Below are 883,979 nucleotides of genomic sequence, written 5' to 3' on the forward strand. Positions count from 1 at the left end.
TATCCGACAGTGGGCGCGATGGTATCACCGGGGCGCGCAAGCGGGGTGATATCGGTTTCAGTGCCATTCGCGGCGGCGACATCGTGGGCGAACATGACGTGCTCTTCGCGGCTGCAGGCGAACGCATTACGTTGCGGCACGTCGCCAGTGACCGCGCGCTTTTTGCCCGCGGTGCTTTGAAAGCAGCGTTGTGGGGGCAGGACAAAGCACCGGGCGAGTATGATATGCTTGACGTGTTGGGGCTGTCTGACGACTGATCACGCGTGCGTTACGGGAACTTCTTGATCCATTCGTGCATTTCTAGCGTATCTTTATGTAAAAGGTATGCCCGGAGGATTTCATGTCGAACCGTTTTGCCATCGCCATTGCTGCTGCCCTGACATTCGCTGTGCCTCAAATTGCATTGGCCGAACTGAAACGTGTCGAAAATAAATCCGAATTTATGTCTCTGGTGCAAGGCAAGACGCTGTCGCGCCCCTTGGTGCGGTTGAATGTGTCGCCTGACGGCAAGATCACCGGGCGTGGCGCCACATGGGACGTCACAGGGTCGTGGGATTGGAAGAACGGGTTCTTCTGTCGCGACCTGAATTGGGGGGCGATGACCTTGGCTATAATTGCCAAGCAGTGCTCGCCAACGGGTCAGAGATGCGCTTCATCGCTGATCAGGGCGCAGGGCAGGCTGCGGATTTCCGTCTGCGCTGATACTTAGAAGTCGATCGCGAGACCGCCCTTTTCCCAATCTCCATAGCGCACAGGCTCAGGCCCGTCACGGCCGCCCAATTCTTTTGGCATAGGCTGGTCTGCGGCAGCTTTCTTGCGGCGCTCTTCTGCTTCGGCCAAGGCGCGTTGGGCGGCAGGGGGCAGGTCTTTGGGTGTGTCAGTGCTCATCGCGGTCTTCCATATCGCTTGCCTTTGATATACGCGCCTTCCGGTCCGGGACAACCCCGGCCCGCCACAGGATCGTTACGTGCCCGCACCCGCTTCTCCCCGCCTTGTCGCTCTTGATGGGCTAAGCCAGATTGTCGGCGAAGGCCGAATGTTGTCGGATGTCATCAGCGATCCAGTCTGGCAAGAGCTGAGCCCACCGGAACGGGCGACAGCGCAACGTCTGATTTCGGAAACGCTGCGATACTTGGGACGCGCTGATCACCTGCTGACATCGAACCTGCAACGCCAGCCACCCTTGCGAGTGATGAACCTGCTGCGCATGGCGACGGTCGAATTCATGACAGGCGGTGCAGCGCATGGCGTTGTAAACGAGGCGGTAAAGCTTGCCGGTCGCAATAAGAAAACCGCACCGATGAAGGGGCTGGTCAACGCGGTTCTGCGCAAAATCACGGCGCTTGATACGACCGAGTGGGACAAAGCACCGGATACCATGTTGCCGAAATGGCTGCGTCCCAAGCTGGCAAAGGCATGGAGCAAACCTGTCGTGGCGAAAATAGAACGCGCCCATGCGGTGCCGCCGCCTGTGGATGTGTCGGTCAAATCCAACGCCGCAGACTGGGCGGAAAAGCTGGGTGGCACGCTTCTTCCGACGGGGTCGGTTCGGCTTGCTGCTCGGGGGCAAGTGTCGGCGCTTGCGGGGTTCGATACCGGTGATTGGTGGGTGCAAGATGCGGCTGCCGCCTTGCCGGTTCAGCTGCTGGGGGATGTCAGCGGAAAGCGGGTCTTGGATATCTGTGCCGCGCCCGGTGGGAAAACAATGCAGCTTGCCGCCAAAGGTGCGGACGTGACCGCGCTGGATATTTCCGAGGCCCGCATGGCGCGGCTGACCGAAAACCTTGTGCGTACCAAGCTGACTGCCAAGACGGTGGTTGCTGACGCGCTGTCCTATGAGGATGGACCCTTCGACGCGATCCTGCTGGACGCGCCGTGTTCTGCAACCGGCACCATCCGGCGACATCCCGACCTGCCCTACGTCAAAACCCTGACTGGGATCGAGGATTTGGTCAAACTTCAACGTGCTTTGCTGACGCGAGCGCTGGAACAGATCGCCCCGCATGGAAGCTTGGTCTTTTGCACGTGTAGCTTGTTGCGCGAAGAGGGCGAGGACCAGATCAAGTGGCTTCTTTCCCAGAATGATGATGTCGAAATCATACCGCCTCATGCCCCTGGTCTTGATCCGGTTTGGATCAGCCCGGAGGGTGGAGTGCGTCTGCGCCCAGATTATTGGGCGGACATGGGCGGAATGGACGGGTTCTACATGGCGATTTTGCAGCGCAAAGGCAAAGCATCGCCCGCGTGACAATTGCACCGTGACTCGATTCATTCGCGCGGCTATGATGTCGCCATAAGAACGCTTGCGTAAACGCAAGACAGAGGCAGAGCTGATGTTCCGACTGGACGCCGCAAAACGGGCGCGGGCCCGGGTTTTGAACCGTGTTCATGCACGGCTGTCCACGCGTGCCAAGCCTGCAACTGCGTTTGTCGCCCAGCCTGAACCAAGAACCGTCGGATCTTATGCGCGGGGACGGCAATTGACAGCGGGCAACCTGCTTTTTGCCGGACATCTGGTCGAAGCGCCTGGCGCGATCCTGTGGGACATCGCGCCGCCTGACGAAGTGTTTCTTGAAGAAATTCACGGATTTGTGTGGCTTGACGACATGGCCAGCGTTGGTGATGCGGCTACTCGAAAGACCGCGCAAAGCTGGCTGTTCGAATGGATCGCGCGATACGGCAACGGCTCCGGTCCCGGATGGACACCAGAATTGGCCGGGCGCCGGGTCATTCGCTGGCTGCATCACGCGATTTTCGTACTAGGCGGCTGTACCCCGGAACAGTCGCGCACGTTCTTTCGGTCGATTGCGCAGCAGACGATCTTTCTCAATCGCCGGTGGCACAGCTCTACGCCGGGTCTGCCTCGGTTCGAGGCGCTTACCGGGTTGATCAGCGCCGGACTTTCACTGCAAGGCATGGAGGCGCAGGCCGACCCTGCGATCAAGGCGCTAGGACAGGAATGTGCCCGTCAGATCGATGATGCGGGTGGTATACCGACGCGCAATCCCGAGGAATTGCTTGAGGTATGCACGCTGTTGATCTGGGCGCGCGACGTGCTTGAGGATACCGCGCGGTCGCCGGAATTGTCGCATATTCAAGCTATCACACGGATAGTGCCGACCTTGCGCGTCCTGCGACATGCTGATGGTGGGCTTGCCCGCTTTCACGGCGGTGGACGCGGCGTCGAAGGTCGTCTGGACACGGCATTGGCAGCAGCCAACACAAAGGCACAGGCGCCCAAGGGCCTTGCAATGGGCTATGCACGGCTTTCGGCAGGGCGCACCACCATGGTGATCGACGCGTCTGCCCCGCCGGGAGGACAGGCAAGCTTTAATGCCCATGCGTCGACCCTTGCATTCGAATTAACCTCAGGGCGTCGCCCGCTGATTGTGAATTGCGGATCGGGGTCGACTTTTGGCGAAGATTGGCGCCGGGCCGGGCGGGCAACGCCGTCCCATTCCACATTGTGCCTCGATGGGTTTTCAAGTTCTCGGCTTGGCAGCACCTCGCGCGTTGGCACGATCGAGCGGGAATTGCTGGACGACATCCCGAAAGACGTTCCGATCGAGATGTCCCGCGCGATGGATGGTGTGCGGTTCGAAGGTGGGCATGATGGCTATCTCAAGACCCACGGTTTGACCCATGCGCGTATTCTCGAATTGACCTTCGATGGGCGCGGTGTGGTGGGTGAGGACTTGTTGATCGCGTTGGAGGGTCCCGGCAAAGCCCGGTTCGATCAAAAGCTTGAAGACAGCCGCCTTGCAGGCATCCCCTTTGACATCCGGTTTCACCTTCATCCCGAAGTCGACACTGCCATCGACATGAACGGAACTGCCGTCAGCATGGCGCTGCGCAGCGGCGAGATTTGGGTGTTTCGCTTTGAAGGGCGCTGCGATCTTGCGCTTGAACCGTCCGTTTATCTTGAAAAAGGCCGGTTGCGGCTTCGCGCGACCAAACAGATCGTTTTATCTGCCCGCGCAATGGAGTATGCGACCCGCGTTCGCTGGTCGTTGGCGAAGGCTCAGGAAACCGCGGTTGCGGTGCGGGACTTTGTTCAGGACGATGCGACAGAGCTGCTGAACTGAACATCTGGGACCTATCGCTGTCATGACCAATCTCGCCCCCCTTCGCCGTGCGCTTCTGTCCGTCTCGGACAAGACCGGACTTGTTGACCTTGCCAAGGCGCTGGATGGGCGCGGCGTGGAGCTGTTGTCCACGGGTGGATCGGCCAAGACGTTGCGCGATGCGGGTGTGCCCGTAAAGGATGTGGCCGAAGTGACGGGCTTTCCGGAAATGATGGACGGCCGGGTCAAGACGCTGCACCCGATGGTGCATGGTGGCTTGCTGGCGCTGCGCGACAATGACGTCCACGTTGCAGCGATGACCGAGCACGGCATTGGCCCGATCGACCTTTTGGTGGTGAATCTTTACCCGTTCGAGGAAACCGTTGCCAAAGGTGCCGATTATGACACGTGCATCGAAAACATCGACATCGGCGGCCCTGCGATGATCCGCGCTGCGGCCAAGAACCATGCTTTCGTGACCACTGTTGTAGATGTCGAGGATTACGACGCTTTGCTGGCCGAACTGGATGCGAACGAAGGTCAGACCACCTTGGCCTTTCGTCAGCGTCACGCCCAGATCGCTTACGCGCGCACCGGCGCCTATGATGCGGCGGTCAGCACATGGATGGCGGGTGCCATCGGCGAAGAAACCCCGCGCCGCCGCGTGTTTGCCGGGACACTGGCGCGGCCTTTGCGCTATGGCGAGAACCCACATCAGAGCGCGTCTTTCTACCACGATGGGTCCGCCCGTCCGGGGGTTGCCACAGCGACACAGCTTCAGGGCAAGGAACTGAGCTACAACAACATCAACGACACCGACGCGGCGTTTGAATTGGTGTCGGAATTCCTGCCGAAAGACGGCTTTGCCTGCGCGATCATCAAGCACGCCAACCCGTGCGGTGTGGCAACGGGCCGTACGCTGAAAGAGGCGTATCAAAAGGCGTTTGACTGCGACCGTACTTCAGCTTTTGGCGGGATCGTCGCGTTGAATTCCACCCTCGACGGTGAAACCGCCGAAGCGATTGCCGAGATCTTCACCGAGGTGGTCATCGCCCCTGGTGCCCATCAGGACGCGAAAGACGTGTTCGCCAAGAAAAAGAACCTCCGCCTTCTGACGGCACCGGGTTTGGCCAACACCGCAGAGCCGGGAACGGCGTGGAAACAGGTGTCGGGTGGTATCCTCGTGCAGAACCGCGACAACGGCCGGATCAATCTGGATGATCTCAAGGTCGTGACCAAGATCGCGCCGACAGACGAGCAGATGCGCGACCTGCTCTTTGCCTGGACCGTTGCAAAACACGTGAAATCCAACGCCATCGTCTACGTCAAGGATGGCGCGACCGTGGGTGTCGGCGCGGGTCAGATGAGCCGACTGGACAGCGCCCTGATCGCCGCCAAGAAGGCTGAACGCATGGCCGAGGCGCTGGGCCTGCCGGAGCCGTTGACCAAGGGCAGCGCCGTGGCGTCCGATGCGTTCTTCCCCTTCGCGGACGGCCTGATGGAAGCCGCTGCCGCAGGCGCGTCCTGCGTGATTCAGCCGGGTGGGTCGATGCGCGATGACGAAGTGATCAAAGCGGCTGACGAGGCTGGTCTGGCAATGGTGCTGACGGGGATGCGCCACTTCCGGCACTGAATTTGACCATCCGGTAAAATTACGGAGCAGGGCAAAGGAGACAACATGCGTCTGGTGGCCATCGTCGCAGCGGCGATCTTTCTTCTGGATCAACTGACCAAGTGGCTGGTGGTGCATGTGATGGACCTTGCCCGCGTCGGCGCCATCGACGTGTTTCCGCCTTACCTGAATTTTCGCATGGCTTGGAACACAGGCATCAATTTCGGCCTGTTGTCCGGACAGGCGGATTGGACGCGCTGGGTGCTTATCTCGGTCGCATTGGGGATTGTCCTGTTCGTGCTGGTCTGGATGCGCCGCGACCCACCGGGGCGCACAGGGCTCATCTTTGCGGGGCTGCTGATCGGTGGCGCGCTGGGCAATGTGGTGGACCGGCTGCTTTATGGTGCGGTCGCAGATTTTCTGAACATGTCCTGTTGCGGTTTCACCAATCCATATGCCTTTAATGTCGCTGACATTTCGGTGTTTATCGGGGCGATTGGGCTCGCACTGTTCTCGGGTGGGAAAAACGCCTCGTGACGAGTGCGGCTTGATGCGCTAAAGCAGGTTTGAGGCGATTACGGAGGCGGGCAGACACCATGATGCCACGCGCATGGATCATACTGGCACTGGTGGCATTGACCGCCTGCGGAACACGTCAGGATACGACGGATCGGGACACCAACCTGCGCCAATTGCGCAATCCAACCGGCACGCCGGAAGAATTCTCGATTGTTCCGCCGAAACCACTGCAAGCACCAGAAAGCCTGAGCGAATTGCCGATCCCGACGCCGGGAGGGGCAAACCGTACAGACCAGACGCCGTTGAAAGACGCGGTTGCGGTATTGGGTGGGGCACCATCCCGGCTTGATGCGCAGGACGGCATCGGTTCAGGCGATCAGGCATTGGTCTCTCGGGTGTCGCGCTTTGGACGTGACCCGGAAATTCGTGATCAATTGGCAACGGCGGATCAGGCATTCCGGGAACGCCGGAGGCTGTTCAACTGGCGGCTTGTGCCTGAGGACACCTACAATCGCATCTACCGCGGTCAGGCGCTTGACCCCCACGCCACGCTCGAAGCAGCGCGTCGGGCGGGGCTGCTGACGCCATCTGCACCTCCGCGCTGATGGTTGGCTGGTTTCCAAGGCTGGTCACGAAACTGTAGAACCGCTTGAAGTTGGCCGAACGCATCGTACCTTACCTTCAAACGGAGGAGTTTTGCCGATGCGCCGCATCTTAGCCTTTGCCGGGCTGTGCCTTATCACTGCCGTACCTTTGCGCGCCCAGTCGATCGAGGATCAAGTCACTAGCTTTCAACTTGAGAACGGAATGGACGTTGTGGTGATCGAAGACCACCGCGCTCCGGCCGCTGTTCATATGCTTTGGTACAGGGCAGGATCGGCGGATGAGCAACCCGGCGTGTCCGGCGTGGCGCATTTCCTTGAACATCTGCTGTTCAAAGGAACGGAAAAACTGGCGCCCGGAGAGTTCAGTGAAATCGTAAAGGCCAATGGCGGCACCGACAACGCCTTCACCAGCTTTGATTACACCGCTTACTTTCAGCGCGTGGCGGCTGATCGGCTTGGGCTGATGATGGAAATGGAAGCGGACCGGATGAAGAACATCCAGCTTGACCGCGAAGATATCCTCACAGAGCGTGACGTGATCATCGAAGAGCGCAACCAGCGGGTCGAAAACGATCCTGGATCGCTCTTCCGTGAACAGCGTATGGCGGCGCAATATCTCAACCATCCTTACGGCACCCCGATTATCGGCTGGCGCCACGAGATGGTGAACCTCGATCTGGACGACGCGCTGGCTTATTACGAACAGTTCTATTCACCGAACAATGCCGTCTTGGTTGTGGCAGGCGACGTGGAGCCGGACGAGGTATTGGCGCTGGCGCAGCAGCATTATGGCCCGATCCCGCGCAATGAGGCGCTTCCAGAGCGCGTGCGCCGGTCCGAGCCGCCGCAAATGGCAGAGCGACGGATTTCGTTCAGCGATCCACGTGTCGCGCAGCCCTATGTTATGCGTACCTATCTTGCACCGGAACGCGACCCGGGCGACCAGCGAAAAGCTGCGGCATTGACCCTGCTCGCCGAGGTGCTGGGCGGGTCACAAACTGCCGTTATGCCTCAGAAGCTGCAATTCGAGGAAAAGCGCGCTGTTTATGCCGGGGCCTTCTACAGCGGCCTGTCTTTGGACGACACGACATTTGGCGTGGTGAACGTGCCCGCCGAAGGTGTGAGCCTTGAAGACGCTGAGGCCGATATGGACCGGGTGATCGCAGAGTTCATCGAGACTGGCGTCGATCCAGTCCAACTGGACCGCATCAAGTTCCAGCTGCGGGCTGCACAGGTCTACGAGTTGGACAATTCCAACAGCCTTGCCCGCCGGTATGGGGCGGCGCTGACCTCGGGGTTGACCATAGATGATGTGCACGAATGGCCGAGGATCCTGCAATCCATCACACCCGAGGAGATCATCGCCGCCGCACAAGAGGTGTTTGACCGTGACAATGCCGTGACAGGGTTTCTGCGCACGGCCGAGGAGGTGACGCAATGAAGCTCTTTGGTTCTCTGATCGCGGTCATGTTGCTGGCCGCTGTCCCGGTGCGGGCAGAAATCGACATCACCGAAGTGACCAGCCCGGGTGGGATCAACGCGTGGCTGGTTCAGGAAGAGTCGATTCCCTTTGTTGCGCTAGAGCTGCGGTTCAAGGGCGGTGCGTCGCTTGATCTGCCGGGCAAGCGCGGGGCGACGAACCTGATGGTTGGGTTGCTTGAAGAGGGTGCTGGTGATCTTGATTCGCGTGCATTTTCTGAACGTGCGGAATCGCTGGCGGCCAGTTTCGAGTTTGACATCGGAGATGATGCGGTGTCGATTTCGGCCCGTTTTCTGGTCGAAAATCAGGACGAGGCATTGGCGCTTCTGCGCGATGCCATCACTCAGCCACGGTTTGATCAGGATGCGATCGACCGGGTGAAAGCCCAAATTGTTTCGGTGGTCCGGTCTGACGCGCAGGACCCTGACAACCTTGTTGGGGTTGCGTTCGACACCATGGTCTTCGGCAACCATCCCTATGGATCTGCAATCGAAGGCACGGAAGACAGCATTGCCGCTTTGACGCGGGACGACCTGATCGAGGCGCATCAGGGTGCCTTGGCCCGTGACCGAGTTTATGTCGGCGCGGCGGGTGACATCTCGGCGGAAGAACTGGCGGTGGTGTTGGACAAGTTGCTGGCCGATCTGCCGGAAACCGGCACACCACAAGCCGCGGCAGTCGACGTGTCTACAGAGGCTGGTATCACTGTTGTGCCATTCGATGTCCCGCAATCGGTTGCGATCTTCGGGCATGAGGGCATTGCGCGGGACGACCCGGACTTCTTTCCGGCGTTTGTGCTGAACGAAATTCTTGGTGGTGGCGGGTTTGAGGCGCGGCTCATGGAAGAGGTCCGCGAAAAGCGTGGTCTGACCTATGGGGTCTACAGCTACCTTGTACCCAAAGATCATGCGTCTCTGTATCTCGGCCGCGTGTCGAGCGCCAATGACCGCATCGCCGAAGCGATTCAGGTGATCCGCGATGAATGGTCCAAGATGGCCGAAGCTGGAGTAACCGAGGAAGAACTTGAGGTTGCCAAGACCTATCTCACGGGGGCGTATCCGCTACGCTTTGATGGGAACGGGCCTATCGCGAACATCCTTGTCGGAATGCAGATGGATGATTTGCCGGTGGACTACGTCAACACCCGGAATGCCAAGATTGAAGCGATCACGCTTGACGATATCAAAAGGGTTGCCGCGCGTGTGCTCAAACCTGAGGCGCTGCATTTTGTGGTTGTCGGACAGCCCGAGGGGCTCGATTCCTGAATTTTACCACTTGGTAAAAACAGAAAGGCCGCGCTCGCAAAGCGCGGCCTTTCTAGTTCCGAGTAGGTCAATCGCAGTAATCTGCTCAGTTCAGCAGTCCGGCATGGCGCAGGCCGTTGTCGATCAGGTCGCGCGTTGGCTGTGATACCGGGAACAGCGGCGGGCGCATTTCTTCATCACAAAGGCCCAGACGGCTCATGGCGTATTTCGCACCACACAGCCCCGGTTCGACGAAGATGCTGTGATGCAGCGGCATCAGCCGGTCCTGGATTTCCAATGCGGTGACATAGTCGCCCGCCAATGTCGCTTCTTGCATCTGCGAACACAAAGCCGGAGCCACATTGGCGGTGACCGAGATCATGCCAACACCACCTTGCGCGTTGAAACCGTGCGCTGTGGCATCTTCGCCCGATAGTTGGACAAAGTCCTTGCCGCAGGTCAGGCGCTGGGCGCAGACACGGGCCAGGTCTCCGGTCGCATCCTTGACGCCAATGATGCGTGGCAGTTTCGCCAATTCGCCCATCGTTTTGGGCAGCATGTCGACAACCGACCGACCAGGAATGTTGTAGATGATGATCGGCAGTTCGCAGCTGTCATGCAGCATGGTGAAGTGCCGGATCAGTCCATCCTGTGTCGGCTTGTTGTAGTAGGGCGTGACCACAAGGCCTGCCTGTGCGCCTGCCTTTTCGGCATGCTGCAAAAACCGGATCGCCTCGTCAGTGTTGTTCGAACCCGCACCGGCAATTACCGGGATGCGCCCGGCGGCGGCTTTGACCACGAAGGTCACGACTTCTTCGTGTTCCTCATGAGTCAGGGTCGGGCTTTCACCTGTGGTGCCGACGGGGACAAGCCCGTGGCTGCCCTGATCGACATGCCAATCCACGAGTTGTTTGAGCGTGTCAAAATCCACTGCACCGTTTTTGAACGGTGTGACCAGTGCAGGCATCGACCCTTTGAACATCGTCACGCTCCTTTTTCGTGTGTGGCGCTTGCGCCGTTGCACCCGTCCCGCGAATGTGAGTTGCAGGTCGCGGGGTGCGGGTTATCCTTTAGCGAGCCGTCTATCCTGTTTCATCGGAGAAAATGCAAGCCATGTTTCGGCGTATCGCGATCCTGACGGTGGTTCTTCTGTCGCTACCACTTGGCCTTCTCGCACAGGGAAATCCCCGGCCACTGGAGCGGGCAATGGACCTTATGCGCGACGGCAACTGGGCCGCAGCACAGATCGAAGCCCGTGGTGACGGGCAGGCGGCGTTGGATGTGATCCTGTGGCACTATCTGCGCGCCGGGCTTGGATCGCCGCGCGAGGTGCAGGATTTTCTGTCGCGCAATGCCGATTGGCCGGGCCTGCCGTTTCTCAAGGAAAAGAGCGAAGGTGCTATGGCGTCGGCACCTGCCGATGCGATCCGTGGGTTCTATGCTGATCACATTCCTGAAACTGGAGCGGGTGCTTTGTCTTTGGCGCGGGCTTTGTTAACGGCTGATGATCGGGCTGGGGCCGAATCCGTGGTTCTGCGGGCGTGGACAAGTCTGACGCTCACTTCGGGTGAGCAAGACGCCTTTCTTGCGAGTTACGGCGATTTGCTCAAGCCGCAACACGTGGCTCGTCTGGATGCGATGCTTTGGCGGGGCAGTGCTGGCAACGCACGTGCGATGTTACCTCTTGTGGATGAGGATTGGCGTGCGCTGGCCGAAGCGCGAATGGCCCTGCGTGAAGACGCCTCTGGGGTCGACACCCTAATCGAAGCAGTGCCCGCCGCGTTGAGCGCAGATGCTGGGCTGGCCTATGAACGGTTTGCATGGCGAGTGCGCAAGGGTCGGACCAATGATGCAGTAGAACTGCTGCTGGAGCGGTCCGCGTCGCGCGCCGCCTTGGGGCGGCCGGACATCTGGGCGCGACAGCGGGATGATCTTGTTCGGCGTCTTATGTGGGACAAGCAGTATCAGACGGCGTACGACATGGCTGCGGGTCATCATCCGGAGGAAGGGTCTGCTTTTGCGGATCTGGAGTGGCTTGCGGGGTACTTGTCTTTGCGGTTCCTCGACAGACCTGAGCGTGCCGCCCAGCATTTCCGCGATTTGCGCGGCGGGGTGGAATCTCCGATTTCGCTGGGCCGCGCCGGGTATTGGCTGGGCCGAGCGTTGGAGGCGGCTGGGGATGCAACCGGCGCAGCACAGGCCTATGCGTTCGGGGCGCAATACCAGACATCATTCTATGGCTTGTTGGCTGCCGAGGCGGGTGGTTTGCCGCCGGATCCTCTTTTGGCAGGCACCGAAGTGTTCCCGGATTGGCGCGACGCGCCCTTCACACAATCCTCTGTGTTCAGCGCTGCAATCCTGCTGCTCGATGCCGAGGAAAAGGTGCTGGCGGAACGCTTCCTCACACATCTGGCCGAGTCGCTTGACCGGACACAGATTGGGCAGATGGGACAAATGCTGGAGGATTTGGGCCTGCCGCATGTGCAGGTGATGCTGGGCAAGCGGGCGGCGCAATATGGGCACGAGGTTCATGCGCCTTACTACGCTTTGCATCCGCTTGCGCAGGTTGAGCATCCGGTGCCGACCGAGCTTGTTCTGTCGATTGCGCGACGCGAATCCGAATTCGATCCGGGTGTGATTTCGCCGGTGGGCGCGCGGGGGCTGATGCAGGTGATGCCACGCACCGCGCAAGAGGTCGCAGGTTGGCTGGATGTCGAATATTCAGAGGCCAAGCTTTTGACCGACCCGGTCTACAACGCGGTGCTTGGGGCGACCTATCTTGAACGCCTCGCACAGCAGTTCAACGGCAATGCGGTGATGATTGCGGCGGGCTACAACGCCGGGCCAAGCCGCCCTGAGCGTTGGATGCAGGAGCGAGGCGATCCACGGCGCGGCGACATGGATATCATCGATTGGATCGAGCACATCCCCTTTACCGAAACCCGCAACTACGTGATGCGCGTCACCGAAAGCCTACCGATATACCGTGCCCGGCTTGGGCGTGACCCACATCCGGTGCCATTTTCGGAAGAGCTGAAGGGATCAACCCTTTTGCCGCTGACGCCAGAGGGTGAATAGGCCCGCGCCCACAATCAGGCTTGCCCCGAAGACAACGTTGGGGCGGATCGCTTCTCCAAAGACCATGATTCCAAGGCTCGCTGCGAAGGGCAGTTGTAGGTAGGCAAAGGGTTGGACGGCGCTGGCCTCGGCCACGTCGTAGCATTTGATCAGCAGGTAATGTCCGGTTGCGCCGGTCACGCAGAGCAGCGCCATCATCGCCCAGTCCGTCGGAGTCATCGGCTCCCAGAACCAGATGCCGATCAACGTCATGAACACCGCGCCCACCGTGCCCGTCCAGAAAAAGCTGGTGGCGGCGCTGTCTTTGCGAGCGGCGTAGCGGGTGAGAAGGCCGTAAAGCGCGAACATCAGCGCGGAAACCGCCGGGATGATCGCGAGCGGAGAGAACACACCAAAGCCGGGCTGCAGGATGATCAGGATACCGATGAACCCGACTCCAATCGCCGCCCAACGCCGCCAGCCCACCTGTTCGCCAAGGATCGGGCCGGACAGGGCCGCGATGAGAAGCGGATAGCAGGCGAAGATCGCATGGCTTTCCACAAGGCCCAGATAGGTGAAGCCAAGCACCATGACGCAGATCTCGGCTGCAAGCAGCAATCCGCGAAACCCTTGGAGGAGCGGTTGCGTCGTGGCTGCCGCAGCCCGAAGGCCTCCGGCCCTTCGACTGGCGACGAACATAACGAAGGCGGCAAAGAACCAGTAACGGATCATCACCACCATCAGCACGTTATATTCGCTGGCAAGATGTTGGGACAATCCGTCCTGCATGGCGAAGACAAATGTGGTCGCCACCATGAGCCAGATGCCCAAGCGGTTGTTGGTCTCGGTCATGTCAGGAGGCTTTCCGGGCGATGGTCATGTGCCGCTTGCGGCCAAAGCCGGGAACACGGGTGGTGGTCAGGCCTGCCGCATCCAACGCGCGGCGGACATGGCCGGCAGCGGTATAGGTTGCGGCGGTGCCATGGGGGGCAGTTTTTTGGGCCACCAGAGACAGGAGTTCTGGTTCCCACAGTTCCGGGTTCTTGGCAGGGGCAAAGCCGTCGAGAAACCAGGCATCTGCCGGGGTTGGCATGTTGTTTAGAGTCTCTCTCGCGTCGCCTTCGACAAGAGTGAACTGCAGGTCAGGCAAGATGAACTTGCGTGCGCCGTTTGCCCAATAAGGGGCAAGTTCGTTGGCGATCGGGGCAAGGTCGGGGAAGGCCTGTTGCGCGCGGATCATGTCGTCAGGTTGCATAGGGAATGCTTCAAAACTGGTAAAGTGCAAGGTGCCGGTCTGTTGGCTGGACCGCCATAGATCAAGCGTGGCCAGCAGGTTCAGGCCTGTGCCGAAGCCCAGTTCAGCGATGTGAAACCCGTCCCTGAACCGCGCGGGCAGGTCATTGCCTGTCAGAAACACATAGCGCGTCTCCTCCAGTCCGTTGTCGAGCGAAAAATAGGGATCATCGAACCGGCGAGAGACAGGAACATCCCCATCGCGCCAGTCGAGCGGTTCCGTCTGGAGTTTCATGATGACATACCTTAGCGACAGCTGGACCTTGGCGAGGAGAGACCGGAATGGCAATGCCCGAAATCACGGTGCGCGGGGCAGGGATCTTTGGTCTGAGCATCGCCTGGATTTTGACATGCCGCGGCGCGCGCGTTCAGGTGGTCGACCCTTATGGCGCTGGAGCGGGATCAAGCGGGGGCTTGGTCGGGGCTTTGGCGCCGCATGTGCCGGAAAACTGGAACGACAAGAAGGCGTTTCAGTTGGAAAGCCTGCTTATGGCCGAGGCGTTCTGGGCCAATGTGTCGTCGGTTGGGGGGGGTGATCCCGGGTATGGACGCACGGGGCGATTGCAGCCGATTGCCGATGATCAAGCCTTGGCGTTGGCTCGGGCACGCTGTGATGGCGCGCGCGACTTGTGGCAGGGGCGGGCTGTCTGGGAGGTGATCTCAGTCGAAGATGCCGGGGCGTTTGCGCCGCTCTCGCCCTCGGGGTTCGTGATCCGGGACACGCTTACGGGAAGAATGCATCCAAGACAGGCGTGCGCGGCTTTGGTTGCTGCGTTGCGGGCGCGCGGTGTCGACATTGCGTCGGATGCGCCGGATCGGGGCGCTGTAATTTGGGCAACAGGTTGGCGCGGCTTGCTGGGGTTGTCGGAAGAGATTGGCAAGTCGGTCGGCGCTGGCATCAAAGGCCAGTCCGCCGCCTTGGCCTATGACGCCGGGCCGGTGCCGCAGGTCTTTGTCGATGGTTTGCATATCATTCCGCACGCGAATGGGACGGTCGCCATTGGATCTACCAGCGAGCGGGAGTTCGACAGTCCGGATGGTTTGGATGCGCAATGCGACGATCTGATCGCGCGAGCTGTTGCTGCCATGCCGATACTTGCAGATGCGCCGGTGGTGGATCGCTGGGCTGGGGTGCGCCCGCGTGCCCGATCACGTGCGCCGATGCTGGGCGCATGGCCTGGGCGCGCGGGTCACTTTATCGCCAACGGCGGGTTCAAGATCGGCTTTGGCATGGCACCAAAAGTGGCGGACGTGATGGCGGATCTGGTGCTTGAAGGGCGCGACAGCATTCCAGACGGGTTCCGTGTCGAGGCCTCTATGTGACGGGCGTCGCCTCTATGGCCTTGGCAATCTCGGCCACGCCGGGGTCAATACGGGCCTGCGCGATCGAACTGTAGGCAAGGCGGTAGTAATTGCGCGGTGGGGATTCTCCGGCAAAAAAAGCGGTGCCGGGTTCGATCAGAACACCAACCTTGCTCAGACGCTTGGCAAGGTCTTCGCAATCGACGTGATCTGGCGCCTGCATCCAAAAGCTTGAACCGCCGTATGTCCCTTTGCCCGCGATTGTCAGCCCGTATTTGCCGATTGCGTGTTCCATTATCACGCGCCGGTCGTTCAACGCTTTGCCCGTGCGGCGGATCAGGCTGTCATAATGACCTAGGCTCAGGAAATAGGCGGTGGTGCGCTGTGTCAGGCCGGGAGGATGGCGCAGGATTGCCGCGCGAAGCGCGCGCACCTCGCGGATGAAAGGGGCAGAACCGACAAGATAGCCAAGGCGGAGACCGGGAAAGAGCGACTTTGAAAAGCTGCCGACGTAAATCACCCGCCCGTCCTCATCGAGGCTTTTCAAAGCGGGCATCGGTGATTTGAGATAGGCCATCTCGAATTCGTAGTCATCCTCGACGATCAACGCATCCAATGCACGTGCACGGGTCAGCAGGGCCTGCCGCCGGGCAAGTGGCATCGTGTATGAAGTTGGGCATTGATGGCTTGGCGTTGTGAAGATCACATCGGTGTTTTCTGGGATCTGGTCAGGTGGCAATCCGTCCTCATCCACATCCAACGCACTCAGATGGCAGCGCGATTGAGTCAGCACGCCTCGCAAAGCTGGGTAACAGGGGTTTTCGATCACGGCATGTCGCCGTTGATTGAGCAAGACCTGTGACGTCATCCATAGCGCATTTTGCGCGCCCATCGTGATCAGCACCTCGTCCGGTTTCGCCGCAATCCCCCGTCTGGGAAGGGTGTGGCGCAAGATGAATTCGACCAATTGCGGGTCGTCCTGATCGTAATAGTCACGGGTCAGTGCGGCAAAGTCTTTGGCTCCGAGCGCCTGCAACGCACAAAGCCGCCAGTTCGCGTGGTCGAACAATTGTGGATCGGTTTGGCCGTATAGAAACGGATAGCGGTACTGTGCCCAATCTTGTGGTTTAACCAAAGCCACTGCGCCGGTGAATTTTTGACCCAGCGCGCGGGACCAGTCGACGGTGTCTTCCCGTTTCGGCGTATTTTCGAATTGCGGCGGCTCGGGCGCATCGTCAGAGACATAATACCCGGATCGGCCACGCGAGGTCAGGTAGTCGTTGGCCAAAAGCTCTGTGTACGCCAAAGTGACGGTGATCCGACTGACACCGAGATGATGCGCGAGTTTGCGGCTGGACGGCAGCTTTTCGCCCCGGCGAAACCGGCCTGACAGAATGCCCTCGGCCACCGTCTGTTGAATGCGGGCTTGCAGCGTGCCTTTGGTGTCGGGCTTGAGGAAAAAGTTTTCGACCGGGATTGCCATGCGTCGAGCGTAGATTGGACTTATGCGCTTGGCAATCTGGTCTTACGTTTTCAGCCCGTCATGTCGCAGCTTTCGACGATTCTTGAAACCAGGGTGGTCATTCTTGTTAAACCAGCATGGATGAGAACGTGATCTCATCCATGCTGGTGGTGGAAAGATGCTTTACTCTGACCAGCTCACGCCGGTCAGGTCAGTCGCCTGAGTTGGTGCGTTTTGCCAAAGTCCCTTGATGCGGGCATCCGCGACTGTTGGGAAGGCCAGCTGGAACAGGTAGCCGTTGACATAGTCATCCGCGATCATCGTCTGGGCCTGAGTCAGCAATTCGGACCGCGCGGCCGGGTCGCTGGTTGCACCCAAGGTGGTCATGAGTTCTTGGAACGCGGGGTTGTCGTACTGGAAATAGTAATCAGGACGCGCATAAATGCCGATGTCGAAGGGTTCTGTATGGCTGACGATGGTGAGGCCGAAATCCTTTCCCCGGAACACCTCTTCCAGCCACTGCGCCCATTCCAGATTGGTGATCTCGGTCTCGATCCCCACGGCACGCAATTGAGAAGCGATGATCTCACCGCCGCGCCGGGCGTAAGAGGGGGGCGGCAGTTTCAGCGTTGTGGTGAAGCCGTCGGCATACCCGGCCTCTGCCAGAAGGGCTTTGGACTTTTCGGGGTCGTAGTTCGATTGTGCAGTCAGATCGACGTAATCGGGGTTGTGCGGCGCAAAATGGGTGCCGATGGGTGTACCAAGGCCGAACATCGCGCCGTCGATGATCGCCTGACGGTCGATGGCATGGGCGATGGCTTCGCGCACACGCACGTCATCCAGCGGCGGAAGCTTGTTGTTCGTGCTCAGGATCGTTTCGCCTTCGGTCGAGCCGACCAGAACCTGAAAACGGGGATCAGCTTCGAATTGAGGCAGGTTCTCAGGAGCCGGGAAGCCTGCAAAAGCGTCGATGTCCTGCGCCATCATAGCGGCAAAGGCAGCGGTGGGATCAGAGATGAACTTGAATGTCGCCGCTTCGAGTGCGGGCGCGTCGCCCCAGTAGTTAGGATTACGGCTGATTTCGATCCGATCACCTTGGACCCAATTGTCGAACTTGAACGGTCCGGTGCCAATGGGGGTCTGCTTGATATTCTCGATGCTCTCGGGGGCCACGATCACCGCATCGCCCCATGCCATGTTGAACAGGAAGTTACCGTCCGGCGCAGAGAGTTTCACTTCAACCGTGGTCGGATCAATCACGGTGACTTCGGAAATTCCGGCAAACAGTGACTTCTGTGCATTGGCGCTGTCTTCGGCGCGGGCACGGTCCAAGGTGAACTTAACATCCTCGGCGTCCATCGTGGTGCCGTCATGGAAGGTCACACCGTTGCGAAGGGCGAAGGTGTAAGTTGTGCCGTCTTCGCTGATCTCCCAGCTTTCGGCGAGACCCGCCACAACCGATCCATCCGACATAAAGCGCGTGAGCCCTTCGAAGACGTTGGAATAAAGGACCGAGTCAATCGCCCCTGCGGCCGCACTTGTTGGGTCAAGATGTGGCGGTTCGAGTTGCAGCGCTATCGTGAGATCGGTCTGCTGCGCCATCGCAGGCGCAGTCAGAAGCGCCGCGAGGGCAACGCCCCGAAGGAAGTGATGTGTCATGGTGTCCCTCCAATTGTTGCGATCACTGTCAGCGCGAATCGTCCTGCAATCAAGCACATGCTGCAATTTGCGCAGTGCGTGGATTGGGCGGCCCTGCTAGATGCGCGCTCAGATGCGACCCAGAGGAGACGCCGGATGAGCGCCACCGCCCGAAAGACCGCCCCTTTGCCAGACGACATTCGCGCGCGAAAGGGTGGAACCCCCATAGTCAGTCTGACGGCCTACACGACGCCGATGGCCGAGTTGATGGATGCACATTGTGACTTTGTGCTCGTAGGGGACAGCGTCGGGATGGTTCTGCACGGTCTGCCTTCGACCCTTGGTGTCACGATGGAGATGATGATCCTGCACGGACAAGCGGTAAAGCGCGGGTTGCGGCAGGCGATGATGGTCGTCGACATGCCGTTCGGGTCCTACGAGGAAAGCCCACAGCAGGCATTTCGCAACGCGGCACGGATCATGTCCGAAACAGGCGCGGGTGCGGTGAAGCTTGAAGGGGGGCAGGGCATGGCCGAGACCATCGCGTTTCTGGTTGCCCGCGGTATTCCGGTGATGGCGCATATCGGTCTGACGCCACAGTCGATCAACACTCTTGGCGGCTACAAGGTACAGGGTCGCGGTGCGGCAGGCACACAGTTGATTGCAGATGCTCAGGCGGTGGCCGAGGCCGGGGCCTTTGCGGTGGTGCTGGAGAAGGTGCCGCAGACACTGGCTGATCGTATCACGGCAGACGTGCCGATCCCAACCATCGGCATCGGCGCGTCGGCCGGGTGCGATGGGCAGGTGTTGGTGGTCGACGACATGTTGGGGCTGTTTACCAAGTTCAAACCGAAATTCGTCAAACGCTATGCCAATTTGGGCGAACAGGCCGAGGCCGCAGTTGCAGCCTATGCTGAAGAGGTACGAACACGCGCCTTCCCGGCGGTCGAGCATGTGTTCGCGGATGCCGTGCCGGAGGCAAAGTCGTGATTGCACCTATTGTCAGAGATAAGGCCCAGCTTCGTGATATTGTCACGCCGTGGAAGCGCGCAGGCGAGGTGGTTGGCGTGGTGCCGACCATGGGCGCGTTGCATGATGGGCATCTGAGCCTTGTCGCGGCGGCCAAGGCTGTCTGTGACAGGGTGATCGTGACGATCTTTGTCAATCCAAAGCAGTTCAACAACCCCGAGGATCTTGCCAATTATCCACGCACCGAAGAAGCGGATGCGCGCAAGCTGGAACGGTTTGGTGTGGATGCGATCTGGGTGCCGGATGGGGATCAGATGTATCCCGAGGGGTTTGCGACCACGGTGTCTGTGTCCGGTGTGACCGACTGCCTATGCGGCACGACGCGACCTGGACACTTCGAAGGGGTGGCGACAGTGGTGGCAAAGTTGTTCCTGCAGACGCAGGCGGACAAGGCGTTTTTCGGGGAGAAAGACTACCAGCAATTGCAAGTTGTCACGCGCATGGCGGCTGACCTCGACATTCCTATCCAGGTGATCGGCTGTCCGACCATCCGAGAGGAGGATGGGTTGGCAATGTCGTCGCGCAACCTGCTGTTGTCTGATCGCGTGCGGGTTTATGCGTCGGTTTTATACGAAGTGATGGAAGACATAGCCGAGGCCTTGCGCGGCGGTGCGACCATGTCGGACGTGTTGCCGGACGCTTTGGCGCGGTTGAATAAAGCTGGGTTTACTGAAGTTGATTACCTCGAATTGCGTGCAGCGGACGGGTTGGACGCGCTGGAACGGGCGGATGTGTCGAGCCGCCTTTTTGCAGCGGCCTGGCTGGCCGGGGTGCGGTTGATCGACAATATTGCAGTGTGAGCGCGCGGACCTGCGTTTCTGCAGGCGGGCGTTTCTGTCTTCGGAAAGCTTGGGGGCTCTGCCCCCAAACCTCGAGGTATTTGGAAAAAAGAGAAGATCAGGGCAGCAGCAGGGTTTGCAGGCTGCGCCCCATGACCTTGGCGCTGTCAAGCATGTCGGAGATGCCGATCCATTCATCCGGTTTATGCGCCAGTTCCAAAACACCGGGACCATAGGCAATGCAATTCTTCAGCTTTCCGATCCGGTCGATATGTTTCTGGTCGTAGCTGCCGGGTGAGGCGACATAGGTCGGGTCTTGCCCAAGCACTGCGTGGATCGCGTCGTGTACGGTTGTGACGATGGGCGCTGCTTTGTCAGTCATTGATGGGATCACATGGTTGATTTCGCGGATCTCGTAGTCAAAGTTTGCGCGCCTTGCCTTGAGGTCTTCGAGAAGATCAATCACCTCTTGCCGGACGGCTTCTATGGGTTCTTCCATCAGGAAGCGGCGGTCGATGACGATGCGGCAGCTGTCCGGCACGCAATGGGCGGGCAGGCCGGTATAGTCGGCAGATTGCTCTGGCTGGCCGCCATGGATGGAATTGATGTTCATCGTGGATTGCCGCGCGCCTTCGGGCACGACGGGCATCTCGGTCCACCGGGCCGCCATCGCAGGGTAGAGGGTTTCTTCGAACGCGTGCAGCACGGCGCCCATGTGGCGTACGGCGCAGTCTCCTAGGAACGGCATGGAGCCATGGGCGATTTCGCCCTTGGTTTCGATCTCTGCCCACCAGCCGCCACGGTGGCCGAGGCAGATGCGGTCCTTGTTGAGTGGTTCGGGAATGATGACGTGTTGTACGCGCTTGGGGTCGAACCAGCCCTTTTCGGCGAGGTAAGCCACGCCGCCATAGCCGCCGGATTCTTCATCAGCTGTGCCGCTGATTTCGATAGCTCCGGCGTAGTCCGGGTGTTGGATGATGAACGCCTCGGCAGCGATGATCGATGCGGCAAGACCACCTTTCATGTCGCAGGCGCCACGCCCGTAGATTTTGTCACCTTCCACTGCGCCGCCGAACGGATCGCGAGTCCAGCCGTGGCCGATTTCGACCACATCGGTGTGGGAGTTGAAATGAACGCAATCACCATGGCGAGTGCCTTCGTGCCGCGCAATAAGGTTCCAGCGGGGATATCGGTCGCTGTCGCCGGGCGCCCCCTCCGCTCGGACCCAAGTGGTCTCGAACCCAGCGCGCGAAAGCCGCACGTCCAAGAGATCGCAGATCGCAGCATAGTTTTCGCCGGGTGGGTTGAGCGTCGGGATGCGGATCAAGTCCTGCGTCAGCGCGATAAGATCATCGCGCGCGTCGTCGATCCGTTGGAAAAGCCCGTCTGACATGTGTCACCTCGCGTTTGCCACCAGTGTTGCGGTGCATGGCGGGCTTGGCAAGGCTCAGCGCCAGTTTAGAGGTGGTAGTTTCCCGACCGGGATGGGGCCGATCAGGACTGTTCCGCGATCCAATTCGAGGGTCACGTCAAGCGCATCCCGCGCGCCACCGAAGGTGGACAGCATCGAAAGAAGCTCAACAAGGCCGTCGCTGAGGGCCGTTGGCAAGTCGCCACTCTCGCGTGCGTCCGCAATGGCATCGCGCCAGTTTTCAGCGGTGAGGGTGACTTCACCGGTGGCCCGGCCGTCTTTGTCGAACGTGGCATTTCCGGTGACCCTGAAAATCACGGCGCCGTAACTGATCTCGGATCGGGTAAGGGTCATTTCAGTTACATTCGGTGGCAATCCGGAGAGGACCTCCGTCGTTAGCGGTTGGTCAAAGCTGAGTTCCAGTTCGGCGCGTAGTGACCCAAGCGAGTCCGGTCCAATATTCTGGGCAGCCCGAGGCGGCGTAGCGGCAAGGCTGCCGACTGAGACGGCGACACGGTAGGCCGCCGGGGCCGCGTCGATCTTTTCCAGCGCGGCATTGACGTCTGCCATGGCCAGAGTCTGGTTCGGACCGGTCATATTCAAGACAGTGGATTCAAGGTTGCTTCGAATGAGTGTGCCTTCGTCATGAATCACGCTGGCACGCAGCCCATCCGATACGACGGCAATGTCGCCCTGTCCGGTTGTCAGCGTTTGGGTGTCCGGCCATGCGACGATCACGTGCCCGCGTTTGTAGCTGAGCGCCAGAATCTGCAAAAACGGTGCGCGCCAGTCGAGGGTGCCATCCCCTGCTGCGATCATGGGTTGGGTGATGGTCAGATCGGTACGGTTCGGAAATCCACGTACCGTCAGGTCGGCATACTTGGCCTGCAAACCTGCGCTACGCTGTGTGTCAAACCAATCCGTCACACTGCTGCGCAGGTCTTGTGCCGCGTAAAACCACCATCCGCTGTAGGCCAGCGTGGCCATGATGATCACCGCAAGAAGACGTTTCACCCGCGCACCCCCTTTTGTCTGCCGTGTCTTTGGTGTTTACCGCGCGCTGAAAGGCAGGGCCAGCATCATGACGCTTTGGGTATTCGGATACGGATCGCTTTTGTGGAACCCCGGCTTTACGCCTGTTGAAACGGCTCATGCCCGGCTTGAGGGATATGCACGCAGTTTCTGCATGCGGTCGATCCATCATCGCGGTACCGAGGATGATCCGGGTTTGGTGCTGGCATTGGACGCGCATCCAAATGGTGCTTGCGACGGGTTGGCGATGCAGATGCACGAGGCCGAGTACGACGCCACGATGGCTTACCTGCGGGAACGCGAATTGGTGTCCTCTGCCTATCTTGAGAAGGTTCTGCCGCTGACCTTCAAAGATGGCCGTGAGGTTTTGGCGGTCACGTATGTGATCGACCCGGACCATGTTCAGTATTGCGGATCGCTGGATTTGGAAGAACAGGCGCGGATCATCGCAACGGCGGTCGGTGGGCGTGGACCCAACAGTGAATATTTGTTCAACACGGCGTCACATCTGGCCGAATTGGGCATTCCAGATGCAGAGTTGGACTGGCTTTGCGCGCGTGTGCGAGCGCTGATCGCTTAACCGCTTGGCGATTGGCAGTGAACCGCCTAGAGTTGCCAGCGAAGAACAAGAAACGCGTCAGGAACTGTCCGAATGGATCAGCCGGACATCGAGGCCGAGCCACAGTTTTCACAGCCTGTCCGTCAGGTGTTGATGATGCTCCTAGTTTTGGGGCTGACCGGGTTTGGCGGTTTTCTTGCCTTGCCCCGGGTTCTTCCCGTGTTCCAAGCCAATCCTTATCTGAACGGATTTATCGCCTTCGTCTTCGTTCTGGGCGTACTGGCGTGCTTCTGGCAGGTCTGGCAATTGATCCAATCGGTGCGCTGGATCGAGAAATTTGCCCAAGAGAGGGAAGGTGGGTTCCAGAGCAAGGCGCCCTTGTTGCTTGCACCTTTGGCGACTCTGCTGCGGTCGCGCGGCAGGCGGATGCAAATCAACACTGCCTCAACCCGGTCTATTCTGGATTCCGTGGCCACGCGCATTGATGAGGCGCGCGAGATCACGCGCTATATCGTCAATCTCCTGATCTTTCTGGGTCTTTTGGGTACCTTTTATGGTCTGGCTACGACTGTACCGGCGCTCGTCGACACGATCCGTGGGCTCGCGCCAGAAGACGGGGAGAGTGGCGTCGAGGTGTTTGCCCGACTGATGAACGGTTTGGACAGTCAATTGTCGGGCATGGGCGTCGCGTTTGCATCGTCCCTGCTGGGACTTGCCGGGTCTTTGGTCGTCGGATTGCTCGAGCTTTTTGCTGGGCACGGTCAGAACCGATTTTACCGCGAGTTGGAGGAATGGCTGAGTTCCATCACCAAACTGGGCTTTTCCAGCGGAGATGGAGACGGCGCCGGTGACATGGGCACCGCAGGGGTCATCCTCGACCAAATGGTCGAGCAAATGGAAGCGATGCAGCTGCTGTTCGCCCGGTCCGAAGAAGGCCGCTCCGAAGTGGAATACCGTCTGGGTCAGCTGAGCGATACGCTGGAGCGGATGACCGAACGGATGGAGGCCACCGCGCCCAGTGCGACAGCCTTTGCCCGGATCGCCGACAGTCAGGATCGGTTGATCGACGTCCTGGCGCACAAGTCGGACAATGAGGGCCTGGATGCCGAAAGCCGGATGCGGTTGCGGTCGATCGACGTGCAGATGTTGCGCATTCTCGAAGAAGTGGCGGCGGGCCGTCAGGAGACGATGGCCGAATTGCGCACTGATCTGAACGCAATTGCGCGCGCTTTGGATCGCATGGCCCGCAATTCGGGGCGTAAGGCCGACAAGGGCGAGGGCTAAGCCGTGGCACTGTCACGTCGTACTGGTGCCCGGTTCCAGGCGTCGATCTGGCCCGGCTTTGTCGACGCGATGACCGGGCTCTTGCTGGTGCTGATGTTCGTGTTGACCATCTTCATGGTGGTGCAGGCGGTTCTGCGCGACACGATTACAGGGCAGGAGAACGAACTCAATTCGCTATCCTCTGAAATTGCGGAACTCGCCCGCGCACTAGGCGTGGAGCAGCAGCGGACCACGTCCTTGACCAACCAGTTGGGCGCCTTGAACGCAACGCTGGACGACTCACAGGCGCGGTTGACTGAACAAGAGGCGATCATTGCGTCTTTGTCGGCCACACGCGACCGGCAGGCTGCAGCATTGGAGGCGGCCGATGCGCGGATCGCGTCATTCGAAGAACAGGTTGCCGGGTTGCTGTCAGAGCGCGACACGGCTCGGGATCAGGTGGCCGAGCTTTCCGAAGCACGCGCCCAATTGCTGACCGAGCAGGAGGCTTTGAATCTCGCCTTGGCAACGGCGCGCAGCGAGATTGATGAACAGGTCGAAGCGGCACGATTGGCAGCTGCACGGCGCGAAGCACTGGAAGCTTTGGTGGCGGATCTGCGCGCCGAAAACGCAGAAACTACGGAGCAGGTTGGAGTGCTGACCGCGCAAGTGGCAGATCTCGAGAATGCGCTCAGCGACGAAGAAACGGCGAAACTGGCCGAGGCAGCCGCAGCAGAGGCCCTGCGTGAGCGGTTGGAGAACGCGGATGCCGAATTGACGGCAATGACTATGGCGCTTGAGGCGCAGCGGGCGCGGGCAGAAGAAACGCTTACCCTCTTGGCGGCCGCGCGACAGGCAGAGGAAGACCTGAACGCGCGTTTGGCAGCGGCTTTGGTCGAAGGACAGGAATCGACTGCGGCATTGCAAGCGCGTTTGGACGCAGCGATTGCCGCTAGCGAAGAGAGACTAGCCTCTCTGCAAGCGCAACTTCAGGCCGCGACCAACGAAGGGCAAGAGACCGAAGCGTCATTACAGGCGCAATTGGCAGAACAGGCCAACCGGATTGCATTGCTTGAACAGGAACTTTCGGCCTCGCAAGTTGATCGGACAACGATGTCTTCGTTGGAGGCGCAACTTTCGCAGGCCTTGATCCGGGTATCAGAGGCCAATGCGTTAGAAGCTAGGCTAGAAGAATTGCGAGCGGAAAACGCCGCTCTGACGTCTGATCTGAGCGGGTCAGAGCAGACCACCGCCGAATTGCAAGGAACCGTAGAGGCATTGCGTCAGGCGTTGGCAGACGCACAAGCAGAAGCGGCGACCCGCACTGAAAGCGAACAGACACTTGAGCAGCGCCTTGCCGCAGCCTTGGCCCAACAGACTGCCGTAGAGGCATCGTTGGCAGACACGCGCGATCAGTTGGCAGCGGCACTCGCGGCAAAGATCGCAGCAGAGACCACTCTTGAAGACCGTCTGACAGACGCCGAACAGCGGCAGCTTTTGTTGGAACAAGCGCGCAGCGAATTAGACGAGCAAACACAGCGCGCGACAGAAGCGCAGCGGCAGACGGAATTGCTCAACCAGCAGGTTGGTGCATTGCGTCGACAGTTGTCGTCCTTACAGGCGCTTCTCGATGAAGCGACCATGCGCGATGTCGAAGCGCAAATCCAGCTTGAGAGCCTTGGCAGCGAATTGAACACGGCCTTGGCCCGTGTGGCGGCAGAGGAACGGCGGCGACGTCAGTTGGAAGAGGCAGAGCGCATCCGACTTGAGCAAGAGCGGCAGAGGCTCGAAGAAGAAAGACAGCGTCTGGCGGGTGAGAACCAGGATCTTGAACAGTATCGCTCCGAGTTCTTTGGGCGGCTGCGTGAGGTCTTGGGAAATCGTGAAGGTGTCCGAATCGAAGGGGACCGTTTCGTCTTTTCGTCCGAGGTCTTGTTCCCGTCCGCACAGGCGGCGCTGTCTGTCGAAGGGCGTGCACAGGTGGCCAATGTTGCCGCCATTCTTAGGGACGTATCGCAGGACATTCCCGAAGGGATCAATTGGATCATCCGTGTCGATGGGCATACCGACAACGCACCATTGTCGGGGCAGGGGCTTTACGCAGATAACTGGGAGCTGTCGCAGGCGCGCGCTTTGTCAGTTGTACGCTACATGATCGACGATTTGGGTATCCCGCCGCGCCGTTTGTCGGCCAACGGGTTTGGCGAATACCAACCGATCAATGCCGACGACACAGCCGAAGCAAGGGCGCAGAACCGGCGGATCGAATTGAAACTGACCGAGCAATAGGCATTAGTCCACGATCACATCCGCATGTCGCACGGCCAAGATCGTGGTGCCACGGATCAGTTGGACATAGCCGCGATACTCGCCCTTGGCCCAGCCACCATCGGGTGCGCGTTTGCCATAGGCGCGCATCAGCTGCGCTTGATCATCGTCAAGCCGTGCTGTGTGAGCGAACACCATGCCGTCTGGGCCGTTCATTGTCATTTCGATGCGATCATAAGCGTCGCCATGAAATGCATGGGTATACAGCACCATCGCGTCTGTTGGCGAAAGCGAGGTGCGGCGTGCTTGGCCGGATTGGACCTGTCCGAACTCTGGGACCGTGTCGGAGACCCCGACTGTGAAGAGGCCGGCATCCGTGTAGCGGGGTGCGTCCAGCCATAAGGTATCGCGCGGTTCGGCGCATGCGTTGGTTTTGCCGGGCGCAAAAGGGTCGATGACGTCGGGGCCTTGGGTGATTGTCAGGTGAAGATGTGGGTAATTGGTCAATCCGCTCAGACCCACCTCGCCCAGCAACTGCCCCCGGACCACGCGTTGACCGGGTGTGACGCGTACAGAACCCAGCTTCATGTGGCAGTAAACGGATTGATAGCCATTGCCGTGGTTGATGCGCACCGCGTTGCTGCATTCCTCTCCATTAAGGTCCGTACCCGGCACATAGGGTTGATCGGGGCGGGTGTTTCGGATCGCCTCGACCCGGCCATCTGCGGCGGCGATCACGCGTACACCGTCTTCCATTTGCTCAAAGCTGAGAATGGCGAAATCTGTCCCGCTGTGACCGTCCCTCGTCTTGAACCCGCAGCGGTAATCAGCAGCGGTCTCTGTCGGATCGACATCGGGATAATCTTCGATCACGCATGTTTCGCCCAGAACGCAATCAATCGGCATTCCCAAAAAGGAAACGTCCGCCACAAGAGGTGTGGCGGACGTAATTATTATTGCGATCAGACTACGGATCACTCAGCCGTCAGAAGCGGGGGTTTCTTGCTGGACAGGCGCGGATTGTCCGGCCCGAAAGTTTCCAGCAGGAGGTTGCCGTCCTTAATGGACACACGCACCACGCCACCCTTGGCAAGCTTTCCGAAGAGCAATTCTTCCGCGAGCGGTTTCTTGATCTCTTCTTGGATCACGCGGCCCAAGGGGCGCGCGCCCATCTTGTCGTCGTAGCCCTTGTCGGCCAGCCATTCGGCTGCAGGCTTGGTCAGTTCGATGGTTACGTTGCGATCCATGAGCTGCGCTTCGAGCTGCAGCACGAACTTTTCCACGACCTGAAGAATTACCGACTTCGGCAGCGGCAAGAACGAGATCACGGCATCCAGACGGTTGCGGAATTCCGGCGTGAACGTCCGCTCGATTGCGGCGGTATCCTCACCTTCGCGGCGATCACGACCAAAGCCGATGGCGGCCTTCGCCTGTTCCGCAGCGCCTGCGTTCGACGTCATGATCAGGATCACATTGCGGAAGCTGACAGTGCGACCGTTGTGGTCGGTCAGCGAGCCGTGGTCCATCACCTGCAAGAGGATGTTGTAGACATCCGGGTGCGCCTTTTCGATTTCGTCGAGCAGCAGCACACAATGCGGATGCTGGTCCACGCCATCGGTAAGCTGACCACCCTGATCAAACCCGACATATCCCGGAGGCGCACCGATCAGACGGCTGACCGCATGTTTCTCCATGTATTCGGACATATCGAAGCGCAGAAGCTCTACACCCAGCGTATCTGCCAGTTGTTTTGCCACCTCGGTTTTCCCCACACCCGTCGGACCTGCAAACAGGTAGTTACCGATGGGCTTTTCCGGTTCCCGTAGGCCAGCGCGTGCCAGCTTGATCGCCGAAGACAGCGCGTGGATGGCGGCATCCTGACCAAAGACCACGCGCTTGAGCGATGCTTCGAGATCCTTGAGAACCTCTGCATCGTCCTTGGACACGTTCTTTGGCGGGATGCGGGCAATCTTGGCGACGACGGCTTCGATCTCTTTGGCGCCAAGCGATTTGCGCCGCTTGGATTCTGCAACCAGATGCTGAGCAGCACCAGCCTCGTCGATCACGTCGATGGCCTTGTCCGGTAGCTTACGGTCGTTGATGTAGCGTGCGGACAGTTCCACCGCAGTCTTGATCGCTTCGGCGGTGTATTTGACGCCGTGATGTTCCTCGAAATAGGGCTTGAGACCCTTGAGGATCTTGATGGTGTCTTCGACCGAAGGTTCGTTCACGTCGATCTTCTGGAACCGGCGGCTGAGTGCGCGGTCTTTTTCGAAGTGCTGACGGAATTCTTTGTAAGTTGTAGAGCCCATGCACCGCAGCTTGCCACCCTGAAGTGCAGGCTTCAGCAGGTTGGAGGCATCCATTGCGCCGCCGGAGGTGGCACCAGCACCAATGACAGTGTGGATCTCGTCGATGAAGAGCACCGCGTCGTCATGGTCTTCCAATTCGGTCATCACGGCCTTCAGACGTTCTTCAAAGTCACCACGGTAACGGGTGCCCGCAAGAAGCGCGCCCATGTCTAGCGAATAAATGGTTGTCTTCGACAGAACCTCGGGAGTCTCGCCAGCCACGATCTTACGTGCCAAGCCTTCCGCAATCGCGGTTTTGCCCACGCCGGGATCCCCCACAAGAAGCGGGTTATTTTTGCGGCGACGGCAGAGCACCTGGATGCAGCGCTCGACCTCGGAATCGCGGCCGATCAGCGGGTCGATATCGCCTTCGCGCGACTTGGCGTTCAGATCCACGCAATATTTGGCGAGCGCAGACTCTTTCTGTTCGCCTTGCGGTTCTTGCGCCTGGGTTTCTTCTTCGTTGTCGGACGCACCTGTGACCGGGCGGCTTTCACCGTATGCCGGGTTTTTGGCGACGCCATGTGCGATGAAGTTGACCGCGTCATATCGGGTCATGTCTTGATCTTGCAGGAAGTAGGCAGCGTTGCTTTCGCGTTCAGCGAAGATCGCGACCAGCACGTTGGCGCCAGTCACTTCGCTGCGGCCAGAACTTTGGACATGAATTGCGGCGCGCTGGATCACGCGCTGGAACGCTGCCGTCGGAACCGCCTCGGACCCTTCGATGTCGGTGACCAAGTTGGACAAATCGTCGTCGATATAATCGACCAGCGTCGTGCGCAACTCTTCCGTGTCGACCGAGCACGCTTTCATCACGCGAACCGCGTCAGGTTCGTCGATCAGCGCCAGCAGCAGATGCTCCAGCGTTGCGAACTCATGCGACCTCGAATTGGCCAACGCCAAAGCCGAGTGAATTGCCTGCTCAAGGGTATTCGAAAATGAAGGCACGGTTGAGTGCTCCTTCTTTTGGTGTCGCGTCGCAGGGTACGACACAACTGTCATCTTATTGTTAAACTGTGGTCGTTACCTACAAACCTTCAAGTTTTTTCTTTGTCTTGACAGGGTACATCAGTGCAATTGCTCGCACGTTCTTGTGAAATTGCCTCAGAAGCGGTCCTTGCGGGCGCGAATTTCGGCAAATACGTCAACCGGTTCGGCACCGATCATGTCGAAGTGGGCTTGGATTGCGGGGTCAGCGGCGCGCAGGAAGGGGTTTGTCGCCGCTTCTTCAGAAAGTTTGCTGGGAACCGTCGGTTCGTTTCTGTCTCGTAATGAATTTATGCGGTCTATCCGCGCTTTCAAGTCAGTATTGTCAGGGTCGACCGTGATCGCAAAACGGGCGTTGGCCTGAGTGTACTCGTGACCGGAACAGATCAATGTGTCGGGTTCCAAAGATGCGAGTTTCTGCAGGCTGTCCCACATTTGTGCTGCAGTCCCCTCAAACAGCCGGCCACATCCAAGCGCCATAAGGCTGTCTGCAGTAAACGCATATCCAGACGCTTGGGCCACAAAGGCTATGTGCCCAACTGTGTGCCCGGACACATCAAGGACGTCGATCACCTCACCGCCGAACTCGAAACGGTCGCCATCGCTGACTTCTCGGTTAAGTGAAGGCAGCCGATGGCGGTCTGCCTTTGCTCCGGTGACCTTGGCTTCATGGCTCTTCAAAAGGTCGTCCACCCCGCCGATATGGTCATGGTGATGATGCGTGAGCCAGATTTCGGTAAGGGTCCAGCCACGCTTGTTCAATTCGTCCAGAAGCGGCTGCGCCTCTGGCACATCGACACATGCCGTCGCACCGCTTGCGCTGTCATGCAGCAAGTATGTGTAATTGTCTGACAGGGCCGGCAGAGTGACGAGTTCAAGAGGCATGGCGTTTCTTTCCGTGGTAAGTACACTTAACGGCAAACTAGGCCAAAATGTTCGGAGGCCCAAATGCATCTCGACGTGCAGCGGTTGCACAGCTTCTACTATCGCAGTGCGATAGGTCGCGTGGCGCAGCGCGTAGTCCGGGATCAGGTGACTATGTTTTGGCCCGAAGCCAAACAACAATCGGTTGGAGGGTTCGGGTTCGCCGTACCGTTGTTGCGCCCTTATCTCCCGCATGCCCGCCGTGTCGTTGCGCTGATGCCGTCGCAGCAAGGTGTCATGCCGTGGCCTGCAGGGATGCCCAATGTCTCTGTGCTTTGCGAAGAAACGCTTTGGCCGATCGAAAATGGGCGCTTCGACAAGCTCGTTTTGATGCATGGTCTGGAAACGTCCGAGCGCCCCTCGGCTTTGCTTGATGAATGTTGGCGGGTTCTTGGGCCGGGCGGCAAAGCCTTGTTCATCGTACCCAACCGGTCGGGCCTGTGGGCGCGGTCCGATGCTACGCCGTTCGGGTTCGGGCGGCCTTATTCGATGGGCCAACTCGAAGCACAGCTCAAAGCGCACAATTTCGAACCACTTCGACATACTGCAGTGCTGTATCAGCCTCCGTCGACACGCCGTTTCTGGATGAAGACCGGGCGGTTCTGGGAACAGATGGGGCGGAGCGTATCTGCTCTTATCGCCGGGGGGGTGCTGATGGTTGAGGTATCGAAAACCAATCCAACGCCGCGCGGTACAAAGGCAGAAAGCCGTGTGCTCAATCCGCTGGGCAACCTTGTGCCGAAGCCGTCCAGCAAACCTGCGCGGGCGCGCGTGCAGGGCAAAAGTACCGCATTCGAGCGCGGGAATCCCTGATCTCGTCCACACTTTGCCCGCTTTTTGTGCAGTTGCGGCGAGGATGGGCAATGTCGCACGGCGCTTGAAATGGCGCTTTAGGCTGACAGGAATCGGCAAACATGACCAATCCGCTCGGAAAAGATGCACCTTTATTGCGCGCAATAGGTCGCACTTATGGCTAACTCTTTGTAAATAATAGGGATGTGGGTGATTTCAAAATCACCATACCGTGTTGCGGGCTGAGGAAGCCTCTGCTACATCCGCGCTGATTTCTATGCCATGCGGCATTTGCCAAACTGAAAACGTCTCTGACCACCGGTACTTCGGGGGATCGGAGACAGAATAGCGGAAGGGTGGACGTGTCTGAATCAGCATCCATTTCCTCTGGCATCGCGGATCGCTATGCCACGGCGGTCTTTGATCTCGCCAAAGAGGGTAAAGAGCTGGATAAGCTCGAAGCGAATCTCGACGATCTGTCGGCCGCACTTGCGAGCAGCCCAGAACTGACCGACCTGATCCATTCGCCGGTCTACAGCCGTGATGCGCAGTCCAATGCGATCACCGCGGTTGCAGCCAAGATGGGTTTGACAAAGACGATGCAGAACGTGCTGGCGCTGATGGCGTCCAAGCGTCGCCTGTTCGTGCTGCCGCAGATGATCAACCGTCTGCGCGACCAGATTGCGGAAGAAAAGGGCGAGGTCACGGCTGATGTCGTCTCCGCCGTCAAACTGACCGCCGCCCAGTCGAAAGAGCTTGCCAATACGCTCAAGACGAAAGTTGGCAAAGATGTTAAGATCAATGCGACCGTTGATGAATCCCTCATCGGCGGTCTTGTCGTTAAAGTGGGCTCGAAGATGATCGACACGTCGATCCGCTCCAAGCTTAACTCCCTGCAAAATGCTATGAAAGAGGTCGGATAAATGGGTATCCAAGCAGCCGAGATTTCTGCGATCCTAAAGGAGCAGATCAAGAACTTCGGGCAGGACGCCGAAGTCACCGAGGTGGGCCGCGTCCTTTCCGTTGGTGACGGTATCGCGCGCGTTTACGGCCTCGACAATGTGCAGGCCGGCGAAATGGTCGAATTCCCGGGCGGAATTCGCGGCATGGCGCTCAACCTTGAAGCCGACAACGTCGGTATCGTGATCTTCGGTTCTGACCGGGACATCAAGGAAGGCGACACAGTCAAGCGTACCAAGGCCATCGTGGACGTGCCTGTGGGCGACGAACTGCTGGGCCGCGTTGTTGATGGTCTGGGCAACCCGATTGACGGCAAAGGTCCGATCAAGACCGCCAACCGTTCCATAGCGGATGTGAAAGCCCCGGGCATCATCCCGCGTAAGTCGGTTCACGAACCGATGGCGACCGGCCTTAAGGCCGTCGACTCGATGATCCCGATTGGCCGTGGCCAGCGCGAACTCATCATCGGTGACCGTCAGACCGGTAAAACTGCCGTTGCTCTGGATGCGATCCTGAACCAGAAATCCTACAATGACGCGGCAGGCGATGACGAGAGCAAGAAGCTCTACTGCATCTATGTTGCGGTTGGCCAAAAGCGTTCCACAGTGGCGCAGCTGGTGAAGAAGCTCGAAGAGAGCGGCGCGATCGAATACACGATCGTGGTTGCGGCCACAGCGTCCGACCCCGCGCCGATGCAGTTCCTTGCACCCTACGCAGCGACCTCAATGGCCGAGCACTTCCGTGACAATGGCCGTCACGCTCTGATCATCTATGATGACCTGTCCAAGCAGGCCGTTGCTTACCGCCAGATGTCCCTGCTGCTGCGTCGCCCGCCGGGCCGCGAAGCCTATCCGGGTGACGTTTTCTATCTCCACTCGCGCCTGCTCGAGCGTTCGGCAAAGCTGAACGAAGACAACGGCTCTGGTTCGCTGACAGCTCTGCCGATCATCGAAACTCAGGGTGGTGACGTTTCGGCGTTTATTCCGACCAACGTGATCTCGATCACCGACGGCCAGATCTTCCTCGAAACCGAACTCTTCTACCAAGGTGTCCGTCCTGCCGTGAACACCGGTCTGTCGGTGTCTCGTGTGGGTTCGTCCGCTCAGACAAGCGCGATGTCCTCGGTTGCCGGTCCAGTTAAACTGTCCCTCGCTCAGTACCGTGAGATGGCAGCGTTCGCGCAGTTCGGTTCCGACCTCGATGCCTCGACACAGCAGCTGCTGAACCGTGGTGCGCGTCTGACTGAGCTGATGAAGCAGCCGCAGTATTCGCCCCTGACCAACGCCGAAATCGTCTGCGTCATCTTTGCAGGCACCAATGGTTATCTGGACAAGATTCCAATGGACCGCGTTAAGGATTTCGAAGCGGGTCTGCTGGGCCACATGCGCGGTAAGCGTAGTGACATTCTTGAATGGATCACGAACGACGATCCGAAGATCAAGGGTGACGCTGCCGACAAGCTCAAGGCCGCGATTGACGAATACGCCGCCGGCTTCTCGTAAGGAGACGAGGCAATGCCAAATCTCAAGGATTTGAAAAACCGGATCGCGTCGGTCAAATCGACCCGCAAGATCACCAAGGCCATGCAAATGGTGGCCGCCGCAAAATTGCGGCGGGCACAGGATGCTGCCGAAATGGCACGTCCTTACACAGAGCGGTTCAACGCCGTGATGGGTGCGCTTGCGTCCAGCGTCGGCGACAGCGACAGCGCGCCGAAACTGCTGAGCGGGACCGGCAAGGACGACGTGCATCTGCTTGTCGTTCTGACGGCGGAGCGTGGTCTGTGTGGCGGCTTCAACGCGAATATCGCGAAGCTGGCCAAGCAGAAGGCGACAGAGCTCAAGGCCAAAGGCAAGACGGTCAAGATTTTGACTGTTGGCAAAAAAGGCCGTGACGCGTTGAAGCGTGACTTCGGCAACCTGTCCGTCGGCCATATCGACATGAGCGATGTGAAACGGATCGGTTACGCGGATGCTCAGGGCATCGCCAAGGACATCCTTGGTCGCTTTGATGCAGGCGAATTCGATGTAGCGACGATCTTCTACGCAAAGTTCGTTAATGTCGTGAGCCAGACCCCGACGGCACAGCAGGTTATCCCGGCTGCCTTCGATGCACCCGAGCAAGGCACTGCTGAAGCCAGCACGCTTTACGATTACGAGCCGGACGAAGAGGCGATCCTTGCCGATCTTCTGCCGCGCGGTGTGGCGACGCAGATCTTTGCGGCGTTGCTGGAAAACGGAGCCTCCGAACAGGGTGCCCGGATGAGCGCGATGGACAATGCAACCCGCAACGCGGGCGAAATGATCGACAAGCTCACCATCGAATACAACCGTTCGCGTCAGGCCGTGATTACCAACGAACTGATCGAAATTATCTCGGGCGCCGAGGCGCTCTAAGAACCGGAGACGAAACATGGCAAACGCAAAAGGCAAAATCACGCAGGTGATCGGCGCCGTCGTGGACGTTCAGTTCGACGACCACCTGCCGGCTATTTTGAACTCGCTGACCACAAGCAACAACGGCAAGAAGCTCGTTCTTGAAGTGGCCCAGCACCTTGGCGAAAACACCGTGCGCACCATCGCGATGGACGCAACCGAAGGCCTCGTCCGGGGTCAGGAAGTTGTCGACACCGACGGTCCGATCTCGGTTCCGGTGGGTGCAGCGACACTCGGTCGTATCCTGAACGTCGTCGGTGAGCCGGTGGACGAAGGCGGCCCGGTCGAAGCGGAAGAGTACCGTCCGATCCACGCTCCTGCGCCCGAATTCGCAGAACAGTCGACCGAGTCCGAAATCCTCGTGACCGGCATCAAGGTGATCGATCTTCTCGCGCCCTATTCCAAGGGTGGTAAGATCGGTCTCTTCGGCGGTGCCGGCGTGGGCAAGACAGTTCTCATCATGGAACTGATCAACAACATCGCCAAAGTGCACTCGGGCTATTCGGTGTTTGCGGGTGTGGGTGAACGTACCCGTGAGGGCAACGACCTTTACCACGAGATGATCGAATCCAACGTTATCAAGCCGGACAACCTCAAGGAAAGCCAGGTGGCCCTTGTGTATGGTCAGATGAACGAGCCTCCGGGAGCGCGTGCGCGTGTAGCCCTGACAGGTCTGACACTGGCAGAACAGTTCCGTGACGCATCCGGCACAGACGTTCTGTTCTTCGTGGACAACATTTTCCGCTTTACACAGGCCGGCTCCGAAGTGTCCGCTCTGCTGGGTCGTATCCCGTCTGCTGTGGGCTACCAGCCGACACTGGCGACCGACATGGGCCAGATGCAGGAACGCATCACGTCGACCAAAGCAGGCTCGATTACGTCGATCCAGGCCGTGTACGTGCCTGCGGACGACCTTACCGACCCGGCGCCTGCGACGACGTTCGCCCACTTGGACGCAACAACCGTTCTGTCTCGTGCGATCTCCGAGCTTGGTATCTATCCGGCGGTTGACCCGCTCGACTCCAACTCGCGTTTGATGGACCCGCAGATCGTGGGTGAAGAGCACTACCAGGTGGCCCGTGACGTTCAGGGTATCCTGCAGCGCTACAAGTCGCTTCAGGACATCATCGCGATCCTCGGCATGGACGAACTGTCCGAAGAGGACAAGATGACCGTGGCACGTGCCCGTAAGATCCAGCGCTTCCTGTCGCAGCCGTTTGACGTGGCGAAGGTGTTTACCGGCTCTGACGGTGTTCAGGTTCCGTTGGAAGACACGATTTCGTCCTTCAAGGCCGTGGTTGCTGGTGAATACGACCACCTGCCCGAAGGTGCCTTCTACATGGTGGGCGGCATCGACGAAGTGAAAGCCAAAGCCGAAAAGATGGCGGCAGACGCGGCCTAATCCGGGCGCTTATCCGTCCTCGCGGGGTTCTTCGCGAGGACGCCACCCAAAAGGAGATCACACATGGCAGAGACCATGCAATTCGATCTGGTCAGCCCCGAGCGCAGCCTGATGTCGGCGCAGGTCAAATCTGTGCAGATCCCGGGTGCGGATGGCGATATGACAGCCATGCCGAACCATGCGCCGCTCATCACAACACTGCGCCCCGGTGTGCTGAAGGTCGAAACCGACAAAGGCATCGAAGAGTTCGTTGTGACAGGCGGTTTCGCAGAGCTAGGAGAGAGCCTTTCGGTTCTTGCCGAGCGTGCCGTTCCGAAAGCCGATATCGATCAAGCCGCCTATGAGGCGATGGTTGATGAGGCGCATGCGGCCTACAAGCAGACCAAGGAAACATTCAAAAACGAACCGGGCCCGGTAGACGATGCAGCCAAGCTGTTGGCTGACATGGTCGCGGTTGGCACACATATCGGCCTGTCGCCGAAACAGCCATCGCTCTGAACCAGCTTTTGGTTATACAATTATAGCCCCGCAGCAATGCGGGGCTTTTTTGCTTTGGACATAGCCTTGTCCTGCGATAGACCCCAATGACTTTGAGAAAAGGGTGTCATGCAGATCATCAACAGCGCGCGTGTCGGAATAGCTCAAGGCTCAGTCGATCTTTTCTCGGATTATGAGACTGGCGGAGAGATGTGGACCGGAGAGGGTTTCCGTGCACGCAACCAGTGGATCGGCTTTGATCGGCCGTTTTCGGGTCCGCCCACTGTGCATGTTTCCCTGACACTTTGGGATATGGACAGTGCCCACAACGTGCGCGCCGACCTCACGGCAGAAGATATCTCCGAAGCCGGCTTCACTGCTGTTTTTCGAACGTGGCTCGACACCAAGGTAGCACGGGTCCGCATCTCTTGGATTGCCATTGACGCTGTCGCATCAGACGACGATTGGGATGACCCTTAATCGGCGTCGTGCGCCGGCTTTTGGTGGAACATCAACACGTCTGCACGTTGGGGATTTAAAGGATGCCCTCATAGATCGGCCCCAGCGTTTCCGTCTCGAACAGGGACGACACAGATGTGCCGTTCCAGATGTTCAGGATCGCCTGCGCGAACATCGGCGCAGTTGGGACGATGCGGATGTTCTTGGCATTCGCAACAGCCTCCGTCGCCTGAATGGAATCCGTGATCACCAGCGACTTCATCACTGAATTCGTGATCCGTTCCACTGCAGGGCCAGACAACACCCCGTGGGTGATATACGAGTGCACTTCGGTTGCACCGTGTTGCATCAGGACCTCGGCTGCTTTGCAGAGGGTTCCGGCGGTGTCACAAATGTCGTCAACGATAATGCACTTCTTCCCGGTCACATCGCCGATCACGGTCATCTCGGCAACTTCGCCCGGCTTTTCGCGGCGCTTGTCCACGATAGAGAGCGGCGCGTTGATCCGCTTGGCCAGCTCGCGGGCACGGGCCACCCCGCCCACGTCCGGAGAGACGATCATTACGTCGGACGTATCGCCTTTGAACTGCTCTAGAATATCAAGAGCGAAAATTGGCGACGCATAAAGGTTGTCCACCGGGATATCGAAAAAGCCCTGAATCTGCGCTGCATGCAGGTCCATCGTCAAAACACGCTCAATGCCCGCTTCCGCGATCATGTTCGACACCAGTTTGGCGGTGATCGGGGTACGTGCCTTGGACCGACGATCCTGACGGGCATAGCCAAAATAAGGGATCACGGCAGTGATGCGGGCCGCGGAGGAACGACGCAGCGCGTCTGACATGATGAGCAGTTCCATCAAGTTGTCGTTCGCCGGATTCGAGGTCGGCTGGATGATGAACATGTCTTCACCACGAACGTTCTCGTAAACCTCGACAAAGATTTCCTGATCATTGAAGCGCTCGACCCGCGCATCGACGAGGCCAACGTTCATCCCGCGGTACATCGTCATCCGGCGTGCGATGCCTTTGGCCAATGGCATGTTCGCATTGCCGGAAATGAGTTTGGGTTCAACAATGCTGGGCATGGCGGCAGGCTCCATTGGGGCGGTCAATGATGACAGATTCGTGACGTTGCGCTCGCCTTAGCATGCGCCTACCGTCGCGCAAAGCAACTGACGCCCGGAGGGACCAAATGGCCCACATTGATTACTTTTTCTCAACACTGTCACCCTATGCCTACCTCGCGGGCACGCGGTTGGAAGATGTCGCGGCAAAACACGGTGCGACCATCACCTACAAACCTCTGGATGTGGTCGCTCTTTTTGGTCGGACGGGCGGCACCCCACCCAAAGAGCGGCATCCCAGCCGCCAGCAGCTACGGGCGCAGGAACTGACCCGGCAATCGAAAAAGCTGGGGCTTCCGCTGAATTTGCAACCAGCGTTCTGGCCGACCAACGGGGCGCCCTCATCCTACGCGATCATCGCAGCACAGAATGCGGGCGGCGGGGATCTTGGCAAGCTCGCACATGGTTTCCTGCGGGCTGTCTGGGTCGAAGACAAAGATATTGCGCAGGATGACGTGGTCCGAGCAATGCTGGCCGATGCAGGCTTTGACCCGGCCCTGGCCGACAGTGGGTTGCTTAGCGGTGCCGAAGCCTATGCCGCTAATCTGGAAGAGGCGGCGTTGCGCGGTGTATTCGGGGCGCCGTTCTATATCACCGACAATGATCAGCGTTTCTGGGGACAGGACCGGATTGGGGACCTTGACCTGCACCTTGCCGGAAAGCTCTGATGCTCGATGAGGTGAAAGGAGGTTTTCCAGTCTTCGTTCGGTCTTTTGGCAGCCGGCCGCAACCGGCCCTGCTGCTCCATTGCGCCCTTGCGCATTCCAAAATCTGGACGCCTCTCGCTTCACGGCTGTCGACCGCCTTGTCGATGGTCGCACCGGATATGCCGGGCCACGGGCGCAGTGCGCCCTGGGATCGCCGTTCCGATCTGCATGATCAGGTCACGGCCATTGCCAAGGACTGCCTTGCTGAAGGCGCCCATGTAATTGGGCACAGCTTTGGAGCAACCGTCGCCTTGCGGCTGGCGATAGAAGAACCAGGCAAGGTGCACAGTCTGACGCTTATTGAACCAGTGCTGTTCGCAGCAGCGCGTGAAAGCGACCCGCAAGTGTTCGACACCTATATTGATTCATCCCAGCGCTTCGGCGCGGCGCTCGCAAACGACAACTGGTCCGATGCTGCGGCTGATTTCATCCGCATCTGGGGGGATGGCCGCCCTTGGGACTCTCTGAGCGACACAGAAAGGACGTCATTTGCCGCACAGATGCCCTTTATCCGCGAAACAGAGCCCTGTCTGGTCGAGGATGCGAATGGTCTGCTGGCACCCGGACGCCTCGAAGGTATCAGGTGCCCGACACGTCTGATCCGCGGTGCCAACACGGAGCCAGTGATCGCGGCGATCCATACCACGCTGCAACGACGGATACCGGGTGCTGTGGATACGGTGATCGACGGGGCGGGTCATATGGTGCCGATCACGCATCCTGATGCGGTTGCCAGCTGTATCGGCGATTTGATCAATGGCTAACCCCTTGCAAGACGGGGTTCGGTGCGCCATCTACGCGGAGACTTCCCGGTAAACTCGACAGGAGACGCAGATGATCGAACTTGGACAAAGCCCCGCACCGGCTGATCTGATCAAGGACGTTTCTCAGGATGCGTTCATGGCCGAAGTGGTCGATGGCAGCATGGAAACGCCGGTCATCGTGGATTTCTGGGCGCCCTGGTGCGGCCCCTGCAAGACCCTTGGGCCACAGCTCGAGGCGGAAGTGACAAGCGCGCGCGGCGCGGTCAAGATGGCCAAAGTCAATGTCGACGAGGCGCAGGGACTTGTTCAGGCGTTGGCGCAGCAAGGCTTGCCGATCCAGTCCATCCCGACGGTCGTGGCCTTCGTCAAGGGACGTCCGATCGACATGTTCCAGGGCGCGCAACCGGCCTCTGAAATCAAGGCATTCGTGGAGCGTGTGGTCAAGGCGGCTGGGGGCGATGCCAGCGGTGGACTGGATGACGCGGTCGAGGCCGCGGAAGAAATGCTTGAAGCTGGTGCCGCGGTGGATGCCATGCAGACCTTCGCAGCCGTTCTCGAAGAAGATCCTCTGCACGTGCGCGCTTATGCCGGGCTGGTACGTTGCGCACTTGCTGCGGATGACCTTGAACAGGCTGAAGCCATTCTGAACGGTGCCCCTGCCGAGATTTCCGGCAAGCCGGAACTGGAAGCCGTGCACGCGCAATTGGAGCTTGCCAAACAGGCAAGCAATTCCGGACCTGTGGCCGAGTTGCAAGCGGCGGTTGAGGCGGATCCGGACAACCACCAAGCACGTTTTGACCTCGCGCAGGCTCTATATGCCAAGGGCGATGGACAGGCTGCGGTGGACCACCTGCTCGAGTTGTTCCGCCGAGATCGTGAATGGAACGATGCCGCTGCCAAGACGCAGTTGATGACCATCTTCGAAGCGCTCAAGCCGAATGATCCAGTGGCTTTGAACGGACGCCGTAAATTGAGCTCGATGATATTTGCCTGAACGGTTCGTCAGACTACGTCCGTTGTTATGACAAGAGTCACTGAATTGCCGGGGTCTATCCCTGTGTTTCCGTTGCCCGGGGCGCTGTTGCTGCCCCGCGCACGGCTTCCGTTGCATCTGTTCGAGCCGCGCTATCTGCAAATGCTTGAAGATGCTATGAAAACGCCTGACCGACTGATCGGCATGGTACAACCAAATGCACGGCCTAATGGTGACAAGGACGCCCTGCAGCGCATCGGCTGCGCCGGACGCGTGACCCAGTTTTCCGAAACCGAAGATGGCCGCTATATGATCACCCTTTCGGGGATATCGCGGTTCAGGGTGGGTGACGAGATCGAGGGCTTCACGCCATACCGACGGTTCGAGGTAAACTGGGATGGCTTTGACCGGGATCAGGGTGGTCCTGAACATGACCGGAGCTTTGATCGCGATGGCTTTCTTAACCTTCTGGACCGGTATTTCGCAGCTCGTGATCTGTCGGCTGATTGGGCCACGCTCAAGGATGCGGACAACGAGCTTTTGATCAATTCGCTGTCCATGCTTCTGGATTTCGAGCCGGAGGAAAAGCAGGCTTTGCTGGAAGCGCCTTCGCTGTCCACACGGCGGGAGACGTTGGTTACCCTGATCGAATATGCCCTGCGGGGGGGCCAGTCGGAGGATATCTTGCAATGAGCGAAACTCCGGGGTTCGATCGAAAAATGCTTGAGGCTTTGGTATGCCCGCAAACCCAAGGGCGGCTGGAATATGATGCCAGTCGTCAGGAGCTGATCAGTCACTCCGCGCATTTGGCCTATCCAATCCGGGATGGCATCCCGATCATGCTGATCGACGAAGCGCGCGAGATCGACTGAAGGTCTCAAGTTGAATTGACAGGCTTCTTGCCCTGCGATACCTCGCCGGTCTTTCAGAGACGCGAGAGGCAGGATGGCACGCAAACGCAAGGGTCGCGACATATCAGGATGGTTGGTGGTGGACAAACCCGCCGGCCTGACCTCGACGGCGGTGGTCAATAAGGTCCGTTGGGCGTTCGATGCCAAAAAGGCCGGGCACGCCGGCACGCTCGATCCTGAAGCCACTGGCGTGCTTGCCGTTGCCTTGGGTGAGGCCACCAAGACAGTGCCCTACATCACCGACGCTCTCAAAGCGTACGAGTTCACCGTACGGTTTGGACAGGCGACCCGTACGGATGATGCTGAAGGTGAGGTGATCGCCACCTCCGACCTGCGGCCCAGTGATGACGACATCAAAGAAGCGCTGCACGCGTTCGTAGGCGACATTCTGCAAGTTCCGCCGCAATTCTCGGCGGTGATGATCGACGGCGAGCGCGCCTACAAACGCGCCCGCGAGGGCGAAGAGATGGACATTGCCGCCCGACCGCTTTTTGTGGATGAACTTACCCTTCTCGACCGACCGGATGCCGATCATGCGGTTTTGATGCTGGTCTGTGGCAAGGGGGGCTATGTCCGATCCATCGCAAGAGATTTGGGCGCGGCTCTGGGCTGTTTGGGTCATGTTTTGCGCCTGAGGCGTATCTGGTCTGGCCCGTTCGATGCCGAAGATGGGATCAGCCTCGAGCAGATCGACGAATTGGCCAAAACGGCAGAGTTGGATGCTTATCTAAGGCCGCTGGAAGAAGGCTTGGCCGATCTGCCGGAATTGACCTGCACGCCAGAAGCGGCTGTAAAGCTGCGCAACGGCAATCCGGCGATGGTGATCGCATCCGGTGTCGAATATGGCGATGAATGCTGGGTCTCATGCGATGGCGCGCCGGTTGCAGTCGGACGCTACAAATCTGGTGAAGTGCATCCTTCCCGGGTGTTCGTTACGGCATGACGGGGCTGCCCGTAGCCGTCGCAGCAGGGTTGGTGCACAGGTCCCATATTGCCGACGGATGCGTGTCCCGCGTCTGGTATTCACCCTGTGACCGATATCGGTATGCACTGTCCCGAACGTGGGGCACAGATCAACCGGCGTTGTTGTTCGTTATGCTTAATCCGTCCACTGCGGATGAACATCGAAATGATCCGACCGTTGCACGCTGTGAAACCCGCGCCCGCAGCATGGGGTTTGGTGGCGTTATGATTGCCAACCTCTTTGCCTTTCGGGCAACCCGGCCAGACGACTTGAAGCGCGCGGACCATCCCGTTGGATCAGCGAATGATGGTATTCTGGAGCACTGGTCGGCAAGCGCCGGGATGACGATTGCGGCATGGGGCGTACATGGTGGACACGAAAGCCGGGCCTACGATGTGGCGTCACGGCTCCGGGGACAGGTCCATCATCTGGGATTGACGAAAGACGGACATCCCCGACATCCGCTTTACGTGTCGTTCAAAACACAGCCAATGTGTTGGCCGCACTCCGAGCGATATGTCCTCCGACAGTCTGTTTGAATAAAGGGGGCACGCCGCCAGATCGAAACGTTTGGTTTACCGGGGTAGGCTATGGTGTGGACCTCATTGGTTAAGGTGAGGGTCCATGGGTTTGGCGTTTCAGATTGGTGCTCTGGCCCCTCTTGTGGCTGTGGGTCTGGCGCTGATTGGCCGTCGTCCACGCCAAAAGTTGCAAGATTTGCATGTTCCGCAAGACAAGCCAGTCGGCGCGTTGATGGTGTTTCAGCGCACGGGGCGCATTCACGAACGGCCTTCCGAACTGTCGATCCCGGATCGGGTTTATTCGTTTGAAGATGCACAAGACCGGGTTCTTTCGATGATCACAGCCAAGAACATGTCACCGGCAACGCTCTCTTTGCGTCTGTGCGCAATGAATCCTTTTTGGACCGATGTGTTGGTAGAGGACGACGTGATCGTACAGGTTCCCACAGCAGTGTTGACTGGCCGCAGCGCAGGGCGATACCGGCAGGACCATTGCTCCGGCGCTTAAGGCTTCCCATCACCATTTTTTTCGCCTATACGCCCGCATCCGCATGACGTGCGGAGATTCTCCATGGGCCTTGCTGGACGACATCCCGGCTTGTGCCATTCACACAAACCTTCGAAAGGAGACCCCGATGTCGATTACTGTCGAAGAAAAGAACCGCTTGATGAAAGAATTCGCCACCAAAGAAGGCGATACAGGTTCCCCTGAAGTGCAGGTTGCCATTCTGACCAGCCGCATCTCTACCCTGACCGAGCATTTTAAGACCCACAAAAAAGACAACCACTCGCGTCGTGGTTTGCTCAAGCTGGTTGCACAGCGTCGTAAGCTTTTGGACTACACCAAAGGCAAAGACGAAGCGCGCTATCAGGACCTGATCAAGCGTCTTGGCATCCGCCGCTAAGGCTTGTCGATACACGGTTTCGGAGGGGCTCGCTTTGCGGGCCCTTTTCTTTTTGCGCGCTTCGCGAGCGACCATGTTTTGCGAAGTTTTGCGCCGGGTCACCCTTAAGTATAGCGACAAAACGAAGTGTTTTCTTTGATCCCGATTTCCTGTAAGGCCCACCTATCTGAGACGTGACGCTTCGACCCTGGCGCATGACATGATGAAAGGGTCGGCGGCAATGGGGCCGCCATGAAAACGGGAGACCCGGAGGGCCGGGAGTGCTCCCATACAGGAAACGATGATGTTCAACATTTCGACGAAAAGCATGCAGTGGGGCGAGGAAACGCTCACACTGGAAACGGGCAAGGTTGCCCGTCAGGCCGATGGCAGCGTGATTGCCACCCTCGGTGAGACCTCGGTCATGGCCAACGTGACGTTCGCCAAGCAGCCGAAACCCGGTCAGGATTTCTTTCCGCTGACCGTCCACTATCAGGAAAAATACTATGCTGCCGGTAAAGTGCCGGGTGGCTTCTTCAAGCGCGAAGCGCGTCCGACGGAAAAAGAAACGCTGACCGCGCGTTTGATTGACCGTCCGATCCGTCCGCTGTTTGTGCCGGGCTTCAAGAACGAAGTTCTGGTGATGTGTACCGTTCTGTCCCACGATCTGGTCAATGACCCTGACATCGTTGCGATGATTGCAGCTTCTGCTGCGCTGACCATTTCCGGCGCACCGTTCATGGGCCCGATCGCGGGCTGCCGCGTGGGTTATGTCGATGGCGAATATATCCTCAACCCCGAAGTCGAGGACATGGATCAGCTGCGCAACAACCCCGAGCAGCGGCTTGATCTGGTTGTCGCGGGCACCAAAGATGCCGTGATGATGGTGGAATCGGAAGCCTACGAGCTGACCGAGGAAGAAATGCTGGGTGCTGTGACATTCGCACACGAGCAGATCCAGCCTGTCATTGACCTGATCATTGACTTGGCCGAATCCGCAGCGAAAGAGCCGTTTGATTTCCAGCCGCCGGATTATTCCGATCTCTATGCCGCTGTGAAAGCTGCTGGAGAAGACAAGATCCGCGCAGCTTATGCGATCACCGACAAGCAAGAGCGGACAACTGCTTTGTCTGATGCCAAAACGGCGATCAAAGACGCGTTGACCGAAGAGCAGCTTGAAGATGCGAACCTTGGGTCCGCAATGAAAAAGCTCGAAGCGTCGATCCTGCGTGGCGACGTTGTGAAAACCGGCAAGCGGATCGACGGCCGTGCGCTGGACACAGTGCGTCCGATCGTTTGCGAAACCGGTCTTCTGCCGCGGACACACGGCTCAGCCTTGTTCACCCGTGGTGAAACACAGGGCTTGGTGGTGACCACGCTGGGCACGGGCGACGATGAACAGATCATCGACGCGCTGCACGGGAACTACCGCTCCAACTTCCTGCTGCACTATAACTTCCCGCCGTATTCGGTTGGCGAAGCGGGCCGCGTTGGCCCTCCGGGACGTCGCGAAATCGGCCACGGTAAACTGGCATGGCGTGCGCTTCAGGCGGTTCTGCCTGCGGCAACAGACTTCCCGTACACCGTGCGCGTTGTGTCCGAGATCACGGAATCCAACGGCTCGTCCTCGATGGCGTCGGTCTGTGGTGGTTCTTTGTCCATGATGGATGCAGGCGTGCCGCTGAAATCCGCTGTGGCGGGTGTCGCGATGGGTCTGATCCTCGAAGAGGACGGGTCCTACGCGGTTCTGACCGACATCCTCGGTGACGAAGATCACCTTGGCGACATGGACTTCAAAGTGGCAGGGACCGAGAACGGGATCACCTCGCTGCAGATGGACATCAAGGTTGCGGGCATCACGCCGGAAATCATGAAAAAGGCCCTCGCCCAAGCCAAGGAAGGCCGTCTGCATATCCTCGGCGAGATGGCCAAGGCGCTCACAGGTGCTGCGGAATTCAGCGTCCACGCGCCGCGCATCGAGACCATGCAGATCCCGACCGACAAGATCCGTGAAGTGATCGGTTCGGGCGGTAAGGTCATCCGCGAGATCGTGGAAGTGTCCGGTGCCAAGGTCGACATCAACGATGACGGTATCATCAAGATTGCCAGCCCGAACGGCGAAGCCATCCAAAAGGCCTATGACATGATCTATTCGATCGTCGCAGAGCCGGAAGAGGGCCATGTCTACAAAGGCAAGGTCGTGAAGATCGTCGATTTCGGTGCCTTCGTGAACTTCTTTGGCAAGCGGGACGGTCTGGTCCACGTATCTCAGATCGAAAACCGTCGCCTGAACCATCCGTCGGATGTGCTCAAGGAAGGTCAGGAAGTTTACGTAAAGCTTCTGGGCTTTGACGACCGTGGCAAGGTCCGCCTTGCGATGAAGATGGTCGATCAGGAAACCGGCGAAGAGCTGGCCCCCGAGAAAAAGACAGAGGACGCGGAGTAATCTGCTGCCAGCCAAGTCTTTGAAAGGAAAGCGCCTCTTTACGAGGCGCTTTTTTTATTTTTTGCGCGACCTACATTTGGGTCGGGAAAATGGGGGATGTGTTATGTCTGTCTTGTTTGCTGAACAATCGCTGACGGAGACCGTGTTTGACGACTTTTCCGGAGATGCTGCCGCGCGGTGGGATTTTGTGGCCGACACTGTCATGGGTGGCGTTTCGTCTGGGCACATAGAGGTTGTCACTTCTGGTCCGTCGAAAGCCCTGCGTCTTTGCGGCGATGTCAGTACCAGAAACAACGGTGGTTTCGTCCAAGCGCGGCGTCGCTTCTCTGCGCGTTGGTCCGCTGAGGCAATCGGCGTGCGCCTGTCGGTCATTGGCAACGGTGCGCGCTATTTCGTCTTCCTCAAGACGCCGCATCTGTCGCGTGTCTGGCATTCATACCGCGCCCCGTTTGTTGCGGGTGACACTTGGCAGACCGTCGACATTCCGTTCACCATGTTTGCACCGTCACATATGGGCATGCCGGCCATGGTCGCCCCTTCGGATGTCAACAGCGTGGCAATCGTGGCGTATGGGGATGACTATGACGCGGATGTCACGGTTCGCGAGATCAGGGTCTACTGAAAAAAAGACCCCGGATAAAATCCGGGGCCAGGTCCAACAGGGAGGTGCATATGATAACCCGCATATGCGACGGGAACTGTTACCATTCAGATAAAAGATGTGCATGCCATGCTTCTTTGATCTGAATCAAAATAGACTAAGGTCTTATGACACCAGGCGATAACCGCCAGACTCTGTCACGAGCAACCGGGCGTTTGAGGGATCGGGTTCGATCTTCTGGCGCAGGCGATAGATATGTGTTTCGAGCGTGTGTGTGGTCACGCCAGCATTGTAGCCCCACACTTCGTGCAGCAGTGTATCGCGCGCCACGACGCCGTCGGTGGAGCGATAGAGAAACTTGAGGATATTTGTCTCTTTTTCTGTCAGGCGGATTTTCTTGTCGTCCTCTGTCATCAACAGCTTCATTGAGGGCTTGAACGTGTACGGCCCAAGCGTGAACACGGCGTCCTCGGATTGCTCATGCTGACGCAGCTGCGCACGGATACGGGCCAGCAGCACAGGGAACTTGAACGGCTTGGTGACATAGTCGTTTGCCCCGGCATCAAGGCCAAGGATCGTGTCTGCATCCGAATCATGCCCCGTCAGCATCAGCACCGGCGCCTTGACACCCTGCTTGCGCATCAGCCGGCACAGTTCGCGGCCGTCGGTATCGGGAAGACCGACATCGAGAATGATAAGATCGTAAAGCTGTTCTTTGACCCGGCCCATTGCGGCAGTCCCGCAATCCGCCTCGAACACTTCAAAATCTTCCGTCATCACGAGCTGCTCGGCCAAAGCCTCGCGCAGGTCGTCGTCATCGTCGACCAGAAGAATATTCTTGAGCTGTGCCATTGTGTTGTCTCTCCGTCGGTTTCAAGACAGATGGGCAAGACGTTGCGCGCGGGCAAGAATTGCTGCAAGTGTTTCACGGCCTCGTGTATGCAGGGGCCAAATGTTTCATAAATCGGGGTCATTTGTTGCAGATGACCCCTGTGAAAGACCCAAGGTTAGATGGCACTGGCACCTGACATCACCGATCTTCTCGCCCGTGCGAGGGCCGATTTGCGCATGGGTGTGCCGATTGTTCTGGGCAATACGCATGGCATTCTGGTGCTGGCGGTCGAGTCGCTTGATGCCGACCGGCTGCAAGACGTGATCGCATTGGGGGCTGATGTTGATTTGGTGCTGACTGGGCGTCGCGCCGCAACGCTCAAGGCGCGGGCCTATGATGGTGATGTCGCGCGTGTGGCGCTCTCCAAGGATGCGACGCTGCGTTGGGTTCAGGCGGTCGCTGACCCCGCTGATGATTTGTCCCATCCGATGAAAGGCCCGTTGGTAACCCGCCGCGAAGGCGATCCAACACTGCATCGTCTGGCAGTGACACTCGCCAAATCCGCTCGACTTTTGCCGGCGGTGCTTGTTGCGCCCCTGACTGACCCGAAGACGTTTGCGGCTGAACATACGCTAACTGTGCTCGATCCGGCTGCGGCAGCGCCACGATTGGGTGCCTCGGTTGTTTTTGACAGCGTGGTGTCAGCGCGTGTGCCGCTGCGCGCGGCGCAAAATGCGCGTTTGCATGTCTTCCGACCCGAGGACGGATCGGAAGAACACTACGTGATAGAAATCGGACGCCCGAACCGGGCCAATCCCGTGCTCTCACGGTTGCACTCGGCGTGCTTTACCGGCGATCTCTTGGGCAGCCTCAAATGTGACTGCGGTCCGCAATTGAACGGCGCGTTGGCGGCGATGGGGGCCGAGGGCGAGGGCATACTGCTTTACCTGAACCAAGAAGGGCGCGGGATCGGGCTTGCCAACAAGATGCGCGCCTATGCCCTGCAGGATCAGGGCTTTGATACGGTCGAGGCAAATCACCGCCTTGGCTTTGAAGATGATGAACGGGATTTCCGCATCGGGGCCGAATTGCTGCGCAAACTGGGCTTCAACGCGGTCCGGCTGATGACGAACAACCCGGCCAAGATTGCGATGATGGAGAAGCAGGGCATCACTGTTGCTGAACGCGTACCCTTGAAGGTTGGGGAAAACCCGCACAATACCGACTATCTGGCCACTAAGGCGCGAAAGTCGGGGCATCTTCTATGACGCGGCACGACATGGTTCTGACCCGTCAGGGGCTGCGATTCATGGGGCAGTTGTGGCCCTGTACCATCGGCAAGGGTGGCATCCTTGCGAACAAGCGCGAAGGCGACGGCGGAACCCCTGTTGGGATGCACCGGATCGTCGGGCTGCTCTATCGTCCTGACCGTATGTCCCGGCCGACCGATTGGGCGGTGCCGATCAGGCCCGGTGATCTCTGGTCTGACGATCCGACCCATGAAGACTATAACCTCATGGTTCGAGCACCGTATCCTTATAGCCATGAAACCCTGCGCCGCGCAGATCCGCTTTATGATCTGGTTCTGCTGACTGACTGGAATTGGCCGCGCGCCGAAAAGGGGTGCGGCTCTGCGATCTTTCTGCACCGCTGGAGGCGTCCGGGCTATCCCACTGAAGGCTGCGTGGCGTTTCGTCCCGATCACCTACGCCGCATCGCGCGTCTGATCCGCTACGACACACGTTTGGTCGTGCCTGCATCATTGACCTGAGCCGCGAGGCATTACATCCGGTGACATGATTGTTCAGAACCGTCTTTCCAACTGCACTCTCTGTGCCGACCGCTTTGCCGCGACTGCGACCCGCCATCGACCCAAGCCCGTAGTCTGGTTTCGCGCTGGAGCGCGACTGCTGATCTGTAGCCAAGCGCCGGGGATGCGTGCGCACACCAGCCGCATTCCCTTTGATGATCCCTCTGGGGACCGCCTGCGCGATTGGCTCGGGCTGGACAGCGATGCGTTCTATGACCAAACCCGTGTTGCGATTGTACCGATGGGGTTTTGCTTCCCCGGCTATGATGCCGCGGGATCGGACCTGCCGCCGCCCGTGATCTGCCGTCAGACATGGCATGACGAGGTGTTGGACCATGTTGGCACAGTGCCTTTTAAACTGGTCGTCGGGGGGTATGCGCACAAGTATCACTTGCGCACAAAGGTTGGGGTCACGGAGACCGTGCGCGCGTGGCGCGACCATTGGCCTTCGGTTCTGCCCTTGCCGCACCCAAGCTGGCGCAATACGGCTTGGATCAAGAAAAACCCGTGGTTCGAGGCCGAGGTACTTCCTGCCCTGCGGGCCCGGGTTCAAGAGGTGATGGCATGACGTTGCAAACCCCACTGGACCAGGCACATGCGGCGATGGAGGCCGACGCTGACGCAGATGCGCCTCGCCTGCGGTTTTATGACAGGCTTGCCGAAGCAGAGCTGTTTCTCATGCTCGCGCGCGAGGCCGAAGGCGATCAGGCTGAACCGGAACTCTTCGATCTGGGTGACGCACGATTTGTGCTGGTGTTCGACACCGAAGAGAGGCTCGGTTCATTTTCCGGCCGCGCCGTACCCTATGCTGCTTTGTCAGGCCGCTCGATTGTCGGCATGCTGGCCGGGCAGGGGATCGGCATCGCGCTGAACCCCGAAGTTGCTCCGTCGTCGATTCTGTTGCCGTCCGAGGCGGTGGATTGGCTGGCAGAGACTGTGGCCCAAGGCCCATCCGAAGCCGAGGCACGTCCGGAAGAGCTGCGCGCGCCCGGTGCACTTCCTGCTGGATTGCTGGAAGCGATCGACGCCAAGCTGCGCACAGCGACCGGATTGGCGCGGAGAGGTTATCTGGCCGAAGTGGTCTATGACAGTGGTGTGCGTGGACATCTCATCGGCTTTACGGGCGCAGTGCCGGGGGCAGAGGGGGCCTTGGCGCGCGCCATACAGGAAGCGCTGGTGTTTTCCGGTTTGGAAGCCGCCGCGCTTGATGTGGTGTTCTTGCGAGACAGTGATCCGGTCACAGCGCAGTTGGCGCGCGTCGGGTTGCGGTTCGATCTGCCGGAGCCTGAAGTGCCAGCACCGGTCAAGCGTGTGGCGCCGGGGGGCAATCCGGACAAACCGCCGATCCTGAGATAAACAACCTCCGTCAACGGAGGTTGCAAAACTGATGAATCATTTTTGCCCGCGCTCTTGCCGGAATGTTGGTAGGCCGTCATCCGCGCGCGGGGTCGCTTCCCAGATCGCGCGCGCGATGGCGCGTGCCATGCAGACAGACGCGAAATGTCCGAGTAGGGGCATGATGTCCTCTGCAGGAGGGCCGCGTCGGGCGGTGCTGGACGCGAAGATCAGATCGCCGTCATAGGGTGTGTGCGCAGGCACAAGTGCCCGTGCGAACCCATCATGCGCCGCCGTGGCCAGACGTTTGCATCCGGCTTTGTCCAATGTGGCATCGGTGGCAACGATGCCGATGGTGGTGTTGCCATGCTGTGCCATTGCGGCTGTCTTGCGACTGGGGGGAAGAGGTTGGAGGTTTGCTGCCGGATCCGGCCCCAGCCCGCCGAACTCCGAGCCGATCTCGAACGGCGCGGCCCAGAAGTGTTTGCCGCTTGGAGTCGTAGCGCTGCCCAACGCGTTGACCACCACAAGCGCGCCGATGGTTGTGCCGTCCGACAGGACCAGAGAGGCCGACCCCAGCCCCCCTTTATGTTGCGCATCCGTTGCCCCGGTGCCTGCGCCTGCGGTGCCGAGGGTGAAATCCCGTGTTACAGCTGACAGAGCCATGCGTCCCAGACCCGGATAGGGGTTTTCCGTCCAGCCCTTCTGACCATTGTTGAGCAGATCGAAGATGATCGCTGCCGGCACAATCGGGACGCGGGCGGAATGCACCTGAAACCCACGCCCTTGCGTGGCCAGCGCGTCCATCACGCCTTGTGCCGCGGCAAGGCCAAATGCGGACCCGCCCGAGAGGACAATGGCGTCGACGCCGGGGACGGTCTTATCCGGTTCCAGCAGGTCTGTGTCGCGCGTGCCCGGAGCGCCGCCCATCACGGCGTAGCTTGTTGTCATTGGACCGTCCTCTGACAGCAGAACCGTGGTGCCGGACTTGAGGTCATCGTCCTGTGCGTTGCCAACCGCCAGACCCGCGACATCGGTGATCAAATTGCGGGGACCGGGCGTCATTTTGATGTACCGCCTTTGGCTGCGTCGGAGTGAGGGGCCAGCCCCTCACACTCCCCGAGGTATTTGGGGCCCAAAGAAGCCGGGCTCATATGCAGCGGCCTCCGTCGACTTCCATGCAGACGCCGGTGATCATGCTCGCCTCGTCCGAGCACAGAAAGGCTGCAGCGTTGCCAAGGTCTTCGGGTTGCGAAAAGCGACCCAGCGGGATGGTGGAAAGGAACTTGGCGCGAATTTCCGGCGTGTCTTCTCCCATGAAGCTTTTGAGCAGCGGCGTTTCGCCAGCCACCGGGTTGAGCGCGTTCACGCGGATGCCATCGGGTGCCAGTTCGACGGCCATGGTGAGCGTCGCGGTGATCACCCAACCCTTGGAGGCGTTGTACCAATTGAGACGTGGACGCGGCGAGACACCTGCAGTGGAGGCAATGTTGAGGATGTTACCTGATCCGCGATGCTTGAAATGCGGCACAAGGCTGCGCGCGCTAAGATAGACGGATTTGCAATTCACCGCAAAGACGCGGTCGAAATCGTCTTCGGTGATGTCTTCCAGCGGTCCGGGCAGATGGGTCACACCGGCATTGTTTACCATGATATCGACATGGCCCATTTTGCGGATCGCCGTTTCGATCATGTCAGCCACTTGATCGCCGTTCGAGATGTCGGCGGTGTGGGCATGGCCGTTTATTTCGGTCGCAATCGCTTGGGCGGCGTCGGTGTTCAGATCGACCACCATGACCCGAGCCCCTTCGGCTGCGAATTTACGAGCGATGCCTGCGCCAAAGCCGGACGCGGCGCCGGTGACGATGGCAGTTTTGCCGTTGAGCCTCATGTGTTTCCTCCCGATTCACCCGTGTTTCGCGGCAACCGTTTTGAGGGTCGAGAAGCCGTAGAGCGCCTCGAACCCCTTTTCCCGGCCATGGCCGGATTTGCCGACACCGCCAAAAGGCAGTTCGACACCGCCGCCCGCGCCGTAGTTGTTGAGGAAAACCTGCCCGGTTTTCAGCGCCTTGGCCAGCCGCATCTGGCGTGCGCCATTGGCGGTCCAGACACCGGCGACAAGGCCGTAGATTGTGCCGTTGGCAATCGCGACCGCCTCGTCTTCGGTGTCGAAGGGGATGAGCACTTGCACTGGGCCGAAAAGCTCGTCCTGCGACAAGGGGTGATCCGGGGGCACAGGGCCATAGAGGCGTGGCTGCACATAGGCGCCATTCGGTGGCAGGTCATCCGGCATCGGGGTTTGTGCAATGCAGGTCAGGTCATGGGCGGCTTTGAGCAGAGTCTCGAAGCGGGCTTTCTGTTTGGTCGAGATTAACGGGCCAATATCGGGATCGCTGCTGGCGGGACCGACGGTCTTGGCGCGGTACGCGTCGACCATGCGGGCTGCAACCGTATCGTAAATGTTGCGATGGATCAGAATGCGCGAGGCAGCGGAACAGGTCTGTCCTGCGTTCTGAAGCCCGGCGTTGACGAGGAACGGCAAAGCCGCGTCAAGATCGGCGTCGTCAAATACGATCTGCGGGGACTTGCCGCCAAGTTCCAGAGTGACGGGTACCACGTTTTCTGCAGCCAGCGTTTGGATCATGCGCCCGGTCTGGACCGAGCCTGTGAAGCTCAAATGCTGGACACCGGGATGGCGCGCAAGCGCGGCGCCCGCCTCGGCTCCAAGGCCGGGGACCACGTTCAGCGCACCATCGGGAAATCCCGCCGCCTTGGCCAGATGGGCAAACATCAGCGCGGTCAGGCAGGCATCTTCGGCGGGTTTCAAAACGCAGGCATTGCCCATGGCAAGCGCGGCCCCGACAGAGCGGCCGATGATCTGCATCGGGTAGTTCCACGGAACGATATGGCCTGTCACGCCATGCGGTTCGCGCAAGGTGTAGACGGTGTAGCCGTCGAGATAGGGTATGGTTTCGCCGTGCACCTTATCCGCGGCACCACCGTAGAATTCGCAATACCGTGCCAGTGCGAGGGCATCTGCATGGGCTTGGGTGATGGGTTTGCCCACGTCCAGTGTTTCCAATGTTGTCAGAAGGTCAGTGTGCTCAAGCACAAGCTGGCCGAGGCGGCTGAGGCAGCGACCGCGTTCCAGCGCGCTCATCTTGCCCCATTCACCGTCCAGCGCGATCTGGGCAGCAGTGACAGCGGCATCCACATCCGCGTCCGTGCTGCGGCCAATCCGGCACGGCGTGCTGCCATCGGAGGGGTTGATGAGCGGCAGCGTATCCGGTGTGGCGCGCCACGTGCCGCCGATCAGGACATGGCTGGGATCAAAGGGCAGGGTGGGGAGCATTTTGGGCCTCTGGAAAGTCGGGAAGTTGTGGCGCGGCGTCCATCAGCTCGCGGGTATAGGGATGGTTGGGCGTATGGAAGATATCCGCTGTTGGACGATCTTCGACAATCTCACCTGCGCGCATGACCATCACGCGGTCGGTGATAGAACGCACGACACTCAGATCGTGGCTGATGAACAGATATGTCAGGCCATAGGCGCGGCTGAGGTCGGCCATCAGGTCGAGGATCTGGGCTCGTACCCGCACGTCGAGGGCAGACACTGCTTCATCAAAGACGATTAGGTCAGGCTTGATGATCAACGCGCGGGCAATGGCGATGCGCTGGCGTTGGCCGCCGGAAAAGGCGTGGGTGTGGCGGTTGGCATCTTCGGGTTTCAGGCCCACGGCAATCAGGGCCTCGGCAATCGCGGTGTCGCGGTCTGTGCCCTTGGGCGGGTCGGGCAAGAGGTGGAAAGGTTCGGTGATCAGACGTGCAACGCGGTGGCGTGGGTTGAAGCTGCCATAGGGGTCCTGGAACACCACCTGCATTTTGCGACCGACTTTCAGGTTCGGATGGCCGTCCCGCCAGACAGGATCCCCGTCAAGGGTGATTTGGCCACCTTGCGTCGGTTCAAGGCCAAGGATGGCGCGGGTGAGGGTGGATTTGCCACACCCAGATTCGCCGACAAGCCCCACGCGTTCGCCGCGTTTGATCTCAAAGCTGACAGTGTTGACAGCGCGGAACATAGGGCGCGGCCCGAAGGGTGTTTTGCGGGGGAGCGGGAAGTCACGGCTGACGTTCTGAACCGAGAGCAGCGGCGCTTCGGCTTTGGCCTTACCCAGATCAGCCTGATGGCGCGACGCGTCGAACAAAGCCTTTGTGTAAGGATGGCGCATTTCGCGCAAGACCTGCGCGGTTGGCCCGGACTCCACGATTTCTCCGTGGCGCATGACGTTGAGCGTGTCGGCCATTTCGCTGACCACGGCAAGGTCGTGGGTGATCATCATCATCGCCATGCCGTCCTCTTTGACCAGCCGTTTGAGCAGGTCGAGGATCTGCGCCTGTGTCGTCAGATCGAGCGCCGTTGTCGGCTCATCCGCGATCAGAAGCCGGGGGCGCAGGGCGATTGCCATGGCGATGACGACGCGCTGGCGCTGTCCACCGCTGAGTTCGTGCGGGTAGCGCGTCAGGGGGAATCGGTCAGAGGGTAGGCCGACGCGGCTCAGGACTTCGCGGGCACGCTCTTCCGCCCGATCCGGAGGCATGGCCTTGTGAATAAGGATGGTCTCCATCACTTGTGCGCCGATTGTTTGCACCGGGTTCAGCGCAGTCATGGGTTCTTGAAAGACCATGCCGATCTCGCGCCCGCGCAGGTCGCACATCTTTGGTTCGGGCAGGGTCAGCAGATCGGTTCCGTCGAAAGTGATGGTGCCGCTGGTGCTCGCTCCTTTCGGCAACAGGCCCATTGTTGTGAAGGCGGTCATGGACTTTCCAGATCCGCTTTCCCCCGTCAGCGCCGTGATCTCACCCTCTGCGATCTTCAGTGAAATACCATGCAAGATCGGCGTGCCGTGGATCGCAAGCGACAGGTTCTCCATGCGTAACAGAGTCATGCGCGCACCACCTTGAGGCGCGGGTCCAGCGCATCGCGCAATCCGTCGCCCAAAAGGTTCAGCCCCAGCACCATCGCTATGATGGTCAGCCCCGGGATCAGAGCCACATGCGGAGCCAACGAAACCATGGTTTGTGCATCCGCCAACATGCGTCCCCAGCTTGGGATCGGGGGCTGCGCGCCAAGGCCGACATAGCTCAGACCCGCTTCGGCCAGTATGCCAAGGCTGAACTGGATGGTGCCCTGCACGATCAGCAGATTAGCCACGTTGGGCAATATGTGTTCGACGCTGATGCGGGTGCGGGTCTTGCCTGCCACCTGCGCTGCCATGATGAATTCGCGCTTCCAAAGGCTCAGCGCGGCACCACGGGTGATGCGGGCGAAGACGGGGATGTTGAATATCCCGATGGCGATGATCGCATTTGTGGCGCTTGGGCCGAAGACGGCCGTGATCAGGATCGCAATGACCAGTGATGGGAAAGCGAAGATCAGGTCGTTCATCCGCATGATCACTTCGTCCAGCATCCCGCCACGCCGTGCGGCTGCAGCCAGACCCAAAGGAACGCCAAGGCCCATCCCTATACCCACTGCAACCAAAGCCACTGCAATGGATGTGCGCGCACCGACCATCAGCATCGACAGGATGTCGCGCCCGAAGTGATCGGTGCCCAACCAGTTGTCCGAGCTAGGCGGTTTGAGGCGGCCCGCGATGTTCATCGCCTCCACGCTGTCGGGCGTCCAGACGAAGGACAGAAGCGCCGCGATGACAAAGAGGCTGGTGAGCAGCCCGCCCAAGATGAGGTTGCGGCTCATGTCCGTGTCCTTAGCCGGGGATCGACGGCGGCATAGGCCAGATCGACAAAGAAATTCACCATAATGACGGCAAAGACCAAGAGCATCACCACGGATTCCACCACGATCAAGTCGCGCTGGGTGATGGCCTGAAAGATCAGCCGCCCAAGGCCCGGTAAGAAGAAGACCTGTTCGATGATGATCGCACCCGCCAACAAGAAGGCGAATTGCAGACCGATGATCGTCAGCACGGGGATCAGAGCATTGCGCAGACCGTGCCGCCAGAGCGCCTGGCGTTCCGTAAGCCCCTTGGCGCGCGCGGTGCGCATGAAATCCTCGCCCAGAATGTCGAGCAGCGAGGATCGCATCACGCGGGTGAGGATCGCGGCTTGGGGCAGGGCAAGGGCAATGGCGGGCAGTGTAAGTGCTTTCATCCCTCCCCAGAAACCCTTGTCCCAACCGGGAAAGCCTCCTGCGCTGAACCAGCGTAAGTTGATGGCAAAGATCAGCACCAGCATCATTGCAAACCAGAAGTTTGGAATCGCGACGCCCAGCTGCGTCGCTCCGGTGACAGCCAGATCGCCGGGGCCACCGCGACGCGCAGCGGCGAAAATACCCGCCGGAAAAGCGATCAATGTCGACAGCGTCAGCGCATAAAGCGCAAGTGGCAGCGACACCCACATTCGGTCCGCGATCATCTGCACCACGGGGGTGCGGTACGTGTAGGACGTGCCGAAATCACCAGTAAGCATGCCGCCGACCCAACTTAGGTAACGGTCGAGTTTCGACTGGTCCAACCCAAGCTCGGTGCGCAAAGCGGCCACGGTGTCGGGCTGCGCGTTGATGCCCAGCATAAAGCTGGCCGGATCACCGGGTGCAATCTCGACCACGACGAAAATCACCACCGAAGCCACGATCAGGCTTATGGCAAGTGAGATCAGTCGTTTGACGATATAGCCCAGCATTGTGGGCAGGTTAGGCCAAGCCTTCGGGCAAGGGAACGCAGAAAGCGGTGCTGTCCCCTTGCCCGGAGTACGGTTGTTCAGCCGACCGGCGCGACCTGTTTCCGGCGCGATGTCGTCGCCATGGCGCGGGGCAGGGCAATCGGGGCTGCGTCGCCCGCGTTCAGAAGGCCTTGGCGCAGTGCGGCTTGGTGGATCACGAAACCAAGTTGTGGTTCCAGAAGCATCAGCCACGCCAGTTTGAACCCGGACAGCCGCGTTATGCCGGACAGGCCCACTGATCGCAGAAAATGCCGGGTTCCCATTGGGCAGAGGGGCGAGCAGTGCGCGTCTTCGATCAGGATGTCAAAGCGCGCCTGCCGACGTCGAAGGGCGCGCGCAATCCGCTGCAGCTCGGTCCAGCGCGACTTGATCTGGCGGCGTTGGGCAAGGGCGGCACGTGCTTCTTCAAATGCTTCGAAGGGACAATCCGCTTCGGAATGATATCCGCGTGCTTTGCCGTTGGAGAAGACGAACCAAAGCAGTTCGCCTCGTGTGGTGATGGCACGATAGGCATATTGACTGCCATCATCCGATGTCACCTTGTGAGCGCTGTCATAGAACAGCGAGATCCAGTCGGATCGTTGGGGGATGAAGTCGCCGCCTAAAGCTATGATATCCTGATCAATAAGGGACATCATCTGACGCTCCTGCGCCAAGCGCTCGTAGGCAGCGACCTTCGATAAAATATTTGGCATTACAAAGGGTTCTCTAAAAAGTTTTGGTGCTGAAAAAGGCTCAGTAAGATGACCTTAGGGAAGCACGATCTGACGCAATATCCCCATATGGGGACAAAGTGTCGGCAGGGCATTTTTTTCAGACCGTCGGGATCGTATAGATCCGATCATAGGGCTGAACGTCTAGCCCTGCTGCCCGCGCAACCATCCATGGCCAGCTTGAAATATGCTGGTAGTGGCCCCTGTCGTCGAAAAGCGTGAAACTGGCATTCGGCAAGTGCCGGGACAACAACTCGCCACCTTGTGCCGGAGCGACATTGTCGTCGGCACCGTGGTAAATTTCGGTCTCGGCCAGCACGTGCCGCACGTCGAAATCCCAACCACGTGCGTTGAGCAGATTTTCTTCGACCATGCCGTTGACCCCACCAGCGGTGCGTTCTTCCAGCATCTTCGAAGACCGGATGCTGATGGTCGGATGCGACAACAGTTCGGCATCATGTGCGCTGGGCGTCCGTTTGCAGTAGCGCTCCATGTAACGGGGCGCGTTCTGGATGATCGAGCGTACGAGGAACGGGATCAATTGCCGGAACATCGCGGGCCAACGCTGTGCCAGAACAGCTGACAAGTGATAGAACTGATCCAACTCGCGCCAATTGTCGTGTTTGTAACTGGGATAACTGGGGGACGAGAGCACGACTTTCCGGATTCGCCCCTGCAATTCATGTGCTGTTCCAAGCGCCACGCCAGAACCGAAGGAAAAGCTCATCAAGGAAACCTGATCATACCCCAACGCATCGAACAGGCATTCCAAATCCGGTGCAAATTCGCGAAGGCTGGTCATCTTCTTGAAATCCGACCGATAGATCCCCGGCCGACAGGGCATGATCAACCGCACGCCGTAGTGATCAAGATGTTCAAGGTATTGGCGTGGAAATCCGGTTAGATCAATCGACGATCCAGACAGTGCATCAAAGAGCACAACAGGTCTGCCGTCCTCAGGCCCAAGAATGAAGTATTCAAGCATCCGCCCGTCTGGAAGCCGCAGCAACCGCCGTACTTGAAACCGTTCGGCATCGGTGGTTTCGCGCTGCCGGAACATTGACAGCGGGCTTTTCGCGATGGTGTTGATCAGGTCGACTTGGCTGTTGAGGCCTGTCTTCTCAAACACCCGCTTAAGATAGGTCCGCCCGGACTCGTAGCTGATCCCCATTGCGGTACTCGCTTTGCGCAAGTCGCTGGTCTCCATCAACCCGCGCACCAAAGCCTGTTCCCGCAGGGTCAGGTCATGTGCGCTTGCCAATGCGCGGAGCCCGTCGGCGGTGTTCTGATTTGTGGCTACCAAAACGGCGGCTGCCTTTGCGGGGAATCCCATGCGGATCGCCTCTTGGCGGGGCAGAAGCAGATAGGTGGTTTCGCTCTCGCGGGTCATCAAGGATTGCGGGGTTTCAAGCCGGTTCGACTCGGACACCCAGCGAGACAGTGTTTTGGCCTTGGCTTCCTCTTCGTTACCACCCGTCGCCGGAAGAAGCTTGATCGGCGCATCAAGCGCCAACCCGGTTTCCCGCATTGCTTGATTGATGACCAAGGGCGCTCCGTTGTCGTCAACCAGTGCGATCCCTACTGCAAATGTCCCCAACACGGCTTCAAGATCGGATTCCCGTTCCTGCAGGCGCACCATCTTTTCCGAGATCTCGATGGCGCGTCGGAAATGAATCATCAGATCGCTCAGATCGTGACGCTGGTCGGCCTCGATCATCCGGCCATCGGCGGCCATCTGTACCTGTTCGGTCAACTCGAGGATCAACTCTGGCAAAAGCGAGTTGTCGAGCGACGCCTCGTAGACAAGATGGGTCAGACGTTCATTCGATGGAGAGGACATGTCACCACGCACATACTGTTAACCAATCTGAGGCTAGCAGAAGCCGAAACGTGGGAGCACTGAAAAAACTGTGAATTCCTTACCGTCTGGCGCGACACGCTCGATACAGGCTCAAAGCGTGTCCAATTTTCTAGCCAATTTGGCGTCCAAGGACGACAGACCGCCAACGTCATGCGTCGTCAGCGTGACCTCGACTCGATTGTAGACGTTAAACCATTCGGGATGGTGGTTCCATTTTTCAGCCCAAAGCGCCGCCCTGACCATCCAACTGAAGGCTTCCGTGAAGTCGCTGAACTTGAACGTTTTGCTGATTGCGTCTTTCTCTTCGTCTAGGCTCCAGCCTGTATCCAAAAGTGGGCCAAGGACTGTCTTGCGCGCTGTGTCGGAAAGTTTCTCGGTCATTCGTGATCCTCTGTATTCACTTTGCGGAAGGGGCCGTAATTCGTCAGAACCTCAATATCCTGTCCGACAGCGTCCGCTTCTGCCTCAAGGTAACGCGCGATGGCGTCCGAGAAACCCGGGTCTCCGACCCAATGCAGGGAATGGGTGTAAACCGGCAGATATCCGCGTGCCAGTTTGTGTTCGCCCTGTGCCCCGGCTTCGACGCGGGATTGGCCGTGCGCAATCGCGTAATCCATGGCCTGATAGTAGCACAGTTCGAAATGAAGGCAGGGGTGGTCCTCAACGCAGCCCCAGTAGCGCCCGAAAAGCGTGTCGCGCCCGATGACGTTCATGGCGCCTGCCACCCAACGCCCATCACGTTCCGCCAAGACCAGCAGGATGTCATCCCGCAGCCGCTCTTGTGCGATGTCAAAGAACTTGCGGGTGAGGTAGGGCGTTCCCCATTTGCGTGCGCCGGTGTCCTGATAGAACGTCCAGAACGCATCCCAGTGTTCGGGCTGGATCTGGTCGCCAGTGAACTGGTGGATCGTCCCGCCGAACCCCCGTGCACGTTCGCGTTCCTTGCGGATGGTCTTGCGCTTCCGCGAACTCAGGTCGGCAAGGAACGCGTCGAAATCGGCATAGCCCCGGTTTTCCCAATGGTATTGCTGCGTGCGACGGCGCAGTAGCCCGATCTGTTCTCCGACAATCGCTTCGGCTTCGGTGCAGAAGGTGATGTGGAGCGATGACAATTCGTTGTCTGACGCCACCTGAACCGCACCTTGGACCAAAGCGCTGATCCCCTCGGCCTCGAAACCTGGACGGGTCAGGAACCGACGGCCCGTGGCGGGTGTGAACGGAACCGCAATCTGGAGCTTGGGATAATACCGCCCGCCCGCGCGTTCCCATGCATGCGCCCAGTTGTGGTCGAAGATGTATTCACCCTGACTGTGGCTTTTCGCATAAAGTGGCGCACAGCCAATGATCTGCCCGTCCATCTCGGCTGTCATGTAGCGCGGATCCCAGCCTGTGCCTGTGCCGACGGACCGACTATCCTCAAATGCCTTGAGGAACCGGTAGGTCGTGAACGGATCATAGGCTCTCCCGCCGTCTGCCACTTCCGGGCAAGCGCAAGCGTCCCAATCCTCCGGCGCGATCTGCGACAGGGACCCGTGCATTGAGATGGCGATTGTGGGCGCGTCGGTTGGGTCGGACATGTCCGTTCCTTGGTTACGCGATGCTACGTGGGTCTGATCAGACGCGGATCAAGCCACATAACCTTCAAAGGTGATGTTGTCTGCGATTTTGCGGGCCTGACGTTCTTGCTCAGGGCTGCGGATCGTCCAGCACAGAATTGGAACACCCTGCGCCTTGAGTTGTTCCACGCGGGGCGAATCCAAATCGGTGTGATCATGGCTCAGGAAATCGGCGTCGATCTCTTTGAACCCCGGAATGGTGGCCAATTCGGCGCGCCGATCCACGGGTACATGCGGTTCGTCGATCTTGCGCCACGCACAACCAATGATCCCGCGCGGCGTATCTGGCGACAACTCTGCCACCTTGGCCACCATGCTCGGGTTGAACGACATAAGCGCAAACTGACCTTCGTAGCTTTTCAGGACATCCAACGCCGCCTTCTCGAGCGTGCCATCGGTTTCACCCATCGCGCCGTGCTGGTCCTTCAGTTCGATCAGCAGGGGCACGGCCCCATCGACCTGCTCCAACACACGCGCCAGCGTAGGAATCCGGTCGGTGCCGCCTTTGAGCGTGAACGTCTCAAGCTCGGCGGCATCCCGGTCTCGCACCGCCCCTGTTTCCGCAGTCAGCCGCTCCAACGTGTCGTCATGAAACACCATCGGCACACCATCGCGCGACAGTTGCAGGTCAAGTTCAATCGGATATCCGGCAGCGATGGCGGCGGCAAAAGCCGAGGGGCTGTTTTCGATCACCCCTTCGGCCTTGTTGTGATAGCCGCGATGCGCAATCGGGCGCGTCAGAAACGCGGGCGGCAGCCGGGTCATAGCAGTTCGAAAATCCCTTCGATTTCGACAGCCACACCAAATGGCAAGGATGCCGCCGACACTGCAGAACGGGCATGCCGGCCATTGTCGCCCAAAACGCTTACCATCAGATCCGACGCGCCATTCACGACTTTTGGCTGGTCACCGAAATCGGCGGTAGAGTTCACAAAACCCACCAGCTTGACCACGCGAACCTTGCTCAGATCGCCACCCGCTGCTTTGCGGGCCTGTGACAACAGTGCTAGAGCACAGTATTTGGCTGCTTCTGCGCCGGCCTCGGCATCGAGATCATCACCCAGCTTGCCTTTGACCAGACCATCTGGCCCGGTCGGCAATTGGCCCGACACATAAACCTGATTTCCGGTCTGCACGAACGGCACGTAATTCGCGGCGGGCGCAGGTGCGTCAGGCAAAGTCAGGCCCAGTTCCGCAAGGCGGGCGTCGATAGCATTGGTCATGGTGTCTCCCCTTTTTCGTTTGTGCGGACGCTATTGCCCACCGCCGGAAATGGGAAGGGGAAAGACGACGATCTGTCCTGTGATGAAGCCCGGTCAGTTTTGACCTAGAATATCGCGCAAGAGTTGGTTCAGCGCGTTTTCAAGCGCATTGCCACCTTGTTCCTGCTGCTGTGCGGGTTGTTGCGGTTGTGGTTGCGCAACCTGTCGCGGCGGGGTCGGTTCGATCATCGGCAAAGGGCGCACGGGCAGGCCTTCGTGGACACGCACCATCGCCTCGTGCCAGATCTCGGCAGGCAGGCCGCTTCCTGTCACCCCGGCAAGAGGTGTGTTGTCGTCATAACCCATCCAGACGCCAGTCACGTAATCCGCCGTGAACCCAATGAACCAAGCATCGCGCGCTTCCTGAGATGTGCCCGTCTTACCCGCGACCTGACGATCCGACAGTTTCGCACGCCCGCCTGTGCCTTGGCTGACCACCTTTTCCATCATCCATATGAGTTGGCGTGCGGCCTCTTCATTGATGACGCGCTCCCCGATTCCGCCGCCGGTGCCCATCAAGGGTTGATCTTCACCAACCAGACGCAATTCCCTGAGGCCATAGGGCGTCACGGAAGATCCACCATTCAGGATACCGGCATAGGCGCCTGTCATTTCCAGCAATGATGCTTCGGACGCGCCAAGCGCCAATGCTGGCGTGTCGGTCAAAGAGCTTTGGATACCGAAATCCTCGGAAACCTTGCGCACCAGATCGCGGCCCACGGATTCCGAAATCTTCACTGCCGGAATGTTCAGGCTTTTCGCCAAGGCTTCGGTCAGCGTGACCGCTCCGTAATATTGTCCCGAATAGTTCTCGGGGCACCAGCGGCCAGAGCCTGGAATGTTCATGCAGAACGGTTCGTCCGTCACCGAGTCATAGGGGCTGTAGCCCAACTCGAGCGCCGTCGCATAGACAAAGGGTTTGAAAGCTGATCCGGTCTGTCGCTTGGCTTGCGTCGCGCGGTTGAACACGCCTGACACATTGGTCTGTCGCCCACCCACCATGCCACGCACTGCGCCATCGGCTGACATCACGACAATCGCCGCCTGCGCTTTGGACCCTTCACGGACCTTGGTTGCAAAGACAGTCTTGATCGCGTCTTCGGCGGCCTTTTGGATACGCTGATCCAGCGTTGTCGAGATGACCACGTCCTCGGTTGTGTCACGGGTAAAGAAATCCGGGCCGGACTGCATGACCCAATCCGCGAAATAACCCCCAGTTTGTGTTTTGGCCTTGTCCGACAGCGTTGCAGGGTTCGCCTGCGCGGCGCGCGTCTGTTCGTCCGTCAAGAAACCCTGTTCATTCATCAACCGGAGCACAGTCGCTGCCCGCGCCTGTGACCGTTCAATGTTCGATGTCGGTGCAAGGCTGGACGGCGCAGTCAACAGACCGGCGATCATAGCACCTTCTTGTGGGCTCAACGCTGAGGCCGGTTTTGAGAAATATCGCTCTGCCGCCGCAGCCGCACCATAAGCGCCGCCGCCCATATATGCGCGGTTCAGATAGATCGAGAGGATCTCATCCTTGGAATACTTAAGCTCCATCGCCAGCGCGTAGACGGCTTCTTTGCCCTTGCGGTAAAGCGATCCGCGTCGGCAGTCGGCGACATACTCCGCTTCGTTCTTCCATGCGTTGGGGTCGAACGTCACACCAAGGCAAAGCAATTTCGCGGTTTGTTGTGTGATCGTGGACCCGCCATGCCCCGAAAGCGGCCCGCGCCCTTCGGATAGGTTGATCCTAACCGCTGATGCCACGCCACGAGGCGAAATGCCGAAGTGGCTGTAGAAGCGACGGTCTTCGGTCGCGATCACGGCGTTCTTGAGGTGTGGGGATACAGTGTCGGCTGTCACAACCCCACCGAACTGGTCGCCGCGCCATGCAAAGGCGACGCTGTCACGGTCCAAAAGTTGCACGGACCCTCGAGCGCGGCCATCCAGCGCTTCGGAAACCGGGGGCAATGTCGTGTATTCGTAGCCGACAAATCCGGCGATTATAATCGCAGCGACAAGGCCCGCGCGCAGAAACAGCCGAAAGAAAAATCGGAACACCCAGCCGATGATGCCGGTGAAGAACCCGACGATTCTGCCGCGCTTGGCCTTGGCACGCGTCGTCTTGCGCTTGGCTGGGGGCGCCTTGCGGGGCTTGGACGCTTTGGGTGGCGTCTTGGGATATCGCCGGTCCGCGACCAGACGGTTTTTCCCGCGTCGTGAATCAGTCATGGCGTTCGCCTGTGATGCTGCTCTTTTTTTATCAATCTAGTGGCTTTCGCCGTCGATGTGGACTGGTCAAGAACAGGTTACTTGGTTTTTTGATCGCACAAAAAATAATCAAAGTAGCAAATTTGTGCAAAATTTGTGCAACTTGATGTGCTGTAGCCCCCGGTCTCTTGGCTGGAAACTTCCATTCCCCTCCTGTGTGCCTCTTTTCTGCGCTTGCAAACAAGATCGACCTGCAAGGGAAAGGGACCAAGGTGAAGTTCATCATAGCGACAATCAAGCCATTCAAGCTTGAAGAAGTCCGCGAGGCGCTCACAGACATTGGCGTCCGCGGCATGATGGTAACCGAGATCAAGGGGTTTGGCTCTCAGTCCGGCCATACCGAGATTTACCGTGGCGCGGAATACGCGGTGAACTTCGTGCCGAAAATCAAACTCGAAATCGTGGTCGGTGCCGACATGGCAGACCAAGTGATCGAGACCATCACCAAGACTGCCCGCACCGGCAAGATCGGCGACGGCAAGATCTTCGTGCTCGATGCGCAGCAGGCCATCCGCGTGCGCACAGGCGAAACCAATGGGGATGCGCTCTGAACAGGCGCTGTGACAGAGATTAGGGGACACATACAGATGAAACTACTCAAGACACTCCTGCCCGCTGCCGCGCTTGTTGCGCTGCCAGTCATGGGCATGGCTCAAGAGGCCGCCGCGCCGACCATGGACGAGGTCGGCCCGTATATCTTCACCACACTCCTGTTCCTCATGGCAGGCTTCCTCGTGTTCTTCATGGCAGCTGGTTTTGCCATGCTCGAAGCAGGCCTCGTGCGTTCCAAGAACGTGGCGATGCAGCTGACCAAGAACATCGCACTCTTCTCCATCGCCGCCATCATGTACTGGCTCGTCGGTTTCAACACGATGTATCCGGGCGACTTCAATGGCTTCTTCGCCATTGGCGGTCAGACCGTGCTTGACCCGGTCGGCGTTGCCGCTGCCGATGCCGCGCTTGATTATGCGTCGGTTGGCTCTGACTTCTTCTTCCAGCTGGTCTTCGTTGCAGCAACCGCGTCCATTGTGTCCGGTGCCGTGGCCGAACGCATCAAGCTGTGGCCCTTCCTTGCCTTCGTTGTCGTTCTGACCGGTCTCATGTACCCGATCTCCGGCTCCTGGCAGTGGGGCGGCGGCTGGCTGTCCGAAATGGGCTTCTCCGACTTCGCCGGTTCGACTGTCGTGCACTCTGTCGGTGGCTGGGCTGCTCTGGCTGGTGTGATCGTGCTTGGTCCGCGTCTGGGCAAGTACAAAGATGGCCGCGTCAATCCGATCCCGGGCTCCAACCTGGCACTCGCAACTCTCGGCACATTCATCCTGTGGCTCGGCTGGTTCGGCTTCAACGGTGGCTCGCAGCTCGCAATGGGCACTGTGGGTGATGTCTCCGACGTGTCGCGCATCTTTGCCAACACCAACATGGCGGCAGCCGCCGGTGCTGTAACCGCGCTGATCCTGACACAGCTGCTCTACAAAAAGGTCGACCTGACCATGGTGCTCAACGGTGCTCTGGCTGGCCTCGTGTCGATCACTGCTGAGCCGCTCGCTCCGACGCTCTTCGGCGCTCTGTGGATTGGTGCAGTCGGTGGTGTGATCGTGGTCTTCGCGGTTCCGTTCCTCGATAAGCTCAAGATCGACGACGTTGTCGGTGCCATCCCGGTCCACCTCTTTGCGGGCATCTGGGGCACCATCGCCGTTATTTTCTACGGTGAAGCGCAACTGATGACCCAGCTGACAGGTATCGTGGCTTACGGTGTGTTTACCTTCGTTGCCTCGCTGATCCTCTGGTTCATCCTGAAAGCAACCGTGGGCATCCGCGTCAGCGAAGAAGAAGAGATCAATGGTCTCGACATGGCTGAGCTGGGCATGGAAGCGTACCCTGAATTCTCCAAAGGCTGATCTCCTCCTTCCTATCAGTCTTTAGTGACCAACTGCCCGGGCGTTCGCGCCCGGGTTTTTTTATTGGCCGGAAAAGTCCTATCCGCTGCCGATCAGAACACCCGCCGCAAAGACCAGTGCGCCACCAAGAACCACTTGCATCGCCGCACGGAAAAACGGGGTATCCATGTACTTGTTCTGAATCCACGCAATCGCCCAAAGCTCAATGAACACCACCACAAAGGCCGTGATGGTCGCGGTCCAGAAATCCGGGATCAGGTAGGGCAGGGCGTGCCCCAGCCCGCCAACCGTTGTCATGATACCCGAAGCAAACCCCCGCTTGATGGGCGATCCACGACCGGACAACTGCCCATCATCGGACGCGGCCTCGGTAAAGCCCATCGAAATCCCTGCCCCCACCGACGCCGCCAGACCCACCAGAAACGTGGTCCATGTGTCCTGTGTCGCAAAGGCGGTGGCAAAGATCGGGGCCAACGTGGACACCGACCCGTCCATCAATCCGGCCAGACCCGGCTGCACCCATGTCAGAATGAACTTTCGATGGGCGTCCTCTTCTTCGCTGCTGCGGGCATCCTTGGTCAGGTGGTGCTGCTCCAGCTTCTCTGCCGTGTTTTGATGACCGGCCTCTGCTGCGGCCAGATCGCCCAACAACTTGCGTGTCGCTGCATCGCTCGTCCGTTTCGCCGCCTCGAGATAGAAGCGCTCCGCATCCCGTTCCATCGCCTCGGCTTCGGCGCGGATGCGATCCAGCCCGAGGTTTTCGATGAGCCAGACGGGACGCCGTGCGTAATACCCAGCGACGTGTTCACGACGGATCAATGGGATAACGTCACCGAATCTATCCCGGTGAAGGTCGACCAGCCTTTGCCGGTGACCGTCCTCTTCTGCCGCCATCCTGTCAAAAACCGTGGCGGTTGCCGGAAAGTCAGCCCGCAGACGTTCGGCGTAAGACCGATAGATACGGGCGTCATCCTCTTCAGAGGAAATGGCCAACGCCACGATTTCTTGTTCGGACAGATCCGAAAATCGACGTCGGTTCAATGAAAATCGCATAAGTGCAAACCTTTTGATCATGCCGGGAGTGTCGCACTTGCATCGGGTTCGGGTTGCTTTCGTCCGTGCGCACCACACATCCCCACTTGCGAGACTAAACCGATCCGTTTAGCTTTTGAACGCGACATAAGGGAAGAGAATGGCAACCGCTCAGGCGCAGATCCGAAAAGGCCGAAAGTTCGACCAAGTGGTCGATGGCGCGCGGGAAATCTTCCTGCGCGATGGCTTTGAAGGGGCAAGCGTCGATGACATTGCCCGCGCGGCGGGTGTCTCAAAGGCCACTCTTTACAGCTATTTTTCCGACAAGCGACTGCTGTTCATGGAGGTCGCAACCCGTCAATGTTCCGAACAGGCGCGCATTTCGATCGAACGCATCGACAGCACCCGCCCGCCGCAAGAAGTGCTGACCCTTATCGCGCAGCAGTTCCTTGGGTTCATCTATTCGGACATGGGGCAGCGCATCTTTCGGATCTGTGTGGCCGAGTCAGATCGTTTTCCGATGATTGGTCAGGAGTTCTATCATTCTGGCCCGATGATCATGCGCGCAGCCGTTGTCGATTATCTCAAACAGGCAGCAGGTCGCGGCGAACTTCAGATTGAGGATTACAACCTCGCGGCGGATCAGTTCGCCGAGCTGTGCAAAGCGGATCTGTGGCCGAAACTCATCTTCGGCATCATCACATCGGTCACAGCACCTGAAAAAGAGCGTGTGATCGACGGCGCTGTGACGACCTTCATGGCGCGCTATGGCGCACTAGGTGCCGCGCGCGTCACGGCCTGATACAGGGATTCAAGCGTTTCCACACAATGCTCCATCGACCCCGCTGCTGCATCGGCACCGGTGCGGATGGCAATGTCCTTCTCGATCTGAACGATATTACCGCTGATGAAAATCAGGGATCGTGGCGCTGCGATCCGAAGCTCGACAATGGTCCGCGTGAGGGCCCGCACGTGATCGGCTCCTGATGCTGACAGGCCGATTATCGGATATCCCCCGTCATGCACGATTTGGCACAGCTCGGTTTCGGTTCGCCCGATCTGCAGGTCGATATGCCAGCCCTTGTCGCGCAGGATATCCGTCGCCATCGTCACACCGATCACATGCTGCTCTCCGGGAACGGTCGCGAATAACGCTTCCCGCTGACCACGAATTGCCACAGGAGGCATGACCTTTCGCAAATCGCGGAGCATGTACAGCATACGGCCCGCCGCTACTGCCATGTCACTGAAATGGATGATATCCCGTTCCCACCATTCGCCCAGACGGAACGCCGCTGCGGCGATGTAGGCGATGCAGAGTTTCTCGTGGGTGGCCCCGCGCTCCTGCGCAATTCTCAGGATTCGGTTCGCATCGTCGGCTCTAGTTTCTACAAGAGCAATGCAAAATGCATCCAGATCAACGTCGCTGAGGTCCGGGTTCGCTTTGCGCGAGATATATGCCAACCGGGTGATCACCTCTTGTGCCATAACAAGAAGAGATGCGTCGGAAAGCCGTCTGTCCTGGCCGTGCATATCGTCATCGATCGCACGTACCAAGATTGGTGTGTCTACTGTTAGCATAGTCGGGTCTCCAACGCGCCTAGCGCAGAAACCCCTCGTCCCCTTGATCAAGATTGCACGCCTGCGATGCAGCCGCAATGACCCATCTCGGCTTTTGGACGACAAACCGCCAAGGTCAGTCCCGGCGGCGCACCATCAACTGATTGTTCGACCCGCGTTTGACTTCGAGCACTTTCATGTCGGCGACCAAATCGCTCAGCTTGCGCTTACCATAGGTGCGGGTGTCGAAATCCGGGTTGGCTGACACGATATGCTGTCCCAATTGGCCCAAACGATACCATTCGTCGTCCTGATCAATGGCATCCATCGCCTTGAGGATGAGATTGCGGGCCTCGTTCAGGTTGCTCTTGGATGCGGGTTTGACGGTGGTGTTGTCCACATCTGGGCCACCTTCGAGGTTCTCAAGAAAGATGAACCGTTTGCAGGCCCGCCGGAACGCTTCGGGCGTTTTCTGCATGCCCATGCCGTACACATCCAACCCCTGTTCCCGCAAACGCTGCGCCAACCGCGTGAAATCGCTGTCGGAACTGACCAGAACGAATCCATCAAACCGTCCGGTATGCATCAGGTCCATCGCGTCGATCACAAGCGCAATGTCGCTGGCGTTCTTGCCCACGGTGTTGGCCGGCTGGTGATGCGGCACAAGCCCGAATTCGGCCTGCACCTTAGACCAACCCGACATCTGCTGGCTGGAAAAGTCGCCGTAGCAGCGCCGCACGCTGGCTTCGCCCAGTGATGCGATCTCGTCGAAAATCGCGGCCGAGTATTTCGGAGAGGTGTTATCGGCGTCGATCAGAACGGCAAGCAGCGGGGGATTGTCGGACATGTGTCAGGAACCTTCTTGGTTGAGGCCTGGTTCCCGGACCGCCTGTGCGCCCCGGATGTCAAAGGCGGATGGAGGGGCAGAGCCCCTCCGAAAACCGCATCAGTAAATCACCACAGACCGGATGCTTTCACCTGCATGCATCAGGTCGAATCCCTTGTTGATGTCATCCAAAGGCATGGTGTGGGTGATCATCGGATCAATCTCGATCTTTCCGTCCATGTACCAATCGACGATCTTCGGAACATCCGTACGTCCGCGCGCACCACCAAAGGCCGTGCCTTTCCATGTCCGCCCGGTGACAAGCTGGAACGGACGCGTGGCAATCTCGGCACCGGCAGGGGCCACACCGATGATGATGCTTTCGCCCCAGCCTTTGTGGGCACATTCCAAAGCGTCGCGCATGACTTTGACGTTGCCGGTGGCATCGAATGTGTAATCCGCACCGCCTTTGGTCAGGTCCACCAGATACGGCACGAGATCGCCTTCGACTTCAGACGGATTGACGAAATGCGTCATGCCAAAGCGCGTTGCCATCTCGACCTTGTCGGGGTTCAGGTCAACGCCGACGATTTGGTCAGCCCCGGCCAGACGCAGGCCTTGGATCACGTTCAGACCAATGCCCCCCAGACCGAACACGACGGCGCGGCTGCCGATCTCGACCTTGGCAGTGTTGATAACCGCGCCGATGCCTGTGGTCACACCACACCCGATATAGCAAACCTTATCGAACGGCGCGTCTTCGCGAATTTTCGCAAGCGCGATTTCCGGCAGAACTGTGTGGTTCGAAAACGTCGAGCAGCCCATGTAATGCAGAATGGGTGTCCCATCGAGCATCGAGAACCGGCTGCTGCCGTCCGGCATCAGTCCCTGACCCTGTGTTGAGCGGATCGCCTGACACAGGTTGGTCTTGGGGTGCAGGCAGTATTCGCACTCGCGACATTCCGGCGTGTAAAGCGGGATCACGTGATCGCCCGGTTTCAGGCTTGTGACGCCCGGTCCCACTTCGACAACGATCCCGGCACCCTCGTGGCCGAGAATCGCTGGGAACATGCCTTCGGGGTCGGCACCTGACCGGGTGAACTCGTCGGTATGGCAAATCCCGGTTGCCTTGATCTCGACCAACACCTCTCCGGCGCGGGGGCCATCAAGGTTCACATCCATGATTTCCAATGGCTTGCCGGCTTGTACGGCAACGGCGGCGCGTGTGCGCATGATGACTCTCCCTCGTCTGTTTTTCGAAACCTTGCGGGAAAGCGCCGGGTTTGCAAGCATTGGCTTGGGTATTGGAAAGGTTTTGACATGCGGATTCATTCTATTCTTGGTCTTTGTCTGGCTCTTGTGGCCTGTCAGGAAGTCACTGTCGCTGAAAAGCCGGTTGAATCCTGCGGGGCGGAAGAGATGTCGCACCTCATGGGGCTGCAACGCGCACAACTGGAAAACATCGCATTCACCCAGCCGCATCGCATCCTTGGGCCGAACGACGCGGCGACGATGGATTTCCGCGGGGAGAGGGTGAATTTCGGGTTGAATGACAGCGATACGGTGGTGCGTATCTATTGCGGCTGATCTCTCGCTGTCAGATGTGACCATCAGGCGCGCTCCGATCTCGACTCGTCGGGCAGAAAGGATGTATGGAACAAAAGAAGAACAAACGCTGCCGCGAGTCCCATGCCCAACCGTCGTATTCTGTCCATATGGTTTCCCCGGCTGGCCGCCGAACGCCATATCAGGCGTGACCCCAATCTGGGGCAGGTGCCCTTTGCCGTCGTCCGCGATGTGGGGCAGGCGCAGGTGCTGGCCTCCCTCTCACCGCTGGCGCAGGCGGCGGGGCTTTACGAAGGCCAGCCCTTGCGCGATGCCCACGCCATGTGTGCCGACTTGCTCACCCGATTGTCGAACGTCCATGCCGAGACGGCGTTTCTGGGGGTGCTGCACCGCTGGGCGGGCAAGTTCTCCCCGTGGGTCGCACGCGAGGCACCGGATGCGCTTGTCGTCGATCTGACGGGATGCGCCCACCTCTTTGGCGGTGAAGAACAGCTTGCGCTGCAAGTTGAACAGGATTGCATTGATCTGGGCCTGTCGGTGCAACTGGGCATCGCCGACACGTTGGGCGGGGCATGGGCGCTGGCCCGGTTCGGCGGTGGACAGGGGGGTGATCACCACCGCAACGGCGACGCGATTGATCAAGAGGCCCGCGCGACCCGATCCCGCGCAGGCAAACGGCGGCATTGGGAACGCGGTGGCGCGGCACCGGCTGTGACAGTGGCAGCGGTGCAGGGGCGCGCCCGTATTGCGGCGCCGGGTGAGACCTACAAGGCGCTTGCCCCCCTGCCGATTGCGGCGCTCCGTCTGGAAGACTCTACCATGGCGCAGCTCTCGCGTCTCGGCCTCCGCCGGGTCAAGGATCTGGTCGAACAACCCCGCGCGGGTCTTGTTCGCCGCTTTGGGCGCGGGCTGGTGGCGCGGCTGGATCAGGCGCTGGGCGCGCTGCCCGAACCGGTCAGTCCGGCCCCACCGCCCGATCGCTTTGCCACACGAATGAGCCTGCCGGACCCCATCGGGCTGGAGGACGACGTGATGGCGGCCATCGACCGGATGTTGCCTCGGCTCTGTACTGCGCTGCGCAAAAAGGGGCGCGGCGCGCGCACGCTCCGGTTCGAGGCCTATCGCGCTGATGGCACCATGCAGTGGATGAACGTCACTGTGGCCAAACCCTCGGACGATCCCGATCACATCCGCCCACTGCTGCGGCTCAAGATCGAAGATCTGGATGCGGGCTACGGCATTGACATGCTCCGGCTTGAAGCCGTGCTGCACGAACCCATCCACCTGCGCACTGCGTCCGGCCATCTTGAGGCGGCAGAGGCGGGGCGCGCGCGCATGGCCGGGCCGAAACCCGGATCGCTGGATCGCCTGATCGGACGGTTGGGCACCCGGCTAGGGGTCGAGGCGATCACCCGCGTGCAGCCTGCCGACAGCCATATCCCGGAAAAGACATGGGTGACCGTGGCCGCCGCGTGGTCCGACCCTGTGACGCACTGGCCACAGCCCACCAAGCCGCGCCCGCTGCGGATGTGGGCACCAGAGCCGGTGATGATCCCGGACGTACCGCGCTTGCCCGAGGTCTTTCGCTGGCGTGGTCGCGATCACAAGGTCCACAGCGCCCGCGGTCCCGAGCGGATCGCCCCGGAATGGTGGCTGGACGATCCCGCATGGCGCAGCGGCCAGCGCGACTATTGGGACGTGATCACCGCCGAGGGGCAGCGCCTGTGGTTGTTCTATGCACATGGTGCGTCGAAATCTTCGGGCTGGTTTTGTCAGGGGGCGTTTGCGTGATCAAGCCGGTGGCGAAATGCGTCGACGCATTTCAGTCTTTTCTTTGAAGAAAAGCCCTCGCGCACTTCCAAAAGACTATTTATTAACAAAAGGTTAAAAGGTCCGATCCGGTCCTTTTGTTTCGCGCGCGAAACATTGGGTCCGGTCCGGACCTTTCCCGCATCTCCAGTCGCTCAAGTGTGCGTCAGCTCTCGTTGGCGCCGCGCATCCGGCGGATGCTGCCCCGGATCGCGCGCCAGTATTCCGCCTCTTCTTCGTTGCCGGCTGACGTGAATTCTTGCTCCCGCTGGGCAGCTTCATATTCCGCCCGACCACCGCGCACGCGGTACAGCGCATGTGCGATCTCGCTTGCTTTCATGGCATCCATGGGGTCCTCCTTTGCTGCCTCAGCGATACGCTGCGCAAAAGGCGTCTCCCGTCCTGTCGTCAGAGCCTTTTGGGCCTCTGCCCTGCGCTCCGGTCATCGCCGAGGGAAGTCCAGCATACACCTTTTGAGGTGTTGGATCAAATCCGCACCCGCGACGGTCTCCCTGCGAAACAGGTTTTGCGCCATCTGCCCCGACAGACGAATTTGCAACGCGCAGCAGTGACATCTGTCAAAATGCTTGATTTACCCCACGCCCTGCACACATCATCAGATATGAACAGTATCACACCGTTCCCGCAGTCCCATTCCACGCCCGAGCAGGTGGCTTTTCACCGGACCGAGCTGGGCGTCATCCTATCCCTCTATGGACGCATGGTCGCCGCCGGTGAATGGCGCGACTACGGCATCTCGACCCTGCGTGATGTGGCGGTGTTTTCCGTTTTCCGGCGCACCGCCGAAAACCCGCTTTACCGCATCGAAAAGCGCCCCAAGCTGCGGAATCGACAGGGGCAATACGCTGTGATCGGCATCGACGGTCAGGTGCTCAAGCGAGGGCATGACCTGCGCACGGTGATCCGGGTGCTCGAACGCAAATTGATCCGCGCGGTCGAATAACACCTCTCCACAATCGCCGCCAGACACGGTAATCCGCTGGCATGACGACCTTGCCCGAACTCTACGCCGCGCGTGTGGCTGATGGTAGCTTGACCCGCGATCCCGCGCAGCAAGCGGTGTTGCCGGAATTCGAGCGCATCCGTGCCGCCCTGGCCGAGCCTGTAAAGAAGGGGTTGTTTCGCAAGGCACCCGAACCCCCCAAGGGTCTGTACATTTGGGGTGGGGTCGGCCGAGGCAAGTCGATGTTGATGGACCTGTTTGTCGAAAGCTTGAATGCCCCAGCACGCCGCGTGCACTTTCATGCCTTTATGCAAGAGATCCACACGGCCATTCACAAGGCCCGTCAAGACGGGGTCGAAGACGCGATCAAGCCGGTGGCGAAATCGGTATCGGACTCTGTTCGTTTGCTGGCCTTTGACGAGATGCAGATCACCGACATCACCGATGCGATGATCGTTGGACGGCTGTTCGAAAAACTGTTCGCTGCGGGCGTTGTGGTGGTCACCACATCGAACCGGGTGCCAGATGACCTTTATAAGGATGGCCTGAACCGCCAGATCTTTCTGCCCTTCATCGACATGCTCAAGACTCGGATGGTGGTGCATGAACTGGTATCGGCCACAGATTACCGGCAGGATCGGCTCGCCGGGGCGCAGGTGTATTTCACCCCGAACGATGCGGCGGCCAAGAACGAAATCAACCGCATCTGGCAAGAACTCACTGGCGGTGAGCAACACAGTTTGACGCTGCATGTTAAGGGCCGTGAGATCGAACTGCCGCGCTTTCACAACGGGGTGGCTCGTGCCAAGTTCTACGACCTTTGTGGGCGGATGCTGGGGCCGGCGGACTACCTTGCACTGGCCGACGCAGTGCGGGTGCTGATCGTCGAGGACATCCCGCGCCTGAGCCGCAGTAACTTCAACGAAGCCAAACGGTTCGTCACGTTGATCGATGCGCTTTACGAAGCGAAGGTGCGGTTGATCGTGTCCGCTGCCGCCGAACCGGAGATGCTATATATCGAAGGTACTGGCACATTCGAATTCGAACGCACGGCCAGCCGTTTGCGGGAGATGCAGGCAGAAGGCTGGGGCGACGCGTAAGCCAAAAAAAGAGGTCCCGAAGGACCTCTAAGGCTGCTCGATATTTCTCGCCTGTGTTCAGGTCCTTGCTATACCTTACGTCGATGGTGGCGCGAGGGAGCGCCCGAGGGGTCTTTGAGGTCTTGGTGGTCGTTGCGTGAGGTGCTGCCAATTGAACGCCAACCTGAAAGGGCCGGTTCGATACACACTTGAATACTCGGTCACACCGTAAAATCCCCCGTTCCGTTGTCACTTTAGAAGCAAGTCACGAAGTCTGACACTGTTGTGCCATAGTGATTCGCACCGGTCAACATTTAGGTGAGGAGCGGTTCACTTTTTCCAACTGTAGCGGGAGTAGCTATATGTTGGGGGCTACGGCGTGGGCAGTTTTAGGACCATTCCGGGCTTCAGGCTGTCCGGGCTTGTCAGGATGTTCGTATTCTGACGGAAGATCTCGGAGGACATGGCGGTATCGTCGTAGACTTCCTTGGCAATGCTCAGAAGCGTGTCTCCGGGGCGCACGAAATACGATCCTGCCGTTGGCTGACGTGGCGTCCGGGTGCTGACGGGTTCGACCTCGGTCACCGTTGGCGCGGTGCTCTGTGCGCTGGTGCTGTTGGCGATGCTACGCTGCACAACACTGTGCAACAGGCTACCCGGTTGACCGGGCGCGGGGGCTTCTCCGGTCGTGACGGATTTCAGGTTCGAGATTGCGCTGAACGTCATGTCACGCATGTTTGTGGGTTGGGCAGCAGCTTGTTCTGGGACAGCGACCCGGGGCGTCGGCGCAGGTGCCTGAACCGGGCTGGGTGCGACCACAACGGTTTGTTCGGCTGCAGGTGGCGGCGTCAACGGGTCGGCCACGCGGGTGACTGTGTTGGGCGCCTCTGGTTCAAAGGTTGATTGTGCGTTGCGGGGTGACCCGGGCTGGAACACGATCAACACGATCGTCAGAGCGATGAAGGCGGTACCCATCAAGGCCATGCGTATATAGCCGGCGCTGTTGGAGCTTTGTGTCATTGTCCCACCGATATGTTGAGGCCAAGCGCGCTCCAGGTCGATGCGCCGCCGCGGTAATACTTGATCTTGCTGGGCGGGTAACCGGCGCCAAGCAAGTGCTGGATCGCATCGCGTGCTGCGCCATCGTCGGGGCCATTGCCGAAGATCACCAAACTGAACGCACCCGAAAAGTTGGGCGCTGTTTCAGGATTGCTGACGCCAAGAGCCGACAGAAGATCCGCGCGGTAGGGATTGTCGGGCTTGAAGGTTGCCACGGGCACATTCACGGAACCGGGAACCGACCCTGACGAAAAGGTTGCGGGCATGCGCACGTCAATCAAAAGACCGGCACCGGGACTGACGACGTTTTGCAGGAAACCGATCACTTCGAGTTCGCCAAGCGTGTCTACGCCAGCGGCCACTGTTAGCGGCTGTATGCAGGATGAAGGGCAGGACGGACCGCTGCGGGTGATCGTCATTTCTGCGCCGTTCATGGTAAATGCAAATGCACTCGCGCCTTCCGTGATCGCGGAAGACTGCGCACCCAACGGGCTACCTGCGGCAATGCCTGCCGCAATGACGGCACGCCGTACTGATACCATGTCGCCACCTATCCGTCTCGCTTGCGCGGACACTGCTCTTTTTTAAGCAATATATAGGCAGTTCAATGCATTTGGGTCAATATAAAGTGACTTTCGTGCAATTTGGGTCACCCGATCCGTCGCAGAATATGACCTGCAAGATACAGCGATCCACAGATCAGAACACGCGCTTGCGGTTCGGCTGACGCGATCTGACGCAGTGCAGTTTCCACGCTGTCGGCCTGATTGGCGTTCAAGCCGACATCCTTTGCCGCTTTTTCGGTATCTGCAGCGCTGAGCGTGTTGGTCTCACCGGGGATGGAAATCGCGGTCAGGTGATCGGCAACGCCAGCCAAGGGGCGCAGATAGCCGCGCACATCCTTGGTGTTGAGCATACCGCAGATCAGGTAGGTTGGTCGCTTGGGCAGCCCCCGCAGGTGCGCGGACAGTGCTTCTCCTGCTGCTGGGTTGTGCCCGCCGTCGAGCCAGAGGTCGGTCTGCGGCGCAAGGTCGTTGAGCGATGTGCCCTTGAGGTGCTGCATGCGGGCGGGCCAGTAGGCGTTTTGCACCGCACCGTCGAAGGATGTCTCGGGCATGTTCAGGTGCCGGAGCGCCGCCAATGCTGCGCCGGCGTTCTGGACTTGGTGCTGGCCGGGCAGGTTGGGCAGGTCGAGATCAAGCAGGCCTGTTTCGTCCTGATAGACCAGCCGCCCGCGTTCTTCGGATACGTGCCAGTGTTGCCCATAAGCAAGCAACGGCGCACCCAGACGCGCCGCTTGTGCTTCGATCACGTCCATCGCCTCGTCGGCTTGCGGACCGACAACGCAGGGGACGCCGCGTTTGATGATCCCGGCCTTTTCGCCTGCGATCTTGGCGAGCGTGTCACCAAGGAAGCCTTCGTGATCCATCGACACAGGTGTGATGATGGTCAGCGCGGGTGTGTCGATCACGTTGGTCGCGTCAAGCCGTCCGCCTAGGCCGACCTCAAGAAGCGTATAATCGGCAGGCGTGCGGGCAAAGGCCAACAGGGCGGCGCAGGTGGTGATTTCGAAATAGGTGATGTTGGCGCCGCCATTGGCGCGGTAGCATTCGTCGAGCACCTCGGTCAGGTGGGCTTCGGTGATCAGGTCACCTGAAAGGCGGATGCGTTCGTGGAATCGTGCCAGATGCGGAGACGTATACGCGTGTACGCTTTTGCCAGCAGCCTCGAGCCCGGCGCGGATCATGGCCTGTGTCGACCCTTTACCATTGGTTCCGGCGATATGGATCACGGGCGGTAAGGCGCGTTCGGGATTGTCGAGCGCGTTCAGCAGCGCCCAGACGCGGTCCAAGGTGAGGTCGATCACCTTCGGATGAAGCGCCATCATCCGGTCAAGGATGACGTCCGACCCGATTTGTGTGCTCATGATGTTTGTTCAGACGGCGGTGTGGGGGGCACCGGTGTGGGCTCGGCAGGGGAGGGTGCGGGCAAGTCGCCTGCGACAGGCGGTGGCATGTGCATGAGCATCCGGATGATCTGCACAAGTTCTTCGCGCAGTTTGCGACGGTCGGTTACGCGGTCGAGCATCCCGTGCTCCAGCAGGTATTCCGCGCGTTGGAAGCCTTCGGGCAGTTTCTCGCGGATGGTCTGTTCAATCACGCGGGGCCCGGCGAAACAGATCAGCGCGCCAGGTTCGGCGATTTGGATGTCGCCCAGCATGGCGTAGGAGGCTGTCACACCGCCGGTCGTCGGATGGGTGAGGACGACGATATAGGGCAGGTTCGCTTCTTTCAGCATCTGCACGGCGACGGTGGTGCGGGGCATTTGCATCAGGCTCAGGATGCCTTCCTGCATGCGCGCGCCACCCGCAGCCGAAAACAGCACCAGTGGGCGGCGCAGTTCAACGGCTTTCTCAGCCGCGGCGATGATGGCGTTGCCAACATACATGCCCATAGAGCCCGCCATGAAGCTGAAATCCTGCGCGGCGGCGACAATGGGGGTGCGACCGACCTCACCAGTGGCAACCAGCATCGCTTCTTTTTCGCCTGTGGCCTTTTGCGCAGCGCGCATCCGTTCGGGGTATTTCTTTTGGTCGCGGAATTGCAGCGGGTCGTGCAGGGGTTCCGGCACGTCTACCTCGGTGAAGATGCCGCCGTCGAACAAACCCTGAAAGCGGTCGCGCGGGGTTATGTTCATGTGGTGGCCGCAGTTGGAACACACATTGAGATTGTCCGACATTTCGCGGTGGAACAGCATGGTGCCGCAGTCGTCGCATTTGACCCAAAGGTTCTCGGGGATCTCGCGGCGCGAAAAGATCGAGTTGATCCGGGGTCGGACGTAGTTGGTGATCCAGTTCATGCAGTGCGGCTCCCGTCACCCTGTCTTAGCTGGATGTGATCTAAGACCCATTCGGGGGAAATGCAATCAACCGTGCGGAGTGAGGTTTGATCGGGCCGGGCCCCGTTTGACGCCGAGTTGGCGTTCGCGCCAAATGATCAGGACGCCTGCGCCGACGATCACGACCGAGCCGATCAGAGTGTGAATGGTCGGGATTTCGTCGAAGATCGTGTAGCCGATGATGAGCGCGAAAAGGATCGATGCATAATCAAACGGGGCGATCACCGCAGCCTCGGCATTGCGGTAGGCCTCGGTCAGCAGGATCTGTGCAACCCCGCCAATGAACCCCGCGCCGATCAGCTGGCTGGCGGTGAGCGCGTCAGGCATGACCCAGCCGAAGGGCGAGGTGAATAGCGACAGGCAGGTTGCGGTGACGGCAAAGTAGAACACGACAGAAGATGTCGTTTCATGCTGTACCAGCTTGCGGATATGCACATGCGCCAAGGCCTTGAACGCAGCAGACGCCAGAACCAATGCCACACCCCACTTGGCGGAGGTTCCCATCGACTCGTTGCCCAGTTGCGGCAACATCACGATTACCACGCCCACAAGACCGATGATGACGGCGGACATTCGCACCAACCGTATCTTTTCGCCCAGAAGCAGGGCGGCGAAAACCACAGTCAAAATCGGCGCGGCATAACCGAGCACTGTGACCTCGGGCAGTGGCAGGAGTCCGAGCGCCGCAAATCCACAAGCCATTGCGCTGACGCCGATCAGGCCGCGCCAGAAGTGCCCCGCGGGATTGCGGGTGCGCAAGCCGGTGCTGAGGTCGCGCCGCAGCACCAGCCACCCAAGAATGATCGGGATTGCAAAGAAGGATCGGAAGAACACGGCTTCGCCCGGCGGCACTACGTCGGAGCTTGCCTTGATCAGGGACGCCATGATGACGAAGAGCAAGACAGCGCTGAGTTTCAGCACCATGCCGCGCAGCGGTGACATAGGTTCTCCGGGTTAGGTTTGTAAATTTAACCTGCCTGTGCGGTGAAGGAAGGTCAATCCGCTGGAATGCCGTTCAACCGACCAAGACTTCGTACAGCAGTTTGATCGAGACCAGCGCCAGAGCGACTTCGATCAGGATAAAAAAGATGCGTTCGGGCAGGGCGCGGGAAATGCGCGATCCGGTCCACGCTCCGGCAAGGGCGAAGGGTGCGAGCCATACGGCTTGTGCGGCGCTGTCCCATGTGATCTGGCCTGCCAGAATGAAGGGCGGGACTTTCATCAGGTTTACGATCGTGAAGAAGATTGCGGTGGTTCCAAGATAGACCATCTTGTCGAGCTTTTGCGGCAGCACATAGGCCTGATAGGGCGGTCCCCCTGCGTGCGAGATGTAGCTGGTCAGGCCTGTGATCGTCCCCCAGAACAGCCCGCGGGGAACATCCGCAGGGCGGGGCGGCACCTGAGTTTTGGACAGGCGGTTGTACAGCGCATTTGCGAGATAATAAAAGCCGATCCCGGACACCAACAGCTTGCCCGCGTCGCCGGGCACGTAAGACACTGCTGCAAATCCGATCAGGATTCCGACGATAGAACCCGGTAGAAGGATCTTGAGGTTACGCAGCGAAAACGCTTTGCGGAACAGGTATATCGCGTACATGTCCGCGACGATGTAGATCGGCAGCAACAGGCCAGCCGCAAGTGCGGGGTCCATGAACAGGGACATCAGTGGCACGGCCAAGATCGCAATCATCGGCACGCCACCTTTCGACAGCCCCATCAAGAAGGCGGCAAGCCCTGCGATGATCCAGAAGTCCAAATCCTGCCTCGTGTGTTTCGAGGTTCACAGATTGCATGCCGGGTCGAACATGCCAAGCACGGTCACGATCATTTGCCGTGTGGGGCTGTGTCAGGAATGGTTTGCTAATCTGACAGGCGATTACGCCGTTTCGCGGCAATGCCTGCGGAATGACCGTTTGAGCATGTCGAGTTCTGCCCGCAGCAACGACATTTCTGCGCGAATGTCTTCTCCGGCAGCGTCACCTGCGATGATTGAGAAATTGCCAAGTGCCTGACCGAGCGATGATTCCGAGATCATAAAGGTGTGAACCCCGTCGGCCAGAAGAGTTGTTGGCACCGGCACCTTGAGTAGCCAAGACCCCGGATCGGGGAGCGGATCGAGCGACACGTTCGGGATCGGCTTGTCATGCACGCGGACGTCGATCTTAGGGGTTGGGCTGTCGTCGGAATCTCCGGCGATCACACCTTCCCAGACGCCTTCGAAAAAACGGGCTTTCGACATGGAATACGCGGTCATAATCGGGTCCTCACATCTCGGCTCGGGGGCGACGGCTGAAGAACAGGTCGCGCAGGATGACCTGGCTCATTTCGGGGTTTTCGAAAATCAGGTCGATCCAGATCTTTTCGATCCGTTTCTCGTTCAGCTTTGTGTACGCAAGATCAAATTCCACCGAGAGTTGACGGTCGTTTACGGGCAATTCGCGGACGATTTGTTCAGTATTCGGCCCGTGCTGGATGTTCAGCCGGGCGAAGATTTCAAGCGGGCGTTCCAGTTCGACGATCAAGTCGCAGCGGACCAGGTGTTTGCGTTTTAGGTCGACCGTTGCCTGCGTGGGAAGGTCGATCACCAGCGACAGGTACGAGCCGTCGAACCGGAACACATCGAGGCGTAGACCATAGGCCGCCAGATCCTCGGCGTGAGTGTTGCGGAGTTGGCGAAGCGTCAGTTCGGATTGGGCACAGTCGTGAAACAGTGTCACTTCCTGTCCCAGCATCGACTTGTTGGCAACCGACGAGATGCCCTGCACGGGCAACGGCCCGCACCACACTTCGGGGCGCCACGACCAATCGGCATCATATGGAATCGGCACCGCTTGATTGCCGATCACCGGCAAAGCAAGGCGGTCGTCGGCCACGTGCAGCAATTCGTCGAGAAAGTATTTCAGGCGCCGCGCCGAAGCCCGGTTCCGTCGCAAATCGCGGAGGTCCATGTCTCGAGCGGTTTCAGCCCATCGGCGGAACCGCCTGAGGGCCGACTGCTGAATGACACGATCAAGCAGACCGGGTTTCATTTCCGTCATGAGCTGCTCGCCCTAAATGATGCCTTTTGTCCGTCACTGTTTCGTTCCGGTTGCGGGCCATATTACAGATCGTTGCTTGCAAATAAACGGCCAAGTCGCATCGCCAGTGGATCAACCGACGATTGCGACTGTTCTGCACGCGCTGAAGCGTCCAATTTGGCATTAGCACGAATGGCTGAAGAAACCGTATTCACAAACGCAGCCCCTTGCGCCCCGAGCAGCGGGCTGTCTGTCGGGGCATAGAGCGTGACACCAATCATATGTGGGCCAAGTACAAACGCGCCGCGCCAGTGTTTGGGATCGCTGCCTGAAAACGCGACCTCTCCTCCGGTCGCCATTTGGCCAAGATCCAGCGCGCTGAGTTCGCGGTTTTGCAAGAGCGTCGTGCCCAATGCCTGGGCGAGTTCGGCCGGGTTCGGGGCGGGTCCGGATGCGGGGCTGACGGTCACCGTAATCAGCATTGGTTCGACAATGGGGCCGGATTGACCGCCGGACATGATGTGGCAACTGGCGAGGGCTGCAAATCCGGAGTTTGCCGTACTGCGCATGGTGGCTGGGTCGATGCAATAGCCGTCCGGTCCGGTCACCGTGATGGCATTCCCGGCAAGTCGGGTCGAGGCAAGTATCAGCGCCTCAGATGTCTCTTGGTTCTGGAGTAATGACATGCGCCCGAGTGCGCCTGTCTCGGAACATCCGGCAAGGTATGCCGCGCCCAAGAGCGCGGCATAGAAGGTGGTGCGTGTCCGGATCAAAGATCAGAATACACGTGTTTTTCGCCTTCGGCACCGGGGTGCGTCACGGCACCTTTGTAGGTCGGGCCGACAAGTTTGGCGAACTTCCAGATAGCGCCCGACGTGTATATCGTCTCGCGCGGGCCGGTCCATGCCGCCTTGCGCTGGGCAAGTTCCTCGTCCGAGAGGTCGACCGTCAGAGCGCCGTTTACCGCGTCGATGGTGATCATGTCGCCATTCTTGAGAAGAGCGATCGGGCCACCTTGTGCGGCTTCGGGGCCGACATGGCCCACGCAGAAGCCACGGGTTGCCCCCGAGAAGCGCCCATCTGTGATGAGCGCGACCTTCTTGCCCATGCCCTGACCGGACAGGGCCGCGGTTGTGGACAGCATTTCGCGCATGCCGGGGCCACCAGCGGGGCCTTCGTTGCGGATGACAAGCACTTCGCCTTCCTTGTAGTCGCGCGCTTTGACAGCGGCAAAGGCGTCTTCTTCACATTCGAACACGCGGGCCGGGCCGGTAAAGACCTGACCTTCTGCCGGAATGCCAGCAACCTTCACAATCGCACCTTCAGGGGCAAGGTTGCCCTTGAGACCAACGACGCCGCCGGTTTTGGTGATCGGGGTTTCGATGGAGTAGATCACTTTGCCGTCCGCTTCGCGTTCGATGCGGTCAAGCTCTTCGCCGATGGTGCGGGTGGAGGCGGTGACGCAATCCTCGTGGATCAGACCCGCCTTGCGCAGTTCCTTCATCACGACGGGAATGCCGCCTGCGTCGTAGAGATCCTTGGCGACATAGGTGCCGCCCGGCTTCAAGTCGACGAAATAGGGCGTGTCGCGGAAGATCTCGCACACGTCTTCGAGGAAGAATTCGATCCCCGCTTCGTGCGCGATGGCGGGCAGGTGCAGACCGGCATTGGTCGACCCACCTGTGCAGGCCACGACGCGTGCCGCGTTTTCCAGAGCCTTGCGGGTGACCACGTCACGGGCACGGATGTTCTGTTCGATCAGGTCCATGACCGCGCGACCCGACGCTTCGCCATAGGCATCGCGGGATTCGTAGGGCGCGGGCATGCCGGAAGAGTTGAACAGCGCCAGACCGATGGCCTCAGACACGCAGGCCATGGTGTTGGCGGTAAACTGGCCACCGCAGGCACCTGCGGACGGGCACGCCACGCGTTCCAGCATATCCAGCGCCTTGTCCGACATCTCGTTGTTTTGGTGACGGCCAACCGCTTCGAACATGTCCTGAACGGTCAGGTCGCGCGAGCGGAAATCAGCAGGGATTTCTTCGACCTGCGGAGCGCGGCCCGGCAGAATCGATCCGCCATAGATGAACACTGACGGCACGTTGAGACGGACCATCGCCATCATCATGCCGGGCAGGGATTTGTCGCAGCCCGCGAGGCCGACAACCGCGTCATAGGAATGGCCGCGCATAGTCAGTTCGACCGTATCGGCAATCGCTTCGCGCGAGGCGAGCGAAGAGCGCATGCCTTCGTGACCCATCGCGATGCCGTCGGTGACAGTGATTGTGGTGAATTCGCGGGGTGTGCCCATCGCCTGCTTCACGCCCATCTTCACGGCCTGAGCCTGACGGTTGAGGGCGATGTTACAGGGGGCGGCTTCGTTCCAGCATGTGGCGACGCCGACCAGAGGCTGGTGGATTTCTTCCTCGGTCATGCCCATCGCATAGTAATACGACCGGTGCGGCGCGCGCTCGGGGCCTTCGGTGACGTGACGGCTGGGCAGTTTCGACTTGTCGAATGGACGCTTGAGCATGACGCTCCTCCCTGAATTCGTGGTTCCGTCTGGAATAGCGAACCGGGGAGAGCGGCACAAGAGATTGGGCGGGTTTCTAGACTTTTCAAAATGGTTAAGGGCAAACGCGATCGAGCGCGCTTGAGGCGCAGTTTCGAAACTGCGTGCCCACCGCGTGTCGAAAGCCGGCTCTAGCGATCGAACAGGGTTGCTGCGGAATAGGCTGGCGCAAGTAGCAGTCGTCGCAAAGTTCCCAGTGGAAACCGTGCCGGAGGTGCCGAGAGGAAAGCTGGCAGCGGCCCCGAAGGGCGTTGCCCCACCATGGTCTCAGCCAGTCGCGCGCCAAGATAACTGCCCATCGCGACGCCGTTGCCATGATAGCCCATGGCTGCGAACAGGCCGGGGTGATCGGGCACAGCCCCCGCAAAAGGTGTCAGCCTGCGCATCAGGCACAGCAGGCCGGACCATTCATGGCTGATGTCGATATCGCGCCATTCTGGAAAAAGCGTGTGGAAATCCGCGCGGATTTTTCGCGACAGAGCGGCTTCGGCATTTGGCGTTGCGCGCAATCCGCCCCGCATCCCGAACAGGAAACGCCCATCGGGCATCAATCGGAAATAGTGCAGCAGGATGCGACTGTCGTAGCACATTTGAAGACTGGTCCAGCCTTGGCGGTCTTGCTCGCTTTGGGTGATTGGACGGGTGACGATGATGCTTGATTGCACCGGAAGATACCGTGCGCGAAGCCAGTCGGGGATGTCTTCGGATGAATATCCATTGGTGGCGAGGATCACCTTGTCGGCGGTGATCGTCCCGGTGGGCGTGGTGACGCGCCATGTGGCACCGGTGCGGACGATCGACAAAGCTGGTGATTGTCCAAATAGTTGCACCCCGACCGCCTGCGCGCTTTGTGCCAGCCCTGCGTGGTATTTGGCGGGGTTAAGCGCGAAGCCGATCGGCAGCGTGATGCCGCCATAGAACGTGCCGCCAAGACCGCGTTGGCGGAGTTCCTCTGCCGCGATGATCTCGGGTGTCACGCCGTAGGTCGCCTTGGCGTCATCGCGACTTGCCAATATGTCCTGCATGGCTTTCGGCGTGTGGGCGAAGAGCGTTTCACCGTCGGAATGGCGGTCGGCATTGATCTGGTTGTCCGAAAGCAAGGCGTCTACATGGTTGACCGCCGCGCGTTCGGTCTTGTGCCACTCGGCGCGTTGGTCTTGGCCGAAACGGCGCGCCATTATCCCGCCGCTCAGTTTGGAGCCGCCGAGGCAGCAAAACCCGCCATTGCGCCCAGATGCGCCCCAACCGGGCTGTTCGGCATCAATGACGGTCGCTTCGACACCCGCTTTTGCCAAGACCAGCGCGGCGTTCAAGCCGGTGAACCCCCCGCCGATGATAGCAACCTCGGTTCTGTGATCCCCATCTAACCGTGGCTGATCCGCAGGCGGTCTGGTGTCACGCCACCAACAGGACTGTGGTGTCTGGTACGCTGCCGACTCGTAGATGCGTTTCATGCAGGGCGTTCGGCCATTCGCTCGTCGCGCGCCTGCCGGACCGCCGCTTGTTTGGTGATCAGCGATGCGGTGATCACTCCGACTGTGACGATGGCTATCATGATCGTGGAGAGCGCGTTGATTTCAGGGCTGACGCCAAGGCGCACCGCCGAGAAGATCTTGATCGGCAGGGTGGTGGCGGATGGCCCTGTGGTGAAGCTCGCGATCACCAGATCATCCAGCGACAGGGTGAAGGCCAAAAGCCAGCCCGAGATCACGGCGGGTGCGATGATCGGCAGGGTAACAAGACGGAACGCTTCGAATGGAGAGCAGCCCAGATCAAGTGCTGCCTCCTCAAGTGATCGGTCAAAGCTGACGAGGCGAGACGAGACAACGACTGATACGTAGCACATCGAAAATGTGGTGTGCGCAAGGACGATGGTCAGGACACCGCGGTCCAGCCCGATGCCGATGAAGAGCAGCAGAAGAGACAGGCCGGTAATGACTTCGGGCATCACCAGCGGAGCGTAGATCATGCCGGAAAAGAGCGTTCGGCCGCTGAACCGGCCTGCGCGGACAAGCACGTACGCTGCCATCGTGCCGAGAACCGTGGCGATGCTCGAACTCATCACCGCAACCTTTATGGTGACCCATGCGGCATTCAGGAATTCTTCGTTGCGGATTAATTCGCCGTACCATTGGGTTGAAAAGCCGGCCCAGACGGTGACCAGTTTGGACGCGTTGAAGCTATAGACCACCAAGATGATCATGGGCACGTAGAGAAACGCAAAGCCAAGCGTGAGCGATGTGGCGTTGAACCAGGAAAACCGTTTCATCCTTCAGCCTCGCGCTGTTTTTGTTCGTTGCGTTGGAACAGGATGATCGGGATCACGAGGATCAAGAGCAGGATCACCGCCACTGCCGAGGCCACGGGCCAGTCGCGGTTGGAGAAAAATTCCTCCCACAGCACCTTGCCGATCATCAGGGTGCCCGATCCGCCCAGCAGGGACGGGATTACGAATTCACCGATCACCGGAATGAAGACAAGGAAACAGCCTGCGATGATGCCGTTTTTCGACAGTGGGATCGTTACCAGCCAAAATGCGCTCAGGCGGGAACACCCGAGGTCTTCGGCAGCTTCCAGAAGGCTGTCATCCATCCGTTCCAGCGCCGAATAAATCGGCAGGATCATGAAAGGCAGGTAGGTGTAGACGATGCCGATATAGACGGCGGTGTTGGTGTTCAGGATCGTCAGCGGTTCGTTGATAAGGCCGAGCCAGAGCAGGAACTGGTTCAACAGGCCTTCGTTCGACAGGATGCCCATCCATGCGTAGACGCGGATCAGGAAGCTGGTCCAGAAGGGCAGGATCACCAGCATCAGCAGTGTGGGCCGCCATTCCGGGGCCGCGCGTGCCATGGCATAAGCGATGGGATAGCCGACCAGCAGTGTTATTACCGTCGAGGTGAGCGCGATCTGAAGCGAGCTGAGATAGGCTTTCCAGTAAAGATCGTCAGTGGTCAGGAACCAGAAGTTCTCGAAATCGAGCGCAGCGAAGAACGCTTTGAACCCCTCCCACCCGGCAGCGAAATCGAGTTGTGGCATGTAGGGTGGACGCGCCAGAGCCACGTCCGACAGCGAGATTTTCAGAACGATAACAAACGGGATCAGGAAAAGCGCGACCAGCCAAAGGTACGGCACCGCGATGAGGATGAAGCGGCGCATCCTCTAGCGCTCCAACAGGACACCGGCGGTGTCTGTCCAGCTGATCCAAACCGGGTCTTCCCATGTGATCTGACGACGTGACAGTCGGCGGGTGTTTGCGGTCTGCGCCTTGATGACGTGGCCGGTGGGCAATTCAACGTGATAGGTCGAGATGTTGCCAAGATAGGCGATATCGAGGACTTTGCCCCGCACTTTGTTTGCGGCGTCCTGCGGTTCTTCTGTGCTGATCGCGACCTTTTCGGGGCGGATGGCAAAGTGGATTTCCTGCCCGGCGTCGAATTTGGTGGCGGTCGTGCCGATGATGTCGGGCTGACCTTCGGCCCATTGTGTGGCGACCTTTTCTCCATTGGGCTTAGCGCGGCCCGAGATGATGTTCACGTCGCCGATAAAATCCGCCACATAAACGGAATTCGGTGCTTCGTATATTTGCGCCGGTGTGGCGACCTGGATGATCTGGCCTTCGTCCATCACGGCGACGCGGCTTGCGACGGTCATCGCCTCTTCCTGATCATGGGTCACGATCAAAAAGGTGGTGCCGGTTTTTTCCTGAATGTCCATCAGCTCGAACTGGGTGTCCTGGCGCAGCTTTTTATCAAGCGCGCCGAGTGGTTCATCGAGCAGAAGCAATTTTGGGGCTTTGGCCAAGGAGCGGGCGAGTGCCACGCGCTGCCTTTGGCCGCCGGAAATCTGGTGGGGTTTGCGTTTCGCGAATTTGCTCAGACGGGTGAGGCGCAGCATCTCTTCGACGCGCGCCGCGATTGCGTCCTTGTCTTTGCCTTCGCGCTTGAGGCCAAAGGCGATGTTTTCCCAGACCGACAAGTGCGGAAACAGTGCGTATGACTGGAACATCATGTTCACCGCGCGCTTGTTCGGTGGGATCTTGGCCATGTCCTGACCCGCGATGAAAATCTGCCCTTGGGTCGGTGCCTCGAACCCTGCAAGCATCCGCATCATGGTGGTTTTGCCGCAGCCCGAGGGCCCGAGCAAGGCAAAGAACTCTTTGGCAAAGATATCCTGCGTGAGATTGTCAATCGCGACGAAGTCACCGAAGCGCTTGGTGACGTTCTTGAATTGGATAAGCGGCTTTTCGTTGGGGTCTTCCCATGGGGCGAAAACGGTTTGCGACACTTGAGGCACCTCCGAGCCAAGACACTATCCGGCGGGAGAACCCCGCCGGATACTTAGAGCGCTTCGGATCAGGTGCCCGACTTTACCTTGGTCCACATCCGCGTCAGCGACCGCTGTTCGCGCGGCGGGAAGGGTGTCACAGTATACAGTTTATCGAGCGTGGCCTCGTCCGGGTAGATTGCGGTATCGCCGATCACATCCTCTACCAGGAACTCTTTGGAGGCCGCGTTGCCATTGGCGTAGTACACATAGTTCGATGCCGCCGCCATGTTCTGCGCGTCCATGATGAAGTTCAGGAACGTGTGCGCAGCCTCTGGATTCGGGGCATCAACCGGGATCGCCATTTGGTCGAACCACATCAGAGCCCCTTCGACCGGAGCGTTATAGGCGACTTCGACGCCATTGTCGGCTTCGGCGGCACGGTCCCGCGCCTGAAGAATGTCACCTGACCAGCCGAAGGCCACGCAGATGTCGCCGTTTGCCAGTGCATTGATGTATTCAGAGCTGTGGAATTTCTGAATATAGGGGCGAACCGCCATCAGAACTTCTTCGGCCGCAGCCAGCGCTTCGTCATCCTTACGATCCGGATCGAGACCTGCATAGGTCAAAGCGGCAGGAATCATTTCCGTCGGAGCGTCAAGGAAATGCACGCCGCAAGAGGCCAGCTTTTCCATATTCTCGGGGTTGAAGACGAGGTCGAGCGAGCTGATCGGCGCGTCCGCACCAAGCACTTCGGTCACCTTAACGGTATTCACACCGATTCCAGTGGTGCCCCACATGTAGTTGATCGAGTATTCGTTGCCCGGATCGTATTGCGCTGTGCGCTTTTCGATCACGTCCCACATGTTGTCTTTGTTCGACAGTTTCGACATGTCGAGTTTCTGGAACGCGCCTGCTTGGATCTGGCGTTGCAAGAACGTGCCTGTCGGAACCACGACATCATAGCCCGACCCGCCGGCCAGCATCTTGGTTTCGAGCAGTTCGTTGCTGTCGAACACGTCGTAGATCAGGTCGATCCCGGTTTCTTCTTCGAACTTGGTGAGCAGCCCTTCGTCGATGTAGTCAGACCAGTTGTAGACGCGCACTTCCTCGGCCGTTGCGAGTGAAGCCATAAGTGCGGCACCTGCGGTCATGGTCAGCAGATGGGTTTTCATGAAAGTCTCCCGTTGATCCCAGAGCACTTCCGGCCCTGTGGATTTGAATTTGATCAAATCTTGCCCGGTCTGGCAATACTCCAGATGTTTCCACTTCCGTTTGGAACGTGCAAGATGACTTGTCAGAGGCAGGTAATCAGGCATTCTGCCCAAACGTGCAGCAGTTCGTAAGGAAAGAGATGGCCGGACAGATTTCATTGAAACCAATGGCAGAGCCGGTCCGCTTGCCCGTGCATGAGCTGGTGTATCGACAATTGCGCGATCAGATTCTGTTCGGAGAATTCGAGCCCGGCCAACCGGTGACGATTCAGGGTTTGACCGAAGCATTGGGTGTCGGAATGACCCCTGTGCGGGAGGCTTTGCGCCGTTTGACAGCGGAAGGGGCGCTTGAATTTCTGGGCAACCGCCGAATCGCAGTCCCCGTTCTGGATGCGCAGGCGATCGAAGAACTGAGCATTGCGCGTAAGGCGTTGGAGCCTGAACTTGCTCGGAGGGCGGCGTATCGCGCAACACCACACGATGTCGTGCGGCTGGCGGAGATCGACCAGCGTCTGGATGCCGCGATCCGGCGCGGAGATGTTCAGCGCTACCTTGTCGAGAACCACAGCTTCCACGCCGATCTGAACGCTTTGGCGCAAGCGCCGATCCTGACCGAGATGGTGGATCGGCTTTGGTTGCGCTTTGGTCCATCGCTGCGAGTGGTCTGCGGGCAATTCGGAACGCGCAACCTTCCGGACCGTCACAAGGATGTGTTGGCTGCCCTTGGGTCAAGCGATGGTGAAGCGGCGGCAGATGCGATGGTGGGGGATGTGGAGCAGGGCATGGAACAAATCCGTCAGGGACTCATCTGATTCGATTGACTTGAAATAATTTGATCATATTTTGGCAGCAACCTTCTGGAAAAGGATTTGCTTCCATGGTCACCATCACCAACCACATGCCCACGGCAGAATTGCAGGCCCTCGATGCGGCGCATCACATGCACCCTTTCACACATGGGTCTGGACTGGCCGCAAAAGGCGCGCGGGTCATCACGAGGGCGGATGGTGTTTGGCTGACTGACAGTGACGGGCACCGCATTCTCGATGCTATGGCGGGTCTCTGGTGCGTGAATATCGGCTATGGTCGCAAGGAACTTGCGCAGGCCGCAGCACGGCAGATGGAAGAGCTGCCCTATTACAACACCTTCTTCCAAACGACGCATGTGCCGGCGATCGCGTTGGCGCAGAAACTGGCTGAACTGGCGCCCGAGGGGTTCAATCAGGTCTTTTTCGCAGGCTCCGGTTCCGAAGCGAACGACACCAATCTGCGGCTTGTGCGCACCTATTGGGCCGAGAAGGGCCAGCCTGAGAAGAATATCGTGATCTCGCGTTGGAATGCCTATCACGGCTCGTCCGTGGGCTCTGGCTCGCTGGGTGGTATGAAGGGCATGCACATGCAGGGCGGCATGCCTATTCCGAACATTCACCATATCGACCAGCCAAACTGGTGGTCCGAAGGCGGTGACATGACACCCGAGGAATTCGGGTTAGAGCGAGCGCGTCAGCTTGAGGCAGCTATTGAGGAGCTCGGACCGGACCGGGTTGCCGCCTTCATCGCAGAGCCGGTGCAGGGCGCAGGTGGCGTGATCGTGCCGCCCGAGACCTACTGGCCCGAGATTCAGCGCATCGTCGACAAATACGGTATCCTGTTGATTGCGGATGAGGTGATCTGTGGATTCGGCCGAACCGGTAATTGGTTCGGATCGCAGACGATGAATATCCGTCCGCATATCATGACCATCGCAAAGGGTCTGTCCTCGGGGTACCAGCCCATCGGCGGATCGTTGATCTGTGACGAGGTGGCCGAGGTCATCAACAATGTCGAGTTCAACCACGGCTACACCTATTCGGGCCATCCAGTTGCCTGCGCTGTGGCGTTGGAAAACCTGCGTATCCTTGATGAAGAAGGCATCGTGACCCGCGTGCGGGAACAAACCGGACCTTATCTGAAGGAAAAGTTTGAGAGCCTGGCAGAGCATCCGCTGGTGGGCGAAGCCAAGATCATCGGCATGATGGGGTCCATTGCCCTGACGCCGGATAAGGCGTCGCGCGCGGCGTTCGAGGCCGAAGCCGGGACTGTCGGGTTCGTGTGTCGGGAACGCTGCTTTGCCAACAACCTGATCATGCGCCATGTCGGTGACCGGATGATCATTTCACCGTCGCTGGTGATTTCGCACGAGGAGATCGACACGCTGATCGAACGGGCTTGGCAGTCGCTGGATGAATGCCACGCCAAGCTCAAGGAAGATGGGCTGATGAAAGCGCGCGTGGCGAGCTAGGACGCTAAGCATTCATGGTTTCGCTGAAATGCATTGACGCATTTCAGCCCTTCGCCAGCGTGTGCTCGTATCGTTGCCGCGCTACGGCTTCATGCGCCTCTGCCTTGCGGTTGTCCGCGAGGCACGATTCGACATAGGTCAGATGATCCACCACAGCCTTGCGGGCTGCTTCGGGTTCCCGCGCCTGCAGCGCATCGTTGATCGCCCGGTGCTGGTCGAGCAGCGTTGCGCGGGTCGTGCGTTGGCGGAACATGATCTGACGGTTGTAGAACACGCCCTCGCGCAAAAGCTGGTACATTGATCGCATCATGTGAAGCATGATAACGTTGTGGCTGGCTTCGATGATCGACAGATGAAACTCTGCATCAAGTGCGGCCTCATCGCCGGGATTGCGTTTTTGGTGGGCGGCTTCCATGCGCTCGAACACAGTGTTGATGACCTTGAGGTCCGTGTCAGACGCCAACCTAGCAGCGCGTTCCGCCGCCAGCCCTTCCATGTCGCGGCGGAAGGACAGGTAGTCGAACACCGCTTCGTCGTGGTTGGCAAACAGTTGGATCAATGCATCCGAGAACGCCGAGCCAAGGACATCTGCCACGTAGACCCCGGCCCCGGCGCGGCTGGTGAGCAAACCGCGCTCGGACAGGTCCGCGATGGATTCCCGCAGGGACGGGCGCGAGACATTCAGTCGTTCCGCAAGTTCGCGTTCCGACGGCAAACGTTCGCCAGGCCGCAGAATGCCTTGCAGGATCAGCTTTTCAATCTGGCGGGTGACCGAGGTGGACAGCTTTTCTGGTGTGACTGGTTGAAAAGGCATGGTGCTCGTGACTGGTTGAATTGGTCAAATCATATGACCGATCATGCCATCAAACAAGCTACCACCGCGTGAGCGCGTTCTCGTCTTCGTCTTTCGCGGCCACCCAATTGGTTTCACCGGTCGTTGCGTGTTCTTTCTTCCAGAACGGCGCACGGGACTTGAGGTAGTCCATCAGGTATTGCGCCGCTTCGAACGCGTCCTTGCGATGCGGTGCTGCGGTGGCAACCATCATGATTTTTTCGCCCGGCTCCATCCGTCCATAACGGTGGATCACGAGAACGTCGCCCAAGGACCACCGAGTCACCGCATCGGAGGCAATGGCTTCCAGCGCTTTCTGCGTCATACCGGGGTAGTGCTCGATCTCCATGGTATCCAGCCCGCCATAGCCGAAATCCCGCACCACGCCTGTAAAGGTGACGATCGCGCCCATATCGTGGCGACCATTTGCAAAGGCTTCCGCCTCTGCTCCAAAATCGAACGGGGCCTCTTGGACAACGATGCGCATCAGCCGCCCGTCATCGGTGGAAAGAATGCCACTTCCCGTGCACCTTTGATCGACGCGTCGAAGTCGGTGAGTTCCTGATCGACCGCAACTCGCAACGCACTGAGGTCGGAAAAAGCGAGATCATAGCGGTCTTCGCGGGCGCGCAGTTCAGCCACAAGATCCGACACGGTTTCCGCATCCGTGGTCACGGTCTCCTTGGGCAATCCAATCCGTTCCCGGACCCAAGCGAAGTACAACACGTCCATCTGGTCAATCCTTCAAAAACGGCGCGGCCTTGCGGAAGTAATCCCAGCCAGTGATCAGGGTAAGGAAAGCCGCAAGCCATAGCAGCACGATACCTGCATTGCCTGTCCAGACCATTCCGGCATGTTTCCACCAAAGACCGTGCAAGTCTTCAATATCGCCCATCATCACACCTTGAACTATCTCGGGGCTCATGCCCATGGCAGAGATACCAAGGTAGTGTTCAAAGACGCCCTGTGCGAACAGGATTGCAATGGCGACCATCTGGAGTGTGGTTTTCCACTTGGCCAGCGGCGTTACTTTCAGTGTGCCCGCCGTGTCCCCCAGAAATTCGCGTAAGCCCGAGACAAAGACTTCGCGGAATAGGATGAAGGTCGCGGGCAATACCAGCCAAGGCGACATTGATGAATAGCCCACGATGACCATAAGGGCGATCACAACCATCGCCTTGTCGGCGATCGGATCGAGCATCGCACCCAGCTTACTTTCCTGCTTCCAGGCGCGGGCGAGGTAGCCGTCGAACCAGTCTGTTATGGCGGCCAGCACGAAAAGGGTCAGAGCAAACCAATCTGCAGCTGGGCGCGAGAAGTAGAGGAACATGAGAGCCACTCCCGGCGCAGCCAGAAGGCGCAAGACAGTCAAGATATTTGGCACCGTCATCGTCATGCCCTTTACCTATCGTGCCTACGTGTGACTGAAAAGGCGGCGTTTTGGTGTTTTCAAAACTTCGCTCATCCTGCGTGAAATGTGACTGTTCAAAAGGCTGTTCTTGGCTCGGTCACTGCGCGGTTCAGCATGTCTATGTACCGCGCCCGCGCTTCGGGCAGCGGTTTGCCCACTTGGCCGGCTGCCAGCTTGTGTTCGAGGAAGTAGCCCGTCAGCCCCAAAGCGTCTGCGATATCGGAAATCTCTGTTGCGCCGCCGTCGTGTAGGGCGCTGGGCAAAGGCAGCAACCTGTCGGCCCAATCGCCCGCGCCTTTGGCGGATACCGCACGGCCAGATTTGGGGGAGACATAGATCAGCCCTTCGGTCGCCCCGGTGACGGCACAACAGCTCAGATCGAGACCGTACCCCAGATCATCCAACAGTGCGGTTTCCCAGCGCAGATAGGCCAGCGGCCAAAGATCTGTCTGATCCAACAAGTCTAGCAGGTTCTGTGTGTGAGCATACAAGACGGGATGTGGTTCACGTTCGGGCAGGACGAATGCCAAAAGTGCAAGCGTGGCGTTCAGACCGGCCAGCGTCGTACGGTTCTGCATGGCAATCGCCGCGCGAGAACGTTGGAGTTCCACGGTAAAGCTGCCCAGATGGTCCTCAAGCCGTGCCCGCCACGCCAGATCAAGCTGCGCCCCCGGTTGCAGGATCGGCGCAACTTTGCGCGACGCACCGCCCCGCACCACGCCCGCGTGACGCCCGCGTTCGGGTGTGAACACGTCGATGATCATTGCGCTTTCGCCATGTCGACGGCTGCTCAGAAGGATACCTGTATCGCGCCAATCCATGGTAGGAACTTAGCCCGACAGCCCGTCTTCATCCAGAAGATGCCGCCCGGCCCTGTCCTCTACTTCGATAACCCAAAGGTCGCTGTCAAAGCTGCGCTGTTTTGCGATGCTGGCATCGACATCTGATTCGGAACCGTCCGCCAGAACCTGCCAAGCGCGGGCGCCTGTCATCAGGTCGTATTGGCGCATGAACGCCTTGGCCCGACCGTCCAGAGTGTTCAGCTTCACCAACACGGCCCCCGCCGTGTCATCTCCATGAGCAGTCACAAATGCCGGGATGTCGAACAAGGACAGACGGCGCATGTAGGCGTGCACCCAGAAGCCGCTGGCGAGGCGTGCCTCAGCCATTGCCGTCCTTGAAATCAAGACCCATCTCGGAATAGCGCTCGGCCTCGTCCAGCCATTTCTCGCGGACTTTCACCTGCATAAAGAGGTGAATGCGTCGGCCAAGGAACTCTTCAAGCTCTTCGCGCGCGGCCTTGCTGATGGCTTTGATAGTTTCGCCCTTGTTGCCAAGTACGATACCTTTGTGACCGTCACGGACCACGTAGATGATCTGATCGATCCGGGCTGATCCGTCGTCGCGTTCTTCCCAGTGCTCGGTCTCGACAGTCAGCTGATAGGGCAATTCCTGATGCAGGCGCAGCGTCAGCTTTTCGCGGGTCATTTCGGACGCGATCATGCGCAAGGGCAGATCGGCAATCTGGTCTTCGGGATACAGCCACGGGCTTTCGGGGAGTTCCGCGGCCAGCCATTTGCGCAGCGCATTGACGCCGTGACCCTTTTCCGCCGAGATGAGGAAGGTTTCAGTGAAAGGGAACTTTTCGTTCATCTGTTGGGTCAGGGCGAGCAGGCGCGGGGCCTCGACCCGGTCGATCTTGTTGATGGCGAGTGCGACCGGGCGTTTGCCCACGACCTCGCCAAGGTTCTCAAGGATCGCCTCAACACCTTCAGTGATGCCGCGATGTGCTTCGATCAGGAGCACGACAATGTCGGCGTCCGACGCTCCGCTCCAAGCTGCAGCAACCATCGCGCGGTCCAGACGGCGGCGCGGTTTGAACAGGCCGGGCGTGTCCACCAGAACGATCTGCGCGTCGCCTTCGATGGCGACACCGCGGATGCGCGCGCGGGTGGTCTGCACCTTGTGGGTCACGATCGACACTTTCGCGCCGACCATCTGATTGGTCAGCGTGGATTTGCCCGCATTGGGCTCTCCGATCAAAGCGACGAAACCGGCGCGCGTGGTCATAGGTGCATCCATCCTTAGAAGTCCGGCGTCATACGCCAGATCTTGGTGCAGAGCCAGCCCTGTCTTTGCGCCCGCTGCGCACCAAGGTGTAGACGCCGCTGCCCACAATCAATGTAGCCCCAATCAGCGTCAGCGCGTCGGGCCGTTCGCCGAAGATCAGATAGGCAAAGACCAGCGCGATCAAGAGGCGCGAATATCGGAACGGGGCCACAACCGACACTTCTCCGGTGCGCATCGCTTTGGTCAGGGCACTGTAGCCCACTAACCCGGCCAGTCCGGTGCCCATCAGCATCGTCAAGGCAGGCACACTGGGCGCGGAGATAGGGGCGCTTTCGAACATGGTGATCACGACCCCGGCGATGAAAACCATTAGAAACCCCAGAATGCCAAGCTGCGTCGCCGACACTTCGGGCGGGCTGGCGCGGGTCATCAGGTCGCGTCCGGCAAAGCCGATCATGCCCAAGATGGCAAAGACCGCTGTTGCGTCAAAGCCAGAGGGCGTGGGCCGCAGGATCAAAAGAACGCCGACAAAGCCGATGGACATTGCTACCCAACGCCGTAACCCGACCTTTTCCTTGAGAACCAGCGCTGCACCCAATGTGACAACCAATGGCGCTGCTTGAAGAATGGCGGATGTGGTCGACAAGGGCGCAAAGGCAAGGCTGAGGGCAAAGAACAGGCGGCCCAGAATTTCGAACGCGGACCGGATCAAAAGCGGGCCTTGGACATAGGCGCGGCTGACCAGAGGCTCCTTGATCCAGAGCGCGTAAAGAACAAAGAAGCTGGTGCCGAAGATGCCAAAGAGCATCGTCCCGACTCCGGCAGAGACATCCCCCGTGCCCGTCGCTGCTTTGAAGAACGCGTCTTCTATGGCAAAGCCCAGCATGGCCAGCACCATGAACAGGCTGCCCCGCAGGTTGTCGCTCAAGGCGCGTTCTTTTCGACAGTGGCAAGCAGCGTTTTGGCCGCGGCTTGTTCCGCCTGACGTTTGGACCCGGCTTTCGCCTTGGCTGTTTGGCCATCCTCGAGGCGGACCTCGATTACGAAAACCGGGGCGTGATCCGGGCCTTCTCGCGACAGTTCGCGATAGCTTGGCGGTGGCATGGCACGGGCCTGCGCCCATTCCTGTAGGGCGGTCTTGGCATCACGCGCGTCATCTTCGACGGACCCGATCCTGTCGCCCCAAAGCCGCAGGACCATGCCTTTGGCAGTGTCAAACCCGGCATCGAGATAGACCGCAGCGATCACGGCCTCCATCGCGTCGCCAAGCAGCGCCTGTTTGCGCCGCCCACCAGACATCATCTCGGACCGGCCCAGTTTGAGAGAGTCTCCAAGGTCGATCTGACGTGCCACGTCAGCACATGTTTCTTTGCGGACAAGGGCATTGAACCGCGGGGCGAGTTGACCTTCAGAGGCGCCTTTGTCCTCTGCCAGCAACGCTTCGGCCATAACCAGCCCAAGCACCCGGTCACCAAGAAACTCAAGTCTTTGGTTGTCTTCGCGATTCACTCCGGCGCGCGACGAATGGGTCACGGCGCGCACCAGCAATTCTGGGCGTTCGAACCGATGCCCCAAACGCGCCGAGAGCGCCTGAAGGTCAGCCGAAAGCTTCACTACTCGATCTTCTCGAAAAAGCGGTCGCCACGCCATGTCCAGAAGAACAGCATGGACGATCCGGCAGACGAGAACACGACGCGGTTTGCTTTGCCGATCATGTTTTCATAGGGCACGAAGCCGACGCCACCCGCGACGCTGGGTACGCGGCTGTCCGACGAGTTGTCGCGGTTGTCGCCCATCATGAAATAATGGCCTTCTGGCACGCTGTAGACCGGTGTGTTGTCCGACCCTTGTGTGCCAATGTTCAGGATTGAATGGGTCCGACCATTGGGCAGGGTTTCGGCAAAGCGTTCCTTGATGCAGGTGCCGCCCGTGCCGACAGGCCCATTGGCGCAGCGCGGGCGCAGACCTTGCGGACCTTGGGGCGAGGCGGTTTCCTCGAAGTCGGGTTGCTGTGCCAGTTCAACCGCGGTGCCGTTGATGTGCAGCACGCCGCGGATCATCTGGATCTCGTCACCTGGCAAGCCGATCACGCGCTTGATGAAATCGCGTCCGGAAACAGGGTGACGGAACACGGCGACATCACCGCGTTCGGGTTCCGATCCGAACAAGCGGCTGTTGTCGCCATCGGCCCAGCCACACAAATCCTTTGCATCCACGTCGATGCCGAAGTTCGGCAGGTAGAGCGACGGGCAGGAGGCATAGGAATAGCCGTAGGACATCTTGTTGACGAACAAGAAATCGCCAATCAGAAGAGTGTCCTTCATTGATCCAGACGGAATCCAGAAAGGCTGGAAGAATAGGGTCCGGAACACCCCGGCGATCAGGAGGGCATAGACGATGGTCTTGATCGTCTCGACGATCCCGCCGCTTTTCTTGGATTCAGACGCCATGTTCCTGCCTTCTGCTCGGTTGTCCCGCGCTTCATGAGCGGGGGCGGCGCGGGTGTCAAGCCAAGCGCCGGTTACTTAGGCCGTGCCTCGATCAGCACGGTGGCCTGCGCCCAAGGGTGATCGTCAGTCAGGGTCACGTGAATGATTGCCATATGCCCTTCGGGTGTCAGGTCATCCAGCCGCTTTTTCGCCCAGCCGGTGACCTCCATGATGGGCTGCCCTGTGTGCAGGTTGCGCACCGACATGTCTTTCCAAGCGATGCCCATCCGCAGCCCAGTGCCAAGCGCCTTGGAGCACGCCTCCTTTGCGGCCCAGCGTTTCGCGTAAGTGCCCGCCACATCGCGGCGGCGTTCGGCTTTGCGCTGCTCGGTTTCGGTGAACACGCGATTGCGAAAGCGGTCACCGAACCGATCCAGCGTAGCTGCGATGCGTTCGATATTCGCAAGATCTGTACCGATGCCGATGATCATGTCCCACCTCCGGTGGTTGCAAACATGGGGAAGCTGACGCCCAGCGCCCAGGCTAGGATGATCCCAAGTGCAATCCCCGCCAACAGGGGCCCGGCGCGTTTGCCAAAAGCGCGCCCCATCGCACCGTGGACAAAGAAAAACAGAAGGATCACGGGTGCAATGATTAGCAGGAAGAACAGCCCTTCCAGGTCAAGAGCCACGGCAATGCCCAACGACACCAACAACGCGATCCGCGCCGCGATGCGCCGCCAGAGCGGCGCTTTCCAGACCAGTTGCGCATCGGCCACCATGAACGGGATCGCTCCAATGACCAAGGCGGCGATGATCGGCAGGCGTTCCGCGATCGGAAAGAAGTTGGCGCCGTAGCCGTCCAGTGCAAATCCGAACACGCCGATCCCCCAAACGAGTAAAGCCACGAGAGCGAGTGTGAACGGCTCCACTCCGGGCCAGCCAAGCGTGAGCCGACCCCATAGCCAGCGTTGCATGGCAAGGCTGAGCAACCCAAACACACCCAGATGAATCGCCAGATAATCTGCGACCAACACAGGCAAGACGCCGAAATCCAGCGGCAGTGCGATGAAGGGCGTAAGGATTGCGGGCACAAGCAGAGTGCCGAGATATCGCAGGATACCCGGCTGATGGCTGGGTGGCAGGGGGGCTTCCGGGACGACCAGCCGCGCCAAGAGGGACGCCAGTACCGTGATGGACGCCATCAAGGCCAAAAACGCCCAACCCGTTGGCGGAGCCGATACCAGCGTATCGCGCCCATAGGCGCGGTTCAGCCAATCCAGCGCAGCCTGACGCCCGGCGCGGGATTGCAGGATCGACACGTGTTCTGTCCACGGCGCAAAGATTGCTGACCGGATCACATCGCCCTTTTGGATGGTTTCGCCTTCTTGCGCGTCGGCGTTCACCATCTGCACCGCATCAACGCCGAAGTCTCGCAGATGCGGTTCCCACTGGCCCGAGATCAGCAGCATGTCTTTTGGCTCTTCCGCCGTGACCGCCTGCGAAAAGGCAGACAGAAGGACAAGGGGGCCGGTGTCTGCTTCCAAAGCGACGCGGATCAGAACGTCCGTTGCCATCGAATGACCCAGTAGGGCGACGGGTGTGCCGTCTGCCACATCGTCGATCACCGAGCGTGTCTGGTCCATCAGAAGGCGGGTTGTGCCTTCGATCTGTGTCACATCGCCCGACATCGGCAAGGGGTGCGCGCCATGGCCTTCGAAGTCGAACATGTGCACGCGATACCCCGCCTGCGCGAGGATCAGACCGTAGCCCTGCATCATCTCGCGCGATCCGGCAAATCCGTGGGCAATAACCACATTTGGCCCGTCAGCGCCGTCCTGTGCCAGTGTGGTCACCGGTGTTGGCCCAACGAAACGATCCGTGAACGTTACGCCGGATCGGGCAACTTCGAGCACAAGGATCGAAACGCCCGCGATCAGTATCGCCAGATAAGTCAGAAGCGGGCGGGCCATACTCCCTCGTCAGGCCCGTGTTGCATCCATCAGGCGACGCATTTCCGCGATCGCTGGCCCAAGCCCGCGGAACACCGACTCTCCGATCAGGAAGTGTCCGATATTGAGCTCGACCACCTCGGGGAAGGCCGCGACAGGTGCGACGGTGTCGTAGTTCAGCCCGTGTCCTGCATGAACCTCAAGACCCAGCGAATGGGCATAGGCGGACATCTCGCGCATCATCTCCAATTCACGATCACGGGTTTCGAAATCGCCTTCGGCGTGGGCGTCGCAATAGGCCCCGGTGTGCAGTTCGATGACTTGCGCGCCAATGCGATGGGCCGCTGCGATCTGGCGTTCGTCCGCGCCGATGAAGATAGACACGCGGCACCCAGCCTCGCGCAGGGGAGCGATATACCCGGCCAGCTTGTTTTCCTCGCGCGCAACCTCAAGACCACCTTCGGTTGTCCGTTCTTCGCGCTTCTCGGGGACAATGCATACTGCGTGCGGTTTGTGGCGCAGCGCGATCTTCTGCATTTCTTCGGTCGCGGCCATTTCGAAATTCAGCGGCACGCGCAGCGTTTCCATAAGGCGGTCGATGTCGCTGTCGATGATATGGCGGCGGTCTTCACGGAGGTGCGCGGTGATGCCATCGGCGCCAGCCTCTTCTGCCAATTGAGCGGCGCGGACAGGGTCGGGAAGGTCGCCTCCACGCGCATTGCGCAAGGTGGCCACGTGGTCGATATTCACACCGAGCCGCAAGCGGCCTGCATTGTCAGTCATTCTCGCCTCCATTATTGAGGCTGAACCTAGTCCGCCGCTTGCCCGTCGTCAGCCTGTTTCTTCTTTTTCTTCAACGAGGCCAACTTGGCCTTGAGCGCGCCTTTGCGACGGTTCTGGTAAGCGCGGATCAGCGGCACAGACAGATAGTAGCAAACCAGACCGCAAAGGATGCCGGGAAGGATGCCCCCGACGAGCCAAGGGAAGAACACCTCGTCATAGAAGATGCGCAAGCCTTCCCAATTTGCGGTGGCGTCGGTGAACATGGCCATGAAGTTGCGCCAGAGGTCTTCCCCGGCTTTCGCAAACTTGTAACCAATACTGCCGTGACTGTGCCGGATTTCCCCGAGACCCAAAAGCCAGTAGCCGGTTTGCAATGACGCCACGCTGATGGGTACATAGGTCAGCGGATTGCCGAAAAAGGTGGACAGCAGTGCAGCTAGGATGTTGCCGCGCATCACCCAAGCGATGATGCCAGCCGTGATAAAATGAAGGCCGTAAAACGGGGTAAAGGTCGTCAAGACGCCAGCAAAGATGCCGCGTGCAATCCGTTCCGGGGGATCGGGCAGGCGGTTCAAACGGTGCTGGACATACCGTGCGGCACGAGTCCAGCCGCCGCGCGGCCAAAGCGCCTCACGGAGGGTGGTCAAGATCGACCGCCTGTCCCGCCGTTTGAATACCAACTCGCGTCCCTTCGATCTTCTTATTCGGCCGCAGCCGCTTGAGTCGACAATGCAGGATTCCGCCGCCGAACTACGGACGCCACATCACTTTCCGCTCCGAGCGCCGACATGACCGCGTGGAGATGGTTTGCATCACTCAGGTCGATGTCTAGAAGCAGTTTGTAAAAGTCCGGTTTGCGATCCACAAAAATCAGGTCAGAGATATTGGCCTTTTTTTCTCCGATCAATGTGCAAATCCGTCCCAGTACACCGGCATCGTTGCCGATCGTCAGTTCAAGGGAAACCGCATAGACTGGTGGGTGGTTCCCCGCAGCCCAATGCAGATCAAGCCAGCGCGACGGATGATCTTCGTAGGCTGCCAGCGCGCCACAGTCGATTGAATGAACGGTCACGCCTTTGCCGCGTTGGACGATTCCAACGATCCTTTCACCGGGAAGGGGTTGGCAACATGGCGCACGATCAAAGGCCTGGCCCTTGCCGAGGCCGATGACGGCGCTTTGCATTTCGATGAAATCGGATGGTTCTGGTGCCAGATCGGGATAAACGGCGGCGACCACTTCGCGCGCCGACATCTCCGCGCTGCCTAGGCGCGCCAGAAGTTCTTGCGCGTCCGGGATACGCAGGTTGCGCGCGGCCATTTCGAGAACCTTGTCGCTGGCTTTTTTGCCAACGTTTTCGAAAGCAGAGCGCGCCAATTCGCGGCCCAATTGCGCGTAGCGTTCGCGCCCCGCCTCGCGAAGTTCGCGTCGGATGGCTGATTTCGCCTTGCCCGTCGTTGCGATGTCCAACCACGTCGCCTGCGGGCTTTGGCCTTCGGCGGTGACGATATCGACGGATTGTCCGTTCTTGAGACGGGTCCAAAGCGGCACGCGGATGCCATCGACCTTGGCACCGACGCAGCCGGAACCGATCCGAGTGTGGATTGCATATGCGAAATCCAGAGGTGTTGCGCCTCGTGGCAGTTTCACTACGTCACCTTTCGGTGTGAAGCAAAACACCTTGTCGGGATACATCTCGAGTTTGACCGCTTCGAGGAAGTCTTCGTGATCATCCTCGCCGTCGAACTGTTCAGTCAGCGACGCCACCCACTTTGCAGGGTCCACCGCAAACGGGTTCTCGCTGCGCACACCGTCGCGATAGGACCAATGTGCGGCGACCCCGGTTTCAGCGACGTCGTGCATCTGGCGGGTGCGAATCTGCACCTCGACGCGCTTGCCATCACGGCCTGAAACGGTTGTGTGAATCGACCGATAGCCGTTTGATTTGGGCTCGCTGATATAATCCTTGAAGCGCCCCGGAATCGCGCGCCACCTTTGGTGAATCACGCCCAGTGTGGCATAGCATTCTGCCTTGGAGCGCGTGATAATCCGAAAGCCGTAGATGTCGGACAAACGGGAGAATCCGATCTCTTTCTCCTGCATCTTGCGCCAGATCGAATAGGGTTTCTTGGCGCGACCGAACACTTTGGCTTCGATGCCCGCCTTTTCCAATTCGTGCCGCATGTCGCCGGTGATCCGGTGGATCACGTCGCCGGTTTCTTTTTGCAGCGTGATGAAGCGGCGGATGATGCTGGCGCGGCCTTCTGGGTTCAAGACCCGGAACGCCAGATCCTCCAGCTCTTCGCGCATCCATTGCATCCCCATGCGACCTGCGAGAGGCGCATAGATGTCCATCGTTTCGCGGGCTTTCTGGATTTGCTTTTCTGGCCGCATCGCCTTGATTGTCCGCATGTTGTGCAGACGGTCGGCGAGTTTGACGAGAATGACTCGTAAATCCTTCGACATGGCCATGAAGAGCTTGCGGAAGTTCTCGGCTTGTTTGGTCTCGGAGCTGGAAAGCTGGAGATTGGTCAGCTTGGTGACGCCATCGACCAGCATGGCAACCTCATTGCCGAATCGCGTGGCCACCTCGGAATAGGTGGATTTTGTGTCTTCGATGGTGTCGTGCAGAAGGGCGGTGATGATCGTTGCATCATCAAGCTGTTGCTCGGTCAGAATGGCGGCGACAGCGACAGGGTGCGAGAAATAGGGTTCGCCGGAATGGCGGAACTGACCTTCATGCATCTCGCGGCCATAATCATAGGCCGCGCGAATGAGCACCTCGTTGGTCTTTGGGTTGTAGTTGCGCACCAGCGCAACAAGGTCGTCAGCCGCGATCATCGGCGCCTCATTCTCATGCGGCCCGCATCGCGGCAGGCCTTAGCCCTGACCCTGCGCCTCCATCAGCGCGCGGAGCAGTTTTTCTTCGGAAAGATCGTCGTCGGCGGGCCTGTCAGGTTCTGCACCCATAAGCAGCGCCATTGCGTCTTCTTCCGGCTCGTCGACTTCGATTTGTGTCTGGTTCGATTCGATCAGACGTTCGCGAAGTTCGTCCGCTGATTGAGTTTCGTCCGCAATTTCACGAAGTGCAACAACAGGGTTCTTGTCATTGTCGCGATCAACCGTGATTGCAGCACCTGCAGACACTTCGCGAGCGCGATGCGCCGCAAGCATAACGAGCTCAAAACGATTTGGGACTTTGTCTACGCAATCTTCAACCGTCACGCGGGCCATGGGAACTCCAATTCATCGGGCAGCCTTTGAGAGGTTGTTAGATATCGCTGTGATAGGCTGAATACAAGTCGATATCAGGGTTCGAGCACAACAATCTCGGCCAGAGCCTCTGGCGCGAGCGCATTGCACATCTCGATCACAGTCTTTTTCAGGACCGGATGCGTCCATTCTGCCGCAATATCCCTAAGCGGCACAAGAACAAATGCACGGTCTTGCAATCGGGGGTGTGGCAAAATCAGATCGGTTGGGGCCGCTTGCCGCTGCAAATCTGGCGATAGGGTGCACCAATGTTCAAAAGTCGCCAAATCGGGCAAGATCGAGTCGCCACAGGCAACCAAATCCAGGTCGAGCGTGCGCATCCCCCAACGCTGGAGGCGTTGCCGACCATGCTTTGCTTCGATTTCATGAAGATGCGCGAGCATATCTTTGGATGACAGGTCAGACTTAAGATGTACGGCCGCATTGATGTAATCTGGCCCTGCACCAGCCGGAAAACACGGCGTGCGATAAAATGCGCTTATGCCCTCAACCATCATATTTCTTTGGCCAAAGTCACTGATGGCAGCATTCAGAGTGTCCCTTGGCGAACACTTGCCTGACGGCAAATTCGCGCCCATGGCGATGTAAAAATCATTCATAATTTTGTCATATGTGCGAGAGTGTCCGAAATTCTCACCTTGCGATGCTATGTCAAACCATTAAATCACCGGACGCGACTTGGCCATGCGCCCTCGGATCCACCACTCCCGATTGCCGGTCCGGTCGCGTCTATTTTTGAAAGGCTCAATTCATGTTCTACAAAGACGAGCGTTTGGCGCTGTTCATTGATGGTTCAAATCTCTACGCGGCCGCTAAGTCGCTTGGGTTCGACATCGACTACAAGCTGTTGCGTCAGGAGTTCGTGCGCCGAGGCAAACTTCTGCGCGCTTTCTACTACACAGCGCTTCTGGAAAATGACGAGTATTCGCCGATCCGCCCCTTGGTTGATTGGCTTCATTACAACGGTTTCAACATGCGTACGAAACCGGCCAAGGAATATACCGACAGCCAAGGTCGCCGGAAGGTCAAAGGCAACATGGATATCGAACTGACCGTCGATGCCATGGAACTGGCCGAGCACGTGGATCACATTGTCCTTTTCTCGGGCGATGGCGATTTCCGTCCGTTGATTGAAAGCCTGCAACGCAAGGGCGTTCGGGTGTCTGTCGTGTCCACGATCCGCAGTCAGCCGCCGATGATTGCGGATGAACTGCGCCGTCAGGCTGACAACTTTATCGAACTTGACGAACTGCGCGATGTCATCGGCCGCCCACCCCGCGATCCGATGCCTGAGCGTCAGCCTGTTGCGGCCGAACAGGACTAAAGCTTGATCCTGCCCCGGATGCCTTATGTGGAGTGATCTGCTCTCACTCGGCAGTCTTTTTGTCGTTGCGTTCGGGGCGGCGACCATTCTTCCGTTCCAATCCGAAATCGTGTTCGTTGCGCTTCAATTGCGCGGCGACATTCCGATTGAATGGATCATCCTCTTTGCCAGTGTTGGAAACATTCTCGGCTCCGGGCTCAACTATGCTTTGGGGAGGGTGATCGAACGGTATCGTGGGCGACGCTGGTTCCCGGTGTCCGACGCACAGTTGGACAAAGCGCGGGCATGGTATCTCAAATGGGGAGTCTGGACGCTTTTGTTCAGTTGGGCCCCTTTAGGCGACGCGTTGACCATTGTGGCCGGGGTCATGAGGACTAACGTCTGGCTGTTTTTTCTGTTGGTCAGTATTGCCAAGACAGTGCGCTATATCGTGGTCGCCTTGGTTACGGCTGCTGCGTTCTGATTTCGGTGGCGACTTGGGCCAAAGGCAGGTCGCGCGCAGCGCGGGTGATTCCCAAAACCATCAAAGCAGTGGTGACGAAGAAATACGCGGCGACGCCGATGAACTGTGTTTCAATGCCGACGCCGATGTCGATCAACAAGCCCGTCATGCCAGGGCCTATGGCGGACCCCAGAACCATCACCGCCGTTGCCATCGACTTGATCGCACCGATATGGGCTGTGCCATAGAACTCTGCCCAGAATGCGTTGGGCAGAGTCGAATTTGCACCTGACGTGATCCCGAGGAAGACAAAACCCAAGGCAAGCACGGCTGGGCTTTCGCTAACGGCAAACAGCAGAAATGCCACGACCATCGGCAATTGATAGAACGGCGTCAGCCGCGCGGTCCCCAGCTTGTCCAGCGCCCAACCTGACACCACCATCGAGGTGATGCCGACGGCGGTATAAAGCGGAAAGAAGCTGACAAAGACCAAGTGTTCCAGCCCCTTGACCTCGGCAACATGCACCTGATGGAAAAAGAAAGCCGTGTTGAACGCGGCAGGGCCAAGAACAGCGGGAACCATGCACCAAAACAGCGGGTGGCGCAGCACGTCCATGCGACGCCAATGCCGACCGAACATGCCCAGCGACACGTCCGTTTCGGCGTGCGAAGCGGGGGTACGTTCTTGTGCCAGAAGTCGGCCAAGAATCGGAACAGCACCAATGCAGATTAGCGCGCCGATGATCCAGAGGCTTTGCCAGGCCATGACTGTCATGGCGGCGACCACGGTCAAAGGCACCAGAGCCTCTCCCACGGCAAATCCCAGCGTGGCAATCGACAAGGCGCGTCCTCGGGTCGCCACGAACCAGCGCGCCATGGCCACGACCGCGATATGCGAGCACATGCCCTGCCCAAAGAACCTCAGCGCAAAGATGATCACGGGCAGCGCCCATACCCATGGGTTGAACGCCATTGCCAGACAGGACAGCGCCAGCCCCACGAGAACCACCGGCCCCAGAAGCCGCACGCGGAACAGATCGGTCAGACCCCCGGCCCAGACCATCACCGCCGCAGATGCCATTGTGCCGACCATGTAAATGCCGCCCCAAGCCCCATGGCTCAGATCAAAGGCCAACCGAATTTCCCCTGCGAAAAGCGAGATGAAATAGGTCTGCCCAAAGGACGACAGGAAGGTGAGCATGGCACCAGCCGTCAGAAAGGGCGCATTGGCGCGGAGATACTCAGTCAGGCGCATAACACCGCCATGACTCCAACATCACGCCGTTGCAAGCGGCAAACGTTTAGAAGCAGGCAGTGTTTGCGGCGCGCATCGTCAGGGAAGAACGCGGGCGTTGATCTCGTTATGGATATCCTGAATTTCTGTTGGCCACGTGCTCTTGATGTACCCCAAAATGCTGGCGATCTCATCATCGCGCAGAACGTCCCCGAATCCGATCATGTTCGACTTGTATGTCCCGCCGACAATCGCTTCGGTGCCGTCGCGCACAATCCGCATCAACAAGGCATTGTCATGGTGCCACGTGTGACCGGTTTCATCATGTGGCGGCGCAGGGAGGTAGCCATCAGCATCACGGTCTTGCCAATTGGGCTGCTGACCTTCGAGATTAGCGCCATGACAGCTTGCACAGTAATCAACGTAAAGCGTGGCACCTTCTGCAACGCGCGCCGCGTCGGTATAAGGCAGATTGGGCCGCACATCGTCCGCGGTCCATGCAGGGGAAATCCAGATCGCACCTATGGCAATCATGGCCGCAGTCAGGCCTGTGATGATAGGTTTTTTCATCGGCACTCCTTGTACTTGTTGACGTCTATCGCGGGCTTCCTGCGCAGGAAGGTCAACTCACACCTAAGTGAAAGACGCATTCCACTGGAAACGTGACTGCTGAGGCTTTAGGTCTTGGGCAAGACGGAGACCGACATGACCAAACCGCCCCTGACCCTATACCTTGCTGCACCGCGCGGCTTTTGCGCCGGTGTGGACCGCGCCATCAAGATCGTTGAGATGGCACTCGAGAAATGGGGCGCGCCTGTCTATGTGCGACACGAGATCGTGCACAACAAATACGTCGTTGATGGCCTGCGTGACAAAGGTGCGGTGTTTGTCGAGGAACTGGAAGATTGCCCCGATGACCGACCGGTGATCTTTTCCGCGCACGGGGTGCCCAAGGCGGTGCCCGCCGAAGCCGCCAAGCGCGAAATGATCTATGTCGATGCGACCTGCCCGTTGGTCAGCAAGGTTCATATCGAAGCAGCCCGGCACCATGAAAACGGTTTGCAGATGATCATGATCGGTCACGAAGGCCACCCGGAAACCGTTGGCACCATGGGTCAATTGCCTGATGGCGAAGTTTTGCTTGTGGAAACCGTCGAGGACGTGGCCACCGTTCAGGTGCGTGATCCCGAACGATTGGCTTTTGTCACGCAAACCACGCTGAGCGTCGACGATACCATCGACATCGTGGCAGCACTGCACGCCCGCTTCCCCAAGATCGTCGGCCCGCACAAGGAAGACATCTGTTACGCCACCACCAACCGCCAGGAAGCGGTCAAGGCAATGGCCCCAAAATGCGATGCCATGCTGGTCGTCGGTGCGCCCAATTCGTCAAATTCAAAGCGGTTGGTCGAGGTGGGCAGCAAAGCAGGTTGCGCTTATTCGCAGCTTGTCCAACGTGCGCCCGACATCGACTGGCGGCCGCTTGAGGGGATCGCAAGCGTTGGCATCACCGCAGGTGCCAGTGCACCTGAAGAGTTGATCACCGAGGTGATCGACGCGTTCCGGGATCGGTACAATGTAACGGTGGAGATGGTCGAAACAGCAGTCGAGAACGTGGAGTTCAAGGTGCCTCGCGTGTTGCGCGTGCCCGCATAACGGTGCGTGCAAGCACATATCCTGGTGATTGAGTGGTAATGTAGGGTGCGTGTTTACACGCACCTCTTATTTTTTTCCGCCCGGTTTACCACCGAACTTGCCAGCAGGCTTCCCACCCGGCTTCCCACCGAATTTACCCGCAGGTTTTCCACCCGGTTTCGCACCTCCCGCACGCGGTTTGCGCATGCTTTGTGACGGATCACCTGCATTTGCGCGAGCGGCGGCACGGGCGATGTTCTTTTTGCTGTCGGGGCGGCCTTCGGGTGGGGGCGGACCTTTGGGTTTGCCTTTTCCCTTGTAGGGCTGCGCCTGAAATTCGCTTTCCGAACGACGCGGCGGACGGTCAACGCTCGGCTTGTCGCCGTACGGCTTACGCCCGCGGGCCGGACCGTCAGATTTGCCTTGATAGGGCTTACGCTCGCGCGCCGGGCCATCAGACTTTCCGTAAGGTTTGCCCGCCGGCTTGCGATCCGCCGGTTTCGGCTTGCGCGCGCGGGGTGTGGGTGCGTCGTTCCAGTCGATTGGTGCTGCTGATTTAGGGGCCGGTTTGGCTGCAACCTCTTGAGCAGCCTCGACCGCCGGTTGTGCCCGCTCTTCGCGGGGCTCACGCTTGGGCCGATCATCGTAGGACTTGCGCTCGGGTTTGTCGCCATATGGCTTGCGCTCGGGCTTCGGGCCGCGGTTTGCGGCAGGTCGTGCCCCACGATCAAAATCAGGCGCCTTATCGAGCTTGGTCAGGGTCACACCCTTTTCCAACTCCATGGAAGGTCCAACCGCGTTCAGCAACCGCGCGACCGACGATTCTTTGATCTGCACCAGCGAATGATCCTGCTGGATGCGAATCGCGCCGATATCATCTTTGCTCAGATCGCCTGCACCACAGACCATTGGCAAAATGCGGCGCGGTTCGGCGTCTGCAGCACGCCCCCCGGACACTGCAAACCAAACGCTTGGACCAAACTCTTCACGCTTTTCAGGCTTGGCGCCGGGATCAGACAGTTCCTCGGGCGCAGTATGCTGTTCGCGGAACATGCGCAGATAGGCCACCGCGATCTGCTCGGGCGTCTTTTCCGCAACAAGCCGGGTCACTACGGTTTCCTCGGATTCACCAACAGGTGTCTCCCATGCGGGGTCGGCAAACATGCGATCTTCGTCGCGCTCCAACACTTCATCGGCCGAAGGTGCAGAGCCCCAGTCGGATTTCAGCTTGGCCATACTCAGAATGCGCTCGGCCTTCTTGCGCACCTTGGGCGTCACGATCAGTGCGGACACACCCTTGCGCCCGGCACGACCCGTCCGGCCCGAGCGGTGCAGCAAAGTTTCATGGTTGGACGGTAGTTCGGCATGGACCACCAGGTCGAGGTTTGGAAGGTCGATACCGCGTGCGGCGACGTCTGTCGCCACACAAACCTGCGCCCGACCATCGCGCATGGCTTGCAGCGCGTGGGTACGTTCGGTCTGAGACAGTTCACCCGAAAGTGCCACGACCTGAAACCCGCGATTCGACAGGCGGGTCGTCAGGCGGTTCACCATTGCGCGGGTGTTGGCAAAAACAATCGCGTTGGGGGCTTCGTAATACCGCAGCGTATTGATCACCGCGTTGTCGGTGTCGCGGTCGCTCACCATCATGGCGCGGTAGGCGATATCCGCATGCTGGCTTGTTTCGGATTTCGTGACCACGCGAATGGCATCGCGCTGGTAGCTTTTCGCCAGCTTCGCGATCATCGGCGGCACGGTGGCCGAGAAGAGCAGTGTCTGACGGTCTTCGGGGGCTTCGCCGAGGATAAACTCAAGGTCTTCGCGGAAGCCCAGGTCGAGCATTTCGTCAGCCTCGTCCAGCACAACGGCGCGACACTGCGACAGGTCGATGGAGTTGCGCATGATGTGGTCGCGCAGACGGCCCGGAGTCGCGACGACGATATGCGCGCCCCGCTCTAGCGCGCGGCGTTCGTCGCGCATGTCCATGCCGCCAACAGTTGACGCCATGACCACACCGGCTTGAGCGTAAAGCCATGCCAGTTCGCGTTTTACCTGCATTGCCAATTCACGCGTCGGCGCGATCACCAATGCCAAAGGCGCGCCCGCAGGGCCGAATACTTCGTCCTCGAGAATCGTCGGCGCAATGGCAAGGCCGAAGCCCAATGTCTTGCCCGATCCTGTCTGCGCCGAGACCAAAAGGTCGGCACCGACATATCCGGGATTGAGAACCGCCTCCTGAACCGGGGTCAGCGTTTCGTATCCACGGGCATCAAGGGCATCTTGCAGGGCTTTTTTCACGAGGGTCGTCTTCTTTGTATCAGCAGCCCGTCAGTGGGCCAAACCGCGCGTCTAGATCATTGTCCACCAAATGTATAGCGTCATCACAGCACACCCAGAGAGGATCCGCTATGCTTTCCCTGCAATTCCTTCTGACGGCGTTTGTCGTGGTCATCGCACCCGGAACCGGCGTCATCTATACGCTCGCCATCGGCTTGGGGCAGGGGCGTTGGCCGTCGATATGGGCCGCATTGGGATGCACTTTCGGGATCGTGCCGCATTTGCTGGCCGCGACTCTGGGCCTTGCGGCGGTGCTGCATACGTCGGCGGTGTTGTTCAACGTGGTGAAGTTCGCCGGTGTCGCCTACCTGCTCTGGCTGGCTTGGCAGGCGGTGCGCTCGGGCGGTGCGCTTTCGGTGTCCGCCGAAAAGCAGGCTGAGACAGGTTTGCGAATTGCACGGCGTGGCGCTCTGATCAACATTTTGAATCCCAAGCTGTCGATTTTCTTCCTCGCATTGCTGCCGCCGTTCCTGTCGGGCAACCCGGCGACTGCGACGGTAGAAATGGCGCTGATGGGCGGGGTTTTCATGCTGATGACCTTCGTGATCTTTGTCCTCTACGGCGTGTTCGCTGCTGCGGCGCGCACATGGCTCTTGGGCAGCGAACGTGTCATGCGTTGGCTCAACCGATCCTTTGCGGCGCTCTTCGCCGCCCTTGCTGGACGGTTGGCGCTCGAACGCGCCTGAGCTATGTCGCGGCCCAGAATATGACGATGGACCAACAATGACCCAGATACCCCGTTCCGCGCTTATCCTTGGCCTTGCCGGCGTGATCCCGTTTGCATGGGGCGCGCTTACGCTGCTGTCTGATGCGGCATCGCAGTGGGGGATGGATGTTCTGGGGCCAAGGTTCATCGGCCCCTATGTCCAGCTCAGCTACGGCATGGTGATCCTCAGCTTTATGTCTGGGGTACTGTGGGGCTTTGCAACCAAGGCCAAGGACGGGCAGGCGGCAACGGGCTATGCGCTGTCGGTCATTCCGGCGCTGTGGGCGTTCTTTATGACTGGCGGAGGGCCGGTGTCTGCCGGAACAAACCTGATCTTTGGATTTCTGGGACTTCTGGTGCTGGACTTCGCCTTCTGGAAATGGGGCCTCGCGCCGGCATGGTGGATGCAGTTGCGTGCCTTGCTGACCGGGCTGGTCGTTCTATCCCTCTCGATCGGAGTGTTCCTGTGACCGACCGCGAAACCGTTGCCGTCTATGATGCCCGCGCAGGCGACTATGCCAAACTTGACCCGTCAGACACACCAAGCGAAACGCTCGCGACGTTCATAGCTGCTTTGCCTACACATGCGCGGGTTCTTGACCTTGGATGCGGGCCGGGTACGTCGGCGCGGCACATGGCGCGCGCCGGGTGCATGGTTGATGCGCTGGATGCCTCGGCTGAGATGATCGCGCTGGCGTCGGCCATTGAAGGCGTCAAAGCGCAACTGGCGAGTTTCGACGACATCAGCGGCACCGCAATCTATGATGGCGTTTGGGCCAATTTCAGCCTTCTTCACGCTGCGCGTTCTGAAATGCGCAAGCATCTGACGGCCATCCACACGGCGTTGAAATCTGGCGGTCTCTTTCACATTGCGGTCAAAGAGGGCATTGGCGAAGGCCGTGATGCCCTTGGCCGACATTACACCTATTACACCGAACCCGACCTGACCGCACTCCTGCAAACGGCTGGGTTTTCCGTCGGCCCCTATCGACGCGGGCGTGACAAAGGGCTAAGCGGCACCGACGATAACTGGATCTCCGTAACTGCCCATGCCTGACCTCTATGCCTATACCGACGGAGCCTGTTCCGGAAATCCCGGGCCGGGTGGTTGGGGTGCGCTGCTACAGGCGAAAGACGGCGATACAGTGGTCAAGGAACGCACCCTGTCCGGGGGTGAGGCGAACACCACCAATAACCGGATGGAGCTTCTGGCTGCGATCCACGCTCTGGAGACATTGGCGCGTCCGTCCTCGCTGACCATTGTGACCGACAGCGCCTATGTGAAGAACGGCGTGACCAGTTGGATTCATGGCTGGAAGCGCAATGGCTGGAAGACTGCCAACAAGAAGCCGGTCAAGAATGTAGAACTCTGGCAGCGTCTGGACGAAGCCCAGCAACGCCATGATGTGACCTGGGAATGGGTCAAGGGCCATGCAGGCCACCCCGAAAACGAACGCGCTGATGAATTGGCACGCGAAGGTATGAAGCCGTTCAAAAAAGGCGCGGCGTGACCCTGATCGCTTGGATCGATCATGCGGCTGTGTTGGTCTTTGCCCTGACCGGAGCTTTGGTCGCCAGCCGCGCACAGCTTGATATCATTGGTTTCGCCTTTCTCGCGATCCTGACCGGCGTTGGCGGTGGTACGGTCCGTGATGTGCTGCTGGATCGAAACCCAGTGTTCTGGATGGCAGATCCCACCTATCTGGGTGTGGCTGTGATTGCCGCATTCGTGGTCTTCTTTACCGCGCATCTGTTCGAAAGCCGCTACAAGGCGATCCTTTGGCTCGACGCTGCGGCCTTGGCATTTGCGGTGGCGGCTGGGGCCAACATTGCCGCTACTCTTGGGCAAAGCGCGGCCATCGTCGTGGCCATGGGTACAGTCACTGGTTGTCTAGGCGGGTTGATGCGCGACGTGGTTGCAAACGAGGTGCCGCTGGTCCTGAAACAGAGTGAGCTTTACGTGACCTGCGCTGTCGCAGGGTCGTCCGTGATGGCCTTCGCGCCAATGCTCGGTCTTAGCCAGACGACAACCGTGCTGGCCGCCGCCGCAATCACCTTTGCTCTGCGCGCAGGCTCCATCGCATTCGGATGGAGCTTGCCAGTCTACAAATCCCGCCCACCGCGCAACTGATCTTATTGGAGGTCGCGGAACGCCTCTTGCAGACGTTTTGCGGCCTCTTCGACACGGTAGGTTTGCGTCGCAAGGTTGAAGCGCAGGAAGGTCTCGCCTCCGGGGCCGAATTCCGGTCCGGGGCTTGGTGCGATGCGGGCATCCTTGCGGACCCTGCTGCTGATCTCTTCGAAGTCCATGCCAGTGCCTGAGAAATCCACCCACGCCAGATAGGTGGACGCCAAAGGCAAGGAATGCACACCGGGGATCGCGTTCATCGCGTCATCAAAGATGCGGCGGTTTTCGATCAGGTGATCAATCTGCGCGTCGACCCATTCCGCACCTTCCGGGGTGTAGGCGGCTGTTACCATCTCAAGCCCCATGCGGTTCGGAGAATAGTCCAGTGACCGTAACCGCTGCGCCATCGCTTCGCGCAATGTTGCGTCGGGAATGATGATGTTTCCGGTCTTCAGGCCCGCAATGTTGAACGTCTTTGACGACGCAGTCAGGATCACCGACCGATCGCGTGCGTCCGGCGCGGCGACGTCGTAAGGCACAAACGTATGGCCCGGATAAATGAAGTCGTGGTGAATCTCGTCGGCCACGACGATCAGGTCGTTCCGTGCAGCGAATTCGGCCACCTGCCGCAACTCTTCGGCGCTCCAGATGCGCCCAGACGGGTTCTGCGGGGAACAGAAGATCAGCATCTTCTCAGTGCCGTCCAGCCGCGACTGTGCATCGTCAAAGTCGATCTGGTAGGTATCGCCATCCCGCGTCAGTGGGCACTGCACCGGTACCCGTCCGGCACGTCGGATCTTGAATTCGAACTCGTGATACACCGGGTTGAAGGTGACGATCCGGTCGCCGGGTTCGGACCAGACGTCGAGACAAAGAGCAATCGCGTTGCCCAGGCCCTGCGTTGTCATGATCCAGTCGGTGTCGATGTTCCATCCGTGCCGGTTTTTCATCCACCATTGGATCGCCGCGTGATAGTCGGTGTTGTCGGTCCAGTACCCGAACACACCATGATCCACCGCCGCCTGAATCGCGCGCAGCACACAGGGCGCTGTCGGATAATCACTGTCCGCAGTCCACATCGCGATGCCGTCCGCGTTTGGAACGTCGAACTTGCTTTCCAGCACGTCCCATTTTGAACAGTGCGTCCCGCGTCGATCATTGGGAACATTGAAAAGATCGCGCATCTAGGGCTCCATCTGCTTATTGGATTTCAGTCGAACGCTAATCCAGTGAACGACAGGTGCAAGCCCCGACCTATTGCCCTTGGGACATGGATTGCCTAAATGCCTGCCATGAAATTGCCGATCCTCATCCATCCGGACCCGCGTCTGAAAAAGGTCTGTGACCCCGTGCCCGATTTGTCGGACGATTTGCGCACTCTGGCCAAGGACATGCTGGAAACCATGTATGACGCACCGGGCATCGGCCTTGCCGCGCCGCAGGTGGGTGTGTTGTCGCGGCTGATCGTTGTCGATTGCATTAAGGACGAGGAATCGACTCCGCGCCCGCTGATCATGTTCAACCCCGAAATCCTTGCGTCTTCGGATGATCTGAACGTCTACGAGGAAGGCTGCCTGTCGATCCCGGACCAGTTTGCGGATGTGACCCGGCCCGAGGCGGTCAAGGTCGCTTGGATAGACGAGAACGGCAATCCGAAGGAAGAAGAGTTCGACGGGTTATGGGCGACCTGTGTTCAACACGAGATCGACCACCTGAACGGGAAGCTGTTTATCGACTATCTCAAGCCGCTCAAGCGTCAGATGATCACCCGCAAGATGGTCAAGCTCAAGCGAGAGATGGCGCGGGCATGAGTGTTCGGCCGATTGTCGCATGGCCTGACGCCCGATTGTCTGAGGTTTGCACGCCGGTTGAAGACCTGACGGACATCGCTGATCTCGTCCGAGACATGTTCGACACAATGTACGACGCTCCGGGGCGCGGGCTTGCGGCGCCTCAGATTGGTGTGATGCTAAGGGTGTTCGTGATGGACCCGACTTGGAAAGAGGGCGACCGCACGCCGTTCGTGTGCATCAACCCTGAAATCCTTGCTTCTGGCGATGCCACCGCCGCAGGGAACGAGGCTTGCCTCTCCATTCTCGGGGTCTCGGCTGAAGTGACACGGCCAACGGACATCACTCTTGGATACACTGATCTGGATGGTGTCCGGCACGAAACACGCCTGAGCGGATTTGCTGCGACCTGTGCGCAACACGAATTGGATCATCTGAACGGCGTCGTGATCTTTGACCGTGTGACGCCTGAAATGCGTGCACAGATCGAAGCCGACTATGCGGCGCTTGCATGACGACGCGGCTTTGCCTGGCTTGGCCGAACAAGTGCCTGCGGACACCTGCCGAGCCGGTGGACACGATCACCGATGAGATCCGCGGGATCTGGGACGACATGATCGACACAATGGAGGCAATGCCCGGTGTCGGTCTTGCGGCCAACCAGATCGGTATTCTGAAACGTCTGGCCGTGGTGGATGCCTCCGAAGATCGTGGCCGCGCCGTACGGATGGCGAACCCGGAAATTCTGCACGCCTCGGTCCAGCTTCGGTCACACGAAGAGGCCAGCCCAAATCTGCCCGGTGTCTTCGCAAAGATCGAACGCCTGCGCGCCGTGACCGTACGTTTCATGGGGGCGGACGGTACGGTTCATGAACAAGACTTTGTCGGCCTCTGGGCCACGTCGGTACAGCACCAGATCGACCATCTGAACGGCAAGATGTATTTCGACCATCTGAGCAAAACCAAGCGCGACATGCTTTTGCGGCGGGCGAACAAGCTGAAAGGCTAGAACATGCGGATCATCTTCATGGGGACGCCCGATTTCTCGGTTCCGGTTCTCAACGCGCTGGTCGAGGCCGGGCACGAGATTGCCGCTGTCTATTGCCAACCGCCCCGTCCTGCGGGTCGGGGCAAGAAGGACCGCCCGACACCGGTTCATGCGCGTGCCGAGGCGCTGGGCTTTGAGGTGCGGCATCCGACATCGCTGCGCAATGAAGAGGCGCAGCACGATTTCGCCGCTTTGAACGCCGATATTGCCGTTGTTGTGGCTTATGGGCTGATCCTTCCGCAAGCGGTTCTGGATGCTCCAAAACAGGGGTGCCTCAATATTCACGCATCGCTATTGCCGCGATGGCGCGGCGCGGCGCCGATCCATCGTGCGATCATGGCTGGCGATGCAGAGACCGGCATTTGCATCATGCAGATGGAAGCAGGGCTGGACACCGGGCCGGTCCTTATGCGCAAGGCGACGGCCATTGGCGCGACCGAAACAACAGGTGAATTACATGATAGGCTAAGCGCTATGGGGGCCGAGCTGATCGTGCACGCCTTGCAGCGGATCGACAGTCTTACGCCAGAGGCCCAGCCTGAAGACGGTGTGACCTATGCGCAAAAGATCGACAAGACCGAAGCGCAGATCGATTGGACCCGTCCCGCAGTTGACCTGGACCGTCAGATACGGGGTCTTTCGCCGTTCCCCGGAGCATGGACGATGATCGGTACGGAACGCGTCAAATTGTTGGGCAGTCGCCTGTCGGATCAGCGCGGCACTGCCGGGACGGCGCTGGATAATGCCTTCACCATTGCCTGTGGCTCAGGAGCGGTTACGATCACGCGTGCGCAACGTGCGGGTAAAGGCGCGCAGGACACCGAGACATTCCTGCATGGCATGGCGGTTTCTATGGGAACGCGTTTGGGAGAGTAGGCATGTTCATGGTGCTAATGGGAACCGTCATTATCGCAGGGATCGTCGGTTATATCTGTGAGCGATCTGGCTTCACCAACAATGGTATTCTGCAAAGCATCATCATCTGCATCGGTGGGGCGTTTCTGGCCTATTTCGTGCGGATCATGTTTGGTATCGGATTCAGCTCTCCGGGTATTAACGCGATTGTGTCGTCGCTGGGTGCGTTGATCATCGTGCCGACCCACTGGCGCAGCACCGTGCGCGACCGGCGTCGGAGGTAGATGATGCCGATCCTGTTTCTACTGGTCATCGGAGCGGCGGCTGGTTTTCTGGCAACGCGCGTCATGCGCGTAGAGATGAGCACTCTCGCCACGGTGATGGTAGGGGTTGCGGGCGCTTTGATCGGCGGGATGGTGATCCGTCTGCTTTTGGCCGCAACTGGTGCGGTGGCAGGCCTTGTTGGTGCAATCCTTGGCGCAATGATCGTAATCTGGATTGTGCAGAAACTGCGATCCTGACTTATCGCGCCTCAGCGCATGATCAGGATCGGTACCTTGCAGGACCGGATCATCTCGGTAGTGGTCGATCCGATGATAAAGCTTCGGACCCGGCTGTGGCCATAAGCGCCCATAACAAGCAATTCGTGCGCGCCAGTCGATGTGATCTGGGCCAGCACCTTTTCCGGCTCTCCGCTTTCGACGATTGTCTTGGCTTCAAATCCGCCGGCCTTGAGCGTTGCTGTGGCATCGGACAGCGATTTCTGAATGACCGGTGTGTCCTTGCCCGCGAATACCAGCGTCACGGTAATGCCCGCGAACATGGGGCTGCGCGCGATGTAGTCTATGGCCTTGAGCGAGGAAGGCCCGCCGTCAAACGCGACAAGCACTGAATTGATTGGTTTGAACGCGCGGTTTGCAATGTAAACCGGCCTATGGCTAGCGCGGACAATGCGTTCAAGGTTTGAGCCAAGATGCTCCATCGCCAGCCCTGCGGCCTCGCCGCGTTTGCCGATGACGATCATATCGCCGGACTCTTCCTTGGCGGTCACGGTCTCAACCAGATCACCTTGGCGCAGTCGGGTTTCGACGGCGATATCCCCATCTCCGACAATGATCGCCTTAGCGTCTTCAAGTATCGCACGACCATGCTCGTGCGCCAGTTTGGCGCGGGTGGCGTCCAGTTCTGACAGTTGTTCAAGCAGTGCCGATCGCGCGCCAAGCCGGATCGCGCCAGACAGATCTTGTTTATCAACGGCGTCACGGCGACCCATCACGTGGTACACTTTGACCTTCCAGGAATTACGTCCGGCAATCCAAGCTGCGTGATGGCAGACGCTCTCGGCGTAGGCGGATGCGTCCACAAGGGCGATAAGGGTGTTCGTTGTCATGGTGTGGCTCCCTAGTGGCCGAGCAATTCGTCCATCGCACCGGGCTTGTCATGGATGGCAAGCTTGTCGACGATGGTATCGGACGCCTCATTGAGACCGATCAATTCGACCTCTGCGCCTTCGCGGCGGAACTTGAGCACAGCCATGTCCAAGGCCGCAACCGATGATATATCCCAAATATGTGCGCGGCTGAGGTCGATGGTCACGCGGGCCGGAGCCTCGCGGAAGTCGAAAGCCTTCATGAAATCCTCGGATGAAGCAAAGAACAATTGGCCCTCGATGATGTAGGTGCGGTGTTCGCCGTCCGGTGTGATGGTCGACCGAACGCGGAACAGTTGCGAAATCTTCCACGCAAAGAAGATGCCGGACAGCAGCACACCGAACAACACCCCGATGGCAAGGTTATGGGTGTAGATGACGAAGAACACAGTCGCCAGCATTACGATGGACGACGATTTCGGATGGTCGCGCAGGTTCTTTATCGATGACCACGAGAATGTACCGATGGAGACCATGATCATAATCGCGACGAGCGCTGCCATAGGAATGATCGCGACGATATCCCCCAAGGCAACCACAAGGATCAGCAGAAACAGACCTGCCACAAAACTCGACAAACGCCCGCGCCCGCCGGATTTTACGTTGATGATCGACTGACCGATCATGGCGCAGCCCGCCATGCCACCGATGAACCCGGTGGCGGTGTTGGCCAAACCCTGACCGATGCATTCCTGGTTGCGGTTGGAACTGGTGTCGGTGAGGTCATCGACGATTTGCTGGGTCATCAGGCTTTCCAGCAGACCTACGACAGCCACAGCGACCGAGTAGGGAAAGATGATCTGCAGTGTTTCGAATGTCAGCGGAATGTCCGGGATCAAGAACACCGGCAGCGTATCGGGCAATTCACCCATGTCGCCAACGGTGCGGACATCCCACCCCATAAGCACGACAACGGCGGTCAGCACGACGATCGTCACAAGCGGCGAGGGCACGGCCTTTGTCAGCAAAGGGAAAAGATAGATGATCAACAGGCCTGATGCGACAAGCGCGTAAGTCAGCATCGGCACGCGGCTTGGATCAAGTTCGGGAAGCTGTGCCATGAAGATCAGGATCGCCAATGCGTTGACGAACCCCGTCATCACGGATTTCGACACAAAGCGCATGACGTAACCCAGCTTCAAAAGCCCTGCGCCGATCTGCAAAAGACCAGCAAGCACAGTGGCAGCCAGCAGGTATTGCAGCCCGTGATCCTTGACCAGCGTGACCATGAGAACCGCCGTGGCAGCGGTTGCTGCAGAAATCATGCCCGGCCGTCCACCAGTGATCGCGGTGATCACGGCGATGGAGAACGATGCGTATAGACCGATCTTGGGGTCGACACCGGCGATGATCGAGAACGCAATCGCTTCGGGGATCAGGGCAAGGGCGACCACCAGTCCGGACAACAGATCGCCGCGGATGTTGTGTGTCCATTGCCGTTTGTACTGTGCGATTGAGATCATGAAATATTTTGCCCATAGGCCGCAGACAGGTCTCGCGGTCTTTGTCGGTGTCGTCGTGTTGGGGTTCCAGCGGAGAACTGGCCGTTGGCCAGCGCGGGTGTCACCCGATCAATTTCGTGGTCCCATACCTTGGCATGGCCAAGATGCCAAGTTGAACGGTGCCTGACTTTGCAGCTTTTGGGATATTGTCATGGTGTTTGTGGGCAAGGCAGGCATATCCGGCAGGTTTGCCCATCGGTGAAGGGATGGTAGACCTATCTGTGCGGTTATCCGTGATAGTCTGCGCGAATGTGGGTGTTTTGTGAAACTGTGCAGAGCTCTAAGTGTTGATATGACAGAGACAGGAGGAGCACGAGATGGGACATCTGGTTGACGGCGTTTGGAAAGACCAATGGTACGACACCAAGAGCACGGGTGGCGCGTTCAAGCGCAGTACCTCTCGATATCGCAACTGGATTACCGCAGATGGCAGCGCCGGCCCCAACGGCGAGAGCGGCTTCAAGGCCGAGTCCGGCCGCTATCACCTCTATGTCAGCCTTGCCTGCCCTTGGGCCCATCGGACACTCATCTTCCGTGCCATAAAGGGGCTGACAGACCATATCGGTGTGTCGGTCGTTCACCCCGACATGTTGACGGATGGCTGGACGTTTGATCCTGATTTTCCGGCTGCCACCGGAGATACGCTCTATGGGCTGCCCTTCGCGCGCGACATCTATCTCAAGGCCGATCCCAAAGCGTCTGGCCGCGTGACGGTTCCGATCCTGTGGGACACTCAGCGTGAGACCATCGTTTCCAACGAGAGTTCCGAAATTATCCGGATGCTGAACTCGGCGTTCGATGGCTTGACCGGAAATTCCGACGATTTTTGGCCCGTTGCACTGCGAGACGAGATCGAAAAGGTCAATGATCGTGTCTATGACACAGTGAACAACGGTGTCTACAAATCCGGTTTCGCGACCACGCAAGAAGCCTATGACGCGGCTGTCGGACCTCTCTTTGACAGCCTCGACTGGCTCGAAGATCGGCTGTCACGGCAGCGCTATCTTGTCGGAGACCGGATCACCGAGGCGGATTGGCGCGTGTTCACGACGCTTGTGCGGTTCGATTCGGTGTATCATCTGCATTTCAAATGCAATCGCCGCAGGATTGTCGACTATCCTAACCTCTGGGCCTATACACGCGAGTTGTACCAATGGCCGGGTGTGGCCGAGACTGTTAACCTTGACCACATCGTACGGCACTACCACTACAGTCATGAGACCATCAATCCGTACCGGATCATCCCGATCAATCCGGTTCTTGATTTTGACGCACCCCATGAGCGTGACAGGCTGGCCGCAGCCTAGGCGGTTTTGGCGTAATGCTCGACCATCGCCGCCAAGTCTTCGGGTTGGGTGGCGATGGGCACGAAGGCACAAGCATTTGCGCAAAGCTGGAAAATGGAGCCGTCCGAAAAAAAGCTTGTGTTGGTGACAAAGATCACGCGGGCATCGGGGTGCCGAAAGCTGGCATAATCTGCGACGGCAATCGCGCTTCCGCCATCCAGCACCACGTCCAGGATGATAATCGGGTAGAACTGTTCCTGAAGCCGAACGATCGCGCTGTCCTGATCTTGCACGACGTCTGCAACGTGGTCATGACGCTGCAAATGGCGTTGCCAGAACTGGCCAAGTTTGGCGTCGTTTTGCACGATCAGCACATTCATTCGGGCAACGGGGCTTTCATATGAGGTGGTCATTTCTTGGCTAGAGTCCGCCTTCATTAGATAACAAACGGTTAATTGCAGGGTAATGAATTTGATCAAGTTCTTAAAATAGGCGAAACATGGCCTATTTTGTTTGAAATCGTCGCGTCATGCAGAAGTCTGCCGCGATGCATTGGACCTGTCTCTTGCGTTCTTGTGATTCACCGGCGGGTAGGAAACCTGTCGCCACTTGCGGTGATGATGATCAATCTGCCATCGGTGTCGGTCACGTAAAGGTCGCACCGCGAGAACCCAGTAACGAATTCAATGCAGATCGTGCTGTCCTCCATCACGGTAAAATAGCCGTACCCCGTGCCGCCATTGTTCGCATAGGTGTAGGTGTAGCGACCATCTTCGAAAAACTTGGATTCACCATCATCGAAGAAGGTGATTGTCGTGCCGCGCAGTAATGATTCGAGGCCGACCTGATCGAACAGAACATCGCTGTCTCTGGGGGCCCAGTTTTGGGCATGGAGCGCGACCGGAAACAGCGCAAACAATAGGAGAGACCTGAACATCTGTTGAGTGTAGTCACAAACACGACCACGGCGCAGACACGTTTACGCGACCAGACGTTCCGCTTTCTTGAGGTCAACAGAGACAAGCTGGCTGACCCCCTGTTCCTGCATGGTCACGCCGAATAGGCGATCCATGCGCGCCATCGTCACCGCATGGTGCGTGATGATGAGGAAGCGGGTTTCCGTACGACGGCACATTTCATCAAGCAGGTCACAAAAGCGGGTCACATTTGCATCGTCCAGCGGCGCGTCCACCTCGTCGAGAACACAGATCGGCGCGGGATTCGCAAGAAACACTGCAAAGATCAGTGCGAGCGCGGTGAGTGTCTGTTCTCCCCCGGAAAGCAGCGACAGCGTCGACAGCTTTTTACCCGGCGGTTGGCACATGATTTCAAGCCCGGCATCCAGCGGATCGTCGCTCTCGACCATTACAAGGTTTGCCTCGCCGCCACCGAAAAGGTGCGTGAAAAGCAAAGTAAAATTGCTGTTAACCTGCTCAAACGCCGTCAAAAGGCGTTCGCGTCCTTCGCGGTTCAGGCTGGCAATACCAGACCGCAATGTCTTGATCGCTTCTTCCAGATCCAGCTTTTCACTCAGCAGCGTATCGTGCTCTTCCTGTACCTCGCGCGCATCTTCCTCCGCGCGCAGGTTCACGGCACCCAGGGCATCGCGTTGCCGCTTGAGCCGGTTCACATCGGCATCGATCGCTTCTGCGCGGGGCAGGTTGTCGGGATCAGCCCCAAGCTTCTGCAAAAGATTGGTCGGGCTGGTTTCCTGCTCCTCCGCGATCCGCTCTGACGCTGCGTTGACCGCATCGCGCGCAGCTTCTGCGCGGGCTTCGGATCTTGCACGGGCCTCGCGTGCTTCGGACGCTTTGCGCTCAGCCTCGCGTTCGGCCTGATCTGCGGTTCTCAGAGCCGCTTCACCTGTCGACAAATTATCATCCGACGCAGCCTTTCGGGCTTCTGCCTGCGAAATCTCGTACCCCAGCGTGTCGCGTTGCGCAGCCAGTTCCGCCGGAAGGCCTGATGCATCCTCAAGCTCCGCCTGCGCTGCCGAACGCCGCTCTGCGAGTTCGGCACTCCGCTTTTCGGCGGTTTCCAAACGGTGACGCCACCCGCTGAGTTCCTTGCTCACCTGCTGCGACCGCGCCTTGCGGGCATCACCTTCCCGGCGAAGCTCGTCTTGCGCAGACCGGCGCGACATCATGGTCATGCGGGCCGCTTCGACCGTCATCTTGAGGTCTTCCACCTCGGCACGGGCCGACTCGAGGTCTTCAAGATCGGCCACGGCACGTTGCGCCTCGACCATCTGCGCCCGGGCGGTCGTGGCTTCGTCCTCGTGGCGTTTCACAGCAAGTGACAGGCTTTCCAACTTGCCCTCTGCCATGTCGCGATCGGCTTCGGCACGGCTGAGCTTGCGGGCCGCATCGGTCACCGACGCATCAGCATCCCGGCGCGCCTGACGGGCGGCTTTTTCGGCCATGGCGAGGTCCGCCAGTCGCTGTGTCAGGCTCTCATGCGCTGCTCGCGCGCCATCGGCACGGGCTGAAGCGCGGGCGGTTTCCTGTTTCAGCGCTTCCAGCCGGTTCAACTGCTCCAGACGCAGTGCCGCAGCAGACGGGGCATCTTCCGCCCAAGCGCGGTAGCCATCCCAGCGCCAAAGATCGCCTTCGAGGCTGACCAGACGTTGACCGGGTTTGAGCAGCGGTTGAAGGCGGGCGGCGTCTTCAGGATCCGCCAGACCGATCTGAGCCATGCGCCGTTCCAGCACTTCAGGCACCGAAACATGGTTGGTGAGCGGTGTGATGCCCGGTGGTAGCGGTTGGTCAGTGTCATAGCGCGGTAGAGCTGTCCATCCCGTGGGGCCATCGTCTTCGACCTCGGGTGCGCGCAGATCGTCGGCCAGTGCGGCACCCAACGCTTTTTCGAACCCTTGTTCCACCTGAAGCCGGTCGAGGATCTGGCCGCCTTCAGCGGTATCCCGATCCAAAAGGCGCGCCAAGGCGGTGGTCTCCGCGCTCAGCGCATTCATCTCGCCTTCGGCTTCGGATCGCTCCGCGCGGGCGTCGGCTTCGCGCGACTGGGTTTCGGCACGCGCTGCTTCGGCCTCGGTCAGGACTTGGTCTGCACGGTCGGCCAGATCGCGTGCTGCGACCTGTTCGGCGTCTGCTGCCGCCGCCGCGTTCTTGGCATCCGCCAATGATTGTTTCGCCGCCGCCATCGCCTCGCGGGCGCGCAAGGCATCTGCCTCGTTCCGGTCGAGTGTTTTCTGGCTGTCGGACAGCAGTCGGTGCGCCGATTGATGTCGCGCAGCAAGGCGCGCCACGTCTTCTGTCTTCTGGCTCAGATCGGCCTCGCGCGCCTGCAAGACGGCACCCGCCTCCTGCGCCGCCTCAATAGCATCAGCCAGCTTGTCGTCATGTCCTTCTGCGGCTTTGGCCAGCTCGCGGGCTTCCCATTCCAGTTGCTGGATGGTTTCGCCAGCATCCCGGTTCAGACCGCTTTCCCGCTCCATGTCCTTGGTCATCTGGTCGATGCGGCGGGTCAGGGTTTCGATGGTCTCAGCGGCGCGGCGTTCCTGTTCGGTCAGCGTATCCCGCTGCAGCGTCAGGCGCTGCACAATCGCAGCCGCAATCGCCGCTTCCTCTCGAAAGGGGGGGAGAGCCGCATCGGCCTGCTCACGCGCCTTGGTGGCCTCGCGTGCGGCGGCTTCGGCCTTGGCGGCTTCGGTTGTGCGTTCTCGTAACTGCCCGTCTGCTTCTGCACGGGCGATGTCTGCGTCTTTCCATCGACGGTACAGCAGCAGCCCTTCGGCATGGCGCAGTTCTTCGCCGATGGCGCGATACCGCGCCGCCTGACGGGCCTGTCGCGCCAGTTGTGCAAGCTGCGCGGCCAATTGTTCGATGACATCATCTACGCGCAGCAGGTTCGCTTCGGTGTTCTTGAGCTTCAGTTCTGCCTCGTGACGCCGCTGGTAAAGGCCCGAGATGCCTGCCGCTTCTTCTAGGATGCGGCGGCGGTTTTTCGGCTTGGCGTTGATCAACTCGCTGATTTGGCCCTGCCGCACCAGCGCCGGCGAATGCGCCCCGGTCGAGGCATCTGCGAAAAGCATCTGCACGTCGCGGGCGCGCACGTCCTTGCCGTTGACCTTGTAGGCGCTGCCCACGTCGCGGGTGATGCGGCGAACGATGTCGATTTGATCCTGATCGTTGAAGCCAGCAGGTGCCAGACGGTCGCTGTTTTCGATCTGGATCGATACTTCGGCAAAGTTGCGGGCAGGGCGCGTTGCGGCGCCTGCGAAGATTACGTCTTCCATCCCGCCGCCCCGCATCGCGGTCGGGCGGTTTTCGCCCATCACCCAACGCAGCGCCTCAAGAAGGTTGGATTTCCCACAGCCGTTGGGCCCCACAACGCCGGTCAGACCATCCGCGATGATCAGATCGGTGGGGTCAACGAAGCTTTTGAAGCCCGTCAGACGGAGTTTGGAAAAGCGCACCTGTAAAGCCTGCCTGATTCCCGATGTGAAGGACAGTCTGTCGCGGGCGTCGGCGCCGAGTCAACGATTTGGTTCCGCATGTGGTAAGTCTGTACAGCTTATCCACAAGATATTGCGGTTTTGTTAAGGATTTTTCAGCGCGTGATCTCAACAGCACGAGAACGCAAAAGTCGAAAGGCCTTTACATTCCGAATTTTGAATGTAAATATATTCCAAACGCGGAATATAAGGAGACTCGCCATGGACCATTCCGTATCCAGACCCGCTGACACCTTTTCACCGATCTACTTTTTGGCCTCGCTTGGGGCTGGGGGTATTGCGGTTACGTTTTTCATGTTCCTGATGTTCTGGGTGCCGCATCCGGGCCAGCCGGTTCCGGTGTTCGAAGACATCGCAGCCGCCTTTGCGACCGGTGGCGTCGCCATGCAGGCCGCTATTGCCGCAGCATTGATTGGCATTGCGGTCTTTGCGTTCCTCAACATCAAATCACTGATCTGGAACCTGCAATCCCTGTCAGCCTTCAAGAAAACCGACGCTTACGCCAAGCTGCGCGAGACCAATGCCGAAGCCACTCTTTTGGCGATGCCGCTTGCACTTGCAATGACCGTCAACGCGATGTTCATCGTCGGACTTGTCTTCGTACCGCAGCTTTGGAGTGTGGTGGAATACCTGTTCCCAATGGCTTTGATCGCCTTTGCCGCCATCGGTGTGCTGGCTCTGCGTATGATCGGAGCTTTCCTTGGCCGTGTCCTGTCCACAGGTGGCGTGTTCGACGTGACCGCACATAACTCGTTCGCGCAGCTTTTGCCCGCGTTCAGCATCGCAATGGTCGGCGTTGGCTTTGCCGCACCCGCCGCGATGAGCACCTCTGCCACTACCGTGGCTGTCGCCCTGATGCTGTCGACATTCTTTGGCGTCGCTGCGATCCTTTACACCGTGATTGCCGCCACCACCGCCTTTGCGTCAATGCTCCAGCACGGTACTGCACGCGAAGCGGGCCCGACCTTAATGATCATTGTTCCGATCGTCACGGTCCTTGGCATCCTCTTTCTGCGCCAGAGCCACGGCCTGCATGTTGCCTTCGACACCCATGCGCAAGCAGGTGAGACCATGGTCTTCCTCGCACGGCTCCTGTCGATCCAGATCGTGTTCCTGCTGCTGGGCGCGGTTGTGATGATGCGCCAAGGCTATTTCAGCGACTTCGTCATGGGCACCAAGACCTCGCCGGGCTCCTATGCTCTGGTCTGCCCGGCGGTTGCACTGTCTGTGATGACTCACTTCTTCGTCAACAAGGGTCTTGTCGCTGCCGGAGCGATCGAAAAGTTCGGTGTGGCCTATTGGACTGTGACCGGCATTGCCATCGTGGCGCAGATTGTGGCCATCGCATTGGTTCTGCGGCTCAACCGTCAGCACTTTGCACGCCGCGCCGTTCCTGCCATTGCGATGCCCGCCGAATAAGCCAGGCACACAGCGAAACTGCGAGAGCCCGGATCAGGTGGTCCGGGCTTTCCACGTTTTCACAAGCCCGCGCATCGCATCGGCCAGCAAAAGTACATCGGCGCCCAAAGCGACGAAGTTTGCACCGGCGTCGATGTCCTGCTGAATGAGTGCCGGATCCCCGTCGATGATGCCCGCCGCCTTGCCCGTGGCTCGGATGCGCCGGAGGCCGTCTTGTACGGCGGCGCGGACATCGGGGTGGGTGATATTCGGCAAGAGACCCATATCGGCGCAGAGATCGGCGGGGCCAATAAAGACCCCGTCCACACCATCGACGGCGCAAATCTCTTCCAGCGCGTCCATTGCAGCAACACTTTCAGCCTGAACGATAAGACAAATCTGATTTTCAGCGGTTTCCAAATAATCCGGGATGCCATTGAACGCCGAAGCCCGCCCAAGCATATGCCCAACGCCACGGATCCCACGCGGTGGATAACGCGTTGCGGCCACGATAGCGCGGGCCTCTTCGGCGGAATTGACCATTGGGCACAGCAAGGATTGCGCACCAAGGTCGAGCACCTGTTTGATCAGCACCGGATCGTTGTGCGGGATGCGTACGACAGGAGACACATCGTGACCTGCCAGCGCCATCATTTGCTCATGGAGCGTCACCAGATCATTTGGCGCGTGTTCGCCATCAATCAGCAGCCAATCGAACCCTGCGGTCGCCGCGATTTCCGCCGCGTATCCGGTGCCCAAGGCCAGCCACAAACCAAGTGTTGGGGTGTCTGATGCCAATGCGGCTTTGAAACGATTGAGGGGGGCTGGCATGGGGGCGCTCCTTTTGAGGCGATCAGACACCACCGCCTTGGGTAAGGCAAGTCACTCGCGGTGGCGTGCCAGCTTGAGTGCGGACCAGATCGCACTGCCCCCAAAGAACGCGCCTGCGATGCCCACAACCTCGACCAGAGCTGCGGAATTCGAGATGCCACGCACCATCACTGCGACGATCAGCAAAGCCAATCCGCCAAGGCTGAAGAGCAGGCGAAACCAAAGCTCGTTTTTCGTAGGTCCTGTCACGCGCCTCTCCTCCTTGCTTTGCAAGAACTTAGGCGGCGCGGCGCGTGTGGCCAGTGATCTAGAACGTGACCGAGACACCGGGCAGGTTTAGCGCCTTGATCAGATCGCGCAACTCCTGGCGCGCCGCGATGTTCGAGATGTTGAGCTGCTTCACACCCACATCCTTGAGGTCGAGCAGTGTCATGCCACGGGGAAAGAGTTCGCGGAAGATCACACGCTCGTTGAAACCGGGGGACACGCGAAATCCGATCCGTTTGGACAGACGTTCCAGCGCCTTTTCCATCTTGGCCTTGTTGACCATCTGTTGCGCACCCAGACGGTTGCGCAGGACAACCCAGTCGATGGGGGGCAGCCCGGCCTGCGCCCGAAGCTGGCGGGCGTTCCAGACCATTTCGGAATAAACCGACGGGCCTTCGATCTTTTCGCCGGTGGCATCGGTATGGGCCAGCAGATCGAAATCGACGAAACTGTCATTCAACGGTGTAATCAGCGTGTCCGCCAGCGAGTGTGCGACCTGGCTAAGCCGCGTGTGCGATCCGGGACAGTCGATCAGAATGAAATCGCTGCCCGGCTCAAGTTCGGCCACAGCGGCGGACAGGCGGTGATCGTAGATATTTTCACCCGGTTGAAGGGTGTCGGGGTCGATCTCGGGCAATTCGATATAGCGCGGGCTGGGCAGATCCAGATCGTCGGTTTCAAGCGTCTTCATCCGGTTGGTGATGTAGCGCCCCATCGTCTTTTGGCGCAGGTCAAGGTCCAGCGCACCGATCTTGTGGCCCATCCGCGCAAGCGCCGTGGCGACATGCATCGACACGGTCGACTTCCCAGCACCGCCCTTTTCGTTTCCGACAACTATGATGTGTGCCATGTTTCTGCTCTTGCATGCTTTTGATCAGCTATGCGCATAGACGCTGCGGGTTGCAACGCCAGATGCGTGAACGGGCGCAATCCGTTGCGGAACGGTGCAGTGGCGACTCACCTTCACAAGATGCCGGTAGCGCCCCAGATCAATCCCAGCGCCATCGTCAACGCTGTCAGAATCGCGGAATAGGCCGCCAGCTTCCATGGAGAGAACGGACGCTCACCAAAGGTGCGACCGTCGATCCCTGACACCACGACTTTCTTTGCAGTGCCGCGGTAGCTGTAGTGCAAAATCCAGACCGGAAGCAGAATGCGCCGGTAGTGGATGCCGGTCGTGTCGGTTCTGTAGCGGTCGACTCGCGCGTTTTGTCGACCAACATGCTTCTTGATCTTGTTGCGGATCAAAAGATCCTTGTTCTGCTTTTTAAGCCGTAACCCTTTGCGCACTGGCATGGTGTGCCGCTCTGCCGCAAATCCGGCGAGGTATCCCGCCCGATAGGGGCGTAAATATTCGGGGCGAAAGTCATGCAAGATACCATCGCGGATCAGGGGCGTGACATGGTCTGACGCAGGCACAAGAAGGTCGTCAAAAAAGACGTCCATCGTGCCGGACACATGGTGTCTGCGCCGATTGTCGCCAGAGCCAGTTGTGTAAGATGCCCAATACTCAATCGCTTCTTTGGAATCGAACGTCCAAAATGGGGCGTAAATGCTGGCAACGCGCCCATCTTCGGCAAAGCTTGCCAGATCGTTTGGCGCGGCAATTCGGCGGCTGACCCAGTCGGTGATGCGATGGGTGGCGTAGTCACGGTTAACTCTGAACGGCACCAGTGCCATGGTTGCATAGGCTTTGTCCTCGATCCCGAGCACAACCGGTCCGTTGCAGTAGGGGCAGTTCTCGGAGAGCGCCGAACCGGTGAAGACCACTGCGCCGCCACAGGTTTCGCATTGGTGGATTTGGTCGCCTTGCAGGCCCGGGAATTCTTCCATCGGCGCGTCGGGATTGAACGGAAACTCTTCGGCGGCTTTGTGGTCATCCTCTGTCGCCAACGGCCAGAGCGATCCGCAGCTTTTGCACAGTAGGTCCTGCTGCGCCGGGTCGAAGGCGCACTGCCCGCCGCAGCTGTCGCACTGAATCTCTGATTGGCTGACTGCGGTCTGCTCCATCAATCCGATCCTAGCGCCGCCATGATTTCCAGCAGGATCTGCAACCGCAGCCAAGACCGATCGAGCGCGCCCTCGAGATCACCGCTGACATGCCAGTCCCCGATGATCGTGGCCAGAAACCATGTGATGAGCAGCCAAAACACCACCAGCGTCCAACCAGAGATCGACCTGATCCAGCCGGCAGACCCTTGCTTCAGTTCGTGTTTCGCTTCGTAGATTGTGATGATTTTGACCACGTTCGCCATGCCGATCGCGGTGGAGGCTGCGAACAGAAATACGGCAGCGATCAGAGGTGACAGGTCCAACGCGGTGATCCTTCCCACACGTGCAAATAGCACAGTCTCGGGCAGCCTAGAGAAGTGCGTCTCATGTCGGAAGGGCAGACTTGCCGAGGCGGATCAGGAAGCAGCGTTGTGACAACGAAAAAGGCCGCCCTGTGAGGGGCGGCCTAATCTTTTACCAACTGGTAAAATCTTAGAAGCCGAGGCCTTCGTATTTCTTCTTGAACTTCGACACGCGGCCGCCAGAGTCCAGCAGGCGCGAGCTGCCACCGGTCCAGGCCGGGTGAACAGTCGGGTCGATGTCGAGCGACAGCGTGTCGCCTTCCTTGCCCCAGCACGAACGCATTTCGAGCATTGTGCCATCGGTCATCTTGACGTTGATGACGTGGTATTCGGGATGGATGTCTTTTTTCATCTCGGCACTCCTTACGCGTCTGCGCCCTTGAGGGGCTTGTAGTTTGCATCTTCCGCGATACGGGCCGATTTGCCACGACGCGAACGGAGGTAGTACAGCTTGGCGCGACGGACGCGGCCACGACGAACAACCTCGATGCTGTCGATGTTTGTGGAATAGAGCGGGAACACACGCTCCACGCCTTCACCGAACGAAATCTTGCGAACCGTGAACGAACCGGCAATGCCAGAACCCTGACGGCGGCTGATGCAGACGCCTTCGTAGTTCTGCACACGGGTGCGGGTGCCTTCGGTTACTTTGTAGCCGACACGGATGGTGTCGCCGGCTTTGAAATCGGGAATGGTCTTCCCGAGGGCGGCAATTTGTTCCGCCTCCAACTGAGCGATCAGATCCATCGCTTCTCTCCTAATACTGCTTGCGGTTGCTCCGCAAAGGTGTGCGCGTCCTAAGAGCTCTTGGTCTTCGTCCGGGTCCGCCTGTTCCGAATGATCGGAGCGCCCGCCAGAGATCAGGTCGTCTTTGTCTTGTCATGTTCGGGAAGGGTACGATTTTGCCATGTCCGAAGAGCACACGGAATCACCGCACCGGGCTGACACCCAGAACACGCGCCGTAAACCAGAAGCGTCGCCGTAAATCAAGGGTCGTTTGAGGAGACGGCCCCTGTGCCTTGTCTGGTGTGATCATCCGGGGCAGAGATCAGGCGATCACCTCTCCGATCAGCATTTGCGGTTGCGTGTTGGTGAAATTGGCAATGTCGGCGACCACCGGCCCAGACGCGCCAAGCGCCGCATCAAGAGCGGATTTGTCGGCAAAGGTCATCGTGGCAACAGCATAGCTTTGCGGCGGTGCATCGGGGCCACTGGCCAGACCTTTGGTCACCAGCACGGATGCGATATGCGCGCCCATGTGTTCACCAACCATCGGCATATGGGTGCCAAGGTAATAGTCGTAGTCGAAATGGGTCTCGTTCGTGATGGGGTAAATCACCTGTAGGGAAAGTGCCATTGCTATCTCCTCCGAGTCGGGCAATGGCTTTTGCTTAGCACAAAACGCACATGCACTGTCGGATCAATCGGACGTGTCGTTCCTCGTACACCAGTCGGCCCAAAGATCGGGGCGCCGTTTGCGGGTCAGCTCTTCGGATTGTGCGCGTCGCCATTTGGCGATTTCGCCGTGATGACCAGACATAAGAACTGGTGGAATCTCTCGGTCGCGCCACTCGGCCGGGCGGGTGTATTGCGGATGCTCCAAAAGCCCATTTGAAAAGCTCTCCTCTTCAGTTGACGCCTCATTGCCCAAAACGCCGGGCAACAGGCGCACGGTTGCGTCGATCATGGCCTGAGCCGCAATCTCTCCGCCCGTTAGAACAAAGTCGCCAAGGCTGACTTCGATCATCTTGTAATGGTCGATCACGCGTTGATCCAACCCTTCGAAGCGTCCGCAAATCAGCGTCATTCCCGGCCCCGTGGCTAGCGATTGGGCCATTTTCTGCGTCAAAGGTCGCCCGCGTGGGCTGAGATAGATCAGTGGCGCAGACGGTTCGATCCGGTCGCGCGCGGTGTCGATTGCGGCTGCCATGATATCGGGGCGCAGCACCATACCTGCGCCACCACCTGCGGGTGTGTCATCAACATTGCGATGTTTGCCTTCGCCGAATTGGCGCAGTGGCACGGTCTCCAAGTGCCACAGCCCGTCCTTGAGCGCGCGTCCCGTCAGAGACTGCCCCAGTATACCGGGAAACGCCTCGGGCAGCAGCGTGATCACTTGGGCCTTCCACACGCGCACCAGGTCCGGGGATGCCTCCATCAATTCGCGCGGTTTGAGCGATGGCCTTATGGTCTTGCGGCCATGGGATCTGGCGGGCGGGGTCTTTGGATCGTCCATTCTTGCGGCCTCTTGGTGATACGACAGGCTTTAGTCCGTCGTCACCGGAATGGCCACAGGTCAGACAGAAACAGGATTGGCCAAGGCATCCCGCATTGCGAGCATGGCATTGGGCGACACAAAGAAATGCGCCAGCGCCCCGGCCTCTGCCGGGCTCGCGCGCATCAATCGCTCAACCAGCCAGAGTTCGCGGACCTGGTCGTCGGTCAATTCGGTCAAGGAGGGGCTGTCCCATCTTGCGAGGATTTGTGACAGGACCATCGCGATCTGATCATCTTCCGTCAGAAAACGCGGTGAGCCTTTGTCCTGACCCATGAGCATCTGCAAGTGGGCGCGAATGATGGTTGGATCGGGTGCCATGGTTGCCAGTCTGGCAAGGGATGAAGACAGAAGCAGCGAAGGGGAAGCTTTTTTCGTCGCGCTCTCCATCATCGGGGACGGCCCGATTTGCGGGAACACCGACAGTGTGGCTGCAGCGATGCTCAGCGCGCCGAACACACCCAAAACCATAAAGGCGAATGACACAGCCACTTCCTGCAGGGTGATGGACACCACACCCGGCGACAGAGCGGCAAAAGTTAACAATGCTCGACGTTTTACTCGATCCACAACACGCTGTCCCCACTGCAACCTGTGCTGATTAGCAGTCGGGAGTGGCGGTTTCTTGCTTGAATATTGGCGTACAAACGGCATTTGTGCGGCAAAAGCGCGACGCGTTTTACGGATCGGGTTGCTGGGCCATCCGGCGCACGAGGCGTTTGGCTTCTTGGATGTCTTTTTCGGACAGTGCGCTGCGGTTCAGGGCAAGAAACACATCGTGGATACCCATATCCGGCTGCACATTCTCAGGCGGCAGAATGGCCAGTTGTGTTCGGTCAAGCTCGGTTAGTTCCAACAGGGCAAGCAAAGGGTCCAATGGCCCCAGCGGCAGATCGGCCGTGTCTTCCAGAAGGAACGATGTCACCCGCGCTGGCGCGACATCCAGCGCAATTTCTTCTAGGATGTCGTCAAGACTGCGCGCCGCGTCGAATTGGGCGCTGTACGCTTGCAAGTCGTCGGTCAGCCGCGTGCTGCGCAAGTTCTGCCACCACGTGCTGCGCAACCAAGCATCGTGGCCGCGTGTGGAGAAATAGAAAGTCAGGTCCGTCGTGGGACCAAAGCGCCGCAATGCCACATCCGTCAGGCACTTCATAACCAGACCTGCGCTGTCGTAACACTCCAAGCCATGCCTGCCGGGCATATGGCCGGACAGATCTTCGGAAGACATGACGATGGGGCGCGGGTCTGTAACGGACAGCGCATCGAAAAAGGCCGCGGCAGTCTTGGCGATCTGCGACAAGGTTCGTTTCTTCGGGTCGATCGAGAACGCGCGGGCGCAATCGGTCAGGGATTCGAAGGCTTCCTTGAGAAAGACGCGCACATGTGGTTCCAGCAAGGCTGCGTTCTCACGCAGCATGGACTGGACGCTCGTTGTCCCTGTTTTGTGAAATCCTGCATGGATGACGATCCTTGTCGTCACGAAAACAGGCCCTCGGGCGGATCAGCGACAATCCGTCCCTGAGCAAGATCGACCGTCGGGACAACCGCTTTGGTGAAGGGCAGGAGAACCGTCTGTTTCTGTCCCGGTGCGCGCAGTTCAAGAAGGTCGTCTGCGCCATTGTTGATCACAGCCATCACCTTGCCCAAAGGTGTCCCGCCAGTATCGGTCACCTCCAACCCGATCAGGTCGGCGTGATAAAACTCGTCATCCGGGAGTGAGGGCAGCCTCTCGCGCGGAACATAAAGTTGGGTGCCACGCAAAGCATCGGCTGCTTCCTTGCTCGAGACCCCCGACAGCCGCGCGGCAAGACCGTTTTTGATCTGTCGGGTGATCTTGACTGTATAGCTATGCTTTCCGTCCTCGGTCTCGAGCGGTGCGTATATGGCGATGTCTTCGGGGATTGCGGTAAAGCTTTTCAGGCGCACTTCACCCCTGACCCCGAAGGACCCGGCAATCGCGCCGACGCAGACTTTTTCACTCACGAATGTGCTCCCGGTCATTTCGACAGTCTGGATAGACCAGACTGCCCTGCCGAGGCAATTGCCAGTCGCTCAGCCGCCGATGCTGAACACACGGGTCACGCCAAAGCGTACGCCCCACTGTTCGTCCGAGCCCTGCTGGACGATCGGGCTGTCTGCGGCGTCGTCGGTGAACTTTTCCCAAGTCACAGCACCTTCAAGACCCCAGACATCGTTGATCTGGTAGCGCGCGCCAAATTCCACACCGGCAGAGACCATGCCGCCGTCCGGATCATAAGCGGGAAGGGCAGCACTGGATTCGGCTGCGGTTATGCCGAAATAGGTGTCGCTATAGGCATCATCGCCGAAAAACAGGCGCGGACCCATCGAAAGACGCAAACGATCAGTTGGCCGCAGGATCGCATCGGCACCGACTTCGCCAACCCAGCCCTCGTGCCCGCCAAAGCCGCGGCGGACTTCGCCGAACGCTGCGAAATGTTCGGTGCCGTAACGCATGGACACACCCAGTTCGACAGCCGCGTCGATATCATCAAGACCGGCCAGTTCGTCAAAATCATTTGTCTTGCGTTCCTCGATGAAGCGGAACGACCCTCCAAAGGTCAGACCCATGCTGTCTGCCCAGGGATCAGGGTTACCGAAGGTGCGTCCGTTGCGCAGCGACAGGTAATTGAACGAAAAGCCCAAATCCGCGCCAATGGCGTTCTCGTCAGAACCAAAATACTCCGGGTTCGAGGCCACGCCGCCACGCAGGGTGAACATGAGCTGTGGCTTGGCTGGTGCCGGCGCAGCGACCATCACGTCAGGCTGTGTTGCTGTTTGCTCAGGGCCTGCAGCCAACGCTGGGGCGGCTATACCGAGGGCGAGGCTGGAAACGGTTGCAAGGCGGATGAGCATGGCGATTGGCTCCTGTAGGGCTGCATGCGGTTGGCGTATCACATGGCCCGGACAGCATGCAGGGTCAAGCAAACTGCACCCGGTCGCGCAAAATGACGCGCGTGGCATGCGGGATTGTGACCATGTTATGAATGGGAAGACGTTGGTCGGTTTTCACACCGGAAAGGTGCAGATGACCGGGTGGGCCGGCCATCTGCGAGGGCAGTCCGCGATTATTCCGCGGTTGCTTCTTCTGCGGCCGGAGTGGCGTCGGCAGCGTCTGCTGCTTTGGCGGCCTTGGCTTCGGCGCGTTCTGTTGCAGCTTTGCCCGGTACGGCTTTCTTCGGGTTGCTGCGCTCTTTCTTCTCAACAACGCCAGCCGCTTCGAGGAAGCGCGCGACGCGGTCTGTGGTCTGGGCGCCCTGGCTCATCCAGTACTGGATGCGCTCCAAGTCCATCTTCACGCGCTCTTCGCTGTCTTTCGGCAGGAGCGGGTTGTAGGTGCCCAGCTTTTCGATGAAGCGACCGTCGCGCGGCATGCGGCTGTCGGCAGCAACGATGCGGTAGAAGGGGCGCTTTTTAGAACCGCCACGGGCGAGACGAATTTTGATAGCCATTTGATATTCTCCTAGGGTTTTCGAGATGACGGGAGGACCCGTCAGGATTGCTTCTGTTTGTGGTGTTGGATGACTTCCTGAATGATGAAATTCAGGAATTTCTTGGCGAACTCAGGATCAAGGTCTGCCTGGGTCGCAAGCTCTTCGAGCCGCGCGATCTGTTTTTCTTCGCGTGCGGGGTCTGAGGGCGGGAGGTCGTGCTGTGCCTTCAGCACACCCACGGCCTGCGTGTGTTTGAACCGCTCGGCAAGCGTGAACACGAGGATCGCGTCCAGACGGTCGATGCTTTCGCGGTGACCCTTGAGCAGCTCTGCGGCACGGGTCACGAGATCGGTGGTCATGTCAGTCAATGGCCCAGCCTTTCGGTTTGAACAGGGGGTCTTGGTAATGGGCGATTTCCATGTCGATGCCGTGCGACAACTGACTGCCGCGCAGCGCGTCGGGGCTGGGGTGGCGATAGACCACGTCGCTTCCATCGACGGTCGGGGCACCGTGATCTTTCTTGGCTCCAAGACGCTCGGCCAGACGGATGCTGTCGAGGTTTTTGGGGTCAAGATAGCTGACCGCAGTGGTCCAGCCTTTCTCATCATAGAAATAGCGGCGCACGCGGTGGGTCGCTTCGAGTGCGAAACCCTTGCCCGCGCGATCCGGCCAGATGATCCAGGCGATTTCCCGTTCGGGCCATTTTGCCGGCGACCAGCCACCTGCCATGCCGACGGTTTCGCCGGTGTCCTTGAGATGCACCATCCACATGCCGAAACCCCGGATTTCCCAATGCCCGATCTCGGCGGCATACAGCATCCACGCCTCATAGCCATTGAGCGGCCCACCCATGAAGCGGGACCGGTACGAGGCGAAGGTCGCCTTGAAATCGGGGTAATCCTCGGCCTTTGGGCTGCGCAAAGACAGGCGCTTGGTTTCCAGAACTGGAATGTCGCGGTGACCCATGTCAAAAAGCCTCCGTATTGGGGTGCCGATAGACGGTCGCGATCCTGTCCCGGAGCGCGATATCAGCCTCGCGAATAGCGCCCATGCGCAATGCCAGCGCCTGAGAGCGCGCGTTGTCGGGTGCGATGAAGCTGGGCAGGCCATTCAGGTCAAAATGGTCTGCTGCGGCTTTCCGGGCGGCCAAGGAAGCCTCGAATGCAATACCTTTACCTTCGTATTCTGCAGCGATGCCATAGCCGAGATCGGGCTCCGGCCAGTCAAACGGATGGAAGATTCCAGAAAAGCCGATGGCGGTTTCGTCGCCCTTGAGTGTCACAAACCAGAGGCCATAGCCGCGTAAGGCCCAACCGCCTGCAGCCGAAGTGATCATGCCTTCGACTTCACGCGGGCCAAGCGGTCCACCGTTCCACTTGCTGCGCGGCTCGGCGAAATACGCACAGAACGCTGCGTGGTCCGACAGGCGCGGAGCGCGCAGGATCAGGCGGTCGGTTTCGATCACGGGGACATCCAAACTCATACCAGCGCCTCCGGTCCCGGATGTCGGTAGAGCATGTCTTCGCCCATGTTCGGGTTGTCGTAGGTCCGCTCATAGGTGGCGCCCATGCGCTCGGCCAGCCGGATCGACCGGGTGTTGCCCGGCACAATGTTCGAGGTCAGCGTGGTAAAGCCAAGGTCGTCATAGGCCCACTGGCGCACGCGGGTTGCGGCCTCAAATGCGATGCCTTTGCCCTCGAACCCGTCGAACACCACCCAGCCCACCTCGGGTTCGGGCCAGCCTTCCGGGTTCCAGATGCCAGAAATGCCCGCTGGTTTGCCGGTGGCCTTGTCTTGAATCGTGAAGTAGCCATAGCCATGCCAGTGCCAGTGGCCCACGTTGAGCGTGAACCAGCGCCACGAATCCGAGCGGTTGGTGTAGCCGCCAAAGCCTTCGGCGCGGGTGTTGTCCATCAGGAATGCGATCATTGCTTCCGCATCGGCTTTTTCAGGGCCGCGCAAAATCAGGCGTTCAGTTTCAAGCGTGGGCGCGTTGGTGAGGCTCATGTGTACGCCTCCGGGCTTCCGTCGCTGTCCGGGCTGTGGCGGTAAACGATGGTTTCTTCCGGTGTTTCGCCTTCTGGCAATGGTGCGTCCGGGTCATGCAAGGCACCCAGCCGTTCCGCGAGCGCGATCGACCGTGTGTTCGCGGGGTCGATATATGACACCAAGGTTTCGAAACCTTTGTCCCACGCCCAGAGCATTGCGCCCATCGCCGCCTCAAACGCATAGCCCTTGCCCTCGGCCTGCTCGAGCAGCGTCCAACCCAATTCGACCTCTGGGAAGTGCGGTGGCTTGAGCAAACCGACCTGACCGATGAATTCGCCCTCGGTCGTCTCGATACCCCACGCGCCGTGGCCCATCAGGTCCCACATGGCAACTTCAGACGCAATCCAACGCCACGCCTGCTTGCGCGGGATCGGGCCGCCCATATGCACGGCACGATCCGTTTCGAACAGATCGCACAACTGTTCGAGATCGGCCGACGTGTGACCGCGCAGGCGCAGACGCGCCGTGTTTATGATCGGGGCGGTCGTCACTTACTTCTTCTTGCCGAACCCGCTCAGGCCCGGTGGCAAACCACCCATGCCGCCCATGCCGGGCAATCCGCCTTTGCCACCCATCGCCTTGGCCGCCTGTTCCAGAGCCTTCGGGTCCATCTGGCCCATCATCTCTTCCGGGCTGCCGCCGCCCTTTCCCATCATGCCTTTCATGGCCTGTTTCAGCATGCCGCCTTTGCCCATCTTGCCCATCTTCTTCATCATGTCGCCCATCTGGCGCTGCATCTTGAGAAGCTTGTTGAGTTCCGACACTTCCATGCCCGCACCCTTGGCGATGCGTTTCTTGCGGCTGGCCTGAAGGATCTGCGGATTGGCGCGTTCCTTCTTTGTCATGGAGTTGATCAGTGCGATCTGCTGACGCAACATGCGGTCGTCAATGCCTGCGCCGTCCATCTGCTTTTGCATCTTCTGCGCGCCGGGCATCATGGCAAGCATGCCTTCCATGCCGCCCATCTTCATCATCTGTTCCAGCTGCATCTTGAGGTCGTTCATGTTGAACATCCCCTTCTGGAAGCGCTTCATCATCCGCTCGGCCTGTTCGACCTCGAGCGTCTGCTGCGCTTTCTCGACCAGCGCGACGATGTCGCCCATGCCAAGGATGCGGCCTGCGATCCGGTCCGGCTCGAAGGTTTCGAGCGCGTCCATCTTTTCGCCAAGGCCCACAAAGCGGATCGGCTTGCCGGTCACTGCGCGCATCGATAGCGCCGCACCGCCGCGTCCGTCACCGTCCATCCGGGTGAGGACCACACCGGTGATGCCAATGCGTTCGTCAAAGTTTTCCGCTGTGTGCACGGCGTCTTGGCCGGTCAGGCCATCGACAACCAGCAGCGTTTCGCGCGGGTTGGCAACATCGCGCACCGCTTCGACCTGCGCCATCAGCTCTTCGTCGATGGACAGACGGCCCGCAGTGTCGAGCATATAAACATCGTAGCCACCCAGCGACGCCTGCGTTTTGGCACGCTTGGCGATGGCGACAGGGTCTTCGCCTTTTACGATGGGCAGGGTATCCACACCGATCTGGGTGCCGAGGATCTGCAACTGCTCCATCGCCGCCGGGCGGTTGACGTCGAGCGAGGCCATGAGCACGCGCTTGCCCTCGCGCTCTTTCAGGCGCTTGGCAATCTTAGCTGTGGTGGTGGTTTTGCCGCCACCCTGCAGCCCGACCATCAGGATCGGTGCGGGCGGATTGTCGATTTTGAGCGCGCCTGGGTCTTCGTCGCCGGTCAGAACGTGCTTGAGTTCGTCATGGACGATCTTAACGACCTGCTGACCGGGCGTGATCGACTTTGTGACCGCCTGACCAGTCGCCTTTTCCTGTACCGCTTTGATAAAGTCGCGGGCCACCGGCAGCGACACATCGGCTTCAAGGAGTGCAACGCGTACTTCACGCAGCGCGGTTTTTACGTCGTCCTCGGACAACGCGCCCTGTTTGGTGAGCCGATCAAAAACGCCTGACAGGCGGTCGGACAGATTTTCAAACATGGGCTTTCGCCTCCTTTGCTGCTGGCTGTGTCCCCGATGTAAGGGCCAGCAACGGTTTTACCAAACGTCAAACGCCCCCACGGGCGTGACACGCTGGTGGGGGGCGATCCCGGACTGTGTCCAAGGGACCGGAAAGTCAGACTTCCCGGAATTTCGCGGCTTGTAGGGCAGAACGAGGCGCAGAGTCAAGTTGGGTGGTGGGATGCTAGGCTGAAAGCCACTGGTTGATTGTATCCACCGTTTCGCGATGCCGCCCCAGATTCGAATAGAGATTGCGAAGGGGGCGAAGCGTGCCGTCTACTCGCAAGGCCGGGCAGTAGACATCAATGGTTCCATTACCACCTGACTGCCGGTGCTGCTTGACGTCAAGTTCTGCGCTTTCGACATCGGCCAAGTCGATCGTGTCGGACCGATAGCTGGTCAGAGTGCGATGGCGCAGTGTAACAGTGCCGCTTGTCCGATCGAAAATCACCTGATCTCGCCGCACAAAGCCCTTGAACAGGAGTGTTCCGACAATCAGGAACGGCACAGCGAAGAAACCTTCCGGATAGCCGTTGAAGGGCAGAATTGCGATGCAGATGGTTGATGCCAGGATAATGACGCCAAACAGAATGCCAAACATCCAAGGCGTGTGATCAAGGATCAGTTGATCTGGTGTGTGTCGCGTGATTTTCATGGGGCGCAAGCCTAGCTGCGCCCCTGTTGTCTGGTCCAGACTTTTGCGTCTCAGGCGGCAAGGGCCTCAAGCGCCGCGTTTGCCTTGGCGTGCGATGCGTCTGCATCGACCATCAACTGGTCCGCAGCGACAAACTGCACATCGGTGATGCCGACAAAGCCCAGCACATGGCGCAGGTAGCCGCTGGCAAAGTCGATCTCGGACCCGACCTGTGTGCCGCCGGACGTGATCGCCACAATGGCGCGTTTGCCGGTCAGCAGGCCTTGGGGGCCGGATTCGGAGTACTTGAAGGTGATCCCGGCACGGGCAATCAGATCGACCCATGTTTTCAGGGTCGCGGGAATGCCGAAGTTGTAGATCGGCGCACCGATGACGATGGTATCGGCAGCCTTGAGTTCTGCGATCAGCGTGTCGGACAGTGCGAGTGTCTCGCGCTGTGTGTCGGTGCGCTGGTCCTCGGGTGTCCAATTGGCGTTAAGCCAATCGCCGTCGATGGCAGGCACGGCAACGGCCAGATCGCGAGTGATCACGGTCGTGGGGGCAAGTCGGTCGACAATGCGTTGTGTCAGGGCGCGGCTTTCAGAGCCGGTGTGGCGGGCGGATGCGTCGATCCGAAGTACGGTTTTTGTCATGGGACTCTCCAGTCACGAACTTGTTTGTCTGTGCTGAGTACTTATGTCTTGCGCCAGCGCACGAAATGGGAAGAAATGCGCGGTACGTGTGAGTTGTTGCACAGAGGAATTTATGGAACATTGGGACGAGGTGCGCACTGCGTACCAGGTAGCCCGGCAGGGCACGGTGAGCGGTGCGGCCGAGGTATTGGGCGTTCACCACGCCACTGTCATCCGACACATCGACGCCCTAGAGGCGCGGTTAGGAGTCAAGCTTTTTCAACGTCATGCGCGCGGATATACCCCGACCGAATCCGGCGAAGACCTGGCGCGTGTCGCTCAGACAACGGAGGATCAACTCCAGCAACTGGTTGGTCGCATCCGCGGGCGTGGGGCGGATGTGAGCGGTGATCTGATGGTCACATCGATTGTCGAGCTTTCAGATTTCCTTGTCCCGGTCCTGTCTGATTTCAAGGATGGCTACCCCGATGTTGTCGTGCGCTATCTGACGGATGCTCGTGTGTTTCGGCTGGAGTATGGCGAAGCGCATGTTGCGATCCGGGCGGGGTCAGTACCCGATGAGCCAGACAACGTTGTGCAGCCGCTGACGAAGCTCAAGATCGGGCTCTATGCCTCGAAACGGTACATTGAAAAGCATGGGATGCCAAAAGATGTGGACGATCTGCCCAATCACGTCTTCGTCGGGAACGACAATCCCGATGGGCGCGCGCCGTTCCAGCAATGGCTGCGCTCCAAGGTGCCCTACGACCGCGTGGTGTTCCGGGCAACAGACACCTACAGCATGATCACCGCCGTCCGAAGTGGCGCTGGGATCGGGTTCATGCCGGTTGCGCAGGGAACTGCAGATCCCGAACTGGTCGAAGTGATGCCGCCGAAAGAGGAATGGGCCGCCCCACTGTGGCTTGTGACCCATGTCGATCTGCACCGGACAGCCAAGGTTCAGGCATTGCTGGCGCATCTCAAGGAAGCCGTCAAAGTCTTCGATGCGTCCGAGACCTGACATGGTCGAAGCGCATCGTGGCCACTTTGCCATGCTGGCGTTTTCGGCTTTGGTTGCGGGGTCGTTTTCGCTTGGGTCGATGGCAGCACCGCATATCGCACCGGAGGCATTGAACGCGGTTCGATTTGTGATCGCGTCAGTCATTTTAGCCATTCTGGTCTTTGCAACTGGAGGTATCGACCGTGATGCCTTGCGTGCGCCGTGGCGCTATCTTGTGTTGGCGGTTTTCCTCGTCGCGTATTTCGTTCTGATGTTCGAAGGGCTGAAGACCGGCGCACCTGTGTCGATGGCGGCTGTGTTCACGCTGACGCCTTTGATCGCAGCAGGGTTCGGGTGGGTGCTGCTGCGGCAGGTGATGACAGGGCGGATGGCAATCGCGCTGACGATTGGTGGTTTTGGCGCGTTATGGGTGATTTTTCGCGCGGATCTTGATGTGTTTCTGGCCTTTGGGATAGGCCGAGGCGAGATGATCTATTTCGTCGGCTGCGTTGCCCATGCCGTCTATGCCCCGCTTCTGCCAAAACTGAACCAAGGAGAGCGGCCCGCCGTTTTTACCTTTGGTGTCTTGGTTGCCGGAACGGCCTTGTTGATGATCTTCGGGTATCCGTCGATCACAAAAACCGATTGGGCGGCTTTGCCACCGGTTGTTTGGGTGACGATCCTCTACACCTCCGTCTTTGCCAGCGCGTTGACATTTCTATTGTTGCAGTACGCCAGCATGCGGCTGCCATCAGCCAAGGTCATGGCCTACACCTATTTGACACCAAGCTGGGTGATCCTGTGGGAAATGGCACTGGGCCGCCCGCTACCACCGGTGCTGATTTTGGTTGGCGTTGCGTTGACGATGATAGCTCTTGGGCTTCTTCTTAAAGATGACAGTCAGGTGCGTGGGCGCGTCGCGTCAGAAGGGTAGCCGTTCCAGCGTGAACCCTTCGGCCTGAAGCAGCGCAAGGACGCCATTTTGTCCTGGCAAATGGGCCGCACCGAACGCGGCGACCACGGTGTCGTGCGTCTTTGTCGCCTCGATCAGGACAGGTATCCACGCGCGATTGCGGTCGATCAGAAGCGCCTGCTCCATCGTCGCAAAGATTTTGGCGGCGGAGTCGGATGCGACAGGGCTGTAGCGTTCGGCAAGGATGGTGGACATTGCCCAGCCTTCGGCGGGGGCCTCGTCGAAATAGCTCGCCAGCATGGTTGCGAACAAATCCTCGTTGATGGCCGGATCGACCAAAGAGGACAGCATCATGTCGATTTGTGTCTGTCTGGGTTGGTTCGAGAACGCGGCAAAGATGGTCTCGACGTCTTCGAGGGCTGCGCTTGGGATGCCTTGAGTTTCGGCGATCTCTTCGATCCGAGCATCCATGCCACCCTCCGAGAGATCACCTTGCGCCGCGCATGGCGGGATCGCCAGAAGGATCGACACATACCACGGCTGAAACCGTGCGGCCATGAACGGTGGAACGCCCCGTGCATTCAATGCCTTAGACATCTGATCCCATTGGTCTTCGGTCAAAAGTTCGGGCAGTGTTGTGTCTGGCATGAGTAGCAGACTTGGGTCGGTCGTCAGACGGTTCTGCAGCGCAAGTTCGTCTTCATTGGTCATCTCGAGCAAAAGAAGATCGGCGCTTTCGACGGTTGGCTTGAGCCTGCCTAAAGGCGCATCAAGGCGTGGATCGGACAGATGCATCGTGCCAATCAAATGCAGCGTGGCATCTCCGCGTGTCGCTTTCCAGTGATTGCCGTCAGCAAAAGGCGCATTCGCCAACGCCGCGTCGAGGCGCGATCGTTCCTCCGTTCCAAGCGTGGGGCGCAGATCATTGCCTGAACAGGTCGCAAAGGCAGGCTGTGTCAGGGCCAGAAAACACAGAAGCGACAGCAGGCGGGCAATCATTTAGGCATCCTTTTCCCTTTACTGGCTCTGAAGCTAGGCGCTGTGCTTGTCAGCGGCAAGGCAGTCGCGCATTGATGGGACATGGAGCGTGAAGCCGATCTCTATCCGTTTGTGAAAGCCTTTCTCGAGTTTCAGGGCTATACCGTTAAAGGCGAAGTCGGGGCGGTTGATCTTGTTGCTGTGCGAGGTGACGAAGATCCTCTCGTTGTCGAACTCAAGCTGCGGCTGAACCTGACGCTGTACCATCAAGCGGTGACCCGGCTGCGATTGACGGATCTGGTCTATATTGCCGTGCCTAAGCCTTCAGGCCGCAATGCGCGCCGGGCATTGCGCGAAAACACCATCATGTGCCGGCGTCTTGGTTTGGGGTTCCTGACTGTTCGCAAAGATGGCGTTGTAGAGGCTCAATGCGACCCCGGCCCGTATCTTCCGCGCCGCAATAAAGCCAAGCGGGAAAAGCTGCTGCGCGAGTTTCATCGGCTTGAGGGTGATCCCAATTCCGGTGGCGCAACGCGACATGGGATTGTCACCGCCTACCGGCAAGACGCGCTGCGCTGTGCGATGTATCTGGCCGAGACAGGTGCCGAAAAAGGGGCAATCGTTGCGAAGGCAACGGGTGTCGCAAATGCAACGACCCTGATGCGGGACAACCATTATGGGTGGTTCTGCAAGGTCGAGACAGGTGTTTATGACCTGACGCCGGAAGGCCGTCAGGGCTTGACGGATTGGGGCGAAAGCCTTGGCTAGACAGCAACGCGCCTATTCGACCTTGATCGTCGTCGATGCGATGCTTTCCCGATCCTGTCGGATGAAATATTGCACCACATAATCACCCGGAGTGTCGGGCAAGGTGATCGTCGCCGGGTTGCCGCTTCGGGTATAGGCCCAGCTTTGCCATTGCGCTGAGCCGTTTGCTCCCGCCGGACCAACACCGATGTAGTCTTCGGCATAGTCTGGTCCCGTCCAGCCGATTTCGATGGTCGCACCCGGTGCGGCTGTTTCAGGCGCGATCAGGGTTGCTTCGACAGGTGTTACGGTGATCGGGGTTTCTGCAATGGCCGACCGGTCCTGTCTGACGAAGTACCGAATGACATATTCACCCGGCGTGGCGGGAACCAACAGCTTTGCGGGCGCGCCGTCGCGAGTGTAGGTCCAGTTCTCCCATTGGTTTGAACCATCCGCACCTGCGCGCCCGATCCCAAGGTAATCCTCGCTGTAGTTCGGTCCTGTCCAAACAACGTCGATGGTTGAACCGGCCGGAGCGCTGGCCGGAGCCTGAAGCGATGCTTCGACGGGCTTTAGGGAAATCGGCACTGTCGTGAGAGGCGTGCGGTCCTGCCGTTGGAAATAGGTGATAATGTAATCGCCCGGCTCAACAGGCATCACCAGATCAAGCGGGCTGCCTTGGCGGGTATAGGTCCAGTTCTCTCATTGGTTGGCCCCGTCTGCGCCAGCGCGCCCGATGCCGATATAATCTTCAGCATAGTTTGGGCCGGTCCAGCCAACTTCAATGGTGGCGCCGACGAACGCCTCGGTCGGTGCGGTGATGCTTGCACTGACTGCCGTCAGTGTGATCGGCACCGTTGTGAGAGGCGTACGATCCTGCCGTTGGAAATAGGTGATCACGTAGTCGCCCGGTTCGGCTGGCATCTCAAGGTCAAGAGGGCTGCCCTCACGAGTGTAGGTCCAGTTCTCCCATTGGTTTGCGCCGCTTGCGTCTGACCGCCCGATGCCGATGTAGTCTTCGGCGTAATCAGGACCTGTCCAGCCGACTTCGATGGTCGACCCGGCGACCGCCTCTGTCGGCGCGATGATGCTGGCTGTCACATCTGTTGCGGTGAAGGCAATGGTTGCGAGCGGCGTCCTGTCCTGACGCATGAAATACGTGATTGCATAGTCGCCTGGGTCCGATGGGATGGTCAGTTTTGCTGGTGATCCGTTTCGGACATAGACCCAGTTCTCCCACTGGTTTGCACCGTCAGATCCGACCTTGCCGATACCGATATAGTCCTCGTTATAGTTTGGTCCTGTCCAGTCGACCATGATTTCAGACCCAGCGGCGGCGCTGTCTACGGTCTGCAAGGTCGCCGTTGCGGGCGTGACCATGATCTCGGTTTGACCCAGCGGCTCGCGCCCGTCGCGTTTGAAGTAGCGGATGACATGCGCGCCTGGTGTCGGCGGAACCAACAGATCCACCGGGTTGCCCGACGATGTGTGGCTCCAGTTGCGCCATTGGTTTGCGCCTTCGGCATCCGCGGCGCCGATCCCGATATAATCTTCCGCTCCGTTCGGCCCGTCCCAACCCACTTGGATCGTGCTTCCTGCAACCGCTTCGGCGGGGGCAAGAACCCGCGCTGTTTCTTGCGGTTCGGGAAACGCGATTTGTACCGTTGCGCTGTCCCCGACGGCCACGAATTGGCGCGTCATCTCGGTTTCAAGCGCGACGCTGTATGCGATTACCGTGTAGGACGCTTCCGGCAGTTGCAGATCGAGAGGATTGCCTTCGGTATCGCTGAGGACGGTTTCGGTGTTGCTGGTCAGTTCCCAAAGAACCGGGCCGGACACCAATAAGTCCGTTCCTTCGATCACGGCTGTTAGCGTGGTTGGAACCAAAACAGGTTCGGGTTCCGGTTCGGGCGCTGCTGCGACCTGAGTCAATGCCGCCGTCAACTGGTCTGCCGTGTCGGCAGTAAGGAACTGCCCGCCTGTTTCTTCGGCGATACATTGCATCTGGGCCAGCGCTTCGGGATCAGAGCCAACATCGAAGCCGATCACATGGGCGGTGAAATCAATGCCAGCCTCTTCCAGCAGACGCGCCGCCGCGCATGGATCAGGATTGCAGGTTTCCACCCCGTCGCTGACCAGAATGACGGTCGCTTTTTCTTCGGTGTAGCGCAACGCTTGTGCGGCGGCGATGACGGCATCGGTCATGGGCGTTTTGCCCAAAGGTTTGATCCCGTTCACAGCCGCAACAATATCCGCTGCAGTTCCCGGTGCGGGTGCGACGACGGTTTCGATATCCGTGCATTCACCACGTTCGCGGTGCCCATAAACTGTCAGGCCAAGCCCTTGTTCTGCCGGAAAATCCGAAAGCAGGTTGGCCACCACGTCCTGCGCGATGGTGATCTTGGCAACGCCATCAACCTGCCCCCACATCGAACCCGACCCGTCCATAACCAATACCGTGTTGGGTTGTGTCTGTGCCGACGCCAGTGTCGCAAACAAGGTCAGAGAGAGGGCAAGCAATCGTTGCATCTGTATATCCTGAAATTCAGTGATTCAATAATCTCAGAAAAGCACGTTGAAGCGGTTCTGCACAGACGTTGCGTCTTCGATAGGGCGCTTTTTTCATTTGGCAGGCAGATGGTGCATGCTAATCGTTTGAGCAGCATCATCATAACTGCGTAGGAATTGTGCACAACATGACTGCGGGCTCGTGCAAGCGGTGCTTCGTGTTCCGTTTTCCAAGGTGATGGAACAGGTTTGCGTGCAAATGAAACGGAGAGATACCTGATGTTAAAACAAACGCTGGCGGCGTTCGCCACAACTCTGAGTTTTGCAAGTGCGGCTTTTGCTCAGGCGGATTTTCCGTTCGCGCTCGACTGGAAATTTGAAGGCCCTGCTGCGCCGTATTTCGTCGCGATCGACAACGGCCATTTCGAAGCGGCAGGTCTAAAGGTCGAGATCTCGGCAGGGCAGGGTTCACTTGACGCGATCCCGAAAGTTGCGACTGGCGCATTCCCCGTTGGGTTTGCGGATATCAACTCGTTGATCAAGTTTCTTGACCAAAACCCCGGTGCCCCCGTGACGGCTGTGATGATGGTCTATGACAAGCCACCTTTCGCCATCATCGGCCGCAAGTCTCTGGGCGTTGAAACGCCGAAAGACCTCGAAGGCAAAGTTCTTGGCGCACCTCCGCCCGATGGCGCGTGGGCGCAGTTCCCGGCCTTTGCTATTGCCAATGATCTGGATGTGGCCTCCATCACGGTTGAGCCGGTTGGTTTCCCGACCCGCGAACCGATGTTGGCCGAGGGCAACGTGGCCGCCATCACCGGCTTCTCGTTTTCGTCCTATCTGAACCTCGTGCGTCTTGGCGTCCCGGAAGAGGATATCTCGACCATCCTGATGGCGGATTATGGCCTCTCGCTCTATGGCAACGCGATCATCGCGAACACAAACTTCGCCGCGGACAATCCCGAGCTGATCACAGGCTTTCTTGGTGCTGTGGCAGCGGGTTGGAAAGATGTGATCGCAGACCCGGATACGGCAATCGCAAGCTTGATCGAACGCAACCCGGCCGCCGACGCAGAGCTTGAAAAGCGTCGTCTGGAACTGTCCATCAACGCCAACGTCGCCACGGACTTTGCGATGGAAAATGGCATGGGCGGAATTGATGATGCGCGTATGGCAAAAGCCATCGAGCAAATCGCGCAGACATACGAGTTCCAGAATGAACCAACTGCGAGTCTCTATTTCACCGATGCGTATCTGCCTGACGCCAGCGCGCGTATGTTGAAATAAATCTACCATCGGGCCGGTCATGCTCACATGATCGGCCCTTGATCTCAGGCGGTGCGCGTGTCGGAAAATCTTATTGAAATCAAAGGCGTGCGGCACGCCTACCCAACCAAGTCTGGGCCATTGCCGGTTCTTGACGGTCTAGAACTTAGTGTTCCGGAAGGTGGATTTGCCGCCGTTGTCGGGCCGTCGGGCTGCGGAAAATCCACTTTGACCAGATTGATCGCGGGTTTGATGAAACCTGATCATGGTGAAGTCTGGTTGCATGGCGAATTGGTCAAAGGGCCTAAGTCGACAGTGGGTATGGCCTTTCAGAACCCCGTTCTGCTGGAATGGCGCACGATTTTGCAAAACGTGATGCTGCCGTTGGAAATCGTGCCGACCAAACTCAGCAAACGTGAACAGGAAGACCGGGCACGCAAGCTTCTGGCGCTGGTCGGTCTTGAGGGGTTCGAGGAAAAACGCCCCAGCGAATTGTCTGGCGGGATGCGCCAGCGCGCGTCGCTGTGCCGGTCGATTGTTCATAAACCTGACGTTTTGATCTTGGACGAACCGTTCGGTGCGCTGGATGCCTTCACCCGTGAAGACTTGTGGCAAACCATGCACAAAGTGAAGGCAGAAGAGCCGTTCACCGGTGTTCTCATCACCCACGACCTGCGCGAGTCAATCTTTCTGGCCGATCAGGTGGTGGTGCTGTCCGGGCGTCCTGCAAAAACCCAATACGTGATGGACGTGCACCTGACCGGGGACCGGGACATCGAACATCTGTATACGCCCGAATCCGCCGAGGCGTTGAATATCCTGCGCCACCAGATTCAGATCGCGCAGGGCCGCACCGAAGCGGAGGAGCCTGCAAAATGACTTTTCGTCAGATCCTTGTTCCACTCTCTGCGATTGTGCTTTTCGGGGTGCTTTGGGAATTTCTTGTGTGGGTAAACGGCTGGCCGAATTATGTGATGGCCTCGCCGTCCGACCTGCCGCCGGCCTATGCCCGCTATTGGGAGCTGTTCCTTGTGATGGGCTGGCAAACCCTTTGGAGGACTGTCGTCGGCCTGCTTTTGGCCATCGCATTCGGCATCTTTCTGGGGATGGTCATGGGCTTCTCGCGCACGATGCGGGACGCGCTCTATCCGCTTCTTGTGGGGTTCAACGCGATCCCCAAGGCGACAGTAGTGCCCATCGTGGCCTTGTTGTTTGTGGGGGATCACAACTTCAACACGATCCTCATCGCATTCATGATCTCGTTCTTTCCGATCGCGGTTTCGGTCTCTATCGGCCTCAGTACTCTAGAGCCGGAGTACCGGGACATTCTCGCCTCTCTAGGGGCATCCAAGACTACGATCTTCTGGAAAATCGCATTGCCGAAAACGCTTCCCGAATTCTTCGGCGCGCTCAAAGTGGCTGTGACACTTGCGTTCATCGGCACCAATCTGATGGAAATCGTGTCGCCGCACGGCCGTGGCCTCGGGGCATTGTTCGACTCCGGCAAGACGAACTCGGACTATCCGCTTATGTTCGCTGTGTTGATTGCTTTGGCGCTGATGGGGATTGTTCTTTATTACGTGGTCGTTGCGTTGGAAAAGATCTTTGCAGGATGGGCGGAACGGTCGCCGAGCTACTGAATACAAGCCCTATCAACCCTCTATTTTCGTGAAAAATTTACAATTGAGCATGTTGACTCACGCTTTCGCGATGCCTAGTTATCCGCCGTTAGCACTCAGCTACAGAGAGTGACAACAGTCCTTCGGGGAGCGAGGGACTTTTAGTGGAAACTTTGAGTAAGGAGACTCGAAGATGGCATTCAAACCGCTTCATGACCGCGTGCTGGTCCGTCGCACAGAAAGTGACGAAAAAACTGCTGGTGGCCTGATCATCCCAGATAGCGCCAAAGAAAAGCCGGCAGAAGGCGTGGTTGTTGCGTGTGGCGAAGGCGCGCGCAAGGACAGTGGCGAGCTGATCGAGATGGCTGTTGCAGCCGGCGACAAGGTCCTTTTCGGCAAATGGTCGGGCACAGAAGTGACGGTCAATGGCGAAGAACTCCTCATCATGAAGGAGTCGGACATCCTCGGCATCATCACGGACGACGCAGCAGCGAAAGCTGCCTGAACACCCGTCGTGGTTCCAAACAAATACCTCTGACTACATTAGTGGAGACTAAGCGATGTCTGCGAAAGACGTAAAATTCAATACAGACGCCCGTTCGCGCATGCTGAAGGGTGTCAACATCCTCGCCGACGCGGTGAAGGTGACACTCGGCCCGAAAGGCCGTAACGTCGTGCTTGATAAATCCTTCGGCGCACCGCGCATCACAAAAGACGGTGTGTCTGTTGCCAAGGAAATCGAACTGGAAGACAAGTTCGAGAACATGGGCGCACAGATGGTGAAGGAAGTTGCTTCCCGCACCAACGACGAAGCCGGTGACGGCACCACCACAGCAACCGTTCTGGCCCAAGCCATCGTAAAAGAAGGCATGAAGTCGGTTGCAGCGGGCATGAACCCGATGGACCTCAAGCGCGGCATTGACCTCGCGACGTCCAAGGTTGTTGAAGCCATCAAAGCCGCAGCACGTGACGTGACCGACAGCGACGAAGTCGCACAGGTTGGTACGATCTCTGCAAACGGCGAAGCTGAAATCGGTCGCCAGATCGCGGACGCAATGCAGAAAGTCGGCAACGAGGGTGTGATCACCGTCGAAGAAAACAAAGGCCTCGAGACCGAGACCGATGTCGTCGAAGGCATGCAGTTCGACCGTGGCTACCTCAGCCCCTATTTCGTGACAAACGCTGACAAGATGACAGCCGAGCTGGAGGACTGCATTGTCCTGCTGCACGAGAAAAAGCTGTCCTCGCTTCAGCCGATGGTTCCGCTGCTCGAGCAGGTGATCCAGTCGCAGAAACCGCTGCTGATCATCGCAGAAGACGTCGAAGGCGAAGCGCTGGCGACCCTCGTGGTCAACAAGCTGCGTGGCGGCCTCAAGATTGCTGCCGTGAAAGCACCGGGCTTTGGTGATCGCCGCAAGGCAATGTTGCAGGACATCGCGATCCTGACAGGTGGCCAGGTCATCTCCGAAGACCTGGGCATGAAGCTCGAAAACGTGACCATGGACATGCTTGGTTCCGCCAAGAAAATCCAGATCACCAAAGACGAGACCACCATCGTTGACGGCGCAGGCGAGAAGGCCGAGATTGAGGCACGCGTTGCTCAGATCCGTAACCAGATCGAAGAAACCACGTCCGATTACGATCGTGAAAAGCTTCAGGAACGCGTTGCGAAACTCGCAGGCGGTGTTGCAGTCATCCGCGTTGGCGGCATGACCGAAATCGAAGTGAAAGAGCGCAAAGACCGCGTTGACGATGCACTGAATGCGACACGTGCCGCTGTTCAGGAAGGTATCGTCGTTGGTGGTGGTGTTGCTCTGGTTCAGGCCGGCAAAAAGCTTGAAGGTCTCACAGGTGCAAACAGCGACCAGAACGCCGGTATCGCCATTGTCCGCAAGGCACTGGAAGCACCGCTGCGTCAGATCGCGGAAAACGCAGGCGTCGACGGTTCCGTCGTTGCTGGCAAAATCCGTGAAAGCGAAGACCTCAAGTTCGGCTACAACGCGCAGACCGACGAATATGGCGACATGTTCAAGTTCGGCGTTATTGACCCGGCCAAGGTTGTGCGTACCGCTCTGGAAGATGCGTCCTCCATCGCTGGTCTGCTGATCACAACCGAAGCCATGGTTGCCGACAAGCCGCAGAAAGAAGGCGCTGGTGGCGGCGGCATGCCCGACATGGGTGGCATGGGCGGCATGATGTAATCAGCAGATGTCCTTCGGGACGTCTGTCGATCAAGCCGACACAAGTTTTGAGCAAGGGCGCCTTTGGGCGCCTTTGTTTTTGAAGGCAAGGTCGGCGCTTACGACTTCGTCAACACTGCTCCAAATTCTTCGAAAGACGAAGCTGGGGCTGTGGCTTCGGACACGGTGCAAACGCGCAGATGGTGTCTGGCAACTGGCAGCGCAAAGCGGTAGCCAATCGCATGCGCCTTTTTTTCCTGACCATCCTGACTCTGATTGCCTTCGCGTCGAACTCGATTCTGAACCGCGTCGCACTTGCGTCAGGCGACATTGACGCTGTTGCGTTCGGGGTTGTCCGTTTGTGCGCTGGCGCAGTTATGCTGACGGTTCTCGTGATGCTACGTGATCGACGGCTGGCGCTTGGTGGAACTGGCCGCACGGTGGGCGTGCTGTCGCTGCTGATCTATATCTTCGGGTTTTCCCTTGCCTATGTCAGTCTTGATGCGGGATTGGGCGCCCTTATTCTATTTGGGCTTGTGCAGATCACGATGTTTGCTGGCTCTCTGATCAGCGGCGAAAGGCCCGCCGCGAGGCGTTGGATTGGCGCTGCAGTCGCGTTTGGTGGGTTGGTATGGCTGTTGTGGCCGGGTCATTCTGCGACCCCCAGCCTTTGGCACGCGGGTCTGATGGCCATCGCAGGTGTGGCTTGGGGGATCTATTCGCTCAATGGACGCAGCACCTCTGATGCCTTGGGGGCCACCGCTGCGAATTTCTGTATTTCAGCAGCCATCGCCTGTGCAGGTTCGGGTGTGGCCATCGGAGTCTTCGGTGGCATCCATCTTTCAGAGGCGACAATGTTTGGTATCGCGATGGCTGTTCTTGCGGGCGCGGTGACATCCGGTATTGGGTACTCCATGTGGTACACGGTGCTTCCGCATCTGCGGGGCAGCACCGCTGCGGTCACACAACTGACTGTGCCTGTGATCGCCATTGCTGGCGGAGCCGTGCTTTTGTCCGAGTCGGTCACACCACGATTGATCGTGGCGGCACTGCTTGTTTTGGGTGGCGTTCTTCTCGCCGTGACGTCGCGGCGCTAGGGCCTTCCTAAACTTGTGTGCAGCGCGTATCTGACAGTCATGTTCCGACATTTTGCCCTGTCTCTTGCAGCTGCGTTATCTGTTGCCTCCGCATCGCCGGCCAAGGCGGATTGCGTCGTGCTGTTGCATGGGTTGGCGCGCACAGAGACCTCCTTTGCTCTGATGCAGTCCGTCCTCGAAGCAAAAGGTTACACAGTTCACGCACCGGGGTATCCTTCGACCACGGCCCGTATCCAGACTTTGGTTGAGGAAACGCTCCCAAGCGCAGTCGCCGCATGTGGCGAAGAGCGTGTGCATTTTGTCACCCACTCGATGGGAGGCATCCTGCTGCGCTTCTGGCTCAAGGATCAGCGCCCGGCAAACCTTGGGCGGGTTGTCATGTTGGCCCCGCCGAACAAAGGCAGTGAGCTGGTCGATGAACTTGGCGGGTTAGAGCTGTTCGAGTGGCTCAATGGCCCTGCGGGGCAGCAGTTGGGTACTGCGCCCGGTGATCTTCCGAAATCCTTGCCTCCGGTGACGTTCGAACTTGGGGTGATTGCAGGCACACGGTCCTTAAATCCGTTCTTTTCCAGCCTCATCCCGGGCGATGATGATGGAAAGGTCTCTGTCGAATCTACCAAGGTCGCTGGAATGAAAGCGCATCTGACGATGTCCGTTAGCCATACATTCATTATGCAGGCTCCGTCTGTCATTGCGCAGGTCGATCTTTTTCTGCGGACGGGTCGATTCGACCCGGAACTGGACTGGACCCAATCCATCAACACTGAAGAATTGGTCTGTATGTTCGGGATGTGTCCGGAGCCCGCAAATGAGCCTTGAGATAACCCTTGTCGGAGCGCGCGTTCTTACCCCTGACGGCTGGTCCGAAGCTCCTGTCGGTCTCGCCGAGGGGCGACTTGTGGTCGGAGGTTCTGGGCGTGAAGTTGATCTGTCCGGATATCTTGTCCTTCCGGGAATTGTTGATCCGCATGGGGATGGGTTCGAACGCCACATGGCTCCGCGCCGGGGCGCTTTGAGAGAAGCGGAACACGGTGTTGTTGCAGCGGCGGCCGAACTGGCGGCCAATGGCATCACCACCGCTATTCTGGCGCAGTTCTTTTCATGGGAAGGTGGCATGCGCGGCCCCGACTTTGCCGAGCATGTGTTCGAAAGTGTCACTGCGGTGCGCGATGCGGTTCCCGTTGATCTACGCCTGCAGTTGCGGCTTGAGACCCATCTCCTCGACGACTTTGCCCGGGCGGAGGCAGCGGTTGACCGGTTTGGCATCGGCTATGTTGTGTTTAACGATCACCTGCCGCACCAGCGCCTAGCGGAAGGGCGCAAGCCGCCGCGTCTGACCGGGCAAGCGCTCAAGAGCGGAAGAAGCCCCGAAACACACCTGGCTTTGATGCAGAGCCTGCATGAGCGGACCTCAGAAGTGCCTGCCGCCCTTGATGCGCTGACTGTGCGGCTTGTCAAAAAAGCAATTGTCCTTGGAAGCCATGACGACAGCACCCCCGAAGACCGTCGGGAATGGGCCGCGCGCGGTGCGACTGTCAGCGAATTTCCCGAAACACTCGAAGCGGCGCAAGCGGCGCGAGAGGACGGTTCGCATATTGTGTTGGGTGCGCCAAATGTCGTGCGCGGGGCCAGCCATGCTGGCAACATCGCAGCATCGGAACTGGTGGCGCACGGTCTGTGCGATGCACTGGCGTCGGATTACCATTACCCGTCCCCCTTGCGTGCAGCATTCCGGCTCGAAGAGCTGGGCCTCTGCGACCTCGCCTCTTCTTGGGCCATGCTGTCCTCAGGGCCAGCGCAGATGCTTGGCCTCGCGGATCGTGGCACCCTTGAGATTGGTAAGCGTGCCGATCTGATCGTCGTTGATCCAACCACCCGCCGGGTAGAGGCGACCATTGCCGCCGGTCGCGTTGCGCATCTCACCGGTACAGTCGCGGAACGCTTCCTGCGCAGTTAGCCCCGCTTGATGTGGTTCACATGGCCCATCTTGCGACCGGGCTTGACCTCGGCCTTACCGTAAAGGTGCAGCGCGCAGTCCGGCGTATTCGCAAGCTCAGGCACCCGATCCATATCATCGCCGATCAGGTTCTCCATCACGACATCCGCATGACGTTGACCGTCGCCCAAGGGCCAGCCAGTGATGGCGCGGATGTGCTGTTCGAACTGATCCACAGAGCAGCCGTTTTGTGTCCAATGTCCGGAATTATGCACACGCGGCGCGATCTCGTTCACGATAAGGCCGCTGGAGGTGACGAACAACTCAACACCCATCACACCCACATAGTTCAAGGCATTGGCGATCTTGGCAGCGAGAAGCACCGCATCGGTGCGTTGGCTGGCAGTGAGGCGTGCGGGAACTGTCGTCGTGCGCAGGATGCCGTCGCTGTGTACGTTCTCGCCAGGATCAAAGGCCGCGACGGCCCCATCCAGACTGCGTGCGGCGATCACCGACACTTCGTGCGAGAAATTCACAAACCCTTCCAGAAGGGCAGGTGCCCCCTGCATATCTGCCAATGCCAACGCGGCATCGTCGCGCGACATGATGCGGGCCTGCCCTTTGCCATCATAGCCGAAGCGGCGGGTCTTCAGGATCGACGGTGTGCCGATCTCGTCCAGCGCCGTCTCGAGGCTGGCTGCATCGGTGATGTCCGCAAATGGCGCTGTCTGCAGGCCCAAATCCTGAAGAAACGTCTTTTCTGTCAAACGGTCCTGACTGACACGAAGCGCCTCGCGACCGGGATGGATCGGGGCAAGATCCTGCAACAGGTCAAGCGCGGCTGTCGGGATGTTCTCGAACTCATAGGTGATGATGTCCACCGACTGACCGAAAGCCCGCAAGGCGGCCTCGTCGTCATAGGCGGCTGTGGTTACCTGATCGGCGACGTGCCCAGCTGGTGGGGTCGCGCCGGGTTCAAAGATGTGGCAGCGAAAACCAAGACGGCTGGCCGCCACCGACAGCATTCGGCCCAATTGACCACCACCAATGATGCCAATGGTCGATCCGATGGGAAGCGCAAGCGTCATGGCGTTATCCGTCGTCAGAGGGAGTATCAGGGATGGACGCCGACAGATCGGCGCGCCACTGGTCAAGACGGGCGGCAAGATCACCATCCTGCAAGGCCAGAATGCCCGCAGCCATCAATCCGGCATTGGCTGCACCGGCAGACCCGATAGCCATTGTGGCCACTGGAAATCCTCGCGGCATCTGCAAGATCGAATAAAGACTATCGACACCCGAAAGGGCGCGCGTCTGTACCGGCACACCAATCACCGGAATACGGGTCTTCGACGCCATCATTCCGGGCAAGTGCGCCGCCCCACCTGCACCTGCGATGATGACCTGCAAACCGCGCTCGACGGCAGTTTTGCCATAGTCCCAAAGCCGGTCAGGTGTGCGATGTGCGGACACAATCTTTGTCTCGTAGGGCACGTTCAGCGCGTCCAGCATTTCGGCCGCTTCTTTCATAGTCGGCCAGTCTGACTGGCTTCCCATTATGATGCCGACCTTGATCGATTCTGACATGGCGCTGCGCCCCTTCAGGTGTTCGGAGCGCGCACTATAGCCAGATCGGATCGGGGGGCAACTCGGCCCTGATATCAGGCGATGATATCAGGCAGAAGCCGATCTTCGATCTGGGCGATCTTGTCCTTCAAGACCAGCTTTTTCTTTTTCAGCCGCTGCAGGGTCAGCTGATCCGCTGTTCCGGTTTCCTGCAACGCGCGAATGGCCTCGTCCAAATCGCGGTGCTCGCGGCGAAACACCTCGAGTTCGACCTTCAGGACGTCGTCTGTTTTCATCGACAGATCAGTAGGAGCATTCATGATGCAGCGCGGTCCCCGAAAAGTGGCTGAGACCAGCAAGATAACCGCATTCTGCGATTCCGCAAAGCCCTTGCGTCTTGCTTGTCGCGCCCCCATATTTCTTTGTGAACGGTCGCCAGAATGGGGCCGCACCAACACAGTCGCTTGCACAAAGGACGTGTCGATGACGAAACTGACCTTGGGATCCTATCCCCATCTGCTTGGATTCGAGCAATTGGAGCGTTTGCTGGAACGCACTGCGAAATCCGGCAACGAAGGTTATCCCCCCTTCAATATCGAACAGACCTCCGAAGGATCGTACAGGATCACTTTGGCAGTGGCAGGTTTTCGGGAACAAGATCTGGCGATCACCGTTGAGGATAGACAGCTTGTGATCCGCGGACGCCAGCACGACGACACAGCCGATCGGGTGTTCCTGCATCGTGGGATCGCCGCGCGCCAGTTCCAGCGCAGCTTTGTGCTTGCTGATGGGGTCGAAGTCGGTGAGGCGATCATGGAAAACGGGCTGCTGCATGTCGATCTGACCATGTTGCGTCCCGAGACCGTGGTTCAGACAATCCAGATCAGGAAGGGTTAATCCATGAATACGCCATTTGATTTCAAAGATGCCGACCAGTCCAACCTTGTCTATGTGCGCCCGGTGGCAGTTGCGGACTTGCCGGATGAAGTGCGGGGCGAGCTTGGGGACGAAACAACCATCTACGCCGTCCACCGTGCCGATGGGGAGCGTTTGGCACTTGTGAAGGACCGCAAGCTGGCATTCATGCTGGCGCGACAGAATGATTTTGCACCCGTCACGGTGCACTGAGCTCGTCTAGTTTTCTGCGCGCAGCGTCGTACCTGCGGCGGGGCATTTTAATGGCCCCGCAGATGTGGCAAAGCGAAATGGCAGCGTTTCGCTTGTCACACCTACATCGCCTCGAACCACATCGAAATGCAGGTGTGGTCCGGTGGATTGCCCGGTGTTTCCTGAATAACCGATCAGCGTACCCGCGCGGACGCGGTCTCCCATGTTCACGCTGACGCCTCCCTGCTGCAGGTGAAAATACTGCGCAAGGGTGCGGTCCGAATGCTGGATGATCACGTAGTTGCCAAGATCCTGATACTGCGCACCCGGCCCTCCGCTGCGGGAATCTTCTTTTAGATCGACGACAATCCCATCACGCGCTGCGTGAATCGGTGTCCCTTGGGGCATGTCGAAATCGACGGCAAAGCGCCGTGCGCCAAAATGGGTAAAACTGCCGTTGCAGCTCTGACCGACAGTGAAGGCCTGTCCCGGGGCAAACGGCAGCATATATGCGTGTCGATCGTCGTGTCGCGCGGTGTAATCGCCTCGGCTCCACGTGAAATTGTAACGATAGGACCAAGCGCCAGCCTGCCTCTGAGACAGTTTGAAAAGCTGCACCCGTTGGTTGCCGTCCAGAACAAAAGGACCCGCGCCGCCCTCGCTGCGCCCAAGGTTTTTCAGGTCCAGCGTGATGTCCAGCGTGACCGGCAGGAAGGGATAAAGGTTCTCAGCATAAAACGTGATCGTATTGCCGTTCTGCACGGTCTCGATGCAAACCTTCTGAAATTTGGTGTCACACGACCGATCTGCCGCAGCGAGTGTTGGCGCACATAGAGCCAAAGCGAAAAGAAATCGTCGAAACATGGCACCAGCCCTTCTCGAGAACTTGAGACAGTTGGACATGTCGCTGTGTCGTGCGCAACCGTGTTCCGGCACAGGCCGTGGCAAAAAAGAAAGGGACGGATGTGCTCCGTCCCTTCTATCTTGGTCTTACTGACCTGCGATCAGTCCTAGGCTTTCGAGTTTCAGGATCACCTGATGAGCGCAGTTGTCGACTTCGACATTCTCGGTCTCGACACGCAATTCCGGTGTTTCCGGCACGTCGTACGGGTCAGAGATCCCTGTGAATTCCTTGATCTTGCCTTCCCGCGCAAGCTTGTAGAGCCCCTTGCGGTCGCGGCGTTCGCATTCCTCAAGACTCGTCGCCACATGGACCTCGAGGAACGCACCGAACTGTTCGATCTCTTCCCGAACGGCACGGCGTGTTGTGGCATATGGCGCAATGGGCGCACAGATTGCGATCCCACCGTTCTTGGTGATTTCTGACGCCACATAGCCGATGCGGCGAATGTTCAGGTCGCGGTGTTCCTTGCTGAATCCCAGCTCCGAGGACAGGTTCTTGCGCACGATATCGCCATCCAAAAGGGTCACCGGGCGACCGCCCATCTCCATCAGCTTGACCATCAAAGCGTTGGCGATGGTGGATTTACCCGAGCCAGAGAAGCCGGTGAAGAAGACGGTAAAGCCCTGCTGTGACCGCGGCGGGCGCGTTTTGCGCAGCTCGGTGACCACTTCGGGAAAGCTGAACCATTCCGGAATGTCCAGACCTTCGGTCAGGCGGCGGCGCAGTTCGGTGCCCGAAATGTTAAGGATTGTCACGTTATCCTTGTCGGCGATCTCGTCCATCGGCTCGTATTGCGCACGTTCTTGAACGTAGACCATGTGTTTGAAATCGACCATCTCGATGCCGATCTCAGCCTCATGCTCGCGGAAGAGGTCCTGCGCATCATAGGGCCCGTAGAAATCCTCGCCCGCCGAATTCTTTCCGGGTCCCGCGTGATCGCGGCCAACGATAAAATGGGTACAGCCGTGGTTCTTGCGGATCAGGCCATGCCAAACCGCCTCGCGGGGGCCGGCCATGCGCATCGCAAGGTTCAAAAGGCTCATCGTCGTGGTAGATTGCGGGTACTTGTCTAGCACCGCTTCATAGCAGCGGACGCGGGTGAAATGGTCTACGTCACCCGGCTTTGTCATGCCGACAACCGGATGGATCAGCAGGTTGGCCTGCGCTTCTTTCGCAGCACGGAAGGTCAGTTCCTGATGTGCGCGGTGCAGCGGGTTGCGGGTTTGAAATGCCACCACCTTGCGCCAACCCAGCTTGCGGAACAGTGCGCGCAATTCGTTCGGAGTGTCGCGACGCCCGCGGAAATCATAATGGACGGGTTGCTGGATACCGGTGACGGGACCACCCAGATAAACTTTTCCTGCCTTGTTGTGCAGGTAGTTGACTGCCGGATGCGCATCGTCATCTGCACCGAACACCTTTTCCGCCTCGCGCGCCTTGTTCGGCACCCAGCGGTCGGTAACGGTCATCGTACCAAGGATCACACCTTCCTGATCCCGGAGCGCGATGTCTTGCCCGATCTCAAGGCTGTCTGCAAAAGCTTCGGACACGTCCAGCGTGATCGGCATCGGCCAAAGCGACCCATCGACCAGGCGCATGTTTTCGACAACGCTATTGTAGTCCTCTTCGCCCATAAACCCTTTCAGCGGATTGAACCCGCCATTCATCAAGAGTTCCAGGTCGCAAATCTGGCGTGGCGTCAGATCGTGGCTCAACAGTTCAGCCGCTTCCAGCTTGAGCTTTTGGGCGCTGTCATACGAGACATAAAGTTCAGGGATTGGGGCAAGGTTTTGCGGGTACATTGTTCTGCTCACTGCCCAAATTTGGGCGCTGGTTACGCCTCCACCGGGACAGAAGTCCAGTGACAAGGTCGCGCACCTCATGAATTCGGGAAAATGTGCGGAATTTACGCCAGTTTTGAAAATGGTTTACCGAAAAAAAAGCCAACGCGCCGGGATGTGGGTCGGACCTCTCAGTCAGACCCATCTCGCGTCCTACTCCGCAGCTGGTACTTCGGCGCCATAGCCCAAGGGAGCTGAAACAACCTTGCCTGAATCATCGCCAACTTCCGCAAGGAACCGCTCGGCCTCAAGAGCGGCCATGCACCCCATGCCAGCCGATGTGACCGCTTGCCGGTACTTGTGGTCGGTCAAATCACCAGCCGCAAACACACCGGGAATCGATGTTTCCGTGCTGTCTGGTTTGGTCACGACATACCCACCCATATGGGTTTCCAGCACGTCCTTGACCAATTCATTGGCGGGGGCGTGACCGATGGCGATGAACACGCCTTTACATGGAATCTCCGTGATCTCGCCGGTATCGACGTGTTTGACGCGCACGCCTTCGACGCCCTTGGGCATGTCCGTCCCGAACACTTCGTCCAACTGGTGATGCCACAGTGTTTCGATCTTGGGGTTCTTGAACAGACGGTCCTGAAGGATTTTCTCGGCCCGCAGCTCGTCGCGGCGGTGGATCAGTGTCACTTTGGATGCGAAATTCGTCAGGAACAGCGCCTCTTCCACAGCGGTGTTGCCGCCGCCAAACACCACAATTTCCTGACCGCGATAAAAGAACCCATCACAGGTTGCGCAGGCTGACACGCCAAAACCCTTGAACGCGTCCTCTGATGGCAGCCCAAGCCACTTGGCGCGTGCCCCTGTCGCAAGGATCAGCGCATCCGCCGTATACACCGTGCCGCTGTCGGACTGCGCTGTGAACGGGCGTTTGGACAGGTCCAGCGAGGTGATGAGGTCGCCGATAATATCGGTGCCCATGGCGCGTGCATGGGCTTCCATGCGCACCATCAGGTCTGGTCCCTGCACCTCTGTGTCGCCGGGCCAGTTCTCGACCTCGGTGGTCGTGGTCAACTGCCCGCCCGGTTCCATGCCCTGAACGAGAAGCGGCTCCAGCATGGCGCGGCTTGCATAGACACCAGCGGTGTAACCGGCAGGACCGGAGCCGATGATCAAAACTTTGGTGTGGCGTGTGTCGGACATGGCAGCCTCGCGTCGCAGAGTACGGTTTTTGTCTAGTCTTTGGATATATGCGCCCATGCGTGTCTTCGCAAATCAATGACACCGCGTCGTGTGAAAAATTCACAGTCTAAAATGTATAGAAAGATTGTTGCTCAATGTTGAAACAATATTGCGCGCAACAAACCTATGCTATAACAATGTCGAAAAATGCAGGGGTGCTTCAGGATGCCGGCACATCGGTTGGATCCAATAGATCGCAAGATTTTGGCAGAGCTTCAAGCAGACGGACGCATGACCAATGTCGAATTGGCCCGCAGGGTCGGTATTTCGGCGCCACCGTGTCTGCGGCGTGTGCGCACCTTGGAAGAGCAAGGCTTTATCCGGGGCTACCATGCCGAGGTTGATCCGCGCGAATTGGGGTTTGAGGTTCAAGTTTTCGCGATGGTCGGACTGCAAAGTCAGGCCGAAGCAGATCTGCGCGCCTTTGAAGACCGCTGCCGCAGTTGGCCGCTTGTACGTGAATGCCATATGCTCAACGGAGAAGTGGACTTCATCCTGAAATGTGTCGCTCCTGACCTGAGCACGTTCCAAAGCTTTCTGACAGGGGATCTGCTGACATCGCCAAACGTCGGCAGCGTCAAGACTTCGCTTGTGATCCGCGGGGCAAAGGACGAACCCGGTGTGCCTTTCGACGTATTGGAAGCGCGGCTGGGCGGCACGGACTGACACCGCGCCAACGCAGTGATGCTTGACGTGTCAGGCGACTCGCAACGTTTCGATCACGTCGCGTGTTGTGCGCGGGAAAGCAAGGTCGCCAAAGCCTTCGAGAGACCCAAGATGCGGGAACATCGACTGCAGCATGTCGCGAACAGAGCTTCCGATTTCCGCAGCTGAAACCCGTCCCGGATGGTAACTTTCCAATTCGTGCCCATTGGCCCGAATGATCCCGTGGCTTTGCAAGGCGAAATGGTATAATTGCACCGATCCCGGCGGCGTGATGCGTAAGACCCGGTCACCGTCGATATAGTCGCTGGCTGGGGCAAGTACCGCATCGCAGTTGAGCAAATCAGCAAAACGATCTTGACGGACCACAAGCCGGGCTGCGGGACCAAGCAGCAGATCGCTTTGGTCCATGCCAACTCCCGGCATACGGAGCAAGTAGGACAGAGAGGTCGTTTCGGCGGCGAAATCCGGAAGATAGGGCGTGCTGCCAATCCATACGACGGGCTGTGGGCCGCGATGTGTTTCGACCAGATCCCCGGGAATCAGATCTTCGACAGCAATCGGCCCCATAACCGTTGAAATGAGCGTGCCCCGGGCGAAGGCGGACGCGCAGGCTTCGAAAGTCGAAGATGCAGGAACTGTGAAACTGGACTCGGATATCGACTGATCTTGCAGAAGGGCGGCAGCCTCGATGGTGCGGGTGAGAGGGATGTCGCGTCGAGGCTGCCCGTCGAACGTGGCAACTTTGTCTGTTGAAACAGCATAGGCGTTGAAGTCGGTCGTCGCAGCGCGATCGGTCGAGGTCTGAGCCATGTGATACCTTTTAACTTAGGTCACATCCGCGTTGGCCCCCACCAACAACACCAGAAGGACGGTGCAATATCGTTGAATAAAAGATGGCTCAGAAGTGTTTGATTCGTCAAAGCTCAACGAAAATTGGCCGCGAAATCGCGGCCAATTCTTCGATATGGGGAGGATTGTCTGGGTCTTCGGAACAGCGCTGCCACAATTGGGGAAGATCGTGACAGGTCGGCTGTATTCCGTAGGTTTGATCAGGCGCGTTTGCGGGCCAGTTGGTCGGCCTTTTCAGCCTTGATGCGGGCAAACATCGCCTTGCGGGCTGCGCCGCGCTGGAAAGGAAGCGCTGGCATGTCCTCTTTCGAGGTTGCAACGACAGAGGCGATGAATTTCGAAGTGCGCGACATTGGACTGCTCCGGTGGTGTTCCGTTGTTTCTTGATCCTAATTAACCCGTGCAATTGGGCGCGTTTGTGACCAAACGTGGACAATCCCGGTGTATTCCTGTGATTGATTTAGGCACTGCGCCAATGGCGCTGGCGCGGTTCAGAGCCGGATCACCGAAATCAAACGGCCGTAATCCGCCTCCCGCGCATGGGTCGCGCGGCGGTAGGAATAAAAGCGATCTGCGTCAGAATACGTGCAGTGCCGTGTCCATTCCGCGTCCACCCCGGCGCTGCGCAGCTTGTAAAGACCAAAGCCTGGCAGATCGAAGTGGAACTTGTCTTCATCCCCATTGACGAAGAACCGAGCGTATTGTGGATCTTCGGCGAGAAAAGAATCGAGGAATTCGGGTCCGACCTCGTAGGCACGTTGGCTTATACTGGGTCCGATCACCGCTTTGATTGTTTCGCGATTGGCACCAAGGCGGGTCATCGCATCAATCGTTGCTTCCAAAACACCGTCCAGAGCTCCGCGCCATCCGGCATGGGCAGCGCCGATGACACCGGTATCGTGATCGGCAAAGAGCACAGGCTGGCAATCCGCCGTCAGCACACCCAGCGCGACACCTGGCGTTTTTGTCACCATGGCGTCGGCCTGTGGTTTCGACGATCCCAACGGTCCCTCCACAACTTCCACCTTGGCAGAGTGCACTTGGTGAACGCTGACCAGCTGATCTCCGGCAACCTCCATCGCATCCGCGACACGGGCGCGGTTGATGGCAACGATTTCGGACTGGTCGGATGATCCAGCGCCGCAGTTGAGCCCTGCAAACACCCCGGAAGATGCACCGCCGCGCCGCGTGAAAAATCCGTGGCGTATAGGTCCGAGGCTATCTGCTGTGATGATTTCCAGCGTCATGGATCCAGTCCGGGCGGCGGCGACTCGTTCACTGGGTACAGACCCAGCACTTTGAACAAGGAACCCATTTCATCGGGATGGGTCAACCGTCGATGTGCAGCCACATGCGCAGCAAGTGGTTCTCCGGTCAGACCCTTTGCCAAACTCTGGGCGCGCGGCGTGACCCCCAGCCGTTCAAGAAACACGCCTTGATTGGTCAATTGGCTGGCCGCGCATCCCGCAATCAACGCAGCACGTGCCAACGCTTCGAAATCGACATGGGCGGTCAGGTCGGCCTGTCCCGGTTCAGCGAAAGGATCAACGGGTCGGTGTGCACGCACCGCCTGAAACGTGTCACCATTGGAATGCCACCCGCCATAGTCAATGAACAGCGCCATTCCACCTTGTGTCGCGATCCGGCGGGCTAGAGCATCCACAACCGCAGTGCCGTGTGCGCAGGTTTCCACAAGGGCACCCGGCTGTGTGTCGTCCAGGCGGCTGTTAAGCGCTTCAATCGGTGCTGCATCACTTAGCCCGCGTTGCAGCACACCGGTTTCCGACAGCCCCACCATGATCTCGCGCCAACCTTTTGGGTCACGCTGAAACTGTCTGATTGGAAGCGCATCGAAAAACTCGTTGGCCATGACGAAAATCGGAATGTCTTCGGGCAGAGTTTCTACCGTGTCATGCCACGTTGGGTGATAGGCGGGCAGGGCGGCCGCCTGCAATCTGCGCATGCGCGCCGATGCCTCGACCAGATGCAAATCGACTGCAGCGTGAAACCCCGTCACCTGTACCGTGGACCGCAGGATATCTGCGATCAGCGTGCCACGCCCCGGTCCCAATTCTACCAAGCCAAACCGATCTGGCGCGCCCTGATCCATCCAGGATTGCGCAACACAGAGGCCGATGAGTTCCCCGAACATCTGGCTGATCTCAGGAGCTGTGGTGAAATCCCCATCGACGCCAAGCGCGTCTTGGGTCGTGTAATACCCGTGTTTGGGATGAAGCAGGCAAGCAGACATATAGTCGGCCAAGGTAATCGGCCCGGTCGCCTCGATTTGGCGGCGCAGGATTTTTGAAAGCTCCGTCATGTGTCCCGTACGGCTCCGGCGCGGCGTGCGGACAGCCAGAGATAAATGCCGATTGCAATCATCGGAACAGAGAGAAGTTGTCCCATGGTCAGACCATACCCGCCGATGTGCCAAGCAAGGCCGAGCGGGTTGCCGTCCGAAATGAACTGCGCATCAGGCTGGCGCACGAACTCTACCAAGAAACGCGCTGCGCCATAGCCACCAATGAACAGGCCAACGATCCGACCCGGCACTTTGAGTGCCCCACGACGGAAAGCCAGCCACAGCAGAACGGCACCCAAAAGCAGACCTTCCAGCAGCGCTTCGTAAAGCTGCGACGGATGGCGTGCGCAAATTTCTCCCAGCGTCTGTCCACAAGATTGTGCGGCCTGACCGGGAAACTGAACCCCCCAAGGCAGGCTGGTTGGCCGCCCCCACAGTTCTGCGTTGATGAAATTCGAAAGCCGCCCCAGCAAAAGTCCCGGCGGCGTGGCCATCGCCATCATGTCTGCAGTGGGGCGCAAGGGGAGGCCGTTTTTGAAGCAAAACATCAGCGCAGCGCCAATCACCCCGATAAGCCCCCCGTGAAACGACATGCCACCCTGCCAGACAGCAAGGATTTCCGCTGGGTTCTGCAAATAATACCCCGGCTGATAAAACAGCACGAATCCAAGCCGTCCGCCCAGAATGACCCCAAGGATCACCCAAGTGAGCAATTCCTCGACCTGTTCGGGGCGCATCGGAGGAGTATCATCGGCCCAAAGCGTCGGGCGTTTGACTGCCGCAACCGCAATCCGCCACCCAATCAGAATGCCTGCGATGTAAGCCAGCGCATACCAACGCAGCGCAAATTCAATCCCGAAGATCGAGATCGAAAACAGCTCTGGCGAGACATTCGGAAAAGGCAGACCCGTAGACATGCGCGCAGATGTTCAATTCTCTGCGGCGAAGTCAACCTTGTGCCGCGCGGGTGTGAAGACCATATAGAGATCAAGCAAACGCCGGAGGCAGACATGCAAACCCGAAACAAGGTATTTGAAGACCTTTCGCAATTGATGACCAACGCCATGGGCGTGGCTCAGGGCGCGAAAGACGAGGCTGAGACTGCGATGAAATCGCTGGTCGACCGTTGGCTGGCGGATCGCGATTTCGTCACGCGCGAAGAATTCGACGCAGTGCGCGCGATGGCGATGAAGGCCCGCGAAGAGAACGAAATGCTCAAAGCCCGTCTGGACGCTTTGGAAGCGGCCAAGAAATGATTTCTAGCTTCGGGGCCGGACGATCGCTTCGGCCTCGATCTCTACTTTGTAGTCGCCGATCAGCTGGCCGATCTGGAACAGCGTATTGGCCGGTTTGATATCGCCAAAGATGCGCCCATGCGCTTTGGACACGGCAACCACATCTTCGGCATCACTCATGAACACACGCGTGCGGACAACGTCGTCAATGCTTGATCCAAGCGCAGTGAGAGCTGCGCTGATCTTGTCCAAGACATAGGTCGTCTGCGCGCCTGCATCCTTCGGGGCCACCGCCCGATCAACACCCGCGGTCGCTGTTGTGCCAGACACAAAGATGCGATCCCCGATCCGATGTGCGCGGCAATATCCTGCGATGTCTTCCCACTCGCTTCCTGACAGAACGCGTTTTTCACCGGGGCGGTTCGGCACGTCCTCGACTGTCATGGCGCTGGGCATTGTATCAAGGTGATGGCTGAGGTCCCCGCTGGCCGTCAGGAAGGGTGGCTTACGGTATTCGTCGCCGCAATCGCCGGGCAGGGGGGTTGTCACTGCAAAAGCCGCGTTCAAGCGGGCGTGGTCCTCTTCGTCCAACCTGAATTGGAACAGCTTGAGGTTATCGTCCGTATGCTGGGCCTCACCCAGCCTCGCGCCAATGATGACCCCGGCAACGGCTTCATTCTCCAGCACCCAACGCGTGGCGACATTGGCAATCGACACGCCATGCTTAGCCGCCACATCTGCAGCCGCCTGCAACACCGTCTGATAGGCGTCCCATCCCCCGGCGGTGTCGATGAAGCGTTTGTACTTCATCTTGCTCCAGTCCGTGATCTCGGTCGGCTCTGCTTTGCCCAGCCATTTCTCCGATAGAAACCCGCCTTGCAAAGTACCATAGCACACAAGCTTGACGCCCCACGCTGCGCAAACCTCGGACAAGGGGCCGGTCGCGCGGCGATCCAAAAGCGAACAGGGCACCTGATTGCTGACAATCGGGATGCCATCGGCCAAGGCAAGATGCAGGTGCGCCGCGTCGAAATTGGTCAGGCCGATTTCTCCGATCAACCCTTCTTCGCGCAATTTGGCCATCTCGTGCAGCGCGTCGAGCCAAGCTGGGTGCTCGAAACTCCACCAGTGGAATTGCAACAGGTCCACGCGGTCCACTCCCAGCCGATCCAACCGCTCCTGCACTCCGACGCGCACGACATCGGCCGTCATCGGGCCGGGCACCGGGCACCACTTGGTGCCGACGGTGGCCTTGACCCCGCGCTTCAACAACGCTCCGGTGATCACCTCCGCAGTGCCATAGTGATCCGCCATATCGAAACTATCGAACCCGGCATCCGCATAAGCCGCCAGATGATCCGCGCCGACCTCCGGATCGATGAGGTCTCCGTCTTTCTCGATATCCGCCACCTGCCAAAGGCCCACCAGCGCACGGCGGATGGTCAGGCGGTCGCTCAGGGCGATGGTGTCGGGGTGGGTCATAGAGTGGTCCTTTCGGCTGTCGCCCCATGAGTTGCCGCCCTGAACCCGTTTGACAAGCCCGAAAGATCCCAGCAACCATATGGTTAACAATAGGGAACAACCGCGCGGAACCGCGTGTCAGGGGAACGATGAGCGCGGCGCAGGACGCGGACGAATTCTGGCTGTACGACCTGCGCGTTGAAACCGTAGTGGGCGACCGCACGTCTGTTTGTCGTCATGTCGAGGGCGAAAGCTTCCGCGTTGAAGGCGAATTGCTGATCTTCGACGACCAGCAGAAAGTGTCGATGTACGCGCTCGCCGCTCTGTTGCCTCTGCTTCCCGCAAAACAACGCCCGACCTCACCCAATGACTGGATGTCCACTGATGCCGAGATCGCCTGCCCAGACCCCAATTGCGGCGGTCGGTTCCGGGTGACACGGACGGCCAAGCGCACGTTCCGCCATTCCGAAACCACCGGCCTGCCGGATCAGCGCAGCACACCCTACTGGAAAGACGAAACATGAGCGTCGAGACCACCCAACTGCGCCCCGGCCATACAATCAGCCGAGTCATTCGCGGTGGGTGGCAACTCGCGGGCGATCACGGCCCGGTGGACCGCGCACAGGCGATCCGTGATATGGAAGCCTTTGTCGATGAGGGCCTGTTCACATTCGATTGCGCCGACATCTACACCGGCGTGGAAGAGATGATCGGTGATTTCATCGCCGACCTGCGCGCGCGGCGAGGCGCGTCGGTTGCAGATCGTGTCTGCGTTCACACCAAACTGGTGCCCGACCTCACGAGACTGGCCGATCTGCGGCCAGATGAAGTGACCGCCATCATTGATCGGTCGTTGCAAAGGCTCAAGATCGACCAGCTGGACCTCGTTCAGTTCTTCTGGTGGGACCTGTCACAGGGAAATGCCGTTGACTCCCTTGATGTGCTGAAAGACCTGCGCAAAGAGGGCAAGATCAAGAACCTCGGCACCACCAATTGGGACAGGCAAGCGATGCAGCGGTTTGTCGATGCGGGCTTCGATATCGCCTCAGCACAGGTTCAATTTTCGGTGCTGGACCGCCGCCCGCAAAACGGGCTCACCAATTGGGCGGCGCAGAACGACCTGCAATTGATTTGCTACGGCACGCTTGCTGGTGGCTTCATCACTGAGAAATGGCTGGGTGAGCCAGACCCCGGGTTCCAGTTCGAGAACCGCAGTCTGATCAAGTACCGCCTGATCATCGACGAATTCGGCCCGTGGGACCGCTTTCAGGCGCTTCTTCAAGCACTGAAAACGGTGGGTGACAAGCATGGCGTCTCGCTTTCTGCCGTCGCCACCCGCTGGGTGCTGGATCAGCCACAAGTCGCGGCGGGTATTGTTGGCGCACGCTATGCCCGCCACTTGCCACAGACGCTCCAGACCTTCGCCTTTGCGTTGGATGAAGAGGATCATGTGACGCTCAATGCGGTGTTGGATCAGGCCGATGGTCCCAAGGGTGACGTCTATTCGCTCGAAGGGGACAGGAGCAGTCGTCATGGCCGGATCATGAAGTACAACCTGAACACCAACCCGAACGACGCGGTGCATGGGTAGCATGGCTGACCCGATCCTCAGCATCCGGAACGTCAGCAAGACCTTCGGCGAGTTCCGCGCCGTCAACGATGTATCGCTCGACATCCACGCGGGCACAATCACCGGGCTGATCGGACCAAATGGCGCGGGCAAGACGACGCTCTTCAACGTGCTGACCGGAATGCTGAAACCGACCAGCGGGACTGTCCATCTCGACGGTCAGGACGTGACCGGGTTCTCACCCGATGCCTTGTTCAGCCTCGGACTTGGCCGCACCTTCCAAATCCCACGCCCCTTCGCAAAGATGAGCGTTCTCGAAAACGTCATGCTCGCCCCGATGGCGCAGGTGGGTGAACGCCTTTGGGGTCCGTTCTTTGGCGCTGCCAAGATGCGAAATCAGGAATCCACCATTCGCAAACGCGCGATTGAGGTGCTCGATTTCGTCACCCTCGCCCCATTGGCCGATCAGGCGGCGGGGCAGATCTCCGGTGGTCAGATGAAGCTGCTGGAACTGGCCCGCATCCTGATGGGCGATCCCAAACTGATCCTGCTGGATGAACCCGCCGCCGGGGTGAACCCGAGCCTGACACGGACGCTGATCGAAAAGATCGAAGAACTGAACCGCGGCGGCAAAACCTTTGTCATCATCGAACATGACATGGATTTCGTCATGCAGCATTGCGATCCGGTCATTGCACTGGCCGAGGGCCGCAAGGTGTTCGAAGGCACGGCGGATGAGGCGCAAAGCAATCCCGTTCTGCTGGACGCATATCTAGGGGCGCAGGTCGAATGACGGCGGTTGTGGCACAGGATATCGTCGCTGGATACGTACCGGATTTACCGATCCTCAAGGGCGTGTCACTGACCGCAGAGACCGCCAAGGTAACGGTCATCATCGGTCCCAACGGGGCGGGCAAATCAACCCTGATCAAAGCGATTGCCGGGCTGGTGCCGGTGACCAGCGGTTCGGTACTGCTTAATGGCGCGCATATCACAAACCCGCGGCCGGACCAGATGGGCGGCTTGGGCGTGGCCTACGTCCCGCAATCGGACAACATCTTCCGCTCGCTGACGATCCGGCAGAACCTTGACCTTGTCTTGCGAAACGCAGGCAAAGAGGCTGCTTTGCGGCGCGACGCGTTGTTCACGCAGTTTCCGGCCTTGGCCGACAAGCAGACCGAGAAAGCTGGCGCGCTGTCTGGTGGGCAACGCCAGTTTCTTGCGGTTGCCATGGCACTGGCCATCAACCCGTCTGTGATCCTGATGGACGAACCGTCTGCCGGGCTGTCCCCCAAGGCCGCGCAAGAGGTGCTGGAATACACGCGCGCCCTGACCGAACAAGGCGTGACCATCCTGCTCGTCGAACAGAACGTCAAACAGGCGCTTCGGATGGCGGATCACTGTTACATCCTCGCCGATGGCCGCAATCAAGTCGATGGCGCGGCGCAGGATCTGCTGAACGATCCGGTGGTCGGGCAAATCTACCTTGGCGGCAAGCGGGTGACACCGGCATGATCCAGAACCTTGTGGACGGAGTGCTGGTCGGCTCAATCCTGTCGCTGGGCGCGATTGGTCTGACCATGGCGATGCACATGCTCCGCTTTGCCAATTTCTCGCATGCCGAACTGCTCTCCATCGGGGCCTATGCCGCTTTGTTGTTTGACGGCCTCTTCGGTGCGATCCACCCCGCACTGGCCGAGGCGATCCCGCCGCTCAGTCTCACCTGGTCGCTGACCCTGGCGCTCTTGCTCTCGATGGCGCTGACGGGCCTTTCCGCTGTGGCTGTCGACAAGCTCGTGTTCAAACGCGTCCGCGCCAAGGGCGGAGAGCTGTCGATGGTCTTCGCGTCCTTCGGCGTTGCCATGATCATCCGCAACATCCTCGGCCTGATCTTTGGCTTGAACCCAAAGCTCTATTCACAGGACATCGTCTTTGCCATCGTTGTCAGCCGTGATCCGTTCCTCTTGATCAAACCAGATCAGGTATTCACGCTGGTGGCGGCGCTGCTGATCATGTTCATCCTGCATCTGGTCCTGTCGCGCACGACCTTCGGCTATTCCTTGCGCGCAGTGGCCGAAAACCCGACCCTGGCGCAGGTATCGGGCATCAACCTCAACCGCATGATCGTGCTGATCTGGCTGATCGGTGGCGGGCTGGCGGCGGCAGCGGGGGTATTCTACGGCCTGACCAACCAGATCAGCCCGGTGCTTGGCCGCGATCTCGTGCTGCCGATCTTCGCCGCCACCATCGTCGGTGGCATCGGCAGCATCTACGGCGCGGTGCTGGGGGGCTTCCTCGTTGGTCTCGCGTCCAACCTTGCGCTGGTGATCCTGCCCTCGGGCTACAGCCCGGCGGTGCCCTTCCTCATCATCCTTGCCGTACTGATCCTGCGCCCGCATGGGCTGTTTGGGGAAGAGCGCACATGATCGGCATCATCTCCTACCTCGTCTTTTTCGCCACGGTCGCCTCGATCCTGTCGATTGCGGTGCTGGGGCTTAACCTGCAATGGGGCAACACCGGCCTTTTCAACGGCGGCGTAGTCGCGTTCTTCGGGGCAGGGGCCTATGGCACGCTGATCCTTGGCGGGACGCCGCAAGCGGGGCAGCTGGGTGGGTTCGGCCTGCCATACCTGCTGGCCCTTTTGGGCGGCATGGCCTGCGCCGGGGTCGTCGCCTGGATCGTCGGGCTGCTGACCATCCGCCTTAGGCATGACTACCTTGCCATCGCGACCTTCGGTGTCGCCGTCGCATTCGAGACCGTGATGCGCAACACCGACGCTTTGGGCGGGGCGCAGGGCATTCGTGGGTTTGAACGGCCTTTGCGCGAAACACTTGGCAACGGGTTCACCTACAACCTCGCCTTCTTTGCCTTTGTCCTGATCCTGCTGATCGCCACATACCTGTTTCTCGAACGGCTGATCCAGTCCCCATTCGGGCGCCTCCTTCGTGCGATCCGAGAGGACGAGACTGCCGCGCAGTCGCTCGGTAAATCGCCGTCCCGCGTGCGCCTCACGTCTTTTGTGGCCGGTTCGGTGATCATGGGCCTTGCCGGTGGACTCTACGCCACCTTTTATGCCTTCATCAGCCCACAAGACGTGCTTCCGATCCTCACCTTCCAGATCTGGGCGATGCTGATCGTCGGCGGCGCGGGCAACAACAAGGGCGCGGTGATGGGGACCTTCCTGATCTGGGCCGCATGGACCGCCAGCGGCTGGGCGCTGTCACGTTTCGCACCGCTGGAGGTGCAACTCTATACCGGGTCGATCCAGTTCGTGCTGATCGGCTTCGTGATCGTGGGGATGCTTCTGTGGCGACCACAGGGGCTCTTCCCGGAAAAACTGGTCGTGTCGCAATCGGCCAAGAATAAATGAAAACTTTCCAAAAAATGAACAATAGGGAGTTACGGAATGAACGGACTTAAGACTTCGGCCCTTGCCCTGGGCCTTGCTGCGGGTTTTGCCAGCTTTGGCACTGATGCCGCGGCACAAGATTGCACAACCAAGATCGGCGCTGTGCTGCCCACGTCTGTCGATTGGGGCAAGCCCATCGCCGCCACCGCGCAATACGCCGTGGACATCGCCAACGAAGCAGGCGGTGTTGCGGGCTGCCAGATCGAAATGGTCCTGCGCGATACGCAGGTTGACCCGAAAGTGGGTGTGGACGCGGCCAAGGCGCTGGTCGATCTCGATGGCGTGCAACTGCTGCTAGGTGCAGTGTCCTCTGGTGTGTCCATGCCGATCCTGACCTCGGTCACAGTGCCCGCCGGTGTGATGCAGATGTCCTGCTGTTCATCCTCGACCGCGTTCACCCGTCTGGCCGAAGAGGGCAAGACCAACGGTCTCTTCTACCGTACCTTCGCCACATCCGGTGTGCAGGCCGCAGTCGGTGCCATGGTGGCACAAGAAGCAGGCTACAAATCGGTGGCCGTCTTCTACAAGAACGACGACTGGGGGCAGGACATTGGCGGCTTGGTCGCGGACGACCTTAAGGCGCTTGGCATCGACGTGACCGCGTCCATCGCCATCAATGACGGGCAGGCATCGTTCCGGGCCGAAGTGACCGAGGCGCTCAAGGGCAATCCCGAGGCGATCTATATGGCGCTTTATCCCAAAGAAGGCACACAGGTCGTGCGCGAATGGATCTCGCTGGGTGGATCGCAGAACATGATCGCGGCGAACGCGCTGAAATCCGATGAATTCCGCGACAATGTCGGCATGCAATACCTTGCGAATTTCACCGGAACAGACACCGCGTCACCGCGCACTGACTCGGCCTCGGCCTTTGTCGACGCCTACACGGCGAAGTTCGATGGCCCGCCCAACGGTCCGGGACTGGCCAACAGCTATGATGCGACCATGATTGCCCTAATGGCGATGCATGCAGCGGGCAAAGACGCCACCGGTGCGGATATCGCCGCCAAGGTTGCGTCGATCACCGACCCCAATGGTACCCCCGTCACCGCCGACGCGGCTGGGTTCACCATGGCGAAAGAGGTTCTCGATGGAGGTGGCACGGTGTCCTATCAGGGTGCCACGGGCAACGTGCAGTTTGACAAGAACGGCGACGTATCTGCCCCTGCCGTGACATGGACCTTCTCGGAAAGCGGGATCGAAGAGCAGAAGTACATCTCGCTTACCGAGGTCAACGACTTCATGGCGTCGCTGAACTGACATCAGTATCGTATTGGCTGTGCCAATTCGACGGAGGACGATGCGACAACGCATCGTCCTTTTTCGTTTTCGAAAAAGAGGGGGCGCTACCCCCGTCGCCCTTGGGCGACTCCCGCGAGGTATTTGGAAAACACAAAAGCAGGACCGGGCACGTTCTCCGTGCGATCCTGCCTAATTTTTGAGCAGAGTTGGTGTCCAGCTGGAAAGGCCGGTTAGGGCAGCCGGATGATGCAGGCTCAGCGCAGTTGTGCATCCAACAGCACCGCGGGCCATTTTTCATGTGATTTTATCCACAGATTGTGGCACTATTCGCGCTCACCACATCGGGTAGACTTCTCCACAACTTATTGCGTTTGTCATGGAAATATCGCTTTACGCGACCGCTCCGGCCATGCAGCATATGTTGTAGGGGGACGGCATTTCACCGCAGCCCCTAGAGCAGGCACCGAAGGGTAGGGCAAAGCCCGCCTTTCCGCACAGGTAACAGGAGGCGGCATCATGGCCCTGTCCGAGCAGTATCTTGAAGACGACATCCACCCGATCGATATCGTTGAGCACATCGCCGAGCATCATGACTGGGACTTTGACCGCATTGCGGAAGACCAGATTGCGATGGCTGTCGAAGGGCAATGGCGGACTTATTCGATCACCTTGGCATGGTCCCCCTATGACGAAACGTTGCGCCTGATCTGCACCTTCGACATGGACCCGCCCGCAGATCGGATGCCAGCGTTGTTCGAAAGTCTGAACTCGGTCAATGACCAGTGCTGGGCAGGCGCTTTTACCTATTGGGCGGATGCCAAGCTGATGGTCTATCGCTACGGTCTGGTTCTGGCGGGTGGCAACGTTGCCAGCGCCGAACAGATCGATACGATGATCAATTGCGCCGTCATGAGCGCAGAGCGCTATTACCCGGCATTCCAACTGGTCGTCTGGGGCAACCGCACACCGAAAGATGCGCTTCAGGTCGCCATTGCAGAGGCCTACGGCCGCGCGTAACACTGGCCCCCGACGCAAAGAAACGTGGGGGGCTTCATGCAAAATTCTGATATCGCCAAGCGTGGGCTTGTTCTGTTGGGCTGTGGCAAGATGGGATCAGCCATGCTCGAAGGCTGGCTTGCCGGGGGACTGCCTGCAAGTTCGGTCTGGGTGACCGATCCGAACCCGTCAGATTGGGTACAGGCACAAAGCGTACACCTGAATACGGATTTACCAGAAAACCCAGCCATTGTGCTGGTCGCCGTCAAACCTCAGATCATGCGCGATGCATTGCCGACGCTGGCGCCGCTGGGAAATGGCGACACGACCTTCCTGTCGGTCGCGGCGGGCATCACCATCTCCTCCTTCGAAGACATGCTGGGCGACAAGACGCCGGTGATCCGGTCGATCCCAAACACGCCCGCCGCTGTGAAGCAGGGCATTACGGCGATCATCGGCAATGCCCATGTGACCGAAGCGCAATTGCAGATGGCGGAAACGCTGCTGTCTGCGATTGGCCAGACCGTAAGGCTTGAGACCGAAGATCAGATGGATGCTGTCACAGGGCTTAGCGGGTCCGGCCCGGCCTACGTGTTTCACATGATCGAGTGTCTGGCTCGCGCGGGCGAAGCACAGGGGCTTGACCCCGAACTCGCCATGACGCTGGCCAAGGCAACGGTTGCAGGATCGGGCGCGCTGGCCATGCAGGCCGATGAAACGCCGAGCCAGTTGCGCGTCAACGTGACCAGCCCCAACGGCACCACGCAGGCGGGACTGAACGTGCTGATGGACGAAGAAACCGGCCTGCCGCCGCTCATCGCCCAGACCATCGACGTTGCAACCAAGCGGTCCAAGGAATTGGCCAATGGCTGATCAGATCAGTTTCGACGATTTCATGAAGGTGGATATTCGCGTCGGCACCGTCATACAGGCAGAACCCTTCCCCGAAGCGCGCAAGCCCGCGATCAAGCTGTGGGTTGATTACGGGAACGAGATCGGCGTCAAGAAATCCTCGGCCCAGATTACCGTGCATTACGACCCTGCCACCCTTGTCGGCAAAAAGGTCATGGGCGTCGTCAATTTCCCGCCGCGCCAGATCGGACCGTTCATGTCCGAGGCGCTGGTCTTGGGCTTTTACGACGCAGACGAGGCGATTGTCTTGGCCGTACCCGACAAAGACACCCCGAACGGAGCGCGCCTGTGCTGAAACTTCTGATCACCCGCAAACTCCCCGACCCGGTGCTGACCCGCGCGCGGGAGGTGTTCGACGTGAGCGTGCGCGACAACACTGCACCGCTGAGCCGCGATGAACTCACTCAAAGCCTGATCGACCATGACGTTGTGCTGCCTACATTGGGGGATGCCTATAGCGCTGACATCTTTTCTGCGGTGCCTGAAAAAAGGACCAAGCTGCTGGCGAATTTCGGTGTCGGTTATAATCACATCGACGCGACTGCGGCGCGGGCTGCCGGGATCGAAGTTACCAACACCCCGGGTGCGGTAACCGATGCCACCGCCGATATCGCCCTGACCCTGATGCTCATGACCTGCCGTCGCGCGGGTGAGGGAGAACGCATGCTGCGTGCAGGGCAGTGGGAGGGGTGGCACCCAACGCAGCTTTTGGGGCTGCACATGTCCGGCAAGACGCTTGGTGTGGTCGGTATGGGCCGCATCGGTCAGGCCATCGCACAGCGCGCACATTTCGGCTTTGGCATGGCGGTCAAGTTTTACAACCGGTCTTTGAAAAAGGTGCCATTCCCGGCGGAACAGGTCGCCCAATTGATGGACCTTGCCGCCCAAGTGGACGTCCTTGTCGTCGCCGTACCTGGCGGTGGCGAAACCCACCACCTGATCAACGCGGCTGTGCTGAAGGCAATGCAACCCCACGCGCATGTGGTGAACATTGCGCGCGGGGATGTGGTGAACGAGACTGATCTGATCGATGCCTTATCGACTGGTCGGATCGCAGGTGCTGGGCTCGATGTGTACGAGTTTGAACCCAAGGTGCCACAGGCGTTGATCGACATGGAGAACGTCACGCTTCTGCCGCATCTGGGAACGGCCGCACTCGAAGTGCGTACGGCGATGGGGCTGATGGCGGTCGACAATGCAATCGCCTTCGCCAAAGGTGAGCCTTTGCCCAACGCAGTTTAAACCTCGCGGTCGCCCGGGCGCGGGATCGGTCCGTGGTCGAACGGATCGCGGTGCGGCGACCATTGTGTGTCATTGTTCTTGATGAGGCGCGACACGTAGTACGCGCTGGGCCACGCCATCACGAAACCGATGATGGCAGCGGCACCGATCACCCACCATGAATAATAGCCCATGGTGAACGCGGTTGTTACAATAGTGCCGGTGATCAAGGCACCGCTTAGAAGCGAAAGTATGATGGATAGACGGTCCATTGTGTATCTCCTTTGATAGATCAACGCGTGCCCTGCGGAGCAAGTTCCGAAGTCGCGCAGCGTCGCACTTGACCCCGGCGTGTGTGTGCAGTCTGGTCCCTGCACGCAAAAAGGACCCGAGCCATGATCCAGCCCGCCATCACCGGAAGCGGTGTGTTCACCCCGGAGAACATCATCACCAATGACGAACTCGTGGTGGCTTTCAACGCCTATGCCGACAGGATCAATTCCGAAAACGCTGATGCGATTGCCTCCGGCGACGTGGAACCGGTGCCGCATTCCAGTGCGGAGTTCATTGTCTCGGCATCGGGCATCGAACAGCGCTACGTGATGGACAAGTCCGGTGTTCTCGACCCCAATCGCATGTTCCCACATTTGAAGGCGCGCTCGGATGAAGAGCCGTCGATCATGGCTGAAATGGCGGTCGATGCGATCAACAAGGCACTGGCGAAAGCCGGGCGCGATGCGTCAGAGGTCGATTTGGTAATTTGTGCGGCCTCGAACCACGAACGCGCCTATCCGGCGGTGGCGGTCGAGATCCAAAGCCTGATTGGGGCAGGCGGTTTTGCGTTTGATATGAACGTTGCCTGTTCATCGGCCACATTCGGCATTCAGGCGGCGGCTGACATGGTGCGGTCGGGATCGGTCAAATGTGCCATCGTCGTAAACCCCGAGATCTGTTCTGCGCATTTGGAATGGCGGGATCGGGATTGTCACTTCATCTTTGGGGATGTGGCCACGGCCGTGGTGATTGAACCCGACGCCAACGCCAAGGGCGCGCATTTCACCATTCATGGCACACGTTGTGCGACCGAGTTCTCGAACAACATCCGCAACAACAACGGCTTTTTGCGTCGCACCCGGGACCAGATGGAAGATCGCCGCGACATGCAGTTCATGCAGAACGGGCGCAAGGTGTTCAAGGAAGTGCTGCCGATGGTGTCGGCGCACATCCTTGGTCATCTAAAGGACGAAGGCTGGAGTGCAGACAGCCTGAAACGGCTTTGGCTGCATCAGGCTAACAAGACGATGAACGACTTTATCGGCAAGAAAGTTCTAGGTCGGACGCCTGAGCCGGGCGAACAACCAAACATCCTTCAGGATTACGCCAACACATCGTCTGCCGGGTCAATCATCGCCTTTTCGAAATACTCGGACGACATGCAGCCGGGTGACCGCGGTGTGATCTGTTCGTTTGGGGCAGGCTATTCGGTCGGGTCAGTGTTGATCGAACGCGCATAGAAAAAGAGGGCCAATCGGCCCTCTTCTCTGTAGATCGTTCAAGGCTGGATCAGTTCCAGAAACCTTCGTCGACCGATTCCATCTGCTCAAGCTCTTCTTCGTTGAACTTGGTCACGAAGGCATAGCTGCGATCATCTACGGCCACGAGGTTCACGTCCGATACCGGGATCATCACATGCTTGTCTGCGATGTCGAGGAAGCCGCCGATCTCTGCGATGATGCCGATCATCTGGCCGCTCTTGTTCAGAATGATGTCCTCGATTTCGCCGATGTCATTCCAGTCGGCGCTGACTTCGGTGTAGACCGTGTCCATCGACCAGCCTTCATCATTGGCGGCGTTCGTTGTGTAGACATTGCCACCGGTGATGTCGCGGGTGCGGATCAGGTTGGTCGCGTCATCCAACGACATGTTGTCCGCCATGTTGGTGCTGTCCATCATCTCGGAGTTGGTGTTCTCAGTCGCCATTTCGCCAGACGAATGGTTTTCCGCCCATGCACCGGTGGTTGCGACTGTCAGGGCGAGTGCGCTTACAAAAAGCTTGTTCATGATATCCTCCTGGATTGTGTTGCTTCTGAGGACACAACCAACGCCGCCACACGGCGTTCCACGGAATATTTTTGCGATGTGATGGAACTTTTCGGGCTCAGAGCGAACCGGTTTCCTGCCGCCAATGCTTGCGACAGAGGCTTACATAGGTCTCGTTTCCACCGATCTGCACCTGCGCGCCCTCGGTCAGAACACTGCCCTGATCGTCTTTGCGCACCACCATCGTCGCCTTGCGCCCGCAATGGCAGATCGTGCGCACCTCGCGCAGCGAATCCGCCAGCGCCAAAAGCGTGGCCGAGCCTGGGAAAAGCTGCCCCTGAAAATCGACGCGCAACCCGTAGGCCATCACTGGGACACCCAGATCATCGGCCACGCGCGCCAGTTGCCAGACCTGATCCGGGGTCAGGAATTGTGCCTCATCTATAAAAATGCAGGCCAATTCGGTTTTCGCCAAGATCCCTTCGACCCGTGCGAATAGATCGTCAGTGGGTGAAAACGTGTCCGCCTCACGTGCGAAGCCGATGCGGGATCCAATCTTGCCCATCCCGGCCCGATCGTCGAAGGCCGCGGTCATCCGGTAGACCGACATACCGCGCTCTTCATAATTGTGCGCAGCCTGAAGCAGCAGGGTCGATTTGCCTGCGTTCATGGTGGAATAGTTGAAATAGAGCTTCGCCATATCCTGCCACATGCCCCAACCTGCACGGCCGCGCAAGAGAGCCAAGTTCAGGATGCGCCTCAGTGTGGGGTGCAAGTGGTGACCCGTGCAGAGCAAGCAGATGCCTGTGGCGTTGCTCTGCCAGCGCATCCTGACTCCGGGACAGCGATAGGGAACGGACTGCACCCGGTGTGCCTTGACGCCCGATTATTTCGGGTCTGGACCAGCTGTGGCATTGCGTTACGATGAAAGTCAGGGGAAAGAGGCGTTTATGTTCCCATCGCGAAGGGTCACTTTAAGGGGTTTGCCATGCCGTCATTCGGTCCGTACCTGAAAAAGCACACCGAATTGCTGGTCAAAGAAGTCGGCATCGAAAAGGCGTGTGAACTCACCGGAAAATCAAAAGCGACGCTTGGCCGGTACTACGCAGACCATGATGAACACGCAGACAGGTTCATCCCCGTGGATGCCGTTGCGGCGTTGGAGCAAGTGTCCAGCTATCCACATGTCACCTCTGCATTGGCTGAGTTGAACGGGATCACGCTGTCCTTCGAACAGCGGCGTGACAATTCAAGCAACAAGGGCGGCGTGAATTCGGATGTCGTGGCGCTGAGCCAGCGCTTTGCGATGTTGATGTCTGAATATCACCAATCCATCGCGGATGGCGTTATCAGTGCGAACGAAGCGCGGCGTCTTCTGCGCGAAACGCTTGCGCTGCAACAGGTGCTGGTCGACATGAAACTGCATCTGGAAGATGAGACAGTTTGAAGGCGTCATCTCGGATCGCGGCTCCAAATACGCGGTCTGTGGAGGGCCAGTGGCCAGCCGCGCAGATGTGGATGGCTTTCTCAAGACTTTGAAGCGCGCCAAGAAATACGCCAAGGCCACGCACAACACATGGGCTGTTGTGTTCTCGGATGGTACGCCTCTCAAGAACGATGATGGTGAAGGCGGAGCCGGTCAGATCATTTTGCAAATGCTCGAACGCGAGGGGCTAAAAGATCACGTGATCGTTGTCACCCGCTGGTATGGTGGCAAGCATCTGGGCGGCGACCGGTTTCGCCATGTGCAGGATTGCGTGCGGCATTACCTTGATAACACCTAGGCGCAGCGATGGAGTTTTTCAGACGTCTCAAACTGCGCTGCATTTGGTCCTGGGCCGGAGTCGTGGCCACATGGCGCACTGAACACAGCTTTCGCAGTTGGGTCTGGGCCAATCTTGCTTCCGCTGTGTTGGCTTTCGCGTTGCCGCTCACCCCCGCTGAACGGGCGTTGATCCTTGCCCTTGGCCTTTTGGTTCTGGCGGCTGAGTTGTTCAATACAGCCATCGAAGATACGGTCGATTACATCTCAACCAAAGATCATCCGCTGGCCAAACGCGCCAAAGACGCAGGCAGCGCCGGGGTTGCCGTAGCGGCGATTGCCGCAGGTGTGGCGTGGTTGGTTATCCTGATTGGGTAGCTGCGCGGGCCTTGCGGCGCAGATGCCAGCGATAGATAAGCGGAGCCAAGGCATGATCGTAGACAATCGAGGCCAGTTGTTTGATCCCCGGCAATCCGACGACCTTTGCCAACCACCGATAGCGCGGCATCTCGCGCCAAAGAACAAGGAAGGCCGGTATGCCGCTGGTCAATTCACCGTCACGTAGAACGTACAGGCGCCGCGCTGCTGTGTCTTCGTCAATGCCCCAAGCCGCACGTTCTACTCCGTTCAGATCATCGAACTGGATCGCAAGCCCTTCGCGCTTGGCATAAGCGGCGTAGTGGTTGATCTCGAACGAACAGACCGGGCATTGGTCGTTGTAAAGCACGCGGGTTTCGGATATCATTGTCATGTATCGGAGATAAGTCAGTCTGTGCAGCAGGCAAGCTGCGACGACGGATTGCCGGTCTTCTTGTTTCGAATACCTTTTGAGCTTTGGGAACAGAGCACTGAACGGACCGGTCTTCAGATAGCCATGGCCGTTCAGAACAGCTTGAATTTGCGAAAAAGAACGTATTCCAGCACCCCGATCATCACCATCAGACCACAAATGATCCAGAAGCCGTAGTCGCTTTGCGACAGTGGCATGCCTCCGACGTTGATCCCCAAAAGTCCGCTCAGGAAACTGATAGGAAGGAAGAACGCAGCAACAACGGTCAACACCAGCATTTGCTGGTTCATCGCTTCGGCGCGGATGTCCAGCATGTGGTCCTGCACCACCTGACAGCGCTCGCGGATCATGTCGAGCTCCTCGCATAGCCGCGACAAGCGATCCACAGCCTCGCGCAAATGCCCCTTTGCCAATTCCGAAATCCAGTCAAAGGCTTCCACCTCCAGCGTGGTCAGCGCGTCGCGTTGCGGAAACAAGTAACGCCGCAGGGCAATGGCGACCCGACGCGTGTCAGAAATGGTGCGGCGCGTTTTGGCGATATCAATGTCATCGAGCCCGTCTTCGACCTCGTCGAGCACTTCGTTGAGGTCGGCAATCACCGGATCGGCCCGATCCACCAGACGCAGGGCAATGCTGGCCAGCATGTCGCCGGTCGAAACGGGCGCGTGGTTGCGGTCGACCATCGACAGGATGTCGTCCAGCGCGCCCAGGGGCCGGATGCCGACGCTGATGATCTTGTCTTCTTCGATCCAGACGCGCAGGGAAATCATATCCTCGGGCTCGGCACACTCGATCAGGTTGATCCCGCGCAGGATCACCACCGCGCCATCGCCATGCGGGGTGCAGCGCGGGCGCGTTTCGACCGCCGAAAGGGCGGATGCGACAACCGCCTCCAAGGGAAGATCAGACAGCACCCCGGCGACGTAGTCCACGTCGCCCTGAACATGGGTCCAGCGATAGACTGCGTCTGGATCATTGTCTTTAACGGATCTCCCCGAACGCGAAATCAGATGGGTAAAGCTGTGGTTTTCAGGTCTCATGACGTCAGTGTAGCGCGACCACGGGGCAGCGCACCACAATTACGAAACCAGCCGTCCCCACAGATCGTATTCCCCGGCCTCGTCTACCTCGACCGACACGATCTCACCAACACTCAAGCCGTCGGTGCCTTCGTCGATAAAAAGGTTACCGTCGATCTCGGGCGCGTCCGACTTGGTGCGGCAGGTCGCAATACCATCGGCGTCAATATCATCGATAATGACATCCATCCGCTGGCCGACCTTGGCTGCCAGTTTGGCCTCGGAAATCGCCTGCGCTTTTTCCATGAACCGATCCCAGCGCTCTTGCTTGACCTCGTCCGGAACATGATCCGGCAGCGCGTTTGACCGTGCGCCGTCGACATTCTCGTACTGAAAACACCCGACGCGATCCAATTGCGCCTCGTCCATCCAGTCCAGCAGCGTCTGGAACTCGTCCTCAGTCTCGCCCGGATAGCCTACGATGAAGGTCGAGCGCAGCGTGATGTCGGGGCATACCTCGCGCCAGGCTGCGATTTCGTCCAGCGTCCGTGCGGCTGCGGCAGGGCGGGCCATCCGTTTCAACGTGTCAGGGTGGGCGTGCTGGAAAGGAATGTCGAGGTAGGGCAGCACAAGACCATCGGCCATCAGCGGCACCAGTTCCCGTACATGCGGATACGGATAGACGTAATGCATCCGCACCCAAGCGCCCAGTGATCCCAGATCGCGGGCCAACGACAGGATCGGGAACTTCTCGTCCCGATCTTTCCAATCGGTGCCATAGGCGGATGTGTCCTGGCTGATCACCAACAATTCGCGCACGCCGGACTCAACCAGCTTTTCCGCCTCACGCAGCACCGCCTTGGCGGGACGCGAGGTTAGCAGGCCACGCATATCCGGGATGATGCAGAACTTGCATTTGTGATTGCAGCCCTCGGAAATCTTCAGGTAGCTGTAGTGGCGCGGCGTCAGGCTCACTCCGGTCGCGGGTAGCAGGTCGATGAACGGATCGGGATCGGGCGGCACGGCTTTGTGCACGGCGTCCAGCACTTGCTCGTATTGATGCGGGCCAGTGACGGCCAGCACCTTGGGGTGCGCGCCGGTGATGTATTCCGGCTCTGCCCCCAGACAGCCCGTCACAATCACCCGACCGTTTTCGGCCAGCGCCTCACCAATCGCCTCAAGGCTTTCCGCCTTGGCGCTGTCGAGAAACCCGCAGGTGTTCACGATCACCGCATCGGCACCGGAATAGTCCGGGCTGATTCCGTACCCTTCGGCCCGCAGGCGCGTCAGAACCCGCTCTGAATCCACCAGCGCCTTGGGACAGCCAAGCGAGACCATGCCGATGGTCGGCTGACCCGCACGGGGCGCATCGGAAAACCGCGCAGTGGGCGCAAGGTCGGGGCGAAGAGAGGGCGGGTTCTGGGACATGCGCGGCATATAGAGATTTGCGGGTGTTTGGGGAAGGGCCGATTGCAGAGCGAGGCGGGACATTCGTTCACAGACAGGGTAAAGCTGAACAAGCATATCTGAGTAAGAAAGCCCTATGATCCTGCATTGCGTTTTTTGTGATGTCCGACCGGATGCCAACCGGGCAGAATGTCATGCCGTTTTGTCGGACCTCGCCCAGTTCAGCCACACGCTGGATGGGGTTCTGGGCTTTGACCACGGTCCCAATGCCGATTACGAGGGCAAGTCGCCCCAAGTCACCGATGGCTTCGTCATCCGCTTTCGTGATCGTGAGGCGCTGGCCCACTATGCGGATCATCCGACACACAAAGCGCTGGGCGCACGGCTCTGCGATCTGTGCGAAGGTGGGGCAACTGGGATCATGGTCGTCGATCTGGTCACCAACGACTGATGACAAGGTAGGGATCGTAGTATGCTAATTGAGCTCAATCAGATCGGTCGGACGGATCAGATTGCCCAATTGTTCAAAGACGCCTTCACTGCGTCCGAGGGTGCAGAAGAGGGGGCATTGGTCCACGATCTTGCGCGCGATCTGCTGACCTCGACACAGGATGAGGATATCCGTGTCTTTGTGTCCGAAGACGATGGAACACTCTGCGGCTGTGCGATCTTCACGCGACTGCGGTTTGCTGGTGACGCGCGCAGCGCGTTTCTTCTGTCGCCGATGGCAGTGGCAACGGCACATCAGGGACTGGGAGTAGGTCAACACCTGCTTAGGGGCGCTCTCGATGCGTTGCATGCCGAAGGTATCGACCTTGCGGTGACCTATGGCGATCCAAGCTTCTACTGGCGCATTGGCTTCCAACCAGTGAGCACGGACACCGTTCCCCCGCCGCTATCGCTCAAGATGCCCCATGGATGGCCCGCCCGATCCCTGAACGACGCGCCTATGACCTCATATAACGGGCCGTCGATATGCGCGCCTGCGCTGAACAATCCCGACTTCTGGTAGCCGTGCCTTCAGGCCGGGCTTTTCTACGGCTTGAAGGCGTCTGGCCTTAGCGACGACGATCGCGGCGCGAGCTCATCGGCTGGAACGCCACCCCGACATGCGCCTCGCAGTAAGGTTTGCCCTGTTGCACCGGCAGGCCGCAGAACCAGAAATTCGGTGTCGCGGGATCGCCCACCGGCCACTTGCAGGTCTTTTCGGTCAATTCCATCAGGGTCAGCTTCTTGGCCTTCTTCTCAACAGCGTTCACCTTGGCCAAAGCCTCGGGGCTGATCTCGTTGGCCGAAGGCTGCGGCGGCAAGGGCTGACCGGCAGGAATGATTTGGCGGCGTGGGCTGGGCGGAGGCGTGGCTGACTTGGTCTCCATCACCACTTCGGGTTCCGCAGGCTTGGGGGCAGGCGCAGGTTTAGGAGCTGCTGCCTTGGGTTTTGGAGCCTCCGCTTTGGGTGCGGGTTTCGCTTCGGCTTTGGCAGGACCAGCGGCCCCGGCGCGGTTCGACAGGCCCAGACGATGCACTTTCCCGATCACAGCATTGCGGGTCACGCCGCCAAGCTCCTTGGCGATCTGGCTCGCCGACTGGCCTTCGCCCCACATCTTCTTCAACAGCTCTACGCGTTCATCGGTCCAGGACATCGTGCCCTCCATCAAAAAGAGCGGCCGTTTGCGTTGGCCGCCCGAAATCTCTAAGTCGCTCCTTATTCTAATCATGCGCGGGCGAGTTACAACCCGAACTGACAGGCAAGAGGACTCCAATGCAGCAGACTGGACAGATGATCGCGAACGAACGCCGCTTTGGGCGTGTGAACTGGCTTGGCCTTTACACATTGGGCCAGCGCGAGATCCTGCGTTTCCTCAATGTCTGGACGCAAACCTTGCTTGCCCCTTTGGTGACGGCGGGGTTGTTCATGCTGATCTTCACCATCGCCATCGGACCCCGCCGGGGTGACGTGATGGGGGTGGATTTCACCACATTTATCGCGCCGGGCATCCTGATGATGACGGTGATCCAGAACGCCTTTGCCAACACATCATCGTCGATTGTCGTGTCCAAAGTGCAGGGCAATATCGTTGACACTCTGATGCCGCCGCTGTCTGCGAGTGAATTGGTGCTTGGCTACCTTGCCGGAGGCGTTGCGCGCGGGCTGATGGTCGCTATTGCCATCGCCGTCGCGCTTTGGGTGTTCCTTGGCATCGTACCGCAGCATCCGATTGCCGCGTTGTTCTTTGTCATCGTCGGTGCGGGGCTGTTGTCGGGCATTGGCATGGTCGCGGGCATCTATGCGGAAAAGTTCGACCAGATGGCCGCGATCACCAATTTCGTCGTGACCCCGCTCGCCTTCTTGTCGGGCACCTTCTACTCGGTCGAGGCCCTGCCGCCGGTGATGTATGACATCACCCATGCGAACCCGATCTTCTATCTGATCGACGGGGTGCGCTGGGGTATAATCGGGGTGTCCGATAGTAGCCCGGCTTTAGGTGCGGTGATTGCCGTCGCGAGTACGGTCGCGATCAATCTGCTTGCGTGGGTATTTTTCCGACGGGGCTACCGGCTGAAGGCCTGATCCGGCCTTCGCGCCACATCAATAGACCGGCGCCGCACAGGATGATCAGCGTCCCGATGACCGACACCGCATCGGGACGGACACCAAAGACAAGAAAATCGTAGAACGCAGCAAAGACCAGCGTGGCATAAAAGAACGGCCCCACAAAGCTTGCGTCAGCGCGGGCAATGGCGTTGATGAAGCAGGTCTGCGCGGCCGCCATCAAGAACCCGATCCCCGCCAGCGCCATCCATTGCTGTGGCGTCGGTGCGATCCAAACCCAGACAGCAGCAGCCGACGCGATGCCAACCCCAATCACGTTATTGATCAGTAGAATTTGCAATGGCCCCTCGCGCCCGGTCAGCCGCTTGATCACGATCACCTCGAACCCAAGCGACAGGGCTGCGCCAACCGCCAATAGTGCAGCAGGCTGAAACGCGTCAGGCGTCGGACGCAGCAGAATCATGGCGCCGATCAACGCAATCGCCACCGCGCTAAGGCGGACGGGTCCGACCCGCTCTCCCAAAAGCGGAATTGCCAGCAACATCCCGATCACGGGGTTCAGAAAGCTGATCGCGGTGGCGTCCGACAATGGGATAAATGCCGCCGCCGCAAACATGAGCGTCACGCCACCCCAGCCGAATGCCACCCGCAACGTGTGTGTTTTCCAAGCGATTTCGGTGAAGTGCAACCGCATCGCCAACGCAGCCACTGCAAAGGCGAAAAAGGCAAAAATGAACCGGCCCTGACTGATCTGAAGCGGGTTGAGCGCAGGGCCCAAAACATCCGTTCCCAGCATCTTGGCCAATAGCGTGGTGCCTGCGACGAAAGCCGAGGCCAGCAGCGTCAACAGCGCAGCAAGAAGCGGATTCTGGGCTTTGGGCACGAACATGGTTCAGCCATGATCAGCTTTTCAGACGATGGCAATCACTGGTTGCGTATCGGTACAATCTGCTGAACGATCCCGACAAGGATCAGGTAAAGCGACGTTGCAATCAGACCCCAATGCGCCCAGCTTTCGGGGTGAAAATCAACCCAAGCTGCCCAGCCCGCAAAGAAGGTCCACGCAAGCGCAATCGGCAATGACACGTTGCGCCAGCGCTCGGTGCGCACCGGGTGAATGAACTTGAGCGGCAGGAACATCGCCACGGCCAGAAGTGCCACCATACTCAACGAGACCCAGAAGTTTGGCTCGATGGCGAAGAGCACCAGCACCAGCATATTCCAACAGCCCGGAAAGCCCTGGAACGAATTGTCCGAGGTCTTCATCCGGCTGTCCGCGAAATACATGGCCGAGGCGAAGGTGATCACGATGATCGCAAACCAGCCCGTCCAGCCCGGCAGAAGACCTGATTGGAACAGTGCGAAAGCAGGAATGAAAACGTAGGTCAGGTAGTCGATGATAAGGTCAAGCAGTACCCCGTCAAAGCGTGGGGCGTTGGTCTTCACATCGTATTTCCGCGCCAACGGGCCATCGATGCCGTCCACCGCAAAGGCCACCACCAGCCACAGGAACATGATCGACCACTTCTCCTGAGCGGCTGCCAGCAGTGCCAGCATGGCAAAGACGGCTCCAGTGGCGGTCAGGAGATGGACGCACAACGCGCGAGATTGATCAGTCATTCCGAGGTTTTGGCCGAATTGTCGAAGCGGTGCAATTGGGGGTGCGCATTTTTCCCGCTGTTGTGAGCGGCACCGATGCCTCGACGCATCGGACGTTTGCGTTGACGCAAACGCATACCGGCTCTTAGGCGACGAGTTGATGCCCGTCCTGCCCGGTGATCGTCGCGCGCACGATCTGTCCCACGGGTTGTTCTGCCGCAAACCTGACTTCGGTGAATTGTTCTGTCCTGCCCATGTCCGGCGCTTCCATCAGCACGCTGTGCATCACTCCCTGCTGCGCCGCCAGATGGCGCGACACGGCAACCTCACCCGCCGCCCGCAATCGCGCGGCACGGTCCTTGATCGCGCGCCCGTCCACCTGCGGCATCCGGGCCGCCGGAGTGCCTTCGCGCGGCGAATAGGGGAAGACGTGCAGCCAAGTCAGTTTGCATTCTTCGACCAGCTTCAGCGAGTTTGCGAAATGCGCCTCGGTCTCGGTCGGGAACCCTGCGATAATGTCTGCGCCAAAGGTCATGTCGGGACGCAGTGAACGCGCCTCTTCGGCGAAGCGAATCGCATCGTCACGCAGATGGCGGCGTTTCATCCGCTTGAGGATCAGGTCGTCGCCATGCTGAAGGCTCAGATGCAGATGCGGCATCAGACGCGGTTCGGTCGCAATCGCCTGCATCAGGTTCTCGTCAACCTCGATGCTGTCGATCGAACTGATCCGCAGGCGCGGCAAGTCCGGCACCAGCTTGAGGATGCGCATCACCAGATCGCCCAGTTTTGGCTGCGCGGGCAGGTCTGCCCCCCAGGATGTCAGATCGACCCCGGTCAGCACCACCTCGTTGAAGCCCTTGTCGACGAGCCGCTTGATCTGATCCACGATCACACCGGCAGGCACCGACCGCGAATTGCCGCGACCATAGGGAATGATGCAAAACGTGCAGCGGTGATCGCAGCCGTTCTGGACCTGCACATAAGCGCGCGACCGCGTGCCGAATCCGTCGATTAGATGTTGCGCGGTTTCCGTCACGGACATGATGTCGTTGACCTGCACCGCCTCAGTCTCACCGATGAAGTCCGCCGCCAAACCTTTCCAAGTATCGGGCGTCATCTTCTCGGTATTGCCGATCACCGCATCAACTTCGGCCATCTTGGCAAAAGTTTCCGGTTCGGTCTGCGCGGCGCATCCAGTCACGATAAGTTTGGCATCCGGGTTCTCCCGACGCAGCTTGCGGATCTCCTGACGCGCCTTGCGCACAGCCTCGGCGGTGACGGCGCAGGTGTTGACCACAACAGCGTTCTGAAGCCCCGCCTGTGCGGCAAGGTCTTTCATTGCCTCGGTCTCATAGGCGTTCAGGCGACAGCCCAGAGTGGTGAACTTGGGCGGGGTCATGACACGCGCTCCAGCCAGTCCGCCATAAAGGTGCCCGAGAACACATGCGCCGTCGGTCCGGTCATCCAGACCCCATCCTCGCGCCAGTCGATCTCGATCCGCCCGCCATCCAGGTCGATGCTCACCCGACGCCCGGTCAACCCGCGCCGCGACGCTGCAACCGCCGTGGCACAGGAAGACGAGCCAGAGGCCAAGGTAACGCCCACGCCCCGCTCCCACACGCGCATCCGCAGATGGTTGGGGCCGATGACGCTGGCAAACTGCACATTGGTGCGCTGCGGATAAAGCGGGTGATGCTCGATCTCGGCCCCGCGCGCGGCAAGGTCCACCGATTCGGCGTTCGCGACAAAGAACGTGCAATGCGGGTTGCCCATCCCTGTCGCCGTGGGCGCGCCCTCTATAGGCAACTCCAACGTGTCCATTTCATGCGCCAACGGAACCTCGTCCCAGCGCAACTGAGGCTGCCCCATATTCACCGACGTGAGCCCGTCACCGGCATCGCGCGCCAGCAAGCGCCCACGTTCGGTGGTCAACACGACCTCAGACCGGCCCGACTCGTCGATCAAATGCCGCGCAATGCATCGCGTTGCATTGCCACAGGCGCCAGCCGTCGATCCATCCGAATTGTAGAAGGTCAATCGCGCATCGGCATCACCGTCGCCAGTTTCGATCACCGCAAGCTGGTCGAATCCCACACCGCGATGACGGTCCCCGATTGCCTGCGCGAGCGCGGCCGTCATGCCAACAGGGCGCACACGCGCATCTAGCACGACAAAATCATTGCCGAGTCCGTGCATCTTCATGAAGGCGATATCGCGCGTTGCATGGGTCATCATGGCCGCGCATATACGCCTGTCATGGGCATCTTTCCAGCCCACCGCACCGCGCCCATTTCGGCAAACTGTGAGATTGGTTTGAATTCTGCCGTTTTGGGGGTTGACCACCCCGGTGCGTCTTTCTAGACAACGCGCCAGTGGGCCGTTAGCTCAGTTGGTAGAGCAACTGACTTTTAATCAGTGGGTCGCAGGTTCGAATCCTGCACGGCTCACCACTGATCTCCTCAAAAATGCAGTTCTGCGTAGGAATACCCCCGGTACATCACGGGATATTTTTGTGTCGTACCCCTTGTGGGGGCGGTCTGTCTTCCTACGTTGTTGCGAGTGATTTGCATTTTCAAAACTGAACGGGCATAGTCAACACGGAGGGTCAAAACATGAGAACGAAGTTCACCGCGCTGGTATCGGCCGGGCTTTTGGCTGTCGCGGCCAGTGGGGCGACAGCGGACGAGAAAATGAAAGTGGTCACCACCTTTACCGTTCTTGCCGATATGGCGGCGAACGTGGCGGGGGATGCCGCCGAAGTGGTGTCGATTACCAAACCGGGTGCGGAGATTCACGGCTATGAGCCAACCCCGCAAGATATTGTGCGGGCCTATGACGCCGATCTGATCCTGTGGAACGGTCTGAACCTCGAACTGTGGTTCGAACAATTCATCGCCAATATGGACGATGTGCCGTCGGTGACGCTCAGCGATGGCACCGACCCGATTTCGATCTCGTCTGGCAGCTACGAAGGCAAGCCCAACCCGCATGCCTGGATGGGGCTGGATAACGCTTTGATCTATATCGACAATATCACCAAAGCTTTTGCTGACGCAGACCCGGACAATGCCACGCTCTATGCCGAGAACGCCGACCGCTACAAAGCCGAGCTGCGCGCCACGATCGAGCCGCTGCGCGCGGCGGTTGCGGACATCCCCGAAGATCAGCGCTGGCTTGTGACCTGCGAAGGTGCGTTCAGTTACCTTGCCCGCGACATGGGGCTGAAAGAACTGTATCTATGGCCGATGAACGCCGACCAGAACGGCACACCACAGCAGGTCCGCGCGGTGATCGACGGGGTCCGGGACAATGACATCCCAGTTGTTTTCTGCGAAAGCACCGTCAACACCGCTCCGGCGGAACAGGTCGCGCGCGAAACGGGTGCCACCTATGGCGGCGTGCTCTATGTCGATTCGCTAAGCGAGGAAGGCGGTCCGGTGCCGACCTACCTTGACCTACTGACCGTGACGACCCGCACTGTTGCCGAAGGTCTGACCACCGCCGTCAGCAACTAGGCGGCGCAAAACCGGATACAAAGGCCGGCAGCTGCAAGGCTGCGGGCGCACCCATGCCAGGACCAAGCGCCTGCAACACTAAGGACACGCCATGCTCGATGAGCAGAGCCAGACGACCCTGACCACCAGCAGCGCCGCAAAAGGCGGTGGACTGTCTGCACAGGACGTGACCGTCACATATCGCAACGGCCACACCGCGCTTTGGAACGCCAGTTTCGAAATCCCGCGCGGCACCGTGACGGCGCTTGTGGGGATCAACGGCGCGGGCAAGTCCACACTGTTCAAGGCGATCATGGGGTTTGTGCCCGCCGCCAAGGGCGAGATTCGCATCCTTGGATTGACCGTAAAAGAAGCGCTGGCCCGCAATCTCGTGGCCTACGTGCCGCAATCCGAAGAGGTGGACTGGGCTTTCCCGGTGCTGGTCGAAGATGTCGTGATGATGGGCCGGTACGGCAAAATGGGGTTTCTACGTCGCCCCAAAGCCGCCGACCACGCAGCGGTTGATCAGGCGCTGGCCCGCGTAAACATGACCGAGTTTCGCCACCGCCAGATCGGTGAACTCTCCGGCGGTCAGCGCAAGCGCGTGTTCCTTGCACGCGCCTTGGCGCAGGACGGGCAGGTGATCCTGCTGGATGAACCGTTCACAGGCGTAGACGTCAAAACCGAGGACCAAATCGTGGCGTTGCTGCGCGAACTCCGCGACGAAGGCCGGGTGATGCTGGTCTCGACCCACAACCTTGGTTCGGTGCCCGAATTCTGCGACGGCACGGTTCTGGTGAAAGGCACCGTGCTCAGCTACGGCCCGACGGAAACCACCTTCACCCGCGAGAACCTCGAACAGGCGTTCGGTGGGGTGCTGCGCCACTTCACGCTGGGCGGTGATGCGCTGCACGACGACGAAGACGCCCGCGCCATCACGATCTTTACCGACGATGAACGCCCCTTCGTGCAATACGGCGACAAGACCCAGATCACGGAAAGCAAACCGTGATGGACCTTCTGCTCGAACCCTTCGGCTACAATTACATGGTCAACGCCATGTGGGTCTCGGCACTGGTTGGCGCCGTCTGTGCGTTCCTTTCAGCCTATCTGATGCTCAAGGGCTGGTCCCTGATCGGCGACGCGCTGTCCCATTCGGTCGTGCCGGGGGTGGCGGGGGCCTATATCCTTGGCCTGCCGTTCGCACTGGGTGCCTTCATCGCAGGCGGGCTGGCGGCCGGAGCGATGCTGTTTTTATCGGAACGCTCTGGGCTGAAACCGGATGTTATCATCGGGCTGATCTTCACCTCGTTCTTCGGGCTAGGCCTGTTCATGGTGTCCGTGAACCCGATGTCGGTTTCGGTGCAGACCATCACCATGGGCAACATCCTCGCCATCACACCCGAGGACACGCTCCAGCTTGCCATCATCGGCTTTGTGTCGCTGGCGGTGCTGCTGCTCAAATGGAAAGACCTCATGGTCACCTTCTTTGACGAAAACCATGCCCGCACCATCGGCCTGCGCCCACAACTGCTCAAGGCGGTGTTCTTCATCCTGTTGTCGGCCTCCGTCGTGGCGGCCATGCAAACCGTGGGCGCGTTCCTCGTAATCGCCATGGTGGTGACACCGGGGGCGACCGCCTACCTGCTCTGCGACCGCTTCTCGCGCCTGATCATCACATCCGTGATCATCGGGTCGGTGACCAGCTTCACCGGAGCCTATATCAGCTACTTCCTCGACGGCGCGACCGGTGGCATCATCGTCTGCCTGCAAACGCTGATCTTCCTTGTGGCTTTTGTGTTTGCCCCGCAGCACGGCCTGCTTGCTGCACGTCGCAAGGCGAACGCAGCGCTGAGGGATGGGCCAAAGGACAGCCTCGTGCAGGCCGCCCCTGCAAAAGGCGGTGCATGATGGACGTCGAAGCGCTGCTTTTGCCGTTTCGCTTTGCATTTATGCAAAACGCCTTCCTCATCTCGATGATGGTGGCTGTGCCCACTGCGCTGCTCTCCTGCTTTCTGGTGCTCAAAGGCTGGGCGCTCATGGGCGACGCGGTCAGCCACGCCGTGCTGCCGGGGATCGTGCTGGCCTATATCCTCGGCATCCCGCTGATCGTGGGAGCGTTTGCCGCTGGAATGACCTGCGCTTTGGCGACGGGGTATTTGTCCACCAACAGCCGGGTCAAGGAAGACACGGTGATGGGCGTGGTGTTCTCCGGCATGTTCGGTCTCGGGATCGTGCTCTATGTCTCGGTCGAGACAAACGTTCATCTTGATCACATCCTGTTCGGCAACATGCTGGGGGTCGAGCCGCATGAGCTTTGGACGGCAGGCATCATCTCAGCGCTGGTCGCCGGGGCGCTGGTTCTCAAGTGGAAAGACTGGCTGTTGCACAGCTTTGATCCCGCGCAGGCACAAGCCTCGGGTCTCTGGGTCAATGCGCTGCATTACGGGATGTTGACAGCCCTGTCGCTGACTATTGTGGCCACGCTTTCTGCGGCTGGCCTGATCCTTGCCATCGGGTTACTGATCGCGCCGGGGGCAATTGCGTTCCTGCTGGTGCGACAGTTCAAGGCGATGCTTTGGGTCGCGGTCGGGGTGAACATAGCCGCTATGCTCCTTGGCACCTATCTCAGCTTTTTTCTCGACAGCGCGCCGGCACCGACGATCATCTTGATCCTCAGCGCGCTCTTCGTCGTGGCCTTCGTCCGCCGTCAAATGCTGACCCGCCGCGCGTCCCGACAGCGCGTCCAGCAGGTGTAGGGCCGAGGATTTTCGAAACTCCTTTCGAAAGGGCTTCCCCGCTCAGGTCATCACGTCAGGCGCTGTCCGTCCGGTGCGCTCGGTCAAGCCACTGATCAACGCGGTCGCCTCCGCGATGTCCTTAAGCGCCGCCTGCGTCTCGATGTTCAGATCGCCTTCGGGCGCTTCATACCGCTCCAGATAGACACGCAGCGTCGCACCCTCAGTGCCGGTGCCGGACAACCGCAGCACCGCACGACCACCGCCCTCGAAATTGATCCGAAGCCCCTGATTATGGCTCACCGACCCGTCCACCGGATCATGGTAGGAAAAGCTGTCCGCCATCGTCACGGTACACGCCCCGAAGGTCTGCCCCGCCAAAGCGTCCAGCTTCATCGTCAGGTCGGCCATCAACCCGTTCGCCGCCGCCGAGTCCACGGCTTCGTAATCGTGGCGCAAATAATAGTTGCGGCCATAGGTCTGCCAATGGTCCTGCAGAATGTCCTTCACCGACATCTTGCGCACCGCCAGAATGTTGAGCCACAGCAGAACCGCCCAAAGCCCGTCCTTCTCGCGCACATGGTCGCTGCCGGTGCCAGCGCTTTCCTCGCCGCAGAGCGTCACGCGCCCGGCGTCCAGCAGGTTGCCAAAGAACTTCCAGCCTGTCGGTGTTTCGAAACACTCAACCGCCAGCGCCTCGGCCACTCGGTCACACGCACCACTGGTCGGCATGGATCGCGCCACGCCGGCGATACCGCGCTCGTATCCGGGGGCCAGATGCGCGTTGGCTGCCAGCACAGCCAGCGAGTCTGATGGCGTGACATAGACGCCCTTGCCAAGGATCATGTTCCGGTCGCCATCCCCGTCAGACGCCGCCGCGAAATCAGGCCCGTCGTCGGACATCACCATGTCGACCAGCGGCTTGGCCCAGATCGGGTTCGGGTCGGGGTGGCCCTTGCCGAAATCCACCGACGGCACACCGTTCAGCACCGTACCCGCAGGCGCGCCCAGAGTGTCTTCCAGAATGGTCTTGGCATAGGGTCCGGTCACGGCATGCATCGCGTCGAATTTCATGGTGAAGCCGCTGGCGAACAGCGCCCGCAGGGCTGCGAAGTCGAACAGGTCTTCCATCAGCGCGGCGTAGTCGTCGACCGGATCGACGATCTCCACCGCCATCTCGCCCAATGACACTGTTCCGATCTGGCCAAGGTCGATATCTGCCGTGTCCAGTGTCTTGTAGCTGCTGAGTGTTTTGGTTTGCTCGAAGATCGCGTCGGTGATCGCTTCGGGCGCAGGCCCCCCGTTCGAGATGTTGTATTTCAGTCCAAAATCTTCGTCGATGCCACCGGGATTGTGGCTGGCCGACAGGATCAACCCACCATCCGCCCCACGCTGGCGGATCAGGTTCGATGCCGCCGGGGTGGACAGCAGCCCGCTTTGACCGACAATCGCCAGCGCAGCGCCATTGGCCGAGGCCATGCGCAGGATCGTCTGGATCGCCTCGGCGTTGAAGTACCGACCGTCGCCGCCGATCACCAATGCCTTACCCGCAACGCCACCGATTGCCTTGAAGATCGACTGAACGAAACACTCCACGTAGCCCGGTTGCATGTAAACGCGGGTCTTCTTGCGCAGCCCCGATGTGCCGGGCTTCTGGCCCTCAAACGGGGTGCAGGTCTGGGTCAGGATCGTCATGCGGGTACCTCCTTGGGGTGGTCCGTCTCGTCTTGGTGAGCGGGTGCGCCGCGCGCATTGCTCATCACATCTGAAATATGCAGCAAGGCCGCGCTCTGTTCCATCGCGTCGATGGGCAGGCTCAGCCGTCGTCGCCAATTGGGGTGTTCGTTGATCGTGCCGGGCAGGTTTTGCGCTTCAAGCTCGCCAAACACATCGTCCATCTGCACCGACACCAACGCCGCCGGAGAGTGCGCCAAACCGCCGTGGATGGCGTCAACGATGTCTCCAATCTGCGCAGTGCTTGGGATCGCGCAAACGTCGCGCAGGCTGGCGCGCTGTTTGGCCCGTTGGCTATGGCGCGCGGCACGGTCGCCCGAAGACAGCCAGCCAACCCGTTGCCACCAGTCAATGTCGGTGCCGTGCCAGAAGCCGCTGAGCGTTGGCGTGTCGTGGGTGCCGAAACAGGCTAGGCTTTGGGGCGGCAAAGTGTCGGCCGGCAGGATGTCCCCCAGATGGTTCGCCTCGAACTGCCAGACGGCATAGCTGTACAGACCCGCGTCGTTCATCGCCTGACGAAAACCATCCGGCACCAGCCCAAGGTCTTCGCCCACCACCAAACACCCGGCCTGATGCGCCTCGATGGTGATCACGGCCAAAAGCGCGTCCAATGGTTGCGTGATGTATCCGCCCGGACTGCCATCGTCTGGCAGCCAATAGCTGCGCAACAGCCCCAGCGCATGGTCGATCCGCAGCACGCCGCATTTCGCCATCAAACGCCGCAGCATTGACCTGAGCGGCGCGTAGCGTGCTTGTGCCAACGGCCCCGGCGCATGCGCGGCCAGCGCCCAGGATTGACCCTCGGGGCTCAGATGATCGGGGGGCGCACCGATGGTGACGCCGTGCGCGATGGTGTCCGCGTTGACCCAGACCTCGGCCCCGTCGGGGCGTGGACCCACTGCAAGATCAAGGTAAAGGCCAAGCGCCATACCCGAGGCACAGGCGTCGCGCTGTGCCGCGTCGATCTGGGTGGCGGCCAGGTATTGCAGCCACAGATGGAATTCCGCCCGTTTTCCAGCAGCCTTGCGCGCCGCTGCTCCGGGTATTTGCAACGGTACAGGCCAAGTGCGGAAATCATGCCCATGGATTTCGCTGATCGCCTCGAACTCGGCGAACTGACGGGTCTCGTCAGAGCAGGTCTCGCACCAATCTGCAAACGCGTCCTTGTCGCGCGTTTTGAATTGCACCTCCAACGCTGCGCGATGCCGTTCACGGAATGCCGCATAGTCTATGAGGCCTGCGTCCGGTGTCGGCCCTAACCCACCTTCAACCGCGATATGGTCGATGTTGAACATGCCGCGATGCGACGGCGAATAGGGGCTGATGATCTCCTCCATCGCCCAGCCCAGTGCGTGCAGCGGATTGACCCCCAGGAACTCTGCCCCGGCCCGTCCGAACGTGGTGGCAACGGCGCCCAGATCGCGGTAATTTCCCAGCCCGCCATTCGTGGCTGAGCGCAAACCATAAAGCGCCCCAGTCGTGCCCCAGCAAGCGTCGATATGCGCCTTCGACGCCAGATCAGGCGCGCGGTGCGGGCGCACCATGACAAAGCACCGGCCGGATTGCGCACCCGTGATGTGCAGGTCGTAATAACCAACACCCAACCGAGGGAGGTTAATCACGCCGCTCGCATGGCCTTCGTCAATGATGTCCCCTTGCTCATTCACCAGCGACCAGTCGCAGGTGCCGGGCATGGGAACGGTGATCGGGTCTCCGGCAAAGGCAATCACCTCTGTCGGCCGCGCGTCCGCAGTCTGCGCCGCCAATGCCTCGGCCACCTGTGCCGGGCTGTCTGCCTCCGTCCCCAAAGCCTTGAGCAAGGCTCGCAGCGTGTCGGGACAGGTCTCGTGCCGGATGCCATGCAAGTCGAAAAAGTCGAGGTAGATGCCTTGCGCCTGTGCTAGCGCGCGCAAACTTTCGTCGGTGTCGCTCATCTGGCAGAACCGGGCTTGAGAACAAAGGCACTGACCGATTGGGCCGGGACGCAGACCCGCTCTGCGGAAATGGGCGTTGCGGTCTGGGCAGGTTCTGAACTGTCTATTTCGCGCACCCAAACGTCCGGCGCGGTTGGCAGCACAAGATCAAGATCGTCGTCGCTCCGATTGAAGGCCAAGAGCACTTCGTCGGTCAGCGCTTTGCCCGCCACGCTTTCCGCATTGCCGCGCAAATGCAGGCACAGGCTGGACAGTGTGTCGTCGCTCCAATTCAAAGGTTTGCCATCGAAACCGCGCCATTCCACGTCTTTGCGGCGGTCTGTCTCACGCGTGGCCCCGTGCAGGAAATCCATCTGCCGCAGGATCGGTGTTTCGTGCCGGAACCGGGAAAGTTCTGCAGTAAAGCCAATCATCTCAGGGTTTAGCGCCGCCCAGTCGATCCATGTGGTCTCATTATCCTGACAATAGGCGTTGTTGTTGCCGTGCTGCGTGTGTCCGCCCTCATCCCCGGCCAAGAGCATCGGCGTGCCTTGGGACAGGAACACCGTGGCCAGCATGTTGCGCTGTCGCCTTGCGCGTTGGGCGCGGATCGCTGGGTCGTCGCTTGGTCCTTCGACGCCGAAATTGTCGCTGTAATTTTCTTTATGTCCGTCGCGATTGCCTTCGCCATTGGCCTCGTTGTGGCGGTTCTCGAATTGCGTTGTGTCGGCCAGCGTGTAGCCATCATGCGAGGCGGCATAGTTGACGGATGACCACACCCGCCGCCCGCGTTTGTCGAACAGGTAAGCGGTGCCAAGCAGTGCTGATCCCAACTCCTGCGCGCCATGTGCATCGCCACGCCAGAATTTGCGCACCGTATCGCGATAACGGTCGTTCCATTCGGCGACTTTGGCCGGGAAGCCGCCCAACTGGTATCCGTCCGGGCCGATATCCCAGGGTTCCGCGATGAGTTTCACGTCCGCCAACACCGGGTCTTGCCGTAGCGCGCTCATGAAGCGCCCCGAGCGGTCGAACCCATCCGTTTCGCGGCACAGCGTTGTGGCAAGATCAAAGCGGAACCCATCGACTCCCATCGCCTGTACCCAGAACCGCAGACTGTCGAGGATCATGCGGATGACAAAAGGGTGCGTCACGTTCAGCGTGTTGCCACAGCCTGTATCGTTCACATAATAGCGCGGCTGGTCGTCCTGCAGGCGATAATACGCAGCATTGTCGAGCCCGCGAAACGACAGGGTCGGGCCAAGGTGATCGCCTTCCGCTGAATGGTTGTAGACCACATCAAGAATGACCTCGATCCCAGCAGCATGGAACCTGTCCACCATCGCGCGGAAGCCGCGCACGCCATCGGGGCCGAAATAGCGCGGCTCGGGCGCAAAGAACCCGACCGTGTTGTAGCCCCAGTAGTTCACAAGGCCGCGCCCCGAGAGCGCCCCTTCGGACTTGATCGCCTGTACCGGCAGCAGTTCGACCGCCGTCACGCCAAGCTTGGTCAAATGCTCCAGCATGACGGGCGAGGCCAGACCTTCATAGGTGCCGCGTAGGTTCTCGGGCATCCCCGGATGGCGCTTGGTCAACCCTTTGACATGGGCTTCATAGATCAGCGTGTCTTGCCATCCCTTGGACAACGGCTGCGCATCCATCGGGAAAAGCGCCGGGTCCGACACCACCGACTTCGCCACAAACGGTGCGCTGTCGCGGCTGTCAAAGGACAGATCCGCCTCGGGTGCGGCGTGCTGATACCCAAAACTTGCCGTGTGATCGGTGAACGCGCCATGAAACTCGCGCGTGTACGGGTCGATCAGCAGCTTGTTGCGGTTAAAGCGATGCCCAGCCTCGGGCGCATAAGGCCCTGACGCGCGGTAGCCATAAAGCGTACCGGGCTGTACCCCCGGCAGATACCCATGCCACACCGCCCCTGTACGTTCGGGCAGCGGAAGACGCATCTCTTCGCGCGTGCCGTCCTGTGAAAACAGACACAGGGAGACCTGTTCGGCATGTTCCGAGAACACCGCGAAATTCGTGCCGCCCCCATCGTAATGCGCACCCAACCGCGACGGTGAGCCGGGTTCAAGCGTTGCGGAAACGGTGGCGTGATAGGTCATCAGACAAGATCGGTGTAAAGGTCACGATAGGCTTGGGCAGAGCTGTCCCAGCTCACAGGATGACGCATAGCGGCGCGTTGCAGGGATTGCCACAGTTTCGGGTCAGCATAGGCGTCAACCACCCGGTCGATGACCTGCGCAATCCCGAAGGCACTCACATCTATGAAGACAAAACCTGTGGCCGCTTTGGCAAGGATCGCTGCGACGTTGGCGTCGATCACCGTATCGGCCAGTCCCCCGGTGCGCGCGACAACGGGCAGGGTGCCATAGCGCAGGCCGTACAGCTGGGTCAGTCCGCAGGGTTCGAACCGCGACGGGATCAGAATCGCATCGCTGCCCGCCTGAAACAGATGTGACAGCGCCTCGTCGTAGCCGATATGGGTAGCAACCTGACCGGGATGGGCCTGTGCCGCATCGCGGAAGCCTTGTTCGAGCTCGGGTTGGCCCGTGCCCAAAACGGCAAGCTGTGCGCCCCGTTCCACCAGATGCGGTACGGCGTCCAGCAAAGCATCCAGACCTTTTTGGTTGGTCAGACGGCTGACCACGCAGAACAGCGGACCAGCGGAGTCGGTGTTCAGTCCCAGCCGCTCGCTCAGCGCGGTACGGTTCGCCGCTTTGCGCTTTAGCGTTTTGGCCTCATAGGGCTCGGCCAAAGCGGTATCATCGGCAGGATTCCATGCGTCGATGTCGATCCCGTTCAGCACTCCGCTCAGAACCGAGGCACGCGCCTGCAACACGCCCTCAAGCCCCATACCGAAGTCCGGCGTGAGTATTTCGCGCGCATAGGTCGGGCTGACCGTGGTGATCCGATCCGCGTACATCAATGCGCCCTTGAGGAAGCTCAGATCGCCATGGAACTCCAGCCCCTCAGGATGAAACCAATCGGTCTTGAGGTGCAGCCGGTCCAGAACCTGCGGGCCAAACCGGCCTTGGAAGGCGATATTGTGGATGGTGATGATCGACCTCGGCGTGTCGCGCCCGGCCATCCGCAAGTAGACCGGCGCAAGCGCCGCCTGCCAGTCATGGGCGTGCAGGACATCGGGCTGATAGCCGTCGATTGCCCCCATTGCGATGCGCGCCCCCGCCATCGATAACGCGCCAAAGCGCAGATGGTTGTCGGCCCAATCTTTGCCCGCTTCATCGACATAAAGCCCACCGGGCCGGTCAAAGAGTTGGGGCGCGTCCAGCAGCTGAAGCGTAATCCCCTGTACGGTTACTCTGACGATGCGGCCGGGGCCGCCCGGCAGGTCGTCAAATCGTGCAACTTCTTCGCCCTTGGGCAGCAACGGAAAAAGCGGCGGATATGCGGGCAACACCACCTGTGCGTCCACATCCACCCGTGCCAAAGCGGCAGGCAATGCGCCGACCACATCCGCCAATCCACCCGTTTTCACGAAAGGCGCACATTCCGAAGCCACCATCAGGACGTTCATGTTACTTACCCAGCTTGTCGATCATCTCTTGCGTGATAAGGCAGATGCCGCTCTCGGTGCGTCGGAACCGCATGGCATCTTCCTTGGGATCTTCACCCACGATCAGCCCCGGCGGGATTTTCACACCCCGATCGAGGATCACGTTCTTCAGTTAGGCGCGGCGTCCCACCTCGGCATAGGGCAGGGCGACCACCCCTTCGAGCTGCGAGAACGAATGCGTCTTCACGCCGGTGAACAGCAGACACCGATAAAGCGACGACCCCGAAATGATACACCCACCCGACACCATCGACGACACCGCTTGTCCGCGACGGCCTTCTTCGTTGTGGATGAACTTGGCCGGTGGCGTCAGTTCCGAATAGGTCCAGATCGGCCAGTCGGTCGCGTAGATATCCAGCGCTGGTTCGAAATCCGTGAGGTCGATATTGGCCTGCCAATAGGCGTCGATCGTTCCAACGTCGCGCCAGTAAGGTTCGGTCTCAAGCCCCGACATGACGCAGGAGCGGCTGAACGGATGCGCCCGCGCGCCGCCTGCGGCAACGATACCCGGAATGATGTCCTTGCCGAAATCGTTTTCCGAGTCCGGGTTCAGAGCATCCTTTTCAAGGATCTCGTAAAGATACTCGGCCTCGAACACGTAAATCCCCATGCTGGCCAGCGACTTGGTCTCGTCACCGGGCATTGCGGGAGGATCTGCAGGCTTTTCCACGAAATCGAGGATCTTGTCGCTGTCGTCCACCGCCATCACGCCAAAGCCCTTGGCCTCTTCGCGTGGCACCGCGATGCAGCCCACCGTGACCTTGGCACCAGAGCGGACATGCTCTTCGATCATCAGCGAATAGTCCTGTTTGTAGATGTGGTCACGGGCAAGGATCAGCACGTATTTCGGACCATACCCGCGAATGACCGAGATGTTCTGGGTCACCGCATCTGCGGTGCCCTTGTACCAGTTGTCCTCGTTGATCTGCTGCGAGGCTGGCAGGATATCCAGCGACTCGTTGCGTTCGGCCCGGAAAAAGCTCCAGCCGCGCTGCATGTGCCGGATCAGGCTGTGTGCCTTGTACTGCGTCGCGACACCGATCCGCCGGATGCCGGAATTCACCGCGTTGGACAGGGCAAAGTCGATGATGCGAGTCTTGCCGCCGAAATAGACGGCGGGTTTGGCGCGGATGTCGGTCATTTCCTTCAGGCGGCTCCCCCGTCCGCCAGCCAGAATGAACGCCATAGATTGCTGCGCCAGGCTGAACCTGTCTTCTCTCATGTCTTTCCTCCCCCTTTTTGTCATCTGCGTCCTCAACTGTCTGACAGTTGAAAGAACACGGTCGCCAGCGGCGGCACGGTGATCTCGATGGAATATGGGCAGCCGTGCATCGACACCTCCTGTGCGTCAGCACCCCCCGGATTGCCCGTGTCCGTTCCGCCATAGATCGCGGCGTCCGAATTCAGCTTCTCGGCCCAATGGCCCGCATGCGGCACGCCGATGCGGTAATTGGTGCGCGGCACGGGGGTAAAGTTCGACACCACGAGAACCGGCGGTGTGCCCTCTTTGCCGTAGCGCACCCACGAAAACACCGAATCCGCCGCGTTGCCGCCGTCGATCCAGCGGAACCCGTCCTCAGACGTGTCTTTCTCGTAAAGCGCGGGCGTCGTGCGGTAGAGCGAGTTCAGATCGCGCACGAGGCTCTGCATGCCCTTATGCGGCGCATGGTCCAACAGATGCCAATCAAGACTGGTTTCGTTGTTCCATTCGCCGCCTTGGGCAAACTCGCAGCCCATGAACAACAGCTTCTTGCCGGGATGGCCCCACATGAACCCGTAATAGGCGCGCAGGTTGGCAAAGCGCTGCCAGTCGTCGCCCGGCATCTTGCCCAGCATCGACCCTTTGCCATGCACCACTTCGTCATGGCTGATCGGCAGGATGAAGTTTTCCGAAAAGGCGTAATGCAGCCCAAACGTCATCTTGTCGTGATGATATTTCCGGTTGATCGGGTCTTCGGCCATGTAGCGCAGGGTGTCGTTCATCCACCCCATGTTCCACTTGAACCCAAAGCCCAGACCGCCTGTACTGGTCGGCGCGCTGACCCCAGGAAAGGCGGTGCTTTCCTCGGCGGCGGTCAGGATGCTGTCATCGGCGGCATAAACCACTTCGTTCATGCGCTGCATGAAGGCGATGGCTTCAAGGTTTTAGCGCCCGCCATGCTGATTGGGCACCCATTCGCCCTCTTTGCGCGAATAATCGCGGTAGAGCATCGACGCCACGGCATCCACGCGCAGCCCGTCGATGTGATATTCCTCGAACCAGAATTTCGCGTTGGCGATCAGGAAGTTCTGCACTTCCGTCCGGCCATAGTTATAGACCAGCGTGTTCCAGTCGGGGTGGAAGCCTTCCTTGGGGTCGGCATGTTCATACAGCGGCGTGCCATCGAACTGGCCCAACCCGTGTTGGTCGGTCGGGAAATGCCCCGGCACCCAGTCGATAATGAGGCCGAGCCCCGCCTGATGGCAGGCATCGACAAAGGCGCGAAACTCCTGCGGTGTGCCGAACCGTGATGTGGGCGCGAACAGGCCCACCGGCTGATAGCCCCACGACCCGCCGAACGGGTATTCGGACACGGGCCTCAGCTCGATATGAGTGAAGCCCATGTCGCGGGCGTACTTCACCAGCATCGACGCGTGTTCAAGATAGGTCAGCGACCGGTTGCCCTCTTCCGGGACGCGCCGCCAGCTTTCCAGATGCACCTCGTAGATCGAAATCGGCTGGTCGATCTTGTACTTTGCCCCGCGCTTGGTCAGCCAGCCCGAATCCGACCACTCATACCCCCGCAAGTCGCGAACGACCGACGCCGTAGCAGGGGGCAGTTCCGCGCCAAACCCCACCGGGTCGGCTTTGAGTGGCAGCAGATTGCCAGCGCCATCAAGGATTTCATATTTGTAGACGGTGCCATCGCCCAATGCGGGCAGGAAAATCTCGTGCACGCCTGTTGCACCCCGGCGGCGCATCACGTGGCGGCGACCATCCCAGCCGTTGAAATCGCCAACGACGGAAACGCGCAAGGCATTGGGTGCCCAAACAGCGAAATGCGTGCCCTCGACGCCTTGATGTGTGCAGACATGCGCACCGACCGCATCCCAAAGCTGGTTATGTGTGCCCTCGCCCAGAAGGTACTCGTCCATCTCGCCCAGCTTGGGGCCAAAGGCATAGGCGTCTTGTTCCTCCCAAACATCACTGCCGCGCGTCATGCGCAGATGGTAGTCAAACCGCTTTTTCCGGCGCGGAATCACGCCTGCGAACAGACCATCGGCCACCCGCTCCAACGTCACCAGCGCCCGACCGGTCTTGGCGTCGATCACCTCTACGCTGTCGGCCTCCGGCCGCATCGCCCGCATCACCAGCGCGCCATCCACCTCGTGCAAGCCCAAAACGGCGAATGGATCGCCATGCCGCCCCTGAGCGATGTCGTTTGCGGTCTTTGCGTCGATCAGAGGCGCTGCCTGTGTCATGCCGATTTCTCAAGCTTGGCTTGGGTCACGCTCTTGGCCCCCCAGATATCGCGGGCATAGCCCTTGATCGTACGGTCGGACGAGAACCAGCCCATGCTGGCGGTGTTCACCAGAGCCATCGCTGCCCAGTTCGCCGGGTTGCGATAGGCGGTGTCGGCGCGGCGCTGCGTGTCAAAATAGCTGTCGAAATCGCAGGTCACGAGGAAATAATCATGGTCATAAAGCATCCCCACAAGCCCATGATAGCGGCTTGGGTCATGTGGTGCAAAACGCCCCTCGGCGATCTGGCCCAGCACCCGCTGCAGACGCGGGCTGGCCTCGATGGCGGCCCGGGAATAGCCGTGATGCGTGCGGCGCTCCATCACTTCTTGTGCGGTCAGACCGAAGAGGAAGAAGTTTTCCGACCCGACATGGTCGCGGATTTCGACATTCGCACCGTCGAGCGTGCCGATGGTCAGCGCACCGTTCAGGGCGAATTTCATGTTTCCTGTGCCCGACGCCTCTTTGCCAGCGGTCGAGATCTGTTCCGACAGGTCAGCCGCCGGGATCAGCCGTTCGGCCATCGTCACGTTGTAGTTCGGCGGATACACGATCTTGAGCCGGTCGCCGGTGATCGGATCGGCATTGATCACCTGTGCCACGTCATTGATCAGGCGGATGATGTCCTTGGCCACGAAATATCCCGGCGCTGCCTTGCCGCCAAAAATCTTTACTCGCGGTGTCCAGTCTGCGTTCGGGTTGTCGCGCATGTCATTCCACAACGCGACAGTCTCCAAAAGGTTCATCAATTGACGTTTGTATTCGTGGATGCGCTTGATCTGCACGTCGAACATCGCGTCGGGGTCAAGCGTCACGCCCATCGTCTGACCGATCCAGTTGGACAGGTTGACCTTGTTCTCGCGCTTGGACGCGGTGAAGGCTTCGATAAACGCCGCATCATCCCGCTTGGATTTGAGCGCGGTCAGCTGTTCCAGATCAGCCACCCAGTCTTCTCCGATGGTGTCAGTGATCAGATGGCGTAGTGAACCGCCCCGGGTTTACCGGAGAGTAAAACACTCAAAGGATGAGCCCTATGACAAAGCAGAGATTCACCCCCGCCTATCCGGCCGAGCTTCGCGAACGCGGTGTTCGGATGTTTCGAGAGAACCGTACCGATTATTCCAGCGATACGGCCGCCTATAAGGCCATCGCGCCGAAGCTTGGCTGTTCGCCGGACAGTCTGCGGGTCTGGTGTCAGCAGGCCGAACGCGATGCCGGGCAGCGGGCCGGTCTGACAAGTGCCGAGAAGGATCGGATCAAGGAACTTGAGCGTGAGGTCCGTGAACTGCGCCAGGCCAACGAGATCCTGAAGAAGGCCAGCGCATATTTCGCAGCGGCGGAGCTCGACCGCCCATTCCGCAAATGATCGCGTTCATTGATGATCACCGTTGTGTCCATGGTGTCGGGCCGATCTGCCGGGTTCTGGGGATCGCACCATCGACTTATTACGCCTTCAAGGCCGTGGAGCGTGATCCGGATCTGGCATCGGACCGGGCCAGGCAGGATCAGCTGGACATGGCTGCGATCAAGCAGGCCTTCGAGGGCAGCCGGGGCCGATATGGCGCGCGCAAGGTCTGGCACCAGCTACGCCGCAGTGGCCATGATATCGCCCGCTGCACGGTGGAGAGGTTGATGCAGGTCATGGGATTACAAGGCGTTGTGCAGGGCAAGAAGGTGATCACCACCAACCCCGATACGGCACAACCTTGCCCGCACGATAAGGTAAACCGAGCCTTCGTGGCGGACATGCCAAACCAGCTTTGGGTCAGCGACTTCACCTATGTTTCCAGCTGGCAAGGAATGGTCTACGTGGCTTTCATCATCGACGTCTTCGCTCGCAAGATCGTTGGCTGGCGGGTCTCGACCTCGATGACGACTGGTTTCGTCTTGGATGCCCTGAACCAGGCCATCTGCCAGAGGGCGCCGTCTGAGGCTGACAAATTGATCCATCACAGTGATCGTGGCAGCCAATACCTGTCGATCCGATACACCGAGCGGCTCGCAGAGGCCGGCATCGATACCTCGGTCGGAAGCGTCGGCGATTCCTATGATAATGCCCTCGCCGAAAGCATCATCGGCCTGTTCAAGACCGAGGTCATCAAGTTCCTCGGCCCCTGGAAGTCGGTCGGTCAGGTCGAATGGGAAACTCTGAAATGGGTCGACTGGTATAACAACACCCGCCTTCACAGCGCCGTCGGTTACATCACGCCACAAGAAGCAGAGGAGGCATTCTACGCAAGCTTGAACGCTGACGAAAAAGCAGCCTAACTATTGAACCAGAAACTCTCCGGTAAACCCGGGGCGGTTCATAGCGATGGGTTGCAGCCATAAAGCCAGCGGCGCGGCGTGATGCCGTTGGTCTGGTTGATGATCCGGGTCGGGTGGATGCGGTGCAGATCGGCAAAGACCGTTTCTTTGACCAGTTCGGTGTGCAGCGCCGAAACACCGTTGACCTTGTGCGCCATGATGAACGCCAACTCGCCCATGCGAACGTCACCGTGCTCTAGGATACGTGGGCTGTCGGGGAACTCGGTCTGATGCGCGTGTTCGATGGCGCGGATGATCTCAAGATGACGCGGCAGAATGCGACCCATCAGATGTTCGCTCCATCGTTCCAATGCTTCGGGCAAAAGCGTGTGATTGGTGTAGGCCAGACATTTGCGCGCAAGCGGGATCGCCTCATCCATCGGGATCTCATGCTCGTCCACCAGAATGCGCACCAGTTCCGGACCAGCAATGGCCGGGTGCGTGTCGTTCAATTGGATCGCCACGTAATCCGGCAGCGCGCGGATATCGTCGTGGTCTTTCAAATAGCGGCGCAGCAGGTCCATGAGAGAGGCGGCGGTAAAGAAATACTCTTGCTTGAGGCGCAGTTCCTTGCCGCTTTCGGTGGTGTCGTCGGGATACAGCACCCGGCTGATCGTGCGTGCAAGTGCCTCGGACCAGCCAGCGGCAAGGTAATCACCGCGGTTAAAGCTTTCGAGGTCGAACTCCTTGGCGGGTTCTGCCGACCACAGCCGCAGCGTGTTGCCCCATTCGCCCTTCCAGCCGACGACTGGCGTGTCATGTGCTGTTGCCATCACCACTTCGCCGGGGTGCCAATGTGCCTTGCCTTCATGGTGTTCGACATGTCCGCCAAAGCCGATCCGATACCGCGCTTCGGGGCGTTCGAATTCCCACGCATGGCGCTGGGTGAGCCAAGTCTCAGGCTTCTCGACCTGTTGTCCTTGGGCAAAGCTTTGCTCGAACAATCCGTGTTCATACCGGATTCCATAACCGAAGGCTGGAATGCCCAGCGTGGCCAGTGAATCCATGAAACACGCGGCCAAACGCCCAAGCCCACCATTGCCAAGTGCTGCGTCCGGTTCGTCATGCACGATGGTGTTGTAGTCCTGACCCAATTCGGCAATCGCCGCTTTGACTGTGTCTTCCATCTGCAGGTTCGAGATCATGTCTTCGATCAGACGCCCGATCAGGAATTCCATCGACAGGTAATAGACTCGCTTTGGCGATGCCTCGTAAGTTTCCTTGGTCGACCGGAACCATGTCTCGACCATCTGGTCCCGCAAAACGAGCGACACTGCGATCCGCCAATCATAGGTCGATGCGTTTTCGGCATCCTTGCCCAGCGAATATTTCAGACGGTTCAGAATATCGGTTTTCATGCTCATCCAGATGGGTTCCACGGAGGGTTCAAGATTTACGATAGCGCTAACATGAGTCCCTCATACCCGAAAACGCACCAAATACCATTGCGCATTTTGCAGGGGTGGTCGCCGTATTCGTCATGGTGAGGGCCATGTGACACCAGTTTGGCTTTATGGGATAGACCCATTGCGGCGCAGATCAAGGCGCAGCTTTGTGGCTCGGCCTGCGCGTCACTCCGCTGTCACACTGTGGACAAGCTGTGTTTCTGGAGACCGGCCGCGTCGAAATTCTCTGGCGAAAGCCAGCGTTCGAAGCGTTGCTTCAGGCTGGACCATTCGCTGTCGATGATCGAAAACCACGCCGTATCCCGGTTCCGACCCTTGTAATGCGTTGCCTGCCGGAACGTACCTTCATAGGTGAACCCAAGTCGTTCTGCCGCCTTGCGCGATGGCGTGTTCAACGCGTCGCATTTCCATTCGTAGCGGCGATAGCCCAGCTCATCAAAAGCGCGCTGCATCATCAGGAACTGGAACTCAGTCGCGGCACGGGTGCGTTGCAGCGCGGGGGACAGATTGATGTATCCCACCTCGATGCTGGCGCTGGCTGGGGCGATGCGCAGGTAGCTCGCGTGACCCACAGCACGACCATCGACAAGGATCGCATGCATCAGCGGGTCATCCCAAGATACCGCCTCTTCGACCCATGCGCGAAACGTGACAGGGTCGTGGTAGGGGCCGTTGGGCAGATAGGTCCAGATGCGGTCTTCAGTGTCTGCGCGAAAGGCGTTGTAAAGATCATCTGCGTGATCCGCGCAAAGCGGCACCACAGAACAATTGCGCCCCACCATATCGGTGCGCGGCGGCACCGGGCGGGGCGATGTGTCGGCAAGAGGAAAACCGACGGGTTGGCCCAGCGCGTTCAGGCGCTGGGCCGTGATCAGAGGGTCACTCACCCAAATTCGCGGCCCAAGGCCTCGTCAACCGATGCGATGATCTGGTCGATGTCATCCTTGGTGGCGATCAGCGCAGGGCTGAAGCAGAGCGTATTGTTATAGCCTGGCAGGGAGCGGTTGGTGGCACCAATGATGATGCCTTGCTGCATGCAGTCAGCGACCACTTTCTGAACCCGCTTTTCCGCCATCGGCTTACGGGACTCGCGATCCTCGACCAGTTCTGCACCGAGGAACAGACCCTTGCCGCGCACATCGCCAATCACGCTGTGCTTGTCGGCCAGCGCATGAAGCTGGTCCAGCATGTAGTGGCCCATCGCCGTCGTGTTTCCGAGCAGGTCTTCGTCTTCGATGATCCGCATGTTCTCGAGCGCCGCTGCCGGACCAGCCGTACAGCCGCCAAAGGTGGAAATGTCGCGGAAGTAGTTCATCGGATCGTCAGCATTGTCCTTGAACATCGAGAACACGTCCTCGGTGGTCACAAGGCAGGCAATCGCGGCATAGCCCGAGGCCACACCCTTGGCCATCGTCACCATGTCGGGCTGCACGCCGTAGTGCTGATAGCCGAACCATGTGCCGGTGCGGCCCACGCCACAGACCACTTCGTCGATATGCAGCAGGATGTCGTATTTGCGGCAAATCTCCTGCACGCGGTCCCAATAGCCCTGCGGTGGGGTGATGACGCCGCCACCAGCGGTCACCGGCTCAAGGCAGAGTGCGCCCACGGTGTCCGGGCCTTCGCGCAGGATCACCTGTTCGATCTGGTCGGCGGCCCATTCGCCGTAATTCTCGGTCGGAGCGCCCTGATCGCCCGCGCGGTACTCAAGGCAATGCGGCACGCGCACGAAGCCGGGCGTGAACGGCCCGTACTGCGCGTTGCGCTCGTCCTGACCGCCTGCCGACAAGGCGCTTATGGTGGTGCCGTGGTAATCGCGGTCGCGGTAAAGGATCTTGTGCTTGGTGCCGCCATAGCGCTTGTGCGCGATCTGGCGGACCATCTTGAACGCTTTCTCATTCGCCTCGGACCCCGAGTTTGTGTAATACACCCGCGTCATGCCCGGCATCTTCGAGATCAGCTTTTCCGAGAAAAGCGCACCGGGGATCGACCCGGCAGAGCCTGCGAAATAGTTGAGCTTCAAGAGCTGGTCGTACACTGCCTTGGCAATGCTTTCGCGGCCGTAGCCGACGTTCACCGTCCAGACGCCACCGGACACGGCATCAAGATGCTCTTTGCCCTTCTGGTCCCAGACCCGCATGCCCTTGCCTTCTACGATGATCCGGGGATCGTTCGTCTCGAAGGGTTTGTGCTGGATCAGGTGGTGCCACACATGGGCGCGATCGGCTTCGACCACGTGGCTCAGGTCGTTCTTGGTCAGTGTACCGTCCATGGTCGTCACCTCCGTTTGAGAATCACAATGGGCCGGATGCGACAGTCGCTCTGGCGCTTTCATCTTGATCAGAACAGGTGTCCGGCGTTAGGGCCAGACCTATTGGACAGATAAGTCCAAATATCGAGGCGTGCCGACCCGTCCTGCCAAAGCTTTCAGCGGTTCAAGACCCGTCTGTTGCTGTTGCATCCGCAGGTGCACCGCTGATCAAACCCATAAGCATGGCAACCTGTTGATCCAGCCATGCCCGAAGCTGATCGACCATCGTCACATAAGACTCCATAGGAGCCTTCAACTGCGGCACGGTTTCGCCGACCTGCGGTGCATACACGTAAAGAGCTGCAGCAATAGCGAAAAGCAGGATCGCGTAGATGAAACCGCGGCCAAAGCCACCGGTGGGTTCGTCGTCATCTTCCAAATCGGCCTGAACGCTGCGCATTTCCTTGCGTTCGTTCGAAGCGCGTAGGGTCTGATTGATCTCTTCCACGTCCGGCAGCATGTCGCGCCGGGATTTCGGGCGGTCCGCGACAGCCGAGGCAGCGGCAGCCACTGCAGCGGCGTCGGGGTCTTCGCCACGTAGCTTGCGCATCCGTTCCTGCGCTTGGCGGGCACGCTTTGCCGCCTCGTCCTCGGGTTCTTGCAACCCAAGATCAGGCTGCTCTTCAAGGCTCCCGCCTTGGGCCTGACGAGCGCGGGCTTCAAGCTCGGCCTCTTCGCGCAGGATGTCCGCAACCGATGGGTCCAATTCACGGCGCTTGGGTGGCGTCGATGGCGGAGTGCTGCCCGGCGCGGCCTCTTGATTCACGGAAGGACGGTCGTCGACATCCGCATCCACCTCGGGATGCCAAACGGCATCTTTCGGGGCTTTCGCTTCGGCTTCAAGAGCTTCCGGAGTGGCGCTGCGATCAGGGGCTTGGAACCACGTGTTGCCGCAATTGGAACACTGAACGTCCCGGCCATCTTCTGGGATGACATCGTCCGGGACTTCGTACTGCGCCCCACAACTCGGACATTTCAGCCGCATATTGCCTGTTGCCCCTTAACCCAGTTGGCCTGAATTTTGCGGCCAACTCACATGCTCCTTGGTGAAATCGCACAATAGGCTTCGGTTTGCGCATGTAAATGCCTATTGTGGCTGTCCCGGCGCATTGAAACCTGCACGATGCTCAGGCACAACAACGCCGAACCAGTGGCAGGGACCAGACCGCCGTGATCGAGTTGGAAAATGTGGCCTATAGTTATGGCGGCGGAGAATTGTTGACGGATATGACCCTGAACGTGGCGCCGGGGTCGTTTCATTTCCTCACCGGCCCGTCAGGATCGGGAAAAACCACTTTCCTCAAACTGTGCTACGGTGCGCTTCAGGCAACAGCCGGACATGTCCGATTGTTCGACCGGGATGTGCGTGGCCTGAGCCGCGATGACGTGGCGCTCCTGCGTCGCAAGATCGGTGTGGTACATCAGGATTGCCAGTTTCTTGACCATCTGCCCGTGACCGAAAACGTCGCCTTGCCGCTTACAGTGTCCGGGCAGGATCCGGGTGGTGCTGATGCCAATCTCAAAGAGCTTTTGGCATGGGTCGGTTTGACCGGTCGGGCCGATGCGCTGCCGCCCGAACTCTCTGGCGGCGAACGCCAGCGTGCGGCATTGGCCCGTGCGGTGATTATGTCGCCCGAGGTGATCCTTGCGGATGAACCCACCGGCAATATCGACTGGGAGATGTCACAGCGCCTGCTCACGCTGCTGGTCGAACTCAACCGGATGGGCAAAACGATCATGATCGCCACCCATGATCTGGGCCTGATCCGGGCCGCCAAGGCACAGGTGCAGACACGGGTTCTGCGGATCTCGAACCGCAGGCTTCAGATGGCCGGAGCCGACCTGTGAGGCTCGACCTGCGCACAGCGGCGCGGATGCTGCAATTTGATGAACGCGCGGATCGTGTCGTGCCACCGACGGGCTTCACCGCGCGTCTGACCTTGTTCAGCGCCTTTGCGATGTCGTTCCTCGTGGTCTTTGCGCTGGCCTTGTCTTTGGCTGCGGGTCGCGTGGCAGATCGCTGGGGCAATGAACTCGCACAATCCTCGACCCTGCGGATTTCTGCCCCTGCAGGCGAAGTGGCGACCCAGACCGAAGCAGCCCTGCGTGTATTGCGGACCACACCGGGTATCGTCGATGCCCGCGCACTTACACTGGACGAGCAACGCGCGTTGCTGAGCCCTTGGTTTGGTGCTGATCTGCCCATCGACGACCTGCCGCTGCCGCAACTGATCGACATCACCGAGACTGACGGCGGGTATGATGCCGCTGGCCTGCGCCTGCGTCTGGCCGCAGAAGCGCCTGCCGCCGTTCTGGACGACCACGCCCGTTGGCGCCGTCCTTTGATCGACGCGGCAGCCCGGTTGCGCCTGCTGGGGTGGGCGTCGATCCTGCTGATCGCCACCGCCACTGCCGCGATGGTGACGCTGGCCGCCAATGCGGCCCTTGCCGCCAATGCGCAGGTGATCGCTGTGCTGCGATTGGTGGGGGCCAAGGACACCTATATCGCCAGCGCCTTTGTCCGGCGGTTTGCCCTGCGCGCCCTGACTGGGGCCGCCTTTGGTACGCTGACCGGGATTGTTGCACTGATGATCGTGCCATCGGGCAGCGGTAGCGCAGGCGTGCTTACAGATCTGAGCATTCAGGGCATCGGCTGGGTCTGGGTTCTGCTCATCCCACCGCTGTCAGGGCTGGTCGCGTTTGTCGCCACGCGCTATGCGGCAGGACGCGTTTTGGAGGACTTGGCCTGATGGCATACGCAATCCAGTGGGTGCGCTCGCTGCTGTTCGTGATCTCGGTCTATGTTGCCATCGCGGTGGTGGGCCTTGGGCTGTTCCCATGGGCCTTGGTGTCGCGCAAAGGCGCGCGCGCAGGCTGCATGAACGTCTGCCGGTACGTGCGCTGGGCTGCGCCTTGGATGATCGGGTTAAAGACCGAAATCCGGGGTACACCGCCGGACTACGCATGTATCGTTGCCTCCAAACATCAAAGCTTTCTGGACGTGTTTCTTGTCTTCTCGGCAGTGCCCGCGGGCAAGTTCATTATGAAGAGCATCCTGAAATACGCCCCCATCGTCGGTCAATACGGGCTGCGGATCGGCTGCGTCCCTGTGGACCGGGGCAAACGCGCCGCTGCGATCAAACAGATGGTTGACGGTGTGAAAAAGGGTTCGGCCACGCCGGGGCAACTCATCATCTACCCGCAAGGCACCCGTATCGCGCCGGGCGTCAGGGCCCCCTACAAGGTGGGCACGGCGGTGCTTTATGAACAGCTTGGCCAGCCCTGCGTCCCCGTGGCGGCCAATGTCGGGCTATTCTGGCCGAAACGCGGCATATACCGCAAACAGGGCACAGCGGTTGTCGAGTTTCTTGAGCCGATCCAACCGGGTCTGCCACGTGATGAGTTCCTGACACTGCTGGAAACGCGGATCGAGACTGCATCGAACCGCCTGAACCAGGAGGCTGGATTCCATGCGCCGCATTGAAACCATCAACGATCTTGAAGCGCTTTACGGTGCGCCCAATCCGGCATCTCTCAGCAAGGTGGCGGATCACCTGACTCCCAGCTATCGCCGCTGGGTCGAAGCCGCAAAGTTCTGCGTGATCTCGACGGCGGGCGCACGCGGCACCCATGGCACGCCACGCGGTGATATCGATCCGGTGGTTCGGGTTGCCGATCCGCGCACGATCCTGCTGCCGGACTGGCGCGGCAACAATCGGCTGGACGGGCTGCGTGACCTGATCGAAGATCCGCGCATCGCGTTTCTGTTCATGATCCCCGGCACCAAGACCACCGTGCGGGTCAACGGCAAGGCGTGGATCACTGACGACGCCGATCTGCGCGCTTCGTTCGAAAAGAAGAACATTCAGCCTGCCACCGTCATCGTGACAGAAGTGTCCGAGGTCTACACCCAATGCGCCAAAGCGTTGATGCGATCGGGACTATGGGAGGGTGCGCCGCTCCCTGACGGCTTGCCGACCGTGGGAGATATCCTAGCGGACATGACCGACGGTGCTTTGGGTGGTCCGGAGTATGATGCCAACTATGAAGTGAACGCCATCCCGCGCATGTGGTGATCAGCGATGCTGGTCGATCAGCACCGGATTGCCGTCTGGATCGGTAAGCACGATATGCGTGGGGCCGGTGCCTTCGGGGTCGGTTGCCACGTCTAGCGTCAGACCCTTTGATTTCAGATCGGCCTGAATGGCCCGCACATCCATGAAGTCGTCCAAGGGCTGTGCCGACTGATCCCATCCGGGGTTAAAGGTCAGGGTGTTCTTTTCGAACATTCCCTGAAACAAGCCCAAAACGGTGTCTCCGCTCTTGAGCATGAGCTAGCCTGCCGCCGCATCGCCACCCAGCGTTTCGAACCCGATGGCTTCGTAGAAGGTTTTTGAGGCGGTGAGGTCCTTGACCGCGAGGCTGACCGAAAATGCGCCCAGATGCATGCTCTGTCCTTTCCGTTTTCCGACACGTGTGAGTGTAGCACAAAACTGGACCGTACGGGCGGTTTCGGAAACCTTAACGGATGGGATGCAGGGTTCCCCCACGTTGCGCAACGAGCGGAGAGGGTCACTCCCACACCGCGAAAGACATGATGGTTTTCCGTATTGGCGGTGACGCGCCGACCTTGAGAAACCGGTTTCACGTAGGCCCGGAGACGGGCACAGGTCCGGGGAGCGATCCTCGATATTTCGGAAGACCGTCAGCCCAACGGGGCGGCGCCGCTTCTTTTAGAGACAGGAAAGGCTCTTCGAAGAGCCTTGATGACGCGGTTTCGAAACCGCGTTTGCAAGCGCGTTGACACGCGCTTGGGGGACGCCTTTTCGAAAAGGCGTCCCCCAGCACATGCGTTTACATATGGATGGCACCGTCGCCGCAAGCCAGCGCGGCTTCGCGTACCGCTTCGGAATAGGTCGGGTGGGCGTGGCAGGTGAGGGCCAGATCCTCAGCTGACGCGCCGAACTCCATCGCAACACAGATCTCGTGAATGAGATCGCCTGCCATCGGTCCGATGATATGTGCGCCTAGAATGCGGTCGGTGTCCTTGTCTGCGAGGATCTTCACAAAGCCGTCGGCGGCAAAGTTCGCCTTGGCGCGACCATTGCCCATGAAACTGAACTTGCCGACCTTGTAGTTGCGGCCCGCTTCCTTGAGCTGTTCCTCGGTCTGGCCAACATTGGCCACCTCGGGGTGGGTATAGATCACGCCCGGAATGACGCCGTAATTCACATGGCCTGCCTTGCCCGCGATCACCTCGGCGCAGGCCATGCCTTCGTCTTCCGCCTTGTGGGCCAGCATCGGGCCATCAATGCAATCACCGATGGCGTAGATGCCTTTGACGTTGGTCTGCCAGTGGCTGTCGGTTTTGATCTGACCGCGCTGGGACATCTCGATCCCCAGCGCATCGAGGCCCAGCCCGTCTGTATAGGGGCGACGACCCGTTGAGACGAGCACCACATCCGCGTCCATCGTGTGTTCGCTGTCGTCCTTGCGCAGTTTGTAGGTGACTTTGGCTTTGGACTTGGATGCGTCAACGGATTGAACGGCGGCGCCCATGGTGAATTTCAGACCCTGTTTCTGCAGCAGTTTCTGGAAAGTTTTCTGGACCTCGCCATCCATGCCGGGGGTGATGGCATCGAGGAATTCGATCACTTCGACTTCGGTGCCCAGACGGCTGTAGACCGAGCCCAGTTCCAGACCGATCACACCCGCGCCGATCACGATCATCTTTTTCGGGATCTTCGGCAGTTCCAGCGCGCCGGTGGAGGTCACGACGACCTTCTCGTCAATCTCGATGCCGGGCAGGGAGGACGCTTCGGAGCCGGAGGCCACAATGATGTTCTTGGCCTCATGCACGTCGTCGCCGACCTTGACCTTGCCCGCTTCGGGAATGGAGCCCCAGCCCTTGAGCCAGTCGATCTTGTTTTTCTTGAACAGGAACTCGATGCCCTTGGTGTTCTGGCCGATCACGTCGTCCTTGTAAGCGAGCATCTGCTTCCAGTCGACCGAGGGGCTTTTGCCCTTCAGGCCCATCTTGGCGAAGTTGTGTTCCGCTTCGTGCAACTGGTGGCTGGCATGCAGCAGCGCTTTGGAGGGGATGCAGCCGACGTTCAGGCAGGTTCCGCCCAAGGTCTCGCGGCCTTCGACGCAGGCGGTTTTCAGACCGAGCTGCGCGCAGCGGATCGCGGCCACATAGCCGCCCGGGCCTGAGCCGATGACGATGACGTCGTATTGTGCCATTTTGCGGTGTCCTTTGTATTGGGTGGGGAGAGGGGGCGCTGCCCCCGCCGCCGTTCCGGCGACTCCCCCGGAGTTTATGGGCAAGATGAAGCTACATAAGTGCGCTGAGTAGCAGGTAGAGCGTGGCTGTAAAACCAATCGCCCAGATCAGGGAGCGCCACGGCACCCAGCCGAAGACATAGGCGGGCACGTAGAGGACCCGTGCGGCGAGGTATATGGCGCAGGCGATGGCGGTGCTGCCGTTGCCCTGACCGGAATAGGTGATCACCATGACGGCGATGCCGAACAGGATCAGCCCTTCGAAATGGTTGTTCATCGCCCTTTGCAGGCGGCCTGCTTTGCCCGTCAGTTGCACCGGCGTGTCGCGCGGGCTGAGCGCCTTTTTCGTGCCGACCTGCAGTTGCGCCGTGATGGAATAGGCTGCGAATTGCAGCACTTGCAGCAGGGCGGCGAGGGTGAGGGCGGTGAGTTCGGGGGTCATGGGCGCATCCCGTGATGCCTGAGATCACGCACCCTACCGTGTGGCAGGGTGCGTGCACACGTCTTTACAGATCCATCAGCAAACGGCGCGGATCCTCGAGCGCTTCTTTCACGCGGACGAGGAAAGTCACGGCGCCTTTGCCGTCGACGATGCGGTGGTCGTAGCTGAGGGCCAGATACATCATCGGGCGGATCTTGATCTCGCCGTTGATGACCATCGGGCGGTCCTGGATCTTGTGCATGCCGAGGATGCCCGATTGCGGCGGGTTGAGGATCGGCGAGGACATGAGCGAGCCGTAGACACCGCCGTTGGAGATGGTGAAGGTGCCGCCCTGCATTTCCGCCATGCTGAGCTTGCCATCGCGGGCGCGGCGGCCTTTTTCGGCAATCGCCTTTTCGATCTCGGCAAAGCTCATCTGGTCGGCATCGCGGATGACCGGAACCACCAGCCCCTGCGGGGTGCCTGCGGCGACGCCCATGTGGACGAAGTTCTTGTAGACGATGTCGGTGCCGTCGATCTCGGCATTGACTTCGGGCACTTCGCGGAGCGCGTGGCAGCATGCCTTGGTGAAGAAGGACATGAAGCCAAGGCGCACGCCGTGTTTCTTTTCGAAGAGGTCCTTGTATTCGCTGCGCAGGGCCATCGTCTCGGTCATGTCCACCTCGTTATAGGTGGTCAGGATCGCGGCGGTGTTCTGCGCATCCTTGAGGCGGCGAGCGATGGTCTGGCGCAGGCGGGTCATCTTGACCCGTTCTTCGCGGGCGGCATCATCGGCGCTGACGGGTGCGCGTGGCGTCGGAGCGGGTGCAGATGTCTGGGCGGCAGGTGCGCTGGATGCAGCGGCCACGGCCTTGGCCACGTCTTCCTTCATCACGCGGCCATCGCGACCCGAGCCCTGAACCTGCTCGGCGGAAAGACCTGCTTCGGCCATGGCTTTTTTGGCGGAGGGGGCGTTTTCCACATCGCCGCTGGCGCGGCCCTGGCCGGCACTGGGTGTCGTGTACTGTTCGCCACCCGCGGCATCGCTGCCCGGCATGCTTGGTGCGGCTGCAGCGCCTGCGCTGCCACCGATCACACCAAGCTTGCCACCGGCTGCAACGGTTGCGCCTTCCGCGGCCACGATTTCGGACAGGACGCCAGCGGTTGGGGCGGGCACTTCGACCGAGACCTTGTCGGTTTCCAACTCGCAGAGCATTTCGTCCTGCGCGACGGTGTCGCCGACTTTCTTGAACCATGTGGAAACAGTCGCCTCGGACACGGATTCACCCAAGGTTGGGACCATCACGTCAACCGATTTGCCACTGCCGCCAGAGGGCGCGGCTGCCGCTGCCGGAGCTTCGGCTTTGGCGGGGGCGGCAGTTGCTGCGCCACCTTCGGCGATGTTGGCAAGCAGGGCATCGACGCCCACTGTTTCGCCTTCACCCGCCACGATATCGGCCAATGTGCCCGCAGCGGGCGAGGGCACTTCGACCGTCACCTTGTCGGTTTCCAGTTCACACAGCATCTCGTCCACGGCAACGCTGTCACCCGGTTTCTTGAACCATGTGGCGACCGTGGCTTCTGTCACGGATTCACCCAAGGTGGGCACACGCACTTCGGTTGTCATGTCTTAGTTCCCTTCGATCGTCAGCGCATCGTTCACGAGCGCGGCTTGCTGTGCTTTGTGTTGGCTGGCCAGACCCGTTGCCGGGGAGGCCGATGTGGCGCGGCCCACGTAGCGGGGGCGCAGGTGCTTGGCGTTGATGCGGCCCAGAACCCATTCGAGGTTTGGCTCCATGAACGTCCAGCCACCTTGGTTCTTGGGTTCTTCCTGGCACCAGATCATTTCGGCTTGCGGGAAGCGTTCCAGTTCCTTGACCGCCGAGATGGCCGGGAACGGGTAGAACTGCTCGAACCGGAGGATGTAGACGTCGTCGATGCCACGTGCGTCGCGCTCTTCGAGAAGGTCGTAATAGACCTTGCCCGAACACATCACAACGCGCTTGATCTTGTCGTCACTGACCAAAGTGGTGTCCGAGTTTCCATATTGCGCATCGTCCCACAGCACCCGGTGGAAGCTGGAGCCAGTGGTGAATTCCTCGGTCTTGGAGACCGCTAGCTTGTGACGCAGAAGCGATTTCGGTGTCATCAGGATGAGCGGCTTGCGGAAAGAGCGGTGCAGCTGACGGCGCAGGATGTGGAAGTAGTTGGCCGGGGTGGTGCAGTTGGCCACGATCCAGTTGTCCTGACCGCTCATCTGCAGGAAGCGTTCAAGGCGCGCGGAGGAGTGTTCTGGGCCCTGACCTTCGAACCCGTGCGGCAGCAGGCAAACAAGGCCCGACATGCGCAGCCACTTGCTTTCGCCCGAGCTGACGAATTGGTCGAACATGATCTGCGCGCCGTTGGCGAAGTCGCCAAACTGGGCTTCCCACAAGGTCAGTGCGTTCGGTTCTGCCAGCGAGTAACCGTATTCGAAACCAAGCACCGCGTATTCCGACAGGGCGGAGTCGATCACTTCGTAACGCGACTGGCCTTCGCGGATGTGGTTGAGCGGATAGTACCGTTCTTCCGTGTCCTGATTGACGATGCCCGAATGACGCTGGCTGAACGTGCCGCGCGTGCTGTCCTGACCGGCAAGACGGACGGGGTAGCCTTCGGTAAGCAACGAGCCAAAGGCCAGAGCCTCTGCCGTGGCCCAGTCAAAGCCCACGCCGGTTTCGAACATCTCTTTTCGGGTTTCGAGCAGACGCGCCACGGTTTTATGCACCGGAAAACCATCAGGCAGGCGGCTGAGGGATTCACCCACCTGAGACATGGTTTCAGGGCTGATCGCGGTCTGGCCGCGTTGGTAGTCGTCTTTGTCCTGACGGTCGAGATGGCTCCAGCGCCCGTCTAGCCAGTCGGCCTTGTTGGGCTTGTAGGTTTTGCCCGCTTCGAACTCTTCGTTCAGATGCGCCTGGAACGCAGCCTTCATATCCTCGATTTCGCCTTCGGGGATGAGGCCGTCCTTGACCAGACGTTCGGTGTAGAGCGACAGCGTTGTCTTCTGCTGTTTGATCTTCTTGTACATCAAGGGGTTGGTGAACATCGGTTCATCCCCCTCGTTGTGGCCAAAGCGACGGTAGCAGAAAATGTCGATGACAACGTCCTTGCCGAATTTCTGGCGGAACTCGGTCGCCACTTTGGCGGCGTGGACCACGGCTTCGGGATCGTCGCCGTTGACGTGGAAAATCGGCGCTTCGACCACCAGTGCGTTGTCAGTTGGGTAGGGTGACGAGCGCGAGAAGTGCGGCGCGGTGGTGAAGCCGATCTGGTTGTTCACAACGATATGAACCGTGCCGCCGCTGCGGTGGCCGCGCAGGCCCGACAGGGCGAAACATTCGGCCACAACGCCCTGACCTGCAAAGGCCGCATCGCCGTGCAACAGGATTGGCATGACCTTGCGGCGCTCGGTATCGCCGATCTGGTCTTGCTTGGCGCGGACCTTGCCCAGAACCACCGGGTTCACCGCTTCGAGGTGCGACGGGTTGGCGGTCAGCGACAGGTGGACGGTGTTGTTGTCAAACTCGCGGTCGGAGGAGGCACCGAGGTGGTATTTCACGTCGCCCGAGCCATCGACATCTTCCGGTTTGAAGCTGCCGCCCTGAAATTCGTTGAAGATCGCGCGGTAGGGTTTCTGCATCACGTTGGCCAGAACCGACAGGCGGCCCCGGTGTGGCATGCCGATGACGATTTCCTGAACGCCAAGGTTGCCGCCGCGCTTGATGATCTGCTCCATCGCGGGGATCAGGCTTTCGCCGCCATCAAGACCAAAGCGCTTGGTGCCCATGTATTTGACGTGGAGGAATTTCTCGAAACCTTCGGCTTCGACCATCTTGTTCAGGATCGCTTTGCGGCCTTCGCGGGTAAAGGCGACTTCCTTGCCGTAGCCTTCGATCCGTTCCTTGAGCCACGCGGACTGTTCGGGATCGGAGATGTGCATGTATTGCAGCGCGAAGGTGCCGCAATAGGTGCGGCGCACGATGTCGAGGATCTCTCGCATTGACGCGATCTGGAGGCCCAGCACGTTGTCGATAAAGATCGGACGGTCCATGTCGGCCTCGGTGAAGCCATAGGATTTCGGATCGAGTTCTGGATGTGCCGTCTGCTCGCGCATGCCCAATGGGTCAAGATCGGCGGCAAGGTGCCCCCGGATGCGGTAGGCGCGGATGATCATCAGGGCGCGGATGGAGTCGAGCACCGCGCGTTGGATCGCGTCGTCGGTGACCTGAACGCCCTTCTCCTCGGCCTTGGCCTTGATCTTGTCTCCGGCGCCTTTGATCTCTGCCGGTGCGACGGGCCATTGGCCATCCAACGCGGCGGTCAGGTCGTCGTTCGGCATCGGCGGCCAATCCGTGCGCGCCCAGCTTGGGCCGGTCGCCTCTTTCTTGACGCTGATATCGTCGTCGCCCAATTGCCGGAAGAACGCCTGCCATGCCTCATCGACCGCGTTGGGGTCGTTTGCGTAGCGCGCGTACATCTGTTCCAGATACGCGGCGTTGTGCCCCTGCATAAAGCTGGAAGCGTGGAAGAGATCGTTAGGGCTCTGATCCGTCATGTGTCGTGGTCCTCCCGAACCGGTCTGATCAAGCAGCAGGAAAGAGGATCGTCCGATCCGCTATCGCGCGGCTTTCTGGTTGTGCGCAAGCCGGGCACATGCCCGGCTCACTGTTTTTCACGCAGTCCGGTCCAAGGCCCGGTGTCTGCCTTAACCCTTGATCGCAGCCAGCACCGCTTCGCCAAGGCTGGCGGGGCTTTCAGCAACAACGATGCCTGCGGACTTCATCGCTTCGATTTTGTCGTCGGCACCACCTTTGCCGCCTGCAACAATTGCGCCAGCGTGGCCCATGCGGCGACCCGGAGGGGCAGTGCGGCCTGCAATGAAGCCTGCGGTCGGCTTCCAACGGCCTTTTTTCTTCTCATCGGCGAGGAACTGCGCCGCTTCTTCTTCGGCCGATCCACCGATCTCACCGATCATGATGATGCTCTCGGTCTCGTCATCCGCGAGGAACCATTCCAACACGTCGATATGCTCTGTGCCTTTGATCGGGTCGCCACCGATGCCGACGCAGGTGGACTGGCCAAGGCCGACGTCAGTGGTCTGTTTCACGGCTTCGTAGGTAAGCGTGCCAGAGCGCGACACAACCCCGACGCTGCCGCGACGGTGGATGTGGCCGGGCATGATGCCGATCTTGCAGGCGTCGGGTGTGATGACACCAGGGCAGTTCGGGCCGATCAGACGCGACTTGGAGGTCTCGAGCGCGCGCTTGACGCGCATCATGTCCATGACCGGGATACCTTCGGTGATGCAAACGATCACTTCCATTTCGGCGTCAATCGCTTCGAGGATCGAATCTGCGGCGAAGGGCGGCGGCACGTAGATCACGGTCGCGTTCGCCTCTGTTGCGTGCTTGGCCTCGTGGACCGAGTTGAAGACCGGCAGATCAAGATGGGTCATCCCCCCTTTGCCCGGTGTGACGCCGCCGACCATCTTGGTGCCATAGGCGATGGCCTGTTCGGTGTGGAAGGTGCCCTGCGAGCCGGTCAGGCCCTGGCAGATCACTTTGGTGTTTTCGTCGATGAGTACGGCCACGGTGGCTCTCCTACTTCTGTCGTTCGGTCCGCGCGGAGCGGAATTATTCGTAAATCTGGCTGTAGCCGATCGAGAGGGAGACCCCCCTGTCGCGGATCCAGCTGTGCGAGACGGCGAAATGGCGTTCCTTGGGGACGCGGAAGACCCATTGATGTGCGGCCTCGTGTGGCGATGGTTTGTCCATCTCATCTGAGAGCGCACCGGGGTATGTCGCGTCGATCCGGGCCTGCATGATGTCGCGCAGGTTGGCAAAGAACGCCTCGGTTCCGGGGTCGGGTGGGATGGTGAGCTGGCAAGCCATGGAGTCGATCCGACGTGAGAACACCACATGTGCACCGCCGGGATTGCCGAACATGGCAGCTTCGTCAGAAGCCATCACTTGCGGCAACCCTGCAGCGATTGCGCGTTCTTGTGCGGATGCAAACAGGGCATCGAAGTCGAGAGATGTGGTAACACACGCCTCACCCATCAAAGCGCCTGCGTCTGCCGGATCGTCAAACGGCCCGGCTGCGACCCAGCCGGGAATGGCCACACAGGCAAGTGCGGTTATCCAGCCAGCCCGGATCATCAGCCCTTGACCGCTTTCACGATCTTCTGCGCACCGTCCTTGAGGTCGTCGGCAGCGATCACGTCGAGGCCGGAGTTCTGGATGATCTCCTTGCCCTTTTCGACGTTCGTGCCTTCGAGCCGCACAACCAGCGGCACCTTGAGGCCAACCTCTTTGACGGCCGCGATCACGCCTTCGGCGATCACGTCACAGCGCATGATGCCGCCGAAGATGTTGACGAGGATGCCTTTGACCTGCGGGTCAGAGGTGATGATCTTGAACGCCTCGGTGACCTTTTCTTTGGTCGCACCGCCGCCCACGTCGAGGAAGTTGGCAGGCTCGGCCCCGTAGAGTTTGATGATGTCCATCGTCGCCATGGCTAGGCCCGCGCCGTTGACCATGCAGCCGATCTCACCGTCCAGAGCGATGTAGTTGAGGTCGTACTTGGACGCCTCAAGCTCTTTGGGGTCTTCTTCTGTCTCGTCGCGCAGTTCTGCGATTTCCGGGTGGCGGTAGATCGCGTTGCCGTCAAAACCCATCTTGGCATCAAGGCATTTCAGATCGCCGTCGTCAGACACGATGAGCGGGTTGATCTCGAGCATCTCCATGTCTTTGTCGGTGAAGAGCTTGTAGAGCGTGCCCATGAGTGCCACGCATTGCTTCACCTGCTTGCCTTCAAGGCCAAGGTTGAACGCGATGCGGCGACCGTGGAACGCTTGGTATCCCGTGGCCGGATCGACCGAGAAGCTGAGAATTTTCTCGGGCGTGCTTTCTGCCACCTCTTCGATGTCCATGCCGCCTTCGGTGGAGGCGACGAAAGAGACGCGGGAGGTCTGGCGGTCAACAAGAAGGGCCAGATACATCTCGGTCTGGATGCCCGAGCCATCTTCGATATAGATGCGGTTGACCTGCTTGCCCGCTTCGCCTGTCTGCTTGGTCACAAGGGTGCGGCCCAGCATCTTTTTGGCTTCTTCAGCGGCTTCCTCAACCGAACGGGCAAGGCGCACACCGCCAGCTTCGCCAGCGCTTTCTTCTTTGAACTTGCCCTTGCCACGGCCACCCGCGTGGATCTGGGCCTTGACCACCCAGAGCGGGCCGTCCATTTCGCCTGCCTTGGTCTTGGCCTCTTCGGCCTTGAGGACCACGCGGCCATCCGACACCGGGGCGCCGTAGCTGCGTAGCAGGGCTTTCGCCTGATACTCGTGGATGTTCATCGGTCAACTGTCCCGTCTATTGCTTCGATTTTGGCCGATATAAGAGGGTGAAGACCGAACACTTAACGGTTTTTTTGCCGCAGGGCGGGCAAATCGGCAAAAAACCGACATTTGTGATCACAGCTAAAAATAGTGTGATCACAGAAGGTGCGGGTTATGGGAGGAATTGTCTGGGCTGTGATTCCCGACTGAGGATGGCCGCTCCGAAATCCATGTTTTTTGAAACCTCTTTGACCAAGGACCGAATCAATTCCCAAGAATTTTCTTCGTATTCTCCGAGGTCTTTGTTATCCCTTGGGAAACACTAAGGGGTTTCTCGGGCAAGATGAGTGAACCCAATGCTACCGGCAGGCAGGGCAATGATCGCAAAGCACGTGCTATCCGAGATTCATGAGACACCGGATGGTCTTGCCTACGTCGGTGGTCTGGTGGGGCAGGCGGGGCGTGCAACGCTATTTGGCGTTGTCGACGCCCAAGGAAACGTTGCACCACACAGCGATTTTCGCACTACTTTTGCGAGGTCAATTTGGCCGAAAGGCCCAATTGATGTACCAGAGAACATCATTCGCTTAGAGGGACCAGCGCTCTTTGCGGGATGCATCAACCACATGTTCGGCCATTTGCTGACGTCTGCGTTGGGACGGATCTGGGCCGTCGATAGATTGCCGCCAGACACCACGCTTCATTATCTCGTCAGACCGCATCTAAAAACAAAGTCCGAGGCAATTGCGGCAACACTTTATAAGATCAACGCGCTTTTTGGCGTCAAAAACCCGATACTGGTGACGTACGACTCTGTGCAGGCCGATCCGTATTACACGGCACAAGATCGATATGGTGAAGCTTGGTTCGGCGGAGCGGATACGCATTTCGTTCAATGGGTTCAAAAGCGAACGGCGCAATACAGGTCAATCCCAATCGTTCCAGGAAAAAAGCTCTTCGTATCCCGTTTCCGGATGCCGACGAACACAGGCGGGATCGCTTGTGAAGACATTTTGACCCGTAATTTCGAGGCTGCCGGATTTGAGGTGTTTGCGCCCGAAGAACATTCGATAGAAGAACAGGCCCGACAATATTCAGAGTCCGAAATGATCGTCTTTACTGAAGGATCTGCACTGCATTTGTATTCATTTCTCAAGAAGCCCGAGCAAAAAATCGCGATCATTCAGCGGCGCGAAATGGTTTCAAAGATGATCACAAGTCAATTTTATGCCTTTGATCCCCAGCCTGCGCTTTTTCTGAATGTGATCGACAGGATGCTTTTTCCGGCGGTAGTCCATACAAATCAGCAGATCGCACTGATTAATTTCCAAAAATGCTTCGATGCGCTCTGCTTGTTTGGATTTTTGGACCAGAATACAGATTGGTATGTGCCCAGCGAAACCGAAATTGCCGAGTTTATTGCGGAACGTCAACGAGATCAAATCCTCTTCGAGACGGAAGACGAGTGGCAGTCTTGGCGCGGCGATTTTCGCAAGCGCAAACAAGCGCTACGTGCTCGGCGATTGGAAGCCCGATCTAAGTGATTGGCAATATCAATCTATCAATTATAAAAAACCGGCGGCTGCGGGGCCGCCGGTTACAATTCACATCGGTTTGTTCCAAGTTGATCAATTCAGGCTTTCGTCGATGCCTTTGCACGCCTCAACCAAGCCTTTGACAGCGTTGACGGAGTTGTCGAACATCGTCTGCTCGTCTTTAGTCAGAGTGATGTCGACGATCTTTTCAATGCCGCCTGCGCCGATGATGGTGGGCACGCCAACATAGAAGCCATCAAGGCCGAATTCGCCGTCGCAATAGGCCGCGCAGGGCAGGAGGCGTTTCTGGTCCTTGAGGTACGCTTCGGCCATTTCGATAGCCGAGGTGGCAGGCGCGTAGAAGGCGGAGCCGGTTTTCAGCAGACCCACAATCTCTGCGCCGCCGTCGCGGGTGCGCTGGACGATTGCGTCTAGCTTGTCTTGGGTGGTCCAGCCCATTTTGACCAGATCGGGCAGAGGGATGCCTGCGACGGTGGAATAGCGTGTGAGCGGAACCATCGTGTCGCCGTGGCCACCAAGAACGAAGGCTGTGACGTCTTTCATCGACACATCGAATTCGAGCGACAGGAAGTGACGGAAGCGGGCGCTGTCCAAAACGCCGGCCATGCCGCAGACCTTGTTCGCGGGCAGGCCCGAGAACTGCTGGAGCGCCCAGACCATCGCGTCGAGCGGGTTGGTGATGCAGATCACGAACGCGTCGGGCGCGTTGGCGGCGATGCCTTCGCCGACGGATTTCATGACCTTGAGGTTGATGCCCAGCAGGTCGTCGCGGCTCATGCCGGGCTTGCGCGGCACACCGGCTGTGACGATGCAGACGTCTGCGCCGGCGATATCGGCGTAGTCCTGTGTGCCTTTAAGTTTGGCATCGAACCCTTCGGACGGGCCGGATTCGGCGATGTCGAGCGCCTTGCCCTCGGGGGTGCCTTCGGCGATGTCGAAGAGAACGACGTCACCCAGCTCTTTGAGTGCCACGAGGTGAGCAAGGGTGCCACCGATCTGTCCCGCGCCGATGAGGGCAATCTTGGGTCTGGCCATGGAATTTGTCTCCGGTCCGTTTTGAATTTTCGCTGTGCTAGTCCGACTTGGGTTATTTCGCAAGTGCGGCGGAGACGCACGTCTTGGCTGGCAGGTTGGGACGGGTCGCGATATGTCAATGAAACGCCTTGGGAAAGTGGGGGTTTCATGGATGCTCTGAGCTGGACAGTTTTTGCGCTGGGCGTGCCTGCTGTGCTGTTTGCAGGTGTTTCGAAGGGCGGTTTTGGGTCGGGTGCCGCCTTTGCCAGCGCGTCGATTCTGGCGCTGGTGGTGGAACCGGCGATTGCGCTGGGCATCATGCTGCCGCTTCTCATGCTGATCGACGTTGTGAGCCTGCCTGCCTATTGGAAAAAGTGGAGCTGGCCGGAAACGCGGCTTTTGCTGTGGGGCGGCGTGCCGGGCACGTTTCTGGGTGCGTTGTTTTTTGGCTGGGCGGATGACGATGCGATCCGGTTTCTGATCGGGGGGATCTCTATCGGGTTCGTGGTCTGGCAATTGGTACAGGCCGCAGGCTTGGTGAAGATCGGGGATCGGCCGATGTCGCCTACGGCGGGGGTGTCGGCGGGTGTTGCGCTGGGGTTTACCAGTTTTGTCAGCCACGCGGGTGGGCCTGTTGCGGCGGTGTATCTGCTGGGACGAAAGCTGAGCAAAACGGCGTTTCAGGCGACGACCGTGATCGTGTTCTGGGCGATGAACGTGCTGAAAGCGGGGATCTATGCCGCGATGGGCTTTTTCACGCTGGAGACGCTGACGCTGAATCTTGCGCTGGCGCCGTTTGCGATTTTGGGGACCTATCTGGGTGTCCGGGCACATCACATCGTGCCCGAACGGGTGTTTTTCGGTCTGACCTATGTGTTGCTTATGGTGACCGGATCAAAGCTGATCTTTGACGCGTTGACCTAGGCGTCCTCGGCAGGTGTTGGCAGGGTTTCCGTGGTCCGTTCAAACGCCTGACCGCTGGCGACAAGACAGGTAAGGCCCGAGGCGTTGGTGACGGTGATCGTCCATGTGCCGGTGGTGGTAGAGGCGAAGACCTCGACCATGGTGTTGTTCTGCGCGAGGCCGATGGACTGGCGGGTTTCGCCATAGGCGCTGGCCAATCGTTCGATCACAGTCTCGCGCGCCGCGCAGTTTTGTTGCGCTTGTGTCAGTGTCGAAGACGCCATCAGCGCGCCGATGGCCAGCACGGTCATTGTCCAGAAGTTCTGTTTCATCGCCTTACCCCTTTGTCGGCTGTGATGGGGCAGAGCGTCCGGTGGATCGGTGAGAAAAGAGTTAACGAACCGTACGGAATGCGGGTGCAGCAGCTTTTTTCTGCGGTGCGGCACATCTGCTCTTGCAGTTTTTGCAAAAGAATGTAGCTCTCTGGCGCAACATTATTACTCAAGACTCGCTCAGGAGACCGTCATGGACATGCGCAGCCGCCCTTATCGCTCGGTTCTTTATATTCCGGGATCGAAGGACCGAGCGCTGGAAAAAGCGCGTGGTTTGCCAGTGGATGCGATCATCTTTGACCTCGAGGATGCTGTGGCCGTGGATGAAAAGCCCGCCGCGCGAGAAACGCTGAAAGCGGCGCTGGCGGCTGGTGGCTATGGTGCGCGGGTGCGGATTGTGCGGATCAACGCGCTGGACACCGAATGGGGCCGGGCGGATGCGGAAGCGGTGGCACAGATGGACTGCGACGCGGTGCTGCTGCCCAAGGTGGAAAGCGCGGCGCAGTTGGATGCGCTGGCCAAGATCACTGGCGACCTGCCGATTTGGGCGATGATGGAAACGCCGCGCGGGATGCTGAACGCGGCCGAGATTGCGGCGCATCCTAAGATGGCGGGTATGGTGATGGGCACCAATGACCTTGCCAAAGAATTGCAGACCCGGTTCCGCGCGGATCGTTTGCCGCTGCTGACCTCTTTGTCGATGTGCCTGCTGGCGGCCAAGGCCGAGGGGCTGGTGATCGTGGACGGTGTGTACAACGCGTTCAAGGATGATGAGGGGCTGAAGGCGGAATGTACGCAGGGCCGCGATATGGGCTTTGACGGCAAGACGCTGATCCATCCCGCGCAGGTGGACATCGCCAACATCGCTTATGCGCCTGCCCCTGAAGAGATCGACCTTGCGCGCCGCCAGATCGAAGCGTTCGAGGCGGCGGCGGCCGAGGGCCAAGGGGTGGCCGTGGTCGATGGCAAGATTGTCGAGAACCTTCACGTTGCCACGGCGCGTGAAATACTGGCAAAAGCAGAGGCAATCGAAACCATCCAAGCGGGGTAAGCCATGATGGGCCTTCTAGTTCTCGGACTGCTGATTTGGGTTGGAGCCCATATTTTCAAACGCGTCGCGCCCGAACAGCGCGCGGCGATGGGCGACAAGGGTAAGGGCGTGGTGGCGGTGCTGCTGCTTGTCAGCCTGGGCCTGATGATCTGGGGTTATCGCGGGGCCGAGTTTATCCCTGTGTGGAACCCGCCCTCTTTCATGGTGCACATCAACAACCTGCTGATGGTGATTGCTGTGTTCGTCTTTGGCATGAGCGCGACGACGGGCCGTCTGCGTGGGAAAATGCGGCATCCGCAGCTGACCTCGGTCAAGATTTGGGCGGTGGCGCACCTGTTGGTGAATGGCGATCTGGCGTCGCTCATCCTGTTTGGCGGGATGCTGGCCTGGGCGGTGCTTGAGGTTATCCTGATCAACAAGGCCGTGCCTGTGTGGGATCGTCCGCAGCCGGGCGAGGCAAAGAAAGACGTGGTTCTTGTTGTGATCACGCTGGTGATGTTCGGTCTGATGACGGGTATTCACGCGTGGCTCGGCGTTTGGCCGTTTCCGGGGTAAGCCATGAAGATTTATCGACTTTTGACCGAAGATGACACGTCGGCCTTTTGCCACAAGGTGTCGCTGGCCCTGAGCAAGGGGTGGGAGCTTTATGGCGATCCCACCTATGCTTTCGATCATGCCAATGGTGTGATGCGTTGCGGGCAGGCGGTGACCAAAGAGATCGACACCCCCTACAGCCCGGAGATGAAACTTGGCGAACAGTGACACACTCGACCGACCCGCGACCGCAACGAAGGGCGCTGTGATGACGAAAACGAATGAAGGCCGTTTCTTTGAGGATTACGCGGTCGGGCAGGTGATCCGCCACGCGGTGCCGCGTACCGTCAAGATGGGAGAGCGGGCGCTTTATCATGCGCTTTATCCCGCGCGGCATGCGCTTTATTCGTCCGATCAGTTCGCACAAGCCTGTGGTTTGCCGTTCAGCCCGCTGGACGACATGATCGCGTTTCACGTGATTTTTGGCAAAACCGTTCCGGATGTGTCCCTGAATGCGGTCGCCAATCTGGGTTATGCCGAGGGACGTTGGGTGACGCCCGTTTGGCCTGGGGATACGCTGCGGTCAGAGTCCGAGGTGATCGGGCTCAAGCAGAATTCCAACGGCAAGACTGGTGTCGTCTGGGTGCGGACACGCGGGCTCAACCAGCATGACGAACTGGTCATGGAGTATGTGCGCTGGGTGATGGTGCGTAAGCGGGACGCGGATGCGGCGGCGCCCGAGGCTGTCGTGCCGGAGTTGAAGCCGGTATTGGCGGTTGAAGACCTGACCATCCCGCGCGGTTTGGACTTTACCGATTACGATTTCGAACTGGCGGGCGAACCGCATCGCTGGGGCGACTACGCCATCGGTGAAAAGATTGACCATGTGGACGGTGTGACCATCGAGGAAGCCGAGCACATGATGGCGACGCGGCTTTGGCAGAACACGGCCAAGGTGCATTTCGATGCGACCTTCCGGCCTGATGGGCAGCGGTTGATCTATGGCGGGCACGTGATCAGCATGGCGCGGGCACTGTCGTTTAATGGGCTGGCTAACGCGCAGATGATCGTCGGTCTGAATGGCGGAGCGCATGCGAACCCGTGTTTCAGTGGGACGACCGTTCGTGCGTGGTCCGAGGTGCTGGACAAGGCCAAGACCGATGCGCCCGGTGTGGGCGCGGTGCGGTTGCGGCTGGTGGCGACATCGGCGGGTGGGTCGATGGAGCTTAAGGGCGAAGATGGGAAGTACCTGAGCCATGTCTTGCTTGATTTGGATTACTGGGCTTTGATGCCAGTGTGAGATACGCGCTTGCCCTCTTGGTTGCTGGTGTCCCCGGCAGTCTGATGGCCGACGAGGCGGAAGATGCCTTTGTCGAAGCGAACATCCTTGGGATTTTCTATCACGAACTGGGGCATGCTCTGATCGACGTGATGCAAATGCCGGTGTTCGGGCAGGAGGAAGATGCGGCGGATGTGGCGTCGATCCTGTTGATCGATCATTTGTTCGAGCCCGAGTCGGCGTTGGACATGGCCTATGACGTGGCCAACGGGTTCTGGGCCGAGGCGGTGGCGAATGCCGAATACCCTGTGCCCTATTGGGATACGCACGGCCCGGATGAGCAGCGGTTCTACAACACGGTTTGCCTGTTCTATGGAGGCGACCCCGACACGCGGGACGATTTTGCCGAGGACATGGAGCTGCCCGAGGACCGGGCGGAGTATTGTGTCGAGGAATACGAATTGGCGGCCGATAGTTGGGGGGCGGTGTTCGACGAGCTTTCGGAGGGAGGCGAGCCGATGCTGTTCACTGCGGAGGTGGCAGGCAGTTTTACTGCCAGGATCATTGAAGCCGAGGTCGAGGCGCTGAATGCGGATTTCGGGTTCCCGAGCACGGTGCAAGTGATCACGGGCGAATGTGACGAGGCCAATGCGTTTTATGACCCATCGGATCAGTCGATCATCATGTGCGAAGAGTTCGAGGATCACCTTCGGACGCTGTATCGGATGCTGGAGTCCTGACCGCGCCGTGTCACGGTTTATCGCCAAGCCATAACCCAGTGACCTACATGCAAATTGACAGGCGACTCAGCGCGACGTCGAAAAATCAATATGTTGGCGGTAACGAAAGTGCTCCGAAACACGCACGATATGGTCTGTTTCCTGATTTGTGATCACAGTTTTCGTACGTGTGATCACATAATTCAAGAAATCTGGCCTGTTGCGCCAAAAAACCGCGCCTAAGGGCGGTTGGTCGGCGTGACACAGCTTTTAAAAGCAATAAAAAGGCTTTCAGGAACCGGAAAGGACTCAGATCATGGCTGACGTCAATCGGGGCAATCGACCCCTGTCACCACACCTGCAAGTTTATCGCCCCCAGCTTACTTCTATGACGTCGATCCTCACACGGATCACAGGCAACGCGTTGATCGTTGCGGCGCTGATGATTGTCTGGTGGTTGCTCGCGGCCTCGACAGGGCCGGAATATTTCGCCTTCGCCAATGGCTTTGTCACAAGCTGGTTTGGCGATCTGGTGATGTTCCTGTCGCTCTGGGCGCTGTGGTATCACACGCTGGCGGGTATCAGGCATTTGATCTGGGATAACGCCAAGATGCTTGAAATCGACAAGGCCGAGATGCTGGGCTGGATGGTGATTATCGGCTCTGCTGTCCTGACTGTCTTTTCTGTCATTGTTCTTTGGTAAAGGGGGCGCATCATGGCTTTTCTGACTGACCGCAAACGCGCCACCGGATGGGGTGCTGCAAAATCCGGGACCGAGCATTTCTGGGCGATGAAGAAATCATCTGTCGCGCTGCTTGTCCTTATCCCATTCTTTGTCTTCACGTTCGGGGGCATCCTTGGGTCGTCCTTCGAAGAGGTGCAGGCCTACTATGCCCGCCCATTCCCGGCGATTATTGCGGCGCTGACCCTGATCGTGGGCTTCAAGCACTTCAATGATGGTTTCCAGGTTCTGATCGAAGACTATGTCCATGGTATCTGGGAGAAGATCCTGATCCTTGGCATGACCTGCATCAGCTACGGCGCGGCTGCCGTTGGCGTTTTTGCAATCGCCAAAATGGCCCTTTGAAAAGCGGAGTTTCCAGCAACATGGCTGAATACGAATACGAGACGCATGAATATGACGTCGTGGTCGTCGGCGCAGGCGGCGCAGGTTTGCGCGCCACGCTAGGCATGGCCGAACAAGGGTTGCGCACAGCGTGTGTGACCAAGGTGTTCCCGACCCGCTCGCATACGGTTGCGGCGCAGGGTGGTATTGCGGCTTCGCTGTCGAATATGGGGCCGGACCACTGGCAGTGGCACATGTACGACACTGTCAAAGGGTCGGACTGGCTGGGTGACACGGACGCAATGGAGTACCTTGCCCGTGAAGCGCCCAAAGCGGTTTACGAGCTTGAGCATTACGGCGTTCCGTTCTCGCGGACCGAGGAAGGCAAGATTTACCAGCGCCCGTTCGGGGGTCACACGACCGAATTCGGTGAAGGCCCGCCCGTGCAGCGCACCTGTGCGGCTGCGGACCGGACCGGTCACGCGATCCTGCACACCCTTTATGGTCAGTCGCTCAAGAACAACGCGGAATTCTATATCGAGTATTTCGCCATTGATCTGGTGATGTCCGACGATGGCGTCTGTACTGGCGTTGTCTGCTGGAAACTTGACGATGGCACGATGCATGTCTTCAACGCCAAGATGGTTGTGCTGGCGACAGGTGGCTATGGCCGCGCGTATTTCAGCGCGACGTCTGCCCACACCTGCACCGGCGACGGCGGTGGCATGGTGGCGCGTGCCGGTCTGCCGCTTCAGGATATGGAGTTCGTGCAGTTCCACCCGACGGGCATCTACGGCTCTGGCTGTCTGATCACTGAAGGCGCGCGTGGGGAAGGTGGTTACCTGACCAACTCCGAAGGCGAACGGTTCATGGAGCGCTATGCGCCGAACTACAAAGACCTCGCGCCGCGCGATTACGTGTCCCGGTCGATGACGATGGAGATCCGCGAAGGGCGCGGCGTGGGTGAAGAGGGGGATCATATCCACCTGAACCTGTCGCACTTGCCGAAAGAGGCTTTGGCTGAACGTCTGCCGGGTATTTCGGAAAGCGCCAAGATCTTTGCCGGTGTGGATGTCACCAAGGAACCGATCCCGGTTCTGCCGACGGTGCACTATAACATGGGCGGCATCCCGACCAACTATTGGGGTGAGGTGCTGAACCCGACGGCCAAGGACCCGAACGCGGTTGTTCCCGGCCTGATGGCTGTTGGCGAGGCGGGCTGTGCGTCGGTGCATGGGGCGAACCGGCTTGGGTCGAACTCTCTTATCGACCTTGTGGTGTTTGGCCGGGCTGCCGCCATCCGCGCGGGCAAGGTTGTGGACCGTGACAGCGCTGTGCCGTCAACCAACACCGCGTCGGTAGACAAGGCGTTTGATCGCTTCGACGGGCTGCGCAATGCCAAGGGCACTGTGCCGACCGCTGAACTGCGGCTTGAGATGCAGAAGACGATGCAGGCCGATGCTGCCGTATTCCGTACGTCCAAGACGATGAAAGAAGGTCTTGATAAGATGGTCGCGATTGCGGGCAAGATGGATGACATTCAAGTCACCGATCGCAGCCTTGTCTGGAACTCGGACCTGATGGAGACGCTGGAACTCACCAACCTGATGCCCAACGCGCTGGCGACGATTGCCGGGGCCGAGGCGCGCAAGGAAAGCCGTGGTGCCCATGCGCACGAGGACTTCACCACGCGCGACGACGAGAAATGGCGTGTGCACACCATTGCAAGGATCGAGGGCAACAAGACCGATCTGACATACCGTCCAGTGGTAAAAGACCCGCTGACGACGGAACAGCAGGGCGGGATTTCGCTTGAGAAGATCAAGCCGAAAGAACGGACGTTCTGATGCGTTTCGCGTTCGCCGCGTGTCTGGTTCTGGCGGGCTGTTCCGTGCAGCAGCAGGACCAGCTTGCGCGCGATGCGGCGCGGTCGGCGATCACACCTGTTTTGGTCGAGCGGTTCCCCGGTGTTCCCCTTGAGCCCGCGCTGAACTGCGTGATCGACAATGCGACTGCGGTACAGATTAGGGCGCTGGCGCTGGACAGCGTGACGGGCCCCACAGAAAGCACGGTGCAGATCGTGACCGATATCGTCTCGCAACCCGAGACACTGACTTGTCTGGCGGCCGAGGGCCTGCCAGCTTTGCTTCGCTAAGGAGAGAGACATGGTTCAACTGACGCTCCCCAAGAATTCGACGATCCGCACTGGCAAGACATGGCCCAAGCCGGAAGGCGCCACGAATGTCCGCAAGTTCAGCATTTATCGCTGGAACCCGGATGACGGGAAGAACCCGCAAGTGGACACGTATTTCGTGGACATGGACAAGTGCGGCCCAATGGTTCTGGACGCGCTGATCAAGATCAAGAACGAGATCGACCCCACGCTGACCTTCCGCCGGTCCTGCCGCGAAGGTATTTGTGGCTCTTGCGCGATGAACATCGACGGGATCAATACGCTGGCCTGTATCTATGGCCTGGACGAAATCACGGGCGACGTGAAAATCTACCCGCTGCCGCACATGCCGGTGGTCAAGGACCTGATCCCGGATCTGACCCACTTCTATGCGCAGCACGCGTCGATCATGCCGTGGCTTGAGACAAAAACGAACCGTCCGGCGAAAGAGTGGAAGCAGTCCATTGAAGACCGCAAGAAACTGGACGGTCTTTATGAATGCGTGATGTGTGCATCCTGCTCAACAGCGTGCCCGTCCTATTGGTGGAATGGTGATCGGTATCTCGGGCCAGCCGCGCTCTTGCATGCGTATCGCTGGATCATCGACAGCCGCGATGAGGCGACAGGTGAACGGTTGGACGATCTGGAGGATCCCTTCAAGCTCTATCGCTGCCACACGATCATGAACTGCGCCAAGACCTGCCCCAAGGGTCTGAACCCGGCCAAGGCGATTGCCGAGATCAAGAAAATGATGGTCGAACGCCACGTTTGATCCTTGCAGCGCATCCTGCCTTCCGAGGTTGGATGCGCTGTGCCGCAATCGGGCGGCACAAGATCCGCGCCGCATCATTTCGATAAGGACGTGGCGCGGGATGTAGGGTAGGCTATCCTTGTCCTTGCAGAACATCCGGCCTCGTCCGATGTTCACATAAGGCTCACAGGAGTAGCCACCATCACCCAACTCATCCAGATCATCTATTCTTCGCGGCCATTTGGCTATGATGAGGCCATGCTGAACGGTGTTTTGCTGGACGCGCGGCGCTGTAATGAGCGGGACGATGTGACCGGCGCGCTGATCTGTCGTCAGGATGTATATTTGCAACTGCTCGAAGGGCCGACAGCCGCTGTTCAGGCCACGTGTGAGCGCATAAAGCGGGACGACAGACATGTCGAAATGACCGTTCGTGTGACCGAAAACGTGGCAGAGCGGATGTTTGGAGACTGGGCGATGTTTCACGATCCGGCGCAAACTTGGATCTGGTCTGCCAAGGATATCTCTAACGGGGCGCTGGATCGGGCAAGCGTCGAAGAGTTCAAAACTGTTTTCGAGACCATCGCAGCAAAAGCGCGGTAAACCGCCCTCGTCACGGGGTTGCGTTCTGGGCCAGTGGGTCGATAGACACCAGCTATGCCCATCCTTTTGATCTTTCTGCTGCTTGGTGTGCTGGCCTATCTCTTTTGGCGGCGCAAGACGACGACATTGACGCGGGAATGTCGGTGGCGGCGAACAGCACCCGGTGCGTGGCGTTGCGCCTTTTGTGGAGCGGAGATGGCGTCGGATGAAAGTCCGATTGTTTGTTTGCGGCGGTAAAACGAGCCGTTCTGACAAAAATGAATCCGCAATGTTTTTTTATTGCGTCCGTGGGATGCAACGGCTTTCCGCCGCTGCATATGATCGCGATCTGATCGAAAGGTTCCGTGGGTGCGCCCGGTGGTGCGCATCGGATTTTTTTTGCATATTTTTGAAAAAGAGAAGATGCCATGGGCTTGCGCCTATGATCGCTCTGCGGTCCTTTGATCCGAAAGTAAAAGGATCCTGCCCATGATACATGCCCCAGAGGATGCAGATACGCGCCGCGCGATTGAACCGGTGATTTGTTATCCGAACGACACGTTGCCAGTGCCGGACCTTGAGCTTTATGCGCAGACTTTGGCCGGGGCCGAAGTTGTGGATGTGGCGATTGCAGCGCCGCGTGAGGCTTGCACGTTTCGTGTGCCTGCCGGCTCTTTCTTTCGCATCGTGAGCGTCGATGGTCCTCAGGTGGGGGATTTGAACCTGTGGAACGCGCACGATCTGTCCGAGCGGTTCTATTCCGGCAAAACCCGCGCGTTGCATGGGACGCATGTCACAACGGGTGAGCGGCTTTGGTCTTCTTTCCCGACGCTGCGCCCGATGGCGACCATCGTGGAGGACACGCTGGGCTGGTACGGGATCGACACCTATGGCGGGTCGGTGCATGACGTGATCGGCACGCGCTGTGATCCGTATACGGGTAATCTTCTGTCCGGTGTGCAGTATCACCATTGCTGCCATTCGAACCTGACGCGTGCTTTGTCAGATGCCACCGGCCTGACCTTGGCTGAGGCCGAGCTACATGTTCATGATGTGCTCAACGTGTTCATGTGCACTGGGTTCACGCGGGATACCGGACAGTATTTCATGAAAGCCAGCCCAGTGCGGCCGGGCGACCATCTGACATTCTTTGCCGAGATCGACCTGTTGGGCGCGTTGTCGGCCTGTCCGGGTGGGGATTGTTCGGCCGAGCATACCAGCGATATGGCTGCGTGTTATCCCTTGCGGGTGGAGGTGTTGCAGCCCGCGGAACGCGCGTTGGATGGGTGGTCATCGCCAGCGGTAAACGCCTATGACCGGAGCCACGGGCGGGGTTAATCCGGGCGCGGTGTTTCTTTGTAGGGATGCGTCGCGACGATTGTCCAATACATCAGGTAATGCAGCGCGATGGGGCCAAGCGTGATCGCCACGATCCAATCCAATGCTGTGCCGTGACGCGCGGCGAGTTCGTTCAGCAGGATCAGGGCAACGAGGCGAACCACCTGCCAATTGGCGGCATTGCGTTGGCCTTCGTCCCAGTCGCGGGCGAACCAGCCGATCTTGTCGCCATCGCCTAGCATGTAGAAGACCACGACAAACAAGCACAGATAGATGCCGAGCCCAAGGCTAAGTGCGGCCTGTGCCGCTGCAAGTGACGGAAGAGCCATCATGCCAGCATAAGCGGCGAGCCAAATCAGGACCAGCTTGCTTCCTGCGTTGGGAAGTCCGATCCTTTCATAGGTCGAAAGTGTGTCCGGCATTTTGACCGCGACCACCGCGACATGACCAAGCAGCGCGCACATTACCGGCAGGACTAGCCCAATCTCGTTCAATGCGGCGTGGTGATGGGCGGTCAGCGTGAAGAGCGAAAGAGTGATAACGCTGAACAGAAACAACATGCGCGGGATCGGCACACGTGTCGTCAGAAGGACGTAGATATCAAAGACCCAATTCGGCATTCCTCTTGGGTGACAGAAGAATGTGGCGGGATTAGGAAAGGACCGGGACAATCGTGATCGCCCCGGTTTTTAGGTCATTCAGGTGAAAGCCGCCGTGAGGGCGATTTCGACCATATCGCCAAAGCTGCGTTCGCGGTCTTCGGACGGCAACGCTTCTCCGGTTTGCAGGTGGTCCGAAACGGTCAGAATAGCCAATGCGCGAACCGAGTGGCGGGCCGCAAGATTGTAGAGTTCTGCCGCTTCCATTTCGACGCCAAGAATGCCGTGGCGGGTCATCTGTTCATTCAAGTCGGGGCGTTCGTCGTAAAACACATCCGATGAATAAATGCCGCCGACATGGGTTTTGGTTCCCTTGGCTTCGGCTGCTGCAACGGCGGCCCGCAACAAGCTCCAATCCGCGCAAGGAGCGAAATTCAATTCCTTGAAAATCCCCCGTGACGGTGTGGACAGTGTGCTTGCCGTCATTGCGATGATGACATCCCGAATCTCGACATAGGATTGCATCCCGCCGCACGACCCGATGCGAATGAGTGTTTTCGCACCGTAGTCGCGGATTAATTCATTGGCATAGATGGACAGCGAGGGCATGCCCATTCCAGACCCTTGAATTGTAACGGGATGACCATTCCAAGTCCCGGTAAAGCCCAGCATGCCGCGGACTTCGTTTACAAGACGGACGTCAGTCAGAAATGTCTCTGCAGCCCATTTGGCGCGATAGGGATCACCGGGCATCAGCACGGTTTCGGCAATCTCGCCTTTTTGGGCTCCGATGTGAACGGTCATGTCAGATCTTCAGATCGTCCATGTTTTTGCCTGCGGCCAATGCATCGTTAACCCAATTCGGCTTGCGGCCTTTTCCAGTCCAGGTTTGGGACGGATCGGCTGGGTTTTTATACTTGGGTTCGCTCTTAGAGCCCTTTTTGGGCTGGCCACCCAAAAGCTCATCGAGCGAGAAGCCATATTCCTTGGCCGCCGACTCGGCCGCTTTCTTGGCTTCCGAGAGGCGTCGTGATTCGATTGTCTTGAGTGCTTTTTCTGCGTCCTTGATGAGCTTGGTCAGCTCGTCTTTGGACATATTGTTGAGATCAATACTCATGTGTTTCTCCGAGTGGGTTTCTTCTGGAACAATAAATTTTGGATACTCCTCGGATTGATTAAGTCAATTCGAGAAGCATCTTTAGTTAAATAAGATTCACTTTAGCGCTATATAAGGTTGACCGCTTTTCAATAAATCGCAAGGGCAAGTTGTTTTGACGCTGATCAGCGTCAATTTCCGCTCATGGACTGCATCACTGCCGCCGTGAAGCCGGATTCTTCCATTCGGTCGAGCATGACGTCAGCCATTCCGCAGTCTTGATTGACGGAGATGGAGTAGTCTTCGGATACGCCCTCGGGCAAAAAATCGGTTTCGTCTCCTAGAGCATCGAGATCCATTTCTGCCATTTCGGGAATGAAAGCTTCCATTTTATCAAGCATCTCATCCACCGCGGAACCGCTTGAGGCGGAGATGTACTTGTCCAGCACGCAAGCCCCGGCGTTGCGGAAGGTGTCGTCCCATTCGGAACTTGGGATGGCAGCCCGCAGCGGCTCGGGATTGCCGCCTTGCTTTTCGACCATGCGGATCATGGCGTTGTACATGGCATCGGTCATGTCTTCTGAAATTGTTTCAAGACGTTCCAAACGCGTTTCGGCAAAAGCGACTGCAGGAACGGATGCGACAAGGGCGGCGAAAATGAGGTGTTTCATAAAGCTCTTTCCAAAACGAAAACGGGTACGACCGAAACCGTACCCGTTCAGAAGGATCAAGAAAAGGCTGGGGTCAGGTTATTCAGCCGCGACCGCTTTGGGATCGGCGAGGGTGACTATGTCCATCATGATGGCGTTCAATTCAAAGTCTTTCGGGGTGTAGACCTTTGACACGCCCATTGCGCGCAGGCGCTTGGCGTCATCATCGGGAATGATGCCACCGACGATCACCGGGATATGGCCAAGACCTGCATCGCGCATCTTGGCCATCATGTCTTCGACCAGCGGGATGTGGCTGCCCGATAGGATCGACAAGCCAACCACGTGGACTTCGTTCTCTTGCGCCGCGGTGACGATCTGGTCGGGGGTCAGGCGGATGCCTTCGTAGTCGATCTCCATACCGCAGTCGCGGGCGCGGAAGGCGATCTGTTCGGCGCCGTTGGAGTGACCGTCAAGGCCGGGCTTGCCGACAAGGAATTTAAGGCGGCGGCCGAGTTTGTCGCTGACGCCGTTGACCGCATCGCGGATGTCGTCGAGTCCTTCGGTCTTGTTCGACACGGATTTCGACACGCCGGTCGGGCCTCGGTATTCACCGAAGACAGCGCGCATTTCACCCGCCCATTCACCTGTGGTGACGCCGGCCTTGGCGCAGGCGATGGAGGCGGGCATGACGTTTGAGCCTTCCTTGGCGGCGGAACGCAGGTCGGCCAGTGCCTTTTGCACCGCGTCGCCGTCCCGTTCAGCCCGCCATGCGTTCAGGCGATTGATCTGTTCCTGTTCGACTGCCGGGTCAACAACCATGATGCCGCCATCTTCGGTCTGCAGCGGGGAAGGTTCGCCTTCGACCCATTTGTTGACGCCTACCACGATGGTTTCGTTGCGTTCGATCTTGTTCAGGCGGTCGGCGTTGGAGTCGACCAGACGGCCCTTCATGTATTCGATGGCGCCGATGGCACCGCCCATGGAGTCGAGGTTCGCAAGTTCGGCGCGTGCGCCTTCCTTGAGCTGTTCCACTTTGGCGTCAACAGCAGGGTTGCCGTCGAACAGATCATCGAATTCCAGAAGGTCGGTTTCGTAAGCGAGGATCTGTTGCATCCGCATGGACCATTGCTGATCCCAGGGCCGGGGCAGGCCAAGCGCTTCGTTCCATGCAGGAAGCTGTACGGCGCGGGCGCGGGCTTTCTTGGACAATGTCACGGCCAGCATCTCGATCAGGATGCGGTAGACGTTGTTTTCCGGCTGCTGTTCGGTCAGACCCAGCGAGTTCACCTGCACGCCATAGCGGAAGCGGCGGTACTTGGCGTCGGTCACACCGTAGCGCTGTTCTAAAATTTCGTCCCAAAGGTCCACGAAAGCGCGCATCTTGCACATCTCGGTGACGAAGCGGATGCCTGCGTTTACGAAGAAGCTGATCCGACCGCAGAGCGCCGGGAAGTCTTCCGCTGGTACGCGGGGCTTGAGCTCGTCCAGAACGGCGATGGCGGTGGCAAGGGCGAAGGACAGTTCCTGTTCCGGCGTCGCGCCCGCCTCTTGCAGGTGGTAGGAACACACGTTCATCGGGTTCCATTTGGGGATATGCGTGTAGCAGTATTCGGCCACGTCCCCGATCATTTTGAGTGACGGTTTCGGCGGGCAGATATAGGTGCCGCGCGACAGGTATTCTTTGATCAGGTCGTTCTGAACAGTGCCTTGCAACTTTGCGACATCGGCGCCCTGTTCCTCGGCCACGGCGACATAGAGCGCGAGGAGCCATGGCGCGGTCGCGTTGATCGTCATGGAGGTGTTCATCTGTTCCAGCGGGATCTGATCAAAGAGCGTGCGCATGTCGCCCAGATGGCTGACCGGCACGCCAACCTTTCCGACTTCGCCGCGTGCCAGAACATGATCGCTGTCATAGCCAGTTTGTGTCGGCAGGTCGAAAGCGACGGATAGCCCGGTCTGGCCTTTGGACAGGTTGGAGCGGTAGAGGGCGTTCGAGGCCTGCGCGGTCGAGTGGCCCGCATAGGTGCGGATGAGCCAGGGTTTGTCACGTGTGGGTGTCTGTGCGTCGGTCATGTCGGCTCCGTCAAAGGCGGGATTCGGTATTGTAATCTTGTTGCGTGATGCGATGCATACGCGAAACTTTATGTCGCTGTCAATTCGCCGCGCTGCGGCGAGGCGATTGGTGCTGCATGACAGCATATGTCACGTGCCACTCCAAGGGAAAGCGAGACCGTTGTCGCATGAAACACAGGGCGGACATGAGTCTGGTTGCGGCAGGAGAACGCGGCTGCACCAGTCATGATCTTTAGTCATTTACCCCGGCGCACTTCGTTGCAAGAGTGATCTCATGACATCGCAGGTGACACTACCTCTTTGGGCTTTTGTTCTGATCCTGCTGTTCGCGGCGGTGACGTTTGCGTCGCATTTTCTGTTTCCGTCGGTGCGCTGGTTCTTTCGCAGGCGCATGGAACGCGCGGTCAAGCGACTGAACGCACGGCTTGAGCACCCAATCCAGCCATTCAAGCTTTTGCGTCGTCAGGACATGATCCAACGGTTGATCTATGATCCCGAAATCACACAGGCGATTGTTGAGCATGCCAAAGCGGAAGGTGTCCGCGAAGACGTGGCCTTCGAAAGGGCACGGCGCTATGCGCGGGAAATCGTGCCGTCGTTTTCGGCATCGGTCTATTTCGGATTTGCCATCAGCGCAGCCCGCCTTCTGAGCACGACACTTTACCGGGTACGCATGGTGCATCAGGATTCCGGTCTGGCCAACATCGACCCGAATGCGACTGTTGTCTTCGTCATGAACCATCGTTCGAATATGGATTACGTGCTGGTGACCTATCTGGCGGCGGATCGATCGGCGCTGTCTTATGCCGTAGGCGAGTGGGCGCGGGTTTGGCCGCTGTCGCGTCTGATCCGGGCGATGGGGGCCTATTTCATTCGGCGGCGATCACGCAGCGATCTGTATCGCAGGGTTTTGGCGAAATATGTGCAGCAGGCCACAGGAGCGGGTGTGACACAGGCTGTGTTCCCGGAAGGCGGTCTGAGTCTTGATGGTGGTCTGGCCACGCCGAAGATCGGTATTCTCAAATATATTCTCGAGGGTGCCGAACGGGCAAAGCGGGACGTTGTCTTTGTGCCGATCGCGCTGAACTATGACCGGGTTCTGGAGGATACAATCCTTCTGCGCGCGCAGGCCAAAGGCAATCGCAAGTTCCATGCGCGTATCAGCGTCGTGTTCCGAGCCATCCTGCGGCAAGTCTGGTTGCGGATCACTGGCAAGTTCCATCGGTTCGGCTATGCCGCCGTCAGTTTTGGCAAGCCCCTGACGCTCAGCCATGTCGCCCCGGCCGATAGCACGGCCGAGGCGCTTTCGGAGACGATCATGACCCGTATTGCGGACGCAGTGCCGGTCTTGCCAGTGCCGTTGTTGTCTCATCTGCTGCTGACATCCGGGCCGATGCCGCGTGATGCGCTGGAAAAGGCATTCGGTCAGGCATTGAAACGCCTAGAAGATGCGCAAGTTCATTTGCCGCGCCACAATCGTGATTATGCGGTCGAATTCGGCCTGCGCAACCTGCAGGAACGCGGGATCGTGGTCGAGGAGGCGGCCGGGCTTCGGATAGCGTCGGGCAAGGAAGACCTGGCCGGGTTCTATGCGAATTCGGTCCGACATTTGATGTAAATCCGTTCTGCGGGTGCAAAGTAGTTTCTGCAGTCGCTCGGTCATAAAATTACAAAATAGACCGAAATCTTGTTGCATAATTTCAAGGAGGGTCCTATTTCAGGGTCAGAAGCCGCGATTCTGCATTGCGGCACGACACAACATGTTTCTAGGAGGTTCGGATGGCACTGGATCAGCAGACCGGCATCGCAGCGTATGATGCGCCAGAAAAAGACTTGTACGAGATCGGCGAAATGCCCCCGCTGGGCTATGTGCCCAAGAAAATGTACGCGTGGTCAATCCGTCGTGAACGTCATGGTGAACCGGAAACAGCGTTCCAGGTCGAAGTTGTGGACACTTGGGAAATCGACAGCCACGAGGTGCTGGTTCTCGTGATGGCGGCTGGTGTGAACTACAACGGTGTGTGGGCAGGGCTCGGACAGCCGATCAGCCCGTTCGATGGCCACAAGCAACCGTATCACATTGCAGGGTCCGATGCGTCGGGGATCGTCTGGAAAGTCGGTGACAAGGTTAAGCGATGGAAGGTCGGTGACGAAGTGGTCATCCACTGCAATCAGGATGACGGCGACGATGAGGAATGCAACGGCGGCGATCCGATGTATTCCCCGACACAGCGCATCTGGGGCTATGAAACGCCAGATGGATCGTTCTCGCAGTTCACGCGCGTTCAGGCGCAGCAGTTGATGCCACGTCCCAAGCACCTGACCTGGGAAGAAAGCGCCTGCTACACGCTGACATTGGCAACAGCCTACCGGATGTTGTTCGGCCATCAGCCGCATGAATTGCGCCCGGGTCAGAACGTTCTGGTTTGGGGGGCGTCTGGTGGTCTGGGGTCGTATGCGATCCAGCTGGCTAACACTGCAGGTGCCAACGCAATCGGTGTGATCTCGGACGAGGACAAGCGCGATTTCGTAATGTCGATGGGCGCCAAGGGCGTCATCAACCGCAAGGATTTCAAATGCTGGGGTCAGCTGCCGACCGTGAACACACCTGAATACAAGGAGTGGTTCAACGAGGCCCGTAAATTCGGCAAGGCGATCTGGGATATCACCGGCAAAGGCAATAACGTGGATATGGTATTCGAACACCCCGGTGAATCGACGTTCCCGGTGTCCACGCTGGTCTGCAAAAAAGGTGGTATGGTCGTGATCTGCGCGGGCACCACAGGGTTCAACTGTACATTTGACGTGCGGTATATGTGGATGCACCAGAAACGCTTGCAGGGCTCGCACTTTGCGCACCTCAAGCAGGCCGCGTCGGCGAACCAATTGATGGTCGAGCGCCGTCTGGACCCGTGTATGTCTGAAGTCTTTCCGTGGAACGAGATCCCGCAAGCGCATACCAAGATGCTGCGCAATGAACATAAGCCGGGCAATATGGCCGTGCTTGTTCAATCCCCAAAAACCGGACTGCGCACATTCGAGGATGCTTTGGCGGCGCGTTCGTAACCTTCTGCTTACTTCTGTTTGCTGTCCAGACCCGCGGGCCATCCGGCCTGCGGGTTTTTTGTTGGGCAGCTTGTTTTGGCAGGCGAAAGACGGTGACCTCATACCCTCACCAGAATTGGGGAGTTGGAATCAGGGAGTTTGCCAAATTTTTGCCACATGTTATGGTTGTATTAACCTTCTGTTAACTATCTCAGGGTGACGGTGTCATGGGACATGACTGGATCATAGATGTGTTGACCGACCTCAAGACGTTTGCAGTGGCAAACGATCTGGATGCGTTGGCTGCCAAGCTGGATGATACGCAATTGGTGGCACAGGCAGAGATTGGTTCACGCGGTAAAGGGATAGACCGTGGGCTTCTTGGAACGAGTGCCGCAACTGGACGACGTGATCGCACGATTGGAGTGCGCCGCTCGTCTTGAGGAATTGCAGAGCATCATTGAATGGCTGCGCGATTACTATGCAGTCGATGACATGGTCTATCATTGGGTGTCCAGCAACGGCACGCAATACGGCTGTGGGACATATGACCCAAAATGGGTCGCGAGATATCTTGAAAAGGGTTATCTGCGCGTCGATCCAGTGGTGATTGGCTGTTATCAACGCTTCCACCCTGTTGATTGGAAACGGCTGGACTGGTCTGGGAAGGCTGCCCGTGCGTTTATGACCGATGCCATGGCACACGGAATCGGCAATCAGGGGTATTCCATTCCGATCCGAGGGCCGAACGGCCAATTTGCCTTGTTCACGGTCAGCCACACTTGTGCAGACGATGAATGGGCGCGGTTTACTGAATTGAACCGACGTGATCTGATTTTGCTGGCGCATTACTTTAACCAAACCGCGCTCAAGCTGGAGCCGGGCCGCAAACCAGAAGCGACGCAGCCATTGTCGCCACGCGAGGTTGAAACGATGACGCTGCTGGCGGTGGGCTATAGCCGTGCCCAAGTCGCCGATACTCTGTCGATCTCGGAACATACGCTGCGGGTGTATATCGAGAGCGCACGGTTCAAACTCGGTGCGCTCAACACCACACATGCGGTGGCCCGCGCTATGGCGCGTGGACAGATCGTCGTTTGATTCAACGCAACGAACGGTTTTTCGCCTAACGCAACGCACGGTGCTGCAAGTCTCCATTTACGAATAAGACCGAGCGTGCCCCCGGCAACGGAGGGCATTTTCATGATTCGATATCTCTACGGGGATCAACTGGCCAAGCACCCGCGTTTGGCCCGTACCATGTTCGAGGACCGCGCCGACCAGTTCAAAACGCGGCTAGGCTGGGATGTTACGGTCAATGCACATGGGCAAGAGCGGGACGAGTATGATGATCTCAACCCGCTTTATGTGATCTGGGAAAGCGCAACTGGGGTCCATGGTGGGTCTATGCGGTTTCTGCCAACGACCGGGCGCACGATGGTCAATGATCACTTCCTCGAGCTGACCAAAGGCGTGCCGTTTCAAAGCCCCTTCATCTGGGAATGCACGCGTTTTTGCTTGTCGTGCCATGCCGAACCGGGAACGGCGGCGGCGCTTATGCTGGCGGGCGGTGAGGTCATGCAGGGATTTGGCGTTAAGCATTTTGTCGGTGTGTTCGATGCCCGCATGGTGCGGATCTACAATCGGATCGGGGCCGCGCCAGACGTACTGGGCACGCAAGGCGAAGGCCGTCAGTCGATTAGCGTGGGTCTGTGGGAGTTCAGTGCGGCGGCGCAGGAACGGGTGTCGCGTGTCGCAGGCATCCCGTTGCGCGCGTCACGTGGTTGGTTCGAGGCGTCTTTTGGTGACGTGGTGCCACAAAGGGATGTGAGCGCCGCCTGACGCTGGTGCCTGTCGCGCGAGCGCTATAGGGTCTGCGCATGACCTTGCCCGCGCTTACCTATTCTGAAGATCAGGCCGCTGCACATGATGCGGTGGCCGATATGTTGCGCGAGGCGGGCATCGACCTTGATGATGGTCTGCTGCTGCCTCCGCGCGATGGCAAGGCCAAGATCATGGCGATCACGGGCAAGGCCGGATCGGGGAAGACGCTGCTTTTGGCGGAGCTTTGTAAATCCCTGCAGACCGCAGGTGTCGAGGTTGTGTCGGGCGACTACGAAGGGCGCAGGCGGAAAGACCGCCGAACGCTTGCAGTTCTGGCGCCGACCAACAAAGCGGCGTTCGTGTTGCGGATGCGTGGTGTGCCTGCAACGACCATTCACCGCATTCTTTATACGCCGGTTTATGACCCCGAATACGAGCGCATCGCCGAATGGCTGATGGGCAATGATGACAAGCCCGAGATCGAAGGCTTGACCGAAGAGGCATTGGCACGCGCGCAGACGTCTTTTGAATCGCACAAATCGGTTCCGGCGGCTTTGGCCGCAGCGGGGTTGCGCGGATCGGATTTCATCACAGGCTGGAAGCGGCGGGAAGACCCGCTGGACATCGGCTTTGTCGATGAGGCGTCGATGCTGGATGAACGACAGGTCGAGGATCTGCGCGAGATTTTCCCGAACCTGCTGCTCTTCGGCGATCCGGCGCAGTTGGCGCCTGTGAACCAGTCCGGCAAGATGGTGTTCGAAACCTTGGATCCCAGCCAAGTGTTGAACCTGAACCGCATTCACCGGCAGGACGCGGATAATCCCATTCTTGATCTGGCCCATGCTTTGGCCGATCCGCAGCTTGATTTCTACGGATTCGAGCGAATGGTCGAAGATATTTCCCGCACAGATGATCGGGTTGTTCTGGGGCAACGGGTCGAGGTCGATCTGATGGCGCGCTCCCCGGTTCTGGTTTGGCGTAATGCGACCCGGATCCGCCTGATCAACGCCTTCCGCGCGGTGCATGGCGCGCCGGAGGATTCGCTGCTCGAAGGGGAACCCCTGATCTGTGACGGGCTGGAGCTGCCGTTGAAGCACCGCAAGAAACGGCTGGATTTGGAAGCGCGGGGGCTGATCAAGGGTGCGCAGGTGATCTACCTTGGGCCGGGGCGCAAGCCGGGATTTTCGCGGCTCCATGTGATTGGGGCGGAAGATCCGCAGGTTTCGGCGGCATCGATTGTGAAGATCGAAAAGCCCGACGAGGAAGAGCCGTTCATCCCCTTTGCCGCGCGCATGGGGGCGACGTTCCTGCACGGTGCTGCGGTGACGATCCACAAGGCGCAGGGGTCGCAATGGGACACAGTTCAGGTGTTTGCGCCCGATCTTGAAGTCGCGGCACGCATGGGGCGGAGCGAAGCAGGCCAGCCTTTGTGGAAACGGTTGGCCTATGTTGCGATCACCCGCGCATCGACCCGTCTGCATTGGGTGGTGCGCAATCGGTTGTCGAAACCCACCGGACCGTTGCAGGTGGATGATCTGAGGGCCGCGCCTGCGGCCCCCTTGGCGCTTGAAGTCGAAGCTGACTTCTAAAGCTTGACGATCTGCTTGCCGGTATTGCCGCCCTTGAGCATGGCAATGAACGCATTGGGTGCGTTTTCCAGACCTTCGGCCACGTCTTCGAGATAGGCAAGCTCGCCCGCCGCGACCTTGGGGCCAACGTCTTTTAGGAACGCCGGGTACTGATCCCAATGGTCGAAGATGATGAAGCCCGAGACCTGAAGCCGCTTGACCAGAATGCTGCGCCACATTGCGGGCAGTTGGTTTTCGGGTGCGATGTTCGACCCGCCATACCACGCGATCATGCCGCACACGGGGATGCGCCCGTGCACGTTCATCAGCGGCATCACTGCCTCGAGCACCTGCCCGGCCACGTTCTCCCAGTAGATGTCCACGCCATCGGGGGCGGCCTCGGCAATCGCCTTGCGCAGGGACGCAGCGTCATCATGGGTACGGTGGTCGATGGCGGCGTCGAAACCGAAGGTCTCAGTAGCAAGGCGGCATTTCTCAGCGCCCCCGGCAATGGCGATGGTGCGCAGGCCCATCTGTTTTGCCAATTGCCCGACCATTGACCCGACCGGACCGGTGGCCGCACCGACAACCAGCGTTTCGCCTGCTTTGGGTTTGCCAAATTCGTTCAGGCCGACCCAGCCGGTCAGGCCGGGCATGCCGAGAACGCCAAGGGCTGTGGACGGCGGCAGAGCCGGGTCAAGCTTGCGCAATTCACTGCCCGGCAGGCAGGCGTGGCTGGCCCAACCGGTCATGCCTGTGACCATGTCGCCTGTCCCAATGCCCTCGGCTTTGCTTTGCAGTACGCGACCGACACCTTGGCCTGTCATGGTGCCACCTAGATCGACCGAGGGCGCATAGCTTTTGACGTCGTCCATGCGGCCCCGCATGTAGGGGTCAAGCGACAGGTGGGTGACTTCGATCACCACCTCGCCACTCGCGGGCGTAGGAACGGCGCCGGTTTCCAGTTTGAAGTCCTCCGGCACAGGAGCGCCTTTGGGGCGGCGGGCCAGCGTGATGCGGGACATCGTGTCGGACATGAATTTGCTTCCTCACGGTTAGGGGTTGCGCGTGTTCGGTCGGATCATCAGTGTATCTGAAAGCACAGCGCAGAAGGCAAGGGAGGGCTTGATGCACGGAATGATGATGAACCGGCCATTGTCGGTGATCGAATTGCTTCGCTACGCCGCGGAAATTCACAGTGCCGGCGAAATTGTTTCGGTGCGGACCGAGGGCGACTTGCACAGCCAGACCTATGCCGAAACTTTCAAACGCACGGCGCAACTGGCACATGGTTTGGCGGCTTTGGGTGTTCAGCAGGGCGACCGAGTGGCGACATTGGCGTGGAACGGGTATCGCCACTTCGAGCTGTATTACGCAGTTTCGGGCATGGGGGCTGTGTGCCACACGATCAACCCGCGCCTCTCGGCGGAACAGATGCTCTACATCATCGGCCATGCCGAGGACCGGGTTCTGTTTGTCGATCTGACTTTTGTGCCGATCCTTGAGGCGTTGAAGGATCACCTGCCTGCCGGTTTAAAACTGGTGGTGATGACAGATGCGGCGCATATGCCGACATCCGCTCTGGACCTGCACTGTTATGAAGACCTGATCGCACCACACCAGACAGAGTATGACTGGCCCGACTTGCCCGAGGAGACGGCTGCCAGTCTGTGTTACACATCCGGGACTACAGGCAATCCGAAGGGGTCGCTGTATTCGCATAGGTCTACGGTGTTGCACGCGCTGTTCATCGCTGTGACGTTGCCTCGTTCGTTGCATGAGGGCGCGCGTCTTTTGCCGGTTGTGCCAATGTTCCACGTCAATTCCTGGGGCATGCCCTATGCCGCGCCGATCGTTGGGGCATCACTGATCATGCCGGGGGGCAAGCTGGATGGGCCGTCGCTGTATGATCTGATGGAAAGCGAAAAAGTCACGGCAAGCTGGGGCGTACCAACCGTCTGGCTGGGTCTGCGGGCCGAGATCGAGGCGCGGGGCAAGCCGCCATCATCTTTGGATCAGGTGGTGATCGGTGGCTCTGCCGCGCCGCGCAGCATGATCGAGGCATTCGAGAAGATGGGCGTTGACGTCTGCCATGCGTGGGGCATGACCGAGATGAGCCCGGTGGGCACCACGGGTCAGTTGCCCAATACGATGCAGGATGCGCCGTTTGAGGAACGGATGGCTAAGAAGTCCTTGCAGGGGCGGCGCATCTTTGGTGTTGACCTGAAGATCGTAAGCGAAGATGGCCAGCGTCTGCCGCATGATGGCAAAGCGGTAGGAGAGCTTTACGTGCGAGGCAACGCCGTAATCGCGGGCTATTTCAACAATGAAGAGGCGACCAAGGCGGCGGTCGATGCAGAAGGCTGGTTCGGCACGGGGGACGTGGCGAGCATTTCACCGGATGGGTTCCTAAGCATTCAGGACCGGTCCAAAGACCTGATCAAGTCTGGTGGTGAATGGATCAGTTCGATTGATCTGGAAAATATCGCCATGGCGCATCCCGAGGTTGCCAACTGCGCCGTGATCGCAATTGCGCATCCCAAATGGGACGAACGCCCGGTGCTTGTGGTGGTCGCGAAAGAGGGGTGTGAGCCGACACTGACCGATATTCACGCCTTGATGGAGCCTCATTTTGCCAAGTGGCAGTTGCCAGATGATCTGGTCTTCGTGGACGCGTTGCCGCTGACTGCGACGGGCAAGGTGTCCAAACTGACCCTGCGCAAACAGTTTGCCGATTACGTGCTACCGGATGTCCGCTGACATTTTGCGGAACATGCCGCCCAGCCTGTCGCGCTGGTACGAGGTGGGACAGGACCGGATCAATGCCTTTGCCGATGTGACCGAGGATTGGCAGTTCATCCATCTGGACACGGAACGCATGGCCCCGCAAGGCGGGACCATGGCGCATGGGTTTTTGACCCTGTCGATGCTGTCGGCCATGTCCTACGACGTGCAGCCCGAGATCCCGGGCATGGTGCAGGGGCTGAACTATGGCTTCGACCGCATTCGCTTTGTCAGTCCGGTGCGGGCGGGGCAGCGGATAAGGGGGCGGTTCAGCGTGGCGGAAGTAGTGGAAAAGCCGGGGCGCTATGATGTGACATGGGATGTGGCGGTCGAAATCGACGGGTCCGAGCGCCCCGCCATCGTTGCCAAATGGATCAACGTGTTCGAGGTCGAGGGTTAGGACTTCATCGCGTTCAGAAGGTCGAGCAGTCCCTTGCGGTCGTCATCATCCGCGTAGTCCTTCGACGCAAGCCTTTCGGCGATCCGCAATCGCAACCGTTCTTGCTGGGTCCGCACGTCCTCGCTTGCGGTTTCGGCGAGCGTCTTCATGATGGCGGCGACGGCTTGCTGTCGTTTCGTCGTTGGATTGGCAACGAAATCGACAAGGCTTTTTTGCCCGGAGTCGAGAATGCTCTCCGCCAGAACACGAAGCTGATCGCCGTTGGTCAGAAAAGGCATTGTGTCCGAGGCAGGCGGTAAAACGTCCTGTTTTTTGGGATCAAGCAATTTGACGGCATTTGTCCCGTCAACAAAGGCCTCAGTGATCATTCGAGTGATGCGGATGGCGCGTTTGTCTTTGAAAAGTGCCGAGGCGATGGCGACACCATAGTCGGTATAGACCCATGGATTCACCCGACGCCCACCGCGCCCTTCCGGCTTTGCGATCACGTTCCGTGATTCCAAAGCCTGCACTTCTTCGTTGGTGAGCTGGAAACGGTAGCCTTCGAACAAGGCTTCGTTCCGGGTAACGGCCTGATTGAATGCGCTGACAGACTTGCCATAGAAATTGGCGAGGTCTTCAGCCAAGACAACACGCACGTCGCGAATACGGTGGATCGCGCTCGCAATATGTTCTGTGCTTGGAAGGGTCGAATCCGATGTCATGTGGCCGCGATGGGATCACAGAATGTGATTTCAAACAAAGGTTGTCACAGGTCTATGTGCCGTGTGCGAATGGTGTGTAGGTGCGAGAACTACACCGACGCGCGGATCGCGCGGATGTTTTCGCCGTAGGGCGCGGGGTTCTGGACCGACCCGCCTTTGAATACGGCAGAGCCTGCAACCAGAACGTCGGCACCTGCGGCAACAACCAAGGGCGCGGTGGAGGGGTCAACGCCACCGTCGATCTCAATGTGAACTTCGCGGTCGCCGATCATCTCGCGCAGTTCGGTGACTTTCTGAACGCAGGAATGGATGAACTTTTGACCGCCAAAGCCGGGGTTCACCGTCATCACGCAGATCAGATCGACCATGTCGAGCAGTGGGGCGGCCACTTCGACTGGAGTGCCGGGGTTCAAGGCCAATCCTGCCTTTGCACCCGTGGCGCGGATCGCCTGAAGCGTGCGGTGAATGTGTGGCCCGGCTTCGACATGGGCGGTGATCACGTCGGCGCCGGCATCTGCGAAAGCCTGAATGTAGGGATCAACAGGCGCAATCATCAAGTGAACGTCCATCACCGTTTTGATATGCGGGCGGATCGCGGCGCAGGTCGCGGGGCCGAAGGTGATGTTGGGTACGAAATGACCGTCCATGACATCGACGTGAATCCAGTCAGCACCCTGCGCCTCGACCGCCTGAATCTCGGCACCGAAATTGGCGAAGTCGGCAGAGAGAATGGATGGGGCGATTTTTACCGAACGGTCAAATTTCATGGCGGCAGCTCCTGACAAGTTGCGCAGGGCTTAGTACCCGGCGTCCCGATCCACAAGATACAAGAACGGCTCACCTGCTTCGCCGCGGCGGATATTCTCGGCTATTGCACGCGACGCGCTGGGCGCGCGGGTTTCGGAGGCGATATGGGGCGTGACCGTCACTTTCGGGTGTCCCCAGAAAGGGTGAGCCTGCGGCAAGGGTTCAACGCGAAACACGTCAAGCGTGGCGTGACCGATCTGGCCACTGTCGAGTGCGGCGATCAGCGCGTCATCGTCAATGAGTGTCCCGCGTCCGGGATTGATGATGAACGCGCCCTTGGGTAGCATCGCCAGTGTTTCGGCGTTGAGCGTGTTTTCGGTGGCTGCGGTGCTGGGCAGCAGTAGGATCAAGATCTGCGACTGACGCAGGACTGTGTTTAATCCGTCGGTGCCGGTGTGGCATGTGATGCCGTCGATCTGCTTTTGGCTTCGTGCCCAGCCGCTGACCGGGAACCCAAGCCGTGCAATGGCCTGACCGCAGGCGCTGCCAAGCTCGCCCAACCCGAGGATGCCGACTGGGCGATCCGCCGAAACGGGCGGCGCATCGGGCACCCATGAATGGTCTGGGTTCATGATATGCGCATCCATGCCAAGATGGTGCCGCAGGGTATGGCCTGTGACCCATTCGACCATACCTTGGGTCAAGCCTCCGTCATCGACCATACGCGCGAACGGCACCTTGAGCGTGGGGTTGCCGACCGCATCCTCGACGCCGGCCCAGAGGTTCAGGACCGCCTTGAGACGTGTGTAGGGCGTGAAATCCTGCACGTCCGAGTTTGGCGCATAGACGATGTAGTCCACCTCGGAAGGCGGCATGTCAGTACCAAGCGTATAGTCCACACCGATATCGTCCAGAGCGGTGCGCAAAGGTGCTTCGTATTGCGCCCAGCGTTTTTCGTGGGCGGCGAAGAGGACGTTGATCGGCATGGCTTACCTCGGTCGGTGGATATGAGCGCTCTGTACCAAGCCGAACGCGAGCATCAAGACCAACATGGCTGATCCGCCATAACTGACCAGTGGCAGCGGCACGCCGACGACCGGGGCAAGGCCCATGACCATCGACATGTTGACGGCAAAGAACAAGAAGAAGGTCACGCCGATTCCGAGGATAAGAAGCGATGAGTATCGGTCGCGGTTTTGCAACGCTGAGACGATGCAGAAGACGAGGATCAGCACGTAAAGGATCAGCAGTGAGATGCCGCCGATAAAGCCGAACTCTTCAGCGAGGGTGTTGAAGATGAAGTCGGTGTGCTTTTCCGGCAGGAAGTTCAGTCGCGATTGCGTGCCTTGCATAAAGCCGCGCCCTGTCCAGCCACCCGAGCCCATCGCGATCTTGGCCTGCGTGATATGATAGCCTGCGCCCAGAGGGTCGGAGGACGGGTCGAGAAAAGTGTCGATGCGTCGGAACTGGTAGTCCTTAAGCAACTGCCATTCAGTGCCTCGGCTGAGGAACACCGTATAAATTCCCCCGATGCCGGCCGCGATGATAGTGGCGAAATAGGCCCAGTGCACGCCAGCGAGGAACATCATCAGCCCACCGCCTGCGACAAGCAGAATGGCTGTGCCAAGGTCAGGCTGTGTCAGAACCAGAAAAGTCGGCAGCAGAATGATAAATACCGGGACCAGCACCCAGAATGGGTGCGAGGTCTTCTTGATCGGCAGCCAATCGTAATAGGCCGCGAGGACCATCACCATGGCGATCTTCATCAGCTCGGACGGCTGCAAGCGCATAAAGCCAAGGTTGATCCAGCGCTGTGCTCCCATGCCGACTGTGCCGAAGAATTCGACAGCAACCAACAGCGCAAGTGCGACAAGGTAGGCCATCACCGACATGTTGCGCCAAAACCAGATCGGCACCATCGCGACGATGAACATGACGGCCAAACCAAGCGCGTACCGCTTCATCTGTGGTTCGGCCCACGGGCTCATCGACCCGCCCGCCACAGAGTAGAGCATCAAGAGACCAACACCGGCAATGGCGGTTAGCAGGATCACCAGCGGCCAGTTGATGAACAGCATCTTGCGCCATCCGGCAGGGACGGTCTTGACGGTATATTCAAGATAACTCATGCGCGGCTCCGGCCATCCGGGTCGTTCTCGCGCAGAACCTGTTGCAAGCGTTCCTGTTGAGATCGGATGCGTTCGCGGTCCTTGGACGGGTAAGCGTCAAGCGGTGGGTCGTTGCCATAGAGCGCTTGCAGTGTCACGTCGCGGGCGATGGGCGCGGCTGCAGCCGACCCGCCGCCGCCATGTTCGACCACGACCGAAACGGCGATCTTGGGCGCCTCGTACGGCGCGTAATTGACGAACAAGGCGTGGTCTCGCCGGTTCCAAGGCAGGTCTTCGTTGCGGGTCACACCGCGTGCACGTTCTGCGGCGGTGATGTTGCGCACCTGGCTTGTCCCGGTTTTGCCAGCCATGCGGAAGGTTTCGTCGATAATGCGCGAGCCGTAGGCGGTGCCTCGTCGGTTGTTGCTGACGGCAAACATGGCACGCCTGATCTGGCGCAGGTGGTTTTCATTGAACCCAAGATCATTACCGACGCCTTCGGCGGTTTCTGTATCGCCGATCCGGCGGACAAGACGGGGTGTGACCTCTTTTCCGGTCGCAAGTCGGGCTGTCATCACGGCAAGTTGCAAGGGTGAGCTGAGCACGAAGCCTTGCCCGATCGAGGCGTTGACAGTGTCGCCGATGACCCAGCCAGACCCGCGTTCCCGTTCTTTCCATTCCTTGTTCGGCACAAGCCCTTCGGTCACGGCTGACATGCCGATGCTGAATGCTTCGCCCAGACCAAGACGGCGTGCAGTTTCCGCAATGCGTTCGATCCCCACCTTGAGCGCGAGATCGTAATAATAGACGTCACAGCTTTCGCGGAGCGATTGCTCCAGGTTCATGTGGCCGTGTCCCGCGCGTTTCCAGCAATGGAACCTGCGGCCTGCGACTTCCATGTGACCGGGGCACCAGACCGTTTCGTCGGGGGCGACCACGCCTGCATCCAATGCCGCCAAAATGGTAACCATCTTGAAGGTCGAGCCTGGAGGATATGCGTCTTGCACGGTTTTCGATGCCAGAGGGCGGTGATCGTTCTCACGCAGTTCGCCGAAATCGGAGACTGAAATACCGCGCACAAACTTGTTGGGGTCGTAGGAGGGTGACGAGGCGATGCCGAGGAGGTCACCATTGGTGACGTCCATTACGACGACTGACGCGCTTTCCTCACCCAAGCGCGCGTTGATGTAGCTTTGCAACTTGGTATCGACCGTCAATTGCATGTCTGCACCGGGCGTGCCTTCGCGGCGATCCAATTCGCGCATCACGCGACCAACGGCGTTCACCTCGACCCGTTTGGCACCGGCGCGTCCGCGCAGGACTTCTTCGTGGCGTGCCTCGATACCCACTTTGCCGATCTGGAAGCGCGGAATGCGCAGCACAGGGTCGGGGATTTCATAACGGGCCAAATCGCGTTCGCTGACCGGGCCGACATAGCCAACCACATGGGCAAAATCGCCACGACGGGGGTAACTGCGCGACAGACCCACCTCGGGTGTGACGCCGGGCAGGGCAGGGGCGTTGACGGCAACGCGGCTGATGTCGTCCCATGTGACGCGTTCAGCGACGGTGACGGGAAGGAACGGCGCGCTGCGTTGCATTTCAGTGAGTGCGCGGTTGAGTTCATCCTCGTCGAGTTCGACCAGCGCGGAAAGACGGGTGATGACCTCGTCGACATTGCCGGCATCTTCCTTGACCATCGTGATACGGTAGGACGGCTCATTGCCGGCGATGATGACCCCGTTGCGGTCAAAGATCTGGCCACGGGTTGGAGGAATCAGGCGGATGTTGATTCTGTTTTCTTCGGCGAGGAGCCGGAACTCATCGGCTTGGTCGACTTGCAGGTGTTGCATCCGCAAGCCCAAGGCACCGGCAAAGGCCAGCTGCACGCCGCCAAGGAACAGCCCCCGACGCGAGATTTTGCGGACGCTCTCCGCGGTGTCTTTTGGCGCTCGTCTCATAGCGTTCGCCCCAACCGATCCATGTCTCCGGGTGCGGATCGCCGCACTCCGAAAATGAAATAGGACACGCCCACGACCGCTGGGTAGATGGCAATCGTCATCATGACTTGCACGAAGCTCAGCATGAGCGCTCCGGGTGCAAGGATAAGGACCATCATGACCGCGCGATAGAGGATCGTGATCACAATCAGGGTACCCGCGAAGGTCAGCCATTCAAGAAAAAATGTTGTTTCCCGTTGCCGCCGTTCGCGGGATTTGAGCCATTCGGTGGCACACACCACCAGAACCGACCACAGGCCCGGTGGGCGTTGCAGCATCATGTCGGCCAGCAGCATCACACCTGTCACCAAAAGGATCGGCACGTATTCGGGGCGGCGCACGGCCCAGGCAAACACCATCGCCACCAACAAGTCTGGGCTGGCCCATTGACTGGGCGCCGGGTTGAGCGGCAGGAGGTGGAAAAATAGGATCAGCAGCGTCAGCAGAACAAAAAGCAGACGCATACCCCAAATTTGCAGAGCCCCGGAATCCATTACTGCTCGGGCTCGGCTGCGGCGGCATCGGTTGCGCCGGGAGGTGTTTCAGGCAGGATCAGCGCCGAGGGGTTGGACACGCGGCGTGCACCATGGTCACGCAGAACGCGCAGGAATTCGAGCCGTTCATAGTCTGCGGCAAGACGGGTGCGCAGGCGACCTCCGGGGTCTTGGGCGACTTGTCCGATCAAAAGGCCGGGTGGGAACACATCACCATCCCCAGAGGTGACGATACGGTCACCGGGGCGGACTTGATCGGGGTTTTCAAGAAAGTCGATGGGTGGCGCAGACGTGTTGTCGCCGACGATCAGCGCGCGCTGGCCGGAGGGTTGGATTGTCGCGGGGATGCGGCTGGTCGCGTCAGTGAGCATGATCACACGGCTGGTGTTCGGGCCGACGCCAGAGATGCGTCCGACAAGACCGGTGCCATCCATTGTTGCCCAACCGTCAACAATCCCATCGCGCGAGCCGACATTGATCAAAACGGATTGGCGGAAAGGAGAGCCGGAATCTGCAAGCACCACCCCAGTGATATAGGTCAGACGGGGGTCAAGGCGCACGTTGTTCAGGTCACGCAGTTTGGCGTTTTCCTGTTCGAGCTGAAGGGCGGCCTCTTTCCACGCGGTCATCTGGCGTAATTCGCGGCGGAGTTCCTGGTTTTGTTCGTAGATGCGCTGATAGCTGCGGAAATCGCGGACGATGTTCACAGTTGCTGTGACTGGGGCCATCGCCCAATCAAAGCTGGGAATGACCGTGTCGATCACCGCCGCGCGGAATCGTTCGACACGCGGGCTGTCGATCCGCCATATGAAAAACAGGCCAAGAAGGCATAGGATAACGACCGCGAGCAGAAGCCTCCGCAGCGGGGTTGTGTAGTCTTCGCTATTGGTGCCGTTTTTCGCCAAAACTTCCCTTTCCAAGCGCAACCCGAAAAAAGGGAACCGGTTTTCGGATCAGGTTGCGCGCACTCTTACCATACACTGGGACAATTGGGTGGTCAGATCAGCTGTCGTAGTCAATTGCGTGGCGCAGTTGTTTTTCGTATTCCAGAGCCTTGCCGGTGCCGAGGGCCACGCAATTCAGGCTTTCATCGGCAATCGACACAGCCAAACCAGTCTGTTCGCGCAGGGCGAGATCGAGATCCCCGAGCAACGCACCACCACCAGTGAGCATCACGCCTCGGTCGACAATGTCGGCAGCAAGGTCTGGAGGTGTAGCCTCCAAAGCGGTCATCACCGCTTCGCAGATTGCCTGTACGGGCTCCGACAGTGCCTCTGCGACCTGCGCTTGGCTGATCTCTGTTTCCTTCGGGACACCGTTCAACAGATCGCGACCCCGAATCATCATGGACGTGCCACGCCCGTCATCTGGCATACGGGCTGTTCCAATGGAGGTCTTGATGCGTTCGGCAGTCGATTCGCCGACCAGAAGGTTTTGCTGGCGGCGCAGGTAGTTGATGATCGCTTCGTCCATACGGTCACCACCGACACGGACGGACCGTGCATAGACGATGTCGCCCAGCGACAGGACTGCGACTTCAGTTGTCCCGCCGCCGATGTCGACAACCATGTTTCCGGTGGGATCGGTGATTGGCATTCCGGCACCGATGGCGGCTGCAATGGGTTCGGCGATCAGCCCCGCTTTGCGTGCACCGGCAGACAGAACCGACTGACGGATCGCACGCTTTTCGACAGGTGTCGCGCCATGGGGGACGCAAACGATGATCTTGGGTTTGGAGAAGGTCGAGCGCTTGTGAACCTTGCGGATGAAGTGCTTGATCATTTCTTCGGCCACGTCGAAGTCAGCGATGACCCCTTCGCGCATTGGGCGGATCGCCTCGATGCTGCCCGGTGTCCGGCCCAGCATCAGCTTGGCATCTTCACCCACGGCGAGCACTTTCTTCTGTCCGTCCTTGATGTGGTACGCGACCACCGAAGGTTCGGACAGGACGACGCCGCGTCCCTTGACGTAGACAAGCGTATTCGCTGTCCCAAGGTCGATGGCCATGTCCGACGAAAACATGCCCAACAGTTTGTCCAGTCCAAACATCTGCGATTTGCCCCGCGCCAATAACTCTTAGGCCTGCGACTCTGTAGGCCGCAAGCCGAGGGTCTTATAGGTGTGGATGCACGGGGGCGAAAGGGCCAGAACGCGCTTCGCCAGCGTGAATCTGCCACATGGGCAAGGTTAACCACCAGCCGGCCGAAGATTGCAGGCAGAACTGCACTCTCTGCCCATTGGGTAACGATGTGCCGGGACCTAGCAGACTGTTGATGACCTGGAAACAATTGCAGGGACATCGCCAAAGAATTTTCACGATTGAAACGCATTGATACCGCTATTCCGACCCAGAATGGCCGCAAGTCTGCTTGGGGTTTTTATGATTGGTAAACTGATTAAAAGTGTTTTCATGCTGTGCTTTTACGCCGCCAGCTTGAGCCTCGTGGTTGGGATCTGGGATTACACCAGACAGGCCAAGGAAGCCGATTATCAATACTCCTTTGAGGACTACAAACTGTCGGTCATCGACAGGTACGGCGCAGAAGCGGCGATCGTGTTCGCAGTGGCAGAGACGGTCAAGGGCGGTGCATTGCGCGGACTAGCGATTGTCGAGGAGACAGGTCTGCTGGCCAAGTTTGGCATATCTCTGCCCGACACAGGCCTTGAGCCGTCGGACGCGATATCCGGCGCGGTTGATCCGCTTCAAGCCTCCTTGATCCTTGCATCGACACGCGTGGGCTTCGCCCCGGAAACGTCGCTTTACCCACGTGCTCGGGTTCTGCGCTGAGGTCGCGAAATGACAGCGCGTCGTTTTCCAGCCGCAACGTGTCGGCTGAGTTTGGCGTGGCGCGCAGCACATAGGTAATGACGGGGTCAAACACCTTGGAGTGAAGACCCATGAAGACGCATGTCAAAGCTTTGGTTGTCGGTGGCGGCGCTGTCGGCACCTCGATCGCCTACCATCTGGCCCGAGCGGGCTGGAACGACGTGATGCTGCTCGAACGGGACGAATTGACGTCCGGTTCGACTTGGCATGCGGCGGGACTCTTGCCCTATTTCAACATGTCCTATGCGACGACCCATATCCACGACTACTCGATCAAGTATTACAAGACGCTTGAGGAAGAGACTGGGCTCAATGCCGGTTTTTCGGTAGTCGGCAACCTGCGCATGGCGCAAACGCGCGAACGCATGGACGAATACATGGTTTACGCGACAACGGCGGAAACCTGTGGTGTGCCGTATGAATGGCTCAAGCCCGCGCAGATCAAAGAGCGCTATCCGCTGGTGAATTGCGACGATCTGGTTGGCGCGATTTATCATCCGACCGATGGCTACATCAATCCAGCGGATGTGACGATGGCGATGGCCAAAGGTGCGCGCCAGCGTGGGGTGATGATTGAGCGCAAGTGGCAAGCGGACGCCTTTCACTGGACCGGTCATCATTGGGACGTGACCTGCACTAAGATGGTGGAGAAAGGTGGCAATCTTGTGCCGTCTGACGAACAGATCGTCATCCATGCGGAACATGTTGTGACGGCCACGGGCAATCACCCGCAGCGGACTGCCAAGCTGTTAGGGCTGAAAATCCCCGCGATCCCGGTGGAGCATCAGTTCATCGTGACGGAACCCGATCCGGCGCTGGTTGAGTGGCGCAAGGCGGGCAATCCAGAACACCCAGTGCTGCGCGATGCGGACGCCAAGTGGTACGTGCGCGAAGAGCGGGGTGGCTGGATTCTGGGCCCCTACGAGCGTAACGCGCCAGCGCGTTTTGAATACGGTGTGCCGGACAGTTTCCGCGCTGACCTCTTCCCGCTTGATCTCGAGCGGATCGAAGAAGAATACATGAGCATGATCCACCGTATTCCGTCGTCGGAAACCGTGGGTCTCAAGGACGATTTCAATGGGCCGATCTGCTATACGCCGGATGGCAACCCGCTGGTCGGTCCGGCTCCGGGCTTGCGCAACATGTGGTTGGCGGAAGGGTTCTCGTTCGGGATCACGGCGGCAGGCGGCACCGGCTACTACCTTGCCCAGTTGATGGTCGAGGGAGAGGCCGAGATCGACATGGCGTCGCTTGACCCCAAGCGGTACGGGTCTTGGATGACGACGGAATACGCCGCACGCAAGAACGAAGAGGCGTATGAGCACGTCTACATCCTGCACCACCCGGATGAGGAACGCCCTGCCTGTCGGCCTTTGCGGACAGCCCCGGTGTACGATCGGCAAAAGGCGCTGGGCGCGCAGTTTGGTCACGTGAACGGTTGGGAGCGTCCGAACTATTACGGGCCTTTGGATGCGGACGATAATTTTGACCACGACGCACGGTCATTCCGTCGTGGCGGTTGGTGGAAATACGCGGTTGAGGAAGCCAAGGCGATCCGCGAAGGCGTCGGCCTGATCGACGCGACGGCGTTCACCAAGCATGTGGTCAAAGGGCCGGGCGCAACCGAGTTCCTTGACTGGTTCACCTGCAACAAACTGCCGAAGGTTGGCCGCATCAACCTAACCTACGCGTTGACCTCGAATGGTACGACGCGGACGGAATACACCATCGTCCGTCTGGCTGAGCATGAATACTATCTTGTCTCTGCTGGTGCGTGGACTGCTTATGACTCGGATTACTTGCGCAAGGCAGCCGAGGACAAGGCAGGCGAATTCGGATATATTGAAATCCAAGATGTGACCACCCAATGGGGTGTCTTTGCCATCGCGGGTCCGAAGTCGCGCGATGTTCTGAAGGAAATCGTCAAAGATGCAGATCCGGCGACCGTTCTGGGCAACAAGCGGTTCCCGTGGCTGTCTTGCCGCGACATCGAACTGGGTATGTGCCCGGTGCGGGCAATCCGCGTGGCTTATACCGGTGAATTGGGATGGGAGCTACATCACCCGATCGAGATGCAGAACTACCTCTGGGATCAGCTGATGGCGGCGGGTGCCAAGCATGGGTTGAAGCTGGTTGGCGCACGGGCGCAGAACTGGCTGCGGCAGGAGAAATCCTACCGTGCCTTCGGCAACGAACTGGGCCGCGACGCAACCCCGCTGGAAGCCGATCTGCCGCGCTTTGTGGATCTCGACAAGGATTTCCACGGCAAAGAGGCCCTGGTGGCCACAGGCGTACGCTCCAAGTGCTGCACGCTGCTGATCGACGGGCCGGCGGATGCCGATCCATGGGGGCGTGAGGCGCTGTATGATGGAGATACCCGCGTTGGGCGTCTGACGTCGGGCGGTTATTCAGTGGCGTTCGGGAAATCCATCGGTCTGGCCTATGTGAAGCCTGAACTGGCGGTGCCGGGTACGAAATTGCAGGTCAAGATGTTCGACCAGCTTTGGACGGCCGAAGTGGTCGAGGACAGCCCCTATGATCCCAAGAACGAAGTCATACGTATCGACGGCTGATTTGGGCGAAACCGGACGCGTTAACGCGTCCGGTTTTTCCGCGGACGGAAAAACGCCTCTGTCGGGCGCGGTGTTTTAGCCCCGGCCGAAATCTGCAGTGGTGACCACGTTGTCACCATTGCGGTCCATGCCTGCGAACCAGGCCGGGACGGCATTCAGGAATTCTTCGCGAGTGACGTTTCCATCGCCATTGGCGTCCGTCACTTCGCGCAGCATGCCATTGGCAGGATTGCGTTTTCCGGTGCCGTGGCCTTCGCCGTTTTCGGCCATATCCATCGCGCGGGCTTCGTCAAAGAGGTCGTGCTCTTCGCTAGTGAGCATGCCGTTTTCATCGGCGTCAAAGGTCTGGAACACGTCGCCGCGCCGTTCGGTGGCTTCGGCCAAAGTGACCTGACCGTCACCGTCCAGATCCCAGCTTTCAACGAAATGCCCGCCGGGGACATTTTGTTGGGCGGTTGCGGTTGTTGCTGCGAAAAGAAGGGCGAGAAGGATGGGGGATTTGGACATGATGACCTCATACATATTAATTATTTGGAATATGTATTGCTGATCTCTCAGATCTACATCCCCCCAAAGTGTCGCAGCCTCATGCCGTGAGTTCGTCGAACACATCCAAGGCCTTGCCCGCATACATCAGGCCAGGGCCACCCCCCATCTGGATGCAGGTGGCCAGCACCTCGGACACCTCTTCGCGGGTCGCGCCCAGACGGATCAGTGCTTCTGTGTGGAAGAGGATGCACGGCTCGCAACGGGTCGCAACCGCAATGCCAAGGGCCACGTATTCCTTTTCCTTGAAGGTGAGAGCCGCGTCTTTCTTGACGGTCTTGCCCAAGGCACCGAAGGCGGCGGTTGTGTCGGGAATGGCACCGTTGAGGGATTTCAACTGCGCTTTCATGTCGGTGAGTTTGGCTTTCCAACTCATATTGTGCTCCTGCGATGTGTTTGGCTTGCAAGAGCATTCTGGTTCGTTCCGGTCTTTGATGCAGATCAGGCACGCGGGCCGGGTGCAAAAAAGAAGGCCGGACACAGTGTCCGGCCATTGTGATTTCTCTGATCTGTTCTGCGCCTTACCCAAGCAGACGCCGCGCAATGACCTGAGCCTGAATCTCGGCGGCCCCTTCAAAGATGTTCAGGATGCGCGCGTCACATAGGATACGGCTGATTTTGTACTCAAGCGCAAAGCCGTTGCCGCCGTGGATCTGCAGTGCGTTGTCGGCGGCTGCCCATGCAACACGGGCACCAAGCAGCTTGGCCATACCTGCTTCGAGGTCACAGCGACGACCTTCGTCCTTTTCGCGGGCCGAGAAGTAGGTCAGCTGGCGCGCGATCATGATTTCGACGGCCATCATTGCCAGTTTGGATGCCACACGTGGGAAGTTGATCAGCGATTTGCCGAACTGCTTGCGATCCTGCGCGTATTTCATGCCCTCATCCAGCGCGGATTGCGCGACGCCGATGGCGCGGGCGGCGGTCTGGATGCGGGCCGATTCAAACGTCTCCATCAACTGCTTGAAGCCTTTGCCCTCTTCCATGCCCAAGAGGTTCTCGCCTTTGACTTTGAAGTCATCGAAATTGAGCGTGTATTCCTTCATGCCGCGATAGCCGAGGACTTCAATCTCGCCACCCGAAATGCCGGGGTCTTGCCAAGGCGCTTCGTCGGTGCCGGGGGTCTTTTCGGCAAGGAACATGGACAGCCCCTTGTAGTCGGTTGTGTCCGGAACAGTGCGGGCCAGAACGGTCATCACATGAGTCCGGGCGGCATGGGTGATCCACGTCTTGTTGCCGTTGATGACCCAATCGCCATTTTCGTCTTTCACTGCCTTGGTGCGCAGCGCGCCAAGATCGGAGCCTGTATTCGGTTCGGTGAACACGGCTGTGGGTAGAATCTCGCCCGAGGCAAGGCCGGGCAGCCACTTCGCCTTTTGCTCGTCGGTGCCGCCTGTTATCACCAGTTCTGCCGCGATCTCGGACCTCGTGCCGAGGGAACCGACGCCGATATAGCCGCGTGACAGCTCTTCGGAGACGACACACATGGAGTTCTTGGTGAGGCCAAAACCACCATGTTCTTCGGGTATGGTAAGACCGAAGACGCCCATTTCGGCCAATTCGTCGATGATCTCCATCGGGATGAGCTCATCCTTGAGATGCCATTCGTGGGCGTAGGGTTCCACCTTGTCCAGCGAGAAGCGGCGGAACTGTTCGCGGATCATCTCAAGTTCGTCGTCAAGGCCGCAGGCGCCGACTGTCAGTTCCGCACTGCGTTCCTGCATGAGCTCCACAAGGCGGACGCGGGCAGCTTGGGTGTTGCCACTTTGGGTCAATTGCATCACTTCGGGCGTCATCAGAACGCGCATTTCGTCCTGACCCAGTCCGATATCCTGAAGCCGCACCATTTCGCCTTGGTTCATCTGGATGCCGCCATAGATCTGCCAGAGGTATTCACCAAAGGCGATCTGGTGGATCAATTGTTCGACCTCGCCGAATTTGCCTTCAGCGGACAGGCGTTCGGCCCAGCCCTGCATCTGGCGCAGCGATTCCACGTAGGTTGCAAGCCACGCAAACCCGTGTGCTGCGGTCTGGTTTTCTTCGATCAGGGCACCGGACACGCGGCCGTCGGATTGGACCATGTCGCGCACGCGGGCATTTGCCATCTCAAGGATTGCGTTTGCCGGTTTGATTGCCGCGCCTGTCAGAGTGAGAAGGTCGGGCAGGATCGTTTCGGTGGTCAGGGTCAGGTCTTGTCCGTCATGGGCCATGAATCGTGTCCTTTTCAGCTTTGCCGCTGGATATCTACTTTGCAGGTTCAGCGCAACAAAAATACCTATTTCACCCTAAATTTGTTCCAATCTTTCGTGTTGAATTGCTGCTATGCGGCGCTTTGCCGAATGCAGGTGCAGAAAAAAGAAAGGGCGAGTGCACCTGAGTATGGTGCGCTCGCCCCTGTGTTTCCAAGCGCCTTTCGACGCAGGTGCCTTAGTCGATGGCGGCGGCTTTCACATCATCGTCGATATAGGGGACGTATTGTGCAAAGTTGTCGGCAAACATCTGGACAAGCTTTTCGGCCTGCGCATCGTAGGCTTCCTTGTCATTCCAAGTGCGGCGCGGGTCGAGCAGCATGTCTGGCACGCCTTCTACCTTGACCGGCACTTCAAAGCCGAAGTTGGGATCCTTGCGGAATTCGGCCTCGGCGAGGCTACCATCGAGGGCTGCGGTCAGAAGCGCACGGGTCGCTTTGATCGGCATCCGCTGACCAGAGCCGTAGGCGCCTCCCGTCCAGCCTGTGTTGACAAGCCAGCAGGTCGCACCGTGTGACGCGATCTTTTCACGCAGCAGGTTGCCATAAACCTCGGGGCGACGCGGCATGAAGGGGGCGCCGAAGCAGGTCGAGAACGTAGGCTCCGGCTCAGTCACGCCACGCTCTGTCCCGGCCACCTTGGAGGTGAAGCCGGACAGGAAGTGATACATCGCCTGTGCCGGTGTCAGCCGCGCGATCGGAGGCAGAACACCGAACGCATCGCAAGTCAGCATAATGATGTTCTTGGGGTGGCCGCCAAGGGCACTTTCGGACGCGTTCGAGATGTACTCGAGCGGGTAGGCGCAGCGCATGTTTGCGGTCAGGCTGTCGTCTTTGAAATCAAGCTCGAAGGTTTCGGGATCGAAAACCATGTTTTCGATGACGGTGCCGAACTTGGTGGTCGTTGCGTAGATCTCGGGCTCCGCCTCGGCCGACAGGTTGATCGTCTTGGCGTAACAGCCGCCTTCGAAGTTGAAGGTGCCCCGATCCGACCAGCCGTGTTCGTCGTCACCGATCAGAACACGGTTCGGATCAGCAGAGAGCGTGGTTTTGCCAGTGCCGGACAGGCCAAAGAATATCGCGGTGTCGACCGGGTTGCCGACAGCGTGGTTTGCCGAGCAATGCATCGGCATGATGCCCTTTTCAGGCAACAGATAGTTCAGCAAGGAGAAGATAGATTTCTTGTTCTCGCCTGCGTATTCGGTGCCGCCGATCAGGATCAGCTTCTTGTCGAAGTTCATCGCGATCACGGTTTCGGACCGGCAATTGTGTTTCTTGGGGTCTGCCTGAAACGACGGGCAGTTGATCACTGTGAAATCGGCAGTGAAGCTGTCGAGGTCTTCACGCTCGGGGCGGCGCATCATGTGGCGGATGAAGAGGTTGTGCCACGCGAGTTCCTGCACGAAGCGCACGTCGATCGAATGCTTGGGGTCCGCACCGCCAACAAGGTCCTGAACGAAATATTCGCGGCCCTTCATGTGTTCGAGCATGTCTGCGTACAGCGCGTCGAAACCTTCGGGTGACATGGGAGCGTTGTTTTCCCACCAGATCGTGTCGGTCACGCTGTCGGTCTTGACGACGTGCTTGTCCTTGGGGGACCGCCCGGTGAATTTGCCGGTGGTGACAAGGAACGCCCCACCATTGCCCAGCGTGCCCTCGCCGCGTTTTAGCGCCGCTTCGATCAGTGCAGGCTCTGTGAGGTTGTAATAGACATTACCAAGCCCGTTGATCTGTTGATCTTCCAGCCGGAATTCCGGGTTCACCCGTCCAAATGTCATTTGCCAAGCTCCTGTAGCCGCGCTCGTTGCGGCGGTATTGAAGAGGGACGAAGAGTGCGCGTCCCACTCACGGCGGTGCGCCGGAGATGATTGCCTCTTAGCATGTCGTTTCCAAATCTGAACAGGACGCAATCACGCAGTTAGCGCAACCAATACGGGTTTAGCGCAACCATGGCCGCTCTCCGCCGAGCAGTGTGATGCAAATTAGCCATCCGTAAGGGATTTTCCGTCTCAATATGACCGTCGCTTCTGAGTGATTCGCAAATATGAGTTGGCGCAAACGGAAAAAAGACACATAATGGCGGAAAAAACATAATTGAGAGCAGTACAAGGAACACACTCCATGTCGAAAATCGCCCTTGTGGACGATGACAGGAATATCCTGACATCGGTCGCGATCACACTCGAAGCCGAGGGTTTCGAAGTCGAGACCTACAACGACGGACAGGCCGCGTTGGACGCGTTCAACAAGAAGATGCCGGACATGGCTGTCTTCGATATCAAGATGCCGCGGATGGACGGCATGGACCTGCTTCAGCGGGTACGCCAGAAATCAAAGATGCCGGTGATCTTTCTCACCTCCAAGGACGACGAGATTGACGAGGTTCTGGGACTTCGCATGGGCGCAGACGACTACGTCAAGAAGCCGTTTTCGCAACGTCTACTTGTCGAGCGGATTCGCGCGCTCCTGCGTCGTCAGGATGCCATTTCGGGTGACGCCAGCGGTGTCGAGGTCGAAGAGACCAAACTGATGGTGCGTGGCAACCTGAGCATGGACCCGCTGCGGCACTCGGTGTCGTGGAAAGGGCTGGATGTGTCGCTGACGGTGACAGAATTCCTTTTGCTACAGGCGCTTGCGCAGCGTCCCGGCTTTGTGAAGTCACGCGATCAGCTGATGGATGTCGCTTATGACGACCAAGTCTATGTCGACGACCGTACAATCGACAGTCACATCAAGCGCTTGCGCAAGAAGATGCGCATGGTCGACAATGATTTCTCGGCGATCGAAACGCTTTACGGGATCGGTTACCGTTACAACGAAGAATGACCATGGCTTTGGTTGAGGGTGAGACCCACGGCAAGGACGGCGGGCGCAAGGATGCGGATGTGGTGCTCGGGGACGATTGGGTCGCCCCCGACAAAACAGTCGAGTCCGAAGTGCGCAGTATCCGCGAAAAGCGTGGTTTGTTTTCCCTCAACCGGTCGCCGCTGACCCGCAAGATCATTACGTTCAACCTCGTTGCCCTCAACTTTCTTGTTGCGGGCATTCTCTTCCTCAATTCCTCACGCGACACTTTGGCAGAACAAAAAGCCGAAGCTGTCCGGGTCGAGGCGGAACTGATCGCCAATGTCTTTGAAGTGCAGGCGATGCAGGCCCAATCGGTCAATCTTGGCACGGGCGAAGGCGTCAATGTCGCGGACACACTCGACACTCTCGAAATTCGGCCCGGTTTGCAGGTGTTCGTGTTCGATGCTGCGCGGTTTCTGGTTGGAAATGCCGATGCAACCGCACAAAGTGCTGGGCTATCCATTGCGGAGAAGCCAACGGTCATCTCTGATTTCCTGCTGACGGTTTGGAGCAGCATTTCCGCGGTCTTTCATACAGACACCAACCAGCAACCCTTAACGCTTGAAGATATCCTGCGACGCCAGATCGAGGAAACTGATCCAACGCAGACGCGGATCGAACGATCAGAAGGCCCGAACGGTGAAACCATCTTTACCGCGCTCAGCCCGATAGAAGTACAAAGCGGCGTAGCTGGCACCATCGCGCTGGTCAGCTTTGCGCCGCAAATCGACGCCGCAGTCCGGTTGGAGCGCGAAAGCGTATTGCAGATGTTTGTGATCGCCACGCTTGTGTCGATTGGTCTTAGCCTTGTTCTGGCATCAACGATTTCAAACCCGATTTCAAACCTTGCCGACGCCGCTGAAGTCGGGCGTGACCGCCACCGCCGCAATGTGTCATCCGGCAGAATTCGCATTCCCGACCTCACCGCACGCCCCGATGAAATCGGACGATTGTCCGGCGCGCTTCGAGGGATGGTGGCTGCGCTTTATGACAGGATCGACGCGAACGAGCAATTCGCGGCGGATGTCGCGCATGAAATCAAGAACCCTTTGGCATCACTCCGGTCGGCTGTCGGGACGTTGCGGCTGGCCAAGCGGCCTGATCAAGTGGAACGCCTGCTGGATGTCATTGATCACGATGTGCGCCGACTGGACCGCCTTGTCAGCGACATTTCGAACGCATCGCGGTTGGACAGCGAACTGGTCAAAGAAGAAGAGGCCGAATTCAACCTTCTCGACATGCTCAAGAACCTGTCTCAATTTCTTGGGGAAGACGCAAAACGTCGTGGAATCGAGTTTATCTCTGACCTGCCGGATCGTCCGATCATGGTGCATGGCCTCGAGGCGCGTCTGGCGCAGGTTTTTGTCAATTTGATTACCAATGCGGTCAGCTTTTGCGAAGATGGTGATGCAATCCGCATTTGGGCGCGCCGTCGCGAGAACCGCGTTTTGGTCGTGGTCGAAGATACTGGACCTGGGATTCCTGACGAGGCGTTGACCAAGATTTTCAAGCGCTTTTACTCGCAGCGTCCTGAAACGGACTTCGGCAACAACTCGGGACTTGGGCTGGCGATTTCGAAACAGATCGTCGAAGCACATGGCGGTGTGATCTGGGCAGAAAACATCCGTCCAACTGAGGCGGATGCAACCTCGGAACCGCTCGGAGCACGCTTTGTTGTCGGTTTGCCGCTTTAGGCCCCGATATGCCTGACCCGGAAACACTGATCATGCATGCGACGTCCGTGGCCGTCGGAAACAAAGCAGTGTTGATGACCGGAGACTCCGGTCGTGGGAAATCTGCGTTAGCGCTTGAGATGATGGCGCGCGGCGCGACGCTTGTTGCTGATGATCAGGTGATCCTGACCCGCAGAGAGTCTGACCTGGTGTTGACTTGCCCGGAACCGTTGCGGGGGCTGATCGAGGCGCGCGGCGTCGGGCTGCTGCATGCGCCCTACGCTTCGGAAGCGATCCTCGCGCTGGTCGTGGACATGGATCAGACCGAAACGGAGCGTTTACCGCCACCGCGCACCATCACGACACTCTCAAAAACGTTTCCATTGCTTCACAATGTGGAGTCACGGCATTTTCCTGCCGCGATTTTGCAATATCTACGCGCCAACGGACGGGCCGATTGAAATCCCTGAGTGCGGGTCAGAGAAGTGACATGATATCCCAAGGCAATCCAACGCGTGTGGTTCTCGTGACCGGTCCATCGGGAGCGGGACGCAGCACTGCGATCAATGTATTGGAAGATCTGGGTTTCGAGGCGATCGACAACATTCCGTTTCGGATGATCCCACGGCTCTTTGAAACTGAAACCCTATCACATCCGCTTGCTCTTGGGATCGACGTGCGGAACCGAGACTTCTCCCTCGCCCGCTTGCTGGACCTGCATCAAGACCTCATTCGGCAAACCGATGGCAATGCGACGCTTCTCTACCTTGATTGCCGCCCCGATATCCTTCTGCGCCGCTATTCCGAGACGCGACGTCGCCATCCGATGGCGCAGGCCGAAACACCCGAGATTGGCATCGCGCGGGAAATCGACTTGCTGCGACCGGTCGAAAATCGTGCGGACATCCTGATCGACACATCGCACTTGTCGCCGCATGATCTCAAGGCGGAGCTGCATGGCTGGTTTGCTGATGCGTCGTCGCAACGTCTTTCGGTCGCTTTGCAATCGTTTTCGTTCAAGCGCGGCATCCCGCATGGTGTCGACATGGTTTTCGATTGCCGCTTTCTGGCGAACCCGCACTGGGAGCAGGGCTTGCGGGAAAAAACCGGATTGGACGAAGCCGTGCAAGGTTTTGTCGCTTCGGATGCCCGCCTCTTGCCTTTTCTGAACAAGATCCTCGATCTGCTGGCATTTTTACTGCCCGAGGTGGATCGTGAGGGAAAGACACATGTCTCGGTCGGAATCGGATGCACCGGGGGGCAACACAGATCGGTTGTCGTTACGGAACATGTTGCGCGAACCCTTGCAGAGCAGGGCTGGCGGGTGTCAATTGGCCACAAGGAACTGGCTCGACGGGGGATCGCACCCGCCGGAGGCGTTGTGTTGTCGGGTCTTGGAGGAACGGAAGAGTGATCGGGATCGTGATTGTGGCTCACGGTGGTTTGGCGCAGGAGTATCTTTCTGCGGTTGAACATGTGGTTGGCCATCAACCCGGTATGGTCGCCGTTTCGATCGACGCGGATCACAACCGGGACGCCAAGCAAAACGAGATTTGTACACTTGCCGATGAGGTTGATAATGGCGGCGGTGTGGTGATCGTAACAGACATGTTTGGCGGTTCACCCTCGAACCTCAGTTTGCGGGCTTGCCAGCCTGAAAACCGCAGGATCGTCTACGGCGCGAATTTGCCGATGTTGATCAAACTGGCCAAAAGCCGCGACAAATCCGTGCCTGAAGCGGTGCGCGCGGCGTTGGATGCGGGGCGGAAATACATTGACAGCCAAGACATAACTCTGGATCAGAGCGTTTGATCACGAGGGTTCAGGGAGGCCCGGCACTATGTCCGCCACGGCGCAGCGCGTTTTGAAAATCGTAAACGAAAAGGGTTTGCACGCACGAGCGTCGGCAAAACTGGTCGAAGTTGTTGAAGGGTTCGATGCCTCTGCAGAGGTGCGCAAGGATGGCATGAGCGCGTCTGGTGACAGCATCATGGGGCTTTTGATGTTGGCAGCCTCCAAAGGAACCTCTATTGAGGTACTCACGTCCGGGCCGGATGCCGAGGCCCTTGCCACCGCAATCGAGACCCTGGTGGCTGACCGCTTTGGAGAGGGCTGCTGATCTTTTGGGTCAGCCACAGCCGCTGGGAACAGGACTTCACACTTCTATATGGTTGAAAGCTATCAGCATACGTCGACCGATGCGCACCCTGTGGGGCAGGTAGAGGTGCCCTATGACAAGCGCAAGCTGAGCTACGCCAATACGTTTACCAATCCGTGGAAAGCGAACACCATTCGAGCCATGGAATGGATGACGGGAAAAATCCCGCTGCTTCGTTTGGTGCGGCGGTTCGAGCGTATGGGGCCAGCAGAAGGGCAAGCATTCTGGGGCCAAGCGCTGAACCTGATGAAGATTCGCCTCGATACACCAGCTGAACAAATCGCGCGCATTCCCAAAGACGGCCCCGTCATCATTGTCGCCAACCATCCACATGGACTTATCGACGGGATGATCCTTGCCGAATTGGTCGGACGGGTGCGCACTGACTACAAGATCCTCACGCGGTCGCTTCTGACCGGTGTGACGGAGATCGAAGAATTCATGATCCCGGTGCCGTTCCCTCATGAAGAGGACGCACGCGAGCAAAGCCTTGAGATGCGAAGCCGCGCCATGGCTCATCTCAAACAGGGTGGGGTGATTGCACTTTTCCCGTCGGGTGTGGTCGCCTCGAGTGACAGTTTCTTTGGACCCGCCATCGAGCGGACGTGGAATCCGTTTACCGCCAACCTGATCCAGCGATCCGGTGCAACGGTGGTTCCGATCTTCTTTCCCGGGCAGAATTCACGTGCGTACCAGATTGCGACGCAAATCTCTGCCACGTTGCGGCAGGGTTTGCTGCTTCACGAGGTGATCCACGCCTGCGGCAAACCACAGGCACCGATTGTCGGTGAGCCGATTTCCCCCGAGGCAATCGAAGCGTTTGCTGGGCGCAGCCGAGATTTCGTGGCCTCGCTGCGAGATACGACGATTGGACTTGGTAAAAACGACTAGCGGGTCGGAACCGGAGTTTCTCCGCGATAATCGTAGAAGCCACGCTGTGTCTTGCGGCCAAGCCAACCGGCCTCGACGTACTTCGTGAGCAGCGGGCAAGGGCGGTACTTCGTGTCTGCCAATCCATCATGCAGCACGTTCATGATGGCAAGACAAGTGTCGAGCCCAATGAAATCTGCAAGTTCAAGCGGGCCCATAGGATGGTTCGCCCCGAGCTTCATCGACTGGTCAATGGAGTTCACGTTTCCGACGCCTTCATACAGCGTGTAGACCGCTTCGTTGATCATCGGCATCAAGATGCGATTGACGATGAAGGCCGGGAAATCTTCGGCTGAGGCAGCTGTCTTGCCCAGCTTTTCGACCACGCCGAGACAGGTGTCATAGGTCTGCTTGTCTGTTGCAATGCCGCGGATCAGTTCGACCAATTGCATCACGGGCACAGGGTTCATGAAGTGGAACCCCATGAATTTCTCAGGTCGATCGGTGCGGCTGGCCAGCCGTGTAATCGAGATCGAGGACGTGTTCGAGGTCAGGATCGTGTGATCTTGGAGATGTGGCAGAAGGCTGTCGAAAATCTTCTGCTTGATGATTTCCTGTTCGGTCGCCGCTTCGATGATGATGTCAGTTTGCGCAACTTGTGGCAGGTCTTGAGTGGTGACGATCCGGGACATCGCCTGATCACGTTCGGCCTGAGTAATCTTTTCGCGGCTCACCTGTCGATCCAAGTTCCGCGAGATGAGGTCGATAGAGCGTTTGAGAGCGTCCTCGTTGATGTCGTTCAGCACAACATCGTACCCTGCCAAAGCCATCACATGCGCGATCCCGTTGCCCATCTGGCCGGCACCGACCACGCCAATCGAATTGACCTTCATGCACTTGCTCCGTCCGTTTCGCGGCAACAATGACTTGTGGGGAAGGGGGCTGCAAGGTGGATCGGGGCGATCCGTCCATTTTTAGCTTTAGCTCTTTGGGAACCGAATCGACGGAGGATCGTCATCGGGTGAAGAAAAGGGTGTGAGCATGGATATTTCCTCCACGCGCGATCAAGCTATTGATTATGCGCCCTGCCGATATGGCGGGTCGCGGCTTTGGTTTCGGGGGCCACGAAGGTCACTTCGCGCCTCCTACATAGCCTGCGTCGGCGGGTGTGGTGTCTACGGGCGCTATGTCCCGTCGCCGTGGTCGCAAATTTTGGAAGACCGAGTTGGAAGAACGGTGGTGAATCTCGGCATCGAGAATGCCGGCATTGACGCTTATCTCAATGATCCAGGAGCTTTGGCGACGGCGGCCAATGCAAGCGTGGTCGTGATCCAGATGACCTGTGCACACAACACGTCTAACCGCTTTTATGCGACCCATCCACGTCGAAACGACCGGTTTCTAAAGGCGTCGCCATCTTTGATGTCCCTTTATCCGGAAATGGATTTCACCGACATCCATTTTACCCGACATCTTCTTGTGCGATTGCATGGCATCTGCCCTGACCGCTTCCGCATGGTCGCGCAAGAGGTGCAAATGGCTTGGCAATCACGCATGAAATCGCTCGTTTCCAGAATGCATGGCGAGGTGTTTCTTCTGTGGTTCGCGCCGACCGCACTTGACGATATCAGAGCCGACATCCCGATGGAGGAACCATTCCTGGATCGGGAACTGCTGCGCGCGGTGATGCCCCATGCGAAGAAACTGATCGAAGTTGTGCCGTCTGATTGGCGGACCGAGGACGAGGTCGCAACCGTTCCTCAGCTGGAGCAGCATCGGGCGCGCCATTTGCCCGGTTTGCGGGCGCATTGCGAGGTTGCCGAAGCGGTGGCACGGGCTATTGTTCCGGCCCTTCAATAAAAAACGGCGCGCCAAAAAGAGGCGCGCCGCTTGGAACAACAGAAGCCCGTTGTTCAGCCGAGCTTTTCGGTCAGTTCCGGGACAGCATCAAAGAGGTCTGCAACAAGACCGTAATCCGCAACCTGGAAGATCGGGGCTTCTTCATCCTTGTTGATGGCGACAATGATCTTGCTGTCCTTCATGCCGGCAAGGTGCTGGATCGCACCGGAAATCCCGACAGCAATATACAGGTCAGGAGCCACGACCTTGCCAGTTTGGCCAACCTGCCAGTCATTCGGCGCAAAACCCGAATCGACAGCCGCACGCGATGCACCTACTGCAGCACCCAAGGTGTCGGCCAGTTTTTCGATCATGGCAAAGTCGCTTTCCGACCCAACGCCACGACCACCGGACACAACGACACCTGCCGACGTCAGCTCGGGGCGATCGCTTGCCGCAACCTTGTCTTCGATCCATTCCGACAAGCCGGGATTGTCGCCCGATGCAATGGTTTCCACCGCGGCTGAGCCACCTGTTGCGGCCGCCTCAAAGGTCGAGGTCCGGAACGAAATGACCTTGGTCGCGTCCTTGGACTTGATCGTTTGAATCGCGTTGCCTGCGTAGATCGGACGTTCGAATGTGTCGGCATCCACCACGGCAGTCACATCGGTCAGAACCATAACATCAAGAAGCGCAGCAACGCGCGGTAGGATGTTCTTGGCGTCGGTTGTGGCGGGTGCAACGACATGGCTGTAATCGCCAGCAAGCGATGCGATCAGCGCTGCGACAGGCTCGGCCAGACGATGCCCGTAAAGCGCATCTTCCGCCAGCAGAACCTTGGACACCCCGTCGATGGTCGCGGCTTCGTCAGCGGCAGCTTTCGCAGTTGCACCTGCTGCCAGAACGGTGACGTCGCCCAGCGACTTTGCGGCGGTCACGGCTTTGGATGTCGCATCCATTGCCAGCGCGCCATCGGTGATTTCGGCAATCAGAAGAACGGCCATTACACAGCTCCCACTTCTTTGAGTTTCGCAACCAGCTCGTCGACGGATCCCACCTTGATCCCTGCGGCCCGCTCTTCGGGTTCGGAAGTTTTCACGATCTCGAGGCGCGGTGTCACATCGACGCCGTAATCAGCGGCTGTCTTTTCATCCAGCGGCTTTTTCTTGGCTTTCATGATGTTCGGCAGCGACGCGTAGCGCGGTTCATTCAGGCGCAGATCGGTCGAAATGATCGCTGGCATCTTGACCTTGATTGTCTGCAGGCCGCCATCAACTTCGCGGGTCACAACAGCGCTGTCGCCGTCGATATCCACGTTGTTCGCATACATCGCCTGCGACCAGCCCAAGAGCGCCGACAGCATCTGGCCGGTGGCGTTCATGTCGTTGTCGATGGCTTGCTTGCCGCAGAGCACAAGACCGGGCTCTTCTTCCTTGACGATGGCGGCAAGGATTTTCGCCACGGCCAGCGGTTCAATGTCGGTGTGGACATCATCAGCAGCAACCACAAGGATCGCGCGGTCAGCACCCATGGCAAGCGCGGTGCGCAGGGTTTCCTGGCTCTGTTTGACGCCGATGCTGACGGCAATGATTTCCTCAGCCTTGCCTGCTTCTTTAAGGCGAATGGCCTCTTCCACGGCGATCTCGTCAAAGGGGTTCATCGACATCTTGACGTTGGCGAGATCGACACCGGAACCATCCGCTTTGACGCGAACCTTCACGTTGTAGTCAATCACGCGTTTGACAGGTACCAAGACCTTCATGGGCGCGTTCCTCTCGTTGGGATCGCAGGCAAATCTGCGATTCTGACGTTTCGTTCCGGTGAAGGGATACCCAACCCTGAACAGGTGAAACAGGGCAAAATCGTCACGTTGGCGCCATCGGACGTCGCGTTTTTCAGTATTTGCTCCGCGTGATGCTGTGACGCGGCATCAATCACAAATGTTCTGAAGGGCGCGCCATTCCTGTGCAGACAACACGGGAACGGCTTCGAAACCGCGAGGCGTTGCATCGCGTGCGGCTTGAATGCGGTCGCCAAGCGATGGATGGCTTAGGAAATGCTCGATAAACGGACTGGCATCTCCTCCGAGTTCACGGAAGCGCTCGAACATCGTGGCCAGCGCGGCGGGGGCGATCTTGGCCTCTACCAGCACCGCATGAGCAAAAACATCGGCGTCGGCTTCAGCCTCTTGGCTGTATTGCGCTTCGATAAGGCGTTCTGCCAATAAGAGAACAGCGGCACCGCCTGCGAAATCGCCGAACAGCAGGCCTAACACCCCAAGCGATCCGGCAGAGCGCAACGCGTGGCGGGTGGGATCGCGGCTGACGACATGGCCGATCTCATGTGCAAAGACCGCAGCGACTTCTTCTGGGGTTTGGGCTTTTTCGATAAGGCCCCGGAAAAACACGATGTAATTACCGGGCAGCGCGAAAGCGTTGATCATGTCGTGATCCAGAACGGACACTGTGAGGGTTTGCGCGTTTGGTAATGCGTTTTGCAGCCGTGTTTCCATTTTGGCCAAGGCGGCCAAGCCTTCGGGATTGTCGCAAACCGGGACCGGGTTCAGACCTGTCTGATCCAATGCAGTTCTGATCTGGTTAAGCGTGACTGCTCCCAAGGCGCGTTCGCCTTCGGGTGGGATGAAGCGGGCCAATTGGTTTGCCATGGTTGGCACTAGAACGAAAATGATCAGCGCAACCGAGGCAACTGCGGTAACTGCCCAGCCAATCAGGGGGCCGCGCTTGGTGACTTTTGGCCGCTTGTGTCTGTTGGGCAAGCGCGGGGCGAGGCTATGATCGGTCAGGATAATGCGTCTCACCGGATCATTCGAGAGTTGCAGAACCATTTGATCGCCGCCGGCTTGGTCCGGGACTTCGCGAATCTCTGCCAGAGGCCAGCGAATCTCGGCTCCGCTGTCGGAAAGTCCCACAAGCGACCGGATGTCTTCGTCTATGGTCAGCGTTACGGCAGAAGGCGCAGAATGTGTGCCGTCGAAATATGTGCCGGTTGTAGAAAAGGTCTCTGGCACCGTGCCCACACGCAAAACAGTCATAGCGATGCTCCCACGTCCAGCGCATCGGCAAACCCTTCGGCTTCGGCGAATTCATCTCTTGGCCGCTGCTGAATATTCGCCGCCGCTTCTGCTGGGGCAAGTGTGAGCGACGAGAAATAATGCCGGATCACGGGAAGGGTGATGAACACGTTGGTCAGCGCCGACCAAAGCAGGAAAATGGTAAAGTAGATCATGACGCTGAGGCCGATGATGGCATAACGCCCCATCCCTGCAACGGGGGCGATCATGTCCTCGATCCCCATTTCTGTCAGTACATCTGCGGACTGGATCAACAACATAAAGACACCAAGAACGACAAGCGGGAAGAAAACCGCAGCCGATGCGAGGAAAGTGCCCAACACGTAGATCATCAAGACGCGAAATGCGTTTGGGGACAGGGTGAACGCGACACCGTTTACAGTTTTGGTTTCCGTGAGCCTGCGCAAGCTGTCGACGCGGTAGTGCACCAGTCCATAGATTCCGACAAAGGCCGCGAGGATGCAGATGCCGATGCCCGCAGGATAGTTCTCGGACAGGAACGCCACACCTCCGCCAAGCGCAATCGCAAGTGCGGCAAACATCGGTTTCATGGATGGGTAAAGCATTTTCCAACTGCCGCCCTGAGAGATCCGGGCGGTTCCGAAAAAGGTGCGGTCGGTTTTGTACTTCTCCAGCCAGAACGTCATGCGCGGCAGCAGAAGACCAAGGCTGAGGATCGTCACGATCCAGTGCAAAACCGCGCGCCAAGCATAACCTAAGGCGCCCTGTTCCAATCCGAACCGAAGACCGCGCCACCGCGTTCGGGCAAGGACGTAGCGACGTGCCCTGTATTGGGCGAAGAACCAGAGCGGGATCACGCCGACTAGGCTTACGGCATAGGCTGCGAAATTGTCCTGAAACAGCGAGAAACTCGCAAACATCAGGATCAGATTCACGATGCCGATGTAGAAAGCCAGAACGACAACGGCAAAGAGAAATCCCAAAAGCTTTTCGATGGGGTCGCCCACGTATTCCAGCGGGTGACCGCCGGGGCGTATGGACGACCAATACCACCGGCGCAGGCGCGTTCGCATCCAGAAGCGGTAGAAGCCGAGTGTCAGGACGGTGAGAAAACCGGTCCTGAGCGCGAGCCAGAATAGCGTTCTCCGAGTGCCAACGACCTCGGTGCGTAGGGTGTCCGGGTTAGGTGAAGGTGTTGTCTCTGGGGAAACCGCGTGGGGCCATACGCCCTGAACCGGCGCGTTTTCCTGTCCACTCGGCAAGGTCTGTCTCTGTCCTGGTACGTCCTGCAGGGTCGCGCCAGGTGAGGCCTTCTCCCAGGGTGAAGGTGGTCGCATCCGACAGGCCCCCGTCCTTGTACTTTTGCAGCCGCACGCCTTTCCCGCGTCCCATCTCAGGTAGTTCGTCCAAAGCAAAAACCAGCACTTTGCGGTTTTCGCCGACAACTGCGACCGCATCACCGTTGACAGGCTTGCACACTTTGGCGCGCACGTCGCCCTTTACGTTCAACACTTGTTTGCCCGCTCTTGTCTGTGCGACCACCTCGGGTTCCGGTACGATAAAGCCGTCGCCCGCGCTTGATGCGACCATCAACTTGCGCTCCGGCTTGTGGATGAACAGGTCCACAATGGCCGCCTCGTTCGGCAGGTCCACCATCAGGCGTAAGGGTTCGCCCATGCCACGCCCGCCGGGCAGGTTCGCTGCCGGGATCGTGTAGAAACGGCCATTTGACCCGAATACCAGCAAGCGGTCGGTGGTTTCCGCATGGAAGATGAAACGAGGGCCATCACCGTCTTTGAACTTTAATTCGCGATTCAGGTCGATATGGCCAGTCATGGCGCGAATCCAGCCCATTTCCGAACAGACCACGGTAATCGGTTCCCGTTCGATCATCGCTTCGATCGGCACATCTTCAACTTCGCCTGCTTCGGCGAATGTGGTGCGTCGTTCGCCGCCGGGATAATTCTTGCCGAAGGTCTTTTTGGTTTCGCGAAGCTGATCCGCAATCGCGTCCCATTGCAGATCGCCGCTTTCCAGCAGGTCTTCAAGACCTGCGCGTTCTTCCATCAGGCGGTCCCGTTCGGCGACCAGTTCCATCTCTTCGAGTTTGCGCAAACTGCGCAAACGCATGTTCAAGATCGCTTCGGTCTGCACCTCGGTCAGGCCAAGCTCGTCGTCCCCGGTGACCATTGGTGGCGATACATAATCGCGCTCGTTCATGGCGCGGACATGATCTTTGCCCCAATCCTCGCGCATCAACGCCGCCTTGGGGTCGTCATCATACCGAATGATGTCAATCACGCGGTCGAGGTTAAGGAAGGCGACGATCAGACCTTCGAGCACCTCAAGGCGGTGGTCGATCTTGTCCATCCGGTGTTGGCTGCGGCGGATCAGCACTTCACGTCGGAAGTCGAGGAAGGCGCGAAGCACTTCCTTCATCGAACAGACCTTGGGTGTCAGCCCGTCGATCAGAACGTTCATGTTCAGCGAGAACCGGGTTTCCAGGTCGGAATTGCGGAACAGCATGTTCATCAGAACGTCGGGGTCCACGTTCTTAGACCGTGGCTCTAGCACCATGCGGATGTCGTCGGCGGATTCGTCCCGGATGTCTGCGAGGATCGGCACCTTCTTGGTCTGGATCACCTCGGCCAGACGTTCGACGAGCTTGGATTTCTGAACCTGATAGGGGATTTCTGTGACAACAATCTGCCACTGCCCCCGGCCCAAATCCTCCACTTCCCAGCGGCAGCGCAGGCGGATGGATCCACGGCCAGTCCGATAGGCTTGCGCGATGGATTCGCGGTCTTCGACGATCACACCACCGGTTGGGAAATCTGGTCCCGGCACGTAATTCAAAAGCGTATCATCGCGCGCGTCTGGCACCTTGATCAGATGCAAACAGGCGTCGATCAGCTCGGCGATGTTGTGTGGCGGAATATTGGTCGCCATGCCAACAGCGATCCCGCTCGATCCATTTGCGAGTAGATTCGGAAATTGCGCCGGAAGCACAATTGGTTCTTCAAGCGTGCCATCGTAATTCGCACGAAAATCGACGGCATCCTCGTTCAGGCCGTCCAGCAAAGCTTCGGCGACGGCCGTCAGGCGCGCCTCTGTGTATCGTGCTGCGGCGGGGTTATCGCCATCGATATTGCCGAAATTTCCCTGACCATCCACCAACGGATAGCGGACGTTGAAATCCTGCGCGAGGCGGGCCATCGCATCATAGATCGCGGCATCACCGTGCGGGTGATAGTTGCCCATGACGTCGCCCGAGATTTTGGCCGATTTTCGGAAGCCGCCACTGGAACTCAATCGCAGCTCGCGCATTGCATACAGAATGCGGCGGTGTACAGGTTTCAGCCCGTCACGTGCGTCTGGAAGCGCCCGGTGCATGATCGTCGACAATGCATAGGTCAAATACCGTTCGCCGATGGCTCGGCGGAGCGGTTCCGCGAAGTCGCGGGGGGTCATCTTGGGGTCGTCGACATCATCAGCCATAGATGATGTGATACTCACCCCCTCTGAGGCCGTAAAGCAATTGCGGGAATATTTTTTCTCTTTCCCCTTCGGGTTGAATGGGGAATCACGGTATCCGTAAATATGTGGCAGGTGAACAGCCCGGCCCAGGGGGATAGTATGAACAAGTACATTCTGATCGCGTTTGCGGTCATGGTGATGGCATTTTACGAGTTATCCGGCGGCGCGGATTTTGAACCTGGGAACAACTCCCTCGTTATTTTCGCGGAACCCAAACCCGTCCAGCCTGATCTTTCGTCAAGACCTGAAATCGTTGCGCGCTCGGATACAGACACTGGGCTTGCAGGTTTGACGGATATCGCCCCTGCACGGGCAGTGATCGACCCGGTGGGCCTCAATTCCACGCCTGTCATTGTCCCGGTGGCACTCGAGTCGGAACCCGTTGAGACGCAAGACTCTGCGATCGGGGCATTACAAGACGTTGCTGCTGTCGATGAAATCCAGCTTGATCTGCGGTTCGTCGATGGTGACCGCGTGAACGTGCGTGGCGGTCCGGGAACCGGTTATGCCGTCGTGGGCAAGCTCTTCCGCAATGACATGGTTGAAATTCTTGCGGATGAAGGCAACGGCTGGCTTCACCTGCGGGACACTGTGACGGGTGAGGAAGGCTGGATCGCCGATTGGCTTGTGACGGCAGCGAATTAAAGTGACGTCGAAGACCATTCTTATCACCGGCTGCTCTTCTGGGATCGGCCTCGATACGGCGCGGCGACTGAAGTCCCTGGGTTGGACGGTGTTCGCCTCGTGTCGCGCGCAGGCAGATTGCGATGCGCGCCAAGCCGAGGGGTTTGCAGCACCGCAACTGGATTACGAAGACCCGGCCAGCATAGCCCGGTGTGCGGACGATGTGCTGGGTCAGACGGGCGGCAACCTGGATGCCGTCTTCCATAACGGGGCCTACGCCTTGCCTGGCCCACTGGAGGATATTCCAGCACAGGGAATGCGCGCGCAATTCGAGGCGAACTTTTTGGGTTGGCACGATCTGAACCGTCAGCTGATCCCGGTAATGCGGCGTGCTGGGGCGGGGCGTATTCTGTTCAATTCTTCTGTGCTCGGCATTGTCGGCATGAAGTATCGCGGGCCGTATGTAGCAACCAAGTTCGCCTTGGAAGGCTACGCCGATGTGTTGCGCATGGAGATGGCGGAGACTGGCATTCAGGTTGTGCTGATCGAACCCGGCCCGATTGAGACCGATTTTCGTAAGAATGCGATCAAGCAGTTCGAGAAATGGGTTGATTGGCAAAAGTCACCACGGCGGGCCCAATACGAAGCCACTTTACTTGATTTGCTGAAAAAGGGTGGCAGCTCTGGAGTGCAATGGCCAGCATCTGCGGTGACCGACGCCGTGGTCAAGGCGCTGACCGCCCGCCGCCCCAAGGCGCGCTACCGTGTGACAACGCCGACCCACTTGATGGCAGTCGCCCGCCGCCTGCTGCCAACCCGCGCGTTGGACTGGGTTTTGTCCAAGGGCTGACTTTTCATTCGCCTTGTGGCGCGATACGGCTACATCACCGGGAACATCAATCAAAGGACACCCCCGCCATGATGCAAGACCCGCTATTCATCATTGCAGCCATCGCCTGTCTGGCGGTGGTTGCCGTTTTGCTGTTCGGCATCGGCAGCTTTGCCAAGGGCGGTGAGTTCAACAAAAAATACGCCAACAGGGCAATGCGCTGGCGGATCATTGCACAATTCGTGGCGGTGATCCTGATCCTGCTCTTTGTTTGGCTGCGAGGGGAATAAGCGATGGTCGTTCTGAACAAAATTTACACCAAAACCGGCGATGACGGTGAAACTGCGTTGGGCAATGGTGCGCGGGTGGCGAAACACTCGATGCGCGTCACCGCATATGGCACTGTGGATGAACTGAATTCGGTGGTCGGGCTTGCGCGATTGCAGGCAGAGGGCGACGTCGACGCAAGCCTGTCGCGGATTCAGAACGATCTGTTCGATCTGGGCGCTGATCTGTGCCGCCCGGACATGGAAAAGGACGGCGAGGCAGAATACACACCGCTGCGGATGGTGGCATCTCAGGTGGATAAGCTCGAGGCCGAAATCGACGGCATGAACGGCAATCTGAACCCGCTGCGAAGCTTCATCCTGCCGGGTGGTACCGCGCTGTCCGCCTATCTGCATCAATGCCGCACCGTGGCTCGGCGGGCCGAGCGCCTGACAGTGGAACTGGCGACGATGGAAAGTGTGAACCCGGCGGCTGTCAAATATCTCAATCGTTTGAGCGACTGGTTCTTTGTCGCGGCGCGGATGGCCAACGATGGCGGGAAGGCCGACGTGCTTTGGGTGCCCGGTGCCAACCGCTAGAGCAGGCCGTTTTGGTGGACCAAACCGGGCGATGCGTTGATGCATTGCCCGGCTCTGATGTTCAGCTTTCTTTGTCGGTCACGTTCTCTTTGAACGCGACTTCGAATGCTGCTTTCTGCGTGTCACTCGCTTCGGTCTGATAGCGCGTTTTCCATTCGGACATCGCCATCCCGTAGAACGCTTCGCGCCCCGCGTCCTTGTCCATCTCGATGCCGCGCTCGTTCGCGGCTTCCTGATACCATCGGCTAAGGCAGTTTCGACAGAAACCAGTCAGGTTCATCATGTCGATGTTTTGCACATCAGGCCGATCTTCGATCAGGTGCTGGCGCAAACGGCGAAACGCGGCTGCTTCGATCTCAAGTTGGGTTTGTTCGTCCATCTCTTCTGTCCTCCGGTTCAATCTGTCATCTGTGCTAAGGCCGCTTGCAGAAGTGGCGCGAGGCGTTCGCCCCAAGCGGTCTGTGTGGCCTCGGTCGCGATCAGATCATTGCGCACTTCGATAAGTGTGTTCAGGCGGCCATGATGCAAAGCGTGTCGGTCAATCGCATCGCCCGGCAGATGTCCCGGATAAGGTTCGTTCCGACCGACCACCAGATCGGGCTCTGCCTCCAGTGCTGCGATCAGCGGGTCGGACAGTCGGCGGTCGTAGGCATGCAGGATGCCGACATGCCACGGACGGCTTGGGCGCGATTTGAGCTGTCGAGTATAGGAATGCACTGCCACGATCACCGTATCATTGCGCCGTGCCGCCAACGCGGACAGCGCGTCATGATAAGGTCGATAGTAGGCGTCTAGACGGCGTGCCTTTTCCGCGGAATCGGCGTTTCGATTGCCGGGAATGACGGACCCGTCGTACAGTCGCATCAAAAGCGTCGGATCATCCTCGCCCCGGTTCGGGTCTATGACGAGACGGGAAAAGTTCGACAGTATCGCCGTTCCCCCCAAAGCATCGGCCAAGGCACGGGTTACACCTGCCGCACCGGGATCGAAGGCAATGTGTCGGGCCATGTCTGCTTCGGGCAGTCCAAGCGTTCCTCCTAATTCAGGTGGCACAGTGTTCGTCGCGTGATCGCAGGTGATCAGCCAACGCGAGGACCGGTTCTCTCCATGCACAAAAAAAGGCACATGTGTCATAGGTGTGTGATCTCCCGGGCGCATCAGATAGTTGAGTTGCGCAGGAAAGGGAAATGGGCAATAACCCAAAGCTGAAGTTAGCGGTAACATGGCAGTGTTATCTTGCCCCATCGCGCGTGATTCCAGCGAGCCCTGATCGGCAGCGGGATCGCCCAAAACACAGTTGAAGGACGGAATTCCCGATGAGACGTTTGCGGAGTGTGAAAATCGTGGCCACCCTTGGCCCAGCCTCGAGCACCTATGAGATGATCCGAGCCTTGCACGAGGCCGGAGCCGACGTCTTCCGCTTGAACATGAGCCATGGGAGCCATTCCGAGATCGCCGAGCGCCATGCCATCATCCGGCAGGTGGAAAAGGATTGTGATAGTACAATCGGCATTCTGGCCGACCTTCAGGGGCCAAAGCTTCGGGTTGGCGTGTTCGCCAATGGTGAAGAGGAATTGGTTGAAGGCGCGTCGTTCCGGCTTGATCTGTCCGAAGAAGAGGGTTCCATCAACCGGGTTACGCTTCCGCACCCCGAGATTTTCGCGGCGCTGGAACCCGGCGCGCATCTATTGGTAAATGATGGGAAAATCCGCCTGAAGGTCGAAGCTTGTGGTGAAGATTTTGCAGATTGCTCGGTGATGACCGGAGGCACGATCTCCAACCGCAAAGGTGTGAACGTGCCGGACGTGGTGCTGCCATTGGCGGCGTTGTCGGAAAAGGATCGTGGCGATCTGGAATTCGTGGCCGATCTTGGTGTTGATTGGCTCGCGCTCAGCTTCGTGCAGCGGGCGCAGGACGTGATTGAGGCGCGTGAGCTTTGCAAGGGCCGCGCTGCGATCTTGTCAAAGATCGAAAAGCCTGCAGGCGTAAAAGCGTTCGATGAAATCCTCGAAGTGTCTGATGGGATCATGGTCGCACGCGGCGATCTGGGGGTGGAACTGCCGGTGCAGAACGTACCGCCCATCCAGAAGCGTTTGATCCGTCGCTGCCGTGCCGCGGCGAAACCCGTGATCGTGGCGACTCAGATGCTCGAATCAATGATCGAATCTCCGATGCCCACCCGCGCCGAAGTGTCGGATGTGGCAACGGCGATCTACGAAGGATCGGATGCAATCATGTTGTCTGCGGAATCCGCTGCGGGGGATTATCCGGTCGAAGCTGTGACGACGATGAACAACGTGGCCATCGAAGTGGAAAGCGACCCCACGTATACAGAGATCATGGAAGCTTCACGGGTCGCAAAGCGGGCCACTGTGGCCGACGGAATCGTGGCGGCCGCACGCGAGATTGCGGAAACTACCGACATCAAAGCGATCTGTTGTTTTACGTCGTCTGGGACAACTGCGCTACTGACTGCGCGGGAACGTCCGCGCGTGCCGATTATCGCCATGACCAACTCTGTTCGAACTGCGCGCCGTCTCGCTCTTACTTGGGGAACGGAATGCGTCATCACCGGTGAATTGGAGCGCTTTAAACAAGCTGTGGTCAACGCGGCCCGTGCAGCGCGTGCAGGTGGATATGCGGAAACGACGGATCAGATCCTCGTGACAGCCGGTGTGCCGTTCAACACTCCGGGCACAACAAACATTCTTCGTGTTGCACCCTGCGACGAACGTTTGATCTACAACACCGATCCGGAGTAATCTCCCCACTGTGTAACCAGTGGGAGCATGTCGGTCATGGAACCTGACACTCTTTTTGTTGTGGGCCTCGCTCTTGGGGTTCTGTCCATTCCTGCGGTCGTCTCCTCTGTCTCAAGGGGGGAAAGGCCTAGGATCGCCACCATCACCTTGATGATCGCCGGGACGATGTTGGTCTGGGCGATCTCGAACAAGCCCGGGGGCTATTCGATCGAGGCGATTCCCGCGATGGTCAAACGCGTGCTGCAGGGCTTCACCTGATCCAAGTATCAGACGTTTGTGACGTTCGATCACTATAGATCAATCTGCTTTATGCCTTTAGCTATTCTCTGAAAAGCACCGCTTGTTCCGTGGAGGGGGCACGACGATGCATTGAGAGGAGAATGGCATGACACCAGAAGCGCGTCCGTGGACAGCGTTTTACGGTCCGACAGTCCGAAAGGATATCGAAACCGCATCGTATCGCACCCTTGCGCATTTGATCCGTTCGGTGTCGAGCACATTTGGCACCGCACCGGCATTTACGACCTGCCTGCCCAACGGCATGAACGGCACGCTGAGTTTTCAGCAGGTCGACGAGATGTCTGACGCGTTTGCCGTCTACCTGCGCGAGGTCGCAGGCTTGGGGCAGGGGGATCGCGTCGCGCTTCAGATGCCGAACTGTCTGTCCTTCCCGATTGCCGCCTTCGGTATTCTAAAGGCGGGTTGCATTCTCGTGAACGTCAACCCGCTTTATACGGCGGACGAGATGGCCAAGCAGTTCTCCGATGCCGAACCGCATGCGCTGGTGATCGTGGACATGTTTGCCGACAAGATACCGGCGGCCACCCAAGGGCATCCGATCCCCAACATCATCGTGACCCGCGTCGCGGAATTCCTGCCCGTCTTGCCACGCGGCATTGTTGGGTTGGTGCAAAAGCATTGGGACAAGTCGGTCAAGCCCATCGAGGTGGCTCATATTCGCTTTCCCGATGCCGTGACTGCCGGACGCGATCATATGAAGCGCGAACGGATTGAGGCGGATGTCTACACCCAAAGCGTCGATGCTCATGATGTGGCTTGTCTCCAGTACACCGGCGGCACCACAGGTGTGGCCAAGGGTGCGATGCTGACCCATGCCAACCTGATCATGAACATGGAACAAACGATGGAGATGCTGGAAGGCGTGGAAAAGGGCAAGGAAGTCGCCCTGACCGCGCTGCCACTCTATCACATCTTCGCCTTCACGGTGAACATGCTGGCCTTCTACTGGCTGGGCGCACGCAACATCCTGATCCCCAATCCACGGCCCCTGTCGAACCTCAAACGCGCGTTCGAGAACTACAAGATCACGTGGATGAGCGGTGTGAACACACTGTTCAACGGGCTGACCAACGAGGTCTGGTTTACCGACAGCCCACCCAAGTTTCTTAAGTTTTCGTCCGCCGGCGGCATGGCGCTGCAAGCGGCTGTGGCGCAGAAATGGGAAGGCGTCACCGGCAAGCCCGTGTTGCAGGGATATGGTCTGACTGAAACGTCGCCGGTCCTGACGTTCAACCCACTTGGCAAGACGCGCGATGGGTCCATCGGAATACCCGTGCCCGGTACCATGGTCGTCTGTCTGGACGAAGCTGGAATGCCGGTTGCCCAAGGCCAAACCGGAGAGATCGCCGCCAAAGGTCCGCAGATTATGGCCGGGTATTGGAACAAACCTGATGAAAGTGGGCATGCTCTGCGCGATGGATGGTTCCTGACCGGGGATATCGGTGTCATGGACCCTGATGGCTATTTCCGGATCGTTGACCGGAAAAAGGACATGGTGGTTGTCTCGGGTTTCAACGTCTATCCGAACGAGGTCGAAGACTGTCTTGCCCTGCACCCCGGTATCTTGGAGGCGGCGGTGATCGGCGTTCCTGACGATGGAACAGGCGAAGCGGTGAAAGCTTTTGTCGTCAAACGAGACAGCGGTCTGTCCGAAGCGGACATCCGTACGCACTGTAAGAAACATCTGACGGCCTACAAAGTACCCAAGCGGGTCGAATTTCGCGATGAGCTGCCGAAATCGAACGTCGGCAAAATCCTCAGAAAAGACCTGCGCGCCGAAGAACTGGCCCGCATCGCAGCGGAGTAATCGGCATGGTTGGTGCATTTGAGCAGGCGCTGCTGGCGCTAATGATCTTTGTTATCATGCTGGGCATGGGCGCGTCCCTCACACCACGCGACTTCTATCTGGCTTTGCGCCGTCCCTACGGATTGGCCATCGGGGTGATCTCGCAATACGGGTTCATGCCGCTGATCGGGTTCCTGCTGGCGACTTTCCTAGTTGTGCCGGAAACCATCGCGCTGGGTATCCTGATCATGGCATGTATGCCGGGCGGGACGACGTCGAACATCTTTACCTACTTTTCGAAAGGCAACTTGGCCCTGTCGGTTCTGATGACCGTCACATCGACGGTGACCGGCGTGGTGATGATCCCGCTTGTTCTGGTGCTTTATGCCTCGGCGCTTAACCTCGAGATCCCGCGCGAAAATATCATTGTCACGCTGGTTTTGCTGCTGGTGCCAGTGGCCATTGGAATGTTGCTGCGCAAGCTGAGTGCCAACGTGGGCGCAGTGACAGAGTTCTTCGGCTCTGCGCTGGCGCTGTTCTTTATTCTGTTCCTGATGGTCAGCTGGATTCCCCGCAACTGGCAGTTCCTTCTCGAAACCACGTCGGCCACTTATATCGCGTCGATTGGTCTGGGGCTGTTCGGGATCACCATCGGCTATCTTTTTGCCCGCGCCCTTCGGCTGCATCCCCGAAATGCCCGAACCGTCGCGCTTGAGACCGGCATTCAGAACGGTCCACTTGCGATTGCGATCATCGTTTTCACCTTTCAGGGAACCGAGGCGCAGGCGATTATGGCGGTTCCGGTTCTCTATTCGCTGTTCATCGTGATTGTCTCAACCTGCGTGACATTGGTGTTTCGGCGCGCCAACACAGCGGCAGAGCAGAAAATCCCCGACAGTCTGCTCTGAAACAGTTGCATCGCCCTCAAAGCCCGCCTATACGGCGCGCTCTACCCGCGGGACCGGTCGAATTGGCATACCGAGTCGCGCGCACACCGACCCAATGACAGGAGACGGAAATGCCGAAGATGAAGACGAAGTCGAGCTGCAAAAAGCGGTTCAAGGTGACGGCCACGGGCCGCATCAAGGCAGGTCAGGCTGGCAAACGCCACGGTATGATCAAGCGCCACAAGAAGTTCATCCGCGACGCGCGCGGAACAACCGTGTTGTCCAAGGCTGATGAGCAAATCATCAAGCCGATGATGCCCTACGCGCGCTAAGGAGGAATTGATATGTCCCGAGTAAAAGGCGGAACCACCACACACGCCCGTCACAAGAAGGTCATCAAGGCCGCCAAAGGTTACTATGGCCGCCGCAAGAACACCTTCAAGGTTGCACGTCAGGCCGTTGACAAGGCCAACCAGTACGCCACACGCGATCGCAAGAACCGCAAGCGCAACTTCCGCGCGCTGTGGATCCAGCGGATCAACGCAGCTGTGCGTCTGCACGACGAAGCGCTGACATATTCCCGTTTCATCAACGGCCTGAATCTGGCCGGGATCGAAGTGGACCGCAAAGTGCTGGCCGATCTGGCCGTGCACGAGCCCGAAGCGTTCAACGCGATCGTTGATCAAGCCAAAGGCGCACTGGCCGCATAAGCGACTCAGAGTTTTGAATTCAGAAAGCCCCGCTGGTTCAGCGGGGCTTTTTACGTCTCGGCATCAGACACTGGAAACCGCCGATCCCGCAACACGACCAAAGTTTCCCTAGCGTCAAAGCGTCGCTGTTGGCACTCTCAGATCAGAACAGCAAAAATCTGGGAGGAATTTATGCTCGACTCGACATTGTCTGACACAACGCAGGCCTTTCTTGATGAATTCGGGAAAGCGCTGGAAGACGGTGACATCGCCCGCGCCCGCGAGATGTTCGCAGATGATTGTTACTGGCGCGACCTTGTCACCTTCACCTGGAATATCAAAACAGTCGAAGGCAAGGATCAGGTTGGGGATATGCTGAAGCACCAGCTGGCCACGACCAAACCGCACAATTGGGCCATTGCCGAAGGCGAGGTGGTGACCGAAGACGGCGGGATCGTGACCGCCTGGATCACGTTCGAGACGGAAGTGGCGCGCGGCTATGGTCTGATCCGGCTGCGCGAAGGGAAGATCTGGACGTTGTTGACCACGATGGTCGAGTTGAAGGGCCATGAAGAACCCAAAGGGTTTGATCGTCCTCTGGGGGCAAAACACGGCGCCGGCAAAAACCGCGAAACCTGGGCGGAAGAGCGTGAGCGCGAGGCCAAGGAGTTGGGCTACACGACCCAGCCCTACACTCTCATTATCGGCGGCGGGCAGGGCGGGATCGCCCTTGGGGCGCGTCTGCGACAGTTGGGTGTGCCGACCATCATCGTCGAACGCAATGAACGGCCCGGTGACAGCTGGCGAAAGCGCTACAAGTCGCTCTGCCTGCATGACCCGGTGTGGTATGATCATCTTCCCTACATCAAGTTCCCCGAGAATTGGCCTGTCTTTGCGCCGAAGGACAAGATCGGTGACTGGCTCGAGATGTACACCAAGGTGATGGAGCTGAATTACTGGACTCGCACCACCGCCAAATCCGCGACCTATGACGAGGCCAAGCAGGAATGGACCGTCGTGGTCGACCGCGACGGGGAAGAAGTCACCCTGCGCCCCAAGCAGCTTGTCATGGCGACGGGCATGTCCGGCAAGGCGCGCATTCCTGACTTTCCGGGCATGGACACATTCAAAGGCGATATCCATCATTCTTCGCAGCATCCGGGCCCGGATCTCTACAAGGGAAAAAAATGCGTTGTCGTTGGTTCCAATAACTCGGCGCACGACATCTGTGCCGCTCTTTGGGAGCATGACGCCGATGTGACGATGGTGCAGCGCTCGTCGACCCATATCGTGCGCTCTGACACGTTGATGGAGATCGGTCTGGGAGACCTTTATTCCGAACGTGCGGTCAATGCCGGTGTGACGACCGAAAAGGCGGACCTGATCTTTGCCTCACTGCCCTATGCCATCCTGCACGAATTCCAGATCCCGGCCTATGCCGCGATGAAGGAACAGGACAAAGAATTCTACGATGGTTTGGAGAAGGCCGGCTTCTGGCTCGATTGGGGGGATGACGAGTCCGGTCTGTTCCTGAAATACCTGCGCCGTGGATCCGGCTATTACATCGACGTGGGCGCAAGCCAGCTTATCATCGATGGTGAGGTCAAGCTCAAGCGTGGGCAGGTCACCGAGATCGTCGACGACGGTGTGATCCTCGATTCGGGCGAAAAGCTTGAAGCGGACTTGATCGTTTTTGCCACAGGCTACAACTCGATGAATGGTTGGGTCGCTGATCTGATGGGTCAGGACATGGCCGACAAGGTGGGCAAGGTCTGGGGACTGGGGTCGGACACCACCAAAGACCCCGGCCCATGGGAGGGCGAACAGCGCAACATGTGGAAGCCGACGCAGCAGGATAATCTGTGGTTCCACGGCGGAAACCTTCACCAGTCCCGGCACTATTCGCAGTTCCTTGCCCTGCAGATCAAGGCCCGGATGGAGGGCATTCCAACCCCGGTCTATGCCCTGCAAGAAGTGCATCACTTAGGCTGACGCAAGCATGGGGCGGGTCATATGATCCGCCCCAGTGCACGTAGTCGTGAAAGTGCTGTTCTGGACACGCGGCTGCGGGGCGTTACACCCAACCTCATGATGTATCGCCGCACTTTCCTCGCAGCGACAGCCGCCGCGCTGTCCACACCGTTCATCGCGCGGGCACAGGCCGACGACCTGCGCAGCGCTCTTGATGCTCTGCCACAGTTACACTCGCTCCAGATCAGCCGCGGCGCAGACACGCTTTTTGCCGAAGCGCCGCGCGGTCCCGGTCTGGGTCGTCTGGCCAATATCAAATCCTGCTCCAAGAGCATCGTGGCACTTTTGCTTGGGGCGGCCATCGACCGGGATGAGGTCACGTCAGTGACGGCATCCCTGTCCGAAGTTGCGCCCAATATTCTGCCCGCCAGTGCGACCGCCGGGGCAGGGGAAATCACGCTGGAAGACCTTGTTACTCTCCGCGCCGGGCTTGAGCGGACTTCGGGACAGAATTACGGCGCGTGGGTCAATTCCCGAAACTGGCTGGCCGATGCCCTGTCCCGGCCGATGGTTGCTGAACCCGGTGGGCAGATGCTCTATTCGACCGGATCGACACATATCCTTGGGGCTGCTTTGACCGAGGCCACGGGGCAAAGCCTTCTGGCGCAAGCCCGCGAACGGCTGGGGCGACCCTTGGATATCGAGATCCCGCCATGGACGCGTGATCCGCAAGGCTACTACATGGGTGGCAATGAAATGGCATTGCGCCCGACGGCCATGCTTAAGATCGCCAAGCTGATGCGTGACGGCGGGCGATATGAAAACGCACAAGTGATCCCAGAAAGCTGGATCACCGCCTCAACTGTGCCCTACGCTCGGTCACCTTGGTCGGGTCTGTCCTATGGCTATGGCTGGTTCCTGTCGCCCTCGGGCTACACGTTGGCGCGGGGCTATGGCGGGCAGATCATCGCGTCGCACAAAGCCCGCAATCTCGCGGTGTCGATCACCTCAGATCCAAACCAGCCCGCCCGGTCTGGCGGCTATTTCGGCGACCTGATGCGCCTGCTGGATGGGCCTGTTCTGGCACTGGCCTAAGACAAACCTCCCTTGCCTTCGCGCGCATGCTCCGCAAGATGCGGCAAACGCAAACGCGCGGAGTTATCATGCCCACAGCGCCCCTTTGGCTGCTTGTCGCCCTGCAAGCCACCGTATCAGCCGCCTCGATGGTGGTGGAAATCGTCGCTGGGCGGATGCTCGCGCCCTACGTCGGTATGTCGCTCTATACGTGGACCTCGGTCATTGCCGTTGTCTTGGCGGGCTTTTCCGCCGGGCATTGGTGGGGTGGGCGTTTGGCGGATCGCCCCGGCATCAACCCGATGGCAGCAACCGCTTGGGCGTTGGTTGCTGCAGCTGTCACAACTGCTCTTGCGGGTGTCGCGCTGCGTGCCTCGGCTGAGCCCGTGTTGTCCGCGTTCCCGCAACCTGTCTGGGGCATTACCGGCCTGACGCTGGCGGCGTTTTTTCTGCCCTCGCTCTTTGCAGGCATCCCGGCTCCGTTGCTGACGCAGGTGTCGCTGTCCGGCCCGTCGCGGCAAGGGCAGGCATTGGGCGCTATGTTCGCGTCGGGCGCTATTGGTGCCATCGTCGGCACGCTGCTTGCCGGGTTTGTGTTTATCTCGTTTCTGGGCAGCCTGTGGACGCTGACCACGGTAACGCTTGTTTATACTGCAGGAGCCGCGCTGTGCTTTGCCTTGGGCAAACGGTTGCAATTGGTACAGGGGACAAGCCTTGTCGCGCTGGCAGCGCTGGCGCTGTACTCGGGCCTGTCAAAAGGTCCTTGCACGCTTGAAAGCCGGTATTTCTGCCTGCAGTCGGTTGATGTGTCTGCCGATGCGTCACGCCCGACACGCGCAATGGTGATCGACCATTTGGTGCACGGGATTTCCGCCCAAGACGCACCTGACGTCATGTTCACCGATCACGCCGCGATGCTCGACGCCCTGACCCGCCTTCGCGCTCCAACTGCCGATCCTGCGACGTTCCACATTGGCGGTGGCAATTACGCGCTTCCCCGAGCCTTTGCGCATCGCGGGTTTACTCAGACAACCGTGGCCGAGATCGACCCGGCGGTGACAGACCTCGCGCAGCGGGATTTCTGGTTTGACCCGACACAGGTTCGTGTGCTGCACATGGATGCGCGGCGAGCGCTTTTGACTGAGGATCAGCGCTACGACGTTGTGATCGGGGATGCATTCACCGATACCGCCGTTCCGCAGCATCTGGTGACGGCCGAGTTCTTTGCGCTGATCCGCGACCGGCTGACACCGGAGGGCACGTACCTGATGAACGTGATCGACTATGCGGATCGGATGCAGGCGGTGGGCAGCCTTGTCACAACGCTCCGCGACGTGTTCCCGGTGGTTGAGGTTTGGGCCGAAGCGAGGCGTCCAGCACCCGGTGAGCGGGTCGTGATGGTGATTGCCGCAGGCGTGTCGGAAACTCCGACAAGCAGCTTTTCAGTGCCCGCGCCTGAACAAACGACCTTTGCCGCGCTTGGTCCCGGATTTGTGGACCAGCTTGCAGCGGCAGGCGTCTATCTGACCGACGATTACGCACCGATTGATCGCTTGGTCGGACCGCGCGATTAACGTGATCCGACCAAGCCCATGCCAGCACCCTCGCCGGAGAGGCGCTGGATGTCTGGATTACGCTGCTTTGAGCAGCGTTTTTGGTTCTGTCACATCAAGACCAAGCGCCTGACCCACCGCATCATAAGTCAGCTTCCCAGCGTGCACGTTCAGGCCTGCAAGCAAGTGTGGATCGTCGGCACAGGCCTGCTGCCAGCCTTTGTCGGCAAGCGCCAGCATGAACGGCATCGTTGCGTTGCCAAGCGCGATAGTCGAGGTGCGGGCAACAGCCCCCGGCATGTTGGCGACGCAATAATGCATGATGCCATCCACGTCGTAGATCGGGTTTTCGTGCGTTGTGGCTTTCGATGTCTCGAAGCAACCGCCTTGGTCGATAGCCACGTCCACAAGCGCGGAACCCGGCTTCATCAGGCCAAGATCAGCACGGCTTACCAGTTTGGGGGCAGCAGCACCGGGGATAAGCACGGCACCGACAACCATGTCGGCGGTCGTGATCATCTCGGCAATGTTCGCTTGGCTGGCGTAGCGGGTGCGGAAGGTGCCCCCGAACACGTCATCGAGATAGCGCATGCGGGGCAGGGAGCGGTCCAGAACCGTTACGTCTGCGCCCATGCCAGCAGCGACGCGGGCCGCATGGGTGCCGACAACACCGCCACCGATCACCACAACCTGTGCCGGAGTAACGCCGGGCACGCCGCCCATCAGAACGCCGCGGCCGCCATTGGCCTTTTGCAGGGTCCATGCGCCCATTTGCGGGGCCAGCTTGCCAGCCACTTCGGACATCGGGGCCAGCAGGGGCAGGCCGCCAGTGCGGTCGGTTACGGTTTCATAGGCGATCGCGGTGCAGCCCGAGGCGAGCAGATCACGGGTCTGCTCGGGGTCCGGCGCAAGGTGCAGGTAGGTGAACAGCAACTGGCCTTCGCGTAGCATCTTGCGCTCGACTGCCTGCGGTTCCTTGACCTTGACGATCATGTCAGCGGTCGCAAACACTTCTTCCGCGGTGTCGATGATCTGTGCGCCGGCATCCGAATAAGCCGCGTCGTCAAAGCCTGCGCCAATGCCTGCACCTTTCTGGATCAGAACAGTATGGCCATGTGCAACGGCTTCCTGTGCCGCGCTCGGAGTGACGCCGACGCGGAATTCCTGGGGTTTGATTTCGGTTGGGCATCCGATTTTCATGACTGTCTCCTCCGACTCTGTCTATGGAGAGGATGCGCCTCTTTCGTTGCAATTTCGTATGGATCTTTGGCGGCAGACGGACCATCTTGCGAAGACCCTTCGAAGAATGGGGAATTTATCGGGAGGAAACTTGCGTCATGTCCCTAGATGACACAGATCGGCGGATTCTGCGCGTCCTGCAGCGCAAGGGTCGTATCTCGAATGCGGAACTGGCCGAGTCGGTGAACCTGTCGGCATCGGCCTGCCATCGCAGGGTTCAGAGGCTTGAAGCGGATGGGTATATCCGGGACTACGTCGCACTGCTCAATGCCCGAAAGCTGGGAATCCCGACAACTGTCTTTGTTGAAATCAAACTCAGCAGTCAGGCGGATGAGCTGCTTGAAGCGTTCGAAAAAGCCGTGGCGCGGGTGCCGGATGTTCTGGAATGTCATCTGATGGCGGGCACAGCTGATTACATCCTCAAGATCGTGGCCGAGGACACCGAGGATTTCGCCCGCATCCACCGGCAATACCTCACCCGGCTACCGGGAGTGGCGCAGATGCAAAGCTCTTTCGCGCTGCGCACGGTGTTTAAGACAACTGCACTTCCGGTCTAACAGCTCGTAGGACTCGAGTCTGTGCATCGCAGAAAATGCGCTCTGGCATAGGTGGTTTGTGTCTTTGCCGTCGTTTTGGTATTGTAGACTTATACGCTGGAGCACCCGCCTGAGATGCGGCCTCCCACATTCATCCCCCTACATACGGAGTATTCATGAGCCAGGTAAAAACGGGCGATACCGTTTCGATTCATTATACTGGAACCCTGACTGACGGTTCGACATTCGACAGTTCCGCCGGGCGTGACCCGTTGGAGTTTACGGTCGGCGCAGGCCAGATCATCCCCGGTCTCGATCAGGCAATCCCCGGCATGGCCGTGGGCGACAGCAAAACCGTTCAAGTGCCTGCCGATCAGGCGTACGGTCAGCGCGACCCCAATGCACAGCAAGCCGTGCCACGTGGCGAAATTCCAGCAGACATTCCACTCGAGCCGGGCACACAGTTGCAGATGCAAACACCCACGGGTCAGGTTGTCCCGGTCATGGTCGCCAAAGTCACCGAGACCGAGGTCACCTTGGACGCAAACCACCCGCTTGCCGGGCAGGATCTGACGTTCGACGTGGAACTGGTCGAGATCAAGGCCGCATAAGTTCGGCTCTGGGCTGGGCCACCTTGCGGTGGCTCAACTTCAGTGCGCCTGCGACGAGAACCGTGTCTTACCGATTGCCAAGGATCGAAACGATCTCGTCAATCGCAGCCCTTACCGGCGGATCCTGGCGCCCATCCTGATGCGTGACCAGCCACGATTCGTGGCGTAACTGGGCAATAGGATCGGATCGACGCGACAGCGTTTTCAAGGCGTCGCCAACAAAGGTCGGCAGCACGATCTGGCCATGACCCGATTCCGCCAAATCCAGACATAACCTTGGATCGTTTGCCGTCGCCTTTATGTCATCCGCATGATGTGCGTACAGCCAGCGTTGTGATGGCACGTCCGGCTGTGACGTGACAAATCCTGTGACGCCCGGCTTGCCGTACAACGCGAACTCGACCGGAGAAAGCTGTTGCCGTGCGAGCCAAGGATGCTCTGGCGGCGCATTCCGAATACCGATATCCGCTTCTCGTCGTGCGACATCAAGACGGGCATTGGCTGGCACAAACTTGGGTTGCCAGATGCGTGTGTCGTTCGGCTGAAGGCGCTGTGCCAACATACGCGATGTCCAGAAACCTGCTGTAATGCGCACGGGCAATTGCTTGTCACCTAAAGATTGCCAGCGCGCGATCCGATACCGGACATCCGCCAATCCATACAGCTCGGCCGCAAGCGACCGACCGTCGGCTGTCAGGGCGTAGCCATTCGGCCCTCTTTGAAACAGGGTCCTTCCCAGCTTGCGTTCCAGCGCAGCCATCCTGCGCGACAAGGTTGGCAATGGGATGCGTGTCGCCCGATGCGCAGCACTCAGCGATGCACTTTGCGCGACAGTCGCAAACAGCTCCAGATCATCCAATGAGGTTGGGGTTTCATCCATGAAACCCACGTTGCCAAAATGCGCGCTGATGCACCAGTCATTTCCAGCGCAAAATCATTCCCGACTAACAGGAGCGGAATGAATGGATGATCTTGATCTTTACCCGCAGAACCCCAAACCCCCGCGCACAGAGCGCGACATCATCAAATCCCGCGTACGGAGCTATCACAAATGGGCACGTCGGAGGCGTGTCTTGCGGCTGCGCGCGATGCTGTTTGGATGGCTTCAGGTACGAACCCCGGCGAACCGTTCTTGCCAGCTTGCGCGCTCTTCGTCGCTGATCTTGCGGAACGTTACCTCGGGCACCGAGAACACATGACCCTCCGGCAGAGCCTGAACGGCTGATGCCACGTCGGCAGGCCAGTTGGCGTCTTCCGCATGCATCGCTGTCAATAGCTGTGCCGAAGCATCCGGGATGAACGGGCTTGAGATCACAGCATAGAACCGGATCAGGTTGAGCGCGATGCGGATTTGCATGGCTGCCGCATCCGGGTCTTCCTTGAACGTGGTCCAAGGGGCCACGTCCTGCAGATATTCATTGCCCAGAACCCAAAGCGCCCGCAACGCCGCCGCTGATTTGCGAACTTCGATTGCGTCCATATGAGCTTCGTAATCGCGCAGACCTTTTTCGAGATCCGCAACCAACTGTTCTTCGCGCGCACCTGGAGTGCCCCCAGCCGGAACTGCCTCGGAGAACTTGGAGCGACAGAATTTCGTCACGCGGCTGGCGAAATTGCCCAGAACATCAGCGAGATCCTTGTTCACTGACCCTTGGAAATTCTCCCAAGTGAATTCGCTGTCCGAGCTTTCCGGGGCGTGGCTTAGCAGCCACCAGCGCCAATAGTCTGCGGGCAGGATTTCAAGCGCCTGATCCATGAAGACACCGCGGCCCTGCGACGTGCTGAACTGGCCACCATCGTAGTTCAGATAGTTGAACGATTTGATGTAGTCGACCAGCTTCCAATCTTCGCCTGACCCGAGGATCGTCGCGGGGAAGCTGAGCGTGTGGAACGGCACATTGTCCTTGCCCATGAATTGGGTGTAGCGGACGTCGTCTGCGCCACGGTCAGTACGCCACCAACGTTCCCAATCGCTATCACTCTTGCCATGGGCCTCGGCCCATTCACCAGCACAGGCGATGTATTCGATGGGCGCGTCGAACCAGACATAGAAGACCTTACCTTCCATGCCGGGCCAATCGTCTTCGCCCTTTTTGACCGGAATGCCCCAGTCCAGATCGCGCGTGATCCCGCGATCCTGGAGACCGTCCCCATCGTTGAGCCATTTCTTAGCAATGGAGGTCGTCAGGATTGGCCAGTCGGTCTTGCTGTCGATCCACTCCTGCAGTTTGCCGCGCATGTCGGATTGGCGCAGGTACAGGTGCTTCGTCTCGCGCACCTCAAGGTCGGTCGATCCGGAAATGGCAGAGCGCGCATCAATCAGATCGGTTGGGTCAAGCTGTTTGGTGCAATTCTCGCACTGGTCGCCGCGCGCCTTGTCGTAACCGCAATTGGGGCAGGTGCCCTCGATATAGCGATCGGGCAGAAAGCGTTTGTCGGCATGGCTGTAGACCTGCTTTTCGCTCACTTCTCGGATCAGGCCAGCGTCTGCGAGACGGCCTGCCAGATGCTGGGTCAGCTTGTGGTTCTGTGGGCTGGACGAGCGGCCGAAATGGTCGAAGGACAGGCGGAACCCTTGGGCAATCTCCGACTGCACAGCGTGCATCTCTGCACAGTAGTCGGCCACAGGTTTACCTGCTTTGGCGGCGGCCAGTTCGGCTGGCGTGCCGTGTTCATCTGTGGCGCACAGAAACATGACCTCGTTGCCGCGTGCCCGCAGATAACGCGCATATAGGTCGGCAGGCAATTGGCTGCCCACGAGGTTTCCGAGGTGCTTGATCCCGTTGATATAGGGGATTGCCGACGTGATGAGATGCCGTGCCATGTCCTATGCGCCTGCTTTGTCACTGAGGTTTGGGCCGCTTTAGCGGATCACAGGCGCAAGTGCCAGAGCATCAGTCCTTTTCTCGACTGGATCGCATCAACCGTCCGATCAGGAACGAAGTGCGGGGGGCATAGACATAGGGTGTCTTGGCCTGACTTGGGCGCGCACGCATGCGGATCAGACCGAAGATCACCAATCCGGCATGGCCCACAGCGATCATCGCAAACAGAGCCGGAGGCCCGTAGACCCCCATCAGCACCGAAGCGAGATAAGGCGCTGCGATCGCACCGCAGGCATACCAGAACATAAGCGCGGCAGAGAGTTCGACCCGTTCACTGGAACTGGCGAAATCATGTGCGTGGGCGGCGGCGACGGAGTAGATCGGAAAGGTGGTCAGACCAAAGATCATGGCAGTGAGGAACACTCCGGACGTCGGCAAGTCGGTGAGCGAGGCTGTCATCACACAGGACGCGATGGCTGCAACAGATAGCCAGATCAACACCCAGCGCCGGTCGTATTTGTCGGCGAGCCATCCCACCGGGTATTGCGCCAAAGCGCCCCCTGCCACGAAAGCCGCCATGAACAGTGCAATCTGATCAAGGGCAAGTCCGACACCCTGCCCGTAGACTGGACCCACCATGCGAAAGGACGCTGATGAGATTGCAGCGACGATGACACCAGCCGCAGCGAGAGGAGAACGGGCCACGGCAAGCATCGGGCGCAGTCGGGGCGCGTCCGGTGTTTCGGGCTGAGGCCGTGTGGTCAAGGCCAGCGGCAGCAGGGCTGCACAGCAGAAGATCGCAAGCAGATTGTAGCTGATATAGGCCGCAGGGGTCAGCACGCCGATCAGCAATTGTGCAATCAGCGACGCACCCATGTCTGCGATCCGGTAGAGACCCATGGCCCGGCCACGGGTCTCGTTGGTGACTTCGGCCTGCAGCCAGGCTTCGATCACCGTGTAGCAGCCTGCAACGCAGACTCCGGTGGCGATCCGCATCAACGCCCAAGCGACAGGGTCGGCCCACATCATGTGGCTGAGTAACCCGATGGCTCCCAGCACGGTAAAGGCGGAAAAGGCGCGCGCGTGCCCCACGGTCCCCATGAGGCGGGGTGCCCACCAGCATCCAATAAAGAACCCAACGAAATGTGCAGAGCCCAGCATGCCGATTTCGGCGGTCGTAAAGCCCAGCGTGATGCCTGAAATGGCATCGAGTGGACCGACACCACCAGACGACAGCTGCAACAGGGCAACAGACAGAAACAGTGCGGCGAAAGAGATAGGCAGGCGCATAATGGCGACCCTAACCGACGCGACCGGGGCCGGTCGCCCATATTCGACTTATGGTGTCGTTTCCCGGGTGTGGCCCAAGGAATTTCGTACGAAATTCCTTTGCTGTGCAGAAATTTCGTACGAAATTTCTGGCTCCGACGCGGCGGGCATCAGTCCGGTCTGTCTCCGTATCATCAGCCAAGCGCGGGGTGGTGCCATGCGGGCGCGCAGGCGGCTCAGGGTCCAATGGCCCGCGCCGTTATGATGCGCCGGTTCCAGCGACCAGCGGGTTTCGATCCCTGGCGCACCGCCCTGACCTGGGGTCAGAAGCAGGGCTAGGGGGCGGCAGGCACCTATACCGCAGCCCGCTTCGGCGGCAAGATGCAGGCGGCGGATCGGCACCATCGCGGGGGGGGCTGTCAGATCAGCCACCACCACGGGGGCATGACCGTCGCGCAGTGCGTCTTCCATGGCCCAAAGGACCATGTCCTTATTGGAGGGCGTGACAAACAGGATATGGCCGGGCGTGATCTGGTCTGCGATGGCCTCGGGGCAGAGGTATTCGGTCGCCGCTTGCTGCGTGATCCAGACCACGGGTCCGCCCAGTTGTGTGACGATCGACACGGCCAGCATGTGCCGCGCCTGCCCGCAGAGTTCGTGCACGCGGCCCAGCCGCAACGCGATTTCGGGATCACCCAGCGTGATCTGCGGCGCGGGGCGATGAGGGCGTCGGGACAGAAGGGTGGCGGCATTGTGCATGGCAGCATTTTATATGTTCCTATTTTGTTCTCAAGAGATTCGTCGCACCCTGCGTGTCAGCCCTTGCCTCGGATCGGTGCAATTGGTCAGGTACGTCAAAGATTTGCCCTCAAGGACAAGGTTCTGTCTGTCGTGATCCCGATTTTGCGCGCCACATTGGTTGCGATTTGCTTGGCTCTGCCTGCAAAGGCGGCAGACCTGACGGTGTTCGCGGCCGCCTCTTTGGGCGACGCGATGGCAGAGCTTGCGGCAGTATGGGAAGCCGATACCGGGCAGGGCGTGACGCTTGTTCTGGCGGGCAGTTCTACACTTGCACGCCAGATCGACGCCGGGGCACCTGCAGATATCTATGTCTCTGCGAACGAAACGTGGATGGACTGGCTGGTCACGCAAGGCAGGGCTGTGCCGGAAAGCCGTGTCGACATCGCGTCAAACCGCCTTGTGCTGGTGGCACATGACCCGGCCGCCGCCTCGGATGCGGATATCACACCGGGCACTGACATCATGGGCGCTTTGGGCCCGGCGGAGCGTCTGGCCATCGCCTTGCCCGAAGCGGTGCCTGCGGGTATCTATGCCAAGACAGCCCTCACTGATCTTGGGCTTTGGGAGGGACTGCAAGCGCGGCTGGCCCCCACCGACAACGTCCGTGCGGCGCTGGCGCTTGTGGCTTTGGGTGAAACGCCCTTGGGCATCGTTTATGCGACCGATGCAAAAGCAGAGCCGCGCGTTGTCACCGCTGGAGTGTTTCCCGAAAACAGCCATCCGCCCATCCGCTATCCGGCAGCCGTCATTTTGAACTCCCCGCCACCGGAAGACGCATCCGCCTTCGTGGCATGGCTGGTTAGCCCTGTGGCGCAAGAGATTCTGAGCCGCTTTGGGTTTCTTCCCGTCGGGATGGCGGAATGATCGGATGGCTTGGCCCAGAGGAATGGCAGGCGGTTGCCTTGTCGCTCAAGGTGTCGTTCTGGGCGACGTTGCTCAGTCTGCCGTTCGGACTGTTGTGTGCGCTGGCGCTGGCGCGGGGCCGGTTCATCGGGCGGGATGTGTTGAATTGGCTGGTCCACTTGCCGCTCGTGCTGCCGCCTGTCGTAACGGGCTATCTGCTGTTGCTTGGGTTTGGAAGGCAGGGGCCTATCGGGTCCGCGCTGGATGACATTTTCGGAATTACGCTGGCCTTTCAATGGACCGGGGCTGCATTGGCGGCGTCGATTATGGCCTTCCCACTGATGGTGCGTGCCATACGTCTTGCCATCGAAGCGGTTGATCCCAAGCTGGAAGAGGCCGCGGCCACGTTGGGGGCAAGCCGGATCAAGGTGTTCAGTACGGTAACCCTGCCACTGATCCTGCCGGGGATCATCGCGGGGGCGGTTTTGGCCTTTGCCAAAGCAATGGGGGAATTCGGCGCGACGATCACGTTTGTCTCGAACATCCCCGGTGAAACCCGCACTGTGCCCTCGGCGATCTACGCGTTCCTGCAAGTGCCCGGCGGCGAGACCAGCGCGATCCGTCTGGTCATCGTTGCTGTGGCCATAGCCATCGGCGCATTGATCCTTTCGGAATGGTTGTCGCGTCGGGTTGCAAGGCGGATTTCGGGCGCATGAGTCTTTCAGTCGATATAAGGCGATCCTTTGGCGGGTTTGATCTTGATACCGCTTTTGACGCGCCCGAGGGCGTGACTGTTCTGTTCGGGCGATCCGGAAGCGGCAAGACCTCGGTTGTGAAATCGGTGGCGGGCCTTGTGACGCCGGACGACGGCAAGGTCACCCTGAACGGGCGCATTTTGTTCGATGCCGCTGCGCGCACCAATGTTTCCGTGCACCAAAGGCGTTTGGGCTATGTGTTTCAGGACAGCCGCCTGTTTCCGCATCTGAGCGTGCAGGACAATCTATGCTATGCCGCACGTGTTAGCGGACGCGGCGCGAAAGACCCAAGGGAAGTCGGAGCGCTCTTGGGGATATCGCATCTTTTGGATCGTCGCACCCATTCGCTGTCAGGCGGAGAGGCGCAACGCGTGGCGATTGGACGGGCACTTTTGTCGGAACCCGATATGCTCTTGATGGACGAACCACTGGCTTCGCTCGATGGGCCACGTAAGGCTGAGATCCTGCCGTATCTCGAAACCCTGCGCCGCGAAACTGGGCTGTCGATCCTGTACGTCACCCACAACATGGCCGAGGTGGCGCGCCTTGCCACCCATATCGTTCTGATCGACGATGGCCGTGTCGTGCGGTCGGGCGCACCCGAAGAGGTGCTGACCGATCCCGACATGGTGCGCCTTCTGGGCATCCGCGATGCCGGCGCGGTCCTGTCTGCCACTGTCTCGAGGCACTATTCCGACGGCCTGAGTGCCCTCGCGATCTCGGCCGGAGAAATTATGCTGCCAACGGTAGATGCGCCGGTTGGCGCGAAAATTCGGGTCCGCATTCTTGCGCAGGACGTCATTTTGGCCCGTGCGCGTCCCGAAGGACTCTCTGCGCTCAACATCCTTCCCGCGCGCGTGCTTGCTGTGCGCCGCGGCGAAGGGCCGGGTGTGATCGTGCAGCTTCAGGCTGGCGAGGACCGCCTGCTGGCCCGGATCACCCGCCGCAGTGCCGACACGCTGAACATCATCGAAGGGGCTGAATGTTACGCGGTGATGAAATCTGTTGCTGTCTCCCAGACGGACATCGCTGTCGGCTTGCAGACCGGGCTTTAGCCGCTACTTTGCGCGCAACCGAATTCGAAGGAACGCGCGATGAAGATGAACCGACTGGGCAAAACCGATCTGATGGTGTCCGAACTGTGCCTTGGCACGATGACCTATGGCAACCAGACACCCCAAGTGGATGCACATACCCAAATGGATCTGGCGCTGGATGCCGGGATCAACTTCATCGACGCCGCCGAGATGTATCCGGTGAACCCGATTGCCAAGGAAACCATCGGACTGACCGAAGAGATCCTTGGCAATTGGTTCAAGCAAACGGGGCGTCGCAACGAGTGGATTCTCGCAACCAAACATTCCGGCGAAGGGATGGAGCATGCCCGCAACGGCGCTCCTATTTCCAGCAAGACCGTTCCCGAGGCCGTCGAGGGATCGCTGAAGCGGCTTAAGTCCGATCACATCGACCTTTACCAACTGCACTGGCCCAATCGTGGGTCTTATATGTTCCGCAAGAACTGGACCTTTGATCCGACCACCCAGAACCGGACCGAGACGCTTCAGAACATGGCCGATGTGCTGGGCGCGCTGGGCCGCGAGATCGAGAAGGGGCGCATCCGGCATATCGGACTGTCCAACGAAAGCGCATGGGGCACGATGATGTGGTTGCAGGTGGCGCAGGCGATGGCTGGGCCGCGGATGGAAAGCATCCAGAACGAATACTCGCTCATGTGCCGCATGGCCGACACTGATCTGGCCGAGGTGATGGTGCATGAAGAGGTGTCGCTCTTGCCGTTCTCGCCTCTGGCCGCTGGATTGCTAACCGGGAAATACCAGAACGGTGCGGTGCCCGATGGTTCGCGGATGGCGATCAATGGCAACCTAGGGGGCCGCAAAACAGACCGTGCGTTCGAGGCAGTTGATGCCTATGCGAAGGTTGCGCAAGAGGCTGGGCTTGATATGGCTTTGATGGCCTTGGCGTGGTCGGCGCAGCGGCCTTTCGTGGCGTCCTCGATCTTTGGCGCGACAACGGCCGACCAGTTGGTGCACTTGCTCAAGGCAGAGGATATGACGCTGAGCGCAGACGTTCTGAAAGCTCTGGACGAAACGCACAAAAAGCATCCGATGCCGTACTGATATTTTTGAGGACGTGGCGATCAAGCGCTGCCGGTGGCTTCTTCTGCCCTAGGCGGCACCATATCGGTGTGTGCCGGTTCAGGTAGTGGGACCGGTCGGCTGCCTGTTTTCCCCAGCCTTGTCGGCAATTTGCTGGACAAAGCCCACGCGCCCACCAGGGCCGTCGCCCCAGCGCCAAAGATCGCTGCCAAGGGGGCCACGAGCAGCACCAGCCACGCCACTCCGGGTGTCAGGATGCCCGACACGTCCCGGAAACTGGAATAGACGGCGGACATTTCGGTCCGTTCCGACGGTTTGACGGCAAGCAGGAACGGCAACCCCGCAGAGACATCGAGCAGGATCAGGAAAAAAGATCCCGACATCAAGCACAGCACGGTAAGCCATGGAAGGCCGGACAACAAAGCCGCAGCCCCAAAGAGCAGCCCAGACATCAAGAACCCGGTGCGGACGGCATGCCGGATTGAGAAGCGTTGCATGAATCGCAGCATGAAGGGTGTCACGAACAGCGCCGCATTGGAGATCGACAGCGCGATCCCGCCCAACTGTTCGCCCAGCCCCGACTGGATTGCAAAAATCGGCAGATAAACAACATAGACCCACCATCCGCAGGATCGGATCACGGCAAACAGCCATCCGGCTACCAGACGCGGCTGCGCAAAGAACCGAGGCAGGAATCCCAATGGATTGGTAGGCGCCCGTCGGCTTTTGGTGATGAGCTTGCCATTGCCCATGCGCATTGCAAGGAACATCAGCAACATTGCCGAAGACGCGACTGCCGCTACGAGGAATGGTGCGGGTTCCCACCATTTAAGCAACACGACGCCCAGAACCGGTCCAACTGTCCACCCAGCCGCGCTGTAGAACATACGCGAGGTTTCGCACCGCCCCAGTTCGATCTTGGCGATATAATCCAGTACATAGGCGTTGAAGCAGACAAAGGTGGTAACCGTCGCGGCCGAGGTCAACGTCAGCCCGATGATGGTTGCCATCGCTGATCCGTCGATGGCCAAAAGCGAGCCTGCAATAAAGCAGCACGCGCCTGACATGTAGACCCAACGTCGTGGCAGGAACCGCGCGAGGAAGGGCACAAGCAAACCAGTCAAAAGCGACGCGATCCCGATCAGGAAATAGACCTGCGATACAAGCGCTGCGTCTTGCAGGGCCTGATACATCCGCAGCGGAAAGACCGATATCAGAATGCCTCTCGCCACAGCTTCCGCCGCAGCCAGCATGGCAAAGCCGCGCACGCTGGGTGCAGGTGCGTGGCGGAGCCACTCGGGTATGCGTCGTTCGTGCATGTCTTGCCTTTGGAGTCGTGCACCACGATTAACAGCCCGGCCAACTCATGCATTGCCGTCTGCGACCCAATGTCGTTTTCTTGGAACGACACACAAAGGTCGTTGTTGTGCGATCCAAGTCTGAAAGGTTGTTCATGCCGAAAGACAGACCTCTCGCCGGTGTTCGCATCGTCGAGATTGAAGGGATTGGTCCCGGTCCATTTGCGGCGATGATGCTCGCTGATCTTGGGGCGGATGTGGTCGTCGTGCATCGCCCTCGGTCTGGGCCTGTGATCGGGTTGATGGACCGCCCCGTCACTGACCGGGGCAAGCGATCTTTGGTGCTGGATTTGAAATCTGACGCGGATCGGGACGTGGTGCTCAAGCTACTCGTCCATGCCGATGGGCTGATCGAAGGGTTCCGCCCCGGCGTAATGGAAAGGCTGGGGCTTGGGCCAGACATCTGCCACGCGGTCAATCCTCGTCTGGTGTACGGGCGCATGACCGGTTGGGGTCAGGACGGGCCGTTGGCGGAACGCGCAGGGCATGACCTGAACTACATCGCGATGGCGGGCGCGCTCTGGTCATCTGGGCTAGATGATGAACGTCCTGCTGTGCCGCCGACTTTGGTTGGTGATATCGGTGGTGGTGCGTTGTATCTTGTCGCGGGGATGCTGTCAGGGATCATCGCCGCCGGGCGCACTGGGCAGGGAACTGTCGTCGATGCCGCGATCTATGACGGGGCAGCGCATATGCAGAACCTATTGATGTCGATTGCAGGCAGGGTCGAGGACGGACCATCCGCGCAGGCCAATCCGCTGGTTGGGGCACATTGGTCGCGGACCTATCGCTGTGCAGATGGCGAGTTCGTCAGCGTTCAATGCCTTGAGCCGAAATTCTATGCAGAGTTTCTTGGTAAGCTTGGTCTTTCGGAAGACATGGACTTCGTTGAAAATCAGTTCAACAAAGACGCATGGCCCGGTTTGGCAGACCGACTGGCACTGATCTTTGCTGCGCACAAAAGGTCTCATTGGGAAAAGCTGTTTGATGGCAGCGACGCCTGCGTCGCCCCGGTCCTGTCCCCACGCGATGCTTTTGCACATCCGCAAAATATGGCACGGCAGACATGGCACGAGGTCAATGGCGTCCTGCAAGCCGCGGCCGCCCCGCGCTTTGATGGCCAAAGTCCGCTATTTCCGGCGAGTATTCCCGAACGGGGGCAGGACACCAAAACAATCTTTGATGCGCTCAGGGCATCCCCTGAGTGGCCTTATGCGAATTAGGTTTCGGTTTTGAACAGCTTTATCATTCACTAAAATAGGGTCAGGATTCATAACCAATAGATGACGATGGTCGCGAGGGCGATTGCCGAGAGGAAAACCTTGGGGCATCGATAATCACGGTCTTCTCCTCGCCGTGTTCTGCAGCCAGCCCGACTATCATCCGAGCGAAGATTCCTTTCTCGCTCCAACGCTTCCAGCGGCTGTAAAGTGTCTTATGCGGACCATAAGCGGCAGGGGTATCGCGCCATCTCAACCCATTGCGATTGATAAAGATAATCCCACTCAACACACGCGGATCTTCGACGCGAGGTTTTCCGTGCGACTTCGGAAAGAAAGGTTCCAAACGCGCCATTTGCGCGTCGCTAAGCCAAAAAAGATCGCTCATGTCACAGCTCCGTTTTCGGAACCGTGAACCAGGCAGTGCAACCGAAATCAATGCATCCTGACCCTAGCCACTCAAAAGTGCGCGCAATTCTGACAGGTGATCCGGGAAAGATCGCGCGGTGATCCGTGACTGCCGCACCAGGTTGTCGAAATGGTCAGAAAATGCCCGAACGCGCTGGGTGTCGCGGAACGCGAGGTAGTTACTGCCCAGATAGATCACCGCGAGCAACGGTCCGAACACGGTGATCGGCGCGGAATAGACCTGTCGTGCATCGAAGAGATACACGCGCAGCCTTGGGTAGAGCGTTTGGGTCAGGTTGAGCCAGTGCTCGATTTGTTGCTTGCGCACCTCGAGCGGCAGATCGGCGTAATAGCCTGTCCCATCGACAAAGCTTTGCACCTCGAAAAGTGGCATGGCGATTTCGTAATCCGAAGCCGACTGCCGCATCCACGCCAACCGATTGGCCGATGCGGTGATCGCCTGCGCGGTGGTGCGTCCGAGATGGGGGCCGTATTCCCAAGTGAGAACTTCGTTGGTCTTGAGCATGTCCGGTAGTCCAGCGGGTACATAACGGATCTTGTAGCCTTCGGCCTCTCGGTGCCAGTCGAAGATTTGCTGGTCCACCAAGGCACGAGGCGCATTGGTCAGGGTCAATGCGTTTGCCAGCAGGTCTGTTGCGTTTTCGGGATGTTCTGAGAGTCCAAGAAGCCAGTCCGCCGAAACGCCAAGCACACTGGCACAGGCCCCCACCACATGCGCGTTTGGCAGCCTAGCGGCATCATCCCGCAAAAGCTGTGAGATTGTTGACCGGTCGATGCCGGTGCGCCGAGCCAGTTCGCTTTGGTTCGTTCCAGATCGGCGGATTGCGATCAGCAGGCGTGTGCGGAACAGATCGGCCCGTTGCAGCTTGTCCATTGGTAAACCCAACATTTGGTGATATTAATCACAGTTATAGATAATTGTGCACTGTTGTCAGAATTCTGCAAGTCAGGCGCGGGCTCTATGGTGATCACTGGGAACTCTTGGGATCACTTTATGACAGACATGCCTTTGCCGCGATCGGCAGAGCTGCGGCGCGCAGCTGAATGGCCGACGCTTTTGATGCTCGGCATCACCTATGGCCTTTGGGGTGTCTCGACTGTCTGGATCAGCGATGTTTCGGTTTTTCTGGCCATCCTGCTATGCGCTTGGGCCGGGGCCCAGCATTCATCGTTGACCCACGAGGCGCTGCATGGGCATCCCACCCGGAGCAAGCTTCTGAACGCGGCGTTGGTGTTTCCGCCGCTCACACTTGTGGTGCCGTATATGCGGTTTCGCGACACCCATCTTGCGCATCACCGGGATGAGAACCTGACCGATCCCTATGACGATCCAGAGACCAACTATCTGGACCCGGCTGTCTGGAATCGCCTGCCTGCATGGCGCAAGGCGTTGTGCCGCGCGAACAATACGCTGGCAGGGCGTCTGATCCTTGGTCCCTTCGTTGGCCAGATTGCGTTCATGGGCGCCGATTGGCGTTTGATCCGCGCGGGTGACCGCCGTGTTTTATTGGGCTGGGTTTTGCACATCCCCGCAGCCGCCAGCGTCATCTGGTGGATGACATTAGTTGCCACGATGCCGATCTGGGCGTGGTTGCTGTCGGTTTACATGGCTTTGTCGCTTCTCAAGCTGCGCACTTTTCTCGAACATCGCGCCCATGATCGCACAACCGCCCGCACTGCAATTGTTGAGGATCGCGGGTTTTTCGGATTGCTCTTTCTCAACAACAATCTTCACGTGGTGCATCATTTGCATCCGGGCGTGCCGTGGTATGCGTTGCCAGAGCTTTACCGGACGCGTCGATCCCAGTACCTCGCATCAAATCAGGGGTATCGCTACGAAACCTATGGCGAGGTTGCCCGCAAGTATCTGTTCCGCGCCAAGGATCCTGTACCACATCCGCTTTACCGGGATGGACAAGGCCGTTGACGTGACGCCATAGAGGCGCATGGAACTCTGGATCTTCGCCAGCGTCGCGGCGGCCTTGTTTCAGACCGTCCGGTTCATGCTGCAAAAAGTGCTGAGCATGGATGTGCTGAGCACTGCAGGCTCGACTTTTGCGCGCTTTGCCTACGCCGCCCCGGCAGCGATGCTTGTGACGTTGGCTTATCTGTGGGTCCGCGAGACGCCGTTCCCCACGCTAGATGGCTGGTTCTGGTTCTACGCATGGGTGGGGGGCGTGTCGCAAATCCTTGCCACGGTGTGCGTGGTTGCGCTCTTTCGGCAACGTAACTTCGCAGTCGGGATCACCTTCAAGAAAACTGAAGTCATTCAAACCGCCATTGTCGGCGTTGCTCTGTTCGGCGCAGACGTCTCTTTGGCAGGGTGGGGCGCGATCCTCATCGGGCTGATCGGTGTTCTGCTGCTGTCGCGAACGCCGGGCCTGGATCAGGGGGTGTGGTCCAGCCTGACCAGCCGCGCTACAGGGCTTGGGCTGACATCCGGGTTCTTTTTCGCGTTTTCTGGCACCAGCTACCGGGCGGCATCGCTCCAGATCGACAGCGAGGACGCGTTGTTGCAGGCGGCAGTGACATTGACCTGTGTGACAGCCTCCCAGTTCATCGCCATGGCGCTTTGGCTGCGATGGCGCGAGCCGGGGCAACTCAGTGCGGTGTGGCGCGCACGCAAAGTGGCGGTCTGGGTAGGGCTGACGTCTATGGCAGGGTCAATGGGGTGGTTCACTGCCTTCACCTTGCAGACAGCGGCTTATGTACAGGCCGTAGGTCAGATCGAGCTGATCTTTTCGCTGATGGCGTCGGTGTTGTTCTTCAAAGAAAAGACGACAGCGCGGGAACTGCTCGGGATCGGCTTTCTGGCGCTGTCGATCCTCGCCTTCATCCTTGTCATCTAGTCGGTCATCGGTCGGCCATAGAGCCGCAGGAACAGGCTTTCTTCGTCATCGTTGCGAAAGAAAGGCACGGAGGCGGGCGGGTCTTTCTGTGCGGCGCGGGCCGCAACTTCGGCCAGAACCACCTCTGTAATGAAGGGCAGATCAAAGCTGCGCACGCGGTCCAGTGCGATCCACTGCAAATGTGCCAATTCATCGGAGGCGGCAGAAAAATCGTCAGGGTCGCTGGCCAGATCATCGGCATCCAGCAGGAAGAACCGCGCGTCGAACCGGCGCGGGCGGCCCGGCGGCGTGATGGCGCGAAAGACGAATTGAAGAGGCGATGCGCTGGGCAAATGACCGGTCGCAGCAAAGTCGCGCCAGTTGTCCGGTGGGCTCTCCCACGTCCCAGCACGCCCGAGGATCTGGCCGGTTTCCTCCCACAACTCGCGAATTGCGGCTCCGGCCAAAGCTGTTGCACGGTCTTCTGGCACGCCATCGGTCAATCGGTTTGCACAAAGCGCGGACAACGGGTCGGCGAAGGGCACTTGCGCATCTTCAGGATCGACCGCGCCTCCGGGAAAGACGAATTTGTTCGGCATGAAGGCGGCGTTTGCACCGCGTTGTCCCATGAGCACGCTGGGTTCGTGATCGCGGTCGCGCAGCACGATCACCGTGGACGCATCACGGATGGCAGTCTTATCGATCAGTCCCGGTTCGATCACGCAGGCTTCCTTCACAGTGGCGAAGGGTCAGGGCGCACTGTCTGCGAACCCACCCATCTGTCGTGACCATTGGAATGCCACGATTGCGCCCTTCAATCTGGGAAGAAGGTAGAGTGTCAGAGCAACGCAGCCAACTGCGAAGATCGTGAACAAGACAAGCGGTTCCGGGCGGAAGTTGACGAACACTATGTGCAGAAGCGGCGCCATGAGGTGGCCGACGATGAGAATCGTCAGATACGCGGGGCCATCATCGGCGCGGTGGTGATGCAGCTCTTCGCGGCACACCGGACAGGTGTCGCGGACCTTGAGGTAGCCGCTCAGCAAAGGGCCACTGCCGCATTTCGGACATTTCCGTCGCCATCCCCTGCGCAGCGCAGGCCAAGTCGGACGTTCGTCCTCTTCAGTTACGTGTGATAAAGTCATGATCGCTCTCCCGCGGTCAAAATGGCGGTCCCTGTCAGCGATGAATAGTGACCAAACTGTCCTTGCGGCTGGATGTCGCAAATCACGGACCTGTGATGGCGATCTGAAATTTTCTGCGACGGGAACATCTGCCTGCCCCGTGAAACGCAGTGGATGCCAAGACGACAGAGTGTCGATCTGGCCCAGTGTTAAAAAGCACCGGTCAACAGGCCGGACATGAAAAGGAAAAACAGATGACCAAGAACAAGCAGGTTTCCGCACTCGTGATTGCAGCCCTTCTCGCCACCACGGCTGGTGAGGCTTTTGCACAAGACACTGCCTCGCGCGAGGATCGTCGCGCCGCGATGTTTGCCGAACTGGATACCAACGGCGATGGAACCGTGTCTGCCGAGGAATTCGAGGCACGCGCTGATCGCTTTGCCCGGGCCGACACCAATGGCGATGGTCTGTTGACCGCTGCAGAAATCGCGGCTGCGGGTGAAGAGCGCGCCGCGCAACGCGCCGAACGGATGATTGCGCGCCTTGACAGCAACGGTGACGGCGCATTGTCCGAAGATGAAATCTCGTCCCGCCGCGACCCCGCACGCATGTTTGAACGGCTCGATGCAAATGACGATGGCACGGTGAGTGCCGAGGAATTCGCAGAGGCTCGTATGGGTGGGAATGGTGGCAAACGCGGCGGCCTGTTCGGTGGCAAGCGTCACGGCGGCGATCGCTGAGCCGATGTTACTGTCCCGAGCGGTGTATGTGCATCGCTCGGGACACCTGATAAATTGGACCGGAAACCAGACACACGGTGGCATGACACAAAGTCAGACCGATCCTGCTGCGGAAGCGGCGTTGCTTGATGCCTACGCCGCCGGTGATGCCGACGCGGCGCGGACGCTTGCGACAAAATACACGCCACTGGTTTTTGCGCATGCGTTTCGGATGCTCAATGACCGCGCCGAGGCCGAGGATGTTGCGCAAGAGGCAATGTTGCGGCTGTGGCGGCATGCTCCGGGCTGGGACAGTGCAGGCGGCGCATCGGTGCGCACATGGCTTTACCGGGTGACGGCGAACCTGTGCATCGACCGATTGCGCAAGACCAGACCAGACGGGCTGCCGGATGATCTGGACGTCGCCGATGACGGGCCGGGGGCCGAAGCGCGATTGCAAAACAAGGCGCGCAAGATGGCGCTGGAAGATGCGCTGATGCAATTGCCCGACCGACAAAGACAGGCGGTCGTGTTGCGACATATAGAAGGTCTGGGCAACACCGAGATCGCCCAGATCATGGACATTGGGCCACGTGCGGTGGAAAGTCTGACCGCACGCGGCAAACGGGCCCTGGCCACGCTTCTCAGCGGCCAGCGCAAAGGTTTGGGATACACAGATGACACAGTCGAAACCTCGTAGTGACGACCCGCTTGAGGCGGCCTTTGCCGCAGCGCGTCAGACGACGCCACCGCTGCCGGATGGTTTGCTGTCGCGTGTCATGGCAGATGCCGCAGCGCAGATGCCGGTGTCGGAGCGGCAGCCGTTCTGGCGACAGGTCTTCGGGACATTGGGTGGATGGCCCGCCATGGCTGGGCTTGCGATGACAGCCTGCGTCGGGGTCTGGGCTGGTGGGGCGCTGACCGACGACCTGATGGTTGTCCTTTCACCGGTCGATGCTGCGGCGCTGGATATCGGAGCCGGGCTTGGGGCCTTCGATTTGCTACTGGTGGATGGCTGACATGGCGGAGAATGCAAAACCGAAAGCACCGCTCTGGATGCGTGTGACGCTGTTTGTGTCCGTTGCGCTGAACCTTCTTGTCGTCGGTGCCGTCGCAGGGTTTTTTGTCACCGGTGGACCGGATAAGCGATCCGACCGCACACGTACGGATTATGGCGCATTCTTTATGCGCGCGCTGAGCGATGAAGATCGTCGCGCGCTGCGGCGTGATTTCGAGGCGGGTTTACAGCGCCAAGGGCGCGATCGCGGGGCGTTTGTCAATGAGCTTCAGTCCACGCTGGAGATCCTGCGCGCGACCCCATTCGACCGCGACGCCTTTATCACATCGGTCGCCGACCAGTCGCGCGGTCGCGCCGAGCGCGAAGAACTGGGCAAAGAGGTTTTGGTCAACCGAATTGTGGCCATGACCGACGCGGAGCGCGCCGCGTATGCCGACCGCCTTGAAGAGCGTTTGCGTGATATCGCGAACCGGATTCGCCGCTGAGCGCCGATCTTCGCTCTGTCGTCATTGATCGCCATGCGTCCCACCTAAAGGCCGTTCATGAGAGCTGGCCAGCAGCGCTATGTCGATCCGGTTGCGGCCATTGCGTTTGGCGGAATACAGGGCATTGTCGGCAGCGCGTTGCAAATCTGTCGTAGACATGCGGTCGTTGCGATGGGCTACGGCAAGGCCGATGCTGATCGTGGCCCGCACATGCGTGCCTGCGTTCAATGCAATCGGATTGTCAGCAACCGCGTCGCGCAACCGCAAGGCCACATCATGCGCTTGTTCTGCTTCGACGTTCGGCAGCACGATCAGGAACTCTTCTCCGCCATAGCGCGCAATGAAATCCCCATCGCGCAGCTTCGATCTCATTGTCCGGGCCAATTGCGCAAGGATCACATCGCCTGCCGCATGACCGTGATTGTCGTTGATCGCCTTGAAGTGATCGACATCAGCAATCATCATCGCAACTGCCCGTGGCTGCGCGGTCAGCACATGATCCATTTGCAAAAGGTATTCTTCCATAGCGGTGCGATTGCTGAGTCCTGTCAAAGCATCCACGTAGGCTTTCTGGGCAAGCTCTGTTGTTTCTTTGCGCTTGCGGTCCGCATCGCGTTTGCGGCGGGCAAGCCTATCGATTCGAAGCCTTAATTCAGTGGCGGTGATGGTCGTGGGCACCTGATCATCCGCCCCGAGGTCCAGCGGAGAAGCAATTTGGGAGGGGCAGTCGGTCACAAAAAGAATGCGGCTATCGCGACTGGTGGGATGGCTCCGCAGAGCCACGAGCGTATCGCGCGTCCCGTCGTCGGACCCCGTCTCGAGGAGGATATAGACGTCGCTTTCGACATCCGGGTTACGCCGCGCCAGTTGCGCGGATGTCGGCCTTATGTCGATACCGGAGACAGCCGAAACGTCGCTCAGGATCTTGTCGAACCATATCTCTGAATTCCGTGCCACAAAGCTTACGACAGTCTTGGGGGAAAATTCGGGAACGGCCTCTGCAAGGCCAGTGACAGTTTGAGTCTGCGGCTGCCGATACCATCCTTCGGACTGACCACTTGTACGCATGAAACTGCGCACCCGGGCCTTGAGATCGACGCCATCACTGTTCATGTCGATCACATCATGTGCACCATCAACAAGGGCACTGACACGCGCCGATTGATTCTCACTGCGCACGGCCACAACAACGGTGGTGAACTGCGTTTGCGTATTGCCGCGTAATGTCTTGCAGAACTGACGAAGACGGAGGCCGGGCAGGTCGTCGGCGATAAACACGACATCAGGCGGATCTTTACGGATGAGAGCCAATCCTTCGGTTTGCGTATCCGCAAGGTCGACGGGATACGCCGCCGTGTCGAGTTGCGCGCGCATGTGAATGCGGCGGGTGCTGATGGCGTCGATGATTAGAACGGACCTTTGCACGACGACTCCGGTTGCTTGGCAGGCGTTAAGACTTTGCTCACCAATTCTTTGCCGCTATTTGGTTAAAAAAGCGTTTGGGAAATATCTAAAAATGTCGATTTCAAAAGACGGGGCAGAGCAACTCGCGATCAAGGCGATTGTCTGGCTTGCAGGAAATGACGATTTGCTACCGGTCTTCATGGGGTCGACCGGGGTAGACGAAGCGGCGTTCCGTGACGGTGTCGGGGTGCCCGAGTTTCAGGCCTCGGTGCTTGATTTCATCATGATGGACGATGCTTGGGTGATCGCGTTCTGTGACAATGAAGGCATCCCTTACGACCGACTGATGCAGGCGCGGGCAGCGTTGCCGGGCGGTGCGCAGGTACATTGGACATGACCGTGATCGACCCGCGCGAGATCACTGCGATCTTGTTCGACAAAGACGGCACGCTGTTCGACTTCGGCGCGACATGGAACGCATGGGCGATGGCTTTTCTGATGCGCCTGGCCGAAAACGACCGCGACCGCGCAGTTGCTTTGGGACATGTCATCGGTTTCGATCTGCAGGCTGGGGTTTTCGCGCCCGACAGTTTTGTCATTGCCGGAACGCCTGATGAGCTTGTCGCGACACTCGCACCATATTGCCCGCATCTGTCTCCCAAGGCCCTGTTCGCATTGATCAACGAAGAAGCCGCAGCTGCGCCGATGGCCGAGGCCGCCCCGCTTTTACCTTTGCTGGAGCAGCTTGCCGCAGCCGGGTTGCGGCTTGGCGTGGCAACGAATGATGCCGAGGCGCCGGCCTTTGCACATCTTGATGCGGCGGGTGTCCGTCAAAACTTCGATTTCATTGCCGGATCTGACAGCGGTTACGGAGCAAAACCCGAACCGGGCCAATTGCTGGCCTTCTGTTCCGCCGTTGGCGTTGAACCAAACAGGGCGCTCATGGTTGGCGACAGCACCCATGATCTTATCGCTGGGCGCGCTGCCGGAATGGGAACGGTTGCCGTGCTGACCGGTCTGGCCAATGCGGCTGATCTGGAGCCTTTCGCGGACCTTGTATTGCCTGACATCGGGCATCTTCCGGGGTGGCTTGGCCTCAAATGATCTTGGTCCGAAAGGACCAAAAGCGACCGTATGAGTCGTGTTCCGGCAGGATAAGTCCCCTCTGCGGTGCCTAGCTAAAGTGGCAACGCAGGAGGACGTCATGACAGAGGCCACCACACGCAAACGACGGAGCGGAGGGCGGTCCGGCCACGCCGTGCGCCGTGGCACGTCGGTGATCGAACAGCTGCCGTGGAGCTTGCCGATCAATATCGACCGTCCGACAGAGCCCTTGACCGAAGAGGGAGTCGCGCGGGTTCACGATACGGCAATGATCATCCTCGAAGAGATCGGGATCGAATTCCTGAACCCAGAGGCGGTGCGCATTCTCAAAAAAGCAGGCTGCACTGTTGACGGCGAAAACGTGAAGATGGGCCGCGATTTCGTTATGGAATGGGTGCGCAAAACGCCGCGGTCCTTCACGATCACACCGCGCAACCCGGATCGCCGGATCGTTGTCGGTGAGGGGCATATCCTGTTTGGCAATGTATCGTCACCCCCCAACTATTGGGACATGGAAATGGGCCGTAAGGTGCCTGGCACCCGCGAGATGTGCCGCAATTTCCTCAAGCTTTCACAGTACTTTAATTGCATTCACTTCGTTGGTGGATACCCCGTGGAACCTGTGGATATCCATGCCAGTGTGCGGCACCTCGATGTGCTTTACGACAAGCTGACCCTGACTGACAAAGTGGCCCACGCCTATTCGCTGGGCAAGGAACGTGTCGAGGACGTCATGGAGATGGTCCGCATCGCCGGTGGTCTGACCCACGAGGAATTCGACGCCACCCCGCGCATGTATACCAACATCAACTCTACCTCACCGCTTAAGCATGATCATCCGATGATGGATGGCTGGATGCGCTGTGCGGCGCGGGGACAGGGCTGCATCGTGACGCCCTTCACGCTGGCTGGTGCGATGGCTCCCGTGACGATGGCGGGTGCTGTCGCGCAGTCTCTGGCCGAAGGGTTGAGCGCGATTGTATTGGCTCAGATCATCAACCCAGGCGCGCCTTGCGCCATCGGCACGTTCACCTCAAACGTCGATATGAAGTCGGGTGCGCCTGCGTTCGGAACACCGGAGTACATGCGCGCCACGCAAATGACCGGCCAGATGGCGCGCTTTTACGGTTTGCCGCTGCGATCCTCCGGTGTCTGTGCCGCGAACGTCCCCGATGGTCAGGCGATGTGGGAAACCGAACACAGCCTTTGGGCTGCGGTCCAGTCAGGCACCAACCTCGTCTACCATGCGGCGGGGTGGCTCGAAGGCGGGCTGATCGCCAGCCCTGAAAAATTCGTCATGGATTGCGAGGTGATCCAGCAGTTGATCCGCTACATGGATCCAGCAATCTGCGATGTGAGCGATGACGGGCTGGGCCTCGAGGCGATCCGCGAGGTCGGCAGTAATGGTCATTTCTTCGGCACGAAACATACGCAAGAACGCTACACCACTGCCTTCTACCAGCCGTTCCTGTCGGATTGGAAAAACTACGAGGCATGGGAGGCCGCAGGCAGCGTCTGGACCCCGGAGCGTGCGCACGTGATGTACAAAGCCATTCTCGAAGAATTCGAGGCACCTCCGATGGATATCGCCATCCAAGAGGAATTGGCTGCTTTCGTCGAACGCCGCAAAGCCGAAGGCGGCGCGCCGACCGATTTCTAATAAACCTGTGTTTGCCGTTTTTTAAGAACCGCACGTCATGGTGTGTGCCAAACAAAGGGCACACACCATGCACGGTCTCATCTTTCGCACACTCGAAGCGTTTATCTCTGACGCATTCGGACCCGATTGCTGGGCGCAGGCCGTCGCATTATCCGACCTGCCTGTCACGTCGTTCGAGGCGATGCTGCAATACGATGCTGCGTATTTTCCTATTCTTCTGACGGCTTGTGCCCAAAATCTTGATCGCGCGCCCTCGGTGATCCTCGAAGACCTGGGCGCGTACCTGATCACCCATCAGAATCACGCGTCGGTCCGACGGCTGATGCGCTTTGGTGGTGACACGTTTTCCGAACTGCTGCATTCGCTTGATGATCTGCCGGGCCGCACCCGCCTCGCGGTTTCCGGCCTTGAGCTGCCCCATGTGCACATCTGGGAACCGAATCCGCGGAATTTCACAATACATTGCACCGGAACCCCGACCGGGTTCGGCCATGTTCTTGTTGGATTACTGCGGGCGATGGCTGATGATTACGGAACGCTTGCAGTGCTAGATCATCGCGGCGTGCGCGACGGGGCCGAGGTCATCGAGGTGGAGGTTATCGAAACGGCCTTTGCTGATGACCGTGGGTTTTCACTGGCTGAAAACGAGGCGGCACATCTCGCATGATCTCAGTGACGGACCTCCTGCTCGCGATCCGTCCCTTGCATGTTTGCATTGGACCCACGGGGCATATCCGGCAAGTCGGCAAAAGCTTTTGCAAACTTGGCATAGATGACCCGACAGGTTCCCGCTTTCTCGAAGTGTTCGAGATAGTGCGCCCCGCGAAACCGGCGTCGATGTCCGACTTGCGCAACTTGGCAGGTCAAGTCCTGCGCCTGCGCCTTCGGGCAGAGCCAGGGTTTGGATTGCGGGGATTGGTGGTCGATGATCGGGCCGACGGAGCAATCCTTGATCTGTCGTTCGGCATTGCCGTAGTCGACGCGGTTCAGCGCTTTGGCCTGACCGCTCAGGATTTTGCCCCCAGTGACCTTGTGATGGAGCTTCTGTTTCTTCAAGAAGCCAAGTCCAGCGCGATGGCCGCGTCCTTCAGCCTGAATGCCCGTTTGAACGGGGCCCGACTGGCAGCTGAAACCGATGCGTTGACCGACGGGCTGACAGGGCTGCACAACCGTCGCGCGTTGGATGGTGCCTTGGCGCGGCTTGGGCAATCCGACACCGAATATGCCATCCTGCAAATGGATTTGGACCGCTTCAAACAGGTGAACGACACGCTCGGTCACAGTGTCGGCGATGCCGTTCTCAAACGCGTTGCCGCGATTGTGCGCAGCCACACCCGGCAGGATGACCTACTCGTGCGCGCTGGGGGTGACGAATTTGTTGTCGTCTGCCCCGGGCTAACGGATCACTCGCGGCTTACTTCCCTGGCAGCCGGGCTGATCCGCGACATTTCCGAGCCTGCGATAATCGACGGGCAAGACGTTACGATCGGGGCAAGCATAGGGATTGCCGTATCGCGCATGGTGGTGCGCTGCGATCCAGCGACACATGTCTCGCGTGCCGATGTCGCGCTTTACGCCGCAAAAAGGTCTGGCAGAGGGCGGCATCTTTTCTGGACTTCCGGCATGGGCGACAGTCTTGCGGACCTCGATCTGCCTGCCGCCCAGTCTCGGGGCGGATAACTGCAAAGCACGCTTGAAACCCTTTCAGCCGTCGCGCATGTTTGAAACCATGGGTCTGTTGTTCCGCCTCATTCTTCTAAGCACAGTTTTTGTCCTGAGCGTCGTTGAGGCACCGCTTCAGGCGCAGACCTCGGATCAGCCCACGGGCACGATCACTGTCGAGGACAGCGCAGAGCAGGATGCGGCCATTGCCAATCGCATCCGCGAAATCCTGATGGAATTGGACGGTTACGAAGACGTCACTGTCACAGTGAACTCTGGCATCGTTACGTTGCGTGGCACAGCGCTGGATGGTCCTGCCGTTTCTCGTCTGAATGAAATCGCGGGCCGCGTTCAAGGTGTGGTGACCATCGAAAACCGGGTGCAGGAAACCACCGATGTGGCGCGCCGTCTGGACCCCGCTTGGGAGCGTTTCCGGGCGCGGTCCGAGCAATTCATCAACTACCTGCCTCTTCTGGCCGTAGCGGTCGCGGCGTTTGCCCTTGTTGTCATGATCGGCTTTCTCATCGCCCGTATGAAACGTCCGTGGGACCGGATCGCCCCCAACGCTTTTATAGCTGACATCTACCGGCAAGTGATCCGCATCGCGTTCATTCTGGGTGGCCTCGTGATTGCCCTCGACATTCTCGGGGCCACTGCACTGCTCTCCACCATCCTCGGCGCGGCCGGGATCATCGGTCTCGCCATCGGGTTCGCGGTACGAGACACGGTCGAAAACTTCATCGCGTCGATCATGCTGTCGATTCGCCAACCCTTCAGGCCCAATGATCAGGTTGAGATCGAAGGTGATATCGGCAAGGTTATCCGCCTGACCAGCCGGGCCACGATTCTGCTCAGCTTTGATGGCAACCACATTCGCATACCCAATGCCACCGTCTTCAAAAGCCGGATCGTCAACTATACCCGTAATGACGAACGCCGGTTTCTGGTCAGTCTTGGCGTCGCATACGACACCGATCTGGCCCGTGCGCAGGACTTGGCCCTACAAACTGTGGCCTCCTTGCCTTTCGTGATCGACGAACCCGCGCCTGCGGTCTGGATCGAGGATCTGGGGGACAGCGCGATCATCCTGAACGTGGCCGGTTGGATCAGGCAGCACGAAACCAGCTATCTCAAGGCTCGCAGTGAGGCGTGGCGCCTGTGCCTCGCTGCATTTGACCACGCAGGCATCGTCATGCCGGAAACCACCTTGCGCATCGTCGGAGTCGGCGATGCCCCCGCACTGCAGCCTAGTCCACATCCCACCACATCAAACGCCGCCGCCATCGCCGCGGCCACCGCCACTGTCGGCGATACAGAAGCCGCGATGGACAAGGAGCTTGAACGGATCGTCGCCTCGGAACGCGCCGAAAAACCCGGCGGTGACCTTCTCAAGAAAGACGCGCCGGAAGAGTAGAAAAATTTTCGGATTCCGGGTCTTGATCCCGATCACAGAGCGGCGTAAGTACGCCCGCACGGTTGGGGTGTAGCCAAGTGGTAAGGCAACAGTTTTTGGTACTGCGTACCGTAGGTTCGAATCCTACCACCCCAGCCAGTTACTCGCGCTGCTAGTGACGTCTTGTCCTACATGAAGCTTGACTATGGTCACCCCCGCTAGGGTGCCCCAAGTGCTGCCCCAGCCACGGGTAGAACGGGTGGCGGCTGGAGCAGTCTTTCCGGGCTATGACACCCTGCAGCATGTCGAAGTCCACGCCATAGGCCGCGAACTCCCAGTCATCGCGTTTGTGATGAGCATTCAGTCTGTGGCGTCCTCGAAATACCCTTCATCAATTTGTTTGATGCGCAATACATCCTTATCGCGACAACCGATATTGTACTTGATCATCAACTTTGCGAGTTGCGGCCCGTCAATCAGGACAATTCGAGAGCCGAGGTCCTTAGCAGTCTGTTGGGCTGCGCCGGTAAAGCTTGAAGTTGTAACGAAGATGCCTTTTGTCGCTTTCTTGATGCTCAAAGCGCCGTAGAAGTCTCGGATGTCACCCGGCCCGACGCTGTTCGCCGGTCCGTAACGCTTCGCCTGAAGATAGATTTGGTCAACGCCAAGCGGATCTTGGTCTATGACACCATCCACTCCATTATCGCCCGACTGCCCAAGTGCTCGCCCTGCGTCCTCTGACGTACCCCCGTACCCCATGGCGATGAACAGATCGACAATCAGGCTTTCGAAGAACATTGGCGATGCTGACCGTACATAATCGAGCAAGTTCGCGGCAAGTACGGCTTCTAGTTTTCTATGTGCCGCCTGCAGGTTCTCGTCGGGCGTATTCGTTGGCGTTTCGACCTCTTCATCTGCTACAGTCGCTCCGTCGTTCTCTTTCCCGCGTGACTTGAACTCCTGAAACTCATCAAATTTTTCGAGGTATTTGGCGTCGAGAGCGATTGATGGATCGTCAACCACAATGCGACCACGGTCTGTAAGTTCGTACCAACCGCGTTTGATGTTTCGAACCAAACCTGCTTGCTTCATGTAAGATCGCGCCCAGTGAACCCGGTTTGCAATTGTCGTTTGTTTGCCGCTGGGCAGCATTTGCTGTCGGTCTTCTTCGCTCAGTCCTAGGTGGTTCGAAATCTCCTCAACAACCTCGGAGATTTTTCTAGGTTCTTTTCGTGCACATTCTAGTACTGGCCGCATCAGCGACTGATAGTCAGGGATCATACTATCTCACTTCAAAAGCTTTGTGTGCGGCGGGCGGTTGAAAGCGGCTCATTGGTTTTCATCATGATTCCATGGATTGCGGACCACCGATGCTAGGCCTGAGCTTGCCTGCCCCATTAGTTTTGAGGCTTTTTTGCCCATACTGGTCGCAGTGCTTGCCGCTGAAGTAGTAACTTGCGAAGCGGCTGTCCCAATTGGCGCGACAGTACGCGATAGCGAAAATCGCATTTCCTCAGCAAACACTTTCTCAACGCGTTCGATTGCCATCTCTTCGCGTTCGTCGATACGACCATCCGCCTCCGTGATTTCACGTAAGAAGGCGGTAATGTCCGCAAGCATCACGTTAGCTTTGCAGTCAGGATTGTCTCTTGCGAAAGTTCCAAGTGTCGCTGCAGCCGTCTTTACGTCGTAGTCATCAAGCTTCTGGGAAACAAATTCGAGGCCACAGTCAACGAAGTCTGCGGAGTACCCCCAGCGTTTGATGAAGTAGTGTTTGATCGTACCAAGTTCACGCTCATGGGTGTGGCCATCAATGGCGGCCACCTTCAACGCCAAGGGCGCAAGAAGGTCAAATAGGCCCAAACCCAGTACGTCAATCGGTGTGTTAATGAACTCTGGAATGACAGTCGTCTTTCCATCATCACCTTTCAGGTAGCGTGTAATGCCCAACCAAGCGCCACCGGACAAAACACTCGCTGCAATGACCCAGTCAATCGGAGTGGCAGCTGTCGCTGTACCGATCCCAATTGAAGCAAGTAAGCTCGGTGCGGCGAAGAACTTCTGAGCGACGAGAGCCGAACTGGCCACCTGAGCACCCGTGGCCGCAACACCGGCAACATCCCAAGCCTCGAAAACAGCCTTCGTTACGCGCTTTGATGTGTATGCATCCTCACCGATGCCCAGTTTTGCTTTAAACCTCAGTTCATCAGCTACAACATCGTCAACGTCAGCAAACCACTTGTCTTCCATTTCACACCCTTGGCTTCAAAGCATCGAAGGAGGTTAGCGATGATTTGATCCGGCGTTCGAGAGCCTTGTTTCCCAAATCTTGCATTGCACCCGCTGCAAAGCCAAAGGCTATCGCCAGCGTGCCAACTAGCGGCCCAAAAATCATGCCGATGATGGGCACTGACGAGATCAAGTAACCGAAGATTGCACCGAAAATCGTACCAGTGCTTGCCATTGGGTACTCGCCGAGGATCGTGGTGATTATGTCTAGTATCTTTCGGCCAATCTTAAGCACCATTGTGCCGACCACGATGGTTGTTTTCGCTATGAACCGCCCCGGGTTTACCGGAGAGTAAAACACTCAAAGGATGAGCCCTATGACAAAGCAGAGATTCACCCCCGCCTATCCGGCCGAGCTTCGCGAACGCGGTGTTCGGATGTTTCGAGAGAACCGTACCGATTATTCCAGCGATACGGCCGCCTATAAGGCCATCGCGCCGAAGCTTGGCTGTTCGCCGGACAGTCTGCGGGTCTGGTGTCAGCAGGCCGAACGCGATGCCGGGCAGCGGGCCGGTCTGACAAGTGCCGAGAAGGATCGGATCAAGGAACTTGAGCGTGAGGTCCGTGAACTGCGCCAGGCCAACGAGATCCTGAAGAAGGCCAGCGCATATTTCGCAGCGGCGGAGCTCGACCGCCCATTCCGCAAATGATCGCGTTCATTGATGATCACCGTTGTGTCCATGGTGTCGGGCCGATCTGCCGGGTTCTGGGGATCGCACCATCGACTTATTACGCCTTCAAGGCCGTGGAGCGTGATCCGGATCTGGCATCGGACCGGGCCAGGCAGGATCAGCTGGACATGGCTGCGATCAAGCAGGCCTTCGAGGGCAGCCGGGGCCGATATGGCGCGCGCAAGGTCTGGCACCAGCTACGCCGCAGTGGCCATGATATCGCCCGCTGCACGGTGGAGAGGTTGATGCAGGTCATGGGATTACAAGGCGTTGTGCGGGGCAAGAAGGTGATCACCACCAACCCCGATACGGCACAACCTTGCCCGCACGATAAGGTAAACCGAGCCTTCGTGGCGGACATGCCAAACCAGCTTTGGGTCAGCGACTTCACCTATGTTTCCAGCTGGCAAGGAATGGTCTACGTGGCTTTCATCATCGACGTCTTCGCCCGCAAGATCGTTGGCTGGCGGGTCTCGACCTCGATGACGACTGGTTTCGTCTTGGATGCCCTGAACCAGGCCATCTGCCAGAGGGCGCCGTCTGAGGCTGACAAATTGATCCATCACAGTGATCGTGGCAGCCAATACCTGTCGATCCGATACACCGAGCGGCTCGCAGAGGCCGGCATCGATACCTCGGTCGGAAGCGTCGGCGATTCCTATGATAATGCCCTCGCCGAAAGCATCATCGGCCTGTTCAAGACCGAGGTCATCAAGTTCCTCGGCCCCTGGAAGTCGGTCGGTCAGGTCGAATGGGAAACTCTGAAATGGGTCGACTGGTATAACAACACCCGCCTTCACAGCGCCGTCGGTTACATCACGCCACAAGAAGCAGAGGAGGCATTCTACGCAAGCTTGAACGCTGACGAAAAAGCAGCCTAACTATTGAACCAGAAACTCTCCGGTAAACCCGGGGCGGTTCAGGTCCGCCACCTTGGCCCGCCCGACAACCGGAGAGACCTTGGCGAAGACCGGAGCCTCCACGGGTGCCACGGGTGTGTCCTCGACGATCCCCCGTTTGGCTTTGGCCACGATCTCCTCGAACGTCGCGTTCACCTCCGCCGCCCGGACCTTAGCGACCTTGGCATCCCCGGTCTTCAGGGACTGCTTTAGAGACTGTCCCAGCATAGGCTGCAAGGCTCTGGGATAGTTGCGGCGATACAGCCACGTTTGTTGTTTGAGATACGCGTAGGGTATGCGCATGGCTCCTCCTTTTGGGGCAGCCGCCCCAGTTCAGTAAAGGTTTGAGATTTTCCGAAAGGTTTCAGGGCCCGGCAGGGTTATGGGTCTTCCTTGCCGACGACTCTGACGATCAGGTCGAAGCCCGGTTCGCCGTACTCGTCTTTCAGCGGACCGGTCAGCGAGACCCCGCCAACACAATCGTCCCAGACGTCGTCCACCCGGAACAGGTGCTCAGGCCAGTCCTCCCCGGCCCGGATCACCACGATATCGCCCGGGACAATCATTCGAGCACCGCCAGCGCCAGCAGCACCGCCAGCCCCCACCGCCAGTCGATCAGGAACACGACCACCACGAACAGGACCTCAGTCATGGTCAGCCCTCCACGCCAGAGCGACCGCGACAACCGCCACAACCGTGACCGCTGGGTGAGACCGTGCACCGAGCCAGAGCAGGGTGACGACCACGGACTTCGGTGGTGGGGACAATAAAAAACCCCCGGCGAGAACGCCGAGGGTTGTTAGGATCTTCATGAGTTCATTCTCCTGTATCTACTTCCTATTCTAGATACGGAGAGGGGCTCGGTTTAAGGTGGTTGACTTAACGGCTTTCTGTAGTGGATTTTGCTAGTACGTACGAAACAAACGAAGCGCAGGCTCCAAGCATAAATAGCGCGTCGGCTTCATCTACTTGCGCCTCGTCATTGAACACTTTTGCATGCCGAACTCCTTCCTCATCGCTTGTGTACCCGTATAGAGAACTAAGCGCGCTCTTTAGTGCGGGGTGAAGGTGCCCTGATTTCTCGAGCTTACTAAGCGCTGGTGCGATCGTCTTGGCCTCAGGTTCAAGCCATCGCGCTATAGCCTCGACAGCATGTATGCTTTCGCGTACGCTTCCAGGCCAATCCCCGGTACGGAGGGCGATACCAGCAGCAACAAGATGTTGCCTCGCTGAATTTGCTCCAAGCTCCTCCGTGGCGGTAAGTGCGGTTTCGACAGCCTTACCTTGCTCCCCGCTCCCAATTGCGATGACTCTGCCGTCAGCAAGCCGATACGCTGCACGTGCATCATGAAAGGCTGCAGACAGTTCATCACGCAAATCATCTGTGGTACCCCGATGTTGCGCGAAGAACTCGACCAGATCGAACAGTTTTTGGATGGGGGCCTTGGCGCAGTACTTTTCCAACGTCAATCGCAGTTCATATGGAGAATTCTCGTAGGAACTCGCTCCTTGCCGTAGAAAACGGACGTGGAAATCACGTGACACACGGAGCCAACCCTCGGCGAAGTAACTTCGCTCGAAGCCGCTTTTTTTCACTCGTGCTATCTCAAGATCAAAAGCATAGTCCAAGAGCCTTCTAAGCTCGGGCGAGACTTCGTTGAGTTTAAGCTGTGGTGGTACTTCCTCATAACCATAACGCTGTGAGAAAGGTAGTTCGTGGTCGTTTTTGCTCATGCTGGCGATTTCTAAATCATACAGCGTAAATTGTGTAGTCGCCGCGTCGTGTTTCCGCCGCATCGCCCCAACCGTTGCCCCAAACGCCAACAACCGGCAAAATCTCGTTGCCTTTGCGTACCGTAGGTTCGAATCCTACCACCCCAGCCAGTTTTCTCTAACCAAAGTCCTAAAGACACCCCTTTGTGGCGGTCTCAGCCGACTTGATGGAGTTATTGTCAAATCTGGTGCCCAAGCGATCATCATGCGGCGGTTAGCTGCTGGTTTATTGGCTTGATGCCGTTGACGAAATCGACGCCCTGGATGACGTCGGCGAGATGAACGAAGCCGCGCAGCTTGCGCCAGCTTTGCTCAGCGCATTGTCCGAGTTTGAACATCATGTGAAGCATGCCGTCCCGGCTGAGACAGCCTTTGGTGCGCTTGGTCCGGTGCCGGATCGTGGCGAACGCGCTTTCGATCGGGTTTGACGTCCGGATGCTCTGCCAATGCTGGGCTGGGAAGTCGTAGAATGTCAGCAGTTCATCCCGATCCTTGATCAGGCATTCGGTCGCCTTCGGATATTTCGCCTCGAAGGTTTCGATGAACAGATCGAACGCAGCATGGGCATCCTCGCGGGTCTCGGCCTGCCAGATGTCGTGAAGCATCTTCTTAGCCTTGGGCTGGGTGCGCTTGGGGAGGTAATTGAGCACATTGCCCGTTTTATGCATCCAGCAGCGCTGTTGGCGCGTGGTTGGAAGAACCTCTTCCAATGCCGCCCAGAACCCCATGGCCCCGTCACCGGTGGCCAGCTTCGGAGCAGCGAGCCCACGGGCTTTGAGGCCGAGAAGCACCTCGCGCCAGCTTTGCGTGCTTTCCCGGACGCCATCTTCAATGGCCAGAAAGTGCTTCTCGCCACGGGCGTTGACCCCGATCACAACGAGCACGCAGAGCCGATCATCAGTGTCACGGAGCCCGCTGTAGATGCCGTCCGCCCAGATATAGACCCACTCGTCACGGCTCAGATCGGCCTTGCGCCAATCATTGTATTCCGCCGCCCACTGGCCTTTCAAACGTGAAATTGTCTTGGCAGAGAAACCGGTTGCCTCCGGGCCCAAGAGCATCTTCAGAGCCGCGCCCATTTCGCCTGTCGAGATACCCTTGAGATAGAGCCAGGGCAGCGCGGCTTCGATAGTTTTGGCCTTTCGGACGTAGGGCGGCACAAGCGCCGAGCGGAATGTCACGGGCTTGCCGTCCTTCGCCCGTACCTTCGGCACTTTCACCGTGACCGGTCCGATCCCGGTCTGCACCGCGCGCTCTGGATGATATCCGCTGCGAACAACCGCAGCACGGCCTTCTGCTGTCCGGCGTTCAGCAAACGCGGCGAGAAAGGCGTCTCTCTCAGCTTCAACAGCGGCCTGAAGCAATTCCCGGGCTCCTTTTCGCAGAAGGTCTGTCAGCGGGTCCGTGATGGCGTCTCGACCCGCAAAATCGATGATGGTAGCGTCGTCCATGATGGTGGTGCTCCTTTGGATGGTGGCTTGTGTCGCAACAACAAACCAACCAGATGCACCGCCGTCATTCAAACCGCCCAGACACCAGATTCAGCCATAACTCGACTTGATGGAAATGCCCCCATAAGCGCATGTCCTTCGACGTTCTTCGGTGGCGTGACTAATCGTGGGTGGTTTCTGAACTGCAAGATACGACGCAAGGAAGACACTTCAGATAGGCTCTGAAGCTGTTGGAAAATTGCAAACATTCGATCCGCATGGCACCATGGAATCCTAGAGAATGGGTTTGGAGCCCGGCGAAAGGTCGAACATTGATGCAGGCAGCGCATGTCCCGGATGGCACAAACCAAAGTCTGACCTTGGCGATTTCGCCAGATGGTGTCCCTGTCGTCGGACGCCGCTATGAGATCAAAGCTCGCTGCGGGATGGCCGTTCGGCTTGCCGCAAAGCAAACCCTGCGTGTGATTAATCCTAGCGGTCATCAGGTCTGTGATTTTTGGGCATTCGCAGCCCCAGACTTGCAGGAGCATCTGTCCATGGCACATCTGCATACGGCGCTTGGGTCGATCTTTCCCAAGGTCGGTGACAGGCTGGTGTCAAACCTGCGCCGACCTATGCTGCGGCTCGCTGCGGACACATCGCCCGGCGTTCACGACACGATCATCGCATGTTGTGATCACGCGCGATACCAACAGCTCGGATGTGAGCGGTATCACGATAATTGCGCTGACAATCTACGTATGGCCTTGATGGCAATAGGCCTGCAGGCACCATTGGTACCCGCGCCATTAAACGTCTGGATGAATGTGCCAGTGGCACATGATGGGTCCACGCATTTTGCAGCGCCTGTATCAAAACCCGGCGATCATATCGATTTTTGTGCAGAGATGGATTTGATATCGGTCATGTCTGCCTGCCCGCAGGATATCACGCCGGTAAACGGCGTCGGTGTCGCACCCGAAAGCCTGGCTTTTGAAGTCTTGGATTAGCGTGGGAAGGCCATTTCTGGCCGGTAGTTGCCAAAGCTGGAGAGCGACTGAGCGTTGCTTTCGGCCTGCCATTTGGATCCTTGCACAACAACAGAAATACAAGGGTAGGTGGCGCGGTAGTCGTTCGTGCGCTCGTTTTCCTCAATCGCGATGGCGACGATGCCCGCAACGATTCCCTCTTGCCGTTCAACCAACCGGATCGCGCCGTCCATCGTGCCGCCGGTTTCGACCCATTGATCGGCCAGCAGAACCCGCGTGCCAGGAGCAAAGGCGGGTTGGCGCATTTCCATATCTTGCATGCGACCCGAGTAATTGCCGAATGAGACCGAGTCTGTGTCAACACAGAGCTTGCCAGCTTTGCGGATCGGCAGGAACCCGACATTGGACCGTGCAGCCAGCGCTGCCCCAAGGACAAAGCCCATTGCATCCAACCCGGCGACCACGTCGAACTCTACGGTCTCCAGGTCCGCCAAGAGATCATCCAGAAGATCCGTGAAAGCGCGCTGGTTGATGTAGATTGACGTCGGATCCAGCCATGCGAATTTATCGCCCTTGGTGTTTGGGGCCATGATGTTGAGGTACCAGCGATCATCGCGTGGGCCTTTATCGGTCATATCCAATCTCCTTTTCCCAAAGCCCGTGTCACGGCCATGAGCCGCGCCAGTTTTTCGGGGTGAATGTCGTAGAAGTTGTTGATTTCGTTGATCCCGGTAGCAACCATGAAGCAATCGACGTCGCTATAGACACGGGCGTTGTCAGGCGTCACGCCAGAGGCCAGCGCAAGCGCGGTTTCACCGATAGCGCTGCGAAAGGTTTCGATCTTGCTCAGGTCGGCTTCCTGCCCGGTCGCAACGCCGGATGTGGTGACCACGTCCATGAATCCGCACGCCTCGCGGGCTGCGTTGCCGTAATGCTCTTTGGCAACCTCGCGCTGTTTCTTGAAGCAGGTTCCGCCAAAGTACATGCCGCTCCAGCCGGACTCGTCGTACACGCGAGCAATCTCTTGCGCTTCGGTGTTCTGCCCGTGTTCATCGATGCAGGCGTCATCGGCCCAATAGCCATCAACCAGCACGCCTGCTTGCGACAGTTTTCCGAGCATCGGAAAGGCATGTTTGCCTGTGACCGCCAAAAAATTCACGCCGAGCCATAGCGACGGATATGCAGCACGCACATCCGAAATGATCGGTAAGAACCGTTCCGGTTCAAAATCATGGTTGATCAGAAAGCAACCGGCAGCGCCTGCTGCAATCACCTCTGCGACATTGCGCAGGGTTCGGGGTGTGTCGAGCACGTGGATCACCGGCAGGACAACTGGGCCTACGGTTTTGAAGTGCTTTCGGAATGCTGTTCTATCCATGCGATGAATTTAGCCGGTCAAGATTCATTTACATAATTTATTCTTGCAATCCTTAGATTTGAAATTGCAATGTTTTGCATGGCCCCAGTAAACCTTCCGACCGATCTTCTGCGAACCTTCGTCACGGTGATCGAAGTCAAAAGCCACACTCATGCGGCGGACCTTCTCAACCGGTCCCAACCAGCCGTCAGTCTTCAGATCAAACGGCTGGAGAATTTGGTGGGATACAAGCTGATCCGCCAAAAGGGGCGAACCATGCACGTCACCGAAAAAGGGAGTTATGGCTGAATCTGGTGTCTGGGCGGTTTGAATGACGGCGGTGCATCTGGTTGGTTTGTTGTTGCGACACAAGCCACCATCCAAAGGAGCACCACCATCATGGACGACGCTACCATCATCGATTTTGCGGGTCGAGACGCCATCACGGACCCGCTGACAGACCTTCTGCGAAAAGGAGCCCGGGAATTGCTTCAGGCCGCTGTTGAAGCTGAGAGAGACGCCTTTCTCGCCGCGTTTGCTGAACGCCGGACAGCAGAAGGCCGTGCTGCGGTTGTTCGCAGCGGATATCATCCAGAGCGCGCGGTGCAGACCGGGATCGGACCGGTCACGGTGAAAGTGCCGAAGGTACGGGCGAAGGACGGCAAGCCCGTGACATTCCGCTCGGCGCTTGTGCCGCCCTACGTCCGAAAGGCCAAAACTATCGAAGCCGCGCTGCCCTGGCTCTATCTCAAGGGTATCTCGACAGGCGAAATGGGCGCGGCTCTGAAGATGCTCTTGGGCCCGGAGGCAACCGGTTTCTCTGCCAAGACAATTTCACGTTTGAAAGGCCAGTGGGCGGCGGAATACAATGATTGGCGCAAGGCCGATCTGAGCCGTGACGAGTGGGTCTATATCTGGGCGGACGGCATCTACAGCGGGCTCCGTGACACTGATGATCGGCTCTGCGTGCTCGTTGTGATCGGGGTCAACGCCCGTGGCGAGAAGCACTTTCTGGCCATTGAAGATGGCGTCCGGGAAAGCACGCAAAGCTGGCGCGAGGTGCTTCTCGGCCTCAAAGCCCGTGGGCTCGCTGCTCCGAAGCTGGCCACCGGTGACGGGGCCATGGGGTTCTGGGCGGCATTGGAAGAGGTTCTTCCAACCACGCGCCAACAGCGCTGCTGGATGCATAAAACGGGCAATGTGCTCAATTACCTCCCCAAGCGCACCCAGCCCAAGGCTAAGAAGATGCTTCACGACATCTGGCAGGCCGAGACCCGCGAGGATGCCCATGCTGCGTTCGATCTGTTCATCGAAACCTTCGAGGCGAAATATCCGAAGGCGACCGAATGCCTGATCAAGGATCGGGATGAACTGCTGACATTCTACGACTTCCCAGCCCAGCATTGGCAGAGCATCCGGACGTCAAACCCGATCGAAAGCGCGTTCGCCACGATCCGGCACCGGACCAAGCGCACCAAAGGCTGTCTCAGCCGGGACGGCATGCTTCACATGATGTTCAAACTCGGACAATGCGCTGAGCAAAGCTGGCGCAAGCTGCGCGGCTTCGTTCATCTCGCCGACGTCATCCAGGGCGTCGATTTCGTCAACGGCATCAAGCCAATAAACCAGCAGCTAACCGCCGCATGATGATCGCTTGGGCACCAGATTTGACAATAACTCCGAAAAAGGTGAGGCTTTGGCAATGCATGCGCGACAGATTCTGAGGCTGAACGATTTGGCGATAGGCCTGTTTGATCGCCAGAAGAACAAGGCCGAGCTGCGTGTCGGCTTGCCGTTGGACTACGGCGTGCGGATGTTGCAGCGCGAAATGACCCGGTTAAAACAAAACCACAATGATCTTGAATTCACCATCCGTTGTGATCTGTCGAAAAACCTTCACGACGCGCTCCTGCGCGATGAATTGGATATCATCGTGGCCCTCTATCACGACGGTGATCCGCAATTTCTTGTGCAACAGTGGCGCGAACAGCCGGTCTGGGTTGGGGGCGAAAATCTTGATCCGCAAGACTTCGAGACCCTGCCACTGGTCGCCCATCCAGCAGGCTGCATTTATCGACAGCGCATGGCGGAAGCGCTCAAGACCGTTGAACGTGGATGGAAGGTCATCTTTTCCAGCCCGAACATCGACGCGGTCCAAGATGCCGTGCGTGACGGTCTTGGGTTCTCCGGCCTGACCATCCCAACAACACAAGATGGGATGCGCCAGTTTTCAGCTGATGATGGTTTGCCGCTGCTGGAGCCGTTGCGCATCGGGTTGTTTTACCGCCAGACTAGGTTGGGAAGTTGGGGCAATCTGGTAGCGGAGCAATTGACCGAAACGATTGAAACGGTCCTGCGTTTGGATGGTTCTGCTGCCCAGCATCATAAAGAACCTTAATAGATCCATATCATTCATAAACTTTCTACAGTTCATGATTCTGGCTAACCTTGTCTCCACAAGCCTCAAACAATCAAAATGACGCTGCTTTGAGGCCAAAAATAGATAGAGCAACAGTGGAGAAAACAAGATGACGACCAAACAAAAAACGATTTCAAAGCAATTTCTTAGAAGAGATGTCCTACGCATTGGCGGGGGGGCGGCTTTGTCCATGCCGTTCGTCAGCCGCGCATGGGCGCAGACAACGGAAATCAACATGCTGGCTTGGTATGGGCACGGCGAACCGGACATGGTTGGGGCGTTCGAAGAGGCCAACAATGTTAAATTTGTGCCCAAATACTATGCAGGTGGGGACAATATGTTGGCATTGATCGCACAATCTCCTCCGGGCACCTATGACATCATCCTGTCAGATGGGGAATTCGTGCAGCAGCTCAACGCGGCTGGCTACATCGAACCGCTGGACGCCAATGACTACCCGTTTGACGACATGCTGCACGAGGACTTCACCAAGTTCCCGGGCCATTGGGACGGCGCACGCTCTATTCCATGATCCTGCGTGGCGGGCATCTTGGGGTGTCCTACAACACCACCGCCATGAGTGCGGAAGAAGCATCCAGCTATGAAGGCTTCTGGAAACCCGAGCTTCAGGGCAAAGTGGGACATTTTGATTGGCACCTGCCAAGTCTTGGCATGATGAGCCTGAAGAACGGCAATGGCGCCGGCCTTTGGGATCTGAGCGATGACCAATGGCAAGCCGTGCAGGACACCACAATGAGCCTGCGCTCGCAGGTTGGCGGGTTCTTTGATTATGGCGGCACATTCAACGGTCTCAAGAACGGTGAAATGATGGCCATGTGCGGCATCGGTGACTGGATCACCGGCGTTCTGGAACGCGATGGCGCGCCAGTTGCGTCGGTTATTCCGAAAGAGGGCGGCATTCAGTTCACCGAAAGCTATTGCATCGGCAAGGACAGCGCCAAAGCCGATCTGGTCAAGACATTCATCCAGTACATGATGTCCCCCGAAGGTCAGGTGAAATCCGCGCAAATGGTCGCCTATCCGGGCTTCTGCGTGACCAAGGCGGGTCGTGCGCTTCTGCAAGAGGTGGACCCGGCCGAAGCCGCCCGAAGCCATCAGATTGAGGGCATGCCGAATGAGCCTATCGCGTTGATCAACGAGGGTCGCATTCACTATCGTGACATCCCGCAGCAGCAAACGCTTGAGGACTGGAACGACTTCTGGTCGGAATACAAGAACGCCTAAAGGCGCAATGCGGGCGGCTTTTAGGGGCGCCCGCCATTAGGCAAGGAGCACAGGCTTGAGCGCGCCTCGCAAAATTGACATCTACGCCCTGACATGGCGGCTGCCGATTATCCTTTGGCAGTTGGTTTTCTTCATTGGGCCAGTCCTCTTCATGGTCGCGATTTCGTTTTTCGTGGTCAAAAACTACCGCATGACCGAAGCGTTCGAGTTCGTGAACTGGCAACGCATGCTGACCCGCGGGTTTTTCTGGGACAGCTACTGGTACACACTTTTCATCGCCTCTCTCAGCGCGACGATTGCCATGCTGGTGGCCTTTCCCGCTGCATGGGCATTGGCCTTTCGCGCGTCCGACAACTTACGTCGATGGGCGGTGTTTCTGCTCATCATCCCGTTTTTTACGTCCTACCTTGTCCGAACGTTTTCCTGGTACGTGATTTTGGCCGAAAGCGGCGTTTTGAACGCGATGCTGGGATATATTGGTCTAGGACCATTTCGCATGCTCAACAGCCATTTTGGTACGATTATCGGATACCTGACACTTACGCTGCCGCTGGCAGTTATCCTGCAAACCGTGACAATGGCCAACGTAGACAAAACACTGATCGAAGCGGCGCGGAATTTGGGCTGCAAACCGTTCGCAACGATCTGGCGGATAGTGTTACCGCTGTCCAAGACCGGCTTCATTGTGGCGGCTTTGTTTTGCTTCATCCTTGCTTTTGGTGATTTCGTCGCCCCGTTTTATCTGGGTGGATCACAGGAACCGACGCTGCCGATCCTGATCTTGGATACAACCAAATCGGGTCAGCAATGGCCACGAGCCGCCGTTGTGGCAATCATGATGATGGTCACGCTGTTTACCGTGGCCTTTACCGCCATCGCTTTGGCTTACCGCAAACCTAAGGGGAGCAAAGGATGACGGGTCGTTGGCTGAATGTGGCATTGGCTGTTTATGTCGGGCTGATTTTCACCTTCGTTTTCGCACCGATCATTTTCAGCCTGATCTTTTCGTTCAACTCGCAGCGCTTCCCAACGATCCCTTTGGGCGAGTTCTCGACCGAGTGGTACGTCAAAATCTTCAATGATCCCGATGTGTGGACGGCTGTAAGGAACTCTTTGATCGTGTCGTCAAGCACGGCAGTGTTGGCAACCGTCTTGGGGTTTTGCACCGCGTATACCGACTTTCGCTATAATTTCCGCTTCAAGGGGCCGTACCTTGCGCTGATCCTGCTTCCACCGACAATTCCGCTTATCATCATGGCTCTGGCAATGTTGGCATGGCTGTCTCGCATTGGGATGTCGGGACAGTTGTGGTCGATCATTCTGGCGCATTCCGTGATGACCGCACCCTTTGCGATGGCCATTATCCGGTTGCGTCTTCACCAGATGGATCCGGATCTTGAGGCCGCAGCTTGGAACCTTGGCGGCAATGAATGGCAAGCTATGCGCCATGTGATCGTACCGTTCTGCGCGCCTGCGATTGTGTCCGCACTCTGCCTCACAGCAGCGGTGTCCTTTGACGAATTCGCCGTTGCTTGGTTTGTCTCCGGCCTAAACAAAACGGTTCCCATCGTGATTCTGGGAATTGTGCAGGGCAACATCGACCCGACCGTCAACGCCATCGGCACGTTCGTTTTCCTGACCTCCATGACCTTGGTAATCCTCGCACAGCTGCTGTTCATAAGCCGCCAAATCAAGAGCCATTCCTGATATGACAGAACCTCTCGTAACATTCCGCAATGTAGAGAAGCGCTATGATGATTTCGTCGCGGTGCGGGACATGACGCTCGACATTCACGAAGGAGAGTTTCTGGCGATCATGGGCTCTTCTGGCTGTGGAAAGACAACGACCCTTCGCATGTTGGCGGGCCTTGATACGCCTTCCGCGGGTGAGATCCGCATCGAAGGGCGCTTGATGAATGATGTCAAACCGCATGAGCGTGACACGCCACTCGTCTGGCAATCGCTTGCGCTTTTCCCGTTTCTGACCGCTCGCGAGAACGTGGAGTTCGGACTCAAGATGCGTGGCGTCGCAGCGGATGAGCGCAAGAAAAGGGCGCTCGACTGGCTTGATCGGATGCAGATTGTCGAATTCGCCGATCGGAATGTCGCGACGCTTTCTGGGGGGCAAAAGCAACGCGTGGCGCTGGCCCGCAGCCTTGTGATGGAGCCGCAAATGCTGCTGCTTGATGAACCGCTGTCTGCGCTCGACGCAAACTTGGTCATCCGCATGCAAGGTGTGCTGACAAGATTGCAAAAGGAACTTGGGATCACTTTTGTATATGTGACCCACTCGCAATCCGAAGCTTTTGCCATGGCCGACCGTGTTGTGATCATGAGCCAAGGGGACATCGCGCAAGTCGGCTCTCCCAAAGATATCTACCGAACGCCCGCCAACCGCTTCGTCGCGGAGTTTGTCGGGAGGAACAATATATTCACCGGAAAAACCGGAGGCTCTGACAATGGCAAAACCAAGGTTTCCACACTGCAAGGTGCGTTCCTGGCTCAGACCCCGGAAAATCCGCCCGGTCCAGAAAAGCAGGTCAGCTTTACCGTCTCAGCCGACTTGATGACGCTGACCCTCGCCGAACCTGATGCCGACAACAAAGCCAAGGCCACATTGATATCCGAAGAATTCATCGGCTCTGTTGTCACTGTCTTCTTGGAAGGACAGGCTGGGCAGGAATACAAAGTCCAAATGCAGGAACGCGCTTTGGCAGAACTTGACTTATCCCCCGGTGCGGACGTTTGGCTGTCATGGGAGGCTGAAAACGCCAATTTGCTGGAGACAGGCTCTTGATCCGAAATCCAATCCCCTGGCCAAATGGCGCAAAATGTGCGGTGTCCATCACATTCGACATGGACGCTGATAGCTTGATCCACGTCGCCAGACCCGACGACAGCCATCGCAGGCTTTATCCGATTTCCATGGGACGTTACGGGCCGAATGTCGCTTTGCCGCGTATTTTGGACACCTACGAACGTTTTGGCCTGAAGCAATCCTTCTTCATCCCGGGTTGGTGCCTGGAGCAGTATCCCGAGACGGTTGAACAGATTCTGAAAGGCGGGCACGAGATCGGGTATCACGGTTGGATCCACGAAGACCCGATCGCCACGTATGGCAATCAACGCGAACCGTTCGAACGGGCGATCGAGTCGCACAAACGGCTTTGTGGTAAATCACCAGACGGCTATCGCGCGCCGGTTTACAACATCACGGACGAGGTGATCGACCTGATGCTGGAGCACAGCATGCGCTATGACAGTTCGCTGATGGGCGATGACATTCCGCATGTTCTGAAAACGCCAAAAGGTCAGCTTTACGAAATGCCGGTACATTGGGGCACCGACGATTGGCCACCTTTCGCGCATTATGATGAAATCGGCTATCTGATGCCTGTAAAGTCGCCATCAGAAGGATTGGCGGGCTTTTGGGAGGAATTTGAAGCACAATATCATGCAGGCGGATTTTTCATGTTGATTGTGCACCCCTTCCTGACCGGTCGCTTAGCGCGGTGGCAGTTGGTGGAACGCTGGATCGAACAGACATTGGAGACTCGTGATGTTTGGTTCACCACGCTTGGCGGCATCGCAGACCATATGGACAGATTGCAAGCAAACGGGACATGGTCACCCAGTGTCGAGACGCTTCCTTTCTTTGATGCGCCCCCAGCGAAACTTTAAGGTTCGAGCTTATGATGACCGAAGATGACAAACGCCTTTTGCGCATCGCTTACGATGAAGCAAAGGCAGGCTTTGATGAAGGTGGATGCCCGATTGGATCGGTGCTCGCACGGGCAGGGGAGGTCGTCTCTCAAGGGCGCAACCAGCGTGTGCAGGGCGGCGACCCGATTGCCCACGGAGAGATGGACGCATTGCGCAAGGCCGGTCGCCAAAAGACCTATCGTGATACCGTGCTCTATACCTCTCTCAGCCCCTGCATGATGTGCTCGGGTACGATAATTCAATTCGGTATCCCTCGCGTTGTTATCGGCGACACGACAAATTTTGGCGGCAACGAAGAGTTCCTGCGGTCGCGCGGGGTCGAGGTCATTATTGCCGAAGACCCCGACTGCATTGCGCTCATGTCCCGTTTTATCACCGAAAAGCCAGAACTTTGGGCAGAGGATATCGCGGAATGAGTGATCCGTTCTTTCACCCGGTCTCTGGTTTCGATTTGCCGCGCTTTGCCGGGGTGCCGACATTTATGCGTCTGCCCCATGTCGATCCTGACAATCCGCGCTTTGGCGATGTCGATGTTGGAATCATCGGCGTTCCGTGGGACAGCGGTACCACCAATCGGGCAGGTGCGCGCCACGGTCCGCGACAGCTCCGAGACATGTCCACGATGATCCGCGCCCAGAATGGGGCCACCGGCGTGCGCCCGTTCGAGGTGCTGAACTGTGCTGATCTTGGTGACGTACCGCCAAACCCGATTGATATCATGGATAGCATGAACCGGATCACCGCGTTTTATGACCGTGTGCTTGCTGCCGGGATTACTCCGTTGACGGCGGGCGGCGATCATTTGTCATCGCTGCCGATCTTGCGCAGTCTCGGGAAAGACGCGCCCCTGGGTATGATCCACTTCGACAGCCACACGGACCTGTTTGACAGCTACTTTGGCGGATCGAAATACACCCATGGGACACCGTTCCGACGCGCGGTCGAAGAGGGTTTGTTAGATCCGAAACGGGTCATACAGATTGGCATCCGCGGCAGCGCCTATGACAATGAAGACCTCGACTTCGCGGCTGCCGTGGGCATACGCATCGTGCGGATCGAAGAGTTTTTCGCGCGTGGTTTGGACGACGTCATGGCAGAAGCTCTCGATATCGTCGGGACAGCGCCGACATACGTGTCTTATGATATCGACTTCGTCGATCCGACCTTTGCACCTGGGACGGGCACGCCGGAAGTTGGTGGGCCAAACGGGTTCCAAGCTCTGCAGGTCGCGCGGCTTTTGAAAGATGTGAATATACGGGGTGCAGACCTTGTTGAGGTCTCTCCACCGTTTGATGCATCCGGCGGAACCGCGTTTCTTGGTGTCTCAATAATGTTCGAAATCCTGTGTGCCATTGCAGGAAAATAATTTGGCCAAAACCGGCTGCTGCTTCGACACGGGAACTTGCAGCCGGAAAAAACCTTCGAGAATGCTGATCACCCGCTAAAGACGGAGCGTCGGCTGCATCGGCTCAAGCCGACCTTTGTTCATGATTCCCCATCCTGCTCATGAGGTGAAGCTTCCGGCAAACCCGGCGAAGTTCGGTTCGGGGAAGGGCCTAAAAACAGGCACATGCTTCGGAAATTCAGAGTTTGCGGAGGTCGCTACAAAAAATCTGTAATCTGGGTATTTTTTTGCTTGCGGACTCGAGAGAGTAACCGTAGAAGGCCTCTCACCGGCGCTGCTGAGGCGGATGTTGGGACGCGAGACGGGGCGGTTGGTTGAGAGGCTGGCGCAGACGAGGCGGATAATTCGGGGGTATATCAGGGCGGGCGCGCCGGTAGTTTAGGGCGCACTGGTCTGGTTGTTTGTCTTCTGGGTTGCTCTTTGACATTGCTAATATCTGAAGAGATATGCGGGCGGTTTGGTTTGTTTCGGCGAACGGACGTCTGTGTATCGCGCTCTTAGGCTTCGGCCGATGATGGAGTGTCAGCTTCACTGTTTGTACGGTACTTTGGTTTCTTATGAGACTGAAGCACATACAAACGGAGAAAAACGCCGAATGATGTCAGTAATGTCATTTGGTGGATGTGCAGAGGTTCGAACGTCAAGAAGGTCATTATGTGGCCTTTCAACTTGAGAGTTTGATCCTGGCTCAGAACGAACGCTGGCGGCAGGCCTAACACATGCAAGTCGAGCGAGACCTTCGGGTCTAGCGGCGGACGGGTTAGTAACGCGTGGGAACGTACCCTTTTCTAAGGAATAGCCACTGGAAACGGTGAGTAATGCCTTATACGCCCTTCGGGGGAAAGATTTATCGGAGAAGGATCGGCCCGCGTTAGATTAGATAGTTGGTGGGGTAATGGCCTACCAAGTCTACGATCTATAGCTGGTTTGAGAGGATGATCAGCAACACTGGGACTGAGACACGGCCCAGACTCCTACGGGAGGCAGCAGTGGGGAATCTTAGACAATGGGCGCAAGCCTGATCTAGCCATGCCGCGTGAGTGATGAAGGCCTTAGGGTCGTAAAGCTCTTTCGCCTGTGAAGATAATGACTGTAGCAGGTAAAGAAACCCCGGCTAACTCCGTGCCAGCAGCCGCGGTAATACGGAGGGGGTTAGCGTTGTTCGGAATTACTGGGCGTAAAGCGCGCGTAGGCGGACATTTAAGTCAGAGGTGAAATCCCAGGGCTCAACCCTGGAACTGCCTTTGATACTGGGTGTCTTGAGTTCGAGAGAGGTGAGTGGAATTCCGAGTGTAGAGGTGAAATTCGTAGATATTCGGAGGAACACCAGTGGCGAAGGCGGCTCACTGGCTCGATACTGACGCTGAGGTGCGAAAGTGTGGGGAGCAAACAGGATTAGATACCCTGGTAGTCCACACCGTAAACGATGAATGCCAGTCGTCGGGCAGTATACTGTTCGGTGACACACCTAACGGATTAAGCATTCCGCCTGGGGAGTACGGTCGCAAGATTAAAACTCAAAGGAATTGACGGGGGCCCGCACAAGCGGTGGAGCATGTGGTTTAATTCGAAGCAACGCGCAGAACCTTACCAACCCTTGACATCCTGTGCTACATCCAGAGATGGATGGTTCCCTTCGGGGACGCAGTGACAGGTGCTGCATGGCTGTCGTCAGCTCGTGTCGTGAGATGTTCGGTTAAGTCCGGCAACGAGCGCAACCCACATCTTTAGTTGCCAGCAGTTCGGCTGGGCACTCTAGAGAAACTGCCCGTGATAAGCGGGAGGAAGGTGTGGATGACGTCAAGTCCTCATGGCCCTTACGGGTTGGGCTACACACGTGCTACAATGGTAGTGACAATGGGTTAATCCCAAAAAGCTATCTCAGTTCGGATTGGGGTCTGCAACTCGACCCCATGAAGTCGGAATCGCTAGTAATCGCGTAACAGCATGACGCGGTGAATACGTTCCCGGGCCTTGTACACACCGCCCGTCACACCATGGGAGTTGGGTTCACCCGAAGGCCGTGCGCCAACCAGCAATGGGGGCAGCGGACCACGGTGAGCTCAGCGACTGGGGTGAAGTCGTAACAAGGTAGCCGTAGGGGAACCTGCGGCTGGATCACCTCCTTTCTAAGGATGTTTCTAGCTTTTATGCCTAACGCAATCGCGCTCAAGTAGCCGGAGGCGGTAGCGCAAAAAACATGAAACACTTAGCAGATGGCTTCTCAAGGCCATCATATGCAGGTTCATGGATCATATCGGTCTGTGATCACTGTTAGAACCGGACCGTCCTCATATCTCTTCAGAACGTCAGACCCTTAGCTGGTCCCGATGCTGCCAGCAGGCGGCGGGACTATATGAATTTGGGGTCCAAAGCATGGGGCCTTAGCTCAGCTGGGAGAGCGCCTGATTTGCATTCAGGAGGTCAGGAGTTCGATCCTCCTAGGCTCCACCATCTCTGCATGGCCCATATAACAGTGGGTCGGTAGCTCAGGTGGTTAGAGCGCACGCCTGATAAGCGTGAGGTCGGAGGTTCAAGTCCTCCTCGACCCACCACTTCTGCTTTGGCTGACATTTGGAACATACTTCTGAGTATTCTTGCGGGAATGCTGAGATGTTTGCTTCAGGGTACTTCCGTAAGGAGGTGCCCAGCAGACTACGGTGTGAGGCCGCAGACTTTTGCTTGCAAAAGTCGCTTACCCTCACCCGACAGACTTTGCGAAAGCAAAGTCGTTGACATCGTTTAGAGAGATACAAAATCAACCATGTTTGGTTGCTGCGAGTGTGCAGTGATCTCACTGGGTCTGGTTCTTCGGAACTGGAGGTGATTTTTTGGTCTAGCCGGCCGAAGGATCATATCCCCTTTGAAACGAACATGAGTTGTCCAAGTCAAGTACACTAACCCGTCGTTCATTCCGCACGGTTTGAACGACATAGTCCTCACTAAAGTGAGGGCGGGAAAAAAGTGACTTTTGATCTGAAGGAACAAGCGCTCAAGTAGCGAAGCGGTAGCGCATCGTTATGAGACGGTTTTGTTCTTTCTGGATCAAATCAAGCGCGAGAAGGGCGTTTGGTGAATGCCTAGGCAGTAAGAGGCGATGAAGGACGTGATACTCTGCGATAAGCCATGAGGAGCTGAGAATAAGCTTTGATCCATGGATTTCCGAATGGGGCAACCCACCTGACAGTTTGATATAATTGCCTTCGGGCAGCTTATATCTTGCTGAAACAGGTACTTATTACCTGAATACATAGGGTTTTAAGAGCAAACCCGGGGAACTGAAACATCTAAGTACCCGGAGGAAAGGACATCAATTGATACTCCCCTAGTAGCGGCGAGCGAACGGGGACCAGCCGAGCCTTGAGCGTGACTAGAATGTGCTGGAAAGCACAGCCATAGCGGGTGACAGCCCCGTATAGGAAGCGTGATGGGACGTATTAAGTAGGGCGGGACACGTGAAATCCTGTCTGAAGATCGGAGGACCACCTTCGAAGGCTAAGTACTCCTTACTGACCGATAGTGAACCAGTACCGTGAGGGAAAGGTGAAAAGCACCCCGACGAGGGGAGTGAAACAGTACCTGAAACCGAACGCCTACAATCAGTCGGAGCCCCCTTGCGGGGTGACGGCGTACCTTTTGTATAATGGGTCATCGACTTGGTCTATCTAGCAAGCTTAAGCCGTTAGGTGTAGGCGCAGCGAAAGCGAGTCTGAATAGGGCGCATGAGTTAGATGGATCAGACCCGAAACCGAGTGATCTAGGCATGGCCAGGTTGAAGGTTGGGTAACACCAACTGGAGGACCGAACCCACATCCGTTGAAAAGGATCGGGATGAGCTGTGCCTAGGGGTGAAAGGCCAATCAAACTCGGAGATAGCTGGTTCTCTGCGAAATCTATTTAGGTAGAGCGTCATCCGAATACCCCCGGGGGTAGAGCACTGGATGGGTAATGGGGCCCCACAGGCTTACTGATCCTAACCAAACTCCGAATACCGGGGAGTACTAGATGGCAGACACACAGCGGATGCTAACGTCCGTTGTGGAGAGGGAAACAACCCTGACCTACAGCTAAGGCCCCCAATTCATGGCTAAGTGGGAAAGCAGGTGGGACGACCAAAACAACCAGGAGGTTGGCTTAGAAGCAGCCATCCTTTAAAGATAGCGTAACAGCTCACTGGTCTAAATAAGTTGTCCTGCGGCGAAGATGTAACGGGGCTCAAGCCATGAGCCGAAGCTTAGGATGCACATAGTGCATGGTAGCAGAGCGTAGTGTGACATTAGACTTCGTCTTATTCTGGTTTTTTGTATTGCTGCATTGGTTCCGTGAGTGTTCGCACTCAAGTAGCCGGAGGCGGTAGTGCACAAAAGAAGTCAGAATAGACAAAGTCTATTCTGTGAAGCCGGCGTGTGAGCGATCCGGTGGAGAGATCACTAGTGAGAATGATGACATGAGTAGCGACAAAGAGTGTGAGAGACACTCTCGCCGAAAGTCCAAGGGTTCCTGCTTAAAGCTAATCTGAGCAGGGTAAGCCGGCTCCTAAGCCGAGGCCGAAAGGCGTAGGCGATGGGAACCACGTTAATATTCGTGGGCCAGATGGAAGTGACGGATCTCGAAGATTGTTCCTCCTTATCGGATTGGAGGGGCCGTTCAGAGGTTCCTGGAAATAGCTCCATCATCAGACCGTACCCTAAACCGACACAGGTGGACTGGTAGAGAATACCAAGGCGCTTGAGAGAACGATGTTGAAGGAACTCGGCAAAATACCTCCGTAAGTTCGCGAGAAGGAGGCCCGGTTCCTAGGCAACTAGGGGCTGGGGGCACAAACCAGGGGGTGGCGACTGTTTATTAAAAACACAGGGCTCTGCGAAGTCGCAAGACGACGTATAGGGTCTGACGCCTGCCCGGTGCCTGAAGGTTAAAAGGAGGGGTGAGAGCTCTGAATTGAAGCCCAGGTAAACGGCGGCCGTAACTATAACGGTCCTAAGGTAGCGAAATTCCTTGTCGGGTAAGTTCCGACCTGCACGAATGGCGTAACGACTTCCCCGCTGTCTCCAACATCGACTCAGCGAAATTGAATTGCCTGTCAAGATGCAGGCTTCCCGCGGTTAGACGGAAAGACCCCGTGCACCTTTACTACAGCTTCGCACTGGCATCAGGATTGTGATGTGCAGGATAGGTGGTAGGCTTTGAAGCAGTGACGCCAGTCATCGTGGAGCCTCCCTTGAGATACCACCCTTCGCACTCTTGATGTCTAACCGCGGTCCGTTATCCGGATCCGGGACCCTGCGTGGCGGGTAGTTTGACTGGGGCGGTCGCCTCCTAAAGCGTAACGGAGGCGCGCGAAGGTTGGCTCAGAGCGGTCGGAAATCGCTCGTTGAGTGCAATGGCAGAAGCCAGCCTGACTGCAAGACTGACAAGTCGAGCAGAGTCGAAAGACGGCCATAGTGATCCGGTGGTCCCAAGTGGGAGGGCCATCGCTCAACGGATAAAAGGTACGCCGGGGATAACAGGCTGATACTGCCCAAGAGTCCATATCGACGGCAGTGTTTGGCACCTCGATGTCGGCTCATCTCATCCTGGGGCTGGAGCAGGTCCCAAGGGTACGGCTGTTCGCCGTTTAAAGAGGTACGTGAGCTGGGTTTAGAACGTCGTGAGACAGTTCGGTCCCTATCTGCCGTGGGTGTAGGATACTTGAGAGGAGTTGCCCCTAGTACGAGAGGACCGGGGTGAACGATCCACTGGTGGACCTGTTGTGGCGCCAGCCGCAGTGCAGGGTAGCTATGATCGGAAAGGATAACCGCTGAAGGCATCTAAGCGGGAAGCCCCCCTCAAAACAAGGTATCCCTGAGGGCCGTGGTAGACCACCACGTCGATAGGCCGGAGGTGTAAGCGCAGCAATGCGTTCAGCTGACCGGTACTAATGGCCCGATAGGCTTGATTTGATCCAGTAACAACAAAACCAACGCTCAATCCGAGCCGCGGAAACTGGACCAATGATCAAAAGCACAAACACCAAAGTGAAAATACTTGCCTCGGACAACAAAACCACATCAAAAATGTGGTTCGTTGATTACTTCGCACCCGGAATGACGCGGTGTGGCAACTCGCTGGCATCAAAGATGCTCAGCTCAGGCATGACTGCGTCATACCCTGCCTGCCACCCCTCGCATCCGAGATGCGAGGGGGATTTTATTCGGTTTGGTGGTCATAGCGTGAGCAATACACCCGGTCCCTTTCCGAACCCGGCCGTTAAGTGCCACCGCGCCAATGGTACTGCGACTCAAGTCGTGGGAGAGTAGGTCACCGCCAAACCTAATAAAATCCCCAATCTCTCAATCGATGTACAATCACATAATTGCCAAATACACAGAATACCCGTTAACCGCGCCACGTTTGTTTTATGGGTCAGCGAACGTGTGATGGCCGATACTATGGGCCTGCACCCCTCCAAAAAACGTCTCTAGTCCCGTAGGAAAGAGGGCCGCTGCACGTGCGCCCTCTCTTTCTTATGCTGGTGACAGGGCTTCGCTCATGGCCGCGACAGATACTCGGTCAACGTGGCGCGCGCGCCGTTTTCCCAGGTATAGGACAGCCAGCCCGCGAACGCAGTTGCGAAAGGTTCGTCTTGCGCGAGGTCGCCGTAGATCTGCGTCTGTTGCAACCATGCGATCGGCTCTGACCGTGAGCGTTCTGCTGCGGCGACGAGATCGGTCCAAATCGGATCATTCGCTTCGATCATGCTGCCGTCCTCGCGGGTGCCGTGACACATCCGTGCCCACAGCGCTTCGATCAAAGCCAGACCGGAAATGCTTGCTCCCGCCGCCAGCGCATCGCGCAGAATGGGAAGGATGAATCCCGCATGGCGCGATGACCCGTCAAAAGCGACACGTCGTGTGGTGTCGTGGATCTCGGGGTTGGAGAACCGACGTGTGATCAAGTCTAGATAAGCCTCGGGCGTGATGCCCGGCACTGCAGAGACATGAGGCGCGATTTCATCGATCTGAACTTTGCGGAAGAATGGTGCGACTTGGGCATCGGACATGCAGGCGGCTATCGTCGGCAATCCAAGGATTTCACCGGCATTTGCCAAGATCTGATGACCGGCATTCAACATCCGGATTTTCATCGCCTCAAAGCTGTGCACGTCTTGTGTAAATGTGGCCCCCACCTTGTCCCAATCTGGGCGGCCCTGACAGAACGCGTCTTCGATCACCCACTGGCGAAAGTTCTCGTGGGTGACGGGGGCTGTGTCGGCAATCCCGAGCTTCAACGCGCGCCTGCGCTCCGCGTCGCCGGTGGCGGGCACGATACAGTCGACCATGGAGTTGGGGAAACTACCGGCGCTGTCGATCCAGTCGGCAAGTTCGGCGTCGATGCCACGGGCCAGCCCGACAAGGGTTTGCCGCAGAATGGTGCCGTTGCCTTGCAGGTTGTCGCAGGATTGTCCGGTAAAGGGTGCGTGTCCGGCCTGTTTACGGTTGCGCAGGGCGGCCACCATTGCGCCAAAGGCTGTGCGGGGTGTGTCCGGGTGTGCGATGTCATGCACGATGTCAGGATGTGCCATATCCAGCGCGCCAGTTGCATCGAGGTAATAGCCACCTTCGGTCACAGTCAGCGAGACAATGCGGATACGTGGGTCAGACATTGCGGCAATCAGAGCAGCATGGCCGTCTTCGACTGGAACGAAATCAATCATCGACCCAATGACCTCGGCCGAGATGCCAGCAGGGTCGAGTTCGATCAACGTTGTCAGGCAATCCTGCGCCAGCAGCCTGTCGCGCATCCGAGCATCGCCGGGGCGCACACCAGCGCCGATGATGGCCCAGTCATGGGCCAGCCCCTGCTGCATAAGACGGTGGAGATACCACGCCTGATGTCCGCGGTGGAAATTTCCCAAACCGATATGCACGATTCCGGGGGACAGGTCCGCACGTTTATAGGTTGGACGGCCAACACCGGCAGGCAACTGGTCCAGAGTGTCCAAAGACAGCGCCACTGCTGTGCTTCGCGTGTCCTGTTTCAGCTCATCCATTGGCCACCATCCACGTTGTAGCATTGTGCGACGATGTACTCAGAATCGTCGCTGGCAAGAAAGACGGCCATTCCCGTCAGGTCATCAGCGGTCCCCATACGTCCGTAAGGAACAGAGGCTCCGACTTCGCGCTTTTTTTGCCCAGGGGCCTTGTTCTCATACTTGGCAAAGAACGCATCCACACCGTCCCAGTGTTCGCCATCCACCACTCCGGGCGAGATGGCGTTCACGTTGATGCCGTGTTCGATCAGGTTCAGGCCCGCTGATTGGGTCAGCGAAATGATCGCCGCTTTGGTCGCGCAATAGACTGCAACCAGCGGCTCACCGCGACGTCCTGCTTGACTGGCCATATTGATGATCCGGCCTTTGATCCGTTGGTCGATCATGTGACGCGCCACCGCCTGGAGCGTAAACAGAGTCCCCGCAACATTGATATCAAAGGTCCGCGCGTACTCGGCACGGGTAATCTCGGTGATCGGGGCGGCGGTAAAGATCGCCGCGTTGTTGATCAGGATGTCGATTTGGCCCAGCTCTTCGACGGTTTGCGCGACAGCGCCGTCGATGCTGGCCTGATCGGTCACATCCATATACACGGCAACCGCTTGGTCGCCGATCTGGGATGCAGTTTCTTGTGCGCGGGGCAGGTCGATATCTGCGATCGCGACACGTGCGCCCTCCGCGACATAGCGTTCCGCGAAGGCGCGACCGATGCCGCGCGCTCCGCCTGTGATCAATGCAGATTTGCCGTTCAACCGCATCATTCGATCCGCAGCCCTTGCGCATCGAACTTGTGCATCTGGTCAAGTTGCGGCGTCAGATAGATCGTGTCGCCATGCCGAACCGAGATGTCGCCGGTGATCCGAACCGTGACCATGTCGGCCAGACCGGTGTCATGCACGTGGATGAACGTGTCAGATCCCAGATGTTCGGCCACACCGACCTTGCCTTTCCATGTGCCATCACTCATCGACACGTCGATATGCTCGGGCCGTATACCTGCGGACACTCCGCCGTATTTCTGGGCTTCCGCGCCACCAAAGATGTTCATTTTCGGCGACCCGATAAAGCCTGCCACAAAATCGTTGCGCGGCTTGTGATAAAGCTCCAGCGGGCTGCCGACCTGCTCGATATGGCCGGCGCGCAGAACGACGATCTTGTCCGCCATGGTCATGGCTTCGACCTGATCGTGTGTCACGTAGATCATGGTTGTCTTGAGGCGCTCGTGAAGTTCGCTGATCTCGAGCCGCATGCCGACACGCAGGGCGGCATCAAGGTTCGACAGCGGTTCGTCGAACAGGAACGCGGCTGGTTCGCGTACAATCGCACGGCCAATCGCAACGCGCTGACGCTGACCACCAGACAACTGCCCCGGACGACGGTCCAGATAATCGGTGAGGTTCAGAACAGAAGCCGCGTTGTTGATCCGCTTGTCGATCTCAGCAGGGTCCATCTTCGCCATCTTCAGCGGAAAGGCGATGTTCTTGCGCACCGACATATGCGGATAAAGCGCATAGGACTGGAACACCATCGCAAGGCCGCGTTTGGCAGGCACAAGGTCAGTGGCGTCTTTGCCGTCGATCTCGATATGGCCGGTGGTGATGTCTTCAAGCCCTGCGATCAGACGCAGAAGGGTGGATTTCCCGCAGCCAGAAGGTCCGACGAAGACTGTGAATTCTCCGTCACCGATGGTCAGATCCAAAGGTGGGATGACCTGTACGTCGCCAAAGCTTTTGGTGACCTGTTTGAGTGTAATTTGTCCCATGGGTCAGGTTCCTTGTTTCAGGTCTTTATTTGACGGCGCCGAAAGTGAGGCCGCGGACAAGTTGTTTCTGGCTGAACCAGCCAAGAATGAGGATCGGGGCAATGGCCATGGTCGAGGCCGCGCTGAGTTTTGCGAAGAACAAGCCTTCCGGGCTGGAATAGCTGGCAATGAAGGCTGTCAGCGGGGCTGCATTCACAGCCGTGAGGTTCAGCGTCCAGAAAGCTTCGTTCCAGGCAAGGATGAAATTAAGCAACATCGTGGAGGCGATGCCGGGAATGGCCATCGGCGTGAGAATATAAAGCACCTCCTCGCGCAGCGTCGCCCCATCCATCCGCGCCGCTTCGAGGATCTCGACCGGGATTTCGCGGAAGTATGTGTACAGCATCCAGACGATGATCGGCAGGTTGATGAGCATCATCACGATCACCAGACCAGCACGGCTGTCCAGAAGACCAAGCTGAATGAACAGCAGGTAGATCGGGTAGAGCACGCCCACCGCAGGCAGCATTTTGGTCGAGAGCATCCAGAGCAGGATGTCCTTGGTCCGTGCCGATGGCACAAAGGCCATGGACCACGCCGCTGGGATGGCAACAAGCAGACCAAGAATGGTGGACCCACCCGCGATCAGGATCGAGTTCCACAGGAACCGCGCGTAGTTCGAGCGCTCCATCACGACGCCGTAGTTTTCGAGCGTCCAGTCAAAGCCGAGGAAGATCGGCGGGCTGGCAATCGCCTGTGCTTCGGTTTTGAAGCTGGTCAGGATCGTCCAGAGGATCGGGAAGAAGATCAGCAATCCAATCGCCCAGGCAAGGCCGGTGTTGATCAGTTTGCGGCGGGAAGAAACAGAACGGGCCATAATCAGTTGTCCAGGTTCTTGCCGACGATCCGCATGAGGAAGATCGCGACGATGTTAGCGAGGATGATGGCATAGACACCACCGGCTGAGCCAAGTCCGACATTCTGACTTTCAAGCACACGCTGGAAGATCAGGTAGGACAGGGTACGGGTTCCAAATGCACCGCCTGTGGTGACGAAGATCTCGGCAAAGATGGCCAGAAGGAAGATCGTCTGGATCAGGATCACGATGGTGATCGCGCGGCTAAGGTGCGGAAGGATGATGTAGATGAAACGCTGGAGATGCGGCGCGCCATCCATTTCGGCGGCCTCCAATTGTTCGCTGTCCAACGACTGGATCGCGGTCAAAAGAATGAGCGTCGCAAAGGGCAACCACTGCCAGCTGACGATCATGATGATAGACGGCATTGCACCATCCGACAGCCAGCTGACGGGTTCTGCGCCAAAGAACCGCCAGAGATGCGCGAACAGACCGTTCACCGGGTCCATGAACATGTTCTTCCAAACAAGAGCCGAAACAGTCGGCATGACGAAGAACGGTGCAATTACGAGGATGCGGACAACGCCTTGACCCCACATCGGCTGATCAAGAAGGATCGCCAGAAGAATACCGAGGCAGACAGTAATAATGAGGACGCCAAGCACGATCAGCAATGTTGTCTGAACCGCTGGCCAGAAAGAACTTGAAGTGACGAAACGAACGTAGTTGTCGAAACCGGTCCAACCTTGATCGCCGCCGCGAAGGGGCAGGTAGGTGCGGAATGAGAACCACAATGTCATGATAAGCGGGACCAGCATCCAGCCCAGAAGCAGTACAACTGCCGGAGCCATCATCAGTCGGGCCGCAGATCGGGAAGCCTTGGTCGCCATTTGGGTCATCTCCTCCGTTGACAGACCGCCGGGTTGGCGCAGTCACAATACGACATCTTGCGGAATTAGGGGGTGTTTTGAATATTGAGGGCGGCGGTGTCGCCGCCCTCTGTCCTGCAATGCAGGGAATTAACGGTAGCCAGCGGCTTCCATTGCTTCGTTTGTGATCGCCTGAGCTTTCGCGAGTGCTTCTTCGACGGTCTGCTGACCGGCGTAAGCAGCCGAGAATTCCTGGCTTACTTCTGTTGCAATACCCGCAAATTCCGGGATCGCTGCGAACTGAATGCCAACGTAAGGCGACGGTTCGACTGTGGAGTTGTTCGGGTCAGCCGACAGGATCGAGTCCAGTGTCATCTGTGCGAACGGAACGGCCTGGTACTCGGGGTTTTCGTACAGCGATGTGCGTGCGCCCGGAGGAACGTTTGCCCAACCTTCGTTGGCTGCAACCAGTTCAATGTAGTCCTTGGAAGTGGCCCACTCGATGAACTGCTTCGCAGCTGCTTCTTTTTGGGTGCCTGCCGGGATGGCCAGTGCCCATGCCCAGAGCCAGTTGGAGCGCTTGCCCAGACCGTTGTCGGGTGCCAGTGCAAAACCAACCGAGTCAGCAACAGTCGAGCCGTCGCCTGTCACGAAGGATGCCGCAACTGTGGCGTCAATCCACATGCCGCACTTGCCCTGGTTGAACAGGTTCAGGTTTTCGTTGAAACCGTTGGTCGCGTAGCCGGACGGACCGGATTCGTCCATCATGCCTTTGAAGAAGTTCAGGGTGTTGGCCCATGCTTCTGTGTCGAACTGTGCGTTCCAGTCCATGTCGAACCAGCGTGCGCCGAACGAGTTGGACATCGCTGTGATGAACGCGCCGCCTTCACCCCAACCGGCTTTGCCGCGGAGGCAGATGCCGTTGATTTCGTTGTCACGGTCGGTCATCGCCGCTGCCGCTTCACGAATGAAGCCCCATGTCGGAGCTGTCGGCATTTCAAGGCCAGCTGCTTCCATCAGGTCTGTGCGATACATGACCATCGAGCTTTCGCCGTAGAACGGTGCCGCATAGAGCGTGCCGTCGTGGGACAAACCGCCTGCCATTGCGGGCAGAATGTCATCGACATCGTACTCAGCCGACAGATCATTCAGCGGAACGAGCCAGCCGTTCGCACCCCAGATCGGTGTTTCGTACATGCCGATTGTCATGATGTCGAACTGGCCACCCTTGGTGGTGATGTCCGTGGTCACACGCTGACGCAGCACGTTTTCTTCCAGCGTCACCCACTCGACTTCGTGGCCGGTCTTGGCCGTGAAGTCGTCGGTATAACCCTGCATGCGGATCATGTCGCCGTTGTTGACTGTTGCGATGGTGATGGTCTCTGCCTGTGCGGCCCCGACCATGATGAGCGACAACGCTGTCGCCGCACGAAGTGCGTTACTAAGGTGCATCCGAATCCTCCCTGATTTTTGGATTACCTGAGGGCACTCAACAACAATTCATTTACTCGCGTCAATCAAAATTTTACCCGCGTAAATTTTATCAGGCAGAGTCTCGCATGATCAAACGTGCCGGAAACAGACTTTCTGTCCTGTTTTCAAGGCGCCCACCACTTTCGATCAACCGAAATAACGTTTCGACCGCATTGTCGGAAACCGCTGTGTAATCATGTGCTGCGGTGGTCAGCGATGGGCAGGTAAAGCGGGAAAACGGGTGATCGTCATGCGACGCGACTCGCAATTGGCAGTCCGGGCCACGCCCGACTCGCATACCGCTCTCGTAACAAGCCGATAGAAACCCGATCGCCAGACGGTCATTGCTGCACAGCACGGTATTGGTGGGCAGCGACTTTTCCGCCAACACGCGCAACCCGCCCTGGCGTCCGATCTCTTCAAAGCCCCAGCCGGTGCCGTCAATCTTGACCACATGTGGTTCAAGCCCCACCCGTTCCATCATCGACAGATATGCGATGCGCCGTTTGTTGGCGTTCGGGTTTGCGGGGGTCCGCATCTCGAAGAAACAGGGCGTCTCCCCGGTACGGCTTAGATATTCGACGGTTTGCGACACAAAGCTGTGGTTGTCGGACCCGACAAACGCCTCGCCCATGCCTTCGATGTTGCTGTCGAACAGAACCGTTGGCACGTGTTTGCAAAAGGTCTCGATGGCCGATTTGTCGGATTGCCGCCCAAGCGGGGCCAACAAAACCCCTGCTGGTTTCATCGATCGCAAACTGTCGAGGATGTCATTCTCATGCGCCTGATCACCATGCGCGCTGAACAGTGACGGCGTGAAACCTGCTTCGATACAGCGCCCTTCGATCATCCGCACCATTTCACCAAAGAACGGGTCCGCAAGGTACGGCACCACGATGCCGATATTCTTGGTCAGCTTTCTGTTCTGGTTCATCGCATAGATGTTGGGCCGGTAGTCGTACTTCTCGAGCGCCGCCTCGATCCGCATCCGCGTGGTTTTACGCACGCTGCTGGGATCGTGAAAATACTTCGACACGGTAGGCCTGGAAATGCCGCTGATGGCGGCGAATTCTTCCATGTTCCGGATCTCGGATTGTGACATGGTGGGCCTCTTCTTACGTGACGGGTCTTGTTGTATCTGTTCAACAGTTTCTTATCGCGCGCAAAAAATCAATATTGCACGTAAAGAATGTGACTGGCATGCCAGCCGTGCCGCGCATTGCGGCAGGACGCACGGTTCTCGTTATTTTGAAGGCTGGCTTAACGGTTTGAGCGCAATGTAGAGCGCGCGGTAGCTCTGCAAGCGGTCGCTCAGGTCTTGGGCAGGGGTAGGTTCGAACCAATCTGCCACATCGGGCTGCTGCCCCAAATCCGACAGGCTCAGCGCACCCAAACCACACGCGGCCAACCGGGCCGCCCCCATCGCCGGACCAGCATCGGACCCAGCCGTACGCCCAATCCGCTGCCCTGTTGCATTGGCGATGAGTTGCAGCAGAAACGGTGATTTGCTGCCGCCCCCAATTGCCGCCAGATGTGGAATGTCAGCAATGGTATCACCAAAGCTCTCCACCGCGTCCGCAAAGGTAAAGGCCACCGCTTCAAGTACGGCACGACACAGACCCGCGCGATCTGTGCTGTCCTCCAGCCCGAAAAAGCCCGCGCGGATATGCGGATCACCATGCGGGCTGCGTTCGCCGGTCAAGTATGGCAGGAACGTCGGCACACGTGTCGGCTCCGCAGTTTCGGCCCGCGCCACGACGTCCCCAGCGCCAATGCCCAACTGGCCTGCCAGCCACGCAATGGGTCGCGCCCCGTTCAGCATGGCCGCCATCTGATACCAACGCCCCGGCACAGTATGCGCAAAGGCATGGACGTATTTCGCTGGGTTCGGATGATAGGCATCGCCCGCAACGAACAACTGCCCCGATGTGCCAAGCGAGATGAACCCGCGTCCCGGTTCCGTCGCACCCAGCGACACTGCCCCTGTCGCCGCATCGCCACCACCGGCCACAACGGGAATGCCTGCGGGCAGCCCGGTCTCTGCAGCCGCAGCAGCTGTGACCTGACCCACCACTTCATGCCCATCGGCAAGCCGTGGCAACCAGCCGGGATCGGTGTCGCTGGCCTCGGCCACCACATTGCTCCAATCGCGCGCCGCCTGATCCAGCCACAATGTCCCCGCCGCATCCGACCGATCCGTGGCAAGCTCACCATGTAGGCGCAAGCCGATGTAATCCTTGGGCAGCAAGATATGCGCGATCCGCGCATGAACGGCAGGCTCTTTCCGGGCCACCCACATCAACTTTGGCGCGGTAAAGCCGGGAAGGGGCAGCACACCAGCAATGCTCCCGATTTCTGGCAACGCCGCTTGCAACCGCGCGCAATCCTCGGTCGACCGGCTGTCGTTCCACAGGATCGCTGGGCGCAACACCTCACGCGCGCTGTCCAACAGCACCGCTCCGTGCATCTGCCCGGACAGGCCAATCCCGGTCACACCTGACAGCGGCATCGTTTCGGCAATCTCGGCCAGCGCCGCACAGGTCGCCACCCACCACGCGTCGGGCGTCTGTTCGGACCATCCCGAATGCGGCGACTGCACCGTCAGATCGGCGGTGGCTGTTGCGTGAATCGCCGTGCCATCGGTGCAGATCACCTTGACCGCAGACGTGCCTATGTCGATGCCCAAAAACATGTCGCACCATTACGTCAGCGCTAACATCGACGCAAGCGGCCTGATCGCGTTCTGGAACTGGCACAACGCCGGAAGCCGGGCTAGATAGGAGCCCAACACTAGGGAGGTGAGCATGAGCAGTCTTGACGCGAAATTCGCACGGCTGGGCGCAGACAACGCGCCGGGGCAAGAGGTGCGCCAGAATGCGGACGATCTGAAATCGGTGATGCGCGGCGATATCCTGCCGGGAACGCCGGTGGATTTCTCGCATGGCGATGTCGACGCGTTTGAGCCGACACCAGGCGCACGTGCCGCATGGGAAGCCGGGTTCGAGGAAGGCGGCGCACAAGCCTATACCGAATATCGCGGCGCCGCTGCGATCCGCCAAGACGTAGCCGCCAGCCTTGCCGCCTTTACCGGCGCACCAGTCGATCCGGTGGATGAGCTGATCATCACCCCCGGCACCCAAGGCGCGTTGTTCCTTGCGCTTGGCGCGGTGGTGGACCGCGGCACCAAGGTCGCGATCATGGAGCCGGATTACTTTGCCAACCGCAAACTCGTCGCCTTCTTCGGCGGTGAGATCATGCCGGTCGCGCTCCATTATCACGAAGACGCGCCCCAGCGCGGCCCGGACCTTGGCCAATTGGAAGCCGCGTTCAAAGCCGGGGCAGAGGTGCTGGTGTTCTCGACCCCCAACAACCCGACCGGCGTTGTGACCCCCGAAGACGCGATCACGGAAATTGCCCGCCTCGCGGCCCAGCACAATGTGACCGTCATCGTCGATCAGCTCTATTCCCGCCTGCGCTACAGTGGCGAGACCTACACCCACATGCGCGCCTGCGCGACGCGACCCGAGAACCTGATCACGATCATGGGTCCGTCCAAAACGGAATCCCTCAGTGGTTTCCGCCTTGGTGTCGCGTTCGGTTCGGCGTCCCTGATCGACCGGATGGAAAAACTGCAAGCCATCGTGTCCTTGCGTGCTGCAGGCTACAGCCAAGCCGCGCTCAAGACGTGGTTCCATGAACCCGAAGGCTGGATGGACACCCGCATCGCCCAGCACGAGGCGATCCGGGATGACTTGCTCAAGATCTTCCGCGACGCAGGCTTCCCCACGGCCAGCCCACAGGCGGGCAGCTACCTTTTCCCGGAACTGCCGGAACTGGTGGTGTCCCCTGAAGACTTTGCGCGCCTCTTGCGCCTTCAAGCCGGGGTGACTGTCACACCGGGGTCTGAATTCTCGCCACACACGCGGTCCAGCGTGCGGCTCAACTTCTCGCAAGATCACGCGGCGTCGGTCGCCGCAGCACATAGAATTGTCGAAATGGTCGAAAGGTACCGGGCATGAAAATCGGAATAGCAGGACTGGGCGCGATCGGGCTGCACGTCGCACAGGAACTTGACCGGGGTGGTATCCCGGGTTGTGAATTGGGCGGCATCAGCGCCCGCAACGCAGACCGCGCGGCCGAGGCCAACGCGACCCTGTCGAAACCCGCCCCGGTCTATTCCCTGAACGAAATCGCAGATCATTGCGATATCGTCGTCGAAACCCTGCCGCCGCAGTTGTTCATGGATCTCGCGATCCCGACAGTTGAAGCAGGCAAGGAACTTATCGTGCTTTCGGCCAGCCAACTCATGGGCCAGCAGGCGCTGTTCGATCGTGCGGCTGAGACCGGGGCCAAGATCCTCATCCCTTCAGGTGCCATCCTCGGCCTTGATGCAATCAAAGGTGCTGCGGTCGGTAATCTGGTGTCGGTGGTGATCGAGACCCGCAAGCCCGTCCCGGGCCTCGCCAAAGCGCCTTACGTGATCGACAACAACATCGACCTCAGCAACCTGACGGAACCGAAACTGGTGATGGGCGGGGCCGTGACTGATGTTGCCAAGGTCTTCCCAGCTAACGTCAATGTCGCCGTCGCCGTCAGCCTTGCAGGCTACGGCACTGACAAGACGCGTATGGAAGTCTGGGCCGACCCGTCGCTCGAAAAGAACCAGCACACGGTCCGTGTGGTGTCGGATTCGTCGGACTTCACCATGACGATCCAGAACCGCCCGACCGAGGAAAACCCTGCAACAGGCAAGATCACCGCCCTCAGCGTGATCGCGATGCTGCGCCAGAAAACGTCAGTGCTTCAGGTCGGGACGTGAGGGCTTAGTCGCCCAGACGCACATTGGAAGGGGAAGCGCCCTGTTCAGCGGCGCTCCACCCCATCTGATCCAGCGTATATTCAGCGCCAACGGCGATCACGGCGATGGCGACAAATCCAAAAAGCATGGCTTTCACTGCGAACTCTCCTCAGGCGCGGTTTCTTTGCGCAGATAGGTCACAAGATCGGCGCGGTCCTGCGCCCCTGTGATCCTCTGCATCGGCATCTTGGTGCCGGGAATGTAATGCTCTGGTCCGATATCGAAAAGAGCATCAATCGTATCATCGTCCCAAATTATCTCGGACCCGTTCAGCGCGTCGGAATAGATGTAATCCTCGACCGTTCCCGCCTGACGACCGAACAGGTCATAAAGGCTGGGTCCGGCGCGGCGGGCGCTGCCCGGGGTCAGCGTATGACAGATCGAACATTTGCGCATGAACTGCCGTTCGCCATTGGGCATCGTATCGGCGGCCTGAAGGAAGGACGGCGATCCAGTGGCCATCGGGTCGGCATCGCCCATCGCGGCAATGGGCCATGAATACATGCGCGGGTCCAACCCGCCTGCATGGATGTTGGTCCCATCATTCGAAAAGGCCAGCGCCCAAACCGGGCCGCGCTCTGTCGCGCGAAAGTCGCGGGCGATGCGCCAGTCGGGGGTTTCGACCACCATAATGTAGCCTTCGCCATCACCCACGGCGAGCAGCGACCCATCCGGGCTGACAGCCATCGACAGGATCGGACGGCGCTCCAACGTCAGATCGGCTAGCGTGTCGCCGGTGGCAATATCCAGAACCCGCGTTCCACCATCAACCGCGCCGTAGGCCAGCCATCCGGCGTCTTCGTTCAGCTCGAGCTCGTTCACGCCAAACCCGTGTTCGATCACCCTCTGGCGTTCGCTGTTGATGCTCAGATCCCAAAGCCGGATGCTCCCATCCGCCGATGCGGAATAAAGCCCCATGCCGTCCCGGGTAAACGCCACATCATTCACCTGCCCGCTATGCCCGGTCAGGAAAACAGGCGCGCTGCCATCTGCTGGCCAGATCCCGATGCTCCCGTCCCAACTGGCCGAGGCAACCGCCGCACCATCTGGTGAAAGTGCCAATGACACGACCTTGCCTTTGTGCCCTTCCCGAACTGCGTCCGCAGTCCCGTCGGCACCCCAAACCCGCAGCGTGAAATCGTCACCAGCAGAGTAAATCCGACCATCCGGCGCAAAGAGCACGGCGTTGACCGCCGCCTCGTGCCCGTCGAACCACACAGGTGTCTCATCCGACCAAAGCCCCACCGCGTTGTCGAAACTCACGGTGGCGATCTGGTCGGTGTCGGCCACGGCGATCCCCATGATGGGGCCGCCGTGGCCTTGCAACGTAAAGAAATCGCCTGCGGCCCCAGAGGTTGCCCAAAACAGGGCCGCAGATGTGGCCAAAGCCTTACGCATGTTACTCGGCAGGGGTGGCACCGCTTGGTGCCTTGCCTTCGCGCTGCTTGACCTCTTCGACCCACAGGCTGTGGTGCTCTTTGGCCCACTGCTCCTCGACCATGCCAGAGCCCATCGCGTCATAGGCGCCTTCCATGCCGACCGAGCCGATATAGATATGCGCCAGAATGATCGCCATCAGAACAAAGCTGACAATGGCGTGCCAAAGCTGCGCATACTGCATCTCTTCATGCGGGGTCATGGTTTCCGGCAACACGCCAAAGCCCAGCATCTCGGGCAGACCAGTACTGTTGAGAATAACGAACGTTTTGGCGAACATCGGCAGTTCGAACGGGAACAGCAGCGACAGCCCCGAGACCGAGATCGACCCACCCAGTACAATCACCGACCAGAAGATCAGCTTTTGACCCGCGTTGAACTTTTTGGCCGGGGGGTGCCCGCCACCGAACAGCCCGCCACCCTTGGCCAGCCATTTGATGTCGGTGCGGTCCGGCAGGTTGTGCACGACCCACATGACGAAGATCATCACAAGCGCCAGCATAAACGCCCATGAGACATTGTTATGAATCCATTTCGATACCGTGGCCAACCAAGCATAGCTTTCATGTCCGAAGGCCGGGATCAGGAACTTTCGACCCATCAAGGACACAAGACCCGTGATGCCCAGCAAGATGAACGATCCCGCCAAAAGCCAATGGCCAAACCGTTCAAAATTCTTGAACCGCTCGATCCGGCGTCCGGTCTTTTCTCCATCGATCTTGACCCGACCGCGCAGCAGGAAGAACAACACCAATGCACCGATCGTCCCCAAAAGCAGATAGCCGCCATAGGTCAGCAAGGGGCCTTCGCGGAAAATGACCCACCACATGCCGCGATCCTGAATTAGCACTTCAGCCGCGGGTCCGCGCACCTGTGTGGTCACGTCTGCCGCATTGAACCGCATCCCGCGCCACAGATCGGGATCGGACGCGCCGCCAAGGGTTCCCAACTGGTCTGTGATCCCCGCTGCCGCCTCGGGATTGCCCACGTTTTCGGCCCGGAATGTGTTGTCCACCGGCAAGCCCTGCTGTCGGCGCATGATGTCCTCGAGCGTGGTCGCACCGCCTGTGGCAGAGCGATCAATCTCGGTCTCGGCTGCAACGGATCCGGCTTCTTGTGCGTTGGCTTGTCCTGGGGCAACCCATGACGCCAGAACCACAACGGCCATTGCGGCCATAATGCAACCAAGGATGAAGTGTCGAATGTCACGCATATCCCTGCGTCCTCCCTTATGAGCGATCAAAACGCTCGGCCTTGCGAAATGCAGTCTTTTTGGGTCAGGTTTGACCGTATCTGATGGCGAACATGCCCTTAAAAAGATGGGCGACCGATACACCTTAGTCAGGATACTCAAGATGATGCCAACAGCAAGCCAATACGCTGGGAAAAAGGTCTCGGATAGCCTTACTTATGGCTGATTTTCTGACCGCCACAAATGCCGCCATCGCAGCAGGTCTCGCGGTCCTTGCTTTGGTGGCCTCGTACCGCGCGCTGCTGACCTCGCGCACACCGCAGGGCGCGACCGCGTGGATTCTGCTGATCCTGCTTTTGCCCATTTTCGGTACGTTGCTGTACCTCGTGTTTGGCCACGCCAACTACAAAAGCTTTGAACGCGAACGCCGCAAGTCGGATGAAGACATGTTCGATATGGCCTCGGAGGTCAGCGTCTCACAGGACCCGTCTCGGCTAGACACGTTTGCTCGCATCGCGCGCCTGCCCGTAACCGAGGGCAATGACATGTCCCTGCTTGTGGATGGGAAAGCCACCTATGACGCGGTGCTGGGGGCAATCCGGGGCGCGCAGCATACGCTCTTCGTGCAATTCTACACGATCAAGGATGACGATATCGGGCGTGACCTGCGCGATGCGCTGATCGATCGGGCCAAGGCGGGGGTGTCGATTTGGCTGCTGCATGATGAATTGCCGTTCTTCGGCCTGCCGCGCGGCTTCAAGACCAAGCTTGAAGATGTTGGCATTCGGCTTGCCCGACCCAAAGGGCCGAAACGGCTATTGGGGCCGTTCCAGTTCAACTACCGCAACCACCGCAAACTGGTGGTGGTCGACAACAAGCTGGCCTTCACCGGCGGGTTGAACGTGTCGAAAACCTATGTTGGGTGCAATCCGTCCATCGGTCCGTGGCGCGACACCTTTGCCAGCTTCCGTGGGCCTGTTGTCGCTCAGCTTGCCCTGCATTTCTCGTCCGACTGGATGTGGGCCACCAGCGAAGACCTGAGCGAAATCGCAGCCGCCACGCCAGCGCCAAGCGGCCCGCTGCGGGCAGTCGCTCTCGCCCCATCCCCAGCCGAAGACATCGCGGCTGGCAATCTTTACTTTATCGCACTGGCCCATGCCGCGCGAAAGCGGCTCTGGATCTCCAGCCCCTATTTCGTGCCTGACCGCGACGTGCTCACCGCATTGCGCTTTGCCGCGCTGCGCGGGGTCGACGTCAAAATCCTCGTTCCGGGGCGGGCCGACCACTACATCACGTATTTCGCCGCGATGGCCTATTTCGACGACCTGCGATCTGCGGGTGGTGAGATCTGGACCTATGATCCGGCGTTCATTCACCAGAAAGTCGCGTTGGTGGATGACGACATCGCCTCCATCGGGTCAATCAATCTCGACATCCGCTCGGGGCTGCTCAATTTCGAACTGACCGTGCTTATGGAGGGCAAGAGCGCGGCGTCTGCGGTCGAACATATGCTGATAACCGATTTCGGACACGCGACCCGTGTCGACATCGACCTGCCGGATCGCAACCTGATCGTCGGCATGCTGGCGCGCATCGCGCGGTTGTTTGCGCCAGTGCTGTGATGCGGATCGCCAGCTACAACATCCGCAAGGCGGTGGGGCTTGATTGGCGCCGCGATCCGCTGCGGATCATTCGCGTTCTGGCCAATCTCGATGCCGATGTGGTGGCGTTGCAAGAGGCGGACAAACGGCTTGGTGCACGGCCCGCCGTGCTGCCCGAAGATGCGCTGTTCGACCAGACCGGGTTGCGTGTTCTCCATGTCACCAATGGCCCAAGCTCCGGCTGGCATGGCAACGCGCTTTTGGTGCGGGACGGGTGGCGTGTGGGCGCGACCGAAAGGCTCAGCCTGCCGGGGATTGAACCGCGCGGGGCATTGCTGGCCGATCTGGAAGGGCCGGGCCAAAGCCTGACGCTTGTGGGCACCCATCTGGGGTTGCGACGGGGATGCCGGCAGTTGCAACTGGCGCATCTTTTGGAAGAGCTAGAGGCGCGGACGGACCGCTCGGTGATCGCCGGGGATTTCAACGAATGGTCGCCGCGCATCGGTTTTGACATTCTGGAGCACGCCTTTGACGTGATCAGCCCGGGGCGCAGTTTTCACGCCTCGCGCCCGATCGCACCGCTGGATCGCTTTGCCGTCGGGCGCGGGTTGCAGGTCGCCCGGGCAGGGGTGTTCGAGCAGGGCGAGGCACGGCGCGCGTCCGACCATCTGCCGGTGTGGATGGATCTCGACCTTTGAGGTGGTGCCGCATTTTCAAAAATGCGGTTCAGAGCCTTTGAAGGCTCTGAACAAGACCTTTCGAAAGGTCTTGGCACCGCACGCACCGTTTGTCGCTCCTTAACCAACTCTCCGCCATACCCGCCCCCACAAAAGCTTTTGAGCGGGAAGGGTCACTCCCATGCCGCGTAGACGACACTGACTCGCGAGGTTTGCGAAAAACAAACATTGTGTATTGCCAATGTCCCGAGAGCGCGCAGCGCGGCAGGGTATTGGCGATCCATGATTTCGCAAAACTCGCATTTCTCTCATATGCCGGAAGGCTGACCTTGAGAGACCGGTCTGAACAGGCTTCGGCAAACCCGGAGTACAGGTCACGCGTTAAATCGTGGATTTGAGAGAACCGTCAGGCCCATGGGGCGGCGCCGCTTCTTTCTGAAATGACGATCACATGCCGGGCAGATGCCCGGCCTACACAAAGACCACCCGGCGGGATGACACCTGACCGGACGCACCTGCGTAGGCCGGAGCTTCAGCCCGGCGTACCCCAAAGAAAAGCCCCGGAGCGAACTCCGGGGCTTTTCTTTGGTCAATCATGTAAAACGACGATCAGCCGTCTTTCTGGTCGTAGGCTGTACCCCAGCCCCATGCGCCAGAGCCGAAGCCACGGGCGACGACGCGCTCGCGGTAGATCGACGCGACGATGTCGCCGTCACCGGCCAGCAGGGCCTTGGTGGCGCACATTTCCGCACAGATCGGCAGCTTGCCTTCGTCGATCCGGTTGCGGCCGTACTTGGCGAACTCGGCAGTGGAGTGGTTCTCTTCCGGGCCACCGGCGCAGAAGGTGCACTTGTCCATCTTGCCACGGCTGCCGAAGTTGCCCGCTTGCGGGTACTGCGGTGCACCGAACGGGCAGGCGTAGAAGCAGTAGCCGCAGCCAATGCACAGGTCCTTGGAGTGCAGGACCACACCTTCTTCGTTCTGGTAGAAGCAATCCACCGGGCAGACGGCCATACAGGGCGCGTCCGAACAGTGCATGCAAGCCACCGAGATCGAGCGTTCGCCGGGGCTGCCGTCGTTGATCGTGACCACCTTGCGGCGGTTGATCCCCCACGGAACCTCGTGCTCGTTCTTACAGGCTGTGACGCAGGCGTTGCATTCAATGCAGCGTTCGGCGTCGACAAGGAATTTAGCTCGTGCCATGTCTCATGTCCTCCTTAAGCTGCCATGATCTTGCAAAGTGTCGCTTTGGTTTCCTGCATCTGGGTCACCGAGTCATACCCGTAGGTCTGCGCGGTGTTGGTCGATTCACCCAAGACATAGGGGTCTGCACCTTCCGGATACTTGGACCGCTGGTCCTCGCCCTGGTAGTGCCCACCGAAGTGGAACGGCATGAACGCCACACCCGGTGCGACCCGTTCGGTCAGCATGGCCATAACCTTGACCTTGCCGCCTTCGGGGCCTTCCACCCAGACCTGTGCCCCGTCACGCACACCAAGGTTGTTGGCGTCGCGCGGGTTGATCTCGATAAACATGTCCTGCTGCAGCTCGGCCAGCCACGGGTTTGACCGTGTCTCGTCGCCGCCGCCCTCGTATTCGACCAATCGGCCCGAGGTGAGGATGATCGGGTAATCCGCCGAGAAATCCTTGGCCTGGATCGACTTGTACATGGTCGGAACGCGCCAGAACTTCTTGTCCTCGTAGGTCGGGTAGTCGGCCACGAGGTCGTAGCGGTTGGTGTAGAGCGGTTCGCGGTGCACCGGCACCGGATCCGGGAAGGTCCACACGACGGCACGGGCCTTGGCGTTGCCGAAGGGCGCACATTCGTGCTTGATCGCCACCCGCTGGATGCCGCCCGACAGGTCGGTTTTCCAGTTGGTCTTCGGACCTGCCACTGCGTCGATTGCTGCACGTTCGTCTGCGGTCAGATCGCCATCCCAGCCAAGGTCCATCAGCATCTGCATGGTGAATTCAGGGTATCCGTCCTGAATTTCCGAGTTCTGCGAATAGACGCCCTCGGCCAGCAGGTTGTCGCCATCCTTTTCTACGCCAAAACGGGCGCGGAAGGTCAGGCCACCTTTGGAGACGGGCAGCGACATGTCATAGAGGTTCGCTGTTCCGGGATGGTTCATCTCGGGAGTGCCCCAGCAAGGCCACGGCATCCCGTAGTAATCGCCATCAGCCGGACCGCCATTTGCCCGCAGGGTGGTACGGTCAAAGGTGTGCTGGTTGGCCATGTGCAGCTTGAGCCGCTCGGGCGACTGGCCGGTATAGCCGATTGTCCACATGCCGCGGTTGAACTCGCGGGTGACGTCTTCGATCACTGGGGTCACGCCATCGTCTTCCAGCGCGATATTGCGGAAGATCTTGTCGTGGAAGCCGAACTTTTGCGCAAACAGACCCATGATCTCATGGTCGGTCTTCGATTCGAACATCGGGGCCATGACCTGATCGCGCCACTGAATCGAGCGGTTCGATGCCGTGACAGAGCCACGCGTTTCGAACTGCGTCGTTGCCGGCAGCAGGTACACCCCATCGGTGCGGTCATGCAGAACGGCAGACACGGTCGGGAACGGATCGATCACGACCAGCGTGTCGAGCTTTTCCATCGCCGTCTTCATTTCCGGCAGACGGGTCTGCGAGTTGGGCGCGTGGCCCCACAGAACCATCACGCGGGTGTTGTCCGGCTGATCGAGATTTTCCTTATCTTCCAGAACACCGTCGATCCAGCGCGATACCGGGATACCCGTCAGGTTCATCATCGGGGTTTCCCCGACTGTTTCCTGCGAGAACCGGCCCTTGAGGTAATCAAGGTCTTCTTCCCAGACGCGCGCCCAGTGAGCCCACGATCCCGGAGCCAGACCATAGTAGCCGGGCAGGGTATCGGCGAGAACGCCAAGGTCGGTTGCGCCCTGCACGTTGTCGTGGCCGCGGAAGATGTTTGTGCCGCCGCCTTCGGTGCCCATGTTGCCAAGAGCAAGCTGCAGGATGCAGTAGGCGCGGGTGTTGTTGTTACCGTTGGTGTGCTGCGTGCCACCCATACACCAGATCACGGTGCCGGGGCGATTGTTCGCCATTGTACGTGCGACGCGCTCAAGCTGCGAACCGGGTGTGCCGGTGACGCGCTCGACCTCATCGGGGTTCCACTTGGCGACTTCTTCCTTGATCTGGTCCATGCCCCAAACGCGGGTGCGGATGAACTCTTTGTCTTCCCAGCCGTTCTCGAAGATGTGCCACAGTATACCCCAGACCAGCGCCACGTCGCTGCCGGGACGGAAGCGGACATATTCGTCGGCATGGGCTGCGGTGCGGGTGAACCGCGGGTCGCAAACGATGAGCGGAGCGTTGTTCTGCTCTTTCGCCTTGAGGATATGAAGCAGGGACACCGGGTGCGCTTCGGCAGGGTTGCCGCCGATCAGGAAGATCGCGCGCGATTTGTGGATGTCATTGTAGCTGTTGGTCATGGCGCCGTAGCCCCATGTGTTCGCCACACCGGCCACAGTCGTCGAGTGACAGATCCGGGCCTGGTGGTCGATGTTGTTCGTGCCCCAATAGGCGGCGAACTTGCGCATCAGGTAGGCTTGTTCGTTGTTGTGCTTGGCGGAACCGAGCCAGTAGACCGAGTCCGGGCCGCTTTCATCGCGGACCTCAAGCATCTTGTCACCGATCTCGTTGATCGCCTGTTCCCACGAGATGCGCTTCCACTCACCACCCTCTTTCTTCATCGGGTACTTGAGGCGGCGTTCCCCATGGGCGTGCTCGCGAACGGCGGCCCCTTTGGCGCAGTGGGCACCAAGGTTGAACGGGCTGTCCCAGCCGGGCTCTTGCCCGATCCAGACGCCATTGCTGACTTCGGCAACAACGGTACAACCGACCGAACAGTGCGTGCAGACCGATTTGACGGTCTCGACCGCGCCGTTGACGGCGGATTGCGCGCTGGCTTGCGTGACAGCACCACCTGTGGCGCTGATCGTGGCAAGGCCACCGATGGCAAGGCCGGATCCCCGCAGGAACGAGCGTCTGTCGACAGATTTATTGGAAATCTCGGAAATCAGGCCTGTCCGCGCAGTGCGCCGTGTCAGCCCTCCGGTTTTCTTTCTTAGCATGGTATCCCTCTTAAGCTACCTGTGGCGCGTCGCGCCGTCGGCTGGGTTGCGATCTGCCACCGGGAAAACCCGGACTGCAGAGGAGGTGATGTACGAGGTCTTAGAACCGGGTACTGGCGAGGTAGGCGCGCGTATGAGCAGTGTCCTGCATCCGACCGTCTGCCTTGGGCGTTTCCGCCGCTTCGGCTTGGGTGCCGGACACGGCAACTGCCGCGACAGCAGCCGGGGCTGCGGTGCCTGCCAGTTTCAGAAAATCACGGCGACTTGCGGACGCCTCGGTTTTCTCAGTCATGGAAGGTTCCTCCCTTCTTCCTGTTTGGTGCGGCGCGTGTGCCGCAGGGCGACGGTTGCCCGTCAGGTGCAATCCCGGTTTAGGCCGGGGTCAGTCTGAACGCTTCGCGTTCGATGGTCATGAATGCCTTTCCCACAGATCCGACGGCGCTATAGAGCATCGCGGTTTTTGCGGTTTCCAGATCGGCATAGAAATGTCCCGCCCAAGGCGCGATGTGCCGGTTGAAGAACGTCTTTTGATCTTCAAGCGAGGACGGTGTGGAAAAACGCCCGACAATCAAACCGCCCATCACTTCCATCAGTGTGGCGATGTTGTCTTCGGGTTCATAGACATTGGGCGCGCGTTCGATCCGGCGCGCCGACAGGTCACTGCGCAACACGGCAAGCGGCTTTTCGTGCAGAAAACCCGTCAGGTAAAAGCTGGCATAGGGCAGCAATTCGCCCCTGCCCAAACCGATGAACAGTTTGTTGAATTCGCGTTCCGCCTGTTGCGGTTTCGTGGTCCGGGCGCAATCGGCAAGCCGCGTGATCGCCTGACCCAATTCTGTATCGTCGCCAGTCAGACCCGCAGTTTGGGCCAGCAAAAGCTCATCGGGCGGCGCCGACAGGATCAGGCCAAGATAATTGTAAAGGTCCGCGCGAAGGCGGTCTTCTTCTGACACCGATGGCGAGGTCTGAGCCGCGCTCATTGTCATCCTGTCTCACTTTCAATTCTGAATCGCATCCGTCGCGGACGCATAGGTTCCTCGGATACTGTATCCAACGGTGTGCCGTTGGCATATTCCGACCCGTCGCTCACACCTACGACCATGGTCGCAGATGCAGGTGCGGCAATTGCATCTTCCTGCATAATTTCCGGAATAGATTCATTTTCGGCAGATGTTTTGCACTCTGCCTCGGCCAGACTGATTTCCGACAGATTCTGTGGGGTATCAACGTGTTCGCCAGACTGCGCCGCGATTTTGGCCCGCTCCTGTTCTTCCAAAGCCTGCACGTGACGCAGCAATCCCTTGCCAACCTGGTAGGCGGTTTTGACCCCCGGCGCGTCGGTCGCGGCATTGGTGAAATCGCCATCGTAATCGTTCAGCCCGTCCAGATTGGCCAGCACCGGATTGAGCCGCCACAACTGCCGCATTGCGCGGCGGCGCAGGCGTTCGGGGACTGCCTTGTTCATGAAGCCCGCGATGTCCTGACCGGGTTCGAGGTTGTCCGGATCGGGCAGGCCGAACTCTTCCAGGATTTCGGCGTCTGTCTTTTCTTCAAGCTGCTTCTGCTGCGCCTCGACTTCGACAGCTTCGGCACGGCGGGCCTCTTCGGCTTCTTCCGCTTCGACCCGCGCCTTGCGGCGGGACCAGAAATCCGACCCCCGGCTCATGACTCGCGCGCCTTTCGGGCGCTGGACGGTGCGCGATACACATCGCTGACCTGCGCAATGCGCGGATCGCCTTTGCCGTCTTCGACCTTGTCTTCCAGATAGCGCTTACGCTTGCGTTTTACGAACGGCTCTTCCACGAAATGAAGGTCGGTCCATTCCTGCACCCACGCCACAAGGGCCGGGGGCATCGGGACTTTTTCAACAACGTCCTCGCCGCCGTCGGTGTATTGCATCGCCTCATGCGGATTGGCTGTAATGAGCTTGACCTTGTAGGGCCATTCGTCGTCGGAGGGTTGCAGGACGACATAGGCGCAGACCACCGGCTCTGCGAGGCCGATGCGGTAGGCTTCGGCATCGGTGCGCCAGAGTGTCAGCGTACGGGTGCCCACATGATATTCGGAAATATCGCCTTCTTCGCGCAACAGTTTCCAATGCGAAGGCCCGGCACCGGGCAAAAGTGCGATGGGCGCATAGGCCCATTTTTGCCATCGGGTCACACCGGGGCGGCGCTGCATCACAACGCCCACCGGCATGTCGATGGAACGGGTGTCTGTCGTGGTCAAACTCTTGTCCTCCCAATCCGGCTTCACGGGCGCGGTTGACATCTGCCTAGCATAGCCCTTGGGTATGTCCAAATATCAACCAACGAAAAGAGACCACGCGGGCAACCGCCGCGAAAGGGCCAACATGGGAACCAGACTGCTTCTTTGTGACTGCCTCGGCAGCCAGACCGTCGACGCCACCGCCATTGGCGGCGTCGCATCGCTTGATCCGTCAAAGGTCTATACCAACCTTTGCGGCACCCAGACCGAAGCCGCCGCCAAGGCGATCGAGGCCGGGGGCGTCATGATCGCCTGCGCGCAGGAAAGCGCATTTTTCGAGATGCTGGCCGAAGAGCTGGGCCTCGATGCGCCGGGCTTTGTCGATATCCGCGACCGCGCAGGGTGGAGTGATCAGGGCGCCAAAGCTGGGCCGAAACAGGCAGCGTTGGCGGCCGAAGCGGCGCTGACCCTTCCCGCACCCAAGGTGGTCGATGTCATCAGCGAAGGCACCTGTTTGATCGTAGGGGCGGGTGAGGCGGTGTTCGCAGCTGCGGCGCAGCTCTGCGACACGCTGGCGGTGACCGTGCTGCAGACCGATGCGTCGGATGTGCCGCTTGATCGGCGGTTCGACGTGGTGCGTGGACGGGTGCGGAACCTGAACGGCGCGCTCGGCCAGTTCGAGGTGCGGATCAACGGGTTCGCGCAACTGTTGCCCGGCGGGCGCGGGGCGTTTGCGTTCAGCGATCCCAAGGACGGCGCAGTGTCGGACTGCGATGTTGTGGTCGATCTGACGGGCGATCCCGCGATGGTGCCAGCCCCCCACAAGCGCGAAGGTTATCTGCGGGCCGATCCGCGCCAGCCCGTTGCTGTGGCCGCCGTTCTGGCCGAGGCGGCGCAGATGGTCGGCACGTTCGAAAAGCCGCTTTATATCGCCTTGGAGCCCGCTTTGTGCGCCCACAGTCGTGCAGAACAAACGGGCTGCTCCAAATGTCTCAACATCTGCCCCACGGGTGCGATCACGTCGGACGGCGATCATGTCGCTATCGACCCGATGGTCTGCGCGGGCTGCGGGGCCTGTGCTGCGTTGTGCCCGTCCGGGGCGATCGCCTATGACGCGCCACCTGTTTCGGCGGTGTTCCGGCGTCTGGATGCGCTGTCTGCGACCTATCGCAAGGCGGGCGGCACCGCGCCGCGCCTGCTGGTCCACGATACCGACCACGGCGGCGAAATGATCAGCCTCGCCGCCCGCTTTGGCCGAGGCCTGCCTGCGGACGTGATTCCCTTTGCCATGGACAGTCTGGCCGCCTTTGGCCATGCCGAGATGATGGCCGCGCTCAGCTGTGGTTTTGCGTCGGTCGATGTCTTGCTGGCCCCGCGCACCGAGCGGGACACACCGGAGCATGAGGCGATGCTGGCCAATGCGCTGTCCGGTGGTGGCCGCGTGCAGGTGATCGATATGGTCGATCCCGACGCGCTGAGCGATCACCTTTACGGCGGTGCTGCGCCGAAGACCGTCGCATCCCCCAGCCTGCCCATCGGCACACGCCGTCAGGTGGCGCGTGTGGCCGCCAAGGCGATGATGCCCGATGCCGAGATCCTGCCACTGCCTGAAAACGCGCCCTACGGTGCGGTTCTGGTCAACACCGACGCCTGCACGCTGTGTCTGAGCTGCGTCTCGCTCTGTCCATCCGGCGCATTGGGCGACAATCCGGACCTGCCGCAACTGCTGTTTCAAGAGGACGCCTGCCTGCAATGCGGCATCTGCGCCACGATCTGCCCGGAGACTGCGATCACGCTCGAGCCGCGCATGAACCTCACCGATGCGGCGTTCAGCCAGGTTGTGTTGAACGAGGAGGAGCCTTTTGCCTGCATCGAATGCGGCGCGCTGTTCGGGGTGAAATCGACCATCGAAAAGATCACCGAAAAGCTGGCGGGCAAGCATTCGATGTTCGCCACCAGCGACGCTGCGAAGATGATCCAGATGTGTGACAATTGCCGCATTCAGGCGCAGTACCATTCGAAGAACAACCCGTTCGCGCTGGGCGAACCCCGCATCCCGCGCACGACGGATGATTACCTGAAAGAGACGCCCTACTCGAAACGCAAGGATCATTGAGCGGGCAAGCGCGTTAGAACGCGCTTGTTGCGATTTCGAAATCGCGGGGGAACGCCTTTCGAAAGGCGTTCTTCCCTCAGTCCTGCATTGACTGAACCGGACGCCCCAGATCTGCGGGCGCGATGCCCTGCACGAAGGCCATGATGTTCTCCAGATCGTCCAGCGTCATTTCGACTGCCGCAATGGGCGACGGGCGGGTTGGGTCGAACGGCTCGGTCACGTCTTCAATCTGGGTAAATGCGGGGTGCGGTTTCAGCACATAAAACGCCTGAAACCGGTCCTCCCAATCGCGCAGCGTGCGCAGCACGGCGAAAGACGGGGTCGAGCCGATGGAGTTCATGCGGTTTTTGTCGCTCACCACATGGCAGCGCCCGCAATGGGACAGCGAGACTTCCTCGCCGCGCAGCACGTCGCCGTCATAGGTGATCTGGACCACCACTTTTTCGACCTTGACCTCTGAGGTGAAGGGCGCGACCCCATCCACCTGATAGCTGTCGACCGTGTTGCGCCCCACATCCGAGCGCAACCAATCGGCAAAGCGCTGTGCATCGGGATCAGCGCCCGCGTCGAACTTCCAGACCGTGTCTAGGCCTTCGAAGGCCACGATCCCTGTGTCGCCGAATTGGGCACCGGCGGTGGCGTCTGGTGCGGTCAGAGTGATGCGGGTCTGGGTCTTGAGCGTAAAGCGCGGCAAGATGTATTTCAGAAGCCCGGACTCGACCAAGGCATCTGGCGCGGCCAGCGTGAAGGTTTTGTCCTGCGCTTGAGCAGGGTGCGTCAGGGCTGCGGCGGCCAGTGCGCACAGACCAAAACGCCAAACGTGTCGGATCGCATTCATTCTTCAGCGCCTCCTCGCTTGAAAGCCTACTTGCGCTGGCTTACACCCGTCAACGCTTCACCTCGCAAAGAACGAGGGGACGCCCAAGGGAGAATACCGATGAGCGATGATTTCAACATGTCCATGCGCAAGTTTCTCAAGCAGGTTGGGGTCACGTCCCAGCAGGCGATCGAAGAGGCGATGCGCGACGCGAACACCAGCGGCAAGACCTTTGATGCGAAGGTTGTGCTGACGATTGACGGGCTCGATTTCGAGCATGTCGTGACTGGCACGATCAAGGGACAGGACTGACCGTGGCGCTGACACGTGACGCGGTTCTGGCCGCGCTGAAAGCGGTGAACGACCCGGCTTCGGGACAGGATATCGTGGCCGCAGGCATCGTGCGTGCGCTCAACGTCGATGGTGACGCAGTGCGCTTTGTCGTCGAGGTGGCCCCGGATCAGGCAACGGCCTATGGCCCTGTGCGGCAGGCGGCTGAGGACGCGGTCAAGGCGCTGGGCGCGTCTTCCGTATCGGCGGTGATGACCGCGCATTCCGCGCCAAAACCGCCGCCTGACCTCAAAGGCGGGGCCAAGCCGAAACCGGCCGGACCCGAGAAAATTCCCGGTGTGGATCGCATTCTGGCGATTGCTTCGGGCAAGGGGGGCGTGGGCAAATCCACGGTCTCTGCCAACCTCGCGTGTGCGCTGGCTGCCGAAGGCCGCCGCGTTGGCTTGCTCGATGCAGATGTCTATGGCCCGAGCCAGCCGCGCATGCTGGGCGTGTCGGGACGTCCCGCCAGCCCGGATGGCAAGATCATCCTGCCGATGCGCAATTTCGGCGTGACGATGATGTCGATGGGGTTGATGGTCAACGAAGGTCAGGCTGTAGTCTGGCGTGGTCCAATGCTCATGGGCGCGTTGCAGCAGATGCTGATGCAGGTGCAATGGGGCGCGCTGGATGTGCTGCTGGTGGATTTGCCGCCGGGCACGGGTGACGTGCAGATGACCCTATCGCAGAAAGCGCATGTGGACGGAGCCGTGGTGGTGTCCACGCCGCAGGACGTGGCGCTTCTGGATGCCCGCAAGGGGATCGACATGTTCAACCAGATGAACGTGCCGATTGTTGGGCTGATCGAAAACATGTCGACCCATATCTGCTCCAATTGCGGCCACGAAGAACACATCTTCGGCCATGGCGGTGTTGCGGCAGAGGCGGCCAAGATCGGCGTTCCGCTTTTGGCGGAAATCCCGCTGCATCTCGACATCCGCAAGGCGGCAGACGGGGGCGCGCCCATCGTTGTGTCCAAGCCCGACAGTGCGCAGGCGCAGGCGTTCCGCGACTTGGCCCGCACGCTGATCGCCGCTGGCAAGGCATGACCTCCGGCCCGATGTTCCCGCCGCTGATGCAAGGCATCAATGCGGCGGGGGCGGACCCGTTCGAGGCGGCGTGCTCGGAGGCGGCACAGGGATGCGATGCGGGGACAATCCTTTACGACGTGAGGCCTGAACGCCTGAGCGCTGCCATCGTGCTGGCCCCCGAAGTGGTGCTGGCGGATGCGGCGGCGATGCTGCCGCTGACCGGGGTGGCGCTGCAGAACGCGCTGGGTGCGCTGGGCCCGTCGGAACTGGCGGTGCATCTGTGTTGGGATGGGCCGATCCGGGTGAACGGGGCGGTGTGCGGTGGGCTCCGCGCAGCGACGGATACGAAAGAAACCACAAAGGAACCCGGCTGGCTTGTCACTGGGTTCGAACTTGTCTTTGCACGGCCCAACGTGGTGGGCGGCGACACGCCGGACGAGACCGACCTGATGAGCGAAGGCTGCAGCGACCTGACGCCGACTGACCTGCTGGAAAGCTGGTCGCGGCACCTGCTGAACTGGATCAGCCGGTGGGAGGACGAGGGCATGGGGCCGCTTCATACCGAATGGTCCGGTCTGGCGCATGGGATGGGGCAGGACGGCACCTTCCTTGGAAAGGCGGGGCATTTTCTTGGACTTGATGAAAAGCTTGGCCTCTTGCTTCGGACAGACGGGCAGACCATGCTCTTGCCGGTGACCGACCTTTTGGAGATCCGTTCATGAAACTTGCCCGTGCCATCCATTTCGACGAAAGCGACCAGCGCGTCTTTCATTCTCCGGCCCGCACCGGCGAATGGTGCGTTTCGGGCGGGTTCGAGTTTTCCAACTGGTCCGAAGGCGATCTGGTGGGCCGCGCGAAACAGGCGTTTTCCAATGGCTGGCTTGGCGCGGAAACCTATGGTCGGGTGAGCTTTGTTGCCGTGACACAGATGGAACCGGCAGAGCATGAGGCTCTGGTGCAAGGGCTCGCGCAGCATTTCGTCGACATGTACGGTGCCCCGTCGATTGACGCCGCGCGTCCGGTGGCTGAAGCCGAGATCGCGCATATGGCTGAACTGTGCGACGAACACGCGCCCAACACGTTGTTGACCGTCAGCCGGGAACTCACCGAAGCCGGGGTCAAAGAGGCCTTCCGCGTGATCGAGCCGCAAGAGGCGGACATGGCGCTGCTGGCTGTGCACGGGTCGCTGGACGAGTAAAGCGTCTTCGAAGACGCTTGCGCCGCGATTTCGAAATCGCGGGTTAAGGCTCTTTGAAGAGCCTTTGCGCCTCTGCCACCTCGCGCGATGGCATTTCGCCCGAAATCTCCAGGATCAGCTTGCGCTTCACCGCCTCGGCGAATGAATCGCGATTTTCGGCTGTCACGACAAATGCACCCAACCCGCCGATGATCCGCGCCTCGTATTGCGCCTCAAGCCCGCCTTGGGCGCGACCCGGATCGTCAGGGCGCAAGATCGGCAGGGCGTTGATGGTCACACCTGCCGCCACAACGGTCGCCCGCGCTTCGGCAATGGAGGGGCCGGAATAGCTGCGCACAGAGTCGCCGGAAAAGTCGATCACCCGCCGCCAACCGTCGAAGTCGTTGGTGTCCATCAGCCGCAGCCCTTCAAGTAACGCCGCACCGATGGCGTTGCGCCCATAGGCCTGACGCGGTTTGTTCAGCAGTTCGGCGGCAAAAAGCGTTGCACTGTCCGGGCCATCAATCCGCATCCAGTCGGCGACGACCGCCTGATTGGCGGCCCATTCGACATAGATGACGGCAATGCTGCCATAGGCGGTGTTGGCGATGGCCGCGAGCACTTCGGGATCGGTGATTGCCTGCGCGTAGCCTTGCCGTTGAAAGTCGATCTCGCGCTGGTCGATGGAGCCGGAGGCATCTGCAAGCAGCACCAGTTCAAGGTCGGTGTCTTGCGACATGGCCGGGCTGGCGAGGCTCAGAAGAAGGATCAGGAACAGGCGACGCATGGCAAATCCTCGTGCTGCAATGGTTTAAAGTTAGAGCGTTTGGGCCAGACCTCAAAAGGATTGATCCGGATCAACGCGGGAACGGCGCAATTCAGTCAGGCTTGCCTCACCTTTGGTCAGATGGAGTCTCCTCATGCGACGTGTTCTTGCCGGTCTCACCCTCATTGCCCTGACCGCCGCGCCCGTGATGGCGCAGGATGTCGATCACGGGCGCGCTTTGTTCCAGACCCATTGTGCCAACTGTCACGGTGCCGATGCCAAGGGGCAGGGGCCATTGGCAGGTGCTTTGGTGTTGCAGCCTATCGACCTGACCGCTTTGGCGTCGCGCAACGGGGGTGCCTTTCCGCTGGAGCGGGTGCTGAAACGGATTGACGGGACTGACCCTCTGGTCAGTCATGGATCGCCCATGCCGGTCTATGGCCCCTATTTCGAAGGGGTCGCCAACACGCCTATGAAACTTCCCAGTGGGCAGCCGATGCTGGTGTCCGAACCGATCGCTGATCTGGTGGGCTATTTGCAATCGGTGCAGAGCGGAGACTAAGCGCGTTCAACGCATGGTGTTTTCGCGCATCGCTGTGCTGCGCTATCGGAAGGCGCTGGGTTGCATTGCCTTGCGTCCCGGCGGATGGTGCCGATCAATTGTGGTTGGTGAGAAAATTCCATGTCGATACCGGATACGTTGGGCACGTTGCTGATCGAAACCGTCAAGGGGCATCAGCTTGGTGGCGCGTTTCTCATGTTGGGGCGGCAGGGCTTTGTCGGCAGCAGGCGCGGTCAATCGGCCAAGGACTTCGAAGCGGCGATCGCGACTCATTTGCCGGGCCTGACAGAGGATGATCTGCGCAACCCGGACAATGCCTACAGCGAGACCTTCTTTTCCAAACTGGGCTTCGAAAGTGTGGATTCGCTCGATTTCTCGGATTTCGAGAACGCGAGTGTCATCCACGACCTGACCCAACCTGTCGGTGAGGACCTGACCGCGCGGTTCGACGTGATCTATGACGGCGGCACCTGCGAACATGTGTTCGAACTGCCCACCGCCTATCGCAATATCGACCGGATGCTGCGGCCGGGTGGTGTGCTGATCGGGCATTCGCCGTGCAACAACTGGATCAACCACGGCTTTTATCAGATCACACCCGAGATGGTGTAAGGGTTCTGGGAAAAGGCCATGGGATACGAGGTGCTTGACCTGCTGCTTCAGCCGATCCGCCCGGCCCATGCGGCCAAGACGGCGCGGACGACGAACCCGAATGAGACCGGCGTGCGCCCGCGTATCCGGGGGGAACTTCCTGCCGGGTCGCCTGTGATCCTGCACTATGCCGTGCGCAAGCCGTTGACCGAACAGGCGCAAGGCGGCGTGTACCAGACCGACTACATGAAGCGCTGGTCAGACGACGATTAAGTATCCTTAGTCAGGCTGGGCCGCACGTTCCGCAATGCGCAGACAGAGGTCCGTGGCTTTCGTCATGTCCTGCACGGACACCCATTCAAGTGGTCCGTGCACGTTCTGCATGCCGGTGAAAAGGTTTGGGCAAGGCACCCCCATTTCCGTCAGTCGCGACCCATCGGTCCCGCCGCGGATGGGGGCCGAAATTTCGGGGATGTTCAGATCGGCCAACGCCTCTCGGGCCAGCGTGACCGGTGTCATGTCATTCTCCAGCCAATAGCGCATGTTGCGGTATTGCGGGGTGATGGTGCAGGTGATCTGGGCGCGGGGTTCGGTGGCGGCGATGGTGTCACAGACCTGCCGCAAAAGCGCGCCTTTGGCTTCCAGTCCGTCGCGTTCGAAATCCCGCAGGATAAAGCGCAGTTCCATGTGGTCGGCGCTGCCTTTCATGTCGACAGCGTGGATAAAGCCTTGGGTCCCATCCGTGGTCTCGGGTGTCATGGTGACCTGAGGCAGGGTGTCGATGATCTTGGATGCGAGGTGGATGGCGTTCACCAGTTTACCCTTGGCCCAGCCCGGATGGATCGACACGCCGGTCACAGTAACCACGGCGAAATCGGCTGAGAAAGTCTCGTAGGTGACTTCGCCCAGATCGCCGCCGTCGAAGGTGTATGCGAAATCGACACCCAGATCGGCGGGCAGCTTGGGATCGACCCCGCGCCCGATCTCTTCGTCCGGGGTAAAGGCCACGCGGATCGTGGGGCGTTTGATCTGTGGGTTCTGCAGCAGATGCCGCGCGGCTGTCATGACGATGGCGACGCCCGCCTTGTCATCTGCGCCCAGCAGAGTGAGGCCCGAGGCGGTGACGATGTCATCCCCGACCTTGTCCGCGAGATAGGGGAAGTCGTCTGGCGACAGCAGGAGATCGGGATCGTCGGGATAAGTGATCACCCCGCCGTTATAGCCTTCGATCACGCGGGGTTTTACACCCGTGGCGTTGAACTGCGGGGCTGTATCGACATGGGCGAGGAACCCCAGGGTCGGGCCGGGGGCAGTGCCGGGGATCGTGGCGATCACGGTGCCATAGGGCGTCTTGGTAACGTCCTGCGCGCCCATCCCGGTCAGTTCCGTCACCATGAGGTCGAGCATGTCGTGCTGGCATTCAGTGGATGGAGCCATGGGGCTGTCCATGTCCGCCTGACTGTCGATGGCGCAATAGCGCACGAGGCGTTTTTTCAGCTCATCGTGAAACGGGTGCATGAATGGCTCCTCTGAGGTTTGGAGCGAAGGGGCCGGAGGACGCGGGAAGAGTCAAGAGAGCGGCGATGCGAAGACCTGCCAATCTTGAGCGGATGGCAGCCTTGTCACCTACGGTGCGCACGTTGCATTGCAGGTTTGCCTAAGGGCGCAGGACCACTGGCAACGCGAGGTCCAGTGTCGTCCTGACCTGATCCAGGTCTTCACCCGCGGCCATTTGGAGCAAAAGGCCAAGCGCCCGAGCATTGCCCTGTGCGCTTGGTCGATCCTTGATCGAGGTGAGCTTTGCGGTCACCTGATGCTGTCAATGGCCCGTCGTGCAATCGTCGCGATGAAACCGAAGAGAAGCCCGAGCACATATTTCAGAAATCCAAGGGTCAAATCTCCTGCCGTGTTTATTGCACGACCGAGAAAATGCGAGATGCCACTGATCAGTTTACGAACGGCGTCTGCCACGAGCTCCCCCAACTTGATCCCCTTGTGGATCATCTGCGCGATACTATCCACCAGCGTAAGGCCAGCGGTAACAACGCCGCCGACTGCAGTCCCGATGAGGTTAAGGATACCTTTAATGGCGTTGCCCAACGCCCAGATGCCCAGAGTGCTCATCGGAAGGGCGGAATAGGCTTTGCCAACCCAGAAGTCGATGCTTTTCATGTCTTCAATTTGTGCACTGTCAGAGGTTAGCTCGTTCCAGTTTTTCAGGAACACCGCTGGTTTATAGTTCGACATGAAGTGTGAGTTTATCGAAAGAAGTTGCCCACCGCGGTAAACGCGAAGTCCTCCGGGGTTCATCGGAGCGTGATAAAACGGAAAGATCGGCAGCATCGGGACGACATCCGACATGGCGTAAACCCGTTTAATGTTGCCGCTGGGAATCGCGGTGTGCATACGAAACACGAAGGGGGGTGTTCCCGGACGAGGCGCGCCAAACGTGTATAGGCAAATATTAGCGCGTTTCTGCAAGGCAAAGCGCATGGCAAAAAGGTTTGCAATAGCGCCACCAAGTGAGTGACCGATCACATGGATCGTGCTTGGGTTGCTGCCGCGCAAGGCATTTTCAATTCCCTCGACCATAGAGTTGTAGACACGGCAAAACCCCGTATGCACGGGTAGGCCACCCGGACCAACAGACACAGCAGCGTTTAAGTTTGACAACCAGTCCTGATTGATGGCGGTGCCCCGGCAGACAACTGCGATGTCGCCCGAGTGTTTTCCTTTGCCCGGCACAACCATTCCAAACCCTGTTTTGGAGGCAAACATCCCAGCGCCAGAGCGCCCGGCCACTGTACTGCCGGACAGATCAAAGCTTTCAAAGGTTTCGACTGCGCCAGTGGGCTGCGACCGACGACCTCTTGAAACCGAGTCGTCCCTCGGAATCTGTCACGGTTTCGTCTGAGCCCTCGCGATTGGTCCAGGCCCACGACCAGTTCCGCTTGATCGTCACGCCGGACACCGGGCGCCCACCCTCACCGTCGAGAAGGCATCCTTCGAGCGCTGAGGCTAGAACGAGTGAACCGCCAAAAGTCACCAAGCGCGGCCCCCTGTGAATATTAAAAGAGCGAGTGAAATCGCTTGGAAGAATTTTAACAAATAGCTCCTCCCGACCCAGTCCTCTGACAGGCCCGTAGAAAAGGGCTTTAGGGTCGCGTGCAATTGCCCTAGGGTCAAGCAAAGTTTTGGGCCAGCGCACATGTGCTGAAAAAACAGGGGCGCCAAACGGAAAAAAGCCCCGCATTGCGGGGCTTTTCCTGTTCCGGACGTGTGCGCCCCGATCAGTTCGGGATGTCGCCGGTGATGCCTTCGATGTAGAAGTTCATGCCCAGCAGCGTGCCGTCATCTGCGGTCTCGCCTTCGGCCAGCCATGCGCTGCCGTCCTGCTTGTTCATCGGGCCGGTGAACGGGTGGTATTCGCCAGCTGTGATCGCGTCGATCATTGCCTGCGCCTCGGCTTTCACGTCATCCGGGATGGCGTCGTTCATCGCGCCGATGACCACTTCACCCTCGGGCATGCCCGCCCAGCTGTCGATCTGCTCGTAGGTGCCGTCCATCAACTGGCCCACGCGCTTGACGTAGTAGGGCGACCATTCGTCGATGATGGAGGCGATGCGCGGGCCGGGTGTGCCGTCGTCATTGGTGGTAAAGGCCGCCATGTCAGACGCCTGACCAAAGCCCCAAGCAGAGCCACCTTCCTTGGCGATCTCGGCCAGTGGTGCGGTGGAATCGGTATGCGCGGTGATCACGTCAACGCCCTGATCGAGCATGGCGCGCGCCGCGTCGGCCTCTTTCGCAGGGTCGAACCATGTGTAGGCCCAGGTCACGACCAGTTCCACATCCGGGTTCGCCAGCTTGGCGTGGTGGTAGTAGGAGTTGATGCCCATGATCACTTCGGGGATCGGGAAGGAGGCGATGTATCCGATCTTGTTGGTCTGGGTCATCTTGCCTGCGATGTGGCCCACAACCGCACGGCCTTCGTAGAAGCGCGCGTTGTAGGTGGAGACATTCGGATGCTCGCGCTTGTAGCCGGTGGAATGCTCGAACTTCACATCCGGGAACTTGGCCGCGACATTGTTGGTCGGGTCCATGTAGCCAAAGGACGTGGTGAAGATGATGTTACAGCCCGACAGCGCCATCTGGGTGATGACACGCTCGGCATCGGCGCCTTCCGGCACGCTTTCCTGCCATGCAATTTCGACCTTGTCGCCGTACTCTTCCTTGACGGCCAACGCGCCCTGGTGGTGCTGGTAGGTCCAGCCACCGTCGCCGATGGGGCCAACATAGACAAAGCATGCCTTGGTCACGTCCTGCGCCATGGCGGGTGCGCCAAAGGCCAATGTCAGGCCTGCGGCAGCTGTCGCAAGTAAGGTTCTGCGGATCATAGGTAGTCTCCCGGTTTGTGGGGCGGCAGCGGCCCCGTTTGAGTAAGTACGCCCGATTTTATCACCGGGTCGCGTGGAAGGTCTGTCCAAGGTTTGCGGGCGCATCATGGCTGCTGCGGCTGCGGTTGGACGAGATGAAAACAAGCACGAGGATCGTTATCAGATATGGCGACATGGACAAGTACTGCACCCCCCATGTCATTCCAGCGGCTTGCAAATTCAGCTGCAACACGGTGATGCCGCCGAAAAGATATGCACCGACCAGAACGCGTCCCGCGCGCCAGCTTGCAAAGACCACGATGGCAAGCGCGATCCAGCCTGCGCCTGCCGTCATGCCCTCGGTCCATTGCGGAACGCGCACAAGGCTCAGGTAGGCGCCACCCAGCCCGGCACAGGCGCCGCCGAACATGATGGCCAGCAGGCGCACGCGGATCACCTTGTAGCCCAAGGCATGGGCGCTTTCGTGGCTTTCGCCCACCGCGCGCAGGATCAGCCCGGCGCGCGTGTATTTCAGGAACGCCCAGACGGCGACCACAATGCACAGGCTGATGTAGACCATGATGTCATGCGAAAAAAGCATCCGCCCCACCACGGGCAGGTCACTCAGGATTGGGATGTCGAGCTTGGGCAGAGTGACGGTCTTCTGCCCCTCGTAGGGTTTGCCCAGCAGCGAAGACAGGCCAAGACCCACAAGCGTCAGGCCCAGCCCGGTGGCAACTTGGTTCGACAGGAACACCTGCGTCAGCACGCCAAAGGTCAGCGACAACAAAGCGCCCGCAATCGCGGCGGTGGCAAAGCCCAGCAGCGGCGCGCCGGTGTTGATTGCCACGATAAAGCCGATCACAGCGCCGGTGATCATCATGCCTTCGACACCGAGATTCAGAACGCCCGACTTTTCGACCACCATTTCGCCGATGGCGGCCAGAAGGATCGGCGTGGCCGAGATCATGATCGAGGCGACCAGCAGGACGGGGTTGATGTTGCTCAGGTCCATACTGGAGCTCCGTGTGTCAGGTGAATGACAGCGGCAGTAAAAACCGCCACACCCGACATCAGCCAGATATGTCGCCACGAGGGGCGATGGCGCAACACACGCGCCAGCTCAGGCCAGCGCCGATGCAGTCCAAAGGCGACGCCCACCGCGGCCAGCCCGATTACCGCCAGATGGGCTAGCACAAAAAGCAGGCCCGATGCGCCACCGTCGCCGGTCAACACGCCATGCAGCATCATCAGCACCATGGCACCCATCATGATCCCCATGCCTATTGGCATCATATCCGCGCGTTTCATGTTGACACCTCTCCCTTGCCGATCCGCACACGGTAGTTGGTCAAAACATCCACCCCGAGCAGGAAGAACAGCAGCATTCCCTGAAACAGCTGGATCGACGCGCCCGGCACGCCCAGCATCAACTGCGCCAACTCGCCGCCAATATAGGTCAGCGCCATCAGCAACCCCGCCAGCAGGATGCCCACCGGGTGAAGACGGCCCAGAAAGGCCACGATGATCGCGGTAAAGCCATACCCCGACCCGAAGTCGATGCTGACTTGGCCCGCCGGTCCCGTCACCTCGAACAGTCCAGCCATCCCGGCCAATGCGCCCGCAAGGCCAAGGCAGAACAGAATGGTACGGGCGGGTGACACACCTGCGAACTTAGCCGCACGCGGGGCCTCTCCGGTCAGGCGGATGTTGAAGCCCTGAATGTGTCGGGTCAGCAGCACATAGGCGAGGATCACCGCAATAAAGGCTGTCAGCACACCCAGATGCATGCCCGTGTTCGGGATCAGTTCGAGGTTCTGTGACGATGACCATTGCGACAGGTTGCGTGAGCCGGGAAAACCCATGCCTTCGGGGTTGCGCAGGATGCCGGAGGACACCGAGGCCAGCAGGTTCTCGGCAACATAGACCAGCATCAGCGAGACAAGGATCTCATTGGTGCCGAATTTGACTTTCAGCAGCGCTGGGATCATCGCCCAGGCCCATCCCCCCAAGGCACCCGCAACGATCATCAGCGGCAGGATCAGCGCCGAGTCCATCGGATAAAGCGCAAGTCCTGCACCCGCCCCGCAGATCGCACCCATGATGTACTGACCCTCGGCCCCGATGTTCCAAATGCCAGCCCGGAACCCGATGGACAGGCCGATGGCGATCAGGATCAACGGTCCTGCCTTGACCAGCAACTGCGGCCGCGAAAACCCTTCGAATTGCGGATGGAACAGTGGATCCCAGAAGATCGTCCGGATTGCCTCGAAAGGCGATGTGCCGATCAGGCCGAACATGATGCCACCAAAGATCATCGTAAGGATCACCGCAAGGATCGGCGTTGCGACGGTCCAGGCTTTCGAGGGCTGCGGGCGTTTTTCGAGACGGATCATCTGCACCCTTCCCGTGTCGCGAGGTGGCTGTCGTTGGAATGTGCATATTTGGAAAAAGAAGAAGCGGGCAGGACAGAGCAACCTGCTGGCTTCTTCTTTTCAAAAATATGCAAAAGCACGGATGTCCCGGTGCGCCGAGTTTCGGCAAGGGCGTCACGCATCAACATGGGCCACCTCCATATCATGCGCACCGCCCATCATCAGGCCGATCTCTTCCATATTCAGGTCCACAACCGGCTTGAGAGCCGAAAGGCGCCCTTCGTTGAGAGCGCCAAAGCGGTCCGAGATTTCCAAGAGCTCGTCCAAATCCTGACTGACCACAAGGATTGCGGCACCTTTCGACGCCAGGTCAAGCAATGCTTGTCGGATCGCGGCTGCGGCCGCGGCATCCACGCCCCAAGTCGGCTGATTCACAACAAGGATATCAGGATCCTGCGCCACCTCGCGCCCAATGACGAACTTTTGCAGGTTGCCACCCGACAATGCGCGCGCGGCCACATGGGTGCCTGGGGTGCGCACGTCGAACCGTTTGATCACGTCTTCGGCAAACCGATCCGCGCGGCCCCAATTGATGAAGCCCTTTTTCACCAGATGTTGGCGGCGTCCTGCGGTCAGAACCGCGTTTTCCGTCAGGCTCATATTGGGTGCCGCAGCATGGCCCAGACGTTCCTCAGGCGCGGTCAGAAAGCCCGCCGCGCGTCTGTCTGTCGGTCCGTCACGGCTGACATCGGCACCCTTGACCCAGATCGTGCCGCGTTTGGTGGTCCGTTCGCCAGACAGCGCCAACAAGAGTTCATCTTGCCCGTTGCCAGCAACCCCACCAAAGCCCAGAACTTCGCCCGCGCGCAGTTCAAAGCTGATGCCGCGCAACGGCGTGCCGAACGCGCCCGGCGCAGGCATGGTCAGGTTGTCGACCCGCAGCAAAACCTCGCCCGGTGTGGTGTGTTTGGCGGCAGGGGAAGCAAAGCTCGACCCGATCATCATTTCCGCCATTGCGCGCGCGGTGGTCTCGGACGGTGTGCAGGTGGCGACCTTCTTGCCCAACCGCAGGATCGTCGCGTGATCGCAAAGCGCGCGAATTTCCTCGAGCTTGTGGCTGATATACAGGATCGCCGTGCCCTCGGATTTCAGTTTGCGCAGGGTCTGGAACAGGATTTCCACCTCTTGCGGAGTCAGAACCGACGTTGGCTCGTCCATGATCAGCAGCTTCGGGTCCTGGAGCAGACAGCGGATGATCTCGACCCGCTGCCGTTCGCCCGCCGACAGCGTGCCGACGGTGCGTGCAGGATCAAGCGGCAGGCCGTAGGTTTCCGAAACGTCGCGGATCTGCTGGGCCAGATCGCGTCGGGGCGGCGGGTTCTCCATCCCCAGTGCCACGTTCTCGGCCACGTCCAGCGCGTCGAAAAGCGAGAAATGCTGAAACACCATCGCGACCCCGGATTTGCGCGCGGCACTGGGCTCTGACGGCGCATATTGCGCGCCGCGTAGGGTCATGCTGCCCTTGTCCGGTTTCACCAGCCCGTAGATCATCTTGACCAGCGTGGATTTGCCTGCGCCGTTCTCGCCCAGCAACGCGTGGATTTCGCCTTCTCGGATGTCGAAGGACACGTCGTCATTTGCGACGACGCCGGGATAGGCTTTGGTCAGGCCTGAGAGGCGAAGGAGGTCGTCGGGCACTGGACACCTGCGTTGGTCGTTGAAAGGCTCAATAGTTGTGCTGCGACCCCAACTGCAATCGCCTGAGGATGCTTGCCAAGAGATTTTTGCCCAATCGGACAGCAAATGCGAGATATTTGGGCGTCTGTGTGGCCCAACTTGCGAAGTCGGGATGTGAACCGCGCCCATTTCGTGTCTGACCCGATCAGACCTGCGAACGCGAACCCGTGACGCAGCAGAGCATCACACAGGCTCAGATCCAGCGCGTGGGAATAGGTCAGGATCAGATGCGCGGCGTCTTGCGGCGCATGGGCCACGACACGCAGCGGGTCGCTGGCGGGCAGGGCGTTGACACCCTCTGGGATCATGTTAGGAAAGCGGTTAGGGGCGGTATCGACCCAAGTGATTTCGATCTCGGGCATCGGGTGCAGCACCTCGACCAAGGCCCGCCCGACATGTCCAGCCCCCCAGATCCAAAGCGGTGTCGTCGGCTGTGCCACAGGCTCCACGAACCAGCCCTGCACCATGCGCGTGCGCAGGTCCACGCCCTGATTGCGGGCGCAGGTGGTCAGGCGTTTGACAGCCAGAGGCATCTCGCTCGGGCCACGGGCAATGACGGTTTCGCAGTCCAGTGTGGCAAGCCGGTCGGCATCGTAGACCTCGGTCAGGAGTGTTACCGCACCGCCGCAGCATTGGCCCAGTTCCGGCCCCAACGGATGTCGGCTGAACCCCTCTCGGGCGAAGGCCTGTTGCGCCGCCTGATATTCCAACGCGCCACCGCCGATAGTGCCCGATTGGCCACCGTCCCAGACCAGCATCGCAGCCCCCACCTCGCGCGGGGATGAGCCCTGCACCTCGGCGATCACCACGCGGGCGACTTGGCCATGTGCCGCGATGGCCGCGCGCAGGGAAGTGAGATCAAACGCCATCACGCACCCTCTCGATCGCCGTCAGCACCCGTTCCGGTGTCGCAGGCGCGTCGAGCGCTGGGTAGCCAGCACCGCAGGCCGCAACAGCGTCCGACAGCGCCAGAAACACCGACATGCCCAGCATGAAGGGCGGCTCTCCCACCGCCTTGGAGCGATAGATCGTCTCCTCGCGGTTGGCCCCGTCCCAGAGCGCGACATTAAACACGTCCGGGCGGTCCGAACAGGCGGGTATCTTGTAGGTCGAGGGCGCGTGCGTGCGCAGGCGTCCCGACTGATCCCAGACCAGTTCCTCGGTGGTAAGCCAACCCGCGCCCTGCACAAACCCGCCTTCGATCTGCCCGATGTCGAGGGCCGGGTTCAACGACGTTCCGGCGTCATGCAGAATGTCGCTGCGCAGGATGCGGTATTCGCCGGTCAGCGTGTCCACCGCCACTTCGCTCACCGCAGCGCCGTAGGCGAAATAGAAGAACGGGCGGCCCTGTCCCTTGATCCGGTCCCAACTCAGCTTTGGCGTGCGATAAAAGCCTGTCGCCGACAGACTGATCCGCGCCTCATATGTCATCTGCGCGACCTTTGCGAAGCTGTAGCTTTCGCCCTGAACGGTCACCTGCCCACCTTCAAACACCACATCGCGTGCACCGCATTGGTGCAGGCTGGCCAGATGGTTCGCCATGCGGTCGCGGATCGTGTCGCAGGCCGCTTTGACCGCCATACCGTTCAGATCGGACCCGCTGGAGGCAGCGGTCGCGGACGTGTTCGGCACCTTGCCGGTGTCGGTCGCGGTGATCTTGACCATCTCCAGTGACACGCCAAACCGGTCCGCCGCCACTTGCGCCACCTTCTGGAACAAGCCCTGTCCCATCTCGGTGCCACCATGGTTCATGTGGATGGAGCCGTCCTGATAGACATGCACCAGCGCGCCGGCCTGGTTCAGGTGCGTCAGCGTGAAGGAAATCCCGAACTTCACCGGCGAAAAGGCAAGGCCCTTCTTGATCACCGCATTGCCCGCGTTCCACTCCGCCACCGCAGCACGCCGCGCCTCGTAGTCTGCATCCTCCAGCAGCCGATCCGTCATCTCGTGCAGGATGAAATCTTCGACCACCTGCCCATACGGCGTTGTTTGCGCAGCCTCAGCGCCCAAAGCTCCGGTGTTCTCCACAAGCTCCTCGGACCCGCGCGAGGCGATGTCCTGCTGCTTCATCTTGCCCGGTAAACTCCGGGGGGGCGCCGCAGGCGCGGGGGGCTGGCCCCCCTCGACCTCTGCCGCATAGTAATTTGCCCGCCGCACCGCGACCGGGTCCATCCCCAGATCATGGGCGATGTGGTCCATCACCCGCTCCATGCCCAGCATCCCTTGCGGGCCGCCAAAGCCGCGAAAGGCGGTGGCGCTTTGGGTGTTGGTCTTGAGCCGGTGGCTTTCGATCCGCGCGTGGGGCAGGTGGTAGGCGTTGTCAGCGTGCAGCATGGCGCGGTCGGCCACTGGGATCGACAGATCCTGTGCCCAGCCACAGCGGGTGTATTGCTCGAACTCGATACCGGAAATCACACCCCGATCATCGAATCCGACGCGGTAGGCGATGCGGAAATCATGGCGTTTGCCGGTGATCATGAAATCATCGTCGCGGTCGTAGCGCATCTTGGCAGGTTTGCCGGTCGCGGACGCCACTACGGCGCAGGCAATCGCCAGCGCGTTGCCTTGGCTTTCCTTGCCGCCGAACCCGCCGCCCATGCGCCGGGTTTCGACCCGGACTCCATGCATGGGCAGGTGCAGGGCGTGCGCCACCTTGTGCTGGATTTCGGTCGGGTGCTGGGTCGAGGCATGCACCACCATGTCGCCGCCTTCCTGCGGCAGGGCCATGGCGGATTGGCCTTCGAGGTAGAAATGCTCTTGCCCACCCATCTCGATCACGCCGCTGATCTGGCGCAGGGCAGTGTCGATGGCTTCACCCGCATCGCCCTTTTCCCAGATGCGGGGGCCGTCCTCGAAACGGCTGTCGGCGGCCAGCGCCTCGTCGATGGTCAGGATCGCGTCGCGTTCCGCATAGCTGATCTGGCCCAGCCGTGCTGCCTTGCGGGCGGCAAGGTGGCTGGTGGCGGCGACCAGAAAGATCGGCTGACCAAGGTAGTGAATCGTGGCGCCCGACAGCATTGGCTCGTCATGGGCCGAGGGCGAACAATCGCAGTCGCTGGGCAGGTCTTTGGCCTCCCACACACCCACCACGCCCGGCGCGGCGCGCACCGCGTCGAGGTTGATCGCGGTGATGCGCCCGGCGGCGATGGTGCTCAGGCCGAAGGCCAGATGCAGCGTGCCTTTCGGCGTTGGGATGTCATCGACATAACGCGCCTGTCCGGTGACATGCAGCTGGGCGGCGTCGTGGGGCAGGGGTTTGGCGACGCTCATGCCGACACCTCTAACACGTTGGACGCGATCCCCTGATCCTCGTGCCAATAGCGCAAAAGCATGTTTTCCGCTGCGTGCAGGCGGTAATCTGCAGAGGCGCGCATGTCGGACAGGGGCGCGTAGTCTTCAACCATCTTGGTCATCGCAGCGCGGATGGTGGCCTCGGACCACGCCTTGCCGGCCAAGGCGGCCTCAACGGCGCGGGCGCGCTTCGGTGTGCCGGCCATGCCGCCGAAGGCGATGCGGGCCTCTGTGATAGTGCCATTTGAAACGATGATGTTGAACGCGCCGCAGACGGCAGAGATGTCCTGATCGAAGCGTTTGGACAGTTTGTAGACCTTCAGCCCCGGCGCGTAGCGCGGGATCGTGACGGCTTCGACAAACTCGCCTTTGGCGCGGTCCTGTTTGCCGTAGTCGACGAAGAAGTCTTCAAGTGGCATATCGCGGCTGTGATCGCCTGCGCGCAGATGCAGCTTCGCCCCCATCGCGATCAGCGCGGGCGGATTGTCCCCGATGGGCGAGCCATTGGCGATGTTGCCACCGATGGTCGCTGCCGCGCGCACTTGGGCCGAGCCATAGCGGCGGATCATTTCGGCGTAAGATGGGTGCAGGTCTTTCACGGATGCCAGAACTCGGTCCATTGTTACCCCTGCGCCTATGCGCAAGCTTTCGTCGGTTTCCTCGATCTGTTGCAGCTCGGTACAGCGGTTGAGGAAGATCACATCGTCCAGATCGCGCAGCGATTTGGTCACCCAAAGCCCCACATCCGTTGCACCCGCGATCAGTGTCGCGTTGGGGCGGGCTGCGTAGGCGGCGGCGAGATCGTCCAGCGTTTCAGGGGCGTTGAGGCTGGGGGGCTGTCTGCCCCCCAGACCCCCCGAAGGTATTTTCGAGCCCAAAGAAGCAGGGGGCGTGTCTTTGAGCCAGTCGGACACGGGTTGGTCACTGGCGGCTTGTGCGGCGCGGATGATCGGGGCGTAGCCGGTGCAGCGGCACAGGTTGCCAGCCAGCGCGTCGTCGTGGTTCTGGTCGCCGTTGAGATGCGCCACGGCCATCGACACGACGAACCCCGGCGTACAGAAGCCGCATTGCGAGCCGTGATGGTCGATCATCGCCTGTTGCACCGGGTGAAGGTGGCCATCGGGGCCGCTGATGCCTTCGACCGTCCGCACGGCGCACCCATCAAGTTGGGGCAGAAAGAGGATGCAGGCATTGAGGGCGCGAGCGCTGCGGGCGTCGGTGACCATGACAGTGCAGGCCCCGCAATCGCCTTCGTTACAGCCTTCCTTGGTGCCGGTGAGTCCGCGCTCTTCGCGCAGCCAATCGAGCAGCGTTGCCGTGGGGGACACGTCTCGCAGCTCCACGCTCTCTCCGTTCAGAAGAAAGGTGATATCCATGTGAAAAACCTGCCGCCTTACCATTATGCCCCGTGATATGCGCGCCCTCGATGCGGCGTAGAAGATGCGCGGGGTGTTCCCTGTTATGCCTCAAGGCTAGGCAAGCGAGGCGCGGTTTGGCAAGAGAATTTGTGTAGAAGTCGTGACTTGTGCTGGTCGAGTGCCTGTTTCAAAGGCGTTGAGCGAGCGCTGCCAACTGCTCGAGAGTGGTGCCCCATCCGTCGAAAAAGCCCATTTTTTCGTGTTCGTCACGCTTTTTCGAATCGGAGTGCATGACATGAGCAGCGTAGAGCGTGCCGCGGTCCTGTGGGATCAGGTGGATATCGGCGGTCATGAAGGCTGGATTGGGGGAGGGGCGAAAACCGGACAGAACACCGTCGGTGAACACCAGCCGGGTGTACCGGTCGGCCAGCAGGAAACACCCGTCGTTTTCCATCAGCGTGCCATCGGGCAGTTTCATCACGTTGAAGGCGCGCCCGCCGGGGCGCAGGTCGTTGTCGACCTCGGTCACTTCGACAGGATGCGGCACGAACCATTGTTTGAACAGCGCTGGCTCTGCCCAGCAGCGCCAGATGGTTTCGGGTGCGGCGTTTATCAGGCGTTCGATCCTGAGATCGGCGTCAGGGTTGAAGGTCATGCCAGCGTTCCTGTGCTGATGAGCTGGTCAAGCCGGGCGAGGCTGCTGGTCCAACCTGATTGGAAATCGTCCTGCATGTCGTCGCCGGTCATCGAGGCGACCGCGACATCGACGGTAAGAGTTGTGGCCGGGCCATCTGCCTCCAGCACATAGGTGACCAGTGACACGCCGAACCGTTGCCCGCCTGCGGTGACGGTTTCGGTAAAACAGGCGCGGGTGGGACTTTCGATGTGATACCAATGCGTATCGACGGTGAATTCCGGGTTGTCCGCAGGCCCGCAGCGGTGGCGATCCTGCCCACCTTCGCGCAGGTCGGTGGTTTCCAGCACCAGCACAACGTCGTCTGACGGTCCGCCCCAGAGTTCACGCGACTTTGCGTCTGTCAGAAGGTGCCACAGGCGGTCTTTCGCTGCGGCGATGGTGCGGGTCAGGCGGAAAGTGGCGATGGGTGCGGTCATGTTTTGGGCCTTTCACGGGCTTCGGCCAGCGCCTGCAACCGGTTCAGACGGCCCTCCCAAAGCTTGCGCTGTCGGGCGAGCCAATCTTCGGCGGCGGCCATGGGGGCGGCTTCGATGTGCAGGATGCGGGTGCGGCCGGTTTTTTCCGACCGCACCAGACCGGCGCTTTCAAGCTTGCCCAGATGTTTGAGGAAAGAGGGTAGCGCCATGTTATGGGGTCTGTGCAGGTCAGAGACACTGGCGGGGCCGTCGAGCAGGCGTTCGATCACTGCCCGGCGGGTCGGATCGGCCATTGCGGAGAAAACTGAGTCGAGATGGTTAGCCATATGGCTAGGTAATTTCAGCGATCAATACCTGTCAAGAAAAAGCTAGCCAAGTGGCTAACAATTGTGATTGTAGGCGCAGACTTTCAGTTCATGGCACGCCAATCATGCGCCAAAAGCGAAGATTGCCAGTGGCACGGGCAAAACGGCAATCGCAACAGTGAGCAGGAAGGCAGGCACAGAGAATACGCCGCTCATTCCGGCAGCAAAGGCAAGCCCACCTCCACCCCCGATCACGGCATTTCCCGGCACGTTGATCAGCACGGCAAGTGCGACGTATCGGTGCCGTGCCAGCCGCCGCAGCGCCGGCTGGCCTGTCATGGCGATCAGCATGTCGGGGCGATCCTTGCGGTCGATTGCGCAGAGCTGTTCCAGAAATTCGGCAATCCGCATGATACGCAATGCGCGCAGGGTCCGGGCCGCTGCATCAAGCGGCACCAGACGGCCCACACTATACGCCAGCGTCAGGCTGAGGATTGTCGCCAGATAGATAAACGGTGCCATCTGCGCGCCGAACACGGTGAGCAGGGTCATGCCGATTTCGGCTCCGGGTACGAAGGGCAGTGCTGTGATCAGGACGTAGCTGAGCAGCCCCAACAAGATCATCTTGTGCATCAACGCTTCATTGTGCGGCATGACCTCGAACCCAAGGGCGTCCTTGACCTGCGCTGACAGGTGCACGGCCCCCAGCAGGACAGCGATCAGCACTGCAAGGCGCAGCGCCAGACCAAGGTAAAAGCGCAGGTCCGCCGTCTGGTCGTCGGTCATAGGTTGGTCAACACCTCAACGGGCTGATCCGACAAACTTCCCTTGAACTCCAGCACCTGCTGGGTGTTCCAATACCAGCGCGACACGGTCCACGTGACGGTGCCATAAACCGCGTCATCTCGGACCGTTCCGCGCCAGACCATAGTTGTCGTTTTGGTGGGACAGTAGGCTTCGACGATGAAATCCGTGCCGCCTTCGACCTCGCGCACAAGATAGGCGCTGGGCGGGTAGTTGCATCGGTCGGTGCATTCGCGCGACATGAACAGCCCGTCGCTGAACTGCACATAGTCCTCAAGCTCGGGTGGTTTGCCCTGCAATCCCATGACCGTGTCGAACCGCAGGCCGTCCAGTGGCCCCGTGCCCGACGGATCGCGCAGCGCCATGAGCATCTTGCGAGGGGTGGCAGTCGCGTGATCGGCATCGCTTGGTTCCTTCAGGATGAGGGTCGTCACACCGCCGAGCATCAAGCATCCGATGAGGGCAAAGATCCATTTCATGCACGATTCCTTTGCGGGACAGCTTAGGGCCTTGTTCCGCTTAAGGATACAGCCAAGCCTTTGTTCTGTATTTCAGGGAGGCTTGAGCCGGTCACATGTAATCCTGTGGAAAACCGAGATCTGGGGCTTTCACACAGGCCGACCCCAGCATATCGTGGACGTCATGGCTGATCCCCGATTCATTCACCTGCGTGTCCATTCCGAATATTCGCTTTTGGAAGGGGCGGTGCGGCTCAAGAAGCTGCCTGATCTGTGCACGGCCAAAGGTATGCCAGCGGTGGCGCTGACCGATACCAACAACCTCTTTGCGGCGCTGGAGTTTTCGGTTGGTGCGGCGGGGGCGGGCATTCAGCCCATCATCGGCTGTCAGGTTGACCTTCGGGTGGCTGACCCCGTGCCGGGTGAGCGGGCAAAGCCGCCTGCGCCTGTGGTTCTGCTGGCGCAGAGCGAAGTCGGGTACGAGCATCTTATGAAGCTCAATTCCTGCCTTTACCTGCGTCGGGATGGGGAATTGCCGCATGTGACGCTGGACGAGCTGGAACAGTACAGCGACGGAATGATCTGCCTGTCAGGTGGGCCGGATGGGGCGGTGGGGCGTGTCCTGCAACAGGGCAACCGTGGTGCCGCCGAGGCGGTGATGCAGCGGTTGGCCGGGATGTTTGGTGATCGGCTTTACGTCGAGTTGCAGCGGCATCCAGGGGAGAACGGTCTGCCGGAAAATGAACGCCTGACCGAACGCCCCTTTGTCGAAATGGCCTATGCGATGGGTCTGCCCCTGGTGGCGACCAACGATGTATATTTCCCCAAATCGGACATGTACGAGGCGCATGATGCGCTGATCTGTATTTCCGAGGGTGCCTATGTCGACCAGCAAGAACCGCGCCGCCGTCTGACGCCGCAGCACTACTTCAAGTCGCCGCAAGAGATGACGACGCTGTTTGCCGATCTGCCCGAGGCGATCCAAAACACGGTTGAGATCGCCCGGCGTTGCGCCTTCATGGCCTATCGCCGCGATCCGATCCTGCCGAAATTCGCGGATGACGAGGTCGAGGAACTGAAGCGGCAGTCACGCGCGGGCCTCAAGGATCGCCTTGCCGTGATCCCGCATGCCGCTTCGGTCGAAGAGTATGAAAAGCGGCTTGAGTTTGAGTTAGGCATTATCGAAGGCATGGGCTTTCCCGGATACTTCCTTATCGTTGCCGACTTCATTAAATGGGCCAAGGATCAGGACATCCCGGTGGGGCCGGGACGGGGCTCGGGGGCGGGCTCTCTGGTGGCTTATGCGCTGACCATCACCGACCTAGACCCATTGCGCTATCAGCTTCTGTTCGAACGGTTCCTCAACCCCGAACGTGTCTCTATGCCAGACTTCGACATCGACTTCTGCATGGACCGCCGTGAAGAGGTGATCCGCTACGTTCAGGACAAATATGGCACCGACAAGGTGGGCCAGATCATCACCTTTGGTGCGCTTTTGTCCAAGGCGGCGGTGCGCGATGTGGGGCGCGTGTTGCAGATGCCCTATGGGCAGGTGGACCGCCTGTCCAAGATGATCCCGGTCGAGGGTGTAAAGCCGGTAAGCATCCAGAAGGCACTGATCGACGAGCCGCGCCTGCGCGAGATGGCGCGTGAGGAAGAGGTGGTGGACCGGCTTCTGACCTACGGTCAGCAGGTCGAAGGGCTGCTACGCAACGCGTCGACCCACGCTGCCGGTGTGGTGATCGGGGACCGCCCGCTGGACGCGCTGGTGCCGCTTTACCAAGACCCCCGCTCGGATATGCCGGCGACCCAGTTCAACATGAAATGGGTGGAACAGGCGGGGCTGGTCAAGTTCGACTTCTTGGGCCTCAAGACGCTGACCGTGATCCAGTACGCGCTGGACATGATCTTCAAGACCGGGCGCGATCTGCACATCGCCGCCGATGGGACAGAGCTTTACCAACCCGCCAAAGGCGCAGAAAACGACATCAGTCATATCCCTCTGGATGACGAAAAAAGCTACAAGCTCTACGCCGCCGCCAAGACTGTCGCGGTGTTCCAGGTGGAAAGCTCGGGCATGATGGATGCGCTCAAGCGCATGAAGCCCACCTGCATCGAGGACATCGTGGCACTTGTGGCGCTGTATCGTCCCGGCCCGATGGAGAACATCCCGACCTATTGCGAGGTCAAGAACGGGCTGAAAGAGCGCGAGTCGGTGCATCCGCTCATCGACCACATCCTTGAGGAAACGCAGGGTATCATCGTCTATCAGGAACAGGTGATGCAGATTGCGCAGGTCATGGCGGGCTACAGCCTTGGCGGTGCCGACCTGCTGCGTCGTGCGATGGGTAAAAAGATCAAAGAGGCGATGGATGCCGAACGCCCGAAATTCGAAAAGGGCGCGGCAGAGAACGGCGTCGAGGCGAAAAAAGCCTCCGAGGTGTTCGACCTGCTGGAGAAATTCGCCAACTACGGCTTCAACAAATCCCACGCTGCTGCCTACGCGGTGGTCAGCTACCAGACAGCATGGCTCAAGGCGAACCACCCGGTCGAGTTCATGGCAGGGGTGATGAATTGCGATATTCATCTGACCGACAAGCTGGGTGTGTTTTTCGAAGAGGTGAAGAAGGGGCTAAGCCTGCCGTGGGTGCCGCCTTGCGTGAACCGGTCTCAGGCGATGTTCGATGTACAGGACGGGGCGTTGGTTTATGCGCTGGGCGCCCTGAAGAACGTTGGTGTTGAGGCGATGAAACTGGTCGTCGACGGGCGCGGTGATAAACCATTTGTTAACCTGTTTGACGTCGCGCGACGGGTTGATCTGAAGCGCGTGGGCAAACGCCCGCTGGAAATGCTTGCGCGCTCCGGTGCCTTCGACCAGTTGGACCGCAACCGCCGCCGCGTGTTCGAAAGCCTAGATGCGCTGGTCGGCTATTCGGCTGCGATCCACGAACAACGCGCCTCGGCGCAGGTGTCGCTGTTCGGTGAGGCGGGTGACGACCTGCCAGAGCCACGCCTGTCGCCGGTTACTGATTGGCTGCCCGCTGAACGCCTTTCAGAAGAGTTCAAGGCTGTGGGCTTCTACCTTTCTGGTCACCCGCTCGACGATTACATGACCGCGCTCAAACGCAAAGGCGCGATGACGCTGGATGATGTGCTGGCCAAGGCACAAAACGGGCCGTGTGTGGTCAAGATGGCGGGGGTCGTGGCAGGGCGACAGGAACGCAAGTCAGCACGCGGTAACCGCTTTGCCTTTGCCCAGCTCAGCGATCCAACCGGGGCGTACGAGGTCACGCTGTTCTCGGATACGCTTGAGGCGGCACGCGATCACTTGGAAACCGGATCGAAGGTCATGGTCACCGTTGAGGCGACGCTTGAATCCGATCAGCTTAAACTGCTTGGGCGATCCGTGGCGCCCGTGGATATCGCCGTGGCTGACGCGGTGAGCATGGGGCTGCGCATCTTTGTCGATGAGATCGACGTTGTCCCGCACGTGGCCTCGGTGCTGTCCCGTGCGGCGGACCAATTGCCCAAGGCCGGCAAGGGGCCGATCCGGATATGTTGTCTGAACGCGCCTGGCCTGCCCGGTGAGGTTGATGTGGCGCTGGCGCGCGAGTTCCCTGTGACGCCAGAAATCAAGGGCGCAATCAAGTCGCTGGGCGGTGTACTCGACGTCGAAGAATTATGATCCTCGCACGGCGGAAAGTCGCGTGCGGCTTGCTGGACGGGAAGAACGCGCGTCGCTAGGGTGCCGCATCGGAGTTGGGGGAACAGATGATCCGTATCGCGGCAATCCTGATCGTGTGCAGTCTTGTGGCCGGATGTGCCAGCGATCCTCTCAGCGGTGTGCCGCGTTTATCCGAAACTGACGTGACCGACAGCGACATCCAAGCGGCATTGCGCAGCGATGCTGACATCGTGGACGACGCGGGTGTCACGCCAGAGGCACAGCCCACCGGCTTTTTCGGACGTCTTTTCGGGGCGGGCGATGGGGCGTCGCAACCAGCGGTGGCCGAAGCTGCGGCTGACGTGGACGCCACGATTGTAGAGTCCGAAAATGCAGATGCGACAGCCGAAGTACCGCCACCTGCCAGTGAGCCTGCGCCGCGCCGTGGCTTGCTTGGGTTCTTGAGCCGGGCTGCGCAGGCGGCTCAGGCAGATGATGGCACCCAATTGGCCGCCGCTCCGCCGCAGACGCAGAGTGATGCCACTCCTGCGGTGGAAATCGCACGGACCCGAGGCCCAAAACCAGACGCGCCGGATTACCGGATTGTCCCGATGGGCACCGCTCTGCCTTACGGCGTGCTTGCACGGGTATGTGACGTACCGGATCGGCAGCTTGGTACTCGGGTCGAGAGATATCCCGAGTCGCGGTCGGTCTATGCGCTTTACGATTCACAACCCGGCAACACCGCCCCCCACACATTCTACGTAACCGGGTTTGATGATGGATGTGCGCGGCAGTTTACGGCGGCGTTGGCCTTGTTCGGCAGCCCCGAAACACACGAACAGTTGCGCTATGGTTTGCCGTCCAAGGTTCAGCCCTATTCGTCGACCGATGCCGCATACGAGATCCTGAAGTCGCGTGTGTGTCGTGTTGGAAAGGGCAAGCCATGCGGGTCGTCCATGTCGCAACTTGCGCGCACGACAGCTTTTGTCAGCGTTTATGAAACGTTTGGATCGAACCCGGAATGGAAGACGATTTTGCTGCATGACGGCGAAGTTGTGGAAACTGACATTCGCAGCAATTAAGTTGCGGTCTAGTAATGTGGCGGGCGTTCATCGCCAAGCACCATACCGCCAGATCCTTCGGCTTCGCGTTCGGCCTCGCGCATCAACAACATTTCGACCCGCGCAGTCAGGCGGTCGATTTCCTTGGCCTGTCGCGCGACGGTGTCAGACAGGTCGTCGGTAATGCGCATCAGATGTGCGATGCGTTCTTCAAGGGCGGTGGTATCCATGTGCCACAGATGTGCCGACTAAGCGGCGATGGCAAGAGGCAATAGGTCCGCAAAGTGACCTATTGTTTCGCGCGCGAAACATTGGGTCCGATCCGGCCCATTTAACCTTTTGTTAACCAACGCGCCTATACGGGAGGTGCGGCTCTGCTTGCCCCCTCGGGTTCCAGCGTTTAGAGGAGGCGCGACACTCAAGCCCAGACGGGAATTGACCATGGCCAAAGAGAAAAAAGCCCCCAAGCCCAAGGCGCAGACGCCCAAGGGCTTTCGCGACTATTTCGGCACGGAAGTAACCGAACGCGCCGAGATGTTGGCGCAGATCGCAGGGGTCTATCATCGCTATGGGTTCGACGCTTTGGAAAGCTCTGCGGTAGAGACCGTTGAGGCGCTGGGCAAGTTCCTTCCCGATGTCGACCGCCCCAATGAAGGCGTGTTTGCGTGGCAAGAGGACGAAGACGGCGACAAGGGCGATTGGCTGGCGCTGCGTTATGATCTGACAGCGCCTTTGGCGCGGGTCTATGCGCAACACCGCAATGAACTGCCGCTGCCATACCGGCGTTACGCCATGGGCCCTGTCTGGCGCAACGAAAAGCCGGGGCCGGGGCGGTTTCGTCAGTTTTATCAATGCGATGCGGATACTGTTGGGTCTGGGTCTGTTGCCGCGGATGCAGAGATTTGTGCGATGTTGGCGGACTGCCTTGAGACGGTCGGTATCTCTCGTGGGGACTACATCATTCGGGTGAACAACCGGAAGGTTTTGAACGGGGTTCTGGAGGCGGTGGGATCGCCAGCTATTCCGACGCCTTTAAATGAACCGTTTAAGGGTCGCCAAAAACCAACGCCGCTCTCCGATGAAACTCGCAACGCCGTTTTGCGCACCATCGACAAGTTCGACAAGGTGGGCGAGGCTGGTGTCCGCGAGTTGCTCGGCAAGGGACGGCTGGATGCCTCTGGCGCCTATATCGACGGTGTGGGGCTGAGCGATGCGCAGGCCGAAATAGTAATTGGTTTTCTGACGGCAAAAGACCGCGCTGTCTCCCGGATCGCCAACGAACTGGAAACAAGATCGGACGGCGATTCAGATGAGTATAGGCTCTTGGCGCAGGCATGGTCTTTAGAAAAAGGCCCGGACAAAGCTCGTGGATTGAAACATACGGCACTAACCGGAGGGACAATCGCAAATCGAGTTCTAGGGTACCTAATGGAACTGGTAGGGACATCCGAGCAAGGCCGGGAGGGCATTGCGGAACTCCGTGAGATTTCGGATCTACTTGTAGGTCTAGGCTATGGCCCGGATCGCATCGTCATCGACCCGTCGGTAGTACGTGGTCTTGGCTATTACACCGGCCCCGTGTTCGAGGCCGAGCTTACCTTTGAAATCCTTGATGAAAAGGGTCGCAAGCGGCAGTTCGGGTCGGTCGCTGGCGGCGGGCGTTATGACGATCTGGTCAAGCGCTTTACCGGCCAGCCGGTCCCCGCCACAGGGGTCAGCATCGGTGTGGATCGCCTTTTGGCCGCCCTGCGTGAAAAAGGCCGGATCGGCAGCCAAAGCGCGGGTCCGGTGGTGGTTACCGTTATGGATCGCGACCGGATGGGAGATTATCAGGCGATGGTGTCCGAACTGCGCAGCGCGGGCATCCGGGCCGAGGTTTATCTGGGGAACCCCAAGAATTTCGGCAACCAGCTGAAATACGCAGACAAGCGCAATTCGCCCGTAGCGGTGATCGAAGGCGGCGACGAAAAGGCCAATGGTGTGGTGCAGATCAAGGACCTGATCCTTGGGGCCAAGATCGCAGAAAGCGCGAGCCTTGAGGAATGGCAGGACCGACCAAACCAGTTCGAAGTGCCGCGTGATCAGCTTGTTTCCAAGGTGCGCGAGATCCTCGAAAGCTATTCCTGATGGCGCAAGACATTCCCTATAAGTCCCGCGTCCGGATCGAGGCCGAAGCCATCTGCGACGGCTTTGTGGCTGCTGGGGCCGCACGGTTTGAAACCGACATCCTGCTGTCCGCCGAGGTTCTGTTGGACCTATACGGCGAGGACATCCGTGCGCGAGCCTATGTGACGACGGACCCGGAACGCGGCGAGATGATGTTGCGCCCAGATTTCACCGTGCCGGTGGTGCAGTATCACATGTCGGGTGATGGCCTACCTGCAAGCTACACCTATTTCGGAGAGGTTTTCCGCAAACAGGAAGACCACCCGGACCGCCGCAGCGAATACATGCAGGTGGGGTACGAAGAATTTGGTGGCGCCAACGCGGCAGCGGCGGATGCTGATGTGTTTGGGCAGTTTTCTGACGCCTTGGCGCCGCTTGGCCTGCGCGCGGCGACTGGGGATATCGGTATTCTCATCGCCATGGTCGAAGGTTTAAACACCACCGAGGACCGGCGCGCGGCGTTGATGCGGCACATCTGGCGGCCCGCGCGGTTTACCGCTTTGGTCAAACGCTTTGCCGGTCTGACACCGGTGCCACCGTCACGGGCGGCACTGCTGGCCTCGGACGTAGGATTGCCTGAAGACGGTGTGATGATCGGGTTGCGCAGCGAACGCGAGATCGCAAACCGGATTGACGCCTTGCGCGCGGATGCGGCACAGGCGCCGATGTCGTCCGAGATTGTTGATCTGATCGCAGCGGTTCTGGCGGTGTCGGAAACCTGCCCGAACGCGTTGGAACACTTGCGCGATATCGCGGTTGATCTGCCCGGATTGCTGCCCGCTCTCGACCGGTTCGAGGCACGCTGCGAGGCGATGGTGCAGCGCGGCATCGACGTGGATGCGCTGCCGTTCGAGGCGTCTTATGGGCGCACGTCGATGGAGTATTATGATGGGTTCGTGTTTGGGTTTTACAGCGAAACACGGCCTGACCTGCCGCCCGTGGCCACGGGTGGGCGCTATGATGCGCTGACCCGGCGGCTGGGGCAGGGGCGCGAAAACCCGGCGGTGGGCGGGGTCATCCGGCCTGACGTGGTTCTCGAACTTGGGGGGCTGCGATGACGATCAAGCTGGGTGTGCCGTCCAAGGGGCGGCTGATGGAAAAGACCTTTGACTGGTTCGGCGCGCGGGGTGTGACGCTTTCTCGGACGGGATCAGACCGCGAATATGCGGGCGCGGTCGAGGGCGTGGACGGCGTTGATCTGGTCCTGCTGTCGGCTGGGGAAATTCCGCGCGAGCTGGCTGCGGGGCGCATTCACCTTGGAGTGACGGGCAACGATCTGATCCAGGAAAAGCTGGTGCAGTGGGATCAGAAGGTTGAACCGCTGGCACCCTTGGGCTTTGGGCACGCGAACCTGATCGTAGCGGTGCCGCATTGCTGGGTGGATGTAGATACGCTGGATGATCTGGACGGTGCGGCAGCCGCATTTCGCGCGCGGCACGGGTTTCGGATGCGGATTGCCACCAAGTACCACCGGCTGGTGCGCGATTACCTGCGCCGGGGCGGCGTGGCGGATTACCAATTGGTGGACAGTCAGGGGGCGACCGAAGGCACGGTCAAGAACCTGACAGCCGAGGCGATTGCCGACATCACTTCGACTGGTGAAACGTTGCGGGCAAACCACCTCAAGATCTTGGACGAACCACCTGTGCTGGAGAGTCAGGCGACGCTGTTCCGCAGCCGGGTGGCCGACAAGACCGATGCGGATCGTGCGGTGCTGCGGGCGTTGATCGACCGGTTGGGGGTGTAGCGCGGGGCAATCCGTCGGCGGATAGACCAAACCGGCCTGCGCGTTTGCCGCATCATATTTGCCGTTGGAACAAATCCCGCAGCGTGATGTGCGCGCGCAGGCGCGTGGCCAGCAGGAACAGTCCGGCGGCTTTGCGTTGCAGGTACAGTACCTCGGTCGGAGGAATATGCTGGATTGACCGATCACGGCCCAAGGCCATGCCACGGTCGCGCAGGTCGGACACCAGAGTGGTGTCGCCGAAATCGAACCCATCGGGATGCAGCATCGGTGCGTTTGCCATTTCGACCATGGCAAGAATCTCGAGGCGCGTCTTTTCAGGCAGGGCATTTGACAACAAACCAAGCCCGCGCAGGGCGTCGGCGATGCCGGTCAGGTCGTTGTCCAACGACGGCCGCAGGATCGCGCGGGACTGTGCAACGAGGTCTGGTGACAGAACCCGTGTTGCGCCGAAGTCGAGCAGTACCAGTTTTCCTGTGTCGGGCTGCCAGCGGAAATTGGCGAAGTTGGGGTCGGATTGAACGAGGTGAAATTCGAACACCTCGCGCATCATCAGGGTGATCAGCCGTTCGGCCATCTGGTTGCGCGTGGTCTGGTCCGCGTCTTCCAGCGTGTCGATCGGATCGGATGGGATGTATTCCATCGCGAGGATATCGCGCGTGGAGAGGTCGTCGTGATAGGCCGGGACGATGAAATCGGGGTCGTCTTTCAGAAGGTCGCCGAACCGGACAAGGCTGCGGGCCTCTTGGTCGTAGTCGGCCTCTTCGTGCAATTGTGCGCGGGCGTCCTCGAGCAGTGGTTTGAGGTCAAGGCCTTTGGGCATCATGCCGGATAGACGCATGAGGCTGGCAAGGTTGCGCAGGTCGCTGTCGATGCTGTCGCGGATGCCGGGATATTGCACTTTGATCGCCAGATCGCGCCCGTCGCGGGTCTGGGCGCGGTGGACTTGCCCAATGGAGGCGGCGGCGATGGGTCGGACGTCGAATTTTTTGAACTGTTTGGTGAAATCTGCGCCCCATGCCTTGGTCAGCACCTGTTTGAGCTGCGCCGGGGGCATGAAATGGGCCTGTGCTTGCAGCGGTCGCAGCACGGCAGCCAGTTCGGGTGTGAGCAGATCGCCCGCTTCGAGGGACAGGAGTTGGCCCATCTTCATCGCCGCGCCGCGCATCTGGGACAGTTGTTGCGTCAGGCGATGGGCGTTTGATGGGGTCAGGAACATATCGCGGGGCGACGGGCGTTGTCCGCGCAGTAAATGCTTTGCGCCTTGGGCCGCGGCAGAGGTCAAGAGGCCACCCGCCAGACCGCCCATACGGACGGCTCGGGAGGTGCGTCCTGTGGGGACGGCGCGGCTGCGCGGGTCGATGTCATCTTTCATGCGGGAGAGGTAACGCCCGGTTGCGCCGGGGCAATGCGGGCGCGCGCCAAAATTCGAGTTTGGCGCGCGCGGTGCGGCGGCTTATTCAGCGGCTGCGACCTTGTCTTGTGTCTTGGTGTCGAAATCGGACGCGTCGTGACGTTCGTGAAGCTGTTCGCTGGGGTCGCCAAAGGCGCGGTTGACCATGCGGCCACGCTTGGCGGCCGGGCGCGCGTCAATCGCTTTGGCCCAGCGGACCACGTTTGTGTAGCTTTCGACATCCAGAAATTCGGCGGCGTTGTAGAGCCGACCCAGAACAAGCCCGCCGTACCAAGGCCAGATCGCCATATCGGCGATGGTGTAGTCAGGGCCGCTGATGAAGTCGTGATCTGCCAGTTGCCGATCAAGAACGTCCAGCTGGCGCTTGGCCTCCATCGCGAAGCGGTTGATCGGGTATTCCATCGGTTCTGGTGCGTAGGCATAGAAATGGCCAAAGCCGCCGCCCAGATAAGGCGCGCTGCCCATCTGCCAGAACAGCCAGCTCAGCATTTCGGCGCGGTTTTCCGATGCGCCGAGGAAGGCGTCGAACTTTTCGGCCAGATGCATCAGGATCGCGGCGGATTCGAACACGCGCACAGGCGTGTCGCCAGAGCGGTCCATCAGGGCGGGGATCTTGGAGTTCGGGTTGATGTCGACAAAACCCGAGCCGAACTGGTCGCCATCGCCGATCTTGATCAGCCACGCGTCATACTCGGCGCCGGTGTGACCTGCGGCCAGCAGCTCTTCCAGCATGATGGTCACCTTTTGGCCGTTCGGGGTGGCAAGGCTGTAAAGCTGGAACGGGTGTTTGCCGACGGGCAGTTCCTTGTCATGGGTTGCGCCTGCAATGGGGCGGTTGGTGCTGGCGAATTTTCCGCCGTTTTCCTTGTCCCACGTCCAGACTTTTGGGGGGGTGTAGCTGTCGGTCATGTTGACTGTCCTGATCACTGATGGCTTGACGCCCAACCTAAGGTTTGTTGGCCCACGCTGCCAGTGCAGCCGTGCAGGGCTTATGTGCGTGTGGGTCAGAGCACGCCGATTTCAGCCAATGCGCCTGCCAGTTCTGGGGGCAATGTGTCGTCGTTCAGGCGCGATTTGCCAAGATCGGGTGGCGCGTCTTCGGGTTTGAGATAGCGCCAGCCCTGAAACGGGCGTTTGGGGGCAGTGGCGGTGCGGACCAATTCGGGTTCCAGAACGATACCGCAGCGGCGGATACCGTCGTCGCCGGTGATTTCTTCCAGACCGATGATGCGTTGGCGGGCTTGCAGCAATCCTTTGACAACCCAATAGATCGACCCGCCGTTCAGCAGCTCGGCTTCGCGCTTGGGCCACATGCGTGTGAGGTGGTAATATTGGCCGTTCGCCCGCTGTTTGGAGCGGTTTTGCTGCCAATCCTCGATCTGCTCAACACTGTCGGAGCCGACAGAGAGTTTGATGAGGTGAATTGTGCCTGCCATTTGTCTGTCCCCCGCCGGTCAGATCATAGCGGGCGTGAGGCCGGGTTCAAGCGGCGCAGTTGGGTTTGGACGCGGTTATTTCGATGTGGTTTTTCGGGTCTTGGCTTTGGTCGCAGGCGTTTTGCCGCTGTCCGAGGCTTCGCGTTCAAGCCGCGTCTTGCGCAGGCGTTGGGTTTTCGCTTCGCGTTGTTCGGTTTCCGTGTCGAGCATCTCGCGGACGACGCGGGTGGTTTTGTCCATCACGGTTTCTGCGCGTGTCTGGGGTGCCTTGAAGAGAGTGTCTTTTGTCAACTTTGCCATCATTCAATCTCCTTGACGGTGAGGGGCCATTGGGGGCCCCGTCTTGAGGGGTGACGTCGTCAAACGAAAAAGCGGGCGCTGTCCGAGAACCGCGCCCGCTTAGAAATCAGTCGTACCTAGGCTTATGCCAGAGCAAGATTTGTCGCGCTTTCGCGGCCATCACGGCCACTTTCAACGTCGAACGTCACAGCCTGACCATCGTCAAGCTGGTGAATTCCGGCGCGTTCCAGCGCGGAGATGTGTACGAAGATGTCCTTCGAACCATGCTCGGGTGCGATAAAGCCAAAGCCTTTTGTGCCGTTGAACCATTTCACGGTGCCATTTGCCATCGTGTTGTCTCCTAGAATTTTTTCGCCACCCGCAACATGCGATGGCCCGGCTCAGTGTCGTCGTAGGATCGCCTGAGGCCGTTAGGAAACAGAAGGTCGTCGGAAGAATCTTTGCCCGACTGATATGTGGGGGATCAGGTAGGAATACAATGTTTATTCTCGTTATGGGCGAAATAAGCCCTGCATTGCCAAAAACCGAACGCTGATTTATCCACAGGGTTCTCCACAGGCGGCGCAGGATGTGGTAGGGTGATCGCCCACGCAATCTAGACGTTGTGGATTTGTCGATTTTTGCGCTATCTTGTCTGTCTGCCGCCACAGGGGAATCGCCGCCATGTCTCGCTTTACCGCTCCGATTGCTGAACAGATCTGGGATATGAAATACCGCCTGAAAGAGGCGGATGGCACTGCGCTGGACACCACGGTCGAGGACACGTGGCGCAGGATTGCGCGGTCCTTGGCCGAGGTGGAAGCAGAGTCGAAGGTCTGGGAAGATCGGTTTTACGGCGCGCTAGAGGATTTCAAATACCTGCCCGCCGGCCGCATCACAGCGGGTGCGGGGACGGCGCGTTCGGTAACGCTGTTCAACTGCTTTGTGATGGGCACAATCCCAGACAGCATGGGTGGCATTTTCGAAATGCTGAAAGAGGCTGCGCTGACAATGCAGCAGGGCGGCGGGATCGGCTATGATTTCAGCACGATCCGGCCCAAGGGGGCAGGGGTCAAAGGTGTGGCGGCGGATGCCTCGGGGCCATTGTCCTTCATGGATGTGTGGGACGCGATGTGCCGCACCATCATGTCGGCAGGGTCGCGGCGCGGTGCGATGATGGCGACGATGCGCTGCGATCACCCGGATATCGAGGATTTCATCGGGGCCAAGGCGGATGCGGCACGGCTGCGCATGTTCAACCTGTCGGTGCTCGTCACGGATGACTTTATGGAAGCGGTCAAGACGGACGGGTCATGGGATTTGGTCTTTGACGGCAAGGTCTACCGCACTGTGCAGGCACGCGATCTGTGGAACCGCGTCATGCGCGCGACCTATGATTATGCCGAACCCGGCGTGATCTTCATCGACCGGATCAATCAGGCCAACAACCTGAGCTATGTCGAGACCATCGCGGCCACGAACCCCTGCGGTGAACAACCCTTGCCGCCCTATGGTGCCTGTCTGCTGGGGTCGATCAACATGGCGCGGCTGGTGACGGACCCGTTCGAGGACGCGGCGGCGCTGGATGAGGACGCGCTGAACGACTTGGTCGCGACCGCCGTGCGGATGATGGACAACGTGGTGGACGCCTCGCGGTTTCCGTTGGAGGCGCAGCGGGCGGAGGCACATGCCAAACGGCGCATCGGCTTGGGTGTAACCGGGCTGGCGGATGCGCTTTTGATGCTGGGTCTGCGCTATGGCTCGGACGAGGCGGCGCGCCAGACCGAGGACTGGTTGCACGCGATTGCCCGCGCCGCGTATCTGGCGTCGGTGCAATTGGCCAAGGAAAAGGGCGCGTTCCCGCTCTTCGATGCCGACAAGTACCTTGCATCTGGCACCATGCAGATGATGGACGAGGATGTGCGCGACGCGATCCGAGAACACGGCATCCGCAACGCGCTGCTCACGTCGATTGCGCCGACGGGGACGATCTCGCTTTACGCTGGCAACGTGTCGTCGGGGATCGAGCCGGTCTTTGCCTATGCCTACACGCGCAAGGTCTTGCAGAAGGACGGCACCCGCACCGAGGAAGAGGTGGTCGATTACGCGGTGCAGATGTGGCGCGAGAAATTCGGCGACCGGGCGTTGCCAGAGTACTTTGTGAACGCGCAAACTTTGGCGCCGCTAGAGCATGTGAAGATGCAGGCAGCGGCGCAGAAATGGGTGGATTCTTCGATTTCCAAGACGATCAACTGCCCCGAAGATATCAGTTTCAAGGCGTTCAAGGACGTCTACATGGAGGCCTTCGAGACCGGCTGTAAAGGCTGCACGACCTATCGTCCGAACGATGTGACCGGGTCTGTGTTGAGTGTGTCGGAGGAAAAGAAGGCCGATGCGCCAGAGGTTGTGACGTCTTCAGACGAAGAACCGCAGCAGCCGCATGGTGACGTGATTTACATGTCCGAACCGCTCGATCGGCCCAAAGCGCTGGAAGGCGCAACCTACAAGCTGAAATGGCCCGACAGCGAACACGCGATTTACCTGACGATCAACGATATTATCGTCGGTGGGCACCGTCGCCCCTTCGAGGTGTTCATCAACTCCAAGAACATGGAGCATTTCGCGTGGACCGTCGCCCTGACGCGGATGATCTCGGCTGTGTTCCGGCGCGGGGGCGATGTGTCCTTCGTGGTCGAGGAACTCAAAGCGGTGTTCGATCCGCGCGGCGGCGCCTGGGTGAACGGCAAGTACATTCCGTCGATCCTCGCCGCCATCGGCGGAGTGATCGAACAGCATATGATCGCCATTGGGTTCCTTGCAGGCGAAGGCATGGGCCTCAAATCCGACCCGCAGGCGCAGGTGGTGAACCTGTCCGGCGGACGCGGTAAGGCGTGCCCAAGCTGCGGACAGTATGACATGCGTATGGTCGAAGGTTGCATGACGTGTGGGTCATGTGGGCATAGCAAGTGTGGGTGAGGGGTAGTGAACCGCCCCGGTATCTGATCAGCCAACCGATAAGTTTCCATTTTGGGTAAAAAACGTTCCATTATCGAGGTATAAATTTTCCATTGGCCTCTAAGCCATTGAAAATAAACGTGACCGAAAAAGCGCTGCACCGGGTTGGTGTGGTGCTTTTTGCATGGTGCTGGCGGGGTTGACGGAGGGGGTAAATGCCGGTCTTTGTGTGCCCATGATCACGCTTATCCATACCCGACATCTCATACGACGCTCTTTTTGAGCCTTCGTAACCGCCGCGCCTGATGGGGCAGGCGGTGCCTTCTATGAGATTCCGGACATGGACACGACATGCGCATCAAGATCATTGACCTCCCGACTTACGAGACCGACCCCAAAATCATCGCCGAGCATCTGCAAAAGGTACTCAAGGAGATCCGGAAGAAGAAACTGGCCCGCGACTTGATCGGGGAGGACGAACGGTCCGCCGAGTTCGAGGTGGATGATTTCGACGAGTTTGCGGAGACGCTCTCCAGCGGTATCGACCTGACCATGTTCGACAAACGGCGCATCGCAGACCGTGCCTCGAAGCTCGCCAAAGCTCGGGTGACGGCCGCAGGCGCGTCGCATCTGAAGCGCGAGGAATATGATCGGCTGAAGCCCTGCCTTCCTGGCATGTCCGCGGTGATGCCGCAGAGCGAAGACTGGGCGGATGAGGTGGCGGCGGTCCTGCACGAGGACATGCCCTGGATGGCACGGGCGACGGAATACGCTTGGCACGAGCTACGGCTGGCGGCCAGCCGCGGTGATCCGATCACGATCCGTCCCGTCATCCTGAATGGACCACCGGGCATCGGAAAGAGCGTCTGGGCCCGCGCCCTGGCGGAGGCCCTGCATGTGCCCATGGCCGAGATCGACGCGAGCAAGGGCGGCGCGGGGATGGCGCTTGTCGGTCTTGAGCGTGGTTGGGGAACGGCGCAGGCGGGACGCCCGATCGACCTCATGCTGACCAAGCGCGTGGCAAACCCGCTGATCATCGTAGACGAGATCTGCAAGGCCACATCAAGGACCTCCATGCGAGGACCGACCTATTCCTTCGCCGATGCGCTCTTGTCGCTCCTGGAGCCTGCAACGGCGCGTGGTTGGGAATGCCAGTATTTTCGTGTTCAGTTCGATATGTCTCACCTGTCGTGGATTTTGACGTCGAACAATGTGCATCTGGTGTCGGAACCGGTCCGGAGCCGCTGCGAGGTGATCGACATCCCGGATGTCACGATGGAGCAAATGCAAAGCTTTGCCGCCAAACAGGCCGCCAAGATCGGGCTTTCGGCGGGATCGCTCGACGCAATCCTCGAGGCTATTGCGCGGGCACCCGAACTCATTGGACGGCGGATGAGCTTAAGGGATGTGATCCGCATGCTGTCCCGCGCGGAGATGCTTCAGGGGCGGCCATCGCTGCATTAAGGGGGGAGAAAGCGCCCGAAATCGGTGTCCCGGAGGCTGCTGATTCTCCGGGATATGAACGCCCATGGACGTCGTCGGCCGTGTCTTCAGGCTGCCAGCGTTCTGGATATCGAACAGAACTGTTTCTGTTTGCGAAATGGCACATCCCAAGCCTGCGCATGCGAAAACAAGTCATCAAATTCAATGGTTTCTCTGTAAGCGCTGTGTGGCGCCCACCTTCTCTTGATCCTTGTGATTTGAGACTCACGCCCTGTTGGATAACAGGAGGTGAGTTTCGCCATGGAGACTACGAACGAGTTTCTCACGCGTTTGGGCGTTGAGGTCTCACGGACCGGGAGCCGACGGTGGCCAGATCGTGTGAAAGCGCGGATCGTGGCAGAAACGCTGGTGCCTGGAGCAACGGTGAATGACGTTGCGCGCAAGTATAACCTTCGCCCGAACCACCTGTCGGGATGGCGGCGGCTGGCCAAGGATGGTGAACTTGTTTTGCCCGCGCCAGAGGCTGACACGGACTTCGCCCCGTTGGTGATGTTCGATGTCGAAAGTTCGCCATCGGCGGAAGATACGGGTTCGGCGAGTAGGGCAATCGAGATCGTAGCTGGATCGGTTTCTGTCCGGCTGGACGGTGCCACGCCTGCAGCCCGGATTGGGGACATCGTGCGTGCGCTTGGGGGTGGCGCATGATCTTCCCTTCGAACCGTGTGCGCATTTTGGTGGCAACGCAGCCGGTTGACTTCAGAAAAGGACACGACGGGCTGACAGCCATGGTGCAGACCGTGCTCCGCAAAGATCCGTTCACCGGGACAGTGTTCCTGTTTCGGGCCAAGCGCTTGGACCGGCTGAAGCTTCTCTATTGGGACGGCAGCGGTCTGGTCATGGCCTACAAACGGCTCGAGGACACGACCTTCACCTGGCCCACGATCAAGGACGGAATGATGGCGCTGAACCACGCACAGTTCGAGGCGCTTTTTTCCGGGCTGGACTGGCGCAAGGTCAAGGCGCTGGAGACCCGCCCACCAGCTGCGGCGGAGTGACTCGGGGCGACGAATGCAGGGATCATGGCTTTGATCCCAGTGTATAATACTGATCATGAGCGCCGCTGCCAAAGACCTCGATCTGTCCGTCCTGCCACCGGAATACCGCGTAGCTTTTGAGGCCTTGAAGGCAAAAGCTGCGCGGGCCGCGGAGCTGGAGGACATCGTCAAACGTCTTGAGCATCTGGTGGCCGAGCTGAACCAGGTGGTCCACGGCAAGAAGTCCGAGAAGCTCAGCGAAGATGATCGCCAGCTGACCTTCGAGGATCTTGAAGCTGCCGTCGCCGAGGCCCGTGAACAAAAGAAGGTGCAGACGCCCGGAGACGACAAGCCCAAGCGAAAGCGAGTGGCCAGGCGCAACCGCGGCAACCTGCCCGCCGGTTTGCCACGCATCGAGCAGGTAGTCGAACCCGACAGCCTGATGTGCCCCTGTGGTTGCGGGCAGATGCACAGGATCGGCGAGGACCGCAACGAGCGGCTCGACATCGTCCCGGCACAGTGCCGTGTGATCGTGACGGTCCGCCCAAAATATGCCTGCCGCACCTGCACCGATGGGGTCACACAAGCACCGACGCCCGCATGGCTGATCGAGGGCGGGCTCCCAACCGAAGGCGCCATCGCGCATGTTCTGGTCAGCAAATATGCGGACCATGCCCCGCTCTACCGACAATCACAGATCCTCGCCCGCTCTGGCATCGACATTCACCGCTCGACGCTGGCTGATTGGGTCGGTGTGGCAGCTTTCCACCTTGGACCCATCGTGGACCGGCTGGCCGAGCACCTGAAGACATCCACGAAGCTGTTCATGGACGAAACCACGGCGCCGGTCCTCGATCCGGGCCGCGGGCGGACAAAAACAGGCTACCTCTGGGCTCTGGCGCGCGATGATCGGTCATGGGGCGGCGATGATCCCCCCGGGGTCGTCTTTTTCTATGCTCCCGATCGCCGCGGGGAGAATGCCGAGAAATTCCTGACCGGCTTCAACGGCACGCTGCAACTCGATGGCTACCAGGGCTACAACCGGCTGACGCGCCCTGACCGCAAGGGCGGTGATCCGATCGTTGTCGCCCATTGCTGGGCGCATGCGCGTCGCAAGCTCAAGGAAATCTTCGATCGCGATGGTTCCGAGATCGCCGCCGAGGGCCTGCGCCAGATCGCAGGAATCTATGCCGTCGAGAAAGACATCCGCGACACGTCCCCGGGCCAGCGCCTGTCAGCGCGCCAGGCACGATCCGCGCCACTGGTCGAAGCCTTCGGCATCTGGCTACAAGCGCAGCGCCTGCGCATCTCGGCCAAATCGCGCCTCGGAGAGAAGCTTGCCTACATCCACCGACACTGGGATGGTTTGCAGACCTTCCTGACGGACGGACGCGTCGAGATCGACTCCAACAAGGTCGAAAATCTGGTCAGGCCGATTGCTTTGAACAGGAAAAACGCATTGTTCGCCGGTCATGACGAGGGGGGCAAGGCATGGGGCCGCATCGCATCCCTGATCGAGACCGCCAAGATCAACGCCATCGAGCCTTTCGCCTATCTCAAGGCTACGCTCGAAGCCATTGCGGCCGGACATCCGCAACACCGCATCGACGAGTTGCTTCCTTGGAACTTCCAGCCGTCAAGCTGAAACCCAAGTGCCCTTCAGACACCGCTTACGTTTCTCTTATGTAAGATAAAAACATCAGGAATGACGGAGGCGTTTGTCCGCAAGCGTCTTCATAGGCCGACAGCGACAAGGCCCGCTTGTTTCTTTATTCGGCGCCCCCGGACTTCAAGCTGCTTGAAGCATGGATTTTTGCATGGTCGTTGAATTGCTGAGGGGCAATGCACGGGTGTTTCAATGCGGAAATTCATATGTCGATACGTCATCATCGAGAACGGCAAACGGCCAAGCGGGTCACATCAGATCAAGCGAAAGCATCGCCTTGCTGCAGGGTGGAGGACCATATCAGGAGCGCCTCCCTGACTGCTGCAACAGAGCTGCGCCGATCACGAAATCCAACTACCAATTCTACGTCTTGAAAGCTGACCGATATGAATGACGAAGAAGCACCGAGATATTTCAATTTGGAAGATCGCCAGCGTCAGAAAGCGCTGTCGCGGCAAAGAGACGAGGAGCGCCTCGCCAGGGGTGAAATCACCCCAAGTGAGTTGCAGCGGGAAAACATGCCGTTCCGCAAACTGCGCCGTGATCGCATCATGTTTGCGCGCTGTCCAAAGACTGGGGAGCCGAGATACCTTGCATTGGACCCCAAGCCGAAGCCGAAGGATGACGAGAACATGTAGGGCGGCTCCATCTGTTGGTGTTTTTGCGTGGCTGAGAGTCAACTGCATGCCGCCAGCGGTTCCTGCCGTGTCGCTTTGTTATCCGGCCAAACAGGAACGGCCCATGAGCCGCCATTTATCATCACACTCCATCGCTGCAGTGCAAATCGTCAATCCAGACGTTCGCCGCACCCACAAATTCTCAAAGGTGGCGAATTCTCAAATAGGTGGGAAGGAGGTCCATCGACGTGTGGAGTTAACCAATTTGTTGTGGCAGTTTTTCTTGGCGCTCAGTCCTCAATCTCGGCCGCAGATCAAGAAAGTGAACTGCTATCGACAAGGCACCCGCCGAAGCTTGTTCAATTCGCTCCGCCTCTTCGCGTAGAAGGAGAAAAAGCTCATCCACACCAATCCGCGGCCCGCCGTCCGGATGGTCCCACTTCCGATCTTTCGCAAGGGTCACCATCAAGGCACCGGCTCGGCTGTGCTCCGCTGACATGTACTTTTTCACCAGCTGATTCCCGATTGTATCGCGCAAGTCTTTAGCTGTGCGTCCATCCCCGAGCTTGAGCTCGATCACCGCCTCATGGGGAGAAGCCGCAGAACGCAATCTGATATCGGTTTCTTTTTCGTCTGCGGTTACGGCCTCTTGGTCCACAGTGTAGATTGAGTTGGCCGCATGGCTCAACTCTCGAGCGATTTCTCGACGCATGACCTTCTCGTCTGATATCCCTGCCCAAGCCTCTCGCGGTGAAGCATCACGGAGAAGAAGGTCATCGAGGTCAGATAGCCTATCCGTAAGCGGTGTCTGAAGGGCACTTGGGTTTCAGCTTGACGGCTGGAAGTTCCAAGGAAGCAACTCGTCGATGCGGTGTTGCGGATGTCCGGCCGCAATGGCTTCGAGCGTAGCCTTGAGATAGGCGAAAGGCTCGATGGCGTTGATCTTGGCGGTCTCGATCAGGGATGCGATGCGGCCCCATGCCTTGCCCCCCTCGTCATGACCGGCGAACAATGCGTTTTTCCTGTTCAAAGCAATCGGCCTGACCAGATTTTCGACCTTGTTGGAGTCGATCTCGACGCGTCCGTCCGTCAGGAAGGTCTGCAAACCATCCCAGTGTCGGTGGATGTAGGCAAGCTTCTCTCCGAGGCGCGATTTGGCCGAGATGCGCAGGCGCTGCGCTTGTAGCCAGATGCCGAAGGCTTCGACCAGTGGCGCGGATCGTGCCTGGCGCGCTGACAGGCGCTGGCCCGGGGACGTGTCGCGGATGTCTTTCTCGACGGCATAGATTCCTGCGATCTGGCGCAGGCCCTCGGCGGCGATCTCGGAACCATCGCGATCGAAGATTTCCTTGAGCTTGCGACGCGCATGCGCCCAGCAATGGGCGACAACGATCGGATCACCGCCCTTGCGGTCAGGGCGCGTCAGCCGGTTGTAGCCCTGGTAGCCATCGAGTTGCAGCGTGCCGTTGAAGCCGGTCAGGAATTTCTCGGCATTCTCCCCGCGGCGATCGGGAGCATAGAAAAAGACGACCCCGGGGGGATCATCGCCGCCCCATGACCGATCATCGCGCGCCAGAGCCCAGAGGTAGCCTGTTTTTGTCCGCCCGCGGCCCGGATCGAGGACCGGCGCCGTGGTTTCGTCCATGAACAGCTTCGTGGATGTCTTCAGGTGCTCGGCCAGCCGGTCCACGATGGGTCCAAGGTGGAAAGCTGCCACACCGACCCAATCAGCCAGCGTCGAGCGGTGAATGTCGATGCCAGAGCGGGCGAGGATCTGTGATTGTCGGTAGAGCGGGGCATGGTCCGCATATTTGCTGACCAGAACATGCGCGATGGCGCCTTCGGTTGGGAGCCCGCCCTCGATCAGCCATGCGGGCGTCGGTGCTTGTGTGACCCCATCGGTGCAGGTGCGGCAGGCATATTTTGGGCGGACCGTCACGATCACACGGCACTGTGCCGGGACGATGTCGAGCCGCTCGTTGCGGTCCTCGCCGATCCTGTGCATCTGCCCGCAACCACAGGGGCACATCAGGCTGTCGGGTTCGACTACCTGCTCGATGCGTGGCAAACCGGCGGGCAGGTTGCCGCGGTTGCGCCTGGCCACTCGCTTTCGCTTGGGCTTGTCGTCTCCGGGCGTCTGCACCTTCTTTTGTTCACGGGCCTCGGCGACGGCAGCTTCAAGATCCTCGAAGGTCAGCTGGCGATCATCTTCGCTGAGCTTCTCGGACTTCTTGCCGTGGACCACCTGGTTCAGCTCGGCCACCAGATGCTCAAGACGTTTGACGATGTCCTCCAGCTCCGCGGCCCGCGCAGCTTTTGCCTTCAAGGCCTCAAAAGCTACGCGGTATTCCGGTGGCAGGACGGACAGATCGAGGTCTTTGGCAGCGGCGCTCATGATCAGTATTATACACTGGGATCAAAGCCATGATCCCTGCATTCGTCGCCCCGAGTCACTCCGCCGCAGCTGGTGGGCGGGTCTCCAGCGCCTTGACCTTGCGCCAGTCCAGCCCGGAAAAAAGCGCCTCGAACTGTGCGTGGTTCAGCGCCATCATTCCGTCCTTGATCGTGGGCCAGGTGAAGGTCGTGTCCTCGAGCCGTTTGTAGGCCATGACCAGACCGCTGCCGTCCCAATAGAGAAGCTTCAGCCGGTCCAAGCGCTTGGCCCGAAACAGGAACACTGTCCCGGTGAACGGATCTTTGCGGAGCACGGTCTGCACCATGGCTGTCAGCCCGTCGTGTCCTTTTCTGAAGTCAACCGGCTGCGTTGCCACCAAAATGCGCACACGGTTCGAAGGGAAGATCATGCGCCACCCCCAAGCGCACGCACGATGTCCCCAATCCGGGCTGCAGGCGTGGCACCGTCCAGCCGGACAGAAACCGATCCAGCTACGATCTCGATTGCCCTACTCGCCGAACCCGTATCTTCCGCCGATGGCGAACTTTCGACATCGAACATCACCAACGGGGCGAAGTCCGTGTCAGCCTCTGGCGCGGGCAAAACAAGTTCACCATCCTTGGCCAGCCGCCGCCATCCCGACAGGTGGTTCGGGCGAAGGTTATACTTGCGCGCAACGTCATTCACCGTTGCTCCAGGCACCAGCGTTTCTGCCACGATCCGCGCTTTCACACGATCTGGCCACCGTCGGCTCCCGGTCCGTGAGACCTCAACGCCCAAACGCGTGAGAAACTCGTTCGTAGTCTCCATGGCGAAACTCACCTCCTGTTATCCAACAGGGCGTGAGTCTCAAATCACAAGGATCAAGAGAAGGTGGGCGCCACACAGCGCTTACGCCTATCCTTCATAGTCGCAAACATGGACTGAACCGCCCCGGGTTTACCGGAGAGTTTCTGGTTCAATAGTTAGGCTGCTTTTTCGTCAGCGTTCAAGCTTGCGTAGAATGCCTCCTCTGCTTCTTGTGGCGTGATGTAACCGACGGCGCTGTGAAGGCGGGTGTTGTTATACCAGTCGACCCATTTCAGAGTTTCCCATTCGACCTGACCGACCGACTTCCAGGGGCCGAGGAACTTGATGACCTCGGTCTTGAACAGGCCGATGATGCTTTCGGCGAGGGCATTATCATAGGAATCGCCGACGCTTCCGACCGAGGTATCGATGCCGGCCTCTGCGAGCCGCTCGGTGTATCGGATCGACAGGTATTGGCTGCCACGATCACTGTGATGGATCAATTTGTCAGCCTCAGACGGCGCCCTCTGGCAGATGGCCTGGTTCAGGGCATCCAAGACGAAACCAGTCGTCATCGAGGTCGAGACCCGCCAGCCAACGATCTTGCGGGCGAAGACGTCGATGATGAAAGCCACGTAGACCATTCCTTGCCAGCTGGAAACATAGGTGAAGTCGCTGACCCAAAGCTGGTTTGGCATGTCCGCCACGAAGGCTCGGTTTACCTTATCGTGCGGGCAAGGTTGTGCCGTATCGGGGTTGGTGGTGATCACCTTCTTGCCCCGCACAACGCCTTGTAATCCCATGACCTGCATCAACCTCTCCACCGTGCAGCGGGCGATATCATGGCCACTGCGGCGTAGCTGGTGCCAGACCTTGCGCGCGCCATATCGGCCCCGGCTGCCCTCGAAGGCCTGCTTGATCGCAGCCATGTCCAGCTGATCCTGCCTGGCCCGGTCCGATGCCAGATCCGGATCACGCTCCACGGCCTTGAAGGCGTAATAAGTCGATGGTGCGATCCCCAGAACCCGGCAGATCGGCCCGACACCATGGACACAACGGTGATCATCAATGAACGCGATCATTTGCGGAATGGGCGGTCGAGCTCCGCCGCTGCGAAATATGCGCTGGCCTTCTTCAGGATCTCGTTGGCCTGGCGCAGTTCACGGACCTCACGCTCAAGTTCCTTGATCCGATCCTTCTCGGCACTTGTCAGACCGGCCCGCTGCCCGGCATCGCGTTCGGCCTGCTGACACCAGACCCGCAGACTGTCCGGCGAACAGCCAAGCTTCGGCGCGATGGCCTTATAGGCGGCCGTATCGCTGGAATAATCGGTACGGTTCTCTCGAAACATCCGAACACCGCGTTCGCGAAGCTCGGCCGGATAGGCGGGGGTGAATCTCTGCTTTGTCATAGGGCTCATCCTTTGAGTGTTTTACTCTCCGGTAAACCCGGGGCGGTTCAGCCGCGCCCCGCACCACGGATGACGATGACGTTCACGTCCTCGTCGCAGTCGGCGCGCAACAGCCCCGCCTGAAGCTCGGCGATCAGGCGCAGGTTCATCGCGTTGAGCTTTTCCGGCCGGTTCAGCGTTAGCCAGCAAACATGTTCGTCGTCCACCTCATAGACGAGGTGCTTGTATTCGGTGGTCTCGGGCGTGATGCCTTGCATGGTTTTTTCCTCCTCGCGTCAGGCGACGCGTTCCTTGCGTTCCGCCAGTTTCAGGACCGCATCCACGGCGAGCGCGCCCTTGCGCCCGACGAGAATCGGGTTGACCTCGATTTCCTCAGCGCCCTCGGCCAGGGCGAACGCGGCCAGCGCCTCGAGCGCGTCGAGAAGCGCCTCCCGGTCGCCTGTTGGCCGGCCGCGCCAGCCCTTCAGCCGCTCCGACACCTTCAACCGGTCGAGCGCACGCGCAATTTCGGCGCGCTCGAAGGGCGCGGCCAAAAGCGTGCTGTCGTTCCAAAGCTCCGCCTCGACGCCGCCGCCCGCAATCATCATCACTGGCCCGACCGATGGGTCGTGCGTGACCGATGCCATGACTTCGGCCACGACATCCGGCGCCATCGCCTCGACCAGCACCGCGTTCAGGGGGATGTCGGGGACGTGCCGCGCCATCTCGGCCCGCATCCCTTCGACGGCTTCGCGAACCGCTTGGGCCGAACCAAGCCCGATGCGGACTGCCCCCGCCTCAGTCTTGTGCAGCAGCCGCGCGTCGAGCGCCTTCAGCGCCACTGGAAAGCCGATCTCCGCCGCGGCCTCGGCTGCCCGATCGGGCACCGTAACTCGCGCGACCGGCACCGCGACGCCAGCCGCCGACAGCTTCGCCTTTGCCGCGGCCTCGTCATGGCGCGCACCGGGTACAGGCGCGGAGATGCGCACGTCGGTCAGCCGCTCCGGCCTCGCTGCCAGCAAGACATCGCGCCGTTCACGCCACCAGACCGCGTGGTTCAGCGCCCGTATGCATTCTTCGAGCCCCTGCATCGCGGCAAGGCCAAGACTCTGTGTATGGTCGCGGGCATGGGCCGGGAAGCAATCGACCATCGGCGCGATCTGCAACGCCGCCACGTCGCGCCCCCGGCAAGCAGCGCCCAACGCCTCGACCTGGGCAGCGTATTCGCTCACGTCCCACATGCCCGCACGGGGATAGTTCTGCACCATCAGCGCGAGGTCATAGCCCTCGTCGAGAAGCGCGGAATAGATCGCGGTCTGCCGCTCCGTGTCGTTCCAGGCGGCCATGGTCACGTCCTGCGGATTGCAGGGCATAGCGATCGACGGCAGTAGCGCGCGGAGCCGTTCGGCCCGCTCTCCGATCGGCTGCGGCAGGTCGAAGCCGCCCGCGCTCAGATGGTCGGCGAGCATCACGCCCAGCACGCCCGAGACCGAGGCGACAAGCGCCCGCCGCCCCTTTGGGATCTGACCCGAGTTGATCAACTTCAGCGTCTCGAAGAACTCCGATTCCGAGGCGACCGAGATGATGCCCAGCCGGTCGAACAGCGCCTCCCATGCCGCGCCGGCGCCGGTCATCGAGGCTGTATGCGACGCCGCCGCCCGCGAACCGGCCTCGGTCCGACCGAACTTGATCGCGACGATGGGCTTGCCGAGCCTGAGCGCCTTCGCCGCCGCCCGGCGCAGCCCCGCGACATCGCGCAAGCCCTCTAACGAAAGCCCCACGGCGGTCACGCGCGGGTCGTCGAGCAGGTAGTCCGCGCAGGCCTCCAGCCCCGTCACCGCCTGGTTGCCGCCGCCGACCATATGGGTGATCGCCAACCCCCGGTCTGAAAAGACCGCGTCGCAGAGCAGACCGCCGCCCTGGCTGACGATGGCGACGCCTTTCGCGACGGAATGCACCCCGAACTGATCCATCATCGCCGCCATTGGGTCGGCGAAGTTCACGAGCCCTACGGAATTGGGTCCGAGCACCGCCATGTCCCCGGCCGCCGCCACGAGCCGCGCCTGAAGGCCGCCACCCTCGGTTCCGGTCTCGGCGAAGCCCGCCGCGTTGCAGACGGCGGCGCGGCAGCCCATCTTCCGCAAGCCCTCGATGGCCTCGATCGCCGCTTCCCTGCGGATCGCGACGAAGGCGAGATCCGGCACCTCCGGCAGGTCCTCAATGCGCGGGACGCAAGGATAGCCCTGCAAGGTCTCGTATTTCGGGTTGACGACCCAGGTCGATCCGGAGAAGCCCAGATCCCGGTGGTATTTCAGCGCCGGGTTGAGGTTGCTGCCGCCGATGAAAGCGACCGATTTCGGTCGGAAGAGTAGGTTGAGCCGGTGTGCCATGGACGATCCCGATCAGATTCTGCTTGATCCGAGCGTAGCGGCGGGCAGAACTGGAAGGATGACTTCAACGAACGAAAAACTGACCTGAACGGACATGAAGACGATCACCATCGTCATCGGCGAGGGCTTCCCGCTGCTTTCGCTTTCGCTCGTCACCGAGCCCTTGCGGGTGGCCAACCGCGAATGCCCCAAGCCGGTCTTCCGCTGGTGCGTGCTCTGCGTGGACGGGCAGACGCCGCGCTCCTCCTCGGGCCGCGCGCTCGAAATCGACGGCCCCCTGGACGAGGCGCCGACCGACGCGGTGATCCTGCTCGCCTCCTATGCGCCGGACCGGATGAAGTCCGACGCCTTCCTCGGCTGGCTCCGCCGCCGCGCCCGGGCCGGCTGCCTCATGGGCTGCGTCGACACCGGGGCGCTGTTGTTCGCCGAGGCAGGGCTTCTCAATCGTCGCCCGGCTGCCGTGCATCACGAGGCCATCGTCGGATTCCGCGAAAGTCGCGGCGAGGCGTATTTCGTTGATCGCCTCTTTGACCTCGACGGCGATCGCTGTTCCAGCGCCGGCGGGGTCGTGACCATCGACATGACCCTGGCATTGATCGCGCATTACCAAGGACCGCGCCTCGCGCGGCGCGTGGCCGAGATCTTGAACTACCGTCCTCTGGCCTCGAGCCGTGCAGATGGTTCTTTCGGGTTCGACTGGTCCGTTCCTCGGCTCGACCGGACGCTCGCGAAAGCGATCGAGATGATGCTTGCGAACATGGAAAACCCGCTTGCCATCGGCGACATTACCGACCGATTGGAACAGCCCGAATGGAAGCTCCGGCGGCTCTTCCTCCGCCATCTCGGTCAGTCGCCGCAGGCCTATTATCTCGAACTCCGGCTCGACCGGGCACGCAACCTACTCCGCAACTCGCACGAAAGGATCGGCAGCATCGCGCTCATGTGCGGGTTCCCGGCACCCGAGAGCCTAAGCCGGGCCTATCGTCAAAGATTTGGTGTCGCGCCAAGCGAGGACAGGGAGCTGTAGAAGTGGCGCCCGCGCGCCGCGTGGGATCGGAAGGCTCAATTGCCTGAAGTATTCGGGCTGCGAGAACTCAGACCAATGGGGCGGCACGGACGTAGAAAACCGATATACGAACGGCGGCTTTGAGAGACCCTTCCCCGCAGCGACGTCGGCATTGCGCGCTTCGCTCCAGTTCGGGCGGTGCAAAGCATCGGGTAGTAATGGGCTCAAACCAGACCTCGGAGGCAGTGCAGAAACTTGTGATATGCTGGTTTGGTCAACGTCGGGTTGTCGATGTGGGTGGGCGTGGTGGATCGGAGGATCCGTCATGGAAACATCAAACTTACCCGCCATCCGCGCGCTGCGCCCAGCTTGGAACAAGGGCCGGATCGTCGGTCAGAAAAGGCCGCTCAAGCCCAAACATGTTTGGGCGATCAGGGTGCGTCTAGAACTGGCGAAGAACCATCGTGATCTGGCCCTCTTCAATCTTGCAATCGACAGCAAGCTGCGTGGCTGCGATCTGGTGAAGATGAAGGTGGTCGATGTCATGGCGTCAGGCCAAATCAAGGAGCGCGCTTCGGTACTGCAGAGCAAGACCCAGAAACCCGTCCGCTTCGAAATCTCAGAAGGCACGCGTGCATCGCTCACAAGGTGGATGCGAGAGCCTCTCATGGTCGGATCCGAATTCCTTTGGCCTGGGCGTTTTCACGAGCGGCTTCACATCTCGACCCGCCAGTACGCGCGGATTGTACGTGACTGGGTGACTTCCATTGGTCTGGAGGCCAGCGCCTACGGCACGCATTCGATGAGGCGAACGAAGGTGACCCAAATCTATAAGAAAACAGGCAATCTTCGGGCAGTCCAGCTGTTGTTGGGCCACACCAAGATGGACAGCACTGTCAGATACCTTGGCGTTGAGCTTGAAGATGCGCTAGCGATCGCCGAAGCTATAGAAATCTAAAAGCATGGGCCGTCTTCACAGACGGCCCGAACCTGACCTTCATGCCCCGCGCTGCCGGGGATCGCTCAGCCAAGAGCGGACGTTCGTTGTTCAACTGCTTGCTTCGAAAGCACAACCGACTAGCTCTATAGGTATGACGAAAAGAGAAAATATATCCGAAGAACAAATCAGCGAGATTGTCGAAATGGCGCTGTCTGATGATATTCAATTCGTGGACATTGAGCGCGAGTACGGGCTCGCCGAGAAGACTGTCAAAGCTCTTATGCGAGACACCCTTAAGCCCGGAAGCTACAAGTCCTGGCGAAAGCGTGTGCGTGTTTTTTCGGACCGCCGCGCGCACTACAAATAGCCATTTCGGCCCAGTCCAGACCTTCGCCATCTCGTCACCCGCTGCGGTGCAGCGCAACAGACCTGACATTTGCTCCATGTGCGGCATTTGTTCCGTGGCGAAGTTTCGAACAGCGAAAGCGAACTGCCGTTTACTACGTCGGTGCCATTGACGATGCCTAAGGCAATGTAAAAAGCCGGTCAAATTTGACACACGTCAATACAAACACCGCAACGATATCGAGATGATGTTCGGCCGGCTCAAAGAGTAGCAGCGCGTCGCCCCCAGACATGACGGATGCTCAAGGCTTTCTTCTCGGCAATCGCACTCGCTGCGGCAGTCATCTATTGGCTATGAGTCCCTATGGTTAGGGCGCAACAAGGATTGGACTGTGTAAACCAGAATTGCGGTTCCGACGGCTCCGGCGGCGGCAATGCCCAGGAACACAATGATGTCGACCGGCCCACCAAGGTCGCTCAGTTTCGAACTGGTCATCACCAGAACAAACCAGATCGCAAGAACGGCACCGACCGGCATGGAGAGTTGCGCCAGCAGGAATTTCCGCCACGAGATGCTATGATCCCGGATCAGAACGTAGATGTATCCTGCTGTCACAAGCGCTGCGACGGCCACCATTGTCCAGAAAAGGCCGATGCCGAAGATCTCTTCGAAGACGGCGAGGATTGTGCCAAATGTCATGTCTTTCATGTCAGGTCTCCTTACGCGCGTCCGCGCAACATCGCGTTATAGGTCGCTTTCAAGGCGACTTCCTTCATCAGCCAACTGATCCAAAGCTCTTCCAGCGGCGCGATGATGCCGGGAAAGGACGGCGTCAGGTTGTTGTTGTAGTCGAACTCGACAAGCATCGCGCGGCCAACCCTGGTGATCATCGGGCAGGATGTGTAGCCGTTATACGTTTCTGTCGCCTCGCGGCCTTCGATGGCCGAGATCAACCCGTCTTCAACCACGGGGACCTGCCATTTGACGGACGCGGCGGTCTTGCCCTTGGGTACCCCTGCCACGTCGCCAAGCGCCCAGATCGTGTCGTAGCGCAGGTGCCGCAAGGTCGCCATGTCGCATTCGACCCACCCCTGATCGGTCCACTTGTCGGTCCAACTCAGGCCCGATTGGCGGATCACCTTGGGCGCACGCTGCGGCGGAATGACGTGGATATAGTCATATTCCATCGTCACGCTGCCTTCGGGCGTGTCGAAAGTGGCAGTTTTGGCACCTGCATTCAGCCCGCGCAGAACATGCGAATATTCGGGCGTGATACCCCGGTCGCCGAACAGCATCCGCACCTTTTCGGATACGATGGGTACACCGAAGAGACTGTCATTATTTGACATGTAACGCACGTCGAGCTTGCCGCGCGTGCCGGCCGTCCGTGCGATATCTTCGATCAGGAAGGTGTGCTTGAGCGGCGCACCGGCGCATTTCATCTCGGTGGCGGGGCGCGTGAAAAGCCCCACACCTCCGGTTTCGGTGTAGGCCTGCGCGGCTTTCCAGGTCGCGGCGGCATATTGCGGCCCGGCATAAAGCGCACCGATGCCGTTCTGCCCCACCATATCGAGCGAGAAACCTTCGATTGCATCGTGGTCCAGCACCAGACCGGGTGCGACCACGAGGAAATCATAGGATACTTTCTGGCCACCGGCGGTGTCGACCGTCTTAGCCTCGGGATCAATCGCGGCAGCCGTTTCGGCGATCAGGGTCACGCCATCGGGCAACCAGTCGGTGGTTTTCGACACCACGTAATTCGCCGGTTTGAGCCCTGCCGCGACCAGTGACAGGCCGGGTTGATAGAGATGCTCGGCACGCGGGTCGATCAGCGTGATTTCGGCTCCGTTCAGCCGATGGACCAACCGGTTCGCCAGTGCAGTGCCACCAGCACCGGCGCCGATGATGACAATGCGTGCTTTGGTTGCGATCTGGGCGTCGGCGCGTTCTGCGGCACCGGTCGCGGCGAGCGCGGCACCACCTGCCGCCAGAGACAGGATCTCTCGTCTGTTCAGCTTGAATTCCATGAGTGTATTCCTCCGTATACATCCGAAGCGAAGATGAAAAAGCCCGCGCACCTATGGGTCCGCGGGCCATGGTGTCAGTAGCTGGCGATCCGTGCGTTCGGCGCGATCATTGCAGCGGCCATAGCTGGCGGCTGGGCGACAGTAACACCGTCCATCAGCGCATCCGCCTGCATGCCTTTGCCCGGCAGATAGATCGCGCAGACCTCGACCTTGGCGTTGGGCATCTCGGCGATCTTGCCAAGCAGACCTTTCGGGCTCATGTCGCGCGGCGGTTGTGGTGCGGTCGCCGAGGCCGGTGCGTCTTTCAACGCGATGTCGCCTGCCGGACCGCAGAGCAGGATATGCGGGGCCGCGCCTTGTTGTGCCGCTTGCATCGCCAGGACCATCGCCATCAGCTGGGTCTGCGGCTCTGGCGCGGTGAGAATCGTGACCAGCGTGTCGGGAGCCTCTTGCGCAAGGGCCGGTCCAGTCAATGTAAGTGCGGCACAAGCTGCAAGGATGAGGTTTTTCATTTCGGATGTCCTATTGTGATCAGGGGTTTAAGAGAAATCTTGGGGCGCGGACCCCTCGCCATAACGGGGCCCGCGCTGGACTGGGGGAGGAAGGAACAAGCCCCCGGTCGTTCAGTGTGCGGACTTGGAATGGGTGTGGTCACCCATCGGACAGTCGCCTTCGTCCGAGAAGCAGGCGTCCGTGCGCATCTCCAGCCAGATCGCGTTGAGAACGGCGAACAAAGCGGCGAGTGGAAGTCCGAGAAGCCAGGCAAAATACCACATTGGTCAGGTCTCCTTCAGTAAACTGTGTCAGCGTTTTCAGTGACTTGTGCTTCGGTGACTTTTCCCCAGAGCACCTTGTAGACCCACGCGGTGTACATCAGGATCAGCGGCATAAAGATCGCGGTGACCACCAGCATGATGAACAGCGTCTGGTGCGAAGATGACGCGTCCCACACGGTGAGCGAGCTGTTGGGATCAAGGGTCGAGGGCAGGATGAACGGGAACATGGTCAGCCCGACAGACGAAATAATGCCGAGGATGCCCATCTTGGACCAGAGCAGGGTCGACACCTCGCGCCCGGCCTTCAGACCCAGCACTGCCAGTGCGATCCCGACAAAGCCCATGACCGGCGCAATCACGATCCACGGACGCTCTGCATAGGCCGACAGCCACGACCCATCGCGGGTCACTTCGGAATAGAGCGGATTGGACGGGCCATTGGCTGCGACTTCGCCTAAAGAAAAGCCATAAACTCCAAAGGCCAGCCACAGACCCGCCAGCGCATAGCCCGCAGCGGCAACGATCCCTGCCTTGAACCCGATGGCGCGTGCGCGTTCGGCGACCACACCTTCGGCCTTGAGCGACAGCCACGCCGCCCCGTGCATCAGCAGCATCGCCAGCGACACCACCCCAGCGAGCAGCGCAAAGGGGCGTAGCAGGCCGATGAACTTGATGGCAAAGTTACCCGGATACATCGGCATCAGGTCTTCGGTCAGGTAGAACGGCACACCTAGCAGGACATTGCCCACCGCCACGCCGAACAAGAGCGCAGGCACTGCACCACCGGCAAACAAGGCCCAATCCCAGCGCGCGCGCCATGCTGCGCCGTCGCGCTTGGAGCGGTACTTGAACGCCACCGGGCGCACGATGAAGGCGGCAAGCACAACGAACATCGCAAGGTAGAAACCCGAAAAGCTGACGGCATAAAGCGGCGGCCACGCGGCAAAGATCGCGCCGCCACCAAGGATGAACCACACCTGGTTGCCTTCCCAGACGGGGCCGACGGTGTTAATCGCCACGCGGCGTTCCACATCAGTCTTGGCGACGAAGGGCAGCAGCGCGCCAACCCCCATGTCGAACCCGTCGGTCAGGGCAAATCCGATCAGCAACACGCCCAGAAGCGCCCACCAGATCACGCGAAGGATATCGTATTCGATCAGTTCAAAGAGGATCATGTGACTTACTCGGCAGGTGTTGCAGCAAGGGTCGGAGCGGGTGTCTCGGAGCGCAGCCGCGCCTCGTGCCGTTCCTGCCAGGCATTGGTTTCTTCGACGTCCTGGAACGGGCCCTTGCGGATGTATTTCACCATCAGGCTCACCTCGATCACGAAGAGGACCGAATAGAAGATCAGGAACCCCGCCAGCGTGATCAGAAGATCAGCGATGCTCAGGTGCGATGCGCTGAGCGCTGTCGGCAGGACGCCGTCCACAGTCCAGGGCTGGCGGCCGAACTCAGCCACGAACCAGCCCAACTCGGCGGCAATCCAGGGCGTCGGGATGATGGCGACAGCAGCATAGAGCGACCAGCGCGGAAACTGCATGTTCCGAAACGAGGCGCGGTAGAAGAAATATGCCATCACCGCGATAAAGCTGAAGCCAAGCGCCACCATCAGGCGGAAGGCCCAGAACAGAGGGGCCACGCCGGGCACGGTGTCATCGGCGGCCATCTTGATCTGCTCTTCCGTTGCATCGCGCGGATCGTCGACATAGCGCTTGAGAAGCAGGGCAAACCCAAGGTTCTCGGAATGCGCTTCAAACGTGTCGCGCACGGACTGAGGCGTTGCTTCGCGCTGTTCGCGAATGGTCATCAGCGCGTCATAGGCGATGAGGCCTTCGCGAATGCGGTCCTCGGATTCAGCGACCAGATCGTTGATGCCGGGGATTTCCTTGGTCAGAGATCGTGTCCCGATCAGGCCCATCGCCCATGGGATCTCAACCGCGTAGTGGGTTTCTCGTGCTTCTTGATCCGGAAAGCCGATTGCGGTGAAGGGCGCAGGCGCGTCGTGGGTTTCCCACATCGCCTCAATCGCGGCGAGCTTCATCTTCTGTGTGTGGCTGGCGGAATAGCCCGACTCGTCGCCAAGAACGACAACAGACAACGCCGCAGCCAAGCCGAAGGCCGAGGCGACCGCAATGGACCGGCGGGCCAGAACCTTGTGCTTGTTCTGAATGAGGTAAAGCGCCGAAACGCCCAGCACGAAGACCGACGCAGTCACGTAGCCTGCAGATACGGTGTGTACGAATTTCGCCTGTGCCACTTCGTTGAACAACACGTCGAAGAAAGACGTCATCTCCATCCGCATGGTATCGGGGTTGAATTCAGCCCCGACCGGGTTTTGCATCCAGCCATTGGCAATCAAGATCCACAAAGCCGAAAAATTCGACCCGATGGCGACCAGCCAGGCCACCACCATGTGCTGCACCTTGCTCAGCTTGTCCCAGCCGAAGAAGAACAGACCGACGAACGTGGCTTCAAGGAAGAACGCCATCAGCCCTTCGATGGCCAGAGGCGCGCCGAAGATGTCGCCGACATAGTGGCTATAGTAGCTCCAATTCATGCCGAACTGGAATTCCATCGTGATGCCCGTGGCGACGCCCAGCACAAAGTTGATGCCGAACAGCGTGCCCCAGAATTTCGTCATCTGCCGCCAAATGGGGCGGTTCGTCATGACGTAGACGGTCTCCATGATCGCAACGAGGATCGACAGACCCAGCGTCAGCGGCACGAAGAGAAAGTGATACATGGCCGTCAGCGCAAACTGCATGCGCGACAGCTCGACCAGTCCGATCTCCATGAGATGCTCCTTGAATGCTTAATAATTCGCATCGGTGATGCGGATTAAGTTCTCGTATTCTGATTCTGAGATGTTTTATTTGACTCAGATCAAAAACCGGTATCGCAGATGCGAATTAATTCAGGTGATCTGCGCAGTAGGGCTCAGGGCCACGACGCGATCCGCAAAGTCGACTTCTTCCGGACGGTGCGCCGCCATAAGGATCGCCGTGTCCGGAAGTGTCCTTCTGATGCCCGCCAGCACGCGGCTGGCCAGCGGTGCGTCCAAGCCTTCGGTTGGCTCATCAAGTAAAAGCAGTTTCGGTTTGCGCAGCAGCGCCCGCGCCAGAACCAACCGCCGCGCTTCGCCACCAGACAGGCCGGCACCCCGGAACCCAAGCTGGGCGTCCAGACCGCTTTTTCTCAACGCGGTTTCGGCAAGTTGAACAGCCTCAAGCATAGTCCAGAGTTCCGCATCCGTGGCCGCAGGCGCGGCAAGTCTGAGGTTCTCTGCAATCGTCCCCGCGACCAGCGCATGCCTTTGGGGGACCATGGCAATCAGGCGCCTTCGCAGGTCAGTGTCGATCTGATCAACATCCAAACCGCCGAATTGCAACGTGCCCCGGCTGGGCGTTCCGTGCCCTGCCGCTTGCAACAACACAGTCGACTTTCCGCAACCGCTGCGCCCGGTCAGTGCGACGGTTTCACCGGGGGCGACGCAAAAGGATACGGGATCGAAAAGCGGGGTTGTGTTGGCGGGAGTAGCTGATGCAAACGCCTCTGCGACAAGTGTTGTCGCCCTGGCATTGACGCCCATCCCCTGTGTCGCAGGGGACGTGTTGATCAACGGTACAATCCGCTTTGCTGCCGCGCGCATCAGTCCGATTTCGGACAAGGCGCGAGGCACGGGGGCCACTGCTTCCGACAGCGCCAGTGCCGCGAAAATCCCAATCGCCGCCTGTGCTGCCGTGATCTCGCCTATCTGCGCCAAGTACGCTCCGATCCCAAGTGCCGAAGCAACGACGGCCCATCCCATCAGGTCAAGCCAAAGCCCCGTTTCGCGCTCGATCCGCTCAACGTAGGATTGGTTCTTGGACTGGTAATCTGCCGCTCTTTCAACGCCTGTTCGTGCGGCTTGAATCTGCCCGAATACGATTAATTCTTCCCGCATTGTGATCAGGTCGATGATGCGACTCCGCAGCGCCTGCATACCTGCCTGCGCTTTGCGTGATGGCCTATCCGCCCGGGCTTGCCCCCAGAAAAAGACCAGTGTGGGTCCAATGCCGTAACCCACCGCGATGAGCACCGCGATTATCGGATGAACCAGCAGTGCAATTGCCAAAGCGGTCCCGCCGATCACCAGCAACCCCGCCAACCCGGGGAGCACAAATCGCAAAGCCAAACCGTCGAGCGCGTCGATATCCGAGGTCAAGCGGTTCAAAAACACGCTGGCCCGCAAGCGTTCGATCTGCCGGTAAGGCGACATCAGAACACCGCGTAGCAATCGCACTCTGAGGTTCGAAAGGGCGCGTAAGGTCGCGTCATGGGTGGTCAACCGCTCTCCGTACCGGGCAGCCGTACGGCCCAAGGCAAGGAACCGTACCATCGCCGATGGAGCGAACACGTTGAAAATCGTCCCCATTCCAATCAACCCGGCAGCGGCGGCGGCTGTGATAAACCACCCCGACAATGCCAGCAGAGCGACCCCCATAAGCAACACCGTCACGGACAACGCCATCCCTTGGGCAAAGGCGCGGCGCTCTCCGGCTAGGAGCACACGGATGATCTGGAACAACGACCTCATGACTGTGCCTCCAGCCGTATGACCTTTGGCATCCGCTCCATCAGGCGCGGATCATGCGTCGTGGTAATCAATGTGCCGCCGCCAGCCACATAGGCGAGCAAGGCATCAATGATGTCATGCGCAGTGTCGGCATCGAGATCGGCCGTCGGCTCATCAGCTAGGAGGACTGCTGGTGCTCGGTTCAAAGCGCGCGCAAGCATCACCCGTCGTGCTTCGCCACCTGACAAGCCCGCGCCGGTTTCCCCCAAATGTGTCAGGTCCTTATTCGGCAAGATGGCGACGACTGTGGTCACCTGCGCGAGGCTTAGGATTTCTTCATCCAAAGGCGCGCCAAAGCCGATATTGTAACGCAGGCTGCGCCCCAGAAAGCGGGGCGTTTGCTGCATCCAGCCCACAGCGGCGCGCCATACGTCGGCGTTTGTATCCGTCAGAGGTGCGTCATTCAGCAGAACCGCCCCGTGCGTCGGCTGTTCCAGTCCGGCAAGCATCCGCAAAAGGGTCGTCTTTCCGACACCACTCGGTCCGCTGATGGCAAAGCTGTCACCGGACAGGATATCCAAATCGGGAAAACGCAATGTGCGGTCGGGATGGTCAACCTCCACATCCCGCAGTCTCAGGCTCTGGAACGCGACAGCCGGTGCCTGATCCCCTTGGCCCAGCATCTCTCGGCGGCTTTCTGCACGCCATGATGCCAAGTCCTCCTGTACCGCGTCGGCTGTGGATTTGTCATGCCAAGCGGCTGCCAAATCGCGCAAGGGTTGGAAGAAATCTGGGGCCAGAAGAAGCAGGTAAATCCCCGCAAATGGCGTGAGAGGTGCCCCCCATGTGCCCCAGCTGATTTCGCCCAAAAGCGCAAAGCCCACCCATACGGCGATCATCGCCACACCCAGCGCCGAGAAAAGCTCGAGCACGGTAGACGACAGGAAAGCGATCCGCAGAACGGCCATCGTCTTATGTCGAAGCGTGTCTGACGCCGTTGCAAACCCGTCGATCACTTGCGGACCGGCACCGATCAATGTGAGGTCCGCCAGCGCTGCCAATCGGTCTGCAAGCAGGTCGTTTAATGACCCGATCTCGACCATCTGTCGCGCGCTGGCCTCTTTTGCGGCCCAACCGACCAAAGCCATGAACACCGGGATCAGCGGACCTGCCGCGAGCAGAACTACTGCCGCAGCCCAGCTGTGCCATGCGGTGATCGCAAGGATGATCAATGGCACAACCATGACCCGCATGCGGGCCGGGGTATAGCGCAGTAGAAACGGACGCAGCGCGTCGAGTTTCTCGGTCGATAGAGCAGCAATTGACCCCGCACCACCAAAGCGGGAACCGACATCGGTTGCGGATTCTGTGGCAACAATCTCGTGCCGCAAGCGCTGGATGTGGGCCTCCGCCGCCAAACGCAGTGCTTCCTGTGCCTGCCGTGCCAGCAGCGCCCGCAGTACGCCTAGGCCAAAGAACGCGAGTGAAGCCCCCCATACATTGACGTCTTCGCCAACCAACAGCGCGGCCAGAACGTGAGCGATCACCCATGCCTGCGCAAGCCAGATCAGGTTGGCCAGAACAGACAGCACTGTACCCAATCGGGCAGTGGGTGATGAAAACGTCTTTGGCTTTTGAAGCTGGCGCATGGTCCGCTTTCTGTTCAGAGCTTCTGGTCTATTACGGCATGATCTTTGGATTTGACGTGATCTGGATCAAAGAAACTGGTATCTGTGATATGGAATATCAGTGGGTACGTGAAGGAAACACCATGCGTCTGACGACCCGTACCAATCTTGCCGCGCGCACCCTGATGTTCTGTGCGGTCAATGACGAACAGCTTGTGCGCACATCGGACATTGCAGTACGCTGCAATGCCTCGACCAACCATGTCGCGCGGGTCGTCCAGCAACTCCAGGCCGAGGGTTATCTGGAGACCCTACGGGGGCGCACTGGCGGTATCCGTCTTGCCAAGCCCGCCAACCGGATTTCGATTGGTGCGGTGTTCCGCATATTCGAAACCGACATCCCATTTGCCGAATGCTTTGACGAAGTCCGCAACACCTGCCCCTTGGCCGCAACCTGCCGCCTGCGCGGTTATGTCGTGCGGGCGCTTGAGGCGTTTTATCACGAGCTGGACATGGTGACGCTCGAAGATCTCGTGCTTGGCAATTGCGGGTTGATGGATTTGCTTGCAATGCGCCCCGACATGTCTGCGTCCTGTTCGAGCCGCACCGCTTCCGCCTGACTGGTGCGCTCTTCCCTGTCATGCAGGGAAGAGCACAGCCCATGACACTCAGAGCGCTTTTGTCGAGAAGTACCAATCTGTGGTCTCATACCCCTCAGACATACGTGCCTCGGCGGCATCGGTCGTTTGCGGCGTCGGAACGATCACGTCCTGACCGGGTGTCCAGTTTTCCGGGGTCGCCACCTTGTGGGTATCTGCGGTCTGAAGCGCTTGGATCAGGCGGTAGAACTCGTCAATTGACCGACCATTGGTCATCGGGTAGTAGACCATCGCTCGCAGGATGCCATCGGGGTCGATGATGAAGGTCGCGCGCACGGCTTGTGTGTCCGACGCCCCAGGCTGGATCATGCCGTAGTCCTGCGCCACTTTCATGTCGAGGTCGGCGATGATCGGGAAGCGGATGTTGACGCCAAAGCTGTCCTTGATCGACCGCACCCATGCGATGTGGGCGTAGTGACTATCGATGGACAGGCCAAGCAGTTCCGTGTTCAGCGCGGCGAAGTCATCGGCGCGGCGCGCAAAGGCCATGAATTCAGTGGTGCAGACCGGGGTAAAGTCGGCCGGGTGCGAGAACAGGATCAGCCATTTGCCGCGATAATCCGCCAGCGATTTCCGGCCATGGGTGGTCAGCGCATCGAAGGCCGGCGCGGGTTCGTTGAGGCGGGGCAGGGTAACCTGAGCCTGGGATGTGATTTCGGTAACAGCGTTCATTGTGGTCTCTCCTGTGATTTGTCTGAGACCGAGATAGACACTCTGGATATATTCTGGAAATTGAATTAAACGAGCTTGGTAATTGGAAATTACGATAACCAAGGGAGAGTATGACGACGCTTCGCCAAATGCGGTTCCTTGTGGCCCTGGCTGACACGGAAAACTTCTCGCGCGCTGCCGAGATTTGCAACGTCACGCAATCGACCCTGTCGACCGGACTCAAAGAGATGGAGGCGCGTCTTGGTGTGAAAGTCGCCGAACGCAGCACCCATTCCGTTCTGATGACGTCAATCGGGACCACCCTCGCAGAGCGGGCCCGAGAGATCCTTGCAAAAGTGACCGATTTCGAAGCCGCCGCACAGGCCGAAACCTCGGCAGGCATGACGCAGCTCAGACTTGGTGTGATCCCGACCGTCGGTCCGTTCTTGCTGCCCCGTGCCTTGCCGGGATTGCGGGCGGCTTGGCCAGAGATGCAGATATACTTGCGCGAAGAATTGACCGAGTCGCTGTTGGCAGGTCTGACGGATGGGCGTTTGGACGTGATCATCATCGCTTTGCCACATGACCTGCCGCCGCAGGTGGAAACGATGCTGCTGTTCGAGGACGATTACAGCCTTGCGACACCCCGTGCGCACCCATTGGCGAACCTTTCGCGGGTCGAAGGATCCGATCTCACGGGGCGTCGTCTGTTGCTTCTTGAACGCGGCCACTGCTTGCAAAAGCACGCACTGTCGAGTGTCCCGGGCGTCGCGCTGGAAGAGGACACGTCCTTCGCCGCCACCAGTTTGCCGACACTGGTCTCGATGGTCGAGGAAGGCATTGGCGTCACCCTTCTGCCGAACCTTGCAATTGATGCGGGGCTGACAACAGGACATGACCTACACCTGTCACATCTTGAGGGGGCTACCCCGCGTACGATCGTTCTTGCCTGGCGCCGGAGCAGCCCACAGGCCGACATCTTTCGCAAGTTCGGAGAGTACTTGCTCAGAGCAAGAGACGGCGCTTGATAGTTATTCAGTGAGAATTGGGGCATTCCTAGAACAAAAATTGCACTAAAAATAAATCTGGAGTTCAGCAGGATTTGTGTCTGCTTCCGCTCCCAACACGCGTTCCAACGTAACCGCGCCATTGGCACCGCCTGCCTGAGGTTGGTGCGGTGATCTAAGACACGTGTTTAACTACGTCGTTAGCGACGTGTCTTATGCGGGGTCCCTGATGCGTGGTGAAATTCTTGGGATGGAGCGGCGGCGCTTCTGGCGTGATGAGGACAAGCTCGAGATCATCATGTCGGTCGGGGTTGGTGGCACAACGGTGACGCAGGTGGCGCAGCGCCATGAAGTGACGCGGCAGCAGATTTACGCTTGGCGGCACGACCTGAAGAAGAAGGGTCTGTGGTCGCCGGAGGCCGGGGCGCTTTTCTACCCTTTGGATATGCCAGTGGCGGCTGGAGTGCCGACAGCGCAGGATACGGCCGCTGAAACGTCGCCACCGGTTGCGGTTGAATTGCGTTTGCGTGGCGGCCGTAGTTTACATTTTGAAAGCACGATTGATCCGACTGCACTGTCGGTGCTGATCCGCGCGGTGGACGCCGCATGATCGGTCCCGGCACTGGTGTGCGTGTGTATCTGGCGTGTGGTGTCACGGATATGCGAAAGGGAATCGCGGGGCTGGCCGCTTTGGCGCAGGATGTGTTGCGTCAGAAACCAGCCAATGGTGCGGTATTTGCGTTTCGTGGGCGACGCGGGGATCGTATCAAGCTTCTGTTCTGGGATGGCCAGGGGTTTTGTCTCTACTACAAAGTCTTGGAGCGTGGCCGCTTCCCCTGGCCGAATGCTGCGGATGGGTCGATGCGGCTAACATCAGCACAGCTCGCGATGCTGTGGGAGGGGATCGACTGGAGACGTCCGGATTGGGGCGCTCCGCCAGCGCGCGTGGGGTAATTCTGCGCACGAATTATCGTTATTTATATGGCGCTTGAGCCTGTTTTTTGGTAGTCAAGCGCATGTCTGAACCTGCTGAAAACCTGCCTGATGATCCCGCTGAATTGCGCGCTATGATCGCTGCTCTACAGGCTGAAAACCTGCGGATCGCGGCAGAGAACGCCAAGATATCGGCCACGCTACGGGTTCACGACCAGCTGGTGCAAGCCCTGCGCCTACGGATCGCCAAGCTTCAGAAACTGGCCTTCAGCAAATCCTCGGAAAAGATTGAGCGCGAGATCGAACAGCTGGAACTGGCGCTTGAAGACCTGCTGGTTGCCGTGGCCGAAGACGATGAAGCGCCAATCGACGAAGGGCCGGATGAGCCATCAGCGGAAGCTGCCGATGCGCCCACTTTGCGCCGCAAGCCACGTGTCTCGGATGCGACCCCGCGCGAACGCCGTGAACTGGACCCCGGTGCCTGCTGCCCCGACTGTGGCGGCGATCTGCGTGTGGTGGGTGAGGATGTCAGCGAACTGCTGGACATGATCGCCGCTCAGATGAAGGTGATCCAGATTGCCCGGATCAAGAAATCCTGCCGCCGGTGTGAGCGGATGGTGCAGGAACCAGCACCCAGCCGTCCGATCCCCGGCAGTATTGCAGGGCCGAACTTGCTGGCCCATGTGCTGGTCTCGAAGTTCGACGACCACCTTCCGTTATATCGCCAGCACGAGATCTTCGCCCGCATGGGAGCAGACATTCCCGAAAGCACGCTTGTTGGCTGGTGCGGGCGAGCCATGAAGACCTTACAGCCGCTCATTGTACGGATCGAGGCGGACATCATGGCCAGCGACCTGCTGCATGCGGACGACACCCCCATCCGGGTGCTTGATCGCAGCATGCGCAACAGAGGGCTTGGCAAGGGTGTCAAGCAGGGCCGGATCTGGGCCTATGTGCGTGATCAGCGACCCTGGGCCGGGGCATCACCACCGGGTGCTGTCTATCGCTTTGCGCCAGACTGGAAGGAAGAGCACGTCCTCAGTCATCTGTCCGCAGCGCAGGGCATTCTTCAGGCCGACGGCTACAAAGGGTATGCCAAGCTTTACGCGCCAGAGCCTGACGGCACAGCCCGTTTGCGGGAGGCCGCCTGTTGGGCGCATCTGCGGCGCGACTTCCATGACTTTTGGACCTCAACCAAATCCGAGATCGCTCGCGAGGCGCTCGACCGGATCGGAAAATTCTACGACATCGAGCGCGATATCAACGGTCAGCCCGCCAACGTCCGCTATGCGGCACGTCAAAAACTTACCAAGCCCAAGGTCGAGGCTTTCTTTGCTTGGTCTGAACAGCAGCTTCTGCGCATCCCCGGCAAAAGCGATCTAGCCAAGGCGTTCCGCTATGGCCTCGCGCGGAAGGAGGCCTTCAGCCTGTTCCTGAACGACGGGCGTGTGGCCATCGACAACAATCCGGCCGAACGCGCCCTGCGCCCGATTGGAATAGGACGTAAAAACTGGCTCTTCGCGGGCGCAGATACCGGCGCGGAAACCCTCGCGCGCGCGATGACGGTCATTGAAACGGCCAAGCTGAACGGTCTTGACCCGCTGGCCTATCTTGCTGACATCCTCGACCGCATCCACGATCACAAGATCAACCGGCTTGATGAATTGCTGCCTTGGAACTGGGCGCCGATCGCATCCGTGAAGAACAGTCAAGCCGCGTAAGCTGCGGTATCAATGGCGTGGTTACGTTCCAACGCACGCGCAGCGAAGGTCTTCTTCTCGACCCTTCTGCTGGATGTCGTGGACGGCCCTCAGGAGACTTTCACCCGACCTTGCCACGCCGCAGTGCAGCTTCACGAGAGCGGTCATCCATGTTTAGCGCAGCGTGTGACCGCACCTGGCGCGGGATCATTGGTCCGGGTGTTCACCCTATCCAGCCAATTCGCGTCCGTTTTCTCGTCAACGAAACTCCGTTCCCAAACCGTGTGACCGCACGCCAGTATGCTGGAGAAGGCCGACTTTCGCTCGCGATCTTTTCAGGAGCCTATCGACTAATTCGACGCCTGCTGTACCTTGCGGAATGCCAGTGAACCCGCATCAATCCCGGACGCCGAAAGTGGACACCGAAAACCCAGACCTTGCGATCCATGCCCGTGGGCTCGTGCGCCGCTACGGGGATCTGACCGCCGTGGGGGGGATCGACCTCGAGGTGCCGCGCGGCATGATTTTTGCCGTGCTGGGACCGAACGGCGCAGGAAAGACCACGTTGTTGCGGATCTTGGCCACTTTGACTCCCGCCGATGCTGGAAGTGCCTCGGTGATGGGCCATGACATCGCCACCGCGCCCGATAAGGTGCGTTTCTGCATCGCGATGACGGGCCAGTTTGCCTCGCTCGACGAGGATCTGACGGGCCGCGAAAACCTGGTGATGCTGGCCCGTCTTTGGGGATTTCGGTCGGGTCTGGCGCGGGGGCGGGCGGACGAATTGCTGGACGCGTTCGAGCTGTCGGCAGCGGCGCGCAAGCAGGTCAAGGATTACTCTGGCGGAATGCGGCGCAGGCTTGACATCGCGGCGTCGCTGATCGTGACACCCGGGGTCTTGTTTCTGGATGAGCCAACGACAGGACTGGACCTGTCAACGGCGGAGTAAAATTAGGCCACGGGGCGGCGCAAAACTGGGCCACTTTGGGTTTACGCGGGACGCGGGTGATGAGCGGCGGCCAGTCAGCCGCGCTCTCCATGTAGCTGGCGGGTGACTGGCCGCCTTGGACCGTCAGGTCCAAGTCTGGGCTTTGGATCAGTTGATGTTTTCGCCGGGCTTGCGTGCGCGGCTTTGCGCGAGGCGATAGCTTTCGCCGTTCATCTCGAGGATGTTGACGTGGTGGGTCAACCGGTCGAGGAGCGCGCCGGTCAGCCGCTCGGTGCCGAAGGTCTCGGTCCATTCATCGAAGGGCAGATTGCTGGTGATCAGCGTGGCGCCGCGCTCGTAGCGCTGGGAGATCATCTCAAAAAGCAGCTCGGCGCCGGTCTTGGACAGGGGCACGAATCCGAGCTCGTCGATGATCAGCAGCTTCACGGCAGCCATCTGCTTCTGGACGCGCAGCAGCCGACGTTCGTCTCGCGCCTCCATCAGCTCGTTGACCAGCGCGGCGGCGGTGGTGAAGCTGACAGACATGCCCTTCTGGCAGGCTGCCAGTCCCAAGCCCAGTGCAATGTGGGTTTTGCCGGTTCCGCTGGGCCCGAGGGCGATCACGTTCTCACGCCGGTCGATCCATTCGCAACGCCCCAGTTCCAGCACCTGCATCTTGTTCAGCTTCGGGATCGCCTTGAAGTCGAAGCTGTCGAGGCTTTTGGTGGCCGGGAACTTCGCGGCCTTGATGCGGCGCTCGACCATCCGCCGCTCGCGGTCAATGAGTTCCAGTTCCACGAGGCGCGACAGGAACTGGACATGGTCCAGTCCTTCGGCGGCGCATTGACGCGCAACCTTCTCGTGCTCCCGCAAGAATGTGGGCAGCTTCAGCGTCTTCAGATGGTGGGCAAGCAGGATCTTCGGGGCCTCGGTCATTCCGCCGCCTCCGACATCAAGGCCATGTAGCTGGCCGCCCGCGTCGTCTCGACATTCGCCCGCGGCAAGTAGGGGTAGACATCGAGATCAAGCCTCGGGGGGCGCTTCTCCACCTGACAAAGCACGAGGTGCTTCACGGCGTCGAAGCCGACCGCGCCCAGCTTCAGGGCCTTCTTCACGGCGGCATGCAGGTCATCCATCTCGAAGGTCTCGAGCAGACGCAGCACCTGCACATACTCGCGGCGCCCCATCTTGAGCATGCGCGCCTCCATCAGGCGGCGCAAAGTCTGGAACTCTTCGGGCAGGTCCCATTCCGCCAAGGGTGCGGCCTGGTCCAAGGCATTGATCTTGCGCTCGATCAGCGGGAGGTAGTGAACCGGATCAAAGATCATGTCCTCGCGATCGTAACAGCGCGGGTGTCGGGCGATCACCTCCCCGCGACAGCCGATCACGACCTCATCGACATAGCCGCGGATCCAGACATCCTGGTGGCCATAGGCGACCGGGACCGAGTAATCGTTGGTGTCATAGCGCACGAGAGACTGCGAGCTGACCCTGCCGCCCGCTTGGTCGCAGGCGTCGAACGGGGCGGCAGGCAGGGGGCGCATCGCGACCAGATCGCGCTGCAACCTCTCACCGATCGTCTCCTTGTGACCCCGAAGAATGCGCGTCAGGCGTGCGCGGCACTGCCCTTCAAGGTCTGCGTTGAAATCGTCCCAACTGGCAAAGTGGGGGATCGGCACCATGTGGTTGCGGCGGGCGTAGCCGACCATCCCCTCGACAGCGCCCTTGTCGTTCCCCTTCCCGGGCCGACCATAGCGATCCCGAAACAGGTAATGCGACTGCAAGCCGCTGAACAGCGCGGCGCGGATGCGCGTGCCGTCCGGTTGGATCTTCGACACCAGGCAGCGGTCGTTGTCGTAGAGCACCGACTGCGGCACCCCGCCGAAGAAGTCAAACGCGCGGACATGGCCGTCTATCCAGGCCTCCGCCGTCGCCGCTGGATAGGCCCGGACGAAATAGGCATCGCTGTGCGGCAGGTCCATGACGAAGAAGTGCGCCTTCTGCTCGACACCGCCGATGACGACAACCGCTTCGCCAAAATCGGCCTGAGCATGGCCCGGCGGATGAGCCAGCGGCACAAACATCTCCCGGGTCCGCCGCTCGCGATCACGCACGTAATCCTTGACGATCGTATAGCCTCCGGTGAAGCCGTGCTCGGCCTGAAGCCGTTCCCATATCCGCTTGGCCGTATGACGCTGCTTGCGATGCACGACCTTGTCGGCTTCAAGCCAGGCGTCAATGAACTCGGTGAACCCGTCCAGCTTCGGCCGCCTGATCGGCTTGTCCCGCCGGTAGCCAGGCGGCACCGAAAAGGCCAACATCTTATCAACCGTCCCACGCGAAATGTTGAAATGCTTCGCCGCCGCCCGCGCGCTCATGCCCTCGGAACACGCCAAGCGAACCTTCTTGTAAAGTTCCACGGTATAGATCTCCCCGCCCTCCCTGCCGATGCAAGAAGGGAAAAGTGGCAGGATTTTACTCCGCCCGCAGCGAGACTATCCCGCCGCTACCATGGCCTAATTTTGCACCGCCGTTTCCACCAAGTTCCTGCCGTACATGGTCGATGCATGTGCGGCGACGTGAAGGATGAGACCATTGTCCACCATTGGTCCGAGGACAATGGTCGAATGAAGTTTCCCTTTGCTGCCTCGGTCAGGATCAGCTTGTCCAGCGTGAGATCGGAGACCGCTCGCCGCAATCGCTGGTTCTCCTTCTCCAGCTCCTTCAGACGAGCGAGTTGAGGTCGCTGCATCCCACCATAGAGCTTCCGCCATCACTAGTACGTCTGCTGCGTCACGCCGATCTGGCGCACAGCCTCAGCTATCGTCGCGCCTTGTCCTTGCAGAACTTCAACCTGCCGAAGCTTCGATACAATCTCTTCGGGTTTATCTCGTTTTCCAGCCATCGCTGATCCTCCAATTGAGGGACAAATCTATCCCAGTTGGTCGACCACTTTCAGGGGGCTATTCCATTGCGACATGTTCATTTTCTGGCTATCAAACCTTCTCTCGAACAGCAGTAAGCAATGTTTGTGCTTCATCCGCTAGAATATCACCTACCATCATTGTAATCCGTGGCAGAACGCGCCGAGAGTTGACTGCGACACTGATACTTTGTGCGGGTATATTTATCCCCGATACGGAAATCCCGACCAAACGGCCATCCAACAGCTCGGGTGCTGCGTCCATTTCAGACGTCAACGCGATGTGGTTTCCTTCGACCACCAAATGCTTGAGCAATTGCAACGAGTTGGTCACGACAGGTGGCGGACCGTCTGAAAACATCCATGAATGTCGCGCTTCGAGAATACGCCGGATCGGCAAGGCCCGACTTTGAACCACGATGGCGTGATTGCGCACATCATTCAACGTCACCTTAGAGCCATCAGCCAAGGCATGATCAGGTCCGGCAACACAAAATAGCGGCAGATCGGCGGACCACACGACATGTAAATCGCGCTGTGGTCGAAGATTAAACGCGAGCGCAATGTCACAACTCCCGTTTTCCAAAGCACTGACAGCATCATCGGGTGTGGCCACGTCGACGTCGATCCGCACGCGGGGATAGTCCGCGGCCATCCGTGCCAGGAAACGCGGCACAAGACCATTGACCAAGCTGTCCATGGCGAGAATACGGATATGGCCCAGATCGACACCCTGCATCTGCTTAATATCGGACAAAATTTGGTTCTCGTCTGCGTTCCAGCGCCGGGCCAGAACCACAAACATTTCGCCCGCAGGCGTGATCGACATGCCTGTGGTCATCCGGTCAAACAGCAGGACGCCCAACCTGTCCTCCAAAAGCTTGATTTGCCGATCAATCGCAGAGGCGGCGATCCCGATCGCTCGGGATGCGGACTGGATCGAACCATGATCAGCGACCGCTTCAATATATTGCAGGGCGCGAGGCGTCAGATGAAGGGACATGGACGAAAACCTAATTTTTCGAACGATTGATTGCCGATAATGTCATGGATTGCAATGCAAGAAGATAGCTACGCTATGTTAACCGATCAATAATCGAGATTCGAAATCGATGAACACCGCCCTCGACATCCTCAACTCTGCTCCGCGCAACGCAGCGATCGCGATGATGACACCCTTGGTGGAATTGTCGGACTGGGTCTGTGCTGCTACGGTTGATTTACGACCTTTCAAAACCCACGCTGCTCTGGCCGGTGCGCTCGTCGAAACAATCCTCCAGGCGAGCCCGGCACGCCGCACTGCGATGTTTAAAGTCCATCCGGAGCTTGCTGGAAACGAGGCCGTAGAGGGGATCATGACCCCCGCATCGCAAAGCGAGCAGGGTCGCCTCGGACTTTTGAATTTGGCCCATGAAGACATGACCCGTTTGACCTGTCTCAATGCAGCCTATCAGACGCGCTTTGGCTATCCGTTCATCATCGCTCTGCATCGGGTCGCAGACCTCAACATGCTTTTCAAGACATTTGAACGACGCCTCACCGCGACTGAAACCGAAGAACACATTACAACGCTGGCCGAGATCGCGTCGGTGATCTGTGCCAGAACTGCCAAGGCTTTCGGGCCTAATGCACTCCACGCTGATATCCCCACGCTTTCCTCAAACGAACCAATGGAGCAACTGCCATGACGCTATTCAATACACTTCTAACCACCTCTGCCTTCGCGCTGATTGCCGCCTCTGCACAGGCACAAGAGGTTATCCGCGTCGCGGGCAACTTCGCCACCGAACATTCCTCATCGCTGGCGATGGTCAAGTTCGAAGAAGAACTCGAGCGCCTCTCTAACGGTGCTATCGATGTCAATATTTTCCCTGCCCAGCAACTTGGTGGCGCCGCTGAAAACGTCCAGGCCGTCAAGATCGGGGCGATCGAACTGATGTGGGTCGGCACAGCCTATCTCACTCGGACCGTACCCGAATTGCAAGTCATCGGTTTGCCGTTCCAGTTTCCGGATCGCGAAACCGCATTTGCCATTGTGGACGGGCCCGTCGGCGTGGCGCTGGATGATAAGCTTGCGACTGAGGGTCTGACGTCGATGGGTTACATGGAACTTGGGTTCCGCCAGCTCACCAACAACGTCCGTCCGATCGAAACGGTCGAGGACATCGCCGGGCTCAAGATCCGCCTTCAGCCGAACGAAACGCATTTGGCGACCTTCCGCGCGCTTGGTGCCAATCCCGTCGCCATGGACGTCAAGGAATTATATTCGGCACTCGAGCAGAATGTCATTGACGGCCAAGAGAACCCTTTTGCGATTATCAACGTTGCGGGCTATGCTGAGGTGCAGGAATACGTGTCCAACACCGGTCATTTCTTCGATTTCATCTCGGTTGTCGGCAACAAAGAATGGTTCGATGGCCTTGATGCTGACACCCAAGCCATGGTTGTCGAAGCCATGAACACCGCGGTCGCTTATCAGCGCGAACTGGCGGCCGAACAGGACGCTGCGGGTCTTGGGATGCTTACAGAAAAGGGCATGACCTACACGGAAGTGTCGCCAGAACTGGCTGCTGCCCTGCGCGAGAACACCGCCGGTGTTGCTGCTGAGACCAAGGCGCGTCTTGACGCAGGTCTGGTCGAACTGCTGGACGCGGAAACAGACAAGCTTGGCATGTGATCCCTTGATACTGGATCGTATCCTGACCTCGACACTGACGCGCGCCGATACCGGCGCGCGTTACCTCGTGATCGTTGGTGCGGCGGCGATGGTCATCGTTGTGTCGGCGCAAGTGGTCATGCGCTACGTGTTCAACGGATCATTCGACTGGGCAGACGAAGTATCGCGCATCGCATTTGTCTGGACGATTTTTATCGCAATCCCCTTGGGCATCCGTGACGGTACCCACGTTGCGATTGAACTGTTGGTCAAGCGCTTCCCGCAACGGCTGCGCAGCCTTCTGGCCCGCGTGACAAACGGATTGGCGGCTTTGATGATGATGCTGGTCTTCTGGACCTCGATCATCGTGGCATTGGCCACGTGGTCCGAGCGGTTGGGCGCAATCAACGTAACATCCAGCGTCTTTTTCTTTCCAGTCATCTTAGGGTCACTGCATGCCGCCCTACACTTGACGCAGATGGCCCTGTTTCCACCCGATCCCAATTCACCGGAGCTTCCGGCATGAGCCTTTTCGTCATCTGCGCATTCCTCTTGCTGGCATTTTTGGGAATGCCACTGGCATTTTCGCTGGGCGTTTCGGCGCTGGCGGGACTTTGGATGGCCGGGTTTGACCTGCTGATCCTGCCGCCGCGGTTGATGAATGCTGTGAACTCGTTTCCGCTGATGTCCATTCCTTTGTTCATGGTCGCTGGCGAATTGATGCTGAAGGGCGGGATCATGGACCGGCTGATTGACTTCGCCAATGCCTTCATCGGGCGTGTGCGCGGAGGCCTTGCGCAGGTTGCCATCATATCGGGCGCGGGCCTTGCATCTGTGTCTGGGGCGGCTGTCGCAGATGCCTCAGCGTTGTCCTCTACACTGGTGCCGTCCCTCAGAAAGCAATATGGTCTCGGGTTCTCATCGGGTATTGTTGCGGCGGCGGCAAACCTCGGGCCGATCATCCCGCCCTCGGGGGCGATGATCGTGTATGCTTTCATGGCGGGGTCCAGTGTGTCGGTTGGCGGGCTATTCATGGCAGGTGTCGTCCCGGGACTTATCTTGTTTGTAACTTTTATGGGTTTGTGTTGGTTGATAGCTTGGAAGCGGGATTATCCCCTCTCCGGCAACCCCATCACCTTGAGCAATATCCTGCGAGAACTGCGCCGGTCGTTTTTGGTTTTCCTAATGCCCGTCATCGTGATCGGTGGGATCGTCGCTGGAGCTTTCACCCCGACCGAAGGTGCGGCCATTGGCGTGTGCTACGCATTGTTTCTCGGTTTCTTCGTAACGCGCCAGTTGAAACTCAGCGATCTGCCTGACGTTCTTCTGACTGCGGCAAAAACCTCTGCGTTGGTCGGTGCGATGATCGCCTTCGCCTCAACGGTCACGTTCCTTTTCACCATCGATATGCTGCCGTTCAAGCTGGCGGGGCTGCTTCAGGGGATTACGGACAATCCGTTCGCCTTTCTCTGCTTGATTGCAGTAATGCTCCTGATTGTCGGCATGTTCCTTGAACCTAACGCCGCCTACATCATGCTGGTGCCGCTGTTTCACCCGATTGCGATGCAATACGGGATTGATCCGCTGCATTTTGGCTTTCTCTTCGTGCTCAACCTCGTGATCGGCATGCTAACGCCGCCTGTGGGCGTGGTCCTGTTCGTCGTCTGTGGCATCACCGGGGTGAAAATGGGCGAGCTGGTCCGTGAAAGCTGGCCGTTTATCGTGGCGATGTATGCTATCTTGTTTCTTTGCATGGTATTTCCCAGTGTCGTCACATGGTTGCCGGAACGAATGGGCTACTGATGCGCCTTTTGATAATCATCCCAACACGACCGGGTCGCTGACCGAGTGGCTTGCAGCCTCCGCATTGGCCTTGTTGCCTGCGAACGTCACGCTCCTGCCAGATACGGCCCGTCATGGCTGTCCTTATATTTCGTCTCGCGCAGAGACGAAGATCGCTGGCAGGCATGTTCTGGAAATTTTGGCCGAGAAGCGGATGGATTGTTATACGGCAATCATTTCCGCATTTGGCAATCCCGGCTTTCTGGCAGCGCGTGAACTCTTTGACCTGCCGATCACAGGCACGACCGAGGAGTCCATGTTCATGGCACTGTCTCTGGACCAGCGGTTTGCGAGTTATGGCTGAATCTGGTGTCTGGGCGGTTTGAATGACGGCGGTGCATCTGGTTGGTTTGTTGTTGCGACACAAGCCACCATCCAAAGGAGCACCACCATCATGGACGACGCTACCATCATCGATTTTGCGGGTCGAGACGCCATCACGGACCCGCTGACAGACCTTCTGCGAAAAGGAGCCCGGGAATTGCTTCAGGCCGCTGTTGAAGCTGAGAGAGACGCCTTTCTCGCCGCGTTTGCTGAACGCCGGACAGCAGAAGGCCGTGCTGCGGTTGTTCGCAGCGGATATCATCCAGAGCGCGCGGTGCAGACCGGGATCGGACCGGTCACGGTGAAAGTGCCGAAGGTACGGGCGAAGGACGGCAAGCCCGTGACATTCCGCTCGGCGCTTGTGCCGCCCTACGTCCGAAAGGCCAAAACTATCGAAGCCGCGCTGCCCTGGCTCTATCTCAAGGGTATCTCGACAGGCGAAATGGGCGCGGCTCTGAAGATGCTCTTGGGCCCGGAGGCAACCGGTTTCTCTGCCAAGACAATTTCACGTTTGAAAGGCCAGTGGGCGGCGGAATACAATGATTGGCGCAAGGCCGATCTGAGCCGTGACGAGTGGGTCTATATCTGGGCGGACGGCATCTACAGCGGGCTCCGTGACACTGATGATCGGCTCTGCGTGCTCGTTGTGATCGGGGTCAACGCCCGTGGCGAGAAGCACTTTCTGGCCATTGAAGATGGCGTCCGGGAAAGCACGCAAAGCTGGCGCGAGGTGCTTCTCGGCCTCAAAGCCCGTGGGCTCGCTGCTCCGAAGCTGGCCACCGGTGACGGGGCCATGGGGTTCTGGGCGGCATTGGAAGAGGTTCTTCCAACCACGCGCCAACAGCGCTGCTGGATGCATAAAACGGGCAATGTGCTCAATTACCTCCCCAAGCGCACCCAGCCCAAGGCTAAGAAGATGCTTCACGACATCTGGCAGGCCGAGACCCGCGAGGATGCCCATGCTGCGTTCGATCTGTTCATCGAAACCTTCGAGGCGAAATATCCGAAGGCGACCGAATGCCTGATCAAGGATCGGGATGAACTGCTGACATTCTACGACTTCCCAGCCCAGCATTGGCAGAGCATCCGGACGTCAAACCCGATCGAAAGCGCGTTCGCCACGATCCGGCACCGGACCAAGCGCACCAAAGGCTGTCTCAGCCGGGACGGCATGCTTCACATGATGTTCAAACTCGGACAATGCGCTGAGCAAAGCTGGCGCAAGCTGCGCGGCTTCGTTCATCTCGCCGACGTCATCCAGGGCGTCGATTTCGTCAACGGCATCAAGCCAATAAACCAGCAGCTAACCGCCGCATGATGATCGCTTGGGCACCAGATTTGACAATAACTCGCGGTTTGCCTTCGTCACCTTCAGCAAGCATCTTGTGCCGTGGTTTGAAGAGCAGGTTCGTATTGCAGGTATGGAGCATCGCTTTGGTGGAACGAGCACGCCAAACGAGCCTATTTCAGCAATTTCGTACGTGGCTCAGGACTTGAGGCAGCCTCTGATTGAGACATGCCTGCGCGCGGCCCTCGAGGCTGATGTGCTCATCCTTGGGGGCGTACCCATCGCGGGGCTTGCCAAGGACATCAAAGGAGAAATTCCCCGTATTCTGATCGATCCGGTTCAAGCCGCCGCAGTTCAGGCCGTTGCGCAAGTCTGGCTATTCCCTCAAGGAGCGTCCCAAGGCGGTTTCGCCCGGCCTGCTCCAAAGCCAAACACAGGACTTTCAGCGACCCTCAGCGACTGGATCGCAAACCAAGATTCGGTTGGCCATAATTAGAATTTTTTGCTTTGCCTTAGATTGATTGAGTCACTGCAATCATGCAATCGCCATTGTTGCGTCACTCACGCCTGAGGCAGGATGGCCCCTTTCCCCGTGAGCGTCATGCCACGCGGACGATCTCAGCATTGCCAAGCGCATTGAAGCGGTTGATGAGGGCGATGCGGATGTGGATTTCGGCGGTCTGGCGGTCGGGGTCTCTGGCGGCGATGCGTTCACCGAAGGCTTTGAAGCATCGCATCTTGGCCTCGATCTGGCTTCGGAGATGGTATCCTGTACATCGCTTCCAGAACGCCCGGCCGTAGTGCCGTGTAGCGCGCAGGGTTTCGTTCCGGGCGATTGCGGCCGTGCAATCCTCCTTCCACGGACGACCGTTCTTGCGGATCGGGATGATCGCGGTGGCCTGCCGGTCGATGATGGCAGTGTGGCAGCGGCGCGTGTCATAGGCGCCGTCGGCGGTCACCGTGCCGATCTTCTCGCCCTCGGGAATCTGGTCGAGCAGGTCTGGCAAGACCGGGCTGTCGCCATCGCTGCTGGGGGTGAACTCGACTGCCCGGATGTCCGAGGTGGTGGTGTCCATGGCCAGATGGACTTTGCGCCATTGGCGTCGGCGCAAAGTGGTGTAGTCGGGAACCGCCCAGCCCAGACCCGATATCTTCAGCAAGCTGGCCAACATGCCGGTCGTTTGTCGAAGCGGAAGCTTGAAGAAGACCTTGATGGTCAGGCAGAACTGGATCGCCGCATCCGAGAACACCGCCGGACGACCGGGGCTGCCGTCATGCGGCGAAAGCCAGGTCATGTCCTTGTCCAGCCAGATCAGCAGCGACCCGCGCTTGCGTTGCGACGCCGTGTAGCTGGACCAGTTCGTGGTGCGATAGCGGGCGGGTGATGGCTTGCTCATGCGCCCCGTCTAACCGCATGGATTCATTATGTGAATCCTCAACGGTTGGAGTTCCGCAACAACGCCGATCGACGCGTATCATGAGCGCCTCCCTAGTGTATTCGTCAATGATGTTCAGTGTCCGATAGACCCGCCCGTCAGCGGTTCGATCCTCGACGAAGTCGTAGGACCAGACATGGTTGGGGCGCTCGGGCCTGAGGCGCACGCAAGAGCCATCGTTCAGCCAGAGCCGTCCCGTCTTTCGTTGCTTTTGCGGGACCTTCAGCCCTTCGCGTCGCCAGATGCGCTCGACCCGTTTGTGGTTAACACACCAGCCCGCGTTGTTGAGCAGGTCGGTCACCATCCGATACCCGTAGCGCCCGTACTGATCGGCCAGCTCGATGATGTCGTCGGTAAAACGCTGTTAGTCGGCCCGGCCCTGCGGCACCTTACGCCGCGTGGATCGGTGCTTGCCAAGTGCGCCGCAGGCACGAAGCTCTGATATGCCCAGTTCCTGCCGCACATGGTCGATGCATTTTCGGCGACGCGAAGGATGAGACCATTGTCCGCCATTGGTCCGACGACAATGGTCGAATGAAGTTTCCCTTTGCAGCCTCGGTCAGAATGAGCTTGTCCAACGTCAGGTCTGATACGGCGCGCCGCAGCCTTTGGTTCTCTTTCTCAAGCTCTTTCAGCCGAGCGAGTTGCGACCGCTGCATCCCGCCATAAAGCTTGCGCCATCGACAAAACGTCTGCTGTGTCACGCCGATCTGACGCACCGCCTCCGCGACCGTGGCCCCTTGGCCTTGCAGAACTTCAACCTGCCGCAGCTTCGATACGATCTCTTCGGGCTTCTCTCGTTTTCCAGCCATCGCCGATCTTCCAATTTACGGGACAATCTATCCCAGTTGGTGGACCACTTTCAGGGGGCTACTCATTCGCGGTAACCGCTCGACAAAGGGTTGGCGGTCTTTCTAATCACCAACAGCAGCAATGCGTGCTGTGTCTCCTGAAAACGTCCTCGTTTATGGATAGAGTTTCCCGCTAGATTTCCCTCGGCCACAAGACTCTCAGCGACAGGTTTTGGAGCAAAACACGGTGCTGTCGGCAATTGTGTCGACACCTGAGATATAGACTGCGATATATCCCCTCTCTTTCTCATTTTATTGACTCGGAGTGTATGCGGTGTTGCTCAACGTGAAAGCTTGTCTTGTTTATACCGCGCCTCAAGAGTGCGATGCGTTGCTTCAGTTGGAGCCAACGACAGATGGGGGACAGCGCTGTGACAACCCGCGTCTGTTGCTCTTGTCGGGTTCCACCTTGAGGCTGGTCGAGGGTGAGGATTCGATAGGCGTGCGCAGATGGATTACGGTGAGCAACCGGTTGGATTGCATTTTTGAAGCGCAGGTGGACGTGCGCAGAGTCGCGGCTAATCTGGACGAGCTAGAGGAAACACCGCGATACCAGCTTCCCAGCTCGGTTTTGCAGTACCTTATGACGTCGCGCTACTGTCAATCTGACCTGTTTCTGGATTTTACAGCGTCCCAATTTCCTGGCTTATCGGGCGGTGCGTTGGTGCGGTCGATGAGCGATTGGGTCACGTCAAACTTTACCTACGACATTTTCACGAGCAATCCTGGCACCACTGCGACCGACAGTTTCTCGTCCTTGCGCGGGGTGTGTCGGGACTACGCGCATGTTCTGATTGCACTTGTGCGCGCCATGGGCATTCCCGCACGTTTCGTCAGCGCCTACGCGCCGGGCGTTAGGCCACAGGATTTTCACGCCGTGGTCGAGGTGTTTCTTGACGGCGATTGGCACCTTGTCGATCCGACCGGTATGGCAACGCCGTCGGACATCGTGCGGGTGTGTGTGGGCCGGGACGCAGCGGACGCGTCATTCCTGACGTCTTATGGTGCGCTGAACCTGCAAGAGCAAAGCGTTCAGGTGGAACGCGTGTCGACCTAACGCGCGATTTTGTTGTCCGTCACGTCACATTGCAACAGGCCGCGCCGAAAAGCGCGGCACCATTGTTGTATCGTCTTTGTTTCGAGACTAGAGCTTACGCGCAGCCTGATGAGCCTGCGTATTTTCTTGGATCAGAAATGACTTATTGCGTCGGCCTCTACTTGAACCGTGGTCTGGTTTTCATGTCCGACACCCGCACCAATGCCGGGGTGGACAACTTCTCGACGACGAAAAAGATGTTCTCTTGGGACGTGCCTGGCGATCGCGCAATCACCATCATGACCGCGGGCAATCTTGCCACGACCCAAGCCCTCATCAGCATTCTTGAGGAACGTTCGAAAATCCCAGCTGAACGCAAGCCGACGATTCTGGAATTGCCCACAATGTTCGAGGTTGCGCGTTTTGTAGGTGCGACTCTGAAGCAAGTGATTCAAGGTGGAGGCGGAGACGGTCAGTCCGCAACGTCCGCCTTCAAGGCGTCCGTGATCGTGGGCGGTCAGATCAAAGGCGGGATGCCAACGCTGTTTCTTGTCTACCCCGAAGGTAACTTTATCGAAGTGACCGAGGATGCCCCGTTTTTTCAGATCGGTGAAACGAAATACGGCAAACCAATCCTTGTCCGCGCCTATGATCCAGACATGTCTTTCGAAGACGCGATCAAGCTGCTGATGGTGTCGTTTGATTCAACCATCAAAGCGAACCTGTCAGTTGGATTGCCTTTGGACATGCAGTTCTACGGCAAGGATAGCTTTGCGCTTGATACCCAGCCGCGTGTGACAATCGACGACCCTTATTACCAATCGATTAGCACAAATTGGGGCGATGCGCTGCGCAATGCCTTGATGCATTTGCCGAGCTACCAGCGCAAATAGGGTCGCGTCTTTAGCCCGCTATTGCGACATCCACGGCCTGCGTGTTTTTCTGACCGCCCGACGACCTGAGGTGGCCGCGCACCGGCGCAACATCGGAATAATCGCGACCATAACCCGCGACGACGTGGTCGGTGCCGACAAGCGTGGCATTGGTTGGATCGTACTCGATCCAACCCTGTAGATGCCCGCACCATGCGCGCACCCAAGCGTGCATTGCATCGACCCCCTCAAGCTTGACGCTACCGGGTGGGGGCAAAGTGCGTAGATACCCGCTCACATACCCGGACGGAATGCCCAGCGACTGGAGGGCAAGGATCATGATATGGGTGAAATCCTGACAAACCCCGCGCTGGAGCCGGAACGCGTCCGCTGCGTCCGTATCCACAGTTGTCGCAGTTGCATCAAAGGTCATGGTATCGTGTAGCGCTTTGCCAATTTGGATCACGGTTTCAACGGCACTTGCTTCCGGCCGGTAAAGGTCTTTCGCAAAATCTCGGATTGCGGAGTTCGGTGGCAGACGGGGGCTTGGTCCAAGGAAATGAAGCGGCGACGTTGGACCAAGATCGGTTAGGGTATCGTGGTCAGACCGCAGGCGTTGAATGCTCGGAGAAAGATCCTGCCAAAGCGATGGGGCGTCCATTTCGACGTGGCAGGAAAGGCGGATCGACATTTCTTTATGTTGATCTCGGTGCGCGCAAGAATGTGTTGTGTTGCCGAAAAAATCCAACCCCTCAGCCTTTGATTCAGGCTCTGGGAAAACCTCTAGCAGATGGGTTGTCAGTTTTTGCCGCCCCAGCAGAGTTCGTGGTAATACACGGATCAGATGACGGCTGTTTGCAGCCGGAAGGTCGTAGTAATGAGCAATCGTCAGACGGATGCTGTACTTCACGGGTCAAGCCAGATGATATTTGTTGAGCGTGTCGGAAATGGACCAAATGTCTTGTTTGAGCCGGTTCAGCCCCTTGGATGATATTGCTTCAGGTTCGCTGGTCGCCAGTTGTGTTTCGAGCAGCAAAACCTGACGCGCCACGTGGCTCATATGGTGGTCTTCTTGTTGGGTGGGAAGTTTAGCGATATGTTCTTTGGTGCGTGTGATGTGATAGCGGACCGCACGTGGATTGCTTGGGTCTAGCGCCAATAGATCAGTGACCGATCTGGCGTTCGCGGCAATTTGGAACCGGGTGCGATGTGATACAACGCTGTCCCCGATTTCCAAGGCAAGATCCAAAGCGCCGCTTGATGGTTCGGTTGACAGGCAAGCGGCCAGCAGGTCACACATGTTCGCTGCACGCTCAAGAGAGGTGCCAATGCTCAGGAACCGCCATCCATCAGAGCGGTACATGTTTTCATGCACAAGACCTGCAAACCCTGTGACCTGGCGCAACAGGCGGCTGATCTGAACTGGCGTGTCCTCAAGCTGGACATGCTGTCGATCAAGCATCTTTGCGTCTTGAACAAGCCCACGCAGTGCCATCATCCCATCGGGCGAAAAACGGTCACTGATCCGAGACGCCGCTTGCAGTGCTAGTTCCAATGGTTCGCCAAAGCGTGCGGCGATAGCAGACGCTTTTGGCTCTACACCAGCCATCAATTGGTCGCGGATAAAAGTCGGTATGATGTCCGAATGATCAACACCATCGCATATCCGCGCGAAATACGCCCTGAATAGCCGCATGTTCTGTTCAGAGCGTTCCACGTAGCGCCCTAGCCAAAACAGGTTATCAGCAGCGCGACTGGGGAGGAGTGCATGGGGCAGACTGTGTGGTATGGCTGTTGGGGATACCGACAAAAGGCTTGGCGTCTTGACCTGCCTTGGACTCGTGACCCAGACATCTGCCACCTTGCCGCCTCGCTGCATTGCAAGCGCTTTGGCATCATCACCAGCGCTGATCCGTGCGTAGCCACCCGGCATCACGGCCCAGCCTTCTTCAGTGCGGACCATGGAGATGCGGATACACATGGGGCGGGCGACCATCTTGCCATCATCCCAGGCCGGGGTCGTCGACAAGGTCACGGCTTCTTGCCCAACAAGGTTATGCCCGCTGGTCTTGATCTTATTTGCTAAGTGCTGTGGATATGAAACGTCGCTAATTTCGCTGAAATCTCTTGTCCGAGGGTCAGCCATCAGTGGTGCTGTCGAAAAAGCGTCTCCGACCATCATCCGTTCGATGTTGGCGATGACGTGATCACGTTGGCTGTCTTGGCCGCACCACCATGTCGCAATGTTGGGTAGTGCGAGACCGCGTCCCAAACGAGCCCGCGCGATTTTTGGGATAAAGGCCATCAGCGCGCGCGTCTCAAGCACGCCCGCTCCGACCATGTTCACCGTCCTGAGAGTGCCAGTGCGGATTGCCTCGACCAATCCTGCTGCACCCAGCATGGATGATGAGTCCAACTCAAGCGGGTCGAACATTGTGCTTGGCAGTCGGTTCCAAAGCAGAGCTATGGGTTTCAATCCGCCGACCGTGCGCACCATTGCTTTGCCGTCCTGCACGATCAGGTCTTCGCCTTCGACAAGCAGAAGCCCCAAATAGCGTGCCAGATAGGAGTGTTCGGGGTAGTTTTGATTCATCGGCCCCGGCGACAGCAACGCGACTTCACCGGAGCTGCGTCCGCGCATATTCATCAATGTTTGCTGAAATTCCTGAAAGTACCCCGCCAACCTATGGATATTCGCGCCAGCAAAGAAGTTTGGAAACACGCGGCTCATCGCTATCCGGTTTTCAACGGCAAACCCAACAGAAGAAGGAGCCTCAATCAAATCACTGATCACCCACCACTTCCCATCGGGGCCACGCCCAATTTCAAACGACAGGGTATTCAGAAGATGCCCGCCTTGCTTACTGACCCCGACCATGGGGCGCAGCCAAGCGGGATTCCGACTTAGCAGTTTTGCAGGCAATTGACCCGAGGCCACCAACGTATTGTCGCTGTAAAAATCCTGAAAGATGTATTCCAGCAGATCCGCTCGTTCTATCAGTCCGTCGGAAATGACCTGCCATTCGTCTTCGCCGATGATTACAGGAATGTGGCTGAGCGGCCATTCGCGTTCTGTCGACAAGGTCTCGTCGTACTGGCGGTACAGGACGCCAGCGTCACGCAGATACTGGTCCCCGCGCAAAAAACGTTTGCCCAGCTCATCGGGCGAGAGGCGGCTAAGATGGTCAAAGAAAGATGCCCAGACGGGTTTGACCGTCCCATCTGGACGCAGCATTTCGTCATTTAGCATTGCACCTTGCGCACAATAGGACGCGAGCAGCTCATGCCCGATTTGTCCGCTTGTGAAAGGCTGGGGTGATTGCATTGCCTACAAGCCCGCCCTGCGGCGCAGGTCCAGCGTCATAGGAAACTCAGGATGCGGCCGCTCGGGAGTCGGAGGCTGTGTTCCGGCGCTATGCCCCATTTTTTCAAATCTGCTCAACCGCCGCGCCTCTGCCTCGTTTCCATTTACGGGGAAGGTTTCAAAATTGCGCCCGCCGGGGTGGGCCACATGATACCGGCACCCGCCCAGCGCCTTACCCGTCCACGTATCGAAGATATCAAACGTCAGTGGCGCGTCCACCTCTAGAACCGGATGCAGCGACATTGCTGGTTTCCACGCCTTGTAACGCACTCCGCCGACCTTGGTTCCGTTGGAGGCCGTAGGCGTCAGGGGAACGGTCCGGCGGTTCGCAGTAACGGTGTAGCGATCGGGGTTGGCCCCGGTCAGCGTGACCTGGAGGCGCTCGGTCGAGCTGTCGGTATAGCGCACAGTGCCGCCAATCGCACCCGTTTCGCCCATAACGTGCCACGGCTCTAGAGCTTGCCGCAGTTCAAGCGTGATACCTTCATAAGTGACCTCTCCGCAGAAGGGAAAGCGGAATTCAGCCTGTGCTTTGAACCAGTCGGGGTCAAAGGCCATGTCATGGGCACGAAGGTCCCCAAGCACCTCAAGGAAATCCTCCCAGATGAAGGCAGGCAGCATGAACCGGTCATGCAGAGTGGTGCCCCAACGGGTGAGATTGCCGCTGATCGGATCGTCCCAGCAGCGTGCAATGATCGCCCGCAGCAACAATTGCTGCGCAAGGCTCATGCGCGGGTTGGGCGGCATCTCGAAACCGCGAAACTCTACAAGGCCGAGCCGCCCAGTTGGTCCATCGGGAGAGAACAACTTGTCGATGCAAATCTCAGTGCGGTGTGTGTTCCCCGTCACATCAATCAGCGCGTTACGCAGCAGACGGTCCGTCAACCATGGCGGCGGAGGAGTGGCCTCCGTTGGAGGCCAGATCTGATCCAGCGCAATTTCCAGTTCATATAGCCCGTCATGGCGTGCCTCGTCGATGCGCGGTGCTTGCGACGTAGGACCAACAAATGTGCCAGCGAATAAATATGACAGACTTGGATGACGCTGCCAGAACAGGATCAGGCTTTTCAGCAGATCGGGGCGTCGTAAGAACGGGCTGTCATTCGGTGTCGCCCCGCCGACAACAACATGGTTACCGCCACCGGTGCCGGTATGCCGTCCATCTGTCATGAACTTATCGGCGCCAAGACGGCATTGGCGTGCTTCTTCATACACCGCTTCGGTGGTGTCCACACAGGCTTCCCAACTTGCGGCTGGATGAATATTCACCTCGATCACACCGGGATCCGGGGCGATGCGCATCACCTCGACACGTGGATCGTGTGGCGGGGCATACCCTTCGATCAGGACTTTGCGGCCCAGGGATTTGGCTGCTGCCTCAACGGCTGCGATCAGCTCAAGATAGTCTTCGAGCTTTTCCACAGGGGGCATGAACACGCAGAGCCGACCGTCGCGCGGTTCAACCGAGATAGCAGTGCGCACGCGTCCACTGAGATCACCAAGGGTTTGTTCGACCTGTTCCTGCCCTGCACTGGCTTGGGTACGTTGTGCGACAGGTTGATCCGGGTTCGCCGGGTGCGGGAGCTGTTCGCGGGGCTCTGTCGGATCTTGGGGGACAATGAAAGGATAATCGCTTTCGGGGATATGCGGCAATGTCCCAAGCGGTAGTCGGTAGCCTACGGGGCTGTCACCCGCCACCAGATACACCTTACCCCGGCGCAATTCCCATACTTCCGACATCCATCGGCTTGATGCACGGGCTTGCCAGCGCTGCACCGGCAAAACGTATCCCGCTGGGGTTGTCAGACCGCGCTCAAACACTTTGGCGATACGTGCGCGCTCTTCCGGATCTGCCAGTTTGGAGTTTTCCGGCGTCACATTTGCGGGCAAGTTGCCTTCCTTGATGATCCACTCGGCGGGGTCTTCGAAAGCTGGCAGCACGTTTTGTGTCGGCACCTCAAGACCGGCTGCAATGGCAGACAAAAGTGCGTGTGCGTCATCTGGACCAACATCTTCATGTGTGTCCTCTTTCGCCAATAGGTCCGGATTGTGCCAAATCGGTTGGCCGTCCTTCCTCCAATAAAGTGAAAAGGTCCAACGCGGCAGGGTTTCACCCGGATACCATTTGCCCTGACCATAGTGCAAAAGCCCACCGGTCGAGAACCGGCCCTGCAGGCGGCGCATCAGCTTGTCGGCAAGCCCGCGCTTTGCAGGGCCGACAGCGTCCGAATTCCACTCAGCGCTTTCGAAATCATCAATCGAAACGAAGGTCGGCTCACCGCCCATGGTCAACCGCACGTCACCCGCTTCAAGCCGTTTGTCGACAGCTTGACCGAGTTTGTTCAAAGCATCCCAAGCGTCATCCGAAAAAGGTTTCGTAATACGCGGATGCTCGGCGGTGCGCGTCACCTGCATGTGGAAAGAAAAATCGACCTCCGCCATGCTTGCGGCGCCCGAAATCGGGGCCGCATGGCGATAATGCGGTGTGGCTGCCAGAGGGATGTGGCTTTCGCCAGCAAGCAGCCCGGATGTCGGATCAAGGCCAACCCAGCCCGCGCCGGGTAGGTACACCTCGACCCAAGCGTGCAGGTCAGTGAAATCCTTGTCCGTCCCGGCTGGACCATCGAGCGCCACGAGGTCAGGTTTCAACTGGATCAGGTACCCGGACACAAATCGTGCGGCGATACCCAAGTTTCGAAGCACTTGGACCAGCAGCCAGCTGGAATCGCGACACGATCCGGCGGCACGCCCAAGCGTGGTTTCAGCGGTCTGAACTCCTGGCTCCATGCGAATTTCGTAGCCGATTTCATTTGCCAAACGCATGTTCAGCCCGACGAGAAAGTCGATCGTCACCATTGGCTCGCGCGAGATGGTCTTGAGGAATTGCTCGAGCAGAGGGCCAACGGCATCGCGCTGCAGATAGATGCTCAGGTCTGGTGCGATGTCGTCATCATACCGGAACGGAAAGTCCTTTGCGCTGTCTTCGACAAAGAAATCGAACGGATTGTAGACGGACATATCCGCGACCAAGTCGACTTCGATTTTGAACTCGCGCACCGGCTCGGGGAACACGAACCGCGCAAGCCAGTTGCCGTACGGGTCTTGTTGATGATTGACGAAATGATTTGCCGGCGAAACGCGTAAGCTGTGCGATATGACCCGCGTACGCGAATGTGGCGCTGGGCGCAGGCGGATCGATTGCGGGCTCATCGTGACCGGACGATCATACTTGTAATGCGTCAGATGGTAGATGCTTGCGGTGATTGACATGAAGGCACTCCTTAACCGTACCATGGTGAGTACGCCGCATCGCAGCAACCATGAATCGGTAAGCGTAACGGTCTTTTTCAACAAACAGCAGCGCAAGGATCGGACAATTGTACTCTTGATCTCTCTCGGCGCGGGTCAAAAATCTCAGGAATAGATTCCACCAGCGCCCCCTGACAAAGTGCTGCGGGGCTGATCAAATTCTGCTTTGGGAAAACGAGATCGTCGCGCCGTGTACATTGATTGGACCTGTCGCGGTTTCGTGCAGCCCCAAGTGCGCGTTTAGCCACCTTTCGTTTGAAAGCGACGGGGCTTTTCCCGCCCAGTGCTGAGTGACTGTGGGCCTGTCTTTGGTGATAGATGACCAGTTGAAATCGGTAGACGATGAGAACACGTCGCCGGTTCGCCTGAAGCTTCATAAGACAATCCAATCGACAAAGACCAAAGGGCCTGCCACTTTCCTGAAACAACTGGGTGTTCCACTGGAGGAGCTATGGCAGAAATCTGGGAATGGACGGCGACCCAAATCGCGGAGCATGTTAAGGCGCGTAGGGTGTCTGCTGTCGAGGTGACGCAGGCGCATCTTGATCGGCTGACAGCCGTGAATCCGGCCATAAATGCGGTGGTACAGGAGTTTCCCGAAGAGGCACTTGACGCGGCCCGGCTGGTTGATGCCGCCCTCCGCAGGGATGAGGACCCCGGAGTGCTTTGTGGTGTTCCTGTGACGATCAAGGTCAATGTCGACCAGAAAGGCCATGCCACGACCAACGGCCTGCGAATACAGGCGAATGTTGTTGCGTCTGACGACAGTCCAGTGGTGTCCAACATCCGCAGGGCAGGGGGTATCATTCTGGGCCGGACGAACACGCCTGCATTTTCTCTGCGCTGGTTTACGAATAACGCCTTGCATGGTCAGACCCTGAACCCGAGGAACCGCGAGATCACTCCTGGTGGGTCTTCGGGGGGAGCCGCTGCTGCGGTTGCAGCAGGGATCTGCGCCATTGGGCATGGCACCGATATCGCCGGGTCCATTCGGTATCCCGCCTATGCCTGTGGCTTGCACGGGCTGCGTCCAACCACGGGCCGCGTGCCTGCCTATAACTCCAGTGCGCCAGACCGATTTATCGGCGCCCAGCTCATGGCGGTGTCGGGGCCGCTGGCCCGGAGCATCGACGATCTCGATATCGCATTGGCCGCCATGTCGGCGCCCGATCCAAGAGACCCGTGGTACGTGCCTGCACCAGCGACCAGCATGGATTTCCCAAAGCGGGTGGCGCTTGCTCTTGCGCCCGATGGCATGCCGGTATGTGGCGAAGTGGCCGCCGCCTTGCAGGATGCAGCTGCCCGGCTCAAGGATGCGGGATGGATCGTGGAAGAGGTGGCGTGTCCACCTATGCGCCGGGCTGCGGCGATCAATGCCTGTCTCTGGATGGCCGAAACACAGTTTGGTGCCGCTGACCTATTGGCGCGCGAAGATGAAGCGGACTCGCAGTTTGTTTTTGAATGCATGTCCGAGGATGCGGGCGAGGTCGGTTTCACATCGCTGATGCAGGCGCTGCAGGCCCGTGCAGCCCTCGTGCGCGAGTGGCAGGTGTTCCAAGAAACCTATCCCGTACTCCTATGCCCGGTTTCGGGCGAACTACCCTTCGACCAACAGATCGACGTCCAATCTAAGGAGAGCTTTGCCCGTGTGTTCGAAGCGCAGCTGACGCAGCGCGCGCTTCCGACACTCGGTATGCCAGGGCTTGCTGTCGCGACCGGGAATGAGAAGGGCCGCCCCGTGGGCGTTCAGCTTATCGGCCCCCGGTACCGCGAGGACATCCTGCTTGCCGCTGGACGCGATATCGAGGCTGTGGGCAACCCGATTGGGGTGTCCGATCCTTCTTAAGGAAGGGACACTACGTCCAGTTTTCTGATGCAAATCAGAACCCCCAAACTGGGCCGAGCCGAACTACGCGGACAGGGCCTCAAGCCGGTTTGGTGCGTCGTCGCGGGTCCCGCCATTGCAGCAGGATGTCGGCGATCAACACGTACGGCACGCAAGACGCGACGACCTGGAACTGGTCTAATAGCCCAGTGAACTCCTTGTTGCAGGCGATAGCTCCGGTGGTCGCGTTCCAGATGGCGCAATGAATGCAGTAGACACACGACCAGACCGCAAGGACGATCAAGCGAACGGCCAAACCGAAATCGCAGCGCATGTCGTTTGCCTTCGCACAAACGACCTCTGCTTGGATCGAAAACTGCGCATTTTGCGCAACAGGGCCAATTTGCCGGATAAGGAAATTGTGGCTTTCAGCGTTTAAAGGCACTCACAGGACATGTGTGCCAACGGGATGGCCAAGCTGAATAGTCGGAAAGTTTGCGACAGAACTCTTGACAGAGGAGTGAAGCTGTTGATTGTTTGGTCGCTCGTCGTACGGGGAGGTGCGGCGCAATCGGAAAAAAGAAAAGACCTTTGGGAGGAGGAAACCATGAAACATCTGCTAGGCGGTCTTGCCGCTGCGGCCATGCTGTACGTCAGCCCCGCATTCGCAGAGACGACTTTGCGCATTACCTTGCAGCTGCCGCTTGCAAGCCATCTTGGCCAGAACCTGCTCATGTTCAAGGAAGAGGTTGAGGCCAATTCCGATATCACCGTCGAGATCTATGACAGTGCGCAGCTCTACCGCGACAACGAAGTGCCCGAAGCGGTTGGCGCAGGCGAGATTGAAATGGGCGTTGCTTCGCTGACCCGATATGTCGGTGAAATCCCGGCTGTTGATATATTTTACATGCCCTTTGTTCTGAACACCGAGGCAAAGGTCCGCGCGGCAGTGGCTCCCGGCTCGCCCGTACGCGAACCGCTTGATGCGGCAATCCGCGAAACCGGATCACACGTTCTGTGGTGGCAGGCGTATGGTGGCTCGGTTCTGCTGAGCAAGGACGAACCCCTGCGTGGCCCCGAGGACATGGAGGGCAAGAAAGCCCGCGTGTTCGGCAAGTGGCTGGGTGAATGGGTCAGCGTTCTCGGCGGCGCACCGACGCTGATTTCCGGCTCTGAACAGTTTCTGGCCTATCAGCGGGGCACGGTCGATATCGGCATGACGGGTGTGTCTGGTGTTGTCTCGCGCAAGCTCTGGGAAGTGATGGACGCCATCACTGTCGTGAACAACGCGGATATCGAATTCATCGTCGTGATCAATGAAGATGTCTGGGAAGGCCTGACCGAAGAACAGCGCACAGTTCTGACAACCGCTGCCCGCAACGCCGAATCTGCGGTTCGCGATTACATGTCGGAATTCGAAGCCGATGCATTCAAGCAGGCCGAAGCCAATGGCATGACCGTCTACTATCCGTCGGACGAAGAAATCGCCCGGTGGAAGGAAGCCTCTGCACCCACGATCGACGCTTGGCTGGCCGAGTCCGGTGATCTGGGCCGTCAACTGCTTGACGCTGCAGAGCAATTCTGACCGCAATGCAGTCAGTCGCTTCTTTTTTCGATTGGCTTGCCGATCGGTTGGCCCAGCTTTGCGGCTGGGCCTACTTTACCATTGGGCTGATGCTCGGCTTTGAGGTGGTGGCGCGCTACTTTTTCAACGCGCCAACGATCTGGGCCGAGGAACTGTCTCGCCTTCTGTTCATCTTTGCGACCCTACTCGCAGGTCCAGCCTTGCTGCGCCACAACCAGCACATCCGCGTAACGGCGCTGACCGCGTTGATGGGACCGAGTGCACAGCGTGCGGCGCGTCTTGCGGCGCTGGCCTTCGTGGTTGCGTTCTGCTGGGTGTTGGTCTGGTACGGCAAAGACGCACCTCTTAATTCGTTCGAGCGCGGTCGGTCCTCGGGCAGTATGCTCGACATCCCGGCCTGGTGGGCCCAGTCTGCGGTCCCGCTGGCATTTGCCCTTCTGGGCATTCAAGCCATTATCGAATTCATCCGCTGCGCGCTTGGCGCGCCGCTCCCTGCCGACGCTCATGCACCGGAATAATCCCACGTGACAGTTATATCCATTCTTTTGGCACTTTTCGTGCTGCTGCTGATCGGAGTGCCCGTGGCCTTTGCCTTGGGCGGGCTTGGCGTTGCGTTGCTCATCCTCGGGGATTTTGCCCCACGCATCGCAGCGACTGGACTTTTGTCCTCATTGGACAGTTTCATCCTGATCGCGGTGCCGCTGTTCCTGTTGATGTCGAACATCCTGCTGCGCGGTGGAGTCGGACGCGACCTTTTTTCAGCGGTGCAGGCCTGGGTCGGACATTGGCCCGGTGGGTTGGCCGTCGCGACAGTGATTTCATGCGGGTTGTTTTCGGCCATCTCTGGCTCGTCGGTTGCAACTGCGGGCACCATCGGGTCGGTTGCCATTCCCGAGATGACAAAGCGCGGCTATCCGCGTCCTTTCGTGTTCGGGTTGCTCGCAGCCGGGGGCACTCTTGGCATTCTGATCCCGCCGTCGATCATTCTGATCGTCTACGGGGTGATCACTGAATCCTCGATCCTTGATCTTTTCATGGCCGGGATTGGACCAGGCCTTTTGTTGATGGCCCTCTTTATTGGCTATTCGATGCTCTACGCGCGGTTCTCGTCGCAATACACCGCATCGCCAAAAGCCGATTGGGCCGAGCGCCGCAGAACTGGCCTCCGCGCGCTGCCGACCATTGCGCTGGCCGGATTGGTCATCACGGGAATTTATGCGGGTTGGTTCACGCCGACTGAAGCGTCTGCCATCGGCTTTCTGGGCGCGTTGTTTCTGACTTTCGTGGTGCTGCGCAGCCTAGATATGGCTGGGCTAAAGGAGGCGGTCATGGACGGCCTTCGCGCATCGGCGGCGATCTTGCTGATCGTCGGGTGTGCAAAGGTCTTCGGCAAGGCCATCGCGCTTTGGCGCATCCCGCAGGATGTCTCGGCCTTTATCACGTCCAACATCGACACAATGGGTCTGTTCATCATCGCCGTCGGCATCGCGCTGCTGATCATGGGGCTGTTCATGGAAGCGCTGTCGATGATGCTGATCATGATGCCTGTTCTGGCCGGTGCTGTCATGGCCTTAGATATCGACCCGATCTGGTTTGGCATCTTCTTTGTGCTGATGGTTGAATGTGCGCTGATCACCCCGCCTGTTGGGTTGAACCTCTACGTCATTCAAGCCATTGGTCGTGCCAGCCTTGGCGAGGTCGCGCGCGGTGCCGCGCCCTTTGTCGCAATGATGCTGGCGACTGTCTTTATCATCTACTGGTTCGAGGATATCGCGCTATGGCTGCCACGGGTTCTATGACCACCACCCCGCAACAAACCGCTGCTGCACGGCTTCGGGCACGGCTTGAGACGGGCCGCCTGTTGGTCACGCCCGCCTGTGGCGATGCCTTGTCCGCGCGGCTGATCGAGGATGCCGGGTTCGACGCCATGTTCATGTCAGGCTTTGCTGTCTCAGCCCATCGCATCGGAGCGCCGGATGCCGGTCTGATCTCCTACGGCGAAATGCGCGATGCGGTTCGGGACATCTGCGCGGTGACGCGCCTGCCCGTGTTGGCGGATGGCGATACCGGCTATGGCAACGCAATGAATGTGCGCCGCACCGTGGCAGGTTATGCCCGTGCGGGCGCAGCTGCGGTCATGATCGAGGATCAGGTCGCCCCCAAGCGCTGTGGACATACTAAGGGCAAGCTGGTCGTCGACCGGGCCGAAGCCGTGGATCGCATACGTGCTGCGGATGATGCGCGACGCGAGAGCGGGCAAGACATTCTCATCATTGCGCGCACGGATGCGCGACACGGCCACGGGTTGGACGAAGCCTTGGCCCGCGCCGAGGCATTCCATGCCGCAGGTGCCGACATCCTGTTTGTCGAAGCCCCGCATTACGAGGCCGAGATGCGCCGCATCTGTTCCGAACTGCCGGGATGGAAGATGGCAAATATGGTCGAGGGTGGCGCCACGCCCATCCTTCCGCCTGACCAATTGGCCGAGATCGGCTATAACCACGCAGCCTATCCGCTGACCCTGATGTCTGCCGCGATGCGTGCCATGCAAGAAGCGCTGGCTGCACTGCGTGACGGTCACCCTCCCAAAGGGCTTTTGCCGTTCGAAGAGCTGCGTCGCCTTGTGGGCTTTAATGACTACTACGATCTCGAGACATGTTATTCCGACCGCAGACCTGAGTGAGCCGACACTTGCTTCAGGTCCTTACGAAGTAGAAATGCGACGTCGGGTGGCCACGAAATTCGTATCGTCAATGAGTCAGAGTACTCCAGACAAAGTGTCATAGGCACCGCGAGCTACCGGAATTCATTCATACGTTTCAGTCTCATAGTTCGTCTCTTTTGTTGCCGTAAATATCCTCAATGGAACGGCATCAAACCGCGACAGGTCCAGTAGCCATCAGTCGTAGTTTCACACATTCCCGTCGCGTGCGCGCGTCCAGCGATACAGCCAAACTGGGCTCGCTGCTGCACCAGTGTTGTCCCGTAAAACAAGACGCAAGTCGATGGTATCGACGTCACCGGGAGTGAGCAGGAAGGTCATCCGTGTCCCGCGATCATCCGGCAAAATGAACAGGCTTTCCCCGGATATTTCACCATCGGTGGCCGAGAGGTCCGGCCACAAGCCAGCCTCGTTGCCTGCAAAATCAACGACGAAGCGCCGTGTGCCCGGACGGTCGTGTTCGCGCCCGCTTCGGCTTTGGCGGATCGGCATGGATGAGATGACCGGAGACGGACCCCGCGTCCAGGTCAGCCGATAGTCGAAGCTGTGTTCGCTTCCGGCAGCCAACGGTTCCGAAGGTCGCCAGAAGCCAACGATATTGTCCATGAATTCATCGCCGGTGGGGATCTCGATCAACATGACAGCGCCGGGACCCCAGTTGTTCAGAGGTTCGACCAAGGCGGAAGGGCGATCATGATACCGCGCTTCGCTGTCTTCGAAATCTTCGAACATTCGGGCTGTTTGCCAGAAGCCGAAGGCAGCGGGACTGTCGTCAAGGAATGCCGAGGTTTCAACGCGCGCGGGATTGGCGATCGGTCTCCAGACCTGCTCGCCACCACCTGTCTTGATCACCAGAACGTCGCTGTCGTGAACGCGCGGGCGGAAATCGTCCGACACGGCAGAGCGCATCGGACCCTTGAGATACATAGAGGTCAGCGGAGCGACACCGATATCTGCAATCTCGCGCCGGGGCATAAGAGTGACCGTAAGGTCCATCACCGTGTCTGTACCTGGCCGCAGCGTCATGTCCAAATGTCCCGCAAGAGACGGGCTGTCGATCACCGCCTCCATACGGACGGCCCCGTCTTGTTCGCCGTGAAGGCGCAGCCGGGTGAAACGGGGAAATTCTTCGGGCACAGGTCCACCGGTGCCGATAGCGACGGCACGCGCTGAAAGACCATAGGCCATGGCTTGCCCGATGGCGCGGAAATAGCTGGCTCCTTGCACGACAAGTACTTCGTCCAGCACGCCTGCAGTGTTCAGAGGATAGCGCAGGCGGAGCCCGGAAAAACCTGCTCCTGGCGATGTGTCGGGAATTGAATTGAAATAGCGAGGCTCGAACGAAAAAAGGTCCGGCGACACTGGCAGCCGCGCGAAACCTGTTTCGGTCGGCAGCTCGATTTCGACCGGGTCGGGAAAATATAGACCTGGTGGCAGCAAATCGACAGCGTAGTCCGCGCCGAGGGGCAACATCGCAGCCTTGCCTGGCACCGGACGTATTCCCCTGTAGGCATCATAGCTCAGCCCATCGAAGGGCGGCGGTAGCTCGCTTGAAGGTGGCACGTAAACCGATGCGGCAAGGGCGCGGGCTTCGGCGAGCAGGGAGTCAGGTGCCTCTTGCGCTGAAGTGCGTTTCGAACCCAAGGTCAAAGCTGCGACTGACGATGCCAGAAATCCGCGCCGTTTCATCATCTTGCACCCCGATCAAGCCAGCCAAGCAGGATCGGTGCGCTCAACATCGGTAGAGCGACTGGTAAGAGCCAAAGGGCCGATGAAGCTGGCTCCGTCAGGAATGCCAAGCCCACCAGTGCAGCGCCGAAGGCAACTTCGGGCACACCGCGCCATATCCGCAGATGCGCGCGACCTGGCGATTTCCATCCGCAATCCTGACCAGCGAGGACGGACAGGACCGACCCGCTTTGCCGAAGCATCATCAGGGGCGCGATCAGCGTGGAGAGTAGCAGTTCGACGAAGCTTGCTCGTAGAACGAGGCGACGTCGCGCAAAGGTCCGGGCACGCTTCGTCCAATGGCTGAGTGCGCAAAGCTTTGGGAGAAGAATAATTGCTGTGACCACAAGGTAGGGCAGGGCACCTTCGACCCGAACTGCGCCGGTTGCAACCAGTAGCACCAATGCGAGCCAGACCGGCGCAGCAAGATAGCTTGCGATGCCAGAGGCCAAGTGAAGTCTGCTGACCACGTCTAGGCCTGGCTCGGTGATCAGGCGAATATGTTGCAGATTGCCTTGGCACCAGCGGCGGTCACGCTTGTGAAATTCTGCCAAGGTCTGCGGGCCGTCCTCTGCACTGCCCCACGTTTCTGGATCAAGCTCGATTGCCCAGCCTGCCCGCCGCATCCAAGCTGCTTCTATGAAGTCGTGGCTTAGTGGTGGTCCACCAAAGGGTGCAGGTCCAGACAGGACTGGAAGGTGTTCGGCGCTGCGAAAGGCGGAAATCCGCATGATTGCATTATGGCCCCAGTAATTCCCAGCTTCCCCTGACCAAGCGGCCAGACCGCGCCCGAAATTCTGTGACAACAGACGTGAAGCCACCCGTTGATGCCTGCCGAAATGGCTGCGACCCGGCAATAGAGTCATGCCTGCCTGCAAAAGACCTAGACGCGGTTTACTCTCCAAACGGTAGATCAAGCTCATGATACGTGATGCAGACATCCGACTGTCTGCATCTAGAACGAGCATGAAGCCATAGTCGCTAGAGTGCGCCGTGAACCAATCAGCGATGTTGCCGGGCTTGCGACCTGTGTTGTTGGCACGTCGTCGGTAAGTGATCGTGCCAGACGCGATAATTGGTGCGAGCACAGATGCTTCTGCGTCTATCTTATTGGGGTCACTGGTGTCGGACAGCACAAAGATATTGGTCGCCTGATCGCACCCCTGACCGTTTAACCCACGATGCAATCCCGAAAGATACCTTGCCAAAGGCCGTGCATCCTCTCCACAAAGGAGGACAAGGACAGCCGTTTTTTCCAGAGGCCGCCAATCTCGGGGCGGCGAGTTGGGTGCCGTCCGCCGTTGCAGCAATCCCAAGACAGAGGTGGCTGCTCCGCCGGAAACCCATATCCCACCAAGGCCAATCAACACCAAAGCGACCAAGGACGCGCCTGTCCATTCCACAAGATTTACTGCGAAGATCGTGGAAATGCAGGCTGCACCAAGCAACGTCAGGACCAACTGCGCGACAAGCCACCCAACACCCGGGCGTTCGAGCTTGTCGGATTGGGTCAAGTTGGCGCGCGCAATGATCTCTGCCACGGACATTTTTAGGTCAGGTTCCTTTGTCGGAATAAAAAGCTTGCGATTGGGGACGTCCACGACGCTGTCGCGCTGTGCCGCAGCAGATCAGGTTCAACTGCGGCACTGATTAACGCGTGCCGCCGCCAACCGGTGGCCACATGCGGGAGAAAATGCCATCTTGCTTCACCACGCCATGGAACAAGGCCGCGCCGACATGCATCGCTATCAAAGCGATCAACAAAAGCCCGGCCCCGTAATGCACCGTTTTCGCGATCTCAGCCAGCGCCTCTGATCGTGGAACCAGCGATGGAATGCTCAAGGCATCCAGGCTCTCGATTGGAAAGCCGCCTGCTTTGACACGCACATATCCGGCGATCGGGACCAGAAACAGCAAAGCGTACATCGCGATGTGGGTAAACTCTGCGATGCGGGCCTGAATTGGAGCAAGGCTAGAGGGCTTTGCGGGAGGCGGATTTCTCAGACGCCAAACCAGCCGCGCAACGATTAGAATGAGCAGTAATACGCCTACGTTTTTGTGGTAGATGAACAGCCCATTCTGAAGGCTGCGGTCGAGCCCGGGCTGCACCATGATCAACCCTGCCGGGATGGTAAGTAGGATGAACACAGCCATAAGCCAATGCAATCCGCGCGCCGTTCCCGTATATCTTGATTGGGTCATGCCGTCCGCCTTTTTTACTCTGACACGAGGTAGGTCCAGGCGTCTGCACTTCAAGCGGGTCTTCAATGGCTTGACTGGCGATATTGCACGCTACAATCATCTGAGTGCGCAGGATGCAGCCTTACAGTTTTGCTTCGTTTCACGCCCCGCTCATTTCGTTGACGCGGGGGGCGGGTGGTCAGTTTGTTCTTGCTGCATTGGGTCTCGGTCTTCTGTTGTGCGTGCTGACTGGGGTATTGGTCGGCCCGGTGTTTGCCGCGGTTGCGCTCACTGCGATGAGTTTTGGCGTTTCACTGGCTGCCGCACTTATGCGACGCGGCTATCCGCATCGTGATCTTGGTCTTTGCAACCTTGTTACGCTTTTAAGGCTGGCGCTTACATCTACTCTTGTTGCTGCACTTGTCGTGTCGGTTTCTGGATGGATTGTGCTTGGCATTGCGCTCATTGCCTTGGCTCTCGACGGAATTGACGGATGGTTGGCGCGCCTTGGCGGTCATGTTTCGGATTTCGGCGCACGCTTCGACATGGAGGTTGATGCAGCGCTTGGATTGGTCCTTGCACTTTTGGCTTGGTCGTCTGGAGCCGTGGGGGCGGTTGTGCTGTTGCTTGGTCTGCCTCGGTATATTTTTGTGGCTGCCTCGGCAATCTGGCCTTGGATGGCGAATCCACTGCCCGAAAGGCTGGGACGCAAGATTGTGTGCGTGATCCAGATAATGGCATTAGTGGTTCTGCAGGCTCCGGTTGTCGATGGTCCCTTGGCGTTGGCAATCCTGATGATCGCGTCAGTCGCGCTCGTCTGGTCGTTTGGTCGCGACGTACTTTGGCTATGGCGGACGCGCCCATGATCAGCCCGATCTGGCGGCCTTGCGTTGCGGCGGCGGTCCTCTACCTTATTCTCATCCAGCCAAATCATCCTGATGCCATGACTTGGGGTGCCCTGCTTGCTTTTCCTTTGGAATGGCCTGCGATCCTTCTGGGTCTCATGGCATTCGGTGCAAGCCGGGCGGGTCACGTTTTGCGCGGTATACTGGTCGCGGTCTTGGTTCTGATCGCTGTTCTCAAAGCTGCTGATTTTGCAATGTTCTCTGCTTTGTCCCGGGGTTTTAATCCGGTTTCAGACCTCGCTCTGGTTGAGGCAGGCGCAAGACTGTTGACCGGTGCGGTTGGACCTGTCCTTGCTGTTCTCGCGCTTGTTGCTGCGATGGTGGTGATCTGCGCCGTCGTTGCATTGCTTTGGTGGTCGACGGGTGTCTGGGCCGCAATGAGGCCCCGAAATCGGCTCTTCCGAGGCCTGACCGGAAGTGCTGCGCTTCTATCGGCTGGAGTTGCGGCCGCGGAAGTCGGCGACACGCTCGGACGGTGGACCCTTCCTGCCCATATTCCCGGCTCTGCGTTTTCCGCGCGGGTCGGCATCGAACGCATTGAGATGATACGCTCGACGCTCATCGACTTGAGGGAATTCTCGGAAGCCGCTGCAAATGATCCTTTTGTCGGGATCGGCGGCATGCTGACTGTAATCGACAGGGACGTCATCGTCGTTTTCGTCGAGAGCTACGGTCGCACAAGCTTCGATACGCCTTTGTTTTCGGACCTGCACCGCCGGACACTTGAACGCGGTCAAGAGGACCTTGAATCGCAAGGGCTGTCCATGGCTTCGGGTTTTCTGGCCTCGCCAACCAAAGGCGGGCAAAGCTGGCTCGCACATGCGACTTTGGCCAATGGGCTTTGGGTCGACGCCCAGACGCGCTATGGTGCGGTTTTGGCATCAGAGCGGAAAACCCTGTATCACTTTGCTGCCGAGGCGGGCTTTCACACGGCGGCGGTCATGCCGCAAATCACGCTTGATTGGCCCGAAAGTTCGGTCATGGGTTTTGAAACCATTCTTGCCGCTGCGGACCTTGGATATGAAGGGCTGAGTTTCAATTGGGTGACAATGCCCGACCAGTTCACATTTGCCGCCATGGACCGACTTCTGCGGACCAAACGCGCCGATGAAAGGCCGGTCTTCATACAGATGGCCACTGGGACTTCGCATGCCCCGTGGGTGCCGGTGCCAGACCTTGTTTCGTGGGACAGCATCGGTGACGGCAGTATTTTTGACCCGATGGCGTTAGCGGGTGAGTCGCCGGACGTTGTGTGGCGTGACCGCGACCGGGTGCGGGCACAGTACCGTCTTGCAATCGACTATGCCTTGGAGGTCGTCCTGTCCTACGCCGCGCTTCATGCAGAAAATCCCCCTTTGATGATTGTCGTGGGTGATCATCAGGCTGCTGGGTTTGTCGCCCTTGACGAACGGCCGGATGTGCCGATCCATGTCATCGGACCCGACTATCTGGTGGACCGCGCAGCGAAGGATTGGGGGCTGACCCAAGGCCTTATTCCGTCACCCGATGCACCTGTGGTCCCTATGGACCAGATACGGGACCGTATTCTGCAGAGTTTCACCGACCCTGTGCCCGACGGAAGAGGCTAGCGAATGGGGCGGATCCTGAGCGTTTGTCTTCAGTTTGCTGTCGCCATTGGGCTGCTGGTTCTGCTGTGGCAGGTGGCGGACGGACAAAGTGCGGTTGGCCATCTGGTCAATGCAGACCTTGCTTGGCTCTTGGCGGCCTTGGTCGCAGTGACTGGGCAGCTTGTGCTCTCCGCGCTTCGCTGGCAACTGACGGCGGCGCAACTGGGCCTTGTTCTGACCAAACAGCAAGCGGTCCGGGAATATTATCTTTCTCAGGTCGTGAACCAGCTTCTGCCCGGAGGTGTGCTCGGCGATGTGGGCAGGGCTGTTCGCGCACGCGCTCAGGCAGGATTGGTGATTTCAGGCCAAGCCGTGCTTTTCGAGCGGCTGGTGGGGCAGGTCGCGCTTGTCCTGCTTTTTGGTGCTGCAGTTTTTGGCACATGGGCCGTTCCGGGTGGGTTCGACTTGCCAGCTTCGCTCCAGTTTTCGGTTTTTGTGACTCTGGGAGCGGCGTTCCTGATCGCGACGGGCGTGGCAATCGCAGGTCCAAGCCTGCCGGGAAAGACGGGCACAGCACTCGCAAACTTTATAGCGAACTTTCGGCGGGCGGTCTGGGCTCGCGAAGTCCGGCACCGACAAGTCTTGCTGAGCATTGGCACGGTGGTTCTGAATATCGCGACTTTCGCCTGTTGCGCCGCAGCTGTTGGCGTGATGCTAGCCCCTGCCGCAGCCATGGTCTTGGTTCCGCTGATCCTGTTCACGATGCTGATCCCGATCACCGTAAGTGGCTGGGGGCTGCGCGAGGGTGCGGCAGCAATGCTTCTGCCACTTGCAGGTGCAACCGCAGCCGAGGGTTTTGCGGCTAGCGTCGCGTTTGGCCTTGTCGTTCTTTTGTCAGCCCTTCCTGGGGTCGTAGTTGCCGCACTCTCGACCGTCACCAAACCTGTCCGCCCTTAGCATCAAGCATCCCTCTTGCTGGTCGCGGTGGAAACACAGGCCATATCCCTGATCCACAAGACTATGGAGCACAAAGACCATGCCCCTCCGAACTGCCGCATTTGCTGTTCCAGGTGACCTGCAGACTCTGACGGGGGGATATATCTATGATTTGCGCTTGCTGTCGGGGCTTCGCGCTCTTGGGTGGGACATCACACATATCCCGCTTGGCGCAAGCTTTCCTGACCCATCGAAAGAAGACATGCGAAATGCTGCGCAACAGCTTGCGATGGTGCCGCCGGCGGCACCGGTCATCATCGATGGGCTTGCCATGGGTGCGATGGACCATGACGTTTTGACCGGCATGTCGGCGCCCATAGTTGCACTTGTCCATCATCCGCTGGCGCATGAAAGTGGTCTGCCTCAGGACAGACGTGACAAACTGTTCCGCACAGAGCGCGACAATCTCGCTCTTGCCTCTCATGTTCTGGTTCCAAGCCCGCACACGGCGGGATTGCTCACTTCGGATTATGATGTTCCTTCCGATCGTATCACGGTTGCGCGTCCCGGCACGGATCGTCCGCTTGGTCAGCTTGCCAAGACGCAACCCCCGTTGATCTTGTCAGTTGGGATTCAAGTCCCGCGCAAGGGCCATGACGTGCTTTTGCGGGCATTGGCCCAAGTGGCGGACAGGCCGTGGCAGGCCGTAATTGCAGGATCGGCTCTAGACGCGGATCACGCGTCACTGCTCTTGCGACTGGTGGAGGAGCTTGATTTGTCGAACAGGGTCCGTCTTGCAGGCCGTGTCTCGGGGGAAGAGTTGGCACGGCTTTACGGGCAGGCCAGCGTGTTTGCCCTTGCCACCCGATACGAAGGTTATGGCATCGTTTTTGACGAGGCGATGGCATATGGCCTACCGATCATCAGCTGTGCAACAGGCGCTGTGCCAGAGACCGTCGCACCCGGAGCAGGTCTTTTGGTGCCGCCAGACGATTACGAGGCTTTTGCCGATGCACTGGCGCAGGTGCTTGATGCGCATGAAACCCGAGACCGGATGGCCGCTGCGTCGCAAGCTTCAGGTGCAGCGCTGCAAAATTGGGATGGCACAGCGCGTCTGGTGGCTGATGTGCTCAACCGCATTGCGAAGGATGCCCGAGATGGCCGCTGAGAATGACATGGCGCTTGCCACAACGCTTGCGCATGAGGCTGGGGATATCCTGCTGGGCTACTGGGCCGCCCGTGATGCGCTGACCATCGCGACGAAACGCGCCGGTGATTTCGTCTCCGAAGCGGATCGTTCAGCCGAGCAGCATCTGCGGGATGGTTTTGCAAAGGCGCGTCCGGATGATGGCTGGTTGGGAGAGGAAACCGGAGCCGCGCCCGGTTCTGGGAGACGATGGATCGTCGACCCGCTTGATGGGACAACGAACTTCCTTCGCGGGATCGGGCATTGGGCCGTGTCCATTGCGCTGGAGGTCGATGGACATCTCGTTCTTGGTGTTGTCCATGATCCGGTTAAAGGCGAGACATTTGCAGCAGGCAAAGGCACTGGAACCAAACTGAATGGACAGCCTGTCGTGGTGGCACAAACAGAAGACCTGTCTTCAGCGCTGTTTGGCACGGGCGTCCCGTTCGGGAACATGGCGTATATCGACGACCATGCTGGAGATATCGCAAGATTGATGCCGAAATGTGCGGGAGTGCGCCGTATGGGCGCTGCAGCACTTGATCTTGCCTATGTGGCCTCTGGCCGTCTGGACGGGTTTTGGGAACGACGGTTGCAACTTTGGGATATTGCTGCCGGTCTGGTTCTTTTGCGTGCAGCGGGTGCAATCGTTGAAGGTTGGGATGCGGGGGAGCGCCCGGAAGACACCGGGACTGTGGTCACAGCCACAACTGCTTTGTTCCCGGAGTTTGCCAAGACCCTGCGCGGTTAGGGCAGTCGCGCGAAAAGATCGCCAGATGGCGCGTCGGGGGGAAGAGCGCACAGCCAGTCTCGCAACGCATCCCCATCGCGCCAGTCGGACCACAGGAAACCAGAACGCTCACCTACAACGGGATTGAACCGGTACGGACCAAGCTCTTCGATACGGGTGATTACGGCCTCTGTCAGATGCACGAACTCGGGAAGATACTCGACCGAGAGCATTGGTACTGCTTGTGACAGACCCGAAAGCACATCAAGCTCGAAGCCTTCGACATCTATTTTGACGTAAGCGGGCACGCCGTGCGTCGCGATGAGGCTGTCAAGCGTGAGCATCCTGACTGTTTCCGTCTGATCCCAGCGCACATGGGCGAAACCGGGCGCTGCGTGGGCATCCGCGACAAAAGTTGATTGAAGCGAGGACACCGTTGGGTGGCGCGAGGACACGGACATTTCTGCCATGGCCTCGGCACTGCCCGCCGCAGCTTCGATCAGAACCACGTCCTTGGGAAGTGTCAGTCGCAGATAGCGCGCAAAAAGCGGTTGCGGCTCAAGGGCGACCACCCGTGCTCCGACGCGCCGCATGGCCCGCGTCCGCGAACCAACATGAGCACCCACGTCAAACACCAGATCACCGGAACGCAGGGTTTGCGCGTAAAAGCGCCGCCACGCGCCGACCGTCAAAGGATTGTGGTATATCACAAGGGATCTCATGAGGCCGAGCCAGCGCTGCATACCTTCAGCCTTTCCGAAATGTCCCGGCAAAAGATAGCGCGCCCGCGCGTTCGTCCAGTCACAGGCCTTGCCTGCGCTGCAACCGCTCTAAGTTATGATGCCTGAACGAAATTACAGGTCACCAATGCCGTCAAGCCCGCTTGTCTCATCCGCGGCCGCCATAAAGCGGTCTGACCCACCCGAAGAAAGCCCCTTTCCCCTTCCGCTTGCGCCGCGCGGGATCGAGATCCTGTTGCGCATGCAAGGTGACCTTCGCTTGGGGCTCCCGGTCATCCTCAAAGACGGCGAGAGCCACATGTTGGTCGCTCTTGTCGAAAGCCTCACAGACGCCCGTTACGTCGCGATGACGGAAATCGGTCATCCCGAATTGGTTTTGACCCGGCGTCGCGCCGAAGCGCTGGGCATCCAACAAACAATGCAGGGCGATAGCTTGTGGTTTCGGGTGCCGGCGGGAAAGGATCTGGGCTGGATAGCGCGTGTCGCAGGTCAAAATGGGCTGGATGGTGCCGGCCATTTCAGCAGTCTGCCCATCCCAAACATTGGGAAACCAATTCATCAAACTGCGATTGGGCTTGCTAAGACCGTTAAGGCCATACCAGCAATCCTGTGTGTGCAATTGAACGGTCACGACATGGGCAGCATTTCCGAACTTGGCCTGACGACAATGCCCATCGACCTTGCGATCCAGGCGTTGGATGCGGCGAGCACGCAGTCCCAAGTCAGTTCGGCGCAGTTGCCGATGGACGCTGCATTAGCTGGACGCGTGCATGTCTTTCGGCCCGATAACGGTGGGCCTGAACACTATGCCATCGTGATCGGGCAACCCGACCTGTCCGGCTCTGTCACGGTTCGTCTGCATTCGGCCTGTTTCACCGGAGATGTGCTGGGCAGTCTCAAATGTGACTGTGGTCCGCAACTGCGCGCGGCTATGACGAAGATGGCATCTGGCGGAGGTGGGGTGCTCGTCTACCTCAATCAGGAAGGTCGTGGCATTGGGCTTGCCAACAAGATGCGCGCCTACGCGCTGCAGGATGCGGGCCTCGACACGGTCGAGGCGAACCATTGGCTTGGCTTTGAAGACGATCAACGCGATTTTCGGATCGGTGGCCAAATTCTGCAGAACATGGGTATCAACCGCGTTCGGCTGATCACGAATAATCCGGCCAAAGTGGCAAGCCTTGCTGCTCAGGGGGTTGAGGTAACAGAGCGCGTGCCGCTGAACGTCGGCCAGACAGCGCAAAACGCGCATTACTTGTCCACCAAGGTCCTCAAATCAGGCCACCTGCTGTGAAACATGCTCTTGCACTCTGGTGTGTGGACATGGGCACTGCCGAGATACGCCCCGGCAGCCTCGGTGACGGCGTGCTGGTTGAAGCTCTGTTCTCCGGCATCAGCCGCGGCACGGAGCGTTTGGTGTTCGAAGGACGTGTCCCCGCTTCGGAATATGAACGCATGCGCGGCCCGGCCATGGAAGGTGCGTTCCCGTTTCCTGTCAAATACGGCTACAATGTCGTTGGCCGTATCGCAGAGGGTCCGAACAAAGGACAACTGGTCTTTGCGCTGCATCCTCACCAGACGTGCTTTCGTTCGTCCGAGTTCGCCTTGGTCCCATTGCCCCAGAATGTGCCTCCTGATCGCGCCGTGTTGGGCGCAAACATGGAAACGGCTCTCAACCTTTTGTGGGACAGTGGTGCCGCCGCAGGAGACCGTATTGCGGTAATCGGGGCGGGGGTTGTCGGCGCGCTTGTGGCTTACCTTGCGTCGCGGCTGCCGGGGGCCGAGGTCACGTTGGTCGACCTGAATGCGGAACGGTCTTCACTTGCAGAAAGCTTGGGGTGTCAGTTTTCTCTGCCAGAACATGCCCCGCAAGATTGCGACTTGGTGTTCCACTTGTCGGCCAGTCCTGCGGGCCTTGCCACGGCAATCGATTGCGCAGGGATGGAGGCGACTGTTGTCGAGGGAAGCTGGTACGGTGATGCGAAAACATCAGTGCCGCTCGGGGGCGCGTTCCACTCTCGGCGTCTGCGGATTTGTAGCTCGCAGGTGGGGCAAATTCCCCCGGCGCGTGCCCCGCGCTGGAGTTACGGCCGCCGAATGGCCAAGGCACTGGAGTTGCTCGCTGATCCAGTTCTCGACACGCTTATTTCAGGCGAAACATCGTTCAACGAGTTGCCCGATCACTACGGCGGGATTTTGTCTGACCCCGCCACGCTCTGCCACCGTATTCGCTATGACTTACCCTGAGGAGGTACCATGTTCGCTGTAGAAGTCCGAGACCACATCATGATCGGCCATTCGCTGCCGTCGCCCGTATTCGGCCCTGCGCAGGGCATGCACGGTGCGACGTTTACGGTGGATGCCGCGTTTTTCACTGACGATATCGACGAGCATGGTTTGGTCGTGGATATCGGTCTTGCGACCGAAGCTTTGGCCGAAACGCTGGCACCGCTACGCTACAAAAACCTCGACGAGGTGCCTGAGTGCAAGGGCAAGTTCACGACCACTGAGTTTCTGTGCGGTCACATTTTCAAGACTATGGCGGATCACGTCCGAACAGGAAAGCTGGCCGACAATTCTCGGGTCAAGAAACTCCGCATCATGCTTCATGAAAGCCATGTTGCCCGCGCCTGGTACGAGGCAGAGGTCTGAGCCATGGGATTTTCTGCCGAATGGTTGTCCCTGCGCGAACCCGCTGATCGCGCTGCGCGCGATGAGGCGCTCGCACGGCAGGCTGCCATCGCGGCAGGTCCCAATCCCCTTGTGGTGGATTTCGGATGTGGAACAGGCGCAACTTGGCGCGCGCTTGCACCCTATCTTCCATCTGAGGCGCGTTGGCGCTTTATCGACAACGATCCCGCACTGTTGGCCGAAGCGGGCTGTGTTGCCGGGGGAAACGCTGACTTGGTTGAGGCGGATCTTGGCCAGATGGACACATTGCCTTTGGATGGGGCTTCTCTTGTCACCGCATCCGCATTGTTGGACCTCATGCCAGAGGCTTGGGTGGCGGATTTGGCAGGGCGGATGGACGTCCCGTTCTATGCGACGCTCAACTATGATGGGCGCATGTCATGGGATCCTGAACATCAGGATGATGCCGCGGTGACCGCAGCCTTCAATCAGCATCAGGTGGGTGACAAAGGTATAGGACCGGCGCTTGGACCACATTCAGCCAAGCGGACCATAGCGCTCTTCGAGGCGGCGGGTTTCACGGTCTTGAGTGCAGACAGCACTTGGTTGCTTGGGCCCGACATGGCGCCGTTGCAGCGCGAACTGACAGATGGGATCGCTCAGGCCGCTGCCGAAGTGGGGGCTCAAGACTCCGCCGCATCTTGGGGCCGTCACCGTCATGCCAGCGCTGGTCGCACACAGTGCCGTATCGGCCATATCGACATTCTGGCCCTACCATCCGGGAACTTGCAGGAGAGCACCCATGTCCTTCGTTGACGTCACGCCACGGGTTTGGCAGCGCTTGCTGGACGTCAGGTACGGACTTGCGTGCCCGTGCTGCGGGCGCTGGAGCCCCGGCGAGAAAGCGGCGCTGGAACTCTACGGTCCTATTGCGCGACGTGACATCGGGCCGATGACCATAGGCCAGATCGGCCAGTCACTGGACGGTCGCGTGGCAACCATCTCAGGCGACGCGCGGGATGTGTCCGGCCCTGACGGGTTGGCGCATCTGCACAGGATACGTGCACTAGTCGATGGTGTGGTCATCGGCGTTCGGACAGCGCTGCACGATTCACCAAGGCTGACGGTTCGGCTTTGTGAAGGACAAAACCCTGCCCGCGTGGTGATTGATCCGCAAGGACGGCTGTCCGATGACGCACCGGTCTTTGCCGATGATGGAACTCGAAAGTTCGTGATCCAAGGGGTCGACAGGGCGCGGCCCACGGGTGTCACCGTCATTCGGCTGGATGCACACGATAACAAGTTCGATCCTCGACAGATCTCGCTCGCGCTGCGCGCTGAGGGGTTGCGGAACCTGCTTGTCGAAGGGGGGTCTATCACGATTTCCCGATTCCTCGAGGCAGGGCTTCTGACCCGACTTCAGGTGGCTGTGGCTCCGCTCCTCATTGGGGGGGGACCCCAAGGTCTGACAATGCCTTCGCCAAGCGAGAAGCTCTCGGATGCGATCCGCCCGGATATGCGCGTGTTTTCGATTGGCTCGGATGTCGTTTTTGACTGTGGTCTCACGGCTGAGGCTGCTGCTGCCAAAGAGCCGATGCACGCAATTCAGGGAAGTGCAGTGCGTTGAACGGATCGTCGGCAGATTTCGCGCTTAGCCGACTGTCAGTTTGGTGGACAGAGGGTAGGTTTGCATAATTTGGTCCGTGAACGCCATGGGGTCTAGGTAGCCCAGCTTTGAATGGCGTCGCCTTGGATTGTTGAAGCGCTCGAAGTGGTCGAGCACATCGCTACGAGCGCTCATCGCGCGTCCGGTGGACCTTGCGGGCGGTGCGCTCGGTTTTCAGCGACGAGAGGAACCTCTCCATTGCCGAGTTGTCCCACACGTTGCCCGCCCGGCTCATTGAACAAGAGACCTAACGAAACATGGCGCAGAGTGCGCTGCGGCCCGAAGGCTACTTGACGATTGGACGAGTGCAGCGGGTTTATCAGCCAAAGAACTGGTAATCCTGTCGACCAACAGGCGGCTTGATGCTCGCGGACATACCCCGCACTGCCATGCCATCAACGCTCAGAAAGGCCTACGCATGGGAATCTGAGAGGCCTGACAGAAACGTGGGAGCAAGGCCCGGTCGGGATCAAAGCACCTTGCCGAAAAGGTTACGCGCCATTTGGTCTGCTGCTCACGCTGGCGATTTTTGGGCCATTGTCGCGCGGATCATTTGTATTCTTGACATAGGTTTCCGTAAAGAATGCAGTTATTCGCACCTTGTCGCTTTGCCAGTTTCAAAAATTTCCTGGCTAATGTTGATCAATTCCCACCTTGTACTTCTGTTCCGTAACTGCATAGCTGTTCTGGTGTCGGAAAATATGCAGCCATAGGGAATATCTTGCAAAGTATTTGGGAAGCATTGAGCCTTGCAGTTGCCCTTGTGTTGTCTGGCGATGCGGATTTGCTCGAGATCGTTCTGCTCTCGCTCCGGGTCAGTCTTACGGCAACGGCAATCGCGTGCCTGATCGGGCTGCCGATTGGAGCGCTTGTGGCCATAGGTCGGTTTCGGGGGCGCAGTGCGGTTTTGATTGTGATGAATGCTCTGATGGGGCTGCCGCCGGTTGTTGTGGGTCTGCTGGTTTACCTGCACCTGTCGCGGTCAGGCCCTCTGGGTTTCCTTGGTTTGCTATACACACCGACAGCGATGATTATTGCGCAGACCATCCTCATCGCGCCAATCGTGGCGGCGTTGTCGCGGCAAGTGCTGGAAGACCTGCATGCGGAATATGCCGAGCAGTTCCGTTCTCTTTGTCTGACGCGATTGCAGACGGTGCAGGCGCTTTTATGGGATGCACGCTACTCACTCCTGACCGTCGGTCTGGCAGGGTTCGGCCGTGCCGTCGCAGAGGTCGGGGCGGTGATCATCGTTGGCGGCAATATCGACCACCTGACGCGCGTTATGACGACGGCGATTGCGCTAGAGACATCCAAGGGCGATCTGGCGCTGGCGCTGGCGCTTGGTATCATTCTTCTGGTGATCGCGCTTGGCGTGAATGCGGCGGTGCAATCGGTCCGCATGACGGCTGCAAGGCAGGCTTATGTCTGACGCAATGACCATGGCAGGCGTTGAAGGGGCTGCGGATACACAAAGTTCGCCCATCCTGCCGCTTTCGGTTCGAGATGTCGTGTTGCGTTTCGGCGATGTGACCGTGCTTGATGGCGTGTCTCTCGATCTTGGCGCGTCTGGATGCACAATAGTCATGGGGCCAAACGGGTCTGGAAAAAGCCTGCTTCTCAAATTGCTCCACGGACTGATCCAACCATCCGAGGGCCAGCTTCTTTGGGGTCGTCATTCGGCGACGGAAGTCACCGCGCGTCAAGCGCTGGTGTTCCAGAAGCCGGTCCTGTTGCGCCGGTCCGTGGCTGCCAACATCGACTTTGTTCTGAACGCGCGTGGCAAGGCGCGTGCCCGGCGCGATGCGTTGCTTGATCATGTGGGTCTTACGCACAAGGCGAACCAACCAGCGCGTCTGCTGTCTGGCGGTGAGGCGCAGCGCTTGGCGTTGGCACGTGCGCTTGCCACCGATCCGGAGGTTTTGTTCCTCGATGAGCCAACAGCCAGCCTCGACCCGGCTTCAGTGCTTGCAATCGAACGGATCGTAAGTGACGCGCGCGGGCGCGGTGTTCGCATCATCTTCGTAACCCATGACATGGGGCAGGCCCGGCGCATGGCCGATGATGTCGTCTTCCTCCACAGGGGGCGTGTGGCCGAGCATAGTCCGGCGGCCGAGTTTTTCCCCAAGCCAAGCTGTGCTGCGGCGCGGGAATACCTGAACGGCGGGATCGTCTTCTGACACTGGCACAATAACCCAAAAAGGGAGAGACCAACGTGCTTAATCAACACCTGACCGCGACCGCAATCGCCTTGTTCATTGGCGGCGTAGTATGGGCGCAGGATCAGTCCATCATCGTCCAGTCGACCACATCGACTGCGAACTCGGGCCTCTATGACCATCTTCTGCCGATCTTTCAGGCGGAAACCGGCATTCAGGTCAACGTCGTGGCCGTGGGCACCGGACAGGCGATCAAGAACGCCAAAAACTGCGATGGCGACGTGTTGCTGGTTCACGCGAAGGCATCCGAGGAGAAATTCGTCGCCGACGGGTTTGGCACGAAGCGGACGAATCTGATGTACAATGATTTCGTTGTGGTCGGCCCCGCTGCAGACCCGGCGGGCGTCGCCGGTATGAATGATGTGCAGGGCGCGCTGGCCAAGATCGCTGAGGGAGGCGCGTTGTTTGCGTCACGCGGCGACGACAGTGGGACGCACAAAAAGGAAATGGCGCTTTGGGCGGACAGTGGTGTCGACCCGAGTGCCGCCAGTGGCGGATGGTATCGTGAAACCGGCTCGGGCATGGGGGCGACGCTCAATGCCGGGATTGGCATGGGGGCCTATGTCATGACGGACCGTGCCACCTGGATCAGCTTCGCGAACAAGCAGGACTACCAGATTGCGGTTCAAGGCGATGAGGATATGTTCAACCAGTACGGTGTAATCCCCGTAAACCCCGCGAGATGCCCATCCGTGAACGTGGATGCCGCGCAGACCTTTGCCGATTGGCTGGTTTCGGACGAAGGACAGGACGCCATTGCAGGTTACAAAGTGGCTGACCAACAACTGTTCTTCCCCAACGCGCCTGACAGCTGATGACTGCCGGGGCGGATGTTTCAGATCCGCCTCGCATAATTATCGAAGGACGCGTGCCGGCTGCTTTGGGATGTGTCTCAGATCATCCTCAAGGGGCGGTGATCGGTGGAGGTTTTCGTCTTTTGCCGGAAAGCGCATTTCCGGCAATTGCGGCAAGCAGGACAAGGCCGCCGAGCAGAGTATTGACGGTCGCGGTTTCGCCCAGAAACAGCCAGACCCAGAACGGACCAAGAAGCACCTCTGCCAAGGACAGCAAAGCAAGCTCCGCGGCAGGCAGGCTGCGTGATCCAAGCGTGTAGAGGATCAGCCCCGCCCCGACCTGGAACACTCCCATACCCATCGCAATGCCCCCATCGCGAGCGCCGATCATCAGTGACAGCCCCTGGTATTGGCAAACTCCGATCGTGATCACTATGGCGAACAGGCCGGATACAAACACGGAAGGCAGCATTTCCCCTGTCTTTCCCCAGCGCAACGCAACTGTGAAGATCGCGAACCCCAGTGCCGACCCAAGGGCGGCGAGGCTTCCCATCAGAGCGACGCTGCCGGATTTGTCTGCGACCATGATCGCGATCCCTCCGATGGCAACGGCAATCGCCACCCAGGTTGCTCTGCGCACCGGTTCGCGAAGAACGAGCCATCCCAGAACCGCCGCCATAAACGGCGCTGTCGCAAATAGCAGCATGGCATTCGCAACCGAGGTGTTCTGTATCGCGTAAATTCCACCGGAATAGGCGGCGACCAAAGACAGACCGGCGATGACTGCAGGCAAGCCGACACGACGGATTTGCACAAAAGGACTTTCCCCGGATCGGATGCGAATGACCAGGTATAGAAACACCGACATGCTGATCGATCGATAGAGCAGGATCTGCCAAACCACTGCCTCTTCGATCAGCCGGATGCCCAGACCCACAGTCGACCAGAGAACGCCAGCCGCAAAAACGAAGAGCACTCCGTGCTTGTGGGCATCGGCAGGTTTTACTGAAGTCACAACCGTCATCAGGTCGGCATTGTTGCAAAAGTCTGACGACGAAGGATTCACTTCGCGAATCCATGGCGTTAGACGCGGTGCATGAGCAAGCCATCTCCCGCCCGCTATCGCACGACGAACTGGTCCAGCTACAACGCGTCACTCAGGAAGCGGGGGTCTCTGCTCATCTGGGTCGACAAGGACATGACCTGGCGCGCGCCGCGTGACAGTCGACCCGGACGTCCGGCGGTGTTTTCCGATGCGGCCATACAGTTCTGCTTATCGATCAAAGTCCTGTTCAAGTTGCCGTTGCGCCAGACCGCCGGAATGGTGGCCAGCCTGCTGCGACTGGCCGGCCTGGACTGGCCCGTGCCGGACTTTTCCACGCTGTGCCGCAGGCAAAAGACCTTGGCCGTCCAGGTCCCGTATCGCCGTGCGGACGGCCCGCTGAACCTGCTGGTCGACAGCACCGGGATCAAGTTCCTCGGCGATGGCGAATGGCAGGCCCGCAAGCACGGGGTGCAAGGCCGACGCCAATGGCGCAAAGTCCATCTGGCCATGGACACCACCACCTCGGACATCCGGGCAGTCGAGTTCACCCCCAGCCGCGACGGCGACAGCCCCGTGCTGCCCGACCTGCTCGGCCAGATCCCGGCAGGTGAGCAGATAGGCACGGTCACCGCCGACGGCGCCTACGACACACGCCGCTGCCACAAGGCCATCATCGAACGCGACGCCGTTCCGATCATCCCGATCCGAAAGAACGGACGTCTCTGGAAAGAAGACTGCCCGGCTGCACGCGCCCGCAACGACACCCTGCGCGCGACGCGATACTACGGGCGGGCGTTCTGGAAACGCTGGACCGGATACCACGCCCGCAACCGGATCGAGGCGAAGATGCGCTGCCTGAAATCCTTCGGCGAGCGTATCATGGCAAGAGACCCCGACCGACAGACCGCCGAAATCCACATCCGCATCGCCCTCATGAACCGCTTCAACGCCCTCGGCACCGCCGAGATCGTCCGCGTGGCATAACGTCAGCGGGGTAAGGGGACGTCACGCCTCAGGCCGGGGTAATGCAACAACGCCCACTGAAGCCAAAGGTTGATCTGCCCAGACCCTAACGTCTGGGCAGATCATCATACTGCCAGAACCGGTAGGTAGGCTGGCCCTAGGCTTCGCCTGTCGTCAACTGTGTGCCGCGATGCAGGTTTGGCGCTGTTCGCCCAAGCCCTCGATGCTCAGCACCATGCTGTCACCTTCACCAAGATAAACTTGCGGTTTTTGACCCATTCCGACGCCCGGAGGCGTGCCAGTTGCGATCACGTCGCCCGGGTGAAGCGTCATGAACTGGGACAGATGCGAAATCACGGTCGCCACCGAGAAATGCATCGTGCGGGTGGAGCCATCCTGCATGGTCTGGCCGTTGACCGAAAGCGACATAGCGAGGTTCTGAGGATCGGCCACCTTGTCCGCTGTCACAAGCCATGGACCCATCGGTGCGAAGGTGTCGTGAGATTTGCCTTTGACCCACTGGCCCGAGCGGTGAAGCTGGAAGTCACGTTCGCTCACGTCGTTCACGATGCAATAGCCTGCAACATGCGACAGGGCGTCGGCCTCGGATACGTATTTTGCGCGGGTGCCGATCACCACGCCCAGTTCTACTTCCCAGTCCGCTTTGGTTGATCCGCGCGGGATCTCGATGGCGTCATTGGGGCCGCAGATCGATGAGGTGGCCTTGAAGAACACGATGGGTTCCTCGGGCAGTGCCATGTTTGCCTCGGCAGCGTGGTCGGCATAGTTGAGACCAATCGCGATCAGTTTGCCAACTGAACCGACACAAGCGCCGATCCGCGTATCGGCATCGACACGGGGCAGGGAGGTGGGATCAATCGCGCGGAGGCGATCGAGTGCTTCGGGCGTGACTGTCGTGCCGGTGATATCATCGACATGGGCAGACAGATCCCTGATCTGCCCGTCGTCATCTACCAGCCCGGGTTTCTCGGCGCCAAGCTCTCCGAAACGCAGCAGTTTCATGGGGTCTCCCTTTCGTATTTGGTTGCGCTTAATGAGCCAGCGAAGCTGTCGGAAGTCCAGAGGTTGGACCAGAATTCAAGGGCGATATCAGGCGCCAAACACGCGAATCGTAATGCAACTTACACACAGGCGCGCGCGCGCCGAACGCGGATTTTGCACCAAATCACCCCGGTGCCCGCCTTGGAACGGCTTAATTTGGCTTAACTTTCTGCCAAACGCGCAAACGCCGCGGTTTCCGTCTTGGATTGTCGTGCGTATACTCGACCGAAACAAAAGCACGGAACGGGCGTGTGGCCAGAGGGATGTGAGACGATGATACGGTCTGAGTTGATTCAAAAGATTGCTGACGACAATCCGCATTTGTACCAACGCGATGTCGAGCGGATCGTGAATACCATTTTTGAAGAAATCATCGACGCCATGGCACGTGGAGACCGGGTCGAGCTAAGGGGCTTCGGCGCGTTTTCGGTCAAGAAACGCGATGCCCGGACCGGCCGCAACCCGCGTACCGGCGAGGCGGTCGAAGTGGAAGAAAAGCATGTGCCGTTCTTTAAGACGGGCAAGCTGCTACGAGACAGATTGAACGGGAAGTAAAAACTGATGCGATACATTCGCTATGCATTTCTTGCGGCACTGGCCATCGCGCTGGTGTCTGTTGCACTCGCTAATCGTGACATGGTGATGCTGCAACTGCTGCCATCGGGGCTGTCTGATCTGGTTGGGATGAACCGATCGATCGAATTGCCGCTTTTCATCGTGATCTTTGGTGGCATCGTCGCAGGCCTGTTTATCGGCTTCGTGTGGGAATGGCTGCGCGAGCACAAGCATCGGGCCGCTGCCTCTCAACGTCAGGCCGAGGTTAAGCGATTAGAGCGCGAATTGCGTCGCACGAAAGCAGAGCGCGACAAAGACAAGGACGAAGTTCTGGCTCTTCTCGACGAGGCAAGCTGAGCGGTTCCATGACCCCAGGCATTCGCGTTAAAATCTGCGGGTTGACCCGACCCGAAGATGTGTCCGCGGTAGCGGATGCTGGCGCAGCCTATGCCGGTTTCGTGTTCTTTCCCAAAAGTCCGCGCAATGTGACCATCGAACAGGCGCGCCATCTGGCGGTTGAAGTGCCCGTCGGCGTGGCCAAAGTTGCCTTGGTGGTGAACGCCGATGATGCTCTTTTGGATGCGATCACCGCAGCGGTCCCATTGGACATTCTGCAATTGCACGGGTCCGAAAGTCCCAAGCGTGTTTCCGAGGTGCGCTCCCGCTATGGCTTGCCGGTGATGAAAGCGGTTGGCGTGGCGGACCAGGAAGATGTGGCGGCACTCGATCTCTACGCCGAAGTGGCGGATCAGATCCTCGTAGATGCCAAGCCTCCCAAAAACGCAGATTTGCCGGGCGGCAACGGAGTGTCCTTTGACTGGCGGCTGATCTCGGCGCGGCGGTGGTCAAAGCCGTGGATGCTGGCGGGCGGTTTGACGCCCGACAACGTAGCCGAGGCAATTGCCCTGACCGGGGCGAAACAGGTGGACGTGTCGTCTGGTGTTGAAACCGCGCCGGGTGTCAAGGACGCCGGGGTGATCCAGGAGTTCATTCAGGCGACGCGCGTGCCGGTCAAGCTCTAGCAGACGCGTCAGGGGTTTCCGCGGGCGGGAAATCCTTTGGCTCTTCCCCAGACCCAGAGATATTTGTGAAACACAGAAGAGGTGGGGTCAGGTCGCGGACCCGACTGCTTCAGCGACCGTATTAAATCCGTCACGCTTGAGCAAAGCATCCAGTCCGTTCGCGATCTTCGGCACGAGGCTTAGCCCCTCATAAGTCAGTGCAGAGTAGAGCTGCACCGCTGAAGCGCCCGCCTTGATCTTGGTGTAGGCGTCTTCTGGTGATGAAATGCCGCCAACGCCGATGATCGGCAGACGGCCTTCGGTCGCGTGGAAGAGTTGTGCAAGCACGCGGGTGGATTTCTCGAACAGGGGGCGCCCGGACAACCCGCCTTTTTCGGGTGCGTGCAGCGATGCGAGGCCCGCGCGATCAAGCGTCGTGTTTGTGGCAATCAGCCCGTCGATGCCCGAGGTCAAAGCGACTTCCGCCACATCTGTAATTTCCGCTTCGCTCAGATCCGGCGCGATCTTGAGGAAGATCGGAATCGGACGATCCAGGGCATTGCGGGTGTCCATCACACCTGCGAGCAAAGCCGCAAGCGCCTCTTTGCCTTGCAGGTCGCGTAGTTTCTCGGTGTTGGGCGAGCTGACATTGACTGTGGCGAAGTCGAGATGTGCCGCGCATGTGGCCAGCACCGTTGCGAAATCGCCTGCGCGGTTTTCGCTGTCTTTGTTTGCGCCAAGGTTGAGGCCGATGATCGCGTCGCTGGGGCGCTGTTCCAGACGTGTTGCAATGACCTTCATACCGTCATTGTTGAAACCGAACCGGTTGATCACGGCGCGATCTTCGGTCAATCGAAAAAGGCGGGGTTTCGGGTTGCCGGGTTGCGGGCGAGGAGTGGCGGCACCCACCTCTATGAAGCCGAAGCCGGCGCGTGACAGCGGGCGCAGAGCGGTTGCGTTCTTGTCAAAGCCAGCGGCTAGGCCCACCGGGTTTGGCAGGGTGAGACCCGCGAAAGACGTGCGCAGGCGCGGGCTGGTCACGGTGCCAACAGACGGCGTCAGCCCAAGCTGCAGGGCTTTGATCGCCAAACCATGTGCGGTTTCCGGGTCAAATCGGTGCAGCAGCTGCAATCCGGTCTGTTCGAACAAGCTCATGTGATATCGTCCGGGAAATCGTGACCGCTGCCCTGCATCGGCAGAGGTTTGGCCCAGACCACATCGGCCAACCGCAGGGGGCCGTAGAGATGTGGAAACAACGCGCCGCCACGGGATGGTTCCCACCGCAGTTCACCGGCCATGGTGTCTTCATCATAGGCCAAGAGCATCAACCTTTCGGCGCCTGAGAAATGCTTGGTCGCCGTTTCACGTACCTGTTCGGCAGTCGAGAAATGCACATAGCCATCGGATATGTCGATCGGTGCGCCGGAGGTTTCACCGTCGGACTGCAAGGCGGCCCATTCATCAGAGCGGAGGATTTTATAGATCATGGCTTTGGATGTGCCGTTTGTGCGTCGCGGCGTCAAGCGCTGTCATCTGCCTGTTGAAGATGCGGGCCATGGGCAAATGGGTCTGTGTCCCTAGCGTAAGTTTTGACTCCCCCCGCAAGGCGATGCACGATTGCGCCATAACAATCCGACAGAGGGGACTCACATGTCTTACCGACTTCTTTCCAGTGCCGCAGCTTTGGCGCTGACTGCTGGTGTGGCACAGGCCGATTACACGCTGCATGTTATTCACATCAATGATTTGCACAGCCGCATTGAACCGATCAACCGCTTCGATTCGACCTGTTCCGCCGAGGACAACGCCGAAGGTAAATGTTTTGGGGGTGTCGCGCGGGTCAAGACGATGATCGACCAGCTTCGTGCCGAACTGGATGGTCAGAACGTCATCGTTTTGGATGCAGGTGATCAGTATCAGGGCTCGTTGATGTACACGACGTACAAAGGCGACGTTGAAGCCGAGATGATGGAGAAGATCGGATTCGACGTGATGGCCGTCGGCAACCACGAATTCGACGATGGCGATGAAGGCTTGCTCAAGCTCATCGACAACGTGTCGTTCCCGGTAATCTCGGGCAACCTTGATGTGAGCCAGTCGAATATTCTGGCGGACAAGGTTCAGAACCATGTCGTGCTGGAAGTCGGTGGAGAGAAAATCGGCATCGTGTCGGCGCTGGCCGTTGATACTGTGGAAACCTCGTCGCCGTCGGATGCCGTGATTTTCCAGAACGAGATCGACAGCATCTCTGCTGATGTTGCGACATTGACTGCTGAGGGTGTGACCAAGATTATCGCTCTGACCCATGTCGGTCTGCCGAAAGACCTTGAAATCGCGGCGGCGGTTCCGGGGCTGGATGCGGTTGTTGGTGGTCACAGCCACACCTATCTGAGCGCCTCTGATCCTGACCGCGCCGGAGCCTACCCGACATTCGCGAGCCAGGAAGATGGCACGCTGGTGCCGGTGGTGCAGGCCTATGCTTATTCCAAATATGTAGGTCATCTCGAACTGAACTTCGACGATGAGGGCAATCTGACTTACGCGTCGGGCGATACCATTCTGCTTGATGCATCGGTCGAGGAAGACGCCGAGATCGTGGCCCGTGTGGCAGAACTTGCCGGGCCGATCGAAGAGATGAAGACACGGATCGTCGCTGAAGCTGCGGAGGCCATTGAAGGCAGCCGTGATGTCTGCCGCGCGATGGAATGCCCGATGGGCAACCTTGTGGCCGACGCAATGCTCGACCGTGTAAAGGATCAGGGCGTGCAGATCGCCATTCAGAACGGGGGTGGTCTACGTTCCTCGATTGATGCAGGCGAAGTGACGATGGGCGAAGTTCTGTCGGTGCTGCCGTTCCAGAACACATTGTCGACCTTCGAGGTGACGGGCGCGCAGATCCTTGCGGCTCTTGAGAACGGTGTGAGTCAGGTGGAAGAGGGCGCTGGCCGTTTCCCGCAAGTGGCGGGCATGAGCTTTACCGTTGATCTGACGCAGGCACCGGGCAGCCGTATTTCGAACGTGATGGTTGGCGATGCCGCACTTGATCCAGAGGCGACCTATGGGGCTGTGTCGAATAATTATGTTCGCAATGGCGGCGATGGCTACCGCATGTTCCGCGATGCGATGAACGCCTATGACTATGGCCCCGATCTGGCGGATGTGACGGCTGAATATCTGGCCAAGGTTGGCCCGTACCAGCCCTTCACGGATGGTCGGATCACCGTGAACAAGTAAGGCATATGCAGGCCGGGTGATCGTGCCCGGCCTGCCTTTTCGCCCATGTGTGGACGTTTCGCCCTGACCCTGCCGCATGACGCGATGGCGCAATTGTTCGATGCGGTGCCGTCGAACGCCTTGCCTGACATTCCTAATCACAACATTTGCCCGACCAATCTTGTCCATGCAGTGCACACGCTGGAGGGGCAACGGCGGCTGGTGGCGATGCGCTGGGGGTTCCTGCCGCATTGGTACAAGGCGGAAAATGGCGGACCGCTTCTGATCAATGCACGAGCGGAAACCATAGCTGAAAAGCCTGCATTCAAAGCAGCGTGCCGGGAGCGGCGCTGCCTGATCCCCGCGACGGGGTTTTATGAATGGACTAAGGACGAAGAGGGTAACCGCCTGCCGTGGTACATCCATCCGGCAGATGCCGAATTACTGGTCTTCGCGGGGGTCTGGCAGGATTGGGAACGCGACGGCGTGGCCCATCGGACTTGCGCCATTGTGACCACCGCAGCCAATGACCGGATGTCGTCCATTCACCACCGCCAGCCTGTGACGCTGCGCCCCGAGGATTGGGCGCTTTGGCTGGGTGAGGCGGGGCATGGCGCGGCAACACTGATGAAGGCAGCGCCTGAGGGCGCGATGGCGTTTTACCGGGTTGACCCAAAGGTCAATTCGAACCGCGCGTCGGGGCCCGAGTTGATTGAACCGATTGACGGCTGATCGGGGTTTTCCCTGTCGCGATGACGCAGTAGCGTGGCCCCGATTAGGGAGGCCCGCATGTCCAACACCAACATCGAAGCAACCATCGCCGCTTTGCGCGACGTCTTGGGAGAGCGGCTGTCCACGGGACCGTCCATCCTTGATCAGCACAGCCATGACGAGGCCTACACCCGACCCGTTCTCCCGGACGCCGTGGTCTTTCCCGAGACGACCGAAGAGGTGTCACAGATCCTCAAGACCTGTTCCCAGCACGGATGTCCGGTGATTCCGTATGGGATTGGATCGTCGCTTGAAGGACATATCGTGCCCATTCATGGCGGGATTACTGTCGATACGAGCCGAATGAACAAGGTGCTGCAGGTCAACGAAAGCGATCTGGACGCTGTGGTCGAACCCGGTGTCACGCGGGTGCAATTGAACGAGGAACTGCGCGCCACAGGGCTGATGTTCACAGTCGACCCCGGCGCGGACGCCACGTTGGGTGGTATGGCAGCGACGCGCGCGTCGGGCACCAATACGGTGCGTTACGGCACGATGGCGGACAATGTTCTGGCGCTGGAAGTGGTGCTGCCGGATGGGCAGATCATCGAAACCGGAAGCCGGGCGCGGAAATCCTCGAGCGGGTATGACCTGACCCATCTTTTTGTCGGATCAGAAGGCACGCTGGGGATCATTACGAAACTGACGGTTAAACTGCGCGGCCAACCTGAGCACGTGGCGGCTGCGACCTGCGCCTTCCCGGACATCGAAAGCGCGGTGAACACCGTGATCCTTGCGATCCAGATCGGGTTGCCCTTGGCGCGGGTCGAGCTTTTGGATGAGCTGCAAATGAAGGGCATGAATATCTACAACCCCGATATGGGTTTGCCCGAAACGCCGCATCTGTTCCTTGAATTCCATGGGTCCGAGGCAGGTGTGGCCGAACAAGTTGAAAGCTTTGCCGCGCTCGTTGGTGAGCATGGTGGGTCGGATTTCCAATGGGCCACCAAGACAGAAGACCGCAACCGTCTCTGGCAGGCGCGGCACAACGCATATTATGCGGGTCGGTCACTGCGACCGGGGGCAAACGGAGTTGTCACTGATTGCTGCGTGCCAATTTCCAAGCTGTCCGAATGCCTTATGCGCGCCAAGAATTTGGCGGTCGAGTCGGGTTTTCTTGCTCCGATTGTCGGGCATGTGGGGGATGGAAACTTCCACCTCCTGATCCTTGTTGATCCGGAAAGCGATGACGAACTTGGGCGCGCCAAAGACCTTGTCGAAGCGGTCAACATGCTCGCGCTCGAATTTGGTGGCACTGTCAGCGGCGAGCACGGGATCGGTGCAGGCAAGCGCAAATATCTGGTGCAGGAACACGGTGCGGCCTACGCGCTTATGGTAACGCTCAAGAAAGCGATTGATCCGGGCAACATCATGAACCCCGGCAAGCTGGTGACGTTGAACTAGGGGCGGTGGAGGATGCGTCGACGCATCCTTGCTTTGCGTTGAGGCAAAGCGGGGGCGCTGCGCCTGTCGCCTTTTCGGCGACTGCCCTGAGGTATTTGCGACACAGAGACGATCAGGACTTAACCTTTGACCGCTCCGGCGGTTAGGCCCGATACGATCTGGCGCTGGAAGAACATAATCAGCAGGAACAATGGCGCAGTGGTCGAGACCACGGCAGCCACGGCAAACATGACATTTCCCTTGGTCTGCGTGGTACCCAGGAAAGACGCGATTTTTGGCACCATGGTCTGGTTCTGCTTGTCGAGGATCATCGCGGTCACTGCGAAGTCGTTATAGGCAAGAAGAAAGCTGAAAAGCCCTGTGGTGATCACGCCGGGCCACATCACTGGGATGATCACGTGGCGGAAGGCCTGAAACCGGGTGCAGCCATCGACCATTGCGGACTCATCAAGGTCTTGCGGAATGTTCTTGAAGAAGGAATGCAACATCCACAGCGTGAAGGGCTGGTTGATGGCCACCAGCACGATGATGGCCGTTGGCAGGTGCCCCCAGATGTTCCACTGGAAGAACACCGGCAGGTAACCTGAGACCAGCGTGATCGGCGGCATGGCGCGGAAAATCAGCGCGATGAGCAGAAACCAAAAGGCATAGCGGTAGGTGGATCGGGCCAGCGCGTAACCGCCCAAGGTGCCCAAGGTAAGAGAGATGGTCACGACAAAAAGGCACACCAACGTCGAATTCCACGCGGCTTTCCAGAACTCTTCTTGCACCCATGCCCCAGTATAGCCCTCGGCGGTAAAGGCGTCGCCGGTTTCGCGGGTGGTCATCTCGCCGGTCAGGACGTTGGTCCAGTCGGCAAGCGAAAAGAAATCTCCCTCGACCTTGAACGATCCCCACAGTGTCCAGAAGAACGGAAAGGCGGCGGCGATCATCCAGAGGATCAAGATGCACACAAGGACGGTTTGAAGAAGAACGGGGCGTTTCTGAACTTGGCTTGCCATTGTCGTTCTCCTCAGGCCGCTTTGCCGTAGTCGCGATAGGTGCGGATCAATACCGGTGACAAAAGGATGGCGACGCCAATGATAGTCAGAACCGAGGTCGCTGCAGCCGAGCTAAGCTGCTGTGTCTCGCCGCCCAGATCATTGTAGATCGCCCAACTCAGTGAGGTGGCATGGGCGCTGGCGTTGAAGCTCACAATGGGCTCGAACACCCGGAAATTGTCCATCAGCTGCATCAGCGCGATGAAGGTGGTCAGCGGCAAGAGATGCGGGATCACGACGTGGCGGATTCGCTGCCACCGGCTTGCGCCGTCGATGCGGGCCGCTTCAAGCGTGTCGGTGTTCACGGTTTGCAGTCCGGCATAGTAGACGATGAATGCAAAGGGCGCGGAGTGCCAGACGCCATACACCATGAGCATGACCCACATCAGCCCGGTATCGGCCTTGACCGACAGGCTGGGATCATCGGCGAGCCAGCGCAGGGCGGTGCCGAGGATGCCGCGCGCATCGACCATCCAGAACAGGATGAGTGAGCCGATCAGCGGCGTGACCATCATCGGCAGCAGTGAGAAAAAGATCAGCGGGCCACGAATGGCGCGGGCGGCGCTGTTAACGGCCACGGCAATAACGAAGCCGAAGATGATCGTCAGTGGCGTGACCACGAAGGTAAAGGTCAGGGTAAAGCCCATCGCCTTATAGAAGGGCAGGTTCATCAGTTTGCCGATGAAGTCCCCTATCCCGGTGCTTTGCTCCCAAAGCGGACCGATCTGGGCGGTGGCAAGGTGATTACGGTCCTTGTAAATTTCCAGACCGGCAAACCGACCGAGGGGTTGATCTTCACGCAGCGCAGCGGTGGCCTCTTGGTCAATGGCGGTGGCTGTGGTGCAGCCGAAGGGCCCGCAGTTTTCCACTTCGATGATGACCTGCTCATGCGCGGAATGCAGCGATTGGACAACGACCGACACGATGGGAAAGAAGATGAACAACAGCATGGCGACCGCCGAAGGCAGGACAAACCAGAAAAACGCACTGTGTTTCATCAGATCACACCCGCGAGGTTGGAACGGTCAAAGCTGCGCGGGGGAAACCGTAGTCCCCCGCGCGATAGACGGCTTAGTTCACAAAGCCTTTTTCCTTGGCTGCGGTCATATAAGCCGCTTCGATGTCTGACAGAGCCTGCTCTGCGCTTTCCTTGCCTTGCAAGAAGTCTGCGATGTTGTCGCCCAACGCAGTGTGCAGCAGACCATGATGCGGCAGCATCGGGTAGGGCGTGGTCTGCATTGAGATCGCCGAGAACACACCTTCATTGACCGGTGCAGGTTGGTAGCCTTCGATCATCCAAACAGCCTGGCCCATTGTCTCGTCGTTCAGGATCGCCGAGCTGATACCGTGCTTCATGGCTTTGAAGGTCGCAGCCGCGTCTTCGTCGCTGATGTTCTTGGCGACGGTCCAGCCGTCCCACCACAGGGTGGATGCAGGCGAATCGCCGCCAGCGACGGTCATCGGCGCGCCGACCATGGTGTTTTCATAGACCTCGGGGGTGGAGCCTTCGGCGTCCATAAGAACCCCTGTGCGCGATCCCCACATGTTCATGAGCGCGACATTGCCTGCTTCCCACTCTGCGCTCGTGGCGTTGGAATCGTGGGTCAGGTAATCGGGATTCATGTAAGCGCTCAGTGACTTGAGCATCTCAAGCGTGGCCAGACCCGCCTCGTTGTTGATCGAGACCTGCGCCGTGCCGGGTTCATAGAAATCCCCGCCATGGCCGATATACATGTTCACGAATTCCTGCGCGAGGTTCCAGCCCGCCATGTACGCACCGCCCAGTGGGTATTCGAGAATGCCCTCGGCGCGGATTTTCTCGGCTGTGGCGATCATGTCTTCGTAGGTTTTCGGCGGTTCCATGCCAATCTGTTCAAGGATGTCCTTGCGATAGACGAGGTGCTGCGCGTTCGCCATGAAGGCCACGGCCATAACCTGACCGTTGATTGTGATGAGCTGGTTTTTCGGGATGTCCTGCCCGTATGCGGCAACCAGATCATCAAGCGGGCGGATCACGTCTTCGTTCATCAGTGCCACGATAGACGAGTTGGCGACAATCGCGGTTGTGTATTCTGCCGGATTACCCTGCATACCGGCAAGATTGATCTTCTGGTGGTCGGCGGTGAGGTTCGCCTTGGCCTCGGAAAGGCCATCGCAAGCCTGCGCATTGCGCGCGACTGTCTGAATTGCGGGGAATTCGTTGCCGACGATGCTGAGCCGTCCGCTGTCGATGCCGCAATCGGCGGCCATGGTTGTGGTGGCACTCGCCGCAACGAGGAAAGAGCCTGTCATCAGGATATGTCTAAGGTTCATCTTGGTCTCCCTGTGTGTCTGGATGCGCTGTGCAAGCGCGCATCTCTGTCTCCCGGTTGAGCCGGGAATCCCGTGATTGTTCAGCCGTCGATGCGCTGTCCTGTGTCCGTGGAAAACAGGTGGCAAATCTCGGGTGGAACGCGGATCGAAATCGGGTCTCCGATTTCGGCCCGGAAGGTTTTGTCGGCCTTGACGGCAACCAGCGCCTGGCCGATCCGAACCGAGATCATTGTGGCGTCACCCAAAAGTTCGAGCGTGTAGATCGGCGCGGTGATCTGGCCCTCGCCAGCGGCAGCAAGCGACGCATCTTCGGCGCGGAAACCCAGTGTGGTCTTGCCGTTGGCGGCAGACAGTCCGGGGATGCGCGTGTCGCGTGCCTCGAAGATACCGTTTTGAATGTCGCCATTGATCAGGTTCATCGCTGGGTTGCCGATGAAACTGGCGACGAACATATTTGCGGGGCGGTCGTAAATCTCGGTCGGACTGCCGACCTGTTGGACGATGCCTTTCTCCATGACCACGACGCGGTCGGCCAGCGTCATCGCTTCGATTTGGTCATGGGTCACGTAGATCGTCGTCACCGCAAGTTCATGGCTCAGGTTCTTGATCTGGGCGCGGGTGCTGACGCGCAGTTTGGCGTCGAGATTCGACAATGGTTCATCCATCAGGAACACGTTGGGTTCGCGGACAATCGCGCGGGCCAGCGCCACGCGTTGGCGCTGGCCACCTGACAGTTCGGCGGGCTTGCGGTGCAGAAAATCGTCAAGCTCGACCATCGCGCTTGCTCGGCGCACCTTGGCGTCATGAGTGGAGGGGTCGATGCCGCGTACCTTGAGTGGAAAGCGAATGTTCTCGTAGACGTTCATGTTGGGGTAAAGCGCGTAAGATTGGAACACCATCGCAACGTCGCGATCTTTGGGGTCAAGGCTGTTCACCACCTTGCCGTCAATGGCGATTTCGCCGTCTGTGATGTCCTCAAGCCCGGCGATCATCCGCATGGTCGTTGTCTTGCCGCAGCCCGATGGTCCGAGCAGAACAAGGAATTCTTTGTCGGGAATCGTCAAATTGAAATTGTCGACGCCGACGAAGCTGCCCCAACGTTTGTTGACGTTCCTGAGCTGGATTTCCGCCATGGTTTCCCCCTGCGCAAAGATCGGATTTGCGGTCGACCACCCCACCAAGCCATAGGGTTCGCGGTTTGGCAAGAATTCTTTGCAAACGTGTGCAAAAAATCAAAACTGATCCGTGACCACTCGAAATAGAGAGGCAAATGCGGTGGAAACTGAGAGCCAAAGCTTGATCTTGGCATCGGAACGCAGCGTCACAGGCAGTCTGTCGTAGCGTCGGGGTGTCTTGTTTTGCCGAAATATCCGCTAAACAGGCGTGCCAGCGCTCACGTGCGCAGGCGCAGACTGACACAGGGGAGGGGACGCCATGACGTTTGCGAGTTTCGAGGACCGCAACGCGATTGAGAATGAAATGCCTTGGGCAGACAGGGATGTGCCGGCCACGCTCTATGGCCAGTTGAGTAAGACGGCGGCTGCGTTCCCGAACCGTCCTGCCGCCAGTTTCCAACTGCTTTCGGGCCCAAAGGACAAAGCCGAAACCCTGACATGGTCACAGTTGTTGGCACGGACCGTTCAGGCCGCCAACCTGTTTCGCAAGCTCGGGGTCGGAGAAAATGACGTGGTTGCCTATGTGCTGCCCAACAGTACCGAAACGATTTTAACCTTGCTGGGTGGTGCAATTGCCGGCATCGCCAATCCGATCAATCCACTCTTGGAGCCGGAACAGATCGCCGCGATCCTGCGCGAAACTGAAGCCAAGGTTGTCGTCACTCTTAAAGCGTTTCCCAAGACCGATGTTCCACAAAAAGTGGCCGAGGCCTGCCGCCATGCGCCAAAGGTCCACACGGTGCTGGAGGTCGATCTGAACCGATACCTCACACCGCCGAAATCATGGATCGTGCCACTGGTGCGGCCAAAGAATCCCGGCGGTCATCATGCCGATGTTCTAAGCTTCAATGCAGAGTTGAAAAAGCAGAACACCACGCTCGACTTCGCCGATAGCGCGGATGATCGAGTGGCGGCCTATTTCCATACCGGCGGCACCACCGGCATGCCCAAGGTCGCGCAGCACAAATATTCCGGCATGATCTACAACGGCTGGCTGGGCAACAAGCTCTTGTTCACGGAGCAAGACAGTATCATGTGCCCATTGCCTTTGTTCCACGTCTTTGCTTGCCATGTGATACTTATGGCCTCGGTCGTATCCGGCGCGCATACGGTGTTTCCAACCCCGCAAGGGTATCGGGGCGAGGGTGTCTTCGACAATTTCTGGAAGCTTTGCGCGCGTTGGAAGACCACCTTTGTGATCACCGTACCGACCGCGATGTCCGCGATGATGCAGCGTCCGGTGGATGCCGATATCTCGACCATCAAGACTGCGTTTTCCGGGTCGTCACCGTTGCCGCTGGAACTGTTCCACCGGTTCGAGAAGGCCTGCGGGGTCAGAGTCGTTGAAGGCTATGGTCTGACTGAGGCGACTTGCCTTGTGTCCTGCAATCCTCCGGATGGTATCAAGAAGGTGGGCTCCGTCGGGATTCCCTTCCCTTATACGAATGTGCGAATCCTGACCCAGAAGAACGCGTCCGTTGTAGAATGCGACGTGGACGAAATCGGGGAGATCTGCGTATCGAACCCGGGGGTCTTTGCCGGTCATACCTATACCGAGGCAGCCAAGAACGCTGATCTTTTCTATTACGACACCCATTTGCGCACAGGCGATCTGGGCCGCATCGACGCGGATGGCTATCTCTGGATCACCGGACGCGCGAAGGACCTGATCATCCGCGGAGGGCACAACATCGATCCGGCCGAGATCGAAGAGGCGCTGTTGGCGCATCCGGCCGTGGCCTTTGCGGGGGCGATTGGTCAACCCGACGAACGTGCTGGCGAGTTGCCGTGCGCCTTTGTCGAACTGGTCGATGGTGCCAGCGTGACTGAGGTCGAATTGTTGGAGCATTGCAAAGTGCATGTCCACGAGCGCGCAGCAGTCCCGAAACACATGACGATCCTCGACGAATTGCCCAAGACGGCTGTGGGAAAGGTGTTCAAGCCTGATCTGCGCAAACACGCCATCACGCGGGTGTTCAATGCCGCATTGGACAAGGTAGGTTGCCCCGCGCGGGTCGTCTCGGTGGTTGACGACAAGACCCGTGGGCTGGTGGCGCAGGTGGATTTACACGGGGCGGGTTCCGAAGATGTGGGCCATGTTCTGGGGAATTTCGCCAACCGGTGGGAGGTTGCGGACTAAGCTTGGTCGGATCGGCTGTGCCGATCCGACCAACGCGCGCCTGTGGCGCGCGTTTTTTTTGCATATTTTTGAAAAAGAGAAGCAGAGCTTTGTAGCTTTGCGCCCAACGCAGGCTTGACGCCATTGGGTATGGACGTGTCATGCTGGGACATGACGCAAACGCCTGCCATCCCGGACGATATTTTGGCTGCCTTGGATACGCTCCCCAATTCTGCGCGTCTCGTTTTAGTGCGGCTGCGAGGAGTGATCTTTGATGTCGCAAGCACGGTGCCCGGCGCGGGTGATGTGAGCGAAACGCTTAAGTGGGGACAGCCGTCCTATGCGGTTTCGACCGGCACGCCCCTGCGTTTGGGTGTGACGAATACCGGCATTCCCGCTCTGTTCGTACATTGCCAGACCAGAGTAGTATCCGACGCCCGATCCATTTTGGCGGCGGACCTTCAGTTCGAAGGCAACCGCGCTGTTTTGGTTGCGCAGGACACCGCCTTCCCCGAGGCGGCGTTGCGACAGGTCATCCATGCCGCCCTCAGCTACCGTCTGGCGCGTTAACGGACGATCGGGTCAATCAGGGTGACCGGAAGATGCAGGGTCTGTTCCAGCGTGTGCGCCACTTGTAACAGCCGCGCTTCGCCGCGTGGGGGGCCGACCAGTTGTAGGCCGACCGGCATGCCGGAGGGCGTAAACCCAACGGGCAGAGACAGCGCAGGAAGGCCTGCCACGGTGGCAAGGAAGGCAAATTGCAGCCAATCGATATAGTCGCGCATCGGACGACCGGCGACCTCTGTCGGGTATTCGATCTCGACCGGCAGAGGGGCGAGTCCATTGACCGGGCAGGCGAGCACATCGTGGGTCTGAAAGAAGGCCGCCATGGTGTTGTAGATCGCGGCTCGGTCGCGCTCTGCCAGCACGTAATCGTCAAAGGTCATTGCGCGGGCATCCGCGAGATTGCCCTTGATCGTGTCCTTGTAGTGCTTTGTCACGCTGTCAGGCGTGACCTGATAACTGCCCATGAAGGACATGCAGCGCAGGGCGCGGAAGGTTTCGTCCAGCCTGGGCAGGTCGGGACAGTGGTCCTCAACGGTGACATTTGGCAGGCGCAGGCTGTCGAGTGCGCCACGGAGCACCGTGTCGATTTCGGATGTGACGGCGGCAAAGCCGTTGAGATCGGGCGTGTAGGCGATGCGGATATTGCCTGCGTCGCGGCCCGCGGTCTCAAAGTATGAGGTCTCGGGAGCAGGGAAGGAAATCGGCCAGATCGGATCGTAGCCTGCCATCGCGTCGAGGAAGAGCGCGCAGTCCATAACGTCACGTGCCATCGGGCCGTCGACGCCGCCATTGGTAAAGCCAAGGTGGGCCGAACTGCCGCCCGCAACACCGGGCGAGGGGCGTAAACCGACGATGCCACAGTAATTCGCCGGGCTACGCAGGCTGCCGCCAAAATCCGAGCCATGGCTCAACCACAGCTCTCCGGTGGCGAGCGATACTGCAGCGCCCCCTGACGATCCGGCGGCGTTCATCCGTGTGTCCCATGGGTTGCGAGTGGCCCCGAAGACAGCGTTGAAGGTATTGGCCCCGGCGCCCATCTCGGGTGTGTTGGTCTTGCCTAGCACCACGCCACCGCGCTCTTCCAGCCGCAGCACCAGCGGGTCTGACGCGGTGGGCACGTGGTCGGCCATGCCTTTTGTGCCGAAAGTTGTGCGGACGCCTTCGACTGGGTTGAGATCCTTGATGCCAATGGGCAGTCCGGCCAAAAGGCTGTCTTTGGGGGCAGTTGCAGCACGCGCGCGGTCCGGGCAACGGGTGACCACGGCGTTCACGGCGGCTTCCACCTGATCCATGCGTGTCACGCTGGCAGTGATGAGATCGTCCGTCGTCACCTCGCCTTTGCGAAGAAGGGAGATCACATCACGCGCGGATTTCGCGCAAAGCTCGGGGCCGGAAAAGGCGGTGTCAGGTCGCGTCACGATCCGCAGAACATCCCATGCAAATGCGCGATCAGACGCGCGGTGTTGTCGTCGTTCAGGCTATAGTAGATGGTCTTGCCATCACGCCGGGTCTTGACCAGCTGCTCGTCACGCAACCGGGCGAGCATCTGGCTTACTGCTGCCTGCCGGATATTGAGCAGAGCTTCCAACTCACCCACAGACTTTTCGCCCACGCCAAGGTGGCAGAGGATCATCAACCGACCCTCATGGGCAAGCGTCTTGAGATACGCAGATGCCTGCGCTGCGCTTTGGGCCATGTCTTGTGCGGCATCTGGCGCAACACTCGTATCATTCATCGGAGAACCCCCAGTAACCCCCGAGCTTTTAACACCGAAGCGGGGAGGGTTTCAAAGAATTATCACGGTTCTGTCTGTGTGACGGGCGTTGGTGCGCCGCCTGTGAATGCATTGCCGTTCTTATAGTCACATGGCGCTTCCTGCATTTGCAGGTGCAGGCCAGTTCCTGTGAAGGGATGGGCCCGTGCCAGATCTTCGTCTACGTCTATTCCCAGACCAGGTGTGTCGGGCGCCGTGATAAACCCGTTTTCCACCCGGATCGTGTTGCGGATCAACGCCGCGTGAAATGGCGTTTCGATACTCTCAGCCAGCAGCACATTGGGGATCGACGTGCACAGGTGCACATTGGCGGCCCACTCGACTGGGCCTGCGTAAAGATGTGGCGCCATCTCGGCGTTGAAAGCTTCGGCCATACCAGACAGCTTTTTCATCTCCCAGATGCCGCCCGCGCGACCCAAGGCGGGTTGCAGGATCTTTGCCCCTCCTGTGCGCAGTAGCGTCGCGAACTCGGCCTTTGTGGTCAGACGTTCGCCTGTCGCGATGGGGATGCGAACAGCACGCGCCACCTCGGCGAATTCGAGCAGATTGTCGGGCGGAATAGGCTCTTCGTACCACAGCGGCAGATAGGGTTCGATTGCCTGTCCCAAACGGATCGCGCCCGAAGTGGTGAACTGGCCATGCGTGCCGAAAAGCAAGTCGGCCTTGTTCCCCACCGCTGCGCGAATGGCTTTGCACATCTCGACCGAGAGCGCGATGTCGGTTAGCGCCGGTTGGTGGCCCCCGCGCAGGGTGTAGGGGCCAGCCGGGTCGAATTTCAGGGCTGTAAAGCCCTGTTTCAGGTAGAAGGCCGCAGCTTCGGCTTGCGCGTCTGGGTCTGTCCAAAAGCCGTCGATATCGTGATGGGGGAGGGGATAAAGATAGGTATAGGCGCGGACCTTGGGGGTCATCTGACCGCCCAAAAGCGCCCAGACCGGACGTTCGCGTGCCTTGCCCAGAATGTCCCAGCAGGCAATCTCCAGCCCAGAGAATGCGCCCATCACCGTCAGGTCGGGTCGCTGGGTGAAGCCCGAGGAATAGGCGCGGCGGAACATCAGCTCGATGTTCTCGGGGTTCTCGCCGCGCATGTGCCGGTCGAACACGTCCTCGATCACTGCTTTCATCGCGTCAGGGCCGACGCTTGAGGCGTAGCATTCGCCCCAACCGGTGAGGCCGGTGTCGGTGGTCACCTTGACAAGTGTCCAGTACCGCCCACCCCAGCCCGGAGTAGGGGGGGCGGTGGTGATCACATCGAGCGCGTGCAGTTTCATATGCGGTCCCTTTCCTGTGGGCGGAGGATGCGTTGACGCATCCTCGCGTTTCCGTCGACGGAAACGCGCTTGTGGCGGAGGTCGGTCAAAACAGGATCACGTTGCGCTTGGCCCCGCCGGCCTTGGTGTCGGCGATGGCCTCGTTGATCTGGTCGAGCGACCAGCGCCCTGACACCAGTTCGTCCAGCTTCAGACGGCCCTGCCGGTAAAGGTCCGCCAGCCACGGGATGTCGCGGCGGATCACCACGTCGCCCATTTTTGAGCCGACCATGCCCTGCGCCATATAGGCCAGAACCACCGGTTCGTATTCTGCCATGGCACCGGAATGGGGCATGCCGATCATCACCATGCGCCCGCCCCATCCAAGGTAGCGCGGCGCTTGGTTGTAAGCCGGGATTGCGCCAACCGTCACCGCGATCAGGTCTGCGCCGCGCCCCAAAGTCTTATGGACCTCTTTCCATGGAGCCTTGCCCGTAGCGAGAACACCGTCGGTCGCGCCAAATGTCTTTGCGGTTTCCAGCTTGTCTTCGGTCATGTCGACCGCGACGATGCGCCGAGCGCCGGCAATCCGCGCACCCTGAATGGCGTTGAGGCCGACACCACCTGCGCCGATGACCACCACGTCTTCACCCGCGCGCAACTTGCCTGCGTTGACGATAGCGCCTACGCCTGTGATCACGCCACACGCCATGAGCGCAACCGCTTCAGGCGGCATGTCATCGGGCAAAGGCACCACTTGGCTTTGGTCCACCACCACCCGTTCTGCGAAGGCGCCGCAATCCATCGCTTTCTTGACCTGCGTGCCATCAGGGCGGGTGATCGGGGACGCGCCGGTATCCGGGGCCTCGCAGATCGTGGGTTTGCCGCTGGCGCAATTGGCGCAGGTGCCGCAGGATCGGATCAAAGTGACCACGACGCGCTGCCCAACCGTCAGGTCACTGACCGATGCACCCAAGGCTGAAATCCGACCTGCCGCTTCGTGGCCGTAAACCGCAGGCAGGTCACCGCCCCACGCACCTTCGGCAAAGTGAATGTCGGAATGACAGATTGCCACCGCTTCGAGAGTGACTTCGATTTCACCCATCTGCGGCGCGCGCAACTCAACGTCTTCGATCTGTAGTGGTTGGCCGAATTCGGTACAGACGGCGGCTTTGATGCGGGTCATGCGGTCTCCCTTGTTCTGCGGTCAACCTGAGGGCGTCGAAGTCCAAGCGCAAGCGGGAAGTCGACCTGAATAGGTCAGGCTGCGACAGGGCTGCGGCGCGGAGCCAGAAAGACCACCAAGGCGACGAGGATCAGCGTCAGAGACAACAGGAACGGCGCACCGGGGAAATAGATATCGGCGTCGGTGCGTGTGTATCGCGCAAAGACCCCGGTCATCACCAAAGGAGCGATGATCATCGCGATCGCCCCGATCGAGGTGAGCGCGCCTTGCAATTCGCCCTGTCTCTTGTCTCCAACCGCCCTAGACATGATGCCCTGCAGCGCAGGGGTGATAACCGCGCCAAGGGCAGCCAGTGGTGTCAGGATCAAAGCAATGGTGCCCGATGTGACAAAGGCCAAAGCGCCAAAGGCGAACACATCAAAAACAAGTCCGTAGATCACCGTGCCGCGTTCGCCCAATCGAGCGAGGATCAGGCGGATGAGACCACCTTGAACCACCGCCATCATGATCCCGAACAGGCCCAGCGACAGACCGATCATACCTGTGTTCCAGCCGAACCTAGCCTGCCCGTAATAGGCCCACACTGCCGGGTAGACGAAGAATGCAACCTGGTAGAGGAAAAAGACCGCAAAAAGCCGACCAAGCCCCGGCAGTTCACCCAAGGCGCGGAATGCGCCAAACGGGTTTGCGCGGCGCCAGTCAAAGGGGCGCCGGATGGCGTCGGTTACAGTCTCGCGTAAGACGAAATAACCCAGCACCGCATTTGCGCCGGCCAATGCTGCTGCGGCCCAGAAAGGCGCGCGGGTGCCCCATTCGCCCAGCAGGCCGCCCATCAGTGGTCCGATCACGAAACCCAGCCCAAAGGCTGCGCCCACCAACCCGAAATTCTGCGCCTTTTTGTCTGGGTCCGAGATGTCGGCCATATAGGCCGAAGCGGTGGCCTGCGTGGCGGAAGTGATGCCGCCGACGACCCGTCCCAGCAGCAACAGCCAAATGCTGCCCGCCACGGCCATCACCACATAATCCGCTGCCATCACCACAAGCGAGATCAGCAGCACTGGCCGCCTGCCGAAACGGTCCGACAGGTTGCCGATCACCGGGCCGAACAGGAATTGCATCACGGCAAACACGGTTGTCAGCACACCGCCCCAAAGGGCTGCATTGGCCAGATCGCCGCCTGTCACCTCGCGGATTAGATCTGGCATGACCGGGATCATCAGGCCAATCCCCATCGCGTCGATCATCACGGTGATCAGGATAAAGACGACGGGCAGGCGCATGTGCAGTGCTTTCGGGATCAGGCAGGTGTGCCTTCAATGTGTAAACTACACTTGACAGTTCGCCAGTCAATGCGCCTGTGCGGCAAGGAACTCGGCCAGCACACGGGCGTATTCGTCCGCGGCTTCGACGCAAGGCAAATGGCCCGCCTTGCGGATCAAATGGAACTGCGACCCCGGCACGAGGTCGGCGGTTTCGCGCACCAGATCAGGCGGAGTCGATCCATCCTCGCTGCCTGCGATGCCCAGCGTGGGAAGTCGCAGCGCGGCGGTCGTCGTGTAGAAGTCGGTGCCTGCAATCGCATGGGAACACCCGATATACCCTTCGGCCGAGGTGCGGACCATCATGTTGCGCCAGAAGCGGAATTCGTCCGTGGCACGAAAGGCGGGGTTGAACCAACGGATCATCGTGGCATCTGCCAGCGCCTCGACCCCGCCGGTTTCGACATCGGCGATACGCTGAGCCCAAATCTCGCGTGTGGCAATGCGGGCGGCGGTGTTGGACAGCACCAACGCGCGCACAAGATCCAGCCGCTTGGCCGCAAGCCCTTGGGCGGTCATCCCACCGATGGAGAGGCCAACGAACACCGCATTCTTCACGGCAAGGTGGTCCATCAACCGCTCGACATCGCGCACCAGCGTGCCCATCCCGTAGGGGGGAGGCGTGCCGTCGGACAGCCCATGCCCGCGCGTGTCATAGCGGATGTATTTCAATCCGGCCTTTGGCAGACGGGCGATAACCTTGTCCCAGAGACGCAGATCAGTGCCGAGGGAATTGGAGAATACAACCGGCGCACCGTCGGGGTCGCCATCAACGCGATAGTGCAGGCGGATATCGTCAAGATCGGCGCTCAGCATAACGAGGCGTCTACCCTTCTCCGAACTGATCGAGCGCGTGCAGGAACACGGCGCGGTCCACGTTGCCGCCGGAGATGGTGCAGATCACAGTGTCAGCGTCGATTTGATCGCCGTGATAGAGCGCAGCCGCCAGCGCCACCGCGCCACCCGGTTCTGCAACCAGTTTGAGCCGGGCAAAGGCTTGCGACATTGCTTTCTGCGCCTCTTCGTCGGTCACCACGATGCCCGGACCACAAAGGCGGTGCATTATGGGAAACGTCATGTTTCCCGGTTGTGGGGTGACGATTGCATCGCAGAGACCATTCGCGCCGCCGGTGTTGCGTTCGATCTGTCCCGACGCCAAGGACCGCGTCACGTCATCAAACCCTTCCGGTTCCGCAGGGCGCACGCGCATGCCCGGAGCGTGTGTCTCCAACGCCAGCGCAATGCCGGAAGTCAGACCACCACCACCACAGCAGACAATGACGTCGGCCTCGGTCACGCCTAACTCTGCCGCCTGTGTAGCGATCTCAAGTCCACAGGTGCCTTGTCCCGCGATCACTTCGGGTTCATCGAAAGGGCGGATCAGTGTCAATCCACGGTCATCGGACAACTTGGTGCCAATAGCATCCCGGTCTTCGGTTGCCCGGTCGTAAAGCACCACCTCGGCTCCGAGGGCGCGGGTGTTGTCGATCTTCATCTTTGGGGCATCTGACGGCATGATGATCACCGCGCTTGCACCGAATTGCTTTGCTGCCAAAGCAACGCCCTGCGCATGGTTGCCCGAAGAGTAGGCGATCACGCCTTTCCTGCGCTGCGCGTCTGAAAGGGCCGACACGGCAGATCGGGCGCCGCGGTATTTGAAACTCCCGGTGTGTTGCAGGCATTCTGCCTTGACCAGCACCCGCCGCCCGGCGATCTCGTCCAGAAAGGGCGAAGACAAGAGCGGCGTGATCCGCGCGTGACCTTTCAGGCGACCCGCTGCCGCCTCAATGCGTTGAATGTCCATAGCTTACCTCAGCATATCCAGCCAACGCCGTAGGGCGTTCAGGCTTTCGGGTTCGTCAAGAAAGGGGATGTGGCCACGGTCCGGTACGTCGACAGCGATCATGTCGGGCCGGCGGCGTTTCATTTCGGCGAAGGTTTCAGGCGAAAGCAGGTCAGAATTCGCGCCCCTTATACAAGCAAGCGGCAATCCTGACATCGCATCGAAAAGTGGCCAGAGATCCGGCATCGGTTGCGCTCCGCCCTCTAGCACCGCGTCGCGAAGGCGGGGGTCGTAAGTCAGCTCCAGCCCGTCTTCTGTTTCGTTGAACAGGATCTGAGCTTCGCGCAGCCAACGGTCTGGGGGCACGTTCTGGAAAGCGGTCAGCACACGGGCGCGGGCTTCGGCCATTTCGGCATGGGTTTTCAGAACAGGCGGCCGGCCAAGGTAATCCTTGATCACCTCAAGCCCCTGTGAAGCGATCTCGGGGCCGATGTCGTTGAGTGCCACTCCCAGCAGCCGATCCTTGGCCGTGGCGGCCAGAACCATTGCGATCAAACCGCCGCGCGACGTGCCCAGCACGGCCGCTTTTTCCAGCCCCAGATGATCCAGCAATTCGATCGCATCGCGCCCTTCGACGGGGATTTGATAGGTGGCCGGGTCGCCCCAATCGGACTGGCCTCGGCCGCGATAATCCAGACGGATCAGACGCACACCTTCAAGATGCGGGGCCACGAATTCGAAATCGCGCCCATCACGGGTGAGGCCGGCCAAACACAGCAACGGCAGACCGTCGCCCTCGTCCGTGTAGTGTAGAGACAATCCGTCGGACGTTGTGAAACGGGGCATCAGGCCAGCTCCGGGATAGTGGACAGATCAGACAGTATGTGGGCTGGGCGATGCGGCAGACGGTCCACAGGATCACCCGCGCGATTGACCCAAACTGTCTGGAAACCATAGCCCGTGGCCCCGGCGATGTCCCATCCGTTCGAGGACACGAAGAGAATGTCCTTCTTGCCGCAACCGAACCGCGTGCCCACCATGTCATAGACCAACGATGAGGGTTTGAAGATACTGACATCTTCGACCGACAGAACCGCGTCAAGGAATTCGCCGATCCCGGCGCTGTCCACCGCACCTTCCAGCATGTCTTTGCTGCCGTTCGAGACGATTGCGCATTGCTTTCCAGCGGCTTTCAATTGGGCCAGCATGATCGGCACTTCGCGATATGCGGCAAGCTCCCAATAAAGCGCCAGCAAGCGTTCGCGCAGTTCAGGATCGTCGATCAGACCGACCTTCTCCATCGCCCAATCCAGACCGTCTTTCGTGACCTCCCAGAACGGTGTGTATTGGCCTGTGATGGTGCGGAGCCATGTGTATTGTAACTGTTTCAGCCGCCAGTGTTCGGCCAGTTGCGGCCAGACGGCTTTGAGCGCTTCGCGCCCTGGTTCATCGGCTGCAACACGTGCCGCAGCCGCCACATCAAACAGCGTCCCATACGCGTCGAACACACAGACCTGCGCCATACTCGGAGTCTCCCGTCCTCGTCTTGGCCGCAAGGTGTCAGATCAGGACGGGGGAGGGAAGCTCTGTTTCGATAGTCAAAAATCGGCGCTTGTCCACGCAACCCGATCTCCGTTGCGCCGCAGCGGGATAACCGGTCGATATATCCTCTGGTATGATCTGGGATGATAGTCGCAGACCAGCGTGTCGCTGGCGTCTTTGATGAACAAGTAGGCGCCGTTTCTGTGTTGCCATGCCACACCGCCATAGCTTGCGATCGTCATCGCGGTGATATGGTTGTTGGCAGACCAGAAGCCATAATCGTCCGTTCCGTATATCCCGCCACGTACCGCTTCCGGTTCATCCTGCTTCGCCTCGGCAACCAACCCGCCCACGTAATCGTCCACCGCTGCTTTGATGATACCGGTCACGGAGGCTGGGACAGCAAGAATCCAGCCAGCCATAGCCCCAGCCGCACCAACGCCATAGATGAACGCGTCTGCCGCATCCGGGCCATTGCCGGTGACCGCCCAGACAACGAGTTATTGTCAAATCTGGTGCCCAAGCGATCATCATGCGGCGGTTAGCTGCTGGTTTATTGGCTTGATGCCGTTGACGAAATCGACGCCCTGGATGACGTCGGCGAGATGAACGAAGCCGCGCAGCTTGCGCCAGCTTTGCTCAGCGCATTGTCCGAGTTTGAACATCATGTGAAGCATGCCGTCCCGGCTGAGACAGCCTTTGGTGCGCTTGGTCCGGTGCCGGATCGTGGCGAACGCGCTTTCGATCGGGTTTGACGTCCGGATGCTCTGCCAATGCTGGGCTGGGAAGTCGTAGAATGTCAGCAGTTCATCCCGATCCTTGATCAGGCATTCGGTCGCCTTCGGATATTTCGCCTCGAAGGTTTCGATGAACAGATCGAACGCAGCATGGGCATCCTCGCGGGTCTCGGCCTGCCAGATGTCGTGAAGCATCTTCTTAGCCTTGGGCTGGGTGCGCTTGGGGAGGTAATTGAGCACATTGCCCGTTTTATGCATCCAGCAGCGCTGTTGGCGCGTGGTTGGAAGAACCTCTTCCAATGCCGCCCAGAACCCCATGGCCCCGTCACCGGTGGCCAGCTTCGGAGCAGCGAGCCCACGGGCTTTGAGGCCGAGAAGCACCTCGCGCCAGCTTTGCGTGCTTTCCCGGACGCCATCTTCAATGGCCAGAAAGTGCTTCTCGCCACGGGCGTTGACCCCGATCACAACGAGCACGCAGAGCCGATCATCAGTGTCACGGAGCCCGCTGTAGATGCCGTCCGCCCAGATATAGACCCACTCGTCACGGCTCAGATCGGCCTTGCGCCAATCATTGTATTCCGCCGCCCACTGGCCTTTCAAACGTGAAATTGTCTTGGCAGAGAAACCGGTTGCCTCCGGGCCCAAGAGCATCTTCAGAGCCGCGCCCATTTCGCCTGTCGAGATACCCTTGAGATAGAGCCAGGGCAGCGCGGCTTCGATAGTTTTGGCCTTTCGGACGTAGGGCGGCACAAGCGCCGAGCGGAATGTCACGGGCTTGCCGTCCTTCGCCCGTACCTTCGGCACTTTCACCGTGACCGGTCCGATCCCGGTCTGCACCGCGCGCTCTGGATGATATCCGCTGCGAACAACCGCAGCACGGCCTTCTGCTGTCCGGCGTTCAGCAAACGCGGCGAGAAAGGCGTCTCTCTCAGCTTCAACAGCGGCCTGAAGCAATTCCCGGGCTCCTTTTCGCAGAAGGTCTGTCAGCGGGTCCGTGATGGCGTCTCGACCCGCAAAATCGATGATGGTAGCGTCGTCCATGATGGTGGTGCTCCTTTGGATGGTGGCTTGTGTCGCAACAACAAACCAACCAGATGCACCGCCGTCATTCAAACCGCCCAGACACCAGATTCAGCCATAACTCCCAGACAACGGGTTGGACCACAAGCCCGGCAGCGCCACCGCGAGACAGTCCGCCCGCCATACTGATCCTGCCTTCGATGGCATATTCCACCGAAAATGCTGCCACGGTAACTGCAGCATTTGTTGCGGAGTTTTCTCCAGTCATAAATCACCTCTCTTACAAGGCGGCACAAACCGGATGCTGGATCGCACAGGCCATCCAATTAGGCCGTTCATTGAAATCGAAAGCTTCGGCGGAAATGTCAGGCCGAGCTTGGGTGTATGGTCTCACAGTGCAAGCGAGTCGGGCAAGTCTTTCATGGGCTTTGACGCATGGGCGCGCGTGCCAGAAAACCATGCTTTGAGACTGCTACAAAATCCTGAGCATCGCAGCGGCACCCAAGGATGTTCGTTCAAAACTCTTTGGGCTGTCGATATTGCAAAAGTCTGCAACCGCAAAAACAAACCCCCGAAAGCGCGGGGCTCCGGGGGCTGTCAAAATCAAAGCGTGTTGGAAAGAACTGCTTAGAGCATACCTTCGCGCTGTGCCTTTTTACGCGCCAGTTTGCGCGCACGGCGGATCGCTTCGGCTTTCTCGCGTGCTTTTTTCTCGGACGGCTTTTCGAAATGTTGCTTGAGCTTCATTTCACGAAAAACGCCTTCACGCTGCAGCTTTTTCTTCAGAGCGCGGAGCGCCTGATCGACGTTGTTGTCACGAACACTAACCTGCATGTGGTTTTCACCACCTTTCTAAGTTGGATTTGCAAGGATTTGCAGGAGCGCGCCGTATAGCAAGCCTTTGACTGTTTGTCCAGTCACCCGGTTGCCATGCGTTGCTGCATGGTGTCCTCGTCCAAAGAGTTGGCCGGGTGAAGAAAAATCGCAAGCGACAACAACGCAAAAATACACTCGTAGACCTCCCACCTGCGGCTTTCGTCTAGAAACGGGATAATCGCCGTCACCGCAAATGCGAATGCTGCGTGATAGCGTCGTGGAACCGGGATGATCATCTGACGCACCAACCGCTGCACCCACCCAATACGCGGCCACAGCAGCGGCAAAACGATGAGGTAGGAAAGGATCACGTAGGACAGCACAGGTCCAAAGATCAGCTCATCCAGCTTGACGTTCCCGATCACCAGATTGTGGAAGGTGAATTCCTGTTGGTCGTTGTTCTGTTGAAAATAGTCGGGGCTGTCAAAGCCCAAAATGCGTTGACCCCAAGACACTTCTTCACCGCCGGCCCAGACATAGACGAGACCATATAAAACACCAAGAATGACCGCCCCGCGCGACACCATGCTGCGCGCGCCCAAGGCACGCCACCAAAGCGCAACACCGCAAAACGCCAAAAGAATGGCTGTGGCGGTCTCGACAGGTGAGTCCTCGGCGCCAAAATAGACGAAGAACAGGTCGCCTTCTTGCGCGGACGCGATAAACGACGCCACAAGTAGCCCTGTTGCGATCAAAAGAAGTGAAAAATCAGCGGATTGCCGTGTCACGAGTGGTTGATTCCTGATCTTGAAGAGCAAGCGAGCGATAAAAAACACTACTTATCTTAAGTACGAAACGCGGCGTAACCCCCTGAAGTTCCGAAGGTCATCACGTTTTTGCGTTTGCAAATACGTGTTCGCCCAAGTGGCCCTGATCGGGCGATCGTTCAGCATATCGTGTCGCAGTGGCGCTAGGCGGGATGTCGCCCTAGGTTGTTATGAAACACTGATTGAACCGGAGTGTCATCCATGACCGAAACGTCGCGCGATATTGCCACCGAACTGCTTGACGCGGCGCTCATGCACGTGCCTTTCGATGGTTGGTCCGAAACCGCCTTCAAGGCAGCCATCGCCGATGTGGATGTGGCGCCTGCTTTGGCGCGTGGACTGTTCCCGCGTGGCGCAATCGATCTTGCAGCGGCCTTTCACCGTCGCGGTGATGATGCGATGGTGGCGGCGCTGGCTGCGCAGGACTTGTCCGAACGTCGGTTCCGCGATCAGGTTGCACTGGCCGTGCGACTGCGTCTTGAATTGATCGAAGATAAAGAGGCGGTTCGGCGCGGTGTGACACTCTTCGCGCTCCCGATGCATGCGCCCGTGGGGGCCAAGCTGATCTGGGGTACGGCGGACTGTATTTGGACCGGGCTTGGTGATGGGGCGCGCGACATCAATTGGTACACCAAGAGGGCAACCCTTGCAGGGGTCTATTCGTCCACTGTGCTTTACTGGCTTGGCGATGATTCGCTCGACAATCAGGCGACTTGGGCGTTCCTTGACCGCCGGATCGACGATGTGATGCAGATCGAAAAGGTCAAAGCGCAGGTTCGCAAGGCACCTGGTGTTGCTCGGATGATGAAAGGCGCGGAGGCCGTTCTGTCACGGATCAAACCACCTAAGCCGCGCCGTGGCGATCTGCCCGGTGGCTGGACCGCCCCAAGATAATCCGTCTCAACGGATCGCCTCGAACAACGCATCTTTCGCAGTGCAATCGCGGATGACATCGCGACCGCAAGGGACCGGCTCCAGTGACTTTGACAGGCAAATCCGCGCTTCCTGAATCCGCCCATCCTTGCAGGTGATCGTGATCATGTCCGGCGCAAGCTGCGGGTTGGCCTTGATGAACGCCTCTTCGACCACTTTGGCCGGGAGCCTGACCGCCTTGTCCAACTGGCGGAACACTGGGGGACGGACAATCGCGTCGTATGCTTGGCGCGAAAGATCGTAGTACCCAGAGGCGGACAACCCTGTGCACACCCCGTGTTTGTTCCACTGGTGCCAAGCTAGACCGGACGTGCCCATGATATCCGACATATCATTGGTCATGGCCCGCGATGGGTTGCGTTCGACGGTCGGGCAATAGGACGGCCAGCCGCGATGATACTGTGGCCAGAGGCCGTGCAACACCCAGCCGAAATCAGCATTCGCATCGCATTGGGGTGACTGACGCGCATCGCCTTCGATGGCGCACCAAGTGGGTGACCAGCTGAGCGACAAGACGTAATAATCGAACACTCCAGAGCGTTCGCCTTTCGCCCATGCCATCGACGCCGTGATCAGCCCTGCCAAGGCCAGCACCAAAACCCGCATTGCCTCTTCCCTCTTTGCCTCTGCGCGACTATAAGGCCGCCAAGTTCCCTGGCAATGGAAACCGTCCCGGCAAACCGGGACCTCTTGGACCCGCTCCGAGAGACCGAAAAAGCTTTGCGTAAGGAGACGCGAGATGGGTAAACCGATCATGGCAAAAGCCACCGCCGTCTGGCTGGTGGATAACACAACACTGACCTTCAAGCAGATCGCCGATTTCACCGGCATGCATGAACTTGAGGTACAGGGCATCGCTGACGGTGATGTGGCTGCCGGTGTCAAAGGGTTCGATCCCATCGCCAATAACCAACTTGATACCGACGAGATCAAGAAGGGCGAAGCCGACCCGATGCGCAAGCTCACGCTCAAGGTTTATGCGGCCGCACAAGGCGAAGAAAAGCGCCGTGGCCCGCGCTACACGCCGCTGTCCAAGCGTCAGGATCGCCCAGCGTCGATCTTGTGGCTCGTCAAGTTCCACCCGGAACTCAGCGACGGTCAGATTTCCAAGTTGGTCGGCACCACCAAGCCCACCATTCAGGCGATCCGTGAGCGCACGCACTGGAACATCAACAACATCCAGCCGATCGACCCGGTGGCACTTGGACTGTGCAAACAGTCCGAACTGGATGCGGCTGTTGCCAAAGCTGCGAAAAAGCAAGAAGCGGTGATGACCGACGACGAACGCCGCAAGCTGGTGTCCACGGAACAGAGCCTCGAGATGGACGCTGAACCTCGACTGCCGAGCGCAATCGAAGGTCTCGAGACCTTCAGCCTCAGTGGCTCATCGTCCGATAGCGAAGAATCTGGCGGTCGCGAAGATTACGCCGATGCCGACAGCTTCTTTAACTTGCCAGACGGCACGCATGATGATGATGACGATGAGGATGACGATCACCGTCGCTAAGATCGTCAGTTGCGACAGACTGAAAGCCCGGCCCGCGTTGCGGTGCCGGGCTTTTTCTTGAACTACGATGTCTTTCGCATTTCCTTTGGGGCACCAGTCGCCATGTCGGTTCCCATATATGTCTGGCCATCGTCCTTCCACGCCGCGAACCCGCCTGCCATATGGGCGATCCGGTCTTCCCCGGCCGCCAGGCACAGCTTGGCCACCCGAGCCGAGCGGACACCTGATCCACAGTGGAACACGATCTGTTTCTTGGACTGGTCCGGCATATGGTTCGGCTGGAAAACTTGCATCGGGGCCAGCAGCGCTCCGTTGATCCGCTCAAGCGAGAATTCCTGCGGTGTGCGCACGTCGATCAAGACGATCCTGTCTTCGCTGAAAGCGGCTGCCACTTCGGATGGCGTCCAGTGTTCAAGGGTGCCGTGTTCCGTCTTTTCGATGTCCATAGTGCTCTCCTAAATGCGCATCGGGATGGTCGCAGTCTTGCCGTAAGCGCTGTGTCGAAACGAGAATTTTCAGCCGTGTGGTGTGCAGCAAAGCGGAAGGGCTGGCCTAAATCGGCTTGCGCGCGTTCATGGCGGCCGTGATCGTACCTTCGTCGAGGTAATCCAGCTCACCCCCAATTGGCACACCCTGTGCCAATGAGGTCAGCACCACACGCCCGTCCAACTGATCGGCGATGTAATGCGCCGTCGTCTGGCCGTCGATTGTGGCATTCAGAGCGAGGATCACTTCGGTGATCTCTTCGCTGTCTACTCGGGCCGACAGCTTGGGAATGCGCAACTCGTCCGGACCGACCTGATCCAGCGCCGATAGGGTGCCGCCAAGAACGTGATAGCGGCCTTTGAACACCCCAGCCCGTTCCATCGCCCAGAGGTCTGACACATCTTCGACCACGCAGAGCAAACCGTTGTTGCGCTGGTTGTCCTGACAGATGTCGCAGATGTCTTGCGTACCGATATTGCCGCAATTCAGGCATTCGCGCGCATCCCGAGCGACGCGTGTCATCAACTCGGCCAACGGCCCCAGCAATAGTCCCCGCTTGCGGATCATATGCAGAACGGCGCGGCGAGCCGACCGGGGGCCAAGCCCCGGCAAGCGCGCCATCATCGCAATGAGCGCTTCTATGTCGCCGCCGTCACGCATCAAATCATTGTCATCCCCGGGCGTTGAAGTGCACCGTCAGAACGGCAGGTTCATCCCCGGCGGTAGACCCAAACCTTCGGTCAGCTTGGACATTTCTTCCTGCGCCTTGGCTTGCGCCTTCTGCTGCGCATCCTTGATCGCGGCAAGGATCAGGTCTTCGACGACTTCCTTGTCGTCGCCGTTGAAGATCGACGGGTCAATGTCCAGCCCGGTCAATTCGCCCTTGGCTGTTGCCGTCGCCTTGACCAGACCCGCGCCGGATTCGCCGGTCACGGTTAGGGATGCAAGGTCTTCCTGCATCTGGGCCATCTTGCCCTGCATTTCCTGCGCGGCCTTCATCATCTTGGCCATGTCGCCCATTTGGCCCAAACCTTTGAACATGTTTTTCTCCGTAGGTCAGCGCCCCTTGATCGGTGGCGCGGTGTAAAAAATCGTCCCCACACATATTGCAGCGATGATGCCGATGAACAAGGCGGGCGACCCGACGCAGCCTTCCGCCATCGCCAATTCCCGCGAGGCCGGGGCTAGCATCGTCAGGAAGGTGACAAAGGCTGTCCAACCCAGAACCACAGCAAGTGATCCCCATTGGCTTTTGAAGCGGATCGCGACCGCGGTGCCCAGAAGCAAAACCAACGCAGCAGGCGAAGAGGCCAGAAACACCGCTTCCTGCACCGCGCTCACCGGCGCGCCATCCCATCCGGGGCGCTGCACCGTGCAATCCTGCGCCCATGCCATTCCCGGCAGGAGCGACAGGATCACTCCTCCTCGAACGGATCCCATTCGTCTTCCACTTCGGGCAAGGCCTCGGCTTCGGCCACGGCGGCCAATTGGTCGGGCGTGCGCACCTCTTCGATCACAGCGCCGGGAAAGGCGTCGAGTACAGCCTTGACCAGAGGATGTGCCGCCGCCTGCGCCTTGATTGCGTTTTCGGCGGCGTCGCGGGTTTCCACGATGGTCGGCGCGTCCGATCCATTGACCAGCGTCACCGCCCAGCGGTTGCCAGTCCAGCGCTGCAGCGCACCGCCAAGCCGTTGCGCCAGATCGCCGGGCGCGTTGTCGGTGGGGGTGAATTCGATCCGACCGGGCTGATAAGCAGCGAGCCGGACGCAGCCCTCGACCTCGACCAGTAGCTTTACATCGCGGTTCGACCGGATCAGCTCGATCACATGCTCAAAGCTGGGATACCGTGCCAACGCCTGATCCACGGCAACGGCCACAGCAGCACCGCCATAAGACGCATGCGGGCCGGATGACGCGCCATGCGTCGGGGCAGGGGTGCCCATCGCCTGCGCGCGCGTGCCACCACCCGAGTGCATTCCACCGCCGGACGGCGGCGGCGGAGGCGGGGTGTCCTGCAGGCGTTTCACCAAATCCTCGGGGCTGGGCAATTCGGATACATGAGTCATGCGGATGATCGCCATTTCCGCCGCCATCATCGCGTTCGGCGCCTGTGCCACCTCGTCCAGCGCCTTGAGCAGCATCTGCCACAACCGCGTCAGAGGCCGCATCCCGAGCGCATGGGCGAAATCCTGTCCACGCTGGCGTTCATCAGGGCTGATGGTCGGGTCTTCGGCGGCTTCGGGCGTGATCTTGACCACGGAAATCCAATGCGTGATTTCCGCCAGATCGCGCAGCACCGCCATCGGATCGGCCCCGTCGGCATATTGCGCGCTCAGTTCGGTCAACGCGCCTGCCGCATCGCCCTTCATGACCATGTCAAAGAGATCGAGCACCCGGCCTCGGTCCGCCAGACCCAGCATCGCGCGCACCTGTTCAGCGGTGGTTTCCCCCGCGCCATGGCTGATCGCCTGATCCAGAAGCGAGGTCGCGTCGCGTGCAGACCCTTCGGCCGCGCGGGTGATCAAAGCCAACGCATCATCCGTGATTTCGGCACTTTCGCGCGTGGCGATCTTGCGCAGCAGGGCAATCATCATCTCGGGCTCGATCCGCCGCAGGTCGAACCGCTGACAACGCGACAGGACCGTGACCGGAACCTTGCGGATCTCGGTTGTGGCGAAAATGAACTTCACATGCGCGGGCGGCTCCTCAAGCGTCTTGAGCAGCGCGTTGAACGCACTGGTCGACAGCATGTGAACTTCGTCGATGATGTAGATCTTGTAGCGCGCCGAAGCGGCCCGGTAATGCACGGAGTCAATAATTTCGCGAATGTCGCCCACCCCGGTGCGCGAGGCAGCGTCCATCTCCATTACGTCGACATGACGACCTTCCATGATCGCCACGCAATGTTCGCACTGGCCACATGGATCGGTCGTCGGCCCGCCAGCGCCATCCGGGCCGATGCAGTTCAGCCCCTTTGCGATGATCCGCGCGGTGGTTGTTTTCCCGATCCCGCGAATCCCGGTCATGACAAAGGCCTGCGCAATGCGGTCGGCTGCAAACGCGTTCTTGAGCGTGCGCACCATCGCCTCTTGCCCGACAAGATCGGCAAAGGTTTCGGGGCGATACTTGCGGGCAAGCACCTGATACGGGGTCGCGTTAGTCATCCGGGCATCCTTGGTTGCGGTCGAACCTAAGCCGCGTAGGCGTCAGCGTCCACCACTTGCGCGCTGGTCTTGTTCCTTATCCATTCCAACGAACTGTTCCGGCCTCGGAAACATCGTAGCCTTTCAACGCCGCGGCATGTGTCCTGAACTCGGTCGACGACAGAAAGCTGACGAAACGTTGCATGGGTTGGTCAAAATACGCGCGACGGCAGACCAGCAGATCGAAGTGTTCGTCGATCAACGGAACGAATCCCAGATTGTGCTGTGCCGCCAAGGCCTCAAGGCCGAAAGTGGCGTCTGCTGTTCCGGTCGCCACGTCCAGCACCGCGTCTGCCTCGCTTCGGGCGACGGCACGCATATGGACCGTATCGGGTAGAATGTCCGCTTCGCGCAGCAGGTGATCAAAAAGCGTCCGGGTTCCCGCGCCGACCTGCCTTGGTGTCATCGTCCGCCCCGCAAGGTCGGCAAGACCACCGATATCTGCCATCAAGTCGGACTTGATCACCAGACCGCGTCTGCGTTTGGCAAACCCCAGCAACACCGCCGAGGCTCCTGGCATTGCTGCGTTCACCGCCGCGATGTTCCAGGAGGCGGACGCAGCATCGAACATGTGCAACCCAGCAGCGATCCCCTCGCGTGCGGCGAACCGGTCCAAACCGTCTTGGGACCCATCAAAGAACGTGGCAATTCCGCATTCGGATTGTCGCAAAGCCCAGTCCAGCAACGGATCATGGCTGCCCAGAAACACCACCCGACGCGCTGTCTGTGTTTGCGCCGACCCGGTCTGGCCACGTTCCAGCCAGCGCCGAACCGCTTGCTCTGGAAACAGCAACTTGCCGGTGACCTTGGAACAGGGCACCGCTCCTGTTGCCGCAAGATCATAGACCTTGCGTTCCTTGATCCGCAAAAGTGCGGCCAATTCCGGCACGGTCAGGTAGCGCTCTGCAGAGGATGAATCTGTGGTGGTCATAGCGTTGCGACTATGTCCTACAGTCGTACGGGCGGCAAGTCAGACAAACCGGGTGTTGGCACGTACCCGATTGGCGATTTGTGCTGATCTTGGCAATGTTGACGCGTAGTCTTGAAGGCAGGAGGACATGACCGTGAAACAGACCAGCGACTTGCGCGACGGAGAGGCGGTTCTTGATGCACCGCAGGCCCAGGATGCCTTTGTTCAGTTCATCGGTACGATTCGAACGCCGTTCACAACCCGAGATCTGTGCCCCCGTCAGGGAAAACTGGAAGGGCCGGACTGCCGGCTCGAGCTGCTCCCCGAATGGTCTGCCGCCTTGAAGGGGATCACCGCGTTTGAATACCTTGATGTCCTGTATTGGCTGCACATGTCGCGCCGTGATCTCGTGCTGCAAAGCCCGAAAAGCAACGGAACAACCACCGGCACCTTTGCTTTGCGGTCTCCTGTGCGACCAAACCCGATCGGCTTGTCCCGTGTGCGGTTGATCCGGCAAGAGGGTCCGACACTGATCGTCAAGGGGTTGGACTGCCTGGACAAAACACCATTGATCGACATTAAGCCCGAACGCTGTGCGTTTACACCTCAGGCGCCGCACAAGGACGCCGACAAGGCGTGACAGTGGCAAAATGCCTCGGATCTGCATTTGGGGACGAAAGATAAGTAGGCGGATTGCATCGCATCGGGTAGAACGCTGCAACGCAAACGAAAAAAGCAGGCTTATGTCCGAGCAGTTAACAATCAGCGGGCATACGCCCGCGACGACCTCCGCAAAAGACTGGGTGAAAGTTCTCGCCAAATACCGCGAACCCGATGCGATGCGCAGCTCTTTCGAACTCGCCGTAACTCTTGGCCCGTTCGTGGCGCTTTGGGCTGCGGCATGGTGGGCCATGGGTGTCAGCTACTGGCTGACATTGGCGCTGTCCTGCGTCAACGCAGCCTTTTTGCTGCGCCTGTTCATCATCCAGCATGATTGCGGCCATGGATCGTTCTACAACAACCGCACGCTCAGCGATTGGTTGGGACGAATTCTGGGCGTTCTGACGCTGACACCCTACGATGTCTGGCGGCGTACACATTCGATCCATCACAGCACGCATGGCAACCTCGAACGGCGGGGCATCGGTGACGTACACACCATGACGGTTGCCGAATACAAGGCGCTGTCTGGGTGGAGCAAACTGATGTACCGCGTGTATCGCCACCCAATTATCTTGTTCGGATTGGGGCCGGGATATCTGTTCCTTCTGCAAAACCGCATTCCGCTGGGCCTGATGTCCAGCGTCCGCTACTGGGCCAGTGCAATGGGGACGAATGCCGCCATTCTGACCGGCCTGCTGATCATGCTTTATTTCGGGGGGTTGATGCCCATCCTGCTGATCTTCTTGCCGTCCACGCTATTGGCGGCGACGGCGGGCGTGTGGCTTTTCTATGTGCAGCACCAGTTCGAGACCACCTCATGGGACGGCGACGAAGAATGGCAGCTTCATGATGCGGCGCTGCATGGAAGTTCATATTACGTGTTGCCCAAGGTGCTTCAGTGGCTCAGTGGCAATATCGGCATACACCATGTGCATCACCTCTACAGCCGCATTCCGTTCTACCGGCTGCCCGAAGTGGTCCGTGATCATGCCAATCTGGCCGATCACAACCGCATGACAATCCGCGAAAGCTTTGCAAATGCGCGGCTGCACCTCTGGGACGAAGGCTCGCGCCGGTTGCTGTCGTTCCGCGACGCGCGATCACTCTGATCAAGCCGATCGCGTAGGGCGGGCGTCAGCCCAGCATCCTCACCAGACCACATAGCACAAACAAAAAGGCCGCCCCGAAAGGCGGCCTTTTCGTTATTCTGGAAGCGTGGATTAACGCTTGGAGAACTGGAAGCTCCGACGCGCTTTGCGCTTACCGAACTTCTTACGTTCCACAACGCGGCTGTCGCGTGTGAGGAAGCCTGCCGCTTTGAGCGCCGAACGCAGGTTCGGATCGTACAGCTGCAGCGCCTTGGAGATGCCGTGCTTGACTGCACCGGCCTGACCCGAGAGACCGCCGCCCTTGACGGTGGCCATCACGTCGAACTGGTCGGCAACGCCGGCCACGTCGAACGGCTGGCGCAGGATCATCTGCAGAACCGGGCGCGCGAAATACGCGTTCATTTCCTTGCCGTTCACGCTGACCTTGCCGGAGCCCGGCTTGATCCAGACACGGGCGACCGCATCTTTCCGCTTGCCGGTCGCATAGGAACGACCCAGCGCATCACGCTCCGGCTCACGCGGGGTTTCAACCACTTCCGGCGCGGCATCAAGGCCTGCGGCGGTGTTCAGCTCTTCGAGAGAATTGAGTTGCTCAGCCATTATTTCGCCGTCCGGGTGTTTTTGGAGTTCATGGATTTCACATCCAGCACTTCGGGGCTCTGGGCCTCGTGCGGGTGCTCGGTGCCAGCATAGACGCGCAAGTTGGTCATCACCTTGCGGGACAGGCGGTTGCCCGGAAGCATACGCTGAACTGCTTTCTGGACGACGCGCTCGGGGTGCGCGCCCTCAAGAATCTGCTGCTTCGTGCGGGATTTGATGCCGCCCGGATAGCCGGTGTGCCAATAGAAATTCTCGTTGCGCTTGTTACCGGTCATCTGGATTTTGTCCGCATTGATCACGATGACATTGTCACCCATGTCCATATGCGGAGTGAAGGACGGCTTGTGCTTGCCGCGCAGGCGGGTGGCGACAATCGCAGCAAGACGGCCCAGAACGACGCCTTCAGCGTCGATCAGGATCCATTTCTTGTCGATGTCTGCCGGTGTTGCAGAAAAGGTTTTCATCGTGGGATGTCCCTGACGTTGGATTGGTAAGGCAGGGTGCAGGCACCCCGTGTATTCCGATGCGCGGGTTATAAGGGTTGCCAAACCCCAGTCAAGCGACGTTTGTCTCAATTAAATATTCAAAAACAATAGGTTAAAAATAAGGTATTATTATACCCCACACTTTTGAAGGTTTCAGGCCTCTGCCAATTCCAACTTGCGATAGACGAGGTACTTTTCGAACGCGGCAGGGTTTGCAGTGCCGTCATATCGCGGCGTTTCGCTGAACCCCAAACGGTCGTAAAGAGCCAGCATCGAACTGTTGCCGCGTACCGTATCGGCAAGAATTGTCGTGGCGCCCATTTCGTGGGCTTTTTCAATCCGCATTTCGATCATTCGGCGCCCCAGGCCGTAGCCACGTGCGATGTCGCGGACAAACAAGCGTTTCAGCTCCGCGCGGTGATCGTCGATCATGCGGACAAAGCCACATCCCAGCAAATACCCCGAACTGTCGCGCGCCAGCAAAACGCCGCCGGTCGGCGGCAGGAAATCGTCGATCACGTCAAGGCTGGATTGCACATGGTCTTCAACCGACAGGCTCGGTCCCCCTACCGCCATCAGACGTTCGAGGATCTGAGCGTAGTATTCTGTCAGAATGTCAGACAATTCGTCGAGATCTGGCCGCGTCTCAACGAAGGCCAAGCTGATTTCCAAACCCATTTACGTTCCATGGTAGGTGAGTCGCCCTGCAAGCCTAGCGTTCGATTTGAGGGCAGGCGACCGTTTTTTGGTCATTCCAGCGGAAAATCAGACACTTATCTGCTCAGGCGGATGCCCCAGGAGATCTCTGAGTTGAAGCATCGCATTTTCGAACAACTGTAGGGGCACTTGCGCGTTCACGGCTATCCGAACCGCATGTGGCGCGCGTCCATCCCGCAAGGCAAATTCATCGGCTGAACGGATCTGAATGCCGCGCGCCTCTGCGGCCCGACAGAAGGCGGCGGCCCTCCAACCCTGAGGTAGCGGGAGCCAAAGGAACGGCACATCCTCGTGCCATGTCAAACGGTAGGTGCCCAATGCGTTCACTGCCACCCGCACGTATTCAGCCATGCGCTCGCGGATCGCGACCATGATCTCATCGGTTTCAGGCGCGGTCAGGATGCGCTCTGCCACTTCGGCCAAGGGCTGTGCGATGCCGAAAAAACCGTGCTCCGCGATCTGTCGCAACTCTGGCCCGCGTCCACGCGGTGCAGTCGCAAAGCCGATCCGCAGAGCGGGGGTCAGCAATTTCGAGATCGACGTCAGGTGCCATGCGCGTTCAGGCGCGAGGATGCGGTAGCTCGGTGCTGTGATGTCGGTGCGGCGGTAACAATTGTCCTCGATGATCTGAATGTCCTGAGTGCGGCAGACTTCTGCGATTGCCTTGCGCCGCTCCGAAGGCGTGCAGACAAGCGTCGGATTATGCACGTCCGGCGAGGTACAAAGCACCTGCGCGCGTGTCGTGCGGGCGATTTCGGACAGTGCATCGGGGAGCAGGCCATGCTCGTCGCTGGGAACACCGACCACATCGGCCCGCAACAGATCAGCCGTGCGACGAAAGCCGGGATAGGCCATGTCCTCGACAAGAACCGTTGGCCTTGGCCCGTGAAGTATGGTCTGCAAAATCACGCTCAGCCCGTTTTGGGCGCCGTGAACAATCACAACATCAGATTCATCAATACTGCCCAACGGGATACTGCGTAACCAATAGACCGCTGCTTCGCGCAAAGGACGGTACGCTTCGCGGGTCGGGTAATGCAGAAGGCGTTCGGGGGCGGTTTCTCCGATCCGTGCAAACGCATTCTGAATCAGCGAGACCTGTCCAAGATCCGGCAGTTGCGGGCTGAACAATGACAGCTTTCCGTCCTGCACAGGGACAGTGACGTATTCGCGCGCGGGGCGTGCGACCCGCGTTGTCCGATTGGCGACAAATGTCCCGCGCCCCACTTCGGCCACTGCGTGACCGGCATCGGTGAGCAAGGTATAGGCCCGTGCCACCGTTCCGGGTGTGATCCCAAGCGACCAAGCCAGTTCGCGCACCGGGGGCAACTTGTCACCAGCGCGCAAATCTCCCGAGCGGATTGCGGTTTGGATCGTATCCGCCACCCGTTTGTACTTGGGACCGGCGGCAGGTTGCGGCAATGCCACAATCTTGTCTGGCGAAATTGTATCCGGCACAATCTTTCTCTGGAGCGTTACATGACTCGAATGTATCCATTTTTGTGTCGTTATGACAATACACTTGCTGCGATATATAAAGATTGTGTCGATACATTTGAGGAGTACACCCATGGCACACGCAACCCACGCCCCGCAGATCGCCTATCTTGGCGGACAGTCCAAGCTGTCCCCGCTGGCCGTCGTCGCGCTGCGCGTTGCAGTGACCGTTACGGTGTGGTCCGAACGCCGCCGCACGCGGCTGCATCTCAAACATCTCGATGATCACCTGCTTCAGGACATCGGAGTCGATCGGTTGACCGCCCAAAAGGAGGCCAACCGTAAGTTCTGGCTGATGTAAATCCCTGCGTCAGACAGACCTCTGGGGGCGCAAAGACCGGCTTTGCGCCCCTTTTTTGTCCAGCGGGATCATCCGCTATACAAGACGCCCCATCGTGCCAGAAGCCTTTGTTGCAGTTTGCGCGCAGCAACCGCATAGGTGCGTCCCCCGGGCGGGTTTTCGCGCTGCTCCCGGGTGAGGGAATCCCGGGTTGGTAGGTCGGCAGAAAAGGTCGCAAACGCCAGTTCGGTCCCGTCCGGCAAGTCGATGAAACCTCCAAGGCCGCTGACGAAATTCAACGTTCCTGTTTTGGCATGCACACTAACAGGGTGGTTTTCGAGTATCTTGCGGTCCTCGTCCCTCAGGGGGTGCTCTTTGAGCAGTGCCTTGATTCCCATTGTTTTTCTTGCAGAGATCAACGCCCTCACCATATCTCGCGCGGTAACGCGGCTGTCATCCCCCAGGCCTGAATGGTCTTCGAGCGCGACAGATGTCATGCCCAGCCTGTCTTGGGCCCATGCATTCATCTCGTCCGCAGATGCCTTGAGCGAGGCCACGGTTCCACTGCGCGCGACAGTGGCCGTGAGTCCGACACATTCCGCTGTGATGTTGGTCGAGTATTTCAGCATGTCGCGCAGGATAATGCGCAGTGGCGCACTTTGGTGAACGACAATAGCCGTGGTTCCGGTCGGCACCGTGTCGATCAGTTCCGGCGTTTTCAGGACAATGCCGTTGGACCGCGCCAGAATCTGGAAAACTTCGGCGGCATACCGGGCAGGTTTGCGCACAGGCAGCCAGCGTGCGCCGTTGCGCCCCAAGGCCCCGCGTGCCACGGTCCAATCATCGTAGGCCCCACCGTCCTTGTAGGTATAGATTGGATGGTTCCGGCCTTCGACGCGCATGCGCGCAGCCCGCACCTCCGGCCGCAGCGTGGCAGAGCGCGCGTCCATGGTCACATTGTACCCGTTGCCTGCACGCTGCCATTCAAAATGTACGCGGTTGAAATTCAGGTTCAGTCCAGAGATCCCCGGATTGTACCCCACCTGAGACGGCTGTTCACTGTCGATCCCGTTCAGCGCAGGCAACGCGCCGCTCCATACGAGGAACCGGCCCGTGACTTCGGTCACGCCTGCCTCTTCACGCAGGCGCTTGGCAATCGTGGCAATCGCGTCGGTGTCCAGCGTCGGGTCACCCCCTCCGGCAAGGATCAGGTCGCCATTGATCCGGCCATTCGTCACCGGCGCCGTTGCCAGAACACGGGTCTCAAAGTGATACCCCGGACCCAGCACATCCAGCGCGTAACACGCGGTGATCGCCTTGGCCACGCTGGCCGGAGGTAGGGCGCGCAAGGGATTGTGCGATTCGAGCACCAATCCGGTTTTGACATCCGCCACCTGTACACTGACCCTGCCCGCAAGATCGGCCTGATTGATCAGGTCGCTCAGCGGCGGAAGATACGATTTCAGGATGTCCTCGGCCCGCGCTGCGGGGCGCAGTGACGTGGCCGGGGCAAATGCGGATTGTGCAAATGCGGACGGGGCGACCATGGCCGAAGCCAGACCGCTCAAGACCGCGCGACGTGAAACCTCCCGTGTCATGCCGCGGATGTAACCTCACTCATCGCCAAGTGACAAGAACACGCTTTGGTGAGGAGCAAGGTACTCAGCTGTGGCACCGTGTCTGTCTGAATCGGTCTCAGGGCTCGGCCCCCCATATGCCCTTTGCTCTAAGTTCTGTGGAACTGATCTGCACCATCGGCATATTGACGAAACACCATGCCGGGGCAGGCTGATCCGCCAGCATTTTCGAAGACCGGCCGGGCAGGCGCATATGTTGATACTTGCGGGCTGTGCGGGAATTCAGACCCGCTTGTCGCCAACCCGGGCGGGCCAGCACACCGACGGGAACCGCCCGGAATATGTCTTCCCATCGCTGCCAGCGTTGAAACTGATGCAGATTGTCCGCCCCCATCAGCCAGACAAACCGCACACCGGGGTAGGCTGCTTTGAGTGTGTTAATGGTCTCGGCCGTGTATGCGGTTCCGATCTGAGCTTCGAAATCACTGACGATCACACGCGGATCGCGCATGATATCTTGCGCCCGTGCCATACGCGCGTCGAGGGCGGCTGGACCACGTGCCTTAAGAGGATTTCCCGGCGAGACCAGCCAGATCACCCGATCCAACGCAAACCGACGCAGCGCCACCCGAGTGAGATGGACATGTCCTTCATGTGCCGGATCGAACGACCCGCCAAGAAGGCCCACGCGCATGCCGGGCCGAAGGTGGAACCTGTTGTGCGTCAAGACTACTGTGACCAGTCAGTGGGGCGCTTTTCCAGAAACGCTGCGATCCCTTCTTCGGTGTCACGGTAGAGCATGTTCTCGACCATCACCTGTCCGGTATAGGCATAGGCGTCATCAAGGCCCATCTGTACCTGTTCATAGAACGCGTGTTTGCCGATCTTCACCGCTGCACCCAGCTTGCTTGCAACCAGCTGCGCCATGTCTTGCGTCGATGCTGCAAGGTCATCCGCGGGCACGACCTTGTTCACCAATCCCAACGCCTCAGCACGGTGGGCGTCGATGAACTGGCCCGTGACGAGCATCTCGAATGCCTGCTTTCTAGGGATATTGCGGGACAGCGCCACCATCGGTGTTGAACAAAACAGTCCGATATTTACGCCATTGACCCCAAACCGCGTACCTTCGGCGGCGATTGCCATGTCGCAGGACGCAACCAACTGACACCCGGCCGCCGTGGCAATCCCGTGCACCTGCGCGATCACCGGCTGCGGCAGGCGCTGCACACCCGTCATCACGCGCGCACAGCGGTCGAACAAATCCTTGAAATACGCTTTTCCGCCATCTTCGGCTTGCCGACCCGCCGTCATCTGCTTGAGGTCATGCCCGGCGCAGAACGCTTTGCCTGCGCCCGAGATCACGACCACCCGCACAGATGTGTCGTCATGCAGCGCGTCGATCTGCTCTTGCAGCGCGGCCAACATTTCGTCCGAAAGCGCGTTCAGGCGCTCTGGTGCATTCAGGTGTAAATGGCAAACCGCGCCCGAGTCGCGACGTTCCAGGATTTTCATCTTGTCCTCCCAGTGACTTGGCGCAACTCTATCGGTTCAGAGCAGCGGAGGAAAGCATGGCGCTCAAAGTTCCGGCAGATGAGATGGAAGCGTTCTTGGACGAGGTGTTCCCGCAGGTCAAAGGCATGTTCGGGATCGACCACCTGGATGAAAACCTGTTGGTGATGCGTCTTCATGCAGGCGAACAACACCTACGCCCCGGCGGCACCGTGTCCGGCCCCGCCATGTTCAGCCTTGCCGATGTCGCCGCCTATGTCGCCACAATGTCGCGCATCGGAAAAGAGGCGTTGGCGGTCACCACCAATTGCTCCATCGACTTCATGCGCAAGCCGGTTGCGGGGGCCGATGTCATAGCGCACGCCAAGGTTCTAAAACTTGGGCGCGCCCTTAGCGTGACAGACGTACTGCTCTATTCAGACGGGCAACCCGATCCAGTGGCGCGAGCCACATTGACCTATTCAATCCCGCCCAAACGCGACGCCTGATCATTCACTCAGGTGACGCGCCCGTGCGCCGCGCTCGATCGCGGCAGCGTGGAGGCGGTCAAGCGCCAGTTCATAGCGGATTTCTTCCAGCAGTCGCAGTTCCGCCTCGCGCAGCGTGCCGTCGGCTGCCGCCACATCGCAGGCCAAGGCATAGGCGGTTTCGAACAGCCGTTCCGGCAGGTTGTCGCGGATCAAGCCGAACAAGGCGTCCAGCCCGTCTTCTTGCTCGAACAGTTCAAAGACCAGCCCGGACATTTCTGGAATGCGTGCCTCGTCATAATCGGCAAAGATCGGCAGGTTATTGACCGCCGTCTGAATCTTCACCAATTCGGCCGTCCGTATGCTTTCATCGGAGGCAGAAACCGCGATCATGAGCGCGACAAGACAATCCTGCGGGCTGAGGGGGTGGGGGTCGATGTCTGACACGGCGTATCGCTTTCTGGTGTGAGTGTTTGATACCCAACTTATTGACCCGCCCCCGCCCCCGCAATAGGGAGTGCTTTTTGAACACACGCACAATCCCGTGCGGCGACCATCCGGAGTAACAGAGCAATGTCCGATCTGCGCGAAGCTGCAATGACCTCAAAGGCCTGGCCCTTTGAAGAGGCGCGCCGGCTGCTCAAACGCTATGAGAAAAAGCCGCCAGAAAAGGGCTATGTTCTCTTTGAGACGGGCTATGGTCCGTCCGGCCTGCCGCATATCGGCACCTTTGGCGAAGTGGCGCGCACCACGATGATCCGCCGGGCGTTTGAGGTGATCTCGGACATCCCGACCAAGCTGATCTGCTTTTCAGACGATCTGGACGGCATGCGAAAGGTGCCGGGCAATGTGCCCAATCCCGAAATGCTGCGCGATCACCTACAGCGCCCGCTGACCGACGTGCCGGACCCGTTCGGCACGCATGATAGCTTTGGCGCACACAACAACGCGATGCTGAACCGCTTTCTGGATACGTTCGGGTTTGAATACGAATTCATCTCGTCGACCGAATTCTACCGCTCGGGCATGTTCGACGAGGTGCTTCTGCGTGCGGCTGAAAGGTACGACGCGGTGATGGAAGTGATGCTGAAATCCCTGCGGGACGAACGCCGCGAGACCTATTCGATCTTCTTGCCGATCCACCCCGAAACGGGCCGCGTGCTCTATGTGCCGATGAAGAACGTCGATGCCGCGCGTGGCGAGATCACCTTTGACGACGAGGCCGGGCGCGAGATCACGCTGCCGGTCACCGGCGGCAACGTCAAACTCCAGTGGAAGCCCGATTTCGGCGCGCGCTGGGCGGCGCTCGATGTCGATTTTGAGATGTACGGCAAGGATCACAGCACCAACACGCCGATCTATGACCGCATTTGCGAGATCCTTGGCGGCAAGAAGCCTGAGCATTTCACTTATGAACTGTTCCTTGACGCGGATGGTCACAAGATTTCCAAGACCACGGGCAATGGCGTGTCCATCGACGAATGGCTGACCTACGCCAGCTCTGAGTCGCTGTCTTACTTCATGTATCTCAAGCCCAAGACGGCGAAGCGGATGCATTTCGACGTGATCCCCAAGGCCGTGGACGAGTACCACCAGCAACTCCGCGCCTATGCCGATCAGGACGAGGCCGGACGGCTCAACAACCCGGTCTTCCATATCCACGGCCACAACGTGCCCGCCTCCGACATGGTCGTGCCGTTCTCCATGCTGCTGAACCTCGCCTCTGCCGCCGGGGCCGAGGACAAGGATACGATGTGGGCCTTCATCAAGCGTTACGCGCCTGATGCCACGCCGGAAACCCATCCCGATCTGGATCAGGCGGCAGGGTTTGCCGTGCGCTATTACGAAGACTTCGTGAAGCCCACTAAGACATTCCGCGCGCCCGATGAAAAAGAGCGTGCCGCGATGCAGGATCTGGCCTCCCGTCTTGCAGCACATGATGGCCCGAGTGACGACGAAACCCTGCAAACCATTGTATTCGCGGTTGGCAAAGACCATGGGTTCGACCCACTGCGCGACTGGTTTAAGGCGCTCTACGAGGTGCTACTGGGTCAATCTCAGGGCCCGCGTTTTGGCGGGTTTGTTGCCCTCTACGGTGTTGATGAATCCGTTGCCCTGATCGGTAAGGGGCTGGCCGGAGAGCTTGCTTAGGACGGGCATTTTGCCCGGCGCATGAAACGCGCTACTTTTCGTTCAGCAACGAAAGGTAACCGCATGCGCAAACTCATCACCGGGCTGGCCCTTGCCCTTTCGATGACCGGCACGCTTTGGGCGCAGGAGGTTCTTGCGCCCGAACCCGGTATCGAAAACACCATTCAAGGCCAGATCGACGCTTTCCTGCAGGACGATTTCGGCACCGCCTTCACCTTTGCCGCCCCAAACATCCGCAACATTTTCCGCACGCCGGAAAACTTTGGCGCGATGGTGCAGCAGGGCTATCCAATGGTCTGGCGCCCCGAAAGCGTGACCTTTGGCGATCTGCGGGCCATCGCAGGCGGGCTGTATCAGACTGTGATTCTAACGGATACAGCAGGAAACCTGCATTATCTCGACTACCGGATGGAGATGATAGACGGGCAGTGGCGCATCGCCGGGGTGCAGATCCTGCAAGCGCCAGAGCTTGCGGCGTAGGGTGCGTGATCTCACGCACCGTCACGACAAATCATCCGCGTTCAGAACATACGCCTTGCCGAAGCCGCCGTTCAGATGCGCGCCCAACGGGGTGAACCTCACCAGCGCAAAATCCGCAAACCCGATGTAAAGCTTGGCTTTCGGCTGCTTCGATAAGAACGCTTTGGCCAAATCTGCGTGCTCTGCCTCTCCATGGCGCACGAAATGGGCCGTCGCACGAAGGCTCAAACGCGCATGGGTCAACGGATCGCCCTTGGCTTTCGGCTCACCGATCAACAGTGCGCATAGCGGGTTATGCTGCAGCGCAGCGCTGTGGTGACTGAGATCTGACATCAGACTGAGCGGTACGCACTCAGGGCCAGCAACCAGCGCCACGCGGCTGATCATCGGCAAGCCATCCTCCTTATCGGTATAGGCCAACCCAGCAAATCGAGCGCTTTCGATCAGGCCACGAGCAAGCGTACGAGCCTCGTCATCGGTGGGGCGAATGGGTGATCTCATGTAACTGATCCTAGCATCCTGACGGGGTGTGGCAATTTTTATGCTGCACCTGCACAATAACCCTGTACCTTCGGTGCGAATCGAAGGAACAGACCATGCCCGGCCACGTCATCACAGTTGCGCAACAAAAAGGCGGCTCTGGCAAGACCACCGTTTCCGCCAATCTCGCCATCGGCTTCATGCGCCAAGGCAAACGCGTGGCGCTGGTGGACATTGACCCACAAGGCAGCTTGGGGCGCTGGTTCATGACACGGCTGGAAACCGAATCCGGGCCGGTGGATGGGCTGGAATTCGCCACCTCTTCGGCTTGGGGCATCACCTACGAGGTGCGAAAGCTCTTGGAAAACCATGACATCGTCATCATCGACACGCCACCTAAGGCCGACAGTGATCTGCGCCCCGCCTTGCGTGTGGCTGATCTTGTGGTTGTGCCGGTCAGTGTCAGCCATGTGGACCTCTGGGCCACCGAGGGTGTGCTGGATCTTGCCCGGCGCGAGGACAAAGAAGCGATCATCGTTCTCAATCGGGCACGGCAGAACACCCGTCTCGGAGCCGAAGTGGCCGAGGCTGCGGAAAAGCTGATGGCACGGATCGCCGACGCAACGCTGGCCAACCGCGTGATCTATGCCGAAGCCTTGGGGCAGGGGCGTGGTGCCGCCGAAGGCCGCAAGACACCCGCACAGGCCGAAGTCGACGCGCTCACCTCAGAGGTGGCACAGGTGCTGGCAAACGGGTAAGGCAGGGCACCTGACCAAGGAGCCTGAGCCATGACCGACCTCGACGCCCTGAAAGCCGTGATCCGCGCCGACAGCGCCGCGCGGGGTCAGACCGTTTCCAAGCTGGGCTATTTCTGCGCGCCGTTCCGGCCCGCATCCGGCCCGTTCTCGGACAAGGTGATCAAGGTCTATCGCGGGTTGCGGGATCAGGCGGCTCTCGACCGGCTTGCGCAATGCCATGACGATTACGTCGCCGCTTTGAACCAAGCCGGGGTCGCTTTGCCTGAGACAGAATTCCATCTGCTCGACATGGATGGCACCCGGATTCCCGTGATCGTTCAGGAGGCGCTGCCCTCAGACAGCATGATGCGCCCGCAGATGCAGAACGCGAGCGTCGATGAAACGCTCCAGATGATGGAAGCGGCAGGCGACGTGATCGCGACCTTCTGGAACAATGCCGACCAGTTCGACACCCGCATCGGCTTTCACCCGTCGATCCGCAATTTCGCCTATCTCGACGGCCGTGCGCTGTTCTTTGACACCTTCCCGCCCCTGATACACTACAGCCGCGAGGAGATGGGCAAGATGCTGCTCTTGTTCTCGGACAAGGCGCTGATGCGCTGGGTCGGGCCGTTCCTGCAGACCAAGGTCACCGGCATTCAGGACGAATGGTACTCGGCCCCGGAAACGCTGGTGGGTCTGGTCGGGTCAGCCTGCCGACTGCGTCCCAACGATGCCCAAGCCTATCTCGACTGGGGCCGCGATTTCACCCAGCGCCGTATGTCCCGCTGGGCGGATGAGGCGTTGCCGCACTTGCAGGAACCGCCGCGCCTTCCGGGCTATTGGACGGGGTTCCGCAAGTTGTTGGGTCTTCAGGGTGAACCTAACGTATCGTGACTTTGCAAACCTGAAAGGAAGGTTTGCAAACTTCGGCGCAAATCTGATGCGGATCAAAGAATGTCCAGTGTTGTGGCGCTAACCTGACCCTATCCTAAACAAAGGGAGGGGTTCATGTATTCGAACATTCTCGTACCCATCGCGCTCGATAATGAGGACGACCGCACATCGCAGGTCTTGGAGATCGCCAAGACGCTCTCGGCCGAGGGGGCCACGATCACGTTGCTGCATGTGGTGGAAGCGGTGCCAAGCTACGCTATCAGCTACATTTCGGCAGACATCCTGAACGTCACACGCAAAGGGATCGAAACCGAAATGGCGCGCCTTGCATCCGACATCGGCGCAAATTCTGTGGTGATCGACGGCCATTCCGGGCGGTCCATCCTCGACTATGCCGAGGAACAGGGGAGCGATCTGATCGTCATTGCCTCACACAGGCCCGGCATGCAGACGCTTCTGCTTGGGTCTACGGCGACCCATGTGGTGCGCCACGCAAATTGCTCGGTTCATGTCCTGCGTTGATTGACATTCGCCGCGCGCGCTGCACCTCCTGCCCGGTAGCAGGAGGTGGCCATGGATGATACTCTGACACTCGACACCCGCGACGGATTGCCGGATGCGTTGCGTGTTCTCTTGCAGGATTTCCCGCGCGGGACATGGCCCGAGCATAACAATTTCGCGGGGCTTGTAGCGTTCTGGCTGGACCGTCATCTGATGTTTCGCCGGTTGATGACCGCCCTCATCGACGATGCCGAACAGGCAGTGGATCGCAAGATTGACGCGCAGACCCACGCCGGAAAACTATCGCGATACGGGTCGATGCTGCTGCAGAACCTGCACGGGCACCACCAGATCGAAGACCACCATTATTTCCCTGTGTTGGCCACGCGGGAGCCGATCCTGAACAAGGGGTTCGAGCTGCTGGATGCCGATCACCACGCGATGGACGGGCTGCTCAACCGCTTTGCCGACGGGGCCAATGCGGTGATCCAGGGGAAAACGGAGCCCGGTAAGTTTCGCGAAGACTTGCTCAGCTTTCAGGCTATGCTCAATCGTCACCTGATCGACGAAGAGGAACTGGTCGTACCGGTGATCCTCAAACACGGACCCGGGGGCTTGGGCTGACGGGTTTACTTGGTTGCCCGGCCCATGGCACATGTGCCGCCAGACCAAGACGGAGCCCCGCGCATGGACATTGACGATCTGGCCACCCGCATCCTTGCCGGTGAACGGCGCGCTCTGGCACGGGCGATCACGCTGGTGGAAAGTGGACGCGCCGATCACCGGACCGATGCTCTGACGCTGTTCGACAGGCTTAAGGGCCATGAGCGCGAAGCCTTGCGCATCGGTCTGTCGGGCACGCCCGGCGTGGGTAAATCCACATTCATCGAAACCTTCGGCCTGATGCTGACAGGGCAGGGACTGAAGGTGGCCGTCTTGGCGGTCGATCCAAGTTCTGCACGATCCGGCGGGTCTATTCTTGGCGACAAAACCCGGATGGAGCGCCTGTCGCGCGATCCCAACGCGTTTATTCGCCCGTCCCCCTCGCAATCGCATCTGGGTGGTGTCGCTCGCCGCACGCGCGAAGCGATTGACCTCTGCGAAGCGGCAGGCTTTGACGTGGTGCTGATCGAAACCGTTGGCGTGGGACAGTCCGAAACCGTTGTGGCGGAAATGTCCGACCTCTTTCTGCTGCTGCTGGCCCCGGCCGGTGGCGACGAATTGCAGGGCGTCAAGCGCGGGATCATGGAGATGGCAGACATCATCCTCGTGAACAAGGCCGATGGCGATCTGAAACCCACCGCGACTCGCACCTGCGCTGACTATGCCGGGGCGCTGCGCCTTCTGCGCAAACGCCCTCAGGATCCGCAGGGCTTTCCCAAGGCGATGACGGTGTCGGCGCTGGAGGATACGGGTCTGACCACCGCGTGGGAGGAAATGCAGCACCTCACCCAATGGCGGCGCGATAATGGCCATTTCGCCGCCCGCCGCGCGGCACAGGCGCGGTTCTGGTTTGAGGCGGAACTGAAGCAGTCGCTGCTGGCGCGGCTGGAACGGGAGCCGATGAAAGGGCTGGTCCGGTCGTTGGGACAGTTGGTGGAAGATGGCGCCAAGACGCCGAGTCAGGCAGCGGACGAGGTGCTGTCCCAGCTTGAAGGGCGAATCTCTCCGGTAGCGTGACCAGAATGTGCGCCTTTGGCGCACAGGTTTGAGCTTGGATGACCTTTGGCCATTCAAGCAGTTTGGGGGCTCTGCCCCCAACCCGTTGGGCCGGGGACCGCGGTTTGTCATAAAATCCTTGAACTTCGGGTCGACTCCCGGTTTTCCGGCAAGGCCCTACTTGACGCCTTACCCGCATCCCTCTATGCACAGCCAACGAGATTCCGGGCGCTGCCAGTCGGCGCCCTTTCATATTGGTGGAAGCCCGCTCTTCCACTTCTGATAAAACGAGGATGAACCCATGTCGCGTGTTTGCGAACTGACCGGTAAAGGCCCGATGACTGGCAACAATGTCAGCCATGCCAACAACAAGACACGTCGGCGTTTCCTGCCGAACCTTAACGACGTGACGCTGCAGTCCGAAACTCTGGGCCGTGGCATCAAGATGCGCATCTCTGCGCATGCGCTGCGCAGCGTTGATCACCGCGGTGGTCTCGACAAGTTCCTGGCGAAAGCCAAGGACACAGAGCTGTCGTCCAGTGCACTGAAGGTCAAGAAAGAGATCGCCAAGGCACAAGCCGCTCAGGCCTGATCCTTTTCGGTCTAAAGTTTAAACAGCCTCGCATGGTTCCGCCGTGCGGGGCTGTTTCCTTTTGTCGCCTTGTGGGTGCGCGTGCCGCCCTTATCTAGGCGCCATGAGGGTATTGCTCCGACATATCACTGTTCTGACACTTGCGCTTTTGATTGGCGTCACAAGTGTGCAATTCGCAGCGGCGCGCGGGCAATCCCCTGCGGTCGGCACGATGGAGATCTGCACCGGCACGGGACCAATTCACATACTCGTGGACGAGAATGGCCAGCCGACCGGCGGCGTCATGATCTGCCCTGACTACGCGATGGCGTTTTTTGCCGAAATGTCGGTTGGTTTGCCTGATCTGCAGCCAGTTGCCCTGTGGCAGAGCATGTGGATCTCGCGCACAGCCGTTGCAGCGGTCAGCGTCCCCTTGATGACCGCGCAGGCGCGGGGACCACCGGATTTCGTTTGAGTCGCATATACACCTGATATCAAATGAAAGAACCAAGTCATGTTGAAGACAACACTTCTTGCCGGGGCTGCCGCCCTTGGCCTTGTCCTGCCCGCCTTTGCTGAAATCACGGTCGAGGACGCGTATGCGCGGTCGGCGTCGCCAATGGCGAAATCCGGTGCCGCGTTTATGCTGATCCACAATTCTGGCGAAACCGCAGATCGTTTGATCGCGGTGAGCAGCGATGCTGCCGCCCGCACCGAACTGCACACCCATCTTGAAGATGGGAACGGCGTTATGCGGATGGTGCATGTCGAAGAGGGCTTTGAGCTTCCTGCTGAGGGCATGATCGCCATGCAGCGCGGTGGCAAACACGTCATGCTCATGGGGTTGAACGACGCGATGGAGCAGGGCGAAACCGTGACCATCACCCTCACCTTTGAACAGGCTGGCGATGTCGTGATCGAGGTTCCGGTCGATCTGGAACGGCAGGATCACGGTGGCATGCAGCATGGCACCGGCACCATGAAGCACGGCTCGGACAGCTGATCCTTCAGCTCAGCAGGCGGTCCACCCATGTGGGGACCGTCTTGCTGGCCGGTCCGGTGATGTGGTCCTCAAAGGCATGGGACATGTCACTGTCGCGCAGGTTCAGCTCGACTGTGGCTGCCCCTGCCATCCGGGCCTCTTCGACGAATCCGGCTGCTGGGTAGACCTGCCCCGAGGTGCCGATCGCTGCGAAAAGATCGCATGTGTGCAAAGCGTCGATGATGCGGTCCATGTGATAGGGCATTTCGCCGAACCAGACGATGTCCGGACGTGCCGATGGGGCGCTGCAAGCTGGGCATGCCTCTCCCACCTTCATTTCTGGGGGCGCATCCCAGCGGTGCTCGCAGGTGGCGCAGAGCGCACGTGACAGTTCGCCATGCATGTGGATGGCCTGTGCGCCGGCTTTTTCATGCAGCCCGTCCACGTTCTGTGTGACAAGGGTGATGTCCCCGGCGAAATCCGATTGAAGTCTCGCAAGTGCCTGATGCGCGGCGTTCGGTTGTGCATCCGCGGCTTGGATACGACGTGCATTGTAGAAGCGATGGACCAAGGCTGGATCGCGCATGAAGGCCTCGGGTGTGGCCACGTCTTCGATCCGGTGCTGCGCCCATAACCCACCTTCATCGCGGAAGGTGCCAAGCCCGCTTTCCGCCGATATCCCGGCTCCGGTCAGAATAACGATCCTGTCGATCCGTCGCATCGCGCCCCCTTTCCCCACTGGCCGCAACCGGCTAAGTCATAACCATGTCCCACCGTATCCTCTTTGTCTGTCTGGGCAATATCTGCCGCTCTCCCACCGCAGAAAGCGTGACCCGCGCCAAGGCCGCGGCGCGTGGGATGGACGTTGTGCTGGATAGCGCAGGCACAGGCGACTGGCACATTGGAAAGCCGCCTTACGGCCCGATGCAAGAGGCGGCACGGGCGAAAGGCTATGATCTGTCACGCTTGCGCGCCCGGCAACTATCGCCGGACGATTTCGGCCAGTTCGACCTGATCGTTGTGATGGATGGAGACAACGCGCGCGATGTTGCCGCCGTTGGCCCAGCCGATCGGGTGAAATTGTTTACGGATTTTGCGCCCGAGACCGGGGCAAACCATGTGCCGGACCCATATTTCACCCGTGACTTCGATGCTGCTCTTGCGTTGATCGAAGCCTGTGCGGATGGCCTGTTGGATAGGCTCGAAGCCGCGACGGATCAGGACTGATAGACTTCTCGCGCGATCAAGTACGAGACAGGCAATGCCAGCGTCGCCCCTGCGGCGGCCGCTGCCACAATCGGGACAAGCGTGCCGTATCCGGCAGTCAGGACCACAACAACAGCCGTACCAGCAAGTGTGGTAGCAATCAGCGAATAGAGAATTGTCGCGAGTCGGATCATTTTGGCCTCCCATTCCTTTAGGATGGCCGTAACATTCCATAATGGGTATGTGTTTTCTTTGATGCGGATCAAGTTCTCTGCAATCCTGTCGCACCCTTGTCTGGCGTGACGGCGGCTTGCCGTGCCGGATGGCACTGATCCTCTAGGTCGTCAGAGATATACCGGGCCCAAGCGCGCGCAATTCGAACTCCGGCACTGTGCGCAGTCTCGAAAACAGCCGAAATGCATCGCTGAAGCGCCCTGAGCCACCACCACAATAAGCCGGCTCAGGCGTCAGACCCGTCCAGTTTTCTTGGCCGCAAGCGTTGCGCAGGCTTCGATCAGGGTCAGGAATGTGCCACGCTTATGACACCAGGGAGGCGGTCCGTCATCTGATCCGGTTTGCCATTCAAGACAGGTCTTGGGGCAATGGCATGCACCACATGCGCCGAATGTCGCCTTCAGTTCGACGACAAGCAAAGGTGCGTCGAGATCCGTCAGATGCAAATCAAGATGCGCTAGCATCCCTTCATGTGCTGTCATGCGCGCGTCGAAATCCCGCCGCATGGAGTCTAAAAATTCTGACACAACCCCTCCCCAAGTGTACTTTTTTGTAGACACTTTGATGTACGGTTGCATGTGGCAACTGGATCACAAGCATGTTTAGAAAAATAACAACAAATTGTAATATAACGAATAATAAATGATCTCACCCCGTTTTTTCTGCAGGGTGAAAAAAGACTAACCAGCACCAGCGCACACCAGATTGCCAAAACTACAGCCGTGGAATGTACAAGCAAAGGGACGGGGTCTGAGGTCATAGGGCGGTCACGGTACGAAATCTCAGGCGCATTGCCGACACAGGGCAGCAGTGGGAACTGCTCGCAGCCGTTCCTCGGCAATGGAATCGCCGCATTTTGCGCAGATGCCATAGCTTTCATCCGCGATACGCCCCAACGCGGCGTCGATGCGGCGCAGCTCGTCAAGATCGGAGTTGCCAAGCGCTTCTAGAACCTCGTCGCCCTGACGCTCTGATGCGCGATCACCCCAATCCTTGGGCATCGGATCATCCAGTTTGTCCTCGATCTCGATGAGATCGCGGGTCAGCTCGGCCCGGCGTTTGAGGAGCAGTGTTTCTTGTGTCATCAGGTCCATGTCGGTTCTCCCGCTATTGGGGGCCATTCTGCCAGAAAACCCTGAGTTCCACGTTGATATCGGTCAAATCGGCTGAGGCGCGTTTGACAAACCAGTTGCCCGACTCTGGGCTGTCGCGCTACCATTCCCGACATTGTGACGAATTTTTTTAAAACTGGAGTATTCAAATGAGCTACACGATCAATGTCGTGCGCAAGAATGGCACGGGCATACTCACGTTCAAAAGCGGATCGATCAACATTTCGGAGACCTGCTGGTGGGATCAGGAGGTGGTCATCGATGCCGGATCCTATACCGGCTATGCGACGCGCATGGCGAACAAGACCGATGGCACCGATGGCGGCAATCGCGAAGCGATTTGGCTGGGCCTCAAAGTGCCGTATAACGGCAATGGCGCCACGGCGAATGGATTTTTCATTCACAAGGGCACCAACGCTTCTTGGTCCGATGGGTGCATCGTGTTGCCGGGGGCAAAGGTCTATCAGATGTGGTCCGAAATCACGCCGAAAGAAAGTGGCAACATCACGGTCAATATCTCGGATGAGTCCGTCGAACGTGGCCGCCCGTTGGATTGGGATTGCACCCAGCACACGCATTCCATGTGGGGCGGTATGCCCGCGTTCGATTGATGGTCTTGCGATGTACCGGGGCGGTCGTGGGCCTGTGTCTCGCAGTGTCCACCGCCGGGGCACAAGACCTGCCGCCACCTCAGCCCGCGGACGCGGTCGAGATGATCGAATTGATGCTGGGTCGTGTTCCGTCCCGGCATGATAGCCCGCTGGCAGCTATGCATGGGCTTGCCGATCTCTATGGTCGCGGCCTTGAACAGGCGCGGTCCGGCACTCCGGGCGCGGCGGGCCTTTGGCTTTTGCTGGGGGATGTCGCGCTGCGCAGCACAGATGCGGGGCTCATGCAATCTTATGCTGCGGATATGCTGCCGCTCTACCGCCAACAGCCAGATGCCATCCTTTTGGTGCTGACAGATGCGCCGTGGCTTGCTCCCGCTACCTGTCATCACCTGTCCGCCTATTTCGGCTCTGAGGGCCGACCCGAAGATGGTCGTGCGCCATTTCTAGCGTCCGAGACACCACGCATTGCCAAGGCGCTTCCCAACCCGGTCGCCTCTGCCTGTCTTGAAGCGTTGGCGACGCCTCGGTAACGCAGAAGAACGCGGGCGGGTCGCGGTATCTCGCAAGGTGCGGGCAGTCGAGTGGACCGTTCCCGTTTTCCGCGACAAGGCAGGCGTTTGGCTGTGGAAAAGGCTCAGCCGGCGTCTCCGACCAACTGAAGTGCAACATTCCCGATCACCGTGTTGCGTCCCGCGTCCCGGTGCATCAGCACGCCATCGACGATGTAGAGGTTCTTTACGTCGAACAGGAACGGCCCGACACCCGCAGCCGCGATCCGCACCTTGTCCTCACCGGCCAGTGCATTGCGGCCCTTGAGTGTGACATATTCCGCTCCCTTGGGAATCAGCCGGAACATCGTTGGGTCAGAATTGGCTGACAGGTTCGACAAGATATACCGGATCTCGTCATAGTCTGTGATCCGCTCTTGGCGCAAATAGCAGGCCCCTTCGTAACTGCCGAGCGCCACAGCCGTCAGTCCGGTCACAGTGATGGTGACGGGCGCGGTGACAATCGCCGTCGCTGTGGTCATCGCACCACTGGCCCCAGCGGCGACGCTGCTGCCTGCCGCGGCGGCGCTGTTGAGGCCGGTGCTGATCATGCTCAACCCCGACACCGGGTTTTCGAGCGTGTACACTCCGACAGCCCGCACCGTTTGCGACGTGGCCAACGCTATGCTTCCCGCAGTCGCCTTGGCGGCCTGTCCTGCCTTGCTGACAAGGACACTGGGGCGGAAATCGCAGACATCGGCCTGCACGTAAGGCGCTGCCACCAGAAGGGAAGCCAGAAGAATCGGGCGCATTGTTTATGGATCCTGCTCGGGATTTTTCCGGCAGTTTACCCTGTCTTGTAGATGCTGTGCAGAGGGTGCGGGATCACGTTGCCGGGACTGGCAAGATGATGCCCGCACCGCGCTTCTGTTTAGGGCTTCACGTAGGCGTAGCCTTGCTCTTGCAATTCGATCAGGCGCACCACGCCCGACGGGGTGACCGTCGCTTCGGCCATCAGCATGATGTCGTGCCCGGCCTTCTTCTGCATCGCGGCCAGCGTGTTGCCACAGGCGGAAAAGCTCAGATTTTCGATCTCGAGCGACATGGTGGAAATCCGATCTTCGACCGGGCTCTTGCCGGGGATGAACATGTTGAGACCGGGGCCATAGGCCACCATCTCGATCACCACCTCATCGCCCTTCGAGGCATAGTAATTCGCCACGTTCTGCGCATTGTTAAGCGCAATATTCATGACCTGCCGATCGTTTTCGTTGACGTGGATCGCAATGTGATGCTTTTGGCCTTCGGCAAAGGCGCCGCTCGCCATCGCCAGCGACAGCGCGGCGGCAGTGATCAGATGTTTCATAGTGGTTCCTCCCTTATGTCGGAGGAGCGTAGCACGGGTGCAAAACTATGCATGTGTTTTTTCAGGGGTAGGGTGCTTGCTAGCACGCACAGAATTCCGGCCATTAAGAAGCAGGTGCGTGACATCACGCACCCTACGCCGTACTCACCCATCCATCTTCAACGCCGAGATGAACGCTTCCTGTGGGATGTCCACTTTCCCGAACTGGCGCATTTTCTTCTTACCGGCCTTCTGCTTTTCCAGTAGCTTCTTCTTCCGGGTCGCGTCGCCGCCGTAACACTTGGCGGTCACGTCCTTGCGCAGGGCGGAAAGCGTCTCGCGGGCGATCACCTTGCCGCCGATGGCAGCCTGGATCGGGATCTTGAACATGTGGCGCGGGATCAGGTCCTTGAGCTTTTCGCACATGGCGCGGCCCCGGGTCTCGGCGCGGTCGCGGTGAACCATTGTCGACAGCGCATCGACCGGTTCGTCATTCACCAGAACCTGCATCTTCACGAGGTTGTCCTCGCGGTAGCCGATCATCTGGTAGTCAAAGCTGGCATAGCCCTTGGTCACCGATTTCAGGCGGTCGTAGAAATCGAATACTACCTCGTTGAGGGGCAGATCGTAGACCACCATCGCGCGGCTGCCGACATAGGTCAGGTCAAGCTGCAGGCCCCGACGGTCCTGACACAGCTTGAGCACGTCGCCCAGATAATCGTCCGGCACAAGAATCGACGCCTTGATGCGCGGTTCTTCGATGTGGTCGATGGTCGAGGGGTCAGGCATGTCGGCGGGGTTGTGCAATTCCTGCATCTCGCCGTCTTTGGTGTAGACGTGATAGATCACCGAGGGTGCTGTGGTGATCAGGTCGATGTCGTATTCTCGTTCCAGACGATCGCGCACCACTTCAAGGTGCAGCAGCCCGAGGAACCCGCAGCGGAAGCCAAAGCCAAGTGCGGCCGAGGTTTCCATCTCGAAGGTAAAGGAGGCGTCGTTCAGCGCCAGCTTCTCCATCGCGTCGCGCATGTCTTCGAAATCGTTGGCATCTACCGGGAACAGGCCACAGAAGACCACAGGGATCGACGGTTTGAAGCCGGGCAGGGGCGTCTCGCACCCCTTCTTTTCCGTGGTGATCGTGTCCCCGACGCGGGTGTCGCTGACCTGCTTGATCTGTGCGGTGATATAGCCGATCTCGCCCGGTCCAAGCTCTTTGACCTCTTGCATCGCGGGGCGGTAAACGCCGATCCGGTCGATGTCATAGGTGCCGCCGGTCTTCATCATCTTGATGCTCTGGCCCTTTTTCAGAACCCCGTCGATGACGCGCACGATGACCACGACGCCCAGGTAGGGGTCGTATTTGCTGTCCACCAGCATCGCTTTGAGCGGCTTGGTCGCATCGCCTTCATGGGGCGGCGGCAGGCGCTTGACGATAGCCTCAAGCACTGCGGGAATGCCGACGCCGGTCTTGGCCGAGATCTCCAACGCGTCAGACGCGTCGATGCCGATCACGTCCTCGATCTGTTCCTTCACCCGTTCAGGCTCGGACGCGGGCAGGTCGATTTTATTCAGAACCGGGACAATCTCGTGATCCGCATCAATCGCGGTATAGACGTTGGCCAGCGTCTGCGCTTCCACACCCTGCGTGGCGTCCACCACCAGCAGCGACCCTTCGACGGCGCGCATCGAGCGGCTGACTTCGTAGGCAAAGTCCACGTGTCCGGGCGTGTCGATCAGGTTGAGGATGTAAACCTCTCCATTCTCGGCCTTGTACTCGATCCGGACCGTGTTGGCCTTGATCGTAATGCCGCGTTCCCGCTCGATATCCATCGAGTCGAGAAGCTGTTCCTTCATCTCCCGTTCCGAGACCGTGTTGGTCGATTGGATCAACCGGTCGGCCAGGGTGGATTTCCCGTGGTCGATATGGGCAACGATAGAAAAATTGCGGATGTGCGAAAGCTCTGTCATGCGCCGGATATGATGCGGTTTTGGGGTCTGGTCAAGGTGGCGTGAAGGCCGCGGCTCGCTTGACAAAAGGTGATTTGAAAACACGTGACATTTCGGGCATGCTTTCATCAGGCAGTTGGTCGCGACACGGGGCACAAGACCTTGGGCACGACCGCAGAGAAAAGAGATCAGGCGTCATGAAATTCTTGGCAGCGTTAGTGGTCACGGCATTGGTCGCAGGATGCGGCGGCAGCAATCGTTTTGATCGGAATGACACGGGCGCGGTAACGCGCTTTTCAACCGGGCCGATCAGCCGCGCGTGTTTGTCCTCTGATCGCAAGGCGCGCAATTCCCGCCTATGCGGCTGCATTCAGACCGTGGCAAACCAATCGCTGTCTGGGTCGGATCAGCGCAAAGCAACGCAGTTCTTTTCCGATCCCCAGCGCGCGCATGACACTTGGATGTCGCAATCGCGTGCGGATGACGCGTTTTGGGAACGTTACAAGGCGTTTGCCGCGCGGTCCGAACAATCCTGCCGCGGCTACTGATCCCTGTCCAGAAACGCCCGCACCGATGCTTCGAACTCGCGCGGTTTTTCGGCGTGCAGCCAGTGACCTGCGCCGGGAATTTTGGCGAACCGGGCCAGCGGGAAGAGCTGTTTTATCACCAGACGGGCGTCTCGCGTCACGTAATCCGACAATGCGCCGGATAGGAACAGCGTTGGTTTTTCGAATGCGCCGTCTACCTCGGGAAAGCCAAGGATGTTCGGCATCTCGGCAGCCAGCGCATCAAGGTTAAGCTTCCATCGCTTGTCCTTTACATCCAGCGACTGGGTAAAGAACGCCTGAAGTGTTGGATCGTCCACATGGGCGGCCAGCTGGTCGGAGGCATCCGACCGCTTTTCCACCTTTGACAGATCGACCGCCCGCATCGCTTTGATGAACTGCATCTGGGAATGACCATAGGCAACCGGAGCGATATCGGCCACGATCAGCCGTTCCACCAGATCGGGCCGCGTCAGCGCCAGCACCATCGCCGCCTTGCCGCCCATCGAATGGCCGACCACATCCACAGGGCGACCTTGGGCCGCGATCACCTCGGCCAGATCGGCAGCCATATCGTGATAGGAATGGCTATCTGACCAGAAACTGTCCCCGTGATTGCGCTGGTCCACGGCGATCACCGGCCCCCGATCTGACAGACGTTTTGCGACCACGCCCCAGTTGCGCCCCGACCCGTAAAGCCCGTGAACGATAAGAACCGGACGCGCGATACCAGTCGATTCTGTAAACAGTGTGTTCAGCATTTGGGCTGCATACTGTGCCGTATCTGTATTGAGCAAGAGGGCGCGGAGGCTTATGTTAATTCAATGGAACACTCAGAGATGATCAAATCCAACGCAGATGCGCTGCGGACCCTGATGGCCAAACGGCTTGGTCTCAAACGCGGGTCGCTGTCGCGACGGGTTGCCAAAGCGGGGCGACAACTGCCCTCGGGCGTACGCAATGATATCGCCATGGTCGCCGAGGCAGAACAAATGGCGCGCAATCCTAAGCTGGCGATGCGCCTTGATCCAAACGCGACCAAAAGCGCCTATGACCGTGCAGCAACGCATCTCAAGGCGATCGACGTTGTCGACCGGCGCAATGGGATCGCGCTATCGGTGCTGGGCAGCATGGCGTTCAACTTTCTCGCGGCCATTACGCTTTTCATTGTTGTCCTTCGTTGGCGCGGTTTGATCTGACGCCGTTGACCGTCTGACCCGTCACCCTAGCTGGGCGGTTCATGGAAACAGCTCTTATCATCGGATCAAGCGGCGGCATCGGTACGGCGCTTTCAAACACACTGACCGCCCGCGGCGTTGTCGTGACAGGCTTGTCGCGCAGCCGCGATGGCCTCGACGTGACGGACGAAGCAAGCGTTGAGTCTGCGCTCGGAGCGCTGAATGGCCCATTCGATCTTGTCTTCGTCGCGACCGGGGCACTGGAAATCAACAAGGCCAAGCCGGAAAAGACTCTGCGCCATGTCACCGCCGACGCCATGATTGACCAATTCAAGCTCAACACCGTTGGCCCCTCGCTTGTCCTGAAACATGCAATGCGTTTGCTCCCACGAACGGGGCGGTCGGTCTTTGCCGCCCTATCGGCGCGCGTCGGCTCCATCGGGGACAACCGGTTGGGCGGTTGGTACAGCTACCGTACATCCAAGGCAGCGCTGAACCAGATGATCCACAGCAGCGCGATCGAACTCGCACGGACCCACAAAGACCTGATCTGTGTGGCGCTGCACCCCGGCACGGTCGAGACGCCGTTCACCGAAAAATATGTCGGCCACAACCCGTCTGTTCCAGCGGCGGACGCGGCCGCAAACCTACTTGCCGTTCTCGACGATCTCAACCCGGATGACACCGGCAAATTCTTTGACTGGCAAGGCAAAGAGGTGCCGTGGTGACCCGGCTTGTTCTGGTGCTGGGCGACCAGTTGTCCGAAAGCCTGTCTGCCCTGAAAGCTGCCGACAAATCGACGGATATTGTGGTGATGGCCGAGGTTGCCGAAGAGGCGACCTATGTTCAGCATCATCCCAAGAAGATCGCCTTTATCTTCGCGGCTATGCGGAAGTTCGCCGCCCGCCTGCGCGAGGACGGCTGGGATGTATGCTATACGCAACTCGACGACACTGAAAACGCAGGTTCGATCCTCGGCGAGTTGCTCCGCCGCGCCGAAGACGCCGGCGCGTCTGAGGTCATCGCCACCCAGCCCGGCGAATGGCGCTTGATCCAGTCGCTCGAAGATATGCCGCTCAAGCTGACGATGAAACCGGACACCCGCTTCGTCAGCACGCAAGATGAATTCGACACTTGGGCCGAGGGCCGCAAGGCGCTGCGGATGGAGTATTTCTACCGCGACATGCGCCGCAAGACCGGGCTGTTGATGGATGGCGACGACCCCGAAGGTGGCAAGTGGAACTACGATTCCGAGAACCGCAAACCGGCCCCTGACGACATCGCGTTTTCTGGCCCTATGCAGTTCACTCCGGATGAAACGGTCGAAGAGGTGCTCGATCTCGTCGAGTCGCGCTTCGGCAACTCTTTCGGCACGCTGCGCCCCTTCTGGTTTGCCACCGATCAGACACAGGCCCGCCGCGCGCTGACGCATTTCATCACCTACGCCCTGCCGCGCTTTGGCGATTTTCAGGACGCGATGATGAACGACAATCGCTTCCTCTACCACGCGCTGATTTCGCCATATCTGAATGTCGGGCTGCTGGACCCGATCAAGGTCTGCCAAGCTGCGGAAGACGCGTACAAAGACGGCCATGCGCCTTTGAATGCGGTCGAAGGGTTTATCCGCCAGATCATCGGTTGGCGCGAATATGTGCGCGGCATCTATTTCCGCGAAGGCCCTGACTATCCCCGCCGCAACGCGCTCAATCACCAGCGCAAGCTGCCGGACTTCTACTGGACCGGGGAAACGGACATGAATTGCATGTCCAAGGCAATCACCCAGACGGCGGATGAGGCCTACGCTCATCACATCCAGCGGCTGATGGTGACCGGCAATTTCGCGCTGCTCGCGGGCATCAACCCGCACGAGGTGCATGAATGGTATCTGCGCGTCTATATCGACGCGTTCGAATGGGTCGAAGCGCCCAACGTGGTGGGTATGAGCCAGTTCGCCGATGGCGGCATCATCGCGTCAAAGCCCTATGTGTCGTCCGGCGCGTATATCAACCGCATGTCGGATTACTGCAAATCCTGCCGTTACAAGGTGAATGACAAGACGGGCAAAGACGCTTGCCCGTTTAATACGCTTTACTGGCATTTCCTCGACCGGCACTCCGAAAAATTCGCCAAGAACCAGCGGATGAGCACGATCTACGCCAACTGGAAACGGATGGATGAGGACCGCAAACAGACGATCCTCGCCGAGGCCGAGGCATTTTTAAACGGGTTGAGCTAGGGTTTTGGGTCAACCCAAAACCGCGATGGGTCGACCCATCGCACCGCCATTACGGGTCAACCAGAAATCACGATGCGTGGACGCATCGTCACCCGTATTGCGCCACCGGTGTGCCTGCGATCGCTGCCATGTTCAGCAAACCACGCGCAGTGATGCCTTGCGTGACCACATGCGCCCGGTTGCCCATGCCCATCAGGATCGGCCCCACTTCAAGCCCACCCGCGCGCATCTTCAGGATGTTGCGCACCGCAGACGCCGCATCGGCATGGCCGAAGATCAGAACGTTGGCGACCCCTTGCATCCGGTTGCCCGGCAACAAACGCTCGCGCAACTCGGGATCAAGTGCTGCATCCACGTTCATCTCGCCTTCGTAGCAAAAATCGCGCGGCTCGGAATCCAGCATCGCAATGGCCTCGCGAAGCCGTTGACCGGACCCTTCATCCTGATTTCCGAACTGCGATTGCGAACAGAAGGCGATGTTCGGCGCAAGACCGAACCGCCGCACATGCCGTGCGGCACCAATGGCAGTCTGCGCCAGTTCCGCCGCGGTCGGCAGCGACCGCACATGTGTGTCTGCGATGAACAGCGGCCCGTCTTCGAGGATCATCATGCTCAGCGCGCCATGCGGCGAATGCTTGTCTGATCCCAGAACCTGCGTCACATAATTCAGGTGCCAGCGGAATTCACCGAACGTGCCGCAGATCAGACTATCGGCCTCCTCGCGATGCACCATGACCGCGCCGATGGCGGTGGTGTTGGTGCGCATGATTGCCCGCGCCAGATCGGGTGTCACACCGCGCCGCGCCATGATCTTGTGATAGGTTTCCCAATAATCACGGTAGCGCGGATCGTTTTCTGGGTTCACCAGTGTGAAGTCCCGTTCTGGCCGGATCTCCAAACCCAACCGTTCGCAGCGCGACGCGATCACATCGGGACGACCGATCAAGATCGGGGTTTCGGTGGTTTCCTCCAGAATCGCCTGCGCCGCCCGCAGCACCCGTTCATCTTCGCCCTCGGCGAACACGATCCGGCGTGCGCCGGTGGCCGCAGCATCGAACACCGGACGCATGAGCAACGCCGATTTGTAGACGCTCGCGTCAAGCTTGGCCTTGTATGCCTTGAGGTCGTCGAGCGGACGCAAGGCCACGCCGGTTTCCATCGCAGCCTGTGCCACGGCGGTCGACACCACGCCAGACAGGCGCGGGTCAAACGGTTTCGGGATCAGATAATCCGCCCCAAAGGTCAGCTGTTCACCGCGATAGGCCGCAGCCGCCTCGGCGCTGGTGGTGGCGCGCGCCAGCTTGGCGATCCCTTCGACACAGGCGATTTGCATGGCGTCGTTGATCTCGGTCGCGCCGACATCCAGCGCACCCCGGAAAATGAAGGGAAAGCACAAGACGTTATTGACCTGATTAGGAAAGTCGCTGCGCCCTGTTGCCATGATCGCGCCCGGTGCAACCTCGCGCACCTCGTCGGGCAGGATTTCCGGCTTCGGGTTGGCCAATGCAAAGATGATCGGGCGATCCGCCATCTTAGCCACCATCTCGGGCTTCAAAACCTTCGGGCCGCTGAGGCCCAAGAACAAATCGGCCCCATCGATCACGTCATCCAATGTCCGCAGGTCGCTTTTTTGCGCAAACGCCGCTTTCTGTGGGTTCATATCTTCGGCGCGGCCTTCGTAGACCAGCCCGTGAATGTCACACAGCCAGATATTCTCACGCTTCACACCCAGTTTGACGAGCATGTTCAGGCAGGCGATCCCAGCCGCACCGCCGCCGGTGGATACGATCTTGATGTCCTCAAACGCTTTTCCCGCAACGTGCAGCGCGTTGGTCGCAGCCGCGCCCACCACGATCGCAGTGCCGTGCTGGTCGTCATGAAAGACGGGAATGTTCATCCGCTCGCGGCAAAGCTTTTCCACGATGAAACAGTCGGGCGCCTTGATGTCTTCAAGGTTGATCGCGCCGAAGGTTGGCTCAAGCGCACAGACGATGTCAGCGAGCTTTTCGGGATCGCTCTCGTTCACCTCAATGTCGAAGCAATCGATATTGGCGAATTTCTTGAACAGAACCGCCTTGCCCTCCATCACCGGCTTGGAGGCCAATGCGCCGATATTACCAAGACCCAAAACGGCGGTGCCGTTCGACACCACTGCCACAAGATTGCCCTTGGCCGTGTAACGCGCAGCATTCGTGGGATCGGCCTTGATTTCAAGGCAGGCCTCGGCAACGCCTGGGCTGTAGGCCCGCGCCAGATCGCGCCCATTCGCAAGCGGCTTGGTCGCGCGGATTTCAAGCTTACCAGGCTTGGGGTATTCGTGGTAAAAAAGTGCTGCCTGACGCAGCGTTTCGTTGGTGTTGTCCGACATGACGTGACCCCGCTCAAATTTGGTTTAGGGGTAAACCTTTTGTGAGCGGAGGGAAAGGGCGGTCAGTTACCCCTGCGGCAAGAAGCTTATTCAAGGTATTCCTGAAGATGTGCGATCCGCCGCTCTGCCTGCCTGCGGGTCAGGCTTCCGTCGAAAGGCTCATCCGCTTCGCTGGCAAGTTCGCGAAGTTTTATGGCCTGCTGTTCGGTCATCTCCTCTTCAGGATCGGGGCCCAACTCGAGGGTTGGATCAAGGGCGATACTGTTCTGGATTGGCATGGGAACCTCCTTCATTTTCCACAAAACGCGAACGCTGCGTTCCCGGTTCCCGCGAGCCCTTGCAATCAGGCGCGTGGCCTCGCAATCATGTGAGCCTGACATCGAAGGGCAGGGGACCGATGGAACTGAAAAAGGCAGCGCTGGCTGTTTGGGCGAACGCATACGCGCCCTATTCGAATTTCAAGGTTGGTGCAGCCTTGCTGGCCGACGATGGCCGCGTCTATGTCGGCTGCAATGTCGAGAACGTGGCCTATCCCGAAGGCACCTGTGCCGAAGCTGGTGCAATTGCCGCGATGATTGCCTCCGGGGCGCACAAGATCGTCGAGGCCTATGTGATTGCGGACAGTCCAGATCCGGTGCCCCCGTGTGGCGGCTGTCGCCAGAAGCTGTCGGAATTCGCCGCGCGCGATGTTCCGGTGACGTTGGCCACCACCGAAGGGGCCGAATTCAAGACCACCGTGGGTGACTTGCTGCCTGGTGCGTTCGACGCCGGACATATGGACCGGACCTGATGGATGCGCGCGCGATCATCGCCACCCTGCGCAAAGGGGGTACACCTGACGCGGATGCGCTTGCTTGGTTTGCGCAAGGGCTTGCCGATGGGTCGGTCAGCGATGCGCAGGCGGCTGCGTTTGCGATGGGTGTCTGCCTGAACGGTCTGACAGACACTGGCCGTGCCGCCCTGACCGCCGCGATGCGCGACAGTGGCAAGGTGCTGCGCTGGGATCTCGACGCACCCGTGCTCGACAAACACTCGACCGGCGGGGTGGGGGATTGCGTGAGCCTGATCCTTGCCCCCGCGCTTGCAGCTTGCGGCGTTTATGTCCCGATGATCTCGGGCCGGGGGCTGGGGCACACCGGCGGCACGCTCGACAAGTTGGAATCGATCCCCGGTTTCCGCACGACACTGACCGAGGACCAATTCCGTCAGGTTGTGTGCAAGGTCGGCTGCGCCATTGTCAGCGCCAGCGCAGATATCGCGCCAGCCGACAAGCGGCTCTACGCGATCCGCGACGTGACCGCGACCGTGGAAAGCCTTGATCTTATCACCGCCTCGATCCTGTCCAAGAAATTGGCGGCAGGGCTTGAGGGCCTCGTGCTCGACGTCAAATGCGGCTCAGGCGCATTCATGAAATCGCAGGATGATGCCCGCGCTTTGGCTCGTGCCTTGGTCGATACGGCCAACGCAACAGGATGCCCGACGTCTGCGCTGATCACTGATATGTCTCAACCTTTGGCCCCCAGCCTTGGCAACGCGCTAGAAGTCATTGACGTGATGCGGGTTCTGACTGGGACCGCGTCGGGTCGGCTGTCGGAACTGACGGTCGCCTTGGGCGGGGCGCTGCTGGAACAGGCCGGAGTCGATGACGCTCATGCCAAAGTCAAAGCTTCCATCGCCAACGGCAAAGCCGCTGAAAAATTCGGAGCAATGGTCTACGCAATGGGTGGACCCGTGCATTTCGTCGAAGACTGGGCCCGTTTCCTGCCCGAAGCACCGGTGATCCGCGAAGTCACAGCCGCTACATCCGGCACCGTCACCGCCATCGATGGCGAAGCCTTGGGTTTGACCGTTGTGGCGCTGGGCGGTGGGCGTCAGGTGGAATCGGATGTGGTTAATCCGGCTGTTGGGCTCAGCGATGTGGTTTCGGTCGGGGACCGCGTCACCAAAGGCCAACCGCTCGCCCGCGTTCACGCCGCACGGGAAAGCCAGGCGGATAAGGCAGAGCAGGCCTTGCGCGCCGCGATCACCTTGACCGATGGTCCAGCCACTTCACCCCCATTGGTGCTGGAGCATATCACATGAGCCGCGCGTTCCTCGTCGTGATGGATTCCGTTGGCATCGGCGGTGCGCCAGATGCGGACCGCTTCTTTAATGGCACCGTGCCGGACACTGGGGCAAACACGCTGCTCCACATCGCCGAAGCCTGTGCGGCAGGACAGGCCGAAGAGGGCCGAAGTGGTCCCTTGCACCTGCCCAGGCTTAATGCATTAGGCCTTGGCCGCGCGGCCCAACTGGCCAGCGGAGAGGCTCCTCCGAACCTCACAGCCACCCCCACCGGGCGCTGGGCCGCCGCAACCGAGGTTTCACACGGCAAGGATACACCCTCGGGCCATTGGGAACTGGCAGGCCTGCCCGTGCCGTGGGACTGGACCTATCTGCCCGACACCGTGCCCTCTTTCCCTGACGACATCACCCAACGCATCTGCGAACTGGCGGGCACCGACGGTATCCTTGGCAATTGCCACAGCAACGGGGTGCGGGTGATCGAAACTTTCGGAGCAGAGCATCTACGGACGGGCCAACCCATCTGCTACACCTCTGCCGACAGTGTCCTGCAAATCGCCGCGCATGAAGAGGCGTTCGGTCTCGACCGACTGTTGAAGCTCTGCGCAGACCTCGCGCCCATGTGCCACGAACGCCGCATCGGTCGCGTGATTGCGCGGCCTTTCGTCGGGCAGGACGGCAGCTTTGAACGCACCACCAACCGCCGCGACTATGCCATCGCACCGCCCGAACCCGTGCTCACAAACTGGGTGCAGGACGCTGGGCAAGCGGTCATCGGCATTGGCAAAATCGGCGACATCTTCTCGATGTCGGGCATCGACACGGTACACAAAGGGTCGGATGCTCAGTTGATGGAACACCTCGCGCAACAGATCGACACCGCCCCCGACGGCGCACTGATCTTTGCGAATTTCGTGGAATTCGACAGCAAATACGGTCACCGCCGCGATGTGTCCGGCTATGCCCGCGCGCTGGAATGGTTCGATGCCGAACTCGCCAAGCTGTTACCCCGGCTCAAACCCGATGACCTGTTGCTCATCACGGCGGATCATGGCAACGACCCCACGTGGACTGGCACGGACCACACTCGCGAACGCGTCCCGGTTCTGATGGCTGGGGCTGGCACGGGTGAAATCGGGCATGTCGGGTTCGTTGATGTCGCCGCAAGCATCGCCAAACATCTTGGTGTCGCGGCAAGAGGATCGGGGCGGAGTTTCCTGTGATGGATGAAGAAGAACGTCGCGACCGACTGAGCCGTCCGATGGACGAAGAACAGCTTGATCGCATCATGCGCCTGCCCAAGGTCGAACTGCACCTGCATCACGAGGGCGCGGCCCCGCCTGCGTTCATCAAAGGGTTGGCCAAGGAAAAATCCGTCAATCTTAACGGCGTGTTCAAACCGGATGGCAGCTATGCCTTCCGCGATTTCGTACATTTCCTGAGCGTGTATGAAGCCGCCACAAGCGTGCTCAAAACGCCCGAGGATTACGCCCGACTGACCAAAGCCGTGCTTGAAGAAAGTGCTGCAAATGACGTGATCTATTCCGAAACCTTCCTGTCACCGGATTTCTGCGGCGGCAGCGATGTGGGCGCGTGGCGCGAATACCTGCACGCTATCAAGGACGCCGCGAATGAGGCGGAACGCGACCACGGCATCATCCTGCGCGGCATCGTCACCTGCATCCGCCACTTTGGCCCGGAAAAGGCCAAGGCCTCGGCGCTGTGTGCGGCAGAAACCGCAGGCGACTGGATCGTCGGTTTCGGCATCGCGGGCGACGAAATGAAGGGCAAACCCAGGGACTTCGCCTACAGCTTTGACATGGCACGTGAAGCCGGATTGCGTCTGACGGCCCATGCGGGGGAATGGGGCGGCGCGCAATCGGTGCGCGATGCGGTGGACGATCTCAAGGTCGAACGCATTGGCCACGGCGTCCACGCGATCAACGATCTGGCACTTGTGGACAAACTTGTGGAGAACGAGATTACCCTCGAAGTTTGCCCAGGTTCCAACGTGAACCTCGAAGTTTACCCAAGCCTCGCCGATCATCCCATTGAAAAGCTGCGCCAACGCGGTGTGAAGGTCACGGTGTCCACCGACGACCCGCCCTTCTTTCACACAACGATGCGCGACGAATATATCAACCTTGCCCGCACCTTCCGCTGGGACGAGGATGTGTTTGCCGAGCTGAACGACACCGCCGCCCGCGCGGCCTTCTGCGACGAGGACACCCGCACCCGTGTCCTGAAACGACTGGAGCGCACATGACCCAACATCTGACCATCGTTGACCACCCACTTGTTCAGCACAAATTGAGCCTGATGCGCGAGAAAGACACTTCCACGAAATCGTTCCGTCAATTGCTGCGCGAAATCAGCCACTTGCTGGCGTATGAGGTGACGCGCAACCTGCCGCTGACCACCAAGAAAATCGAAACCCCGCTCTGCGAGATGGACGCGCCGGTGATCGACGGCAAGAAGCTTGCCCTGATCTCGATCCTGCGCGCCGGCAACGGGTTACTGGACGGTATCCTTGAGCTGATCCCGGCGGCGCGGGTCGGCTTTGTCGGCCTCTACCGCGACGAAGAAACGCTCAAGCCGGTGCAGTATTACTTCAAAGTCCCCACGCAACTTGATGAACGCGTGACGATTGTCGTCGATCCCATGCTTGCCACCGGCAACAGCTCGGCCGCGGCCATCGACCTCGTCAAGGACGCGGGTGCCAAGAACATCATCTTCCTCTGCCTGCTCGCCGCGCCCGAAGGCGTTGCCCGCATGAAAGAGGCGCACCCGGACGTGCCCATCGTCACCGCCTCGCTGGATTCGCACCTCAACGAGCTGGGATATATCGTGCCTGGTCTGGGCGATGCAGGGGATCGGATGTTCGGGACGAAATAGCGGCCTTATGTATCAAACGCACCAAGCTACGGCGGGGTGCGTGAAATGACTCAACGTGGGCTTTTGCCTAGTGTAAGTCGTGTAGATGTTGAAGATTCTATACCAGCTAGTCGCGATTATCTTGTCAGTCATCTGGCCTGTATTTGCATTCGCAAAATGGATTCTTAGCGTGGCTGGCATTGGTACAGTGCAAGATGACCTGCCCCAAACGCTTGAATTGGTTTGGCCGATTGTCGTTTGGATAATCGACATGCCTTGGTGGTTCTTAGCTGTCGCTTCACTCGCGTCGTGGGTTGCTTTGGCTTTACTCTACAAGAACATTTATTCCAAAGAGGTGATCATAAAAAGTGACCATGTTCTTGTAGACCTGAGAGCCGAAAAAGATGTCCGGTTAAAGTTCGAAGGCTATCATCACGCGCTTCTTCAACCCAATTCTGCAACAACCATTCAATTTCCTAAAGCGCTGGATGAGGGAATTTATTATTTATATGTTCTGTGCCGTGAACATGGCTATGTGGTAAGTTTTTCCGATGATTTTCAGATGCTTGACGAAGCGCCGTCTACTTGGGAACACACACCGCACTCAATGACTGAATACAAATTGATTGTAATTGAGCGCAGTGGTGGATGCGATGTTTTTGTTTCAAACTTGTCTGCGCATCTCGCGAAAATCCCATCAAGAGCAGACATGACTGCCATTGCTCTTTCAATGGGTTAGATCGCGGAGCATCAAGACACATCAACCCTGGCAACATCAATCGCATTGAAGCAGTGCAACATAAACGCGGCACTAAACTTGCCGCGTGAAAGCTTGTTCCTAACGTTCGGTTCTTTGTCTCCGATCATCTCCGCAAGTTGTGCGTAGGTGATGCCCTTGCGCTTCAACTCAGCCTTCAAGATGTTCGCTGCTTTGGCTTCCCAGTCGGTTTGGTCCGGCATAATGCCCTCCATATATGATAAAGGCATCATATATGTGATATTTGCCATTGTAAACGGTGCTTGTATGTACTATATATGTGATATACGTAATCACAGAGCACACAATGGCACAGCACTTCCTCCTTTCCGCAGCGTCCCGCACCCTCAGCCTTCGTGCGATCTACAAGGCTGGCGAGGAAGCGGCTTACCAGACGTTCTGCGAAATGCGCTGGCCTGAGACAAATGGCGAAGCGGTTTGCCCGCGTTGCAGCCATGACGAAACGTACAAGATCACCACGCGCCGCAAGTTCAAGTGCAAGGCATGTGCGCACCAGTTTAGCGTTACATCCGGCACCATCTTTGCCAGCCGCAAGATGGACTTTGTGGACCTGCTGGCCGCGATCTGCATCATGGTCAACGCTTCCAAGGGCGTAAGCATGATCCAGCTTTCCCGTGATCTGGACTGCCAATACAAGACAGCCTTCGTGCTCGCCCACAAGCTGCGTGAGGCGATGGCGCAAGAGGTCCAGACAGGCGTTGTGCTTGGCGGTCACGTCGAAGTTGATGGCGCGTATTTTGGTGGTCACGTTCGCCCTGAGAACGCCAAGGCAGACCGTAAGGACCGCCGCTTGAAAGAGAACCGTTCGGACAAGCGCCGCGTCGTTGTCGCCCTACGTGAGCGTCAAGGCCGCGTCCTGCCGTTTGTTACCCTCTCCGAGGGTGAAGGCGTTGCGCTGGTGAACGAGAATGTTGACCGCATGGCTACCCTTTCCGCAGACGAAGCAAGCCATTGGGACTTGCTGCACGCGGGCTGGGATGTCGAGCGCGTGAACCACAGCGAAATCTACAGCGACCACGGCAAGCACACCAATATGGTCGAAAGCTATTTCTCGCGTCTCCGCCGCATGGTCGTGGGTCAGCACCACCACGTCAGCCCGCAGTACCTTCACCAGTACGCGAACCACGCTGCATGGTTGGAAGACAACCGCCGCACCGACAACGGCACTCTGGCACATACGCTGGTCAGCAATGCGATGGGCGCACGGGTCAGCCGGAACTGGAAGGGTTACTGGCAGCGTGCGGCATGACGCGCCGTTCCACAAAAAGTGTTTGCCTTGGCGGCTTTTCAATTATACCCGTTGCGCATGGAACAGGACTACGAACCGAACCGTTTACTGTCCATCAAGACAAAAAACCTACGCTGGTGACACGATGTCGTCAGAATCATTGATTAATTGAGGGAAAGCCTCATATCGTAGATAGAACCTGATGGAGAATACTATGGCGCAGAAAGCTAAAAATGCTGCTGCAAACGGGACTGGGAAGAACCTACCACCAGAAGCCTATGACTATAATGATGATGTCGCAAGCGACACAGTTGCTTTGATTCGCGCAGAGCGCGGCGTCGATGTTTCCAACGAAAAGTGGAAGTTGATCGACTCTCTGGGTCAAGTTGTCCCAGCCTAAGTGGACGTTGGGTCCACCAAATTTGTTTGACATCGTTACTGGATATTACCCGGAGTCTAGGCCTAAGGCTGGGACTCCGGCGCACAGGCCTTGCTTAGTAACGGCGGTCTATCAAGACACTGAATCCGGGGGCTATGCGTGTGAAGTAACTTTCGGCACCAAGTCTCTAAAAACGCACCAGCGCTCTGGACTAGATATTATCATTATCAACTCGGCTGACTTAGATGCGATAGGTCTCCCTATGGCTACCCGCTTCGACCTTGATGCAGATAACAGAGTTGTCATGGAGTGGAAAAAAGATAATTTCATGCCGTGGTCAGGCTATCAGTCTCCAAAAATTGGGGCTTTAACCTTAGAGTATCAAAAGGACTATGCGTGGCTTATGGCAAAACGCGGCGGCATCTAGGCCGCATCGATGTTACCGGTAATCGTCCAGTCTCGCCCATCTAGCCGCACCACACCACGCGCCTTCAGCGCTTGCAGCGTATGGGCAAAGTTGTTCCGGTCATGCCCTATCGCTTCAGCGATCTGGCGGGATGTTCGCGGACCTTTGCGTAGTTCATCAAGTATCGCCTGCCGCAGCTGACCCTTGCGAAACCGTCTGTTGCGTTTCTCAGGCACTGGTAGAGCGTCCAGATCAAGCGAGTTATTGTCAAATCTGGTGCCCAAGCGATCATCATGCGGCGGTTAGCTGCTGGTTTATTGGCTTGATGCCGTTGACGAAATCGACGCCCTGGATGACGTCGGCGAGATGAACGAAGCCGCGCAGCTTGCGCCAGCTTTGCTCAGCGCATTGTCCGAGTTTGAACATCATGTGAAGCATGCCGTCCCGGCTGAGACAGCCTTTGGTGCGCTTGGTCCGGTGCCGGATCGTGGCGAACGCGCTTTCGATCGGGTTTGACGTCCGGATGCTCTGCCAATGCTGGGCTGGGAAGTCGTAGAATGTCAGCAGTTCATCCCGATCCTTGATCAGGCATTCGGTCGCCTTCGGATATTTCGCCTCGAAGGTTTCGATGAACAGATCGAACGCAGCATGGGCATCCTCGCGGGTCTCGGCCTGCCAGATGTCGTGAAGCATCTTCTTAGCCTTGGGCTGGGTGCGCTTGGGGAGGTAATTGAGCACATTGCCCGTTTTATGCATCCAGCAGCGCTGTTGGCGCGTGGTTGGAAGAACCTCTTCCAATGCCGCCCAGAACCCCATGGCCCCGTCACCGGTGGCCAGCTTCGGAGCAGCGAGCCCACGGGCTTTGAGGCCGAGAAGCACCTCGCGCCAGCTTTGCGTGCTTTCCCGGACGCCATCTTCAATGGCCAGAAAGTGCTTCTCGCCACGGGCGTTGACCCCGATCACAACGAGCACGCAGAGCCGATCATCAGTGTCACGGAGCCCGCTGTAGATGCCGTCCGCCCAGATATAGACCCACTCGTCACGGCTCAGATCGGCCTTGCGCCAATCATTGTATTCCGCCGCCCACTGGCCTTTCAAACGTGAAATTGTCTTGGCAGAGAAACCGGTTGCCTCCGGGCCCAAGAGCATCTTCAGAGCCGCGCCCATTTCGCCTGTCGAGATACCCTTGAGATAGAGCCAGGGCAGCGCGGCTTCGATAGTTTTGGCCTTTCGGACGTAGGGCGGCACAAGCGCCGAGCGGAATGTCACGGGCTTGCCGTCCTTCGCCCGTACCTTCGGCACTTTCACCGTGACCGGTCCGATCCCGGTCTGCACCGCGCGCTCTGGATGATATCCGCTGCGAACAACCGCAGCACGGCCTTCTGCTGTCCGGCGTTCAGCAAACGCGGCGAGAAAGGCGTCTCTCTCAGCTTCAACAGCGGCCTGAAGCAATTCCCGGGCTCCTTTTCGCAGAAGGTCTGTCAGCGGGTCCGTGATGGCGTCTCGACCCGCAAAATCGATGATGGTAGCGTCGTCCATGATGGTGGTGCTCCTTTGGATGGTGGCTTGTGTCGCAACAACAAACCAACCAGATGCACCGCCGTCATTCAAACCGCCCAGACACCAGATTCAGCCATAACTCAGATCAAGCCCACGCAGCCTCATGAGGGCTTCGACGTGCTCTAGCCCGTCTGCACCTTCGCGGATGATCTGGGCGCGCAGGTAGTACAGCGAGATATTGATTGTCTCATCGCTGTGCCTGTGCATTTTCAACTGCTTAATCATACCCCGCATGATGATTCACACGGGGCAAAAGATCAGCTATATTGTTGGTGCGTTTGATACATAAGGCCGCGAAATAGCCCTTTACACCCAAACACCTGACAGGCAGTCTTCCCACACATCTGTGGGGACAGACAAATGACTGTGTATCGTATCAAAGCCGCGGCTGCCTTGGCCGCGCTGCTGGTGTCAACCGTATCTGTGTCAGCTCAAGGCTTGCAGGTCATGCCGCCCGCCGAAGTGCCTCCCGACAGCTATGACAGTCGGCAATATGTCGACAGCCGGGGTTGCGTCTATGTGCGCGCAGGGGTCGATGGTGCCGTCAACTGGGTGCCCCGCGTTGGTCGCGACCGTCAGCCGGTCTGTGGTCAGGCCCCCAGCCTTGTGCGCCCTGCGGCACCGATTGTCGTGGCCGAAGCTGCGCCGGTCATTATCACACCGCAGCGTATCGTGCCGATGGTCCCCAACCGCACGGTTCGGGCGCAGAAATACAGCCATCCGCAACCCCGCGTCTACGAAGAGCGGATCGTGCCCAAACATGTCTATGACGCGCAGGGCAACACGCTTCCTGCTGTTCCCAAGGGCTACAAACCTGCTTGGGAAGATGACCGCCTGAACCCGCACCGCGCCCACATGACTCGTCAGGGCCACCGCGCCACCCAGCAAATCTTGAGCAACACGGTGCCACGCGAGCTGCTTACGAAGGATCAGAAGATCAAAGAACCGATCATTGTAGGGCGGGGCAAAGGTCTCGGGCACTGATCACTCGCCGCAGATCCCTTGCAAGCGCAACCAGTCCGCATCGCTTAACACCGGGCGGGGGTCTTTGCCTGTCATGGGATCGGCTTCGATCAGAGGCAGGGTCGATTCCCCGGTGATGTCGACAGAATAAGCGTAGGGCGTGGTGCGCAGTTCCGCCATTTCGAAACCTGCGATGATCACGTCATTGGACAGCTTGGTAGGCGTCCGTGCCAATAGATATTCGCTGTAGCGATCAAGGTCCATATCAACCATCTCGCCGGTGGTCAGCAGACGCAGGCTCGACCAGAGCCCTGTCTCGATCAGCATTTCCTCAAGCGGGTCCTGCGTCAGCGCGCGCAACCGTTCGGTCAGCACATAGCCCGCCGTCACATCCGGCTCTTCCGGATCCTCGATCAGCGACCGGTTCAATAGAATGCGGCCCCCCGGTAGATGTGCAGTCTCGGCCACACCACCCGGCAGCACCACCAAGGCACCGCGCTGCGCCGGACCCAGCACGCGTGAGGCCAGCCGTCGCAGCGGTTCGCGGGCATCGCGGGTCATACAGGCTTGACCGGAAATCCGCGTGATCCGCGCCAGCAGCGCATCCCCGATTTCGACCCGCTTCACCGCTGGCACCACCTGCACCGTGTGCCGCAGCAGCGCGTCGGGCAGCCAAAAGACGATCCCGCCAATCACCGAAGCCGCAATCAGTCCAGTGATCCAAAAGCGCAGCTTGCCAGGTTTTGGGCGCGTCCTGTCGATGGCCGAGCGAATGCGCTCGATCGCCTCGATCATTTGTGCACTGTCTTCTCCGAATTCGAGGGTTTCTCCCGGATCGCCGTCAGGGTGGTAGATCGCTGGCATCTGCCCTTTGTTCGACCGCGCCACGGCTGCGACAGACCAATGCGCCAGCACGTTTTCCCGCAGATCAAGGATCGTCAGTGAGGCATCGCCCAAAGACACGATCACGTCCTTGCGCTGGTCGGCGGGCGTTGCACGCCAGACACCTTCGGCCTCCAGCCGTTGAAATTCCTTCAGCGCGGTCATGCGGGCTGCTCTGCCTCATTGATTAAACGCTAGGGTACACCCGCACAGCCTGTCGCGCAATGCGGCACAGGGGTGGATACTTTTGCACAGCACCTGAGGCGCAGCTGTGCCCGCTTTGCGCAGTGCAGTTTCCTAGCCGTCACAGTTGGCGATCTGGATCACCTGTCCATCCGCGCGGATGATGCTGCTGGCGCAAAGATCGATCGGGCCTTGGTCATCATCGACAAACCCGGTAACGGACACGGTCTCTCCAACCGTAACGGGCACAGTGTTTGGCCCCAGGTACACTTCGATGGACCCTGTTGCATCGGCAAGGGTGAATTCGTCCTCATCGTCGATCCGCTCGACAACGCCCGTGACAGTCACCGAACTGCCTCTGACGATATCGGCCACTGCGGTGGCACCCTCGGCAAAGGCGGGCAAGCTTGCAAACGCGATAACCCCCGAAATCAAAACGCGGCTGAACATGGTCTCTCCTGTTTCACCAACCTTCCGTCATACATCCGAGATGGGACGCGCAGGCGAGATGTTCAACAGAGGCAGCATGAATTGGGATAAGCCCGCCTAAAGCGCCTTGGCACGCTCGCGCAGCTGGAACTTCTGGATCTTCCCGGTCGACGTTTTTGGCAGTTCCTCGAACACCACCTTCTTCGGTGTCTTGAACCCCGCCAGTTTCGTCCGCGCAAAGGCGATCAGCTCTTCCTCGGTGGCACTGTGGTTGCCCTTGAGCTCGACAAAGGCGCAGGGCACTTCGCCCCATTTGTCGTCGGGCTTGGCCACCACAGCACACAACAGCACCGCATCATGGGCCATCAGGCAGCCTTCGACCTCAACGGATGAGATGTTCTCGCCGCCCGAGATGATGATGTCCTTGGCGCGGTCCGCGATCTGGCAGTAATTGTCGGGGTGCATCACCGCGATGTCGCCGGAATGGAAATATCCGCCTTTGAAGGACTCCTCCGTCGCTTTCGGGTTCTTGAGATATCCCTTCATCACCGAATTGCCGCGAATGACGATCTCGCCCTGTGTTTTGCCATCGCGCGGCACCGGGGTGCCTGTGTCGTCCAGCACGTCGATCTTTTCCATCATCGGAAAGGCCACACCCTGCCGTGCTTTGATCGCGGATTGCGCGTCCTGCGCCAACCCGTCCCACGCGTCGCCGTTCCAGACACATTCGGTGACGTGCCCATAGGTTTCGGTCAGCCCGTAGACCTGCATCACGTGGAATCCCAGATCGCCGATTTTGGCAAGCGTCGCCGGGGCAGGGGGTGCGCCTGCGGTGTAGACTTTTACCAAATGGTCAAATTCGCGACGATCCGCAGGGTCCGAATTGACGATCATGTTCAGAACGATGGGCGCACCGCCGAAATGGGTCACACCTTCATCGGCAATTGCATTGTAGATCGCCTTGGCGCTGATGTCGCGACAACAAACAACTGTGCCGCCAAGCATCGGCATCATCCATGTGTGGTTCCAGCCGTTGCAATGGAACAGCGGAACGATGGTCAGGTATTTGGGCCGCAGCGCCATTTCCCAACTGACCGCCGTTCCCATCGTCATCAGATATGCGCCACGGTGGTGATAGACGACGCCCTTGGGACGCCCAGTGGTGCCCGAGGTGTAGTTGAGCGCGAGGCTCTCCCATTCGTCCTCGGGCATCAGCCATTGGAAATCGGGGTCTCCCCCGGCCAATACGTCCTCGTATTCGGGATAGTCGCTCGACGCATTCACGCCTTCATGCGGATCGGCCACTTCGATCACCTTGGGGGCTGGGCCCTCCATCTGCTCAATCGCGTCAGCCAGCACGGGCATGAATTGCGGATCGCACAGAACCACCTTCGCTTCGCCGTGGTCGAGGATGTAGGCAATGGTGTCCACATCCAGTCGCGTGTTGATGGTATTGAGAACAGCACCACAGGCGGGCACGCCAAAATGCGCCTCGGCCTGTGCCGGGATGTTCGGCAGGATCGTCGCCACCACATCGCCGGGTTTGACCCCCATCGCGACCAAAGCCGACGCCAACCGCGTCACGCGCTCGTGGTAGTCGCGGTAGGTTTTTCGGTGCGGGCCGTGCACAACGGCTATGGTGTCGGGAAACACCTCTGCCGCGCGTTGCAAGTGTGACAAGGGCGTCAGCGGCACGTAATTCGCTGTACGCTTTTCCAGACCGGCTTCATCCCGCATCCAACCCATATCGTCCCCTCCCTGCGACATTCTGTACAGGGTGACATAGCGCAGGGATCGAAGTCTGGAAAAGCACAAACTTGCGTGGACCTGTCCAAACTGGCACCTCTGGCGCATGATTATCTCGCCCGCCCGCAAATTCATCTTTGTGCACATCCCCAAAACAGGAGGCACGTCGCTCGCGTTGGCGTTTGAGGCGCGCGCGCATCGAGACGACATTCTGATCGGCGACACACCCAAGGCGATCAAGCGCAAGGGGCGGCTCAAGACGCTGGCGGCCAAGGGACGGTTGTGGAAACACAGCACGCTGGCTGATCTTGATGGGGCGGTTTCGCCGTCGGAACTGGATGCGATGTTCATCTTCACCCTCGTGCGCAATCCATGGGACCGGATGGTCAGCTATTACCATTGGCTGCGGGGGCAGAGTTTCGATCACCCCGCTGTCGCACTCGCCAAGTCAGAGACGTTCGACGGCTTCATCCTGCACCCTGACACAGACGCCAGCCTGCGCGCCTTTCCGGCGGCACGCTATGTCAGCGATGCATCCGGGGTTGAACGGTGTTCGACCTATGTTCGGTTGGAGCATCTGAGGCAAGACCTTGCCCCGGTCGAGGATCATATCGGCGTCCCGCTGACTATGCCTCACGCCAACGCGTCGGAGCGGCCAAGAGACTACCGTGCTGCCTACACGGATCAGACTGCCGATGCCGTAGCGGCCATGTGCGCGGATGATATTGCCCGGTTCGGCTATCAGTTCGACGCCTGATTGTTGTGCGTGACGGCAGGTTTTGCCCACTGTGTGAGCATGTGGCCTCTGAATGCTGCATTGCAGCATCGCGCTTCACCGGAAAGTAAGGGTGTCGCGTTAGTCTGACATCACCGCCCGTCAGAGGTGGGTATCGCAAATGGGAGGACACTTGAAAAAGGAGTTTTCCCATGTGTCTGACAGCCGAAGCCTTCGCCCTTTTCCTCAATATGATCATGGTGCCCGAGATCACATCAGAACCGGGCCGCATCATTGTCCACGCGGAAACCCGCGACGCGCATTGGGTCGCGGTCGAAGATGAATGGTGCACCATGGCCCCTCAGATCGACCGGATGGAGCGGTTCGCCGCACTCAAAGCAGACTGAGCCAAAACGAAAACCGCCCACGGTTTCCCGCAGGCGGTTTCAAATTCTTCCGCGTCGGTGGGCTTACGCTGCCGACTTTTCCGGTGCAAATCGTCCGTAGAAGCTCTGGCTCTTTGCCGCCATCTCGCGCAGCAGGTCAGGGCAGGCGAACCGGTCACCATAAGCCTCGACAAGCTGGTCACAGCGCTCGGCCGCATATTCCGCACCCAGCATATCGAACCACGACAGCGGGCCACCGGACCACGGCGCAAAGCCCCAGCCTAGGATCGCGCCCACGTTACCTTCGCGGATGTCCATGAGAACCCCATCTTCCAGCGCCCGCACCGCTTCGAGCGATTGCACGAACAAAAGACGATGTTGCACGTCGATCAGATCGGGCTGGTCGTCGGCCTCGGGGTACTGCGCCTTGACCGCCTCGGACAGTCCTTGGCGTTTGCCCTTGTCGTCATAGTCGTAAAAGCCCGCCTTCGACTTGCGGCCCAGACGCCCTTGCGCTTCCATCCAGAAGATCACTTCGTCTACTTCGCCGTCCGGATAGGCGTCACCCATCGCCGCACGGGTGGCGCGGGCGATCTTGGCCCCCAGATCAATCGAAGTCTCGTCGACCAGCTGCAATGGGCCCAACGGCATGCCGACCATCTTGGCCGCGTTTTCGATCAGAGCAGGGGACACGCCCTCTTTGATCATGCGGATGCCTTCGTTGATATACGGAATGATGCAGCGGTTGGCGTAGAAGAAACGCGCATCGTTGACCACGATCGGGGTCTTGCGGATCTGGCGGACAAAGTCCAACGCCTTGGCCACGGCGCGATCACCGGTTTCCTTGCCCTTGATGATCTCGACCAACATCATCTTCTCCACCGGGCTGAAGAAGTGGATGCCGATATATTGTTCAGGCCGCTTGGAGGCCTTGGCCAATTCGCTGATCGGCAGGGTCGAGGTGTTGGTGGCAAAGATGCAATCCTCACCAATCACGGCTTCGACTTTTGCGGTCACCTCCGCCTTGATCTTGGGGTCTTCGAACACCGCTTCGATGATCAGATCACAGCCCGCCAGTTCGCTGTAATCGGTGGTGGCGGTGATCCGCGCCAGCATCGCATCCGCCTTGTCCTGGGTGATCTTCTTGCGGCTCACACCTTTGGCGGTGTAATCCGCGACATAGGCTTTGCCCTTGTCCGCCGCCGCCTGATCACGGTCGAGCAAGACAACCTCGATACCCGCCTGCGCCGACACCAGCGCAATACCCGCGCCCATCATGCCCGCACCCAAAACGCCAACTTTCTTGACCCGCTGATCGTCCACATTTGCCGGGCGCACAGCACCCTTTTCCAACGCGCTTTTGTTGATGAAGAGCGACCGGATCATCGCCGACGACGACGGGTTCATGATCACGGACGTGAACCACCGCGCCTCGATTTTGAGGGCTGTGTCGAAATCCACCATTGCCCCTTCGTAGACGGCTGAAAGCAATGCCTTGGCCGCGGGGTAGACGCCCTTGGTCTTGCCGTTGACCATCGCAGAAGCGCCCACAAACGTCATAAATCCCGCAGGGTGGTACGGTGCGCCGCCGGGCATCTTGTAGCCCTTGGCATCCCACGGCTTCAGGATGTCCGCATCACCCGCGCTGAGCACCCAAGCGCGCGCATCGGCCATCGGATTGGCGGATACTTCGTCAATCAGACCGGCCGCCTTGGCTTTGACCGGGTCAGACAGCTTGCCTTCCAACAGGAACGGCGAGGCCGCCATCGCGCCCATCTTGCGCGCCACACGGGTCGTTCCGCCCGCACCGGGGAAGATGCCGACCATGATTTCCGGCAGACCGATCTTGGCCTTGGGGTTTTCGGCGGCAAACACGCGGTGGCAGGCCAGCGGAATTTCCAGCCCAATGCCCAAAGCCGTGCCCGGCAGCACCGCCGCCACCGGCTTGCCGCCCTTGTTGGTCTTGGCATCCATGCCCGCGCGTTCGATCTTGCGCAGCACACCATGCATTTTCATGATCCCGTCGAACACCGCCTCTGCGCCCGCTTCCTTGAGCGTGGCCAACACGTTCAGGTCCATACCAGCGGCGAAATCGGCTTTGCCCGAGGTTATGATGATGCCTTTCACGCCCTCATCTGCCAGCGCGTCGTCCACAAGATCGTTGAGCGTCTGCAAGCCTTCAAAGCTCAGCACATTCATCGACTTTTCAGGCACATCCCAAGTGATCGTGGCTATGCCCTCGGCGTCCTTGCTCATTGTGAAATCGGTCATTGATGTTTTCCCTTCATTGGGTTTGTCCAAGCGCCGCATCAGCGGCGAAGTGTGTTCAGCATCCGGCGGGCTTCTGCCTGCGCCGCTGCGATATCGGGGCTGAGGATCTGTAATTCGGTATTGTCCATGATCGCTTGCAGCCAAATGCCCTTCCATTGGCCGTCGATCCGCATCAGCACCATGTGATTGAGATAATCCGCAACCGCGACGCCATCTTCCCCCGTCGTTGCAGTCTTGTGACGACCGGCAATCATATCATCCCGCCCGGCGACAAAAGCGGCTTCGATACATGTGCGCTCGTAGGTCTCGACGCCGCGCGCCAAAAGTTGGTTGCGAAAGTCCGACATGACCATGTCGAGCTCCTCGGGCGAGGACATCACGATCTCGGTGTCTTTGGTCGACATCATGTTGGGTACGGCGATGTGGCGCATCATCAGTGGCAAATCGCAATCCATCAGCGCCCGTGACACCACATCGAGGTTGTCCTGGTAAATGCGGACGGCTTCTGGTGTTGTCATCAAAAAGCCTCCTGCTTTTTGAGACAGGACAGACTGTGCAACGTGCTGCATGGCGGAGCAATCTCAGTAAGTCCAGTCATCATCCTGCCCTCCCTTTGAGCGTTTCAGGCTTTCGGAAGGAAATGCGTCCGGCATCAAAGTCGTGGGCAGCCCCTTGGTCGTCAACGGCACACAGTAGTTGGCCGTGGCGATGCGCCACTCCGGGCCACACCGCAGGAGTGTAGACTGTACCGCATACGGCTCGGCCACTCTCTGGCCTCGAGAGAAGATATGCGATTCAGCTGTTGCCTCTATCTTGAATAGTGTCACGAATTCTGCCGACACAAGCGGCCTGACGATATCGTCCACTTCCAATTGGCGGAACTGAGCCTTCATTCGCTCGAACAGCACCAACAAGTCGCCCTCTGTTTCCAGAACTGCCCAGCCCTGAAGCGTCACATGTTCATGCGGCAGCATGAATGCACTCGCGAAAAGCGCAAAATCGTCCTCGAAATAAGCACGCTTTGTTTTCTCCAAAAGCGTGTAGCCAATCTCGTAGGCGGTCACATGGACGCTGGTGGACATTGTCAGACCCGCTCGATGATGGTCGCGGCCCCCATGCCCGAGGCGATGCAGAGCGTGGCCAGCCCCGTGCCCTTGCCGGTGCGCTCCAACTCGTCCAGCAGCGTGCCGATGATGATCGCGCCGGTGGCCCCCAATGGGTGACCCATTGCGATGGAGCCGCCATTGACGTTCACTTTGTCTGCATCCACATCGAAGGCCTGCATGAAGCGCAGCACGACCGAGGCAAACGCCTCGTTCACCTCAAAGAGGTCGATGTCGCTGATGCTCATGCCGCTGTCCGCGAGGATTTTCTCGGTCACAGGAACAGGCCCGGTCAGCATGATGGTCGGATCAGTGCCGATTTTGGCGGTGGCCTTAATTCGCGCGCGAGGTTTCAGCCCCCATTTCTCGCCGAATTCCTTGTTGCCGATCAACACACCAGCGGCCCCGTCGACGATGCCGGATGAATTGCCAGCATGGTGGATGTGATTGATCCGCTCCAGATGCGGGTACTTCATCAGCGCGATGGCATCAAAGCCGGGCATCATTTCGCCCATCTGCTGAAACGCAGGATTGAGCGCTCCAAGGCTCTGCATTTCAGTGCCGGGACGCATGTATTCGTCGTGATCCAGAATGCTCAGACCGTTCTGATCGCGCACGGTGATGATCGATTTGGCGAACCTCTTGTCATCCCAGGCCGCTTTCGCGCGCTTCTGACTCTCGACGGCCAGTTGATCCGCGTCATCGCGGCTGAACCCATATTCCGTGGCGATGATGTCCGCCGAAATGCCCTGTGGTACGAAATAGGTTTCCATCGCAACCGACGGATCAACGGCAATCGCCGCCCCATCGCTGCCCATGGCAACACGGCCCATCATTTCGACACCACCCGCGATATAGGCGTCTCCCGCACCACCGCGCACCTGATTGGCGGCCAAGTTCACCGCTTCCATGCCCGAGGCACAGAACCGGTTGATCGCCAGACCCGGAATCGACTGATCAAGGCCCGAGGCCAGCACGGCCGTCCGCGCAAGACAGCCGCCCTGTTCGCCCACCTGAGTGACATTGCCCCAGATCACGTCTTCGACCGCATGGCCCTCAAGCCCGTTGCGATCCTTCACGGCGTCCAACACTTGCGCGCTCAGGCGCACAGAGGTCACTTCGTGCAGGCTGCCGTCCTTGCGGCCCTTGCCACGCGGCGTGCGCACGGCGTCATAGATATAGGCTTCAGTCATTCTGCTCTCCGTCTCAGGCCCGATCCGCAGGGGATCCGGGCATCAAATCGTATGGGTGTTTCCAACCGGGCAGTCCTTGGATGTTGGACAGCCAGCGGTCGATATTAGGCCATTCCACGCGGTCGAAACCGAACGGTTCGGGGTAAAAAAGATAGCCGCAGCAGGTCAGGTCTGCATTGGTGACAGCGTCGCCGACAATCCAGTCGCGCCCCTCCAGATGTGTGTCGAGGACGCCGTAAGCTGCTTTCATCCGCCCCTGCATGAACGCGATGACCTCGGCCGGGCGTTTGTCTTCGGGCAGGAAATTCATCAGGAACCGCAGTGGCCCCGACGTGCCGCTGAATTTCTGGTTGTCCCAGATGATCCAGCGCAGGATTTCCAACTTTTCCATCGGGTCGGTGCCACCGAATTTGCCGTAGGTGTCCGACAGATAAGTTTGTATCACACCCGACTGCGTGAGTTTCACGTCGCCATCCACCAGCACCGGCGCTTCACCCATCTCGTTTACGTTTGCACGGTAGTCTGGGCTGCGCGTCTCGCCGCTGAAAAAATCAACCTTTACCGGTGCCCAATCCAGCCCAGCCAGTTCAAGCGCCAAAGCCGCCTTGTAGGAATGCCCGCTTTCGCCGAAGCAATAAAGTCGAATGCTCATCTGGTCTGATCCTCAAACGTCAGGGGTGGGCGGAAAGGCCGGGAGCCTCCGGCGGGAGTTTATTTGGCAAGATGAAGCAGGGGGGTTCTCTTCTTTACCGGCCGTTAAGGTTAACCGCCGCATAATGCTCTGGCATGGCAGACTGGAGAGTTGAGCCATGTGCAAGGTGAAGCCCCGCCGACTGTGCCTGACACCGCGTGGTAAAGAGGCCGACCCGCGGGGTGGAGCTTGCCGCGCTCCTTCATCTTGCCAAATAAACTCCCGCCGGAGGCATCCCAAACTCTCCGTTTGCGTGAAGGCTGACCGCATCAAAGCGCCCTCGCAATCAGTTCTTTCATGATCTCGTTGGTGCCGCCGTAGATGCGCTGCACGCGGGCATCGGCCCACATTTCAGCCACCGCATATTCCTGCATGTAGCCATAGCCACCATGCAGTTGCACGCATTCGTCGAGCACTTCGCCTTGTGTGTCCGATAGCCAGTATTTCGCCATCGCGGCCTTCTCGAAGGTCAGCTCCCCGCGCAAGTGTTCTTCCATGCAATTGTCCAGAAACGCGCGCGCGACGGTGGTTTTGGTCTGGCACTCCGCAAGTTTGAACCGGGTGTTCTGGAACTGGGTGAGCGGCCCGCCAAAGGCTTCGCGTTCCTTGCAATAGGCGATGGTGCGCGCAACCGCGCCCTCCATCGCGCCAACAGCCCCGCAGCCGATGATCAGGCGTTCCTGTGGCAGCTGCTTCATCATCTGGTAAAAGCCTTGGCCTTCTTCGCCGCCCAGCAGGTTTTCCGGCGCGATTTCGACATTGTCGAAGAAAAGCTCGGACGTGTCCGCCGCATGGCAGCCGATCTTTTCCAGATTGCGCCCGCGTTGGAAGCCTTCGGCGCCGTCGGTTTCCACAACGACCAAAGACGTTCCTTTTGATCCAAGCGACGGATCGGTCTTGGCCGCCACGATGATCAGGTTGGCATGCTGGCCGTTGGTGATAAACGTCTTTTGCCCCGACAGCCGGTACGCGTTGCCGTCCTTGACCGCGCGGGTTTTGATGCCCTGCACATCCGATCCCCCTGACGGTTCCGTCATGGCCAAAGCGCCGACCAACTCGCCCGTCACCATCTTGGGTAACCAGCGTTTCTTCTGCTCTTTGGTGCCATAGGCCAGAACATAATGTGCCACGATGCCGGAATGGATGCCGTGGCCCCAGCTTGCCAGATTGGCGCGACCGGCTTCCATGAGGATCACCGCCTCGTGGCCGAAATCGCCACCAACGCCGCCATATTCTTCTGGAACAGAGGGGCAGAGCAGGCCCAACTCACCCGCCTGTTGCCACGTCTCGCGGTCCATCTGGCCCTGTTTGCGCCACTTGCCATAAAGCGGCTGCCATTCGGTTTCGATGAACTTGGCTGTCATCTCGGCCAGCATCTCGTGCTCGTCGGTCATCCAGTTTGATCGCATGGCTCCCCCCATCCCGCGTTATCGTTTGCGTGCCTCAAGCTCTGCATTGAAGAGCCTGAGCCGATGTCCCAGCGCCTCAGAATCCGTGACGCTGTCGAAATTTTCGAACAGAAAGGACAGCGCTTCGCCTTCGTCCAGCCCCGCCTCTTCGGCAAACCGCTTGAGGCGGCGGTAGCCGTCCTCGGTCATGGCGGCTGGAAAGCGGCGGGTCAGGCGAAAGCGTTTTGGCATCTGTCCTCCCGGACCTTAAAAGTTGGCTGCCTCCAGCGCCATCACCGGCTCGGCTCCGGTCTCGATGCGCGCAAGGTGCATCTTGGTGGCGGGCAGTTGGCGTGCCATGTAGTAGCGCCCCGTGGCCAGTTTTGTCTCGTAGAACGCCACGTCGGACGCACCGTCCTTCAAAGCCTTCGAGGCTGCAAGACCCATCCGCGCCCACATGTAACCAAGACAGACGTGGCCGAACATGTGCATGAAGTCATAGGACCCGGCCAAAGCGTTGTTCGGGTTCTTCATGCCGTTCTGCATGAAATACATCGCTGCCGCCTGCAAATCCTTCGACGCGGCCTTGAGCGGATCAAGGAAATCACGGTCGAATGCTTCGTCCTGACCTTTGGTTTCCGACGCGAAGGTCTTGATCATGTCGAAGAATGCCATGACATGCTTGCCGCCATCCTGCGCGAGCTTGCGGCCCACCAGATCAAGCGCCTGAATGCCGTTGGCCCCTTCGTAGATCATAGCGATCCGGGCGTCGCGGGCGAATTGGGACATGCCCCATTCTTCGATATAACCGTGGCCGCCATAGACCTGCTGGGCATTCACTGCCATCTCGAAGCCCTTGTCGGTCTGAAAGCCCTTGATGATTGGCGTTAGCAGGGAAATCAGGCCATCGGCGGTTTTATCGTCGTTCTTGTGCGCCCGGTCGATCAGGTAAGATCCCCAATAGGTGAACGCGCGGGCCCCTTCGACAAAGCTTTTCTGATCCATCAGGTTACGGCGGATGTCGGGATGCACGATGATCGGGTCTGCCGATTTCTCGGGTGCCTTGGCTCCGGTCACATCGCGGCCCTGGAGCCGGTCATTCGCATAGGCCACCGCGTTTTGATAGGCGACTTCCGCCTGTGCGTAGCCCTGAAGGCCAACACCCACGCGGGCTTCGTTCATCATGGTGAACATTGCGCGCATGCCCTTGTGCATCTCGCCCACCAGATAGCCGGTCGCGTCGTCATAGTTCATGACGCACGTGGCGTTGCCGTGGATGCCCATCTTTTCTTCAAGCTTGCCAACGGACACGCCGTTGCGGTCACCAAGGCTGCCGTCTTCGTTGACGATGAATTTCGGCACGATGAACAGAGACACGCCTTTGATGCCATCAGGCCCGCCGGGGATTTTCGCCAGAACAAGGTGGATTATGTTCTCGGCCATGTCGTGATCACCGGCCGAGATGAAGATCTTCTGGCCGGTCACCTTGTAGCTGCCATCATCCTGCGGCACGGCCTTGGTGCGCATCATGCCCAGATCGGTGCCGCAATGCGGCTCGGTCAGGTTCATGGTGCCCGTCCATTCGCAGGTGGTCATCTTGGGCAGATAGGTCTGCTTTTGCGCGTCTGACCCGTGAATGTAGATTGCCGAATAGGCACCATGGGTCAGGCCCTGATACATCTGGAAGGCCATATTGGCCGACACAAACGGTTCCTGTGCAGCGGTCTGCATGATGTAGGGCAGGCCCTGACCGGCATATTCCGGGTCGCAGTCAAGTGCTGTCCAGCCACCATCGCGCATCTGGTCGAACGCTTCCTTGAAGCCGGTCGGGGTGCGCACAACGCCGTTTTCCAGCACGCAGCCTTCGGTGTCGCCAACCGCGTTCAGCGGCATCAGCACTTCGGAGGCCAGCTTGCCTGCTTCCTCGATCACCGCGCCGGTGAAGTCACGGTCGAGCTCCTCATATCCGGGGATATCCTGTTCCGAGGCGTTCAGAACGTCGTGCAGAATGAACTGCATGTCTTTCAGAGGTGCGGTATAGCTTGGCATTGCGGTCTCCCTAAAGCGGTGCGGCTTATTCGGCCGCGCGTTTGCTTTGATCCATCGAGGCAAGCATCTTTTCGCCCCAACGCATCTGCTCCTTGAGTTCGTCGATGGCCTGATTAAGCTCGTCACGTTGCGCTTCCATGTCGGACAGGCGCTGTTGTGCGATCTCGTACGTGCGGGCCAATTGTGTCTGCTGCTGGTCGCCCATGTCATAGAGGTCCAGAAGCTGACGGATTTCTTCGAGGCTGAAGCCAAAGCGCTTGCCGCGCAGGATCAGCTTGAGGCGCGCGCGGTCGCGCTTGGTGAACAGCCGTTTCTGGCCTTCGCGGATCGGAAACAGTAGTTCCTTGGCTTCATAGAACCGCAGGGTACGCGGCGTGACGTCGTAGGCGTCACACATCTCCCTTATGGTCATGATACGGTCGTCGGTCATTTCATCATCCTTTTCGGTGCCGGTCATGGCATCGAAATGCGAAGGTTGACGCCTTCTTACAATGGGAATTTACGTTGACGTAACTCAGACGCCACGTCACTTTTACGTTGACGTAAGATCAGGCAACGTCACCCGCATTCTGTGGAAATATTCTTTCAAACCGCTTTGAGTCCACCAGGAGCGGCAGGTCAGGAATACCTGACCTCAAGTCGACAAGGCACAGCCTGCGACTCGGTCAGCGATGTGTACGGGTGTGGGGCCGGGATCAGGCGTCGAGTTTCGCTGCTGTGTCGTCGCGCAGCTTTTGCAACTCGTCGATTGCATCATCCAGCTGTTTGCGCTGCTCGGCCAATTCGCTCAATTGTCGGTCGGCAAGGTCGATCCACGCGCGATTCTGCGCTTCGGTGCCGTCCTTTTCATAGATCAGCAGCCATTGCCGGATGTCTTCCAATTGAAACCCGAACTTGCGACCGCGCAGGATCAGGGTCATGCGCGCCACCTCTTTCGGGCCATACCAACGCGACCGTCCCTCGCGGTCGGGCTGCAACAGTTCGATATATTCGTAGTACCTGAGCGTGCGTGGCGTCACATCGAACTTGGCGCACATCTCCTTGAAACTCAGACGCTGGTCAGTCATTCCAACTCCCTCTTCCTGCGTGACCATAAAAGCGTGCAGCCGGTAGGGCAACCGCGTCATCACACGGCTGGTTTCCCGGAACGAAGGGGCGTAAACCGACCAGAACAACCAAGGACAGAGTATGACCGCCGACAAAGCCAGGATCGCAAGGCAATTCATCGAGACCATTCCTCACTCCAAGGCGCTGGGAATGGAAATCACTGCGCTGGGTGACGGTATGGCCGAAATCACCATGCCCTATGATAAACGCTTCATCGGCGATCCCAAGTCGGGCGTCATTCACGGTGGCGCGGTGTCGGCTCTGATGGACACCTGCGGTGGTGCAGCTGTCATGAGCCACCCTGACGCGCCTGCGGGCACCGCCACCATCGACCTGCGCATCGACTACATGCGCGCGGCCACACCGGGTCAATCGATCACAGCACGGGCCGAAGTGTATCACATCACGCGTTCGGTCGCGTTTGTCCGCGCCACCGCGTGTGATGACGACACCGATCGCCCCGTGGCCACCGCCACCGGTGCCTTTACCGTGGAGGGCCGCTGACATGGCACGCAAAGCACCAGAGCCGGTTCAGGTCGTCAAACAACGTCGCGACGCTGCGTTGAATGCGTTGGTTGGGGGTGTGCCCTATATCAATTTCATGGGCATCAGCTTTGATCGGCGCGGAGACGAATTGACCGGTGTGCTGTCCTTTGATGAAAAGCTGATCGGTAACCCGATCCTGCCCGCCATTCATGGCGGCGTCACAGCGGCCTTTCTCGAAGTAACCGCCGTGATCTCGCTCAGCTGGGCCTATATCTGGGAAGACTTCGAAAGCGGCGCCTTGGATGTCGAAGCATTGGCCGCAGGCAACCTGCCGCGCCTGCCTAAGACCATCGACTTCACCGTGGACTACCTGCGCTCGGGTCTGCCGCGCGACGCCTATGCCCGTGCCACGATCACGCGTGCCGGGCGGCGCTATGCGTCGGTGCAGGCCACGGCGTGGCAGGACAACAAGGACCGTCCCTTCGCACAGGCGACGGCGCATTTCCTGATGCCGAGACCTGATCTCTCGAATGACTGACACGGCCCTTGCGCCGCGTGACATCACAAACCGGCGCGTTCTCAAGATCGCGCTGCCGATTGTCCTGTCGAATGTGACCATCCCCCTTCTGGGTGCGGTGGATACTGGTGTGGTGGGCCAGATGGGCGAGGCCGCCCCGATCGGTGCGGTGGGCATCGGTGCTGTCGTTCTGTCCGCGATCTACTGGGTCTTCGGCTTTCTGCGCATGGGCACCACGGGATTGGCAGCACAAGCGCTGGGGCAGGGCAACCGTGCCGAGGTGGCAGCACTCCTGACGCGGGTGTTGATGATCGGGTTTGCCGGTGGCGCGCTGATTATCATGCTACAAATGCCGATCCTGTGGGCTGCGTTCCGCTTGTCACCGGCCAGCCCTGAGGTCGAGGCGTTGGCCAGCGGATATATGCAGATCCGCATCTGGTCCGCCCCCGCCGCAATCGCCGTTTTTGGCATCACCGGATGGCTGATCGCGCAGGAACGCACCCGCGCGGTGCTGGTACTGCAGGTCTGGATGAACGGCGTCAACGTGGCCCTTAACCTGTGGTTCGTGCTGGGCCTCGGTTGGGGGGTGAATGGCGTGGCCTTTGCCACCTTCCTTGCCGAATGGAGCGGGCTGGCGATGGGGCTGTACCTCTGTCGCGCGGCTTTCAAAGTGCCCGATTGGCGGAATTGGGCGCGGGTGTTCGACCGCGTCAAGCTGGTGCGCATGGCGCAGGTCAATTCGGACATCCTGATCCGGTCGCTGCTCTTGCAGATGATATTTCTGTCCTTCCTGTTCGTCGCGGCGGACTTTGGCGATGTGACGCTCGCCGCCAACCAGGTGTTGTTGCAGTTTCTAAGCATCACCTCCTACGCGCTGGACGGCTTTGCCTTTTCCGCCGAAGCACTGGTGGGGCAGGCGGTCGGCGCGCGGGCGGTGCCGGTTTTGCGCCGCGCGCTGACGGTGGCAAGCCTCTGGGGGCTGGGCGCGGCTGTGCTGCTGACCTTGGGGTTTGGGGTATTCGGCAACGACATCGTGGCACTGATGGCCAAGAATGCCGAGGTGCAAGAGGCCGCAGCGGCGTATCTGCCGTGGATGATTTGCGCGCCGGTGCTGGCACTTGCGTCCTTTATGCTGGACGGCGTGTTCATCGGGGCCACCCGGACCACCGACATGCGCAACATGATGGCGCTGTCGACGCTGGTCTACGGGGTGGCGGCGTTTGCGCTTGTGCCATATTTTGCCAATCATGGGCTGTGGATCGCGCTGCTGATTTCTTTCGTGGCGCGGGGCGCGACACTGGCGGTGCGTTATTCGGCGTTGGAACGGTCGGTGGCGGATTAATCCTATGTTTACCTTGATCGGGCAAAAACAGGCTCATGACGCATCTTCCCGATCACCTCACACCCGAAATCTGGCTGACCCAGATGCTGTCCTCGGCAGAGGCGCAGAAAGGGGGTGTGGTGAAACGCCAGATCCGCGATGTCGAACGTCTTGTCGGATATGACGCCTTCATCGCCGAAGTGCACAGACGCGGGTTTCAGGCGGTCCGCAACGGTCGGCACTATGTCGTGTTCTGCAACGATCTTCCAATCCGGCGGGTCCGGTAAAAGCGATTTCGAAATCGCTTGACCCAAGCCAATTCGAATTGGCTTGAAAACCGCGTTTCGAAACGCGGTCCCAAGCGCCTTCGAAGGCGCTTGCCCTTGCTCATCCCGTTGCACCCCGCTACCTGTGTCCCATTCGACAAAAGAGGCGCGCGATGAACGATCTATTCAACAGTTTCATGACCGGTCCCGACGAAAAGGGCCGGTTCGGTATCTTCGGTGGTCGGTTCGTGTCTGAGACGCTGATGCCACTGATCCTCGAGCTGGAAGAGCAGTACGAGCGCGCCAAGACCGACGACAGTTTCTGGTCTGAAATGGACTTCCTCTGGAAGCACTATGTCGGCCGTCCGTCGCCGCTCTATCACGCCGAACGCCTGACCGAGCATTTGGGCGGCGCGAAAGTCTACATGAAGCGCGACGAGCTAAACCACACCGGCGCGCACAAGATCAACAATGTGCTGGGCCAAATCATCCTCGCCCGCCGCATGGGCAAAACCCGGATCATCGCGGAAACCGGCGCGGGCCAGCACGGCGTCGCCACCGCCACGGTCTGCGCCAAGTTCGGTCTGAAATGCGTCGTCTACATGGGCGCGCATGACGTCGAACGGCAGGCGCCTAACGTGTTCCGTATGAAGCTTCTGGGCGCCGAAGTGATCCCGGTGACGTCCGGTCGTGGCACGCTCAAGGACGCAATGAACGATGCGCTGCGCGACTGGGTGACCAATGTGCGGGACACGTTCTACTGCATCGGCACCGTGGCAGGTCCGCACCCGTACCCGGCGATGGTCCGCGATTTTCAGGCGATCATCGGCAAGGAAGCCAAGGAACAGATGCACGAGGCCGAAGGCCGTCTACCAGACACCATCATTGCCGCCATCGGCGGTGGCTCGAACGCGATGGGCCTGTTCTACCCGTTCCTTGACGACAAAGAGGTCAACATCATCGGCGTCGAAGCGGGCGGTAAAGGCGTGAACGAGAAGATGGAGCATTGCGCCTCTCTCACCGGTGGACGCCCCGGCGTGCTGCACGGCAACCGCACCTATCTGTTGCAAGACGAAGATGGCCAGATCCTCGAAGGCTTCAGCATTTCTGCCGGTCTCGACTATCCGGGCATCGGTCCGGAACACGCATGGCTGCACGACATTGGCCGCGCGCAATATGTGTCGATCACCGACAAAGAGGCACTTGCCGCGTTCCAGCTGTGCTGTGAGCTTGAAGGCATCATTCCGGCGTTGGAGCCCAGCCACGCGCTGGCGCATGTTATGAAGATCGCGCCCGAGCTTCCGAAGGACCACATCATCTGCATGAACATGTGCGGACGCGGCGACAAAGACATCTTTACCGTCGCAAAACACCTGGGATTCGACATGGGCTGACCGCCCGTCGCATAAATCTGAGGTCCATACGGACTTCCAGACCCCTCGTGCCCAAGGCGCGGGGGGTTTTTATTTGCCGCAAAACGCCCAAGGGTCCCCATAAACCTTGGTTTAGGCGCATGGGGCGTCGGTTTATGGATCGGTGTCTAAACCTGGTGCCAATATCTTTCAGCGACGGCGGCGGTCAGGTTCGACCCATCTGCTTCACCGCAGGCAAAGGGACATGAAAGGACTTAACCCGTGAAAAAGACATTGATTTCCGCCGTCATCGCAACCTTCGCAGGGACCATGACATTCGCGCAATCCGCAACAGACCAGATTATCAACGACCTCACCAACCAAGGATTTCAGCGCATCGAAATCGACAATGGCATCGGTCAGATCAAAGTCGAAGCGATCCGCGGCACACAAAAGCTGGAAGTGGTCTATGACCGCGCCACAGGCAACATCCTCAAGCAGGAAGTCGAACGGGTGCGGGCTGGAGAGGATACCCGTCCCGGCGTCGAGATCCGCAACCGCGACCGCAACTTTGTGGATGCCGGTCGTGTGTCGGACGACAGTCGTACAACAACCAGTTCTTCAGCAGCTCTTGTCAGCACCGGCAGCACCTCCACGGACCAGCTCGTAAGCGATCTTCAGGCGCAAGGCTTTACCCGCATCGAAGTCAAGAACGGCGTCACCCAAACCAAGGTCGAGGCAATCCGAGGCACCGAAAAGGTTGAAACCGTCTTCGACCGCGCCACAGGCGATGTGATCAAGCAAGAGGTCGAAACCGTCCGCGCTGGTGAAGACACCCGCCCTGGTGTCGAGATCGACAATCGCAACCGCGACTTTGTCGGGGGTGTTCGGTCTGAGGATGATGACGACGATAGCAGCAGTGGCCGTGACGATGACGACCGCGACGATGATCGGAACGATGACCGCGACGACGACCGGAACGATGACCGCGACGACGACCGCGACGATGATCGTGGTCGGGACGATGACTCCCGCGACGACAACGACGATGATGACGACGACGATAACGACCGTGATGATGATCGCGACGATGACCGTGATGATCGGGACGAAGGTGATGACGACAATGACGACGATTGAAACGTCTGATAGCTGAAGGTCAGAGGCTTTCGTCCCACCGACGGGAGCCTCTTGGAGGTTGGGAATGAAACGAAGACAGCTATTGGCAGGACTTCTAGCCGGTGTTGCGTTGCCGGGAACCGTTCTCGCGCAGACCGCCGAGGATCAGGTCGTCAATCAACTCAAGCGTCAGGGCTATAGAAGGATCAGCATCGCGCGAACGCTTCTTGGCAGGACGCGGATCGTCGCGACAGGGCCGCGCGGACGCCGCGAGATCATTCTCAACCCCTCGACCGGGGCGATCCTGCGGGACTATGTGGACCGTTCGGATGATGACGGGCGCAGCGGCACAGAGTCATCCGGCAGTAACAGTGGCTCTTCCGATGACGACCGCGACGATGACCGGGACGATGATCGGGACGATGATCGGGACGACGACCGGGATGATGATCGGGACGACGACCGAGATGATGATCGCGACGACAACAGCGGACGCGGCAGCAGCAACAGTGGCCGTGATGACGACGATGATGATGACAACGACAGCGGCGGCGGTGGTGGGGATGACGACGACGATGACGATTGATCCGCCAGTGACCGGAGCTTCGATGTATCTGTGAAAGTCTGGGTTGTCCTGTTTCCGCTCTTGGCGCTGCAGCTTGGCAGTGGCCTTTTCCTGTTGTGGGATATTCTGGGAAGCATCCTTGGCATCAAGTCGTCCCCGATTGCATGGGTCTATTACGAATTGGCCCAGATCGGCGCTGTGATCGGTCTGATCTTGGGCGTGGTTGTGAGCGCCACCCTCTTGTTGCGGTCGATCCGCAAACAACGTGCGGCAGAAGAAAGCCTGCGTCTGGCCTCGGGCGCGTTTATGGAAGTCTTGCACGAACGGTTCGCCGAATGGCAACTGACCCCGGCGGAAACAGACGTGGCGCTGTTTTCGATCAAGGGGCTGAGCACCGCCGACATCGCAGCCTTGCGCAACACTTCCGAAGGCACGGTCAAAGCCCAAACCAATGCGATTTACCGCAAGGCCGGGGTGTCTGGCCGACCCCAATTGCTCAGCCTGTTTATCGACGAATTGATGAGCGACACCATCAGCGGCGGTACAGCGCAACTGGAACCAGAAGTGGTCGAAAAGGCATCGTGATCCGGCTCAGGCCTCGAACGCGTCGATGTCGTGCTGTTCCAGTACCCGCATCGGGACAATGTCCAATGCACGTTTGTGGGTCGCGGCCAGATTGACCTTTGGGGCGCAGCCCTCGTCATGGGCCTGAAGGAAGCGCGACGCGCAAAGGCACCAGTGATCGCCGGGTTTGAGCCCGGGAAAGCGGAACTGCGGGACGGGTGTGCTCAGATCGTTGCCCACATACTTCGAGTAGGCCAAAAATTCCGCCGTCATTACAGCGCACACCGTGTGACTGCCATTGTCGGCAGCGCATGTGTTGCAATGGCCATCGCGGAAGAAACCGGTCAGAGGATCGCTTGAGCACCCTTCAAGCGGGCCGCCCAACACGTTGATTGCGTCGTCTGGTTCCATCGGGGCCTCCTGCGTTGCGTTTGAAACCAACCTAGGTGGGATCGTCGGTCCAATCCACCCAGCGGCCGTGAAATTCTGCACGGCCCAGTGCGATGTGATGATCCCCCGGCCAAAGACGTGCGGTGACCGCCGCCCCCCGTGCCGCGCCATCCGCCTCCATCCGCAGCCAAGCCAATGGCGTGACCGATGTCGCTTTTGCCCCTGCCGCTTCGATCAGGGCTGTGCCGGTGGCTTGCCGTTCGGGCGGGAAATACTGCCATGCGACCGTGTGATAGATCAGGTGCATCCGGCCTTGTGGCGCACCGGCCAGCCGTCCTTCAAGCCAGTCGACAGCGTCGCTTCGGTCCACATGGGCATTGTTCACCCGGATCGCTGCATCGGTTAACGCCACGCGATGTGCTTGATCGGCCCAAAGGTAGGCGCGCAATCGCAGCGCATGGTCCGTGTTGTGCGGATCAAGCGGGTTGAGATCGACACCCCGGCGGTCGGCTACGGTGAAGGGCGCGTTGAGCGGGGCAGGGCCAGACCATTCGGGCGCCAACCTCAGCGCGGCGTCGTTTGGCCCCAGCCGGGTGTCTCCCGCGCACAGCGCGTATTGGTCGAACATCAGGTTCAGCCCGGCGCTGGCGCCCAATTCGGACAGATGGACCTGCGTGGCCCCGGTTCGATGCACCAGAGCATGGGCCCCCGCGATCAGTACCGCAGAACGGCGCACTTCGTTGGTTTGCGGTGGCGAGGTGATCCACTGGATCAGGAAGGCTTCGTGACGGGACAGCGCAGATGTCAGGACTGTTTTCAGCACATCGTCGGACACGTCGTACGGCGGATAGGCGGCGATCAGATCCGCATCCTGCCCTGTCAGCACCAGCGCATGAAGGCCGGAGGCCAATCGTAAGGGCAGGGAATGCCCACTGGGGCCGAGATCGCCCTCAAAAGCCTGTACTGCTGCATCGAGTGCCGACCCTGCTGGCCAGACCTCGCCGAGAAGCGGCAGCATGCGCCCCATGAAGGGTGAGCCCAACGCGGTACAAGCCTCTGCCTGCCGCGCCAAGGCGTTTGACAGGGTCACCGAAACCGGTCCACCAGCTTTTGCAACGGGTTACGGGTATCTGGTTCTGCGACCGCCTGTGGTTTCGGTTCAGGCTTCGGAACATCCGCCTTCTCTGCCTTGGCTGGCGATGTGGACGACCGCGGCGGGGCCACCCGCAACGCCACCGCGTTCATGAACTTGCCTGTGTCGCCGTCCGCCAGTTGCGCCGCACCATCCGAGATTCCGCGCAACAGATCATCCAGCCAGTCTTCGTCGGCCTTGGGAAAATCGTGCAGCACATAGCCCGCGACCGCATCCTTGTGGCCGGGATGCCCGATGCCCAGACGCACCCGGCCATAAGCCTCACCGATATGGCCGTGGATCGACCGTAGGCCATTGTGCCCCGCATGCCCGCCGCCCTGCTTGACGCGGCATTTTCCGGGGGCAAGGTCCAGCTCGTCATGGAACACCACCACGTCCGACGGCTCAAGCTTGTAGAACTGCATCGCCGCCTGCACCGACTGGCCCGAGCGGTTCATGAACGTGCCGGGTTTCAAGAGCAGCACCTTGTCGCTGCCCAGCCGACCTTCGGTTACTTCGCCCTGAAACTTGGATTTCCACGGGGCAAAGCCATGGTCCTCCGCGATCCGATCCATTGCCATAAAGCCGATATTGTGCCGGTTGCGGGCATAACCGCTGCCCGGATTGCCCAGTCCCACAAAGAGTTTCATCGCTGCCCGTGCCTCCAAGCGCTTCGCCTTTGCCCCTCTCTAGGCGAAACCGCGGCCAAGGGCAAAAGCCCAAGCGTCAGATCTGCGCCAGCAGCAAGGCCGCCGCTGCGGAAATGCCCAAGACCCAGCCAATCGCCAGATGCACGCGCAATAGAAGTGCCGCCGAGAGCGCGATCAGCGCGATGGCGGACCAGTTGAGCGTCGCCACATCCGGCAGCCAGAGCTTCAACATGCCAGCTTCAGTCTTGGCCACCGATCCGAACAGCACATGCAGCGCAAACCAGAGTGACAGGTTCAGGATGACCCCCACCACCGCCGCCGTGATCGCACGCAACGCACCGTTCAGACGCGGCTGAGCGGAAATCCAGTCGATGTAAGGCGCACCGACAAAGATCCACAGAAAACACGGAACAAAGGTTACCCAGAGGGTCATCAGACCACCCGCAATCGCCAGCGCATAGCCGCCTTCCCGGAACGCCGCCAAGGTGCCCACGAACTGCGTGACAAGGATCAATGGGCCGGGTGTGGTTTCCGCCAATCCCAACCCGTCCATCATCTCGGTCGGGGTCAGCCAGCCATAGTGCACCACCACGTCCTGCGCCATGTAGGCCAGCACCGCGTATGCCCCGCCAAAGGTCACCACCGCAAGTTTCGAGAAGAAGAGCGCGATTTCGGTCAGGATCGTTCCGCCAAAGAGCAGATCGACGGCCAGAACGGGCAATCCCCAAACTGCAAGGCCGATCAAGATAGTGAACAGGCTTCTGCCTGCGGATACGGTGACCGGGAGGGCCGGGGTCGCGTCAGCGTGTGTGGCAACCAGCGCGCCATAGAACCCAGCCGCCAGAACGATTACCGGAAACGGCACCGCGAAGAAAAAGATCGCGACAAAGGCAAGCCCTGCCAGCACCCAATGCGCGACCCCATGCAGCGCCCGCTTCGACACCTTGAGAAGCGCCTCGACCACGATCACCACCGCCACTGCCTGCACGCCCAGAAACAGTGTCCCGACCAGCGGCAAGTCGCCATACGTCACGTAGAGCAGCGCCAGCGCAAAGATTACCGCCGCCCCCGGCAAGACAAACAGCAGCCCTGCGATCAACCCGCCCAGAATGCCGTGCAACCGCCAGCCCGCATAGGTGGCCAGCTGCATTGCCTCCGGTCCGGGCAATAGCATGCAAAAGCTGAGCGCGTTGAGGAATTGCTTTTCCGTCAGCCAATCGCGCTCGTCCACCAGCATCCGGTGCATCAGCGCGATCTGTGCCGCCGGGCCACCAAAGGACAGCAGGCCGATTTTCAAAAACACGGCAAAGATCTGGGCAAGGGTCGGCGTCATTGGCGCTGTGTCTCTGAACTGCGTGTCAGTTCGATGACACGTGGCACTTCAATGCCAGATCAGTCGCAAGATGTCGCGTTGCGCCGGGCGGTTTCGAAAATCCAGTCGGGCTTGTAGCCGAAATGTGCTGTCAGGTTGCTGTGATGCGTCCAGCCGTCGAATTCGCCATCATCATCCACATCAACCTCGATCAGCGTGTCGGTGGATTCGCCGACCCGCGCTGCATTGGCGAAGTCTATTTTGGGGGGCAGTCGAGACGCTTTGCCTGCCTTGCATTCGGTCCTATTGGCCACGTCCGAGGAAGATGATCCCTTGTCGCGTCGCACCACCGCATCGCCATCACAGGCGAACCGCCGTGTGGCGAAGATATCAAAGGTGCGGCCTTCGTCGACGATATAGCTCTCGCCATCACGCCAGAGCCCGACGTCGACATCCTGAAATATGTTCTGCACATTGGTATCCAGCGGGAGACCGCGGCGACAGCCCGAGCCTGTGCTGCCGAACCATTCCCGGTCGACTTGGTTCTGGAATAGGTGCCAGTTACCCGAGCGGTGAAATTCGCTGGTGCGGGAAAAGGCGCGCGAGGCCGAGATCCAAGAGTATTCGATCAGCCCGGCTTGCCGCAGGATTTGATGCGCATGTCCACTGCCATAAGCCCCGGTCCGATAGCCCGCCGCATCCATCCGCGCTTTGATCACGCGAAAATAGCGGGTCATCAAGTCGATGGTCTCACGGTCCTGATCGGTGAAGTTGAAATCCACACCGAAATAGATCGCCGTCCCGCGCGGTTGCCCCAAGGCCTGTGCCTGCGAGATCGCCGCCTGCACGTCCAACTCCGCTTCCTCTTCCACGCTGCGGCCAACCCCGGTCCAATTGCAATTGGCATCCGGCAGCGCTTTGCCGTCGCGGTTCTGGCCGCGAAACTTGTTCGGGGTGTTGCTGTAGTATTGGTAGACCGACAGCACCGCGAAGCCCTTTGCGAACATCTGCGCGATTTCGCTGTTCGGGTCGCTGGGCCGCCCCTGATTGATCAACCGCTTTTCCGTCAGGCCATATTCCGGCTGATCGCAACGCGCATAGTACCGCCCAATCACTGACACGCCGCGCTCTTTCAGCCGGTCTAGATAAGGGCGGGTGTCAAAGGCGGTGTCGATGATCGCCACGCGGGTTTCGGCATAGGCGCCTGATGTCAAAAACAACAGCGCGGCGCTGGCGATTGCACTGAAGACGCATCTCAACTTGGGTAACCTCAGCTTTTGAGACCTGACCTGTGCCATGTCTTGTCCGACCCCAGGCCCCAGATCATGTCACGTCGATGCTCAGGTTGATCCGGATGTTCGTCCGGCCCTGAATAACGTATGTGGTGCTGTCCTGACCGGTCTTGCGCCCCGCTACGTAGTAAACCAACAGCACGCTGAACCGTTTGCCTTTGCACGCACCGTTCTGCGGCGTGAATTTCCGTTGCACGGTTCGGAACTTACCAAGCGAGGGAGCATCTTCGATGACGAGCTTCGGGTATCCTCGGTCGGTGCAGGTGCGCTCATCATAGTTGAGGCATTGAAATTCGATCTGCTTTCCCGCTTCGACGCTCCGGTTCAGATAGCGCAGACTTTGGGCCTGCGCAGAACTGGTTTCGGTCAGTAGAAACACGGCGGCGACGATGAGCGTCAGGATCGCTGTGAAAAGACTCCTGTCTCGTTTCATAATGATGTCCCCCTTAAAATCGGTCTTTGAAATAATCGGGCCGGCGCGATGGCAGACGACTCTGCGGCGTTATTCTTGCTAGGCTCAGTGCCTGTAGGCGGTGTGTCAACGTATTTTTGGACTGGGGCCATGATCGGTTCTGCTGTTTTAAGGGCGACAATTTCTGCGGTCGCTGTTGTTTTTGCGTTATTATTGGCCGCGACCCCGGCTGTCGCTGGGCGCGTGGCGCTTGTCTTGGGCAATGCGAATTACGAACACACCGTACCGCTTGCCAATCCGCGCAATGACGCCGAAGCCATCGCGGATGCATTGGCAGAACTGGGGTTCGAGGTTTATGACGGGTTCGATCTGGGGCGGGCCGCGACCGAGGATCTGATCCGGGACTTTTCCCGCGCTGCCAGCGGCGCAACCACGGCAGTGCTGTTCTATGCAGGGCACGGTCTCGAAGTGGGTGGGGTCAATTATCTGGTGCCCGTCGATGCGCAGATCCGCGATGAGGCCGATCTCAAATTCGAAACGATTAACCTGACCGACATCCTTCAACTGATGGAGCGCGAGAACCGCACCAACCTGATCTTTCTCGACGCGTGCCGCGACAATCCCATGGCGGGGAATCTGGCGCGCAGCATGGGAACGCGGTCGGCATTCATCGGGCGCGGATTGGCGCGGGTGGATACCGGCGTGGGCACGATGATCGCCTATGCCACACAGCCCGGTAACGTGGCGCTTGATGGCGTTGGGCGGCACAGCCCGTTCACAAGCGCGCTTCTGGAACATATCGCAACCCCAGCGCTGGATGTCGAAATCATGATGCGGCACGTGCGACGCGATGTGATGGAGCAGACAGCAGGTCAACAGGTGCCGTGGAGCAGCTCGTCTCTTACCGGCAGTTTTGCGTTCAAACTGCAAGAGGTGCCACAGGTGATGCCGGATGCGCCGCAAATTGCAGCACTTGCGAGTCCTGATCCCGACGTGACGTCGCGCAGCGATGTAGCCGCGACAGTGCAAGACGCGCCATCCCCTGAACCCACGCCATTGCCGCTGGCTGTTCCGTCGCCTGTCGGGGACGCTCTGCCAGTGTTGGCGGCTCCGCTGTCCGCCAAAGAGATCACACAACGGTCTCAGGCGGAGTTGAACCGTCTTGGCTGCGATGCCGGGGTCGAGGACGGAATTTGGGGCCGCAAAAGCCAAGGCGCGCTTGAACGCCTTGTTGAACACGCGCCGGAGATCGCGCAGGTCGCGTTGGACCCGAGCGAAGATCTGTTGCAGCGCATGGAGCAGATGGAGGGGCGTATCTGCCCGCTGGTCTGCGCTGTGACAGAGAACCTTGTGGGGGACGCTTGTGTGCGAAAGACCTGTCCCACTGGCCAGAGATTGTCTTCAAGAGGGGTGTGCTACACGCCGCAGACCACGACAAGCCGAGGCAGTTCCAGTCCGGCGCGCAGCCAGTCAAGCTGTTTCCAGTTCAACGGGCAGACGTTCTGCAATTAATCGGCTGATTTTTGTTGCTGGCAGGTGGGGATTGCTTTCGGCCATTCCAACCAAAGCGGCAAACGAAAACGGCCCCACCCGAAGGCGAGGCCGTTCAAACCTTGAAGGGCCGACGCGATTATTCTTCGCTAGGCGCTTCTGCAGCCTCTTCGGCGTCATCTTCGTTGTCTGCCGAACGCAGGCCCGACGGAGCAGAGATGTTGGCGATCACGAAGTCACGGTCGATGGTCGGCTTTGTGCCTTCCGGCAGCGTGATGTCGGAAATCGTCACGGTGTCACCGATGTTCAGGCCCGTCAGATCGACGGTCAGCTTCTCGGGGATGTCGCCAGCGGTCACGACCAGTTCGACTTCAGGGCGAACGGCAGTCAGAACGCCGCCCTTCTTGAGGCCGGGTGCTGCACCTTCGTTGATGAACTCAACGGGGATGAACAGGTTGATTTTGGTGGTGCGGCGCAGACGCATCAGGTCGACATGTGTCGGCAAGTCTTTGACGACATCGCGCTGAACGTCGCGGCAGATCACGCGGACGTCGTCGTGGCCTTCAACTTTGAGGTTGAAGAGCGTCGACTTGAAACGGCCCTTGCGCAGGCGCTGCAACAGCTTGTTGAAGGGAAGGTTGATTGCGAGCGGCTCTTTGTCGCCACCGAATACAACGCCCGGAACCATGCCATCGCGGCGTGCCTGACGAGCGGCGCCCTTGCCTGTCCCCGTCCGTTCCAGAGCTACGAGATCAGGAATCTCTCCAGCCATGATAATTCTCCAAATTGTAAGGGCAGGGTGCCTCCAAGGCTGTCACCCCGCATTAAGCCCGCGCGATAGACTGGATTCCCGCGTAGGGCAAGAGCGAAGGTTGCAGATTCCGCCCATCCTGTGCCGTTTGTGGGCTGGACCGTTGCGATGCGGCGTGGCACTGGCGGCAGCATGAACCTTTTGCGTGATCTCTATATCAGCCGCGGACCCGCCGCTGGATTCGCCGCTGTCGGTGTGTTCTGGGGCAGTTTTGCCGCACTAGTGCCGGTGATCAAGCCGCAGGTGGGGCTGTCGGATGGGCAGTTTGGGCTGGCGCTGCTCATCACCTCGATTGGGGCGGTGATGGCGATGTGGCTGGCACCTTTGGCCGAGCGCGGGCTGGGCGCGCGGGCACTGGGCGTGCTGACGGCGCTGCTTGCGGTGGCGACCCTGCTTCCGGGGCACACGACCAATGGGGTGATGTTCACACTTGCCATGCTGGGTGTCACGATGACCTCGGGCACGCTCGATGTGGCGATGAACGCCCGCGTCAGCGCGCTTGAGGCGCAGGTCGGGCGCAGCCTGATGAACCTGAACCACGCTGTGTTTTCGGTGGCGTATGCGTTCTGCGCGTTGGCCACGGGGCTGGCGCGCGAGCTTGGGTTGGGCCCGGCTGCGATCCTAACCGGGGGTGGTCTTTTGATCGGCGTGCTGATGCTGCAAGCCTTTGCCGCTCCTGTGGCCGATGCCGAACACGAGGCCGACGGGGTCGAGGTGGCACCGTTGCCGTGGGCGCTGCTTTTGCCCGGCGGGATGATCATTCTGATCGCCTTTATGTCGGAACAGGCCACCGAAGGCTGGTCGGCGCTGCATCTCGAACGCAACCTTGGGGCGGGTGCTGCGCAGGGTGCATTGGGCCCTGCACTGCTTGGCATTACGATGGCAGTTGGTCGTCTGACCGGGCAGGTCGTGGCCAACCGTGTGTCCGAACGAATGGTAATCCGCTGGGCGTCGGTGACGGCCGGGATCGGCGCTTGCATTGCGGCCACTGCGCCATCGCTGGGTGTGGCCTATCTGGGCTTTTCCATCCTTGGGTTGGGCGTGTCGGTGATGGCCCCGATGGCCTATGCGTGGATCGGGCGGATGGTCCCGAACCGGTATCGCAGCCACGCGATCTCGCGGATTTCGGTGGTCGGATATGCCGGGTTCTTTGTTGGCCCACCGCTGATGGGGTTTCTGTCCGAGGGCTTTGGGCTTGCCGTGTCATTCCTGACGATCGGCGGTGTTCTGTTCGCTGTGCCACTGCTGCTGGTCCCGGTGTTGTCACGACGGAGCGCGCCCTAACGCCGTCCGAAGAACAGCGCGATCTGGCGCGCTTGCCGCTGGAACAGGCGCGGGCCTTTGGGTGTCTCGCCCTGCGCTTGGACCGCGTCAATCGTGCGGCGCACCAGCACGATGGACAAAACGCCGAAAAACACCCCGCCCGCCGCCTGCCCAATCAACACGCCAGGCGCGCCGAACAGGATCGACCCCAACCAGACCAGTGGGATAGTCCCCAATGTGTGGCGTCCCCAATTGAGCCATGTCGAATAGAACGGGCGGCCCAGATTGTTGAAACAGGCGTTCGACACAAACAGCATCCCGTTGAAAAAGAACGCCAGCGCCAGTGGCCCGCAGAACAGGAAGATAAGCGACAACGACACACCCTCGGCATTGAACAATGCCGCGATGTGGCCACGCAGGAAAAACAGGATCACCGTTGCAATCACCACGACGATCCCCGTGAACAACAGCGCATCATAGAGCGCGCGGCGGACGCGGGTAAAATCCCGCGCGCCGTAATTCTGACCGATGATCGGACCAACCGCCCCCGACAGCGCAAAGATGGTGCCAAAGGCAATTGGCGTCAGGCGGCCAATGATCGCCATGCCTGCAACAGCCTCTTCGCCGTATTCCGCCATGGATCGCGTAACCCAGGCCTGTCCAACTGGAGTTGCCAGCTGGGTCAGGATCGCAGGCAGGGAAATGGCAAGGATCGGGGTCAGGTCTTTGAAAAACCCACTCAGGCGGGGCGTGCTCAGCCCGCCGTGGTGCTGAAAGATGGGAACAAGGGCCAAACCTGCAATGGTGATCCGGGCCAGCACGGACCCGAGTGCTGCACCGGTCAGTTCCAATCCGAAGGTAAAAATCAGGATCGGGGCCACAGCGGCATTCACCAATCCGCCGGCCACTGTGGCGGTCATCGCCCGTCGCGCATCGCCGTGGGCGCGCAGGATCGCACCACCCGCCATACCGATCAGAAGAACCGGCAGGGAGGGGACGATGATTTGCAGGTAGTGAACCGCAAGGTCCGCCGTCTCTCCCGTAGCCCCCAGCAGTCCAACCAGCACACCAAGGTTCTGCCAGACCAGCATGGCAAAGAGCGCGGCAAAGACGACGCCCGCCGCAAGCGCGTTGGACGCCCGTTGCCGCGCCAGGTCTTCGTCCCCGGCGCCCAAAGCCTGCGCCACCAATGCGCCCGCTGCAATGGCAATGCCGATGTTGAAGGAGGTGGTAAAGAACAGGATCGCGCCTGCATAGCCCACGGCTGCGGCCAGCTCCTCTTTGCCCAGCATGGAGATGAAGATCATGTCGACGAAATCGACCGCGAACACCGCCATCAGTCCCACCGAGGCGGTCAGCGACATCACCGAGATGTGGCGGAAGAGATTGCCTTTGAGGAACACGGCCTGATCGGACATAGACCAACCCTGTCATGGAACGTGGGTCGCAGGAAGCCTGATCGGGGGTGCGCATTTTCGAAAATGCGCATCATAGCCTTCGAAGGCTCTGTGTCAGCGCATGAGACTCCGCGGGACACACGGTTTCGAAACCGTGTTGACGGTCTTTCGAAAGACCGTCCACCGTACGCTGGATTTCCGAACTCTTAATGACACGTCATCCATACCTCCGCCTACGATGCGCATCGAGCGGGCAGGGTCACTCCCATGCCGCGACACTTGAACTGACTGCTCTCAGTCGCCCGCAAGGGCCGACCCTGAGAAACCGGTTTCAGAAGGCTCCATAGGGGCACAGGTCACGGGGGCAGCCCCGACAGAATGAGAGAACGGTCAGGCCACAGAGCGGCGCCGCTTCTTCTTCACAATACGTTATCCTTGGACTGTTTTCCGAGGACCACATGCCAAACGGCGTCTCGGGTCTAGCCCGAGGATGCCGGTCCTGTTTGCCACACAGCTTCCTTGGGCACATCCGAGGCAGCCTATCATCCGTGTCTCACTCGGCCCAGTCGCCCGAGAAACCCTTGGGGATCATCAGGATATCGCGGTCCAGATTGTTCACATCCGTGCGCCCACACAGCCCCATCGACACCTCCAGTTCCTTGTGGATCACGTTCAGTGCGTCCGTCACACCCTGTTGCCCGTTGGCCCCCAGACCATAGACATAGGCGCGGCCGATATAGGTGCCTTTGGCCCCCATCGCGAGCGCCTTGAGCACGTCCTGACCAGAGCGGATGCCGCTGTCGAGATGCACTTCGATCTTGTCGCCCACCACGTCCATGATCGGCTCGAGCGCGCGGATGGACGACAGCGCGCCGTCCAGTTGCCGCCCACCGTGGTTCGACACGATGATTGCATCCGCACCGACATTCAGCGCTTCCAGCGCATCGCGCGGATCCATGATGCCCTTGATGATCAGCGGGCCGTCCCACATCTTGCGGAATTCCTGGATGCGATCCCAGTTCAAGGCCTGATCAAACGCCTGCGTGGTCCATGACGACAGCGACGATGGATCTTTCACACCCTTCGCATGCCCCACGATATTGCCGAAAAACCGCCGCTTGGTTTGGAGCATGCCCAGACCCCACTGCACCTTGGTCATCATGTTTGCGACCGAGGCGGGCGTCAACTTGGGCGGCGCGCTGAGGCCGTTCTTCACATCCTTGTGGCGCTGGCCCAGCAGTTGCAGGTCGACCGTGATGATCGCAGCCGAACACTTGGCGGCCTTGGCGCGGTCGAACAGGCGCTGCATGAAATCGTCGTCCTTGAGCGTGTACACCTGCATCCAGAACGGCTTGGACGTGTTCTCGGCCACATCTTCGATCGAACAGATCGACATGGTGCTGAGCGAGTAAGGCACACCAAACTTTTCCGCTGCTTTGGCCGCTTTGATCTCGCCATCGAAATGCTGCATCCCCGTCAGGCCCACCGGGGCAAGCGCAACAGGCATCGCTACATCCTGACCAATCATCTGCGATGCGGTCTTGCGGCCTTCCATGTCGATGGCCACGCGTTGGCGCAGGTAGATCTTGTCGAAATCAGAAGAGTTCTCGCGGAAGGTCTGTTCGGTCCAGCTGCCCGATTCCGTGTAGTCGAAGAACATCTTTGGGACGCGGCGTTTGTAGATACGGCGAAGGTCTTCGATTTCGGTGATCACGGGCATGGCGTGGCCTTTCGGATGTATTGGTTAGTTTTCTTTACCAATGTTGGTCAATTCGCGCAACGCGGCATTTTTGCCCTGACGACATTTTCGCTTGGGGATTGACTGGTTCGATATCGTACTAAATAGTGCGATATCGAACCAAAGGAGAAACCTATGACTTATTCCCGTCGCGAAACACTTGGCCTGATCGGGGGTGGCACCGTTGTTGCCGCCGCCTCTGGCCTGGGCCTGTTCGCTGCCACCCGCACCCCTGCCAAGGCTCTCGCGCCGTGGGACAGCGCGGGGCAGTATCCCGATCCACGTCTGCGCGCGATGTCCTATGCGCTGCTGGCACCGAACCCGCATAACCGTCAGCCGTGGGAGGCCGAATTGGTGGGTGAGGACAGCGTCCATATCTGGCGCGACCCAGCCCGCGATCTGCCGGTGACCGACCCGTTTGCGCGACAATTGACCATCGGAATGGGGTGCTTTCTGGACCTGATGCGTATGGCCGCCGCCGAAGAAGGTTACGGGATCGAGCAGACCTTGTTCCCCGACGGCGAAACCGGCCCCGTTGCGGTTTGCCGGTTTGTGGCAGATGCCGCGCAACCCGATCCGCTTTTTGCGTATGTCTTTGAGCGGCGGTCGCATAAAGACGTGTTCGCGGACCGTCCGCTCAACGCAGCAGCGATGGACGCAATCTCGCCCCACGTCGATCTATTGGCACAAGGGGACGAGGCCGAAGCCCTGCGCGCGCTGGCGACCGAGGCTTGGTTGATCGAGGCCGCAACCTTTGAGGCTTGGAAGGAAAGCATCGACCTTTTGCGGATCGGCAAGGCAGAGATCAACGCTCAGCCCGATGGGATCGACTTGGGTGGGCCCATGTTCGAGGCGCTGAACCGGATGGGATTGCTGACCCGCGAGGCATCGCTTGATCCGACCACGATGGCGGCACAGGGCGCTATTCAGGGCACCGTGGACGCCATCGCTTCGGCTGCCGGATTGGTGGTGCTGACCAGTGGGGGCAACACACGCGCCGATCAGATCGTATCCGGGGCGCGGTGGTTGCAGCTCAACCTTGCGGCTACAGGTGCCGGGCTGGGGGTGCGGCCGGTCAGTCAGGCGTTGCAGGAATACCCGGAAATGGCCGCGCCTTATGCCGCGATCCATGATGCCTATGCGCCTGCTGGCGGCACTGTTCAAATGCTTGGACTTCTGGGCTACGCTTCAGCGACGCCGCGCACACCGCGCTGGCCGCTGGAAACCCGGATGAGGCCAAAATCGAATAATGCCTGAAACAAATGCTGCGCCAGAGCTGAACGGTCTCTATTTCCAACTGTTCAACGAAATCGGCATCATCAATCAACTCAGCCGCGCCGCTTTCGAGGCGCGGCTGCCGGATGGGATGGTGTTGCCGCAATTCGCCGTAATCAACCACCTGATCCGGGTGCAGGACGGGCGCACGCCCTTACAATTGGCCCGTGCGTTTCAGGTGCCCAAGACCAGCATGACCCACACGCTGGCCGGGTTGGAAAAGCGCGGGTTTGTTGAAATGCGCGCCAATCCCGACGATGCGCGCAGCAAACAGGTTTGGCTGACAGAAGCGGCGCACAGGTTTCGGGATGACGCCATCGCAAGCCTTGCACCTGATGTCGCCGCGTTTTCAGACACGCTGGATCGACATGAACTCACCGAAGTGATCACCCTGCTGGAGCGGCTGCGCAAGCGGATGGATGCGGCGCGGGACTGAACTCAGGTCACCCTGATGGAAAGTCCTTGCAACAGCGGTGTGTCGAAGTCCGTGCGCCACACTTGGCCAGCCGCGATGGGGCGCGCATCTGTGAGCGTTCCGGTCGTGACCACTGCGCCGGGTTGGATCCGGCCAGCGCCGGGCATGCGGTCGATCTGGCTGACAAGGTAGTGCAGCGCGGTCAGTGGTCCGCCAAGCACATCGACACCGTGGCCGATCAGCCTCTCCTCGGGACCGGTCAGGGTGATGCCGCAGGTGGTCAATGCCTCTAGCCGGTCCCGTGTTGGGGCCATGCGCGGGCCGATCCACAATGCCCCGTGCATCGCCATCGCGGCCACGCTGTCAGGTGCGGTAAACCGCCAGCCGGGATAGAGCGAGGTGACGATTTCAAACCCGTGCGCGACCCAGTCGATGCAATCGGCCAGCGCGGTCAGGTCCATGTCGGGGGTGGGGGAGGCTTTGAAGCCGAACACGATCTCGGGTTCGATCCGAGGTTCTGGTAGGGCGGGCAGCGTGATTACGCCATTTGAAGGGATGTCATGAACGCTGCTGTCATACATCCAGCCCCAGACAGGTGCGTCGACATTATAGATCGGCCAGATCGTGCGATTGGTGAACCCGATCTTGCGGCCCGCCATTGTTTCGCCATTGGCCAGCCGCCGGGCGTGGAGCTCGGATGCGATGCGGTAGCCCTGATCCAGCGTCAGGTCAGGCATAGAGTCGGTCAGGGGCGGCACCTGCATATTGCCGTGAAACGCCGCATAAAGCGCATCTGTCGCCCAGAACTCCGGCATTGGATCAGGCACGGTGTGCGCCGTCTGCAAGGGATTTGACGAAGGCCAGAACCTCGGTCACAGACTTGCCGCTGGCCAGTTCCGCCACGATGGCTGAGCCCACAACGCAGCCATCGGCCACGCTGGCAATCGCCTGCGACGCGTCGGGGGTCTTGATACCGAAGCCCACGATCACGGGCAGGTCGGTCTGTGACTTGATCCGCGCGACTTCGGGGCCGACGTCCGTGGCCTGCGCTTCGGCGGCGCCGGTGATGCCGGTGATCGACACGTAGTAGACAAAGCCAGACGTGTTCTGCAGCACCTTGGGCAGACGTTTGTCATCGGTGGTTGGTGTCGCCAGACGAATGAAGTTCAAGCCCGCCGCCTGCGCCGGGATGCACAGCTCGTCGTCTTCCTCGGGTGGCAGGTCGACGATGATCAGACCGTCGATGCCTGCCTCTTTGGCTTGCACCAAAAACGTATCCACGCCGCGCGAATAGATCGGGTTGTAGTAGCCCATCATCACTATGGGGGTCGTGTCGTCGTCCTGCCGGAAGGTCCGGGCCAGTTCCAATGTGCGGTCCAGCGTCATGCCACCTTCAAGCGCGCGTTGACCGGCAAGCTGGATCGTGCTGCCGTCTGCCATCGGGTCGGTGAAGGGCAGGCCCAGTTCGATGATGTCGACACCGGCGGCAGGCAGTCCTTTGACCAATTCCAGCGATGTGTCGAAGTCGGGATCGCCCGCCATCACGTAGGACACAAAGGCCTTTTTTCCGGCTTTCCGCAGTTCTGCGAATTTGGCGTCGATACGGGTCATGGTGGTCTCCTGAACTGGTCGGACCCGATTGCCGGAGTTGCGCGGGAAAATCAATGGGGCTGGGCGTTCTGTTTTTGATGCGTGTCAAAGAGACCTTTTTACGTTCCTGTTACGATGCGCCGTACGATCACATTCAGCACCCGGAGATTTGCATGCCTTCATCCCCCGCCATCGCCGCCGACGAGTCGACGACCCCACAACCGACCGGCGCGCTTAAAGAGGTTCAAGTCACACCCAAGAAGGCGGTCACGGCCGATGATGTGCGTCGCGCCTTCGAGTCTGGGAAATATCCCTATCGAAGCCGCCTGTCTCGTAGCGCCTACGAGGCCGAGAAAGCCGCGCTTCAGGCGGAATTGCTGAAAGTGCAGCTTTGGGCACAAGACACCGGGCAAAAGTTCGTCATGATCTTCGAAGGCCGGGACGCTGCGGGCAAGGGCGGCACGATCAAGCGCTTTACCGAACACCTCAATCCTCGCACCGCGCGCGTGGTGGCATTGAACAAGCCCACCGATGTGGAGCGCGGGCAATGGTACTACCAGCGCTATATCGAACATCTGCCGACGGCTGGGGAAATCGTGCTTTATGACCGGTCGTGGTACAACCGTGCCGGGGTCGAGCGGGTTATGGGGTTTTGCGAACCGGGCGAATACCTTGAATTCATGCGGCAGACCCCGGATTTCGAACGCATGCTGACGCGGTCGGGCATACGGCTTTACAAATACTGGTTCTCGGTCACGCAGGCCGAACAGAAACGCCGCTTTGCAAGCCGTGAAACCGATCCGCTTAAACAGTGGAAGCTGTCGCCCATCGACAAGGCCAGTCTGAACAAGTGGGACGATTACACTGAAGCGAAAGAGGCGATGTTCTTTTACACCGACACCGCTGATGCGCCTTGGGCTATCGTTAAATCCGATGACAAGAAACGCGCGCGCCTGAATTGCATGAAGCATTTTCTGTCGACGCTGGATTATCCGGGCAAGGATCTCTCGATTGCCACACCGCCCGATCCGTTGATCGTGGGTGGGGCCGGGCACGTGATCCATCGGTCCGATCACATTCTGGGCGCGGCGCTGCATCCGGACGCGCGCAAAACCCGGGCCTGACGATTGCGCAATTCTCTGCCGCCCGGCGGTGGATGACCTTGCTTTAGGGGGCCGGGGGCCTTACCTCCGGTTCCTATGAAACACGCACTTTGCGCCTTTGCATTTGGTTTGGTCGCCGCGCCGCTTGGCGCGCATCCGCACATCTTTGTCGAGACCGCGCTGCGGTTCGAAATCAATGACCAGCGCGAGGTGACAGGGGTCACGGTCACGTGGACCTATGACGACTTTTTCACGCTGCTCATTCTCGAAGACATGGGCCTCGATGCCGATGGCGATGGGGAATTGACTGAAGCGGAACTGGACACACTGTTCGGGTTTGACCTGATCGAATGGCCAGAAGGGTTCGAAGGCGATCTTTACGTCTATTCCGCGGGAGAAAAGATCGAGATGCCGCGCCCGCGTCCCATCGGGATCGCGGTGGAGGGCGGGTTCATCACCGCGACCCATTTCCGCGAGATCCCCCCGGTTGCTGTCGAGGCAATCGAAGTGCTGCAATACGATCCGACCTATTATGTCGCCTATGACGTATCACAAGGCGTATCCCTGACCGATCCCGGTTGCGCTGCCACCGTCACTGATCCCGATCAAGCCGCTGCGCAGGCTGCCGTCGACAAGGAACTGGACGGTGGATCAATGGAAGACATCTTCAACGAGATGCGCGTCGGTATTCACTTTTCTGACTCGATCACGATGTCATGCGCACCGCCCTCCAACTAGCCGCAGTTGTCGTCGTCGCGCTTGCGGTTTGGCTCTGGGGCTTTGACGGCGCGCAGATGTTGGAGCGCTGGGCCGCCGAGGGCCAACGCGCCGCACAAAGTGGTATGGCGCAGGGATTGCGTGCGCTGAGGGCCAACGAGCCGGGTGCGTTGATGACGCTGATGGGGGTGTGTTTCGGCTACGGCTTCTTCCACGCGGTCGGGCCGGGCCATGGCAAGATCCTGATTGCGGGGTACGGCGTTGCGGAGCGCGTGGCTCTGACCCGACTGTCGGTGCTTGCGGTGCTGTCGAGCCTTGCGCAGGCGGGGATGGCCATCGTCGTGGTCTATACTGGCGTCTGGCTGTTGGGCCTTGGCCGCGAAGAGATGGTCGACGCCGCCGAGTACTGGTTCGCCCCCTTCAGCTATGCCGCGATCTGCGCCATCGGCGCATGGCTTGCGCTGCGCGGCGCGGTGCGGCTTTGGTCAAACTGGAGGACGGTAGAGCACCACCACCATGATCACGATCACCACCATGACTCCGGCGAAGACGGCGTTTGCGGCACATGTGGCCATGCCCATGCGCCGACGCCGGAACAGGCGAAAAACGTCCATTCGCTGCGCGATGCGCTGGTGCTGATCGGGGCAATTGCGATCCGCCCCTGCACCGGGGCGCTGTTCCTGCTGATCCTGTCGGTCAGCATGGGAATCGAACTGGCGGGAATCCTTGGCACCTTTGCAATGGGTCTGGGGACGGCCAGCGTGACCCTTGCCGCCGCCGCCGGAGCGGTGACCTTCCGCGAAGGCGCATTGGCCCGGTTCGCCAACGGTCCACACACCGCCCGGATCGCCGGGGTGATCGAAACCGGCGCTGGGCTGATCATTGCCATTCTTGCCGCACAGTTCCTGATCCGCGCAATCTGACCCGACAAAACGCTTGCCCCAATCTAAGGGCGGGTCTAACCGACCGGCATGCACGCAAAACAGATGTCATACCCGGCCCATGTCAGGGCCATCCTCGTTTTGGGGTTACCACTGGTGGGTGGGCACATGGCGCAGATGGCCATTGGCCTGACCGACACCATCATGGTGGGCTGGTACGGGGCCGAGGCATTGGCGACGGTGACGTTGGCCAACACGCTGTTCTTCACGCTGTTCCTGTTCGGTTGCGGGTTCGCTTGGGCAGTGATGCCGATGGTGGCGTCTTATGCCGCCGAAGGTGACGATCAGAAAGTGCGCCGTGCCACCCGCATGGGGTTATGGCTGTCGGCACTTTTTTGCGTGGTGATGTTTCCGCTTCTGTGGTGGTCCGAGGCTTTGCTGCGGCTGTTGGGCCAAACGCCGGTGATCGCGTCCGAGGCGCAGGTTTATCTGCGAGTGTTGGCTTTTGGGCTGTTACCCGCGCTTGTGACAATGACGCTCAAAAGCTATTTGGCGGCGCTTGAGAAAACCAAGGTGGTGTTCTGGGTCACGATTGTGGCTGTGCCCTACAACGCACTTGCAAACTTTGCGCTGATCTTCGGCAATTTTGGCTTTCCCGAACTGGGGCTTCAGGGTGCGGCGATCGCGTCGCTCAGCACACATGTGTTCTCGGTGCTGGTGATCGTGGTCTATATCCGCCGTTTCGTACCTGAACACAGCCTGTTCCAACGGCTCTGGAAACCCGACAACGAGATGTTCGCAGAGGTCTTCATGCTGGGCGTCCCCATCGGTCTGACCTCGCTGTCGGAAACTATGCTGTTCGCGGCATCTGCCATCATGATGGGTTGGCTTGGGACAATTCCGCTGGCCGCGCATGGGATCGCGCTGCAACTGGCGTCGATGACCTTTATGTTGCATCTTGGCCTGTCCAACGCCGCCACCGTCCGCGCGGGCAATGCCTTTGGCCGCAAGGACTGGCCGCATATGGCGCGGGGCGGGATCGTCGCTCTGGCGCTCTCGGCCTTTATCGCTGTGCTCACAATCATCCTCTTTGTCGCTGTGCCCGAACCGCTGATCGCGGCTTTCCTCGACCCCGATGACCCTGCACGCGACGAGATCATCACCATGGGCATCACACTGCTGATCCTCGCTGCGATCTTCCAACTGGTGGACGGCGCACAGGTTGTGGCACTTGGCCTGTTGCGGGGCGTGCAAGATGCTGGCTTGCCGATGCTCCTCGCCGCCGTGTCCTATTTCGGGGTTGGCCTGCCCGCCGCCGTGGTTCTGGGCTTTGTTGCGGACTGGGGCGCGACGGGCATCTGGATCGGGCTGGTTCTTGGCCTTGCGGTTGCGGCGGTGCTTTTGAACAACCGCTTCTGGTTCCAAATGATCCCCAATCTCAGCCGCCTTGCAGCGCCCGCGGCCAACGCATAGAAGCGGCGCAAATCTGCAAGATCAGGAGAGATTGACATGGGCTTCAAGGTGGGAATCGTGGGTTTGCCGAACGTGGGCAAATCGACCCTCTTCAACGCGCTCACCAAGACCGCAGCGGCGCAGGCGGCGAATTTCCCGTTCTGCACGATCGAACCCAATGTCGGTGACGTGGCTGTCCCCGATGCACGGCTGGATCGACTGGCCGATATCGCGAAATCCAAGCAGATCATCCCGACGCGCATCACGTTCGTCGACATTGCCGGTCTGGTCAAAGGTGCCTCCAAGGGCGAAGGTCTGGGCAACCAGTTCCTGGCCAACATCCGCGAGACCGACGCCATCGCCCATGTGCTGCGCTGCTTTGAGGATGGTGACGTGGTACATGTGGACGGCCGTGTCGATCCGGTAGCTGATGCCGAAACCATCGAGACCGAGCTGATGCTTGCCGATATCGAAAGCCTTGAAAAGCGGTTGCAGAACATCGTCCGCAAGGTGCGCGGCGGCGACAAGGAGGCGGTGCAGCAGGAACGCCTGATGCGCGCCGCTTTGGCCGCGCTTGAAGAGGGCAAACCCGCCCGCACCGTTCCCGTCGATGACGAGGACCGCAAATCGTGGGACATGCTGCAACTGCTGACCACCAAGCCGGTGCTTTATGTCTGCAACGTCTCCGAGGCGGATGCCGCCGACGGCAACGCGCTGTCCAACGCGGTGGGTGAAATGGCGGCGGCACAGGGCAACAGCCATGTCGTCATCTCGGCCCAGATCGAGGAAGAGATCAGCCAGCTGGACGAAGACGAAGCACAGGAATTCCTGTCGGAAATGGGCCTCGAGGAACCCGGCCTCGACCGCGTGATCCGTGCGGGCTACCAGCTCTTGCAACTTGAGACCTACTTCACCGTCGGCCCGAAAGAGGCCCGCGCCTGGACGATCACCAAAGGCACCGCCGCCCCGCAAGCCGCAGGCGTGATCCACGGCGACTTTGAGAAGGGCTTCATCCGCGCCGAAACCATCGCCTATGACGATTACGTCTCGCTTGGTGGAGAAAACCTGGCCAAGGAAGCAGGCAAGATGCGCGCCGAAGGCAAGTCCTACGTCGTCAAGGATGGCGACGTGCTGCACTTCCTCTTCAACACCTGATCAGCCGAATTTGCGGCGCAACCCCTTGAGCGTTGTTGTGGTGAGATACCAAAGGAACGTGCCGAGGGTGCTGTTGCGGTGGATGGTCTGCGGCGGCTCCCCCCGCGACATGCGGGTCATCTGCCACGCGTAATATTCAACGCTGGACACCGTGTTGATCAGGTTCACGAACCAGTTTTTCGTGCTGGCCCCCAGCGACCCGGTGCCCAGCATCAACCCGCTTTCGTCAATGCCAACTTGACGCTTTGTTCCGTTGATCAGCTTGCCCGCCGCATCCGGGTCAATGCACAGCGGACGTGCCAGACCGATCATGTCGATGCCGTCTTCGATCAGTGCCTGTTCCATGGCCTCGGCGCTGCGAAACCCGCCGGTGACCATGATCGGAACGCTGACCGCCTTACGCAGCTTGCGTGCATACTCAAGGAAATACGCCTCGCGCTTTCGGGTGCTGTCGCGCTGTTCGGTCGCGTCCGTGCCGTTAACGAAACTCATCTGCTCGTAAGTGCCGCCCGACAGTTCGATCAGGTCGATCCCGTCGTCCTCAAGCCACATCGCGACACAGGTGCTGTCTTCTAGGCTGAACCCACCTTTCTGGAAATCCGCCGAGTTCAATTTGACCGCTACGGGAAAGCCCGAACCAACGGCGGACCGCACCGCCGCATAAACCCGCCGCAGGAACCGCGCGCGGTTTTCGACCGACCCGCCCCATTGGTCGCTGCGCCGGTTTGTGATCGGCGACAGGAACTGGCTGATGAGGTAGCCATGGGCAGCATGTATCTGGACGCCGTCGAACCCGGCCTCCTGCGCGATCTGCGCCGTTGTGGCATAGCGCTGGATCGCATCCTCGATATCGGCCTCGGCCATTTCTTTCGGCGTGCCGAACAGACCCAGTATCTTCAATTTTTCGCCCGAAGGAGACAGCGGTTTTGTGTTGACGACGATGGGGCATTGGCGGCCGGGATGGCTGATTTGCATCCAGATCTGGCTGCCTCCCGATTTGCCCGCCGCCGCCCAGGATGTCAGCGCAGTCATGTCGCGCCGGTCCTCAACCACCACATTGCCGGGCCGTTCCAGATATCGGCGATCAATCATCACGTTGCCGGTCACCTGCACCGCCATCCCGCCTTTGGACCAACGGGCATAGAGCGTGTCATGGGCCGAGTTCGGCGCATCGTCCGGGCGAGCCAGAGCTTCGGTCATGGCGCTTTTTGCGATGCGGTTGGCCAGTCTGACGCCAATGGGCAAGTCAAGCGGCGCGGCAAGAGGGGAAATGGCCATGAGGCGTGATCCTTTCGTCGGCGTTCGGCGCTTCGCTCATCGGTCATAGTCTTTTCGCACGCGGTTGGTCAATTTGGCCTTGTCCCCGCCTGCACGCTTCCTTAAACGGGTCGGCGGAGACGTGGCCGAGTGGTCGAAGGCGCTCCCCTGCTAAGGGAGTAGGCCCGGAAGGGTCTCGAGGGTTCGAATCCCTTCGTCTCCGCCATTTTCCTCAGAATCGATTTCTCACAACATACTGATAGTAGGAAGAAATTCGGCGTTTTCGCGCTGATGGCGGTGTTTGGTCCGCTTGATTTGCTGCACATTTCGCTACAAAATTTGCTGCACAAACGCGGAGGATTTCCGCCGTGAGCATTGCCAAACGAGGCCGTCTCTACCGCCGCCGCGTTCCGCGCCGGTATCGCGGGGTTGAGCCGCGCGAAACGGTCTGGATCAGCCTGCATACCGACTCGGAGACGGTCGCGCACAGCAAGGCAGATCGCGCATGGAGCCAGATGATTGAGGCGTGGGAGGCCCGTCTGGCCGGGAACAGCGCCGACGCGGAAGCGCGCTACGAGGCCGCCCGAGACCTGGCCCGAGCGCGGGGCTTTCGGTATCTGGATGCGGGGGCCGTCGCCAAGCTGCCGGTCGAAGTTGTTATTGAGCGCGTCGAGGCGATCCCCCCCGGCGAACCAGCCCGGCGCCATCGAGGCCGCGGCCCTTCTGGGCACCGTTCCAAAGCCGCGCATGACAGCCAGCAAGGCGCTGGAACTTTACTGGAAGCTCGCCAAGGAGAAGACGCTCGGCAAGAGCGAGGATCAACTCCGCCGCTGGGAAGCGCCGCGCAAGAAGGCGGTGAAGAACTTCGTCGCGATCATCGGCGACAAGGAGATCGCCAACATCACCCGCGACGACATGCTCGACTTCTGTCAACACTGGCTCGACCGGATCGAGGCGGGCGAGGTCACAGCGAACTCGGCCAACAAGGACCTGATCCACCTCGGCGACGTCTTGAAGACCGTGAACACGATGAAGCGGCTTGGAATGGTGCTGCCGCTGGGCGAGTTGTCCTTCAAGGAGGGCGAGAAGCAGACTCGTCCGCCGTTCAGTGAGGAGTGGATCAGGACGCGGTTGCTCGCGCCCGGTGCGCTCGACGGGTTGAACGGCCAGGCGCGCGCTTTGCTGCTGGGGATGATCAACACCGGCTACCGCCCATCTGAAGGAGCGGCGCTGACGGTGGACACGATCCGGCTCGACTGCGACGTGCCGCACATCTCCATCGAACCGGAGGGACGGCAGTTGAAGAGCCACTACGCTCGCCGCGTGATCCCGCTGACCGGTGTCTCTCTGAACCGCCCCGGGTTTACCGGAGAGTTTCTGGTTCAATAGTTAGGCTGCTTTTTCGTCAGCGTTCAAGCTTGCGTAGAATGAACCGCCCCGGGTTTACCGGAGAGTTTCTGGTTCAATAGTTAGGCTGCTTTTTCGTCAGCGTTCAAGCTTGCGTAGAATGCCTCCTCTGCTTCTTGTGGCGTGATGTAACCGACGGCGCTGTGAAGGCGGGTGTTGTTATACCAGTCGACCCATTTCAGAGTTTCCCATTCGACCTGACCGACCGACTTCCAGGGGCCGAGGAACTTGATGACCTCGGTCTTGAACAGGCCGATGATGCTTTCGGCGAGGGCATTATCATAGGAATCGCCGACGCTTCCGACCGAGGTATCGATGCCGGCCTCTGCGAGCCGCTCGGTGTATCGGATCGACAGGTATTGGCTGCCACGATCACTGTGATGGATCAATTTGTCAGCCTCAGACGGCGCCCTCTGGCAGATGGCCTGGTTCAGGGCATCCAAGACGAAACCAGTCGTCATCGAGGTCGAGACCCGCCAGCCAACGATCTTGCGGGCGAAGACGTCGATGATGAAAGCCACGTAGACCATTCCTTGCCAGCTGGAAACATAGGTGAAGTCGCTGACCCAAAGCTGGTTTGGCATGTCCGCCACGAAGGCTCGGTTTACCTTATCGTGCGGGCAAGGTTGTGCCGTATCGGGGTTGGTGGTGATCACCTTCTTGCCCCGCACAACGCCTTGTAATCCCATGACCTGCATCAACCTCTCCACCGTGCAGCGGGCGATATCATGGCCACTGCGGCGTAGCTGGTGCCAGACCTTGCGCGCGCCATATCGGCCCCGGCTGCCCTCGAAGGCCTGCTTGATCGCAGCCATGTCCAGCTGATCCTGCCTGGCCCGGTCCGATGCCAGATCCGGATCACGCTCCACGGCCTTGAAGGCGTAATAAGTCGATGGTGCGATCCCCAGAACCCGGCAGATCGGCCCGACACCATGGACACAACGGTGATCATCAATGAACGCGATCATTTGCGGAATGGGCGGTCGAGCTCCGCCGCTGCGAAATATGCGCTGGCCTTCTTCAGGATCTCGTTGGCCTGGCGCAGTTCACGGACCTCACGCTCAAGTTCCTTGATCCGATCCTTCTCGGCACTTGTCAGACCGGCCCGCTGCCCGGCATCGCGTTCGGCCTGCTGACACCAGACCCGCAGACTGTCCGGCGAACAGCCAAGCTTCGGCGCGATGGCCTTATAGGCGGCCGTATCGCTGGAATAATCGGTACGGTTCTCTCGAAACATCCGAACACCGCGTTCGCGAAGCTCGGCCGGATAGGCGGGGGTGAATCTCTGCTTTGTCATAGGGCTCATCCTTTGAGTGTTTTACTCTCCGGTAAACCCGGGGCGGTTCAGATCTGTTCATCCTGCGTGGCCCACCAGAATAAATAAGATCCGACAATGGCCCGGAATTTATCGCTCAGAAGGTACGGGACTGGATCGCAGCGGTTGGTGCCACGACCGCTTATATCGAACCGGGTTCACCCTGGGAAAACGGCTACTGCGAAAGCTTCAACGGCAGGTTCCGCGAAGAGTTGTTAAATGGTGAAATCTTCTACAGCTTGAAGGAAGCCCAAATCCTGATCGAGCAATGGCGCATCCACTACAACACGGTCAGGCCGCACAGCGCATTAGGATATCGGCCGCCAGCGGCGGAAAGCATCGTCCCGATAGACCTCAGGCCAACGATGCACTAACATTTAAACCGGACCACCCGATGGGGGCACGCCAATTTGGGGAACACTCGTCGCCTATAACGCCGTTGGGGCCTTTGACTATTCGCAAGGTCTTATCACCCAAATGATCAGCCCAATGCCGGTCGAAATGGCCTCTGCCACGACTGTCTATCTCGGAATTGGCCTGTTCATGTGCTTCCAGCTTGTGGCACTCGGGTTGCTGTTCCGCAGTGATGTGATCGCCGAATTCAACGGGCAGAGCTGATGTGCGAGGTTCTGCCCGTACACAAGCCTGCGCCGCAATGACATCGACTTCATTCCGCTTTGCCTGCCTGTATCTTTGATGACGCCACTGTTTCGCGAAAGGCAAAGGGGGCCTGTCCCGTCCACCGGCGGAAGCTTCTCGAAAAGCTGTTGGCGTCGCGGTAGGCGAGGACGCGAGCGATCTCGTCGGCGCGCAGGTTGGTTTTGGTGAGATACCGGATCGCGATGTCGCGCCGCGTGGCGTCCAGCACCTCCTGATACGACGTGCCGTCCTCTCGCAATCTCCGCTGCAATGTGCTGCGGCTGAGCCCGATCGCCTGGGCCACGTCTTCGGCCCCTGTGCGCCCGGCAGGCATAAGGTTTACCAAGGCTCCGCGCACCCGATCAGCGATTGGCCAGCGGTCATTCTGAGCTGCCAATTGAAGCTTGAGATCCGCCTCGACATCGGACCAGAGCGCTGGGTTCTCAGAGATGAAGCGGCGTTTTGCGTCCTCGGGTGAAAAGGCCACATAAGCGGCCTGCGACCGCTCGGGCATGATCCCCAGATGACCGGCAATCATGCGCCGGTCCGCCTCTGATCCATCGAAGCCTGCAGCCACCGGGCAGACATGGTGGGCAGTTGCTCCACGCATGTTTTCGACGCCGACAACGAGTTGCAGGGCACCTAGACTAGGCGGCATCGGCACGCGCGCATCGACGCTATCGTATTCCAATCTGAGCAGCCCGCCCTCCCAGAATACCCGCATAAGCGTCGGACCGAGCAGCGTCTTGAACTGCGCCAGACGCATCAGCCCGGTTTCCATGTCGGGGGCGCAGGACAGAGTGAAAAAGACCGGGATCACCGGCCCGCGCGAGATCGCAACACCCAAGTGGGGAACATAATCGGGGCGCGGCGACAGAACCTCCATGGTGTTCCAGAAGTCAAAATACTGCTGCGCCGTACCTCGCAACTCGGCCCGGCCGTAGGGAAGCGCGCCAAGCCCCGCGGTCTCGAGCATCAGCATCGGATCGACATTAAGGATGCGGCAGGCCACGTCAGTCGCCATGAAAAGGGAATAGGTCGGTTCTGTGTCCATGGCCTCGATCTTTGAACTGTTCATGCCTGCATGCCACGGGCCAGGGATCGCCGCCAGATGTCGGCGGGTCCGTGACCGGATTTGCTTGCCCGTGACCGTATCTGCATATCGCCGCCCGGTTTCGCCAGACTTACGCTGGTTTCAACGATGCGTTGCGCGTCTTTCTCATCCCGGCCGGAGAACGCCATGGACCTTACGATAAACGGCACTGCTCACAAAGTAGATCTGCCAGAAGACATGCCGCTGCTCTGGGCGCTTCGAGACGGTTTGAACGTCACCAGCGTCAAATACGGCTGCGGCATCGCACAATGCGGCGCATGCACCGTACATATCGACGGTGAGGCCGTGCGCTCTTGCCAGGTGGCCCTGGGCGACGTCTGGGGCGAGATCACGACGATCGAGGGGCTGGGGACACCGGACGCGCTGCATGTGATCCAGCAAGCATGGATCGAAAACCAGGTTGCGCAATGCGGTTACTGCCAATCCGGCCAGATCATGCAGGCCGCTGACCTGCTGTCCCGCAACCCCGAGCCAACGGATGACGATATCGACGCCGCGATGTCGGGCAACCTGTGCCGGTGCGGGACATATCCCCGCATCCGCGCGGCCATCCATGCCGCCGCCACCGCGATGCGGGAGATATGAGCCATGGGACGTGTCAGAACCATTGCCCGCCGCAGCTTTCTGATCGGGGGCGCCGCCATTCTCGGCGGGGTTGCCTTCGGGGCCTATTTCGTGACTCGGCCCACGCCAAATCCGTTGCTGGATAATCTGACCGAGGGCGAGGCCGCGCTTACCCCCTTCGTCAAGATCACGACGGACGGGATCACGCTGATTGTGCCGCGCGCCGATGTAGGCCAGGGTATTGCCTCGACCCAGGCCATGCTGATCTCCGAGGAACTGGATATCGATCCGGCCACCGCCACGCTCGACCCCGGTCAGCCGCATCAGGCCTATTTCAACGGCACTGTTGCGGCGGACGGTTTGTCTTTTCCGGGATGGGACGAGGGGTTCGTCGCGGAGACGGTGCGCGACCTGATGATGAACGTCGCGCGGCTTTCGGGGTCGCAATTCACCGGCGGGTCGTCCTCCACAGCCGATCTGCACGAAACCCTACGGCGCGCCGGCGCTACCGCCCGCGAGACGCTGAAGGCCGCGGCTGCGGCCCGGACGGGGGTGCCGCGCGCCGACCTACGGACCCAGGACGGTTACGTCGTCCTGCCAGACGGAACGCGCATCGCCTACACTGAGCTTGCCACAGAGGCGGCAGCGATCGATCCGGTGACCGACGTGGCCCTCCGCCCTGCCTCCGAATGGACACGGCTGGGCAAGCCCTATCAGCGGCTCGACATCATGGCGAAATCGACCGGCACCCAAGCCTACGGCATCGACGTGGCCTTGCCCGGGATGCTCTACGCTGCCGTCCGCGCCAATCCGGGGCGCGGCGGCGGTATGGCGCGCTACTCTGCCGATGCCGCGCTGGCGATGCAGGGCGTGCGGTCGGTCGTCGAGGTGGACGAGGGGCTGGCTGTCATTGCCGATAACACATGGTTCGCCTTCAAAGCCGCCGAGGCGCTTCAGGTTGACTGGCTCCCACCCGACTATCCGGCCAGCAGTACCGAGATGTGGCAGGCGCTCTCGAATGCGCACGCGGATGAGTTCCATAACAGCCGGTTGCGCGACGACGGCGATGTGGATGGGGCGCTGAACGGGGCCACCGTGATCGAGTCGGAGTACCGTACGCCCTTCCTTGCCCATGCTGCGCTCGAGCCGCTCAGCGCAACGGTGCTGGTCGAAAAAGATCGCGTGACGATCTGGACCGCGACGCAAGTCCCTCACGTGGTGCGGGACGCAGCCGCCGAGCTGACAGGCGTCGATGCGGCTAATGTCATCATCCACGCTCTGCCTGCGGGCGGAAGCTTCGGGCGTAGGCTCGACCAGGATTACGTGGTGCAAGCCATCCAGATCGCCGCCACCACGCCCGGCACGCCCATCAAGACCACTTGGAGCCGCGAAGAGGACATGAGCCACGATTTTCCCCGGCCCCTGCACATGGCGCGCGGGCGGGGCACGGTGGCAGACGGTCGCGTGCTTGCCTGTGATCTGGACACGATCAGTCCGTCGCTGGTGGCGTCCTGGTTCGGGCGCGTTTTCATCGTGCCGCCCGGCCCGGATGCGATGCTGGTCTGGGGCGCCTTTGACCAACCCTACGCCATTCCGAACTATCGCGTGACGGGTTATGCCGCGCCCCCGCTGATGCCAGTCGGGTCTTGGCGCTCGCCTGGGGCCTGTTCCAACAGCTTCTTCCATGAAAGCTTCCTGTCAGAACTGATCCACGCCTCGGGCGCCGATCCGCTGCAGGAACGGTTGCGCCTGATCAAACACGCGGACTCTCGCCGCGTTCTGGAGGCCGTGGGCGAAATGTCGAACTGGGCGGGCGCAGATATCGGTCCGGGGCGCGGACGCGGCATCGCTTTCGCCTACACACATGGCGTGCCGGTCGCCGAAGTTATCGACGTGACCATGACCGACCGGGGCTTGCGGATCGACGAGGTCTGGATCGCCGCCGATTGCGGCACCGTCTTCGACCCCGTCAACGCTGAGGCGCAGCTGACCGGCGCCGCGATCTTTGGCCTTGGCCACGCGATGAACTGCGAGCTGACCTACGAGAACCACGCGGTGCAGCAGACGAATTTCGACGCCTTCGAAGGGATGCGTTTGTACCAGACGCCGCGGTTCCACACCCGGCTTTTGGAGCGCGCCGAACGGGTGCGCGGTCTGGGCGAGCCTGCAACGGCCCCCGCCGCCCCCGCTCTGGCCGATGCCATCTTCGCGGCCACCAGCCAACGTCTGCGCGAGATGCCGTTCAACAAATTTGTGGATTTCGCATGAGGCGCACAACAGCCCAGGCCTCCCGGACCACCAAGACCGCATGCGCTCGGTCAGGATCGCCCTGTCCGCTTCCCCCTGAAAGGACCTGTCTATGACCGCAACCGAATACCCTCAAGGCACCACGGCGCTTCTGTGCATCGACCCGTACAACGACTTCCTTGCAGAAGGGGGAAAGATGTGGCCGGCCCTGAGCGAGGTCGCCACATCTGTCGAACTTCACGCGAACCTGGCACAGATCAGGGCGACCGCCCGCGAGGCGGGTCTGCCGATCTTCATCCTGCCGCACCACCGGCACCATGCCAGCGACTTTCAGGGTTGGGCGCACCTGACGCCGTCACAGGCCGCGGCACACGAGTATCAATTGTTCGCCGAAGGAAGTTGGGGCGGTGAATGGTATGACGGATTTGGCCCGGAAACCGGCGATATCGTCGTCAAGGAACACTGGGGCGCCTCCAGCTTTGCCAACACCGACCTGGACGTGCAGCTGCGCCAGCACGGGATCACGCATGTCCTCTTTGTCGGGCTGATAGCCAACACCTGTATTGAGACGTCAGCGCGCCACGCCGCCGAACTTGGCTACCACGTGACACTGGTCCGCGATGCCACGGCCGCCATGTCAATGGAAGCGATGCACGCCGCGCACGAGATCAACGGCCCGACCTATGCCCACGCCATTCTCACCACAGCAGAGGTCGTCGGAAAACTGGCCGCCGAAGACGCGGCGTGATTCTCGGGCATGCCGCCACGGCGCTGGTCGCGAAACGCGCTGCACCGGACATACCTTGGTGGCTTCTTCTGGTCAGCGCTTTCCTCATCGACATCGCGATGTTCACTTTCGTGGCGCTCGGCATAGAGACCATGGCCCCGACAGGAGCGGATGGCCCATCGCTCTCGACCAACATGACCGAGATGACCTTCAGTCATGACCTTGTTCCGCAGATTGGCTGGACGCTCCTGGCCGGTGCGATCGCCCATGCGGCGACAAGGCGGCGCATGTTCGCGCTGATCGCCATGGCATTGTCTTTGGGCCACTGGCTGGGCGACCTGGTGGCCGGTTATGGGCATCATGTATTCGGGCCGGACAGCCACCCCATCGGAACGGACTGGTATCATCTGAACCTGCCCGCGGCGCTGACATTCGAGGCCGCACTAGGGGCCATTTGTGTCCTTGTGTTCACCAGCAGGAGATCCGTCTCGACGGGCGCAAGGCTGGGGCTCTACGGTCTCTTCGGTATTTTGCCCTTCGCTTTCCTCGCCATCTGACCTCTACTCCCGAAAAGTCTGAAGCGTCAGCGGCAAACCACCCCGGCGCCGAAACCAACGGATCAGCCCTTCGCCGCAAAGGCAAGGCATATCGAACAGATCTCAATCAGGAGGCTTCATGGCCGAGACACGCGCCGTTTTCCTAGAGGGCAACCTCTTTCGCCACATCACGGTGATGGCGCTGACTTCGTCAGTGGGGCTAATGGCGGTCTTCGCGGTCGACTTCATCGACATGGTTTTCATCGCGATGTTGGGCAACGCCGAGTTGGCGGCGGCAGTGGGCTATGCGGGCGCGATCCTGTTCTTTACCACCTCCTTCGGCATCGGCATGGCCATTGCCGCGGGCGCGCTCGTGGCCCGGGCACTGGGACAGGGCGACGCGGAGCTGGCCCGCGCGCAAGCGGCGGCGGCGCTTGTGTGGGGCGTGGTCTTCGGCGGCATCTTCGCGGCGGCTGTCTGGATGAACCTCGAGGCGCTGGCGTCGCTTATGGGGGCCTCCGGCGAGACGCTGGATCTCGCCGTTCTATACCTTCGGATCATCGTACCGAGCCTGCCTTTCCTGATCGTCGGCATGGTGGGCGGCGCGATCCTGCGGGCGCATGGCGATGCGCGCCGCGCAATGATGGCGACGATCTGGGGCGCGCTGGTCAACGCAGTGCTCGACCCGATCCTGATCTTTGGGCTGGGGCTCGATCTGACCGGAGCGGCGCTGGCCAGCGTGGCGGCGCGGCTGGTGATCGCAGGCACAGCGCTGATCCCAATCTTTCGCCACCACGGGGGGCTGGTGCGGCCTGGCATCCCCGAGATGTGGGTCGCCTTCGTGCCCATCGTGACCATCGCCGCACCAGCGATCCTGACGCAATTGGCCACGCCCCTCGGACAAGCCTTCGTCACCCGGGCCATGGCGACCTTTGGTGAGGCGGCGGTGGCAGGCATGGCCATCGTAAGCCGGATGACCCCGGTGGCCTTCGGCGTGATTTTCGCGCTGTCCGGCGCAATCGGTCCGGTAATCGGCCAGAACTTCGGCGCGGGGCGGATGGACCGGGTGAGGCGGGCCTGGCGCGACGGGCTGCTGTTCTGCGGCATCTTCACGGTGGCCATGACCGCGATCCTCTTTGCTCTGCGCGGCTCGATCATCGCACTCTTCGAGGCCGAAGGTGTCACGCGCGACCTGATCGTGCTCTTCTGCGGCCCGCTGGCGCTGGCGTTTTTCTTCAACGGGGTGATCTTCGTCGCGAACGCAGCGTTCAACAACATGGGTCATCCGTTCCGCTCCACCTGGATCAACTGGGGACGACACACACTGGGGACGGTACCCTTCGTCTTGGCGGGCGGCGCGCTGTTCGGCGCGACGGGTGTGCTGATCGGGCAGGCCGTGGGCGGTGTGATCTTTGCCGGCGTGGCAGCTGTCATGGTTCGGCAAATGATGGCTGGAGAGGCCGGAGCGCCCGACACCGAAAAACCTTTCGACCGCCAGGCGCGACTCATGAGCCTGATGCACCGTCGCCGATGACGCGGTCAGGCATCGAAAAAGTGCATCTTCCATGCGGAGACCTGCGGGTGATGGCTGCATGGGGCTGGCGCAATCAACTGCAGTATGCACATCCCCGCCCCAAAAACCTCCGAACATCACGCAAAAATCGGCTGAAGTTGGATTCGTGGATTGCTTTCACAGAAATATATGGCTGCGCGCCTGGACCTCGAACGTACGGTTCCGAACATTACCTCTGATCTAATAACCTTTGCAGCGAAGGTCGGCTCTGAGCCGATTTTGTTCTCTAATCTGTCAATGCGCGTTTTCTGAACTTCCTTCATCTTGCGTCTGAGGTTGCCTTTGTTCTCTTCGAACTCGGTGGTTCATGATGGGGTTGGCTGGGTGTGTGACGGCAAGGTGGAAACCGCAATTGGCCGGTTTAGGCTGTTGCTACAGAATCGTCGCCGTGTCTCACGCCCTCCCTCGAACATCCCGGATGGGGCTCTGATTTAGGTATCCTCTAGTTGTTCGTCGCGACCGCCGTTAAATGGTCTGGAATTCAGTTTCGTCTCGCATCATTGCATGCATGATGACGGCGAGTCGTCTTGCCAGTGCCACTCTGGCTTTTCTCATCGTGGACCGTGCGCCGATTGCCCTGGCCCAGTCCTTGAGTTCCAGCGATGCCGCCGACCTGGTCAGCATCACATTGGCAGCTTCATACAGCAGCGTTCGAACTCTAACATCGCCACGCTTTGAGATGCTGCCTGTGGATTGGTATCGTCGTGGAACAAGCCCAAGATAAGCGCCTACATCGCGCGACCTTTTGAAGCGCGCCGGATCATCGATTGCCGCTGCAAAGGCCAAGGATGTGATCGGGCCTACGCCAGGGACTGTCATCAGACGCGAACAGACCTTGGATGCGCGTGCCATCTTCTTCATGTCCGCATCGATCGCTGCAATTGCGCTGAGCATTGCTTCGCGTGCTGCGAATAGGCCGGACAGAGCGGCATGCAAACCTGGCACACCGTCACTGACTTTCAGTGCTGCATCTTTGAATGCCGGTGATAAGGCCCTGGGCAGCCGCACACCAAACACGACCACCAGGCCTCGGATCTGATTGTCGATGGTCACACGTTGCCCGACTAGCTTCTTGCGGGCTGCGATGAACGAACGGACTGCGTGAGCCGACAAAGACTTTACGTGCGTTGGTTTGTAGAACCCCGTGCGCGCGAGATGTGCCAGGCCACGAGCATCGTTACGATCTGTCTTGTGTCCAGCCAGCGACTTCAGCGCTTGATATGCCTGTCTGCTTTCAATGCACACTACTCGGACGCCATGTTCGACAAGCCCGTGATAGAGCATCGGTGCCATTCGGCCCGTCTCGAAGACGACCGTGTTCACACGGCTGGCCACCGCCTAGAAAGTCTGCGATCGCAGCTGGTGATGAACGCGTTTTCCCTTCTCGTATCAGTGCGCCCTCGCGATCAAGGACACAAATATGCGTCTCCTCCATTGGGACGTCCAAGCCAGCAAAATGTTCCATCTGTCAGTTCCTCTCTGAATGTTGCCCGTCCAGTGTAACGGGCGCTGAGCAGAGAGAGACCGAGATTACTCCATGTCGAAAAACTCGGTCTCTGAGCGTGAACGGTCAAGACAGTAGAATATCCTCCCGCAGAACTCCCTTTTTCAAACGTCATTTTCTGAAGGGGCATTCCTTAGAACAGTGTTCCAGGAATTTCAGACAATCTTCGTCTGTCTGAGTGTTTTCAAAACAATCAGCCCAGAGTCACCGATGCTGCGGAGCGCACAGATGCCTCGGATCAACAATAGAGCAGTCACTGGCCATTTTTCGGCGACAGTCGCTGACCGGCACGTCCTCGTCTGCCCGAGAATCCCCTCGCGCTTTCGCGGGCTTGTTGAGATGTCCTCTGTTGTCAGCCCTCTGCCAGAACCCGCCGGGCCACGCGGAAGCATTCCAGCGCTTGCGGCACGCCGCAATAGATGCCGATCACATGGATGATTGCGCGGATTTCATCCTGAGAAACACCGTTGTTGATTGCTCCGCGGCAATGGGTTTCCCATTCGTGCATTTTGCCGAGGGCCCCGATCATTGACAGGTTCATCATGGAGCGTGTCTTTGCGTCGATCACATCATCGCCCCACCCAAAGCCCCAGCACCAGGCTGTCATCGCCTCCTGAAACGGGCGGGTGAAATCGTCCGCCGCTGCGAGATTTTTCTCGACATATTCCGCGCCCAGCGTCGCCTTGCGATGCGCCAGCCCTTTCAGGAACAGGTCTTCGTCGAATGCGCTCATGGTGTTATCCTTTCAGCCGGATTGCGATGTTCTTAGTCTGGACATAATTCCAAAGCGCCTCGCGGCCCTTTTCGCGTCCATAGCCGGATTTGCCATAGCCGCCAAAGGGTGTTTCAACGCCGCCTGCATACCATTCGTTGACAAACACCTGTCCGGCACGGAGTTGCCGCGCGGCGCGCGTGGCGCGGTCCAGATCGGTGGTGAAGACACCGGCGACCAATCCGTAATCAGTGCTATTGGCGATTTCGATAGCTTGGGCGTCGTTGCGGAAGGGCAAAACAGACAGAACTGGACCAAAGACTTCCTGTGTCGCGATTTCCATATCGGGTGTTACGCCGGTCACCACGGTTGGCTCAACGAAAGCACCGGGGCGATTGAGCTTGTGTCCGCCTGCGGCAACCTGCGCGCCCTGTTCTTCGGCACGGGTGATCATGCCAAGCGCCCGGTCGCGCTGCGTGTCGCTAACCATGGACCCCATATTGGCGCCAAACTCCGTGCGGTCGATGCCGGGTCCGACCGAGAGCGACTTGGCGACAGACACCGCACGCTCGACCAGCTCATCATGTCGGCTTTCATGGACAATCACGCGCGACATGGCCGAGCAGACCTGGCCGGCGTTGAAATAGATGCCCCAGCGGATGTCATTCTCAAAGGCGTCCAGATCAGCGTCGTCATGCACGATTGCGGCCGATTTGCCGCCCAACTCCAGCACGCAAGGCACGACATTTTGCGCCGCTGCTCTGGCGATGGCGATGCCAGTCGGCACTGATCCCGTAAAGACAATCTGGTTGACGTCCGGATGTGCAGCCAGTGCCGCGCCCGCATCGCGCCCAAGACCGCAAAGCACATTGACCGCGCCTGGCGGGAAGCCCGCAGCCTCTGCTGCGCGGGCAAGGTAGGCGTTGGTCAGCGGTGTCAATTCGGGCGATTTGATCACACAGGCATTGCCGGTGGCCAGAGCGGCAGAAAGCGACCGGGCGGTCATCTCGACCGGGTAGTTCCATGGTATGATCTGGGCCGAGACACCAAAGGGTTCGTATTCAGTCCAGTCCATGTAACCCGCGCCGAGTGGTATCGACCGGCCTTCGACTGTGCTGGCCTGATTGCCGTAATATTCGAAATAGAGCGCGGCCCCTTCGACTTCGATCATCGACTCCCAAAGCGGCTTGCCTTGTTCGAGCGTCAAGACACGAGCGACCTCATCCTTGTGATCGAGAAGGTAAAGCCCCATCGCTTGCACCATGCGGCCTCGCTCGATCGGGCGCATCGCCGTAAGTGCGCTGGACCGATGGACACGCTTAGCCGCCTGAACAGCGCGGTCCACATCGGCCGCGTCGGCGAGGGCGTGCTCTGCGATCCGTTCACCGGTCGCGGGATTGGTCACGTCGATCCGGCCAGCGCCACCATTGACCCATGCGCCGTCGATATAGTTCTGCCAATAAGCTTGAAGTTCAGCCATCGACGGCCTCTCTCATCCACCGCTGCAGGTGCAGGATGGAATGCTCCGAGTTTACTCCGCAACCGGGATCGACAACCAAAGGCCCGGGTACATAACCGCGCGATTTCAGGCCACGCTGAACGGACTCAACAAGGTGGATGTCTTCCTCAACCGTCGTGGCGCGGTCCTGTTGCGCCATACGGCGGACCGTTTCGTCGTCGTAGCCCCCGACCGAATACCAGCCGCGCCAGACCACCACGTGATCGGCATCCACCGCACGCCAATGGTATGTGTTCAGCAGGTTTCCCGGATAGACTTGGAAGGAAAACATCGGCCAGAGGAACCATGACGAATACTTGTCATGGTTGGCGAACCCGCTGTCGATGTCATAGGTCATCTGGCTAAGGTCATTGCATTCCGTGGTGTGGCGCAGGCAGAACCCCTGCGGTTGGATGTCATAGGTTTCCGGTCGGATCACGCCGGTGGCGAAGGTCGGATGGTTCAGCGTGCAGTGATAGCATTCGGAATAATTCTCGACCGAGACCTTCCAGTTGCAGTTCTCGGGGATCTCCACCCATTCGAGCGGTTTCAACTCGCTCCAATTGGGGACAAACTCCTCCAATTCAGTCAGCACATTCGGAAACCAAGTGTCCATCGGCTCGGCGTTGGGATCGAGATTGACGAAAACGAAGCCAAGGAACACCTCGGTGCGCACTTCGGTCAGACAGATTTTGGAGGCGTCAAAGCCCGGCACCGATTTGGCATTCGGCGCAGCGCGAAGCTTGCCTGTCAGTTCGTAAGTCCATGCGTGATAGGGGCAGACCACGACGCGGGTGCTGCCTGCACCGCTGACAAGCTGATGGGCGCGGTGCTGACATACATTGTAAAAGGTGCGGATTTGACCATCCCGGCCTTTGATGGCGAAAAGGCTTTCATCGCCCAGATCGAACGCGACATAGTCACCGGGGTTTTCCAATTGGCTCGCATGGCAGGCAAATTGCCATGTGCGCGCCAGAAGTCCGGTTTTTTCGACCTCGAAGATCTGTGGATCTGTGTAGTACCGCGCGTCAAGTGACCGGATCGGACCTGTTTCATCCTTCATTCCGGCTCCTCCAAGTAGATGCCAAGCTGATGTCGGCGCTGGTGAAATCTTTCGACCCGGTCGACGATCTCGTCGCTGGCCACTGCGATCACGAAGCTGAGCAGTGTCTCCAGCAGCGCGATGGTAGACACGGACGATGGAAAAAACTGTGGTGTGTCGACAGCGACGACAAAGCCGTGATCGGCGGCGCGGATGATCGGGCTGGCGGGGCTGTCGCTGAGGCCGATGATGGTCAGGCCCTGTTCGCGGGCCACCTCGATGGCAGCCACGACTTCAGTGCGGTATGGCCGCATCGACATGGCAATCAGGACATCGCGTTTGTCCGCCCACGCCAGATCATCCGTCGGTGTAGAGCCAGGGCGGGGAATAGCATGAAATTGCACCATGCCGGTCGAGGCAAGGTAGGTAAAGTTGCGTGCATTGGCGTTGTTCACGCCAACGCCCAGCGTAAAGACCTGACGGCTGGACCAGATCGCTTCTGCGGCGGACTTCAAAGCGTCTGCGTCGATACCGGCAAAGGTCTCTTCGAGATTGCGAATCGCGCCTTCGACCATGTCGGCATAGAGCCCGCCCAGATCGCCCGACTTGCGGATATCCTGCAGCCAACGCGCCCGGTCGGGAAAGCTGACGGCACCCCTGCGGATCGCCTCGCGGAACGGAGCGCGGAAGTCTTCATAGCCTTCGAACCCCACCTGCCGCGCCATGCGGACAAAGGTGTTGGGTTTCACATTCGCCGCTTCGGCGATTTCGCGCACAGTCGAAACCCCCACGTCATTGGGGTTTTCCAGCACATAGCGCGCGGCTTTCTGCGCCTCGGGGGTCAAGGCGTCCCATTCTTCGGTAAGGCGCTCTAAAACGTGCGATGATACATTTGTTCCATTCATATTTGACATTGGTACAAACATACACTTAGCCTGTCCACAAGTTTCGCCTCTCCTGAGCAAAGGAATCGACAATGTCGGACAAGCAGTTTCCCAGCCACGCCCGTGTGGTCATCGTTGGCGGCGGTGTCATGGGGGTCGGCCTTGCCTACCACCTTGGACACGAGGGCTGGGGGGCAGATACCGTGCTTCTCGAAAAGGCGGAATTGACGAGTGGCAGCACATGGCACGCGGCCGGTCAGATCACGCATTCCACGTCGAGTTTCTCGTTGGGCAAATGCGTGGATTACAACATCGGCCTTTACTCGGGCGGGTTGGAGGCTGAGACCGGGCAGGCCGTGACATGGCATGGCTGCGGGTCATTCCGCCTTGCTTATACCGAGGACGAGATGGACTGGCTGCGCCACACCTTGTCGGTTGGCCGATCTCTTGGGTTCAACATCGAATTGGTCGGACCGAACCGGATTGCCGAACTGCACCCGTTCTACAATCTCGACGGTGTGCTGGGTGCGTTGCATACGCCCGACGATGGCCATGTCGATCCAACCAATGTGACAATGGCCATGGCCGCCGGGGCGCGGGCCAAGGGTGTGCGGATCATTCGCCGCTGTCGGGCGACAAATATCACGCAGCAGCCCTCGGGCGAATGGTTAGTGGAGACCGAACAGGGTGCCATCCTGTGCGAACATGTCGTCAACGCGGGTGGAACCTATGCTCGCCAGATGGGCGAATGGTCCGGTCTGCAACTGCCGATGACGTCGATGACACACCATTACTTCGTCACTGACGAGGTGCCGGAATTCCGCGACCTTGAGCGCGAACTGCCTGTGATCCGCGATGACCGCAAGGTGTCCGGCTATATCCGGATGGAGCAGAAGAAGGGCCTGATCGGGATCTACGAGAAAGCCAACCCCAACACGGTTTGGGAGGATCACTGCCCTTGGGAGGCCGAGAATGAGCTGTTCGCCGCCGACTATGACCGTGTCATGCCTTGGCTTGAGGAATCTCTGAACCGGATGCCAATCTTTGCAGAGCTGGGTATCAGCCGTGACGTTCATGGCGCCATCAGTCACCCGCCCGATGGCAACCCGCTGATCGGCCCCGCGCCGGGTGTGCGAAACTACTGGTGCTGTTGCGGCACGCAGATCGGCATTGGCTGGGGGCCGGGCCTGACCCGCGAATTGGCGCGCTGGATGGTGCATGGGGCTGCGGACATCTCGATGCGGGATTACGATCCGCGTCGGTTCGCGTCCTACGCGACCAAGGATTGGCAGGTTATTAAAGCAAAAGAAGATTACTGCCTGCGCCATGAAATCCCGTTCCCGCATTTCAACCGTCTTGCCGGGCGTCCCATAAAGCCGTCGCCGCTTTATGACACGCTCAAGGTTAAAGGCGCAGTGTTTGAGGAGGTTTACGGCTTTGAACGACCGCGCTGGTTCGCGCGGGCAGGAGTAGCGCAGGAAGACCACTACTCGTTCCGCCGCAGCGTCGTGGACGACATGGTCGCAGCCGAGGTCAAGGCGGTGCGCGAGTGGGTCGGGATCATGGATGTGACTGCCTTCACCAAGGTACTTGTCGAGGGGCCAGATGCCTACGCGCTGCTGGACCGCCTGACGGCGAACCGTATGCCGCAGAAGGTCGGGTCAATCACTCTGACCCATATGCTGAACCATCGCGGCCGGATCGAATTGGAAACAACCATCGTTCGGATGGCTGATGACCGGTTCTACCTCGTGTGTGCTGCTTTCTTTGAACAGCGTCTGCTGGATCATCTCGCTGCCCATCGCAACGGTGCGGATGTGACCGTCAGGGCGCTGTCCGACAGTTGGGGCGCGCTTAGTCTGAACGGGCCGAAGTCTCGCGATGTTCTTGGCGCTTGTACCGAAACGCGGCTCGACAATGCGGCATTCCGCTGGCTTTCGGCGCAGGAGATCATGATTGCCGGACACAGCGTTTGGGCGTTCCGCATGTCTTATGCGGGCGAACTCGGCTGGGAACTTCATATGCCATTTGCCGCCATGGCAGAGGTCTATACCGCGCTCTGGCAGGCGGGGCAGCCGCACGGTATCGCAGATTACGGCAGCTTCGCGATGAATGTGATGCGCATAGAGAAAGGCTTCAAGGGTGCAGGAGAGCTGACCAACGAGGTCACCCTCGCCGAGGCTGATGTGCTGCGATTTTCCCGGACCGACAAGGAGTATCTGGGCCGCGACAAGACCCTGAACACGCATTTGCCTTGGGTCTGTGCGTATCTCGAGATTGAACCGGACGGCGAAAAAGACGGCCACGGCGGCGAAGCTGTGATGCTTGATGGCACGGTTGTCGGTTCAACAGCCTCGGTTGTTTATGGCCACACGGTCGGGAAGATCCTTGCGTTTGCCTATCTCAAACCCCATGCCGCAAAGCCGGGAACCGCGCTTGAGGTGGTCATCCACGGCCAACCCCGCGCAGCCCGCGTACTTGGCGAACCGGCCTATGATCCGCAAAGCCTGGCACCGCGCGCCGACGTCGTTCAGGAACCCGCCGAGTGAACCGGATTGCCACCCCTGCGCTGTCTGCGGTTGGCATTGGTCAGCGCATCACGCGTCTGCGTCTTTGGCATGTGCCACTGACCAGTCACACCGCCTATTACATGGCCGAAGGCAAGACTTGCGACACGGTCGAAACGGTCGTCATCGCCGTCGAGACCGATGCCGGGCTGACGGGCTGGGGAGAGGTCTGCCCGATCCCGCATTATCTGCCCGCCTATGCCCGAGGAGTGGCTCCGGCCCTAGAGGAACTTGCGCCAGTGATCCTTGGCGGTGATCCTGTTGGGGCTGAGGCGCTGATGGCCGGCGCGGATGCCGTCCTGCCGGGCCACGTCTATGCCAAATCCGCCTTGGACATTGCCTTGTGGGATATCACCGGGCAGGTTGCCGGTTTGCCGCTTCACGCGCTTCTCGGTGGTCGGAGACAGGCGGACCTGCCACTCTATCACTCGATCACCTGCGTCGAGCCAGACGAGATGGCGCGGATCGCGCGAGAGGCGCAGGCGGAGGGGATCACTCAGTTTCAGGCCAAGCTCGGCGCATCCGGTGACTGGCAAACCGATGTCGAAAGACTGTCCAAGGTGCGCGAGGCGGTCGGCCCCGGCCCGTTGGTCTATGGAGACTGGAACTGTGGGGCGACCACGCTGGACGCCATCCGCGTCGGGCGTGCGGTGGCCCATCTGGACGTGATGCTGGAACAGCCCTGCGCCACGCTGGAGGACTGCGCACGGGTCCAATCGGCCACCGGCCTTCCCATGAAGCTTGATGAGTTGGCCCATGATACGGCTTCTCTCTTAGCGGCGCACAGGCTCGGCATCATGGATGCGGTCGCGCTGAAGCTGTCCAAGTTCGGTGGTCTGTCGGCGACGCGACGGGCGCGCGATCTTTGCCTGCATCTTGGTGCCAGAATGTGCATCGAATGCACGTGGGGCAGCGATATCGTGACCGCCGCCGCGCTGCATCTGGGTGCAGCCACGCCGCCTTCCCGTGTTCTGAACGTCTGCGATCTGTCAGGTTACGTCAGCCCGCGCCTTGCCCCTGACGCGCCAACCCGAACCGATGGCCGCATCGCACCGCCTGATGGTGCAGGCCTTGGCATCACCGTTGATCAAGACTGCCTTGGCGCACCCGACTTGATATTGGATTGACCTCATGAACCGCATTTACACCCAAGCCGATTGGGTCAACCGGGCCCGCAAAGTGCTTCCCGCCGCCGGTTTCGGCAATTTCGACGCCTCCATCGTGATTGCGCGGGGCGAAGGCAGCCGCGTCTGGGACGAAGATGGCAAAGAATATGTCGATTATTTGATCGGCTCCGGTCCGATGTTGCTGGGCCATGGTCACCCTGAAGTCATGGAAGCGGTGCTGGAACAACTGCCAAACGGCATGACGTTCTTCGCCAACAACGCCAAGGGTATCGAACTGGCCGAAGCGATCGTCGACGCTGTGCCGTGTTGCGAACAGGTACGATTCGTTACATCGGGCGGCGAGGCGGATATGTATGCCATCCGTATTGCCCGCGCCTATACTGGCAAGCCGAAAATCCTGAAATTCGAAGGCGGGTATCACGGCATGTCTGCCGAGGCACAAATGTCGCTCGCGCCTGCACAACAGGTCAACTTCCCCACGGCTGTCCCCGACAGTGCCGGCATCCCAAAGGGTGTTGCCGACGAGATGCTGATCGCGCCGTTCAATGATCTTGAGGCCGTCGCCTCGCTTCTCAACGAACACAAGGATGTTGCCGCAATCATCGCCGAGCCCTTGCAGCGCATCATCTCCGCCCAGCCCGGCTTCCTGCAGGGATTGCGCGATTTGTGCGATAAACACGGCGTGCTGCTGATCTTCGACGAGATCGTCACCGGTTTTCGCCTTGCCTACGGCGGTGCCCAGGAATGGTATGGCGTGACGCCAGACATTTGCACGCTGGGCAAGATCATCGGGGGTGGCTTTCCTCTGGCCGCCTTGGGCTCGAGTACCGAGATCATGGCACACTTCGACAAGAACGTCGTGGGGCCGGAGAAGTGGCTAATGCAGCTTGGAACACTCTCGGGCAATCCGGTCGCCGCGGCTGCAGGGCTCAAGACAATGGAAATTCTCCGGCGTCCGGGCCAATATGAGCGGCTGCGCGACCTTGGGCAGACATTGATGGACATGCAGTCTGCAGCGCTTCGTCAACGGGGGATCAAACACAAAATCTGCGGTGACCCAACCCTTTTCGATATCTACTTCACCGATGCCGATCCGGTTGACTATCGAACCGCCAAACATAGTGATCCAAAGCTCAATGAGGTCTGGAACAGCACCTTGCGTGCCCACGGTGTCTTCAAATCGCCAGGAAAACTCTATCCATCGCTGGCATTGGAAAATGACGACTTGGAATTGACGAGGTCGGCGTTCAAGCATGCAGCACATGCTGTGTCGGAATATGGAATAGCACCGACGTGATCTGAACACGGGTGAATTGCTCAGACTGGAATGAATGACTGCAGTGCATTTCAGACCAGACCTACCCAAACGCAGATCAAACGGCGGATTGGTCCGCTCTGCCGACCTTGCAAAGCACGTTGATTTCGCGGGCGCAGCGAACGGCTGGTTCGACAAGCCGCACCGCAGCATATTGACGCGGTGCTAAGAGTCCGGATAGGGTTGGGAGCGTCGGTTTCCAGAACCTGCTCTGAGGTACGACACTTCAGAATGTTCGCGGACATGAGCGCGAAATCCCTCAGTCTCACAAATGGTCGATTCTCAGCATCAGGTTACTCTGCTCAAAGGCTATGAGGAGACGAAACCACCTAATTCTGCTGCACATTTCGCAACGCACTACTAGCGCGCATCCAGTAAAATAGTCACTTAAGTGGTTGATAAAAAAACGTTCTTACTGCGCATCTGCCACATATTGTGTTGAATATGGTGTCAGTCCTCAATTTTCCATATCCGTTTGAATTGGGGTAGACTTAGGGGTGCAGATCACCTCTCGTCCGCCACGGTTCTTTGTCCCTAATCGCAAAATGTGGTCTTGAAGGACGGGCATCGTTTCTTTTGAAATCCCGGAGACATGGACCATTGTGCACGAAATCGTCGCGGACGATCAGTGCGCGTCGTTGGGCAGAAAGATATCGTTGCAGAAACGGGCCAGAGCATTGAACGCGTCGAGTGGTAGGATGTGTGCGACGTATTGGTCGGGTCGAACGAGGATCATGCAGCCGTTGTTGCGGTGGATGCCGCGCATTTCGAAGATGTCTTGCCCAAGTTTGTGATCGACACAAAAGACTTTTTCAAAGTCACGCAGACCGTATCGACCTTTGGCTGGCCGCAGTAGGGATGGCATTTCTTCGTAGTTTAGTGTCGTAAATTCCTGCTGGAAGATGGCGCGCAGATCAATCAGCGCGTCGATGTCCTCGCCTTTGCGGTTGAAGCGCCGCAGCGGAGAGTGCGGATCGGTTTTCAGCCATGTGCACAAGGTGACAATCGCCCCGGTATCGTGCCCCTTGTCGTCCTTGCCGGCAAAGGCATATAGCCGCCAGCGTCCATCGGCCTCGGCAATGTGGCCCAACTGCATGGGCTTGGCATCGGCCAAGCGGAGCACAGGGGCCGAATGAAAGCGTTTGCCGATGATTTGGCCTGTTGCAAGGTGTTGATGCTCTGGCGCTGCGATAAGGTTGGAAGGGTCATAGTGCACCGCCAGCCCGCCGGTAAACTCTAGGTTTTCGATAAACTGCTTCTGGAAACGCGGCATTTCCGAGCCGTCGAGTTCTGACTCGCCCGGAGGTGCGCTCATGATCCGCGCCCATTTGTGATCGGTCTCGACAAGGCGTTTGGCTTCTTCCAGCCGTTCGGCGGAATAGCTGTGCAAGAGGCTCGCATGGGACCTTCCGGTCAACACATGCGCCAGTTTCCAACCAAGGTTGAAGGTGTCGCCCATGGAAACGTTCATGCCCTGTCCGGCCTTGGGGCTGTGGGTGTGACAGGCGTCACCTGCGGTGAAGACACGCGGGGTGCGGGTGGCTGTTTCGCCCGCGGGCACATCGTCAAATTTGTCGGTCAGGCGATGCCCGATTTCATAGATCGACCACCAGACAACCTCTTTCACGTCGATGGTGTAGGGGCGCATGATCCGGTTGGCAGCGGCAATGATGTGATCCGAGGTCAGGTTGCGGTTCGAAACCCGTTCGTCCGGGTTGAGCTTGTCCAGCTCGACATACATTCGAAACAGGTAGCCGCCCTCACGCGGGATGATCAGAACGTTGCCTTCCTTAGCGGACTGGATCAGGCATTTCCGGCGGAGGTCGGGGAAGTCGGAATTGGCGAGGATATCCATCACCCCCCAAGCCTGATGTGCTGCGTCGCCATGCAGCTTGCCGCCGATCGCTGTGCGGACGTTGCTGCGTGCTCCATCGCACCCGACGACATAATTCGCGCGCACCGTGATGGTGTCGGTTGCAGTGCCATCTTCGGTCACCCTGTCCAGCGTGACGATCACCGGGTGGTCATCGGTTTCCGTGTCGATCTCAAGATCGATGACGCGCAGCCCGTAATGGGGTTCGAGCCGCGTCGGCGATTTCTTCATCACATCGAGAAACAGCTGGTGGATGCGCGCCTGGTTCACAATGGTGTGCGGCATCTCGGACTGATCGTCCGCGACATCCTGTGCAATACCAACCCTGTGGATGTTCTGAGGCGCTGAAGGAACGGGTTTCCAGAAGGTGGTCTGGTTCACCCAATAGGCCTCGCGTTTTACCTTGTCGGCAAAGCCAAAAGCTTGAAACATCTCCATCGACCGGACGTTGACGCCGTCGGCTTGGCCCTTTTCCATTGGTCCGTGTTTTGGCTCGACGATCATTGTGGTGATCTCCGGGACACCAGCCAACTGAGCGGCAAGGCAAAGACCAGCAGGACCGCACCCAGCGATCAGTACATCGACTTTTGCGGGCACCACATCACTGCGCAAGCGATAGCGATTGGTGGCAGGGGCTTTGACGTCGGGGTCGCCCGGTCTGAATCCATCGACATAGTATTGCATGGTGGTGGTGCTCCGTGCTTGCCCATCGTGTCTGTATTTTAGTATCTATACTTACCAATTTTGCAATCGTAAAGGTATGTACACTTACCTTTTTATGTGGTGCTGTCGTGATGCGCTGTTTTCAGTGCAGACCAACCAATGAGGGCCTCATGAAAGCAAAGAACATGGCGGGGCATGTGATCCGGCAGTTGCATCAGATGTCGACGCAGGTTTACGCAAGTCGCATGCAGGCAGCCGGGTTCGACCTTACCCCAGTGCAATTCGCTGCAATGGATGCTTTATCGGCGCAGCCGGGATTGGATCAGGCCACGATTGCCGCCAGTATCGCCTGTGATCGTGCGACGACAGGTGGGGTCATAGATCGGCTCGAGCAGAAGGGCCTTGTGGAGCGGGTGGTGAACGAAAAAGACCGCCGCGCCCGTGTCGTCACATTGACAGATCAGGGGCGTGACCTGTTTCAGCAAGCCTTGCCGATCGTTGCGGGATTGCAGGTGGATATCCTTCAAGCGCTCAGTCCTGACGAAAGGAGCGATTTCCTGCGCCTTGCGAAAAAGGCAGTCCAAGGCGCGCAGGATGGGGACGCGCCCCGGACATGACCACCAGAGCGGCGGATGACCGGGCAGAATAAGGCGACATGCAGTTATAGCGCGCTTGCTCAGTCGCGGGGTTGGCCAATCGCGGCAGACAGGATCTTATGTGCGTTTTCGTCGGAACAGCTGTCGCCAGACCAAGCTACAAACCCATCTGGGCGCACCAATATGATGCTGCGCTCCCAAGCGGTGAACCAGTCTGCTGCACAGTTGGGGACGCCGAGGGGTACAGCCATGGCATCAGCGGCCCGGCTGAACCCCGCCGCGTTGGCCGGATCAGCGCACAGCAGTGTAAATCCTGCACTTAATGAAGCACCTGCCGCGCGCCCTTCCGGCCCGGCTGGAGGCAAGTGGTGGCCTGCGCGTGCAACAAAACTGTGCGATCCCTTGGCACTGGGCGTGCCTTGGCTGCCCGGCACGATCGGAGAGCCTTCGTAGTTCGGCTCAAAATCCTCGACGCCGGAGCCGCCTTCGGCACGCGCTTTCCAAGCTGCCTCGAAGGCGTCAGTGTCCTTTGTCGGGCTGTGCTGGTTCAGGAACTCGCGGTCTTCGCGAATGAAGTTCTCGATGAAATCCCGTGCGGTTGAGGCGAACACCGGTTGGCGTTCCGCGCTATAGCTGTCGAGCAGTGCATCACTGCCCCAGCCTTTGATCCGTGCGGCCAGTTTCCAGCCCAGATTGCGCGCGTCCTCAAAGCCGGTGTTGATCCCGTAGCCGCCATAAGGCGGGTGACTGTGCGCGGCATCTCCGGCAATGAACGCACGTCCGGCGCGATAGGTGTCGGCAAGTGACACGCGCAAGTCCCAGTGGCCGATATGGTCGAACTCGAGCGCGAATTCCTGCCCCACTGCCTTGTGCAAGAGACCGCGGAAATCGAAATTCTCGGCGGTTGTGCCGTAGGGCACTGGCGCGTGGAAAAACCAAGATAACCCGTGATCGACCCGCCCGAAGAACAACCAGTAGCCTTCGTAGTCGGGGTGCAGCACGTTGTAGAACGCCTTGCCCGGATAGCGCGTCAGCAGGTCGTGAAGTTCTTCGGATCGGAACACCAAAAGCGCCATCATGCGGTTGTGGTCGGACAGGGTTTCGCTGATCCCGGCATGTTCGCGGATGAAAGAACGGCTGCCATCGCAGCCGACCACGTAAGATGCGTCTATCACTTGCCGGCCGTCACCATCGCGTTCCGCTATGGTCAGATGCACGGCGGTGTCGGTCATTTCCAGTGATTCACCGTACCAGCCGTACAGAACAGTGATTTCGGGTATTTCCGTGGCTCGCGCGCGCAGCACGCGTTCGGTGGCGTATTGCGGCAGACGGGCGTTTGGCGCGAAGTAATAGTCTTTCACGTTCGACCGGTTGAGCCAGTCATAAGTGTGATCGGAAAGAAGCGTGCCGTAGGCGGTCATGCCCCCGATTCCGCCGCCCTTGGGAATCGGATGGGCGCTGTGCAATTCGTCCTCACATCCCCAAGCCCGGAAATGTTCAGAGGTGCGTTGCGTCAGGTTTTGTCCCTTCGGGATCGGCTGCGGTTCGGGATAGCGTTCTACCACACAGACCTGGATGCCGCGCTGGCCCAATTCGATGGCCAGACCAAGCCCAACAGGCCCACCGCCGTTGATCACGACATCAAAGCTGTCGCTCATGTGCCACCTCCCACCCGTCCGGGTTCGGAATAGATATGTTTGGTTTGCAGGAAGTCATATAGCCCCTCTGGCCCGTGCAAACGCCCGAGGCCGGACTTGCCATAGCCGCCTGTTTCCGCTTCGGCAAAGAGCCTCAGATGCGAATTGATCCACACCGTGCCTGCCCGGATCGCACGTGCCATGCGCAAGGCGCGGTGGTGGTCGGCGGTAAAGACCGACGCGGCGAGGCCGTAAGCAGTGGCGTTTGCCTTGGCGACGGCTTCCTGTTCGTCTGCAAAGGTCTCGATCGACACGATGGGGCCGAACAGCTCTTCCTGCACAAGCGACGACGCGATGTTGTCGATGCGGAACAAGGTCGGTGTCAGGAAGGCCGAGTCCGACAGCGGAGCACCTTTGAGAATGATCTCGCCCTCGTCTCCTGCCTGTTCGATCAGCCTTTCGATCCGCGCGCGGTTGTCCATGTCGATCAGCGATCCCATCTGGCTGTCCGGCTTGTCTCCGGGGCCGACGCGGACTGTCTGGAACGCGGCGGTGATGTGGCTCTCGAACTCTTTGGCGATGGACGTGTGGACAAGGAACCGCGCAGCAGCGACGCAGATTTGCCCCGCCATGGCCAGCGCACCGTGGGTCAATTCATGCACGGCGTGGTCCAGATCGGCATCGGCAAAAATGACCGCTGGAGCTTTGCCGCCCAGTTCCAGCCCGACACGTTTGAGCGTTGGGGCTGCCGCGGCCATGATGGCCTGACCGGTGCGGCTGCTGCCGGTAAAGCTGATCACGTCGATATCCGGCGAAGCGGTTATGGCCTGACCGACCTCGATGCCGTTTTCGTTGACGGAATTGACCACGCCTTTGGGCAGCGATCGGGCCTCTGCAATGGCCTGCATGATGCGCGCATGCACCAGCGGCGTTTGATGCGCGGGCTTGATGACAGCGGTACAGCCTGCGGCAAAAGCCGGAGCGAGCGAGCGCATGAGCAAAGTCACCGGTGCATTCCACGGCACGATGATGCCCGCTACCCCAGCCGCCTCGCGATGAAACAGCGACAGGCTGCCGGGGGTGATTTCCTGCATAGAGCCGCGAATGTCCCGTGCAAGGCCCGCGTAATAGCGTGTCTCGGAAATTGCAGCCATGGTTTCGCCCAAGGCTTCGGCGCAGATCTTGCCATTTTCGGCGACAACCAGATCGGCGATTTCGTCTTTAGCGGCCTCAAGCCGGTCGGCGATTTCCAGCATGGCTTGCGCCCGCAGGCGTGGGGCACGCGCCCAATCCGTGCCAAAGAACGCTGCGCGTGCGGCGGCGGCAGCGGAGTTGGCCAGATCAGTGCTGCCGCGATGGTATTGGCCCAAAGGCAGCAGCGTGGCCGGGTTCAAGCTGTGGTCCAACGGGCCATCGCCAATCCAGTCGCCAGCGATGTAATGCCGTGCAGGGTCAAGGGTCATGTGGTTCTCCGGGTCGGTCATCATTCATCAGGCGCTTGCGCGGGCAGAAGGCAGTGTCAGAGCGTCCGAGATCGCCTCGGCATGGTCGCGGATGGCGTCACGCAGCGCGGCAAGCTGATCTTTGGTCAAGGTGGTCTCTTCGGTGGACAGGCACAGCGCCCCGATCGGCGTGCCATCGCCTGCAAGGATCGGGGCCGCAACACCCACCAGTCCGGGCGTGACTTCGCCCCGCGCGGTGGCGACCCGGTCACGGCGGATGCGCTTTAATTCTGTAAGCACTGCGTCTTTGGTTGAACCAATACCCGACGTGACAAAGGCATTCAGAAAATCACTGACCAGCGCCGCCCGATCCTTGGGCGGCAGAAAGGCGACAATGGCGCGGCTGACCGCCCCTTTGCCAATCGGCATCGGACGTCCACGCGGATAGGATGAACGCGGTTCTGGCGCCGATACCTGTGATGCAACGCATAGCATTTTCTGGTCGTAGAACCGCACGACAAAGGCAGAGCCGACAAACGCAGCAGCGAGCGCGTCCAGATGTGGATCGGCAATCTTGATCAAGGGGTCGGACCGCCGCATCAGGAAATCCAACTCGGTCACGCGCGGGCCCAAAGTGTAGCCTGCTTGCGGTAGTGACACGAGGTATCCCGCATCCTTGAGCGTCTTGAGGTAGCGATAAAGCGTTGGGCGGGAAAAGCCCAAAGCCTGCATCATGTCTTCCGGTGTCCATTCGGGCGTCTCTTCCGAGAACAATCCGAGGATGGCCAACAGGCGTTCACCAGAGCCAGAAACCGATCTCATTGCGCCTCCTCCGGTGCCAAGGGTGCCGCGCGGCGTCGGAAAACCTCGCTCCCGATGAGAGCCAGCCCCAATACAACGCCTGCCGCATCCGTTAGGATTGCGCCCTCAAATGCACCAGCGGGCACCAGTGCCATCAGCCCAGTGGCAACGAACAACAGCCGTTTCAGTGGCGACAGGCGGTCCGAGAAATACCCCGCCAATCCAGCCGAAACCAACCAGACGCCCAAGCCTGCGGTGATCACAGCAAAGATGATCTCGCCGGTTTCACCGATCAGGATCAGCGACGGGCTGAACACAAAGAGCACCGGGATCACGTATGCAGCCCAGCCGAACCGCATCGCGGCCCAGCCCGTGGCCATGGCGGGGGCCTTGGCGATGGCAGCGGCGGCAAAAGCGCCCATCGCGATGGGGGGCGTGATCATCGACATCATGCCGAAATAGAGCACGTAGAGATGCGCCGCGATGGGTTCGATCCCAACCTCGATCAGGGCAGGGGCAACCAGAGCGGCCAAGAGGACGTAGACGCCCAGAGTGGGCAGACCCATGCCGAGGATGATACAAACCACCGCCGATAGCGCGAGCAGCAGCACCGCGCTGCCGCCGCCGACCTGCACCAGCGCATAGGTCAGGTTAAAGCTTAGGCCGGTGATGTTGAGCACACCGATCACCATGCCCGAGGCAGCCGAGATCAGCAGGATTTCGACCACGCCGTGCCCGGTGCGGGCAAAGCTGCCGAACAGCGCGCGCAGCGTCGGACGTGCGCCGCGATAGCCGAAGACCAAGGCGGTCGCACAGAGTGCCAGCGCTGACCAGAGGGCCGCGCGTTCGGGTTGGTAGCGCAACCAAAAGAGCAGGTAGATCAGGACCGCAAAGGCAGAGGCGAAATGCAGGCCGACAAACACGGTACGACGGGCTGGGATCTCGGATTCGGGCACGCGCTGAATGCCCATCTTGGCCGCTTCCAGATCGGCCTGGATGAACAGGGCCACGTAATAGAGGATCGCGGGCAGCAAAGCCGCCATCACGATCTGGCTGTAGGGAATGGCGAGGAACTCGGCCATCAAGAAGGCCGACGCGCCCATAACCGGCGGCATGAGCTGCCCTCCGGTGGAGGCCACGGCCTCGATCGCACCCGCCTTGTGGGCCGGGTAGCCATCGCGTTTGATCATCGGGATGGTGACCACGCCGGTGCCCACCACGTTGGCCACGGCAGAGCCCGAGATCGACCCGAAAAGACCCGAGGCCAGAACCGAGATCTTCATCGACCCGCCGCGAAACCGGCCCATGCCGATCATCGCTGCATCGGTGAAAAACTGCGACCCGCCGGTGATGCCCAACAGCACACCGAACAGGATGAAGGCGATCACCACGGTTGCAGCGACGGACATGGGAAGGCCCAAAACGCCGTTTGAATCGACCGCCAGATAGCCAGTCAGCAATTGCCAGTTTTGCGGTCTGCCCTGCAAGCGTCCGGGGATCAGGTCTCCGAACAGCGCATAGAGCAGGAAGGCTGCGATGATAATGACCAGCGCCCAACCGGTCGCGCGGCGGAGCGTTTCCAGCAGCAGCACGATGATGATGAGGCTGGGAATCCACAGCTCGGGTGGGCGGGCGAAGATCATCAGCACTAGGTCGGGATATGCGACCGCCACATACCCAAGTGCAGCCATCGACAGGCCCGCAAGGATCAGGTCGTAGAGCGGCACGCCCTCCCGTTCGGTTCCACGTCGGGCGGGCAGGGTGAGAAACGCCAACGGCAGGGCAAAGAACAGCACGCCTGCGAAAAACTGCTGCGGATAAAGGTCGAGCCCCAGCTTGCGCTGCATCGACAGCGCCCAACCTACTGCCAGTAGGACAAGGCACGCTGCAAAGAGATCGGCCAAAGGGGTCGCAAGGCGTGCGGGCAGGGCAGGCATGGCTGTTATGATATCCGTGATCGTTCGAGGTCAGGCAGATAAAGCGCGCGCCCGCAGATCGGGGCGCGCGCCGGGAGCTTAGTTCAGGCCCACTTCCTCGAAAAAGCGCAGCGCGCCGGGGTGGTATTCCGCGACGCCCTGTTCGCCTTTCATGTCCGCAGGCTTGAAGGCGCGGAACGGCGGGAAGGTGTCGGACATGACTTGGGCGTTTTCATACATTGCCTTGGTCATTGCATAGACCACATCATCCGAAGCGCCCGCGTGGGTGAAGACGACCTGCGGGAAGGCGATATAAACCGTGTCTTCAAGCACGCCGGGCATTGCGCCTGCGGGCAGGGTGGTGAAAAACGCGGTTGGCCAATGTTCACGGGCCGCGGCCAATGCGGCATCGCTGTCATCTTCGACACCCAGCGCGCGCAGGCCGCCCACGGCGGCATCCGCCTCGCGGACCTTGCCTGCACCATGGGCGAAGATGAAGCCGACCGTGTCACCCGCCATGAAGGCATCAGCCCCGGCCACGACGCTGGCGACCGAGACTTTTTCGACATCGTCGCGGGTCATGCCGGCGGTGGCATAGAACGCGGCAAGCTGCGGCAGGATGGTGTTCTGCGCGGTGTAGCCATCGGTCATCGGCTGACCCTTAAGATCCGACACCTTCATGATGTCGCTGTCGGCGCGCACGAAGATCGCTTCGACCAATGGCATCAGGTGCGCGACGACGCGCAGGTTCGGGTTGGTGCGGCCCCCCCACCAGGCGTCGCCGTTGACGGCATAATCGACCTCTTGCAGGTTCGCGACGCCGAATTCGATGCCGCCCTGATCAATGAATGGAATGAACTGGTTGGGGCTGGTGGCAGGCTGGATCGTGGTGTTGAGCCCAGCAGCGTTGGCGGCGTTCGCCACGGCAGTGCCGATATTGTGGAACAGTGATCCCGGGTTCGATGTGGCGATGCCGACATTCTGCGCACTGGCCGATGTGGCAAGGGTTGCGCCTAGAAATACCGCCGCCGCGGTGAGTAGCGTCTTCATGGTTGTCCTCCCAAATGTGGTTCTCGTTTGGGTTAGAATCCTAATTATTGAGAATAAGTTGACTTTACGAAGTGGCGGCGGAATATCAAGCCAGAGATTCAGGGAGGATGTATGTTAGACCAAACGGCGCGCCCCAAGACGGGCGGCGAAGCGCTTTTGATGGCCCTGAAAGCCTCTGGCATTGACTATCTGTTCGCCAATGCGGGAACGGATTTTCCGCCGATTATCGAGGGGCTTGCACGTCTTTCTGAAAGCGATGTGCCAACTCCGGTGACTGTCCCGCACGAAACAGCGGGCATGGCGATGGCACATGGGCATTGGCTGGTCACGGGGCGGCCACAGGCGGTGATGGTGCATGTGAATGTCGGTTTGGCGAATGCCGTCATGGGCGTGATCAACGCCGCGTCCGACAATGTTCCGGTGTTTGTGCTGTCGGGCCGCACGCCTTTGACGGAATCGGGGCGCAAAGGTGGGCGGATGACGCCGATCCAGTACGGGCAGGAGATGTATGACCAGACCAGCCTTGTACGTGACGTGGTCAAGTTCGACTACGAACTGCGCTATCCCGAACAGGCCGACAGCGTGACCAAGCGCGCGGCGTCTCTGATGGTCAGCGCGCCCGAGGGGCCGGTTTACATGAGCCTGCCCAAGGAACCCCTGACCGAGGCGTTGCCGGACGGTTTTGCGCCTGTGCCGGTTCCCGCCACTGCAACACCCGCTGTACCGGATGCGGATGCGATAGCGACATTGGCGGCGTGGATTGCCGAGGCTCAGTCTCCGGTGGTCCTGTGCCAACGCAGCGATCCACAGGGCAGGGTGTCGGCGCTTCTGTCGCGCTGTGCCGAGGCGTTCGGCCTTGCCGTGTCGGAACCGTTCAGCATCCGCAATGTGCTGGCCTCGGATGATCCTGCCCTGCTGGGCTACAATCCCAAAGCCGCCACGGCAGAGGCTGATCTGGTGATCGTTCTGGACAGCGGTGTGCCGTGGATCGAAGCGGTCAGCGCGCCCGGCAAGCACGTGCGTGTCGCGCATATAGGCCCGGACCCGTTGTTCCGCCGGATGCCCGTGCGCGGCTATCGTACCGATCTGGCGATCACTTCTGATCCGGTGATGGCGCTTGAGGCGCTGTTGTCGCATGAGCCGGACGCCGCTGCCGGCGAACGGCGGCAGAGCGTCCACGCCAAGGTGGCCGCGCTTCGCAATGCTGTGCCGAAACCCGGCGCCGGCGGCGACGGTCCGATGACCGCCGAATGGATGAGCGCCTGTATCTCGGACATCATGGATGACAGCGCGGTGGCGTTTTCCGAACTGGGGCTGCTTTTGCCGCATATGCACCTAAAAGGTCCGAACCGTGTGTTCTCCAACGTCCATGCAGGCGGTCTGGGTTGGGCCATGCCTGCCGCCCTGGGTGCGCAACTGGCCGACCGGGACCGTCTGGTGATTGCCTGCGTGGGCGACGGGTCCTACATGTTCGCTAACCCCGTTGCCTGTCACCAGATCGCCGAGGCGCTGGGCCTGCCCATTCTGACCATCATCAAGAACAACGCGATGTGGAACGCGGTGCGGCGGTCCGTGGTCAAGGGCTACCCGGACGGTGCGGCGGTGCGGCAGAACCGCATCCCGCTGACCTCGCTTGAACCGCTGCCGGACTTCACGCAGGTGGCTCGTGCCAGCCGGGCGCATGCCGAACGGATCGAGAGGGGCGCAGACCTGCCCGCAGCCCTGCGCCGCGCGGTCGAGATCATTCGCACCGAGCGCCGTCAGGTGTTGCTCGATCTGTCGGTTTCGGCGTCGGACGATCATTGATGGATCCTGTGTCTTTGGCCTTTGCCTTTGTCGGCATCCTGCTGGGCGGGTTCCTCAAGGGAGCCACCGGGGCGGGCGCGCCGGTTGTGGGTGTGCCGGTTCTGGCCATCGTGTTCGACGTGCCGATGGCGGTGGCGATCTTTTCCGTGCTGAACCTCTGCACCAATATCTGGCAAAGCTGGGCCTTCCGGTCTGAGGTGACAGAGCATCGCTTTGTCTGGAGCTTTGCGGCGATGGGGGCCATTGGGGCTGTGCTTGGGTCGATTCTGCTGGCGTCCCTGCCAGTGCCGTTGTTGATGGGGGCGCTTGCGTTTGTAGTGTTCGCCTATATCGGCTTGCGGCTGTCGCGACCCAACTGGGTGTTGCCGCGGGAACGTGGGCGGCAGATGGGGCCTTACGTGGGTCTGATCGGTGGCGTCATGCAAGGGGCGGGCGGGTTGTCTGCGCCGGTGTCGATCACCTTTCTGAATGCGCTGAACCTGCCCCGTAAGGAGTTTATCGCGACGATTGCGATCTTTTTTCTGGCCATGTCGCTCACTCAGGTGCCTGCGCTTTGGACACTTGGCATCCTTACCTTGGACCGCTTGTTGCTTGCGTTTCTCGCGCTGATCCCGATGTTTCTGGGCATCCCCATCGGAGCGTGGGCGGCGCGGTTCCTGTCGAAACAGGCGTTTGACCGGGTGATCCTGTCGCTTCTGGCTGTGATCGCGGTCAAGCTGATCTGGGACGCGGTGCAAGCGGGTCTTTGATCGATCCACCATAGCAAAGCGCCACCCCGGTTGGGGTGGCGCAGCGCAAGACACGAGAGTGTCTCAAGCTTTTTTGTCGGCCTCCGGCAGAACTCCGTCCAGATTGACCCCGATCTGATCGCCGATCTTCTTCATTGCTGGCAGGGCCACGGCCATATCGAGGATCGAGTCGATGGTCTGGCTGACAGGCGATGTGCTGCCGCCGCCATCTGATTTGCCCAGACCTGTGACGTGGTTGATGTTGATGCCCCGGATTTTCTCGGCCGGTTTCACCATTTCGGCAAGGATCTTGGGCATCGCCTCCAACCGCGCCTTTTCCAGCTCCATCGACATGAGTTCCTTGGATCGGGTGTTCTCGGCCTTGATGCGCTCGGCTTCGGCCTCGGCCTCGGCGGTCTTGTAGACCTTCATCGACGCCGCTTCTTCGCGGCGGATGACGCCCTTGGCTTTGGCGACCTCCTGATCCGCGATCGACGTGATGCGGGCGCGTTCGGCGTTGGCTTCGGCATCCTGTTGTGCGGCCAGCAGCGCCAGCGCCTTGCGCCGTTCGGCTTCGGCCATCTCGCGCAATGTCTGGATCTCTTCCTCGGCTTTGACCAGTTGAGCGCGGGCCATCGTTGCCTCGGCACGCGCCTTGGACTCTTCCTCGCTCTTGGCAGCGGTCTGGATGACCTTCTCCTGCTCTGCGATTTCCAGCGCCCGGAGTTGCGCGATCTCGGCCTCGCGAACCTGCAATTCGCGCTGGATCGAGGTGGCCTGGATTTCCTGCTCCATCCGGATGCGGGCCTGCGCTGCCTCTCGTTCCGCATCAGCCTTCCGACGGGCCACTTCGGTCAATTGCGCGGCCAGCAGGGTTTCGATTTCCTGCGTCTGCGCGATCTCGGCACGGCGTTCCCCCAGTTCGATCTCTAGCCTGCGCTGGCTTGCCTGAACCTCGGCGCGGCGCACGGCGACGGCAGTTTCGCCTTCGATCTCGGCGCGTTCCTTCTTGGACTTGGCAATCACCTCGGCCAGCTTGCGCATGCCGACGGCGTTGAAGGCGTTGTTCTCGTCCAGCGACGAAAAGGGCGTCTGATCGAGCGCGGTCAAAGACACGCTGTCCAATTGCAGGCCGTATTTCACCAGCGTGTCGGCCAGAGCTTCATGCACCTCGCGCACAAATTCGGAGCGGTTCTCGTGCAATTCGTCCATCGTCATCTGCGCCGCGACGGACCGCAGGGCGTCGACCATCATCCCGTCGATCAGCGCCTTGAGCTGATCCGGCTGGAACGTGCGTTTGCCCAGCGTTTGCGCCGCACGCACGATGGCGGCGTCTTCGGGCAGGACCGAGGCGTAGAATTCAGCACCCACGTCGATGCGCATCCGGTCCTTGGTGATCAGTGCGCTGTCGCCCGCGCGGGTGACTTCCATGCGGATCGTCTGCATGTTGACGCGGCTGATCTCGTGAAAGAACGGAATGGCCAGTGTGCCGCCGTCGATCACAACCTTCCGACCACCGACCCCGGTGCGGACAAGGCTGATTTCATTGGTGGCGCGTTCATAGAACCACGCGGCCAGCACAACCACGACGGCGGCGATGACCAGAAGCAGGATGATCCATCCAAGGGCTGTCATGTGTAATCCTCCCTAAACGCTGATCAAAAGACCGGCGGGTAATGGCGACCGCCGCGTTCGAGCGTGATCCACCTGAGTTCCGTAAACGCATCCAGCGACCAGCGCCCACCATAACGGCCCACACCCGACGCCTTGACCCCGCCGAACGGCACCTGCGGTTCGTCGTTGATGTTCTGATCGTTGACATGGACCATCCCGGTCTCAAGCCGCCCGGCCATGCGAAGGGCGCGGCCTTCATTGGCGGTCCAGACAGCGGCGGTCAGGCCGTATTCGGTGTCGTTGTTCATCTCGATCGCCTCGTCCTCGGTACGGAACGGTGCCACGATGACGACGGGTCCAAAGGTTTCGTCGTGCCAGATGTCCATCGACCGGTCGACATGGGTCAGCACAGTGGGTTCGACAAAATTCTCCCACGCATTTCCCCCTAGGGCGAGATGTGCACCTTTGGCGACCGCGTCGTCGATCAGTGCTTTCACACGGTGCGCCTGACGGGTGTTCACCAGAGGGCCAATGACGTTGGTCTTGTCGTTGACATGCCCGGTCTTGAGCTTGGCCGCGCGGGCCAGGAATTTCTGCATGAACGGCTCGTAAACGCTGTCGTGGATCAGCAGCTTTTCGGTCGACATACACACCTGACCCTGGTGCATGAAGCTGCCGAAGTTGGCGGCCTCTGCGGCCTTTTCGAGATCGGCATCTTCCAGCACGATCATCGAATCCTTGCCGCCCAGTTCGACGCAGCACTTCTTAAGATGCGCACCGCATTTGGCCGCGATGTGGCGACCCACGGCTGTAGACCCGGTGAATGAGATGGCCTTGACCCGGTGGTCCTCGATCAGCGCGTCACCTACTTCGCCGACGCTCTCGCGCGAACAGGTGATAACGTTGAACACACCCGGTGGAACACCCGCTTCCTCAAGAACCTCGGCATGGAACAGACCACCAGAATAGGGTGTGTCTTCGGACGGTTTCAGCACAACGCAATTGCCAGCCGCCAACGCTGCTGCATAGCCGCGCGAGGTCAGGATGCCGGGCATGTTCCAAGGCGAAATCACGCCGACCACACCCAACGGCCAACGCGTGGCCATCGACACCTTGCCATCAGCCGAGGGCAGGACTTCGCCGGTGGATTGGTAACAAAGCGATGCAGAGGTGCGGAAAATCTCGGCCACAAAGCCTGCCTCGAAAACCCCCTTGCCGTACCAGCCGCCGCCTTCGTGCATCACGGCGTGGATAAAGTCGTCCTTGCGGCTTTCCCACACATCCGCGATGCGCAGCAGCATCTTGGCGCGCTCTTGGAAATTGCGCCCCGACCATTCGGGGAACGCGGCCTGTGCTGCGGAAATGGCGCGGTCCATGTCGGTCGCGCTGCCATCGGGGATGCGGGCGAAGAGCGAATTGTCCGACGGGTTCAGGTCATCAAAGGTGCGGGCGGCGGGCACCCAGCTTCCTCCGATATAGAGGCCTCGGATGGTTGGAGCAGACGACGTCGTATCGAGCATGGCGTTATCTCCTTGGCTTGTAGGTTTCAGCGCGGCGAGCTGCCGCTTCGATGTCTTCGATCATGGCACGCAGCCGGTCCGAGGATGAGGCGAAGTCGGGGATGGCGGGCTGCGCCGGTCGCGAGGGTTGAGTTGCGGCAGCTGTTGGCACCGGGGCGCGAGGTGGCGGCGTGGCCCCATTCCGACGCGACGATGCGGCGTTGGCTTTGGCGACCATATCCGCGATGTTCGGTGCGTTTGGTTTGGGCGCCGGTGCCGCGCCGTTTGTTACGGGTGTCGGCTTTGGTGCCGGTGCGGCAGGTTGCATAGGTCGGGCAGGCCGCGCCGGAGCGCTTACCGATTTCATCGCCGCTGCTGCGATGTCGCTAGGCTTTGGCCCCGCCGCAGGACGCGGGCTTGCGGGTTTCGGCATGGCCGCCGGGGCAGGGCGCTTGGCCCCGGTCGCCGCGCCACTACCGCCCAGATAGGCTTTCTGCACAGCCGGGTCATTGGCCAGCCGCTCTGCATCATCCTCGTGCACGATGGTTCCGTTCTCCAATAGATACCCGCGATCCGCGATGCGCAGGCTTTGCTTGGCGTTCTGTTCAACCAGCAAAATGCCCAGCCCCGCCTGTTTCACCACGCGCAGGCTTTCGAACAGATCCTTGCAAAGCAGCGGCGACAGGCCAAGTGAGGGCTCGTCCAGCGCAAGGATCGACGGATTCGACATCATCGCGCGGCCTATGGCGACCATTTGCTGTTCGCCCCCCGACATGGTGCGCACGGTCTGTTTGCGGCGTTCGCCCAGCTTGGGAAACAACGACAACACCCGTTGCAGATTGCCCGCCTCATCATCCCGCGCCCGTTCGGCGTAAGCGCCAAGCGTCAGGTTTTCCTCGACCGTCAGATCGCTGAACACACCACGCCCCTCGGGGACCAAGGCGATTCCAGCTTCCACGATTTTGTGCGGTTTCTCTCCGACCAGATCGCTGTTTTCCAGTAACGCCTCACCCGACACATGCCCCTCGCAAATCCCGCAGACCGCCTTGAGCAGCGTCGATTTCCCGGCACCGTTCGCCCCAAGGATGACGACGATTTCCCCCTTTCCGACGCGCAAAGATGCGCCGTCCAAGGCGCGGTGCTTGCCATAGCTGACGGACAGATTGCGGACCTCAAGCATCGTCATCCCCCAGATAGGCGCGGATCACTTCGGGATCGGACAGCACCTCTTCGGGCGTCCCTTCGGCGATCTTGGTGCCGGTGGACATGACCACGCAGCGATCACACAGCGACCGGATCGCGTCCATCACGTGTTCCACCAGAATGATCGTGCGCCCCTCGTCGCGCAGCCGTTTGATGAGGGTGATGCCTTCTTCAAGCTCGGTCGGGTTCAGCCCCGCCAGCCATTCGTCGAGCAGCAAAACCTTGGGTTCCGACGCCAGCACGCGGGCCAGTTCGACACGTTTGGTGTCGATATAGGTCAGCTCGCCGACATGGGCGTTCGCCCGGCGGTCCAGCCCTACCAGCGCCAGCATCCGCAGCGCATGGGCATCCGCCTCGGCCCCCCATCGGCGGCGATGGCCGAACACGGCCCCGGCACGTACGTTTTCCAGAACCGTCATCGACGGCAGCAGGCGCACCAGTTGGAACGTCCGGGCAATCCCGCGACGGGCGATGTCGGCGGCGGACAGGTGCGAAATCGGCGCCCCACGCAGGGAAATCGTGCCCTCGGTCGGTTTCAACGCGCCGGAGATCAGGTTCAGCGTCGTTGACTTTCCCGACCCATTGGGGCCGATCAGACCCAGCACCTCGTGCTCGGTCACGTCGAAATCCATGTCATTCACGGCGACAAGCCCGCCGAACCGTTTGGTCGCGCCGCGCAAAGACAGAACTGTGGGACCGGTTGTCATGCAAATGCCTCCCGTTCCCGCATCTTGCGTTTGCCGCTTTCGATCAGGCCGACAAACCCGCGCGGCAGCAGGTAGACGATGACAAGGAAGCTCAGACCCAGCAGCAGCGTGGTCTGGTTCGGGAAACTGGCCGAGATTGCCTCCCACAGAAGGGTGAAGGGGATCACGCCGACCAGCGGCCCCCACAACCGACCCGTGCCGCCCAAGAGTGCCATGATCACCACGAGGAAGGACAGCATCGGCGTAAAGGCCAGCGCAGGTTCGATGTAGATGTAACGCGGTGCCAGCATCGACCCGACCACGGCTGCGGTGGCTCCGGACACCATGAACAGCAGGATCTTGGCGCGCGAGGTGTTGATACCGGAATGGCGCGCGACCTCTTCATCATCCCCGATGATGCGCAACGCGAAGCCAAGGCGTGACCGTCCGATGGCCCAGCCGGTCAGATAGACGATTGCGGCCAGCACCAGCAGTTGCCAGTAGATGTGGACCTCGGTGATGTCGGTCAGAACGTAAAGGCCCTTTTGCCCCGACACGTTCTGTCCCCATGTCACCACCTGCCGCACCAGTTCGGCCAGACCCAGCGTGAAGATCACGAAATAGACCCCGGACAGGCGCAGCGTCGCAAGACCCACCAGCGCCGCCAGAACTGCGCCCAGAATGGCAGCGATGGGCAGCGTCACCCAGTAGTTCAGCCCGTTCTCGATCCCGATGGCGGTGGTGTAGGTGCCAAGGCCGAAGAACGCGGCAGTGGCCAGTGAGATGTAATGCGTCGGGCCAGAGAAGAGCGCCCAGCTTGTCGCCAGAACGGCATACATCGCGATGGTGATTCCGATGGACAGCATATAGGCGTCGCCGGTCAGCGGCAGGCAGGCGGCAACCGCCAGCAAAACCGCCGAAAGCGTAATGGATTGCCAATCGCGCTTGGTCATGTCGTGCGCCTCCCGAACAGGCCCTGCGGACGGAAGAGCAGGATGAGGACAAAGAGCAGATAGGCTGCAGCCAGTGTCAGACCGGGATCGATCAACGTGGCCACGAAGGTCTCCAGGATACCCAGCAACAGCGCCGCCACGATGGTGCCGCGTACATCGCCCACGCCGCCCATGATGACGATCACCAGCGCTTTGAGCGTGAACATCACGCCGGTTGAGGCATCCAGCGTCAGGAAGGTGGAAATGAGCGCACCGCCGACAGCCGTGACCGCGCCACCCAGCGCAAAGGCGAGCGCCGACAGTTTCGGCACGTCGATGCCAACCAGCCGCGCGCTTTTCGGATCAACCGCAATCGCCCGGATCGACATGCCTGCGCGGGTGCGGTTCAGCCAAAGCCACAGCTCGCCGCAGATGATCACCGCCGCCACCGCCGCCGTCACGCGGTTCAGCGCGTAGGTGTCTCCGATCAGAGTGATGGGACGGGCGAGGTAGGAATAGGAAAAGTAGTCACCGCCAAACAGCGCCAGCATGATGCCGACCGATACGAAGGCGAGGCCAAAGGTGGTCAGGATCGCGTCGACCTCAAGCTGACCATGCGACTTGGCGCGGTTCACCAGTGGGCGGAGCATCACGACATAGATCAGCCAGTTCAACCCAAAGGCCAGAGGCGCCACGATGAAGAGCGTCAACAGCGGGCTGACCTGTGCCGCCGTGTAAAACCAGAAGGCCGCAAAGCCACCCGCCACAAGGAATTCCCCATTGGCGAGGTTCATGATCCTTGCCATGCCATATTGCAGGTTCAGCCCCATCGCGATCAGCGCGTAGGTGCCGCCCAGCAAAAGCCCTGTGATCAGAATATCCATGTGGTCTCCGGGTTAGGTGTGGATGGCCCCGGACCTGCCGGGGCCAACGCGGGATTATTCCCAGCCAGTCTTGGGCATTGCGGGTACGGCGCCGTCGCGACCGGTCGAGGCCACGCCTTTGAACACGCCGCCCTGCCACTGGCCCACGGTCCAGTACTCGGCGTTCGAGTTGTTCTCGTCCCATGTGATCGGGCCGATGATCGTGTCGAAGTCGTTGTTGGCGATGTATTCCGCCACAGCCGCCTTGTCCGTGGTGCCAGCGCCTTCGATGGCCTGTTGCAGGATCTGGAACGACGTGTATGCCGGGGCCGAGGCCCAGAAGTCCGGCTTAGCACCGGTCACAGCCTCGTGCCGTGCGGCGTAATCCTTGAACGCGTCGCCATCGGCAAATACGCCACCGGCACCCAGTACGCCTTCGGCAGCGGCTCCGAACCGTGCACCGTAGGACGGGAATGCGGTGGCCACGGCTGTGTAGAACGCCTTGGGCGCGAGACCCGCGATCTGCGCCTGTTCGGTCAGGCCGAACGTGTCAGGCGGGTAGGACCAGGCAACAAATGCGTCTGGGTTCGAATCCCGTGCACCATTGATGACCGGGGACAAATCCTGTGTGCCCAGCGGATAGGAGGAGTCGTAGACAATCTCGAACCCGGCAGCCTCGAATTGCGGACGGGCTGCTTCGGCCAGTTCGATGCCGAATGCGTCCGCCACGTTGACCATGGCGACCGAGTTGCCGATCTCTCCGGCGTCGCGCATCTGGGTCAAAACGTCAACGACGCCACCCGCAAGGCCGGTTGCGCCGCCCAGCAGGAAATACATGTTCGGGAATTTGCCGGACAGGTCTGCAATCTGGTCGGAAATCGCTGTGTGCGTGACCATCGGATAGCCATAGCGTTCAAAGATAGGTGCCGCCGCGATGTTCAGGCCGGTCCCATAGGGTGCGAGGATGAAATCCGCTTCGTCCTGCGTCGCCAGTCGCTGCACTGCCTTGATGGTCTCACCCGGGTTGGTCTGGTCATCGTATTCGATGATCTCGACCATCATCTTGGTGCCACCCACGTCGATGCCACCGGCTTCGTTCACGTCATGTGCCCAAAGCTGGACGTTCGGCCAGAACGTGACTGCGCCACCGCCCGCGAGCGGGCCGGTCTTCGGGCCAACCGCGCCGATTTTCAGCGTCTCTTGTGCGGCAAGCGGGCCACTTAATGCGGTGGCAACGGTCAGGGCCGCGGCCAATCCGAAAAGGTTTCTGCGTTTCATGTGTCGTCCTCCCTTATTGATTTTGATTGTTGGTCTTACCCTCGGATGAGGGCTCGTCGTGAATGGCGATCCATTGGCATTCGGTGAATTCGGTCACCGCATCGCGCCCGCCGAACCGTCCATAGCCCGACGCCTTGACGCCGCCGAAGGGCAGGCGTGGGTCGTCATAGACGGTCGATCCGTTGACATGGCCGATCCCGGTTTCGATCTGGCAGAGCATGTCCTGCGCCGCAGCCGTGTCGCGGCTGAAGACAGAGGCCACGAGGCCGAAATCCGTGTCATTGGCGATGGCCAGCGCCTCTTCGGCATCGGCCACGCGGATCACGCCGGTCACCGGGCCGAACGCCTCTTCGTCGTACAGCATCATGCCCGGTGCCACCCGGTCCAGAACCGCAGGCTGCAATCCGCCCCCTGACAGTTCGCCCCCGGTGACCAGAACCGCGCCTTTTGAGACCGCATCGTCGATCATCGCCCGCACCCGCACCGCCGCCGCCGGACTGATCAGCGCCCCCAAGGGGCTGGCCTGTCCGGGTTCAAAGCGCAGCGCCTCGGCCTCTTGCGCCAAGCGTGCGACCAGAGCGTCCGCAACCGACGTGTCTGCGATCACCCGCTCCGTCGACATACAGATCTGGCCTTGGTTGAAGAAACTGCCATGGGCGATGGCGCGGGCGGCAAGGTCGATATCCGCATCCGCAAGCACCACTGCCGTGCCTTTGCCGGATAGTTCCAGCAGGCAGGGCTTGAGATGCTTGGCTGCATTCATCGCGATTTCACGCCCAACTCGGGTGGATCCGGTGAAATTCACACGCCGCACAGCCGGGTGGGCGATCAGTGCGTCAACCACCTCTTCGGCATGGTCGGGCGCGTTGGTGATGTAGTTCAACACGCCGTCGGGCAATCCGGCTTTGCAGATCGTGTCCGCCACCCATTCATGGGTCTTGGGGCACAGCTCTGAGCCTTTCAGAACCACGGTGTTGCCGCAGGCCAAAGGTGCCGCCACGGCACGGGTGGCCAATGTGACAGCGGCATTCCACGGGGCAATGCCAAGCACAACGCCCGCTGGTCTGCGGCGCAGGATATGGCCGTCCACGGGACTTTCCGTGCTGTCCAGAAGATCGACCAGATCGGACGTTTGCCGCAGCATCGCTGCTGCAATCCCGACGTTGAACCGAACCCAGTCCGGGGACGATCCCACCTCGGCGCACGCAATCTCGACCACCTCGTCCGCATGCGCCTCAAGCGCGTCGGCGGCGGTTTGCAAGAGGCCAATCCGGTCGCGCACAGGCGTCGCTGCCCAATTGGCAAAGGCACTGGCGGCGGCAACGGCGGCCGCGCGTGCTTCGGCGGCGCGCCCGGCGGCGGCGCGGGTCACCACGGCATCCGACACGGGGTCGCGTCGTTCGAACGCAACAACCGGATCAGGCGCGACGTGTCGCCCGGCAATTATCAAGCGGGTTTCGTACAGATGCTCCTCCCCAGGCTCACTGAACGCGGCCGTCTCCCCACGGCTATTCCATAAAATCGTTCGGAGTTACGCTGAGTAAATGATACTCTGCGGCAATAAGTTATCATTTTGTGGGATTCTTGATGCCAGACCTGCGTTTTCACGACTCCGCCACTGTACGTGCGGGGGCTTTGACCGGGGGCTTGCGCAGCCGCATTGTCGGTCTGGCAGAAAGCCTGCGCGGCCCGTCATGGTGTGCTGTCCTGCTTGAGGAAGGCGGCGCCGTTCTGGCTGGAGAGGACGAACGGATCGACGCGCCGGTACTGGCGTGGCGTCCGTGGCACGAGACCTCGCGTCTGCGGTTCGATGCAGGCGCGGTGGGCACTTATGTGCTGCTCAGTGCCAGCGCTTTGGGCAATACGATCGGCCACTTGCCCGAAGCCCGCGACCTGCGAGATGTGGCCGATCACAACCTGACCGTGCCGCTGACACGGGCATCTGAACGCCGCTCTGCCTTGCGCACCGCCTTTGCCGGTATTCGTCGCGAGCTTGAGGAGGATGCGGTGGCGGCGCATGTCGTTGTCGAGGCGTATCTGCGGGTGATCCTGATCGAACTTCTGCGCTCCGCGCCAAGCTATTCCAACGGCCCACAGGGGGCCAGTCCATCGCACCGCGCGTTTACACGGTTCAGCACGCTGGTCGAACGGCATTTCCGTGATCGCTGGACCGTGTCGCTTTATGCCGAAACTCTTGGTGTGACCCGTGACCGGTTGGGCGACATCTGTCAGCGCGTGCGTGGGTTTGGCCCCAAAGACATCATCGACCGTCGCGTGATGATTGAATCGCGGCTCTTGCTTGAGACCTCTGGCCAGTCCGTGAACGAGATCGCAAGCGCGCTGGGCTTTGGTTCAGCAGCGCAATTCAGCCGGTTTTTCGTACGCCATGCCAACCAGCCACCAGGCGCTTACAGGCTGGCTTTTCTCAAGGGGTTATAGCAGGGCGTGTCCGATCCTGCGCGGCCATTCGATTGGCCTTAGTGTATTTCTGTATACAGGAATTCGGATTGCCTCGCATTTCGGGCGGATAAATCTGCGATTGACAGATTTCTGTATACAATCTACCACATCGATCAGAACGCCGCAGGGGAGAGTGGCGGGCGCTCTGAGGGGGGTGCATGTCTGATCGCAAGACTCAGTTCGACAAGGCGCTTCTTGGCCTTCGGTCGCTTGTGATGAGTGGCGAATTCGCCGCAAGCACGCGTTTGCCCGAAGTCGCTTTGGCAGAACGGCTTGGTCTGTCGCGCACGCCGCTGCGTCAGGCGATGGACCGTCTTGTCGCCGAAGGCTTGCTGGAACGGATCGAAACTGGCGGGTGCCGCGCCGCGCGCTTCACGCTGGACGACATCAACGACGCAATCGAACTGCGTGGCGTCATCGAAGGCACCGCTGTCCGCATCGCGGCAGAGCGGGGCGCAGACCCAGATGCCCTGGCCGAAGCCGAGCGTGTTCTAGACCGGATCGACACCGCGCTGACCAATCCCGAACATATTGATTTCGAGGCCTATATCTCTGAAAACGCGGCGTTTCATCGGTTAATGGCCCGTCTGGCAGGCAGCCAACTGATCCAGCGCGAAGCCGACCGTGTCAGCCGCCTGCCGCTGGCGTCGCCAAGCGCGTTTCTGCGCGAACAAGAACTGATCCCGGATTTCAACGCGTCTCTGGTGCGCGCGCAGCATCAACACCGCGCCATCGTCGAGGCCATTCGCGCTCGTGAAGGCGCGCGCGCCGAACATCTGGCACGCGAGCACGCCCGTCTTGCGCGGCGCAACCTTGATTACCTCGCCAACGCCGGACCGGGGGTCGCCACGCGTGTGCCCGGGCTGTCTTTACTATCCGCAGAATAAGATCCTCAGGAGGAGAACACGTCTATGCCCAGCTTGTCCGACAAGATGAAGGAATGGGGTAACCCCGTTGAAATGCTACGGAATTCCCAGATCGGGATGTATGTCTACCCGGTCGTGACACCGGAATTCCGCAACTGGCGGGTAGAGCAGGAAGCGTGGCGTAAGACCGCCGTTCTGTTCGACCAGTCCCACCACATGGACGAGCTGATCGTTGAAGGTCCGCAGGCCGAGGAATTCCTTGCCTATCACGGCATCAACGCCTTCGGGAACTTCAACCTGAACCGTGCCAAGCACTATGTGCCGGTGACGCCCGCTGGTCATGTGATCGGCGACCACATCATCTTCCGCGAGCGTGAGGACAAGTTCATCCTCGTCGGCCGTGCGCCGACCTCCAATTGGCTGATGTTCGCCGCCGCTTGGGGCAAGTGGAACGTGCGGATCAAGCACGACCCCCGCTCCACATCGCGCCCCGAAGGCGAGCGCGTGCTGCGCACGCATTACCGTTACCAGATTCAGGGCCCTGACGCGCCGAAGATCTTTGAAAAGATGAATGGCGGACCGATCCCGGACATCAAGTTCTTCCATGTCGACTGGATCAATATCGGCTCCAAGAAGGTACAGGCGCTGCGTCACGGCATGTCCGGTGCGCCGGGTCTCGAAGTGTGGGGCCCCTACGAGGACAAGCACTACATCCACTCGACCATCCTTCAGGCTGCAAAAGACGCGGGCGTTGATCTGGTCCAATGCGGCAGCCGTGCCTATTCGACCAACACATTGGAATCCGGCTGGATTCCGTCGCCGCTGCCCGGCATTTACACCGGCGACGGCATGCTGGCCGATTACCGCGACTGGCTGGGCACCGACATGTACGAAGCCGCAGGCGCCATCGGCGGCAGCTTCATCAGCGACAACATCGAAGACTACTACGTCAACCCGTTCGAACTGGGCTACGACTTCTACATCGGTTGGAAGAAGGACGACTTCATCGGCAAGGACGCGCTTCTCAAGATGAAAGAAAGCAAGACCAACCGCAAGAAAGTCACCTTTGAGTGGAACAAGGAAGACGTGCTCAAGGTCATCGCCTCGGCCTTCGAGGATGGCATCCCCTACAAGTGGATCGACTTCCCGCAACCGAACTACGCGTCCTCGTCGGCGGATATGGTCATGCACGGCGACAAGATGGTCGGCATGAGCATGTTCAACGGCTACAGCTACAACGAACGCTGTGTGCTGTCGCTCGGCGTCGTGGACCAGAGCGTCGAGGTGGGCGATGTCCTGACCCTGCGCTGGGGCGAATCCGACGACACCGCGAAAACATCCGCCGAGCAGCACAAGCAGGCCGAAATCCGTGTCCGCGTGTCGCAGACACCGTATTCGAACGAGGCCCGTTCGAGCTATGCTGAGAACAGCTGGCGGACCAAAGCAATCTGATCGCAACGCTTTTCGGGCGGTGCCCACGCAGAAGGGGCATCGCCTGTTACACCGGGTCTGACGAGGTCAGACCCTTTATGGGAGGAAGATATGACACTCAGAACAACGTTTATCGGGGCTGCTCTGGCTGTGGCTGCTGCCGCACCACTTGCCGCGCAAGAACTGAAATTCGCCAACTTCACGCCGCCGTTCCACACGGTCAACGCCAGCGTGATTGAAAAGCTGAACGCCGATCTGTCGGCGGCCACCGGCGGCAGCCTGACTGTGCGCGGCTATCATGGCGGTGAACTAGGCGCGGGTCCGGTCGAGCAATATGTCCGTGCCGTGCAGGGTGTGGCTGATATCACATGGGGCCTGCCGGGCTATACCTCGCAGCAATTCGAGAAGACCATGATCGTCGAATTGCCGGGTGTCGTGCCGGCGGGCAAGACAGGCTCGGACACTTTGTGTGATGCGATGGACGAGATCTCGGGCGAGTTTCCGGGCACCGTGCCCGTAGCGCTTTGGACATCCGAGCCGAACATCATGATCATGAAGGACAAGGTTGTCCGCACGCCTGCCGATTTGGCCGGCCTCAAGATCCGCGTCGCGGGTGCAACGGCGGGCAAAGTCGCTGAAGCATTGGGCGCGACTCCGGTGCAGATGCCGATCAACCAGGTCTACAATTCCTTGCAGACCGGCTTGATCGACGGCGTCTTCACCGGTGCCTCAACCCTCAGCGATTTCAACCTCGACGAAGTTGCCGATGCCTTTACGCTCAATGCTCCGCTTGGGCGTTTGGCCTTCTTTGCCGTGATGGGCCAAGGCTCTTACGACGCGTTGTCCGACGAGGCGAAAGCCGCGCTGGATGAGGCGCGTGGATGTGCGCTTGGCAACAACGCCGAAACTGCATGGAACGCGACAGCGGATGCAGCACTCGAAGCGGCTCGCGCCGATGCAGGCAACACATTCGTCGATCTGACCGCCCAAGAGGCGCAGGCTTTCGAGGACGCTGTTGCAAACGTCGTCGCCGAATATGTCTCGAGCGTCGGAGGCGAAGCAGCCTTGGCTGCGATGCAGAACTAAGTGTTGGAGCGGATACGCACCCTTGCGGACAGGCTGATTGGCCTGTCCGCCGCTATTGGATCAACTGCGCTCTTGTTAATCGTAATTGTCGTGTTGATCGACGTGATCGGACGGGCCTTTGGTAAGCCTCTGTATGGCGGACAGGACATCACAACGATGGCGACGGTGATCCTTGTCTTCGCGCCAATGGCGCTGTGCGACTGCTTGGGTGGGCACATTTCGGTTGATCTGTTCGAACGCTATTTTCCGGACGCAATGAACCGTTTGATCGACATCGCGGTTGCCGCTATGGGCGCAGTGATCTTTGCCGCGCTGGCGTGGGCGACATGGGACAGTGCGAAACTGTCGGTGATGCTCAACCTGTCGACCAATCTTCTTTACCTGCCCAAGGCGTGGTTCCAATGGGCCTCTATCGGGTTTCTGGGCCTCGCAGCTTTGGGCCTTGCCCTGCGCGCGCTTGAGCTTTCGATCACTGGTCGCGACATCCGCAAAGAGACCCAATCATGAGCGCGTCCGTAACAGGCGTGGTTGGGATGCTCGCGCTGTTTGCGCTGCTGGCGCTTCGGGTTCCGGTGGCCTTTGCAATGTTCGTGATCGGCTTTCTTGGCATCTGGGCGCTGAACGGTCTGAACGCCGCCACCTCGCTCTTGGCATCAGAGGCGTTCACCCTCGCGTCCTCGCCAGAACTGGTGGTGATCCCGCTCTTCATCCTGATGGGCAACGTGGCATCGCAGACAGGCATGAGCCGCCAATTGTTCGATGCCGCCTATGCGGTGATCGGGTCAATCCGGGGCGGCTTGGCTTCGGCCACCGTAATCGGCTGCGGCGGGTTCGCGGCGCTGTCGGGATCGTCGGTCGCGTCTGCCCTGACCATGGGCAAGGTCGCGCTGTCGGAGATGGACCGCTTCAAATACGACGACCGGTTGTCCACCGGAGTCGTCGCAGCAGGCGGCACGCTGGGCATTCTGATCCCGCCCTCAACTGGGTTCGTGATCTACGCCATCCTGACTGAACAATCCATTGGTCGCCTGTTCTTTGCTGGCGTGCTGCCGGGACTTCTTCTGCTGAGCATGTTCGTGCTGGTCGTAACCGTTCTCTGCATGATCCGCCCCGAATTAGGACCAGCGGGGCCAAAGACCGCCCTTTCCGAAAAACTCCGCGCGGTCAGTCGGGCAGGCCCCATTGTTCTGGTGATCTTCATTACCATCGGCGGCATGTATGGCGGGTTCTTTTCACCGGTCGAGGCTGCGGCCGTGGGAGCAGGGGCGGTGATCCTGATTGGCCTCGTCAGCCGCACGATGAAGCTTCCCATGCTTTGGGCCGCCGCAAAAGACAGCGTCGTGACCACAGCCACCGTGATGCTGATCCTCATCGCCGCACATATGATCAACCCGTTCCTCGCGCTCAGCCATATGACTGATCTGGTGGCCCAAGCCTTTCTCGCGCTTGATCTGGGGCCGATGGGAAGCCTGCTCTTGATCCTTGGCATCTACATCGTGCTGGGGTGCTTTCTCGAAGGGTTCGCCATGCTGGTGCTGACCCTGCCGATCTTTTTTCCCATCGTTTTGGAAATGGGGATCGACCCGATCTGGTTTGGTGTGCTTGTGGTGCTCTCGCTTGAAATGGGCCTGATCTCGCCACCAGTTGGCCTGAACGTGTTTATCGTGAAATCCGTGGCCCCCGGCGTGTCACTGGGGCGGATCTTTGTCGGGGTGATCCCGTTCTGGCTAATGATGCTTGTCACCCTCGCGATCCTTGTGGCCTTCCCGCAAATCTCGCTCTTCCTGCCAAACACCATGTTCAATTGAGGCTCCTATGACCGAACCCTGCTTTGACGTTGCCCATCTTGGCCATGTGGAGGTCCTGACCGACAAGTTCGATGAGAGCCTTGATTTCTTCACACGTGTGTACGGGCTGAAACTGTCGGCGATGGAGGGCGACAGCGCCTATCTGCGGGCGTGGGACGATTACGAGTTTCACACACTCAAGCTCACCAAGTCCCACACCACCGGTGTCGCCCATATCGGCTATCGTGTTTCGTCGGAGGCGGCGCTGGCGCGGCGCGTGAAGGTGATCGAGGCGTCGGGTTACAAGGTCCATGGCTGGGTCGACGGCGATCTGGGCCATGGTCGGGCATATCGGTTTGAAGACCCGTTTGGCCACGTGTTCGAGCTTTACTGGGACACGGTGAAATACGACCCGCCCGACAACGACAAACCCGCGCTCAAGAACATGTCGAGCCGCTTTCACGCGCAGGGGGTCTCCCCGCGCCGGATCGACCATTTGAACCTGCTGGCCGAGGACGTGACCCAGTTCCGGGACTTCATGCAGACCTGTCTGGGCAGCCGTGTGACCGAACAAATCCGACTGGACAACGGGCGGCTGGGGGGCTGCTGGTTCACCATCAACAACAAGACCTATGATCTGGCCTGCACCGAGGAACATGGGCGCGGCCAGAACCGCCTACACCATGTCACCTACGCCACCGACCAGCGCGAAGACATCCTGCGCGCGGCGGACATCTTTCTTGAAAACGGCGTTCACATCGAAACCGGGCCACACAAGCATGGCATTCAGGGCACGTTCTTCCTGTATGTCTGGGAACCGGCGGGCAACCGGGTGGAGCTGGCCAATGCGGGCGCGCGCCTGATCCTGCAGCCGGACTGGGAAACCGTCACCTGGACCGAAACGGAACGCAAGAAAGGGCAGGCGTGGGGCCTCAAAACGATCGAGACCTTCCACACCCACGGCACACCGCCAGTCGACGGCTGAAAACAAACCGATGCAGGTCGCGCCACACGACATCGTCGATGCATGGCTGTCCCGTTTGGGGCTGCCTTCCGACCTACCGGTGACCCTGGACAGCCTGACCAAGATCATCCGTGCGCATCTGGACCGGATTCCATTCGAGAACCTGACCGTCTTTTGCGGGGGCGTTCCCGAGATCAGCCTTGAGGCTTTGTCGGACAAGATCCTCAACCACAGGCGTGGGGGCTATTGTGTTGAACTGAACCCGCTGCTTTGCTCTGGGTTGCGGGCACTTGGTTTCGACGTCCGTCTTTGCATGGCCCGGGTTATGTGGCAGCGCGACGTGCCGGGGCCGCGCAGCCATTGCCTGTGTCTCGTGCGGCTCAATGGGGCCGAGTACCTTGTCGATGTGGGGTTTGGCGGGCCGGGGCCGACCGATCCCCTGTTGGTTGGTTCAGACACACCCGACCTACGGACGGAAAAACGCGCTGGGCTGGGCATTGTCTTGTCCCGTCAGGTCTCTGAAGGTGACTGGCGCGATTTGTATACTTTCACCGACGAGCTGACGACGATGTCGGATGTGCAGGCGGGCAACTGGCTTGCCGCCACTTTGCCGGGGTCGCTCTTCACGCGCACATTGGTCGTCACGCGCCAAATGGGCGACACGCGGCTGGTTCTTGATGGGGCGACGTTTCGCAAATTTGCAAAGGGCAAGTTGGTCGAGGTCGAGGGTTTGCAAACTCCGGACGCGGTGCTGACCTGCCTGAATGAAAACTTTGGGATCGACCCGCCGCCGGGAGTGACAGACGCACTGGTGCTGAAAGGCATTTTTTGACCAATTGGTAAAAATGACCAGCCTTGCCGCTGGAACACAGCCTGACGCTATCTCGTGTGTTTCGATTTGCCGATCCGGTGCAATAAGTCGACCAACAAGGCCTGCGATTTGGTCGGCATCCAATCGAACCGGGTGGTGATGCCGATAGAGCGCCCGGGCCAGTCCCCGGCGACGTCGATCCGCGCCAATAGGCCCTTTTCGATTTCCGCTTCGGCCTGAGCACCTGATACGCACGCAATGAAATCGCCGGTGCGCAGCATTTCGCGGATGAACAGAACAGAGCCGCTTTCGATCAGGCTTGTCGGATAGGGACAAGCTTTCGCTTTGAAATAGGCGTCGAACTGATCGCGCGAAGGTGAACCCAGACGCGGGACGACCCAAGCGCGGTCAGCAAGCTTATCCAAGTGGATGCTGCGGCCGGCCAGCTCATGGTCTGGAGCACAGACAAACGCAAGGTGATCGTCGAACAGCGCATCCTGCCGGATGTCGGCGATTGGTGTGGGGACACGCAAGGCTCCGACGATCATGTCGATGTCCCCACGACGCAATCCCGTCAGCAGGTCGTCATACGGGCCGTCGTTGATCTCGATGGTCATGCGCGGGCGAAGGCGGCGAAACTCGGATAGAACCTGAGGCAGAAGGGCGGATCGTGACAGCGGAAGCGCACCAATGACAATGCGCCCCCCGTCACGCCCGTCGAATTCCGCCAGATCGGCATCCGCTTGGCTCAGTTCGGCAAGTGCGAGACGCGCTGTCTGTGCCAAAGCCCGCGCAGCTTTGGTTGGTTTCAGCCCGTGCTCTGCGCGTTCGAACAAGGGGTTCCCGGCCTCTGTCTCCAATTGGCTGATGGCGCGATGAACCGATGGTTGCGACAGGCCAAGCCGCTTGGCCGCGAGCGTGAAATTCTCGGCTTCGGTGACCGCGATCACGGCACGCAGTTGTGCGACTGTCGCTGTCATCGGCAGACGTGGCGAAAGACTGGCCAGCATGGGGTCAAGCAAAGCAAAGGCGCGTTTGACCCTGTGTGCAAGGGTCTGGCCGCGCGCGTTGGCAAAGACCCCCTGATAGGTGCGTGTGAACAACGCGCCACCGGCCTGCTGTTCCAACTTGTGCAGCGTCTGGCTGACAGCAGGTTGCGACACGGAACATATGTCCGAGGCCCGCGTCAGGGTGTGTACGTCTGCCACCGTGAGAAATACGCGCAGGTGACGCAGGTTTCTGGATATCACTCAGCCATGCTCCGCTTAATTATAGAAATTCCATCTATTTTTCGGCCTTTTGTGAAATTTCCATAATATTTCTATAGCTAAAACTTATGACGCTCTACGGCAATGCAAATTGCGTCTCTTGTGCCCGCAAGCCACAAGGCAAAGATGAACAGGGAGACAGTCATGACAGCCAAGAAGACCGCCCTCGTGATATCTGCCCATGCAGCCGACTTTGTGTGGCGGTGTGGCGGCGCCATCGCGCTGCATGCAGAGAAGGGCTATCATGTGACAGTGGCCTGCCTGTCCTTCGGTGAGCGTGGCGAGAGCGCGCGGCTTTGGAAGGAGGGGAAATCGCTGGACGAGATCAAGGCCATTCGGCGAGGAGAAGCCGAGGCAGCAGCGGACGCACTCGGCGTGGCGCGACTTGAGTGCTTTGATCTGGGGGACTACCCGCTGCATCTTGAGAAGGATGACAAGTTCCGGTTGGTCGATCTGATCCGCGAGGTGCAGCCCGCGTTCATGCTCAGCCACAGCCAGTACGACCCCTACAACACCGACCACATGTACATGACGCAAGTTGCTCTTGAGGCGCGGATGATCGCGCAGGCTTGGGGTCATAATCCCGGTGAAAAGGTGCTTGGCGCGCCGCAGCTTTATCTGTTCGAGCCGCACCAGACCGAGCAGATGGGATGGAAGCCGGATGTTTTCCTCGACATCACATCGGTCTGGGACAAGAAGCGCAAGGCGATGGAGTGCAACGAAGGGCAAATCCATCTGTGGGAGTATTACACCCGCGTCGCACAGCAGCGCGCCAATCATTTCAAGCGCAATTCCGGCGGTCAGGCCGGAGGGCGCGATTGCCGGTATGCCGAAGGCTTCCAGTCGATCTTCCCTCGGACGGTTGACGAACTCTGATCTTGATCGCGCCCGGTCAGTGGCGCAGCCGCATTATGTGGAACAGGCCGCGCGCCGCATCCATTGCCAAGGAGACCCCTATGCCCGTTGTTGTCCAGAACATTCCACGTGCAGATCCGTCCGTGATTGACGCCCTGGGCAAGATGGGAGTGGCCACTGTCCACGAAGCGCAGGGCCGGATTGGTTGCCTGCACTCCTACCTGCGCCCGATCTACTGTGGAGCGCAGATCGCGGGGTCAGCGGTGACAATTTCTGCGCCGCCCGGAGACAATTGGATGGTGCACGTGGCCATCGAACAACTGCAAGCGGGCGATGTTCTTGTGCTTGCGCCGACCTCGCCCTGCGACAGTGGTTATTTCGGTGATTTGCTTGCCACCTCCGCGCAAGCGCGTGGCTGCCGTGGGCTGATTATTGACGCAGGTGTGCGCGATATCGTCGATTTGGAGCGCATGAGCTTTCCTGTATGGTCCAAGGCGATCTCGTGTCAGGGCACTGTCAAAGAGACCCTTGGTGATGTGAATGTGCCCATCGTGTGTGCTGGGCAGACGATCCGTGCAGGCGATATCATCTGCGCCGATGACGATGGGGTCTGCGTGGTGCGCCGCGAAGATGCGGCTGATGTTCTGGCGGCAGCACAGAAACGGCTTGAGGCTGAGGAGGTCAAGCGCGGGCGTCTGGCAAGCGGTGAATTGGGGCTCGACATTTACGACATGCGGCCGCGCCTTGCGGCCAAGGGGCTGAAATATGTCTGACGGCATTCCCTGCCTATGGATGCGCGGTGGTACGTCGAAGGGGGCGTATTTCAACGCAAGCGACATGCCACAGGACAAGGCTGCGCGTGATGCGTTGCTGTTGCGGATCATGGGCAGCCCAGATCTTCGCCAGATCGACGGGCTCGGTGGTGCCGATCCACTGTGTTCGAAAGTGGCGATCCTCATGGCATCAGAGCGCGCGGAAGCAGATGTCGATTATCTTTTCCTTCAGGTGTTCGTTGATGAACCCGTTGTTTCGGATGCGCAGGCCTGCGGCAATATCCTTGCCGGTGTTGGGCCTGCAGCGATTGAGATGGGACTGATCCCCGCACAGATCGGTGAAACATCCGTGCGGATCTTCATGCAGAATACCGGTGAAGTGGCTGTCGCCACCGTGCAAACTCCGGAAGCTTGCGTGAGCTATGAGGGCGACACACGAATTGATGGCGTCCCGGGAACCCACGCGCCGGTGCAGCTGGTCTTCGAGAACCTTGCCGGATCGATGTGTTCTGCGCTTTTGCCGACGGGGCATGTCGTTGACCTGATCGACGGGGTCGCCTGCACGTTGATCGACAACGGGATGCCGATTGTCGTGATGGATGCCGCCGCGTTCGGAAAAACGGGGCAGGAATCCCGTGACGCTCTGGATGCGGACAGCCCGTTGAAGCAACGGCTCGAGTCGATCCGCCTCAAGGCTGGTCCGATGATGGGGCTTGGTGACGTGGCCGAGAAATCCGTGCCCAAGATGACCTTGGTCAGCGCCCCGCGCGATGGTGGTGTAATTTCGACCCGCAGCTTTATTCCACATCGCTGCCATTCCACCATCGGGGTGTTTGCAGCCGTGTCAGTTGCAACAGCCTGTTGCATCGCCGGAACTCCTGCAGAGGCATTGGCTGAGTTGCCCGAAGATCATGTCTTTGCGGTCGAGCATCCAAGCGGTGCTGCCAAGGTCATCCTGACCCGGGATGCGGCAGGTCATGTGACCAGTGCCGGCACGGTGCGCACGGCGCGCAAACTGTTTCAAGGGCACGTCTTCTGACGTCTTTTTGTCGATGCCTTCGCACACCAAGTGGACTCAGTGCGGTTGCGGGTGGGTCAGGTCGGGTGACTGGGGCTGTTTGCGCGGGTCCGGGATCAGCAGATATGTTGCAAAGGCACAGCAGAGGCACAACAGCATCACGGCAAAGGACCACCACCCGCCAAAGGTCTGTGTCAGCCATGCAAAGGCAAAGGGTGCGGAGGCGTTGATCCCCATCTGCACAAACGAAATCCATCCCAGTCGCGTGCCGTAGCCTTTGGCCCCGAAGAGCGCGAGGGGCAGGGTGCCCCGGGCGATGGTCTTGATCCCGTCGCCCATCCCGTACAGAGCTGCGGCCAGCATCAGCCCAGGCAGGGTGAAGCCTACCGCCAGCAACACCAGAAACCCGGAAAACATCAGTCCGAGGCTCAGCGCATAGGTCACACGTGGGTACATATTACGGCTGACCAGCATTTCGAAAAACCGGCCCACGGTCTTAAACGGGCCGATCACTGCACCCGCCAATGCGGCCAGCGCGGCAGAGTGCCCAAGGTCCTGCACATTGGTCACCCACAGCGCCATCACCGCCCCCATGATGTAGCCTGAACAGACGAACGAAATCACCATCCACAGCATGCCCTGACGCCGCAATGCTCCGGTCAGCTCGGGCCAGTTGGGACGCGGGCTTTTCGGCGGACTGCCGGGGATGGTTTCGGCTCCGCGTAGGGCGAAGAAATGGATTGGGGTGCAGGTAAGAAGCAGGATGATCCCCAACACGAGCCATGTGGTTTGCCAGCCCAGCGCATTGTAAAGCGCCAGTGTCAGCGGCCAGAAAATGGTCGAGGCGACACCGCCGAACAGCGTGATGATCGAGATCGATTTCTGCGGTGGGATTGCCAGATCCAAACGGGCCACAGAGGCAAAGGCCACATTGTAGAGCACGAACATGCCCGCGGCTTCGGCCACAAGGATGGTCAGGAACAGCCCTTGGGTGCCGTCAACAAGACTGAGCGTCATAACCGCAAAGGCGGCCACGACCGATCCCAGCGTCATCACCCAGCGCCCGCCATGACGGTCCACCAGTTTGCCTGCAAGGGGCGACACCAATCCGCCGAAAAAGAGCCCCAGCGACAGGATGCCGAACACGCCTGACAGGGTCAGTCCCAGATCGTCGGCCATATGCGGCAGAAGGATCGCATAGGCATACATCAGCGTGCCGTAACCGATGATCTGGCTGACGCCGAGGCTCATGGCTGGAAGGTGGTCTCGGGTGATCATCAATCCCCTGTCCCCGTCAGGTCTTGGTCACGCTCATAAAGGCAAGACGCCATTTTCAGCTTTCTAAAATGGTGTTTCGACTGCTTGTCTGCCATGATGTTGCGCCGCGCAAGGCCTTGGCGCGCAGTGCGGGGGCTGGTCTGTTGGTAACGGTGTCAGGCCACGCGGCGTCCACGGCTCCAGACGCCCCGGATGAGCGGGGTCGATCCGACGGCGCGAACCCGGATCACATCGCCGCGCAGGCCCGGTTTCAGGCGCCCGCGATCGGTCAAACCTGCGGATGCAGCCGGGGCGCTTGTGACGCAAGCAATTGCGGCGGGCAGGTTGTCCCAGATATCGGCCAGCAGAAAGGCTGACAGCAGAAGCGCCGACGGCACGTAGTCTGAGGAGATGATGTTGAGCATCTCGGCCTCGGCCAATTCTCGTGCCGCAACGTTGCCGGAATGCGATCCGCCCCGCACAAGGTTCGGCGCCCCCATCATCACCGCGATGCCATGCGCGCGGCACGCCGCGGCCGCCTCACGGGTGGTGGGGAATTCGGCAAATCCCACGCCATTGGCCGCAGATGTGTCCACCTGATCGGCGGTAGTGTCGTCATGGCTGGCCAGAACCGCGCCATACCGGCGGGCTTCGGCCACCGCGCCGGTTTCGTGGATCGCGCCAAATTTCTCTTGCAACATCCTGAGGTTGGCGACGTGTTCGGCGAATTCGATATCGTTCAGGCCGCGCTTCTTGGTGACATAATTCTTAAGCGCGCTAAGATCGCGGAACTGCCGTTGCCCGGGGGTGTGGTCCATCAGGCTGACGATTCCAACGCGGTCTTCCGGACCGAATGCGGCCATCTCCTCGAGCAGGGTCTCCGAGCATATCTCGGCGCGCAGATGCAGGAAGTGGCTGATCTTGAACAGCCCCAGCTTTCGCGCCTCAAGCAGTTCGTCGGCAAGTTTGCGGGCGTATTCACCATATCCTGTTTTTGCGCTGTGGATCGACCCCACGCGCAGTGCGTCGAATACGGTTGTGATCCCGGTCGAGGCCAGTTCGGCGTCATGGGCCAGCAAGGCGGGCAGATGCGGCCAATCCACTTTGGGACGCGGTTCGATATGCCGTTCAAGATTGTCGGTGTGCAGCTCCACCAGCCCCGGCATCACGTAATCGCCCTGGCAGTTGACCGCGCCGTTGGGCACGATGTCGCCTTCCTCGATCACGTCGATCTGGCCGTCGATGATGAGTATCCGCCCGGTGATGACACGATCCGCCAAAACAAGCCGGGCATTGGCAAGTTGCAGCACCTCTGACATGGAACCGTCATGTGGCTCTGCCAAACGGGACGAAAGAAAAGGAGAGTTCATGTCATACACTCGCTTTGCGGTCTATTATCTTCCGCCCGAAGGCGTGCTGGCCGATTTCGGGGCGGCATGGTTGGGATGGGATTGCGTTACTGCCCGCACTCTTGTTCCCCCCCATGTGCCCGGTCTTCATGACGTGACAATGACACCGCGCAAATATGGGTTTCACGGAACGTTGAAACCGCCGTTTCAGCTTGCCGAAGGGACGAATGTGGCTGGTTTGCAAGAGGCTTTGGTCCAGATGGCTGCGACCTGTGCGCCCGCGCAGAGCGATGGGCTGGCCCTGACCGCACTGGGCCGCTTCCTGGCGTTGACCCCGGTAGGTGACACCTCTGGCATCTCCCGTGTGGCGGCCACTTGTGTCGAGGCGCTGGACGCGTTTCGCGCACCGCCCGGTGGGGCCGAGTTGGCGCGACGTCGCAAGGCGCGCCTGTCGGAGCGGCAGGAAGCGCTGCTGCAGCGCTGGGGCTATCCGTATGTGATGGAGGAATTCCGCCTTCACCTGACCCTGACCGGGCGTCTTCCGGTCGACAAGATCACCCATTGGACCGACACCGCCCGCGTACATCTTCCGCCCTTGCCTGCGCCCTTTGTGATGGACGCGGTGGCACTGGTCGGAGAGCGCGAGGATGGACGGTTCGAACTGATCCAACGCTACACCCTTGCCGGCTGAAGCGCGGTTAGCGCCTCATTGATTGTGTCCTCGAGCGCGCCGTCATTGGTGATGGTCACAATGTTCAGGGCGCAGGGCAGGGCTTTGTCAGCTTGTGCCAGACGGGCGGCGATTTCGGCCTCGGTTTCCCGCCCGCGCCCGGCAAGCCGTTTGGCCAGCGTGGCAGGTGAGGCGGTGATGTTGAGAACGATCATCTTTGGGAAGGCCTCTGCCGCCTGAAGAAGTGCGCCGCGCGAAAAGTTGGCAAGGCAGTCTTTGCCGCATTGAACGTATGTGAGGACATCCGCTGGGATGCCATAAGACAGGCCATGCGCGGTCCAATACACACAGAACGCCCCTTGCTGTGCAGCGGCGTCAAAAGCGTCTTGCGTTACCGCGTCATAGTCCTCACCGCCCAAGCCCGGCGCACGGGTGATGGTGCGGCGCACAAGGCGCATTTCGGGTCGTGCGGCGATCATGCCCGCCATCACACTATCCTTGCCAACGCCAGAGGGGCCGACCACGGCGATGAGGCGACCCGCGTTCATGCCGCAGACTCGTTGTATTGTCCTACTGCTTCGCTGCTTGAGGACATCCCCGGGGTAAAGCGACTCACGTCGATTTCGCGGTCGCAGATGCGGGTGCGGGCGGCTTCGTCGTGGAATATGCCGATGATCGCGGCACCACGCGCCTTGGCCGCTTCGATCAGCGACAGGACAACTTCGCGGTTGGCGGCATCAAGGCTGGCGGTTGGTTCATCCAGCAGCATTGCTGGGTAAGGATGGGCAAAGCCGCGCGCGATGTTCACCCGCTGTTGCTCGCCGCCCGAGAACGTGGTGGGGGACAGCGACCAAAGCCGTTCCGGGATGTTGAGCTGCGCTAGCAGGTCTTTGGCGCGTGTGCGGGCTTCATCGCTGCCAACACCGACCGCGCGCAGCGGTTCGGCCACAACATCCAGTGTTGGAACACGCGGCACAACACGCAGGAACTGGCTGACATAGCCCAGCACCTCGCGTCGGATCTGGATGATCTCGCGCGGTTCGGATTGCACGAGGTCAACACCGCCGACCCGGATCGCCCCGGATTGTGCACGGTAATTGCCGTAGATCATGCGCATCAATGTGGATTTGCCCGCGCCCGATGCGCCGGTCAGGGCCACACATTCGCCGGGGGCGACGGTCAGGCTGACATCGCTCAGAACTTCGATCACCGCGCTGCCCTGATTGTGCAGAGTGAAGGTCTTGGACACGTTGGAAAGGTCGATCATGATCTCACACCTGCAAAACAGAGCTGACAAGAAGTTGCGTGTAGGCGTGCTGCGGGTCATCGAGCACCTGATCGGTCAGGCCGTTTTCCACCACGTGCCCGTCTTTCATCACCATCAGGCGGTCAGCCAGCAGGCGCACCACGGCAAGGTCATGGGTGACAATGATGGCCGACAGCCCCATATCGCGCACCAGCCCGCGCAGAAGGTCAAGCAGGCGTGCCTGCACGCTGACATCCAGCCCACCGGTGGGTTCGTCCATGAAGACAAGCCGGGGTCCGGTGACGAGGTTGCGCGCGATCTGAAGGCGCTGCTGCATCCCACCTGAGAATGTCGTGGGGCGGTCGTCGACGCGACCTGCGTCAATCTCGACCCGGTCGAGCCAGTCGACCGCCTTGCCGCGAATGTCGCCATAATGCCGGGCACCCACCGCCATCAGCCGTTCGCCGACATTGCCGCCCGCGCTCACGCCCATGCGCAGCCCGTCGCGGGCGTGCTGGTGGACGAAGGCCCAATCGATGCGCGACAGCATGCGGCGTTCGGGTTCGCTCATCGTGACGGTATCGCGGGGACCTTGGCCGTGAGTGTCAAACACAACTGACCCTGCATCGGGGCGCAGATGCCCTGCCATGCAGTTGAGCAGCGTGGACTTGCCCGACCCGGATTCTCCCACGATGCCCATGACTTCGCCGGGATAAAGGTCGAAGGACACGTCGGCACAGCCAATATGCGCGCCATAGTATTTCGTCACGCCTTGGACGGAGAGAAGGGGCGTCATGCTGCATCCTTTCCGCGATGACCGGCTGACTGCCGTCCTTCGCAATAATCGGTGTCGGAACACACAAACATCCGTCCGCCTGCATCATCCACGATCACCTCGTCGAGATAGCTGTCATCAGCCCCGCACAGGCCACAAGGATGATCGGCTTTTGATGCCTCGAACGGATGGTCCTCGAAATCGAGGCTGACAACCTGCGTATAGGGCGGCAGCGCATAGATGCGCTGTTCGCGGCCCGCGCCGAAAAGCTGGATCGCAGGGCAATCGCCCAGTTTGGGGTTGTCGAATTTTGGGATGGGCGACGGGTCCATCACGTAGCGCGCCTCGACCTTGACCGGGTAGGCATAGGAGGTGGCTATGTGGCCGTGTCGACTGATGTCTTCGTACAGCTTCACATGCATCAGCCCGTACTCCTCAAGGCTGTGCATCTTGCGGGTCTCGCTTTCGCGCGGTTCAAGAAAGCGCAAGGGTTCCGGGATCGGCACCTGATAGACGAGGATCTGGCCTTCGGTCAGCGGCACTTCGGGAATGCGGTGGCGGGTCTGGATCACCGTTGCCTCGGTCGTGGCGGTGGTGGTGGCGACGCCTGCGGTACGTTCAAAGAAGGTGCGGATCGACACGGCGTTTGTCGTGTCGTCGGCCCCTTGGTCAATGACTTTGAAGCGGTCATCCGGCGTCAGCACGGCAGCAGAGACCTGTACGCCGCCGGTGCCCCACCCATACGGCATCGGCATCTCGCGACTGGCGAAGGGCACCTGATAACCGGGGATCGCCAGACCTTTGAGGATCGCGCGGCGGATCATGCGTTTTGTCTGTTCGTCCAGATAGGCGAAATTGTACTCTGATGAGGGTGTCACAAGACTGTCTCACTGCTGTGGTTAATGCGACGCAACGAGTCGCTGTCCGAAAACCCGGGGGTCTTATGGTCGCGTTGATGATTACTGTTCTGTGGTGGGGGGGCATTGCCCTTGTCGTTTGGCTGGCCTTGGAGTCGGTTCTGTTCCGTCTTCTTCCTCGACTGGAAAGGCTGTTTCCCAGTGATCTGATCGGTCCGGATGGCTGGTTCAGCGATCCCGCCAATAAGAGCGGGATTTTCGACCTGCCGCTGAAGCGCCGTCGCGGCTGAGAATGACAGTGTGGGGGTCATAGCACCCCCCGATCGGTCAAAGCGGCTTGCAACGCTTCGGGCGATGTGAAGTGGATGCCGTCCATCCCAACCCTGCGGGCGCCGTCGACATTGTGCAGACCGTCGTCGATGAAGATGCAGTTTTCTGGCGCCACTCCGGCGCGGTCGCAGAGCAGGTGGAATATCCGGGCATCGGGTTTGATGATGCCTTCCTGACCTGACACGACGTGAACCGCCCCGGGTTTACCGGAGAGTTTCTGGTTCAATAGTGAGGCTGCTTTTTCGTCAGCGTTCAAGCTTGCGTAGAATGCCTCCTCTGCTTCTTGTGGCGTGATGTAACCGACGGCGCTGTGAAGGCGGGTGTTGTTATACCAGTCGACCCATTTCAGAGTTTCCCATTCGACCTGACCGACCGACTTCCAGGGGCCGAGGAACTTGATGACCTCGGTCTTGAACAGGCCGATGATGCTTTCGGCGAGGGCATTATCATAGGAATCGCCGACGCTTCCGACCGAGGTATCGATGCCGGCCTCTGCGAGCCGCTCGGTGTATCGGATCGACAGGTATTGGCTGCCACGATCACTGTGATGGATCAATTTGTCAGCCTCAGACGGCGCCCTCTGGCAGATGGCCTGGTTCAGGGCATCCAAGACGAAACCAGTCGTCATCGAGGTCGAGACCCGCCAGCCAACGATCTTGCGGGCGAAGACGTCGATGATGAAAGCCACGTAGACCATTCCTTGCCAGCTGGAAACATAGGTGAAGTCGCTGACCCAAAGCTGGTTTGGCATGTCCGCCACGAAGGCTCGGTTTACCTTATCGTGCGGGCAAGGTTGTGCCGTATCGGGGTTGGTGGTGATCACCTTCTTGCCCCGCACAACGCCTTGTAATCCCATGACCTGCATCAACCTCTCCACCGTGCAGCGGGCGATATCATGGCCACTGCGGCGTAGCTGGTGCCAGACCTTGCGCGCGCCATATCGGCCCCGGCTGCCCTCGAAGGCCTGCTTGATCGCAGCCATGTCCAGCTGATCCTGCCTGGCCCGGTCCGATGCCAGATCCGGATCACGCTCCACGGCCTTGAAGGCGTAATAAGTCGATGGTGCGATCCCCAGAACCCGGCAGATCGGCCCGACACCATGGACACAACGGTGATCATCAATGAACGCGATCATTTGCGGAATGGGCGGTCGAGCTCCGCCGCTGCGAAATATGCGCTGGCCTTCTTCAGGATCTCGTTGGCCTGGCGCAGTTCACGGACCTCACGCTCAAGTTCCTTGATCCGATCCTTCTCGGCACTTGTCAGACCGGCCCGCTGCCCGGCATCGCGTTCGGCCTGCTGACACCAGACCCGCAGACTGTCCGGCGAACAGCCAAGCTTCGGCGCGATGGCCTTATAGGCGGCCGTATCGCTGGAATAATCGGTACGGTTCTCTCGAAACATCCGAACACCGCGTTCGCGAAGCTCGGCCGGATAGGCGGGGGTGAATCTCTGCTTTGTCATAGGGCTCATCCTTTGAGTGTTTTACTCTCCGGTAAACCCGGGGCGGTTCAACGAGTGTCTCAAACACCTCGCCCAGACGCGGATGCACCTTGAGTCCCTCGGGCCAGGTTTCCGCTGACCAGTTGGTGATGGCATGCACCGAGGTTCCCTGCGCCTTGAGCCGATCGAGGATGGCCCATGTGCCGGGGATCGGATCGACCACGGTTTTTGTGTAGAGTGACACGTAATCGGCGAAATGTGCGCGATCGTCTGGGTCTTCGACCTCAAGCGCGAGATCGACAAAGCGCTCGCCGGCATCGCCGCGCGCATTGAGAGCGCGGAAATTGGTGCGCTCGACAAAGGCATGGGCAGCCTCGGCAGACCCGAAACGGTCGAGCCATGCAAGATGCGGTTGCCAGTCCACCAGCACACCGCCGATGTCGAATACGACGTGTTTCTGGGTCATGCGATGCCCCTTCTGCGAGGTGCCACAACAGGGCCGCATTCCTGCGCTAAGTACGCTGCGAGAACGATGAGCGAGATGGTATGGACTGGACTGTGATCCTGATTGTGCTGGGCTTTGTTGCCCTGCTGGCTGGACGAACCTTTATCGGCATATGCTTTGAAGGCACTTGGCTGAATTCGGCACTTGAAGGGTCGTCCGACAGCGATGGTGATGGCGGATGTGACGGCGGGGATGGCGGCGGCGACTAAGGTCATTCCGCGGCCTCTTGATGCTGTCCTTGCGAGGCTTCGACCTCGCGGCGCAGTTTGCGCACAAGCTCCAGTTCAGACTGGAAATCCACGTAATGCGGCAGCTTGATATGTTCGAGGAACCCTGTCGCCTGAATGTTGTCCGCGTGGTAGAGGACGAACTCTGCGTCCTGCGCCGGGGCGCCCACGTTGTCCTCGCCCAGTTCTTCCCACCGCAAGGCGCGGTCGACCAGCGCCATTGAGATCGCCTTGCGTTCGGTCTGGCCGAAGACAAGACCGTAACCGCGTGTGAATTGCGGCGGTTCGGTTTTCGAGCCTTTGAACTGGTTGACGGTTTCGCATTCGGTCAGGGTGATTTCTCCGATTTCGATGGCGAAGCCCAATTCGGGGATCTCCATCTCGACCGGCACTGTGCCGATACGCAATTCGCCGACAAAGGCGTGGTTGCGGGCATAGCCGCGCTGGGTGGAATAGGCCATCGACAGGGTAAAGCCCTCATCGGCGCGGGTCAGCGCTTGCAGGCGCAACGCGCGGTCGGCGGGCATTTCCAGCGGTTCGCGCGTCAGATCGGGCGGAGTCGTGTCATCGTGCGGGGCCTCTTCGATCAAGCCCTCTTTGTTGAGAAATTCGGTGACGCGCGGCACTGGGCCGGGTTCGGCCTCGCGCATTGATGCTTCCGGAGTTTCGCCATCGGCGGCGAGTTTGAAATCCAGCAGGCGGTGCGTGTAGTCGAAGGTTGGGCCAAGCACCTGTCCGCCGGGCAAATCCTTGAACGTGGCCGAGATGCGCCGGTCGCAAGCCATATTGCCGGTGTCCACCGGGTCCGATGCGCCAAAGCGGGGCAGGGTGGTGCGATAGGCGCGGATGAGGAAGATCGCCTCGATCAGATCACCGCGCGCCTGTTTGATCGCCAGCGCGGCCAGATCGGGATCGTAAAGCGAGCCTTCGGCGATCACACGATTGACGGCAAGGCTGAGCTGTTCGCGTATTTGTGTGACCGAGAGTTCGGCCACCGACGTGTCGCCGCGACGTTCTTCGGCCAGCCACGCGTGGGCGTTCTGGATTGCGCGTTCGCCGCCTTTGACTGCAACGTACATTAGGAATTTCCTTCTTGCGCTACCGCTTCGCTGCTTGAGCGCGAGACCTTGGTGCTGCGCGCCAGTGCTGCGATGCGGTTGCCACTTGTGAAGATGAAATCCAGTCCCAGCGGAAACAGCGCCGCGTTGTCCTGAAAGGCCCGCGTTTCAGGCAAGGAGAGGCTTGCGGTGTCGCGGATTCCGGGGCCAGTCAGGGTTTCGCCCTCCGCCGAAAGGTCAGCACATTCCACGATCAGCGTCGCAGACCGATCAGGGTATTCGGATGTCCCGATGGGATAGGCCGCAAGCGAGCCAAGTGCGCCCCATGTGCCAAGTGCAAACATGCAATGCGACGGGCCAGCGATGGGCGCGCCGGTGTGGAAGGCCACCCATGTGCGCACCGCTTCGCAATCGGCGTCGCCCGCCAGATAGAGCGGGGTTTCCGTGTCGCAGAGGGTAAGCAGCGCAACACCAGCTGCCACCGACAGCGGGGCAGGTGGGTTTGCACCCATCAGTGTTTGAATAGTGCCGGGGCGGGCCATCGCCTCCATCACGCCGCGAAAAGCGTGGGCTGCATCGGTGGCGGGGTTGGAAAAGCCCCCTTCGAGTGTCTGTGCCTGCATCAATCTTCCCCCCGCACCATTGTGAAAAAATCGACCTTGGTGGCAGCAGCCTTTTCGGCGCGTGTGGTGCGCCGTGTGGTGGCCTCGTGCTCCAGCGGTTCAAGAACCTTGGTGCGAAGAACAGTGACCGCGTCTGTCTGCATCAAAGCATCGACCAGTGCTGCGGCTTCGGCATCCAGTTTGCGGCGGCCTTGCACATAGGCGTGTCCCACCTCGCCACTTGGCAAGGTCAGCGCACAGCGCGTAACCGTCATTTCGCCAAGGTTGAACGGCGCACCGGTGCCACCTGCGCGACCACGTACCATGACGCTGCCGATCTCTGGGGCGCGCAGCCAAGTAAAGGCGGGGCGGGGCAGGGCGGCGTCCAGGAGGGCCACCACGCGGCCTTCGGGCGCTTTTGCCATCAGGCTCATCCATGCTTTGCGGTCCGGTGTCTGGTCGATCGTGTCTTTCATCTCGACAACTTTTCAAGTTTCTATACAACTAGACATATCGTACCAGATTCCCCGATCCGAGACAGTGGAGTTTTGTGAATTTTGCGTAACACCCGGTCCTCGACCCCTGTCTGGAAAGCCATCGCGGCGGCGCTCAGGGCGGATATCTCTGAAGGGCGCTACCTGCCCGGTGACAAGCTCCCGACCGAGGCACAGCTTTCGGCACGGTTTGGGGTGAACCGGCACACGGTGCGCCATGCGCTGTCGCATTTGGTCGACGAAGGACTGGTGCGAACGCGGCGCGGGGCGGGGGCGTTTGTAGCCTCAACCCCCACCGATTACCCGATAGGCGAACGGGTGCGGTTTCACGAAAACCTGCTGGCTGCCGGGCGGAGGCCGGAGAAGCGTGTTCTTGACGTGGAATGCCGCGCGGCCACTGTGGGCGAGGCAAGGGCGCTAGAGGTCGACGAAGGCGCCCCGGTCTGTGCCTATCGCGGGCTGTCGCTGGCAGATGGCGCGCCGATTGCGCTGTTCGAAAGCGTGTTCCCAGTGGACCGGCTCGCCGGGATCGACCAACACCTGACTGAGACAAGCAGCGTGACCGAGGCATTGGCGCTTTCGGGTGTGGCCGACTACACCCGCGCCAGCACCCGACTTACGGCGGTCTTGGCGGACGTCACGCAGGCGCTGCTTTTGCACCTGCGGGAAGGTGATCCGCTGCTGCGGTCGACCAGCGTGAATGTCGAGGCCGAGGGACACCCGGTCGAGTATGGGCGCACGTGGTTCGCCGGGGATCGGGTTACGTTGACTTTGGAAGCCTAGCCCCCAAACCGTTCCAGAAATTCTTCGGCGCTGAGCGAGCGGAAATCATCCAGCGCCATGCGCAGCGCGTCGTGGGGCCAATCCCACCACGCAAGGTCGATCAGCCGGTCCGCAATCGCAATGGGTTGCCGTTCGCGCATCACCCGCGCGGGGGTGCCGGCGACGATGGTGTAGGGGGCCACATCTTTGGTCACGACAGACCCGCTGGCCACAACAGCGCCGTGGCCCAGAGTGACCTCGGGTTTGATCATCGCGCTGTGGCCGATCCACGTGTCATGGCCGATTACCGCGCGACGGGTCTTTCGGTGGTTGAGGAAATCCTCGTCCGGGCGGGCATCGTCCCAGTAATCCTGCGACCGGTATAGGAAGTGGTGACACGCTGCCGTATCCAGCGGATGGTCTGTCGCGCCGATCCGCACGAAGCTGGCGATATTGGCGAACTTGCCCACTTCGGCATTGGCGATATCGCCATAGCGGTCGCAATAGCTGTAATCGCCAATATGGCTGTTGGTGACACGGCTGCCCAACCCGATCTCGGTATAGGCGCCAAACGTGCTGTCGGTCAGGGTGCACCCCTCGTGAACGAAGGGTGCGTCATGCTTGAGGCGGGCCATATCAATCCTTGCGGCCGATCAGCTTGCCGCGCAGCCAGCCCGAGAAGCTGTCCATCGCCATCACCATCGCCACGATCAGAACGATGTAATAGGCGACCTCTTCCCAGTCCTTCTGGGTCTGGATGGCCTGCGTCAGCATCAGGCCGATCCCGCCACCGGTGATCGCGCCGATGATGGTGGCAGAGCGGGTGTTGGATTCGAGGAAATAGAGGATCTGCGCCAGAAGGATCGGCACGATCTGGGGGATCACGCCAAAGCGATAGCGTTGCAGCGGCTTGGCTCCGGTGGAGGCAACACCCTCGATCTGCTTCTGATCGACGTTCTCAAGCGCCTCTGAAAAGATTTTGCCGAATGTGCCCGTGTCGGTGATCAGGATCGCCAGCGTCCCGGTCAGAGGGCCGGGGCCAAAGGCGCGGGCCAGAACAACGGTCCAGATCAAGGCATCGACGCCGCGTACAAAATCGAACAGGCGACGTGTTGCGGCGCGCACGATCATGACTGGCGCAAAGCGCTTGGCCGCCATGAAGGCAAGCGGCAGGGCAATGATCGCGGCCCCCATCGTGCCAAGGAATGCCATCAGGATGGTTTCGCCAATCGCCCAGGCCACATCTTTGTGCCGCCACATCGCGTTGTTCCACCAATCAGAGACCGCGCCAGCGACATTGGGGCGGGTTGGATCGATGCGGTCGCCCAACAGGATCTCGAACAACCCGTGGCCGTGATAGGGGCTGTCGAAGGTGAACCAGAACAGCTCCCAACCCGGGAAATAGTTGAACACCTCGGTTTTCGATCCGGTGATCGTCACGCGGCCTTCGGGGGTGGTGATTGCCACACGTCGGTTCGAGGCGTTGATCCAGTCGGGTGCGTCTTCGGGCAGGTTGGTTGTGATGGTGCGGCCTTCGGCCTGCGCTTCGATCAGGCCGAAACCGGGCACATTCACTTCGGTTCGCTGATCAGGCAGCAGGCGCACGATGGTGTCGCCGCCCAGATCAATCGTGATGATGTCGTCCCCGCTGACCCAATCGGGGCGCTGGCCCTCGGGGTAGGCGCCTTTGCGTTCGCCTTCGACCGCGTAGGACATCTCTCCGCTGCGGTTGTCGCGGGTGACGTGGGTTTTGTACGACCAGCTGTCGGACGCGAGCGTGACTGCGTTGTCCCAATTTGCGCGTTTCGTCAGGCCCGCGATGTCGAAGGCAAAGAAGATGTAGACGAAATAGGCCAGAACGATCGCGGGCAGGGCCACTGCAAATATGCGCTTGCGGGCAAAGAGCGCGTCTGCGTCCGTTTTGACAAGGCTCAGGTCAGCGGCGGTCATGCGTTTTGTCCTTCGGTCAGACGGTTGCGGTAGCGGCTTGAGATTTGGTCGAAGAACACGATGGTTCCGAAGAGCAGGATAAAGATCGCGGCGGCCTCATCGAAACGGCCCGGCCCCCAAGCCATCGCGTTGCGCAGCTCGTAGCCAAGACCACCTGCGTCGACGAAGCCAAGGATAGCTGAGGCGCGGATGTTGATTTCAAAGCGCAGAAGCGCGTAGCTCAGATAGTTGGGCGCGACCTGCGGCAGTACACCCAGCCACATCCGCTGTGACCAGTTAGCCCCGGTTGAAGCAAGCCCTTCGACGGGTTTGAGGTCGGCGTTTTCCGCCACTTCCGAGAACATCTTGCCCAAGGCGCCTGCCGTGTGAATGGCAATGGCGATCATCGCGGGCACCGGGCCGCCACCCAGAACAAATATCAGCACCAGCGCGATCACGATTTCAGGTACGGCGCGCATGATATCCATGCTGCGGCGGAACACCGGGATCAGGCGGGGCCAGCGGGCCAAACCGCGCGTCGACAAGAGCGACAGGATCAGACCGGCGGCGGCGCCGATCAGCGTTGAGACCGCTGCGATGTTGATGGTTTCCACCAGTGCGGGGAAGAATTCGACAATAAGTGCAGGCAGGTCGGCGCGCTTTTCCCAAGCCTCGGCCAGTACCTCTGCGGGGTAATCACCGATCTGGTGCAGCCCGTCCCAGAAGCCGCCAGCATTGCGGTCGTCGGCCACGTTGAAGCCGGACACCATAAGCACAACGAAGATGAGCAATGTCAGCCCACCGTAAAGGCGGCGGCGCTGGACCTGGGCCATGTAGCTGGTCTGAATGCTGTCTACCGTCTGGCGTTCCTGCGCCGCGGCAAGTGTCGCGTCTGTCATCTGCTGCCCTCAAATGAAAATCGGCAGCCCGCGTGCAGGCTGCCGATGGAGTGGGGTGGGTCTTAGCCGCCGATTTTGGCTTGGCGTGCTGCGATCACCGACTCGTAGATGCTGTGCTCGACCGGCTGGAAGCCGAGCGTTTCGCCAGCGGCCACACCGTAGGCGCAGTCCTGATCGCGCTCGTGCAGGCCGTCGACCAGAGCAGTCATCTTTGCTTTGACTTCATCCGGCAGCGCCTTGCGCAGAACGACAGGGCCTTCCGGGATCACTTTGGATTTCCAGATTTCGACCAGTTCGTTCATGTCGACGAGACCGGCATCGACTGCCTTGCGCAATGCGCCCGAGTTGTAGCCGTCTTCCCAGTTGCCCTGACCGTCGGCCCATGTCACGCCACCGTCGATGTCGCCGTTATAGACTGCAACGATGGTCTGCTCGTGGCCGCCGGTGAATTTGACCTCACCGAAATAGTCGCCGGATTCCATTGTCGATCCGGTGGCCTGCGGGATTTCAATGGAGGGGATCAGGTAACCCGATGTGGAGTTCGGATCGCCAAAGCCGAAGACTTTGCCCTGCATGTCTTCGAGCGAGGTCACACCGGCGTCTTTGCGTGCAAAACCGATGGAATGGTAACCGATGGAACCGTCCATGTTGACCTTGACCAGAACCGGCTCGACCGCTTCGGGGTCTTGCAGAAAGGTTGCGGCATAGGCCGATGCGCCAAGCCATGCCATGTCGATGGTGCCACCAAGCAGGCCCTGGATCACGCCGTTGTAGTCGGCCGGGGCGAACAGCTTGACTTCGACGCCGAGCTCTTCTGCGGCATAGTCCTGCAGGCAGCTATAGCTGTTCATGCGGTCCTGAGCGTTTTCGCCACCAAGGATGCCGATGCGGAATTCGGTGATGTCCTGTGCGAAAGCAGCGGTGCTCAGAGCGGTTGTGGTCGCAAGCGCAAGTGCGATGGTCTTTTTCATCTGTCTCTCCATTGGGTGTGATGAAATGCAAAAGCCCGCCGCAGCGGGGTTTCAACTGGGTCAGGCCAACACGAGGTTTTTGTTGGACTGGTCCAGTGTTTCGATGGCGGTGGATGTGGCGGCTTCCGAGAAATCCGCCCCTGCGCCGTAGATGTCGCGGGCGACACCGGTCGTCAGTTGGTCAGGGCGTCCGTCAAAGACGATGCGCCCGTCGCGCATCCCGATCACCCGGTCGCAATAGCGGCGCGCGGTGTCGAGGGTGTGCAGGTTGGCGATGACCATGCGCCCGTCTTCTTCGTGAATGCGGCGCAGCGCATCCATCACAATCTGGGCGTTCATAGGGTCAAGGCTGGCAATCGGTTCATCGGCAAGGATGATGCTGGGGTCTTGCATCAAAGCGCGCGCAATCGCGACGCGCTGCTGCTGACCACCCGACAGCGCCTCGGCGCGTTTGGGAGCTTGCTCCGCAATGCCAAGTCGGTCGAGGATTTCAATGGCTTTATGAATGTCCTCTTGGGGGTAGAGGTTGAACATCGTCGCAAAGGTCGACCGGCGGTTCAGCGTGCCGTGCAGAACGTTCGAGACCACATCCATACGCGGAACAAGATTGAACTGCTGAAAGATCATCGCAAAGCGTGATTGCCATTCACGCCGGGCCGCGCCCTTGAGCGAAGAAATCTCTCGACCTTCAAACAGGATTTCGCCGTCGCTGGCATCGCTCAGACGGTTGAGCATCCGCAGCAGCGTCGATTTCCCGGCACCTGAGCGGCCGATGATGCCGATCATCATGGGCCGATCTACGGTGAAAGTGGCAGCATCCACGGCAGTCTTGTCGCCAAACCGCTTGGTCAGTGACTTGAGTTCGAGCATCGTATCCCCCTGTGTTGACGCGGCTGATAGGGGGGCGGTGCAAAGCTAATGCGACAGTTTTGAATCGGGTTTGCGAATTTCGCGAAACAGTTTTGTGACGCACGGCGCAGCGGTCCATGCGATTGGATGCGACGGCGCGATCACATGTGTCGGAAAACTTATCCACAGGCCGTCATGAAACTGTTACACAGAATTGAGCGATGCTATGAATGCCTCATGCGGTCCCTTCTTGCTTTTAGCCTATGTGCCCTAGCCTTTGGTCCCCACGCCGAAGCTGGCACGATTTCAGACCTGTTCTGTGACGACAGCGCCCGTCTTGAAAAGCAGCTTATGACGCGTCACGGCGCGCAAAAGCTGGGCCGCGGGATGCGTGGGCCAGATGCTTTGATCGAAGTGTGGATTGACCAACGCGGGGATTGGACGTTGGTCCAAAGCTACGCCAATGGCACGTCCTGCATCGTCGCAATGGGAGAGCACTGGCAAGAAATTGCCCGCACCCAAGATCCCGCCTGATCTTCTCTGGACCCACGGATTGTCTTTGCCTATGCCGCCGCCAACAAAGCGTCCGGTGCAAGTGACGCTGTTTTTCACCAGTGTTAGCACTTCCCTTATAGACATATATGTTGATTGTTCGCTGGAACTGATCGGCTTGGAAGGTTGGAACGATGAAACGCGTCGGGCTCGATGCCGCGGATATTCGCATTCTCAGTGCTGTCCAGAAACATGGACAGCTAAGCAAAAGTCGACTGGCCGAGATCGTGAACATCTCGGCCACGCCGTGCTGGGTCCGGCTGGATCGGTTAAAAGCGGCGGGGTTCATTCGTGGCTATTACGCCGATATCGCGCTGGACCGTGTCTGCGATTTCACACAGGTGGTGGTGACGGTTTCGCTCACCCATCACCGCAAGGCTGATTTTGACCGGTTCGAAGCCTTCATGAACGAACATGACGAAGTTATCGAATGCATCGCGACGGGAGGCGGCATGGACTACGTGATGACCGTAATCTGTCCGACGCTCACGGCGTTTCAGGAGTTGATGCAGGCGATGCTGGATGCCGAATTGGGGGTGGATCGCTACATGACCTACATCGTCACCCGAAAAGTCAAATCGACTCGGCCCAATATTCCGAAACTGGTCGCCGCATCGGGTCGATAAGCCCTTCGGACCAAACGGTCTGAGCCGGGCCGAAAAATCGGGCTGTTCGGTCTTTCGTCCAGTTATTTTTTGGTCCGCTCCCCGATTATTTCTGCGTCTAGATAACCGCCAGCTTCCACCAGTTCCGGCGCAGGGCGTCGGTCTTTTTCAAGGGCGAACACCATGGATACAGAAGACTTCGGCTTTGGCACGCAAATCCGCAAATCCCCCTATTTCGACGCAACCGTGCGTTGGGGGGCCAAGGGGTTTTCGGTGTATAACCACATGTACATCCCGCGTGATTTCGGTGACCCCGAGCAGAACTTCTGGAACCTTGTGAACGACGCGATCCTGTGTGACGTGGCGGTCGAACGTCAGGTCGAAATCACCGGTCCGGATGCCGCAAAATTCGTTCAGATGCTGACACCGCGTGACCTTTCCAAAATGGCGGTCGGGCAGTGCAAATACATCCTCATCACCAATGCCGAGGGTGGCATCCTGAACGATCCGATCCTGCTGCGTCTGGCGGAAAACCACTTCTGGATTTCCCTCGCGGACAGCGACATCCTGCTTTGGGCGCAGGGCGTGGCGGTGCATTCCGGCATGGATGTGTCGATCTGTGAACCCGATGTGTCCCCGCTGCAGTTGCAGGGGCCGAAATCCGGCGAGATCATGCAAGCCCTGTTTGGGGAAAGCATCATGGATCTCAAGTACTATTGGCTGCGTGAAGTCGATCTGGACGGAATCCCATTGATCGTGTCGCGGACCGGTTGGTCCAGCGAACTGGGTTATGAGCTTTATCTGCGCGATGGTTCGCAGGGCGATGTGCTCTGGGAACGGATCATGGCGACTGGCATGGCCTTCGGTCTGAAGGCCGGCCACACCTCGTCGATCCGGCGCATCGAAGGTGGGATGTTGTCGTACCATGCGGATGCAGATATCAAAACCAACCCGTTCGAGTTGGGATTTGACCGTCTGGTAAATCTTGACATGGAAGCGGACTTCATCGGCAAAGCCGCGCTGCGTCGCATCAAGGAAGAGGGTGTGAGCCGCCAGCAAGTGGGTCTCATTATCGACTGCGATCCAATGAAAGGGCCGAACACCACGTTCTGGGCGATCAACAAGGACGGCACCAATATCGGCAAGGTCACATCGGCGGTTTATTCCCCGCGGCTTGAGCGCAACATCGCGTTGGCGATGGTCGCCGCGGACTGCGCCGTGATCGGCTCCGAGGTCGAGGTCATCACCCCGTCGGGACCGACCCGTGCGACCGTTGTGGAGCGTCCGTTCTACGATCCAAAGAAGTCCCTTGCCGCCGCTTGATCGCGCGTCTCTCAAGAAAGACCTGAACCATGTCCGACCTTTCGATCGAGCTGCACTGGCAGCGCGCTGAGCCTGTTTTGCTTGCAGGCAAGTACTCCAACGCACATCGTGTGCAGTTCAACGACGCGTTCGATGTTCAAGTGGACGCCGCCCCCGACTGGGGCGGTGATCCGTCCAACACCAACCCAGAACAGGCTCTGGCTTCGGCGCTGTCGAGTTGCCACATGATGACTTTTCTTGCCTTGGCTGCCAAGGCGGGTTGGCCGGTGGCGGGCTATCAGGACCGGGCCGTCGCTCATCTGGGCAAGAACGCCAAGGGCCAGATGTCGGTCACCCGCATCGACCTGCACCCGGTGGTTCGGTTCGATGCGGGTTTCGCACCCGATGCGGCCGAACTGGACAAGATGCAGCATCGCGCGCACCGCTATTGCTTTATCGCAAACACGCTGGCCGACAGCGTCGAGATCAACATCCTCTAACTGACCGGAGCACGCCTCGTGACCCAAAGCGATATCCTTCTGCGCGACCTTGATGACACTGGTATTCTGCGCCTCACGCTGAACGACGTGGGGCGGCGCAATGCCTTGTCCGAAGCGATGCTTGCAGCTTTGGGCGTGGCCTTTGCCGAAGCCGGGGCTGATCCGGCGGTGCGGGTGATTGTTCTTGCCGCCAATGGTCCGGCGTTCTGCGCCGGACACGATCTCAAGGAAATGACGGCAGGCCGTGCGGCCGAAGACGGCGGCAGAGCGTATTTCTCCCACGTCATGGCACAATGCTCGGGCGTTATGCAGGGTATCGTCACCTGCCCCAAGCCGGTGATCGCCGAAGTGACGGGCATCGCTACGGCAGCGGGGTGCCAGTTGGTGGCCAGTTGTGATCTGGCGATTGCCGCCGACACCGCCAAGTTCAGCACGCCGGGGGTGCATATTGGGCTCTTCTGCTCGACGCCAATGGTTGCGCTTTCGCGCAACGTGGCGAACAAGCACGCTATGGAAATGTTGCTGACGGGCGACATGACGCCCGCCGACCGGGCTGCCGAAATCGGCTTGGTCAACCGCGCGGTTGCGGCAGACAGTTTGCGCGATGCGGTGATGGAGATGGCGAGCAAGATCGCGTCGAAGTCCAGCATGACACTGGCGACAGGCAAGCGGGCGTTTTATGCGCAGCGCGAGATGCCTTTGACCGACGCCTACGCCTATGCCAGCCAGGTGATGGTGGACAACATGCTGGCGCGTGACGCAGAAGAGGGCATCGGCGCGTTTATCGAAAAACGCGCGCCCCAGTGGCAGGACGCCTGACCCCATGACGCAGAACCCCTACAATACCGGTCTGGATCGCAACCCTGTGAACCATCAGCCGCTGACGCCGCTCACCTTTCTGGAACGCGCAGCATCGGTTTTCCCCGATCACATCGCGATGGTGCATGGCGCGTTGCGGCGCAGCTATGCCGACTTCTACAGCCGGTCCCGGCAGTTGGCGTCGGCCTTGGCCGCACGCGGGATCGGGCGAGGGGATACAGTGTCAGCGATGCTGGCGAACACGCCAGCCATGCTTGAATGTCACTACGGCGTGCCGATGTGCGGCGGCGTGCTGCATTCGATCAACACCCGTCTGGACGCTGCGATCATCGCGTTCCAGCTGGATCACGCGATGGCTAAGATCGTCATCGTGGACCGGGAATTAATGCCTCTGATGCAAGAGGCTTTGGCGCTGGCGACGGTTACTCCTTTGTTGATCCAGTATGACGATCCGGAATTCACCGACCCGGCCCCTGTGGCCCAGGCCATCGACTATGACGCCTTTGTTGCAAGTGGCGATCCCGCGTTTGCGTGGCTGATGCCCAAGGATGAATGGGACGCGATTTCCATTAACTACACGTCTGGCACGACGGGCGACCCCAAAGGTGTGGTGTCCCACCACCGGGGGGCTTATCTGCTGGCGCAGGGCAATGCACTGACGGCGTCGATGCCCAAGCACGCGGTCTATCTGTGGACGCTGCCGATGTTCCATTGCAACGGCTGGTGTTTCCCGTGGACGCTTTCGGCGATCATCGGCACCCATGTCTGTCTGCGGCAAGTGCGGGCAGAGCCGATCTGGGCGGCGTTGGCGGATGAAGGTGTGACCCATCTTTGCGGTGCGCCGATTGTCATGTCGCTGATGATTTCCGCACCCCCAGAGGTGAAACGGGAATTTTACCAAACGGTACAATTCTTCACAGCTGCTGCGCCGCCCCCGGAAAAGCTACTGGCGGAGATGAAAGAAGCGGGGTTCGAGGTCACGCACCTTTACGGTTTAACCGAGACCTATGGCCCTGCCGTGGTGAACGACTGGCACGCCGAATGGTCCGATTTGCCACGAGCGGAACAAGCGCGGCTGAAGTCCCGGCAGGGGGTGCGGTATCTGCCGCTTGAAGGACTTGAGGTGCTGGACCCGGAAACGATGCAGCCGGTGCCCCGCGACGGTGTCACGATGGGCGAGGTCATGTTCCGGGGCAATGTGGTGATGAAGGGCTATTTCCGCAATCCGAAAGCCACCCAAGAGGCCTTTGCCGGGGGCTGGTTTCATTCCGGTGATCTGGGTGTGCGCCACCCCGACGGGTATATCCAGCTCAAGGACCGGTCCAAGGACGTGATCATCTCGGGCGGTGAAAACATCTCGTCCATCGAGGTGGAAGAGGTGCTTTATCGGCACGATGCCGTGGCCGTGGTCGCGGTTGTCGCCATGCCACATGAGCGGTGGGGCGAGACACCCTGCGCCTTTGTCGAACTGGCGCAGGGTCGCCAAGCGGATGCCGAGATGTTGCGCGGCTGGTGCCGCGAACATCTGGCGCATTACAAGGTGCCGGGGCGGTTCGTGTTCTCTGAGATCCCGCGCACTTCAACGGGCAAGATCCAGAAGTTCGCATTGCGGGAAAAAGCGCGGGAGCTGGCCTGAGGTTTCAGGCCAGCCGTCACGCGATCTGGTCGTAGACGCCCGCTTTGAGGTCTTCGAGGATCATGTCGGACGCTTTCTCCCCGATCATGATGGCAGGGGCGTTGGTGTTGCCCGACACGATCTCGGGCATGATCGAACAATCCACGATGCGCAGCCCGGCGATGCCGTGCACCCGTAGTCGGGCATCAACCACGGCATCGCTGCCTTGGCCCATCTTGCAGGTGCCGGTGGGGTGATAGATCGTTGTCGAATTGTTGCGCGCCCAGCTCAGCGTGCCGTCGTAATCATCAAGCTCGAGTGAGGCATCAGGGCGGAACTCTTCCGAGATCTTGTCGGTCAGCGGCGCATGTCGCGCGATGCGGCGGGCGATCCTGATGCCTTCGACAATCGTGCGACAGTCGGTGTCTGTAGACAGGTAATTCGGGTGTATCTTGGGATACACCGCCGCGTCGGCTGAGGCGAGCCGGATCATGCCACGGCTTTCGGGGCGCAATTGGCAGACCGACATGGTGAAGGCAGAGAACGGATGCACCCCTGCGCCTGGGCTGTCGGCGGACCAAGGTTGAACGTGGAACTGAATGTCGGGCGTGTCGACATGGTCGCCGGTGCGCATGAAGCCAGTGGCAAGGCTGGCCGCCATCGCCATGGGGCCACTGCGATGGAGTGCGTATTTCACTGCAATGCGGGCCTGGTCCAGAAGGCTGCGCACCTCGTCGTTGAGGGTCGGTTCTTTGCATTTGAACACAAGGCGCGCTTGCAGGTGGTCCTGCATGTTTTTGCCGACGGCTTTCAGGTCGTGCCGTACGGTGATGCCGTGATCGCGCAGGTGGTCCGCCTCTCCGATGCCTGAGACCATCAACAGTTGCGGCGACCCTATGGCCCCTGAGGACAGGATCACTTCGGCGCGCGCTTTCACGGTGTGTTCAATGCCGCCTGCGTCGCGATAGGCGACACCGGTGGCGCGTTTGCCGTCGAACAGGATGCGACTGGCGGCAGCGCGCGTGACGATGGTGAGGTTGGGGCGTGACCGGGCCGGATTGAGGAACGCCACGGCGCTGGAGCAGCGACGGCCGTTGCGGGTGGTCAGTTGGAAATACCCGACGCCTTCCTGGGTGGCACCGTTGTAGTCGGGATTGAACGGGTAGCCTGCCGCTTGGGCAGCCTCCACCCATGCATCGCAAATCGGACGGCTGAGGCGCATGTTGGAAACCGACAGCGGGCCTTCGGTGCCGTGAAAATCATCCGCGCCACGTTCCTGATTTTCCGAGCGCTTGAAGAGCGGCAGCACATCGTCCCACGCCCAGCCGGGATTGCCCATCTGCGCCCAGCGGTCATAGTCCTGCGGCTGTCCGCGCACGTAGAGCAGACCATTGAGAGAGGATGATCCCCCCAGAACCTTGCCCCGCGGCCAGTCAAGTTGCCGCCCGTTCAAGCCGGGATCAGGTTCGGTGCGGTAGCACCAATCGACGGACCGGTTGTGCATCGTCTTGAAGTACCCGACGGGGATGTGAATCCACGGGTTCAGGTCACGCCCACCCGCCTCGAGGAGAACGACTTTGACAGCCGGATTCGCGCTGAGGCGGTTGGCAAGAACGCAGCCGGCAGAGCCCGCGCCGACGATCACATAGTCTGCTTCCACTGACGATTTCCTCCTCGTGATGCAAAAAACTCTATGCAGATCGGAAAAGCCATTCTAGTCTTTTTTGAAAATTTAAGTCTCAATAATTGCTAAAACGGGAGGAGAAGCAATGAAAATCGGAGATCGTATCAAGGGAGTCTCGCGCCGGGATTTCTTCCGCATCGCAGGCACTTACGGGATGAGTTCGACGCTATTGGCGGCGGGAACATTCGGTGGGGTCATGACTGCGGCAAACCTCGCGAAAGCGGCGGAATCGACCTACAACAAGCGCTTTGCGAAGGAAGCCAAGCACACGCTGAAGTTCGGTGCGGCGGGCTTTAACCCGCAGAACTTGCTGATCGAACGGGCGGGTTGTCTTGAGTTCGCTCGCGATCTGGAAGAGCGCACGGACGGTGAAATTCGTATCGAATTCATCGGCAACAACCAGATCTGTGGTCAGCTGTCCTGCGTCGAGAAGGCCCAGCAGGGCATCATCGACATCTACGCGGCCTCCACCCAGAATTCGGCCGGTGGTGCGCCTTATCTGAACGTGCTGGATTATGCGTACATGTTCCGCAGCCGTGCGGACCAGTACTATTTCATGTACTCGCCGGAATCGCAGCGTATTCTGCGTGATCCGTTCGAAAAGCGTCATGGTCTGAAGTTCCTCTTCACCCATGCCGAACTGCGCGGCATTCAGATGGGCCAGAGCTTTGCCGACAAGCCAACGGTCACCAGGATAGAAGACATCATGGGCACCAAGAACCGCGTGACAGGCACGCAGCTTGGTCGGATCGCGATGGAAGCTCTGAACCTGAATCCGGTTCCGATCGCGTGGGAAGAAACGCTGGACGGTCTGAAGCAGGGCCTCATCGACGGCGCGGAAACATGGGCATCGGCTGTGGCCTACGCGAACATGTCACCGGTGGTCAGCCAGAGCGTCGATCTGCGCTTCTTCTGCGGCACAGAGCACACCGCGATGCGCTCTGAGACTTTTGATGGTCTGTCGGGCGACCTGCAGGACGCGGTCATGGAAGCCTCGTACCTCACACAGGTGCATGTGCAGGCCGCCAACGAAGCGGCGCTGGTCAACACCGTCGGCTTTACCGATCCGCCCATGCCGGGCACGATCTTTGCGGAAAACAACGTGCGCGTAGCCAAGTTGTCGGATGCCGAAGTGCGCAAGGCCGAAGAGATGTGTTCGCCCGAATTCCAACCGCAGCTGTGGGAGCAGTGGCGCGAGAGGATCAACGGCTGGGCCGGTGGGATCGACACTTATCAGGACATTTACGCCGAAGTGCGGAACAACCCGCACACGCTGGCCGAAAACGTCGAACCGCGCCGCTGGTGGAAGGGTTGATGCCTCTTTAGGACAAGTCAAGACGCAGCCCCGCTTTGACGGGGCTGTTTCATCTAAAGATGCACAGACCGGATCAATCCGGCACAGTCTTCACATGGGAGGAGGGGGCCGATGGAGCTCTGGTCCGATTTTAGCGCATTGGTCAGTGCGCTTGCCAGCCGAGATTCGTGGACAATCCGACAGGCTTTGGCGCCGAATTCAGTGTATATCTTCGGCGCTGTCTTTCTGGTTCTGGCGGGGTTGGCCCTGTCTTGGGTCTATCACCACGTTCCTATCTTTGAGCGCTATTTCGAACGAACGGTGATGATCGTTTGCTATCTTGGAACAGCGGGCATCATCTTCTGGGGTGTCATTGACCGCTTTGTCTTTTCCAACCAGCAACCCTGGTCGACGACCATTCCGCCATTCCTGTTCATGGTGATGGCATGGTTCGGCGCGGCCTATAACATCCGTGTGCGCACCCATCTGAGCTTTTCCGAATTCCGAAGCCGGATGCCACGGGGCGGGCAAATCGTCTGTCTGTGGCTCGACTTTGTGTTGTGGTTCGGGTTTGCGCTGATCTTTCTTGTGACCACGATGCGGGTGGTCGCGTTGTCTGCATCGAACTTTCAGATCGTACTGGGGACCGACAACACCATGCAGTGGTGGTTCCTTCTATCTGCCCCTGTCGCGGCAACACTGATGGCGGCACGCGCTGTCGAGAACATTCAGGATGATATGAAAAACTACCGGACCGGCCAGCCGCTGATCCAGCAATCCGTGATCGGGGGGGATACATGATGACCGACGGAACCTTCATCACACTGATCTCGGTTGGCGTTACGTTTCTGTTCATGCTGGGTGTGCCGGTTCTTCTGGTGATCGCCTACTGGGTGGTCGGGTGCTCTTTCGTGTTGGGGTTGACGCTCGACAATATGGGGGCGGAACTGCTCAACGTGTTCAACAAGGGGTTTGCCCTGCTGGCGATGCCGCTGTTCATCCTGACAGGTGACCTGATCAACAAGTCCGGCATTGCCCGACGATTGTCGGATTTTGCCTATGCCTGTCTGGGCTGGTTGCGGGGTGGTCTGGCGATGGCATCGCTGGGCGCGTGCGGCTTGTTTGCCGCAATCTCCGGGTCGAACTCGGCCACGACGGCGACAATCGGGTCGATGTTACATCCCGAGATGGTCAAAGGCGGCTATGACGAACGCTTCTCGGCAGCGACAGCTGCGGCAGGTGGCACAGTTGGGATCATCATCCCGCCTTCTATCATCTTTATCGTCTATGGCTTTCTGATGAACCTGCCGATTTCAGACCTTTTCGTGGCTGGGATCATCCCCGGTGCGCTGATGGTGATCGGCATGCAGGTGGCCTGCTGGATCATCTGCCGCATCAACGGTTGGGGTTATCTGATCCCGTTGCAATTGAACCGCGTTCTGAAAACAGCCTTTGGCGCATGGCTTGGTTTTTTCGCCATCGGTCTTGTGCTGTGGGGCATCTACACGGGCAAGTTTTCCCCCACCGAGGCGGCCGGCGTAACCGTGGGATTCTGTATCATCGCGGGACTGGTGTCTTGGGTGTTGAGCCGTGTGATGCGGCAAGATCCAGGCCGGAGCTGGGAAGACAAGAGCTATGCTGAAATGTTGGTGGTCGAGGGTTTCACCCTCAAGCAGATTCCCGGCATCACCATGCGATCCGCCGAGATCACTGGCATTCTTGCACCGCTGATCGCCATTTCAGTGGTGATGCAACAGATCCTGTCTTTGTTGGGGGCGCAGCAAGTGATCGGAGATTTCGTGACGGCGATGGGCGGCTACTATGCCGTGCTCTTCACTGCGATGATCATTGTGTTTGTTTCCGGTATGGTGCTGGAGTCACTGCCGGTCACCATCATCCTTGCGCCTATTCTTGCGCCGATTGCCGCAAGTGTGGGCGTCGATCCGATCCACTTCTCGGTGATCTTCCTTGTGGGGGCCTCAATTGGGTTCATCACGCCCCCCTATGGGCTTAACCTTTATGTCGCGTCTGGGGTGACGGGTGTTCCGTATTTCCGGCTTCTCAAGTACACGGTGCCCTATCTTGTCGCGTTGATCAGTGTTTGGGTGCTTGTTGCCCTGACGCCTGAACTGGCGTTGTTCTTGTTACCGGATAGGTGAGACCGATTGCATGCCCGACGCCTCTGCCTCTGAAACCAAAGGGCAGATCCCGACCAATCTGCGACTTCTTCTGATCTTGGAAGAAGTCGCGCGGGCAGGGGTGCCGGTTGCCCCGTCTACCTTGTCTGAAACGCTCGGTCTGCCAAAGCCGACCATTCACCGATTGCTGGCAACGGCAGAGGAAGAGGGGTTTTTGCAGCGCGATATTGATGGGCGGTCTTATGGACCGGGTCGGCGGTTGCGCAAGCTGTCGGGCAACACCCTGTCATCGCAACGATTGCGGACCGAACGATTGGTCATCATGCAAGCCTTGGCCAGCGAGGTGGGTGAGACCTGTAATCTGGCAGCGCCGGGGCGATACGGGATGGTGTATCTAGATCGGGTCGAAACCCATTGGCCGCTGCGCATCCAGCTGCCCGTCGGCACGCAGGTGCCGTTCCACTGTACGGCGAGCGGCAAGATGTACCTGTCTTCGCTGCGTTTGGACAAGTTGAAGCGGGTGTTGTCGTGGTTGCCGCTTGATCCATCGACCGACAAGTCGATCACTGATGTCGACGGTTTGATGGATGAATTGGCTGTTACACGGACGCGCGGCTTTTCGACCGACAACGAAGAGTTCATGGATGACATGGTGGCCATCGCTGTACCCATTCAAGACACCGAAGGCCGGTTGCTGACCACGCTGTCCATCCACGCGCCACGGCAACGATACAATCTGGACGCGCTGATTGGGATGGTGCCGCACGTTCAGAAAGCGGCCAAGCGCCTTGAAACACTTGGCCATCTGTAGGCATCAGAAGTCTAGGCTTACTCGCAGCCGCCGGTTGCCCATTGGCGCAGGTTCCGCTTAAGGATGCCACCGAAAGGATGCGGCTTCTCCAGCGATTTCTGGCCGCTAAGCGTTAGGTAGACATTGGCCTGATCGCAGAGCCGTTCCTGATTCCATTCGTGGCAATTCGAGCAGGACTGTTCTTTCCAGAACTCGTCCGGCAAGCCTTCGACCGGTGGAAACGGCGGTGCAAAATTAGGCCATGGTAGCGGCGGGATAGTCTCGCTGCGGGCGGAGTAAAATCCTGCCACTTTTCCCTTCTTGCATCGGCAGGGAGGGCGGGGAGATCTATACCGTGGAACTTTACAAGAAGGTTCGCTTGGCGTGTTCCGAGGGCATGAGCGCGCGGGCGGCGGCGAAGCATTTCAACATTTCGCGTGGGACGGTTGATAAGATGTTGGCCTTTTCGGTGCCGCCTGGCTACCGGCGGGACAAGCCGATCAGGCGGCCGAAGCTGGACGGGTTCACCGAGTTCATTGACGCCTGGCTTGAAGCCGACAAGGTCGTGCATCGCAAGCAGCGTCATACGGCCAAGCGGATATGGGAACGGCTTCAGGCCGAGCACGGCTTCACCGGAGGCTATACGATCGTCAAGGATTACGTGCGTGATCGCGAGCGGCGGACCCGGGAGATGTTTGTGCCGCTGGCTCATCCGCCGGGCCATGCTCAGGCCGATTTTGGCGAAGCGGTTGTCGTCATCGGCGGTGTCGAGCAGAAGGCGCACTTCTTCGTCATGGACCTGCCGCACAGCGATGCCTATTTCGTCCGGGCCTATCCAGCGGCGACGGCGGAGGCCTGGATAGACGGCCATGTCCGCGCGTTTGACTTCTTCGGCGGGGTGCCGCAGTCGGTGCTCTACGACAACGACCGCTGCCTGGTGTCGAAGATCCAACCGGACGGCACGCGCATCCGCGCCACGCTGTTCAGCGGCTTGCAGTCGCATTACCTGTTTCGGGATCGCTATGGTCGGCCCGGGAAGGGGAACGACAAGGGCGCTGTCGAGGGGATGGTCGGCTACGCCCGCCGCAACCACATGGTGCCGATCCCCCACTTTGCCAGTTGGGACGATTTCAACGCAGACCTTGAAGGGCAGTGCCGCGCACGCCTGACGCGCATTCTTCGGGGTCACAAGGAGACGATCGGTGAGAGGTTGCAGCGCGATCTGGTCGCGATGCGCCCCCTGCCTGCCGCCCCGTTCGACGCCTGCGACCAAGCGGGCGGCAGGGTCAGCTCGCAGTCTCTCGTGCGCTATGACACCAACGATTACTCGGTCCCGGTCGCCTATGGCCACCAGGATGTCTGGATCCGCGGCTATGTCGATGAGGTCGTGATCGGCTGTCGCGGGGAGGTGATCGCCCGACACCCGCGCTGTTACGATCGCGAGGACATGATCTTTGATCCGGTTCACTACCTCCCGCTGATCGAGCGCAAGATCAATGCCTTGGACCAGGCCGCACCCTTGGCGGAATGGGACCTGCCCGAAGAGTTCCAGACTTTGCGCCGCCTGATGGAGGCGCGCATGCTCAAGATGGGGCGCCGCGAGTATGTGCAGGTGCTGCGTCTGCTCGAGACCTTCGAGATGGATGACCTGCATGCCGCCGTGAAGAAGGCCCTGAAGCTGGGCGCGGTCGGCTTCGACGCCGTGAAGCACCTCGTGCTTTGTCAGGTGGAGAAGCGCCCCCCGAGGCTTGATCTCGATGTCTACCCCTACTTGCCGCGGGCGAATGTCGAGACGACGCGGGCGGCCAGCTACATGGCCTTGATGTCGGAGGCGGCGGAATGACCGAGGCCCCGAAGATCCTGCTTGCCCACCATCTGAAGACGCTGAAGCTGCCCACATTCTTGCGGGAGCACGAGAAGGTTGCGCGTCAATGCGCCGCCGAAGGACTGGACCATGTCCAGTTCCTGTCGCGCCTCGTGGAACTGGAACTCATTGACCGCGAGCGGCGGATGGTCGAGCGCCGCATCAAGGCCGCGAAGTTCCCGGCCACCAAAAGCCTCGACAGCTTCGACTTCAAGGCGATCCCGAAGCTGAACAAGATGCAGGTGCTGGAACTGGGGCGTTGCGAATGGATCGACCGGCGTGAGAACGTGATCGCCCTCGGGCCCAGCGGAACCGGCAAAACCCACATTGCACTGGGCTTGGGACTGGCAGCCTGCCAGAAGGGCATGTCTGTCAGCTTCACCACCGCCGCCGCGCTGGTCAACGAGCTGATGGAGGCGCGAGACGAACGTCGGCTGCTGCGCGTCCAGAAGCAGATGGCTGCCGTGAAGCTGCTGATCATCGACGAGCTCGGATTCGTGCCCCTGTCCAAGACCGGCGCCGAGCTGCTTTTTGAGATGATCTCCCAGCGCTACGAGCGCGGCGCCACGCTGATCACCAGCAATCTGCCCTTCGATGAATGGACCGAGACCTTCGGCACCGAGCGGCTGACCGGCGCGCTCCTCGACCGGTTGACCCACCACGTCAACATCCTCGAGATGAACGGCGAAAGCTATCGCCTCGCGCAAAGCCGCGCACGCAAGCCCGGCGAAAACATCAACTGATCCAAAGCCCAGACTTGGACCTGACGGTCCAAGGCGGCCAGTCACCCGCCAGCTACATGGAGAGCGCGGCTGACTGGCCGCCGCTCATCACCCGCGTCCCGCGTAAACCCAAAGTGGCCCAGTTTTGCGCCGCCCCGTGGCCTAATTTTACTCCGCCGTTGACAGCGATAAAGGTCTCTAAGTCCGCCCGCGAAAGCTGCGCCAATCCGCCGAATTGTTCAAGGTTGAACGGCGCAGCGTTGAAGTCCGTATCGAAATCCAGCGCTTCGATCGCTGTCAGTGTATCGGTCCCATTGCCGCCGTCGCGCCGATCGGTAAGTGTCACCGATGAGGCGCTGATCGTTAGGGTGTAGTTCGCCTGATCGCCAGAAAAGAACGCTGTGTCCGTGCCCGCACCCCCGTCAAGATTGTCGTCGCCCGCGCGCCCTTCAAGAGTATCATCGCCCTCAGCACCTTCGAGCAGGTTCCCCGTGCTGTCCCCCCGGATCACGTCTGCGCCGTTTGTCCCAAGGACGTTTTCGATGCTGGTGAAGATGTTTGAAATCTGGCCGTTCGATTGCGTAGATGACGTGATCTCAATCGCAAAGCTGGGAATGTCGTCCTCGGTTTCTTCGCCAGTCGGCAAACGGACCGCCAGATCCGAGGCCGACCGCGCATAAAGCGGATTGCTCAGCAGCACGTCGCGTGGGCTGATGGACTGACCGTCGAACTGACGCGATGATGTGCTGCCATCATCGGCCCAGACCACGCGCCCGACCTCGATGTCACGCGACAGGCTGCGGTCCTGCAGGTCGATCTCCAACGCCAGCGTCCGGCCACCGCCCTCGGCAAGGTCGGTGCCCCCCGAAAAATCAAGCGTGTCTGTCCCGTCGCCCCCATCGGCAAAAAACGAATTTGCGCCGATCACCATGCGGTCATCGCCACCGCCGCCATAAAGCTCATCCTCGGCTGTGGTCGAATTGTGACCACCGGCAATCAAGATATCGTCACCGCCGCCACCGCTAAGCGTGTCCACCCCTGCGCCGCCCGACAGAAGGTTGTTTGCGCCGTCGCCGGTGATGTCATCATCCAGCAAGGTGCCAAAGACGTTTTCGATGCCGATCAGCGTATCGTTTTCGCCCGCGCGCCCACCGCGCTCATCGGCAAGATCCACCACAGCTCCGGAAAAGACCTGCGCCACGATCTCGCCCTCGGTGCCGCCATAGCTGGCGAAGGCATAATCCACTGTGTCCGTGCCATCACCGCCATCCACGATGTCGTCACCCGCACCGCCATTGATCGTGTCGTTGTCGCCTTCACCCCGTATCGTATCACGCCCGTCGCCGCCGAATATCTGATCGGCACCATCTCCTGCGCTGACCGTATCATTGCCCGCGCGGGTTATAATGCGGTCAGAGTTGTCGCTGCCGACAACGGTGTCGTTCGCATCCGAGGTCACCAGCGCTTCGATTCCGGTGATGGTGTCGAGGTCGATAGAGGTGTCCGAAACCGCCGTCCCGTTGGCAAGGTTGACCGAGATGCCTTCCCCAAAGCGCGGCTCAAGGATCAGCGTGTCATATCCCGCGCCACCGCTGAGTTCGTTGTTCATGCGGGTGACGTAGAATGTGTCGTTGCCCTCGCCACCGTCGGCGGTGATCTCGCCGCCCGATGTGACTTCGATCCGGTCGTCGCCGATACCGCCAAATGCGTTGCCGCCGTTACCGATGATGATCAGATCGTTGCCCGCATCGCCATAGAAGGTCGGGCTTTGCGTGCCATCGCTGCTGACGGATTCGAGATGATCATCGCCCCCCGCGCCGCGAATGGTCGCGTCACCACCGGTGCCCCATGTCACATAGTCATTATTCTCGCCTAGTAGGATGTACGCGCAAAGCGATAATGTCACCCATGAGCAATTCAGGAATGTCACTCTCCTCGCAAACTGATGAGAGGATGAGCGGACATGGGATGGGTATTGATGAGCGAGCGCGAGTTGAACCGGGTTGAGGTTTTGGCGCAGGTCGATGACGGTCGGCTGAGCGTCGACAATGCGGCGAACATGTTGGACCTGACGCGTCGGCAGATATTCCGACTGTTGAAGCGGTATCGTCAGGACGGAGCTTCAGCGCTCCGGCACAAGTCGCGGGGGCGTTCGCCAAACAATCAAATCCACGCGGCTAAACGCGACTATGCTTTGAGCGTCATCAAAGCACAGTATCCTGACTTCGGGCCGACGCTTGCGGCTGAGATGCTGTCCGAACATCACGGGCTCACTGAACCGCCCCGGGTTTACCGGAGAGTTTCTGGTTCAATAGTTAGGCTGCTTTTTCGTCAGCGTTCAAGCTTGCGTAGAATGCCTCCTCTGCTTCTTGTGGCGTGATGTAACCGACGGCGCTGTGAAGGCGGGTGTTGTTATACCAGTCGACCCATTTCAGAGTTTCCCATTCGACCTGACCGACCGACTTCCAGGGGCCGAGGAACTTGATGACCTCGGTCTTGAACAGGCCGATGATGCTTTCGGCGAGGGCATTATCATAGGAATCGCCGACGCTTCCGACCGAGGTATCGATGCCGGCCTCTGCGAGCCGCTCGGTGTATCGGATCGACAGGTATTGGCTGCCACGATCACTGTGATGGATCAATTTGTCAGCCTCAGACGGCGCCCTCTGGCAGATGGCCTGGTTCAGGGCATCCAAGACGAAACCAGTCGTCATCGAGGTCGAGACCCGCCAGCCAACGATCTTGCGGGCGAAGACGTCGATGATGAAAGCCACGTAGACCATTCCTTGCCAGCTGGAAACATAGGTGAAGTCGCTGACCCAAAGCTGGTTTGGCATGTCCGCCACGAAGGCTCGGTTTACCTTATCGTGCGGGCAAGGTTGTGCCGTATCGGGGTTGGTGGTGATCACCTTCTTGCCCTGCACAACGCCTTGTAATCCCATGACCTGCATCAACCTCTCCACCGTGCAGCGGGCGATATCATGGCCACTGCGGCGTAGCTGGTGCCAGACCTTGCGCGCGCCATATCGGCCCCGGCTGCCCTCGAAGGCCTGCTTGATCGCAGCCATGTCCAGCTGATCCTGCCTGGCCCGGTCCGATGCCAGATCCGGATCACGCTCCACGGCCTTGAAGGCGTAATAAGTCGATGGTGCGATCCCCAGAACCCGGCAGATCGGCCCGACACCATGGACACAACGGTGATCATCAATGAACGCGATCATTTGCGGAATGGGCGGTCGAGCTCCGCCGCTGCGAAATATGCGCTGGCCTTCTTCAGGATCTCGTTGGCCTGGCGCAGTTCACGGACCTCACGCTCAAGTTCCTTGATCCGATCCTTCTCGGCACTTGTCAGACCGGCCCGCTGCCCGGCATCGCGTTCGGCCTGCTGACACCAGACCCGCAGACTGTCCGGCGAACAGCCAAGCTTCGGCGCGATGGCCTTATAGGCGGCCGTATCGCTGGAATAATCGGTACGGTTCTCTCGAAACATCCGAACACCGCGTTCGCGAAGCTCGGCCGGATAGGCGGGGGTGAATCTCTGCTTTGTCATAGGGCTCATCCTTTGAGTGTTTTACTCTCCGGTAAACCCGGGGCGGTTCACCTATGCCTATGTGGACGGTCGGTTTGAGGTCCGCTGGAAAGGCTATTCCCTACCCTACAGGTTTTTTGACATGGACCAACGCGTTACTCATGCGGCGATCACCAGCAACAAGAACCTGAGCGCCGTGCTTGAGCATATCAAAGAGATGCAGGATGCGGCGCCCCCAAAGCCCAAGGTCCGTACGAACTCTGAGAAGATGGGATATAAGTCAAACGGCCGACGGCCAGGACGTCCATCAGATGCGCGAGTGAAGAAGACAACTGCGCAAGCGGCGCAACGGTAAGAAGGATGTGACCATGGATACCGATGACGATGTCGACGTGATCTTCTCTGAACTATGCGCCGACGTGGAGATCGATGGACGATTTTTGACGGTTGAGATGTAAGCGCTGTGTGGCGCCCACCTTCTCTTGATCCTTGTGATTTGAGACTCACGCCCTGTTGGATAACAGGAGGTGAGTTTCGCCATGGAGACTACGAACGAGTTTCTCACGCGTTTGGGCGTTGAGGTCTCACGGACCGGGAGCCGACGGTGGCCAGATCGTGTGAAAGCGCGGATCGTGGCAGAAACGCTGGTGCCTGGAGCAACGGTGAATGACGTTGCGCGCAAGTATAACCTTCGCCCGAACCACCTGTCGGGATGGCGGCGGCTGGCCAAGGATGGTGAACTTGTTTTGCCCGCGCCAGAGGCTGACACGGACTTCGCCCCGTTGGTGATGTTCGATGTCGAAAGTTCGCCATCGGCGGAAGATACGGGTTCGGCGAGTAGGGCAATCGAGATCGTAGCTGGATCGGTTTCTGTCCGGCTGGACGGTGCCACGCCTGCAGCCCGGATTGGGGACATCGTGCGTGCGCTTGGGGGTGGCGCATGATCTTCCCTTCGAACCGTGTGCGCATTTTGGTGGCAACGCAGCCGGTTGACTTCAGAAAAGGACACGACGGGCTGACAGCCATGGTGCAGACCGTGCTCCGCAAAGATCCGTTCACCGGGACAGTGTTCCTGTTTCGGGCCAAGCGCTTGGACCGGCTGAAGCTTCTCTATTGGGACGGCAGCGGTCTGGTCATGGCCTACAAACGGCTCGAGGACACGACCTTCACCTGGCCCACGATCAAGGACGGAATGATGGCGCTGAACCACGCACAGTTCGAGGCGCTTTTTTCCGGGCTGGACTGGCGCAAGGTCAAGGCGCTGGAGACCCGCCCACCAGCTGCGGCGGAGTGACTCGGGGCGACGAATGCAGGGATCATGGCTTTGATCCCAGTGTATAATACTGATCATGAGCGCCGCTGCCAAAGACCTCGATCTGTCCGTCCTGCCACCGGAATACCGCGTAGCTTTTGAGGCCTTGAAGGCAAAAGCTGCGCGGGCCGCGGAGCTGGAGGACATCGTCAAACGTCTTGAGCATCTGGTGGCCGAGCTGAACCAGGTGGTCCACGGCAAGAAGTCCGAGAAGCTCAGCGAAGATGATCGCCAGCTGACCTTCGAGGATCTTGAAGCTGCCGTCGCCGAGGCCCGTGAACAAAAGAAGGTGCAGACGCCCGGAGACGACAAGCCCAAGCGAAAGCGAGTGGCCAGGCGCAACCGCGGCAACCTGCCCGCCGGTTTGCCACGCATCGAGCAGGTAGTCGAACCCGACAGCCTGATGTGCCCCTGTGGTTGCGGGCAGATGCACAGGATCGGCGAGGACCGCAACGAGCGGCTCGACATCGTCCCGGCACAGTGCCGTGTGATCGTGACGGTCCGCCCAAAATATGCCTGCCGCACCTGCACCGATGGGGTCACACAAGCACCGACGCCCGCATGGCTGATCGAGGGCGGGCTCCCAACCGAAGGCGCCATCGCGCATGTTCTGGTCAGCAAATATGCGGACCATGCCCCGCTCTACCGACAATCACAGATCCTCGCCCGCTCTGGCATCGACATTCACCGCTCGACGCTGGCTGATTGGGTCGGTGTGGCAGCTTTCCACCTTGGACCCATCGTGGACCGGCTGGCCGAGCACCTGAAGACATCCACGAAGCTGTTCATGGACGAAACCACGGCGCCGGTCCTCGATCCGGGCCGCGGGCGGACAAAAACAGGCTACCTCTGGGCTCTGGCGCGCGATGATCGGTCATGGGGCGGCGATGATCCCCCCGGGGTCGTCTTTTTCTATGCTCCCGATCGCCGCGGGGAGAATGCCGAGAAATTCCTGACCGGCTTCAACGGCACGCTGCAACTCGATGGCTACCAGGGCTACAACCGGCTGACGCGCCCTGACCGCAAGGGCGGTGATCCGATCGTTGTCGCCCATTGCTGGGCGCATGCGCGTCGCAAGCTCAAGGAAATCTTCGATCGCGATGGTTCCGAGATCGCCGCCGAGGGCCTGCGCCAGATCGCAGGAATCTATGCCGTCGAGAAAGACATCCGCGACACGTCCCCGGGCCAGCGCCTGTCAGCGCGCCAGGCACGATCCGCGCCACTGGTCGAAGCCTTCGGCATCTGGCTACAAGCGCAGCGCCTGCGCATCTCGGCCAAATCGCGCCTCGGAGAGAAGCTTGCCTACATCCACCGACACTGGGATGGTTTGCAGACCTTCCTGACGGACGGACGCGTCGAGATCGACTCCAACAAGGTCGAAAATCTGGTCAGGCCGATTGCTTTGAACAGGAAAAACGCATTGTTCGCCGGTCATGACGAGGGGGGCAAGGCATGGGGCCGCATCGCATCCCTGATCGAGACCGCCAAGATCAACGCCATCGAGCCTTTCGCCTATCTCAAGGCTACGCTCGAAGCCATTGCGGCCGGACATCCGCAACACCGCATCGACGAGTTGCTTCCTTGGAACTTCCAGCCGTCAAGCTGAAACCCAAGTGCCCTTCAGACACCGCTTACGTTGAGATCTACAAAACGACCATTGATCCAAGCTGGTATTTGGAGGTCATCAACGAGTTCGGCACGACGACGTTGTATGATGAGCCTTTCCTTGCAGATGGTCTTGCCTGGCAGCAATTCGAAAAGACCGTGAAGGAGGAAGGGCTAGCCGCCTTCTTCACAAAGGTAGAGAAACAGAATCTCTTTCACTGATCGCCGCAAGGCTTTTCAGCCCTGCGATAGTTGAAGTCTCCGGGCTCAAAAGCCTTGCTCCCCTCAGCGCATTTGGTGACATTTCTACTTTGCAAAACCGGTGACATTTCTACTTGGTTGCAACATAGGAATTCATCAATATTATCAATGCCAAAACCCTCACCGCGCGCGTCGATTTCCCGCCCGGTATAATCCTTGTCGGCCGCGATAAAGCGTAGGTTCCCACTGCCACTGCTGGTCAGAAGGATGAACCGCGCATCGCCCACGGGCCGCAGGTCCAGCGTGTTGTAGCCGTTGCCACCGTCAAAGTTCCCGGCAATCCGGCCCCCTTGCGGCCCACGCTCGGCAATCAAGAGGTCGTCACCGCGACCGCCATTCACATCATCGGCGCCCCACGAATACATCGTGTCATTACCGTCACCCCCGCCAATGTCGATCCGGTTCAGGGAATCCCCGGCACCGTAAATCGTGTCGTCGGAATCCGACCCGATGAAATGTTCGATGTTCAACGCAATGTCCGTGGCGATCACCTGACCCGACGCATTCAACCGATCAATCTCGCCCTCAGCGGCACGGATCACCACGGGGCCGGTCGTTGCCTTGTCCTCCATCGCGATGTTGAGCATGCCGAGATAGAACGGGTCGTTGGACAGGAATTTGTTGATCTCGTCCCGCCCGGTCGCATAGCTCAGCGTGTCGATGCCCGCCTCACCATCATAAAGCTCGGCGCCGCCATTGTCGGATGTGTTCAGCGCGCCCAGAAAGTCGTTGCTGTCGCCACCGCGAAGAGAGTCGACACCCTGACCACCCCACAGCACATCGCGCCCTTCGTTGCCAAAAAGCGCATCATCGCCAGAGCGCCCCGACAGCATGTCCCGCCCCCGGCCCGAGAACAACGTGTTGGCGCTGTCGTTGCCGTAGATCTGCATGGAACTGCCGTTCTGGATGATGACATTCTCGATATCGAAGACCTGATTGATATCGCCGTCTGCGCTCGCGAACCCTGTTTCCAGGTTGACCGTCACCGGTGAATTGCGCCCCAGATCGAACACCTGAAACGTGTCGCTGCCCGGCCCACCGTCAAGCGCATCGACCCCGGTGCGCGGGATGATCAGGTCATTGCCGGGACCGCCGAAGATGAAATCGCGCCCAAGTGTGCCCTGAATGCGGTCATCTCCACCCAGCCCATAGACAACATTCATGTCGTTGAAGACTTCACCGTTCAACTCCAGCCCGTCGATCAAGGTGCCGCCTGGATTGAGGAAGATCAGCTCGCTTTCGTCGCTGGTCACTTCTCCGTCTGGCCCCGGCACGTCGTCCAGCACCGACACGCCCACCACCGCAGCTTCGAATTGTTCCTTGGTAAAGGTCTCGGTGCCGAAGTCGAAGAACTCGACCTCGGTAACGATCTCGATCCCCTCGTTGAACCCATGCCTGCCGACATCCGTATGGGTAAAAATCAACTCGTTGGTCGCATCGTTGCGGGTGAAATCGTACTCGACCAGTTCCCCGGCAAACACCACACGGTCGATCCCATCGCCACCGATGATCGTGTCTTCACCTGCGCTTGCGACGATAATGTCATTGCCATTATTCGCGAGCACAAGGTCGTCGCCCCCGGCTGGGTCGAACGCCTCGTCGCCCCCTGTGCCATACATCGTGTCGGCTGTTGGATCACCCAGGCGCAAGGCAGGGCCATCCAGCAACGCAAGCGCGTTCAATTCGATCGTCTGGAACGTGACGTCGAAAATGTCGAAAGCCTCCAGGGCGATCTCGGTGAAATCAGGCACGTCGAAGAAGTTGAAGTCCAGCTGATCCAGCAGGCTTTCCAGATCGTTGACGACGCTCATGAACCCGTCGAACAGGTCGATATCCGGGAACAATGGGTCAAGCAGGCTTGCCAGTTCCTCGAACAAGGCATCGACACCCAGTTCTTCGTTCAGAAAGTCGATCACCGGCGCGACCACAAGGTCGAACACCGCACCGATTGCATCGAGCAAAGGCTGGATTGGGCGCAGCGCAGTTTCGACGATGTCTAGGATCACACCCAGCCCGTCGAACAGGGAATCGAATTCGACCAGATCACCGAAAATGGCGTTCAGATCGGGAAAATCCGCGATGTCGAACGCATTGAGGATCTCGTTGAACCGGGCTTTCACATCGTCATAAGCGTCGGCGGCATCCTGCGCTGGGCCGAACGCCACGTTGATCGGGGCCACCAGATCATCGGCCTCATCGAACAGACCTTCGAAATCATCCCGCCCCGGTCGGCTTGTCCCGGCATTCGGGTTCAGTTCGGGAATGCCGTTTGGTGTCGAGACGCGGTCGAAAGCGCGGACAATCTCGTCAATGCTGTCGCGGATATTGATCAGCGTCTCATCTGTTGCAACGATCGCAGGCATGATCGTCAGCTCGACGGCGCGGTCAGCCTGCACGATCTTGGTCAACAACGGTTCGATCTTCTTGGCTCGGTCGGTCGCGTCCTTGATTTGCACAACACGTGGTTGAATGATCTCAAGCACGTCCTTGAGGGCGCGGGACGGTCCCTGCAACGGCGCCACGTTTTCCGACAGCTTCAACGTGGTCAGCGCGGCCGAAAACCCCGCATCCGCCACTTTGATGATTTTACGGAAGGTCAGGTAGCTTTGTGACGCCGTCGCCGCCGCATCCAATGCCGCCGCCAGCTTTTCTGCATCGGCGCGGATGGTCTGAACATCGGAAGTTGTTGTGTTAAGGTTCGATTGAAATTCTAACAGATCATTGCCGGCAGTCATGCCACATCCCCCGTTGCCCGAAATTGAGCGTGCCTTAAGGTAATGCGGGGCCGCGCGCGTGAGTCAACGAATTGTTGCCACTGGGTTTCGCGACGCAAACTGTATTATCCTGCCTCGATAGCGTTCTCCAACGCCGCCAGAATAGGTACGGGCAAACGTGTCAGTAACTTGTGAAACGCCGTCCGACACTCTGCTCCGTGCCATTGATCCTGCAGTAGGGTTTCCGGAAACGCAGGAGTGCGCAGGATAAGCCTGCGCCATTCGTGTACGACAACCACACGGATCGCTGTACGCTGCAAAAGGGTCAGTTCATCCAACGCATGGTCGTCCAAAATCTTTTTGAATCGTTGGGATAGGTCACGTGAGGCACTTTGGATGTCGGGAGGGCACAGCTTGTCGCTGATCCAACGCGGCAATTCCATCTCGGTGGTCAGCACCAGCTGAAGATGCTGGTCGGTCTTTGCGCTGGATGTGGTCACCACCGCCTTAGGTCCGATTTGCACCGTGGTCGCCGTGTCTTGCTCGGTGGGCCAGTCGGTTGGCAGGGACGGGTTCTCCAGCACGAGATAGGCGTGCAGGTCAGTCGGGGCCGGGCCATAGACGCGCGGGGCGGCCGCTGTGGTTTGCGTCCGCCCGTGCGCAGTCAGAGCGTACCGTGTCTGCCGCCCGGTGCGGTGGCTTTCAATCCAGTCTTCCTTGCGCAGACGGTGCAGGGCCACGCGGGTGGCTTCGGGTTTGATACCGATGGAAGCCGTAATCGCGTTTACGGTTCCACCGCTCAGCCGTGCCTGCGGAGCCAGTGCCAAGTCGCCGAACATGGTCACCAGAAGCGACCACACCCTCGGAGTGGACGATCCCAGAACGCGGGTCACAAGTTGGGCGAAGTCTGAGTCGGTCATGGCCAAGCGATACGCCGCGTGCTGTCTCAGGCCAAGCGTTCAGGCGTTCAGGTGTACGCGTTCATCGTCAGCAGTTCATATTCTGCAACAGGCGCGTCGTCCTGATTGCGCAGGATCACATGCCAGCGCACCTCGCCGTAATCTGCTGTACGCTTTGTCTTCTTTTTCACGGTCAACTGCACCTTGATCCGGTCCCCCGCGCTGACCGGTTTCTGAAAACGCAAAGTGTCGAGCCCAGTATTCGCCAGCACTGGGCCTTCGTCCGGGTCGACAAACAGCCCCGCCGCAAAACTGAGCAGAAGGTAACCATGTGCAACGCGCCCCGGAAAGAACGGGTTTCGCTTGGCGGCGTCCTCGTCCATGTGGGCATAGAACGTGTCACCGGTGAAGGTGGCGAAGTGTTCGATGTCTTCCATCGTCACTTCGCGCTCGGGTGTATGCAGGGTTTCCCCAATCTGAACTTCGTCGAAACTGCGCCGGAACGGATGTGCTGGTCCTTGCGACGTGGCAGCACCCGGCACCCATTCCCCTGTCACGGCAGCAATCACATCCGGGCTGCCCTGCACGGCCGTGCGCTGCATGTAGTGCAGCACCCCCCGCACACCGCCCAGTTCCTCGCCACCGCCTGCACGTCCGGGACCACCATGCACCATATGGGGCAGGGGCGATCCATGCCCTGTCGCCTCGGCCATGCTGTCGCGATTGTTGAAGTAAAGCCGTCCATGATACGCGCCCGCACCCATCACCACCTCGCGGGCGACCTCTGGATCATGAGTGACGACGGACGCGACAAGGCTGCCTTGCCCCCGGTTCACCAGCGCAATGGCATGCGACAGATCGCGGTAGCCCATGATTGTGGCCACCGGGCCAAATGCTTCGGTGTCATGCACATGGCTAGCCGCATCCGGGTCGGCGCAATGATACAGCATTGGCGGCAGGAACGCGCCTTTGCTGGCGTCGGCCCCGTGTACGGCGAATGCGTCGGGATCACCGAAGACACGTTCCGCCTCGGCCCCCAGTGTTGCGCATTTCGCCAGCACATCGCGCCGCTGCCCGTCCGACACCAAAGCCCCCATGCGTGTCGCTGGATCGCGCGGATCTCCGACCACCGTATCGCGCAAGCGGTCCAACACGGCGGCGATCAACGCATCAACTTGCGCCTGCGGTGCAATGATCCGGCGGATCGCGGTACATTTCTGCCCCGCCTTGGTGGTCATCTCGCGGTGAACTTCCTTGACGAAGAGATCGAACTCCGGCGTGCCCGGCACTGCATCTGGGCCAAGGATCGACGCGTTGAGGCTGTCTTGTTCTGCCACAAACCGGACCGAGTTGCGCAAGAGGTTTGGCGCGCTGCGCAGGGCGTATGCTGTGTCGGCAGAGCCGGTAAAGCTGACAACGTCCTGCGCGCCGAGATGGTCCAGCAGATCGCCCAATCCGCCGGTCACAAGCTGAATTGTACCATTTGGTAAAATTCCGCTCTCCAGCATCATCCGCACACAGGCTTCGGTCACATAGCAGGTCGTCGTCGCGGGCTTTACGATGGCCGGAACGCCCGCGAGCAAGGTGGGTGCCAGTTTCTCCAGCATCCCCCAAACCGGGAAGTTGAAGGCGTTGATATGGACTGCAACACCCTGCAACGGGGTGCAAACATGCTGCCCGACAAAGCTGCCCTTGCGCGACAACTGTTCGACCTCGCCATCAAGATAGACATGCCCGTCCGGCATCTCGCGCCGTCCCTTGGAGGCGATGACAAGCATCGTTCCGATCCCGCCATCAACGTCGATCAGATGGTCTTTCTGCGTGGCCCCGGTTGAAAAGCTCAGGTCATAGAGCAGCTGCTTGCGTTCTTGCAGATACAAAGCCAGCGCCTTGAGCATCCGCGCGCGATCGTGAAACGTCATTGCCCGCAAAGCAGGTGCACCGACGCTCACCGCATGGTCGATCATCGCGCTTGCATCGACCTGCGCACGACCCGCGCGTGCGATCACGTCACCTGTCACAGCATCACGGATATCGCGCGCCGCGCTGTCCGGGGCAAGCCAGTCACCGGCCACGAAACTCTGAATGTCCTGAACTGTCATTGTTGTCCCCTTTTCCCTGCCTAAGTATTTGACCGTGCGTGAACTTCATGCAAGCGTCGCGTCCATGACACCAGACGACCGCGCCCAGAAATCCGCCCATCACATGTGGCAGCAAGACCATGCCTCGCAATGGATGGGGATGGAGATGACGCATATTGCCGAAGGTGAAGCTGTCATGGAATTGACGGTGAAGAAGCACCATTGCAACGGACACGGTATGTGCCACGGCGGGGTGATTTTCACGCTGGCCGACAGCGCCTTTGCCTTTGCCTGCAACAGCCGCAATCAGGTCACCGTCGCGCAGCACAATTCTATCACTTACATTGCCTCGGGCCGGTTGGGGGACCGCCTGCGGGCCACAGCGACCGAGATTTCGCTGACCGGTCGCAGTGGCATCACTGACGTGCAGGTAACCAATCAGGCTGGGGTGCTGATTGCCGAGTTCCGCGGTCTTTCACGGTCGATCAAGGGCACGGTGTTCGACGAAGCGTAGGGGAGGCGCTGGGCACATGAAAGATTTGTCACCAAAACCGGGTGATCTCGACCCGATCGAAACCGCATCCATTGACGAGATCCGCGCTCTGCAACTGGATCGTCTGCGCTGGTCGCTGCGGCATGCCTATGACAATGTGTCGATGTACCGCGCCAAGTTCGATACGGCGGGGGTTCATCCTGATGATCTGCGCAACCTGTCCGATCTGGCGAAGTTTCCGTTCACTTTGAAATCCGACCTGCGGGACAATTACCCGTTCGGCCTGTTTGCCGTGCCGCGCGAACAGATCGCGCGGATTCATGCGTCTTCGGGCACGACAGGCAAGCCTACGGTTGTCGGCTACACGAAGAACGACATCGACATGTGGGCCAGCGTGGTTGCGCGGTCACTGCGGGCCTCTGGTCTGCGGGCGGGCGACATGGTGCATGTGGCCTATGGCTACGGCCTCTTCACCGGCGGGCTGGGCGCGCATTACGGGGTGGAAAAGCTGGGCGGGACGGTGGTGCCGATGGGCGGTGGGCAGACCGAAAAACAGGTGGGCCTCATCACCGATTTTCAGCCCAAGGGGATCATGGTCACGCCGTCCTACATTCTGAATATTCTGGAAGCGTTCCACAAGGCGGGGCTGGACCCGCGCGAGACCTCTTTGGAGGTCGGTGTCTTCGGTGCCGAGCCGTGGACCAACGCGATGCGGCAGGAGATTGAACAGGCGTTCGACATGCACGCGGTCGACATTTATGGCCTGTCCGAGGTGATCGGGCCGGGTGTGGCCAACGAATGCGTGGAAACCAAGGACGGGCTGCACATCTGGGAGGATCATTTCTATCCCGAAATCATCAACCCAGAGACCGGTGAGGTGCTGCCCGATGGCGAGAAAGGTGAGTTGGTCTTTACCACCATCACCAAAGAAGGGATGCCGATCATTCGCTACCGCACGCGCGATCTGACACGGCTTATGGCAGGCACCGCGCGGAGCATGCGACGGATGGAAAAGGTCACGGGCCGCAGCGACGACATGATGATCCTGCGGGGCGTGAACGTGTTTCCGACCCAGATCGAGGAAGAGGTTATGGCAACGGGCGGACTGGCCCCGTATTTCCAGATCGAGCTTTACACATCTGGCCGGATGGACGCGATGCGGGTGCTGGTGGAGGCCACACCGGATGCGGCGGACGAGCTGTCGCGCACAGCTGCGACGCGCATGCTGGTCAAGCGGATCAAGGACCATGTCGGCATTTCGACCGAGGTCGAAGTGGGTGATCCCGGCTCGGTTGCCCGCTCGCAGGGCAAGGCCGTGCGCGTGGTGGACAAGCGTAATCCTGTGTGACGGTTACTGGTCGTAATCGACGACGACGCGCTTGGTGATCGGGTAGGATTGGCAAGACAGGATATAGCCCTGTTCCACCTCGTAGTCTTCAAGCGCGTGGTTGGCGACCATGTCCACTTCGCCCTCCAACACTTTGCATTTGCAGGTTGAACAGACCCCGGCGCGGCAAGCATGGGGCGCGTCCAGCGCATTTTCGAGCGCGGCTTCGAGGATGGTCATGTCGCGGCCCATCTCGAAGCTGCGTGTCACGCCGTCGAGCGTGACGCTGGCCGAGATCGCATCTGTTGCTGCGCCATCGGCGGCTTTGGTGCGCCGCTCCAGCCGTCCGGTCTGGGCGCTTGCGAACAGCTCGAACTTGATCTGTTGTTTGCTTAGCCCATGGTCGCCAAGGGATTGCGCGATGGCTTTCATCATCGGCTCTGGCCCGCAGATGAACGCGATGTCGACGCTTTCGATGTCGATCCAATGGGTGAACAGGGCAGTGCATTTTTCGCCATCGACACGGCCTTGAAAGAGGTCAATGTCCTGTGCGTCGGTCTCGAGGATGTGGATGACGGTGAAGCGCCCCATGTGGGTGTTCTTGAGGTCTTCCAGCTCTTCCCGAAACATGATCGTGCTGACGCTGCGGTTGGCATAGACCAGCGTGAAACGCGACAGGGGCTCAGCCGCCAGAACGGTTTTCAGGATCGATAGAACGGGGGTGATCCCTGAACCGCCCGCAAACGCGAGGTAGGTTTTGGACTTGTCAGGCTCGATGGGGGTGTGGAATTTGCCCATCGGTTCCATCGCGTCGATGGTCATACCGGGTTTCAGGTCTTCGTTGACCCAGCGCGAGAAAGCACCGTCGGTGACTTTCTTGATGCCCACCCGCAGCACACCTTCATTGACGCCAGAACAGATGGAGTAGGAGCGCCGCAGCTCGGTGCCGTCGAAGTCGCGTTTGAAGGTCAGATATTGGCCTTGCGTGAACGAGAAATCCCCACCGTCGCGGGCCTCAAGGGTTACGGCGACGGCCTCGCGGGTGGTGCGGTCGACATCGGTGACGGTGAGGGGGAAGAAGCGTGCCATGTCAGAGCCTTGCGGTCAGATACATTTGAAATAGTCGAATGGCTCAAGACAGTCGTCGCACCGCCAATGCGCCTTGCACGGGGTAGAGCCGAACTGGCTGATCCGGGTCAGGTGTGTGCTGCTACAGCGCGGGCAGGCGTCGGGGCCACCAGCGGGCGAGGGCGGCGCGATGCCGTATTCGGTCAGCTTGGCGCGGCCTTTGTCGGACAGCCAGTCGGTCGTCCAAGGTGGCGCGATCTGGGTCTTGATCCGTACGTTTCGGATACCCCGATCGTACAGAGCGGTCTCGATGTCCATCGCGATCATGGATGTGGCGGGGCAGCCCGAATAGGTTGGGGTCACAGCCACCTCGAGAGTGTCGTCCTGCCATGCCACGTCCCGCACGATGCCGAGATCGACAACCGAGATCACCGGGATCTCGGGGTCCGGCACCTGATCGAGCCAGCCCCAGATTGTGGACACATCGGGTGTCATGTTACCAGGTCGCACCGGGATAGGCGCGTTGCAGCCACTGCATCTGGGTCAGCATGTGGCCAAGGTGTTCGGTATGCCGAAAGCCAGTCTTGCCACCAGATTGCGCATAACTGCTGTCGGGTTTGGTCAGTGTCGCCTCGGTTAGTATGGAGTCGAGCCGTACATCGTAGCGGGCGCGCAGGGTGGTCAGATCGGGGGCGATCCCAGCGGCGTGTATGGCGTCGTCAATGGCGTCGGGTGTGAACATCTCACCGACATATGGCCAAAGCAAATCGAGTGCCGCTTGCATCCGAGCAAGGCTTTCCTCGGTTCCATCGCCCAGACCGATCACGGTCTCGGAGGAGCGGTCGAGGTGGTAGGTCACTTCCTTCAGCGCCTTGGCGGCAATGGCCGCGATCCGGTCGTCAGAGGCGTGTGTCAGGCCGGTGAGCAGTTCGAAATGGAACGCGTCAAACAGGCATTGCCGCATCAGGGTCTGGCCAAAATCGCCGTTGGGCTGTTCGACCAGCAGCAGGTTGCGGAAGTCCCAGACGTCGCGCAGCATCGCCAGATCATCGGCCGAGCGCCCGGCGCCTTCGACCGCGCCCGCCAAGCCAAGCCACATCTGCGTCTGCCCGATCAGGTCCAGCGCGGTGTTGGCCAAGGCGATGTCCTCTTCCAGCACTGGAGCATGGCCACACCATTCGCTAACACGGTGCCCCAGCACCAGCGTGTTGTCCCCCAGTCGCAGGAGGTATTCGAACAGGGCGGTCTGGTCGGTCATCACATGTGTCCCGCTTCGTCTGGGATGTCGAAAAAGGTGGGGTGGCGGTAGACCTTGCTTTCCGATGGTTCGTAAAGCGGACCTTTGTCCGAAGGTGATGATGCGGTGATGTGGGCGGCCTCGACCACCCAGATGCTGACGCCTTCGTTACGGCGGGTGTAGACATCGCGGGCGTTCTTGAGCGCCATTTCCGCATCGGGCGCGTGCAGGCTGCCGACATGACGATGGTTCAGGCCGTGCTGACCGCGGATGAAAACCTCCCAGAGGGGCCATTCGTGAGACATTATAAATTCCCCCAATTTAGTAAATTTCTGCGTATAGCGCAGCAAAGACAAGAAACCCGAAAACAACTCCCCAGAACAGGGCACCTCCAGTTTCGCTTGTCATTTTGCGTCTCTTCCAAGCTTCACTAATTGAAACCCAAACTGCGAATAGTGGGATCGAAAAAGCGACGAAAACCAGAAAGACATTGACGATAGCTTCCAAAAACTCATTCCGCCGCACGTTTCTTGGCGGCATGCGTCATCAACCCTTCGCGCACCCAGGCACCGTCGTCCCACGCTTTGTTGCGCGCCGCGAGCCGTTCGGTGTTGCAGGGGCCGTTGCCTTTGATCACGTCGAAAAACTCGGACCAATCGGGTTCTGCGAAATCGTAGCCGCCCTTTTCATCGTTCCAGCGCAAGGTCTTGTCCGGCACGGTCAGACCAAGGAATTCGGCCTGCGGTACGGTCTGATCGACGAACTTCTGACGCAGCTCGTCATTGGTGTTCATTTTGATCTTCCACTTCATCGACAGCGCGGAATGCACGCTGTCTTTGTCCGATGGGCCGAACATCATCAGCGACGGATACCAGAAGCGGTTGAGCGCATCCTGTGCCATCTTCTTTTGCGCAGGTGTGCCTTGGGCCATCTTCATCATGATGTGGTAGCCCTGCCGCTGGTGGAACGACTCTTCCTTGCAGATGCGGACCATTGCGCGGGAATAGGGGCCATAGGATGTACGTTGAAGCGGCACTTGGTTCATGATTGCGGCACCGTCGACCAGCCATCCCACCGCGCCCATGTCGGCCCATGTCAGTGTCGGGTAGTTGAAGATGGAGCTGTACTTCATGCGCCCGTCAAGCAGCATCTCGGTCAGCTCGTCCCGGCTGACCCCAAGCGTTTCAGCGGCGCAGTAGAGATAGAGGCCGTGCCCGGCCTCATCTTGCACCTTGGCGAGCAAGATCGCCTTGCGCTCCAGTGTCGGTGCGCGGGTGATCCAGTTGCCTTCAGGCAATTGGCCGACGATTTCGGAGTGGGCGTGCTGGCCAATCTGGCGGATCAGGGTCTTACGGTAGCCCTCGGGCATCCATTCCTTGGGTTCGATCTTTTCGCCTGCATCAATGCGCGCCTGAAACTGGGCGAGCTTTTGGGGGTCGTCTTGTGTCGCTTCGGACGTGACCATCTGGGCGTACATGTGTGAACCTTTCGCGCATGAGCGGCGGGCTGATCCGCGCTGCTTGCAAGGTAAGGCATTGAACGATTCCCGGCAAGATTAATGTTACATGTGTGTATATACATGTGAAAATCGGTAACACATTTGGATCTGCGTTTTTGCAGCCCTTTGAACGTAAGCTGACTGACTTAAATCGGCGGTGCGGCGCGCTCGGTTACCAGTTGGCGGGCGGTCACGCGTTCGCGGTGGATCATGTAAAGACCTGCGCCGATGATGATGCCGATCCCGGTCAAGGTGAGCGTATTGGGAAAGTCACCGAAGACCAGATAGCCCAGCAGTGTTGCGACCGGCAGTTCCAGATATTGCAAGGGTGCCAAGGTGGCAGACGGTGCCCATGACAGCGCATAGGTCATCATCATGTGGCTGACGGTCGCGAAAAAACCCACGCCGAACAGCCAGGTCCAAGCAATCCCTTTGGGCCAGACCGGATCAAGAAGGACAGAGCCGGTGCCTTGGGCCAAAACCAGAATGGGGAGGCACAGCGCACTTGCGATCAAGCCAGTGTAGAATTGTAGCGTCACAGGATGCATCTGCCGGGACAGCCCCCGTGTCACGAGGATGTAGAAGGCAAATCCGACGGCAGTGCCAAGGGGGAACAAGGCCACCGCACCAAAGGCAGAAAAGCTGGGTTGGATGACGAACAACACGCCCACGAAGCCCACCAGTGCGGCGGCCACGCGGCGGGGGCCGACGTCTTCGCTTAGGTAGAACTTGCCGACCAGCAGCACGATAAATGGCGCGACGAACACGATCGCCAGCGCGTCGGCCAACGGCATCACACGGATCGCAGCGATGAAGCAGAAAGTGGATGTGAACAACAGAAGGGCCCGCATTGTGAGGGCCATCCATTTCTCGCGTGGCACCTTGAGCGACAAGCCCATGACCCAGACGACCGGTGCCATCAGCAGGCATTGCGCGATGAACCGCGCGGCAGTGATCTGACCGACGGGCACGCTGCTTGACGCCAGCTTGGCCGCGACATCAAGAAGTGGGGCCGTGACGCAAAAGCCCAGCATCAAGGCGACACCGGGCAGAATGCGATCCGTGGAAACGGCGGTTGGCGATAGCTGTGTCATGAGTCTGGTCTAGTGCGTTGTGCTGAATTCCGTCTGTTCCTTTTCCGACACTTGGGCCGATAGAAGGGGCACACAATGCCGACCGCAGAACCGGTATTCAGGTATTTGTTTTGGGGATTTTTGGTGGCGTGGGGGGGACTCGAACCCCCGACCTAACGATTATGAGTCGTTCGCTCTAACCAACTGAGCTACCGCGCCGGACCGCCGCGTGAGTACGAGCGGTGCGGCGTGGCGTCAAGGGCTAATCTTGCGTTTTTTGCGTGGCGTCACGTGTGGCTGATCCGGGATGCGGACGCGTGGGCGCGTCCGCGATTTCCAGTCGACTGGAAATCGGACCGTTGCCCCTATTTGACGATCTTTTCGTCCTTGACGAACATGTTCGCCCACGCCCGGTCGATCAGTTCTGGCGTCATCTTGTAGGGCCAGCCTTCAAAGTCACACACCGCGATCATCTGATCGATGAGGAAGACGGGCTGATAGTTCGCATAGACGTTCTTGATCGTCGGGTACTTGGTCTTCAGAAGATGGATCAGCGATTTTTCACACAGCGCCATTTTCTTTTTCTTCGCCACCATCGAAAAGATCTTGAGGAAGTTCTGCTGATCTGGCCCGTCGATCTTGATCTTGAAGAAGATCCGGCGCAACGCGGCTTGGTCGAAGATTTCGTTCGGGTGAAAGTTGGTTGAGAAGATCACAAGCGTGTCGAAGGGGACTTCGAACTTTTCACCGGATTGAAGCGCAAGAATGTCGCGCGCCTCTTCCAGCGGAACAATCCAGCGGTTGACCAGCTTCTGGGGCGGTTCGGCTTGGCGGCCAAGGTCGTCGACGATGAAGATGCCGCCGGTGGATTTGAGCTGCAGCGGCGCCTGATAGGTGCGGGCTGTTGGGTTATAGACCAAATCCAGCATATCGAGCGACAATTCACCCCCGGTGATCACCGTGGGGCGGGCGCAGAGCACATAGCGCGTGTCGAACCGGTTGGTCAGGCGCAGCCCGGTGGCAGAGCTTGCGGTTTCAGCGGCGCTGTGCACGATTGGGTCATAGACCGTGATGACCTGACCTGCATATTCGATGGCGTGGGGAATGTAGATCTTGTCGCCCATCGCGTCGCGGATGCCGTTCGAGATCGAGGATTTCCCGTTCCCCGGCGGCCCGTACATCAGGATCGACCGTCCTGCGCCGACGGCGGGGCCCAGGTTGCTCAGCAATTCGGGGGGGAGGATCAGGTGCCCCATCGCATCGGTCAATTGCTGGCGTGAAATATGGATGTTGCGGATCGACTGGCGTTTGACCTGTTCAGCATAGACCGCAAGCGGCACCGGCATCGCGCCGTAATATTCGGACTGTGCAAGGGCGTCGAGCGCACGGGCTTTGCCCGCATCGGTCAATTGGTAGCCCATCTCGCTGCCATTGTTGGCATTGAGTGTGCCAGTGGCTTCCAAGAGCAACTGACTGCGCGCCATGTCGACCAGTTCCTGTGTGATCGGCACTGGCAGGCAGACGCTTTGCGCAATCGCGGTCACGGTCGACACGTTCTTGCGGAACATCGTCTTGAGGAGGATGTCGCGCATCATGACCGGTTGCAGCTGCATGTCTTCCATGCGCTTCGGAGGAGGAGGCGCCATCACGGCGCTGGTCTGCATGTTCATGGATCGCCCCGGATCGGTTCAGCCAGTTTTATCTTTGGCTGACCGTGACAGGCCAATGTGGCAACAGAAGGGCTAGGGCAGGACAGGTTGTTGGCAGCCTACCTGCCGAACCACGCGCCAAGGCACAGATAAAGTGCCAGCGTACCGCCAAGTGCCATGCCCATCGGGAATTTGGGATGGCTCCAGCTTTTCCAATGTGGCGCGATCTTGCGCAGCGGGGTGTGTTTGGCAAGGCGATGTGCGAGGAAGGCCGCGAGGATGTTCGCCGCGAAAAGCGCCATCAGAAGCCGCAGGTCGCCCACATGGATGAACGGGGCTGCGGCGGCGGCGAACTTGGCGTCGCCTGCACCCATCGCGCCACCCGCATTCAGCGCAATCCCGGCGACAAGCACGATGATCAGGTGCACATAGCGCCACAGATAGGCGTCGAACGGCAACGCAAACAACCCGGCTCCGGCAAAGACCAGAAACAAAGCGACAACGATCTGGTTCGGAATGCGCATGTCGCGCATGTCCGAGAAGGTCACGTAGACGCAGAGGGGAAGCACGAAAGGCAGGAAAACCAAAGCCGAGAACGCCGAGATATCCATGCGGCGGCTCAGTTCACGACATTGGATTCAAGCGCTTTCAGGCTGCGGGCAGCCGCTTCGAAATGCTGTGGATGGGTATCGATGGCTTCGCGCATCAGTCCCTGTCCCGTTACCACGTCACCACGTTTAACCGCAGCAAGCCCCATCGTGTGCAAGAGCTCGGCGCGTTCGATCTGGCTCATGGGCACGACCGGCAGCACATAATTTCCCTGCGCACCACGTGCGAGAACGAGGTTGTTCTTGGCGGTGAACAGCGAGCCATCGTTGCGGATCGCTTCGGTGAAGAGACGTTCCGCGCCCGAAAAGTCGCCGCGCGTGAGCTTAGAGAAGCCCCAGTTGTTCATCACAGAAGCAGGCGTAGTGGTCAGGCCAACGGCCGTTTCGTAAAAGCTGTCCGCCTTGTCCCATTGTTTTTGGCTGTCAGCAATCATCGCCTCAAGCCGGTAGCGCTTGTAGGTTTCGTGGGTTGGGGGGATGGAATTCAAAGCAGTCGCCGCGCGATCCCACTCGTTGTTGCGGATCAGGGCATCCGCCAGTTCCACGCGGTCATCGTTCGTGGCCGCATCGTTGTCGACCACGCGCGCCCATGCTGCGACACCTTCGGTGTGGCGTTTGGCGCGGATCAGTGAAACGGCAAGGCCTCGGGCAAGGTCGATCCGGTCGGGTTCGCCGTTGCTGGCGCGCTGGAAATACGCGACTGCCTCGTTCGGGTCGGATACCGACAGCATGACCTCGTTCAGGTTGGTCCCGTCAATGACGTTGACGCCCTGGAATTCGCGGTCAACTGCTTCTGTATCAATGCCGCGTTCACAACCTGATAGCGTAACCGCCCCTGCAATGCACAGGGTCACGATAAAGGGATGGCGCATTTTTGCGTCCTTTACTGCTCTGCCTCATTACTGTGTCGGGCGGATTAGAAAGTCACTGCTGCCGCGCCGCACAAGTTTGTATTCTTGTTCTATTTCCGCATCATACTGCGAATTTTCCAATTTTGCGAGAGCCAAGCGCAGATTATCCCGAATTGCAACACTTTCGCCATTGTCGAGGCCGAATGCCCTGCGAAACACCTGTGCGGCCTCGGCGGTTTCGCCTTTTTCGATCAGCACCACACCCAGATTGTTCCATGTATCCGGGCTCTCTGGAGCGTCTTTGGCTGCACGGCGCAGCAAATCTTCGGCCTGATTAAGGCGGCCAAGGGCGAGGTTTGCAGATCCCAACGACAACAGCACCTCGGGTGTCAGTCCCTGTTCTGCAGCAGCAAGGCTGAACGAGCTGAGTGCCAATTCATACTCGCCCGCCGCCATCAGTCGGTGGCCTACGGTCAATTGATCGACCACCGCGCCTCTTGGGTCGACGCTCGGTGCAAACACCGTATCGTCAGACGTGGAAAAGCCGCCCGGTCCACAGGCGGCCAATCCGATCAGAAAAAGTGCGGGCCAAAACCGGCCTAAAGTCATTGCCCCATCGAACTCCCGAGACTGCCGAGCTGCTGAATTCCCATGACCGAAGGACCAACAAGAATGATCAGCAGCGGCGGCACTGTCAGCATCATTGTGGTCAATGTCATTTTGGTTGGCAACTTGTTTGCCTTTTCTTCGGCACGCATTACACGTTTGTCACGCATTTCCGCCGCATAGACCCGCAACGCGTCGGAAATCGGCGTACCAAAGCTTTGGCTTTGGTTGAGAACGGTCACGAAGGACATCACGTCCTGCACTCCGCAGCGCTCGCCCATGTCGTTCAGAACCGTGCTTTTGTCTTTGCCGGCCTTCATCTCGAAACTGACCAGTTCGAACTCATCGGCAAGGCTGGGGTAGGACGCACGCAATTCCTTGCTGACGCGCACGATGGCCTGATCCATGGACTGGCCTGCTTCGACGCAGACCAGCATCATGTCGAGGCTGTCTGGAAAGCCGCTTTCGATTTCCTCTTGCCGTTTCTGCATCCGGCTGGTGACCCAGTATTTCGGGAACATGTATCCGGCTGCACCCGGACCGAGCGTGTACATGACGGTCTGTTGTGTTGTCGCCTCAGACGGGTCGAGGATCAGGTAGAAATACACAAGACCGATGATCAAGCCACCGATGCCCAGAGCAAACTGTGCGAAGTAATAGACCTGGACCGCGTCCTTGGTGCGGTAGCCTGCCTGCAACAGTTTCAAGCGAACGTCGGACAGTTCCTTGGCGTCCTGAGGCTCAAGGAACTGCGCGTATTTATTGAGCTTCTGGTTTTTCTGCTTGTCGCGCAGCACTGCGCGTGTGGCAGCGTCTACCTCTTGACGGCCCGATGACTGGTTGTTCAGTCGGTCCATCGGGTTGGAGCGCGACATGAAGAACATCGGAATGGCGAGGACCAACAGCGCAATCCCCAGACCGGCGATGAGGATCATCGGGCCAGCTGGGCCAAGCAGGTTGTAAGCGAACTGGTTGAAAGCTTGCATGTTCCGGACCTCAGACTTTGATATTCACGAGCGCGCGCATCACGATCAGGTTGACGATCAGGAAGGCGCCGACAACGAAACACGCCGGGATGAACCAGGGGTGGTCGATCACTTCGTCATAGTAGTTGGGATCGGTCAACTGGATGACGATCAGAGCGCCGACAGGGAAGCCGGACAGGAACTTGCCCGACCATCGCGCCTCGGCGGTGATGGCTTTTACTCGGCGGAACAGTCGGAACCGGGCGCGGATCACTTTGGCAAGACCGTCAAGAATCTCGGCAAGGTTACCACCTGACTGCTGTTGAATGGCCACTGCGACAGCGAGGAAGCGTAAATCCTGCATGTCGAGCCGTTCGGCCATGGCTTTCAGGGCTTCGCCAATGTCGCGCCCATAGCTGGCTTCGTCAGCGATGATACCGAATTCTGTCGCAAGTGGGTCTTTGATTTCCTTTGATACGATCGAAATCGCGGATGAAAACGGGTGACCGACGCGCAATGAGCGCACCATCAGTTCGACGGCATCCGGAAGTTGTTCTTCGATTAGGCTGACCCGTTTCTTGGCCTTGCTGCTGATCCAGAAAAAGACGCCTCCGACACCCATCGCCACGCCCATGACAACACGTACAGCGAGGCCAGCCTCAGTGCCGACCGTCAAACCTGCAAACGCCACAACGCTCACACCGATCATCACCATGATCAGTTGCTGTGGCGTAAAGGCAATCGCGGCCTTCTGCGCCCGGTCAGCGAGGATCGAATAGAGCGGCAACCCGCGCGAACTCATGTGCTGGTCCATCTCCTTGCGGAGTTTGGCCAGCACTTCGTCGCGCTTGGAGCCCTTGTCGAGCATTTCGAGCCGTCGGTTGACCCGCTTGTTCAGGCTGATCGACTTGCCGAAGGCGACAAGATAGACGCCTTCGACGAGGACCAGAACGGCAATGAAGATTAGCCCGTAGACGATTGGTTCTGCGCTGAGTGTCATAATCAGTGGTTCCCGTTGAAGGGTTCATAGATCGACGGGGGCAAGTCATAGCCCCACATCTTGAAGCGTTCGGCATAGTTGGATCGCACGCCTGTGGCCGTGAAATGGCCTATGATCTTGTTCTCTGGGGTCAGGCCGACCCGCTGGAAGCGGAACAGTTCCTGCATCGAGATGACCTCGCCTTCCATCCCGGTGATTTCGGTGATTGACGTCATGCGGCGCGAACCGTCTTGCAGACGCGAGGCTTGTACAATCAGGTTCACAGCCGAAGAGATCTGCGACCGCATCGCCTTGAGCGGCATTTCGATCCCGGCCATCGCGATCATGTTTTCCAGACGGCTTACACCGTCGCGGGCGCTGTTGGCGTGGATCGTGGTCATCGATCCGTCGTGGCCGGTGTTCATGGCCTGCAACATGTCGATGACTTCCTCGCCACGCGTTTCGCCGACGATGATCCGGTCGGGACGCATACGAAGGGCGTTCTTGAGACAGTCGCGGGGCGTGACGGCGCCTTTGCCTTCAACGTTGGGCGGACGGCTTTCCATTCTGCCCACATGGGTCTGCTGGAGCTGAAGTTCCGCCGTGTCTTCGATTGTCAGGATGCGTTCGCTGTCGTCGATGAAGGACGAGAGTGCGTTGAGCGTGGTTGTCTTACCCGAACCCGTACCGCCAGACACGATGATGTTCAGGCGCGTCGCCACGGCGGCTTGCAGGTAGACGGCCATTTCTTCGGTAAAGGCACCGAAATTGACCAGATCGTCGATGCTCAGCTGGTCGGTTTTGAACTTACGAATGGAGACCAGCGATCCGTCGACCGCAATCGGCGGCACCATTGCGTTGAAACGCGATCCGTCCTGAAGACGGGCGTCCACATAGGGGTTGGATTCATCGACGCGGCGGCCCACGGCGGACACGATCTTGTCGATGATCCGCATCAGGTGCTTTTCGTCCTTGAAGGTCACGTCGCTGAGTTGCAGCTTGCCCGACCGTTCCACGAAGATCCTATGCGGGCCGTTGACGAGAATATCGCTGATGGTTTCGTCTTTGAGCAATGTCTCGAGCGGGCCAAGACCTTTGACCTCGTCGTATAGTTCCTGGTTCAGGGCCACCCGCTCTTCGCGGTTGAGCACCATGCCTCGTTCCTGCAGGCTCTCGGTTGTGATCGCGTTGATCTCTTCCTTGAGCTGGGCTTCGGTCGCCTGATCGAGCGCGGCAAGGTTCAAGTTATCCAGCAGCGCGCGGTGAAGCTCGAGCTTGATCTCGCTCAGGCGTTCCTTGCGTTTCTTGTCGCGATCGGCGCTTTCGGCCACCGCGGCTTTAGTTGGCAGTACCTTGCGCAGGGCTTTGGCTGGACCCGGTGAATTGGCCGGGGCTTCGACCTTGGCCACAGGGGCTTTGGCTGCGGGTGCGACCTCGACGGCCGCCTTTTTGTAACGCGAAAACATGCGTGTCCTCCTTAGGCGGCTTCGGCTTCGGAGCGGCCAACTTCGTAAAGTGACTGCGCGAGCTTTGCGATTTCCTTGCGCAGCGCATTTTTGGGCTGTTGCAGCGCCAATGGCTGACCGTGATCACCAGCCTCGGACACTGCTTTGCCACCATCCGGGAAATGCAGATCGACCGAGATTTCAAGACTTTCCTGCATGCGCTTGAGACGACTTTTGCCTTGCAGATCGGTGAATTTCGGAGCGCGGTTGAGCACAAAGCGGATCTTGTCGAAAGGCAAGTCTTCCGCTTGTAGCGCGCGTTTGAGGCGATAGGTGTTCTGGGCCGACCGCATATCGAGTTCGATGACACCGAAATACACCTGGGCGGCGCACAGCACGGTTTCGGACCATTGCACCAAACTGGGAGGCATATCGACCACGACAAAGTCGAAGTGCCGCGATGCCGTGTCCAACAGGGCCTGCACTTCGGTCTGCCCGATAATATCGAGCGGCGGAAGATCGGCGGGCGAAGTGAAAACGTGCAGCTTTTCCTCAAACGTCACAAGCGCTTGTCCAAAGCTGTCCTCGTCCATGGATTCAGTGTCCGACAACAGTTCCAAAACGGCTTCTCGACGCTGAACATCAAGATATGTGGACACCGCGCCGAACTGCAGGCCAAGGTCGATGATGTAGACCCGCGGGCCTTTTTCTTTTGTGACCGTCGCCAGCTCCCAGGCGAGATTTGTCGCGAATGTGCTGGCGCCGCAGCCCCCGGCCATGCCCTGAACGGTGATAATCACCCCGTCGCCGTCGTTCGACAGTTTTACGCCAGACCCGTTGCGCGCCACGACCTGCGGTGCTTCTGGAGCGGTCATCCGTTCGATCGCGGCTGCCAGTTCGCCTTCGGGAAGCGGGTAGGGGACAAATTCATCTGCGCCCTGCCTTAGCAGGTGATGCAAGGCCGACGGCGTCACGTCATGCGCGATCAGAACAACCTTGATCTTGCGGGCTTTGGCCGCCGCGATGATCGACGAAAGATGATCGACATTGGCTTCGTCGTCTTCGTCGATGGCAAGGGCCACGAATTCCAGTGCTTCCCCCTCTTCCTGCGAAAAGAAATGCAGGGCTTCATCAAAGCCAAGGTCTCCCCATGCTTCGCCAAGCGCGGCTTCCATGTCTTCAATCAGGAGATCGAACTCCTGAACATCCCGACTGATCGTGCATGCCAATAGGGGCGCCGGCTGCGGGGGGCTTGGAAGGATACTCGTCATTTGCCTCGTTTCCTCTAACTTCTCGGCGCATCCGTGCGGCGTTCTGCACACACCACATGCGCCAATCCCGAGTCGCTCGGGAGGGACTGCTACTGTCCGAAGGTCGTTGGAAAACTTGGCAACATTGGGGCCGAAATACCGAAATTGTACGGTATTTCAGGCCGGTGGCATGGCCCCCGTAGGGGCCTTGCCTTTATTGGCTGGATTGGAAGTCGGTGCCCTGGATGCCTTCAAGGGCCGTTCTGGGCACGGCGCTGTTGATATACTCGCGATAGATGATCTCGGCATATCGGCCTTCGAGAACGGTGGGATGCGAGCCGACAAAGCCCGATACCTCGGTCACGGTACGACGGTTACGGCGTTCACGGCCTTCGGTCACGATCAGGGGTTGGGTTTCCCCGAACGACACCACAGCCTCAAGCCGGTCCTTGCTAATGCCCTGAGTTGCCAGGAAATTGACAACCGCATGCGCACGGTTCAGGCTCAGACTTTTGTTATAGACTTCGCTGCCGACGGCGTCGGTGTGGCCGTAAACCCGGAACCGCACTTCGGGGAACTGGCGAATCCATTGTGCCTGTTCCCGCAGAGTGTCCTGCGCGCCGCTGTCCAGTACCGCACTGTTGAACGCGAAATTGACGGTCGTCATGACTTCGCTCGCGAAACGTTGCGACAAATCGTAGGTGTAGCGCTTTTCGCCATTCATGATCTGAACGTTATTCATGGTGGCGGTGCCGAAATTGCCCGTATCCAAGAGGGCACCAGCTTCGCGGTGGAAGGCGCTGTACACCGGGTCGCTGCTTGCGCAGGCCGCCAAGAGGGCAAGGCCGGTCAGGGCGATTGGGACACGAAGATTTTTTTGTACTGTCATCGCCTCAATCCATCACATAACCGTAGGAACCCGAGAAATCCTGTTTGGCAACTTCACCTGCAGCACCCTGCAGATTGCGCGAGTCGCTTGTAACGCGGCCAAAGAGGAACAGGTCTTTTTCGCTTGGAGGACGCACCCGATCGGTCGGCAGCGCAAGCGCTTCACCGCGTGTCGGTGTCACAAGGTGCGGCGTGATGATGATCACCAGTTCGGATTGTTCGCGCTGATATTCAGCGCTGCGGAACAAGGCACCCAGAATGGGGATGTCACCAAGCCACGGCACCTGACTGTTCAGGTCCCGGAAATCGTCCTGCAACAGACCTGCGATGGCAAAGCTTTCTCCGTCGCGAAGTTCAACAGTGGTCGTTGTTTCCCGGCGGCTGAACCCGTCGATCCGGATCGCGCCAATGTCGACGCCACTGCTTGGGTCGATGGACGACACCGCTGCTTCGAGTTCGAGGTTGATCAAGTCGCCATCCAGAACCCGAGGGATAAAGTTGAGTTCGACACCGAATGGTTTGAATTCAACTGTAATCGCGCCGTCTTCTTGCGACACTGGGACCGGATATTCACCACCGGCAAGGAATGTTGCTTCCTGTCCGGAAAGAGAGGTCAGGTTCGGTTCCGCCAGTGTGCGCACAACGCCTTTGGCCTCGAGTGCTTCAAGCAGAATGCCTACTTCGAGGCCACCTGCGTTGAAGCCGAACATGATCGCGCCCTGCGATCCTGCGCCAGCGCCCAGTTTATCCGCGACTGAATCGACCCCGGCCAGCGGGGCTGCGTTGCCGGTGCCAAGCTCAAGGCCCAGATCGCCATCAAGGACAGAGCCGCCTGTGGCCAGAGACGCTTGCAGGGATTTCGAAACGGAACGTTGCATTTCAGCGAACCGCACCTTGAGCATGACCTGCTGGACACCGCCCACGGTCATCAGGTTCGACACGCGTTCAGGTGCGTAGCGCGTTGCGAGATCAAGCGCGCGCTGCATCCGGATTGTGCTCGACACCGTACCAGACAGAACGATGCCATCATTTGCCGTCCGCACTTCGATCTTCTCGTCCGGAAGAATCTGCCGAAGACGTTCTTTGAACTCTGTAAGGTCCGGGGCGACCCGGACATCCACATTGGTGATCAACTGGCCGTTGCCGTCCAGAATGGTAAGTGTTGTGGTGCCGGGGGTTTTGCCCAGCACGTAGATTGTCCTGTCCGACAAAGACGAGATGTCAGCGATCGACGGGTTCGCAATGCTGAGTTCAGCAAAGGGAACCTCGCTCTCGACCACGACTGCACGGTTCATGGGAACGTTCAGTGTCGATTCAGTATTGGTCCGGATGACACGCAAGGTTTCAGCAAATGCCGTTTGCGCCATCGGAGAAATAGCAAGAACCGCGCCCAAAAGGACGGCCTTGAAGGGACTGCTCGTATACATGTGACCTGCCTTTCCGATCACGCCTCAAAAGTGGGTCTTTGCGCCCGATGTTTGCACCAAGCTGCGTCAAGTCGGCTTTTATTGCAAGAATCAATGATTTCAGAGGGGTGCTTCATGTGGATAAGGCGCAACATAATGCTGCGCCTCATTCGGGTCGGATTAAGGTGTTTTCACCAAATGCAGTGCGATTTGCATCAATTTGTACAAGGGATGGGCATTTCCACCACTTCACCGCCGCGACGCGTCCGGATGGTGCAAACCTGAATAGAGCGTGGTTTTTCGACTTCTTTCGTGGCTGTGATGCCCAAAAGCGAGCGCTGATCGACTTCGATCACCTCTGCAACCGTGTCATCGTTACGGCCCATCAGCGAAAGGGACAGACGTCCGGTTGATTGTGCCTGTGCCAATGACGCGACCTGTTGCGGGCTTGCAGCGACCGTGACCGTGCGGGCAATTGTGGTCTGCGCGTTGTCTGTTTCGGAGGTCTGGTCGATCGCGATCAATTTGACCCCGGTTTCAATCAGCTTGGTGACCTCGCCATTGGGCATGTTCGGGTCATTGCTGCGGACGCGGCCTGTCCAGTACACGTCAACGCGGTCGGTGGGTCGCAGGAAGCCCGAAACGCCAGTTGCCACGTCGACCTTAATCGCAAACGCACGTTGTCCCCGCTCAAGCCGCGAGGTCAGGCCAGCGTCGGCACCGGGTTCGCTAACCTTGCTGGCCATGATCGCTTCGTTCTTTTCGATCGGACGCAATGTAACACGCAGCTCTGCGCCTTCAGCGTTAAGCGGGTTTGCCGCGTCGAAAAAGTCGTCCGGGAGTGTCTGTTTCGGCCAGGGCATCAAAGCGATGTCCTCATCGGTGATGATCTCGCCGTAATCCAGCGCGCGTGTTGCCACGTAGATCCCCTGAACTGGAACGCTAGACGTTGTCTTGTTGCGTTCCTGCTCGAGCGCGGTTTGGTACGCGCCGATGTAATTTTGTGCCATGTAGACCGCAAACCCGGCCAGTGCCAGACCCGCGACCAGAACAAGTCCAAAGACGATACGCATAGTGCCTCCTTACATGTTTCCATGATGCGCCGGTCGGGCGCTGAAACATGGTTCAGTTCTGGGGATACTTGGTCATTGTGTCTGCCTGTTGGGCAGATTGTGGCAAAAGTGAGGAGTCCGGTGGGGGGCGACATGTTAGAGCGAAGACGGCAAAGTCCTGCGTGATGATCGCGGATCATCAAGCTCTTCGGGATCCGGCACTTTGACCGTCACGTGGCGGGTCGATCGGGCGCCGTTGACCTGGGACCGATCCGATGATCCGTTCGAAAAAGAAAAAAGGCGCGCAACCGCGCGCCTTTCTCCGTTGATGGCTATCAACTTATTAGTCAGCAGCCGGCAGCCAAGCTTCTGCGCCGAGAACCGCGCCACCGGTCGTTTCCAGAACAGCAGCAGTGTTTTCCTGGATTGCGGTGTAAGCCGCAATTGCGAGGCCAACAACAGCAGCGGTCAGAACGACCCAGTCAACTGTTACGGCGCCGTCTTCGTCTTTGCTGAAGTTTTTAATGTATTTGATCATTTTGATCTCCATAGTCCAAGTTTGCTTGTGGTGGTCAAGTTCAGGACTGAATGCTGACCGCTCTCAAATCTCTGTCGTCCCTTGTTCGATGAAGAACGATACTCGCGACATTGGGTCAGCATTTTGACCTCATTGGTCGCGTTTTCTGCTTGCTTCAAACGTAAGTGAAAACCGTCAATGACTTGAAAACACTCATAAAGAAGAATCGTGAATGTCGTCAGGCTGCCAGTTCTGAAGTCAGAAAGAAAAAGGCGCGCAAAGCGCGCCTTTTTCCGTTGATGGCTATCAACTTATTAGTCAGCAGCCGGCAGCCAAGCTTCTGCGCCGAGAACCGCGCCACCGGTCGTTTCCAGAACAGCAGCAGTGTTTTCCTGGATTGCGCCATAGGCAGCAATTGCGAGGCCAACAACAGCAGCGGTCAGAACGACCCAGTCAACTGTCACGGCACCGTCTTCGTCTTTACGGAAGTTTTTGATGAATTTGATCATTTTGATCTCCATAGTCCTAGTTTGCTCACGTTGGCCAAGCTCGGGACTTTGTGTTGAGCGCTCTCTCATTCGCTCCATCCCGTCTTGGATGAGTACTTATAGCTGTCGGATTGGGGCAGCAGTTTGACCGCACTGGACCGATTTTGCAGCTTAGCAAGAAAGTTAACGAAATTCGGTTAAGTCATTGAAAAATAAAAAATTAAAAATTTTCACACCCTAAAAATTTCGGTATTTTCTGCGGAATCGCGCAATCATATGAATAGCATTGAATGCAAATGAGAAACGAAATGGTCTTCAATCCGGGATTGTGTCATGATTGGGCCAAACAAATAACGGGCATCGAGCAGGAGCCTGCATATGAAACGGTATGTTGTGATGGCATTGGTGGCCATGACCCTGGGCATGGGCGATGCTGTGGCTGACCCACCGCCCTTTCCCGAGTTTTCCGCCAAGCGGGTAAAGCCGCCGTCTTCGAGCGCCAAAAAGCGGATCACGGTGCAAATCGCACCACAGGCCCCAAGTGTTCCCGCAGCACCCTCTGCCTCGGCGCCACAACCTCGTGCCCCGGGAGGGGAAACCCTTGCGTGGTTCTGGAGCGAAATCTCGCCGTCACTCGAGGCAAAGGGTCCGGGACGGTTGGAACCGGCGCTGGTGCGTCTGTCAAACCCGCCTTCGGGGCAGGGTGTCAACGGCGGAGTAAAATTAGGCCACGGGGCGGCGCAAAACTGGGCCACTTTGGGTTTACGCGGGACGCGGGTGATGAGCGGCGGCCAGTCAGCCGCGCTCTCCATGTAGCTGGCGGGTGACTGGCCGCCTTGGACCGTCAGGTCCAAGTCTGGGCTTTGGATCAGTTGATGTTTTCGCCGGGCTTGCGTGCGCGGCTTTGCGCGAGGCGATAGCTTTCGCCGTTCATCTCGAGGATGTTGACGTGGTGGGTCAACCGGTCGAGGAGCGCGCCGGTCAGCCGCTCGGTGCCGAAGGTCTCGGTCCATTCATCGAAGGGCAGATTGCTGGTGATCAGCGTGGCGCCGCGCTCGTAGCGCTGGGAGATCATCTCAAAAAGCAGCTCGGCGCCGGTCTTGGACAGGGGCACGAATCCGAGCTCGTCGATGATCAGCAGCTTCACGGCAGCCATCTGCTTCTGGACGCGCAGCAGCCGACGTTCGTCTCGCGCCTCCATCAGCTCGTTGACCAGCGCGGCGGCGGTGGTGAAGCTGACAGACATGCCCTTCTGGCAGGCTGCCAGTCCCAAGCCCAGTGCAATGTGGGTTTTGCCGGTTCCGCTGGGCCCGAGGGCGATCACGTTCTCACGCCGGTCGATCCATTCGCAACGCCCCAGTTCCAGCACCTGCATCTTGTTCAGCTTCGGGATCGCCTTGAAGTCGAAGCTGTCGAGGCTTTTGGTGGCCGGGAACTTCGCGGCCTTGATGCGGCGCTCGACCATCCGCCGCTCGCGGTCAATGAGTTCCAGTTCCACGAGGCGCGACAGGAACTGGACATGGTCCAGTCCTTCGGCGGCGCATTGACGCGCAACCTTCTCGTGCTCCCGCAAGAATGTGGGCAGCTTCAGCGTCTTCAGATGGTGGGCAAGCAGGATCTTCGGGGCCTCGGTCATTCCGCCGCCTCCGACATCAAGGCCATGTAGCTGGCCGCCCGCGTCGTCTCGACATTCGCCCGCGGCAAGTAGGGGTAGACATCGAGATCAAGCCTCGGGGGGCGCTTCTCCACCTGACAAAGCACGAGGTGCTTCACGGCGTCGAAGCCGACCGCGCCCAGCTTCAGGGCCTTCTTCACGGCGGCATGCAGGTCATCCATCTCGAAGGTCTCGAGCAGACGCAGCACCTGCACATACTCGCGGCGCCCCATCTTGAGCATGCGCGCCTCCATCAGGCGGCGCAAAGTCTGGAACTCTTCGGGCAGGTCCCATTCCGCCAAGGGTGCGGCCTGGTCCAAGGCATTGATCTTGCGCTCGATCAGCGGGAGGTAGTGAACCGGATCAAAGATCATGTCCTCGCGATCGTAACAGCGCGGGTGTCGGGCGATCACCTCCCCGCGACAGCCGATCACGACCTCATCGACATAGCCGCGGATCCAGACATCCTGGTGGCCATAGGCGACCGGGACCGAGTAATCGTTGGTGTCATAGCGCACGAGAGACTGCGAGCTGACCCTGCCGCCCGCTTGGTCGCAGGCGTCGAACGGGGCGGCAGGCAGGGGGCGCATCGCGACCAGATCGCGCTGCAACCTCTCACCGATCGTCTCCTTGTGACCCCGAAGAATGCGCGTCAGGCGTGCGCGGCACTGCCCTTCAAGGTCTGCGTTGAAATCGTCCCAACTGGCAAAGTGGGGGATCGGCACCATGTGGTTGCGGCGGGCGTAGCCGACCATCCCCTCGACAGCGCCCTTGTCGTTCCCCTTCCCGGGCCGACCATAGCGATCCCGAAACAGGTAATGCGACTGCAAGCCGCTGAACAGCGCGGCGCGGATGCGCGTGCCGTCCGGTTGGATCTTCGACACCAGGCAGCGGTCGTTGTCGTAGAGCACCGACTGCGGCACCCCGCCGAAGAAGTCAAACGCGCGGACATGGCCGTCTATCCAGGCCTCCGCCGTCGCCGCTGGATAGGCCCGGACGAAATAGGCATCGCTGTGCGGCAGGTCCATGACGAAGAAGTGCGCCTTCTGCTCGACACCGCCGATGACGACAACCGCTTCGCCAAAATCGGCCTGAGCATGGCCCGGCGGATGAGCCAGCGGCACAAACATCTCCCGGGTCCGCCGCTCGCGATCACGCACGTAATCCTTGACGATCGTATAGCCTCCGGTGAAGCCGTGCTCGGCCTGAAGCCGTTCCCATATCCGCTTGGCCGTATGACGCTGCTTGCGATGCACGACCTTGTCGGCTTCAAGCCAGGCGTCAATGAACTCGGTGAACCCGTCCAGCTTCGGCCGCCTGATCGGCTTGTCCCGCCGGTAGCCAGGCGGCACCGAAAAGGCCAACATCTTATCAACCGTCCCACGCGAAATGTTGAAATGCTTCGCCGCCGCCCGCGCGCTCATGCCCTCGGAACACGCCAAGCGAACCTTCTTGTAAAGTTCCACGGTATAGATCTCCCCGCCCTCCCTGCCGATGCAAGAAGGGAAAAGTGGCAGGATTTTACTCCGCCCGCAGCGAGACTATCCCGCCGCTACCATGGCCTAATTTTGCACCGCCGTTTCCACAGGGCATTGCAGGCCCCCGTTTGCAGGATCTTCAGGGGATCGCAGAACGTCATGGCAAGGACATCTTGCTGCACACTGTGGGCACCCGCGTGTCCCCAGCTTTGGCGCTCGCTGTGATTTCTGTCGAATCCGCCGGTCGCGTCGATGCGCAAAGCTCGGTTGGGGCACAGGGGTTGATGCAATTGATGCCTGCCACTGCGGAACGGTTCGGGGTGTCGGACAGTTTCTCGCCGTCTCAGAACATAAAGGTGGGCGTCGCGTTCCTCGATTTCCTGATGGAGAAGTTCGACAACGATGTGATTCTGGTTCTGGCAGGGTATAACGCGGGCGAGAACGCTGTGGTGCGGGCCAGCGGTGTGCCGGATTATGCCGAGACCCGGGCCTACGTGCCCAAGGTGCTGCAAGCGTTCCAGACGGCGAAAGGGCTTTGCCTAACGCCGCCTCAGCTTGTCACTGACGGCTGCGTGTTCCGCGTGGCGTCACGATAAGACCGCACCGGGATTCATGATCCCCTTGGGGTCAAGCGCGTCTTTGATGGCCCGCATCGCGGCCAGCTTGGCCGGATCGCTATAGCGTGCCAGATCGGCCTTCTTGGCCCGACCGACGCCATGTTCGGCGCTGAACGTTCCACCAAGTTCATTGGCAATATCATGCACCGTCCGCTTGATCTGCTTGGTCTCCTCAATAAAGAGGTCGCGTGACTTGCCCTCGGGCGGAAATACATTGCAGTGCAGGTTGCCGTCGCCGACATGGCCAAAGCAATTGATCCGGAACTCGCCCACCTGCGCGATGCTTTGCCAGACGCGGGCGATGAAATGGGGCAATTCGCCCAAAGGCACCGACACGTCATGGCTCGACACTGCACCGATCTGACGGTTTGCTATCGGGATCAACTCGCGCACGGCCCAGAAGTCGTTTCTTTGTGATTCCGATTGCGCAATCACAGCGTCCGACACGATGCCTTCCGCCTCAGCCGACATGAACAGGTTTTCCAGCGCCTCTTGCGGGTCCAGCCCTTTGGGCAGTCCGATATCCATCAGGATCATCCACTCGGGATGATGATCGCCAAACGGCTTGCGCACGTCGGGCATGGTCTGCTGCAAAAAGTCCAACCCGTTCCCGTGCATCAACTCGAACGCGCTGATGCTTTCGCCCAGTTGTGATTTCGCCAGCGACAGCAGCTCCAATGCCGCCTCGGCATCGCGAATGACGAAAACCGCAGTCCCAATGCTGGCCGGACGCGGGAACAGCTTGAGCGATGTACCGGTGATCACACCAAGCGTCCCCTCGGACCCGATCATCAGATTGCGCAGATCGTACCCTGTGTTGTCTTTGCGTAGGCGTTTCAGCCCGTTCCAGATCGACCCATCGGGCATCACCACCTCGAGCCCAAGGCACAGATCGCGGGTGTTCCCATAGCGCAGGACATTGACGCCGCCCGCATTGGTGCCCAGCAAACCACCGATCCGCGCCGACCCTTCCGAGGCCAAGGACAAGGGGAACAAGCGGTCCACCTCTGCCGCTGCGGACTGGATGTTTGCCAAGATCACTCCCGCATCCGCAATCAACACATTTTCCTGCGGATAGATGGCGCGAATGGTGGTCATCCGTTCCAGCGACAGGATCAACGGCATTTCCGCATCACCTTCGGGCGCGATCTGCCCGGCAACAAGCCCTGTGCCGCCGCCATAAGGCACGATACCAACACCGGCCTCTGCGCAGGCTTTCACCAGCGCCGACACTTCTTCGGTCGAGCGGGGGCGGGCGACAAAGCCGCGCGCGCCCTGATAGCGGCCACGCGGCTCTTCAAGATAGGATTGTTCGGCGCGGGAAAACATGTCCGTAGGGAAATGGTGCGACAGGGCATCAATAAAGCCGCTATCGGCAGAGTCGCGAGGCATCAACGGGTCTCCGAATGAGTCAATTCTGCGCGTCGCGAAGCCATTCGGGACGCAGGACCACAACCGTAGGACGGGATGGCAGATCACGCAATGACACTTCGAGGAAAGAACTGTCCCGGCGGTCGATCACGAAACTGTCCTGCACCTCTTCGAGGAAGGCTTCAAGCGCGAAGCCCGAGAACCAGTGCATCGGGATCACGACGCTGGATCGCAGCCTGTCGACAATCCGCACCATCATCTCGCGTGGTAGAGTGTAGCCGCCATCCACAGGGACCATCACGACGTCCAGACGCCCGATGGCTGCATATTGCTCATCGTTGGGTTCATGATGCAGATGCCCAAGATGGCCGATGCACAGTCCTTCGACCTCGAAGATGAAGATCGAATTGCCATTGTCTTCTTGTCCGCCGAATTGCGAACGGATGTCCGTGGACACGTTGCGCACGAGCATTTCGCCCAGATCGACATGATGCTCGATCCCTTCACCGAACGGCCCCCAACCGGGCAGAACATGTGGGATGGCGGGGTCAGGATTGGCCGTCCAATGCGTGTCATGGGCGTGATTCATCGTGACCACGTCAGGCAACAGGGTCGTGTTGCCCAGAAATCCGGTGAAATCCGTGGCGACGTTCAGACCTCCGGGGGTCTGCAATAGAAACGTTGCATGGGCGACGTAGTTGATCCGAACCGAATATTGCTCAACAGGCGCAGTCCATGAGGCCTTTTGGATATACGCCATGCCAGGTGTCGCATCGGCGATGGCAAGGCAATGGCTGGGGCGGCGGGTGTCCTGAGCGAACGCCGCGCTGCCTGTGATTGCGACGGCCATGGCCATCCAGAGTGATTTGAAACGCATTCCGCCACCTCCTGCATGGAAGATAGCGCAGACGTGGGTCTGGTCTAGAAAAACTGCTGTGAGGAGCAAGCCGCTTCGAAGCGGCTTGGATCAAGCGCGTTCGAACGCGCTTTTCCCGCGGTTTGCAAACCGCGGCACCAAGACCTTTCGAAAGGTCTTGGCCCTAGCCGACATCGGTGCGCCCACGACGGTCCAGCCGCAGTGCCGCATACAGAACATGGGTTCGCCAGCGTCCGTCGATCTGAAGATAGCTTTGCGCCACCCCTTCATATTTGAAGCCCGACTTCTCAAGCAGTCCGCGTGACGCCTTGTTCTCGGGAAGACACGCGGCCTCGATGCGGCTGAGATCCAGACGATCGAAGGCATAGTGCACAACCGCGTCAATTGCCTCGCGCATATAGCCGTGCCGGGCAAAAGGCTCTCCGATCCAGTAGCCCAAGGTGCCCGCCTGCGCCGGACCGCGTCGGATATTGTCGAGCGTGATTGCCCCCAGCAGCATGTCATCGCTCCGCCGCTGCAGGAACAGCGGCACCGCCGACCCATTGCCGATGGCGCGATTCGCCCAATAGACGCGTTTTGTGAACGCACGACGCGACAGATGATCTTCGGCCCAGCTGGGTTCCCATTTGGCCAAGAAGCCTTCACTGTCCCGCCGCAGGGCGCTCCAGGGGTTGAAATCGCTGTGGATCGGCGGGCGCAACACCATCCGCTCGGTGTCGAGCCGAAGCTTGCGCCGCAGACTGAGCATCAGGCCACGCGGCGTTGGGACAGGGCGCTCAGATCGGGGGCTGCCCCCACAGGCCCGTAAAGCGCCATGGCAGCCGGAGCCTTGTGAACCAGATGTTCCCCAAACGCCCGAACGTCACCTGTGGTCACGCTGTCGATCCGCGACACCGTGTCTTCAAGCGAGGGCACTTCGCCCCAAATCTGGATCATTCGAGCCAGCCGTTCTGTGCGCGAGGACGGGCTTTCCAGCCCCATCAGCAACCCGGCTTTCATCTGCGCGCGGGCGCGGGCGACCTCGGTAGGGGACATATCATCAGCCGCACGCTTCATTTCGTCGATTGTGAGGTTGGTGAGATCCTTGATCTCTTCCCCACTTGTCCCTGCATAAATCGTTGTCATCCCGGTGTCGGAATAGGCTCCGGTCTGGGCAAAGATCGTATAGCACAAGCCGCGCTTTTCGCGGATCTCCTGGAACAGGCGGCTCGACATTCCTCCGCCCAAGGCCACGGAATAGACCTGTGCGGCATAGAAATTCGGATCGCGATAGCCCGGCGATTCAAAGGCAAGCGCCAAATGCGCCTGTTCGAGATCCTTGACCTTGCGGCTTTCACCGCCGTGGAACCGGGCCGCGTCTGCGGTCAGGAACGGGCGCGAGACCATGTCTCCAAAAAGCGCTTCGGCTTGTTTGACGATATCGTCATGGTCCACCGCACCTGCGGCAGACAGGATCATCTGATCGGGGCCGTAGTGTTCCGAAACGAATGTCGCCAGATCTTCTTTCGAAAAACCGGAAACGCGGTCTGTCTCGCCAAGGATGGTGCGCCCGATGGGTTGGTCAGGGTATGCCTTTTCCTGCAACCAGTCGAAGATGATGTCGTCCGGCGTGTCCGCCGCCTGACCGATTTCCTGCAGGATCACGTGGCGCTCGACCTCGATTTCTTTGGGGTCGAAGACCGGATTGCGCAGGATGTCGGCGACCACGTCCAGAGCCAGACCCACATCATTGCGTAGCACTCGGGCGTAATAGGCCGTCACTTCGCGCGAGGTGTAGGCGTTGATATAGCCGCCCACGTCTTCGATGGCTTCGGCGATCTGCAGCGCGCTGCGGGTTTCGGTGCCCTTGAACGCCATGTGCTCCAGAAAATGCGCGATACCGTTCTGTTCGGGGCGTTCGTGCCGCCCGCCTGCGGTGACCCAGATGCCGATGGCCGCACTTTCCAGACCGGGCATATGCTCGGTCACAATGCGGAAGCCGTTGGGAAGTGTGGCGGTCTGGACGGTCAAGAGGCGATCCGATCTTTGATAAGGGTTTCAAGTTGGTCGAGGTCGTTGGGAACACGGGTGACGCGTTCCTCACGATCAAAAAGATCCGCCATGCGCTCGGGCAGGGGCGGGCGAATGCCGCTGGCTTTTTCGACCGCGTCGGGGAATTTGGCCGGGTGCGCCGTGGCAAGGGTGATCATGGGGACATTCGGGTCGCGCTGGGCTTCGGCAACAGCCACACCAATGGCAGAGTGCGGACACAGCAATTCGCCCATATGCGCGTTCGCGTGGGCGATCATCGCCAGTGTTTCGTCCTCGGACACCCGGCCACTGTCATAGTGATCGCGCAGCACTTGCATCGCACCTTGGCTGACATGGAACCCACCAGCCTTCAGTTCGTCCATCAATTGCGCCACCGCATTGCCATCGCGGTTGTAGGCGTCGAACAGAGCGCGTTCAAAGTTCGACGAAACCTGAATGTCCATCGACGGGCTGATCGACGGGGTTACGCTGTCAGTGACATAGCCGCCGGTGCTCAGGCAACGGTGCAGGATGTCGTTCTGGTTCGTCGCCACCACAAGACGGTCAATCGGCAGACCCATGCGCTTGGCGATGTAGCCCGCGAAAATGTCGCCATAGTTGCCGGTGGGGACTGTGAAGCTGACCTTGCGATCTGGTGCGCCCAAAGACACGGCGGACGAAAAATAATAGACCACCTGCGCCAAAACACGGCCCCAGTTGATGGAGTTCACACCGGCGAGTTTCACCGCATCGCGGAATTCGAAATGGTTGAACATGTCTTTGAGGCGCGCCTGACAGTCGTCAAAGTCACCGTCGAGCGCAAGCGAATGGACATTGGATTCGGTCGGTGTGGTCATTTGGCGGCGCTGCACTTCGGACACGCGGCCATGGGGGTAGAGGATGAACACATCGACCGCGTCCAGTCCCCGGAACGCCTCGATGGCAGCCGACCCGGTATCGCCACTTGTTGCGCCGACGATGGTCACACGCTTGTCACTTCGGGAAAGCGCCTCTTGGAACATCTGTCCAATCAGTTGCATTGCGAAGTCTTTGAAAGCGAGTGTCGGGCCGTGGAACAGCTCGAGCAGGAAATGCCCGTTGCCCAGTTGCACCAACGGCGCGCGGGCATCGTGCCCAAACCCGGCATAGGCCTTGGTGATCAGGTCGGCGAACACCTCGTCTGTGAAGGCATCGCCTACGAAAGGCCGCATCACACGGAACGCGATCTCTTCGTAGGACAGGCCATGCATGGCGCGAATGTCGTCAGCGCTAAGCGTCGGGATGATTTCCGGTACGTAAAGGCCGCCATCTCGGGCAAGGCCCGACAGCATCGTGTCTTCAAAACCAAGCGCCGGGGCTTTGCCGCGGGTCGAGATATACTGCATCGGGCTTTAGCCTTCCTTCGTCTGTCTCAAGCGCCATACCAGCGCGATGGTTCCGATCAGCCACACAGCGGCCAACGAGAACCACGTGATCGCGTATTGCAGGTGATCGTTTGGAATGCCGCTTGTGTCCACCGGCAGGGGCGTCACGCCGAGATCAGAGGGCGACATGTTGCGGGCAATCACCAATAGGGGCTCTGTGTTCAGGGCTTCGGACATCGCGGAGATGTCACGCGCGAACCATGTGTTGCCCGCCACGTCGTTCTCGGGTGTCGAAGATGTGCGGTCATCTGGCCAGTGCAGGTTGCCGGTGATTTCTTTGGTGCCGCCATCCCGCGGTGTGTCGCGGTCTTCGACACGGATGAACCCGCGGTCCAAAAGGATGCGTCGGCCATCTTCGGTCACGAACGGAGATACCACGAGATACCCTGCACCAACGCGTTTGCGGGACACCAAAACGTACAGTTCGTCGGGTTCAATCGTACCGTTCAACTGTACAGGTTGATACCTGTCGCTTTCCGGATCGCCGGTGGCAGGCAGGGGGGCAGGATCGCCGCCGATGCGGCTTTCGATCTCGGTCAGGATGCCTTGTTTCCACTCAAGCCGATCCAATTGCCACGTTCCAAGCCACACGAGGATCGCTGTGCCAAGCAGACCGGTCAAAAGGGGCAGGGTGGTGCGCGACAAGAGGTGACTCCTGAGAGTGATAAAGGCGCGCCGAACCGGCGCGCCTTGCTTTATCCTTGTTGGTCGTTCCGGTTCAAGCCGGAACGCCCGTGTCGGGTCAGGTTACTGACCCCAGACGTAGACTGCAGCAAAGAGGAAGAGCCACACCACGTCCACGAAGTGCCAGTACCATGCGGCGGCTTCGAAGCCGATGTGCTTTTCCTGCGTGAAGTGACCGCGTGTCAGGCGCAGCAGACAGACGAACAGGAAGATCGTCCCGATCACGACGTGCGCGCCGTGGAAGCCTGTCGCCATAAAGAAGTTGGCACCGTAGATGTTGCCCGCAAAGCCAAAGCCAGCGTGGCTGTATTCATAGACCTGCAGCACAGTGAAGATCGCGCCGAGTGCGATGGCGATGATCAGACCCCACTTCATGTCTTCACGGTTGTCTTCGTGAACAAGCGCGTGGTGCGCCCATGTGGCAGCCGCACCCGAACACAGAAGGATCAGCGTGTTGATCAGTGGCAGGTGCCACGGGTCAAACGTTTCGATCCCCACCGGCGGCCAGACACCGTCGATGGCCGGGCTGTCCGGGCCCATCGGGTACATGGCGTGCTTGAAGAAGCTCCAGAACCATGCCGCGAAGAACATGACTTCGGACATGATGAAAAGAATAAAGCCGTATTTCAGGCCGATCCGCACCACAGGTGTGTGGTCGCCCACATGGCTTTCCGCCACGACATCGGCCCACCAGCCGAACATGACGTAAAGAACGCCGACAAGTCCGATAAGGAACATCCACGGTCCGCTGTCGTGCATCCACAGGACGGCTCCGAACAGCATCACGAACCCTGCAACCGCGCCGATGAACGGCCAGACGGAGGGGTTCAGGATGTGATAGTCATGATCTTTTGCGTGCGCCATTTTGGTCCCTCGTGGCTAGGCGTTAGTTCAGAGAACCGCTGTCCGACTGTTCCGTTTCGAGCATCGCCTGCGTTTCTTCGGGCAGCTCGATCTCGTGGAATGTGTAGGACAGGGTGATGTGTTTCGCGAATTTCGCGTCGGTGTCGTTCATGATATCGGGGTCGACGAAAAAGCTGACGGGCATCTCGACCCGTTCGCCCGGCATCAGAATCTGCTCTTCAAAGCAGAAACACGCGATCTTCGAGAAATAAAGTCCAGCGCCATAGGGCGCTACATTGTAGCTTGCTGTGCCCGCAATAGGGCGGTCCGTCGGGTTATAGGCTTCGTAGAAGGCTAGGCCTTCTTCGCCGAGACGCAGCTCCACTTCGAGCTGCATCGGCTTGAATTCCCACGGCATGCCTCGTTCGAGCGAGGCGTCAAAGCGCACTTTGATCGTGCGATCCACGATCTCGACGCTGCCCGCCTCGGCCACATTTGTTGTGCCACCAAAGCCGGTCACGCGGCAGAACCAATCGTACAGAGGCACCGAGGCCCATCCCAAGCCGCCCATGAAAACGACAACGGCAAAGGCCTGAAGGGCGGTTTTTTTCTTCGGATCAAGCGGTTTCATTGGCTCACCGATGTTGTGGCGGGGGTTTCGTAATCCCCGCGTGTGACTTTGACGACCGTCAGACCGAACACGATGGCGATCAGTCCAACAAGAACCAGACCGACACCCACGTTGCGGCCATAACGGCGCTCGTGAAGTTCATGTTGCTTGGACAGGCTCATCCCCAAACCCCGATCTTGTCGAGACCCGCTTCGATCAGGATCGCACCGAAATGGGCAAAGAGATAGAGCAGGGACAGTTTGAAGAACTTGCGCTCGGCCAGAAAGTTGTCCTCTTCGGACATATCTTCATCCCGACGCCAGATCCGGTAGGCACCCACTAGGAACATCGCGTTCAGCACCACGGAAGTCACGATATAGACCGGCCCGCCGATCGAAGTGAAACCTGCGGCAACAGCAAGGATCGCCAGTAGAACGGTATAGACCAGAATGTGATTGCGCGTCGCGCGGCGACCGTGGGTCACGGTCAGCATCGGCACGTCGGCATTGTCGTAGTCTTTGCGCATGAACAGCGCCAGCGCCCAGAAATGCGGGGGCGTCCACATGAACGTCAGACAAAACATGAGAACGGATTCAACGCTCACACCGCCGGTTGCCGCAGCCCAGCCAATCATCGGAGGGAACGCACCGGCCGCACCACCGATTACAATGTTCTGCGGTGTCCAGCGCTTGAGCCACATCGTGTAGATCACGACGTAAAAGAAGATGGTAAAGGCCAGCAGGCCCGCTGCAAACCAGTTCGTCGCAAGGCCAAGAAACACAACCGAGAATGCCGAAAGCGCCATGCCGATGGCAAAGGCTTCGTCGCCGGTAACTTTGCCCGAAGGGATCGGGCGGCGCTGGGTGCGCTTCATCACAGCGTCGATATCAGCATCCCACCACATGTTCAGTGCGCCGGATGCGCCGCCGCCAATGGCGATAAACAGGATCGCGCAGAACCCGATGAACGGATGCACCGCGTTTGGCGCAGCAAGCAGGCCAACGAAGGCGGTGAACACGACAAGCGTCATCACACGCGGTTTCAGTAGAGCGAAATAATCGCTGAACTGCGCGTCATTTTCGGCACTGAGCGACTGGGTGTTGATGCTTGTATCGGTCACGTGTGTCTCAACTGCGTTGGGTCAGATGGGCCGGTCAGGGTGGCGCACGCGAGGGCCGCGTGCGCCATTTGGTCTTAGTTGGTCAGAAGCGTGCGGACATCGACATAGCCGCCTTCGTTCTTGGACGCTTCGAGCCAAGCATCATACGTGGCCTCGCTGACCACTTTGACAGTGATCGGCATATACGCATGCGCAAGGCCGCAAAGCTCAGAACACTGGCCGAAGTACACACCTTCTTTCTCGGCGGTGAACCACAGTTCGGCCAGACGACCGGGGACCGCGTCCTGCTTCACACCAAAGGCCGGGATCGTCCACGAGTGGATCACGTCCGCGCCAGTCACCTGCATCACGACGGTCTTGCCGACCGGCACGACCACGGCGGTATCTGTTGCCAGCAGGAAATCTTCCTTGCGGTAGCCTGCTTCGATCAGCTGTGCCTCGACATCTGCGGACATCCGGTTGTCGCCACCAGTGAAGGGCGACCCGATCATGTAGCCGTCATAGGCAAGGTCTTCACCGATATACTCATAGCCCCAGTACCACTGGTACCCGGTGACCTTGATGGTCAGGTCGCCTTCGGGGATTTCCTGCTGCTTGAACAGCACCGGCAGCGAGAACGCGCCGATGAACACGAGGATGAGGATCGGACCCACGGTCCATGCGATCTCGATCGGCGTGTTGTGGGTAAAGCTGGATGGCGTCGGGTTGGCACGGCGGTTGTAGCGCACGATGCAGTAGGCGAGGAGCCCGGTCACAAAAAGCACAATGGCGGTGATGATGATGAGGAGCATCCCATCAAGCCATTGAAGGTCGCGCGCCAGTTCGGTTGCCGCGGGTTGAAAGCCTGTTCCCCGGTCCACCGGAACGCCAATCGTCTCAAGCGTCTGCTGCGCAAACGCCGGTGCGGCGGTGAAGGTGGTGGCCAGACCCAAGAGCAAAGATTTGAGTTGCATGTCTTACCCTGATCGGTTGCGTGTTCTGTCAAAATGCAAAGGCAGGCTAGCTTCGGCACAGGCCGACACAATCCTCCCGTTGTCTTGGGAGCGGTTAAAACCATATTCTGGTCATCAGTTAAAGAAGCTTGCTTGCGGCAAAAACGCGCTTTCTTTGATCTGGATCAATTCACACCTCTGGGGGTTTCATGACCGACACGTCTTTCCAACCATTTGACACGCATCTCGATCAGGACCGTGCGCTTGCACTGTTGAAAGAGGCTGTGGCGGGGGCAGACGATGGGGAATTGTTCCTCGAACGGCGCCGATCCGAGGTGCTGGTCTTTGACGATGGCCGCGTAAAAACCGCCAGCTACGACGCGTCCGAGGGATTCGGCCTGCGCGCCGTACGGGGCGAAGTTGCTGGCTATGCGCATTCCACCGACATCTCCGAATCGGCAATCAAGCGCGCGGTCGAAACCGCCCGGCTTGCGGTCGGCGAGGGGGGCGGCACGCTGGCAGACAAACCTGCGGGCACCAATACAAAGCTTTACACTGATGCCGACCCGATTGCCGGGCACAGCTTCCCGGTCAAGGTCGACACCCTGCGCGAGATCGACGCCTTTGCCCGGGGTCTGGACCCGCGCGTCGTGCAGGTCAGCGCGACGATTGCCGCATCCTTGCAAGAAGTGGCAATCCTGCGGCCCGAAGGCACGCTGGTGTCTGACACTCGGCCCATGACCCGTGTGAATGTCAGCGTGATCGTCGAAGAGAACGGCCGCCGCGAATCGGGAACGGCAGGCGGCGGTGGGCGCGTTTTGCTGGACGGCTTGCTGGACCCGTCGGACTGGCAGGACAAGGCGCGCGAGGCAATGCGCATTGCATTGGTCAACCTTGACGCGGTGCCCGCGCCGGCTGGTGTGATGGACAGCGTGCTCGGGCCGGGGTGGCCGGGCATCCTGCTGCACGAAGCGGTGGGGCATGGGCTTGAGGGCGATTTCAACCGCAAGGGCAGTTCAGCCTTTGCCGGGCTCATGGGCCAGCAGGTTGCGGCGAAGGGGGTGACTGTTCTGGACGACGGGACGATACCAGATCGGCGTGGATCGATCACGGTGGATGACGAAGGTACACCGTCGGCCAAGAACGTGCTGATCGAGGATGGCAAGCTGGTGGGCTTTATGCAGGACCGCCAGAACGCCCGCCTGATGGGGGTTCAACCCACAGGCAACGGGCGCCGCGAGAGCTATGCCCATATCCCGATGCCACGCATGACCAACACCTACATGCTGGGCGGCGATGTGGCGCCGGGCGATATCGTGGCCGATCTCAAGGACGGGATTTGGGCCGTCGGTTTTGGCGGTGGGCAGGTGGATATCACCAATGGCAAGTTCGTGTTCTCCTGCACCGAGGCGTACCGCGTGAAGGATGGCAAGGTCGGTGCGCCGGTCAAGGGCGCGACGCTGATCGGTGATGGCGCAACCGCGCTGCAACAGATTCGCGCTTTGGGCAACGACATGTCGCTTGATCCCGGCATGGGCAATTGTGGCAAGCAGGGGCAGTGGGTGCCTGTCGGGGTCGGCCAGCCCACAGTTATGATCGGTGGTCTGACGGTCGGCGGGGCGCAAACCTGAAAAAGAAACGATCCAAATCAATGAGTTGAAAAGGCGGCGGTGGATTTGTTCGCTGCCGCCTTTTTGCGTTCACCACTGATTAACCAGTGAAAGACTATTCCTGTTCCTGCAAGCGGACGGAGACAGGATGACCTTGGACCACACATCTTCCACTCACCCCCTACTCCCACCCACCACGGAAGACCAAAGGTTTGACTGGCTCCGTCTCTTGCGCTCACGTCGGGTGGGGATCAGCACGTTCTACCGGCTGATGCATGATCACGGCAGCGCCTCGGCGGCGTTGGTGCATTTGCCGGACATCGCCAGCACCGCAGGTGTTGAAAATTATCAGATATGCCCTGAAGCCGTCATCCAAGCCGAACTCAGTGCGGCACGGTCCTTAGGGGCGACCCTGATCTGCCGGGGTGATCCGGCCTATCCTGCACGATTGGCGGAACTGGACGATGCACCTCCCATGCTCTGGGCAATGGGGTCCGCGAATATCCTGTCGAAACCGCAAATCGCCTTGGTTGGTGCACGCAATGCCTCGTCCCTCGGGGGGCGTATGGCCCGCGCCTTGGCAACCGGTTTGGGCGAAGCGGGGTTTGTCGTGACCTCGGGTATGGCGCGCGGGGTGGACACGGCGGCGCATCTGGCGGCTCTGACCACTGGCACCATCGCGGTTCTGGGCGGCGGCGTGGACGTGCTCTATCCGGCCGAAAACACCAAGCTGGCCGAAGACATCGTGAGCCAAGGTGGCGCTCGCATCAGCGAACAGCCGATGGGGTTGCAGCTGCAGGCGCGGCACTTTCCTGCGCGCAATCGCATCATCTCGGGCATGGCCCAAGCTGTCATCGTGGTCGAAGCGGCGGCGCGTTCCGGGTCGTTGATTACTGCCCGCACCGCTCTCGATCAGGGGCGCGACGTGATGGCCGTTCCCGGTCACCCGTTCGATGCCCGTGCCAGCGGTTGCAACATGCTCCTGCGCGACGGCGCGCGGCTTGTGCGCAATGCCGAGGACGTGATCGAAGCGTTGGCGACGCTGGCTGAGGTGATTGATCCGCCCAGCCCCGAACTGCCATTGGTCGAGCCCCGCGGCGAGCGGCCATTGGCCGAGATCGCCAAGCTGCACCAAACAATTCTCGATCGGCTTGGTCCGTCCCCGATGGGTGAGGACCAGTTGATCCGCGACTTGGGCGCGCCCTCGCGGATCGTGTCTCCGGCACTCACCGACCTGGAGCTTGAAGGCCGCATAAACCGGCAACCCGGCGGGCTCATTTCGCGCATCGGCTGACATGCGCGATTAAAAATTTCCAAATTTTTGACCTTTTCCATTCATGGAAAAGCGCGCCCCAATCGACCGTCTTCAACACCCTGCCATACCCTGTCCGCGATGGGGTGCACGGTATGTCCGATTGACAATTCCCGCTTGCACCCCACCTGTGACGCCGCCATATGCGATATACCCAAGATGGTCTTGGAACGGTCAGAAAGGTCTTTTTTACATGCCAGTTGTCGTTGTCGAATCCCCGGCAAAAGCCAAAACGATCAACAAGTATCTGGGGTCCAACTACACCGTTCTGGCATCTTACGGCCACGTGCGCGACCTGCCGCCGAAAGACGGATCGGTCGACACTGACAATGATTTCGACATGAAATGGGAGATCGCAGCCGACTCCCGCAAACACGTTGCGGCCATTGCCGAGGCGCTCAAAACCGACGACGCGCTGATCCTCGCAACCGACCCTGACCGCGAAGGCGAAGCGATCTCTTGGCACCTGAAAGAGGCACTGACCAAACGCCGATCGATCAAGGCCAGCACCGATGTCAAACGGGTCACCTTTAACGCCATCACCAAGGCCGCCGTTACCGAAGCCATGGCCAATCCGCGCGACATCGACGTGCCGCTTGTCGATGCGTATCTCGCCCGTCGTGCGCTTGACTACCTCGTGGGTTTCAACCTGTCGCCGGTGCTGTGGCGCAAGCTGCCTGGTGCGCGCAGTGCGGGGCGGGTGCAGTCGGTCTGCCTGCGACTCATTGTTGAGCGCGAGATGGAGATCGAAGCCTTCCGTGCCCGCGAATACTGGTCGGTCAAGGCGCTGCTCTCGACCCCGCGCGGGCAGGAATACGAGGCGCGGCTGACCGTTCTTGCCGGTAAAAAGCTGGATCGTTACGATCTTGAGAACGAAACCCAGGCCGAGCTGGCTGTGCAGGCGATCACCAGCCGCGATCTCACGGTGCAATCGGTCGAGGCGAAACCCGGCTCCCGCAACCCATCGGCCCCCTTCATGACCTCCACGCTTCAGCAAGAGGCCAGCCGCAAATTTGGCATGGGCGCGCGGCAGACGATGAATGCCGCACAGCGGCTCTACGAGGCGGGCCATATCACCTATATGCGGACCGACGGCATCGACATGGCCCCCGAGGCCGTAGATCAGGCTCGTGCCGCGATCAAGGATCGCTATGGCGACATGTATGTTCCCAAGACACCGCGCATCTACAAGAACAAGGCCAAGAACGCGCAGGAAGCACACGAATGTATCCGCCCTACGGAAATGGCCAAAGATGCCGCTAGCCTGAAAATCAGCGATGCGGACCAGCGCAAACTTTATGACCTGATCTGGAAGCGCACGTTGGCCTGTCAGATGGAATCGGCCCGCCTTGAACGCACCACCGTCGATGTGGGCAGCGCGGATGGACAGGTCGTGATGCGGGCCACCGGTCAGGTGGTGCTGTTCGACGGCTTCCTTCGGGTCTACGAAGAAGGCCGCGATGACGCTGTCGTCGATGATGAGGACAAGCGCCTGCCGCAGATCATGCAGGGCGAAAAAGCCGAAAAGCGCGGCATCACGCCGGATCAGCACTTTACCCAACCGCCGCCGCGTTACACCGAGGCGACGTTGGTCAAACGGATGGAAGAGCTCGGAATCGGGCGCCCGTCGACCTATGCCAGCATCATCACCACGATTCAGGATCGCGAATATGTCCGCAAGGAACAGAACCGCCTGATCCCCGAAGACAAGGGCCGGATCGTAACGATCTTCCTGCTCAATTTCTTCAAACGCTACGTGGAATACGATTTCACCGCAGCACTTGAAGACGAGCTGGACCATGTCAGCGCAGGTGAGGGGGATTACAAGGAACTGCTTGCCAAGTTCTGGCGTGATTTCTCGGTCGCAATCTCGGAAACGTCCGACCTGCGGATCACCGAAGTTCTGGACGTGCTGGACGAAGCGCTAGCCCCGCAATTGTATCCGCCGCGCGACGATGGCAGCGACCCGCGGGTCTGCCCGAAATGCGGGCTTGGCAATTTGCACCTCAAGACATCGCGCACCGGCGGGTTTGTCGGCTGTGGCAACTATCCCGAATGCACCTACACCCGCCCGATCGCGGGCGAAGGTGCCGAGGGCGACGAGCGCGTGCTTGGCGAAGATCAAGGCGAGGAAATTTGGCTCAAGTCTGGTCGCTTTGGCCCATATGTGCAGCGCGGTGAACCCACACCCGAAAACAAAAAGCCGCCGCGCGCCAGTTTGCCCAAAGCCAAGGGCGATTTTCTGCCCGGCTGGTCGCCCGATGACATGACGTTGGAAAAGGCGGTCACGTTGCTGACGCTGCCGCGTGTGGTCGGCATGCATCCAGAGGGTGGTGAGGTGAAGTCGAACCTTGGCCGCTTTGGTCCGTTCATCATGCACCAAATGCCGGACGACTCGAAACCCGTTTACGTGAACCTCAAAGAGTTTCAGGACGTGTTCGAGATCGGCATGAACCGCGCCGTAGAACTTTTGGCCGAAAAACGTGCTAATCCCGGTCGCGGACGCGGCAGTGCGGCCAAGCCTCTTAAGGAGCTTGGTGAACACCCGCAGGACGGTGGCATGATCGCCGTAATGGAAGGGCGCTACGGGCCTTATGTGAAGTGGGAAAAGGTCAACGCTACTCTGCCCAAAGACGTGGAGCCGGATGCCGTTACCATGGACATGGCACTTGCGCTGATCGCGGAAAAGTCCACAAAGACAGGTGCTAAGAAAAAAGCGCCGGCCAAAAAGGCACCCGCCAAAAAGACAGCCGCGAAAAAACCTGCAGCGAAAAAGAAACCAGCGGCCAAGAAAAGCTAAACGTAGCGGTCGTTTGCCTGCCTTTCTTTACAAGACTGCTGTGCGAAAAATGTGTCAATTTTGCCCTTAATGCGCGAAGTTGACACATCCCGATACACGCCGTGCTGCCGTTGACTTAGTGGCCACGACACGCCAAAACGGCGCTGCGTTGAACAGCGGGGAATAGTGCGATGCAAAAGGTCTATGGATCGGCAAACGAAGCGCTCGAGGGCGTTCTGAAAGACGGCATGCTCATCGCGGCTGGCGGATTTGGCCTAAGCGGTATTCCCGAGCTTCTTCTCAGTGCGATCCGAGACAGTGGCGTCAAGGATCTGACCTTTGCATCCAACAATGCCGGAGTGGATGATTTCGGGATCGGCATTCTTCTGCAGACGCGTCAGGTCAAGAAGATGATCAGCTCCTATGTGGGCGAGAACGCAGAGTTCATGCGGCAGTATCTCTCGGGCGAACTTGAGCTGGAATTCAACCCGCAGGGCACCTTGGCAGAGCGCATGCGCGCAGGTGGTGCGGGTATCCCCGGTTTTTACACCAAGACCGGCGTCGGGACCGTGATTGCCGAGGGCAAGGATCATCGCGATTTCAACGGGGAAACCTACATCATGGAAGAGGGCATCTTCGCCGATCTGTCCATCGTGAAGGCATGGAAAGCCGACACCACCGGTAATGCGATTTTTCGCAAGACCGCGCGCAACTTCAACCCGCCCGCTGCGATGTGCGGCAAAGTCTGCATCATGGAAGTCGAAGAAATCGTCCAGCCGGGCGAGCTTGACCCCGACCACATTCACCTGCCGGGCATCTACGTGAGTCGCATCATCCAAGGCACGCACGAAAAGCGCATCGAACAGCGCACAACACGCCCAAGGCCGGCAGCCTGAGACAGAAAACGAACCGAAAATCCGTGGAACGAACTGTTGAGAAACCAAAACTGACTTCGGTCCTGGATGACAGCCAGGCCTTGGCTGGCTTTTCTCGGCTGAGCGTTGCGATGGTGATCACCAACCCGAACTCGGATGACAACCCGATCGTCTACATCAACGATGCGTTCGAACGTACGACCGGGTATCAACGGTCGCGGGTGATTGGTCGGAATTGCCGCTTCTTGCAAGGGCCGGACACCGACCCCAACGCGGTGCAGATGATCCGCAACGCGATCGAGGCCGGAGAGGATGTCGCGGTCGATATCCTCAATTACCGCGCCACGGGCGAAGCGTTCATGAACCGCTTGCTGATCGCGCCGATCTCGGATGGGTTGGGCAAACCGGTCTACTTCCTTGGCATCCAGAAGGAACTGCGCGACGACGAACAGGACCGCGCGTCTGACGCGACCCGTCTGCATCTCGACACGGTCTGCTCACGGGTCAATCAGGACCTTGGCCTGATCGTCAGCTCGCTGGTCGACAGCGCCGAATCCGAAGGCTTGCTCTCTGCTGAAGCCAACAAACGACGGTTGCGGATGTTGGATCAGCTGCCTCGGCGGTTGGAATGTCTGCAATTCGTGTACGAAGAGATGAAGCTCGCCGATGAGCAGTGGAACCGCGATGGCATCGACCTCGGGTCACTTCTGTCGCGCATTTCGCACACCATCGCGCATAACGAAGGCCGCCCCGGGGTGCGGTTCGTATCGCTGGTCGAACCGCTCGAGGTGAATCTTGACGCCGCAATTCGCATGGCGCTGATCACGTTCGAGCTGGTGTCAAACGCGTTTCAGCATGCCTTTGATGGGTTGGATCAAGGCTACCTCGAACTGCGGGCCAATCGCCTTGCCGCTGGTGGCTTGCGGATGACGATCTCGGACGACGGTGTAGGGATTCCGCGCAAGATGGCGTTCCCGTCCGAGCATTCCGTCGGTGGGCGGTTGGTGTCTTCGCTGCTTGAAGGGCTGGATGGTACTCTGAACGTCGTGTGCGGTGCAGCTGGGACAGTGATCATGATCGACGTGCCCGTCGGTTTTACGGATTTCAAGGGATAACGCCGCATTTGCGGCATTCACGGTAAACAAAGGGAAAACCACTATGGCATGGGACCGCAACCAGATGGCTGCTCGCGCGGCGCAGGAATTGCAGGATGGTATGTATGTCAATCTTGGCATCGGCATCCCGACGCTTGTGTCGAACTACATCCCCGACGGCGTAACCGTGACCCTGCAGTCCGAGAATGGGATGCTGGGCATGGGGCCGTTCCCCTATGAGGGCGACGAAGATCCCGACCTGATCAATGCGGGCAAACAGACGATCACCGAACTGCCCCACACCAGCTATTTCGACAGCGCCACCTCGTTCGGCATGATCCGCGGCGGCAAGATCGCCATGGCCATTCTCGGCGCGATGGAAGTGGACGAAAAAGGCGATCTGGCGAACTGGATGATCCCGGGCAAGCTTGTGAAGGGCATGGGCGGCGCGATGGATCTCGTGGCTGGCGTGGGCCGTGTGATCGTGGTCATGGATCACACAAACAAGCACGGCGACAGCAAAGTGCTCAAGGAATGCACGCTGCCGTTGACGGGTGCGGGTGTGGTAGATCGCATCATCACCAATCTGGGTGTGTTTGACGTGGTCGAGGGCGGTCTGAAGATCGTCGAGACCGCGGAAGGTGTGACCGAGGATGAGCTGCGCGCTGCGACGCAAGCAACAATTGTCTGAGGCCGAGCCGAATTTTCGAAAATTCTGGCGCAATCCTTCCAAGGATTGCGCCTTTTTTGTTCAAGGGCTGTGCTGACTTCGATCATCGCGCCTTGGGGGTTTCACCCCCAAACCCCCAGCATATTTGGAAAAAGAAGAAGCAGGAGTGGGATCAAAGCCCGTCGAAGGCGCAGAGCGCGTGGACATCCATTCCCATCGCTTCCAGCTTTTTGCGGCCTCCCAATTCCGGCAGGTCGATGATGAACGCGCAGCCGATCACCTCACCACCCAGCCGTTCGATCAGTTTCAGACCAGCTTCGGCCGTGCCGCCAGTGGCCAGCAGATCATCGACCAGCAGGATCTTCTCGCCCGGCTGGATGGCGTCATCGTGGATCTCGACCACCGCTTCACCATATTCGAGCGTGTATTCTTCCGAGATCACCGCACCCGGCAGTTTGCCCTTCTTGCGCACAGGCACGAACCCGACCGAGAGCTGGTGCGCAATCGCTCCGCCGAGGATAAAGCCGCGCGCTTCCAGCCCCACCACCTTGTCGAACCGCATTCCCGCATAAGGGTGCAGCAATTGGTCGATGGCCATGCGGAAGCCGCGCGGATCGGCGAAGAGCGTGGTCACATTGCGGAACATGATCCCTTCATGCGGGAAGTCGACGATGGTGCGGATGTAGTCTTTGACGGTTTTGGTGCTTTTGGTCATTTCGGTCTCAACTTGTGCGACGGGCCATCGCGGTGAGTGCGCCCATGGCGATGAGGGTAAGGCCACCGGCACGCGTCAGCCAGCCAATGACGCTCTCACGTCCGATCCAGCCGCGCAGGCGGTCGGCGGCCAGCGCATAGGCAAAGGCGTTGAATGCCGCTAGCGTGACGAAGGTGGCGATGAGGATGGCAAATTGCGGCAGGAGCGGCGCGCTGGGTGTGATGAACTGCGGCACGAAGGCGATGAAGAACGCGATTGATTTCGGGTTGAGTGCCGTCACGAGGGCGGCATGGGCGAAGACCGAGCGCGCCTCGACGGTCTGTGCTGTGATTGGAAGGGCGGCGCTAGGGGCCGCGCGCAGCAACTTGATGCCAAGCCAGACGAGGTAGATCGCGCCGACCCATTTCAGCACGGTGAAGAGCGTGGCCGAGGCCAGCACCAGCGCACCTAGCCCGGCGAGCGACAGGCTCATGGCGATAAAGTCGCCCAAGGCCACACCGCTGGCCGAGGCGATGGCGACGCGCTTGCCCTGGCTCAGCGCATAGGAGAGCACCAGGAGGACTGTCGGTCCGGGGATCAGCAGAAGCGCTGTAGAGGCGGCGACGAAGGTCAGCCAGAGGTCAATGCTCATATCGGGTCAGCCTTGGATCATGTGCGCCCAGAAAGCACGCGGCCTGCAACCGCGTCCAGCTTTTTGATCATTTCCGCGTCGCGCGCCTCTGGTGCGGTGATCAGGGCGTGTTCCAGCGCCGTATCGCAGCCTTGGGGGCAGGGCGGGCGCTCTGCACCAAGAAGCGCGGGCAGGGCTTTGATCATCCGGCGCGCAGCGTCGGCGTTGCCGGTCAGGACGCGGATGATGTCGGTCACTTCCACCGCGTCATGGCCGGGGTGCCAGCAGTCGTAGTCGGTGACCATCGCCACGCTGGCATAACACAGCTCGGCCTCTCGGGCGAGTTTCGCTTCGGGCATGTTGGTCATGCCGATCACCGAACAGCCCCATTGATCACGGTAGAGGTTGGATTCTGCCAGAGTGGAGAATTGCGGGCCTTCCATCGCCAGATAAGTGCCGCCTTCATGTACCGTGACGCCGGCTTGACGCGCGGCCTCGGCACAGGTTTTCCCAAGGCTCTCGCAGACCGGGTGGGCCACCGACACATGCGCCACGCAGCCCGTGCCGAAAAAGCTTTTGGCGCGGGCAAAGGTGCGGTCGATGAACTGGTCCACGATCACGAAGTCGCCCGGCGCCATCTCTTCGCGGAACGACCCGCAAGCGCTGACGCTGATCACATCCGTCACGCCCAGCCGTTTCAGCGCGTCGATATTGGCGCGGTAGGGCACGTCCGACGGGCTGTGCACATGGCCGCGACCGTGGCGGGGCAGGAACACGATGTCGAGTCCATCCAGAGTTCCGCAATAGAGCTGGTCCGACGGTGCGCCCCAGGGTGTGTCCACGGTTTGCCATGCGGCGTCTTGCAGCCCGTCCACGGCATAAAGCCCCGATCCTCCGATCACGCCCAGTTTGCGGCTTGCCATACGCGCCTCCGTACCAAAGTTGGTCGCACTGTTGCAGCGCGACCGCCCTGCATCAAGCGGGGTCAGCCCTGACGCGGCAAAAAGGCCTCGACCGCTGCAGTGGCGATCACCAATGTGGTGCCGCTGTCCGGGTTGGTGACGTTCAGCCCACCTTCAACGGCTGTGACCGTGGCACGACCACGAGGCAAACCTTTGGCGAGTTCCGTGCAATCCACCTTGTCCGGCTCGGCCACGCCCACGGTCACTTGCACGCGCATCTGCTCATGGCTCAGGCCGGTGGCGTCGAAAAGCGGGATCGAGGAATGGCGGATCGCGTCTTCGATCGCGCGGGCGGCGGCCTTGGTATAGTCCATACCGTATTGGTCGTTGCCCGTGCCCATTTCAATAATGAAACGCTGATCGCTCATGCCACGCCCTCCAGATCAAGCGCGACCGAGATCGCGACATTGGCGATCACCGTCGGTTTGCCGCCATCGCTGCGCGGCACGTCCAGCCCGCCTTTGCGCGCAATCACAGTGACTTGGCCATAGGGAAAGATCGCGGCGATTGTATCCGTGTCGAGCGCGTCGGGGTTCTGGATTCCGACCTCGACGGTGATCTGCATGTCGGATTTGTCCTTGCCGTAAAGCTCGGCCAGATTGATCGAATTGTGCCAGAGCGCGTCGCGCACAGCGCGGGAGGCGGCTTCGGTGTAGTCCTGACGGCGCAGGGACGAACCCATTCCGAATTCGGTTAGCAGACGTTTGACGGCCATATCGAGTTAACCTTCTGTTTAATGACCGGATCGGACCCAATGTTTCGCGCGCGAAACAATTCGAACCGGTTGTGCCTCTGGCACACAAACCATCCGGGGGATGGTTTGAGGTGAGAATGGGCGGAGCCCCGGGTATGCAAGACGTGACCTATTCTCCGGGGCGCTTCAGGCTGAATTTTTCGCGGATTACGGAGTAATCGCGGTAGCCCATGCGGGTGAGCGGGTTGAAGCTGAGCACATCGAACTCGCCATCCTTGATGCAATCATCGCGCATGTGGGTGCCGGTGACTTCGCCGAAGACGGCGAAGTTGGCCTCTCCGGGCAATTGCACGATCTGTGTCAGCTTGCATTCCAGCGTTGCGGGCGCACCCGCCACGCGCGGGCAGTTGATCGTGTCGCATTCGGCCTTGTCGATGCCCGCATGGGCGAACTCGTCCACGTCGCGGTCCCATGCGCCCGAGGTCAGGTTCATGGCGTCGCGCATGGCGTATTCCACGATGTTGACGGCAAAGACGCCGGTGTCCCGAATCTGAGCCACGCTGTCCTTGGTGTCACCGCGATCTTCCTTGGCCGAGGTGGAGGCGAACATCACCTGTGGCGGCACATAGGCCACTGCGTTGAAGAACGAATAAGGCGCAAGATTGTCCTGTCCGTCGCTGCCACGGGTCGAGATCCAGCCGATGGGGCGGGGGGTGACAATGGCGTTGAACGGGTTGTGCGGCAGGCCGTGGCCGTCTTCGGGGCGGTAGAACATAAGGGCAAGCTCCCTGTTTGCCGATTGTTTTTCTGCGTGATAGGCCGTTTCGCAGCGGAATGCACGGGGGTGTGCACGCGTCAACGAAGAGCGGTGCCATGTTCACCCTGAGCCGGGAAACCAAAGACGACTGGTGGGAGGTCGAAGCCCTCTATGACCTGTGTTTCGCGCCGGGGCGCGAGGCGCTGTCGTCTTACCGGTTGCGCGATGGGACGCCTCCGGTGGCAAGCCTGTCGCGGGTTGCGCGGGATGATCAGGGCATCTTGGGCGGTGCAATCCGGTATTGGCCGGTAAGGATTTCTGAACATAGAGTTTTGTTGCTTGGCCCGGTTGCCGTTCACCCGACAGCGCAAGGCGAAGGGCTGGGCGGTGCACTCATTCGTGACAGTCTGGATCAGGCGCGTGCCGAAGGCTGGGGACGTGTGCTTTTGGTGGGGGATGCGCCCTATTACCAGCGGTTCGGCTTTAACAAGCTGGACGGGGTCGAGATGCCGCCACCGACCAACCCCGACCGGGTTCTGGGGCTGGAGCTAGAGCCGGGCGCTTGGGAGGGCGTGTGCGGTTCAGTGCAACGCGACGCTTGAACCGTACGGCAAACGTCCCCAATTGTACGGTATGACCGGAACCGATCTCGTGCCCATCGATACCCAGACCGCCATCGCCTCGCTGGCCCGTCGCCACAAGGCCGCCGGAGGCGTGGGGCTGCAAGTTCTCAACATGATCGGTGGCCGGGCTGAGAACCTGCTTGAGCGGTTGCCGCAGCCTGTGAAGCTGGGTCTGGAAGGTGCCACTGAACGGGCTCTGAAGGTGGCGCTGCAAGCAGCGAAACAATCGCGCGGTGTGGTGCCGGACCAGAAAGGGTGGCTCAACACGGCTGTCACCACGGCGATGGGCGCTGTTGGCGGGGCGGGTGGTTTGCCGACGGCCTTGGCGGAATTGCCTGTTACGACGACAGTGCTACTGCGGGCGATCCAAGGTATCGCGGCGGAGTATGAATTCGATCCGAACGACCCCGATGTATTGGCGGATTGCTTGACGGTTTTTGCCAGCGCGGGGCCCTTGGCGGATGACGATGGGGCCAACATGGCATTCCTGTCGACTCGAGTGACGCTGAACGGGGCAGCCGTGCATGGTATCCTGAAATCAGTGGCGCCAAAGCTGGCGACGGTACTGGGCCAAAAGCTGGCTGCGCAGACGGTGCCCATCCTTGGAGCGGCTGCCGGGGCGGCGACGAACTACGCTTACACCAGCTATTATCAGGAAATGGCCCATGTGCATTTCGGGCTGCGGCGGCTGGCGATCGACAGCGGCACGTCCGAGACACTGCTGGTTGAAGAATTGCGCCGCGCGGTCAAATCGGTCTGAATATCGCGTAAATCGCCCGTGCGGTTCACCCTATCTTAACGTTAATGGCGGATTCTGCATTTGTTCCCGGATGAATCCGGGGGCATGAGCGGACGGGGCGTTGTGATCCAATCATGATCCGGCAACGGAGCATTGCGCACCCGTTCGCCTCACAGGCTCTGACAGCACGCAGGTCGGAAAACCCGGCTTTGGTCAGCCAGAATGGCTGGGGCGTGCTGTTAGGGTGGTGGGGCTGGGAATGTCCGTGGTGAGCCCATCTTGCTTGATGCTGCGCATCATACGCATGTATGGATTGCAAGGTTTGACAACGGGTTCTGTCCGGCTGATATGACTAGGTAATCTGCTGGTTTGCGTCTTGTTTTCCTTACGGTGTCAAAGCATTCTTTCTCTACGAATTGCCGGAGCAGGGCAGTAATGAGGTGGAGGACAAGATGGCCGATCTAGACCCACGCGCAGCCCAAGTGCTGGAACTCTGGTTTCCAAGAACCCAGCATTGGAATAGCGCAGAAGAACACCTGAAGTTCTGGGACGAACGCATGCAGGGCGGCATGGACGATGTAATTTGTGGCCGGTTTGTCGCGCTGACCGAGGCCGCGGCACGCGGCGAACTGGATGCGTGGGCAGAGACCGCGCTTGGCAGGATGGCGCTCATCTTAGTGCTAGATCAGTTTCCGCGTTCGCTTTGGCGGGATACGCCCGGCGCTTTCGGTCAGGATATTAAGGCCTGCTGATTGTGTTTGGAGGGTATTGCCAACGGGCACTATGCAGCGTTGTTGAAGCCATGGGAGCAAATGTTCTACGTGATCGCCATTGGCCATTGCGAAGGGCCTGACCATTTGGAGCGGATGGACTTGTGCATCCGTCTGGTCGACGAAATGAAACCGCTGTGGCCGGAAGCCTTGGCACCTCTAGCTGAAGGTGCCAACGGGCAGAATAGGACCGTCCGCGGGGTGATCGAACGGTTTGGACGCCATCCGCACCGCAATGCTGTACTTGCTCGAACATCTACCGCTGCGGAGGAGGCTTACATCGCGGCGGGAGATTTCCCCCACCAGCGTAAGGCGTCTGACGTGGTGGCAAACACCTGAACGATCAACCGAAAGCGGTTTAGACCCAACGGCAGCTTGGTCCTGCACTGCGGACGTCTGATCCAACCCGTTCAAATTTCAACTCAACCCGCGCAGATACTCCATCACAGCGGGGCGTACCGATTGCTCTCCGGCGTCCCGCGCGTCGTGGATCACCTTGCGCACGTCATCCAGATTGCAGCGGCGGAGCAGGTGTTTGACGGGGCCGACAGAGGCGGGACGCATGGAGAGGGAATGCAGGCCGATGGCTGCAAGGCAGAGCGCTTCGACCGGGCGACCAGCGTCTTCGCCGCAAAAGGACAGGCGGGTGTTGGTGGCCTTGCAGCGGGCGATGATGTCTTCGATGAAGCTCAGGAAGCTGACGTTGAGCGTGTCATAACGGCGGCGGACGCGTTCATTCTCGCGGTCGGCGGCAAAGAAGAACTGCTTGAGGTCGTTGCCGCCGATCGACAGAAACTCGACCTCTTCGTAGAATTTCTTGCAGGCAAAGGCGAGTGAGGGCGTTTCCAGCATCGCACCGATCTCGAGCTTTTCGGGCAGGGGGTGCCCCAGCTTTGTCTCGCGGGCGATGGCTTTGTTCACCTCGGCGCGGGCGGCGGTGTATTCTTCGTACTGCGCCACAAAGGGGAACATGATCGACAGCGCGCGGCCGTTCGCGGCGCGCAGAAGCGCTTGCAATTGCATCCGCATCACACCCGGTTTGTCGAGACCGACGCGGATCGCGCGCCATCCCAGCGCGGGGTTCGGTTCGTCCTGCGCCTGCATATAGGGCAGTACCTTGTCCGATCCGATGTCGAGCGTGCGGAAGACCACGCGCTTGCCTTGGGCGGCGTCGAGCACGCGGGCATAGAGCGCGGCCAGTTCGGTCCGCTTGGGCATCTGGCTGCGGACGAGGAATTGCAGTTCGGTGCGGAAGAGGCCTACGCCTTCGGCACCCGAGCTTTCCAGTGACGGCAGGTCGGCCATCAGCCCTGCGTTCATGTCGAGACGGATGGTCTTTCCACAGAGCGTGACCGCTGGTTTGTCGCGGATCGACGCGTAGCGTTCCTGTGCCTTGGCCTGCATCGCCATCTTGTCGCGGAAGGCGTTGACGACGGTGTCGTCGGGGCGCAGATGCACAACGCCCTGATCGCCGTCGACCATGACGTGATCGCCGTTCAGCGCTTCGTTCTGGATGCGCTTGGCCCCTATGACCAGAGGGATCGCCAAGGCGCGGGCGACGATGGCGGCGTGGCTGCCGACGGATCCTTCCTCAAGGATGATACCTCGCAACTGACGGCCGTATTCAAGCAATTCGCCGGGGCCGATGTTGCGGGCGACAAGGATTGGATTCTCGGGCAGTTCTGCTCCGGTCTGCGTGCCCTGTCCGGTCAGGATGCGCAGCAGGCGGTTCGACAGGTCGTCGAGATCGTGCAAGCGTTCGCGCAAATACGCATCATTGGCTTGCAACATGCGGGCACGGACGTCGGATTGTTCTTTCTCGACAGCGGCTTCGGCGCTCAGTCCGCGGTCGATATTTTCCTCCATTCGGCGCAGCCAGCCTTTTGAGTTGGCGAACATGCGGTAGGCTTCCAGCACCTGCACTTGTTCAGTATCGCCGGATGCGACTGCCATCAGTTGATCGACGCTGACGCGCAGGTTTTCCACCGCCTCGGTGAGGCGGGCGTGTTCCTTGGCTGGATCGTCGCCGACCAGATTGGTGACCACGACGCGCGGTTCGTGCAGCCAGATATGTCCTTCGGCGGTGCCTTCCTGTGCGGTCACGCCACGGATCAGGACGGATTGGGTGTGGCGTGCTTGCAGGGCCGCGCCTTCTCCGACAAACGCTCCGAGTTCGGCCATTTCGGCCAAAACCATCGCCACAACTTCCAGCGCATAGATCTCATCGGCGCTGAATTCGCGGGCTTCCTTGGATTGCACCACCAGAACGCCCAGCTTTTCGCCAAGACGCTGAATCGGGACGCCAAGGAAGCTGGAGTAAATCTCTTCGCCGGTTTCCGGCATGTAGCGGAAGCCCTTGGCCGAGGGTGCGTCGGCGGCGTTGATCACCTTGCCGGTCCGAGCGACACGACCGACAAGCCCTTCACCCAATTTCATCCGGGTCTGGTGGACGGATTCGGGGTTGAGGCCCTGCGTCGCGCACAGCTCGAGGGTTTCGTCGTCGCGGAACAGGTAGATAGAGCACACTTCGGTGCCCATGGAGTCGGCGGTCAGATGGGTGATCTTGTCCAGCCGTTCCTGACCGGCAGCCTTGTCAGCCATCGTGTCTCGCAACCGCCCTAGCAGTTTACGGCTTTCGCTTTCGAATGTGTTTGGCATCCGCACAACTGCCTTATGGTTCCGGGGCATTTATAGGCGCAGAGCGGTAGCGGGGAAAGCGGCTATTCCGATGACGTCGCGGGGTTATGCGATGGCCGCGCCGGGCGAAATCCCTTTTGCGGCCAAAAGCCTAGCAGTTTTCGGCGAAAACTCTGAACTGTCGTGCACCAAATGGTGAATCAAACGTGATTTGCCGGTTGTGTCGTTTGCCCGGACAGTCCTTGCAGAGACCAGTTTTCCCGCCGTTGCAAAAAGGTGCTGTCGATGAAGATGCCGACCTGTTCGATCCTCCGTTCGTCGATTCTATGCACGGCCATAGCCTTGGGGCTGGTTGCCGCGTCAGTGCCAGTGCGGGCCGAGTCGCCCGCGCCGTTGCCGGAATACGTGATTGCGGCTTTTGGCTCGCCACCGCAGGTGTCCGATGTCCCGTTGACGGGCTCTGTGCAAGCGGCGATCCAGACGGCCTTTGTGGACAGCATCACATCGTCCTCCTGGGGGCCGGACCAGCAAGCGGCGCTTGAGGTGGTCACCGCGTCTGGTGATCCGCGCCTGGCTTGGATCACCAGTGATCTGATGCGCTTTGTCACCGGTGGCACATTGGCCAATACACTTGGGACAGCCGCTGCCGACCTTTTGCAGATCAATCCGCCGACGTCGAACCATTGGGGCATCATTACAGATCAGCTGATCGCATGGGACATCCCGGCGCCACCCGACTACCTGAGTGTGAAACGGGCCATTTTCACTGGGGTCGTCCCGCAATGGAGCGCCCTTTTTGTAGAAGGCGATATCGACTGGCGTCATGTGTCCTGGGGTGGCGTCCTGATCGACGATCGGGCTTTCGGCCAGACACATGCGCCCTGCAATTGCATCCCGGCGGCAGACAATCCTACGGTATCGTCAGCCGAGGATGCCACATGGCTCGAAGACAGCGACATCGTTTTCGGGATCGAAGTGAACGGCGAATACCGTGCCTATCCCCGGCAGATCATGGAAGTGCGGGAAATGGTGAACGATACGCTTGGCGGGCGCGATCTGGGCATTCCGTATTGCACTCTCTGCGGCGCAGCGCAGGCGTATTTCACCGATCGGATGCCTGACGGGGTAGAGCGTCCTGTTCTGCGGACGTCCGGTCTTTTGATCCGGTCGAACAAGGTCATGTACGATGTGGTGACGTCATCGGTGTTCGACACTTTTCTTGGCAAGGCGGTGACCGGTCCGCTGGCAGAGCGAGGGCTACGTCTGGAACAGGCCACCGTCGTCACCACAGATTGGGCATCGTGGAAGGCCGAGCATCCTGAAACCACTGTGCTGATCGAGGCGCTGGCGCTTGGGCGCGACTTTGATTTCCGCAATGGCCGCGATGCCGATGGTCCGATCTTTCCGATTGGGGACGTTGATCCGCGCCTTCCTGTCCATGAAGATGTGATCGGCGCGATCACCACGTCAGGCAAACCAATTGCATTTCAGAGAAGCGCTGCTTTGATCGCCTTGCGTAATGGCGAAACGATCACGTTCGAGAACATCCGCCTGCAGCTTGATGCCGGAGGCATCCGTGCGGTTGGCGCAGATGGTGCCGACATAGGAAGCCATCAGGCTTTCTGGTTCGCGTGGTCGCAATTTCACCCGGACACAGAACTTTGGTCCGGGTGAGGATGGCGGACAGATCGCGCGGCGGCAGAGCCGCTTAACCTGCCTTTTCCAGTTCAAAGGCGTCATGCAGCGCCTGAACAGCCAGTTCCATGTATTTGCGGTCGATCAGCACGGAGATCTTGATCTCTGAGGTTGTGATGATCTTGATGTTGACGCCCTCTTTGGCCAGCACTTGGAACATTTTGGCAGCAACACCAGTGTGGCTGCGCATTCCGATTCCAACGACAGACACCTTGGCCACGCCCGTGTCGGCGACGATGTCGTGGAAATTGATCTTGCCGGCGTCCTTGGCGTCGCTCATCGCCTTTTCCGCGCGCTTCACCTGATCGGTGGGGCAGGAGAAGGTCATGTCGGTGCGACCCTCTTCCGAGATGTTCTGCACGATCATGTCGACGTTCACGCCTGCTTCGGACAGCGGCGTAAAGATCGCCGCGGCGATGCCGGGACGGTCGGCGACGGACACGAGGGTCATCTTGGCCTCGTCGCGGGAATAGGCCACGCCTGCTACAACATTGCTTTCCATGATGTCCTCCTCGTCGCAGACCAATGTTCCTGCGTCGTCAGATTGTTCCTCGAAACTGCTGAGCACCCGCAGTTTCACCTTATACCGCATCGCCAGTTCGACCGAGCGGGTTTGCAGCACTTTCGCGCCCAATGACGCCAGTTCCAGCATTTCCTCGAACGCGATGCGGTCAAGCTTGCGGGCCTTGTCGCAGATGCGCGGGTCGGTGGTGTAGACACCGTCCACATCCGTATAGATATCGCAGCGTTCCGCACCGAAAGCGGCGGCAAAGGCCACCGCGGTGGTGTCTGATCCGCCCCGGCCCAGCGTGGTGATGCGGCCTTCGGGGCTGATGCCTTGGAACCCTGCAACCACGGCAACCTTCATGCCTTCGGCGAATTTGCGCATGATGTTGTCGGTGGGGATCTCTTCGATCCGGGCCGAGGAGTGCGCGGATGTGGTTTTCACCGGCACCTGCCAGCCCTGCCAGCTGCGCGCGGGTACGTCCATTTCCTGCAGTGTCAGCGCCATCAAACCAGCGGTGACGTTTTCGCCCGAGGACACAACGGCATCGTATTCGCGCGCATCAAAGAGCGGCGAGGTTTCGTTGACGAAGCCCACCAGCTTGTTCGTCTCGCCTGACATGGCGGACACGATGACGATCACGTCATAGCCTTTGGCCACTTCGACGCCAACGCGTTTTGCGGCGCGCTTGATCCGATCAAGCGTCGCGACGGAGGTTCCGCCGAATTTCATCACGAGAACGGGCATATTGGCCTCCCGGGTCAGACTCAGCGGGTGCTTTACGTCGGGTGGCGGTGCCGCGCAAGAGCGCTGCGCAACGTGGCCGCATTACGTGTCCCGATAGTCAACAGCGGTGAGGCTTCCGGTGTTCACATGGGTTTCCTTGCCCGGCACCACATCGGTGTTCTGTGCCGCGACGGCCTGCCAGCCGTTTTGCGTCTTGTGCAGAACGAAGGTCAGGATGGTCTGACGCAGACGTGCGGTTTCGCCACTCGGGGTTTTTTGACCGGACAAGGTAAAGCGGCAATGGACGACTGCGTGGTCCGTGCCAAGCATTCGGGTTGTCGTCACGCCGGGTTTGAGTGTCGTGTCGTCGAAGAACGACTTGAGTGCATAGTCATGGGCCTTTGAAATGGCGGCCCGGTTGCGCCACCACAGGCCGGTGACATTCACGAAATTTGCGTCTTCGGCAAACAGTGCGCCGATGTGGTGGCCATCGCGGCTGTGCCACGCTTCGGCAAAGGCTTTGGGGAAATCCTCGGGCGTTGCGACCGTCACAACGGCATCGCGTCGCCGTTCCACATTTCGAAACAGCCGGTGGTGTCGAGGGACAGGGCGTCGAACCGGTGCAGCAACCCACGCGCTGAATCGTCTGTGCCGATATCTGCGGCATTGGTTCCCATATCCGTGCGCACCCAGCCGGGGTGGTAGATGCCCACCGGAATCCGCTGTGGCTTCAGATCGACGGCCAGATTGCGGCCAAGGTTCAACGCGGCGGACTTGGAGGCGCGGTAGATATAGCTTTGGCCTTTGGCACGGGTGTTTGACCCCATCTGAGACGAGATGATCGCCAGTTTGGGCGTTGCGCTGCGTTTGAGGTGCGGCAGGAACGCCATCGCGGTCAGGTAAACACCGGTCACATTGGTGGCAAAGGTGTCGGCCCAGAGTTTTGTGTCGGTCAGTGCGTCTGCTGGCATGCCCTTTTCCAGATAAACACCCGCATTACACACCAGAAGGTCGATCGGTGTGTCCTTGAGCCGGTCCGCAAGCGCGGTGCAGCTTGCCGGATCGCGCACATCGAGTGGCAAGAGCGTGTCATGCCCGGCGTTGCGAGTGGTGCCGAAAGCAGTGTCGCCCCGGTCTTGGGCAGCAGTGAGCAAGGCCGCGCCGATGCCGCGATTTGCGCCAGTGATCAGAATGTTCATCAGTTGGATTTCCGTGTTGGCGTAAAGGGCAGGGGAGCGATGGGCACGCCATCGTCGATCAGTTTCTTGGCTTCATCGCCACGGGTTTCGCCCCAGATCGGGCGTTCTGGCGCATCGCCAGAATGGATCGCGCGGGCCTCTTTTGCGAAGTCCCGGCCCACGTAGTCCGAGTTTTTTTCGACGTATTGCTTGAACTCGGACAATGCTTGTTCCGCAGGGTTGGCGGGTTCCGTAAGTTTTGGTTTGGCAGGTGTTGATGAGGCTTTTTCCGCAGTGCTAACGCGCGGGGCCATCATCGCCTTGTTCACATCTGTGGTGCCGCAGACCGAGCAGCTGACCATGCTGGAGGCAAGCAACTTGTCAAAAGCGGTCCCGGACTGGAACCAGCTTTCGAAGTGGTGGTCATTGGCGCATTTCAGTGTGAACTGGATCATTCAGATGCCTGCGAAAGGTGCTTTGATGTTGTGTTAATTGAGTTCGCTAAAAATAAGCGTTTATCGAGGGACATCAAGCGTCAAGCGCAGTGGTGATGTCCCGAAGAAGACCCTTGAGGTCAGTGTCTCGGTGTAGCACCTTTTGCGCCGCTTGTCCCAGCTTTGCCTGTTTTTCTGCTGTGTCCAGCGTTAGCAGCGCATCGCAGCAGGCGTCTGCGTCAACGGTGCATCGGGCTGCATTGGCTTCAGTCAGCCGGTCATAGGCTGCGCGGAAATTGCTGGTGTCCGGACCGTGCAGAATGGCTGACCCGAAAGCGGCGGGTTCGTAGGGCGTGTGCCCGCCTCGGTCGGTCAAGGACCCGGCAACAAACGTTGTGCCTGCCAATGCGTACCAAAGATGCATCTCTCCGAACGTGTCGGCCAAATAGACCTGTGACGGCCCCGGGTTATCGTCACTGCTGCGCCGGGCACAGGTGAGACCGTGGCTTTCAATCAAACGTGAAATCTCGTCCGCGCGATTGGGATGGCGGGGGGCGAGGATCAGTTTGAGGGCAGGGCGTGTCTTCAGCGCCTTGGTGTGCGCGGCAAGAATGATGTCGTCTTCGCCCTCATGGGTCGATGCGGCAAGCCAGGTCTCCGCGCGATCAAAACATTGCTCCAGCGCGGCGTCGGGTCGGCTTTGTGGCGGGGTATAGAGCGCCTTGAGGTCAAACACCGGCCCTTGCGCCGCTTGGGGCAGCCCGGCCTGTGCAAACCGTTCGGCCGATGCGCTGTCCTGTGCGGAGAGGTAGGTCACTCGTGCCAGCATCCGGCGTACCAGCACGTGCAAGCGCGCCCATCCTTTTGCGGATCGTGCGGTCAAACGCCCGCCCAAGACAAGAACGGGTCCGGGCGTGTTCAGGATACGGATTGGCCAGAGATCGGATTCCAATGTGATATGTGCGTTGATCTGCCAATTACGCAGCACGCGCCGGATTGGGCCGGGAAGGTCGATCGGCGCGAGGCATATGTCTGCGCCTTCCAGTTCCCACCCCGCAGCCATCTCAACGGCGCTGTCGGTGTTCGCTGTAATCAAAAGGCGTCGGCCTTGCGCGAGCAGTGCGTCAATCACCGGTCGAACGGAAGCCAATTCGCCGTTCGAGGCCGCGTGCAGCCAGATGCGGTCCCACCGTTCGTCCGGTTTTAAAAGGCCAAGCCGGGCGCGCACGGCCTGCCGATCACCGGCCCAAAGGCGTGTGGCCAGCTCTTTGGCCGCGAGGATCGTCATCAAGAGGCGGTATATCAGCACTGTCAGTCCCGATCCGGACAAAACACGCGCTTAGGCGCTCGCTTGGTTGGGAAGGCCACCCAAGCCGGGCGGTGCGGCCAGCAGTGCATCCTGAATGTGCCGCTCCAGCAGTTTGAGCAGGACGTGATTGTCGAACCGCTGTTCGGCGGCTTGCCGGGCGCGGGCTGACATCGCGGAAAGGTCCGGCACGTTGATGGCCGCGGCAATGGCTTTGGCAAAACCCGCCTCGTCATGCTCATCCACCAAAAACCCGGTTTCGCCTTCATCGATGGCCTCGGGGATGCCCGCGTGGCGGGTCGAGACCGTGATACAGCCGCAGGCCATCGCTTCTTGAATGGCGGTGGGCAGACCTTCGGTATTGCCGTCGCGGGCGGTAACCGAGTGTTGCAGGAAAAACTGCGTGCTCATCAGCTTGTCGCGCACTGTGTTATGTGGTTGGGCGCCGTGAAAGCGCAGCTTGGTCGCGATGCCCAGTTCTTCGGCCAAAGCGCGGGTGGGTTCAAGAAGAGGGCCGTCGCCGATGAAGTCGAGCCGCGCATGGGGCAGGTCTGCGGTCGCTTGTGCAAAAGCGCGCAGGGTTGTCATGGGCGCCTTTTTCTCGACAAAGCGCCCCACGGCCAGAAAGCTAAGCGGCACCTTGGCCTCAGGGGCAAACCGCCGAGTGTCGACGCCGGATGGGATCACCATGCTGTCGGGGTGAGAGATGCCGTGTTTGGCAAGGTTGTCGAGCAGAAACTGTGAGACAGAAAACACCCCGGTCAGGCGCGGCATCATCTTGCGATAGGCCGAACGCATACGTTCTGTGCGGATCGCCTTGGAGGCGTCAGTGCCGCGGAAATAGGTGAAAATCGGGATGCCGAGCGCGTTTGCCAATGGGGCCAGTGCAAGCGCCTGTGTTCCGAATTCGGCAAGGATCACATCAACCCGTTCGTCGCGCAGGAACCGGATCAGCGCTTCTTTCGCCTCGCCAAAGGGCAGGCGCGACGTGCCGTGGCGCATCCGGTTGCGCAAAAGCCACCATGGCGCGACCATGATATCCCGTCCCGACAGGCCATCTCGGCGAACGAAATACGGCTTGCCGTAGGGGTTGTCGCCCCGGAACCGACCACAGACCACAACTGTATCGCCACCAAACAGGTGTTCGATGTGGCGGTTGATGAATGTCTCTCCGCCAAGGTGGTATTCGCCAGTTGCGATGGCTACGCGCATGAAACTTGGTCCGATGGAAAACCGAATATCTAGGTAACAGTGCAGTGCGGCACCAGCAAGGCTGGACGTTGCGGCGAGGTGTTTAGTTGAAAACCAAAGCCGGTTTTTGCACTGCGAAGACCGTTCCCAATACAGGCAGGCCGAATTCGTTGCGCAGTCTGGCATGTTTCATCAGCTGCGGCTTGGAAAATCCGACTGCTTGCAGGGTTTGCTGCATGTACACATCCGAATGTTTGTAACGCCCCGAAGGATAGAGCTTGAATCCAGTCGTGACGGTGTCGTCGTTTTCGTCCTCGACGGTCGCAATCAAAAGTCCACCCGGGTTCAGCGCCTTTTGGAGATTGCCGAGCACCGTCCGTAAATCTCCGAAGTAGACGAAGACATCCGCGCAGACCACAAGGTCGAATTTGCCCTCGGGATAGGTTGCGGCGACAGACAGATCCGTCCGAGCGAGAAAGTCGTAGGTGCCCTTGTCGCGTGAAACTTCAAGCATTTTGATCGACAGATCGACCCCAGTGAGCTCTTTGGCGTAGTTGCGCAGGAAACCGGCGCAAAGGCCTGTGCCGCAGCCCGCGTCCAACACCCGGCGGCTCTGGGTCTTGGACAGGTTCAGCTCTTCAAGGGCCGTGTAGATGAGGCTTGGACCGTTGTTGCCCAACGCGCCAAGTTGCTGATCATAGACGTCGGCGAATTTGTCGAACAGTTCGACGACCATGCTGTGTTGGTCCAGCTCGGCGACGGGCACGCCGTTGGAGGCAAGAAAGTAATCGAGCTTCGCGCGCTGCGGTTTCGTCTTGCAATTCTTCTTTGCGATCTCAAGGCACATACGAGCGGCTTCGGGATATTTGATATGCGAAAAGACAACGCTGAAATGTATGGCATCGTCGAAAGCAGCCGCGGCGCGTTCGAGATACTCCTTGGCCACTTGGTATGCCGCGTCGCGGCGGTCAAGTTGCACCAATAAAGCCGCCGCTTCGACCACCACGATCTGCGTGTCCGGCTCGGCCTCCAAAGCCTTCCAGATAAGCTTTTCCGCTTCTTCGGCCTCGCCGAAATCGATGAGAGCCATGGCTGCGGGAAACATCGCAGCTTGCGGATTTTTGAACAGGTGGGTCTTGCCCCGGATTTCGCTGAGGATGCGCGATTGGATTTGATCTGCGGCTTCGTCTTGGCCAAGCATCCTAAGGATGAAGGTCAGTTTTGCGGCGGCGGCCATGGAAAGTTCGTCGCGCGCGAGGAGCGTTTTGCAAATCTCGGTGGCTTCCTCGAATTTCCCATCATGAACGAGATTACGCGCCCGGTCGATTTCGGCATAGATTTCTGAAGTGACCTCGGGGCTCGGTTCCAGGATGATCTCGTGGTCCTCGACCCGCGGCTGATCAGCTTGGGTATCCTGCATAAACCTCGCTCCTGCTTTTTGTCAGCGCGATCTTGCAGACTTCCTCTGCGAAAATCCAGTTCAAAGCGCCCAACCTCTATGCGGACAGGCAGGGATAAGCTCGGTTCTGTTCAGTCTGGAAACGGTTTCATCAAGGCAGGGGGCGAGAACTGCATGAGTTACCACAAAAGGCGGTATTCCGTGCGCTCGCAATTTTACGAAATAATGGTGCTGTGAGAGAGGATTGAACTCTCGACCTCACCCTTACCAAGGGTGTGCTCTACCACTGAGCTACCACAGCGCCGGGGTGTCTTGATCGACGTGGCGGGTGATTAGACTCAAACGGAAATCGGTGCAAGCGCAATCTGGACCCTTTTTGGCCTCTGGGATAGGAAGTGGTCATGACACAGAAACCTTCATCCGGGAAATCGACCCCACAGGCGCGGGAAGACAGGCTCAAGGCCGCGCTCAAGGCGAATATGGCCAAGCGCAAGGCACAAGCGCGCGCGCGGTCGGCCGGTGCAACGGATGGGGTCAAAAACAACAAGAACTCGAGCGAGGGCAGTTAGAACCTATGGACCAGATTATCGTGACCGGGAACGGCCCGCTTAGTGGCCAGATTCCCATTGCGGGCGCAAAGAACGCCTGTCTTACCCTGATGCCGGCGACGCTTTTGAGCGAGGAACCGCTGACGCTGACCAATGCGCCTCGACTAAGCGACATTCGCACGATGACGACGCTTTTGCAGTCGCTTGGAGCCGAAGTTCAGGCGTTGCAGGACGGACAGGTGCTTGCGATGTCGAGCCATGATCTGACCTCCACACGGGCTGACTATGACATCGTGCGCAAAATGCGGGCATCGATTCTGGTGCTGGGGCCACTCCTGGCGCGGTTTGGGCATGCCGAAGTGTCGCTGCCCGGTGGATGTGCCATCGGCGCGCGCCCGGTCGATCTGCACCTCAAGGCGTTCGAGGCGATGGGCGCAGAGCTGGACCTGCGCGATGGCTATGTGCATGCGAAAGCACCTGCTGGCGGTTTGAAAGGCGGTATTGTCGAGTTTCCTTTTGTGTCGGTTGGCGCCACCGAAAACGCGCTCATGGCGGCGACGCTGGCCAAGGGGACGTCTGTTCTGAGGAACGCCGCGCGGGAACCGGAAATCGTCGATTTGGCGCAATGCTTGCGCAAGATGGGCGCGCAGATTGACGGCGAAGGCACGTCCGAGATCACCATTCAGGGTGTCGATCGTCTGGGCGGTGCAACCCACCGGGTGGTCACCGACCGGATCGAACTGGGCACCTATATGCTGGCCCCGGCCATCTGTGGTGGCGAGGTGGAATGCCTTGGTGGCAAGATAGAACTGCTGGCTGCGTTCTGTGAAAAGCTGGATGCCGCGGGTATTTCGGTTGAGGAAACGCCGACCGGACTGAAGGTCGCCCGTAAGAACGGGCGGGTGTCAGCGGTGGATGTTACAACCGAACCGTTCCCCGGTTTCCCGACCGACTTGCAGGCGCAGATGATGGCGCTGCTTTGTACGGCAGAGGGCACCAGCGTTCTGGAAGAAAAGATATTCGAGAATCGTTTCATGCACGCGCCGGAACTGATCCGCATGGGCGCCAAGATCGACGTTCATGGTGGAACGGCGACTGTTCAAGGGGTCGACCGGTTGCGCGGTGCGCCTGTAATGGCAACCGATTTGCGGGCATCCGTGTCGTTGATCCTTGCCGGTCTGGCCGCTGAAGGCGAGACCATTGTCAGCCGTGTGTATCACCTCGATCGGGGATACGAACATGTTGTCCGCAAGCTGGAAAGTGTGGGGGCCAAGATCGAACGGGTGAAAGAACAGTGACCGCAGACGCCACATTCGAAGACGGCGCAGCCAAGCCGCTGCGGCTGGTTGCGATGGACGACGAGGATTTGCAGGTGCTCTCGGCGCTCTGTCAGGATGCGGTCTTTCCGGCCAGCGAAATGCAGTGGCAGCGCAGCAAGCAGCGCTTTGGCATCCTGCTCAACCGGTTCCGCTGGGAGGATATCCCCGTCGCCCAGCGTAGAGACCGCAAACCGGAACGGGTGCAATCTGTGTTGGCCGTCGAAAACGTGGTGCGAGTCGCCAGTCAGGGTGTGACACCGGGCGATGCGGACACAATCCTATCTTTCCTGTCCGTGACATACGAAGAAGACGCAACTGGCGGCGGTGCTGTTCTGCTGATGCTTGCGGGCGATGGCGCGATCCGTTTGCAGGTCGAAGACCTCGAAGTGGCCCTGCGCGACGTGACGAAGCCCTACGCTGCCGTGTCTGGCAAGGTACCGGACCATCCCGCATGACGGTCCGGCGGTTGACGCCGAAGGACCTGACCGCCTTTCGCGCACTGTGGGCCGATGGCCTGATGCGCGTGCCGACCGCATTTTTGTTCAGCGCCGAAGAAGTGCGCGCCTTTCCCAACAAGGACGTGGAGCGCGGGCTTGAAGTCAATCTCACGCTGGGTGTGTTCAATGACGCCAAGCGGCTGGTTGGATTTGTCTCTGCACGGCGCGGCGGGCCTAAACGGATGTGGCACATGGCTGATATCGGACCGCTTTACGTGCATCCAGACGCGCAAGGGCAGGGCTATGGTCGCGCTTTGATGGAGGCGGTGTTGCAGCACTTGATTGACGCAGGTGTGCAGCAGGCCGAATTGGTTGTCGATGTCGAAAACCAGGGCGCGCAAAAGCTCTATCACGCGCTGGGCTTTCACGTCTTCGGCAGGCGTCCCCGGTCGGTCCTTATCGACGGGGCAGGGCGCGACGATTTCCTCATGATCAAGGCTTTGGATGGTGCAGACCTGACGCGCGACGCTTGAGGGTTGGTGCCGCGCGGTCTAAGTACCCGGCAACTGCTGATCCGGAGGGCGCAATGCCGCAATTTCTGTCTACGCTAGATGCCGATTTCGACTCGCGCTTTACCGCGATCCTCAATGCCAAGCGCGAGGATAGCCCGGATGTGGACGACATCGTGGCGGGCATCATTGCCGATGTGCGCAAGCGTGGCGATGCGGCGGTGCTGGAATTGACGGCCAAGTTCGATCGGTTGGATCTGACCGCCACTCAAATGCGCGTGTCCGAGGCCGAAATTGATGCCGAGATCGCCAAGGTGCCGGAAGCCGAGCGCGCGGCGCTGGAAACGGCGGCGGAACGTATTCGCGCTTATCACACGCGGCAAATCCCCAACGACGAGATGTGGACCGACGAACAGGGGGCCACTTTGGGCTGGCGCTGGACGCCTGTGTCGGCGGCTGGGCTCTATGTGCCCGGCGGTCTGGCCAGTTACCCGTCCTCGGTCCTGATGAACGCGGTTCCGGCCAAGGTGGCGGGCGTTGGACGGCTTGCTGTTACGGTGCCGACGCCCGATGGGATCATCAACCCGTTGGTGATGATGGCCTGCCGCATTGCCGGGGTGGACGAAGTTTACCGCATAGGCGGCGCGCAGGCGGTTGCGGCGCTCGCCTATGGAACCGAAAGCATTGCGCCAGTGGACAAGATAACTGGGCCGGGCAACGCCTTTGTCGCTGCAGCGAAACGGCGGGTGTTTGGCAAGGTGGGTATCGACATGATCGCGGGGCCGTCCGAGATTTTGGTCATTGCGGATGGCGAGAATGACCCGGACTGGATCGCTTTGGACCTGATGTCTCAGGCCGAACATGACGAATCCGCGCAATCGCTGTTGATCACAACCGATGCCGCCTTTGGTCAGGCCGTGGCGAACGCTGTCGAAAAGCGCCTTGAAACGCTTGAGCGCCGCGCGATTGCTGGGGCAAGCTGGCGCGACTTTGGCGCAGTGATCACCGTGCGCGATCTGGACGAGGCGGCGGAGCTTTGTGATCGGATTGCGCCAGAGCATCTTGAGCTTTGCGTTGATGATCCTGACGCTTTGTCTGCCAAGATCACTCACGCAGGCGCGATCTTCCTTGGACAATGGACGCCTGAAGCCATCGGCGATTATGTCGGTGGCCCGAACCACGTTCTGCCGACAGCACGGTCGGCACGGTTCTCCTCGGGCCTGTCGGTGCTGGATTTCCTCAAGCGGACAACCTTGGCGAAAATGTCACCCGAAGCATTGCGGGCGATTGGTCCGGCGGCAGAAACGCTGGCGCGGTCGGAATCGCTCGAGGCGCATGGGCTGTCGGTGACGGCACGTCTGCGCAAGCTGAACGGCTGATCTTTCCCGTCACGCACAGATGCGATAGCGGTTGTGCCAAGACAGCAGCAGAGGTGCGCAATGATCCCCGTTCAGGGCTTTGAAGGCCATCAGGTGGCCGTGTTGGGTTTGGGCCGGTCCGGCCTGTCGGCGGCGCGTGCCTTGCGCGAAGGTGGGGCCACGGCGGTTTGCTGGGATGACAACCCCAAAGCCCGCGAGGCCGCCGAGGCCGAAGGGTTCGAGATCCGCGAACTCACCCGCGACGGCGCCTTTGATTCCATTGCCTGCCTGATCGTCAGCCCCGGCATTCCCCATCTGTACCCGACACCGAACCCTGTGATCGCCAAGGCTTGGGCGGCAGGTGTGCCGGTGGACAACGATATCGGGCTGTTCTTCCGGTCCTTGGCGACAGGTGAATGGGACGAGTTCGACACCGCCCCGCGCGTGATCGCGGTGACCGGATCGAACGGCAAATCTACCACCTCGGCTCTGATCCATCACGTTCTGGAAGAGGCGGGGCGCACCAGCCAGTTGGCGGGCAATATCGGGCGCGGCGTGCTGGACATTGATCCGCCGGGGGATGGCGATGTGGTTGTGCTGGAACTGTCCAGCTACCAGACCGATCTCGCGCGCGCGCTGACGCCGGACGTGGCTGTGTTCACCAATCTGTCGCCGGATCATCTTGACCGGCATGCCGGACTGGGCGGTTATTTCGCCGCCAAACGCAGGCTGTTTGCCGAAGGCGGGCCGGACCGCGCGGTGATTGGCGTGGACGAAAACGAAGGGCTGTACATCGCCAACCAGCTGGCCGAAGGGCCGGGGGATGATCGGGTGATCCGTATCTCGTCGGGTCAAAAGCTGACCGGACCGGGTTGGCACGTCTATGCGCGCAAGGGGTTCCTGACCGAATGGCGCAAGGGCAAACAGGTGGGCTCGATCGACCTGCGCGAGATCAAGGGACTGCCGGGTGCGCACAACCATCAGAACGCTTGTGCGGCCTATGCCGCGACCCGCGCGCTGGGCCTCGCGCCGCGTCAGATCGAAGCCGCGATGAAGTCCTTTGGCGGACTACCACATCGCAGCCAGATCATCGGCGAGAAAAACGGCGTGACCTTCGTCAATGACAGCAAGGCCACGAACGTGGATTCCGCGCTTAAGGCGTTGCAGGCGTTTCAGAATATTCGCTGGATTTGCGGCGGGCTGCAAAAAGAGGGCGGCCTTGATGGTTTGGCTCCCGGTTTTGAGCATGTTCGTAAAGCCTATGTCATCGGGCGCGAGGCGGATGGATTTGCGGTGCAGTTGACCGGGGTCGAAACAGAGGCCTGTGGCACGATGGAGGTGGCCGTTGCCCGCGCTGCGGCTGAAGCCGAACCGGGGGACATCGTGTTGTTGGCCCCTGCCGCGGCAAGCTTTGACCAGTATGACAGCTTCGAAAAACGCGGTGAGGATTTTGCCGCGCGGGTGCAGGCTTTGATAGGCTAAGCCGTGGTAGCAATTCCGCCGGGCGGTGTGCGCAGGTCTTGCATCAGCCCTGCATGTACCGCGTCGGCGTGGATCACGCCCAATTGTGCCGGGATCTTCTCGAGCCCAAGAATATAGGCAATCGCAAAGCGGTGCATGCCGCCGCCATCGCGCAATGGCGTGCCGTCGCGGGCGGTGTGCACAAGAATACCGCCATGTTCGCGGCGCGTCTGGTTCACGCTGCCATGGGGCCGAAGCGCTCCGGTGCGCTTTGCCTCATCGTAAATCCGGTCGAGCCCTTCATAGCGCGCGATCAATTCTTCGCGGCTCGAAAATCCGTCAACGACGCCTTCTTTGTCGAGTCGCTTGAGCATCCAGGAAAAGATATCGGTTTGATGCCACGGCACACCGCGTTCGAAATGATCGCGGATGCTGTCTAGCTTGATCTGGCTGGTCAACGGTTTGCGGGACATGTCCCAGTCACCACTGGCCACCATACCCGAGTGCCGACGCCGAAACCGAGGTGCGCCATTGGCGGGGTCGGCGCGATAAAAGTCGGTCACATGAAGGGGGCGAATCCAGATCAGTTCGTCGCTTTGCGGCGCATCAGGGCCAAACCGCCAGCGGTTGACCACATCGCGCACCACTTTGCCCGGAACACCGGCAGATATCGCCCGTTTTACATCTTTCATGCCTTGGCGCTGCGCCACTTGGCCAAGGCGTTTGTTTCGACCGCGCCGGGATGCACCACACCCAGCTGCGCCGGAATGCGCGTCAGACCCAAGGCACGCGCAATACCGAGGCGGTGGTTGCCTATGGCCCCGAATATCGGCTGGCCGTGGCGATCAAGATGGACATACACACCTTCTGGCAAACGCGGAGTGCCAAACCGGTGAACGGTTTCGTCACGAAAGCCATTTTCGCGAATTTCAAAATAAAGCGCGTCTATTTTTTTCGTAACGCGCGACAATGTCAGCCATGCTTGCGCAACTGTCAAACGGGCCGCGCGTGTCGATCATTTCTTGCATTCGGTCGTAGACGCCCGTTTCGAGCCACGGCACACCATCCCTGAAATGCGCAAGGCAGGCTGCAATTTTCCACGATTGATCCAGAGGTTCTGTGCATTGGTCCCAATCTCCTGCCAGAACCATGCCCGAATGTCGCCGTTTGTAATCCGGTGTCTCTGCCGGGTTGCGCGTGTAGATGCGGGTCAGTTGTGATGGGTTGATCCAGATCCGTTCCTGCGCGCGCGGAAAATTCCCACCACCAGACAGATAGTTCGCAACATCACGGAATGGTCCGCGCAGAATGGCTAGGGGAGAGGAAGGGATCGCAGGATTGGCTGGCATCCCCTCAAATTGTAAAAGTCTTGTAAAACTTCAAGTCTGTTTTGTAACCGCCAGTCCCGCTGCAACGCTGGAACTCCACGCCCACTGGAAATTATAGCCGCCCAACCAGCCGGTTACATCCACTGCTTCGCCAATCATATAAAGCCCCGGCACATCGCGCGACATCATCGTCTTACTGTCGATCCGGTCCGTGCTGATCCCGCCCAATGTCACTTCGGCGGTGCGATAGCCTTCGCTGCCCGTGGGGGTCAGCGCCCAGTCACGCAGGGTGCCTGTGATCTCGTCGATACGCTTGTCCGACAGGTCACCGACATTTCCGCCCAAGGGCATGTCGGCGGCAAGATGGGTCACCAAGCGCTCGGGCAGCACCTCGGCCAAGGTGGTGGTCACATTGCGTTTGCCTTGGTTCTGACGGGCTGACTTGAGCGTGGTCACCAGATCATGATGTGGCAGCAGGTTCACGCGGATCGCATCCCCTTCGGCCCAATAGCTTGAGATCTGCAGCACCGCGGGTCCACTGAGGCCGCGGTGAGTAAAAAGCAGCGCTTCCTCAAACGCCGTGCCGTTGGCCTGCGCAATCACCGGGGTCGACACGCCGGAAATGGCTGCGAAGCGTTGATCCGAGAAGGTCAGCGGAACAAGGGCAGGGCGGGTGTCGGTGATGGTATGGCCGAACTGACGTGCAATGTCATAGGCCAGACCCGTTGCGCCCATCTTGGGGATCGATTTGCCGCCTGTGGCCAGCACAAGATTGCGCGAAGTGACGCTGTGGCGTTTGCCCTCGCGTTCGATCTGCGCGCTGAAACGCGATCCGTCATGGCTCAGGTCCACAAGCGAGGTTTGCAGCCAAAGTTCGGCCCCGGCCTGCGCCATCTCGGCACGCAGCATCTCGATGATCTGGGTCGCCTTGTCGTCGCAGAACAACTGCCCGAGCGTCTTTTCGTGCCACGCGATCTTGTGACGGCTCACGAGGTCAAGGAAATCCCACTGGGTGTACCGGCTGAGCGCGGATTTGTGGAAATGCGGGTTCTGCCCCAGAAACCGAGCCGGATCGGTGTACATGTTGGTGAAATTGCAGCGCCCACCGCCCGAGATGCGGATCTTCTCGCCCGCTGCCTTGGCATGGTCGATGATCAGCGTCGACGATCCCGCATGTGCCGCGCACATCATGCCAGCCGCGCCAGCGCCAAGAATGAGAGTGTCCACCTGCATGACGCGCACCCATCACGGAATTGGTCCTTATTCAAGTCCGGTTGCGCGAATCATTCCTCTGGATCGAGGGAATCATATCGGTTAGAGTGTCCCAAAGGCTCGGGAAAACACGGGCGTTCGAGGCAGAAATAGCGGTGAAACCATGACAGAGATGGTCTATGGCACGGTCCCAAGCCGCGCGGGGGAACCTGTGTTGCCGAAGTGGTGGCGCACGGTCGACAAATGGTCATTGTCCTGCATTCTGATCCTGTTCGGCATCGGCATCTTGCTGGGGCTGGCGGCGTCTCCGCCCTTGGCAGAGCGCAACGGCTTCGCGCCGTTCCACTATGTCCAGCGGCAGGCTGTATTCGGTGGGCTGGCGCTGGGAGTGATGATCTTTGTCTCGATGCTTGGCCCCATCGTCGTGCGCCGATTGGCTGTTTTGGGGTTTGCCGCGGCCTTTATCGCTTTGGCTTTACTGCCCTTCTTCGGAACCGATTTCGGCAAGGGCGCGGTGCGCTGGTATTCGCTGGGCTTTGCGTCGTTGCAACCGTCAGAATTCCTCAAGCCCACCTTCGTGATCGTGACCGCGTGGTTTCTTGCCGCCAGTCAGGATCTGGGCGGCCCGCCGGGCAAGACGCTGTCTTTTGCCATCACCATCAGCATTGTTCTCATGCTGGCGCTGCAACCTGACTTCGGTCAGGCCTGTCTGGTGCTGTTCGGTTGGGGCGTGATGTATTTCGTGGCCGGTGCGCCGATGTTGTTGCTGATGATCCTTGCCGGATTTGTGGTGCTGGGCGGCACTGTCGCCTACCAGAATTCCGAGCACTTTGCCCGTCGCATCGACGGCTTTCTTAGTCCCGAGGTCGATCCGACCACGCAGCTGGGTTACGCCACCAACGCGATCCGCGAAGGCGGGTTTCTGGGTGTTGGTGTGGGCGAGGGGCAGGTGAAGTGGTCGCTGCCGGATGCCCATACGGATTTCATCATCGCCGTTGCCGCCGAAGAATACGGGCTTGTTCTTGTCCTCATCATCATTGCGCTTTACGCGACCATCGTGGTGCGGTCGCTGCTGCGGCTGATGCGCGAACGTGATCCGTTTATCCGGCTGGCGGGCACAGGGCTTGCCTGCATGTTCGGTGTGCAGGCCATGATCAACATGGGGGTCGCGGTGCGGCTTTTGCCGGCCAAAGGTATGACCTTGCCATTCGTGAGCTATGGCGGGTCGTCCCTGATTGCGGGGGGCATTGCCGTTGGCATGCTTTTGGCCTTCACACGCAGCAGGCCACAGGGCGAAATCGGCGATATCTTGCGAGGACGGCTGCGATAATCCCCGTATATGGGGTGAATCGCCCCTTGGTTTGTTGACAAACGCCTCTTTGGCAGGTCTCTGTCCTTCAATCCTTGGGCGGGGGACTTATGCGCAAACCTTATCTTGTCATTGCAGCCGGAGGGACCGGCGGTCACATGTTTCCGGCACAGGCGCTGGCAGAGGTCATGCTGCGCCGGGGCTGGCGTGTGAAGCTGTCGACCGACGCGCGCGGCGCGCGGTACACGGGCGGTTTTCCACATTCGACCGAGATCGAACAGGTGGCCAGCGCGACCTTTGCGCGGGGTGGAATCGTCGCGAAGGCGCTGGTTCCCCTGCGCGTGCTGGGTGGCGTGCTCTCGATGTCGTGGCGGATGTTGCGCGACCGGCCTGACGTGGTGGTCGGGTTCGGCGGTTATCCGTCCATCCCTGCGTTGGGTGCCGCATGGGTGCTGCGGCGGCCTAGGATGATCCACGAACAGAACGGGGTGCTGGGTCGGGTGAACGCGCTCTTCGCCAAGCGTGTGGACCGGGTCGCTTGTGGAACATGGCCGACGACGCTGCCTGAAGGTGTTGAAGGTGTGCATGTGGGCAATCCCGTGCGGCTTGCCGTGAAAGACCGTGCGGGGGCGGCCTATATCACGCCCGGCGATTATCCGATGTCGATCCTCGTAATCGGCGGCAGTCAGGGCGCGCGCATTCTGTCGGACGTGGTGCCGCCCGCGATTGCGTCGTTGCCGCTTGAGACCCTGCAACACCTGCGCGTCAGCCATCAGGCGCGGGATGAGGATGCAGAGCGCGTCGCGAGCTACTATGCCGAACAAGGCGTCAACGCCGATGTGCAGCCTTTTTTCACCGATGTGCCAAAACGGATGACTGAAGCACAGCTTGTGATCTCGCGCTCGGGTGCGTCGAGTGTCGCTGACATTTCGGTGATCGGGAGGCCGTCGATCCTCGTGCCGTATGCCGCGGCCACCGGCGATCATCAGAGCGCCAATGCGCGCGGATTGGTCGAGGCCGGTGCAGCGATCCGCATTCCCGAAAGCAAGCTGAACGTCGACAGTCTGGCCAAACAGATCGTCGCGGTTTTGCAAAACCCCCAAGCGGCGTTGCACATGTCACAAGCCGCACTGTCGCAGGCTAAACCGGATGCCGCGCAAGACCTTGCCGCGCTGGTCGAGATGTTGGCAGGCCAAACACCACAGACCCCAGAAGGACAGACCGAATGAACGCCGCCACCAAATTGCCCGTCGATATCGGGGCCATCCATTTCGTCGGCATCGGCGGTATCGGCATGTCGGGCATTGCCGAAGTCTTGGTGAACTTGGGCTACACGGTGCAGGGGTCGGATCTGAAGGCCTCCAAGATCACCAACCGTCTGGCCGATCTGGGCGCGCGCATCTTCGAGGGCCAGCGGGCCGAGAACCTTGATGGGGCCGAAGTGGTGGTTGTCTCTACCGCGATCAAGCCGGGCAATCCTGAACTGGACGAAGCGCGTCTACGCGGGCTTCCTGTGGTGCGCCGTGCCGATATGTTGGCCGAATTGATGCGGCTCAAGTCGAACATCGCGATTGCCGGTACGCATGGCAAGACAACCACAACCACGATGATGGCCGAGTTGATGGTGGCCGGGGGGTTCGATCCGACTGTGATCAATGGCGGCGTTATCCACGCCTACGGCTCCAACGCGCGGATGGGGCAGGGAGAATGGATGGTGGTCGAGGCCGACGAGAGTGACGGATCGTTCAACCGTCTGCCTGCAACCATCGGGATCGTCACCAATATCGACCCCGAACACATGGAACATTGGGGTGATTTCGACCGACTGCGGCAGGGGTTTCAGGACTTCGTGTCGAACATCCCGTTCTACGGCATCGCCGTGTGCTGCACCGATCATGAAGAGGTGCAGCGTCTTGTGGGCAAGGTCACCGATCGGCGTGTCGTGACCTATGGCTTCAACGCGCAGGCGGATGTGCGGGCGGTGAACCTGCGATATGAAAAAGGCGTGGCGCATTTCGACATCGCGCTTCAGGCCGAAGATGACAGCATCGACGGCTGCACTTTGCCGATGCCCGGCGATCACAACGTGTCGAACGCCCTGTCCGCAGTTGCCGTGGCGCGGCATCTGGGCATGAAGAAAGACGAAATCCGGCAGGCGCTCGCGGCCTTTGGCGGTGTGAACCGTCGCTTTACAAAGGTGGGCGAATGGAACGGCGTAACCATCATTGACGATTACGGCCACCACCCGGTCGAGATTGCCGCTGTTTTGAAAGCGGCGCGGCAGGCCTCAGAAGGCCGGGTCATTGCGGTGCACCAGCCGCACCGCTACACCCGCTTGTCGAGCCTCTTTGAGGATTTTTGCGCCTGTTTCAACGAGGCGGATGTGGTGGCGATTGCCGAGGTCTTTTCGGCGGGAGAAGACCCCATCGAAGGCGCGTCACGCGATGATCTGGTGGCCGGTTTGATCCGCCATGGTCACCGGCACGCCCGCGCCATCCTGAACGAGGACGATCTGGAACGGCTGGTCCGCGAACAGGCGCGTCCGGGGGATATGGTGGTCTGTCTTGGGGCAGGTACGATTTCGACCTGGGCCAACGGCCTGCCGGAGCGGTTGGCAAGATAGATGTGGGTCGGGGGGAGGATGCGTCGACGCATCCTCGTTTTCGGTTGACCGAAAACCGGTGCGCTACCCCTTAGTCCTGCGGCGTGACCAAGAGGTGTTTGTCGAACCAGCCTGGATGGGGGCGTTGGGTTTCCTTGCGCGCTGGATGTGGCTACCACTCGGCGTGATCTTTTTGCTTTAGGAGCGACACGATGGATCTGAATGCGGATTTCGCCAAACGGGTGGTGGTTCACGCTAGGAACGCGCCTTGGATCGCATCGCCCATGCCGGGGGTGGATCGGCGCATGCTCGACCGGATCGGTGACGAGGTTGCACGGGCGACGTCGATTGTCCGCTACGCTCCGGGCAGCGCGTTTTCGGCCCATACGCACACCGGCGGCGAAGAGTTTTTGGTGCTAGAGGGTGTGTTTCAGGACGAGCATGGCGACTACCCGGCGGGCACCTATGTGCGCAATCCGCCGACGACCTCGCACACGCCCGGCGCGGCAGAGGGGTGCACCATCTTCGTCAAGCTCTGGCAATTCGATCTGGAGGATCGCACCCAGTTTCGGATGGACATGGACGCGCAGCTTGGAGCGGTTCAGGATGGTATCGCGCGGGCCGAGCTGCACCGCGATGAGCGTGAGGTTGTGTCATACCACGTGCTTGAACCGGGCGCCGTGTTGACCGAGGACACGGCCGGTGGCATCGAAGTTCTTGTGCTGGACGGCAGGGTGCATGAGGGCGCGGACGATCTTGTGAGATGGTCTTGGCTGCGCCTGCCGGACGGTGCGCCTTTGCGTGCGACGGCAGGGCCAAAAGGCGCACGGCTTTGGATGAAGACCGGCCATTTGCCCTTTGCCCAAGCGCCGATGGTCTGACTTTGGCGGGGACAGTGGCGATTGTTGGCGGTGGGCTCACCGGGCTGGCGCTTGCACATAGGGTGCACGCTGCAGGGCGTGCGGTTCGCCTGTTCGAAGGGCGCGATCGGTTGGGCGGACGGATCTCGACGGTCCGCATCGGGACGCAGTGGTTCGATCTTGGTCCGTCTTGGTTCTGGCCGGGGCAGCCGCGGATGGCGTCGATGGTGCAGGATTTGGGGTTGGAGGTCTTTCCGCAATTCGCCGATGGCGCACAGCTTTTTGAAACCGCCCAAGGCGCGGTGATCCGGGATCGCGGCTTTGCCTCGATGCAGGGCTCATTGCGGGTGCGGGGTGGCATGGGTGCCATTGTCCGCGCTTTGGCCGCGCAGTTGCCAGAGAGTTGTGTCGAGACAGGCCGCGAAGTGCGGTCGGTTTCCGCGGACGGCGTTCTGGGATTCGACGATGGCAATCAACAGGTCTTTGATCAGATCGTGCTGGCTGTGCCGCCACGGGTTGCGGCGGGGTTGCACATCACGCCAGACTTGCCGACGCCGGTGCAGTCTGCCTTGCACAATATTCCGACCTGGATGGCGGGACATGCCAAATTTGTCGCCGTATATGACACCCCGTTTTGGCGGCACGACGGGCTTTCGGGCGATGCGTCGAGCCAGCTTGGCCCATTGGCGGAAATCCACGATGCCAGCGCCGATACCGGCGGGGCGCTGTTCGGTTTTCTGGGTGTGCCCGCCGGGGCGCGTGCAGGCCAACGGGAGGCGGTGATCGCCGCGGCCGTGGCGCAATTGGGGCGGCTGTTCGGGCCGGATGCTGCGTCCCCGGTGGAGGTGTTCTACACCGATTGGGCTGAAGAGGCGTTGACGGCGGTGGCGGCCGACCAGACACCATTGTCCCACCATCCGGCCTATGGACGGCCTGCGGCTCTGGTGCCGACGCGGGACAGCCGCATTCTTTTCGCGTCAAGCGAGCTGGCTCCCGAGATGGGTGGCTATCTGGAAGGCGCGCTGGCGGCGGCCGAAGAGGCGGCAGGTTGGGTTCTGGCGACACCTGTGCGCTAAAGAGCGGGGTGCATGCATCAACGAATCTATGGTGTCAGTCGACCTCAACCGGCCTGTCCCACATGTAAATTCCTTGGCTTCACCGTTTTCGGGTCGTGATTTGGCCCGAAACCGTGTGTACCGAACCAAAATGGAACACTGGACGGATCATTGACGGCATGGTGCTGTGGCTTTCCCTTGGTTGGGTTTTTGCGTCTGTCATGGTCGCGATGCTGCCTCTGCGGTCGCAATATGTGCCGGGCGTGCTGTTGTTGCTCGCAGCACCTATTCTGATCGTTCTGATCGCACGGGCCATCGGTTTTTGGGCGGCCTTTGCGGCGCTGCTGGCCTTCGCGTCGATGTACCGCAATCCGTTACGATATTTCTGGACACGCCTGACAAGGCCCAAGGAGGAGCACCCCCTATGATGAGCTATTCCCTTAGTGCAGCCTGCTGCTGGATCATCCTCGCGGCGATCCTTGCCGCACTTCCGTCGCGCGACAATCATTGGCGTCGGGCTTATGGGCTGATGGCTTTGGGGGCCCCGATCCTTGTCTGGGTCTATCTGTCTGACGGGGTCATCTGGGGTCTGGTCTTTACCTTGGCCATGCTGAGCGTGTTCCGTTGGCCTTTGCGCTACTTTATCGCGTGGCTTCTGCGGGCGGTGTCGCGCCGCGCGGAATGAGGCTTTACGTGCCGCACCCCTTTGGGCAAAACGCGGAGCATGAGCACTCTTCCTGACGTTCGGGGTACATTGACCCCCAACAAAGTTTTGTCCGACCTGACTTGGCTGCGCGTGGGCGGGCCGGCAGACTGGCTGTTCCAACCTATGGATGCGGATGATCTCTCCGATTTCCTCCGTGACCTTTCCAAAGACGTGCATGTCTTTCCCATGGGCGTCGGATCGAACCTGATCGTCCGCGACGGCGGTTTGCGGGCGGTGGTGATCCGCTTGGGGCGCGGATTCACCGGCATTTCCATCGACGAAACACGCGTGACAGCAGGTGCGGCTGCGCTTGATGCCCATGTGGCGCGCAAGGCCGCTGATGCAGGGGTGGATCTGACTTTCCTGCGCACCATCCCCGGTGCCATCGGGGGCGCTGTGTGTATGAACGCGGGCTGTTATGGGTCATATGTCGCCGATCATCTGGTCGAGGTGCGTGCGGTTTTGCGCACCGGCGACATGGTGACGTTTCCGGCCTCGGACCTGCATTTGTCCTATCGATCAAGCGTTTTACCCGAAGGTGCGGTTGTGATCGAAGCAGTGTTCGAGGGCCAACTCGGCGATCCCGCAGCGCTGCATGAGCGGATGGAAGACCAACTGGCCAAACGCGATGCAACCCAGCCCACAAAGGATCGCACCGCAGGCAGCACGTTTCGCAATCCGGCAGGGTTTTCTTCGACTGGCAAAGCCGACGATGTGCATGACCTGAAGGCGTGGAAGGTGATTGACGATGCTGGGATGCGGGGGGCTACGCGGGGTGGGGCCCAGATGTCGCCCAAGCATTCGAACTTTCTGGTCAACACCGGTGGTGCCACGGCGGCGGACCTTGAAGGATTGGGCGAAGAGGTGCAAAAAAAGGTTTTCTTGCACTCTGGAATAGAGTTAGAATGGGAAATCAAACGCGTTGGTGAGCCGGTGGCTGACAGGACGTGACCGGACGAGGGATAAACCCTTGCAGGTGAAGGCGGTGCGCCGGGCAGGTTGCACAACATAAAAAGGGGTACAGCCCCAGGCAGAAATGGGGGCAAACCCCCATGATTTGAGGCGGTTTTGGGTATGTCGAGCAGGGCAAACCCGAAAGTGGCAGTATTGATGGGTGGCCCCTCGGCCGAACGCGAGGTGTCCTTATCGACAGGGCGTGAATGCGCCGCCGCTTTGCGGGACGAAGGATTCGAGGTTCACGAGGTCGATGCGGGCCGTGATCTCGCATCCGTATTGACCAGCCTTTCTCCAGATGTCTGTTTCAACGCGCTTCACGGTCGTTGGGGCGAAGACGGCTGTGTGCAAGGCCTGCTTGAATGGTTGGGCATTCCTTACACACATTCCGGAGTCCTCGCCTCGGCTTTGGCCATGGACAAAGAGCGGACCAAGGATGTCTATCGCCGCCATGGTTTGCCAGTGGTGGACAGCGTTCTTGCCGCGCGGGATGAGGTGAACGAGCGCCACGTGATGGCGCCGCCTTACGTGGTCAAACCCTTCAACGAGGGGTCATCCGTCGGGGTGTATCTTGTCAGCGAAGGCGTGAACGATCCGCCGCAACTGTCGGACGACATGCCCGAGACTGTGATGGTCGAAGCCTTTGCGCCGGGCCGCGAATTGACGACGACCGTGGTCGGGGATCGGGCGCTGTGCGTGACCGACATTCTGACCGACGGCTGGTATGACTACGACGCCAAGTACAAACCCGGCGGGTCGCGCCATGTGCTGCCTGCCGCTGTTCCAGACGAGATCACGGCGGCGTGCCTCGATTATGCCGTTCGCGCGCACAACGCGCTGGGGTGCAAAGGTGTCAGCCGCACGGATTTCCGCTGGGACGAAAGCAAAGGGCTGGCTGGTTTGATCCTGCTTGAGACCAACACACAGCCCGGCATGACACCGACATCGCTGACACCGGAACAGGCGGCGCATACGGGTATGAGTTTCGGTGCATTGTGCCGTTGGATCGTTGAGGACGCATCATGTCACAGATGACCGCGCGCCCCGATCCGGCGCCGTCGCGCCTGAAGTACCGCATGGAACGGCTGATGCTGACGCCGCTGTTCCGGCTGGTGTTACGGTTCGGGCTGCCCTGTCTTTTGACCTTCGGAATCGCAAGCTGGTGGCTGTCGGTCGATGACAACCGGATGAAGATCATCGACACCTATGCCGACTTGCGTTCGCAAGTGGAAAGCCGCCCGGAGTTCATGGTCAACATGATGGTGGTGGATGGTGCGAGCGAGATTGTCTCGGATGGCATCCGACAGATGTTGCCTTTGGACTTTCCGATCAGTTCCTTCGACCTCGATCTTGAAGCGATGCGTGAAGTTGTGGTGTCGCTCGATCCGGTCAAATCCGCCCGACTTTACGTGCGTCAGGGCAATGTACTGCAAGTCGACGTGGTTGAACGAATCCCAGTGGTGCTGTGGCGAAACGAGCAGGGCTTGCAGCTTTTGGATGTCGAGGGTGTGTTGGTCGGCCCCGCTTTCGTAAGGGCTGATTGGCCCGAGTTGCCGTTGATCGTTGGCGATGGTGCAGACAAGAACGTCATCGAAGCACTGGACCTCGTGGCGGCCGCAGAGCCGCTTTCCGCGCGTTTGCGGGGACTTGTGCGGATGGGGGAGCGGCGGTGGGACGTGGTGCTTGACCGCGAGCAGCGCATCCTTTTGCCGGAAATCGAAGCGGTACAGGCGCTGGAACGGGTGATCGCCATGGATCAGGCGGTCGACATGCTGGAACGGGACCTCGTCGCAGTCGATCTGCGACTGCCGAACCTGCCAACACTTAGAATGACAGACGGAGCGGTGCAGGAACTCATCCGCATCCGGGCGATCGAGGCAGGGGAATAGTAAGAATGATCGAGCTTTACGAGTCACAGCGGGCGATGCGCAACATGCGCAAGGCGGCGATGCAGAGAGGGGTGATTGCCATTCTCGACATCGGCAGCTCCAAGATCGCGTGTCTTGTGTTGCGGTTCGATGGAACGGACCGCGTCATCGAAACCGACAGCATCGGATCGTTGGCTGGTCAATCCGGCTTTCGGGTGATCGGCGCTGCGACGACGCGGTCTCGCGGTGTGCGCTTTGGCGAAATCGATTCGATGGGTGAAACCGAACGCGCCATCCGCACCGCGGTGCAGGCGGCGCAGAAGATGGCGCAGATTCGCGTTGATCATGTGATCGCCTGTTTCGCCGGTGCTGATCCGCGCAGCTATGGGCTTGCCGGGCGGGTCGATGTCGCAGGCACCACGGTGGATGAACAAGATGTCGCGCGTGTGCTGTCGGCCTGTGATGTCCCCGAGTTCGGTCATGGACGCGAGGTTCTGCATGCGCAGCCGGTGAACTTTGCCCTCGATCATCGCAGCGGCTTGATCGATCCACGGGGCCAGATCGGGCAGGAATTGGCTGTCGACATGCATATGCTCACGGTTGATGCCTTGGCGATCCAGAACCTCGCGCATTGCATGAAGCGCTGTGACCTCGAATTGGCGGGTATCGCAAGCTCTGGCTATGTTTCGGGCGTGTCGGCACTGGTCGAGGATGAACAAGAGCTTGGCGCCGCCTGTATCGACATGGGTGGTGGATCAACTGGCCTGTCTATCTTCATGAAAAAGCACATGATTTACGCGGACGCCGTGCGTATGGGCGGTGATCATGTGACCAGCGATATTTCGATGGGATTGCAGGTTCCGATGGCCGTGGCCGAACGGATCAAGACCTTTCATGGCGGTGTCGTGGCAACCGGGATGGACGACCGTGACATGATCGAAATCGGTGGCGACACGGGCGACTGGCATCATGACCGTCGGTCCGTCAGCCGTGCCGAACTGATCGGCATTATGCGTCCGCGCGTCGAAGAAATCCTTGAAGAGGTCCGTGCGCGGCTGGATGCAGCCGGTTTCGAACACCTCCCAAGCCAGCAAATCGTACTTACTGGCGGAGCCAGCCAAATCCCTGGTCTGGACGGTCTGGCAACCAAGATCCTCGGCCAGCAAGTGCGCCTTGGACGGCCCATGCGGGTACACGGTTTGCCACAGGCCGCAACCGGTCCGGGATTCGCCAGTGCGGTCGGTTTGTGTCTATTTGCGGCCAATCCGCAGGACGAATGGTGGGACTTTGAGATCCCCGTAGACCGCTATCCGGCACGATCCTTGCAGCGTGCAGTAAAATGGTTCCGCGATAACTGGTGACCGCAAGATGTTGAGCTTTCGGCAAAATCCCGCGTAGGGGGGTGGCAAGTAGCGGCACATTTGGTGCTAAACTACGGTTTTTACGTGACGTTTGGGTGATTGCCCGGTAATAATTGTAGAAACAGGTGCAGAAAACGTCCCGAAATGGGGCTGAGACAGCAGGCGGACAAACAAATGACATTGAACCTTTCGGTGCCCGGACAGGAAGAATTGAAACCCCGCATCACCGTGTTCGGTGTAGGCGGTGCAGGCGGAAACGCGGTCAACAACATGATCGACAAGTCCCTTGAGGGCGTCGATTTCGTGGTGGCCAACACAGATGCGCAGGCCCTGCAGCAAAGCCGTTCGGCCAGCCGCATCCAGCTGGGCGTCAAAGTGACCGAGGGTCTGGGCGCTGGCGCCCGCGCGACAGTAGGCGCCGCGGCTGCGGAAGAAAGCATCGAGCAAATCGTTGATCACCTTGCCGGGGCGCACATGTGCTTCATCACGGCGGGGATGGGTGGCGGCACCGGGACAGGTGCGGCACCGATCATCGCACAGGCGGCCCGTGAGTTGGGTGTTCTGACTGTTGGTGTTGTGACCAAGCCGTTCCAGTTCGAAGGCAACAAGCGGATGATGCAGGCCGAGGATGGCGTCGAGGCGCTGCAAAAGGTCGTTGATACGCTGATCATCATTCCAAACCAAAACCTGTTCCGTTTGGCCAACGAAAAGACCACCTTTACCGAAGCGTTTTCGATGGCAGACGACGTTCTGTATCAGGGTGTGAAGGGTGTGACTGACCTGATGGTCCGTCCGGGTCTGATCAACCTCGACTTTGCTGACGTGCGTGCAGTGATGGACGAAATGGGCAAGGCGATGATGGGCACCGGCGAGGCCGAGGGCGAAGATCGCGCCATTCAGGCTGCCGAAAAGGCCATCGCGAACCCGCTGCTGGACGAAATCAGCCTGCGTGGCGCGAAGGGTGTTCTCATCAACATCACCGGTGGTCACGACCTTACCCTGTTCGAACTCGACGAAGCAGCAAACCGCATCCGCGAAGAAGTGGATCAGGACGCAAACATCATCGTTGGCTCGACGCTGGATGACAGCATGGAGGGCATGATGCGTGTCAGCGTAGTCGCAACCGGCATCGACGCCGTTGATGTACACACCGAAGTTCCGGTGCCGCGCCGGTCTCTCGCAACGCCGCTGACCCAGACCACACGTGTCGAGGAAATCCAGCACGCCGAGCGCGCAGAACCCAAGCCCGAGCCGATTGCGGCCCGCACGGCACACGAGCCGTCGCTGTTCGATGCCGAGCGTGAAGCGGCTGAAGAGCAGATGGAAACCTTGTTTGAGGGCGAACGCGTGCAGACCGAGGCCGTCGACGACGATGGCCTGCCGATGCCTGCCTACCGTCCGCAGGTGGCTGAATTCAATCCGCGCGAAGACAGCATCGAAGCCGATCCTGAACAGTTCGTTGCACCGCGTGCCCCGGCTCCTGGCACCCCGAGCGCCGAAGCGCTGGCACGTTTGCAAGCCGCGGCATCACGTGCCCGCCCCGCACCGGGCGCCCGCCCGAACATGCAGGTCGAGCAAGAGCCAGCAGACAGTGAACGCCCCCGTTTTGGCATCAATTCGTTGATCAATCGGATGACTGGTCATGGTCAGCAGGCCGAAGCTCCCGTGCGTCGCACAGCGCAACCGCCTGTCCAATCCAGCGGTGCCGCTCCGGCGCGCGCACCGTCTCAGGACGCGGATGAAGATCAGGAGCGGATCGAGATCCCGGCTTTCCTGCGGCGTCAGGCAAACTAAAAAAGCGAAGAATCGCTTTCGAAACGCTCCCGGTTCCGGGGGCGTTTTTTGTTGAGAAACAATATATTGCGTACTCAGGCGAGAATCCGCCGATATCTTTTGGGCGCTTGTTTCAGCCCGTTACAATCTTTGATTTGAGACCAGATAGGTCAGCGAGTATCACCCATCTTGAAACGTCGCATGGGGGTGCCGGCGTATTTTGTTGAGGATCATTTGCAGACAACTGTTCACTCCACAGTCCGTTTTTCGGGCATCGGCCTGCACACCGGTCGTCCGGTCAACATGTCGATCTGCCCGGCGCCGTCTGATCATGGCATCGTGTTCGAGCGCGCGGATATTCGTTTGGGCAATGCACGGATTCCAGCCTTGTTCGACTTTGCCGAACATTCGCCGCTCTGCACCAAGATCGTAAACGAGGCAGGTGTCTCAGTCTCAACCATCGAACATGTCATGGCAGCTTTGGCTGGGTGCGGTGTGCACAACGCTCTGGTTCGGATCGATGGCCCGGAAGCCCCCGTTCTTGACGGCAGTGCACTGCCTTTCGTGCGCAGCATTCTGGCTGCTGGCGTCAAACAAATGCGCGCACCCATCAGGGTGATCGAGGTGTTGGGTAGGATTGAAGTGCATACAGCACAGGGCTGGGCGCGCCTGGGGCCGGGTGAAGGCCTGACGATGGATTTCCACATCGACTTCTCCGACCGGGCCATTGGTAAACAAAGCAAGTCGCTCAACCTTGCCAATGGCACATTTGTCCGTGAACTCAGTGACAGCCGTACTTTCTGCCGGGCGTCCGATGTCGATGCGATGCGCGCCGTCGGCAAGGCACTTGGCGGTACGATGGAAAACGCCGTGGTTGTCGATGGCGATGCCGTTCTCAGTCCGGGTGGTCTACGTCACCTCGACGAGGCTGTACGCCACAAGATGTTGGATGCGCTTGGCGATCTCGCTTTGGCAGGCGCGCCGATGCTGGCTCATTACGAAGGCCACAAAGCGGGGCACACCCTGACGAACATGCTTTTGCGCGAACTGTTCGCCACACCGGACGGCTACCGCATCCGCGAATGCGATGCAGTTTTGGCGGCTCGTTTGCCGGGGGCTGGCGTATCGGCGCGCGAAATTCCGGCGGTTGCCTGACCGCTGCCTCAGCACATGCATTATGCCGCACAACCAGCTTGCGCTGACGCGTGATCGCTTGTGTGCCTAAAGGCGTTTTGCCTTCCGATTTAATGTGCTAGGACCAAAGACAGGCAAGTGGCACATATAGCCACGGCGGTTTAACGAAGGTGACGGGCATGGCAGCGGGCAGAAGCGCAAGAGCTGTGATCGGAGCGGGGCTCTTGGTGGTGACGCTGACGGCGTGCAGCGATGGCGAACGTCCGGGCTTCGGCCCCGGTGGTGTGCCGATCGAGAATTTTACCGCCGAACAGATCTTTGAACGGGGCGAATTCGAACTGGATCGCAGCGATCCCGAAGATGCCGCGTTCTATTTCTCCGAAGTCGAACGTCTCTATCCTTATTCGGAATTGGCAAAACGTGCTGTGATCATGCAGGCCTTCGCCCATCACCAGAACAAGGATTACGAGAACAGCCGCTCTGCCGCTCAGCGGTATATCGACTTTTATCCGACCGACGAAGATGCGGCCTACGCGCAGTATCTTCTCGCGCTCAGCTATTACGACCAGATCGAGGAAGTGGGTCGCGATCAGGGTCTGACATTCCAGGCGTTGCAGGCCTTGCGCACCGTGATCGAACGCTACCCCGACAGCGAATACGCGCGGTCCTCGGTGCTCAAGTTCGATTTGGCGTTTGACCATCTCGCTGCCAAGGAAATGGAAATCGGGCGCTATTACCTGCGCCGCGAACATCATGCGGCCGCGATCAACCGCTTCCGAGTCGTGGTCGAGGATTTCCAAACCACAACTCACACCGCCGAAGCGTTGCACCGTCTGGTTGAGGCGTATCTGTCATTGGGCCTGACCGATGAAGCACAGACAGCTGGGGCCATTCTGGGCTACAACTACCAGTCCACAGATTGGTACGAAGACAGCTTCAAACTGCTGACAGGCCGTGGGCTTGAACTGAAGGCGACCGGAGACAATTGGCTGCGGCAAATCTATCGCCAGATGGTCAAGGGTCAGTGGCTTTGATCGGGGGGCGGTGCGTCTGACAACGCACCCGGTTGCACAGAATGCTGCGCACGCTTGAAATACGGGACATGCTGATCATTGATCGGTTGGAGCTTGAGTTCCAATCCGGTCTCAATGTGCTGACCGGAGAAACCGGGGCCGGCAAGTCGATTCTGCTCGACAGTCTTGGGTTTGTGCTGGGCTGGCGCGGGCGCGCTGAACTGGTGCGCAGCGGGGCAGAGCAGGGCGAAGTGACAGCGGTTTTCGATCTGCCTAAAGGCCACCCGGCGCATGGTGTTCTGGCCGAAGCCGGGTTCGAGGATGCGGACGAATTGATCCTGCGCCGCGTGAATACCGCCGATGGTCGCAAGACCGGTTGGGTCAATGATCGGCGTGTGACGGGCGAAATGCTCCGCGCGTTGTCGGACACGCTTGTTGAACTTCACGGCCAGCACGACGACCGAGGGCTGCTGAACCCCAAAGGGCACCGTGCGCTTTTGGATGAGTTTGCCGGGCATGACGATCTGCTTGCGGCAGTAAAATCGGCATGGAATACACTGTCTAAGGCTCGCAAGGCGCTGGCCGAAGCGGAAGCAGCTTACAAAGCGGCACAGGCCGAGGAAGAATTCCTGCGCCATTCGGTGGGCGAGTTGGACAAGCTGTCCCCCGAGCCCGGTGAAGATGCGGACCTCGACGCGCGCCGCCGCATGATGCAGGCCTCCGAACGCATCCGTGATGACATTGCCCGCGCTGCACAGGTGATGGGGCAGGACGGGGCCGAAGGCGCGTTATCGGACGCGCTGCGCTGGCTTGAAGGGGTCAGCGAAGCTGCCGACGGGCGTTTGGACGATCCGCTTGCCGCCCTTGCCAGAGCGATGGCCGAACTGGACGAGGCAGCGCGCGGCGTGACAGCAACGCTCGAGTCGCTTGAATTCGATCCGCACGAACTTGAGGCAACTGAAGAACGGCTCTTTGCGCTCCGGGCGCAGGCGCGCAAACATGGTGTTGCTCCAGATGATTTGGCCGGTTTGGCAGACACGCTGCGCGACCGCTTGGCAGCCTTGGATCACGGCGCCGATCGCCTGGCCCGCTTACAATCCGAATTGCGTAGTGCTGAAACGACGTATGACAGCGCGGCGATGGCATTGCGCGACAGTCGCGTCGCGGCGGCCAAGCGGTTGGACGCGGCCGTTTGTGCCGAACTTGCGCCACTCAAGATGGAGCGTGCGGTTTTCGTAACCGATCTTTCCGCCGCATCTGCCGGAGCGGATGGCAGCGACGCAGTCGCCTTCACGGTTGCAACCAATCCCGGCGCACCCGCGGGTCCGATTGGCAAGATCGCCTCTGGTGGTGAACTCAGCCGATTTCTGCTGGCGCTCAAGGTGTGTCTGTCGGAACAGCGCGATGCCGGGCTGACGATGATCTTCGACGAGATCGATCGCGGTGTTGGCGGGGCCACTGCCGACGCGGTAGGACGTCGTTTGTCCGCGTTGGCCGAAGGTGGGCAGGTTCTTGTCGTCACCCATTCGCCGCAGGTCGCGGCCCTTGGCGCCCATCACTGGCGGGTGGAAAAGCGCGTTGCGGACGAGCAGACTACCTCGACCGTGGTGCCATTGGATACACCTGCGCGGGAAGGCGAGATCGCCCGCATGCTCGCCGGCGATACCATCACAGACGAGGCCCGCGCGGCGGCGCGGGCGCTCTTGGCGGGTTAGAGGCGCATCATTCCGTATCCGGCGAGCGCTAGCGTGAGCCCACTGAAGACGGTGCGCATCACGTTATAGACCTGCCATGTTCCGGAATACTCCACCCAGATCGCGCGCGCGGCATCAATATCCGTGGGTACGGTCAACAGGCCCAATGCTTCGTTCATCGGCACGTTGTTCGTCATGGTCAGGATCAACCCTCCGGCCGCATAGATCAGTCCACCCAGCGCAAAGGCCAAAGCTGCGCGGTTGCGCAGGGTGCGCCATGCCAGAAGCGCCGCAATCCACAAAACGAAGGGTGTGCCGAAAAACGCGGGGGCAAAGACCGCGTTGCGCACCGATCCGTTCATGGCCTGCATGGCCTGAATGGCGATCCGAGGGTCCGTCGCATCCAGCCCCCACATGGTCGAACAGACCCACGCATAAAAGAACCCGAAAATCGCGCCGCTGAAGACAACAGACAGCAGGCCGGCAATGCGGGTTGCAAGATCTGCAACAGCAGAAACTTGCGGGGCCGGGACGGCATAGGCGGCGGGAAGGGGGGTCATGTCAGTTTCCTTTCAAATCCGTAATTTTGTGTACGCCTTTACAAATCCGTACATTTGATTACGAATATGAGTCAACTGTTTTTTCCAAGAGGTATCGGATGCGCGAAGACAACAAGGCGCAAAGACGCGAGCAGATCGAAGCGGCAGCGTATGACCTTCTTGCGATAAAAGGCTTTCAGAACATGTCGATGCTGGCCGTTTCCAAATCAGCCAAAGCCTCGAACGAAACGCTTTACAGGTGGTACGGCGACAAGATCGGTCTGTTCAAAGCTTTGATCGCCACCAACGCCGAACGGGTTGCCACGCGGTTGCGCGAGGCGTTGGAGACCAGCACTCAGTTGGATCAGGCCCTGACCGAGATCGGTCCTGTCCTTTTGTCGATGCTGCTAGGGGACCGGGCGATTGCGCTCAACCGGGCCGCGGCGGCGGATGCCAGCGGCGTTCTGGGCGAGGCGTTGGCGCAGGAAGGTCGCGGCAAGGTGTTTCCGTTGATCGCGGAGCTTTTCAGCAAGTTGGTCGCGCAAGGCGTGCTCAAGGGTGACCCGGCACAGATCGCAGCACTCTATGTCGATCTGCTCGTTGGCGACCTGCAAATTCGGCGTGCAACAGGCGCTTTGGGCCCGCTGCGCGATAGGGTGATCGAAGACCGCGCGCACCTTGCCCAAGAGCGTCTTTTCAGACTTGTGGGTGTGTCGTGACACCGACGGTCACAGACTGTGATCGCTTCAGGGGTGGACAGTTCAGCCGCATTGAATAAGCCTTGGTAATCAGAAGTTTTTTTGGCGTGGTTCGCTTCTCCGAAAGGTCCGCTCGGCATGGCGCCTGCTTTGCGTGGTCAGTTACAAGCACTGAAAAGGCAGGTCGAGCGCGGCTGGGATGTGCTGCGCCATAAAGGACCGTCGCAATTCCAGTTCTGGCTGATAGCACTTTTGATTGGGATCGCGGCCGGTCTTGCGGCCACCTGTTTCAGACTGGCGATCACGTTTCTGCAAACCTCGGTCTACGGCACACCCAGCGTGACGACCATTCACAGCTATGCCGAAACCCTGCCGTGGTGGATGCTGCTGCTCATCCCCACGGTTGGTGGTCTCGTGGTGGGAGTGATCGTGCATTACTTCACTCCTGATGGACGTGTGCGCTCGGTCGCGGATGTGATCGAAGGCGCGGCACTCAATGATGGGCGGGTGGAAAAGAAGGCGGGGATCGCGTCGGCCATCTGTTCCTGGATCACGCTTTCCACCGGCGGCAGCACAGGGCGGGAAGGGCCGGTTGTCCATATCGCCGCGATGCTGTCGTCCTGGGTGTCCAACACGATCCGGGCTGACGGCGTCACTGGACGCGACTTGCTAGGGTGTGCGGTGGCCGCAGCCGTGTCTGCCAGCTTCAACGCGCCCATAGCGGGGGCCTTGTTCGCGCTCGAAGTGATCTTGCGCCACTTTGCGGTGCACGCCTTTGCCCCTATCGTGGTGGCGAGTGCTGCCGGAACGGTGATCAACCGTCTGGTCTTTGGCGATGTGACAGAGTTCAAACTGCCGGGCACCACCACTGTCGAATTCTATCTTGAATTGCCGGCCTTCTTCATCCTTGGCTTGATCTGTGGCCTTGTCGCCGTAGCGATGATGCGGGCTGTGTTTCTGGCTGACGATATCGGATCGCAAGTGCAGCGCAATCTCGGCCTGCCGCACCTGCTGCGCCCGGCGGCGGCGGGGGTCATGCTGGGCGCTTTGGCGATCTGGTTTCCGCACATCATCGGCGTCGGCTACGAGACCACGTCCCGCGCCCTGACCGGAGCACTTCTGTGGCACGAAGCGGTGGTCTTTGCGATGCTCAAGGTGGTCGCAGTGGCCATCACCATGGGCGGCCGCATGGGGGGCGGCGTGTTCTCGCCCTCGCTGATGCTGGGCGCGTTGACCGGGCTGGCGTTCGGCCTGATCGCAACTGGGCTTTTCCCCGATCAATCGGGCACCGCGACGCTATATGCGCTTGCCGGTATGGGCGCTGTCGCAGCCGCCGTGCTGGGCGCGCCTATTTCAACCACACTGATCGTGTTCGAACTGACCGGAGACTGGCAGACCGGACTTGCGGTGATGGTCTCGGTTTCCATGTCCACCGCCGTATCTGCGCGTCTGGTCGACCGATCATTCTTCCTCACCCAGTTGGAGCGTCGCAACGTGCACCTTGCGGCTGGGCCTCAGGCCTATCTTCTGGCGATGTTTTGGGTGCAGGGGGTAATGCGAAAAACAACCGACAACAACGCGGCAGACGAAGAGGCGTGCCGCACGATGATCGAACAGGGGCTTTTTGTGCAGGCGCAAGCGACGCTGGAAACCGCCTTGCCGCTGTTCGATAAATCAGGCGTGGCCTTCCTGCCGGTGGTCAAGATTGAGGGGCCAGAAGACGCGCCCGTTCTGCAGGGCGCGCTGTTCCATGTCGATGCGCTCAAGGCTTATAATCGTGCGCTTGCGGCGACGGCCGAGGAAGAGCACGGTTGAGGACGGTATTTAAACCCGTTCGACCTGAACCCCATCCTGCACCCAGAATGCCAGATGGTCCTTGATATCGGCCACTTCGGGCTTCGGGTCTTCATAGGACCAGACCGCGTTGGTGTAGGTCTTGCTTTTTGACACAATGTCGAAATAGCTGGCCTCGCCTTTGTGCGGGCAGGTTGATTTGTGCGCGGACACATCCAGAAAAGCCATCGCAACATCGGATCGCGGGAAATAGATGACAAACGGCATCTCGCCTTCGGTCAGTTCCAACGCGTTGGTGCTTTCTGCGATCACGGCACCACCGGCACGCACAACCCAAGTTCCTTCGGCAGGTCTGACTGTAATGTGTTTCTGCATGATCCGTCCCTTTTGAGTGCGATGTACCGGGGTTAGCGGGGGAATGTAAATGTTTATGGTCAGATTGGTGCGCAGGCCTGCGTCAGCCAGAGTGACACATCCCCCTCCACCAAAGGCCCGATCCGCGTCAGAACCTCTGTATGATAGGCGTTGAGCCAGCGACGTTCTGCATCTGTCAAAAGCCCCGTGTCGATCAGCCGCGTGTCGATCGGCACATAAGTCAGTGTCTCGAAACGGTACATGTCCGGCACTGTCTGACCGGGCAGGGCCGGGGCCTCTTCCACGACAATCAGGTTCTCGATGCGGATTCCGAACGCGCCTTCTTTATAGAAACCCGGCTCGTTCGACAGGATCATCCCCGGCATGAACGGCACGGTTCCGGTGCGGGCCAGCCGCTGAGGCCCCTCGTGTACGCTCAGATAGGATCCGACGCCATGTCCGGTGCCGTGCCCATAATCCATCCCATGCTCCCAAAGGGCCACACGTGCCAGCGCGTCCATATCACGCCCAGCAAGGCCCTTGGGCCAGCGCAGCTTCGAGATTGCGATCATGCCCTTGAGCACCAGCGTAAACGCGCGTCTTTCTTCTTCGCTGACGGTCCCGATGGCGATGGTGCGGGTGATGTCGGTGGTGCCATCCACGTATTGGCCGCCGCTGTCGACCAACAAAAGCCCTTGTTCGACTGCGCGGTTGGTCTTTTCCGTCACCCGGTAATGCACGATGGCCCCGTTCGGCCCGGCACCGCAAATGGTGTCGAAGCTGATATCCCGCAGCGCATTGGTTGCCGAGCGTTCGCCTTCCAACTTTGTGACCACATCGATCTCGGTCAGGCTGCTTGCGGGCTGCTGGTCCAGCCAGCACAGAAACCGTGCCATCGCCGCCCCGTCGCGCAGATGCGCCGCGCGTGTACCGTCCAGTTCCGCCGCTGATTTGCACGCTTTGGGCAGAGCGCAGGGGTCTTGCGCCTCGATCATCTGTGTTCCTGCCTCGCGCAACGTATCTGCGAAGATCACCGGGCAACTGGCTGGATCGATCTGGACCGGACCTTCCAATTTAGCCAATGTCGGCAGGAAATCCTCAACCCGAGCCACATGCACATTCGGGCCAAGGTGATCCCCCAAATTGACCAGCTTTTCGGGGTCCACGAACAGTGTGACCGTGCCCGATGCATGCAACAGCGCAAATCCTAGCATAAACGGCGTGCGGGGCAGGTCATCCCCACGGATGTTCAAAAGCCAGCAAATGCTGTCGGGCAGGGTCAGAACGGCACAGCGCGCTGACCCAAGGGTGGCCGCCAAGCGCGCGATCTTGTCGCCATGCGCCTCTCCGGCAAGGTCTACCGGCTGTGCAAAGGCATGGGTCGCGGGGGGCGCAGGTTGGTCCGCCCAGATTCGATCCACAAGGTTGTCTGTCCGCTGCAACGTCACGCCGGATGTACTCGCTTCCAGCTCCCTGATTTGCGACACGGTGTGCAACCACGGATCAAAGCCCACAATGCCGTTCTGCGCGACATGTTCTGACACCCAGTCGCCCAGCGTCACCTCAGGCCAATGCACGGGCGTGAACACGTCCGCCACCTGCGCGCGGACCTGCACCCGGTAGCGACCATCGATGAACACGCCAGCTTTGTCCTGCAACGCCACGCAAAACCCGGCTGATCCGGTAAACCCGGTCAACCATGCCAGACGGCTGTCCCGCGCGGCCACGTATTCGCCCTGATGCGCATCGGCGCGGGGGACGATGAACCCGTCCAAACCCGCAGCCGCCATTTCGGCGCGCAACGCCTCTAATCTCGGCGGGCCCTGTTCGGGAGAGGAAGTTTCGGAAAAGCTCTGGAACATGATACGGACTCTCTTGGATGTAGCGCGAGCGAACCCGGAATGACCCGCAATGGCAAGCCCCGCCGCAATCGGTCAGGGGTTTGGAATGGCCCCCGCTTCTTCTTTTTCAAATATGCAAACGGCGGCCCGCAGGGACGCGCCAGTTGTAACAGCACTGCCGGCCCAAACCCGGATCAACTCGCGCGCTTGATGCCCATGAGCCGCGCCCGTGCCCGTGGATCGCTGTCGAACAGCGAGGCCAGCTGTTCGGTCATCGCCCCTGCCAGCTGCTCCACATCGGTGATCGTCACCGCACGTTCGTAGTAGCGTGTCACGTCATGGCCGATACCAATCGCCAGCAACTCGACCTGACGACGCCGCTCCACCATGGCGATCACGTCGCGCAGGTGCTTTTCAAGGTAATTGGCAGGGTTGACCGACAGGGTGCTGTCATCCACAGGCGCTCCATCCGAAATCACCATCAGGATCTTGCGCGCCTCAGAGCGGTGCAGCATCCGCCGATGTGCCCATTCAAGCGCCTCGCCGTCGATGTTTTCCTTCAGCAGGCCTTCCTTCATCATCAGCCCAAGATTGGACCGTGTCCGCCGCCAGGGGGCGTCGGCACCCTTGTAGATGATGTGGCGCAGATCGTTCAAACGACCGGGCTGCTGTTCGCGCCCCTCGTTCAGCCACTTCTCGCGGGCCTGCCCGCCTTTCCACGCACGGGTGGTAAAACCAAGGATCTCGACCTTTACCGAGCACCGCTCCAACGTCCGCGCCAGAACATCGGCGCAGATCGCGGCGATGGAAATCGGGCGTCCCCGCATAGAGCCGGAATTGTCCAGAAGCAGCGTAACAACCGTGTCACGAAACTCGGTGTCTTTCTCGACCTTGAAGGACAGAGGGGTGGTCGGATTGGCGACCACACGCGCCAAACGCCCGGCGTCCAGAATGCCCTCCTCCAGATCGAATTCCCACGACCGGTTCTGCTGCGCCTGCAGGCGGCGCTGCAGCTTGTTGGCCAGACGGCTGACCGCGCCCTTCAAAGGCTCCAATTGCTGATCGAGATAGGCCCGCAACCGCTCTAGCTCGATAGGCTCGGCCAGCTCTTCGGCAAGGATTTCCTCGTCATGGGTCGAATCGAACACCTTGTAGTCGGGATCTGCTTCGGAAATCGGGGCAGGGGGCGGCGGCTCCAAGGGCGCTTCGCCCTCGGGCATTTCGGTCTCGTCGCTCATCTCCTGATCGGCCATCTCGTCCATGGACACCTGCGCCTGGCTGGGGTCCTGGGTTTCGTCCTGGCTCGACTCGGGGTTGGCTTCGGCGTCTTCGCTGTCGTCCTCGTCCTGCCCGGTGCTGTCAGGATCTTGCTCTTCGTCGCTGCCCTCTTCGGCCTGATCCTGCGCGTCCTCGTCCAACTCGTCGGGGTCATCTCCCAACTGATCACCATAGCCCAGATCGGTGATCACGGCGCGGGTGAAGCGGGCAAAAGCCGCCTGATCGCTCAGCACATCCTGCAGGTTTTCGAGCGTGCCACCCGCCTGATTTTCGATAAAGCCGCGCCAGAGGTCCATGACGTTCTGCGCGCCTTGGGGCAGATCGCGCCCGGTGGCCAGATGGCGCACCAGATAGCCTGCCGCTTCGGCAAGTGGCGCGTCCGAGGCTTCCTTGACCTGATCATACCCACGTCGCAGCGCTTCATGACCGATCTTGGCGTCGATATTGCCGGCTGTGCCTGGCATGTCGCGCGCGCCCATCGCCTCGCAGCGGGCGGTCTCCATGGATTCGTAAAGTTCGCGCGCCAGATCGCCCTGAGGCGCATAGCGCGTGTGGGTGCCTGCATCGTGATAGCGGCGATACATCGCCATCGCATCGGCGGTGCCGCGCGCCAGCATCACCTCGTCGCGGGTTAGACGGCGGCTGATCTGGGGCAGGCGCATCGCATCGCCGGAAATGCCCGAAGGATCGACCGAATAGCTGACCGTCAGGTCAGGGTCGCGCGCCATGACTTTGGTCGCTTCGGCAAGCGCCTTCTTGAACGGATCGGCTGGGTTGTCACTCGGTTTGCTCATGACCTGACCTTTCCACGCGGTTCGTTTGCACGCAATGCCGTCGGCCCGAAGATGCGGCGCGTCATGCAGGCATCTTTGGGCCGAAAATACCTCGGGGGTCTGGGGGTGGAACCCCCAGCCTGTCGGATCGGCATCGCCGATCCGATACCCATCAGCCCAAGCTCAGGGAGGCCGCGCTCTCGGGCAGCTCTTCGTCAAAGCAGCGCTGGTAGAATTCCGCCACGGTCTGACGCTCGAGCTCGTCGCATTTGTTGAGGAACGACACGCGGAACGCATAGCCCACATCGCGGAAAATCTCAGCGTTCTGTGCCCAGGCGATCACGGTTCGCGGGCTCATCACGGTCGACAGGTCGCCGGACATGAACGCGGTGCGCGACAGGTCGGCCACGGTCACCATCTGGCGCACGGTCTTGCGGCCCTTCTCGGTGTTGTAATGCGGGGCCTTCGACAGAACGATCGACGTCTCTGCGTCGATCGACAAATAATTCAGCGTCGCAACCAGCGACCAGCGGTCCATCTGACCTTGGTTGATCTGCTGGGTGCCGTGGTAGAGGCCCGTCGTGTCGCCCAGACCCACGGTGTTCGCGGTGGCGAAAATGCGGAAATACTTGTGTGGGGTGATGACCTCGTTCTGGTCGAGCAGTGTCAGCTTGCCATCGGTTTCCAGAACCCTCTGGATGACGAACATCACGTCAGCGCGGCCCGCGTCGTATTCGTCGAACACGATGGCTGTGGGGTTGCGCAGCGCCCAGGGCAGGATGCCTTCCTGAAACTGTGTGACTTGCTTTCCGTCGATCAGCTTGATCGCGTCCTTGCCGATCAGGTCGATCCGGCTGATGTGGCTATCAAGGTTGACCCGAACGGCAGGCCAGTTCAGACGCGCGGCGATCTGTTCGATATGAGTCGACTTGCCGGTGCCGTGATAGCCTTGGATCATCACACGACGGTTGTTGCGGAAGCCCGCGAGAATCGCCATCGACGTGTCAGGGTCGAATTTGTAAGTGCTGTCGATATCGGGCACGCGGTCCGTGCGCTCTGGGAAGCCATGGACAACCATGTCCGTATCAATGCCAAACACCTCACGCACGGAAATTTCTTCTGTCGGTTTGGCGTTGATGTCGATCGTCCCGTCAGCCATGTTGCAGACATCCTTCTCAGCTTGGGTTTTGCCTGTGTGGTGCAACATATTGGCGGGAGGAGCAAGGGAAAGGGCATGGGAATTCGTTCATGACGCCGCAAGAAGAGGTGGAAAACCTTATTGCCCGCGTGGTGATGGGCGACCGTGCCGCGTTCAACCGTCTGTATGAAAGGACCTCCGCGAAACTTTTTGGCGTCTGCCTGCGTGTGTTGAATGATCGCGTAGAAGCCGAGGAGGTGTTGCAGGACGTGTTCGTGACGGTGTGGAACAAAGCCGACAGCTACAAGGTCAACGGGTATTCCCCGATGACGTGGCTCATCACGATCACCCGCAACCGCGCGGTGGACCGTCGTCGTGCGATGAAGCTGCCATCCGTTCCGATCGAGACCGCCGATCTGATGCCCGACAGCAAACCCGGCCCCGAAGCCAGCGCCGTCGCGGCATCCGAGGCGCGTCAGATCAAGGCCTGCCTTGACGAGCTGCCTCGCGCACGGGCGCATTTGGTGCGCCGGGCCTATCTCGAAGGCGACAGTTACGCCGACCTCTCAGAGGCGACCGGCGTGAACCTTAACACCATTCGGACATGGCTGCGCCGCAGCCTCATGGCCCTGCGGGAGTGTTTGAGCAGATGACCGATCATACGACACCCCCCGAAGGCCCCGAAAACGAGGATGACCGCGTTCTGGCCGCCGAATACGCGCTGGGCCTTCTGAGTGCCGAGGAACGTGCCCAATTCGAGGCCCGGCTCGACACCGATGCCGATCTGCGGGCAGAAGTCGTCGCTTGGGACGAACATTTTGCCAGCGTCATTCTGGACGAGATCGACCCGGTCGACCCGTCCCCGCAAGTGGCCAAGCGTTTGCAGACGATCCTCTTCAAGCCGGAAAAGCAGTCTTTCTGGCAGCAGATTTGGCCATACGGGCTGGGCGGGGTGGCCGCTGCGCTGGTGCTTTGGCTGACGATCAGCACAGGCGTCCTCATTCCTGATGACACCGGCTTGCAACCCGATCTGGTGGCGGAACTCGCGCCGACGCCGGATGGCGAAGGGCTGGTGATTCGCGCCGCTGTCGATACAACACGTGGGGCTGTGGAAGTGGTGCGCGCTGCGGGCGCACCGCCAGAGGGTCGTGTTTTTGAGCTCTGGCTGATTGCGGGCGATGCGGCACCGGTGTCGCTGGGCCTTCTTGACGAGGGCAACAGCACCCTGATCGATCTGCCGCAGGATTTGGTGGCTTTGCTGCCGGGTGCGCTGTTGGCGATCTCCGATGAACCACCGGGAGGCTCACCAACAGGAGCGCCGACAGGTGCGGTACGGGCAGCAGGACCGCTCACGTCGTCGTGATCCAACTGTGATGATCTTTTTTGAAACGCGTCTGACCTGAGCTCCGTGTCTACCTCCAACCCGCCGGACAATTTGGCGGGAAACCTTGGAGGACGATATGACACTTAAGACCATGATCACCGCTGCTGTGACTGCCACTGCATTGACCGGCTCTGCTTTTGCCGAAAGCCACGCCGGTACTGACAACCCGATGGTGGGTGGAGCCGCAATGTTCCCCGACATGAATATCGTCGAGAACGCCGTCAACTCTGCCGACCACACCACGCTCGTGGCCGCGGTCAAGGCAGCCGGCCTTGTCGACACCCTGATGAGCGAAGGCCCGTTCACCGTGTTCGCTCCCACCAACGCTGCGTTCGACCGGATTTCTGACGAGTCACTGACGGCCCTGCTGCAGCCTGCGGCAAAGGCGCAGCTTACGCAGATTCTGACCTGTCATGTGGTCGCCGCCAACGCCATGTCCGATGCCATCGCGGGGATGATCGCCGATGACGGCGGCACGCATCCGGTTCAAACCGTGGGCGGATGTACGTTGCAGGCCAAGATGGACGGATCGAAAATCACACTCACGGACGAAAACGGTCGCGACGCGACCGTGACGATTGCCGATGTGCGGCAGTCGAACGGGGTCATCCACGTGATCGATCGCGTCCTTTTGCCGGCTCAGTAAACTCCTGTTCCCCAACCCTGGGGTTTGAGAGATCGCGCAAAAGTGTGTGCCCCGGTCTTGCGCACCGACGGACCGGGGCACCATTTTACACTAGAGAGAAGGAGGACACGATGTTGAGACGCCATTTCCTGCAGACCGCCGCAGCCGCTTTGGGCCTAGGGGGCATGACACATGGGGCAGGCGCCGCCGAGGGCACCTTCGAAATCACCCGGTCCAAATCCGAGTGGAAGGCCATGCTGACCTCTTTGGAATATCGCGTGATGCGCGAGGAGGGTACGGAACGTGCATTCTCGTCGCCACTGAACGACGAAAAACGCGACGGCATGTTCCATTGCAAGGGCTGTGATCTGGCGCTCTACGCTTCCGAACACAAATACGACAGCGGAACCGGTTGGCCCAGTTTCTGGCAGGCTCAGAGCAGCGCCATCGGCACCAAGGCAGATCGGGCGCTGTTCATGGTTCGCACGGAATGCCATTGCCGTCGTTGTGGCAGCCATCTGGGCCATATCTTCGACGATGGTCCTCAGCCAACGGGTAAACGCCACTGTATCAACGGTGTCAGCCTGAGCTTCCGGGCAGCATAGGGCACGCAGGATTTTGCAAAATCCTGCGTAAACTCTTTGAAGAGTTTACGCCCTCAAATGCCCCGCGCGCCCAAACCCAGCTGCATCAGAGTCTTGCGCACAGGTTTGAGCGTATACAAAGCGTCCAGCCCCTTGGCGCGTATGTCGCGCAGGGGTTGCGCACTCAGCATAGACGTCCGGTTCAACAACGTGATCCCCGCAACCCGCGCTCGGATGTCAGCAATGCGGGTTTGATGATAGGCGTCCAGCATCTTGCGGTCGCCGATGTGGCTCCCCGCCTGTCGTGCCAGATCGCGCAATACGCTGATATCCTTCAGGCTCATGTTCAGCCCTTGCGCCCCAATCGGCGGCACCACATGCGCGGCTTCGGCCACCAGCGCGATCCGCTCGCCGCTCAGCCGGTCGGCATGCTGGCTGATGATCGGCCAGATCGTGCGCCGTGACGCCAATTCAAGCGGACCGAAAAGGCTGCAAGACCGTGTCGTCATTGCCTCCTCGAACGCTTTGGTGTCCAGCGCCATCAATGCCTCGGCATTTGGGCCTTCCTCCATCCAGACAATAGCCGAAGACGGGCGCCCCTCCAGATCCGGCAGCGGCACGAAGGTGAAAGGCCCACCCGTGCGGTGGATCTCTGTCGACACGTTGCCGTGTGGAATGGGATGAGTGACAGCAAAGGCCAACGCTTTTTGACCAAACCGTGTGGTCTGAATGTCGATGCCTGCCGCTTTGCGCATCGGTGAATTGCGCCCGTCCGCTGCAATCACCAGCTTGCAGCGCACCTTGGTGCCATCGCTCAGCCCGACGCGGGCTTCTGCCTCGCGCGTGAAGAGCGACGTGGTGCCGATGCCCGCGCGGAAGGTGACAGTATCAAGCCCGTCCAGATGCGCCACGAATTCACGGCGCAACAACCAATTTGGAAGATTCCATCCGAAGGGCTGGTCGGAAATGTCGGACGCGTCGAACTCCTTGGTCACGCGTGCCCTCGGCTCTTCGCCACCGGCATCAACGATCCGCATCACCTGCAAGGGCATGGCATGCCCTTGCAGCCGCGCCCAGAGACCGATCTCATCAAGAAACGCCTGCGCCGGTTGCAGGAATGCCGTTGTCCGTAGGTCCGCACCGTCTGCGTCGCGATCTGTGACTGGCGGCGTGGGATCGAGGCAAAGCACCGAATGGCTGTTCGCGCCGAAGGCTGCCGCAGCGGCCAATCCGGCGATACCGCCACCTGATACAACGATGTCATATGTCATGGCTTGGGCCTTTCGGTTCGGGTGTCGCACCACTTATAGGCAGTGCGCATCCGATGTGCGATGCGTCAGGGCGCGCTATTTTCCGACTGTGATCAGGATCAGCAGAACCATCACCACTGGCACCATCGCAAGTGCGGTCATGGTCAACGCCACAACGCCCCATGTCTTGACCGCAAGCACCAAAAGGGTCAGCAGCGCGACCAGCAGGTAGTAAATCGTGTCCGGTCCACCTTCTTTGAGATCGCGGGCAATCCAGCCGATAACCGGGATGGCGTAAAACGGGTTGCGACGGTGCGCGAGTGTAGGTTCCGAAACGGACATCTGAGATCCCTCTTTTGTGTCTGCAAGAGAGATAGGCAGCCGGAGCCGCTGGAAAACTGCCAAATTGCCGCAATGCAGCAAGAACTTGTCAGGTTAGCCGCGCAAGAAACTCGGTCAGGTCGGATGTGTGGTGGTGGATGTGTTCAGCGTCGATCGCGTCCGGGGCCACATGCACCGTGCGCATCCCCATTGCATGTGGTGCGGCAAGGTTGCGCGGATCATCCTCGAACATCGCGGCGATTTGTGTGTCGATGCCATCGCGCCCGAACACGCGCTCGAACGCACTGCGTTCGGGCTTGGGGTGGTAATCGGCGTGCTCCACGCCGTAGACGGCATCAAAGATGTCATCCAGCCCGCGCGCTTTCAGCACGTTGCGGGCATAGGGCTCGGACCCATTTGTGTAAACGATCTTGCGCCCCGGCAGATCGCGGATCAGCGACGCCAGATGCGGGTCTTCGGACAGGACGGTGAAGTCGATGTCATGCACCTCGTGCAGATAGGGTGCCGGGTCGACATCATGTTCGCGCATCAAACCCGCCAACGTGGTGCCATAAGTCTTCCAATACTCGACGCGCAGCGTATTGGCGCGCTCTTTGTCGACGCCGAGTGAGTCCATGACGAACTTCGTCATCCGCACTTCGATCTGGTCGAACAGGCGAACGGCAGGTGAATACAGGGTGTTGTCGAGATCGAACACCCAATGACGCACATGTTTGAAAGCAGACTTTACCATACTCCGCAAACTAGGCGTCGCAATCGGGCGCGGCAATGGCTGAACTTGCGTCTTTTGTTCAACCAGCGCTATCGTGCGAGAACTTGGATAGGGATCACGCGGTATGAAAGATGTGAAGCCTCCTCAGAAGGACGCGTATTCGTCGATTCTCGAGGCGATTGATGTTGGTGTTTACCGGCCGGGTGACCGGTTGGTGGAAAGTGATCTGGCAGAACGGTTCGGCATGTCGCGGACACCGATCCGCGAGGCGTTGCAACGGCTTGAAACGCAATCGCTGCTGACGCGGGACGGGCGGTCTTTGATCGTGGCCTCACTGGACCACAACCAGATGGCAGAGCTTTACGTTGTGCGGACCGAGCTTGAAGGTTTGGCAGCCCGCCTTGCCGCGCGTCATGCCACCGAGGAAGAGGTGCAGGTGTTGCAGGACATGGTGCATGACGATCGTGCCTTGCTGGACGACCCCTCTGCCTTGGCGCGGGCGAACCGGCGGTTTCACAAGCAAATTCACTTGGCCTCGCACAACCGCTTTCTTGTGCAGCAGCTGGACCTCGTGCATCGATCGATGGCACTTATGGCAACCACGTCGCTGGCGGCGCAGGGACGAGGCGAAATAGCACTGGCAGAACATCAGGCCATTGTTGATGCCGTTACCCAGCGCAACGAAGACGCGGCCTATAAAGCGCTTCGAGACCATATCTCGGTCGCCTTCGTCACACGCCTGAAGCTTGATTCCATGGCCAAGGACCAAGGCTAGTCAGCGGATCGTCTCATGGATATCTCCTCCGGGAACGTCAGGTTCGGACCTGCCGTGCTCGGTTTTGTCCCAGTAGAACGGTTTGAACAGCAGCTCGGACCACGCTTTATAAACGGCAAAGACGCCAAGCGGAAAATAGAAGAACATCATCGGCACCCATTGCATGAGCCCTTCATGCTGTGTGCGTCCAACGGCGACAAACCCGGTTAGAAGCGAAACCAGTTCTCCAAAAAGAAAAAGGGCCAAAAGGCCCTTTGCCCAATCCGCCGGGATCACCTCGAACAATGGGGTCGCGACCCCGAAGCAGACGAGCCAGAATGACCAGAGTGCTGGGGCCAGTGTGAATTGCAGGATGGTTGCGAGGAAAAAGACCTGAAATCCCAAGAATTTCCGTGCGCCGATGTCTTTCAAGAGGCGGAAGGGCCGACGCATGTGCACAAGGTACGTCACGATATACCCTTTCAGCCAGCGTGAGCGTTGCCGAACCCATGGCACGATGCGATTGTTCGCCTCTTCGTGTGTCACCGTCGGTATCAGGATGGTGCGATACCCAAATCGGTAAAGACGAATGCCCAGATCCGCATCTTCGGTCACGTTATGTGCGTCCCAGCCACCCACATGTTTGAGCGCCGCGCGCTTGAGATAGACTGTGGTGCCGCCGAGTGGGATCGGCAGCCCAAGCCGTGCAGCACCCGCCAAAACGACACGGAACCAAATTGCGTATTCAATGGTGAAACATCGCGCAAGCGCGTTCGACTTGGTGTTGTAGAAGTCCAGAATACCTTGAACACAGGCGACGTTTGATGGCGCTTGATGAAACGCTTCGACCACCCGTTCGATCTGATCAATGGCCGGTGCATCTTCGGCATCTAGGACACCGATGATGTCACCGCGCGTGTGCCCAAGCGCGTAATTCAACGCCCGTGGTTTGGTCGTCAGGTGCCCATCGGGAACGCGCACCACCCGCATCCAACCCGGCAAAGAAATCGACTCGATCATCTGGCGTGTTTTTGTGTCTTTGGCTTCAAGCACCAACACCACGTCGAGCAGCGATTTGGGGTAAGTGAGCCGCGACAAGCGCAGCACCAATTCATGAGCAATCGCAGCCTCCCGGAACAAGGGCACAATCAGACTGACCACGGGCTTTTCGGCCATCGGTAGCATAACAGGTTTTTCCGGTGGTTTTTGGTAGCCCGCAACAAAGACCGCGATCTTGAACCCCAGATTTGCGATCAAATTGACCACAGCGACTGCTGTGATGCCCGCAAAAAAAGCATTTGGAAACATATAGATCAAGGCAAGGCAGATGCCGAAAAACAGCGACGCCAAGATGCCGCGGGAAAGGGTCAGCTTGTTGATATCACGGCAACTATAGTCATCCGGGACAAGCCGCTCGGCGCGATCGGCAAGATAATCACCGTGCCGTTCCTCAACGATCCGCAAAAGATCGGCTTCTGCCACATCGGCAAACATGACCGGGCCAATCAGCTTTTCCATGATGTCGCGCAACTGCGTAAGATCCCGCCCTGGCGGGGTCGCCACAAGGATTGCATTGCCGACACGACCCCAGGGCAATACCCGGTATTCCAGATAAAATTCGGCTGACAGCAGCGCGTCGAGTTCGGGATCAGGCGGATAAGTATCCGGGTTGAGCCGCCGCTGATGCGCCGAAAATTGCCATGCTTTTTGTAAGACATGACTTGTGGCTATGTCGTTTGAAGTGTCCGATGCGACGTGGTCCCGGCGATGTGCGGGCGTTAGCGCAAAGGGTATATTGCTTTGTGTTTCCGACTTGCCGAACATATGCCCCCCGGACTGATCCGGGAGTCAGATAATCTGCAAACGGTTAAGCGGTCGTTAATGCCCACTTAGGCGCTGACGGTCTTCCGAGCAGCCATCGAGTCAGCAAAGCGTTCGAACAGGTAGAAGCTGTCCTGCGGGCCGGGGCTGGCTTCGGGGTGCTGCTGCACCGAGAAAACCGGCCGTTCGGCCATGCGGATGCCGCAGTTCGATCCGTCAAACAAAGACACATGGGTTTCCAGAACACCTGTGGGCAAGGTCTGGCTGTCCACCGCAAAGCCGTGGTTCATCGACGTGATCTCGACTTTGCCGGTCTCCGTGTCCTTGACCGGGTGGTTCGCGCCATGGTGGCCGTGGTTCATCTTGACCGTCTTTGCGCCCAAAGCGAGCGCGAGCATCTGGTGGCCAAGGCAAATGCCGAACATTGGCAAGTCGGTGTCGTTAAGGATCTTCTGGATCATCGGAACGGCGTATTTGCCAGTCGCCGCCGGATCACCGGGACCGTTCGAGAGAAAAACGCCATCGGGATTGTGTGCAAGCACGTCTTCTGCCGTCGCCGTTGCAGGCAGCACGGTCACGTCACAGCCCGCGCTTGCGAGGCAGCGCAGGATGTTGCGCTTTGCGCCATAGTCAATGGCAACGACCTTGTGCTTGGGGGCGGTTTGACGGGAGTAACCCTCAGGCCAGGCCCACCGCATCTCGTCCCAGCGATAGGATTGCGCGCATGTGACGTCCTTGGCCAAATCCAGACCTTCGAGACCGGGGAACGCGCGCGCCTTTTCGACCAGCGCAGCAATGTCGAACTTACCTTCGGGATTGTGCTCCAATGCCACATGCGGCGCGCCAAGCTGCCGGATTGCACGGGTCAGGCGGCGGGTGTCGATGCCGCCGATGGCAATCCGTCCCCGGGCCGCAAGCCACTCACTCAGCTCCTGCACAGCGCGCCAGCTCGAACTTTGCGTCGGCATCCACTTGACGACCATGCCCTCAGCCACAGGATCGGCGGTTTCATCGTCGTCCGGGTTCACACCCACATTGCCGATATGCGGGAAAGTGAATGTCACGATCTGGCCCGCATAAGACGGGTCAGTCATGATTTCCTGATAACCGGTCATCGCGGTGTTGAAGCACAACTCCGCCACCGATGTGCCGGTTGCGCCAAAGCCCTGTCCGTAGAAAATCGTGCCATCCGCAAGGGCAAGGCAGGCGGTCGGTGTGTCGTTGGAAAGCTGGGACATGGCGCGACTCCGCAGAGGTAAAATCTCGCGGAACCTAAGGCTGCGCCGCCTTGTGGTCAAGGGAAGTCGGAAAATGTGATGTCTAGATTTTTCAATGACTTAGCGTAAGTGCTGGGTGCTTGCTTCTGAATGTGTCCTCGCTTAATGTGCGCGCTCGTTCAACCATGGGATAGGAATTCATGGACCTTCGCACCCGGCTCAACACGTCTATCAAACAGGCGATGCGCGACAAGGACAGTGCACGGCTTTCGACCCTCCGACTGATCAACGCGGCGATCAAGGATCGTGACATCGCGGCGCGCGGGGAAGGCAATGACGACGGGGTGGGGGACGACGAAGTCCTTGGCATCCTTGGTAAAATGGTCAAGCAACGCAAGGACACCGCCAAGACCTATGAAGAGGGTGGGCGGCTTGATCTGGCGGAACGCGAGTTGTCGGAAATCGGCGTGATCGAAGAGTTCTTGCCGCGAAAGCTTTCGGATGATGAGGTGACTGCAGCCGTGGATGCTGCGGTGGCCGAAACAGGTGCATCGTCGATCCGGGACATGGGCCGCGTCATAGGGGCGCTCAAATCCAAATACACCGGGCAAATGGATTTCGGTGCGGTCGGCGGCATGGTGAAGGACCGGCTCGCAGCCCTGTGAACAGGCGCGTTTCCGTCAACGGAAACGCGGCCCTGCGTCGACGCAGGGCTCTCCGGTGTCACAGACCGAACTCACCTCTGAGGGTGTCCAGAATGTCGCGATCGTCGATCCGATAGCGCTGCACGAACCGCGTCTTATATCCCACGCGTCCCCGCCGCGCGCCGAAATTCTCGCCATGGTTCAGCATGTAGAGGACAGACGGCTGCGACAGCGCTGTCAGTTCTTGTCCGGCTAGTTTTGCCAGATATGGAAACATCCGGTGTTCGTGTTGGGTCATCTCGGACATGAAGGTGGTTGAGGTCGGATTGGAAGGATCGTGATAGACCGCCGCGCAACTGCCGCAGAGCTTCCAGAATGGCTTGCGCAACGGAGTGGTCCAGCTGCGCCTGTCTGCCAGTCCGATATCACCTGTCGACACGTCCATCACATAGCCGGATTGCACCAGATACCCACCACGCTCTTGCCGGGTGAGCATCTCTTTCACCGTGCCTTGGCGCAAGAGGTCGTCCGCGTCGAAAGACATCGCATAACCCGGCGCCGACGCCAGATTGGGCAACGCCTCGCAGAGCACACGCAGCTTGCGCCACTTGTCATTTCCGGGTGTTGGGTCGGTGAAGGGCAAGTAGGTGATGCGTGGATCGTCAGGAAGGTCAGGGGCGGATTGGCAGCAGACCGCGGCGCGCCATGACGGCTCATCCTGTGCCACAAAACCCTCCAGGGTGGTCCGCAGCCGCGCCACAACCGCATCCCAGTCGCCCACATGATCTGGCCCAACCATTGGCAGCAGGAACGTCACCTGCTGCGCAGTTGCTCCTTTCGGACCGGCCGCACGCAAGGCAAGCGCCGCGCGTTCAGAGGCGACCATATCCGCCGTGTGATCAGTCCGCCCAAACAGTGTCGTGCGCAGCAAATGGTGTGCGCGGGTGAGTTTCGGAACGGCGGGAACCTGTGCCATGAAGCCTCGGGTCAGGGGGTGGCGATGCGGCGAACCTTCTCACTCAGTTCCGCGTATAGCACTTTGCGTTCGTCTTCGCTCAGAAACGCGCCGATCTCAACCTCTCTTCCGGCACCGGACAGCGTCACGTAGTGCGGAACCGGTCCGCCTTTGTGGTGCATGTTCACTTGCGTCCAGTAGGGGTTGCAATGCCACTCCTGCGGCGCGCCTTTCGGCGTTTGCCGTGTCAGATGCAGGTCGTCTGGGGTGAGGGTCAGAACCTCCATGATCTGCAAATCCCGCTCGTTCCGCCGCAACGCGTACCAAATGGCACCCAGCGCCATCAGCATGAAGGGCAGGATGCCCCACAGCAGCACTGTTCCGATCAGCCCATAAAGCGGGATTGTCGAAAGGGTGAAGATGCCAAGGATCGTTGCCGCAAACCCATGCGCAGGCAGCGATTGGTGCGGCCACAGGCGCAGTTCCTGGTTATCCTGAGAGGTGTCGGTCCAAGTATAGGGCATGGTGGTTCAATACCCGGTCAGAAGAAGATCGCAAGCCCCGATAATCTCGTCACGCTGATGCGCGGCCGAGCCGATAAACGTGCCCATTTCTTTCCTGCTCAAAGTGGCCATTTCCGTGCTTTGCAGGCGGAGCGTGAGATCACCCAGAAAGAGCTTTGGCGACAGATGTTTCAATGGGGGCTCCGGCCAGTTTTCCGGAACCAGCCGGGCGACAACGCGGGTCGCCAGGCTTTCGAATGTATCGCTTTGCAGGATAAGGACATATGTCTTGTTGGCCGTTTGGTAGACATCGTATTGGCGCGCCATCCCTACCACTTCCGATACGCATCGAGCGGCAACCCGTCTTGTTCCACCCGGCGATTATAGGCCTCAATCGCGGTCTTGTTCTCGTCCGCCCAACGCTCCGCCTCAGCGCGGCGAACATATTCCTCGATCCCCGCTTCGGCGGCACGGGACAGGTTCACGCCTGCATCCTTGGCACGGGCGATGAGGTCGGCGTCTAGGCTGAGACTGGTGGACTTGCGTGGCATAGACAGGCTCCTTTGCTCCAAACGCTACCGCAAAACCTACCCGCAAACAACGGTATGTTTGATAGCAAAAGGCCCCGGCGTTTCCACCGGGGCCTTTCGTTTCCACTCACACACAGCTTAGTGCGCGTGTGTCTTTTCCCAGTCTTCCCGCTTCGGCAGCTGCTCGAAGGTGTGCTCGGGCGGCGGGGAGGGCAGGGTCCATTCCAGCGTGTCCGCATATTCGTTCCACGGGTTCTTCGCTGTTTCGGCGCGGCCTTTTGCAAGGCTCCATGCGATCACACCGATGAAGAACAGGAACGATGCGAAGGACAGGAACGCGCCCCAGCTCGAGATGTAGTTCCAGTATGCGAACGCTTCCGGATAGTCGATATAGCGGCGCGGCATACCCTGACGGCCCAAGAAGTGCTGCGGGAAGAACGTGATGTTCGTGCCAACGAAGAAGGTCCAGAAGTGCAGTTTACCTGCCCATTCCGGGTACATCTTGCCGGTCATCTTCGGGAAGTAGAAGTAGATCCCCGCAAAGATGCCGAACACCGCACCAAGGCTCATCACGTAGTGGAAGTGTGCAACAACGTAGTAGGTGTCATGATACGCACGGTCCACCGCGGCTTGGCTCAGAACGATCCCGGTTACACCACCAACAGTGAAGAGGAACAAGAAGCCGAACGCCCAGAGCATCGGTGTCTTGAACTCGATCGAGCCGCCCCACATCGTGGCGATCCACGAGAAGATCTTGACCCCTGTCGGCACCGCGATAACCATCGTGGCCAGCATGAAGTAGGACTGCTGTGTCAGCGACATACCCACCGTGTACATGTGGTGCGCCCACACGACAAAGCCCAAGGCACCAATCGCGATGATCGCCCAGACCATCGGCAGATAACCAAAGATCGGCTTACGGCTGAAGGTTGCGATCACGTGGCTGATAATGCCGAACGCGGGCAGGATCACGATGTACACTTCCGGGTGACCAAAGAACCACAGGATGTGCTGGTAGAGAACCGGGTCACCACCGCCAGCAGGATCAAAGAAGGTCGTGCCGAAGTTACGGTCGGTGAGCAGCATGGTGATCGCACCCGCCAGAACCGGCAGCGCCAGAAGGATCAGCCAGGCTGTGACAAAGATCGACCAGGCAAACAGCGGCACCTTGAAGAGCGTCATGCCCGGTGCGCGCATGTTCAGGAAGGTGGTGATCACGTTGATCGCACCAAGGATCGACGATGCACCCGAGACGTGGACCGCAAAGATCGCGAGGTCCATCGACATGCCGCCCTCATTGGTCGACAGTGGCGGATACAGAACCCAGCCCACACCAGACCCCAGCTGACCGTTACCGCCCGGGGCAAAGACCGAACAGATGGCCAGCGTCGTACCGGCAACAAACAGCCAGAAGGACAGGTTGTTCAGACGCGGGAACGCCATGTCCGGTGCACCAATCTGCAACGGCATGAAATAGTTGCCGAAACCGCCGAACAGCGCCGGAATCACCACGAAGAACATCATCAGGATGCCGTGGCCGGTGATCAGCACGTTCCAAAGATGTCCATTGGGGGTACAATCGCCCACCGCTGCTGCGGTCAGGCGGGCGCCTTCCATACACATGTACTGAACACCGGGGTTCATAAGCTCCATGCGCATGTAAACGGTGAAGGCCACCGAAATGAAGCCCGCGAGACCGGCGGCGATCAGGTAGAGAATCCCGATATCCTTGTGGTTCGTGGACATGAACCAGCGAGTGAAAAAGCTGCGCTGGTCTTCATGTTCGTGGCCGTGAATGGCGGCGTCTGCCATATCTGCCTCCTGCTGGTTCCCAATAAAAAGGCGCAGGGATTCTCCGAGCGCCATTTGTTCCATGGCCGTTTTAGAATGTGAGGCCAGCCTCGGCAACGGACGTATTTGACGCAGATCAAACTTTATTGTCGCACTTTGGTTGCAAACCGAATGTGCTGAAAGAGTCTGAGAAACTTCCTAAGTGTCTGGACCAAGGCAATAACTTGGGCCAGAAAAAAGCCCCGGGCACACGCGGGTGTCCGGGACTCTCAAATTTACGGGGCTGGCTTAGCCGACCAAGCCACCATCGTCACGTGTGACGGCGACAACAGCCGAACGCGGCAGGCTGCCTTCGCCATCGGGCCAGTTTCCACCATTGTCACCCGGGTGCTGGATGCCGATGAACATGGTGCGGCGGTCGGTCGACCAGCACAGGCCGGTGACTTCACAGCCGTTCGGGCCGGTCAGGAAGCGCTCGATGCGGCCAGTGACAGGGTCGCCTGCCAGCATCTGGTTGTTGCCCATGCCAGCGAAATCACCTTCGTTGCTGTCGTTGCCGTCTGTCTGAATCCAGATCAGCCCGGTCGAGTCGATGACCATGCCGTCGGGCGAGTTGAACAGGTTGCCAGCGTTTATGTTGGCAGAGCCCGCCTGTGCACCCTCTGCAACGGTCGGGTTACCGGCCATCACGTAGAGGTCCCATGCGAAACCGTCGGAACCGTGGTCACCGCCCTCGGGGCGCCAGCGCACGATCTGACCGTAGCGGTTGGTGTCGCGCGGGTTGACCGCGTTGACCGTCATCGGGTCGCCACCGGCATTGGTGCGCACGGTGCCATCGTCGTTCAGCACGCCGCGACGCGAATTGTTGGTCAGGCAGCAATAGGCTTCCGATGCGTTCGGGTGCACCGCGATCCACTCGGGACGGTCCATCGTGGTCGCGCCGACCTTGGAGGCCGCCATGCGGGTGAAGATCGAGATCATCGCCTGGTCCATACCGGTTGTCGCCGGTGTCAGCGGAACCCAGCGGCCGCTCATGTCGTCCTCAAAAACGGCGACAGACAGCGTGCCGTCCACCAACAGGGTCGAGGTATCTTCGCCCGGCACGTAGACGTCATTGCTGACCCAGCGGTACATGAACTCGCCACGCTCGTCGTCGCCCATATAAACCACGACGCGGCCATCGGCGGCGATGCCATAGGCGGCGTTCTCGTGCTTGAACCGGCCCAGAGCGGTGTGCTTGATCGGGGTCGAGTCCGGGTTCGCCGGGTCGATTTCCACGATATAGCCCGCGCGATGTGGCTCGTTCGGGTTGGTTGCTACGTCGAAACGGGGATCGAAGCCATGGTAGTTATAGCGGCCCGCATCGACCTTGGTCGACACGCCGTAGCGGCTGAAGCCGTCCATGACCATGGAGTCGGCGGAGACTTCGGAGACAGCACCGAAATAGCCGTTAAAGTTTTCTTCGCAGGTCAGGTACGTGCCCCACGGAGTCCGGCCGGACCCGCAGTTGTTGAACGTGCCCAGAGATTCCATGCCGGTCGGATCGGCTTCGGTCTTGAGCAGGTCATGGCCAGCCGCCGGACCCGAGAACGTCATCGGCGTGTTGTGGTGGATGCGGCGGTTGTAGGGGCTGTCGATCACGACGTTCCAGCCATCATCGCCCTGTGCCAGTTCCATGACGGTCACGCCCTGAAAGCTTTGCAGGGTGCGCACATCGTCCAGCGATTTCGGCATGCCGTCTTCGGTGTGCGGCAGGTTGACCTTGGGGTTCACGTACTCGCTGTTGACGACGAAAATCTCGCGGCCGTCGACATTGAACAATTCCATGCCGTCGGTGTTTTCGCCCATCACGCGGTCTGCATGCTCGAGCGCCACGCCGTTGGCGGGGTCAAACGCGCCTTCGGCATCCGAGAAAAGCGCATCGCCCCAGCGGACGACGGTCTTCCAACTGTACCCTTCGGGCACGTGGATTGTACCGTCGGTCTGGGCCGCAATCGGTGTGAACGGGAAGCGCGACGCAGGCTGCGCCATGGCAGTGCTGCCCTTGAGCATGCCTGCGCCCATGACAGCGGCACCCGAACCGAAGGCCAGAACACCACCAAGGAAACCGCGGCGGGAAATCGCGCGCTCGACCACCTTGTCGAAGTCATTGCCCTCGGGGCGCGGGAAATTCAGTTCGTCCCATTCGTCTGCAGAAAGATTGTGGATATCTTTGGGTGTCATGATCCATGTCCGATGATGATTGCCTGAAGCCGATGAACGGCGTCACACGCCGCACCGGTCGCAGGCAATTCACCGGATTCGGGTATCAGTTCCGTGACAGGTTTGATTCAGTTTTGCATCATCGCCAAAAACGTCTTCAAAACTTTGCCGCAGCGCAACATCAAGGTCATCCATTGTCACTGGCAATCCAAGATCGACCAGAGATGTCACCCCGTATTGCGTAATCCCACAGGGCACGATGCCGTCGAAATGGCTCAGGTCTGGTTCCACATTGATCGAGATGCCGTGAAAGCTCACCCATTTGCGCAGGCGAATGCCGATGGCCGCGATCTTGTCTTCGGCGATCTTACCATCCGGCAGGCGTTTCTTGTCCGGCCGTTCGATCCACACCCCGACGCGCCCATCGCGGATATGACCGGTCAGACCGAACTCACCCAGCGTGGCAATCACCCAGCGTTCAAGGTCCTGCACGAAACACCGCACATCGCGCCCACGCTTGCCAACGTCAAGCATGACATAAACCACGCGCTGTCCCGGGCCGTGATAGGTATACTGGCCGCCTCGCTTGGTCGAGTAAACGGGAAAGCGATCGGGGTCTTTCAGGTCTTCAACCTTGGCGCTGGTCCCCGAAGTATACAACGGCGGATGCTCGACCAGCCAAACCAATTCCTCGGCGGTGCCTTCAGCAATCGCCGCCGCGCGGGCCTCCATGACAGCGACGGCCTCGTCGTAATCCGTCAACCCGTCGGTGATGCGCCATTCAACCATGCTTCCTACCGGGGCAACAGTCCCGCCTCCTTGATCGTCGGGATATGGCGGCGGCTGACCGGGATGTCACCCCCTTTGGTCATCTGCAACACAGCGCGGTCGCCATCGCGGGTGGCCGAGGTGACCTGATCGAAGGCGGCCCAGTGCGAGCGGTGGACCTGCGCGCCGGTTGTGGCACCCACTTCGCGGATCGCATCGGCAAGGCGCAGCAGGATCATCTCTTCGCCTTTGGTGGTGCGCACCCGGACATAATGATCCTCGACCGAGATCGCGACCAGTGGCCCGCGTTTGTCGAAGGGCAGGCGGTCGAGTAAAGGGACAGTCTGTGGCGCGTCTGCCGGCGCAGGGGATAGGTGCCGCGAGAACAGGTCGATAACGGCCATCACGATCACCGAGATCACCAGAGTCGTGCCGGCCAGCGTCAGACTGCCAGAGCCAAAGGGCACAACGCCAAAGACTAGCCAGTTCAGCGCACTGACCAGCGCAGTCATTGCGCAGCCGGTCAGGCATCCCGCCAGCAGAATACGGGCCAGATGCGCCATGCCGGAGAGCGAAGGCCGCAAGACCGCGTAGGCGATAAGGTAGCCGATGACATATCCGAGAACGGTCAGCACCGTCCAATAGGCGGCGCGCGGCAGCAGCGAGAGCGACGACAAGGTGCCGAACGGCCCGATCAGACACAGCACCAGGCTCACTGCCGACAGCGCTGTCAGGGTCAGCGGATGCAGCAAATGCCGCCGCCATTCACGAAGCGCGAGCTGCGGGCGCGGGTCACTCACGAAGCTGGGCCGTCATTTGCGTATCCTCTCTGGCGGCAATCGGTGCCGCGTCGTTTTGGTGCCCCATCAACAACTCAACGACAAGAGGACGCCATGACGCTTTTGCCTTTTCTCTCTGCTCCGCTGCCTGTTCAGCTTCATATCATCGCCGCCGTGTTCGCTCTGATCCTTGGGCCATTTGCACTTTATCGTCGCAGGAGAGACCGGACACACAAGGTCGTCGGCTATCTCTGGGTCATCGCCATGACCGTTCTGGCGGTCGCTTCCTTCCTGATCCCATCACATTTCACGCCGATCGGCATCGGCCCTTTGCACGGATTTGCGGTTCTTACGCTATGGTCACTTTGGAGCGGGATCAACGCCGCCATCGCCCGCGATATCGCACGGCACGAGGCGATCTTTCGCAGTCTATATTCGAACGGGTTGATCATCGCTGGGGCGTTCACGTTTCTGCCGGGGCGCACAATGAATCAAATGCTGTTCGGAGAGCCGTCACAACTGGGTTGGGTGGTGATCGCAGCACTTCTTGGGCTGGTCGCGCTGCGTGTGTTCCTGCCACGGCTGCGCCAGCGGGCATGGGCATGAAGTTTGTCGAAATTTGCCCTTGCCCCCGATTGCGACCTTCGCTAATGAGCCGCCTACCAAGTCAAGACAGTGCGGTCGTGGCGGAATTGGTAGACGCGCAGCGTTGAGGTCGCTGTGGGGTAACTCCCGTGGAAGTTCGAGTCTTCTCGACCGCACCATTTTTCAGATCATCATCGGGACGATCAAGTTTTGCAAACTACGGTTTGCTACTTTGCAAGTCGCGTCCGAAACACCCGCGCCGCCAATGGTGCGCCCATGATGACGACGAAAATCCGCAATACATGATGCGCCACGACAAAGGCCACGTCAGCCCCCACGATCAGCGCCAGCACCGTCAATTCGGCCTGACCTCCGGGGGCAAAGGCCAAGAGCGTCTCCATCCCGGGGGCAAGGCCCAGACCGTAGATCGCCTCGACAAAGATCAGGGTCAGCACGATCAGGATGCCGCAAAAGCCCAATCCGGCGGCCAAGTCCTTGCGAATCTCGGCCATGGTGATCCCGGCATATTTGGTGCCGATGGTCATTCCGATAAAGAACTGCGCCGCCCAGATCGCCTCGGCTGGGGGACGGTTGTGCAAGCCGCCCGCCAGCGTCAGGGCGGCGGTGATGATCAGCGGGCCGAGGATCGACGCCCCGAAAAGGCCCACCCGTTTCGCGAGTCTCCATCCGGCAATGGCGCAGACTGTCATCATCATCAATTCCAAGGGCGGGATACTGGTCGCAGGCGCACCGGGTGGGTTTGACAGATCCGCCTCCCAGATGCCGATCAGCAAAAAGGGCAGGGCGACCACGATCACCATCACCCGTGTCGCGTGGATGAGGCTGAGTGTGCGAACATTGGCCCCGGCCTCTTCTCCGAAGACGATCATGTCCTGCAACCCACCGGGCATTGTGGCGTAATAGGCGGTGGCGAAATCATAGCCGCAGAAGCGCTGGAAATAGGGCACACCAATCACCCCGATTACAGCGACCATGATCGGCACCAAAAGCAACGTGGGCCACATCGCCGGGAACGTCGCCAAAACGGCAGGGGTCAGTGTTGCGCCCACCGCAACGCCAAGGATCGTGCGCATCGTGTCGTTGAGCGGCTTGATCCCGCGCATCTTGACCCCAGCCAGCGCGGCGGCAAGACAGGCAAAGATCGGTCCCATCAGCCAAGGCAGGGGCAGGTGAAGTAGCTTGAACAAGGCCACGCCCACGCCTGCGATGGCAAAGGTGCGCAGAACGACGATCACGCCGACATTCCCTTGAGCCGGTAGCGTAGCGAGGTTTGCAGATGTGCTTCAGCAGCCTCGGCGGCATGGTCGCCGTCACGCTGGCGCAGGGCTGTGATCACGTCGCTATGTTGCGACACGACGATACGGATGCGGTCGGGGTCAAGATAGGTGGTTGGCCCCAGCAAAATCAGCGCGTTGTTGATCGCCTCGGCCGAGGCCAACAAAAAGCGGTTGCGGGCAGCGCGGTAAAGCGCTTCGTGGAAATCCTGATTGATCGCAGCCCCCAAGGTCGGCGTGTCCCGCGCGTCAAGGATGCGCCCATTCATGTCATCCAGCGCGTCAAACTCTGCCTCGGACCCGTGCTGTGCGGCCATGCTTGCTGCGGTGCGTTCCAGAACGATCCGCATCTCGTAAAATTCGACCACTTCGGTCTGGGATAGTTTGCGGATCACCGCGCCAATGCGGGGGCGATGTTCGACGATACCGTTGTTTTCAAGCCTCCGCAGCGCCTCGCGGACAGGGGTGCGGGACAGGTTGAGCCGTTTGGCCACGTCTTCTTCGCGCAGCCGGTCGCCGGGCGCAAAGTCACCGCTGCGCAACGCGTCGATCAGGCTGGCATAAGCTGCCTCACCGCTGGAAAAGGGGGGTGTTTTGAGATCTGACATATTGTATCCGTTTGGATACAATATCAGTACGGCACCAATAAGAGTGTGTCAAACCTCTGTCGACGTAAAAAACGCACCGGATGTGGCGCGTTTACTTGTCGTTGCTGGGGGGTCAGTCCGCTTGGGACAGTTGGAAAGGCTCAGGCGTAACGCCGTGTACGTTTGCGTGTTCGAGCGCCCCGGCTTTTTGCAATTCTTCATGGATCAGCAACAGTTTCATGCCGTGCGACAGATCGGTGCGGTCGTGAATGCCGAGGATTGCGCCTTGTGCGTCCTTGTCGAGTTTGACCGCGTCGAAATCGGTGACATAGGTGCTGATGACCTCGGGCAAGGTTTCCGCCGCAAGGGTCAGGGGTGTCAGGGTCAACATCAAAATGGCAATCATGCGTGTCATGGTCTGGTTTCCGTTTAGCAGCGGTTCACCGGATCAACGCAGATTTGAGGCGCAAAGTTCCGAAGTCGCGCCACAGGGTCTCGCGGCGCGGTTATGTAATCCCTCTAAATGTAGAGAGATTCTTACGGAAGCGTGCCCAACCAGAACCATGCCGAGATCACCGACAACGCGCTTGCCATCAGTACTGAGGACGCAACCACCCGTCGGGCGCGGCCATAGATGTTAGCAAAGACATAGCAGTTCACACCCGGCGCCATTGCGGCGGTCAGCACAGCGCTGCGGAACGCGCTGTCGTCCAGATCAAAGCTGGTGCCAAGGGTCCATGTGATCGCTGGATGCAGCAAAAGGCTGATGGCACAAACAAAAAGGATGATGCGCATGTCACCCTCGGGCCGGTAGCGGAACAGCACACCCCCCATCGCAAACAGCGCTGCTGGCAGGGCCGTGCGCACCATCATGTCGAGCGCATCGGTAAAGGGCGCTGGCAGGGTGACGTTGAACACATTGAACACCGCCCCGATGGCGATGCCAATCACCAACGCGTTGCGGAACATGGCCTTGGCCACGATCACTGGCAGATTGCGGTTCGGCTGGCCTGCGGCGCGGGCGCGGACGAACTCCATTGTCGTGATGCCCAGCCCGTAGCAAAGGGGCGAATGCAGCGCGATGATGGCATAATTGGCAGAAAGCGCATCTGGCCCAAAAGCGCGTTCGGTGATCGCAAGGCCCAGCAAGACCGAGTTGGCGAACAGGCAGGTGAAGCCGATGGCGACTGCATCTTCCCAGTCGCGATTGAACAGGTAGCGTGCGCCAAACAGCCCCACGACAAAGCAGGTCAAGGACCCGGTGTAAAAGCTGATCAGCAGGGGAACCGAGAAACTGTCACCCAGATCCAGCGTCCAGATCGCGCGAAACAGAAGGCAAGGGATGGCGACGTTCTGAGTAAAGGACATCAGCCCGTCAATGGACGCCGCCGACAGCAACCCGCGCCATGCCACCAGGTAGCCAAAGCCGACAACCAGAAAGACGGGCAGAATAATATCGAGCAGCGCCTGCATCAGCCGCGCGTCCGTACGGTTTGCCCGCCGTATCGTACGGTCGGCGTCACCCCAGAGGCTGCGTGATCACCATGCCGTCATAGGCCGGTGTGATGTGGTCGGGGGTCTCGGCTTCGACGGTCGCATAGTCGAGGTCGATATGCATGTTGGTCAGCACGCCTTGGCGCGGTTTCGCGCGTTCCATCCATTCCAGCGATTGCGCGAGGTGCGCATGGGTCGGGTGCGGATCACGGCGCAGCGCGTCGAGGATCCAGACGTCAAGGTCTTGCAAGTGTTCTGTCCAGACGTCCTCGGGGATTTTGGCAACGTCCGGCAGGTAAGCCAGATCGCCAATGCGGAACCCCAGCGCGTCGATGCTGCCGTGGTTGACCTTGAACGGAGTCAGGGTGACGGTGCCCCCTGCACCATCCACAGTGACGGGACCGTTGATGGTGTTCATATCAAGGATCGGCGGATAGGGGCTGTCCGAGGGTTGCACAAAGGCATAGCCGAAACGCGAGAAAAGGTCGTTCTGGGTGTCACCATCGGCCCAGACCTGCAGGCGCTTGCGCATGTTGAACACGATCATCCGCAGGTCATCGACCCCATGCACATGGTCGGCGTGGCTGTGGGTGTAGACCACCGCGTCCAGTTCTCCGACTCCTGCGCTGAGCAATTGCGCGCGCATGTCGGGGCTGGTGTCGATTAGCACTCGGGTAATGCCGTCATCCGTGACCCGTTCGACCAGCATCGAACAGCGGCGGCGGGTGTTCTTGGGGTTGTCGGGATCGCATGCGCCCCAGTGGCCACCAAGACGCGGCACGCCGCCGGATGATCCGCAGCCCAGAATGGTGAAACGCATTTCGCCCATTATGCGACGGCCTCGTATTGCGCGGCTTTCCAGAACAGGCGGTCGAAATTCGCCTCGGTCTGGGCGGCGAAATCGGCGTAGTCCATGCCGTAGATGTCAGCCCCAACGCGGGCGGTATGGGCTGTGTAGGCTGGTTCGTTGCGCTTGCCGCGATGGGGCGGAGGCGCAAGGTAGGGGCTGTCGGTTTCCACCAGAACGCGGTCCACCGGGGCGGTGGCGAAGATATCGCGCAGCTCCTGGCTTTTGGGGAAGGCGGCGATGCCGGACATGGACAGGTAGAATCCAAGGTCGAGTGCCGCGCGGGCCAGTTCGGGGGACGACGAAAAGCAATGCATCACGCAGGTATAGGGCTTGGTCTTGAAACCATCTGTGAGGATTTGCGCCATGTCGTCATCCGCCGCGCGGGCATGGATGATCAGGGGCAGGCCAGTTTCCTGCGCCGCCTCGATATGCACTTTCAGAGAGGTTTTTTGAATCTCGGCGCTTTCGGAGGTGTAGTGGTAATCCAGTCCGGTCTCGCCAATGCCGACGAATTTTGGATGCTGCGCCAGTTTGACCAGTTCATCGACCGTTGTCAGGGGTTCATCGGCGGCGCTCATCGGGTGGGTGCCTGCGGCGTAGAACACAGGGTCAAACGCTTCGGCAATCGCGCGCACTTGCGGTTCTAACCGCAGGCGGGTGCAGATAGTGACCATCCGGCGCACGCCCGCGTCCAGCGCGCGGGCGATCACCTCGGGGCGTTCGTCGTTGAAATCCGGGAAGTCCAGATGGCAATGGCTGTCGGTGATCTGTGGTGTCAACATGAGGCTGGTATCAGGGATGCAGGCAGGGGCGTCAAGACGTGGCTTACGACCTGGGGCAGCCCTCTTGCAGGGCAAGGAAGCTGGAGAGCAGAAGCGATCCCGCCTCGACATTCACTGCCCGCCCGTGGCGCAGGCGTTCGCCTTGATCCTGTGCAAGTTGTGCCCAGTGCCGGGCGGCTGTGGGTGAGGGGCACAGCCGTTGGAAGGTCTGCGCCTCTTGTGCTGCCGCTTCTGGATCTGGGGGCTGACCCGTGGCACCCGTTCGGGCAAGCCGGGTCAGGGCGCGGTCGAAAAGGCCCAAGAGCAGATCAAGCCGCTCTTCCTTGCCTCGGCCTGCCGCGCTTTCGGCCAAGGCGATGGCGTGCGGGCGGCTGAGGTCGGGCAGGGTGGAGAGCAGTTTGACGATGTCCGCATAAAGCTTGAGACCGGCCTGCTGCATCAGGCGCACAGCCTCGCCGACGGACCCGCCAGAAAGTGCGGCCAAAGCGGCAGGGTCGGATACGTTCTGGTCGATCTCGGTCGCGGCAAGCGCTTGCGCCATGTCGGCGGCATTGAGCGGGGCCAGCCGCAATTCGCGGCAGCGGGAACGGATCGTTGGCAAAAGCCGCGAGGGTTGGTGGCTGACCAAGAGCAGCGTCGTGCGGTCGGGCGGTTCTTCCAGCAGTTTGAGGATGGCGTTGGCAGCACTGACGTTCATGTCGTCGGCGGCGTCGACGATCACCACGCGTCGGCCGCCATCAGCAGAGGACAGCGCGAAAAATCCCTTGAGGCGACGCACCTCGTCGACAGTGATCTGGGCCTTGAGGCGTTTCGCCTTGTCATCATACGGACGGCGCAGCGCAAAGAGCCCCGGTTCCGAGCCAGCCATCATGCGGCGGGACACGGGATGCTCTGGATCAATGTGCAAATCGGTCGGGGCGGCCGGCGCGCCGAAGAGGCCATCATCCTGCGCGATGGGTGTGGCCAGCAGGAACCGCGCGATCTGCCATGCAAGTGTGGCTTTTCCCACACCGCGCGGCCCGGTGATCAGCCAGCCGTGGTGCAGACGGTCGGAACTGAAGGCTTGCAGAAAATCCGCCTGTGCTGCGTCCTGACCGTAAAGCTTGAGCGTCTCGCGCGGATGCGGGGCGCCGTCGATGCGGTCTGGTTCTGGCTGTGTTGCGTCACTCATGTCAGATGCGGGCTTACCGCAGCCCAGACATCCTCTGCAACGGTGTCGGCATCCCGCGCACCGTCGATCACGCGGAACCGGTCGGCATATTCCTCGGCCAAGGCGAGAAACCCTGCGCGCATCGCCTCTTGCAGCGATGCTCCGAAATCCTCGAACCGTTCTTCCACCGTGTTGCGCGCCTTTGCGCGGCTGAGGCCAATCGTTGGGTCCATGTCGATCAGCAGGGTCAGGTCAGGTTCCACCCCGATCATCAGATCGTGCAACGCATCCACCTTGGCCCGCAGGTTGCCGCGCGACAGGCCCTGATACATGCGGGTGCTGTCGGCAAAGCGGTCGCAGATCACGACCTTGCCTGCCTCCAGCGCGGGTTGGATCGTACGTTCCAGATGATCACGGCGGGCGGCGGTGAAAAGCAGGATTTCGGTCTCTGCTGACCAGCGGTCGGGGTCGCCCTGCAATACCAAAGCGCGGATCTCTTCGGCCCCTGGGCTGCCGCCGGGTTCGCGGGTGTGCACCACATCAACGCCTTGCGCGCGCAGCCTGTCCGCCAGCGTCCGCGCCTGTGTGGATTTTCCCGATCCGTCGATCCCTTCAAAGCTGACAAACAGCCCGGATCGGCTCACATCGTGTCCTCAGCCGGGGCTTGTACGCGGCCCAACAGAACCTGCGACACGCTCATCATCCGCGCAACAAAGCCACTGGCGGGCACTGCACTGGCTGCAAAAAGCGGGATGCGGTGTTCGGGCAAGCCTTCGGGGCTGATGATCAGCTCGGCCAGTTGACGCCCTTCGGCAATCGGAGCTTCGATCGGGCCGGTATACACAACCTCGGCGGTGACCTCCTGACCGGGCGTGTTGGGCAGCAGCAGCGTCATATCTTCCTTGGCCATCAGGCCGACTTTCTCGCTGGCGCCCATCCAGACATCGGCTTCGGCGATCACGGCTCCGGCGCGGGTCACGGTCTTTTCCGCGAATTGGCGGAAGGCCCAGTTGACGATAGATTCGGATTCCTGCGCGCGGGCCTGTGCCGTGTCGAGCCCGGTGATGGTAAAGATCACGCGTCGGTCGCCTTGCTTGGCTGATCCGACAAGACCGTAGCCAGCCTCTTGGGTGTGGCCGGTCTTCAAGCCATCTGCACCGATGCCAAGCGTCAATAGAGGATTCCGGTTGAAACGGTTGGACGACTCGGCCTCATCGAACAGAAACTCTTTTTCGGCGAACATCGGGTAGAAGTCGGGAAAATCCTCGATCAGGCGCTGGGCCAGAAGCGTCAGATCACGCATCGACATGACGTGACCGTCGGCAGGCCAACCGCTGGAGTTCTTGAAGATCGAATTGGTCATGCCAAGCTGTTGTGCACGCTGCGTCATCATGCGGGCAAACCCAGCCTCAGTTCCATCTGGGGACAAGGCTTCGGCCAGAACCACACAGGCGTCATTTCCCGAGAGCACGATGATGCCCCGGATCAGATCCTCGACCGAAACCCTTTCCCCCTGACGCAGGAAAAGCGTCGAGCCGCCAAACGAATTGGCATGGGCCGAAACGGGAAGCTCCTCGTCCAGCCGCAGCCGCCCATCCCGCACCGCTTCGAACGCGATATAAAGCGTCATCAGCTTGGACATCGACGCGGGCGGCAAAGGGGTGTCCGCGTCTTTGGCAAGAAGGACCGTGCCGGTTTTTTCATCCAGCACAAAAGCCGCCGTTGCCCGAGTGTCGAACGCCGCAGCCGACGTGGTCGACAGTAGCAGCGCGGCAAGGCTGGCAGAAACAAAAGCGCGGTATTTGCGGATCATGGCAGCTCTCCTGTCATACCTGCGGGGTCGGATCAGTTGGTGACGGCATAAGCGTCGGTAAACCCGGTATCCTTGATCTTGGCAAGCAAAGTGCTGCGTTCTGCGCGGGTCTGTGCCGGTCCGACCAAAACACGCCAGAAGGTTTTGCCGCTGGAGGATTGTTCCAGAACCGTGGGCACCATCCCTGCCTGACGCATCGCAGTCGCGGTGTTGTTGGCGTTCTGTTCGATGCTGAAGATCCCGATTTGGATGAAAGGCTTGTCCAGCGGCGAGCTTGTGGCAGGCGCTGGAGCGGCAGCCGGGGCAGGGGTCGGTGTCGCGTTCAGCGCAGCGGCGGCAGATTCCGCAATCGGGTCGAGCGTTGCTTCGGCCACGTCGGTCGGGGCTGCGAAACCACCCTCGCCGATGGGTGCGTCCTGCGGCGGGGCCGATGTCGCGTCGTCCGGCACTTCTTCGCGACGCAGGGCAACGACGTTCAGCTGTGTCGGAGCGCCGGCCAGAACCCCAAGGGCTGCGGCGGCATCCGACGAGATCTGCAAGCGTGGCCCGGGGGTTTCGCGTTCCTTGCGAAAGAGCGCCCCGATGACGAAATTGCCGTTTGCCTCATTGCGGATGATCACCCGCTCGGGCTCGGACACATCGGGATGCGCCGCCCAAACGCCCCCCAGAGACGGGCGCCCGTCCCAAAGCCCGTTCTCGCTGACCTGAAACACTTCGGGCGCTTCGACATCGCGTTCGACCAGCCGCGTCGCACGTGTGCCTGCGGCCGTGCCATCCTCTGCCGCGGCACCTGACCCGCCCCCCTGCAAAAAGGCTGGGAGGTTTGCCCCCTCGCACCCCGCAAGTGCCACCAGTGCGACCCCGCACAAGGCGGTTGTCCGAACGTTTCGCCATAGCCGACAGTTGGTGATCGTGATGTCCATTGCCTGCGCGCCTTCTGCTATGCCCATTCGGACGCATGTTCGGACGTTTCGCCCCGCGCCACTCGTTGTTTTGCGCAAAGCTTACAGTCTTCGGTGCGTCAAGAAAAGTCTGATGGCATCCCTGCGCAGATTTTCCACCGTCGCCGCTTTCAGAATCGCATTTGTAGGGCTATGTCAGCCACCACCGGAGGTTTGGCAGAGTGGTCGAATGCGGCGGTCTTGAAAACCGTTGGGCGTGAGAGCGTCCCCAGGGTTCGAATCCCTGAGCCTCCGCCACCTACACTTGCCGAAACCGGTGATGGGCCCTATGAGGCCGTTTTTTCTTTTTGTTTCAAAGGCGTTTAGGTGTGGCGACCGCCCTTCGGAGAGTGCAGAAACGGTCAAAATTGGTCTCTGAACCCAAATCGTCTCTGATCGACCGCCCTAGCTCTTGAACAGGACGCTTTCAAAAGAGTTCTTATTTTCAATAGCTTGGCGTTTAGAGCTGGCCGTCCTTTTCGAAGGAGCGACCGATTGCACAATTCGTTGCGAATTCATGGGGCGGCCTTAGGACGGTTAGGTGGAGAAAGTTCCTCGATAAAAAGTTGACAATTTCTAGCCCCCTTGACAGATTGTGTGAGGGAAGTTGTGCGCTTGGGCCAGATTTTGACCGCAGCGAGGCACACGCTTAACTAACTTGTTCATCTTTACCGCTGAAATTGGCGAACGGTGTGTTCAAACACGACATCGACGCGATCGCCCCACGGCCAAATTGCGGTATCGGTTTCCGGCACCACGTTAACTGGCATTGTGTCTCGACCAAATATCAGGCGTTTCAGTTCCTCTGATGCCAGATAGGCCAATCGCAACTGTCGGCTGACGTGACGCTCCGCCATGTTCACTGAGAGTGCCAAATCGCGAACAGTCGCAAACTCACCGGCGTCCATCCGTCGACGCCATCCCGATGCGCAATCGATAGCGCGCAGGATGTGCGGGCCCTGCGTCTGATCTTCGCTTGGTTTGTAATCTGTGGGTGATGGCGGCGCTTGCCGCCCTTCAGACCGTGATCAACGCGGACAATATGACGCAGAGCAGCAAGGTCGCGCACCGCGCACTGGACCTTTTCCTTGTGATGGGGCGGCTGCGGCGCATCGAACAGGCGGCGGAAGCGGGGGATGCAGAGATCGCGCGTGGCCTTGCGTCCGGAATAGATCCGATCCTGACGTCGACCATCAGTGAAATGCTGTCAGCGCTTGAGCCTCCAGCATTGCATGGGGCCTGAGCAGGCAGTGGCGCAAACTCGGACCATCAAGCTGACAAAAAAGTTGACAAGGTCTGCCCCCCTTGACACATACTTGAATAATCGAAAAACTGCGTGCCGAAAGCGGCGATCGTGAGGCGTCTCGGGTTCTACTATCGTTGACGGCTCGACTCATGACTGTGTTGGCGCTCCTTATCCAAACACGACCCCGACCTGATCGCCCCACGGCAAAGCCGCACACTCAGTCAGCTGCATCACAGTCACGGAAGAAACCTCCCGCCCGTATACCAGCCGCTTCAGGACCTCAGGCGCCAAATAGGCCAGACGCAACTGCCTACTGACATGGCGTTCCGCAAGGTTCACTGAGAGTGCGAGATCACGAACTGTGTCGAATTCCCCCGCCTCCATCCGTCGTCGCCATCCCCATGCGCGACCGATGGCGCGCAGGATGTGCGGGTCCTGCGCCTGATCTTCGCTTGGCCTGTAATCGGCGGGTGGCAGAATTTTCGGCCGCCCGTTTTTTTTGCGCAGTTTGAGTGGCACGAAGATTTGGATTGTGTCTTGGCTATTTGTCATTTTGCGGCTTCCAATTGGCGTGGTGTGATCATGTCGCGCATGACGCCGGCAATCCCGTCAGTACGCAGGTCGATAACCAGCCCCTCGGCTGTCACAGTAACGCGCCGCACCAGCAACTGAATGATGCGAGCCTGCTCGCCAGGAAAAAGCTGCTCCCAAAGTTGTGGGAACTGCTGCAGGGCGCCGATGGCATCCATCTCAGGGATGTCCTCGCTATCCAAAGCAGCAATAACCTGTGCTGTGGTTTCCGGTGTGGACAGACCGCGCCGGATTTCGGCGATGACGGCAGCCTCCACCGTATCGGCGGGCAAGCGCCGTGGAATGCCATCGTCGGGCGTCTCGCGGTTTTTCAGAAGGTCCATAGACACGTAATAGCGATATCTGCGACTGCCTTTCTTGGTGCTGGACGGCGTCATGGCCGCTCCCGTCGCGGTGAAGAGAAGCCCTTTCAACAATGCAGTCGTTTGTGTCCGGCTGTTGTTGGCCCGCTTGCGGGGGCTCACGCTGATGATGTCATGCACCTGTTCCCATAGGCGTGGCTCGATAATTGCCTCGTGCTCTCCAGGGTAGGATTTGCCCTTGTGCACCGTCTCGCCACGATAGACGCGGTTGTTCAGCAGTCGGTAGAGGTATCCCTTGTCGATCAGCGTACCCTGTTTGTTGCGGAAGCCATCGCTGCGCAGTTCCCGCGCGAGCACGGTTGCTGAACCGATTTCGACGAAACGCTCGAACACCATGCGAACCTTGGCAGCTTCCTCTTCGTTCACCACCAGTTTGCGGTCGACGACGTCGTAGCCGAGGGGCACATAGCCCCCCATCCACATGCCTTTCATGCGCGATGCCTTCACCTTGTCACGGATGCGCTCGGCGGTGACCTCGCGTTCGAATTGGGCGAAGGACAAAAGAATGTTCAGCGTCAACCGCCCCATGGACGTTGTGGTATTGAAGGACTGCGTCACGGAGACGAAGGTGACGCCATTCCGGTCAAACACCTCAACCAGCTTGGAAAAGTCCATCAACGAGCGCGAGAGGCGGTCGATTTTGTAAACGACGACCACGTCGACCAAGCCGTCCTCAATATCGGCAAGCAGTTGTTGCAGGGCAGGGCGCTCGAGGGTGCCCCCCGAGATGCCGCCGTCGTCGTATTGGTCGCGCACCAGCGCCCAACCTTCGGATTTCTGGCTGGCGATATAGGCTTCGCAGGCCTCGCGTTGGGCATGCAGACTGTTGAACTCTTGCTCGAGGCCTTCCTCGCTGGATTTCCGGGTATAGATCGCGCAGCGCAGACGGCGGGCGGGTTTTGCGGACATATTCGTCATGCCTCACCTCGTTTCCGTTCGCGAAGACCGAAGAAGCGATAGCCATTCCAGCGGGTGCCGGTGATGGAACGTGCCACCGCGGACAACGACTTGTAGCGTTTGCCGTCGCATTCGAAACCGTCCTTCAGGACGGTCACCGTGTGGGCGATACCGTCCCACTCGCGGATGAGCTTGGTGCCCACGACCGGATTACGGGGATCCGCAATCCGCGCCTTCCGCGTCAGCGTGCCCTCGACCTCATCGGCCAGCAGTTCAAGCAACCGTCGCGTCTGCTTGTCTGGGCCGCCATAGGTCAGTTCCTGAATGCGGTAAGCGAGACGATTTTCAAGGAAGGTCCGGCTGTTGTTCGGCGCCGGAGCATCGAACAGCGTTTTCCATTCGGCCTTCAATTCTTTGACAGACATGGCCTTCAACGCGGCCAGACGTGCCAGGATGGGTTCATGTGTGGTCATGCAGACCTCCTGTGAGTTGGAGTTGCAGTACCGCTCTGTTTGGGCGGTAAGTGTAGCGAACGATCTCCCGAATTCCGGGATAGATAGTCGCGATCACGGCTCACGAGGCGCGCCACGGCTGTGGCCAACAGGCCATACAGCTCGGTGCGGCGCTCATGCGCGCTCATCATGTCGGCGGGCAGGGGGTTGGGGCGTTTCAACTTGGTCTCCTTCAGACGGCGCGTTCTGAAAGGGAAAAGCCAACTTGGAGGTCCGATTGGGACATCTGCCATTAGAAGAATCTGCTGCCGCAGCTTTGGACCCGGCACTACAGCCAAAGGGGGGGTACGGGTCATTTTTGACCAGGCGGTTTTTTGCTTGTTATGCGCCTTCCCGTTTTCCTGCGTTATCGGTGTCTGAATCAGGAGACGCAGGCGGCTAGGGGGGAGAGGGGTATATGTCTTTGGCCCGTAGACAAATATGTCTGCCTTGCGACGCTTGCGCCACGTCGTGGCCAGCTGCATCTCTTGCGCAAGGAGAACACAAATGACCGAACAGAATCAATCAGAAACAACCACACAGCCCAAGAAGCAGCGTCGCTCTCCCAATGCGGACAAGTGGGGTGTGAAGGTGATGGAACAAGGTTTTTGCATGATCCCTTCATTGCTGCTGCGCGCCCAACAAAGGCTCCATCTGAGCCCGTCTCAGCTCGCAGTGCTCCTCCAGATTATCGACCATTGGTGGGATGCCGCGCGCAAGCCGTATCCGAGCAAGAAGGAACTGTCCTCTCGCTTAGGTATCAGCGAACGCCAAGTGCAACGTTACATCACAGACCTTGAACAGGAGGGTCTCCTGCGTCGGGAGGAACGCTACGGCGAGCATGGCGGGCGGCAAACCAACATGTACGACCTGCAAGGTCTCGTCGACAAATTGGCGGAGATAGAACCCGAGTTCCGCGAGGCGCGCGAGCAGGCTCGAAAGAGCAGGAAGGCTGCAGGCTCGGTCGGCTGGCGCCCCAAAAAGAAGGCCAGGTCTGACAAGGACAGCCCCAGCTAAGACCGACTGATCCAAACAATCCGAAGACCTCACCACGAAGCAGCCGGATGCGCTGCTTCGAACGATCCCGCACGTCCAGATTTTGAAGGCCAAGAGGAAAGGCGCCGCATGACCAAGCACATCAAACATTTCACTCATCTGTCACAGCGTGTTTGCAACAGCGAACGCGGCCCCATGGACTCCGAATTCACACAGGATTGGCGGTGCCAAGACTGTGGACGGCTCCTTGGCAAAACCAATGGGGTTCAGATGCAAATTCGCCGAAAGTCATTCGATTATGTCGTCGGGTTTCCGGTGTTTGCGGCCTGTCCCGGCTGCGGGTCGCTGAACGTGATGAACACGAAACAGGCGCGTTGACGCGCCTGTTTCACCAACTCCCCCCGAAACACTAGAGACGCGCGACGTCCTGACTTGGCCATGAGAAGGCGCTGGACGCCTGGCCGCAAGGCAGGCGTCCAATGTGTCTCGCATGGCACGAACTCCGTGATCAACTCACGGCCTCATCTACCACGTTCAAATCTCAGCGCGGCTTCGACGCCATCCGGCGGTCACAGGTCGCGCTGAGACCTTACAATGATCCTGCGGCTGTTCTTGATGCGCTCCACGGCAAGAGCGCAGACCCGGACAAAAAGAACCATGTCCTATCCGCGTTGGTTGCGGCGGCGCAAGAGGATGACCCCGCCGCTGACACGGCACTGTCGCTCCTGTTACTTGCGCTCTGGCCTGGGCTTGATGCGATCAGGCGGCGGTCGATTTCGCGTAAGCTGGGCACAATCGACGAAATCGCCTCCGATCTCCTCGCGCGGAGTGTTGAAGCTGTGCGCAGCCTTGATCTGTGCCGCGTCAACTGCATTGCAGCCACCGTGCTGCGCAATATCGAGCGCGACATGATCCGGGCAAGGCAGCGTGATCATGTGCTGCAGACCAGTGTCGATATCGACGCCCTGTCCAACATTCCGGCCGATAACCCTGCGCCGGATACGGCGATGCAGTGTCACTGTGATCTTTTCCGCCTTGTCGGCGAGGACGCCCGCCTTGTTCGGGCTGTTGCTCTTCATGGCTTCACGCAGGCCGAAGTCGCTGCAGTTCTGGGGATTTCTCCTGACGCTGCGCGCAAGCGCTATCAGCGTGCGCTGCACCGACTGCGCGAGGTTTTTGAAAATAATTTTGACGGTGCTGTCCCATAAGGCCCGGCTGAGTGGCTTTTGGTTTTTGTATGGCCCGGTTTTGGGCCTCGCACAGGAGGCACACAAGGAATGCATGAGATTGATCAAGACAGCGATATGGTCCGGATCCCGGGTCTGTATCGCCATTGGGAATTGCCGCAAATCCTGCGGATGCACGAGGCGTTTCGGATCGAGGCTGCGGGCGCGCATGAAGATGGCACACCGCTGCTGGCGGTGTTTTCGAGCGGTGACGGACCTGACTTTCAGGCCGTCGCGCAGCTCTGGAGCAAGGCTCCCGACAGCACCGGCACGATGAGCGCACCGCGCCCGTTCACGGCGGCGTGATGGGAGGGCCTTGCCATGAAGCAGCGCAAGTCCGCAGCCACCGCCATCCGCCAGTGGGCGCCGATCTCGGAAATCCAGTTCTGCGCCTGGGTGGCGCAGGCAGAGCCGGGCGACTGTCTGGAATATCACCGCGGCTGTCTCGCGGTGGATGCCGACAAGGTCACGTCGGATTTGGACCCGAATGCCCGTGCCGAGCTGGCGTGTCTGCGCGACCGTGCCTTCTGGAGCGAAACGGCGGGCCTCGTTCACCTCGTCCAGCAACGGCTGGGGCCAGACCGCTTTGCCTATCTGGCCATCGCCCGTCCCAAGACATCCCGCACGGCAAGAGCTGTCGCGCAGCTGGCGGAAGCTGCCTGACCCAGACCCCCCAGAAAGGAGACCCAATGACCTATCCTCAAAACACCCCGAGCGTGGATGACATGCTCAAGATGCCGACCGGCGAGTTGGCGCAGATGCCAGTGGAACTACTGGCCGCCCTGCAAGGTGAACTTGACCACGCGAGCAAACAGCTGAAGGCCGCCACCGCGCGGTTCAACACAGCCCTTGAGGTCCGCTACGCCACGCGCGCTGCCGAGGCCCGTCGTGCCTGCGGCAAGGACACTGGCACCGTCCGCCTCGTTGATGGCGATTACACCGTCGTGGCCGACCTGCCCAAGCGCACCGACTGGGACCAGGCCAAGCTGGCGCAGATTGCCCGGAGCATTTCCGACAGCGGCGTCGACCCGGCCGAATTTATCGACACCAAGCTGACGGTCTCGGAGCGCAAGTACACCGCGCTGCCCGAGGCCTGGCGCAAGGGTTTCGAGCCCGCGCGCACCGTGAAGGTGGGCGCGCTCAAGGTGACGCTGGAGCGCGAGGAGGGCGGACAATGACTGCGCTCGTTCCAATTGCGGTGGCTGGCGAGAACCTACCGGGCCTGATTGACCGTGCAGCGTCCATGCTGGCCAGCGCCAAGACCTCGGCGGATGTTCTGGAAGCTCGCGAGGCCGCTGGCCTTGCCTATGACATCGCCAAACGACTTCGCGCGGACGAATATGATGCAGCGCAAGCGTGGGGGGAGGTGGCAAAGCGCGGATGGGATAGTGGTGTTGACAAGCGCAACACCACTACCGCAGCCGATCTTGGTCTCCGCCACGATCAAATCCACGATGCACGCCTGATCCGAAACGCCAAAACTGCGGATGAGATCGGCGAGGTGCTGTCATGACCGGCGCACTCCCCATCATCACGGCCGATCAGCGCATGGCGGAGCCCCGCGGTATCAAAGGCGTCATCTTCGGTCCCTCGGGCATCGGCAAAACCAGCCTTCTCTGGACGCTGCGGAATTCCACCACGCTGTTTTTCGATCTCGAAGCCGGTGATCTGGCCATTGAAGGGCTGGCCATCGATGCGATCCGGCCGCGCACCTGGACCGAATGCCGTGATTTCGCGGTGTTCATCGGCGGCCCGAACCCGGCGCTGCGCGACGATCAGGCGTATAGCGCGGCCCATTATGCCGCTGTTTGCCAGAAGTTCGGCAATCCTGCTGCGCTCGAAACTTACGACACGGTGTTCATCGACTCGATTACCGTGGCGGGACGGCTCTGCTTTCAGTGGTGCAAAGGCCAGCCTGAGGCGCATTCGGAAAAGACCGGCAAAGCGGATGTGCGCGGTGCCTATGGTCTGCACGGGCGCGAGATGATTGCCTGGCTGACCCACCTGCAGCACACGCGCGGCAAGAACATCTGGTTTGTGGGCATCCTCGATCAGAAGCTCGACGATTTCAATCGCAAGGTCTTCGCCCCACAGATCGACGGTAGCAAGACCGGGTTGGAGCTGCCCGGGATCGTCGATCAGGTCATCACCATGGCCGAGATCAAAGGTGAGGGCGACACCCTTCAGCGTGGTTTTGTCTGCCAGACACTGAACCCTTGGGGCTACCCCGCCAAGGATCGCTCCGGCCGTCTCGATCTGATCGAGCCGCCGCATCTGGGTCAGCTGATGGACAAGATCCGCGGTCCCCTCGTGCCCGCCGAATGCCGGCTGACCTACCAGCCGCCTCAACTCCCAAAGCCGTCCCCAGCGACGGCTGACACCTCCAACGCTTCCACCAACTGAAAGGACCCGAGCCATGTCTCTCTGGAACGATTTCAATGATGCGCAGTCCAACAGCAATGTCATCCCCAAAGGCACGTTGGCCAAGGTGCGCCTGACCATCCGGCCGGGCGGGTTTGACGACCCGGCACAGGGTTGGACCGGCGGGTATGCGAAACGTGGTAGCACCGGGTCGGTTTATCTCGATGCCGAATACACGGTCCTCGAAGGGCAGTATGCCAAGCGCAAGATTTGGTCGATGATCGGGCTTTACAGCCCCAATGGCCCGAACTGGGCCAATATGGGCCGCAGCCTTGTGCGGGGTATCCTCAACTCGGCCCGCGGGATTTCCGACAAGGATACCTCGCCCGAAGCGCAGGCCCGGCGCCGCATTAGCGGTTTTGCTGATCTGGATGGCCTCGAATTCGTCGCACGGATCGATGTCGGCACCGATACCAACGGCGAGGACAAGAACGAGATCAAGAGCGCAGTCATGCCGGACCACCGCGATTATGCGCAGATCATGGGACTTGTGGCGGCTCCTGTCATGGCACCGCAGATGCAGATGCCCGCGTCCGCGCCTCAGTATCAGACACCGGTCGCGCCCACTTCACCTGCACATGGTTATCCGGCACCGGCCACCTCTGCGCCAGTGCAAGGTCATCCGTCCCAAGCGCCACAGTCGCACCAGATGCCTGCGCAGCAGACACCTGCTGCACCGGGCTTCCCGGGCCGGCCCAGCTGGGCTGAGTGAGGAGATCGGCCATGCGTTTGCGTCCCCGTCAGAAAACCTTCGTCGAGCGCAGCCTTGCTGCGCTTGGCACCCGCACGAACACGCTCGGCATCGCGCCGACCGGGGCAGGTAAATCGATTATGCTGTCTGCGGTCACCGGCGACAGTATTGGCGAGACCGACGCCAAGGCCTGCGTGCTCGCCCACCGCGACGAGTTGACCGAGCAGAACCGCGCAAAGTTTGGACGGGTCAATCCGGCGATCACCACCTCTGTCGTGGATGCCACGACCAAGTCCTGGGGCGGGCAGGTGACCTTCGCCATGGTCCCGACGCTCACGCGGGAGCGCAATCTGGCGTCCATGCCGAAGCTCGACCTCTTGGTGATCGATGAGGCGCATCATGCCGTGGCTGACAGCTATCGCAGGATCATCGACCATGTGCGCGATACCAACCCCGACGCCCGCATCTTCGGGGTGACGGCCACGCCCAATCGCGGCGACAAAAAGGGCCTGCGCGCGGTCTTCGACAATGTCGCGGACCAGATTCGCCTGGGAGAGCTGATCGCCTCTGGGCACCTTGTGCCTCCTCGCACCTTTGTCATCGATGTGGGCGTGCAGGACAAGCTCAAGGACGTACGCAAAACCATGTCAGATTTTGACATGGCAGAGGTGGCTGAGATCATGGACCGTGCTCCGATCACCGAGGAGGTGATCCGGCATTGGCAGGAAAAGGCCATGGACCGCCCCACGGTCGTCTTCTGCTCCACCGTGGCGCATGCCGCGCATGTGGCCGAGGCCTTCAACGCCGCGGGAATTCCGGCCGGCCTGATCCATGGTGATCTGCCCGGCGAGGAACGGCGCGCCATTCTGGCCGCCTTCGCCCGCGGCGAAATCCGCGTCATTACCAATGTGGCGGTACTCACAGAGGGCTGGGATCATCCGCCCACCTCCTGCGTGGTTCTCCTGCGCCCCAGCTCTTACAAATCGACCATGATCCAGATGGTTGGCCGCGGGCTGCGTATCGTGGATCCCGCCGAGTTCCCCGGCGTTGTGAAAACCGACTGCATTGTTCTGGACTTCGGCACATCCAGCCTCACGCATGGCACACTTGAGCAGGATGTCGATCTCGACGGCACCTCCGGAACTGGGGAAGCCCCGACCAAGACCTGCCCTGAATGCGAAGCCGAAATCCCGCTGGCCTGTCGTGAATGTCCGATTTGCGGCGAGGCGCTGATCGATACAGAGGAGGATCTCAAAAGCCAGGAGGGACCTGACGGTGATCTGTCCGGCTTCCTGATGACGGAAATTGACCTGCTGAAACGTTCGAGCTTTGAATGGGTCGATCTCTTCGGAAGCGAAGACGCGTTGATGGCCACGGGCTTCACAGCCTGGGGTGGGGTCTTCTGGTTGGAAGGGGTCTGGTACGCCGTTGGGGGCGCGAAGGGTGAGGTGACCCAACTTCTGGGAGTTGGTGAGCGTGCCATCTGCCTAGCGCAGGCCGATGATTGGCTGAACACCTATGAAACCGATGAAAGCGCCTTCAAGACCCGCGGCTGGCTGAAGCAACCGGCCACCGAAAAACAACTGCAGTACCTCACGCCCGCGGTGCGCGGCGACTTTGGCCTGACCCGCTACAAGGCCTCGGCGTTGATGACGTTCGGGTTCAACAAGCGGGTGATCCGAAAGCTGATCCTGAGTGCTGCACCAGCTGCCCGGGAGGCCGCGTGAGCCATGTCGCGCAAATCGTATCCCCGCCCACAGTGGCTGCGGATCGCCCGGGCTTTGATCGCCTCTGGCATCCTCGTTTCATGCCATGTGCCGTCTGCCTACGCCCCGCGCAGGGCCTCGGCTTCTTTAATCCCGACAAACCGCGCCCGCGAGAACACCGCTGGTTCTGCTCGATGCCCTGCCAGGGGTTCTTCGCCGTGCGCCACAGAAAAGGACTGACTATGCAGGGAACGACCGATGAAGAACGCCTCGCCATCGCGCTGGTGATGAAGCGGCTGGGTCAAACGATGGAACTGATCGGCTGGGACAAGCGGTTGAGCGATCTCACCGAGACCGACGTAACCGCGCTGATCGAGGAAGTGCTGGAAGGCTATAGCGCCGAGATGTCGCGTATCGCGAAATCTCAGGGGGTGCCCTTCTGATGCTGGATTACAATCACAAAGCCAGCTTCGCTGAGCGGGTCAACGAAACCATCGATGTGGCCCTGACCGCAGAGAACGCGGCAAGGACGCCACGTGACTATCTCGGTGGCTCGCGGCTTGGCCATGCCTGTGAGCGCGCACTCCAGTTCGAGTTCACGGTTACGCCGAAAGATGAGGGCCAGGACTTCTCAGGTCAGGTTCTGCGCATCTTCGCCATTGGTCACGAGCTGGAAGAGCTTGCGATCCGCTGGCTGCGCGGCGCGGGGTTCGATCTCTACACGCAGAAAGGCAACCGCCCTGATGGGGGCCAGTTCGGGTTCTCCGTCGCGGGCGGGCGCATCCGCGGTCATGTCGATGGCATCATCGCCGCGGGGCCCGAGGGCTTTGGTCTCGCCGTTCCCGCGCTCTGGGAATGCAAGACGATGAACGCGAAGAACTGGCGCGCCTGCGTCAAGGATGGCGTGGCAAAGTCAAAGCCGGTCTACGCCGCCCAGATCGCCGTCTATCAGGCCTACATGGAAGCGCAGGTGTCGGGGATTTCCGCGAACCCGGCCCTGTTCACCGCGATCAACAAGGACACGGCCGAACTGTATCATGAGCAGGTGCCGTTCGACGCCGAGTTGGCGCAGCGCATGTCGGATCGCGGCGTGCGCATCCTGCGCGCCACGGATGCGGGTGAATTGCTGCCCCGCGTCGCGGCCAATCGCGACTTTTTCGAATGCCGGTTCTGCTCCTGGGCAAAGCGCTGTTGGGGACTGCCGGCATGACGGATGCGCCCAACGACCCGCCTGACACAGACCATGAGAAAGAGGAGGCCGACATGGCCCATGATGATCGTACAGAAGGAAACGATAAGGCGCCGGATGCGCCCAAGGAAAACCTTGTCCATTTCAATCCCTGGCGCGACTTCAACGATGCCGCGCCGCAGATCGATGTGTTTGGGGATGAGCCTGACCCGGAGCAGATCGCCCAATTCATGGAGGTGGTGTTCGGCTATTGTGAAGGCCTGATCCCCGTCCGCAGTTTTATCGACAAGGGGCAGGGCTTTGATGGCCGCCCGCATAACATCTGGATCGAGGCGAACAACACCGTCATCGACAAGATGACCACCTTTGCCAACTGGGCAGCCCGTGAGGGGGCTGCGGTCTATGTGATCCCCGGCACTGTTGGTGCGCCTGGGCAAGCCAAGGCCGGCGATATTCTGCAGATGCAGGCTGTGGTCGTTGATATCGACACGGGCGACATCGCCGCCAAGCGGGCGCATCTCGAGCGCCATCTCGGCCCACCCACCATGGTGGTGGAAAGCGGCGGCGTGACGCCTGAGGGGCAGCGCAAGGCGCATGTATGGTGGAAACTCACTGAACCCGCCGAGGGCAGTGACATTGCGCGCGTGACCCGTATCCGCGGGGACATCGCCGCCAAGGTTGGTGGTGATATGCATTTCCGCTCGGCGCATCAGCCGATCCGGGTGGCAGGCTCGGTCTATTACAAGAACAACCTGAAGACGCAGGTACGCATCGTCACGCTGAACGCGGGTCTCGAACGCGATCTGGGCGAGTTTACGGAAGCCGTCACCGATATGCCACCTGCACCGGGTGTATCGCTGCAGCCGGACTTTACTACGCCTGACAAGCCCGCCGTCGATGATGTGCTGGTCACACCGGTGCGGGAGAGCGCGCAGGACGACTGGTCGCGCTTCGAGGGGGCCTCGGCCGCCATCGGATACTTCATCCGCATGGTCCATGAGGGCCGAATGTCGAAGGATGAGGGCTGGGAGGGTATCTGCGGCTACAACGCCGCCATGCTACGGCCCCAATGGCCTGTTGAACGACTCAAGCGGGAGTCCGAACGCCTTTGGGCCCGGCATGTGGAAAAATACGGGCCGCCGCTGATACGGCTCGACAGCGCGGCACCGGCGCCAAACGAGATGCCGGCCTTTACGCTCGGCGCGCTGCTGGACGACGACAGCCCGATGCCTGCCGACATCATTGCGCCGCGTGTGCTGACGCCCGGTGGACTGTTGGTTTTGGGCGGTGCGCCCAAAGTGGGCAAAAGCGACCTGCTCATCTCATGGCTCGTGCACATGGCAGCCGGCCAGTCGTTCCTCGACTTCACGCCCCCGCGGCCCTTGCGCGTGTTCTATCTGCAGGCCGAAATCCAGTATCACTACCTGCGCGAGCGGATGAAGCAGATCAGCCTGCCGCCTGGAAACGGCGGTGCAAAATTAGGCCATGGTAGCGGCGGGATAGTCTCGCTGCGGGCGGAGTAAAATCCTGCCACTTTTCCCTTCTTGCATCGGCAGGGAGGGCGGGGAGATCTATACCGTGGAACTTTACAAGAAGGTTCGCTTGGCGTGTTCCGAGGGCATGAGCGCGCGGGCGGCGGCGAAGCATTTCAACATTTCGCGTGGGACGGTTGATAAGATGTTGGCCTTTTCGGTGCCGCCTGGCTACCGGCGGGACAAGCCGATCAGGCGGCCGAAGCTGGACGGGTTCACCGAGTTCATTGACGCCTGGCTTGAAGCCGACAAGGTCGTGCATCGCAAGCAGCGTCATACGGCCAAGCGGATATGGGAACGGCTTCAGGCCGAGCACGGCTTCACCGGAGGCTATACGATCGTCAAGGATTACGTGCGTGATCGCGAGCGGCGGACCCGGGAGATGTTTGTGCCGCTGGCTCATCCGCCGGGCCATGCTCAGGCCGATTTTGGCGAAGCGGTTGTCGTCATCGGCGGTGTCGAGCAGAAGGCGCACTTCTTCGTCATGGACCTGCCGCACAGCGATGCCTATTTCGTCCGGGCCTATCCAGCGGCGACGGCGGAGGCCTGGATAGACGGCCATGTCCGCGCGTTTGACTTCTTCGGCGGGGTGCCGCAGTCGGTGCTCTACGACAACGACCGCTGCCTGGTGTCGAAGATCCAACCGGACGGCACGCGCATCCGCGCCGCGCTGTTCAGCGGCTTGCAGTCGCATTACCTGTTTCGGGATCGCTATAGTCGGCCCGGGAAGGGGAACGACAAGGGCGCTGTCGAGGGGATGGTCGGCTACGCCCGCCGCAACCACATGGTGCCGATCCCCCACTTTGCCAGTTGGGACGATTTCAACGCAGACCTTGAAGGGCAGTGCCGCGCACGCCTGACGCGCATTCTTCGGGGTCACAAGGAGACGATCGGTGAGAGGTTGCAGCGCGATCTGGTCGCGATGCGCCCCCTGCCTGCCGCCCCGTTCGACGCCTGCGACCAAGCGGGCGGCAGGGTCAGCTCGCAGTCTCTCGTGCGCTATGACACCAACGATTACTCGGTCCCGGTCGCCTATGGCCACCAGGATGTCTGGATCCGCGGCTATGTCGATGAGGTCGTGATCGGCTGTCGCGGGGAGGTGATCGCCCGACACCCGCGCTGTTACGATCGCGAGGACATGATCTTTGATCCGGTTCACTACCTCCCGCTGATCGAGCGCAAGATCAATGCCTTGGACCAGGCCGCACCCTTGGCGGAATGGGACCTGCCCGAAGAGTTCCAGACTTTGCGCCGCCTGATGGAGGCGCGCATGCTCAAGATGGGGCGCCGCGAGTATGTGCAGGTGCTGCGTCTGCTCGAGACCTTCGAGATGGATGACCTGCATGCCGCCGTGAAGAAGGCCCTGAAGCTGGGCGCGGTCGGCTTCGACGCCGTGAAGCACCTCGTGCTTTGTCAGGTGGAGAAGCGCCCCCCGAGGCTTGATCTCGATGTCTACCCCTACTTGCCGCGGGCGAATGTCGAGACGACGCGGGCGGCCAGCTACATGGCCTTGATGTCGGAGGCGGCGGAATGACCGAGGCCCCGAAGATCCTGCTTGCCCACCATCTGAAGACGCTGAAGCTGCCCACATTCTTGCGGGAGCACGAGAAGGTTGCGCGTCAATGCGCCGCCGAAGGACTGGACCATGTCCAGTTCCTGTCGCGCCTCGTGGAACTGGAACTCATTGACCGCGAGCGGCGGATGGTCGAGCGCCGCATCAAGGCCGCGAAGTTCCCGGCCACCAAAAGCCTCGACAGCTTCGACTTCAAGGCGATCCCGAAGCTGAACAAGATGCAGGTGCTGGAACTGGGGCGTTGCGAATGGATCGACCGGCGTGAGAACGTGATCGCCCTCGGGCCCAGCGGAACCGGCAAAACCCACATTGCACTGGGCTTGGGACTGGCAGCCTGCCAGAAGGGCATGTCTGTCAGCTTCACCACCGCCGCCGCGCTGGTCAACGAGCTGATGGAGGCGCGAGACGAACGTCGGCTGCTGCGCGTCCAGAAGCAGATGGCTGCCGTGAAGCTGCTGATCATCGACGAGCTCGGATTCGTGCCCCTGTCCAAGACCGGCGCCGAGCTGCTTTTTGAGATGATCTCCCAGCGCTACGAGCGCGGCGCCACGCTGATCACCAGCAATCTGCCCTTCGATGAATGGACCGAGACCTTCGGCACCGAGCGGCTGACCGGCGCGCTCCTCGACCGGTTGACCCACCACGTCAACATCCTCGAGATGAACGGCGAAAGCTATCGCCTCGCGCAAAGCCGCGCACGCAAGCCCGGCGAAAACATCAACTGATCCAAAGCCCAGACTTGGACCTGACGGTCCAAGGCGGCCAGTCACCCGCCAGCTACATGGAGAGCGCGGCTGACTGGCCGCCGCTCATCACCCGCGTCCCGCGTAAACCCAAAGTGGCCCAGTTTTGCGCCGCCCCGTGGCCTAATTTTACTCCGCCGTTGACAAGTTCGACGACCACCTTCCGTTATATCGCCAGCACGAGATCTTCGCCCGCATGGGAGCAGACATTCCCGAAAGCACGCTTGTTGGCTGGTGCGGGCGAGCCATGAAGACCTTACAGCCGCTCATTGTACGGATCGAGGCGGACATCATGGCCAGCGACCTGCTGCATGCGGACGACACCCCCATCCGGGTGCTTGATCGCAGCATGCGCAACAGAGGGCTTGGCAAGGGTGTCAAGCAGGGCCGGATCTGGGCCTATGTGCGTGATCAGCGACCCTGGGCCGGGGCATCACCACCGGGTGCTGTCTATCGCTTTGCGCCAGACTGGAAGGAAGAGCACGTCCTCAGTCATCTGTCCGCAGCGCAGGGCATTCTTCAGGCCGACGGCTACAAAGGGTATGCCAAGCTTTACGCGCCAGAGCCTGACGGCACAGCCCGTTTGCGGGAGGCCGCCTGTTGGGCGCATCTGCGGCGCGACTTCCATGACTTTTGGACCTCAACCAAATCCGAGATCGCTCGCGAGGCGCTCGACCGGATCGGAAAATTCTACGACATCGAGCGCGATATCAACGGTCAGCCCGCCAACGTCCGCTATGCGGCACGTCAAAAACTTACCAAGCCCAAGGTCGAGGCTTTCTTTGCTTGGTCTGAACAGCAGCTTCTGCGCATCCCCGGCAAAAGCGATCTAGCCAAGGCGTTCCGCTATGGCCTCGCGCGGAAGGAGGCCTTCAGCCTGTTCCTGAACGACGGGCGTGTGGCCATCGACAACAATCCGGCCGAACGCGCCCTGCGCCCGATTGGAATAGGACGTAAAAACTGGCTCTTCGCGGGCGCAGATACCGGCGCGGAAACCCTCGCGCGCGCGATGACGGTCATTGAAACGGCCAAGCTGAACGGTCTTGACCCGCTGGCCTATCTTGCTGACATCCTCGACCGCATCCACGATCACAAGATCAACCGGCTTGATGAATTGCTGCCTTGGAACTGGGCGCCGATCGCATCCGTGAAGAACAGTCAAGCCGCGTAAGCTGCGGTATCAATGGCGTGGTTACGTTCAAACGAGCCAGGACATCCGGTTCGTAGAAGATAGATTTCCTGGCATGCGGTGCCGCGCGATCGCTGCTCAGTTTATGCAAGACGAGGTCGTTGCGCTCTTCGAACTGACTTTGCAGGACGATGAGATCAAGGTCGTTGAGGAACGGCACTATCGGCTTGTCCCGGCGAAGAAGCTAAATCGCGATGCGATAAGGGACTACCGAGACTGAAATGCGCGATACACTACGTCGAATTTGTGAACTCCAACCTCGTTATTCCTCGAAGAATACGCCTGAAATGCAAGAGCGCGGCCATTTGGTCCGTCAGGTGCTTACCAAGGAGCTCAGAGCACTAGAGGATACTTTGAGCGCCGCCCTTGGTTCCTTTGGCGCAGATTTCCACGTCGATGCGTCGGACGGCATAGGAAATAAGACTGAGCTGGCTTGGGCGCGCTTTTGTTCAAAGGAGATGTCACCTAGGCCGACAGACGGCTTCTACGTTGTTCTGCACTTTTCGACGGACGGTTCTGGCGTCAACATCTCCGTTGGATGCAGCTCATCCAAATTTCACAACGGATATTCGATAATCCTACCACCCGAGGAGCTAGCACAGCGTGTTCAATGGGCGCGCCGGATCGTGGAAGAGGATCGCGGCTCTCTTGAACCCTTCACTGAATCGAATGACTTTGGCGCGCGTTTGCCACTGCCAAAGTCGTTTCAGGATGCGAGCGCTCTCGTGAAGAAGGTCGCCTACGATGACATCGATGATGAGGCGGTAACGGATCATCTTGTCACGGCAGCAGAAATGCTAAGGGCGATTTATTCAGCGCAGCGGCAAGGGCGTGAGCTCTCGCCTGCCGATCAGACGGAGCTCGAAATTCTCAGTATCACCCGACCAAATTCTACCATCGCCAAAAGCCAGGGCTTCGGCTTAACGTCAAAAGAGCGAAAAGCCGTCGAGCTTCGTGCGATGGATTTGGCAGAGGACTGGTTGAAGGGCCAGGGCTACAAGCCGAAGGATACATCATCGAACAAGCCCTACGACTTCGAAGCAAAGAAGGGCGAAGACCGCATCTTCGTCGAAGTGAAGGGGACGACGAGCGACAAGGCAGATGCCATCGCCATGACACACGGCGAGGTAGCTCTTCACCGGCGCGAGAAGGGGAATACCGCTCTTCTAATCGTCACGGGAATTCGGCTGCATAGGGGTGATACTAACGGTCCTTCAGCAAGCGAAGGTAAGCTTGAGGCTCTTATAGGGTGGAACATTGATGCATGGCTCCTAGAACCCACCGCCTTCCGCGTTTCGCGGAAGGGTGGTTAGGACCAGCAGCGGGGGGTGTCAACTAGGCGATCACCGTTTTGTGCCCGAAACCGCGCCGTAACGCTGTTGTAAACAGGAGCACCGCGGCATTCGCACGTCATGATCTCGGAGGTGCATCTTGCGGCTGCCGGATTGGTCAGGTTGGCGCAATCAGGCGGTTCAAACTGATCACTTCGGCTCTGGGGTTCTGCCCGTCTCGGTCGCGTGCTGTGCCAAGCGTCTTTGGCCTAGTCTGAGAGGGGTGCCAAAATGTATACGTTGCGCCATCACGTTGACTTGGAATAATTTTTAAAGGCTGTGGCGAAACCCGGCAAGATGAATCCGACGTTATCAATCCTTTTGTTGGCTAGGATGTTCAGGCAGCGTCGCGGATGTAGGATGTGACAATTCCACCGAGCTGACGCTTGCGGCGGATCGGGCCCTCCCGGACGGGCTGGAAATCGACTTGCAGCACGTTGTTCCCTATGTCGCGACCACGATGTGGGCGCTCGGTGTTGTAGTGGCGCACCCAGGTCCGCAGGATGTAATCCAGCTGGGAACGGCTGAAGCAGATGAAGAAATCGAGGCATTCGCGCTTGATCGTCGCGATGAAGGATTCTGCGAAGGCATTGGCGTCGGGCGCCCTGTGTGGGATTTGGATGACCCGCGCGGTCTCCGACTCCCATACGGTATCGAAGCTGGTGCAGAATTTGGTGTCGGCATCGCGGATCAAGAATTTCGGCATGATCCCTTGCTCCGTGCACCACATCAAAGTGTTGCGGGCCTGCTGCGGGTTTCAGTAATTCCCGGACACGCGTTTCGGTAATTCCCGGACAGGGATTTCACTAATTCCCGGACAGCTCTGGGGAGACGTGTGCGCGGTTGGTCATCGCCTGCGATGTAACGGCATTCTCCCGCTCTTGAACAAGACCGGGAGGGACCATGCCGAGACAGAAGCGAGCGAGGCGCACGACTGTGCAAGACATACGATCAATACTGCGACTGACGCATGAACAGTAAGCGGTGTCTGAAGGGCACTTGGGTTTCAGCTTGACGGCTGGAAGTTCCAAGGAAGCAACTCGTCGATGCGGTGTTGCGGATGTCCGGCCGCAATGGCTTCGAGCGTAGCCTTGAGATAGGCGAAAGGCTCGATGGCGTTGATCTTGGCGGTCTCGATCAGGGATGCGATGCGGCCCCATGCCTTGCCCCCCTCGTCATGACCGGCGAACAATGCGTTTTTCCTGTTCAAAGCAATCGGCCTGACCAGATTTTCGACCTTGTTGGAGTCGATCTCGACGCGTCCGTCCGTCAGGAAGGTCTGCAAACCATCCCAGTGTCGGTGGATGTAGGCAAGCTTCTCTCCGAGGCGCGATTTGGCCGAGATGCGCAGGCGCTGCGCTTGTAGCCAGATGCCGAAGGCTTCGACCAGTGGCGCGGATCGTGCCTGGCGCGCTGACAGGCGCTGGCCCGGGGACGTGTCGCGGATGTCTTTCTCGACGGCATAGATTCCTGCGATCTGGCGCAGGCCCTCGGCGGCGATCTCGGAACCATCGCGATCGAAGATTTCCTTGAGCTTGCGACGCGCATGCGCCCAGCAATGGGCGACAACGATCGGATCACCGCCCTTGCGGTCAGGGCGCGTCAGCCGGTTGTAGCCCTGGTAGCCATCGAGTTGCAGCGTGCCGTTGAAGCCGGTCAGGAATTTCTCGGCATTCTCCCCGCGGCGATCGGGAGCATAGAAAAAGACGACCCCGGGGGGATCATCGCCGCCCCATGACCGATCATCGCGCGCCAGAGCCCAGAGGTAGCCTGTTTTTGTCCGCCCGCGGCCCGGATCGAGGACCGGCGCCGTGGTTTCGTCCATGAACAGCTTCGTGGATGTCTTCAGGTGCTCGGCCAGCCGGTCCACGATGGGTCCAAGGTGGAAAGCTGCCACACCGACCCAATCAGCCAGCGTCGAGCGGTGAATGTCGATGCCAGAGCGGGCGAGGATCTGTGATTGTCGGTAGAGCGGGGCATGGTCCGCATATTTGCTGACCAGAACATGCGCGATGGCGCCTTCGGTTGGGAGCCCGCCCTCGATCAGCCATGCGGGCGTCGGTGCTTGTGTGACCCCATCGGTGCAGGTGCGGCAGGCATATTTTGGGCGGACCGTCACGATCACACGGCACTGTGCCGGGACGATGTCGAGCCGCTCGTTGCGGTCCTCGCCGATCCTGTGCATCTGCCCGCAACCACAGGGGCACATCAGGCTGTCGGGTTCGACTACCTGCTCGATGCGTGGCAAACCGGCGGGCAGGTTGCCGCGGTTGCGCCTGGCCACTCGCTTTCGCTTGGGCTTGTCGTCTCCGGGCGTCTGCACCTTCTTTTGTTCACGGGCCTCGGCGACGGCAGCTTCAAGATCCTCGAAGGTCAGCTGGCGATCATCTTCGCTGAGCTTCTCGGACTTCTTGCCGTGGACCACCTGGTTCAGCTCGGCCACCAGATGCTCAAGACGTTTGACGATGTCCTCCAGCTCCGCGGCCCGCGCAGCTTTTGCCTTCAAGGCCTCAAAAGCTACGCGGTATTCCGGTGGCAGGACGGACAGATCGAGGTCTTTGGCAGCGGCGCTCATGATCAGTATTATACACTGGGATCAAAGCCATGATCCCTGCATTCGTCGCCCCGAGTCACTCCGCCGCAGCTGGTGGGCGGGTCTCCAGCGCCTTGACCTTGCGCCAGTCCAGCCCGGAAAAAAGCGCCTCGAACTGTGCGTGGTTCAGCGCCATCATTCCGTCCTTGATCGTGGGCCAGGTGAAGGTCGTGTCCTCGAGCCGTTTGTAGGCCATGACCAGACCGCTGCCGTCCCAATAGAGAAGCTTCAGCCGGTCCAAGCGCTTGGCCCGAAACAGGAACACTGTCCCGGTGAACGGATCTTTGCGGAGCACGGTCTGCACCATGGCTGTCAGCCCGTCGTGTCCTTTTCTGAAGTCAACCGGCTGCGTTGCCACCAAAATGCGCACACGGTTCGAAGGGAAGATCATGCGCCACCCCCAAGCGCACGCACGATGTCCCCAATCCGGGCTGCAGGCGTGGCACCGTCCAGCCGGACAGAAACCGATCCAGCTACGATCTCGATTGCCCTACTCGCCGAACCCGTATCTTCCGCCGATGGCGAACTTTCGACATCGAACATCACCAACGGGGCGAAGTCCGTGTCAGCCTCTGGCGCGGGCAAAACAAGTTCACCATCCTTGGCCAGCCGCCGCCATCCCGACAGGTGGTTCGGGCGAAGGTTATACTTGCGCGCAACGTCATTCACCGTTGCTCCAGGCACCAGCGTTTCTGCCACGATCCGCGCTTTCACACGATCTGGCCACCGTCGGCTCCCGGTCCGTGAGACCTCAACGCCCAAACGCGTGAGAAACTCGTTCGTAGTCTCCATGGCGAAACTCACCTCCTGTTATCCAACAGGGCGTGAGTCTCAAATCACAAGGATCAAGAGAAGGTGGGCGCCACACAGCGCTTACCATGAACAGGGGCTTTCGGCGCGTGAGGTTGCGGCGCGTCTGAAGCTAAGCAAGACAACCGTCGCGACCTATCTGCACCGGGCCCGAGAGGCTGGGCTGAACTGCTGGCCACTGCCCAAGGGGCGGGATGACGATACCACGCTGAAGCAGGTTGTGTTCCAGCGCGTGGGGCGTCCGCCCCGGGACCTGACTGAGCCCGACTGGTCGAAGCTGGCGGCTGAGATGAAGCGTAAGGGCGTGACGTTGCTGCTGCTTTGGGAGGAATATCGGGCGGCCCACCCCGACGGGTATGGCTACACTTGGTTCTGCACGCGTTACAGGGAGTTCGAGACCCGGATCAGTCCCCGGTACCGCAACCGCCATGAGGCTGGTGCGGTAATGCAAACCGATTACGCCAGCCACACCATCCCGATCATTGACCCGGCGACAGGCGACGAGCACCGCGCCCAGATCTTCGTCGCTGTTCTGGGTGCGTCCAATTACACTTTTGCCTGGGCCAGCCTGAGCCAAAAGCTGTCCGACTGGATCGACGCCCAGGTTCGGGCGCTGCACTTCTTTGGTGGCGGACCCTCGGCGGTGGCTGGACAGCAGAGGAAGCCCTTTCGATTGCTCTTTACGCCTGTCTGGCGGGAAAATCATTCGATCAAGCGCTCCGGATCGCCGTGATGCACGGCGGGGACAGTGATTCAACCGGGGCAATTGCGGGGAACATGCTTGGCCTGATGGAGCCCGTAGCAGTCTTGAAACATCGTTGGTTCTCTGTGGTCGAAGGTGCCGATCTCATTTCGAGACTGGTCCGCGATTTTCTGCGACTTCAAAACGACAGCGACTTGGTCGAACGGATGAGTGATGCCTATCCGGGTTTCTGATTGCAACTCACTGGAAACGAGAAACAATTGAGAACCATGTTCACGGGTGCAGACTGTGTTTGTGCTGTGATTGAAAGGTTAAAATTTCGGCATGCGCGAAAAGACATGTTTGTGGAGTAACGCGAATGGCTGAAGCTTGGGGGATCTTGGTGCCGAGCGACATTCCGTCCGCCCGACGATTGCAGTCGCTTGGTTTGACCCGAGCGATCCGCCGTTTCAACGAGAAAGCTGTGCCTGGCATGGGCGGGCTCTGGTTCGCGATGCCGCTGATCTGGTCGATGCTCGGGATCGCGGTCGCTCAGAGACTTGATCGCCGTCCCATCGAAGTTGCCAATGCAGTCGAGGCGCTGGCGATGAAGCAGGCGCTCAACGACGGGGAGGGCGAAGCACATCCGCGGGTGCGCGGGCGGCGAAATCTGGCCCGGGTTGGGTGGACTTTTGAGGCCCTGCGCAAGCCGGGCGCGTATGTAACCCAGCCGTTCAGGCAGGCCTGCACCCAACCGCTTGTGACGCTCGGTCTCGTCAAGGGGACAAGTGCGCGCTTCAACTCCTTCCACCTCTCTCAGGACGGCGAACGGCTTCTCGCGCCGCTCGCGGCCATCCAATCGGAGATCGAGAAATGGGCTGAGGGCGGCAAACGCGTCGACTGGGAAAAGGTGTCGAAGATTCGCCCGACGGCCGGTCTTCCCAAACCGGTTCGCGCAGAGCTCATGCGCCGCATCTACGGCGGCGGGCCAGAGGCGGATCGCCGCAAGTCTATTCGCGATATTGGCGAAAAGCTGACGTCAGATGGCATCCTTGCTGTTAGTCCGAAAGGTCTCTCCGGGGATCACTTGCTCGATCTCAGAGGAGGGATTGCAACGGTCCGTCTCAGATCCGCTGCTTTGCAAGTCCTTGGCGCGGTCGAGGGGCGCATTGCGAAGCGGCGAGACGACGGACTGACGCCGGTGCTCACGCTCGTCGAGGCCAGCGAGGACGATGACATCCGGACGTGGATTGACGCCTGCGTCGACGAAGCGAAGCGGGCCGCACCACATATCAAAGCGTCAAGAGAGAAGGAAAGCAGGGTGTTTCTGCGCGATTGCCAGAGCGCGGATGGCCTCCTGCAACGCCTTGCACGACGCGATGGGGTGGTGATCGTCCTGCGTGACGGCGATCTAGCGCCTGGACCTGCGTTCGGAGCAGGTGCCGCGGACGATGACGATGGCGCCGCTCAGCTCTCAGGCGTGCCGGAATTGCCGCGTATCGCCAATCTTCTGGCTCTCACGGAAGATCTGGCAGCCCCAAGAACGCGCGCTGACGGTGCTAGTGTCTCCAGATGAGCCATAGCCTGCTGACCCTTTTTGCCCCTCCTGACGGATATGCCGGCGATTTCGGCATGTTCTGCGGCTTTACTGCGAGTAGAGACGTGCTCGAAAGGATCGCGCGGACGTTCTCGGGCGATGCTTCGCACCCGCGCCTGGCGGCTTTCATCCATCCGACAGCGGCGGCTGTCACTGACTTGCCAGGCATCGCCTGGATGCATTTTTCGCAGCCCGCTCCGTTCCGCCTGCTTCATGCGAAAGTCGCGCTGCTGGGCTTTGGTGCGTCAACCGGATATTGCCTGCGGCTTGCGGTCAGCACCGGGAACTGGACCGCCGAGCCGCTGACCACCAGCATCGACATGTTCTGGTCCGGGGATCTCGTGGTGGGAGAGAAGAGCCCTCAGTTGGTCTCGGACATTCGCGCCGCAGACGACCTCTTTGGTTGGCTTCGTGAACAATGCGACGATGCCTTGCTGAAACAGGCCTTCGATGGGATGAGGCCAGACGCACGCTTCCGCGAGGCTGTTGACGGGCTGCTCGAAAGTCCACGTCCACCACGCTTCATCGACACGCGCGAGAAGACCATGCGCGAGCAGGCCCTCGAGAAACTCGGGGGACGAAAGAAGCACCTCGTAATCGGGTCGGGGTACTACGAAGCGGGCGATGATTCGGTGGGCCTGATCGAGAACCTCCGAAAGGAGCTTGTTAGAAGGAAAATCGTGGCCAAGGATGCCGAGCTCGATCTGGTGCTCAATCCAGAAAACTGTCAGGGACTGCACGCTCAGGCCGAGAGCCTCGTCAAAAACGGATGGAGGCTCCGCGGACCGGGATCCTGCCATGCCGAACACCGGCAGTCGAAGTTACACGCAAAGTTCCTCTACGTCGGAAAGCGTTCTGGGGCAGGACAGATCGGCGACGCAAAGATCTACATTGGTTCCGCCAATTTCAGCCGCATGGGCTTTGAGAGCACCGCTCGCAACGGGAACCTGGAGGCTGGCATCGTCATCACCCCGGATCCCACGCTGAGTTGGCGCAGGAACGCGAGGGCTGGCATTCGAAATCTCCTGCCCGGCAACTTCGACGTGGAGATCGAACCAACAGCCTTATCCGCCGGCCCAGCTTTCGCACCACCTCCGGCGCCTCCTGCGCCGCCTCCGATTAGCTTCGTTGAATGGGAGCGCGATCGCATACGCGCCCCGGACGACTGCAAGGACACGGTCGAGATCCTTGGCCGCGATGAAAAGCCCGTCGCGCTGCCTAGCACCTGGCCCGCACCGCCACCGGTCTTCGTCACGCTGCATCCAAGTGGCTGGAAGGTTCCCGTGCGGGCTGATGGTGCGCTGGTCGTGCCGAAACGTGGACAACCGAGCCTTGAGGACATTCTGGCGTCAATCGGCAATTTTCCGTCCTATCCCATCGGCGCGAGTGAAGACGACAACGATGGGGATGGCGTTGACTGGGAACCGTCAGGCGATCCCATTGGAAAAGCGAATGACGATTCGCGAACCTATCCGCTCCGGCAGATGATGCGTCTGATCACGCGTCTCACCGAGGCACAAAGGGAGCTTGAACCGCGCGAATGGCAGCGCTGGTGCCGGGAACTCCGGCAGGAACTTCCGGGCCTCGCAAAGAGCGAGCAGCCAATGATCGAACCCTTCAGGGTGGCAAGGGCAAGTCCGCTGCGCGCCTTGATAGATCCCGAGTTCTTGCCAGATGGCGTCGACGTCGCCCCTCTCAGAGCCGCGATTGACAGGATCGAAGTTGCCTGGGGCCTGGATGGCGCGCGGGATCTGTGGAGTCCTTAGAATGAGCGGTTTCAAGGGATGGAAATGCGTTGCAGAGCAACTGGAAGCCCGAGTAGCCGAGGCGGAACGACAGAGCGACAAGGAAGCACTGCTCGACGAAGGCCAGCGGGCCAGCGTCCGTGTCATCGCGGAGCGGCTCTGCTCTGGGCGTCGCGCAATACTCGTAGCGGACGAAGTTGGCATGGGAAAGACGCGCATTGCTGCCGCGCTGATCGATGCAGTCAGGCGATGCGGCGGCAGGGCAGCGATAGTCTTGCCAGCTGGCCTTGGCGCGCAATGGCAGGCCGAGTTGCGCCTGTTCGATCCCAACGAACATACGCTCTTGCCGCTTCGCAGCTATGAAAGCTTTGTCAGGGGCTTCAGCCGCGAAGGTGATGATGATCTTTCCTCTGGCTGGCAAGAACGGCGCGATGCGAGGTTGCGCGACAGGCGCCAGCAGCGGGAGTTGCCCGTGGGTCGATGGCAGGACGAAAAAGTCCTGATGGTTTCTCATGCCTTCGCACGCATGGCGTTCCCGCTACCGGAGAATGGAGAACTCCCCTGGCGCCGCGAGCTCATGCCGGCCATGGCTGCACTTTGCAGCGAGCGCCGACGTAACATTCGTGATGGCGGCCGGGGCGAGCGTCTCGCCAGCCACCGGGCCGCTCGGGCGGCTTACGAAACGCTCTCCATCCAGAGCCTCGCGTTCGAGCAGCGGCGTGACTGGAGGCTTGTGTCGTCGGACGATTACCGCCGCGCGGTCCTTCCGGTGATCGGTCGGGCACTTGGACGATTTGACCTCGTCGTGATCGACGAAGCCCACAAGGCGCGCGGCGCGGACAGTAGCCTCTCGCGCATCCTGGGCAGCATGATTTGGGAAAGTGAGGACTCCTTTCGCCTCGGCATGACGGCGACGCCCGTCGAACTCGACGCTGACCAATGGCTCGATACGCTTGGGCGCCTGGTCGGTCGTAAAACCGGATTCACAGGCGAGAACGAGGGTGAACACTGGGACCGGCTCAGTGCGTGTATCTCGGATTATGCAAGAATCGCTGAAAAAGTAAGGACCGAGCCTCTAGACAATGCGATCGTGACCGAATTTGAGAAGGCCTCGAAGCGCTTTGTCGATGGTCTCTCCTGTTACGTCATCCGCCGGGACAAGCGATCTGACAAGGAACTGAAGGCCTTCTGGGAGAGCCATGGGATCGATTACCGCGACGTCCGTTCAGTCTCGGTTGATCCGGCCAGAATGGGCAGCCAATGGTTGCGCATGTTCTGTGCGGCCGAAGCTCTCTCGCTTCTTCCAGAGACGGATCGGGACGCAAAGCGGCGCCGACTGACGCTTGAGAAGGCACACGCTCTCGACAAAATCATCCTCGAGGACGCGACCGAGAGAGGGGACATGCTCAGGGACTTCTGGTCGCGCAAAGTTCTTCTCTCAAAGGATGTGAGCATTTTTGATCACCCAGCCATTCTCGCCGCTGTCAGAACCGTGGAGGCGGCGACGGCGGAAGGCCGAAAGGTGCTGATCTTCGGGACCCTGATCGAACCCTTGAAGGCCCTGACCCGCCTCTTGGACGCGCGTTGCATGCTCCGACATCTCGCCGAGGGGCGCCACTGGCCGGCAAGCCGCGTTCCTGCCGATTCCGAACACGCTGTCCAGGCGGTCCTGCGATCGTCGGACCGGCCCGCTGGCGTTCCTGACGATCTGAGCGAAATCAACCTCATGTTGAAAGATCGCTACGACGAGGCTCACCGGAAACGAGACGCGCGCCTTCGTAAGATGCGTAATGAGATTCAAACGCGAGCCGAGAGGGGGCAGGAGACAGCTTCCCTTCTATGGAAGATCTGGCTTGATGGCGATGCGGTAGATGCGCCAGGCGAGAGCCGGATCGGTCTTCTCATCCAGGCGCTCGAAAGCCGCACCGCCCGGGGGGCCCATGTGCCGGCAGCGGCCGAGCCGCCAGATTGGACAACCGACGACCTCCTCGAAGAAACGGACTCGTTGCTGCGTGATCTCATGGCCGGCAGCGTTGACGATCACGCGGAAGACGTGCCCGAGAATTCTGGCGATCCACATCCAAGCCGCCTGCAACTCCTGTTGGATCATCTTTCGGATTTTTCCGGCCGTGAAGGAAGTTTTGCCCGTCTCCTGTATGGCGAGACAGCACCCCGCACCAGACGACTTCTCCAAGCTGCCTTCAATCGCGCGGGGTCCTGGCCCTTCGTGCTCGTGGCCCAATCCCTGGTGGGGCGCGAGGGTCTAAACCTTCACGAAGAATGTCGTACTGTCGTCCTTCTTCATGCGGAATGGAATCCGGGCGTCGTTGAGCAACAAATCGGTCGCGTGGATCGAAAGAATAGTCGGTTCCTGAAAGACTACCGTTCAGGGACGTGGAGAGAGAACGGTGATCCACCACCAAGGATAGAGATTCACTGCATTCAGATCACTGGAGGCTATGATAGCTTCCACTGGTCTGTTTTGCGTGAGAGATGGGCCTCGCTTCGCGCGCAACTGCACGGAGATGCTGTAGTGACGACTGATCGGCAGCGTGCCCAGAATGATTGTGAGTTAGCGGCTCTCGTAGAGAGGCTAGATAGAGCAGCACCAAATTTTTATCCGGCGCCCAAGGCGGCAGCATGGAATAAAAAAGGGGCGTAGGACCGAAAGACCGCGACAGTGTGGGGAGACCGCATGATGGATTTGAGCGTTCTCGGGAAGACACAAATTTTGGCCGTCGGGCGCAGAGAACGTTCGACCCCGGTCCCATCCCCTCCGCCAATTATTTAAGATAAAGTACTGTTTTTACTGAGTTTTGTGCCGGGTTGATTGGTTCTGGATACACTTCTGGATACACTTCGAGTTCGCTAAGTCTTAACCCAGAAACTGGTCGCTTTCCCATGCTGGTTTGATTCGATTGGAGCTTCGGCGCGGAACCTAGGTTCTGCTGCTGAGATTGCTTTTCACCGCGGCTGGGCCCTTTGTGTATATCAAGGGCGGCAGATCAACGCCGTTGGGCAGCTTTTTCTGTGTCATGGATAGACCTCCCAAAAACAAGCCACGTCAATTTTCACGGACCCTGACGACGAGATGTTCTCAGGATAGCTGAGGCGCGGTCCACGTCCACTGCGGCTTGGTAACGCCGTCACCCGCAAGCCCCGATGTGTCTTCGCAGTGCCAATAGCGTTTTGCCATGGTTGCCAAGTGGCTGGAGCTGATATAGCGTTAAGAAATTCAGCAAGCGCAAGATGTGCTGCCCAACTCAAAGGAGGCCGTTGATTGGCATTGTTGCAAAAGTCTGACGACGAAGGATTCACTTCGCGAATCCATGGCGTTAGACGCGGTGCATGAGCAAGCCATCTCCCGCCCGCTATCGCACGACGAACTGGTCCAGCTACAACGCGTCACTCAGGAAGCGGGGGTCTCTGCTCATCTGGGTCGACAAGGACATGACCTGGCGCGCGCCGCGTGACAGTCGACCCGGACGTCCGGCGGTGTTTTCCGATGCGGCCATACAGTTCTGCTTATCGATCAAAGTCCTGTTCAAGTTGCCGTTGCGCCAGACCGCCGGAATGGTGGCCAGCCTGCTGCGACTGGCCGGCCTGGACTGGCCCGTGCCGGACTTTTCCACGCTGTGCCGCAGGCAAAAGACCTTGGCCGTCCAGGTCCCGTATCGCCGTGCGGACGGCCCGCTGAACCTGCTGGTCGACAGCACCGGGATCAAGTTCCTCGGCGATGGCGAATGGCAGGCCCGCAAGCACGGGGTGCAAGGCCGACGCCAATGGCGCAAAGTCCATCTGGCCATGGACACCACCACCTCGGACATCCGGGCAGTCGAGTTCACCCCCAGCCGCGACGGCGACAGCCCCGTGCTGCCCGACCTGCTCGGCCAGATCCCGGCAGGTGAGCAGATAGGCACGGTCATCGCCGACGGCGCCTACGACACACGCCGCTGCCACAAGGCCATCATCGAACGCGACGCCGTTCCGATCATCCCGATCCGAAAGAACGGACGTCTCTGGAAAGAAGACTGCCCGGCTGCACGCGCCCGCAACGACACCCTGCGCGCGACGCGATACTACGGGCGGGCGTTCTGGAAACGCTGGACCGGATACCACGCCCGCAACCGGATCGAGGCGAAGATGCGCTGCCTGAAATCCTTCGGCGAGCGTATCATGGCAAGAGACCCCGACCGACAGACCGCCGAAATCCACATCCGCATCGCCCTCATGAACCGCTTCAACGCCCTCGGCACCGCCGAGATCGTCCGCGTGGCATAACGTCAGCGGGGTAAGGGGACGTCACGCCTCAGGCCGGGGTAATGCAACAACGCCCACCTCGACGGAAAACTCCACCTAGAAATTGCGCGAGGCAAACATTCGCAACCCGGTCATTCGTGCGACACGTAGCTAAAGTTGGCCATCCGTCGGACCTGTTGGCGCTGCGCTAGCAAAGCGTGCGGCTGATCAGGTCCGCTTCGGGCCGGGACTAGCCGTCTGCCGTGGCTGGTGGGGCGGAAATCTGGCCTCAAGCGGGAACGCTTGCTGTAGCACAGAAACGAATAGCATGCTCGACTAACGATTGGTGCTGAAAAACGGGCCAGGTCAATGCGGCCCAACCCTGATAGGCTTCCTTGAGCCGCGGGAAGTGGCAAGTTCCCGCGGCTGAATGTTCACTACTCAGAGACCATATTGCTCGCGGGCGTAATCGCCTAGGCCGACTGCGTCGAGCTTGGCCAGTGGGGCAAGGAATGTAACTTGGATTACACCCGGTGCGCGGCCGATCTCAATGGCGCCGTTTACAGTCGCGCGGTTGCGTACTTCGGCAACTGTTATGTCCAGCAGCGCCGCTGCCCGAGCAAGGCCGTTGTCGATGGCGGCGTTCAGGTTGGCGGCTGTTCCGATCACGGAAATTGGTGCCAATGCGTCGATCTCGGACACGCCCCATTTGGTAGCAATTTTCTGGCCCTTGGCCTTTTCCGCCTCGGTGAACGGCTTGGCAAGTGGCGGCAGGTCTTCTTCGAGTGGGAACAGGACTGGGCCATCGATGGGATACGCCTTCACCACCTCGACTTGCAACGTGACGCTGCCCGATACATCCATCGTGTGGCCAGCGATTTCGCCATCGCCCTGACCTGCATGCATGTCGCCCATATATACACCGGCACCAGGCACCTTGACCGGGCAGACGATAATCGCACCGGCGCGCACTGCGTCAATATCCATGTGGCCATCGGTCTTATGCTCAACCAGTTGGTCTTCTGTGATGGCGTAGTCATGCGGTGCGCCGACCAGGAACGCCCCGAAATCGCCAGCATTGTGGCTGTCGGGCATGGCCATGGACGGGCAGGTGCCCAATTGCCCCATGAAAGGGCGCATCCTCACCAGCGTGCCCGGCATGTCGGATGGAGCATAGGTCAGGATCGAATGCTGGCGGCTGCCATCGGGCAGGGCGGCGTAATGGTTGGCGTCCTTGGCGATAGTTTCGGCAGCGGCGTGGGGGAGGGTCAAGCCAACACTGCGGGTCTCGTCAAAGGTGACGGTGTAGCCATGCACGATCTCGAAGGGTTTGACGGCATTGCCACAGGCATCGCATTTCACGGCATCTTGTCCGATGCCTTCGACATGGGTTTCTGGCCAGACGGTATCACAGACCGGGCAGCGCGCGGCGACATAGGGATCGCCAAGGCAGAATCCCTCTGGCGAGCTGTCATGGCCGGACGCCGTCGCGACAGAGGTAACAGTGATGTCGCGAATGCGGATTGCCACGGCATCGCCCACCTCGGCTCCTTGTACGAACACAGGTGTTGTCACTTCATGTCCACCGCGTAGGCGCGGCGTGATCATCGGGCCCCAGCATCCCGGCGCTGTATTGGCAATGATCGTTCCGCCGTTCTCGATCGGGCCGAGCATCGGTGCATTGGGATCAAGAACAGAATTGGTATATTCCGAAACGACGATACTGCGCCGGGACGGCGTGCTGCTTCCATCATGCATTAGAGGTCTCCATTGGGATTGGTTTGTCCTGCCAAGCAGCGTAGGTTTTTTACTGTTCGCGACAAGGTGATCGGTCGTTTATCAGTAAGTTGCCGCGCCACTGGTCCAAGACTGCTAGGTGGCAGCAACAATCAAAGATGTCGAGCAAATGGGATGGCCATGACATTCCGCATCAGATCGATCTGTTGAGTGAAGGCCCATCAGCAACGCGTTAAAGCGGGGTGGAACCCGCTTGGCGACTATCCCGCGCCATACCCTGTGGGTTTGGTCTCAATGTGGCCACGACGCAGGTACCCGTTGCTACGAAGAGTGCTGACCAATCCCTCCTTAATCCGACCCGACCCTGCCAACAGGCATCTCTTCCATCGAGGGTGCCGCAACTTCTGCACGATCTGCCAAGCAGCCGACCGCTACTGCCGCAGCTCCCCTTGGAATGCAGGGGTGGCTGAAGTTGTCCGAGGTGAGGTGCCAGAACCTCCGACAGGTGAGGTCATCGAGGAGTTGGACAGCGCGGCCTGAAGACATGCTGCTAGGATAAGCCTGCAAGGCCTCAGGATGTTTTGGGGTCACATATCTCGCGCTGCCCACAGGGCTTCCCCTTCGAGCGGCACATTGCGTTCGCTGCCTTTGGTCTTGAGACGACGCCAACGGTGAGGACGTACACGCGCAAACAGGGAACCGTCGGCTGCTTGCATGAAATCGCCACGGGTCATCCCAGCGGCTTCAGCGAGGCGCATCCCGGTGTCTGACACCGGCGCCAAAAGCCAGCGGAGGTCGTCATCATGTTCACGACACTTGGACTGCACCGCCTTCAGGTCTTCAATTGAAAAGGGTGCCCGATCTGAGACGCCAGCGTCGCGGTCATAGTAGACGCCCGTAAACGGGTTGTTCGGGGTGATACCCTGTTCACTAGCCGCAAAGTTGGTCACGGCTCTGACAGTACCAAACACCCGCATCATGCTACTGCCTGCCAGATCTCGTTCGATCAGCGCGTCACGGAAGGCATTGGCGTCTGCCTTCGTGTAGGCTTCAAGGTGTTTGTCACCACAGGCGTCGATCACGTAGCCGCAGGACCTCTCTGCAGCCCGTTTGAAGGTGGCAGGGCGGTTCTTGCCTTTCTGTTGCAAGTAGATGCCCACGGCTTCCGACAAAAGCACAGATGACGAGTTGACGGCGGGTTGGGGTGCGGTGCTGCTTCCAACACCAGCTTGTCCCATCCTGAGCATATGGTGACCCGGCAGGTCAGCGTCACGCGAACGCAACAGATACCAGTATTCGTTGAGCTGTTCAGCAGCTTTTCTGGCCCGCGCTTCAGCGACCTTGGGTGATTTGGTGCGCAGAGAGTATGCGATGCGAGGGGAGGAATAGTGGTGCTTCAGCTCTTTCGGGATTCGACGGCTTAAGTAGAAAATCCCGTCTTTGGTGAAAGTGAACGGGCGCGAAATGGTCTCCGACATGGCCTACGGCTCCTAGCAGTGGCTAAAAGCTGGAGTGATACCAATGAGTTAGCTGAAGAAATGGTGCCCCCACACGGACTCGAACCGCGGACCTACTGATTACAAATCAGTTGCTCTACCAGCTGAGCTATAGGGGCTCCGGAGGCGTGCTTACTGAGTGTCGCGCGGCTGTGCAAGAGGCAATCTGGCGAAATTTTGCGATTTCTTTCCGAGGCCGGAACACGGTTTTCTTCGCTGTGTGGGGGCGTATACTGAGCACGGGCAGCGAGACAAAAGAAAACTGATGCAGGTCGTCCTTCATACTGGTCTACACGCGACGGACAGCGACAGATTGTTCAAGACACTGTTGCGCAACCGCGATGGCTTCAAGGCTTCGGGTGTCGCGGTGCCGGGGCCGGGCAAGTACCGGCAGCTGATCTCGGAGATGTTGAACGCGTTGGGGGATGCGCGTCCGGCTCCGGGCAGCCGGGATATTCTTCTCGACAGTATTCTTGATGATGCGGCAGATCACATGGATCGGATGATCCTATCGCACGAGAACCTGTTTTCAGTGCCTAAGATCGCCTTTCAGGGCGGGATGGTCTATCGCAAGGCCGAGCAGCGGTTGCGTGTTTTGCAAGAGATATTCGCTAGAGATTCGATCGAGATCTTTATTGGCTTGCGCAACCCGGCGACCTTTTTGCCGGCGCTTCTTGCGGCGACACCGCTTGGAACGCTGTCAGAGGTGTTGCACGGGCTGGACCCGATGCAAATCCGTTGGTCACGGCTGATTGCGCGCATCACCGAGGCTGTGCCGGGGGTACCCGTCACGGTATGGTGCGACGAGGACAGCCCACTTGTTTGGGGCGAACTGGTCCGCGAATTCGCGGGATTGGAGCCGACCCATCCGATCATTGGGGCCTATTCACGGATGGCCGAAATCACGTCGCAGGAAGGCATGACGCGGTTTCGAGCGTATCTGGCCGAGAAACCAGACTTGAACGAAGTGCAGATTCGCCGCGTCATGGTGGCGTTCCTCGACAAATATGCCGATGCGTCCAAGGTGGAGCATGAATGTGACATTCCCGACTGGGACGCCGATCTGGTGCAGGACTTGACCGATCAATACGAGGAAGACCTGTTCGAAATCGGTCGTATGCCGAGTGTGACGCTGATCGCGCCTTGAGCGCTATCGGCTCAGGCGTTGACTGAAATCCCAGGCTACCATAGGTTGATAGTATTATTATTTTTTCGACCATTTTTTGAGTTTTGCGCTGGGATACGCCATGCAATTTGATGCGAATAAACTTGTGACCGTCTTGGACAAGCTGCTTTCCTCTTCCATCCGATACGAAATGCGCGGAATGGTGGGAAAGGTCCGGCCTTTGACAAGAAGCGTTTCTGACATCCGACAACTCGATTGTTCCGGTTTTGTCGAATACGTCATCTATCATGGGACGACGGATAACGTGAACCTGCCATCGGGCAGCGTTACCCAGAGAAGCAAGATCGCGAGCGATGCGTCACATACTGTGGCGGATTACTTGAAAGAGGCGGAGCTGCGGGACGACATCGTCCGGATTGGCTTTCGCGACACAGTTGCCACACGTGATGAGACCGGTGCAGTGATGCAGGATTCGGCCGGTCATTCATTGAAGGACCAAGTTGGCCATGTTTGGCTGGTCATCAACGGTAGCACCTATGAAAGCACGTCGAAAGGCGGGCGTGGCAAAGGGCCTAAGTCTTTGAAATGGGACGAGCGCAAATCCGATGCGGACCATTTTTACAAACTTGGCGCGGCACCGGGTTTGGGGCGGATACAGCTTGGTCGCTGGCTGGAACGTGAGCTCGCGCCGTTGACCAGTCTGTTTTAGGACATTCCCAGCGCCTCTTTGTACATCTCCATCACAGCTTCTTCTTCTGCGATGTCATCAGGTTCGCGTTTGCGCAGCGCGATCACCTTGCGCATCACCTTGGTGTCGTAGCCGCGTGCTTTGGCTTCGGCCATGACCTCTTTCTGTTGGTCGGCAATGTCTTTCTTTTCCGCGTCCAGTCGTTCGATCCGTTCGATGAACTGGCGCAGCTCATCTGCGGTGACGTGGTAGTTGGCTTCGATTGCGCTGTCGTCCATGTTCGGCTCCTGTTCGATCTGAATGGTGTCGTAGCGGTGCCGGCGCGGGCCTTCAAGGGCTTGTCAGCGGGCGGGGGATGAATTACCGCCGCGGGGGCAAAGACCAACGCGGGAGCATATCATGGACATACTGATCTGGTCGGGCGCAGCGCTGTCTTTTGCGGGCCTGTGCGGGCTGGTCTATTGCATCCTGCGGGTCAACAAGGCGCGCAAGGCGGGCCTTGGCGACGAAGAGCTGCGGGATGAGGTCAAAAAGGTGATGCCGATAAACCTCGGGTCGCTTTTTGTGTCCGTGCTGGGCCTGATGCTGGTTATCGTGGGAATCTTCCTCGGGTGATTGACGCGGTTCAGTTGCCCGGCTGAGCGCTTGGCGATCAGACAACCACGTCGACGACTGCCTCTTCGCCCCTGTCCGTCATTGTAAAGGTCATCGAAACCGCGCTTGCTTGGCTGTCGGACAATCGATTGAAGATGCGGTCGCGGGTGTTGGCAGGATGCCCCTCGACATAAAATTGCGACGTGATGACTTCTGTTTCACCGTCAAAGACCTTGACGTGGATGTGTGGCGTGCGGCCAGGATACGTCACAGGTTTGATGGTGCGGAATTCGTAGCTGCCATCGGGGCCGGTGATGTCATGGCCAAAGCCCTGAAATGCGGGATCGAAGTCGATGGCCTGCCTGTCGCCAGTGTGAAGGTACTTTCCGTTCATGTCGCACTGCCAAATCTCAATCCGACGATCCGCAAGGGGTTCGCCCGCGCTATTGAGAACCCGGCCCTTCAGAATGAAGACTTCGCCTCCAGCCTGTTGGACGGACCCAAGGATTTTGACAAGATCGTTGTCCACATCAGGACGTCTCATGGCGGGGGTGGGATAAAACGGCCCTTCGGTCGCGTGCGGTGTCAGATCGGCGGCGAGAGCCGGTTTTGCCAAAGCCGAAAGACAGATCGCACTAAGGATCGTGTGAACAAAGCTTCGGCGTGAGTGCTGTGGTGACGTCATGTTTTGATACCTCCGAAAAATTCAACTAAGACCTGCACGGCGCGCGACGGACATTCCGTCTGAATATTTTCGTGAACAGAGCGTCCCACATCGAAACGAGGTAATGTCTTTTTCAAAAGACCCAAAAGGAACGGATAAATAATCTGCCTTTCGGCGGAGAAACGCCACTTACAGCGTCGTGATGCTTGCACGCCCTAAAGGCTGTCGAAGCTACGCCCGTATTTGATCAACTCGGCAAAGACCGTATCCGGCGTCCAAAGGTCGCCGTCCGGGTGGTCCAGCGCCTCCATCGCGCGGGTGGTCCCGAGCAGCCCTTGCGCTCCAACCGCGTGCATCACGCCACCGCGCCAGTTCGGCACGAGATGGGTAAAGACCGACAGCACGTCAATCTCGGCCGCGCGCGGCACCACGCCGTCGCGCAGAGCTTTGGCCCCAGCATTGGCCAGAGCGCCGATCACCAGCCGGGTGATCTGATCGGCGGGCATGTTCGACTGTGGCGCACGGCGTTCGTTGATCTTGTGCTGCACCTCTGCATCCCGCGTGAGACCGTCGGTCCCGTGGTGATAAAAGCCACGCCCGGTGGCGCGGCCTTGCCGTCCAAGTTGCACAAGAAGCCCGGACCAGTTTTGTGCGCCCTCGGCACGGGGGTGGCGGGCGACCACGTCTAGGCCCGTCCTGTCGGCCAGATCATACGGCGGATGGACCATGCCCCAATCACGCAAAGCCGCATCTATTGTGAAAGGGGATTGCCCCAGATCGACCAGCGCATCCGCTGTGCGCCAGAGCGTTTGCAGCAGCCGGTCATGCAGTCCCGCGCCCGCTGTGGTTTGGACGATGGCCAGCTTGTTCATGCGCCGCGCCAGTGCAAGGCCAAGGCGGCGGTCGTCATCGGTTGCTTCGGGGCCGAGGATCACCTCGACCAAACGTCCGCTCGAGGCAGGGGCGGCGAATTGCAGTGACAGTCGGGCATCCACACCCGGAAGGCAATGCGCGATCACGGTGCCCTTTGGGACTGGTGCACCGCGCTGTCCCCGGGTTGCCCGCAGGACAACCTGCGCCCCGTCAAGAAGGTTGGGCCCGTCGCCATGGTGCAAGTTCTGCAAACTGAGCTGCGCACGATCTTTCGACACGCGCCCTGCTTGAACCGCCTGTTGCAAAGCGCCACGCAAATGGCCGACCGCATCGCGTTGCTGGGCTGGGTCTTTGATGAACCAGTTGACGCGAATCCCGGCTTCAAGTGCCGCTTGCGCGATCTGAATCGCAATCGCGCTGCCGCCCAGAACGCCTATCGTCGATATCTCGGGAAGGTCGTTGCGCCGAACTTGTGCCGCGACCCGTTGCTCGGCGTGGAACAGGTGCGACAGGGCTTTGGACTGCTCAGTGTCGGCACAGTCTTCAGCAGCAGCCGCTTCGAAGGTAAGGCCGGTGTCGATGGGCAAGAGCATCGCCGCTTCGACCGCCGCAAGGATTTTCTTGGGGGCCAATTCGGGTGAAGTGGATATGCCTTCTCGCGCGCGCGTAAGCGCCGCCTGATAGGCGCTTGCATCGGCGAACCCGGTCCGCAGGTCTGCGGTGGGCCTGGGAGCCGTGCCGTTGGAGCGCATGTCACGGATGAAGCTTTGGAGAGCTGCCTCTGGCGTGTCGTCAAACAGCAGGTCGGCCAGTGGGGTGAATGTGCCATCTGCCACTGGCAACAGCGCGCCACCGATCAATAGCTCAAGCGTCGCTTCGGCCCCCAAGAGCCGTGGAAGGCGCTGCGTGGCTCCAGCGCTGGGAACAAGGCCAAGCCGGGCATTTGGGAATCCGATGCGGGTTTGCTGGTGGATAAGCCGGTAATGCGCAGCCAAAGCCAGTTCCACACCGCCGCCGACAACAGCCCCTGTCAGAACGGCGATCACCGGTTTTGCACAAAGCTCTATCCGGCGGCAAACCCCGGACAGCAGATTGTCCCGGTCATCGCCGCCGCCTTGGGGTGCGGTGATGCCAGACGGAAACGTCGGACTTGAGGAGCGCAGCACGATGATCTCGACGCCGTCATCCTCGCTCAGGTGATCAATTGCCGTGTCGATCGCGGCCAGCATCGCAACGGTCAGACGGGCGGACGGTCCGGCGGTCAGCGCAATCTGCGCCACCCCGTCTGTGACGGTGATCTCGGTCTCAGTGCCCATCTGCTGCTCCGATGGCCTCGGGTCGGCATGTTTGCCTGTGCTTTGCTGAGCATTAGAGGCCAAACGGCGTGTTCTGGCAAGAATTTCGCGTTATTTGCCGCGCTGGTGCATCATTCGCGCGACATCCAGCATACGGGCCGAGAAGCCCCATTCATTGTCATACCAGCCGAAGATACGGATCTGATCGCCTGTTTCCATCGTCTCGTTTGGCGCGATTACGAGGGACTCGGTTCGGGCGCGCAGGTCGACCGACACGCAGGGGTCTTCCACAAGGCCGATCACTGGATTGGCCTCGGCCAGTTCGCGCAGCGCATTCGCGGGGTCTTTTGGGGGGGTGGTCAGACGCACGACAAGGTCCACCGCTGACACGCTGATCGCAGGCACGCGCACGGCGGCCCCGGTCACACGACCAGCCAGATCAGGCAACACGCGGTCAATCAGCTTGGCCGCACTGGTGGTGGTGGGCACCATGCTGACAGCGCCTGCACGATTGCGGGCAAGGTCCGGTCCGCGCGGGGCGTCGACCATCGGCTGGCTGCCGGTGTAACAGTGGATCGTGGTCATATGGCCTTGGATCAGCCCAAACCGTGTGTCCAGTTCCCGCAGCAGCGGGGCCAGCGCATTGGTGGTACAAGAGGCGTTCGACACGATGCGATGATCGTTGATCTGGTCGTCGTTCGCGCCTTTGACGATGGTCATGTCGGCAATATCCGAAGGGCCTGAGATCAGAACCGCCCGGGCACCGGCAGTCAACGCGGCCTCTGCGGTGGCGCGGTCCTTGGTGGCCCCGGTGCAGTCGAGCACCAGGTCGACGTCGGCCAACGGCAGGTCGGCCATCTTGACCCCGGTCAGCAACGGAATGGACCGCCCTCCGGCCTGCAATGCGCCACCTTGCAACGTGACACCGCCGGGAAGGGGGCCGAACACGCTGTCATATTTGAAGAGATACGCGCATGTGTCAGGCTGTGCGAGGTCATTGACCGCCACCACGTCGATATCCGCATGGGCTGTGCTGGTCAGGATTTGCCGCAGGATAACCCGGCCAATCCGTCCAAAGCCGTGGATGACGATACGCATGTGACTGTCCTTTGCCTGTTGCCGCAGAACCTGTGCGTTAACGCTTGCATTTCAACTCTGATTTTTTCACATTGTAAAAATGTTTTTTGTATCGAGACAATTCAGGGCGCAGAGGCTGGCATGAACGCAGAGACAGGGCCGGAGCGGCGGGCACGGGGGCGACCGCGGGCGTGGGGTGATACGACCGAGCAGAACAAGATCAAGTCTCTGGATCGCGCGCTGGTCATCCTAGAACGGCTAAGCGAACGCGGAGGTGCGACGCTGACCGATCTTTCCGAAGATCTAGATCAATCTCCGGCTACGGTCTACCGGGTGCTGTCGACCTTCGAGGGGCGCAACATGGTCGACTTCGACCCTGTGGCACAAACCTGGCATATTGGGGCTGGGGCATTTCACATCGGTTCGCGCTTCTTGCGCCGCACCTCGCTTGTGGAACGGGCTCGCCCGTTCCTGCGCGAGTTGATGCAAAAAACCGAGGAGACCGCCAATCTGGGCGTGTCACGCGATGGATTGGTGCTGTTCCTGAGCCAGGTCGAAACCCACCACAACATCCGCGCGTTTTTCCCACCGGGCACGATGTCGCCGATGCATTCGTCGGGGATCGGCAAGGCGCTGTTGGCACAGATGGACGACAAAGAGGTCGCGGCGATCATCCGTAAGCACAAGCTGACCGCGTTCACCGAACACACGCTGGTCACGCCCGGAGCGCTGGCAGCCGATCTGGAGGCCACCAAGGCGCGGGGCTATGCCTTTGACGCAGAAGAGAAAAACGATGGTATGCGCTGTATCGCGGCGCCCGTGTTCGACATGCATGGCGAACCCATCGCGGGCGTTTCAATCTCGGGACCGTCTGCCCGGATTCCCGATGAGCGGATCGATAGCCTAGGGGCGTCGGTCAAGGAAACGGCGGCCAAACTGACCGCCGCTTTAGGGGGAGCGTCGAGTTAAGCGACGTTTTTGAGGGTCAATTTGGGCGTGACACCCAAAGCATGGCACACGTCGCGCGTCAGTTCCGGGCGGTTGAGCGTGTAGAAATGCAGCGTGTCGACACCGCCGTCGATCAGGTCAGAGCAGAGTTCAGCACAGATCGCGGTGGCCAGCAGATCTTCACGTCCGTCGCGTTCTGCTTTTTCGAACGCGTCCACGACCCAAGCTGGGATATGTGTGCCGCAGCGCTGGGCAAAGCGCGCAGCGCCTTTCCAGTTTTCGATCGGCAGGATGCCCGGTGTCACCGACTTGTCGATCCCGGCCTTTTCGCAGGCATCGCGGAAGCGGAAGAACGTGTCGGCCTCGAAGAAGAACTGAGTCAGCGCTTCGGACGCGCCCGCATCGAACTTGCGCTTGAGATAAGACACATCGGCCGTTGCATCGGCTGCTTCGGGGTGCGTGTCGGGATAGGCGCCGACGCGGATGTTGAAATCGCCCGCTTCGCGCAGCCCTTCGATCAGGTCAACGCTTGAGGCAAAGCCATCGGGATGCGGGACAAACCCATTCGAGCCTTTGGGCGGATCGCCCCGCAGCGCCACAATATCGGTCACGCCGGCTGCTGCGAAATCCTGTGCGATGGCAAGGGTCTCGGACCGTGTGGCATTGACGCATGTCAGGTGCGCGGCAACCGGCAGACCCGACGATTTGTGCAGCGTTGCAACCGCCTCGCGCGTCAGGTCGCGGGTCGTGCCGCCTGCACCATACGTTACCGACACAAAGCGCGGCTGAAGCGGGGCAAGCACCTGAACCGTATCCCAGAGGCGGAAAGACGCCTCCAGAGATTGCGGTGGGAAGAATTCGAATGAAACGGTTGGAGCTGTCATCGACGTGATCCTTGATGGCGTTGAAGCTCTTGTCGCACGTGCAGCATTGTGAGACAAACTCATAAATCTAATCTTCAACATGAGAATGGTTGATAATGCATATCGAGTTCCGGCACCTCCGCACGATCAAGGCCATCCATGAATATGGCGGTGTGGCCAAGGCCGCAGACCAGTTGAACATCACGCAATCTGCCCTGAGCCATCAGATCAAAGCGCTGGAAGATCAGGCCGGGGTGGAGCTGTTTGTACGCCGCTCCAAACCGATGAAGCTTTCTGCAGCGGGGATGCGGCTTTTGCGGTTGGCCAATCAGGTTTTGCCGCAGGTCGAGGCGCTCGCTGCGGAATTCGAAGGGCTGCGCGGTGGATCAACCGGTCGGATGCACATCGCCATCGAATGCCATGCCTGTTTTGAATGGCTCTTCCCCGTGCTCGAAGCCTTCCGCAAGAGCTGGCCTGATGTGGATGTCGACATCAGGCCCGGCCTTGCCTTCGATGCGCTGCCCGCCCTGCAGAAGGAAGAAGTTGATCTGGTCGTGTCATCCGACCCGGAGGATATTCCCGGCGTCACTTTCACGGAGCTCTTTGATTATAATGCCGTTTTCGTGGCGTCAGCTGCGCATCCTCTGGCTAAAAAACCTTATGTTGATGCCGAGGACTTCCGCGGGCAGACTTTGATCACCTACCCGGTAGAACGATCGCGCCTTGATGTGTTCAGCCAGTTGCTGATCCCCGCAAAGGTTGAACCGGCTGCCGTCCGTCAGGTGGAATTGACGGCCGTGATTCTGCTGTTGGTCGCCTCAAACCGGGGCGTGTCCGTGCTGCCTGATTGGGTGGTGCGCGAGGTCAAGTACAGTTCAGACTATGTGACGCGACCTTTGACGGAAAATGGCGTTACGCGCAGGCTTTATGCAGCCACCCGAACAGTGGACACGGACAAACCCTTTGTCGCTGAATTGATCCGTCTGGCCCGGCAAGAAGCGCAGCGGTTGCAATCGGCCTGAGGGTCTAGAGGGACGTGATGTTAGACGCCATCAATCGGCCGTCGCGCCCTTCGGTCATATCGAAACTGACCTTCTGGTTGTCGCTCAGACCTTCCATCCCGGATTGCTGCACTGCGGAAATGTGAACAAACACATCTTTGCCGCCATCCTCCGGGGAAATAAAGCCGTAGCCTTTGGTGGCGTTAAACCATTTCACGGTACCGTTCGGCATGATCCCGTGTCTCCTTCTGTCGTCACGTTAGACCTCTATGGGCCGCTTCAGTTGCGACCGGGTTCACATTCTGCGACACCCGGACACAATAATTGAAATTGACCGAAACAACCCAAAAACAAGTCCCACGCACATTTGTCCACAAGGGGTGCGGAGTGGTCTTGAGCAAGACGCAGGAGCGAGAAATGATCCTATACGGGCTGAAGAATTGCGACACATGCCGTAAGGCATTGAAGGCATTGCCAAACGCAGAATTGGTAGATGTTTCAATGAGTTCGGTACCCGAAGGTATACTGGATCAGGCAATGAATCAGTTTGGTGAAAAAATTCTCAATACAAAGTCGACAACGTGGCGTGGACTGGACGCTGCAGAGCGGGAAACCGATCCTAAGGTCTTGCTGATTGCGCATCCAAAGCTGATGAAACGCCCGCTGATCGTCGATGGCGATGTGCTTTATCTTGGGTGGGACAAGGACACTCAAGCGGCTCTTTTGAGTTAATCCCGCATCTGCATCTGGTGCAGTGCGGCGTAGGTGCCGGATTGCGTCAGCAAATCGTCATGCGTGCCCTGTTCGATCACGCGGCCCTGATCCATGACCACGATCTTGTGTGCATCACGGATGGTCGACAGCCGGTGCGCGATCACCAATGTGGTGCGCCCCTTGGACAATTCGTCCAGTGCGTCCTGTACCTTGGCCTCGGACCCGGTGTCCAGCGCCGACGTTGCCTCGTCCAACAGAAGGATGGGGCGGTTGCGCAGCAGGGCCCTGGCAATTGCCACCCGTTGCCGCTGACCACCTGACAAGGCCGACCCGCGCGGGCCAACCGGAGTGTTCAAGCCGTCTGACAACTGCGGCAGGAAGTCGGACACATGCGCCGCATCCAGCGCGCGTTTCAGATCGGCCTCGGGTACGTTCTGTTGACCCAGCAGGATGTTTTCCAGAACCGTATCGTCAAAGAGCAACGCTTCTTGAGACACAACAGAAAAGAGCGCGCGCAGGTCCACGAGCGCCATTTCCGAGACAGGCACGCTTCCTATGGTCACTTGGCCATGTGATGGATCAACAATCCGGGTCAGAACATTGAAAATAGTTGATTTTCCGGCGCCAGATGGCCCAACGAGGGCGGTTGTCTGTCCGGCCTCTGCAGTAAAGCTGCATCCGTTTAAAACGACTGTTTCACCGTAGGTTAGCGACACATCTTCAAGCATAATGGCGGGTACGCCCGCCGGCCCTGGCTTTGGCGCTGCCGGGCTGCGCAGGGTTGGTTCGGTGTCGAGGATTTGCCGGATGCGTTCGATCCCGGCTGCCGCGACCTGCCAGACGCCAGCTACGTTGCCCAACCGCCGCAAGGGTTCAAACGCCAAACCAATTGCGGTGAAAAAGGCCATGAAATCGCCCACGGTTTTCTCACCCGACAGGATCTCGCCGCCGCCGTAGAACAGCACCCCCATGAAACCAAGGCCCGCCATGATGTCGATGAGACCCGGAATCGTGGCTTGCCCCAGCGCGCTGCGGGTCTCGACCTTGACCCGCTGCTCGGTCAGGGCGCGATAGCGCTCGGATTGGTAGCGCTCCAACGCGTTGAGCTTGACTGGAATGATTCCGTGGAATGCTTCGTTCAGCCGTACAGACAGGTTTGCAGCCACATCGCGCGCCAGCCGCGCCTTTTTGCGCACGTAACGTTGCAACACCATCGATGGCGCGATCAGCACCGGAACCCCCAGAAGCGCCACCAGTGTCCAGCGCCAATCCACCGAAATCGCGACGGCGAACAAAGAGATAAGGGCAATCACGTCCCGCCCGGCGCCGGTTATGATGGTGCGCCAAACCTTGCTGATCGCATCCACATCGCCCTCGACCCGCTGCATCAGGTAGCCGGGGGAATGGGTCTGGTGATAGGACGCGTCCAGCACCATCAGATGTGCCAACAGGTCTTGCCGGATATCTGCGACCGAGAGTTGCGAAATCTGCGTCAACAGCACCTTCTGAATGATGCTCGCCACCGCGCGAACCACGAAGATGCCCAGAAACAACAGACCGATCCAGATGATCGCGTCCGCCTCGCCGCCCACAAAGACGCGGTCGAACATCGGTTTCATCATGTAGGACAGCGCGCCGAACATGCCGCCTTCCAGCGCCATGAAGACCATCGCAACGATCAGCAGTCGCCAATGTTTGGCAAGGTAGCCACGCCAGACCCAAAGCAGCAGTCCGCGCGGGTTGACGGCCGCTTCGGTCACGTCACTACGGCCGCGGGCAGGGTCAGTTTGTCGGCAGGTGTCTTGCCGTTAAAGCCCGCTTGAATCGCGGTGGCGTCATATTCGGTGCGAATCCAGTCCTCGAACCCGATGGGCTGCCGAGCGTTGCGGGCGGCGTAGACCTCAAGAATGTAGTCCTGCACGCCGGTCGCTGTGAAATCGAGGTGTATGTACTTCAACGAAAGCTGCTTGCGCGCGACTTCGACAGGTTGGTTCTCGAACACCATCAGATAAAGCGCCGACACAAACCCGGCGCGGTCCGCACCGGACTTGCAGTGAAACACAAACGGCTTCTCCGCGATCCGCAATGTGTCGATCACATGCACGATCTTCTTGCGGCTGACCGCATTGCGCGCTTGCAGCTTGGCGTTGAGAAGCCGGAGGCCCAACGCCTCGCAGGTTTCCTTCTCAAACAGGTAATGGGCGTATTTGTCTTCGCCGCGCAGGTTCACGACGGTCTTGATGCCCATCCCCTTGTATTTCTCGAACCGCGCATGGGTTGGCTGGTTCGACCGATACACGCCCGGCGCGATCTCATAGAAATTGGTCCAGAAGGTGCGCAGGAAGGCGTGATCGAACACGTGGTAATGAAAGGTAGACCACCGCCGCGCCCTTGGATCGGTGATGTCCTTGCCGAAGGACCGACGCAGCTTGCGTTCTGCATCTTCGATCTTTGTCCAAAGTCGTCCCAGCATTCGGTCCCTTTCGCGTCAGGCGCGGATGTAGAGACTGCAACGCGCGCTGGCAAGCACCGCGCGTTATTGACGGCGCGGCTGGGCGGGGTAGGGTGCGCCCAAACCTGCTTTTCTGCAGGACACCCCCATCCGTTCGAGGTTGCTCATGTCACTTGCCAATGGTCGCACGTATCTTGCTATTCCCGGTCCCTCTGTTGTGCCGGATGCCGTTCTGAGGTCCATGCACCGTGCCTCTCCCAATATTTACGAGGGCGAGCTGCCCGACATGATGCCCAACCTTGTGCGCGATCTGAAACGCGTGGCGCGCACAGATGGGCATGTGGCGATCTATATCAGCAACGGGCATGGCGCGTGGGAAGCGGCATTGGCGAACACGGTCGGCGTCGGGGAAAAGGTGCTGGTGTTGGCCACCGGGTTCTTTGCGATGGCATGGAGCCGCATTGCCGAGGCGCGCGGGATCGAGGTCGACGTGCTGGATTTCGGCAACGGCGGCACCTTCGATCTGGCGCGGGTCGAGGAGGCGCTGAAGGTCGATAGCACCCATGCCTACAAAGCCGTGATGGCTGTGCATGTGGACACGTCCAGCTCCAACCGCAACGAATTTGCCCCGCTGCGCGCAATCCTTGACGAACTGGGGCATCCCGCGTTGCTAATCGCTGATTGCATCGCCGCGATGGGCTGCGATCGGTTCGAGATGGACGCCTGGGGCGTCGATGTCGCACTCACCGGATCACAAAAGGGGCTGATGTGTCCGCCGGGACTGGGCTTTGTGTTCTTCAATGACAAGGCGGCCGAGGGGCGTCGTCGGCTCAAGCATGTGAGCACCTATTGGGATTGGACAGCACGCGCCGCGCCCGAGGCGTTCTACCAATATTTCAGCGGCACAGCACCGACGCATCACCTCTACGGTCTGCGCACCGCGCTGGACATGATCCACACCGAAGGGCTTGAGGCGATCTGGGCCCGCCACGCAACGCTCGCCCGTGCGATCTGGGCGGCGGTCGAACATTGGGGGCAGGATGGCCCTTTGCGGCTCAATATCTCTGATCCGGCGCTTCGCAGCCACGCGGTTACTGCAATGGCCATTGGCAAACCGCATGGCAAGGAACTGCGTCGCTGGTGTTCGGATCAGGCTGGCGTCACGTTGGGGATCGGGTTGGGCATGGGGACCGATGAAGACCCGATGAGCGACGGATTTTTCCGCTTTGGACATATGGGTCATGTCAATGCGCACATGATCCTCGGTCTTTTGGGATCGGTCGAGGCGGGATTTGGCGCTTTGAACATTCCGCACCGGCCGGGCGGGGTGACCGAGGCGGCAAAGGTTATTTCAGGCGTCTGATTTCCGCGGCCATTGGATTGCGCGGCTGGCCTTGTATTGGGCCAGCCGGGTGATGCCATAGTTCAAGACCCATCCAGAAAGGATGACGGCCATCAATCCGAATTGGGCCCAGATCACGCCAAAAATCCACAAAAGGTTGATGAAAATCAAAACGAGATTGGCGGTCGTATAATCCTCGACCCGCTTAGGATGGCGATGATCCATCTACATCTCCATGCATGGTGCTTAAACAATTCTGCGACAGAATAGCGCAGAGCCCTGCTCCGTCAGTGGGAATCTGAGGCAAACCGGCAAATTTTTCGTGAAGACCAGTGGCCGCGCCTATCTGCGCGCCGATTCAAGCGCTTTCGGCAGGGCCGTTTCAAAGATGTCGAGATCGCCAGGGCGTCCCGCGCTGATCCGAATCGCGCGATCTCCGGGTGACACGAACGGCATGCGCACGAACACCCCCTGTTCGATCAGTGCTGCCAGTACAGCCTTGGCAAACGCGCCGTCCTGCCCACAATCCACGGTAACGAAATTTGTGGCAGAGGGCAGCGGTGATAGTCCGTTGGCCTTGGCGACTGACGCGATCCGGTCGCGCGCCTCGGCCACAAGTGCGATGACCTCATCCAGCCAGGCGGTGTCTTCATAGGCGGCCAACGCGCCGGCCTGCGAAATACGGGACATTCCGAAATGGTTGCGGACCTTGTCGAAGCTCTTGATCAACTCAGGTGCGCCAATGCCATATCCGACCCGCGCACCGGCCATGCCGAAGGCTTTGGAAAAGGTGCGCATGCGGATCACACGCGGATCCTCCGCGTCGATCGTCGGAGCGGTGCCGTCCGGGGCGAATTCGATATAGGCTTCGTCCAGCAGCAACAGGGTGCCATCGGGCAATGCGTCCAGCGCCTTTTCGATCTTGGCACCGCTGTGCCAGCTGCCCATTGGATTGTCCGGGTTCGAAAGGTAGACGATCTTTGCCTCGACCTCGGCCGCTTTCGCCATCAACGCGTCGATGTCTTCGTGATCATTGCGGAATGGCACTTTGTGCAGCGTGCCGCCAAAGCCCACAACGTGGTAATTGAACGTCGGGTAGGCGCCGTCCGAAGTGACCACCGGATCACCGGGCGCGACCAGCAACCGCACAAGATATCCCAGCAACCCGTCGATACCTTCCCCGATGATGATGTTGTCGGGACGCACACCCATATGCTCCGAGATGGCGCGGATCAGATCGTAATTCGTGGCATCCGCGTATTGCCAGCATTGCCCTGCTGCGTCCTGCATGGCGGCTACCGCAAAGGGCGATGGGCCAAAGACGCTTTCATTTGCACCAAGCCGCGCAAGGAACGGTGCACCGCGTTGACGCTCCTGCACTTCGGGGCCGACAAACGGCACGGAGGAGGGCAGTTTGGCGATCAGGTCGGGATATCTGGGTCCAGTCATGCCCCTGTCTATGCCAAGCGGGCAGGGTCGAAACAAGCACCTATGGACCAACCACCCGGTTTGAGCGCAGATTAAAGGACATCAATCAGCGCATGAAGGTGCTTTGTGGCAAAGTAGGTGGTTTCTACGTTCGCCTCAAAAGGCTTTAGGGGTGTCAAGCTAAAGCTGTTTTCGACACGTAACCTTGTCCGCGTCGCGGACAAAATGCTGTTTCAGCTTGGTATGTTGCCCACTCGCTTTGACCATTCAAGTGACTCTAGTGAAGTGTTCAAGTGCAAACCTATTCTTCAGTTATACATCGATAAATCGAACACTCTTGGTTCTGTTATGTTTAAAATCTTTTGAAAGGACTTATTGTTCGAATGATGATTCAAGAAATGGTAAGAGCCTGCAAGCAGTATGGCCCCAATATTGCTATTACTAGCCGAAAAGAGTTCTGCGCCGCATTCGTTGCGCTCTGCCATGCCTTCTGGCGACCGACCTTTCGGATCAAAGTTCAATTTGTGGTCCCAGTGATAAACCAAAACGTTGTTAGAGCGGCAGTGACGAAATAGCGCGACAAATTTAGGGCACCTCTAAAAATTGCCCCACCCGCTGCGCCTGGGTATGATCTCAGAGGCAAACCGGCAGCTGGAGAATGACGATGGCGCAGATGGGTTTCTTTGATCTTTCAGATCGCTACGCGAGCCTTGATGCCAAGAAGGACCCACTGGTCGAGATTGACGCCGTTGTGCCGTGGGAGGAGTTCCGTCCGACGCTGGAGCGTGTCTGGCGCAAGCCTGAGGCGGAGCGCAAGTCCCGCGCCGGGCGCAAGCCGATGGACGCGGTGCTGATGTTCAAAACGCTTGTGCTGAGCGCGCTTTACAACCTGTCGGACGACCAGATCGAATACCAGGTGCGTGACCGGCTGTCGTTCATGAGGTTCCTGGGCCTCGGACTGGAGGATCGGGTTCCCGACGCCAAGACGGTCTGGCTCTACCGCGAAGGGTTGGCGCAGGCGGGTCTGGTCGACGAACTGTTCCGACAGTTTGACGGGTATCTGTCGCGGCAGGGCTATATCGCGCGGGGCGGTCAGATCTTGGATGCGTCCATCGTGCCGGTGCCGAAGAACCGCAATACCCGCGAAGAAAACAAGATCATCAAGAGCGGCGAGGAGCCCGAGCACTGGAAGGGCAAGCCGGCCAAGCGGAGCCAGAAGGACGTCGACGCACGCTGGACGAAAAAGCACGGCAAAAGCCATTACGGCTACAAGAACCACGTGAACGTGGATCGCAAGCACAAGCTGGTGCGGCGCTACCATGTCAGCGATGCCGCCCTCCATGACAGCCAGGCGGTTGATCACCTCCTGAGGGAAGGCAACACTGCTGCGGGCGTCTGGGCGGATTCAGCTTATCGGTCAGAGGAGATGGAGGCCAAGCTGCGTGCCCGGGGCCTGAAGAGCCGCATCCACCGCAAGGGCAAGCGCGGCAAACCGCTGAGCAAACAGGCCAAGGGCAGCAACCGGACCAAATCCTCGGTGCGGGTCCGCGTTGAACATGTCTTCGGGGCGCAGAGCAACGACATGGGTGGCACGCTGGTGCGCACGATCGGCATGGTGCGGGCCAAGGCGAAGATCGGGATGAAGAACCTCGCCTACAACATGCGCCGCCTCGTCCAGTTGCGCCGCATCAACCCGTGCCCGGCATGAACACCAGGCAAACCAGCGAGCAGATTAGCCTGCGAAGGTCGAAAGACAGAGCGTAACGGGCTCACAGCCGCGAATGTGCGGGCATGCAGGGCCGACAGTAGACGGCCTCCAGCTTGGATCACGTCATGAGACGCGCTGCGTGGCCCCGAAATCGGTCAAAAATCGAGGTGCCCTTTAGATGAGTTTTTATGACCCAGAGCAGGGTTGTCCAAAATTTTCATAACGCTTTCTTGGTCAGGGGCAACGCCTTCCCATTTAGGAGGGCATTGTTGCAAAAGTCTGACGACGAAGGATTCACTTCGCGAATCCATGGCGTTAGACGCGGTGCATGAGCAAGCCATCTCCCGCCCGCTATCGCACGACGAACTGGTCCAGCTACAACGCGTCACTCAGGAAGCGGGGGTCTCTGCTCATCTGGGTCGACAAGGACATGACCTGGCGCGCGCCGCGTGACAGTCGACCCGGACGTCCGGCGGTGTTTTCCGATGCGGCCATACAGTTCTGCTTATCGATCAAAGTCCTGTTCAAGTTGCCGTTGCGCCAGACCGCCGGAATGGTGGCCAGCCTGCTGCGACTGGCCGGCCTGGACTGGCCCGTGCCGGACTTTTCCACGCTGTGCCGCAGGCAAAAGACCTTGGCCGTCCAGGTCCCGTATCGCCGTGCGGACGGCCCGCTGAACCTGCTGGTCGACAGCACCGGGATCAAGTTCCTCGGCGATGGCGAATGGCAGGCCCGCAAGCACGGGGTGCAAGGCCGACGCCAATGGCGCAAAGTCCATCTGGCCATGGACACCACCACCTCGGACATCCGGGCAGTCGAGTTCACCCCCAGCCGCGACGGCGACAGCCCCGTGCTGCCCGACCTGCTCGGCCAGATCCCGGCAGGTGAGCAGATAGGCACGGTCACCGCCGACGGCGCCTACGACACACGCCGCTGCCACAAGGCCATCATCGAACGCGACGCCGTTCCGATCATCCCGATCCGAAAGAACGGACGTCTCTGGAAAGAAGACTGCCCGGCTGCACGCGCCCGCAACGACACCCTGCGCGCGACGCGATACTACGGGCGGGCGTTCTGGAAACGCTGGACCGGATACCACGCCCGCAACCGGATCGAGGCGAAGATGCGCTGCCTGAAATCCTTCGGCGAGCGTATCATGGCAAGAGACCCCGACCGACAGACCGCCGAAATCCACATCCGCATCGCCCTCATGAACCGCTTCAACGCCCTCGGCACCGCCGAGATCGTCCGCGTGGCATAACGTCAGCGGGGTAAGGGGACGTCACGCCTCAGGCCGGGGTAATGCAACAACGCCATTTAGGAGCCTCTAACCACAAGCTGCGGACGTTTCCTTCTGATACCAAATCTTTGATTACACTACGTGCCGCAGGTGATGAATGGTCTTCACCCACCAAAAGTGGCCCGGACTTCAATAGCTCGGACATAGATTGAAATTCGATTTCTAGCTGCGCTTTATGCGAATCCGATGTTTCAGTTTGAATAGCCTCAGGCATGGGACCCCCTCAAATGAAATGTTCTATCGAAAACTTCTTTATTTGTGCTGTTCATAGTTCTTTAATGTTGGCTGGATTCATTCGTGATTCAAAAGGCGCGTTGCCATAGCCTTGACCCAATAGGAAAAGTGATGTGGATTGGAGGCCACATATTTTTCAAACAAGGCAAAGACCTTTTGTGTTAGTCTTGGGGATCTCTGCTTGGCGCAGGACCGGTCATTATATTGAACTTAGCTTAGTAACTCCACAGAATTTAGCAAGATGAATTCTGGTAAGTCATGCGCTACATTCCATCGCCTCCAGAGGCTACATCGAGGTTTTTCGATGTTCAAAAACAATTTAGATGGTGTACGTGAAGAAAGGCATTCGATAATTGCTTTGCCAACAGTGTTTCCTCTGCACCCGATTAAGGTCAGCTCTGCTGACATTTTCTGTAGCGACCACCAACCGCCATCATCCCGACCTAACCCGCGCGCCTTGACCCGCCGGGGCCAAGCAGCCACTTATCGCTCAGAGCAGCAAGAGACCGACATGGCCCAGACACCTCCCCCCTTTGCCCCGTTCGAATGGATGATCGCGTGGCGTTACCTGCGCGCCCGCCGTGCCGAGGGCGGGGTGAGTGTGATGACATGGATCAGCCTGATCGGCATCACGCTGGCCGTCTTTGCATTGATTGCGACCTTGGCGGTGCGTTCTGGGTTTCGGGCTGAATTCGTCGATACGATCCTCGGCTCCAACGCGCATGTGACGGTTTACTATACGCAGCAGACCGATGAGTTTGGCCGTTCGAGCCGCACAATTCAGGACTATGAGACCTTGGCGCAATCCGTGGCCGCAGTCCCCGGCGTCACCCGCGCAGCGCCTCTGGTCAAAGGGCAGGTGATGGCCACAGCCAACAGCCGCAACGCCGGGGTCGAGGTGTTCGGCATCTCGCCAGACGACCTTGCCACGATTCCGCGGATTGCCGATCCCGAGACCGCACGCGGTGATCTGGTGCGCTTTGGCGAAGGCATCGCCATCGGCTCGGGTGTGGCGCGGGAACTTGGTGTTTCGCTGGGCGACAAGGTTAAGCTGATCTCGCCCGACGGGGTGCGCACCGCCTTCGGAACCAGCCCGCGCGTCAAGGCCTATGAGGTGGTCTATGTCTTCACCGCCGGGCGCTACGACATCGACCGAACCCGTGTCTACATGCCCTTTGGCGAGGCGCAGCTTTACTTCAACCGCGAAGGTGTTGCGGATGAAATCGAGGTGATGGTCGCCGATCCCGATCGGGTCGAAAGCGTGACGCTGCCCATTGTGCAGGCCGCCGGACAAAGGGCACTTGTCTGGACATGGCAGGACGCCAGCGGCGGGTTCCTTCGCGCGTTGGAGATCGAGGACAATGTGATGTTCATCATCCTGTCGATCCTCGTTCTGATCGCCGCGATGAATATCGTGTCGGGCCTGATCATGCTGGTCAAGAACAAGGGCCGTGACATTGGCATCCTGCGCACCATGGGCCTGACCGAAGGCGCCGTGCTGCGGGTGTTCTTCATTTGCGGTGCGTTCACCGGTATCCTGGGCACCGTCGCCGGGGTGATCCTTGGCTGTCTCTTCGCGCTCTATATCGACCCGATCTTTTCCTTCGTGAACTACGTGGCAGGCGGCGGGGTCTGGGATCCAGCGGTGCGCGGGATCTACGAATTGCCCGCGCAGTTGCGCCTGCCGGATGTGCTCAGCGCGGTGGGCCTGTCTTTGGGCCTCAGTTTTATCGTGACGATCTTTCCCGCCCGTCGCGCCGCACGGATGAACCCGGTCGAGGCGTTGCGCTATGAATGATGTTGCTCTGCGATTGACCGGGGTCACCAAGACCTACAATGCGGGCAGCCCAGCAGCGGTCGAGGTGCTGCGCGGGGTGGATGTGTCGCTTGCCAAGGGCGAGATCGTGGCGCTGGTGGCACCGTCGGGTGCAGGAAAATCGACGTTGTTGCATATCGCCGGTCTGCTGGACACACCCGATGACGGCACAGTTGAAATCGCCGGGGCGGATCTGACCGGTGCGCCAGATCGCAGGCGCACTTTGGTGCGGCGGGACGAGGTGGGGTTTGTCTACCAGTTCCATCACCTTCTTCCCGAATTCAGTGCGCAAGAGAACATTGTCCTGCCACAGCTGGCCGCAGGAATTGCGCGCAACGATGCAGATGCGCGCGCGCGTGAATTGCTTGAGATTGTGGGCATTGGCACGCGAGCGCATCATCGGCCGGCAGCCCTGTCTGGCGGCGAGCAGCAGCGCGTCGCGTTCTGCCGGGCTTTGGCCAATCGGCCCTCGGTGCTCTTGGCGGATGAGCCGACAGGCAATCTTGATCCGGCGACATCCGATACGGTGTTCGACGCATTGATGGCGCTGGTTCGGGAGACAGGTCTGTCTGCGTTGATCGCCACGCATAACATGGACCTCGCATCGCGCATGGACCGCCGCATTCGGTTGGATCAGGGCAAACTGACCGCCCTGTAACACCGCCACGAGAGGGTGACATAACTCTCACGCGAACGTTTGATGCCAGTGATCGCTCCGGGCTGTTAGACCAGAGGCAACCACGAAAGGGTGTGTCCATGTTCCGTTTGCTTACCGCTGCTGCTGTCTGTCTTTCCGCGTTGCCTGCCATGGCCGCGCCTGTGTCTTTTGACGGATCGTGGAAAACTCAGAAGTTCTCGCTTTTCTCGTCCAACACATACGGGTTCAACGGCAGCTCTGTGAGTGTCGCCTCGAACGGTTCGGTATCGCTGGCGTATCGTCCGCTGCCGGAAAGTTATTGGGAGGCGTCGACGGCCAAATGGTCGTGGAGCGTGCAAGAAGGTGTGCCCGCCACCGACTTACGCAAGAAGGGCGGCGATGACCGCAATCTGGCGCTCTATTTTGTGTTCCTGCCGGATGCCGAAGCACAGGCCCTCAAGGGTGCCAGTGTGCGCCAATTGCTGACCAATGATGCCGCACGGGTTCTGGTTTATGTCTGGGGCGGGGCGCACAATAGGGGGGCAGTGTTGAGCAGCCCTTATCTTGGCAATCGGGGCAAGACGATCGTGTTGCGCGGGTCGGGCACCGGCAGTGCAAATGAAAGCGTTAATCTTGCTCGCGATTATGCCAACGCCTTTGGGGGCGGTGGTGCTGCGCTTGTGGGCTTGGCGCTGTCCGGGGACAGTGACGATACCGACACCCGCATTCGAGCGTCGATCAGCGGATTGACGGTTAACTGACCTCTGCTCAGGCGCGTTGGGTGATCCAGACGCCAAATGCCATGACAGCGATCCCGGTGGCGCGGGTGAGGCTCAGCGGACTGACCCGTGCGCCGAAAAGACCGAAATGATCGATCAACGCGGCTGAGATAAGCTGGCCCAACAGCACGAAGAACACCGCATTCCCAATACCGAAATGCGGTGCGATATAGGTGATCGACAATACGTAAAACGCCACGAACAACCCGCCCAACAGCAGATGCCGGGGGGCAAGCGGCACATTGACCAGCGCCCGTGGGCCTGTGATTAGCGTGGCCGCGGTGGCAGCCAGAAGGGCCACGCAGAAAAGCACCATCGCCGCAGCTGCGGGGGATCCGATCCTCACCCCCAAAGCGGCATTTAGCGCGGCCAAAAGCGGGATGCCGATCCCGGCGGCCAGCATGGTGAGGGCGTAGATCGGCATGGGCGGTCTCCGTGTGTCGCGATTCTGGTGCAGACTGCGCCGGGGTCCGCCGATTGTCACTCACCTTCGCACAGATGCACTGGGCAGATGGTTGCGCGAACGGGCAAAGACAGGCACTCTGCGCACAATCGAGCAAGGAGGCCGAAATGCGCCCAACCCTCATCAGTCTGACATTGGGAAGCTGCGCGGCAGCGCTTGTCGCCGCCTGCACGCCGGAGGAAATGCCCGCCGCAAGCGATGGCCGCGCGTTGTTCATGGAAAACTGCGCGGTGTGTCACGGGGTAGACGCCAAAGGCGATGGCCCGATGGCACGCGCGATGGCCAAAGCGCCGCCGGATCTGACGCTGCTTTCGGTGCGAAACGGCGGCACGTTCCCATCGGTCAAGGTGCTGTCGACCATCGACGGGTACACCAAAACAACGCTTTCCGGGCCGGATATGCCGGAATTCGGTGCGTTGCTTGAGGGGGATTTGGTGCCACTGGACACGGGTGATGGCGTTCTTACGCCGACCCCGCGCAAGCTGGTCGCGCTGTTGGAATATATCGAGAGCGTTCAGGCCACGCGGCGAGCCGGCTGCGTGCCATTGAAAAAGCCCCGCCGGTCAGCGGGGCTTGATAGCGTCAGGCGCGCGCCGAGTGCGAGCGAGGCCCGGCGATCAGCCAGATGATAAAGCCCAGCAGCGGCAGGACCAGCACCAGCAAACACCACAGCACCTTTGATCCGGTTGAGTTGTGCGACCCGATGATCGACACAAACGCCCAGATATTGAGAACAAGGAGGATCAAGCCTCCAATGCCAGTGATTTCGATACCCATGAGTTTCTCCTTGATGCGCCTTATGCAGCGCTGGCTTTGCTTTTCAGAGTTCACCATCTGCGCAGGTTAAACACGCAGGCTCAGTGCTCCCGGAGAGCGGCGATAAGCTCGGCCTTGGTCATGTCGGACCTGCCTTCGATCTCGAGCTCTTGCGCGCGGTCGTACAAATCGTCTTTGGTCCGGTCTTCATAGCTGGACGCTTTGCCACCTTTCTTTGAAGGTGACTGGTCGGGGTTCGCCTGCGCGTTGGCGATGCGCGCGGCGGCTTCCTTGCTGTGACCGTCTTCGCGCAGCGCTTCGTAAGTTTCGTCATTCTTGATAGACGATCCGTGGTCTTTGACCATGACGCTTACCCGTCTGTTGTTGCGGCTGCGGCGGGTGCGGATGTGTCTTCACCCGGCTCATTGCCTTGGGCTGCCAGGTTGGCAAGATAGGCAAGGAACAGCACGGCTGCGAAACCACCTGCCGCGATAATGCCCCAGATGGCCGGGCGATGGCGTTTCGATTGCTTTTCGATATTCGTGGATGGAGCGGACATGACGTACCTCTCTGAATGTGACGTTCAGTGTCTCAACGCTGCTCCAGGGCGGACGGTTCCATCCGGAGGCCGGGATTCCCGCGCTGTGGGGGATTTCCTGTGCCTGCCGAGGGGGACTTGCATTCAGGTCATGCCGTGCTCCGCTCACGGCCACTGCAGGCAATGGCCGAGCGTCAGGCCAGGTCTTGGCGCATGGCGTTGGTTTGGCTGCGGTCGGCGCGATAGGCGCGAGCCGCGCTCACGAGCGCGCGGAAGATGGCGCGTTGGCGGTGGGCGTAGAACAGATGTTCCGGGTGCCATTGCACACCAAGTGCAAACGGGTCGCGTATTCTCTCGATGGCCTGAATCATGCCGCCTGTATCGCGTGCGGACACGCGCAGCCCTTGGCCAAGCTGATCTACAGACTGACTGTGCAAGGCATTGACTCGCATGGGCTTTTCGCCGCTGATCAGCGACAGGTGGGTGTCACTCTCAACACAGACCTCGCGCTTGGGCAGGATCGTGGTGATCTTGCGGTCGGCACCATAGGTTGTCCAAGCGTCCTGATCCAACGTCCCTCCAAGCGCGACGTTCAGCATTTGTGATCCCCGGCAGATACCCAGCACCGGGATATTGCGCTCCAGTGCCGCTTCGGCGAGGCAACGCTCCAATTCGTCGCGCTCGGGGTCGAGTTTGGCCGAAATGCCAAGCTTGCCTCCATACATTTCCGGGCCGATGTCATCGCCCCCGCCGATGATCAGCCCGTCCACATGTTCAAGGTCGACAATCCGCCCCACGCCCCAACGCAGGCCGCGCCCGCCGGTGATCCAGAGGTTCAGATTGATCAGGGGGTACACCCGCCAGCCGGTGCGGGCCGAGGTGGTCACGGCAATCAGCGGTCGGCTCATAAATCGGCCTTTGCGTCGTGATCCTGAAGCAGCGTGTCGATGGTTTTGACCCAGACGGATTTTCGCTCGAACCACGCAGCGTCATGTGTTTTCCATGCATCACGCAGCGCCGCCAGCAGGGTGTCATTGGCGGCCACGAGTTCGACCTGCCGCCACAACTGCCAGGGCTGGCGCAGGGACCAATCCGCCTCGTCGATGCGGCTTTCGGGCAGGCGGAAGTGAAAGGTGGGGCGCGCGGCGGTTTTGTCGTCGATGTCATAGCATTCGGCGAACAAATCCGGCTCGGCATGTTTGAAGAGTGGCAGCAGATCAAGGCTGAGGTTGCGACTCTGAATGTGCGCGGCGGCCATGCGCATGAGGTCGGCAAGGCTGTTGTAGTCGTTGTTCGCCAGATCCGAGATCAACCCCTGTGGCCATGCTCCGATGAACGGCATCATACGTCGGGTCGTGTCGACCTGTTCCTTGTCGCGCAGCCAAGGTTCAAGCAGCGCGTAAGCGGTGATCGTGTCAAGCGTGAAGCGGTGATCGGGAGCCACCACTTCGGGGTTCACATGTACGCCAAACCCCAACAGAACACCGCTGCGCGATCCCAGCGCCCCGATGCGGCGCAGGCCGGTGCAGATCGTGTTGAACTCTTCCAATTGCGTGCGGCTGAGCGGAGGCGTCACCACCTCGACCGGGATCAGCCCGCGAAATGCGTCCAACCCTTCTTTGAGAAACGGCAGGTCGTCGCGTTTGCGCAGCGTGATGTCCAGTTCCACTTCGATGTCACCAAAGCGGGTGTCGGACACAGTGACGCTGTGATCGCCGCCATCCACCAAGGAGCCGCCGAAGTCCTTTGCGATAAGAGCGCCGGTCTCGTGCTCGGTGGGACCGGCGAATTCGATCTCGATCCCACAAAGGCGCTCATTGCCGTCTGCGGTCTGTTCCATCGGCAGGGCGGGGAAGGTCGGTTTGGTCTGGATCATATCACGCCTGTGTTGGTGCAAGGTCTGCGTCTGTCGCCGGGTCTGGCTGGGGTTGGTGCGCCATGAACGCCGTCGCCCAAACCAGAAGAGGCAGAGACACGATGCCTCCGATCGGTCCCCAGAGCCATAGGCCGAAGAGGATCGCAAGAAAGACAACAAGCGGGTTCAACTGTAGGCGTTGGCCGACAAGGGTCGGGGTCACGAACTGTGCTTCGGTCATATTTAGCATGAGATAGGCCAAAGCGGGCAGCAGCGCGTAAGCCCCGTTGAATTCGGTGAACCCAACAACCGCAAGTGCCACCAGCAACATGACGGGGCCAAGGTATAGAACGAAGTTGAGGATAAAGGCGGCGGCCCCCCAGAGGATGGGGTTCGGCACGCCGATTACTGTCATCGCGGCAAAGACCGCAGCGCCAAGGCCTGCATTGATGGCGGCCACCGTCACGAAATAGTGGGATACGGCCTTGTCGGCTTGCCGAAGCGAGGCTGCCTTGCCTTTGACCGTGGCGTAGATTTCGTTCTGCGTCAGCGTGAAGAAAAAGAAGGTGCCTGCAAAGGTCAGCAATTGCGCGGCAAAGTTCGGTGCCATCGACAGGGCGTCCAGCAGGCTTGGCATCGCGGCCTCAACTTCCTTGCCGTCTTCTGCGAGGCTTTGCTCAAGTTCGATCTGTACAGATTCAAGTCCGCGAATGGCCCGGCTGGCGTCGATCACCCACCAGCGGATTTCGTCTTCGATGCGGGGCACCTGTCCGATCAGGTCCATCACGATAGGGCCAAGGCCCGCGATCAGCAAAACGGTCGCTGCGCCGACAAACAAAAGGCTGATGCTTGCGCTGACGGCGCGGGGAATGCCCAAACGGGCCAGCAGGCGCATGCCGGGGGCGGCCACGATGCCCACGATCAGGCCAAGCGTGACCGGCGCCAGCAAGCCCTTGGCCAGCTTCATCGCGGTCACCACCACCACCATCGCCACCAGAACGATACAGATTGTCTCGAGGCGGGTGCGAAACTCGGTATGTGCCAGCATCATGCGCTTTGGGGTGTCCCGGCAAATTCGGCGCGGGCTTCGCGCAGGCCGGTGTCGACGGCCGCTTTGCCCTGCCATTCAAGTTGGGCCATTTCGTTGCGAAGCACAGCCTCGGCGTCGCGCATCATTTTGTCCCGCGTCGCGCCCATCAGGTCTGCCTCAGCCTTGGTCGATGGCAGCAACGCCCCGATCAATGCCCCGATCCCAGCGACGATAGCACCTGTCAGAAATGGCTGACTCTCATGGGCCTCTCGCGCGTGGCGTGCGCTGCGACGTGCCTGACGGTCAAGTTTTTCTTGTGCTTCGATCACCTTAAGACGTGCTTCGGTAACGCGGGCACGGGCGTCGGGTGGCAAACGGTCCAGTCCTTTATCCAGCGACCTGCGCAAAGTCGATGCCGAAGGGGACTGCGCGAAGCGGCCGGTTTCGACCTGCGCACGCGCTTTCATGTTTCGGTCCGCACGCGCGATCCGGTCGTCGATATTCTCTGTCGGATCTGGCTGGCGTGACGCCGCAGGGCGCTGGCCTGCATTCAGCGCGATCACAGCCGCACCGATCCCGACAAGCGCCAGTCCCGAAGGCGATCGTTTTACACCCTCCATCAAAGCTTTGGTGACGCTTTGGCCTATATCGGCAGTCTGACCAACCGCCCGCTTGGCAGTTGCTTCCGGGTTGACCGATGTGGCCAGAGCACTGATCTGGTCTGTCAGGTGCGCCCGGTGGGTTTCCGCGTTCCGTTCAAGTTGATCTGTATTAGGCACGTGCCATCTCCTTTACTGCGTCGATGTCTGATTTGACTTGTTTCAGGGTCCGCCGCGGTGCGAGCGCTGCCGAGGACAGGCGCGACTTGCCCATAAGTACGAACAGCAGGGCGAGCGTCAGGCACGCGATTGCGACGATCAGGGCGGCCCAGTGATAGGCGACGCCTAACGCCGCCACACCCAGTATTGCTGCGACCGCAAGCGCAGTGAGCCCCACAAGCGCGATCAACGCGCCCAGACCAAACAGCACAAGCCCGGTGCCTGCCCGGACTGCGCTGTCCGAGAGTTCGCGCCGAGCGAGTTGAACCTCGGCGCGCAGCAGCAGGCGGGCTTCGTCAAGGATACCACCGATCAGGCTGCGCAGATCAGTTGGGCGTTGGGTGGTCTGGGTCATGCGGCATCCTCCGTCTGGTTGAGGTGCCCCGCCCATGGGTCGTTGGCATCGTCCGCCGCACCGCGTGCACCCTCACCGGATTTCAGAAACCGTGCCGCAGCAAAGCCGGCCAGCGCCGCGCCGCCAAGAAACAGCAGTGGGTTTTTGCGGGCAAAGACAGCAACATCGTCGACCATTTCGTCAACCGGGGTGTTGCGCAAATGTGCGGCAACTGCGTTGATCTGGGCGCCCACCTGTTCAAGCGCTGCGGCCTGAAGCGTGTCGCGGTCGAATTCATGGCTTGCAGCATGCGCCGCACTTGCCGCCTGCTCGGCGGTTTCGGCCGTTTGATCGCGCGTGTGTTCGGCTTGTGTATGGGCAGTCTGCGCCATCTGTGACTTTGCGTCTTCTGCCATGTCTGCCGCGCGGTCCTTTGCGGTGTCGAATACTTGGGATGTGGTGCTCATGTCGTCCTCCTTGGAAAGGTCTTGATCACGCGGTTTCGGGCAGGGTTGCGATCCGGCTGCGCAGTGCGTTTCGCTGCTCGGTCAGGATTGTGTGCAGCGTGTCTTTGGGGCTGAGGCTGTTGATGGCGTCGTCGTAGCGTTTGACCACGTTTTCTTCGCCATCGGCCACAGCTTGCAGTGCGCCTTTGTCGATATCTGAAAAGAGGTCGCGAAGTTTGACAGCTGTCTTGTGGACGTCGCCCATGACAGTGCCAGAACGATCCAGTTCAAACCCCTCTTCCGAGGCAATGCGTTCTATCTCGCGGATGTCGCGGTCATGTTGTTGGGAGAACTCCGTCACATACGCCCGGACAGACGGCTCTGCCCGTTCAATCATGGCCTCATAGCCTTGGCTGATGTCGATCAGAGTGTCGAACAGGGACTGCAGACAATTGTGTCGAGTGTGGTTGGTCGTCGTGGACATTCTTATCTCCTGCGTTGAACAAAGAACGCGCTATGGGCGGCAGAGTTCCCGAAGGTCGCGACGTAATGTCAGATCAAAGGACGCCGTGCGGCAGGCACGCCTGCGGATAAGCCAAGCTCGGCCAATGCGTTGGGGCGATGTACGGTCAGCATCTCGCTTGACCATGTAACCACCCCCTGAGACCGTAACTTTGCCAGCGTTTTGTTTGTGTGCACCAAGGACAGCCCCATGGCATCCGCGATATCCTGCTGGCGGTAGGGCAGGGGAACCTGATCATTTTTGTTCAGACCCAAAGCGGTGAGGCGTTTGTAAAACCGGTTCAGAACCCAAGCGATCTTGGCCATTCCGTCCATCTGGCCAACGGCGGCCAGCATTTCGCCCAAGAGGAATTCCTCGGTCGCCGCGACATGGGTCAGATCAAAGGCCCGGCGAGGCTGGTATTTGAAGAGATCCCAAAGCTCAGAGCGGTTGAACACACACAGTGTCATCCGGGTCGCGGCCTCGACCGTGTGTTTCATTTCGCCCATGACACCGCTTTGCAAGCCGATGAAATCTCCCGGAAGAATGAAGCCGACAACCTGACGGCTGCCGTCTTCGAGTGTCTTGTAGCGCAGGCCCATGCCATCGAGGACGGTGTAAAGCTGGGAGGAGGATGCGCCTTCGGCCAGAATTTCGGTGCCCGGTTGGGCGATAAACTCCCCGGTTTTGAAGCGCGACATGAACTGAAGCTCATCTTTTGACATGTCCTCGAACAAATCGAGCTGTCGCAATGGACAGTTTTCGCAATTCGTTTTCATGATGCCTCGCTATGTCATAGTTTAATGCGCAAATGCTTCCGGGGTGTCATGCGTGACGAAACTCCAAAGGAATTTAAGACATGACTGAGTTGACGACATCAGCTCCGAAAACACTGATCATTTCGAACAACATGGTCGAAGCCGATGATTTGACCGAGATCCTAACCGGGCAAGGGTTGGGGCCCGTCGTGCACGTGCGCGGAGTTGCAGATGCACATGACGCGCTGATCCAATCGGGAGAGCATCTCAGATTGATGCTGTTCGGATTGTCGATGCACCGGCACGATGTTGCAGATTTTCTTACAACATATGATGCCAGCACGTGTCCGCTGATCTTGATTGACGGTCCGTCCGAATTTTCGGATCGGGCAGGGGCGGGCGTTTTGTTGCGCCCCTACTCGACCGACGATGTGCTTGCCGCGTTGGCGCGGCTGGGGTTCGGCACTTAGGCGCGTTTGTTCAGCGCAAGGCCCAGAACAACACCGACGCCCATGGCACCCAGAACGGCCAGCGTCGGGTTGCGTCGCACCGCGCTGTCGAACTCGCCCTGAATGGTCTGCGCTTGATCGACACCACGTTCTGCAGTCTCTAGCGCCGTGTCGCGCAGTTTGGCGCTTGCGTCCTGAACGCCCTCTTGTGCGTGTGAAACTGCGGCCTTGATCCTGTCCGATTTTGGCAGCGATTGCGCCCCCGTGTCTTCGTGCACGTCCGGGCGATTTGTCTGTGTCTGTGCCATTTTCAGTCTCCTTTCATTTCCACACCAACGCCTGTGGTGCCGCCAAAGTTCCTCGGAACCATCGCTGTCGAACAAGGGTTGAGAGGCCAGTTGCTGAATGAAAACGGAAAGGATTTTCCCATGCTGTATTGGGCTACGATATTCTTTGTGATCGCTCTAATTGCCGCAGTGTTCGGATTTGGCGGCATTGCATCCGCCTCGGCCGGGATCGCGCAAATCCTGTTTGTAGTATTTGTGGTGCTCTTCGTCGCAACCCTTATCGTTCGGGCTGTGCGATCGTAAAAAAAAACCGGAGCGGGTGCGCTCCGGTTTTTTGTTGCTGTCAGGCTTTCAACGTTTCCGTGGAGGAGAAGAACATCGCCTGGCTGACCGCAGAGCGGACTTGCTCTTCGGTGTAGGGTTTGGAAATCAGGAATGCGGGTTCCGGGCCTTCACCTGTCAACAGACGTTCTGGGAAGGCGGTGATGAAGATCACTGGAGTGTCCGGATTATCGGCCACGATCTTGTTCACGGCGTCAATGCCGCTTGATCCGTCGGCAAGCTGAATGTCCGACATGATCAGATGCGGCTTTTCCGAGTTGAACAGTTTGACGGCCGCGTCGGCAGTGCGGGCAATCCCGGTTACCGCATGACCCATATCCGCAACGATGGCTTCAAGGTCCATGGCGATAATGGCTTCGTCTTCGATGATCATCACGCGACCAGCCAATGATTTTGCCATTTCAGTATAGGCGATATCGACAAGCTTTTCCGACTCTCCGGAGGTGATGTCCAACACGCTGGCCACATCGTCAAAGGACATTTCCTCGATTGTGTGCAGCAGCAACGCTTCCCGCGTTCCCGTTGTCAGGCGGGACAGATGTTTCTGGGCCTTTGCGGCGACGCCTGTTTCAGAATCGCTGAAGGTTGCGCCCGAAGTGGACCAGATCGAATGGAAGACCTTGAACAAGGCGACCTTGTTAGAGGCTTCGTGATCAAAGATGGATGTATCGCTCAGGATCGCTTCAAGCGCCGCGACAGCGTATTTGTCACCCTCGACCTGTGAACCGGTGAGAGCTCTCGCATATCGGCGCAGGAACGGAAGGTTCGCTCCGATCTTGGAGGTCAGGTCCTGGGGTTGTTCGGTCGACATAGAGAAAAGCTCCCACTTTTTTTGAATGTTACGGGAACCAAACGCCCTAGATAGCGTTAGGTTCCCGCTGACGCGCGACAAAAGTGCATAATTCTGAAGGGCTACATGAAACAGGATCGGAAATTATCAAGCCTTGAGCAAGAGATCGAGGCAAACCTCAAGCGGGTCTATGAGGACGTTGCCAAACAAGAGGTGCCGGATAGGTTCACCCAGTTGCTCGAGCAGCTTCGGCAAGCGGACAAACCGTCAACGGGGTCGTCAAATGACTGACCCCAAAGATGAAATCGTAGAGCATCTGAGTGCGATGCGTGCCTTCGCCATGAGTTTGACGCGCAATTCAGCGTTGGCGGATGACATGGTGCAGGATGCTTTGGTCAAGGCGTGGACGAAAATCGACTCCTACAAACCAGGCACGAACATGCGGGCATGGTTGTTCACGATTCTCCGCAACACCTATTATTCGCATCATCGCAAAGCGCGTCG

General features: G+C 59.5%; 908 protein-coding genes, 10 tRNA genes, 3 rRNA genes, 19 pseudogenes and 6 other annotated features (2 of these 946 cut by a window edge). Of the genes and pseudogenes, 443 read left to right on the forward strand and 497 right to left on the reverse strand.

Annotated elements, in window-relative coordinates; genetic code table 11:
* Both dapB and ACK3EW_RS00300 read left to right on the forward strand, forming a co-directional pair.
* Positions 1–257 carry the 3' end of a 4-hydroxy-tetrahydrodipicolinate reductase gene (gene dapB / locus ACK3EW_RS00295; RefSeq protein ID WP_493808011.1) on the forward strand. The gene continues 562 nt to the left of window position 1, outside the view, so only the last 257 of its 819 coding nucleotides appear in the window; its start codon lies off the left edge, out of view; it ends in the stop codon at positions 255–257.
* A gap of 83 nt (positions 258–340) precedes the next feature.
* A complete protein-coding gene (locus tag ACK3EW_RS00300) occupies positions 341–709 on the forward strand; it encodes a dihydrodipicolinate reductase (protein ID WP_493808012.1) in 369 nt (122 codons plus the stop codon).
* Here the strand turns inward: ACK3EW_RS00300 and ACK3EW_RS00305 are convergent.
* On the reverse strand, positions 706–888 hold the full coding sequence (locus ACK3EW_RS00305) for a DUF1674 domain-containing protein (RefSeq protein WP_085627813.1): 183 nt from the start codon (positions 886–888) through the stop codon (positions 706–708). The two genes, ACK3EW_RS00300 and ACK3EW_RS00305, sit on opposite strands and share 4 nt — an antisense overlap.
* A 79-nt stretch (positions 889–967) precedes the next feature.
* On the opposite strand from ACK3EW_RS00305, the gene ACK3EW_RS00310 reads away from it, so the two are divergent.
* From ACK3EW_RS00310 to ACK3EW_RS00340, 7 genes are all read left to right on the forward strand, one after another.
* Positions 968–2,248, forward strand: coding sequence for an RsmB/NOP family class I SAM-dependent RNA methyltransferase (locus ACK3EW_RS00310; RefSeq protein WP_493808013.1), 1,281 nt, complete (start codon positions 968–970; stop codon positions 2,246–2,248).
* A gap of 85 nt (positions 2,249–2,333) precedes the next feature.
* The gene (locus ACK3EW_RS00315) at positions 2,334–4,085 is read left to right on the forward strand and encodes a heparinase II/III family protein (RefSeq protein ID WP_493809781.1); all 1,752 of its coding nucleotides are present in this window, start codon (positions 2,334–2,336) and stop codon (positions 4,083–4,085) included.
* A 22-nt stretch (positions 4,086–4,107) separates the two neighbouring features.
* Positions 4,108–5,697: a bifunctional phosphoribosylaminoimidazolecarboxamide formyltransferase/IMP cyclohydrolase gene (gene purH / locus ACK3EW_RS00320; protein WP_493808014.1), complete on the forward strand. Its 1,590-nt coding sequence runs from the start codon at positions 4,108–4,110 to the stop codon at positions 5,695–5,697.
* A gap of 45 nt (positions 5,698–5,742) precedes the next feature.
* Positions 5,743–6,213 carry a signal peptidase II gene (gene lspA / locus ACK3EW_RS00325; protein ID WP_300583449.1) on the forward strand — a complete coding sequence of 157 codons (471 nt, stop codon included), beginning with the start codon at positions 5,743–5,745 and terminating at the stop codon, positions 6,211–6,213.
* Between the two features lie 59 nt (positions 6,214–6,272).
* Positions 6,273–6,800: a DUF3035 domain-containing protein gene (locus ACK3EW_RS00330; protein WP_493808015.1), complete on the forward strand. Its 528-nt coding sequence runs from the start codon at positions 6,273–6,275 to the stop codon at positions 6,798–6,800.
* A gap of 97 nt (positions 6,801–6,897) precedes the next feature.
* Positions 6,898–8,241 carry a M16 family metallopeptidase gene (locus tag ACK3EW_RS00335; protein WP_493808016.1) on the forward strand — a complete coding sequence of 448 codons (1,344 nt, stop codon included), beginning with the start codon at positions 6,898–6,900 and terminating at the stop codon, positions 8,239–8,241.
* Positions 8,238–9,545 (forward strand): M16 family metallopeptidase, encoded by a 1,308-nt coding sequence (locus tag ACK3EW_RS00340; protein ID WP_493808017.1) that lies wholly within the window; start codon positions 8,238–8,240, stop codon positions 9,543–9,545. The genes ACK3EW_RS00335 and ACK3EW_RS00340 overlap by 4 nt, the downstream gene beginning before the upstream one ends.
* A gap of 85 nt (positions 9,546–9,630) precedes the next feature.
* On the opposite strand, the gene dapA is transcribed toward ACK3EW_RS00340, so the two are convergent.
* Complete coding sequence (dapA, locus tag ACK3EW_RS00345) at positions 9,631–10,506, reverse strand: 4-hydroxy-tetrahydrodipicolinate synthase (RefSeq protein ID WP_439118687.1); 876 nt, start codon at positions 10,504–10,506, stop codon at positions 9,631–9,633.
* Positions 10,507–10,637: 131 nt separating this feature from the next.
* On the opposite strand from dapA, the gene ACK3EW_RS00350 reads away from it, so the two are divergent.
* On the forward strand, positions 10,638–12,602 hold the full coding sequence (locus ACK3EW_RS00350; RefSeq protein ID WP_493808018.1) for a lytic transglycosylase domain-containing protein: 1,965 nt from the start codon (positions 10,638–10,640) through the stop codon (positions 12,600–12,602).
* Here the strand turns inward: ACK3EW_RS00350 and ACK3EW_RS00355 are convergent.
* Together ACK3EW_RS00355 and mnmC2 are read right to left on the reverse strand one after the other, a co-directional pair.
* Positions 12,567–13,433: a DMT family transporter gene (locus ACK3EW_RS00355; RefSeq protein WP_493808019.1), complete on the reverse strand. Its 867-nt coding sequence runs from the start codon at positions 13,431–13,433 to the stop codon at positions 12,567–12,569. The genes ACK3EW_RS00350 and ACK3EW_RS00355 overlap by 36 nt on opposite strands.
* A 1-nt stretch (position 13,434) precedes the next feature.
* The gene (gene mnmC2, locus ACK3EW_RS00360) at positions 13,435–14,109 is read right to left on the reverse strand and encodes a tRNA (5-methylaminomethyl-2-thiouridine)(34)-methyltransferase MnmC2 (RefSeq protein WP_493808020.1); all 675 of its coding nucleotides are present in this window, start codon (positions 14,107–14,109) and stop codon (positions 13,435–13,437) included.
* Between the two features lie 47 nt (positions 14,110–14,156).
* Here mnmC2 and ACK3EW_RS00365 point away from each other — a divergent pair, with 47 nt between their 5' ends.
* Entirely contained in the window at positions 14,157–15,197 is a 1,041-nt protein-coding gene (locus tag ACK3EW_RS00365; RefSeq protein WP_493808021.1) for an NAD(P)/FAD-dependent oxidoreductase, read from the forward strand.
* On the opposite strand, the gene pdxR is transcribed toward ACK3EW_RS00365, so the two are convergent.
* Both pdxR and ACK3EW_RS00375 read right to left on the reverse strand, forming a co-directional pair.
* Positions 15,190–16,659 (reverse strand): MocR-like pyridoxine biosynthesis transcription factor PdxR, encoded by a 1,470-nt coding sequence (pdxR, locus tag ACK3EW_RS00370; protein WP_493808022.1) that lies wholly within the window; start codon positions 16,657–16,659, stop codon positions 15,190–15,192. The two genes, ACK3EW_RS00365 and pdxR, sit on opposite strands and share 8 nt — an antisense overlap.
* Positions 16,660–16,821: 162 nt before the next feature.
* A complete protein-coding gene (locus ACK3EW_RS00375) occupies positions 16,822–18,297 on the reverse strand; it encodes an ABC transporter substrate-binding protein (RefSeq protein WP_493808023.1) in 1,476 nt (491 codons plus the stop codon).
* Between the two features lie 135 nt (positions 18,298–18,432).
* On the opposite strand from ACK3EW_RS00375, the gene panB reads away from it, so the two are divergent.
* Entirely contained in the window at positions 18,433–19,266 is an 834-nt protein-coding gene (gene panB, locus ACK3EW_RS00380; protein ID WP_493808024.1) for a 3-methyl-2-oxobutanoate hydroxymethyltransferase, read from the forward strand.
* Positions 19,263–20,105 (forward strand): pantoate--beta-alanine ligase, encoded by an 843-nt coding sequence (panC, locus tag ACK3EW_RS00385; protein ID WP_493808025.1) that lies wholly within the window; start codon positions 19,263–19,265, stop codon positions 20,103–20,105. Before panB ends, panC begins: the two co-directional genes overlap by 4 nt.
* Before the next feature lie 97 nt (positions 20,106–20,202).
* Here the strand turns inward: panC and ACK3EW_RS00390 are convergent, their stop codons facing one another.
* Together ACK3EW_RS00390 and ACK3EW_RS00395 are read right to left on the reverse strand one after the other, a co-directional pair.
* A complete protein-coding gene (locus tag ACK3EW_RS00390; RefSeq protein ID WP_493808026.1) occupies positions 20,203–21,477 on the reverse strand; it encodes an acetylornithine deacetylase/succinyl-diaminopimelate desuccinylase family protein in 1,275 nt (424 codons plus the stop codon).
* Between the two features lie 54 nt (positions 21,478–21,531).
* Entirely contained in the window at positions 21,532–22,509 is a 978-nt protein-coding gene (locus tag ACK3EW_RS00395; protein ID WP_493808027.1) for a DUF2125 domain-containing protein, read from the reverse strand.
* Positions 22,510–22,576: 67 nt separating this feature from the next.
* Here ACK3EW_RS00395 and ACK3EW_RS00400 point away from each other — a divergent pair, with 67 nt between their 5' ends.
* The 3 genes from ACK3EW_RS00400 to ACK3EW_RS00410 all read left to right on the forward strand — a co-directional run bounded on the left by ACK3EW_RS00400 (position 22,577) and on the right by ACK3EW_RS00410 (position 26,638).
* Complete coding sequence (locus ACK3EW_RS00400) at positions 22,577–23,107, forward strand: gamma-glutamylcyclotransferase (RefSeq protein ID WP_493808028.1); 531 nt, start codon at positions 22,577–22,579, stop codon at positions 23,105–23,107.
* A gap of 72 nt (positions 23,108–23,179) precedes the next feature.
* On the forward strand, positions 23,180–24,370 hold the full coding sequence (locus ACK3EW_RS00405; protein ID WP_085627833.1) for a biopolymer transporter ExbB: 1,191 nt from the start codon (positions 23,180–23,182) through the stop codon (positions 24,368–24,370).
* Positions 24,371–24,373: 3 nt separating this feature from the next.
* Positions 24,374–26,638, forward strand: coding sequence for a peptidoglycan -binding protein (locus ACK3EW_RS00410; protein WP_493808029.1), 2,265 nt, complete (start codon positions 24,374–24,376; stop codon positions 26,636–26,638).
* A 3-nt stretch (positions 26,639–26,641) separates the two neighbouring features.
* Here ACK3EW_RS00410 and ACK3EW_RS00415 read toward each other — a convergent pair whose 3' ends face one another.
* From ACK3EW_RS00415 to gloB, 3 genes are all read right to left on the reverse strand, one after another.
* A complete protein-coding gene (locus tag ACK3EW_RS00415; protein ID WP_493808030.1) occupies positions 26,642–27,523 on the reverse strand; it encodes a M23 family metallopeptidase in 882 nt (293 codons plus the stop codon).
* Between the two features lie 68 nt (positions 27,524–27,591).
* Positions 27,592–29,916 (reverse strand): ATP-dependent Clp protease ATP-binding subunit ClpA, encoded by a 2,325-nt coding sequence (gene clpA, locus ACK3EW_RS00420; protein WP_493808031.1) that lies wholly within the window; start codon positions 29,914–29,916, stop codon positions 27,592–27,594.
* Positions 29,917–30,072: 156 nt separating this feature from the next.
* A complete protein-coding gene (gene gloB / locus ACK3EW_RS00425; protein WP_493808032.1) occupies positions 30,073–30,840 on the reverse strand; it encodes a hydroxyacylglutathione hydrolase in 768 nt (255 codons plus the stop codon).
* Positions 30,841–30,903: 63 nt separating this feature from the next.
* Between gloB and ACK3EW_RS00430 the strand changes: the two genes are divergently transcribed.
* From ACK3EW_RS00430 to ACK3EW_RS00460, 7 genes are all read left to right on the forward strand, one after another.
* A complete protein-coding gene (locus tag ACK3EW_RS00430) occupies positions 30,904–31,692 on the forward strand; it encodes a methyltransferase domain-containing protein (RefSeq protein WP_439118864.1) in 789 nt (262 codons plus the stop codon).
* Between the two features lie 335 nt (positions 31,693–32,027).
* The gene (locus tag ACK3EW_RS00435) at positions 32,028–32,594 is read left to right on the forward strand and encodes a F0F1 ATP synthase subunit delta (protein ID WP_085627839.1); all 567 of its coding nucleotides are present in this window, start codon (positions 32,028–32,030) and stop codon (positions 32,592–32,594) included.
* Positions 32,595–34,133, forward strand: coding sequence for a F0F1 ATP synthase subunit alpha (atpA, locus tag ACK3EW_RS00440; protein WP_493808033.1), 1,539 nt, complete (start codon positions 32,595–32,597; stop codon positions 34,131–34,133).
* A gap of 12 nt (positions 34,134–34,145) precedes the next feature.
* Positions 34,146–35,027, forward strand: a complete 882-nt coding sequence (locus ACK3EW_RS00445) for a F0F1 ATP synthase subunit gamma (RefSeq protein WP_493808034.1) — start codon at positions 34,146–34,148, stop codon at positions 35,025–35,027.
* 16 nt (positions 35,028–35,043) lie between these two features.
* A complete protein-coding gene (gene atpD, locus ACK3EW_RS00450; protein WP_439118867.1) occupies positions 35,044–36,468 on the forward strand; it encodes a F0F1 ATP synthase subunit beta in 1,425 nt (474 codons plus the stop codon).
* A gap of 63 nt (positions 36,469–36,531) precedes the next feature.
* Positions 36,532–36,966: a F0F1 ATP synthase subunit epsilon gene (locus ACK3EW_RS00455; protein WP_439118868.1), complete on the forward strand. Its 435-nt coding sequence runs from the start codon at positions 36,532–36,534 to the stop codon at positions 36,964–36,966.
* Positions 36,967–37,074: 108 nt separating this feature from the next.
* Positions 37,075–37,425 carry an H-type lectin domain-containing protein gene (locus ACK3EW_RS00460; protein WP_493808035.1) on the forward strand — a complete coding sequence of 117 codons (351 nt, stop codon included), beginning with the start codon at positions 37,075–37,077 and terminating at the stop codon, positions 37,423–37,425.
* Positions 37,426–37,480: 55 nt separating this feature from the next.
* Here ACK3EW_RS00460 and ACK3EW_RS00465 read toward each other — a convergent pair whose 3' ends face one another.
* Positions 37,481–38,491 carry a ribose-phosphate pyrophosphokinase gene (locus ACK3EW_RS00465; protein ID WP_439118872.1) on the reverse strand — a complete coding sequence of 337 codons (1,011 nt, stop codon included), beginning with the start codon at positions 38,489–38,491 and terminating at the stop codon, positions 37,481–37,483.
* A 107-nt stretch (positions 38,492–38,598) separates the two neighbouring features.
* On the opposite strand from ACK3EW_RS00465, the gene ACK3EW_RS00470 reads away from it, so the two are divergent.
* The 11 genes from ACK3EW_RS00470 (at position 38,599) to ACK3EW_RS00520 (ending at position 47,322) form a co-directional block, all read left to right on the forward strand.
* Entirely contained in the window at positions 38,599–39,198 is a 600-nt protein-coding gene (locus ACK3EW_RS00470) for a 2-hydroxychromene-2-carboxylate isomerase (protein WP_493808036.1), read from the forward strand.
* Positions 39,198–40,001: an alpha/beta fold hydrolase gene (locus tag ACK3EW_RS00475; protein WP_493808037.1), complete on the forward strand. Its 804-nt coding sequence runs from the start codon at positions 39,198–39,200 to the stop codon at positions 39,999–40,001. The genes ACK3EW_RS00470 and ACK3EW_RS00475 overlap by 1 nt, the downstream gene beginning before the upstream one ends.
* Before the next feature lie 70 nt (positions 40,002–40,071).
* Positions 40,072–40,995: a tetratricopeptide repeat protein gene (locus tag ACK3EW_RS00480; RefSeq protein ID WP_439118874.1), complete on the forward strand. Its 924-nt coding sequence runs from the start codon at positions 40,072–40,074 to the stop codon at positions 40,993–40,995.
* A 27-nt stretch (positions 40,996–41,022) separates the two neighbouring features.
* On the forward strand, positions 41,023–41,667 hold the full coding sequence (locus ACK3EW_RS00485) for an LON peptidase substrate-binding domain-containing protein (protein WP_439118875.1): 645 nt from the start codon (positions 41,023–41,025) through the stop codon (positions 41,665–41,667).
* Positions 41,664–41,846 carry a Trm112 family protein gene (locus ACK3EW_RS00490; RefSeq protein WP_085627850.1) on the forward strand — a complete coding sequence of 61 codons (183 nt, stop codon included), beginning with the start codon at positions 41,664–41,666 and terminating at the stop codon, positions 41,844–41,846. The genes ACK3EW_RS00485 and ACK3EW_RS00490 overlap by 4 nt, the downstream gene beginning before the upstream one ends.
* A 73-nt stretch (positions 41,847–41,919) precedes the next feature.
* Positions 41,920–42,828: a tRNA pseudouridine(55) synthase TruB gene (truB, locus tag ACK3EW_RS00495; protein ID WP_493808038.1), complete on the forward strand. Its 909-nt coding sequence runs from the start codon at positions 41,920–41,922 to the stop codon at positions 42,826–42,828.
* The gene (locus ACK3EW_RS00500; RefSeq protein WP_493808039.1) at positions 42,825–43,388 is read left to right on the forward strand and encodes a DUF1643 domain-containing protein; all 564 of its coding nucleotides are present in this window, start codon (positions 42,825–42,827) and stop codon (positions 43,386–43,388) included. Before truB ends, ACK3EW_RS00500 begins: the two co-directional genes overlap by 4 nt.
* Before the next feature lie 85 nt (positions 43,389–43,473).
* Complete coding sequence (locus ACK3EW_RS00505) at positions 43,474–43,878, forward strand: hypothetical protein (RefSeq protein ID WP_493808040.1); 405 nt, start codon at positions 43,474–43,476, stop codon at positions 43,876–43,878.
* Between the two features lie 127 nt (positions 43,879–44,005).
* Positions 44,006–44,275 carry a 30S ribosomal protein S15 gene (gene rpsO / locus ACK3EW_RS00510; protein WP_085627853.1) on the forward strand — a complete coding sequence of 90 codons (270 nt, stop codon included), beginning with the start codon at positions 44,006–44,008 and terminating at the stop codon, positions 44,273–44,275.
* Positions 44,276–44,558: 283 nt separating this feature from the next.
* Complete coding sequence (gene pnp / locus ACK3EW_RS00515) at positions 44,559–46,700, forward strand: polyribonucleotide nucleotidyltransferase (protein ID WP_439118879.1); 2,142 nt, start codon at positions 44,559–44,561, stop codon at positions 46,698–46,700.
* A 103-nt stretch (positions 46,701–46,803) separates the two neighbouring features.
* Positions 46,804–47,322 (forward strand): CIA30 family protein, encoded by a 519-nt coding sequence (locus ACK3EW_RS00520; protein WP_493808041.1) that lies wholly within the window; start codon positions 46,804–46,806, stop codon positions 47,320–47,322.
* A 144-nt stretch (positions 47,323–47,466) separates the two neighbouring features.
* On the opposite strand, the gene ACK3EW_RS00525 is transcribed toward ACK3EW_RS00520, so the two are convergent.
* Positions 47,467–48,153, reverse strand: a complete 687-nt coding sequence (locus ACK3EW_RS00525; RefSeq protein WP_085627856.1) for a response regulator transcription factor — start codon at positions 48,151–48,153, stop codon at positions 47,467–47,469.
* Positions 48,154–48,312: 159 nt separating this feature from the next.
* On the opposite strand from ACK3EW_RS00525, the gene ribA (ACK3EW_RS00530) reads away from it, so the two are divergent.
* The 4 genes from ribA (ACK3EW_RS00530) to ACK3EW_RS00545 are packed head-to-tail and all read left to right on the forward strand — an operon-like array spanning position 48,313 to position 51,299.
* A complete protein-coding gene (gene ribA, locus ACK3EW_RS00530) occupies positions 48,313–49,401 on the forward strand; it encodes a GTP cyclohydrolase II (RefSeq protein ID WP_493808042.1) in 1,089 nt (362 codons plus the stop codon).
* Positions 49,398–49,904, forward strand: coding sequence for a L,D-transpeptidase family protein (locus ACK3EW_RS00535; RefSeq protein ID WP_493808043.1), 507 nt, complete (start codon positions 49,398–49,400; stop codon positions 49,902–49,904). The genes ribA (ACK3EW_RS00530) and ACK3EW_RS00535 overlap by 4 nt, the downstream gene beginning before the upstream one ends.
* Positions 49,905–49,929: 25 nt before the next feature.
* The gene (locus ACK3EW_RS00540) at positions 49,930–50,511 is read left to right on the forward strand and encodes a uracil-DNA glycosylase family protein (protein WP_493808044.1); all 582 of its coding nucleotides are present in this window, start codon (positions 49,930–49,932) and stop codon (positions 50,509–50,511) included.
* A complete protein-coding gene (locus tag ACK3EW_RS00545) occupies positions 50,508–51,299 on the forward strand; it encodes an SseB family protein (protein WP_493808045.1) in 792 nt (263 codons plus the stop codon). Before ACK3EW_RS00540 ends, ACK3EW_RS00545 begins: the two co-directional genes overlap by 4 nt.
* A gap of 36 nt (positions 51,300–51,335) precedes the next feature.
* Here the strand turns inward: ACK3EW_RS00545 and ACK3EW_RS00550 are convergent, their stop codons facing one another.
* The 13 genes from ACK3EW_RS00550 to ACK3EW_RS00610 form a co-directional block, all read right to left on the reverse strand.
* A complete protein-coding gene (locus ACK3EW_RS00550) occupies positions 51,336–52,343 on the reverse strand; it encodes a P1 family peptidase (RefSeq protein ID WP_493808046.1) in 1,008 nt (335 codons plus the stop codon).
* Positions 52,344–52,428: 85 nt separating this feature from the next.
* Positions 52,429–53,169, reverse strand: coding sequence for an SDR family oxidoreductase (locus tag ACK3EW_RS00555; RefSeq protein ID WP_493808047.1), 741 nt, complete (start codon positions 53,167–53,169; stop codon positions 52,429–52,431).
* Positions 53,170–53,184: 15 nt separating this feature from the next.
* Positions 53,185–54,630 (reverse strand): aldehyde dehydrogenase family protein, encoded by a 1,446-nt coding sequence (locus tag ACK3EW_RS00560; RefSeq protein ID WP_493808048.1) that lies wholly within the window; start codon positions 54,628–54,630, stop codon positions 53,185–53,187.
* Positions 54,608–56,224, reverse strand: coding sequence for an ABC transporter ATP-binding protein (locus tag ACK3EW_RS00565; RefSeq protein ID WP_493808049.1), 1,617 nt, complete (start codon positions 56,222–56,224; stop codon positions 54,608–54,610). The genes ACK3EW_RS00560 and ACK3EW_RS00565 overlap by 23 nt, the downstream gene beginning before the upstream one ends.
* Positions 56,221–57,036 (reverse strand): ABC transporter permease, encoded by an 816-nt coding sequence (locus ACK3EW_RS00570; RefSeq protein WP_493808050.1) that lies wholly within the window; start codon positions 57,034–57,036, stop codon positions 56,221–56,223. The genes ACK3EW_RS00565 and ACK3EW_RS00570 overlap by 4 nt, the downstream gene beginning before the upstream one ends.
* Positions 57,033–57,980: an ABC transporter permease gene (locus ACK3EW_RS00575; RefSeq protein WP_439118889.1), complete on the reverse strand. Its 948-nt coding sequence runs from the start codon at positions 57,978–57,980 to the stop codon at positions 57,033–57,035. Before ACK3EW_RS00575 ends, ACK3EW_RS00570 begins: the two co-directional genes overlap by 4 nt.
* A 77-nt stretch (positions 57,981–58,057) precedes the next feature.
* A complete protein-coding gene (locus ACK3EW_RS00580) occupies positions 58,058–58,657 on the reverse strand; it encodes a hypothetical protein (RefSeq protein WP_493808051.1) in 600 nt (199 codons plus the stop codon).
* Between the two features lie 175 nt (positions 58,658–58,832).
* Positions 58,833–60,572, reverse strand: a complete 1,740-nt coding sequence (locus ACK3EW_RS00585) for a bifunctional helix-turn-helix transcriptional regulator/alpha/beta hydrolase (protein WP_493808052.1) — start codon at positions 60,570–60,572, stop codon at positions 58,833–58,835.
* Positions 60,573–60,683: 111 nt separating this feature from the next.
* Complete coding sequence (locus tag ACK3EW_RS00590; RefSeq protein ID WP_493808053.1) at positions 60,684–60,974, reverse strand: 4a-hydroxytetrahydrobiopterin dehydratase; 291 nt, start codon at positions 60,972–60,974, stop codon at positions 60,684–60,686.
* Positions 60,971–62,170 (reverse strand): GNAT family N-acetyltransferase, encoded by a 1,200-nt coding sequence (locus ACK3EW_RS00595; protein ID WP_493808054.1) that lies wholly within the window; start codon positions 62,168–62,170, stop codon positions 60,971–60,973. Before ACK3EW_RS00595 ends, ACK3EW_RS00590 begins: the two co-directional genes overlap by 4 nt.
* 48 nt (positions 62,171–62,218) lie before the next feature.
* Positions 62,219–62,974, reverse strand: a complete 756-nt coding sequence (locus tag ACK3EW_RS00600) for a glycerophosphodiester phosphodiesterase family protein (RefSeq protein WP_493808055.1) — start codon at positions 62,972–62,974, stop codon at positions 62,219–62,221.
* The gene (locus tag ACK3EW_RS00605) at positions 62,971–63,432 is read right to left on the reverse strand and encodes a RidA family protein (RefSeq protein WP_085627872.1); all 462 of its coding nucleotides are present in this window, start codon (positions 63,430–63,432) and stop codon (positions 62,971–62,973) included. The genes ACK3EW_RS00600 and ACK3EW_RS00605 overlap by 4 nt, the downstream gene beginning before the upstream one ends.
* Positions 63,433–63,525: 93 nt before the next feature.
* Positions 63,526–65,688 (reverse strand): transglycosylase domain-containing protein, encoded by a 2,163-nt coding sequence (locus tag ACK3EW_RS00610; RefSeq protein WP_493808056.1) that lies wholly within the window; start codon positions 65,686–65,688, stop codon positions 63,526–63,528.
* Between the two features lie 251 nt (positions 65,689–65,939).
* On the opposite strand from ACK3EW_RS00610, the gene ACK3EW_RS00615 reads away from it, so the two are divergent.
* Together ACK3EW_RS00615 and ACK3EW_RS00620 are read left to right on the forward strand one after the other, a co-directional pair.
* Complete coding sequence (locus ACK3EW_RS00615) at positions 65,940–66,278, forward strand: P-II family nitrogen regulator (RefSeq protein WP_085628146.1); 339 nt, start codon at positions 65,940–65,942, stop codon at positions 66,276–66,278.
* Positions 66,279–66,314: 36 nt separating this feature from the next.
* Positions 66,315–67,625: an ammonium transporter gene (locus ACK3EW_RS00620; protein WP_493808057.1), complete on the forward strand. Its 1,311-nt coding sequence runs from the start codon at positions 66,315–66,317 to the stop codon at positions 67,623–67,625.
* Between the two features lie 78 nt (positions 67,626–67,703).
* Here ACK3EW_RS00620 and mbfA read toward each other — a convergent pair whose 3' ends face one another.
* Positions 67,704–68,678, reverse strand: coding sequence for an iron exporter MbfA (gene mbfA, locus ACK3EW_RS00625; RefSeq protein WP_493808058.1), 975 nt, complete (start codon positions 68,676–68,678; stop codon positions 67,704–67,706).
* Positions 68,679–68,817: 139 nt separating this feature from the next.
* On the opposite strand from mbfA, the gene ACK3EW_RS00630 reads away from it, so the two are divergent.
* Positions 68,818–69,459, forward strand: coding sequence for a TetR/AcrR family transcriptional regulator (locus tag ACK3EW_RS00630; RefSeq protein WP_493808059.1), 642 nt, complete (start codon positions 68,818–68,820; stop codon positions 69,457–69,459).
* Here the strand turns inward: ACK3EW_RS00630 and ACK3EW_RS00635 are convergent.
* The 3 genes from ACK3EW_RS00635 to ACK3EW_RS00645 form a co-directional block, all read right to left on the reverse strand.
* Positions 69,423–70,238: a cobalamin B12-binding domain-containing protein gene (locus ACK3EW_RS00635; RefSeq protein ID WP_493808060.1), complete on the reverse strand. Its 816-nt coding sequence runs from the start codon at positions 70,236–70,238 to the stop codon at positions 69,423–69,425. The genes ACK3EW_RS00630 and ACK3EW_RS00635 overlap by 37 nt on opposite strands.
* Before the next feature lie 115 nt (positions 70,239–70,353).
* Positions 70,354–71,064: an NYN domain-containing protein gene (locus tag ACK3EW_RS00640; RefSeq protein WP_085627877.1), complete on the reverse strand. Its 711-nt coding sequence runs from the start codon at positions 71,062–71,064 to the stop codon at positions 70,354–70,356.
* A 99-nt stretch (positions 71,065–71,163) separates the two neighbouring features.
* Positions 71,164–72,276 (reverse strand): S-(hydroxymethyl)glutathione dehydrogenase/class III alcohol dehydrogenase, encoded by a 1,113-nt coding sequence (locus ACK3EW_RS00645; protein WP_493808061.1) that lies wholly within the window; start codon positions 72,274–72,276, stop codon positions 71,164–71,166.
* An 87-nt stretch (positions 72,277–72,363) separates the two neighbouring features.
* Here ACK3EW_RS00645 and ACK3EW_RS00650 point away from each other — a divergent pair, with 87 nt between their 5' ends.
* Complete coding sequence (locus ACK3EW_RS00650) at positions 72,364–72,630, forward strand: I78 family peptidase inhibitor (RefSeq protein ID WP_493808062.1); 267 nt, start codon at positions 72,364–72,366, stop codon at positions 72,628–72,630.
* Positions 72,631–72,732: 102 nt separating this feature from the next.
* Entirely contained in the window at positions 72,733–74,400 is a 1,668-nt protein-coding gene (locus ACK3EW_RS00655) for a Y-family DNA polymerase (RefSeq protein ID WP_493808063.1), read from the forward strand.
* A 184-nt stretch (positions 74,401–74,584) separates the two neighbouring features.
* Here the strand turns inward: ACK3EW_RS00655 and ACK3EW_RS00660 are convergent, their stop codons facing one another.
* Positions 74,585–74,767 carry a hypothetical protein gene (locus ACK3EW_RS00660; protein WP_439118902.1) on the reverse strand — a complete coding sequence of 61 codons (183 nt, stop codon included), beginning with the start codon at positions 74,765–74,767 and terminating at the stop codon, positions 74,585–74,587.
* A 273-nt stretch (positions 74,768–75,040) separates the two neighbouring features.
* Between ACK3EW_RS00660 and ACK3EW_RS00665 the strand changes: the two genes are divergently transcribed.
* Both ACK3EW_RS00665 and zapE read left to right on the forward strand, forming a co-directional pair.
* Entirely contained in the window at positions 75,041–75,382 is a 342-nt protein-coding gene (locus ACK3EW_RS00665; protein WP_085627882.1) for a DUF2794 domain-containing protein, read from the forward strand.
* Between the two features lie 41 nt (positions 75,383–75,423).
* Positions 75,424–76,482 (forward strand): cell division protein ZapE, encoded by a 1,059-nt coding sequence (gene zapE, locus ACK3EW_RS00670; RefSeq protein ID WP_493808064.1) that lies wholly within the window; start codon positions 75,424–75,426, stop codon positions 76,480–76,482.
* Between the two features lie 351 nt (positions 76,483–76,833).
* Here zapE and ACK3EW_RS00675 read toward each other — a convergent pair whose 3' ends face one another.
* From ACK3EW_RS00675 to ACK3EW_RS00745, 15 genes are all read right to left on the reverse strand, one after another.
* Positions 76,834–77,481, reverse strand: a complete 648-nt coding sequence (locus ACK3EW_RS00675) for a LysM peptidoglycan-binding domain-containing protein (RefSeq protein WP_493808065.1) — start codon at positions 77,479–77,481, stop codon at positions 76,834–76,836.
* Complete coding sequence (locus ACK3EW_RS00680; RefSeq protein ID WP_493808066.1) at positions 77,478–78,062, reverse strand: rhodanese-like domain-containing protein; 585 nt, start codon at positions 78,060–78,062, stop codon at positions 77,478–77,480. Before ACK3EW_RS00680 ends, ACK3EW_RS00675 begins: the two co-directional genes overlap by 4 nt.
* A 107-nt stretch (positions 78,063–78,169) precedes the next feature.
* On the reverse strand, positions 78,170–79,447 hold the full coding sequence (locus ACK3EW_RS00685; RefSeq protein ID WP_493808067.1) for a bifunctional folylpolyglutamate synthase/dihydrofolate synthase: 1,278 nt from the start codon (positions 79,445–79,447) through the stop codon (positions 78,170–78,172).
* A complete protein-coding gene (gene accD / locus ACK3EW_RS00690; protein WP_493808068.1) occupies positions 79,444–80,379 on the reverse strand; it encodes an acetyl-CoA carboxylase, carboxyltransferase subunit beta in 936 nt (311 codons plus the stop codon). Before accD ends, ACK3EW_RS00685 begins: the two co-directional genes overlap by 4 nt.
* Before the next feature lie 66 nt (positions 80,380–80,445).
* On the reverse strand, positions 80,446–81,360 hold the full coding sequence (locus tag ACK3EW_RS00695; protein ID WP_085627888.1) for a DMT family transporter: 915 nt from the start codon (positions 81,358–81,360) through the stop codon (positions 80,446–80,448).
* Positions 81,361–81,433: 73 nt separating this feature from the next.
* Entirely contained in the window at positions 81,434–82,174 is a 741-nt protein-coding gene (locus ACK3EW_RS00700) for a sulfite exporter TauE/SafE family protein (RefSeq protein ID WP_493808069.1), read from the reverse strand.
* 120 nt (positions 82,175–82,294) lie between these two features.
* Positions 82,295–82,672, reverse strand: coding sequence for a hypothetical protein (locus ACK3EW_RS00705; RefSeq protein WP_493808070.1), 378 nt, complete (start codon positions 82,670–82,672; stop codon positions 82,295–82,297).
* Between the two features lie 10 nt (positions 82,673–82,682).
* Positions 82,683–83,456 (reverse strand): DUF6478 family protein, encoded by a 774-nt coding sequence (locus ACK3EW_RS00710; protein ID WP_493808071.1) that lies wholly within the window; start codon positions 83,454–83,456, stop codon positions 82,683–82,685.
* A gap of 62 nt (positions 83,457–83,518) precedes the next feature.
* Positions 83,519–84,121 carry a dihydroxy-acid dehydratase gene (locus tag ACK3EW_RS00715; protein WP_493808072.1) on the reverse strand — a complete coding sequence of 201 codons (603 nt, stop codon included), beginning with the start codon at positions 84,119–84,121 and terminating at the stop codon, positions 83,519–83,521.
* Positions 84,122–84,204: 83 nt separating this feature from the next.
* Positions 84,205–85,968: a dihydroxy-acid dehydratase gene (ilvD, locus tag ACK3EW_RS00720; protein ID WP_493808073.1), complete on the reverse strand. Its 1,764-nt coding sequence runs from the start codon at positions 85,966–85,968 to the stop codon at positions 84,205–84,207.
* 170 nt (positions 85,969–86,138) lie between these two features.
* Positions 86,139–87,461, reverse strand: coding sequence for an NAD(P)/FAD-dependent oxidoreductase (locus tag ACK3EW_RS00725; RefSeq protein WP_493808074.1), 1,323 nt, complete (start codon positions 87,459–87,461; stop codon positions 86,139–86,141).
* Complete coding sequence (locus tag ACK3EW_RS00730) at positions 87,458–88,276, reverse strand: ABC transporter permease (RefSeq protein WP_439118914.1); 819 nt, start codon at positions 88,274–88,276, stop codon at positions 87,458–87,460. Before ACK3EW_RS00730 ends, ACK3EW_RS00725 begins: the two co-directional genes overlap by 4 nt.
* Entirely contained in the window at positions 88,273–89,163 is an 891-nt protein-coding gene (locus ACK3EW_RS00735; RefSeq protein ID WP_085627895.1) for an ABC transporter permease subunit, read from the reverse strand. The genes ACK3EW_RS00730 and ACK3EW_RS00735 overlap by 4 nt, the downstream gene beginning before the upstream one ends.
* 3 nt (positions 89,164–89,166) lie before the next feature.
* The gene (locus ACK3EW_RS00740) at positions 89,167–90,291 is read right to left on the reverse strand and encodes an ABC transporter ATP-binding protein (RefSeq protein ID WP_493808075.1); all 1,125 of its coding nucleotides are present in this window, start codon (positions 90,289–90,291) and stop codon (positions 89,167–89,169) included.
* Positions 90,292–90,359: 68 nt separating this feature from the next.
* A complete protein-coding gene (locus ACK3EW_RS00745) occupies positions 90,360–91,445 on the reverse strand; it encodes a polyamine ABC transporter substrate-binding protein (protein WP_493808076.1) in 1,086 nt (361 codons plus the stop codon).
* Between the two features lie 179 nt (positions 91,446–91,624).
* Between ACK3EW_RS00745 and ACK3EW_RS00750 the strand changes: the two genes are divergently transcribed.
* Together ACK3EW_RS00750 and ACK3EW_RS00755 are read left to right on the forward strand one after the other, a co-directional pair.
* The gene (locus ACK3EW_RS00750) at positions 91,625–92,296 is read left to right on the forward strand and encodes a GntR family transcriptional regulator (RefSeq protein ID WP_493808077.1); all 672 of its coding nucleotides are present in this window, start codon (positions 91,625–91,627) and stop codon (positions 92,294–92,296) included.
* Positions 92,297–92,361: 65 nt separating this feature from the next.
* On the forward strand, positions 92,362–93,765 hold the full coding sequence (locus tag ACK3EW_RS00755) for an aspartate aminotransferase family protein (RefSeq protein ID WP_493808078.1): 1,404 nt from the start codon (positions 92,362–92,364) through the stop codon (positions 93,763–93,765).
* Between the two features lie 43 nt (positions 93,766–93,808).
* Here ACK3EW_RS00755 and ACK3EW_RS00760 read toward each other — a convergent pair whose 3' ends face one another.
* The 17 genes from ACK3EW_RS00760 to folK form a co-directional block, all read right to left on the reverse strand.
* Positions 93,809–94,579, reverse strand: coding sequence for an FCD domain-containing protein (locus ACK3EW_RS00760; RefSeq protein WP_493808079.1), 771 nt, complete (start codon positions 94,577–94,579; stop codon positions 93,809–93,811).
* 58 nt (positions 94,580–94,637) lie between these two features.
* Positions 94,638–95,084: a molybdenum cofactor biosynthesis protein MoaE gene (locus ACK3EW_RS00765; protein WP_493808080.1), complete on the reverse strand. Its 447-nt coding sequence runs from the start codon at positions 95,082–95,084 to the stop codon at positions 94,638–94,640.
* Positions 95,084–95,329, reverse strand: coding sequence for a molybdopterin converting factor subunit 1 (gene moaD, locus ACK3EW_RS00770; protein ID WP_085627901.1), 246 nt, complete (start codon positions 95,327–95,329; stop codon positions 95,084–95,086). Before moaD ends, ACK3EW_RS00765 begins: the two co-directional genes overlap by 1 nt.
* 4 nt (positions 95,330–95,333) lie before the next feature.
* Positions 95,334–95,993 carry a CDP-diacylglycerol--glycerol-3-phosphate 3-phosphatidyltransferase gene (gene pgsA, locus ACK3EW_RS00775; protein WP_493808081.1) on the reverse strand — a complete coding sequence of 220 codons (660 nt, stop codon included), beginning with the start codon at positions 95,991–95,993 and terminating at the stop codon, positions 95,334–95,336.
* A gap of 89 nt (positions 95,994–96,082) precedes the next feature.
* Entirely contained in the window at positions 96,083–96,829 is a 747-nt protein-coding gene (gene recO, locus ACK3EW_RS00780) for a DNA repair protein RecO (protein WP_493808082.1), read from the reverse strand.
* 9 nt (positions 96,830–96,838) lie between these two features.
* On the reverse strand, positions 96,839–97,177 hold the full coding sequence (locus tag ACK3EW_RS00785) for a DUF1491 family protein (protein WP_493808083.1): 339 nt from the start codon (positions 97,175–97,177) through the stop codon (positions 96,839–96,841).
* Positions 97,170–98,078, reverse strand: a complete 909-nt coding sequence (gene era, locus ACK3EW_RS00790; protein ID WP_085627905.1) for a GTPase Era — start codon at positions 98,076–98,078, stop codon at positions 97,170–97,172. Before era ends, ACK3EW_RS00785 begins: the two co-directional genes overlap by 8 nt.
* A 28-nt stretch (positions 98,079–98,106) precedes the next feature.
* Positions 98,107–99,006 (reverse strand): DMT family transporter, encoded by a 900-nt coding sequence (locus ACK3EW_RS00795; RefSeq protein WP_493808084.1) that lies wholly within the window; start codon positions 99,004–99,006, stop codon positions 98,107–98,109.
* Positions 99,003–99,692: a ribonuclease III gene (rnc, locus tag ACK3EW_RS00800; RefSeq protein ID WP_493808085.1), complete on the reverse strand. Its 690-nt coding sequence runs from the start codon at positions 99,690–99,692 to the stop codon at positions 99,003–99,005. The genes ACK3EW_RS00795 and rnc overlap by 4 nt, the downstream gene beginning before the upstream one ends.
* Positions 99,692–100,528 carry a signal peptidase I gene (lepB, locus tag ACK3EW_RS00805; RefSeq protein WP_439118580.1) on the reverse strand — a complete coding sequence of 279 codons (837 nt, stop codon included), beginning with the start codon at positions 100,526–100,528 and terminating at the stop codon, positions 99,692–99,694. Before lepB ends, rnc begins: the two co-directional genes overlap by 1 nt.
* 71 nt (positions 100,529–100,599) lie before the next feature.
* Entirely contained in the window at positions 100,600–100,998 is a 399-nt protein-coding gene (gene acpS, locus ACK3EW_RS00810; protein ID WP_439118579.1) for a holo-ACP synthase, read from the reverse strand.
* Positions 100,995–102,479, reverse strand: a complete 1,485-nt coding sequence (locus tag ACK3EW_RS00815; protein ID WP_493808086.1) for an alpha/beta hydrolase — start codon at positions 102,477–102,479, stop codon at positions 100,995–100,997. The genes acpS and ACK3EW_RS00815 overlap by 4 nt, the downstream gene beginning before the upstream one ends.
* A gap of 9 nt (positions 102,480–102,488) precedes the next feature.
* Positions 102,489–103,241: a pyridoxine 5'-phosphate synthase gene (locus ACK3EW_RS00820; protein ID WP_493808087.1), complete on the reverse strand. Its 753-nt coding sequence runs from the start codon at positions 103,239–103,241 to the stop codon at positions 102,489–102,491.
* Between the two features lie 26 nt (positions 103,242–103,267).
* Positions 103,268–103,921, reverse strand: coding sequence for a DUF2062 domain-containing protein (locus tag ACK3EW_RS00825; protein WP_493808088.1), 654 nt, complete (start codon positions 103,919–103,921; stop codon positions 103,268–103,270).
* Positions 103,922–103,941: 20 nt separating this feature from the next.
* A complete protein-coding gene (locus ACK3EW_RS00830) occupies positions 103,942–106,080 on the reverse strand; it encodes a RelA/SpoT family protein (RefSeq protein WP_493808089.1) in 2,139 nt (712 codons plus the stop codon).
* A gap of 39 nt (positions 106,081–106,119) precedes the next feature.
* On the reverse strand, positions 106,120–106,473 hold the full coding sequence (gene rpoZ, locus ACK3EW_RS00835) for a DNA-directed RNA polymerase subunit omega (protein WP_085627914.1): 354 nt from the start codon (positions 106,471–106,473) through the stop codon (positions 106,120–106,122).
* 74 nt (positions 106,474–106,547) lie between these two features.
* Positions 106,548–107,111, reverse strand: a complete 564-nt coding sequence (gene folK, locus ACK3EW_RS00840) for a 2-amino-4-hydroxy-6-hydroxymethyldihydropteridine diphosphokinase (RefSeq protein WP_493808090.1) — start codon at positions 107,109–107,111, stop codon at positions 106,548–106,550.
* Positions 107,112–107,263: 152 nt separating this feature from the next.
* Between folK and ACK3EW_RS00845 the strand changes: the two genes are divergently transcribed.
* Both ACK3EW_RS00845 and ACK3EW_RS00850 read left to right on the forward strand, forming a co-directional pair.
* Positions 107,264–107,836, forward strand: a complete 573-nt coding sequence (locus ACK3EW_RS00845) for a LabA-like NYN domain-containing protein (protein ID WP_085627916.1) — start codon at positions 107,264–107,266, stop codon at positions 107,834–107,836.
* Positions 107,837–107,861: 25 nt separating this feature from the next.
* The gene (locus tag ACK3EW_RS00850) at positions 107,862–108,299 is read left to right on the forward strand and encodes a YqaA family protein (protein ID WP_439118574.1); all 438 of its coding nucleotides are present in this window, start codon (positions 107,862–107,864) and stop codon (positions 108,297–108,299) included.
* Here ACK3EW_RS00850 and ACK3EW_RS00855 read toward each other — a convergent pair.
* Together ACK3EW_RS00855 and ACK3EW_RS00860 are read right to left on the reverse strand one after the other, a co-directional pair.
* Entirely contained in the window at positions 108,280–109,533 is a 1,254-nt protein-coding gene (locus ACK3EW_RS00855) for an MFS transporter (protein WP_493808091.1), read from the reverse strand. The two genes, ACK3EW_RS00850 and ACK3EW_RS00855, sit on opposite strands and share 20 nt — an antisense overlap.
* 78 nt (positions 109,534–109,611) lie before the next feature.
* A complete protein-coding gene (locus ACK3EW_RS00860; RefSeq protein ID WP_493808092.1) occupies positions 109,612–110,082 on the reverse strand; it encodes a c-type cytochrome in 471 nt (156 codons plus the stop codon).
* A 135-nt stretch (positions 110,083–110,217) separates the two neighbouring features.
* Here ACK3EW_RS00860 and ispH point away from each other — a divergent pair, with 135 nt between their 5' ends.
* Positions 110,218–111,168, forward strand: coding sequence for a 4-hydroxy-3-methylbut-2-enyl diphosphate reductase (gene ispH / locus ACK3EW_RS00865; RefSeq protein ID WP_493808093.1), 951 nt, complete (start codon positions 110,218–110,220; stop codon positions 111,166–111,168).
* 66 nt (positions 111,169–111,234) lie between these two features.
* Here ispH and ACK3EW_RS00870 read toward each other — a convergent pair whose 3' ends face one another.
* Positions 111,235–113,445 (reverse strand): DEAD/DEAH box helicase, encoded by a 2,211-nt coding sequence (locus ACK3EW_RS00870; protein WP_493808094.1) that lies wholly within the window; start codon positions 113,443–113,445, stop codon positions 111,235–111,237.
* A gap of 110 nt (positions 113,446–113,555) precedes the next feature.
* Between ACK3EW_RS00870 and ACK3EW_RS00875 the strand changes: the two genes are divergently transcribed.
* The 5 genes from ACK3EW_RS00875 to ACK3EW_RS00895 are packed head-to-tail and all read left to right on the forward strand — an operon-like array spanning position 113,556 to position 116,321.
* A complete protein-coding gene (locus ACK3EW_RS00875) occupies positions 113,556–114,170 on the forward strand; it encodes a LysE family translocator (RefSeq protein ID WP_493808095.1) in 615 nt (204 codons plus the stop codon).
* A gap of 37 nt (positions 114,171–114,207) precedes the next feature.
* A complete protein-coding gene (locus ACK3EW_RS00880) occupies positions 114,208–114,660 on the forward strand; it encodes a DUF3429 domain-containing protein (RefSeq protein WP_493808096.1) in 453 nt (150 codons plus the stop codon).
* The gene (locus ACK3EW_RS00885; RefSeq protein ID WP_493808097.1) at positions 114,657–115,247 is read left to right on the forward strand and encodes a class I SAM-dependent DNA methyltransferase; all 591 of its coding nucleotides are present in this window, start codon (positions 114,657–114,659) and stop codon (positions 115,245–115,247) included. Before ACK3EW_RS00880 ends, ACK3EW_RS00885 begins: the two co-directional genes overlap by 4 nt.
* Entirely contained in the window at positions 115,240–115,701 is a 462-nt protein-coding gene (gene rnhA, locus ACK3EW_RS00890) for a ribonuclease HI (protein ID WP_439118566.1), read from the forward strand. Before ACK3EW_RS00885 ends, rnhA begins: the two co-directional genes overlap by 8 nt.
* Complete coding sequence (locus ACK3EW_RS00895; RefSeq protein ID WP_493808098.1) at positions 115,698–116,321, forward strand: trimeric intracellular cation channel family protein; 624 nt, start codon at positions 115,698–115,700, stop codon at positions 116,319–116,321. Before rnhA ends, ACK3EW_RS00895 begins: the two co-directional genes overlap by 4 nt.
* Positions 116,322–116,323: 2 nt before the next feature.
* Here ACK3EW_RS00895 and ACK3EW_RS00900 read toward each other — a convergent pair whose 3' ends face one another.
* Complete coding sequence (locus ACK3EW_RS00900) at positions 116,324–117,502, reverse strand: MalY/PatB family protein (protein WP_493808099.1); 1,179 nt, start codon at positions 117,500–117,502, stop codon at positions 116,324–116,326.
* A gap of 108 nt (positions 117,503–117,610) precedes the next feature.
* Here ACK3EW_RS00900 and def (ACK3EW_RS00905) point away from each other — a divergent pair, with 108 nt between their 5' ends.
* From def (ACK3EW_RS00905) to ACK3EW_RS00930, 6 genes are read left to right on the forward strand one after another with little or no spacing between them, the layout of a single operon-like run.
* Positions 117,611–118,129, forward strand: coding sequence for a peptide deformylase (gene def, locus ACK3EW_RS00905; protein ID WP_439118563.1), 519 nt, complete (start codon positions 117,611–117,613; stop codon positions 118,127–118,129).
* Positions 118,126–118,623, forward strand: coding sequence for a peptide deformylase (gene def / locus ACK3EW_RS00910; protein WP_493808100.1), 498 nt, complete (start codon positions 118,126–118,128; stop codon positions 118,621–118,623). The genes def (ACK3EW_RS00905) and def (ACK3EW_RS00910) overlap by 4 nt, the downstream gene beginning before the upstream one ends.
* Positions 118,620–119,117, forward strand: a complete 498-nt coding sequence (gene def / locus ACK3EW_RS00915; protein WP_493808101.1) for a peptide deformylase — start codon at positions 118,620–118,622, stop codon at positions 119,115–119,117. The genes def (ACK3EW_RS00910) and def (ACK3EW_RS00915) overlap by 4 nt, the downstream gene beginning before the upstream one ends.
* A 3-nt stretch (positions 119,118–119,120) precedes the next feature.
* Positions 119,121–120,032, forward strand: a complete 912-nt coding sequence (gene fmt / locus ACK3EW_RS00920) for a methionyl-tRNA formyltransferase (protein ID WP_493808102.1) — start codon at positions 119,121–119,123, stop codon at positions 120,030–120,032.
* A 2-nt stretch (positions 120,033–120,034) separates the two neighbouring features.
* Positions 120,035–120,295, forward strand: a complete 261-nt coding sequence (locus ACK3EW_RS00925; RefSeq protein ID WP_085627931.1) for a hypothetical protein — start codon at positions 120,035–120,037, stop codon at positions 120,293–120,295.
* A gap of 3 nt (positions 120,296–120,298) precedes the next feature.
* Positions 120,299–120,532, forward strand: coding sequence for a GlsB/YeaQ/YmgE family stress response membrane protein (locus tag ACK3EW_RS00930; RefSeq protein WP_085628151.1), 234 nt, complete (start codon positions 120,299–120,301; stop codon positions 120,530–120,532).
* 11 nt (positions 120,533–120,543) lie between these two features.
* Here the strand turns inward: ACK3EW_RS00930 and ACK3EW_RS00935 are convergent, their stop codons facing one another.
* Both ACK3EW_RS00935 and ACK3EW_RS00940 read right to left on the reverse strand, forming a co-directional pair.
* Positions 120,544–121,401 (reverse strand): universal stress protein, encoded by an 858-nt coding sequence (locus ACK3EW_RS00935; RefSeq protein ID WP_493808103.1) that lies wholly within the window; start codon positions 121,399–121,401, stop codon positions 120,544–120,546.
* Positions 121,402–121,412: 11 nt separating this feature from the next.
* Entirely contained in the window at positions 121,413–122,903 is a 1,491-nt protein-coding gene (locus ACK3EW_RS00940) for a SulP family inorganic anion transporter (RefSeq protein WP_493808104.1), read from the reverse strand.
* A 356-nt stretch (positions 122,904–123,259) separates the two neighbouring features.
* Here ACK3EW_RS00940 and ACK3EW_RS00945 point away from each other — a divergent pair, with 356 nt between their 5' ends.
* Positions 123,260–124,249: a glutathione S-transferase family protein gene (locus tag ACK3EW_RS00945; protein WP_493808105.1), complete on the forward strand. Its 990-nt coding sequence runs from the start codon at positions 123,260–123,262 to the stop codon at positions 124,247–124,249.
* On the opposite strand, the gene ACK3EW_RS00950 is transcribed toward ACK3EW_RS00945, so the two are convergent.
* The 3 genes from ACK3EW_RS00950 to ACK3EW_RS00960 form a co-directional block, all read right to left on the reverse strand.
* Positions 124,246–124,608, reverse strand: coding sequence for a response regulator (locus ACK3EW_RS00950; protein WP_085627934.1), 363 nt, complete (start codon positions 124,606–124,608; stop codon positions 124,246–124,248). The two genes, ACK3EW_RS00945 and ACK3EW_RS00950, sit on opposite strands and share 4 nt — an antisense overlap.
* A 200-nt stretch (positions 124,609–124,808) precedes the next feature.
* Positions 124,809–125,147: a hypothetical protein gene (locus tag ACK3EW_RS00955; protein ID WP_493808106.1), complete on the reverse strand. Its 339-nt coding sequence runs from the start codon at positions 125,145–125,147 to the stop codon at positions 124,809–124,811.
* Between the two features lie 60 nt (positions 125,148–125,207).
* Positions 125,208–128,663: a chromosome segregation SMC family protein gene (locus ACK3EW_RS00960; RefSeq protein WP_493808107.1), complete on the reverse strand. Its 3,456-nt coding sequence runs from the start codon at positions 128,661–128,663 to the stop codon at positions 125,208–125,210.
* A 240-nt stretch (positions 128,664–128,903) separates the two neighbouring features.
* Between ACK3EW_RS00960 and ACK3EW_RS00965 the strand changes: the two genes are divergently transcribed.
* Entirely contained in the window at positions 128,904–130,121 is a 1,218-nt protein-coding gene (locus ACK3EW_RS00965; protein ID WP_493808108.1) for a TsoY family (seleno)protein, read from the forward strand.
* Positions 130,122–130,154: 33 nt separating this feature from the next.
* On the opposite strand, the gene ACK3EW_RS00970 is transcribed toward ACK3EW_RS00965, so the two are convergent.
* The 22 genes from ACK3EW_RS00970 to ACK3EW_RS01075 all read right to left on the reverse strand — a co-directional run bounded on the left by ACK3EW_RS00970 (position 130,155) and on the right by ACK3EW_RS01075 (position 144,630).
* Positions 130,155–130,931 (reverse strand): aldolase/citrate lyase family protein, encoded by a 777-nt coding sequence (locus ACK3EW_RS00970; RefSeq protein ID WP_493808109.1) that lies wholly within the window; start codon positions 130,929–130,931, stop codon positions 130,155–130,157.
* Positions 130,932–130,982: 51 nt separating this feature from the next.
* Complete coding sequence (locus ACK3EW_RS00975) at positions 130,983–131,180, reverse strand: hypothetical protein (protein WP_493808110.1); 198 nt, start codon at positions 131,178–131,180, stop codon at positions 130,983–130,985.
* A 58-nt stretch (positions 131,181–131,238) separates the two neighbouring features.
* The gene (locus tag ACK3EW_RS00980) at positions 131,239–132,048 is read right to left on the reverse strand and encodes a division plane positioning ATPase MipZ (RefSeq protein ID WP_439118550.1); all 810 of its coding nucleotides are present in this window, start codon (positions 132,046–132,048) and stop codon (positions 131,239–131,241) included.
* Between the two features lie 113 nt (positions 132,049–132,161).
* On the reverse strand, positions 132,162–133,208 hold the full coding sequence (locus ACK3EW_RS00985; RefSeq protein ID WP_493808111.1) for a hypothetical protein: 1,047 nt from the start codon (positions 133,206–133,208) through the stop codon (positions 132,162–132,164).
* On the reverse strand, positions 133,208–133,513 hold the full coding sequence (locus ACK3EW_RS00990) for a hypothetical protein (protein ID WP_439118548.1): 306 nt from the start codon (positions 133,511–133,513) through the stop codon (positions 133,208–133,210). Before ACK3EW_RS00990 ends, ACK3EW_RS00985 begins: the two co-directional genes overlap by 1 nt.
* A gap of 169 nt (positions 133,514–133,682) precedes the next feature.
* Complete coding sequence (rpmE, locus tag ACK3EW_RS00995; protein WP_085627943.1) at positions 133,683–133,904, reverse strand: 50S ribosomal protein L31; 222 nt, start codon at positions 133,902–133,904, stop codon at positions 133,683–133,685.
* 11 nt (positions 133,905–133,915) lie between these two features.
* Positions 133,916–134,299 carry a 50S ribosomal protein L19 gene (gene rplS, locus ACK3EW_RS01000; protein WP_085627944.1) on the reverse strand — a complete coding sequence of 128 codons (384 nt, stop codon included), beginning with the start codon at positions 134,297–134,299 and terminating at the stop codon, positions 133,916–133,918.
* Between the two features lie 301 nt (positions 134,300–134,600).
* On the reverse strand, positions 134,601–134,909 hold the full coding sequence (locus ACK3EW_RS01005; RefSeq protein ID WP_493808112.1) for an EthD family reductase: 309 nt from the start codon (positions 134,907–134,909) through the stop codon (positions 134,601–134,603).
* Positions 134,910–134,972: 63 nt separating this feature from the next.
* Entirely contained in the window at positions 134,973–135,788 is an 816-nt protein-coding gene (gene trmD, locus ACK3EW_RS01010; RefSeq protein ID WP_493808113.1) for a tRNA (guanosine(37)-N1)-methyltransferase TrmD, read from the reverse strand.
* A 60-nt stretch (positions 135,789–135,848) separates the two neighbouring features.
* Positions 135,849–136,397: a hypothetical protein gene (locus ACK3EW_RS01015; RefSeq protein WP_493808114.1), complete on the reverse strand. Its 549-nt coding sequence runs from the start codon at positions 136,395–136,397 to the stop codon at positions 135,849–135,851.
* A 109-nt stretch (positions 136,398–136,506) separates the two neighbouring features.
* Positions 136,507–137,244, reverse strand: a complete 738-nt coding sequence (locus ACK3EW_RS01020; protein ID WP_493808115.1) for a hypothetical protein — start codon at positions 137,242–137,244, stop codon at positions 136,507–136,509.
* A 59-nt stretch (positions 137,245–137,303) separates the two neighbouring features.
* Positions 137,304–137,810 carry a ribosome maturation factor RimM gene (gene rimM, locus ACK3EW_RS01025; protein WP_493808116.1) on the reverse strand — a complete coding sequence of 169 codons (507 nt, stop codon included), beginning with the start codon at positions 137,808–137,810 and terminating at the stop codon, positions 137,304–137,306.
* 69 nt (positions 137,811–137,879) lie between these two features.
* Entirely contained in the window at positions 137,880–138,701 is an 822-nt protein-coding gene (locus ACK3EW_RS01030; protein WP_493808117.1) for a MipA/OmpV family protein, read from the reverse strand.
* A 212-nt stretch (positions 138,702–138,913) separates the two neighbouring features.
* On the reverse strand, positions 138,914–139,297 hold the full coding sequence (rpsP, locus tag ACK3EW_RS01035; protein ID WP_493808118.1) for a 30S ribosomal protein S16: 384 nt from the start codon (positions 139,295–139,297) through the stop codon (positions 138,914–138,916).
* Positions 139,298–139,338: 41 nt separating this feature from the next.
* Positions 139,339–139,638, reverse strand: coding sequence for a chorismate mutase (locus tag ACK3EW_RS01040; protein WP_439118542.1), 300 nt, complete (start codon positions 139,636–139,638; stop codon positions 139,339–139,341).
* A 1-nt stretch (position 139,639) separates the two neighbouring features.
* Positions 139,640–140,245 (reverse strand): GNAT family N-acetyltransferase, encoded by a 606-nt coding sequence (locus ACK3EW_RS01045; protein ID WP_493808119.1) that lies wholly within the window; start codon positions 140,243–140,245, stop codon positions 139,640–139,642.
* A 1-nt stretch (position 140,246) separates the two neighbouring features.
* Positions 140,247–140,762, reverse strand: a complete 516-nt coding sequence (locus ACK3EW_RS01050) for a GNAT family N-acetyltransferase (RefSeq protein ID WP_493808120.1) — start codon at positions 140,760–140,762, stop codon at positions 140,247–140,249.
* Positions 140,759–141,286, reverse strand: coding sequence for a GNAT family N-acetyltransferase (locus tag ACK3EW_RS01055; protein ID WP_493808121.1), 528 nt, complete (start codon positions 141,284–141,286; stop codon positions 140,759–140,761). Before ACK3EW_RS01055 ends, ACK3EW_RS01050 begins: the two co-directional genes overlap by 4 nt.
* Positions 141,283–141,819, reverse strand: a complete 537-nt coding sequence (locus ACK3EW_RS01060) for a GNAT family N-acetyltransferase (protein WP_493808122.1) — start codon at positions 141,817–141,819, stop codon at positions 141,283–141,285. Before ACK3EW_RS01060 ends, ACK3EW_RS01055 begins: the two co-directional genes overlap by 4 nt.
* Entirely contained in the window at positions 141,820–143,322 is a 1,503-nt protein-coding gene (gene ffh, locus ACK3EW_RS01065) for a signal recognition particle protein (RefSeq protein ID WP_085627956.1), read from the reverse strand.
* Positions 143,323–143,527: 205 nt separating this feature from the next.
* Positions 143,528–143,998, reverse strand: a complete 471-nt coding sequence (locus tag ACK3EW_RS01070) for a hypothetical protein (protein WP_493808123.1) — start codon at positions 143,996–143,998, stop codon at positions 143,528–143,530.
* A 50-nt stretch (positions 143,999–144,048) separates the two neighbouring features.
* Positions 144,049–144,630 carry an FMN-dependent NADH-azoreductase gene (locus ACK3EW_RS01075; protein WP_493808124.1) on the reverse strand — a complete coding sequence of 194 codons (582 nt, stop codon included), beginning with the start codon at positions 144,628–144,630 and terminating at the stop codon, positions 144,049–144,051.
* A gap of 112 nt (positions 144,631–144,742) precedes the next feature.
* Here ACK3EW_RS01075 and ACK3EW_RS01080 point away from each other — a divergent pair, with 112 nt between their 5' ends.
* Positions 144,743–145,630 carry a LysR family transcriptional regulator gene (locus ACK3EW_RS01080; RefSeq protein WP_439118535.1) on the forward strand — a complete coding sequence of 296 codons (888 nt, stop codon included), beginning with the start codon at positions 144,743–144,745 and terminating at the stop codon, positions 145,628–145,630.
* The gene (locus tag ACK3EW_RS01085; RefSeq protein ID WP_493808125.1) at positions 145,614–146,543 is read left to right on the forward strand and encodes a DMT family transporter; all 930 of its coding nucleotides are present in this window, start codon (positions 145,614–145,616) and stop codon (positions 146,541–146,543) included. The genes ACK3EW_RS01080 and ACK3EW_RS01085 overlap by 17 nt, the downstream gene beginning before the upstream one ends.
* Here ACK3EW_RS01085 and ACK3EW_RS01090 read toward each other — a convergent pair.
* Complete coding sequence (locus tag ACK3EW_RS01090; protein ID WP_493808126.1) at positions 146,532–147,521, reverse strand: TraB/GumN family protein; 990 nt, start codon at positions 147,519–147,521, stop codon at positions 146,532–146,534. The genes ACK3EW_RS01085 and ACK3EW_RS01090 overlap by 12 nt on opposite strands.
* Positions 147,522–147,602: 81 nt before the next feature.
* Between ACK3EW_RS01090 and ACK3EW_RS01095 the strand changes: the two genes are divergently transcribed.
* On the forward strand, positions 147,603–148,268 hold the full coding sequence (locus tag ACK3EW_RS01095; RefSeq protein ID WP_493808127.1) for a DUF2161 domain-containing phosphodiesterase: 666 nt from the start codon (positions 147,603–147,605) through the stop codon (positions 148,266–148,268).
* Between the two features lie 12 nt (positions 148,269–148,280).
* On the opposite strand, the gene ACK3EW_RS01100 is transcribed toward ACK3EW_RS01095, so the two are convergent.
* Positions 148,281–148,904: a hypothetical protein gene (locus ACK3EW_RS01100; protein WP_493808128.1), complete on the reverse strand. Its 624-nt coding sequence runs from the start codon at positions 148,902–148,904 to the stop codon at positions 148,281–148,283.
* 45 nt (positions 148,905–148,949) lie between these two features.
* A complete protein-coding gene (locus tag ACK3EW_RS01105) occupies positions 148,950–150,776 on the reverse strand; it encodes a vWA domain-containing protein (RefSeq protein WP_493808129.1) in 1,827 nt (608 codons plus the stop codon).
* 258 nt (positions 150,777–151,034) lie between these two features.
* On the opposite strand from ACK3EW_RS01105, the gene ACK3EW_RS01110 reads away from it, so the two are divergent.
* The 8 genes from ACK3EW_RS01110 (at position 151,035) to ACK3EW_RS01145 (ending at position 158,874) form a co-directional block, all read left to right on the forward strand.
* A complete protein-coding gene (locus ACK3EW_RS01110; protein WP_493808130.1) occupies positions 151,035–152,042 on the forward strand; it encodes an ABC transporter substrate-binding protein in 1,008 nt (335 codons plus the stop codon).
* A 57-nt stretch (positions 152,043–152,099) separates the two neighbouring features.
* A complete protein-coding gene (locus ACK3EW_RS01115) occupies positions 152,100–152,900 on the forward strand; it encodes an ABC transporter ATP-binding protein (RefSeq protein ID WP_439118529.1) in 801 nt (266 codons plus the stop codon).
* Positions 152,897–153,661, forward strand: coding sequence for an ABC transporter permease (locus ACK3EW_RS01120; RefSeq protein WP_085627963.1), 765 nt, complete (start codon positions 152,897–152,899; stop codon positions 153,659–153,661). Before ACK3EW_RS01115 ends, ACK3EW_RS01120 begins: the two co-directional genes overlap by 4 nt.
* 172 nt (positions 153,662–153,833) lie before the next feature.
* Positions 153,834–154,145 (forward strand): co-chaperone GroES, encoded by a 312-nt coding sequence (locus tag ACK3EW_RS01125; RefSeq protein WP_085627964.1) that lies wholly within the window; start codon positions 153,834–153,836, stop codon positions 154,143–154,145.
* Positions 154,146–154,200: 55 nt separating this feature from the next.
* Complete coding sequence (groL, locus tag ACK3EW_RS01130) at positions 154,201–155,841, forward strand: chaperonin GroEL (protein ID WP_439118528.1); 1,641 nt, start codon at positions 154,201–154,203, stop codon at positions 155,839–155,841.
* Positions 155,842–156,062: 221 nt separating this feature from the next.
* Positions 156,063–156,917 carry a DMT family transporter gene (locus ACK3EW_RS01135; protein WP_493808131.1) on the forward strand — a complete coding sequence of 285 codons (855 nt, stop codon included), beginning with the start codon at positions 156,063–156,065 and terminating at the stop codon, positions 156,915–156,917.
* A 39-nt stretch (positions 156,918–156,956) separates the two neighbouring features.
* Positions 156,957–157,736, forward strand: coding sequence for an esterase/lipase family protein (locus tag ACK3EW_RS01140; RefSeq protein ID WP_439118526.1), 780 nt, complete (start codon positions 156,957–156,959; stop codon positions 157,734–157,736).
* Positions 157,726–158,874: an alpha-D-ribose 1-methylphosphonate 5-triphosphate diphosphatase gene (locus tag ACK3EW_RS01145; protein ID WP_493808132.1), complete on the forward strand. Its 1,149-nt coding sequence runs from the start codon at positions 157,726–157,728 to the stop codon at positions 158,872–158,874. The genes ACK3EW_RS01140 and ACK3EW_RS01145 overlap by 11 nt, the downstream gene beginning before the upstream one ends.
* Here ACK3EW_RS01145 and ACK3EW_RS01150 read toward each other — a convergent pair.
* From ACK3EW_RS01150 to ACK3EW_RS01160, 3 genes are all read right to left on the reverse strand, one after another.
* A complete protein-coding gene (locus tag ACK3EW_RS01150) occupies positions 158,871–159,941 on the reverse strand; it encodes a 5-(carboxyamino)imidazole ribonucleotide synthase (RefSeq protein ID WP_493808133.1) in 1,071 nt (356 codons plus the stop codon). The two genes, ACK3EW_RS01145 and ACK3EW_RS01150, sit on opposite strands and share 4 nt — an antisense overlap.
* A gap of 4 nt (positions 159,942–159,945) precedes the next feature.
* On the reverse strand, positions 159,946–160,440 hold the full coding sequence (gene purE, locus ACK3EW_RS01155) for a 5-(carboxyamino)imidazole ribonucleotide mutase (protein WP_493808134.1): 495 nt from the start codon (positions 160,438–160,440) through the stop codon (positions 159,946–159,948).
* Between the two features lie 74 nt (positions 160,441–160,514).
* Positions 160,515–160,739 carry a YdcH family protein gene (locus ACK3EW_RS01160; protein WP_439118522.1) on the reverse strand — a complete coding sequence of 75 codons (225 nt, stop codon included), beginning with the start codon at positions 160,737–160,739 and terminating at the stop codon, positions 160,515–160,517.
* Between the two features lie 163 nt (positions 160,740–160,902).
* Between ACK3EW_RS01160 and ACK3EW_RS01165 the strand changes: the two genes are divergently transcribed.
* On the forward strand, positions 160,903–161,316 hold the full coding sequence (locus ACK3EW_RS01165) for an Hsp20 family protein (RefSeq protein ID WP_439118521.1): 414 nt from the start codon (positions 160,903–160,905) through the stop codon (positions 161,314–161,316).
* A 3-nt stretch (positions 161,317–161,319) separates the two neighbouring features.
* Positions 161,320–161,547, forward strand: a complete 228-nt coding sequence (locus ACK3EW_RS01170; protein WP_085627971.1) for a DUF1150 family protein — start codon at positions 161,320–161,322, stop codon at positions 161,545–161,547.
* A gap of 6 nt (positions 161,548–161,553) precedes the next feature.
* On the opposite strand, the gene ACK3EW_RS01175 is transcribed toward ACK3EW_RS01170, so the two are convergent.
* The 3 genes from ACK3EW_RS01175 to trxB form a co-directional block, all read right to left on the reverse strand.
* Entirely contained in the window at positions 161,554–162,390 is an 837-nt protein-coding gene (locus ACK3EW_RS01175; RefSeq protein WP_493808135.1) for a M23 family metallopeptidase, read from the reverse strand.
* 126 nt (positions 162,391–162,516) lie between these two features.
* Entirely contained in the window at positions 162,517–164,232 is a 1,716-nt protein-coding gene (locus ACK3EW_RS01180) for a bifunctional sulfate adenylyltransferase/adenylylsulfate kinase (protein ID WP_493808136.1), read from the reverse strand.
* Between the two features lie 192 nt (positions 164,233–164,424).
* Positions 164,425–165,429, reverse strand: coding sequence for a thioredoxin-disulfide reductase (trxB, locus tag ACK3EW_RS01185; protein WP_493808137.1), 1,005 nt, complete (start codon positions 165,427–165,429; stop codon positions 164,425–164,427).
* A gap of 204 nt (positions 165,430–165,633) precedes the next feature.
* Here trxB and ACK3EW_RS01190 point away from each other — a divergent pair, with 204 nt between their 5' ends.
* Positions 165,634–166,134, forward strand: a complete 501-nt coding sequence (locus ACK3EW_RS01190) for an Lrp/AsnC family transcriptional regulator (RefSeq protein WP_085627974.1) — start codon at positions 165,634–165,636, stop codon at positions 166,132–166,134.
* Positions 166,135–166,164: 30 nt separating this feature from the next.
* On the opposite strand, the gene ACK3EW_RS01195 is transcribed toward ACK3EW_RS01190, so the two are convergent.
* The 5 genes from ACK3EW_RS01195 to lgt all read right to left on the reverse strand — a co-directional run bounded on the left by ACK3EW_RS01195 (position 166,165) and on the right by lgt (position 170,202).
* Positions 166,165–166,944 (reverse strand): Hint domain-containing protein, encoded by a 780-nt coding sequence (locus ACK3EW_RS01195; protein WP_439118517.1) that lies wholly within the window; start codon positions 166,942–166,944, stop codon positions 166,165–166,167.
* Positions 166,945–167,183: 239 nt separating this feature from the next.
* The gene (locus ACK3EW_RS01200; protein WP_171046048.1) at positions 167,184–167,336 is read right to left on the reverse strand and encodes a hypothetical protein; all 153 of its coding nucleotides are present in this window, start codon (positions 167,334–167,336) and stop codon (positions 167,184–167,186) included.
* 138 nt (positions 167,337–167,474) lie between these two features.
* Entirely contained in the window at positions 167,475–168,230 is a 756-nt protein-coding gene (gene pgeF, locus ACK3EW_RS01205) for a peptidoglycan editing factor PgeF (RefSeq protein ID WP_493808138.1), read from the reverse strand.
* Positions 168,227–169,303 (reverse strand): class I SAM-dependent methyltransferase, encoded by a 1,077-nt coding sequence (locus ACK3EW_RS01210; protein ID WP_493808139.1) that lies wholly within the window; start codon positions 169,301–169,303, stop codon positions 168,227–168,229. Before ACK3EW_RS01210 ends, pgeF begins: the two co-directional genes overlap by 4 nt.
* Positions 169,300–170,202, reverse strand: a complete 903-nt coding sequence (gene lgt / locus ACK3EW_RS01215; protein ID WP_493808140.1) for a prolipoprotein diacylglyceryl transferase — start codon at positions 170,200–170,202, stop codon at positions 169,300–169,302. The genes ACK3EW_RS01210 and lgt overlap by 4 nt, the downstream gene beginning before the upstream one ends.
* A gap of 93 nt (positions 170,203–170,295) precedes the next feature.
* Here lgt and ACK3EW_RS01220 point away from each other — a divergent pair, with 93 nt between their 5' ends.
* A complete protein-coding gene (locus ACK3EW_RS01220; protein ID WP_085627979.1) occupies positions 170,296–170,541 on the forward strand; it encodes an accessory factor UbiK family protein in 246 nt (81 codons plus the stop codon).
* Between the two features lie 3 nt (positions 170,542–170,544).
* On the opposite strand, the gene ACK3EW_RS01225 is transcribed toward ACK3EW_RS01220, so the two are convergent.
* Positions 170,545–172,002, reverse strand: a complete 1,458-nt coding sequence (locus ACK3EW_RS01225) for an aldo/keto reductase (protein WP_493808141.1) — start codon at positions 172,000–172,002, stop codon at positions 170,545–170,547.
* Positions 172,003–172,130: 128 nt separating this feature from the next.
* On the opposite strand from ACK3EW_RS01225, the gene ACK3EW_RS01230 reads away from it, so the two are divergent.
* From ACK3EW_RS01230 to ACK3EW_RS01280, 11 genes are all read left to right on the forward strand, one after another.
* The gene (locus tag ACK3EW_RS01230; RefSeq protein ID WP_085627981.1) at positions 172,131–172,505 is read left to right on the forward strand and encodes a TIGR04076 family protein; all 375 of its coding nucleotides are present in this window, start codon (positions 172,131–172,133) and stop codon (positions 172,503–172,505) included.
* On the forward strand, positions 172,502–173,572 hold the full coding sequence (locus ACK3EW_RS01235; RefSeq protein WP_493808142.1) for an aldo/keto reductase: 1,071 nt from the start codon (positions 172,502–172,504) through the stop codon (positions 173,570–173,572). Before ACK3EW_RS01230 ends, ACK3EW_RS01235 begins: the two co-directional genes overlap by 4 nt.
* The gene (locus tag ACK3EW_RS01240) at positions 173,565–174,344 is read left to right on the forward strand and encodes an ABC transporter ATP-binding protein (protein WP_493808143.1); all 780 of its coding nucleotides are present in this window, start codon (positions 173,565–173,567) and stop codon (positions 174,342–174,344) included. The genes ACK3EW_RS01235 and ACK3EW_RS01240 overlap by 8 nt, the downstream gene beginning before the upstream one ends.
* On the forward strand, positions 174,341–175,066 hold the full coding sequence (locus ACK3EW_RS01245; RefSeq protein WP_493808144.1) for an ABC transporter ATP-binding protein: 726 nt from the start codon (positions 174,341–174,343) through the stop codon (positions 175,064–175,066). The genes ACK3EW_RS01240 and ACK3EW_RS01245 overlap by 4 nt, the downstream gene beginning before the upstream one ends.
* Positions 175,063–175,977, forward strand: a complete 915-nt coding sequence (locus ACK3EW_RS01250; RefSeq protein WP_493808145.1) for a branched-chain amino acid ABC transporter permease — start codon at positions 175,063–175,065, stop codon at positions 175,975–175,977. The genes ACK3EW_RS01245 and ACK3EW_RS01250 overlap by 4 nt, the downstream gene beginning before the upstream one ends.
* Positions 175,974–176,921: a branched-chain amino acid ABC transporter permease gene (locus ACK3EW_RS01255; protein WP_493808146.1), complete on the forward strand. Its 948-nt coding sequence runs from the start codon at positions 175,974–175,976 to the stop codon at positions 176,919–176,921. Before ACK3EW_RS01250 ends, ACK3EW_RS01255 begins: the two co-directional genes overlap by 4 nt.
* 36 nt (positions 176,922–176,957) lie before the next feature.
* The gene (locus ACK3EW_RS01260; RefSeq protein WP_439118507.1) at positions 176,958–178,220 is read left to right on the forward strand and encodes an ABC transporter substrate-binding protein; all 1,263 of its coding nucleotides are present in this window, start codon (positions 176,958–176,960) and stop codon (positions 178,218–178,220) included.
* A 498-nt stretch (positions 178,221–178,718) separates the two neighbouring features.
* Complete coding sequence (locus tag ACK3EW_RS01265; RefSeq protein WP_085627988.1) at positions 178,719–179,219, forward strand: type III secretion system chaperone family protein; 501 nt, start codon at positions 178,719–178,721, stop codon at positions 179,217–179,219.
* 36 nt (positions 179,220–179,255) lie between these two features.
* Positions 179,256–180,071: a pyrroline-5-carboxylate reductase gene (gene proC, locus ACK3EW_RS01270; protein WP_493808147.1), complete on the forward strand. Its 816-nt coding sequence runs from the start codon at positions 179,256–179,258 to the stop codon at positions 180,069–180,071.
* The gene (locus ACK3EW_RS01275; protein ID WP_493808148.1) at positions 180,064–180,405 is read left to right on the forward strand and encodes a tRNA-binding protein; all 342 of its coding nucleotides are present in this window, start codon (positions 180,064–180,066) and stop codon (positions 180,403–180,405) included. The genes proC and ACK3EW_RS01275 overlap by 8 nt, the downstream gene beginning before the upstream one ends.
* Positions 180,402–181,352, forward strand: coding sequence for a 2-hydroxyacid dehydrogenase (locus tag ACK3EW_RS01280; RefSeq protein WP_493809782.1), 951 nt, complete (start codon positions 180,402–180,404; stop codon positions 181,350–181,352). The genes ACK3EW_RS01275 and ACK3EW_RS01280 overlap by 4 nt, the downstream gene beginning before the upstream one ends.
* On the opposite strand, the gene ACK3EW_RS01285 is transcribed toward ACK3EW_RS01280, so the two are convergent.
* Entirely contained in the window at positions 181,349–181,603 is a 255-nt protein-coding gene (locus ACK3EW_RS01285) for a hypothetical protein (protein WP_493808149.1), read from the reverse strand. The genes ACK3EW_RS01280 and ACK3EW_RS01285 overlap by 4 nt on opposite strands.
* Before the next feature lie 123 nt (positions 181,604–181,726).
* Here ACK3EW_RS01285 and ACK3EW_RS01290 point away from each other — a divergent pair, with 123 nt between their 5' ends.
* Entirely contained in the window at positions 181,727–182,845 is a 1,119-nt protein-coding gene (locus tag ACK3EW_RS01290) for a beta-ketoacyl-ACP synthase III (protein WP_493808150.1), read from the forward strand.
* A gap of 49 nt (positions 182,846–182,894) precedes the next feature.
* Here the strand turns inward: ACK3EW_RS01290 and ACK3EW_RS01295 are convergent, their stop codons facing one another.
* On the reverse strand, positions 182,895–183,392 hold the full coding sequence (locus ACK3EW_RS01295; protein WP_493808151.1) for a PRC-barrel domain-containing protein: 498 nt from the start codon (positions 183,390–183,392) through the stop codon (positions 182,895–182,897).
* Positions 183,393–183,489: 97 nt separating this feature from the next.
* A complete protein-coding gene (locus tag ACK3EW_RS01300) occupies positions 183,490–184,071 on the reverse strand; it encodes a thymidine kinase (RefSeq protein ID WP_439118583.1) in 582 nt (193 codons plus the stop codon).
* Between the two features lie 288 nt (positions 184,072–184,359).
* On the opposite strand from ACK3EW_RS01300, the gene ACK3EW_RS01305 reads away from it, so the two are divergent.
* Genes ACK3EW_RS01305 through ACK3EW_RS01315 form a run of 3 tightly spaced genes read left to right on the forward strand, consistent with a single transcriptional unit; the run spans position 184,360 to position 185,511 of the window.
* Positions 184,360–184,818, forward strand: coding sequence for a hypothetical protein (locus ACK3EW_RS01305; RefSeq protein ID WP_493808152.1), 459 nt, complete (start codon positions 184,360–184,362; stop codon positions 184,816–184,818).
* On the forward strand, positions 184,805–185,155 hold the full coding sequence (locus ACK3EW_RS01310; protein WP_439118500.1) for a YigZ family protein: 351 nt from the start codon (positions 184,805–184,807) through the stop codon (positions 185,153–185,155). The genes ACK3EW_RS01305 and ACK3EW_RS01310 overlap by 14 nt, the downstream gene beginning before the upstream one ends.
* A gap of 8 nt (positions 185,156–185,163) precedes the next feature.
* The gene (locus ACK3EW_RS01315) at positions 185,164–185,511 is read left to right on the forward strand and encodes a diacylglycerol kinase (RefSeq protein WP_493808153.1); all 348 of its coding nucleotides are present in this window, start codon (positions 185,164–185,166) and stop codon (positions 185,509–185,511) included.
* Here the strand turns inward: ACK3EW_RS01315 and ACK3EW_RS01320 are convergent.
* The 3 genes from ACK3EW_RS01320 to rimO form a co-directional block, all read right to left on the reverse strand.
* Complete coding sequence (locus ACK3EW_RS01320) at positions 185,495–185,878, reverse strand: thiol-disulfide oxidoreductase DCC family protein (RefSeq protein ID WP_493809783.1); 384 nt, start codon at positions 185,876–185,878, stop codon at positions 185,495–185,497. The genes ACK3EW_RS01315 and ACK3EW_RS01320 overlap by 17 nt on opposite strands.
* Before the next feature lie 137 nt (positions 185,879–186,015).
* Positions 186,016–186,963 (reverse strand): zinc transporter ZntB, encoded by a 948-nt coding sequence (locus ACK3EW_RS01325; protein ID WP_493808154.1) that lies wholly within the window; start codon positions 186,961–186,963, stop codon positions 186,016–186,018.
* A 39-nt stretch (positions 186,964–187,002) separates the two neighbouring features.
* Positions 187,003–188,379: a 30S ribosomal protein S12 methylthiotransferase RimO gene (gene rimO, locus ACK3EW_RS01330; protein ID WP_493809784.1), complete on the reverse strand. Its 1,377-nt coding sequence runs from the start codon at positions 188,377–188,379 to the stop codon at positions 187,003–187,005.
* Positions 188,380–188,485: 106 nt separating this feature from the next.
* Between rimO and ACK3EW_RS01335 the strand changes: the two genes are divergently transcribed.
* Together ACK3EW_RS01335 and ACK3EW_RS01340 are read left to right on the forward strand one after the other, a co-directional pair.
* The gene (locus ACK3EW_RS01335; protein ID WP_493808155.1) at positions 188,486–188,800 is read left to right on the forward strand and encodes a Dabb family protein; all 315 of its coding nucleotides are present in this window, start codon (positions 188,486–188,488) and stop codon (positions 188,798–188,800) included.
* A 21-nt stretch (positions 188,801–188,821) separates the two neighbouring features.
* Complete coding sequence (locus tag ACK3EW_RS01340) at positions 188,822–189,361, forward strand: GNAT family N-acetyltransferase (RefSeq protein WP_493808156.1); 540 nt, start codon at positions 188,822–188,824, stop codon at positions 189,359–189,361.
* A 46-nt stretch (positions 189,362–189,407) separates the two neighbouring features.
* On the opposite strand, the gene ACK3EW_RS01345 is transcribed toward ACK3EW_RS01340, so the two are convergent.
* Positions 189,408–189,992, reverse strand: coding sequence for a GcrA family cell cycle regulator (locus tag ACK3EW_RS01345; RefSeq protein ID WP_439121108.1), 585 nt, complete (start codon positions 189,990–189,992; stop codon positions 189,408–189,410).
* Between the two features lie 119 nt (positions 189,993–190,111).
* On the opposite strand from ACK3EW_RS01345, the gene ACK3EW_RS01350 reads away from it, so the two are divergent.
* Positions 190,112–190,921 carry an ABC transporter permease gene (locus ACK3EW_RS01350; protein WP_493808157.1) on the forward strand — a complete coding sequence of 270 codons (810 nt, stop codon included), beginning with the start codon at positions 190,112–190,114 and terminating at the stop codon, positions 190,919–190,921.
* Here ACK3EW_RS01350 and ACK3EW_RS01355 read toward each other — a convergent pair.
* From ACK3EW_RS01355 to dapF, 4 genes are all read right to left on the reverse strand, one after another.
* Positions 190,869–191,792, reverse strand: coding sequence for a DMT family transporter (locus ACK3EW_RS01355; RefSeq protein WP_493808158.1), 924 nt, complete (start codon positions 191,790–191,792; stop codon positions 190,869–190,871). The genes ACK3EW_RS01350 and ACK3EW_RS01355 overlap by 53 nt on opposite strands.
* Before the next feature lie 35 nt (positions 191,793–191,827).
* Complete coding sequence (locus tag ACK3EW_RS01360; RefSeq protein WP_493808159.1) at positions 191,828–192,523, reverse strand: CDP-alcohol phosphatidyltransferase family protein; 696 nt, start codon at positions 192,521–192,523, stop codon at positions 191,828–191,830.
* Positions 192,524–192,647: 124 nt separating this feature from the next.
* Positions 192,648–193,901, reverse strand: a complete 1,254-nt coding sequence (gene mtaB / locus ACK3EW_RS01365) for a tRNA (N(6)-L-threonylcarbamoyladenosine(37)-C(2))-methylthiotransferase MtaB (protein ID WP_493808160.1) — start codon at positions 193,899–193,901, stop codon at positions 192,648–192,650.
* The gene (gene dapF, locus ACK3EW_RS01370; protein WP_493808161.1) at positions 193,898–194,737 is read right to left on the reverse strand and encodes a diaminopimelate epimerase; all 840 of its coding nucleotides are present in this window, start codon (positions 194,735–194,737) and stop codon (positions 193,898–193,900) included. The genes mtaB and dapF overlap by 4 nt, the downstream gene beginning before the upstream one ends.
* Positions 194,738–194,876: 139 nt before the next feature.
* Between dapF and ACK3EW_RS01375 the strand changes: the two genes are divergently transcribed.
* The 5 genes from ACK3EW_RS01375 (at position 194,877) to ACK3EW_RS01395 (ending at position 198,755) form a co-directional block, all read left to right on the forward strand.
* Positions 194,877–194,952 (forward strand) — tRNA-Lys (locus ACK3EW_RS01375).
* A 162-nt stretch (positions 194,953–195,114) separates the two neighbouring features.
* Positions 195,115–196,017 (forward strand): metal ABC transporter substrate-binding protein, encoded by a 903-nt coding sequence (locus ACK3EW_RS01380; RefSeq protein WP_493808162.1) that lies wholly within the window; start codon positions 195,115–195,117, stop codon positions 196,015–196,017.
* Between the two features lie 91 nt (positions 196,018–196,108).
* Complete coding sequence (locus ACK3EW_RS01385) at positions 196,109–197,008, forward strand: manganese/iron ABC transporter ATP-binding protein (protein ID WP_493808163.1); 900 nt, start codon at positions 196,109–196,111, stop codon at positions 197,006–197,008.
* Complete coding sequence (locus tag ACK3EW_RS01390; RefSeq protein WP_439120177.1) at positions 197,008–197,907, forward strand: metal ABC transporter permease; 900 nt, start codon at positions 197,008–197,010, stop codon at positions 197,905–197,907. The genes ACK3EW_RS01385 and ACK3EW_RS01390 overlap by 1 nt, the downstream gene beginning before the upstream one ends.
* Complete coding sequence (locus ACK3EW_RS01395) at positions 197,904–198,755, forward strand: metal ABC transporter permease (protein ID WP_493808164.1); 852 nt, start codon at positions 197,904–197,906, stop codon at positions 198,753–198,755. Before ACK3EW_RS01390 ends, ACK3EW_RS01395 begins: the two co-directional genes overlap by 4 nt.
* Before the next feature lie 42 nt (positions 198,756–198,797).
* Here the strand turns inward: ACK3EW_RS01395 and ACK3EW_RS01400 are convergent, their stop codons facing one another.
* The 7 genes and pseudogenes from ACK3EW_RS01400 to ACK3EW_RS01430 all read right to left on the reverse strand — a co-directional run.
* On the reverse strand, positions 198,798–200,429 hold the full coding sequence (locus ACK3EW_RS01400; protein WP_493808165.1) for an alpha-D-glucose phosphate-specific phosphoglucomutase: 1,632 nt from the start codon (positions 200,427–200,429) through the stop codon (positions 198,798–198,800).
* The gene (locus ACK3EW_RS01405; RefSeq protein WP_493808166.1) at positions 200,426–202,402 is read right to left on the reverse strand and encodes a 4-alpha-glucanotransferase; all 1,977 of its coding nucleotides are present in this window, start codon (positions 202,400–202,402) and stop codon (positions 200,426–200,428) included. Before ACK3EW_RS01405 ends, ACK3EW_RS01400 begins: the two co-directional genes overlap by 4 nt.
* Positions 202,399–204,504 carry a glycogen debranching protein GlgX gene (gene glgX, locus ACK3EW_RS01410; protein ID WP_493808167.1) on the reverse strand — a complete coding sequence of 702 codons (2,106 nt, stop codon included), beginning with the start codon at positions 204,502–204,504 and terminating at the stop codon, positions 202,399–202,401. Before glgX ends, ACK3EW_RS01405 begins: the two co-directional genes overlap by 4 nt.
* Entirely contained in the window at positions 204,504–205,937 is a 1,434-nt protein-coding gene (gene glgA, locus ACK3EW_RS01415; RefSeq protein ID WP_493808168.1) for a glycogen synthase GlgA, read from the reverse strand. Before glgA ends, glgX begins: the two co-directional genes overlap by 1 nt.
* Position 205,938: 1 nt before the next feature.
* A pseudogene (glgC, locus tag ACK3EW_RS01420) lies at positions 205,939–207,198 on the reverse strand (glucose-1-phosphate adenylyltransferase).
* A gap of 32 nt (positions 207,199–207,230) precedes the next feature.
* Positions 207,231–209,438, reverse strand: a pseudogene (gene glgB / locus ACK3EW_RS01425) (1,4-alpha-glucan branching protein GlgB).
* Positions 209,435–210,460: pseudogene (locus tag ACK3EW_RS01430) on the reverse strand (glycogen/starch/alpha-glucan phosphorylase); the annotation flags it as partial. The pseudogenes ACK3EW_RS01430 and glgB, both read right to left, overlap by 4 nt.
* Positions 210,461–210,510: 50 nt before the next feature.
* Here ACK3EW_RS01430 and ACK3EW_RS01435 point away from each other — a divergent pair.
* Positions 210,511–211,745 (forward strand): IS3 family transposase gene (locus tag ACK3EW_RS01435; protein WP_493807110.1). Its coding sequence is split into 2 segments (ribosomal slippage): positions 210,511–210,811 and positions 210,811–211,745, totalling 1,236 coding nucleotides; the frame shifts between segments, so codons are not numbered across the junction.
* Positions 210,798–210,914 (forward strand) — a sequence feature (AL1L pseudoknot). Its footprint overlaps the gene before it by 117 nt.
* A 41-nt stretch (positions 211,746–211,786) precedes the next feature.
* Here the strand turns inward: ACK3EW_RS01435 and glgP are convergent.
* The 4 genes and pseudogenes from glgP to ACK3EW_RS01455 all read right to left on the reverse strand — a co-directional run.
* Positions 211,787–213,142: pseudogene (gene glgP / locus ACK3EW_RS01440) on the reverse strand (glycogen/starch/alpha-glucan family phosphorylase); the annotation flags it as partial.
* 224 nt (positions 213,143–213,366) lie between these two features.
* Positions 213,367–214,077, reverse strand: a complete 711-nt coding sequence (locus tag ACK3EW_RS01445; protein ID WP_493808169.1) for a GNAT family N-acetyltransferase — start codon at positions 214,075–214,077, stop codon at positions 213,367–213,369.
* Positions 214,074–215,462 carry an aminotransferase family protein gene (locus ACK3EW_RS01450; protein WP_439120167.1) on the reverse strand — a complete coding sequence of 463 codons (1,389 nt, stop codon included), beginning with the start codon at positions 215,460–215,462 and terminating at the stop codon, positions 214,074–214,076. Before ACK3EW_RS01450 ends, ACK3EW_RS01445 begins: the two co-directional genes overlap by 4 nt.
* A gap of 163 nt (positions 215,463–215,625) precedes the next feature.
* The gene (locus ACK3EW_RS01455; protein ID WP_493808170.1) at positions 215,626–216,486 is read right to left on the reverse strand and encodes a zinc-ribbon domain-containing protein; all 861 of its coding nucleotides are present in this window, start codon (positions 216,484–216,486) and stop codon (positions 215,626–215,628) included.
* Positions 216,487–216,671: 185 nt separating this feature from the next.
* Here ACK3EW_RS01455 and ACK3EW_RS01460 point away from each other — a divergent pair, with 185 nt between their 5' ends.
* The 4 genes from ACK3EW_RS01460 to ACK3EW_RS01475 are packed head-to-tail and all read left to right on the forward strand — an operon-like array spanning position 216,672 to position 219,577.
* Positions 216,672–217,349 carry a cell division ATP-binding protein FtsE gene (locus ACK3EW_RS01460; protein WP_439120169.1) on the forward strand — a complete coding sequence of 226 codons (678 nt, stop codon included), beginning with the start codon at positions 216,672–216,674 and terminating at the stop codon, positions 217,347–217,349.
* Between the two features lie 26 nt (positions 217,350–217,375).
* The gene (locus ACK3EW_RS01465) at positions 217,376–218,251 is read left to right on the forward strand and encodes a cell division protein FtsX (RefSeq protein ID WP_493809785.1); all 876 of its coding nucleotides are present in this window, start codon (positions 217,376–217,378) and stop codon (positions 218,249–218,251) included.
* Complete coding sequence (locus ACK3EW_RS01470) at positions 218,251–218,985, forward strand: lysophospholipid acyltransferase family protein (RefSeq protein WP_493808171.1); 735 nt, start codon at positions 218,251–218,253, stop codon at positions 218,983–218,985. Before ACK3EW_RS01465 ends, ACK3EW_RS01470 begins: the two co-directional genes overlap by 1 nt.
* The gene (locus ACK3EW_RS01475) at positions 218,972–219,577 is read left to right on the forward strand and encodes an MSMEG_1061 family FMN-dependent PPOX-type flavoprotein (protein WP_439120171.1); all 606 of its coding nucleotides are present in this window, start codon (positions 218,972–218,974) and stop codon (positions 219,575–219,577) included. Before ACK3EW_RS01470 ends, ACK3EW_RS01475 begins: the two co-directional genes overlap by 14 nt.
* On the opposite strand, the gene ACK3EW_RS01480 is transcribed toward ACK3EW_RS01475, so the two are convergent.
* The 8 genes from ACK3EW_RS01480 to sucC form a co-directional block, all read right to left on the reverse strand.
* Complete coding sequence (locus ACK3EW_RS01480) at positions 219,578–219,832, reverse strand: VOC family protein (protein ID WP_493808172.1); 255 nt, start codon at positions 219,830–219,832, stop codon at positions 219,578–219,580.
* A 523-nt stretch (positions 219,833–220,355) separates the two neighbouring features.
* Complete coding sequence (gene lpdA / locus ACK3EW_RS01485; protein WP_493808173.1) at positions 220,356–221,744, reverse strand: dihydrolipoyl dehydrogenase; 1,389 nt, start codon at positions 221,742–221,744, stop codon at positions 220,356–220,358.
* 91 nt (positions 221,745–221,835) lie between these two features.
* A complete protein-coding gene (locus ACK3EW_RS01490; RefSeq protein WP_493808174.1) occupies positions 221,836–222,225 on the reverse strand; it encodes an MAPEG family protein in 390 nt (129 codons plus the stop codon).
* A gap of 64 nt (positions 222,226–222,289) precedes the next feature.
* Positions 222,290–223,831, reverse strand: coding sequence for a 2-oxoglutarate dehydrogenase complex dihydrolipoyllysine-residue succinyltransferase (odhB, locus tag ACK3EW_RS01495; RefSeq protein ID WP_493808175.1), 1,542 nt, complete (start codon positions 223,829–223,831; stop codon positions 222,290–222,292).
* Positions 223,832–223,834: 3 nt separating this feature from the next.
* A complete protein-coding gene (locus tag ACK3EW_RS01500) occupies positions 223,835–226,801 on the reverse strand; it encodes a 2-oxoglutarate dehydrogenase E1 component (protein WP_439120175.1) in 2,967 nt (988 codons plus the stop codon).
* Positions 226,802–226,951: 150 nt separating this feature from the next.
* Complete coding sequence (sucD, locus tag ACK3EW_RS01505) at positions 226,952–227,836, reverse strand: succinate--CoA ligase subunit alpha (RefSeq protein ID WP_493808176.1); 885 nt, start codon at positions 227,834–227,836, stop codon at positions 226,952–226,954.
* A gap of 43 nt (positions 227,837–227,879) precedes the next feature.
* Positions 227,880–228,404 carry a hypothetical protein gene (locus tag ACK3EW_RS01510; RefSeq protein ID WP_493808177.1) on the reverse strand — a complete coding sequence of 175 codons (525 nt, stop codon included), beginning with the start codon at positions 228,402–228,404 and terminating at the stop codon, positions 227,880–227,882.
* Positions 228,404–229,597 (reverse strand): ADP-forming succinate--CoA ligase subunit beta, encoded by a 1,194-nt coding sequence (gene sucC / locus ACK3EW_RS01515; protein WP_493808178.1) that lies wholly within the window; start codon positions 229,595–229,597, stop codon positions 228,404–228,406. The genes ACK3EW_RS01510 and sucC overlap by 1 nt, the downstream gene beginning before the upstream one ends.
* Positions 229,598–229,956: 359 nt before the next feature.
* Here sucC and ACK3EW_RS01520 point away from each other — a divergent pair, with 359 nt between their 5' ends.
* The gene (locus ACK3EW_RS01520; protein ID WP_493808179.1) at positions 229,957–231,123 is read left to right on the forward strand and encodes a glycosyltransferase 61 family protein; all 1,167 of its coding nucleotides are present in this window, start codon (positions 229,957–229,959) and stop codon (positions 231,121–231,123) included.
* A gap of 84 nt (positions 231,124–231,207) precedes the next feature.
* Here the strand turns inward: ACK3EW_RS01520 and mdh are convergent, their stop codons facing one another.
* Entirely contained in the window at positions 231,208–232,170 is a 963-nt protein-coding gene (gene mdh, locus ACK3EW_RS01525; protein ID WP_493808180.1) for a malate dehydrogenase, read from the reverse strand.
* A 147-nt stretch (positions 232,171–232,317) separates the two neighbouring features.
* Between mdh and ACK3EW_RS01530 the strand changes: the two genes are divergently transcribed.
* Positions 232,318–233,073, forward strand: a complete 756-nt coding sequence (locus ACK3EW_RS01530) for a sulfite exporter TauE/SafE family protein (RefSeq protein WP_493808181.1) — start codon at positions 232,318–232,320, stop codon at positions 233,071–233,073.
* On the opposite strand, the gene ACK3EW_RS01535 is transcribed toward ACK3EW_RS01530, so the two are convergent.
* Positions 233,070–233,384: a hypothetical protein gene (locus ACK3EW_RS01535; RefSeq protein WP_493808182.1), complete on the reverse strand. Its 315-nt coding sequence runs from the start codon at positions 233,382–233,384 to the stop codon at positions 233,070–233,072. The genes ACK3EW_RS01530 and ACK3EW_RS01535 overlap by 4 nt on opposite strands.
* A gap of 193 nt (positions 233,385–233,577) precedes the next feature.
* On the opposite strand from ACK3EW_RS01535, the gene ACK3EW_RS01540 reads away from it, so the two are divergent.
* The 12 genes from ACK3EW_RS01540 (at position 233,578) to ACK3EW_RS01595 (ending at position 242,877) form a co-directional block, all read left to right on the forward strand.
* Positions 233,578–234,435 (forward strand): HpcH/HpaI aldolase/citrate lyase family protein, encoded by an 858-nt coding sequence (locus ACK3EW_RS01540; protein ID WP_493808183.1) that lies wholly within the window; start codon positions 233,578–233,580, stop codon positions 234,433–234,435.
* 6 nt (positions 234,436–234,441) lie between these two features.
* Entirely contained in the window at positions 234,442–234,990 is a 549-nt protein-coding gene (locus ACK3EW_RS01545; RefSeq protein ID WP_493809786.1) for an NnrU family protein, read from the forward strand.
* Positions 234,991–234,993: 3 nt separating this feature from the next.
* Entirely contained in the window at positions 234,994–235,197 is a 204-nt protein-coding gene (locus ACK3EW_RS01550) for a DUF1737 domain-containing protein (RefSeq protein ID WP_085628053.1), read from the forward strand.
* Between the two features lie 40 nt (positions 235,198–235,237).
* A complete protein-coding gene (locus tag ACK3EW_RS01555; RefSeq protein ID WP_493808184.1) occupies positions 235,238–236,269 on the forward strand; it encodes a MaoC family dehydratase in 1,032 nt (343 codons plus the stop codon).
* Entirely contained in the window at positions 236,266–236,988 is a 723-nt protein-coding gene (locus ACK3EW_RS01560; RefSeq protein WP_493808185.1) for a DUF4344 domain-containing metallopeptidase, read from the forward strand. Before ACK3EW_RS01555 ends, ACK3EW_RS01560 begins: the two co-directional genes overlap by 4 nt.
* A 295-nt stretch (positions 236,989–237,283) precedes the next feature.
* Positions 237,284–237,670, forward strand: a complete 387-nt coding sequence (gene sdhC / locus ACK3EW_RS01565; RefSeq protein WP_085628056.1) for a succinate dehydrogenase, cytochrome b556 subunit — start codon at positions 237,284–237,286, stop codon at positions 237,668–237,670.
* Positions 237,671–237,682: 12 nt separating this feature from the next.
* Entirely contained in the window at positions 237,683–238,054 is a 372-nt protein-coding gene (sdhD, locus tag ACK3EW_RS01570; protein ID WP_085628057.1) for a succinate dehydrogenase, hydrophobic membrane anchor protein, read from the forward strand.
* 20 nt (positions 238,055–238,074) lie between these two features.
* A complete protein-coding gene (sdhA, locus tag ACK3EW_RS01575; RefSeq protein WP_085628058.1) occupies positions 238,075–239,880 on the forward strand; it encodes a succinate dehydrogenase flavoprotein subunit in 1,806 nt (601 codons plus the stop codon).
* The gene (locus ACK3EW_RS01580; protein ID WP_085628059.1) at positions 239,880–240,188 is read left to right on the forward strand and encodes a hypothetical protein; all 309 of its coding nucleotides are present in this window, start codon (positions 239,880–239,882) and stop codon (positions 240,186–240,188) included. Before sdhA ends, ACK3EW_RS01580 begins: the two co-directional genes overlap by 1 nt.
* Before the next feature lie 10 nt (positions 240,189–240,198).
* Positions 240,199–240,978, forward strand: coding sequence for a succinate dehydrogenase iron-sulfur subunit (locus ACK3EW_RS01585; RefSeq protein WP_439121212.1), 780 nt, complete (start codon positions 240,199–240,201; stop codon positions 240,976–240,978).
* Between the two features lie 201 nt (positions 240,979–241,179).
* Complete coding sequence (locus tag ACK3EW_RS01590; protein WP_439121216.1) at positions 241,180–241,560, forward strand: BLUF domain-containing protein; 381 nt, start codon at positions 241,180–241,182, stop codon at positions 241,558–241,560.
* A gap of 468 nt (positions 241,561–242,028) precedes the next feature.
* Entirely contained in the window at positions 242,029–242,877 is an 849-nt protein-coding gene (locus tag ACK3EW_RS01595) for an urea carboxylase-associated family protein (protein ID WP_493808186.1), read from the forward strand.
* Here the strand turns inward: ACK3EW_RS01595 and ACK3EW_RS01600 are convergent.
* The 5 genes from ACK3EW_RS01600 to ACK3EW_RS01620 form a co-directional block, all read right to left on the reverse strand.
* Positions 242,874–243,497, reverse strand: a complete 624-nt coding sequence (locus ACK3EW_RS01600) for a hypothetical protein (RefSeq protein ID WP_493808187.1) — start codon at positions 243,495–243,497, stop codon at positions 242,874–242,876. The two genes, ACK3EW_RS01595 and ACK3EW_RS01600, sit on opposite strands and share 4 nt — an antisense overlap.
* Before the next feature lie 78 nt (positions 243,498–243,575).
* The gene (gene deoD, locus ACK3EW_RS01605) at positions 243,576–244,280 is read right to left on the reverse strand and encodes a purine-nucleoside phosphorylase (protein WP_493808188.1); all 705 of its coding nucleotides are present in this window, start codon (positions 244,278–244,280) and stop codon (positions 243,576–243,578) included.
* Between the two features lies 1 nt (position 244,281).
* Positions 244,282–244,593, reverse strand: coding sequence for an H-NS histone family protein (locus ACK3EW_RS01610; RefSeq protein ID WP_439121375.1), 312 nt, complete (start codon positions 244,591–244,593; stop codon positions 244,282–244,284).
* Between the two features lie 170 nt (positions 244,594–244,763).
* Complete coding sequence (locus tag ACK3EW_RS01615) at positions 244,764–245,243, reverse strand: hypothetical protein (RefSeq protein WP_493808189.1); 480 nt, start codon at positions 245,241–245,243, stop codon at positions 244,764–244,766.
* Between the two features lie 78 nt (positions 245,244–245,321).
* Positions 245,322–247,298 (reverse strand): methylmalonyl-CoA mutase family protein, encoded by a 1,977-nt coding sequence (locus ACK3EW_RS01620; RefSeq protein WP_493808190.1) that lies wholly within the window; start codon positions 247,296–247,298, stop codon positions 245,322–245,324.
* Between the two features lie 274 nt (positions 247,299–247,572).
* Here ACK3EW_RS01620 and ACK3EW_RS01625 point away from each other — a divergent pair, with 274 nt between their 5' ends.
* From ACK3EW_RS01625 to ACK3EW_RS01645, 5 genes are all read left to right on the forward strand, one after another.
* Positions 247,573–248,916 carry a 1-acyl-sn-glycerol-3-phosphate acyltransferase gene (locus tag ACK3EW_RS01625; RefSeq protein ID WP_493808191.1) on the forward strand — a complete coding sequence of 448 codons (1,344 nt, stop codon included), beginning with the start codon at positions 247,573–247,575 and terminating at the stop codon, positions 248,914–248,916.
* A gap of 161 nt (positions 248,917–249,077) precedes the next feature.
* The gene (ccrA, locus tag ACK3EW_RS01630) at positions 249,078–250,364 is read left to right on the forward strand and encodes a crotonyl-CoA carboxylase/reductase (protein WP_085628070.1); all 1,287 of its coding nucleotides are present in this window, start codon (positions 249,078–249,080) and stop codon (positions 250,362–250,364) included.
* Positions 250,365–250,724: 360 nt separating this feature from the next.
* On the forward strand, positions 250,725–251,444 hold the full coding sequence (locus ACK3EW_RS01635; protein WP_238939861.1) for a helix-turn-helix transcriptional regulator: 720 nt from the start codon (positions 250,725–250,727) through the stop codon (positions 251,442–251,444).
* 102 nt (positions 251,445–251,546) lie between these two features.
* Entirely contained in the window at positions 251,547–252,185 is a 639-nt protein-coding gene (locus ACK3EW_RS01640) for an acyl-homoserine-lactone synthase (protein WP_493808192.1), read from the forward strand.
* A gap of 38 nt (positions 252,186–252,223) precedes the next feature.
* Positions 252,224–253,756 (forward strand): ATP-dependent DNA helicase, encoded by a 1,533-nt coding sequence (locus tag ACK3EW_RS01645; RefSeq protein WP_493808193.1) that lies wholly within the window; start codon positions 252,224–252,226, stop codon positions 253,754–253,756.
* Here ACK3EW_RS01645 and ACK3EW_RS01650 read toward each other — a convergent pair.
* A complete protein-coding gene (locus ACK3EW_RS01650) occupies positions 253,753–254,772 on the reverse strand; it encodes an NADP-dependent oxidoreductase (RefSeq protein WP_493808194.1) in 1,020 nt (339 codons plus the stop codon). The two genes, ACK3EW_RS01645 and ACK3EW_RS01650, sit on opposite strands and share 4 nt — an antisense overlap.
* 91 nt (positions 254,773–254,863) lie before the next feature.
* Between ACK3EW_RS01650 and ACK3EW_RS01655 the strand changes: the two genes are divergently transcribed.
* Together ACK3EW_RS01655 and ACK3EW_RS01660 are read left to right on the forward strand one after the other, a co-directional pair.
* On the forward strand, positions 254,864–256,495 hold the full coding sequence (locus ACK3EW_RS01655; RefSeq protein ID WP_493808195.1) for a long-chain fatty acid--CoA ligase: 1,632 nt from the start codon (positions 254,864–254,866) through the stop codon (positions 256,493–256,495).
* Complete coding sequence (locus ACK3EW_RS01660) at positions 256,485–256,919, forward strand: MaoC family dehydratase (RefSeq protein ID WP_493808196.1); 435 nt, start codon at positions 256,485–256,487, stop codon at positions 256,917–256,919. Before ACK3EW_RS01655 ends, ACK3EW_RS01660 begins: the two co-directional genes overlap by 11 nt.
* Here the strand turns inward: ACK3EW_RS01660 and ACK3EW_RS01665 are convergent.
* From ACK3EW_RS01665 to ACK3EW_RS01700, 8 genes are all read right to left on the reverse strand, one after another.
* Positions 256,916–257,623: an ORF6N domain-containing protein gene (locus ACK3EW_RS01665; protein ID WP_493808197.1), complete on the reverse strand. Its 708-nt coding sequence runs from the start codon at positions 257,621–257,623 to the stop codon at positions 256,916–256,918. The genes ACK3EW_RS01660 and ACK3EW_RS01665 overlap by 4 nt on opposite strands.
* Before the next feature lie 89 nt (positions 257,624–257,712).
* Positions 257,713–258,390 (reverse strand): ribulose-phosphate 3-epimerase, encoded by a 678-nt coding sequence (rpe, locus tag ACK3EW_RS01670; protein ID WP_493808198.1) that lies wholly within the window; start codon positions 258,388–258,390, stop codon positions 257,713–257,715.
* 30 nt (positions 258,391–258,420) lie between these two features.
* A complete protein-coding gene (locus ACK3EW_RS01675; protein WP_493808199.1) occupies positions 258,421–259,356 on the reverse strand; it encodes a 2-hydroxyacid dehydrogenase in 936 nt (311 codons plus the stop codon).
* A 3-nt stretch (positions 259,357–259,359) separates the two neighbouring features.
* On the reverse strand, positions 259,360–260,499 hold the full coding sequence (gene rodA / locus ACK3EW_RS01680; RefSeq protein WP_493808200.1) for a rod shape-determining protein RodA: 1,140 nt from the start codon (positions 260,497–260,499) through the stop codon (positions 259,360–259,362).
* Positions 260,496–262,439, reverse strand: a complete 1,944-nt coding sequence (mrdA, locus tag ACK3EW_RS01685; RefSeq protein WP_493808201.1) for a penicillin-binding protein 2 — start codon at positions 262,437–262,439, stop codon at positions 260,496–260,498. The genes rodA and mrdA overlap by 4 nt, the downstream gene beginning before the upstream one ends.
* On the reverse strand, positions 262,436–262,942 hold the full coding sequence (locus ACK3EW_RS01690) for a rod shape-determining protein MreD (protein ID WP_238939696.1): 507 nt from the start codon (positions 262,940–262,942) through the stop codon (positions 262,436–262,438). The genes mrdA and ACK3EW_RS01690 overlap by 4 nt, the downstream gene beginning before the upstream one ends.
* Positions 262,943–262,971: 29 nt before the next feature.
* On the reverse strand, positions 262,972–263,877 hold the full coding sequence (mreC, locus tag ACK3EW_RS01695) for a rod shape-determining protein MreC (RefSeq protein ID WP_085628083.1): 906 nt from the start codon (positions 263,875–263,877) through the stop codon (positions 262,972–262,974).
* 97 nt (positions 263,878–263,974) lie between these two features.
* Positions 263,975–265,021, reverse strand: coding sequence for a rod shape-determining protein (locus ACK3EW_RS01700; protein WP_085628165.1), 1,047 nt, complete (start codon positions 265,019–265,021; stop codon positions 263,975–263,977).
* A 361-nt stretch (positions 265,022–265,382) separates the two neighbouring features.
* On the opposite strand from ACK3EW_RS01700, the gene ACK3EW_RS01705 reads away from it, so the two are divergent.
* Together ACK3EW_RS01705 and ACK3EW_RS01710 are read left to right on the forward strand one after the other, a co-directional pair.
* The gene (locus ACK3EW_RS01705; RefSeq protein WP_493808202.1) at positions 265,383–265,760 is read left to right on the forward strand and encodes a hypothetical protein; all 378 of its coding nucleotides are present in this window, start codon (positions 265,383–265,385) and stop codon (positions 265,758–265,760) included.
* Between the two features lie 110 nt (positions 265,761–265,870).
* Positions 265,871–268,372: a GcvT family protein gene (locus tag ACK3EW_RS01710; protein WP_493808203.1), complete on the forward strand. Its 2,502-nt coding sequence runs from the start codon at positions 265,871–265,873 to the stop codon at positions 268,370–268,372.
* A gap of 75 nt (positions 268,373–268,447) precedes the next feature.
* Here ACK3EW_RS01710 and ACK3EW_RS01715 read toward each other — a convergent pair whose 3' ends face one another.
* The 4 genes from ACK3EW_RS01715 to ACK3EW_RS01730 form a co-directional block, all read right to left on the reverse strand.
* Positions 268,448–268,879: an EF-hand domain-containing protein gene (locus ACK3EW_RS01715; protein ID WP_493808204.1), complete on the reverse strand. Its 432-nt coding sequence runs from the start codon at positions 268,877–268,879 to the stop codon at positions 268,448–268,450.
* A gap of 79 nt (positions 268,880–268,958) precedes the next feature.
* Positions 268,959–269,294: a carboxymuconolactone decarboxylase family protein gene (locus ACK3EW_RS01720; RefSeq protein WP_493808205.1), complete on the reverse strand. Its 336-nt coding sequence runs from the start codon at positions 269,292–269,294 to the stop codon at positions 268,959–268,961.
* A gap of 145 nt (positions 269,295–269,439) precedes the next feature.
* The gene (locus tag ACK3EW_RS01725) at positions 269,440–271,128 is read right to left on the reverse strand and encodes an acyl-CoA dehydrogenase family protein (RefSeq protein WP_493808206.1); all 1,689 of its coding nucleotides are present in this window, start codon (positions 271,126–271,128) and stop codon (positions 269,440–269,442) included.
* A 217-nt stretch (positions 271,129–271,345) separates the two neighbouring features.
* A complete protein-coding gene (locus ACK3EW_RS01730; RefSeq protein WP_493808207.1) occupies positions 271,346–272,944 on the reverse strand; it encodes a phosphoenolpyruvate carboxykinase in 1,599 nt (532 codons plus the stop codon).
* 343 nt (positions 272,945–273,287) lie between these two features.
* On the opposite strand from ACK3EW_RS01730, the gene ACK3EW_RS01735 reads away from it, so the two are divergent.
* From ACK3EW_RS01735 to ACK3EW_RS01765, 7 genes are read left to right on the forward strand one after another with little or no spacing between them, the layout of a single operon-like run.
* Positions 273,288–273,992 carry a response regulator transcription factor gene (locus ACK3EW_RS01735; protein WP_085628089.1) on the forward strand — a complete coding sequence of 235 codons (705 nt, stop codon included), beginning with the start codon at positions 273,288–273,290 and terminating at the stop codon, positions 273,990–273,992.
* A complete protein-coding gene (locus ACK3EW_RS01740; RefSeq protein WP_493808208.1) occupies positions 273,989–275,707 on the forward strand; it encodes an ATP-binding protein in 1,719 nt (572 codons plus the stop codon). The genes ACK3EW_RS01735 and ACK3EW_RS01740 overlap by 4 nt, the downstream gene beginning before the upstream one ends.
* Before the next feature lie 8 nt (positions 275,708–275,715).
* Entirely contained in the window at positions 275,716–276,147 is a 432-nt protein-coding gene (locus tag ACK3EW_RS01745) for an HPr kinase/phosphorylase (RefSeq protein WP_493808209.1), read from the forward strand.
* Positions 276,148–276,176: 29 nt separating this feature from the next.
* Positions 276,177–277,100 carry an RNase adapter RapZ gene (gene rapZ / locus ACK3EW_RS01750; protein WP_493808210.1) on the forward strand — a complete coding sequence of 308 codons (924 nt, stop codon included), beginning with the start codon at positions 276,177–276,179 and terminating at the stop codon, positions 277,098–277,100.
* A complete protein-coding gene (locus ACK3EW_RS01755) occupies positions 277,097–277,498 on the forward strand; it encodes a PTS sugar transporter subunit IIA (RefSeq protein WP_493808211.1) in 402 nt (133 codons plus the stop codon). The genes rapZ and ACK3EW_RS01755 overlap by 4 nt, the downstream gene beginning before the upstream one ends.
* A 28-nt stretch (positions 277,499–277,526) precedes the next feature.
* Entirely contained in the window at positions 277,527–277,805 is a 279-nt protein-coding gene (locus ACK3EW_RS01760; RefSeq protein WP_085628094.1) for an HPr family phosphocarrier protein, read from the forward strand.
* A 48-nt stretch (positions 277,806–277,853) separates the two neighbouring features.
* A complete protein-coding gene (locus ACK3EW_RS01765; protein ID WP_493808212.1) occupies positions 277,854–278,735 on the forward strand; it encodes a lysophospholipid acyltransferase family protein in 882 nt (293 codons plus the stop codon).
* Here the strand turns inward: ACK3EW_RS01765 and ACK3EW_RS01770 are convergent.
* Positions 278,732–279,607: a 3-hydroxybutyryl-CoA dehydrogenase gene (locus tag ACK3EW_RS01770; RefSeq protein ID WP_085628096.1), complete on the reverse strand. Its 876-nt coding sequence runs from the start codon at positions 279,605–279,607 to the stop codon at positions 278,732–278,734. The genes ACK3EW_RS01765 and ACK3EW_RS01770 overlap by 4 nt on opposite strands.
* Positions 279,608–279,755: 148 nt before the next feature.
* Between ACK3EW_RS01770 and ACK3EW_RS01775 the strand changes: the two genes are divergently transcribed.
* Positions 279,756–280,574: a DUF6473 family protein gene (locus ACK3EW_RS01775; RefSeq protein ID WP_439120120.1), complete on the forward strand. Its 819-nt coding sequence runs from the start codon at positions 279,756–279,758 to the stop codon at positions 280,572–280,574.
* A 53-nt stretch (positions 280,575–280,627) separates the two neighbouring features.
* On the opposite strand, the gene ACK3EW_RS01780 is transcribed toward ACK3EW_RS01775, so the two are convergent.
* From ACK3EW_RS01780 to ACK3EW_RS01800, 5 genes are all read right to left on the reverse strand, one after another.
* Positions 280,628–281,557, reverse strand: coding sequence for an electron transfer flavoprotein subunit alpha/FixB family protein (locus ACK3EW_RS01780; protein WP_439120121.1), 930 nt, complete (start codon positions 281,555–281,557; stop codon positions 280,628–280,630).
* Positions 281,557–282,315 (reverse strand): electron transfer flavoprotein subunit beta/FixA family protein, encoded by a 759-nt coding sequence (locus tag ACK3EW_RS01785; protein ID WP_439120122.1) that lies wholly within the window; start codon positions 282,313–282,315, stop codon positions 281,557–281,559. The genes ACK3EW_RS01780 and ACK3EW_RS01785 overlap by 1 nt, the downstream gene beginning before the upstream one ends.
* A 168-nt stretch (positions 282,316–282,483) precedes the next feature.
* Positions 282,484–283,605 carry a M48 family metallopeptidase gene (locus ACK3EW_RS01790; protein WP_493808213.1) on the reverse strand — a complete coding sequence of 374 codons (1,122 nt, stop codon included), beginning with the start codon at positions 283,603–283,605 and terminating at the stop codon, positions 282,484–282,486.
* Complete coding sequence (locus ACK3EW_RS01795) at positions 283,602–284,867, reverse strand: DUF898 family protein (protein ID WP_493808214.1); 1,266 nt, start codon at positions 284,865–284,867, stop codon at positions 283,602–283,604. The genes ACK3EW_RS01790 and ACK3EW_RS01795 overlap by 4 nt, the downstream gene beginning before the upstream one ends.
* Entirely contained in the window at positions 284,788–287,103 is a 2,316-nt protein-coding gene (locus ACK3EW_RS01800; RefSeq protein ID WP_493808215.1) for a DNA topoisomerase IV subunit A, read from the reverse strand. Before ACK3EW_RS01800 ends, ACK3EW_RS01795 begins: the two co-directional genes overlap by 80 nt.
* A gap of 138 nt (positions 287,104–287,241) precedes the next feature.
* Between ACK3EW_RS01800 and ACK3EW_RS01805 the strand changes: the two genes are divergently transcribed.
* The 4 genes from ACK3EW_RS01805 to ACK3EW_RS01820 all read left to right on the forward strand — a co-directional run bounded on the left by ACK3EW_RS01805 (position 287,242) and on the right by ACK3EW_RS01820 (position 289,461).
* Positions 287,242–287,787: an SH3 domain-containing protein gene (locus ACK3EW_RS01805; protein ID WP_493808216.1), complete on the forward strand. Its 546-nt coding sequence runs from the start codon at positions 287,242–287,244 to the stop codon at positions 287,785–287,787.
* A gap of 1 nt (position 287,788) precedes the next feature.
* The gene (locus ACK3EW_RS01810) at positions 287,789–288,616 is read left to right on the forward strand and encodes an SDR family NAD(P)-dependent oxidoreductase (RefSeq protein ID WP_493808217.1); all 828 of its coding nucleotides are present in this window, start codon (positions 287,789–287,791) and stop codon (positions 288,614–288,616) included.
* 68 nt (positions 288,617–288,684) lie between these two features.
* Positions 288,685–288,885 carry a twin transmembrane helix small protein gene (locus tag ACK3EW_RS01815; protein WP_085628105.1) on the forward strand — a complete coding sequence of 67 codons (201 nt, stop codon included), beginning with the start codon at positions 288,685–288,687 and terminating at the stop codon, positions 288,883–288,885.
* Positions 288,886–288,888: 3 nt separating this feature from the next.
* On the forward strand, positions 288,889–289,461 hold the full coding sequence (locus tag ACK3EW_RS01820; RefSeq protein ID WP_439120818.1) for a cob(I)yrinic acid a,c-diamide adenosyltransferase: 573 nt from the start codon (positions 288,889–288,891) through the stop codon (positions 289,459–289,461).
* A 61-nt stretch (positions 289,462–289,522) separates the two neighbouring features.
* On the opposite strand, the gene ACK3EW_RS01825 is transcribed toward ACK3EW_RS01820, so the two are convergent.
* Both ACK3EW_RS01825 and ACK3EW_RS01830 read right to left on the reverse strand, forming a co-directional pair.
* A complete protein-coding gene (locus ACK3EW_RS01825; protein WP_493808218.1) occupies positions 289,523–289,840 on the reverse strand; it encodes a DUF1244 domain-containing protein in 318 nt (105 codons plus the stop codon).
* A 17-nt stretch (positions 289,841–289,857) separates the two neighbouring features.
* Positions 289,858–290,595, reverse strand: a complete 738-nt coding sequence (locus tag ACK3EW_RS01830) for an N-formylglutamate amidohydrolase (RefSeq protein ID WP_493808219.1) — start codon at positions 290,593–290,595, stop codon at positions 289,858–289,860.
* 182 nt (positions 290,596–290,777) lie between these two features.
* On the opposite strand from ACK3EW_RS01830, the gene pyk reads away from it, so the two are divergent.
* The 9 genes from pyk (at position 290,778) to ACK3EW_RS01875 (ending at position 300,504) form a co-directional block, all read left to right on the forward strand.
* Positions 290,778–292,223, forward strand: a complete 1,446-nt coding sequence (gene pyk / locus ACK3EW_RS01835; RefSeq protein WP_493808220.1) for a pyruvate kinase — start codon at positions 290,778–290,780, stop codon at positions 292,221–292,223.
* A 36-nt stretch (positions 292,224–292,259) separates the two neighbouring features.
* The gene (locus ACK3EW_RS01840; protein WP_085628110.1) at positions 292,260–292,481 is read left to right on the forward strand and encodes a hypothetical protein; all 222 of its coding nucleotides are present in this window, start codon (positions 292,260–292,262) and stop codon (positions 292,479–292,481) included.
* 127 nt (positions 292,482–292,608) lie between these two features.
* Positions 292,609–294,330, forward strand: coding sequence for an AMP-binding protein (locus ACK3EW_RS01845; protein ID WP_493808221.1), 1,722 nt, complete (start codon positions 292,609–292,611; stop codon positions 294,328–294,330).
* A gap of 5 nt (positions 294,331–294,335) precedes the next feature.
* The gene (locus ACK3EW_RS01850) at positions 294,336–295,217 is read left to right on the forward strand and encodes a bile acid:sodium symporter family protein (protein ID WP_439120823.1); all 882 of its coding nucleotides are present in this window, start codon (positions 294,336–294,338) and stop codon (positions 295,215–295,217) included.
* A 110-nt stretch (positions 295,218–295,327) separates the two neighbouring features.
* Entirely contained in the window at positions 295,328–295,528 is a 201-nt protein-coding gene (gene rpmI, locus ACK3EW_RS01855) for a 50S ribosomal protein L35 (RefSeq protein WP_085628113.1), read from the forward strand.
* 12 nt (positions 295,529–295,540) lie between these two features.
* Complete coding sequence (rplT, locus tag ACK3EW_RS01860; protein ID WP_085628114.1) at positions 295,541–295,906, forward strand: 50S ribosomal protein L20; 366 nt, start codon at positions 295,541–295,543, stop codon at positions 295,904–295,906.
* A 171-nt stretch (positions 295,907–296,077) separates the two neighbouring features.
* Positions 296,078–297,877: an NAD(P)-binding domain-containing protein gene (locus ACK3EW_RS01865; protein WP_493808222.1), complete on the forward strand. Its 1,800-nt coding sequence runs from the start codon at positions 296,078–296,080 to the stop codon at positions 297,875–297,877.
* Between the two features lie 96 nt (positions 297,878–297,973).
* Positions 297,974–298,951 carry a serine hydrolase domain-containing protein gene (locus ACK3EW_RS01870; RefSeq protein WP_493809787.1) on the forward strand — a complete coding sequence of 326 codons (978 nt, stop codon included), beginning with the start codon at positions 297,974–297,976 and terminating at the stop codon, positions 298,949–298,951.
* Between the two features lie 68 nt (positions 298,952–299,019).
* The gene (locus tag ACK3EW_RS01875) at positions 299,020–300,504 is read left to right on the forward strand and encodes a fused MFS/spermidine synthase (protein WP_493808223.1); all 1,485 of its coding nucleotides are present in this window, start codon (positions 299,020–299,022) and stop codon (positions 300,502–300,504) included.
* A 57-nt stretch (positions 300,505–300,561) separates the two neighbouring features.
* On the opposite strand, the gene ald is transcribed toward ACK3EW_RS01875, so the two are convergent.
* Entirely contained in the window at positions 300,562–301,683 is a 1,122-nt protein-coding gene (gene ald / locus ACK3EW_RS01880) for an alanine dehydrogenase (protein WP_493808224.1), read from the reverse strand.
* Positions 301,684–301,820: 137 nt separating this feature from the next.
* Here ald and ACK3EW_RS01885 point away from each other — a divergent pair, with 137 nt between their 5' ends.
* Positions 301,821–302,279, forward strand: coding sequence for an Lrp/AsnC family transcriptional regulator (locus ACK3EW_RS01885; protein ID WP_085628119.1), 459 nt, complete (start codon positions 301,821–301,823; stop codon positions 302,277–302,279).
* Between the two features lie 155 nt (positions 302,280–302,434).
* Positions 302,435–302,869, forward strand: a complete 435-nt coding sequence (locus tag ACK3EW_RS01890; RefSeq protein WP_493808225.1) for an FKBP-type peptidyl-prolyl cis-trans isomerase — start codon at positions 302,435–302,437, stop codon at positions 302,867–302,869.
* Positions 302,870–302,936: 67 nt separating this feature from the next.
* On the opposite strand, the gene ACK3EW_RS01895 is transcribed toward ACK3EW_RS01890, so the two are convergent.
* The 4 genes from ACK3EW_RS01895 to ACK3EW_RS01910 form a co-directional block, all read right to left on the reverse strand.
* Positions 302,937–303,749 carry a LysR family transcriptional regulator gene (locus tag ACK3EW_RS01895; protein WP_493808226.1) on the reverse strand — a complete coding sequence of 271 codons (813 nt, stop codon included), beginning with the start codon at positions 303,747–303,749 and terminating at the stop codon, positions 302,937–302,939.
* A 225-nt stretch (positions 303,750–303,974) separates the two neighbouring features.
* Positions 303,975–305,693: a methionine--tRNA ligase gene (gene metG, locus ACK3EW_RS01900; RefSeq protein WP_493808227.1), complete on the reverse strand. Its 1,719-nt coding sequence runs from the start codon at positions 305,691–305,693 to the stop codon at positions 303,975–303,977.
* Between the two features lie 70 nt (positions 305,694–305,763).
* Positions 305,764–306,984, reverse strand: coding sequence for an MFS transporter (locus ACK3EW_RS01905; protein WP_493808228.1), 1,221 nt, complete (start codon positions 306,982–306,984; stop codon positions 305,764–305,766).
* A gap of 48 nt (positions 306,985–307,032) precedes the next feature.
* Complete coding sequence (locus ACK3EW_RS01910; protein ID WP_493808229.1) at positions 307,033–307,722, reverse strand: ImuA family protein; 690 nt, start codon at positions 307,720–307,722, stop codon at positions 307,033–307,035.
* Between the two features lie 132 nt (positions 307,723–307,854).
* On the opposite strand from ACK3EW_RS01910, the gene modA reads away from it, so the two are divergent.
* The 4 genes from modA to ACK3EW_RS01930 are packed head-to-tail and all read left to right on the forward strand — an operon-like array spanning position 307,855 to position 311,500.
* Positions 307,855–308,628, forward strand: coding sequence for a molybdate ABC transporter substrate-binding protein (modA, locus tag ACK3EW_RS01915; protein ID WP_493808230.1), 774 nt, complete (start codon positions 307,855–307,857; stop codon positions 308,626–308,628).
* A complete protein-coding gene (gene modB, locus ACK3EW_RS01920) occupies positions 308,625–309,323 on the forward strand; it encodes a molybdate ABC transporter permease subunit (protein ID WP_493808231.1) in 699 nt (232 codons plus the stop codon). The genes modA and modB overlap by 4 nt, the downstream gene beginning before the upstream one ends.
* The gene (gene modC, locus ACK3EW_RS01925; protein ID WP_493808232.1) at positions 309,320–310,417 is read left to right on the forward strand and encodes a molybdenum ABC transporter ATP-binding protein; all 1,098 of its coding nucleotides are present in this window, start codon (positions 309,320–309,322) and stop codon (positions 310,415–310,417) included. Before modB ends, modC begins: the two co-directional genes overlap by 4 nt.
* A gap of 39 nt (positions 310,418–310,456) precedes the next feature.
* Positions 310,457–311,500 (forward strand): aldo/keto reductase, encoded by a 1,044-nt coding sequence (locus ACK3EW_RS01930; protein ID WP_493808233.1) that lies wholly within the window; start codon positions 310,457–310,459, stop codon positions 311,498–311,500.
* Between the two features lie 20 nt (positions 311,501–311,520).
* On the opposite strand, the gene ACK3EW_RS01935 is transcribed toward ACK3EW_RS01930, so the two are convergent.
* Positions 311,521–312,798, reverse strand: a complete 1,278-nt coding sequence (locus ACK3EW_RS01935) for an MFS transporter (protein WP_439121412.1) — start codon at positions 312,796–312,798, stop codon at positions 311,521–311,523.
* A gap of 134 nt (positions 312,799–312,932) precedes the next feature.
* Here ACK3EW_RS01935 and ACK3EW_RS01940 point away from each other — a divergent pair, with 134 nt between their 5' ends.
* A complete protein-coding gene (locus ACK3EW_RS01940; protein ID WP_493808234.1) occupies positions 312,933–314,060 on the forward strand; it encodes a CaiB/BaiF CoA transferase family protein in 1,128 nt (375 codons plus the stop codon).
* 52 nt (positions 314,061–314,112) lie between these two features.
* Here the strand turns inward: ACK3EW_RS01940 and ACK3EW_RS01945 are convergent.
* A pseudogene (locus ACK3EW_RS01945) lies at positions 314,113–314,445 on the reverse strand (transposase); the annotation flags it as partial.
* 63 nt (positions 314,446–314,508) lie between these two features.
* A complete protein-coding gene (locus ACK3EW_RS01950; protein ID WP_493808235.1) occupies positions 314,509–315,360 on the reverse strand; it encodes a helix-turn-helix domain-containing protein in 852 nt (283 codons plus the stop codon).
* A 120-nt stretch (positions 315,361–315,480) separates the two neighbouring features.
* On the opposite strand from ACK3EW_RS01950, the gene ACK3EW_RS01955 reads away from it, so the two are divergent.
* Both ACK3EW_RS01955 and ACK3EW_RS01960 read left to right on the forward strand, forming a co-directional pair.
* Entirely contained in the window at positions 315,481–316,413 is a 933-nt protein-coding gene (locus tag ACK3EW_RS01955; RefSeq protein WP_493808236.1) for a fatty acid desaturase, read from the forward strand.
* Positions 316,414–316,432: 19 nt separating this feature from the next.
* Complete coding sequence (locus ACK3EW_RS01960) at positions 316,433–317,335, forward strand: EamA family transporter (protein ID WP_493808237.1); 903 nt, start codon at positions 316,433–316,435, stop codon at positions 317,333–317,335.
* On the opposite strand, the gene ACK3EW_RS01965 is transcribed toward ACK3EW_RS01960, so the two are convergent.
* Both ACK3EW_RS01965 and ACK3EW_RS01970 read right to left on the reverse strand, forming a co-directional pair.
* Complete coding sequence (locus tag ACK3EW_RS01965) at positions 317,332–318,036, reverse strand: NUDIX hydrolase (protein ID WP_493808238.1); 705 nt, start codon at positions 318,034–318,036, stop codon at positions 317,332–317,334. The two genes, ACK3EW_RS01960 and ACK3EW_RS01965, sit on opposite strands and share 4 nt — an antisense overlap.
* Positions 318,037–318,063: 27 nt before the next feature.
* Positions 318,064–318,459 (reverse strand): DUF983 domain-containing protein, encoded by a 396-nt coding sequence (locus ACK3EW_RS01970; protein ID WP_439120632.1) that lies wholly within the window; start codon positions 318,457–318,459, stop codon positions 318,064–318,066.
* Positions 318,460–318,692: 233 nt separating this feature from the next.
* On the opposite strand from ACK3EW_RS01970, the gene ACK3EW_RS01975 reads away from it, so the two are divergent.
* From ACK3EW_RS01975 to ACK3EW_RS01990, 4 genes are all read left to right on the forward strand, one after another.
* Entirely contained in the window at positions 318,693–319,178 is a 486-nt protein-coding gene (locus tag ACK3EW_RS01975; protein ID WP_493808239.1) for an EF-hand domain-containing protein, read from the forward strand.
* A gap of 82 nt (positions 319,179–319,260) precedes the next feature.
* A complete protein-coding gene (locus tag ACK3EW_RS01980) occupies positions 319,261–319,857 on the forward strand; it encodes a sigma-70 family RNA polymerase sigma factor (protein ID WP_439120630.1) in 597 nt (198 codons plus the stop codon).
* Positions 319,835–320,176 (forward strand): hypothetical protein, encoded by a 342-nt coding sequence (locus ACK3EW_RS01985; RefSeq protein ID WP_439120629.1) that lies wholly within the window; start codon positions 319,835–319,837, stop codon positions 320,174–320,176. The genes ACK3EW_RS01980 and ACK3EW_RS01985 overlap by 23 nt, the downstream gene beginning before the upstream one ends.
* A 1-nt stretch (position 320,177) precedes the next feature.
* A complete protein-coding gene (locus tag ACK3EW_RS01990; protein ID WP_493808240.1) occupies positions 320,178–320,660 on the forward strand; it encodes a periplasmic heavy metal sensor in 483 nt (160 codons plus the stop codon).
* A gap of 21 nt (positions 320,661–320,681) precedes the next feature.
* On the opposite strand, the gene ACK3EW_RS01995 is transcribed toward ACK3EW_RS01990, so the two are convergent.
* On the reverse strand, positions 320,682–322,085 hold the full coding sequence (locus ACK3EW_RS01995) for a GGDEF domain-containing response regulator (RefSeq protein ID WP_493808241.1): 1,404 nt from the start codon (positions 322,083–322,085) through the stop codon (positions 320,682–320,684).
* A 91-nt stretch (positions 322,086–322,176) separates the two neighbouring features.
* Here ACK3EW_RS01995 and ACK3EW_RS02000 point away from each other — a divergent pair, with 91 nt between their 5' ends.
* From ACK3EW_RS02000 to ACK3EW_RS02030, 7 genes are all read left to right on the forward strand, one after another.
* Entirely contained in the window at positions 322,177–322,461 is a 285-nt protein-coding gene (locus tag ACK3EW_RS02000; RefSeq protein WP_493808242.1) for a DUF3572 domain-containing protein, read from the forward strand.
* The gene (locus tag ACK3EW_RS02005) at positions 322,458–323,168 is read left to right on the forward strand and encodes an HAD family hydrolase (RefSeq protein ID WP_493808243.1); all 711 of its coding nucleotides are present in this window, start codon (positions 322,458–322,460) and stop codon (positions 323,166–323,168) included. Before ACK3EW_RS02000 ends, ACK3EW_RS02005 begins: the two co-directional genes overlap by 4 nt.
* Positions 323,169–323,268: 100 nt before the next feature.
* A complete protein-coding gene (locus tag ACK3EW_RS02010; RefSeq protein ID WP_493808244.1) occupies positions 323,269–324,828 on the forward strand; it encodes a trimethylamine methyltransferase family protein in 1,560 nt (519 codons plus the stop codon).
* Between the two features lie 67 nt (positions 324,829–324,895).
* Entirely contained in the window at positions 324,896–325,495 is a 600-nt protein-coding gene (locus ACK3EW_RS02015) for a heme NO-binding domain-containing protein (RefSeq protein WP_493808245.1), read from the forward strand.
* Positions 325,492–326,508, forward strand: coding sequence for a GGDEF domain-containing protein (locus tag ACK3EW_RS02020; protein ID WP_493808246.1), 1,017 nt, complete (start codon positions 325,492–325,494; stop codon positions 326,506–326,508). Before ACK3EW_RS02015 ends, ACK3EW_RS02020 begins: the two co-directional genes overlap by 4 nt.
* A gap of 37 nt (positions 326,509–326,545) precedes the next feature.
* Positions 326,546–327,904 (forward strand): mechanosensitive ion channel domain-containing protein, encoded by a 1,359-nt coding sequence (locus tag ACK3EW_RS02025; RefSeq protein WP_493808247.1) that lies wholly within the window; start codon positions 326,546–326,548, stop codon positions 327,902–327,904.
* Positions 327,905–327,967: 63 nt separating this feature from the next.
* Positions 327,968–328,042: transfer RNA gene (locus ACK3EW_RS02030), tRNA-Gln, on the forward strand.
* A 201-nt stretch (positions 328,043–328,243) separates the two neighbouring features.
* Here the strand turns inward: ACK3EW_RS02030 and ACK3EW_RS02035 are convergent.
* The 3 genes from ACK3EW_RS02035 to ACK3EW_RS02045 are packed head-to-tail and all read right to left on the reverse strand — an operon-like array spanning position 328,244 to position 330,422.
* Positions 328,244–329,164: a restriction endonuclease gene (locus ACK3EW_RS02035; RefSeq protein ID WP_493808248.1), complete on the reverse strand. Its 921-nt coding sequence runs from the start codon at positions 329,162–329,164 to the stop codon at positions 328,244–328,246.
* Positions 329,165–329,212: 48 nt separating this feature from the next.
* Positions 329,213–330,133, reverse strand: a complete 921-nt coding sequence (locus tag ACK3EW_RS02040; RefSeq protein ID WP_493808249.1) for a TerB family tellurite resistance protein — start codon at positions 330,131–330,133, stop codon at positions 329,213–329,215.
* 1 nt (position 330,134) lies between these two features.
* Positions 330,135–330,422 (reverse strand): hypothetical protein, encoded by a 288-nt coding sequence (locus ACK3EW_RS02045; protein WP_493808250.1) that lies wholly within the window; start codon positions 330,420–330,422, stop codon positions 330,135–330,137.
* Positions 330,423–330,489: 67 nt separating this feature from the next.
* On the opposite strand from ACK3EW_RS02045, the gene ACK3EW_RS02050 reads away from it, so the two are divergent.
* Positions 330,490–331,724 (forward strand): IS3 family transposase gene (locus tag ACK3EW_RS02050; protein ID WP_493808251.1). Its coding sequence is split into 2 segments (ribosomal slippage): positions 330,490–330,790 and positions 330,790–331,724, totalling 1,236 coding nucleotides; the frame shifts between segments, so codons are not numbered across the junction.
* Positions 330,777–330,893: a sequence feature (AL1L pseudoknot), on the forward strand. (Overlaps the previous gene by 117 nt.)
* Here the strand turns inward: ACK3EW_RS02050 and ACK3EW_RS02055 are convergent.
* The 5 genes from ACK3EW_RS02055 to ACK3EW_RS02075 all read right to left on the reverse strand — a co-directional run bounded on the left by ACK3EW_RS02055 (position 331,725) and on the right by ACK3EW_RS02075 (position 334,966).
* The gene (locus tag ACK3EW_RS02055; RefSeq protein ID WP_493808252.1) at positions 331,725–332,045 is read right to left on the reverse strand and encodes a DUF6538 domain-containing protein; all 321 of its coding nucleotides are present in this window, start codon (positions 332,043–332,045) and stop codon (positions 331,725–331,727) included.
* Positions 332,046–332,122: 77 nt separating this feature from the next.
* Complete coding sequence (locus tag ACK3EW_RS02060; RefSeq protein ID WP_493808253.1) at positions 332,123–332,308, reverse strand: hypothetical protein; 186 nt, start codon at positions 332,306–332,308, stop codon at positions 332,123–332,125.
* Between the two features lie 78 nt (positions 332,309–332,386).
* Positions 332,387–332,554: a hypothetical protein gene (locus tag ACK3EW_RS02065; RefSeq protein ID WP_493808254.1), complete on the reverse strand. Its 168-nt coding sequence runs from the start codon at positions 332,552–332,554 to the stop codon at positions 332,387–332,389.
* Positions 332,555–332,621: 67 nt separating this feature from the next.
* Complete coding sequence (locus tag ACK3EW_RS02070) at positions 332,622–333,476, reverse strand: AbiJ-NTD4 domain-containing protein (protein WP_493808255.1); 855 nt, start codon at positions 333,474–333,476, stop codon at positions 332,622–332,624.
* 242 nt (positions 333,477–333,718) lie between these two features.
* On the reverse strand, positions 333,719–334,966 hold the full coding sequence (locus ACK3EW_RS02075) for an IS256 family transposase (RefSeq protein ID WP_493807118.1): 1,248 nt from the start codon (positions 334,964–334,966) through the stop codon (positions 333,719–333,721).
* Between the two features lie 314 nt (positions 334,967–335,280).
* Here ACK3EW_RS02075 and ACK3EW_RS02080 point away from each other — a divergent pair, with 314 nt between their 5' ends.
* Positions 335,281–335,955, forward strand: coding sequence for a DUF1989 domain-containing protein (locus ACK3EW_RS02080; protein WP_493808256.1), 675 nt, complete (start codon positions 335,281–335,283; stop codon positions 335,953–335,955).
* On the opposite strand, the gene ACK3EW_RS02085 is transcribed toward ACK3EW_RS02080, so the two are convergent.
* Positions 335,952–336,569 (reverse strand): phosphoribosyltransferase family protein, encoded by a 618-nt coding sequence (locus tag ACK3EW_RS02085; protein ID WP_493808257.1) that lies wholly within the window; start codon positions 336,567–336,569, stop codon positions 335,952–335,954. The genes ACK3EW_RS02080 and ACK3EW_RS02085 overlap by 4 nt on opposite strands.
* Positions 336,566–337,312 carry a BtpA/SgcQ family protein gene (locus ACK3EW_RS02090; RefSeq protein WP_493808258.1) on the reverse strand — a complete coding sequence of 249 codons (747 nt, stop codon included), beginning with the start codon at positions 337,310–337,312 and terminating at the stop codon, positions 336,566–336,568. The genes ACK3EW_RS02085 and ACK3EW_RS02090 overlap by 4 nt, the downstream gene beginning before the upstream one ends.
* Positions 337,313–337,390: 78 nt before the next feature.
* On the opposite strand from ACK3EW_RS02090, the gene ACK3EW_RS02095 reads away from it, so the two are divergent.
* The 15 genes and pseudogenes from ACK3EW_RS02095 (at position 337,391) to rrf (ending at position 352,395) form a co-directional block, all read left to right on the forward strand.
* A complete protein-coding gene (locus ACK3EW_RS02095; RefSeq protein WP_493808259.1) occupies positions 337,391–337,600 on the forward strand; it encodes a helix-turn-helix domain-containing protein in 210 nt (69 codons plus the stop codon).
* Between the two features lie 90 nt (positions 337,601–337,690).
* Positions 337,691–338,938, forward strand: a complete 1,248-nt coding sequence (locus ACK3EW_RS02100; protein WP_493807118.1) for an IS256 family transposase — start codon at positions 337,691–337,693, stop codon at positions 338,936–338,938.
* Between the two features lie 55 nt (positions 338,939–338,993).
* Positions 338,994–339,689 (forward strand): LysR substrate-binding domain-containing protein, encoded by a 696-nt coding sequence (locus tag ACK3EW_RS02105; RefSeq protein ID WP_493809788.1) that lies wholly within the window; start codon positions 338,994–338,996, stop codon positions 339,687–339,689.
* A 130-nt stretch (positions 339,690–339,819) separates the two neighbouring features.
* Positions 339,820–340,955 (forward strand): annotated as a pseudogene (locus ACK3EW_RS02110) (polyamine ABC transporter substrate-binding protein).
* Positions 340,956–341,010: 55 nt separating this feature from the next.
* Positions 341,011–341,871, forward strand: coding sequence for an ABC transporter permease (locus ACK3EW_RS02115; RefSeq protein WP_493808260.1), 861 nt, complete (start codon positions 341,011–341,013; stop codon positions 341,869–341,871).
* Complete coding sequence (locus ACK3EW_RS02120; protein WP_493808261.1) at positions 341,868–342,662, forward strand: ABC transporter permease; 795 nt, start codon at positions 341,868–341,870, stop codon at positions 342,660–342,662. The genes ACK3EW_RS02115 and ACK3EW_RS02120 overlap by 4 nt, the downstream gene beginning before the upstream one ends.
* A gap of 1 nt (position 342,663) precedes the next feature.
* Positions 342,664–343,752, forward strand: coding sequence for an ABC transporter ATP-binding protein (locus ACK3EW_RS02125; RefSeq protein ID WP_439120613.1), 1,089 nt, complete (start codon positions 342,664–342,666; stop codon positions 343,750–343,752).
* Positions 343,749–344,636, forward strand: coding sequence for a polysaccharide deacetylase family protein (locus ACK3EW_RS02130; protein ID WP_493808262.1), 888 nt, complete (start codon positions 343,749–343,751; stop codon positions 344,634–344,636). The genes ACK3EW_RS02125 and ACK3EW_RS02130 overlap by 4 nt, the downstream gene beginning before the upstream one ends.
* An 11-nt stretch (positions 344,637–344,647) precedes the next feature.
* Positions 344,648–345,094: a nucleoside deaminase gene (locus ACK3EW_RS02135; protein WP_238940450.1), complete on the forward strand. Its 447-nt coding sequence runs from the start codon at positions 344,648–344,650 to the stop codon at positions 345,092–345,094.
* Positions 345,091–346,044, forward strand: coding sequence for an agmatinase (speB, locus tag ACK3EW_RS02140; RefSeq protein WP_493808263.1), 954 nt, complete (start codon positions 345,091–345,093; stop codon positions 346,042–346,044). The genes ACK3EW_RS02135 and speB overlap by 4 nt, the downstream gene beginning before the upstream one ends.
* Positions 346,045–346,748: 704 nt before the next feature.
* Positions 346,749–348,212: ribosomal RNA gene (locus ACK3EW_RS02145) — 16S ribosomal RNA — on the forward strand.
* A gap of 249 nt (positions 348,213–348,461) precedes the next feature.
* Positions 348,462–348,537: transfer RNA gene (locus ACK3EW_RS02150), tRNA-Ala, on the forward strand.
* Between the two features lie 24 nt (positions 348,538–348,561).
* Positions 348,562–348,638 (forward strand) — tRNA-Ile (locus tag ACK3EW_RS02155).
* A 493-nt stretch (positions 348,639–349,131) separates the two neighbouring features.
* A 23S ribosomal RNA gene (locus ACK3EW_RS02160) occupies positions 349,132–352,025 on the forward strand.
* A gap of 255 nt (positions 352,026–352,280) precedes the next feature.
* Positions 352,281–352,395, forward strand: a 5S ribosomal RNA gene (gene rrf / locus ACK3EW_RS02165).
* Together the 16S, 23S and 5S rRNA genes with 2 tRNA genes alongside form the textbook arrangement of a ribosomal RNA operon.
* A 217-nt stretch (positions 352,396–352,612) precedes the next feature.
* Here rrf and ACK3EW_RS02170 read toward each other — a convergent pair.
* The 8 genes from ACK3EW_RS02170 to xylB all read right to left on the reverse strand — a co-directional run bounded on the left by ACK3EW_RS02170 (position 352,613) and on the right by xylB (position 361,746).
* A complete protein-coding gene (locus tag ACK3EW_RS02170) occupies positions 352,613–354,115 on the reverse strand; it encodes a mannitol dehydrogenase family protein (protein ID WP_493808264.1) in 1,503 nt (500 codons plus the stop codon).
* Positions 354,103–354,876: an L-iditol 2-dehydrogenase gene (locus tag ACK3EW_RS02175; protein ID WP_493808265.1), complete on the reverse strand. Its 774-nt coding sequence runs from the start codon at positions 354,874–354,876 to the stop codon at positions 354,103–354,105. Before ACK3EW_RS02175 ends, ACK3EW_RS02170 begins: the two co-directional genes overlap by 13 nt.
* Positions 354,873–355,877, reverse strand: coding sequence for an ABC transporter ATP-binding protein (locus tag ACK3EW_RS02180; RefSeq protein ID WP_493808266.1), 1,005 nt, complete (start codon positions 355,875–355,877; stop codon positions 354,873–354,875). Before ACK3EW_RS02180 ends, ACK3EW_RS02175 begins: the two co-directional genes overlap by 4 nt.
* 25 nt (positions 355,878–355,902) lie before the next feature.
* Positions 355,903–356,733 carry a carbohydrate ABC transporter permease gene (locus tag ACK3EW_RS02185; RefSeq protein WP_493808267.1) on the reverse strand — a complete coding sequence of 277 codons (831 nt, stop codon included), beginning with the start codon at positions 356,731–356,733 and terminating at the stop codon, positions 355,903–355,905.
* Positions 356,734–356,735: 2 nt separating this feature from the next.
* Complete coding sequence (locus ACK3EW_RS02190; protein WP_493808268.1) at positions 356,736–357,602, reverse strand: carbohydrate ABC transporter permease; 867 nt, start codon at positions 357,600–357,602, stop codon at positions 356,736–356,738.
* A gap of 129 nt (positions 357,603–357,731) precedes the next feature.
* Positions 357,732–359,033 carry an ABC transporter substrate-binding protein gene (locus ACK3EW_RS02195; protein WP_493808269.1) on the reverse strand — a complete coding sequence of 434 codons (1,302 nt, stop codon included), beginning with the start codon at positions 359,031–359,033 and terminating at the stop codon, positions 357,732–357,734.
* Between the two features lie 91 nt (positions 359,034–359,124).
* Entirely contained in the window at positions 359,125–360,156 is a 1,032-nt protein-coding gene (locus ACK3EW_RS02200; RefSeq protein ID WP_493808270.1) for a LacI family DNA-binding transcriptional regulator, read from the reverse strand.
* Between the two features lie 141 nt (positions 360,157–360,297).
* Complete coding sequence (xylB, locus tag ACK3EW_RS02205; protein ID WP_493808271.1) at positions 360,298–361,746, reverse strand: xylulokinase; 1,449 nt, start codon at positions 361,744–361,746, stop codon at positions 360,298–360,300.
* A gap of 112 nt (positions 361,747–361,858) precedes the next feature.
* Here xylB and ACK3EW_RS02210 point away from each other — a divergent pair, with 112 nt between their 5' ends.
* On the forward strand, positions 361,859–363,073 hold the full coding sequence (locus ACK3EW_RS02210; protein WP_493808272.1) for a pyridoxal phosphate-dependent aminotransferase: 1,215 nt from the start codon (positions 361,859–361,861) through the stop codon (positions 363,071–363,073).
* Positions 363,070–363,873, forward strand: coding sequence for an aspartate dehydrogenase (locus ACK3EW_RS02215; RefSeq protein ID WP_493808273.1), 804 nt, complete (start codon positions 363,070–363,072; stop codon positions 363,871–363,873). Before ACK3EW_RS02210 ends, ACK3EW_RS02215 begins: the two co-directional genes overlap by 4 nt.
* Before the next feature lie 4 nt (positions 363,874–363,877).
* Here the strand turns inward: ACK3EW_RS02215 and ACK3EW_RS02220 are convergent, their stop codons facing one another.
* From ACK3EW_RS02220 to ACK3EW_RS02230, 3 genes are read right to left on the reverse strand one after another with little or no spacing between them, the layout of a single operon-like run.
* Complete coding sequence (locus tag ACK3EW_RS02220) at positions 363,878–364,009, reverse strand: hypothetical protein (RefSeq protein ID WP_347198264.1); 132 nt, start codon at positions 364,007–364,009, stop codon at positions 363,878–363,880.
* The gene (locus tag ACK3EW_RS02225; RefSeq protein WP_493808274.1) at positions 364,006–365,310 is read right to left on the reverse strand and encodes a c-type cytochrome; all 1,305 of its coding nucleotides are present in this window, start codon (positions 365,308–365,310) and stop codon (positions 364,006–364,008) included. Before ACK3EW_RS02225 ends, ACK3EW_RS02220 begins: the two co-directional genes overlap by 4 nt.
* A gap of 1 nt (position 365,311) precedes the next feature.
* Positions 365,312–366,526 (reverse strand): formate dehydrogenase subunit gamma, encoded by a 1,215-nt coding sequence (locus ACK3EW_RS02230; RefSeq protein WP_439119254.1) that lies wholly within the window; start codon positions 366,524–366,526, stop codon positions 365,312–365,314.
* 233 nt (positions 366,527–366,759) lie between these two features.
* On the opposite strand from ACK3EW_RS02230, the gene cls reads away from it, so the two are divergent.
* Both cls and ACK3EW_RS02240 read left to right on the forward strand, forming a co-directional pair.
* Complete coding sequence (gene cls, locus ACK3EW_RS02235; protein ID WP_493808275.1) at positions 366,760–368,163, forward strand: cardiolipin synthase; 1,404 nt, start codon at positions 366,760–366,762, stop codon at positions 368,161–368,163.
* Positions 368,163–368,840, forward strand: coding sequence for an endonuclease/exonuclease/phosphatase family protein (locus ACK3EW_RS02240; RefSeq protein ID WP_493808276.1), 678 nt, complete (start codon positions 368,163–368,165; stop codon positions 368,838–368,840). Before cls ends, ACK3EW_RS02240 begins: the two co-directional genes overlap by 1 nt.
* Positions 368,841–369,428: 588 nt before the next feature.
* On the opposite strand, the gene fdh3B is transcribed toward ACK3EW_RS02240, so the two are convergent.
* The 6 genes from fdh3B to ACK3EW_RS02270 form a co-directional block, all read right to left on the reverse strand.
* A complete protein-coding gene (gene fdh3B, locus ACK3EW_RS02245) occupies positions 369,429–370,022 on the reverse strand; it encodes a formate dehydrogenase FDH3 subunit beta (protein ID WP_085631451.1) in 594 nt (197 codons plus the stop codon).
* A gap of 14 nt (positions 370,023–370,036) precedes the next feature.
* Positions 370,037–372,925, reverse strand: a complete 2,889-nt coding sequence (locus tag ACK3EW_RS02250) for a formate dehydrogenase subunit alpha (protein ID WP_493808277.1) — start codon at positions 372,923–372,925, stop codon at positions 370,037–370,039.
* A gap of 100 nt (positions 372,926–373,025) precedes the next feature.
* Positions 373,026–373,217 carry a ubiquinol-cytochrome c reductase iron-sulfur subunit N-terminal domain-containing protein gene (locus tag ACK3EW_RS02255; protein WP_085631455.1) on the reverse strand — a complete coding sequence of 64 codons (192 nt, stop codon included), beginning with the start codon at positions 373,215–373,217 and terminating at the stop codon, positions 373,026–373,028.
* Between the two features lie 79 nt (positions 373,218–373,296).
* Positions 373,297–373,911, reverse strand: coding sequence for a TorD/DmsD family molecular chaperone (locus ACK3EW_RS02260; protein ID WP_439119220.1), 615 nt, complete (start codon positions 373,909–373,911; stop codon positions 373,297–373,299).
* Positions 373,908–374,591 (reverse strand): DUF3306 domain-containing protein, encoded by a 684-nt coding sequence (locus ACK3EW_RS02265; protein ID WP_493808278.1) that lies wholly within the window; start codon positions 374,589–374,591, stop codon positions 373,908–373,910. Before ACK3EW_RS02265 ends, ACK3EW_RS02260 begins: the two co-directional genes overlap by 4 nt.
* A complete protein-coding gene (locus tag ACK3EW_RS02270) occupies positions 374,588–375,154 on the reverse strand; it encodes a DUF3305 domain-containing protein (RefSeq protein ID WP_493808279.1) in 567 nt (188 codons plus the stop codon). The genes ACK3EW_RS02265 and ACK3EW_RS02270 overlap by 4 nt, the downstream gene beginning before the upstream one ends.
* A gap of 124 nt (positions 375,155–375,278) precedes the next feature.
* On the opposite strand from ACK3EW_RS02270, the gene ACK3EW_RS02275 reads away from it, so the two are divergent.
* Positions 375,279–377,249 (forward strand): 4Fe-4S binding protein, encoded by a 1,971-nt coding sequence (locus ACK3EW_RS02275; protein WP_493808280.1) that lies wholly within the window; start codon positions 375,279–375,281, stop codon positions 377,247–377,249.
* Positions 377,250–377,325: 76 nt separating this feature from the next.
* Here ACK3EW_RS02275 and ACK3EW_RS02280 read toward each other — a convergent pair whose 3' ends face one another.
* Positions 377,326–378,087, reverse strand: coding sequence for a hypothetical protein (locus tag ACK3EW_RS02280; protein ID WP_493808281.1), 762 nt, complete (start codon positions 378,085–378,087; stop codon positions 377,326–377,328).
* 99 nt (positions 378,088–378,186) lie between these two features.
* On the opposite strand from ACK3EW_RS02280, the gene ACK3EW_RS02285 reads away from it, so the two are divergent.
* Genes ACK3EW_RS02285 through ACK3EW_RS02300 form a run of 4 tightly spaced genes read left to right on the forward strand, consistent with a single transcriptional unit; the run spans position 378,187 to position 380,625 of the window.
* The gene (locus ACK3EW_RS02285) at positions 378,187–378,378 is read left to right on the forward strand and encodes a DUF6494 family protein (RefSeq protein WP_085631462.1); all 192 of its coding nucleotides are present in this window, start codon (positions 378,187–378,189) and stop codon (positions 378,376–378,378) included.
* Positions 378,379–378,380: 2 nt separating this feature from the next.
* A complete protein-coding gene (locus tag ACK3EW_RS02290) occupies positions 378,381–379,445 on the forward strand; it encodes an Mrp/NBP35 family ATP-binding protein (protein ID WP_493808282.1) in 1,065 nt (354 codons plus the stop codon).
* Positions 379,442–380,149: a biotin/lipoate--protein ligase family protein gene (locus tag ACK3EW_RS02295; protein WP_493808283.1), complete on the forward strand. Its 708-nt coding sequence runs from the start codon at positions 379,442–379,444 to the stop codon at positions 380,147–380,149. The genes ACK3EW_RS02290 and ACK3EW_RS02295 overlap by 4 nt, the downstream gene beginning before the upstream one ends.
* Positions 380,146–380,625, forward strand: a complete 480-nt coding sequence (locus tag ACK3EW_RS02300; RefSeq protein ID WP_085631468.1) for a DUF6505 family protein — start codon at positions 380,146–380,148, stop codon at positions 380,623–380,625. Before ACK3EW_RS02295 ends, ACK3EW_RS02300 begins: the two co-directional genes overlap by 4 nt.
* Positions 380,626–380,668: 43 nt before the next feature.
* Here ACK3EW_RS02300 and ACK3EW_RS02305 read toward each other — a convergent pair whose 3' ends face one another.
* Positions 380,669–381,391, reverse strand: a complete 723-nt coding sequence (locus ACK3EW_RS02305) for a DUF1194 domain-containing protein (RefSeq protein WP_493808284.1) — start codon at positions 381,389–381,391, stop codon at positions 380,669–380,671.
* 133 nt (positions 381,392–381,524) lie between these two features.
* Between ACK3EW_RS02305 and ACK3EW_RS02310 the strand changes: the two genes are divergently transcribed.
* From ACK3EW_RS02310 to ACK3EW_RS02320, 3 genes are all read left to right on the forward strand, one after another.
* The gene (locus tag ACK3EW_RS02310; protein WP_439119228.1) at positions 381,525–381,932 is read left to right on the forward strand and encodes a c-type cytochrome; all 408 of its coding nucleotides are present in this window, start codon (positions 381,525–381,527) and stop codon (positions 381,930–381,932) included.
* A 120-nt stretch (positions 381,933–382,052) separates the two neighbouring features.
* A complete protein-coding gene (locus tag ACK3EW_RS02315) occupies positions 382,053–382,544 on the forward strand; it encodes a class I SAM-dependent methyltransferase (protein WP_493808285.1) in 492 nt (163 codons plus the stop codon).
* An 18-nt stretch (positions 382,545–382,562) separates the two neighbouring features.
* Positions 382,563–382,796: a hypothetical protein gene (locus tag ACK3EW_RS02320; RefSeq protein WP_493808286.1), complete on the forward strand. Its 234-nt coding sequence runs from the start codon at positions 382,563–382,565 to the stop codon at positions 382,794–382,796.
* Between the two features lie 6 nt (positions 382,797–382,802).
* Here ACK3EW_RS02320 and pepT read toward each other — a convergent pair whose 3' ends face one another.
* The 16 genes from pepT to ACK3EW_RS02400 all read right to left on the reverse strand — a co-directional run bounded on the left by pepT (position 382,803) and on the right by ACK3EW_RS02400 (position 398,358).
* Positions 382,803–384,041 carry a peptidase T gene (gene pepT / locus ACK3EW_RS02325; RefSeq protein WP_493808287.1) on the reverse strand — a complete coding sequence of 413 codons (1,239 nt, stop codon included), beginning with the start codon at positions 384,039–384,041 and terminating at the stop codon, positions 382,803–382,805.
* A gap of 288 nt (positions 384,042–384,329) precedes the next feature.
* Positions 384,330–385,301 carry a lipase family protein gene (locus tag ACK3EW_RS02330; RefSeq protein ID WP_493808288.1) on the reverse strand — a complete coding sequence of 324 codons (972 nt, stop codon included), beginning with the start codon at positions 385,299–385,301 and terminating at the stop codon, positions 384,330–384,332.
* 49 nt (positions 385,302–385,350) lie between these two features.
* Positions 385,351–385,776, reverse strand: coding sequence for a DUF6795 domain-containing protein (locus ACK3EW_RS02335; RefSeq protein WP_493808289.1), 426 nt, complete (start codon positions 385,774–385,776; stop codon positions 385,351–385,353).
* Positions 385,777–385,813: 37 nt separating this feature from the next.
* On the reverse strand, positions 385,814–386,917 hold the full coding sequence (locus ACK3EW_RS02340) for a BMP family ABC transporter substrate-binding protein (RefSeq protein WP_493808290.1): 1,104 nt from the start codon (positions 386,915–386,917) through the stop codon (positions 385,814–385,816).
* A 61-nt stretch (positions 386,918–386,978) separates the two neighbouring features.
* Positions 386,979–387,911, reverse strand: a complete 933-nt coding sequence (locus ACK3EW_RS02345) for an ABC transporter permease (protein WP_493808291.1) — start codon at positions 387,909–387,911, stop codon at positions 386,979–386,981.
* A complete protein-coding gene (locus tag ACK3EW_RS02350; protein ID WP_493808292.1) occupies positions 387,902–388,207 on the reverse strand; it encodes a hypothetical protein in 306 nt (101 codons plus the stop codon). Before ACK3EW_RS02350 ends, ACK3EW_RS02345 begins: the two co-directional genes overlap by 10 nt.
* Positions 388,204–389,292 carry an ABC transporter permease gene (locus tag ACK3EW_RS02355; protein WP_493808293.1) on the reverse strand — a complete coding sequence of 363 codons (1,089 nt, stop codon included), beginning with the start codon at positions 389,290–389,292 and terminating at the stop codon, positions 388,204–388,206. The genes ACK3EW_RS02350 and ACK3EW_RS02355 overlap by 4 nt, the downstream gene beginning before the upstream one ends.
* 153 nt (positions 389,293–389,445) lie before the next feature.
* Entirely contained in the window at positions 389,446–390,969 is a 1,524-nt protein-coding gene (locus tag ACK3EW_RS02360) for an ABC transporter ATP-binding protein (RefSeq protein WP_493808294.1), read from the reverse strand.
* Entirely contained in the window at positions 390,936–391,877 is a 942-nt protein-coding gene (gene xdhC, locus ACK3EW_RS02365) for a xanthine dehydrogenase accessory protein XdhC (protein WP_493808295.1), read from the reverse strand. The genes ACK3EW_RS02360 and xdhC overlap by 34 nt, the downstream gene beginning before the upstream one ends.
* Positions 391,867–394,278 (reverse strand): xanthine dehydrogenase molybdopterin binding subunit, encoded by a 2,412-nt coding sequence (xdhB, locus tag ACK3EW_RS02370; RefSeq protein WP_493808296.1) that lies wholly within the window; start codon positions 394,276–394,278, stop codon positions 391,867–391,869. The genes xdhC and xdhB overlap by 11 nt, the downstream gene beginning before the upstream one ends.
* Positions 394,275–395,675, reverse strand: a complete 1,401-nt coding sequence (gene xdhA / locus ACK3EW_RS02375; RefSeq protein WP_493808297.1) for a xanthine dehydrogenase small subunit — start codon at positions 395,673–395,675, stop codon at positions 394,275–394,277. The genes xdhB and xdhA overlap by 4 nt, the downstream gene beginning before the upstream one ends.
* Before the next feature lie 169 nt (positions 395,676–395,844).
* Positions 395,845–396,312 (reverse strand): SRPBCC family protein, encoded by a 468-nt coding sequence (locus ACK3EW_RS02380; protein WP_493808298.1) that lies wholly within the window; start codon positions 396,310–396,312, stop codon positions 395,845–395,847.
* On the reverse strand, positions 396,309–396,770 hold the full coding sequence (locus tag ACK3EW_RS02385) for an SRPBCC domain-containing protein (protein WP_493808299.1): 462 nt from the start codon (positions 396,768–396,770) through the stop codon (positions 396,309–396,311). Before ACK3EW_RS02385 ends, ACK3EW_RS02380 begins: the two co-directional genes overlap by 4 nt.
* Positions 396,767–397,096, reverse strand: coding sequence for an ArsR/SmtB family transcription factor (locus ACK3EW_RS02390; RefSeq protein WP_493808300.1), 330 nt, complete (start codon positions 397,094–397,096; stop codon positions 396,767–396,769). The genes ACK3EW_RS02385 and ACK3EW_RS02390 overlap by 4 nt, the downstream gene beginning before the upstream one ends.
* Positions 397,097–397,198: 102 nt before the next feature.
* Positions 397,199–397,861 (reverse strand): hypothetical protein, encoded by a 663-nt coding sequence (locus ACK3EW_RS02395; protein ID WP_439119242.1) that lies wholly within the window; start codon positions 397,859–397,861, stop codon positions 397,199–397,201.
* Positions 397,858–398,358: a hypothetical protein gene (locus tag ACK3EW_RS02400; RefSeq protein ID WP_493808301.1), complete on the reverse strand. Its 501-nt coding sequence runs from the start codon at positions 398,356–398,358 to the stop codon at positions 397,858–397,860. The genes ACK3EW_RS02395 and ACK3EW_RS02400 overlap by 4 nt, the downstream gene beginning before the upstream one ends.
* A gap of 163 nt (positions 398,359–398,521) precedes the next feature.
* On the opposite strand from ACK3EW_RS02400, the gene dnaE reads away from it, so the two are divergent.
* Both dnaE and ACK3EW_RS02410 read left to right on the forward strand, forming a co-directional pair.
* Positions 398,522–402,022 (forward strand): DNA polymerase III subunit alpha, encoded by a 3,501-nt coding sequence (gene dnaE / locus ACK3EW_RS02405; protein WP_493808302.1) that lies wholly within the window; start codon positions 398,522–398,524, stop codon positions 402,020–402,022.
* A gap of 86 nt (positions 402,023–402,108) precedes the next feature.
* Positions 402,109–403,086 (forward strand): hypothetical protein, encoded by a 978-nt coding sequence (locus tag ACK3EW_RS02410; RefSeq protein WP_493808303.1) that lies wholly within the window; start codon positions 402,109–402,111, stop codon positions 403,084–403,086.
* Positions 403,087–403,094: 8 nt separating this feature from the next.
* Here ACK3EW_RS02410 and ACK3EW_RS02415 read toward each other — a convergent pair whose 3' ends face one another.
* Entirely contained in the window at positions 403,095–403,295 is a 201-nt protein-coding gene (locus ACK3EW_RS02415; RefSeq protein ID WP_085631509.1) for a SlyX family protein, read from the reverse strand.
* A 211-nt stretch (positions 403,296–403,506) separates the two neighbouring features.
* Here ACK3EW_RS02415 and hisS point away from each other — a divergent pair, with 211 nt between their 5' ends.
* Genes hisS through hisG form a run of 3 tightly spaced genes read left to right on the forward strand, consistent with a single transcriptional unit; the run spans position 403,507 to position 406,978 of the window.
* Positions 403,507–405,192, forward strand: a complete 1,686-nt coding sequence (gene hisS, locus ACK3EW_RS02420; protein WP_493808304.1) for a histidine--tRNA ligase — start codon at positions 403,507–403,509, stop codon at positions 405,190–405,192.
* Positions 405,192–406,289 (forward strand): ATP phosphoribosyltransferase regulatory subunit, encoded by a 1,098-nt coding sequence (locus ACK3EW_RS02425; protein WP_085631513.1) that lies wholly within the window; start codon positions 405,192–405,194, stop codon positions 406,287–406,289. Before hisS ends, ACK3EW_RS02425 begins: the two co-directional genes overlap by 1 nt.
* Complete coding sequence (gene hisG / locus ACK3EW_RS02430) at positions 406,286–406,978, forward strand: ATP phosphoribosyltransferase (protein WP_493808305.1); 693 nt, start codon at positions 406,286–406,288, stop codon at positions 406,976–406,978. The genes ACK3EW_RS02425 and hisG overlap by 4 nt, the downstream gene beginning before the upstream one ends.
* Positions 406,979–407,030: 52 nt before the next feature.
* Here the strand turns inward: hisG and ACK3EW_RS02435 are convergent, their stop codons facing one another.
* The 5 genes from ACK3EW_RS02435 to ACK3EW_RS02455 form a co-directional block, all read right to left on the reverse strand.
* Positions 407,031–408,350, reverse strand: a complete 1,320-nt coding sequence (locus tag ACK3EW_RS02435) for an ABC1 kinase family protein (protein WP_493808306.1) — start codon at positions 408,348–408,350, stop codon at positions 407,031–407,033.
* A gap of 81 nt (positions 408,351–408,431) precedes the next feature.
* A complete protein-coding gene (gene yghU, locus ACK3EW_RS02440; RefSeq protein WP_493808307.1) occupies positions 408,432–409,298 on the reverse strand; it encodes a glutathione-dependent disulfide-bond oxidoreductase in 867 nt (288 codons plus the stop codon).
* Positions 409,299–409,393: 95 nt separating this feature from the next.
* Positions 409,394–409,825, reverse strand: coding sequence for a DUF1489 family protein (locus tag ACK3EW_RS02445; protein ID WP_493808308.1), 432 nt, complete (start codon positions 409,823–409,825; stop codon positions 409,394–409,396).
* Between the two features lie 75 nt (positions 409,826–409,900).
* Complete coding sequence (locus tag ACK3EW_RS02450) at positions 409,901–410,125, reverse strand: hypothetical protein (RefSeq protein ID WP_493808309.1); 225 nt, start codon at positions 410,123–410,125, stop codon at positions 409,901–409,903.
* A 122-nt stretch (positions 410,126–410,247) separates the two neighbouring features.
* The gene (locus ACK3EW_RS02455; protein ID WP_085631526.1) at positions 410,248–410,454 is read right to left on the reverse strand and encodes a cold-shock protein; all 207 of its coding nucleotides are present in this window, start codon (positions 410,452–410,454) and stop codon (positions 410,248–410,250) included.
* Between the two features lie 334 nt (positions 410,455–410,788).
* Between ACK3EW_RS02455 and ACK3EW_RS02460 the strand changes: the two genes are divergently transcribed.
* The 6 genes from ACK3EW_RS02460 to ACK3EW_RS02485 all read left to right on the forward strand — a co-directional run bounded on the left by ACK3EW_RS02460 (position 410,789) and on the right by ACK3EW_RS02485 (position 417,840).
* Complete coding sequence (locus ACK3EW_RS02460) at positions 410,789–413,080, forward strand: adenosylcobalamin-dependent ribonucleoside-diphosphate reductase (protein ID WP_493808310.1); 2,292 nt, start codon at positions 410,789–410,791, stop codon at positions 413,078–413,080.
* Positions 413,081–413,410: 330 nt separating this feature from the next.
* A complete protein-coding gene (locus tag ACK3EW_RS02465; protein WP_493808311.1) occupies positions 413,411–414,523 on the forward strand; it encodes an AAA family ATPase in 1,113 nt (370 codons plus the stop codon).
* Between the two features lie 279 nt (positions 414,524–414,802).
* Complete coding sequence (gene tnpA, locus ACK3EW_RS02470) at positions 414,803–415,207, forward strand: IS66-like element accessory protein TnpA (RefSeq protein ID WP_301070753.1); 405 nt, start codon at positions 414,803–414,805, stop codon at positions 415,205–415,207.
* On the forward strand, positions 415,204–415,557 hold the full coding sequence (gene tnpB, locus ACK3EW_RS02475) for an IS66 family insertion sequence element accessory protein TnpB (RefSeq protein WP_301070749.1): 354 nt from the start codon (positions 415,204–415,206) through the stop codon (positions 415,555–415,557). The genes tnpA (ACK3EW_RS02470) and tnpB (ACK3EW_RS02475) overlap by 4 nt, the downstream gene beginning before the upstream one ends.
* Positions 415,558–415,612: 55 nt before the next feature.
* Entirely contained in the window at positions 415,613–417,181 is a 1,569-nt protein-coding gene (tnpC, locus tag ACK3EW_RS02480; RefSeq protein ID WP_301070747.1) for an IS66 family transposase, read from the forward strand.
* Positions 417,182–417,588: 407 nt separating this feature from the next.
* Positions 417,589–417,840 carry a hypothetical protein gene (locus tag ACK3EW_RS02485; RefSeq protein WP_493808312.1) on the forward strand — a complete coding sequence of 84 codons (252 nt, stop codon included), beginning with the start codon at positions 417,589–417,591 and terminating at the stop codon, positions 417,838–417,840.
* A 235-nt stretch (positions 417,841–418,075) separates the two neighbouring features.
* Here ACK3EW_RS02485 and ACK3EW_RS02490 read toward each other — a convergent pair whose 3' ends face one another.
* The 7 genes from ACK3EW_RS02490 to ACK3EW_RS02520 all read right to left on the reverse strand — a co-directional run bounded on the left by ACK3EW_RS02490 (position 418,076) and on the right by ACK3EW_RS02520 (position 424,783).
* Entirely contained in the window at positions 418,076–418,531 is a 456-nt protein-coding gene (locus tag ACK3EW_RS02490; RefSeq protein WP_493808313.1) for a hypothetical protein, read from the reverse strand.
* Between the two features lie 114 nt (positions 418,532–418,645).
* Entirely contained in the window at positions 418,646–420,214 is a 1,569-nt protein-coding gene (tnpC, locus tag ACK3EW_RS02495) for an IS66 family transposase (protein ID WP_301070747.1), read from the reverse strand.
* Positions 420,215–420,269: 55 nt separating this feature from the next.
* On the reverse strand, positions 420,270–420,623 hold the full coding sequence (gene tnpB / locus ACK3EW_RS02500; protein ID WP_301070749.1) for an IS66 family insertion sequence element accessory protein TnpB: 354 nt from the start codon (positions 420,621–420,623) through the stop codon (positions 420,270–420,272).
* On the reverse strand, positions 420,620–421,024 hold the full coding sequence (gene tnpA, locus ACK3EW_RS02505) for an IS66-like element accessory protein TnpA (RefSeq protein WP_301070753.1): 405 nt from the start codon (positions 421,022–421,024) through the stop codon (positions 420,620–420,622). The genes tnpB (ACK3EW_RS02500) and tnpA (ACK3EW_RS02505) overlap by 4 nt, the downstream gene beginning before the upstream one ends.
* 155 nt (positions 421,025–421,179) lie before the next feature.
* Positions 421,180–422,414 (reverse strand): IS3 family transposase gene (locus tag ACK3EW_RS02510; RefSeq protein ID WP_493808251.1). Its coding sequence is split into 2 segments (ribosomal slippage): positions 421,180–422,114 and positions 422,114–422,414, totalling 1,236 coding nucleotides; the frame shifts between segments, so codons are not numbered across the junction.
* Positions 422,011–422,127: a sequence feature (AL1L pseudoknot), on the reverse strand. Its footprint overlaps the gene before it by 117 nt.
* A 47-nt stretch (positions 422,415–422,461) precedes the next feature.
* Entirely contained in the window at positions 422,462–422,671 is a 210-nt protein-coding gene (locus ACK3EW_RS02515) for an enoyl-CoA hydratase/isomerase family protein (protein WP_493808314.1), read from the reverse strand.
* An 18-nt stretch (positions 422,672–422,689) separates the two neighbouring features.
* Positions 422,690–424,783, reverse strand: a complete 2,094-nt coding sequence (locus ACK3EW_RS02520) for an acetate--CoA ligase family protein (protein WP_493808315.1) — start codon at positions 424,781–424,783, stop codon at positions 422,690–422,692.
* Between the two features lie 94 nt (positions 424,784–424,877).
* Between ACK3EW_RS02520 and ACK3EW_RS02525 the strand changes: the two genes are divergently transcribed.
* The 4 genes and pseudogenes from ACK3EW_RS02525 to ACK3EW_RS02540 form a co-directional block, all read left to right on the forward strand.
* Entirely contained in the window at positions 424,878–425,810 is a 933-nt protein-coding gene (locus ACK3EW_RS02525) for a GlxA family transcriptional regulator (RefSeq protein ID WP_493808316.1), read from the forward strand.
* A 304-nt stretch (positions 425,811–426,114) separates the two neighbouring features.
* Positions 426,115–426,747: a tyrosine-type recombinase/integrase gene (locus ACK3EW_RS02530; RefSeq protein ID WP_493808317.1), complete on the forward strand. Its 633-nt coding sequence runs from the start codon at positions 426,115–426,117 to the stop codon at positions 426,745–426,747.
* Between the two features lie 184 nt (positions 426,748–426,931).
* Entirely contained in the window at positions 426,932–427,096 is a 165-nt protein-coding gene (locus ACK3EW_RS02535; protein WP_493809681.1) for a DUF2805 domain-containing protein, read from the forward strand.
* A 169-nt stretch (positions 427,097–427,265) separates the two neighbouring features.
* Positions 427,266–427,432 (forward strand): annotated as a pseudogene (locus ACK3EW_RS02540) (IS5/IS1182 family transposase); the annotation flags it as partial.
* Here ACK3EW_RS02540 and ACK3EW_RS02545 read toward each other — a convergent pair.
* The 8 genes from ACK3EW_RS02545 to cydD all read right to left on the reverse strand — a co-directional run bounded on the left by ACK3EW_RS02545 (position 427,427) and on the right by cydD (position 436,082).
* On the reverse strand, positions 427,427–427,783 hold the full coding sequence (locus ACK3EW_RS02545) for a DUF5368 domain-containing protein (protein ID WP_493808318.1): 357 nt from the start codon (positions 427,781–427,783) through the stop codon (positions 427,427–427,429). The pseudogene ACK3EW_RS02540 and the gene ACK3EW_RS02545 sit on opposite strands and share 6 nt — an antisense overlap.
* An 11-nt stretch (positions 427,784–427,794) precedes the next feature.
* A complete protein-coding gene (locus ACK3EW_RS02550) occupies positions 427,795–429,102 on the reverse strand; it encodes an FAD-dependent oxidoreductase (RefSeq protein WP_493808319.1) in 1,308 nt (435 codons plus the stop codon).
* A gap of 74 nt (positions 429,103–429,176) precedes the next feature.
* A complete protein-coding gene (locus ACK3EW_RS02555; RefSeq protein WP_493808320.1) occupies positions 429,177–429,614 on the reverse strand; it encodes a hypothetical protein in 438 nt (145 codons plus the stop codon).
* Positions 429,615–429,725: 111 nt separating this feature from the next.
* On the reverse strand, positions 429,726–429,878 hold the full coding sequence (gene cydX / locus ACK3EW_RS02560) for a cytochrome bd-I oxidase subunit CydX (RefSeq protein WP_493808321.1): 153 nt from the start codon (positions 429,876–429,878) through the stop codon (positions 429,726–429,728).
* A 14-nt stretch (positions 429,879–429,892) separates the two neighbouring features.
* Positions 429,893–431,053 (reverse strand): cytochrome d ubiquinol oxidase subunit II, encoded by a 1,161-nt coding sequence (gene cydB / locus ACK3EW_RS02565; RefSeq protein WP_493808322.1) that lies wholly within the window; start codon positions 431,051–431,053, stop codon positions 429,893–429,895.
* A gap of 5 nt (positions 431,054–431,058) precedes the next feature.
* Positions 431,059–432,672, reverse strand: coding sequence for a cytochrome ubiquinol oxidase subunit I (locus ACK3EW_RS02570; RefSeq protein WP_493808323.1), 1,614 nt, complete (start codon positions 432,670–432,672; stop codon positions 431,059–431,061).
* Positions 432,673–432,792: 120 nt separating this feature from the next.
* A complete protein-coding gene (locus ACK3EW_RS02575) occupies positions 432,793–434,454 on the reverse strand; it encodes an amino acid ABC transporter ATP-binding/permease protein (RefSeq protein ID WP_493808324.1) in 1,662 nt (553 codons plus the stop codon).
* The gene (gene cydD, locus ACK3EW_RS02580; protein ID WP_493808325.1) at positions 434,451–436,082 is read right to left on the reverse strand and encodes a thiol reductant ABC exporter subunit CydD; all 1,632 of its coding nucleotides are present in this window, start codon (positions 436,080–436,082) and stop codon (positions 434,451–434,453) included. The genes ACK3EW_RS02575 and cydD overlap by 4 nt, the downstream gene beginning before the upstream one ends.
* On the opposite strand from cydD, the gene ACK3EW_RS02585 reads away from it, so the two are divergent.
* Positions 436,049–436,681 (forward strand): RrF2 family transcriptional regulator, encoded by a 633-nt coding sequence (locus ACK3EW_RS02585; RefSeq protein ID WP_493808326.1) that lies wholly within the window; start codon positions 436,049–436,051, stop codon positions 436,679–436,681. The genes cydD and ACK3EW_RS02585 overlap by 34 nt on opposite strands.
* Positions 436,682–436,729: 48 nt before the next feature.
* Here ACK3EW_RS02585 and ACK3EW_RS02590 read toward each other — a convergent pair whose 3' ends face one another.
* Complete coding sequence (locus tag ACK3EW_RS02590; protein ID WP_493808327.1) at positions 436,730–437,392, reverse strand: peroxiredoxin; 663 nt, start codon at positions 437,390–437,392, stop codon at positions 436,730–436,732.
* A 110-nt stretch (positions 437,393–437,502) separates the two neighbouring features.
* Here ACK3EW_RS02590 and ACK3EW_RS02595 point away from each other — a divergent pair, with 110 nt between their 5' ends.
* The 5 genes from ACK3EW_RS02595 (at position 437,503) to ACK3EW_RS02615 (ending at position 441,960) form a co-directional block, all read left to right on the forward strand.
* Positions 437,503–438,399 carry a hydrogen peroxide-inducible genes activator gene (locus ACK3EW_RS02595; RefSeq protein ID WP_493808328.1) on the forward strand — a complete coding sequence of 299 codons (897 nt, stop codon included), beginning with the start codon at positions 437,503–437,505 and terminating at the stop codon, positions 438,397–438,399.
* Between the two features lie 208 nt (positions 438,400–438,607).
* Positions 438,608–438,988 carry an IS66-like element accessory protein TnpA gene (gene tnpA / locus ACK3EW_RS02600; RefSeq protein ID WP_493806895.1) on the forward strand — a complete coding sequence of 127 codons (381 nt, stop codon included), beginning with the start codon at positions 438,608–438,610 and terminating at the stop codon, positions 438,986–438,988.
* Entirely contained in the window at positions 438,985–439,332 is a 348-nt protein-coding gene (gene tnpB, locus ACK3EW_RS02605) for an IS66 family insertion sequence element accessory protein TnpB (RefSeq protein WP_037967155.1), read from the forward strand. Before tnpA (ACK3EW_RS02600) ends, tnpB (ACK3EW_RS02605) begins: the two co-directional genes overlap by 4 nt.
* A 62-nt stretch (positions 439,333–439,394) precedes the next feature.
* A complete protein-coding gene (tnpC, locus tag ACK3EW_RS02610; RefSeq protein ID WP_493806894.1) occupies positions 439,395–441,032 on the forward strand; it encodes an IS66 family transposase in 1,638 nt (545 codons plus the stop codon).
* Between the two features lie 394 nt (positions 441,033–441,426).
* Positions 441,427–441,960 carry an ATP-binding cassette domain-containing protein gene (locus ACK3EW_RS02615; RefSeq protein WP_493808329.1) on the forward strand — a complete coding sequence of 178 codons (534 nt, stop codon included), beginning with the start codon at positions 441,427–441,429 and terminating at the stop codon, positions 441,958–441,960.
* 147 nt (positions 441,961–442,107) lie between these two features.
* On the opposite strand, the gene istB (ACK3EW_RS02620) is transcribed toward ACK3EW_RS02615, so the two are convergent.
* The 4 genes and pseudogenes from istB (ACK3EW_RS02620) to ACK3EW_RS02635 all read right to left on the reverse strand — a co-directional run bounded on the left by istB (ACK3EW_RS02620) (position 442,108) and on the right by ACK3EW_RS02635 (position 445,865).
* The gene (gene istB, locus ACK3EW_RS02620; RefSeq protein WP_493806540.1) at positions 442,108–442,875 is read right to left on the reverse strand and encodes an IS21-like element helper ATPase IstB; all 768 of its coding nucleotides are present in this window, start codon (positions 442,873–442,875) and stop codon (positions 442,108–442,110) included.
* Positions 442,872–444,368, reverse strand: a complete 1,497-nt coding sequence (gene istA / locus ACK3EW_RS02625; RefSeq protein WP_493809682.1) for an IS21 family transposase — start codon at positions 444,366–444,368, stop codon at positions 442,872–442,874. The genes istB (ACK3EW_RS02620) and istA (ACK3EW_RS02625) overlap by 4 nt, the downstream gene beginning before the upstream one ends.
* 112 nt (positions 444,369–444,480) lie before the next feature.
* Positions 444,481–444,844: pseudogene (locus ACK3EW_RS02630) on the reverse strand (transposase); the annotation flags it as partial.
* Positions 444,845–444,935: 91 nt separating this feature from the next.
* Positions 444,936–445,865 (reverse strand): LysR family transcriptional regulator, encoded by a 930-nt coding sequence (locus ACK3EW_RS02635; RefSeq protein WP_493808330.1) that lies wholly within the window; start codon positions 445,863–445,865, stop codon positions 444,936–444,938.
* Positions 445,866–445,974: 109 nt separating this feature from the next.
* On the opposite strand from ACK3EW_RS02635, the gene uraD reads away from it, so the two are divergent.
* The 7 genes from uraD (at position 445,975) to ACK3EW_RS02670 (ending at position 451,468) form a co-directional block, all read left to right on the forward strand.
* A complete protein-coding gene (gene uraD, locus ACK3EW_RS02640; protein ID WP_493808331.1) occupies positions 445,975–446,550 on the forward strand; it encodes a 2-oxo-4-hydroxy-4-carboxy-5-ureidoimidazoline decarboxylase in 576 nt (191 codons plus the stop codon).
* The gene (locus ACK3EW_RS02645) at positions 446,547–447,539 is read left to right on the forward strand and encodes a TRAP transporter substrate-binding protein (RefSeq protein ID WP_493808332.1); all 993 of its coding nucleotides are present in this window, start codon (positions 446,547–446,549) and stop codon (positions 447,537–447,539) included. Before uraD ends, ACK3EW_RS02645 begins: the two co-directional genes overlap by 4 nt.
* Positions 447,529–448,044, forward strand: a complete 516-nt coding sequence (locus tag ACK3EW_RS02650; protein ID WP_493808333.1) for a TRAP transporter small permease — start codon at positions 447,529–447,531, stop codon at positions 448,042–448,044. The genes ACK3EW_RS02645 and ACK3EW_RS02650 overlap by 11 nt, the downstream gene beginning before the upstream one ends.
* On the forward strand, positions 448,041–449,321 hold the full coding sequence (locus ACK3EW_RS02655) for a TRAP transporter large permease (protein WP_493808334.1): 1,281 nt from the start codon (positions 448,041–448,043) through the stop codon (positions 449,319–449,321). Before ACK3EW_RS02650 ends, ACK3EW_RS02655 begins: the two co-directional genes overlap by 4 nt.
* A complete protein-coding gene (locus ACK3EW_RS02660; RefSeq protein WP_493808335.1) occupies positions 449,251–449,664 on the forward strand; it encodes an aspartate/glutamate racemase family protein in 414 nt (137 codons plus the stop codon). Before ACK3EW_RS02655 ends, ACK3EW_RS02660 begins: the two co-directional genes overlap by 71 nt.
* A 90-nt stretch (positions 449,665–449,754) precedes the next feature.
* Positions 449,755–451,002, forward strand: coding sequence for an IS256 family transposase (locus ACK3EW_RS02665; protein WP_493807118.1), 1,248 nt, complete (start codon positions 449,755–449,757; stop codon positions 451,000–451,002).
* A gap of 7 nt (positions 451,003–451,009) precedes the next feature.
* Positions 451,010–451,468 carry an aspartate/glutamate racemase family protein gene (locus tag ACK3EW_RS02670; protein ID WP_493808336.1) on the forward strand — a complete coding sequence of 153 codons (459 nt, stop codon included), beginning with the start codon at positions 451,010–451,012 and terminating at the stop codon, positions 451,466–451,468.
* A 103-nt stretch (positions 451,469–451,571) separates the two neighbouring features.
* Here ACK3EW_RS02670 and ACK3EW_RS02675 read toward each other — a convergent pair whose 3' ends face one another.
* Complete coding sequence (locus ACK3EW_RS02675; protein ID WP_493808337.1) at positions 451,572–452,369, reverse strand: IS5 family transposase; 798 nt, start codon at positions 452,367–452,369, stop codon at positions 451,572–451,574.
* Between the two features lie 61 nt (positions 452,370–452,430).
* Positions 452,431–453,220 (reverse strand): annotated as a pseudogene (locus tag ACK3EW_RS02680) (IS3 family transposase); the annotation flags it as partial.
* Positions 453,221–453,701: 481 nt separating this feature from the next.
* Here ACK3EW_RS02680 and ACK3EW_RS02685 point away from each other — a divergent pair.
* A complete protein-coding gene (locus ACK3EW_RS02685; protein ID WP_493808338.1) occupies positions 453,702–454,316 on the forward strand; it encodes a transglutaminase-like domain-containing protein in 615 nt (204 codons plus the stop codon).
* Between the two features lie 137 nt (positions 454,317–454,453).
* Entirely contained in the window at positions 454,454–455,188 is a 735-nt protein-coding gene (locus tag ACK3EW_RS02690; protein WP_493808339.1) for a proteasome-type protease, read from the forward strand.
* 10 nt (positions 455,189–455,198) lie between these two features.
* Here the strand turns inward: ACK3EW_RS02690 and ACK3EW_RS02695 are convergent, their stop codons facing one another.
* The 3 genes from ACK3EW_RS02695 to ACK3EW_RS02705 all read right to left on the reverse strand — a co-directional run bounded on the left by ACK3EW_RS02695 (position 455,199) and on the right by ACK3EW_RS02705 (position 461,801).
* Positions 455,199–456,077, reverse strand: a complete 879-nt coding sequence (locus ACK3EW_RS02695; protein WP_493808340.1) for a transglutaminase family protein — start codon at positions 456,075–456,077, stop codon at positions 455,199–455,201.
* Between the two features lie 3 nt (positions 456,078–456,080).
* Positions 456,081–458,417, reverse strand: a complete 2,337-nt coding sequence (locus tag ACK3EW_RS02700) for a circularly permuted type 2 ATP-grasp protein (RefSeq protein WP_493808341.1) — start codon at positions 458,415–458,417, stop codon at positions 456,081–456,083.
* Positions 458,418–458,495: 78 nt separating this feature from the next.
* Positions 458,496–461,801, reverse strand: a complete 3,306-nt coding sequence (locus ACK3EW_RS02705; protein WP_493808342.1) for a transglutaminase family protein — start codon at positions 461,799–461,801, stop codon at positions 458,496–458,498.
* A gap of 490 nt (positions 461,802–462,291) precedes the next feature.
* Between ACK3EW_RS02705 and ACK3EW_RS02710 the strand changes: the two genes are divergently transcribed.
* The 5 genes from ACK3EW_RS02710 (at position 462,292) to ACK3EW_RS02730 (ending at position 467,933) form a co-directional block, all read left to right on the forward strand.
* Positions 462,292–463,686: an amidase family protein gene (locus ACK3EW_RS02710; RefSeq protein ID WP_493808343.1), complete on the forward strand. Its 1,395-nt coding sequence runs from the start codon at positions 462,292–462,294 to the stop codon at positions 463,684–463,686.
* 586 nt (positions 463,687–464,272) lie between these two features.
* Positions 464,273–465,250: a TRAP transporter substrate-binding protein gene (locus ACK3EW_RS02715; protein ID WP_493808344.1), complete on the forward strand. Its 978-nt coding sequence runs from the start codon at positions 464,273–464,275 to the stop codon at positions 465,248–465,250.
* A gap of 5 nt (positions 465,251–465,255) precedes the next feature.
* Positions 465,256–465,768, forward strand: a complete 513-nt coding sequence (locus ACK3EW_RS02720; protein WP_493808345.1) for a TRAP transporter small permease subunit — start codon at positions 465,256–465,258, stop codon at positions 465,766–465,768.
* A 6-nt stretch (positions 465,769–465,774) separates the two neighbouring features.
* Positions 465,775–467,049, forward strand: coding sequence for a TRAP transporter large permease (locus ACK3EW_RS02725; protein WP_493808346.1), 1,275 nt, complete (start codon positions 465,775–465,777; stop codon positions 467,047–467,049).
* Positions 467,028–467,933, forward strand: a complete 906-nt coding sequence (locus tag ACK3EW_RS02730; protein ID WP_493808347.1) for an isocitrate lyase/PEP mutase family protein — start codon at positions 467,028–467,030, stop codon at positions 467,931–467,933. Before ACK3EW_RS02725 ends, ACK3EW_RS02730 begins: the two co-directional genes overlap by 22 nt.
* 228 nt (positions 467,934–468,161) lie before the next feature.
* Here ACK3EW_RS02730 and ACK3EW_RS02735 read toward each other — a convergent pair whose 3' ends face one another.
* The 3 genes from ACK3EW_RS02735 to ACK3EW_RS02745 form a co-directional block, all read right to left on the reverse strand.
* Positions 468,162–469,664 carry an OpgD/OpgG family glucan biosynthesis protein gene (locus tag ACK3EW_RS02735; RefSeq protein ID WP_493808348.1) on the reverse strand — a complete coding sequence of 501 codons (1,503 nt, stop codon included), beginning with the start codon at positions 469,662–469,664 and terminating at the stop codon, positions 468,162–468,164.
* The gene (gene mdoH / locus ACK3EW_RS02740; RefSeq protein ID WP_493808349.1) at positions 469,661–471,247 is read right to left on the reverse strand and encodes a glucans biosynthesis glucosyltransferase MdoH; all 1,587 of its coding nucleotides are present in this window, start codon (positions 471,245–471,247) and stop codon (positions 469,661–469,663) included. Before mdoH ends, ACK3EW_RS02735 begins: the two co-directional genes overlap by 4 nt.
* Before the next feature lie 103 nt (positions 471,248–471,350).
* Complete coding sequence (locus tag ACK3EW_RS02745) at positions 471,351–471,902, reverse strand: cytochrome b (protein WP_493808350.1); 552 nt, start codon at positions 471,900–471,902, stop codon at positions 471,351–471,353.
* Between the two features lie 113 nt (positions 471,903–472,015).
* Between ACK3EW_RS02745 and ACK3EW_RS02750 the strand changes: the two genes are divergently transcribed.
* The 5 genes from ACK3EW_RS02750 to ACK3EW_RS02770 all read left to right on the forward strand — a co-directional run bounded on the left by ACK3EW_RS02750 (position 472,016) and on the right by ACK3EW_RS02770 (position 477,227).
* The gene (locus ACK3EW_RS02750; RefSeq protein ID WP_493808351.1) at positions 472,016–472,747 is read left to right on the forward strand and encodes a CDP-alcohol phosphatidyltransferase family protein; all 732 of its coding nucleotides are present in this window, start codon (positions 472,016–472,018) and stop codon (positions 472,745–472,747) included.
* Entirely contained in the window at positions 472,744–474,375 is a 1,632-nt protein-coding gene (locus tag ACK3EW_RS02755) for a sulfatase-like hydrolase/transferase (protein WP_493808352.1), read from the forward strand. The genes ACK3EW_RS02750 and ACK3EW_RS02755 overlap by 4 nt, the downstream gene beginning before the upstream one ends.
* Positions 474,376–474,378: 3 nt before the next feature.
* Positions 474,379–475,311, forward strand: coding sequence for a lysylphosphatidylglycerol synthase transmembrane domain-containing protein (locus tag ACK3EW_RS02760; protein ID WP_493808353.1), 933 nt, complete (start codon positions 474,379–474,381; stop codon positions 475,309–475,311).
* Positions 475,312–475,390: 79 nt separating this feature from the next.
* Positions 475,391–476,458: a glycosyltransferase family 4 protein gene (locus ACK3EW_RS02765; RefSeq protein ID WP_493808354.1), complete on the forward strand. Its 1,068-nt coding sequence runs from the start codon at positions 475,391–475,393 to the stop codon at positions 476,456–476,458.
* Positions 476,448–477,227, forward strand: coding sequence for an inositol monophosphatase family protein (locus ACK3EW_RS02770; protein WP_493808355.1), 780 nt, complete (start codon positions 476,448–476,450; stop codon positions 477,225–477,227). The genes ACK3EW_RS02765 and ACK3EW_RS02770 overlap by 11 nt, the downstream gene beginning before the upstream one ends.
* Here the strand turns inward: ACK3EW_RS02770 and ACK3EW_RS02775 are convergent.
* Positions 477,224–477,916, reverse strand: a complete 693-nt coding sequence (locus tag ACK3EW_RS02775; RefSeq protein WP_493808356.1) for an FkbM family methyltransferase — start codon at positions 477,914–477,916, stop codon at positions 477,224–477,226. The genes ACK3EW_RS02770 and ACK3EW_RS02775 overlap by 4 nt on opposite strands.
* Before the next feature lie 178 nt (positions 477,917–478,094).
* The gene (locus ACK3EW_RS02780) at positions 478,095–478,577 is read right to left on the reverse strand and encodes a hypothetical protein (protein WP_493808357.1); all 483 of its coding nucleotides are present in this window, start codon (positions 478,575–478,577) and stop codon (positions 478,095–478,097) included.
* Between the two features lie 3 nt (positions 478,578–478,580).
* Between ACK3EW_RS02780 and ribA (ACK3EW_RS02785) the strand changes: the two genes are divergently transcribed.
* The 5 genes from ribA (ACK3EW_RS02785) to ACK3EW_RS02805 are packed head-to-tail and all read left to right on the forward strand — an operon-like array spanning position 478,581 to position 482,204.
* Positions 478,581–479,240: a GTP cyclohydrolase II gene (ribA, locus tag ACK3EW_RS02785; RefSeq protein ID WP_493808358.1), complete on the forward strand. Its 660-nt coding sequence runs from the start codon at positions 478,581–478,583 to the stop codon at positions 479,238–479,240.
* Positions 479,237–480,193: a zinc-dependent alcohol dehydrogenase gene (locus ACK3EW_RS02790; protein ID WP_493808359.1), complete on the forward strand. Its 957-nt coding sequence runs from the start codon at positions 479,237–479,239 to the stop codon at positions 480,191–480,193. Before ribA (ACK3EW_RS02785) ends, ACK3EW_RS02790 begins: the two co-directional genes overlap by 4 nt.
* 9 nt (positions 480,194–480,202) lie before the next feature.
* On the forward strand, positions 480,203–480,598 hold the full coding sequence (locus ACK3EW_RS02795) for a 6-pyruvoyl trahydropterin synthase family protein (RefSeq protein WP_493808360.1): 396 nt from the start codon (positions 480,203–480,205) through the stop codon (positions 480,596–480,598).
* Between the two features lie 3 nt (positions 480,599–480,601).
* Positions 480,602–481,393: a methyltransferase domain-containing protein gene (locus tag ACK3EW_RS02800; RefSeq protein WP_493808361.1), complete on the forward strand. Its 792-nt coding sequence runs from the start codon at positions 480,602–480,604 to the stop codon at positions 481,391–481,393.
* Positions 481,380–482,204, forward strand: a complete 825-nt coding sequence (locus ACK3EW_RS02805; RefSeq protein WP_493808362.1) for a RibD family protein — start codon at positions 481,380–481,382, stop codon at positions 482,202–482,204. Before ACK3EW_RS02800 ends, ACK3EW_RS02805 begins: the two co-directional genes overlap by 14 nt.
* Positions 482,205–482,228: 24 nt before the next feature.
* Here the strand turns inward: ACK3EW_RS02805 and ACK3EW_RS02810 are convergent.
* Positions 482,229–482,490: pseudogene (locus ACK3EW_RS02810) on the reverse strand (integrase core domain-containing protein); the annotation flags it as partial.
* A 474-nt stretch (positions 482,491–482,964) separates the two neighbouring features.
* Between ACK3EW_RS02810 and ACK3EW_RS02815 the strand changes: the two are divergent.
* The 3 genes from ACK3EW_RS02815 to ACK3EW_RS02825 are packed head-to-tail and all read left to right on the forward strand — an operon-like array spanning position 482,965 to position 485,274.
* Positions 482,965–483,672 (forward strand): ABC transporter permease, encoded by a 708-nt coding sequence (locus ACK3EW_RS02815; protein ID WP_085631581.1) that lies wholly within the window; start codon positions 482,965–482,967, stop codon positions 483,670–483,672.
* A complete protein-coding gene (locus tag ACK3EW_RS02820) occupies positions 483,665–484,420 on the forward strand; it encodes an ATP-binding cassette domain-containing protein (RefSeq protein ID WP_493808363.1) in 756 nt (251 codons plus the stop codon). Before ACK3EW_RS02815 ends, ACK3EW_RS02820 begins: the two co-directional genes overlap by 8 nt.
* A 35-nt stretch (positions 484,421–484,455) precedes the next feature.
* Positions 484,456–485,274, forward strand: a complete 819-nt coding sequence (locus ACK3EW_RS02825; protein WP_493808364.1) for an ABC transporter substrate-binding protein — start codon at positions 484,456–484,458, stop codon at positions 485,272–485,274.
* Between the two features lie 88 nt (positions 485,275–485,362).
* Here ACK3EW_RS02825 and ACK3EW_RS02830 read toward each other — a convergent pair whose 3' ends face one another.
* Complete coding sequence (locus tag ACK3EW_RS02830) at positions 485,363–486,277, reverse strand: DMT family transporter (RefSeq protein WP_493808365.1); 915 nt, start codon at positions 486,275–486,277, stop codon at positions 485,363–485,365.
* A 72-nt stretch (positions 486,278–486,349) separates the two neighbouring features.
* Between ACK3EW_RS02830 and ACK3EW_RS02835 the strand changes: the two genes are divergently transcribed.
* Positions 486,350–487,282, forward strand: coding sequence for an IS5 family transposase (locus ACK3EW_RS02835; protein ID WP_493806415.1), 933 nt, complete (start codon positions 486,350–486,352; stop codon positions 487,280–487,282).
* 153 nt (positions 487,283–487,435) lie between these two features.
* Here ACK3EW_RS02835 and ACK3EW_RS02840 read toward each other — a convergent pair whose 3' ends face one another.
* Positions 487,436–488,284, reverse strand: a complete 849-nt coding sequence (locus ACK3EW_RS02840; protein WP_439119813.1) for a fumarylacetoacetate hydrolase family protein — start codon at positions 488,282–488,284, stop codon at positions 487,436–487,438.
* Between the two features lie 312 nt (positions 488,285–488,596).
* Between ACK3EW_RS02840 and ihfB the strand changes: the two genes are divergently transcribed.
* Genes ihfB through ACK3EW_RS02855 form a run of 3 tightly spaced genes read left to right on the forward strand, consistent with a single transcriptional unit; the run spans position 488,597 to position 489,900 of the window.
* Positions 488,597–488,878: an integration host factor subunit beta gene (ihfB, locus tag ACK3EW_RS02845; protein ID WP_085631630.1), complete on the forward strand. Its 282-nt coding sequence runs from the start codon at positions 488,597–488,599 to the stop codon at positions 488,876–488,878.
* Positions 488,879–488,884: 6 nt separating this feature from the next.
* Entirely contained in the window at positions 488,885–489,235 is a 351-nt protein-coding gene (locus tag ACK3EW_RS02850; protein WP_493808366.1) for a lipopolysaccharide assembly protein LapA domain-containing protein, read from the forward strand.
* An 8-nt stretch (positions 489,236–489,243) separates the two neighbouring features.
* Positions 489,244–489,900, forward strand: coding sequence for a phosphoribosylanthranilate isomerase (locus ACK3EW_RS02855; RefSeq protein WP_439119815.1), 657 nt, complete (start codon positions 489,244–489,246; stop codon positions 489,898–489,900).
* Between the two features lie 87 nt (positions 489,901–489,987).
* Here ACK3EW_RS02855 and ACK3EW_RS02860 read toward each other — a convergent pair whose 3' ends face one another.
* Together ACK3EW_RS02860 and ACK3EW_RS02865 are read right to left on the reverse strand one after the other, a co-directional pair.
* Complete coding sequence (locus ACK3EW_RS02860; protein ID WP_493808367.1) at positions 489,988–491,034, reverse strand: quinone-dependent dihydroorotate dehydrogenase; 1,047 nt, start codon at positions 491,032–491,034, stop codon at positions 489,988–489,990.
* Positions 491,031–491,366 (reverse strand): DUF952 domain-containing protein, encoded by a 336-nt coding sequence (locus ACK3EW_RS02865; RefSeq protein ID WP_493808368.1) that lies wholly within the window; start codon positions 491,364–491,366, stop codon positions 491,031–491,033. The genes ACK3EW_RS02860 and ACK3EW_RS02865 overlap by 4 nt, the downstream gene beginning before the upstream one ends.
* Positions 491,367–491,529: 163 nt before the next feature.
* Between ACK3EW_RS02865 and ACK3EW_RS02870 the strand changes: the two genes are divergently transcribed.
* Genes ACK3EW_RS02870 through ACK3EW_RS02880 form a run of 3 tightly spaced genes read left to right on the forward strand, consistent with a single transcriptional unit; the run spans position 491,530 to position 495,267 of the window.
* Complete coding sequence (locus ACK3EW_RS02870; RefSeq protein ID WP_493808369.1) at positions 491,530–493,113, forward strand: bifunctional metallophosphatase/5'-nucleotidase; 1,584 nt, start codon at positions 491,530–491,532, stop codon at positions 493,111–493,113.
* A 45-nt stretch (positions 493,114–493,158) separates the two neighbouring features.
* Complete coding sequence (locus ACK3EW_RS02875; RefSeq protein WP_493808370.1) at positions 493,159–493,824, forward strand: SOS response-associated peptidase; 666 nt, start codon at positions 493,159–493,161, stop codon at positions 493,822–493,824.
* A gap of 57 nt (positions 493,825–493,881) precedes the next feature.
* Positions 493,882–495,267, forward strand: a complete 1,386-nt coding sequence (locus ACK3EW_RS02880; RefSeq protein ID WP_493808371.1) for an FAD-binding oxidoreductase — start codon at positions 493,882–493,884, stop codon at positions 495,265–495,267.
* A 119-nt stretch (positions 495,268–495,386) separates the two neighbouring features.
* On the opposite strand, the gene ACK3EW_RS02885 is transcribed toward ACK3EW_RS02880, so the two are convergent.
* The 4 genes from ACK3EW_RS02885 to ACK3EW_RS02900 all read right to left on the reverse strand — a co-directional run bounded on the left by ACK3EW_RS02885 (position 495,387) and on the right by ACK3EW_RS02900 (position 499,753).
* Positions 495,387–496,268 carry a carbohydrate ABC transporter permease gene (locus ACK3EW_RS02885; protein WP_493808372.1) on the reverse strand — a complete coding sequence of 294 codons (882 nt, stop codon included), beginning with the start codon at positions 496,266–496,268 and terminating at the stop codon, positions 495,387–495,389.
* Positions 496,269–496,279: 11 nt separating this feature from the next.
* A complete protein-coding gene (locus tag ACK3EW_RS02890; RefSeq protein WP_493808373.1) occupies positions 496,280–497,305 on the reverse strand; it encodes a carbohydrate ABC transporter permease in 1,026 nt (341 codons plus the stop codon).
* Positions 497,306–497,378: 73 nt separating this feature from the next.
* A complete protein-coding gene (locus tag ACK3EW_RS02895; RefSeq protein ID WP_493808374.1) occupies positions 497,379–498,620 on the reverse strand; it encodes an ABC transporter substrate-binding protein in 1,242 nt (413 codons plus the stop codon).
* Between the two features lie 80 nt (positions 498,621–498,700).
* On the reverse strand, positions 498,701–499,753 hold the full coding sequence (locus tag ACK3EW_RS02900) for an ABC transporter ATP-binding protein (RefSeq protein WP_493808375.1): 1,053 nt from the start codon (positions 499,751–499,753) through the stop codon (positions 498,701–498,703).
* 301 nt (positions 499,754–500,054) lie between these two features.
* Between ACK3EW_RS02900 and ACK3EW_RS02905 the strand changes: the two genes are divergently transcribed.
* Entirely contained in the window at positions 500,055–501,935 is a 1,881-nt protein-coding gene (locus tag ACK3EW_RS02905) for an acyl-CoA synthetase (RefSeq protein WP_493808376.1), read from the forward strand.
* Positions 501,936–502,085: 150 nt separating this feature from the next.
* The gene (locus ACK3EW_RS02910; protein WP_493808377.1) at positions 502,086–502,484 is read left to right on the forward strand and encodes a DUF1801 domain-containing protein; all 399 of its coding nucleotides are present in this window, start codon (positions 502,086–502,088) and stop codon (positions 502,482–502,484) included.
* Here ACK3EW_RS02910 and ACK3EW_RS02915 read toward each other — a convergent pair.
* The 14 genes from ACK3EW_RS02915 to ACK3EW_RS02980 form a co-directional block, all read right to left on the reverse strand.
* Complete coding sequence (locus ACK3EW_RS02915) at positions 502,481–503,899, reverse strand: amidase (RefSeq protein ID WP_493808378.1); 1,419 nt, start codon at positions 503,897–503,899, stop codon at positions 502,481–502,483. The two genes, ACK3EW_RS02910 and ACK3EW_RS02915, sit on opposite strands and share 4 nt — an antisense overlap.
* Positions 503,896–504,216, reverse strand: coding sequence for an ArsR/SmtB family transcription factor (locus ACK3EW_RS02920; RefSeq protein ID WP_439119826.1), 321 nt, complete (start codon positions 504,214–504,216; stop codon positions 503,896–503,898). The genes ACK3EW_RS02915 and ACK3EW_RS02920 overlap by 4 nt, the downstream gene beginning before the upstream one ends.
* Before the next feature lie 62 nt (positions 504,217–504,278).
* A complete protein-coding gene (locus ACK3EW_RS02925) occupies positions 504,279–505,523 on the reverse strand; it encodes a mandelate racemase/muconate lactonizing enzyme family protein (protein WP_493808379.1) in 1,245 nt (414 codons plus the stop codon).
* A gap of 85 nt (positions 505,524–505,608) precedes the next feature.
* Positions 505,609–506,688, reverse strand: a complete 1,080-nt coding sequence (locus ACK3EW_RS02930; RefSeq protein WP_493808380.1) for an alcohol dehydrogenase catalytic domain-containing protein — start codon at positions 506,686–506,688, stop codon at positions 505,609–505,611.
* A gap of 74 nt (positions 506,689–506,762) precedes the next feature.
* Complete coding sequence (locus ACK3EW_RS02935) at positions 506,763–507,968, reverse strand: TCR/Tet family MFS transporter (RefSeq protein ID WP_493808381.1); 1,206 nt, start codon at positions 507,966–507,968, stop codon at positions 506,763–506,765.
* Positions 507,969–508,034: 66 nt separating this feature from the next.
* Positions 508,035–508,823 (reverse strand): 3-oxoadipate enol-lactonase, encoded by a 789-nt coding sequence (pcaD, locus tag ACK3EW_RS02940; protein WP_493808382.1) that lies wholly within the window; start codon positions 508,821–508,823, stop codon positions 508,035–508,037.
* Between the two features lie 10 nt (positions 508,824–508,833).
* Positions 508,834–509,811 carry a threonine ammonia-lyase gene (locus ACK3EW_RS02945; protein ID WP_493808383.1) on the reverse strand — a complete coding sequence of 326 codons (978 nt, stop codon included), beginning with the start codon at positions 509,809–509,811 and terminating at the stop codon, positions 508,834–508,836.
* Positions 509,812–509,814: 3 nt separating this feature from the next.
* Positions 509,815–510,636, reverse strand: coding sequence for an alpha/beta fold hydrolase (locus ACK3EW_RS02950; protein WP_493808384.1), 822 nt, complete (start codon positions 510,634–510,636; stop codon positions 509,815–509,817).
* Positions 510,636–511,313 carry a haloacid dehalogenase type II gene (locus ACK3EW_RS02955; protein WP_493808385.1) on the reverse strand — a complete coding sequence of 226 codons (678 nt, stop codon included), beginning with the start codon at positions 511,311–511,313 and terminating at the stop codon, positions 510,636–510,638. The genes ACK3EW_RS02950 and ACK3EW_RS02955 overlap by 1 nt, the downstream gene beginning before the upstream one ends.
* A 75-nt stretch (positions 511,314–511,388) precedes the next feature.
* Entirely contained in the window at positions 511,389–511,754 is a 366-nt protein-coding gene (locus ACK3EW_RS02960) for a hypothetical protein (protein ID WP_493808386.1), read from the reverse strand.
* 108 nt (positions 511,755–511,862) lie between these two features.
* Positions 511,863–513,110: an IS256 family transposase gene (locus ACK3EW_RS02965; protein WP_493807118.1), complete on the reverse strand. Its 1,248-nt coding sequence runs from the start codon at positions 513,108–513,110 to the stop codon at positions 511,863–511,865.
* 64 nt (positions 513,111–513,174) lie between these two features.
* Positions 513,175–513,357: a hypothetical protein gene (locus ACK3EW_RS02970; RefSeq protein WP_493808387.1), complete on the reverse strand. Its 183-nt coding sequence runs from the start codon at positions 513,355–513,357 to the stop codon at positions 513,175–513,177.
* Positions 513,358–513,716: 359 nt separating this feature from the next.
* Positions 513,717–513,923 (reverse strand): 30S ribosomal protein S21, encoded by a 207-nt coding sequence (gene rpsU, locus ACK3EW_RS02975; RefSeq protein ID WP_008207378.1) that lies wholly within the window; start codon positions 513,921–513,923, stop codon positions 513,717–513,719.
* Positions 513,924–514,006: 83 nt separating this feature from the next.
* A complete protein-coding gene (locus tag ACK3EW_RS02980) occupies positions 514,007–514,693 on the reverse strand; it encodes a hypothetical protein (RefSeq protein WP_493808388.1) in 687 nt (228 codons plus the stop codon).
* A gap of 240 nt (positions 514,694–514,933) precedes the next feature.
* On the opposite strand from ACK3EW_RS02980, the gene ACK3EW_RS02985 reads away from it, so the two are divergent.
* Positions 514,934–515,626 carry a COQ9 family protein gene (locus ACK3EW_RS02985; RefSeq protein ID WP_493808389.1) on the forward strand — a complete coding sequence of 231 codons (693 nt, stop codon included), beginning with the start codon at positions 514,934–514,936 and terminating at the stop codon, positions 515,624–515,626.
* Between the two features lie 6 nt (positions 515,627–515,632).
* Here ACK3EW_RS02985 and ACK3EW_RS02990 read toward each other — a convergent pair whose 3' ends face one another.
* A complete protein-coding gene (locus ACK3EW_RS02990) occupies positions 515,633–516,271 on the reverse strand; it encodes a ribonuclease T2 family protein (RefSeq protein WP_439119837.1) in 639 nt (212 codons plus the stop codon).
* A 133-nt stretch (positions 516,272–516,404) separates the two neighbouring features.
* On the opposite strand from ACK3EW_RS02990, the gene ACK3EW_RS02995 reads away from it, so the two are divergent.
* Positions 516,405–517,172, forward strand: a complete 768-nt coding sequence (locus tag ACK3EW_RS02995; RefSeq protein WP_493808390.1) for a DUF1013 domain-containing protein — start codon at positions 516,405–516,407, stop codon at positions 517,170–517,172.
* Positions 517,173–517,234: 62 nt separating this feature from the next.
* Here ACK3EW_RS02995 and ACK3EW_RS03000 read toward each other — a convergent pair whose 3' ends face one another.
* The 6 genes from ACK3EW_RS03000 to ACK3EW_RS03025 form a co-directional block, all read right to left on the reverse strand.
* The gene (locus tag ACK3EW_RS03000) at positions 517,235–517,618 is read right to left on the reverse strand and encodes a rhodanese-like domain-containing protein (RefSeq protein WP_493808391.1); all 384 of its coding nucleotides are present in this window, start codon (positions 517,616–517,618) and stop codon (positions 517,235–517,237) included.
* A gap of 106 nt (positions 517,619–517,724) precedes the next feature.
* Positions 517,725–518,318 (reverse strand): recombination mediator RecR, encoded by a 594-nt coding sequence (gene recR / locus ACK3EW_RS03005; RefSeq protein ID WP_493808392.1) that lies wholly within the window; start codon positions 518,316–518,318, stop codon positions 517,725–517,727.
* 36 nt (positions 518,319–518,354) lie between these two features.
* Positions 518,355–518,699, reverse strand: a complete 345-nt coding sequence (locus ACK3EW_RS03010) for a YbaB/EbfC family nucleoid-associated protein (protein WP_085631709.1) — start codon at positions 518,697–518,699, stop codon at positions 518,355–518,357.
* A 15-nt stretch (positions 518,700–518,714) separates the two neighbouring features.
* Entirely contained in the window at positions 518,715–519,077 is a 363-nt protein-coding gene (locus tag ACK3EW_RS03015; RefSeq protein WP_085631711.1) for a hypothetical protein, read from the reverse strand.
* Positions 519,074–520,822 carry a DNA polymerase III subunit gamma/tau gene (locus ACK3EW_RS03020; RefSeq protein WP_493808393.1) on the reverse strand — a complete coding sequence of 583 codons (1,749 nt, stop codon included), beginning with the start codon at positions 520,820–520,822 and terminating at the stop codon, positions 519,074–519,076. Before ACK3EW_RS03020 ends, ACK3EW_RS03015 begins: the two co-directional genes overlap by 4 nt.
* A 76-nt stretch (positions 520,823–520,898) precedes the next feature.
* On the reverse strand, positions 520,899–521,792 hold the full coding sequence (locus tag ACK3EW_RS03025) for a substrate-binding domain-containing protein (RefSeq protein ID WP_493808394.1): 894 nt from the start codon (positions 521,790–521,792) through the stop codon (positions 520,899–520,901).
* Between the two features lie 133 nt (positions 521,793–521,925).
* Between ACK3EW_RS03025 and tsaA the strand changes: the two genes are divergently transcribed.
* Complete coding sequence (gene tsaA, locus ACK3EW_RS03030) at positions 521,926–522,411, forward strand: tRNA (N6-threonylcarbamoyladenosine(37)-N6)-methyltransferase TrmO (protein ID WP_493808395.1); 486 nt, start codon at positions 521,926–521,928, stop codon at positions 522,409–522,411.
* Between the two features lie 103 nt (positions 522,412–522,514).
* Complete coding sequence (locus tag ACK3EW_RS03035) at positions 522,515–523,543, forward strand: fatty acid desaturase (RefSeq protein ID WP_493808396.1); 1,029 nt, start codon at positions 522,515–522,517, stop codon at positions 523,541–523,543.
* A gap of 111 nt (positions 523,544–523,654) precedes the next feature.
* Here the strand turns inward: ACK3EW_RS03035 and rpsI are convergent, their stop codons facing one another.
* The 4 genes from rpsI to ACK3EW_RS03055 all read right to left on the reverse strand — a co-directional run bounded on the left by rpsI (position 523,655) and on the right by ACK3EW_RS03055 (position 526,803).
* Positions 523,655–524,143, reverse strand: a complete 489-nt coding sequence (gene rpsI / locus ACK3EW_RS03040; protein WP_439119847.1) for a 30S ribosomal protein S9 — start codon at positions 524,141–524,143, stop codon at positions 523,655–523,657.
* The gene (gene rplM, locus ACK3EW_RS03045; protein ID WP_085631723.1) at positions 524,143–524,607 is read right to left on the reverse strand and encodes a 50S ribosomal protein L13; all 465 of its coding nucleotides are present in this window, start codon (positions 524,605–524,607) and stop codon (positions 524,143–524,145) included. The genes rpsI and rplM overlap by 1 nt, the downstream gene beginning before the upstream one ends.
* Before the next feature lie 174 nt (positions 524,608–524,781).
* Complete coding sequence (locus ACK3EW_RS03050; RefSeq protein ID WP_493808397.1) at positions 524,782–525,306, reverse strand: GNAT family N-acetyltransferase; 525 nt, start codon at positions 525,304–525,306, stop codon at positions 524,782–524,784.
* Positions 525,307–525,393: 87 nt separating this feature from the next.
* Positions 525,394–526,803, reverse strand: a complete 1,410-nt coding sequence (locus ACK3EW_RS03055; RefSeq protein ID WP_493808398.1) for an aminotransferase-like domain-containing protein — start codon at positions 526,801–526,803, stop codon at positions 525,394–525,396.
* Between the two features lie 112 nt (positions 526,804–526,915).
* Between ACK3EW_RS03055 and ACK3EW_RS03060 the strand changes: the two genes are divergently transcribed.
* Entirely contained in the window at positions 526,916–527,143 is a 228-nt protein-coding gene (locus ACK3EW_RS03060) for a DUF1127 domain-containing protein (protein WP_439120954.1), read from the forward strand.
* A gap of 68 nt (positions 527,144–527,211) precedes the next feature.
* Here the strand turns inward: ACK3EW_RS03060 and dacB are convergent, their stop codons facing one another.
* From dacB to ACK3EW_RS03075, 3 genes are all read right to left on the reverse strand, one after another.
* A complete protein-coding gene (gene dacB, locus ACK3EW_RS03065) occupies positions 527,212–528,720 on the reverse strand; it encodes a D-alanyl-D-alanine carboxypeptidase/D-alanyl-D-alanine endopeptidase (RefSeq protein ID WP_493808399.1) in 1,509 nt (502 codons plus the stop codon).
* A gap of 97 nt (positions 528,721–528,817) precedes the next feature.
* Positions 528,818–529,393, reverse strand: a complete 576-nt coding sequence (locus ACK3EW_RS03070) for a nicotinate-nucleotide adenylyltransferase (RefSeq protein ID WP_493809683.1) — start codon at positions 529,391–529,393, stop codon at positions 528,818–528,820.
* Positions 529,394–529,428: 35 nt separating this feature from the next.
* Complete coding sequence (locus tag ACK3EW_RS03075; RefSeq protein ID WP_493808400.1) at positions 529,429–530,214, reverse strand: enoyl-CoA hydratase; 786 nt, start codon at positions 530,212–530,214, stop codon at positions 529,429–529,431.
* Positions 530,215–530,270: 56 nt separating this feature from the next.
* Here ACK3EW_RS03075 and ACK3EW_RS03080 point away from each other — a divergent pair, with 56 nt between their 5' ends.
* Positions 530,271–530,699 (forward strand): PaaI family thioesterase, encoded by a 429-nt coding sequence (locus tag ACK3EW_RS03080; protein ID WP_493808401.1) that lies wholly within the window; start codon positions 530,271–530,273, stop codon positions 530,697–530,699.
* Here the strand turns inward: ACK3EW_RS03080 and ACK3EW_RS03085 are convergent, their stop codons facing one another.
* Entirely contained in the window at positions 530,700–531,071 is a 372-nt protein-coding gene (locus ACK3EW_RS03085; protein ID WP_085631739.1) for a tellurite resistance TerB family protein, read from the reverse strand.
* A 180-nt stretch (positions 531,072–531,251) separates the two neighbouring features.
* On the opposite strand from ACK3EW_RS03085, the gene ACK3EW_RS03090 reads away from it, so the two are divergent.
* Both ACK3EW_RS03090 and ACK3EW_RS03095 read left to right on the forward strand, forming a co-directional pair.
* Positions 531,252–532,829, forward strand: coding sequence for a lysine--tRNA ligase (locus ACK3EW_RS03090; protein WP_493808402.1), 1,578 nt, complete (start codon positions 531,252–531,254; stop codon positions 532,827–532,829).
* Positions 532,830–532,892: 63 nt separating this feature from the next.
* Positions 532,893–533,309 carry a DUF4864 domain-containing protein gene (locus ACK3EW_RS03095; RefSeq protein WP_493808403.1) on the forward strand — a complete coding sequence of 139 codons (417 nt, stop codon included), beginning with the start codon at positions 532,893–532,895 and terminating at the stop codon, positions 533,307–533,309.
* A gap of 21 nt (positions 533,310–533,330) precedes the next feature.
* On the opposite strand, the gene ACK3EW_RS03100 is transcribed toward ACK3EW_RS03095, so the two are convergent.
* Positions 533,331–533,810, reverse strand: coding sequence for a HugZ family pyridoxamine 5'-phosphate oxidase (locus ACK3EW_RS03100; protein ID WP_493808404.1), 480 nt, complete (start codon positions 533,808–533,810; stop codon positions 533,331–533,333).
* A gap of 95 nt (positions 533,811–533,905) precedes the next feature.
* On the opposite strand from ACK3EW_RS03100, the gene parA reads away from it, so the two are divergent.
* From parA to ACK3EW_RS03140, 8 genes are all read left to right on the forward strand, one after another.
* Entirely contained in the window at positions 533,906–534,547 is a 642-nt protein-coding gene (gene parA, locus ACK3EW_RS03105; protein WP_493808405.1) for a ParA family partition ATPase, read from the forward strand.
* A 30-nt stretch (positions 534,548–534,577) separates the two neighbouring features.
* Positions 534,578–535,423, forward strand: a complete 846-nt coding sequence (locus ACK3EW_RS03110) for a DUF6206 family protein (protein WP_493808406.1) — start codon at positions 534,578–534,580, stop codon at positions 535,421–535,423.
* A gap of 114 nt (positions 535,424–535,537) precedes the next feature.
* Complete coding sequence (locus ACK3EW_RS03115) at positions 535,538–535,945, forward strand: universal stress protein (RefSeq protein WP_493808407.1); 408 nt, start codon at positions 535,538–535,540, stop codon at positions 535,943–535,945.
* A 51-nt stretch (positions 535,946–535,996) separates the two neighbouring features.
* A complete protein-coding gene (locus ACK3EW_RS03120; protein WP_493808408.1) occupies positions 535,997–536,548 on the forward strand; it encodes a hemerythrin domain-containing protein in 552 nt (183 codons plus the stop codon).
* A gap of 63 nt (positions 536,549–536,611) precedes the next feature.
* Positions 536,612–537,604 carry a methylmalonyl Co-A mutase-associated GTPase MeaB gene (gene meaB / locus ACK3EW_RS03125; RefSeq protein WP_493808409.1) on the forward strand — a complete coding sequence of 331 codons (993 nt, stop codon included), beginning with the start codon at positions 536,612–536,614 and terminating at the stop codon, positions 537,602–537,604.
* Positions 537,605–537,884: 280 nt separating this feature from the next.
* Positions 537,885–538,175: a 50S ribosomal protein L28 gene (gene rpmB / locus ACK3EW_RS03130; RefSeq protein ID WP_085631757.1), complete on the forward strand. Its 291-nt coding sequence runs from the start codon at positions 537,885–537,887 to the stop codon at positions 538,173–538,175.
* 103 nt (positions 538,176–538,278) lie between these two features.
* Positions 538,279–538,629 (forward strand): hypothetical protein, encoded by a 351-nt coding sequence (locus tag ACK3EW_RS03135; protein WP_493808410.1) that lies wholly within the window; start codon positions 538,279–538,281, stop codon positions 538,627–538,629.
* Between the two features lie 39 nt (positions 538,630–538,668).
* Positions 538,669–539,157, forward strand: a complete 489-nt coding sequence (locus tag ACK3EW_RS03140) for a copper chaperone PCu(A)C (RefSeq protein ID WP_493808411.1) — start codon at positions 538,669–538,671, stop codon at positions 539,155–539,157.
* Between the two features lie 4 nt (positions 539,158–539,161).
* On the opposite strand, the gene ACK3EW_RS03145 is transcribed toward ACK3EW_RS03140, so the two are convergent.
* Positions 539,162–539,857, reverse strand: coding sequence for an NAD-dependent deacylase (locus ACK3EW_RS03145; RefSeq protein ID WP_493808412.1), 696 nt, complete (start codon positions 539,855–539,857; stop codon positions 539,162–539,164).
* Positions 539,858–539,901: 44 nt separating this feature from the next.
* Between ACK3EW_RS03145 and ACK3EW_RS03150 the strand changes: the two genes are divergently transcribed.
* Positions 539,902–540,363: a low molecular weight protein-tyrosine-phosphatase gene (locus ACK3EW_RS03150; RefSeq protein WP_493808413.1), complete on the forward strand. Its 462-nt coding sequence runs from the start codon at positions 539,902–539,904 to the stop codon at positions 540,361–540,363.
* Here ACK3EW_RS03150 and ACK3EW_RS03155 read toward each other — a convergent pair.
* The 3 genes from ACK3EW_RS03155 to ACK3EW_RS03165 form a co-directional block, all read right to left on the reverse strand.
* Positions 540,354–540,536, reverse strand: coding sequence for a hypothetical protein (locus tag ACK3EW_RS03155; protein ID WP_439120971.1), 183 nt, complete (start codon positions 540,534–540,536; stop codon positions 540,354–540,356). The two genes, ACK3EW_RS03150 and ACK3EW_RS03155, sit on opposite strands and share 10 nt — an antisense overlap.
* A 273-nt stretch (positions 540,537–540,809) precedes the next feature.
* Positions 540,810–541,103, reverse strand: a complete 294-nt coding sequence (locus tag ACK3EW_RS03160) for a hypothetical protein (protein WP_493808414.1) — start codon at positions 541,101–541,103, stop codon at positions 540,810–540,812.
* 255 nt (positions 541,104–541,358) lie between these two features.
* Positions 541,359–541,670: a TraR/DksA family transcriptional regulator gene (locus ACK3EW_RS03165; RefSeq protein ID WP_493808415.1), complete on the reverse strand. Its 312-nt coding sequence runs from the start codon at positions 541,668–541,670 to the stop codon at positions 541,359–541,361.
* A gap of 167 nt (positions 541,671–541,837) precedes the next feature.
* Between ACK3EW_RS03165 and ACK3EW_RS03170 the strand changes: the two genes are divergently transcribed.
* Both ACK3EW_RS03170 and ACK3EW_RS03175 read left to right on the forward strand, forming a co-directional pair.
* Positions 541,838–542,299 carry a hypothetical protein gene (locus tag ACK3EW_RS03170; protein WP_493808416.1) on the forward strand — a complete coding sequence of 154 codons (462 nt, stop codon included), beginning with the start codon at positions 541,838–541,840 and terminating at the stop codon, positions 542,297–542,299.
* A 101-nt stretch (positions 542,300–542,400) separates the two neighbouring features.
* Positions 542,401–542,829, forward strand: a complete 429-nt coding sequence (locus tag ACK3EW_RS03175) for a hypothetical protein (RefSeq protein ID WP_493808417.1) — start codon at positions 542,401–542,403, stop codon at positions 542,827–542,829.
* A gap of 104 nt (positions 542,830–542,933) precedes the next feature.
* On the opposite strand, the gene ACK3EW_RS03180 is transcribed toward ACK3EW_RS03175, so the two are convergent.
* The 3 genes from ACK3EW_RS03180 to lepA form a co-directional block, all read right to left on the reverse strand.
* Positions 542,934–543,599: a hypothetical protein gene (locus tag ACK3EW_RS03180; protein ID WP_493808418.1), complete on the reverse strand. Its 666-nt coding sequence runs from the start codon at positions 543,597–543,599 to the stop codon at positions 542,934–542,936.
* Positions 543,600–543,718: 119 nt separating this feature from the next.
* Complete coding sequence (locus ACK3EW_RS03185) at positions 543,719–544,153, reverse strand: DsrE family protein (RefSeq protein WP_493808419.1); 435 nt, start codon at positions 544,151–544,153, stop codon at positions 543,719–543,721.
* Between the two features lie 144 nt (positions 544,154–544,297).
* A complete protein-coding gene (gene lepA, locus ACK3EW_RS03190) occupies positions 544,298–546,100 on the reverse strand; it encodes a translation elongation factor 4 (protein WP_439119667.1) in 1,803 nt (600 codons plus the stop codon).
* A gap of 176 nt (positions 546,101–546,276) precedes the next feature.
* Here lepA and ACK3EW_RS03195 point away from each other — a divergent pair, with 176 nt between their 5' ends.
* Positions 546,277–546,627 (forward strand): hypothetical protein, encoded by a 351-nt coding sequence (locus tag ACK3EW_RS03195; protein WP_493808420.1) that lies wholly within the window; start codon positions 546,277–546,279, stop codon positions 546,625–546,627.
* Here the strand turns inward: ACK3EW_RS03195 and ACK3EW_RS03200 are convergent.
* On the reverse strand, positions 546,621–547,385 hold the full coding sequence (locus tag ACK3EW_RS03200; protein WP_493808421.1) for an alpha/beta fold hydrolase: 765 nt from the start codon (positions 547,383–547,385) through the stop codon (positions 546,621–546,623). The genes ACK3EW_RS03195 and ACK3EW_RS03200 overlap by 7 nt on opposite strands.
* A gap of 78 nt (positions 547,386–547,463) precedes the next feature.
* On the opposite strand from ACK3EW_RS03200, the gene ACK3EW_RS03205 reads away from it, so the two are divergent.
* The 3 genes from ACK3EW_RS03205 to ACK3EW_RS03215 are packed head-to-tail and all read left to right on the forward strand — an operon-like array spanning position 547,464 to position 550,038.
* The gene (locus tag ACK3EW_RS03205; RefSeq protein ID WP_493808422.1) at positions 547,464–547,823 is read left to right on the forward strand and encodes a hypothetical protein; all 360 of its coding nucleotides are present in this window, start codon (positions 547,464–547,466) and stop codon (positions 547,821–547,823) included.
* A gap of 41 nt (positions 547,824–547,864) precedes the next feature.
* Positions 547,865–548,530 (forward strand): SDR family NAD(P)-dependent oxidoreductase, encoded by a 666-nt coding sequence (locus ACK3EW_RS03210; protein WP_493808423.1) that lies wholly within the window; start codon positions 547,865–547,867, stop codon positions 548,528–548,530.
* On the forward strand, positions 548,524–550,038 hold the full coding sequence (locus ACK3EW_RS03215) for a cryptochrome/photolyase family protein (protein WP_493808424.1): 1,515 nt from the start codon (positions 548,524–548,526) through the stop codon (positions 550,036–550,038). Before ACK3EW_RS03210 ends, ACK3EW_RS03215 begins: the two co-directional genes overlap by 7 nt.
* 88 nt (positions 550,039–550,126) lie before the next feature.
* Here ACK3EW_RS03215 and ACK3EW_RS03220 read toward each other — a convergent pair whose 3' ends face one another.
* Together ACK3EW_RS03220 and ACK3EW_RS03225 are read right to left on the reverse strand one after the other, a co-directional pair.
* The gene (locus tag ACK3EW_RS03220; RefSeq protein WP_493808425.1) at positions 550,127–552,406 is read right to left on the reverse strand and encodes an NADP-dependent malic enzyme; all 2,280 of its coding nucleotides are present in this window, start codon (positions 552,404–552,406) and stop codon (positions 550,127–550,129) included.
* 86 nt (positions 552,407–552,492) lie between these two features.
* Positions 552,493–552,684: a DUF3072 domain-containing protein gene (locus ACK3EW_RS03225; RefSeq protein ID WP_493808426.1), complete on the reverse strand. Its 192-nt coding sequence runs from the start codon at positions 552,682–552,684 to the stop codon at positions 552,493–552,495.
* Positions 552,685–552,803: 119 nt separating this feature from the next.
* Here ACK3EW_RS03225 and ACK3EW_RS03230 point away from each other — a divergent pair, with 119 nt between their 5' ends.
* The 6 genes from ACK3EW_RS03230 to ACK3EW_RS03255 all read left to right on the forward strand — a co-directional run bounded on the left by ACK3EW_RS03230 (position 552,804) and on the right by ACK3EW_RS03255 (position 558,083).
* Entirely contained in the window at positions 552,804–553,196 is a 393-nt protein-coding gene (locus tag ACK3EW_RS03230) for a cytidine deaminase (RefSeq protein WP_439119659.1), read from the forward strand.
* A complete protein-coding gene (locus tag ACK3EW_RS03235) occupies positions 553,196–554,488 on the forward strand; it encodes a thymidine phosphorylase (protein WP_493808427.1) in 1,293 nt (430 codons plus the stop codon). The genes ACK3EW_RS03230 and ACK3EW_RS03235 overlap by 1 nt, the downstream gene beginning before the upstream one ends.
* Positions 554,485–555,693: a phosphopentomutase gene (locus ACK3EW_RS03240; protein WP_493808428.1), complete on the forward strand. Its 1,209-nt coding sequence runs from the start codon at positions 554,485–554,487 to the stop codon at positions 555,691–555,693. The genes ACK3EW_RS03235 and ACK3EW_RS03240 overlap by 4 nt, the downstream gene beginning before the upstream one ends.
* A 65-nt stretch (positions 555,694–555,758) precedes the next feature.
* Complete coding sequence (locus tag ACK3EW_RS03245; RefSeq protein ID WP_493809684.1) at positions 555,759–556,736, forward strand: adenosine deaminase; 978 nt, start codon at positions 555,759–555,761, stop codon at positions 556,734–556,736.
* On the forward strand, positions 556,733–557,365 hold the full coding sequence (upp, locus tag ACK3EW_RS03250; RefSeq protein WP_493808429.1) for a uracil phosphoribosyltransferase: 633 nt from the start codon (positions 556,733–556,735) through the stop codon (positions 557,363–557,365). Before ACK3EW_RS03245 ends, upp begins: the two co-directional genes overlap by 4 nt.
* 85 nt (positions 557,366–557,450) lie before the next feature.
* Positions 557,451–558,083: a hypothetical protein gene (locus tag ACK3EW_RS03255; protein WP_493808430.1), complete on the forward strand. Its 633-nt coding sequence runs from the start codon at positions 557,451–557,453 to the stop codon at positions 558,081–558,083.
* 11 nt (positions 558,084–558,094) lie between these two features.
* On the opposite strand, the gene ACK3EW_RS03260 is transcribed toward ACK3EW_RS03255, so the two are convergent.
* Entirely contained in the window at positions 558,095–558,304 is a 210-nt protein-coding gene (locus ACK3EW_RS03260; protein ID WP_493808431.1) for a DUF6471 domain-containing protein, read from the reverse strand.
* Between the two features lie 104 nt (positions 558,305–558,408).
* Between ACK3EW_RS03260 and ACK3EW_RS03265 the strand changes: the two genes are divergently transcribed.
* The 3 genes from ACK3EW_RS03265 to ACK3EW_RS03275 all read left to right on the forward strand — a co-directional run bounded on the left by ACK3EW_RS03265 (position 558,409) and on the right by ACK3EW_RS03275 (position 560,156).
* Complete coding sequence (locus ACK3EW_RS03265; protein ID WP_493808432.1) at positions 558,409–559,371, forward strand: IS1595 family transposase; 963 nt, start codon at positions 558,409–558,411, stop codon at positions 559,369–559,371.
* A gap of 193 nt (positions 559,372–559,564) precedes the next feature.
* Positions 559,565–559,750, forward strand: coding sequence for a hypothetical protein (locus ACK3EW_RS03270; RefSeq protein WP_493808433.1), 186 nt, complete (start codon positions 559,565–559,567; stop codon positions 559,748–559,750).
* A gap of 241 nt (positions 559,751–559,991) precedes the next feature.
* On the forward strand, positions 559,992–560,156 hold the full coding sequence (locus ACK3EW_RS03275) for a hypothetical protein (protein WP_493808434.1): 165 nt from the start codon (positions 559,992–559,994) through the stop codon (positions 560,154–560,156).
* Here ACK3EW_RS03275 and ACK3EW_RS03280 read toward each other — a convergent pair.
* From ACK3EW_RS03280 to ACK3EW_RS03290, 3 genes are all read right to left on the reverse strand, one after another.
* Positions 560,153–560,419, reverse strand: a complete 267-nt coding sequence (locus ACK3EW_RS03280; protein ID WP_493808435.1) for a helix-turn-helix domain-containing protein — start codon at positions 560,417–560,419, stop codon at positions 560,153–560,155. The two genes, ACK3EW_RS03275 and ACK3EW_RS03280, sit on opposite strands and share 4 nt — an antisense overlap.
* A 7-nt stretch (positions 560,420–560,426) precedes the next feature.
* Positions 560,427–561,674 (reverse strand): IS256 family transposase, encoded by a 1,248-nt coding sequence (locus ACK3EW_RS03285; protein ID WP_493807118.1) that lies wholly within the window; start codon positions 561,672–561,674, stop codon positions 560,427–560,429.
* 90 nt (positions 561,675–561,764) lie between these two features.
* On the reverse strand, positions 561,765–561,929 hold the full coding sequence (locus ACK3EW_RS03290) for a hypothetical protein (RefSeq protein WP_493808436.1): 165 nt from the start codon (positions 561,927–561,929) through the stop codon (positions 561,765–561,767).
* Between the two features lie 126 nt (positions 561,930–562,055).
* Here ACK3EW_RS03290 and ACK3EW_RS03295 point away from each other — a divergent pair, with 126 nt between their 5' ends.
* A complete protein-coding gene (locus ACK3EW_RS03295) occupies positions 562,056–562,679 on the forward strand; it encodes a hypothetical protein (protein WP_493808437.1) in 624 nt (207 codons plus the stop codon).
* Here ACK3EW_RS03295 and ACK3EW_RS03300 read toward each other — a convergent pair whose 3' ends face one another.
* The 3 genes from ACK3EW_RS03300 to ACK3EW_RS03310 form a co-directional block, all read right to left on the reverse strand.
* Entirely contained in the window at positions 562,680–563,705 is a 1,026-nt protein-coding gene (locus ACK3EW_RS03300) for a hypothetical protein (RefSeq protein WP_493808438.1), read from the reverse strand. It abuts the gene before it with no gap.
* A gap of 132 nt (positions 563,706–563,837) precedes the next feature.
* Entirely contained in the window at positions 563,838–564,173 is a 336-nt protein-coding gene (locus ACK3EW_RS03305; RefSeq protein ID WP_493808439.1) for a hypothetical protein, read from the reverse strand.
* Positions 564,174–564,269: 96 nt separating this feature from the next.
* Positions 564,270–565,898: an AMP-binding protein gene (locus ACK3EW_RS03310; RefSeq protein WP_493808440.1), complete on the reverse strand. Its 1,629-nt coding sequence runs from the start codon at positions 565,896–565,898 to the stop codon at positions 564,270–564,272.
* Positions 565,899–566,004: 106 nt separating this feature from the next.
* Here ACK3EW_RS03310 and ACK3EW_RS03315 point away from each other — a divergent pair, with 106 nt between their 5' ends.
* Complete coding sequence (locus tag ACK3EW_RS03315) at positions 566,005–566,655, forward strand: sulfotransferase family 2 domain-containing protein (protein ID WP_493808441.1); 651 nt, start codon at positions 566,005–566,007, stop codon at positions 566,653–566,655.
* 170 nt (positions 566,656–566,825) lie between these two features.
* Complete coding sequence (locus ACK3EW_RS03320; protein ID WP_493808442.1) at positions 566,826–567,020, forward strand: hypothetical protein; 195 nt, start codon at positions 566,826–566,828, stop codon at positions 567,018–567,020.
* A 63-nt stretch (positions 567,021–567,083) separates the two neighbouring features.
* Here ACK3EW_RS03320 and ACK3EW_RS03325 read toward each other — a convergent pair whose 3' ends face one another.
* The 10 genes from ACK3EW_RS03325 to ACK3EW_RS03370 all read right to left on the reverse strand — a co-directional run bounded on the left by ACK3EW_RS03325 (position 567,084) and on the right by ACK3EW_RS03370 (position 576,761).
* Positions 567,084–569,270, reverse strand: a complete 2,187-nt coding sequence (locus ACK3EW_RS03325; protein WP_493808443.1) for a 3-hydroxyacyl-CoA dehydrogenase NAD-binding domain-containing protein — start codon at positions 569,268–569,270, stop codon at positions 567,084–567,086.
* Positions 569,271–569,308: 38 nt separating this feature from the next.
* Positions 569,309–569,788: a hypothetical protein gene (locus ACK3EW_RS03330; RefSeq protein ID WP_493808444.1), complete on the reverse strand. Its 480-nt coding sequence runs from the start codon at positions 569,786–569,788 to the stop codon at positions 569,309–569,311.
* Positions 569,789–569,851: 63 nt separating this feature from the next.
* Entirely contained in the window at positions 569,852–570,352 is a 501-nt protein-coding gene (locus ACK3EW_RS03335) for a hypothetical protein (RefSeq protein WP_493808445.1), read from the reverse strand.
* A gap of 2 nt (positions 570,353–570,354) precedes the next feature.
* Entirely contained in the window at positions 570,355–571,566 is a 1,212-nt protein-coding gene (locus tag ACK3EW_RS03340) for an acetyl-CoA C-acetyltransferase (protein ID WP_493808446.1), read from the reverse strand.
* A gap of 13 nt (positions 571,567–571,579) precedes the next feature.
* On the reverse strand, positions 571,580–572,218 hold the full coding sequence (locus tag ACK3EW_RS03345) for a glutathione S-transferase family protein (RefSeq protein ID WP_493808447.1): 639 nt from the start codon (positions 572,216–572,218) through the stop codon (positions 571,580–571,582).
* 308 nt (positions 572,219–572,526) lie between these two features.
* Complete coding sequence (locus ACK3EW_RS03350; RefSeq protein ID WP_493808448.1) at positions 572,527–573,666, reverse strand: acyl-CoA dehydrogenase family protein; 1,140 nt, start codon at positions 573,664–573,666, stop codon at positions 572,527–572,529.
* A gap of 18 nt (positions 573,667–573,684) precedes the next feature.
* On the reverse strand, positions 573,685–573,897 hold the full coding sequence (locus tag ACK3EW_RS03355; RefSeq protein ID WP_085631820.1) for a hypothetical protein: 213 nt from the start codon (positions 573,895–573,897) through the stop codon (positions 573,685–573,687).
* Positions 573,898–573,912: 15 nt separating this feature from the next.
* Complete coding sequence (locus ACK3EW_RS03360) at positions 573,913–575,694, reverse strand: acyl-CoA dehydrogenase C-terminal domain-containing protein (RefSeq protein ID WP_493808449.1); 1,782 nt, start codon at positions 575,692–575,694, stop codon at positions 573,913–573,915.
* Positions 575,695–575,719: 25 nt separating this feature from the next.
* Positions 575,720–576,124, reverse strand: a complete 405-nt coding sequence (locus ACK3EW_RS03365) for a MerR family transcriptional regulator (protein ID WP_085631904.1) — start codon at positions 576,122–576,124, stop codon at positions 575,720–575,722.
* 265 nt (positions 576,125–576,389) lie between these two features.
* On the reverse strand, positions 576,390–576,761 hold the full coding sequence (locus ACK3EW_RS03370; RefSeq protein ID WP_493808450.1) for a MerR family transcriptional regulator: 372 nt from the start codon (positions 576,759–576,761) through the stop codon (positions 576,390–576,392).
* Between the two features lie 121 nt (positions 576,762–576,882).
* Here ACK3EW_RS03370 and ACK3EW_RS03375 point away from each other — a divergent pair, with 121 nt between their 5' ends.
* The 8 genes from ACK3EW_RS03375 (at position 576,883) to ACK3EW_RS03410 (ending at position 583,012) form a co-directional block, all read left to right on the forward strand.
* On the forward strand, positions 576,883–577,305 hold the full coding sequence (locus ACK3EW_RS03375) for a PaaI family thioesterase (protein WP_493808451.1): 423 nt from the start codon (positions 576,883–576,885) through the stop codon (positions 577,303–577,305).
* A 1-nt stretch (position 577,306) separates the two neighbouring features.
* Positions 577,307–577,825 (forward strand): PaaI family thioesterase, encoded by a 519-nt coding sequence (locus tag ACK3EW_RS03380; protein ID WP_085631826.1) that lies wholly within the window; start codon positions 577,307–577,309, stop codon positions 577,823–577,825.
* Entirely contained in the window at positions 577,818–579,146 is a 1,329-nt protein-coding gene (locus ACK3EW_RS03385; RefSeq protein ID WP_493808452.1) for an MATE family efflux transporter, read from the forward strand. The genes ACK3EW_RS03380 and ACK3EW_RS03385 overlap by 8 nt, the downstream gene beginning before the upstream one ends.
* 35 nt (positions 579,147–579,181) lie before the next feature.
* Positions 579,182–579,412: an N-(5'-phosphoribosyl)anthranilate isomerase gene (locus tag ACK3EW_RS03390; RefSeq protein ID WP_292264211.1), complete on the forward strand. Its 231-nt coding sequence runs from the start codon at positions 579,182–579,184 to the stop codon at positions 579,410–579,412.
* A gap of 152 nt (positions 579,413–579,564) precedes the next feature.
* The gene (gene trpB / locus ACK3EW_RS03395; protein WP_493808453.1) at positions 579,565–580,785 is read left to right on the forward strand and encodes a tryptophan synthase subunit beta; all 1,221 of its coding nucleotides are present in this window, start codon (positions 579,565–579,567) and stop codon (positions 580,783–580,785) included.
* Between the two features lie 240 nt (positions 580,786–581,025).
* Positions 581,026–581,883 carry a hypothetical protein gene (locus ACK3EW_RS03400; protein ID WP_493808454.1) on the forward strand — a complete coding sequence of 286 codons (858 nt, stop codon included), beginning with the start codon at positions 581,026–581,028 and terminating at the stop codon, positions 581,881–581,883.
* Between the two features lie 64 nt (positions 581,884–581,947).
* Positions 581,948–582,448 carry a hypothetical protein gene (locus ACK3EW_RS03405; RefSeq protein ID WP_493808455.1) on the forward strand — a complete coding sequence of 167 codons (501 nt, stop codon included), beginning with the start codon at positions 581,948–581,950 and terminating at the stop codon, positions 582,446–582,448.
* 30 nt (positions 582,449–582,478) lie between these two features.
* Complete coding sequence (locus ACK3EW_RS03410) at positions 582,479–583,012, forward strand: helix-turn-helix transcriptional regulator (protein ID WP_439119636.1); 534 nt, start codon at positions 582,479–582,481, stop codon at positions 583,010–583,012.
* Positions 583,013–583,018: 6 nt separating this feature from the next.
* Here the strand turns inward: ACK3EW_RS03410 and ACK3EW_RS03415 are convergent, their stop codons facing one another.
* The 6 genes from ACK3EW_RS03415 to ACK3EW_RS03440 all read right to left on the reverse strand — a co-directional run bounded on the left by ACK3EW_RS03415 (position 583,019) and on the right by ACK3EW_RS03440 (position 588,200).
* Positions 583,019–583,402: a DUF2237 family protein gene (locus tag ACK3EW_RS03415; RefSeq protein WP_439119635.1), complete on the reverse strand. Its 384-nt coding sequence runs from the start codon at positions 583,400–583,402 to the stop codon at positions 583,019–583,021.
* Positions 583,403–583,433: 31 nt separating this feature from the next.
* Positions 583,434–584,471: a DUF2332 domain-containing protein gene (locus tag ACK3EW_RS03420; RefSeq protein WP_493808456.1), complete on the reverse strand. Its 1,038-nt coding sequence runs from the start codon at positions 584,469–584,471 to the stop codon at positions 583,434–583,436.
* Entirely contained in the window at positions 584,468–585,163 is a 696-nt protein-coding gene (pth, locus tag ACK3EW_RS03425) for an aminoacyl-tRNA hydrolase (protein WP_493808457.1), read from the reverse strand. Before pth ends, ACK3EW_RS03420 begins: the two co-directional genes overlap by 4 nt.
* Positions 585,164–585,239: 76 nt before the next feature.
* Positions 585,240–586,496: a chromate efflux transporter gene (chrA, locus tag ACK3EW_RS03430; protein ID WP_493808458.1), complete on the reverse strand. Its 1,257-nt coding sequence runs from the start codon at positions 586,494–586,496 to the stop codon at positions 585,240–585,242.
* A 59-nt stretch (positions 586,497–586,555) separates the two neighbouring features.
* Complete coding sequence (locus tag ACK3EW_RS03435; RefSeq protein WP_493808459.1) at positions 586,556–587,695, reverse strand: glycoside hydrolase domain-containing protein; 1,140 nt, start codon at positions 587,693–587,695, stop codon at positions 586,556–586,558.
* Positions 587,696–587,798: 103 nt separating this feature from the next.
* On the reverse strand, positions 587,799–588,200 hold the full coding sequence (locus ACK3EW_RS03440; RefSeq protein ID WP_493808460.1) for a hypothetical protein: 402 nt from the start codon (positions 588,198–588,200) through the stop codon (positions 587,799–587,801).
* Between the two features lie 129 nt (positions 588,201–588,329).
* Here ACK3EW_RS03440 and ACK3EW_RS03445 point away from each other — a divergent pair, with 129 nt between their 5' ends.
* The gene (locus ACK3EW_RS03445; protein WP_493808461.1) at positions 588,330–589,691 is read left to right on the forward strand and encodes a caspase family protein; all 1,362 of its coding nucleotides are present in this window, start codon (positions 588,330–588,332) and stop codon (positions 589,689–589,691) included.
* Between the two features lie 118 nt (positions 589,692–589,809).
* Here ACK3EW_RS03445 and ACK3EW_RS03450 read toward each other — a convergent pair whose 3' ends face one another.
* Positions 589,810–590,442, reverse strand: coding sequence for a 50S ribosomal protein L25/general stress protein Ctc (locus ACK3EW_RS03450; protein WP_439118498.1), 633 nt, complete (start codon positions 590,440–590,442; stop codon positions 589,810–589,812).
* A gap of 147 nt (positions 590,443–590,589) precedes the next feature.
* Here ACK3EW_RS03450 and ACK3EW_RS03455 point away from each other — a divergent pair, with 147 nt between their 5' ends.
* On the forward strand, positions 590,590–591,765 hold the full coding sequence (locus tag ACK3EW_RS03455) for an MFS transporter (RefSeq protein ID WP_493808462.1): 1,176 nt from the start codon (positions 590,590–590,592) through the stop codon (positions 591,763–591,765).
* On the opposite strand, the gene ACK3EW_RS03460 is transcribed toward ACK3EW_RS03455, so the two are convergent.
* Both ACK3EW_RS03460 and ACK3EW_RS03465 read right to left on the reverse strand, forming a co-directional pair.
* The gene (locus tag ACK3EW_RS03460; RefSeq protein ID WP_493808463.1) at positions 591,762–593,162 is read right to left on the reverse strand and encodes an MATE family efflux transporter; all 1,401 of its coding nucleotides are present in this window, start codon (positions 593,160–593,162) and stop codon (positions 591,762–591,764) included. The genes ACK3EW_RS03455 and ACK3EW_RS03460 overlap by 4 nt on opposite strands.
* Before the next feature lie 532 nt (positions 593,163–593,694).
* A complete protein-coding gene (locus ACK3EW_RS03465) occupies positions 593,695–594,861 on the reverse strand; it encodes an alpha-hydroxy acid oxidase (RefSeq protein ID WP_493808464.1) in 1,167 nt (388 codons plus the stop codon).
* A 153-nt stretch (positions 594,862–595,014) separates the two neighbouring features.
* Here ACK3EW_RS03465 and ACK3EW_RS03470 point away from each other — a divergent pair, with 153 nt between their 5' ends.
* Both ACK3EW_RS03470 and ACK3EW_RS03475 read left to right on the forward strand, forming a co-directional pair.
* Positions 595,015–596,136, forward strand: coding sequence for an Acg family FMN-binding oxidoreductase (locus tag ACK3EW_RS03470; RefSeq protein WP_493808465.1), 1,122 nt, complete (start codon positions 595,015–595,017; stop codon positions 596,134–596,136).
* On the forward strand, positions 596,129–596,590 hold the full coding sequence (locus ACK3EW_RS03475; RefSeq protein WP_493808466.1) for a MarR family winged helix-turn-helix transcriptional regulator: 462 nt from the start codon (positions 596,129–596,131) through the stop codon (positions 596,588–596,590). Before ACK3EW_RS03470 ends, ACK3EW_RS03475 begins: the two co-directional genes overlap by 8 nt.
* Before the next feature lie 2 nt (positions 596,591–596,592).
* Here ACK3EW_RS03475 and ACK3EW_RS03480 read toward each other — a convergent pair whose 3' ends face one another.
* Both ACK3EW_RS03480 and trpA read right to left on the reverse strand, forming a co-directional pair.
* A complete protein-coding gene (locus tag ACK3EW_RS03480; RefSeq protein ID WP_493808467.1) occupies positions 596,593–597,396 on the reverse strand; it encodes a 2-keto-4-pentenoate hydratase in 804 nt (267 codons plus the stop codon).
* Positions 597,389–598,180, reverse strand: coding sequence for a tryptophan synthase subunit alpha (gene trpA / locus ACK3EW_RS03485; protein ID WP_439118492.1), 792 nt, complete (start codon positions 598,178–598,180; stop codon positions 597,389–597,391). The genes ACK3EW_RS03480 and trpA overlap by 8 nt, the downstream gene beginning before the upstream one ends.
* Positions 598,181–598,332: 152 nt before the next feature.
* Between trpA and ppk2 the strand changes: the two genes are divergently transcribed.
* The 5 genes from ppk2 (at position 598,333) to ychF (ending at position 603,467) form a co-directional block, all read left to right on the forward strand.
* Positions 598,333–599,283, forward strand: a complete 951-nt coding sequence (gene ppk2, locus ACK3EW_RS03490) for a polyphosphate kinase 2 (RefSeq protein ID WP_493808468.1) — start codon at positions 598,333–598,335, stop codon at positions 599,281–599,283.
* Between the two features lie 75 nt (positions 599,284–599,358).
* The gene (locus ACK3EW_RS03495; protein ID WP_439118490.1) at positions 599,359–600,000 is read left to right on the forward strand and encodes a DUF1007 family protein; all 642 of its coding nucleotides are present in this window, start codon (positions 599,359–599,361) and stop codon (positions 599,998–600,000) included.
* The gene (locus tag ACK3EW_RS03500; RefSeq protein WP_493808469.1) at positions 599,979–600,902 is read left to right on the forward strand and encodes a nickel/cobalt transporter; all 924 of its coding nucleotides are present in this window, start codon (positions 599,979–599,981) and stop codon (positions 600,900–600,902) included. The genes ACK3EW_RS03495 and ACK3EW_RS03500 overlap by 22 nt, the downstream gene beginning before the upstream one ends.
* A 63-nt stretch (positions 600,903–600,965) precedes the next feature.
* A complete protein-coding gene (locus tag ACK3EW_RS03505; RefSeq protein WP_493808470.1) occupies positions 600,966–602,333 on the forward strand; it encodes an MATE family efflux transporter in 1,368 nt (455 codons plus the stop codon).
* Between the two features lie 36 nt (positions 602,334–602,369).
* Positions 602,370–603,467: a redox-regulated ATPase YchF gene (ychF, locus tag ACK3EW_RS03510; RefSeq protein WP_493808471.1), complete on the forward strand. Its 1,098-nt coding sequence runs from the start codon at positions 602,370–602,372 to the stop codon at positions 603,465–603,467.
* On the opposite strand, the gene ACK3EW_RS03515 is transcribed toward ychF, so the two are convergent.
* Positions 603,468–604,745 carry an NADH:flavin oxidoreductase/NADH oxidase family protein gene (locus ACK3EW_RS03515; protein WP_493808472.1) on the reverse strand — a complete coding sequence of 426 codons (1,278 nt, stop codon included), beginning with the start codon at positions 604,743–604,745 and terminating at the stop codon, positions 603,468–603,470. It abuts the gene before it with no gap.
* 115 nt (positions 604,746–604,860) lie between these two features.
* On the opposite strand from ACK3EW_RS03515, the gene ACK3EW_RS03520 reads away from it, so the two are divergent.
* Positions 604,861–604,950 (forward strand) — tRNA-Ser (locus ACK3EW_RS03520).
* A 521-nt stretch (positions 604,951–605,471) separates the two neighbouring features.
* Positions 605,472–606,113 carry a hypothetical protein gene (locus ACK3EW_RS03525; RefSeq protein WP_493808473.1) on the forward strand — a complete coding sequence of 214 codons (642 nt, stop codon included), beginning with the start codon at positions 605,472–605,474 and terminating at the stop codon, positions 606,111–606,113.
* Between the two features lie 80 nt (positions 606,114–606,193).
* On the opposite strand, the gene ACK3EW_RS03530 is transcribed toward ACK3EW_RS03525, so the two are convergent.
* Positions 606,194–607,428 (reverse strand): IS3 family transposase gene (locus tag ACK3EW_RS03530; RefSeq protein WP_493808251.1). Its coding sequence is split into 2 segments (ribosomal slippage): positions 606,194–607,128 and positions 607,128–607,428, totalling 1,236 coding nucleotides; the frame shifts between segments, so codons are not numbered across the junction.
* Positions 607,025–607,141 (reverse strand) — a sequence feature (AL1L pseudoknot). (Overlaps the previous gene by 117 nt.)
* A 47-nt stretch (positions 607,429–607,475) precedes the next feature.
* On the opposite strand from ACK3EW_RS03530, the pseudogene ACK3EW_RS03535 reads away from it, so the two are divergent.
* A pseudogene (locus tag ACK3EW_RS03535) lies at positions 607,476–607,820 on the forward strand (integrase core domain-containing protein); the annotation flags it as partial.
* Between the two features lie 115 nt (positions 607,821–607,935).
* Positions 607,936–608,064: a hypothetical protein gene (locus ACK3EW_RS03540; protein ID WP_493808474.1), complete on the forward strand. Its 129-nt coding sequence runs from the start codon at positions 607,936–607,938 to the stop codon at positions 608,062–608,064.
* A 49-nt stretch (positions 608,065–608,113) separates the two neighbouring features.
* On the opposite strand, the gene ACK3EW_RS03545 is transcribed toward ACK3EW_RS03540, so the two are convergent.
* The gene (locus ACK3EW_RS03545) at positions 608,114–609,139 is read right to left on the reverse strand and encodes a helix-turn-helix domain-containing protein (RefSeq protein WP_493808475.1); all 1,026 of its coding nucleotides are present in this window, start codon (positions 609,137–609,139) and stop codon (positions 608,114–608,116) included.
* Between the two features lie 186 nt (positions 609,140–609,325).
* On the opposite strand from ACK3EW_RS03545, the gene ACK3EW_RS03550 reads away from it, so the two are divergent.
* The 5 genes from ACK3EW_RS03550 to ACK3EW_RS03570 all read left to right on the forward strand — a co-directional run bounded on the left by ACK3EW_RS03550 (position 609,326) and on the right by ACK3EW_RS03570 (position 614,807).
* The gene (locus ACK3EW_RS03550) at positions 609,326–609,784 is read left to right on the forward strand and encodes a (2Fe-2S)-binding protein (RefSeq protein WP_493808476.1); all 459 of its coding nucleotides are present in this window, start codon (positions 609,326–609,328) and stop codon (positions 609,782–609,784) included.
* A 3-nt stretch (positions 609,785–609,787) separates the two neighbouring features.
* Positions 609,788–612,031, forward strand: coding sequence for a xanthine dehydrogenase family protein molybdopterin-binding subunit (locus ACK3EW_RS03555; RefSeq protein ID WP_493808477.1), 2,244 nt, complete (start codon positions 609,788–609,790; stop codon positions 612,029–612,031).
* 91 nt (positions 612,032–612,122) lie between these two features.
* Complete coding sequence (locus ACK3EW_RS03560; protein WP_493808478.1) at positions 612,123–612,758, forward strand: cysteine hydrolase family protein; 636 nt, start codon at positions 612,123–612,125, stop codon at positions 612,756–612,758.
* Positions 612,755–613,294 carry a hypothetical protein gene (locus ACK3EW_RS03565; protein WP_493808479.1) on the forward strand — a complete coding sequence of 180 codons (540 nt, stop codon included), beginning with the start codon at positions 612,755–612,757 and terminating at the stop codon, positions 613,292–613,294. The genes ACK3EW_RS03560 and ACK3EW_RS03565 overlap by 4 nt, the downstream gene beginning before the upstream one ends.
* Before the next feature lie 118 nt (positions 613,295–613,412).
* A complete protein-coding gene (locus tag ACK3EW_RS03570; protein ID WP_493808480.1) occupies positions 613,413–614,807 on the forward strand; it encodes an MATE family efflux transporter in 1,395 nt (464 codons plus the stop codon).
* Positions 614,808–615,311: 504 nt separating this feature from the next.
* On the opposite strand, the pseudogene ACK3EW_RS03575 reads toward ACK3EW_RS03570, so the two are convergent.
* The 5 genes and pseudogenes from ACK3EW_RS03575 to ACK3EW_RS03595 form a co-directional block, all read right to left on the reverse strand.
* Positions 615,312–616,311, reverse strand: a pseudogene (locus tag ACK3EW_RS03575) (IS110 family RNA-guided transposase).
* A 391-nt stretch (positions 616,312–616,702) separates the two neighbouring features.
* Positions 616,703–617,083: a carboxymuconolactone decarboxylase family protein gene (locus ACK3EW_RS03580; protein WP_493808481.1), complete on the reverse strand. Its 381-nt coding sequence runs from the start codon at positions 617,081–617,083 to the stop codon at positions 616,703–616,705.
* 4 nt (positions 617,084–617,087) lie between these two features.
* Positions 617,088–618,542 carry an aldehyde dehydrogenase family protein gene (locus tag ACK3EW_RS03585; RefSeq protein WP_493808482.1) on the reverse strand — a complete coding sequence of 485 codons (1,455 nt, stop codon included), beginning with the start codon at positions 618,540–618,542 and terminating at the stop codon, positions 617,088–617,090.
* Positions 618,535–619,623, reverse strand: coding sequence for an aromatic ring-hydroxylating oxygenase subunit alpha (locus tag ACK3EW_RS03590; protein ID WP_493808483.1), 1,089 nt, complete (start codon positions 619,621–619,623; stop codon positions 618,535–618,537). Before ACK3EW_RS03590 ends, ACK3EW_RS03585 begins: the two co-directional genes overlap by 8 nt.
* Entirely contained in the window at positions 619,620–620,507 is an 888-nt protein-coding gene (locus ACK3EW_RS03595) for a MurR/RpiR family transcriptional regulator (RefSeq protein ID WP_493808484.1), read from the reverse strand. The genes ACK3EW_RS03590 and ACK3EW_RS03595 overlap by 4 nt, the downstream gene beginning before the upstream one ends.
* A 71-nt stretch (positions 620,508–620,578) precedes the next feature.
* Here ACK3EW_RS03595 and ACK3EW_RS03600 point away from each other — a divergent pair, with 71 nt between their 5' ends.
* The 3 genes from ACK3EW_RS03600 to ACK3EW_RS03610 are packed head-to-tail and all read left to right on the forward strand — an operon-like array spanning position 620,579 to position 625,477.
* Entirely contained in the window at positions 620,579–623,035 is a 2,457-nt protein-coding gene (locus tag ACK3EW_RS03600) for an FAD-dependent oxidoreductase (protein ID WP_493808485.1), read from the forward strand.
* Positions 623,032–624,180 (forward strand): mandelate racemase/muconate lactonizing enzyme family protein, encoded by a 1,149-nt coding sequence (locus tag ACK3EW_RS03605; RefSeq protein WP_493808486.1) that lies wholly within the window; start codon positions 623,032–623,034, stop codon positions 624,178–624,180. The genes ACK3EW_RS03600 and ACK3EW_RS03605 overlap by 4 nt, the downstream gene beginning before the upstream one ends.
* Before the next feature lie 4 nt (positions 624,181–624,184).
* Complete coding sequence (locus ACK3EW_RS03610) at positions 624,185–625,477, forward strand: aspartate aminotransferase family protein (protein ID WP_493808487.1); 1,293 nt, start codon at positions 624,185–624,187, stop codon at positions 625,475–625,477.
* Between the two features lie 643 nt (positions 625,478–626,120).
* Here ACK3EW_RS03610 and ACK3EW_RS03615 read toward each other — a convergent pair.
* Entirely contained in the window at positions 626,121–628,052 is a 1,932-nt protein-coding gene (locus ACK3EW_RS03615; RefSeq protein ID WP_493808488.1) for an FAD-dependent monooxygenase, read from the reverse strand.
* A gap of 149 nt (positions 628,053–628,201) precedes the next feature.
* Between ACK3EW_RS03615 and ACK3EW_RS03620 the strand changes: the two genes are divergently transcribed.
* Positions 628,202–628,648 carry a MarR family winged helix-turn-helix transcriptional regulator gene (locus ACK3EW_RS03620; RefSeq protein WP_493808489.1) on the forward strand — a complete coding sequence of 149 codons (447 nt, stop codon included), beginning with the start codon at positions 628,202–628,204 and terminating at the stop codon, positions 628,646–628,648.
* A gap of 59 nt (positions 628,649–628,707) precedes the next feature.
* Here ACK3EW_RS03620 and ACK3EW_RS03625 read toward each other — a convergent pair whose 3' ends face one another.
* The 5 genes from ACK3EW_RS03625 to ACK3EW_RS03645 all read right to left on the reverse strand — a co-directional run bounded on the left by ACK3EW_RS03625 (position 628,708) and on the right by ACK3EW_RS03645 (position 635,473).
* On the reverse strand, positions 628,708–630,285 hold the full coding sequence (locus ACK3EW_RS03625) for an FAD-dependent monooxygenase (RefSeq protein WP_493808490.1): 1,578 nt from the start codon (positions 630,283–630,285) through the stop codon (positions 628,708–628,710).
* A complete protein-coding gene (locus tag ACK3EW_RS03630; protein ID WP_493808491.1) occupies positions 630,282–631,727 on the reverse strand; it encodes an aldehyde dehydrogenase family protein in 1,446 nt (481 codons plus the stop codon). Before ACK3EW_RS03630 ends, ACK3EW_RS03625 begins: the two co-directional genes overlap by 4 nt.
* Before the next feature lie 27 nt (positions 631,728–631,754).
* Entirely contained in the window at positions 631,755–632,528 is a 774-nt protein-coding gene (locus tag ACK3EW_RS03635) for an IclR family transcriptional regulator (RefSeq protein ID WP_493808492.1), read from the reverse strand.
* Positions 632,525–634,444: a TRAP transporter permease gene (locus ACK3EW_RS03640; RefSeq protein WP_493808493.1), complete on the reverse strand. Its 1,920-nt coding sequence runs from the start codon at positions 634,442–634,444 to the stop codon at positions 632,525–632,527. The genes ACK3EW_RS03635 and ACK3EW_RS03640 overlap by 4 nt, the downstream gene beginning before the upstream one ends.
* Before the next feature lie 78 nt (positions 634,445–634,522).
* On the reverse strand, positions 634,523–635,473 hold the full coding sequence (locus ACK3EW_RS03645; RefSeq protein WP_493808494.1) for a TAXI family TRAP transporter solute-binding subunit: 951 nt from the start codon (positions 635,471–635,473) through the stop codon (positions 634,523–634,525).
* Positions 635,474–635,584: 111 nt separating this feature from the next.
* Here ACK3EW_RS03645 and ACK3EW_RS03650 point away from each other — a divergent pair, with 111 nt between their 5' ends.
* Both ACK3EW_RS03650 and ACK3EW_RS03655 read left to right on the forward strand, forming a co-directional pair.
* Positions 635,585–637,279, forward strand: coding sequence for a thiamine pyrophosphate-requiring protein (locus ACK3EW_RS03650; RefSeq protein WP_493808495.1), 1,695 nt, complete (start codon positions 635,585–635,587; stop codon positions 637,277–637,279).
* Positions 637,279–638,028 (forward strand): sulfite exporter TauE/SafE family protein, encoded by a 750-nt coding sequence (locus tag ACK3EW_RS03655; protein ID WP_493808496.1) that lies wholly within the window; start codon positions 637,279–637,281, stop codon positions 638,026–638,028. Before ACK3EW_RS03650 ends, ACK3EW_RS03655 begins: the two co-directional genes overlap by 1 nt.
* A 63-nt stretch (positions 638,029–638,091) precedes the next feature.
* Here the strand turns inward: ACK3EW_RS03655 and ACK3EW_RS03660 are convergent, their stop codons facing one another.
* Genes ACK3EW_RS03660 through ACK3EW_RS03695 form a run of 8 tightly spaced genes read right to left on the reverse strand, consistent with a single transcriptional unit; the run spans position 638,092 to position 647,532 of the window.
* Positions 638,092–639,642, reverse strand: a complete 1,551-nt coding sequence (locus ACK3EW_RS03660; RefSeq protein ID WP_493808497.1) for a flotillin family protein — start codon at positions 639,640–639,642, stop codon at positions 638,092–638,094.
* A 23-nt stretch (positions 639,643–639,665) separates the two neighbouring features.
* The gene (locus tag ACK3EW_RS03665; protein WP_493808498.1) at positions 639,666–641,141 is read right to left on the reverse strand and encodes an aldehyde dehydrogenase family protein; all 1,476 of its coding nucleotides are present in this window, start codon (positions 641,139–641,141) and stop codon (positions 639,666–639,668) included.
* A gap of 4 nt (positions 641,142–641,145) precedes the next feature.
* Positions 641,146–642,300, reverse strand: coding sequence for an ABC transporter ATP-binding protein (locus ACK3EW_RS03670; protein ID WP_493808499.1), 1,155 nt, complete (start codon positions 642,298–642,300; stop codon positions 641,146–641,148).
* Positions 642,293–643,030: an ABC transporter ATP-binding protein gene (locus tag ACK3EW_RS03675; protein WP_439118456.1), complete on the reverse strand. Its 738-nt coding sequence runs from the start codon at positions 643,028–643,030 to the stop codon at positions 642,293–642,295. Before ACK3EW_RS03675 ends, ACK3EW_RS03670 begins: the two co-directional genes overlap by 8 nt.
* Entirely contained in the window at positions 643,027–643,962 is a 936-nt protein-coding gene (locus ACK3EW_RS03680) for a branched-chain amino acid ABC transporter permease (RefSeq protein WP_493808500.1), read from the reverse strand. Before ACK3EW_RS03680 ends, ACK3EW_RS03675 begins: the two co-directional genes overlap by 4 nt.
* Positions 643,959–644,825 (reverse strand): branched-chain amino acid ABC transporter permease, encoded by an 867-nt coding sequence (locus ACK3EW_RS03685; RefSeq protein ID WP_493808501.1) that lies wholly within the window; start codon positions 644,823–644,825, stop codon positions 643,959–643,961. The genes ACK3EW_RS03680 and ACK3EW_RS03685 overlap by 4 nt, the downstream gene beginning before the upstream one ends.
* A gap of 54 nt (positions 644,826–644,879) precedes the next feature.
* Entirely contained in the window at positions 644,880–646,082 is a 1,203-nt protein-coding gene (locus ACK3EW_RS03690; protein WP_493808502.1) for an amino acid ABC transporter substrate-binding protein, read from the reverse strand.
* A 13-nt stretch (positions 646,083–646,095) separates the two neighbouring features.
* Entirely contained in the window at positions 646,096–647,532 is a 1,437-nt protein-coding gene (locus ACK3EW_RS03695) for an aldehyde dehydrogenase family protein (RefSeq protein WP_493808503.1), read from the reverse strand.
* Between the two features lie 137 nt (positions 647,533–647,669).
* Between ACK3EW_RS03695 and ACK3EW_RS03700 the strand changes: the two genes are divergently transcribed.
* From ACK3EW_RS03700 to ACK3EW_RS03735, 8 genes are all read left to right on the forward strand, one after another.
* A complete protein-coding gene (locus ACK3EW_RS03700; RefSeq protein ID WP_493808504.1) occupies positions 647,670–648,521 on the forward strand; it encodes an AraC family transcriptional regulator in 852 nt (283 codons plus the stop codon).
* A gap of 179 nt (positions 648,522–648,700) precedes the next feature.
* A complete protein-coding gene (locus ACK3EW_RS03705) occupies positions 648,701–649,429 on the forward strand; it encodes a GntR family transcriptional regulator (RefSeq protein WP_493808505.1) in 729 nt (242 codons plus the stop codon).
* 24 nt (positions 649,430–649,453) lie between these two features.
* Entirely contained in the window at positions 649,454–650,860 is a 1,407-nt protein-coding gene (ligM, locus tag ACK3EW_RS03710; protein ID WP_493808506.1) for a vanillate/3-O-methylgallate O-demethylase, read from the forward strand.
* Between the two features lie 90 nt (positions 650,861–650,950).
* Entirely contained in the window at positions 650,951–651,925 is a 975-nt protein-coding gene (locus tag ACK3EW_RS03715) for a TRAP transporter substrate-binding protein (protein WP_493808507.1), read from the forward strand.
* On the forward strand, positions 651,926–652,432 hold the full coding sequence (locus tag ACK3EW_RS03720) for a TRAP transporter small permease (protein WP_493808508.1): 507 nt from the start codon (positions 651,926–651,928) through the stop codon (positions 652,430–652,432). It begins immediately after the preceding gene.
* On the forward strand, positions 652,429–653,733 hold the full coding sequence (locus ACK3EW_RS03725) for a TRAP transporter large permease (RefSeq protein ID WP_493808509.1): 1,305 nt from the start codon (positions 652,429–652,431) through the stop codon (positions 653,731–653,733). Before ACK3EW_RS03720 ends, ACK3EW_RS03725 begins: the two co-directional genes overlap by 4 nt.
* Before the next feature lie 7 nt (positions 653,734–653,740).
* A complete protein-coding gene (locus ACK3EW_RS03730; protein WP_493808510.1) occupies positions 653,741–654,697 on the forward strand; it encodes a VOC family protein in 957 nt (318 codons plus the stop codon).
* A gap of 10 nt (positions 654,698–654,707) precedes the next feature.
* Positions 654,708–655,508 (forward strand): arylamine N-acetyltransferase family protein, encoded by an 801-nt coding sequence (locus ACK3EW_RS03735; protein WP_493808511.1) that lies wholly within the window; start codon positions 654,708–654,710, stop codon positions 655,506–655,508.
* A 47-nt stretch (positions 655,509–655,555) separates the two neighbouring features.
* Here ACK3EW_RS03735 and ACK3EW_RS03740 read toward each other — a convergent pair whose 3' ends face one another.
* Positions 655,556–656,737 (reverse strand): LysR family transcriptional regulator, encoded by a 1,182-nt coding sequence (locus tag ACK3EW_RS03740; RefSeq protein ID WP_493808512.1) that lies wholly within the window; start codon positions 656,735–656,737, stop codon positions 655,556–655,558.
* Between the two features lie 162 nt (positions 656,738–656,899).
* On the opposite strand from ACK3EW_RS03740, the gene ACK3EW_RS03745 reads away from it, so the two are divergent.
* From ACK3EW_RS03745 to ACK3EW_RS03755, 3 genes are all read left to right on the forward strand, one after another.
* Complete coding sequence (locus ACK3EW_RS03745; protein WP_493808513.1) at positions 656,900–657,631, forward strand: PIG-L deacetylase family protein; 732 nt, start codon at positions 656,900–656,902, stop codon at positions 657,629–657,631.
* 80 nt (positions 657,632–657,711) lie between these two features.
* Positions 657,712–658,383, forward strand: a complete 672-nt coding sequence (locus tag ACK3EW_RS03750; RefSeq protein ID WP_493808514.1) for a 4-carboxy-4-hydroxy-2-oxoadipate aldolase/oxaloacetate decarboxylase — start codon at positions 657,712–657,714, stop codon at positions 658,381–658,383.
* Complete coding sequence (locus ACK3EW_RS03755; RefSeq protein ID WP_493808515.1) at positions 658,376–659,422, forward strand: 4-oxalomesaconate tautomerase; 1,047 nt, start codon at positions 658,376–658,378, stop codon at positions 659,420–659,422. Before ACK3EW_RS03750 ends, ACK3EW_RS03755 begins: the two co-directional genes overlap by 8 nt.
* 36 nt (positions 659,423–659,458) lie before the next feature.
* Here the strand turns inward: ACK3EW_RS03755 and ACK3EW_RS03760 are convergent, their stop codons facing one another.
* On the reverse strand, positions 659,459–660,679 hold the full coding sequence (locus ACK3EW_RS03760) for an MFS transporter (protein ID WP_493808516.1): 1,221 nt from the start codon (positions 660,677–660,679) through the stop codon (positions 659,459–659,461).
* A 155-nt stretch (positions 660,680–660,834) separates the two neighbouring features.
* Complete coding sequence (locus ACK3EW_RS03765) at positions 660,835–662,028, reverse strand: alpha-D-ribose 1-methylphosphonate 5-triphosphate diphosphatase (protein WP_493808517.1); 1,194 nt, start codon at positions 662,026–662,028, stop codon at positions 660,835–660,837.
* Here ACK3EW_RS03765 and ACK3EW_RS03770 point away from each other — a divergent pair.
* The gene (locus ACK3EW_RS03770) at positions 662,027–662,698 is read left to right on the forward strand and encodes a DUF1045 domain-containing protein (protein WP_493808518.1); all 672 of its coding nucleotides are present in this window, start codon (positions 662,027–662,029) and stop codon (positions 662,696–662,698) included. The two genes, ACK3EW_RS03765 and ACK3EW_RS03770, sit on opposite strands and share 2 nt — an antisense overlap.
* On the opposite strand, the gene phnN is transcribed toward ACK3EW_RS03770, so the two are convergent.
* Genes phnN through ACK3EW_RS03790 form a run of 4 tightly spaced genes read right to left on the reverse strand, consistent with a single transcriptional unit; the run spans position 662,680 to position 665,576 of the window.
* Positions 662,680–663,225 (reverse strand): phosphonate metabolism protein/1,5-bisphosphokinase (PRPP-forming) PhnN, encoded by a 546-nt coding sequence (phnN, locus tag ACK3EW_RS03775; RefSeq protein ID WP_493808519.1) that lies wholly within the window; start codon positions 663,223–663,225, stop codon positions 662,680–662,682. The two genes, ACK3EW_RS03770 and phnN, sit on opposite strands and share 19 nt — an antisense overlap.
* On the reverse strand, positions 663,222–663,944 hold the full coding sequence (gene phnL / locus ACK3EW_RS03780) for a phosphonate C-P lyase system protein PhnL (RefSeq protein WP_493808520.1): 723 nt from the start codon (positions 663,942–663,944) through the stop codon (positions 663,222–663,224). Before phnL ends, phnN begins: the two co-directional genes overlap by 4 nt.
* A 4-nt stretch (positions 663,945–663,948) precedes the next feature.
* Positions 663,949–664,719, reverse strand: a complete 771-nt coding sequence (phnK, locus tag ACK3EW_RS03785) for a phosphonate C-P lyase system protein PhnK (RefSeq protein WP_493808521.1) — start codon at positions 664,717–664,719, stop codon at positions 663,949–663,951.
* Positions 664,716–665,576 (reverse strand): alpha-D-ribose 1-methylphosphonate 5-phosphate C-P-lyase PhnJ, encoded by an 861-nt coding sequence (locus ACK3EW_RS03790; protein WP_493808522.1) that lies wholly within the window; start codon positions 665,574–665,576, stop codon positions 664,716–664,718. The genes phnK and ACK3EW_RS03790 overlap by 4 nt, the downstream gene beginning before the upstream one ends.
* A 65-nt stretch (positions 665,577–665,641) precedes the next feature.
* On the opposite strand from ACK3EW_RS03790, the gene ACK3EW_RS03795 reads away from it, so the two are divergent.
* A complete protein-coding gene (locus tag ACK3EW_RS03795; RefSeq protein ID WP_493808523.1) occupies positions 665,642–665,845 on the forward strand; it encodes a hypothetical protein in 204 nt (67 codons plus the stop codon).
* A 17-nt stretch (positions 665,846–665,862) separates the two neighbouring features.
* Here ACK3EW_RS03795 and ACK3EW_RS03800 read toward each other — a convergent pair whose 3' ends face one another.
* The 3 genes and pseudogenes from ACK3EW_RS03800 to ACK3EW_RS03810 form a co-directional block, all read right to left on the reverse strand.
* Positions 665,863–666,141: an HAD-IA family hydrolase gene (locus ACK3EW_RS03800; protein ID WP_493809685.1), complete on the reverse strand. Its 279-nt coding sequence runs from the start codon at positions 666,139–666,141 to the stop codon at positions 665,863–665,865.
* A pseudogene (locus ACK3EW_RS03805) lies at positions 666,118–667,349 on the reverse strand (IS3 family transposase); the annotation flags it as partial. The gene ACK3EW_RS03800 and the pseudogene ACK3EW_RS03805, both read right to left, overlap by 24 nt.
* Positions 666,946–667,062, reverse strand: a sequence feature (AL1L pseudoknot). (Overlaps the previous pseudogene by 117 nt.)
* Complete coding sequence (locus ACK3EW_RS03810; protein ID WP_493808524.1) at positions 667,240–667,794, reverse strand: HAD family hydrolase; 555 nt, start codon at positions 667,792–667,794, stop codon at positions 667,240–667,242. The gene ACK3EW_RS03810 and the pseudogene ACK3EW_RS03805, both read right to left, overlap by 110 nt.
* A gap of 80 nt (positions 667,795–667,874) precedes the next feature.
* On the opposite strand from ACK3EW_RS03810, the gene ACK3EW_RS03815 reads away from it, so the two are divergent.
* A complete protein-coding gene (locus tag ACK3EW_RS03815; RefSeq protein WP_439118433.1) occupies positions 667,875–668,042 on the forward strand; it encodes a hypothetical protein in 168 nt (55 codons plus the stop codon).
* A gap of 2 nt (positions 668,043–668,044) precedes the next feature.
* Here ACK3EW_RS03815 and ACK3EW_RS03820 read toward each other — a convergent pair whose 3' ends face one another.
* From ACK3EW_RS03820 to phnG, 3 genes are read right to left on the reverse strand one after another with little or no spacing between them, the layout of a single operon-like run.
* Positions 668,045–669,139 carry a carbon-phosphorus lyase complex subunit gene (locus ACK3EW_RS03820; RefSeq protein WP_493808525.1) on the reverse strand — a complete coding sequence of 365 codons (1,095 nt, stop codon included), beginning with the start codon at positions 669,137–669,139 and terminating at the stop codon, positions 668,045–668,047.
* Entirely contained in the window at positions 669,139–669,741 is a 603-nt protein-coding gene (gene phnH, locus ACK3EW_RS03825; RefSeq protein WP_493808526.1) for a phosphonate C-P lyase system protein PhnH, read from the reverse strand. The genes ACK3EW_RS03820 and phnH overlap by 1 nt, the downstream gene beginning before the upstream one ends.
* The gene (phnG, locus tag ACK3EW_RS03830) at positions 669,741–670,196 is read right to left on the reverse strand and encodes a phosphonate C-P lyase system protein PhnG (protein ID WP_493808527.1); all 456 of its coding nucleotides are present in this window, start codon (positions 670,194–670,196) and stop codon (positions 669,741–669,743) included. Before phnG ends, phnH begins: the two co-directional genes overlap by 1 nt.
* An 81-nt stretch (positions 670,197–670,277) precedes the next feature.
* Here phnG and phnF point away from each other — a divergent pair, with 81 nt between their 5' ends.
* Positions 670,278–670,997, forward strand: a complete 720-nt coding sequence (gene phnF / locus ACK3EW_RS03835) for a phosphonate metabolism transcriptional regulator PhnF (protein ID WP_493808528.1) — start codon at positions 670,278–670,280, stop codon at positions 670,995–670,997.
* On the opposite strand, the gene ACK3EW_RS03840 is transcribed toward phnF, so the two are convergent.
* The 5 genes from ACK3EW_RS03840 to phnC all read right to left on the reverse strand — a co-directional run bounded on the left by ACK3EW_RS03840 (position 670,994) and on the right by phnC (position 675,645).
* Positions 670,994–671,611 (reverse strand): LbetaH domain-containing protein, encoded by a 618-nt coding sequence (locus tag ACK3EW_RS03840; protein ID WP_493808529.1) that lies wholly within the window; start codon positions 671,609–671,611, stop codon positions 670,994–670,996. The genes phnF and ACK3EW_RS03840 overlap by 4 nt on opposite strands.
* Before the next feature lies 1 nt (position 671,612).
* Entirely contained in the window at positions 671,613–672,926 is a 1,314-nt protein-coding gene (phnE, locus tag ACK3EW_RS03845; RefSeq protein ID WP_493808530.1) for a phosphonate ABC transporter, permease protein PhnE, read from the reverse strand.
* A complete protein-coding gene (gene phnE, locus ACK3EW_RS03850; RefSeq protein ID WP_493808531.1) occupies positions 672,923–673,804 on the reverse strand; it encodes a phosphonate ABC transporter, permease protein PhnE in 882 nt (293 codons plus the stop codon). Before phnE (ACK3EW_RS03850) ends, phnE (ACK3EW_RS03845) begins: the two co-directional genes overlap by 4 nt.
* Positions 673,805–673,866: 62 nt before the next feature.
* Positions 673,867–674,775 (reverse strand): phosphonate ABC transporter substrate-binding protein, encoded by a 909-nt coding sequence (gene phnD / locus ACK3EW_RS03855; RefSeq protein ID WP_493808532.1) that lies wholly within the window; start codon positions 674,773–674,775, stop codon positions 673,867–673,869.
* 60 nt (positions 674,776–674,835) lie between these two features.
* Entirely contained in the window at positions 674,836–675,645 is an 810-nt protein-coding gene (gene phnC / locus ACK3EW_RS03860) for a phosphonate ABC transporter ATP-binding protein (RefSeq protein WP_493808533.1), read from the reverse strand.
* A gap of 216 nt (positions 675,646–675,861) precedes the next feature.
* Between phnC and ACK3EW_RS03865 the strand changes: the two genes are divergently transcribed.
* The 6 genes from ACK3EW_RS03865 to ACK3EW_RS03890 all read left to right on the forward strand — a co-directional run bounded on the left by ACK3EW_RS03865 (position 675,862) and on the right by ACK3EW_RS03890 (position 681,038).
* Positions 675,862–676,158, forward strand: coding sequence for a hypothetical protein (locus ACK3EW_RS03865; protein ID WP_493808534.1), 297 nt, complete (start codon positions 675,862–675,864; stop codon positions 676,156–676,158).
* 152 nt (positions 676,159–676,310) lie between these two features.
* Complete coding sequence (locus ACK3EW_RS03870) at positions 676,311–676,802, forward strand: Lrp/AsnC family transcriptional regulator (protein ID WP_439118422.1); 492 nt, start codon at positions 676,311–676,313, stop codon at positions 676,800–676,802.
* A gap of 162 nt (positions 676,803–676,964) precedes the next feature.
* On the forward strand, positions 676,965–678,104 hold the full coding sequence (locus ACK3EW_RS03875) for a glycine cleavage T C-terminal barrel domain-containing protein (RefSeq protein ID WP_493808535.1): 1,140 nt from the start codon (positions 676,965–676,967) through the stop codon (positions 678,102–678,104).
* A gap of 29 nt (positions 678,105–678,133) precedes the next feature.
* Positions 678,134–678,583, forward strand: coding sequence for an OsmC family protein (locus tag ACK3EW_RS03880; RefSeq protein ID WP_493808536.1), 450 nt, complete (start codon positions 678,134–678,136; stop codon positions 678,581–678,583).
* A gap of 18 nt (positions 678,584–678,601) precedes the next feature.
* Entirely contained in the window at positions 678,602–679,402 is an 801-nt protein-coding gene (locus ACK3EW_RS03885) for an enoyl-CoA hydratase (protein WP_493808537.1), read from the forward strand.
* 4 nt (positions 679,403–679,406) lie between these two features.
* Positions 679,407–681,038, forward strand: coding sequence for an acyl-CoA synthetase (locus ACK3EW_RS03890; RefSeq protein WP_493808538.1), 1,632 nt, complete (start codon positions 679,407–679,409; stop codon positions 681,036–681,038).
* A 16-nt stretch (positions 681,039–681,054) separates the two neighbouring features.
* Here ACK3EW_RS03890 and ACK3EW_RS03895 read toward each other — a convergent pair whose 3' ends face one another.
* The gene (locus ACK3EW_RS03895; protein WP_493808539.1) at positions 681,055–682,677 is read right to left on the reverse strand and encodes a GMC family oxidoreductase; all 1,623 of its coding nucleotides are present in this window, start codon (positions 682,675–682,677) and stop codon (positions 681,055–681,057) included.
* A gap of 109 nt (positions 682,678–682,786) precedes the next feature.
* Between ACK3EW_RS03895 and ACK3EW_RS03900 the strand changes: the two genes are divergently transcribed.
* The 4 genes from ACK3EW_RS03900 (at position 682,787) to ACK3EW_RS03915 (ending at position 686,944) form a co-directional block, all read left to right on the forward strand.
* Positions 682,787–684,016, forward strand: a complete 1,230-nt coding sequence (locus ACK3EW_RS03900) for a TRAP transporter substrate-binding protein (RefSeq protein ID WP_493808540.1) — start codon at positions 682,787–682,789, stop codon at positions 684,014–684,016.
* 111 nt (positions 684,017–684,127) lie between these two features.
* Positions 684,128–684,796 (forward strand): TRAP transporter small permease, encoded by a 669-nt coding sequence (locus tag ACK3EW_RS03905; RefSeq protein WP_493808541.1) that lies wholly within the window; start codon positions 684,128–684,130, stop codon positions 684,794–684,796.
* Positions 684,796–686,154 (forward strand): TRAP transporter large permease, encoded by a 1,359-nt coding sequence (locus ACK3EW_RS03910; RefSeq protein ID WP_085629005.1) that lies wholly within the window; start codon positions 684,796–684,798, stop codon positions 686,152–686,154. Before ACK3EW_RS03905 ends, ACK3EW_RS03910 begins: the two co-directional genes overlap by 1 nt.
* Positions 686,155–686,164: 10 nt before the next feature.
* Positions 686,165–686,944, forward strand: a complete 780-nt coding sequence (locus ACK3EW_RS03915) for an IclR family transcriptional regulator (RefSeq protein ID WP_493808542.1) — start codon at positions 686,165–686,167, stop codon at positions 686,942–686,944.
* A 17-nt stretch (positions 686,945–686,961) separates the two neighbouring features.
* Here ACK3EW_RS03915 and ACK3EW_RS03920 read toward each other — a convergent pair whose 3' ends face one another.
* Positions 686,962–687,234 carry a hypothetical protein gene (locus ACK3EW_RS03920; RefSeq protein WP_493808543.1) on the reverse strand — a complete coding sequence of 91 codons (273 nt, stop codon included), beginning with the start codon at positions 687,232–687,234 and terminating at the stop codon, positions 686,962–686,964.
* A gap of 35 nt (positions 687,235–687,269) precedes the next feature.
* On the opposite strand from ACK3EW_RS03920, the gene istA (ACK3EW_RS03925) reads away from it, so the two are divergent.
* Both istA (ACK3EW_RS03925) and istB (ACK3EW_RS03930) read left to right on the forward strand, forming a co-directional pair.
* Positions 687,270–688,766, forward strand: coding sequence for an IS21 family transposase (gene istA, locus ACK3EW_RS03925; RefSeq protein WP_493809686.1), 1,497 nt, complete (start codon positions 687,270–687,272; stop codon positions 688,764–688,766).
* Positions 688,763–689,530 (forward strand): IS21-like element helper ATPase IstB, encoded by a 768-nt coding sequence (istB, locus tag ACK3EW_RS03930; RefSeq protein ID WP_493806540.1) that lies wholly within the window; start codon positions 688,763–688,765, stop codon positions 689,528–689,530. The genes istA (ACK3EW_RS03925) and istB (ACK3EW_RS03930) overlap by 4 nt, the downstream gene beginning before the upstream one ends.
* A 52-nt stretch (positions 689,531–689,582) precedes the next feature.
* On the opposite strand, the gene ACK3EW_RS03935 is transcribed toward istB (ACK3EW_RS03930), so the two are convergent.
* Positions 689,583–691,439 carry a calcium-binding protein gene (locus tag ACK3EW_RS03935; protein WP_493808544.1) on the reverse strand — a complete coding sequence of 619 codons (1,857 nt, stop codon included), beginning with the start codon at positions 691,437–691,439 and terminating at the stop codon, positions 689,583–689,585.
* Between the two features lie 33 nt (positions 691,440–691,472).
* On the opposite strand from ACK3EW_RS03935, the pseudogene ACK3EW_RS03940 reads away from it, so the two are divergent.
* Positions 691,473–691,778, forward strand: a pseudogene (locus ACK3EW_RS03940) (helix-turn-helix domain-containing protein); the annotation flags it as partial.
* Positions 691,779–691,824: 46 nt separating this feature from the next.
* On the opposite strand, the gene ACK3EW_RS03945 reads toward ACK3EW_RS03940, so the two are convergent.
* Positions 691,825–693,059, reverse strand: a protein-coding gene (locus ACK3EW_RS03945; RefSeq protein ID WP_493807110.1) for an IS3 family transposase whose coding sequence is annotated in 2 segments (ribosomal slippage) — positions 691,825–692,759 and positions 692,759–693,059 — 1,236 coding nt in all. Because the reading frame shifts where the segments join, the coding sequence is not laid out codon by codon here.
* Positions 692,656–692,772, reverse strand: a sequence feature (AL1L pseudoknot). (Overlaps the previous gene by 117 nt.)
* Positions 693,060–693,099: 40 nt before the next feature.
* On the opposite strand from ACK3EW_RS03945, the pseudogene ACK3EW_RS03950 reads away from it, so the two are divergent.
* The 5 genes and pseudogenes from ACK3EW_RS03950 to ACK3EW_RS03970 all read left to right on the forward strand — a co-directional run.
* A pseudogene (locus tag ACK3EW_RS03950) lies at positions 693,100–693,393 on the forward strand (ISNCY family transposase); the annotation flags it as partial.
* A 184-nt stretch (positions 693,394–693,577) separates the two neighbouring features.
* Positions 693,578–693,982, forward strand: coding sequence for an IS66-like element accessory protein TnpA (gene tnpA / locus ACK3EW_RS03955; protein ID WP_301070753.1), 405 nt, complete (start codon positions 693,578–693,580; stop codon positions 693,980–693,982).
* Entirely contained in the window at positions 693,979–694,332 is a 354-nt protein-coding gene (tnpB, locus tag ACK3EW_RS03960) for an IS66 family insertion sequence element accessory protein TnpB (protein ID WP_301070749.1), read from the forward strand. Before tnpA (ACK3EW_RS03955) ends, tnpB (ACK3EW_RS03960) begins: the two co-directional genes overlap by 4 nt.
* A 55-nt stretch (positions 694,333–694,387) precedes the next feature.
* Entirely contained in the window at positions 694,388–695,956 is a 1,569-nt protein-coding gene (gene tnpC, locus ACK3EW_RS03965) for an IS66 family transposase (RefSeq protein WP_301070747.1), read from the forward strand.
* A complete protein-coding gene (locus tag ACK3EW_RS03970) occupies positions 695,932–696,177 on the forward strand; it encodes a hypothetical protein (RefSeq protein WP_493808545.1) in 246 nt (81 codons plus the stop codon). Before tnpC (ACK3EW_RS03965) ends, ACK3EW_RS03970 begins: the two co-directional genes overlap by 25 nt.
* On the opposite strand, the gene ACK3EW_RS03975 is transcribed toward ACK3EW_RS03970, so the two are convergent.
* The 3 genes from ACK3EW_RS03975 to paaZ all read right to left on the reverse strand — a co-directional run bounded on the left by ACK3EW_RS03975 (position 696,171) and on the right by paaZ (position 701,931).
* On the reverse strand, positions 696,171–698,951 hold the full coding sequence (locus ACK3EW_RS03975; protein WP_493808546.1) for a calcium-binding protein: 2,781 nt from the start codon (positions 698,949–698,951) through the stop codon (positions 696,171–696,173). The genes ACK3EW_RS03970 and ACK3EW_RS03975 overlap by 7 nt on opposite strands.
* Positions 698,952–699,055: 104 nt before the next feature.
* Positions 699,056–699,850, reverse strand: a complete 795-nt coding sequence (locus tag ACK3EW_RS03980) for a PaaX family transcriptional regulator C-terminal domain-containing protein (protein ID WP_493808547.1) — start codon at positions 699,848–699,850, stop codon at positions 699,056–699,058.
* A gap of 47 nt (positions 699,851–699,897) precedes the next feature.
* A complete protein-coding gene (gene paaZ, locus ACK3EW_RS03985; protein WP_493808548.1) occupies positions 699,898–701,931 on the reverse strand; it encodes a phenylacetic acid degradation bifunctional protein PaaZ in 2,034 nt (677 codons plus the stop codon).
* Between the two features lie 64 nt (positions 701,932–701,995).
* Here paaZ and paaI point away from each other — a divergent pair, with 64 nt between their 5' ends.
* Both paaI and paaK read left to right on the forward strand, forming a co-directional pair.
* Entirely contained in the window at positions 701,996–702,424 is a 429-nt protein-coding gene (gene paaI / locus ACK3EW_RS03990; protein ID WP_493808549.1) for a hydroxyphenylacetyl-CoA thioesterase PaaI, read from the forward strand.
* A 16-nt stretch (positions 702,425–702,440) separates the two neighbouring features.
* Entirely contained in the window at positions 702,441–703,751 is a 1,311-nt protein-coding gene (gene paaK, locus ACK3EW_RS03995) for a phenylacetate--CoA ligase PaaK (protein WP_493808550.1), read from the forward strand.
* A gap of 3 nt (positions 703,752–703,754) precedes the next feature.
* On the opposite strand, the gene ACK3EW_RS04000 is transcribed toward paaK, so the two are convergent.
* The 20 genes from ACK3EW_RS04000 to ACK3EW_RS04095 form a co-directional block, all read right to left on the reverse strand.
* The gene (locus tag ACK3EW_RS04000) at positions 703,755–704,819 is read right to left on the reverse strand and encodes a 2Fe-2S iron-sulfur cluster-binding protein (protein WP_493808551.1); all 1,065 of its coding nucleotides are present in this window, start codon (positions 704,817–704,819) and stop codon (positions 703,755–703,757) included.
* Positions 704,820–704,834: 15 nt separating this feature from the next.
* A complete protein-coding gene (gene paaD, locus ACK3EW_RS04005; RefSeq protein WP_493808552.1) occupies positions 704,835–705,293 on the reverse strand; it encodes a 1,2-phenylacetyl-CoA epoxidase subunit PaaD in 459 nt (152 codons plus the stop codon).
* Between the two features lies 1 nt (position 705,294).
* Positions 705,295–706,056: a 1,2-phenylacetyl-CoA epoxidase subunit PaaC gene (gene paaC, locus ACK3EW_RS04010; protein ID WP_493808553.1), complete on the reverse strand. Its 762-nt coding sequence runs from the start codon at positions 706,054–706,056 to the stop codon at positions 705,295–705,297.
* Positions 706,056–706,340, reverse strand: a complete 285-nt coding sequence (gene paaB, locus ACK3EW_RS04015; RefSeq protein ID WP_493808554.1) for a 1,2-phenylacetyl-CoA epoxidase subunit PaaB — start codon at positions 706,338–706,340, stop codon at positions 706,056–706,058. The genes paaC and paaB overlap by 1 nt, the downstream gene beginning before the upstream one ends.
* A gap of 206 nt (positions 706,341–706,546) precedes the next feature.
* A complete protein-coding gene (gene paaA / locus ACK3EW_RS04020; protein WP_493808555.1) occupies positions 706,547–707,512 on the reverse strand; it encodes a 1,2-phenylacetyl-CoA epoxidase subunit PaaA in 966 nt (321 codons plus the stop codon).
* A 167-nt stretch (positions 707,513–707,679) separates the two neighbouring features.
* Complete coding sequence (locus ACK3EW_RS04025; RefSeq protein ID WP_493808556.1) at positions 707,680–708,627, reverse strand: DMT family transporter; 948 nt, start codon at positions 708,625–708,627, stop codon at positions 707,680–707,682.
* Between the two features lie 121 nt (positions 708,628–708,748).
* Positions 708,749–708,825, reverse strand: a tRNA-Met gene (locus ACK3EW_RS04030).
* A gap of 146 nt (positions 708,826–708,971) precedes the next feature.
* A complete protein-coding gene (locus ACK3EW_RS04035) occupies positions 708,972–710,276 on the reverse strand; it encodes a DUF8689 domain-containing protein (protein WP_493808557.1) in 1,305 nt (434 codons plus the stop codon).
* Positions 710,277–710,374: 98 nt separating this feature from the next.
* Positions 710,375–710,866, reverse strand: a complete 492-nt coding sequence (locus tag ACK3EW_RS04040) for a prepilin peptidase (protein ID WP_439120771.1) — start codon at positions 710,864–710,866, stop codon at positions 710,375–710,377.
* An 8-nt stretch (positions 710,867–710,874) separates the two neighbouring features.
* On the reverse strand, positions 710,875–711,735 hold the full coding sequence (locus ACK3EW_RS04045; protein ID WP_439120772.1) for a tetratricopeptide repeat protein: 861 nt from the start codon (positions 711,733–711,735) through the stop codon (positions 710,875–710,877).
* A 27-nt stretch (positions 711,736–711,762) separates the two neighbouring features.
* On the reverse strand, positions 711,763–712,323 hold the full coding sequence (locus ACK3EW_RS04050) for a tetratricopeptide repeat protein (RefSeq protein ID WP_439120773.1): 561 nt from the start codon (positions 712,321–712,323) through the stop codon (positions 711,763–711,765).
* Positions 712,320–713,306 (reverse strand): type II secretion system F family protein, encoded by a 987-nt coding sequence (locus ACK3EW_RS04055; protein ID WP_493808558.1) that lies wholly within the window; start codon positions 713,304–713,306, stop codon positions 712,320–712,322. The genes ACK3EW_RS04050 and ACK3EW_RS04055 overlap by 4 nt, the downstream gene beginning before the upstream one ends.
* A 10-nt stretch (positions 713,307–713,316) precedes the next feature.
* Positions 713,317–714,285 (reverse strand): type II secretion system F family protein, encoded by a 969-nt coding sequence (locus ACK3EW_RS04060; protein ID WP_493808559.1) that lies wholly within the window; start codon positions 714,283–714,285, stop codon positions 713,317–713,319.
* Between the two features lie 2 nt (positions 714,286–714,287).
* Entirely contained in the window at positions 714,288–715,730 is a 1,443-nt protein-coding gene (locus ACK3EW_RS04065; protein WP_493808560.1) for a TadA family conjugal transfer-associated ATPase, read from the reverse strand.
* 11 nt (positions 715,731–715,741) lie between these two features.
* On the reverse strand, positions 715,742–716,980 hold the full coding sequence (locus ACK3EW_RS04070; RefSeq protein WP_493808561.1) for a CpaE/TadZ family protein: 1,239 nt from the start codon (positions 716,978–716,980) through the stop codon (positions 715,742–715,744).
* 193 nt (positions 716,981–717,173) lie between these two features.
* On the reverse strand, positions 717,174–717,848 hold the full coding sequence (locus ACK3EW_RS04075) for an OmpA family protein (RefSeq protein ID WP_493808562.1): 675 nt from the start codon (positions 717,846–717,848) through the stop codon (positions 717,174–717,176).
* A 4-nt stretch (positions 717,849–717,852) separates the two neighbouring features.
* Positions 717,853–719,214, reverse strand: coding sequence for a type II and III secretion system protein family protein (locus ACK3EW_RS04080; RefSeq protein ID WP_493809687.1), 1,362 nt, complete (start codon positions 719,212–719,214; stop codon positions 717,853–717,855).
* A gap of 254 nt (positions 719,215–719,468) precedes the next feature.
* On the reverse strand, positions 719,469–720,326 hold the full coding sequence (gene cpaB / locus ACK3EW_RS04085) for a Flp pilus assembly protein CpaB (RefSeq protein WP_493808563.1): 858 nt from the start codon (positions 720,324–720,326) through the stop codon (positions 719,469–719,471).
* A gap of 322 nt (positions 720,327–720,648) precedes the next feature.
* Positions 720,649–720,843 carry a Flp family type IVb pilin gene (locus ACK3EW_RS04090; protein WP_493808564.1) on the reverse strand — a complete coding sequence of 65 codons (195 nt, stop codon included), beginning with the start codon at positions 720,841–720,843 and terminating at the stop codon, positions 720,649–720,651.
* A 293-nt stretch (positions 720,844–721,136) separates the two neighbouring features.
* The gene (locus tag ACK3EW_RS04095; RefSeq protein WP_493808565.1) at positions 721,137–721,331 is read right to left on the reverse strand and encodes a Flp family type IVb pilin; all 195 of its coding nucleotides are present in this window, start codon (positions 721,329–721,331) and stop codon (positions 721,137–721,139) included.
* Positions 721,332–721,688: 357 nt separating this feature from the next.
* Between ACK3EW_RS04095 and ACK3EW_RS04100 the strand changes: the two genes are divergently transcribed.
* A complete protein-coding gene (locus ACK3EW_RS04100; protein WP_493808566.1) occupies positions 721,689–722,126 on the forward strand; it encodes a hypothetical protein in 438 nt (145 codons plus the stop codon).
* Between the two features lie 52 nt (positions 722,127–722,178).
* Here the strand turns inward: ACK3EW_RS04100 and istB (ACK3EW_RS04105) are convergent, their stop codons facing one another.
* Both istB (ACK3EW_RS04105) and istA (ACK3EW_RS04110) read right to left on the reverse strand, forming a co-directional pair.
* The gene (gene istB / locus ACK3EW_RS04105) at positions 722,179–722,946 is read right to left on the reverse strand and encodes an IS21-like element helper ATPase IstB (RefSeq protein ID WP_493806540.1); all 768 of its coding nucleotides are present in this window, start codon (positions 722,944–722,946) and stop codon (positions 722,179–722,181) included.
* Positions 722,943–724,439 carry an IS21 family transposase gene (gene istA / locus ACK3EW_RS04110; protein WP_493809682.1) on the reverse strand — a complete coding sequence of 499 codons (1,497 nt, stop codon included), beginning with the start codon at positions 724,437–724,439 and terminating at the stop codon, positions 722,943–722,945. The genes istB (ACK3EW_RS04105) and istA (ACK3EW_RS04110) overlap by 4 nt, the downstream gene beginning before the upstream one ends.
* 98 nt (positions 724,440–724,537) lie before the next feature.
* On the opposite strand from istA (ACK3EW_RS04110), the pseudogene ACK3EW_RS04115 reads away from it, so the two are divergent.
* Positions 724,538–725,038: pseudogene (locus tag ACK3EW_RS04115) on the forward strand (lytic transglycosylase domain-containing protein); the annotation flags it as partial.
* Here ACK3EW_RS04115 and ACK3EW_RS04120 read toward each other — a convergent pair.
* The 11 genes from ACK3EW_RS04120 to coxB form a co-directional block, all read right to left on the reverse strand.
* Positions 725,030–726,451 (reverse strand): FAD-binding oxidoreductase, encoded by a 1,422-nt coding sequence (locus ACK3EW_RS04120; protein ID WP_493808567.1) that lies wholly within the window; start codon positions 726,449–726,451, stop codon positions 725,030–725,032. The pseudogene ACK3EW_RS04115 and the gene ACK3EW_RS04120 sit on opposite strands and share 9 nt — an antisense overlap.
* A 19-nt stretch (positions 726,452–726,470) precedes the next feature.
* Positions 726,471–727,307 carry an MBL fold metallo-hydrolase gene (locus ACK3EW_RS04125; RefSeq protein WP_493808568.1) on the reverse strand — a complete coding sequence of 279 codons (837 nt, stop codon included), beginning with the start codon at positions 727,305–727,307 and terminating at the stop codon, positions 726,471–726,473.
* 163 nt (positions 727,308–727,470) lie between these two features.
* Positions 727,471–728,055 (reverse strand): GNAT family N-acetyltransferase, encoded by a 585-nt coding sequence (locus ACK3EW_RS04130; protein WP_493808569.1) that lies wholly within the window; start codon positions 728,053–728,055, stop codon positions 727,471–727,473.
* Positions 728,055–729,317: a M16 family metallopeptidase gene (locus tag ACK3EW_RS04135; protein WP_493808570.1), complete on the reverse strand. Its 1,263-nt coding sequence runs from the start codon at positions 729,315–729,317 to the stop codon at positions 728,055–728,057. Before ACK3EW_RS04135 ends, ACK3EW_RS04130 begins: the two co-directional genes overlap by 1 nt.
* Positions 729,314–730,702: a threonine synthase gene (gene thrC, locus ACK3EW_RS04140; RefSeq protein WP_493808571.1), complete on the reverse strand. Its 1,389-nt coding sequence runs from the start codon at positions 730,700–730,702 to the stop codon at positions 729,314–729,316. Before thrC ends, ACK3EW_RS04135 begins: the two co-directional genes overlap by 4 nt.
* A gap of 6 nt (positions 730,703–730,708) precedes the next feature.
* Positions 730,709–731,386 (reverse strand): SURF1 family protein, encoded by a 678-nt coding sequence (locus tag ACK3EW_RS04145; protein WP_493808572.1) that lies wholly within the window; start codon positions 731,384–731,386, stop codon positions 730,709–730,711.
* A 102-nt stretch (positions 731,387–731,488) separates the two neighbouring features.
* A complete protein-coding gene (locus ACK3EW_RS04150; RefSeq protein WP_439120517.1) occupies positions 731,489–732,289 on the reverse strand; it encodes a cytochrome c oxidase subunit 3 in 801 nt (266 codons plus the stop codon).
* A 22-nt stretch (positions 732,290–732,311) separates the two neighbouring features.
* Positions 732,312–732,899: a cytochrome c oxidase assembly protein gene (locus tag ACK3EW_RS04155; RefSeq protein ID WP_439120518.1), complete on the reverse strand. Its 588-nt coding sequence runs from the start codon at positions 732,897–732,899 to the stop codon at positions 732,312–732,314.
* Positions 732,896–733,060, reverse strand: coding sequence for a cytochrome c oxidase system small membrane protein (locus tag ACK3EW_RS04160; RefSeq protein WP_493808573.1), 165 nt, complete (start codon positions 733,058–733,060; stop codon positions 732,896–732,898). Before ACK3EW_RS04160 ends, ACK3EW_RS04155 begins: the two co-directional genes overlap by 4 nt.
* Complete coding sequence (gene cyoE / locus ACK3EW_RS04165) at positions 733,057–733,998, reverse strand: heme o synthase (RefSeq protein ID WP_439120520.1); 942 nt, start codon at positions 733,996–733,998, stop codon at positions 733,057–733,059. Before cyoE ends, ACK3EW_RS04160 begins: the two co-directional genes overlap by 4 nt.
* 74 nt (positions 733,999–734,072) lie before the next feature.
* Entirely contained in the window at positions 734,073–734,951 is an 879-nt protein-coding gene (gene coxB, locus ACK3EW_RS04170) for a cytochrome c oxidase subunit II (protein WP_085629064.1), read from the reverse strand.
* Positions 734,952–735,139: 188 nt separating this feature from the next.
* On the opposite strand from coxB, the gene tldD reads away from it, so the two are divergent.
* The 6 genes from tldD (at position 735,140) to ACK3EW_RS04200 (ending at position 743,291) form a co-directional block, all read left to right on the forward strand.
* Positions 735,140–736,561: a metalloprotease TldD gene (tldD, locus tag ACK3EW_RS04175; RefSeq protein WP_493808574.1), complete on the forward strand. Its 1,422-nt coding sequence runs from the start codon at positions 735,140–735,142 to the stop codon at positions 736,559–736,561.
* Positions 736,562–736,688: 127 nt separating this feature from the next.
* The gene (dprA, locus tag ACK3EW_RS04180; protein WP_493808575.1) at positions 736,689–737,834 is read left to right on the forward strand and encodes a DNA-processing protein DprA; all 1,146 of its coding nucleotides are present in this window, start codon (positions 736,689–736,691) and stop codon (positions 737,832–737,834) included.
* Positions 737,835–738,045: 211 nt separating this feature from the next.
* Positions 738,046–740,652, forward strand: a complete 2,607-nt coding sequence (gene topA, locus ACK3EW_RS04185) for a type I DNA topoisomerase (protein WP_493808576.1) — start codon at positions 738,046–738,048, stop codon at positions 740,650–740,652.
* 170 nt (positions 740,653–740,822) lie between these two features.
* A complete protein-coding gene (locus ACK3EW_RS04190) occupies positions 740,823–741,527 on the forward strand; it encodes a CoA transferase subunit A (RefSeq protein ID WP_085629068.1) in 705 nt (234 codons plus the stop codon).
* A 23-nt stretch (positions 741,528–741,550) separates the two neighbouring features.
* Positions 741,551–742,621 carry a PAS domain-containing protein gene (locus ACK3EW_RS04195; protein ID WP_493808577.1) on the forward strand — a complete coding sequence of 357 codons (1,071 nt, stop codon included), beginning with the start codon at positions 741,551–741,553 and terminating at the stop codon, positions 742,619–742,621.
* 43 nt (positions 742,622–742,664) lie between these two features.
* Positions 742,665–743,291: a CoA transferase subunit B gene (locus ACK3EW_RS04200; RefSeq protein WP_493808578.1), complete on the forward strand. Its 627-nt coding sequence runs from the start codon at positions 742,665–742,667 to the stop codon at positions 743,289–743,291.
* Positions 743,292–743,442: 151 nt separating this feature from the next.
* Here ACK3EW_RS04200 and ACK3EW_RS04205 read toward each other — a convergent pair whose 3' ends face one another.
* The 6 genes from ACK3EW_RS04205 to ACK3EW_RS04230 form a co-directional block, all read right to left on the reverse strand.
* Positions 743,443–743,985 carry an adenine phosphoribosyltransferase gene (locus tag ACK3EW_RS04205; protein WP_493808579.1) on the reverse strand — a complete coding sequence of 181 codons (543 nt, stop codon included), beginning with the start codon at positions 743,983–743,985 and terminating at the stop codon, positions 743,443–743,445.
* A 7-nt stretch (positions 743,986–743,992) separates the two neighbouring features.
* On the reverse strand, positions 743,993–744,616 hold the full coding sequence (locus tag ACK3EW_RS04210; protein WP_493808580.1) for a LysE family translocator: 624 nt from the start codon (positions 744,614–744,616) through the stop codon (positions 743,993–743,995).
* Positions 744,617–744,633: 17 nt separating this feature from the next.
* Positions 744,634–745,518 carry an S-methyl-5'-thioadenosine phosphorylase gene (locus tag ACK3EW_RS04215; protein WP_493808581.1) on the reverse strand — a complete coding sequence of 295 codons (885 nt, stop codon included), beginning with the start codon at positions 745,516–745,518 and terminating at the stop codon, positions 744,634–744,636.
* Between the two features lie 62 nt (positions 745,519–745,580).
* Complete coding sequence (locus tag ACK3EW_RS04220) at positions 745,581–745,925, reverse strand: Lin0512 family protein (protein ID WP_493808582.1); 345 nt, start codon at positions 745,923–745,925, stop codon at positions 745,581–745,583.
* The gene (locus ACK3EW_RS04225; protein WP_493808583.1) at positions 745,922–746,272 is read right to left on the reverse strand and encodes a Lin0512 family protein; all 351 of its coding nucleotides are present in this window, start codon (positions 746,270–746,272) and stop codon (positions 745,922–745,924) included. Before ACK3EW_RS04225 ends, ACK3EW_RS04220 begins: the two co-directional genes overlap by 4 nt.
* A gap of 148 nt (positions 746,273–746,420) precedes the next feature.
* Complete coding sequence (locus ACK3EW_RS04230; RefSeq protein WP_493808584.1) at positions 746,421–747,026, reverse strand: flavin reductase family protein; 606 nt, start codon at positions 747,024–747,026, stop codon at positions 746,421–746,423.
* A gap of 98 nt (positions 747,027–747,124) precedes the next feature.
* On the opposite strand from ACK3EW_RS04230, the gene ACK3EW_RS04235 reads away from it, so the two are divergent.
* The 3 genes and pseudogenes from ACK3EW_RS04235 (at position 747,125) to ACK3EW_RS04245 (ending at position 749,479) form a co-directional block, all read left to right on the forward strand.
* On the forward strand, positions 747,125–747,610 hold the full coding sequence (locus tag ACK3EW_RS04235) for a GNAT family N-acetyltransferase (protein ID WP_439120534.1): 486 nt from the start codon (positions 747,125–747,127) through the stop codon (positions 747,608–747,610).
* A 31-nt stretch (positions 747,611–747,641) separates the two neighbouring features.
* Positions 747,642–748,391, forward strand: coding sequence for an EcsC family protein (locus ACK3EW_RS04240; protein WP_439120535.1), 750 nt, complete (start codon positions 747,642–747,644; stop codon positions 748,389–748,391).
* 431 nt (positions 748,392–748,822) lie between these two features.
* A pseudogene (locus ACK3EW_RS04245) lies at positions 748,823–749,479 on the forward strand (DUF924 family protein).
* Between the two features lie 78 nt (positions 749,480–749,557).
* Here the strand turns inward: ACK3EW_RS04245 and ptsP are convergent.
* The gene (gene ptsP, locus ACK3EW_RS04250; protein ID WP_493808585.1) at positions 749,558–751,798 is read right to left on the reverse strand and encodes a phosphoenolpyruvate--protein phosphotransferase; all 2,241 of its coding nucleotides are present in this window, start codon (positions 751,796–751,798) and stop codon (positions 749,558–749,560) included.
* A gap of 264 nt (positions 751,799–752,062) precedes the next feature.
* On the opposite strand from ptsP, the gene ACK3EW_RS04255 reads away from it, so the two are divergent.
* Positions 752,063–753,451 carry a DUF3179 domain-containing (seleno)protein gene (locus ACK3EW_RS04255; protein ID WP_493808586.1) on the forward strand — a complete coding sequence of 463 codons (1,389 nt, stop codon included), beginning with the start codon at positions 752,063–752,065 and terminating at the stop codon, positions 753,449–753,451.
* Positions 753,452–753,485: 34 nt separating this feature from the next.
* Here ACK3EW_RS04255 and ACK3EW_RS04260 read toward each other — a convergent pair whose 3' ends face one another.
* From ACK3EW_RS04260 to ACK3EW_RS04295, 8 genes are all read right to left on the reverse strand, one after another.
* Entirely contained in the window at positions 753,486–754,724 is a 1,239-nt protein-coding gene (locus tag ACK3EW_RS04260) for an aspartate kinase (RefSeq protein ID WP_085629081.1), read from the reverse strand.
* An 81-nt stretch (positions 754,725–754,805) separates the two neighbouring features.
* Positions 754,806–755,255, reverse strand: a complete 450-nt coding sequence (locus ACK3EW_RS04265) for an SgcJ/EcaC family oxidoreductase (protein WP_493808587.1) — start codon at positions 755,253–755,255, stop codon at positions 754,806–754,808.
* Positions 755,252–755,902, reverse strand: coding sequence for an SDR family NAD(P)-dependent oxidoreductase (locus ACK3EW_RS04270; RefSeq protein WP_493808588.1), 651 nt, complete (start codon positions 755,900–755,902; stop codon positions 755,252–755,254). Before ACK3EW_RS04270 ends, ACK3EW_RS04265 begins: the two co-directional genes overlap by 4 nt.
* Positions 755,902–756,336, reverse strand: a complete 435-nt coding sequence (locus ACK3EW_RS04275) for a DUF1178 family protein (protein ID WP_493808589.1) — start codon at positions 756,334–756,336, stop codon at positions 755,902–755,904. The genes ACK3EW_RS04270 and ACK3EW_RS04275 overlap by 1 nt, the downstream gene beginning before the upstream one ends.
* Positions 756,337–756,409: 73 nt before the next feature.
* The gene (locus tag ACK3EW_RS04280; RefSeq protein ID WP_493808590.1) at positions 756,410–757,624 is read right to left on the reverse strand and encodes a 3-deoxy-D-manno-octulosonic acid transferase; all 1,215 of its coding nucleotides are present in this window, start codon (positions 757,622–757,624) and stop codon (positions 756,410–756,412) included.
* 30 nt (positions 757,625–757,654) lie between these two features.
* On the reverse strand, positions 757,655–758,833 hold the full coding sequence (locus ACK3EW_RS04285) for a glycosyltransferase (RefSeq protein WP_493808591.1): 1,179 nt from the start codon (positions 758,831–758,833) through the stop codon (positions 757,655–757,657).
* A gap of 82 nt (positions 758,834–758,915) precedes the next feature.
* Entirely contained in the window at positions 758,916–760,232 is a 1,317-nt protein-coding gene (locus ACK3EW_RS04290) for a methyltransferase domain-containing protein (RefSeq protein WP_493808592.1), read from the reverse strand.
* Between the two features lie 205 nt (positions 760,233–760,437).
* Positions 760,438–760,512, reverse strand: a tRNA-Thr gene (locus ACK3EW_RS04295).
* Between the two features lie 100 nt (positions 760,513–760,612).
* On the opposite strand from ACK3EW_RS04295, the gene ACK3EW_RS04300 reads away from it, so the two are divergent.
* The 6 genes from ACK3EW_RS04300 to murD are packed head-to-tail and all read left to right on the forward strand — an operon-like array spanning position 760,613 to position 765,864.
* Positions 760,613–760,780: a hypothetical protein gene (locus ACK3EW_RS04300; protein ID WP_493808593.1), complete on the forward strand. Its 168-nt coding sequence runs from the start codon at positions 760,613–760,615 to the stop codon at positions 760,778–760,780.
* A gap of 5 nt (positions 760,781–760,785) precedes the next feature.
* Positions 760,786–762,057, forward strand: a complete 1,272-nt coding sequence (gene murA, locus ACK3EW_RS04305) for a UDP-N-acetylglucosamine 1-carboxyvinyltransferase (RefSeq protein WP_493808594.1) — start codon at positions 760,786–760,788, stop codon at positions 762,055–762,057.
* Entirely contained in the window at positions 762,054–762,533 is a 480-nt protein-coding gene (locus ACK3EW_RS04310) for a DUF2948 family protein (protein WP_493808595.1), read from the forward strand. The genes murA and ACK3EW_RS04310 overlap by 4 nt, the downstream gene beginning before the upstream one ends.
* Positions 762,530–763,048 (forward strand): GNAT family N-acetyltransferase, encoded by a 519-nt coding sequence (locus tag ACK3EW_RS04315; protein ID WP_493808596.1) that lies wholly within the window; start codon positions 762,530–762,532, stop codon positions 763,046–763,048. The genes ACK3EW_RS04310 and ACK3EW_RS04315 overlap by 4 nt, the downstream gene beginning before the upstream one ends.
* A gap of 53 nt (positions 763,049–763,101) precedes the next feature.
* Entirely contained in the window at positions 763,102–764,403 is a 1,302-nt protein-coding gene (gene hisD, locus ACK3EW_RS04320) for a histidinol dehydrogenase (RefSeq protein WP_493808597.1), read from the forward strand.
* Between the two features lie 60 nt (positions 764,404–764,463).
* On the forward strand, positions 764,464–765,864 hold the full coding sequence (gene murD, locus ACK3EW_RS04325) for a UDP-N-acetylmuramoyl-L-alanine--D-glutamate ligase (RefSeq protein ID WP_493808598.1): 1,401 nt from the start codon (positions 764,464–764,466) through the stop codon (positions 765,862–765,864).
* Here murD and ACK3EW_RS04330 read toward each other — a convergent pair.
* The 3 genes from ACK3EW_RS04330 to ACK3EW_RS04340 form a co-directional block, all read right to left on the reverse strand.
* Positions 765,861–766,535 (reverse strand): hypothetical protein, encoded by a 675-nt coding sequence (locus ACK3EW_RS04330; protein WP_493808599.1) that lies wholly within the window; start codon positions 766,533–766,535, stop codon positions 765,861–765,863. The two genes, murD and ACK3EW_RS04330, sit on opposite strands and share 4 nt — an antisense overlap.
* The gene (locus ACK3EW_RS04335) at positions 766,532–766,840 is read right to left on the reverse strand and encodes a hypothetical protein (RefSeq protein WP_493808600.1); all 309 of its coding nucleotides are present in this window, start codon (positions 766,838–766,840) and stop codon (positions 766,532–766,534) included. Before ACK3EW_RS04335 ends, ACK3EW_RS04330 begins: the two co-directional genes overlap by 4 nt.
* 382 nt (positions 766,841–767,222) lie before the next feature.
* A complete protein-coding gene (locus tag ACK3EW_RS04340; RefSeq protein ID WP_493808601.1) occupies positions 767,223–768,404 on the reverse strand; it encodes a BaiN/RdsA family NAD(P)/FAD-dependent oxidoreductase in 1,182 nt (393 codons plus the stop codon).
* A 142-nt stretch (positions 768,405–768,546) separates the two neighbouring features.
* Between ACK3EW_RS04340 and ftsW the strand changes: the two genes are divergently transcribed.
* The 15 genes from ftsW to recN all read left to right on the forward strand — a co-directional run bounded on the left by ftsW (position 768,547) and on the right by recN (position 784,733).
* Complete coding sequence (gene ftsW / locus ACK3EW_RS04345) at positions 768,547–769,713, forward strand: putative lipid II flippase FtsW (protein ID WP_493808602.1); 1,167 nt, start codon at positions 768,547–768,549, stop codon at positions 769,711–769,713.
* Between the two features lie 89 nt (positions 769,714–769,802).
* The gene (locus ACK3EW_RS04350) at positions 769,803–770,921 is read left to right on the forward strand and encodes a UDP-N-acetylglucosamine--N-acetylmuramyl-(pentapeptide) pyrophosphoryl-undecaprenol N-acetylglucosamine transferase (RefSeq protein WP_493808603.1); all 1,119 of its coding nucleotides are present in this window, start codon (positions 769,803–769,805) and stop codon (positions 770,919–770,921) included.
* Positions 770,918–772,315, forward strand: coding sequence for a UDP-N-acetylmuramate--L-alanine ligase (gene murC / locus ACK3EW_RS04355; RefSeq protein ID WP_493808604.1), 1,398 nt, complete (start codon positions 770,918–770,920; stop codon positions 772,313–772,315). Before ACK3EW_RS04350 ends, murC begins: the two co-directional genes overlap by 4 nt.
* Positions 772,316–772,506: 191 nt before the next feature.
* The gene (locus ACK3EW_RS04360; RefSeq protein ID WP_493808605.1) at positions 772,507–773,175 is read left to right on the forward strand and encodes a cupin domain-containing protein; all 669 of its coding nucleotides are present in this window, start codon (positions 772,507–772,509) and stop codon (positions 773,173–773,175) included.
* Positions 773,127–774,230 (forward strand): flavin monoamine oxidase family protein, encoded by a 1,104-nt coding sequence (locus tag ACK3EW_RS04365; protein ID WP_493808606.1) that lies wholly within the window; start codon positions 773,127–773,129, stop codon positions 774,228–774,230. Before ACK3EW_RS04360 ends, ACK3EW_RS04365 begins: the two co-directional genes overlap by 49 nt.
* A gap of 113 nt (positions 774,231–774,343) precedes the next feature.
* Positions 774,344–774,637, forward strand: coding sequence for a DUF2484 family protein (locus ACK3EW_RS04370; protein WP_493808607.1), 294 nt, complete (start codon positions 774,344–774,346; stop codon positions 774,635–774,637).
* Positions 774,634–774,894 (forward strand): DUF2484 family protein, encoded by a 261-nt coding sequence (locus ACK3EW_RS04375; RefSeq protein ID WP_493808608.1) that lies wholly within the window; start codon positions 774,634–774,636, stop codon positions 774,892–774,894. Before ACK3EW_RS04370 ends, ACK3EW_RS04375 begins: the two co-directional genes overlap by 4 nt.
* Positions 774,895–774,933: 39 nt before the next feature.
* Positions 774,934–775,866, forward strand: coding sequence for a UDP-N-acetylmuramate dehydrogenase (gene murB / locus ACK3EW_RS04380; RefSeq protein ID WP_493808609.1), 933 nt, complete (start codon positions 774,934–774,936; stop codon positions 775,864–775,866).
* 123 nt (positions 775,867–775,989) lie between these two features.
* Complete coding sequence (locus ACK3EW_RS04385; protein ID WP_493808610.1) at positions 775,990–776,904, forward strand: D-alanine--D-alanine ligase; 915 nt, start codon at positions 775,990–775,992, stop codon at positions 776,902–776,904.
* Entirely contained in the window at positions 776,892–777,758 is an 867-nt protein-coding gene (locus ACK3EW_RS04390) for a cell division protein FtsQ/DivIB (protein ID WP_493808611.1), read from the forward strand. The genes ACK3EW_RS04385 and ACK3EW_RS04390 overlap by 13 nt, the downstream gene beginning before the upstream one ends.
* Before the next feature lie 5 nt (positions 777,759–777,763).
* Positions 777,764–779,098 carry a cell division protein FtsA gene (ftsA, locus tag ACK3EW_RS04395; RefSeq protein WP_493808612.1) on the forward strand — a complete coding sequence of 445 codons (1,335 nt, stop codon included), beginning with the start codon at positions 777,764–777,766 and terminating at the stop codon, positions 779,096–779,098.
* 174 nt (positions 779,099–779,272) lie between these two features.
* A complete protein-coding gene (ftsZ, locus tag ACK3EW_RS04400; protein ID WP_493808613.1) occupies positions 779,273–780,892 on the forward strand; it encodes a cell division protein FtsZ in 1,620 nt (539 codons plus the stop codon).
* Positions 780,893–781,105: 213 nt separating this feature from the next.
* Positions 781,106–782,026, forward strand: coding sequence for a UDP-3-O-acyl-N-acetylglucosamine deacetylase (gene lpxC / locus ACK3EW_RS04405; protein WP_493808614.1), 921 nt, complete (start codon positions 781,106–781,108; stop codon positions 782,024–782,026).
* A gap of 158 nt (positions 782,027–782,184) precedes the next feature.
* Complete coding sequence (locus ACK3EW_RS04410) at positions 782,185–783,039, forward strand: outer membrane protein assembly factor BamD (protein ID WP_439119573.1); 855 nt, start codon at positions 782,185–782,187, stop codon at positions 783,037–783,039.
* A gap of 41 nt (positions 783,040–783,080) precedes the next feature.
* Positions 783,081–784,733, forward strand: a complete 1,653-nt coding sequence (recN, locus tag ACK3EW_RS04415) for a DNA repair protein RecN (protein WP_493808615.1) — start codon at positions 783,081–783,083, stop codon at positions 784,731–784,733.
* Here recN and ACK3EW_RS04420 read toward each other — a convergent pair.
* Entirely contained in the window at positions 784,730–785,272 is a 543-nt protein-coding gene (locus ACK3EW_RS04420) for an anthrone oxygenase family protein (protein ID WP_493808616.1), read from the reverse strand. The genes recN and ACK3EW_RS04420 overlap by 4 nt on opposite strands.
* 98 nt (positions 785,273–785,370) lie before the next feature.
* On the opposite strand from ACK3EW_RS04420, the gene ACK3EW_RS04425 reads away from it, so the two are divergent.
* Positions 785,371–785,970 carry a TetR/AcrR family transcriptional regulator gene (locus ACK3EW_RS04425; RefSeq protein ID WP_493808617.1) on the forward strand — a complete coding sequence of 200 codons (600 nt, stop codon included), beginning with the start codon at positions 785,371–785,373 and terminating at the stop codon, positions 785,968–785,970.
* Between the two features lie 117 nt (positions 785,971–786,087).
* Complete coding sequence (locus tag ACK3EW_RS04430; protein ID WP_493808618.1) at positions 786,088–787,764, forward strand: chloride channel protein; 1,677 nt, start codon at positions 786,088–786,090, stop codon at positions 787,762–787,764.
* A gap of 9 nt (positions 787,765–787,773) precedes the next feature.
* Here ACK3EW_RS04430 and ACK3EW_RS04435 read toward each other — a convergent pair whose 3' ends face one another.
* The 4 genes from ACK3EW_RS04435 to cobS all read right to left on the reverse strand — a co-directional run bounded on the left by ACK3EW_RS04435 (position 787,774) and on the right by cobS (position 793,148).
* Positions 787,774–788,118: a DUF427 domain-containing protein gene (locus tag ACK3EW_RS04435; protein WP_439119568.1), complete on the reverse strand. Its 345-nt coding sequence runs from the start codon at positions 788,116–788,118 to the stop codon at positions 787,774–787,776.
* Positions 788,119–788,177: 59 nt separating this feature from the next.
* Complete coding sequence (locus ACK3EW_RS04440) at positions 788,178–789,959, reverse strand: aminopeptidase P family protein (protein ID WP_493808619.1); 1,782 nt, start codon at positions 789,957–789,959, stop codon at positions 788,178–788,180.
* A gap of 173 nt (positions 789,960–790,132) precedes the next feature.
* Entirely contained in the window at positions 790,133–792,010 is a 1,878-nt protein-coding gene (gene cobT / locus ACK3EW_RS04445) for a cobaltochelatase subunit CobT (protein WP_493808620.1), read from the reverse strand.
* A 151-nt stretch (positions 792,011–792,161) separates the two neighbouring features.
* Positions 792,162–793,148: a cobaltochelatase subunit CobS gene (gene cobS, locus ACK3EW_RS04450; protein ID WP_439119565.1), complete on the reverse strand. Its 987-nt coding sequence runs from the start codon at positions 793,146–793,148 to the stop codon at positions 792,162–792,164.
* Positions 793,149–793,237: 89 nt separating this feature from the next.
* Between cobS and ACK3EW_RS04455 the strand changes: the two genes are divergently transcribed.
* From ACK3EW_RS04455 to msrB, 4 genes are all read left to right on the forward strand, one after another.
* The gene (locus ACK3EW_RS04455) at positions 793,238–793,780 is read left to right on the forward strand and encodes a sigma-70 family RNA polymerase sigma factor (protein WP_493808621.1); all 543 of its coding nucleotides are present in this window, start codon (positions 793,238–793,240) and stop codon (positions 793,778–793,780) included.
* Positions 793,777–794,490, forward strand: a complete 714-nt coding sequence (locus ACK3EW_RS04460) for an anti-sigma factor (RefSeq protein WP_493808622.1) — start codon at positions 793,777–793,779, stop codon at positions 794,488–794,490. The genes ACK3EW_RS04455 and ACK3EW_RS04460 overlap by 4 nt, the downstream gene beginning before the upstream one ends.
* A gap of 97 nt (positions 794,491–794,587) precedes the next feature.
* The gene (locus ACK3EW_RS04465) at positions 794,588–795,157 is read left to right on the forward strand and encodes a fasciclin domain-containing protein (RefSeq protein WP_493808623.1); all 570 of its coding nucleotides are present in this window, start codon (positions 794,588–794,590) and stop codon (positions 795,155–795,157) included.
* Positions 795,158–795,267: 110 nt separating this feature from the next.
* Positions 795,268–795,741: a peptide-methionine (R)-S-oxide reductase MsrB gene (gene msrB / locus ACK3EW_RS04470; protein ID WP_493808624.1), complete on the forward strand. Its 474-nt coding sequence runs from the start codon at positions 795,268–795,270 to the stop codon at positions 795,739–795,741.
* Positions 795,742–795,794: 53 nt separating this feature from the next.
* Here the strand turns inward: msrB and ACK3EW_RS04475 are convergent, their stop codons facing one another.
* The 3 genes from ACK3EW_RS04475 to ACK3EW_RS04485 form a co-directional block, all read right to left on the reverse strand.
* The gene (locus tag ACK3EW_RS04475) at positions 795,795–796,991 is read right to left on the reverse strand and encodes a UbiH/UbiF family hydroxylase (RefSeq protein WP_493808625.1); all 1,197 of its coding nucleotides are present in this window, start codon (positions 796,989–796,991) and stop codon (positions 795,795–795,797) included.
* A 75-nt stretch (positions 796,992–797,066) separates the two neighbouring features.
* Positions 797,067–797,312 (reverse strand): hypothetical protein, encoded by a 246-nt coding sequence (locus ACK3EW_RS04480; RefSeq protein ID WP_085629116.1) that lies wholly within the window; start codon positions 797,310–797,312, stop codon positions 797,067–797,069.
* An 88-nt stretch (positions 797,313–797,400) separates the two neighbouring features.
* The gene (locus tag ACK3EW_RS04485; protein ID WP_493808626.1) at positions 797,401–798,045 is read right to left on the reverse strand and encodes a pyrimidine 5'-nucleotidase; all 645 of its coding nucleotides are present in this window, start codon (positions 798,043–798,045) and stop codon (positions 797,401–797,403) included.
* Positions 798,046–798,148: 103 nt separating this feature from the next.
* Between ACK3EW_RS04485 and ACK3EW_RS04490 the strand changes: the two genes are divergently transcribed.
* Positions 798,149–798,799 (forward strand): GntR family transcriptional regulator, encoded by a 651-nt coding sequence (locus tag ACK3EW_RS04490; RefSeq protein WP_085629117.1) that lies wholly within the window; start codon positions 798,149–798,151, stop codon positions 798,797–798,799.
* Here ACK3EW_RS04490 and ACK3EW_RS04495 read toward each other — a convergent pair whose 3' ends face one another.
* Together ACK3EW_RS04495 and carA are read right to left on the reverse strand one after the other, a co-directional pair.
* Positions 798,800–800,602, reverse strand: a complete 1,803-nt coding sequence (locus ACK3EW_RS04495; protein ID WP_493808627.1) for a glycosyltransferase — start codon at positions 800,600–800,602, stop codon at positions 798,800–798,802.
* A gap of 65 nt (positions 800,603–800,667) precedes the next feature.
* Entirely contained in the window at positions 800,668–801,837 is a 1,170-nt protein-coding gene (gene carA, locus ACK3EW_RS04500; protein WP_493808628.1) for a glutamine-hydrolyzing carbamoyl-phosphate synthase small subunit, read from the reverse strand.
* A 179-nt stretch (positions 801,838–802,016) separates the two neighbouring features.
* Here carA and ACK3EW_RS04505 point away from each other — a divergent pair, with 179 nt between their 5' ends.
* Positions 802,017–802,481 (forward strand): GatB/YqeY domain-containing protein, encoded by a 465-nt coding sequence (locus ACK3EW_RS04505; protein ID WP_493808629.1) that lies wholly within the window; start codon positions 802,017–802,019, stop codon positions 802,479–802,481.
* Between the two features lie 58 nt (positions 802,482–802,539).
* Here the strand turns inward: ACK3EW_RS04505 and ACK3EW_RS04510 are convergent, their stop codons facing one another.
* From ACK3EW_RS04510 to ACK3EW_RS04545, 8 genes are all read right to left on the reverse strand, one after another.
* On the reverse strand, positions 802,540–803,436 hold the full coding sequence (locus ACK3EW_RS04510) for a hypothetical protein (protein WP_493808630.1): 897 nt from the start codon (positions 803,434–803,436) through the stop codon (positions 802,540–802,542).
* A gap of 11 nt (positions 803,437–803,447) precedes the next feature.
* Positions 803,448–803,939, reverse strand: coding sequence for a DUF2244 domain-containing protein (locus ACK3EW_RS04515; RefSeq protein WP_493808631.1), 492 nt, complete (start codon positions 803,937–803,939; stop codon positions 803,448–803,450).
* 6 nt (positions 803,940–803,945) lie between these two features.
* Complete coding sequence (locus ACK3EW_RS04520) at positions 803,946–804,245, reverse strand: CcdB family protein (RefSeq protein ID WP_493808632.1); 300 nt, start codon at positions 804,243–804,245, stop codon at positions 803,946–803,948.
* 2 nt (positions 804,246–804,247) lie between these two features.
* Entirely contained in the window at positions 804,248–804,469 is a 222-nt protein-coding gene (locus tag ACK3EW_RS04525; RefSeq protein WP_493808633.1) for a type II toxin-antitoxin system CcdA family antitoxin, read from the reverse strand.
* Positions 804,470–804,586: 117 nt separating this feature from the next.
* On the reverse strand, positions 804,587–806,260 hold the full coding sequence (gene ctaD / locus ACK3EW_RS04530) for a cytochrome c oxidase subunit I (RefSeq protein WP_493808634.1): 1,674 nt from the start codon (positions 806,258–806,260) through the stop codon (positions 804,587–804,589).
* Positions 806,261–806,527: 267 nt separating this feature from the next.
* Entirely contained in the window at positions 806,528–808,462 is a 1,935-nt protein-coding gene (locus ACK3EW_RS04535) for a PhoX family protein (protein ID WP_493808635.1), read from the reverse strand.
* Between the two features lie 69 nt (positions 808,463–808,531).
* The gene (gene lipB, locus ACK3EW_RS04540) at positions 808,532–809,230 is read right to left on the reverse strand and encodes a lipoyl(octanoyl) transferase LipB (protein ID WP_493808636.1); all 699 of its coding nucleotides are present in this window, start codon (positions 809,228–809,230) and stop codon (positions 808,532–808,534) included.
* A 5-nt stretch (positions 809,231–809,235) separates the two neighbouring features.
* Complete coding sequence (locus ACK3EW_RS04545; RefSeq protein ID WP_493808637.1) at positions 809,236–810,009, reverse strand: LytTR family DNA-binding domain-containing protein; 774 nt, start codon at positions 810,007–810,009, stop codon at positions 809,236–809,238.
* Positions 810,010–810,102: 93 nt separating this feature from the next.
* Between ACK3EW_RS04545 and ACK3EW_RS04550 the strand changes: the two genes are divergently transcribed.
* Both ACK3EW_RS04550 and ACK3EW_RS04555 read left to right on the forward strand, forming a co-directional pair.
* Positions 810,103–810,594 (forward strand): DUF2306 domain-containing protein, encoded by a 492-nt coding sequence (locus tag ACK3EW_RS04550; protein WP_493808638.1) that lies wholly within the window; start codon positions 810,103–810,105, stop codon positions 810,592–810,594.
* Between the two features lie 71 nt (positions 810,595–810,665).
* Positions 810,666–810,752, forward strand: a tRNA-Leu gene (locus ACK3EW_RS04555).
* Positions 810,753–810,800: 48 nt separating this feature from the next.
* On the opposite strand, the gene ACK3EW_RS04560 is transcribed toward ACK3EW_RS04555, so the two are convergent.
* From ACK3EW_RS04560 to ACK3EW_RS04605, 10 genes are all read right to left on the reverse strand, one after another.
* Positions 810,801–811,829, reverse strand: coding sequence for an AbrB family transcriptional regulator (locus ACK3EW_RS04560; protein ID WP_493808639.1), 1,029 nt, complete (start codon positions 811,827–811,829; stop codon positions 810,801–810,803).
* A complete protein-coding gene (locus ACK3EW_RS04565) occupies positions 811,826–812,476 on the reverse strand; it encodes a GntR family transcriptional regulator (protein WP_493808640.1) in 651 nt (216 codons plus the stop codon). The genes ACK3EW_RS04560 and ACK3EW_RS04565 overlap by 4 nt, the downstream gene beginning before the upstream one ends.
* A 112-nt stretch (positions 812,477–812,588) precedes the next feature.
* A complete protein-coding gene (locus ACK3EW_RS04570) occupies positions 812,589–812,870 on the reverse strand; it encodes a hypothetical protein (RefSeq protein WP_493808641.1) in 282 nt (93 codons plus the stop codon).
* Positions 812,871–812,992: 122 nt separating this feature from the next.
* Positions 812,993–813,928 carry an AEC family transporter gene (locus ACK3EW_RS04575; RefSeq protein ID WP_439119543.1) on the reverse strand — a complete coding sequence of 312 codons (936 nt, stop codon included), beginning with the start codon at positions 813,926–813,928 and terminating at the stop codon, positions 812,993–812,995.
* Between the two features lie 46 nt (positions 813,929–813,974).
* On the reverse strand, positions 813,975–814,778 hold the full coding sequence (locus ACK3EW_RS04580; RefSeq protein ID WP_493808642.1) for an MBL fold metallo-hydrolase: 804 nt from the start codon (positions 814,776–814,778) through the stop codon (positions 813,975–813,977).
* Positions 814,778–815,581: a TatD family hydrolase gene (locus ACK3EW_RS04585; protein ID WP_493808643.1), complete on the reverse strand. Its 804-nt coding sequence runs from the start codon at positions 815,579–815,581 to the stop codon at positions 814,778–814,780. The genes ACK3EW_RS04580 and ACK3EW_RS04585 overlap by 1 nt, the downstream gene beginning before the upstream one ends.
* A gap of 43 nt (positions 815,582–815,624) precedes the next feature.
* Positions 815,625–816,752 (reverse strand): DNA polymerase III subunit delta', encoded by a 1,128-nt coding sequence (locus tag ACK3EW_RS04590; RefSeq protein WP_493808644.1) that lies wholly within the window; start codon positions 816,750–816,752, stop codon positions 815,625–815,627.
* Positions 816,749–817,375, reverse strand: coding sequence for a dTMP kinase (gene tmk / locus ACK3EW_RS04595; protein WP_493808645.1), 627 nt, complete (start codon positions 817,373–817,375; stop codon positions 816,749–816,751). Before tmk ends, ACK3EW_RS04590 begins: the two co-directional genes overlap by 4 nt.
* Positions 817,372–818,544, reverse strand: coding sequence for a D-alanyl-D-alanine carboxypeptidase family protein (locus ACK3EW_RS04600; protein ID WP_493808646.1), 1,173 nt, complete (start codon positions 818,542–818,544; stop codon positions 817,372–817,374). The genes tmk and ACK3EW_RS04600 overlap by 4 nt, the downstream gene beginning before the upstream one ends.
* A gap of 32 nt (positions 818,545–818,576) precedes the next feature.
* Positions 818,577–819,467 carry an SPOR domain-containing protein gene (locus tag ACK3EW_RS04605; RefSeq protein WP_493808647.1) on the reverse strand — a complete coding sequence of 297 codons (891 nt, stop codon included), beginning with the start codon at positions 819,465–819,467 and terminating at the stop codon, positions 818,577–818,579.
* Between the two features lie 186 nt (positions 819,468–819,653).
* On the opposite strand from ACK3EW_RS04605, the gene ACK3EW_RS04610 reads away from it, so the two are divergent.
* A tRNA-Ser gene (locus ACK3EW_RS04610) sits at positions 819,654–819,743 on the forward strand.
* Between the two features lie 410 nt (positions 819,744–820,153).
* On the opposite strand, the gene ACK3EW_RS04615 is transcribed toward ACK3EW_RS04610, so the two are convergent.
* A complete protein-coding gene (locus tag ACK3EW_RS04615) occupies positions 820,154–820,393 on the reverse strand; it encodes a hypothetical protein (protein ID WP_493808648.1) in 240 nt (79 codons plus the stop codon).
* Between the two features lie 68 nt (positions 820,394–820,461).
* Between ACK3EW_RS04615 and ACK3EW_RS04620 the strand changes: the two genes are divergently transcribed.
* Positions 820,462–820,728, forward strand: a complete 267-nt coding sequence (locus tag ACK3EW_RS04620) for a hypothetical protein (RefSeq protein ID WP_493808649.1) — start codon at positions 820,462–820,464, stop codon at positions 820,726–820,728.
* A gap of 171 nt (positions 820,729–820,899) precedes the next feature.
* Here ACK3EW_RS04620 and ACK3EW_RS04625 read toward each other — a convergent pair whose 3' ends face one another.
* From ACK3EW_RS04625 to ACK3EW_RS04635, 3 genes are read right to left on the reverse strand one after another with little or no spacing between them, the layout of a single operon-like run.
* Positions 820,900–821,283: a hypothetical protein gene (locus ACK3EW_RS04625; protein WP_493808650.1), complete on the reverse strand. Its 384-nt coding sequence runs from the start codon at positions 821,281–821,283 to the stop codon at positions 820,900–820,902.
* Positions 821,280–822,593, reverse strand: coding sequence for a recombinase family protein (locus ACK3EW_RS04630; RefSeq protein ID WP_493809688.1), 1,314 nt, complete (start codon positions 822,591–822,593; stop codon positions 821,280–821,282). Before ACK3EW_RS04630 ends, ACK3EW_RS04625 begins: the two co-directional genes overlap by 4 nt.
* A 5-nt stretch (positions 822,594–822,598) precedes the next feature.
* The gene (locus tag ACK3EW_RS04635; RefSeq protein ID WP_493808651.1) at positions 822,599–823,054 is read right to left on the reverse strand and encodes a DUF2924 domain-containing protein; all 456 of its coding nucleotides are present in this window, start codon (positions 823,052–823,054) and stop codon (positions 822,599–822,601) included.
* Between the two features lie 525 nt (positions 823,055–823,579).
* Between ACK3EW_RS04635 and ACK3EW_RS04640 the strand changes: the two genes are divergently transcribed.
* From ACK3EW_RS04640 to ACK3EW_RS04720, 17 genes and pseudogenes are all read left to right on the forward strand, one after another.
* On the forward strand, positions 823,580–824,089 hold the full coding sequence (locus tag ACK3EW_RS04640) for a helix-turn-helix domain-containing protein (RefSeq protein WP_493808652.1): 510 nt from the start codon (positions 823,580–823,582) through the stop codon (positions 824,087–824,089).
* Positions 824,090–824,197: 108 nt separating this feature from the next.
* Entirely contained in the window at positions 824,198–824,446 is a 249-nt protein-coding gene (locus ACK3EW_RS04645) for a hypothetical protein (RefSeq protein WP_493808653.1), read from the forward strand.
* Between the two features lie 101 nt (positions 824,447–824,547).
* A complete protein-coding gene (locus ACK3EW_RS04650) occupies positions 824,548–825,276 on the forward strand; it encodes an RNA polymerase sigma factor (protein WP_493808654.1) in 729 nt (242 codons plus the stop codon).
* Positions 825,277–825,345: 69 nt separating this feature from the next.
* On the forward strand, positions 825,346–825,600 hold the full coding sequence (locus ACK3EW_RS04655) for a hypothetical protein (protein ID WP_493808655.1): 255 nt from the start codon (positions 825,346–825,348) through the stop codon (positions 825,598–825,600).
* Between the two features lie 15 nt (positions 825,601–825,615).
* The gene (locus ACK3EW_RS04660) at positions 825,616–825,957 is read left to right on the forward strand and encodes a hypothetical protein (protein WP_493808656.1); all 342 of its coding nucleotides are present in this window, start codon (positions 825,616–825,618) and stop codon (positions 825,955–825,957) included.
* A 26-nt stretch (positions 825,958–825,983) separates the two neighbouring features.
* The gene (locus ACK3EW_RS04665; RefSeq protein WP_493808657.1) at positions 825,984–826,472 is read left to right on the forward strand and encodes a hypothetical protein; all 489 of its coding nucleotides are present in this window, start codon (positions 825,984–825,986) and stop codon (positions 826,470–826,472) included.
* A complete protein-coding gene (locus tag ACK3EW_RS04670) occupies positions 826,469–826,807 on the forward strand; it encodes a hypothetical protein (RefSeq protein WP_493808658.1) in 339 nt (112 codons plus the stop codon). Before ACK3EW_RS04665 ends, ACK3EW_RS04670 begins: the two co-directional genes overlap by 4 nt.
* Positions 826,804–827,697, forward strand: a complete 894-nt coding sequence (locus ACK3EW_RS04675; RefSeq protein ID WP_493808659.1) for an ATP-binding protein — start codon at positions 826,804–826,806, stop codon at positions 827,695–827,697. The genes ACK3EW_RS04670 and ACK3EW_RS04675 overlap by 4 nt, the downstream gene beginning before the upstream one ends.
* 13 nt (positions 827,698–827,710) lie before the next feature.
* Positions 827,711–828,427, forward strand: a complete 717-nt coding sequence (locus tag ACK3EW_RS04680) for a hypothetical protein (RefSeq protein ID WP_493808660.1) — start codon at positions 827,711–827,713, stop codon at positions 828,425–828,427.
* Between the two features lie 11 nt (positions 828,428–828,438).
* The gene (locus tag ACK3EW_RS04685) at positions 828,439–830,133 is read left to right on the forward strand and encodes a DEAD/DEAH box helicase (RefSeq protein ID WP_493808661.1); all 1,695 of its coding nucleotides are present in this window, start codon (positions 828,439–828,441) and stop codon (positions 830,131–830,133) included.
* Between the two features lie 221 nt (positions 830,134–830,354).
* Positions 830,355–830,555, forward strand: a complete 201-nt coding sequence (locus tag ACK3EW_RS04690; protein WP_439121572.1) for a DUF6511 domain-containing protein — start codon at positions 830,355–830,357, stop codon at positions 830,553–830,555.
* Entirely contained in the window at positions 830,555–831,322 is a 768-nt protein-coding gene (locus ACK3EW_RS04695) for a hypothetical protein (protein WP_493808662.1), read from the forward strand. The genes ACK3EW_RS04690 and ACK3EW_RS04695 overlap by 1 nt, the downstream gene beginning before the upstream one ends.
* Complete coding sequence (locus tag ACK3EW_RS04700) at positions 831,319–832,824, forward strand: AAA family ATPase (RefSeq protein WP_493808663.1); 1,506 nt, start codon at positions 831,319–831,321, stop codon at positions 832,822–832,824. Before ACK3EW_RS04695 ends, ACK3EW_RS04700 begins: the two co-directional genes overlap by 4 nt.
* A 46-nt stretch (positions 832,825–832,870) precedes the next feature.
* Entirely contained in the window at positions 832,871–834,367 is a 1,497-nt protein-coding gene (gene istA / locus ACK3EW_RS04705; RefSeq protein ID WP_493809689.1) for an IS21 family transposase, read from the forward strand.
* On the forward strand, positions 834,364–835,131 hold the full coding sequence (gene istB / locus ACK3EW_RS04710; RefSeq protein WP_493806540.1) for an IS21-like element helper ATPase IstB: 768 nt from the start codon (positions 834,364–834,366) through the stop codon (positions 835,129–835,131). The genes istA (ACK3EW_RS04705) and istB (ACK3EW_RS04710) overlap by 4 nt, the downstream gene beginning before the upstream one ends.
* Before the next feature lie 157 nt (positions 835,132–835,288).
* Positions 835,289–836,320: pseudogene (tnpC, locus tag ACK3EW_RS04715) on the forward strand (IS66 family transposase); the annotation flags it as partial.
* A gap of 239 nt (positions 836,321–836,559) precedes the next feature.
* Entirely contained in the window at positions 836,560–837,651 is a 1,092-nt protein-coding gene (locus ACK3EW_RS04720) for an MrcB family domain-containing protein (protein ID WP_493808664.1), read from the forward strand.
* 355 nt (positions 837,652–838,006) lie between these two features.
* Here ACK3EW_RS04720 and ACK3EW_RS04725 read toward each other — a convergent pair whose 3' ends face one another.
* The 4 genes from ACK3EW_RS04725 to tnpA (ACK3EW_RS04740) form a co-directional block, all read right to left on the reverse strand.
* Positions 838,007–838,375, reverse strand: a complete 369-nt coding sequence (locus ACK3EW_RS04725) for an integrase core domain-containing protein (RefSeq protein WP_493808665.1) — start codon at positions 838,373–838,375, stop codon at positions 838,007–838,009.
* A 300-nt stretch (positions 838,376–838,675) separates the two neighbouring features.
* Positions 838,676–840,244 (reverse strand): IS66 family transposase, encoded by a 1,569-nt coding sequence (gene tnpC, locus ACK3EW_RS04730; protein WP_301070747.1) that lies wholly within the window; start codon positions 840,242–840,244, stop codon positions 838,676–838,678.
* A gap of 55 nt (positions 840,245–840,299) precedes the next feature.
* Positions 840,300–840,653, reverse strand: coding sequence for an IS66 family insertion sequence element accessory protein TnpB (tnpB, locus tag ACK3EW_RS04735; RefSeq protein WP_301070749.1), 354 nt, complete (start codon positions 840,651–840,653; stop codon positions 840,300–840,302).
* Positions 840,650–841,054 (reverse strand): IS66-like element accessory protein TnpA, encoded by a 405-nt coding sequence (tnpA, locus tag ACK3EW_RS04740; protein ID WP_301070753.1) that lies wholly within the window; start codon positions 841,052–841,054, stop codon positions 840,650–840,652. Before tnpA (ACK3EW_RS04740) ends, tnpB (ACK3EW_RS04735) begins: the two co-directional genes overlap by 4 nt.
* Before the next feature lie 85 nt (positions 841,055–841,139).
* Here tnpA (ACK3EW_RS04740) and ACK3EW_RS04745 point away from each other — a divergent pair.
* The 6 genes and pseudogenes from ACK3EW_RS04745 to ACK3EW_RS04770 form a co-directional block, all read left to right on the forward strand.
* A pseudogene (locus ACK3EW_RS04745) lies at positions 841,140–841,718 on the forward strand (sigma factor-like helix-turn-helix DNA-binding protein); the annotation flags it as partial.
* Between the two features lie 26 nt (positions 841,719–841,744).
* Complete coding sequence (locus ACK3EW_RS04750; protein WP_493809690.1) at positions 841,745–842,008, forward strand: ADP-ribosylglycohydrolase family protein; 264 nt, start codon at positions 841,745–841,747, stop codon at positions 842,006–842,008.
* Positions 842,009–842,133: 125 nt separating this feature from the next.
* Positions 842,134–843,330: a hypothetical protein gene (locus tag ACK3EW_RS04755; protein ID WP_493808666.1), complete on the forward strand. Its 1,197-nt coding sequence runs from the start codon at positions 842,134–842,136 to the stop codon at positions 843,328–843,330.
* Positions 843,327–845,117 carry a hypothetical protein gene (locus ACK3EW_RS04760; RefSeq protein WP_493808667.1) on the forward strand — a complete coding sequence of 597 codons (1,791 nt, stop codon included), beginning with the start codon at positions 843,327–843,329 and terminating at the stop codon, positions 845,115–845,117. The genes ACK3EW_RS04755 and ACK3EW_RS04760 overlap by 4 nt, the downstream gene beginning before the upstream one ends.
* A gap of 1 nt (position 845,118) precedes the next feature.
* Positions 845,119–847,758, forward strand: coding sequence for a helicase-related protein (locus ACK3EW_RS04765; protein WP_493808668.1), 2,640 nt, complete (start codon positions 845,119–845,121; stop codon positions 847,756–847,758).
* Positions 847,759–848,444: 686 nt separating this feature from the next.
* Positions 848,445–849,377, forward strand: a complete 933-nt coding sequence (locus tag ACK3EW_RS04770; protein ID WP_493808669.1) for an IS5 family transposase — start codon at positions 848,445–848,447, stop codon at positions 849,375–849,377.
* Between the two features lie 399 nt (positions 849,378–849,776).
* On the opposite strand, the gene ACK3EW_RS04775 is transcribed toward ACK3EW_RS04770, so the two are convergent.
* The 3 genes from ACK3EW_RS04775 to ACK3EW_RS04785 form a co-directional block, all read right to left on the reverse strand.
* On the reverse strand, positions 849,777–851,093 hold the full coding sequence (locus tag ACK3EW_RS04775) for an acetamidase/formamidase family protein (RefSeq protein WP_493808670.1): 1,317 nt from the start codon (positions 851,091–851,093) through the stop codon (positions 849,777–849,779).
* 566 nt (positions 851,094–851,659) lie between these two features.
* Positions 851,660–852,550, reverse strand: a complete 891-nt coding sequence (locus ACK3EW_RS04780) for a DUF6538 domain-containing protein (protein ID WP_493808671.1) — start codon at positions 852,548–852,550, stop codon at positions 851,660–851,662.
* Between the two features lie 61 nt (positions 852,551–852,611).
* Positions 852,612–852,687: transfer RNA gene (locus tag ACK3EW_RS04785), tRNA-Thr, on the reverse strand.
* A 146-nt stretch (positions 852,688–852,833) separates the two neighbouring features.
* Here ACK3EW_RS04785 and ACK3EW_RS04790 point away from each other — a divergent pair.
* A complete protein-coding gene (locus tag ACK3EW_RS04790; protein WP_493808672.1) occupies positions 852,834–853,715 on the forward strand; it encodes a hypothetical protein in 882 nt (293 codons plus the stop codon).
* Between the two features lie 76 nt (positions 853,716–853,791).
* A complete protein-coding gene (locus ACK3EW_RS04795) occupies positions 853,792–854,403 on the forward strand; it encodes a hypothetical protein (protein WP_493808673.1) in 612 nt (203 codons plus the stop codon).
* Here ACK3EW_RS04795 and ACK3EW_RS04800 read toward each other — a convergent pair.
* Positions 854,400–854,660 (reverse strand): DUF2312 domain-containing protein, encoded by a 261-nt coding sequence (locus tag ACK3EW_RS04800; protein ID WP_493808674.1) that lies wholly within the window; start codon positions 854,658–854,660, stop codon positions 854,400–854,402. The genes ACK3EW_RS04795 and ACK3EW_RS04800 overlap by 4 nt on opposite strands.
* 121 nt (positions 854,661–854,781) lie before the next feature.
* Between ACK3EW_RS04800 and ACK3EW_RS04805 the strand changes: the two genes are divergently transcribed.
* A complete protein-coding gene (locus ACK3EW_RS04805; RefSeq protein ID WP_439120585.1) occupies positions 854,782–854,997 on the forward strand; it encodes a hypothetical protein in 216 nt (71 codons plus the stop codon).
* Positions 854,998–855,034: 37 nt separating this feature from the next.
* On the opposite strand, the gene ACK3EW_RS04810 is transcribed toward ACK3EW_RS04805, so the two are convergent.
* The 3 genes from ACK3EW_RS04810 to ACK3EW_RS04820 all read right to left on the reverse strand — a co-directional run bounded on the left by ACK3EW_RS04810 (position 855,035) and on the right by ACK3EW_RS04820 (position 858,906).
* Positions 855,035–855,661, reverse strand: coding sequence for a dioxygenase family protein (locus ACK3EW_RS04810; RefSeq protein WP_493808675.1), 627 nt, complete (start codon positions 855,659–855,661; stop codon positions 855,035–855,037).
* A 194-nt stretch (positions 855,662–855,855) separates the two neighbouring features.
* Positions 855,856–857,829, reverse strand: a complete 1,974-nt coding sequence (locus ACK3EW_RS04815) for an enoyl-CoA hydratase-related protein (RefSeq protein WP_493808676.1) — start codon at positions 857,827–857,829, stop codon at positions 855,856–855,858.
* 90 nt (positions 857,830–857,919) lie between these two features.
* Positions 857,920–858,906 (reverse strand): type I glyceraldehyde-3-phosphate dehydrogenase, encoded by a 987-nt coding sequence (locus tag ACK3EW_RS04820; protein WP_493808677.1) that lies wholly within the window; start codon positions 858,904–858,906, stop codon positions 857,920–857,922.
* A 120-nt stretch (positions 858,907–859,026) separates the two neighbouring features.
* Between ACK3EW_RS04820 and bhcR the strand changes: the two genes are divergently transcribed.
* A complete protein-coding gene (gene bhcR / locus ACK3EW_RS04825; RefSeq protein WP_493808678.1) occupies positions 859,027–859,854 on the forward strand; it encodes an HTH-type transcriptional regulator BhcR in 828 nt (275 codons plus the stop codon).
* On the opposite strand, the gene metF is transcribed toward bhcR, so the two are convergent.
* Positions 859,851–860,717 carry a methylenetetrahydrofolate reductase [NAD(P)H] gene (metF, locus tag ACK3EW_RS04830; RefSeq protein WP_493808679.1) on the reverse strand — a complete coding sequence of 289 codons (867 nt, stop codon included), beginning with the start codon at positions 860,715–860,717 and terminating at the stop codon, positions 859,851–859,853. The genes bhcR and metF overlap by 4 nt on opposite strands.
* Before the next feature lie 95 nt (positions 860,718–860,812).
* Here metF and ACK3EW_RS04835 point away from each other — a divergent pair, with 95 nt between their 5' ends.
* Positions 860,813–861,718 carry a LysR family transcriptional regulator gene (locus ACK3EW_RS04835; RefSeq protein WP_085631241.1) on the forward strand — a complete coding sequence of 302 codons (906 nt, stop codon included), beginning with the start codon at positions 860,813–860,815 and terminating at the stop codon, positions 861,716–861,718.
* A 4-nt stretch (positions 861,719–861,722) separates the two neighbouring features.
* Here ACK3EW_RS04835 and ACK3EW_RS04840 read toward each other — a convergent pair whose 3' ends face one another.
* Positions 861,723–861,929: a cold-shock protein gene (locus ACK3EW_RS04840; RefSeq protein ID WP_439120580.1), complete on the reverse strand. Its 207-nt coding sequence runs from the start codon at positions 861,927–861,929 to the stop codon at positions 861,723–861,725.
* A gap of 185 nt (positions 861,930–862,114) precedes the next feature.
* On the opposite strand from ACK3EW_RS04840, the gene ACK3EW_RS04845 reads away from it, so the two are divergent.
* Positions 862,115–862,429: an arsenate reductase family protein gene (locus ACK3EW_RS04845; RefSeq protein WP_493809691.1), complete on the forward strand. Its 315-nt coding sequence runs from the start codon at positions 862,115–862,117 to the stop codon at positions 862,427–862,429.
* Here the strand turns inward: ACK3EW_RS04845 and ACK3EW_RS04850 are convergent.
* Together ACK3EW_RS04850 and ACK3EW_RS04855 are read right to left on the reverse strand one after the other, a co-directional pair.
* Positions 862,426–864,171, reverse strand: coding sequence for an ABC transporter ATP-binding protein (locus tag ACK3EW_RS04850; RefSeq protein WP_493808680.1), 1,746 nt, complete (start codon positions 864,169–864,171; stop codon positions 862,426–862,428). The two genes, ACK3EW_RS04845 and ACK3EW_RS04850, sit on opposite strands and share 4 nt — an antisense overlap.
* Positions 864,168–864,884 (reverse strand): phosphatase domain-containing protein, encoded by a 717-nt coding sequence (locus tag ACK3EW_RS04855; RefSeq protein WP_493808681.1) that lies wholly within the window; start codon positions 864,882–864,884, stop codon positions 864,168–864,170. The genes ACK3EW_RS04850 and ACK3EW_RS04855 overlap by 4 nt, the downstream gene beginning before the upstream one ends.
* A 145-nt stretch (positions 864,885–865,029) precedes the next feature.
* Here ACK3EW_RS04855 and ACK3EW_RS04860 point away from each other — a divergent pair, with 145 nt between their 5' ends.
* Complete coding sequence (locus tag ACK3EW_RS04860) at positions 865,030–866,226, forward strand: pyridoxal-phosphate-dependent aminotransferase family protein (protein WP_493808682.1); 1,197 nt, start codon at positions 865,030–865,032, stop codon at positions 866,224–866,226.
* Here the strand turns inward: ACK3EW_RS04860 and ACK3EW_RS04865 are convergent.
* A complete protein-coding gene (locus tag ACK3EW_RS04865; RefSeq protein WP_493808683.1) occupies positions 866,215–866,430 on the reverse strand; it encodes a histidinol phosphate aminotransferase in 216 nt (71 codons plus the stop codon). The genes ACK3EW_RS04860 and ACK3EW_RS04865 overlap by 12 nt on opposite strands.
* A 117-nt stretch (positions 866,431–866,547) precedes the next feature.
* Positions 866,548–867,654: a pyridoxal phosphate-dependent aminotransferase gene (locus ACK3EW_RS04870; protein WP_493808684.1), complete on the reverse strand. Its 1,107-nt coding sequence runs from the start codon at positions 867,652–867,654 to the stop codon at positions 866,548–866,550.
* 643 nt (positions 867,655–868,297) lie between these two features.
* Here ACK3EW_RS04870 and ACK3EW_RS04875 point away from each other — a divergent pair.
* The 5 genes from ACK3EW_RS04875 (at position 868,298) to ACK3EW_RS04895 (ending at position 874,089) form a co-directional block, all read left to right on the forward strand.
* A complete protein-coding gene (locus ACK3EW_RS04875) occupies positions 868,298–869,341 on the forward strand; it encodes an IS5 family transposase (RefSeq protein WP_493808685.1) in 1,044 nt (347 codons plus the stop codon).
* A 328-nt stretch (positions 869,342–869,669) separates the two neighbouring features.
* Entirely contained in the window at positions 869,670–870,602 is a 933-nt protein-coding gene (locus ACK3EW_RS04880) for an IS5 family transposase (protein ID WP_493806415.1), read from the forward strand.
* A 784-nt stretch (positions 870,603–871,386) separates the two neighbouring features.
* Positions 871,387–872,673 (forward strand): lipoprotein-releasing ABC transporter permease subunit, encoded by a 1,287-nt coding sequence (locus tag ACK3EW_RS04885; protein ID WP_493808686.1) that lies wholly within the window; start codon positions 871,387–871,389, stop codon positions 872,671–872,673.
* Positions 872,666–873,349 (forward strand): ABC transporter ATP-binding protein, encoded by a 684-nt coding sequence (locus tag ACK3EW_RS04890; protein WP_493808687.1) that lies wholly within the window; start codon positions 872,666–872,668, stop codon positions 873,347–873,349. Before ACK3EW_RS04885 ends, ACK3EW_RS04890 begins: the two co-directional genes overlap by 8 nt.
* Positions 873,350–873,447: 98 nt before the next feature.
* A complete protein-coding gene (locus ACK3EW_RS04895; RefSeq protein ID WP_493808688.1) occupies positions 873,448–874,089 on the forward strand; it encodes a DUF3047 domain-containing protein in 642 nt (213 codons plus the stop codon).
* A gap of 7 nt (positions 874,090–874,096) precedes the next feature.
* On the opposite strand, the gene ACK3EW_RS04900 is transcribed toward ACK3EW_RS04895, so the two are convergent.
* Positions 874,097–874,531: a DMT family transporter gene (locus tag ACK3EW_RS04900; protein ID WP_493808689.1), complete on the reverse strand. Its 435-nt coding sequence runs from the start codon at positions 874,529–874,531 to the stop codon at positions 874,097–874,099.
* A 146-nt stretch (positions 874,532–874,677) separates the two neighbouring features.
* On the opposite strand from ACK3EW_RS04900, the gene ACK3EW_RS04905 reads away from it, so the two are divergent.
* Positions 874,678–875,199, forward strand: coding sequence for a c-type cytochrome (locus ACK3EW_RS04905; RefSeq protein ID WP_493808690.1), 522 nt, complete (start codon positions 874,678–874,680; stop codon positions 875,197–875,199).
* On the opposite strand, the gene ACK3EW_RS04910 is transcribed toward ACK3EW_RS04905, so the two are convergent.
* The 11 genes from ACK3EW_RS04910 to ACK3EW_RS04960 all read right to left on the reverse strand — a co-directional run bounded on the left by ACK3EW_RS04910 (position 875,153) and on the right by ACK3EW_RS04960 (position 881,628).
* A complete protein-coding gene (locus ACK3EW_RS04910; RefSeq protein ID WP_493808691.1) occupies positions 875,153–875,347 on the reverse strand; it encodes a PLDc N-terminal domain-containing protein in 195 nt (64 codons plus the stop codon). The genes ACK3EW_RS04905 and ACK3EW_RS04910 overlap by 47 nt on opposite strands.
* Before the next feature lie 80 nt (positions 875,348–875,427).
* Entirely contained in the window at positions 875,428–875,691 is a 264-nt protein-coding gene (locus ACK3EW_RS04915; RefSeq protein WP_493808692.1) for a DUF7218 family protein, read from the reverse strand.
* A gap of 5 nt (positions 875,692–875,696) precedes the next feature.
* Positions 875,697–875,885, reverse strand: a complete 189-nt coding sequence (locus ACK3EW_RS04920) for a hypothetical protein (RefSeq protein WP_439120567.1) — start codon at positions 875,883–875,885, stop codon at positions 875,697–875,699.
* A 173-nt stretch (positions 875,886–876,058) separates the two neighbouring features.
* Positions 876,059–876,772 (reverse strand): gamma-glutamyl-gamma-aminobutyrate hydrolase family protein, encoded by a 714-nt coding sequence (locus ACK3EW_RS04925; RefSeq protein WP_493808693.1) that lies wholly within the window; start codon positions 876,770–876,772, stop codon positions 876,059–876,061.
* Complete coding sequence (locus ACK3EW_RS04930; RefSeq protein WP_493808694.1) at positions 876,769–877,740, reverse strand: amidoligase family protein; 972 nt, start codon at positions 877,738–877,740, stop codon at positions 876,769–876,771. Before ACK3EW_RS04930 ends, ACK3EW_RS04925 begins: the two co-directional genes overlap by 4 nt.
* A gap of 1 nt (position 877,741) precedes the next feature.
* Positions 877,742–878,770 (reverse strand): AI-2E family transporter, encoded by a 1,029-nt coding sequence (locus tag ACK3EW_RS04935; protein ID WP_493808695.1) that lies wholly within the window; start codon positions 878,768–878,770, stop codon positions 877,742–877,744.
* Positions 878,767–879,528, reverse strand: coding sequence for a DUF3618 domain-containing protein (locus ACK3EW_RS04940; protein ID WP_493808696.1), 762 nt, complete (start codon positions 879,526–879,528; stop codon positions 878,767–878,769). Before ACK3EW_RS04940 ends, ACK3EW_RS04935 begins: the two co-directional genes overlap by 4 nt.
* Positions 879,521–879,922 (reverse strand): phage holin family protein, encoded by a 402-nt coding sequence (locus tag ACK3EW_RS04945; protein WP_493808697.1) that lies wholly within the window; start codon positions 879,920–879,922, stop codon positions 879,521–879,523. Before ACK3EW_RS04945 ends, ACK3EW_RS04940 begins: the two co-directional genes overlap by 8 nt.
* Positions 879,919–880,368: a hypothetical protein gene (locus ACK3EW_RS04950; RefSeq protein WP_493808698.1), complete on the reverse strand. Its 450-nt coding sequence runs from the start codon at positions 880,366–880,368 to the stop codon at positions 879,919–879,921. Before ACK3EW_RS04950 ends, ACK3EW_RS04945 begins: the two co-directional genes overlap by 4 nt.
* A gap of 25 nt (positions 880,369–880,393) precedes the next feature.
* Positions 880,394–880,831, reverse strand: a complete 438-nt coding sequence (locus tag ACK3EW_RS04955; protein WP_493808699.1) for a DUF2383 domain-containing protein — start codon at positions 880,829–880,831, stop codon at positions 880,394–880,396.
* Between the two features lie 68 nt (positions 880,832–880,899).
* The gene (locus ACK3EW_RS04960; RefSeq protein WP_493808700.1) at positions 880,900–881,628 is read right to left on the reverse strand and encodes a Crp/Fnr family transcriptional regulator; all 729 of its coding nucleotides are present in this window, start codon (positions 881,626–881,628) and stop codon (positions 880,900–880,902) included.
* Between the two features lie 80 nt (positions 881,629–881,708).
* Here ACK3EW_RS04960 and ACK3EW_RS04965 point away from each other — a divergent pair, with 80 nt between their 5' ends.
* A complete protein-coding gene (locus ACK3EW_RS04965) occupies positions 881,709–882,077 on the forward strand; it encodes a hypothetical protein (RefSeq protein ID WP_493808701.1) in 369 nt (122 codons plus the stop codon).
* On the opposite strand, the gene ACK3EW_RS04970 is transcribed toward ACK3EW_RS04965, so the two are convergent.
* Positions 882,074–882,364 (reverse strand): hypothetical protein, encoded by a 291-nt coding sequence (locus ACK3EW_RS04970; RefSeq protein ID WP_493808702.1) that lies wholly within the window; start codon positions 882,362–882,364, stop codon positions 882,074–882,076. The two genes, ACK3EW_RS04965 and ACK3EW_RS04970, sit on opposite strands and share 4 nt — an antisense overlap.
* A 120-nt stretch (positions 882,365–882,484) precedes the next feature.
* Here ACK3EW_RS04970 and ACK3EW_RS04975 point away from each other — a divergent pair, with 120 nt between their 5' ends.
* Positions 882,485–882,646, forward strand: coding sequence for a DUF1328 domain-containing protein (locus ACK3EW_RS04975; RefSeq protein WP_439121349.1), 162 nt, complete (start codon positions 882,485–882,487; stop codon positions 882,644–882,646).
* Between the two features lie 40 nt (positions 882,647–882,686).
* On the opposite strand, the gene ACK3EW_RS04980 is transcribed toward ACK3EW_RS04975, so the two are convergent.
* Positions 882,687–883,496 carry a response regulator gene (locus ACK3EW_RS04980; RefSeq protein ID WP_439121348.1) on the reverse strand — a complete coding sequence of 270 codons (810 nt, stop codon included), beginning with the start codon at positions 883,494–883,496 and terminating at the stop codon, positions 882,687–882,689.
* Positions 883,497–883,601: 105 nt separating this feature from the next.
* Between ACK3EW_RS04980 and ACK3EW_RS04985 the strand changes: the two genes are divergently transcribed.
* Together ACK3EW_RS04985 and ACK3EW_RS04990 are read left to right on the forward strand one after the other, a co-directional pair.
* A complete protein-coding gene (locus ACK3EW_RS04985; protein ID WP_439121347.1) occupies positions 883,602–883,766 on the forward strand; it encodes a NepR family anti-sigma factor in 165 nt (54 codons plus the stop codon).
* A protein-coding gene (locus ACK3EW_RS04990; RefSeq protein ID WP_085631291.1) for an RNA polymerase sigma factor crosses the window boundary here: on the forward strand, positions 883,759–883,979 show its beginning. 328 nt of this gene lie beyond the right edge of the window; 221 of the gene's 549 nt are visible here — the first part of the coding sequence; the start codon lies at positions 883,759–883,761; its stop codon lies beyond the right edge, outside the window. Before ACK3EW_RS04985 ends, ACK3EW_RS04990 begins: the two co-directional genes overlap by 8 nt.

The organism is Marivita sp. NO-S04 (assembly GCF_059070475.1).

What these genes read in the sequence shown, in the direction of transcription:
- ACK3EW_RS00300 (WP_493808012.1), top strand. Translation starts at nt 341, where the DNA reads ATGTCGAACCGTTTTGCCATCGCCATTGCTGCTGCCCTGACATTCGCT.
- ACK3EW_RS00305 (WP_085627813.1), bottom strand. Translation starts at nt 888, where the DNA reads ATGAGCACTGACACACCCAAAGACCTGCCCCCTGCCGCCCAACGCGCC.
- ACK3EW_RS00315 (WP_493809781.1), top strand. Translation starts at nt 2,334, where the DNA reads ATGTTCCGACTGGACGCCGCAAAACGGGCGCGGGCCCGGGTTTTGAAC.
- purH (WP_493808014.1), top strand. Translation starts at nt 4,108, where the DNA reads ATGACCAATCTCGCCCCCCTTCGCCGTGCGCTTCTGTCCGTCTCGGAC.
- lspA (WP_300583449.1), top strand. Translation starts at nt 5,743, where the DNA reads ATGCGTCTGGTGGCCATCGTCGCAGCGGCGATCTTTCTTCTGGATCAA.
- ACK3EW_RS00330 (WP_493808015.1), top strand. Translation starts at nt 6,273, where the DNA reads ATGATGCCACGCGCATGGATCATACTGGCACTGGTGGCATTGACCGCC.
- ACK3EW_RS00335 (WP_493808016.1), top strand. Translation starts at nt 6,898, where the DNA reads ATGCGCCGCATCTTAGCCTTTGCCGGGCTGTGCCTTATCACTGCCGTA.
- ACK3EW_RS00340 (WP_493808017.1), top strand. Translation starts at nt 8,238, where the DNA reads ATGAAGCTCTTTGGTTCTCTGATCGCGGTCATGTTGCTGGCCGCTGTC.
- dapA (WP_439118687.1), bottom strand. Translation starts at nt 10,506, where the DNA reads ATGTTCAAAGGGTCGATGCCTGCACTGGTCACACCGTTCAAAAACGGT.
- ACK3EW_RS00350 (WP_493808018.1), top strand. Translation starts at nt 10,638, where the DNA reads ATGTTTCGGCGTATCGCGATCCTGACGGTGGTTCTTCTGTCGCTACCA.
- ACK3EW_RS00355 (WP_493808019.1), bottom strand. Translation starts at nt 13,433, where the DNA reads ATGACCGAGACCAACAACCGCTTGGGCATCTGGCTCATGGTGGCGACC.
- mnmC2 (WP_493808020.1), bottom strand. Translation starts at nt 14,109, where the DNA reads ATGAAACTCCAGACGGAACCGCTCGACTGGCGCGATGGGGATGTTCCT.
- ACK3EW_RS00365 (WP_493808021.1), top strand. Translation starts at nt 14,157, where the DNA reads ATGGCAATGCCCGAAATCACGGTGCGCGGGGCAGGGATCTTTGGTCTG.
- pdxR (WP_493808022.1), bottom strand. Translation starts at nt 16,659, where the DNA reads ATGGCAATCCCGGTCGAAAACTTTTTCCTCAAGCCCGACACCAAAGGC.
- ACK3EW_RS00375 (WP_493808023.1), bottom strand. Translation starts at nt 18,297, where the DNA reads ATGACACATCACTTCCTTCGGGGCGTTGCCCTCGCGGCGCTTCTGACT.
- panB (WP_493808024.1), top strand. Translation starts at nt 18,433, where the DNA reads ATGAGCGCCACCGCCCGAAAGACCGCCCCTTTGCCAGACGACATTCGC.
- ACK3EW_RS00390 (WP_493808026.1), bottom strand. Translation starts at nt 21,477, where the DNA reads ATGTCAGACGGGCTTTTCCAACGGATCGACGACGCGCGCGATGATCTT.
- ACK3EW_RS00400 (WP_493808028.1), top strand. Translation starts at nt 22,577, where the DNA reads ATGACGCTTTGGGTATTCGGATACGGATCGCTTTTGTGGAACCCCGGC.
- ACK3EW_RS00405 (WP_085627833.1), top strand. Translation starts at nt 23,180, where the DNA reads ATGGATCAGCCGGACATCGAGGCCGAGCCACAGTTTTCACAGCCTGTC.
- ACK3EW_RS00415 (WP_493808030.1), bottom strand. Translation starts at nt 27,523, where the DNA reads ATGCCGATTGATTGCGTTCTGGGCGAAACATGCGTGATCGAAGATTAT.
- gloB (WP_493808032.1), bottom strand. Translation starts at nt 30,840, where the DNA reads ATGCCTCTTGAACTCGTCACTCTGCCGGCCCTGTCAGACAATTACACA.
- ACK3EW_RS00430 (WP_439118864.1), top strand. Translation starts at nt 30,904, where the DNA reads ATGCATCTCGACGTGCAGCGGTTGCACAGCTTCTACTATCGCAGTGCG.
- atpA (WP_493808033.1), top strand. Translation starts at nt 32,595, where the DNA reads ATGGGTATCCAAGCAGCCGAGATTTCTGCGATCCTAAAGGAGCAGATC.
- ACK3EW_RS00445 (WP_493808034.1), top strand. Translation starts at nt 34,146, where the DNA reads ATGCCAAATCTCAAGGATTTGAAAAACCGGATCGCGTCGGTCAAATCG.
- atpD (WP_439118867.1), top strand. Translation starts at nt 35,044, where the DNA reads ATGGCAAACGCAAAAGGCAAAATCACGCAGGTGATCGGCGCCGTCGTG.
- ACK3EW_RS00455 (WP_439118868.1), top strand. Translation starts at nt 36,532, where the DNA reads ATGGCAGAGACCATGCAATTCGATCTGGTCAGCCCCGAGCGCAGCCTG.
- ACK3EW_RS00460 (WP_493808035.1), top strand. Translation starts at nt 37,075, where the DNA reads ATGCAGATCATCAACAGCGCGCGTGTCGGAATAGCTCAAGGCTCAGTC.
- ACK3EW_RS00465 (WP_439118872.1), bottom strand. Translation starts at nt 38,491, where the DNA reads ATGCCCAGCATTGTTGAACCCAAACTCATTTCCGGCAATGCGAACATG.
- ACK3EW_RS00470 (WP_493808036.1), top strand. Translation starts at nt 38,599, where the DNA reads ATGGCCCACATTGATTACTTTTTCTCAACACTGTCACCCTATGCCTAC.
- ACK3EW_RS00475 (WP_493808037.1), top strand. Translation starts at nt 39,198, where the DNA reads ATGCTCGATGAGGTGAAAGGAGGTTTTCCAGTCTTCGTTCGGTCTTTT.
- ACK3EW_RS00480 (WP_439118874.1), top strand. Translation starts at nt 40,072, where the DNA reads ATGATCGAACTTGGACAAAGCCCCGCACCGGCTGATCTGATCAAGGAC.
- ACK3EW_RS00485 (WP_439118875.1), top strand. Translation starts at nt 41,023, where the DNA reads ATGACAAGAGTCACTGAATTGCCGGGGTCTATCCCTGTGTTTCCGTTG.
- ACK3EW_RS00490 (WP_085627850.1), top strand. Translation starts at nt 41,664, where the DNA reads ATGAGCGAAACTCCGGGGTTCGATCGAAAAATGCTTGAGGCTTTGGTA.
- truB (WP_493808038.1), top strand. Translation starts at nt 41,920, where the DNA reads ATGGCACGCAAACGCAAGGGTCGCGACATATCAGGATGGTTGGTGGTG.
- ACK3EW_RS00500 (WP_493808039.1), top strand. Translation starts at nt 42,825, where the DNA reads ATGACGGGGCTGCCCGTAGCCGTCGCAGCAGGGTTGGTGCACAGGTCC.
- ACK3EW_RS00505 (WP_493808040.1), top strand. Translation starts at nt 43,474, where the DNA reads ATGGGTTTGGCGTTTCAGATTGGTGCTCTGGCCCCTCTTGTGGCTGTG.
- rpsO (WP_085627853.1), top strand. Translation starts at nt 44,006, where the DNA reads ATGTCGATTACTGTCGAAGAAAAGAACCGCTTGATGAAAGAATTCGCC.
- pnp (WP_439118879.1), top strand. Translation starts at nt 44,559, where the DNA reads ATGTTCAACATTTCGACGAAAAGCATGCAGTGGGGCGAGGAAACGCTC.
- ACK3EW_RS00520 (WP_493808041.1), top strand. Translation starts at nt 46,804, where the DNA reads ATGTCTGTCTTGTTTGCTGAACAATCGCTGACGGAGACCGTGTTTGAC.
- ACK3EW_RS00525 (WP_085627856.1), bottom strand. Translation starts at nt 48,153, where the DNA reads ATGGCACAGCTCAAGAATATTCTTCTGGTCGACGATGACGACGACCTG.
- ribA (WP_493808042.1), top strand. Translation starts at nt 48,313, where the DNA reads ATGGCACTGGCACCTGACATCACCGATCTTCTCGCCCGTGCGAGGGCC.
- ACK3EW_RS00535 (WP_493808043.1), top strand. Translation starts at nt 49,398, where the DNA reads ATGACGCGGCACGACATGGTTCTGACCCGTCAGGGGCTGCGATTCATG.
- ACK3EW_RS00540 (WP_493808044.1), top strand. Translation starts at nt 49,930, where the DNA reads ATGATTGTTCAGAACCGTCTTTCCAACTGCACTCTCTGTGCCGACCGC.
- ACK3EW_RS00545 (WP_493808045.1), top strand. Translation starts at nt 50,508, where the DNA reads ATGACGTTGCAAACCCCACTGGACCAGGCACATGCGGCGATGGAGGCC.
- ACK3EW_RS00550 (WP_493808046.1), bottom strand. Translation starts at nt 52,343, where the DNA reads ATGACGCCCGGTCCCCGCAATTTGATCACCGATGTCGCGGGTCTGGCG.
- ACK3EW_RS00555 (WP_493808047.1), bottom strand. Translation starts at nt 53,169, where the DNA reads ATGAGGCTCAACGGCAAAACTGCCATCGTCACCGGCGCCGCGTCCGGC.
- ACK3EW_RS00560 (WP_493808048.1), bottom strand. Translation starts at nt 54,630, where the DNA reads ATGCTCCCCACCCTGCCCTTTGATCCCAGCCATGTCCTGATCGGCGGC.
- ACK3EW_RS00565 (WP_493808049.1), bottom strand. Translation starts at nt 56,224, where the DNA reads ATGACTCTGTTACGCATGGAGAACCTGTCGCTTGCGATCCACGGCACG.
- ACK3EW_RS00570 (WP_493808050.1), bottom strand. Translation starts at nt 57,036, where the DNA reads ATGAGCCGCAACCTCATCTTGGGCGGGCTGCTCACCAGCCTCTTTGTC.
- ACK3EW_RS00575 (WP_439118889.1), bottom strand. Translation starts at nt 57,980, where the DNA reads ATGCTGGGCTATATCGTCAAACGACTGATCTCACTTGCCATAAGCCTG.
- ACK3EW_RS00580 (WP_493808051.1), bottom strand. Translation starts at nt 58,657, where the DNA reads ATGATGTCCCTTATTGATCAGGATATCATAGCTTTAGGCGGCGACTTC.
- ACK3EW_RS00585 (WP_493808052.1), bottom strand. Translation starts at nt 60,572, where the DNA reads ATGTCCTCTCCATCGAATGAACGTCTGACCCATCTTGTCTACGAGGCG.
- ACK3EW_RS00590 (WP_493808053.1), bottom strand. Translation starts at nt 60,974, where the DNA reads ATGACCGAGAAACTTTCCGACACAGCGCGCAAGACAGTCCTTGGCCCA.
- ACK3EW_RS00595 (WP_493808054.1), bottom strand. Translation starts at nt 62,170, where the DNA reads ATGTCCGACCCAACCGACGCGCCCACAATCGCCATCTCAATGCACGGG.
- ACK3EW_RS00600 (WP_493808055.1), bottom strand. Translation starts at nt 62,974, where the DNA reads ATGACCCGGCTGCCGCCCGCGTTTCTGACGCGCCCGATTGCGCATCGC.
- ACK3EW_RS00605 (WP_085627872.1), bottom strand. Translation starts at nt 63,432, where the DNA reads ATGACCAATGCTATCGACGCCCGCCTTGCGGAACTGGGCCTGACTTTG.
- ACK3EW_RS00610 (WP_493808056.1), bottom strand. Translation starts at nt 65,688, where the DNA reads ATGACTGATTCACGACGCGGGAAAAACCGTCTGGTCGCGGACCGGCGA.
- ACK3EW_RS00620 (WP_493808057.1), top strand. Translation starts at nt 66,315, where the DNA reads ATGAAACTACTCAAGACACTCCTGCCCGCTGCCGCGCTTGTTGCGCTG.
- mbfA (WP_493808058.1), bottom strand. Translation starts at nt 68,678, where the DNA reads ATGCGATTTTCATTGAACCGACGTCGATTTTCGGATCTGTCCGAACAA.
- ACK3EW_RS00630 (WP_493808059.1), top strand. Translation starts at nt 68,818, where the DNA reads ATGGCAACCGCTCAGGCGCAGATCCGAAAAGGCCGAAAGTTCGACCAA.
- ACK3EW_RS00635 (WP_493808060.1), bottom strand. Translation starts at nt 70,238, where the DNA reads ATGCTAACAGTAGACACACCAATCTTGGTACGTGCGATCGATGACGAT.
- ACK3EW_RS00640 (WP_085627877.1), bottom strand. Translation starts at nt 71,064, where the DNA reads ATGTCCGACAATCCCCCGCTGCTTGCCGTTCTGATCGACGCCGATAAC.
- ACK3EW_RS00645 (WP_493808061.1), bottom strand. Translation starts at nt 72,276, where the DNA reads ATGCGCACACGCGCCGCCGTTGCCGTACAAGCCGGCAAGCCATTGGAA.
- ACK3EW_RS00650 (WP_493808062.1), top strand. Translation starts at nt 72,364, where the DNA reads ATGCGGATTCATTCTATTCTTGGTCTTTGTCTGGCTCTTGTGGCCTGT.
- ACK3EW_RS00655 (WP_493808063.1), top strand. Translation starts at nt 72,733, where the DNA reads ATGCCCAACCGTCGTATTCTGTCCATATGGTTTCCCCGGCTGGCCGCC.
- ACK3EW_RS00660 (WP_439118902.1), bottom strand. Translation starts at nt 74,767, where the DNA reads ATGGATGCCATGAAAGCAAGCGAGATCGCACATGCGCTGTACCGCGTG.
- ACK3EW_RS00665 (WP_085627882.1), top strand. Translation starts at nt 75,041, where the DNA reads ATGAACAGTATCACACCGTTCCCGCAGTCCCATTCCACGCCCGAGCAG.
- zapE (WP_493808064.1), top strand. Translation starts at nt 75,424, where the DNA reads ATGACGACCTTGCCCGAACTCTACGCCGCGCGTGTGGCTGATGGTAGC.
- ACK3EW_RS00675 (WP_493808065.1), bottom strand. Translation starts at nt 77,481, where the DNA reads ATGACACAAAGCTCCAACAGCGCCGGCTATATACGCATGGCCTTGATG.
- ACK3EW_RS00680 (WP_493808066.1), bottom strand. Translation starts at nt 78,062, where the DNA reads ATGGTATCAGTACGGCGTGCCGTCATTGCGGCAGGCATTGCCGCAGGT.
- ACK3EW_RS00685 (WP_493808067.1), bottom strand. Translation starts at nt 79,447, where the DNA reads ATGAGCACACAAATCGGGTCGGACGTCATCCTTGACCGGATGATGGCG.
- accD (WP_493808068.1), bottom strand. Translation starts at nt 80,379, where the DNA reads ATGAACTGGATCACCAACTACGTCCGACCCCGGATCAACTCGATCTTT.
- ACK3EW_RS00695 (WP_085627888.1), bottom strand. Translation starts at nt 81,360, where the DNA reads ATGTCACCGCTGCGCGGCATGGTGCTGAAACTCAGCGCTGTCTTGCTC.
- ACK3EW_RS00705 (WP_493808070.1), bottom strand. Translation starts at nt 82,672, where the DNA reads ATGACCGCGTATTCCATGTCGAAAGCCCGTTTTTTCGAAGGCGTCTGG.
- ACK3EW_RS00710 (WP_493808071.1), bottom strand. Translation starts at nt 83,456, where the DNA reads ATGACGGAAATGAAACCCGGTCTGCTTGATCGTGTCATTCAGCAGTCG.
- ACK3EW_RS00715 (WP_493808072.1), bottom strand. Translation starts at nt 84,121, where the DNA reads ATGTCATTACTCCAGAACCAAGAGACATCTGAGGCGCTGATACTTGCC.
- ilvD (WP_493808073.1), bottom strand. Translation starts at nt 85,968, where the DNA reads ATGCTCAAGCGTCCATTCGACAAGTCGAAACTGCCCAGCCGTCACGTC.
- ACK3EW_RS00725 (WP_493808074.1), bottom strand. Translation starts at nt 87,461, where the DNA reads ATGAAACGCATCTACGAGTCGGCAGCGTACCAGACACCACAGTCCTGT.
- ACK3EW_RS00730 (WP_439118914.1), bottom strand. Translation starts at nt 88,276, where the DNA reads ATGAAACGGTTTTCCTGGTTCAACGCCACATCGCTCACGCTTGGCTTT.
- ACK3EW_RS00735 (WP_085627895.1), bottom strand. Translation starts at nt 89,163, where the DNA reads ATGCGCCGCTTCATCCTCATCGCGGTGCCGTACCTTTGGCTGGTCGCG.
- ACK3EW_RS00745 (WP_493808076.1), bottom strand. Translation starts at nt 91,445, where the DNA reads ATGAAAACCCATCTGCTGACCATGACCGCAGGTGCCGCACTTATGGCT.
- ACK3EW_RS00750 (WP_493808077.1), top strand. Translation starts at nt 91,625, where the DNA reads ATGGCCGGACAGATTTCATTGAAACCAATGGCAGAGCCGGTCCGCTTG.
- ACK3EW_RS00755 (WP_493808078.1), top strand. Translation starts at nt 92,362, where the DNA reads ATGGTCACCATCACCAACCACATGCCCACGGCAGAATTGCAGGCCCTC.
- ACK3EW_RS00760 (WP_493808079.1), bottom strand. Translation starts at nt 94,579, where the DNA reads ATGCCTTTTCAACCAGTCACACCAGAAAAGCTGTCCACCTCGGTCACC.
- ACK3EW_RS00765 (WP_493808080.1), bottom strand. Translation starts at nt 95,084, where the DNA reads ATGCGCATCGTTGTCCAAGAGGCCCCGTTCGATTTTGGAGCAGAGGCG.
- moaD (WP_085627901.1), bottom strand. Translation starts at nt 95,329, where the DNA reads ATGGACGTGTTGTACTTCGCTTGGGTCCGGGAACGGATTGGATTGCCC.
- pgsA (WP_493808081.1), bottom strand. Translation starts at nt 95,993, where the DNA reads ATGACGATGACGGTGCCAAATATCTTGACTGTCTTGCGCCTTCTGGCT.
- recO (WP_493808082.1), bottom strand. Translation starts at nt 96,829, where the DNA reads ATGGATTGGCGCGATACAGGTATCCTTCTGAGCAGCCGTCGACATGGC.
- ACK3EW_RS00785 (WP_493808083.1), bottom strand. Translation starts at nt 97,177, where the DNA reads ATGGCTGAGGCACGCCTCGCCAGCGGCTTCTGGGTGCACGCCTACATG.
- era (WP_085627905.1), bottom strand. Translation starts at nt 98,078, where the DNA reads ATGACCACGCGCGCCGGTTTCGTCGCTTTGATCGGAGAGCCCAATGCG.
- lepB (WP_439118580.1), bottom strand. Translation starts at nt 100,528, where the DNA reads ATGGCGTCTGAATCCAAGAAAAGCGGCGGGATCGTCGAGACGATCAAG.
- acpS (WP_439118579.1), bottom strand. Translation starts at nt 100,998, where the DNA reads ATGATCATCGGCATCGGTACAGATCTTGCGAATATCGAACGCATCGCA.
- ACK3EW_RS00815 (WP_493808086.1), bottom strand. Translation starts at nt 102,479, where the DNA reads ATGGCCCGCCCGCTTCTGACTTATCTGGCGATACTGATCGCGGGCGTT.
- ACK3EW_RS00820 (WP_493808087.1), bottom strand. Translation starts at nt 103,241, where the DNA reads ATGACTGACAATGCAGGCCGCTTGCGGCTCGGTGTGAATATCGACCAC.
- ACK3EW_RS00830 (WP_493808089.1), bottom strand. Translation starts at nt 106,080, where the DNA reads ATGATCGCGGCTGACGACCTTGTTGCGCTGGTGCGCAACTACAACCCA.
- rpoZ (WP_085627914.1), bottom strand. Translation starts at nt 106,473, where the DNA reads ATGGCCCGCGTGACGGTTGAAGATTGCGTAGACAAAGTCCCAAATCGT.
- folK (WP_493808090.1), bottom strand. Translation starts at nt 107,111, where the DNA reads ATGAATGATTTTTACATCGCCATGGGCGCGAATTTGCCGTCAGGCAAG.
- ACK3EW_RS00845 (WP_085627916.1), top strand. Translation starts at nt 107,264, where the DNA reads ATGTTCTACAAAGACGAGCGTTTGGCGCTGTTCATTGATGGTTCAAAT.
- ACK3EW_RS00850 (WP_439118574.1), top strand. Translation starts at nt 107,862, where the DNA reads ATGTGGAGTGATCTGCTCTCACTCGGCAGTCTTTTTGTCGTTGCGTTC.
- ACK3EW_RS00855 (WP_493808091.1), bottom strand. Translation starts at nt 109,533, where the DNA reads ATGCGCCTGACTGAGTATCTCCGCGCCAATGCGCCCTTTCTGACGGCT.
- ACK3EW_RS00860 (WP_493808092.1), bottom strand. Translation starts at nt 110,082, where the DNA reads ATGAAAAAACCTATCATCACAGGCCTGACTGCGGCCATGATTGCCATA.
- ispH (WP_493808093.1), top strand. Translation starts at nt 110,218, where the DNA reads ATGACCAAACCGCCCCTGACCCTATACCTTGCTGCACCGCGCGGCTTT.
- ACK3EW_RS00875 (WP_493808095.1), top strand. Translation starts at nt 113,556, where the DNA reads ATGCTTTCCCTGCAATTCCTTCTGACGGCGTTTGTCGTGGTCATCGCA.
- ACK3EW_RS00880 (WP_493808096.1), top strand. Translation starts at nt 114,208, where the DNA reads ATGACCCAGATACCCCGTTCCGCGCTTATCCTTGGCCTTGCCGGCGTG.
- rnhA (WP_439118566.1), top strand. Translation starts at nt 115,240, where the DNA reads ATGCCTGACCTCTATGCCTATACCGACGGAGCCTGTTCCGGAAATCCC.
- ACK3EW_RS00900 (WP_493808099.1), bottom strand. Translation starts at nt 117,502, where the DNA reads ATGCGCGATCTTTTCAATGTTCCCAATGATCGACGCGGGACGCACTGT.
- def (WP_439118563.1), top strand. Translation starts at nt 117,611, where the DNA reads ATGAAATTGCCGATCCTCATCCATCCGGACCCGCGTCTGAAAAAGGTC.
- def (WP_493808100.1), top strand. Translation starts at nt 118,126, where the DNA reads ATGAGTGTTCGGCCGATTGTCGCATGGCCTGACGCCCGATTGTCTGAG.
- def (WP_493808101.1), top strand. Translation starts at nt 118,620, where the DNA reads ATGACGACGCGGCTTTGCCTGGCTTGGCCGAACAAGTGCCTGCGGACA.
- fmt (WP_493808102.1), top strand. Translation starts at nt 119,121, where the DNA reads ATGCGGATCATCTTCATGGGGACGCCCGATTTCTCGGTTCCGGTTCTC.
- ACK3EW_RS00925 (WP_085627931.1), top strand. Translation starts at nt 120,035, where the DNA reads ATGTTCATGGTGCTAATGGGAACCGTCATTATCGCAGGGATCGTCGGT.
- ACK3EW_RS00930 (WP_085628151.1), top strand. Translation starts at nt 120,299, where the DNA reads ATGCCGATCCTGTTTCTACTGGTCATCGGAGCGGCGGCTGGTTTTCTG.
- ACK3EW_RS00935 (WP_493808103.1), bottom strand. Translation starts at nt 121,401, where the DNA reads ATGACAACGAACACCCTTATCGCCCTTGTGGACGCATCCGCCTACGCC.
- ACK3EW_RS00940 (WP_493808104.1), bottom strand. Translation starts at nt 122,903, where the DNA reads ATGATCTCAATCGCACAGTACAAACGGCAATGGACACACAACATCCGC.
- ACK3EW_RS00945 (WP_493808105.1), top strand. Translation starts at nt 123,260, where the DNA reads ATGGGACATCTGGTTGACGGCGTTTGGAAAGACCAATGGTACGACACC.
- ACK3EW_RS00950 (WP_085627934.1), bottom strand. Translation starts at nt 124,608, where the DNA reads ATGAATGTGCTGATCGTGCAAAACGACGCCAAACTTGGCCAGTTCTGG.
- ACK3EW_RS00965 (WP_493808108.1), top strand. Translation starts at nt 128,904, where the DNA reads ATGGACCATTCCGTATCCAGACCCGCTGACACCTTTTCACCGATCTAC.
- ACK3EW_RS00970 (WP_493808109.1), bottom strand. Translation starts at nt 130,931, where the DNA reads ATGCCAGCCCCCCTCAATCGTTTCAAAGCCGCATTGGCATCAGACACC.
- ACK3EW_RS00980 (WP_439118550.1), bottom strand. Translation starts at nt 132,048, where the DNA reads ATGGCACACATCATAGTTGTCGGAAACGAAAAGGGCGGTGCTGGGAAG.
- ACK3EW_RS00985 (WP_493808111.1), bottom strand. Translation starts at nt 133,208, where the DNA reads ATGGAGCAGACCGCAGTCAGCCAATCAGAGATTCAGTGCGACAGCTGC.
- rpmE (WP_085627943.1), bottom strand. Translation starts at nt 133,904, where the DNA reads ATGAAAAAAGACATCCATCCCGAATACCACGTCATCAACGTCAAGATG.
- rplS (WP_085627944.1), bottom strand. Translation starts at nt 134,299, where the DNA reads ATGGATCTGATCGCTCAGTTGGAGGCGGAACAAATTGCCGCCCTCGGG.
- ACK3EW_RS01005 (WP_493808112.1), bottom strand. Translation starts at nt 134,909, where the DNA reads ATGGCACTTTCCCTACAGGTGATTTACCCCATCACGAACGAGACCCAT.
- trmD (WP_493808113.1), bottom strand. Translation starts at nt 135,788, where the DNA reads ATGGACGATCCAAAGACCCCGCCCGCCAGATCCCATGGCCGCAAGACC.
- ACK3EW_RS01020 (WP_493808115.1), bottom strand. Translation starts at nt 137,244, where the DNA reads ATGCTGCGTGAGAACGCAGCCTTGCTGGAACCACATGTGCGCGTCTTT.
- ACK3EW_RS01030 (WP_493808117.1), bottom strand. Translation starts at nt 138,701, where the DNA reads ATGCTCATCCGCCTTGCAACCGTTTCCAGCCTCGCCCTCGGTATAGCC.
- rpsP (WP_493808118.1), bottom strand. Translation starts at nt 139,297, where the DNA reads ATGGCTATCAAAATTCGTCTCGCCCGTGGCGGTTCTAAAAAGCGCCCC.
- ACK3EW_RS01040 (WP_439118542.1), bottom strand. Translation starts at nt 139,638, where the DNA reads ATGACCACCGATCTCGTGACCCGTGCCGCAGAGCTGCTCAAGGGTCAC.
- ACK3EW_RS01045 (WP_493808119.1), bottom strand. Translation starts at nt 140,245, where the DNA reads ATGGGTCACCGCGACATTCCAGTTCTGGAAACCAAGCGCCTGTCTTTG.
- ACK3EW_RS01050 (WP_493808120.1), bottom strand. Translation starts at nt 140,762, where the DNA reads ATGAGTTTGGATGTCCCCGTGATCGAAACCGACCGCCTGATCCTGCGC.
- ACK3EW_RS01055 (WP_493808121.1), bottom strand. Translation starts at nt 141,286, where the DNA reads ATGAGCCTCACCAACGCGCCCACGCTTGAAACTGAACGCCTGATTTTG.
- ffh (WP_085627956.1), bottom strand. Translation starts at nt 143,322, where the DNA reads ATGTTTGAAAATCTGTCCGACCGCCTGTCAGGCGTTTTTGATCGGCTC.
- ACK3EW_RS01070 (WP_493808123.1), bottom strand. Translation starts at nt 143,998, where the DNA reads ATGAAAATCACGCGACACACACCAGATCAACTGATCCTTGATCACACG.
- ACK3EW_RS01075 (WP_493808124.1), bottom strand. Translation starts at nt 144,630, where the DNA reads ATGACAAAAACCGTACTTCGGATCGACGCATCCGCCCGCCACACCGGC.
- ACK3EW_RS01080 (WP_439118535.1), top strand. Translation starts at nt 144,743, where the DNA reads ATGGAACATTGGGACGAGGTGCGCACTGCGTACCAGGTAGCCCGGCAG.
- ACK3EW_RS01085 (WP_493808125.1), top strand. Translation starts at nt 145,614, where the DNA reads ATGCGTCCGAGACCTGACATGGTCGAAGCGCATCGTGGCCACTTTGCC.
- ACK3EW_RS01090 (WP_493808126.1), bottom strand. Translation starts at nt 147,521, where the DNA reads ATGATTGCCCGCCTGCTGTCGCTTCTGTGTTTTCTGGCCCTGACACAG.
- ACK3EW_RS01095 (WP_493808127.1), top strand. Translation starts at nt 147,603, where the DNA reads ATGGAGCGTGAAGCCGATCTCTATCCGTTTGTGAAAGCCTTTCTCGAG.
- ACK3EW_RS01100 (WP_493808128.1), bottom strand. Translation starts at nt 148,904, where the DNA reads ATGCCTGTTGAGCCGGGCGATTACATTATCACCTATTTCCAACGGCAG.
- ACK3EW_RS01105 (WP_493808129.1), bottom strand. Translation starts at nt 150,776, where the DNA reads ATGCAACGATTGCTTGCCCTCTCTCTGACCTTGTTTGCGACACTGGCG.
- ACK3EW_RS01110 (WP_493808130.1), top strand. Translation starts at nt 151,035, where the DNA reads ATGTTAAAACAAACGCTGGCGGCGTTCGCCACAACTCTGAGTTTTGCA.
- ACK3EW_RS01120 (WP_085627963.1), top strand. Translation starts at nt 152,897, where the DNA reads ATGACTTTTCGTCAGATCCTTGTTCCACTCTCTGCGATTGTGCTTTTC.
- ACK3EW_RS01125 (WP_085627964.1), top strand. Translation starts at nt 153,834, where the DNA reads ATGGCATTCAAACCGCTTCATGACCGCGTGCTGGTCCGTCGCACAGAA.
- groL (WP_439118528.1), top strand. Translation starts at nt 154,201, where the DNA reads ATGTCTGCGAAAGACGTAAAATTCAATACAGACGCCCGTTCGCGCATG.
- ACK3EW_RS01135 (WP_493808131.1), top strand. Translation starts at nt 156,063, where the DNA reads ATGCGCCTTTTTTTCCTGACCATCCTGACTCTGATTGCCTTCGCGTCG.
- ACK3EW_RS01140 (WP_439118526.1), top strand. Translation starts at nt 156,957, where the DNA reads ATGTTCCGACATTTTGCCCTGTCTCTTGCAGCTGCGTTATCTGTTGCC.
- ACK3EW_RS01145 (WP_493808132.1), top strand. Translation starts at nt 157,726, where the DNA reads ATGAGCCTTGAGATAACCCTTGTCGGAGCGCGCGTTCTTACCCCTGAC.
- ACK3EW_RS01150 (WP_493808133.1), bottom strand. Translation starts at nt 159,941, where the DNA reads ATGACGCTTGCGCTTCCCATCGGATCGACCATTGGCATCATTGGTGGT.
- purE (WP_493808134.1), bottom strand. Translation starts at nt 160,440, where the DNA reads ATGTCAGAATCGATCAAGGTCGGCATCATAATGGGAAGCCAGTCAGAC.
- ACK3EW_RS01160 (WP_439118522.1), bottom strand. Translation starts at nt 160,739, where the DNA reads ATGAATGCTCCTACTGATCTGTCGATGAAAACAGACGACGTCCTGAAG.
- ACK3EW_RS01165 (WP_439118521.1), top strand. Translation starts at nt 160,903, where the DNA reads ATGACGAAACTGACCTTGGGATCCTATCCCCATCTGCTTGGATTCGAG.
- ACK3EW_RS01170 (WP_085627971.1), top strand. Translation starts at nt 161,320, where the DNA reads ATGAATACGCCATTTGATTTCAAAGATGCCGACCAGTCCAACCTTGTC.
- ACK3EW_RS01175 (WP_493808135.1), bottom strand. Translation starts at nt 162,390, where the DNA reads ATGTTTCGACGATTTCTTTTCGCTTTGGCTCTATGTGCGCCAACACTC.
- ACK3EW_RS01180 (WP_493808136.1), bottom strand. Translation starts at nt 164,232, where the DNA reads ATGTACCCGCAAAACCTTGCCCCAATCCCTGAACTTTATGTCTCGTAT.
- trxB (WP_493808137.1), bottom strand. Translation starts at nt 165,429, where the DNA reads ATGTCCGACACACGCCACACCAAAGTTTTGATCATCGGCTCCGGTCCT.
- ACK3EW_RS01190 (WP_085627974.1), top strand. Translation starts at nt 165,634, where the DNA reads ATGCCGGCACATCGGTTGGATCCAATAGATCGCAAGATTTTGGCAGAG.
- ACK3EW_RS01195 (WP_439118517.1), bottom strand. Translation starts at nt 166,944, where the DNA reads ATGGCTCAGACCTCGACCGATCGCGCTGCGACGACCGACTTCAACGCC.
- ACK3EW_RS01200 (WP_171046048.1), bottom strand. Translation starts at nt 167,336, where the DNA reads ATGTCGCGCACTTCGAAATTCATCGCCTCTGTCGTTGCAACCTCGAAA.
- pgeF (WP_493808138.1), bottom strand. Translation starts at nt 168,230, where the DNA reads ATGACGCTGGAAATCATCACAGCAGATAGCCTCGGACCTATACGCCAC.
- ACK3EW_RS01210 (WP_493808139.1), bottom strand. Translation starts at nt 169,303, where the DNA reads ATGACGGAGCTTTCAAAAATCCTGCGCCGCCAAATCGAGGCGACCGGG.
- lgt (WP_493808140.1), bottom strand. Translation starts at nt 170,202, where the DNA reads ATGTCTACGGGTCTGCCTTTTCCGAATGTCTCGCCAGAGCTGTTTTCG.
- ACK3EW_RS01220 (WP_085627979.1), top strand. Translation starts at nt 170,296, where the DNA reads ATGCAAACCCGAAACAAGGTATTTGAAGACCTTTCGCAATTGATGACC.
- ACK3EW_RS01225 (WP_493808141.1), bottom strand. Translation starts at nt 172,002, where the DNA reads ATGACCCACCCCGACACCATCGCCCTGAGCGACCGCCTGACCATCCGC.
- ACK3EW_RS01230 (WP_085627981.1), top strand. Translation starts at nt 172,131, where the DNA reads ATGAGCGCGGCGCAGGACGCGGACGAATTCTGGCTGTACGACCTGCGC.
- ACK3EW_RS01235 (WP_493808142.1), top strand. Translation starts at nt 172,502, where the DNA reads ATGAGCGTCGAGACCACCCAACTGCGCCCCGGCCATACAATCAGCCGA.
- ACK3EW_RS01240 (WP_493808143.1), top strand. Translation starts at nt 173,565, where the DNA reads ATGGGTAGCATGGCTGACCCGATCCTCAGCATCCGGAACGTCAGCAAG.
- ACK3EW_RS01245 (WP_493808144.1), top strand. Translation starts at nt 174,341, where the DNA reads ATGACGGCGGTTGTGGCACAGGATATCGTCGCTGGATACGTACCGGAT.
- ACK3EW_RS01250 (WP_493808145.1), top strand. Translation starts at nt 175,063, where the DNA reads ATGATCCAGAACCTTGTGGACGGAGTGCTGGTCGGCTCAATCCTGTCG.
- ACK3EW_RS01255 (WP_493808146.1), top strand. Translation starts at nt 175,974, where the DNA reads ATGATCGGCATCATCTCCTACCTCGTCTTTTTCGCCACGGTCGCCTCG.
- ACK3EW_RS01260 (WP_439118507.1), top strand. Translation starts at nt 176,958, where the DNA reads ATGAACGGACTTAAGACTTCGGCCCTTGCCCTGGGCCTTGCTGCGGGT.
- ACK3EW_RS01265 (WP_085627988.1), top strand. Translation starts at nt 178,719, where the DNA reads ATGGCCCTGTCCGAGCAGTATCTTGAAGACGACATCCACCCGATCGAT.
- proC (WP_493808147.1), top strand. Translation starts at nt 179,256, where the DNA reads ATGCAAAATTCTGATATCGCCAAGCGTGGGCTTGTTCTGTTGGGCTGT.
- ACK3EW_RS01275 (WP_493808148.1), top strand. Translation starts at nt 180,064, where the DNA reads ATGGCTGATCAGATCAGTTTCGACGATTTCATGAAGGTGGATATTCGC.
- ACK3EW_RS01285 (WP_493808149.1), bottom strand. Translation starts at nt 181,603, where the DNA reads ATGGACCGTCTATCCATCATACTTTCGCTTCTAAGCGGTGCCTTGATC.
- ACK3EW_RS01290 (WP_493808150.1), top strand. Translation starts at nt 181,727, where the DNA reads ATGATCCAGCCCGCCATCACCGGAAGCGGTGTGTTCACCCCGGAGAAC.
- ACK3EW_RS01295 (WP_493808151.1), bottom strand. Translation starts at nt 183,392, where the DNA reads ATGAACAAGCTTTTTGTAAGCGCACTCGCCCTGACAGTCGCAACCACC.
- ACK3EW_RS01300 (WP_439118583.1), bottom strand. Translation starts at nt 184,071, where the DNA reads ATGGCGAAGCTCTATTTCAACTATTCCACCATGAACGCAGGCAAATCG.
- ACK3EW_RS01305 (WP_493808152.1), top strand. Translation starts at nt 184,360, where the DNA reads ATGCCGTCATTCGGTCCGTACCTGAAAAAGCACACCGAATTGCTGGTC.
- ACK3EW_RS01310 (WP_439118500.1), top strand. Translation starts at nt 184,805, where the DNA reads ATGAGACAGTTTGAAGGCGTCATCTCGGATCGCGGCTCCAAATACGCG.
- ACK3EW_RS01315 (WP_493808153.1), top strand. Translation starts at nt 185,164, where the DNA reads ATGGAGTTTTTCAGACGTCTCAAACTGCGCTGCATTTGGTCCTGGGCC.
- ACK3EW_RS01320 (WP_493809783.1), bottom strand. Translation starts at nt 185,878, where the DNA reads ATGATATCCGAAACCCGCGTGCTTTACAACGACCAATGCCCGGTCTGT.
- ACK3EW_RS01325 (WP_493808154.1), bottom strand. Translation starts at nt 186,963, where the DNA reads ATGAGACCTGAAAACCACAGCTTTACCCATCTGATTTCGCGTTCGGGG.
- rimO (WP_493809784.1), bottom strand. Translation starts at nt 188,379, where the DNA reads ATGCCGCGCATGTCCCAGAACCCGCCCTCTCTTCGCCCCGACCTTGCG.
- ACK3EW_RS01335 (WP_493808155.1), top strand. Translation starts at nt 188,486, where the DNA reads ATGATCCTGCATTGCGTTTTTTGTGATGTCCGACCGGATGCCAACCGG.
- ACK3EW_RS01340 (WP_493808156.1), top strand. Translation starts at nt 188,822, where the DNA reads ATGCTAATTGAGCTCAATCAGATCGGTCGGACGGATCAGATTGCCCAA.
- ACK3EW_RS01345 (WP_439121108.1), bottom strand. Translation starts at nt 189,992, where the DNA reads ATGTCCTGGACCGATGAACGCGTAGAGCTGTTGAAGAAGATGTGGGGC.
- ACK3EW_RS01350 (WP_493808157.1), top strand. Translation starts at nt 190,112, where the DNA reads ATGCAGCAGACTGGACAGATGATCGCGAACGAACGCCGCTTTGGGCGT.
- ACK3EW_RS01355 (WP_493808158.1), bottom strand. Translation starts at nt 191,792, where the DNA reads ATGTTCGTGCCCAAAGCCCAGAATCCGCTTCTTGCTGCGCTGTTGACG.
- ACK3EW_RS01360 (WP_493808159.1), bottom strand. Translation starts at nt 192,523, where the DNA reads ATGACTGATCAATCTCGCGCGTTGTGCGTCCATCTCCTGACCGCCACT.
- mtaB (WP_493808160.1), bottom strand. Translation starts at nt 193,901, where the DNA reads ATGACCCCGCCCAAGTTCACCACTCTGGGCTGTCGCCTGAACGCCTAT.
- dapF (WP_493808161.1), bottom strand. Translation starts at nt 194,737, where the DNA reads ATGATGACCCATGCAACGCGCGATATCGCCTTCATGAAGATGCACGGA.
- ACK3EW_RS01380 (WP_493808162.1), top strand. Translation starts at nt 195,115, where the DNA reads ATGAGAACGAAGTTCACCGCGCTGGTATCGGCCGGGCTTTTGGCTGTC.
- ACK3EW_RS01385 (WP_493808163.1), top strand. Translation starts at nt 196,109, where the DNA reads ATGCTCGATGAGCAGAGCCAGACGACCCTGACCACCAGCAGCGCCGCA.
- ACK3EW_RS01390 (WP_439120177.1), top strand. Translation starts at nt 197,008, where the DNA reads ATGGACCTTCTGCTCGAACCCTTCGGCTACAATTACATGGTCAACGCC.
- ACK3EW_RS01395 (WP_493808164.1), top strand. Translation starts at nt 197,904, where the DNA reads ATGATGGACGTCGAAGCGCTGCTTTTGCCGTTTCGCTTTGCATTTATG.
- ACK3EW_RS01400 (WP_493808165.1), bottom strand. Translation starts at nt 200,429, where the DNA reads ATGACGATCCTGACCCAGACCTGCACCCCGTTTGAGGGCCAGAAGCCC.
- ACK3EW_RS01405 (WP_493808166.1), bottom strand. Translation starts at nt 202,402, where the DNA reads ATGAGCGACACCGACGAAAGTTTGCGCGCGCTAGCACAGGCGCAAGGC.
- glgX (WP_493808167.1), bottom strand. Translation starts at nt 204,504, where the DNA reads ATGACCTATCACGCCACCGTTTCCGCAACGCTTGAACCCGGCTCACCG.
- glgA (WP_493808168.1), bottom strand. Translation starts at nt 205,937, where the DNA reads ATGAACGTCCTGATGGTGGCTTCGGAATGTGCGCCTTTCGTGAAAACG.
- ACK3EW_RS01450 (WP_439120167.1), bottom strand. Translation starts at nt 215,462, where the DNA reads ATGGACGGTACACTGACCAAGAACGACCTGAGCCACGTGGTCGAAGCC.
- ACK3EW_RS01455 (WP_493808170.1), bottom strand. Translation starts at nt 216,486, where the DNA reads ATGCGGCTGAAATGTCCGAGTTGTGGGGCGCAGTACGAAGTCCCGGAC.
- ACK3EW_RS01465 (WP_493809785.1), top strand. Translation starts at nt 217,376, where the DNA reads ATGCTGCAATTTGATGAACGCGCGGATCGTGTCGTGCCACCGACGGGC.
- ACK3EW_RS01470 (WP_493808171.1), top strand. Translation starts at nt 218,251, where the DNA reads ATGGCATACGCAATCCAGTGGGTGCGCTCGCTGCTGTTCGTGATCTCG.
- ACK3EW_RS01475 (WP_439120171.1), top strand. Translation starts at nt 218,972, where the DNA reads ATGCGCCGCATTGAAACCATCAACGATCTTGAAGCGCTTTACGGTGCG.
- ACK3EW_RS01480 (WP_493808172.1), bottom strand. Translation starts at nt 219,832, where the DNA reads ATGCTCAAGAGCGGAGACACCGTTTTGGGCTTGTTTCAGGGAATGTTC.
- lpdA (WP_493808173.1), bottom strand. Translation starts at nt 221,744, where the DNA reads ATGGCACAATACGACGTCATCGTCATCGGCTCAGGCCCGGGCGGCTAT.
- ACK3EW_RS01490 (WP_493808174.1), bottom strand. Translation starts at nt 222,225, where the DNA reads ATGACCCCCGAACTCACCGCCCTCACCCTCGCCGCCCTGCTGCAAGTG.
- odhB (WP_493808175.1), bottom strand. Translation starts at nt 223,831, where the DNA reads ATGACAACCGAAGTGCGTGTGCCCACCTTGGGTGAATCCGTGACAGAA.
- ACK3EW_RS01500 (WP_439120175.1), bottom strand. Translation starts at nt 226,801, where the DNA reads ATGACGGATCAGAGCCCTAACGATCTCTTCCACGCTTCCAGCTTTATG.
- ACK3EW_RS01510 (WP_493808177.1), bottom strand. Translation starts at nt 228,404, where the DNA reads ATGATCCGGGCTGGCTGGATAACCGCACTTGCCTGTGTGGCCATTCCC.
- sucC (WP_493808178.1), bottom strand. Translation starts at nt 229,597, where the DNA reads ATGAACATCCACGAGTATCAGGCGAAAGCCCTGCTACGCAGCTACGGC.
- ACK3EW_RS01520 (WP_493808179.1), top strand. Translation starts at nt 229,957, where the DNA reads ATGATCGCAAAGCACGTGCTATCCGAGATTCATGAGACACCGGATGGT.
- mdh (WP_493808180.1), bottom strand. Translation starts at nt 232,170, where the DNA reads ATGGCCAGACCCAAGATTGCCCTCATCGGCGCGGGACAGATCGGTGGC.
- ACK3EW_RS01530 (WP_493808181.1), top strand. Translation starts at nt 232,318, where the DNA reads ATGGATGCTCTGAGCTGGACAGTTTTTGCGCTGGGCGTGCCTGCTGTG.
- ACK3EW_RS01535 (WP_493808182.1), bottom strand. Translation starts at nt 233,384, where the DNA reads ATGAAACAGAACTTCTGGACAATGACCGTGCTGGCCATCGGCGCGCTG.
- ACK3EW_RS01540 (WP_493808183.1), top strand. Translation starts at nt 233,578, where the DNA reads ATGGACATGCGCAGCCGCCCTTATCGCTCGGTTCTTTATATTCCGGGA.
- ACK3EW_RS01545 (WP_493809786.1), top strand. Translation starts at nt 234,442, where the DNA reads ATGGGCCTTCTAGTTCTCGGACTGCTGATTTGGGTTGGAGCCCATATT.
- ACK3EW_RS01550 (WP_085628053.1), top strand. Translation starts at nt 234,994, where the DNA reads ATGAAGATTTATCGACTTTTGACCGAAGATGACACGTCGGCCTTTTGC.
- ACK3EW_RS01555 (WP_493808184.1), top strand. Translation starts at nt 235,238, where the DNA reads ATGACGAAAACGAATGAAGGCCGTTTCTTTGAGGATTACGCGGTCGGG.
- sdhC (WP_085628056.1), top strand. Translation starts at nt 237,284, where the DNA reads ATGGCTGACGTCAATCGGGGCAATCGACCCCTGTCACCACACCTGCAA.
- sdhD (WP_085628057.1), top strand. Translation starts at nt 237,683, where the DNA reads ATGGCTTTTCTGACTGACCGCAAACGCGCCACCGGATGGGGTGCTGCA.
- sdhA (WP_085628058.1), top strand. Translation starts at nt 238,075, where the DNA reads ATGGCTGAATACGAATACGAGACGCATGAATATGACGTCGTGGTCGTC.
- ACK3EW_RS01580 (WP_085628059.1), top strand. Translation starts at nt 239,880, where the DNA reads ATGCGTTTCGCGTTCGCCGCGTGTCTGGTTCTGGCGGGCTGTTCCGTG.
- ACK3EW_RS01585 (WP_439121212.1), top strand. Translation starts at nt 240,199, where the DNA reads ATGGTTCAACTGACGCTCCCCAAGAATTCGACGATCCGCACTGGCAAG.
- ACK3EW_RS01595 (WP_493808186.1), top strand. Translation starts at nt 242,029, where the DNA reads ATGATACATGCCCCAGAGGATGCAGATACGCGCCGCGCGATTGAACCG.
- ACK3EW_RS01600 (WP_493808187.1), bottom strand. Translation starts at nt 243,497, where the DNA reads ATGCCGAATTGGGTCTTTGATATCTACGTCCTTCTGACGACACGTGTG.
- deoD (WP_493808188.1), bottom strand. Translation starts at nt 244,280, where the DNA reads ATGACCGTTCACATCGGAGCCCAAAAAGGCGAGATTGCCGAAACCGTG.
- ACK3EW_RS01610 (WP_439121375.1), bottom strand. Translation starts at nt 244,593, where the DNA reads ATGAGTATTGATCTCAACAATATGTCCAAAGACGAGCTGACCAAGCTC.
- ACK3EW_RS01615 (WP_493808189.1), bottom strand. Translation starts at nt 245,243, where the DNA reads ATGAAACACCTCATTTTCGCCGCCCTTGTCGCATCCGTTCCTGCAGTC.
- ACK3EW_RS01620 (WP_493808190.1), bottom strand. Translation starts at nt 247,298, where the DNA reads ATGACCGACGCACAGACACCCACACGTGACAAACCCTGGCTCATCCGC.
- ACK3EW_RS01625 (WP_493808191.1), top strand. Translation starts at nt 247,573, where the DNA reads ATGACATCGCAGGTGACACTACCTCTTTGGGCTTTTGTTCTGATCCTG.
- ccrA (WP_085628070.1), top strand. Translation starts at nt 249,078, where the DNA reads ATGGCACTGGATCAGCAGACCGGCATCGCAGCGTATGATGCGCCAGAA.
- ACK3EW_RS01640 (WP_493808192.1), top strand. Translation starts at nt 251,547, where the DNA reads ATGATTCGATATCTCTACGGGGATCAACTGGCCAAGCACCCGCGTTTG.
- ACK3EW_RS01645 (WP_493808193.1), top strand. Translation starts at nt 252,224, where the DNA reads ATGACCTTGCCCGCGCTTACCTATTCTGAAGATCAGGCCGCTGCACAT.
- ACK3EW_RS01650 (WP_493808194.1), bottom strand. Translation starts at nt 254,772, where the DNA reads ATGTCCGACACGATGTCCCGCATCACGCTGGCCCGCCGCCCCAAAGGC.
- ACK3EW_RS01655 (WP_493808195.1), top strand. Translation starts at nt 254,864, where the DNA reads ATGCACGGAATGATGATGAACCGGCCATTGTCGGTGATCGAATTGCTT.
- ACK3EW_RS01660 (WP_493808196.1), top strand. Translation starts at nt 256,485, where the DNA reads ATGTCCGCTGACATTTTGCGGAACATGCCGCCCAGCCTGTCGCGCTGG.
- ACK3EW_RS01665 (WP_493808197.1), bottom strand. Translation starts at nt 257,623, where the DNA reads ATGACATCGGATTCGACCCTTCCAAGCACAGAACATATTGCGAGCGCG.
- rpe (WP_493808198.1), bottom strand. Translation starts at nt 258,390, where the DNA reads ATGAAATTTGACCGTTCGGTAAAAATCGCCCCATCCATTCTCTCTGCC.
- ACK3EW_RS01675 (WP_493808199.1), bottom strand. Translation starts at nt 259,356, where the DNA reads ATGCCGATCAACGTCCTCTTCGCCGCCCACGAAAAACGCTGGGCGCAA.
- rodA (WP_493808200.1), bottom strand. Translation starts at nt 260,499, where the DNA reads ATGAGTTATCTTGAATATACCGTCAAGACCGTCCCTGCCGGATGGCGC.
- mrdA (WP_493808201.1), bottom strand. Translation starts at nt 262,439, where the DNA reads ATGAGACGAGCGCCAAAAGACACCGCGGAGAGCGTCCGCAAAATCTCG.
- ACK3EW_RS01690 (WP_238939696.1), bottom strand. Translation starts at nt 262,942, where the DNA reads ATGCGTCTGCTTTTTGTTCTGCTGACGCTGCTGATCCTATTTTTCCAC.
- ACK3EW_RS01700 (WP_085628165.1), bottom strand. Translation starts at nt 265,021, where the DNA reads ATGTTTGGACTGGACAAACTGTTGGGCATGTTTTCGTCGGACATGGCC.
- ACK3EW_RS01705 (WP_493808202.1), top strand. Translation starts at nt 265,383, where the DNA reads ATGCTGTGCTTTTACGCCGCCAGCTTGAGCCTCGTGGTTGGGATCTGG.
- ACK3EW_RS01710 (WP_493808203.1), top strand. Translation starts at nt 265,871, where the DNA reads ATGAAGACGCATGTCAAAGCTTTGGTTGTCGGTGGCGGCGCTGTCGGC.
- ACK3EW_RS01715 (WP_493808204.1), bottom strand. Translation starts at nt 268,879, where the DNA reads ATGTCCAAATCCCCCATCCTTCTCGCCCTTCTTTTCGCAGCAACAACC.
- ACK3EW_RS01720 (WP_493808205.1), bottom strand. Translation starts at nt 269,294, where the DNA reads ATGAGTTGGAAAGCCAAACTCACCGACATGAAAGCGCAGTTGAAATCC.
- ACK3EW_RS01725 (WP_493808206.1), bottom strand. Translation starts at nt 271,128, where the DNA reads ATGGCCCATGACGGACAAGACCTGACCCTGACCACCGAAACGATCCTG.
- ACK3EW_RS01730 (WP_493808207.1), bottom strand. Translation starts at nt 272,944, where the DNA reads ATGACATTTGGACGGGTGAACCCGGAATTCCGGCTGGAAGATCAACAG.
- ACK3EW_RS01735 (WP_085628089.1), top strand. Translation starts at nt 273,288, where the DNA reads ATGTCGAAAATCGCCCTTGTGGACGATGACAGGAATATCCTGACATCG.
- ACK3EW_RS01740 (WP_493808208.1), top strand. Translation starts at nt 273,989, where the DNA reads ATGACCATGGCTTTGGTTGAGGGTGAGACCCACGGCAAGGACGGCGGG.
- ACK3EW_RS01745 (WP_493808209.1), top strand. Translation starts at nt 275,716, where the DNA reads ATGCCTGACCCGGAAACACTGATCATGCATGCGACGTCCGTGGCCGTC.
- rapZ (WP_493808210.1), top strand. Translation starts at nt 276,177, where the DNA reads ATGATATCCCAAGGCAATCCAACGCGTGTGGTTCTCGTGACCGGTCCA.
- ACK3EW_RS01760 (WP_085628094.1), top strand. Translation starts at nt 277,527, where the DNA reads ATGTCCGCCACGGCGCAGCGCGTTTTGAAAATCGTAAACGAAAAGGGT.
- ACK3EW_RS01765 (WP_493808212.1), top strand. Translation starts at nt 277,854, where the DNA reads ATGGTTGAAAGCTATCAGCATACGTCGACCGATGCGCACCCTGTGGGG.
- ACK3EW_RS01770 (WP_085628096.1), bottom strand. Translation starts at nt 279,607, where the DNA reads ATGAAGGTCAATTCGATTGGCGTGGTCGGTGCCGGCCAGATGGGCAAC.
- ACK3EW_RS01775 (WP_439120120.1), top strand. Translation starts at nt 279,756, where the DNA reads ATGGATATTTCCTCCACGCGCGATCAAGCTATTGATTATGCGCCCTGC.
- ACK3EW_RS01780 (WP_439120121.1), bottom strand. Translation starts at nt 281,557, where the DNA reads ATGGCCGTTCTTCTGATTGCCGAAATCACCGATGGCGCGCTGGCAATG.
- ACK3EW_RS01785 (WP_439120122.1), bottom strand. Translation starts at nt 282,315, where the DNA reads ATGAAGGTCTTGGTACCTGTCAAACGCGTGATTGACTACAACGTGAAG.
- ACK3EW_RS01790 (WP_493808213.1), bottom strand. Translation starts at nt 283,605, where the DNA reads ATGACTGTTTTGCGTGTGGGCACGGTGCCAGAGACCTTTTCTACAACC.
- ACK3EW_RS01800 (WP_493808215.1), bottom strand. Translation starts at nt 287,103, where the DNA reads ATGGCTGATGATGTCGACGACCCCAAGATGACCCCCCGCGACTTCGCG.
- ACK3EW_RS01805 (WP_493808216.1), top strand. Translation starts at nt 287,242, where the DNA reads ATGAACAAGTACATTCTGATCGCGTTTGCGGTCATGGTGATGGCATTT.
- ACK3EW_RS01815 (WP_085628105.1), top strand. Translation starts at nt 288,685, where the DNA reads ATGATGCAAGACCCGCTATTCATCATTGCAGCCATCGCCTGTCTGGCG.
- ACK3EW_RS01820 (WP_439120818.1), top strand. Translation starts at nt 288,889, where the DNA reads ATGGTCGTTCTGAACAAAATTTACACCAAAACCGGCGATGACGGTGAA.
- ACK3EW_RS01825 (WP_493808218.1), bottom strand. Translation starts at nt 289,840, where the DNA reads ATGGACGAACAAACCCAACTTGAGATCGAAGCAGCCGCGTTTCGCCGT.
- ACK3EW_RS01830 (WP_493808219.1), bottom strand. Translation starts at nt 290,595, where the DNA reads ATGACACATGTGCCTTTTTTTGTGCATGGAGAGAACCGGTCCTCGCGT.
- pyk (WP_493808220.1), top strand. Translation starts at nt 290,778, where the DNA reads ATGAGACGTTTGCGGAGTGTGAAAATCGTGGCCACCCTTGGCCCAGCC.
- ACK3EW_RS01840 (WP_085628110.1), top strand. Translation starts at nt 292,260, where the DNA reads ATGGAACCTGACACTCTTTTTGTTGTGGGCCTCGCTCTTGGGGTTCTG.
- ACK3EW_RS01845 (WP_493808221.1), top strand. Translation starts at nt 292,609, where the DNA reads ATGACACCAGAAGCGCGTCCGTGGACAGCGTTTTACGGTCCGACAGTC.
- ACK3EW_RS01850 (WP_439120823.1), top strand. Translation starts at nt 294,336, where the DNA reads ATGGTTGGTGCATTTGAGCAGGCGCTGCTGGCGCTAATGATCTTTGTT.
- rpmI (WP_085628113.1), top strand. Translation starts at nt 295,328, where the DNA reads ATGCCGAAGATGAAGACGAAGTCGAGCTGCAAAAAGCGGTTCAAGGTG.
- rplT (WP_085628114.1), top strand. Translation starts at nt 295,541, where the DNA reads ATGTCCCGAGTAAAAGGCGGAACCACCACACACGCCCGTCACAAGAAG.
- ACK3EW_RS01865 (WP_493808222.1), top strand. Translation starts at nt 296,078, where the DNA reads ATGCTCGACTCGACATTGTCTGACACAACGCAGGCCTTTCTTGATGAA.
- ACK3EW_RS01870 (WP_493809787.1), top strand. Translation starts at nt 297,974, where the DNA reads ATGATGTATCGCCGCACTTTCCTCGCAGCGACAGCCGCCGCGCTGTCC.
- ACK3EW_RS01875 (WP_493808223.1), top strand. Translation starts at nt 299,020, where the DNA reads ATGCCCACAGCGCCCCTTTGGCTGCTTGTCGCCCTGCAAGCCACCGTA.
- ald (WP_493808224.1), bottom strand. Translation starts at nt 301,683, where the DNA reads ATGAAAATCGGATGCCCAACCGAAATCAAACCCCAGGAATTCCGCGTC.
- ACK3EW_RS01885 (WP_085628119.1), top strand. Translation starts at nt 301,821, where the DNA reads ATGTCCCTAGATGACACAGATCGGCGGATTCTGCGCGTCCTGCAGCGC.
- ACK3EW_RS01890 (WP_493808225.1), top strand. Translation starts at nt 302,435, where the DNA reads ATGAGCCAGGTAAAAACGGGCGATACCGTTTCGATTCATTATACTGGA.
- ACK3EW_RS01895 (WP_493808226.1), bottom strand. Translation starts at nt 303,749, where the DNA reads ATGGATGAAACCCCAACCTCATTGGATGATCTGGAGCTGTTTGCGACT.
- metG (WP_493808227.1), bottom strand. Translation starts at nt 305,693, where the DNA reads ATGGCACGGCATCTCATCACGTCGGCAATCCCCTATATCAACGGGATC.
- ACK3EW_RS01905 (WP_493808228.1), bottom strand. Translation starts at nt 306,984, where the DNA reads ATGCGCCTGCCTATCTCTTTCGCCGCACTGTTTCTGTCTGTTGCCCTG.
- ACK3EW_RS01910 (WP_493808229.1), bottom strand. Translation starts at nt 307,722, where the DNA reads ATGCACAATGCCGCCACCCTTCTGTCCCGACGCCCTCATCGCCCCGCG.
- modB (WP_493808231.1), top strand. Translation starts at nt 308,625, where the DNA reads ATGATCGGATGGCTTGGCCCAGAGGAATGGCAGGCGGTTGCCTTGTCG.
- modC (WP_493808232.1), top strand. Translation starts at nt 309,320, where the DNA reads ATGAGTCTTTCAGTCGATATAAGGCGATCCTTTGGCGGGTTTGATCTT.
- ACK3EW_RS01930 (WP_493808233.1), top strand. Translation starts at nt 310,457, where the DNA reads ATGAAGATGAACCGACTGGGCAAAACCGATCTGATGGTGTCCGAACTG.
- ACK3EW_RS01935 (WP_439121412.1), bottom strand. Translation starts at nt 312,798, where the DNA reads ATGCACGAACGACGCATACCCGAGTGGCTCCGCCACGCACCTGCACCC.
- ACK3EW_RS01940 (WP_493808234.1), top strand. Translation starts at nt 312,933, where the DNA reads ATGCCGAAAGACAGACCTCTCGCCGGTGTTCGCATCGTCGAGATTGAA.
- ACK3EW_RS01950 (WP_493808235.1), bottom strand. Translation starts at nt 315,360, where the DNA reads ATGGACAAGCTGCAACGGGCCGATCTGTTCCGCACACGCCTGCTGATC.
- ACK3EW_RS01955 (WP_493808236.1), top strand. Translation starts at nt 315,481, where the DNA reads ATGACAGACATGCCTTTGCCGCGATCGGCAGAGCTGCGGCGCGCAGCT.
- ACK3EW_RS01960 (WP_493808237.1), top strand. Translation starts at nt 316,433, where the DNA reads ATGGAACTCTGGATCTTCGCCAGCGTCGCGGCGGCCTTGTTTCAGACC.
- ACK3EW_RS01970 (WP_439120632.1), bottom strand. Translation starts at nt 318,459, where the DNA reads ATGACTTTATCACACGTAACTGAAGAGGACGAACGTCCGACTTGGCCT.
- ACK3EW_RS01975 (WP_493808239.1), top strand. Translation starts at nt 318,693, where the DNA reads ATGACCAAGAACAAGCAGGTTTCCGCACTCGTGATTGCAGCCCTTCTC.
- ACK3EW_RS01980 (WP_439120630.1), top strand. Translation starts at nt 319,261, where the DNA reads ATGACACAAAGTCAGACCGATCCTGCTGCGGAAGCGGCGTTGCTTGAT.
- ACK3EW_RS01985 (WP_439120629.1), top strand. Translation starts at nt 319,835, where the DNA reads ATGACACAGTCGAAACCTCGTAGTGACGACCCGCTTGAGGCGGCCTTT.
- ACK3EW_RS01990 (WP_493808240.1), top strand. Translation starts at nt 320,178, where the DNA reads ATGGCGGAGAATGCAAAACCGAAAGCACCGCTCTGGATGCGTGTGACG.
- ACK3EW_RS02000 (WP_493808242.1), top strand. Translation starts at nt 322,177, where the DNA reads ATGTCGATTTCAAAAGACGGGGCAGAGCAACTCGCGATCAAGGCGATT.
- ACK3EW_RS02005 (WP_493808243.1), top strand. Translation starts at nt 322,458, where the DNA reads ATGACCGTGATCGACCCGCGCGAGATCACTGCGATCTTGTTCGACAAA.
- ACK3EW_RS02010 (WP_493808244.1), top strand. Translation starts at nt 323,269, where the DNA reads ATGACAGAGGCCACCACACGCAAACGACGGAGCGGAGGGCGGTCCGGC.
- ACK3EW_RS02015 (WP_493808245.1), top strand. Translation starts at nt 324,896, where the DNA reads ATGCACGGTCTCATCTTTCGCACACTCGAAGCGTTTATCTCTGACGCA.
- ACK3EW_RS02020 (WP_493808246.1), top strand. Translation starts at nt 325,492, where the DNA reads ATGATCTCAGTGACGGACCTCCTGCTCGCGATCCGTCCCTTGCATGTT.
- ACK3EW_RS02025 (WP_493808247.1), top strand. Translation starts at nt 326,546, where the DNA reads ATGTTTGAAACCATGGGTCTGTTGTTCCGCCTCATTCTTCTAAGCACA.
- ACK3EW_RS02035 (WP_493808248.1), bottom strand. Translation starts at nt 329,164, where the DNA reads ATGATCCCTGACTATCAGTCGCTGATGCGGCCAGTACTAGAATGTGCA.
- ACK3EW_RS02040 (WP_493808249.1), bottom strand. Translation starts at nt 330,133, where the DNA reads ATGGAAGACAAGTGGTTTGCTGACGTTGACGATGTTGTAGCTGATGAA.
- ACK3EW_RS02055 (WP_493808252.1), bottom strand. Translation starts at nt 332,045, where the DNA reads ATGCGCATACCCTACGCGTATCTCAAACAACAAACGTGGCTGTATCGC.
- ACK3EW_RS02060 (WP_493808253.1), bottom strand. Translation starts at nt 332,308, where the DNA reads ATGATTGTCCCGGGCGATATCGTGGTGATCCGGGCCGGGGAGGACTGG.
- ACK3EW_RS02065 (WP_493808254.1), bottom strand. Translation starts at nt 332,554, where the DNA reads ATGAAGATCCTAACAACCCTCGGCGTTCTCGCCGGGGGTTTTTTATTG.
- ACK3EW_RS02070 (WP_493808255.1), bottom strand. Translation starts at nt 333,476, where the DNA reads ATGAGCAAAAACGACCACGAACTACCTTTCTCACAGCGTTATGGTTAT.
- ACK3EW_RS02075 (WP_493807118.1), bottom strand. Translation starts at nt 334,966, where the DNA reads ATGGACGACGCTACCATCATCGATTTTGCGGGTCGAGACGCCATCACG.
- ACK3EW_RS02080 (WP_493808256.1), top strand. Translation starts at nt 335,281, where the DNA reads ATGCAGGCAGCGCATGTCCCGGATGGCACAAACCAAAGTCTGACCTTG.
- ACK3EW_RS02085 (WP_493808257.1), bottom strand. Translation starts at nt 336,569, where the DNA reads ATGACCGATAAAGGCCCACGCGATGATCGCTGGTACCTCAACATCATG.
- ACK3EW_RS02090 (WP_493808258.1), bottom strand. Translation starts at nt 337,312, where the DNA reads ATGGATAGAACAGCATTCCGAAAGCACTTCAAAACCGTAGGCCCAGTT.
- ACK3EW_RS02095 (WP_493808259.1), top strand. Translation starts at nt 337,391, where the DNA reads ATGGCCCCAGTAAACCTTCCGACCGATCTTCTGCGAACCTTCGTCACG.
- ACK3EW_RS02100 (WP_493807118.1), top strand. Translation starts at nt 337,691, where the DNA reads ATGGACGACGCTACCATCATCGATTTTGCGGGTCGAGACGCCATCACG.
- ACK3EW_RS02105 (WP_493809788.1), top strand. Translation starts at nt 338,994, where the DNA reads ATGCATGCGCGACAGATTCTGAGGCTGAACGATTTGGCGATAGGCCTG.
- ACK3EW_RS02120 (WP_493808261.1), top strand. Translation starts at nt 341,868, where the DNA reads ATGACGGGTCGTTGGCTGAATGTGGCATTGGCTGTTTATGTCGGGCTG.
- ACK3EW_RS02125 (WP_439120613.1), top strand. Translation starts at nt 342,664, where the DNA reads ATGACAGAACCTCTCGTAACATTCCGCAATGTAGAGAAGCGCTATGAT.
- ACK3EW_RS02135 (WP_238940450.1), top strand. Translation starts at nt 344,648, where the DNA reads ATGATGACCGAAGATGACAAACGCCTTTTGCGCATCGCTTACGATGAA.
- speB (WP_493808263.1), top strand. Translation starts at nt 345,091, where the DNA reads ATGAGTGATCCGTTCTTTCACCCGGTCTCTGGTTTCGATTTGCCGCGC.
- ACK3EW_RS02170 (WP_493808264.1), bottom strand. Translation starts at nt 354,115, where the DNA reads ATGGATGAGCTGAAACAGGACACGCGAAGCACAGCAGTGGCGCTGTCT.
- ACK3EW_RS02175 (WP_493808265.1), bottom strand. Translation starts at nt 354,876, where the DNA reads ATGATGCGGTTGAACGGCAAATCTGCATTGATCACAGGCGGAGCGCGC.
- ACK3EW_RS02180 (WP_493808266.1), bottom strand. Translation starts at nt 355,877, where the DNA reads ATGGGACAAATTACACTCAAACAGGTCACCAAAAGCTTTGGCGACGTA.
- ACK3EW_RS02185 (WP_493808267.1), bottom strand. Translation starts at nt 356,733, where the DNA reads ATGGCCCGTTCTGTTTCTTCCCGCCGCAAACTGATCAACACCGGCCTT.
- ACK3EW_RS02190 (WP_493808268.1), bottom strand. Translation starts at nt 357,602, where the DNA reads ATGGCGACCAAGGCTTCCCGATCTGCGGCCCGACTGATGATGGCTCCG.
- ACK3EW_RS02195 (WP_493808269.1), bottom strand. Translation starts at nt 359,033, where the DNA reads ATGCACCTTAGTAACGCACTTCGTGCGGCGACAGCGTTGTCGCTCATC.
- ACK3EW_RS02200 (WP_493808270.1), bottom strand. Translation starts at nt 360,156, where the DNA reads ATGTCACAATCCGAGATCCGGAACATGGAAGAATTCGCCGCCATCAGC.
- xylB (WP_493808271.1), bottom strand. Translation starts at nt 361,746, where the DNA reads ATGTTTTTGGGCATCGACATAGGCACGTCTGCGGTCAAGGTGATCTGC.
- ACK3EW_RS02210 (WP_493808272.1), top strand. Translation starts at nt 361,859, where the DNA reads ATGAGCAGTCTTGACGCGAAATTCGCACGGCTGGGCGCAGACAACGCG.
- ACK3EW_RS02215 (WP_493808273.1), top strand. Translation starts at nt 363,070, where the DNA reads ATGAAAATCGGAATAGCAGGACTGGGCGCGATCGGGCTGCACGTCGCA.
- ACK3EW_RS02225 (WP_493808274.1), bottom strand. Translation starts at nt 365,310, where the DNA reads ATGCGTAAGGCTTTGGCCACATCTGCGGCCCTGTTTTGGGCAACCTCT.
- ACK3EW_RS02230 (WP_439119254.1), bottom strand. Translation starts at nt 366,526, where the DNA reads ATGGCCGCAATGGCCGTTGTGGTTCTGGCGTCATGGGTTGCCCCAGGA.
- cls (WP_493808275.1), top strand. Translation starts at nt 366,760, where the DNA reads ATGGCTGATTTTCTGACCGCCACAAATGCCGCCATCGCAGCAGGTCTC.
- ACK3EW_RS02240 (WP_493808276.1), top strand. Translation starts at nt 368,163, where the DNA reads ATGCGGATCGCCAGCTACAACATCCGCAAGGCGGTGGGGCTTGATTGG.
- fdh3B (WP_085631451.1), bottom strand. Translation starts at nt 370,022, where the DNA reads ATGGCACGAGCTAAATTCCTTGTCGACGCCGAACGCTGCATTGAATGC.
- ACK3EW_RS02250 (WP_493808277.1), bottom strand. Translation starts at nt 372,925, where the DNA reads ATGCTAAGAAAGAAAACCGGAGGGCTGACACGGCGCACTGCGCGGACA.
- ACK3EW_RS02255 (WP_085631455.1), bottom strand. Translation starts at nt 373,217, where the DNA reads ATGACTGAGAAAACCGAGGCGTCCGCAAGTCGCCGTGATTTTCTGAAA.
- ACK3EW_RS02260 (WP_439119220.1), bottom strand. Translation starts at nt 373,911, where the DNA reads ATGACAATGAGCGCGGCTCAGACCTCGCCATCGGTGTCAGAAGAAGAC.
- ACK3EW_RS02265 (WP_493808278.1), bottom strand. Translation starts at nt 374,591, where the DNA reads ATGAGCCGGGGGTCGGATTTCTGGTCCCGCCGCAAGGCGCGGGTCGAA.
- ACK3EW_RS02275 (WP_493808280.1), top strand. Translation starts at nt 375,279, where the DNA reads ATGGGAACCAGACTGCTTCTTTGTGACTGCCTCGGCAGCCAGACCGTC.
- ACK3EW_RS02280 (WP_493808281.1), bottom strand. Translation starts at nt 378,087, where the DNA reads ATGAATGCGATCCGACACGTTTGGCGTTTTGGTCTGTGCGCACTGGCC.
- ACK3EW_RS02285 (WP_085631462.1), top strand. Translation starts at nt 378,187, where the DNA reads ATGAGCGATGATTTCAACATGTCCATGCGCAAGTTTCTCAAGCAGGTT.
- ACK3EW_RS02295 (WP_493808283.1), top strand. Translation starts at nt 379,442, where the DNA reads ATGACCTCCGGCCCGATGTTCCCGCCGCTGATGCAAGGCATCAATGCG.
- ACK3EW_RS02300 (WP_085631468.1), top strand. Translation starts at nt 380,146, where the DNA reads ATGAAACTTGCCCGTGCCATCCATTTCGACGAAAGCGACCAGCGCGTC.
- ACK3EW_RS02305 (WP_493808284.1), bottom strand. Translation starts at nt 381,391, where the DNA reads ATGCGTCGCCTGTTCCTGATCCTTCTTCTGAGCCTCGCCAGCCCGGCC.
- ACK3EW_RS02310 (WP_439119228.1), top strand. Translation starts at nt 381,525, where the DNA reads ATGCGACGTGTTCTTGCCGGTCTCACCCTCATTGCCCTGACCGCCGCG.
- ACK3EW_RS02315 (WP_493808285.1), top strand. Translation starts at nt 382,053, where the DNA reads ATGTCGATACCGGATACGTTGGGCACGTTGCTGATCGAAACCGTCAAG.
- ACK3EW_RS02320 (WP_493808286.1), top strand. Translation starts at nt 382,563, where the DNA reads ATGGGATACGAGGTGCTTGACCTGCTGCTTCAGCCGATCCGCCCGGCC.
- pepT (WP_493808287.1), bottom strand. Translation starts at nt 384,041, where the DNA reads ATGCACCCGTTTCACGATGAGCTGAAAAAACGCCTCGTGCGCTATTGC.
- ACK3EW_RS02330 (WP_493808288.1), bottom strand. Translation starts at nt 385,301, where the DNA reads ATGTTTGCCTCCAAAACAGGGTTTGGAATGGTTGTGCCGGGCAAAGGA.
- ACK3EW_RS02335 (WP_493808289.1), bottom strand. Translation starts at nt 385,776, where the DNA reads ATGCGGGGCTTTTTTCCGTTTGGCGCCCCTGTTTTTTCAGCACATGTG.
- ACK3EW_RS02340 (WP_493808290.1), bottom strand. Translation starts at nt 386,917, where the DNA reads ATGATCCGCAGAACCTTACTTGCGACAGCTGCCGCAGGCCTGACATTG.
- ACK3EW_RS02345 (WP_493808291.1), bottom strand. Translation starts at nt 387,911, where the DNA reads ATGGACCTGAGCAACATCAACCCCGTCCTGCTGGTCGCCTCGATCATG.
- ACK3EW_RS02350 (WP_493808292.1), bottom strand. Translation starts at nt 388,207, where the DNA reads ATGAAACGCGCGGATATGATGCCAATAGGCATGGGGATCATGATGGGT.
- ACK3EW_RS02355 (WP_493808293.1), bottom strand. Translation starts at nt 389,292, where the DNA reads ATGATCCGTCTCGAAAAACGCCCGCAGCCCTCGAAAGCCTGGACCGTC.
- xdhC (WP_493808295.1), bottom strand. Translation starts at nt 391,877, where the DNA reads ATGGCGTTTGATCTCACTTCCCTGCGCGCGGCCATCGCGGCACATGGC.
- xdhB (WP_493808296.1), bottom strand. Translation starts at nt 394,278, where the DNA reads ATGAGCGTCGCCAAACCCCTGCCCCACGACGCCGCCCAGCTGCATGTC.
- xdhA (WP_493808297.1), bottom strand. Translation starts at nt 395,675, where the DNA reads ATGGATATCACCTTTCTTCTGAACGGAGAGAGCGTGGAGCTGCGAGAC.
- ACK3EW_RS02380 (WP_493808298.1), bottom strand. Translation starts at nt 396,312, where the DNA reads ATGACCTTCAACCCTGACGCCGATCTCAGGATCGAACGCCTGATAAAC.
- ACK3EW_RS02385 (WP_493808299.1), bottom strand. Translation starts at nt 396,770, where the DNA reads ATGACCGCACCCATCGCCACTTTCCGCCTGACCCGCACCATCGCCGCA.
- ACK3EW_RS02390 (WP_493808300.1), bottom strand. Translation starts at nt 397,096, where the DNA reads ATGGCTAACCATCTCGACTCAGTTTTCTCCGCAATGGCCGATCCGACC.
- ACK3EW_RS02395 (WP_439119242.1), bottom strand. Translation starts at nt 397,861, where the DNA reads ATGACCGACGACCAGACGGCGGACCTGCGCTTTTACCTTGGTCTGGCG.
- ACK3EW_RS02400 (WP_493808301.1), bottom strand. Translation starts at nt 398,358, where the DNA reads ATGAAATGGATCTTTGCCCTCATCGGATGCTTGATGCTCGGCGGTGTG.
- dnaE (WP_493808302.1), top strand. Translation starts at nt 398,522, where the DNA reads ATGGCTGATCCCCGATTCATTCACCTGCGTGTCCATTCCGAATATTCG.
- ACK3EW_RS02410 (WP_493808303.1), top strand. Translation starts at nt 402,109, where the DNA reads ATGATCCGTATCGCGGCAATCCTGATCGTGTGCAGTCTTGTGGCCGGA.
- ACK3EW_RS02415 (WP_085631509.1), bottom strand. Translation starts at nt 403,295, where the DNA reads ATGGATACCACCGCCCTTGAAGAACGCATCGCACATCTGATGCGCATT.
- hisS (WP_493808304.1), top strand. Translation starts at nt 403,507, where the DNA reads ATGGCCAAAGAGAAAAAAGCCCCCAAGCCCAAGGCGCAGACGCCCAAG.
- ACK3EW_RS02425 (WP_085631513.1), top strand. Translation starts at nt 405,192, where the DNA reads ATGGCGCAAGACATTCCCTATAAGTCCCGCGTCCGGATCGAGGCCGAA.
- hisG (WP_493808305.1), top strand. Translation starts at nt 406,286, where the DNA reads ATGACGATCAAGCTGGGTGTGCCGTCCAAGGGGCGGCTGATGGAAAAG.
- ACK3EW_RS02435 (WP_493808306.1), bottom strand. Translation starts at nt 408,350, where the DNA reads ATGAAAGATGACATCGACCCGCGCAGCCGCGCCGTCCCCACAGGACGC.
- yghU (WP_493808307.1), bottom strand. Translation starts at nt 409,298, where the DNA reads ATGACCGACAGCTACACCCCCCCAAAAGTCTGGACGTGGGACAAGGAA.
- ACK3EW_RS02445 (WP_493808308.1), bottom strand. Translation starts at nt 409,825, where the DNA reads ATGGCAGGCACAATTCACCTCATCAAACTCTCTGTCGGCTCCGACAGT.
- ACK3EW_RS02450 (WP_493808309.1), bottom strand. Translation starts at nt 410,125, where the DNA reads ATGGCAAAGTTGACAAAAGACACTCTCTTCAAGGCACCCCAGACACGC.
- ACK3EW_RS02455 (WP_085631526.1), bottom strand. Translation starts at nt 410,454, where the DNA reads ATGGCAAATGGCACCGTGAAATGGTTCAACGGCACAAAAGGCTTTGGC.
- ACK3EW_RS02460 (WP_493808310.1), top strand. Translation starts at nt 410,789, where the DNA reads ATGTCTCGCTTTACCGCTCCGATTGCTGAACAGATCTGGGATATGAAA.
- ACK3EW_RS02465 (WP_493808311.1), top strand. Translation starts at nt 413,411, where the DNA reads ATGCGCATCAAGATCATTGACCTCCCGACTTACGAGACCGACCCCAAA.
- tnpA (WP_301070753.1), top strand. Translation starts at nt 414,803, where the DNA reads ATGGAGACTACGAACGAGTTTCTCACGCGTTTGGGCGTTGAGGTCTCA.
- tnpB (WP_301070749.1), top strand. Translation starts at nt 415,204, where the DNA reads ATGATCTTCCCTTCGAACCGTGTGCGCATTTTGGTGGCAACGCAGCCG.
- tnpC (WP_301070747.1), top strand. Translation starts at nt 415,613, where the DNA reads ATGAGCGCCGCTGCCAAAGACCTCGATCTGTCCGTCCTGCCACCGGAA.
- ACK3EW_RS02485 (WP_493808312.1), top strand. Translation starts at nt 417,589, where the DNA reads ATGAATGACGAAGAAGCACCGAGATATTTCAATTTGGAAGATCGCCAG.
- ACK3EW_RS02490 (WP_493808313.1), bottom strand. Translation starts at nt 418,531, where the DNA reads ATGCGTCGAGAAATCGCTCGAGAGTTGAGCCATGCGGCCAACTCAATC.
- tnpC (WP_301070747.1), bottom strand. Translation starts at nt 420,214, where the DNA reads ATGAGCGCCGCTGCCAAAGACCTCGATCTGTCCGTCCTGCCACCGGAA.
- tnpB (WP_301070749.1), bottom strand. Translation starts at nt 420,623, where the DNA reads ATGATCTTCCCTTCGAACCGTGTGCGCATTTTGGTGGCAACGCAGCCG.
- tnpA (WP_301070753.1), bottom strand. Translation starts at nt 421,024, where the DNA reads ATGGAGACTACGAACGAGTTTCTCACGCGTTTGGGCGTTGAGGTCTCA.
- ACK3EW_RS02515 (WP_493808314.1), bottom strand. Translation starts at nt 422,671, where the DNA reads ATGCAAGGCATCACGCCCGAGACCACCGAATACAAGCACCTCGTCTAT.
- ACK3EW_RS02520 (WP_493808315.1), bottom strand. Translation starts at nt 424,783, where the DNA reads ATGGCACACCGGCTCAACCTACTCTTCCGACCGAAATCGGTCGCTTTC.
- ACK3EW_RS02525 (WP_493808316.1), top strand. Translation starts at nt 424,878, where the DNA reads ATGAAGACGATCACCATCGTCATCGGCGAGGGCTTCCCGCTGCTTTCG.
- ACK3EW_RS02530 (WP_493808317.1), top strand. Translation starts at nt 426,115, where the DNA reads ATGGAAACATCAAACTTACCCGCCATCCGCGCGCTGCGCCCAGCTTGG.
- ACK3EW_RS02535 (WP_493809681.1), top strand. Translation starts at nt 426,932, where the DNA reads ATGGCGCTGTCTGATGATATTCAATTCGTGGACATTGAGCGCGAGTAC.
- ACK3EW_RS02545 (WP_493808318.1), bottom strand. Translation starts at nt 427,783, where the DNA reads ATGAAAGACATGACATTTGGCACAATCCTCGCCGTCTTCGAAGAGATC.
- ACK3EW_RS02550 (WP_493808319.1), bottom strand. Translation starts at nt 429,102, where the DNA reads ATGGAATTCAAGCTGAACAGACGAGAGATCCTGTCTCTGGCGGCAGGT.
- ACK3EW_RS02555 (WP_493808320.1), bottom strand. Translation starts at nt 429,614, where the DNA reads ATGAAAAACCTCATCCTTGCAGCTTGTGCCGCACTTACATTGACTGGA.
- cydX (WP_493808321.1), bottom strand. Translation starts at nt 429,878, where the DNA reads ATGTGGTATTTTGCCTGGCTTCTCGGACTTCCACTCGCCGCTTTGTTC.
- cydB (WP_493808322.1), bottom strand. Translation starts at nt 431,053, where the DNA reads ATGATCCTCTTTGAACTGATCGAATACGATATCCTTCGCGTGATCTGG.
- ACK3EW_RS02570 (WP_493808323.1), bottom strand. Translation starts at nt 432,672, where the DNA reads ATGGAGATCGGACTGGTCGAGCTGTCGCGCATGCAGTTTGCGCTGACG.
- ACK3EW_RS02575 (WP_493808324.1), bottom strand. Translation starts at nt 434,454, where the DNA reads ATGAGGTCGTTGTTCCAGATCATCCGTGTGCTCCTAGCCGGAGAGCGC.
- ACK3EW_RS02585 (WP_493808326.1), top strand. Translation starts at nt 436,049, where the DNA reads ATGAAAACGTCTTTGGCTTTTGAAGCTGGCGCATGGTCCGCTTTCTGT.
- cydD (WP_493808325.1), bottom strand. Translation starts at nt 436,082, where the DNA reads ATGCGCCAGCTTCAAAAGCCAAAGACGTTTTCATCACCCACTGCCCGA.
- ACK3EW_RS02590 (WP_493808327.1), bottom strand. Translation starts at nt 437,392, where the DNA reads ATGAACGCTGTTACCGAAATCACATCCCAGGCTCAGGTTACCCTGCCC.
- ACK3EW_RS02595 (WP_493808328.1), top strand. Translation starts at nt 437,503, where the DNA reads ATGACGACGCTTCGCCAAATGCGGTTCCTTGTGGCCCTGGCTGACACG.
- tnpA (WP_493806895.1), top strand. Translation starts at nt 438,608, where the DNA reads ATGCGTGGTGAAATTCTTGGGATGGAGCGGCGGCGCTTCTGGCGTGAT.
- tnpB (WP_037967155.1), top strand. Translation starts at nt 438,985, where the DNA reads ATGATCGGTCCCGGCACTGGTGTGCGTGTGTATCTGGCGTGTGGTGTC.
- tnpC (WP_493806894.1), top strand. Translation starts at nt 439,395, where the DNA reads ATGTCTGAACCTGCTGAAAACCTGCCTGATGATCCCGCTGAATTGCGC.
- istB (WP_493806540.1), bottom strand. Translation starts at nt 442,875, where the DNA reads ATGACCGAGGCCCCGAAGATCCTGCTTGCCCACCATCTGAAGACGCTG.
- ACK3EW_RS02635 (WP_493808330.1), bottom strand. Translation starts at nt 445,865, where the DNA reads ATGTCCCTTCATCTGACGCCTCGCGCCCTGCAATATATTGAAGCGGTC.
- uraD (WP_493808331.1), top strand. Translation starts at nt 445,975, where the DNA reads ATGAACACCGCCCTCGACATCCTCAACTCTGCTCCGCGCAACGCAGCG.
- ACK3EW_RS02645 (WP_493808332.1), top strand. Translation starts at nt 446,547, where the DNA reads ATGACGCTATTCAATACACTTCTAACCACCTCTGCCTTCGCGCTGATT.
- ACK3EW_RS02655 (WP_493808334.1), top strand. Translation starts at nt 448,041, where the DNA reads ATGAGCCTTTTCGTCATCTGCGCATTCCTCTTGCTGGCATTTTTGGGA.
- ACK3EW_RS02660 (WP_493808335.1), top strand. Translation starts at nt 449,251, where the DNA reads ATGCTATCTTGTTTCTTTGCATGGTATTTCCCAGTGTCGTCACATGGT.
- ACK3EW_RS02665 (WP_493807118.1), top strand. Translation starts at nt 449,755, where the DNA reads ATGGACGACGCTACCATCATCGATTTTGCGGGTCGAGACGCCATCACG.
- ACK3EW_RS02675 (WP_493808337.1), bottom strand. Translation starts at nt 452,369, where the DNA reads ATGAGCAAGCCATCACCCGCCCGCTATCGCACCACGAACTGGTCCAGC.
- ACK3EW_RS02690 (WP_493808339.1), top strand. Translation starts at nt 454,454, where the DNA reads ATGACTTATTGCGTCGGCCTCTACTTGAACCGTGGTCTGGTTTTCATG.
- ACK3EW_RS02700 (WP_493808341.1), bottom strand. Translation starts at nt 458,417, where the DNA reads ATGCTAAATGACGAAATGCTGCGTCCAGATGGGACGGTCAAACCCGTC.
- ACK3EW_RS02705 (WP_493808342.1), bottom strand. Translation starts at nt 461,801, where the DNA reads ATGTCAATCACCGCAAGCATCTACCATCTGACGCATTACAAGTATGAT.
- ACK3EW_RS02710 (WP_493808343.1), top strand. Translation starts at nt 462,292, where the DNA reads ATGGCAGAAATCTGGGAATGGACGGCGACCCAAATCGCGGAGCATGTT.
- ACK3EW_RS02715 (WP_493808344.1), top strand. Translation starts at nt 464,273, where the DNA reads ATGAAACATCTGCTAGGCGGTCTTGCCGCTGCGGCCATGCTGTACGTC.
- ACK3EW_RS02720 (WP_493808345.1), top strand. Translation starts at nt 465,256, where the DNA reads ATGCAGTCAGTCGCTTCTTTTTTCGATTGGCTTGCCGATCGGTTGGCC.
- ACK3EW_RS02730 (WP_493808347.1), top strand. Translation starts at nt 467,028, where the DNA reads ATGGCTGCCACGGGTTCTATGACCACCACCCCGCAACAAACCGCTGCT.
- ACK3EW_RS02735 (WP_493808348.1), bottom strand. Translation starts at nt 469,664, where the DNA reads ATGATGAAACGGCGCGGATTTCTGGCATCGTCAGTCGCAGCTTTGACC.
- mdoH (WP_493808349.1), bottom strand. Translation starts at nt 471,247, where the DNA reads ATGTCCGTGGCAGAGATCATTGCGCGCGCCAACTTGACCCAATCCGAC.
- ACK3EW_RS02745 (WP_493808350.1), bottom strand. Translation starts at nt 471,902, where the DNA reads ATGACCCAATCAAGATATACGGGAACGGCGCGCGGATTGCATTGGCTT.
- ACK3EW_RS02750 (WP_493808351.1), top strand. Translation starts at nt 472,016, where the DNA reads ATGCAGCCTTACAGTTTTGCTTCGTTTCACGCCCCGCTCATTTCGTTG.
- ACK3EW_RS02755 (WP_493808352.1), top strand. Translation starts at nt 472,744, where the DNA reads ATGATCAGCCCGATCTGGCGGCCTTGCGTTGCGGCGGCGGTCCTCTAC.
- ACK3EW_RS02760 (WP_493808353.1), top strand. Translation starts at nt 474,379, where the DNA reads ATGGGGCGGATCCTGAGCGTTTGTCTTCAGTTTGCTGTCGCCATTGGG.
- ACK3EW_RS02765 (WP_493808354.1), top strand. Translation starts at nt 475,391, where the DNA reads ATGCCCCTCCGAACTGCCGCATTTGCTGTTCCAGGTGACCTGCAGACT.
- ACK3EW_RS02770 (WP_493808355.1), top strand. Translation starts at nt 476,448, where the DNA reads ATGGCCGCTGAGAATGACATGGCGCTTGCCACAACGCTTGCGCATGAG.
- ribA (WP_493808358.1), top strand. Translation starts at nt 478,581, where the DNA reads ATGGGCAGCATTTCCGAACTTGGCCTGACGACAATGCCCATCGACCTT.
- ACK3EW_RS02795 (WP_493808360.1), top strand. Translation starts at nt 480,203, where the DNA reads ATGTTCGCTGTAGAAGTCCGAGACCACATCATGATCGGCCATTCGCTG.
- ACK3EW_RS02800 (WP_493808361.1), top strand. Translation starts at nt 480,602, where the DNA reads ATGGGATTTTCTGCCGAATGGTTGTCCCTGCGCGAACCCGCTGATCGC.
- ACK3EW_RS02805 (WP_493808362.1), top strand. Translation starts at nt 481,380, where the DNA reads ATGTCCTTCGTTGACGTCACGCCACGGGTTTGGCAGCGCTTGCTGGAC.
- ACK3EW_RS02820 (WP_493808363.1), top strand. Translation starts at nt 483,665, where the DNA reads ATGTCTGACGCAATGACCATGGCAGGCGTTGAAGGGGCTGCGGATACA.
- ACK3EW_RS02830 (WP_493808365.1), bottom strand. Translation starts at nt 486,277, where the DNA reads ATGACGGTTGTGACTTCAGTAAAACCTGCCGATGCCCACAAGCACGGA.
- ACK3EW_RS02835 (WP_493806415.1), top strand. Translation starts at nt 486,350, where the DNA reads ATGAGCAAGCCATCTCCCGCCCGCTATCGCACGACGAACTGGTCCAGC.
- ACK3EW_RS02840 (WP_439119813.1), bottom strand. Translation starts at nt 488,284, where the DNA reads ATGAAACTGCTGCGTTTCGGAGAGCTTGGCGCCGAGAAACCCGGGCTG.
- ihfB (WP_085631630.1), top strand. Translation starts at nt 488,597, where the DNA reads ATGATACGGTCTGAGTTGATTCAAAAGATTGCTGACGACAATCCGCAT.
- ACK3EW_RS02850 (WP_493808366.1), top strand. Translation starts at nt 488,885, where the DNA reads ATGCGATACATTCGCTATGCATTTCTTGCGGCACTGGCCATCGCGCTG.
- ACK3EW_RS02855 (WP_439119815.1), top strand. Translation starts at nt 489,244, where the DNA reads ATGACCCCAGGCATTCGCGTTAAAATCTGCGGGTTGACCCGACCCGAA.
- ACK3EW_RS02860 (WP_493808367.1), bottom strand. Translation starts at nt 491,034, where the DNA reads ATGAGCTTGTTCGAACAGACCGGATTGCAGCTGCTGCACCGATTTGAC.
- ACK3EW_RS02865 (WP_493808368.1), bottom strand. Translation starts at nt 491,366, where the DNA reads ATGATCTATAAAATCCTCCGCTCTGATGAATGGGCCGCCTTGCAGTCC.
- ACK3EW_RS02870 (WP_493808369.1), top strand. Translation starts at nt 491,530, where the DNA reads ATGTCTTACCGACTTCTTTCCAGTGCCGCAGCTTTGGCGCTGACTGCT.
- ACK3EW_RS02875 (WP_493808370.1), top strand. Translation starts at nt 493,159, where the DNA reads ATGTGTGGACGTTTCGCCCTGACCCTGCCGCATGACGCGATGGCGCAA.
- ACK3EW_RS02880 (WP_493808371.1), top strand. Translation starts at nt 493,882, where the DNA reads ATGTCCAACACCAACATCGAAGCAACCATCGCCGCTTTGCGCGACGTC.
- ACK3EW_RS02885 (WP_493808372.1), bottom strand. Translation starts at nt 496,268, where the DNA reads ATGGCAAGCCAAGTTCAGAAACGCCCCGTTCTTCTTCAAACCGTCCTT.
- ACK3EW_RS02890 (WP_493808373.1), bottom strand. Translation starts at nt 497,305, where the DNA reads ATGAAACACAGTGCGTTTTTCTGGTTTGTCCTGCCTTCGGCGGTCGCC.
- ACK3EW_RS02895 (WP_493808374.1), bottom strand. Translation starts at nt 498,620, where the DNA reads ATGAACCTTAGACATATCCTGATGACAGGCTCTTTCCTCGTTGCGGCG.
- ACK3EW_RS02900 (WP_493808375.1), bottom strand. Translation starts at nt 499,753, where the DNA reads ATGGCGGAAATCCAGCTCAGGAACGTCAACAAACGTTGGGGCAGCTTC.
- ACK3EW_RS02905 (WP_493808376.1), top strand. Translation starts at nt 500,055, where the DNA reads ATGACGTTTGCGAGTTTCGAGGACCGCAACGCGATTGAGAATGAAATG.
- ACK3EW_RS02910 (WP_493808377.1), top strand. Translation starts at nt 502,086, where the DNA reads ATGACGCAAACGCCTGCCATCCCGGACGATATTTTGGCTGCCTTGGAT.
- ACK3EW_RS02920 (WP_439119826.1), bottom strand. Translation starts at nt 504,216, where the DNA reads ATGAATGATACGAGTGTTGCGCCAGATGCCGCACAAGACATGGCCCAA.
- ACK3EW_RS02925 (WP_493808379.1), bottom strand. Translation starts at nt 505,523, where the DNA reads ATGAAACTGCACGCGCTCGATGTGATCACCACCGCCCCCCCTACTCCG.
- ACK3EW_RS02930 (WP_493808380.1), bottom strand. Translation starts at nt 506,688, where the DNA reads ATGACCCGCATCAAAGCCGCCGTCTGTACCGAATTCGGCCAACCACTA.
- ACK3EW_RS02935 (WP_493808381.1), bottom strand. Translation starts at nt 507,968, where the DNA reads ATGCGCCTGCCCGTCGTCTTTATCCTGATCACCGTGATGATCGACGCG.
- pcaD (WP_493808382.1), bottom strand. Translation starts at nt 508,823, where the DNA reads ATGCTGAGCGCCGATCTTGACGATATCCGCCTGCACTATCGCGTTGAT.
- ACK3EW_RS02945 (WP_493808383.1), bottom strand. Translation starts at nt 509,811, where the DNA reads ATGGACATTCAACGCATTGAGGCGGCAGCGGGTCGCCTGAAAGGTCAC.
- ACK3EW_RS02950 (WP_493808384.1), bottom strand. Translation starts at nt 510,636, where the DNA reads ATGCCCCGTTTCACAACGTCCGACGGATTGTCTCTACACTACACGGAC.
- ACK3EW_RS02955 (WP_493808385.1), bottom strand. Translation starts at nt 511,313, where the DNA reads ATGGCGCAGGTCTGTGTGTTCGACGCGTATGGGACGCTGTTTGATGTG.
- ACK3EW_RS02960 (WP_493808386.1), bottom strand. Translation starts at nt 511,754, where the DNA reads ATGGCTGGCTGGATTCTTGCTGTCCCAGCCTCCGTGACCGGTATCATC.
- ACK3EW_RS02965 (WP_493807118.1), bottom strand. Translation starts at nt 513,110, where the DNA reads ATGGACGACGCTACCATCATCGATTTTGCGGGTCGAGACGCCATCACG.
- ACK3EW_RS02970 (WP_493808387.1), bottom strand. Translation starts at nt 513,357, where the DNA reads ATGACTGGAGAAAACTCCGCAACAAATGCTGCAGTTACCGTGGCAGCA.
- rpsU (WP_008207378.1), bottom strand. Translation starts at nt 513,923, where the DNA reads ATGCAGGTTAGTGTTCGTGACAACAACGTCGATCAGGCGCTCCGCGCT.
- ACK3EW_RS02985 (WP_493808389.1), top strand. Translation starts at nt 514,934, where the DNA reads ATGACCGAAACGTCGCGCGATATTGCCACCGAACTGCTTGACGCGGCG.
- ACK3EW_RS02990 (WP_439119837.1), bottom strand. Translation starts at nt 516,271, where the DNA reads ATGCGGGTTTTGGTGCTGGCCTTGGCAGGGCTGATCACGGCGTCGATG.
- ACK3EW_RS02995 (WP_493808390.1), top strand. Translation starts at nt 516,405, where the DNA reads ATGGGTAAACCGATCATGGCAAAAGCCACCGCCGTCTGGCTGGTGGAT.
- ACK3EW_RS03000 (WP_493808391.1), bottom strand. Translation starts at nt 517,618, where the DNA reads ATGGACATCGAAAAGACGGAACACGGCACCCTTGAACACTGGACGCCA.
- recR (WP_493808392.1), bottom strand. Translation starts at nt 518,318, where the DNA reads ATGCGTGACGGCGGCGACATAGAAGCGCTCATTGCGATGATGGCGCGC.
- ACK3EW_RS03010 (WP_085631709.1), bottom strand. Translation starts at nt 518,699, where the DNA reads ATGTTCAAAGGTTTGGGCCAAATGGGCGACATGGCCAAGATGATGAAG.
- ACK3EW_RS03020 (WP_493808393.1), bottom strand. Translation starts at nt 520,822, where the DNA reads ATGACTAACGCGACCCCGTATCAGGTGCTTGCCCGCAAGTATCGCCCC.
- ACK3EW_RS03025 (WP_493808394.1), bottom strand. Translation starts at nt 521,792, where the DNA reads ATGACCACCACAGATTCATCCTCTGCAGAGCGCTACCTGACCGTGCCG.
- ACK3EW_RS03035 (WP_493808396.1), top strand. Translation starts at nt 522,515, where the DNA reads ATGTCCGAGCAGTTAACAATCAGCGGGCATACGCCCGCGACGACCTCC.
- rpsI (WP_439119847.1), bottom strand. Translation starts at nt 524,143, where the DNA reads ATGGCTGAGCAACTCAATTCTCTCGAAGAGCTGAACACCGCCGCAGGC.
- rplM (WP_085631723.1), bottom strand. Translation starts at nt 524,607, where the DNA reads ATGAAAACCTTTTCTGCAACACCGGCAGACATCGACAAGAAATGGATC.
- ACK3EW_RS03050 (WP_493808397.1), bottom strand. Translation starts at nt 525,306, where the DNA reads ATGGGTTTGGAAATCAGCTTGGCCTTCGTTGAGACGCGGCCAGATCTC.
- ACK3EW_RS03060 (WP_439120954.1), top strand. Translation starts at nt 526,916, where the DNA reads ATGGCACACGCAACCCACGCCCCGCAGATCGCCTATCTTGGCGGACAG.
- dacB (WP_493808399.1), bottom strand. Translation starts at nt 528,720, where the DNA reads ATGACACGGGAGGTTTCACGTCGCGCGGTCTTGAGCGGTCTGGCTTCG.
- ACK3EW_RS03070 (WP_493809683.1), bottom strand. Translation starts at nt 529,393, where the DNA reads ATGCGCGTGGGCCTTCTTGGCGGGTCGTTCGATCCGGCACATGAAGGA.
- ACK3EW_RS03075 (WP_493808400.1), bottom strand. Translation starts at nt 530,214, where the DNA reads ATGAAAATCCTGGAACGTCGCGACTCGGGCGCGGTTTGCCATTTACAC.
- ACK3EW_RS03080 (WP_493808401.1), top strand. Translation starts at nt 530,271, where the DNA reads ATGGCGCTCAAAGTTCCGGCAGATGAGATGGAAGCGTTCTTGGACGAG.
- ACK3EW_RS03085 (WP_085631739.1), bottom strand. Translation starts at nt 531,071, where the DNA reads ATGATCGCGGTTTCTGCCTCCGATGAAAGCATACGGACGGCCGAATTG.
- ACK3EW_RS03090 (WP_493808402.1), top strand. Translation starts at nt 531,252, where the DNA reads ATGTCCGATCTGCGCGAAGCTGCAATGACCTCAAAGGCCTGGCCCTTT.
- ACK3EW_RS03095 (WP_493808403.1), top strand. Translation starts at nt 532,893, where the DNA reads ATGCGCAAACTCATCACCGGGCTGGCCCTTGCCCTTTCGATGACCGGC.
- ACK3EW_RS03100 (WP_493808404.1), bottom strand. Translation starts at nt 533,810, where the DNA reads ATGAGATCACCCATTCGCCCCACCGATGACGAGGCTCGTACGCTTGCT.
- parA (WP_493808405.1), top strand. Translation starts at nt 533,906, where the DNA reads ATGCCCGGCCACGTCATCACAGTTGCGCAACAAAAAGGCGGCTCTGGC.
- ACK3EW_RS03110 (WP_493808406.1), top strand. Translation starts at nt 534,578, where the DNA reads ATGACCGACCTCGACGCCCTGAAAGCCGTGATCCGCGCCGACAGCGCC.
- ACK3EW_RS03115 (WP_493808407.1), top strand. Translation starts at nt 535,538, where the DNA reads ATGTATTCGAACATTCTCGTACCCATCGCGCTCGATAATGAGGACGAC.
- ACK3EW_RS03120 (WP_493808408.1), top strand. Translation starts at nt 535,997, where the DNA reads ATGGATGATACTCTGACACTCGACACCCGCGACGGATTGCCGGATGCG.
- meaB (WP_493808409.1), top strand. Translation starts at nt 536,612, where the DNA reads ATGGACATTGACGATCTGGCCACCCGCATCCTTGCCGGTGAACGGCGC.
- rpmB (WP_085631757.1), top strand. Translation starts at nt 537,885, where the DNA reads ATGTCGCGTGTTTGCGAACTGACCGGTAAAGGCCCGATGACTGGCAAC.
- ACK3EW_RS03135 (WP_493808410.1), top strand. Translation starts at nt 538,279, where the DNA reads ATGAGGGTATTGCTCCGACATATCACTGTTCTGACACTTGCGCTTTTG.
- ACK3EW_RS03140 (WP_493808411.1), top strand. Translation starts at nt 538,669, where the DNA reads ATGTTGAAGACAACACTTCTTGCCGGGGCTGCCGCCCTTGGCCTTGTC.
- ACK3EW_RS03145 (WP_493808412.1), bottom strand. Translation starts at nt 539,857, where the DNA reads ATGCGACGGATCGACAGGATCGTTATTCTGACCGGAGCCGGGATATCG.
- ACK3EW_RS03150 (WP_493808413.1), top strand. Translation starts at nt 539,902, where the DNA reads ATGTCCCACCGTATCCTCTTTGTCTGTCTGGGCAATATCTGCCGCTCT.
- ACK3EW_RS03155 (WP_439120971.1), bottom strand. Translation starts at nt 540,536, where the DNA reads ATGATCCGACTCGCGACAATTCTCTATTCGCTGATTGCTACCACACTT.
- ACK3EW_RS03165 (WP_493808415.1), bottom strand. Translation starts at nt 541,670, where the DNA reads ATGGACCTGATGACACAAGAAACACTGCTCCTCAAACGCCGGGCCGAG.
- ACK3EW_RS03170 (WP_493808416.1), top strand. Translation starts at nt 541,838, where the DNA reads ATGAGCTACACGATCAATGTCGTGCGCAAGAATGGCACGGGCATACTC.
- ACK3EW_RS03175 (WP_493808417.1), top strand. Translation starts at nt 542,401, where the DNA reads ATGATCGAATTGATGCTGGGTCGTGTTCCGTCCCGGCATGATAGCCCG.
- ACK3EW_RS03180 (WP_493808418.1), bottom strand. Translation starts at nt 543,599, where the DNA reads ATGCGCCCGATTCTTCTGGCTTCCCTTCTGGTGGCAGCGCCTTACGTG.
- ACK3EW_RS03185 (WP_493808419.1), bottom strand. Translation starts at nt 544,153, where the DNA reads ATGAAACATCTGATCACTGCCGCCGCGCTGTCGCTGGCGATGGCGAGC.
- lepA (WP_439119667.1), bottom strand. Translation starts at nt 546,100, where the DNA reads ATGACAGAGCTTTCGCACATCCGCAATTTTTCTATCGTTGCCCATATC.
- ACK3EW_RS03195 (WP_493808420.1), top strand. Translation starts at nt 546,277, where the DNA reads ATGAAATTCTTGGCAGCGTTAGTGGTCACGGCATTGGTCGCAGGATGC.
- ACK3EW_RS03200 (WP_493808421.1), bottom strand. Translation starts at nt 547,385, where the DNA reads ATGCTGAACACACTGTTTACAGAATCGACTGGTATCGCGCGTCCGGTT.
- ACK3EW_RS03205 (WP_493808422.1), top strand. Translation starts at nt 547,464, where the DNA reads ATGATCAAATCCAACGCAGATGCGCTGCGGACCCTGATGGCCAAACGG.
- ACK3EW_RS03210 (WP_493808423.1), top strand. Translation starts at nt 547,865, where the DNA reads ATGGAAACAGCTCTTATCATCGGATCAAGCGGCGGCATCGGTACGGCG.
- ACK3EW_RS03220 (WP_493808425.1), bottom strand. Translation starts at nt 552,406, where the DNA reads ATGTCGGACAACACCAACGAAACGCTGCGTCAGGCAGCACTTTTTTAC.
- ACK3EW_RS03225 (WP_493808426.1), bottom strand. Translation starts at nt 552,684, where the DNA reads ATGCCAATCCAGAACAGTATCGCCCTTGATCCAACCCTCGAGTTGGGC.
- ACK3EW_RS03230 (WP_439119659.1), top strand. Translation starts at nt 552,804, where the DNA reads ATGGAACTGAAAAAGGCAGCGCTGGCTGTTTGGGCGAACGCATACGCG.
- ACK3EW_RS03235 (WP_493808427.1), top strand. Translation starts at nt 553,196, where the DNA reads ATGGATGCGCGCGCGATCATCGCCACCCTGCGCAAAGGGGGTACACCT.
- ACK3EW_RS03240 (WP_493808428.1), top strand. Translation starts at nt 554,485, where the DNA reads ATGAGCCGCGCGTTCCTCGTCGTGATGGATTCCGTTGGCATCGGCGGT.
- ACK3EW_RS03245 (WP_493809684.1), top strand. Translation starts at nt 555,759, where the DNA reads ATGCGCCTGCCCAAGGTCGAACTGCACCTGCATCACGAGGGCGCGGCC.
- upp (WP_493808429.1), top strand. Translation starts at nt 556,733, where the DNA reads ATGACCCAACATCTGACCATCGTTGACCACCCACTTGTTCAGCACAAA.
- ACK3EW_RS03255 (WP_493808430.1), top strand. Translation starts at nt 557,451, where the DNA reads ATGTTGAAGATTCTATACCAGCTAGTCGCGATTATCTTGTCAGTCATC.
- ACK3EW_RS03260 (WP_493808431.1), bottom strand. Translation starts at nt 558,304, where the DNA reads ATGCCGGACCAAACCGACTGGGAAGCCAAAGCAGCGAACATCTTGAAG.
- ACK3EW_RS03265 (WP_493808432.1), top strand. Translation starts at nt 558,409, where the DNA reads ATGGCACAGCACTTCCTCCTTTCCGCAGCGTCCCGCACCCTCAGCCTT.
- ACK3EW_RS03270 (WP_493808433.1), top strand. Translation starts at nt 559,565, where the DNA reads ATGGCGCAGAAAGCTAAAAATGCTGCTGCAAACGGGACTGGGAAGAAC.
- ACK3EW_RS03275 (WP_493808434.1), top strand. Translation starts at nt 559,992, where the DNA reads ATGGCTACCCGCTTCGACCTTGATGCAGATAACAGAGTTGTCATGGAG.
- ACK3EW_RS03285 (WP_493807118.1), bottom strand. Translation starts at nt 561,674, where the DNA reads ATGGACGACGCTACCATCATCGATTTTGCGGGTCGAGACGCCATCACG.
- ACK3EW_RS03290 (WP_493808436.1), bottom strand. Translation starts at nt 561,929, where the DNA reads ATGCGGGGTATGATTAAGCAGTTGAAAATGCACAGGCACAGCGATGAG.
- ACK3EW_RS03295 (WP_493808437.1), top strand. Translation starts at nt 562,056, where the DNA reads ATGACTGTGTATCGTATCAAAGCCGCGGCTGCCTTGGCCGCGCTGCTG.
- ACK3EW_RS03300 (WP_493808438.1), bottom strand. Translation starts at nt 563,705, where the DNA reads ATGACCGCGCTGAAGGAATTTCAACGGCTGGAGGCCGAAGGTGTCTGG.
- ACK3EW_RS03305 (WP_493808439.1), bottom strand. Translation starts at nt 564,173, where the DNA reads ATGTTCAGCCGCGTTTTGATTTCGGGGGTTATCGCGTTTGCAAGCTTG.
- ACK3EW_RS03310 (WP_493808440.1), bottom strand. Translation starts at nt 565,898, where the DNA reads ATGGGTTGGATGCGGGATGAAGCCGGTCTGGAAAAGCGTACAGCGAAT.
- ACK3EW_RS03315 (WP_493808441.1), top strand. Translation starts at nt 566,005, where the DNA reads ATGATTATCTCGCCCGCCCGCAAATTCATCTTTGTGCACATCCCCAAA.
- ACK3EW_RS03320 (WP_493808442.1), top strand. Translation starts at nt 566,826, where the DNA reads ATGTGTCTGACAGCCGAAGCCTTCGCCCTTTTCCTCAATATGATCATG.
- ACK3EW_RS03325 (WP_493808443.1), bottom strand. Translation starts at nt 569,270, where the DNA reads ATGACCGATTTCACAATGAGCAAGGACGCCGAGGGCATAGCCACGATC.
- ACK3EW_RS03330 (WP_493808444.1), bottom strand. Translation starts at nt 569,788, where the DNA reads ATGACAACACCAGAAGCCGTCCGCATTTACCAGGACAACCTCGATGTG.
- ACK3EW_RS03335 (WP_493808445.1), bottom strand. Translation starts at nt 570,352, where the DNA reads ATGTCCACCAGCGTCCATGTGACCGCCTACGAGATTGGCTACACGCTT.
- ACK3EW_RS03340 (WP_493808446.1), bottom strand. Translation starts at nt 571,566, where the DNA reads ATGACTGAAGCCTATATCTATGACGCCGTGCGCACGCCGCGTGGCAAG.
- ACK3EW_RS03345 (WP_493808447.1), bottom strand. Translation starts at nt 572,218, where the DNA reads ATGAGCATTCGACTTTATTGCTTCGGCGAAAGCGGGCATTCCTACAAG.
- ACK3EW_RS03350 (WP_493808448.1), bottom strand. Translation starts at nt 573,666, where the DNA reads ATGCGATCAAACTGGATGACCGACGAGCACGAGATGCTGGCCGAGATG.
- ACK3EW_RS03355 (WP_085631820.1), bottom strand. Translation starts at nt 573,897, where the DNA reads ATGCCAAAACGCTTTCGCCTGACCCGCCGCTTTCCAGCCGCCATGACC.
- ACK3EW_RS03360 (WP_493808449.1), bottom strand. Translation starts at nt 575,694, where the DNA reads ATGCCAAGCTATACCGCACCTCTGAAAGACATGCAGTTCATTCTGCAC.
- ACK3EW_RS03365 (WP_085631904.1), bottom strand. Translation starts at nt 576,124, where the DNA reads ATGACCGACGACCGTATCATGACCATAAGGGAGATGTGTGACGCCTAC.
- ACK3EW_RS03370 (WP_493808450.1), bottom strand. Translation starts at nt 576,761, where the DNA reads ATGACTGACCAGCGTCTGAGTTTCAAGGAGATGTGCGCCAAGTTCGAT.
- ACK3EW_RS03375 (WP_493808451.1), top strand. Translation starts at nt 576,883, where the DNA reads ATGACCGCCGACAAAGCCAGGATCGCAAGGCAATTCATCGAGACCATT.
- ACK3EW_RS03380 (WP_085631826.1), top strand. Translation starts at nt 577,307, where the DNA reads ATGGCACGCAAAGCACCAGAGCCGGTTCAGGTCGTCAAACAACGTCGC.
- ACK3EW_RS03385 (WP_493808452.1), top strand. Translation starts at nt 577,818, where the DNA reads ATGACTGACACGGCCCTTGCGCCGCGTGACATCACAAACCGGCGCGTT.
- ACK3EW_RS03390 (WP_292264211.1), top strand. Translation starts at nt 579,182, where the DNA reads ATGACGCATCTTCCCGATCACCTCACACCCGAAATCTGGCTGACCCAG.
- trpB (WP_493808453.1), top strand. Translation starts at nt 579,565, where the DNA reads ATGAACGATCTATTCAACAGTTTCATGACCGGTCCCGACGAAAAGGGC.
- ACK3EW_RS03405 (WP_493808455.1), top strand. Translation starts at nt 581,948, where the DNA reads ATGAAACGAAGACAGCTATTGGCAGGACTTCTAGCCGGTGTTGCGTTG.
- ACK3EW_RS03415 (WP_439119635.1), bottom strand. Translation starts at nt 583,402, where the DNA reads ATGGAACCAGACGACGCAATCAACGTGTTGGGCGGCCCGCTTGAAGGG.
- pth (WP_493808457.1), bottom strand. Translation starts at nt 585,163, where the DNA reads ATGAAACTCTTTGTGGGACTGGGCAATCCGGGCAGCGGTTATGCCCGC.
- chrA (WP_493808458.1), bottom strand. Translation starts at nt 586,496, where the DNA reads ATGACGCCGACCCTTGCCCAGATCTTTGCCGTGTTTTTGAAAATCGGC.
- ACK3EW_RS03440 (WP_493808460.1), bottom strand. Translation starts at nt 588,200, where the DNA reads ATGAAACGAGACAGGAGTCTTTTCACAGCGATCCTGACGCTCATCGTC.
- ACK3EW_RS03445 (WP_493808461.1), top strand. Translation starts at nt 588,330, where the DNA reads ATGATCGGTTCTGCTGTTTTAAGGGCGACAATTTCTGCGGTCGCTGTT.
- ACK3EW_RS03450 (WP_439118498.1), bottom strand. Translation starts at nt 590,442, where the DNA reads ATGGCTGGAGAGATTCCTGATCTCGTAGCTCTGGAACGGACGGGGACA.
- ACK3EW_RS03455 (WP_493808462.1), top strand. Translation starts at nt 590,590, where the DNA reads ATGCGGCGTGGCACTGGCGGCAGCATGAACCTTTTGCGTGATCTCTAT.
- ACK3EW_RS03460 (WP_493808463.1), bottom strand. Translation starts at nt 593,162, where the DNA reads ATGTCCGATCAGGCCGTGTTCCTCAAAGGCAATCTCTTCCGCCACATC.
- ACK3EW_RS03465 (WP_493808464.1), bottom strand. Translation starts at nt 594,861, where the DNA reads ATGCCCGTGATCACCGAAATCGAAGACCTTCGCCGTATCTACAAACGC.
- ACK3EW_RS03470 (WP_493808465.1), top strand. Translation starts at nt 595,015, where the DNA reads ATGACTTATTCCCGTCGCGAAACACTTGGCCTGATCGGGGGTGGCACC.
- ACK3EW_RS03475 (WP_493808466.1), top strand. Translation starts at nt 596,129, where the DNA reads ATGCCTGAAACAAATGCTGCGCCAGAGCTGAACGGTCTCTATTTCCAA.
- trpA (WP_439118492.1), bottom strand. Translation starts at nt 598,180, where the DNA reads ATGACCCGTATCGACGCCAAATTCGCAGAACTGCGGAAAGCCGGAAAA.
- ppk2 (WP_493808468.1), top strand. Translation starts at nt 598,333, where the DNA reads ATGCCTTCATCCCCCGCCATCGCCGCCGACGAGTCGACGACCCCACAA.
- ACK3EW_RS03495 (WP_439118490.1), top strand. Translation starts at nt 599,359, where the DNA reads ATGAAACACGCACTTTGCGCCTTTGCATTTGGTTTGGTCGCCGCGCCG.
- ACK3EW_RS03500 (WP_493808469.1), top strand. Translation starts at nt 599,979, where the DNA reads ATGCGCACCGCCCTCCAACTAGCCGCAGTTGTCGTCGTCGCGCTTGCG.
- ACK3EW_RS03505 (WP_493808470.1), top strand. Translation starts at nt 600,966, where the DNA reads ATGTCATACCCGGCCCATGTCAGGGCCATCCTCGTTTTGGGGTTACCA.
- ychF (WP_493808471.1), top strand. Translation starts at nt 602,370, where the DNA reads ATGGGCTTCAAGGTGGGAATCGTGGGTTTGCCGAACGTGGGCAAATCG.
- ACK3EW_RS03515 (WP_493808472.1), bottom strand. Translation starts at nt 604,745, where the DNA reads ATGGCCATTTCCCCTCTTGCCGCGCCGCTTGACTTGCCCATTGGCGTC.
- ACK3EW_RS03525 (WP_493808473.1), top strand. Translation starts at nt 605,472, where the DNA reads ATGACAGCCAGCAAGGCGCTGGAACTTTACTGGAAGCTCGCCAAGGAG.
- ACK3EW_RS03540 (WP_493808474.1), top strand. Translation starts at nt 607,936, where the DNA reads ATGCCGGTCGAAATGGCCTCTGCCACGACTGTCTATCTCGGAATTGGC.
- ACK3EW_RS03545 (WP_493808475.1), bottom strand. Translation starts at nt 609,139, where the DNA reads ATGGACACAGAACCGACCTATTCCCTTTTCATGGCGACTGACGTGGCC.
- ACK3EW_RS03550 (WP_493808476.1), top strand. Translation starts at nt 609,326, where the DNA reads ATGGACCTTACGATAAACGGCACTGCTCACAAAGTAGATCTGCCAGAA.
- ACK3EW_RS03555 (WP_493808477.1), top strand. Translation starts at nt 609,788, where the DNA reads ATGGGACGTGTCAGAACCATTGCCCGCCGCAGCTTTCTGATCGGGGGC.
- ACK3EW_RS03560 (WP_493808478.1), top strand. Translation starts at nt 612,123, where the DNA reads ATGACCGCAACCGAATACCCTCAAGGCACCACGGCGCTTCTGTGCATC.
- ACK3EW_RS03570 (WP_493808480.1), top strand. Translation starts at nt 613,413, where the DNA reads ATGGCCGAGACACGCGCCGTTTTCCTAGAGGGCAACCTCTTTCGCCAC.
- ACK3EW_RS03580 (WP_493808481.1), bottom strand. Translation starts at nt 617,083, where the DNA reads ATGAGCGCATTCGACGAAGACCTGTTCCTGAAAGGGCTGGCGCATCGC.
- ACK3EW_RS03585 (WP_493808482.1), bottom strand. Translation starts at nt 618,542, where the DNA reads ATGGCTGAACTTCAAGCTTATTGGCAGAACTATATCGACGGCGCATGG.
- ACK3EW_RS03590 (WP_493808483.1), bottom strand. Translation starts at nt 619,623, where the DNA reads ATGAAGGATGAAACAGGTCCGATCCGGTCACTTGACGCGCGGTACTAC.
- ACK3EW_RS03595 (WP_493808484.1), bottom strand. Translation starts at nt 620,507, where the DNA reads ATGAATGGAACAAATGTATCATCGCACGTTTTAGAGCGCCTTACCGAA.
- ACK3EW_RS03600 (WP_493808485.1), top strand. Translation starts at nt 620,579, where the DNA reads ATGTCGGACAAGCAGTTTCCCAGCCACGCCCGTGTGGTCATCGTTGGC.
- ACK3EW_RS03610 (WP_493808487.1), top strand. Translation starts at nt 624,185, where the DNA reads ATGAACCGCATTTACACCCAAGCCGATTGGGTCAACCGGGCCCGCAAA.
- ACK3EW_RS03615 (WP_493808488.1), bottom strand. Translation starts at nt 628,052, where the DNA reads ATGCAATACTATGTCGATGGATTCAGACCGGGCGACCCCGACGTCAAA.
- ACK3EW_RS03620 (WP_493808489.1), top strand. Translation starts at nt 628,202, where the DNA reads ATGAAAGCAAAGAACATGGCGGGGCATGTGATCCGGCAGTTGCATCAG.
- ACK3EW_RS03625 (WP_493808490.1), bottom strand. Translation starts at nt 630,285, where the DNA reads ATGAGCGACAGCTTTGATGTCGTGATCAACGGCGGTGGGCCTGTTGGG.
- ACK3EW_RS03630 (WP_493808491.1), bottom strand. Translation starts at nt 631,727, where the DNA reads ATGACCCTTGACCCTGCACGGCATTACATCGCTGGCGACTGGATTGGC.
- ACK3EW_RS03635 (WP_493808492.1), bottom strand. Translation starts at nt 632,528, where the DNA reads ATGAGATCGGTTTCTGGCTCTGGTGAACGCCTGTTGGCCATCCTCGGA.
- ACK3EW_RS03640 (WP_493808493.1), bottom strand. Translation starts at nt 634,444, where the DNA reads ATGCCTGCCCTGCCCGCACGCCTTGCGACCCCTTTGGCCGATCTCTTT.
- ACK3EW_RS03645 (WP_493808494.1), bottom strand. Translation starts at nt 635,473, where the DNA reads ATGAAGACGCTACTCACCGCGGCGGCGGTATTTCTAGGCGCAACCCTT.
- ACK3EW_RS03650 (WP_493808495.1), top strand. Translation starts at nt 635,585, where the DNA reads ATGTTAGACCAAACGGCGCGCCCCAAGACGGGCGGCGAAGCGCTTTTG.
- ACK3EW_RS03655 (WP_493808496.1), top strand. Translation starts at nt 637,279, where the DNA reads ATGGATCCTGTGTCTTTGGCCTTTGCCTTTGTCGGCATCCTGCTGGGC.
- ACK3EW_RS03660 (WP_493808497.1), bottom strand. Translation starts at nt 639,642, where the DNA reads ATGACAGCCCTTGGATGGATCATCCTGCTTCTGGTCATCGCCGCCGTC.
- ACK3EW_RS03665 (WP_493808498.1), bottom strand. Translation starts at nt 641,141, where the DNA reads ATGCTCGATACGACGTCGTCTGCTCCAACCATCCGAGGCCTCTATATC.
- ACK3EW_RS03670 (WP_493808499.1), bottom strand. Translation starts at nt 642,300, where the DNA reads ATGCTTGAGGTCCGCAATCTGTCCGTCAGCTATGGCAAGCACCGCGCC.
- ACK3EW_RS03675 (WP_439118456.1), bottom strand. Translation starts at nt 643,030, where the DNA reads ATGACAACCGGTCCCACAGTTCTGTCTTTGCGCGGCGCGACCAAACGG.
- ACK3EW_RS03680 (WP_493808500.1), bottom strand. Translation starts at nt 643,962, where the DNA reads ATGACCAAGCGCGATTGGCAATCCATTACGCTTTCGGCGGTTTTGCTG.
- ACK3EW_RS03685 (WP_493808501.1), bottom strand. Translation starts at nt 644,825, where the DNA reads ATGGATATTCTGATCACAGGGCTTTTGCTGGGCGGCACCTACGCGCTG.
- ACK3EW_RS03690 (WP_493808502.1), bottom strand. Translation starts at nt 646,082, where the DNA reads ATGAAACGCAGAAACCTTTTCGGATTGGCCGCGGCCCTGACCGTTGCC.
- ACK3EW_RS03700 (WP_493808504.1), top strand. Translation starts at nt 647,670, where the DNA reads ATGCCAGACCTGCGTTTTCACGACTCCGCCACTGTACGTGCGGGGGCT.
- ACK3EW_RS03705 (WP_493808505.1), top strand. Translation starts at nt 648,701, where the DNA reads ATGTCTGATCGCAAGACTCAGTTCGACAAGGCGCTTCTTGGCCTTCGG.
- ligM (WP_493808506.1), top strand. Translation starts at nt 649,454, where the DNA reads ATGCCCAGCTTGTCCGACAAGATGAAGGAATGGGGTAACCCCGTTGAA.
- ACK3EW_RS03715 (WP_493808507.1), top strand. Translation starts at nt 650,951, where the DNA reads ATGACACTCAGAACAACGTTTATCGGGGCTGCTCTGGCTGTGGCTGCT.
- ACK3EW_RS03725 (WP_493808509.1), top strand. Translation starts at nt 652,429, where the DNA reads ATGAGCGCGTCCGTAACAGGCGTGGTTGGGATGCTCGCGCTGTTTGCG.
- ACK3EW_RS03730 (WP_493808510.1), top strand. Translation starts at nt 653,741, where the DNA reads ATGACCGAACCCTGCTTTGACGTTGCCCATCTTGGCCATGTGGAGGTC.
- ACK3EW_RS03735 (WP_493808511.1), top strand. Translation starts at nt 654,708, where the DNA reads ATGCAGGTCGCGCCACACGACATCGTCGATGCATGGCTGTCCCGTTTG.
- ACK3EW_RS03745 (WP_493808513.1), top strand. Translation starts at nt 656,900, where the DNA reads ATGACAGCCAAGAAGACCGCCCTCGTGATATCTGCCCATGCAGCCGAC.
- ACK3EW_RS03750 (WP_493808514.1), top strand. Translation starts at nt 657,712, where the DNA reads ATGCCCGTTGTTGTCCAGAACATTCCACGTGCAGATCCGTCCGTGATT.
- ACK3EW_RS03755 (WP_493808515.1), top strand. Translation starts at nt 658,376, where the DNA reads ATGTCTGACGGCATTCCCTGCCTATGGATGCGCGGTGGTACGTCGAAG.
- ACK3EW_RS03760 (WP_493808516.1), bottom strand. Translation starts at nt 660,679, where the DNA reads ATGATCACCCGAGACCACCTTCCAGCCATGAGCCTCGGCGTCAGCCAG.
- ACK3EW_RS03770 (WP_493808518.1), top strand. Translation starts at nt 662,027, where the DNA reads ATGTCATACACTCGCTTTGCGGTCTATTATCTTCCGCCCGAAGGCGTG.
- ACK3EW_RS03765 (WP_493808517.1), bottom strand. Translation starts at nt 662,028, where the DNA reads ATGAACTCTCCTTTTCTTTCGTCCCGTTTGGCAGAGCCACATGACGGT.
- phnN (WP_493808519.1), bottom strand. Translation starts at nt 663,225, where the DNA reads ATGAACGCGGGTCGCCTCATCGCCGTGGTCGGCCCCTCTGGCGTTGGC.
- phnL (WP_493808520.1), bottom strand. Translation starts at nt 663,944, where the DNA reads ATGATCGACCTTTCCAACGTGTCCAAGACCTTCACTCTGCACAATCAG.
- phnK (WP_493808521.1), bottom strand. Translation starts at nt 664,719, where the DNA reads ATGACGCCCCTTCTCTCCGTCCAAGGCGTGACGAAATACTATGGCGCG.
- ACK3EW_RS03795 (WP_493808523.1), top strand. Translation starts at nt 665,642, where the DNA reads ATGGTCGCGTTGATGATTACTGTTCTGTGGTGGGGGGGCATTGCCCTT.
- ACK3EW_RS03810 (WP_493808524.1), bottom strand. Translation starts at nt 667,794, where the DNA reads ATGACCCAGAAACACGTCGTATTCGACATCGGCGGTGTGCTGGTGGAC.
- ACK3EW_RS03815 (WP_439118433.1), top strand. Translation starts at nt 667,875, where the DNA reads ATGGACTGGACTGTGATCCTGATTGTGCTGGGCTTTGTTGCCCTGCTG.
- ACK3EW_RS03820 (WP_493808525.1), bottom strand. Translation starts at nt 669,139, where the DNA reads ATGTACGTTGCAGTCAAAGGCGGCGAACGCGCAATCCAGAACGCCCAC.
- phnH (WP_493808526.1), bottom strand. Translation starts at nt 669,741, where the DNA reads ATGCAGGCACAGACACTCGAAGGGGGCTTTTCCAACCCCGCCACCGAT.
- phnG (WP_493808527.1), bottom strand. Translation starts at nt 670,196, where the DNA reads ATGAAAGACACGATCGACCAGACACCGGACCGCAAAGCATGGATGAGC.
- ACK3EW_RS03840 (WP_493808529.1), bottom strand. Translation starts at nt 671,611, where the DNA reads ATGGCCCGCCTCAAGCATGACGCACCCTTCGTTCACGAGGGGTGCACC.
- phnE (WP_493808530.1), bottom strand. Translation starts at nt 672,926, where the DNA reads ATGACCGCCGCTGACCTGAGCCTTGTCAAAACGGACGCAGACGCGCTC.
- phnE (WP_493808531.1), bottom strand. Translation starts at nt 673,804, where the DNA reads ATGACAGACGCGACACTTGCCGCGGCGCAGGAACGCCAGACGGTAGAC.
- phnD (WP_493808532.1), bottom strand. Translation starts at nt 674,775, where the DNA reads ATGAAAAAGACCATCGCACTTGCGCTTGCGACCACAACCGCTCTGAGC.
- phnC (WP_493808533.1), bottom strand. Translation starts at nt 675,645, where the DNA reads ATGCTCGAACTCAAGTCACTGACCAAGCGGTTTGGCGACAAGACTGCC.
- ACK3EW_RS03865 (WP_493808534.1), top strand. Translation starts at nt 675,862, where the DNA reads ATGCGGTCCCTTCTTGCTTTTAGCCTATGTGCCCTAGCCTTTGGTCCC.
- ACK3EW_RS03870 (WP_439118422.1), top strand. Translation starts at nt 676,311, where the DNA reads ATGAAACGCGTCGGGCTCGATGCCGCGGATATTCGCATTCTCAGTGCT.
- ACK3EW_RS03875 (WP_493808535.1), top strand. Translation starts at nt 676,965, where the DNA reads ATGGATACAGAAGACTTCGGCTTTGGCACGCAAATCCGCAAATCCCCC.
- ACK3EW_RS03880 (WP_493808536.1), top strand. Translation starts at nt 678,134, where the DNA reads ATGTCCGACCTTTCGATCGAGCTGCACTGGCAGCGCGCTGAGCCTGTT.
- ACK3EW_RS03890 (WP_493808538.1), top strand. Translation starts at nt 679,407, where the DNA reads ATGACGCAGAACCCCTACAATACCGGTCTGGATCGCAACCCTGTGAAC.
- ACK3EW_RS03900 (WP_493808540.1), top strand. Translation starts at nt 682,787, where the DNA reads ATGAAAATCGGAGATCGTATCAAGGGAGTCTCGCGCCGGGATTTCTTC.
- ACK3EW_RS03905 (WP_493808541.1), top strand. Translation starts at nt 684,128, where the DNA reads ATGGAGCTCTGGTCCGATTTTAGCGCATTGGTCAGTGCGCTTGCCAGC.
- ACK3EW_RS03910 (WP_085629005.1), top strand. Translation starts at nt 684,796, where the DNA reads ATGACCGACGGAACCTTCATCACACTGATCTCGGTTGGCGTTACGTTT.
- ACK3EW_RS03915 (WP_493808542.1), top strand. Translation starts at nt 686,165, where the DNA reads ATGCCCGACGCCTCTGCCTCTGAAACCAAAGGGCAGATCCCGACCAAT.
- istB (WP_493806540.1), top strand. Translation starts at nt 688,763, where the DNA reads ATGACCGAGGCCCCGAAGATCCTGCTTGCCCACCATCTGAAGACGCTG.
- tnpA (WP_301070753.1), top strand. Translation starts at nt 693,578, where the DNA reads ATGGAGACTACGAACGAGTTTCTCACGCGTTTGGGCGTTGAGGTCTCA.
- tnpB (WP_301070749.1), top strand. Translation starts at nt 693,979, where the DNA reads ATGATCTTCCCTTCGAACCGTGTGCGCATTTTGGTGGCAACGCAGCCG.
- tnpC (WP_301070747.1), top strand. Translation starts at nt 694,388, where the DNA reads ATGAGCGCCGCTGCCAAAGACCTCGATCTGTCCGTCCTGCCACCGGAA.
- ACK3EW_RS03975 (WP_493808546.1), bottom strand. Translation starts at nt 698,951, where the DNA reads ATGACTGCCGGCAATGATCTGTTAGAATTTCAATCGAACCTTAACACA.
- ACK3EW_RS03980 (WP_493808547.1), bottom strand. Translation starts at nt 699,850, where the DNA reads ATGACCGACTCAGACTTCGCCCAACTTGTGACCCGCGTTCTGGGATCG.
- paaZ (WP_493808548.1), bottom strand. Translation starts at nt 701,931, where the DNA reads ATGACAGTTCAGGACATTCAGAGTTTCGTGGCCGGTGACTGGCTTGCC.
- paaI (WP_493808549.1), top strand. Translation starts at nt 701,996, where the DNA reads ATGACACCAGACGACCGCGCCCAGAAATCCGCCCATCACATGTGGCAG.
- paaK (WP_493808550.1), top strand. Translation starts at nt 702,441, where the DNA reads ATGAAAGATTTGTCACCAAAACCGGGTGATCTCGACCCGATCGAAACC.
- ACK3EW_RS04000 (WP_493808551.1), bottom strand. Translation starts at nt 704,819, where the DNA reads ATGGCACGCTTCTTCCCCCTCACCGTCACCGATGTCGACCGCACCACC.
- paaD (WP_493808552.1), bottom strand. Translation starts at nt 705,293, where the DNA reads ATGACACCCGATGTGTCCACAATCTGGGGCTGGCTCGATCAGGTGCCG.
- paaC (WP_493808553.1), bottom strand. Translation starts at nt 706,056, where the DNA reads ATGACCGACCAGACCGCCCTGTTCGAATACCTCCTGCGACTGGGGGAC.
- paaB (WP_493808554.1), bottom strand. Translation starts at nt 706,340, where the DNA reads ATGTCTCACGAATGGCCCCTCTGGGAGGTTTTCATCCGCGGTCAGCAC.
- paaA (WP_493808555.1), bottom strand. Translation starts at nt 707,512, where the DNA reads ATGTACGCCCAGATGGTCACGTCCGAAGCGACACAAGACGACCCCCAA.
- ACK3EW_RS04025 (WP_493808556.1), bottom strand. Translation starts at nt 708,627, where the DNA reads ATGACACAGCTATCGCCAACCGCCGTTTCCACGGATCGCATTCTGCCC.
- ACK3EW_RS04035 (WP_493808557.1), bottom strand. Translation starts at nt 710,276, where the DNA reads ATGAACATGCAGACCAGCGCCGTGATGGCGCCTCCTCCTCCGAAGCGC.
- ACK3EW_RS04040 (WP_439120771.1), bottom strand. Translation starts at nt 710,866, where the DNA reads ATGGATATCTCGGCGTTCTCGGCTTTGGTTTTCCTGCCTTTCGTGCTT.
- ACK3EW_RS04045 (WP_439120772.1), bottom strand. Translation starts at nt 711,735, where the DNA reads ATGCGCCATCCCTTTATCGTGACCCTGTGCATTGCAGGGGCGGTTACG.
- ACK3EW_RS04050 (WP_439120773.1), bottom strand. Translation starts at nt 712,323, where the DNA reads ATGACTTTAGGCCGGTTTTGGCCCGCACTTTTTCTGATCGGATTGGCC.
- ACK3EW_RS04055 (WP_493808558.1), bottom strand. Translation starts at nt 713,306, where the DNA reads ATGCAAGCTTTCAACCAGTTCGCTTACAACCTGCTTGGCCCAGCTGGC.
- ACK3EW_RS04060 (WP_493808559.1), bottom strand. Translation starts at nt 714,285, where the DNA reads ATGACACTCAGCGCAGAACCAATCGTCTACGGGCTAATCTTCATTGCC.
- ACK3EW_RS04065 (WP_493808560.1), bottom strand. Translation starts at nt 715,730, where the DNA reads ATGTTTTCGCGTTACAAAAAGGCGGCCGTCGAGGTCGCACCCGCAGCC.
- ACK3EW_RS04070 (WP_493808561.1), bottom strand. Translation starts at nt 716,980, where the DNA reads ATGACGAGTATCCTTCCAAGCCCCCCGCAGCCGGCGCCCCTATTGGCA.
- ACK3EW_RS04075 (WP_493808562.1), bottom strand. Translation starts at nt 717,848, where the DNA reads ATGACAGTACAAAAAAATCTTCGTGTCCCAATCGCCCTGACCGGCCTT.
- ACK3EW_RS04080 (WP_493809687.1), bottom strand. Translation starts at nt 719,214, where the DNA reads ATGGCGCAAACGGCATTTGCTGAAACCTTGCGTGTCATCCGGACCAAT.
- cpaB (WP_493808563.1), bottom strand. Translation starts at nt 720,326, where the DNA reads ATGCGTATCGTCTTTGGACTTGTTCTGGTCGCGGGTCTGGCACTGGCC.
- ACK3EW_RS04090 (WP_493808564.1), bottom strand. Translation starts at nt 720,843, where the DNA reads ATGATCAAATACATTAAAAACTTCAGCAAAGACGAAGACGGCGCCGTA.
- ACK3EW_RS04095 (WP_493808565.1), bottom strand. Translation starts at nt 721,331, where the DNA reads ATGATCAAATTCATCAAAAACTTCCGTAAAGACGAAGACGGTGCCGTG.
- ACK3EW_RS04100 (WP_493808566.1), top strand. Translation starts at nt 721,689, where the DNA reads ATGAAACGGTATGTTGTGATGGCATTGGTGGCCATGACCCTGGGCATG.
- istB (WP_493806540.1), bottom strand. Translation starts at nt 722,946, where the DNA reads ATGACCGAGGCCCCGAAGATCCTGCTTGCCCACCATCTGAAGACGCTG.
- ACK3EW_RS04120 (WP_493808567.1), bottom strand. Translation starts at nt 726,451, where the DNA reads ATGCCTCGCGACTCTGCCGATAGCGGCTTTATTGATGCCCTGTCGCAC.
- ACK3EW_RS04125 (WP_493808568.1), bottom strand. Translation starts at nt 727,307, where the DNA reads ATGCGTTTCAAATCACTCTGGATGGCCATGGCCGTCGCAATCACAGGC.
- ACK3EW_RS04130 (WP_493808569.1), bottom strand. Translation starts at nt 728,055, where the DNA reads ATGCTCAGTCTGCGGCGCAAGCTTCGGCTCGACACCGAGCGGATGGTG.
- thrC (WP_493808571.1), bottom strand. Translation starts at nt 730,702, where the DNA reads ATGCAGTATATCTCGACCCGCGGCAAAGCCCCGGCGCTTGGTTTTGAA.
- ACK3EW_RS04150 (WP_439120517.1), bottom strand. Translation starts at nt 732,289, where the DNA reads ATGGCGCACGCAAAAGATCATGACTATCACATCCTGAACCCCTCCGTC.
- ACK3EW_RS04155 (WP_439120518.1), bottom strand. Translation starts at nt 732,899, where the DNA reads ATGAAACCGCTTGATCCGAAGAAAAAAACCGCCCTTCAGGCCTTTGCC.
- ACK3EW_RS04160 (WP_493808573.1), bottom strand. Translation starts at nt 733,060, where the DNA reads ATGAGCCTGTCCAAGCAACATGAACTTCACGAGCGCCGTTATGGCCGC.
- coxB (WP_085629064.1), bottom strand. Translation starts at nt 734,951, where the DNA reads ATGCAACTCAAATCTTTGCTCTTGGGTCTGGCCACCACCTTCACCGCC.
- tldD (WP_493808574.1), top strand. Translation starts at nt 735,140, where the DNA reads ATGACCGACACGTCTTTCCAACCATTTGACACGCATCTCGATCAGGAC.
- dprA (WP_493808575.1), top strand. Translation starts at nt 736,689, where the DNA reads ATGACCTTGGACCACACATCTTCCACTCACCCCCTACTCCCACCCACC.
- topA (WP_493808576.1), top strand. Translation starts at nt 738,046, where the DNA reads ATGCCAGTTGTCGTTGTCGAATCCCCGGCAAAAGCCAAAACGATCAAC.
- ACK3EW_RS04190 (WP_085629068.1), top strand. Translation starts at nt 740,823, where the DNA reads ATGCAAAAGGTCTATGGATCGGCAAACGAAGCGCTCGAGGGCGTTCTG.
- ACK3EW_RS04200 (WP_493808578.1), top strand. Translation starts at nt 742,665, where the DNA reads ATGGCATGGGACCGCAACCAGATGGCTGCTCGCGCGGCGCAGGAATTG.
- ACK3EW_RS04205 (WP_493808579.1), bottom strand. Translation starts at nt 743,985, where the DNA reads ATGACCAAAAGCACCAAAACCGTCAAAGACTACATCCGCACCATCGTC.
- ACK3EW_RS04210 (WP_493808580.1), bottom strand. Translation starts at nt 744,616, where the DNA reads ATGAGCATTGACCTCTGGCTGACCTTCGTCGCCGCCTCTACAGCGCTT.
- ACK3EW_RS04215 (WP_493808581.1), bottom strand. Translation starts at nt 745,518, where the DNA reads ATGGCAAGCCGCAAACTGGGCGTGATCGGAGGATCGGGGCTTTATGCC.
- ACK3EW_RS04220 (WP_493808582.1), bottom strand. Translation starts at nt 745,925, where the DNA reads ATGAGCGATCAGCGTTTCATTATTGAAATGGGCACGGGCAACGACCAA.
- ACK3EW_RS04225 (WP_493808583.1), bottom strand. Translation starts at nt 746,272, where the DNA reads ATGGCCGTCAAACGTCTGCTAACCGAATTCGGAATGGGTTCGTCCCTG.
- ACK3EW_RS04230 (WP_493808584.1), bottom strand. Translation starts at nt 747,026, where the DNA reads ATGTTCTACCGCCCCGAAGACGGCCACGGCCTGCCGCACAACCCGTTC.
- ACK3EW_RS04235 (WP_439120534.1), top strand. Translation starts at nt 747,125, where the DNA reads ATGTTCACCCTGAGCCGGGAAACCAAAGACGACTGGTGGGAGGTCGAA.
- ACK3EW_RS04240 (WP_439120535.1), top strand. Translation starts at nt 747,642, where the DNA reads ATGACCGGAACCGATCTCGTGCCCATCGATACCCAGACCGCCATCGCC.
- ptsP (WP_493808585.1), bottom strand. Translation starts at nt 751,798, where the DNA reads ATGCCAAACACATTCGAAAGCGAAAGCCGTAAACTGCTAGGGCGGTTG.
- ACK3EW_RS04255 (WP_493808586.1), top strand. Translation starts at nt 752,063, where the DNA reads ATGAAGATGCCGACCTGTTCGATCCTCCGTTCGTCGATTCTATGCACG.
- ACK3EW_RS04260 (WP_085629081.1), bottom strand. Translation starts at nt 754,724, where the DNA reads ATGCCCGTTCTCGTGATGAAATTCGGCGGAACCTCCGTCGCGACGCTT.
- ACK3EW_RS04270 (WP_493808588.1), bottom strand. Translation starts at nt 755,902, where the DNA reads ATGAACATTCTGATCACTGGCGCAAATCGCGGCATCGGCGCGGCCTTG.
- ACK3EW_RS04275 (WP_493808589.1), bottom strand. Translation starts at nt 756,336, where the DNA reads ATGATCCAGTTCACACTGAAATGCGCCAATGACCACCACTTCGAAAGC.
- ACK3EW_RS04285 (WP_493808591.1), bottom strand. Translation starts at nt 758,833, where the DNA reads ATGCGCGTAGCCATCGCAACTGGCGAATACCACCTTGGCGGAGAGACA.
- ACK3EW_RS04290 (WP_493808592.1), bottom strand. Translation starts at nt 760,232, where the DNA reads ATGCAGGATACCCAAGCTGATCAGCCGCGGGTCGAGGACCACGAGATC.
- ACK3EW_RS04300 (WP_493808593.1), top strand. Translation starts at nt 760,613, where the DNA reads ATGACACAGAAACCTTCATCCGGGAAATCGACCCCACAGGCGCGGGAA.
- murA (WP_493808594.1), top strand. Translation starts at nt 760,786, where the DNA reads ATGGACCAGATTATCGTGACCGGGAACGGCCCGCTTAGTGGCCAGATT.
- ACK3EW_RS04315 (WP_493808596.1), top strand. Translation starts at nt 762,530, where the DNA reads ATGACGGTCCGGCGGTTGACGCCGAAGGACCTGACCGCCTTTCGCGCA.
- hisD (WP_493808597.1), top strand. Translation starts at nt 763,102, where the DNA reads ATGCCGCAATTTCTGTCTACGCTAGATGCCGATTTCGACTCGCGCTTT.
- murD (WP_493808598.1), top strand. Translation starts at nt 764,464, where the DNA reads ATGATCCCCGTTCAGGGCTTTGAAGGCCATCAGGTGGCCGTGTTGGGT.
- ACK3EW_RS04330 (WP_493808599.1), bottom strand. Translation starts at nt 766,535, where the DNA reads ATGAAAGATGTAAAACGGGCGATATCTGCCGGTGTTCCGGGCAAAGTG.
- ACK3EW_RS04340 (WP_493808601.1), bottom strand. Translation starts at nt 768,404, where the DNA reads ATGCAGGTGGACACTCTCATTCTTGGCGCTGGCGCGGCTGGCATGATG.
- ftsW (WP_493808602.1), top strand. Translation starts at nt 768,547, where the DNA reads ATGACAGAGATGGTCTATGGCACGGTCCCAAGCCGCGCGGGGGAACCT.
- ACK3EW_RS04350 (WP_493808603.1), top strand. Translation starts at nt 769,803, where the DNA reads ATGCGCAAACCTTATCTTGTCATTGCAGCCGGAGGGACCGGCGGTCAC.
- murC (WP_493808604.1), top strand. Translation starts at nt 770,918, where the DNA reads ATGAACGCCGCCACCAAATTGCCCGTCGATATCGGGGCCATCCATTTC.
- ACK3EW_RS04360 (WP_493808605.1), top strand. Translation starts at nt 772,507, where the DNA reads ATGGATCTGAATGCGGATTTCGCCAAACGGGTGGTGGTTCACGCTAGG.
- ACK3EW_RS04375 (WP_493808608.1), top strand. Translation starts at nt 774,634, where the DNA reads ATGATGAGCTATTCCCTTAGTGCAGCCTGCTGCTGGATCATCCTCGCG.
- murB (WP_493808609.1), top strand. Translation starts at nt 774,934, where the DNA reads ATGAGCACTCTTCCTGACGTTCGGGGTACATTGACCCCCAACAAAGTT.
- ACK3EW_RS04385 (WP_493808610.1), top strand. Translation starts at nt 775,990, where the DNA reads ATGTCGAGCAGGGCAAACCCGAAAGTGGCAGTATTGATGGGTGGCCCC.
- ACK3EW_RS04390 (WP_493808611.1), top strand. Translation starts at nt 776,892, where the DNA reads ATGTCACAGATGACCGCGCGCCCCGATCCGGCGCCGTCGCGCCTGAAG.
- ftsA (WP_493808612.1), top strand. Translation starts at nt 777,764, where the DNA reads ATGATCGAGCTTTACGAGTCACAGCGGGCGATGCGCAACATGCGCAAG.
- ftsZ (WP_493808613.1), top strand. Translation starts at nt 779,273, where the DNA reads ATGACATTGAACCTTTCGGTGCCCGGACAGGAAGAATTGAAACCCCGC.
- ACK3EW_RS04410 (WP_439119573.1), top strand. Translation starts at nt 782,185, where the DNA reads ATGGCAGCGGGCAGAAGCGCAAGAGCTGTGATCGGAGCGGGGCTCTTG.
- recN (WP_493808615.1), top strand. Translation starts at nt 783,081, where the DNA reads ATGCTGCGCACGCTTGAAATACGGGACATGCTGATCATTGATCGGTTG.
- ACK3EW_RS04420 (WP_493808616.1), bottom strand. Translation starts at nt 785,272, where the DNA reads ATGACCCCCCTTCCCGCCGCCTATGCCGTCCCGGCCCCGCAAGTTTCT.
- ACK3EW_RS04425 (WP_493808617.1), top strand. Translation starts at nt 785,371, where the DNA reads ATGCGCGAAGACAACAAGGCGCAAAGACGCGAGCAGATCGAAGCGGCA.
- ACK3EW_RS04430 (WP_493808618.1), top strand. Translation starts at nt 786,088, where the DNA reads ATGGCGCCTGCTTTGCGTGGTCAGTTACAAGCACTGAAAAGGCAGGTC.
- ACK3EW_RS04435 (WP_439119568.1), bottom strand. Translation starts at nt 788,118, where the DNA reads ATGCAGAAACACATTACAGTCAGACCTGCCGAAGGAACTTGGGTTGTG.
- ACK3EW_RS04440 (WP_493808619.1), bottom strand. Translation starts at nt 789,959, where the DNA reads ATGTTCCAGAGCTTTTCCGAAACTTCCTCTCCCGAACAGGGCCCGCCG.
- cobT (WP_493808620.1), bottom strand. Translation starts at nt 792,010, where the DNA reads ATGAGCAAACCGAGTGACAACCCAGCCGATCCGTTCAAGAAGGCGCTT.
- cobS (WP_439119565.1), bottom strand. Translation starts at nt 793,148, where the DNA reads ATGGCTGACGGGACGATCGACATCAACGCCAAACCGACAGAAGAAATT.
- ACK3EW_RS04455 (WP_493808621.1), top strand. Translation starts at nt 793,238, where the DNA reads ATGACGCCGCAAGAAGAGGTGGAAAACCTTATTGCCCGCGTGGTGATG.
- ACK3EW_RS04460 (WP_493808622.1), top strand. Translation starts at nt 793,777, where the DNA reads ATGACCGATCATACGACACCCCCCGAAGGCCCCGAAAACGAGGATGAC.
- ACK3EW_RS04465 (WP_493808623.1), top strand. Translation starts at nt 794,588, where the DNA reads ATGACACTTAAGACCATGATCACCGCTGCTGTGACTGCCACTGCATTG.
- msrB (WP_493808624.1), top strand. Translation starts at nt 795,268, where the DNA reads ATGTTGAGACGCCATTTCCTGCAGACCGCCGCAGCCGCTTTGGGCCTA.
- ACK3EW_RS04475 (WP_493808625.1), bottom strand. Translation starts at nt 796,991, where the DNA reads ATGACATATGACATCGTTGTATCAGGTGGCGGTATCGCCGGATTGGCC.
- ACK3EW_RS04480 (WP_085629116.1), bottom strand. Translation starts at nt 797,312, where the DNA reads ATGTCCGTTTCGGAACCTACACTCGCGCACCGTCGCAACCCGTTTTAC.
- ACK3EW_RS04485 (WP_493808626.1), bottom strand. Translation starts at nt 798,045, where the DNA reads ATGGTAAAGTCTGCTTTCAAACATGTGCGTCATTGGGTGTTCGATCTC.
- ACK3EW_RS04490 (WP_085629117.1), top strand. Translation starts at nt 798,149, where the DNA reads ATGAAAGATGTGAAGCCTCCTCAGAAGGACGCGTATTCGTCGATTCTC.
- ACK3EW_RS04495 (WP_493808627.1), bottom strand. Translation starts at nt 800,602, where the DNA reads ATGTTCGGCAAGTCGGAAACACAAAGCAATATACCCTTTGCGCTAACG.
- carA (WP_493808628.1), bottom strand. Translation starts at nt 801,837, where the DNA reads ATGTCCCAGCTTTCCAACGACACACCGACCGCCTGCCTTGCCCTTGCG.
- ACK3EW_RS04505 (WP_493808629.1), top strand. Translation starts at nt 802,017, where the DNA reads ATGGACCTTCGCACCCGGCTCAACACGTCTATCAAACAGGCGATGCGC.
- ACK3EW_RS04510 (WP_493808630.1), bottom strand. Translation starts at nt 803,436, where the DNA reads ATGGCACAGGTTCCCGCCGTTCCGAAACTCACCCGCGCACACCATTTG.
- ACK3EW_RS04515 (WP_493808631.1), bottom strand. Translation starts at nt 803,939, where the DNA reads ATGCCCTATACTTGGACCGACACCTCTCAGGATAACCAGGAACTGCGC.
- ACK3EW_RS04520 (WP_493808632.1), bottom strand. Translation starts at nt 804,245, where the DNA reads ATGGCGCGCCAATACGATGTCTACCAAACGGCCAACAAGACATATGTC.
- ACK3EW_RS04525 (WP_493808633.1), bottom strand. Translation starts at nt 804,469, where the DNA reads ATGCCACGCAAGTCCACCAGTCTCAGCCTAGACGCCGACCTCATCGCC.
- ctaD (WP_493808634.1), bottom strand. Translation starts at nt 806,260, where the DNA reads ATGGCAGACGCCGCCATTCACGGCCACGAACATGAAGACCAGCGCAGC.
- ACK3EW_RS04535 (WP_493808635.1), bottom strand. Translation starts at nt 808,462, where the DNA reads ATGACACCCAAAGATATCCACAATCTTTCTGCAGACGAATGGGACGAA.
- lipB (WP_493808636.1), bottom strand. Translation starts at nt 809,230, where the DNA reads ATGGTTGAATGGCGCATCACCGACGGGTTGACGGATTACGACGAGGCC.
- ACK3EW_RS04550 (WP_493808638.1), top strand. Translation starts at nt 810,103, where the DNA reads ATGACGCTTTTGCCTTTTCTCTCTGCTCCGCTGCCTGTTCAGCTTCAT.
- ACK3EW_RS04565 (WP_493808640.1), bottom strand. Translation starts at nt 812,476, where the DNA reads ATGTCAGATCTCAAAACACCCCCCTTTTCCAGCGGTGAGGCAGCTTAT.
- ACK3EW_RS04570 (WP_493808641.1), bottom strand. Translation starts at nt 812,870, where the DNA reads ATGACACGCATGATTGCCATTTTGATGTTGACCCTGACACCCCTGACC.
- ACK3EW_RS04575 (WP_439119543.1), bottom strand. Translation starts at nt 813,928, where the DNA reads ATGCAGGCGCTGCTCGATATTATTCTGCCCGTCTTTCTGGTTGTCGGC.
- ACK3EW_RS04580 (WP_493808642.1), bottom strand. Translation starts at nt 814,778, where the DNA reads ATGGGCGAAATGCGTTTCACCATTCTGGGCTGCGGATCATCCGGCGGC.
- ACK3EW_RS04585 (WP_493808643.1), bottom strand. Translation starts at nt 815,581, where the DNA reads ATGTTGACACCACAGATCACCGACAGCCATTGCCATCTGGACTTCCCG.
- ACK3EW_RS04590 (WP_493808644.1), bottom strand. Translation starts at nt 816,752, where the DNA reads ATGAGTGACGCAACACAGCCAGAACCAGACCGCATCGACGGCGCCCCG.
- ACK3EW_RS04600 (WP_493808646.1), bottom strand. Translation starts at nt 818,544, where the DNA reads ATGATCCGCAAATACCGCGCTTTTGTTTCTGCCAGCCTTGCCGCGCTG.
- ACK3EW_RS04605 (WP_493808647.1), bottom strand. Translation starts at nt 819,467, where the DNA reads ATGGACATCACGATCACCAACTGTCGGCTATGGCGAAACGTTCGGACA.
- ACK3EW_RS04615 (WP_493808648.1), bottom strand. Translation starts at nt 820,393, where the DNA reads ATGGACGCCGGTGAGTTTGCGACTGTTCGCGATTTGGCACTCTCAGTG.
- ACK3EW_RS04625 (WP_493808650.1), bottom strand. Translation starts at nt 821,283, where the DNA reads ATGACAAATAGCCAAGACACAATCCAAATCTTCGTGCCACTCAAACTG.
- ACK3EW_RS04630 (WP_493809688.1), bottom strand. Translation starts at nt 822,593, where the DNA reads ATGTCCGCAAAACCCGCCCGCCGTCTGCGCTGCGCGATCTATACCCGG.
- ACK3EW_RS04635 (WP_493808651.1), bottom strand. Translation starts at nt 823,054, where the DNA reads ATGACCACACATGAACCCATCCTGGCACGTCTGGCCGCGTTGAAGGCC.
- ACK3EW_RS04640 (WP_493808652.1), top strand. Translation starts at nt 823,580, where the DNA reads ATGACCGAACAGAATCAATCAGAAACAACCACACAGCCCAAGAAGCAG.
- ACK3EW_RS04645 (WP_493808653.1), top strand. Translation starts at nt 824,198, where the DNA reads ATGACCAAGCACATCAAACATTTCACTCATCTGTCACAGCGTGTTTGC.
- ACK3EW_RS04650 (WP_493808654.1), top strand. Translation starts at nt 824,548, where the DNA reads ATGTGTCTCGCATGGCACGAACTCCGTGATCAACTCACGGCCTCATCT.
- ACK3EW_RS04655 (WP_493808655.1), top strand. Translation starts at nt 825,346, where the DNA reads ATGCATGAGATTGATCAAGACAGCGATATGGTCCGGATCCCGGGTCTG.
- ACK3EW_RS04660 (WP_493808656.1), top strand. Translation starts at nt 825,616, where the DNA reads ATGAAGCAGCGCAAGTCCGCAGCCACCGCCATCCGCCAGTGGGCGCCG.
- ACK3EW_RS04665 (WP_493808657.1), top strand. Translation starts at nt 825,984, where the DNA reads ATGACCTATCCTCAAAACACCCCGAGCGTGGATGACATGCTCAAGATG.
- ACK3EW_RS04670 (WP_493808658.1), top strand. Translation starts at nt 826,469, where the DNA reads ATGACTGCGCTCGTTCCAATTGCGGTGGCTGGCGAGAACCTACCGGGC.
- ACK3EW_RS04675 (WP_493808659.1), top strand. Translation starts at nt 826,804, where the DNA reads ATGACCGGCGCACTCCCCATCATCACGGCCGATCAGCGCATGGCGGAG.
- ACK3EW_RS04680 (WP_493808660.1), top strand. Translation starts at nt 827,711, where the DNA reads ATGTCTCTCTGGAACGATTTCAATGATGCGCAGTCCAACAGCAATGTC.
- ACK3EW_RS04685 (WP_493808661.1), top strand. Translation starts at nt 828,439, where the DNA reads ATGCGTTTGCGTCCCCGTCAGAAAACCTTCGTCGAGCGCAGCCTTGCT.
- ACK3EW_RS04690 (WP_439121572.1), top strand. Translation starts at nt 830,355, where the DNA reads ATGCAGGGAACGACCGATGAAGAACGCCTCGCCATCGCGCTGGTGATG.
- ACK3EW_RS04695 (WP_493808662.1), top strand. Translation starts at nt 830,555, where the DNA reads ATGCTGGATTACAATCACAAAGCCAGCTTCGCTGAGCGGGTCAACGAA.
- ACK3EW_RS04700 (WP_493808663.1), top strand. Translation starts at nt 831,319, where the DNA reads ATGACGGATGCGCCCAACGACCCGCCTGACACAGACCATGAGAAAGAG.
- istB (WP_493806540.1), top strand. Translation starts at nt 834,364, where the DNA reads ATGACCGAGGCCCCGAAGATCCTGCTTGCCCACCATCTGAAGACGCTG.
- ACK3EW_RS04720 (WP_493808664.1), top strand. Translation starts at nt 836,560, where the DNA reads ATGCGCGATACACTACGTCGAATTTGTGAACTCCAACCTCGTTATTCC.
- ACK3EW_RS04725 (WP_493808665.1), bottom strand. Translation starts at nt 838,375, where the DNA reads ATGCCGAAATTCTTGATCCGCGATGCCGACACCAAATTCTGCACCAGC.
- tnpC (WP_301070747.1), bottom strand. Translation starts at nt 840,244, where the DNA reads ATGAGCGCCGCTGCCAAAGACCTCGATCTGTCCGTCCTGCCACCGGAA.
- tnpB (WP_301070749.1), bottom strand. Translation starts at nt 840,653, where the DNA reads ATGATCTTCCCTTCGAACCGTGTGCGCATTTTGGTGGCAACGCAGCCG.
- tnpA (WP_301070753.1), bottom strand. Translation starts at nt 841,054, where the DNA reads ATGGAGACTACGAACGAGTTTCTCACGCGTTTGGGCGTTGAGGTCTCA.
- ACK3EW_RS04755 (WP_493808666.1), top strand. Translation starts at nt 842,134, where the DNA reads ATGGCTGAAGCTTGGGGGATCTTGGTGCCGAGCGACATTCCGTCCGCC.
- ACK3EW_RS04760 (WP_493808667.1), top strand. Translation starts at nt 843,327, where the DNA reads ATGAGCCATAGCCTGCTGACCCTTTTTGCCCCTCCTGACGGATATGCC.
- ACK3EW_RS04765 (WP_493808668.1), top strand. Translation starts at nt 845,119, where the DNA reads ATGAGCGGTTTCAAGGGATGGAAATGCGTTGCAGAGCAACTGGAAGCC.
- ACK3EW_RS04770 (WP_493808669.1), top strand. Translation starts at nt 848,445, where the DNA reads ATGAGCAAGCCATCTCCCGCCCGCTATCGCACGACGAACTGGTCCAGC.
- ACK3EW_RS04775 (WP_493808670.1), bottom strand. Translation starts at nt 851,093, where the DNA reads ATGCATGATGGAAGCAGCACGCCGTCCCGGCGCAGTATCGTCGTTTCG.
- ACK3EW_RS04780 (WP_493808671.1), bottom strand. Translation starts at nt 852,550, where the DNA reads ATGTCGGAGACCATTTCGCGCCCGTTCACTTTCACCAAAGACGGGATT.
- ACK3EW_RS04790 (WP_493808672.1), top strand. Translation starts at nt 852,834, where the DNA reads ATGCAGGTCGTCCTTCATACTGGTCTACACGCGACGGACAGCGACAGA.
- ACK3EW_RS04800 (WP_493808674.1), bottom strand. Translation starts at nt 854,660, where the DNA reads ATGGACGACAGCGCAATCGAAGCCAACTACCACGTCACCGCAGATGAG.
- ACK3EW_RS04805 (WP_439120585.1), top strand. Translation starts at nt 854,782, where the DNA reads ATGGACATACTGATCTGGTCGGGCGCAGCGCTGTCTTTTGCGGGCCTG.
- ACK3EW_RS04810 (WP_493808675.1), bottom strand. Translation starts at nt 855,661, where the DNA reads ATGACGTCACCACAGCACTCACGCCGAAGCTTTGTTCACACGATCCTT.
- ACK3EW_RS04815 (WP_493808676.1), bottom strand. Translation starts at nt 857,829, where the DNA reads ATGGGCACTGAGACCGAGATCACCGTCACAGACGGGGTGGCGCAGATT.
- ACK3EW_RS04820 (WP_493808677.1), bottom strand. Translation starts at nt 858,906, where the DNA reads ATGCGTATCGTCATCCACGGCTTTGGACGGATTGGCCGGGTTATCCTG.
- bhcR (WP_493808678.1), top strand. Translation starts at nt 859,027, where the DNA reads ATGAACGCAGAGACAGGGCCGGAGCGGCGGGCACGGGGGCGACCGCGG.
- metF (WP_493808679.1), bottom strand. Translation starts at nt 860,717, where the DNA reads ATGACAGCTCCAACCGTTTCATTCGAATTCTTCCCACCGCAATCTCTG.
- ACK3EW_RS04835 (WP_085631241.1), top strand. Translation starts at nt 860,813, where the DNA reads ATGCATATCGAGTTCCGGCACCTCCGCACGATCAAGGCCATCCATGAA.
- ACK3EW_RS04840 (WP_439120580.1), bottom strand. Translation starts at nt 861,929, where the DNA reads ATGCCGAACGGTACCGTGAAATGGTTTAACGCCACCAAAGGCTACGGC.
- ACK3EW_RS04845 (WP_493809691.1), top strand. Translation starts at nt 862,115, where the DNA reads ATGATCCTATACGGGCTGAAGAATTGCGACACATGCCGTAAGGCATTG.
- ACK3EW_RS04855 (WP_493808681.1), bottom strand. Translation starts at nt 864,884, where the DNA reads ATGCTGGGACGACTTTGGACAAAGATCGAAGATGCAGAACGCAAGCTG.
- ACK3EW_RS04860 (WP_493808682.1), top strand. Translation starts at nt 865,030, where the DNA reads ATGTCACTTGCCAATGGTCGCACGTATCTTGCTATTCCCGGTCCCTCT.
- ACK3EW_RS04865 (WP_493808683.1), bottom strand. Translation starts at nt 866,430, where the DNA reads ATGGATCATCGCCATCCTAAGCGGGTCGAGGATTATACGACCGCCAAT.
- ACK3EW_RS04870 (WP_493808684.1), bottom strand. Translation starts at nt 867,654, where the DNA reads ATGACTGGACCCAGATATCCCGACCTGATCGCCAAACTGCCCTCCTCC.
- ACK3EW_RS04875 (WP_493808685.1), top strand. Translation starts at nt 868,298, where the DNA reads ATGGCGCAGATGGGTTTCTTTGATCTTTCAGATCGCTACGCGAGCCTT.
- ACK3EW_RS04880 (WP_493806415.1), top strand. Translation starts at nt 869,670, where the DNA reads ATGAGCAAGCCATCTCCCGCCCGCTATCGCACGACGAACTGGTCCAGC.
- ACK3EW_RS04885 (WP_493808686.1), top strand. Translation starts at nt 871,387, where the DNA reads ATGGCCCAGACACCTCCCCCCTTTGCCCCGTTCGAATGGATGATCGCG.
- ACK3EW_RS04890 (WP_493808687.1), top strand. Translation starts at nt 872,666, where the DNA reads ATGAATGATGTTGCTCTGCGATTGACCGGGGTCACCAAGACCTACAAT.
- ACK3EW_RS04895 (WP_493808688.1), top strand. Translation starts at nt 873,448, where the DNA reads ATGTTCCGTTTGCTTACCGCTGCTGCTGTCTGTCTTTCCGCGTTGCCT.
- ACK3EW_RS04900 (WP_493808689.1), bottom strand. Translation starts at nt 874,531, where the DNA reads ATGCCGATCTACGCCCTCACCATGCTGGCCGCCGGGATCGGCATCCCG.
- ACK3EW_RS04905 (WP_493808690.1), top strand. Translation starts at nt 874,678, where the DNA reads ATGCGCCCAACCCTCATCAGTCTGACATTGGGAAGCTGCGCGGCAGCG.
- ACK3EW_RS04910 (WP_493808691.1), bottom strand. Translation starts at nt 875,347, where the DNA reads ATGGGTATCGAAATCACTGGCATTGGAGGCTTGATCCTCCTTGTTCTC.
- ACK3EW_RS04915 (WP_493808692.1), bottom strand. Translation starts at nt 875,691, where the DNA reads ATGGTCAAAGACCACGGATCGTCTATCAAGAATGACGAAACTTACGAA.
- ACK3EW_RS04920 (WP_439120567.1), bottom strand. Translation starts at nt 875,885, where the DNA reads ATGTCCGCTCCATCCACGAATATCGAAAAGCAATCGAAACGCCATCGC.
- ACK3EW_RS04925 (WP_493808693.1), bottom strand. Translation starts at nt 876,772, where the DNA reads ATGAGCCGACCGCTGATTGCCGTGACCACCTCGGCCCGCACCGGCTGG.
- ACK3EW_RS04930 (WP_493808694.1), bottom strand. Translation starts at nt 877,740, where the DNA reads ATGATCCAGACCAAACCGACCTTCCCCGCCCTGCCGATGGAACAGACC.
- ACK3EW_RS04935 (WP_493808695.1), bottom strand. Translation starts at nt 878,770, where the DNA reads ATGATGCTGGCACATACCGAGTTTCGCACCCGCCTCGAGACAATCTGT.
- ACK3EW_RS04945 (WP_493808697.1), bottom strand. Translation starts at nt 879,922, where the DNA reads ATGACCCAGACCACCCAACGCCCAACTGATCTGCGCAGCCTGATCGGT.
- ACK3EW_RS04950 (WP_493808698.1), bottom strand. Translation starts at nt 880,368, where the DNA reads ATGAGCACCACATCCCAAGTATTCGACACCGCAAAGGACCGCGCGGCA.
- ACK3EW_RS04955 (WP_493808699.1), bottom strand. Translation starts at nt 880,831, where the DNA reads ATGTCCACGACGACCAACCACACTCGACACAATTGTCTGCAGTCCCTG.
- ACK3EW_RS04960 (WP_493808700.1), bottom strand. Translation starts at nt 881,628, where the DNA reads ATGAAAACGAATTGCGAAAACTGTCCATTGCGACAGCTCGATTTGTTC.
- ACK3EW_RS04965 (WP_493808701.1), top strand. Translation starts at nt 881,709, where the DNA reads ATGACTGAGTTGACGACATCAGCTCCGAAAACACTGATCATTTCGAAC.
- ACK3EW_RS04970 (WP_493808702.1), bottom strand. Translation starts at nt 882,364, where the DNA reads ATGGCACAGACACAGACAAATCGCCCGGACGTGCACGAAGACACGGGG.
- ACK3EW_RS04975 (WP_439121349.1), top strand. Translation starts at nt 882,485, where the DNA reads ATGCTGTATTGGGCTACGATATTCTTTGTGATCGCTCTAATTGCCGCA.
- ACK3EW_RS04980 (WP_439121348.1), bottom strand. Translation starts at nt 883,496, where the DNA reads ATGTCGACCGAACAACCCCAGGACCTGACCTCCAAGATCGGAGCGAAC.
- ACK3EW_RS04985 (WP_439121347.1), top strand. Translation starts at nt 883,602, where the DNA reads ATGAAACAGGATCGGAAATTATCAAGCCTTGAGCAAGAGATCGAGGCA.